This window comes from Actinoplanes sp. HUAS TT8 (genome assembly GCF_051380535.1).
Classification (GTDB): Bacteria; Actinomycetota; Actinomycetes; order Mycobacteriales; family Micromonosporaceae; genus Actinoplanes.
Window position 1 is genome coordinate 5,492,876 of sequence record NZ_CP195646.1, and the last position, 912,833, is coordinate 6,405,708.

834 protein-coding genes, 10 pseudogenes and 2 riboswitches (2 of these 846 running past the window's edge) are annotated in these 912,833 nt (G+C 70.6%); of the genes and pseudogenes, 392 read left to right on the forward strand and 452 right to left on the reverse strand.

Annotated elements, in window-relative coordinates; all coding sequences use genetic code 11:
• Nucleotides 1-156, reverse strand: the beginning of a protein-coding gene (locus ACSHV8_RS24440; RefSeq protein ID WP_436536089.1) for a carbamoyltransferase C-terminal domain-containing protein. It extends 1,857 nt beyond the left edge of the window; only the first 156 of its 2,013 coding nucleotides appear in the window; it begins with the start codon at nt 154-156; the stop codon falls past the left edge of the window.
• Between the two features lie 560 nt (nt 157-716).
• On the opposite strand from ACSHV8_RS24440, the gene ACSHV8_RS24445 reads away from it, so the two are divergent.
• Nucleotides 717-1,130 carry a hypothetical protein gene (locus ACSHV8_RS24445; RefSeq protein WP_436536090.1) on the forward strand — a complete coding sequence of 138 codons (414 nt, stop codon included), beginning with the start codon at nt 717-719 and terminating at the stop codon, nt 1,128-1,130.
• Nucleotides 1,131-1,557: 427 nt separating this feature from the next.
• Here ACSHV8_RS24445 and ACSHV8_RS24450 read toward each other — a convergent pair whose 3' ends face one another.
• From ACSHV8_RS24450 to ACSHV8_RS24465, 4 genes and pseudogenes are all read right to left on the reverse strand, one after another.
• Entirely contained in the window at nt 1,558-2,082 is a 525-nt protein-coding gene (locus ACSHV8_RS24450) for a hypothetical protein (RefSeq protein WP_436536091.1), read from the reverse strand.
• A gap of 175 nt (nt 2,083-2,257) precedes the next feature.
• A pseudogene (locus ACSHV8_RS24455) lies at nt 2,258-2,398 on the reverse strand (IS5 family transposase); the annotation flags it as partial.
• Nucleotides 2,399-2,625: 227 nt separating this feature from the next.
• The gene (locus ACSHV8_RS24460) at nt 2,626-2,820 is read right to left on the reverse strand and encodes a hypothetical protein (protein WP_436536092.1); all 195 of its coding nucleotides are present in this window, start codon (nt 2,818-2,820) and stop codon (nt 2,626-2,628) included.
• 56 nt (nt 2,821-2,876) lie between these two features.
• Nucleotides 2,877-3,242, reverse strand: a complete 366-nt coding sequence (locus tag ACSHV8_RS24465; RefSeq protein WP_436536093.1) for a VOC family protein — start codon at nt 3,240-3,242, stop codon at nt 2,877-2,879.
• A gap of 191 nt (nt 3,243-3,433) precedes the next feature.
• Between ACSHV8_RS24465 and ACSHV8_RS24470 the strand changes: the two genes are divergently transcribed.
• The gene (locus ACSHV8_RS24470) at nt 3,434-4,567 is read left to right on the forward strand and encodes a hypothetical protein (RefSeq protein WP_436536094.1); all 1,134 of its coding nucleotides are present in this window, start codon (nt 3,434-3,436) and stop codon (nt 4,565-4,567) included.
• A 31-nt stretch (nt 4,568-4,598) separates the two neighbouring features.
• Here the strand turns inward: ACSHV8_RS24470 and ACSHV8_RS24475 are convergent, their stop codons facing one another.
• Nucleotides 4,599-5,762 (reverse strand): epoxide hydrolase family protein, encoded by a 1,164-nt coding sequence (locus ACSHV8_RS24475; RefSeq protein ID WP_436536095.1) that lies wholly within the window; start codon nt 5,760-5,762, stop codon nt 4,599-4,601.
• 123 nt (nt 5,763-5,885) lie between these two features.
• On the opposite strand from ACSHV8_RS24475, the gene ACSHV8_RS24480 reads away from it, so the two are divergent.
• From ACSHV8_RS24480 to ACSHV8_RS24510, 7 genes are all read left to right on the forward strand, one after another.
• A complete protein-coding gene (locus ACSHV8_RS24480) occupies nt 5,886-6,455 on the forward strand; it encodes a TetR/AcrR family transcriptional regulator (RefSeq protein ID WP_436536096.1) in 570 nt (189 codons plus the stop codon).
• 201 nt (nt 6,456-6,656) lie between these two features.
• Nucleotides 6,657-8,789 (forward strand): putative bifunctional diguanylate cyclase/phosphodiesterase, encoded by a 2,133-nt coding sequence (locus ACSHV8_RS24485; RefSeq protein ID WP_436536097.1) that lies wholly within the window; start codon nt 6,657-6,659, stop codon nt 8,787-8,789.
• Between the two features lie 24 nt (nt 8,790-8,813).
• On the forward strand, nt 8,814-10,391 hold the full coding sequence (locus ACSHV8_RS24490; protein ID WP_436536098.1) for a diguanylate cyclase: 1,578 nt from the start codon (nt 8,814-8,816) through the stop codon (nt 10,389-10,391).
• A 41-nt stretch (nt 10,392-10,432) separates the two neighbouring features.
• Nucleotides 10,433-10,759 (forward strand): hypothetical protein, encoded by a 327-nt coding sequence (locus ACSHV8_RS24495; RefSeq protein WP_436536099.1) that lies wholly within the window; start codon nt 10,433-10,435, stop codon nt 10,757-10,759.
• Between the two features lie 53 nt (nt 10,760-10,812).
• On the forward strand, nt 10,813-11,958 hold the full coding sequence (locus ACSHV8_RS24500) for an epoxide hydrolase family protein (protein ID WP_436536100.1): 1,146 nt from the start codon (nt 10,813-10,815) through the stop codon (nt 11,956-11,958).
• A 327-nt stretch (nt 11,959-12,285) separates the two neighbouring features.
• The gene (locus ACSHV8_RS24505; protein ID WP_436536101.1) at nt 12,286-12,765 is read left to right on the forward strand and encodes a hypothetical protein; all 480 of its coding nucleotides are present in this window, start codon (nt 12,286-12,288) and stop codon (nt 12,763-12,765) included.
• A gap of 435 nt (nt 12,766-13,200) precedes the next feature.
• Complete coding sequence (locus ACSHV8_RS24510; RefSeq protein ID WP_436536102.1) at nt 13,201-14,769, forward strand: diguanylate cyclase domain-containing protein; 1,569 nt, start codon at nt 13,201-13,203, stop codon at nt 14,767-14,769.
• Nucleotides 14,770-14,803: 34 nt separating this feature from the next.
• On the opposite strand, the gene ACSHV8_RS24515 is transcribed toward ACSHV8_RS24510, so the two are convergent.
• Both ACSHV8_RS24515 and ACSHV8_RS24520 read right to left on the reverse strand, forming a co-directional pair.
• Nucleotides 14,804-16,729 (reverse strand): amino acid transporter, encoded by a 1,926-nt coding sequence (locus ACSHV8_RS24515; protein ID WP_436536103.1) that lies wholly within the window; start codon nt 16,727-16,729, stop codon nt 14,804-14,806.
• A 58-nt stretch (nt 16,730-16,787) separates the two neighbouring features.
• Nucleotides 16,788-17,198, reverse strand: a complete 411-nt coding sequence (locus tag ACSHV8_RS24520; protein WP_436536104.1) for a hypothetical protein — start codon at nt 17,196-17,198, stop codon at nt 16,788-16,790.
• Nucleotides 17,199-17,528: 330 nt separating this feature from the next.
• On the opposite strand from ACSHV8_RS24520, the gene kdpF reads away from it, so the two are divergent.
• From kdpF to ACSHV8_RS24555, 7 genes are all read left to right on the forward strand, one after another.
• Entirely contained in the window at nt 17,529-17,618 is a 90-nt protein-coding gene (kdpF, locus tag ACSHV8_RS24525) for a K(+)-transporting ATPase subunit F (protein ID WP_436536105.1), read from the forward strand.
• Nucleotides 17,618-19,264 (forward strand): potassium-transporting ATPase subunit KdpA, encoded by a 1,647-nt coding sequence (gene kdpA, locus ACSHV8_RS24530; protein WP_436536106.1) that lies wholly within the window; start codon nt 17,618-17,620, stop codon nt 19,262-19,264. Before kdpF ends, kdpA begins: the two co-directional genes overlap by 1 nt.
• A complete protein-coding gene (gene kdpB, locus ACSHV8_RS24535; protein ID WP_436536107.1) occupies nt 19,261-21,366 on the forward strand; it encodes a potassium-transporting ATPase subunit KdpB in 2,106 nt (701 codons plus the stop codon). Before kdpA ends, kdpB begins: the two co-directional genes overlap by 4 nt.
• 5 nt (nt 21,367-21,371) lie before the next feature.
• Entirely contained in the window at nt 21,372-22,220 is an 849-nt protein-coding gene (locus ACSHV8_RS24540; protein ID WP_436536108.1) for a potassium-transporting ATPase subunit C, read from the forward strand.
• A 72-nt stretch (nt 22,221-22,292) separates the two neighbouring features.
• Nucleotides 22,293-24,776 (forward strand): DUF4118 domain-containing protein, encoded by a 2,484-nt coding sequence (locus ACSHV8_RS24545; RefSeq protein WP_436536109.1) that lies wholly within the window; start codon nt 22,293-22,295, stop codon nt 24,774-24,776.
• Nucleotides 24,773-25,444, forward strand: a complete 672-nt coding sequence (locus ACSHV8_RS24550) for a response regulator (protein WP_436536110.1) — start codon at nt 24,773-24,775, stop codon at nt 25,442-25,444. The genes ACSHV8_RS24545 and ACSHV8_RS24550 overlap by 4 nt, the downstream gene beginning before the upstream one ends.
• Nucleotides 25,445-25,925: 481 nt before the next feature.
• Complete coding sequence (locus ACSHV8_RS24555; RefSeq protein ID WP_436536111.1) at nt 25,926-26,906, forward strand: DUF4238 domain-containing protein; 981 nt, start codon at nt 25,926-25,928, stop codon at nt 26,904-26,906.
• A 363-nt stretch (nt 26,907-27,269) separates the two neighbouring features.
• On the opposite strand, the gene ACSHV8_RS24560 is transcribed toward ACSHV8_RS24555, so the two are convergent.
• The 4 genes from ACSHV8_RS24560 to ACSHV8_RS24575 all read right to left on the reverse strand — a co-directional run bounded on the left by ACSHV8_RS24560 (nt 27,270) and on the right by ACSHV8_RS24575 (nt 32,532).
• Nucleotides 27,270-27,764 carry a universal stress protein gene (locus ACSHV8_RS24560; protein ID WP_436536112.1) on the reverse strand — a complete coding sequence of 165 codons (495 nt, stop codon included), beginning with the start codon at nt 27,762-27,764 and terminating at the stop codon, nt 27,270-27,272.
• A gap of 401 nt (nt 27,765-28,165) precedes the next feature.
• The gene (locus ACSHV8_RS24565; RefSeq protein WP_436536113.1) at nt 28,166-29,773 is read right to left on the reverse strand and encodes an AfsR/SARP family transcriptional regulator; all 1,608 of its coding nucleotides are present in this window, start codon (nt 29,771-29,773) and stop codon (nt 28,166-28,168) included.
• Nucleotides 29,770-31,596: an Hsp70 family protein gene (locus tag ACSHV8_RS24570; protein ID WP_436536114.1), complete on the reverse strand. Its 1,827-nt coding sequence runs from the start codon at nt 31,594-31,596 to the stop codon at nt 29,770-29,772. Before ACSHV8_RS24570 ends, ACSHV8_RS24565 begins: the two co-directional genes overlap by 4 nt.
• A 189-nt stretch (nt 31,597-31,785) precedes the next feature.
• On the reverse strand, nt 31,786-32,532 hold the full coding sequence (locus tag ACSHV8_RS24575) for an SDR family NAD(P)-dependent oxidoreductase (RefSeq protein WP_436536115.1): 747 nt from the start codon (nt 32,530-32,532) through the stop codon (nt 31,786-31,788).
• Nucleotides 32,533-32,647: 115 nt separating this feature from the next.
• On the opposite strand from ACSHV8_RS24575, the gene ACSHV8_RS24580 reads away from it, so the two are divergent.
• The 6 genes from ACSHV8_RS24580 to ACSHV8_RS24605 all read left to right on the forward strand — a co-directional run bounded on the left by ACSHV8_RS24580 (nt 32,648) and on the right by ACSHV8_RS24605 (nt 38,865).
• Nucleotides 32,648-33,148 (forward strand): MarR family winged helix-turn-helix transcriptional regulator, encoded by a 501-nt coding sequence (locus ACSHV8_RS24580; RefSeq protein WP_436536117.1) that lies wholly within the window; start codon nt 32,648-32,650, stop codon nt 33,146-33,148.
• A 218-nt stretch (nt 33,149-33,366) separates the two neighbouring features.
• Entirely contained in the window at nt 33,367-33,675 is a 309-nt protein-coding gene (locus ACSHV8_RS24585) for a hypothetical protein (protein ID WP_436536118.1), read from the forward strand.
• Nucleotides 33,672-34,676, forward strand: coding sequence for a hypothetical protein (locus ACSHV8_RS24590; protein WP_436536119.1), 1,005 nt, complete (start codon nt 33,672-33,674; stop codon nt 34,674-34,676). Before ACSHV8_RS24585 ends, ACSHV8_RS24590 begins: the two co-directional genes overlap by 4 nt.
• 3 nt (nt 34,677-34,679) lie before the next feature.
• A complete protein-coding gene (locus ACSHV8_RS24595) occupies nt 34,680-36,605 on the forward strand; it encodes a hypothetical protein (RefSeq protein WP_436536120.1) in 1,926 nt (641 codons plus the stop codon).
• Nucleotides 36,602-37,801 carry a CHAT domain-containing protein gene (locus ACSHV8_RS24600; RefSeq protein WP_436536121.1) on the forward strand — a complete coding sequence of 400 codons (1,200 nt, stop codon included), beginning with the start codon at nt 36,602-36,604 and terminating at the stop codon, nt 37,799-37,801. The genes ACSHV8_RS24595 and ACSHV8_RS24600 overlap by 4 nt, the downstream gene beginning before the upstream one ends.
• Before the next feature lie 2 nt (nt 37,802-37,803).
• A complete protein-coding gene (locus tag ACSHV8_RS24605; protein ID WP_436536122.1) occupies nt 37,804-38,865 on the forward strand; it encodes an NACHT N-terminal helical domain 7-containing protein in 1,062 nt (353 codons plus the stop codon).
• A 28-nt stretch (nt 38,866-38,893) separates the two neighbouring features.
• Here ACSHV8_RS24605 and ACSHV8_RS24610 read toward each other — a convergent pair whose 3' ends face one another.
• The 7 genes from ACSHV8_RS24610 to ACSHV8_RS24640 form a co-directional block, all read right to left on the reverse strand.
• Nucleotides 38,894-39,487 (reverse strand): GTP-binding protein, encoded by a 594-nt coding sequence (locus ACSHV8_RS24610; RefSeq protein ID WP_436536123.1) that lies wholly within the window; start codon nt 39,485-39,487, stop codon nt 38,894-38,896.
• Nucleotides 39,465-39,926 carry a DUF742 domain-containing protein gene (locus ACSHV8_RS24615; RefSeq protein WP_436536124.1) on the reverse strand — a complete coding sequence of 154 codons (462 nt, stop codon included), beginning with the start codon at nt 39,924-39,926 and terminating at the stop codon, nt 39,465-39,467. Before ACSHV8_RS24615 ends, ACSHV8_RS24610 begins: the two co-directional genes overlap by 23 nt.
• Nucleotides 39,923-40,369: a roadblock/LC7 domain-containing protein gene (locus tag ACSHV8_RS24620; protein WP_436536125.1), complete on the reverse strand. Its 447-nt coding sequence runs from the start codon at nt 40,367-40,369 to the stop codon at nt 39,923-39,925. The genes ACSHV8_RS24615 and ACSHV8_RS24620 overlap by 4 nt, the downstream gene beginning before the upstream one ends.
• A gap of 15 nt (nt 40,370-40,384) precedes the next feature.
• Nucleotides 40,385-42,850, reverse strand: a complete 2,466-nt coding sequence (locus ACSHV8_RS24625; RefSeq protein WP_436536126.1) for a nitrate- and nitrite sensing domain-containing protein — start codon at nt 42,848-42,850, stop codon at nt 40,385-40,387.
• On the reverse strand, nt 42,837-43,892 hold the full coding sequence (locus ACSHV8_RS24630) for a hypothetical protein (RefSeq protein WP_436536127.1): 1,056 nt from the start codon (nt 43,890-43,892) through the stop codon (nt 42,837-42,839). Before ACSHV8_RS24630 ends, ACSHV8_RS24625 begins: the two co-directional genes overlap by 14 nt.
• A 399-nt stretch (nt 43,893-44,291) precedes the next feature.
• Nucleotides 44,292-44,873 (reverse strand): dihydrofolate reductase family protein, encoded by a 582-nt coding sequence (locus tag ACSHV8_RS24635; RefSeq protein ID WP_436536128.1) that lies wholly within the window; start codon nt 44,871-44,873, stop codon nt 44,292-44,294.
• A 66-nt stretch (nt 44,874-44,939) separates the two neighbouring features.
• The gene (locus tag ACSHV8_RS24640; protein WP_436536129.1) at nt 44,940-45,770 is read right to left on the reverse strand and encodes a helix-turn-helix domain-containing protein; all 831 of its coding nucleotides are present in this window, start codon (nt 45,768-45,770) and stop codon (nt 44,940-44,942) included.
• A gap of 275 nt (nt 45,771-46,045) precedes the next feature.
• Between ACSHV8_RS24640 and ACSHV8_RS24645 the strand changes: the two genes are divergently transcribed.
• The 8 genes from ACSHV8_RS24645 (at nt 46,046) to ACSHV8_RS24680 (ending at nt 55,170) form a co-directional block, all read left to right on the forward strand.
• The gene (locus tag ACSHV8_RS24645; RefSeq protein WP_436536130.1) at nt 46,046-48,331 is read left to right on the forward strand and encodes a LysM peptidoglycan-binding domain-containing protein; all 2,286 of its coding nucleotides are present in this window, start codon (nt 46,046-46,048) and stop codon (nt 48,329-48,331) included.
• Nucleotides 48,332-48,342: 11 nt separating this feature from the next.
• Nucleotides 48,343-49,146 (forward strand): nuclease-related domain-containing protein, encoded by an 804-nt coding sequence (locus tag ACSHV8_RS24650; protein WP_436536132.1) that lies wholly within the window; start codon nt 48,343-48,345, stop codon nt 49,144-49,146.
• Between the two features lie 90 nt (nt 49,147-49,236).
• Nucleotides 49,237-49,653 carry a nitroreductase/quinone reductase family protein gene (locus ACSHV8_RS24655; protein WP_436536133.1) on the forward strand — a complete coding sequence of 139 codons (417 nt, stop codon included), beginning with the start codon at nt 49,237-49,239 and terminating at the stop codon, nt 49,651-49,653.
• Between the two features lie 58 nt (nt 49,654-49,711).
• A complete protein-coding gene (locus ACSHV8_RS24660; RefSeq protein ID WP_436536135.1) occupies nt 49,712-50,659 on the forward strand; it encodes a phosphotransferase family protein in 948 nt (315 codons plus the stop codon).
• A 131-nt stretch (nt 50,660-50,790) separates the two neighbouring features.
• Nucleotides 50,791-51,342, forward strand: coding sequence for a hypothetical protein (locus ACSHV8_RS24665; RefSeq protein WP_436536137.1), 552 nt, complete (start codon nt 50,791-50,793; stop codon nt 51,340-51,342).
• Nucleotides 51,339-53,516, forward strand: a complete 2,178-nt coding sequence (locus ACSHV8_RS24670; RefSeq protein WP_436536138.1) for a hypothetical protein — start codon at nt 51,339-51,341, stop codon at nt 53,514-53,516. The genes ACSHV8_RS24665 and ACSHV8_RS24670 overlap by 4 nt, the downstream gene beginning before the upstream one ends.
• A gap of 200 nt (nt 53,517-53,716) precedes the next feature.
• The gene (locus ACSHV8_RS24675; protein ID WP_436536140.1) at nt 53,717-54,682 is read left to right on the forward strand and encodes a helix-turn-helix domain-containing protein; all 966 of its coding nucleotides are present in this window, start codon (nt 53,717-53,719) and stop codon (nt 54,680-54,682) included.
• Nucleotides 54,683-54,684: 2 nt separating this feature from the next.
• Complete coding sequence (locus ACSHV8_RS24680; RefSeq protein ID WP_436536142.1) at nt 54,685-55,170, forward strand: cupin domain-containing protein; 486 nt, start codon at nt 54,685-54,687, stop codon at nt 55,168-55,170.
• Here ACSHV8_RS24680 and ACSHV8_RS24685 read toward each other — a convergent pair.
• The 4 genes from ACSHV8_RS24685 to ACSHV8_RS24700 form a co-directional block, all read right to left on the reverse strand.
• Nucleotides 55,110-55,976 carry a GNAT family N-acetyltransferase gene (locus ACSHV8_RS24685; protein WP_436536145.1) on the reverse strand — a complete coding sequence of 289 codons (867 nt, stop codon included), beginning with the start codon at nt 55,974-55,976 and terminating at the stop codon, nt 55,110-55,112. The two genes, ACSHV8_RS24680 and ACSHV8_RS24685, sit on opposite strands and share 61 nt — an antisense overlap.
• Nucleotides 55,977-55,998: 22 nt before the next feature.
• Entirely contained in the window at nt 55,999-56,556 is a 558-nt protein-coding gene (locus ACSHV8_RS24690) for a hypothetical protein (protein ID WP_436536147.1), read from the reverse strand.
• Between the two features lie 5 nt (nt 56,557-56,561).
• On the reverse strand, nt 56,562-57,062 hold the full coding sequence (locus ACSHV8_RS24695; protein ID WP_436536149.1) for a GyrI-like domain-containing protein: 501 nt from the start codon (nt 57,060-57,062) through the stop codon (nt 56,562-56,564).
• Nucleotides 57,063-57,244: 182 nt separating this feature from the next.
• Entirely contained in the window at nt 57,245-57,706 is a 462-nt protein-coding gene (locus ACSHV8_RS24700; protein WP_436536893.1) for a tyrosine-type recombinase/integrase, read from the reverse strand.
• Nucleotides 57,707-58,032: 326 nt separating this feature from the next.
• Here ACSHV8_RS24700 and ACSHV8_RS24705 point away from each other — a divergent pair, with 326 nt between their 5' ends.
• Entirely contained in the window at nt 58,033-58,713 is a 681-nt protein-coding gene (locus tag ACSHV8_RS24705) for a maleylpyruvate isomerase N-terminal domain-containing protein (RefSeq protein ID WP_436536151.1), read from the forward strand.
• Here the strand turns inward: ACSHV8_RS24705 and ACSHV8_RS24710 are convergent.
• The 3 genes from ACSHV8_RS24710 to ACSHV8_RS24720 are packed head-to-tail and all read right to left on the reverse strand — an operon-like array spanning nt 58,688 to nt 60,096.
• On the reverse strand, nt 58,688-59,629 hold the full coding sequence (locus tag ACSHV8_RS24710) for an RNA-guided endonuclease InsQ/TnpB family protein (RefSeq protein ID WP_436536153.1): 942 nt from the start codon (nt 59,627-59,629) through the stop codon (nt 58,688-58,690). The genes ACSHV8_RS24705 and ACSHV8_RS24710 overlap by 26 nt on opposite strands.
• A 57-nt stretch (nt 59,630-59,686) precedes the next feature.
• Nucleotides 59,687-59,854 carry a hypothetical protein gene (locus ACSHV8_RS24715; protein WP_436536155.1) on the reverse strand — a complete coding sequence of 56 codons (168 nt, stop codon included), beginning with the start codon at nt 59,852-59,854 and terminating at the stop codon, nt 59,687-59,689.
• On the reverse strand, nt 59,851-60,096 hold the full coding sequence (locus ACSHV8_RS24720; protein ID WP_436536157.1) for a hypothetical protein: 246 nt from the start codon (nt 60,094-60,096) through the stop codon (nt 59,851-59,853). Before ACSHV8_RS24720 ends, ACSHV8_RS24715 begins: the two co-directional genes overlap by 4 nt.
• A gap of 71 nt (nt 60,097-60,167) precedes the next feature.
• Here ACSHV8_RS24720 and ACSHV8_RS24725 point away from each other — a divergent pair, with 71 nt between their 5' ends.
• Nucleotides 60,168-60,704 (forward strand): TetR/AcrR family transcriptional regulator, encoded by a 537-nt coding sequence (locus tag ACSHV8_RS24725; protein WP_436536159.1) that lies wholly within the window; start codon nt 60,168-60,170, stop codon nt 60,702-60,704.
• A gap of 176 nt (nt 60,705-60,880) precedes the next feature.
• Here the strand turns inward: ACSHV8_RS24725 and ACSHV8_RS24730 are convergent.
• From ACSHV8_RS24730 to ACSHV8_RS24740, 3 genes and pseudogenes are all read right to left on the reverse strand, one after another.
• Nucleotides 60,881-62,012: pseudogene (locus ACSHV8_RS24730) on the reverse strand (IS30 family transposase).
• Nucleotides 62,013-62,233: 221 nt separating this feature from the next.
• The gene (locus ACSHV8_RS24735) at nt 62,234-63,079 is read right to left on the reverse strand and encodes an enoyl-CoA hydratase/isomerase family protein (protein WP_436536161.1); all 846 of its coding nucleotides are present in this window, start codon (nt 63,077-63,079) and stop codon (nt 62,234-62,236) included.
• Nucleotides 63,076-63,861 carry an alpha/beta hydrolase gene (locus tag ACSHV8_RS24740; protein WP_436536163.1) on the reverse strand — a complete coding sequence of 262 codons (786 nt, stop codon included), beginning with the start codon at nt 63,859-63,861 and terminating at the stop codon, nt 63,076-63,078. Before ACSHV8_RS24740 ends, ACSHV8_RS24735 begins: the two co-directional genes overlap by 4 nt.
• 117 nt (nt 63,862-63,978) lie before the next feature.
• On the opposite strand from ACSHV8_RS24740, the gene ACSHV8_RS24745 reads away from it, so the two are divergent.
• Entirely contained in the window at nt 63,979-64,437 is a 459-nt protein-coding gene (locus ACSHV8_RS24745) for a winged helix-turn-helix transcriptional regulator (RefSeq protein WP_436536165.1), read from the forward strand.
• 43 nt (nt 64,438-64,480) lie between these two features.
• Complete coding sequence (locus tag ACSHV8_RS24750; RefSeq protein ID WP_436536167.1) at nt 64,481-66,124, forward strand: FAD-dependent oxidoreductase; 1,644 nt, start codon at nt 64,481-64,483, stop codon at nt 66,122-66,124.
• A gap of 34 nt (nt 66,125-66,158) precedes the next feature.
• On the opposite strand, the gene ACSHV8_RS24755 is transcribed toward ACSHV8_RS24750, so the two are convergent.
• Nucleotides 66,159-66,623: a winged helix-turn-helix transcriptional regulator gene (locus ACSHV8_RS24755; RefSeq protein WP_436536169.1), complete on the reverse strand. Its 465-nt coding sequence runs from the start codon at nt 66,621-66,623 to the stop codon at nt 66,159-66,161.
• 152 nt (nt 66,624-66,775) lie between these two features.
• Here ACSHV8_RS24755 and ACSHV8_RS24760 point away from each other — a divergent pair, with 152 nt between their 5' ends.
• Both ACSHV8_RS24760 and ACSHV8_RS24765 read left to right on the forward strand, forming a co-directional pair.
• Complete coding sequence (locus tag ACSHV8_RS24760; RefSeq protein ID WP_436536171.1) at nt 66,776-67,483, forward strand: SDR family oxidoreductase; 708 nt, start codon at nt 66,776-66,778, stop codon at nt 67,481-67,483.
• Between the two features lie 506 nt (nt 67,484-67,989).
• Nucleotides 67,990-69,255 carry an ATP-grasp domain-containing protein gene (locus ACSHV8_RS24765; protein WP_436536173.1) on the forward strand — a complete coding sequence of 422 codons (1,266 nt, stop codon included), beginning with the start codon at nt 67,990-67,992 and terminating at the stop codon, nt 69,253-69,255.
• A 50-nt stretch (nt 69,256-69,305) separates the two neighbouring features.
• Here the strand turns inward: ACSHV8_RS24765 and ACSHV8_RS24770 are convergent, their stop codons facing one another.
• The 4 genes from ACSHV8_RS24770 to ACSHV8_RS24785 all read right to left on the reverse strand — a co-directional run bounded on the left by ACSHV8_RS24770 (nt 69,306) and on the right by ACSHV8_RS24785 (nt 73,258).
• Nucleotides 69,306-70,562, reverse strand: coding sequence for an aminotransferase class III-fold pyridoxal phosphate-dependent enzyme (locus tag ACSHV8_RS24770; protein ID WP_436536175.1), 1,257 nt, complete (start codon nt 70,560-70,562; stop codon nt 69,306-69,308).
• A gap of 26 nt (nt 70,563-70,588) precedes the next feature.
• Nucleotides 70,589-71,590 (reverse strand): hypothetical protein, encoded by a 1,002-nt coding sequence (locus ACSHV8_RS24775; protein WP_436536177.1) that lies wholly within the window; start codon nt 71,588-71,590, stop codon nt 70,589-70,591.
• Nucleotides 71,587-71,874: an acyl carrier protein gene (locus ACSHV8_RS24780; RefSeq protein ID WP_436536179.1), complete on the reverse strand. Its 288-nt coding sequence runs from the start codon at nt 71,872-71,874 to the stop codon at nt 71,587-71,589. The genes ACSHV8_RS24775 and ACSHV8_RS24780 overlap by 4 nt, the downstream gene beginning before the upstream one ends.
• A gap of 91 nt (nt 71,875-71,965) precedes the next feature.
• On the reverse strand, nt 71,966-73,258 hold the full coding sequence (locus ACSHV8_RS24785) for a glutamate-5-semialdehyde dehydrogenase (protein ID WP_436536181.1): 1,293 nt from the start codon (nt 73,256-73,258) through the stop codon (nt 71,966-71,968).
• A 213-nt stretch (nt 73,259-73,471) separates the two neighbouring features.
• Between ACSHV8_RS24785 and ACSHV8_RS24790 the strand changes: the two genes are divergently transcribed.
• The 10 genes from ACSHV8_RS24790 to ACSHV8_RS24835 are packed head-to-tail and all read left to right on the forward strand — an operon-like array spanning nt 73,472 to nt 83,124.
• Nucleotides 73,472-74,452, forward strand: a complete 981-nt coding sequence (locus ACSHV8_RS24790) for a hypothetical protein (protein WP_436536183.1) — start codon at nt 73,472-73,474, stop codon at nt 74,450-74,452.
• The gene (locus tag ACSHV8_RS24795) at nt 74,452-75,993 is read left to right on the forward strand and encodes an amino acid adenylation domain-containing protein (RefSeq protein WP_436536185.1); all 1,542 of its coding nucleotides are present in this window, start codon (nt 74,452-74,454) and stop codon (nt 75,991-75,993) included. Before ACSHV8_RS24790 ends, ACSHV8_RS24795 begins: the two co-directional genes overlap by 1 nt.
• Nucleotides 75,990-76,286: a phosphopantetheine-binding protein gene (locus ACSHV8_RS24800; protein ID WP_436536187.1), complete on the forward strand. Its 297-nt coding sequence runs from the start codon at nt 75,990-75,992 to the stop codon at nt 76,284-76,286. Before ACSHV8_RS24795 ends, ACSHV8_RS24800 begins: the two co-directional genes overlap by 4 nt.
• Nucleotides 76,283-77,815: a class I adenylate-forming enzyme family protein gene (locus ACSHV8_RS24805; RefSeq protein WP_436536189.1), complete on the forward strand. Its 1,533-nt coding sequence runs from the start codon at nt 76,283-76,285 to the stop codon at nt 77,813-77,815. Before ACSHV8_RS24800 ends, ACSHV8_RS24805 begins: the two co-directional genes overlap by 4 nt.
• Entirely contained in the window at nt 77,812-79,077 is a 1,266-nt protein-coding gene (locus ACSHV8_RS24810) for a type III PLP-dependent enzyme (protein ID WP_436536191.1), read from the forward strand. The genes ACSHV8_RS24805 and ACSHV8_RS24810 overlap by 4 nt, the downstream gene beginning before the upstream one ends.
• A gap of 42 nt (nt 79,078-79,119) precedes the next feature.
• On the forward strand, nt 79,120-79,368 hold the full coding sequence (locus tag ACSHV8_RS24815) for an acyl carrier protein (protein ID WP_436536193.1): 249 nt from the start codon (nt 79,120-79,122) through the stop codon (nt 79,366-79,368).
• A gap of 2 nt (nt 79,369-79,370) precedes the next feature.
• Nucleotides 79,371-80,558 carry an acyl-CoA dehydrogenase family protein gene (locus tag ACSHV8_RS24820; protein WP_436536195.1) on the forward strand — a complete coding sequence of 396 codons (1,188 nt, stop codon included), beginning with the start codon at nt 79,371-79,373 and terminating at the stop codon, nt 80,556-80,558.
• Complete coding sequence (locus ACSHV8_RS24825) at nt 80,548-81,222, forward strand: 4'-phosphopantetheinyl transferase family protein (protein ID WP_436536198.1); 675 nt, start codon at nt 80,548-80,550, stop codon at nt 81,220-81,222. Before ACSHV8_RS24820 ends, ACSHV8_RS24825 begins: the two co-directional genes overlap by 11 nt.
• Before the next feature lie 12 nt (nt 81,223-81,234).
• Nucleotides 81,235-82,581 carry a TrpB-like pyridoxal phosphate-dependent enzyme gene (locus ACSHV8_RS24830; protein WP_436536200.1) on the forward strand — a complete coding sequence of 449 codons (1,347 nt, stop codon included), beginning with the start codon at nt 81,235-81,237 and terminating at the stop codon, nt 82,579-82,581.
• A 24-nt stretch (nt 82,582-82,605) separates the two neighbouring features.
• The gene (locus ACSHV8_RS24835; protein ID WP_436536202.1) at nt 82,606-83,124 is read left to right on the forward strand and encodes a flavin reductase family protein; all 519 of its coding nucleotides are present in this window, start codon (nt 82,606-82,608) and stop codon (nt 83,122-83,124) included.
• A 32-nt stretch (nt 83,125-83,156) separates the two neighbouring features.
• Here ACSHV8_RS24835 and ACSHV8_RS24840 read toward each other — a convergent pair whose 3' ends face one another.
• From ACSHV8_RS24840 to ACSHV8_RS24865, 6 genes are all read right to left on the reverse strand, one after another.
• A complete protein-coding gene (locus tag ACSHV8_RS24840; protein ID WP_436536204.1) occupies nt 83,157-84,059 on the reverse strand; it encodes a LysR family transcriptional regulator in 903 nt (300 codons plus the stop codon).
• 6 nt (nt 84,060-84,065) lie between these two features.
• Nucleotides 84,066-84,314 (reverse strand): WhiB family transcriptional regulator, encoded by a 249-nt coding sequence (locus ACSHV8_RS24845; RefSeq protein WP_436536206.1) that lies wholly within the window; start codon nt 84,312-84,314, stop codon nt 84,066-84,068.
• A 178-nt stretch (nt 84,315-84,492) separates the two neighbouring features.
• Nucleotides 84,493-85,632 (reverse strand): saccharopine dehydrogenase C-terminal domain-containing protein, encoded by a 1,140-nt coding sequence (locus ACSHV8_RS24850; RefSeq protein ID WP_436536208.1) that lies wholly within the window; start codon nt 85,630-85,632, stop codon nt 84,493-84,495.
• On the reverse strand, nt 85,625-86,686 hold the full coding sequence (locus ACSHV8_RS24855) for a saccharopine dehydrogenase (RefSeq protein ID WP_436536210.1): 1,062 nt from the start codon (nt 86,684-86,686) through the stop codon (nt 85,625-85,627). Before ACSHV8_RS24855 ends, ACSHV8_RS24850 begins: the two co-directional genes overlap by 8 nt.
• 31 nt (nt 86,687-86,717) lie before the next feature.
• Complete coding sequence (locus ACSHV8_RS24860) at nt 86,718-87,698, reverse strand: LuxR C-terminal-related transcriptional regulator (protein WP_436536212.1); 981 nt, start codon at nt 87,696-87,698, stop codon at nt 86,718-86,720.
• A 6-nt stretch (nt 87,699-87,704) separates the two neighbouring features.
• Nucleotides 87,705-88,820, reverse strand: coding sequence for an acyl-CoA dehydrogenase family protein (locus ACSHV8_RS24865; protein ID WP_436536214.1), 1,116 nt, complete (start codon nt 88,818-88,820; stop codon nt 87,705-87,707).
• A 285-nt stretch (nt 88,821-89,105) separates the two neighbouring features.
• On the opposite strand from ACSHV8_RS24865, the gene ACSHV8_RS24870 reads away from it, so the two are divergent.
• Nucleotides 89,106-90,353, forward strand: a complete 1,248-nt coding sequence (locus ACSHV8_RS24870) for an ATP-grasp domain-containing protein (protein WP_436536216.1) — start codon at nt 89,106-89,108, stop codon at nt 90,351-90,353.
• Nucleotides 90,353-91,639, forward strand: coding sequence for an MFS transporter (locus ACSHV8_RS24875; RefSeq protein WP_436536218.1), 1,287 nt, complete (start codon nt 90,353-90,355; stop codon nt 91,637-91,639). The genes ACSHV8_RS24870 and ACSHV8_RS24875 overlap by 1 nt, the downstream gene beginning before the upstream one ends.
• Before the next feature lie 140 nt (nt 91,640-91,779).
• Here ACSHV8_RS24875 and ACSHV8_RS24880 read toward each other — a convergent pair whose 3' ends face one another.
• Nucleotides 91,780-91,986, reverse strand: coding sequence for a hypothetical protein (locus tag ACSHV8_RS24880; protein ID WP_436536220.1), 207 nt, complete (start codon nt 91,984-91,986; stop codon nt 91,780-91,782).
• Between the two features lie 97 nt (nt 91,987-92,083).
• Here ACSHV8_RS24880 and ACSHV8_RS24885 point away from each other — a divergent pair, with 97 nt between their 5' ends.
• The 3 genes from ACSHV8_RS24885 to ACSHV8_RS24895 all read left to right on the forward strand — a co-directional run bounded on the left by ACSHV8_RS24885 (nt 92,084) and on the right by ACSHV8_RS24895 (nt 94,667).
• Nucleotides 92,084-92,500 carry a hypothetical protein gene (locus ACSHV8_RS24885; protein ID WP_436536222.1) on the forward strand — a complete coding sequence of 139 codons (417 nt, stop codon included), beginning with the start codon at nt 92,084-92,086 and terminating at the stop codon, nt 92,498-92,500.
• Between the two features lie 562 nt (nt 92,501-93,062).
• Entirely contained in the window at nt 93,063-93,728 is a 666-nt protein-coding gene (locus ACSHV8_RS24890) for a nitroreductase (protein WP_436536224.1), read from the forward strand.
• 354 nt (nt 93,729-94,082) lie between these two features.
• Nucleotides 94,083-94,667: a hypothetical protein gene (locus ACSHV8_RS24895; protein WP_436536226.1), complete on the forward strand. Its 585-nt coding sequence runs from the start codon at nt 94,083-94,085 to the stop codon at nt 94,665-94,667.
• Here the strand turns inward: ACSHV8_RS24895 and ACSHV8_RS24900 are convergent.
• Nucleotides 94,653-95,453 carry an MBL fold metallo-hydrolase gene (locus ACSHV8_RS24900; protein WP_436536228.1) on the reverse strand — a complete coding sequence of 267 codons (801 nt, stop codon included), beginning with the start codon at nt 95,451-95,453 and terminating at the stop codon, nt 94,653-94,655. The genes ACSHV8_RS24895 and ACSHV8_RS24900 overlap by 15 nt on opposite strands.
• A gap of 72 nt (nt 95,454-95,525) precedes the next feature.
• On the opposite strand from ACSHV8_RS24900, the gene ACSHV8_RS24905 reads away from it, so the two are divergent.
• Nucleotides 95,526-95,945 (forward strand): winged helix-turn-helix transcriptional regulator, encoded by a 420-nt coding sequence (locus ACSHV8_RS24905; protein ID WP_436536230.1) that lies wholly within the window; start codon nt 95,526-95,528, stop codon nt 95,943-95,945.
• 6 nt (nt 95,946-95,951) lie between these two features.
• Here the strand turns inward: ACSHV8_RS24905 and ACSHV8_RS24910 are convergent, their stop codons facing one another.
• The 7 genes from ACSHV8_RS24910 to ACSHV8_RS24940 all read right to left on the reverse strand — a co-directional run bounded on the left by ACSHV8_RS24910 (nt 95,952) and on the right by ACSHV8_RS24940 (nt 104,237).
• Complete coding sequence (locus ACSHV8_RS24910) at nt 95,952-96,692, reverse strand: SDR family oxidoreductase (RefSeq protein ID WP_436536232.1); 741 nt, start codon at nt 96,690-96,692, stop codon at nt 95,952-95,954.
• Nucleotides 96,693-96,713: 21 nt separating this feature from the next.
• The gene (locus ACSHV8_RS24915) at nt 96,714-97,712 is read right to left on the reverse strand and encodes an RNA polymerase subunit sigma-70 (protein ID WP_436536234.1); all 999 of its coding nucleotides are present in this window, start codon (nt 97,710-97,712) and stop codon (nt 96,714-96,716) included.
• Between the two features lie 116 nt (nt 97,713-97,828).
• On the reverse strand, nt 97,829-98,383 hold the full coding sequence (locus ACSHV8_RS24920; RefSeq protein ID WP_436536236.1) for a helix-turn-helix domain-containing protein: 555 nt from the start codon (nt 98,381-98,383) through the stop codon (nt 97,829-97,831).
• Nucleotides 98,384-98,409: 26 nt separating this feature from the next.
• A complete protein-coding gene (locus ACSHV8_RS24925; RefSeq protein ID WP_436536238.1) occupies nt 98,410-99,333 on the reverse strand; it encodes a replication-relaxation family protein in 924 nt (307 codons plus the stop codon).
• 79 nt (nt 99,334-99,412) lie between these two features.
• The gene (locus ACSHV8_RS24930; RefSeq protein WP_436536240.1) at nt 99,413-101,659 is read right to left on the reverse strand and encodes a type IV secretory system conjugative DNA transfer family protein; all 2,247 of its coding nucleotides are present in this window, start codon (nt 101,657-101,659) and stop codon (nt 99,413-99,415) included.
• Nucleotides 101,656-103,416 carry a VirB4 family type IV secretion system protein gene (locus tag ACSHV8_RS24935; RefSeq protein WP_436536242.1) on the reverse strand — a complete coding sequence of 587 codons (1,761 nt, stop codon included), beginning with the start codon at nt 103,414-103,416 and terminating at the stop codon, nt 101,656-101,658. The genes ACSHV8_RS24930 and ACSHV8_RS24935 overlap by 4 nt, the downstream gene beginning before the upstream one ends.
• Nucleotides 103,413-104,237 carry a PrgI family protein gene (locus ACSHV8_RS24940; RefSeq protein ID WP_436536244.1) on the reverse strand — a complete coding sequence of 275 codons (825 nt, stop codon included), beginning with the start codon at nt 104,235-104,237 and terminating at the stop codon, nt 103,413-103,415. Before ACSHV8_RS24940 ends, ACSHV8_RS24935 begins: the two co-directional genes overlap by 4 nt.
• A gap of 74 nt (nt 104,238-104,311) precedes the next feature.
• Here ACSHV8_RS24940 and ACSHV8_RS24945 point away from each other — a divergent pair, with 74 nt between their 5' ends.
• Nucleotides 104,312-105,379: a MerR family transcriptional regulator gene (locus tag ACSHV8_RS24945; protein WP_436536246.1), complete on the forward strand. Its 1,068-nt coding sequence runs from the start codon at nt 104,312-104,314 to the stop codon at nt 105,377-105,379.
• Between the two features lie 8 nt (nt 105,380-105,387).
• Here ACSHV8_RS24945 and ACSHV8_RS24950 read toward each other — a convergent pair whose 3' ends face one another.
• Nucleotides 105,388-106,323, reverse strand: coding sequence for a hypothetical protein (locus tag ACSHV8_RS24950; protein WP_436536248.1), 936 nt, complete (start codon nt 106,321-106,323; stop codon nt 105,388-105,390).
• A gap of 3 nt (nt 106,324-106,326) precedes the next feature.
• Nucleotides 106,327-106,590, reverse strand: a complete 264-nt coding sequence (locus ACSHV8_RS24955; RefSeq protein ID WP_436536250.1) for a pilin — start codon at nt 106,588-106,590, stop codon at nt 106,327-106,329.
• A gap of 434 nt (nt 106,591-107,024) precedes the next feature.
• Here ACSHV8_RS24955 and ACSHV8_RS24960 point away from each other — a divergent pair, with 434 nt between their 5' ends.
• Nucleotides 107,025-107,801: a DUF2071 domain-containing protein gene (locus ACSHV8_RS24960; RefSeq protein WP_436536252.1), complete on the forward strand. Its 777-nt coding sequence runs from the start codon at nt 107,025-107,027 to the stop codon at nt 107,799-107,801.
• A 207-nt stretch (nt 107,802-108,008) separates the two neighbouring features.
• On the forward strand, nt 108,009-108,788 hold the full coding sequence (locus ACSHV8_RS24965; protein ID WP_436536254.1) for a phosphotransferase family protein: 780 nt from the start codon (nt 108,009-108,011) through the stop codon (nt 108,786-108,788).
• Here the strand turns inward: ACSHV8_RS24965 and ACSHV8_RS24970 are convergent.
• Nucleotides 108,785-109,111, reverse strand: coding sequence for a hypothetical protein (locus ACSHV8_RS24970; protein WP_436536256.1), 327 nt, complete (start codon nt 109,109-109,111; stop codon nt 108,785-108,787). The two genes, ACSHV8_RS24965 and ACSHV8_RS24970, sit on opposite strands and share 4 nt — an antisense overlap.
• A gap of 24 nt (nt 109,112-109,135) precedes the next feature.
• Nucleotides 109,136-110,353: an FAD-dependent oxidoreductase gene (locus tag ACSHV8_RS24975; protein ID WP_436536258.1), complete on the reverse strand. Its 1,218-nt coding sequence runs from the start codon at nt 110,351-110,353 to the stop codon at nt 109,136-109,138.
• A gap of 303 nt (nt 110,354-110,656) precedes the next feature.
• Here ACSHV8_RS24975 and ACSHV8_RS24980 point away from each other — a divergent pair, with 303 nt between their 5' ends.
• Nucleotides 110,657-111,154, forward strand: a complete 498-nt coding sequence (locus ACSHV8_RS24980) for a MarR family winged helix-turn-helix transcriptional regulator (RefSeq protein ID WP_436536260.1) — start codon at nt 110,657-110,659, stop codon at nt 111,152-111,154.
• A gap of 17 nt (nt 111,155-111,171) precedes the next feature.
• On the opposite strand, the gene ACSHV8_RS24985 is transcribed toward ACSHV8_RS24980, so the two are convergent.
• Nucleotides 111,172-112,797, reverse strand: coding sequence for a tetratricopeptide repeat-containing diguanylate cyclase (locus ACSHV8_RS24985; protein ID WP_436536262.1), 1,626 nt, complete (start codon nt 112,795-112,797; stop codon nt 111,172-111,174).
• Nucleotides 112,798-112,836: 39 nt separating this feature from the next.
• Nucleotides 112,837-113,418, reverse strand: a complete 582-nt coding sequence (locus ACSHV8_RS24990; protein ID WP_436536264.1) for a PilZ domain-containing protein — start codon at nt 113,416-113,418, stop codon at nt 112,837-112,839.
• 285 nt (nt 113,419-113,703) lie between these two features.
• Between ACSHV8_RS24990 and ACSHV8_RS24995 the strand changes: the two genes are divergently transcribed.
• Genes ACSHV8_RS24995 through ACSHV8_RS25010 form a run of 4 tightly spaced genes read left to right on the forward strand, consistent with a single transcriptional unit; the run spans nt 113,704 to nt 117,438 of the window.
• A complete protein-coding gene (locus ACSHV8_RS24995) occupies nt 113,704-114,336 on the forward strand; it encodes an ABC transporter ATP-binding protein (RefSeq protein WP_436536266.1) in 633 nt (210 codons plus the stop codon).
• The gene (locus ACSHV8_RS25000) at nt 114,333-115,652 is read left to right on the forward strand and encodes an FtsX-like permease family protein (RefSeq protein WP_436536268.1); all 1,320 of its coding nucleotides are present in this window, start codon (nt 114,333-114,335) and stop codon (nt 115,650-115,652) included. Before ACSHV8_RS24995 ends, ACSHV8_RS25000 begins: the two co-directional genes overlap by 4 nt.
• Nucleotides 115,653-115,669: 17 nt before the next feature.
• On the forward strand, nt 115,670-116,758 hold the full coding sequence (locus tag ACSHV8_RS25005) for a sensor histidine kinase (RefSeq protein ID WP_436536270.1): 1,089 nt from the start codon (nt 115,670-115,672) through the stop codon (nt 116,756-116,758).
• Nucleotides 116,755-117,438, forward strand: coding sequence for a response regulator (locus tag ACSHV8_RS25010; protein ID WP_436536272.1), 684 nt, complete (start codon nt 116,755-116,757; stop codon nt 117,436-117,438). The genes ACSHV8_RS25005 and ACSHV8_RS25010 overlap by 4 nt, the downstream gene beginning before the upstream one ends.
• Here ACSHV8_RS25010 and ACSHV8_RS25015 read toward each other — a convergent pair.
• On the reverse strand, nt 117,404-117,826 hold the full coding sequence (locus tag ACSHV8_RS25015; RefSeq protein WP_436536274.1) for a hypothetical protein: 423 nt from the start codon (nt 117,824-117,826) through the stop codon (nt 117,404-117,406). The genes ACSHV8_RS25010 and ACSHV8_RS25015 overlap by 35 nt on opposite strands.
• Before the next feature lie 63 nt (nt 117,827-117,889).
• Between ACSHV8_RS25015 and ACSHV8_RS25020 the strand changes: the two genes are divergently transcribed.
• Nucleotides 117,890-118,198 carry a hypothetical protein gene (locus ACSHV8_RS25020; protein ID WP_436536276.1) on the forward strand — a complete coding sequence of 103 codons (309 nt, stop codon included), beginning with the start codon at nt 117,890-117,892 and terminating at the stop codon, nt 118,196-118,198.
• An 87-nt stretch (nt 118,199-118,285) separates the two neighbouring features.
• Here the strand turns inward: ACSHV8_RS25020 and ACSHV8_RS25025 are convergent, their stop codons facing one another.
• Complete coding sequence (locus ACSHV8_RS25025) at nt 118,286-119,614, reverse strand: hypothetical protein (protein ID WP_436536278.1); 1,329 nt, start codon at nt 119,612-119,614, stop codon at nt 118,286-118,288.
• A gap of 98 nt (nt 119,615-119,712) precedes the next feature.
• Between ACSHV8_RS25025 and ACSHV8_RS25030 the strand changes: the two genes are divergently transcribed.
• The 4 genes from ACSHV8_RS25030 (at nt 119,713) to ACSHV8_RS25045 (ending at nt 122,995) form a co-directional block, all read left to right on the forward strand.
• Nucleotides 119,713-120,555: a DODA-type extradiol aromatic ring-opening family dioxygenase gene (locus ACSHV8_RS25030; RefSeq protein ID WP_436536280.1), complete on the forward strand. Its 843-nt coding sequence runs from the start codon at nt 119,713-119,715 to the stop codon at nt 120,553-120,555.
• A gap of 90 nt (nt 120,556-120,645) precedes the next feature.
• Nucleotides 120,646-121,260 (forward strand): helix-turn-helix domain-containing protein, encoded by a 615-nt coding sequence (locus ACSHV8_RS25035; RefSeq protein WP_436536282.1) that lies wholly within the window; start codon nt 120,646-120,648, stop codon nt 121,258-121,260.
• On the forward strand, nt 121,260-122,201 hold the full coding sequence (locus ACSHV8_RS25040) for an ATP-binding cassette domain-containing protein (RefSeq protein ID WP_436536284.1): 942 nt from the start codon (nt 121,260-121,262) through the stop codon (nt 122,199-122,201). The genes ACSHV8_RS25035 and ACSHV8_RS25040 overlap by 1 nt, the downstream gene beginning before the upstream one ends.
• Complete coding sequence (locus tag ACSHV8_RS25045) at nt 122,198-122,995, forward strand: ABC transporter permease (RefSeq protein ID WP_436536286.1); 798 nt, start codon at nt 122,198-122,200, stop codon at nt 122,993-122,995. Before ACSHV8_RS25040 ends, ACSHV8_RS25045 begins: the two co-directional genes overlap by 4 nt.
• 11 nt (nt 122,996-123,006) lie before the next feature.
• On the opposite strand, the gene ACSHV8_RS25050 is transcribed toward ACSHV8_RS25045, so the two are convergent.
• Entirely contained in the window at nt 123,007-123,693 is a 687-nt protein-coding gene (locus ACSHV8_RS25050; RefSeq protein ID WP_436536288.1) for a hypothetical protein, read from the reverse strand.
• A complete protein-coding gene (locus ACSHV8_RS25055) occupies nt 123,677-124,186 on the reverse strand; it encodes a sigma-70 family RNA polymerase sigma factor (protein WP_436536290.1) in 510 nt (169 codons plus the stop codon). Before ACSHV8_RS25055 ends, ACSHV8_RS25050 begins: the two co-directional genes overlap by 17 nt.
• Nucleotides 124,187-124,429: 243 nt before the next feature.
• On the opposite strand from ACSHV8_RS25055, the gene ACSHV8_RS25060 reads away from it, so the two are divergent.
• A complete protein-coding gene (locus tag ACSHV8_RS25060; protein WP_436536292.1) occupies nt 124,430-125,209 on the forward strand; it encodes a DUF3472 domain-containing protein in 780 nt (259 codons plus the stop codon).
• A gap of 872 nt (nt 125,210-126,081) precedes the next feature.
• On the opposite strand, the gene ACSHV8_RS25065 is transcribed toward ACSHV8_RS25060, so the two are convergent.
• From ACSHV8_RS25065 to ACSHV8_RS25075, 3 genes are read right to left on the reverse strand one after another with little or no spacing between them, the layout of a single operon-like run.
• Complete coding sequence (locus ACSHV8_RS25065; RefSeq protein WP_436536294.1) at nt 126,082-126,456, reverse strand: helix-turn-helix transcriptional regulator; 375 nt, start codon at nt 126,454-126,456, stop codon at nt 126,082-126,084.
• Nucleotides 126,457-126,464: 8 nt separating this feature from the next.
• Nucleotides 126,465-126,740 (reverse strand): hypothetical protein, encoded by a 276-nt coding sequence (locus ACSHV8_RS25070; RefSeq protein WP_436536296.1) that lies wholly within the window; start codon nt 126,738-126,740, stop codon nt 126,465-126,467.
• Nucleotides 126,741-126,751: 11 nt separating this feature from the next.
• Nucleotides 126,752-127,126 carry a hypothetical protein gene (locus tag ACSHV8_RS25075; RefSeq protein WP_436536298.1) on the reverse strand — a complete coding sequence of 125 codons (375 nt, stop codon included), beginning with the start codon at nt 127,124-127,126 and terminating at the stop codon, nt 126,752-126,754.
• A 231-nt stretch (nt 127,127-127,357) separates the two neighbouring features.
• Between ACSHV8_RS25075 and ACSHV8_RS25080 the strand changes: the two genes are divergently transcribed.
• On the forward strand, nt 127,358-128,236 hold the full coding sequence (locus ACSHV8_RS25080) for a helix-turn-helix domain-containing protein (RefSeq protein ID WP_436536300.1): 879 nt from the start codon (nt 127,358-127,360) through the stop codon (nt 128,234-128,236).
• 14 nt (nt 128,237-128,250) lie between these two features.
• The gene (locus ACSHV8_RS25085; protein WP_436536302.1) at nt 128,251-128,451 is read left to right on the forward strand and encodes a DUF397 domain-containing protein; all 201 of its coding nucleotides are present in this window, start codon (nt 128,251-128,253) and stop codon (nt 128,449-128,451) included.
• 64 nt (nt 128,452-128,515) lie between these two features.
• Here ACSHV8_RS25085 and ACSHV8_RS25090 read toward each other — a convergent pair whose 3' ends face one another.
• From ACSHV8_RS25090 to ACSHV8_RS25100, 3 genes are all read right to left on the reverse strand, one after another.
• Nucleotides 128,516-129,742, reverse strand: coding sequence for a phospholipase D-like domain-containing protein (locus ACSHV8_RS25090; protein ID WP_436536304.1), 1,227 nt, complete (start codon nt 129,740-129,742; stop codon nt 128,516-128,518).
• 612 nt (nt 129,743-130,354) lie between these two features.
• Nucleotides 130,355-131,167, reverse strand: a complete 813-nt coding sequence (locus ACSHV8_RS25095) for a hypothetical protein (protein WP_436536306.1) — start codon at nt 131,165-131,167, stop codon at nt 130,355-130,357.
• Between the two features lie 420 nt (nt 131,168-131,587).
• A complete protein-coding gene (locus tag ACSHV8_RS25100) occupies nt 131,588-132,964 on the reverse strand; it encodes a helix-turn-helix domain-containing protein (RefSeq protein WP_436536308.1) in 1,377 nt (458 codons plus the stop codon).
• Between the two features lie 171 nt (nt 132,965-133,135).
• Here ACSHV8_RS25100 and ACSHV8_RS25105 point away from each other — a divergent pair, with 171 nt between their 5' ends.
• Together ACSHV8_RS25105 and ACSHV8_RS25110 are read left to right on the forward strand one after the other, a co-directional pair.
• Nucleotides 133,136-133,921 (forward strand): DapH/DapD/GlmU-related protein, encoded by a 786-nt coding sequence (locus ACSHV8_RS25105; RefSeq protein ID WP_436536310.1) that lies wholly within the window; start codon nt 133,136-133,138, stop codon nt 133,919-133,921.
• On the forward strand, nt 133,918-135,093 hold the full coding sequence (locus tag ACSHV8_RS25110; RefSeq protein ID WP_436536312.1) for an acyl-CoA dehydrogenase family protein: 1,176 nt from the start codon (nt 133,918-133,920) through the stop codon (nt 135,091-135,093). Before ACSHV8_RS25105 ends, ACSHV8_RS25110 begins: the two co-directional genes overlap by 4 nt.
• Before the next feature lie 63 nt (nt 135,094-135,156).
• Here the strand turns inward: ACSHV8_RS25110 and ACSHV8_RS25115 are convergent, their stop codons facing one another.
• Nucleotides 135,157-135,630, reverse strand: coding sequence for an NUDIX domain-containing protein (locus ACSHV8_RS25115; protein ID WP_436536314.1), 474 nt, complete (start codon nt 135,628-135,630; stop codon nt 135,157-135,159).
• A 121-nt stretch (nt 135,631-135,751) separates the two neighbouring features.
• Complete coding sequence (locus tag ACSHV8_RS25120) at nt 135,752-136,627, reverse strand: LysR family transcriptional regulator (protein WP_436536316.1); 876 nt, start codon at nt 136,625-136,627, stop codon at nt 135,752-135,754.
• Between the two features lie 69 nt (nt 136,628-136,696).
• Here ACSHV8_RS25120 and ACSHV8_RS25125 point away from each other — a divergent pair, with 69 nt between their 5' ends.
• Complete coding sequence (locus tag ACSHV8_RS25125) at nt 136,697-137,569, forward strand: EamA family transporter (protein ID WP_436536318.1); 873 nt, start codon at nt 136,697-136,699, stop codon at nt 137,567-137,569.
• Between the two features lie 426 nt (nt 137,570-137,995).
• Here ACSHV8_RS25125 and ACSHV8_RS25130 read toward each other — a convergent pair.
• Nucleotides 137,996-138,391, reverse strand: a pseudogene (locus ACSHV8_RS25130) (TetR/AcrR family transcriptional regulator); the annotation flags it as partial.
• On the opposite strand from ACSHV8_RS25130, the gene ACSHV8_RS25135 reads away from it, so the two are divergent.
• Together ACSHV8_RS25135 and ACSHV8_RS25140 are read left to right on the forward strand one after the other, a co-directional pair.
• Nucleotides 138,288-139,022 (forward strand): SDR family NAD(P)-dependent oxidoreductase, encoded by a 735-nt coding sequence (locus ACSHV8_RS25135; RefSeq protein ID WP_436536320.1) that lies wholly within the window; start codon nt 138,288-138,290, stop codon nt 139,020-139,022. The pseudogene ACSHV8_RS25130 and the gene ACSHV8_RS25135 overlap by 104 nt on opposite strands.
• Nucleotides 139,023-139,052: 30 nt before the next feature.
• Entirely contained in the window at nt 139,053-139,691 is a 639-nt protein-coding gene (locus tag ACSHV8_RS25140; protein ID WP_436536322.1) for an NADPH-dependent F420 reductase, read from the forward strand.
• Here the strand turns inward: ACSHV8_RS25140 and ACSHV8_RS25145 are convergent.
• Nucleotides 139,666-140,010 (reverse strand): hypothetical protein, encoded by a 345-nt coding sequence (locus tag ACSHV8_RS25145; protein WP_436536324.1) that lies wholly within the window; start codon nt 140,008-140,010, stop codon nt 139,666-139,668. The genes ACSHV8_RS25140 and ACSHV8_RS25145 overlap by 26 nt on opposite strands.
• A gap of 458 nt (nt 140,011-140,468) precedes the next feature.
• Here ACSHV8_RS25145 and cspE point away from each other — a divergent pair, with 458 nt between their 5' ends.
• Complete coding sequence (cspE, locus tag ACSHV8_RS25150) at nt 140,469-140,672, forward strand: transcription antiterminator/RNA stability regulator CspE (protein WP_436536326.1); 204 nt, start codon at nt 140,469-140,471, stop codon at nt 140,670-140,672.
• An 84-nt stretch (nt 140,673-140,756) separates the two neighbouring features.
• Here cspE and ACSHV8_RS25155 read toward each other — a convergent pair whose 3' ends face one another.
• On the reverse strand, nt 140,757-141,470 hold the full coding sequence (locus ACSHV8_RS25155) for a sensor histidine kinase (protein ID WP_436536328.1): 714 nt from the start codon (nt 141,468-141,470) through the stop codon (nt 140,757-140,759).
• A 258-nt stretch (nt 141,471-141,728) separates the two neighbouring features.
• Between ACSHV8_RS25155 and ACSHV8_RS25160 the strand changes: the two genes are divergently transcribed.
• The 3 genes from ACSHV8_RS25160 to ACSHV8_RS25170 are packed head-to-tail and all read left to right on the forward strand — an operon-like array spanning nt 141,729 to nt 143,997.
• Nucleotides 141,729-142,118: a hypothetical protein gene (locus tag ACSHV8_RS25160; protein ID WP_436536330.1), complete on the forward strand. Its 390-nt coding sequence runs from the start codon at nt 141,729-141,731 to the stop codon at nt 142,116-142,118.
• Nucleotides 142,115-143,317: a sensor histidine kinase gene (locus ACSHV8_RS25165; protein WP_436536332.1), complete on the forward strand. Its 1,203-nt coding sequence runs from the start codon at nt 142,115-142,117 to the stop codon at nt 143,315-143,317. Before ACSHV8_RS25160 ends, ACSHV8_RS25165 begins: the two co-directional genes overlap by 4 nt.
• A complete protein-coding gene (locus ACSHV8_RS25170) occupies nt 143,317-143,997 on the forward strand; it encodes a response regulator (protein ID WP_436536334.1) in 681 nt (226 codons plus the stop codon). The genes ACSHV8_RS25165 and ACSHV8_RS25170 overlap by 1 nt, the downstream gene beginning before the upstream one ends.
• A gap of 31 nt (nt 143,998-144,028) precedes the next feature.
• Here ACSHV8_RS25170 and ACSHV8_RS25175 read toward each other — a convergent pair whose 3' ends face one another.
• The 3 genes from ACSHV8_RS25175 to ACSHV8_RS25185 are packed head-to-tail and all read right to left on the reverse strand — an operon-like array spanning nt 144,029 to nt 148,126.
• Nucleotides 144,029-144,892, reverse strand: a complete 864-nt coding sequence (locus ACSHV8_RS25175) for a hypothetical protein (RefSeq protein ID WP_436536336.1) — start codon at nt 144,890-144,892, stop codon at nt 144,029-144,031.
• On the reverse strand, nt 144,889-145,347 hold the full coding sequence (locus ACSHV8_RS25180) for a hypothetical protein (RefSeq protein WP_436536338.1): 459 nt from the start codon (nt 145,345-145,347) through the stop codon (nt 144,889-144,891). The genes ACSHV8_RS25175 and ACSHV8_RS25180 overlap by 4 nt, the downstream gene beginning before the upstream one ends.
• Before the next feature lie 34 nt (nt 145,348-145,381).
• Nucleotides 145,382-148,126: a M48 family metalloprotease gene (locus tag ACSHV8_RS25185; protein WP_436536340.1), complete on the reverse strand. Its 2,745-nt coding sequence runs from the start codon at nt 148,124-148,126 to the stop codon at nt 145,382-145,384.
• 292 nt (nt 148,127-148,418) lie between these two features.
• Between ACSHV8_RS25185 and ACSHV8_RS25190 the strand changes: the two genes are divergently transcribed.
• Both ACSHV8_RS25190 and ACSHV8_RS25195 read left to right on the forward strand, forming a co-directional pair.
• Nucleotides 148,419-148,856, forward strand: a complete 438-nt coding sequence (locus ACSHV8_RS25190) for an Rrf2 family transcriptional regulator (protein WP_436536342.1) — start codon at nt 148,419-148,421, stop codon at nt 148,854-148,856.
• Nucleotides 148,857-148,883: 27 nt separating this feature from the next.
• Nucleotides 148,884-149,732: an MBL fold metallo-hydrolase gene (locus tag ACSHV8_RS25195; RefSeq protein ID WP_436536344.1), complete on the forward strand. Its 849-nt coding sequence runs from the start codon at nt 148,884-148,886 to the stop codon at nt 149,730-149,732.
• Between the two features lie 478 nt (nt 149,733-150,210).
• Here the strand turns inward: ACSHV8_RS25195 and ACSHV8_RS25200 are convergent, their stop codons facing one another.
• Both ACSHV8_RS25200 and ACSHV8_RS25205 read right to left on the reverse strand, forming a co-directional pair.
• Nucleotides 150,211-150,708: a hypothetical protein gene (locus ACSHV8_RS25200; RefSeq protein WP_436536346.1), complete on the reverse strand. Its 498-nt coding sequence runs from the start codon at nt 150,706-150,708 to the stop codon at nt 150,211-150,213.
• Nucleotides 150,705-151,031, reverse strand: a complete 327-nt coding sequence (locus ACSHV8_RS25205) for a hypothetical protein (RefSeq protein ID WP_436536348.1) — start codon at nt 151,029-151,031, stop codon at nt 150,705-150,707. The genes ACSHV8_RS25200 and ACSHV8_RS25205 overlap by 4 nt, the downstream gene beginning before the upstream one ends.
• Nucleotides 151,032-151,110: 79 nt before the next feature.
• Between ACSHV8_RS25205 and ACSHV8_RS25210 the strand changes: the two genes are divergently transcribed.
• On the forward strand, nt 151,111-151,335 hold the full coding sequence (locus ACSHV8_RS25210) for a hypothetical protein (protein ID WP_436536350.1): 225 nt from the start codon (nt 151,111-151,113) through the stop codon (nt 151,333-151,335).
• On the opposite strand, the gene ACSHV8_RS25215 is transcribed toward ACSHV8_RS25210, so the two are convergent.
• Entirely contained in the window at nt 151,304-151,918 is a 615-nt protein-coding gene (locus ACSHV8_RS25215) for a hypothetical protein (protein WP_436536352.1), read from the reverse strand. The genes ACSHV8_RS25210 and ACSHV8_RS25215 overlap by 32 nt on opposite strands.
• 409 nt (nt 151,919-152,327) lie before the next feature.
• Here ACSHV8_RS25215 and ACSHV8_RS25220 point away from each other — a divergent pair, with 409 nt between their 5' ends.
• Together ACSHV8_RS25220 and ACSHV8_RS25225 are read left to right on the forward strand one after the other, a co-directional pair.
• Nucleotides 152,328-154,109, forward strand: a complete 1,782-nt coding sequence (locus tag ACSHV8_RS25220; protein ID WP_436536353.1) for a sensor histidine kinase — start codon at nt 152,328-152,330, stop codon at nt 154,107-154,109.
• A complete protein-coding gene (locus ACSHV8_RS25225) occupies nt 154,100-154,744 on the forward strand; it encodes a response regulator (RefSeq protein WP_436536354.1) in 645 nt (214 codons plus the stop codon). The genes ACSHV8_RS25220 and ACSHV8_RS25225 overlap by 10 nt, the downstream gene beginning before the upstream one ends.
• A gap of 45 nt (nt 154,745-154,789) precedes the next feature.
• Here the strand turns inward: ACSHV8_RS25225 and ACSHV8_RS25230 are convergent, their stop codons facing one another.
• Nucleotides 154,790-155,749: a matrixin family metalloprotease gene (locus ACSHV8_RS25230; RefSeq protein WP_436536355.1), complete on the reverse strand. Its 960-nt coding sequence runs from the start codon at nt 155,747-155,749 to the stop codon at nt 154,790-154,792.
• A 248-nt stretch (nt 155,750-155,997) separates the two neighbouring features.
• Between ACSHV8_RS25230 and ACSHV8_RS25235 the strand changes: the two genes are divergently transcribed.
• From ACSHV8_RS25235 to ACSHV8_RS25245, 3 genes are read left to right on the forward strand one after another with little or no spacing between them, the layout of a single operon-like run.
• Nucleotides 155,998-156,492 (forward strand): SigE family RNA polymerase sigma factor, encoded by a 495-nt coding sequence (locus ACSHV8_RS25235; protein WP_436536357.1) that lies wholly within the window; start codon nt 155,998-156,000, stop codon nt 156,490-156,492.
• Entirely contained in the window at nt 156,489-157,163 is a 675-nt protein-coding gene (locus tag ACSHV8_RS25240; RefSeq protein WP_436536359.1) for a hypothetical protein, read from the forward strand. Before ACSHV8_RS25235 ends, ACSHV8_RS25240 begins: the two co-directional genes overlap by 4 nt.
• Before the next feature lie 49 nt (nt 157,164-157,212).
• Nucleotides 157,213-160,017 (forward strand): endonuclease/exonuclease/phosphatase family protein, encoded by a 2,805-nt coding sequence (locus ACSHV8_RS25245; protein ID WP_436536361.1) that lies wholly within the window; start codon nt 157,213-157,215, stop codon nt 160,015-160,017.
• Nucleotides 160,018-160,047: 30 nt separating this feature from the next.
• Here the strand turns inward: ACSHV8_RS25245 and ACSHV8_RS25250 are convergent, their stop codons facing one another.
• Together ACSHV8_RS25250 and ACSHV8_RS25255 are read right to left on the reverse strand one after the other, a co-directional pair.
• A complete protein-coding gene (locus ACSHV8_RS25250; RefSeq protein WP_436536363.1) occupies nt 160,048-160,716 on the reverse strand; it encodes a cation transporter in 669 nt (222 codons plus the stop codon).
• Nucleotides 160,716-161,045: an ArsR/SmtB family transcription factor gene (locus ACSHV8_RS25255; protein ID WP_436536365.1), complete on the reverse strand. Its 330-nt coding sequence runs from the start codon at nt 161,043-161,045 to the stop codon at nt 160,716-160,718. Before ACSHV8_RS25255 ends, ACSHV8_RS25250 begins: the two co-directional genes overlap by 1 nt.
• A gap of 133 nt (nt 161,046-161,178) precedes the next feature.
• Here ACSHV8_RS25255 and ACSHV8_RS25260 point away from each other — a divergent pair, with 133 nt between their 5' ends.
• On the forward strand, nt 161,179-161,865 hold the full coding sequence (locus ACSHV8_RS25260; protein ID WP_436536367.1) for an NAD-dependent epimerase/dehydratase family protein: 687 nt from the start codon (nt 161,179-161,181) through the stop codon (nt 161,863-161,865).
• Here ACSHV8_RS25260 and ACSHV8_RS25265 read toward each other — a convergent pair.
• Together ACSHV8_RS25265 and ACSHV8_RS25270 are read right to left on the reverse strand one after the other, a co-directional pair.
• Nucleotides 161,841-162,305, reverse strand: coding sequence for a DUF3237 domain-containing protein (locus ACSHV8_RS25265; protein WP_436536369.1), 465 nt, complete (start codon nt 162,303-162,305; stop codon nt 161,841-161,843). The genes ACSHV8_RS25260 and ACSHV8_RS25265 overlap by 25 nt on opposite strands.
• The gene (locus ACSHV8_RS25270) at nt 162,302-163,840 is read right to left on the reverse strand and encodes a CocE/NonD family hydrolase (RefSeq protein ID WP_436536895.1); all 1,539 of its coding nucleotides are present in this window, start codon (nt 163,838-163,840) and stop codon (nt 162,302-162,304) included. Before ACSHV8_RS25270 ends, ACSHV8_RS25265 begins: the two co-directional genes overlap by 4 nt.
• Before the next feature lie 328 nt (nt 163,841-164,168).
• On the opposite strand from ACSHV8_RS25270, the gene ACSHV8_RS25275 reads away from it, so the two are divergent.
• A complete protein-coding gene (locus tag ACSHV8_RS25275; RefSeq protein WP_436536371.1) occupies nt 164,169-164,519 on the forward strand; it encodes a hypothetical protein in 351 nt (116 codons plus the stop codon).
• Between the two features lie 55 nt (nt 164,520-164,574).
• On the opposite strand, the gene ACSHV8_RS25280 is transcribed toward ACSHV8_RS25275, so the two are convergent.
• From ACSHV8_RS25280 to ACSHV8_RS25290, 3 genes are read right to left on the reverse strand one after another with little or no spacing between them, the layout of a single operon-like run.
• Nucleotides 164,575-164,895 (reverse strand): YciI family protein, encoded by a 321-nt coding sequence (locus tag ACSHV8_RS25280; protein WP_436536373.1) that lies wholly within the window; start codon nt 164,893-164,895, stop codon nt 164,575-164,577.
• A gap of 22 nt (nt 164,896-164,917) precedes the next feature.
• Nucleotides 164,918-165,667, reverse strand: a complete 750-nt coding sequence (locus ACSHV8_RS25285) for an SDR family NAD(P)-dependent oxidoreductase (RefSeq protein ID WP_436536375.1) — start codon at nt 165,665-165,667, stop codon at nt 164,918-164,920.
• 27 nt (nt 165,668-165,694) lie between these two features.
• The gene (locus ACSHV8_RS25290) at nt 165,695-166,447 is read right to left on the reverse strand and encodes an SDR family NAD(P)-dependent oxidoreductase (RefSeq protein ID WP_436536377.1); all 753 of its coding nucleotides are present in this window, start codon (nt 166,445-166,447) and stop codon (nt 165,695-165,697) included.
• Nucleotides 166,448-166,575: 128 nt separating this feature from the next.
• Here ACSHV8_RS25290 and ACSHV8_RS25295 point away from each other — a divergent pair, with 128 nt between their 5' ends.
• Entirely contained in the window at nt 166,576-167,199 is a 624-nt protein-coding gene (locus tag ACSHV8_RS25295) for a TetR/AcrR family transcriptional regulator (protein WP_436536379.1), read from the forward strand.
• Nucleotides 167,200-167,241: 42 nt separating this feature from the next.
• Nucleotides 167,242-167,859, forward strand: a complete 618-nt coding sequence (locus ACSHV8_RS25300) for a YdeI/OmpD-associated family protein (protein ID WP_436536381.1) — start codon at nt 167,242-167,244, stop codon at nt 167,857-167,859.
• On the opposite strand, the gene ACSHV8_RS25305 is transcribed toward ACSHV8_RS25300, so the two are convergent.
• From ACSHV8_RS25305 to ACSHV8_RS25325, 5 genes are all read right to left on the reverse strand, one after another.
• Nucleotides 167,848-168,732, reverse strand: coding sequence for a GNAT family N-acetyltransferase (locus ACSHV8_RS25305; RefSeq protein WP_436536383.1), 885 nt, complete (start codon nt 168,730-168,732; stop codon nt 167,848-167,850). The genes ACSHV8_RS25300 and ACSHV8_RS25305 overlap by 12 nt on opposite strands.
• A gap of 101 nt (nt 168,733-168,833) precedes the next feature.
• The gene (locus ACSHV8_RS25310) at nt 168,834-170,042 is read right to left on the reverse strand and encodes a Wadjet anti-phage system protein JetD domain-containing protein (RefSeq protein WP_436536385.1); all 1,209 of its coding nucleotides are present in this window, start codon (nt 170,040-170,042) and stop codon (nt 168,834-168,836) included.
• Complete coding sequence (locus ACSHV8_RS25315; protein ID WP_436536897.1) at nt 170,039-173,377, reverse strand: ATP-binding protein; 3,339 nt, start codon at nt 173,375-173,377, stop codon at nt 170,039-170,041. The genes ACSHV8_RS25310 and ACSHV8_RS25315 overlap by 4 nt, the downstream gene beginning before the upstream one ends.
• A 2-nt stretch (nt 173,378-173,379) precedes the next feature.
• The gene (locus ACSHV8_RS25320) at nt 173,380-174,039 is read right to left on the reverse strand and encodes a DUF4194 domain-containing protein (protein ID WP_436536387.1); all 660 of its coding nucleotides are present in this window, start codon (nt 174,037-174,039) and stop codon (nt 173,380-173,382) included.
• Nucleotides 174,032-175,534, reverse strand: coding sequence for a DUF3375 domain-containing protein (locus ACSHV8_RS25325; protein WP_436536389.1), 1,503 nt, complete (start codon nt 175,532-175,534; stop codon nt 174,032-174,034). The genes ACSHV8_RS25320 and ACSHV8_RS25325 overlap by 8 nt, the downstream gene beginning before the upstream one ends.
• Before the next feature lie 345 nt (nt 175,535-175,879).
• Here ACSHV8_RS25325 and soxR point away from each other — a divergent pair, with 345 nt between their 5' ends.
• Entirely contained in the window at nt 175,880-176,335 is a 456-nt protein-coding gene (soxR, locus tag ACSHV8_RS25330) for a redox-sensitive transcriptional activator SoxR (RefSeq protein WP_436536391.1), read from the forward strand.
• Here soxR and ACSHV8_RS25335 read toward each other — a convergent pair.
• Nucleotides 176,301-177,335: an adenosine deaminase gene (locus ACSHV8_RS25335; protein WP_436536393.1), complete on the reverse strand. Its 1,035-nt coding sequence runs from the start codon at nt 177,333-177,335 to the stop codon at nt 176,301-176,303. The genes soxR and ACSHV8_RS25335 overlap by 35 nt on opposite strands.
• Before the next feature lie 225 nt (nt 177,336-177,560).
• Between ACSHV8_RS25335 and ACSHV8_RS25340 the strand changes: the two genes are divergently transcribed.
• The 4 genes from ACSHV8_RS25340 to ACSHV8_RS25355 are packed head-to-tail and all read left to right on the forward strand — an operon-like array spanning nt 177,561 to nt 179,643.
• A complete protein-coding gene (locus tag ACSHV8_RS25340; protein ID WP_436536395.1) occupies nt 177,561-177,701 on the forward strand; it encodes a hypothetical protein in 141 nt (46 codons plus the stop codon).
• Entirely contained in the window at nt 177,701-178,384 is a 684-nt protein-coding gene (locus ACSHV8_RS25345) for a DsbA family oxidoreductase (RefSeq protein WP_436536397.1), read from the forward strand. Before ACSHV8_RS25340 ends, ACSHV8_RS25345 begins: the two co-directional genes overlap by 1 nt.
• Nucleotides 178,381-178,956 carry a TetR/AcrR family transcriptional regulator gene (locus ACSHV8_RS25350; protein WP_436536399.1) on the forward strand — a complete coding sequence of 192 codons (576 nt, stop codon included), beginning with the start codon at nt 178,381-178,383 and terminating at the stop codon, nt 178,954-178,956. Before ACSHV8_RS25345 ends, ACSHV8_RS25350 begins: the two co-directional genes overlap by 4 nt.
• Before the next feature lie 48 nt (nt 178,957-179,004).
• Nucleotides 179,005-179,643 carry a hypothetical protein gene (locus ACSHV8_RS25355; protein ID WP_436536401.1) on the forward strand — a complete coding sequence of 213 codons (639 nt, stop codon included), beginning with the start codon at nt 179,005-179,007 and terminating at the stop codon, nt 179,641-179,643.
• Nucleotide 179,644: 1 nt separating this feature from the next.
• On the opposite strand, the gene ACSHV8_RS25360 is transcribed toward ACSHV8_RS25355, so the two are convergent.
• The 7 genes from ACSHV8_RS25360 to ACSHV8_RS25390 form a co-directional block, all read right to left on the reverse strand.
• Nucleotides 179,645-181,051: an FAD-dependent oxidoreductase gene (locus ACSHV8_RS25360; RefSeq protein ID WP_436536403.1), complete on the reverse strand. Its 1,407-nt coding sequence runs from the start codon at nt 181,049-181,051 to the stop codon at nt 179,645-179,647.
• Nucleotides 181,052-181,091: 40 nt separating this feature from the next.
• Nucleotides 181,092-181,553: a TspO/MBR family protein gene (locus ACSHV8_RS25365; protein WP_436536405.1), complete on the reverse strand. Its 462-nt coding sequence runs from the start codon at nt 181,551-181,553 to the stop codon at nt 181,092-181,094.
• 121 nt (nt 181,554-181,674) lie between these two features.
• Entirely contained in the window at nt 181,675-182,748 is a 1,074-nt protein-coding gene (locus ACSHV8_RS25370) for a hypothetical protein (protein ID WP_436536407.1), read from the reverse strand.
• Between the two features lie 23 nt (nt 182,749-182,771).
• Nucleotides 182,772-183,182, reverse strand: a complete 411-nt coding sequence (locus ACSHV8_RS25375; protein ID WP_436536409.1) for a hypothetical protein — start codon at nt 183,180-183,182, stop codon at nt 182,772-182,774.
• A gap of 18 nt (nt 183,183-183,200) precedes the next feature.
• Entirely contained in the window at nt 183,201-183,983 is a 783-nt protein-coding gene (locus ACSHV8_RS25380; RefSeq protein WP_436536411.1) for a hypothetical protein, read from the reverse strand.
• Between the two features lie 44 nt (nt 183,984-184,027).
• Nucleotides 184,028-184,579 carry a hypothetical protein gene (locus tag ACSHV8_RS25385; RefSeq protein WP_436536413.1) on the reverse strand — a complete coding sequence of 184 codons (552 nt, stop codon included), beginning with the start codon at nt 184,577-184,579 and terminating at the stop codon, nt 184,028-184,030.
• Between the two features lie 495 nt (nt 184,580-185,074).
• The gene (locus ACSHV8_RS25390) at nt 185,075-185,956 is read right to left on the reverse strand and encodes an NAD-dependent epimerase/dehydratase family protein (protein WP_436536414.1); all 882 of its coding nucleotides are present in this window, start codon (nt 185,954-185,956) and stop codon (nt 185,075-185,077) included.
• 117 nt (nt 185,957-186,073) lie between these two features.
• Between ACSHV8_RS25390 and ACSHV8_RS25395 the strand changes: the two genes are divergently transcribed.
• Together ACSHV8_RS25395 and ACSHV8_RS25400 are read left to right on the forward strand one after the other, a co-directional pair.
• Complete coding sequence (locus ACSHV8_RS25395; protein ID WP_436536416.1) at nt 186,074-186,973, forward strand: LysR family transcriptional regulator; 900 nt, start codon at nt 186,074-186,076, stop codon at nt 186,971-186,973.
• A gap of 45 nt (nt 186,974-187,018) precedes the next feature.
• Nucleotides 187,019-187,786 (forward strand): DUF2127 domain-containing protein, encoded by a 768-nt coding sequence (locus ACSHV8_RS25400; protein ID WP_436536418.1) that lies wholly within the window; start codon nt 187,019-187,021, stop codon nt 187,784-187,786.
• A 27-nt stretch (nt 187,787-187,813) separates the two neighbouring features.
• Here the strand turns inward: ACSHV8_RS25400 and ACSHV8_RS25405 are convergent, their stop codons facing one another.
• Together ACSHV8_RS25405 and ACSHV8_RS25410 are read right to left on the reverse strand one after the other, a co-directional pair.
• Nucleotides 187,814-188,371 carry an ATP/GTP-binding protein gene (locus ACSHV8_RS25405; RefSeq protein ID WP_436536420.1) on the reverse strand — a complete coding sequence of 186 codons (558 nt, stop codon included), beginning with the start codon at nt 188,369-188,371 and terminating at the stop codon, nt 187,814-187,816.
• A gap of 26 nt (nt 188,372-188,397) precedes the next feature.
• Entirely contained in the window at nt 188,398-188,943 is a 546-nt protein-coding gene (locus ACSHV8_RS25410; protein ID WP_436536422.1) for a hypothetical protein, read from the reverse strand.
• A gap of 161 nt (nt 188,944-189,104) precedes the next feature.
• Between ACSHV8_RS25410 and ACSHV8_RS25415 the strand changes: the two genes are divergently transcribed.
• Entirely contained in the window at nt 189,105-189,326 is a 222-nt protein-coding gene (locus ACSHV8_RS25415) for a DUF6896 domain-containing protein (RefSeq protein WP_436536424.1), read from the forward strand.
• Here the strand turns inward: ACSHV8_RS25415 and ACSHV8_RS25420 are convergent, their stop codons facing one another.
• Both ACSHV8_RS25420 and ACSHV8_RS25425 read right to left on the reverse strand, forming a co-directional pair.
• Complete coding sequence (locus ACSHV8_RS25420) at nt 189,327-189,752, reverse strand: GntR family transcriptional regulator (protein ID WP_436536426.1); 426 nt, start codon at nt 189,750-189,752, stop codon at nt 189,327-189,329.
• Nucleotides 189,749-190,435, reverse strand: a complete 687-nt coding sequence (locus ACSHV8_RS25425; RefSeq protein WP_436536428.1) for a hypothetical protein — start codon at nt 190,433-190,435, stop codon at nt 189,749-189,751. Before ACSHV8_RS25425 ends, ACSHV8_RS25420 begins: the two co-directional genes overlap by 4 nt.
• Before the next feature lie 261 nt (nt 190,436-190,696).
• Here ACSHV8_RS25425 and ACSHV8_RS25430 point away from each other — a divergent pair, with 261 nt between their 5' ends.
• The 4 genes from ACSHV8_RS25430 (at nt 190,697) to ACSHV8_RS25445 (ending at nt 196,036) form a co-directional block, all read left to right on the forward strand.
• On the forward strand, nt 190,697-194,113 hold the full coding sequence (locus tag ACSHV8_RS25430) for a S8 family serine peptidase (RefSeq protein WP_436536430.1): 3,417 nt from the start codon (nt 190,697-190,699) through the stop codon (nt 194,111-194,113).
• A 139-nt stretch (nt 194,114-194,252) separates the two neighbouring features.
• Complete coding sequence (locus ACSHV8_RS25435; protein ID WP_436536432.1) at nt 194,253-194,714, forward strand: NUDIX domain-containing protein; 462 nt, start codon at nt 194,253-194,255, stop codon at nt 194,712-194,714.
• A gap of 5 nt (nt 194,715-194,719) precedes the next feature.
• Nucleotides 194,720-195,442 (forward strand): hypothetical protein, encoded by a 723-nt coding sequence (locus ACSHV8_RS25440; protein ID WP_436536434.1) that lies wholly within the window; start codon nt 194,720-194,722, stop codon nt 195,440-195,442.
• Between the two features lie 72 nt (nt 195,443-195,514).
• Nucleotides 195,515-196,036 (forward strand): DUF4262 domain-containing protein, encoded by a 522-nt coding sequence (locus ACSHV8_RS25445; protein WP_436536436.1) that lies wholly within the window; start codon nt 195,515-195,517, stop codon nt 196,034-196,036.
• A 38-nt stretch (nt 196,037-196,074) separates the two neighbouring features.
• On the opposite strand, the gene ACSHV8_RS25450 is transcribed toward ACSHV8_RS25445, so the two are convergent.
• The 4 genes from ACSHV8_RS25450 to ACSHV8_RS25465 form a co-directional block, all read right to left on the reverse strand.
• Nucleotides 196,075-196,680, reverse strand: coding sequence for a DUF998 domain-containing protein (locus ACSHV8_RS25450; protein ID WP_436536438.1), 606 nt, complete (start codon nt 196,678-196,680; stop codon nt 196,075-196,077).
• A 27-nt stretch (nt 196,681-196,707) separates the two neighbouring features.
• A complete protein-coding gene (locus tag ACSHV8_RS25455) occupies nt 196,708-197,445 on the reverse strand; it encodes a peptidylprolyl isomerase (protein WP_436536440.1) in 738 nt (245 codons plus the stop codon).
• Nucleotides 197,446-197,481: 36 nt separating this feature from the next.
• The gene (locus ACSHV8_RS25460; RefSeq protein ID WP_436536442.1) at nt 197,482-198,690 is read right to left on the reverse strand and encodes an MFS transporter; all 1,209 of its coding nucleotides are present in this window, start codon (nt 198,688-198,690) and stop codon (nt 197,482-197,484) included.
• A gap of 97 nt (nt 198,691-198,787) precedes the next feature.
• A complete protein-coding gene (locus tag ACSHV8_RS25465; RefSeq protein ID WP_436536444.1) occupies nt 198,788-199,147 on the reverse strand; it encodes a hypothetical protein in 360 nt (119 codons plus the stop codon).
• A gap of 162 nt (nt 199,148-199,309) precedes the next feature.
• Between ACSHV8_RS25465 and ACSHV8_RS25470 the strand changes: the two genes are divergently transcribed.
• Entirely contained in the window at nt 199,310-199,732 is a 423-nt protein-coding gene (locus ACSHV8_RS25470; protein WP_436536446.1) for a response regulator, read from the forward strand.
• Here ACSHV8_RS25470 and ACSHV8_RS25475 read toward each other — a convergent pair.
• Both ACSHV8_RS25475 and ACSHV8_RS25480 read right to left on the reverse strand, forming a co-directional pair.
• Nucleotides 199,713-200,990, reverse strand: a complete 1,278-nt coding sequence (locus tag ACSHV8_RS25475) for a PP2C family protein-serine/threonine phosphatase (protein ID WP_436536448.1) — start codon at nt 200,988-200,990, stop codon at nt 199,713-199,715. The genes ACSHV8_RS25470 and ACSHV8_RS25475 overlap by 20 nt on opposite strands.
• Before the next feature lie 163 nt (nt 200,991-201,153).
• Nucleotides 201,154-202,041 carry an alpha/beta fold hydrolase gene (locus tag ACSHV8_RS25480; protein ID WP_436536450.1) on the reverse strand — a complete coding sequence of 296 codons (888 nt, stop codon included), beginning with the start codon at nt 202,039-202,041 and terminating at the stop codon, nt 201,154-201,156.
• Between the two features lie 82 nt (nt 202,042-202,123).
• Here ACSHV8_RS25480 and ACSHV8_RS25485 point away from each other — a divergent pair, with 82 nt between their 5' ends.
• The 4 genes from ACSHV8_RS25485 to ACSHV8_RS25500 are packed head-to-tail and all read left to right on the forward strand — an operon-like array spanning nt 202,124 to nt 205,240.
• Nucleotides 202,124-202,705: a TetR/AcrR family transcriptional regulator gene (locus ACSHV8_RS25485; protein WP_436536452.1), complete on the forward strand. Its 582-nt coding sequence runs from the start codon at nt 202,124-202,126 to the stop codon at nt 202,703-202,705.
• 7 nt (nt 202,706-202,712) lie between these two features.
• A complete protein-coding gene (locus tag ACSHV8_RS25490) occupies nt 202,713-203,621 on the forward strand; it encodes an MBL fold metallo-hydrolase (RefSeq protein ID WP_436536454.1) in 909 nt (302 codons plus the stop codon).
• A gap of 51 nt (nt 203,622-203,672) precedes the next feature.
• The gene (locus ACSHV8_RS25495; RefSeq protein WP_436536456.1) at nt 203,673-204,455 is read left to right on the forward strand and encodes a (2Fe-2S)-binding protein; all 783 of its coding nucleotides are present in this window, start codon (nt 203,673-203,675) and stop codon (nt 204,453-204,455) included.
• Nucleotides 204,452-205,240 carry a sulfite exporter TauE/SafE family protein gene (locus ACSHV8_RS25500; protein WP_436536458.1) on the forward strand — a complete coding sequence of 263 codons (789 nt, stop codon included), beginning with the start codon at nt 204,452-204,454 and terminating at the stop codon, nt 205,238-205,240. The genes ACSHV8_RS25495 and ACSHV8_RS25500 overlap by 4 nt, the downstream gene beginning before the upstream one ends.
• 7 nt (nt 205,241-205,247) lie before the next feature.
• Here ACSHV8_RS25500 and ACSHV8_RS25505 read toward each other — a convergent pair whose 3' ends face one another.
• The 3 genes from ACSHV8_RS25505 to ACSHV8_RS25515 all read right to left on the reverse strand — a co-directional run bounded on the left by ACSHV8_RS25505 (nt 205,248) and on the right by ACSHV8_RS25515 (nt 208,853).
• A complete protein-coding gene (locus tag ACSHV8_RS25505) occupies nt 205,248-206,360 on the reverse strand; it encodes a HoxN/HupN/NixA family nickel/cobalt transporter (RefSeq protein WP_436536460.1) in 1,113 nt (370 codons plus the stop codon).
• A 90-nt stretch (nt 206,361-206,450) separates the two neighbouring features.
• A complete protein-coding gene (locus ACSHV8_RS25510; protein WP_436536462.1) occupies nt 206,451-207,224 on the reverse strand; it encodes an RNA polymerase sigma factor SigF in 774 nt (257 codons plus the stop codon).
• A 90-nt stretch (nt 207,225-207,314) separates the two neighbouring features.
• Entirely contained in the window at nt 207,315-208,853 is a 1,539-nt protein-coding gene (locus ACSHV8_RS25515; protein WP_436536464.1) for a sensor histidine kinase, read from the reverse strand.
• Between the two features lie 112 nt (nt 208,854-208,965).
• A riboswitch (cobalamin riboswitch) is annotated at nt 208,966-209,174 on the forward strand.
• A gap of 96 nt (nt 209,175-209,270) precedes the next feature.
• Between ACSHV8_RS25515 and metE the strand changes: the two genes are divergently transcribed.
• Complete coding sequence (gene metE / locus ACSHV8_RS25520; RefSeq protein WP_436536466.1) at nt 209,271-211,508, forward strand: 5-methyltetrahydropteroyltriglutamate--homocysteine S-methyltransferase; 2,238 nt, start codon at nt 209,271-209,273, stop codon at nt 211,506-211,508.
• A gap of 230 nt (nt 211,509-211,738) precedes the next feature.
• On the opposite strand, the gene ACSHV8_RS25525 is transcribed toward metE, so the two are convergent.
• The gene (locus ACSHV8_RS25525) at nt 211,739-212,341 is read right to left on the reverse strand and encodes an NUDIX domain-containing protein (protein ID WP_436536468.1); all 603 of its coding nucleotides are present in this window, start codon (nt 212,339-212,341) and stop codon (nt 211,739-211,741) included.
• 51 nt (nt 212,342-212,392) lie between these two features.
• A complete protein-coding gene (locus ACSHV8_RS25530) occupies nt 212,393-214,300 on the reverse strand; it encodes a BTAD domain-containing putative transcriptional regulator (protein WP_436536470.1) in 1,908 nt (635 codons plus the stop codon).
• Nucleotides 214,301-214,452: 152 nt separating this feature from the next.
• Between ACSHV8_RS25530 and ACSHV8_RS25535 the strand changes: the two genes are divergently transcribed.
• From ACSHV8_RS25535 to ACSHV8_RS25580, 10 genes are all read left to right on the forward strand, one after another.
• Nucleotides 214,453-216,078, forward strand: coding sequence for a methyl-accepting chemotaxis protein (locus tag ACSHV8_RS25535; RefSeq protein WP_436536472.1), 1,626 nt, complete (start codon nt 214,453-214,455; stop codon nt 216,076-216,078).
• A 426-nt stretch (nt 216,079-216,504) separates the two neighbouring features.
• Nucleotides 216,505-217,221: an Ltp family lipoprotein gene (locus ACSHV8_RS25540; protein WP_436536474.1), complete on the forward strand. Its 717-nt coding sequence runs from the start codon at nt 216,505-216,507 to the stop codon at nt 217,219-217,221.
• Nucleotides 217,222-217,297: 76 nt separating this feature from the next.
• Nucleotides 217,298-218,452, forward strand: a complete 1,155-nt coding sequence (locus tag ACSHV8_RS25545) for an oxygenase MpaB family protein (RefSeq protein WP_436536476.1) — start codon at nt 217,298-217,300, stop codon at nt 218,450-218,452.
• 15 nt (nt 218,453-218,467) lie between these two features.
• Nucleotides 218,468-219,280 carry a sensor histidine kinase gene (locus tag ACSHV8_RS25550; RefSeq protein ID WP_436536478.1) on the forward strand — a complete coding sequence of 271 codons (813 nt, stop codon included), beginning with the start codon at nt 218,468-218,470 and terminating at the stop codon, nt 219,278-219,280.
• Nucleotides 219,277-219,927 (forward strand): response regulator, encoded by a 651-nt coding sequence (locus ACSHV8_RS25555; protein ID WP_436536480.1) that lies wholly within the window; start codon nt 219,277-219,279, stop codon nt 219,925-219,927. Before ACSHV8_RS25550 ends, ACSHV8_RS25555 begins: the two co-directional genes overlap by 4 nt.
• Nucleotides 219,928-219,984: 57 nt before the next feature.
• On the forward strand, nt 219,985-220,692 hold the full coding sequence (locus ACSHV8_RS25560) for an ATP-binding cassette domain-containing protein (RefSeq protein WP_436536482.1): 708 nt from the start codon (nt 219,985-219,987) through the stop codon (nt 220,690-220,692).
• A complete protein-coding gene (locus tag ACSHV8_RS25565; protein ID WP_436536484.1) occupies nt 220,689-221,468 on the forward strand; it encodes a hypothetical protein in 780 nt (259 codons plus the stop codon). The genes ACSHV8_RS25560 and ACSHV8_RS25565 overlap by 4 nt, the downstream gene beginning before the upstream one ends.
• Entirely contained in the window at nt 221,465-222,052 is a 588-nt protein-coding gene (locus ACSHV8_RS25570) for a hypothetical protein (RefSeq protein WP_436536486.1), read from the forward strand. The genes ACSHV8_RS25565 and ACSHV8_RS25570 overlap by 4 nt, the downstream gene beginning before the upstream one ends.
• Before the next feature lie 82 nt (nt 222,053-222,134).
• Nucleotides 222,135-222,710, forward strand: coding sequence for a hypothetical protein (locus tag ACSHV8_RS25575; protein ID WP_436536488.1), 576 nt, complete (start codon nt 222,135-222,137; stop codon nt 222,708-222,710).
• A 95-nt stretch (nt 222,711-222,805) separates the two neighbouring features.
• Nucleotides 222,806-223,654, forward strand: a complete 849-nt coding sequence (locus tag ACSHV8_RS25580; protein ID WP_436536490.1) for a hypothetical protein — start codon at nt 222,806-222,808, stop codon at nt 223,652-223,654.
• 25 nt (nt 223,655-223,679) lie between these two features.
• Here the strand turns inward: ACSHV8_RS25580 and ACSHV8_RS25585 are convergent, their stop codons facing one another.
• A complete protein-coding gene (locus tag ACSHV8_RS25585; RefSeq protein ID WP_436536492.1) occupies nt 223,680-224,459 on the reverse strand; it encodes a LysR family transcriptional regulator in 780 nt (259 codons plus the stop codon).
• A gap of 89 nt (nt 224,460-224,548) precedes the next feature.
• Here ACSHV8_RS25585 and ACSHV8_RS25590 point away from each other — a divergent pair, with 89 nt between their 5' ends.
• Entirely contained in the window at nt 224,549-225,031 is a 483-nt protein-coding gene (locus tag ACSHV8_RS25590; RefSeq protein ID WP_436536494.1) for a nuclear transport factor 2 family protein, read from the forward strand.
• Between the two features lie 3 nt (nt 225,032-225,034).
• Here the strand turns inward: ACSHV8_RS25590 and ACSHV8_RS25595 are convergent, their stop codons facing one another.
• The 5 genes from ACSHV8_RS25595 to ACSHV8_RS25615 form a co-directional block, all read right to left on the reverse strand.
• The gene (locus ACSHV8_RS25595) at nt 225,035-227,047 is read right to left on the reverse strand and encodes an ATP-binding protein (protein ID WP_436536496.1); all 2,013 of its coding nucleotides are present in this window, start codon (nt 227,045-227,047) and stop codon (nt 225,035-225,037) included.
• Nucleotides 227,048-227,141: 94 nt separating this feature from the next.
• Entirely contained in the window at nt 227,142-227,738 is a 597-nt protein-coding gene (locus tag ACSHV8_RS25600; RefSeq protein ID WP_436536498.1) for a DivIVA domain-containing protein, read from the reverse strand.
• Between the two features lie 125 nt (nt 227,739-227,863).
• Complete coding sequence (locus tag ACSHV8_RS25605; RefSeq protein WP_436536500.1) at nt 227,864-229,690, reverse strand: ATP-binding response regulator; 1,827 nt, start codon at nt 229,688-229,690, stop codon at nt 227,864-227,866.
• A gap of 64 nt (nt 229,691-229,754) precedes the next feature.
• Complete coding sequence (locus tag ACSHV8_RS25610) at nt 229,755-230,957, reverse strand: DUF1501 domain-containing protein (RefSeq protein WP_436536502.1); 1,203 nt, start codon at nt 230,955-230,957, stop codon at nt 229,755-229,757.
• A 12-nt stretch (nt 230,958-230,969) separates the two neighbouring features.
• Nucleotides 230,970-232,178, reverse strand: coding sequence for a DUF1800 domain-containing protein (locus ACSHV8_RS25615; RefSeq protein WP_436536504.1), 1,209 nt, complete (start codon nt 232,176-232,178; stop codon nt 230,970-230,972).
• Nucleotides 232,179-232,293: 115 nt separating this feature from the next.
• Here ACSHV8_RS25615 and ACSHV8_RS25620 point away from each other — a divergent pair, with 115 nt between their 5' ends.
• Nucleotides 232,294-233,028 carry an SDR family oxidoreductase gene (locus tag ACSHV8_RS25620; RefSeq protein WP_436536506.1) on the forward strand — a complete coding sequence of 245 codons (735 nt, stop codon included), beginning with the start codon at nt 232,294-232,296 and terminating at the stop codon, nt 233,026-233,028.
• 440 nt (nt 233,029-233,468) lie between these two features.
• Here the strand turns inward: ACSHV8_RS25620 and ACSHV8_RS25625 are convergent, their stop codons facing one another.
• Nucleotides 233,469-234,848: an NAD(P)/FAD-dependent oxidoreductase gene (locus ACSHV8_RS25625; protein WP_436536508.1), complete on the reverse strand. Its 1,380-nt coding sequence runs from the start codon at nt 234,846-234,848 to the stop codon at nt 233,469-233,471.
• Nucleotides 234,849-234,956: 108 nt separating this feature from the next.
• On the opposite strand from ACSHV8_RS25625, the gene ACSHV8_RS25630 reads away from it, so the two are divergent.
• Nucleotides 234,957-235,553, forward strand: coding sequence for a TMEM175 family protein (locus ACSHV8_RS25630; RefSeq protein WP_436536510.1), 597 nt, complete (start codon nt 234,957-234,959; stop codon nt 235,551-235,553).
• A gap of 98 nt (nt 235,554-235,651) precedes the next feature.
• On the opposite strand, the gene ACSHV8_RS25635 is transcribed toward ACSHV8_RS25630, so the two are convergent.
• Nucleotides 235,652-235,993, reverse strand: a complete 342-nt coding sequence (locus ACSHV8_RS25635; protein WP_436536512.1) for a hypothetical protein — start codon at nt 235,991-235,993, stop codon at nt 235,652-235,654.
• A gap of 252 nt (nt 235,994-236,245) precedes the next feature.
• On the opposite strand from ACSHV8_RS25635, the gene ACSHV8_RS25640 reads away from it, so the two are divergent.
• Entirely contained in the window at nt 236,246-237,172 is a 927-nt protein-coding gene (locus ACSHV8_RS25640) for an SDR family oxidoreductase (protein WP_436536514.1), read from the forward strand.
• A 106-nt stretch (nt 237,173-237,278) separates the two neighbouring features.
• On the opposite strand, the gene ACSHV8_RS25645 is transcribed toward ACSHV8_RS25640, so the two are convergent.
• The 4 genes and pseudogenes from ACSHV8_RS25645 to ACSHV8_RS25660 all read right to left on the reverse strand — a co-directional run bounded on the left by ACSHV8_RS25645 (nt 237,279) and on the right by ACSHV8_RS25660 (nt 239,265).
• The gene (locus tag ACSHV8_RS25645) at nt 237,279-237,764 is read right to left on the reverse strand and encodes an N-acetyltransferase (RefSeq protein ID WP_436536899.1); all 486 of its coding nucleotides are present in this window, start codon (nt 237,762-237,764) and stop codon (nt 237,279-237,281) included.
• Between the two features lie 75 nt (nt 237,765-237,839).
• Nucleotides 237,840-238,064 (reverse strand): annotated as a pseudogene (locus ACSHV8_RS25650) (putative quinol monooxygenase); the annotation flags it as partial.
• A gap of 93 nt (nt 238,065-238,157) precedes the next feature.
• Complete coding sequence (locus ACSHV8_RS25655) at nt 238,158-238,373, reverse strand: DUF397 domain-containing protein (RefSeq protein WP_436536516.1); 216 nt, start codon at nt 238,371-238,373, stop codon at nt 238,158-238,160.
• Nucleotides 238,366-239,265 carry a helix-turn-helix domain-containing protein gene (locus ACSHV8_RS25660; RefSeq protein WP_436536518.1) on the reverse strand — a complete coding sequence of 300 codons (900 nt, stop codon included), beginning with the start codon at nt 239,263-239,265 and terminating at the stop codon, nt 238,366-238,368. The genes ACSHV8_RS25655 and ACSHV8_RS25660 overlap by 8 nt, the downstream gene beginning before the upstream one ends.
• 548 nt (nt 239,266-239,813) lie before the next feature.
• Between ACSHV8_RS25660 and ACSHV8_RS25665 the strand changes: the two genes are divergently transcribed.
• Both ACSHV8_RS25665 and ACSHV8_RS25670 read left to right on the forward strand, forming a co-directional pair.
• Nucleotides 239,814-240,098, forward strand: coding sequence for a hypothetical protein (locus ACSHV8_RS25665; RefSeq protein WP_436536520.1), 285 nt, complete (start codon nt 239,814-239,816; stop codon nt 240,096-240,098).
• Between the two features lie 5 nt (nt 240,099-240,103).
• Nucleotides 240,104-240,496 carry a helix-turn-helix transcriptional regulator gene (locus ACSHV8_RS25670; RefSeq protein ID WP_436536522.1) on the forward strand — a complete coding sequence of 131 codons (393 nt, stop codon included), beginning with the start codon at nt 240,104-240,106 and terminating at the stop codon, nt 240,494-240,496.
• Nucleotides 240,497-240,656: 160 nt separating this feature from the next.
• Here the strand turns inward: ACSHV8_RS25670 and ACSHV8_RS25675 are convergent, their stop codons facing one another.
• Together ACSHV8_RS25675 and ACSHV8_RS25680 are read right to left on the reverse strand one after the other, a co-directional pair.
• On the reverse strand, nt 240,657-240,869 hold the full coding sequence (locus ACSHV8_RS25675) for a hypothetical protein (protein ID WP_436536524.1): 213 nt from the start codon (nt 240,867-240,869) through the stop codon (nt 240,657-240,659).
• An 89-nt stretch (nt 240,870-240,958) separates the two neighbouring features.
• Nucleotides 240,959-241,621, reverse strand: a complete 663-nt coding sequence (locus ACSHV8_RS25680; RefSeq protein ID WP_436536526.1) for an AAA family ATPase — start codon at nt 241,619-241,621, stop codon at nt 240,959-240,961.
• Nucleotides 241,622-241,669: 48 nt separating this feature from the next.
• On the opposite strand from ACSHV8_RS25680, the gene ACSHV8_RS25685 reads away from it, so the two are divergent.
• Complete coding sequence (locus ACSHV8_RS25685) at nt 241,670-241,837, forward strand: hypothetical protein (protein ID WP_436536528.1); 168 nt, start codon at nt 241,670-241,672, stop codon at nt 241,835-241,837.
• On the opposite strand, the gene ACSHV8_RS25690 is transcribed toward ACSHV8_RS25685, so the two are convergent.
• Nucleotides 241,815-242,201 (reverse strand): DUF6010 family protein, encoded by a 387-nt coding sequence (locus tag ACSHV8_RS25690; protein WP_436536530.1) that lies wholly within the window; start codon nt 242,199-242,201, stop codon nt 241,815-241,817. The genes ACSHV8_RS25685 and ACSHV8_RS25690 overlap by 23 nt on opposite strands.
• Nucleotides 242,202-242,309: 108 nt before the next feature.
• On the opposite strand from ACSHV8_RS25690, the gene ACSHV8_RS25695 reads away from it, so the two are divergent.
• The 4 genes from ACSHV8_RS25695 to ACSHV8_RS25710 all read left to right on the forward strand — a co-directional run bounded on the left by ACSHV8_RS25695 (nt 242,310) and on the right by ACSHV8_RS25710 (nt 247,040).
• Complete coding sequence (locus ACSHV8_RS25695; protein WP_436536532.1) at nt 242,310-242,801, forward strand: (2Fe-2S)-binding protein; 492 nt, start codon at nt 242,310-242,312, stop codon at nt 242,799-242,801.
• Entirely contained in the window at nt 242,798-243,763 is a 966-nt protein-coding gene (locus ACSHV8_RS25700) for an FAD binding domain-containing protein (RefSeq protein WP_436536534.1), read from the forward strand. Before ACSHV8_RS25695 ends, ACSHV8_RS25700 begins: the two co-directional genes overlap by 4 nt.
• Nucleotides 243,760-245,802, forward strand: coding sequence for a xanthine dehydrogenase family protein molybdopterin-binding subunit (locus tag ACSHV8_RS25705; RefSeq protein WP_436536536.1), 2,043 nt, complete (start codon nt 243,760-243,762; stop codon nt 245,800-245,802). The genes ACSHV8_RS25700 and ACSHV8_RS25705 overlap by 4 nt, the downstream gene beginning before the upstream one ends.
• 560 nt (nt 245,803-246,362) lie before the next feature.
• On the forward strand, nt 246,363-247,040 hold the full coding sequence (locus ACSHV8_RS25710; protein WP_436536538.1) for a SprT-like domain-containing protein: 678 nt from the start codon (nt 246,363-246,365) through the stop codon (nt 247,038-247,040).
• A 59-nt stretch (nt 247,041-247,099) separates the two neighbouring features.
• On the opposite strand, the gene ACSHV8_RS25715 is transcribed toward ACSHV8_RS25710, so the two are convergent.
• Genes ACSHV8_RS25715 through mmsA form a run of 3 tightly spaced genes read right to left on the reverse strand, consistent with a single transcriptional unit; the run spans nt 247,100 to nt 251,071 of the window.
• Nucleotides 247,100-248,209, reverse strand: a complete 1,110-nt coding sequence (locus ACSHV8_RS25715; RefSeq protein ID WP_436536540.1) for a substrate-binding domain-containing protein — start codon at nt 248,207-248,209, stop codon at nt 247,100-247,102.
• A gap of 19 nt (nt 248,210-248,228) precedes the next feature.
• Complete coding sequence (gene mmsB, locus ACSHV8_RS25720) at nt 248,229-249,527, reverse strand: multiple monosaccharide ABC transporter permease (protein WP_436536542.1); 1,299 nt, start codon at nt 249,525-249,527, stop codon at nt 248,229-248,231.
• Complete coding sequence (gene mmsA / locus ACSHV8_RS25725) at nt 249,524-251,071, reverse strand: multiple monosaccharide ABC transporter ATP-binding protein (protein ID WP_436536544.1); 1,548 nt, start codon at nt 251,069-251,071, stop codon at nt 249,524-249,526. Before mmsA ends, mmsB begins: the two co-directional genes overlap by 4 nt.
• 145 nt (nt 251,072-251,216) lie before the next feature.
• Between mmsA and ACSHV8_RS25730 the strand changes: the two genes are divergently transcribed.
• A complete protein-coding gene (locus tag ACSHV8_RS25730; protein WP_436536546.1) occupies nt 251,217-252,392 on the forward strand; it encodes an ROK family transcriptional regulator in 1,176 nt (391 codons plus the stop codon).
• Here the strand turns inward: ACSHV8_RS25730 and ACSHV8_RS25735 are convergent.
• On the reverse strand, nt 252,384-253,592 hold the full coding sequence (locus tag ACSHV8_RS25735; RefSeq protein WP_436536548.1) for a vWA domain-containing protein: 1,209 nt from the start codon (nt 253,590-253,592) through the stop codon (nt 252,384-252,386). The two genes, ACSHV8_RS25730 and ACSHV8_RS25735, sit on opposite strands and share 9 nt — an antisense overlap.
• Nucleotides 253,589-254,740, reverse strand: coding sequence for an ATP-binding protein (locus tag ACSHV8_RS25740; protein ID WP_436536550.1), 1,152 nt, complete (start codon nt 254,738-254,740; stop codon nt 253,589-253,591). Before ACSHV8_RS25740 ends, ACSHV8_RS25735 begins: the two co-directional genes overlap by 4 nt.
• Before the next feature lie 79 nt (nt 254,741-254,819).
• Between ACSHV8_RS25740 and ACSHV8_RS25745 the strand changes: the two genes are divergently transcribed.
• From ACSHV8_RS25745 to ACSHV8_RS25755, 3 genes are all read left to right on the forward strand, one after another.
• On the forward strand, nt 254,820-257,606 hold the full coding sequence (locus ACSHV8_RS25745) for a hypothetical protein (protein WP_436536552.1): 2,787 nt from the start codon (nt 254,820-254,822) through the stop codon (nt 257,604-257,606).
• A 65-nt stretch (nt 257,607-257,671) separates the two neighbouring features.
• A complete protein-coding gene (locus ACSHV8_RS25750) occupies nt 257,672-258,430 on the forward strand; it encodes an SDR family NAD(P)-dependent oxidoreductase (RefSeq protein ID WP_436536554.1) in 759 nt (252 codons plus the stop codon).
• The gene (locus tag ACSHV8_RS25755; RefSeq protein ID WP_436536556.1) at nt 258,427-261,081 is read left to right on the forward strand and encodes a hypothetical protein; all 2,655 of its coding nucleotides are present in this window, start codon (nt 258,427-258,429) and stop codon (nt 261,079-261,081) included. Before ACSHV8_RS25750 ends, ACSHV8_RS25755 begins: the two co-directional genes overlap by 4 nt.
• 7 nt (nt 261,082-261,088) lie before the next feature.
• Here ACSHV8_RS25755 and ACSHV8_RS25760 read toward each other — a convergent pair whose 3' ends face one another.
• The gene (locus ACSHV8_RS25760) at nt 261,089-261,880 is read right to left on the reverse strand and encodes a hypothetical protein (RefSeq protein WP_436536558.1); all 792 of its coding nucleotides are present in this window, start codon (nt 261,878-261,880) and stop codon (nt 261,089-261,091) included.
• Between the two features lie 148 nt (nt 261,881-262,028).
• Between ACSHV8_RS25760 and ACSHV8_RS25765 the strand changes: the two genes are divergently transcribed.
• The 5 genes from ACSHV8_RS25765 (at nt 262,029) to ACSHV8_RS25785 (ending at nt 266,145) form a co-directional block, all read left to right on the forward strand.
• Nucleotides 262,029-263,642: a methyl-accepting chemotaxis protein gene (locus tag ACSHV8_RS25765; protein WP_436536560.1), complete on the forward strand. Its 1,614-nt coding sequence runs from the start codon at nt 262,029-262,031 to the stop codon at nt 263,640-263,642.
• Nucleotides 263,643-263,709: 67 nt separating this feature from the next.
• Nucleotides 263,710-264,510: an NADPH-dependent oxidoreductase gene (locus ACSHV8_RS25770; protein ID WP_436536562.1), complete on the forward strand. Its 801-nt coding sequence runs from the start codon at nt 263,710-263,712 to the stop codon at nt 264,508-264,510.
• A 38-nt stretch (nt 264,511-264,548) separates the two neighbouring features.
• Entirely contained in the window at nt 264,549-264,998 is a 450-nt protein-coding gene (locus ACSHV8_RS25775; RefSeq protein ID WP_436536564.1) for a cupin domain-containing protein, read from the forward strand.
• Nucleotides 264,999-265,637: a DUF2461 domain-containing protein gene (locus ACSHV8_RS25780; RefSeq protein ID WP_436536566.1), complete on the forward strand. Its 639-nt coding sequence runs from the start codon at nt 264,999-265,001 to the stop codon at nt 265,635-265,637. It abuts the gene before it with no gap.
• Nucleotides 265,638-265,698: 61 nt separating this feature from the next.
• Complete coding sequence (locus ACSHV8_RS25785; RefSeq protein ID WP_436536568.1) at nt 265,699-266,145, forward strand: VOC family protein; 447 nt, start codon at nt 265,699-265,701, stop codon at nt 266,143-266,145.
• A gap of 72 nt (nt 266,146-266,217) precedes the next feature.
• On the opposite strand, the gene ACSHV8_RS25790 is transcribed toward ACSHV8_RS25785, so the two are convergent.
• Nucleotides 266,218-266,559, reverse strand: a complete 342-nt coding sequence (locus ACSHV8_RS25790; protein ID WP_436536570.1) for an ArsR/SmtB family transcription factor — start codon at nt 266,557-266,559, stop codon at nt 266,218-266,220.
• A complete protein-coding gene (locus tag ACSHV8_RS25795) occupies nt 266,556-267,020 on the reverse strand; it encodes an SRPBCC family protein (RefSeq protein WP_436536572.1) in 465 nt (154 codons plus the stop codon). Before ACSHV8_RS25795 ends, ACSHV8_RS25790 begins: the two co-directional genes overlap by 4 nt.
• Before the next feature lie 98 nt (nt 267,021-267,118).
• Between ACSHV8_RS25795 and ACSHV8_RS25800 the strand changes: the two genes are divergently transcribed.
• On the forward strand, nt 267,119-267,796 hold the full coding sequence (locus tag ACSHV8_RS25800) for a hypothetical protein (RefSeq protein WP_436536574.1): 678 nt from the start codon (nt 267,119-267,121) through the stop codon (nt 267,794-267,796).
• Between the two features lie 49 nt (nt 267,797-267,845).
• Here ACSHV8_RS25800 and ACSHV8_RS25805 read toward each other — a convergent pair whose 3' ends face one another.
• Both ACSHV8_RS25805 and ACSHV8_RS25810 read right to left on the reverse strand, forming a co-directional pair.
• Complete coding sequence (locus tag ACSHV8_RS25805; RefSeq protein ID WP_436536576.1) at nt 267,846-268,235, reverse strand: hypothetical protein; 390 nt, start codon at nt 268,233-268,235, stop codon at nt 267,846-267,848.
• A 237-nt stretch (nt 268,236-268,472) separates the two neighbouring features.
• Nucleotides 268,473-269,444 (reverse strand): ArsR/SmtB family transcription factor, encoded by a 972-nt coding sequence (locus ACSHV8_RS25810; RefSeq protein ID WP_436536901.1) that lies wholly within the window; start codon nt 269,442-269,444, stop codon nt 268,473-268,475.
• A gap of 91 nt (nt 269,445-269,535) precedes the next feature.
• Between ACSHV8_RS25810 and ACSHV8_RS25815 the strand changes: the two genes are divergently transcribed.
• Nucleotides 269,536-270,732: an MFS transporter gene (locus ACSHV8_RS25815; protein WP_436536578.1), complete on the forward strand. Its 1,197-nt coding sequence runs from the start codon at nt 269,536-269,538 to the stop codon at nt 270,730-270,732.
• Nucleotides 270,733-270,772: 40 nt separating this feature from the next.
• Here ACSHV8_RS25815 and ACSHV8_RS25820 read toward each other — a convergent pair whose 3' ends face one another.
• Nucleotides 270,773-272,299: an HIRAN domain-containing protein gene (locus ACSHV8_RS25820; protein WP_436536580.1), complete on the reverse strand. Its 1,527-nt coding sequence runs from the start codon at nt 272,297-272,299 to the stop codon at nt 270,773-270,775.
• Nucleotides 272,300-272,508: 209 nt separating this feature from the next.
• Here ACSHV8_RS25820 and ACSHV8_RS25825 point away from each other — a divergent pair, with 209 nt between their 5' ends.
• The gene (locus ACSHV8_RS25825) at nt 272,509-273,066 is read left to right on the forward strand and encodes a PASTA domain-containing protein (protein WP_436536582.1); all 558 of its coding nucleotides are present in this window, start codon (nt 272,509-272,511) and stop codon (nt 273,064-273,066) included.
• A gap of 4 nt (nt 273,067-273,070) precedes the next feature.
• Here ACSHV8_RS25825 and ACSHV8_RS25830 read toward each other — a convergent pair whose 3' ends face one another.
• Genes ACSHV8_RS25830 through ACSHV8_RS25840 form a run of 3 tightly spaced genes read right to left on the reverse strand, consistent with a single transcriptional unit; the run spans nt 273,071 to nt 276,421 of the window.
• A complete protein-coding gene (locus ACSHV8_RS25830; RefSeq protein WP_436536584.1) occupies nt 273,071-273,757 on the reverse strand; it encodes a DUF4253 domain-containing protein in 687 nt (228 codons plus the stop codon).
• Between the two features lie 10 nt (nt 273,758-273,767).
• Complete coding sequence (locus tag ACSHV8_RS25835) at nt 273,768-275,411, reverse strand: insulinase family protein (protein WP_436536586.1); 1,644 nt, start codon at nt 275,409-275,411, stop codon at nt 273,768-273,770.
• Entirely contained in the window at nt 275,408-276,421 is a 1,014-nt protein-coding gene (locus tag ACSHV8_RS25840) for a hypothetical protein (protein WP_436536588.1), read from the reverse strand. Before ACSHV8_RS25840 ends, ACSHV8_RS25835 begins: the two co-directional genes overlap by 4 nt.
• Before the next feature lie 65 nt (nt 276,422-276,486).
• Here ACSHV8_RS25840 and ACSHV8_RS25845 point away from each other — a divergent pair, with 65 nt between their 5' ends.
• Nucleotides 276,487-277,329, forward strand: coding sequence for a phosphotransferase enzyme family protein (locus ACSHV8_RS25845; RefSeq protein ID WP_436536590.1), 843 nt, complete (start codon nt 276,487-276,489; stop codon nt 277,327-277,329).
• A 31-nt stretch (nt 277,330-277,360) separates the two neighbouring features.
• Here ACSHV8_RS25845 and ACSHV8_RS25850 read toward each other — a convergent pair whose 3' ends face one another.
• Complete coding sequence (locus ACSHV8_RS25850) at nt 277,361-278,905, reverse strand: alpha/beta hydrolase (protein WP_436536592.1); 1,545 nt, start codon at nt 278,903-278,905, stop codon at nt 277,361-277,363.
• Between the two features lie 314 nt (nt 278,906-279,219).
• Here ACSHV8_RS25850 and ACSHV8_RS25855 point away from each other — a divergent pair, with 314 nt between their 5' ends.
• The 7 genes from ACSHV8_RS25855 to ACSHV8_RS25885 all read left to right on the forward strand — a co-directional run bounded on the left by ACSHV8_RS25855 (nt 279,220) and on the right by ACSHV8_RS25885 (nt 287,352).
• On the forward strand, nt 279,220-280,830 hold the full coding sequence (locus ACSHV8_RS25855) for an ABC transporter substrate-binding protein (RefSeq protein ID WP_436536903.1): 1,611 nt from the start codon (nt 279,220-279,222) through the stop codon (nt 280,828-280,830).
• Between the two features lie 73 nt (nt 280,831-280,903).
• A complete protein-coding gene (locus ACSHV8_RS25860; protein WP_436536594.1) occupies nt 280,904-281,911 on the forward strand; it encodes an ABC transporter permease in 1,008 nt (335 codons plus the stop codon).
• Nucleotides 281,908-282,867 carry an ABC transporter permease gene (locus tag ACSHV8_RS25865; RefSeq protein ID WP_436536596.1) on the forward strand — a complete coding sequence of 320 codons (960 nt, stop codon included), beginning with the start codon at nt 281,908-281,910 and terminating at the stop codon, nt 282,865-282,867. Before ACSHV8_RS25860 ends, ACSHV8_RS25865 begins: the two co-directional genes overlap by 4 nt.
• Nucleotides 282,868-282,873: 6 nt before the next feature.
• On the forward strand, nt 282,874-283,860 hold the full coding sequence (locus tag ACSHV8_RS25870) for an ABC transporter ATP-binding protein (protein WP_436536598.1): 987 nt from the start codon (nt 282,874-282,876) through the stop codon (nt 283,858-283,860).
• A complete protein-coding gene (locus tag ACSHV8_RS25875; protein WP_436536600.1) occupies nt 283,857-284,957 on the forward strand; it encodes an ABC transporter ATP-binding protein in 1,101 nt (366 codons plus the stop codon). The genes ACSHV8_RS25870 and ACSHV8_RS25875 overlap by 4 nt, the downstream gene beginning before the upstream one ends.
• A 729-nt stretch (nt 284,958-285,686) precedes the next feature.
• A complete protein-coding gene (locus ACSHV8_RS25880) occupies nt 285,687-286,712 on the forward strand; it encodes a serine/threonine protein kinase (RefSeq protein WP_436536602.1) in 1,026 nt (341 codons plus the stop codon).
• Nucleotides 286,713-287,013: 301 nt separating this feature from the next.
• A complete protein-coding gene (locus tag ACSHV8_RS25885) occupies nt 287,014-287,352 on the forward strand; it encodes an RNA polymerase-binding protein RbpA (RefSeq protein ID WP_014689763.1) in 339 nt (112 codons plus the stop codon).
• 135 nt (nt 287,353-287,487) lie between these two features.
• Here ACSHV8_RS25885 and ACSHV8_RS25890 read toward each other — a convergent pair whose 3' ends face one another.
• The 4 genes from ACSHV8_RS25890 to ACSHV8_RS25905 all read right to left on the reverse strand — a co-directional run bounded on the left by ACSHV8_RS25890 (nt 287,488) and on the right by ACSHV8_RS25905 (nt 292,637).
• Nucleotides 287,488-288,009 carry an FxsA family protein gene (locus ACSHV8_RS25890; RefSeq protein ID WP_436536605.1) on the reverse strand — a complete coding sequence of 174 codons (522 nt, stop codon included), beginning with the start codon at nt 288,007-288,009 and terminating at the stop codon, nt 287,488-287,490.
• A 161-nt stretch (nt 288,010-288,170) separates the two neighbouring features.
• Entirely contained in the window at nt 288,171-288,959 is a 789-nt protein-coding gene (locus ACSHV8_RS25895; RefSeq protein ID WP_436536607.1) for a polyprenol monophosphomannose synthase, read from the reverse strand.
• On the reverse strand, nt 288,956-290,572 hold the full coding sequence (lnt, locus tag ACSHV8_RS25900) for an apolipoprotein N-acyltransferase (RefSeq protein WP_436536905.1): 1,617 nt from the start codon (nt 290,570-290,572) through the stop codon (nt 288,956-288,958). Before lnt ends, ACSHV8_RS25895 begins: the two co-directional genes overlap by 4 nt.
• 529 nt (nt 290,573-291,101) lie before the next feature.
• Nucleotides 291,102-292,637, reverse strand: coding sequence for an amidohydrolase (locus tag ACSHV8_RS25905; RefSeq protein WP_436536609.1), 1,536 nt, complete (start codon nt 292,635-292,637; stop codon nt 291,102-291,104).
• Between the two features lie 173 nt (nt 292,638-292,810).
• Between ACSHV8_RS25905 and ACSHV8_RS25910 the strand changes: the two genes are divergently transcribed.
• The gene (locus ACSHV8_RS25910) at nt 292,811-294,166 is read left to right on the forward strand and encodes a KamA family radical SAM protein (RefSeq protein ID WP_436536611.1); all 1,356 of its coding nucleotides are present in this window, start codon (nt 292,811-292,813) and stop codon (nt 294,164-294,166) included.
• 102 nt (nt 294,167-294,268) lie between these two features.
• On the opposite strand, the gene ACSHV8_RS25915 is transcribed toward ACSHV8_RS25910, so the two are convergent.
• Nucleotides 294,269-294,460 (reverse strand): CsbD family protein, encoded by a 192-nt coding sequence (locus ACSHV8_RS25915; RefSeq protein ID WP_436536613.1) that lies wholly within the window; start codon nt 294,458-294,460, stop codon nt 294,269-294,271.
• 136 nt (nt 294,461-294,596) lie between these two features.
• Between ACSHV8_RS25915 and ACSHV8_RS25920 the strand changes: the two genes are divergently transcribed.
• A complete protein-coding gene (locus ACSHV8_RS25920; RefSeq protein WP_436536615.1) occupies nt 294,597-295,325 on the forward strand; it encodes a class I SAM-dependent methyltransferase in 729 nt (242 codons plus the stop codon).
• 33 nt (nt 295,326-295,358) lie between these two features.
• Here the strand turns inward: ACSHV8_RS25920 and ACSHV8_RS25925 are convergent, their stop codons facing one another.
• Entirely contained in the window at nt 295,359-295,643 is a 285-nt protein-coding gene (locus tag ACSHV8_RS25925; RefSeq protein ID WP_436536617.1) for a putative quinol monooxygenase, read from the reverse strand.
• A gap of 27 nt (nt 295,644-295,670) precedes the next feature.
• Between ACSHV8_RS25925 and ACSHV8_RS25930 the strand changes: the two genes are divergently transcribed.
• Both ACSHV8_RS25930 and ACSHV8_RS25935 read left to right on the forward strand, forming a co-directional pair.
• Nucleotides 295,671-296,528 carry an arylamine N-acetyltransferase family protein gene (locus ACSHV8_RS25930; protein WP_436536619.1) on the forward strand — a complete coding sequence of 286 codons (858 nt, stop codon included), beginning with the start codon at nt 295,671-295,673 and terminating at the stop codon, nt 296,526-296,528.
• A gap of 276 nt (nt 296,529-296,804) precedes the next feature.
• On the forward strand, nt 296,805-297,290 hold the full coding sequence (locus tag ACSHV8_RS25935) for a hemerythrin domain-containing protein (protein WP_436536621.1): 486 nt from the start codon (nt 296,805-296,807) through the stop codon (nt 297,288-297,290).
• Here the strand turns inward: ACSHV8_RS25935 and ACSHV8_RS25940 are convergent.
• The 9 genes from ACSHV8_RS25940 to ACSHV8_RS25980 all read right to left on the reverse strand — a co-directional run bounded on the left by ACSHV8_RS25940 (nt 297,277) and on the right by ACSHV8_RS25980 (nt 306,605).
• Nucleotides 297,277-297,729 (reverse strand): hypothetical protein, encoded by a 453-nt coding sequence (locus tag ACSHV8_RS25940; protein ID WP_436536623.1) that lies wholly within the window; start codon nt 297,727-297,729, stop codon nt 297,277-297,279. The two genes, ACSHV8_RS25935 and ACSHV8_RS25940, sit on opposite strands and share 14 nt — an antisense overlap.
• Before the next feature lie 143 nt (nt 297,730-297,872).
• Nucleotides 297,873-298,766: an aminoglycoside phosphotransferase family protein gene (locus ACSHV8_RS25945; RefSeq protein WP_436536625.1), complete on the reverse strand. Its 894-nt coding sequence runs from the start codon at nt 298,764-298,766 to the stop codon at nt 297,873-297,875.
• A gap of 117 nt (nt 298,767-298,883) precedes the next feature.
• Nucleotides 298,884-299,681 (reverse strand): alpha/beta hydrolase, encoded by a 798-nt coding sequence (locus tag ACSHV8_RS25950; protein ID WP_436536627.1) that lies wholly within the window; start codon nt 299,679-299,681, stop codon nt 298,884-298,886.
• 67 nt (nt 299,682-299,748) lie between these two features.
• A complete protein-coding gene (locus tag ACSHV8_RS25955; protein ID WP_436536629.1) occupies nt 299,749-300,321 on the reverse strand; it encodes a maleylpyruvate isomerase N-terminal domain-containing protein in 573 nt (190 codons plus the stop codon).
• A 90-nt stretch (nt 300,322-300,411) separates the two neighbouring features.
• On the reverse strand, nt 300,412-300,873 hold the full coding sequence (locus tag ACSHV8_RS25960; RefSeq protein ID WP_436536631.1) for an Lrp/AsnC family transcriptional regulator: 462 nt from the start codon (nt 300,871-300,873) through the stop codon (nt 300,412-300,414).
• A 35-nt stretch (nt 300,874-300,908) separates the two neighbouring features.
• Nucleotides 300,909-302,048: an acyl-CoA dehydrogenase family protein gene (locus ACSHV8_RS25965; protein WP_436536633.1), complete on the reverse strand. Its 1,140-nt coding sequence runs from the start codon at nt 302,046-302,048 to the stop codon at nt 300,909-300,911.
• A 165-nt stretch (nt 302,049-302,213) separates the two neighbouring features.
• Nucleotides 302,214-305,114 (reverse strand): hypothetical protein, encoded by a 2,901-nt coding sequence (locus tag ACSHV8_RS25970; protein ID WP_436536635.1) that lies wholly within the window; start codon nt 305,112-305,114, stop codon nt 302,214-302,216.
• 34 nt (nt 305,115-305,148) lie between these two features.
• Nucleotides 305,149-305,799 carry a response regulator gene (locus tag ACSHV8_RS25975; RefSeq protein ID WP_436536637.1) on the reverse strand — a complete coding sequence of 217 codons (651 nt, stop codon included), beginning with the start codon at nt 305,797-305,799 and terminating at the stop codon, nt 305,149-305,151.
• Nucleotides 305,796-306,605, reverse strand: coding sequence for a sensor histidine kinase (locus tag ACSHV8_RS25980; RefSeq protein ID WP_436536907.1), 810 nt, complete (start codon nt 306,603-306,605; stop codon nt 305,796-305,798). The genes ACSHV8_RS25975 and ACSHV8_RS25980 overlap by 4 nt, the downstream gene beginning before the upstream one ends.
• 148 nt (nt 306,606-306,753) lie before the next feature.
• On the opposite strand from ACSHV8_RS25980, the gene ACSHV8_RS25985 reads away from it, so the two are divergent.
• The 5 genes from ACSHV8_RS25985 (at nt 306,754) to ACSHV8_RS26005 (ending at nt 313,037) form a co-directional block, all read left to right on the forward strand.
• A complete protein-coding gene (locus ACSHV8_RS25985) occupies nt 306,754-307,443 on the forward strand; it encodes an ABC transporter ATP-binding protein (RefSeq protein ID WP_436519528.1) in 690 nt (229 codons plus the stop codon).
• Complete coding sequence (locus ACSHV8_RS25990; RefSeq protein ID WP_436519530.1) at nt 307,440-309,776, forward strand: ABC transporter permease; 2,337 nt, start codon at nt 307,440-307,442, stop codon at nt 309,774-309,776. The genes ACSHV8_RS25985 and ACSHV8_RS25990 overlap by 4 nt, the downstream gene beginning before the upstream one ends.
• 103 nt (nt 309,777-309,879) lie before the next feature.
• Nucleotides 309,880-310,908 (forward strand): aldo/keto reductase family protein, encoded by a 1,029-nt coding sequence (locus ACSHV8_RS25995; RefSeq protein ID WP_436519532.1) that lies wholly within the window; start codon nt 309,880-309,882, stop codon nt 310,906-310,908.
• Between the two features lie 276 nt (nt 310,909-311,184).
• On the forward strand, nt 311,185-312,093 hold the full coding sequence (locus ACSHV8_RS26000) for a 5'-3' exonuclease (protein WP_436519534.1): 909 nt from the start codon (nt 311,185-311,187) through the stop codon (nt 312,091-312,093).
• Between the two features lie 170 nt (nt 312,094-312,263).
• Entirely contained in the window at nt 312,264-313,037 is a 774-nt protein-coding gene (locus tag ACSHV8_RS26005) for a PRC-barrel domain-containing protein (RefSeq protein ID WP_436519536.1), read from the forward strand.
• 95 nt (nt 313,038-313,132) lie between these two features.
• On the opposite strand, the gene ACSHV8_RS26010 is transcribed toward ACSHV8_RS26005, so the two are convergent.
• From ACSHV8_RS26010 to ACSHV8_RS26040, 7 genes are all read right to left on the reverse strand, one after another.
• Nucleotides 313,133-313,432: a DUF6401 family natural product biosynthesis protein gene (locus tag ACSHV8_RS26010; RefSeq protein WP_436519538.1), complete on the reverse strand. Its 300-nt coding sequence runs from the start codon at nt 313,430-313,432 to the stop codon at nt 313,133-313,135.
• 98 nt (nt 313,433-313,530) lie between these two features.
• Nucleotides 313,531-313,917, reverse strand: a complete 387-nt coding sequence (locus ACSHV8_RS26015; protein WP_436519540.1) for a PRC-barrel domain-containing protein — start codon at nt 313,915-313,917, stop codon at nt 313,531-313,533.
• An 89-nt stretch (nt 313,918-314,006) separates the two neighbouring features.
• Complete coding sequence (locus ACSHV8_RS26020; RefSeq protein ID WP_436519542.1) at nt 314,007-314,756, reverse strand: glycosyltransferase family 2 protein; 750 nt, start codon at nt 314,754-314,756, stop codon at nt 314,007-314,009.
• Between the two features lie 10 nt (nt 314,757-314,766).
• A complete protein-coding gene (locus tag ACSHV8_RS26025) occupies nt 314,767-318,711 on the reverse strand; it encodes an nSTAND1 domain-containing NTPase (protein WP_436519544.1) in 3,945 nt (1,314 codons plus the stop codon).
• 458 nt (nt 318,712-319,169) lie between these two features.
• Nucleotides 319,170-320,159: a hypothetical protein gene (locus tag ACSHV8_RS26030; protein WP_436519546.1), complete on the reverse strand. Its 990-nt coding sequence runs from the start codon at nt 320,157-320,159 to the stop codon at nt 319,170-319,172.
• Nucleotides 320,149-321,378, reverse strand: a complete 1,230-nt coding sequence (locus ACSHV8_RS26035) for an MFS transporter (RefSeq protein WP_436519548.1) — start codon at nt 321,376-321,378, stop codon at nt 320,149-320,151. Before ACSHV8_RS26035 ends, ACSHV8_RS26030 begins: the two co-directional genes overlap by 11 nt.
• Nucleotides 321,379-321,382: 4 nt before the next feature.
• The gene (locus ACSHV8_RS26040; protein WP_436519550.1) at nt 321,383-322,225 is read right to left on the reverse strand and encodes an alkaline phosphatase family protein; all 843 of its coding nucleotides are present in this window, start codon (nt 322,223-322,225) and stop codon (nt 321,383-321,385) included.
• Nucleotides 322,226-322,403: 178 nt separating this feature from the next.
• Between ACSHV8_RS26040 and ACSHV8_RS26045 the strand changes: the two genes are divergently transcribed.
• On the forward strand, nt 322,404-325,448 hold the full coding sequence (locus ACSHV8_RS26045) for a putative bifunctional diguanylate cyclase/phosphodiesterase (RefSeq protein ID WP_436519552.1): 3,045 nt from the start codon (nt 322,404-322,406) through the stop codon (nt 325,446-325,448).
• Between the two features lie 149 nt (nt 325,449-325,597).
• Complete coding sequence (locus ACSHV8_RS26050) at nt 325,598-326,260, forward strand: GNAT family N-acetyltransferase (protein WP_436519554.1); 663 nt, start codon at nt 325,598-325,600, stop codon at nt 326,258-326,260.
• Between the two features lie 103 nt (nt 326,261-326,363).
• Here the strand turns inward: ACSHV8_RS26050 and ACSHV8_RS26055 are convergent, their stop codons facing one another.
• Nucleotides 326,364-327,545 (reverse strand): acyl-CoA dehydrogenase family protein, encoded by a 1,182-nt coding sequence (locus tag ACSHV8_RS26055; RefSeq protein WP_436519556.1) that lies wholly within the window; start codon nt 327,543-327,545, stop codon nt 326,364-326,366.
• 84 nt (nt 327,546-327,629) lie between these two features.
• Here ACSHV8_RS26055 and ACSHV8_RS26060 point away from each other — a divergent pair, with 84 nt between their 5' ends.
• The gene (locus ACSHV8_RS26060) at nt 327,630-329,129 is read left to right on the forward strand and encodes a diguanylate cyclase domain-containing protein (RefSeq protein WP_436519557.1); all 1,500 of its coding nucleotides are present in this window, start codon (nt 327,630-327,632) and stop codon (nt 329,127-329,129) included.
• 25 nt (nt 329,130-329,154) lie between these two features.
• On the opposite strand, the gene ACSHV8_RS26065 is transcribed toward ACSHV8_RS26060, so the two are convergent.
• From ACSHV8_RS26065 to ACSHV8_RS26075, 3 genes are all read right to left on the reverse strand, one after another.
• Nucleotides 329,155-329,886 carry a copper homeostasis protein CutC gene (locus ACSHV8_RS26065; RefSeq protein WP_436519559.1) on the reverse strand — a complete coding sequence of 244 codons (732 nt, stop codon included), beginning with the start codon at nt 329,884-329,886 and terminating at the stop codon, nt 329,155-329,157.
• A gap of 190 nt (nt 329,887-330,076) precedes the next feature.
• The gene (locus ACSHV8_RS26070) at nt 330,077-330,628 is read right to left on the reverse strand and encodes a TetR/AcrR family transcriptional regulator (RefSeq protein WP_436519561.1); all 552 of its coding nucleotides are present in this window, start codon (nt 330,626-330,628) and stop codon (nt 330,077-330,079) included.
• Nucleotides 330,625-331,197 carry a sugar O-acetyltransferase gene (locus tag ACSHV8_RS26075; protein WP_436519563.1) on the reverse strand — a complete coding sequence of 191 codons (573 nt, stop codon included), beginning with the start codon at nt 331,195-331,197 and terminating at the stop codon, nt 330,625-330,627. Before ACSHV8_RS26075 ends, ACSHV8_RS26070 begins: the two co-directional genes overlap by 4 nt.
• A 232-nt stretch (nt 331,198-331,429) precedes the next feature.
• Between ACSHV8_RS26075 and ACSHV8_RS26080 the strand changes: the two genes are divergently transcribed.
• The gene (locus ACSHV8_RS26080; RefSeq protein WP_436519565.1) at nt 331,430-333,124 is read left to right on the forward strand and encodes a discoidin domain-containing protein; all 1,695 of its coding nucleotides are present in this window, start codon (nt 331,430-331,432) and stop codon (nt 333,122-333,124) included.
• Nucleotides 333,125-333,164: 40 nt separating this feature from the next.
• On the opposite strand, the gene ACSHV8_RS26085 is transcribed toward ACSHV8_RS26080, so the two are convergent.
• The 5 genes from ACSHV8_RS26085 to ACSHV8_RS26105 form a co-directional block, all read right to left on the reverse strand.
• Nucleotides 333,165-333,659: a pyridoxamine 5'-phosphate oxidase family protein gene (locus ACSHV8_RS26085; protein WP_436519567.1), complete on the reverse strand. Its 495-nt coding sequence runs from the start codon at nt 333,657-333,659 to the stop codon at nt 333,165-333,167.
• A 2-nt stretch (nt 333,660-333,661) separates the two neighbouring features.
• Nucleotides 333,662-333,961 (reverse strand): hypothetical protein, encoded by a 300-nt coding sequence (locus tag ACSHV8_RS26090; protein ID WP_436519569.1) that lies wholly within the window; start codon nt 333,959-333,961, stop codon nt 333,662-333,664.
• Between the two features lie 9 nt (nt 333,962-333,970).
• Entirely contained in the window at nt 333,971-334,384 is a 414-nt protein-coding gene (locus ACSHV8_RS26095; RefSeq protein WP_436519571.1) for a hypothetical protein, read from the reverse strand.
• A 180-nt stretch (nt 334,385-334,564) separates the two neighbouring features.
• Nucleotides 334,565-335,299 (reverse strand): CPBP family intramembrane glutamic endopeptidase, encoded by a 735-nt coding sequence (locus tag ACSHV8_RS26100; protein ID WP_436519573.1) that lies wholly within the window; start codon nt 335,297-335,299, stop codon nt 334,565-334,567.
• Nucleotides 335,300-335,451: 152 nt separating this feature from the next.
• On the reverse strand, nt 335,452-336,084 hold the full coding sequence (locus tag ACSHV8_RS26105) for an HNH endonuclease family protein (protein WP_436519575.1): 633 nt from the start codon (nt 336,082-336,084) through the stop codon (nt 335,452-335,454).
• Between the two features lie 208 nt (nt 336,085-336,292).
• On the opposite strand from ACSHV8_RS26105, the gene ACSHV8_RS26110 reads away from it, so the two are divergent.
• From ACSHV8_RS26110 to ACSHV8_RS26120, 3 genes are read left to right on the forward strand one after another with little or no spacing between them, the layout of a single operon-like run.
• A complete protein-coding gene (locus ACSHV8_RS26110) occupies nt 336,293-337,828 on the forward strand; it encodes an alkaline phosphatase D family protein (RefSeq protein ID WP_436519577.1) in 1,536 nt (511 codons plus the stop codon).
• Nucleotides 337,825-338,631, forward strand: coding sequence for a galactose-binding domain-containing protein (locus ACSHV8_RS26115; RefSeq protein ID WP_436519579.1), 807 nt, complete (start codon nt 337,825-337,827; stop codon nt 338,629-338,631). The genes ACSHV8_RS26110 and ACSHV8_RS26115 overlap by 4 nt, the downstream gene beginning before the upstream one ends.
• Before the next feature lie 10 nt (nt 338,632-338,641).
• On the forward strand, nt 338,642-339,004 hold the full coding sequence (locus tag ACSHV8_RS26120) for an MmcQ/YjbR family DNA-binding protein (protein WP_436519581.1): 363 nt from the start codon (nt 338,642-338,644) through the stop codon (nt 339,002-339,004).
• Between the two features lie 48 nt (nt 339,005-339,052).
• Here the strand turns inward: ACSHV8_RS26120 and ACSHV8_RS26125 are convergent, their stop codons facing one another.
• Nucleotides 339,053-339,262 (reverse strand): DUF397 domain-containing protein, encoded by a 210-nt coding sequence (locus ACSHV8_RS26125; RefSeq protein ID WP_436519583.1) that lies wholly within the window; start codon nt 339,260-339,262, stop codon nt 339,053-339,055.
• Complete coding sequence (locus tag ACSHV8_RS26130; protein WP_436519585.1) at nt 339,246-340,139, reverse strand: helix-turn-helix domain-containing protein; 894 nt, start codon at nt 340,137-340,139, stop codon at nt 339,246-339,248. The genes ACSHV8_RS26125 and ACSHV8_RS26130 overlap by 17 nt, the downstream gene beginning before the upstream one ends.
• 352 nt (nt 340,140-340,491) lie before the next feature.
• On the opposite strand from ACSHV8_RS26130, the gene ACSHV8_RS26135 reads away from it, so the two are divergent.
• From ACSHV8_RS26135 to pip, 3 genes are all read left to right on the forward strand, one after another.
• Complete coding sequence (locus ACSHV8_RS26135) at nt 340,492-340,791, forward strand: hypothetical protein (RefSeq protein WP_436519587.1); 300 nt, start codon at nt 340,492-340,494, stop codon at nt 340,789-340,791.
• 7 nt (nt 340,792-340,798) lie between these two features.
• Nucleotides 340,799-341,170, forward strand: a complete 372-nt coding sequence (locus tag ACSHV8_RS26140) for a helix-turn-helix transcriptional regulator (RefSeq protein ID WP_436519590.1) — start codon at nt 340,799-340,801, stop codon at nt 341,168-341,170.
• A gap of 91 nt (nt 341,171-341,261) precedes the next feature.
• On the forward strand, nt 341,262-342,254 hold the full coding sequence (pip, locus tag ACSHV8_RS26145) for a prolyl aminopeptidase (RefSeq protein ID WP_436519592.1): 993 nt from the start codon (nt 341,262-341,264) through the stop codon (nt 342,252-342,254).
• Here pip and ACSHV8_RS26150 read toward each other — a convergent pair.
• Nucleotides 342,241-343,113 (reverse strand): RNA polymerase sigma-70 factor, encoded by an 873-nt coding sequence (locus tag ACSHV8_RS26150; protein ID WP_436519594.1) that lies wholly within the window; start codon nt 343,111-343,113, stop codon nt 342,241-342,243. The two genes, pip and ACSHV8_RS26150, sit on opposite strands and share 14 nt — an antisense overlap.
• A gap of 17 nt (nt 343,114-343,130) precedes the next feature.
• Nucleotides 343,131-343,496: a DoxX family protein gene (locus ACSHV8_RS26155; RefSeq protein WP_436519596.1), complete on the reverse strand. Its 366-nt coding sequence runs from the start codon at nt 343,494-343,496 to the stop codon at nt 343,131-343,133.
• Nucleotides 343,497-343,669: 173 nt separating this feature from the next.
• Between ACSHV8_RS26155 and ACSHV8_RS26160 the strand changes: the two genes are divergently transcribed.
• Complete coding sequence (locus ACSHV8_RS26160; RefSeq protein WP_436519598.1) at nt 343,670-344,185, forward strand: hypothetical protein; 516 nt, start codon at nt 343,670-343,672, stop codon at nt 344,183-344,185.
• A 192-nt stretch (nt 344,186-344,377) separates the two neighbouring features.
• Here ACSHV8_RS26160 and ACSHV8_RS26165 read toward each other — a convergent pair whose 3' ends face one another.
• The 8 genes from ACSHV8_RS26165 to ACSHV8_RS26200 all read right to left on the reverse strand — a co-directional run bounded on the left by ACSHV8_RS26165 (nt 344,378) and on the right by ACSHV8_RS26200 (nt 352,245).
• Nucleotides 344,378-345,094, reverse strand: coding sequence for an HAD family hydrolase (locus tag ACSHV8_RS26165; RefSeq protein ID WP_436519600.1), 717 nt, complete (start codon nt 345,092-345,094; stop codon nt 344,378-344,380).
• A gap of 271 nt (nt 345,095-345,365) precedes the next feature.
• Nucleotides 345,366-347,804 carry an FtsX-like permease family protein gene (locus ACSHV8_RS26170; protein WP_436519602.1) on the reverse strand — a complete coding sequence of 813 codons (2,439 nt, stop codon included), beginning with the start codon at nt 347,802-347,804 and terminating at the stop codon, nt 345,366-345,368.
• On the reverse strand, nt 347,801-348,544 hold the full coding sequence (locus ACSHV8_RS26175) for an ABC transporter ATP-binding protein (RefSeq protein ID WP_436519604.1): 744 nt from the start codon (nt 348,542-348,544) through the stop codon (nt 347,801-347,803). Before ACSHV8_RS26175 ends, ACSHV8_RS26170 begins: the two co-directional genes overlap by 4 nt.
• Before the next feature lie 80 nt (nt 348,545-348,624).
• Nucleotides 348,625-349,572, reverse strand: a complete 948-nt coding sequence (locus tag ACSHV8_RS26180; RefSeq protein ID WP_436519606.1) for a hypothetical protein — start codon at nt 349,570-349,572, stop codon at nt 348,625-348,627.
• A gap of 26 nt (nt 349,573-349,598) precedes the next feature.
• Nucleotides 349,599-350,021 carry a DUF1810 domain-containing protein gene (locus ACSHV8_RS26185; RefSeq protein WP_436519608.1) on the reverse strand — a complete coding sequence of 141 codons (423 nt, stop codon included), beginning with the start codon at nt 350,019-350,021 and terminating at the stop codon, nt 349,599-349,601.
• Complete coding sequence (locus tag ACSHV8_RS26190; protein WP_436519610.1) at nt 350,018-351,061, reverse strand: hypothetical protein; 1,044 nt, start codon at nt 351,059-351,061, stop codon at nt 350,018-350,020. The genes ACSHV8_RS26185 and ACSHV8_RS26190 overlap by 4 nt, the downstream gene beginning before the upstream one ends.
• Before the next feature lie 51 nt (nt 351,062-351,112).
• Nucleotides 351,113-351,334, reverse strand: a complete 222-nt coding sequence (locus ACSHV8_RS26195) for a DUF397 domain-containing protein (protein ID WP_436519612.1) — start codon at nt 351,332-351,334, stop codon at nt 351,113-351,115.
• Nucleotides 351,335-351,441: 107 nt separating this feature from the next.
• Nucleotides 351,442-352,245 (reverse strand): DUF72 domain-containing protein, encoded by an 804-nt coding sequence (locus ACSHV8_RS26200; RefSeq protein WP_436536909.1) that lies wholly within the window; start codon nt 352,243-352,245, stop codon nt 351,442-351,444.
• Between the two features lie 92 nt (nt 352,246-352,337).
• On the opposite strand from ACSHV8_RS26200, the gene ACSHV8_RS26205 reads away from it, so the two are divergent.
• Complete coding sequence (locus ACSHV8_RS26205) at nt 352,338-352,712, forward strand: MerR family transcriptional regulator (RefSeq protein ID WP_436519614.1); 375 nt, start codon at nt 352,338-352,340, stop codon at nt 352,710-352,712.
• Between the two features lie 8 nt (nt 352,713-352,720).
• Complete coding sequence (locus tag ACSHV8_RS26210) at nt 352,721-353,383, forward strand: lytic transglycosylase domain-containing protein (protein WP_436519616.1); 663 nt, start codon at nt 352,721-352,723, stop codon at nt 353,381-353,383.
• 79 nt (nt 353,384-353,462) lie between these two features.
• Here the strand turns inward: ACSHV8_RS26210 and glgX are convergent, their stop codons facing one another.
• A complete protein-coding gene (gene glgX / locus ACSHV8_RS26215) occupies nt 353,463-355,571 on the reverse strand; it encodes a glycogen debranching protein GlgX (RefSeq protein WP_436519618.1) in 2,109 nt (702 codons plus the stop codon).
• Nucleotides 355,572-355,669: 98 nt separating this feature from the next.
• Between glgX and ACSHV8_RS26220 the strand changes: the two genes are divergently transcribed.
• Nucleotides 355,670-357,034 (forward strand): MFS transporter, encoded by a 1,365-nt coding sequence (locus ACSHV8_RS26220; RefSeq protein WP_436519620.1) that lies wholly within the window; start codon nt 355,670-355,672, stop codon nt 357,032-357,034.
• On the forward strand, nt 357,031-357,459 hold the full coding sequence (locus tag ACSHV8_RS26225) for a MarR family winged helix-turn-helix transcriptional regulator (protein WP_436519622.1): 429 nt from the start codon (nt 357,031-357,033) through the stop codon (nt 357,457-357,459). Before ACSHV8_RS26220 ends, ACSHV8_RS26225 begins: the two co-directional genes overlap by 4 nt.
• Here the strand turns inward: ACSHV8_RS26225 and ACSHV8_RS26230 are convergent.
• From ACSHV8_RS26230 to ACSHV8_RS26245, 4 genes are read right to left on the reverse strand one after another with little or no spacing between them, the layout of a single operon-like run.
• Complete coding sequence (locus tag ACSHV8_RS26230) at nt 357,434-358,228, reverse strand: hypothetical protein (protein WP_436519624.1); 795 nt, start codon at nt 358,226-358,228, stop codon at nt 357,434-357,436. The two genes, ACSHV8_RS26225 and ACSHV8_RS26230, sit on opposite strands and share 26 nt — an antisense overlap.
• Nucleotides 358,228-358,764: a hypothetical protein gene (locus ACSHV8_RS26235; RefSeq protein WP_436519626.1), complete on the reverse strand. Its 537-nt coding sequence runs from the start codon at nt 358,762-358,764 to the stop codon at nt 358,228-358,230. The genes ACSHV8_RS26230 and ACSHV8_RS26235 overlap by 1 nt, the downstream gene beginning before the upstream one ends.
• Nucleotides 358,765-358,783: 19 nt before the next feature.
• Nucleotides 358,784-359,833: a hypothetical protein gene (locus ACSHV8_RS26240; RefSeq protein WP_436519628.1), complete on the reverse strand. Its 1,050-nt coding sequence runs from the start codon at nt 359,831-359,833 to the stop codon at nt 358,784-358,786.
• A 24-nt stretch (nt 359,834-359,857) separates the two neighbouring features.
• Nucleotides 359,858-360,271 (reverse strand): hypothetical protein, encoded by a 414-nt coding sequence (locus ACSHV8_RS26245; RefSeq protein ID WP_436519630.1) that lies wholly within the window; start codon nt 360,269-360,271, stop codon nt 359,858-359,860.
• A 178-nt stretch (nt 360,272-360,449) separates the two neighbouring features.
• Here ACSHV8_RS26245 and ACSHV8_RS26250 point away from each other — a divergent pair, with 178 nt between their 5' ends.
• Nucleotides 360,450-361,211 (forward strand): class I SAM-dependent methyltransferase, encoded by a 762-nt coding sequence (locus ACSHV8_RS26250; protein WP_436519632.1) that lies wholly within the window; start codon nt 360,450-360,452, stop codon nt 361,209-361,211.
• A 240-nt stretch (nt 361,212-361,451) separates the two neighbouring features.
• Here ACSHV8_RS26250 and ACSHV8_RS26255 read toward each other — a convergent pair whose 3' ends face one another.
• The gene (locus ACSHV8_RS26255; protein WP_436519634.1) at nt 361,452-361,994 is read right to left on the reverse strand and encodes a GNAT family N-acetyltransferase; all 543 of its coding nucleotides are present in this window, start codon (nt 361,992-361,994) and stop codon (nt 361,452-361,454) included.
• Between the two features lie 181 nt (nt 361,995-362,175).
• Here ACSHV8_RS26255 and ACSHV8_RS26260 point away from each other — a divergent pair, with 181 nt between their 5' ends.
• Nucleotides 362,176-362,571, forward strand: coding sequence for a hypothetical protein (locus tag ACSHV8_RS26260; RefSeq protein ID WP_436519636.1), 396 nt, complete (start codon nt 362,176-362,178; stop codon nt 362,569-362,571).
• 283 nt (nt 362,572-362,854) lie between these two features.
• On the opposite strand, the gene ACSHV8_RS26265 is transcribed toward ACSHV8_RS26260, so the two are convergent.
• Nucleotides 362,855-363,958, reverse strand: coding sequence for an alpha/beta fold hydrolase (locus tag ACSHV8_RS26265; protein ID WP_436519638.1), 1,104 nt, complete (start codon nt 363,956-363,958; stop codon nt 362,855-362,857).
• A 189-nt stretch (nt 363,959-364,147) separates the two neighbouring features.
• Nucleotides 364,148-365,413 carry an erythromycin esterase family protein gene (locus ACSHV8_RS26270; RefSeq protein WP_436519640.1) on the reverse strand — a complete coding sequence of 422 codons (1,266 nt, stop codon included), beginning with the start codon at nt 365,411-365,413 and terminating at the stop codon, nt 364,148-364,150.
• A gap of 105 nt (nt 365,414-365,518) precedes the next feature.
• Here ACSHV8_RS26270 and ACSHV8_RS26275 point away from each other — a divergent pair, with 105 nt between their 5' ends.
• A complete protein-coding gene (locus ACSHV8_RS26275) occupies nt 365,519-365,968 on the forward strand; it encodes a group II truncated hemoglobin (protein WP_436519642.1) in 450 nt (149 codons plus the stop codon).
• Between the two features lie 133 nt (nt 365,969-366,101).
• On the opposite strand, the gene ACSHV8_RS26280 is transcribed toward ACSHV8_RS26275, so the two are convergent.
• A complete protein-coding gene (locus tag ACSHV8_RS26280; protein ID WP_436519644.1) occupies nt 366,102-366,848 on the reverse strand; it encodes a hypothetical protein in 747 nt (248 codons plus the stop codon).
• Nucleotides 366,849-367,053: 205 nt separating this feature from the next.
• Here ACSHV8_RS26280 and ACSHV8_RS26285 point away from each other — a divergent pair, with 205 nt between their 5' ends.
• Together ACSHV8_RS26285 and ACSHV8_RS26290 are read left to right on the forward strand one after the other, a co-directional pair.
• On the forward strand, nt 367,054-367,974 hold the full coding sequence (locus ACSHV8_RS26285; RefSeq protein WP_436519646.1) for an ATP-binding cassette domain-containing protein: 921 nt from the start codon (nt 367,054-367,056) through the stop codon (nt 367,972-367,974).
• A complete protein-coding gene (locus ACSHV8_RS26290; RefSeq protein ID WP_436519647.1) occupies nt 367,971-368,723 on the forward strand; it encodes an ABC transporter permease in 753 nt (250 codons plus the stop codon). Before ACSHV8_RS26285 ends, ACSHV8_RS26290 begins: the two co-directional genes overlap by 4 nt.
• An 11-nt stretch (nt 368,724-368,734) precedes the next feature.
• On the opposite strand, the gene ACSHV8_RS26295 is transcribed toward ACSHV8_RS26290, so the two are convergent.
• Together ACSHV8_RS26295 and ACSHV8_RS26300 are read right to left on the reverse strand one after the other, a co-directional pair.
• Nucleotides 368,735-371,686 (reverse strand): ATP-binding protein, encoded by a 2,952-nt coding sequence (locus ACSHV8_RS26295; protein WP_436519649.1) that lies wholly within the window; start codon nt 371,684-371,686, stop codon nt 368,735-368,737.
• An 11-nt stretch (nt 371,687-371,697) separates the two neighbouring features.
• The gene (locus ACSHV8_RS26300; RefSeq protein WP_436519651.1) at nt 371,698-372,102 is read right to left on the reverse strand and encodes an NUDIX domain-containing protein; all 405 of its coding nucleotides are present in this window, start codon (nt 372,100-372,102) and stop codon (nt 371,698-371,700) included.
• Nucleotides 372,103-372,148: 46 nt separating this feature from the next.
• Here ACSHV8_RS26300 and ACSHV8_RS26305 point away from each other — a divergent pair, with 46 nt between their 5' ends.
• The gene (locus ACSHV8_RS26305) at nt 372,149-372,613 is read left to right on the forward strand and encodes a GNAT family N-acetyltransferase (protein WP_436519653.1); all 465 of its coding nucleotides are present in this window, start codon (nt 372,149-372,151) and stop codon (nt 372,611-372,613) included.
• Nucleotides 372,614-373,007: 394 nt separating this feature from the next.
• Here ACSHV8_RS26305 and ACSHV8_RS26310 read toward each other — a convergent pair whose 3' ends face one another.
• On the reverse strand, nt 373,008-373,634 hold the full coding sequence (locus tag ACSHV8_RS26310) for a TetR/AcrR family transcriptional regulator (RefSeq protein ID WP_436519654.1): 627 nt from the start codon (nt 373,632-373,634) through the stop codon (nt 373,008-373,010).
• Nucleotides 373,635-373,721: 87 nt separating this feature from the next.
• On the opposite strand from ACSHV8_RS26310, the gene ACSHV8_RS26315 reads away from it, so the two are divergent.
• Entirely contained in the window at nt 373,722-375,272 is a 1,551-nt protein-coding gene (locus ACSHV8_RS26315; RefSeq protein WP_436519656.1) for an MFS transporter, read from the forward strand.
• A gap of 145 nt (nt 375,273-375,417) precedes the next feature.
• On the opposite strand, the gene ACSHV8_RS26320 is transcribed toward ACSHV8_RS26315, so the two are convergent.
• The 5 genes from ACSHV8_RS26320 to ACSHV8_RS26340 form a co-directional block, all read right to left on the reverse strand.
• Nucleotides 375,418-376,065 (reverse strand): RDD family protein, encoded by a 648-nt coding sequence (locus ACSHV8_RS26320; protein WP_436519658.1) that lies wholly within the window; start codon nt 376,063-376,065, stop codon nt 375,418-375,420.
• 174 nt (nt 376,066-376,239) lie between these two features.
• Entirely contained in the window at nt 376,240-377,211 is a 972-nt protein-coding gene (locus tag ACSHV8_RS26325) for a glutamate ABC transporter substrate-binding protein (RefSeq protein WP_436519660.1), read from the reverse strand.
• Entirely contained in the window at nt 377,208-378,449 is a 1,242-nt protein-coding gene (locus ACSHV8_RS26330; RefSeq protein WP_436519662.1) for a hypothetical protein, read from the reverse strand. Before ACSHV8_RS26330 ends, ACSHV8_RS26325 begins: the two co-directional genes overlap by 4 nt.
• A gap of 68 nt (nt 378,450-378,517) precedes the next feature.
• Complete coding sequence (locus tag ACSHV8_RS26335) at nt 378,518-379,861, reverse strand: PP2C family protein-serine/threonine phosphatase (RefSeq protein WP_436519664.1); 1,344 nt, start codon at nt 379,859-379,861, stop codon at nt 378,518-378,520.
• A gap of 190 nt (nt 379,862-380,051) precedes the next feature.
• Nucleotides 380,052-380,366: a type II toxin-antitoxin system PemK/MazF family toxin gene (locus ACSHV8_RS26340; RefSeq protein ID WP_436519666.1), complete on the reverse strand. Its 315-nt coding sequence runs from the start codon at nt 380,364-380,366 to the stop codon at nt 380,052-380,054.
• A gap of 189 nt (nt 380,367-380,555) precedes the next feature.
• On the opposite strand from ACSHV8_RS26340, the pseudogene ACSHV8_RS26345 reads away from it, so the two are divergent.
• A pseudogene (locus tag ACSHV8_RS26345) lies at nt 380,556-382,080 on the forward strand (NADP(+)-dependent, decarboxylating phosphogluconate dehydrogenase).
• A 168-nt stretch (nt 382,081-382,248) separates the two neighbouring features.
• Nucleotides 382,249-383,541 carry a hypothetical protein gene (locus ACSHV8_RS26350; protein ID WP_436519668.1) on the forward strand — a complete coding sequence of 431 codons (1,293 nt, stop codon included), beginning with the start codon at nt 382,249-382,251 and terminating at the stop codon, nt 383,539-383,541.
• Nucleotides 383,542-383,692: 151 nt separating this feature from the next.
• On the opposite strand, the gene ACSHV8_RS26355 is transcribed toward ACSHV8_RS26350, so the two are convergent.
• Both ACSHV8_RS26355 and pgm read right to left on the reverse strand, forming a co-directional pair.
• Nucleotides 383,693-385,990 carry a putative bifunctional diguanylate cyclase/phosphodiesterase gene (locus tag ACSHV8_RS26355; protein WP_436519670.1) on the reverse strand — a complete coding sequence of 766 codons (2,298 nt, stop codon included), beginning with the start codon at nt 385,988-385,990 and terminating at the stop codon, nt 383,693-383,695.
• A gap of 45 nt (nt 385,991-386,035) precedes the next feature.
• Nucleotides 386,036-387,655: a phosphoglucomutase (alpha-D-glucose-1,6-bisphosphate-dependent) gene (gene pgm, locus ACSHV8_RS26360; RefSeq protein WP_436519672.1), complete on the reverse strand. Its 1,620-nt coding sequence runs from the start codon at nt 387,653-387,655 to the stop codon at nt 386,036-386,038.
• Nucleotides 387,656-387,766: 111 nt separating this feature from the next.
• Here pgm and ACSHV8_RS26365 point away from each other — a divergent pair, with 111 nt between their 5' ends.
• Nucleotides 387,767-389,413 carry a copper resistance CopC/CopD family protein gene (locus tag ACSHV8_RS26365; protein ID WP_436536911.1) on the forward strand — a complete coding sequence of 549 codons (1,647 nt, stop codon included), beginning with the start codon at nt 387,767-387,769 and terminating at the stop codon, nt 389,411-389,413.
• 41 nt (nt 389,414-389,454) lie between these two features.
• On the opposite strand, the gene ACSHV8_RS26370 is transcribed toward ACSHV8_RS26365, so the two are convergent.
• Entirely contained in the window at nt 389,455-391,950 is a 2,496-nt protein-coding gene (locus ACSHV8_RS26370; protein ID WP_436519674.1) for a hypothetical protein, read from the reverse strand.
• Nucleotides 391,951-392,216: 266 nt separating this feature from the next.
• On the opposite strand from ACSHV8_RS26370, the gene ACSHV8_RS26375 reads away from it, so the two are divergent.
• Nucleotides 392,217-392,909, forward strand: coding sequence for a response regulator transcription factor (locus tag ACSHV8_RS26375; protein ID WP_436519676.1), 693 nt, complete (start codon nt 392,217-392,219; stop codon nt 392,907-392,909).
• A complete protein-coding gene (locus tag ACSHV8_RS26380; RefSeq protein WP_436519678.1) occupies nt 392,906-394,282 on the forward strand; it encodes a HAMP domain-containing sensor histidine kinase in 1,377 nt (458 codons plus the stop codon). Before ACSHV8_RS26375 ends, ACSHV8_RS26380 begins: the two co-directional genes overlap by 4 nt.
• A 94-nt stretch (nt 394,283-394,376) precedes the next feature.
• Here the strand turns inward: ACSHV8_RS26380 and ACSHV8_RS26385 are convergent, their stop codons facing one another.
• Nucleotides 394,377-396,449 (reverse strand): MMPL family transporter, encoded by a 2,073-nt coding sequence (locus tag ACSHV8_RS26385; protein ID WP_436519680.1) that lies wholly within the window; start codon nt 396,447-396,449, stop codon nt 394,377-394,379.
• 281 nt (nt 396,450-396,730) lie between these two features.
• Between ACSHV8_RS26385 and ACSHV8_RS26390 the strand changes: the two genes are divergently transcribed.
• On the forward strand, nt 396,731-397,948 hold the full coding sequence (locus ACSHV8_RS26390; protein ID WP_436519682.1) for a monooxygenase: 1,218 nt from the start codon (nt 396,731-396,733) through the stop codon (nt 397,946-397,948).
• 28 nt (nt 397,949-397,976) lie between these two features.
• On the opposite strand, the gene ACSHV8_RS26395 is transcribed toward ACSHV8_RS26390, so the two are convergent.
• A complete protein-coding gene (locus tag ACSHV8_RS26395; protein WP_436519684.1) occupies nt 397,977-398,642 on the reverse strand; it encodes a response regulator in 666 nt (221 codons plus the stop codon).
• 13 nt (nt 398,643-398,655) lie between these two features.
• Complete coding sequence (locus ACSHV8_RS26400) at nt 398,656-399,108, reverse strand: hypothetical protein (RefSeq protein ID WP_436519686.1); 453 nt, start codon at nt 399,106-399,108, stop codon at nt 398,656-398,658.
• Between the two features lie 309 nt (nt 399,109-399,417).
• On the opposite strand from ACSHV8_RS26400, the gene ACSHV8_RS26405 reads away from it, so the two are divergent.
• From ACSHV8_RS26405 to ACSHV8_RS26415, 3 genes are read left to right on the forward strand one after another with little or no spacing between them, the layout of a single operon-like run.
• Nucleotides 399,418-399,888: a hypothetical protein gene (locus ACSHV8_RS26405; protein ID WP_436519688.1), complete on the forward strand. Its 471-nt coding sequence runs from the start codon at nt 399,418-399,420 to the stop codon at nt 399,886-399,888.
• 6 nt (nt 399,889-399,894) lie between these two features.
• Nucleotides 399,895-400,110 carry a helix-turn-helix transcriptional regulator gene (locus tag ACSHV8_RS26410; protein WP_436519690.1) on the forward strand — a complete coding sequence of 72 codons (216 nt, stop codon included), beginning with the start codon at nt 399,895-399,897 and terminating at the stop codon, nt 400,108-400,110.
• Entirely contained in the window at nt 400,100-400,744 is a 645-nt protein-coding gene (locus tag ACSHV8_RS26415; RefSeq protein WP_436519692.1) for a DUF4386 domain-containing protein, read from the forward strand. Before ACSHV8_RS26410 ends, ACSHV8_RS26415 begins: the two co-directional genes overlap by 11 nt.
• On the opposite strand, the gene ACSHV8_RS26420 is transcribed toward ACSHV8_RS26415, so the two are convergent.
• A complete protein-coding gene (locus ACSHV8_RS26420) occupies nt 400,713-401,300 on the reverse strand; it encodes a TetR/AcrR family transcriptional regulator (protein ID WP_436519694.1) in 588 nt (195 codons plus the stop codon). The two genes, ACSHV8_RS26415 and ACSHV8_RS26420, sit on opposite strands and share 32 nt — an antisense overlap.
• Nucleotides 401,301-401,378: 78 nt before the next feature.
• Here ACSHV8_RS26420 and ACSHV8_RS26425 point away from each other — a divergent pair, with 78 nt between their 5' ends.
• Both ACSHV8_RS26425 and ACSHV8_RS26430 read left to right on the forward strand, forming a co-directional pair.
• Nucleotides 401,379-402,164, forward strand: coding sequence for a class I SAM-dependent methyltransferase (locus tag ACSHV8_RS26425; RefSeq protein ID WP_436519696.1), 786 nt, complete (start codon nt 401,379-401,381; stop codon nt 402,162-402,164).
• Between the two features lie 18 nt (nt 402,165-402,182).
• The gene (locus ACSHV8_RS26430; protein WP_436519698.1) at nt 402,183-403,109 is read left to right on the forward strand and encodes an LLM class F420-dependent oxidoreductase; all 927 of its coding nucleotides are present in this window, start codon (nt 402,183-402,185) and stop codon (nt 403,107-403,109) included.
• Between the two features lie 131 nt (nt 403,110-403,240).
• Here the strand turns inward: ACSHV8_RS26430 and ACSHV8_RS26435 are convergent, their stop codons facing one another.
• On the reverse strand, nt 403,241-404,455 hold the full coding sequence (locus tag ACSHV8_RS26435) for a pectate lyase (protein WP_436519700.1): 1,215 nt from the start codon (nt 404,453-404,455) through the stop codon (nt 403,241-403,243).
• Nucleotides 404,456-404,662: 207 nt separating this feature from the next.
• Between ACSHV8_RS26435 and ACSHV8_RS26440 the strand changes: the two genes are divergently transcribed.
• Complete coding sequence (locus ACSHV8_RS26440; protein ID WP_436519702.1) at nt 404,663-405,160, forward strand: pyridoxamine 5'-phosphate oxidase family protein; 498 nt, start codon at nt 404,663-404,665, stop codon at nt 405,158-405,160.
• Nucleotides 405,161-405,243: 83 nt separating this feature from the next.
• Here ACSHV8_RS26440 and ACSHV8_RS26445 read toward each other — a convergent pair whose 3' ends face one another.
• Nucleotides 405,244-405,738 carry a hypothetical protein gene (locus ACSHV8_RS26445; protein WP_436519704.1) on the reverse strand — a complete coding sequence of 165 codons (495 nt, stop codon included), beginning with the start codon at nt 405,736-405,738 and terminating at the stop codon, nt 405,244-405,246.
• Between the two features lie 88 nt (nt 405,739-405,826).
• Between ACSHV8_RS26445 and ACSHV8_RS26450 the strand changes: the two genes are divergently transcribed.
• The 5 genes from ACSHV8_RS26450 to ACSHV8_RS26470 all read left to right on the forward strand — a co-directional run bounded on the left by ACSHV8_RS26450 (nt 405,827) and on the right by ACSHV8_RS26470 (nt 408,885).
• Nucleotides 405,827-406,939 carry a hypothetical protein gene (locus tag ACSHV8_RS26450; RefSeq protein ID WP_436519706.1) on the forward strand — a complete coding sequence of 371 codons (1,113 nt, stop codon included), beginning with the start codon at nt 405,827-405,829 and terminating at the stop codon, nt 406,937-406,939.
• A gap of 33 nt (nt 406,940-406,972) precedes the next feature.
• Complete coding sequence (locus ACSHV8_RS26455) at nt 406,973-407,407, forward strand: hypothetical protein (protein WP_436519708.1); 435 nt, start codon at nt 406,973-406,975, stop codon at nt 407,405-407,407.
• A 30-nt stretch (nt 407,408-407,437) separates the two neighbouring features.
• A complete protein-coding gene (locus ACSHV8_RS26460; protein ID WP_436519710.1) occupies nt 407,438-408,280 on the forward strand; it encodes a hypothetical protein in 843 nt (280 codons plus the stop codon).
• Entirely contained in the window at nt 408,277-408,486 is a 210-nt protein-coding gene (locus tag ACSHV8_RS26465) for a hypothetical protein (RefSeq protein WP_436519712.1), read from the forward strand. Before ACSHV8_RS26460 ends, ACSHV8_RS26465 begins: the two co-directional genes overlap by 4 nt.
• Nucleotides 408,487-408,579: 93 nt before the next feature.
• Nucleotides 408,580-408,885 carry a hypothetical protein gene (locus ACSHV8_RS26470; RefSeq protein ID WP_436519714.1) on the forward strand — a complete coding sequence of 102 codons (306 nt, stop codon included), beginning with the start codon at nt 408,580-408,582 and terminating at the stop codon, nt 408,883-408,885.
• On the opposite strand, the gene ACSHV8_RS26475 is transcribed toward ACSHV8_RS26470, so the two are convergent.
• A complete protein-coding gene (locus tag ACSHV8_RS26475) occupies nt 408,863-409,357 on the reverse strand; it encodes a MarR family winged helix-turn-helix transcriptional regulator (RefSeq protein ID WP_436519716.1) in 495 nt (164 codons plus the stop codon). The genes ACSHV8_RS26470 and ACSHV8_RS26475 overlap by 23 nt on opposite strands.
• An 89-nt stretch (nt 409,358-409,446) precedes the next feature.
• Between ACSHV8_RS26475 and ACSHV8_RS26480 the strand changes: the two genes are divergently transcribed.
• The gene (locus tag ACSHV8_RS26480; protein WP_436519718.1) at nt 409,447-410,208 is read left to right on the forward strand and encodes an SDR family oxidoreductase; all 762 of its coding nucleotides are present in this window, start codon (nt 409,447-409,449) and stop codon (nt 410,206-410,208) included.
• Here ACSHV8_RS26480 and ACSHV8_RS26485 read toward each other — a convergent pair.
• On the reverse strand, nt 410,167-410,436 hold the full coding sequence (locus ACSHV8_RS26485) for a hypothetical protein (RefSeq protein ID WP_436519720.1): 270 nt from the start codon (nt 410,434-410,436) through the stop codon (nt 410,167-410,169). The genes ACSHV8_RS26480 and ACSHV8_RS26485 overlap by 42 nt on opposite strands.
• 27 nt (nt 410,437-410,463) lie before the next feature.
• Complete coding sequence (locus ACSHV8_RS26490; RefSeq protein WP_436519722.1) at nt 410,464-410,874, reverse strand: MmcQ/YjbR family DNA-binding protein; 411 nt, start codon at nt 410,872-410,874, stop codon at nt 410,464-410,466.
• A gap of 78 nt (nt 410,875-410,952) precedes the next feature.
• Here ACSHV8_RS26490 and yaaA point away from each other — a divergent pair, with 78 nt between their 5' ends.
• Nucleotides 410,953-411,750, forward strand: a complete 798-nt coding sequence (yaaA, locus tag ACSHV8_RS26495) for a peroxide stress protein YaaA (protein ID WP_436519724.1) — start codon at nt 410,953-410,955, stop codon at nt 411,748-411,750.
• Nucleotides 411,751-411,754: 4 nt separating this feature from the next.
• Here the strand turns inward: yaaA and ACSHV8_RS26500 are convergent, their stop codons facing one another.
• Nucleotides 411,755-412,279 carry an FKBP-type peptidyl-prolyl cis-trans isomerase gene (locus ACSHV8_RS26500; RefSeq protein WP_436519726.1) on the reverse strand — a complete coding sequence of 175 codons (525 nt, stop codon included), beginning with the start codon at nt 412,277-412,279 and terminating at the stop codon, nt 411,755-411,757.
• A 221-nt stretch (nt 412,280-412,500) separates the two neighbouring features.
• On the opposite strand from ACSHV8_RS26500, the gene ACSHV8_RS26505 reads away from it, so the two are divergent.
• The 3 genes from ACSHV8_RS26505 (at nt 412,501) to ACSHV8_RS26515 (ending at nt 420,094) form a co-directional block, all read left to right on the forward strand.
• On the forward strand, nt 412,501-413,322 hold the full coding sequence (locus ACSHV8_RS26505; protein WP_436519728.1) for a hypothetical protein: 822 nt from the start codon (nt 412,501-412,503) through the stop codon (nt 413,320-413,322).
• A gap of 75 nt (nt 413,323-413,397) precedes the next feature.
• Nucleotides 413,398-418,482, forward strand: a complete 5,085-nt coding sequence (locus ACSHV8_RS26510; protein WP_436519730.1) for an MMPL family transporter — start codon at nt 413,398-413,400, stop codon at nt 418,480-418,482.
• Nucleotides 418,483-418,684: 202 nt separating this feature from the next.
• On the forward strand, nt 418,685-420,094 hold the full coding sequence (locus tag ACSHV8_RS26515) for an SDR family NAD(P)-dependent oxidoreductase (protein WP_436519732.1): 1,410 nt from the start codon (nt 418,685-418,687) through the stop codon (nt 420,092-420,094).
• A gap of 46 nt (nt 420,095-420,140) precedes the next feature.
• On the opposite strand, the gene ACSHV8_RS26520 is transcribed toward ACSHV8_RS26515, so the two are convergent.
• The 3 genes from ACSHV8_RS26520 to ACSHV8_RS26530 form a co-directional block, all read right to left on the reverse strand.
• The gene (locus tag ACSHV8_RS26520) at nt 420,141-420,890 is read right to left on the reverse strand and encodes a hypothetical protein (protein ID WP_436519734.1); all 750 of its coding nucleotides are present in this window, start codon (nt 420,888-420,890) and stop codon (nt 420,141-420,143) included.
• 79 nt (nt 420,891-420,969) lie between these two features.
• Nucleotides 420,970-421,830, reverse strand: a complete 861-nt coding sequence (locus ACSHV8_RS26525; protein ID WP_436519736.1) for a hypothetical protein — start codon at nt 421,828-421,830, stop codon at nt 420,970-420,972.
• Between the two features lie 44 nt (nt 421,831-421,874).
• On the reverse strand, nt 421,875-424,883 hold the full coding sequence (locus ACSHV8_RS26530; RefSeq protein WP_436519738.1) for a DEAD/DEAH box helicase: 3,009 nt from the start codon (nt 424,881-424,883) through the stop codon (nt 421,875-421,877).
• A 280-nt stretch (nt 424,884-425,163) separates the two neighbouring features.
• Here ACSHV8_RS26530 and ACSHV8_RS26535 point away from each other — a divergent pair, with 280 nt between their 5' ends.
• From ACSHV8_RS26535 to ACSHV8_RS26545, 3 genes are read left to right on the forward strand one after another with little or no spacing between them, the layout of a single operon-like run.
• The gene (locus ACSHV8_RS26535; RefSeq protein ID WP_436519740.1) at nt 425,164-426,582 is read left to right on the forward strand and encodes an EAL domain-containing protein; all 1,419 of its coding nucleotides are present in this window, start codon (nt 425,164-425,166) and stop codon (nt 426,580-426,582) included.
• Nucleotides 426,510-426,803, forward strand: a complete 294-nt coding sequence (locus ACSHV8_RS26540) for an EAL domain-containing protein (protein WP_436519742.1) — start codon at nt 426,510-426,512, stop codon at nt 426,801-426,803. The genes ACSHV8_RS26535 and ACSHV8_RS26540 overlap by 73 nt, the downstream gene beginning before the upstream one ends.
• A gap of 28 nt (nt 426,804-426,831) precedes the next feature.
• On the forward strand, nt 426,832-427,812 hold the full coding sequence (locus ACSHV8_RS26545) for an alcohol dehydrogenase catalytic domain-containing protein (RefSeq protein ID WP_436519744.1): 981 nt from the start codon (nt 426,832-426,834) through the stop codon (nt 427,810-427,812).
• On the opposite strand, the gene ACSHV8_RS26550 is transcribed toward ACSHV8_RS26545, so the two are convergent.
• Nucleotides 427,793-428,218, reverse strand: coding sequence for a DUF5990 family protein (locus tag ACSHV8_RS26550; protein WP_436519746.1), 426 nt, complete (start codon nt 428,216-428,218; stop codon nt 427,793-427,795). The genes ACSHV8_RS26545 and ACSHV8_RS26550 overlap by 20 nt on opposite strands.
• A 34-nt stretch (nt 428,219-428,252) precedes the next feature.
• Here ACSHV8_RS26550 and ACSHV8_RS26555 point away from each other — a divergent pair, with 34 nt between their 5' ends.
• Nucleotides 428,253-429,851: a PP2C family protein-serine/threonine phosphatase gene (locus ACSHV8_RS26555; RefSeq protein WP_436519747.1), complete on the forward strand. Its 1,599-nt coding sequence runs from the start codon at nt 428,253-428,255 to the stop codon at nt 429,849-429,851.
• Nucleotides 429,848-430,285 carry a response regulator gene (locus ACSHV8_RS26560; protein ID WP_436519749.1) on the forward strand — a complete coding sequence of 146 codons (438 nt, stop codon included), beginning with the start codon at nt 429,848-429,850 and terminating at the stop codon, nt 430,283-430,285. Before ACSHV8_RS26555 ends, ACSHV8_RS26560 begins: the two co-directional genes overlap by 4 nt.
• Here the strand turns inward: ACSHV8_RS26560 and ACSHV8_RS26565 are convergent.
• Nucleotides 430,222-432,504, reverse strand: coding sequence for an ATP-binding protein (locus ACSHV8_RS26565; protein ID WP_436519751.1), 2,283 nt, complete (start codon nt 432,502-432,504; stop codon nt 430,222-430,224). The genes ACSHV8_RS26560 and ACSHV8_RS26565 overlap by 64 nt on opposite strands.
• Nucleotides 432,505-433,162: 658 nt before the next feature.
• Here ACSHV8_RS26565 and ACSHV8_RS26570 point away from each other — a divergent pair.
• From ACSHV8_RS26570 to ACSHV8_RS26595, 6 genes are read left to right on the forward strand one after another with little or no spacing between them, the layout of a single operon-like run.
• Nucleotides 433,163-434,182: a tetratricopeptide repeat protein gene (locus ACSHV8_RS26570; RefSeq protein WP_436519753.1), complete on the forward strand. Its 1,020-nt coding sequence runs from the start codon at nt 433,163-433,165 to the stop codon at nt 434,180-434,182.
• Nucleotides 434,183-434,191: 9 nt separating this feature from the next.
• Entirely contained in the window at nt 434,192-434,872 is a 681-nt protein-coding gene (locus ACSHV8_RS26575; RefSeq protein WP_436519755.1) for an alpha/beta hydrolase, read from the forward strand.
• Between the two features lie 25 nt (nt 434,873-434,897).
• Nucleotides 434,898-436,136, forward strand: a complete 1,239-nt coding sequence (locus ACSHV8_RS26580) for an ATP-grasp domain-containing protein (RefSeq protein WP_436519757.1) — start codon at nt 434,898-434,900, stop codon at nt 436,134-436,136.
• A gap of 32 nt (nt 436,137-436,168) precedes the next feature.
• A complete protein-coding gene (locus ACSHV8_RS26585; RefSeq protein ID WP_436519759.1) occupies nt 436,169-437,698 on the forward strand; it encodes a glycoside hydrolase family 9 protein in 1,530 nt (509 codons plus the stop codon).
• Nucleotides 437,590-438,582: a glycoside hydrolase family 9 protein gene (locus tag ACSHV8_RS26590; protein WP_436519761.1), complete on the forward strand. Its 993-nt coding sequence runs from the start codon at nt 437,590-437,592 to the stop codon at nt 438,580-438,582. Before ACSHV8_RS26585 ends, ACSHV8_RS26590 begins: the two co-directional genes overlap by 109 nt.
• A 45-nt stretch (nt 438,583-438,627) precedes the next feature.
• Entirely contained in the window at nt 438,628-439,890 is a 1,263-nt protein-coding gene (locus ACSHV8_RS26595; RefSeq protein ID WP_436519763.1) for a cytochrome P450, read from the forward strand.
• Nucleotides 439,891-439,998: 108 nt separating this feature from the next.
• Here the strand turns inward: ACSHV8_RS26595 and ACSHV8_RS26600 are convergent, their stop codons facing one another.
• Together ACSHV8_RS26600 and ACSHV8_RS26605 are read right to left on the reverse strand one after the other, a co-directional pair.
• Nucleotides 439,999-441,453, reverse strand: coding sequence for a N,N-dimethylformamidase beta subunit family domain-containing protein (locus ACSHV8_RS26600; protein WP_436519765.1), 1,455 nt, complete (start codon nt 441,451-441,453; stop codon nt 439,999-440,001).
• Between the two features lie 94 nt (nt 441,454-441,547).
• The gene (locus ACSHV8_RS26605; protein ID WP_436519767.1) at nt 441,548-441,901 is read right to left on the reverse strand and encodes an STAS domain-containing protein; all 354 of its coding nucleotides are present in this window, start codon (nt 441,899-441,901) and stop codon (nt 441,548-441,550) included.
• 233 nt (nt 441,902-442,134) lie between these two features.
• Between ACSHV8_RS26605 and ACSHV8_RS26610 the strand changes: the two genes are divergently transcribed.
• Together ACSHV8_RS26610 and ACSHV8_RS26615 are read left to right on the forward strand one after the other, a co-directional pair.
• Entirely contained in the window at nt 442,135-443,565 is a 1,431-nt protein-coding gene (locus ACSHV8_RS26610; RefSeq protein ID WP_436519769.1) for an amino acid permease, read from the forward strand.
• Entirely contained in the window at nt 443,562-444,422 is an 861-nt protein-coding gene (locus ACSHV8_RS26615) for a universal stress protein (RefSeq protein ID WP_436519771.1), read from the forward strand. The genes ACSHV8_RS26610 and ACSHV8_RS26615 overlap by 4 nt, the downstream gene beginning before the upstream one ends.
• Here the strand turns inward: ACSHV8_RS26615 and ACSHV8_RS26620 are convergent.
• From ACSHV8_RS26620 to ACSHV8_RS26630, 3 genes are all read right to left on the reverse strand, one after another.
• Nucleotides 444,351-445,328 carry a serine/threonine-protein kinase gene (locus ACSHV8_RS26620; protein ID WP_436519773.1) on the reverse strand — a complete coding sequence of 326 codons (978 nt, stop codon included), beginning with the start codon at nt 445,326-445,328 and terminating at the stop codon, nt 444,351-444,353. The two genes, ACSHV8_RS26615 and ACSHV8_RS26620, sit on opposite strands and share 72 nt — an antisense overlap.
• Nucleotides 445,329-445,583: 255 nt before the next feature.
• The gene (locus ACSHV8_RS26625) at nt 445,584-446,495 is read right to left on the reverse strand and encodes a hypothetical protein (protein ID WP_436519775.1); all 912 of its coding nucleotides are present in this window, start codon (nt 446,493-446,495) and stop codon (nt 445,584-445,586) included.
• The gene (locus ACSHV8_RS26630) at nt 446,492-447,448 is read right to left on the reverse strand and encodes a sulfotransferase family protein (protein WP_436519777.1); all 957 of its coding nucleotides are present in this window, start codon (nt 447,446-447,448) and stop codon (nt 446,492-446,494) included. Before ACSHV8_RS26630 ends, ACSHV8_RS26625 begins: the two co-directional genes overlap by 4 nt.
• Nucleotides 447,449-447,837: 389 nt before the next feature.
• Here ACSHV8_RS26630 and ACSHV8_RS26635 point away from each other — a divergent pair, with 389 nt between their 5' ends.
• Nucleotides 447,838-448,491 carry a hypothetical protein gene (locus ACSHV8_RS26635; protein WP_436519779.1) on the forward strand — a complete coding sequence of 218 codons (654 nt, stop codon included), beginning with the start codon at nt 447,838-447,840 and terminating at the stop codon, nt 448,489-448,491.
• 195 nt (nt 448,492-448,686) lie between these two features.
• On the opposite strand, the gene ACSHV8_RS26640 is transcribed toward ACSHV8_RS26635, so the two are convergent.
• Nucleotides 448,687-449,535 (reverse strand): ScyD/ScyE family protein, encoded by an 849-nt coding sequence (locus tag ACSHV8_RS26640; RefSeq protein WP_436519781.1) that lies wholly within the window; start codon nt 449,533-449,535, stop codon nt 448,687-448,689.
• A gap of 102 nt (nt 449,536-449,637) precedes the next feature.
• Between ACSHV8_RS26640 and ACSHV8_RS26645 the strand changes: the two genes are divergently transcribed.
• The 5 genes from ACSHV8_RS26645 (at nt 449,638) to ACSHV8_RS26665 (ending at nt 457,975) form a co-directional block, all read left to right on the forward strand.
• Nucleotides 449,638-450,333, forward strand: a complete 696-nt coding sequence (locus ACSHV8_RS26645; protein WP_436519783.1) for a nucleoside/nucleotide kinase family protein — start codon at nt 449,638-449,640, stop codon at nt 450,331-450,333.
• A 21-nt stretch (nt 450,334-450,354) separates the two neighbouring features.
• Nucleotides 450,355-451,533: a metallophosphoesterase gene (locus ACSHV8_RS26650; protein WP_436519785.1), complete on the forward strand. Its 1,179-nt coding sequence runs from the start codon at nt 450,355-450,357 to the stop codon at nt 451,531-451,533.
• 236 nt (nt 451,534-451,769) lie between these two features.
• Complete coding sequence (locus ACSHV8_RS26655; protein ID WP_436519787.1) at nt 451,770-455,258, forward strand: ATP-binding cassette domain-containing protein; 3,489 nt, start codon at nt 451,770-451,772, stop codon at nt 455,256-455,258.
• Between the two features lie 140 nt (nt 455,259-455,398).
• Nucleotides 455,399-456,016 (forward strand): TetR family transcriptional regulator, encoded by a 618-nt coding sequence (locus tag ACSHV8_RS26660; protein ID WP_436519789.1) that lies wholly within the window; start codon nt 455,399-455,401, stop codon nt 456,014-456,016.
• 462 nt (nt 456,017-456,478) lie between these two features.
• Nucleotides 456,479-457,975 (forward strand): FAD-dependent monooxygenase, encoded by a 1,497-nt coding sequence (locus tag ACSHV8_RS26665; RefSeq protein WP_436519791.1) that lies wholly within the window; start codon nt 456,479-456,481, stop codon nt 457,973-457,975.
• A gap of 32 nt (nt 457,976-458,007) precedes the next feature.
• Here the strand turns inward: ACSHV8_RS26665 and ACSHV8_RS26670 are convergent, their stop codons facing one another.
• Complete coding sequence (locus tag ACSHV8_RS26670; protein WP_436519793.1) at nt 458,008-458,901, reverse strand: S1C family serine protease; 894 nt, start codon at nt 458,899-458,901, stop codon at nt 458,008-458,010.
• A gap of 162 nt (nt 458,902-459,063) precedes the next feature.
• Here ACSHV8_RS26670 and ACSHV8_RS26675 point away from each other — a divergent pair, with 162 nt between their 5' ends.
• The 4 genes from ACSHV8_RS26675 to ACSHV8_RS26690 all read left to right on the forward strand — a co-directional run bounded on the left by ACSHV8_RS26675 (nt 459,064) and on the right by ACSHV8_RS26690 (nt 461,316).
• Nucleotides 459,064-459,384, forward strand: coding sequence for a hypothetical protein (locus ACSHV8_RS26675; RefSeq protein ID WP_436519795.1), 321 nt, complete (start codon nt 459,064-459,066; stop codon nt 459,382-459,384).
• Between the two features lie 163 nt (nt 459,385-459,547).
• Nucleotides 459,548-459,832 carry a peptidoglycan-binding protein gene (locus ACSHV8_RS26680; protein WP_436519797.1) on the forward strand — a complete coding sequence of 95 codons (285 nt, stop codon included), beginning with the start codon at nt 459,548-459,550 and terminating at the stop codon, nt 459,830-459,832.
• Nucleotides 459,833-459,941: 109 nt separating this feature from the next.
• A complete protein-coding gene (locus tag ACSHV8_RS26685; protein ID WP_436519799.1) occupies nt 459,942-460,667 on the forward strand; it encodes a TIGR03089 family protein in 726 nt (241 codons plus the stop codon).
• Between the two features lie 46 nt (nt 460,668-460,713).
• A complete protein-coding gene (locus ACSHV8_RS26690) occupies nt 460,714-461,316 on the forward strand; it encodes a class I SAM-dependent methyltransferase (RefSeq protein ID WP_436519801.1) in 603 nt (200 codons plus the stop codon).
• 40 nt (nt 461,317-461,356) lie between these two features.
• On the opposite strand, the gene paaE is transcribed toward ACSHV8_RS26690, so the two are convergent.
• The 6 genes from paaE to paaN form a co-directional block, all read right to left on the reverse strand.
• On the reverse strand, nt 461,357-462,403 hold the full coding sequence (gene paaE / locus ACSHV8_RS26695) for a 1,2-phenylacetyl-CoA epoxidase subunit PaaE (protein WP_436519803.1): 1,047 nt from the start codon (nt 462,401-462,403) through the stop codon (nt 461,357-461,359).
• Nucleotides 462,404-462,406: 3 nt separating this feature from the next.
• On the reverse strand, nt 462,407-462,898 hold the full coding sequence (gene paaD / locus ACSHV8_RS26700; protein ID WP_436536914.1) for a 1,2-phenylacetyl-CoA epoxidase subunit PaaD: 492 nt from the start codon (nt 462,896-462,898) through the stop codon (nt 462,407-462,409).
• Entirely contained in the window at nt 462,892-463,761 is an 870-nt protein-coding gene (gene paaC, locus ACSHV8_RS26705) for a 1,2-phenylacetyl-CoA epoxidase subunit PaaC (RefSeq protein ID WP_436519805.1), read from the reverse strand. The genes paaD and paaC overlap by 7 nt, the downstream gene beginning before the upstream one ends.
• The gene (gene paaB / locus ACSHV8_RS26710; RefSeq protein ID WP_436519807.1) at nt 463,761-464,057 is read right to left on the reverse strand and encodes a 1,2-phenylacetyl-CoA epoxidase subunit PaaB; all 297 of its coding nucleotides are present in this window, start codon (nt 464,055-464,057) and stop codon (nt 463,761-463,763) included. The genes paaC and paaB overlap by 1 nt, the downstream gene beginning before the upstream one ends.
• The gene (paaA, locus tag ACSHV8_RS26715; RefSeq protein WP_436519809.1) at nt 464,054-464,977 is read right to left on the reverse strand and encodes a 1,2-phenylacetyl-CoA epoxidase subunit PaaA; all 924 of its coding nucleotides are present in this window, start codon (nt 464,975-464,977) and stop codon (nt 464,054-464,056) included. Before paaA ends, paaB begins: the two co-directional genes overlap by 4 nt.
• An 82-nt stretch (nt 464,978-465,059) precedes the next feature.
• Nucleotides 465,060-466,745, reverse strand: coding sequence for a phenylacetic acid degradation protein PaaN (paaN, locus tag ACSHV8_RS26720; protein WP_436519811.1), 1,686 nt, complete (start codon nt 466,743-466,745; stop codon nt 465,060-465,062).
• A gap of 55 nt (nt 466,746-466,800) precedes the next feature.
• Here paaN and ACSHV8_RS26725 point away from each other — a divergent pair, with 55 nt between their 5' ends.
• On the forward strand, nt 466,801-467,427 hold the full coding sequence (locus tag ACSHV8_RS26725) for a TetR/AcrR family transcriptional regulator (RefSeq protein ID WP_436519813.1): 627 nt from the start codon (nt 466,801-466,803) through the stop codon (nt 467,425-467,427).
• 121 nt (nt 467,428-467,548) lie between these two features.
• On the opposite strand, the gene ACSHV8_RS26730 is transcribed toward ACSHV8_RS26725, so the two are convergent.
• The 11 genes from ACSHV8_RS26730 to ACSHV8_RS26780 all read right to left on the reverse strand — a co-directional run bounded on the left by ACSHV8_RS26730 (nt 467,549) and on the right by ACSHV8_RS26780 (nt 479,057).
• Nucleotides 467,549-468,547, reverse strand: a complete 999-nt coding sequence (locus tag ACSHV8_RS26730; protein ID WP_436519815.1) for a Gfo/Idh/MocA family protein — start codon at nt 468,545-468,547, stop codon at nt 467,549-467,551.
• Nucleotides 468,544-469,365 carry an ATP-binding cassette domain-containing protein gene (locus ACSHV8_RS26735; RefSeq protein WP_436519817.1) on the reverse strand — a complete coding sequence of 274 codons (822 nt, stop codon included), beginning with the start codon at nt 469,363-469,365 and terminating at the stop codon, nt 468,544-468,546. Before ACSHV8_RS26735 ends, ACSHV8_RS26730 begins: the two co-directional genes overlap by 4 nt.
• The gene (locus ACSHV8_RS26740) at nt 469,362-470,396 is read right to left on the reverse strand and encodes an ABC transporter permease (protein ID WP_436519819.1); all 1,035 of its coding nucleotides are present in this window, start codon (nt 470,394-470,396) and stop codon (nt 469,362-469,364) included. Before ACSHV8_RS26740 ends, ACSHV8_RS26735 begins: the two co-directional genes overlap by 4 nt.
• The gene (locus ACSHV8_RS26745; protein WP_436519821.1) at nt 470,393-471,352 is read right to left on the reverse strand and encodes a substrate-binding domain-containing protein; all 960 of its coding nucleotides are present in this window, start codon (nt 471,350-471,352) and stop codon (nt 470,393-470,395) included. Before ACSHV8_RS26745 ends, ACSHV8_RS26740 begins: the two co-directional genes overlap by 4 nt.
• Complete coding sequence (locus tag ACSHV8_RS26750; RefSeq protein WP_436519823.1) at nt 471,349-472,248, reverse strand: TIM barrel protein; 900 nt, start codon at nt 472,246-472,248, stop codon at nt 471,349-471,351. Before ACSHV8_RS26750 ends, ACSHV8_RS26745 begins: the two co-directional genes overlap by 4 nt.
• A complete protein-coding gene (iolD, locus tag ACSHV8_RS26755) occupies nt 472,245-474,122 on the reverse strand; it encodes a 3D-(3,5/4)-trihydroxycyclohexane-1,2-dione acylhydrolase (decyclizing) (RefSeq protein ID WP_436519825.1) in 1,878 nt (625 codons plus the stop codon). The genes ACSHV8_RS26750 and iolD overlap by 4 nt, the downstream gene beginning before the upstream one ends.
• A complete protein-coding gene (gene iolB / locus ACSHV8_RS26760; protein ID WP_436519827.1) occupies nt 474,119-475,012 on the reverse strand; it encodes a 5-deoxy-glucuronate isomerase in 894 nt (297 codons plus the stop codon). The genes iolD and iolB overlap by 4 nt, the downstream gene beginning before the upstream one ends.
• On the reverse strand, nt 475,005-476,042 hold the full coding sequence (iolC, locus tag ACSHV8_RS26765; protein ID WP_436519829.1) for a 5-dehydro-2-deoxygluconokinase: 1,038 nt from the start codon (nt 476,040-476,042) through the stop codon (nt 475,005-475,007). The genes iolB and iolC overlap by 8 nt, the downstream gene beginning before the upstream one ends.
• A 186-nt stretch (nt 476,043-476,228) precedes the next feature.
• Nucleotides 476,229-476,831: a GNAT family N-acetyltransferase gene (locus ACSHV8_RS26770; RefSeq protein ID WP_436519831.1), complete on the reverse strand. Its 603-nt coding sequence runs from the start codon at nt 476,829-476,831 to the stop codon at nt 476,229-476,231.
• A complete protein-coding gene (locus ACSHV8_RS26775) occupies nt 476,831-478,360 on the reverse strand; it encodes an APC family permease (protein WP_436519833.1) in 1,530 nt (509 codons plus the stop codon). Before ACSHV8_RS26775 ends, ACSHV8_RS26770 begins: the two co-directional genes overlap by 1 nt.
• Nucleotides 478,361-478,406: 46 nt before the next feature.
• Nucleotides 478,407-479,057 (reverse strand): GOLPH3/VPS74 family protein, encoded by a 651-nt coding sequence (locus tag ACSHV8_RS26780; protein ID WP_436519835.1) that lies wholly within the window; start codon nt 479,055-479,057, stop codon nt 478,407-478,409.
• A 432-nt stretch (nt 479,058-479,489) separates the two neighbouring features.
• Here ACSHV8_RS26780 and ACSHV8_RS26785 point away from each other — a divergent pair, with 432 nt between their 5' ends.
• Together ACSHV8_RS26785 and ACSHV8_RS26790 are read left to right on the forward strand one after the other, a co-directional pair.
• Complete coding sequence (locus tag ACSHV8_RS26785) at nt 479,490-480,251, forward strand: dioxygenase family protein (protein WP_436536916.1); 762 nt, start codon at nt 479,490-479,492, stop codon at nt 480,249-480,251.
• Nucleotides 480,252-480,423: 172 nt separating this feature from the next.
• Nucleotides 480,424-481,425 (forward strand): TerC family protein, encoded by a 1,002-nt coding sequence (locus ACSHV8_RS26790; protein WP_436519837.1) that lies wholly within the window; start codon nt 480,424-480,426, stop codon nt 481,423-481,425.
• A 369-nt stretch (nt 481,426-481,794) separates the two neighbouring features.
• Here ACSHV8_RS26790 and ACSHV8_RS26795 read toward each other — a convergent pair whose 3' ends face one another.
• The 9 genes from ACSHV8_RS26795 to ACSHV8_RS26835 all read right to left on the reverse strand — a co-directional run bounded on the left by ACSHV8_RS26795 (nt 481,795) and on the right by ACSHV8_RS26835 (nt 492,783).
• On the reverse strand, nt 481,795-482,040 hold the full coding sequence (locus ACSHV8_RS26795) for a hypothetical protein (protein WP_436519839.1): 246 nt from the start codon (nt 482,038-482,040) through the stop codon (nt 481,795-481,797).
• A 210-nt stretch (nt 482,041-482,250) separates the two neighbouring features.
• Nucleotides 482,251-485,019: an AAA family ATPase gene (locus tag ACSHV8_RS26800; protein WP_436519841.1), complete on the reverse strand. Its 2,769-nt coding sequence runs from the start codon at nt 485,017-485,019 to the stop codon at nt 482,251-482,253.
• A 144-nt stretch (nt 485,020-485,163) separates the two neighbouring features.
• Complete coding sequence (locus ACSHV8_RS26805; RefSeq protein ID WP_436519843.1) at nt 485,164-485,772, reverse strand: hypothetical protein; 609 nt, start codon at nt 485,770-485,772, stop codon at nt 485,164-485,166.
• Nucleotides 485,773-485,791: 19 nt separating this feature from the next.
• Nucleotides 485,792-487,033, reverse strand: a complete 1,242-nt coding sequence (locus ACSHV8_RS26810; protein ID WP_436519845.1) for an ABC transporter permease — start codon at nt 487,031-487,033, stop codon at nt 485,792-485,794.
• Nucleotides 487,030-487,887 carry an ABC transporter ATP-binding protein gene (locus tag ACSHV8_RS26815; RefSeq protein ID WP_436519847.1) on the reverse strand — a complete coding sequence of 286 codons (858 nt, stop codon included), beginning with the start codon at nt 487,885-487,887 and terminating at the stop codon, nt 487,030-487,032. Before ACSHV8_RS26815 ends, ACSHV8_RS26810 begins: the two co-directional genes overlap by 4 nt.
• Complete coding sequence (locus ACSHV8_RS26820; RefSeq protein ID WP_436519849.1) at nt 487,884-489,083, reverse strand: efflux RND transporter periplasmic adaptor subunit; 1,200 nt, start codon at nt 489,081-489,083, stop codon at nt 487,884-487,886. Before ACSHV8_RS26820 ends, ACSHV8_RS26815 begins: the two co-directional genes overlap by 4 nt.
• A 66-nt stretch (nt 489,084-489,149) precedes the next feature.
• On the reverse strand, nt 489,150-490,649 hold the full coding sequence (locus tag ACSHV8_RS26825) for a sensor histidine kinase (protein WP_436519851.1): 1,500 nt from the start codon (nt 490,647-490,649) through the stop codon (nt 489,150-489,152).
• Nucleotides 490,646-491,371, reverse strand: coding sequence for a response regulator transcription factor (locus ACSHV8_RS26830; protein WP_436519853.1), 726 nt, complete (start codon nt 491,369-491,371; stop codon nt 490,646-490,648). Before ACSHV8_RS26830 ends, ACSHV8_RS26825 begins: the two co-directional genes overlap by 4 nt.
• A gap of 89 nt (nt 491,372-491,460) precedes the next feature.
• Complete coding sequence (locus ACSHV8_RS26835; RefSeq protein ID WP_436519855.1) at nt 491,461-492,783, reverse strand: efflux RND transporter periplasmic adaptor subunit; 1,323 nt, start codon at nt 492,781-492,783, stop codon at nt 491,461-491,463.
• Between the two features lie 189 nt (nt 492,784-492,972).
• Between ACSHV8_RS26835 and ACSHV8_RS26840 the strand changes: the two genes are divergently transcribed.
• Nucleotides 492,973-493,560, forward strand: coding sequence for a hypothetical protein (locus ACSHV8_RS26840; RefSeq protein ID WP_436519857.1), 588 nt, complete (start codon nt 492,973-492,975; stop codon nt 493,558-493,560).
• A gap of 227 nt (nt 493,561-493,787) precedes the next feature.
• Here ACSHV8_RS26840 and ACSHV8_RS26845 read toward each other — a convergent pair whose 3' ends face one another.
• A complete protein-coding gene (locus ACSHV8_RS26845) occupies nt 493,788-494,657 on the reverse strand; it encodes an alpha/beta hydrolase family protein (RefSeq protein WP_436519859.1) in 870 nt (289 codons plus the stop codon).
• 204 nt (nt 494,658-494,861) lie between these two features.
• Here ACSHV8_RS26845 and ACSHV8_RS26850 point away from each other — a divergent pair, with 204 nt between their 5' ends.
• A complete protein-coding gene (locus ACSHV8_RS26850) occupies nt 494,862-497,435 on the forward strand; it encodes a LuxR C-terminal-related transcriptional regulator (protein ID WP_436519861.1) in 2,574 nt (857 codons plus the stop codon).
• Nucleotides 497,436-497,441: 6 nt separating this feature from the next.
• Here ACSHV8_RS26850 and ACSHV8_RS26855 read toward each other — a convergent pair whose 3' ends face one another.
• Together ACSHV8_RS26855 and ACSHV8_RS26860 are read right to left on the reverse strand one after the other, a co-directional pair.
• The gene (locus tag ACSHV8_RS26855) at nt 497,442-497,897 is read right to left on the reverse strand and encodes a hypothetical protein (protein ID WP_436519863.1); all 456 of its coding nucleotides are present in this window, start codon (nt 497,895-497,897) and stop codon (nt 497,442-497,444) included.
• A 124-nt stretch (nt 497,898-498,021) separates the two neighbouring features.
• A complete protein-coding gene (locus ACSHV8_RS26860) occupies nt 498,022-498,999 on the reverse strand; it encodes a LacI family DNA-binding transcriptional regulator (RefSeq protein WP_436519865.1) in 978 nt (325 codons plus the stop codon).
• Nucleotides 499,000-499,038: 39 nt separating this feature from the next.
• On the opposite strand from ACSHV8_RS26860, the gene ACSHV8_RS26865 reads away from it, so the two are divergent.
• A complete protein-coding gene (locus tag ACSHV8_RS26865; protein WP_436519867.1) occupies nt 499,039-501,471 on the forward strand; it encodes a beta-glucosidase family protein in 2,433 nt (810 codons plus the stop codon).
• A gap of 161 nt (nt 501,472-501,632) precedes the next feature.
• On the opposite strand, the gene ACSHV8_RS26870 is transcribed toward ACSHV8_RS26865, so the two are convergent.
• The 6 genes from ACSHV8_RS26870 to ACSHV8_RS26895 all read right to left on the reverse strand — a co-directional run bounded on the left by ACSHV8_RS26870 (nt 501,633) and on the right by ACSHV8_RS26895 (nt 507,131).
• Nucleotides 501,633-502,199, reverse strand: coding sequence for a histidine phosphatase family protein (locus tag ACSHV8_RS26870; protein WP_436519869.1), 567 nt, complete (start codon nt 502,197-502,199; stop codon nt 501,633-501,635).
• Between the two features lie 126 nt (nt 502,200-502,325).
• Complete coding sequence (locus ACSHV8_RS26875; RefSeq protein WP_436519871.1) at nt 502,326-502,730, reverse strand: hypothetical protein; 405 nt, start codon at nt 502,728-502,730, stop codon at nt 502,326-502,328.
• Nucleotides 502,731-502,827: 97 nt separating this feature from the next.
• Nucleotides 502,828-503,412: a hypothetical protein gene (locus ACSHV8_RS26880; protein ID WP_436519873.1), complete on the reverse strand. Its 585-nt coding sequence runs from the start codon at nt 503,410-503,412 to the stop codon at nt 502,828-502,830.
• 15 nt (nt 503,413-503,427) lie between these two features.
• Nucleotides 503,428-503,697, reverse strand: coding sequence for a hypothetical protein (locus ACSHV8_RS26885; protein ID WP_436519875.1), 270 nt, complete (start codon nt 503,695-503,697; stop codon nt 503,428-503,430).
• A gap of 150 nt (nt 503,698-503,847) precedes the next feature.
• Nucleotides 503,848-504,681: a LacI family DNA-binding transcriptional regulator gene (locus ACSHV8_RS26890; RefSeq protein WP_436519877.1), complete on the reverse strand. Its 834-nt coding sequence runs from the start codon at nt 504,679-504,681 to the stop codon at nt 503,848-503,850.
• Nucleotides 504,682-504,686: 5 nt separating this feature from the next.
• On the reverse strand, nt 504,687-507,131 hold the full coding sequence (locus tag ACSHV8_RS26895; RefSeq protein ID WP_436519879.1) for a glycoside hydrolase family 2 protein: 2,445 nt from the start codon (nt 507,129-507,131) through the stop codon (nt 504,687-504,689).
• A gap of 95 nt (nt 507,132-507,226) precedes the next feature.
• Here ACSHV8_RS26895 and ACSHV8_RS26900 point away from each other — a divergent pair, with 95 nt between their 5' ends.
• The 3 genes from ACSHV8_RS26900 (at nt 507,227) to ACSHV8_RS26910 (ending at nt 511,324) form a co-directional block, all read left to right on the forward strand.
• Nucleotides 507,227-509,362: an alpha-galactosidase gene (locus ACSHV8_RS26900; RefSeq protein WP_436519881.1), complete on the forward strand. Its 2,136-nt coding sequence runs from the start codon at nt 507,227-507,229 to the stop codon at nt 509,360-509,362.
• A complete protein-coding gene (locus ACSHV8_RS26905; protein ID WP_436519883.1) occupies nt 509,359-510,588 on the forward strand; it encodes an ROK family protein in 1,230 nt (409 codons plus the stop codon). Before ACSHV8_RS26900 ends, ACSHV8_RS26905 begins: the two co-directional genes overlap by 4 nt.
• Before the next feature lie 190 nt (nt 510,589-510,778).
• A complete protein-coding gene (locus ACSHV8_RS26910) occupies nt 510,779-511,324 on the forward strand; it encodes a hypothetical protein (RefSeq protein WP_436519885.1) in 546 nt (181 codons plus the stop codon).
• Here the strand turns inward: ACSHV8_RS26910 and ACSHV8_RS26915 are convergent.
• The gene (locus ACSHV8_RS26915; protein WP_436519887.1) at nt 511,321-511,536 is read right to left on the reverse strand and encodes a DUF3072 domain-containing protein; all 216 of its coding nucleotides are present in this window, start codon (nt 511,534-511,536) and stop codon (nt 511,321-511,323) included. The two genes, ACSHV8_RS26910 and ACSHV8_RS26915, sit on opposite strands and share 4 nt — an antisense overlap.
• 498 nt (nt 511,537-512,034) lie before the next feature.
• On the opposite strand from ACSHV8_RS26915, the gene ACSHV8_RS26920 reads away from it, so the two are divergent.
• The 3 genes from ACSHV8_RS26920 to ACSHV8_RS26930 are packed head-to-tail and all read left to right on the forward strand — an operon-like array spanning nt 512,035 to nt 515,401.
• Entirely contained in the window at nt 512,035-513,081 is a 1,047-nt protein-coding gene (locus tag ACSHV8_RS26920; protein WP_436519889.1) for a DUF3500 domain-containing protein, read from the forward strand.
• 35 nt (nt 513,082-513,116) lie between these two features.
• The gene (locus ACSHV8_RS26925; protein ID WP_436519891.1) at nt 513,117-514,451 is read left to right on the forward strand and encodes a nickel/cobalt transporter; all 1,335 of its coding nucleotides are present in this window, start codon (nt 513,117-513,119) and stop codon (nt 514,449-514,451) included.
• Between the two features lie 26 nt (nt 514,452-514,477).
• Nucleotides 514,478-515,401, forward strand: coding sequence for an alpha/beta hydrolase (locus ACSHV8_RS26930; protein WP_436519893.1), 924 nt, complete (start codon nt 514,478-514,480; stop codon nt 515,399-515,401).
• On the opposite strand, the gene ACSHV8_RS26935 is transcribed toward ACSHV8_RS26930, so the two are convergent.
• Nucleotides 515,363-515,917 carry a TetR/AcrR family transcriptional regulator gene (locus ACSHV8_RS26935; RefSeq protein WP_436519895.1) on the reverse strand — a complete coding sequence of 185 codons (555 nt, stop codon included), beginning with the start codon at nt 515,915-515,917 and terminating at the stop codon, nt 515,363-515,365. The two genes, ACSHV8_RS26930 and ACSHV8_RS26935, sit on opposite strands and share 39 nt — an antisense overlap.
• 48 nt (nt 515,918-515,965) lie before the next feature.
• Here ACSHV8_RS26935 and ACSHV8_RS26940 point away from each other — a divergent pair, with 48 nt between their 5' ends.
• The 3 genes from ACSHV8_RS26940 to ACSHV8_RS26950 all read left to right on the forward strand — a co-directional run bounded on the left by ACSHV8_RS26940 (nt 515,966) and on the right by ACSHV8_RS26950 (nt 518,103).
• Entirely contained in the window at nt 515,966-516,403 is a 438-nt protein-coding gene (locus ACSHV8_RS26940; protein WP_436519897.1) for a nuclear transport factor 2 family protein, read from the forward strand.
• A 132-nt stretch (nt 516,404-516,535) separates the two neighbouring features.
• The gene (locus ACSHV8_RS26945; RefSeq protein WP_436519899.1) at nt 516,536-517,651 is read left to right on the forward strand and encodes a glycoside hydrolase family 19 protein; all 1,116 of its coding nucleotides are present in this window, start codon (nt 516,536-516,538) and stop codon (nt 517,649-517,651) included.
• Entirely contained in the window at nt 517,651-518,103 is a 453-nt protein-coding gene (locus ACSHV8_RS26950) for a cysteine/serine endopeptidase inhibitor (RefSeq protein ID WP_436519901.1), read from the forward strand. The genes ACSHV8_RS26945 and ACSHV8_RS26950 overlap by 1 nt, the downstream gene beginning before the upstream one ends.
• Nucleotides 518,104-518,312: 209 nt before the next feature.
• Here the strand turns inward: ACSHV8_RS26950 and ACSHV8_RS26955 are convergent, their stop codons facing one another.
• Nucleotides 518,313-519,260 carry an NmrA/HSCARG family protein gene (locus ACSHV8_RS26955; RefSeq protein ID WP_436519903.1) on the reverse strand — a complete coding sequence of 316 codons (948 nt, stop codon included), beginning with the start codon at nt 519,258-519,260 and terminating at the stop codon, nt 518,313-518,315.
• A 103-nt stretch (nt 519,261-519,363) separates the two neighbouring features.
• Nucleotides 519,364-520,305 carry a ketopantoate reductase family protein gene (locus ACSHV8_RS26960; RefSeq protein ID WP_436519905.1) on the reverse strand — a complete coding sequence of 314 codons (942 nt, stop codon included), beginning with the start codon at nt 520,303-520,305 and terminating at the stop codon, nt 519,364-519,366.
• An 83-nt stretch (nt 520,306-520,388) separates the two neighbouring features.
• On the opposite strand from ACSHV8_RS26960, the gene ACSHV8_RS26965 reads away from it, so the two are divergent.
• The gene (locus tag ACSHV8_RS26965; RefSeq protein ID WP_436519907.1) at nt 520,389-520,955 is read left to right on the forward strand and encodes a TetR/AcrR family transcriptional regulator; all 567 of its coding nucleotides are present in this window, start codon (nt 520,389-520,391) and stop codon (nt 520,953-520,955) included.
• Nucleotides 520,956-521,023: 68 nt separating this feature from the next.
• A complete protein-coding gene (locus ACSHV8_RS26970) occupies nt 521,024-521,311 on the forward strand; it encodes a hypothetical protein (RefSeq protein ID WP_436519909.1) in 288 nt (95 codons plus the stop codon).
• Here ACSHV8_RS26970 and ACSHV8_RS26975 read toward each other — a convergent pair whose 3' ends face one another.
• From ACSHV8_RS26975 to ACSHV8_RS27005, 7 genes are all read right to left on the reverse strand, one after another.
• Entirely contained in the window at nt 521,312-522,559 is a 1,248-nt protein-coding gene (locus ACSHV8_RS26975; RefSeq protein ID WP_436519911.1) for an alpha/beta fold hydrolase, read from the reverse strand.
• Nucleotides 522,560-522,817, reverse strand: a complete 258-nt coding sequence (locus tag ACSHV8_RS26980) for a hypothetical protein (RefSeq protein WP_436519913.1) — start codon at nt 522,815-522,817, stop codon at nt 522,560-522,562.
• An 88-nt stretch (nt 522,818-522,905) separates the two neighbouring features.
• Complete coding sequence (locus ACSHV8_RS26985; protein ID WP_436519914.1) at nt 522,906-523,712, reverse strand: ABC transporter ATP-binding protein; 807 nt, start codon at nt 523,710-523,712, stop codon at nt 522,906-522,908.
• Nucleotides 523,709-524,581: an ABC transporter ATP-binding protein gene (locus ACSHV8_RS26990; protein WP_436519916.1), complete on the reverse strand. Its 873-nt coding sequence runs from the start codon at nt 524,579-524,581 to the stop codon at nt 523,709-523,711. Before ACSHV8_RS26990 ends, ACSHV8_RS26985 begins: the two co-directional genes overlap by 4 nt.
• Nucleotides 524,578-525,534 carry an ABC transporter permease gene (locus ACSHV8_RS26995; RefSeq protein WP_436519918.1) on the reverse strand — a complete coding sequence of 319 codons (957 nt, stop codon included), beginning with the start codon at nt 525,532-525,534 and terminating at the stop codon, nt 524,578-524,580. The genes ACSHV8_RS26990 and ACSHV8_RS26995 overlap by 4 nt, the downstream gene beginning before the upstream one ends.
• A 12-nt stretch (nt 525,535-525,546) precedes the next feature.
• The gene (locus tag ACSHV8_RS27000; protein ID WP_436519920.1) at nt 525,547-526,536 is read right to left on the reverse strand and encodes an ABC transporter permease; all 990 of its coding nucleotides are present in this window, start codon (nt 526,534-526,536) and stop codon (nt 525,547-525,549) included.
• Between the two features lie 16 nt (nt 526,537-526,552).
• The gene (locus tag ACSHV8_RS27005) at nt 526,553-528,235 is read right to left on the reverse strand and encodes an ABC transporter substrate-binding protein (RefSeq protein WP_436519922.1); all 1,683 of its coding nucleotides are present in this window, start codon (nt 528,233-528,235) and stop codon (nt 526,553-526,555) included.
• Nucleotides 528,236-528,439: 204 nt separating this feature from the next.
• On the opposite strand from ACSHV8_RS27005, the gene ACSHV8_RS27010 reads away from it, so the two are divergent.
• Together ACSHV8_RS27010 and ACSHV8_RS27015 are read left to right on the forward strand one after the other, a co-directional pair.
• Complete coding sequence (locus ACSHV8_RS27010; protein ID WP_436519924.1) at nt 528,440-529,045, forward strand: SGNH/GDSL hydrolase family protein; 606 nt, start codon at nt 528,440-528,442, stop codon at nt 529,043-529,045.
• A 418-nt stretch (nt 529,046-529,463) separates the two neighbouring features.
• Nucleotides 529,464-530,252 carry a hypothetical protein gene (locus tag ACSHV8_RS27015; protein ID WP_436519926.1) on the forward strand — a complete coding sequence of 263 codons (789 nt, stop codon included), beginning with the start codon at nt 529,464-529,466 and terminating at the stop codon, nt 530,250-530,252.
• Nucleotides 530,253-530,485: 233 nt separating this feature from the next.
• On the opposite strand, the gene ACSHV8_RS27020 is transcribed toward ACSHV8_RS27015, so the two are convergent.
• From ACSHV8_RS27020 to ACSHV8_RS27030, 3 genes and pseudogenes are all read right to left on the reverse strand, one after another.
• Entirely contained in the window at nt 530,486-531,079 is a 594-nt protein-coding gene (locus ACSHV8_RS27020; protein WP_436519928.1) for a class I SAM-dependent methyltransferase, read from the reverse strand.
• A 139-nt stretch (nt 531,080-531,218) separates the two neighbouring features.
• On the reverse strand, nt 531,219-531,380 hold the full coding sequence (locus tag ACSHV8_RS27025) for a hypothetical protein (protein ID WP_436537366.1): 162 nt from the start codon (nt 531,378-531,380) through the stop codon (nt 531,219-531,221).
• A 58-nt stretch (nt 531,381-531,438) separates the two neighbouring features.
• Nucleotides 531,439-531,861 (reverse strand): annotated as a pseudogene (locus ACSHV8_RS27030) (isochorismatase family protein); the annotation flags it as partial.
• On the opposite strand from ACSHV8_RS27030, the gene ACSHV8_RS27035 reads away from it, so the two are divergent.
• Nucleotides 531,860-532,942 (forward strand): LacI family DNA-binding transcriptional regulator, encoded by a 1,083-nt coding sequence (locus ACSHV8_RS27035; protein WP_436519930.1) that lies wholly within the window; start codon nt 531,860-531,862, stop codon nt 532,940-532,942. The pseudogene ACSHV8_RS27030 and the gene ACSHV8_RS27035 sit on opposite strands and share 2 nt — an antisense overlap.
• A gap of 10 nt (nt 532,943-532,952) precedes the next feature.
• Nucleotides 532,953-533,546 carry a GNAT family N-acetyltransferase gene (locus ACSHV8_RS27040; RefSeq protein ID WP_436519932.1) on the forward strand — a complete coding sequence of 198 codons (594 nt, stop codon included), beginning with the start codon at nt 532,953-532,955 and terminating at the stop codon, nt 533,544-533,546.
• Here the strand turns inward: ACSHV8_RS27040 and ACSHV8_RS27045 are convergent.
• Both ACSHV8_RS27045 and ACSHV8_RS27050 read right to left on the reverse strand, forming a co-directional pair.
• Nucleotides 533,543-533,923 carry an HPF/RaiA family ribosome-associated protein gene (locus tag ACSHV8_RS27045; RefSeq protein WP_436519934.1) on the reverse strand — a complete coding sequence of 127 codons (381 nt, stop codon included), beginning with the start codon at nt 533,921-533,923 and terminating at the stop codon, nt 533,543-533,545. The genes ACSHV8_RS27040 and ACSHV8_RS27045 overlap by 4 nt on opposite strands.
• Nucleotides 533,924-533,975: 52 nt before the next feature.
• Entirely contained in the window at nt 533,976-535,073 is a 1,098-nt protein-coding gene (locus tag ACSHV8_RS27050; RefSeq protein WP_436519936.1) for a threonine aldolase family protein, read from the reverse strand.
• A gap of 92 nt (nt 535,074-535,165) precedes the next feature.
• Here ACSHV8_RS27050 and ACSHV8_RS27055 point away from each other — a divergent pair, with 92 nt between their 5' ends.
• Nucleotides 535,166-535,495 (forward strand): DMT family transporter, encoded by a 330-nt coding sequence (locus tag ACSHV8_RS27055; protein ID WP_436519938.1) that lies wholly within the window; start codon nt 535,166-535,168, stop codon nt 535,493-535,495.
• Nucleotides 535,492-536,043 carry a TetR/AcrR family transcriptional regulator gene (locus ACSHV8_RS27060; protein WP_436519940.1) on the forward strand — a complete coding sequence of 184 codons (552 nt, stop codon included), beginning with the start codon at nt 535,492-535,494 and terminating at the stop codon, nt 536,041-536,043. Before ACSHV8_RS27055 ends, ACSHV8_RS27060 begins: the two co-directional genes overlap by 4 nt.
• A 70-nt stretch (nt 536,044-536,113) precedes the next feature.
• On the opposite strand, the gene ACSHV8_RS27065 is transcribed toward ACSHV8_RS27060, so the two are convergent.
• Nucleotides 536,114-536,710, reverse strand: a complete 597-nt coding sequence (locus tag ACSHV8_RS27065; protein ID WP_436519942.1) for a TetR/AcrR family transcriptional regulator — start codon at nt 536,708-536,710, stop codon at nt 536,114-536,116.
• A 53-nt stretch (nt 536,711-536,763) separates the two neighbouring features.
• Between ACSHV8_RS27065 and ACSHV8_RS27070 the strand changes: the two genes are divergently transcribed.
• Entirely contained in the window at nt 536,764-537,195 is a 432-nt protein-coding gene (locus ACSHV8_RS27070) for a cupin domain-containing protein (RefSeq protein ID WP_436519944.1), read from the forward strand.
• Here ACSHV8_RS27070 and ACSHV8_RS27075 read toward each other — a convergent pair.
• From ACSHV8_RS27075 to ACSHV8_RS27095, 5 genes are all read right to left on the reverse strand, one after another.
• The gene (locus tag ACSHV8_RS27075; RefSeq protein ID WP_436519946.1) at nt 537,192-537,821 is read right to left on the reverse strand and encodes a putative glycolipid-binding domain-containing protein; all 630 of its coding nucleotides are present in this window, start codon (nt 537,819-537,821) and stop codon (nt 537,192-537,194) included. The genes ACSHV8_RS27070 and ACSHV8_RS27075 overlap by 4 nt on opposite strands.
• Before the next feature lie 271 nt (nt 537,822-538,092).
• Nucleotides 538,093-538,707 (reverse strand): FMN reductase, encoded by a 615-nt coding sequence (locus ACSHV8_RS27080; RefSeq protein WP_436519948.1) that lies wholly within the window; start codon nt 538,705-538,707, stop codon nt 538,093-538,095.
• Entirely contained in the window at nt 538,704-539,816 is a 1,113-nt protein-coding gene (locus ACSHV8_RS27085; protein WP_436519950.1) for an LLM class flavin-dependent oxidoreductase, read from the reverse strand. Before ACSHV8_RS27085 ends, ACSHV8_RS27080 begins: the two co-directional genes overlap by 4 nt.
• A 145-nt stretch (nt 539,817-539,961) precedes the next feature.
• Complete coding sequence (locus ACSHV8_RS27090; protein ID WP_436519952.1) at nt 539,962-540,480, reverse strand: DUF6529 family protein; 519 nt, start codon at nt 540,478-540,480, stop codon at nt 539,962-539,964.
• Nucleotide 540,481: 1 nt separating this feature from the next.
• Nucleotides 540,482-542,536, reverse strand: a complete 2,055-nt coding sequence (locus ACSHV8_RS27095) for a protein kinase domain-containing protein (RefSeq protein ID WP_436519954.1) — start codon at nt 542,534-542,536, stop codon at nt 540,482-540,484.
• Nucleotides 542,537-542,925: 389 nt separating this feature from the next.
• Between ACSHV8_RS27095 and ACSHV8_RS27100 the strand changes: the two genes are divergently transcribed.
• Together ACSHV8_RS27100 and ACSHV8_RS27105 are read left to right on the forward strand one after the other, a co-directional pair.
• Complete coding sequence (locus ACSHV8_RS27100) at nt 542,926-544,125, forward strand: acyltransferase family protein (protein WP_436519956.1); 1,200 nt, start codon at nt 542,926-542,928, stop codon at nt 544,123-544,125.
• Nucleotides 544,113-544,670 carry a dihydrofolate reductase family protein gene (locus ACSHV8_RS27105; RefSeq protein ID WP_436519958.1) on the forward strand — a complete coding sequence of 186 codons (558 nt, stop codon included), beginning with the start codon at nt 544,113-544,115 and terminating at the stop codon, nt 544,668-544,670. The genes ACSHV8_RS27100 and ACSHV8_RS27105 overlap by 13 nt, the downstream gene beginning before the upstream one ends.
• A 295-nt stretch (nt 544,671-544,965) precedes the next feature.
• Here the strand turns inward: ACSHV8_RS27105 and ACSHV8_RS27110 are convergent, their stop codons facing one another.
• From ACSHV8_RS27110 to pgi, 5 genes are all read right to left on the reverse strand, one after another.
• A complete protein-coding gene (locus ACSHV8_RS27110) occupies nt 544,966-546,138 on the reverse strand; it encodes a dienelactone hydrolase family protein (protein ID WP_436519960.1) in 1,173 nt (390 codons plus the stop codon).
• A gap of 122 nt (nt 546,139-546,260) precedes the next feature.
• The gene (locus ACSHV8_RS27115) at nt 546,261-547,268 is read right to left on the reverse strand and encodes a hypothetical protein (RefSeq protein WP_436519962.1); all 1,008 of its coding nucleotides are present in this window, start codon (nt 547,266-547,268) and stop codon (nt 546,261-546,263) included.
• Between the two features lie 114 nt (nt 547,269-547,382).
• Nucleotides 547,383-548,702, reverse strand: coding sequence for a carbohydrate-binding protein (locus ACSHV8_RS27120; RefSeq protein WP_436519964.1), 1,320 nt, complete (start codon nt 548,700-548,702; stop codon nt 547,383-547,385).
• A gap of 85 nt (nt 548,703-548,787) precedes the next feature.
• Entirely contained in the window at nt 548,788-549,834 is a 1,047-nt protein-coding gene (locus ACSHV8_RS27125; RefSeq protein ID WP_436536918.1) for a winged helix DNA-binding domain-containing protein, read from the reverse strand.
• A gap of 62 nt (nt 549,835-549,896) precedes the next feature.
• Nucleotides 549,897-551,528 (reverse strand): glucose-6-phosphate isomerase, encoded by a 1,632-nt coding sequence (pgi, locus tag ACSHV8_RS27130; RefSeq protein WP_436519966.1) that lies wholly within the window; start codon nt 551,526-551,528, stop codon nt 549,897-549,899.
• Nucleotides 551,529-551,669: 141 nt separating this feature from the next.
• On the opposite strand from pgi, the gene ACSHV8_RS27135 reads away from it, so the two are divergent.
• The 3 genes from ACSHV8_RS27135 (at nt 551,670) to ACSHV8_RS27145 (ending at nt 557,926) form a co-directional block, all read left to right on the forward strand.
• On the forward strand, nt 551,670-553,661 hold the full coding sequence (locus ACSHV8_RS27135) for an ArnT family glycosyltransferase (RefSeq protein ID WP_436519968.1): 1,992 nt from the start codon (nt 551,670-551,672) through the stop codon (nt 553,659-553,661).
• A gap of 210 nt (nt 553,662-553,871) precedes the next feature.
• Nucleotides 553,872-555,212 (forward strand): SWIM zinc finger family protein, encoded by a 1,341-nt coding sequence (locus tag ACSHV8_RS27140; RefSeq protein WP_436519970.1) that lies wholly within the window; start codon nt 553,872-553,874, stop codon nt 555,210-555,212.
• Complete coding sequence (locus tag ACSHV8_RS27145) at nt 555,209-557,926, forward strand: DUF7824 domain-containing protein (RefSeq protein ID WP_436519972.1); 2,718 nt, start codon at nt 555,209-555,211, stop codon at nt 557,924-557,926. Before ACSHV8_RS27140 ends, ACSHV8_RS27145 begins: the two co-directional genes overlap by 4 nt.
• Nucleotides 557,927-558,359: 433 nt before the next feature.
• Here ACSHV8_RS27145 and ACSHV8_RS27150 read toward each other — a convergent pair whose 3' ends face one another.
• Nucleotides 558,360-559,304 carry an SDR family NAD(P)-dependent oxidoreductase gene (locus tag ACSHV8_RS27150; RefSeq protein WP_436519974.1) on the reverse strand — a complete coding sequence of 315 codons (945 nt, stop codon included), beginning with the start codon at nt 559,302-559,304 and terminating at the stop codon, nt 558,360-558,362.
• A 232-nt stretch (nt 559,305-559,536) separates the two neighbouring features.
• Between ACSHV8_RS27150 and ACSHV8_RS27155 the strand changes: the two genes are divergently transcribed.
• The gene (locus ACSHV8_RS27155) at nt 559,537-560,106 is read left to right on the forward strand and encodes a TetR/AcrR family transcriptional regulator (RefSeq protein ID WP_436519976.1); all 570 of its coding nucleotides are present in this window, start codon (nt 559,537-559,539) and stop codon (nt 560,104-560,106) included.
• Nucleotides 560,107-560,247: 141 nt separating this feature from the next.
• Here the strand turns inward: ACSHV8_RS27155 and ACSHV8_RS27160 are convergent, their stop codons facing one another.
• Complete coding sequence (locus ACSHV8_RS27160; RefSeq protein ID WP_436519978.1) at nt 560,248-561,291, reverse strand: glycoside hydrolase family 26 protein; 1,044 nt, start codon at nt 561,289-561,291, stop codon at nt 560,248-560,250.
• Between the two features lie 204 nt (nt 561,292-561,495).
• On the opposite strand from ACSHV8_RS27160, the gene ACSHV8_RS27165 reads away from it, so the two are divergent.
• Entirely contained in the window at nt 561,496-562,731 is a 1,236-nt protein-coding gene (locus tag ACSHV8_RS27165) for a dipeptidase (RefSeq protein ID WP_436519980.1), read from the forward strand.
• 33 nt (nt 562,732-562,764) lie between these two features.
• On the opposite strand, the gene ACSHV8_RS27170 is transcribed toward ACSHV8_RS27165, so the two are convergent.
• Together ACSHV8_RS27170 and ACSHV8_RS27175 are read right to left on the reverse strand one after the other, a co-directional pair.
• Nucleotides 562,765-563,124, reverse strand: a complete 360-nt coding sequence (locus ACSHV8_RS27170) for a hypothetical protein (protein ID WP_436519982.1) — start codon at nt 563,122-563,124, stop codon at nt 562,765-562,767.
• Nucleotides 563,125-563,271: 147 nt separating this feature from the next.
• Entirely contained in the window at nt 563,272-565,074 is a 1,803-nt protein-coding gene (locus tag ACSHV8_RS27175) for an APC family permease (RefSeq protein WP_436519984.1), read from the reverse strand.
• A gap of 108 nt (nt 565,075-565,182) precedes the next feature.
• Here ACSHV8_RS27175 and ACSHV8_RS27180 point away from each other — a divergent pair, with 108 nt between their 5' ends.
• Nucleotides 565,183-565,446 (forward strand): hypothetical protein, encoded by a 264-nt coding sequence (locus tag ACSHV8_RS27180; RefSeq protein ID WP_436519985.1) that lies wholly within the window; start codon nt 565,183-565,185, stop codon nt 565,444-565,446.
• A 1,027-nt stretch (nt 565,447-566,473) separates the two neighbouring features.
• Here the strand turns inward: ACSHV8_RS27180 and ACSHV8_RS27185 are convergent.
• On the reverse strand, nt 566,474-567,127 hold the full coding sequence (locus tag ACSHV8_RS27185; protein ID WP_436519987.1) for a response regulator: 654 nt from the start codon (nt 567,125-567,127) through the stop codon (nt 566,474-566,476).
• Complete coding sequence (locus ACSHV8_RS27190) at nt 567,124-568,359, reverse strand: sensor histidine kinase (RefSeq protein WP_436519989.1); 1,236 nt, start codon at nt 568,357-568,359, stop codon at nt 567,124-567,126. The genes ACSHV8_RS27185 and ACSHV8_RS27190 overlap by 4 nt, the downstream gene beginning before the upstream one ends.
• A 132-nt stretch (nt 568,360-568,491) precedes the next feature.
• Here ACSHV8_RS27190 and ACSHV8_RS27195 point away from each other — a divergent pair, with 132 nt between their 5' ends.
• From ACSHV8_RS27195 to ACSHV8_RS27220, 6 genes are all read left to right on the forward strand, one after another.
• Entirely contained in the window at nt 568,492-569,379 is an 888-nt protein-coding gene (locus tag ACSHV8_RS27195; protein ID WP_436519991.1) for an ABC transporter ATP-binding protein, read from the forward strand.
• The gene (locus ACSHV8_RS27200; RefSeq protein ID WP_436519993.1) at nt 569,376-570,134 is read left to right on the forward strand and encodes an ABC transporter permease; all 759 of its coding nucleotides are present in this window, start codon (nt 569,376-569,378) and stop codon (nt 570,132-570,134) included. Before ACSHV8_RS27195 ends, ACSHV8_RS27200 begins: the two co-directional genes overlap by 4 nt.
• A 234-nt stretch (nt 570,135-570,368) precedes the next feature.
• Complete coding sequence (locus ACSHV8_RS27205) at nt 570,369-572,453, forward strand: peptidase M6 immune inhibitor A (protein ID WP_436519995.1); 2,085 nt, start codon at nt 570,369-570,371, stop codon at nt 572,451-572,453.
• A 194-nt stretch (nt 572,454-572,647) separates the two neighbouring features.
• The gene (locus ACSHV8_RS27210; protein ID WP_436519997.1) at nt 572,648-573,304 is read left to right on the forward strand and encodes a MerR family transcriptional regulator; all 657 of its coding nucleotides are present in this window, start codon (nt 572,648-572,650) and stop codon (nt 573,302-573,304) included.
• A 9-nt stretch (nt 573,305-573,313) separates the two neighbouring features.
• Nucleotides 573,314-575,794: a VIT domain-containing protein gene (locus tag ACSHV8_RS27215; protein WP_436519999.1), complete on the forward strand. Its 2,481-nt coding sequence runs from the start codon at nt 573,314-573,316 to the stop codon at nt 575,792-575,794.
• Nucleotides 575,795-576,290: 496 nt separating this feature from the next.
• Nucleotides 576,291-577,229, forward strand: coding sequence for a ricin-type beta-trefoil lectin domain protein (locus tag ACSHV8_RS27220; protein WP_436520001.1), 939 nt, complete (start codon nt 576,291-576,293; stop codon nt 577,227-577,229).
• A gap of 14 nt (nt 577,230-577,243) precedes the next feature.
• On the opposite strand, the gene ACSHV8_RS27225 is transcribed toward ACSHV8_RS27220, so the two are convergent.
• Nucleotides 577,244-577,657 carry a DUF2000 family protein gene (locus ACSHV8_RS27225; RefSeq protein WP_436520003.1) on the reverse strand — a complete coding sequence of 138 codons (414 nt, stop codon included), beginning with the start codon at nt 577,655-577,657 and terminating at the stop codon, nt 577,244-577,246.
• Here ACSHV8_RS27225 and ACSHV8_RS27230 point away from each other — a divergent pair.
• Nucleotides 577,656-578,507 carry an AraC family transcriptional regulator gene (locus ACSHV8_RS27230; RefSeq protein WP_436520005.1) on the forward strand — a complete coding sequence of 284 codons (852 nt, stop codon included), beginning with the start codon at nt 577,656-577,658 and terminating at the stop codon, nt 578,505-578,507. The genes ACSHV8_RS27225 and ACSHV8_RS27230 overlap by 2 nt on opposite strands.
• Nucleotides 578,508-578,551: 44 nt before the next feature.
• On the opposite strand, the gene ACSHV8_RS27235 is transcribed toward ACSHV8_RS27230, so the two are convergent.
• The 6 genes from ACSHV8_RS27235 to ACSHV8_RS27260 all read right to left on the reverse strand — a co-directional run bounded on the left by ACSHV8_RS27235 (nt 578,552) and on the right by ACSHV8_RS27260 (nt 587,847).
• The gene (locus ACSHV8_RS27235; protein ID WP_436520007.1) at nt 578,552-580,135 is read right to left on the reverse strand and encodes an amidohydrolase; all 1,584 of its coding nucleotides are present in this window, start codon (nt 580,133-580,135) and stop codon (nt 578,552-578,554) included.
• A gap of 132 nt (nt 580,136-580,267) precedes the next feature.
• Nucleotides 580,268-582,079: an L-lactate permease gene (locus tag ACSHV8_RS27240; protein WP_436536920.1), complete on the reverse strand. Its 1,812-nt coding sequence runs from the start codon at nt 582,077-582,079 to the stop codon at nt 580,268-580,270.
• Nucleotides 582,080-582,290: 211 nt separating this feature from the next.
• A complete protein-coding gene (gene hemC, locus ACSHV8_RS27245) occupies nt 582,291-583,238 on the reverse strand; it encodes a hydroxymethylbilane synthase (RefSeq protein ID WP_436520009.1) in 948 nt (315 codons plus the stop codon).
• An 18-nt stretch (nt 583,239-583,256) separates the two neighbouring features.
• Nucleotides 583,257-584,486: an APC family permease gene (locus ACSHV8_RS27250; RefSeq protein ID WP_436520011.1), complete on the reverse strand. Its 1,230-nt coding sequence runs from the start codon at nt 584,484-584,486 to the stop codon at nt 583,257-583,259.
• Between the two features lie 32 nt (nt 584,487-584,518).
• The gene (locus ACSHV8_RS27255; RefSeq protein WP_436520013.1) at nt 584,519-587,065 is read right to left on the reverse strand and encodes a molybdopterin-dependent oxidoreductase; all 2,547 of its coding nucleotides are present in this window, start codon (nt 587,063-587,065) and stop codon (nt 584,519-584,521) included.
• A complete protein-coding gene (locus tag ACSHV8_RS27260; protein WP_436520015.1) occupies nt 587,062-587,847 on the reverse strand; it encodes an FAD binding domain-containing protein in 786 nt (261 codons plus the stop codon). Before ACSHV8_RS27260 ends, ACSHV8_RS27255 begins: the two co-directional genes overlap by 4 nt.
• A 154-nt stretch (nt 587,848-588,001) precedes the next feature.
• Here ACSHV8_RS27260 and ACSHV8_RS27265 point away from each other — a divergent pair, with 154 nt between their 5' ends.
• Genes ACSHV8_RS27265 through ACSHV8_RS27280 form a run of 4 tightly spaced genes read left to right on the forward strand, consistent with a single transcriptional unit; the run spans nt 588,002 to nt 593,808 of the window.
• A complete protein-coding gene (locus ACSHV8_RS27265) occupies nt 588,002-589,384 on the forward strand; it encodes a cytochrome ubiquinol oxidase subunit I (RefSeq protein WP_436520017.1) in 1,383 nt (460 codons plus the stop codon).
• Between the two features lie 7 nt (nt 589,385-589,391).
• Complete coding sequence (gene cydB / locus ACSHV8_RS27270; protein ID WP_436520019.1) at nt 589,392-590,387, forward strand: cytochrome d ubiquinol oxidase subunit II; 996 nt, start codon at nt 589,392-589,394, stop codon at nt 590,385-590,387.
• Nucleotides 590,384-591,982: a thiol reductant ABC exporter subunit CydD gene (gene cydD / locus ACSHV8_RS27275; protein ID WP_436520021.1), complete on the forward strand. Its 1,599-nt coding sequence runs from the start codon at nt 590,384-590,386 to the stop codon at nt 591,980-591,982. The genes cydB (ACSHV8_RS27270) and cydD overlap by 4 nt, the downstream gene beginning before the upstream one ends.
• Nucleotides 591,983-592,035: 53 nt before the next feature.
• The gene (locus ACSHV8_RS27280) at nt 592,036-593,808 is read left to right on the forward strand and encodes an amino acid ABC transporter ATP-binding/permease protein (RefSeq protein WP_436520023.1); all 1,773 of its coding nucleotides are present in this window, start codon (nt 592,036-592,038) and stop codon (nt 593,806-593,808) included.
• On the opposite strand, the gene ACSHV8_RS27285 is transcribed toward ACSHV8_RS27280, so the two are convergent.
• Complete coding sequence (locus ACSHV8_RS27285; protein WP_436520025.1) at nt 593,762-595,681, reverse strand: ATP-binding protein; 1,920 nt, start codon at nt 595,679-595,681, stop codon at nt 593,762-593,764. The two genes, ACSHV8_RS27280 and ACSHV8_RS27285, sit on opposite strands and share 47 nt — an antisense overlap.
• A gap of 486 nt (nt 595,682-596,167) precedes the next feature.
• On the opposite strand from ACSHV8_RS27285, the gene ACSHV8_RS27290 reads away from it, so the two are divergent.
• Nucleotides 596,168-596,812, forward strand: a complete 645-nt coding sequence (locus tag ACSHV8_RS27290) for a DUF6230 family protein (RefSeq protein ID WP_436520027.1) — start codon at nt 596,168-596,170, stop codon at nt 596,810-596,812.
• Between the two features lie 83 nt (nt 596,813-596,895).
• Nucleotides 596,896-598,524 carry a DUF6114 domain-containing protein gene (locus ACSHV8_RS27295; protein ID WP_436520029.1) on the forward strand — a complete coding sequence of 543 codons (1,629 nt, stop codon included), beginning with the start codon at nt 596,896-596,898 and terminating at the stop codon, nt 598,522-598,524.
• 69 nt (nt 598,525-598,593) lie between these two features.
• Here the strand turns inward: ACSHV8_RS27295 and ACSHV8_RS27300 are convergent, their stop codons facing one another.
• Both ACSHV8_RS27300 and ACSHV8_RS27305 read right to left on the reverse strand, forming a co-directional pair.
• Nucleotides 598,594-599,151 carry a DUF1992 domain-containing protein gene (locus ACSHV8_RS27300; RefSeq protein WP_436520031.1) on the reverse strand — a complete coding sequence of 186 codons (558 nt, stop codon included), beginning with the start codon at nt 599,149-599,151 and terminating at the stop codon, nt 598,594-598,596.
• An 18-nt stretch (nt 599,152-599,169) separates the two neighbouring features.
• Nucleotides 599,170-600,645 carry a diguanylate cyclase domain-containing protein gene (locus tag ACSHV8_RS27305; RefSeq protein WP_436520033.1) on the reverse strand — a complete coding sequence of 492 codons (1,476 nt, stop codon included), beginning with the start codon at nt 600,643-600,645 and terminating at the stop codon, nt 599,170-599,172.
• Between the two features lie 114 nt (nt 600,646-600,759).
• Here ACSHV8_RS27305 and ACSHV8_RS27310 point away from each other — a divergent pair, with 114 nt between their 5' ends.
• Nucleotides 600,760-601,029 (forward strand): DUF2277 domain-containing protein, encoded by a 270-nt coding sequence (locus ACSHV8_RS27310; protein ID WP_436520035.1) that lies wholly within the window; start codon nt 600,760-600,762, stop codon nt 601,027-601,029.
• A gap of 107 nt (nt 601,030-601,136) precedes the next feature.
• On the opposite strand, the gene ACSHV8_RS27315 is transcribed toward ACSHV8_RS27310, so the two are convergent.
• From ACSHV8_RS27315 to ACSHV8_RS27330, 4 genes and pseudogenes are all read right to left on the reverse strand, one after another.
• Nucleotides 601,137-601,853 carry a Pr6Pr family membrane protein gene (locus tag ACSHV8_RS27315; protein ID WP_436520037.1) on the reverse strand — a complete coding sequence of 239 codons (717 nt, stop codon included), beginning with the start codon at nt 601,851-601,853 and terminating at the stop codon, nt 601,137-601,139.
• Nucleotides 601,854-602,073: 220 nt separating this feature from the next.
• The gene (locus tag ACSHV8_RS27320; protein ID WP_436520039.1) at nt 602,074-602,832 is read right to left on the reverse strand and encodes a YcnI family protein; all 759 of its coding nucleotides are present in this window, start codon (nt 602,830-602,832) and stop codon (nt 602,074-602,076) included.
• Between the two features lie 406 nt (nt 602,833-603,238).
• Nucleotides 603,239-604,543, reverse strand: a pseudogene (locus ACSHV8_RS27325) (ATP-binding protein); the annotation flags it as partial.
• A 280-nt stretch (nt 604,544-604,823) separates the two neighbouring features.
• Nucleotides 604,824-605,525, reverse strand: a complete 702-nt coding sequence (locus ACSHV8_RS27330; protein WP_436520041.1) for a response regulator transcription factor — start codon at nt 605,523-605,525, stop codon at nt 604,824-604,826.
• A gap of 472 nt (nt 605,526-605,997) precedes the next feature.
• Between ACSHV8_RS27330 and ACSHV8_RS27335 the strand changes: the two genes are divergently transcribed.
• The 4 genes from ACSHV8_RS27335 to ACSHV8_RS27350 all read left to right on the forward strand — a co-directional run bounded on the left by ACSHV8_RS27335 (nt 605,998) and on the right by ACSHV8_RS27350 (nt 609,899).
• Nucleotides 605,998-607,164: a LolA family protein gene (locus tag ACSHV8_RS27335; RefSeq protein WP_436536922.1), complete on the forward strand. Its 1,167-nt coding sequence runs from the start codon at nt 605,998-606,000 to the stop codon at nt 607,162-607,164.
• An 83-nt stretch (nt 607,165-607,247) separates the two neighbouring features.
• Nucleotides 607,248-608,417, forward strand: coding sequence for a tryptophan synthase subunit beta (gene trpB / locus ACSHV8_RS27340; protein WP_436520043.1), 1,170 nt, complete (start codon nt 607,248-607,250; stop codon nt 608,415-608,417).
• On the forward strand, nt 608,414-609,211 hold the full coding sequence (gene trpA / locus ACSHV8_RS27345; protein WP_436520045.1) for a tryptophan synthase subunit alpha: 798 nt from the start codon (nt 608,414-608,416) through the stop codon (nt 609,209-609,211). Before trpB ends, trpA begins: the two co-directional genes overlap by 4 nt.
• Nucleotides 609,171-609,899 carry a GntR family transcriptional regulator gene (locus ACSHV8_RS27350; protein ID WP_436520047.1) on the forward strand — a complete coding sequence of 243 codons (729 nt, stop codon included), beginning with the start codon at nt 609,171-609,173 and terminating at the stop codon, nt 609,897-609,899. The genes trpA and ACSHV8_RS27350 overlap by 41 nt, the downstream gene beginning before the upstream one ends.
• 445 nt (nt 609,900-610,344) lie before the next feature.
• Here ACSHV8_RS27350 and ACSHV8_RS27355 read toward each other — a convergent pair whose 3' ends face one another.
• Entirely contained in the window at nt 610,345-610,953 is a 609-nt protein-coding gene (locus ACSHV8_RS27355; RefSeq protein WP_436536924.1) for a tyrosine-protein phosphatase, read from the reverse strand.
• A gap of 264 nt (nt 610,954-611,217) precedes the next feature.
• Here ACSHV8_RS27355 and ACSHV8_RS27360 point away from each other — a divergent pair, with 264 nt between their 5' ends.
• On the forward strand, nt 611,218-611,700 hold the full coding sequence (locus ACSHV8_RS27360; RefSeq protein ID WP_436520049.1) for a DUF4265 domain-containing protein: 483 nt from the start codon (nt 611,218-611,220) through the stop codon (nt 611,698-611,700).
• 277 nt (nt 611,701-611,977) lie between these two features.
• On the opposite strand, the gene ACSHV8_RS27365 is transcribed toward ACSHV8_RS27360, so the two are convergent.
• The 4 genes from ACSHV8_RS27365 to ACSHV8_RS27380 all read right to left on the reverse strand — a co-directional run bounded on the left by ACSHV8_RS27365 (nt 611,978) and on the right by ACSHV8_RS27380 (nt 616,525).
• Nucleotides 611,978-612,895, reverse strand: a complete 918-nt coding sequence (locus ACSHV8_RS27365) for a phosphatase PAP2 family protein (RefSeq protein ID WP_436520051.1) — start codon at nt 612,893-612,895, stop codon at nt 611,978-611,980.
• A gap of 230 nt (nt 612,896-613,125) precedes the next feature.
• Nucleotides 613,126-614,142: a tetratricopeptide repeat protein gene (locus ACSHV8_RS27370; protein WP_436520053.1), complete on the reverse strand. Its 1,017-nt coding sequence runs from the start codon at nt 614,140-614,142 to the stop codon at nt 613,126-613,128.
• A gap of 7 nt (nt 614,143-614,149) precedes the next feature.
• Nucleotides 614,150-615,391, reverse strand: a complete 1,242-nt coding sequence (locus ACSHV8_RS27375; RefSeq protein WP_436520055.1) for a tetratricopeptide repeat protein — start codon at nt 615,389-615,391, stop codon at nt 614,150-614,152.
• A 60-nt stretch (nt 615,392-615,451) separates the two neighbouring features.
• Nucleotides 615,452-616,525, reverse strand: coding sequence for an epoxide hydrolase family protein (locus tag ACSHV8_RS27380; RefSeq protein WP_436520057.1), 1,074 nt, complete (start codon nt 616,523-616,525; stop codon nt 615,452-615,454).
• 53 nt (nt 616,526-616,578) lie between these two features.
• Here ACSHV8_RS27380 and ACSHV8_RS27385 point away from each other — a divergent pair, with 53 nt between their 5' ends.
• The gene (locus tag ACSHV8_RS27385; RefSeq protein ID WP_436520059.1) at nt 616,579-617,040 is read left to right on the forward strand and encodes a MarR family winged helix-turn-helix transcriptional regulator; all 462 of its coding nucleotides are present in this window, start codon (nt 616,579-616,581) and stop codon (nt 617,038-617,040) included.
• A 146-nt stretch (nt 617,041-617,186) separates the two neighbouring features.
• On the opposite strand, the gene ACSHV8_RS27390 is transcribed toward ACSHV8_RS27385, so the two are convergent.
• From ACSHV8_RS27390 to ACSHV8_RS27400, 3 genes are all read right to left on the reverse strand, one after another.
• Entirely contained in the window at nt 617,187-618,158 is a 972-nt protein-coding gene (locus ACSHV8_RS27390) for an NlpC/P60 family protein (protein ID WP_436520061.1), read from the reverse strand.
• Between the two features lie 15 nt (nt 618,159-618,173).
• Nucleotides 618,174-618,308: riboswitch (cyclic di-AMP (ydaO/yuaA leader) on the reverse strand.
• A 113-nt stretch (nt 618,309-618,421) separates the two neighbouring features.
• Entirely contained in the window at nt 618,422-619,339 is a 918-nt protein-coding gene (locus ACSHV8_RS27395) for a M56 family metallopeptidase (protein ID WP_436520063.1), read from the reverse strand.
• Nucleotides 619,336-619,686 carry a BlaI/MecI/CopY family transcriptional regulator gene (locus ACSHV8_RS27400; protein WP_436520065.1) on the reverse strand — a complete coding sequence of 117 codons (351 nt, stop codon included), beginning with the start codon at nt 619,684-619,686 and terminating at the stop codon, nt 619,336-619,338. The genes ACSHV8_RS27395 and ACSHV8_RS27400 overlap by 4 nt, the downstream gene beginning before the upstream one ends.
• A 76-nt stretch (nt 619,687-619,762) precedes the next feature.
• Between ACSHV8_RS27400 and ACSHV8_RS27405 the strand changes: the two genes are divergently transcribed.
• Genes ACSHV8_RS27405 through ACSHV8_RS27420 form a run of 4 tightly spaced genes read left to right on the forward strand, consistent with a single transcriptional unit; the run spans nt 619,763 to nt 626,428 of the window.
• A complete protein-coding gene (locus tag ACSHV8_RS27405; RefSeq protein ID WP_436520067.1) occupies nt 619,763-621,181 on the forward strand; it encodes a cytochrome ubiquinol oxidase subunit I in 1,419 nt (472 codons plus the stop codon).
• Between the two features lie 12 nt (nt 621,182-621,193).
• A complete protein-coding gene (gene cydB, locus ACSHV8_RS27410) occupies nt 621,194-622,174 on the forward strand; it encodes a cytochrome d ubiquinol oxidase subunit II (RefSeq protein ID WP_436520069.1) in 981 nt (326 codons plus the stop codon).
• Nucleotides 622,171-625,875, forward strand: a complete 3,705-nt coding sequence (gene cydC, locus ACSHV8_RS27415; RefSeq protein WP_436520071.1) for a thiol reductant ABC exporter subunit CydC — start codon at nt 622,171-622,173, stop codon at nt 625,873-625,875. Before cydB (ACSHV8_RS27410) ends, cydC begins: the two co-directional genes overlap by 4 nt.
• Before the next feature lie 10 nt (nt 625,876-625,885).
• The gene (locus ACSHV8_RS27420; protein WP_436520073.1) at nt 625,886-626,428 is read left to right on the forward strand and encodes a TetR/AcrR family transcriptional regulator; all 543 of its coding nucleotides are present in this window, start codon (nt 625,886-625,888) and stop codon (nt 626,426-626,428) included.
• On the opposite strand, the gene ACSHV8_RS27425 is transcribed toward ACSHV8_RS27420, so the two are convergent.
• On the reverse strand, nt 626,418-626,945 hold the full coding sequence (locus ACSHV8_RS27425) for an N-acetyltransferase family protein (RefSeq protein WP_436520075.1): 528 nt from the start codon (nt 626,943-626,945) through the stop codon (nt 626,418-626,420). The genes ACSHV8_RS27420 and ACSHV8_RS27425 overlap by 11 nt on opposite strands.
• Nucleotides 626,946-626,972: 27 nt before the next feature.
• Entirely contained in the window at nt 626,973-628,556 is a 1,584-nt protein-coding gene (locus ACSHV8_RS27430) for a methyl-accepting chemotaxis protein (RefSeq protein ID WP_436520077.1), read from the reverse strand.
• A gap of 198 nt (nt 628,557-628,754) precedes the next feature.
• On the opposite strand from ACSHV8_RS27430, the gene folP reads away from it, so the two are divergent.
• Both folP and ACSHV8_RS27440 read left to right on the forward strand, forming a co-directional pair.
• On the forward strand, nt 628,755-629,552 hold the full coding sequence (folP, locus tag ACSHV8_RS27435) for a dihydropteroate synthase (RefSeq protein WP_436536926.1): 798 nt from the start codon (nt 628,755-628,757) through the stop codon (nt 629,550-629,552).
• 316 nt (nt 629,553-629,868) lie between these two features.
• Nucleotides 629,869-630,756: pseudogene (locus tag ACSHV8_RS27440) on the forward strand (aminoglycoside phosphotransferase family protein); the annotation flags it as partial.
• A 283-nt stretch (nt 630,757-631,039) separates the two neighbouring features.
• On the opposite strand, the gene ACSHV8_RS27445 reads toward ACSHV8_RS27440, so the two are convergent.
• Nucleotides 631,040-631,612 carry a TetR/AcrR family transcriptional regulator gene (locus tag ACSHV8_RS27445; RefSeq protein ID WP_436520079.1) on the reverse strand — a complete coding sequence of 191 codons (573 nt, stop codon included), beginning with the start codon at nt 631,610-631,612 and terminating at the stop codon, nt 631,040-631,042.
• 67 nt (nt 631,613-631,679) lie between these two features.
• Here ACSHV8_RS27445 and ACSHV8_RS27450 point away from each other — a divergent pair, with 67 nt between their 5' ends.
• Nucleotides 631,680-633,071, forward strand: coding sequence for an MFS transporter (locus tag ACSHV8_RS27450; RefSeq protein WP_436520081.1), 1,392 nt, complete (start codon nt 631,680-631,682; stop codon nt 633,069-633,071).
• 410 nt (nt 633,072-633,481) lie between these two features.
• Here the strand turns inward: ACSHV8_RS27450 and ACSHV8_RS27455 are convergent, their stop codons facing one another.
• The 3 genes from ACSHV8_RS27455 to ACSHV8_RS27465 all read right to left on the reverse strand — a co-directional run bounded on the left by ACSHV8_RS27455 (nt 633,482) and on the right by ACSHV8_RS27465 (nt 636,362).
• A complete protein-coding gene (locus ACSHV8_RS27455) occupies nt 633,482-633,847 on the reverse strand; it encodes a hypothetical protein (RefSeq protein WP_436520083.1) in 366 nt (121 codons plus the stop codon).
• A gap of 101 nt (nt 633,848-633,948) precedes the next feature.
• Complete coding sequence (locus ACSHV8_RS27460; protein ID WP_436520085.1) at nt 633,949-634,578, reverse strand: DUF4241 domain-containing protein; 630 nt, start codon at nt 634,576-634,578, stop codon at nt 633,949-633,951.
• Between the two features lie 32 nt (nt 634,579-634,610).
• Nucleotides 634,611-636,362 (reverse strand): LamG domain-containing protein, encoded by a 1,752-nt coding sequence (locus ACSHV8_RS27465; RefSeq protein WP_436520087.1) that lies wholly within the window; start codon nt 636,360-636,362, stop codon nt 634,611-634,613.
• A gap of 124 nt (nt 636,363-636,486) precedes the next feature.
• Here ACSHV8_RS27465 and ACSHV8_RS27470 point away from each other — a divergent pair, with 124 nt between their 5' ends.
• The 3 genes from ACSHV8_RS27470 (at nt 636,487) to ACSHV8_RS27480 (ending at nt 639,397) form a co-directional block, all read left to right on the forward strand.
• Nucleotides 636,487-636,918, forward strand: a complete 432-nt coding sequence (locus ACSHV8_RS27470; RefSeq protein WP_436536928.1) for a hypothetical protein — start codon at nt 636,487-636,489, stop codon at nt 636,916-636,918.
• A gap of 10 nt (nt 636,919-636,928) precedes the next feature.
• The gene (locus ACSHV8_RS27475; protein ID WP_436520089.1) at nt 636,929-637,699 is read left to right on the forward strand and encodes an LLM class F420-dependent oxidoreductase; all 771 of its coding nucleotides are present in this window, start codon (nt 636,929-636,931) and stop codon (nt 637,697-637,699) included.
• 84 nt (nt 637,700-637,783) lie between these two features.
• The gene (locus tag ACSHV8_RS27480) at nt 637,784-639,397 is read left to right on the forward strand and encodes a phospholipase D-like domain-containing protein (RefSeq protein WP_436520090.1); all 1,614 of its coding nucleotides are present in this window, start codon (nt 637,784-637,786) and stop codon (nt 639,395-639,397) included.
• Nucleotides 639,398-639,570: 173 nt separating this feature from the next.
• On the opposite strand, the gene ACSHV8_RS27485 is transcribed toward ACSHV8_RS27480, so the two are convergent.
• Entirely contained in the window at nt 639,571-640,989 is a 1,419-nt protein-coding gene (locus tag ACSHV8_RS27485; RefSeq protein WP_436520092.1) for a gluconate:H+ symporter, read from the reverse strand.
• Nucleotides 640,990-641,018: 29 nt separating this feature from the next.
• Nucleotides 641,019-641,531: a MarR family winged helix-turn-helix transcriptional regulator gene (locus ACSHV8_RS27490; RefSeq protein WP_436520094.1), complete on the reverse strand. Its 513-nt coding sequence runs from the start codon at nt 641,529-641,531 to the stop codon at nt 641,019-641,021.
• 49 nt (nt 641,532-641,580) lie between these two features.
• On the opposite strand from ACSHV8_RS27490, the pseudogene ACSHV8_RS27495 reads away from it, so the two are divergent.
• A pseudogene (locus tag ACSHV8_RS27495) lies at nt 641,581-641,967 on the forward strand (NAD(P)H-dependent oxidoreductase); the annotation flags it as partial.
• A 73-nt stretch (nt 641,968-642,040) separates the two neighbouring features.
• A complete protein-coding gene (locus ACSHV8_RS27500; RefSeq protein WP_436537368.1) occupies nt 642,041-642,259 on the forward strand; it encodes a hypothetical protein in 219 nt (72 codons plus the stop codon).
• Nucleotides 642,260-642,626: 367 nt separating this feature from the next.
• Here the strand turns inward: ACSHV8_RS27500 and ACSHV8_RS27505 are convergent, their stop codons facing one another.
• Nucleotides 642,627-643,298: an SDR family oxidoreductase gene (locus tag ACSHV8_RS27505; protein ID WP_436520096.1), complete on the reverse strand. Its 672-nt coding sequence runs from the start codon at nt 643,296-643,298 to the stop codon at nt 642,627-642,629.
• A 72-nt stretch (nt 643,299-643,370) separates the two neighbouring features.
• Here ACSHV8_RS27505 and ACSHV8_RS27510 point away from each other — a divergent pair, with 72 nt between their 5' ends.
• The gene (locus tag ACSHV8_RS27510) at nt 643,371-643,910 is read left to right on the forward strand and encodes a TetR/AcrR family transcriptional regulator (RefSeq protein ID WP_436520098.1); all 540 of its coding nucleotides are present in this window, start codon (nt 643,371-643,373) and stop codon (nt 643,908-643,910) included.
• Here ACSHV8_RS27510 and ACSHV8_RS27515 read toward each other — a convergent pair.
• Together ACSHV8_RS27515 and ACSHV8_RS27520 are read right to left on the reverse strand one after the other, a co-directional pair.
• The gene (locus ACSHV8_RS27515) at nt 643,893-644,501 is read right to left on the reverse strand and encodes a TetR family transcriptional regulator (RefSeq protein WP_436520100.1); all 609 of its coding nucleotides are present in this window, start codon (nt 644,499-644,501) and stop codon (nt 643,893-643,895) included. The genes ACSHV8_RS27510 and ACSHV8_RS27515 overlap by 18 nt on opposite strands.
• Nucleotides 644,498-646,009 (reverse strand): MFS transporter, encoded by a 1,512-nt coding sequence (locus ACSHV8_RS27520; protein ID WP_436520102.1) that lies wholly within the window; start codon nt 646,007-646,009, stop codon nt 644,498-644,500. The genes ACSHV8_RS27515 and ACSHV8_RS27520 overlap by 4 nt, the downstream gene beginning before the upstream one ends.
• A 132-nt stretch (nt 646,010-646,141) precedes the next feature.
• Between ACSHV8_RS27520 and ACSHV8_RS27525 the strand changes: the two genes are divergently transcribed.
• The 3 genes from ACSHV8_RS27525 (at nt 646,142) to ACSHV8_RS27535 (ending at nt 648,533) form a co-directional block, all read left to right on the forward strand.
• Nucleotides 646,142-646,300 (forward strand): hypothetical protein, encoded by a 159-nt coding sequence (locus ACSHV8_RS27525; RefSeq protein WP_436520104.1) that lies wholly within the window; start codon nt 646,142-646,144, stop codon nt 646,298-646,300.
• 192 nt (nt 646,301-646,492) lie between these two features.
• On the forward strand, nt 646,493-648,202 hold the full coding sequence (locus tag ACSHV8_RS27530; protein WP_436520106.1) for a hypothetical protein: 1,710 nt from the start codon (nt 646,493-646,495) through the stop codon (nt 648,200-648,202).
• Nucleotides 648,195-648,533: a hypothetical protein gene (locus ACSHV8_RS27535; protein WP_436520108.1), complete on the forward strand. Its 339-nt coding sequence runs from the start codon at nt 648,195-648,197 to the stop codon at nt 648,531-648,533. Before ACSHV8_RS27530 ends, ACSHV8_RS27535 begins: the two co-directional genes overlap by 8 nt.
• Nucleotides 648,534-648,563: 30 nt before the next feature.
• Here the strand turns inward: ACSHV8_RS27535 and ACSHV8_RS27540 are convergent, their stop codons facing one another.
• The 4 genes from ACSHV8_RS27540 to ACSHV8_RS27555 all read right to left on the reverse strand — a co-directional run bounded on the left by ACSHV8_RS27540 (nt 648,564) and on the right by ACSHV8_RS27555 (nt 653,735).
• Nucleotides 648,564-649,409, reverse strand: a complete 846-nt coding sequence (locus tag ACSHV8_RS27540) for a hypothetical protein (RefSeq protein ID WP_436520110.1) — start codon at nt 649,407-649,409, stop codon at nt 648,564-648,566.
• A gap of 348 nt (nt 649,410-649,757) precedes the next feature.
• Complete coding sequence (gene htpG / locus ACSHV8_RS27545; protein WP_436520112.1) at nt 649,758-651,602, reverse strand: molecular chaperone HtpG; 1,845 nt, start codon at nt 651,600-651,602, stop codon at nt 649,758-649,760.
• 372 nt (nt 651,603-651,974) lie between these two features.
• Nucleotides 651,975-653,360: a nucleobase:cation symporter-2 family protein gene (locus tag ACSHV8_RS27550; protein WP_436520114.1), complete on the reverse strand. Its 1,386-nt coding sequence runs from the start codon at nt 653,358-653,360 to the stop codon at nt 651,975-651,977.
• A 105-nt stretch (nt 653,361-653,465) separates the two neighbouring features.
• Nucleotides 653,466-653,735: a hypothetical protein gene (locus ACSHV8_RS27555; protein ID WP_436520116.1), complete on the reverse strand. Its 270-nt coding sequence runs from the start codon at nt 653,733-653,735 to the stop codon at nt 653,466-653,468.
• A 178-nt stretch (nt 653,736-653,913) separates the two neighbouring features.
• Here ACSHV8_RS27555 and ACSHV8_RS27560 point away from each other — a divergent pair, with 178 nt between their 5' ends.
• Nucleotides 653,914-654,282: a hypothetical protein gene (locus tag ACSHV8_RS27560; protein ID WP_436520118.1), complete on the forward strand. Its 369-nt coding sequence runs from the start codon at nt 653,914-653,916 to the stop codon at nt 654,280-654,282.
• On the opposite strand, the gene ACSHV8_RS27565 is transcribed toward ACSHV8_RS27560, so the two are convergent.
• A complete protein-coding gene (locus ACSHV8_RS27565; protein ID WP_436520120.1) occupies nt 654,244-654,633 on the reverse strand; it encodes a hypothetical protein in 390 nt (129 codons plus the stop codon). The genes ACSHV8_RS27560 and ACSHV8_RS27565 overlap by 39 nt on opposite strands.
• Before the next feature lie 155 nt (nt 654,634-654,788).
• Between ACSHV8_RS27565 and ACSHV8_RS27570 the strand changes: the two genes are divergently transcribed.
• A complete protein-coding gene (locus ACSHV8_RS27570; RefSeq protein ID WP_436520121.1) occupies nt 654,789-655,688 on the forward strand; it encodes an alpha/beta hydrolase in 900 nt (299 codons plus the stop codon).
• A 177-nt stretch (nt 655,689-655,865) separates the two neighbouring features.
• On the opposite strand, the gene ACSHV8_RS27575 is transcribed toward ACSHV8_RS27570, so the two are convergent.
• The gene (locus ACSHV8_RS27575; RefSeq protein ID WP_436520123.1) at nt 655,866-656,531 is read right to left on the reverse strand and encodes an HAAS signaling domain-containing protein; all 666 of its coding nucleotides are present in this window, start codon (nt 656,529-656,531) and stop codon (nt 655,866-655,868) included.
• A 179-nt stretch (nt 656,532-656,710) separates the two neighbouring features.
• On the opposite strand from ACSHV8_RS27575, the gene ACSHV8_RS27580 reads away from it, so the two are divergent.
• On the forward strand, nt 656,711-657,595 hold the full coding sequence (locus tag ACSHV8_RS27580) for an ABC transporter substrate-binding protein (RefSeq protein WP_436520125.1): 885 nt from the start codon (nt 656,711-656,713) through the stop codon (nt 657,593-657,595).
• Here ACSHV8_RS27580 and ACSHV8_RS27585 read toward each other — a convergent pair.
• Nucleotides 657,579-658,352 carry a CDP-alcohol phosphatidyltransferase family protein gene (locus ACSHV8_RS27585; protein ID WP_436520127.1) on the reverse strand — a complete coding sequence of 258 codons (774 nt, stop codon included), beginning with the start codon at nt 658,350-658,352 and terminating at the stop codon, nt 657,579-657,581. The genes ACSHV8_RS27580 and ACSHV8_RS27585 overlap by 17 nt on opposite strands.
• An 83-nt stretch (nt 658,353-658,435) precedes the next feature.
• Here ACSHV8_RS27585 and ACSHV8_RS27590 point away from each other — a divergent pair, with 83 nt between their 5' ends.
• Genes ACSHV8_RS27590 through ACSHV8_RS27610 form a run of 5 tightly spaced genes read left to right on the forward strand, consistent with a single transcriptional unit; the run spans nt 658,436 to nt 662,815 of the window.
• Nucleotides 658,436-659,410 carry a dehydrogenase gene (locus ACSHV8_RS27590; protein ID WP_436520129.1) on the forward strand — a complete coding sequence of 325 codons (975 nt, stop codon included), beginning with the start codon at nt 658,436-658,438 and terminating at the stop codon, nt 659,408-659,410.
• Nucleotides 659,411-659,469: 59 nt separating this feature from the next.
• A complete protein-coding gene (locus ACSHV8_RS27595) occupies nt 659,470-659,871 on the forward strand; it encodes a 6-pyruvoyl trahydropterin synthase family protein (protein ID WP_436520130.1) in 402 nt (133 codons plus the stop codon).
• The gene (locus ACSHV8_RS27600; protein WP_436520132.1) at nt 659,868-660,926 is read left to right on the forward strand and encodes a glycosyltransferase family 4 protein; all 1,059 of its coding nucleotides are present in this window, start codon (nt 659,868-659,870) and stop codon (nt 660,924-660,926) included. Before ACSHV8_RS27595 ends, ACSHV8_RS27600 begins: the two co-directional genes overlap by 4 nt.
• Complete coding sequence (locus tag ACSHV8_RS27605) at nt 660,923-661,675, forward strand: class I SAM-dependent methyltransferase (RefSeq protein ID WP_436520134.1); 753 nt, start codon at nt 660,923-660,925, stop codon at nt 661,673-661,675. Before ACSHV8_RS27600 ends, ACSHV8_RS27605 begins: the two co-directional genes overlap by 4 nt.
• 60 nt (nt 661,676-661,735) lie before the next feature.
• On the forward strand, nt 661,736-662,815 hold the full coding sequence (locus ACSHV8_RS27610; RefSeq protein WP_436520136.1) for a lysylphosphatidylglycerol synthase transmembrane domain-containing protein: 1,080 nt from the start codon (nt 661,736-661,738) through the stop codon (nt 662,813-662,815).
• Here the strand turns inward: ACSHV8_RS27610 and ACSHV8_RS27615 are convergent.
• Nucleotides 662,788-663,513: a RibD family protein gene (locus ACSHV8_RS27615; protein WP_436520138.1), complete on the reverse strand. Its 726-nt coding sequence runs from the start codon at nt 663,511-663,513 to the stop codon at nt 662,788-662,790. The two genes, ACSHV8_RS27610 and ACSHV8_RS27615, sit on opposite strands and share 28 nt — an antisense overlap.
• Before the next feature lie 83 nt (nt 663,514-663,596).
• Here ACSHV8_RS27615 and ACSHV8_RS27620 point away from each other — a divergent pair, with 83 nt between their 5' ends.
• From ACSHV8_RS27620 to recQ, 3 genes are read left to right on the forward strand one after another with little or no spacing between them, the layout of a single operon-like run.
• On the forward strand, nt 663,597-664,238 hold the full coding sequence (locus ACSHV8_RS27620) for a GTP cyclohydrolase II (protein ID WP_436520140.1): 642 nt from the start codon (nt 663,597-663,599) through the stop codon (nt 664,236-664,238).
• A gap of 33 nt (nt 664,239-664,271) precedes the next feature.
• Nucleotides 664,272-666,194 (forward strand): SpoIIE family protein phosphatase, encoded by a 1,923-nt coding sequence (locus ACSHV8_RS27625; protein ID WP_436520142.1) that lies wholly within the window; start codon nt 664,272-664,274, stop codon nt 666,192-666,194.
• 52 nt (nt 666,195-666,246) lie between these two features.
• Nucleotides 666,247-668,310, forward strand: a complete 2,064-nt coding sequence (recQ, locus tag ACSHV8_RS27630; protein WP_436520144.1) for a DNA helicase RecQ — start codon at nt 666,247-666,249, stop codon at nt 668,308-668,310.
• A gap of 537 nt (nt 668,311-668,847) precedes the next feature.
• Here recQ and ACSHV8_RS27635 read toward each other — a convergent pair.
• From ACSHV8_RS27635 to ACSHV8_RS27645, 3 genes are all read right to left on the reverse strand, one after another.
• The gene (locus tag ACSHV8_RS27635) at nt 668,848-669,255 is read right to left on the reverse strand and encodes a VOC family protein (protein WP_436520146.1); all 408 of its coding nucleotides are present in this window, start codon (nt 669,253-669,255) and stop codon (nt 668,848-668,850) included.
• A gap of 331 nt (nt 669,256-669,586) precedes the next feature.
• A complete protein-coding gene (gene ppdK, locus ACSHV8_RS27640) occupies nt 669,587-672,265 on the reverse strand; it encodes a pyruvate, phosphate dikinase (protein WP_436520148.1) in 2,679 nt (892 codons plus the stop codon).
• Nucleotides 672,266-672,593: 328 nt separating this feature from the next.
• A complete protein-coding gene (locus ACSHV8_RS27645; RefSeq protein WP_436520150.1) occupies nt 672,594-673,280 on the reverse strand; it encodes a hypothetical protein in 687 nt (228 codons plus the stop codon).
• A gap of 174 nt (nt 673,281-673,454) precedes the next feature.
• On the opposite strand from ACSHV8_RS27645, the gene ACSHV8_RS27650 reads away from it, so the two are divergent.
• Genes ACSHV8_RS27650 through ACSHV8_RS27660 form a run of 3 tightly spaced genes read left to right on the forward strand, consistent with a single transcriptional unit; the run spans nt 673,455 to nt 677,460 of the window.
• Complete coding sequence (locus ACSHV8_RS27650) at nt 673,455-674,915, forward strand: FAD-linked oxidase C-terminal domain-containing protein (RefSeq protein ID WP_436520152.1); 1,461 nt, start codon at nt 673,455-673,457, stop codon at nt 674,913-674,915.
• Nucleotides 674,915-676,078 (forward strand): FAD-binding oxidoreductase, encoded by a 1,164-nt coding sequence (locus tag ACSHV8_RS27655; protein WP_436520154.1) that lies wholly within the window; start codon nt 674,915-674,917, stop codon nt 676,076-676,078. Before ACSHV8_RS27650 ends, ACSHV8_RS27655 begins: the two co-directional genes overlap by 1 nt.
• On the forward strand, nt 676,078-677,460 hold the full coding sequence (locus ACSHV8_RS27660) for a (Fe-S)-binding protein (protein WP_436520156.1): 1,383 nt from the start codon (nt 676,078-676,080) through the stop codon (nt 677,458-677,460). Before ACSHV8_RS27655 ends, ACSHV8_RS27660 begins: the two co-directional genes overlap by 1 nt.
• A 229-nt stretch (nt 677,461-677,689) precedes the next feature.
• Here the strand turns inward: ACSHV8_RS27660 and ACSHV8_RS27665 are convergent, their stop codons facing one another.
• Nucleotides 677,690-678,538 carry a DUF1932 domain-containing protein gene (locus ACSHV8_RS27665; RefSeq protein WP_436520158.1) on the reverse strand — a complete coding sequence of 283 codons (849 nt, stop codon included), beginning with the start codon at nt 678,536-678,538 and terminating at the stop codon, nt 677,690-677,692.
• 313 nt (nt 678,539-678,851) lie between these two features.
• Here ACSHV8_RS27665 and ACSHV8_RS27670 point away from each other — a divergent pair, with 313 nt between their 5' ends.
• The gene (locus tag ACSHV8_RS27670) at nt 678,852-679,904 is read left to right on the forward strand and encodes a cellulose binding domain-containing protein (protein WP_436520160.1); all 1,053 of its coding nucleotides are present in this window, start codon (nt 678,852-678,854) and stop codon (nt 679,902-679,904) included.
• 83 nt (nt 679,905-679,987) lie between these two features.
• On the opposite strand, the gene ACSHV8_RS27675 is transcribed toward ACSHV8_RS27670, so the two are convergent.
• Nucleotides 679,988-680,314, reverse strand: coding sequence for a putative quinol monooxygenase (locus ACSHV8_RS27675; RefSeq protein ID WP_436520162.1), 327 nt, complete (start codon nt 680,312-680,314; stop codon nt 679,988-679,990).
• Between the two features lie 70 nt (nt 680,315-680,384).
• Between ACSHV8_RS27675 and ACSHV8_RS27680 the strand changes: the two genes are divergently transcribed.
• Nucleotides 680,385-681,170 (forward strand): IclR family transcriptional regulator, encoded by a 786-nt coding sequence (locus ACSHV8_RS27680; RefSeq protein ID WP_436520164.1) that lies wholly within the window; start codon nt 680,385-680,387, stop codon nt 681,168-681,170.
• Between the two features lie 124 nt (nt 681,171-681,294).
• Here ACSHV8_RS27680 and ACSHV8_RS27685 read toward each other — a convergent pair whose 3' ends face one another.
• The 4 genes from ACSHV8_RS27685 to ACSHV8_RS27700 are packed head-to-tail and all read right to left on the reverse strand — an operon-like array spanning nt 681,295 to nt 686,169.
• Nucleotides 681,295-681,966, reverse strand: coding sequence for an iron-sulfur cluster assembly protein (locus tag ACSHV8_RS27685; RefSeq protein WP_436520166.1), 672 nt, complete (start codon nt 681,964-681,966; stop codon nt 681,295-681,297).
• The gene (locus ACSHV8_RS27690) at nt 681,963-682,994 is read right to left on the reverse strand and encodes an amidohydrolase family protein (protein WP_436520168.1); all 1,032 of its coding nucleotides are present in this window, start codon (nt 682,992-682,994) and stop codon (nt 681,963-681,965) included. The genes ACSHV8_RS27685 and ACSHV8_RS27690 overlap by 4 nt, the downstream gene beginning before the upstream one ends.
• Nucleotides 682,995-683,006: 12 nt before the next feature.
• On the reverse strand, nt 683,007-684,005 hold the full coding sequence (locus tag ACSHV8_RS27695; protein ID WP_436520170.1) for an NAD(P)-dependent alcohol dehydrogenase: 999 nt from the start codon (nt 684,003-684,005) through the stop codon (nt 683,007-683,009).
• A gap of 49 nt (nt 684,006-684,054) precedes the next feature.
• Nucleotides 684,055-686,169 (reverse strand): MMPL family transporter, encoded by a 2,115-nt coding sequence (locus ACSHV8_RS27700; protein WP_436520172.1) that lies wholly within the window; start codon nt 686,167-686,169, stop codon nt 684,055-684,057.
• A 175-nt stretch (nt 686,170-686,344) separates the two neighbouring features.
• Here ACSHV8_RS27700 and ACSHV8_RS27705 point away from each other — a divergent pair, with 175 nt between their 5' ends.
• Genes ACSHV8_RS27705 through ACSHV8_RS27715 form a run of 3 tightly spaced genes read left to right on the forward strand, consistent with a single transcriptional unit; the run spans nt 686,345 to nt 688,132 of the window.
• On the forward strand, nt 686,345-686,620 hold the full coding sequence (locus ACSHV8_RS27705) for a hypothetical protein (RefSeq protein WP_436520174.1): 276 nt from the start codon (nt 686,345-686,347) through the stop codon (nt 686,618-686,620).
• 13 nt (nt 686,621-686,633) lie between these two features.
• On the forward strand, nt 686,634-687,113 hold the full coding sequence (smpB, locus tag ACSHV8_RS27710; protein ID WP_436520176.1) for an SsrA-binding protein SmpB: 480 nt from the start codon (nt 686,634-686,636) through the stop codon (nt 687,111-687,113).
• Nucleotides 687,114-687,124: 11 nt separating this feature from the next.
• The gene (locus tag ACSHV8_RS27715; protein WP_436520178.1) at nt 687,125-688,132 is read left to right on the forward strand and encodes an LLM class flavin-dependent oxidoreductase; all 1,008 of its coding nucleotides are present in this window, start codon (nt 687,125-687,127) and stop codon (nt 688,130-688,132) included.
• A 61-nt stretch (nt 688,133-688,193) separates the two neighbouring features.
• On the opposite strand, the gene ACSHV8_RS27720 is transcribed toward ACSHV8_RS27715, so the two are convergent.
• From ACSHV8_RS27720 to ACSHV8_RS27735, 4 genes are all read right to left on the reverse strand, one after another.
• Nucleotides 688,194-689,333, reverse strand: coding sequence for a sugar ABC transporter substrate-binding protein (locus ACSHV8_RS27720; RefSeq protein WP_436520180.1), 1,140 nt, complete (start codon nt 689,331-689,333; stop codon nt 688,194-688,196).
• A gap of 239 nt (nt 689,334-689,572) precedes the next feature.
• Nucleotides 689,573-690,583, reverse strand: coding sequence for an ABC transporter permease subunit (locus ACSHV8_RS27725; protein ID WP_436520182.1), 1,011 nt, complete (start codon nt 690,581-690,583; stop codon nt 689,573-689,575).
• Complete coding sequence (locus ACSHV8_RS27730) at nt 690,580-691,452, reverse strand: ABC transporter ATP-binding protein (protein WP_436520184.1); 873 nt, start codon at nt 691,450-691,452, stop codon at nt 690,580-690,582. The genes ACSHV8_RS27725 and ACSHV8_RS27730 overlap by 4 nt, the downstream gene beginning before the upstream one ends.
• Complete coding sequence (locus ACSHV8_RS27735; RefSeq protein ID WP_436520186.1) at nt 691,449-691,832, reverse strand: GntR family transcriptional regulator; 384 nt, start codon at nt 691,830-691,832, stop codon at nt 691,449-691,451. Before ACSHV8_RS27735 ends, ACSHV8_RS27730 begins: the two co-directional genes overlap by 4 nt.
• Before the next feature lie 125 nt (nt 691,833-691,957).
• On the opposite strand from ACSHV8_RS27735, the gene ACSHV8_RS27740 reads away from it, so the two are divergent.
• Nucleotides 691,958-692,503, forward strand: a complete 546-nt coding sequence (locus ACSHV8_RS27740) for a Uma2 family endonuclease (protein ID WP_436520188.1) — start codon at nt 691,958-691,960, stop codon at nt 692,501-692,503.
• A 1-nt stretch (nt 692,504) separates the two neighbouring features.
• Here the strand turns inward: ACSHV8_RS27740 and ACSHV8_RS27745 are convergent, their stop codons facing one another.
• Nucleotides 692,505-693,899 (reverse strand): NAD-dependent succinate-semialdehyde dehydrogenase, encoded by a 1,395-nt coding sequence (locus tag ACSHV8_RS27745; protein ID WP_436536930.1) that lies wholly within the window; start codon nt 693,897-693,899, stop codon nt 692,505-692,507.
• On the opposite strand from ACSHV8_RS27745, the gene ACSHV8_RS27750 reads away from it, so the two are divergent.
• Nucleotides 693,792-694,910, forward strand: a complete 1,119-nt coding sequence (locus ACSHV8_RS27750; RefSeq protein WP_436536932.1) for an NAD(P)-dependent oxidoreductase — start codon at nt 693,792-693,794, stop codon at nt 694,908-694,910. The genes ACSHV8_RS27745 and ACSHV8_RS27750 overlap by 108 nt on opposite strands.
• A 10-nt stretch (nt 694,911-694,920) precedes the next feature.
• Here ACSHV8_RS27750 and ACSHV8_RS27755 read toward each other — a convergent pair whose 3' ends face one another.
• A complete protein-coding gene (locus tag ACSHV8_RS27755; RefSeq protein WP_436520190.1) occupies nt 694,921-695,379 on the reverse strand; it encodes an NUDIX hydrolase in 459 nt (152 codons plus the stop codon).
• Between the two features lie 36 nt (nt 695,380-695,415).
• On the opposite strand from ACSHV8_RS27755, the gene ACSHV8_RS27760 reads away from it, so the two are divergent.
• Entirely contained in the window at nt 695,416-696,036 is a 621-nt protein-coding gene (locus ACSHV8_RS27760; RefSeq protein WP_436520192.1) for an L-threonylcarbamoyladenylate synthase, read from the forward strand.
• A gap of 6 nt (nt 696,037-696,042) precedes the next feature.
• Here the strand turns inward: ACSHV8_RS27760 and ACSHV8_RS27765 are convergent, their stop codons facing one another.
• From ACSHV8_RS27765 to ACSHV8_RS27785, 5 genes are all read right to left on the reverse strand, one after another.
• Complete coding sequence (locus ACSHV8_RS27765; protein ID WP_436520195.1) at nt 696,043-697,821, reverse strand: BTAD domain-containing putative transcriptional regulator; 1,779 nt, start codon at nt 697,819-697,821, stop codon at nt 696,043-696,045.
• 155 nt (nt 697,822-697,976) lie between these two features.
• Complete coding sequence (locus ACSHV8_RS27770) at nt 697,977-699,284, reverse strand: SGNH/GDSL hydrolase family protein (RefSeq protein ID WP_436520197.1); 1,308 nt, start codon at nt 699,282-699,284, stop codon at nt 697,977-697,979.
• Nucleotides 699,285-699,387: 103 nt separating this feature from the next.
• Entirely contained in the window at nt 699,388-700,467 is a 1,080-nt protein-coding gene (locus tag ACSHV8_RS27775) for a lytic polysaccharide monooxygenase auxiliary activity family 9 protein (RefSeq protein WP_436520199.1), read from the reverse strand.
• A gap of 4 nt (nt 700,468-700,471) precedes the next feature.
• Nucleotides 700,472-703,396, reverse strand: a complete 2,925-nt coding sequence (locus ACSHV8_RS27780; protein ID WP_436520201.1) for a glycoside hydrolase family 48 protein — start codon at nt 703,394-703,396, stop codon at nt 700,472-700,474.
• Nucleotides 703,397-703,408: 12 nt separating this feature from the next.
• Nucleotides 703,409-706,054, reverse strand: coding sequence for a cellulose binding domain-containing protein (locus tag ACSHV8_RS27785; RefSeq protein ID WP_436520203.1), 2,646 nt, complete (start codon nt 706,052-706,054; stop codon nt 703,409-703,411).
• Between the two features lie 356 nt (nt 706,055-706,410).
• On the opposite strand from ACSHV8_RS27785, the gene ACSHV8_RS27790 reads away from it, so the two are divergent.
• The 4 genes from ACSHV8_RS27790 (at nt 706,411) to ACSHV8_RS27805 (ending at nt 711,577) form a co-directional block, all read left to right on the forward strand.
• Nucleotides 706,411-707,775, forward strand: coding sequence for a UDP-glucose dehydrogenase family protein (locus tag ACSHV8_RS27790; protein WP_436520205.1), 1,365 nt, complete (start codon nt 706,411-706,413; stop codon nt 707,773-707,775).
• Between the two features lie 443 nt (nt 707,776-708,218).
• Nucleotides 708,219-709,586: an ABC transporter substrate-binding protein gene (locus ACSHV8_RS27795; protein WP_436520207.1), complete on the forward strand. Its 1,368-nt coding sequence runs from the start codon at nt 708,219-708,221 to the stop codon at nt 709,584-709,586.
• Between the two features lie 138 nt (nt 709,587-709,724).
• Nucleotides 709,725-710,666 (forward strand): carbohydrate ABC transporter permease, encoded by a 942-nt coding sequence (locus tag ACSHV8_RS27800; RefSeq protein WP_436520209.1) that lies wholly within the window; start codon nt 709,725-709,727, stop codon nt 710,664-710,666.
• Complete coding sequence (locus ACSHV8_RS27805; RefSeq protein WP_436520211.1) at nt 710,663-711,577, forward strand: carbohydrate ABC transporter permease; 915 nt, start codon at nt 710,663-710,665, stop codon at nt 711,575-711,577. Before ACSHV8_RS27800 ends, ACSHV8_RS27805 begins: the two co-directional genes overlap by 4 nt.
• 629 nt (nt 711,578-712,206) lie before the next feature.
• Here the strand turns inward: ACSHV8_RS27805 and ACSHV8_RS27810 are convergent.
• Nucleotides 712,207-713,664, reverse strand: coding sequence for a DHA2 family efflux MFS transporter permease subunit (locus ACSHV8_RS27810; protein WP_436520213.1), 1,458 nt, complete (start codon nt 713,662-713,664; stop codon nt 712,207-712,209).
• Entirely contained in the window at nt 713,664-714,263 is a 600-nt protein-coding gene (locus ACSHV8_RS27815; RefSeq protein WP_436520215.1) for an NADPH-dependent FMN reductase, read from the reverse strand. The genes ACSHV8_RS27810 and ACSHV8_RS27815 overlap by 1 nt, the downstream gene beginning before the upstream one ends.
• A gap of 51 nt (nt 714,264-714,314) precedes the next feature.
• Between ACSHV8_RS27815 and ACSHV8_RS27820 the strand changes: the two genes are divergently transcribed.
• Nucleotides 714,315-714,686: a MerR family transcriptional regulator gene (locus ACSHV8_RS27820; RefSeq protein WP_436520217.1), complete on the forward strand. Its 372-nt coding sequence runs from the start codon at nt 714,315-714,317 to the stop codon at nt 714,684-714,686.
• 21 nt (nt 714,687-714,707) lie between these two features.
• Here the strand turns inward: ACSHV8_RS27820 and ACSHV8_RS27825 are convergent, their stop codons facing one another.
• The 13 genes from ACSHV8_RS27825 to ACSHV8_RS27885 all read right to left on the reverse strand — a co-directional run bounded on the left by ACSHV8_RS27825 (nt 714,708) and on the right by ACSHV8_RS27885 (nt 733,459).
• Entirely contained in the window at nt 714,708-715,385 is a 678-nt protein-coding gene (locus ACSHV8_RS27825; RefSeq protein WP_436520219.1) for an ABC transporter ATP-binding protein, read from the reverse strand.
• Nucleotides 715,382-716,317, reverse strand: a complete 936-nt coding sequence (locus tag ACSHV8_RS27830; RefSeq protein ID WP_436520221.1) for an ABC transporter ATP-binding protein — start codon at nt 716,315-716,317, stop codon at nt 715,382-715,384. The genes ACSHV8_RS27825 and ACSHV8_RS27830 overlap by 4 nt, the downstream gene beginning before the upstream one ends.
• Before the next feature lie 43 nt (nt 716,318-716,360).
• On the reverse strand, nt 716,361-719,003 hold the full coding sequence (locus tag ACSHV8_RS27835) for an FtsX-like permease family protein (RefSeq protein ID WP_436520223.1): 2,643 nt from the start codon (nt 719,001-719,003) through the stop codon (nt 716,361-716,363).
• Complete coding sequence (locus ACSHV8_RS27840; protein WP_436520225.1) at nt 719,000-721,888, reverse strand: ABC transporter permease; 2,889 nt, start codon at nt 721,886-721,888, stop codon at nt 719,000-719,002. The genes ACSHV8_RS27835 and ACSHV8_RS27840 overlap by 4 nt, the downstream gene beginning before the upstream one ends.
• 259 nt (nt 721,889-722,147) lie before the next feature.
• On the reverse strand, nt 722,148-724,037 hold the full coding sequence (locus tag ACSHV8_RS27845) for a hypothetical protein (protein ID WP_436520227.1): 1,890 nt from the start codon (nt 724,035-724,037) through the stop codon (nt 722,148-722,150).
• 250 nt (nt 724,038-724,287) lie between these two features.
• The gene (locus ACSHV8_RS27850; protein WP_436520229.1) at nt 724,288-724,677 is read right to left on the reverse strand and encodes a hypothetical protein; all 390 of its coding nucleotides are present in this window, start codon (nt 724,675-724,677) and stop codon (nt 724,288-724,290) included.
• Between the two features lie 267 nt (nt 724,678-724,944).
• Entirely contained in the window at nt 724,945-726,282 is a 1,338-nt protein-coding gene (locus ACSHV8_RS27855; protein WP_436520230.1) for a nitrate/nitrite transporter, read from the reverse strand.
• A gap of 1 nt (nt 726,283) precedes the next feature.
• Nucleotides 726,284-726,580, reverse strand: coding sequence for a Rieske (2Fe-2S) protein (locus tag ACSHV8_RS27860; RefSeq protein WP_436520231.1), 297 nt, complete (start codon nt 726,578-726,580; stop codon nt 726,284-726,286).
• Nucleotides 726,577-729,033, reverse strand: a complete 2,457-nt coding sequence (gene nirB, locus ACSHV8_RS27865) for a nitrite reductase large subunit NirB (RefSeq protein ID WP_436520233.1) — start codon at nt 729,031-729,033, stop codon at nt 726,577-726,579. Before nirB ends, ACSHV8_RS27860 begins: the two co-directional genes overlap by 4 nt.
• A gap of 92 nt (nt 729,034-729,125) precedes the next feature.
• Nucleotides 729,126-729,785, reverse strand: a complete 660-nt coding sequence (locus tag ACSHV8_RS27870; RefSeq protein WP_436520235.1) for a sirohydrochlorin chelatase — start codon at nt 729,783-729,785, stop codon at nt 729,126-729,128.
• 373 nt (nt 729,786-730,158) lie between these two features.
• On the reverse strand, nt 730,159-731,259 hold the full coding sequence (locus ACSHV8_RS27875; RefSeq protein WP_436520237.1) for a uroporphyrinogen-III synthase: 1,101 nt from the start codon (nt 731,257-731,259) through the stop codon (nt 730,159-730,161).
• A gap of 490 nt (nt 731,260-731,749) precedes the next feature.
• Complete coding sequence (locus ACSHV8_RS27880) at nt 731,750-731,965, reverse strand: hypothetical protein (protein ID WP_436520239.1); 216 nt, start codon at nt 731,963-731,965, stop codon at nt 731,750-731,752.
• Nucleotides 731,966-732,565: 600 nt separating this feature from the next.
• Nucleotides 732,566-733,459, reverse strand: coding sequence for an AurF N-oxygenase family protein (locus ACSHV8_RS27885; RefSeq protein WP_436520241.1), 894 nt, complete (start codon nt 733,457-733,459; stop codon nt 732,566-732,568).
• Nucleotides 733,460-733,510: 51 nt separating this feature from the next.
• On the opposite strand from ACSHV8_RS27885, the gene ACSHV8_RS27890 reads away from it, so the two are divergent.
• The 7 genes from ACSHV8_RS27890 to ACSHV8_RS27920 all read left to right on the forward strand — a co-directional run bounded on the left by ACSHV8_RS27890 (nt 733,511) and on the right by ACSHV8_RS27920 (nt 739,086).
• Nucleotides 733,511-734,194, forward strand: a complete 684-nt coding sequence (locus tag ACSHV8_RS27890) for a TetR/AcrR family transcriptional regulator (protein WP_436520243.1) — start codon at nt 733,511-733,513, stop codon at nt 734,192-734,194.
• The gene (locus ACSHV8_RS27895) at nt 734,191-734,490 is read left to right on the forward strand and encodes a DUF4873 domain-containing protein (RefSeq protein WP_436520245.1); all 300 of its coding nucleotides are present in this window, start codon (nt 734,191-734,193) and stop codon (nt 734,488-734,490) included. The genes ACSHV8_RS27890 and ACSHV8_RS27895 overlap by 4 nt, the downstream gene beginning before the upstream one ends.
• Entirely contained in the window at nt 734,487-735,947 is a 1,461-nt protein-coding gene (locus ACSHV8_RS27900; protein ID WP_436520247.1) for a flavin-containing monooxygenase, read from the forward strand. Before ACSHV8_RS27895 ends, ACSHV8_RS27900 begins: the two co-directional genes overlap by 4 nt.
• Nucleotides 735,944-736,810: an SDR family NAD(P)-dependent oxidoreductase gene (locus tag ACSHV8_RS27905; protein WP_436520249.1), complete on the forward strand. Its 867-nt coding sequence runs from the start codon at nt 735,944-735,946 to the stop codon at nt 736,808-736,810. Before ACSHV8_RS27900 ends, ACSHV8_RS27905 begins: the two co-directional genes overlap by 4 nt.
• The gene (locus tag ACSHV8_RS27910; protein WP_436520251.1) at nt 736,807-737,646 is read left to right on the forward strand and encodes an alpha/beta fold hydrolase; all 840 of its coding nucleotides are present in this window, start codon (nt 736,807-736,809) and stop codon (nt 737,644-737,646) included. The genes ACSHV8_RS27905 and ACSHV8_RS27910 overlap by 4 nt, the downstream gene beginning before the upstream one ends.
• A 260-nt stretch (nt 737,647-737,906) precedes the next feature.
• Nucleotides 737,907-738,374, forward strand: a complete 468-nt coding sequence (locus ACSHV8_RS27915; protein WP_436520253.1) for a hypothetical protein — start codon at nt 737,907-737,909, stop codon at nt 738,372-738,374.
• 73 nt (nt 738,375-738,447) lie between these two features.
• Entirely contained in the window at nt 738,448-739,086 is a 639-nt protein-coding gene (locus ACSHV8_RS27920) for a nitroreductase family protein (protein WP_436520255.1), read from the forward strand.
• Nucleotides 739,087-739,153: 67 nt separating this feature from the next.
• On the opposite strand, the gene ACSHV8_RS27925 is transcribed toward ACSHV8_RS27920, so the two are convergent.
• Nucleotides 739,154-740,368 carry a citrate/2-methylcitrate synthase gene (locus ACSHV8_RS27925; RefSeq protein ID WP_436520257.1) on the reverse strand — a complete coding sequence of 405 codons (1,215 nt, stop codon included), beginning with the start codon at nt 740,366-740,368 and terminating at the stop codon, nt 739,154-739,156.
• Between the two features lie 67 nt (nt 740,369-740,435).
• Between ACSHV8_RS27925 and ACSHV8_RS27930 the strand changes: the two genes are divergently transcribed.
• Together ACSHV8_RS27930 and ACSHV8_RS27935 are read left to right on the forward strand one after the other, a co-directional pair.
• Nucleotides 740,436-741,545, forward strand: a complete 1,110-nt coding sequence (locus ACSHV8_RS27930; protein ID WP_436520259.1) for a citrate synthase 2 — start codon at nt 740,436-740,438, stop codon at nt 741,543-741,545.
• A gap of 4 nt (nt 741,546-741,549) precedes the next feature.
• Nucleotides 741,550-742,308 carry a class I SAM-dependent methyltransferase gene (locus ACSHV8_RS27935; RefSeq protein ID WP_436520261.1) on the forward strand — a complete coding sequence of 253 codons (759 nt, stop codon included), beginning with the start codon at nt 741,550-741,552 and terminating at the stop codon, nt 742,306-742,308.
• 85 nt (nt 742,309-742,393) lie between these two features.
• On the opposite strand, the gene ACSHV8_RS27940 is transcribed toward ACSHV8_RS27935, so the two are convergent.
• Nucleotides 742,394-744,166 carry an ABC transporter ATP-binding protein gene (locus ACSHV8_RS27940; protein ID WP_436520263.1) on the reverse strand — a complete coding sequence of 591 codons (1,773 nt, stop codon included), beginning with the start codon at nt 744,164-744,166 and terminating at the stop codon, nt 742,394-742,396.
• A 123-nt stretch (nt 744,167-744,289) separates the two neighbouring features.
• Here ACSHV8_RS27940 and ACSHV8_RS27945 point away from each other — a divergent pair, with 123 nt between their 5' ends.
• Nucleotides 744,290-744,700, forward strand: a complete 411-nt coding sequence (locus tag ACSHV8_RS27945) for a MarR family winged helix-turn-helix transcriptional regulator (RefSeq protein WP_436520265.1) — start codon at nt 744,290-744,292, stop codon at nt 744,698-744,700.
• Nucleotides 744,701-744,868: 168 nt separating this feature from the next.
• Here ACSHV8_RS27945 and ACSHV8_RS27950 read toward each other — a convergent pair whose 3' ends face one another.
• Together ACSHV8_RS27950 and ACSHV8_RS27955 are read right to left on the reverse strand one after the other, a co-directional pair.
• Nucleotides 744,869-745,723 (reverse strand): tetratricopeptide repeat protein, encoded by an 855-nt coding sequence (locus ACSHV8_RS27950; RefSeq protein WP_436520267.1) that lies wholly within the window; start codon nt 745,721-745,723, stop codon nt 744,869-744,871.
• A gap of 63 nt (nt 745,724-745,786) precedes the next feature.
• The gene (locus ACSHV8_RS27955) at nt 745,787-746,284 is read right to left on the reverse strand and encodes a MarR family winged helix-turn-helix transcriptional regulator (protein WP_436520269.1); all 498 of its coding nucleotides are present in this window, start codon (nt 746,282-746,284) and stop codon (nt 745,787-745,789) included.
• A gap of 74 nt (nt 746,285-746,358) precedes the next feature.
• Between ACSHV8_RS27955 and ACSHV8_RS27960 the strand changes: the two genes are divergently transcribed.
• Nucleotides 746,359-748,395: an MMPL family transporter gene (locus ACSHV8_RS27960; RefSeq protein WP_436520271.1), complete on the forward strand. Its 2,037-nt coding sequence runs from the start codon at nt 746,359-746,361 to the stop codon at nt 748,393-748,395.
• Nucleotides 748,396-748,492: 97 nt separating this feature from the next.
• Here the strand turns inward: ACSHV8_RS27960 and ACSHV8_RS27965 are convergent, their stop codons facing one another.
• Nucleotides 748,493-749,641: an LLM class flavin-dependent oxidoreductase gene (locus ACSHV8_RS27965; RefSeq protein WP_436520273.1), complete on the reverse strand. Its 1,149-nt coding sequence runs from the start codon at nt 749,639-749,641 to the stop codon at nt 748,493-748,495.
• 49 nt (nt 749,642-749,690) lie between these two features.
• On the opposite strand from ACSHV8_RS27965, the gene ACSHV8_RS27970 reads away from it, so the two are divergent.
• Nucleotides 749,691-750,908 carry a sulfite oxidase gene (locus tag ACSHV8_RS27970; RefSeq protein ID WP_436520275.1) on the forward strand — a complete coding sequence of 406 codons (1,218 nt, stop codon included), beginning with the start codon at nt 749,691-749,693 and terminating at the stop codon, nt 750,906-750,908.
• A 127-nt stretch (nt 750,909-751,035) separates the two neighbouring features.
• Here the strand turns inward: ACSHV8_RS27970 and ACSHV8_RS27975 are convergent, their stop codons facing one another.
• Nucleotides 751,036-751,209, reverse strand: coding sequence for a CsbD family protein (locus tag ACSHV8_RS27975; protein ID WP_436520277.1), 174 nt, complete (start codon nt 751,207-751,209; stop codon nt 751,036-751,038).
• A 258-nt stretch (nt 751,210-751,467) separates the two neighbouring features.
• Between ACSHV8_RS27975 and ACSHV8_RS27980 the strand changes: the two genes are divergently transcribed.
• The 5 genes from ACSHV8_RS27980 (at nt 751,468) to ACSHV8_RS28000 (ending at nt 758,087) form a co-directional block, all read left to right on the forward strand.
• Complete coding sequence (locus tag ACSHV8_RS27980) at nt 751,468-752,460, forward strand: LacI family DNA-binding transcriptional regulator (RefSeq protein WP_436520279.1); 993 nt, start codon at nt 751,468-751,470, stop codon at nt 752,458-752,460.
• An 83-nt stretch (nt 752,461-752,543) separates the two neighbouring features.
• The gene (locus ACSHV8_RS27985) at nt 752,544-754,217 is read left to right on the forward strand and encodes a glycoside hydrolase family 13 protein (RefSeq protein ID WP_436520281.1); all 1,674 of its coding nucleotides are present in this window, start codon (nt 752,544-752,546) and stop codon (nt 754,215-754,217) included.
• 160 nt (nt 754,218-754,377) lie between these two features.
• The gene (locus tag ACSHV8_RS27990) at nt 754,378-756,660 is read left to right on the forward strand and encodes a putative bifunctional diguanylate cyclase/phosphodiesterase (RefSeq protein ID WP_436520283.1); all 2,283 of its coding nucleotides are present in this window, start codon (nt 754,378-754,380) and stop codon (nt 756,658-756,660) included.
• Between the two features lie 33 nt (nt 756,661-756,693).
• Nucleotides 756,694-757,557 carry a class I SAM-dependent methyltransferase gene (locus ACSHV8_RS27995; RefSeq protein WP_436520285.1) on the forward strand — a complete coding sequence of 288 codons (864 nt, stop codon included), beginning with the start codon at nt 756,694-756,696 and terminating at the stop codon, nt 757,555-757,557.
• Entirely contained in the window at nt 757,557-758,087 is a 531-nt protein-coding gene (locus ACSHV8_RS28000; protein WP_436520287.1) for a TetR/AcrR family transcriptional regulator, read from the forward strand. Before ACSHV8_RS27995 ends, ACSHV8_RS28000 begins: the two co-directional genes overlap by 1 nt.
• 575 nt (nt 758,088-758,662) lie before the next feature.
• Here ACSHV8_RS28000 and ACSHV8_RS28005 read toward each other — a convergent pair.
• The 3 genes from ACSHV8_RS28005 to ACSHV8_RS28015 are packed head-to-tail and all read right to left on the reverse strand — an operon-like array spanning nt 758,663 to nt 761,294.
• Complete coding sequence (locus tag ACSHV8_RS28005) at nt 758,663-759,421, reverse strand: ABC transporter ATP-binding protein (protein ID WP_436520289.1); 759 nt, start codon at nt 759,419-759,421, stop codon at nt 758,663-758,665.
• Nucleotides 759,408-760,427 carry a taurine ABC transporter substrate-binding protein gene (locus ACSHV8_RS28010; protein WP_436520291.1) on the reverse strand — a complete coding sequence of 340 codons (1,020 nt, stop codon included), beginning with the start codon at nt 760,425-760,427 and terminating at the stop codon, nt 759,408-759,410. Before ACSHV8_RS28010 ends, ACSHV8_RS28005 begins: the two co-directional genes overlap by 14 nt.
• A 12-nt stretch (nt 760,428-760,439) precedes the next feature.
• Nucleotides 760,440-761,294, reverse strand: a complete 855-nt coding sequence (locus ACSHV8_RS28015) for an ABC transporter permease (protein ID WP_436520293.1) — start codon at nt 761,292-761,294, stop codon at nt 760,440-760,442.
• Between the two features lie 165 nt (nt 761,295-761,459).
• On the opposite strand from ACSHV8_RS28015, the gene ACSHV8_RS28020 reads away from it, so the two are divergent.
• The 4 genes from ACSHV8_RS28020 to ACSHV8_RS28035 are packed head-to-tail and all read left to right on the forward strand — an operon-like array spanning nt 761,460 to nt 764,814.
• Nucleotides 761,460-762,374: an amino acid ABC transporter permease gene (locus ACSHV8_RS28020; protein WP_436520295.1), complete on the forward strand. Its 915-nt coding sequence runs from the start codon at nt 761,460-761,462 to the stop codon at nt 762,372-762,374.
• Nucleotides 762,371-763,126, forward strand: coding sequence for an amino acid ABC transporter ATP-binding protein (locus ACSHV8_RS28025; RefSeq protein ID WP_436520297.1), 756 nt, complete (start codon nt 762,371-762,373; stop codon nt 763,124-763,126). Before ACSHV8_RS28020 ends, ACSHV8_RS28025 begins: the two co-directional genes overlap by 4 nt.
• A gap of 21 nt (nt 763,127-763,147) precedes the next feature.
• Nucleotides 763,148-764,125 (forward strand): ABC transporter substrate-binding protein, encoded by a 978-nt coding sequence (locus ACSHV8_RS28030; protein ID WP_436520299.1) that lies wholly within the window; start codon nt 763,148-763,150, stop codon nt 764,123-764,125.
• A complete protein-coding gene (locus ACSHV8_RS28035) occupies nt 764,122-764,814 on the forward strand; it encodes a GNAT family N-acetyltransferase (RefSeq protein ID WP_436520301.1) in 693 nt (230 codons plus the stop codon). Before ACSHV8_RS28030 ends, ACSHV8_RS28035 begins: the two co-directional genes overlap by 4 nt.
• Here ACSHV8_RS28035 and ACSHV8_RS28040 read toward each other — a convergent pair.
• The gene (locus ACSHV8_RS28040) at nt 764,792-765,703 is read right to left on the reverse strand and encodes a LysR family transcriptional regulator (RefSeq protein ID WP_436520303.1); all 912 of its coding nucleotides are present in this window, start codon (nt 765,701-765,703) and stop codon (nt 764,792-764,794) included. The two genes, ACSHV8_RS28035 and ACSHV8_RS28040, sit on opposite strands and share 23 nt — an antisense overlap.
• Nucleotides 765,704-765,781: 78 nt before the next feature.
• On the opposite strand from ACSHV8_RS28040, the gene ACSHV8_RS28045 reads away from it, so the two are divergent.
• Entirely contained in the window at nt 765,782-766,738 is a 957-nt protein-coding gene (locus ACSHV8_RS28045) for an aldo/keto reductase (RefSeq protein ID WP_436520305.1), read from the forward strand.
• Here ACSHV8_RS28045 and ACSHV8_RS28050 read toward each other — a convergent pair.
• The 10 genes from ACSHV8_RS28050 to ACSHV8_RS28095 all read right to left on the reverse strand — a co-directional run bounded on the left by ACSHV8_RS28050 (nt 766,735) and on the right by ACSHV8_RS28095 (nt 778,428).
• Nucleotides 766,735-768,024 (reverse strand): epoxide hydrolase family protein, encoded by a 1,290-nt coding sequence (locus tag ACSHV8_RS28050; RefSeq protein ID WP_436520307.1) that lies wholly within the window; start codon nt 768,022-768,024, stop codon nt 766,735-766,737. The genes ACSHV8_RS28045 and ACSHV8_RS28050 overlap by 4 nt on opposite strands.
• Before the next feature lie 132 nt (nt 768,025-768,156).
• Nucleotides 768,157-769,272 (reverse strand): LLM class flavin-dependent oxidoreductase, encoded by a 1,116-nt coding sequence (locus ACSHV8_RS28055; protein WP_436520309.1) that lies wholly within the window; start codon nt 769,270-769,272, stop codon nt 768,157-768,159.
• A gap of 4 nt (nt 769,273-769,276) precedes the next feature.
• Nucleotides 769,277-770,290, reverse strand: coding sequence for an LLM class flavin-dependent oxidoreductase (locus ACSHV8_RS28060; RefSeq protein ID WP_436520311.1), 1,014 nt, complete (start codon nt 770,288-770,290; stop codon nt 769,277-769,279).
• A complete protein-coding gene (locus ACSHV8_RS28065; RefSeq protein ID WP_436520313.1) occupies nt 770,287-771,555 on the reverse strand; it encodes an LLM class flavin-dependent oxidoreductase in 1,269 nt (422 codons plus the stop codon). Before ACSHV8_RS28065 ends, ACSHV8_RS28060 begins: the two co-directional genes overlap by 4 nt.
• Nucleotides 771,548-772,546 carry an LLM class flavin-dependent oxidoreductase gene (locus ACSHV8_RS28070; protein WP_436520315.1) on the reverse strand — a complete coding sequence of 333 codons (999 nt, stop codon included), beginning with the start codon at nt 772,544-772,546 and terminating at the stop codon, nt 771,548-771,550. Before ACSHV8_RS28070 ends, ACSHV8_RS28065 begins: the two co-directional genes overlap by 8 nt.
• Entirely contained in the window at nt 772,543-774,060 is a 1,518-nt protein-coding gene (gene nikE, locus ACSHV8_RS28075) for a nickel ABC transporter ATP-binding protein NikE (protein ID WP_436520317.1), read from the reverse strand. Before nikE ends, ACSHV8_RS28070 begins: the two co-directional genes overlap by 4 nt.
• Nucleotides 774,057-774,911, reverse strand: a complete 855-nt coding sequence (locus tag ACSHV8_RS28080) for an ABC transporter permease (RefSeq protein WP_436520319.1) — start codon at nt 774,909-774,911, stop codon at nt 774,057-774,059. The genes nikE and ACSHV8_RS28080 overlap by 4 nt, the downstream gene beginning before the upstream one ends.
• Before the next feature lie 3 nt (nt 774,912-774,914).
• On the reverse strand, nt 774,915-775,814 hold the full coding sequence (locus ACSHV8_RS28085; protein WP_436520321.1) for an ABC transporter permease: 900 nt from the start codon (nt 775,812-775,814) through the stop codon (nt 774,915-774,917).
• Complete coding sequence (locus ACSHV8_RS28090; protein ID WP_436520323.1) at nt 775,811-777,436, reverse strand: ABC transporter substrate-binding protein; 1,626 nt, start codon at nt 777,434-777,436, stop codon at nt 775,811-775,813. Before ACSHV8_RS28090 ends, ACSHV8_RS28085 begins: the two co-directional genes overlap by 4 nt.
• Before the next feature lie 53 nt (nt 777,437-777,489).
• Nucleotides 777,490-778,428, reverse strand: coding sequence for a hypothetical protein (locus ACSHV8_RS28095; RefSeq protein ID WP_436520325.1), 939 nt, complete (start codon nt 778,426-778,428; stop codon nt 777,490-777,492).
• Between the two features lie 83 nt (nt 778,429-778,511).
• Here ACSHV8_RS28095 and ACSHV8_RS28100 point away from each other — a divergent pair, with 83 nt between their 5' ends.
• Nucleotides 778,512-780,224 (forward strand): sulfatase-like hydrolase/transferase, encoded by a 1,713-nt coding sequence (locus ACSHV8_RS28100; RefSeq protein ID WP_436520327.1) that lies wholly within the window; start codon nt 778,512-778,514, stop codon nt 780,222-780,224.
• Between the two features lie 905 nt (nt 780,225-781,129).
• Here ACSHV8_RS28100 and ACSHV8_RS28105 read toward each other — a convergent pair.
• Nucleotides 781,130-781,537, reverse strand: a complete 408-nt coding sequence (locus ACSHV8_RS28105) for a hypothetical protein (RefSeq protein ID WP_436520329.1) — start codon at nt 781,535-781,537, stop codon at nt 781,130-781,132.
• 174 nt (nt 781,538-781,711) lie between these two features.
• Between ACSHV8_RS28105 and ACSHV8_RS28110 the strand changes: the two genes are divergently transcribed.
• From ACSHV8_RS28110 to ACSHV8_RS28120, 3 genes are all read left to right on the forward strand, one after another.
• Nucleotides 781,712-782,794, forward strand: coding sequence for a sensor histidine kinase (locus ACSHV8_RS28110; protein ID WP_436520331.1), 1,083 nt, complete (start codon nt 781,712-781,714; stop codon nt 782,792-782,794).
• Entirely contained in the window at nt 782,791-783,453 is a 663-nt protein-coding gene (locus ACSHV8_RS28115) for a response regulator (RefSeq protein ID WP_436520333.1), read from the forward strand. The genes ACSHV8_RS28110 and ACSHV8_RS28115 overlap by 4 nt, the downstream gene beginning before the upstream one ends.
• 66 nt (nt 783,454-783,519) lie before the next feature.
• Nucleotides 783,520-784,932: a hypothetical protein gene (locus ACSHV8_RS28120; protein WP_436520335.1), complete on the forward strand. Its 1,413-nt coding sequence runs from the start codon at nt 783,520-783,522 to the stop codon at nt 784,930-784,932.
• A 4-nt stretch (nt 784,933-784,936) separates the two neighbouring features.
• Here the strand turns inward: ACSHV8_RS28120 and ACSHV8_RS28125 are convergent, their stop codons facing one another.
• On the reverse strand, nt 784,937-785,584 hold the full coding sequence (locus tag ACSHV8_RS28125; protein WP_436520337.1) for a TetR/AcrR family transcriptional regulator: 648 nt from the start codon (nt 785,582-785,584) through the stop codon (nt 784,937-784,939).
• Nucleotides 785,585-785,724: 140 nt separating this feature from the next.
• Here ACSHV8_RS28125 and ACSHV8_RS28130 point away from each other — a divergent pair, with 140 nt between their 5' ends.
• The 4 genes from ACSHV8_RS28130 to ACSHV8_RS28145 are packed head-to-tail and all read left to right on the forward strand — an operon-like array spanning nt 785,725 to nt 791,219.
• A complete protein-coding gene (locus tag ACSHV8_RS28130; RefSeq protein ID WP_436520339.1) occupies nt 785,725-786,897 on the forward strand; it encodes an acyl-CoA dehydrogenase family protein in 1,173 nt (390 codons plus the stop codon).
• Nucleotides 786,887-788,113 (forward strand): acetyl-CoA C-acetyltransferase, encoded by a 1,227-nt coding sequence (locus ACSHV8_RS28135; protein WP_436520341.1) that lies wholly within the window; start codon nt 786,887-786,889, stop codon nt 788,111-788,113. Before ACSHV8_RS28130 ends, ACSHV8_RS28135 begins: the two co-directional genes overlap by 11 nt.
• A gap of 41 nt (nt 788,114-788,154) precedes the next feature.
• Nucleotides 788,155-790,140, forward strand: a complete 1,986-nt coding sequence (locus ACSHV8_RS28140) for a 3-hydroxyacyl-CoA dehydrogenase NAD-binding domain-containing protein (protein ID WP_436536934.1) — start codon at nt 788,155-788,157, stop codon at nt 790,138-790,140.
• Nucleotides 790,137-791,219, forward strand: coding sequence for a CaiB/BaiF CoA transferase family protein (locus tag ACSHV8_RS28145; RefSeq protein ID WP_436520343.1), 1,083 nt, complete (start codon nt 790,137-790,139; stop codon nt 791,217-791,219). The genes ACSHV8_RS28140 and ACSHV8_RS28145 overlap by 4 nt, the downstream gene beginning before the upstream one ends.
• Before the next feature lie 206 nt (nt 791,220-791,425).
• Here the strand turns inward: ACSHV8_RS28145 and ACSHV8_RS28150 are convergent, their stop codons facing one another.
• The 4 genes from ACSHV8_RS28150 to ACSHV8_RS28165 form a co-directional block, all read right to left on the reverse strand.
• Complete coding sequence (locus ACSHV8_RS28150; protein ID WP_436520345.1) at nt 791,426-792,478, reverse strand: diguanylate cyclase domain-containing protein; 1,053 nt, start codon at nt 792,476-792,478, stop codon at nt 791,426-791,428.
• 83 nt (nt 792,479-792,561) lie between these two features.
• Nucleotides 792,562-794,121 carry a methyl-accepting chemotaxis protein gene (locus tag ACSHV8_RS28155; RefSeq protein WP_436520347.1) on the reverse strand — a complete coding sequence of 520 codons (1,560 nt, stop codon included), beginning with the start codon at nt 794,119-794,121 and terminating at the stop codon, nt 792,562-792,564.
• 149 nt (nt 794,122-794,270) lie between these two features.
• The gene (locus tag ACSHV8_RS28160; RefSeq protein ID WP_436520349.1) at nt 794,271-794,615 is read right to left on the reverse strand and encodes a UBP-type zinc finger domain-containing protein; all 345 of its coding nucleotides are present in this window, start codon (nt 794,613-794,615) and stop codon (nt 794,271-794,273) included.
• 10 nt (nt 794,616-794,625) lie between these two features.
• Nucleotides 794,626-795,006 carry a winged helix-turn-helix transcriptional regulator gene (locus ACSHV8_RS28165; protein WP_436520351.1) on the reverse strand — a complete coding sequence of 127 codons (381 nt, stop codon included), beginning with the start codon at nt 795,004-795,006 and terminating at the stop codon, nt 794,626-794,628.
• A 124-nt stretch (nt 795,007-795,130) separates the two neighbouring features.
• Between ACSHV8_RS28165 and ACSHV8_RS28170 the strand changes: the two genes are divergently transcribed.
• Entirely contained in the window at nt 795,131-795,994 is an 864-nt protein-coding gene (locus ACSHV8_RS28170; protein ID WP_436520353.1) for an SDR family oxidoreductase, read from the forward strand.
• Nucleotides 795,995-796,019: 25 nt separating this feature from the next.
• Here the strand turns inward: ACSHV8_RS28170 and ACSHV8_RS28175 are convergent, their stop codons facing one another.
• Nucleotides 796,020-796,481: an aminoacyl-tRNA deacylase gene (locus tag ACSHV8_RS28175; RefSeq protein ID WP_436520355.1), complete on the reverse strand. Its 462-nt coding sequence runs from the start codon at nt 796,479-796,481 to the stop codon at nt 796,020-796,022.
• A 48-nt stretch (nt 796,482-796,529) separates the two neighbouring features.
• Here ACSHV8_RS28175 and ACSHV8_RS28180 point away from each other — a divergent pair, with 48 nt between their 5' ends.
• A complete protein-coding gene (locus ACSHV8_RS28180; RefSeq protein WP_436520357.1) occupies nt 796,530-796,904 on the forward strand; it encodes a DUF427 domain-containing protein in 375 nt (124 codons plus the stop codon).
• Here the strand turns inward: ACSHV8_RS28180 and ACSHV8_RS28185 are convergent.
• The 11 genes from ACSHV8_RS28185 to ACSHV8_RS28235 form a co-directional block, all read right to left on the reverse strand.
• Complete coding sequence (locus tag ACSHV8_RS28185; protein WP_436520359.1) at nt 796,891-797,898, reverse strand: TIGR03617 family F420-dependent LLM class oxidoreductase; 1,008 nt, start codon at nt 797,896-797,898, stop codon at nt 796,891-796,893. The two genes, ACSHV8_RS28180 and ACSHV8_RS28185, sit on opposite strands and share 14 nt — an antisense overlap.
• Before the next feature lie 200 nt (nt 797,899-798,098).
• Nucleotides 798,099-799,139: a P1 family peptidase gene (locus tag ACSHV8_RS28190; RefSeq protein WP_436520361.1), complete on the reverse strand. Its 1,041-nt coding sequence runs from the start codon at nt 799,137-799,139 to the stop codon at nt 798,099-798,101.
• Nucleotides 799,140-799,425: 286 nt separating this feature from the next.
• Nucleotides 799,426-801,048 carry a methyl-accepting chemotaxis protein gene (locus ACSHV8_RS28195; RefSeq protein ID WP_436520363.1) on the reverse strand — a complete coding sequence of 541 codons (1,623 nt, stop codon included), beginning with the start codon at nt 801,046-801,048 and terminating at the stop codon, nt 799,426-799,428.
• Between the two features lie 225 nt (nt 801,049-801,273).
• Nucleotides 801,274-804,294: an ABC transporter permease gene (locus ACSHV8_RS28200; RefSeq protein ID WP_436520365.1), complete on the reverse strand. Its 3,021-nt coding sequence runs from the start codon at nt 804,292-804,294 to the stop codon at nt 801,274-801,276.
• Entirely contained in the window at nt 804,291-807,290 is a 3,000-nt protein-coding gene (locus ACSHV8_RS28205; RefSeq protein ID WP_436520367.1) for an FtsX-like permease family protein, read from the reverse strand. Before ACSHV8_RS28205 ends, ACSHV8_RS28200 begins: the two co-directional genes overlap by 4 nt.
• Before the next feature lie 72 nt (nt 807,291-807,362).
• Complete coding sequence (locus ACSHV8_RS28210; protein WP_436520369.1) at nt 807,363-808,292, reverse strand: formylglycine-generating enzyme family protein; 930 nt, start codon at nt 808,290-808,292, stop codon at nt 807,363-807,365.
• Entirely contained in the window at nt 808,289-809,758 is a 1,470-nt protein-coding gene (locus ACSHV8_RS28215; protein WP_436520371.1) for a sulfatase-like hydrolase/transferase, read from the reverse strand. The genes ACSHV8_RS28210 and ACSHV8_RS28215 overlap by 4 nt, the downstream gene beginning before the upstream one ends.
• On the reverse strand, nt 809,755-810,711 hold the full coding sequence (locus tag ACSHV8_RS28220) for an aliphatic sulfonate ABC transporter substrate-binding protein (RefSeq protein ID WP_436520373.1): 957 nt from the start codon (nt 810,709-810,711) through the stop codon (nt 809,755-809,757). Before ACSHV8_RS28220 ends, ACSHV8_RS28215 begins: the two co-directional genes overlap by 4 nt.
• Nucleotides 810,708-811,469 (reverse strand): ABC transporter ATP-binding protein, encoded by a 762-nt coding sequence (locus ACSHV8_RS28225; RefSeq protein WP_436520375.1) that lies wholly within the window; start codon nt 811,467-811,469, stop codon nt 810,708-810,710. Before ACSHV8_RS28225 ends, ACSHV8_RS28220 begins: the two co-directional genes overlap by 4 nt.
• Nucleotides 811,466-812,257 (reverse strand): ABC transporter permease, encoded by a 792-nt coding sequence (locus ACSHV8_RS28230; protein ID WP_436520377.1) that lies wholly within the window; start codon nt 812,255-812,257, stop codon nt 811,466-811,468. The genes ACSHV8_RS28225 and ACSHV8_RS28230 overlap by 4 nt, the downstream gene beginning before the upstream one ends.
• Entirely contained in the window at nt 812,254-813,420 is a 1,167-nt protein-coding gene (locus tag ACSHV8_RS28235; protein WP_436520379.1) for an ROK family transcriptional regulator, read from the reverse strand. Before ACSHV8_RS28235 ends, ACSHV8_RS28230 begins: the two co-directional genes overlap by 4 nt.
• A gap of 197 nt (nt 813,421-813,617) precedes the next feature.
• Between ACSHV8_RS28235 and ACSHV8_RS28240 the strand changes: the two genes are divergently transcribed.
• Entirely contained in the window at nt 813,618-814,634 is a 1,017-nt protein-coding gene (locus tag ACSHV8_RS28240; protein ID WP_436520381.1) for a hypothetical protein, read from the forward strand.
• Nucleotides 814,635-814,642: 8 nt separating this feature from the next.
• Here ACSHV8_RS28240 and ACSHV8_RS28245 read toward each other — a convergent pair whose 3' ends face one another.
• Complete coding sequence (locus ACSHV8_RS28245; RefSeq protein ID WP_436520383.1) at nt 814,643-815,524, reverse strand: LLM class F420-dependent oxidoreductase; 882 nt, start codon at nt 815,522-815,524, stop codon at nt 814,643-814,645.
• 770 nt (nt 815,525-816,294) lie between these two features.
• On the opposite strand from ACSHV8_RS28245, the gene ACSHV8_RS28250 reads away from it, so the two are divergent.
• Nucleotides 816,295-817,332, forward strand: coding sequence for a LacI family DNA-binding transcriptional regulator (locus tag ACSHV8_RS28250; RefSeq protein WP_436520385.1), 1,038 nt, complete (start codon nt 816,295-816,297; stop codon nt 817,330-817,332).
• Between the two features lie 443 nt (nt 817,333-817,775).
• On the opposite strand, the gene ACSHV8_RS28255 is transcribed toward ACSHV8_RS28250, so the two are convergent.
• From ACSHV8_RS28255 to ACSHV8_RS28265, 3 genes are all read right to left on the reverse strand, one after another.
• The gene (locus ACSHV8_RS28255; RefSeq protein ID WP_436520387.1) at nt 817,776-818,675 is read right to left on the reverse strand and encodes a carbohydrate ABC transporter permease; all 900 of its coding nucleotides are present in this window, start codon (nt 818,673-818,675) and stop codon (nt 817,776-817,778) included.
• Between the two features lies 1 nt (nt 818,676).
• Nucleotides 818,677-819,525 carry a carbohydrate ABC transporter permease gene (locus tag ACSHV8_RS28260; protein WP_436520389.1) on the reverse strand — a complete coding sequence of 283 codons (849 nt, stop codon included), beginning with the start codon at nt 819,523-819,525 and terminating at the stop codon, nt 818,677-818,679.
• Between the two features lie 74 nt (nt 819,526-819,599).
• Nucleotides 819,600-820,928: an extracellular solute-binding protein gene (locus tag ACSHV8_RS28265; protein ID WP_436520391.1), complete on the reverse strand. Its 1,329-nt coding sequence runs from the start codon at nt 820,926-820,928 to the stop codon at nt 819,600-819,602.
• A gap of 271 nt (nt 820,929-821,199) precedes the next feature.
• Here ACSHV8_RS28265 and ACSHV8_RS28270 point away from each other — a divergent pair, with 271 nt between their 5' ends.
• The 6 genes from ACSHV8_RS28270 to ACSHV8_RS28295 all read left to right on the forward strand — a co-directional run bounded on the left by ACSHV8_RS28270 (nt 821,200) and on the right by ACSHV8_RS28295 (nt 828,385).
• Nucleotides 821,200-823,566, forward strand: coding sequence for a glycoside hydrolase family 3 N-terminal domain-containing protein (locus ACSHV8_RS28270; RefSeq protein WP_436520393.1), 2,367 nt, complete (start codon nt 821,200-821,202; stop codon nt 823,564-823,566).
• An 82-nt stretch (nt 823,567-823,648) separates the two neighbouring features.
• On the forward strand, nt 823,649-823,849 hold the full coding sequence (locus ACSHV8_RS28275) for a hypothetical protein (RefSeq protein WP_436520395.1): 201 nt from the start codon (nt 823,649-823,651) through the stop codon (nt 823,847-823,849).
• Nucleotides 823,850-823,961: 112 nt separating this feature from the next.
• Nucleotides 823,962-825,398 carry a gamma-aminobutyraldehyde dehydrogenase gene (locus tag ACSHV8_RS28280; RefSeq protein ID WP_436520397.1) on the forward strand — a complete coding sequence of 479 codons (1,437 nt, stop codon included), beginning with the start codon at nt 823,962-823,964 and terminating at the stop codon, nt 825,396-825,398.
• 2 nt (nt 825,399-825,400) lie between these two features.
• Complete coding sequence (gene gabT / locus ACSHV8_RS28285) at nt 825,401-826,663, forward strand: 4-aminobutyrate--2-oxoglutarate transaminase (RefSeq protein WP_436520399.1); 1,263 nt, start codon at nt 825,401-825,403, stop codon at nt 826,661-826,663.
• 33 nt (nt 826,664-826,696) lie between these two features.
• Nucleotides 826,697-827,152 (forward strand): Lrp/AsnC family transcriptional regulator, encoded by a 456-nt coding sequence (locus tag ACSHV8_RS28290; RefSeq protein WP_436520401.1) that lies wholly within the window; start codon nt 826,697-826,699, stop codon nt 827,150-827,152.
• Nucleotides 827,153-828,385: an NAD(P)/FAD-dependent oxidoreductase gene (locus ACSHV8_RS28295; protein ID WP_436520403.1), complete on the forward strand. Its 1,233-nt coding sequence runs from the start codon at nt 827,153-827,155 to the stop codon at nt 828,383-828,385.
• A gap of 57 nt (nt 828,386-828,442) precedes the next feature.
• On the opposite strand, the gene ACSHV8_RS28300 is transcribed toward ACSHV8_RS28295, so the two are convergent.
• From ACSHV8_RS28300 to ACSHV8_RS28310, 3 genes are all read right to left on the reverse strand, one after another.
• The gene (locus tag ACSHV8_RS28300) at nt 828,443-829,633 is read right to left on the reverse strand and encodes a phospholipase D-like domain-containing protein (protein ID WP_436520405.1); all 1,191 of its coding nucleotides are present in this window, start codon (nt 829,631-829,633) and stop codon (nt 828,443-828,445) included.
• A gap of 113 nt (nt 829,634-829,746) precedes the next feature.
• Nucleotides 829,747-831,372 (reverse strand): ATP-binding protein, encoded by a 1,626-nt coding sequence (locus tag ACSHV8_RS28305; protein ID WP_436520407.1) that lies wholly within the window; start codon nt 831,370-831,372, stop codon nt 829,747-829,749.
• A 49-nt stretch (nt 831,373-831,421) separates the two neighbouring features.
• Nucleotides 831,422-831,817 (reverse strand): response regulator, encoded by a 396-nt coding sequence (locus ACSHV8_RS28310; protein WP_436520409.1) that lies wholly within the window; start codon nt 831,815-831,817, stop codon nt 831,422-831,424.
• Nucleotides 831,818-831,999: 182 nt separating this feature from the next.
• Here ACSHV8_RS28310 and ACSHV8_RS28315 point away from each other — a divergent pair, with 182 nt between their 5' ends.
• The gene (locus tag ACSHV8_RS28315; protein WP_436520411.1) at nt 832,000-832,728 is read left to right on the forward strand and encodes an alpha/beta fold hydrolase; all 729 of its coding nucleotides are present in this window, start codon (nt 832,000-832,002) and stop codon (nt 832,726-832,728) included.
• 151 nt (nt 832,729-832,879) lie between these two features.
• Nucleotides 832,880-833,317 carry a MerR family transcriptional regulator gene (locus ACSHV8_RS28320; RefSeq protein WP_436520413.1) on the forward strand — a complete coding sequence of 146 codons (438 nt, stop codon included), beginning with the start codon at nt 832,880-832,882 and terminating at the stop codon, nt 833,315-833,317.
• Between the two features lie 460 nt (nt 833,318-833,777).
• Here the strand turns inward: ACSHV8_RS28320 and ACSHV8_RS28325 are convergent, their stop codons facing one another.
• From ACSHV8_RS28325 to ACSHV8_RS28360, 8 genes are all read right to left on the reverse strand, one after another.
• A complete protein-coding gene (locus tag ACSHV8_RS28325; protein ID WP_436520415.1) occupies nt 833,778-835,160 on the reverse strand; it encodes an aspartate aminotransferase family protein in 1,383 nt (460 codons plus the stop codon).
• A 175-nt stretch (nt 835,161-835,335) separates the two neighbouring features.
• Nucleotides 835,336-836,184 (reverse strand): ABC transporter permease, encoded by an 849-nt coding sequence (locus tag ACSHV8_RS28330; protein WP_436520417.1) that lies wholly within the window; start codon nt 836,182-836,184, stop codon nt 835,336-835,338.
• The gene (locus ACSHV8_RS28335; RefSeq protein ID WP_436520419.1) at nt 836,181-837,044 is read right to left on the reverse strand and encodes an ABC transporter permease; all 864 of its coding nucleotides are present in this window, start codon (nt 837,042-837,044) and stop codon (nt 836,181-836,183) included. The genes ACSHV8_RS28330 and ACSHV8_RS28335 overlap by 4 nt, the downstream gene beginning before the upstream one ends.
• Before the next feature lie 4 nt (nt 837,045-837,048).
• Nucleotides 837,049-838,257, reverse strand: coding sequence for a polyamine ABC transporter substrate-binding protein (locus ACSHV8_RS28340; RefSeq protein ID WP_436520421.1), 1,209 nt, complete (start codon nt 838,255-838,257; stop codon nt 837,049-837,051).
• Between the two features lie 41 nt (nt 838,258-838,298).
• Nucleotides 838,299-839,453 carry an ABC transporter ATP-binding protein gene (locus ACSHV8_RS28345; protein WP_436520423.1) on the reverse strand — a complete coding sequence of 385 codons (1,155 nt, stop codon included), beginning with the start codon at nt 839,451-839,453 and terminating at the stop codon, nt 838,299-838,301.
• Nucleotides 839,454-839,502: 49 nt separating this feature from the next.
• Nucleotides 839,503-840,939, reverse strand: a complete 1,437-nt coding sequence (locus ACSHV8_RS28350) for an aminobutyraldehyde dehydrogenase (protein ID WP_436520425.1) — start codon at nt 840,937-840,939, stop codon at nt 839,503-839,505.
• Nucleotides 840,940-841,092: 153 nt separating this feature from the next.
• Nucleotides 841,093-842,430 (reverse strand): aspartate aminotransferase family protein, encoded by a 1,338-nt coding sequence (locus tag ACSHV8_RS28355; protein ID WP_436520427.1) that lies wholly within the window; start codon nt 842,428-842,430, stop codon nt 841,093-841,095.
• Between the two features lie 11 nt (nt 842,431-842,441).
• Nucleotides 842,442-843,926, reverse strand: a complete 1,485-nt coding sequence (locus tag ACSHV8_RS28360; protein ID WP_436520429.1) for a CoA-acylating methylmalonate-semialdehyde dehydrogenase — start codon at nt 843,924-843,926, stop codon at nt 842,442-842,444.
• A gap of 60 nt (nt 843,927-843,986) precedes the next feature.
• Between ACSHV8_RS28360 and ACSHV8_RS28365 the strand changes: the two genes are divergently transcribed.
• Both ACSHV8_RS28365 and ACSHV8_RS28370 read left to right on the forward strand, forming a co-directional pair.
• Nucleotides 843,987-845,315 (forward strand): aminotransferase class I/II-fold pyridoxal phosphate-dependent enzyme, encoded by a 1,329-nt coding sequence (locus tag ACSHV8_RS28365; protein WP_436520431.1) that lies wholly within the window; start codon nt 843,987-843,989, stop codon nt 845,313-845,315.
• An 81-nt stretch (nt 845,316-845,396) separates the two neighbouring features.
• Nucleotides 845,397-845,963, forward strand: a complete 567-nt coding sequence (locus ACSHV8_RS28370; protein ID WP_436520433.1) for a Uma2 family endonuclease — start codon at nt 845,397-845,399, stop codon at nt 845,961-845,963.
• Here ACSHV8_RS28370 and ACSHV8_RS28375 read toward each other — a convergent pair whose 3' ends face one another.
• Complete coding sequence (locus tag ACSHV8_RS28375) at nt 845,964-847,544, reverse strand: serine/threonine-protein kinase (RefSeq protein ID WP_436520435.1); 1,581 nt, start codon at nt 847,542-847,544, stop codon at nt 845,964-845,966. It lies immediately after the preceding gene.
• Between the two features lie 166 nt (nt 847,545-847,710).
• On the opposite strand from ACSHV8_RS28375, the gene ACSHV8_RS28380 reads away from it, so the two are divergent.
• Nucleotides 847,711-848,484 carry an inositol monophosphatase family protein gene (locus ACSHV8_RS28380; protein WP_436520437.1) on the forward strand — a complete coding sequence of 258 codons (774 nt, stop codon included), beginning with the start codon at nt 847,711-847,713 and terminating at the stop codon, nt 848,482-848,484.
• 83 nt (nt 848,485-848,567) lie between these two features.
• Here the strand turns inward: ACSHV8_RS28380 and ACSHV8_RS28385 are convergent, their stop codons facing one another.
• The 3 genes from ACSHV8_RS28385 to ACSHV8_RS28395 form a co-directional block, all read right to left on the reverse strand.
• Nucleotides 848,568-848,990 (reverse strand): DUF3618 domain-containing protein, encoded by a 423-nt coding sequence (locus ACSHV8_RS28385; RefSeq protein WP_436520439.1) that lies wholly within the window; start codon nt 848,988-848,990, stop codon nt 848,568-848,570.
• A gap of 446 nt (nt 848,991-849,436) precedes the next feature.
• Nucleotides 849,437-849,856: a phage holin family protein gene (locus ACSHV8_RS28390; protein ID WP_436520441.1), complete on the reverse strand. Its 420-nt coding sequence runs from the start codon at nt 849,854-849,856 to the stop codon at nt 849,437-849,439.
• Nucleotides 849,843-851,126 (reverse strand): magnesium transporter MgtE N-terminal domain-containing protein, encoded by a 1,284-nt coding sequence (locus ACSHV8_RS28395; protein ID WP_436520443.1) that lies wholly within the window; start codon nt 851,124-851,126, stop codon nt 849,843-849,845. The genes ACSHV8_RS28390 and ACSHV8_RS28395 overlap by 14 nt, the downstream gene beginning before the upstream one ends.
• Nucleotides 851,127-851,880: 754 nt before the next feature.
• Between ACSHV8_RS28395 and ACSHV8_RS28400 the strand changes: the two genes are divergently transcribed.
• Genes ACSHV8_RS28400 through ACSHV8_RS28425 form a run of 6 tightly spaced genes read left to right on the forward strand, consistent with a single transcriptional unit; the run spans nt 851,881 to nt 858,107 of the window.
• The gene (locus ACSHV8_RS28400; protein WP_436520445.1) at nt 851,881-852,909 is read left to right on the forward strand and encodes an autoinducer 2 ABC transporter substrate-binding protein; all 1,029 of its coding nucleotides are present in this window, start codon (nt 851,881-851,883) and stop codon (nt 852,907-852,909) included.
• On the forward strand, nt 852,909-854,408 hold the full coding sequence (locus ACSHV8_RS28405) for a sugar ABC transporter ATP-binding protein (protein ID WP_436520447.1): 1,500 nt from the start codon (nt 852,909-852,911) through the stop codon (nt 854,406-854,408). Before ACSHV8_RS28400 ends, ACSHV8_RS28405 begins: the two co-directional genes overlap by 1 nt.
• The gene (locus ACSHV8_RS28410) at nt 854,405-855,376 is read left to right on the forward strand and encodes an ABC transporter permease (RefSeq protein WP_436520449.1); all 972 of its coding nucleotides are present in this window, start codon (nt 854,405-854,407) and stop codon (nt 855,374-855,376) included. Before ACSHV8_RS28405 ends, ACSHV8_RS28410 begins: the two co-directional genes overlap by 4 nt.
• Nucleotides 855,373-856,446 carry an ABC transporter permease gene (locus ACSHV8_RS28415; protein WP_436520451.1) on the forward strand — a complete coding sequence of 358 codons (1,074 nt, stop codon included), beginning with the start codon at nt 855,373-855,375 and terminating at the stop codon, nt 856,444-856,446. Before ACSHV8_RS28410 ends, ACSHV8_RS28415 begins: the two co-directional genes overlap by 4 nt.
• Nucleotides 856,443-857,678 carry an L-rhamnose isomerase gene (gene rhaI, locus ACSHV8_RS28420; protein ID WP_436520453.1) on the forward strand — a complete coding sequence of 412 codons (1,236 nt, stop codon included), beginning with the start codon at nt 856,443-856,445 and terminating at the stop codon, nt 857,676-857,678. Before ACSHV8_RS28415 ends, rhaI begins: the two co-directional genes overlap by 4 nt.
• 54 nt (nt 857,679-857,732) lie before the next feature.
• Nucleotides 857,733-858,107 carry an Hpt domain-containing protein gene (locus ACSHV8_RS28425; protein ID WP_436520455.1) on the forward strand — a complete coding sequence of 125 codons (375 nt, stop codon included), beginning with the start codon at nt 857,733-857,735 and terminating at the stop codon, nt 858,105-858,107.
• Here the strand turns inward: ACSHV8_RS28425 and ACSHV8_RS28430 are convergent.
• Entirely contained in the window at nt 858,098-859,300 is a 1,203-nt protein-coding gene (locus tag ACSHV8_RS28430) for a response regulator (RefSeq protein ID WP_436520457.1), read from the reverse strand. The genes ACSHV8_RS28425 and ACSHV8_RS28430 overlap by 10 nt on opposite strands.
• Before the next feature lie 125 nt (nt 859,301-859,425).
• Here ACSHV8_RS28430 and ACSHV8_RS28435 point away from each other — a divergent pair, with 125 nt between their 5' ends.
• Together ACSHV8_RS28435 and ACSHV8_RS28440 are read left to right on the forward strand one after the other, a co-directional pair.
• Complete coding sequence (locus tag ACSHV8_RS28435) at nt 859,426-860,646, forward strand: sensor histidine kinase (protein WP_436520459.1); 1,221 nt, start codon at nt 859,426-859,428, stop codon at nt 860,644-860,646.
• A gap of 4 nt (nt 860,647-860,650) precedes the next feature.
• Complete coding sequence (locus ACSHV8_RS28440; RefSeq protein ID WP_436520461.1) at nt 860,651-862,255, forward strand: methyl-accepting chemotaxis protein; 1,605 nt, start codon at nt 860,651-860,653, stop codon at nt 862,253-862,255.
• 208 nt (nt 862,256-862,463) lie between these two features.
• Here the strand turns inward: ACSHV8_RS28440 and ACSHV8_RS28445 are convergent, their stop codons facing one another.
• Complete coding sequence (locus ACSHV8_RS28445; RefSeq protein ID WP_436520463.1) at nt 862,464-862,766, reverse strand: STAS domain-containing protein; 303 nt, start codon at nt 862,764-862,766, stop codon at nt 862,464-862,466.
• A complete protein-coding gene (locus ACSHV8_RS28450; protein WP_436520465.1) occupies nt 862,763-863,164 on the reverse strand; it encodes an ATP-binding protein in 402 nt (133 codons plus the stop codon). Before ACSHV8_RS28450 ends, ACSHV8_RS28445 begins: the two co-directional genes overlap by 4 nt.
• 127 nt (nt 863,165-863,291) lie before the next feature.
• Here ACSHV8_RS28450 and ACSHV8_RS28455 point away from each other — a divergent pair, with 127 nt between their 5' ends.
• A complete protein-coding gene (locus tag ACSHV8_RS28455) occupies nt 863,292-865,247 on the forward strand; it encodes an ATP-binding protein (protein ID WP_436520467.1) in 1,956 nt (651 codons plus the stop codon).
• Nucleotides 865,248-865,363: 116 nt separating this feature from the next.
• Here ACSHV8_RS28455 and ACSHV8_RS28460 read toward each other — a convergent pair whose 3' ends face one another.
• Nucleotides 865,364-865,999: a response regulator gene (locus tag ACSHV8_RS28460; RefSeq protein WP_436520469.1), complete on the reverse strand. Its 636-nt coding sequence runs from the start codon at nt 865,997-865,999 to the stop codon at nt 865,364-865,366.
• A gap of 162 nt (nt 866,000-866,161) precedes the next feature.
• On the opposite strand from ACSHV8_RS28460, the gene ACSHV8_RS28465 reads away from it, so the two are divergent.
• The 6 genes from ACSHV8_RS28465 (at nt 866,162) to ACSHV8_RS28490 (ending at nt 872,153) form a co-directional block, all read left to right on the forward strand.
• Nucleotides 866,162-867,775, forward strand: coding sequence for a GAF domain-containing protein (locus ACSHV8_RS28465; protein ID WP_436536936.1), 1,614 nt, complete (start codon nt 866,162-866,164; stop codon nt 867,773-867,775).
• 52 nt (nt 867,776-867,827) lie between these two features.
• Entirely contained in the window at nt 867,828-868,784 is a 957-nt protein-coding gene (locus ACSHV8_RS28470; RefSeq protein WP_436520471.1) for an Acg family FMN-binding oxidoreductase, read from the forward strand.
• Between the two features lie 781 nt (nt 868,785-869,565).
• Complete coding sequence (locus tag ACSHV8_RS28475; protein ID WP_436520473.1) at nt 869,566-870,270, forward strand: energy-coupling factor ABC transporter permease; 705 nt, start codon at nt 869,566-869,568, stop codon at nt 870,268-870,270.
• Nucleotides 870,267-870,614 carry a PDGLE domain-containing protein gene (locus ACSHV8_RS28480; RefSeq protein WP_436520475.1) on the forward strand — a complete coding sequence of 116 codons (348 nt, stop codon included), beginning with the start codon at nt 870,267-870,269 and terminating at the stop codon, nt 870,612-870,614. The genes ACSHV8_RS28475 and ACSHV8_RS28480 overlap by 4 nt, the downstream gene beginning before the upstream one ends.
• 1 nt (nt 870,615) lies before the next feature.
• On the forward strand, nt 870,616-871,380 hold the full coding sequence (gene cbiQ, locus ACSHV8_RS28485) for a cobalt ECF transporter T component CbiQ (protein ID WP_436520477.1): 765 nt from the start codon (nt 870,616-870,618) through the stop codon (nt 871,378-871,380).
• 5 nt (nt 871,381-871,385) lie between these two features.
• Nucleotides 871,386-872,153, forward strand: a complete 768-nt coding sequence (locus ACSHV8_RS28490; protein WP_436520479.1) for an energy-coupling factor ABC transporter ATP-binding protein — start codon at nt 871,386-871,388, stop codon at nt 872,151-872,153.
• A gap of 174 nt (nt 872,154-872,327) precedes the next feature.
• On the opposite strand, the gene ACSHV8_RS28495 is transcribed toward ACSHV8_RS28490, so the two are convergent.
• The 3 genes from ACSHV8_RS28495 to ACSHV8_RS28505 all read right to left on the reverse strand — a co-directional run bounded on the left by ACSHV8_RS28495 (nt 872,328) and on the right by ACSHV8_RS28505 (nt 876,171).
• Nucleotides 872,328-872,717 (reverse strand): peptidoglycan-binding domain-containing protein, encoded by a 390-nt coding sequence (locus tag ACSHV8_RS28495; RefSeq protein ID WP_436520481.1) that lies wholly within the window; start codon nt 872,715-872,717, stop codon nt 872,328-872,330.
• Nucleotides 872,718-872,906: 189 nt separating this feature from the next.
• Nucleotides 872,907-875,300, reverse strand: coding sequence for a phosphoketolase family protein (locus ACSHV8_RS28500; protein ID WP_436520483.1), 2,394 nt, complete (start codon nt 875,298-875,300; stop codon nt 872,907-872,909).
• Between the two features lie 199 nt (nt 875,301-875,499).
• Complete coding sequence (locus tag ACSHV8_RS28505; protein ID WP_436520485.1) at nt 875,500-876,171, reverse strand: enoyl-CoA hydratase-related protein; 672 nt, start codon at nt 876,169-876,171, stop codon at nt 875,500-875,502.
• 135 nt (nt 876,172-876,306) lie between these two features.
• Here ACSHV8_RS28505 and ACSHV8_RS28510 point away from each other — a divergent pair, with 135 nt between their 5' ends.
• Together ACSHV8_RS28510 and ACSHV8_RS28515 are read left to right on the forward strand one after the other, a co-directional pair.
• On the forward strand, nt 876,307-877,938 hold the full coding sequence (locus ACSHV8_RS28510) for an NACHT domain-containing protein (RefSeq protein ID WP_436520487.1): 1,632 nt from the start codon (nt 876,307-876,309) through the stop codon (nt 877,936-877,938).
• Between the two features lie 60 nt (nt 877,939-877,998).
• Nucleotides 877,999-878,232: a hypothetical protein gene (locus tag ACSHV8_RS28515; RefSeq protein ID WP_436520489.1), complete on the forward strand. Its 234-nt coding sequence runs from the start codon at nt 877,999-878,001 to the stop codon at nt 878,230-878,232.
• A 40-nt stretch (nt 878,233-878,272) separates the two neighbouring features.
• Here the strand turns inward: ACSHV8_RS28515 and yicI are convergent, their stop codons facing one another.
• The 6 genes from yicI to ACSHV8_RS28545 form a co-directional block, all read right to left on the reverse strand.
• On the reverse strand, nt 878,273-880,522 hold the full coding sequence (gene yicI / locus ACSHV8_RS28520; protein WP_436520491.1) for an alpha-xylosidase: 2,250 nt from the start codon (nt 880,520-880,522) through the stop codon (nt 878,273-878,275).
• A gap of 30 nt (nt 880,523-880,552) precedes the next feature.
• Nucleotides 880,553-881,434, reverse strand: a complete 882-nt coding sequence (locus ACSHV8_RS28525; protein WP_436520493.1) for a carbohydrate ABC transporter permease — start codon at nt 881,432-881,434, stop codon at nt 880,553-880,555.
• 3 nt (nt 881,435-881,437) lie between these two features.
• Entirely contained in the window at nt 881,438-882,337 is a 900-nt protein-coding gene (locus ACSHV8_RS28530) for a carbohydrate ABC transporter permease (protein ID WP_436520495.1), read from the reverse strand.
• A 58-nt stretch (nt 882,338-882,395) separates the two neighbouring features.
• Entirely contained in the window at nt 882,396-883,712 is a 1,317-nt protein-coding gene (locus ACSHV8_RS28535) for an ABC transporter substrate-binding protein (RefSeq protein ID WP_436520497.1), read from the reverse strand.
• 144 nt (nt 883,713-883,856) lie between these two features.
• On the reverse strand, nt 883,857-884,873 hold the full coding sequence (locus ACSHV8_RS28540; RefSeq protein WP_436520499.1) for a LacI family DNA-binding transcriptional regulator: 1,017 nt from the start codon (nt 884,871-884,873) through the stop codon (nt 883,857-883,859).
• Between the two features lie 133 nt (nt 884,874-885,006).
• Nucleotides 885,007-887,901, reverse strand: coding sequence for a glycoside hydrolase family 3 C-terminal domain-containing protein (locus ACSHV8_RS28545; RefSeq protein ID WP_436520501.1), 2,895 nt, complete (start codon nt 887,899-887,901; stop codon nt 885,007-885,009).
• A gap of 213 nt (nt 887,902-888,114) precedes the next feature.
• Here ACSHV8_RS28545 and ACSHV8_RS28550 point away from each other — a divergent pair, with 213 nt between their 5' ends.
• Nucleotides 888,115-889,482 (forward strand): FAD-dependent oxidoreductase, encoded by a 1,368-nt coding sequence (locus ACSHV8_RS28550; RefSeq protein ID WP_436520503.1) that lies wholly within the window; start codon nt 888,115-888,117, stop codon nt 889,480-889,482.
• 33 nt (nt 889,483-889,515) lie between these two features.
• Here ACSHV8_RS28550 and ACSHV8_RS28555 read toward each other — a convergent pair whose 3' ends face one another.
• Nucleotides 889,516-892,806, reverse strand: a complete 3,291-nt coding sequence (locus tag ACSHV8_RS28555) for a S8 family serine peptidase (protein WP_436520505.1) — start codon at nt 892,804-892,806, stop codon at nt 889,516-889,518.
• Between the two features lie 282 nt (nt 892,807-893,088).
• On the opposite strand from ACSHV8_RS28555, the gene ACSHV8_RS28560 reads away from it, so the two are divergent.
• Nucleotides 893,089-894,189: a hypothetical protein gene (locus tag ACSHV8_RS28560; protein WP_436520507.1), complete on the forward strand. Its 1,101-nt coding sequence runs from the start codon at nt 893,089-893,091 to the stop codon at nt 894,187-894,189.
• 576 nt (nt 894,190-894,765) lie between these two features.
• Here the strand turns inward: ACSHV8_RS28560 and ACSHV8_RS28565 are convergent.
• From ACSHV8_RS28565 to ACSHV8_RS28575, 3 genes are read right to left on the reverse strand one after another with little or no spacing between them, the layout of a single operon-like run.
• Nucleotides 894,766-896,766, reverse strand: a complete 2,001-nt coding sequence (locus tag ACSHV8_RS28565) for a DUF2201 family putative metallopeptidase (RefSeq protein ID WP_436520509.1) — start codon at nt 896,764-896,766, stop codon at nt 894,766-894,768.
• Nucleotides 896,759-897,883: an ATP-binding protein gene (locus ACSHV8_RS28570; RefSeq protein WP_436520511.1), complete on the reverse strand. Its 1,125-nt coding sequence runs from the start codon at nt 897,881-897,883 to the stop codon at nt 896,759-896,761. Before ACSHV8_RS28570 ends, ACSHV8_RS28565 begins: the two co-directional genes overlap by 8 nt.
• Nucleotides 897,880-898,710, reverse strand: a complete 831-nt coding sequence (locus ACSHV8_RS28575) for an alpha/beta hydrolase (protein ID WP_436520513.1) — start codon at nt 898,708-898,710, stop codon at nt 897,880-897,882. Before ACSHV8_RS28575 ends, ACSHV8_RS28570 begins: the two co-directional genes overlap by 4 nt.
• Nucleotides 898,711-898,766: 56 nt before the next feature.
• Here ACSHV8_RS28575 and ACSHV8_RS28580 point away from each other — a divergent pair, with 56 nt between their 5' ends.
• Nucleotides 898,767-899,243 (forward strand): MarR family transcriptional regulator, encoded by a 477-nt coding sequence (locus ACSHV8_RS28580; RefSeq protein ID WP_436520515.1) that lies wholly within the window; start codon nt 898,767-898,769, stop codon nt 899,241-899,243.
• Here the strand turns inward: ACSHV8_RS28580 and ACSHV8_RS28585 are convergent.
• Nucleotides 899,240-899,869, reverse strand: a complete 630-nt coding sequence (locus ACSHV8_RS28585; protein WP_436520517.1) for a CG0192-related protein — start codon at nt 899,867-899,869, stop codon at nt 899,240-899,242. The genes ACSHV8_RS28580 and ACSHV8_RS28585 overlap by 4 nt on opposite strands.
• 120 nt (nt 899,870-899,989) lie before the next feature.
• Here ACSHV8_RS28585 and ACSHV8_RS28590 point away from each other — a divergent pair, with 120 nt between their 5' ends.
• Nucleotides 899,990-900,874: a polysaccharide deacetylase family protein gene (locus ACSHV8_RS28590; protein WP_436520519.1), complete on the forward strand. Its 885-nt coding sequence runs from the start codon at nt 899,990-899,992 to the stop codon at nt 900,872-900,874.
• Between the two features lie 80 nt (nt 900,875-900,954).
• Here the strand turns inward: ACSHV8_RS28590 and ACSHV8_RS28595 are convergent, their stop codons facing one another.
• From ACSHV8_RS28595 to ACSHV8_RS28605, 3 genes are read right to left on the reverse strand one after another with little or no spacing between them, the layout of a single operon-like run.
• Complete coding sequence (locus ACSHV8_RS28595; protein WP_436520521.1) at nt 900,955-902,112, reverse strand: acyl-CoA dehydrogenase family protein; 1,158 nt, start codon at nt 902,110-902,112, stop codon at nt 900,955-900,957.
• 17 nt (nt 902,113-902,129) lie between these two features.
• On the reverse strand, nt 902,130-902,879 hold the full coding sequence (gene fabG / locus ACSHV8_RS28600; RefSeq protein ID WP_436520523.1) for a 3-oxoacyl-ACP reductase FabG: 750 nt from the start codon (nt 902,877-902,879) through the stop codon (nt 902,130-902,132).
• 9 nt (nt 902,880-902,888) lie between these two features.
• Complete coding sequence (locus ACSHV8_RS28605; RefSeq protein WP_436520525.1) at nt 902,889-904,037, reverse strand: acyl-CoA dehydrogenase family protein; 1,149 nt, start codon at nt 904,035-904,037, stop codon at nt 902,889-902,891.
• Nucleotides 904,038-904,125: 88 nt separating this feature from the next.
• On the opposite strand from ACSHV8_RS28605, the gene ACSHV8_RS28610 reads away from it, so the two are divergent.
• Together ACSHV8_RS28610 and ACSHV8_RS28615 are read left to right on the forward strand one after the other, a co-directional pair.
• Nucleotides 904,126-904,743 (forward strand): TetR/AcrR family transcriptional regulator, encoded by a 618-nt coding sequence (locus ACSHV8_RS28610; RefSeq protein ID WP_436520527.1) that lies wholly within the window; start codon nt 904,126-904,128, stop codon nt 904,741-904,743.
• Nucleotides 904,744-904,777: 34 nt separating this feature from the next.
• Nucleotides 904,778-905,626 carry a PfkB family carbohydrate kinase gene (locus ACSHV8_RS28615; protein WP_436520529.1) on the forward strand — a complete coding sequence of 283 codons (849 nt, stop codon included), beginning with the start codon at nt 904,778-904,780 and terminating at the stop codon, nt 905,624-905,626.
• A 245-nt stretch (nt 905,627-905,871) separates the two neighbouring features.
• Here ACSHV8_RS28615 and ACSHV8_RS28620 read toward each other — a convergent pair whose 3' ends face one another.
• Nucleotides 905,872-907,428, reverse strand: a complete 1,557-nt coding sequence (locus tag ACSHV8_RS28620; protein WP_436520531.1) for an MFS transporter — start codon at nt 907,426-907,428, stop codon at nt 905,872-905,874.
• 62 nt (nt 907,429-907,490) lie between these two features.
• On the opposite strand from ACSHV8_RS28620, the gene ACSHV8_RS28625 reads away from it, so the two are divergent.
• Nucleotides 907,491-907,940 carry a MarR family winged helix-turn-helix transcriptional regulator gene (locus tag ACSHV8_RS28625; RefSeq protein ID WP_436520533.1) on the forward strand — a complete coding sequence of 150 codons (450 nt, stop codon included), beginning with the start codon at nt 907,491-907,493 and terminating at the stop codon, nt 907,938-907,940.
• 7 nt (nt 907,941-907,947) lie between these two features.
• Here ACSHV8_RS28625 and ACSHV8_RS28630 read toward each other — a convergent pair whose 3' ends face one another.
• On the reverse strand, nt 907,948-908,949 hold the full coding sequence (locus ACSHV8_RS28630; protein ID WP_436520535.1) for an LLM class flavin-dependent oxidoreductase: 1,002 nt from the start codon (nt 908,947-908,949) through the stop codon (nt 907,948-907,950).
• Nucleotides 908,950-909,032: 83 nt separating this feature from the next.
• Here ACSHV8_RS28630 and ACSHV8_RS28635 point away from each other — a divergent pair, with 83 nt between their 5' ends.
• A complete protein-coding gene (locus tag ACSHV8_RS28635) occupies nt 909,033-909,893 on the forward strand; it encodes a L,D-transpeptidase family protein (protein ID WP_436520537.1) in 861 nt (286 codons plus the stop codon).
• 206 nt (nt 909,894-910,099) lie between these two features.
• Here the strand turns inward: ACSHV8_RS28635 and ACSHV8_RS28640 are convergent.
• Nucleotides 910,100-910,313 (reverse strand): annotated as a pseudogene (locus tag ACSHV8_RS28640) (helix-turn-helix domain-containing protein); the annotation flags it as partial.
• A 224-nt stretch (nt 910,314-910,537) separates the two neighbouring features.
• Here ACSHV8_RS28640 and rho point away from each other — a divergent pair.
• The 3 genes from rho to ACSHV8_RS28655 form a co-directional block, all read left to right on the forward strand.
• The gene (rho, locus tag ACSHV8_RS28645; RefSeq protein ID WP_436520538.1) at nt 910,538-911,692 is read left to right on the forward strand and encodes a transcription termination factor Rho; all 1,155 of its coding nucleotides are present in this window, start codon (nt 910,538-910,540) and stop codon (nt 911,690-911,692) included.
• Between the two features lie 87 nt (nt 911,693-911,779).
• A complete protein-coding gene (locus ACSHV8_RS28650) occupies nt 911,780-912,574 on the forward strand; it encodes an SAM-dependent methyltransferase (protein ID WP_436520540.1) in 795 nt (264 codons plus the stop codon).
• Between the two features lie 47 nt (nt 912,575-912,621).
• Nucleotides 912,622-912,833, forward strand: partial view of a helix-turn-helix domain-containing protein gene (locus ACSHV8_RS28655; RefSeq protein ID WP_436520542.1) — the 5' portion only. It continues 670 nt past the right edge of the window; only the first 212 of its 882 coding nucleotides appear in the window; the start codon lies at nt 912,622-912,624; its stop codon lies off the right edge, out of view.

Here is a 912,833-nt window from a genome sequence, read left to right on the forward strand (position 1 = left end):
GGTGATCCGCTCCAACTCCCAGTGCCGTTGCACCGTGACCCGCCCATCAGCGAGCCGGAACAAGGTCATGTTGTTGTCGTGGCGCAGCCACATACCGAGCGCGCCCGCCACCCCGGGCGGGCTGAAGTACGTCGACAGATAGTGACCGTCACGCATCACGCACGTCCTCTGCAGTCGTTGGGACAGGAAGACCCCAGCCGGCCGGCACGGGAATACAGTCAGTCAACTCTTGATCACTTCTGGCGCGTACTGGCTCCGGACGCCGATGCGTTTAACCCGTTGCAACCAGCCATAGTTCGTCCGGCGAAACGGGTCGCGTTGCCCATTCGGATCTGACGGTGCTCGCGCACCGCTGCGCGCCCCGACGGTGCGGGCGCATCGCACGACAGCGAAAACGCGCCGGGCATGGGCACGCCGTGCCCAGGACCTGAGCGACCAGGAGAACGTCCTATCGACGTATCCCACACCCCGACCCGGGCCAGCGCGCTGACGGTAATCGAGGCACGATGGGTCCTGCGCGAGGACCGCGTCAAAACCGGAGGCATCCCGAGCGGCACGAAGATGCCCACGGCGCGCAACCAGCGGCAGATCAGGTAGTTCCGATCGTTCATGGCGTCGAGCCGTCAGTGCCCATGCCGTGGGCACCGACGGTGGCTTCCTCCGCGGAACGGCGCGTCACCGGTTCGACATTGACCACGTGCGTACGCTCGACGATCGTGAACGAAGTCGTCTATCTGCGCTTCCAGAGCACCTCACCCAACCGTCGCGGAACGTTCCCCGGAGTTTTCGGCCTGGTGAACGGGCTGGCGCACGACGGGAGGTTGACGGCCGAACAGGAACATTTCAGAAAAATCAACAACGCCTGGTACGAGGCCAACTTCACCAACCCGAACACCGTCGATCCCACCGTCTACGACCGGGCTATCCACCCGAAGGCTGCCGCCTGGTTCAAGTCATCGGCATCGGAGATGATCGAACGAGTCAACGGCTATCTTAAAATCCTCGCCGACCACGGCATCGGATACGAACGCATCCAGTCGACCGACCCAGGCCGCATCATCTACGAAGACGAACACCAAATCGTGGTCGTACCCCACAACGAAGACCGCTCGCCCGACCCCACCGAGTAGCGCCAGTTCGCCAGATCTGCAGTGAGACGAGCGCTCATCGCAGATCAGTAGACAGGTCATGCCTTTCACGGATTTCTCGGCTGTGCCCGGTGACGCATGCACGGACGGACACCGGTACTACCGAGGCGGCGGCACTGAGGGGCAGCAGGCCAGCAGGCTGGACGTGCACTCGTACGGCTCGCCATCTTGGGATCCTTCCGCTCCCGTTGCGATCACCACGCCTCCACCAGGTGGGATTTCGGCGCCGGAAATGGGCAAGAAAAGGCCATGACCCTTGTTTCCACAGGTCACGGCCTTGATCGTTTGTGCACCCGAAGTGACTCGAACCCCCAACCCTCTAATCCGTAGCCACCGACATCGATTTAATGACTCAGGACACTAGCCTGGATTACTCGTTCAAGGCCGCATGACGAGGCACTAGCTCACGTTATAGCGACACCGCACGGTGCTCCCCACGGCCGAAAAGATCATCGAAAGGGTCGAGGAGAATACTTCCTTCAAGCACGCCATATATGCACTCGGTAGCAGAGATGTCGAACCGATACCAATTTTCGACATCATCATCGACGATGACGACTCCCCAGCTGTCGGGGTCGGCATCAAGAATCGCTTCCCAGTAAAAGTAAGTCGCCTCGACTGCGGCGAAGGCAATCAATCTTATTCCCGGTAAGAAGTACGAATCATCTAAATCTATGCCCGCTTGGCGCAAAGTGTCCCAAGCGCCGTCCCTCTCCCAGATGACGTCGACGATGCTGCCCGGCGAGCCAGCTTCCCCTGGGCCGTAAAGGCAGAGCCAATCGTCGACCAGAACAGGGCCGATACTGTCGATGAGCTGCTTGTAGTCGGAAGGGAAACTAATGCCGACCGCCGACTCTGCCGTTTCCCAGCCCCTTGCACCAAAGGAGGACCGGGTACCAATAATACCTAGCACCTGCTGACTGAAATTTGCCACGCCCTCACCTACGATTCAAGATGGTAACGTCAAGCATGAGTGGGTCTGGGTCGCTCCCTTGCGCACTAACCTCGGCCCTGCGTTAAGAGGGCGCCTGATCTTCTTAAAGGGCACCTTATCCTTACATGTCCGTTGAGTAGCGAAATACGAGTTAATCAGCGCCAGGAGCCCTATTCGCGTTGACGATCTCCCGCAGATCGTGCACCGGCGGCTTGATCCCTAGACCCTGCCGGGCCTCACGCCACTGCACCAGCACGGGCTCGATCAACGCCCACCGGGCATCCGACAGGTCCGTTCGATATGGAGGTCGCTCCATCCCCATGCCTGACCAACGAACGATCACGACCGATGACGTGCGCAAACGTGAACTATCCCCTTAGAGGATCAGACGCCCTCTCCGGTCTTCGATAGCTTTATGCGTTCCATCTGCCAGCAGGACGAGGGTGCCCGGCACGAAGGTGTTCGGGCATCCCTTGAGACCTTTCACTCCGGCCATGCGGGTCCGGCCGGTGCGTTCACGGCAGGACAGTTGGGCCGACGGCGTTACGGCCCGTCGTCACGGACCTGTGGGCTGTCCCGCAACCCGGAATCGATCATGTTGATGCCGGTGGCGTCGATGCTGAGCACGAGCAGATCCCGCGGCCCCGCCGGGTTGCCGGGCTGAACAGCCCGGGCGGGAACCGGGTGCCGGGCATAGAAGTCACGCACGTCTCGGCCGGCGTCGGTAGTGATCTGCATAAGCTGTGCCTATGACGGTTGCACCAGAACCAAATACAACCGTCATAGCCACTCAGTCAGGAATCTGGATCGACAGGCAGAAGGGGGTGCCCCGCCGGATCCAGGAAGATCCGATATCGATCCGCAGCGGGCTGGTCGGCGAGTAACCGTGCCCCGAGGCGAACCGCCTCAGCTTCGGCTTCGTCAAGGTCATCAACCGACAGGTCGATGTGCATCTGCTTGGGCACGGCAGCATCTCCCCAGGTAGGCAGTCGATGGTCCGCCACCCGCATGGCCGCGATCCAGCCTCGGTTCGTCCGTACCGCAACGAAATCGTCGCCGGTCACGGCCATCTCGCCGCCGACAAGCTCAGCCCAGAACTGCGCCAGCTCGGCCGGGTCCCGGCAGTCGAGGACTACGGAAGCCAAGCGAGCGACAGCCATCCGGTCACCATTTCTTGACCCCCGCAAACGGCCGTACGAGAGCTGCCTACCATCAACGGCAACGCGTTCGCGATCAAAGGAATCGGCGTGCACCGGGAACTGGGTAACCGCGCCGACCCGCGGGTGGTCACCCTCGGCGGGGACGGCAGGTGCGCGGTGATGCGCGTGCGGAACAGCGAGGTCGGATAATCATGCCTTTCGCCGACGATCTCATCGGCGCGGCCACCGCACGGATGCTCGCCACCGCCGTCGCGGACGCCGCCCCGGGCGATGACCTCGCGGCTCTGCCCGCCGCACCGGACCGGCTGGCCGGACTCAGCCTGCGCGAGCGCGCCGACCTGCTGCGCGATGCCCTGCTGGCCGATCTGCCGGGCGACTACAACCGGTTCGCCGGGATCGTGCGGACCGCGGCGGCGGGTTCCACGCCTTTCCGCGGCTGGCTGATCTGGCCGGTGACCGCGGCGGTCGCGCAGAAGGCCGTGGCCGAGGGCACCGGCGCGGCCTTCGACGACGCGATGGCTCTGCTGGCCGACTTGACTCCCCGGTTGACCGCCGAGTTCGCCGTCCGCACGTTGCTGCGCCACGACCTCGACCGCGCTCTGGGCATCATGCTGAGCTGGACCGCCTCGCCGGATGCCGATGTACGCCGGCTCGCCAGTGAGGGAACGCGACCGTACCTGCCCTGGTCGGTGCGCGTGCCGCAGATCCTGGCCCGGCCGGGGGCGACCGTGGACATCCTGGACGCCCTCTACCGCGACGACAGCGAGTACGTGCGCCGCTCGGTCGCCAACCATCTCAACGATCTGAGCCGCGACCATCCCGCCCTCGTCGTCGAGGTGGCCGGCCGCTGGCTGACCGCACCGGATGCCAACACCGGCCGGCTGGTCCGGCACGCGCTGCGGACCCTGGTGAAACGCGGCGACCCGGGCGCCCTCGGACTGCTCGGGTTCACGTCCGCGGCGGTGGAGACCGACGGTCCGGTCCTCGACCAGCGGATCGTGGCGTTCGGCGGCGAGCTGCGGTTCAGCGCCACCGTCGCCAACCCGGGCCCGGAACCGGTCCGGCTCGCGATCGACTATGTGGTGCACCACCGCCGCGCCAACGGCGGGCAAACCCCTAAAACCTTCAAACTTCTCGTACGTACGCTGGCCGCCGGCGAGACCGTGACGGTCGAACGCCGCCACTCGTTCCGGCCGATCAGTACCCGGCGCTACTACCCCGGGGAGCACGCAGTCGCACTACAGGTCAACGGGGTGGTGACCGGCCTGGTGAGCTTCGAGCTGGCCGGGCCCGATCAGAGTGGTGCGGCCGTCACTGACGGGTAGGCTGCTGCCGCCCGTGACGGCGTTGGTGGCGTCAGGGGCGCAGGGGGCGCAGGCCGGTGCGGATCTCGCTGACCAGGATTTCGGGTTGTTCGAGGGCCGCGAAGTGCCCGCCGTGGCCGGCCTCGCCGTAGTGGATCAGGTTGCTGTACGTGTCTTCGATCCAGCTTCGCGGCAGGCGCGGGATGTCCTTGGGGAAGACGGTCACCGCGACCGGCAGTGTCAGCTTGGGCCCGGCGAAGGTGCTCGACCTGTTCTCCCAGTAGATGCGGGCCGAGGATGCCGCGCTGTTGGTGAACCAGTACAGCGATATCGCGTCGAGCATGTCGTCGATGCTCAGGGCGTCCTCGGCCAGCCCCTGGTTGTCGGTCTTGGACTGGAATTTCTCGTAGATCCAGGCCGCCTGCCCGGCGGGTGAGTCGGCCAGGGCGAATCCGGCGGTCTGCGGCTTCGTGCCCTGCAGGTGGTTCGATCCGCCGAGGACGCCGGTGTAGTCGGCCAGGGTCTGCACGGCGTGCCGCTGCTCGGGCGACAGGGTCTCGGGTGTCTGAGCAGGAAAGGCGAACTGGGTGTTCAGGTGGATGCCGAGAAGGCCTTCCGGTTGCATGGCGCCGAGGGCGGTGGTGACGGCGGCACCCCAGTCGCCACCCTGCGCGGCCCATTTCGTGTAGCCGAGGCGTTTCATCAGCTCTGCCCACGCGTTCGCGATGCGCGTCACCGTCCACCCGGTCTGCGCCGGCTTCTGGGAGAACCCGAAGCCGGGCAGCGACGGGACGACCACGTCGAAGGAGTCGCCGGCGTCGCCGCCGTACGCGACCGGGTCGGTCAGCGGGCCGATCAGCTTCAAGAATTCGACGACGGAGCCCGGCCAGCCGTGGGTGAGGATCAGCGGCATCGCGCCGGGGTTCTTGGATCGGACGTGGATGAAGTGGATGTCCAGCCCGTCGATCTCGGTCAGGAATTGCGGGTACTGGTTGAGCCGGGATTCGAAGCGCCGCCAGTCGTAGCGGTGCTCCCAGTGCTCGACCAGGGATCGGGCGTTCTCCACGCGGACCCCTTGTGACCAGTCGCCGACCGTCTCCGGGTCCGGCCAGCGGGTGCGGGCCAGTCGCTGTTTCAGGTCGTCGATCTCGGCGTCGGGGATCGCGACGGTGAACGGTCGGACGGCGGCCGGGGCCGGCTGCGTCGGTGCGGACATTTACCCCTCCTGGGTTGATGGGCGGAGCACAACTTTCGTTGCACACCTGTGTGCAGCCTAGGTCACTGCACACGTATGTGCAACGATGGTGTCGTGCCTGCCGAGTCATCCCGTACGCGCTCGATGAACGAGACACGCGATCGCATCCTCGACGTTGCCCTCGACGTGCTGGGCGACGATCCCGACGCGGGAATGGGTGACATCGCCACCGCCGCCGGCGTCGTGCGCCGCACGGTCTACGGCCACTTCCCGTCCCGGCTCGACCTGCTTCGCACGCTCATGCAGCGGGCCGTCGCCGAGATGACCGCCGTCCTGACCGAGGCCGACGCCGGCAGCGCGGACGCCGACGCGGCCTGGGTGCAATTCGTCGCCCGCCTCTGGCCGGTGGCCCACCGCTACCGGGTGCTGCTGGCGCTACGTCGCGGCGAGTACGGCGAGACCATCCACGGCCTGCTCGGGCCGGTCGATGAACTCCTCGCCGACCTGGTGAAACGGGGCCAGGACAGCGGCGTGTTCGCCCGGCACCTGCCGGCAACGGTCTTGAGCCAGGTCGTCTACGGCGCCCTGTTCGCCATCGCCGACAACGACCGGCCGGACGGGGCTCTCGGCGCCCGGGCGGCGACGATCACGAGTCTGCTGATGCTGGGAGTTCCCGAGACCCGGGCCGTCGCCCTCGTCGACAACCGGCCCTGACCGCGTCCACAGCAGCCAGTCCCGGCAGCCGTCCCCCTGCAGGCGCGTGGAGGTGACGGTCACCAGTTCGCCACCACTCGGCAGTGGGCCAGGCAGCTGCTTCGACGGTGATCACGGCGAATCCTGGCGGGTAGGTCTCAGCTCGGTTCCCGCCGGACCGACTGTTCGGGCATGAGGTGGGGCAGTGGCAGGCCGACGCGTGTGGTCGCCGCTGTCCTCGTCGTGGTTCTGCTCGCGCAGGTGTCCGGTCCGGTGTATCCGGACCGGTATCCGGTTGTTCTCGGCCTGTCTCTGGCGGTTGCCGACCTGGTGGGCGTTTACTACCTGATCCGGGTGGCCCGGCTCGGGTTGAACCGGCTGTCCTGCCTGCTGGCGGTGGTCGCTCGCAGTTTCGGCGTGGTCAACGCGGTGACGTTCACGGTGGCCACGCTCGGGGGCCCGGCCTGGCTGTGGTGGATCGCCGTGTCCGCCCATGTGGCCGGGATGTCGCTGCTGGGCCTGGCCACCGTTCTCGGCGCGCTGGTGCGTCTGAGCGGTCCGCACCGGCGGGCGTTCGTCGCCGAGATGGTGGCGGTCGCCGCGCCCATCGCCATGATCGTCTGGTGGATCGGGTTGGATCCCTCGATCTGGCAGGGCGGCCCGGATCGGGTCTGGATCATTCTGGCCGGCCTGCCGTTCGCCGGGCTGATGCTGGCCACCGGGGTTTCGGCGATGCTGCTGCGCGGGGTCGTCAACCGCTGGCGGGACCCGATCACCGTCCTGGTCATCGGTATGGTGCTGGCGATCCTGGTGGACACCGGCTGGGCGACCGGCCTGGGTGACGGGATCTTCCACATCCTCGGGCCGATCGCGGGCGCGGTCGGGGTTCTCGCCCATCTGCTGCTCACGCTGTCACCGATGATGTCGGCGTCGGGCGTCTTCAGCGCCACCGATCGAGCCCCTCGGACCGTACCCAAATCGGTGGCTCTTCTGCCTTTGGTCTCTCTGGTCGTCGGCGTGACCTTGCTGCTGGTGGTGATCGTGGAGTCGGCCGGCTGGGTGCGCTGGATCGGGCTGGTCGTGGCCACCGGCATGATGATCGTGGCGGTGGCCTACCGGCAGTGGCTGGAGTTGCGGGCGAGTCAGGCGCGGGCCGACCGTGACATGGAGAGTGGGCTGGCCAGCCGGGCCGCTCTCAAGGATGCCCTGGCCGGGCAGGTCCGCGGGCGGGAGCCGTTCGCGGTTCTGGCCATCTCGGTGGGTCACACACCGGCCGCGGTCGCCGAGATCTTCCGATCATGTGTACGGGCCGAGGACCTGGTCGCCCGGCTCGGCGAGAACACCTACGGGGTGCTGCTCACCGACACCGCCGAGAACGGCAAGGCGACCGTCGTCGCCCAGCGGGTGCTGGCCGCGATGCAGGAGACACCGGTGTACATCGGTGTGGCGGTCGCCCGCACCGCCGAGCCGGCCAGGACGGTGCTGCGCAACGCCGAGATCGCGCTGCACCACGCGCTGCGCACCGGCACGCCCACGTTCGTGGTCCACGAGGCCACGATGAACGACCGCCGGGCCGCCGACGCCGCCCTGGCCGAGGCTCTTGAGGGTGCGCTGCAGCGTGGCGAGTTCACCGTGCACTACCAGCCGATCGTCGAGCTGGCGACCCGCCGGGCGGTGGCCGTCGAGGCGCTGCTGCGCTGGCGGCACCCGCTGCACGGGGACGTCTCCCCGGCCGCGTTCATCCCGGTCGCGGAACGAACCGGCGAGATCGTCGCGATCGGGCAGTGGGTGCTCGACCAGGCCTGCGAGCAGACCGCGCGGTGGCGCGCGGACGGTATCGACCTGTCCGTGACCGTCAACGTGTCGCCCCGCCAGCTTCAGGAATCGCACCTGGCCGAGGACGTGCTGGCGACCCTGGAGCGCAGCGGCCTGCCCGCGCGGAACCTGGTGATCGAGGTGACCGAGTCGGCCATGGTCAACGAGGCCCTCGAGATCGCGGCGCTGCGCCGGATCCGCGCCGAGGGCGTACGTATCGCCATCGACGACTTCGGCACCGGCTACTCGTCGCTGCAGTACCTGACCCGCCTGCCGGTCGACGTGCTGAAGATCGACCGCAGCTTCGTCGCCCAGCTCGACGGCACCGCGCAGGGTTCGGCGATCGCCGAGGCGGTCATCCGGCTCGCCCAGGTCCTGCGCCTGACCACCGTCGCCGAGGGCATCGAGGACGAGTCGCAGGCCGGTGAGCTGGTCCAGCTCGGTTCGCAGCGCGGCCAGGGCTACCTGTTCTCCCGCCCGGTTCCGGCCGACCAGATCCCTGGCCTGGCCCTGGTCAGCCGCAGCGGCGTCAATGTCTGACGAGGGAAGGGCACAGGACGAGTGATGGCGTTGACGGTGATCGCGGCGATCTTCGCCGCCGCCATCGTGATCTCCTCGGCGGTCGCCGTGTCGGCCTGGCGTCGGCGCTCCGAGGCCGCCGGCTACGCCCCGATCGCCTTCATGGCGTCCGGGGCGGCCTGGTGGTCGGCGATGTCGATGGCCGGGCTGTTCATGCACGACACCACGGCCGCGTTGTGGACCATCTCGCTGGCCTACGCGGGCGTGTTCGCGCTGGTCGCCGGCTGGTGGGCGGCGGCCCGGGCGCTGGCCGACCGGTTCTGGAGGCTACGGCCGCAGGCGGCCGTGCTGCTCGCGGCCGAGCCGCTGCTGTGCACCGTCGCGCTGGCCACCAACCCGTGGCACCACCTGTTCATGAGCCGGCTGACCCCGACCAGCGTCGGCGGGGCCTACGCCGCGGTGTTCGGACCGCTGTTCTGGGTGCACGCGGCCTACTGCTATCTGATGCTGGCCGGGTGCACCATCGCGGTGCTGCGGATCTTCTTCCGGGCGACCAGCCGGCACACCGGATATCTGATGGCGGTCCTCACCTCGGCACCGACCGGGGCGGTCAACCTGGTCGGGGTGCTCTCCGGAGGGCGACTGGTCGATCTGACGGCGATCGGTTTCGCGTTCAGCGCGCCGTTCATGTACTGGATGGTCCGTACCGAATCCGGGCCGGCGTCGGCGCCGGTCACCCACCGGGACCTGTTCACGATCATGTCCGACCTGGTCATCGTGATCGACGAGCAGCGGCGCATCCTCGACCACAACCCGGCCGCCGGCCCGTTGCTGGCCCAGCTCGGCATAGCGTCGGGCAAGGGGCGGCTGCCGGACGCGTTCGGTGAACTCCCGGCCGGTGACCGGCCGGAGTTCATCATCACCGACATCGGTGGCACCGGCACCGACCTGAGTGTGCAGGTCAGCGGGCTCGCCGGGGTGCGGCGGCGCAGCACCGCGCGGGTCGTGGTGGCCCGGGACGTCACCGAAAGCAACCGGCAGCGCCGGGCGTTGGAGCAGGCCAACGACCAGCTGCGCACCCAGCTGGCCACCATCGAGCAGCTACGCAACGACCTGGCTGAGCAGGCGTCGCGTGATCACCTCACCGAGCTGCACAACCGGCGTCATCTGATGGCCGAGCTGTCCGACATGATCACGTCCGGCCGTACCTTCAGCATTGCTCTTGTCGATATCGACCATTTCAAGAAAATCAACGACGGGTACGGCCACAACGCCGGCGACGACGTCCTCAAGCAGGTCGCCCGGCACCTGGCCGCGGCCGCCGGCCCGGATGATCTGGTGGCCCGCTACGGCGGTGAGGAGTTCGCGATCGTGCTGGCCGGCACCGCACTGCACGAGGCGGCCGGCCGCATCGACGACCTGCGCCGCACGATCGCGGGCGGCGGCACCACGATCGCGGTGACGATCAGCGCCGGACTCGCCGAAGCGCGCCCCGGCGTGGACATCACCGAACTCATCCACACCGCCGACGTGGCCCTGTACGCCGCCAAGGCCGCGGGCCGCGACCGGGTCGAGATCGCCGGGCCGCCGGACGCCCGGATCACTGCGGTTGTGCGAGGCTGAGGTGCGGCCCGGCCGCCGGTCTTGCGCTGAGGAGGTTCGACGTGGACGAGCGGGACTTCTGGGCGCGGCTCGAACACCGGATCACCGCCGAGTTCCGAGGATTCGCCGACGAGGAACTTCGGCGCACCTGGTGCGACGGGCTCATCGCCGAGGAGTATGCGGCCGGTGAGGTGCGGGGGCTCGCGTGGTGCGGTCCCGGCGGACAGGATCGCTGGCGATTCACCCTGCTCCTCCCGCCCGGGATGGATTCACCCGAGCAGATCGACTGGTCGGCGCTGCTGCCCGACGATCGGGTGACCGGATGGCTCTCGCCGGATCCGAAGGCCGGGACCATGACCATCGACCCGCTCAGCGGCGTCCCGGACTGATTGATCAACATTTAGGACGGGAACTGTCCTGACCGATCTTTAGCGTCGACCGCATGACGAACAACCGACCGGATCTGCGGTCGTTCCGTATCGATATCCCGCAGTCGCAGCTCGACGATCTGAAGGCCCGGCTGGCCGGCACCCGGTGGCCGGACGAACTGCCCGGGGTCGGCTGGAGCCGCGGAGTTCCCGTCGCATACCTGCGGGAGGTCGCCGACCATTGGCGCACCGGCTACAACTGGCGCGCCCAGGAGGCGACTCTCAACCGGTATCAACAGCACCTGACCACCATCGACGGGCAGAACCTGCACCTGCTGCACGTGCCCTCCCCCGAGCCGGACGCCACACCGCTGGTGCTGTTGCACGGCTGGCCCGGCGGGGTGGTCGACTTCCTCGACGTCATCGGCCCCCTGTCCGATCCCCGCAGTCACGGCGGCGACCCGGCCGACGCCTTCCACCTGGTGATCCCGTCGCTGCCCGGGTTCGGGTTCTCGACCCCGCTGGCCGGGCCCGGGATGAACGCGCCGCGGATCGCCGGGATCCTCGCGCAGCTGATGGACCGGCTCGGATACGACCGGTACGGCGTGCACGGCTACGACATGGGCGCCTGGATCGCCCCGCACGTGGGCCGGCTCGACCCGGACCGGGTCATCGGCGTGCACCTGACCGCGATGGTCACTCTCCCGGTCGGAGCCCCCGGGGAGATGGACCACCTCAGCGAGGTCGAACAGCAGCGCTGGCAGCGCATGCAGAACCCGAACGACGGGTATTTCCACTGCAACGCCAAACGGCCGCAGACCGTCGGGTACGCCCTGACCGACTCCCCGGCCGGCCAGCTCGCCTGGATCGTGGAGAAGTTCAAGGAGCTCACCGATCCGGAGGAGGGGCTGCCGGAGGAGAGCATCGACCGTGATCGCATCCTCACCGAGGTGTCGATCTACTGGCTGACCGGTACTGCCGCTTCGGCCGCCCAGATCTACTACGAGGAGATCTCCGCGGGTTCACCGCAGCAGTGGAGCCGGACGGTGCCGACCGGTGTGCTGGTGTCCGGTCACGACAACGCGATCCGGCCGTGGGCCGAGCGTGACCACCAGGTCGTGCACTGGACCGAGCTCGGCCGGGGCGGACACTTCCTGGCCATGGAGGCGCCCGAGCTGCTGATCGACGACGTCCGGACGTTCTTCGGCAAGCTGCGGTGACGACGCCGTCCACCAGATAGGCCGGTCGGCGGTCACAGTACCCGGTCCAGGAACTTGATCTGCTCGGACAGTTCCAGCGGGAACCGTTCCTGGAAGTCGTCGCTGTCCTGTCCAGGACAACCTTGCGGTGGCCAGACTTACCTTGCGGTACTCGTTGCGAGTGTCCAGATCCACCTCGCGGACATCGAACGTCTTGACCTTCAGGCAGCGCCGATCGCCCACTGTCGTACTGTCGGCCCGCAGCATGAGCTGAAATCGCCACATAACATAGAATTACGCATATAAAGTCCAGGTGTCGTTCTCCGCTTCCAGCCCAGGAGGGTCTTCATGCGCCCGTCACGCCGCGTGCTCGCCTTCGCGCTCGCCGCACTGACCGCATCCGTTGCCGCACCGGCTGCCGATGCTTCCGCGAAGCCAGCCCCTCCGGCCGCGAACACGGTGGGCGCCTGTCAGCCGTGGGCTGGACGGCTGATCACTGTTCCCGGCGAACCCACATACCTGATCGATCCGTGGGGCTACCGGCGAGGCATCCCGCACTGGAGCACTTTCCAGGCGATCTTCAAGGACGGTTCTTGGGTCGACAAGACATTTCCGGTGGCTCTCTGTCCGGACGGCGAGGCGCTCAGCCTGGACGCCAAGTTGATCTCGGCGGCGGGCGGCCTGCCGACGTACTTCTTCACCAAGAACAAGAAGTACGGCATCACCAGCGGCGCCGTTATGGACAAATACAACTTCGACAGCAGGAAGGTCCAGCTGTTGCCACGCGGCGTTCTCGACGTCATCCCCGACGGCGGCTATTGGGAGTAGACGCCCGGGCCTCTGTTGACCGGGAACTCCTTGACGTAGACGAGAACCCGAAATCCGCAAGGTAGATCTGGACGATCGATGCCACTTGTGTCCAGACCTACCTTGCAAGCTGCTGGTCAGCACCTCGACCGTCCGCAGCTTTCGGCTGGACGGGACAATGGTGTTGTCCCATTCGGTGCCGGCCGCCTCCGCGGCCGGCCCGACCATGCCGCGCAGCTGGAAGGCGATCTCGGCGCCGATCAGCGGCTGTTCGCGTAGTTCAAAACAATTATTTGGTACGAGATGAAAGACACGAAGTAGCCAGAAGTGTTTTAACTGCTGTAGCCCTCGGGAGATGGTCCTTTACCTCCAGTTATCGGAGGTGCCGGGCGGCCCGGCTCAGTGATCGCCGCCCACTGCCGATCATTGAAAGAGGCGACAGCGAGGGAGGTCTGCGTGGCGACCCCGTCCGAGCGGGCACGCCAGGGCTGCCCGGTCAGCGCCGTGCTGCGTGATCCCGTCACGATCGCGGCCGTACTGTGGGCCCTGGTGGGCGTGGTGCTGCTGGTGCTCCTGGACAGGCACCCGGACGCCGAGGTCCGCGTGTTCTGGTCGTTCCAGCCACCGCTGGACGCCCTGGTCGCCTACTCGGCCTGGCAGGTCGCCAAGGTCGCGACGGGCGCGATCCGCCGGTATTGGCGGGTGGTCACCTTCGCCGGATTACTGCTCACCATCGGCGACACCACGCAGACCGTCATCGCGCTCACCCACCACGGGCAGGCCGGCAGCGCCGGCGGCACCGTGCAGGGCCTGTGCTTCGGCATCGGCCTCGGCGCCCTGATCATCAACATGCTGCTGCATCCGCACCCGCGACGAACCCGGCGGCAGAAGTTCGCGTTCTGGCTCGACTCCGCGACCGTGCTCGTCGGCGGCACCGTGGTGGCCTGGTGTTTCGCCGCCGACCCCCGCGACGGCACCGGAGTGGTGGCCTCCCTGGTCACCGCCGCCGCCATCCTCACCTCGGGCTTCGCGGCGGTGAAGATGGCGCTCAGCGGCAACGCCCCGATCCACAAGGCGGCGGTCACCCCGATGCTGGTCGCCGCGGCGATCAGCATCGTCGGCATCTTCGCCGTCACCGACTCCTCGGCCGGGACACCGCCGTATGTCTACGCGATCCGATTCCTGCCGTCGCTGTTCCTCGCGCTCGGCCCACGGATGCAGGAGATCATCGCCCGCTTCGACGAGGACGCCTTCGGGTCGCGACGGAAAAAGCATTACAGCTTCCTGCCGTACGGGTCGATCGCCGTCGCCTTCACCGCCCTGGTCGTGGTGCTCCCCGACGGGCTCGACGCCCGGCTCTGGGGTGTCGTCACCGGCGTGGGCATCATCTTCGCCCTGGTCGTCGGCCGGCAGCTGGCCTCGTTCTACGACAACACCGAGCTGATCCGCCGGCTCGACGTCGCGCTGGCCGAACTGCGGACCCAGGAGACCCGGCTGCGCCGCCAGGCCCTGTTCGACGGGATGACCGGGCTGGCCAATCGCACCCACTTCCACGAGCAGCTCGCCGCCGCGCTGGCCGGATCCGGGGCCGGCTCGGTGTCGCTGCTGCTGATCGACCTCGACGGGTTCAAGGCGGTCAACGACTCGATGGGCCACGCGGCCGGCGACGCCCTGCTCGTCGGTGTCGCCGACCGCCTCACCCGGTCGGTGCGCCCGGGTGATCTGGTCGCCCGGCTCGGCGGCGACGAGTTCGCGGTGCTGCTGCGCGACTGCGGCGGTCCGGACGCCGAGGAGACCTCGCACCGGATCCTGCAGGCGCTCACCGAACCGGTCACGTTCCGCGACACGCCGGTGCGCGCCAACGCCAGCATCGGCGTCACCTGCGCGATGCCCGGCAAGGACGAGGAAGCCCTGCTGCGCGAGGCCGATCTGGCCATGTACGCCGCCAAACACGAGGGCAAGGGCACCTGGATGCGCTACACGGCCGGCATGGAGGCGGCACCCGCACCGGCGAGCACCCGCTGAGCCCGGGTGACCACCGCGCACCGCCGGGCGGTGTTCAGCCGACGTGGATGTGGGGGCGCCGGCGGCGGTCGGGTTCGGCTCGGCGGATCATCTCGCGGGTGACCGGGGCGACCTCGCCCTGGCCGAAGATCAGGTAGCGGGCGAAGTTGGCGACCGGATTGCCCTCGGTCCACTCGAAGTAGATATGCGGGCGGCGGTGCGTGGTGTCGCGGATCCACAGCAGCAGCGCCGCGAGCGCGCTCGGCACCGAGGAACTCTCCAGGGTCAGGACGCGGTAGCGGTGGTGCAGGACCTGCCCCCGTACGTGCAAATCGGTTTCGAAGTCAGAAGCGTCACGGACGGTGACCTCGACGAAAAGCACGTCGCGCTGGTCGGTCATGTCGTTGTCGGCGATGATCTGGGCGAGCTTCTCGGAGTACTCGCGCGGATCACGGGCCTCGGGCTCGTTGGCGATCAGCCGGATCTGGCGGTGGCTCAGCTCGGTCAGGAAGGTCTCGGCCACCGGGTCGGCGTCGATCCGGCTGACCCGCAGCTCGAAGGCGCGGAACACGCGGGAGAGCAGCGAGACGGCCAGGATGCCGGCGATGAAGCAGGCGGCGATCTTCACGCCGTCGGGACGTTCCGCGACGTTGACGATCGTGGTGTAGACGAAGACCAGCGTGATCGCGGCGAACGCCCAGGTCCGGGCCCGTTGCCGGGCGCGGCGGGCGGACAGCGTCACGGCGGTCGCGGCCGAGGTGATCAGGACCAGGACGCCGGTGGCGTAGGCGCCGCCCTGCGCGTCGACGTCGGCGTCGAAGATCACGGTGATCAGGAACGCGGTGGCGGTGAACACCAGCACCATCGGCCGCACGGCGCGGGCCCAGGACGGGGCCATGCCGAACTTGGGCAGGTAGCGGGGCACCAGGTTGAGCAGACCGGCCATGGCCGAGGCGCCGGCGAACCAGAGGATGGCGATGGTGGAGATGTCGTAGATGCTGCCGAAGACGCTGCCGAGGTTCTCGTGGGCGAGGTAGGCCAGGGCGCGACCGTTGGCCTCGCCGCCGGGCTTGAACTGCTCGGCCGGGATGAGCACGGTGGTGACCAGGCTGCTGGTGATCAGAAAGACGCTCATGATCCCGGCCGCCACGGTCAGCAACTGCTTGCCGCCGCGGATGCGTTGCGGCAGGTCACCCTTGATGTGCGGCATCACGGCCACGCCGGTCTCGAACCCGGACAGGCCCAGCGCCAGTTTCGGGAAGACCAGCAGAGCGATGCCGACCATGGCCAGTGGGCTGCTGTGGGCGGTGGTGAGCGCGCCGGTCCAGTCGGTCACCCGATGCGGGTGGCTGAGCACCTCCCACAGCGCGTCGCCGACCACGACGACGTTGAGCGCGAGGTAGACGCCGACCAGGGTGACCGCGATCCCGACGGCCTCGGTGAAACCCTTCAGGAAGACCGCGCCCAGGGCGGCGATCAGCAGCAGGGTGACCAGCACCTGCCGGCCGTGCCAGGACTGCGGCCAGAACGGGTTCTCGTTGAGGTGCGCGGTGGCGTCGGCCGCCGACAGGGTGATGGTGATGATGAAATCGGTGGCCGCGAACCCGAGCAGCACCAGGACGAACAGCTTGCCCTTCCAGAACGAGAGCAGCCGCACCAGCATGGCGATGGAGCCCTCGCCGTTCGGGCTCTCGGCCGCGACCCGCCGGTACACCGGCAGCGCGCCCAGCAGCGTCACCAGGACCAGCACCAGGGTGGCCAGCGGCGACAGCACACCGGCGGCGAGCGCGGCGATGCCCGGCTGGTAACCGAGCGTCGAGAAGTAGTCGACGCCGGTCAGGCACATGACCTTCCACCAGCTGTGCGGCTTCTCCTGCGGATCGGCGTGCGGGCCGTCGTGCTGGGCCGCGCGGTCGCTGAGGCCTTTCAACATCCAGCCTCGGACCGCTGTGCGGTCCCTGGTCCGACCGATTGCGGACATGACGAACTCCTCCGGCGTACGGGATTCGGCCGGTTGAGCCGTGCCTGCCAGAAGTCTGTCACCGGATCCGCTGCGGGCGCCCGCCGTGCGGCGTTAACAAAGCGTCAAAGAAACGCGCGGCCGGTATCCGCACGTGCGTCCAGCGCCGGCTGCGGCCGAGCAGGGCGGCCCCGCCGAGCAGGATCGTGTCGGGCCAGCCGGTGGCGCCGGTCAGGTCTCCGTGCCGGTGCGCGAGGAATCCGACGTAGACCAGGGCGGCGAAACCGGTCACCACGAGACACGCCCGCCCGTCGGTCGTCACCGCGGCCAGGACGGCGACCGTCACCGCCATCGCGATCAGCTCGCCGGCCCGGGCCGGCGCGAACAACCCGGCCGCGAGCATGGCCGCGGCGATCACGACGGCGCAGCCGCCGGCCACTCCGAACACTGCGGCCGGGAACGTGTCGTCGTCGCGTCGAACATCGGTCATGTGTCGAGCACAGCGCGGGCCGGGCGGCGGCGGAAGTGTCGTTGACGGGACCGCTACGGCCGGCGCCGCACCTTTCACGACCCGTTCACGGCGGCGGCCCGCCGCAGCGCCGGACGGCCCGGCGTTAACAACGCGTCAAGAACCACCGGGTGCCTGTAGCAGTGGTGTCAACAGATGCCGCAACTGCCTGCGGAGCGGGTTTCACTTCCGGTCGTAAGCAAAACCACCCCACTCGTACTTGGAGTTTCCCGTGGCTGATCTCGGCTTCGTCGTGCTCACGGTGGTGCTGTTCGCAGCGCTGGCCGTGCTGGTCCGGGCGGTCGAACGCTGATGAGCGCCGTCAACCTGATCGGTCTGATCCTCGCTGTCGTCCTCGGCGTCTTCCTGGTCGCCGCCCTGCTGTTCCCGGAGAAGTTCTGATGGCCGGCTGGCTGTTCGTCATCTCGCTGGTGGTCGCGCTGGTCGCGGTCTACAAGCCGTTCGGCGACTACATGTACCGCGTGGTGACCGGAACCCGGCACAACGTGGTGGAGCGCGGCGTCTACCGCGCCGTCGGCGTCGACCCGGCCGCCGAGCAGACCTGGGGCGTCTACGCCCGCTCGGTGCTCGCCTTCTCCGCCGTCTCGGTCCTGTTCCTCTACCTGCTGCTGCGTTTCCAGGACAAACTGTGGCTGTCGCTGGGCTTCGACCCGGTGGCCACGCACATCGCCTGGAACACCGCGGTCAGCTTCGTGACCAACACGAACTGGCAGGCCTATTCCGGTGAGTCCACGATGGGCCACCTGGCGCAGATGGCCGGTCTGGCCGTGCAGAACTTCGTCTCGGCCGCCGTCGGCATCGCGGTCGTGGTCGCCCTGATCCGCGGGTTCGCCGCCAGCAAGGGTTCCACGCTGGGCAACTTCTGGGTCGATCTGACCCGGATCACCCTGCGGATCCTGCTGCCGATCTGCGTGCTGGCCACGCTGATCTTCATGATCGGCGGAATGGTGCAGAACCTGTCCGGCGGCACCGACGTGACCACGCTGACCGGGGCCACCCAGCACATCACCGGCGGGCCGGTCGCCTCCCAGGAGGCGATCAAGGAGCTCGGCACCAACGGCGGCGGCTTCTACAACGCCAACTCGGCCCACCCGTTCGAGAACCCGACCGCCTGGACCAACTGGCTCGAAATCTTCCTGATCTTCCTGATCCCGTTCAGCCTGCCCCGCGTCTTCGGGCGCATGGTCGGGCAGAACCGCCAGGGGTACGCGATCGCGGCGGTCATGGCCATCCTGGCGATCGGCTCGATCGCGCTGACGGTCGGCCTGGAACTGCACGGTTCCGGCACCGTCCCGCAGGCGGTCGGCGCGGCCATGGAGGGCAAGGAGACCCGGTTCGGCATCCCGAACTCGGCGACGTTCGCCGCGGCCACCACGCTCACCTCGACCGGGGCGGTGGACAGCTTCCACGACTCGTACACCTCGCTGGGCGGCATGATGCCGATCGTCAACATGATGCTCGGCGAGGTCGCCCCCGGTGGTACCGGATCCGGCCTCTACGGCCTGCTCATCCTCGCGGTGATCACGGTCTTCGTGGCCGGACTGATGGTCGGGCGTACGCCGGAATATCTGGGCAAGAAGATCAGCGCGCGGGAGATCAAACTCGCCTCGCTCTACTTCCTGGTCACCCCGGCCCTGGTGCTGATCGGTACCGCGGCGGCGTTCGCCACCGGGAACAACGCGACGGCACTGAACACCGGCCCGCACGGCCTGTCCGAGGTTCTGTACGCGTTCACCAGTGCCGCCAACAACAACGGCTCGGCGTTCGGCGGCATCACCGTCAATACGCCGTGGTGGGACATCGCCACCGGCCTGGCCATGCTGCTCGGCCGATTCCTGCCCCTGGTCCTGGTTCTCGCCCTGGCCGGTTCGCTGGCCAAGCAGCGCCCGGTGCCCGAGTCCGAGGGCACGCTGCCCACGCACCAGCCGCTGTTCGTCGGCATGGTCGTCGGCGTGACCGTCGTCCTGGTCGCCCTCACCTTCCTCCCCGCCCTCGCGCTCGGCCCGCTCGCAGAAGGTCTGTCATGATCAACCTGGAAGAACAAGCCCCCGCTCCCGCCGTCGATCCGGTTCCCCCGGCCACGCCGGTCAAGGCCGGCCTGCTCGACCCGCAGCAGCTCTGGAAGTCGCTGCCGCAGGCCCTGGGCAAGCTGGACCCGCGCACCCTGTGGCGCAACCCGGTGATGTTCATCGTCGAGGTCGGCGCCGTGTTCACCACCGTCCTGTCGATCACCGACCCGAGCCTGTTCGCGTGGCTGATCACCGTCTGGCTGTGGCTGACCGTGGTCTTCGCCAACCTGGCCGAGGCGGTCGCCGAGGGCCGGGGCAAAGCTCAGGCGGCGGCGCTGCGCGCGGCCAAACAGGACACCGTGGCCCACCTGCGGGACGGCCGGATCGTGCCGGCACCCGAGCTCAAGCAGGGCGACGTCGTGGTGGTCGAGGCCGGCCAGATCATCCCCGGCGACGGTGATGTCATCGAGGGCATCGCCAGTGTCGACGAGTCGGCCATCACCGGTGAGTCGGCGCCGGTGATCCGCGAGTCGGGCGGGGACCGGTCTGCGGTCACCGGCGGCACCAAGGTGCTGTCCGACCGGATCGTCGTCAAGATCACCCAGAAGCCCGGCGAGAGCTTCGTGGACCGGATGATCGCCCTGGTCGAGGGCGCGAACCGGCAGAAGACGCCGAACGAGATCGCGCTGAACATCCTGCTGGCCGCGCTCACCATCATCTTCCTGCTGGCCGTCGTGACCCTGCAGCCCCTGGCGATCTTCTCCAAGGCCTACAACGCGGCCGCGCCGGACACCTCGGCCATCGACGCCAACGGCGTGACCGGGATCGTCCTGGTGTCGCTGCTGGTCTGCCTGATCCCGACCACCATCGGGGCACTGCTGTCGGCGATCGGCATCGCCGGCATGGACCGGCTCGTGCAGCGCAACGTGCTGGCCATGAGCGGCCGGGCCGTGGAGGCGGCCGGTGACGTGAACACGCTGCTGCTCGACAAGACCGGCACGATCACGCTGGGCAACCGGCAGGCCGCCGAGTTCGTACCCGTCAATGGTGTTGATCCGCAAGGTCTCGCCGACGCGGCGCAACTGAGCAGCCTGGCCGACGAGACGCCCGAAGGGCGCTCGGTGGTGATTCTCGCCAAGAACGAGTACGGCCTGCGAGAGCGCGAGCCGGGCCTGATGACCGACGCGGTCTTCGTCCCGTTCACCGCGCAGACCCGGATGAGCGGCGTGGACCTCGGCGATCGGCAGATCCGCAAGGGCGCCGCCTCGGCGGTGATCAAGTGGGTCCGGGCCAACGGCGGGCAGCCCGGCGACGAGGTCGGCGAGATCGTCGACGGGATCAGCGCCTCCGGCGGCACCCCGCTGGTGGTGGCCGAGAACGATCGGGTGCTCGGCGTCATCCACCTCAAGGACGTGGTCAAGGCCGGGATGAAGGCCCGGTTCGACGAGATGCGCAAGATGGGCATCCGGACCGTGATGATCACCGGCGACAACCCGCGGACCGCGAAGGCGATCGCCGACGAGGCCGGGGTCGACGACTTCCTGGCCGAGGCCACCCCCGAGGACAAACTCGCCTACATCCGCAAGGAGCAGCAGGGCGGCCGGCTGGTCGCGATGACCGGTGACGGCACCAACGACGCCCCCGCGCTGGCCCAGGCCGACGTCGGTGTCGCCATGAACACCGGCACGTCGGCCGCGAAGGAGGCCGGCAACATGGTCGACCTCGACTCCGACCCGACCAAGCTGATCGAGATCGTCGAGATCGGCAAGCAGCTGCTGATCACCCGCGGGGCGCTGACCACGTTCTCCATCGCCAACGACATCGCCAAGTACTTCGCGATCATCCCGGCCATGTTCGCCGCGGTCTACCCGGGCCTGGACACGCTCAACATCATGCGGCTGCACTCGCCGGGCTCGGCGATCCTGTCCGCGGTCATCTTCAACGCGATCATCATCGTCATCCTGATCCCGCTCGCCCTGCGCGGCGTCCGGTACCGGCCGTCCTCGGCCAGCTCCCTGCTCGGGCGCAACCTGCTGGTCTACGGCCTCGGCGGCATCATCGCCCCGTTCGTCGGGATCAAGCTCATCGACCTGCTCATCCAGCTCATCCCCGGGATCTGATCCAGATGCGACTTCCCACGTGGCTCTCCCAGCACCTGGCGGCGCTGCGCGCGCTGCTCGTCTTCACCGTCCTGCTCGGCCTGGCCTACCCGCTGCTGTTCGTCGGCCTCGGCAAGCTGCCCGGCCTGTCCGGCAAGGCGGCCGGCTCGATGACCCCGGTCGGCAGCACCCTGATCGGTCAGTCGTTCACCGACGCCGACGGCAACCCGGTCCCGAAGTACTTCCAGAGCCGGCCGTCCGCGGCCGGTGACGGGTACGACCCGACCTCCACCTCGGCCAGCAACCTCGGCCCGGAAAGCGTGGTCGACACCCTCTCCGACAACCCCGACGTGGCCTCGCAGAGCCTGCTCACCCAGGTCTGCTCGCGCAGCCTGGCCGTCGGCAAGCTCGAAGGCGTCGACGGCAGCCGGCCCTACTGCACCACCGACGGTGTCGGCGCGGTCCTCGCGGTCTTTTACCGCGACGGCCTGACCGGCCCGGTCACCCGGGTCGTCTCGGTCAACCAGACCGGCACCCCGTTCGTCTCCACCTACCGGGGCGTCACCGTCGAGCCGGCCAAGAACGAGACCGACTACGTCGCCGAGGGCGGCGTGATCACCCCGATCCGCGGCGACGCCCCGGCCGAGCCGGCCGTGCCCGCCGACGCCGTCACCGCCAGCGGCAGCGGCCTCGACCCGCAGATCAGCGTCGCCTACGCGAACCTGCAGGCGCCCCGGATCGCCCGCGAACGCGGCATCACCCTCGACCGGGTCCACCAGCTGATCAAGGACAACACGACCGGCCGCGCCCTCGGCTTCATGGGCGAGCCCGCCGTCAACGTGCTCGAACTCAACCTCGCGCTCGACGGCCGGTAACCAACAGACACGGCCGCCCCGGGCGCCCCCTCACGCCCGGGCCGGCCGGCCCATTCGTTCGCGGAGGACGGCATGGCACGCGGGGAACTGCGGATCTATCTGGGCGCGGCACCCGGCGTCGGCAAGACGTACGCGATGCTCGAAGAAGCCCACCGGCGCGCGGAACGCGGCACCGACGTGGTCATCGCCTACGTCGAGACGCACGGCCGCAAACACACCACCGCGATGATCGGCGACCTCGAGGTCGTGCCGCGCCGCGACCTCGTCTACCGCAACGCCTCGTTCACCGAGATGGACCTGGACGCCGTCCTGGCCCGCGAACCCGAACTGGCGGTCGTCGACGAACTGGCCCACACCAACGTCCCGGGAACCGCCAAAACCAAACGCTGGCAGGACGTACACGCCCTGCTCGACGCCGGCATCGACGTGCTGACCACGGTGAACGTGCAGCACCTGGAGTCGCTCAACGACGTGGTGGCCCGGATCACCGGCGTCGAGCAGCGCGAGACCGTGCCCGACGCCGTGGTCCGCGCGGCCGAGCAGGTCGAACTGGTCGACATGACACCCGAGGCGCTGCGGCGGCGGATGGCGCACGGCAACATCTACCAGCCGGAGAAGATCGACGCGGCGCTGGGCAACTACTTCCGTACCGGAAACCTCACCGCCCTGCGGGAACTGGCCCTGCTCTGGCTGGCCGACAAGGTCGAGGACCAGCTGGACCGCTACCGGGCCGACCACGACATCGACGCCACCTGGGAGACCCGGGAACGGGTCGTGGTCGCGCTGACCGGCGGCATCGAGGGCGAGACGCTGATCCGGCGGGCCGCGCGGATCGCCGACCGCACCAAGGGCGCCGACCTGATGGCCGTGCACGTGACCCGCAACGACGGGCTGGCCGGGGCCGACCCGGCCGCCCTGTCCCGCCAGCGGATGCTCGTCGAGAGCCTCGGCGGCACGTACCACCAGGTCGTCGGCGCGGACGTGCCGCGCGCCCTGCTCGACTTCGCCCGTGGCGTCAACGCCACCCAGATCGTGCTCGGCGCCTCCAGCCGCAGCCGATTCGCCCAGCTCTTCGCGGCCGGCGTCGGCACCACGACCACCGCACTGTCCGGATCGATCGACGTGCACCTGGTCACCCACGAACGGGCCGGGCAGGGGCGGCGCCGGGAACGGATGCCGGCCGCGCTGTCGCGCGGGCGCCGGATCGCCGGGTTCGCCACCGTGCTGCTCGGCCTGCCCGCGCTGACCGGGCTGCTGCACCTGATCCCGTCACTGTCCCTGATCAACGACATCCTGCTGTTCCTGGCCGCCGTGGTCGGCGTCTCCCTGGTCGGCGGCCTGTGGCCGGCCCTGCTGGCCGCCATCGCCGGCTCGCTGATCCTCAACTACTTCTTCATCCCGCCGATCGGCCGATTCACCATCGCCGAGGGCGACAACCTGCTGGCCCTGGCCATCTTCGTGGTTGTCGCGCTCGCCGTCAGCTGGGTCGTGGACACCGCGGCCCGCAAGACCCGGCAGGCCGCGCAGGCCGCCGCCGAGGCACAGACCCTGGCTACCGTGGCCGGCAGCGTGCTGCGCGGCGAACGCCGGCTCGCCGCACTGCTGGAACGGCTGCGCGAGACGTTCGCCCTGCGCTCGGTGACCCTGCTCGACGGCGACGACGTCGCCGCGCACGTCGGCGACAGCCCGTGCACCGTCTCCGGTGAGGCCGACGTCGTGGTGAAGGTCGACGACCGGCTGAGGATGCTGCTGTGCGGGCGGCCGGTCGAGGCCGCCGACCGGCGCATCATCGAGGCGTTCGCCGCCCAGGCGGCCACCGCCCTGCAGCAGGACCGGCTGCGCGCCGAGGCGGCCGCGGCCAAACCCCTGGCCGAGGCCGACAAGATGCGCACGGCCCTGCTGGCCGCGGTCAGCCACGATCTGCGTACGCCGCTGGCCAGCGCCAAGGCGTCGATCGCGGGACTGCGCAGCACCGAGGTGCAGTTCGACGAACAGGACCGCGCCGAACTGCTCGCGACCGCCGAGGAATCACTCGACAAGCTCGACCGACTCGTCGCCAACCTGCTCGACATGAGCCGCCTGCAGGCCGGCGCGCTCGGCGTCAGCCCGATCGACGTCGGCACCGAGGAGATCATCCCGCGGGCCCTGGACGACCTCGGGCCCGACGGGCGCCGGGTCACCGTACTGCCCTCCGACGACGTGCCGCTGATCCGCACCGACCCCGGCCTGCTCGAACGGGTCCTGGCCAACCTGGTCGCCAACGCCCTGCGCTACAGCCCGCCCGACCGGCCGCCGATGATCACCGCGAGCGCGCACGCCGACACCGTCCAGATCCGGGTCATCGACCACGGGCCGGGCATCCCCGAAGACCGCTGGGACGACGTGTTCCGGCCCTTCCAGCGGCTCGGCGACCGCGACAACCACACCGGCGTCGGCCTCGGCCTGGCCCTGTCCCGCGGGCTCACCGAGGCGATGGGCGGCACCCTCATCCCCGAAGACACCCCTGGAGGCGGCCTCACCATGATCCTGTCCCTGCCGACCGCGGCCACGGCATGACCCGCATCCTCGTCGTCGACGACGAACCCCAGATCGTGCGGGCCATCCGGATCAACCTGACCGGCCGCGGCTACCGGGTCGACACCGCCGACGACGGGACCACCGCCCTGCGCAGCGCCGCCCACCAGCGCCCCGACCTGGTCATTCTCGACCTGGGGCTGCCCGACATGGACGGCACCGAGGTCATCCGCGGGCTGCGCGGCTGGACCGGCATCCCGATCATCGTGCTGTCCGGGCGCACCGGCAGCCACGACAAGGTCGACGCTCTGGAAGCCGGCGCCGACGACTACATCACCAAACCGTTCGGCATCGACGAGCTCATCGCCCGGGTCCGCGCGGTCACCCGCCGGGTCCAGACCGATGTGGAGACCGTCGCCGAGGCCCGCATCGGGCAGCACGTCGTCAACCTCGCCGATCACTCCGTCCGCGGCGGTGACGTCCGGCTGACCCCCACCGAGTGGCAGCTGCTCGAACAACTGCTGCGCCACCCCGGGAAACTGATCATCCAGCGGGAGCTGCTGCAGAACGTGTGGGGGCCGGAGGCGGTCAACGAGTCGGCCTACCTGCGCCAGTACATGGCCCGGCTGCGCCGCAAACTCGAGACCGACCCGGCCCACCCGCGGCATCTGCTGACCGAGCCCGGCATGGGCTACCGCTTCCGCCCGTGACCACACCGGAACTGCTGAAACAAGCGACGATCGGCGTCGACACGACGGGGTACCCCCGCGAGGGTGAGTTGAGGCAGCCTTGGCCAATGGCCACACATCGACCAGACGGCAATGTCTCCGCTGTTACAGCTGTCCTCTTGTAGAGGGACGTTGTCGCCAGCGCCAGCGCCGTCGACTGAGGCAACGGTCCTGGCGCCGCTCACGCACAGTGTCATCGACCCGGCCTGGCCGTGGCCCCATGACCAGCATGACTGAGACCGAGCGGTCCGGAGGCCGCTTTCCGCGGCGGATCAGAGGTAACCCTGCCGACCGGCGGCGGTCGGGTCGGACCGTTACGGACTGTCTACGACCCAGGCAGGATGAAAAGCTTTTGCGCTTCCCACACAGGGACCGCGCGGCTCACCAGCACCAAATGAGATCGCCCGGTTCGCCTGGCGGTGAAAGACTACGACGCGTGCCTCCTCCGCGTCGCAATCACACTGTGCCGCAACTGCTGCTCAACGCCTTCGCCAACAACGGGCAGCTGATCGCCCGCAACCGAGCCGGCCGAGAACACAAGACGGGTGTCAAAGGCGCTGCGGTGATCTCACATTTCTACCGTGACGAGTCACCGGCCACCTCTGACCCTCAGGCCGTCGAAACCTACCTGGCCAATCACATCGAAAGCCCGGCGCGGCAGTTGGTTCAAGACCTCCTCAGCGGGCGTCTACCCAATGAACAGTCGGATCTGCACGTGCTCATCAGGCTAATCGCCTTCCAGATCGCCCGGAGCCCCACGTTCCGCAGCATCGACCAGCAAATCGAGAGGCATCTGTGGCCGCTCATGTATGCGACCCAGGTCGTCGACACCATCGACAAGGAGCGACCCGTTCCACTCGCAGGCGCCGAACGTGACGCTGTGTTCGAGGAGGCACGTCGGACAGCACCACCGAAACCGGCAGACCCGGACGTGACCCGTACCCGGCTGCGTCTCATGCTTCGCACCGCTGATCGGCTGGTGAGTGGCCTCAAGGGTCGCCGCCTCGTTGTGGCCTCCGGTCTTCGGCGCGTGCTGTTGATCGGCGATTCCCCGGCCGTCCTGTGGCACCCAGGCGGGCCGGGCTTGGGCTGGACGGGTGTATTGCCCGACGATGCTGATCTTCTGTTGCCGGTCGCCCCGAACCGGCTTCTCATTGCGACCAACCGCGGCCGGGACACGGCGGTCTCGCTGACTCCTGAATTGGTAAGGATTGCTAATGAAGGTCAGGTGACCTGGTGTTCGGCGGCGGTGTACCGGCATCCGGACATGAGATGGCCCGCATACCTATACCTCGGCAGGAACGCGCCAGCTCTGCCAAAGCCGCGGGTTACGCTGTCGGCCGGATCTGGCGATTCCACTTTCCCTGCGCGCTTCGAACCAGTCGCAGATCCGGACCTTGATCAGCTAATCCGGACCCTCGGGGGCACCGACGTCGTCACCTGATGCCCTGCGGATCGCCCCCCGAAGGTAGCGGGCGCGGTCGCTGGCAACTCAGCGGCTCCACCACGGCGCATGTTTAGCAGCGATCACGAGACAAAGCCGACCGCCAACGTCCCATGGCTGAGTAGCAGGTCGACGCATGGCAAGAATGTGTCACATCTCGGGTGTGGATGGGCCTGTCGACCTGGACAGCCGCGCAGCCAAGCACCGGCACAGCCCGGAGAGCCCATACTGAGCAACCCGCGGCACAGATCTCGCGAAACCGAATCGAGGAGGCGCCGTGCGGGCGGTGGCCTGACTCTAACGCCATTCAGCGTCTTGAGAGCCTGGAACTCGTGGACGACGCCACACTGCGACCCCCACCGGTCATCGATTCTCGGTCAGCCGGCGCAGTTCCCGGTCAAAACCGCGGCCCCAACCGCGTTCGGCCTCCACCAGCGCGGAAGGCGGCACCACGATCACCGGGCAGCCGACCCGGCGCGCGCAATACCCGGCCGGGCCGAACCCGATGCGGCGCCGGGCGCCGAGCACCAGCAGCTCGGCGTGCTCACCGACGAGTTCGGCCAGTACCGGTCCGGTCCGCCCCTGCGGCGTGCACGCCAGGATCGCCAGGTCGCCGGGCACCGACCCGAGCGCCTCGGCGATCGCCGTGTCGATGGTCGCCCGGGCGGCCCGGCGCAGTCCGTCGGACCACAGCGAGGTGGATCGCCGACCGTAGTCGGGGTCGATCCACGCCCGCACCGCGACAACCTCCGGCACGGCCCGGCGCCGGGCCTCGGCGACCGCGTAGCGCAGGGCGGCCAGACCGGACGGGGACGGGGAGACGCCGACGACGATGCGACCGGCAGCTACGGATTTCATCAGGGGCCATCACTTTCACCGAACGGGCACTCCGGCCAGTCCATTGCCGAGAACGTCATCGGACAAGGCGTTTTGATGCTTTCGGTACGGCCGTGACGCCGATGTTGACGCCCCCGTCATGGGCCCGCGTCAGCGAGAGGGCGGAAGCACGACACCGTCCGGGTTCGTGGCCAGTTCGAGCAGGAAACGCGAGGTCGACATCGGGTACGCGACGAAGTGGCGCAGTGTCGCGTCGATCGCCACTACCGGCCAGTCGTTGCTGCGCGGGGACGCTGCCCGGGCTGAACACCTGGGCCGGGCCGACGCGGACGGCACCGAGGTTCTCGACCTCCTGGAACAGATCCGCGGGACTGCGCGACGGGAGGGAATGCGCGTACTTGTGCTGGTCGAGCACCGCGGACTCACGCGTAGGGCCGTGGCCTGCGCGGGCCCTGAACCGCGGCCACCCGGGACAGCACGTCCTCGTTGTGCGGGTCGACCGTCATCGCGGCCCGCAGCAACTGCACCGCCTCGTCCGGCTCGGCCGAATCAGCCAGGCTCACATACGCCGTCAGCGCCTGGCGCCGGAACGTTTCGCGCAGCGGGATCAGCCACGGCCAATCACAGTCAAAGGCCAATTCCCCGGCGTACGCGTCAACGACCGCCCGCTGTGCCAGGCCCCGCTCCCCCGGCGTGATCGCCCGCTCCAACCCGGCGATCGCGTCGCTGAGCCGATGCACGTCGACCTCCACCGCCCCGGTAAGGATGTAACGGCCGTTTTCGTGGCGGAGCAGCTCTATCGCCGTACGCGAAACAAGGTCTTTGCGAAGTTCGCTGGTGGTGACGTGCAGCCGGTTGGCGATGCTGGCGGGTCGAAGGCCCGGCCAGATCGCGGCGATCAGCTCATGCCCGGTCGCGCCGGCCGGGTGCAGACCGAGGTAGGCCAGAACCTGCAGGCCGGCGCGGCGGCGCACAACCACCGGCGAGCCCTCGACGCTCAGTTCGCAGCCGCCCAGCAGCCGCAGCCGGGCGACCGCCGGGCTCACAGCGATCGGCACCGGTTCCACCGGCCGCGCGAGGGTGAGCAGCTGGAGCAGATCGGCGGCGGCGCGCGGGTTGAGCACGCACAGCCGCCGCGCCCCGGCGACCGTCCCGTCCGCGCCGACCTCCCAGGTGGTTGCCGGATGACCCAGGCCGGTCCCGGCGTGCGGTCGCAGCCTCAGCGCGGTCTCGTCCGCGCCGGCCGATTCGAGCTCGTCGACGGCTCGCAGCCCGGCCGGCAGAGGTCCGCTGCGATACGGATCCCCGAGCAGCTCACCGAGATCGGCCCAGGTCATCACCACGGACCGGCCGCCGAGCAGCAGGGTGATCAGCAGCCCGCGCAGGGCGTCACCGGCGCCGGGCCCGGTCAGCGCGAGGCCACCGGGCGGTAGCTGCTCGACCAGCGGAACCGGCGGCGCGGAAGCATCGATGACGCTGGTCAGAGCGTTGACGGTGACCGGCAACGGCCGCAGATCCTCGTTGCCGGACTCCCCCGGCCGATACGCTCGGCGGCGCCGCAACCAGAGCGCGGCGGCCGTGGTCGCGACCGCCTGACCGACCGCGGCCGGCACCCATCCGGCGCCGTCGGGCAGGGTCACGCCCCGCGCGCCGAGCACGTCCTGGGCCGGTGTCGTCGCGGCAGCCGCGGGAGTGGCCGGCGCGGTCACCGCGACCACGGCCGGGCCGCCCAGCACGATCGCGCCGGCCATCGACCCGGCGGTCACCTGCGACGGTGTCGGCATCCGCAGATGGGCCCGCACCTGGCGGATCCCGCGGCGCAGCAGCGCCACGCTGAGCACAAGCCACACCACCACGACCGGGATCGTCCCCAGCGCCACGATCGTGCCCGCGCTCATCGGCCCGCCGGTGGACAGGTCGTCCAGGCTCGGCGGGTGATCGATCAGCCACAGGGCGACCAGCACGGGTGGCCCGACGATGACGGCGATCGCGATCAGCAGGACGCCGATCCCGCGTACCGCCCGGATCACCGCAGTTGCGCCCAGAGGCGCTGCGCCCACCAGCCGGCGAAGGCCAGCGCGACCGCGACGCCGACCACGTTGGCGATGCGCCAGTCGGCCAGGAAGAAGCCGAGCGCGCCCAGCGTCACCGCCGCGACCACACGCAGCAGGGTGATCCGGAACAGCAGGATCGCGATCCCGACCCCGACCATGACGACCCCGGCGCGCGTGCCGATCGCGTGCAGCGCGCTCAACCACAGCAGATACCCGGAGCTGATGGTGTACGCGAACAGCAGGTCCCCGCCGCCGATCAGCAGCACCGGCAGCAGCGGCATGCCCTCGTTCAGCACGGCCGGGCGTTTGCGCAGCAGCACGGTGACGGTGATCGCGATCAGCGCGGACGGCAGGATCGGCAGCAACGCCCAGCGCAGCGGCAGCCCGAACGGGTAGAGGAAGTACAGGCTGGCGATCAGCGCGTACAGCGCGCAGACGGTGCCGGCCACGGCAACGGCGGTGAACATCCCGGCCGAGACCTGCCCGACGGCATCCCAGCGGCCCTGCAACCGCTGGTCACGGGCCAGCATCACGCCCGTCCACGGGCCGAACGCCAGGCACACCGCCAGCGCGAACAGACAGGCGACGGCCAGCTCGCCGTAGTTCGCCCACACCCACCAGGGCGCCTGGTGCAGCACCCGGGAACCGCTGAACTGGGCCGAGAACACGAAGTGCGCGAACAGCACCAGCGACAGCACGCCCGGGACGAGCAGGCCGAGCAGTTCCCGCGCGGACGGCGGTGACATCTGCTGCGCGACGGGCGCCGAACCCGGCTGGGCTCCGGTCGCATCGGCGGCGCCGAGCACCGCGGCGGCGCCCGGCATCGGAACCACCTGCACCGGCACGGCCAGGCGTTCCTGCAGGACCGCGTGCGCGGCCGGCATGGTGGCGGCGGCGCCGACCACGTACACCGCCGTCAGGTCGGCGGTGGTGAGCTCGGCGGCCTGCACGGCGGCCGCGCACAGGTCCGCGGCACGTCCCAGCACCGGCCGGGCGGTCGTCTCCACCTGCCCGGAGCTGATCACGACCGGCGGATCCGGTGGCGGAAGCGGCACCGTGACGGCCGGTTCGAAAGAAACAGCTTCCTTTCCCGTACGGACATTGGCCAGCACCGGCCACGGGGGCGGCTCGTTGCGCGAGCCGGTAGCGGGCACCAGCAGCGTGCCGGCCAGCAGCTGGTCGATCGCCTGCCCGCCCGCATCCGCGTCGAACAGCGTGGACAGCACCTCGAAGCCGCCCGGCCCGCGCCGCAACACCGACGCCTCGGTGGTGGCGCCCAGGTCACAGACCAGTACGAACGCGCCGACCGCCAGCTGCCCGCCGGTCAACAGCTGACGGTTGGCGGCCGCGACCGGCGCCTCGACCAGCGTCGGCAGACCCAGGCCGGCCCGGTGCGCGGCGTTGCGCAGCCACATGCGCCGCCGTGGCCCCCAGCCGGCCGGCACGGTCAGCCGCACATCGGCCGGCAGCTCGCCCAGCACCGCGCTCGCCTCGTCCGCAACCAGCCGCAGCATGGCCGCGACCAGGTCGGACACCTCGATCTCGCGGCCGTGCCGGGTGATCGTGGCGGTCCCCTCGCCCAGTGGCGCGAAGACGAACCCGTCCGGGTCGACGCTCGCCTGCCGCCAGGCCGCGTTGCCGACGGTGATCCGCCCGTTCACATCGACGTGGGCGACGTTGTGTGGTTCGAGGGTGCCGTCGATCGTCAGCGCCTGCCAGGACCCACCGGATCCGGCGATCACCGCGCGTGTACAGGCTGTCCCGTAGTCGACCGCGAGCCGCGGCGCCCCGAACTGCATAGATCCCAGTCAAACAGACGGAAGCCACGACGTCAGCCCCACAATGGACTCACCGCCCCCGGCAACACCCCGTTCGTGCACGTCAAGTGCCCTGAGAAGATCGGAGCAGCCGGCTCCGACCCGGCCGCCCTTCCCGGCACCGTTCCGCGTGTCGCCCGGATCGCGTAGATCCCGGGCGACCCGGTCCTCTCAGCCGGGCAGGTTGCTCAGTTCGCCGCCGTCGGCGTACAGGACGGCACCGTTGACGTAGCTGCTGGCGTCGCTGACCAGGAACGCGACCACGTCGGCGATCTCCTCGGGGCGGCCGGCGCGGCCACGCGCGTTGGTCTTGTCCAGGGCTGCGATGTGCTCGCCGAGCATCGCGGCCGTGCCCTCGGTGTGCACCGGGCCCGGCGAGACCGCGTTGACCCGTACGCCGGAAGGTCCGAATTCGGTGGCCCAGTAACGGGTCAGGATCTCCGCGCCGGCTTTGGACGCGCCGTAGGCGGCGCCGATCGGAGCGGGCTGGCGGGCCGCGCTCGATCCGACCAGCACGATCGCCCCTCGCCCGCGCTCGGCCATGCCGGGTGCCAGCGCTCCGACGAGCAGGAACGGCGCCCGGGTGTTGACCGCGACGTGCCGATCGAAGCTCGCGGCATCGGTCGCCGCGGTCGGGGCGAACTCGTACAGGCCGGCGCTGCTGACCAGGATGTCCACGTCGCCCGCGGCGGCGGCCAGGCGCAGTGTGTCGTCGGCGTCGGCGAGGTCGGCCGCAACGAACCGGGCCGTGCCGCCGTCGGCCACGATCTGCTTGACCAGGGCCTCACCGCGGGCGTGATCGCGCCCGTGCAGCACGATCTCGGCTCCCTGGCGGGCCAGGTTCTGCGCGATGGCCTTGCCGATCCCGGATGTCGCCCCGGTCACCAGTGCCGTCTTTCCGTGCAAAGCGGTGCTCATTGCGGTCTCCCCTGCTGTCGTCATCACGCGATGCGGCTTCCCCAGAAACTATGCACCACAGATGTTCTGCCGACAAGAACATCTGTCGGCAAGCGCATAGTGCTACGATGATCGGGTGAGTGCATCCGCTTCCGGGGGCAAATCCCGCGGCGTGGCCGACGACCTGGCCCTGGAGACCGACCTGGGTTGGGCGATCCGCCTGGTCTCGGCCGCGTTCAGTCGCGTCGCCACCGAATCCGTCGCCGGCCTGCCCGGCGGGCCGCGCGGTTACCTGGTCCTGATGGCCCTCGCCGGCGGGGAGCCGCCCACACAACTGGTTCTGGCCAAAGAGGTCAGCCTCGACCGCACCGTGATGACCTACCTGCTCGACGACCTCGAAGCGCACCAGTTGGTGACCCGGCGGCCCGACCCCCGGGACCGGCGCGCCCGCCAGGTCCTCATCACCGACACCGGGCGTGCCCGTCTGCAGCAGGTGCGACTCGGTCTCGCCGCCGCCGAGGCCCGTCTGCTCGCCGACCTCGACGAGCAGGATGCGGAGCAGTTGCGCACCCTGCTCTCGCGCGTCGCGCAGACCGCTCAGCGGGAGTCACTCGCTCCCGACGAAGCCGACTGCTGACCCGCACCCGCACCCTCGGACAACGAGCTTGCCGCTGTCGATGAGTTGGCCGGTGGCCGGGTCGTCCGGCGTTCAGAGCCGCTCCCGAAGGATCACAACCCACATCTGGTCGAGGCCGCGTTGCGCGCCGACCCCGACCACCGATACGGGTGATGACGGGTAGGGCCCGTGCTGGATACGATCCTCGACCGAGAGGGATCCATGAAGGACGGGTGGCTGTGGCCCAAACTCTGGAACTGATCGTCGTCTGGCCGGACAGCCGCACGGTGCGGGTGCACTGCCGGAGTTGGTCGATCCTCAACAATCGTGGCGACGAACCCGACCCGAAAACGGTGATCCTGGACGCGGCGGACGTCCTCTCGCTAGACGCCCTGCACACGTTTCTACGCCGCGCCACCCGGTTCGCCCCGGCCGGCGCCGTGGTCGAGATCGCCGGGTACGACTCGGTCGTCATCACCATGCTCGAAGTGCTCGACATTGTCGGCCCACCGCCACCGCTGATCCGCGTCCGGCTGGATTCGGCGTGACCACACCGGCCCCGCCCACGCCACCGGCGGGCGTTGGTGATCTGGCGGTCTCTGCGGCCGAAGGGACCCGCAGCACCGCCCGGTGGCTCGCCTCCGCTCTTGGCGCGATACCCAGCCTCGCCCTGCTGACCGCACTGGTCCGGGCGCCCGGCGAGGCGGGGTACGACACGCTGCCACTGATCCTCGGCGTCGCGGCGGCGGCCACCGGCGCTCTGGTTGGCGTGCTCGGTTTCGCCCGCGTGCTGGTCCCGCTCTCCCTGGAGAACAAGGACCTGGCCGGCATGGATATCTCGCGGGTGCCCGGCCAGCCGTACCAGAGTGCCGACGACCTGCTCGCCGATCTGGGCCGAAGACAGGCCGCCATGACCACGAAGGAGGGGGAGATCCTCCTCATCGAGGCGAAGGCGCAACTGGCCGAGGGGCTGCGAGTCGCGGCCGAATCGGAACTCACCGTCGCCGAGCAGCGCAGCGAGGCCAAGCCACGCGACAAGTTGCTGACCGAGGCTGTTCGCACCGCCCGGATCACCGCGGCCGAACGGCGCACCGCCGCGGCAACCGCCGCTGCCGACCTCGCGTCGAAGCAGTACAGCCTGGCATTCTCGACCGAACAGGTACGGCGGGCCGAGGCGATCCGGCGGGACATCTTCCTGTTGAGGGCGGCCGACGAGGTCCGCGAACGCTTCCTGCTGGCACGGGTGCTGGCCGCCGGGTCCGTGGTGCTGGTCGCCGGCGGCGTGCTGCTGCTGGCCGTCGCACCGCAGCCGAAGCCCAAGGACACCCCGCCGGTGCTGCTCACCCTGACCTTGAACGCCGCTGGACAGCAGGCGCTCGGATGTGGTCTGGCGGCGGTCAACGCGATCCGGATCGGCGGCACGGACAGCGCCCCGATGGTCCAGACGGTGCCGGTGCCGGGCTGCCCGTCGAAGACGCTGATCTTCCCGGTGGGGACACCGGCCCCGCTGGGCAGCGCATCACCGATACCGACCCCTAAGGCGTCGTAGGCGATGAACCTGTTGGATCCCCGCGTCTATCAGCGGGTACTCCGCTTTCCGGCATCGGTGATCGGGATGCTCCCGGTATTGCTTGCGATCGTCGCCACCGCTGCCCTGCTGTGGGGCGCCGATGTCGCAGTGTGGGGAACGAAACCGACATCGGGTGCTCGGGAGGCCGTTGCTTGGGCCGGAGCCGGGGTCCTGGCGATGATCATCATGATTCCGTTGTCTGATGCATTGACTCGCCTCCTGCGCGCCGGCGACACCAAGGACCTTCCCAACCTGCTGAAGCCCACAGTGACCGCTGCAAGGGCCAGGCAGAAGCGGGCTCGGGACGCGGCGGTCGATCGGGCCGGGAGGGACAAGAATTGGGACCGCGCGAATCTCTTCGAACCCCTGGCAGCGGGAATCACCAGCGTCATCGCCCGCCGATCAGGAATGTCGCCCGAGGCTGCGAGTTTCACACCCGATTTCGTGCGGGGCCGAGTGGCAACGCTGCTCAAGGACGGGCACAAGAAGGACCATACACTCAGGGACGTCGTCGCCGGCACCGCTGACGAGCTATGGAAGGAATGGAACAACCAAGCCGGCTCGGCTGCACAGATTGACGACCTCGAGGCAGAGCATTCGAGATTGCTCATGTCGTTGTGCGCGCCGTCGTTAGCGCTGCGCTATCCGTGGTCTCGTAGCATCCAGGCCACCAGGTTGGGGAATGCGGAATCGGCGGTCTCCGACAGGCTGAGCACCCGGTACGGTCTCGATGTCGGCACCACTGTTCCCAGGCTCGTCATGCTTCTGCCCGAGGACGAGCGGCGGCTTCTTTCAACGGCCGCGCAACGCGTCCAGGTTTCCGTTCGGCTTGCGGTGGGATGGGTTCTCGGAGCGGCCTGGATTCTGACAGCTTTCGCCCTCGTCGTGGAATCGATGGACACTCCAAATCCCTCGACAGCAACGAATATTGCACGTGTAATAGCGGCGCTTACGGCATTTGTGCCAGCAATTCTATTATTTATGCTTCCCGAAAGGTCCCAGTTCAACATATTTCGAGTAGTGATTATGATTTACGCGCCAATTCTTTTGGTCGTGCTCACCATCAACGCGTGGCCGGCCGTGGTCCTGGCGCCCCCTGCGGCTTTCGCTTGCTTGTTCTTGGCCGCGGGCGCCTACCGGGCTTCGATCGAGCACACGATTCGCTGGGGGCAGACCATCGAGTCCGCGATCGACCTGCACCGGCTGGAACTGATCGACGCCCTCGGCTGGCGGCGCCCTCGGGACGCCGATGAGGAACGAGCCATCTTCGCGGCCATGTCCACCAGCTACACCATCGGTGCCCCCGCGGCCGGTTATCGGGTCTGGGACGATGCCATCCCGGCACCGTCCGCTTCCGGCAGCGCGCTGATCGACTCGATCGCCCGGCTTCCCGACCAGCTCACCGATTCGGTCCGGGCCGGTGTCCGCCTCGGTCTGCGCGAAGATCTCGCTCCGGTCGTCGAACGAACGCTGCACAACTCCCTGCGCGGCCCGATCCTCGACAACTACGACGGCCACCTCTCGATCGCCCTGCTCACCAACGGCCAGACCGTGCCCATCAACGACGACGGCGTGACCCGGGTCCGCTGGGGCGACCGGTACGACCTCTCAGTCGTCATCGGCCCGAACCCCTTGAACGACGGCCTCAACGCGCCGCTGCAACTACGCGGCGGCAAGGACGCCCCGCTGGTCACCTTCGAGGTGACGATCGAGAGCAACATCCCCACGCTGCGCCAGACCGCCCGCACGATCGACGTCCGTCCGGGTCAGCCCGCCGATCTTTCGTACACCGTGAGCCCCGCCGACCCCGGCTCGGAGACGCCCTGGATGTGGATCCAGGTGGCGCAGGCCGGCCACACCATGCAGTCCCTGGAGTTGACCTTGAAAGGCCCGGGATCCGGCCGGTGACATCGCACAGCCCACTGGCCGTTTTCGATCTCGACGATCCGTCCGGCCACGTCGTGCTGCGGATGGAGGGCTTTCCCGATCTCCGGTTGGGACGCCGGGCCGCACTGTTTTCCGCCCGGGTCAACGTCGACACCATCCTCGAACACTTCCGCGGACTGGTCGAACGGGAGCGCCCCGGCCTCGAGACGCTGAAGCGAGCGCTGCACTATCTCGACGGCGAGCTCGCCCAGTTCGCCTTCGACCTGGTGGGCCGCAATGCCGACCGGCTCGACGAGGTCCGGATGCGACTGATTCGGCGCTGGCCGGACTGGCGGCACTCGGACGCCGTCCCGATCGTCGAGGTCCGCGGCCACGACGACTACTTCCCGTTCGAAGTGTTGCCCCTGCTGGACAGCAAGCCGTTCGCCGAATTCGTCAATCTGGACGAGGTGGCCACCGGGTTGCGCCGCTTCCTCGGGTTCAGCATGGCCGTACGCCGTGTGGGGCCGTTCCCGGTCCGCAACGATCCGCTGGTCGCCGCACCGCGCCTCCCGGTCCAGTTGATCACCTACGACATGGCCGGGGCGAAAACCGAAGCGGCGACCTTCGGGCTGCGACCGGACCTGATGTCGGTGGACGGGCCCTGGCCGGCCGCCGGCCTCGACCAGGATGAGGTGGAGCAGCGGCTTCTCGACGTGCTCTTCGATCCGGCTGTCGCCCTCGACGGCGGGCGCAACACCGACGGTGCGGCACAGATTCAGCACTTCGCCTGCCACTGCCTGACCGAGAACCGCACCGACATCGGGTACACCTTGCTGGTCGGCGGTCCCGGGGAACAGAAGCGCACACTGACCATGCTCGCCATCCTCAATGGTTACCGGCAGCGTACCCAGGACCGTGGCGTCTCCGCCGCATCACGTTCGCTGGTCGTCGTGAACGCCTGCGGGTCGGCCAAGGTGGACCAGCACACCCGCCGTTCGTTCCCGGAGTGGTTCCTCAACAACCGGCACCGCGGTTTTGTCGGCACCGAGGTCGATGTCCCGGACAGTGTGGCTGCCGTGTTCGCCGAGGAGTTCTACGCCGCCCTGCTGCAGAGGATTCCGCTCGGCGAGGCCGTGGTGCAAGCCCGCCGGCGGCTGTTCCTCCGATGGCAAAACCCGCTGGGCCTGCTGTACGCCTGCTACGGCGACCCGAACCTGATCGTCGAGAGCAACTGATCATGATGGCGCCGCTCTCGTACGGTCGGGCCCGCAAGGTTCTCTCGTCTCGGCCGGCCGACCGGTTTCGTTCGTCGATTCGCAGTGCCCGTTCCAAACTCAGGCGTAGCCCGGCCGGGTGGGAGTGGGGCCAGGTACCGGACAACCCTGATGACCGGATCACCCTGGCCCACGCCATTCTGGTGGGTACCGCCGGCTTCGCCGCATTCCGGGACACCGTCGGCCGGCCGGTTTACGACGCGGCTGGTATCAGCCTGTGGGAGCAGGTCATGCTCATGGGCGAGTGGAGCCCTGATCTGGCACTGGATTGCACGGACCGCCTACTGCAGATGGACATACCGTGCCCCGGGCAACAACTTTCCTTCCGAGGCAACCTCGATGTTCTGCGCGGCTATTTCGGCGACCTGGCGCATCGCTGCCTCGGTTTCGTCGCGGGGACCTCGATCTCCGGTCGGGCTCGGGACAGCCTTCCCACCACGCTTCCGCAGATGCCTGACCTGGCCCTGACGCAGTACCAGACACTCGTCCGTCGGTTGACCGCGGACATTCCGGAGTTCAACAGCTGGCTCATTCTGAACGACATGCTGACCCGTGACCTGTTTCCGCCGGCAGCCGCGATCGGCCGGACGCCCCCGCCGCCTGCGGTCATACCGCCGCCACGGCCGGCCGACATCCACCTGGTCTTCGCCGAGGACGAGCGAGCCTACGCCGAGGCCGTCGCCACCGCTCTTGACGACGCCGGGCTCCGGACCCGACTCTTTCTCCCACCCGGGCCGTTCCTGCAGGGAAAACGGCTCCTCGACCGGCTCCGCACCATTTACGGCGGTTCCGGACGAGTCAGCATTCTCTTCCTCTCCCCCGAATATGGTCGGGAAATCTGGCAGGGCCACGCCTACAAACAGGCCCACGGGCAGTCCCTGACCGAATATGACGACCACGTGCTGCTCATACGGTTCGACTCGACGACGAGGGTTCCGGTGGAAGGCGCCCCCAACTGGTTCGCCGACGCTCGTCTGATCGATCCTGTTCGGCTGGTCGCTCGTATCCGATCCGAGGTGATCTGACCGGAATCCGTTTCCGGCGGATGCCGGCTCACCGGGCAGCCTCGGCGGCCTGGACCTGGTGCAGGGCCTGTTCGAGCAGTGCCAGCAGCGCGTCGCGGACCGAGGTGCGCACCCGGGCGTCGAAGACCACCACCGGCACCCGGTCGTTGACGGCGAGGGCCCAGCGGACCTCGGCGAGGTCGTGGACGGTGTATCCGTCGAATGCGTTGACCGCGACGACGAAGGGCAGGCCGGCCTGTTCGAAGTAGTCGATCGGCTGGAAGCAGTCGTCGAGCCGGGAGCTGTCGACGACGACGAGGGCGCCGAGCGCGCCGTGCACCATCATGTCCCACATGAAGCCGAACCGGTCCTGGCCGGGGGTGCCGAACAGGTAGAGCTTGAGGCTGTGGTCGATGGTCACGCAGCCGAAGTCCATCGCCACCGTCGTGGTGCTCTTGCTGCCGCCGGCCCGGGGGTGGTCGACGCCGACGGAGACCGAGGTCATCTCGGCCTCGGTGGTCAGCGGGGCGATCTCGGAGATCGACCGTACGGTGGTGGTCTTGCCGACGCCGAAGCCCCCGGCAACGATGATCTTGACGGGAATCGGGGGCCGGGTCGGGTCAGGAGATGGCGCGAAGTCCATGCATCACTCGCAGGATGGTGTCGGAGGTCAGCGGGTTGAGGGTGTCGGCGATGTGCACGTCGAGGTAGCCGACCGCGCGCAGGTCGGCCACCAGGATCTTGGTGACGCCCAGGTGCAGGCCGAGCCGGGCGGAGATCTCGGCGACCGACATCGGCATGCGTGACAGCGCGACGATGGCCTGCATCTCGGGGCCGAGCGCGGTCAGCGGCGGCCGGCCGGTCCACGGTTCCTGGATCCGGAAGGTCACCTGTGTCTCGACGTCGATCTCCGGGTCGGCCGCGTTGACCCGTCCGGCGGTCAGCACGAACGGGCGCAGCGAGGCGGACCGGCCGGGGTCCGGGGGCCGCGGCGGCTGGGGTGCCGGCGGCGGGCCGCCGGACGGATTCCTCAGATAGGGAGGGATCCGCCCGATCGGCTCGGGGGGCTTCTGGTCGCTCAACTCTGGACGGCGATCTTGAGTTCGGCGATCAGGCCCGGGGTCAGGGCCTCCTGCGCGCGGGTGCCGAACAGCGTCATCTCGTAGGCCACGGTGGCGAGGTTGGCCGACCGGCTGGCGACCACGCCCAGCGACGAGCCGCGGCTGATCGAGGTGACCACCAGATAGCCGTCGGACACGTCGACCACGACCCGGTTCAGGGCGCCGAGCCGGTACCACTCGCTGGCGCCGGCGGACAGGCTGGTCATGCCCGACACCACCGCGGCCAGCCGCTCCGGGTCGGCCTCCTCCAGCTTGGACGAGCGGGCCATCAGCAGGCCGTCCGAGGAGACCACGACGGCTTCCTGCACGCCGGCGGTCCGGGTCACGAACGAGCCGAGAAGCCAGTTGAACGTCTTCACCTCGGCGCTGAGATCACTGCCGTGGTGAGTAGTGATGCTGTCCATCGTGCAGCTCCCTGTTCACTGTCTCTTCTGGGTGGACTCGTGCAGCGCCTGCGTCACGCCGAACTCGAACTGCTCGACGAGGGTCCGGGCCGCGTCCGGGTCGTGGACCAGCGGCGGAGGGGCCGGGCGCCGGGTGTCGCCCGGCCGCAGGGTCGCCCCGGGCACCCGCCGGTTCAGGCCGGCCGCCGCGGGGACCGGTTCGGTGCCGTTCTGGGCCGATCGCACGCCGAGTTCGAACGCCTCGGCGAATTCGCGGGCGGCCACCGCGTCGGCGACCCCCGGCACGTGGGTCGACACGGCCGGTGCCGTCCTCGGTGGCAGTTGGGCGCCGGGCACCCGTTGACGTAGGTTCGCCCCGAGCGTCGGGCCGGCGACCGGCCGGGCCAGGCCCACGGGTTGCGCGGGCACGGGCTGCGCGGGCAAGGGCTGCGCGGCGGCCACGGGCAGCTGGTGGGCCACCTCGAAGCCGTTCCAGGTGGCCGGCTCGCCCAGGGCGTGGCTGGCCCTCGACACGGCCGCGCGCACGGCCGGCTGCTGCGGCGTCTGCCACTCCGGGGTGATCAGCATCGGCGCCGGTGCGGTCGCAACCGGCGGCGCGAAAGGCATCGTGGGCTCGGCCGGGATCGCCGCGCCGGCCAGCAGTGTCGCGCCGATCAGGACCTCGACGGTCACGCCGCCGCCGGGCGTGTGCGACAGGGTGACCGTCAGCTGGTGGCGCCGGGCGAGGCGGCCGACCACGAACAGACCGAGAACCTGGGTCGGTACGAGGTCGAGCCGCTCCCGGCGGGCGATCCGGGCGTTCTCCTCGGTGAGCCGGTCGCCCGGCATGCCGATGCCGTGGTCGGTGACGACCAGCCGGGCGCCGCCGCCGGGGACACCACGGGCGCTGACGCTGACCCGGGTGTGCGGCGGGGAGAACGTGGTGGCGTTCTCCAGCAGTTCGCCGCAGATCAGCACCATGTCGCCGACCAGCGGCGGCGCGAGCAGCAGGTCGAGGGGGACGTCGACGTCGACCCGGGTGTACTCCTCGATCTCGGCGAGCGCGAGGCGGGCCACATCGTTGAGCCGGACCGGGGACAGGTGGGTCTGTTCCCGTTCGGCGCCGGAGATCACCACGAGGGAGTCGGCGCTGCGGCGCAGCCGGTTGGCGATGTGGTCGAGCTGGTAGAGCCGGGTCAGCCGCTCGGGGTTGGTCTCCTCGTTCTCCAGTTCGTCGATCAGGCCGACCTGCCCGCCGACCAGGTTCTGGGTGCGGCGGCCGATGTGGCCGAACATCTCGGCCACGTTGCGCCGGCTCAGCACCTGCCGTTCGACCAGCTGCGACGCGGTGTTCTGGACCCGTTCGAAGACCCGGGCCAGGTCACCGATCTCGTCCTGGGAGTCCAGGTCGAGGACTTCGAAACTGACCGGTTCGATCGTTTCACTCTCGTCGTCGGCGATCCGGCGCAGCTCGGTCTCGCCGGCCTCGGCGACCCGCTCGGCGGCCCGGCTCAGTTGCGTCAGCGGCACCGCGACCGCGCGGGCGACCGCCGCGACCAGCAGCAGAACCAGGAGCAGAACGACAAGAACAAGGGCTCCGACGACGTACGCGATGGTCAGTTGCCTTTGACGTTGATCGGCGACGAGGGAGGCGACCTCGTCGGCGACGCGCTTCTTGACGAAACCGCCGAGGACGCTGAACGAGCGCAGGGCCGGGAACAGTCGTGCGACCGGCAGCGCCGCCATCGTCGCGGCCGGGTCGGCGTCGAAGTTCTCCTCGAAGTTCTTGCCGAGCCGGTCCTGGAAGGCGGCCTCGACCAGGTCGTACAGGTCGCGTTCGCCCGGCGTGGCGAAGGATTCGAACCGGTCGAGATAGGTGTCGTACTCGGCGCGTTCCTCGTGGTAGCGCACGGAGAACCCGGCCACGTCGCCGCCGGCCATCGCGCCCAGCAGCGCGGTGCTCTCGGTGTTGGACTCGTCCAGGCGCAGCAGCGCGTCGAACGCGATCAGCTGGCGACCGGCCTCGGTGTCCGCGTCGGCGCTGCGCACCAGCTGGAACGAACTGATCATCTCGTCGAGCAGCGGCGCGAACGTGGCGATGACCTGTTCCGGGGTTGCCTTGCGGGCCCGGACCCGGTCGCGCAGCTCCTTGAGCGAGCTCACCGCCGCGATCCGGTCCCGCACCGCGGCCGGAAGCGTGTCGCCGAGTTCGCGCTGCACGTCCCGGGCCCGGTCGGTGACCGCGGCGATCTGCAACTCCAGGTCGTCGCCGTTGACCACCCCGAGCAGGTAGCCGACTTCGAGCAGCCGCTCGCGCTGCAGGTCGGCGAGCAGGTTGCCGCCCTTCTCGGCGACGGTGACGACGCGGTCGACGTCGCCGGCCCGGCCGGCGTCGCCGATCAGGCCGCGGACCACGGGGACGACCAGACCGGCGACCGCCAGCAGGGGAATGATGACCAGCAGCGTGAGCTTGCCGCGGATCCGGAGCCTACCGAGGAACACGCTGCAGCTCCCGCCGTGTGTACTCCGGCTCGGCGGCGATCGCTTCGACGGTGGCCGGCCGGCGCCGGCGGCCCGCCAGCGTCACGCCGATCGGTGTGAACGCCAGCAGCACCGCCAGCACGAACGCGGCCGCGGCCAGCAGCCGCCGCTCGTTCAGCGACGAGATCCGGTCCTTCAGCCCGAGGTCGATCTGGTCGAGCAGCGCCGCGGACAGGTCGGCGGCCGCCGCCTGCGCCTCGTCGCGGGCCTTGGCGACCTGTTCGGCGTCGACACGGCCCTTACCGGAGACGACCGGCGCGGCCAGTGGCTGCAGGGTGTCGGTGGCGCGGTTGAACCGGTCCAGTTTGCTCAGCAGCGTGCCGCCGAGACCGCCGCTCGCGCCGCCGGCCTCGACCGCGAGGCGGATGTCGTCGGACAGGTCCTGCGCGTTGCTGGCCAGGTCGGATCCGGCCGAGGTGATGTCGACCAGCCCACCGCCGCCGAGCAGCAGGTTCGTGTAGCGGGCGGTGGCCGCGAGGCCCTCCGGAAGCTCCTGGGCGGCGCCGTCCTCCAGGTAGTAGAGGTCGGCGTCCGGGTCCCGGATCAGCTTGGAGTTGTTGCGCACCTTGTCCATCAGCGCCAGCAGCAGGTCGTGCACGGTGCCGTAGGCGGCGATCACGGCCGGGGCGGTCCCGCTCGCCGGCAACCCCTGGATCTTGGTGCGCAGGCCGTCCCACCGGTCCTGTGTGCCCAGCGTGTCGTTGAGGTCCTTGTCCACCGCGGCGACCGCTTCGACCGCCCGGGTGACCTGGTCGGTCTTCGCCTCGCCGCCGGCCACCACGGCCGACTCGGCGCTGCTCAGTGCGATCTCCAGCGGGCTCAGGGCCTGGATGTACTTGACGCCGTCGCGCTCCAGCGAGGCGAAGTCGGACTGCTCGCCGGTGGACTGCCAGACCATGGTGAACAGCACGGTCACGGACATGACCAGCACGATCGGCAGCAGCACCCGGGCCACGGCCGGCAGCGGCCGCCCGCGCTGACGTTGACGCGCACCAGCAGTCATCATCGCTCGCTCTCCGGTGCGGGCGTGAGACCGCGCGCCGCCCCGCCCTCGAATTGTCGGCCCGGGAAACACAAAGGATGGCCGGGACGAAACATACGACTGCGGAAGAGCATTGAGTGACGTCGACTCGACCGATTGTCACAGCCGAACAGTCAGTGATGAGAAGCATTCAGACGGTGGCGCACCCGACCTCTTGTCAGGTGATCAACAGAGTCGTAATCTCGCGCGCGAGCTGGGCGAACAGCCTCGCCGTCCGAGGGCCATCATAGCGTACCGAAATCGCAAGTGGATCTTGAATTCTGTTACTTCTGCCCCATTCTTTGTGAATCGTCTATCGGATATCGGGGCAGGCTTCGCGCAAATAGGGCAACGTTACGGTTCGCCGCCCGCCCCGGCCGGTCAACGGCGCACCGGATAGCGCAGGTGCAGCACCCGACTGCCCGCAATCACCACGTCCGGATCCTCAAGGAGGTGCTGCGCGTCGACCGAGCCGAAGTAGCGTTTGCCGGACCCGAACACCACGGGCACGAGGTCCATGCGCACCTCGTCGACTAGGCCCGCGGCCAGCACCTGGCCACCGACGTCACCGGCGGCGACCTCGACCAGGCGGTCCCCGGCAAGCTCCTGGGCCCTGGCCACGGCCGCCTCGATGCCGTCGACGAAGTGGAACGGCGCCGCGGGATCCCAGCCGTCGGGCGCCGGGCGGTGCGTCACGACGACCATGTGGTCCATCCCGCCCGGAGGTTTGCCGTCCCAGCCGTCGGTCATGTCGAAGACGTGCCGGCCGACGATCGTCACCCCGATCTGATCCCAGTACGGCCGGATGTAGTCGTAGGACGTCTGCGACACCTTCAGCACACCGCTGTCGTCCAACGCCACGTCCCCGCCGGTCAACCAGTCGAACAGCGGCCCGGGTTGGTCGTTCTCGTCGGCGACAAAACCGTCCACGGACACCGAGCTGTACATGACCACCTTGCCCACGGGTCACCCCTCTGCGTCGGAATGCCCTCAAATTAGCGTGCCGCCGGCGGTGACTCTTGTAAGAAATCAATCGGCCGGCAGGGACCACCCGTCCAGGACATGGCCGGGATGCTCGCGCAGGAACCGCCGCCGGATCTCGAGGTACCGGGTCGGGGTGTACCCGGTGAACGTCCGGAACTCGTGGCCGAAGTGGGCCTGGTCGAAGTAGCCGGCGCCACCGGCGAGTTCGCTCCAGTCGATCGGTGCGGCCGGGTCGATCGACAACACGGTGGCCGTGAAGCGGTAGGTGCGGGCCAGCCGTTTCGGTGTCACGCCGATGAGCTGCTTGAACCGCTGGGCCAGGTGAGTGCTGCTGACACCGGCGGCCACTCCCAGGTCGCCGATCGCCGCCGCCCCGCCGGTGGCCGCGATGACGCCGCTCGTGTGGCGGACCAGCCCGAGGCCGGCGGTCTCGTGCAACCGTCGCATCAACTCCTGCTCCAGCACCGTCAGCATCTCGTGCGGCCCGCCGGCGGTGGCCAGCCGGTCCCGCAGCTCGGCGGTGGCGAGCCGGCCCCACACCTGCTCGATCGTCACCGGCCGGTCGCACAGCTCGGAGGCGGGCATCGGCAGCAGCGGCGCCAGCCCCCACGGCTTGAGGTGCGCGCCGACCGACCGGGTCCGCGGCGGGTAGCCGAACTCGAACGCGCGCGTGGGCATGCTGATCACGCAGCCGTCGGCGTACTCGGCCGACTCGGCTTCGGTGCCGGCGCGGATGCGGAACGGCTCGCCGAGGTTGACGATGAGCAGCGCGCCCGGCATCGGTGGCAGCATCAGCCGGGCGTACGGCGCCGTGCCGTCCAGGTAGTAGAGGTCGTCGATCAGCCCGTTCAGCGGCGGTCGCGGCACTCTGGACACGTACTCCACCCCGGCAGCATCGCCGATGCACGGCCCGTAGGTCTGCCTCAGGACACCGGCGTGCCGGCCGCAACACGACCGTCTGCTCCCGCATCCGCCTCAGCTCGCCGGCGGGCAGAACGCCGGCGCCGTCACCGAGCCGGAATCGTGCCCAGCGCCAGTTTTGTAAGGGTGCTGTCAGGTCCCCGGACCAGCCGAAACCCGTGATCCGGACCTAACGTCCCCGGCTAGGAGGAGCCGATCCGGCTCCGGTCACCGCCGCTGGGGGCCATCTCGTGCGTACCGGTCTGACCCTGTTCGTCATCCTCGCCGGCTTCCCGGCCGCGCTCGTCGCGCTGGCCGGCTCACCGCTGCCCAGCCGCGCACCCACCTCGGCCGACCTGGTGTGCTGGCTCGACAACCCGACCGCGCCGCAGTTCCTGCCCGGCCTGCTCGCCGCGATCGCCTGGCTGTCCTGGGCCCTGGCCACCACGGTCGCCCTGCGCCTGGCCGCCGCGCGCTCGGCCGCCCGGGTCAGCCGCCTGGTCCAGCATCTGCCCGGCCCGCTGCAGGGTCTGGCCGCCACCGTGCTCGGTGCCGCCGCGGTCGCCGCGAGCTACTCCCCCGCCGCGGCCGCCGCACCGGCTCCGGCCGTGGCCACCGCCGCCCAGGCCCTGCCCGAACGCCCGGCCGTGCTCCCGGCGCACCATGCCGGCCCGACCTACACGGTCCACCAGGGCGACACCCTTTCCAAGATCGCGAAGAAGAAGCTCGGCGACCCGGACCGGTGGCCCACCATCTTCAAACTCAACCGCGGCAAGCAGTTCCCGGCCGTCGGCGGACGCCTCACCGACCCGGACGTCATCTACCCCGGCTGGAAACTGCGCCTGCCCGACAAGGTGATCCCCCGACCCGCGCGGCCCACCCGCCCCGCGGATCCCGGCCACAGCACGGCGCCCGCACCCCACATCACCGCCACCCCGGTCACGGCCTCGCCGCAAGCGGCATCGCCGACCGGCGGCGGCCACTCCAGCTCCGCCGCCACGATCAGCTTCGCGGCACTCACGGCAACAACCGGTTTCGCGTACGCGATGGGCCTGCTCTGGCGCCGCAGGCGTCACCATCGACCGGCCGCCGCCACCGCAGCGCTGCCCGCCACCGAACCCCCACCGCGCCGCCGCCCCGAGCCCGCCCCGACCACCACCGGGCCGGTCGAAGCCTCGCCGCCGGACAACCCGGCCACCGCCCTGACCGGCCCCGGAGCCCTGGACGCGGCCCGCGCCGCCCTCGTCGCCGTGCTCACCGGCAGCCTGCCCGACACCGTCGCCGTCACCACCTCGGCAACCTTGAACCGCCTGCTGCCCGGCGCGCCGGCCGGCGAACGGCTCACGGTCACCGACGACCTCGGCGGCGCCCTGGCCCTGCTCGATGAACAGAGCATCCGCCGCAGCCGGCTGGCCGACGACGACAGCACCGGCAGGCCCACGCCCACCATGCTGCTGCTCGCCGAGGTCCCCGACCAGGAGTGGCACGCCCGGCTGGCCACCGCGGCCCGCCTGGGTGAACCGCTCGGTATCGACATCACCCTGCTCGGCCCCTGGCCCACCGGCCTGACCCTGACCGTTGCCGCCGACGGCACCACCGAGGCCGGCGACCTGGCGGTGCTCGACGCCGAAACCGCCACTGCGGTCCTGGCCGCGCAGCCGCAACCCAGCCCGGCCGCGGCCACACCGCCACCGGAGCCGGCCGCGGCCACACCGCCACCGGAGCCGGCCGCGGCCGCATCGGCACCGGAGAGCAGCCGGCCGGCCCGGGTGGGCATCCGCGTGCTCGGCCGTCCCGCCATCCTCGGCCCGGACGGGCACCCGGTCCGCGGCCTGCGCGTCAAAAGCCTGGAACTGTGCGTGCTGCTGGTCGTCAACCGCGACGGCGCCGCCCTCGGCGACATCATGGAATCCCTCTGGCCCGAGGTCAACCTCGCCCGCGCCACCGACCGGCTCTCCACCTGCGTCGCCAACCTGCGCAACATCATCCGAGCCGGGGTCCGCGCGGGCAGCACCGGCGACAACGGCCGCATCGAGCCGGTCATCAACACCGGCGGCCGCTACCACCTCAACCCCGCCCTGGTCGACGTCGACTGGTGGCAGATCCTGGACGCCCAGAGCGCCGCCGCCACCGCCCTCGACGACCGGACCTGCCTGCGGCACCTGCGCACCGCGATCGCCGCGGCGGCCGGGCGGACGCTGGCCGCCGACACCGCGTACGAGTGGATCGGCACCGACCGCGAACGGGCCCGCCACCACCTCGTACGCCTGCATCTGATGGCCGCCGACCTGCTCACCGACACCGATCCCCGGGCGGCCCGGGCGCTGCGCGACACCGCCTGCGACTACGACCCGATGTCGGAGGAACTGGCCCGCGACGCGATGCAGGCCGCCGCCGATCTCGGCGACGCCGACGGCATCCGCCACCGCCGCGAGCACCTGCACCGCGCGCTCGCCGAGGCCGGCATCGACGCCGACACCGGCACCGACCGCTTCGCCGCCGACCTGCTGCAGAACCTGACGATCAACCACCGGTGAGGAGCGTTGCGATGCGTGTTCACGTCCTGTCCGACGACGGCGGCCGGCACCTGCACCACACGATCCACCGGCTGCGCGAGGCCGAGACGGTCGTCGCCGGCCTGCACGAGGAGTACTTCGACGCCTGCAAGGACCTTGAACAATTTCGCCGTACGAGGCCTTGGTGGCGCCGTGCGTTCGGGGTCGCCACGGCCGCCGAGCGGGAGGCGTCGTCCCGTACCCAAATCGTCTTGGATCTTGTCACCGACGCCGATCTGGACCGCCGGCAGATCAACGACCGCGCCCGCCGGCAGGCCGCCGGGATCCTCGGCGAACAGGCCCTGATCGACGGCCTGGCCGAACTCGACGACGCGTGGACCATGCTGCGCGGCTACCGCGATCACCACGTCCTGATCGGCCCCACCGGCCTCTGGGCGATCGAGGTGAGACACCGCCGCATCCGGCTGCACGTCGCCGGCGACCAGTGGTGGTACGAGCAGCTCGACGCCCGCGGCCGGGCCGGGCACAGCGGCTGGGCCGCCGACGCCACCGGCCGCACCTGGGGCGGCCAGGTCACCGACGTCGCCGCCGAGATCACCGGCCGGCTCTCGCGCCACGGACATGCCGTCGCCGTCCGCACCGCCGTCATGCTCCTGCACGAGCGGGCCGAGGTCGGCCGCTGCGACAACCCGCCGGTCAACCTGATCGGCACCCGGCCGGCCCACCTGCTGTGGGCGATCCAGCGCTCGGCCACCGTGCTCAGCACCACCCGATGCCACGAACTGGTCGACCTGCTCCACGCCACCCACCCCGGCGGACAGCTGCGCCGGCCCTGACGAGTTGACCGGCCGTACCGGATGAGCCCGGGAAGGCGGCAATGATCCGGCTATCGAGGGAAAGATCCGCCGTCGATTATGGTGACCGATATGGCTTCGTTCAACGACACCGTGATCGAGAACTTCCGCGCCGGCAACGGCGTACTGGGCGGTCATTGGGAGGGCAAGAAGACGCTGCTGTTGCACACCGTCGGCCGCAAGTCCGGTAAAAGCTTCGTCAACCCGCTGGTCGCGGCCCCCGACGGTGACTCGTACATCGTCTGCGGCAGTGCCGGCGGCGCCCCCGGCGACCCGCAGTGGGTCGCCAACCTGGAGGCCGCCGACGGCCCGGTGACGGTCGAACTGGGCGCCGGCGAGGTGCAGGCCGATGTCCGGGTGGTCCGTCCCGGCCGCGACGCCGACTGGGACCGGCTCTACGGCGTGTGGCGGGCCTACTGGCCGGACGCCGCCGGCTACGAGACCAAGACCGACCGCAAGTTCCCGGTCGCGGTCGTCACCGTTCGCTGACCGGTTTGCGGCGCCGAGCCGTTGACGGGCCACCGGACGGATCGCTCATCCTGAACCGATGGCCCTGACATGGCTCGGCGAACCGACAGTGGATGTGTTACGGGCCGCGCTGCGTGCGGTGGCGCCCGAGCTGGCCGACGGCACGATCGTGCCGCGGGGGCTGCAGGCGAGCGACGATCCGCAGTGGTGCGCGGCCAGTGCCGAGATCGACGGCCGGTTCGTGGTGAAGTTCGCCTGGGCCCGGCCACCCGCACTGCGCATCCGCCATCAGATAAGACTGCTGGATACGCTGCGGCCGGCCGCACCCCGGTTGCCGCTGCCCACGGTGGTGGCCGCGTCCCTCGACCCGGCCATGCTGATCACCCGCCGGGCCGCCGCAACACCCTTCTTCGGCGTACGACATCTGATCGCGCCCGCCGACCGGCCGACGGTGGCGGATGATCTCGCCGCGGTCCTGGCCGGCCTGCACCATCGCGATGTGCTCAAGGCGGTGTCGGCATCGATGGGCCCCCTCCCCGAGCCGATAATGCCCGCCCCGACCGGCGAAATCCGGGCCCGGCTCCCGCCGCTGATCCGCTCCGACCAGCGCGACCGGGTGCTGACCTGGTGCGACCGGGCCGACCGGGTACTCGCGACATCCGGCCGCACCGTCCTGGTCCACGGCGACTTCCACGGCGACAACCATCTCTGGGATCGCGGGTCGTTGCGGCTGCGCCTGGTCGTCGACTGGGAGACCGCGGGCCCGGGCGAACCCGAATTCGACCTGCGATGCCTGCCCGGGGACTGCGGTATTGAACTGTTCACGGCGACCGTCGCCCGGTACGAGCGGATATCCGGTACGACGCTGGACATGAACCGGATCATGGCGTGGCACCTGCGCACCGTTCTGGGTGACGCGTTGTGGCGGGCCGAGGCCGGTGTGCCGTTGCCGGACGCTCGAACGCCGGCGCAGTGGTTCGACGATCTGGACACCCGCCTCACCGCCGGGCAACTCTGGCGATCTTGAGGGTGCCCGGCCGTAATGCCGTCGTCGAGGCCGCGACCGAGCCGGCCAGAGCGTCACCCGGTTGAGTACAAGGTCGACCCCCGATGGTGTTTCGGCTGGTCACGGCCGACATCACGGTCTTGACTGAGGGCATGGTCAGAACCGGCTCAGCAGGTCTCACCATCGCCGTCGTCCTCGTCGCAGCGGCGGGCTGCAGCCACCAGGCGGCAACCCCCGTCACTGCCCCGGCCACCGACGCCACCTCCACCTCCGTCGCGACCGGCACCGTCCTGTTCACCGAAGCCCCGCCCTCGCCGAGTCCGTCGCCCCACGAATCCAGCCCGGCTCCGAGCGGCACCCAGTACGGATACATCACCGCCGTCGACACCGCTCGGCGCACCGTCACCTACGACAAGATCGACTGGTTCACCGGGGCGGCCGCGGCGAAGGCCTGCGCGGCGGACGGCGTGGCGCCCGGCGACGGCGCCCGGTGCCACGACTACTACATCCGCAACCACAACAGGCTGCTGCGGACCGTGTCGCTGAGCCCGACCGCGAAGCTGACGCTGCAATCACCGAACGACATCCTGGTCCAGCTGGAGATCAGCCTGGCCGAGCTCGCCGCCGAGCATGACAACCGGTTGTTCATCCTGACCTTCACCTCCGGTGCCGTGTCCCGAGTGGCCGAACAGTTCCTGCCGTGACTTCCGGCCGTCCGATCGCCGCGGTGGCCGTGACCGCGCTGATGGCGTTCACCCCGGCCACCTGCGGCGACCCGGACCACCCGGCCTCGCCACCCCCGGTGGCGGATCCGGGCACCGCGGTGTGCCCGGTGACCGACGGCGCTGCCGACGGGTGGGCGTACACCGCGAAACTGACCGACGGCAGCGGCCTGGTCCTGGAGAACCTGCGGTTCGGTCCGCGGCTGCTCGCCCGCCGGGTGAACGTCGCCTACCTGCGGATCAAGGTGGGTGACGGGGCACAGCAGAACACCACATTGACCCGTACGGCGGTGGCCGGAGCACCGGTGGCCGTATCGCTGAGCGGTGACGTGTCATGCCGGTCCGGCGACGGCACACCGGGCGTCTCGGCGATCTACCGGGCCCAGGTCGCCGCCGCCGGTACGCAGCCCGCGGTCACGGTGCTCATTCAGCAGTCGTATCGATTCGACACCGCACTTGATCGCGCCTGCGAGCCGACCGGGACCGCCGCGTGCCGCCGGTTCTGGCCGACCACGACGTGGGCCATCCCGGGAGCGTCGCCGCCGGCAGCTGACGTGAGCGTCAGCCTGGTGCAGCGGTTCGCCTTCGATCCGGACGGGGCCTCCGACGCCGGGATCGCCGGCGCCGCCGACCTGATCGGTGACGTTCCCGGCCCGAACGCCCACTTCGCGACCGACCCGCTCAAGGTCCTGCCGCTCGCCGTTCAGGACCTCGGCAACGGCGACCGGCTCCGAAAATCCGGATCGGTGAAAGTGCTGGACCAAGGGAAACTCGCCACCACCTGGGAGAACTGGCATCAGACCGGCCGGGCCGCGATCGGGATGCCCGGCATGGTGCACAGCATCGCCGGCTGCACCGAATGCGTGCACGCCCACTGGTCGTGGTTCGCCCGGCTCCGGCAGGTTCAGGAGGCGTACACCCCGAAGGCCGGTATCTCGCCCCGGCTCGTTCCGGACCCGCCGCTGGTCGCCGCGGCCAACTACAAGTCGTGCGGGGCGACCGACTGCTGGTCGGACGGCCGGCCCGAGATCCCCGACGGGTCGAAACAGACCGCGTGCATCGGTTGGACCACCGACCAGATCATCGAACCGGTCGACTGGTGCGCCGACCATACCGCCCATACCCTCGACGGCGACCACCCGCCGGTCATGTACTGGCAGGCCACGTCCCGATCGTCGGACCAACTGGACGCCGGCGTGAGCATCGGCAACGCCGACTACGCGTACGGTGACTCCTCCTGGGCACCGCTGCCCGACCCGAAACGACCGCACGGCGGCAACGGGTCGATGTTCTTCGTCCCGGCCCGGACCTTGCCGACGGTGAACGCACTGCCCGCGACGGCCGATCCGGCCGTCGCCACCCTGGAACAGGCCGCGCCGGTGGCCCAGGGCAGCGACTGGGCAGTGCCGGTGTACATCCACCTCGGCAACCCGCACGACCAGGGCCCCTACTATCTGCGGATCAAGACGGCCGGTGGTGTGACCCTTCGCAACCCGGACCCGCTGTGGTCGGCGTCGGCCGGCGGGGCCGCGTGGATCCGGGTGAGCGCACCCGACGGCCGGCCGATCCTGGCGGCCCACGACGCCACGACCCTGCAAGCCGTTCCGGTCTTCGACCGTAAGCCCGCAGCGGGGCAGGTGAGCCTGCAACTGGACGCGGCCCCGGACGGTATCGGCGGCTACACACCGTCGACAGGCGACTGGACGATCGGCAACCGCCTGCGTGACGTCAACTGGTTAAAGGTCGCCGGGCCGCAACTGAACTGCGACGAGACCCGGCCTGAGCTGCACAGCAAGCCGGTCGAACACGACATCACCAGGGACGGCGTGCCCGACACGTTCCTCGATATGGACTGCTATACGGGCGACGGCTCCGATACAAGCCAGGTGCTGGTGTACGACGGCGCCTCGGATCCTGCGGCGCCTGCACTACTCGGCAATCCGGCGGCCGGACAAGGGCTGGATGTGGGGTGCTTCACCTTCGCCGGTGACGCCGTCACCGTGCACGGCCACCTGCATGCCGCCGGCGACTCACAAGGAGATCCGAGTCTGATCGCGACGGTGACCAGCCGCTGGAACGGCACCACGATGACCGACGGTCCGGCGCAGGTGACCCGGGCGGCGCGACCCGGCTACGACAGGCTGCCCGGCTGCTGAACCTAGTGGCCGTCAGGCCCGGCTGAGCGGTTTGCGGAATCGGTGATATTCGCTGACCACCCGGAAGCCGAGCCGTTCGTACAGTGCTCGCGCGCCGGCCGGATCATGGCCCGCGGTGTGCAGGCGGATCGGTCCGGCGCCCTGCTTGATCAGCGGGCCGAGCGCCCGGGTCCTCGCCGCGGCGTCGTTATCGTTGACCGGTGATCGGCAACCTTGAGACGTTCCAGGACGAGCTGGCCGCCAGCGGGTTCCCGCCGCTGGTCAACAAGCTGGCCGGGGCCGATTTCCGGGGCCGGATCGCCACCCGTGACCTGGGGCCGCTGCGGCTGGTCTCGCTCGACACCCCCGAGAGCGCCTGCATCGGTCGCGAGCGCAACGCCTCCGGCGGCGAGAACCTGGCGGTCAAGGTGATGACCCGGGGCCGGACGCGGATCGAGCAGGGGCGCGGCGACGCCGAGCTCGGGCCGGCCGATCTAGTGCTGCTCGATCCGACGCGGACGCTGCGGTTCGAGAGCACTGCCGCGGCGCACGTCACCATCCTGGTTCCGCGCCGGGAGCTGCGGATCCGGCCCACGCAGATCGACCGGCTCGTCGGCCGGCGCATCGACGGCCGCCACGGTCCGGGTGCTCTGGTCTCCGTGCTGGCGCGCCAATCAGCGCTGTCGGCGACCGACTTCCGCGAGGCGGAGGCGCTGCGGTCGGCGGCAGCCGTCATCGAGCTGATCGCGGTCGCGCTGGAGGCCCGGCTCGGCGACGAGCAACCGGCCCCGGACGAGTGGCTACGCAACCGGATCGCCGGTTACATCGAGGCCCGGCTGGCCGATCCTGATCTGTCCCCGCTGGGCATTGCCACTGCCCACCACATTTCCGTACGCCGGTTGCACAAGCTGTTCGAGGATCAGCCGCTCACCGTCGCGGCCCTGATCCGGCGGCGCCGCCTCGAACGCTGCCGGGCCGAGCTGACCGCCGGTGGACGTACGGTCACCGCCGTGGCCGCCCGGTGGGGGTTCTCCGATGCCACCCATTTCAGCAAGCTCTTCAAGTCGACGTTCGGCTACACCGCCCGCGCGCTGGTGACCAGCAACCGTGCGCGGACGACCAAGACGCGCACGGCCGGCCCGGAACAGGATGGTGGTCACCAAGGCAGGCAACGGCAAGAGGAGTAGTCATGGCGAAGGTGAACATCGTCCGCCCTGGTGAGGGCGAGATCCTCGGCAGTGGGGCGCAGCAGATCCGGATCCTGGAGAACGGCGAGCACACCGACCACCGGCTGGGGTTCGCCGAGGTCACCATTCCGCCGGGCACCCCGAGCCCGTTGCAGCACCGCCACGCCCAGCACGACGAGGGCTTCTACGTGCTGGCCGGAACGTTCCGGTTCACCGTCGGCGAGGAGCACTACGACGCCGGGCCGGGCACCTGGGTGATCGTGCCGACCGGGGCGCCGCACACGTTCGCCAACGTCGGCGACGTGAACGCGGTCATGCTGAACACGTTCACGCCGGACCTGTACGTGCAGTATTTCCGCGACTTCAAGGCCATGATCGATTCCGGGCAGCCGGTCAACGCCGAGACCATGAAACCGCTGTGGAAGAACTACGCCACCGAGATCTCGGACGAATACGCCGCAGCGCCCGGACCGAGCGGCTTGCGGTAGCGGTGGTATTCGCGGACCACCCGGAAGCCGAGCCGTTCGTACAGCGCCCGCGCTCCGGCCGGATCGTGGCCCTCGGTGTGCAGGCGGATCGGTCCGGCGCCCTGCTCGATCAGCGGGCCCAGCGCCCGGGTCATCATCGCGGTCGCCAGGCCGCGGCGCTGGAAATCGGGATCGACCTGGACGTCCTCGATCTCGGTGCGGGCGGGCGCCCGGTTCACGGCGACCAGTCCCACCACACGGTCGCCGGCGGTCGCGACCTGGACCAGGTCGAGTTGTGACCGGCTGAGCCACGTGCGCAGCCGTTCCTCGGTGGGCTGGCTGTAGAACGCGCGGCCGGCCCACGCGCGGGCCGAGAGGGCGACGAGGGGGCCGGCGTCGTCGATCGTGGCGGCTCGGACCGTGACGCCGGTGGGCAGTTCACGAGGCCGTACGGATGAATCGTCCTGTTCCATCTCGATCATGGTGAGCACTCGCCGGTATCCGTTGCGCTGCAACAGCGACGTCCGGTCCGGCTGCACCGACGAGGCGTTGCCACCGAGCATGACCGGGCCGCTGCCGATGTGGCCGGCGCGTAGCCGGGTCGCGGCCCTCTCGCCCTCGTGCAGCAGCCGCCGGCCCAAGCCGAGCCGCCGGGCCGGCGGCGCCACATAGCCGTCAGTGAGGTGCACGCGGGTCCCGTCGGCTTCGGACCAGGACCGCAGCAGGCCCCACCCGATCACCGTCCCGGACTCGTCGACCGCGACGGTCGCCCAGTCCGCCGCCTGCATCCTTCGCCGCACCGCGTCGGCGTCCAGGAGCAACTCCATGGTGGAGTGGACATCGACGAGGTCAGCCGCAGCGTGCCGAATGTGCAACTCGTGAATTACCGCGGCGTCGCCAGGCCGGAAATCGCGAAGGAGAGGGTCGGGCACGTCCCGAGTACACCACGGCCGCAACCGATCTCAGACGCCGCCAGGATTCTGCGGCAGTCGCGAGGAACCGCTCGGACTCACCGCGCTGGTAGGTGCCGCCGGCCTCGGCGACCGTGGTGAAGATACGGGCCGAGGTCTGTTCGTCGGCGCCGCTCGGCCATTTGGTGCCGAAGGTGGCCGTGCCGAACGCGATCTCGGAGACCCGTAGTCCGATTCGCCGGCCGAAGGTCGTATGACGCTCCCCTGGGGGCCTGTCAGGGTGGACGATGGCGGCGATGTCGTCGCCGAGGTGGTACTCGATCGGGCGGCGCTCCTGCAGTCCCTTCGCGAACAGCAGCGCCGCGGTCCTCTGGAATTCAGGCCGGCCGGTGGCGTCGGCATCAGATGCAACGCCCCAGACTGACGCGCGGACTGCGGCAGATGAGGTCACTTGATTTGAGTTCTCGGGTCCGCGCCGGCAGGAGCGGAATGACACGACTCTCAAGGAAGCTTGTCGGCTAGGCGAATGGCCAATTCGATTTGCCAACGGGTCTTCATGCGCTCCGACCGCGGGTCGGTCAGATAGGCCTCATACCGGCAACCGAATCGCTCGCCTTCGGGACTTGCCGTGCAGTCCAGCGCGAGGCCCTCCTCCTGGCTCCAATCTCGCAACATGCCGTTGGCACGCCGACCATGGTTGATGTAGGCCAAGGTTGCATACCGGCCGGCCGGCAGCACTCCGGCGCGTACCCGGCCGCTGTCCCCGATCGCCTCGTCGGTAATGACCCCAACCTCGACGTCCATGGGGCCACCCATGTCCACCACATGGAGACGGAAGAACGTGTGACCGTACGCGATCGCTCGGTCGTCCGCCCAGGAGTACAACTCGTCCATGAGCCGGTCCCGCACGGCGAACATTCCGCGGAACGGCGTAACAAGACGGATACCGATATAGTGCCGAGCGGGCTTGGCAACGATCGACGGACCATCGACGAGTTCCACCGGGAACCTCCATGCGATTCGGCAATGTCGACGTTGTCTCGGGAATCGCGATACTACGCGACATCAACCAAGGTCAAGGTCAACTGCCGAAGCCGTGTCAGAGTCGCGCCGTTTCCTCCTAGGCCCAAACCAGCACGGCCAGACTGCGCACTGAACTCGGCATGGTCGCGCTTCGGCTGCGGCTATGTTCCGGAAGCCATGAAGGCGGCGAGGATGTAGTTGGGGTGGCGGTCAAGGTTCTTGCGGGCACGGTCGTAGCGGATGGTGGTGCGCGGGTCGGCGTGCCGGGCGGCGATCTGGACGTCGCGGAGGCTGACGCGGGCGTCGAGCATGGTGGTGACGAACGTAGGCCGCAGCATGTGCGGGTGCATCTTTGGCTTCCGCAACTCGGCAGTCTCAGCCAGGAGCTTGAGCCGCCGAGTTGCCGCGTGCTGGTCCATCCGGGCGCCACGGGCGTTACGCAGGATCGGGCCGTCGTCGCGTTCGTCGACAGCGCGGTCTATCGCCCGGGCCACCGCCGGCGGCAGTGGAACCAGGACGACCTTGCCGCCTTTGCCGCGGACCCTGAGGACGCGGTGGCCGTGTTCCTCGCCGAGGTCGGCGACGTTGGCGCCGCAGGCTTCGAAGATCCGTAGCCCGAGCAGCCCGGCATGGCGACCAGGGCGAAGTCATTGATGTTGGCCGACAGCCGGGCAGCAGGAATCATCGCCTCGAACTGCAGATGGTTGAGGCCGAGCGGGGGCGACTCGGGAGGGACCAGCGGCCGACGGACGTAGTCGGCCGGTGAATGCGGGAGGATCTGGTCGATGACCGCTTGCTTCGAACGCCCGGCGCTGGCACTGACAGTTCGGAGCGTGCGGTGCTCTCCCCGCGATGACCGACGCTCGGCACTTGATCTTTCTCCCACAGCCATCACGCTCGTGGCGGCATGAGAGTATGCCTCCCACCGGTCATGCGGAGGCGGAAGCTCATGAATGTCGATCATGAAGATGGGCGGACCGCGTTTCTTGCGGCGCTCGATGGCTTCACGCAGTGCGCCGACAGCCTTAGCGACCTCCAGCTCATGGCGGCCAGCCGGTGCACGGGCTGGACCGTGGGGGATGTAGTCGTGCACGTCCACCTCGGCCTTCAAGATATGCTTCTTGGCTTGGTGAGTGTCACCTCGGAAGTGCCCGAGACAGACGCCGGCAGCTATTGGCGGATCACACTTCCCGCTAACGATGACAACGGCGACCAGATTGCCGGCATGCGGTTCATCCGGCTCCTGAGTGGGTCATACCGACGGCCGTCCAACGCCGTGCGGCATATGCTGCCGACAGTGGAGGGCGTCCGCGCCGCCATCTCTCGGCTCGAGCCGGCCGCGGTGCGATTTCAGGGGCATGTCCTCTCGACCGGCGACTTTCTTGCCACCTGGGCCGTCGAGCTGACTATTCATCAGCTGGATATGGGACGAGAGCTGGTGCTACCACAGCCCGCTCCAGCGGCCCTGCGGCTTGCCTGCTTGACCGTCGAGGACTTGGCCGGGGCGAATGCACCGGGGACATGGTCGGACGAGCGGATCATTCTTCTCGGTGCGGGCCGGATCAAGCCTGATCCTGAAGAGCGAACAGAAGCGCCGGAGCTAGTCAGGCAGCTACCTGTTCTGGGTTAACGACGCGCACTGTGATCGGCACGAGCACACGCTGACAGGCCAGGTGGCCGGTTGCGCTGCGGCCGAAGGTGCGCCCGTAACGCTGAGCCTTGTACTCCAGCATGGTGGTGAAGCTGGCCCACCCGGCGTCGTGCACGGATGCGGCGAGCCGGGTCCGGCCGAGACCGGTCACGCACAGGTCCTCGACGTACACCGCTTGGTTGTCGCGGATGATCGCCGTGGACAGCTTGTGCTGCCAGTCCCGCCGGGTGTCGGCCACCCGCGCATGAGCGCGGGCGACCTGCATGACGGCTTTCTTGCGGCGGTTGCTGCCCTTGGTCTTGCGCGAAAGGGCCTGCTGCAACCGTTTGAGTTTGCGGGCCGCGCGGCGCAGGAACTTCGGCGCGGTCACCTTGCTGCCGTCGGACATGACGGCGAAGTAGGTCAGGCCGAGGTCGATACCGGTCTCCGGTTCGACCGGCGGCAGCGTCTCGTTCTCGCCGATGGTCACGACGAACGAGGCGAAGTACCGGCCTGCCGCGTCCTTGATGATGGTGACGCTGGACGGGTCCGAGGGCAGGGTGCGTGACCAGCGGACCGGCAGGTCGCCGATCTTCGGCAGCCGCAGTCGGCCGTTGTCGCAGATCTTGAACCTGCTGTTCTTGGTGAACCGGATCGCCTGCCGGTTGTCCTTACGGGACCGGAACCGGGGCGGGGCCACTTTGCGGCCCGCGCGTTTGCCGGACAGCGAGTTGAAGAAGTTGCGGTAGGCGGTGTTCAGGTCGGCCAGGGCTTGCTGCAACACCACGGCTGAGACCTCGCCCAGCCACGCCCGGTCCGGGGTGTCCTTGGCCTGGGTGATGACCAACTTCGACAGGTCGCCGTCGGAGATGTACTTCTCGCCCGCTTCGCGGGACTGCTGACGCGGCAGGGGCACACGATCGGCGGCATGAGCGTGCGTTACTCGTCGCCGTCGTCGTGGCTGTCGCAGCTGTCAGGGTCCTACTTGGCCGACGGCCTGGGCAATGGCGAGGGTGTGCTGGTATTCGCGCCAGTGGGCCAGCCTGCCGTCCCGGGTCCGCAGCACTCCGATGAACGGTGCCGAAGCGGTTGCGCCAGTTGTTGTATGCGTGCCGACCAGTTCGTACTCGACCACGATCACCTCGGGTCCGCTGTTTTGTGTACCACCACGTTGCGACAGTCGTCGAATCGGAAGGGAAACTGCGCGCGGCCTGCTTGCGTGTACTCAAGGACTCGTTGTTTGCCCTCGATGCTGGTGGGTCGCCCAGGGGCGGCGAACGGCGTCTCGATCACCACTTCGTCGGCGAGCAAGTCGGCGTCATAGGTGGCCACGTTGGCGAGCCAGCGGGCGCGCATGTTGTCGAAGATCTCGGTCGGTGTCATCGCCGTCCTCCGGAAAGATAAGATGAGTTGGAACTCGGCTTCCCAGCGAGGATAGTGAGTGGAGACTCATTTTGGTAGAGGGGTCGCCGCTGCGCGCGGATGCGTTGCGCAACCGGGCTCGCATACTGGACGCCGCCGAGACGGTCTTCGCCGAATCCGGCCCTCGCGCCTCCACCGAGGAAGTCGCTCGGCGGGCCGGCGTCGCCATCGGCACGGTCTTTCGGCATTTCCCGACCAAGAGCGATCTACTCACGGCGATCATGAAGCGACTGCTGGTTCAACTCGTCGAAGATGCCGGCACGCAGGACCTATACACGTTCTTCGCCCACATGGTGGCGGAGGCCGCGGCGAAAAAGACCGTTGTCGACCTGCTTGCCGGGGCCGGGGTGGACATCCGTCTTCCCGACGCGGTCGCTGCGCTCGAGCAGGCGGTGGGCAAGCTGCTGCGGCAAGCACAGGACGCAGGGACCGTCTCTACCGAGGTGCAGGTGCGGGAGGTGATGGCACTGCTCGCCAGTGTGTGCCAAGGCGCCATGCAGGGTGGATGGGACCAGCACCTGCAAGCTCGTATTCTCGAAGTCGTCTTTGCCGGCCTACGCCGCCTTTGACCACAGGCCGGCAAGACCACGTGCGCTTGAGGCGCCGCCACCGACGCTGCCATGCCGGCAGTCGAGGACGCCCGGCCGTCGTCGTCGACGCCGTCCCGAATACGGCCCCCGCATTGCCGAACTCGCCCTCCAGTGCTTGACCAGGTATCCGCTCATCGGCAGATCAGTAAACGTGATCATGCAGCTTCGGCGAGCAATCGGGTGAACCGCTGAGCAGGGGTGTCCCAGCCGAGAATCTTGCGCGACCGGTTGTTGAGTTCGGCGGCCACGGCGGTCAGGTCTTCGACGGTGTGCACGCTGAGGTCGCTGCTCTTGGGGAAGTACTGGCGGAGCACGCCGTCGGTGTTTTCGTTGGAGCCACGTTGCCACGGGCTGGCCGGGTCACAGAAGTAGACCGGTGCGCTGGTGGCTGCGGTGAACTCTGCATGCCGCCCCATCTCGACGCCTTGATCCCAGGCCAGCGACTGCCGCAGCGAGGCCGGAAGGGTGGAGAACACGGTGAAGCCGGTCGCGGAAGTGTGCGGCGTTGCGGCCTTGCGGGAGGTGGACGAGGACGACGTAGCGGGTGCTGCGCTCGACCAAGGTCCCGATCGCTGTCCGGTTCTGGGCGCCCATGATCAGGTCGCCTTCCCGGTGTCCGGGCATACCGCGGTCGTTGGCGGTGGCGGGCCGGTCGTGAATGCTCTTCGAGCGATCGGTGAACCGCGGGATCCGTTGCTCGCAGCTGCGACGGCGCTTGCGATACGTGCGTCCGGTTCGCCGCAATGGCGACCGGCTGCGCGTCAGGCCGCCGCGATCGGGCCGGTACACCGCCTGATAGATCGTTTCGTGTGTCAGCCGCAGTTCTGGCCGGTCGGGATGCTGCAACGGCAGGACGCGGCAGATCTGCTCCGGACTCCACCGCTGATCCAGCCATCCTTGTACCAGGTCACGCAGCTCGGTGTTGGTGTGCAGCTTCGCCGGCTTGGCTCGTGGGCGGCGTGCCGCTGCACGTTGGTGGGCGGCGAAGGGGTGGTACTCGCCGGTTACCGGGTCGCTGTTGCGGCTGATCTCCCGGCTGATCGTTGACGGCGCCCGGTCCAGAAGCTGGGCAATGGCTCGGATCGATCTGCCAGCCCGGTGCTCAACGGCGATGGGGATGCGTTCGTCCTCGGACAGGTAGCGAACTGAGAGAGCCCGCTTTGGCGCAGCGATCGGCGGGTAGATCCGCGACTCGCCGTCCGCGTTGGTGACGGTTCGGCCGTATCGCCAGCGGATGCCGGTGCGACGGTTGATCCCGACTTCCCGGCAGGCTGCCGAGCTGTTAATGCCCTGCGCCATGAGGCGAAGGTCGTGATCACGTTTTCGCTTGCTCCGGACCGGCACCCGGTGGCTTCCGCGGACGACGGGGTTTCGACACGGCAACTCCTGAGCGAGTCAGGTGTTGCGACGACCGTTAGAACCTAAGCCGCCCTGGTGGGGCCGAATACAGCCGTCATAGCCACCGGTTCGCCGGGCCGAAGGTCGTATGACGCTCCCCTGGGGGCCTGTCAGGGTTGGACGATGGCGGCGATGTCGTCGCCGAGGTGGTACTCGATCGGGCTGCGCTCCTGTAGTCCCTTCGCGAACAGCAGCGCCGCGGTCCTCTGGAATTCAGGCCGGCCGGCGGCGCCCCAGAAGGCGTCGGAGTGCAGCGGGAACTCCGCGTCCGGCAGCCGGGTGTACTTGTTGACGAAGGATTTGATCTCGGCCAGCGCCTGGTGGTTCCAGCCCGCGACACGGGTGGCGTAGTCGTTGACGAAGGTCTCGAAACCGGCGTCCGGGATCGCGCGGTTGACGTAGCCGTACTTCTCGGCGGTGGCGCCGTCGTAGTCGTTGCCGCCGAGCAGGATCTCGAACGCGCGGCCCCGGCCGACCAGAGCGGGAAGGCGTCCGCCGGCGCCGCCGCCGGCGACCGCGGCGAAGCCGACCTCCATCTGGCCGAGTACGGCTTTTTCGAGGCTGGCGAAGCGCATGTCGGTGGCGAGTGCGAACTCGCTGCCGGCGCCGCGGGCGATGCCCCGGATGGCGCTGATGGTGACCGCGGCCAGCTTGCTGATCCGGACGGTGATGTCGACCCAGGCCGGGTAGCCGGTCGGGCTGGGCAGTGCTTCGGCGTCGGCCGGGTCGGCGGCCAGGTCGTAGTGGGCCAGGAAGAAGTCCGGGTCGGCACTGTCGAAGACCACGACGTTGACGGTGTCGTTGCTCTCCAGTTCGGTGAGCAGGGTCTTGAGGTCGGACATCATCGCCGGGCCGATGACGTTGACGGGTGGGTTGTCGAAGGTGACGCGCCAGAAGGCCGGCGACTCGACGGTCAGCTTCAGGTGCTGGGGCTGGAACTGCTCCGGAAAGGTCATGCCCGGCCGACCCAGGTCAGGACGTGCTGGGCGACCTCGCGCCAGCCGCTGTCGAAGACCAGCGAGTGACCGCGGTCCGGGAAGACGTGGTAGTCGGTCACCGACGGCGACTGCGAGTAGAGGCCGTACGCCTGGCGGCTGACCACTTCGGGCACGGTGTGGTCGGCCCCGGCGCCGGTGATCAGCAGAGGACCCCGTACGGCCGAGAAATTGACCTTGGTCGGTGATTGTGGGTCTTTCTTGGCCGCGGTGAGCTCGAAGATCGGGCGGCCGGGGCCCGGGATGGCATAGGCGTCGTGCAGCTTGCGTGACTCGTCCCGGCTGACGGCGTTGCCGAAGCCGTAGCGGAACTGGCGCTCGGTCAGCACCACGGCCCGGTCCTTGTTCTTCGGGCTGCGCAGCACGGGAAGCGCGGAGCGGATCTGGGCGAGCGGCAGTTTGGTGGCGCCTTTGACCGGCGCCGGGCTCAGGGCCACAGCCGCGTCGGCCAGGCCGTCGGCCAGCAGCTTCTGCGCGATCAGGCCGCCGAAGGAGTGGCCGATGACGATGGGCCGGGCCGGCAGGCCCTCAAGGAAGCGGGCGTATCCGGCGGTGAGTTCGGCGACCCCGATCCCGGCCAGGGCTTCGGGACGGGCCCGGGTGGCCGCGGGTGTGGCGGCGTCTCCGGTCCAGCCGGGCGCGTGGGTGGTGTAGCCGGCCGCGGCGAACAGTTCCTGCCACGGCTGCCAGGCGGCGCTGTGGATCCAGAGACCGTGGATGAAGACGACGGGTGGTGTGGTCATGGGTCCACCGTGACCACCTGAGTTGGAAAAAACAAGTCAGAGTGACGTTCGCGACGGCTGAGTTGGAAAAGTTGTTAAACTCGGCGGGCTTCACCAGCTCCCCCGGAGGCGAGATCCATGCCCATCGCAAAGCTGCGGGACAGCAGCTGTTCCGTGTCGCGCAGCCTGTCCGTGCTCGGCGAGCGCTGGACTCTGCTCATCCTGCGGCTCGCCTTCGAGGGCGAGACCCGCTTCGACTCGTTCCGCAGCAACCTCGGGGTCGCCGCCGACGTGCTCGCCGACCGGCTGAACACACTGATCGAGAACGGCATCATGACCAAGGACCCGTATCAGGACGCGGGGAGCCGAGCCCGGCACGAGTACCACCTGACCCCGGTCGGCCGGGAGCTGCACGTGATCATCGCCGGGCTCCAGCAGTGGGGCGACGACCACCTGCCCCGGCCGGAGAGCCCCACCGTGGTGCGCCGCCGGCACGCGACCGACGCGCCGGTCCGGGTCGCCTTCGTCGACGAGAGCGGCCACGAGGTGCCGCTGGATCAGGTCGACGCGGTTCGCACCGCGACCTACCCGCGGTAGGCCTGCTAGGTTGTTTTTTACAACCTAGCGAGGAGCCGCGGCGGTGGAACCCAGATCCACCGAGGAGCGACCCGTTCTCACCGACGAGCAGTGGCAGCGGTTGCTCACCTACGGCACCCCCGATCGCCGGCCCGCCGGCACCTGGATCTTCCAGGCCGGCGACGACGTCTGCGACATGGTCGTCGTCCAGGCCGGCCGGGTGGAGATCGTGCGACCGGCGACCGCCGACGAGCACGAGGTGACAGTGGCCGCCTACGGGCCGCGCGAGTTCACCGGCGAACTGAACCTGCTCACGCTGCAGTCGGCCTACCTGAGCGCGCGCACCACCGAGGACTCGCAGCTGCGCCGCATCGGTCCGGCCGCCTTCCGTACGCTGATGGATCACGACCCGGAGTTGTCCGACCTCGTGCTGCGGGCGTTGATCGCCCGTCGGCGCGCGCTGCGCGACGGCCAGGCAGCCCGCAGCCTGGAGGTCGTCGGCCGGGCCGCATCAGCGCCGACGCTCGCGCTGCGCACCTACGCCGCCCGCCTGCAACTGCCCCACACCTGGAACGACGTCGAGACCCCGGCCGGCGCAGCGCTGGCCCGGGCGGTGTCGGCCGCCGACGACGACCTGCCCGTCGTGATCACCCCCGGCGCCGTCCTGCGCCGCGCGACGCCGAGTGTCCTCGCCGAACACCTCGGCCTGTCCTACCGGCCCACCAGCGGCGAGCAGGTCGACCTCGTCGTCATCGGCGCCGGTCCGGCCGGCCTGGCCGCCGGCGTCTACGGAGCCTCCGAGGGCCTGCGCACGCTCGTGCTGGACTCGGTCGCGGCCGGCGGGCAGGCGGCGGCCAGCTCCCGGATCGAGAACTACCTCGGTTTCACCTCCGGTATCAGCGGCAACGAGCTGACCGCGGCCGCCGCCGTGCAGGCACAGAAGTTCGGCGCCCGCATCGCCAGCCCCTGCCCGGTCGCCGAGCTGCACTCCGAACCGGACCGGGTCCGCGTGGTCCTCACCGACAGCACCACCATCTCGGCGCGGGCCGCGGTGATCGCCACCGGCGCGAAATACCGTTCCCTGCCGCTGCCGCACTGGGCCCGATTCGAGGGCGCGGGCATCTACTACGCCGCGACCGAGATCGAGGCCCGCGCCTGCGGAACCCGGCCGGTGGCCGTCGTCGGTGGTGCGAACTCAGCCGGGCAGGCCGCGCTGTATCTGGCCGGCCGCGGCAGTCAGGTCACCCTGGTCGTCCGCGCGCCGGATCTGTACGCCGGGATGTCGTCCTACCTGGCCGATCGCATCCTCGCCGACCCCGCCATCACGGTCCGGACCAAGTCCGAGGTCACGGCCCTGCACGGGGACGATCATCTGGAGCAGATCAGTGTCTCCGGAGCAGCCGGGCCTCAGGAGTGTCGCGGCCTGTTCTGTTTCATCGGCGCGACCCCGGCGACCGCCTGGCTCGACGGTCTCGCCGCCGACGAGCACGGCTTCCTACGCACCGACGCCCAACTGGACGATCGGGACCTCGGCGGCAGCTGGGCGGCGCTGGGTCGCCGGCCGCTGCCTTTCGAGACCAGCCGGCCCCGCATCTTCGCCGCCGGTGACGTCCGTTCCGGCTCGATGAAGCGGGTCGCGGCCGCGGTCGGTGAGGGCGCCAGCGCGGTCAGCTCGGTCCACGCCGCCCTGCGCACCACCGAGAAGTGACCGGGAATGCGCCGCCGGTCCGGCGGCGCATTCGCTAGTTGCGATGCGGATATCCGTTGTGGTGCACGACGTCTATCTGTTCGTCGGAAAGCCGCTGTCCGTCGTCATCGACAAAAGCCACACCCACCGGCTTTCCCGTACGGCGATCGAGCCGTTCCGTGGAAGGCCCGGACGGCCACGGCAGGTTGGCGTCACCCCACAGCTGCAAGCCGCCGATGACGACGTGCAGTTGCCGCCCGGCCTCGGTCAGGTGGTACTCGTGCCGGGCCCGGGCGCCCGCCTCCTGGTAGCTGCGCTTGTCCATCACGCCGTACTCGACCAGGGTGTTGAGCCGGTCGGTGAGCACGTCGGCGCCGAGGCCCAGCGACTCCCGGAACGCCTCGAACCTGGTCAGCCCGCTGAGCGCATCGCGGACGATCAGCAGTGTCCAGCGCTCGCCGAGCACGGCCAGACTCCGCGCCACCGAGCAGCTGACCCCGGCGAACTTGGCGATGGTCATATTTCCCCCTGGTGCTCCCTGGGCGATCGATCGGCCCACGATAACCACTGGATTGTTTTTTACAACTCAGATGAGCCGTCCGCCACAACACCGCCGATCAGGACCGCCGCGATGCTAGGTTGTGTTTTCCAATCCAGCATAGGAGGGTCATCATGACCAGCATCAAAGACGCCGTAGTGGTCGTGACCGGTGCCAACGGCGGCCTCGGTCAGGAGTTCGTCAAGCAGGCACTCGACCGAGGCGCCGCCAAGGTCTACGCCACCGCCCGCACCCCACGGGACTGGAACGACGACCGGGTGGTCGCCCTCCCCCTCGACGTCACCGACGCCGGCTCGATCGCGGCCGCGGTCGAGGCCGCCCAGGACGCCACCATCGTCATCAACAACGCCGGCATCTACACCCACGGCGACACCATCACCGGCACCCCGATCGAGCGGATCCGGGAGATCTTCGAAACCAACTTCTTCGGCGCCGTCCTGGTCAACCGCGGCTTCGCCCCGGTGCTCGGCGCCAACGGCGGCGGCGCCTTCCTCGACGTGCACTCGGTCCTGAGCTGGCTCGGCGTCGCCGGCGGCTACAGCGCCGCCAAGGCCGCCTTCTGGTCGGCCACCAACTCGTTCCGTGTCGAACTCGCCGCCCAGAACACCCAGGTCGTCGGCCTGCACCTGGGCTACACCGACACCCCGATGATCTCCATGGTCACCGACGACAAAAACGACCCGGCCGACATCGTGCGCGCCGGCCTGGACGGCCTCGAGAACGGCGAGCACGAGGTCCTGGCCGACGACCGGGCGATCGCCGTCAAGGCCGCCCTCTCCGGCAGCATCGCCGACCTGTACGGCCTGCCCGGCGGCGAATGAGCCCACCTGCCCGGCCGCCTCGGCCGGGTCGTCGTCGAGCGCCGGCCCGCGCCGCGGGCTCGCCCGGCGTCACCGGAGCGGCGGCCACCTCGTCCGATAAGATCCGCATCGCGGCCCAGCCGTAACCGTATTCGGCCGCACGCCACCATGCCCGGGTCCCGTTGCCGGCGATCATCACCGGCGGCATCGGATCACCCGGCGCCAGGGCGACCTCCAGGCAGTCACCCGGTCGGTCGGCTCACCACACAACAGGCCGGGCAGCGAGCAATCAGGCCGACCGCGAAACCAACTGGGCTGCATGGTCGATGGTGGGCCTGGTATCACCGGCGAAACACCTGTTCTCCCTGGATGACCACATCCGGATCCGCCAGCACCTGGCCACCGGCAGTGCTGGCGGCGAACTCGACCAAGCCGTCATCGGTAAGCCCTGCGCCCCGGCCACGGCTATCTCGGTTCGCTTCGTTTCGCCGAGATTCAGCGGCGTGCGACGGGGCACCTGTAGCGTCATGACATCGACGAGCACCTCTGTCACGAAACCGCATCTGCTCATCGTCACACCGGGAAAGCGGAATTTCCGCGAATACCTGCTCCGGTCGGTAGCCACGCAGTACCGAGTACACCTGCTGCACCACGCCGAACCCAGCTGGGAGCGGCAGTACCTGGACGACTGGACGGTCGTCGACGACCTGACCGACGAGCCCGCCGTCGAGGCGCTCATGGCCAAGGTGGCCGAGGCTGACCCCTTCGACGGCGTGCTCTGCTGGGACGAGTCGTGGATCATGCTGGCGGCCCGCCTCGCCCGCACCTTCGGCCTGCCCGGCGGTGACGTCGAGGCGATCAACCGGTGCCGTGACAAACATCTGACCCGGGAGGCGCTGAGCGCCGAGGGCGTGCCGCAGCCGCGCTCGGCGGCGGTCACCAGGGTGGACGAAGCCGTCCGGGTGGCCGCGGAGTTCGGTTATCCGGTGGTCGTCAAACCGCGAGCGCTCGCCGGCAGCCTGGGCGTGGTCAAGGTCGCCTCGGAAGCCGAGACCCGGGCCTCGTTCGCGTTCGCCCGGGCCAGCCAGAGTCTGATTCCCGAGATGCCGCAGCAGGACGCGAGCACCCTGATCGAGGAATACATCGACGGCCCCGAGATCAGTATCGACGCGGCAGTCGTGAACGGCGAGGTCCACGTGCTCTGCATCGCCCGCAAACAGGTCGGTTTCGAGCCGCATTTCGAGGAGACCGGCCACGTAGTCGACGGCCACGATCCGCTGCTTACCGACCCGGTGGTGATCGGCGTGCTGCGCGACACCCATGCGGCGCTCGGTTTCCGGCACGGTATCACCCACACCGAGCTGCGACTGGATCGCCGCGGCCCGCAGGTGATCGAGGTCAACGCGCGGATCGGCGGTGACCTCATCCCCTATCTCGGCCTGCGCAGCGGCGGTCCCGACGTCGGCTTGGTCGCGGCGGCGGTGGCGTGCGGGCGGGCGCCGCTGCCCGGACCGTCGGGCGAGCGGCGGGTCGCCGCCATCCGCTACTTCTATCCTCCGCACGACGCGACCGTCATCGACGAGGTGACGTTCGACGGTGCCCGGCTGCCCGCGGCGATCGACCGGGCCGAGGCGCTCGCCGCGCACGGTGACGTCAAGTCGCCACCACCGAACGGCCTCATGGTCGGCCGGGTCGCCCTCGCCGTTGCCGTCGCCGGCAGCCACCAGGAGTGCGCGGCGGCCCTGGACCGCGCCGGGGCGGCGCTGACCGTCACCGAGATCGAACACCGCTGAGCAGACACGAAGGCGCCCGTGGCCGTGGCCACGGGCGCCTTCTTCGGCGTTCAGAGGGCGGCGCGGATGCCCGCGGCCAGCCGGTCGGTGAGCGTGTCGACCTCGGCCGCGGTGATGATCAGTGGCGGCGTCAGCAGCACCAGATCGCCGCAGAGGGCCACCAGCAGACCGCTGTCGCGGCACGCATCCTTGATCGTGGTCATCGTCGCGCCGTCGGTTCCGGCCAGCTCGACCGCGATCATCAGGCCGCGCCCGTGCACGCCGGTGATGATCGGTAGCTCGGTGGCCAGCTTCTGCACGGCCGTCATCAGCTGCGCCCCGCGCTCGACCACGTTGTCGAAGATCTTTCCGTCGGCGAACGCGGTCAGCACGGCGTCGGCCGCGGCCAGCGCCAGCGGGTGCCCGTCGCAGGTCGACCCGTGCGGGAAGACGACGTCGCTGTCGAGTGCGCGAGTGGCGATCTCCTGATTGACGGCGATCGCCGACAGCGGCATGTAGCCGGCGGTGATGCCCTTGCTCAGCAGGATCATGTCGGGCTCCAGGCCGAGGCGACCCGACACGGTCAACGTTCCGGTGCGCCCGAACCCGGTGGTGACCTCGTCCACGATCAGGTGGATCCCCCGCTCGCGGCACACCTTCTGCACCTGCTGCAGGTAGCTCGCGGACAGTTCGACGAAGCCGGTGCCCAGGATCGGCTCCAGCAGCACGGCGGTGATGCGGTCGGACCCGACCCGCTCGATGGTCGACAGCAGCTGCTCGATGTCGCCGGCCGCGACGTGGTGCACGTCGCGGACCGTGCGGCCCTCGATCGCATGCAGCGGCTTCTCTCCGGTCAGGCCGCTGGCCAGCCCGCCGATGCCGTGGTAGCCGTCCCACAGGGCGATCACGTCACGCCGCTGGGGTTCGTCGTGGCGGCGCACGAAGCGCGACAGCATGACGGCACCCTCGACGGCCTGCGCCCCGGTCGTGCAGAACCGGACCTGGGTGATGGTGTCCGGCAGCGCGGCGACCAGCCGTTCGGCGTAGTCGAGCGCGATCTGTGGGGGCTGCTCGAAGCGAATCATCTGTCCGACGCCGAGCTGCTGGAGCTGCCCGGTGATCGCGTCCGCGACCGGCCGGTAGCCGTAGCCGAGGGCGGCGTTCCAGAGCATCGAGCGGGCGTCCAGGTACTCGCGGCCGGACACGTCGCGCAGGAAGACGCCGTGTCCGGACACCAGCGCCCGCTGCTGATACGCCGGGTCGATGCGCGAGGTCAGGGTGCTGAACCACAGGGCGGGCGCCTGGGTACGTACTGCTTCGGCGGTCATGGTGCTCCTTAGCTCGGGGTGTGGGATCAGACGTGGGCGAGCTGGTCGCCGGGCCGGTAGCCGTAGCGGGCCAGCAGGGGCGCGCACTGCCGCTCGGCGTCGGCGATGGCGGTGAAAGCGGTGCGCACAAGGGCGGGGCGCGGGCGGCCACGCTTGGCCGAGTCGGCGGCGAAGTGCAGTGACATGGGCAGGTTCGACCACGTGATCAGCGCCTGCTCGACGCTCTCGCGGTCGTCGTCGCCGAGGTCATGGCCGTCGAGCAGGTGGGTGTAACGGAAGATGTGGTGCTGGGCGGCGGCCCACAGATCGTCGATGTGCCGTTCCCGCTGGGGGTTTTCCGCCAGAGCGCAGAAGAAGTCGGTCAGGTAGGCGAGGACCTCGGTCAGGCCGGTGTTCCAGCTCGGCGGCGCGGGCATCTGCGGCTGCCGGTCCGCTTCCTCGGGGGCGACCCAGAGGAAACGGTGGTCGTCCGGGACGACGGTGGTGTCACCGAAGGCGTGCGTCAGGCGCAACAGCTGCTCCGGCTCGAGGTCGTTCGGCGCGGTCATCGCCCGGCTGAGCTCGGTGGTCGTGATCCGGCCACGGAACGGGTGCTGCTGCCCGCCCGGCAGCAGAGCGGTGAAGGCGTCGTCGACCTCCCAGTGGTCGCCGTCGCACGCGACGACCCGGACCAGGTGCGGGGCGCTGTCCGCGGCGTCGGCCAGTGACCAGGGCATCGAGCCGGCATAGGTGACGACCAGGACGGAGCCGTCGCGGCCCGACTGCTCACGCAACCGGCGGGCCAGGGTCGCGGTGTCGGAGGCGGTGCGGTAGAACAGGCGGCGCCCGTCGCTGAGATGGCCGAGCGAGTGGCGGTGATGGGAGAAGGCGAGCAGCCCGTGGGGCTCGTCGGTGCGTACCGCGAGGCGCACCGAACGCGCGACCCGGCCCCGCGGGTCGGCCTCGGTCGCGCCGAGGTAGGTCACGAGGTTGACCGTCAGACAGGTCCCCTGGGATTCGTGGGTGCGCACGGTCGCCTCGACGCTCATCGGGTCACCTCGGCACCCTCGCTGACCACGTCGACGAGGTCGGACACCTTGTACATCACCTTGCCGACGAAGATGTCGTCCGGCAGGGTGACGTCGAGTTCGTCCTCGAGCTTGATGAGCATGCCGAGCAGGCCCATCGAGGTGATGCGTAGCAGCGAACCGTTGAGCGGCTCGTCGTCGGCGATCTGCTGCGCTCCGATCGACAGGCGCGATTCGCGCACGACCAGCCGCTTGACGGCGTCGGTGACGGCTTGCCGGTCGGGAACGCGGGTCGTTTCTGACACGGGGACTCCTCCATCGCGGTGGTTCTCGGGGACGGTGCTTGTCGGCTCACGACTTGTTCGCCCGGACGGTGTCCGGCCGGGCAGCGGTGTCTCAGGTCTGGCGGAAACGCAGGGTGCCGGCGCCGTCGACACGCCAGCTGTAGCTCATGAGGTCGGCGAGAGTGACCGGGCCGCGCACGTGCAACCGGCTGGTGCTGATGGCGATCTCGCTGCCCAGTCCGAGCGTCGGTGCGTCGTGCAGCCGCACGGAGCCGTTGACGATCACCATGGCCGCGTCGATCTGGGCGCAGTAGTGGTCGGCCACGTCGTCGTCGCCGGTGACGATGGCCTCGGTATGGGCGCTGCCGTAGCGCCGGACGTGTTTGACGGCGTCGTCGGTGTCGCCCACGGTGGATACGCACAACGTCCGGTCGAGGAACTCGCGGCCGAAGTCGCTGTCGTCGCGCGGTTCGACGGCGACGACCCGGGTCAGCTCGGCCGGCAGTGCGGCGGCCATGTCGGCGTCGACCCGAAGTTTCAAGCCGGACCCGGCAAGCTCGCCGGCGTACTTCTTGAAGGTTTGCCAGAACCGCGGCGCCACGGCGGCGTCCAGCAGGACCGTTTCCAGGGCGGTGCAGCCCTCTGGTTCGTGCAGCTTGCCGTCGAGGACGATCCGCACGGCCAGGTCCGGGTCCGCGGTGGTGTGTACGTACAGGTGGTTGACGCCGCCACCACCGACGATCATCGGGATCTTGGACAGCGAGCGGCACGCGTCGGTGAGGCTGGGGCTGCCCCGCGGGATCAGCACATCGATGGCGTCGTCCCGGGCGAGCAGCTTGCGCAGTCCGGCCCGGTCGAGGTCGTTCAGGACACGGACCATGCCGGTGGGCAGTCCCGCCTCCTGCAGCGCCTGCTCGAAGACCTCGGCCAGGGCGGCGTTGGTGGCGCCGATCTCGGACCCGCCGCGCAGCAGCACGACGTTGCCCGCGCAGACCGGCAGCAAAGCGCCGTCGATCGTGACCGACGGCCGCGACTCGTAGATCATCAGCAGCACGCCCAGCGGCCGGGCGATGCGGCGTGACCGGGTGCCGTGCGGACCGGTCACATCGCGCGACGGTGCCGCGGCCTGCTCGATCTGGGCAGGCAACTGGCCGGTCAGCGCGAACGCGGCATCGCGATGTGCATCGGTGAGCGTCATCCGGTGCAGCATCCCGTCGGGCAGCCCGCGCTCGCGGCCACGGACCACGTCCGTTCGATTGGCCGCGACGACGAACTCCCACCGCTCGCCGAGGATGCGCCGGACGGCCGCGACGAAGCGCGGGTAGGCCGGGTCACCGACCGGCGGGGCGTCGCCCAGCGTGCGTCGGCAATCGGCCAGACATTCGTCGATCGCAGTCGCGTCCATCGTGTCTCCCCAGTGTTCGCAACCCGCCTCAGCGGCCTGACGGCGGAGACATTCGCCGAGGACGACGCCGGCAAACCACGCTGTCTCTTTCCTGCACCAAACCCGGGTGGCAACTAGATACCACCGGCTTGAGTGCCTCACCGGCGGCGAACAGGATCGGTGAAGCAGTCAGGCATGTCGATGCCAACGGGCCATTGCGAAGGAGCGAACTTCGTGCAAGACGTCATCTCGAGATCTGTTCTCGTCCGCTGCGGCGACCGCTTGCCGGCCGTCGACAGCGCCTACCTCGACTGCGTGTCCGACACGCTCGCGCTGCTGCTCGCCGAGCGAGGGGTGGCCGACGTCCGCACGCCCTTCGCCGCCGACTGGCGCTTCGACCTGACCTCGGGGCCGGACGGGCGCCTCGGACCGGCCCTGCCGCCGGCCGACCAGGACCAGCTGCTGGGCCGGCGTACCGGCTGGCGGCCGCGGTGGCAGCCGACGACCGACCCGGGCGCCGACGCGCGGGCCTGGCACGCGAGGCTGACCGCCGGTACGCCGCTGGTCGTGGTCGCGGACGCCTACCACCTGCCGTGGCTGCCGTACCACGGCCACCAGCACATGGAGCACGGCTTCGTCGTCGAAGCCATCGACGCCGGTCACGACCCGATGGTGGCGGTCGTCGACCCGTACGACAACGTCACGCAGTGGGGTGCGGCGGTCCCGACCCGGACCAGCATCGCGCTCAGCGACCTGGCTGCGGCGTTGCCCGGCGGCCGTTGGGGTTTCCTCGAGCCGACGGATCCGGCTGCTGACACCGCGCAGCCGGCCGACCTGATCCTCGGCAACGCCCGGGCCATCGCCGAGGCCGGCCGCGACGGTAGCTACGACCGCTTCGTCGACCAGTACCGGGCACTGACCGAGGCCGACCTCACCCATCTCGCCCTGCAGACCTGGCTGCTGCGGCGCAGCCGGGGTCTGCACCGGCTCTGGCTCGCCGGGCTGCGGCCGGGCACGGTTGCGGCACCGGCCGCCGACCTGCTCGCCGGCGTCGAGATCGCCTGGCAGCGGGCCGGCGAGAGCGCATACGTGGCGCTGCGCCGGGTCAGCCGGGGCCGGGCGGCGCCGCCGGCCGCCCTGGACACCCTGCGGGCGGCGGCCGACGCCGAGCTCGCCGCGGCGGCGGCCCTCCTCGAGACCGAAGGCGAACTGTGATGCTGACCTACGACCGGACCCTGCTCGTGCACGACTCGGTACTCGAGGCCGCGCGCCGCAACCCCGACGGTGTCGCGCTCGTCGACGAGCACAGCGAGCCGCTCACCTACCGGGAGACCGTGGCCCGGATCGACGCGATCGCCCAGGCGATCGACGCCGCCGCCCCCGGCCGGGCACCGGTGGCCCTGCACAGCCGCAAGACGGCCGGCGCGATCCTGGCGATGCTCGGTGTGCTGCGCTCGGGCCGCGCCTACGTGCCGATCGACCCGGCCGCTCCGCTGGAGCGGCGAGCCTTCATCGTCGAGCAGGCCGGCTGCACGCTGATGGTCGCCGACACCGCGGATGCGCTCGCCGGTCTCGACCTGCCGCTGCTCGACGTCTCGCACACCCGGCCCGAGGCCGATCCGGCGTGGCGGGCGCCCGAGGTCGACCGCGACGACATCGCGTACATCCTGTTCACCTCCGGGTCGACCGGGCTGCCCAAAGGTGTGGTCATCACCCACCGCAACGCCGCCGCCTTCGTCGCCTGGGCGGCTAACGACCTACCGGTGCAGCCCGGCGATCACGTCGCGGTACACGCACCATTGCACTTCGACATCTCCGTGTACGACATCTACGTCGGCCTGGCCTGCGGCGCGACCGTGCATCCCATCCCCGAGCGGGTGGCCCTGTTCCCCGAGAGCCTGCGCCGCTTCCTCGTCGAACACCGGATAAGCCACCTGTACGCCGTCCCGTCGGCGCTGACCGCCCTGGTCCAGCGATCGGCGGTGACCGCCGGTTCACTGCCCGGGCTGACCCAGATCCTCTACGCCGGCGAGGAATTCCAGCCGAGCCCGCTGGCCGAGCTGATGGCGGCCGCGCCGAACGCGACGGTGACCAACCTCTACGGCCCGATCGAGACCAACGTCGTCACCGCCTGGACCCTGGACGGACCGCCCACCGGACGCGTCCCGCTGGGCCGGCCGATCTCCAACGTCGTACTGGCCCTGCTCGCCGACGACGGTTCGGCCGGCCTCGACGGCACCGCGACCGGGGAGATCGTCGTCGCCGGCGACTGCGTCACGCCCGGCTACCTCAATCGGCCCGAGCTCAACGAGAAGGCGTTCGTCGAGCTGAACGTCGACGCGCAGGTACGGCGCTTCTACCGCACCGGCGACCTGGCCCGCCTCGACGACGACGGGCTGCTGCAGATCCTCGGCCGGCGCGACTTCATGGTGAAGACCCGCGGTTACCGGGTGGAGCTGGGCGACGTCGAGGCGGCCGTCGACAGCTGCCCCGACGTGGCCGAGGTGGCGGTGGTCGCCGTACCCGACGACAAGATCACCCACAGCATCCACGCCGTCGTGATCGGCGCCGGAACGCCCGACCCGCAGCAGCTCGGCGCCACCGTCCTCGCGCACTGCCGCAGGAACCTGCCCGCCTACATGGTCCCCGGCGCCGTGCACGTCGTGGCCGACCTGCCCCGCACGGCCTCCGGCAAGATCGCCCGCAAACAGCTGACCGACATGGTCGCCGCCTCGGTGACCGGAGCCTCCCGATGACCGCCGTCACGCCGCGGCCGTTGCGCTCTCGCGTGCTCGACGCGGTCGCCGCGACCGTGCAGGCGAGCCCGCAACAAGTCCTGGCCGCGCCGACGCTGTTCGACCTGCCCGGCTTCGACTCGCTGGCCATCGTCACGGTGCTGGAGACGCTGGAGGACGAACTGGCCGTCGAGGTGGCGCCGGACCGGATCCTGCCCGACGCCTTCATCTCGATCGACGCGCTGACCCGGCTGCTCGACGACGCGCTGTCCGACACGCACCGCACCGCCGACCCGTCAGGAGACGACCGATGACCGCCCCCGTGCTGCTGCACGACCTGATCGACCTGCGTGCGGCCGCCACGCCGACGGCGACCGCGCTGACCCGCCACGACCGTTCCTGGACCTTCGAACAGCTCGCCGGCTGGTCGCACGATGCCGCCCACCGGCTGAGCACGGCCGGTGTCGGCCGCGGTGACCGCGTCCTGATCGTCGGTGCGAACGAGGCGAGCGTGGTCGCCCTCGCCTATGGCGCCGCCCGCATCGGCGCCGTCTTCGTGATCGTCAGCGACCAGGTCTCGCCGTTCCACCTGCGGCACATCCGCGACGACAGCGAGGCACCGATCGTGATCGCCAACGACACCGCCTGGCCGTCGGCCTCGACCCTGCCGGACACCCGCGCGTACCGGCTCGACGAGATCGCCGGCCCGGACGGCGAGACTTCGCCGGCCCGGCCGGAGCACACCCCGGCGGCCGGCATCTCCAGCGACCCGGTCTGCTTCATCTACACCTCCGGCAGCACCGGGCTGCCCAAAGCCGTCGTCTCCACCCACCGGCAGGTGCTGTTCGCCGCCACGGCGATCCAGTCCCGGCTGGGCTACCGGGCCGACGACACCGTCCTGTGCTGCCTGCCGCTCTCCTTCGACTACGGCCTCTACCAGGTGTTTCTCACCACGATCGCCGGGTCGCGCCTGGTGCTGGGCAACGACACGGACGCCGGCCCGGCACTGCTCAACCGGCTCGTCGACCAGCAGGTCACCGTGCTGCCGCTGGTGCCGAGCCTGGCCGTCACGCTGTGCCGCCTGGTCGCCCGCGGCCGACGGCAACCGTCGCAGTTGCGGATGGTTACCAACACCGGCGCCGACCTGTCCGCCGGCCAGTGCGCCCGCCTGCGCGAGGCCATCCCGGGCCTGCAGGTGTTCGCCATGTTCGGGCTGACCGAGTGCAAACGGGTCTCCATCGCCGAACCCGACCTCGACCTGACCCGGCCGGGCTCGGTCGGGCGGCCGCTGCCGGACACCGAGGTACTCATCGTCGACGAGGACGGCCGTGTGGTGCCCGCCGGGCAGCCGGGCGAGCTGGTCGTGCGCGGCCCCAATGTGATGGCCGGGTACTGGAAGTCGCCCGAGCTCAACGCCCGCCGCTACCGGCGCGACGAGTTCGGCTCGCCGATGCTGTTCACCGGTGACCGGGCCAAGGTGGACGCCGACGGCTACCTCTACTTCCTGGGCCGTGACGACGACGTCTTCAAACAGCGCGGCATACGCCTGAGCACCACCGAGATCGAGGCGGCGGCGCTGGACGTCCCCGGGGTGGAGATGGCCGCGGCGCTGCCCGGGCGCGACGGCCGGGACGCGCGGCTGGCCGTCTGCACCAAGCTGGAACTGCCGGAACTGACCGAGGCGCTCCGAGCGCGGCTCGGCGACCAGAAGATGCCGCCCGTGGTCCGCATCGTCGACCGCCTGCCCCTGGGCGTGAACGGCAAGGTGGACAAGAAGGTCCTCGCCGCCGGCTGGGACACGGCCGACGCTGACGCGCGGGTCTCGGCGGGGGCGCCGGCATGAACCTCACCGCGATCGCCGAGCAGTACGGCACCCCCGCCTACGTCTACGACCTGGCCGCCATCCGGGCCGCGCACGCCGACCTGACCGCCATGCTGCCCGCGTCGGCGAAGCTGTACTACTCGCTCAAGGCCAACCCGCACCCGCTCGTGGTCGAGCAGCTGTACCGGCTCGGCTGTCACGCCGAGGTCAGCTCGGCCGGTGAGATCGACGCCGCGCTGGCCGCCGGCGTGCACGCCGAGCACATCCTGCTCACCGCCCCGGGCAAGAGCACCGCCACCGTCCGGCACGCGTTGCGACACGGCATCCGCCGTTTCTCGCTGGACTCCCCGGTGGACCTGCGGCGGGTCGCAGCGCTGGCCGAGCAGGCCGGCACCGACGTGCGCTGCCTGCTGCGGGTCAACGCCGACCAGCCGGTCGCCGGTCTGGGCCTGACCATGACCGGGGCGCCGTCCGCGTTCGGCGCCGACGCCTCCTGGATCGAGGCCGACCCGGCGCAGTTCCGCGGCGGCGGCCGGGTCCGGATCGAAGGCCTGCACCTGTACATGGGTACGAACATCACCGACGAGGACGCGCTGGTCGCCCAGTTCGACACCGCCGCGGCCACCGCCGAGCGGCTGCGCCCGGTGCTGGGTGAGCTGATCGAGGTCGATCTGGGCGGCGGGTTCGGCGCGCCGTACGCGCACGAGGGTTCGCGGGCGCTCTGGCCGTCGCTGCGCCCGCGGATCGAGCAGGTGCTCGACCGCCGGCTGGCCGGCTGGCGCGACGCGCACCCGGCGGTGGCCTTCGAGTCGGGCCGATACCTGGCCGGCTCGAGTGGCTCGCTGCTGTGCGGCGTGGTCGACGTGAAGAGCTCCAAGGGCAAGACCTTCGTGGTCCTGGACACCGGCATCAACCACCTCGGCGGCATGGCCGGGCTGCGGCGGCTGCCTCCGCTGCGCCCCGCGCTGGTCGCGGCCGACCGGCCCAGCGGGCGGCCCCAGGTACGCACGACCGTCGTGGGTCCGCTCTGCACGCCGCTGGACACCTTCCTGCGCGAAGCCGACTTCCCCGAGGTCCGCCCCGGCGAACTGCTCGTGGTCCCCAACGTCGGGGCCTACGGCCTGACCGCGAGCCTGCTCGGCTTTCTCGGTCATCCCACACCGGTCGAGATCGTCTGTGACGGCGACACCGTCCGCGACGTCTCCCACCTGGTCCTGGGCCGCGTGCCCGGCCCTCACGACACCGCCGTGCGCACTGATCCCGCCCTCGGTTCACTCGTCTGATCCCTCTCGACCCCGTCCGACCCCCTCTCGAAAGGTCTCACCATGAACCCGATCGTCGAAGACGTCCTGCGCCGCCACCTCAGCTACCTGCCCGCCGACGCGCCGCTGGAGCCCGACGCCGACCTCAAGGACCTCGGCCTGGACTCGATGAAGGCGGTGGAGCTGGTCTTCGATCTGGAGGACGAGCTCGGCGTCGCTCTGCCGGACGAGATGATGAACGCCAAGACGTTCAGCACCCCCGCCGATCTCGAGGCCGCGCTCGGCGTCGGCGAGAAGCTCCCGGTGCAGTGACCATGGGCGTCGACACCACGGCCGCACCTGCGGCCACGACGACATTGCGCGAGCGCGCCGAGGCGGTCCTGCCGACCCTGCGCGAGTGCGCCGCGGCCGTCGACACCGAGGCCAGGTTTCCCACCAAGGGGCTGGCGGCGCTGCGCGGCAGCGGGCTGCTCGGCCTGCTGGTGCCGGTCGAGTACGGCGGTCTCGGCGGCGATCTGCACGACCTCGCCGAGCTCGCCGACCTGATGGGCGGCTACTGCCTGTCCACGGCGATGATCTGGGCGATGCACTGCCAGCAGGTGGCGGCGATCGTCGAGTGCGCCGGACCGCACCTGCGGGCGAGCCTTCTCCCCCAGATCGCCCGGGGCGAGGTCTACATCGCCTCGGTCACCAGTGAGAAGGGCAAGGGCGGGCACCTGCTCAGCGCACAGGACGCCCTGCAGCGCAGCGACGGGCACCTGCACCTGCACCGGGACGCACCGATCGTCACCGGTGGCCTGCACGCCGACGGGTTCCTGATCACCATGCGCGACCTGCCCGACGCCCCGCCCGGCAAGGTCTCGCTGGTGTACGCACCACGGACCGCGCTGACGGTCACGACCAGCGGCTCGTGGAACCCGATGGGCATGCGCGGCACGCACAGCATCGCCATGGTGCTGGACGGAACCGTCGAGCCCACGAACATCGTCGGGGAGCCGGGCGGCTTTCAGCGGGTCGCGGTGAGCACGTTCGCGCCCGTCGGGCACGTCGCCTGGGCCTCCTGCTGGCTCGGTGCGGCCCGCGGCGCGCTGCGCGACGTGTTGCACCTGATGCGCAGCCCGGCCGGCCGCAAGCAGTTCGCGCTCGACTCGGAGCTGCTGCGGGCTCGCATCGCCCGGGCGCGCATCGACCTGGACACCATGGCGGCGCTGCTGGCGCAGTGCATCCGCGACGCCCAGGACACCGCCGCCATCGAAGAGATCCCGGTTCAGCTACGGCTCAACGCGCTCAAGGTGTACACGGCCGAACGCAGCTTCGCGGTGGTGAACAACTTGACCGAGATCGTCGGCCTGCGGCACGGCTACATGCGCGACGCACCGCTCGGCTTGGAGCGGGTGCTGCGCGACCTGCGCTCGGCGAGCCTCAACTACGCCAACGACCGGCTGATCGCCGCCAACGGGGCGATGGCGCTGCTCGACAACGGGGTGCACCTTGCGTACTGAATCGGCGGTCTGCTCTTTCGTCGACGTGGTCGACGGTTTCGCACCGGTGGCGATCGCGGTCCGGGAGGGCGCTTGGTCCCCCGACCCGGACCTGGTGGCACCGGGTGAGCACGCCGAGGCGGCGGTCATGGGTCACAGCCGGGGCGAGGAGTTCCGGCGGGGCCGGGCCCTGCTGCGCGAACTCGCCCGCGAGGTGCTGGGCCTGGCGCCGCAGCAGATCCGGGTGCTGGTCGCCGGCACCGGGGCTATCTCGCTCGCCGGTCACGACGCCGGGGTGTCGATCTCGCACACGCAGGTGCACACCGCGGCGGCCGTATGGCCGGCCGGCCGGGTCGGCATCGACGTCGAGCCGGCACCGGCCGAGGTCAGCGCGCAGCTGCTCCGCCGCTGCTGCGGTCCCTGGGCCGACCGGCTGGCCGCGCTGGCGCCCGCGGAACGCAGCGCCGCCTTCGCCCGGGTGTGGACGGTCCAGGAAGCCTGCGTCAAGGTGACCGGTCTCGGCCTGGCCGGTGCCCCCTGGCGCATCCCCGTCGACCCCTGGTCCACCCGCGGCCGCTGGGGGGCGGTGCGGTGGAGCGTCCACCCGGAGTGGGCGCCCGCGGCGCTCGCCGTCGCCGCGCAACCGCACGATCACCGCAGCCGTCGCCCTTCGCGCAGCAAGTGAACAGGAGACCCCGTGAGCATCCCGACGCATTGGTACAACATCCTCGCCGACCTCGACTTCGAGCTGCCGCCGGACGTCGCAGCGCCGGGCGTGACCGGCAGCCAGGGCATCGATCCGCAACTGCCGCTCGGCCTGATCCGCCAGGAGCTGTCGCGCCAGCCGCTGATCGCCATCCCGGAGCAGGTGCGCACCGGCTACGAACAATGGCGGCCCACGATGCTGCGCCGGGCGACGAGCCTGGAGAAGGCGCTGGGCACCGGTGCGCAGATCTTTTTCAAGTACGAGGGCGGTAACCTCACCGGCAGTCACAAGCTCAACACCGCACTCGCGCAGGCGTACTACTACAAGGCGGCCGGCGCGAAGAAACTGATCGTGGCCACCGGCGCCGGGCAGTGGGGCACCGCGGTCGCCGCCGCGTGCCAGGCGTTCGGGCTGCAGTGCCAGGTGTTCATGGTGCGCAGCAGCCTGGAAGGCAAACCGTATCGGCGCACCCTGATGGAGCTGCTGGGCGCGACCGTGACCGCCAGCCCGAGCACCGGGACGGCGATCGGCCGCCGCTTCCTGGCCGAGGGCGACAAGGGCGGCACGCTCTCGATCGCGCTCGGTGAGGCGCTGGAGGCCGCCGGCGAGCCCGGGGTCCGCTTCTGCGCGGGCAGTGGTGAGACCTACTCGTTGCTGCACCAGACCGTCATCGGCTTGGAGAGCGCCGAGGAGATGAAGGCGCAGGGCGCCTGGCCGGACGTGGTGATCGCGGGTCTCGGCGCGGGCAGCAACTTCGGCGGGATGGCCTTCCCGTTCCTGCGCGAGAACCTGACCGCGGGCGGCCGGATCCGCGCGGTGTCGGTCGAACCGGCGGCCTGCCCCAAGCTGACCCGTGGGCGCTACGCCTACGACTTCACCGACAGCTCCGAGCAGACTCCGATGCAGAAGATGTACACGCTCGGCTACAAGTTCACCCCGCCCGCGATGCATGCCGGCGGTCTGCGCTACCACGGCACGGCGAAAATCATCAGCGCGCTCTACGACCGGGGCCTGATCGAGGCCGCCGCCTACCAGCAGCGTGACATCTTCGCCTCGGCGAAGCTGTTCACCGCCCAGGAGGGCATCGTCCCGGCGCCCGAGAGCGCGCACGCGGTGCACGGCGCGATCGTCGAGGCCCGGCGCGCCGACGAGCGCGGTGAGCACCCGACGATCCTGTTCGCCCTCAGCGGGCACGGCCTGTTCGACATGGGCGCCTACCGGGCGTTCATGGACGGGCAGATGCCCGAGGAGATCATCCCGTCCGAGGCCATCGAGCTGTCGCTGGCCCAGCTTCCGCCGCAGCCGGACGCGGCCACTCTGCAGAGCGTGGCCTCGTAGGTCACGACGGTGAAGGAGAAGACGATGAGCCTGATGACCGCCCACACCCCGGCCGACGTGACCGATCCCTGTTCCGGCCCGGCGTTCCGGGCCTTCATGAGCCACTGGCCGACCGGCGTCAGCGTCGTGACGACCACCGACGGCGAGCGCCCGGTCGGCTGCACCGCCAACGCGGTGATGTCGGTGTCGCTCGATCCCGCGCTGCTGGTGGTGGCGCTGGGCGCGGCGAGCCGGACCCTCGCGGCGATCCGGGGTTCGGGCCGTTTCGCGCTCAACTTCCTCACCGGCGACCAGCAGCACCTGTGCCGGCGGTTCGCGAGCGCGGGCACGGCCGACCGGTTCCAGCAGACGCCGTATCACTGGCGGCACGGCGTGCCGGTGCTCGACGAGGTCGGTGCGGCAACCGTCTGCCGGGTGCACGACCTGACCGAGTGCGGCGACCACGTGCTCGTCATCGGCGCGCCGCTCTGGCAGGGCGGCGGCGAGCAGGGCAATCCATTGGTCTTCTACCAGAAGGCGTACCACGACCTGACCCGCCGGTGAGCCGGCCACCGTGGACTGGCGCCGCGCCGGTGTCAGTCCACGGTCAGCTGTTCCTGGATGACTTTGCCGGCGGCGGTCACCACGGCGACGATCGCCGGATGATGGGTCCGGTTGCGTCGCCAGGTGACCTGCGTGTACGTGTCGAACGGTGGATTCCAGGCCACCCGGTGCAAGGTGCCCGCGCTCAGCTCCGGCTCGATGGCCACGGCCGGCAGCAACGCCATCCCGATGCCGTTGGCGACGCTGCGTTTGGTCGCGTCGATCGAACCCAGATGAAGCACCCGCCGGCCCTGCCGGTGCGGCGGGCGCCCCAGCGCGCTGACGAACAGCGAGTGATACGTCTGGTGATTCTCACTGCGGACCAGGGTGGTCTCCTGCAGATCGCTGACCGTGACCGGGTCGCGCTCCAGCAACGGGTGGCCCGCTCCGACGACCAGCGCCAGCGGTTCCACACACAGGGTCTCGGTGACCAGGTCGTCCTCCGTGCGCGGGCAGTCGATGAAGAACGCGCAGTCCAGTCGCCCGTCGCGGACCCGGCTGATCGCATCGCTGCTGTCGACCGACTGTACGGACACCTCGATCAGCGGGTAGCGCATGTAGATGTGCTCGATCAGCGGCAGCAGGCGGTGGCTGGTCAGGCTCTCGACCGAACCGACGTTGAGCATGCCGTGCGGCTCGCCGTGGGCCCGGACCGCCTCGCGGGCCCGCGCCGTCAGGCCGACGATCTCGCGGGCATAGGGCACCAGCGCCCAGCCGGCCTCGGTGGGCCGCACGCCGTGCGGCAGGCGTTCGAGCAGTGACATGCCCAGGGCGCGTTCGAGGGCCTTGATGCGGTTGGTGATGCTGGGCTGCGCGACGCCCAGGTGAGCTGCGGCCCGGGTGAAGCTGCCGACTTCGACGATTTCCAGGAACGCTTCCAGCTGTGGGGTGTCCACGGTTGGTCAGCTGCGCGGCCCGGCGGGTGGAGCGGACCTGCGGCGTAGCCGGCGCCGCTCGTTCTGGTCCAGTCCACCCCAGACACCGGACTCGTCGGTGGCCGTCGCCCAGGCCAGACAGGTGGTGCGGGCGCGGCAGCCGCCGCAGACGGCCTTGGCCGCCTGGACGCTGTGCCGGTCGGGTACGGCCGCCGCGGCGGCGGCGAACAGGTCGGCGTTGACGGCGACGCACGCGGCGTTGTTCCACAGACTCATGGTGGATCCCAGTCTTTGCTGATGCCGCGCGCGGCGGCCCACGCTCGGCATGTGATCACATCACTACGCTACGTCCAATTCCTACCCAGCCCACCACGCCCATAACCTGTGACATTTGATTTTTTGAATGTCATGAACCGCATGAAACAAATCCGAGAGACAATTAACAATTGCCCGCCTAATCGCGGATAACGGGCAATCCGACCGCCGCCAGTGTGCCGAGTTGCGCCTGCGCGTCGCGTCCGTTATCCGCCGCACGGGTGAGGCCCGCCGGCAACTGTCCATCCAGGATCCGCCGTATACCGACCGCCAGCGGCAGCGACACGCATCGGGCCATCGCGCTCTCATGTTCGTCCCCGGCGACGTCGAGCACGAACCGTCCCGAGAAACTGCCGCCGTCGTCCGCGGTCACCGCCAGGGCGACGATCAGCACCACCCGGTCGAGATCCCGGGGGCCGGCCGGATACTCGGCTGCCAGCTTGTCGGCCATCGCGTCGATAGCCTCGTCGTCGCCGGTACGCAACTGCTCGAAGACCGGCTGCCAGGCCGCGCGCCACCCGTCGAGGCGCAACGTGCCGCGGACGAACTCGTCGGTGCGCCAGCGCTCCGGCAAACCGTACTGGGCGATGAACGGCAAGCTGTCGCGGTTGGGGTAGACCTCGAAGGTCTCGCCGCGCTCGCCCAGCGAGCGGGTGTGCTCCCACGGCCGGGGCGCCTCACGAATCTCACCCGCGCTGACATAGCGGGCCGGCTCCCGCAACGCGTGCAGCACGCCGCGCGGCGCCCAGCTGAACCGATAACGGAAGGCGTTGGCGGTGACCGGAATGCCACCGCAGTAGGACGTGAACCGCACCGAGGCCGGGCCGTCACCCACCGCCGCCGTGGCCTCGTCGACCAGCACATGAGCCAGCAGGTGATCGATGCCCGGGTCCAGCCCGTCCTCGGCCAGGACGGCCAGGCCGCGCTCGCCCGCGCGGCCGGCGATCCGGTGCAGCTGCGGCGAGAGGTAGCTGGTGCAGGCGAAGTGTGCGCCGGCCCGCAGGCTGTGCTCGGCGAGGGCGGGATGCTCGGTGGCCGGCAGCATCGACACGACCACGTCGCCGGGGCGCAGGGCCTGCTCGAATGCGGCGTCGGACAGTTCCCGGGCGGCGACCCGCCCGGCCAGTCCCAGCCGATCGGCGCAGGCCGCCGCCTTGGCCGCCGTGCGTCCCCAGATGATCGTCTCGCGCGCCGCATCGGCGACCAGACCGAGGCCGCGGCCCGTCGACAGGCCGGTGCCGACCCAGTGGACGGTGCCGCTGCGAACCAGTTCAGACATGGGAGACCTCCGCGGTGACGGCGTCGAGGGTGGATGTGAAACGAGCCCGGCAGCGCGACCAGATCTCGTCCGCGGTGTTCAGTCGCAGCAGCAGCGGGGTCAGATCGGCCGAGAACGCGGTGCTCGCCTCGCGGGGCAGCAGCGAGGGCAGGTTGTCGATGCCGATGACGTCCAGCGGGGCCTGCGGGGTGCCGGCGGCGACCACCGGCGCGGCCCAGCTGGTCGTCTCGGCGTAGAGCGGGATCAGGTGGTGCGGTGAACCGACGTCGCAGGTGACGTCCGTGATGACGGCCAGCCGGCGAGCGGGGTGCGTGACGTCGGCGGCGGTGACGAACGGCTCGGCCGGGGCGCTGACCAGTACGGCGTTGACGAGCAGGTCGTGCGCTCGGACCGCGGCGCGGTCGAGGTTGCGGGTCTCGGCCAGGTCCCAGCCGGTGACCTCGGCGCCGGCCACCCGCAGCGCGTCGCGCGCGCCGGTCCCGCACCGGCCGAGCGCGCCGATGACCAGTCCGTGCAGGGGCGCGTCGCCGGGCTGCCCGGCCAGTGCCGCGTCGAGCGCTTCGCGGGTCGTCGGGGCCAGGGGCACCGGCAGCCGGCCCCGGCGGTGCAGCACGGCCAGGCCCGCGCCCACGTACCCGGCCCAGTAGCCGAATGCGGCCAGGCGGCGGCCGGCGTCGTCGGTCAGGTACTCCAGGTCGAGAATCGTGCCGTGGCCCGCGGCGAAGCGCCCCAGCAGCTCGGCGGCGCCCGGCTGACCCTTGAACGAGTGGCTGAAGAAGATGTGCCGGTGTCTCAGCTTCGGCGGGTCCGGCGGTAATTCCTTCAGGCCCAGGACGTACGTGTCCTCGGACGCCGTGCGCCACGACCCCACCGGCACGATCGTGCAACCGGCGGCCGCGTACTCGCCGGCCGGGAACAGCCGATGCGGCGAGTCCTCGACGACAACCTCGGCACCGTGCGCGAGCAGGGTCGCCGCGTCGGCCGGGACGATCGGGGCCCGGTGCTCCGTGACCCGTTCCTCGCCGCGCATCCAGATACGGGTGATCGATGGCATGGCACTCCTCAGCAGGGGGGGTGAAGTGGGCTCAGGTCCAGGCGCGGCGGGCGGCCATGACACCGGCCTGGAATCGGCTCGACGCCCCGAGCCGCACCACGATCTCGGAGATCTTGCGGCGGACGGTGCGGACCGACACACCGAGACGTTTGGCGACCGCCTCGTCCTTCCAGCCGATGCTCAGCAACTGCAGCAGCAGGCGCTCCTCGGCCGTGATCTCGGCGTCCGGCTCGTCGTCGCTCTTGAGCAGGGTCACGGCGTCGCGTGCGTGCGCCCAGCCGAGCTCGAACAGGTCGCTGAGCGTACGGGCCAGGCCGATCTCCCGGACCAGGAAGTGCTGCTGCCCACCGGGGCGCCGCTGATCGCTGACCACCGCGCAGCAGCGGTCCACGATGGTCACGTTCATGCCGGTCCCGCCGGCGACGCGGACCTCCATGCCGGCGTCGATCTCGTGCCCCACGGCCCGGCGCACGTCCGGGTCGGTCAGCTGAGCGGGCGGGTAGAGCAGCCGGACATTCACCCCGCGTTGCACCGCTCGCGACTCACCGGCGACCGGCTTGCGGCGCTTCTCGGCGAACGGCACCGGCTCGCACCGCACGACCGTGGCCCGGGCGCCGGCCAGCAGTTCCTCGGTGAGGATGATCGCTGCTTCCGGGTTGCGCAGCCGCTCGACCTGACAGCGCGCGTTGCCCCGGCCCAGCAGCTGGGCGTTGAGCCACTGGGTCATCTCGGCCTGGAAGAGGCTCACCTGCCGCTTGTTGCGAGAGTGCGTGACATCCAGCTCGGCGCGCAGCCGCTCGGCCACCGCCGAGGGGCCGCCGGGGGCGGGCCGGATCTCGCCGTGCACACGGCGCAGCAGCTCACAGGCGATCAACCGCTCGCGGCTGCACTCGACCTTCGCCTCGGGCAGCCCGGTGCCCTTGGCCACCTGAGCGGTGGTCGAGCCCGGGTTGCTCAGCTCGTAGCGGTAGACGACCTCGTCCGACTTGTCCAGTCCCAGCAGATCCCACATCGGTGACTACCTCACCCGCGCCGGGGCGGGCGGTGGGCCCCCGGCCAGCGCCGCGAGGACCGTGTCGGCCGAGTCCGCGACCGTCTCCAGGACGAGCTCGGTCACGCCGCCGCCGATGCCCCACAGCCCGGCCTGAGCGCGTAGCCGCTGCGCCCCGGCCGGGGAGAAACCGTCGGCGCCCTGCAGGTGGGCGCACTCGTCGAGGACCCGCTCGACGGTCTCCGCCGCGCCGACTTTGAGCACGGCCGCGGCGGTGGTGTCCCGGCGGGCGGTCACCGCCTCGCCCAGCTGTACGGTCAGCGCGTCCAGCTGTTTCACCAGCACGAGACATCGTCCGAAACGCTGCCGCACGCTGCTCGAATGCCACAGCGTTTCGTCGTGGTACACCCTGGCCTGCAGTCTGCGCTTGGTGTCGGCCAGGACACGACGGCACAGCGCCACCCCCCAGAGAGCGCCGGCCAGCCGCTCCACGGCGATGTGCGCCGCGAACGTGCCCAGCCCCCGGCCCACGCGCCCCACCAGGTAGGCGCGCGACAGCCGTACCTGATCGAATCGCACGTGCCCGGTGCCGGAACCGTCGAACAGGTCGGTGTCGGCCGGGATGACCTGCACCCCCGGCTCTCCCGCCGGCACCAGAACCCAGGTGAAGCTGGTGAAGTGACGGCCCGGTCCGGTCCGGGCCAGCACCAGGAAAGCAGCCGCGTGAGTGGCGTTGGTGATCCAGCGCTTGGTGCCGGTCACCCGCAGACTTTCGCCGTCGATCATCAACTCGGTGTTCAGGGCGGTCAGGTCGCTGCCGGCGGTGTCGTCGGTGGCGGCCAGCGCGACGACGGCACCGTTCCCGGTCACCTCGCTCAGCAGTTCCCGCGCCGGTTCACCACCGGTGGCCAGCAACGGAAGACAGGAGGCGAGTTGCACGCAGACCGAGAGGGTGGCACCGATCGGCGCGTGCTCGTCCACGCGGGCCAGCACAGCGCCCAGGGCGTGCGGATCGACGCCGTTGCCCGGATCGCCGCCGCGGTAGACCGTCGTGATGAGCTGCGCCTCGGCCAGCGAGCGCCACACCTGAGCGCCGTCGGAGCCGGCGCCGATGCCGCCGAGCGTCACGGCCGGCGCGCTCATACGGCTTTTCCGAGTACGCGCATAAATGTCCTCCTTGCCGCGCCGATGATGTCGAGCGGCACTCCAGGAAAAGCACGGGCTTTGACGGCGATCACTGTGTCAGCCTACGAACGGCCGCCCTCGCCCTGTCAACGGAAACAGCAGTCGGAGCTATAGCCGATGTCGATTCGCCCATAGCCCCTTTTTGATCATTTCCGCGAACCCGGAAGGGGATGCGTTAAAAAGGAAAAGCTGGGTAATGGCTCCGCGGAATGCCCGGTAAAGATGCCTGGACGGGAGACTGCAGTGACGGCAGCCGGCGTGGTGACCATTGTCGACTTCAACGGATCGGCGGCCCGGCTCGCCGCCGCCTTCAACGCGCAGGGGCTGACCTGTATCAGGGTGCAGAGCAACCCCGAGGCCAAGCCGCCCTCGCCCCAGGCCGAGCAACTGGTCACCGACCGCATCGTCCATCACGGCGACTTCGACGCCACACTCAAGGCGGTCGCCGCGCATGAGCCGATCGTCGTGATCGCCGGCGGCGAATCCGGCGTCGAGCTCGCCGACCAGCTCAGCGAGGCGCTCGGGCTGCGCACCAACGGCACGGCGCTGAGCTACGCGCGGCGCACCAAGGACGCGCAGATCGCGACCGTGCAGGCCGCCGGGCTGGCGACCGCACGGCAGCTGTCGGTGAGCTCGGCCGGCGAACTCGCCGACTGGCATCGCCGGCTCGGCGGGCGGATCGTGGTCAAGCCGACCCGCAGCGCCCGCAACGACGGGGTGAGCTTCTGCGACACGCCCGAGGCCTCCGTCGCGGCGTACGAGAAGATCAGGCAGAGCGTCAACGTGTACGGGCTTCGCAACGAGGGCGTGGTCGCGCAGGAATACCTGTCCGGGACGGAGTACATCGTCAACACGGTCAGCTGCGACGGCACGCACCGGCTCACCGACATGTGGGAGTACAGCAAGATCACGGTCAACGGCATTCCGGACCGGATCAACGGCATGACCTCCGTCCCGGCCGACGACCAGGTCTTCGACGAGCTACGCGACTACGCCTTCGCCGTGCTCGACGCTCTCGGCATCGGCAACGGGCCCGTCCACCTGGAGCTGATGCTGACCGCGGCCGGGCCGCGGATCGTCGAGGCGGGCGCCCGGATGTGCGGCGAGGACGTCGCGCAGTTCGCGGCGCTGGCCACCGGCGAGTCCCAGGTCGACCGGACCGTGCAGGCCTACCTGCAGCCCGAACAGTTCCTGGCCCAGAGCCGTCAGCCGTACCGGCTCGACCACCACGCCGCCATGGTGTTCATGGCCTCGCCGGTCGACGGGACGCTGCGCTCGTACCCGCTGCTGCCGCTCGTACACGAGCTGCGCAGTTATCGAGACAGCGCGTTCAAGGTCAAGCCCGGCGACCTGCTGCACCGTACCGTCGACGACAGCTCCGAACCGCTCTGGGTCGGCCTGGCTCACGCCGACCGGGCCACCCTTCGGCAAGACTTCATGACCATGATCTACCTGGACGGATTCGGCTTCTACGACCTCGAGCCCGCGTGATGCCGAGCACCACGGCCACCGAGCGGTGGCGCACCGATTTCCGCTACATCTGGTCGGGTGAGACGGCGTCGCTGTTCGGCACGCAGATCCTGCAACTGGCGCTACCGCTGACCGCGATCACCTACCTGCACGCCACCCCCGGCCAGCTGGGCATTCTCGGGGCCGTCACGTATCTGCCGTTCCTGGTCCTCGGGCTGCCCGCCGGCATCTTCGTCGACCGATGGCGGCGTCGGCCCATCCTGATCACCTCGAACCTCGGCCAGATGGCCGGCATCAGCGCGGTACCGATCCTTGCCGCGCTCGGGTTGCTGACGTTCCCGCTGCTGCTGGCCGCCGCGCTGGTGGCCGGCTTCTTCCGGGTGTTCTTCACCATCGCCTACCGCTCCTACCTGCCCGTGGTGGTGCCGACCGAACAGCTGACCTACGCCAACTCGCGCCTGACCGCCAGCGAATCCGCCGCACAGATCGCCGGGCCCGGACTTGGTGGCCTGCTCATCCAGGCCATCGGCGCCCAGTACGCCCTCATCGCCGACGGCGTCTCCTATCTGGCCTCCGCGCTCAGCAACGCGGCCGTGCGCCAGCGCGAGCCGATCCGGCCGCGCGATCAGACACCGGCCCGCAGGCTCGTCGCCGAGGGCTTCCGGTCCACCCTCAAGAACCCCTACCTGCGCGCCTTCGCCGGGGAGGCCGCCAGCTACAACCTGTTCTGGCAGGCGGTACTCACGCTGCTGGCGTTGTTCGCGATCCGCGACCTGGGCATGACCCCCGGAACGCTGGGCATCGCGATCTCGGTCGGCGCGGTCGGCGCCCTGCTCGGCGCGGTCGCCACCGAGCGGATCGCGAAGTCGGTCGGGCTCGGTCGTACGCTCGTCGCCGCCGCCATCATCGGGGACATCGCACCGATCGCGGTGCCGTTCACGCCCGGCGGCTTCTGGGCGCCGATCGTGCTGGCGACCGCCTTTTTCGTCCAAGGAATCGGGGTGACCGGCTGCAACGTACACACGATGGTCATCCGGCAGACCGTCACCCCGGATCACCTGCGTGGACGCACCAACGCCACGTACCTATTCCTCGCCTACGGCATCATTCCGGTCGGCGCCGTACTGGGTGGCTGGCTCGGTGACACCATCGGCCTGCGTGCCGCCCTCGCGGTAAGCACCATCGGCCTGTTCTGCACCTGCCTTTTCATCATCTTCTCGCCTGCACGCCGCCTGCGATCGCTGGAGCAGCTTGTCGAATCAACGGTGCCCGCCGAGCGCAAGCAGGCGCCCGCGACGCCGGGCTGACAGTAAGGACGCCCCCGTCAGTCCGGTGAATGCCAGTGCCACTGCGGGGCATGCGATTATCACCGGTTCTGCCCGGCTGACGCCTCACTCAACGTGACCACCGGACCGGAGACAGCGCCGGCTCTTGACATTCCCGCAGCTCAGTGACGTGGCGCCCGCCAGAGGGTTCCGCCGTTGTAGTCGATCCGGAGGCTGCCGTCGGCGCCCAGAACAAGGACAGCTCCGTCGTGTCCATCGGTACGGGTGCTGGTTACGGTGACGCCCGCAGCGTCGTAAAGGACCAGATTGCCGTCGGCCTGCATGACCAGGCTGTTGCCGCCGCGGCCGGATGTGCCCGTCTGCCACACCACGTGTCCCTGGTCGGCAAGAGTCAGGTTGCCGTCGGCGCCGAGAGTGAGCCGGAGCCGATTGGTTGACCAGGACTCGCCTGGCCGTAGGACCCGAGTGCCTGCGATGGTGGCGGATTGCCAGACCGGCGTAGGGCGCTTGGTCGCCGAGGTTTTGGGCGCGGCCGTAGTGCTGGATGACTTGGTCCTGGCCAGCTTTGTTGCGGGCTTCGCCGATGCGGTGCTACCGGTGGCGGGTGCAGTGACCGGGTGTGGCCCTGACTTGGTCGGCGGAGACTGCCACGTCCGCGTTGTCGCTGCCGGCGACGTTGTCGCTGCCGGCGGCGTCCTGCTCGAAGCCGTCGCCATGACGTCGGTTGGCGGGAGCATCGGTTCCGAGCCGGTCGCGGACAAGGCCGGTGCCCTCGGGTTCGAGTTCGCGCCGGCGTACGCGATGGTGCCGATTGCCGCCAGGATCCCGGTCAACACGACTGTCGTCGCAGCCCGGACTGCAGGGCCGCTCTGCTGGCGCTGAACGGAATCAAGCAGCGCAGCCCTTGCGTGGGCAAGGAGTTCGTCGTCCTGCTCGGGCATCGGCCTGACCTCCTTCAGCTTCGGCCCGGATCGGGGTACCCCAGACACGACGGATCGAGGAGGAGGAAGTTCACCGGCCTGGAGCCCGGAAATCCCCTTTGGCCGGCCAGCGGTTCCGGTGGTCGCCAGCGTTGATCTGGACCGGGCAGGGCATGGCACCCGTGCGTTTGCATAGACGGCGGCACCACCCGGGTGGGTCCGAGCCGGTCGACGAGGTAGTCACGGATGTCGGCGCGGCGCGGCAGCCGCTGCGATCCGTCCGGGCGGCGCCGAGTTGCGGGCGCCCTTCGCCGTGGCCGGCACATCGACCCTGCTGCAGCCCACGCACTGGTGGAATACTGCAGCGAAAACGCAGCGGAGTGCACGCCATCACTGGCTGAGCACAAACCCTCACGAGGACAAAGTTCGCTGGTACGAGGGACACACCTCAATGGCAAGGGACAGCTGGACGATCCGGGGCACCATGGCCGCAACGGTTCCGCACGATCCCTCCGGAGGCAGACATGGACGTGTACGAAGCAGTGAAAACCCGCTGCTCGGTGCGCGCTTTCACTGATCAGCCCGTCGCGAGGAAGGTGCTCGAACGCGTGCTGACCGCCGCCTCGTGGGCTCCGTCGAGCGGAAACCTCCAGCCGTGGCACGTGTATGTGGTGACCGGCAGCCGCTTGGCCTCCCTGAAGCAGCGCGCCACGGCACGGGCATTGGCCCGGGATCCAGGCGACGACCGCGAGTACCCCATGTACCCGGCCGACCTGCTTCCGCCGTACCTCGAACGTTTCTCCTCCGCCGCCACCGAGCGCTACAAAGCTTTGAAGATCGAGCGAGACGACCCCGACCGGCCGATGAAGATCGCCGCCTTGAATTCCCAGGCGTTCGGCGCCCCTGCGGTCCTGTTCTGTTATCTGGACCGCAGCATGGGCCCCGGCCAGTGGGCCGACGCCGGCATGTACCTGCAGACGGTGATGCTGCTGCTCAGAGCGGAGGGCTTGCACAGCTGCCCGCAGGTCATGTGGACGATGTACCGCAAGACGGTGAGCGAAACAGTCGGGGCCCCCGACACTCACCAGCTGCTGTGCGGCCTCTCCATAGGCTACGAGCGGGAAAACGCCCTACGGGCCCGCACCGATCGAGCACCCCTGACCGAGACGGTCACCTTCATCGGCTCATGACGCCGGCCTCTTGCAACGCCCGGAACCGGCGCACATCCAGCCACTGCCACTCCTCCGACGCCCCATCGCCGGCCGCCCAGCCTCGGCCCGACAACGACCCAGCCAGCGTCACGCCAAGGCAACTGTGCTGAGCCGCATCATCCGCGCGAGGCCGACAGGGCAGCGGCGAACTCATAGTCCCGCTACCAGTCCGGGCCGGTCGGGGCGAGCACCAACCGCTTGGCCCCGGCCGCGGCGTAGGCGGCCGCGCCGACCTGACGGCCGCCGAACTACGTGTGCGTCATACGGCGTGGACCCGCACATGCCTCAGGCGCTATCCGTCGTGACCATTACCGCGAGTGACAGAATCAAGCGATGCTATGGCCGGTCCTGCTCGACACTTCTCCCCGCGACACCGTCTGGTCGGTGGGCGAACGGATCTCGACCCGTCTCAGGTGGCTCGACGACCCGGATCTCCCCGACGACCTGATGCTGCGGCACGTCGCTCTGCGGGCCGGCGCGCTGCTCGATGTCGACGGGGAGCCGTGGGCGCAGCTTCTTGAGGCCGGCGATCTGCGGGCGATTCGGGCCGGCGTTTATGAGACCGGTGAGGTCACGCTCGACGGCTGCCTGGGCTTCGACGCCTTCCTGGGCATGATCAACGAGCTGCCCGCCACGGTGGGCGTCGTCCGGCGGGTCCGGGTCGTGCGTGACCTGCATGATCGCGGCGCCGACGAGTGGATCCGCCGGCCCGGGGCCGTGCGACTGACCGACGTCCCGGATGCTTCCCCCACGCGCCTGAGCGACGAACCGATGCCTGACGACCAGGACCCCGATCCCGGGACCGTGCAGATAATGAGCCCCGAGGAGTATTTCCAGCTGGCCTATGACCAGCTGCCGGAAGAGCAGTGGCAGGCCCGCGGCTTCCTGGTCGACCTGGAGCTCTCACCGAGCGCCTGAGCGGCCGAAGACGCTGCCGGAGAAGTGACCACCAGCGATTGCCGGATGACCATGCAGGTCGGCGCGTTGCCTCGACGCGAGGCCGGTGTCGTGGTCGGAGCGAAACGTCCAGTCGAGGTTCTCCAGCTGCGCACGGGTGTGCATCGCGTCGCCCAGGATGAGGACGTTCTCGTCGGTCTCCGGGTCGGTGACGAGAAAACTGGTGTGCCCGGGAGTGTGGCCAGGCGTCGGCAGCGCGCGGATCCCGGGCACGGGCACCCGGGCGTCGAAGAACTCGATCACCGGGGTCAACGGCGCGAGGACCGTCTCCGGATCCGGGCCGGTCGGGTCGCCGGACGTCCGCCAGTGGTTCCATTCCTGCTCGTCGACGATGTGACGGGCGTTGCCGAAGGTCAATGCGCCGGTGCCGTCGCCGGCCCAGCCGACGTGGTCACGATGCAGGTGGGTGAACAGGACGAAGTCGATATCGGCCGGGGACAGGTTTTCCGCGCTCAAGCTGGTCAGCAACCGGCCGCCGTCGTAGGTGGCCACGGCCGGGACCTCGAAGTGGGTATCCCCCAGCCCCAGATCGATCAGGGTCAGGCCGGCCTCGTTGCGGATCAGGAACGAGCCGACGCTGACCACCAGCCGGCCATCGCCGTCGAGCAGATCCGGATAGCAGTCCCAGTCGGCCTGTGCCGTGTCCGGAAACGCCACGAGCGGATCGGTACGCACCACACCATCGGGAAGGTAGGTAACCGTGGTGCCGCCGAACCGGACGTGACTGATAGGTGCGGGTTCCGCCATGACTCCACGATCGGCGAGCCCCGGCCGTTCGATCAAGTACGCACTTGCAAGTGCGCGGGTTAGTCTCACGCCATGTCGTCACCGCCGCGGATCCGGCCGCGACCGGGCAGCCGCCGGTCGGCCCGTGACCGATCCGAGGCTGCGCCGCCCACCCTGACCTGCCCGACCCGCCAAACCCTCGACCGGCTCGCCGACCGGTGGACGGTGGTGCTGTTGGACCAGCTGGAAAACGGACCGCGGCGGTTCGGGCAGCTGCGCGATGCCGCCGACGGCATCAGCGAGAAGATGCTCACGCAGACGTTGCGCAGCCTGGAACGAGACGGCTTCGTCACCCGCCGATCGGACACGGCGAAAGTGCCCCAGGTCTGGTACCTGCTCACGCCGCTGGGCCGTTCCGTGCTGGAACCTCTGGCCGCGGTCCGTTCCTGGGCTCACCAGAACATTGACGGCATCGAAAGGTCGCGCCTGAGCTTCGACGCCGAGCCGCGGTAGCAATCATCAAGCCGGCGCATGGGCGATCGGCCGCAGGCCCCCGGCGTCCAGCATGTACGCATTCTCCCAGGTCGAACCGGGCGTGGTGGCCAGTGCGACGATGGCGGCGCCGGCCGACTCCGGGGTCGGGGCCGCCGTCAACCCGATCCGGAACTGCTCCGATGTCTGGCCGGCCTTCATCGCGTACGCATCAATCGCCGTTTTTCCGATGGTGGTCCCGGGCGTGATCACGGGCAGCACGGTTGTCATGGTGATGCCGAGGCCGTTCGCTTCCGCCGCCGCGTAGCCCGTCATCAATCGGACCATGGCCTTCGCCCCGGCGTAACCACCGCTGAGCGGCGACCCGCGCAGCTCGGCGGCGCTGCCGAACACGACGACCCGGGACCCGGGCCGGAGCGGTGTGCTCAGCGCGGCGCGCAACCAGGTGAAGGCGATGCGGACGTCGGCATGCCAGTTCACCGAGAACGTCTCCCACGTGTGACCGGTCAGCGGTCGCATCGGCGGCACGGCGCCCGCGGTGATCACGAGCAGGTCGGGGCGGACGTCGGCCAGCACCTTCGCGGCGAAGCTCTCGTCGGTGGCCTCGCCCGGCATGCTGTTGAGCCCGTCGATCCCGGCGAGCGGGGCGGCGTCCCGGGCCACCGCGGTCACGGTCGCACCCGCGTCGCGGGCGGCGAGCGCCGTGGCGAGACCGAGACCGCGGCTGCCGCCGACCACCACGACGGAGCTTCCGGCAAGTTCTGACATTGTTTCCTCCCTGAGGGTTCGTCAGAGAGGTAGATCCCGGCTGTCGGCGAGACTCACCGGCTGCCCGAACATGTCGAACAGATCCGGCTGCAGGAAGATGTGAATGTGCCGGATGCCGTCGCGAGCCGAGTCGATGAGGTGCAGCGCGTGCGCCCGATACTCGCCGTCCGGCTCGCGGGCGTACATCGCCAACGCCGGTAACCCGTTCGCGGCGGACGGCACCCACCGGATGCGGAACCGGCCCGGTTCCAGCAGCACATGCCGGCCCAGAAAATTGAGAGCCGGTTCCCGGCCCGCGAACCAGGTCGCATGCGGCGGCATCTCCAGAACGACATCGGCGCGCAGGATCGCGGCCAGCGCACCGAGGTCGGCCCGTTCGAACGCTTCGACGTACCGATCCACGACGGCACGCGTCGCGGCGTCGCCGGGCTCGCTCATCTCGTCCGGGTCGGGCGCGTCCCGCGAGATCCGGTCACGGGCGCGCAGCAGCGCACTGTTCACCGCGACCCGCGTCATCCCCAGCATCTCGGCGACCTCGCCGGCCGGGAACTCGGCGACGTCGCGCAGCAGCAGAACACCCCGCTGCCGGGCCGGTAGATGTTGCAGCGCCGCGATGAACGCCAGCCGAATCCGCTGCCGGCCGCCGGCCTGGTCCGCGGGATCGACCGCAAGCGGCCCCACCCACCGCGTGTCCCCCGGCGCCGCCCGGGCCGGCCGATGACCGTCGCCCTCCGGATCGCCGAGATCGGCCGGCAGCACCCGACGGGCCCGCTGCTCGGCCATGCGCAGGCAGACGTTGGTGGCGATCTGATGCAGCCAGGTCCGCGCCGACGAGCGCCCCTCGAACCCCGCGAACCCGCGCCAGGCCCGCAGAAACGTCTCCTGAACAGCGTCATCGGCATCGGCCGCGGACCCGAGCATCCGATAACAGTGCGCCCGAATCTCCCGCCGCCACGGCTCCGCCACCTTCGCGAACTCCGCCGCGCCGGCCCTGAGCTCAACCTTTTTCAAACCAACCACCTCCTTCCCGTACGGATCCCGGCGCGCACCGAAAATCACCGAAGAGTCCACCTCATTCTGTCCCGTGCCACCATTAACGCAACCAAAGGTTGCACGCGTCCTGGGGGTAGGACGGCTCAGGGCGCGCCGGCCAGCAGCTCGGAGGCGCATGGGGAGCATGCGCCGACGTAGTTGCCGAAGTGCCGGGGACAGCGCTCGCGACCGTGCGGCGAGACCGGCAACGCGGCGCCCCGGCACTGCCATCGAGGGGCCCGGCCGCCGCGTGCTTCTTCCGAAGCTTCGTAACCAACTTCGTCCCGCAGAACCCCGCTGGAGTTGCCGGTACTTGTCGTGTGTTCTGCGGGTGGTCCGGTGCGGTTCTGCCGGGGGTCGGCGGCCCGGACGACGCGGGCGATCGCTTCGGCCGGGAGCCGGTAGATCGAGCGGGCACCTCGGCGGCGCTGCACGATCAGCCGGCCCAGATCGACCAGCTTGGCGATGATGCGTGAGATCGTGTCGGCCGACTTGCCGACGTATTCGGCGATGCCGGGCACCGACGGTTCGGCGATCCCCTTGCCGTTGGCGTGCGCCATGATCGCGATGAGGGTGTCGCGTTCGGTCTTCTTCAGGTCTTTGGAGGCGAGCATCGCGGCCTTGATGACTTGGCCGACCGAGAGGTGGGCAGCGTTCACGTCGGGCTCCGTCCGGGAGTGGGCGTTCAGGGCAGCAGGGGGACGCCGGTGAGCAGCGCCAGCGGGTGATGTGCGGGGGTGGCCGGGCCCGGGGTCAGCGGGCCGGCCGGCCCGTGGTCGCCCGGGATCTCGGCCAGGCTGATCCGCCGCGGCGGATGCCCGGCCACCTGCCACACCGGCCCGGCCGGGCTGACACCCGGCCGGCTCACGCAGGTCGCCACCGTGACGGCGCCGAGCGGATGGTTGTCGAGCTTGGCCTGCAGGTGTTGTTCGCGGGCGCGGCTGGGCAGGGCGAACAGGACCGGATAGGCGGGTCCGCCGTCGGCGCGCAGCCGCCGGTAGGCGCCGAGTTTGTCGACCAGCCGGGTCAGCGATTCGGTGCCGCGGTCGTATTCGAGGAAGAAACCGGTCTCGCCGCCGGCGTCGCGCCACACGCCGTGGCCGTCCGGGTGCACGCGCCGGCCGAACGCGGCCACCGTCGTGCGCTCCGACCACCAGCGGACCAGCCCGGCGTCGCTGCGGTGCCGGGCGTCGACCAGCAGGTCGACGAAGAACTGGTTGGCCTCCAGCAGATGGTCCAGGTACGGGCTGGCGTAGGCCCGGTCCTGCCGGTCGCGCAGCGCCCGCGGGCTGGGTGGGTTCTCGTCGCGGGCCAGGGCGACGTATCGCGCGGACAGGGTGCCGGGCACCCAGCAGGCCGGGTTGGGTTCGCCGGGCCGGTTGCGGATGAACCGGTCGATGAAGCCGAGCCGGCGCAGGGCGTGCAGCCGGTGCCGGCAGGTGGTGCGGTGCTCGAACAGGATCGCGGTGAGCTGGTCGGTGGTCAGCGTGCTGTGTTCGTCGAGCAGGTTCGCGATGGTGTAGTCGCGGACCCGCAGCCGGTGCGAGATGGAAAGAAGTCCGTTCCCCCGTCCGGGGGTTTCCCCTTCAGGAAACTGTCGGGGTGGCATGGCAGCGCTCAACATGGCCTCCGAGCTGCGGTGTTGGGTGGGCGAGACCCGGCCGTACGGGGCCGGGGGCGGGCCGGGCTCAGGTCCGGGGCCGGGCCAGGGCTTCGCGTAGCTGCCCGGCGGTGCCCAGGGCGGGCCGCGGCGGCGGGGTGCGCAGGGTGAACGCGGCGGTCTCGCGGCCGGCCACGATCAGCCGGCAGGCGGCGGTGTAGGCGTCCAGGTGCGACAGGTCGTGGTCGTCGAGTTCGGGTGCGGTGTGTCTGGCCAGCTGGGTGGCGTCTTCGGGCGCGCAGGAGAAGAACACTTTGTTGCGGGCGTTGGCGGAGACGGCCAGCTGGGTTTCGCGGGGCATCTGGGCCAGGTTCTGGTGGGCCAGGCCCAGGCTCAGCCCGTAGCCGCGGGCTTCGGCGAGCATGTCGGCGACCGAGCCGGGCAGGTTGAGAAAGTTGTGGGCCTCGTCGATGTAGACGGCCGCGTCGCGACGTTTGTCGGCGGGCAGCCGGGCCCGGGCGGTGGCCGCTTGCCAGGCGCTGGCCAGCACGAACGAGCCCATCACCCGGGCGGTCTCCTCGCCGATCTGGCCTTTGGGCAGCCGGGCGAGCAGGATGCCGCCGTCGAGCACGCGCCCCATGTGGAAGCTGGAGCGGGCGGATCCGAACGTGTGCCGGACGAAGTCGCGCAGCAGCAGCGAACGCAGCCGGGCCAGGACCGGTGCGATCACGGTGGAGCGCAGTTGCAGCGGGCTGGTCTCGTACCAGCTCCAGTAGCCGCCGAGCCCGGCCGGGTCGTCGAGGTCCTGGGTGTATTTGCGGCGGAAGTCGCGTTCGTTGAGCAGTTCCGGGACCTGGGTGAGGGTGGCGCCGGGTTTGCGCAGCAGGGTCAGGCAGGCCACCCGCAGGGTGTCGTCGATGCGCGGCCCCCAGTGTTTGGCGAAGATGCGCCCGAAGATGCTGACCACGTTGTCGACCAGCAGGTCGTGGTCGGCGCCTTCGAGGGGGTTGAGGGTGGGGCCGTCGGGCTGGTCGGGGTCGAGCAGCACCAGCCGGCGTGCGTGTTCGAGCGGGATCCGGTCGAGCAGGTCGGTGACCAGGTCACCTTTGGGGTCGATGACCACGGTGCCGCGTCCGGCGTGGATGTCGTCGAGGATCAGGTTCAGCAGCAGGGTGCTCTTGCCCGAGCCGGTGGAGCCGAGCAGGTGCAGGTGCTGGCGGGCGTCGGCGGCGCGCAGGGCGACCGAGTGTCCGCCGACCTCGGCACGGCCGAGGACTTTCGCGTCGCGACCTCCGGTCGCGATTTCCGTCGGCGCCGGCATCGCTTTGGCCCGGGCACGATCCATTCCGGGTACGGCGATGTCGCGCGGCAGTGCGCCGAGCATCGCCAGTTCGACCGGGGTGAGCAGGAAGCCGTGCCGCAGCCGCCGCCCGTTGACCAGGTGCGCCGGGTGCCGCAGCCGCCGGGCCCGCAGCCGGTTGCGGGCGGTGAACGGCCCGAATGCGGCGGCGATCGCGCGGGCCGGCCCGGCGGCGTCGCGCGGGGAGCTCACCGCGCAGCGCACGGCGACCTCCCAGTGCGGCCCGGCCAGCTGGTCGAGCGCGGCCCGGGCATCGCGTTCCCGCTGCGGATCCGCGGGCGTCGTGCTCCGGCCGGTGGGCCGGGGCGGCGCCCCGGTGACGAAGTCCAGGACGGCCAGCAGCCAGCCGGCCGGGTCGAGCAGCCCCGGCCCGGCCGGGCCACCGCGCAGCGCCCGCACACCACGGATCAGCCGGCGCCGGGCCCGGCCGGTGGCGGGCCGGGCCAGGATCTGCACGCACGCCTGCTCGCCGGTCCTGAGCTGCCCGGCCGCGCTGATCAGGGTGCGCAGCGGATCGTTGTGGTGCTCGGTGCGCAGTGGATACCAGCCGGGTAGCACCGGGGCCAGGGAGGCGCCCGCGGCCCCGGCCGATGGTGACGGCAGCGGAACCGTGGCCGCCGCGACCTTGCAGGCCGCGCCGGGCCAGGCGCCGCGGATCGCGGCCAGGACCGGGTCGACGGCGACGGTGCGCGGCAGCCACACCACGATCCGCAGTTGCCGCCCGTCCCACCGGTATTCGTAGCCGGCGTAGGCGCGCCCGTGCCGCAGTCGGCCGCGCCATCCGGTGCGTAGCGCTTCGGCCAGGGTGGCCCAGAAGACGGTCGCTCCGGCCGGGTCCACGAGGGGTGGCGCGCTGATCTGGATCTGCCGGCCGTGGTCGGCCATCCGCCGGCCGCGCCGTTCACCCGACACCAGCAGCCCGGCGGCCAACACGGCCGTGAGCAGCACCGACAACCCGACAGTAATGGTGATCATGGTTGGCCTTCCGGGGACAGGTCGAGGTCGCCGGCGCAGAGCCGGTGTTCGGCCGGGGCGGCCACGATCCGGAAACCGGCCCGGTGGGTGCCCGACAGCAGCAGCGCCTCACCGCGCCGGGAGGTGAGCAGCGTCCGGGCTTCGCCGGCGCTGAGCCCGAACGACTGCGCGACCAGGTCGATCGACTGGGGTGCCTGGCGCAGCAGCACCTGGGTGGCCGCGTTGGCCACCACGATCTGCCCGAGGTCGCTGCCCAGCAGGTCGAGCACGTCCTGGGAGGCGACCAGCAGCCCGGCCCGGCGTTTGCGGGCCTGTTTGGCCAGCCGGGCCAGGAATCGGGCGCCTTCGCCGTCGCGCATCAGCGTCCACGCCTCGTCGACCACGACCAGCCGGCGCGGCGGGTCGGCTTCGACGGTGTCGACGTCGCGCCAGATCGCGTCGAGGGCGAGCAGCATCCCGGCCGGGCGCAGTTCGTCGGCCAGCGCCCGGGTCGACCAGCAGACGAACTGGCCGGCCGGGACCGTGGTGGTGGGCCCGTCGAACAGTTGCTTGAACGATCCGTGCGTCCACGGGCTCAGCCGCGCGGCCAGGGTTTTACCGGCGGCCCCGCCGTGGCGGGTCAGGGCGGCGGCGACGTCGCGCAGCAGCGGGGCCGGCCGGTGCCAGGTGGCCGGGTCGGTGGTGATCCCGGCCTGCTCGTACGCGTCGACCACGGCCCGGTCCAGCGCGGAGCGTTCCGCCGGTGGCGGCTGTTCACCCAGCAGCACCGCGACCAGGGTGTGCAGGAACAGCGCCCGCCGGGTGCGGGCCTGATCGCGCCGGTCGCCGGGTGCGATGTCGAGCGGGTTGAGCCGCACCCCGCCGGCGCCGAGCACCAGGCTCACCCCGCCGGTGGCCTCGGCCAGCCGTACGTACTCGTTCTCCGGGTCGATGACGGCGACGTGCACGCCGCCGGCGAGCGAGCGCAGGATCTCCAGTTTGACGAAGTACGACTTGCCGCTGCCGCTGCGCGCCAGCACGACCCCGTTGGCGTTGTCCTGCGACCAGCGGTCCCACCAGACGACGCCGTGCGAGGCCCGGTTGAGGCCGTAGAGCACTCCCCCGCCCGGCCCGGGTCGTCCCGGCAGCGGCGCCGGCAGGTCGGCTCCGGCCAGCGGGAACGCCGCGGCCAGGGCTTCGGTGTCCATCACCCGCTTCGCGCCGAGCCGGTCGTCGGCCAGCGGCAGCGCGCTGTGCCAGCCCTGCAGCTGCCGCCAGGTCGCCGGTTGGGTGTCCAGCAGCACCGACGCCGCGGTCGCGCGCACCCCGGCCACCGCTTCGCGCAGTTCGTCCGGGCCGGCCGCGGTGACGCTCAGGTACAGCCCGACCCGGAACAGTTTCGACTCGCCGCGGGCGACCCGTTCGGCCAGTTCGGCGGCGTCACCGGCGGCCGCCTCGGTGAGCGGGTCGCTGACCCGGCCACGACCGGCGTCGGCGAGCCGGTTGGATTCGAGGCGGGCGCGTTGACGGCGCAGCCGGGTGGCGGCCGCCGGCCCCGGTATCGGGTCGATGTAGAGCACCACGTCCAGGCGTCCGGGCCAGGACAGCAGCGGTTCCAGCCAGGCCGGCCCGACCTCGGCCGGATAGCCGGTGACGATCAACGTGGCCGTGCAGCCGTCGGCGACCTGCACGTGGTCGGGGTGCTCGTGGGTGACGTTCGGGCTGGGCAGCGCACCCATGGCCGTACGGCGGAAATTGTCTTTGCCGTTGTCTTTCATGGGGTCACCGCCCGGGGCCATCCGGTGCCGGCCGGCGTGTAGGGGTCGACCGCGCAGGTCAGGACCGCGAGCGCGGCACCCCCGTCGAGAACGACGGTCTCGGCGCCGAGCGTGGCCAGCGCGCCGGCGGTGTGCTCGGCCCGGCGCAGCGCGTCGGCCGGTTGGGTGGCGGTGTGCGCGACGGTGATCGTGCGCCACAGCGGATCACGGTCCTCGGCCAGCTCGGCCAGGAACGCGGCATAGTCGCGGGCCAGCGCGGCCAGCCCCGGCGCGGTGATCGCCGCGGCGTTGTCGCCGACGCGTTGCGCCTGGCTCGACAGGTCGACCCGGCGGGTGGACACGACGATCTGCACCGGCGCGGACAGGCTGTTGAGCCACCGGCCGTAGCCGCCGATCAGCGCGGCCTGCTCGTCGGCGGTGCGCAGCCCGATGTTGACGGTGGTGCCGGCGACCAGCGCGATCGTGTGCGTGCCGGTGTCGATGACCCCGTCGTCGCTGATGCCGCCGGTGGCCGGTGGGGCCACCCGCAGTTTCGGGTGGCGCAGGTAGCGCAGCCCGGCCCACAGCCAGCTGTCCAGGCCCAGCCCGTCGCGGCGCCCGAGGGCCAGCGCGAGCGCGAGCCCGGCCGGCAGCAGCAGGATCCCGGCGGCCACCGGTGCCGGCAGCACCCGGATCAGCGCGGTGTACAGGCCGTAGCCCAGCACCGCGGCGACCGCCAGCACGGCCAGTTGACGGGCGGTCAACCCGTACGCGATCTTGTCGGGGGTGTCGATGTCGGCCGGGATCCGGGCCCGGTACGGCTCGTCGGTCGAGGCGTTCATCGCCGGCCCGCCCTTGACCTTGCCCCTGGGGCAAGCCCCACGGTGGTCCCGACCGGCCCGAGGAGGATGACCCCGTGCAGCTGCTGACGATCGGCGCGTTCGCCCGGGCGGCGCGGCTGACGAGCAAGGCGCTGCGCCTGTACGACGAGGTCGGGCTGCTGCCGCCCGCCGCGGTCGACCCCGAGTCCGGCTACCGGTTCTACGACCCGCGGCAGTTGGCCCGGGCCCGGCTGATCGCCCAGCTGCGCCGCATCGGCATGCCGCTGGCCGACATCCGCACCGTGTGCGACCTGGAGCCCGGCGCGGCCGCCGAGGCGCTCACCGCCTACTGGCAGCAGGTCACCGCCGACACCGCGGACCGCGCACAACACGTCGCCCGACTCGTCGAGCAACTGTCCCGGAAGGACGCCACCATGTCTGCCAGCACACCGACCCTGACCATGCGGTACGCCGTGCGCTGCGACCCCGGCCAGGCCCGCGCAAGCAACGAGGACGTCGCCTACGCCGGTGACCGGCTGCTGGCCGTCGCCGACGGCACCCGGGGAGCCGGCGCCGCCGCCAGTGCCGCGGCCGTCGACGCGCTCAAAGCCCTCGAACTGGCCGACCGACCGGCCGTCGACCTGCTCGCCATGCTGGCCGCGACCGTCGACGACGTCGACCGCGCGGTGCGTGCCACCGGCAGCGGCGACAACCCACCGGCCACCACGTTGACCGCGCTGCTGCGCCGCGGCTCGCAACTGGCCCTGGTGCACGTCGGCGACACCCGCGTCTACCTGCTGCGCGGCGGTGAACTCGCGCAGCTCACCCAGGACCACACCTGGGTGCAGAACCAGATCGAGTACGGCAAGCTCCGCCCCGACCAGGCCGCCGTTCACCCGCAGCGCGCCCTGCTCACCCGCGCGCTCGGCGGCAGCAGCCGTCCCGTCGAAGCCGACCTGGCGTTGCGCACCGCCCTGGCCGGTGACCGCTACCTGCTGTGCTCCGACGGCCTGTCCGCCGTCGTCAGCCGCGCCGACCTGCACGGCGCCCTGGCCGGGGACGGCGAGCCGGAAGCGGCCGTGCAGCGACTGATCGAGCTCGCCTACGCGGCGGGCGCCCCGGACAACATCGCCTGCGTCGTCGCGGACATCGTCGTGGAGTAGGTCGTTTCTCATCGTCCGCCCCGCCGCCTGCGGCCGGCCCCCGGGCGCACCCGCAACACGGTCATCGCCTGCTGCAGGACCAGCACCCGCAGCAGCCCGGGGATCCGGCTCGGTCGCGTCTGCAGCACGAACCGGCCCATCAGCGCCGGAATCCGGATCGTGCCACCCAACAGACACGCCACGACCAGCAGATTCATCATCGCGCCGGGCGTACCGGACAGGCCCAGCACCGGCCACGCGTGCCGCAGATCCAGCATCACCTGCAGCGCGACGTGCAGGCCGATCGCCTGCAGCACCACGGTCGCCGGGGTGCCGAGCATCGCCCGCCACCACAACTTGGCGACCGGCTCGGTCTGCGGCGTGGCATGCAACGCCAGGGCCAGCGGCGCGACCGCGGCCAGCAGAATCAGCAGACCGGCCCGGCTGATCCACTGCACCACCAGCGTCAACGCCAGCCCGGCGACGATCGCGCCGACGATCAGAATCAGGAAGTCCTGCGGGTTGCTGCCGGTGATCCCGTCGGTCGCCGAGGCCACCGCGGCCCGCATGCTCGGCACCGGCGACGCCCCGCGCGGCCCGGTCAGGGCGACGGTCAACGCGTTGGCCGCCTGCGCCACCCCGGAACAGATCGGCCGCGCATAGTTGGCCGCGACCAGCCCGACGACCAGGCGCGGGATCAGGTCACCGAGGCCGGCCCGGGCCTGCAGCCACTCCCGGTTCATGACCATCACCCCGGTCCACAGGAACGCCACCGAGTAGCAGGTGTCGGCCACCCCGAGAGCGGTGGTCATGATGGCGGCGACCTGCGGAAGTTCGGTGACGTCGGGAACCACCAGGGCGGTCATCGACAGCAGCCGCCAGGCCAGGTCCAGCCCGGCCAGCACCAGCGTGGACAGCAGGCCCAGCAGCGGGCCGAGCAGTCCGTTGAGCGTCCACTCGATCATCGCTCAGGCCCCGATCAGACCCTTGAGGATGGTCAGGAACACCGGCGACAACACGGCGATCGCATAGCCGATCAGCGCACACCGGAACGCGGTCTTGGCCCGCTCGACCTCGGCGGCATCCCCGTTGGCCAGCATGTACCGGATCCCGGCCACGGTCAGGAACAGAGTGGCGATCGCGGCGGCGATACCGATCACCCAGGTGCGCAGGTTGGCGATGATCTGCGGAAGCTCGTAGACGGCCAGGACGGTGTGCGGCGCGGACAGCATGAGTGCCTCCGGGATGGTGAGGGGGCGACTTCGATCGAGGTCGCACTCACCAAGGCCGGCTGTAGGCCACCGGACACCACCCAACACCAACCGGACACCACCCAACGCCTGCGGCGGTTGGGCAACGATCAGCGGTCAACTCACGGTTGGCTTCGGCCGAGCTTGCTGCCTATTACGTACGCCGAGAGCCCGCCGCGTGCGCCGAATCGCGCGTGGGGCAGCACTCGCCGGGTGGACTCTTCCGTGTTGGCCAACACGGTGAAGGCCGTAACCGCGGACGCCGATCCGCAGCGACCCGGACGTGAGGATCACATGTGTGCCGCACCAAATCCTTCACGCGCGCGTCGAGGATGGGTCATTGATGGTATCGGCCCGACCAGGCTTAACAGCGGACATCGGCCACCGGCATCGTCGGGGGAATCCGGTGGGCGCTGGTGGCATCGCAGCACTGGCGTGCAGACTTGTGCCCTATGCCGGTACTTGATCCCCCCGAATTGACGGCGACGGGCAGTCATCTGCCCTCAGTTCGCGCTCTGGTCGAAGAACGCATCATCTTCAACTACCGTCTGCCCGCCGACCACCTGGAACGCCTGCTCCCGGTTGCCTGGCTGACCCCCCAGCTCGTAGACGGCGACGCGGTTGCCTCGGTGTGCGTGTTGCGGCTCAGCAAGGTCACGGCCGGTCCTGTTCCCTCCCTGCTCGGCGTCCGAAGCGTCAGTGCGGCGCGGCGCTACGGAGTTCTCGATCAGAGATCAGACGGCCGCCCAGCCGTCTTCGTCACCGAGCGCACGACCAACTCGGCTCTCGGCTCTCTCTTCACCGCGGCCGGGTTCTCGGCCCAGCACGAGCATCTATCCGCGAACATCAGCAGAGACGACGAGTCGTTTCGGGTCGCCCTGGGGAACGACCACTTCAACGGTCGAGCCGTCCCGACCCAACGATGGTCGTCGTCGCTGTTCCCCACGCTCGGGGACTTCTCGGCCTTCTTGGCCGAGGGGATCCGGAGCTACGGAGCGTCCCGGCACGAAGGGCAACTCACCGTCCTCGACCTGTTCAAAGAGGACAAGGGCTATGAACCGCTGGCCGCCCGTGAGGTCCGCGGGTCGCTGGTGCAACCCTGGCTGGACGCCGGAGCCGTTCTGGACAGTGTCGCCCGCACAACGAACGCGAAATATCGCTGGACCTACCACGGGCTCACCCACCGGCCCTGAACGATCCGCGCGCCAGCGCGCTCGACGACAGGTCCGCGTCAGCAAGGTGGAGAGCCGCGACCTGGCCGCAGACCGCTGTGGCGGCGCCTCGCTCCCACGCCGGGGTTTTGCAACACACCGAAACGTACGCCGACCCCGAGTTCTGGGACGGCGAGGCGAAGTCCTGCTGTCCGCCGAACCCGGGAATCTGAAAGGGCTGACTGACCGATGCGCATTGACTGGACCGCGTTGCCCGCGGCTGTCACGAGCGAGGTGGCCGACCGGATCGGCGAAGCTCGGGCCGTCCCGGCCACGGCCGGCGCCCATGCAGAGGTCGCCGCAACCGTCATCGGGACGGACCGGAAGGTGTTCGTGAAGGCGGCCCACACCGATTTCGGTATCCGGTCTTTGCGCTACGAACAGCGGGTGGGTGAGGCCATCAGCGTGCCTCACTCACCAGCGGTCGAGTGGCACTTCGAAGCGGCCGGCTGGCTGGTGGTGGCGTTCGAGCAGTGCGAGGGCCGCCACGCCGACCTGAGTCCGGCCAGCCCCGACCTCGAACTGCTCGACGAGTTCCTGCAGATCATCGGCAAAACCCCTGCGCCCGACGTTCCGCTGTTCAGCCCCAAAGCGCGAATCGGATTCGAGCATCCCGCCATGGACGGCGACACGCTCGTCCACACCGACCTCGCCGCAGCCAATCTGATCGTCACCCCGGACGGTCTACGGGTCGTCGACTGGGCCTTCGCCACCAAGGCGGCCCCGTGGTTCGAGCTGGCCTCGCTCACCCACTGGCTGATCGGCGCCGGCCATACCCCGCACCAGGCCGAACAGTGGTTGGCACGGCACCCCGCGTGGCGGGAGACCGATCCAGAGGTCTTGGACTACTTCGCGGCGAAGAACGCGGAGAAGTGGGCCGCGAAGTCGGCGGGGACGAGCACAGCGTGGATGCATGATCTTGCGGCTTGGACGTCTCAGTGGTCGGCGTATCGAAACCAGGCCTGCTAGCGGCCGCCCGGCCAGCCTCTCAGATATTCCTCGAAGGTGGGGCCGGTGTGTGACGTGTCGCCGATCTCCGAGTACTCGCCCTCGGGGGGATCGTCGGCGACCATCTGGTCGTACCGCCGGCTGAACTCCCGGACCGACTCCAGCGGGTGACCGACGTGTTCGGCCAGGAACTTCCAGACCGACTTGGTCAGCTCCGGCTGACGCCAGTTGGGCTCGCTGCTGCCCACCGCGAAGTAGACGATCCGGGTGTCGTCCTGGATCGCCTTGCCGAGCCAGATGTAGACGCGGCAGTCAACGCAGAGCAGATAGCCGTACTCGCTCATGCCCGCCCCTTTCCCATGATCATGTTATTCCTGAAGGGGCTTGCCGGCCCACGGCGGTAACGGCTGCTGCGCCGAAGGTCCCACCGTCAGCCGCGAACTGAAATTCTGTACGAGCGGTGCGGCCGCAACCTTGGTGCCCCAGCGCAGCAGCCGCACGCCCGCCCGGGACCGGGGTGCGGCGATGCGGGGCACTCCCGGCGGCAGTTTCTGGGCTTTGTCGACCAGTGGCCGCATCCATGTCTCATAGCCGGTCAACGCCTGTTCGTACCCGCCGTCGCCGCTGCGGGACAGATAGGCCGCCAGTACGTAGGCGCCGATCAGCGCGAGCGAGGTACCCCCGCCGGCGATCGGGGTGACGCACCAGGCGGCGTCCCCGAGCAGGCAGATGCGACCCCGGTGCCAGCTCGGGCTGTGCACCTGACGCAGCCAGTCGACGTGCAGGTCGTCGGTGGCCTCGAACCCGTCGAGGATGCGTGGCACCTCCCAGCCCAGGTCGGCGAAGCGCCGGCACAGCTGACGGCGGGTCGCGTAGGGGTCCAGTTCGGCGAGCACCGGCTCGTCCACCCGGAAGCTCAGGGTGGCCCGCATGCTGCCGACGTCGTCGGGACGCAGGGTGATCTGCCGCGCCCCGGCGGTGACCAGAAACCGCCACCAGTCGTCGTCGTTCGGTTCGCGCTCGATGGTGCCGTAGGCGACGTACATGCCCAGCGTGTGCTCGCGCGTTTCGTCGCCGAACACGAGGCGGCGGGTGGCCGAGCCGACGCCTTCGGCGACCACGACCAGGTCGAAGCGTTCGCGCGGGCCGCCGGCGAATTCCACGTACGCGGCCTGGTCGTCCTGAGTCACGGCGGTGATCCGGTCGCCGTATCGCCAGTTGACCGACCCCGGGCAGGCGTCGGCGAGGATCCGGGCCAGCGTGCCGCGCAGGATCTCCAGTTCGGCGGTCGGCCCGTCGGTCGTACTGCCGGCCCGGACCGGGAACTCGGACACCGTCGCGCCGGACTCGTCGACGAAACGGGTACCGACCTCGCCGGTGTTGTGCTCGCGCACCGCCTGCTCCAGGCCCATGCGACGGATCACCTCGCGGGCGGTCGAGCGGACGTCGACGCTCTGCCCGCCCTCGCGCAGGTGCGGCGCCCGCTCGACGACGGTGACCTCGAAGCCGGCTCGGGCCAGCCAGTACGCCGCGGCCGGCCCGGCCACACCGGCCCCGGTGATCAGTACTCGTCGCCCCGACGTCATCGGTGTGCCTCCACAATCGGCGGTTCGGCCGCGGCGGCCGTGTGCCGGCCGCGGAGGAGCAGGGTCGCCAACACGGCGGCCAGGTAGGAGCCCAGCGCGACAGCGCCGGCCATGGCGTCCCGGGCGGCCGCGGTTGTCAGGACCGCGAGGACGGGCTGTGGTCGGCATGGCCGGCCGCTCTCATTAGTCACACGATCAAATTATTTAGCCATGAAACATAGTCACGGTCAAACCTTTCCATGGGGTTAGTTTCGAGTGGTAGCCTCCACCGGCCAGTGCCGTGCTGCCGCGGAAAGGACCCGAGTGACCGACGACTCCCGCGCCCAGCGCGACCGGATCCTTGAGGCCCTGCGCAATCACGGGATGGCCTTCGGTGACCTGGGCCGGCAGTTCGGCACCACCGTCGGCCTGCACGTCACCGACGCCACGGCACTGGTCGAGATACTCAACGCGCAGGACCGTGGTGCTCCCCTGACTCCCGGCGAGTTGAGCCAGCGCATCGGTCTGACCGCCGGGGCGACGTCCTCGCTGCTCAACCGGTTGGAGTCGGTAGGGCACGTCATACGCGTACGCGAGAACGCGGACCGCCGCGTCGTCACGCTGCACGCCGACAAGGACGTCGACAAGATGCTCGACGACTTCTTCGCCCCGCTGGTGCAGCGGATGGGCGCGATGATGGCGGCCTATCCGCCCGAGATCCTGCGCGAGTTCGAGCGCCTTCTCGTCGAGGTCAGCGCCACGATGAACACCTACCTCAGCGAGGTGGCCGACCACCGGCGGCTGTCCGCCCCGAGTGACTGACCACGCCACACCCGGTATTACCCGTTAGGTCCGACGACGCGGTTGCGGCCGCCGTTCTTGGCCTCGTAAAGGCGCCGGTCCGCGATCTCCAGCAGCCCGGCCGCCGAGTCCGCCTCGTGGTGCACGGCCACGCCGATGCTCACGGTGACGCGCAGCCCCGGCGCGATCGCATCCCAGTCGAAGTCCTCGATCGTCGCCCGCAGCCGCTCGGCCACGCAGCCCCCGGTCTCGTCGTTCACCTCGCTCATGAGCAGGGCGAACTCTTCCCCGCCGTAGCGGGCCGCATGGTCGGCGGGCGCGTCGGGTTGCAGGAGCAGCGCGCCCAGCCGGCGCAGCACCTCGTCGCCGATCTGGTGCGAGTGGTTGTCGTTGACCTGTTTGAAGTGGTCCACGTCGAGCAGCGCGATCGAGTAGCGCGCCCCTTCGGTCTCCAGCAGCCGGTCCAGCAGCCGCCGGTTGGCCAGCCCGGTCAGCGGGTCTTCCAGGCTCTGCTGCAGCAGGCTTTCGGCGTGCCGGGTCAGTTCCAGGTTGGAGTGGTAGAGGTCCTCGGCGCGGGCCCGTTCCCGCATCGCGTATTCCTGGGCGCGGGCGGTCTCCAACCGGATCGCGGCGATGCCGGCGCTGCGCTGCGCGGCCTCGGAGGCCACCAGCGTGAACAGGGTGTGGAAGCGCTTGTGGTATTCCAGGGCGGCCCGGAAGTTCTCGTTCTTCTCGTGCGCCTCGGAGAGGTGTTCGCAGTAGTACATGGCGGCGTTGTTGCCCAACGACCGGTCCAGGGCCTCGGCGAACAGTTCGGCGGCCCGGTCGTAGTCCTTGAGCGCCATGTAGATGCAGCCGCGGGTGTCCAGGTGGTGGCACACGGTGGAGACCGAGTCGATCTCCGGGTCGAGCTGGAAGCTCTCCATCATCTCCAGCGCCTGCTCCGGACGCCCGACGAAGGCCAGCATCTCGGACAGGTTGCCCAGCGCGTTGGCCTGGAAGTAGCGGTGCCCGGCCTGACGGCCGGTCTCCATCGCCTCGCGGGCCCGTTCGATGGCCAGTTCGCCGTGGGCGAGCGCGGTCTGCTCGTCGCCCTCTTCGCGGGCGGCGTAGGCCTGCCCCATCAGCACGCAGGCGATGGTGTCGATCAGGCTGCCGTGCACCGCGACGTCGCCGAGCAGACGGGCGGTCTCGGCGGCCCGTTCGCAGTACTCCATCGACATCTCATACTGGCGCAGGCACAGGTGCACGATGCCGATCGCGGTCAACGCCAGCTGCCGGGGCCGCAGTTCGCCGCTGAGGTCGGCCAGTTCCAGCGCGATGACACCCTCGTCGAGGGCTTCGGTCAGGTCGCCGGTGAGGATCAGGACCCGGGCGATGGTGGAGCGCACCGACGATTCCCCGGCCAGGTCGCCGAGTTCGTGCCACAGCCGGACGGCCTGCAGCCCCACCTCGATGCTCTGCGCGTACCGGTCCATCCGGTGGTGGCAGGCGGCGATGACGGACAGCGCGTGGGCGCGAACGGCGGGGGTGCCGGCCAGCGTCTCGGCGCGCACGGCCAGTTCCATCGCCGGGGTGTACCGGGCCATGTCCAAGTGTTCCTGCGCTTGCTCGACCAGCGACGATGCATCGTCACGGGTCTGGACCTCAGGCTGCGCGCTCACGACCGCTCGTATCGGCCGGGCCCGCCCGAACCTGAGCACTCAGACCTTCGCCTGGGCGTCCGTCAGCAGGTTGGCGACCCGGGCCCGCAGTTCGGCGGTGATGTTCACGAACTGCAGCCGCACGTCGCCGGGTTCCTCGCCGCCGGCGCGGACCTGGCAGGTGAACCCGGCCGGCCCGTCCGGCAGCAGGATCTGCACGTCCACCAGCGCGTCGCGCCCCAGGTCCTCGATCAGCCGGATCAGCGAGTCGTCGCTCATCTCGTCCAGGTCGATGGTCACGTGCGCCCCGCTGGCCGACAGGTCGACGGTGCGGCCCGGGAACAGTTCGCCCGAGGGGAGCCGCACGGCCACCGGCAGTTGCGCCTGGACCCGTTCGGACCGGCGCCGCTGGATCCCGCCGGTCACACCGTCGACGCGCAGGTACACGCCGGGCATGCCGTCGGACGGGACGGGCACGACCGTGCCGGTCAGGCTGCATCCGCGGCCGTTCTGCGTCCACAGCACGGTGACGTCGACGCCGATCATCGCGAACACGGTCAGGTTGAGCCGCAAGCTGCCGTCGGTGTGCCGGGTGACCTGGCACGTGCGTTCCGTGCCGCCACCGATCGACACGGTGACCATCGGAACAGCCCACGGCTGTGGCCGCTCTACCGTCGTCGCATCCATACCCGGCCTGCCCCTTCCTGGTGTGCGGGCCGGCGTGGCCTGCCCGGTTCACTATCGGCACCGGCCGGGCCGGGGCGAGGGCTCTGCGAAATATCCCGTCCGCATCCTCCTCAGGGAGGACTTCCCGTCGGTCGGCGGCCGGACGTTGCCGGGGCCGTGCGCGGCAACGATCGACGCATGACCTCAGCGGTGCTAACGGCAGACCACATCGGCAAAACCTTTCCGGGTACGGCGGTGCCGGTGCTTCAGGATGTCTCGCTCTCCGTCGCCGCCGGCGAGTTCGTGGCCGTCGTCGGCCCGAGCGGTTCCGGCAAGTCGACGCTGCTCTACTGCCTGTCCGGGCTGGAGACGGTGACTTCCGGGCACGTCAGCATCCTGGGCGGCCCGCCGGCCGAGCAGCGGCGCCGGCACGTCGGGTTCGTCTTCCAGTCGTACAACCTGATCACCTCGCTGACCGTCCGGGAGAACGTGGCCCTGCCCGCCCGTCTGGCGAAGCGGCCGGTGGACGCCGCCGCGGTGGATGCGGCCCTGGCCGCGGTCGGTCTGGCCGATCGTGGCGGTTACCGCCCGGCGCAGCTGTCCGGGGGGCAGCAGCAGCGGGTCGCCATCGCCCGGGTCCTCGCCTTGCGGCCCGACGTGGTGTTCGCCGACGAGCCGACCGGCGCGCTCGACACCGAGTCCGGGGCGCGGGTGCTCGACCTGCTGGGCGCGGCCGTGCGGGACGGACGTTCGGTGATCATGGTGACGCACGACCTGGAGGCCGCCGCCCGCGCCGACCGGGTTCTCGTGCTGCGCGACGGCCGGCTGCACCGTGAGCTGGTCCGCCCGTCGGTCGAGGACGTCTTCCAGGCGGTTGCCGGGGTCCCGGCATGATCCGCCTGGTTCTCGCCGACTTCGTCGCGAATCTGCGCCTCTGGTTCGGTGCCATGGTGGTGGCGGCCGGGACCGCCGCGGTGGGCCTGGTGGTCGCCGCTCAAATTCAGACCGCATTGACGGTACGGGGGTTGCCGGGTGCCGCGATCGCTTCGATGGCCGGCACGGTCCTGGTCCTCGGCACGGTCGCGGGCCTGGTCGTGCTCTCCTCGGTCACCAACCTGACCGTAGCGCTGCAGCAGCGTGACTACGCGCTGTGGCAGCTGGTCGGCATCCGCCCGGCGTACGTCGGCTGGGTCGTCCTGAGTCAGCTCGCGCTGGTCGCCGTGATCGGCGCGGTCGCCGGAACCGCCCTGATGTTCCCGGCGCTGGGCCCGCTGTTCGCCTACCTGTACGCCCACAGCAGCGGCCTCGACGGCATCCACGCCGTCTACGGCCCGGCCGCGGCCCTGGGCGCGCTGCTGTTCGTCGTGACCGTGATCATTCTCGGTGGTCTGCGCGGTGCCCGGCGCGTGTCCCGGACCGCCCCGATCGCCCTGCTGCGGGCGGCGAGTCTGCCCGATCGCGGGATGACCGTGCTGCGGTGGGTCACCGGCGGCGCCGGGATCGCCGTCGCCGTGCCGATGAGCGTCTCGCTGGCCGGCGCCGCCGATCCCGGTGCGGCCGTGCTGCCACTGGTCACGCTGGCCGGGCTGATATCCGGGATCCTGGCCGCGTTCGGGCCGCTCTACCTGCCCCGGCTCGTCCGGGCGTGGACCACCCTCGTACCGGAAAGGGCGTCTGGTTCTTGGTTTCTGGCTCGGCACACCGTGGCCGACAACGTCGGCCGCAGCGCGGCGGCGATCACCCCGCTGATGGTCGCGATCGCGTTGTGCGGGGGTGTGTACGCGGTCAGCGAGACGCTCGGCGGTGCCGTGCCGCTGGCGTTCGTGCTGCTCGTGCTCGGTGGCCCGCTGGTACTCAGCGTGCTCGGCGCGACCGTGACGGTGCTGATGGCCGGACGCAGCCGGGAACGGGAGGTCGCCCTGATCCGGGCCGCCGGCGGCACCCCGGGAACGGTGCTGGTCGCGGCCGTGTCCGAGGCGGTCATCTACGTCGGCACCGCGGCGCTGCTGGGGTTCGCCGCGGTCGCCGTCGCGGTGGGTGTGGCGCTCGTCGCCGCGCACGGCCGGGGCCTGCCGGTGGCGCCGTCACTCGGGTTCACGCAGGCGGGTACGGTCGCGCTGGTGGGCTTGATCTTGACCGCGGCGGCGACCGTCATCCCCACCGCGGCGGCCACACGCCGCTCCGTGTCCCGGGAACTGGCCGCCGAATGACCAGGAGGCTGCCGCCGATGCCGCGTCGCCTGACCGATGTCGTGGTGGTGGGCGCGGCGCTGCTGGCCGGCGCGGCCACTATCCCGCATCCCAGCGGCAGCCGGCTCGCCACCGCGCTGCTGTCGGTGGCCGCGGCCGGGCTGTGGTGGCGGCGGCGCCATGCCGTGCCGGTCTTCGTCGTGGCCGTCGCCGGCAACGTGGTGCACCTGCTGGCGACCACGCCCGGCACGATCCCGGTGGACGTGGTGACCGTGCTGAGCGCGTACGCGGTGGCCGCCCACGCCCGCGCGCCGCACCGGGTGCTGTGGCCCGCCCTGGCGCTCCCCGCCCTGGTCCTGGGCCTGGTCAAGGCTCTGGACGGCGTCGATCACGCGGTCCTGCTGGGCCTGGCCGCGGCGTTCGCCACGATCGGCGCGCCGTGGCTGGCCGGTGATCACGTCCGTACCCGCAAGCGTCTGGCCGTTGATGCCGCGGCGTCCGAGCGGGCCGCGGCGGTGGCCGAGGAACGCAGCCGGATCGCCCGTGAGCTGCACGACTCGGTCGCGCACCACGTCAGCGTGATGGGCATGCAGGCCGGCGCCGCCCGGCTCACCCTCGACGCCGACCCCGGCCGGGCCCGGGAGGCGCTGCTGGCGATCGAGGCGGCCGGCCGGGAAGCCGTGGACGAGATGCGCCAGATGTTGAACGTCCTGCGGGCCGGCCCCGCCCCGGCCGCTCCGCAACCCGATCTGGCCGCGCTGCCGGCCCTGGCCGACAGTTTCCGGGCCGCCGGGCTGCCCCTGCGGCTCGACGTGCACGGCGATCCGGCCGCTGTGCCCGCGGCGGTGCAACTGTCCGCGTACCGGATTGTTGAACAATCCCTGACCAACGTGCTGGAACACGCGGGCCCCGCGGCCACCACCGCCCGGGTGACCGTGGACGATGCCGCTGTGGAGATCGTGGTCGACAACAACCCGCCGGTGACGGCCTCGCGCGGCGGTGGCGGATACGGGACGATCGGCATGCGCGAGCGGGCCGCCCTGTTCCACGGCACCCTGGAGAGCGGCCCGCGACCCGACGGCGGCTACCGGGTCACCGCCCGCCTGCTCACGACGGCCGGCGCATGATCCGCGTCCTGGTCGCCGACGACCAGCCGCTGATGCGTGGCGCCCTGGCCACGATCATCGGTGTCCAGCCCGACATGGAACTCGTGGGCGAGGCGGCCGACGGGCGCACGGCGGTCGAGACGGCCGTACGTCTGCGTCCTGATGTGGCTGTGCTGGACATCCGGATGCCGGGACTCGACGGGCTGGCCGCCACCCGGGAACTGGCCCGCCTGGTCCCCGGCAACGCCGTCCGGGTCCTCATCCTGACCACGTTCGACCTGGACGAATACGTCACCGCGGCCCTCGCCGCCGGAGCCAGCGGCTTCCTGCTCAAGAACGCCCCGCCCGAGGACATCCTGGCCGGCATCCGTGTGGTGGCCTCCGGCGAGTCGCTGCTCGCCCCGACCGTGACCACCCGCCTGCTGAGCCGATTCCGCGCCGAGGCGGCCGCCGTCGACCCGGCCCGCGCCGCACTGCTCGACCAGCTCACCCCGCGCGAGACCGAGGTCCTGCGCGACCTGGCCCGCGGCGCGTCCAACGCCGAGATCGGCGACCGGCTGTACATCGGCGAGACCACGGTGAAGACCCACGTCTCCCGCATCCTGGCCAAGGTCGGCGCCCGCGACCGCGTCCAGGCCGTCATCTTCGCCTACGAGGCCGGCCTGATCACCCCCGGCGGCGCAGCAGCCACCCGGCCGTGAGCGTGCCGGCCACGCCCGCCACCAGGAAGAAGTACCAGCCTGGGAGTTCGACAGGCCCCTTCCAGAAACCGCAGTACTCCGGCGCCCACTCGGCGGTGAACTGCGCACCGGACTCGGGCAGGACACCCTTCGGGAACGTGACCTTGCTCAGGCTGCAGATCGTCGCCCCGTGCGAGGTGACCGCGCTGACCTGCACGTAGCGCGGATGGCCCTGCGAGTCCGGCACCACACTCTGGACCGTTGCGGTGACCAGCTCACCGTGCGGCAGGACGATCTTGGGATCGTCGAACAACCCGACCAGCAGAAAACCGAAAGTCAGGGCAAACCCGAGAACAGCAAGCCCGATTCGCGTACGGCGTTCGAAGCGCCCCGGTCCATACAACGACATGGGTGAATGTTACGAGACGAGCGCCCCGAACGGACCCGCAGATCGTCACCGCGGCGCCGGCCCGTGAAGATCGGCCACATCGGACAGCTGAGTTGCCCTCTCGACACTCCCGGGTCGATCGGCGGACAAGATCAACCATTGATTGGATTAGTTTTTCGCCGGCCTGGGTACGACATGGACCGGCGGGAGATGCCCGCCGGCGAAACGGAGCAGATCATGCTGGTCTTTGGACTTATTCTCTTGCTTTTGGGCATCTTCCTGCACGTGTCGATCCTGTACACGATCGGCATCATTCTCCTGATCGTGGGTGCCGTCCTCTGGATCCTCGGCGCGGTCGGCCGCCCGGTCGGTGGTCGAAAAGTCTGGTTCTAGCAGACCCGCTTTCCAGACACTGCTGAAAAGGGCGTCCCACTTCCGGGTGGGCGCCCTTTCGCATACCGATCCGCGGATCGGGCGAACTCAGCAAGCGAGCGCACCGAGCAGACCGGGGCGCGGGCTCGACTCGATGACGCTGAGCGTGGTCGGGTCGATGCTCCAGGCCGCGGCGACCCGCAGGACGTCGTCCTGATCGGGCCACATCTCGCCCGGCTGCGTAGCCGAGAAGCCCAGCTCGACCTCGATCGCGGTGGGGGCGCCCGTCTCCTCGCAGGCCTCGGTCCTCTCGCTGCAGTACACGTGGCGGAGGAGTTTCCCGTCCACGGCGAGAGCCCACTCGGCGTAGTCCGAGACTCGGTGATTGCCGAAGTACTGCACCTCGGCGCCGAGACGGGCGCTGAGCGAGGCCACCGACGTGCCGTCGAAGCCGCGCACCGCGTTGACCACGAAGATCCATCCGCCGGTCGGTGGCGAGACGAAGACCTGCCCGCCGAACGTCGCCCGGACGCCGTCGTCCCAGCCGGCCGGCTCGGCGCCGGTCAGGCCGATCACGGCGGCGATCTGCTCGACGGTGCTGCCCCGTACGGCAAGCCAGGTTTTCTTGATGCCGAAGGCCGTGCCGGCGGGAGTTCCGGGTGGCAGGTGCCGGACCGGCAGCTCCGCGATCATGCGCAGGGCTTCGGCGCACACCGCGGCCAGGTCGTCGGCCGGGCCCAGCCAGGTCAGCTCGGTGCCGGACGGGTTGGCGGCGCTGCCACGGCCGGTCAGCCGGGCCGCGCCCGTGGACAGTTCTTGCAGGTACACGCCGGCGCACCCGTCGAGCAGGCGCTGGTCGACGCCGGCCGCGGCGAGCGCGTCCAGGTACTCCGGGTTGTCGTTCTGCTCACGATCCGATTCGGGCAGGGCGGCCCGGACCGCCGCGAGAAGTGACGCGCTCTCCGCGTCGGCGACGCCGGCCGGGCCGACCAGAGCACCGCGGACGTACGGCATGACGAGCAGCCCGCCCGTGCCCAGCGTCAGGATCACCACCTGGCGAATCGCCGGCCAGCACGGCTCGGTCGCGTCGAGTACGCGGCGCACCATCGCGCCGAGTTCGGGCGCGACGTCGGCGCCCGGGCCCGCGGACATCGTCTCCTCGGGGCCGGACGGGTCGACGACGGCCTGCCACCGGCCGTCGTGGAAGAACACCCGTGCGGTCTTCTCGGGGTGGTATCGCCGGACCGGGACGCCGGCGACGTCCTCGCAGAAGGCCCGCCACGAGACACCGCCGTCGCGGTACGAGCCGGGGTCCAGCGCGTAGAGCCGAAGGATCGCCTCGCCCAGCCCCTCGTCGCCGACGGCGATCCCCGTGGTGAACCGGCCGCGCGTCACGAACGTGCGCCCCTGGAAGACATGGACCTCGCCCCACAACATGCGCGCACTCTATAGCCGACCCGTTTACTTGCAGCTTCAAGTGAGCGAGGAGTACGTTCGACTTAACTGTTGAAGTCATCGGTGTTCGGGAGACGCTCATGAAGCCCGCCGGCGCGTACGACGCACTCCTCGCCCGGGTGCTGCCCCAGGCTCGCGAACAACGCCTCTGGGAGCCGGCCGACGGCCCGCTGCCGGCCCTGTTCGTCAGCCACGGCGCCCCGCCCACCCTCGACGACGCGCAGTGGCTCGACGACCTGTTCACCTGGGGTCAGTCCATGCCGAAACCGCGGGCCATCGTGGTCGTCTCGGCGCACTGGGAGAACGCGCCGGCCGCGCTCTCCGGCACCGAGGCGGGCACCCCGCTCTACTACGACTTCGGCGGGTTCCACCCGCGGTACTACACGCTGCCGTACGCGACTCCGGACGCCACCGACCTGGCCCACCGGGTCGCCGGCACGCTCGGTTCGACGACTCCGGTGCACCAGTTCGTCGACCGGGGCCTCGACCACGGCGCCTTCATCCCGCTGATGGCCATGTACCCGGCCGCCGACGTGCCGGTCGTGCAGCTCTCCATGCCCAGCCTCGAACCGCAGGCGCTGCTCGCCCTCGGCCGGCGGCTGCGTGGCCTGCGCGACGAGGGCATCCTGGTCATCGGCTCCGGCTTCATGACGCACAGCTTCGCGGTGATGCGCAATCCCTCCCTGGCCGGCCACAACACCGCCTTCGACGAGTGGGCGGCGGACACGATCAGGCGCGGCGACGTCGACGCGCTGGCCGATTACCGCGCCAAGGCGCCGGGCGTGCGGATCGCCCACCCGACCGCCGACCACTACGTTCCGCTGCTGCTCACCATGGGTGCGGCCGGCGACCCGACCACGGCGACCTCCCACATCGAGCGCATGGTCTTCGGCAACTCGATCCGTTCCATCAAGGTCCAGTGACGCCTGGTTGAGGCCCGGCCGGGGCGCTGCCCACGGCCGGGCTTCAACGCGATCTACCGTTATCACTATCGATAGTGATAGTGTTCCGATGTGGATTTACCGAAGGACCGATGGGCCGACCTGGCCCTGCACCCGGTGCGGATCCGGATCCTCCGGGCCGTCGCGGGTTCCCGGCTGACCACGCAGGATCTCGTGGTGCTGCTGCCGGACATCCCGCACGCCACGCTCTACCGGCACCTGGCCACCCTGGTCAAAGCCGGTCTGATCGAGGTCGTGGAGCAACGGCGGGTCCGCGGTGCCGTCGAGCGGGTCTACGCGCTGCCCGCCCACGGCGCCACGCTTGACGCCGCCGCCCTGGCCACGGCCACACCCGAGGACCACGCGCGGTATTTCACCGCGTTCGTGTCGAGCCTGCTGTCGGAGTTCTCCCGCTACCTCGCCCGGGACCGGGTCGACTTCATCGCCGACGGGGCGGGCTATCAGCAGGTCGTGCTCCACCTCGACGACGCCGAGCTGGCGAAGTTCGCCGCCGACCTCGGTCAGATCCTCGGCCCGCTGCTCGGCAACGGGCCCGGTCCGGGCCGGGTGCCTCGCCTGCTCGCCACCGTCCTGCTGCCGGCCGATCAGCCGGCCGCCACCGAGGCCGCACCACCGGCGCCGGAGCCGGCCAAGCGCTCCGGCCAGGGGGAAAAGGGGAACACGTGATGCCGTCAGCCACGGTTACCGACGACGACGCCGGCCCGACGATCGAGGTCTCGCACCTGACCAAACGGTTCGGTGCGGTCACCGCCGTCCACGATCTGAGTTTCACCGTCGAGCCGGGAGTGGTGACCGGTTTCCTGGGTCCCAACGGCGCCGGCAAGACCACCACGATGCGCGTCCTGACCGGTCTGGTCTCCCCCACGTCCGGCTCCGCGACGATCAACGGCCGGCCGTACCGGCGCCTGGCCGATCCGTCGCGCACCGTCGGCGCGGTGCTGGACGGGGGCGCCTTCCATCCCGGCCACACCGCCCGCGATCACCTGCGGGTCTATGCCGCGATGGGCGGCTACCCGGATCGCCGGGTCACCGAACTGCTCGATCTGCTCGGCCTCGCCGACGCCGCGGGCCGCCGGACCCGCGAGTTCTCCACCGGCATGCGGCAGCGGCTCAACCTGGCCACCGCCCTGCTCGGCGACCCGCGGGTGCTGCTGCTGGACGAGCCGAGCAACGGCCTCGACCCCGAAGGCATGCTGTGGCTGCGGGGATTGCTGCGCGGGCTGGCCGACGACGGACGCACCGTCCTGATCTCCAGCCACGTGCTGAGCGAGGTTCAGCAGCTCGTCGACGACGTGGTGGTCATCCGCGGCGGCCAACTCGTCGCCGCCGGTCCCTGGTCACGGCTCGCCGGGCCACCGGCGGTGCTGGTGCGCTCCCCGGACAACGACCGGCTGATCGCGGTCCTGCGGGCGGCCCACCCCGGAGCGGACTCCCCGCGGGTCGAGGACGCCGGCGACGGCCGGCTGCGGGTCAGCGGTCTGTCCGCCCCCGGCATCGCCGACCTGGCCGCCGAGCACCGGATCCGGGTGCACGAACTGGTCGCCGAGAACAGCAGCCTCGAACAACTCTTCCTCCAGCTCACCACCGACAGGGCGGTTACCGCATGAAGAACCTGGTCACAGCCGAGTTCCGGCGGCTGCTCGCGACGCGCCTCCCGGGCGGCCTGCTGCTCGCCGCGGTGCTCATCGGCGGCGGGCTGATGGGCGCGATGGCCCTGGTCGGGCCGGAGAACTTCGACCCGCCGATGCCCGGGCTGGACACCGAGGCCGGCATCCGCGCGATCCTCGGCCTGCTCGGCTACACCGCGTTCGTGCCGGCCGCCGTCGGCGCGCTGGCCGTCACGTCCGAGTACCGGCATCGCACCGCCGCCGTCACGTTCCTGTTCGCACCCCGCCGGGGGCGGGTGCTGGCGGCCAAACTCGCCGTCTACGGCGCCGCCGGGCTGGCCTACGGCCTGGTCCTCGCCGGCACCGCCGCCGCGGCCCTGTTCTCCGTCGCCGCCGTCCGCGGCATCACGCTGGGGTTGCCCGCGGCGACCGTGATCACCCTGCTCGCCCGGATCGGCCTGGCCATGCTCGTCTACCTGCTGATCGGCGCCGGCGTGGGCGCCCTGCTGCGCAACCAGGTCACCGCCCTGCTCGTGGTGATCGGCTACCTGTACATGAGCGAACCGCTGCTGATGATGATCCCGGGCGTCAACGCGCTCTATCCGGTGCTGCCCGGCGGCGCCACCGCGTCCCTCACCGACTTCACGTACCTCGCCGACGCCATCTCGCAGCAGGTCGGCAGCAGCGCCGTGCACCTACTGCCGCCGGCCGCCGGCGCGCTGCTGCTGACCGGGTACGCGCTGGTCGCCGCCCTGCTCGCGGTCGTCCTGCCCCTGCGCCGTGACATCACCTGAGCTCCCCCGGCCTACTGCGCGGGCGCGATCTTCAGCTCCACCCGGCTGCCCGTGCCGCGGGTCGTCAACTGGTCGGCGGCGTTGATACGGATCGACGAACCGTTGAGGCTCAACACGTACACCTGCTGGTTGGAAATGGGGGTCAGCGTGAACCGCTGATCGCGTCCGGAATCACAGAGCCGGACCCGGATGCTGCCGTCGGCGGCACCGGCCATGCAGACCGGCCCGGCCGGGCGTGCATCCGCCTGGGCGATGCTGAACGTCGCGCCCTGCGGTTGCAGCAGCCAGCGGCCGCGGGCGGCGTTGTCCTCGCCCGGGTACTGCTTGGTCTGGCCGGTGTCGGCCAGCACGTGATCGTCGTCGTCGGCGCCGGCCACCACCTGACTGCCGGCGCCGGCGGCCAGCCGCAACGTGACCGGCGACTTACCGGTCAGATCCGGGGCGGGCGCGGTGCTCTCCTGCACCGGGCCGGCCGCCGGGATCGACACCCGCTCCGGCTGGCGCGGACCCCACTGCGTCACCGCCGACGTCGCGATCGCGGCCACGGCCAGACCGGCGGCACCGGCGGCCAGGCGGGCGCGACGCCGCCGCTGCCGGCCGCGGCCGATGACCGCCTCGACGGGACGGACCTGCAGCGTACGGCTGCCGTGGTTGGCTATCACGGTCAGCTGATCGTGCAGTTCAGGCTGCGGATTCACGGCTTACGCTCCTCGGGTTCTGGTCGGCGAGCAGGGTCGCCAGGGCACGGCGCCCGCGGGCGAGGCGGGCTTTCACGGTTCCGGTGGGTGAATTCGTCTCGGCGGCGATGTCCTGCACGGACAGGCCGACGAGGTGGTGCAGGACGATGTCGCGGCGCTGGGCGGCCGGAAGGTTGCGCAGCGCCTGCATCAGAACGACATGGTCGAGGCTGAGCCCGTCGATCTTCTCGTCGACGGCGTAGCGGTGGTGCGCCCGGATCCGGGTGATCGCTTTGCGCCAGCCGCTGATCGCGATGCGCGAGGCGACCCGCCGCACCCAGGCTTCCGGGCTGTCCGCCGCCGAGACGGTCGGCCAGCGCTGCCAGGCCCGCGCGAACGCTTCGGCGACGGCGTCCTCGGCCTCGGCCCGGTTGCCGGTCATCACGAACAGTTGCCCGAGCACCCGCGCGGACGACGCCGCGTAGAAGTCCTCGAAGTCCGACCTACCTGGCAATGTCTCGCTTCCTCACCTTCCACGGGCCCGTCCGGCCGATGTCGGAGGATGACGCCCGAGCCCACCGGCCGGTTGCTCGAAGTGACCGCAGTCACACCGCGCTCGTCGAGGGGCCACCTTCGGGTTAGCCCGCTCAGCCAGTATCAATGCTTTCGAACCTGAATGTCCGACTGTCCCGTTGTGCCGGTCGGCGAGCCTGACAACGCTGAGCACCAACAGGGGCGCTTCAGGCAGGAGAACACAGTGAAACGAACCGGAGCTCAACTTCTGGCGATCCTGCTGGCGGCGATCGCCGCGGTCGCCGGCGAGCAGTCGAGCGCCCACGCGGCCGGCCAGCACCAGAACGCCAACCTCTACGCCTACTGGAACTTCCACGGCCACAACGGATTCTGGAACGTCGACCAGCAAGTGCGGATCGCCCAGAAGGCGTCGGCCAGCTACTGGGCGATGAACTTCGGCTTCACCGCCACCCCGAACGAGGGCGGCTACCTGGGGCTGCAGACCAACGGGCAACGCTTCAACGGCAGCACCGGTGACACCGCGATCTTCTCGCTCTGGAATGCGAACGCCACCCGAGGGGCCAACTGCGGCAGCTTCGGCGGGGAGGGGACCGGCAAGAGCTGCCGGATCGCCTACCCGATCGGCACGGGCGTCTACTACCGGCTGCGGGTCTGGCGGCTCGAGACGGACTCGGCCGGCCAGTGGTGGGGTGCCTGGATCGCGAACCCGGCCACCGGCCAGGACAGCCTCATCGGGCAGATCCGTGTGCCGAGGTCGAAGGCCCTGCTGACGACGCCGATGAACTTCAGTGAGTACTTCGGCCCGGCCAAGACCTGCGACACGGTCCCGGTGTCGGTCGCCTACTTCACCCAGCCGGCCGCCAACTCGCGCGGCGGCGGCTCCTACGACTTCGGCTCGGTGTTCACGTCGTCCAGCCGGGGCGCCTGCACCGGCGGGAACGTCCGGGTCGCCACCGTGGGCTCGACCAAGGCAGCGGTGGTCACCATGGGCGGCCACCGCTGAGAGCGGGTCTCCCGCACACCGTTGGCGGCAGCCCGTCCGGTGCGCTTGCTCGGGACCTCGCCCCGAGCAAGCGCACCGGACGATCCCAGCGAGACAAAGGCCAGCTCACCGTCGCGGATCGCCTCACGCAGCCGGTGCTCCGCCCGCGAGCGCCACGCCCCCGCCAGCCGCGGCGACAACCCCAACCGCTCCCCCGCCTCACCGAGCGTCGCGTCCTCAAGTCGCGTCGCCGCGATCAGCTGCGCCTCGTCCGCGTCGACCACCCCGGCCGCGACCGCCCGCGCCAGCACCAGATCCGGATGATCCGCCGGCCGCGGCGGCACGATCGACCCCGGCATCCCCGTACCCCGCAAGGGTCGATCCGACGGCAGATCGCGCACCTTGCGGGCCGCCCGCACCCCGGAGTCGATCAGCCGGCCGCAGATCCGCGGCGCGTCGAGGTCGATCGTCCGCAGCGCCGCCACGAACCCGGCCAGCAGCTCGGCATCCACATCCTCGTGATCACCGGCCCACCCGGCCGTCAGCTGCCCAGCCGCGCGCCGCAGCCCCGGCATCGCCACCCCGACCGCGCCGATCACCCAGCCCGGCCCGTCCCGGCGAGCCCGGATCACCAGCTGCCGCCACACTGCGTCCCGGGTCGCCGCATCGGTCCGCGGACTCAGCAGCCGAGTCCGCAACCGATCCAGCGGCAGCGGCCCCTCGGCCCCGCCGACGTCCTCGACCAAAACCGTCGGCGGCCTCACCAGCAGCAAAAACGCACGCTGAGCGACGGTCAGCGGTGACGCCGTCCACGTTCGGGAAGACATGCCCACCCCACGAATCAAGATCAGGCACCAGCCGTACGCCGGTGCTCGATCCCCATCCGCGCACGCTCACCCAACAGTTGGCGAACCGTTGCCGGCCTTGGCCAGGAACAGTCCGAGCAACTCGCCGAGCGGTCCGATCGATTCGTCCTCGATGAATACCTGTCCGCCTTCGGCGAGATAATCCGCCACCCGCTCGGCCAGTAGCCGGAATGCCTCGCCCTCGTCGTCCCGCGGGCCACAGATCCGTTCACCGGCCCGCCACCGGCGGATCCAGTCGTCGACCTGGCTCTCCCACCACACGCGCCCCATCGACAGTTCCTGAAAGGGCTTCGGAAAGTCGTCGCGGTCGGCCAACTGTTGGACGCGTTGGCGGGAAACACCGAGCCGGATCGCTATCTCCCGCGCACCCAACAACGGCAGCGCCTTACCCAACACGGTCACCGGCCCGCCTACTCGCCGGCCTGCAACAGCTCGTAATGGCCGCGCGCGTTGTGCCGGACCGCATGCTCCTGCCGCCCACCCTCGGAAGCGGCGGTCACCGCGGCCACGAACCGCCGCAACGCCTCGGGAACCTGCTCCGGATGCGGCCGCAGAAATATCACCCCGCGCCGCCCATCGAGATTGATCCCGTTGATACTCAGCGGAACCCCGTCCAGGTTGATCTGAACTTCAGCGTCCATCCCGAGCGCGTCGAGCGCCGCGATCAGCTCGCTCTGCGTGATCACAGGCCGTCCTTTCAAAGACAATTCGATGGGGTACGAACATTCGCCCGCAAGTCGGTGGGGCCCGGCGCCGCCGACACGGATGCGATGGCTGCCCTCAGCCCGTCGACATCCGCGCTGCTGAGCAGCCGCCGCTGGTCCCCCTCACGGGTCGCGGCCCAGAACTCCGCCCGCTCCGCCTCGGCCGGGTAATACCAGGCCACCCATCCGGGGAAGTCCCGCTCGATCGCCACACAGCGTTCGAGCGCTTCCGGCGTCCACCCGAGCAGGTCCACCAGCAGCATCCGGGCTCGGCGCAGGCCGCCCGGCCCGTACCTGTTCAGCCGGGCAAACGCCCCGAGCACGGCATCACTGGCCGCAGGCCCGAGCCGCCGCATCTCCCCGCTCATGGGGGTATGGCCCTGTTTTCCTCTGTGCATCGTGACCTCCGTGGTCAGCAAGGCACGTTTCCCCACGTCCTGACCCCTGCCGTCATCGGCAAGATCACCAGGCGTGATGGCGGGATAACGTATGCGCGACAGTACAAGTACCTCATGTACTTTTGCAACCGGTCAAAGATGCTCCCCTCATCCCAACGCCGCGTGCACGCGCGGGAGACTCATGAACAGGAGCCCCCACGGATGGAGTCGCAACCGATGCCGGTTCGCAGGCAAGCACCGACCGTCGCCCGCCGACGCCTCGCTGCCGAGATGCTCGAACTGCGCACTGCTTCCGGCCGCAGTCGCGAGACGGTCGGCCTGGACACCGGCTTGTCGCAGGGCGCTCTACATCGGATCGAGACCGCGAAGACCACGCCGCAGGCCGGCACCCTCAACCACCTGATGGACTACTACGGCGTCACCGACCCGGAGAAGCGCGCCGCCATGCACGAGCTGCGGAAACGCTCCAAGCAGCTCAAGTGGCTGGAACTCTTCGAGAGTGGCTCGATTCCGGACATCTACCGGTCACTCGCCTCATTCGAGGCCGACGCGGCACGCATTTCGGTCTACGAGAGCCTTTTCGTCTTCGGACTGCTGCAGACCCGCGCCTACGCCGAGTCGGTCATCCGCGCGATCGCGCCGGAGCTCCCCGAGGAAGAGATAGAGACGCGGCTCGACATCCGAATGCGGCGCCAGGAGGCGCTGACCGGTCCGGCCGCGCCGCACCTCTGGGTCATCCTGGATGAGGCAGCAATCCGACGCCAGGTCGGTAACGTCGAGGTTCATCGCGAGCAGATGACCCACCTGGTCGCGATGTCGCAAAGGGCGAACATCACGCTCCAGGTGATCCCCTTCAGCGCGGGCGCTCACGGCGGGATGCCGGGGTCCTTCCACCTCCTCGAATTCCAGGAGCCCGACGTCCCGCTGGTTTACATGGAAAACGCTGGCGGCGGACTCTTCGTAGAAACAGACTCGGAGGTGGCCTGGTACCGAACCACCTTCCAGCGCCTCGCCGCCCAAGCTTTGAGCCCCCGAGACACAACGCAAATGATGGAAAGGGCGGCTTCGGCCGCCGACTAGAAGAGGAGCGACGCGTGGACCTCACCAACGCACGCTGGAAGAAGAGCACCCGCAGCGGTGCCAACGGAAGCTGCGTCGAGGTGGCGATCACCGACGAAGGCGTCGCAGTGCGGGACACCAAAGACCGCAGCAAGACACCACACACCTACACCCACGCCGAATGGCAAGCCTTCATCGGCGGCGTCAAGGACGGCGAATTCGACCTTCCCGCCTGACCGCTCGCATCGCAGTAGGGCCGCGCCCGTTGCCGGGCGCGGCCCTAATTTTGAACTTCGGCCCTTACTTGCAGGGGTAGTTCGAGGCGGTGCAGGCGACGCCGTTGTTGTAGGCGTCGTTGAAGTGGGTGAAGTACGCGTCGTAGAGCGGGTGGGTGGTGCCCGACTCCGGCGCCATCTTCACGAAGATCTCGTCGTTGTCGGTCAGCGCGTCCGCGCTCCAGTTCTGCGAACCGGTGTAGATCCGGTAGTTGTAGGTGTCGCCGAACTTCGCGTACAGCGCGAAGAACTTGTCGTGCACCATGTCCATCCGGTGGATCTTGATCCCGGCGCCGATCAGGTCGTCGTAGACGCTCTCGGTCATGTCGATACTGCCGTCGGCCTTGGTGCCGACGACAACCCAGATCTGGCAGCCCTCCGACTTGAACTTCTTGACCAGGCTGGTGATGCCGGGACGGCCGCCGGTGATGAAGGCCATGCCGATCCGCAGCCGGCAGTTCGCGTCCGGGGTGGCGTCGTTGAGCCGGGTGACGATGGTGTCGGTCTCACCCGCGGCCTCCGGGGAGGCGTATGCGTCCGCGGCGGTGGCCTGGTAGTACCCACGACCCGAGGCGGAGTCGTAGTAGTTGTTGCCGGCGACGTGCTTGCCGTTCCACATGTCGGTGAAGTTGGCGTTCAGGCCGTTCATCAACGCGGTGTCGCCGTAGACCGTGATGGCGTTGTTGAACGAGTTCGGGCCGGTCGTGTACGTCATGTTCGCCGAACCGAACCAGGAGACGTTGGACCGCGTGACACCGTTCGGGTCGGTCGTGGACGTGAAGGTGAACATCTTGGTGTGCATGTCACCGTCGCCGCTGGTGCTGATGCAGGCCCGGCCCCCGGTCGACGCGTACGAGCAGAATTTGTGGTTCTTCAGCGTCTTGAGCAGAGCGACGCCGGAGTCGGTGGACGCCTCGTTCTTGCCGTCGATCACGACCTTCACGATGACTTCGCGCTTCTCCGCGTTCACCAGGGCTTGCGCCACCGAGTCGATGCTCAGCGAGTGGAGGGTCCCCTGGATGGTGGATCCCTTGGGCGCGGCGTCGATCAGCCGCTGCAGCTCCAGGTGGATGGTGTTGTCCGCGCCGTTCGCGGCGGCGTGCGGGTTGTTGAAGTGCGCCCAGACCGGGTAGCCACCGATCGTCGCCTGCACCGAGCTCGCGGCCGCGGCCGGCGTCGCCGCCGGAATAACAAAGGCGAACCCGCTCAGCACCAGAGCGAGCCCCGCCCTCAACAAATTGCGTTTCCGCAAAGTTCCTCCCCGTTTCATGATCCGCTGAAGCAGGGAATACTACCTAGAATTGCACATGCGTCAATTCGACGTCCACCCATGCCTACGTGACGGTGGCGGTGAACGTGTTGCCGGCCGGCCCGTACGGGTCCGCCGAACCCGATGCGGTGTCAGCCGACCGGAACTCCCACCCGGTCGCCGGCGCCGGGCTGACTGGAGATCGAGGTCGCCAAAAGAGTCGACTGCGACGGTCTCGCTGCCCGACGACAGGTCGCCTGTTGCTGACGCGGAACTCGTGGTGCGCCGCGCGGTCCGCCTGGTCCTACGAGACCATGCACAGGCGACGGGTCAACCGACGCTCTCCTGACGAAGGGGCCAACGAGGCACCTGGCCACTTTCGCCACCACGGAGTGATCGGCCGGCACCCGAACTCTCGATAAACCCCTCGATAGAGCACTCCGGAGGCGAGGGAGAGGTAATGGGAGCAAGCGTAGTAAAGAGGTCGCGCTGTACGACCCTCCTGACCTGCGTAGAAATACTCTTCGACGCTGTTGGGCGCTCTTTATGGAGCGCTCCTGCGTGAAACGTTCTTGAACAGGCAGAACCTAAGGGCGGGTGAGGAGATCGCAGGGACTACTTATCGGGATAACCACGCGATGCACAAAGGTCGGCGATGCGGCGTTCAGAAACAATTTCTTCCTGAGGGTTTCCATTGACCTGGTCGTGCCCAAGAGATTCATATAACAAGCGTTCTTCTGCACGGATATCGCCGTCACCGGAAAACTCGGCGTGATAGGTAAATTTTTCGAGGGCGATGGCGGCTTGCTCGTGCTGCCGGTCGGTTGCCTGGCTGGCGTGCGGATTATTTCGCTGGAACTGGAAGAAGAACGCGCACGCCGACGAAGCCGTCGCGGGCGTTACGAAGGGCAACTTAGTGGAGACTTCATTTCCTGAGTCGCGGCACAGGTCGACCATCTTGCGGAGCGTTCTCCCCGCCTCTATATCGAGCCGCACCATCTCACCGTCGTTCTTGCCGGCATAACCGATACTGGCCGTCTTCTGGGCGCTGAACTGTCGGGCGATAGTCTTCGCCTGATCCGACTCGGATTCATTGGCTGCCGATGTCAGTGCTCCAATCGCCTCGAATCTCTCTTTATCGGCTTCCTCGGTGTTTCTCGCCTTCCCACCGGATACCGATCCTAGAGAAGCGACTCTGAATGCTGCGTCGATATAGTCACCCGTTGCGGTACACGTGCGAGCCAATTGCTCGCGCTTCTTTTCCGCCCCCTCGGAGATCAGCTGGATGATGCCCCACGTAGACACGGCAAAACTCACCGCAAGAATCGAAACGGCGTATTGCCGGCGTATCCCGGACCAGCCGAATTTGCGCCCGACCAGCATGACCGTTCCCACGATAATGCATGTTGCTGACAGCGCCAGAAGCATCCAACCAGGACTCTGGAGAACTCCGGACGAGTCAGCAAAAATTCCGAGAACCCCGGACGCTGGATATGCATAGAGAAGGATATTGGTAACCCACTGCGGTGCCGAACTGGCCGGCCCCGGCGGCGTGATGGGCTGCCCCTGCCGCCGCCGGCGCCGATTATTGCGACCTGGCAAGATCAACCTCCATCAGTATCGAATAAACGGACTCCATCCCTATCCCACGAGGCGGCGGGGCGCAATGGTCGCGAAGCTTCGGAACTATGCCCCATTTATCGCGTAAGGTGCTCATACCGATTCTGTTAACCAGCTGGCACAGACACGCTCACCGGGAGAACCGACGCTGCCCCCCACATATCAAACCTCGGCCCACGTTCCAGAGACCGGGCGGACAGCTTCGGGAGCATCGACGACCTGGTAGCGTCAGCTAATTCCGTTGTGAGTCCGCGAACTCGCAACGTCTGTCACAACGACTTCAGACGACACCGACACGGGTGGCGAACTGGCGTATGCCGGAAAGACTGCGGCTGGCCGGGGCCGAGAGCAGATCGTGAGTGAGGCGTTGCGCCCATGGACGGTAACGCACTTCTTCAGGGGCGTCGCGTTCAGCGGCCAGCAGCGTCTCGAACGCGGCGGCCGGCCTTCCGCGGCCGTGGAGCGCCAGGGCAGCGTCCTCCCAGTAGCGGACGCGGCGTTCAATATCGGTAATGGCGCGTGGGTCGACTTTGCGGGCGTAGTCGACAGCGGCACCGTAGTCGCCGAGTGTGCGCGCGATGCTGATGCGATAAACCGCGAGTTCGGTGGAATTGAAGCGAGCCGACGTTCCGGCGGCGTGCGCGGGTTGTGCGGCCTCGGCCAGCAGGGCCCATGCCGCGTCTCGGTCGTCGCGGGTCGCGGCGGTGTAGGCGGCCCGGCGAGCAGCTGGCCGTACATAGCGTGATAGGCCGCAGTGGTGTCGGAGGCCAAGCTGCGCAGCTGTGCTGCGGCTTCGAACACAAGTGCCTGGGCGCTGTCGCCGTGATCGGCGCGGCGCAGCACGGTCGCGGCCAGTCGTTGGCTTTCGGCCAGGATCAGTGGGTCGTTGCCGGTCCGTGCGGCTTGTACAGCACGGTCAGCGGTAACGCATGCCAAGCCGTTGTCGTACAGCTTGATCAACAGCTGAGTGGCGACACCGTACGCCTCGGCCAGTTGCTGGGCCGCCGCGGCCTGACCGTCTAGACCGGTCGTGCGGGAGCCTGCGGACGCCTGGGCAAGCAGCTTCGGCAGGCGACGGGCGAGTCGGGTATAGCGGGTGGCACGGTAGTCGGCGCGGGCAGCCGCGATCTGCGCGGCCAGTTGCTGATGGGACAACGGTTCGGCGGTGAGCCGGCCGAACAGCACGTCTTCGATGGTGTTACCACTCGGCGCGGCCTCAGCCAGGGTCGCCGGTAGCGCAGCGGTGGCGCCGAGCGCGGCTGCGCCTGCAAGGAAATTGCGTCGCTGCACGGTGTCACCCTCTCCGTCCACGGTTGTGGTCAGGTTAGACCCGCCGACCGGCCTGGGTGGGGTTGCCAGGCCGAGCATTTGTGCAGGTACGTCGTACAGGTCAGCCAAGGCACGCAGCTCGGTGACATCGCGGATAGCGCGGCGTCCACTCTCCAAGCGCGACAGTGTGGACGCCGAGTAGCCGCCGGCCGCGCCGAGCTGCTCAAGGGTCAAACCGGCCGCGATCCGGGAGAACCGCAGGATGGCGGCGTAGTCGTGTGCTTGGACAGCTTGCTGCACCGCGGTGTTCGCGGCCCACTGCGGTGGTGCGTTCACGGTTAGCTCCGTTCATCGCACGAACATTGAGCCTCACCGCCTGATTGCAGATCACGCAAGTCGTTTGCACGGAAAGTGACGTGCCTTCTTTTCGGATCCTGGCGCCGCTGCACTCGAAGCAGGGCTCGCCGCTCCTTCCAGCGGCTAGTAGATAGATCCGAAGGAGTTCCGATGTCACTCTCGAAAGAGATCACCGAGCTGCGGTCCGCCGCCGAGTTGATGCAGGCCGGGCTGCTGCAGGTCGGGCCGGGCTGCCAGTTGCATCCCACGACCGTGTTCGTGCCCGCCGATCTGAAGGGGAAGTCTCGCCCGATCGTGATCGGCGGGTACGTCACCGTCGGCGCGTACGCGGTGCTGCACGGCGGCCTGACCATCGGCGAACAGGCCTACATCGGTCATCACACGATCCTGGGCGAGCCGGAGTACGGTTACGCCGTCCGCGGGCTCTATGCCGGCGCCGGCGCGGATACCGTCCTGGGCGACCGGGTGATTGTCCGGGCCGGCGCAATCGTCTATGCCGGGGTGACGATCGGCAACGACACGACGATCGGGCACCACACGTTGCTGCGCACCGATGTCACGGTCGGCACGGCCAGCCAGCTGGCCGCGAATCTCACCATCGAGCGTGGTGCGCGCATCGGCTCGCACGTACGGTGCTCCCCCGGTTCGCACCTGACCGCAGACACGGTCGTCGGTGATCATGTGTTCCTCGGCGCGGGAGTACGAACGATCAACGACAAGCAGCTGATCTGGCGCGACCCTGAGCGCGAGATGCCACTGAACCCGCCCGTATTCGGCGAGGGCTGCAAGGTCGGCACAGGCGCCGTTGTGCTGGCCGGCGTGGCAGTAGGCCGCAACGTGTTGGTCGGCGCCGGGTCGGTGGTCACGCGCGACGTCACCGACGACACGATCGTGTACGGCGTACCCGCCGTATCGCACGGGTGGGTAGCTCGATGAACGCGGTGGCCTGGCTGGAGCCGCTACGCAGCAGTGTCCCGGAACTCCGTACCGCGGCCTGGCACCACTTGGAGCATTTTGACGCGGCGCTCGGTGAGTTGTTTCGAGCCGCACCATCGCCGGGTGATGTCGTGGCCTGGTCGGCATGGCTGCGCGAGGCGCGCCGTTCGCTCGCGGCCCGGGGGCACCTGGTGCCGGCTGGTCCGGCGGGCATCCTGTGGCAGTTCCTCGCTGGTGCCCGCGACCTCGACCTGCGCGACTGCGTCGGACCGGGGCACGGCGCAATGGTGCTCACACACGCGCCCGCGGCCACCGCCGAAGTCTGGGACCGACGTCTAAAAGCCGGAGAACTGATCGGGATCGCGGCCACGGAGCGGCACGGCGGCTCGCGAATCCGCGAGATCACCACCCGCGCCATCCGCGCCAACGACGGGCTCTGGCGGCTAAGCGGTGAGAAATGCTGGGTTTCGCGGCTTGCCGAGGCGGCAGCGTTCGTCGTGTTCGTTCGCGGGCCGAACGAGCACATCAGTGCCGTAGTCGTTGACGCCGACGATCCGAATCTGGAGCGCGAGATGATCGAGCCGGCCGGGCTGGGCGGCTGGACATGGGGCGTGCTACGCCTGCACGACGTATGCGTTGATCCCAGCCTCGCGCTGCTGGGCCGGCCCGGCTGCGGACTGGAAGTCTTCCACCAGCATTTCGCGCGATTCCGACCTCTGGTCACTGCCACCGCCCTGGGTGCCGCTGCCGGCGTTCACAGCTTGGTCACGGGCACATTGGCCGACCGACACCGGTCGGGTCGTCTGCAGCGGATCCGGGACAACGCGTCGATCACCATCGGCCGTACCCACACCGAAATCACGGCATCGCTGCTCGCTGTCCTGGCCGCCGCCCGGCTCGCCGAAGCCGGGCACCCTGATGCCGGAACGTTCGCGCGGCTGGGAAAGGCCGCAGGTGTAGACACGGCAGTCCGGGCCGTACACGATCTTGCGCCGCTCATCGGCGCCGCCGGCTTCCAGCGAGGTCATCGGATCGCGAAGGCCCAGACCGATCTGGCCGGTTTGCTCTACGCCGACGGGATCCACGACAGCCTTTACCGTGCGGGCGGCGTCAGTTTGCTGGCTAATGCTTCTGGCCCGCGGCGACGATCGCCGTCCGCAGCGGCCGCGTGACCGCAGGTCGCCCACGCTCAGGTTCCGCGCGGTCTTTGACTCGCGGAACCTGAGCGTGGGTCGTCAGATCGCGACGGAACCGTTCTCCAAGTACAACGCTGTGCCGTCAGCCCGGGCCCGCAGCGCCGCGGTGATCCGCCGAGCCAGCAACTCCGACAGCCGCTCGCCTGCCTCCCGCTCGGTGCTCCAAGCCCAGCTACGCAATTCCTCGATCGGCAAACGGATTTGGGACGTCTGCTCCGGTGCCAGAATTCCGCCGTCGAAGAGCATCATCAGACCTTCGGTGCGCCCCTCGCGCGGTGGCACCCAGTCGGTCACCAGCAGCCGACCCGGTCGGACCGGCAGGCCGAGCTCTTCCTTGAGTTCGCGTGCGACCGCGGTCAGCGGAGACTCGCCGGCCTCGACCGCACCGCCCGGGATCTCCCAGTAGTCCTTGTAGGTCGGCTCAACCAGCAGCACCCGGCCCTGACCATCGGTAAGTAGCGCGCCAGCCCCCATCCGCTTGCGCGGCAGCGTAACGGTGAAGTCTTGGGTCACCGAGCCAGGTTAACGGCACACCGGCTCAGTCCTGCGATTCGAACAAGATCTGGTCGGAGTGAGTCCACCCGGACCGGCCTGTCCCCCTCCTGAACGGCACCACGCCCAGCTGCGGATAAATTCAGGGCTTCTCACGGCGAGTGGTGGGAATCAGTCTCCGGGCGAGGGTCAGGAAGTCCGGTACGGCCGGGTGGCTCGGTGGCTGCTTCCAGGCCAGCTGGACCGGGACGGCCGGTGCGCCGACGAGCGGGATGTAGGCGACAGCCGGATTCGGATACGTGGCCGCGGTGGCCGTGGTGGTGACGCCGACCGCGTGGCCGGCGGCGATGGCGGCGATCCAGTCGTCGGTGTTGGCGACCTCGACGGTGTCGTCCGGGGTGTCATCAGCAGGCCAGAGGCCGAGGGTTCCGGTGCCGGTGATGGTGTTGACGGCGATCGACTGGCCGCGGAGATCGCCCAGGGTGAGCCGTGTTTTCCGGGCGAGAGGGCTGTCAGCGGCGACGGCGGCGACGCGCGGTTCGAGCAGTAGGACCACGGTGTTCACCTCGGCGGGCAGGTCGGCCTCGCCCCGGATGACGGCGATGTCGACGGCGCCCCGGTCGAGCCCGGCGCTGCGATCGTCGACGCGCAGCAGCTGCAGGGGCGTGTCCGGGTGTTCCCGCTTCCACCGGCGCAGCAGCGGCGTGGTGTGTTCGCCCAGGGCGGACCAGGCGTGGCCGAGGCGCAGCGGCCACGCCCCGGCGCGGGCGGGGTCGAGGGCCTCGGCGACGGCGGTGACCGCGGCGGCGGCTCGCGGCTGGAATGCGCGTCCGGCCGCGGTGAGCTGCAGGTGATGGGTGCTCCGGTCGATCAGGCGGACGCCGAGGTGGGCTTCCAGCTGGCGCAGGGTGCGGGAGAGCGCGGGCTGCGTCAGGTGCAGCCGGGCCGCGGCCCGGGTGATGGCGCCCTCGTCGGCGATGGCCAGGAAGGCCCGCAGATGCCGCAGCTCGACGGTCATAACTGCAGAGCATAACCGCAGCATATTCGGCATTTCCCGGGCCGCGCGGCGGCTCCTAGCGTCGATCTCATGGTCAACGCTGCTGACATATCGGTGCCCTCGACACGACAGGCCGGGGCGGTCGGGCTGGTGCTGGCGGCTTTGCTGTCGGGTCCGTTCGGCGGTGCGGTCGCGGCGCTGCTGTTCCCCCGCGTCGGGGTCGACGGCGTCGTGACCTTGCGGCTGACGATCGCGGCGCTGGTGCTGCTGGCGGTCTGCCGCCCGCGCGTGCGCGGATATCGGCGCGCGGACTGGTTGCTGATCGCCGGGTTCGGTGCGGCCCTCGCCGGCATGAACACCCTGGCCTACCACGCGATCGCGCTGATCCCGCTCGGACCGGTGGTGATGCTGGAGGTGCTGGGACCGCTCGCACTGTCGGTGGTGACCGCCCGCCGCGCGGCGAGTTGGCTGTGGGCCGGCCTGGCCGCCGCCGGGGTGGCATTACTGAGCAGCACCGGGTTCGATCGACTCACCCCGGCCGGGATCGGCTTCGCGGCCGCGGCCGGCGCGGTCTGGGCCGGGTACATCGTGGCCAGTGCCCGGGCCGGGCGACGCTTCCCCAAGGCTGACGGCCTGGCCCTGGCCATGACCGCCGCCGCCGTGATCACGCTCCCCTTCGGCGTCGGCACAGCACAAACCAGGCTATTGCCTCCGTACGTCTTGACGATGGGCGCTGCCGTGGCGCTGTTGTCGTCCGCGCTGCCCTACACCCTGGAGCTGCTGGCACTACGCCGCATGCCCACCACGACCTTCGCCGTGCTGATGAGTCTCGGGCCGGCCGTCGCGGCCGTCGCCGGCTATGTCGTTCTGCACCAGCAGCTCACCCCGGCCGAGGGGCTGGCCATCGCGCTGGTCGTCGCGGCCAACATCGGTGCCGTCCGGACGCGTGAGTCCGCCGGATGACCGCAGATCGTCGGACCTGGCTCCGTCGAGCGCCGTCCGGGACGGCTGACGCGGGAGAGCGTTGTCGACCAGGACGGCGGCGATGGCCGCGGCGGTGGTGAAGGCGTCGGCGTTGAGGACCCGGCTGCGGGCCGAAGCGCCGTCCAGCAGCAGGGCCAGCTGCTCGCCGAGCTGCTCGGGGTCGGCGGCACCGGCCTCACGGGCGGCGTCGGTGAGCCGTACGGCGAAAGCTTTTTTGTAATCGTGGGCATAGACGCGGGCCGGATGGCCGGCCTCGGGGATCTCGACGGCGGCCGCGATGAACGGGCACAGCGGTGAGTGGATGTCGAAGACGGCCAGGAGGCGCTCGCGCGGCGTGAGGTCGGAGCGGTCGAACACCTCGGGCAGCACGTCCGGGTCGAACCGGCGCAGGTATTCGGCGATCAGCTCGTCCTTGCCGGCGAAGTGCTGGTAGAGCGTGCGTTTGGACACCTCGGCGACCGTGCAGAGCTGGTCCAGGCCGGTGCTGTTGATGCCCTGCTCGCGGAACAGTTGCTGGGACGCGCCGAGGATGCGCTCGCGGGCGCCCCGGCCGCGGCGCAGGCCCCGAGGCCCCTTCTCCAGCTCTGCCACCCGCCCAGCATAGCCACGGGTACCGATCGGTGTACATAGCTTGCGCCCCACCTGAGGGCCCGCTACGTTAAGTACGCAGATCGGTGTACATAACGAAGGGGTCGTCATGGGCAAGCTCGATGGCAAGGTCGCGGTGATCACGGGTGGGACGAGCGGGATGGCGCTGGCCGGCGCCAAGTTGTTCGTCGAGGAGGGCGCGTACGTCTTCATCACGGGCCGCCGCAAGGACGCGCTGGACGAGGCCGTCCAGCTGATCGGCCGCAACGTCACCGGCGTCCAGGGCGACTCGGCCGACCTCGCCGACCTGGACCGCCTGTTCGAGACGGTCAAGCGGGAGAAGGGCGCGATCGACGTGCTGTGGACCAGCGCCGGGACCGGCGAGCAGGGCAAGCTCGGCGAGATCACCGAGGAGCAGTTCGACGCCGCGTTCTCGCTGAACGCGCGCGGCACGCTGTTCACCGTGCAGAAGGCGCTGCCGCTGTTCAACGACGGCGGTTCGATCTTCATGACCGGGTCGAACGCCTCACTGCGGGGATTCCCCAACTGGAGCGTGTACGCGGCCAGCAAGGCCGTGCTGCCCGCCTACGCACGGGTGTGGGTGTCCGAGCTGCGCGACCGCCGGATCCGGGTGAACGTGCTGACCCCTGGGCAGGTCGCCACGCCGATCCTGGCCGAGGTGATGGACGAGCAGACGAAGGCGCAGTTCGAGTCGGTGATCCCGCGGCGAGAGATGGGCCGGCCCGAGGAGATCGCGTCGGTCGCGCTGTTCCTCGCCTCGGACGACTCCAGCTACGTCAACGGCATGGAACTGGTGGCCGACGGCGGCGCCACGGCGATCTGAACACCCTCACTCGACAAGAAAGCACAGGTCATGACCACTATCAGCATCATCGGCTCGGGCAACATGGCCGCCGCCATCGGCACCCGGGCGGCCGGGCACGGCCACACCGTCGAATTCATGAGCCGCAACGCCGCCAAGGCTCAGGCACTCGCCGACGAGATCGGCGACAAAGCCACCTTCGGTACGTTCGGCGCGCGGCCGTCGGGCGACATCGTCATCCTGGCCGTCCTGCACGCGAGCACGGTCAACGTGGTCACGCACTACGGCGATGCGCTGGCCGGCAAGATCCTCGTCGACATCACCAACCCGTTCAACTCCGACGTCAACGGACTCGTGACCACGGCGGGCAACTCGGTGACCCAGCAGATCGCCGCCGTCGCCCCCGACGGTGCCCACGTTGTGAAGGCCTTCAACTCGATCTTCCGCGGTGTCCTGGCCGGGGATCGGCCGCTGGACGCGTTCTTCGCCGGCGACAGCGCCGAGGCGAAAAAGCAGGTCGCGGCGTTCCTGGAGAGCTTGGGCCTGCGGCCCCGAGACGCGGGCGGGCTCGAGATGACGAACGCCCTCGAATGGGCCGGGGTTCTCCTGGTCGGCTTGGCCCGCAGCGGCGCCGGCTTCGACATCTCCCTGGTCGCCGCGGCCTCTAATGACACAGCAGAAGGAGCTTGACCCCTACCCAGCAGGATGCGGTTACGACAAGCGCGACGGCGAGGAGGGCACGAAGGACGATCGGTCCTGCCCTCCGACCGTTCCAGGTAACCGGCAGCAGTTGCTCCACGGCGACCGCAACTATCCACAAAAGCAGCAGCAGGTGGTAGTTCAGGTCCCGGACCTCGTCGGAAAAGGCGCTGCCGTTTCCGTTGCCGCCGTAGTTCGAGCAGCCGCGCACATCGGTGGCCGGCTGGAGCGCCACCGTCAGCACGAGCAGCAGGACACCGCCGGTCAGCAACGCCCAGAAGCCGGCCAGCGGGGACCGCCGCTTCGCCAACCCGGCACGTTCACCTTCGAAAAAGAAGATCGTCGACTCCCTGGGGTGGCATAGAAGCTGCTGCCGATGATCGAAGCGGGCGGCGTTCAGCCTGGAGGATATCGGCGCTGTCGACCCGCCCCCGGTCCCGACCCGGGTGTCCCGTTCCCGGGTCCGCCTCCTGGACAGGTAGAGATGTTCAGCGACGCCGCAGCCCGCTCAGTCCGCGTGTCTTGTGCCGGCCCGGACGTCGGCGACGGAGCTCACTCCAACCCGGGTGGACCCCACTCGGGACAACATGTGCTAGTGTGACCACGTTGCAGTTTTGATTTCCGTAGACGTTTTTTAGCGCCTGATGGGTAATTTGAAACCCGTCCAGGCGCTTTTTCGTTGTTCGTGTCGTTTCGACGCGGGTGATCAACGCGGCGGCGTCAGGGGTCCGCACAGTGCGGCCTCCTACAGCCTGCGAAGGAGCAGACATGACTACAGGCACCGTGAAGTGGTTCAACGCTGACAAGGGCTTCGGCTTCATCACCCCGGACGACGGCGGCGCCGACGTCTTCGCCCACTTCTCCGCGATCGCGTCGAGCGGCTTCCGCAGCCTCGACGAGAACCAGAAGGTGGAGTTCGACGTCACCCAGGGCCAGAAGGGCCTGCAGGCGGAGAACATTCGCCCGCTCTGATCGACGATCCACGAACGGCGGTCCGCTCTCGGCGGGCCGCCGTTCGGCGTTTCCGGCACCCGATCAGTCCACCCGACGTACCGATCATGGTTTGTCGATGTCGGGAACGGTGAACCAGAAGCGACTGCCGCCGCCGGGGTTCTGGTCGACGCCGATACGTCCGCCGTGGCGTTCGACGATGCGCTTGCAGATGGCCAGGCCGAGTCCGGTGCCGGGATAACCGGCGCTGTTGGCGCACCGGTGGAACGGGTCGAAAATCTTGGAACGGTCGGCGGCCGGGATGCCGATGCCGCTGTCGGCGACCTCGACGAGCACCGAACCGTCGATCTGCGGGTGGGCGCTGATCTCGATACGGGACGTCGTTGCGCGCCGGGCGTATTTGACGGCGTTGCCGACCAGGTTGTCCAGCACGTGCCGCAGCAGACCGGCGTCGGCCGGCACGTCCGGCAGCGTCTCGCCCACGACGATCTCGGGCGGATCGGCACCGGTGAGGACGTGGTCGGCGATGACGTCGGCGACCATCCCGCTCAACGACACCGAGGTGATGTCGAGCGTGTGATCGGCCTTGGCGTAGTCGAGCAGGTCCTGCGTCAGCCGTGTCATCCGGCCCAGGCCACGCTCGATCGCGGCGAGATCGCGGGCGAAGCGTTCGTCCAGAACGTCGGCGTAGTCGGCCCGGATCATGTCGACGTGCGCGGTAACGCTGGCCAGCGGGTTTTTCAAGTCGTGCGAGGCCATGACCATCAGGGCGCGCAGCTCGGCCGACGCCGGCGTCTCTTCCGATTCTTCCCTGGCCATCCGCTGCACTCCCCTGTTTCTCATCGGTGATCGCTGAGGTAATCGTCGTTTCACCAGCTCCCGTACGCGTCGGGCCGGCGCTGTAACTTGCCTCTGAGCCCCGGGCGGGTCATGAGGGCGGGGAGATACCGCCACGGTCTGACCCCGGGCCCGGAGACGGATACCCCCCGGGGACTACCGCCACAGCGGTACGAGGACCCCTCGGATTTAACGCTGAAGCCGGTCGCGCCGGGCTTCGCCAAGCCCGACCATAGGTTCATGACCGACAAAGCAAACATCTGGCATATTTCGCTCGGCCTGCTCGGGACGGTGGGGGTCTGCGCCTTGACCCTCCTGGCTGGCGCGCAGGAGGCCCAGGCCGCACCGGCGGCCGACGACCCGAGCATCACCACCGCGCCGCTCCAGGACGGAACGCGGACAGATCTGACGCCGATCAGCCCGTCAAGGATCACCCTGTCCGGCGCCATGTCCGGGTTTGTCCCCGATGGTGACCAGGTCTCCACCGGTGTCCCCGACGTCGTCGTGCGGAAACCTCCGCCGGGGCCGAAGGGTCCCTGGTGGAACCCCAACAAGCCGCCGATGGAACTCGACACCGAGATCACCGTGCCGGGAGGCATTGGGATCGGATCACTGGCGCGTGCAAGATGAACGCGATATCCCGGTTACGCGAGCGGAAGCTGCTCTCCGGATTCCTGATCGTGGGTGCCGCCGCAGCGATCGACCTTCTGGTCTGGGGCGACGGCAACGGCCTGCGCGCCGGCGGAAACGCACCGCCGTGGGTGGTCCCGGTCGGCAGTCTCGCCACCCTCGCCACCCTGCTGCTCCGGCGGCGTCTCCCCCTGCTGGTGTTCGCCGTCCAACTGCTGTGGGCGAGCGCCTGCGGGTTCTGGTTCACCGACTACACACCCGTGATCGGGCTGTTCGTGGCGCTCAACGAGCTGGCCCACCACCGGTCCAAGCTCCAGTCGGTATCGGCCTGGGTGGCGTGCCTGATTCCCTACATGCTGTTCGTGCACGGCGAGGGTAACGGCCCGTGGCAGCTCACCTTCGTGTTCGTCTTCATGCTCATCACCGGAACGGCATGGCAGATGGGCGACCGCAGCCGGCTCGCCGATCAACTCGCCGCACAGCAGGCCGCCGAACGCGCCGCCGCCAGCGCCACCGCCGTGCGCGCCGAGCGGCTGCGGATCGCCCGCGAACTGCACGACATCGTCGCCCACGCCGTGAGTGTGATGGTTCTCCAGGTTGCCGGCGCGCGGGCCGTGCTCGCCAGCGACCCGCACCGCGCCGAGATCGCCCTGGAGACCGTGCAGGACGTCGGGCGACAGTCCATGAACGAACTACGCCGGCTGCTCGGCCTGCTGCGGTCGGCCTCCACCGATCCCGACGAGACGGACGACGACCAGCAGCCGGGTCTGGACAGCATCGACATGCTGCTGGCCAACGCCCGCGCCGCCGGGCTGACCGTGGACAAGCGGACAGACGGAACACCGGGACTGCTGGACCCGAGCGTGAGCCTGGCCGCGTACCGCCTCGTGCAGGAGGCGCTCACCAACGCCCTCAAACACGCCGGGCCGGGAACCGCGGCCCAGGTCGTCCTGAGCTGGGCGCCCGAGCAGCTCACGGTCACCGTGCAGAACGACGCGCCGCCGCCGGGCCGACGACATTCCGCCGCCGCGCCGATGTCCACCGGGCACGGGCTGCTCGGGCTCCGCGAACGCATCCAGACCACCGGCGGCACCCTGCACACCGGGCCGAGCCCGGACGGTTTCGTCGTCCAGGCCGTTCTGCCGACGGCCATCCCGCTGTCCGCCCTGTCGCTCGCGCCGGAGAGGATCACGAGCTGATGCCGATCACCCTGCTCCTCACCGACGATCAGACGCTGATCCGCAGCGGGCTGGCCATGATGCTCTCGGTCCACCCCGAACTCGAAGTGGTGGGCGAGGCCGGCAGCGGCGACGAGGCCATCGCGCTGACCCGCGAGCTGACACCGGACGTCGTCCTCATGGATCTGAACATGCCCGGCATGGACGGCATCGAGGCAACCCGGCAGCTCACCGCCGACGACTTCACCCCGGACCCGGACTACACCGCGAAGGTGCTGGTGCTGACCGGGCTCGGCGACGACGAGCACGTCTACGCGGCCCTCCGCGCCGGGGCATCCGGATTCGTGCTCAAGGCCGCCGCGCCGGCCGAACTGACCACCGCGATCGAGTGCGTGGCCAGGGGCAACGGCTACCTCGCCCCGAGCATCACCCGCGGGGTCATCGCCGGCATCGCCACCCGGCCCTCCCCGGCCCGTCCGACGGCCGGCATCCTGGATCGGCTGACGCCCCGCGAGCGGGAGATCCTGACATTGATCGCGTACGGCCTGACCAACGAGGAGATCGCCGCCCAGCTGCACCTCGCCATGGCGACCGTGAAGACCCATGTCTGCCGGATCCTGATGCGGATGGAGGTGCACGACCGGGCGCAGGCGGTCGTCGTCGCGTATCAGAACAGACTCGTGACACCGGCCACCAGGTAAGCGGCTACCGGCGGGGACGCCTCACGTTGGATCAGGGGCGTACCGAGCGCAGCGCGTCGTACAGGGTTCGGGCGATGGTCGCGGGCTTGTTCTGGGCGCGTCCGCTGTCGATGTAGATGCTGCGGTAGCCCTCTTCGGTGAACAACGTGCCGCCGCCCTCGACCAGGCGCTTCTGATCGGCTTCGGACATGCCCTGGCCCGGGTTCATGATCAGCCAGCGCAGCCCGGGGTCCTTGACGAACGCCGCGATGATGCCGGACGACAGCGTCACGTACACGTCGCCCTTCTTGTTCTTGGAGTCCTCGTACGGGTAGATGGAGATGATGTTCTTCCCGGCCGCGGCCGTGACCAGCGGTGACGTGGTGACCAGGCGGGCGTAGTCGGCTTTGGACAACACCGTCTTGAGCATGATCAGCGAGAACGCCGACTGCATTCCCTGCAGGTCACTGGAGATCGTCTCGTCGTCCGGGATGAGCCGGCCGATGGGTGCCTTCGCACCGAACAGCGGCTGGCTGTCGAGGGTGTCGGAGTTGCTGACCAGCGAATCGAGCAGGTATTCCTGGCCGGCAAGGTCGCTCGGCAGCGCCGGGACGATGTCCGGGTGGCCGTTCGTGCGCGCCCAGTTCAGCAGCGCGACGGCTTCGGTGCGCATGGCGACGTACGCGCGGGCGCGGGCCGGTTCGTCGTCGTAGGCGATGCTGCCGGCCGGGGTGAAACGGTAGGCGCTGGGATAGGTGTCGAGCCGGGCAACCAGGTCGTCGGCGGCCGGCGTTCCACCCGTGACCGGTGACGGGCCGGGGCCCAGCGGTGCGGCCGGGGTGTCGTCCCCGCACCCGGTGAGCAGGCCGACGGCGGCGGCTCCGGCGATGGCCAGGACACGGCGGCGGGCGATCATCGGTCACCGAGCCGGTGGCGCAGCAGCGCGGCGTACGCGGCCTCGGCGATCAAAGTGGCCTGCTCGGCCGGGATGCCGAGCCGGGCCGAGTCCTGCAGGATCCGGTCCCGGACCAGTTCGGCCTGGTCGATCACGTCGACCGGGATGATCACGTCGACCGGCCGGGGCCGGCGCCCGAGGCGGGCGGACATCCGCCGCCAGCCGTGCACGCCGACCGCGGTCAGCAGCGGCGTCACCGCACCGGCCAGGGCCGGGTAGATGATGGTGACCAGCAGATCGGTGCCGAGGCCGGCGCCGATCGCGCCACCGCGCCAGCGGATCCGGTCGCCGGCCGGTTCGAGGTCCCCGGCCAGCCAGGCGGCGGTCACCTGCGGCAACAGTTCCAGTTCGTCGGGCGCGGTGGCCTCGACCACCTCGCGGGCCAGGTGGCTGAGACGCAACGTGGACTCTTCCATCGCAATGTTCCCCTCGGCGTAGATGAGTGCGAACTCAGGGATCGAGCGCGTGAATGATCAACTTGGCTCCGGTGACCACCAACTGGTCGAGCAGGAGCTGCTGGGAGGTTTCCAGGCTGGCGTAGAACGGGCGACCGTACGCGATCTCGGCGATGACCACATTGTGGCCAACGGCGGCCACCAGCCGGGCACTGCCGGTCACGGCCGGAAGTCCCCCGACGGAGGCGCTGCTGGTCAGTCGGGAGCGCACATTCTCGTACGGGAAATCGGTTGGTCCTGGCATTTGAAGTGCCCACAGGTGACCGAGGCGTTCGTCGCTGAACGGTGCCGGCTCGGTCCACCGCGGGCAGCCGGCCAGCTCGGCCCGGGTCTGCTCCAGCACCTGCCGGGCCGCCTCGGGCGTCCGGTACGAGGTGAGCGACAACGCCATGGTCGCCCCGAGCGGCGGCATCGCGGTCGCCGGCAGCCCCAGCGCGAGCCCGCCGCTCGCGGTCACCGGCCGCGCCCGGTCGGCGGCGAGCCCGGCGGCGAACAGGTCCGCGCAGGACGGCGGCAGCACCCCGGTGCGGGCCCCGGCCGGCACTTTTTGATCAGTCCAGTCGACCGGCAGGAACCGCCGCGCCGCGGCCAGAGCGTCCTTCACCTCGCCGTCGGTCAGGGTCCGACCTGCCCCGGAGCCGGCCCGGCCGGCCGGTTCGACGTCGGCGCGGGCGAGCCGGGCGGCGTCGCCGGGCCCGCCGGTGACCGGTGCGGTCCAGCCCAGAGCGACCACCGTGGTGACCGCCAGCACGCCCGGCACCGCAACGAGGGCGACGCGCCGGCCGATCGTCCGGAACGGCGCGGCCACGTCGTGCACCAGGATCGCCAGCGGCACGGTCCCCACCAGCAGGGCGGTGAGCAGCCAGGCCGGACGCTGCTCGAAATCGGCCAGGAAGCGCGCCCAGTTCGGTCCCGGCCCGGAGCGGATGGCCCAGAGGACCTGCAGCAGGGCACTGGCCGCGGTGGTCAGCACGCCGGCCAGCACCGCGGCGGTGACACCGCGGCGGCCCCGGCCGGCCAGGAACAGCATGGTGACCAGCCAGCCGGTGACCGCGCACAGCAGCCAGCGACTGTGCAGAACGTAGTAGGCGTCGCCGCGCTCGATCACGTGGTCGGTGAGCCACACGATCGCCGGAGCGGCCGCGCCCACGGCGACGACGGCGACCAGCGCCGGCCCCCGCCAGCGCTTGCGCGGTCCGAGGGCCACCACCAGGGCGGTGGTCAGCGCGAGTCCGGGCGGTGCGGCGGCGGCGAACAAACCGATCGGCGTGCCGAACATGTAGCGGTCGATGGCCACGCTGCGCCAGAAGAAATGGGCGCTCACGACCAGGTCGGCGGCGTGCAGCAGAGCGGTGAACAGCAAGGACAGTTCAAGAACGACCAAAACCGCAGCGACGGTACGGCGAACCGGCCCGGCCGCCGCGGCCACCGCCTCGGCCAGCCCGGCCCCGAGCGCGCTGACCCCGACCAGCAGCACCACCCCGCCGGCCAGGGCGCCGGGCACGATGCCGTCCAGGAAGAATCCGTAGGCCGGGGCGATCGCACCGAACGGCGGCAACACATACCCGGCCAGCAGCCCGGCGGCCGAACCCAGTACCCGCGCCCACCACTGCCGACGGCCCGGGGCGGGTCGCCACGACCAGAGCGGCACCGTGATCCCGGCCCACACCGTCGCGGCGACCGCGTTCGCGACCAGGTCCACGCTGACCTGCCGCACCGTCTGGAACGTGAACATGGCCAGCAGCCCGACCGTGAACGCGACCGCGAACCCGCCCTCCCAGCGGCCCACCCGATCCAGCGCGGCGAACCGCTCGGCCTTCGGCGGGTGCGTCGCGAACAGCCGGCGCGGCGTCCAGCCCGGTGGCTCGCCGGCCGCGGTCGCGATCTCGGACAGGGCGGTCCGGGCGTCGGGACCGTAACCGGCGGCGAACCGGTCGGCGGTGTGCTCGCGGCGACGGAGCACCGCCGTACGCAGCAATAGTGTTGCCGAGGCAAGCGCGGCGGCGATCGGCAAAGACAGGGCGTAGCGGGTGGTGACCGCGAACGTCGAGACCAGGCCCGGGGCCATCGCGAGCAGCAGCACCGGCATCACGATCAGCCCGGCCCACCAGGTGGCCGACGCCCAGGTCAGGTCCCGGGCCCGGACGTGGCCGAGCTCGTGCAGCAGGACCAGGTCGAGCTTGCCGGTGATCTTGTCGTACGCCTGCTCGACCGGGACGACGACGGCCGGGCGCCGGAACGGGACCTTGGTGGTGTACGCGTCCCGGTCCGATCCGCCCGGCGGCAGCACCACCAGCCGGGGCCGGCGACGTCCGCGCAGGTCCAGCCGGTCGCAGCAGTCCTCGAAACGGGCGGTGATCACGCCGGCCTTGTCTTCGGGTGGCAGGCCGCGGCGAAACTGCCGTCGCACCTTGCGCTGCTGGAGCAGGCCGCCGACCAGGATCATCACGCCGGTCAGGACGATCACGCCGGCCGCCCCGCCGATCCGCGACGCCAGCCGGATCGTCTGGAAATCCTCGGAACAGCGGTCGTAGTCGGCCCGCCGGCCGATCAGCCCGGCGATCTCCCCACCGTCCGGGGGCAGGCCGTTCACGGCCGCGCAGGCCTGAACCTCACCCCAGTGGCCCAGGTTGTGCACGACGAAGACGATGTCGCCGGCGCCGGTGCCGACCCCGGCCAGGCCGAGGAGCACCAACAGGTACAGCCAGCGCATGCCGCGGGAGCCGACCGGTTCCGTCACGAGGCCGACTTTAGGAAGACTGTTCTCTGTGGACTATCGGGTCGCGGACCAGTTTCGGTTGGCCGGTCGGGCCCGGGGCGGGCGGAATCCGTACCGGGTGCGGGTCAGCCGATAAGGGCAGGCGGGACCGTGAGGTCCTGCGAGCCGTAGATCTCAGCCGCCGCGGCCGGGTCGTCCGGCAGGCACCGGTGGTGCCGGCCTTCCCTGAGGGAGCTCCCGTGCTCAAACAAGTTGCTGCCGTCACAACGGCGTTACCCTTGGAAAGTGTAACTGGTTTGGTTACGGTTCATCCGTGAGCGCCAACAGCAAGCTGACGATCGCCACCCACGCCCTCGCATGGGTAGCCCTCAACGAGCGACTGGGCGGCAAGTTCGCCACGTCCGAGCAGATCGCGAAGAGCGTGGCCACCAACCCGGTGGTGATCCGGCGACTGATGAGCGAGATGGTCAAGTCCGGGCTGATCGAGACGCAGCGCGGCCCGGGCGCCGGTTGGCGTCTGGCCAGGGCTCCGGAAGACATCAGCCTGTGGGACATCAACGAGGCACTCGGTGCGGAGGCCGCGTTCGTGCTGCACCGCAACGAACCCAGCGAGTCCTGCCCGGTCGCCCGCGGCATCCGCCCGGCACTCACACCCGTTTATGCCCGAGTCGACGACGCGATCCGTCGTGAGCTGGCCGGCACCCGCCTGGCCGACGTCCTGCAGGACACCCTCACCGTCAGTGGCGCCTGACCCGGCGACACATCTCAGGAGCTACCCATGACCAACAACACCAATCTCGCGTACGCCGTGCGCACCGCAACCCGGCAGGGCGTCACCCGCGACCTGCCGCACGGGCCGCAGGATCTGCAGTGGGTCGCCAACAGCGCCACCCTCATCTACGGCCAACACGACGCGGTTCTGGTCGACACGTACACGTCGATCGACCAGAACGACGAACTGGTGGACTGGGTGAAGTCGTTCGGCCGCAACCTGACCTACGTCTTCATCACCCACGGCCACGGTGACCACTTCTTCGGCATCGGTCAACTCCTGGCGGCGTTCCCGGACGCGAAAGCGATCGCCACGGCCGGATCCGTGGCGGGAGCGCACATTCAGGGTGGGCCCCAGTGGCGCGACGGATTCTGGGGAAAGCTGTTCCCCGGCCAGATCCCGGAAATCGCCTTCCCGGAGCCGGCCGACGGCCACCAGTTCGAACTCGAGGGCCACCAACTGCAGGTGATCGAGACCGGCTTCACCGACACCGCCGACTCCACCTCGCTGTGGGTCCCCGACCTGCGCCTGATCGTCGCCGGCGACGTCGCCTACAACGACACCCACCAGTACACGGCCGAGACGACACGGGAGACACGCGAACAGTGGGCGCAGGCCACCGAGCGACTCGCCGCGCTCGACCCGGTGGCGGTCGTCGCGGGCCACAAGAAGCCGGACGCGGCCGACGACCCGAAAATCCTCGCCGAGACCGCGGCCTACCTGCGTAGCTTCACCGCCGCCGCGGACGACTCCCGGACCGCGGAGGAGATGTACGACCGGATGCTCAAGCTCTACCCGCGCCGCGCCAACCCCGGCGCCCTCTGGGGTGGCGCCAAGGCCGCCAAGCCGGCGTAGCGACTGGCACCGTCGGCGCTACCGGCGTCTTACGTCCGTCAACCGCAACACCGGCTCCGACCTGGTAAATGGGCGGGTGCTGCGCGCAGCCGTCGGATGCGCCTCGGGCCTGTCACGGTGTTTTCGGGACGATGGCGAGCCGGGTCCGGTACTGCTTGGTGACTGCTCCGTTGCGGGCCATACCTTCCAGTCGCCCGGGCCGGACAGGAGCGAAGGGCTCAGGCGACTCCGCGGGACGCGCCGGATTCCGTCGAGAACCGCCGTGCAGGGACCTGCCGCAACGGCGGGGCCTCAGCGGGGCCGTCGTCGGCACGGCGGAGAATTTCCTTGTCGGAAATGGGGTCCGCGGGCACGCGCGGCACCTTCTCAGCGGGCACGCACTGCCGCCGTCGAATCACCGCATGCCGTTCGCTGACAAGGTATATCCTGCGCCTGCGGCAGCAGGCCATCCTCGTTTGCGCCACGTCGGAGCGAACCGCTACGCAGGATGAGACAGGCTCAAGGCAAAGATCTTGTGGATGCGCCATGTCTCGCCAGGTCGGCCTCCTGAGAAGAAAAGTTTGACGAGTACAAATCTCGTGCCGGAAGGGACCGCAACCAATAAGGAATCTTGAAAATCCTCCCCCGGCTCCAAGTACTTGAAGGACCCGAAGATACCGTACAGCCGGGCATCGTCAGTTTTTTTTGGTTGCACCGATGTGATCCGCTGAACCGGTTCGCCAGCCGTCGTGAGCGGCTGCAGCTCTATCCATGCCAATCTCCTGGCCACGCCTGTGGTGCTGGGGTTGGTCGCCGTGGCCCCCAGTAATACCCAGGTCGGGCCGCCTTGCGTTACAAAGACATCACCGACAAGTTCGAGTTTGACGAAAGAGTTGAGCGTCCGGTGAAGAGTGAATCGATAGATGGCCCAACCGCCGGCGACCAGCAGGGCAATCACCGTCGCCGCGTCCTTCATGGTGCTCAACGTGGCGCTCATCCTCGGATGAACCAGCGGGCGCGGTATCTCTGCGCGGGGCCGATCCCGACGTCGCGTCGTATGCGATCGACCCACTTGAAAGTTCTGTCAAGTTCGGTGTCGACCATGATTCCCTGTTCGATCTTCTCGGCAGCTTCGGTCAACTCTGCGAGTTGTCGTGCGATGTCCGCGCGCACGGTTGGTTCGATGTCCATGGAGGCATCGGCAACCTCGTCCAACGCGATGCGCAGGGAGGTTGCTTCGAGGAACGGCCTCGGATAACTGTTCGGTTCGCTACCCACGGCACTCTCCGATCGAACGTCGCCCGACTGGCTGAAGATCACCAGTACTCGAAATTGACGAATCGGCCTTGGCCCCACGTTAAGGCCGGGCGGCAACCTGGATTTTGCCGAGATCAATGGCGTGATCGACCGCATTCACGTCGGTACGTCCAGTCTTCGACGATGCGACCCGACCGCCTTGGATGCGATCCTGGCCGTGGCCGTCCTGATCGTCATGTACGTGCGGCGTCCCGGTGACCGCCCTCAGGTGCTCCTCGGCTGGCCGGCCGGCCTGATCCTGGCGCTGGGCGGTGTCGTGGCCGCCGCCGTCTACATCAGCACTCTCGGCTCGGGCTGCCCCGTCTGACCGTGTCGGCTGCCCGACCCGGTGGCCCGGTAGAGACCTGTCGTGGCCGCACGAGGGCCTGCCCCAGCGGCGCGGTCATCCCGGCGGGCAGACCGTCCCGCAGCAGAGGCATGTTGGCCGGGTAGTCCTCGAGCAGGCTGCCCGGCCGCCGCCCGGTCGGCCACCGGTCCGGGTCGGCGACCGCGATGCCCAGATAGGCCAGTCCGTGACCGGCCTCCCAGGTCGGGTCGATCGCGCGGCCGTCGCTGGTCACGCACCAGGCGTGCGGGAAGCTCCACACCGTGCCGGAGATCAGGGTCGCGGCCATGCCTTCGGCGTAGAGCAGACCGTGCCGGCGGGCGGTGGCCGCCGCGTTGCGGTAGGAGTTGCGGCTCGGCACCCGCCGCCCGGCCGGCCCCGGCGCGGGTGTGAACAGGCGCCCTTCGACCAGCAGCAGATGCGCCGAGCTGCGATGGGCCCAGCCGGTCGGCCCGCTCCCGGTCCGGTCGATGTGCCGGCTGAGGGTGCGCGCGTACTCGACCAGCGCCGACTCCGGCACCGTAAGCGCCGGCAACGGCCGGAACGCGTGATCCGTCGCCCGCATGCCCGGCTCCCCCTTGCGAGACCCGCGGGCCACCTCCGGCCCGCAACAAGATTCGTACACTAGTACTAATCTTGGTCGAGCGTCGGGTCCGGTCGGCGGAGCCGAAGAGCAGGGCGATCCACCGCCCGTCGAGCGGGACCACATCGGACCGGAAGGTGATGGACCGGCAATGCTTGGCGGCCGGTGCGGATTGCCGAACCGCACCGGCCGCGAGACCGCCGTCGCCGCCACGACGCGGTCTCCCCGTGACCGCTCGCCGCCGGAAAAGATCAACTGAGCTGCCGAGAAATTGACCTTGAATGGTTCCAGCCCGCTCACGATAAGCATTAGCGGCACCTGCTTAATAGGCGGGAAAACCCCCATACATTGCCGCTGGTGCGAGTAACGGCCGCGGACCAAAATGTTGTTCATGACCGTCACGACGCCCGGGACCGCGGCGTTTTCCCCGCGAATGCAGGGAAAGAGCCCGGTGCGCGCGGCCGCATTCGTCTCGTTGCTCGCCGCGACCACCGCGGCCCTGTCCTGGGTGCCCTGGTGGACCAGGGACTTCGCGCTGGGCAGCATCTACGTCCTGGTCGTGACCTCGTTCGCGGCCAGCGGCGTGTTCCTGCTGCACGACCGCAGCACCGGGCGCACCGGCTGGGCGATGATCGTGGCCGCGGCCTGCTACGAGGCGTCCTGGTGGTGGATCTGGCCGGACTCGTGGAACATCGGCCCGGCGCCGCTGTTGTCGTTCCTGTTCGGATATTGGTGGTTCGCGATCGGCGGGCTGGCCCTGTTGCGCTACCCGGAACCGGTGCTCGGGCGGCGCTACGAACGCTGGTACTTCATCGGCTTCGCCATCTGGATCGTCGGCGTGAAACTGTTCATCGTCGCGGTCTCCCGGCCCGGCTGGGCCGGCTGGGACGAGAACAGCTGGTGGCTGACCGTCGCACCGGACGATCACCTGTTCCGGCTCTGGTCGGTGATCTTCAAGATCGGCACGATCGTCCTCGCCCTCGTACTGGTGCTGCTGCTTGTTCTGAAAATCCGCCGCAGCCGAGGTCTGGAACGGGCGGACACGCTTCCCGCGTCCGCCGCCGGCATCGCCATCGGCATCCTGGGCAGCATCTACATCACGGCCCAGCTGATTCACCTGCCCGAGACGATCACCGGCGCGCTGCGGACGGTCACCGCCCTGGCCGCCCTGGTCGCCCCGGTCGCGTTCCTGGTCAGCCTCACCCAGCGCCGGCTGGCCCGGTCCTCGGTGGCCGACCTGGTGGTGCGCATGGCCGGCTGCGAATCGCTCAAGGACGTGCAGGTCGCGCTCCGCGAGGTGCTCGGCGATCCGGGGCTCGTCCTCGCGCTCCCGGCCGGCACGGCGACCCAGTTCGTCACGTACGAGGGGCATCCTCTGCGGCCCGAGGAACAGACCCGATGGCGGGTCGCGGTGCCCGGCGGCGACGGGCGCCCGCTGGCCGTCCTGCTGGTCGACCCGCTCATGCGCCGCCGCAGCGACCTGGTCCACAGCGCCGCCGTCGCCGGTGGCCTGGTCCTGGAGAACGGTCTGCTGCGCGACGACCTGGCCGCCCAGCTCGCCCAGGTGCAGGCCTCGCGGCGGCGCATCGCCGAGGCCGGCATGGCCGAACGCCGCCGCATCGAACGCAACCTGCACGACGGCGCCCAGCAGCTGCTGCTCAGCGTCCTGAGCAGCCTCAGCCTGGCCAAACACCGGGCCCAGCGCGGCGGCGACCCGATCGCCGCGATCGACACGGCCGGCAACGAACTCGACGCCGCCCTCGACGAGCTGCGCAGCCTGGCCCGCGGCATCCACCCGGCGGTGCTGAACGAATTCGGTCTCGAAGCCGCCATCTCCGGCATGGCCGACCGGCTGGGCATCGCCGCCGTCCTCGACATCACCCCGACCCGGCTGCCGGAAGCGGTCGAGGAAACCCTCTACTTCGTCATCTGCGAGGCCATGACCAATGTGGTCCGGCACGCCCAGGCAAAGACAACCCACGTTGAGGTACGTCTTGACGACGACCTGGTCGTCGCCCGGATCAGCGACGACGGCCGCGGCGGCGCGCGCCTGGATGCCGGCACCGGACTGGCCGGGCTGCGCGACCGGGTCGAGTCGCTGCGTGGCGATCTGAGCGTGACCAGCGAAACCGGTCACGGCACGACGCTGACGGTGCGTGTGCCGTGCGTGTAGCCCTGGCCGACGACGCCCCGCTGTTCCGCGCCGCCCTCGCCGCTCTGCTGCGGGAGATCGGCATCGAGGTCACCCTGGAGGCCGCCGACGAGAGCGAACTGCTGGCCGGCATCGCCACCGACCCGCCCGACGTGGTCATCCTCGACATCCGGCTGCGTTCCGAGCCGGGCACCGAGGGCCTGCACGCCGCGGCCAACGTCCGCGACCGGCATCCGGGCGTGGGCATCCTGCTGCTGAGCGCGTACTCGGCCGCCGAGTACGCGCTGCGCCTGCTCGAGATCGACCAGACCGGCGTCGGCTACCTGGTCAAGGACCGGGTCCGGGACGTGGACGTGCTGCTGGACGCGCTCGCCCGGGTGGCCGGCGGGCAGACCGCGATCGACCCGGAGATCGTGCGCGGCCTGATGGGCCGGCCCAGCCGGCAGCTCTCCCTGGACTCGCTGTCCTCGCAGGAACGCAACGTGCTGCGGCTGATGGCCGAGGGCTGCTCCAACAACGGGGTGGCCGAGGCGCTGTTCCTGAGCCCGCGCACGGTCGAGAAGCACATCCTGAGCATCTTCAAGAAGCTGAGCCTGGAGCAGCAGGAACAGAACAACCGCCGGGTGCTGGCGGTGCTGCGCTGGCTGCAGGGCTGAGCCGGCCCGCACCGTCGCGGGCCGGCTCAACCTCTCGGACCAAGGTCAGCGGCTGACCGAGTAGATGCCGGCCAGCAGCACCGGGTTCTGGCCGCCGATGTCCTCACGGGTGTTGGACACGTAGTACAGGACGTCGCCGCTGTAGCCGTTGTGGCCGAGCCCCAGCGCGTGGCCCACCTCGTGGGTGGCGACGTTGTTACGGGTGAAACCGTAGGTGGTCGGGTTGTAGTAGTCGTTGAGCTGGATCTTCGCGCCCGAGTCGGACAGCGCGCCGGGCGAGCCGGACGCGTAGTACAGCGTGGTCAGCCCGGTCCAGCCGGTGGCGCCGTAGTTGCCGGAGAAGACGTCCACGCAGCGGGAGCCGGACACCGACGAGCAGCTGTTGAAGTGGTACTCGCTGTCGATGTTCTGCACCGTGTTCCACTTGGGCACCGCCTTGGACACCGGCCACGAGGACCCGGAGTGGTCGTTGAACCGCACGTACGGGTCTTCCCACCCCTCGTTGCGCCAGTACGACACCGGGCAGCTGAACGTCGTGGCGTAACCGTACGAGCAGTCGCTCGCCGCCATCAGCGAGACGCCGTCGGCCGCCGCCGGCCGCACGACGCGGACCGATGCCTGCCCCCGGGACCGCAGGTTGCCGGCCAGCTGATCCGGGGTGACCCCCGGCGCCGGCAGGTAGGTGGTCACGCTGGTGCCCTCGGCCGTGACCTTCACGCTCTGCACGGTCGCCGGTGCCTCGGTGCCGGACGCCGCGACCTTGGGCGTCGCCGCTTTCATCGCGGCGAGCTGCCGGTCGGTGAGCTTGGGGAAGGCGGCCAGGTCGGTGGCCGGCGCCTTGGCCTTGTCGCCCGGGTCGGCCGAGCCCGCCCAGCTGCCGTCCGCCTTCTTCTCGGCCAGGAACGCGGCGTACTGCTGGTCCGGATCGATGACCGGTCCGGCGGACGCCGAGGCGGCGACCGGTAGGGTGACGACCGTCAGCACGACGGTCGTCGCGGTGGCCAACAGCCACCTTGAACGATGATTGAGCTGCATGTTTCCCCCGATTGTCGGTGCGGCGTCAGGGCCGCAGCGGCAGGCATCGATCGATGCCGATCGTTACGTTACGACCCGTGAGTGAATCGCCCATCGAATGAGTTCGATTGCCGACAGCGGGCTGACAAACCCGCGGCCCTCGGTTAGCAAGAGCGGGCATGCAGCGCCGGGCGGTGGCCGATGCGTCTTTCTGGTGAGAAGCACTGACGGGAGCGGGCGTGTCGTTCGAGGATTTCGTGGCGGGGTACGGCCGGTCGCTGGTGCGCCTGGCGTTCGTCCTGAGCGGCGACCGGCTGGTGGCCGAGGATCTGGCCCAGACCGTGCTGGCCGATGCCTACCGGCACTGGAAACGGGTGCGCGCGGCCACCAACCCGGAGGCCTATGTACGCCGCATGCTGGTCAACGCCCATCTGAGCTGGCGCCGCCGGCGCTGGACGACCGAACGGCCGGCCGACCTGCGCCCGGAGACCGGCGCCCCGGTGGCCGACCCGGCCGACGCGGTCGCCGCCCGCGATCAGATGCGGATGCTGCTGAGCAGGCTCGCCCCGCGCGCCCGGACCGTGCTGGTCCTGCGCTACTACGCCGACCTGGACGACGCGGCGATCGCCGCCGCCATGGGGGTCAGCGAGAGCTCGGTGCGGGCCACCGCCTCCCGGGCCCTGGCCAGCCTGCGGGAACCCGCGGCCATCGACGCACAGAGGGAGAACCGATGAACCAGTCGACCGAACGCGAGCTGCGCGCACTGTTCGCCGCCGACGCCGCCGGCGCCCCCGACGAGCTGGTCGTGGCCGCCGCGGCGGTGCGCCGGGTCCACCGCCGGCGCCGCACCCTGACCGCGGCGGCGGCGACCACGACCGCGGTGATCCTCGCCGCGGGCGGGTACATCGTCTCCCGGCCGGCCGCGACGCCGCAGGCCCAGCCGCCGATCGCCTCGTCGTCGGCCCCGGTCGCGTCGGTGCCGGCGGCCGATCTGCCGGCCGGGGTCAAGCCGGGCGATCCGGTCGGCTTCGGCGCGGAGTCCTGCGTCAAGGCCTATTCACCGAAGACGCTGGCCGAGAACGCCTTCGCCTTCGACGGCACCGTGACCGGCATCGGACCGGGACGAACCGATCGCAGCCCGAATCCCGCATCCCTGGATCTGCGATCGGTGACCTTCCAGGTGCACACCTGGTTCAAGGGTGGCTCCGGGGCCACCGCGACGGTGGACATGGCGTCGCTCACCGAGGATCCCGTTCCGGCCTATCGGATCGGTACCCGGTTGCTCGTGTCCGGCATGCCCCGCTGGGGTGGCGCACCGCTCGACGACGCGGTCGCGTGGGGCTGCGGTTTCACCCGGTACTACAGCCCTTCGACGGCGGCCGAGTGGGCCACCGCGATGAAGTAGACGGTTTCGAGGGGCAGAGGCGAGAGTCGATCTTGTGGCAAACTGCCGCATGATCTTTGCAAGACAACGGGGGAAAGCGGCGATCGTCGTCGCGCTGATGATCCTGGCCTTCGGATTGTGCAGTGCACGCGCCGAGGCCGCGGCCGCGCAGTCGGTCAAGATGCTGAGCTTCAACGTGTGCGGCTCCTACCAGGCCAACTGCCGGCCGCTGGAGGCGGCCGACGCCTGGGCCGACCGGGTCGCCCAGCAGGTCCGCGACTGGGACTCGGATGTCGCCGTGTTCCAGGAGATGTGCGCGGGCCAGCGGGAACTGCTCGCCCACCGGCTTCCGGCCAACTACCACATCGCTTGGTGGACCAACCGGTCCGGCGACAACGGCTGCGACAAGTGGCTGGTGCCCGGGGTGACCGCGAACGACGACTTCGGTGATGCCGTCTTCGTCCGCACCGACGCGGCCACCACCACCTACACCCGCGAGCTGACCGAACTGTGGGACCAGGGCCGGACCTCGTCCGCGGCGTCCGAGGAGAAGCGGGAACTGCTCTGCATGGGCGCCGTCGTCAAGGGGCGGGACAGTCTTGCCTGCACGGTGCACCTCGACACCGTGAGCGTCGACCAGGGCATGCCCGAGGCCGTGGCGCAGATGAACACCTGGGCAGCCGGCCGGCCGATCATCATCGCCGGGGATTTCAACGCCGACCCGTTCGACCCGAACCTGGGGGCGTTCTACGGCAGCGGCGGCGGGACCGGCGCCTTCCACGAGGTCGACGAGCAGGACCGGGCCTACTTCACCGACGGCTGCCGGCAACTGGCGTACTGCCGCTCCGGCGAGATGACGACCTTCGCCGGCACCGACGAGGCCGGCAATCCCAAGCCGGCTCGCAAGTTCGACTACATGTTCGGCTCGGCCGCCCAGGTGCGCTGGGTGCAGGGCGGCACCGTCGATCCCGGTTTCAGCCGCCGCGATCACAAGATCCTGCGCGGCGAGGCGGTCTGGGCCGACGACCGGCAGCCGCCGGCCACCCCGGTCGTCCAACCGGCCGCCGGCCAGCTGGTTCCGGATTCCCGCAGCGGCTGGTCCGGTGCCGCCGACATCGTGGCCGGCAAGTTCGACGGCGACGCGATCGACGACCTGGTGGTTCGCTGGTACAACGGCGCCGTGGACGTGTATCCCGGCCTTCCCGGCGGCAAGCTGGGCCAGCCCGTGGTGCTGCGCACGACCCAGGACGGCGGTTGGTCGGACGCGACCGACATCGCCGTCGGAGACTTCGACGGTGACCTGAAAACCGATCTCGCGGTCCGCTGGAGCAGGAACAGCCTGTACGTGTACTACGGCAAGGACGGGCTGAGGACCGGCACGTCGGTGATGACGACGTGGAGCCTGAACGGCGTCGCCGAGATCACCGCCGGCGACGTCGACGGCAACTCGGCCACACATCGGGACGCCCTGATCATCCGTCGCGACAACGGCTCGCTGGCCGCGATCACCATCACCGGAGCCGCGTACTCGTCCCCGCGAGAGTTGATGGCCGCCGGCCGGCTGTCGGACGCGCGGCACATCGCCTTCGGCGAGGCGTACAAGGTGGAGAAGGGCGGCACTGACCTCTACGACGACCTGTTCGTACGCTGGAACAGCGGCAGCCTGTACGTCTACCCCGCCCTGAAGAACGGTTTCCAGTCCACTTCGGCGCTGGTCCAGGCGGCCCCGGAGACCGGTCAGAACGAGGTCGCGGCCACGGCACTCGCTGACTTCGACGGCGACGGCCTGGACGAACTGGTCACCCGCGGCCGGCGCCAGGGCGGCACGTCGGCCGACGACGGGCGGCTGCACCTGTACAAGATCCGCCCGCAGACGGACCCGAACGTGGCCTCCGCGGCGGAACAGCCCGCGCTGGCCGACGCCGAGTTCGGCTTCACGGCCGCGACCCACCTCACGACCGGTTTCTTCACCGCCCCGGACGCGGCCGTCGTGGCGGCCCGCTGGGACACCGGCACCGTGACTCCGGCGATGGCACCCGACGGCAACGGCTACCTGCGGTGGGACGACGTGCGCGACATGGCGCCGCTGAACCTGGGCGGCCAGTTCGACAACGTGGTGATCCGGCAGGGCACGGACGCCGTCTCGGTCGTGCCCGTCCCGTTCCAGGCCGGACAGTCGCCGGCGCACCCCGGGCAGCCGGTGACCGCACCCTCCGGTGGCTGGTGCGGCGGCCTCGGCATCGCCGAACTGACCGCGGGCGACGTGCTCGGTGACGCCCGCGACGACCTGGTGCTGCGCTGCGCCGACGGTCAGGTGCTGGGCTACCCGGTGCTCGGCCGGCCGGATTCGGGCGGGTTGACGACCGGCGTCCCGGTCGTGATCCGACCGGCCGGGGACGTCAGCACGGTCGGCATGTACGTCGACACCATCGACGGGCATCAGGCGGTGGTGCTGCGCACCGCCGACGGTGCCGCCACGGCCCGCGTGGCCGACGACGCCGGTGGCTTCACCACCCGCAACGGGGTCTTCCCGGCCGGAGCCTGGACCGGCGCGGCCGACATGATCCGGGATCCGCGGGGAAACCTGCTGGTCCGCTGGGACAGCGGCGGGGTGCGGCAGTACCCGGCGACGACCACGGCCCCGACCACCGCGACCGGCCTCACGGTCGGCTCGTTCGACGAATCAGGGGTCGACCACTTCCGGTACGCCGTCGACGCCCCGGCCGACAGCGACAGCGCGGGATGGGTGGACGTCCGGTTCGGCCGCGCGGTGATTCCGCTCGCCGGCCTGTCCGCCGGGCCGCACACCGTCCACGTCATCGCGGTGGACCGGGCCGGCAACCGATCCGGCGAACTCGCGCAGCAGGTGGGGTAACCGGAGCACGCCTCGTGCCGACCGATCGAGTCAATCCGGCTCAGCACAGCATCGGTCGGCACAGGCGTCGGCGGCGCCCGGGCCGGGTGCGCAGCAGGCGTCACCGCGCCAGGCCTCACGGCCCTCCTTGATCGCGACGGCGGCGATGACCAGCGCGGCGATCGGGTCGGCCCAGCCCCAGCCGAGCAGGCTGTTGAGCAGGAGCCCGACGAGCAGGACGGCCGACAGGTACGTGCACAGCAGCGTCTGTTTCGAGTCGGCCACCGCCGTGCGCGAGCCGAGTTCGCGGCCGGCCCGGCGCTGGGCCCAGGACAGCCCGGGCATGACCGCCAGGGACACCGCGGCCAGCACGATGCCGACCGCGGAGTGGGCCGCCTCGGCGCCGCCGGCCAGGGCCCGTACGGATTCGACGCTGACGTAGGCGGCCAGCGCGAAGAACGAGATCGCGATGATCCGCAGCGCGGTCTTCTCCCGCTTCTCGGGGTCGGAGCCGGCGAACTGCCAGGCCACCGCGGCGGCCGAGGACACCTCGATGACGGAGTCGAGCCCGAACCCGATCAGCGCCGTCGACCCCGCGACGGTCCCGGCGCTGATCGCGATGACGGCCTCGACCACGTTGTAGGTGATGGTGGCGGCGACCAGCAGCCGGATCCGCCGGCCGAGCCGGCGCCGGCGTTGTGGGGCCAAGGTCAGGTCCATCAGCAGCAGTCCTTGTCGGCGGCGTCGGGGCAGGCGGCCGGGTCCACGGCCAGGACGAGACCGAGCAGGTTGTCGAGGGCGTTCCGGATGCGGGTGTCGGCCAGCTCGTAGCGGGTGCGCCGCCCTTGCGGGACCGCGACGACCAGGCCGCAGCCGCGCAGGCAGGCCAGGTGGTTGGACAGGTTCTGCCGGGTGACGCCGAGCAGGTCGGCCAGCTCGGCCGGGTAGCCGGGCGCGTCGCGCAGGGCGAGCAGCAGCCGGGCCCGGGTCGCGTCCGACAGGGCGTGACCGAAGCGCGCGAGGACCTGGCCATGGGTCATGGTCTCCATGCCCCGACAGTACAGCGAATCATGTATTCAGCGAAAGCTGTATCCCCGAGACCTCCCTGACGGAGAGGTCTCCACTTGACCAAGTGGAGACCTCTCCATTACCGTCGTTGCCAGGACACCGAAAGGAAAATCCATGCGCGTCGTACTGTTCGGGGCAACGGGAATGGTCGGACACGGGGTTCTCACCGCCCTGCTCGAAGACGCCACCGTCGAAGGCGTCACGGCGATCTCCCGCCGGCCGTCCGGGCGGCGCCACCCCAAGTTGCGCGAGGTCCTGCGGCAGGACTTCACCGACTACCGCGACCTCGACGACGTCTTCGCGACCGCCGACGCCACCCTCTTCTGCCTCGGCACCTCGTCGGTCGGGGTGAGCGAGCCGGACTACGTCCGCATCACTCAGGGCTACGCCGTCGCCGCGGCCGAAGCGGCCCGGCGCACCAATCCCGGCGGGCTGTTCGCCTACATCTCGGCCAACCGCGCCGACAGCACGAGCCGCACCATGTGGATCCGGGTGAAAGGCCAGGCCGAGGCCGCACTGCAGGCCGTTCACCCCCGGGTCTTCCTGTTCCGTCCGGGCTTCATCCAGCCCCGCCGGGGCGCGCGCCCGGCCACCCGGCTTCAACGGATCACGTACGCGATCCTCACCCCGTTCTTCCCGCTCATCAACCGGCTGTTCCCGGCCCAGGTCACCACCACCGACGCGATCGCCCGGGCGATGCTCGAAGTGCTGCACGCGCCCGCAACCGTGGCCCGGCAGCTGGACAATCCGCTGATCAACCAGACCGCCGCGCGGAGTCAGGTGACCCGGAACGCGGTGTAGCGCACCCAGTCGGCCCCGCGAACCGCCGAGGCCACAAAAATCGACTGCTCCAGTACGGCCAGTCCGGGCACCGAGGTCTCCAGCCGCACCGCGAGCCGGAAGTAGTACTCGGACGGATCGACCAGGTCCCCGCGCAGCAACGCTTCGAGCACCTCCGGACGCCCGCTGCGGACACCGGACGTACTCAGATAAACGTGGCCTCCCTCAGCGGTGCGCGCCGTGTACCGGGTGTCGACCTCGACCGCCCCGTCCGGGCGCACCAGTTGCCAGTCGGCCCCACCGGGCAGGATCTCGGCCTCCACCAGCCCGGTGATCCGGCCCCCGACGATCGGCACCACGCGGCGATGGCCGGCCCTGGTCACGCCGTGATCCTGCAGCTCACCGAGCCGGGCGTCCACCTCGAAGGCGGCCTCCAGCCCGGGCACCACCGGCTCGTTCACGCCGACCACACCGGCAGGTCGACGCGGGAGGCGTGCGAGATCTCCTGCTCGGCCCGGTGCAGCGTCGCCGCCTCGGCCGCCGGCTCCCCCGAGCCCGGGTTACGCGCGTATCGCGGGTGCGCCCCGGAACTGACCTGCACGCTGATCCGATGTCCGGCGGCGAACCGGTGGAAGGCCGGCCAGAGCGTGACCGCCACCTCCTGAAAACCGTCCGCGTCGGCGCCGCTGACCCGGCGGATGCCGTCGCAGACCGTCATCGACCGCCCGTCCGGGTGCACATCGCAGATCCGGACGAAGACATCGGCGCTCGGCCGCGACGACCGGAACAGGATCCGGGCCACCGGCTCACCGGCGATCGTCACCGGCTCACCCAGCACCTCACTGCGGAAGACCACCACGTCGGCCCGGCCCTCGTGGGCCGCGTTGTCCACCGGCCCGGAGTCCGGCAGCAGACTGGGGCCGCCGACGGCCGGCGTCGGATCGGCCGGGTCGTAGACGTAGGTGGTCACTCCCGCCTCCGACGGCTGCGTCGACAGGCGCCCCGACCCGTGCAGATTCCACGACTCGACGGCGGCATCGGCCGGCGGCCACGACGGCAGGTCGTGCCACTGCTCAGAACCGGTCAGATAGGCCCGGACCAGCGCGGCCCGCCCACTGGGCTCACCGGCGAAGTGCTCCTTGAGGAACGCGACCGCCTCCCCCACCGCCGGCCCGCCCATGCCCCGCGACGTGTGCCCCCACGCCCCGATGGTCAGCCGCGGCGCCCGCCCCACCGCCGCGAGCTGGGCATGGTTGCGCAACTGCCAGGGCAGGAAGATGTCGTACCAGCCGGTGATCATGTAGACCGGCGCGGTGACGTCGGTGACCGAAGCCGTGTGGGATTGCTCGGTCCAGTACTCGTCGGTCAGCCGCTCATGAGCGACCCAGTCCTGATACCAGTGCACGGCCCGCCCGGTCGCCGCGCTGTCCCCGGCACTGAGCGGCATTACCCCGAACGCCCGCCCCAGCTTCGGATCGGGCCGCACCATGGCCAGCCCGAGCGCCACCATCCTGCGCCGGATCATCCGATCCATCATCTGCGTCCAGCCGAGCGCGTTGCGCAGCGAGAACACCCCGTTGTCCCAGGTGATCTCCCCGAAGTCGGGCATGGTCACGAGCAGGCAGAGCGCGTCCGGCGCGAGCTCGGGCTCCTCCCGGGCCAGCCGCCCGGCCACCGCCCACTGCGTGAACCCCAGATAGCTCGGCCCGAACGTGGCCACCGCCCCGGTGAACCACGGCTGCTGCCGCACCCACCGATGGGTGGCGATCCCGTCGCGCTGCTCATCCACCTGCGGGGTGAAGACGCCGCCCGAACCCCAGGTCCCCCGGCAACTCTGATACAGCACCGGAAACCCGGCCCGGGCCAGGGCGCGAGCCTCGCCGGCCACCGGCCCGCGACGCCCGTACGGCCCCCGCATCACCACCGTCGGCAGCCGCGGATCCGTCTCCCCCACCGGCACGATCAGGTCGGCCAGCAGTTCCACACCGTCATCCATCGGCACCCGAAGATCCTTGCGGATCTCGATGTCATAGGGCCCGGGCTCAAGCCCGCGAAGTGTCCGCGACTGCACCCACCGCGAGAACCGTTGCCGCAACGAACCCATGGGCGTCCTTCCACGAGAGTCCGCCCAGTCTCACGACCCCCAACTTCCAGGTCAAGATCCAGCCCTTCCCGTACGGCATCCTCCCCCACTCCCCACCCCCGTGGCGGCAGCGGTGCTCACGACGTACGCAAATCTCCTGATCTTGATTTGATCGTGGCCCTGCCTCTTGGTCCGGCCGCGGCGAAACACGGAAATCCCTATCGATTGGTAGCGTTTCGCCGTGGCCAGGAAGAAGCGCAGAAGCCGGACCGCACAATCGGAACCTGTATCGACGGAGACCGACGGCAGGATCGAGCAATTCCAGCGTTCCGCCTTCTGGAATCTGCGCACCCGGATCGCGAACGTCACCATCGTGATCGGCGCGCTCGCGCTTCTGGTCGTCGCAACGGGCGGCGCCGAAAGATCGCGCCTGATCCCCACTTTGGCCTGCGCGATCGCGGGCGCCTGCGGGCTCGGGGTCCACGCCGGCCGGCCGTATCCGGTTCTTGCCCGATGGTTACTGATCTCCGCGGTCACGCTGACCGTCGCCGGCATCGTCGCGCTCCTGATCGTCGTCGGCGCCGGCGGTTGATACGAAAAATGCGCCGGGAGCTGGGAGCCGGACGGCGCTCAGCTCCCGGCGGGGATCAGTTGTGGAACGGGATCCACCAGGGTTTGACGTCGACGGTCAGCATTCCTGACCTGACTGTCGGGTCGTCGGTGGCGATGGTGGTGGCCTGGTCGAAGGTGACGTTCTTGAGGATCGTCATGCCGCCGGAATCCATGGCGCCGCCGGCCGTTTCCATGAACGGGCCGCTCAGCACCATGTGACCGGTGGCGAAGACCTGCTCCATGTAGTCGACGTGGATTCCGAATTCGGGCTGTTCGTTGTAGACGACTCCCGGCACCCATGTCGGGCCGGGGCGCTGGGTCACGATGAAATAGGTGGGTCCGTTCATGTCAGCCATGACCGCTGTCCTTTCCGGGGTTTCATCCGAGGGCGAAGGTGCGCTCGTCCGGCGCGGCCTTGCGCAGGGCGAGGATCTGCCGGGCGAATTCGCCGACCGGAATGCGCAGCGGCAGGTCGGCCCGGTCGACCGCGTCCGCGATGACCGACGCCGCCTCGGCGGTGGGGATCATGCCGGGGAAGCTGGTCTGTGCGTGCAGGGCGGCGTACGCGTCGTCGCCGCCGCGCAGCTCACGGGGTGAGTCGAGGGCGCCGCTGGCGACCGGGCCGGGCTGCAGCAGACCGACCGAGATGCCGTGCGCGGCGGTCTCCTGGGCCAGTGACTCGGCGAGTGCTTCGAGGGCGAACTTCGAGGCCGAGTACGCGCCGTCGAGCGGGAACGCGATGCGGCCGTTGATGCTGGAGACGTAGAGGATGCGGCCGCTGCCCCGGCGACGCATCTGGGGCAGCACGGCCCGGGTCGCCCGGATCGCGCCGACGGTGTTGACGTCGAGCAGGTGCAGCAGTTCGTCCGCGGGCGTCTCCTCGATCGCGGACCGGAAGTACTGCGCCGAGTTGGAGATCAGCACGTCGATGTCGCCGGCCGCGGCGACGGCGGCGTCCACCGAGGCCTGGTCGCTCACGTCGAGGGCCAGCCGGGCGGCGACGTCGAGGTCGTCGAGGGTTTTCGGGTTGCGGGCGGTGGCGATGACCCGGTGGCCGCGCCGGCCCAGTTCGATCGCGGTGGCCCGGCCGATGCCGCTGGACGCGCCGGTGATGAGTACGGATGCCATGTCTTCACTTCTCTCTGGTGGTCGGGATCAGATCTCGGTGACGCCGCCGTCGGCGACGAGTTCGAAGCCGGTGGTGTAGCTGCTCTGGTCGGAGGCCAGGTAGTAGACGGCGTCGGCCATCTCCTCAGGGCGGCCCAGCCGGCCCATCGGGATGATCGACTTGAACGCCGCCAGGGCGGTCTCGACCGCTTCGGGCGTGGTGAACTGGACGTCGATGATCGGGGTCTCGATGACGCCGGGGCTGAGCACGTTGACGCGAATGCCCTGGTCCTTGAGCTCGGCCGCCCAGGTGCGGGCGAACGAGCGGATCGCCGCCTTGGTTCCCGCATAGGCCCCGTACGCGGGGAAGCCCTTGACGTTCATGCCGGAGGAGACCAGCACGATCGCGCCGCCCTCGATGAACAGCGGCAGGGCTTTCTGCACGGTGAAGTACGTACCGCGGGCGTTGGTGTTGAAGGTCTTGTCGAAGTGCTCGGCGTCGGCCAGCGCGGTCGGGCGCAGCTCGACGGTGCCGGCGTTGGCGACCAGGATGTCGAGCCGGCCCTTCTCCTCGCCGATGGTGGCGTAGAGCCGGTCGAGGTCGTCGAGGTTCGCGATGTCGCCGGTGATCGCGCGGACGTTGCCGCCGATCTCGGCGACCGCCTTGTCCAGTTCGGTGGCTCGGCGGCCGGTGATGTAGACGAAGGCGCCCTCGCCCGCGAACCGTTTGGCGGTGGCCAGGCCGATGCCGGTGCTGCCGCCGGTGATGAGTGCGATCTTGCCGTGGAGCGTGCCGCTCATGTCGTACTCCCAGGTGAAGCGTGTTCTGTACTGGTGCGTCAAAAACATACCTCGGTTCTGTACTGAAGCGTCAAGAACGCCGGGTGTGTTCTGTACTACACCGTCAAAAACGCGCTACGCTGTACGCCATGGCCCGCCCCCGCGCTTTCGACGAGCAGACCGTCCTCGACGCCGCCGTCCGCCAGTTCCGCACCGGCGGCTACGCCGGGACCAGCCTCGACGACATCTCCGCGGCCACCGGAGTCGGCCGCGGCAGCCTCTACGCCTCGTTCGGCGACAAACACACGGTCTTCATCAAGGCCCTGCACGAGTACGTGCGGCAGGCCCTGATCCAGACGCACGACGAACTCGACGGCCCGGACGAGACCGCGGTCGACCGCCTGCGGGCGTGGATCCTCGCCGGCGCCGGTTTCGTCCTGCGCGACGACGAACACTTCGGCTGCATGGCCGGCAAGTTCGCCCTCGAGGTCGGCGACAACGACGCCCAGGCCCACGAGATCATCCTCGGCGTCTTCACCGAACAGCAGCGTGTGCTGGCCGACTGCGTCGCCGCGGCGCAACGCCACGGTGATCTCGACCCGGCCGCCGACGGCTGCGCGATCGCCTGCATGATCCTGGCCCTCAACCGGGGCATGGACGTGATGGCCAAGGGCGGCATCGGCCAGGACGTTCTCGACGACGCCGCCCACCTGGCGTTCCGCGGCCTCCCGCTGACCGACGCCTACCGTGACCGGACCCGGGTCGCCGGCTGACGGCGGACGCTGCGGCCACGTCGCGTCGGTTAGCCTGCGGTGATGGGGAGCGCTGAGCTGGATGAGTTGATCGTTGCCGATCCTGAGGCGCTGCGGGTGTGGTTGGCCGCCAACCACACCACGTCGCCCGGGGTGTGGCTGGCCCTGACCAAGAAGGGTGGGACGGTCACGACGCTGACCTGGCAGCAGGCGGTCGACGAGGGGCTGTGCTTCGGCTGGATCGACGGGCAGGCGCGGAAACGGGACGAGGAGAGCTCGTGGATCCGGTTCACCCCGCGCCGGCCCCGCAGCGTCTGGTCGCAACGCAACGTCGCCCACGTGGCCCGGCTGGAGGCGGCCGGGCGGATGCTGCCCGCGGGGCTCGCCGCGGTGGAGGCGGCCAAGGCCGACGGGCGGTGGGCGGCGGCCTATGCACCGTCGTCGGAGGCCGAGGTGCCGGCCGACCTGCTGGCCGCCATCGCCGTCGTCCCGGCCGCTCAGGCGATGTTCGACGTGCTGACCAAGACCAACAAGTTCGCCCTGACCTATCGGGTCAACGGCGCCAAGCGGGCCGAGACCCGGGAGCGGAAGATCGGCGAGATCGTCGCCATGCTGGCCCGGCACGAGGCGTTCCACCCGCAGAAGGCCAAGCCGGCCGACCCGCCGGCCTCAGACGGGTAGGTCGTGGGCCATGTGCTCGGCGGTCGGCCGGAATCCGAGCCGTTCGAGCCAGGGGAACGGGCCCGGCACGGTGGCCAGGACCTGCGGTTGGCCGGCCAGTTCGGTGAGCACCGCGCGAACCGCGGCCCTCCCGTGGCCGGATGAGCGGTGCGGCGGGTCGATGTCGACGCGGTAGAGGCCGCCGAGATCGGGCCGGAAGAAGTGCTTCCGGCTGTACGAGACCCAGCCGACCGTACGCCCGCCGGCCACGACCGCGGCGTTGACCGTCTCCGGGGTCTGCCGGGCTTCGACCCGTTCCCGGGCCCGCACCGGGTCGAGGCCCAGCTCCACCGCCACCGCGGAAACCGACGCCTCGATCCGGGCGGACGGGTCGGCCAGCGGAACCAGGACGACCGGGCCGGGCGGCGACACGTACGGGACGACCGTGAGCTGCTGCAGGACGACCCGGTAGCCGAGCCGTTCGTACAGCCGCCGGGCCACGTCGTTGCCGCCGAACACGTTCAGGCCGACCCGGGTGGCGCCGCGGGCTGCCAGTTCGGCCTCCATCGCGCGCACGATCGCCGCGCCGAACCCGCGCCGCCGGAAGCCGGCGTCGACCACCACCTCGTTGATCCACGCCAGGTCCGGCATGACCCGGCCGGGCAGCGAGGCCCAGATCCAGCCGACCTCGTCCGCGCCCGACCAGGCCGTCCGCAGCAGCTCATCCGGGGTGCGGGGGCCGTCCGGGAGCGAGGCGTCGGTGTCACGGGCCGCGGCGTCCTCCGCGGCGGCCCGCGTCGTGCCGGCCAGCTCGGCGGTGGCCAGGGCGAACTGCGTGATCATCTCGGCCCGGCGGCGCGCGAACGACGCGGGCGTCATCGGGCGCAACTGCACCGGGTCATCATCCCGGATCGCAAATCGAGATTCAAAAGCCGATTGAGACGTACCGCGATGATCAGCCCTGAGGCGAGGCGATTGTTGCCAGCAGGCCGTCGTCAGGGCTGAGCGTTCACGATCCGCAGCAGCCGGGTTGCGGCGTGGGCGAGCGGGATGGCCTCCTGCTCGATGCGGCGAAACGGGGTCGGGCCCGCGGTGGCGATCGTGTTGTAGGCGACGCTCTCGGCCTCGGTCAGGTGCGGCAGCAGCTGCGGTGACGGCTTGATCGGGCGGCCGGCCTTGTCGTGGTTGACGCCGTGCAGGGCGTAGGTATGCAGGTCGGCGGCATCCATCAGGATGGAGGCGACGTGTCTGGCCGGTGCCCCGGGCGCGGCGAGCGCGGCGCGGAAGTGGTCGAGGATCGCGTACCCGTCCGCGTCGATGTCACCCCAGTAGACGACGTGCTCGGCCGAGCGGATCCAGGGCACGCCGGCCAGCAGGGCGGCAGCGGCCTTGCCACCACCTTCGACCACGATCGTGTCGCCGGCCGGCGGGAACCAGAGCCGGGAGTCGCGGTTCTCCACGACGAGGACGACACGTGGCCGGTAGGCGATGTCGTGCACGTCACCGGTGGTCCACGCGTCGTGCCGGCGCCGGCCCGAAGCGGCGTGGCCCGGGTCGACGTAGGTCAGATGAACGACGGCCGGCCGGGGCCGGACTTCGTCGCGGACATCGCGCCCGGCGACGTCGCGCAGCAGTGCGCCGTGGGTGTCGAGCCATTTGGTGTGCATGCCGGGCACCGGAAGTTGCCGCAGCGTCCACCGGCCGGCGTCGGGGTTGGCGCGCAGCCAGGTCACCGCGTTGATCAGCACTTCCACGTCGTCGGCGCGCAGTGCGTCAACGGCTCGCAGCGTGGCCGGGGTGAGGGCCGCGCCGGCGGCTCGCAGGCTCGACGCCAGCGCTCGGGCCCGGCCGACGTCCACGGCGCTCGCGGTGTCGGCGACGAGCGCGACGGCGCCGTCCAGGTCGGCCTGCAGCGCGGCCGGATACTCGCCGGCAACGCCTCGGATGGTCATCGCGTTGCGGATGACCTGCACGCCGGCGGGGAGCCGCCCGGAGAAGTCGCGCCACTGCATGTGCCACCCGTGCCAGGTGGCATACCCGAGCTGTTCGACGGCCTTGCCCGTCCCCACCCCGGGACGCAGCCGAACGGTGAATACGACCGGTTCGCCGTCGCCGAACTCCGCGCACACGGCTTCCGCCCACTTCTGTTCAAGTCGGCTGCGGATGGCGGCGACGGCCTCCGGCGGGGTGACGAGTGGGCTCATGCGTCGGGCACACCCACGAGCGGCTTCGCCCAGGATCGGCCGTGCGGGTTCTTGAGAATCAGGTACTCCACGTCCACGTGCGGTTCGATCGCGCTGTGCTTGTCGTTCGGGGCGCCGATGATGAGCTGGAAGCCCAGTCCCCGCCACGCGCCGATGGCCCGGCCGGTGAAGTGCGCGTCGGCCTTGATCAGCGCCTCGTCGAGGAAGACCGGGGCGTAGCGGGGCCGGGTCGCGCCCGCGTCGCCCAGCTGGTACCGCAGGGCGGCGCCGACGATGAACGCGACCAGTTCCTGCGATTCGCCGCCGGACTTCTCGCCGATGTGGTCGTAGACGGCGACGTGCCGACCGTCGAGGTCGATCTTCTCCGCGCTGATCCGTACGTGGTTGCGCACGTCCACGAGGTCGGCGAAGTCGGGTGCGCCGCGGCGGATGCGGTCGATCACCTTGGCCATCCGGTGGTAGGCGCGTTCCCGCTCGTCGTCGGTGGCGGCCTGGTCGATGAACGCCCGTACGTCACGCAGCTCTTTGCGGAAACGCGCACGCGCCGTCGAGTGGCTCTCCTGCGGGTCGATGCGCAGCCGGTGGTCGTCGTCGGCGAACGGCAGCGCGGCCAGGATGCGGTTGACCGGGTCGATCCGGTCGCGGATCTCGCGGACCGCTGCCGCCAGTTCGCTGTCCAGGCCGGTCAGGTCGTTGCCGGACAGGTTGAGCAGGCTGTCGCGCCACTCGGTCTCCAGCTCGTGCAGACCGCTGATCTCCAGGTCGGTCAGCAGGCGCTCGAAGTCGCGGTAGGAGGCGTCCGGGTCGACACCGAGGTTCGGGTTCGGCCAGCGTTCGAGGAAGGTGGAGAACGTGTCCAGCAGCGCGTTCCGCGACCGGCCGATCGTGTCCGTCGCGGATTGCCGGTCGGTGCGGAGGCGCTCGGTGGCGCGTTTGACTCCGGCGTCGAACTGGGCGAGCACCTCGGCCGGCGTGCTGCGGTCCGGGTCGCTCTCGAAGAGCGTCTCCAGGTACTCCCGGTGTTGCGGGTCGAGGTCGACGCCGGACTCGGCCGCCGCGTCGAGCGCCCGCTGGGCGTCGTCCACCTCGTCGACGGTCGACGCCCAGGACACACCGACCGCCCGCACGAGGTCCTTCTGCCTGCCGACCCGTTCGGTCAGGTCCCGGACCTGCTGTTTGAGTTCGTCCCAGCGACCCTGCAGCTTGTCGATCTCCGGGTTCCCGGCGCGGATCTCCGCGATGACGCGGTTCCATCGCTCTCGTTCTTCCCGGACCGTGTCGACGTCGACCTGATCCCAGGACAGCTCGGTCACCGTCCGGTAGGCCGCGCGCCGGGCCTCGACCGAGTTGAGGTTCCCCTCCTCCCGGGAAACCCCCTCGGCGGCATCGTCGAGGCGCTTGCGCGCGAGTTTGGTCCGCTCCTCGATGTCGGCCAGCATCCGGCTGTTGGTGAAGCCGAGCACGTTGGCCCGGCCCTGACCGCCGTGCGCGCCTCGGCCGCCCTCCGACGTCTGGCCGGTGATGGTCAGGGCCTTGGAATATTGCGGCAGCAGCCTAGGGGTGTCGACGCAGACGAAGGCGAACCGGCGGGCGAGTTCGGTCTTGAGCCAGGCGGTGAACGGCGACGGCCGGTAGTCGAGCCGGCCGGGCAGCGTGTTGCCGTCGAGCCCGACCTCGTCGCGCAGCCCGGTGCGCACGCCCTCGAACTGGACCCGCCGCAGCGTCGGCACCGCGTTGATCGCCTCGCGGAACGCGTTCAACCGTCCGATGTCGATGAGCATCCGGGTGGCGAATCCGCCGAGCGCCAGGTTGAACGCCTCGCGCCACGGCTCGAACTCGGTCCGTACCTCGATCAGCTCACCGATGAACGGCAGGTCGTCCGGGGTGAGTCCGGCCGCCTCGGCCAGCTTCGCGCGGGCCACGTGCAGTTCGGTCGGGATGTTGCCGCGGCGGGTCTTGACCGCGTCGTGCTCGGTCCGCAACCGTGTGAGCTCACGTTCCGCTTCGTTCTTTTCCGAAACCGCTTCGGCGTACGTCGTCTGAGCGGTTCTGCGGGCATCGGCGTCGGCCAGAGAACGGTGCGCCGTCCCGACCAGTGCCGTGAACTCCGCGCCGGTCGCGACCGTGGCCCCGATCGCGCCGAGCGCCCGGTCCAGCCGCTCCCGGGCGCGTTCGACGTCGCCCAGCCGCAACTCCACGACCCGGATCTCCCGTTGGGCGGTGTCCATCCGGTCGCCACCGGACGCGCGGATGGCGTCGGCCACCCCGTCGCGCTGCGTCTCGGTGGCGACGACCAGCGCTTCTGTCTCGGCCAGCTCGGCCTGGGCCCGGCGGTGCTGCTGGTCCAGGTCTTCCTCGGCCGAGCGCGACAGGTCGAGCCGGCGTTGATGACGCCACAACGCGGCCGGGGAGGCCACGTCGGTGAAGGAGCCGATCTCCTCGATCGCGCGCAACCGGTCGGCCGCCTCGTCGATGGTCCGCCGGTGCTCCCGGATCGGGGCCAGCGCCTTCACCTGCTGGCGGGCCGTGATCATCCTGGTCCGGGTGCCGGACAGCTCGTCGAACTGCTGCACCACCGCGTCCGCGGTGGCCAGCGTGGACGGTTCCTCCAGGACCATCGTCTTGTACAGGGCGTCGACCGTGGTGATCTGCTGGCCGGCCTGGATGCGTCCCAGCAGCGCGACCGCCTTGTGCCCGTCGCCGGCCGCCCCGATGCCGAGCGTGGTGTGCAGACGCGCGGTGAAGTCCCGGTCGGTCTCGCTCCAGTTCAAGCCGGTGGCCACCACGTCGGCCCGGGCGAGCTTCTTGCTCGCCGGACCCTCCAGGGCCCGCAGCTGATATCCGTGGTCGCAGGTGGCGCGGACCGACACGACGTCGTCCAGGCCGCGCGCGGACGACGGAACGTACCAGGCCCGCAGCGCGGTGAACTCGGCCCCGGTGTGGTCCACCCACGTCATCGCGATGGCCGACCAGGTGTCGCGGCCGTCGCCGCGCAGCACCCGCAACTTCGTCTCGCCGTCGGTGCGCGACTCGTCGAGCTTGCCCCGCGCGTAGGAGAGGATGTTGCGCTGGTCCTTGCCCCGGGGCCGGCCGACCACGCCGCCGTTGGACGCCCCGTTGAAGGGGGTCGTGTGCGGCATGAGCAACGCGATGTACGAGTCCATCAGCGTCGACTTGCCCGATCCGGACCCGCCGCTGAGCAGGGTCGCGCCGGGTGCGAGACGCAGGTGGTGATACCCGTCGTAGCCGCCCCAGTTGACCAGTTGCAGGTCCCGCGCCACCCACTGCTGGCCTCGTGACGCCGCCGGGATCAACCCGAACAGCGTGTCGATCATGCTCACGCCGTAGCCTCGTTCTGTTCGCGCAACCACTGGTTCAGCTCGATCAGCTTCTCGCTGCTGAGCACGACCTCCACCATCGGGGTGATCCGGTACCGGCCGGCCGACTCCTCGGCGAGCAGACCCTCGGTGACCAGCCGCTGCACCGCGTTGCGCACCTCCTGCTGGCGGCGGGCGAGGTTGAGGTCGTACGGGTCGAAGTAGGTCAGCACGGTCTGTTCCAGCTCCTCGATGTCCACCCGCGCCGAGGCCTCGCCGGTGCCCCGCTCGCGCTGGAAGACGGTCCGGAGATGCACCAGGACCAGGGTTTCGGCCCGGTTGTAGGGGTCGTCCTTGAGCAGCACCGGCACGTCCAGCTCGGCCGAGCGCACCTGCTGCTTGTAGGCGACGCCTCGATCGTGGTCGACCACCAGGCGCACGAACAGGTCGTGCATGCGCGACTCGATGATCTGCTGGTTCTCCAGCAGCGTGCGCCACTGCGCCGGGTTCTTCTCGGCCAGCAGGAACTTGCGCCGCAGCAGCTGGACCAGCACGCGGCGCACGTCCGCGTCGAGCGTGCCGGCGTCGCCGGCGAACAGCTCGGCCGGATCCTCCTCCATCGAGACCGGGTCGATGAACCCGGCCGTCACACCGACGTCGGTGCCGGCAACCTCACTCATGCGCCTCGCCCTTTTCCGCACCCGTCGGATTGACCACCACCACACTGCCGAGAGCGAACCGCCGCCGGGTCCGGTCCGGTCGCACCGTGTCGACCACGGTGACCTCGGCCGTCTCGGTCATCCCGGCGCCGTTCGCGATCTCCAGCAGGCCGAGCAGGTCGACCGGCCGCTGGATCTCCTCGCCCGCCGCGCGGAACGCGGCCACGACGTCGACGCTCGCCGCCCCGCCCGCGAACGCGGCCAGGTGTGTGCGCAGCTCGGCGTAGCGGGGACCACCCCAGGCCCGCGTATCCGCGGCCGCCAGGTCGTCGCTCTCGTCCCAGTCGTGCAACGGCGCCGGAGGCTGCGGTAGCCGCAGGTCACTCATCCGCTGACGCAGGTGGCCGACATCGGCCACCGGCAGGCGGCGCAGCGGCTCGACGGCCTCGCCGCGGCGAGATTCGGGCACCCACCGGTGCAGGCCGGACATCACGTCCCTGAGCAGTTCGTCCACCTGGCGATCCCGCATCGGGTCGTGGTTGCGGACCTGGGTGGTGATGACGTGCGAGGCCTGCCGCTGGGCGGCCAGCACCTCCTTGACCCCCTGCTCGATCCGCCGCGAGATCTCGGTGAGCTCCCGCCGTTGCTGTTCCGGCAGCAGTTCGGTGAACCGGTGCCGCAGCACCGTCCGCAGCTGACCCCACAGGCCGTCGATCTGCGCCGGGTCCCCGATCAGGCGCAGCGCGCCCGCGAACGCCCGTCCCTCCGGTGTCGCGTCCAGGATGCGCTGGCCGCGCGCAAGGTATTCGCGCAGCACCTCACCGGTCGGCCGTACGTCATGCCGCAGTTCCGCGACGACGTCGCGCTGAATGGCTTTGATCGACTCGGCCACGCGGGCGAAGTCCGCGGGCAGCTCCCGGGCCAGGTGCAGCACGTTCTCGGCCGCTTCGAGCAGCTGCTCGTCGTCGACGGTCTCGACCGCGCCGCCCTTCTCCAGCCGGGTCAGCTCCTTCTGCCGCTGCTGGATCTCCTCGTGAAGGCGGACCATCCGCGACATCAGGTCCGGATCGGCGTCCTGGGCCAGGCGCTCGATCGCCTCCAGCAACGTCCTGACCCGCGACTCCGACACCCTCGTGCGTGCTCCGCCGACCCGGCCGGCGACCTCCAGCGCGCCGACCCCGTAGGCCGAGAGCCGATACACCTCGACGTCGTCGTCGGACACCTGCCGGACCAGCCATCCGGCCTGCACCCACTGCCGGCAGAGATCACGGGCGGTGCCCGCGGGCAGCGGCTGACTGTCCTCGTCGCCGTAGCCCGCGGCCCGCAACTGGTCCAGCGCGTCGTTGATCTCCGCATGCGCGTCGGCCACCGCGACCGTCGGCCGCTCCGCGGTGAAAACCATTGCCAGCACCGTCACCACGAACGGCGCGTGTGTCTGGTGAAGCAGGGCGAGCATCGGATTCTGAAACGCCCGGAGCGCCCCTTGATAAGCGCCTTCAACACCTCGTGTAGCCATCAACACATAGCGTACGGGCGGGTCTGACACAGCCGTGGCCGGCCATTCTCGCCGGTACTCCCTTCTGACGTTCGGTGGTGCACTTCTTCTGCTCGCGGGGAGGCCCATGCCGATCCCGGGTCACCATCATGCTCTGTTCCGGGGGCCCGCCCACGATCACGGCCCGTCCGGCGTGTCCGGTGACACCACGCCGGACGTGAGGGGCTTGACCTCAAGTCAGGTTGGGGTTGCACGGTGGGACGGCCACACCGTCACGTCACCAGGGAGCACCATGTCGCAAGCGGTCGTCTTCACCGGCTTCGGCGGTCCCGAGGTCCTGCACCTCACCGACGGATGAGTCCGGCCGTGGAACTCACCGTGGGTGAGGTGGCGGCGCGCAGCGGCGTGGCCGTCTCCGCCCTGCACTTCTACGAGGCCAAGGGGCTGATCAGCAGCCGCCGGACCAGCGGGAACCAGCGCCGCTACGCCCGGGACACGCTGCGCCGGGTCGCGTTCATCCGGGTCTCCCAGCGGGTCGGCATTCCGCTGGCCATGATCGGTCAGGCGCTGTCCCGGCTTCCGCAGGGCCGCACGCCGACCCGGGACGACTGGGCCCGGTTGTCGGCCGGCTGGCGAGCCGAGCTCGACGAACGCATCCGACGTCTGCAGCAGCTGCGCGACGACCTGACCGACTGCATCGGCTGCGGCTGTCTGTCGTTGCGCGGCTGCCGGCTGTCCAATCCGGGCGACATGCTGGCCGCCGAGGGCCCCGGCCCCCGGCGGCTGCTCATCGACGATCTTCCTCGGCCGGGCGGCCGGTGACGTACGCGTCGATCTCGGCCAGCACCGCGGCCTTGCCCGGGTCGTCGAGGAACGAGTACCGCACGGCCTGGCGGGCCAGGTCGGCGACGCCGGGCTCGTCCAGGCCGAGCAGGCCGGCCGCCACCTCGTACTCCCGATTGATGGTCGTGGAGAACATCGGCGGGTCGTCGGAGTTGATGGTGACCGGCACCCCGGCGGCCACCAGCTGCGCCAGCGGATGCTCGGCCAGCGACGGCACCGAGCGGGTGCAGACGTTGGAGGTCGGGCACACCTCCAGCGCGATGTCGTGCTCGCGCAGGTGCCGCATCAGTTCGGGGTCGCGGGCGGCGCCGATGCCGTGGCCGATGCGTTCCGCGCCGAGGTGGCGGACCGCCTCCCAGACGGTGTCCGGGCCGGTGGACTCGCCGGCGTGCGGGACGCTGCGCAGCCCGGCGGCCCGGGCCGCGGCGAAGTGATCGGCGTAGCGGGCGCGGGAGATCCCGGCCTCCGGGCCGCCCAGGCCGAAGCTGACCAGCCCGTCCGGGCGCTGCTTGAGGGCCACGTCGAGGGTGATGTCGGCGCCGGTCATGGTGGGCTCGCCCGGGATGTCGAAGCACCAGCGCAGCTGGATGCCGTGGTCGCGGGCGACCCGCCGCCGGGCGTCCTCGACCGCTTCGCAGTACGCCTCGGCCGGGATGCCCCGCACGATCGACGAGTACGGGGTCAGCGTCAGCTCGGCGTAGCGCACCGACTGCGCGGCCAGGCCGGCGCCGATGTCGTAGGTGAGCGTGGCCACGTCCTCGGCGTCGCGGATCAGGTCCACGACCGACAGGTACACGTCGATGAAGTGCGCGAAGTCGGTGAACGTGAAGTACTCGGCCAGCAGCGCCGGGTCGGCCGGCACGGTGGTGGTCGCGGCGTGCCGCTCGGCCAGGCGGGCGACGGTCTGCGGGGTCGCCGACCCGACGTGGTGCACGTGCAGCTCGACCTTGGGCAGGGCGGCGATGAATGCGGTGTGCACGGAACCTCCCGGTGGGAGGCGCCCTTCGACCGAGGGAGGGGCCGAGCGTGGCGGATGATCATCCGTCGCAGCGCCTCTCGACCCGTATCGGCACGCTAACAAGACCCGATCGGCGCCGACAACCCCGCCGGCCGCTACGGCTCCCTGCGCACCCCCTCATAGCGGGCCGACCTGCACCGACACCTATCTTGTCGGTGCCGTCAAGTTGCTGGTAGCTTCTTGACCATGGAGTCAACTTACGTGCCGAAGGCGGAGGAGCAGGAGCTCACCCCCGCCGAGGCGCCCGCCCCGCCCGTACCATCGCTGATCTTCTTGGAATCGGCCGAGGATGCCGGAGTCTGCGACGTCGACGGGGTGTGCAACTGATGACCAGTGTTTTCGGGCGTGGTGCCGAGCCGATCACGATCGACGTCTGGAGTGACGTCGTCTGCCCGTTCTGCTATCTCGGTGACAGCGTCCTGCAGCAGGCGATCGAGCAGTTCCCGCACGGCTCGTCGGTGCAGGTGCGCTACCACAGCTTCCAGCTGAACCCGGCCTTCCCGGTCGGCGACGCCATCAAGGCCGACGAATATCTGGCCAAGAACTACAAGATGCCCGTCGCCCAGGTCGAGGCGTCGCACGCGCACCTGACCCAGCGCGGTGCCGAGGCCGGCCTGGACTACAAGTTCGAAGACTCGTTCATGGTGAACACGCTCGACGCGCACCGGATCATCCACTTCGCGAAGGCCGCCGGCCGTGAGCACGACATGGTGATGCGCCTGTTCAAGGCCGAGTTCACCGACGGGCTCAACCTGGCCGACCACGAGGTGCTGGCCGACCTGGCCGCCGAGCTCGGCCTGGACCGCGAGGCCGCGGCCAAGGCGCTGGCCACCGGCGCGTTCGAGAAGGACATCCAGGCCGACCTGGCCCAGGCCCGGGCGTACGGGATCTCCGGCGTCCCGTTCTTCGTCTTCGACAACAAGTGGGCCGTCTCCGGCGCGCAGCCGGTCGAGGCGTTCCGTCAGGCGCTCGACAAGGCTTGGCAGGACCGCGCCGCCCAGCCGGCATGACCCGACCCGATCGGCCGCGGCGGGCCGACGCCCGGCGCAACGTCGAGGGCATCCGGCGGGCTGCCCTCGACGTGTTCCGTTCCGGTGGCCTGACCACCCCGCTGGACGAGGTCGCCCGCGCGGCCGGGGTCAGCAAGGGCACGATCTACCACCGGTTCGGCAGCCGCCGCGGTCTGATCGACGCGGTCGTCGACGAGCTGGTCGCCGAGCGCATCCAGGGCATCATCGCCGCCGTCGGGGAGTTCAGCGACCCGCTGGCCCGGTTCGAGACCTACCTGCTTCACATGTGGCTTCTGCAGTACGACGAACCGGCCGCCAACGACGTGCTGATCCGCGCCCTGCCGGAGTCCGAACCGCTGCTGAACCTGTGCGAGAAGGCCCAGGAGTTCGCGTCGGGCCTGCTCGGCGACGCCCAGCGAGCCGGCGTGATCCGCGCCGACCTGACCCCGGAGGACGTGAACTACCTGATCCTGGAGCGCGGCGCGATCGTGCAGGCCTGCCCGCAGCAGACCCGCGACGACTACCGGCGCCGGCTGCGCTTCCTGCTCGACGGCCTGCGCAGCCCACGATGACGGTCCACCCCGGCCGGCCGGGGTGACGGGATTTAGTAACGTCGATCCGTGGCTGATGCGCGGGGGAATTCGACGGTGTCCAGGGCGGCCGGCTGGGTCTTCCTGGCGGTGGCCGCGGCCGGGGTGTTCGCGGCGTTCCGGGCGCCCGACCACCTGCAGATCCACGGCCTGATCGCCGCGGCGGCCGGAGCCGGCGCAGCGGCGTTCCTGCTGCACAGCGGTGACTTCGTCGGCCGCCTTCTGAACGGACTGGCCGGGCTGCTGGCGGTCCTGGTCCTCACGGTCGCGGCCGGACCGGCCACGCAGCTGGTGCAGCCCGGCATCTACCGCCAGGTCCGAGGCGAGAAGGTGGACGCCTACCCGGTCGGCCTCTGCACCGGTGTCGTCCACTCCGCGCAGGAGAAACCCAAGAAATACACCTGCACCGCCAAGTGGGAGGTCCCCGGCGACCACGTGGTGGTCGGCCACCTCGACGTGCTCAGCAGCGACCTCGACATCGACGCCCAGTTCGGGCTCTGGGCGTACGCGTTCCGCGACGACGCCTCGGCCCTGTCCCGGATCCCCGAGCACTATCCGAGCTGGCTGCCCTGGATGATCCGGTTCCCGTGGATCCTGGCCGTGCCGTTCCTGGGGCTGGCGATCGGGTTCCGGCGCGCCGCCGTGCGCCGCGCCGACCCGTACCGCTAGCTCAGGCGCGGGCGCCGACCGCGAGCGCACGCAGCAGGAAACCCGGCGTGGTCAGGGCGCTCGGATGGGCCAGCATCGTGGTCACCTCGCCGAGGCGGCTGTTGACCTTCCGGTCGCGCATCGACGCCTTGAAGATCAGGCCGCTGGCCCACTGGATCGCCCTGTAGCCGCGCGGGTACGGCCCGTCCACGTGCGGCAACGCCAGGTCGGCCATGGTCGAGACCTGCCACGCGGCGTCGACCACGACCTTGACGTCGGCGAAGTACGACAGCGCCGGTTTCGCCAGGTCGGGCTCGGAGCGCAGGTACTCCGACAGGCAGGAGGCGTGCAGCATCGCGGAGGTCATGCCCTGCCCGTACACCGGATTGAAAGATGCCACGGCGTCACCGGCCGCGACCAGGCGGGCCGGGAACCGGCGCAGCGTGTGGTAGTCGCGGCGACGGCTGTCGGCCTGGTGGTAGGTGACCACGTCCCCGGCCGACTCGGCGGTGGTCGCGACGTCACCGAAGTCGGCCGGGAAATCGCGCACGCACCGCTCCCGGTACTCGTCGGCGTCGCGCCCGGGGCGGTCCTCGGCGTACCCGGAAACCAGCATCGTCCAGCGGTCGCCCTCGATCGGGGTGAACCCGCCGATCCGCGCGACCTTGCCCGGCCCCGGGTTGGCGATCGAGATGCACGTCCACACCGGCGCGTCGGCCGGGCGCCGGAACAGCTTGGTCGCGTAGTTCAACTTGATGTTCATGCGCCGCATCGGCGGCTTCGGGAAACCGGCCGCCTCCAGCCAGTCGCCGAGCCGGCTGGACCGCCCGGTCGCGTCGACCACGAAATCGGCCCACTCCTGGACGCCGTCGACGACGACCCCGGTCACGGTTCCGTTTTCGATCAGCAGGTTCTCGGCGCGCCCGGCGACGGTCCGCACGTTCGGCAGCGCCAGCACCCGGTTGCGGATCAGCGCCTCCAGGAACGGCCGGCTGGAGATCAGCGCCTGCGCGGCCGGGCCGGTCGGCGGGTCGTCGCGCAGCTCACCGTCCAGGTAGAACCGGTTCGTGCCCAGCGGCGGGTCGATCGCGCCGGCATCGAGCGCCTGCTGCCCGAACCCGGGGAACCAGCGTTCGAGCTGCCGCTGCCCGGACGGCAGCAGCGCGTGCACCTGACTGCCCTGCGGAACCCCCGGCCGCGGCCCGACCGCACCGACCGGATCGGCGGCGATCTGCTCGTCGGACACGTTGATCGCCGCCAGGTCGTCGCGCTCCACGATCAACACCCGCTCGGCGTGATCGCTGAGGACCCGGGCGGCCATCAGACCGGCCACGCTGCCGCCCAGCACGATCACCTGCCCGAACTGGACGCTGACGGCGCTGGGCTGCTCGGACGTCGTGATCGCGGCAAACCGGCTAGCGGCTGACATAGATGGCCCCCGTGGCATTTAGGAGCCCTAACCATACCGTTCAATTACGGCGGACGATGGCCGCGTTCAATGCCGTCGCGAAGATCGTCCATGCGACGTACGGCGCCAGCGCCGCCCCGGCGAGCCGATCGGTCCGCGCGGCCCGCCGGAGCAGCAGCAGATTGGAGACGTTGAGCACCGCGATCTCGGCCAGCGCGGCCCGCGGCCGCTTGGCGCGGAAGAACACGGCGGTCCAGGCCGCATTAAGACCGAGATTGATCGCGTACGAACGAGCAAACGCCCGCCGATCATCCGCGTCCCCCCGATTGAGGGCCCGGGTCCCCGCCACCGCGATCAGCGCGTACAACGGCGTCCACACCGCCGGGAACGCGGCCGGCGGCGGCTGCCACGGCGGCTTGCGCAGCGCCCGGTACCACCGCGACCCCGGCTCGGTGGCGATCGACCCCGCCCCCGCCGCCACAACCACCGCCGCCGACGTCTTCACCCAGGTCGGAACTGTCATACCTCCCGCATACCCGCCGCCGCCCGCTTTACCCGGGTGGCGGCCCGGTTACGCCGAGCAGATCACCGGTACAGCCGCGTCAGCCATGGTCCGGGCCGTTATCGACGTTGATGTAACGGCGCTAATCGGGATAGAAGCCGAAGTTGCTGCCGGGGTCTCGGATGGCGGCTACCGGCAGGCTTGCCGCGGTGGTGACCTCATTCGGGGCACGAAGCACGGCCAACTGCCGGTACCTCTCCAGAGCTGCGGTCACCGCGGTCATCGCCTGGGCTACAACGCGCTCCTGCTCGTCAACGGCGGCGCGGACCCGGTTCAGGGCGGTGGCCATGCCGTCGAGGATCGGAGGTACCGTGGCGCCTTCGATGTTCTGTTCGGCCGGCTGGTTGATGGTGGCCATCGAGCTCATGATCGTCGCCGCGCTCTGCACTGATTCCACGGCAATTGCGGCCATGCCGTCAGTGGCGACGTAGGCGACGGCGGCGAGTGCGCCGACGATGGTCAGCTTTGCTACCTCTTTGGCCGAGTGGCTGCACCAGCCGTCGAGCTGGTCGAGGGCTTTGTAGGTCACGGTGCCGACGTTCCACACGTCGGTCAGCATCGCCTTGCGGATGTCGGCCATGGCTTCCAGCCCGTTGGCCAGATTGACCGCGATCTGCTGTTGAAGCTCGGATGCGGTCTTGAACCCGCCGATGTACAACGCGAACGCGTTGGCCGCATGCCCCTCCCACCTCTTCAGGTGGGTGTGCATGATGTTGATGCTCTGCTCCACTGGCGCGACCGCGGGTGCTCCGCTGACGAGCATCGGGGTGGTGATTTTTGCGCCGTCGGCCTTGATTTCCAGCGTCGGGTGCAGGGTCACGACGGCCTGGTAGAACGTGTCGATAATCGGCTGCATCGTGGCGGGGTCCGGCACAGCGAACTGCGTGAACATCTGCGGGAGTTGCGCGTACAGGTCATGGACGTACGCACTCAGGTTTCCGTGGTCGTCGGCCTCTCCGTCGGCGGTTGGGTGGTAGTTCACCGATCGGGTCGGCTGCCCGGTCTCGTGGCGGGTCTGGTCGTTGTTGGCCTCCCGCTGTGCCTGCTCGTAGGACTCCTGCTGGTCGAGGGTCACCTTGACAGCCTTGTCCCGGATCTTCTCGCCGAGCACACGCAGGTCGTCCATGCTGCGGTACTGATAGTCCGCCGTGGTCATGGCGCCTCCCCGTGGTCGCGCCGTCAGGTCAGTGGCCGGTACCGGGATTCAGGGTGCGGGCCGGCAACGAGGTATTCCCCGTCCAGCAGCGGCGGCGTGGTGTTCGTCCAGGCCGACCGCAGCGCGGCAGCCGCCTCGTCGTCGGTGGCGGCGTAGTGGTCCACGATGCGCAGCACGGCGCCTCCGGCCACGTCCATATTCTCGGACATCTTGCCGAGGATCTCCTGATATGCGCTCCGGAGCTTGTTCCACGGCTCGTAGGCCTGGCTCGATCCGCCGGCCGACCAGGAGAACAAGACAGCGTCGTTGCTCGCGGTGTCGTCGACCATGTTGTTGAGGGCCGCGTAGGTGTAGGAGATCGCGGGTAGGTCGACCTGGCCGACCATGCGCAGTTCCGACAGTTCAGCGCCGAGCCGCCATCCGGTCTCAGACATGGTGTCCCCTTCGAATCGTCACTGGCAGGTCAGCCGCTGTGTGTTGACCTCGCCGAGCGTCTGCGTCCCCATCGCCACCGAGATTTCCGCCTTGGACCAGTCGATCCCGGACGGTAGGCGCTCGTCGAAGGTAGGCTCGCTCTGCGTTGCCGCAACCCCATAGATCAAGGCACCCGCGCTGTCGCGCAGCAGGAGGAAATACTGCGGATTGCACGGCTCGGCCGTACTTGGTTCGGTGACCAGGGTGCCGGTGACCTGGGTGTGGCCGGACGAGTCCGGGCCCTGGTGCTTGATGTCGACGACATGCACGGCCGGCCACGACGAGAACGCGGACGCCGGCACGTTCTGGGTGTCCGAGACGCTGACCCGGAGGTTCTTCACCGACGCGTTCACGTCGACGAGCAACTTGCCACCCACCCCGAGACGCTGACCGGGCAGCACCGCCGGAAGCAGGATGCCGGCCCTCGCCTGGTCGCCTTTCAGCTCTGTGCCGTCGGCGCCGATCGCGGCGACGTCCAGCCGGCTGGCGACCGCAGCCTGCGGGCAGTCACTGGTGACGACGATGCCGAAGCTGACCAGACCCTGTCGATTGCTCTGGCCGGTCTCGGCCACCTTGGGTGCGCAGATCGGACCCGCTGGATTGCTCGTCGTGGGAGCGGTGGTAGCGCCGCCGGCTTTGCCATCGGAGTCCCGGCCGCGACGCAGCACCGTGACCGTGGCGATGCCGACGACCAGCAGCGCGATGACGCCGATGAGCAGCCGGTGCCCTGGTTTCATCCGTCTCGGCTCGGGTTCGGTCACAGGTACTCCTCCGTCTTCCCGGCTGGTATCCGACTCGCGAGTCGTCATCGGCGGCCGAGCCGCGCATCGGTCAGCCACTTCGGCACGCCGATGTCGTAGATCTCGCTGGTCAGCAGGGCCGTCTGGTTTCGCCAGCCGCGCAGCACCTCGGCGACCACGCTCTCCGTCTCGGCCAGGAACTCCGATTCGGACAGTGTGGACACCGTACCGTCGGTGACGGTCACGTCCCAGCGCACCAGCCCTCGGGTGCTGACCTCCAACCGGCCCCGGGCCGATCGGCCGCGCACCATCAGTGCGGCCTGTCGATCGCGAAAGTCGGACTCCTGCGCGGTCTCGTACCGCGTGTTACCAGCCCCAGGCGGCAGGTCACGGTACGCAGCCAGGATCTCGTCGTACTCGCGCCGATATCGGGCAAACAGCACGGCGGCAAGTTGCCCGAGCTGATGCCCGAGCTCGCTGTCGGAATACTGGCGGTAGGAGCGATCGCGGAACTGAACGCGGGCCTGAGGTGGGCTACCAACCGAGCCGGCGATCTGCCCGTCCGGTGAGTCCGCGCGAACAGACAGCACCGACAGCCGGTCAGCAAACTCGCCCATCGCCCCTCCCTGTCGTGGTCACAGCAGCGAATATGAAGACATCTGTCGATCTGCGTCGGCCGGTAAACCGCGCCGGCGGGCATAGCGATCGGTCGGGTCACCAAGGCAGGACAACTGCCTACCTACTACCTCGTACGCTCCCGCTCGCCGATGGGTTCACGGCGTCGGCACCGACGGGCGGGCATCATGATCGTCTCGCTCGGGCAACAGCCGGTAGGCGATCAATGGTCAGCCAACGTGCATAGAGCGCCGGCTCCCCTGATCACCCTGAGCTTCACCATCGGCCACTCGATCAGCTGGCACTGGCCCTGCCGGGCTGGGGTGGCGCCGCCGTCGCGATGGGTCGAAACCGCGATCGCGGCCACCATCGTCATCAGAGTCGTGCGCGCGGCTCCGGTAGCACCGTAGGACCGGGGAGCGGAGCCCCCGGTCACACCGGCTGCTTCATGATCGTTCTCGGTTGCCGTAGCCGTGCATCGGTTCCGTGCCCGGCGGTCAGGACGGGTCGTAGCCGCCGGCGGCGAACTCGTCGATCAGGGAGCGGCGGGACGGCTTCCAGCCCAGTTCGCGGCGGGCCTTCTCGCCGGTGGCCTGCTGGTCGAGCAGCAGTGCCTCGCCGAACCCGCCGAGCCGTTCGACCAGTGCGGCGGCGTCCTCGGCGACCACGCGGCCGTCGAGGCCCAGCCGGCGGGAGGCGACCTCGCCCAGTTCACGGACCGTCGGGTTGTCGCCGCTGACGCCCAGGTACACCGAGCCGGTCTCGGCCTGCTCCAGGGCGGCCACGTACAGCTCGGCCAGGTCGTCGACGTGCACGCTGGTCCAGTGCTGGGTGCCGGGGCCGACCAGGCGCAGCGCGGCCGGGTCGCCGGCCTGCTCCCCCGCGAACACCAGGGTGGGGATGCCGACGCCGTTGCCGTAGACCAGGCCCGGCTCGATCAGGACCGAGCGGATCCCGGGTGCGGCCAGCACCCGCGAGTCCAGCTCCTCACGCCAGGCGACGAGCGCAGGCGCGTTGCGCGGGGTCTGCTCGGTGATGTCCGGGGCCGAACCGTGCACCCACACGCCGCCGGTGCGCAGGAACGCGGCCCCCGGGGTCAGGCCGTCGAGGACCGCCTCGGCGAACGCCGTCTCGACGGTACTGCTGGTCGCGTCGCCCGGGGACGCGGTGGCGATCACGGCTTCGGCGGCGGCGGCCAACCGCCGTACGAGAGCAAGGTCTTGAATGTCACCGATGACGGCGTCGGCGCCGGTCGAGCGCACGGTGGCCGCCTTCTCCTCCGAGCGCACCAGCGCGGTGACGGAGTGGCCGGCGGAGATCAGGGCGGGCAGGAGCGCCGAGCCGATGTGGCCGGTGGCGCCGGTCAGGAAAACGTTCATGGTGCCGAGCTCCTCGATCAGGATCGGATGTCTTCCTCCAGCCTGCCAAGGCGAGGTGTTCGCCACCAACGAATAGTAGCGATATGCCTTATCGTCCGGGGCGATTACGATCGGCGCGTGGAGCAGCGTCAACTGCAGTATTTCGTGGCCGTCGCCGAGGAGCTCAACTTCACCCGGGCCGCCCAGCGCAGCCACGCCGTGCAGTCGACCGTCTCGGCGAGCATCCGCGCGCTCGAACGACACCTCGGCGCACCCCTGTTCGAACGCAGCACCAGCAAGGTCTCCCTCACCGAGGCCGGCAAGGCGCTGCTGCCCGAGGCCCGCCGGGCCCTCGACGCCCTCGACCAGGCCCGCGCCGCCGTCGCCGGCCTGCGCGAAGGGCTGACCGGCAGCCTGCGCGTCGGCACCCTCTCCGGCCTGACCGCCGTCGACCTGCCCGGCCTGGTCAGCGACTTCCGCGGCCGCCACCCGGCCGTGCGGCTGAACCTGAGCATGGCCGCCGGCGGCACCGACGGGCTGCTGGCCGCGCTGCGCGCCCGCGAACTCGACGTCACGTTCGTCGGTGTGCAGGCCGCGAGCGTGCCCGACCTGCACCTGGAACCGATCGCCGACTTCCAGCCGCGGCTGCTCGTGCCGGCCGGCCACCCGCTGGCCGGGCAGTCCACGGTGAGCCCGGCGGCGCTGGCCGACGAGCCGTTCATCGACCTCCCACCCGGATTCTGCAACCGCATCCGCACCGACAACGACTTCCGTCGCGCCGGCATCACCCGCACCATCGCCGTCGAGGTCAGTGACATCACCACCATTCCCGGGTACGTGGCGTCCGGCATCGGCCTGGCCCTGGTGCCGCCCCTGGCCGCCGAGGACGATCACCGGGTCACCTCGGTCGACCTCGACCCGCCGGCCGCGTCGTGGACCCTGGCCGCGGCCACCCTGGGCGGGCGCACGCCCACACCGGTCGTGCGGGCGTTCCTCGACCTGGTCGACGCCCACGTCGTACGCCGGGACCGGTACTAACGCGCGACCGGATGACCCGATGTTGTATCAACTTGGGTTGTGGACATGAACCTGTTGGTCTGCGGGCGTCGCGGACACCTGACATATGCGCCGGTCGAGGACGACCTGCGCGACCGGCTGCACGCCCAGACCTCGCTCGGGTCGGCCTGGCGCTGCCTGCGCTGCGGCACTTTCGTGCTGGGTGAGCCCCGGATGAGCGGACCGGCCGCCGATGCTCCGCTCGTGCCGCGGGGCCGGGCCCTGCGTGACGCGGTGATCCTGCGGCTGCTGGCCGTCGAACGCTTCATCAAAGGTGTGTTCGTGCTCGCCGCCGGCTACGGCGTGATCCAGTTCCGGGACAGCCGCGACGCCATCCAGCGGGCCTTCCACGAGGACATTCCGCTGCTCAAGCCGTTCACCGACAAGATCGGCTGGAACCTGGAGAACTCGGCCGTCGTCGAGACGATCCGGCGGGTCGTCGAAGCCCAGTCGGACACGCTGCTGTGGGCCGGCATCGCCCTTATCGGGTACGGGGTACTGCAGCTCACCGAAGGGGCCGGCCTGTGGCTGCTCAAGCGCTGGGGCGAGTACTTCGCGCTGGTCGCCACGTCGTTCGGCCTGCCGATCGAGATCTACGAACTGACCGAACGCCTGACCTGGTTCCGGGTCGGCGCCCTGGTCATCAACGTGGCCGCGGTCATCTACCTGCTGGTGTCCAAGCGCCTGTTCGGGATTCGCGGCGGCCACAAGGCGTACGAGGCCGAACGCCACGAGATGAGCCTGATGGAGGTCGAGCACGCGGCCTCGCCCGAAACGGTCCCGGTGGCCGGATAGTCCACCGCCGTCCGGCCCCGGTCCCGATCACGACCGGGCCGGGGTTCTCCGGTGCGGGCCGAGGGCGGCCAGAACCGTGTCCAGCCGATCGTCGAGCGGTCCGCTCAACTCCAGCACCGGGATGTCCGTCCACGCGTCGAGCGGGTCGTCGTACACCAGCTCCAGCAGCGCATCGTTCATGCGCGAGCGAAGACCCGGCAGCTCGGCGGCGGGCAGACTCCGCTCGGTCTCCGGCGTGACCGCCACGACGACCAGCAGATCGAGAGTCGCGAAGGCCGGGCGCAGTGAACCGGCATCGACCTGCTCCGACCAGTCCACCCCGATCGCGGCCAGGTAGGCGAGATAGTCCAGCGGCGAACGGTCGAAGACGACCCCGGACGCCGACGGCGCCCGCAGACCCCGGATCGAGCAGGCCAGCATCGCCCGGTAATCCTCCGACGAGGGCGGGAACCCGAACTCGTAGCCCTGCTCCTCCAGAAGGTAGTACGGCTCTTCGGCCATGACATGCTCCGGCAGGTGCGCACAGAGCGCCTCGGCCAGCGTGGTTTTCCCGGTCCCGTGCGTACCGGAGATCGCAATCCGCATCCGTTCCCCCTCGAAGAACCGCCGGCTCAGCCGGCCCCGGCCAGCTCGCGAATCATCCTGATCAGCTCGGGCGCCCGGGGGCCGCGCTGCTGCAATACCGCTTTGAGATGGTCCTGGGCATTACTGCCGGCGAACTGCATGGTCGCCGCCCCGGCCGGCAGGGTGATGCCCACGTAGGCGAGCCTGGGATCGGCGGTCTCCACCAGCTCGACGCCGGAGGTCAGGCCCCACGAATGCTGACGCCAGAGCTGATCGTCGGAGAGCGCATAGCCCGTACCGATGGACGCGAACGCTCCGTCGATCCAGCCGGACGCGACATTGCGGTGGCACTCGCCCGGCTCCCCCGGCAACTGGCGAACCGGAAGGCTCACGAGGGAACCGCCGGCGAGGAGGGCGTCCAGGTCGGTCTCCGGGCCACGATGCGGGACGACAAGAGAACCGCCGAACGTCAGCAGGGTTCGGCACCAGGTGCGCCAGCGCTCTGCGTACCCCTCGTCGACGTCGGGGTAGGCGTCGACGCGAGCGCGGTAGAGCCTGAGCAGGCGCTCACGCTCATCGGGAGAAAACGACACGGGCGGAGGATAACTCCGGTTCGGCTCGCGTCACTGGTCTGGCTCCCGCTCCCGTCGTGGAGAAGAGCCGATCAGCGGCTAGCTTGCACGCGTGAGCTTCGACCTGTTCGCCCAGCGATTCGAGAGCGGCGATGCGGCGGCGATGGACGGCGGGGTGCCGGATGATCGCCCCGGACGGCCGGGAGGTCGACGTCGATCTGGTGGACGATCCCGAACTCGATCGGCGCGTAGAGGCCTTCGATTCCTGGCGGATCCGGTGGTTTCTCGGCGAAGCCGCCGAAGACAGGTACACCAGCGACGAGATCAACGCGGCTTGCACCGAACTCGCCAGGAGCGGCGTCTTACGCGAGGTCGTCAGCGGCCGGTGGTACGCGCTCGGCTGACTACCCAGAACCAGGCTCGGGAACGAGCGTGACGGCCGCTCCGGCCGGTCCGGCCAGGGCGGCGTCCAGCGCGGCGCGGAGTTCGGGGTCGTCGGCGCCGAGCTGGCGCGCGGCGAGGACGTACTCCTGGGCCCGCTCCAGAAGGGACGCGGCCCGGGCCTCCGGGGTCAACGTCGTGACGGCCGCGACCCGCGTTCCGGCCGCCCGCCGGGTCGTGACCAGGCCGGATGCCTCCAGCTCCTGATAGGCCCGCGCCACCGTGCCGTTGGCCACGCCCAGGTCGGCGGCGAGTTGCCGTACCGGAGGAAGCTTTTTGCCCGCGGGCAGCAGACCGTGCCTGATCAGGTCGGCGATCTGGTGCCGGACCTGCTCGTAGGGTGGCACCGCCGAGCCCGGTTCCAGCCGGATGGCCGGTTCGGCGGTCACGGGTGGGCGACGACGAGCGCGCGGTCGTTGCCGGTGCTGTGCTGGGGCCGGAGCAGTTGCCCCGCGTAGTACGCGAGGGTGGCCAACCCCAGTCCGGCGAGCGCGCCCAGTGCCACGCCCCAGGCCGGGACTCCTCCGCCACGCCAGTCCAGCTGCGAATCCGCGTACCAGAAAGTGGTTGAAGTAAAAATGGTGGCGGTCAGGGCCGCGTAGGCGTGGGCGAGACGGTTCACGATGGCGTGGCGCCCGGTCTCGTTCGCGACCGCGCCGCTTCTGACCACCAGCCACACCGTGACCAGGGTCAGTACGGCGGCCGCCGCGAGCGTCACCCAGCTGGTCACGAGGGTGACGGGTGCCGCCGTCCCGAAGTACTCGATCTCGTGGTCGGGACGAGCCGGTGTGCGGAACCACCACGTCACGGCGGCGAGCGTCAGCTCCAGTGCGAGGCTGACCACGACCGGGGCCACCGGCAGATAATCCCGGATTCGACGGGTACGCAAGGTGGCCGTCATGAATTCGCCCGGCGGCCGTCGGGACACCGCCTCACCGGCCAGGACGCCGATGGCCAGGCACAGTGCCAGTACGACCGGGGCGAGGTCGAACAGGTAGGTACGGGTCAGCACGAACCCGATGCCCGCACCGAGCCCGAACCCCAGTAGACGGCATCGCCCAGCGGTGTCCATAGCGCCTCCTTGTATCGAGTGAACGGTACAAGGAGAACAACCAGCCGGCCCTTGTGTCAACAGGGCGGTACAAGCGTCTTCGGGAAATTGCCCCTTTCATACCTGATTTTGCTCGGCCTTTAGCATTCACTCGCAACGATGACCATGACATTTGACTCTTGTGCGTCCAGATAGGGCGATCAATGCTCCGCATTGATCTACGTGGGGTTCCCCCCGGTCGTCGTATGCGAGGAGCACTGCATGCCATTTATGGCAAGAGGGGTGCTTGCAGCATCTCTCGCCTCTATCGGAGCACTGGCCGTTGCCTATCCGGCACCGGCGCTTGCCGCGCATCCCGTAGTCAAGCTGCCGGCCACCGCCGGCCAGCCGGCTCGGGGCGTCATCGTCATCCTGCGCGACCAGCACAAAGACCTGGCTTTCACGCGCAGTGCGAACTCGCCCCGCGCGCAGGCCGACAAGAAGGATCAGGCCCCGGTCATCTCCCGGGCCAAGTCCGCCGGCATGCGCGACGTCCGCGGCTTCACCAGCGTCAACGCGATCGCCGCGACCGCGACGACCGCGCAGGTCTCCGCGCTGACCGCCGATCCGACGGTCGCCGCGGTCTACCCGGACCTGCCGATCACCAAGGCACCGACCGGCCCCGACGCGGCCACGCCGGCCGCGGGCGCCGGAGCGGCGCCAGCGGCCTCGTCGATCTGCCCGGCCGACCCGTCCAAGCCGCTGCTGGAGCCGGAGGCTCTGCAGACGACGAACACCGCCTTCGCCAACCCGGCGACGCCGCAGGCGCAGTCGCTGGCCACCGGCGCGGGCGTGAAGGTCGCCTTCCTGGCCGACGGTCTCGACATCAACAACCCGGACTTCATCCGGGCCGACGGCAGCCACGTCTTCGTCGACTACAAGGACTTCTCGAGCGAGGGCCCGGACGCACCCAGCTCGGCCGCCGAGGCGTTCGGCGACGCGAGCTCGATCGCGGCCCAGGGCCTGCACACCTACGACCTGGCCGACTTCGTCAACCCGGCCCACCCGCTGCCCAAGGGCTGCACGATCACGGTCCGCGGTATCGCGCCCGGCGCGAGCCTGGTCGGCCTCAAGGTGTTCGGCAACGCCAACACCGCGCCGACCTCGCGCTTCATCCAGGCGCTGGACTACGCGGTGAACGACGCCGGCGTCGACGTGATCAACGAGTCGTTCGGCGGCAACCCGTTCCCCGACCTCGGCAACGACCCGATCTCGCTGGCCGACGACGCGGCCGTGGACGCGGGCGTGACCGTCGTGGCGAGCACCGGTGACGCCGGCACGACCGGCACCATCGGGTCCCCGGCCAGCGACGCCAAGGTGATCTCGGTCGCGGCGACGACCACGTTCCGGTCGTACGCCCAGACCGGTTCCTCCGGCTTCCCGTTCTCCAACGGCACCTGGGCCAACGGCAACATCTCGGGCCTGAGCTCGGGCGGTGTCACCTCGCACGGACGGGTGCCCGACCTGGCCGCCCCCGGTGACCTCGGCTGGGCGCTGTGCACGCCCGACACCGAGATCTACGAGGACTGCGTCAACTACAAGGGTGCGCCCGCGTCGATCCAGGACTTCGGTGGCACCAGCCAGTCGTCGCCGTTCACCGCCGGTGCGGCGGCCCTGGTCATCCAGGCCTACAAGAGCGCCCACCACGGTGTCCGTCCGGCCCCGGCGCTGGTCAAGCAGCTGCTCACCAGCACCGCGACCGACCTCGGTCACCCCGCCTACGAGCAGGGCGCCGGCCAGCTCAACACGCTGGCCGCGGTCCGGGCCGCGCTGAGCTACAAGGACCGCAACGGCTCGCCGAAGGCTCAGGGCACCGCGCTCGTCGTCGACAAGACCCAGCTGGTCACCGACGGGCAGCCGGGCGGCACCACGACCTCGAAGCTGGCGATCACCAACGTCAGCGGCAACACCCAGAAGGTCAACCTGTCGACCCGTACGCTCGGGCCGGCCACCAGCACCCAGTCGGGCACCGTCACCCTGAACACGGCGACCGCTCCGGCGTTCATCGACCAGATCGGCATCGCCCGCAGCTACGTGGCCCAGAAGTTCAAGGTGGGGATCGGCGCCGACCGGCTCGACTTCTCCATCGCCGGAGCCGCCGACCCGTTCGCGCTGCGCATCATCCTGATCGACCCGCAGGGCGTCTACCAGGCGTACTCGATTCCGCAGGGCGCGGGCAACTTCGGGCACATCGACGTGCGCTACCCGTCGTTCGGCACGTGGACGGCGTACCTCGGCCTCTCGCAGTCCTCGGGCTTCAACGGCCCGATCACGTGGCAGGCGACCACGTCGAAGTTCACCGGCTTCGGCTCGGTGTCACCGTCGACGCTCTCGCTCGCCCCGGGGGCCACCGGCACCGTGAAGGTCACCACCAAGCTGCCGAAGAACCCGGGTGACGTGAGCGCCTCGGTGCAGCTGTCGACCCCGCTCGGCCTGGTCACCTCGGTGCCGCTGACCGCTCGGACGCTGATCCCGACCAGCGCCGGCAGCAACACCTTCCGCGGCGTGCTGACCGGCGGCAACGGCCGTTCCGGGGCCGGCGGGTACGGGCAGAGCAACGCCTACTACCTCGACGTCCCGAAGGGCAAGAAGGACCTCGGCATCAGCGTCAGCGTGGCCGACCCGGCCGTCACCTACTACGGCGTGCTCACCTCACCGGACGGCCAGGTCTACTCGTACCAGAGCAACCTGTACGCCGACGCGGCCGGCCAGGGCGTGAACGACAAGGCGCTGCAGATCTACCGGCGTAACCCGCAGGCGGGCCGCTGGCTGCTGACGCTCGACTTCACCAACCCGCAGAGCGGCCTCGAGGTCGCCCAGCCGTTCACCGGCAAGGTCACCTTCAACACGGTCAAGGTCAGCGCCGCGCTGCCCAACGGCTCGTCGCTGAAGGCCGGCAAGGCGGTCACGGTCCCGGTCAAGGTGACCAACACCGGCGCCGCTCCGCTGACCTACTTCGCCGACGCCCGGCTCAACACCGTCGGCGACCTGCCGCTGGTCGAGCTGAGCGGCAACGCCACCACCGCGCTGCCGGTTCCGGCCGGCGTGTACCCGCAGTGGCTGGTGCCCTCGGAGAGCAAGCAGCTGACCGTCCAGGCCGCGGCGACCCAGCCGGTCAACCTGGACCTGTTCTACAGCTCCGGTGAGCCGGAGGTGTACTCCTCGGCCCAGGGCAACGGCGCGCTCGTCCGCGTCCAGGCCCCGCAGGTGTCGCCCGGCCTCTGGGCGGCCGACATCGGGCAGACCGGCCCGTTCGACGGCCCCGCCCCGGCCGGCTCGGTCTCCACCGCCGCGGTGGCCCAGGGTCAGCTCTTCGACCCGGCGGTGACCTCGTCGACCGGTGACTTCTGGCAGCTCGGCGTCGGCACCGGCGACGAGGCGGCGCTGGCCGCGCTCAAGGCCGGGGCCAAGGCCGGCAAGTTCGTGGCTCAGGCCACCGGCCAGCCGGCCGCGGCCACCGAGGCGAACGCCGCCGCGGCCGACGTCCCGGCTCCGGTGCTGCTCCAGCCGGGCCAGAGCACGACGATCCTGGTGACCATCACGCCGAGCGCCGCCAAGGGATCGACCGTGAAGGGCCACCTGTACGTCGACACGATCAGCCAGGTCACGCTCGGCGGTGACGAGCTGATCGACCTGCCGTACAGCTACAAGGTCAGCTGACACCCGGCAATTCGCAAACAGGTGGGGGACGGCGCATCGCCGTCCCCCACCTGCATTCATGCGATTCGCCCGGCCGCCGGCTTCGCCTGGCGATCACCAACAATTATCGGGTACGGCCGGAGCACCGTAACGTGTCCTGATGGCGATGTCCCCGCACCTGGCCCGGCTACGGGCGCTGATCGGCCACGAACAGATCCTGCTGCCGTCGGTGTCGGTCATCGTCACCGACGATCGCGGCCGGCTCCTGCTGGTGCGCCATTCCGGCGACCACGACGGGTGGGCGGTGCCCGGCGGCGCGGTCGACCTCGGCGAGTCCCCGGCCCGGGCGGCCGCACGGGAGATCCTGGAGGAGACCGGCATCCGCATCGGCGAGCCGCGGCTGCTGGACGTGCTCGGCGGCGCCGACTACGAGGTCACCTACCCCAACGGCGACCGGGTCGCCTACGTCACCGCCGTCTACCGGGCCGACGTCGCCGACGGGACGCCCGCCCCCGACCGGGAGGAGATCAGCGAGCTGGGCTGGTTCGCCCCGCAACAGCTCCCCGACCTCAACCGCTTCACCGCCGCGCTGCTGCGAGCCACCGGCCACCTCGCAGGATGAGCCACATGCCGTTCGCTGTCCCCGGGCCCGTCTTCTACCGTCGGCCCGAGGCCGTGGGCACCGCCCTCGACGTCGTGCCGGCCCTCGCCAGCTGGGACAAGGCCGGGTCGCCCGGTCAGCTCCGCTCGGCCGCATTCATCGAGGAAGTCCGTTCTGCCGTCACCGAGCCGGCGCAGGCCGCGCCCGGCACGCTCGCGCTACGCCTGGACATCGGGCTGCCGGACAGCGTGCCGCTGCTCGCGCTCAACGATCTCGACAACTACCTGTTCCCCCTCGTCCCGAGGCTGGCGAAGCACCTGGACCGGCAGTTCGTTTCCGTGTGGGCGACCAAACGCCACGCGGCCACGTCATCGGTTGCCGTCGGCGAAGCCCGCACGGTCGACGACCCGGGTGGGACGTGCTCGTTCGAGGTGCGGACAACCGCATCAGCGACCAGCATCATGTACAAGCAGCAGATCCGCGACCAGATCACCGTGGCCCGACCGCTGCCGGACGGCGGCGTCGACCTCCAGCTGGCGTTCGTCGTCGGACCTGGCCGAGCCTGGGCCAACCTGTGGAAAGCCACCATCGACGCGCTCGGCCCGATCCTGGGACGCGCCCCGGGCGCCACCGAGTGGAACGTACGCGACGGCCGGATCACCGACCTCGGACTGCACTGCACCGTCGACCCCACCGGCGGTGACGACGTCCTCATCGCCCTCCGGGCCCGAGGCACCGGCATCCGGTAGAGCAGGCTGCTGACGATGCTGCGGACGGACTCCGCCCGCCGGGACGTCACGGCGACCGCATACGCTCTGTGCGTGTTCGAATCTTCGCGGATCTGCCGCTGCGTGATCTGCCACGACTACGGCGATCGGGACGAGTACGACACCGCCGACCGTGGCGTGATCGACAACGTGGAGACGTTCGGGTGGAGCGTCACCGGTGTTCCCGCCGACGAGAACGGGCCGGGCTGGTCGTACACGATCGGTCGCTGGCACAGCCGGGGCGAACCGGAACTGGCCATGTTCGGCCTCGACCTGAACACCATGCAGTCCTGCCTGAACATCCTCGGCAAGCGCGACGCCCTGGCCGACGGTCAGGCCCATGAGGACGTCGTCAACGGATATCCGCTGCGCCTGAGGACCGTCGAGCCGGGCTGGTTCAAAGCGTTCTTCGGCCAGGGCATCTGGTTCTACCGGCAGCCGCCCATCCCGTTCCTCGAGGTCGTCTGGCCGGACCGGGACGGGGCGTTCCCGTGGGACACCGGCAGCCTCTCCCAGCCGCACCTCTGGCTTCCGCCCGACGAGCATCCCCAGGGCGTCTGGACCCAGGACATCTGACCGTCGCCGGGCGGCCGGCCAGCTGATGCGCTCGTAGGTCAGCGCGATGCTATCCAGGACCGAATGGACCCGGGCCGGCCCTGGACAAACAGCGACACCGTCACCACCAGGGGCCAGAACGCCTGCGCGCCGGCCGCGACACGCTCGGCCAGGCCGACCCGGACGCCGGTCCCGAGGGACGTGGCGAACCAGGCCACCAGGGCGAGCAGCACCACGGCGGCCAGGCACGACACCGTGGCCCGCAGCGTCGCCGGGACGGGGAGGTGCCGGCGCCAGGCGAGGGCCGGCCACACCGACAGGGCGGCAAACGCCAGGCCGGCCGACACCGCATGAGCCGGCGCCGGCCCGGCCACCGGCAGCGGGAACGCCGCCACCAGCAGGGTCGCCACTCCCCCGGCGCCGAGCGCGACCCGGCCGGGCCCGGCCGCCGGGGACAGGCCCAGCGCGGTCAGCACGTGACAGATCCCGACGCACACCAGGGCCGTGGTCATCAGCCACCGGTCGGCGGCGTGGTGCCCGGCCAGCGCGCTGATCGTCTCGACCGTGCTGTCGAAGCCGCCCGGTTGGCGCCGCGCGGCGAGCGTCCAGCCGCCGATCAGCGCCACCGGCGCGACCGCCGAGGACGCCAACGCCCAGGATCTCACCGTCCTATTGTCGCGACCGGGGACGGCTCAGTGACGGCGGACGTCGGCCTTGCGGATCTCGGTGCGCCGGGCCGGTGTCCCGTCGACCGGGGCCGGGTCGTCGGCGGTCGGCTCAATACCGCCGGCCGCGACACGGTCGAGGGTGGTCAGGCCGCGAGGAGTCACCTGCCCGAAGATCGAATAGTTGGGGCGCAGCGCCGAATCGCCGTACACCAGGAAGAATTGACTGCCGTTGGTGTCGGGGCCGGCGTTGGCCATCGCCAGCACACCCCGGGCGTAGAGACGACGGACACCGGTCGGGTCGGTGGGCGCGGGCGGCAGATTCGTGGGCAGCTCGTCACGGTAGCTGTAGCCGGGGCCACCCTCACCGGTTCCGGTCGGGTCCCCGCACTGCAGAACCTTCAAGGTCGGGTACGCGGTGAGCCGGTGGCAGATGGTCCGGTCGTAGAACCGGTGCTGAGCCAGGTGCAGGAAGCTCTGCACGGTGCAGGGCGCCTCGGCCCGGTCGAGCACCAGCGGGATCTGCCCCAGGTTGGTGCGCAGCACCACGGTGACCGTGCCACGGTCGGGGGTGTGCCGCGGGTCGCGGGGCAGCGGCACCGGGCGGGCGGCCGGCTCGTCCGGTGTCGGGGTGTACTGGCACGGGCCCGCCGTCGGGCCGGTCGGGCCGTGGGCCGCGGCGGGCGACGCCACGGCCACCAGCGCGACCAGGGCGGCGACGGCAACCGTCAGGGATCGACGAAACTGGACCACACTGTCCTCCATTGATCGACTCCCGCCAATCTATACGAGGACTGCGGCCTACCTCACCCCCGCCGGGGTTGAGGGGGCCAGCGCGCCGCGGCGGCCGAAGGTCCAGATGGTGAGGGCCAGGACGCTCAGCGCCATGCCGGCGATCGTGATGGCGGGCCAGCCGCCGGCGTTCCACAGCAGGGTGGCGCCGGCCGAGCCGGCCGCGCCGCCCAGGAAGTTCCCGGTGATGTAGACCGTGTTCAGGCGGCTGCGGGCCTCGTGCGAGAGGGCGAACAGCCGGGTCTGGTTCAGGATGTTCACGCCCTGGATCGCCGCGTCCAGCAGCAGGATCGCGACCACGATCAGCACTACCGAGTGCCGGCCCAGTCCGGCGATCACGAACGCGATGAGGATCAGCGCCCAGCCCAGCCCGGTGGCCGGCAGCGACAGCCCGCGGTCGTGCAGGCGCCCGGCGCGCTGGGCGACCGTGGCACCGGCCAGGCCGGCCAGACCGAACAGGCCGATCACCGGGGTCGGATAGTCGAACGGCGGCGCGCTGAGCAGGAACGTCAGGGCCGTCCAGAACATGGTGAAGGCGGCAAATCCGGTGGCGGCGAGCGCGAGGGTCCACCGTACGGAAGCAATTTTTGTCATTGCCGCGACCGAGGCGATGAGTGCCGGATAGGCGATGCCGGTCTTGGGCGCCAGCCGTGGGACGGCCCGGTGCAGCAGGGCCGCGACCAGCACCGTGACCACGGCCGCGGCCAGGTAGATGGCCCGCCAGCCGGCCACGCCGGCGACCAGACCGGCGATGGTCCGTGAGGTCAGGATGCCGACCAGGATGCCGGAGGCGACGGTTCCGACGGTCCGGCCGCGGTGGGCCGGCTCGGCGAGGTCCCCGGCCAGCGGGGTGAGGATCTGACCGGACACCGTGGTCACGCCGAGCAGGGTGATCGCAGCCAGCAGGAATCCGAAGTTCGGGGCCAGCGCGCACAGCACCAGCGCGGCCGCCGCGCACAGCAGCATGACCGGGATCAGGCGTCGCCGGTCGAGGCGGTCGCCGAGCGGCACGATCAGCAGGATGCCGGCGGCGTAGCCGAGCTGGGTCGCCGTGATCAGCCAGCCCATGCTGCCGTGCGGTGTGTGCAGGTCGTCGCCGATGATGTCGAGCAGCGGCTGCGCCCAGTACAGGTTGCCGACGGCGGCGCCCGCGGCGACCGCGAACAGGAAGGTCAGGCCGCGGGTCATGGGCCGGGGGCCGGCGCTGGGAGCAGTCACGGATACCCATTCAACCGAGTGCGGCGAGGTCGTGACGACTTCTGAGGTACTCGTCACCGCACCCGGCCGGTGCGGAACCGGCCGGGTCTCGGGACGCTCAGGAGCAGTACGCGTCGACTCCCCAGGTGTTGGGCTGCATCACGCAGGAGTGCGTGTACTGGTAGCTCCAATTGCTGTCGTAGACGTCGAACCAGACCTGCCCGCCGCTCCAGCGGTGGTTGCCGGTGACCGTCCAGCCGGAGCCGTCGTAGTTGGCCCAGCCGTAGTTGTACCAGTTGCCGCCGTCGTACCCGGAGACCCAGGCGTGCCCGCCGGCCGGGCCGTTGTACAGGTAGAGCAGCTGGGAGGTGCTGCTGGTGGCGGCCGCCGCCGGGGCGGACGACATCGTCAGGCCGCCGGCGACGGAGGCGATCGCCAGACACGCGGCGACGGCGGCGGTACGGAGTTTCCTGGCCACGAAAAGTCCCTCGGTAGTTCCGGAAAGCGTTACGGCCTCACCTTGAACGGGCGCCGTGGACGATTCATCGACAGAACATAGAGCGGGTGGTGAACGGGCATTCGGCTTCGGTGGCGGCCGGGCAGGCGCATGCTGTTATTCAGCCGAAGGGCGGGGATCGTCATGACCGTACTGCTGCTCGCCGAGGATGACGACGACATCGCCACGGTCCTTGTCCGGGTGTTTCAGCGCGCCGACCTGACGGTTCTGCGCGCGCCGGACGGCGCGACCGCGTTCGCGGCGCTGCTCGAGGACCGGCCCGATGTGGTGCTCACCGATCTGGGCATGCCCGGCATGGACGGGTGGGGACTGATCGAGGCGATCCGCCACCATCCGCATCTGGGTGACCTGCCGATCGCGATCTTCAGTGGGCAGGTGCAGCCCGGTGATCCGCGGGTCGCCGAGTCCGGTGCCTGCGCCCTGCTGTTCAAACCCTGCCCGAACGAGGTGCTGCTGGCCACGATCCAGCGGCTGGCCGTGCTCGGCCGGCACGGTCACACCGGCGGAACCGCCCTGTGCCTGGAGCTCAAGCTCGTTCCGCTGTGATCGGCACGTGCAGGACCAGGACCGCGGTGTCGTCGTGGACGTGGCCGCCGGTGAAGCTCATGGCCGCTTCCTCGATGGTCGCGACCAGCTGCTCGGCCGAGTCGGCGGTGGCGGCGGCGAGCAGCTCGTGCAGCCGTTCGATGCCGAACATGTCCCGGCGGTCGGCGGGCCGGGCCTCGGTGAGCCCGTCGGTGTAGAGCACCAGGCTGTCGCCCGGGCGCAGGACGGTGCGCTGCTCGCGCAGGGCCGGCCGGTCCCGCCAGCCCAGCAGCAGTCCGTGCCGGCCGAGCGTCTCGACCCGGCCGCCGGCGCGGCGGATCAGGGCCGGGTCGTGGCCGGCGCAGCTGACGCGCACGCTCACCCCGTCCGGGTGGGGGCGCACGGTGGCGTAGACGGCGGTCAGGAACTGGGTGTCGTCGGTGTACCAGGCGCGCAGCGCGGTGTTGAGGGTGACCAGGTTCTTGGCCGGGCCGGCGCACCGGACGGCGGCCGCCCGCAGGGTGAACCGGGCCAGCGCGGTGGTCTTGGCCGCCTGCGGGCCCTTGCCGGACACGTCACCGACCACGATCGCCCAGGCGTCGCGGACCGACGCGAACACGTCGTAGAAGTCGCCGAAGACCTCGGCCGGACCGCCGGCACCACGGCGGTAGCGCACGGCGACCTCCACTCCGGGAACCGGCGGGAGGTGCGGCGGCAGCAGGCTCATCTGCAGGGTCTCGGCCAGCTGCTCGGCCCGCGCGGCGGCTGCCTCGGCGTCCTGCAGGGCCTCCCGCAGGGCGATCTCGCCGGCCGCGGCCTGGGCCAGGGTCTGCAGGATCTCGATGTCGTGCGGGGTCCACTGCCGGACGACCGTGTCGACCGCGCAGAACGTGCCCAGCACGTAGCCGTCCGGGGAGCGCACCGGAAAACCGGCCCAGGCGGCGACGCCCATCGACGCGATCGACGGGTTGTCCGCGGTCATCGGGTCGGCGCGGGCGTCGGGCACGATCACCTCGGCATCGGCGCCGATGACGTACCGGCAGAACGACTCGTGCACCGTGTTCTGCCGATCGGCCGGGTCGTCGCTGTCGACACCGACACAGCTTTTCCAGTACGAACGGGTCTCGTCGACCACGGTCACGAACGCGTACGGCGCGCCCAGCAGGGTCGCCGCCAGCCTGGTCAACCGGTCGAACGCCTCCTCCGGGGCGGTGTCCAGCAACCCGGTCCGGCGCACGGCGGCCAGCCGGGCCACGTCGAGGACGCGCGCCGGCGTCATCGTCGGAACACTCATGACCCAGTCACAGACACATGGTGACCATAGGCGCCCGGCGACCCCGCCGTCGAACCGTTGCCGTACAGCAACGAAATACCCGGCTGACGCCGTACGGGAAACGCGTTCTTGATCTTGATTGCGACGCCCCCGGCCAGCCGGTCGCCGGTCAGTTGCGGGTGAGGATGAAGTCGGTCAGGGCGGTGGCGACGGCTTCGGGCTGCTCGTCGGGGATGAAGTGGCCGGCGCCGGGCACGACGACCCCGGTCACGTCGTCGGCCCACGGGCTGATCGAGGCCGCCATGTCCGGAATGGAACCGTGGCTGCTGGAGATGCCGAGGACCGGCAGGCTCAGGTGTCCCCGTTCGAGCGCCGCGTGGTTCTCGCGGGCCGACTCGGCGGCGTCCCGGTAGTAGGCCAGGGCGGCGCGCAGCCCGCCGTCGGCGGCCAGGGCGGCCGCGTAGTGGTCGATCTCGGCGTCGTCGAACGCGTCGGGCGAGAGGGACTTCGCTTTCAGGAACCAGGCGACGTAGTCCCGTTCCCGCCCGGTCAGCAGCGTCTCGGGCAGGTCGGGCACCAGGTGGAACGCGAAGTGCCAGGTCTTCCAGGCCCGGGCCGGGTCGGTGGGGATCGACTCCGGCAGGGTGATGCCGGGGATCCCGGCGTCGAGCAGCGCGACCCCGCGCAGTTCGCTCGCGAACTTCAGGGCCAGCGAGAACGCGACCCAGGCGCCGACGTCGTGACCGGCCGGCGAGTAGGTCGACACGCCGAGCGCCTTCACCGCGGCGTGGACCCGGGCCGCGACCGTGTGCGTGTCGTAACCGTGCTCCGGGCGCTCGGAGTGGCCCTGCCCCGGCAGGTCGATCGCGATCACCCGGAATCGATCGGCGAGTGCGGGCATCACCTGGCGCCACGCCCACCAGGTCTGCGGGAATCCGGCCAGCAGGACCACGGCCGGCCCGGCCGGCCGGCCGCCTTCGACGGCGTGCAGACGGACACCGTCGGCGTCGACCCAGCGGTGGGTGAAGCCCGCCAGGTCGTTCAGGGGAAGGTTCATGGGGTCGGACGCTAGCACATCTTGAACCGATCGTTTCAAGATAGGATGATGGTCAGCGCCCATCGACAGCGAGGAAGCACCCGTGGCCGGCAAGAAGCAGTTCGACATGGACACGGCCCTGGACGCCGCGATGATCCAGTTCTGGCGGGCCGGCTACGCCGCCACGTCGGTGGACGACCTGTCCCGGGCGACCGGGCTCAATCGCAGCTCCATCTACTCGTCGCTCGGCGACAAGGACACGCTCTTCCTGCGCTGCCTGGATCGCTACGCCGCGCGCTACGGGGAGAAGTACGACGCCGCCCTGTCGGGTGCGGCCGCCGATCCCCTGGCCGCCGTCCGCAAGTTCTTCGACGTCACCCTCGCCCGCATCGCCGATCCCGGAACGCCGGACGGATGCCTGGTCGCCCAATCGGTGATGGCCGTCCCGACGCTGAGCCCGGGCGTCGCGGCCCACACGAAAGACGCGCTGGACCGGCAACGCTCACGTCTGCGCGCCGTTCTCACGGCCGACCTGGCCGAACACGTGCTGGCCGTGAACCAGTCGCTCGCCGTCATGAGCCGGGCCGGGGCGAGCCCGGCCCAGCTCCGGGCGATCGTGCGCGTGACCCTCGACGCACTGTCACCGACATTGCGGGCGGACGTCGCACCTCCGGCCCTGACATGATCACCGGATGATCGATTTCCGGACCCCGGCCCCGGTCACCGGCTCGCTGGACGTCACCTGGAACCACGGCCGCCGCGGCGAGCCGGAGATCCAGACCCACGCCTACGACCAGCACACAGTCATCCTGCGGCAGAGCAAACGGCTCGACTACGAGGCGCCGTTCATGTTCCTGCTCTTCGGCAACGACCGCGCGCTGCTGCTCGACACCGGCGCCACCGACTCGTTCCCGTTGCGGACCACCGTCGATGCGTTGATCGAAGACTGGCTCAAGACCAACCCCCGCGAGGGGTACGGCCTGGTGGTCGCCCACACGCACGGCCACGGCGACCACGTGGCCGCCGACGCGCAGTTCGCCGACCGGCCCGCGACCACGATCGTGCCCCACGACGAGGCGGCCGTCCGCTCGTTCTTCGGCTTCGGCGACAAACTCACCGGCTCGGTCTCCTTCGACCTGGGCGGCCGGGTCCTCGACGTGCTGGGCACCCCGGGCCACCACAGGGCGGCCATCACGATCCACGACCCGTGGACCGGCATCCTGCTCACCGGCGACACCATCCTGCCCGGCCGCCTCTACATCGAGGACTACCAAGCTTTTCGTACGAGCATCGACACGCTCGTCGCGTTCGCCGAGACGCACCCGATCACCCACGTCCTCGGCTGCCACATCGAGATGACCCGCCGGCCGGGCCGCGACTACGCCCTGGGCGCGCAGTTCCAGCCCGACGAGCGCGCCCTGCAGATGACCGCCGCCAACCTCACCGACATCCGGGACGCCACGATCCGGGCCGCCGGCCGGCCCGGCATCTACCCCCACCCGGACTTCATCCTCTACGTCGAGCCGGGCCGACGCGAACAGCGCAGCCTGCTCGCCCGCGCCCGATTCCGGCAACGCCAAGAAAAAACCCTCAACCCCTGACGACGTACGGCATGACCGGCGGTGTTTCCGGCAGCGCTTAAGGTGGACGGCGTGGGATCGGTGGAGGCGGCGGAAGCCCTGCGCGTGGCGTCGCGCCTGGGGCCGTACTTCGCCTGGGAGCCGTGGGACGGCGCGCCCGGCTGGCGGCCGCTGAGCGACCTGCTCGACGAGCGCGTGGCGACCGAACGGGTCGAGGTCGCGCGGGCCACCCTCGTACGGATGTCCGGTCTTGATCGTGAAGCCATCGGTGAACGCGCGGTCGCGTCGATCACCTTCCTCGGGCTGGCCTCGCGGCTGCTCTCACCGTTGCTGGCCGCCGCGGCCGAGGGCGGCGCCCTGCCGGTGCCGTCGATCGACCGGCTGTGGTGGCGGCCGGTGCCGGGAGGTCCGATTCCGATCGCGTACGCCGATCTGGCCGCCCAGCCCGGCACCGACCGCCCCATCCACGCGATCGCGGAAACCCTGACCGCGAGCGCGACGATCGGCCTGGTCCAGCCGATCCTCGACGTCTTCCGCACCCGGTTCGCCCTGTCCCCGCAGGTGCTGTGGGGCAACGTCGCCTCGGCGCTGGGCGGCGCGGCCGGCATGATCGCCGACCAGCGGCCGGAACACGCGGCCCGCGCCGCCTGGATCGTCGAGGCGATGCTGCAGCGGCCCCCGCTGCGCGCCACCGCGGACCTGATCCGGCCCGACGAGAGCCGCGAACGCTGGTTCCTGGTCCGCCGCAACTGCTGCCTCTACTACCGCATCCCCGGCGGCGGCACCTGCGGCGACTGCGTCCTGACCCCGCCCGAGGACCGCCATCGGCACTGGCGGGCGGTCCTCAGCCGGTGACCCTGGTGACCGCGTTCGCCACCGGTCTGCTGATCTCGGTCGTCACGTCGCCCGTCGGGGTGTCCGGGGCCGTCTTCCTGCTCCCGGTGCAGCTCAGCGTGCTGCACGTGCCGAATCCGGCCGTGACCCCGACGAATCTGATGTTCAACGTGGTCGCCGGGCCGGGGGCCCTGTACCGCTTCCGCCGCAACGGCCAGCTCACCGGCCCGCTCGCGCGTCTGCTGATCGCCGGCACCGTGCCCGGCGTGATCCTGGGAGCGGTCATCCGCGTGTTCGCCATCCCCGGACCGCGGATGTTCCGGCTGGTCGCCGCGGCCATCCTGCTCCCGCTGGGCCTGTGGTTGTGCGCGCGGGCGCTGCGGCCGGCCCGCCCGGACCGGGCGCCGCTGCCCCGCCGGGCGATCCTGGGGCTGAGCCTGGCCGCCGGAACCGTCGGTGGCGTCTACGGCATCGGCGGCGGTTCCCTGCTCGGTCCGATCCTGGCCGGCCGCGGCACGCCGATGAGCCGGATCGCCCCGGCCGCGCTGGCCGCCACGTTCCTGACCTCGATCGCCGGCGCCGCGACCTACGGCCTGCTCGCCCTCACCACCAGCGGCGACATCGCCCCGCACTGGACGGTCGGCCTGAGCTGCGGCGCCGGCGGCCTGGTGGGCGGGTATCTCGGGGCGCGGCTGCAGCCCTACCTGCCGGAGACCACGCTGCGGCTGCTCCTGGGTGCCCTCGCCACCGTCCTGGCCATCGTCTACCTGATCACCGCGATCAGGCCCTCGTCCGGTACGGCATGACGAGCGCTCACTCCCGCGCCGGGGTCAGGTCGGCCGACCAGCGTTCCTCGACGCGGCCGAACCTCCAGATGGCGATGGCCACCACCCAGGCCAGCACGAACAGCGCGACGATCCCGTACCCGGCGTAGTCCAGCGGGATCGCCCCGATCGCGGCCAGGGGCCCGGTCGTGATGCCGGCCTGGTCGTCGAGGACACCGATCAGCTCGACCGTGCCGATGATCAGCGCGACCGCGACCGAGATCGACGTGATGGTGATGTTGTAGAAGACCTTGCGGACCGGCTTGGCGAACGCCCACCCGTAGGCCGCGTTCATGAACACCCCGTCGATGGTGTCCATCAGGCACATCGCGGCGGCGAACAGGATCGGCAGCACCAGGATGGAGTAGAACGGCAGGCTGAACGCGGCGGCACCACCGGCCAGCACCAGCAGGCCGACCTCGGTGGCGGTGTCGAAGCCGAGCCCGAAGAGCACCCCGATCGGGTAGATGTGCCACGGCTTGCGCACCGACCTGGTCAGGCCCCCGAGCAGCCGGTTCATGAACCCGCGCTTGTTCAGCTGCTCCTCCAGGGCCTGCTCGTCGTAGACGCCGCGGCGCAACTCCCGGAAGACCTTGATGATGCCGAGCAGGGCCACCAGGTTGAGGATGCCCAGGATCCAGAGGAAGACGCCGGAGACCGAGGCCCCGATCACGCCGGTGATCGAGTGCAGCGCGCTGCCGTCGTCCTCGACCTGCCCGGCCAGGGTTTTCACCCCGGCCGAGAGCAGGAAGGCCAGGGTGAACACGATCGTCGAGTGGCCGAGGGAGAACCAGAAGCCGACCGAGAGCGGCTTGCGGTCCCCGCCGTCCTGCATGAGTTTGCGGGTGGTGTTGTCGACGGCCGCGATGTGGTCGGCGTCGAACGCGTGCCGCAACCCGAACGTGTAGGCCAGCACGCCCACCCCGACGCTGAAGACCGGATGGTCGCCGCCGAGGTGGAAGTGCCGGGGCACGACCAGGCCGAACAGCACGCCGAACCCGACGAGGTGCAGCAGCACGATGAAAACGGTCATGCCGCCGAGTGCCCGCCGGTCCTGACGGGTCAGGCTCCGGCCGAAGTCGAGAAGGCCGTTCTTGGTCACGTGACCTGACGCTAGTCCCCGGCTTTCCGGTGTTGCAATGTCTTGGCGACAGCCGAACAGTGGCAACGCCCACTGTTCACGCCGTGAGCGTCAGACCGCCACGGGGCCGAGGTGATTGCGCAGCTTGTCCAGGGCCTTGGTGAGCAGCCGGGACACGTGCATCTGGGAGACGCCGACCTGCTCGGCGATCTGCGACTGGGTCTGGTTGCCGTAGAAGCGCAGGATGACGATCTTGCGCTCCCGCTCGTCCAGCTCGGCCAGCGCCGGGCCCAGGGTCACCCGCAGCTCGGCCAGCTCGTACTCGGCGTCGACCCCGCCCATCGTCTCGCCCAGTTCCGCGCCGCCCTCGGCGACCGGCGTGTTCAGGCTGGACGAGTTGTAGGCCCGGGCGCCTTCCAGGCCCTCGATCACCTCGTCCTCGCTGATCTGCAGGTGCGCGGCGATGTCGGCGACCGTCGGCGAGCGGCCCAGCGTGCCGCTGAGCGCGCTGTTGGCGGCGGTGATGGCCAGCCGCAGCTCCTGCAGGCGGCGCGGCACCCGTACGGACCAGGTCTTGTCCCGGAAGTGGCGCTTGAGCTCGCCGACGATGGTCGGGATGGCGAACCCGGTGAACTCGACGCCCCGCCCGGCCTCGAACCGGTCGACCGCCTTGATCAGCCCGATCACCGCGACCTGGTGCAGGTCGTCGCGGGGCTCGCCGCGGTTGGCGTACCGGTTGGCCAGGTGCCGGGCCAGCGGCAGCCACGCCTCGACGGCCCGGTCGCGCAGGGCCGGCCGCGCCGGGTGGTCCTCCGGAAGCGCCGCCAGTTCGGCGATCAGCTCACTGGCCACATCGGTGCTGGATGTGATGTCGATGACGGTCATGTGGGCCTCCCAGCCGCGGGCACTGCGTGCGCCGGGTGCCCGACGTGCCGCCCACAGTCCCCACTCACACCGAACGGCAAACCTCGGAGTTCACTCCGGAAGTACCGGCATCGTGAACCAGATCGAGGTGCCCTCCTCGACGTCGAGATCCAGCCAGATCCGTCCACCGTGGTATTCGACGATCTTCTTGACGATGGCCAGGCCGATGCCGGTGCCCTCGTACGCGTCACGCGGGTGCAGCCGCTGGAAGATGACGAAGACCTTGTCGGCGAACTCGCGTTCGATGCCGATCCCGTTGTCCCGCACGTTGATCTTCCAGCGGTCGTCCTCGCGTTCCGCGCTGACCCGGATCACCGGGGGCACGTCGGCGCGGCGGAACTTCAGCGAGTTGCCCACCAGGTTGACGAAGAGCGTGGTCAGCAGCGGCTCCTCGCCCTCGACGGCCGGCAGGCCGGACCAGCTGATCTCGGCCTCCTCCCCCGCCCGGGCCTCCAGCTGGGACGCCACCTCGGTCAGCACCCGGTCCAGCTCGACCGGTTTGAAGCCGGCGGTGATCCGGCCGATCCGGGAGAACGAGAGCAGGTCGTTGATCAGCCGCTGCATCCGCTGGGCGCCGTCGACCGCGAACCCGATGTACTGCTCGCCGCGCTCGTCGAGCTGACCGGAGTAGCGGCGCTGCAACAGCTGGCAGAAACTGGCCACCTTGCGCAGCGGTTCCTGCAGGTCGTGCGAGGCGACGTAGGCGAACTGCTCCAGGTCCCGGTTCGACCGGGTCAGCTCCTCGGCCTTCAGCTCCAGCTGCTCGTTGATCGCCAGCACCTCGGCCCGGGCGTCGCGGACCACGGTCAGCTCGGCCGCGATCTGGCGCCGCATGCCGTCCACGTCGGCGGCCAGCGCGCGCAGCTCGGGCGAGCCGGAACTGGTGATCGGCCGGTCGAAGTCGCCGCCGGCGACCTGGCGGACCTGCCCGGCCAGGTCGGTCACCGGCCGGTGGACCAGCCGGTCGAGCAGCAGCAGGAGCATCGCCCCGACCAGCAGGAGCACGGCGGCGGCGACGGCCATCAGGGTGACCAGGGTGGAGGCGGTCCGGCGGGCGTCGGCCACCGCTTCGTTACGCAGTTTCAGGATGTCGGCCTGCAGCCGGTCGACCGCGACCCGCAGCGCGTCGAACCGGCCGGTGCCGGTGGTCGCGGGATCCGGCAACCCGGCCTTGGCCGCGGCGACGGTCGGCTCGGCCACGGTGTGCCGCCAGTCGGCGGACCGCTCGCGCACCGCGGCGAGGTCGGCCCGGATGGCCCCGGTGCCGTGCTCGTCGTTGAGCGACTCGATCTGGGCGAGCAGTTTCTGCTCGGTGGCCACGCCCTGCTCGTACGGCCGCAGGTTGGTGTCCGAGCGGCTCAGCGCGTACCCGCGGACGCCGGTCTCCTGATCCAGGTAGGCCGAGTACAACTCCTGCCCGGCGATCCGCATCGGCCCGGTCTGGTCCAGGATCACGTCGAGGTTCTTGTTGCTGTTCACCGCGGTCATCGACGCCAGGCCGCCGATGCCGCCGAGCAGTATCCCGGCGATCGCGAACAGCACCGCGACCCGCCGTCGCAGCGTCCACGAGCTCAGATCGGCGCGGCTCATCAACATCCCCCCAGGCGAAGGCGCGGAACAGGCACCGCAGTATGCCGCACCGTCCGCCCACGACAGTTGCCCCGCGGCAAATATCATCCCCCGGCACCGCCGGGCAGTCGGTAGCATGGCGTCCGGTGCTGGTTCGCCCCGTCCGCCAGGCGGGGCGTCGTAAGAGGGAATCCGGTGCGATACCGGAACTGCCCCGCAGCGGTGAGTGGGAACGAAAGCCGTCAACAAGCACTGGACCGGCAACGGTCTGGGAAGCGACGGCCGGTAGGAACGAGTTCGGCGCCCACGAGTCCGAAGACCTGCCAGCGCTGCGCCTGCCGTCCGGCGGGCGCCGCCGGCGGTCCCTCGGGAGGACCCAGGGGTGAGAGCCCTTCCTTCCGTGTGCCCGCCGGGCGCTTCGAGGGAAGGAAAGACCCTGTGAGCACCACATTCGGCCAGAGCACCGTGCTCGGCTATCCGCGCATCGGCGCCGACCGCGAGCTGAAGCGGGCCGTCGAGGCGTACTGGGCCGGCACCATCGACGCCGAGGCCCTGGAGACGACCGCGGCCGGGCTGCGCGCCGAGGTCTGGCAGCAGCTGCGCAACGCCCGCCTGGACAGCATCCCGTCGAACACGTTCTCCTACTACGACCACGTGCTGGACACCGCGGTCGCGGTCGGCGCGATCCCGGAGCGTTTCCGGCGGCTCGGCCGGTCCGCCCTGGACACCTACTTCGCGATGGCCCGCGGCGCCGACACCGAACCCACCCTGGAACTGACCAAGTGGTTCGACACCAACTACCACTACCTGGTCCCCGAGATCGGGCCCGGCATCACCTTCACCCCCAACCCGGCAAAACCGATTTCCGAGTACGCCGAAGCCCGCGCCCTGGGCATCGAGACGCGCCCGGTGCTGGTCGGCCCGGCCACGTTCCTGCTGCTGTCCAAGCCGTCGTCGCTCGACCGCCTCGACGAGCTCGTGGAGACGTACGCGCAGATCCTCACCGCCCTGGCCGAGGCCGGCGTCACCTGGGTGCAGCTGGACGAGCCGGCCTACGTGACCGACCGCACCCTGGACGAGATCGACGCCCTGCAGCGCGTCTACACCCGGCTCGGCGAACTGAAGAACCGGCCGCGGATCTTCGTGGCCACCTACTTCGGGGAACTCGGGGACGCCCTGCCCGCCCTGCTCGGCACCCCGGTCGAGGCGATCGGCCTGGACCTGGTCGCCGGCCCCGGCAACCTGGCCCGCCTGGCCGCGGCCGCCCCGTTCGGCGGCAAGACGATCGTCGCCGGGCTGGTCGACGGGCACAACATCTGGCGCACCGACCTGCGGGCGGCCGTCACCAACGGCACCACGCTGACCGCGCTGGCCGATCACGTGGCCGTCTCCAGCTCGTGCTCGCTGCTGCACGTGCCGGTCGACCTGTCCGTGGAGACACGGCTCGACCCGGCGCTCACCGAACGGCTCGCCTTCGCCCGGCAGAAGGTCGACGAGGTGGTGCTGCTCGGGACGGCACTGCGCGACGGAACCGCGGACCTGCCCGCACCGCTGCCGCCGACACCGGCGGGCTGGCGGCTCACCGCCGTACGGGAAAAATTGGCAAGCCTGACCCCGGCGGACCGTGAGCGAGCCGGCTATGGGCAGCGTGCGGCTGCGCAGCAGGCGCGGCTGAATCTTCCGGAGTTGCCGACCACCACGATCGGTTCGTTCCCGCAGACCGCGGAGTTGCGCCGGGCGCGGGCGCAGCTGCGGGCCGGGACCCTCGACGCGGCCGGCTACCGGGAGCGGATGCGGGCCGAGGTCGAACACGTCATCCACCTGCAGGAACGCCTCGGCCTGGACGTGCTCGTGCACGGCGAGCCGGAACGCAACGACATGGTCCAGTACTTCGGCGAACAACTCGACGGATTCGCCGCGACCGACTCCGGCTGGGTGCAGTCGTACGGTTCGCGGTGCGTGCGCCCGCCGATCATCTACGGCGACGTGGCCCGCAAGGCGCCGATGACCGTCACCTGGTCCGCCTACGCCCAGTCGCTGACGACCAAGCCGGTCAAAGGCATGCTGACCGGGCCGGTCACCATTCTGGCCTGGTCGTTCGTGCGCACCGACCAACCCCGGTCGGACACCGCCGACCAGGTCGCGCTCGCCCTGCGTGACGAAACGGTCGACCTGGAGGCGGCCGGGATCACGGTCATCCAGGTCGACGAGCCGGCCCTGCGCGAAACGCTGCCGCTGCGCCGGGCCGACCAGAAGGCGTACCTGGACTGGGCGGTCGGCGCATTCCGCCTGGCCACCAGCGGGGTCGCCGACGACACGCAGGTCCACACCCACCTGTGCTACTCCGAGTTCGGCGAGGTCATCACCGCGATCGACGCCCTCGACGCGGACGTGACGAGCATCGAGGCGTCCCGCTCCAAGATGGAAGTCCTCGACGACCTGGCCGCCATCGGCTACAGCCGCGGCGTCGGCCCCGGCGTGTGGGACATCCACTCACCCCGCATCCCGTCCGAGTCCGAGATCGTCGACGCCCTGCGCCGCGCGGTCACGGCCGTACCGGCCCGGCGGCTGTGGGCGAACCCGGACTGCGGCCTCAAGACCCGCGGCTACCCCGAGGTCGAAGCGTCCCTGAAACACCTGGTGGCGGCCGCCGATCGGGTCCGCTCCCGCCCCTGACCGCGGCGTGTTCAATGGCCGTCGCCGCCCTGGTCGGCGACGGCCACCGCGTCCCTCCTCGAACGGTAGGCCGGCGCCCAGGTCCGGGCCGGCGATGCCGTGCTCGGCCAGAGCCGCGACCGCCTCTCGCACATTTCGCCCACGACCAGCAGAACCGCGGTCGAGGCGGTCGGTGTGCCAGTCCGCGGGGTCATGTCGCGCGGAAACTCTCGGACGAGCGCTTCCGGCGATCAGGGACGGTCAGGCCTCCCAGGAGGCAACGATCCCGGCCGCCCGGGCGATGTCCGGTCCAGGGCGGCCAGGAAGCGGAAGAAGTGCGGGTCGAAACGGCCCGGATCGGCGTCGGCCAGCTCAGCACGGCTCCACCAGCGGACGGCGTTGAACTCGCCGGCGTCCGGGCGCAGGTCCTCGTCGCCGGTGCAGGCCAGGACGTACCAGAGGCTGACGTCGGTGTGGCCGTGGTCCTGCCCGACCGTACGCGTGACGGTCAGGAAGATCGGCGACCGGGACAGACCGGCTTCGCCCAGGCCGAGCTCTTCCTCGATCTCCCGCCCGGCGGTCAGTGCGGGATCCTCGTCGACCTCGACGTGGCCGCCCGGCGGCAGCCACAGCCCGGCGTTGACGTGGTCGACGAGCAGGATCCGCCCGTCCGCGGCGACCGGCACCACGTACGACACCAGGTGTTGCGGCGGGGACGCCGGCTTGACCCGGCGGAACACGTCGTCGGTGCCGGCCAGCCAGGCCAGCGCCGACGCGCGATGCTCGGCGCCGAGTTCGTCGACCGGTGAGAGCCGGGACACCAGGTCGTGGATCACCGCTACGGACTCGCGCATCCGGGAATGCTGTCACGAACGTCGCGGCGTTGCCGCCCCGGCGCGCGTAGTTCACGGGACGGCGTTCAGCGCGGCCAGATGTTCCGCGACCGGGCCGAGGGTCAGGGCGCCGCTCGCCGCTCCGGCCCATTCGCCTTTGGCCGGGGTGAGGGCCCGGATCGCCCGTACCGTCGCAATGGGATCTTGGGCGGCGACCGCCGCTTGCCCTAACAGGCACCACAGCGCCTCGGCGAGCGGGTCGGCCGGTGGGTCGGGCAGGTCGGCGAGCGCGGTCCGGCCCGGTTCGAGCAGGGCCAGCACCCACGGCGCGTAGGGGCCGTATCCGGCGTCGTCGGCCACCGGCGGCAGGCCGCGGCGCAGGTGCAGGCCGAGCCGGGCCAGGGGCAGCAGCCCGTCGCGCATGCCGGGCATCCCGGCCTGGTCGAGGCGGGCGGCGGCGTCGCGGTACAGCGTCTCGGCCCGCGGCACCGGGCACTGCTCGGCCACGTCGGCGCGCAACGCCCGGTACCACTGGGTGAACACGGCGACCAGGGGCCGTTCGTGCCGCCCGGCCAGGTCGTCGGCGGCCCGCGCGTGGTCGTCGGCCCGGTCGAACGCGGCCACCGCGCACCCGGACTGCATCCGGATCAGGTGGCCGAGCACCTCCATGTTGGGCAGGTCGTGCCGGGCGCCCAGGTTCACCAGTTCGGCACCGATCCGGTCGCGGCGGGCCGAGCCGCCGGTGGCGGTGAAGCTCTGCATGAACACGCCGTTCAACGCGAACGCGAGCAGCCCCGGATCGTCGAGGTCGCGGGCGATGGTCTCGGCCTGTTCGGCGCAGGCGACCGGCCAGGCTTCGCGGGTGCCGCGCGACTCGATAGCGATGGTGGCCAGCAGCCGGGCCCGGGCCGGGTCGTGGCCGGCCGCCGGGAGGGCCCGGGCCGCGGCGGCGACGATGCCGGCGGCCTGGTCCGGGTCGTCGGCGCGGGGCCAGATGGCCGGCACGTCGTAGGCGCCGATCACCCGTGCGGTCAGGGCCGGGTCGCCGAGTTGTTCGGCGGCGGCGACCGCGGCGGCCCGCTGTTCCCGGGCCGCCTCCAACCCGCCGGGGCCGGTCACCGCGAGGTTGCGCAGCAGGCCGACCGCCGATTCCAGCCGCACCCGGGCGCCGCCGGGCAGCACCCGGTCGTAGGCGGAGGCGGCCCGCATCAGCACCTCTCCGGCCGCGTCCAGGCGCGGTTCCTGTCGCAGGATGTCGGTCTCCAGCGCGCGCAGGGCCGGGCCGGGTTCCACGCCGAGATGCTCGGCGAGCAGGTCACGGGCGCGCCGCAGCACGGCCAGGGCGTCACCCTGCCGGCCCGAGCGGTACAGGGCCAGCGCCAGCAGCCGCCACCCCGGTTCCCGCCACGGATGGGCGGTGACGTGCTCGTCCAGGTCGGGGACGGCCTCGGCGGCCCGGCCCAGGTCGAGCCGGGCCTCGGCCCGCCGCTCGACCGCCTGCAGGCGCAGCTCGGCCAGTCGGGAACGGTCGGCCCGCGGCCACGCGGCGTCCGGGAAGTCGGCGTAGGCGGGACCGCGCCACCACGCGAGCGCCTGGTCGAGCCGGGCCAGCGCCGCCGGCGGTTCCGCGGCGGCGGCATCGGTCACCGCCTGCTCGAACCGCCACGCGTCCACCTGATCGGGCTCGCACCGCAACGCGTACCCCGCACCCTGGGTGACCAGCAGCGACGCCGGGGCCCGGGCCGCCCGGCCGGGCTCGACCGCCTTGCGCAGCGCCGCCACGAACGTCCGCACCGCGGCCACCGCACCGTCCGGCGGCGACACCCAAAGATCATCAACAAGATCATTGAGGGGTACGACGCGACGCCGCGCCACCAGCAGCCGGGCCAGCACGGCCCGGTGCATCGGCCCCTTCAGCGCGACCGCCCCGCCCTGCTCGTCCTCGGCGACGACCGGCCCGAGCACGCCGAATCGGATCACCCCGTCACGCTACCCCGGCGTTCACCGGCCGCCGCCGGTCCACCGAGCGGCGCACGAGCCTCAGGAGCCCCACCGGTACGGGACGGTTGCCCCGCGTCACCGAAAGCACGATTCGCCCGGTCTGAATCGTCCGACTGACTATCGTCGGAAACGTGCTCACCGAACACCGGAATCCGCTGCTGGGATGGTTCGCCGACCGCCGGGTCCGCAGCAAGATCCTCAGCACCGTGGCGCTCGTCGCGCTGATGGGCGGCGTGATCACGGCGGTCGCGGTGAGCCGGATGAACTCGCTCAACGAGAGCCTGCGCGAGATCGAGAGCCGCAACGTGGAGAGCCTCGCGCGGCTCAGTGACGTTCGCGGTGAACTGGCCCTGGTCTACAGCGCGACGCTGACGTTCGCCAGCGTCACCGACAAGGCGTTGAAGGCGCAGACCGTCGAGCGGGTCAACACGCTGACCGCCGAGGTCGACAGCAAGTTCACCGAGTACCAGAAGACCATGGCGACCAGCACGGGCGCCCAGCAGCACGCCACCGACTTCCTGACCAGCTGGGGCCGCTACAAGCAGATGCGCGCCGTGGTCATCTTCGGCGAGGTCCCGACCGCGGACCTGAACCTGCCGTCGGGCACCGCCGCCGTGGTGGCCGAGTTCCGCACGACCGTGGAGACCTACAACACCGCGCTGGACGAGCTGGCCAACGACGAGCGCGCGGCGGCGAAATCGATCACGGGCGACAGCATCAAAGGCAACAGCTCCGCGCGTACGTTGTTGATCGTCCTGTTGTTGATCGCCTTCGTGATCGCCGCGGCGCTGGCCCTCGGCGTCGCCCGCGCCATCGTCGGCCCCCTGCAGGAGGTCTCCCGGGCGTTGCGCTCGGTCGCCGACGGTGATCTCACCCGGACCGTTCCGATCCGTTCCCGCGACGAGGTCGGCGAGATGGCGATCTCGGTCAACCAGGCCAGCACGTCGGTCCGGCAGGCGGTCAGCGAGCTCGCGACCAGCGCCGATGCTCTCGCCGCGAGTTCCGACGAACTGTCCAAGGTGAGCAATCAGATCGCCACCGGCGCCGGTGAGGCCAGCGCGCAGGCCAACAACGTGTCGGCCGCGGCCGGCGAGGTGTCCCGCAACGTGCAGACGGTGGCCGCCGGTTCGCAGGAGATGGGCGCGTCGATCTCGGAGATCGCGCAGAACGCGAGCGCGGGCGCCGCCGTCGCGGTCGAGGCGGTCACGGTCGCCGAGGCCACCAACGCGACGGTCGGCAAGCTGGGCGAGTCGTCGGCCGAGATCGGCGAGGTGATCAAGACGATCACGTCGATCGCCGAGCAGACTAACCTGCTCGCGCTCAACGCCACCATCGAGGCGGCGCGGGCCGGCGACATGGGCAAGGGGTTCGCGGTCGTCGCCGGCGAGGTCAAGGATCTCGCGCAGGAGACCGCGAAGGCCACCGAGGACATCTCGCGCCGGGTCGAGGCCATCCAGGCCGACACCGGCAGCGCTGTCGAGGCCATCGCGAAGATCAGCACGATCATCGGGCGGATCAACAACTACCAGCTCACGATCGCCTCCGCCGTCGAGGAACAGACCGCGACGACCACCGAGATGAACCGCAACGTCGCCGACGCGGCCGAGAGCAGCGCCCAGATCGCGGCCACCATCCAGGCCCTGGCGCACGCCTCCCACGCCACCGCCGAGGGCGTCGCCGACAGCCAGCGCGCCGCCGCCAACCTCGCCTCCCTATCGACCGACCTGCATACGCTGGTCTCCCGTTTCCGCTACTAGAACGCGTCCTGCCGACAAGCGGCGCCCATCGGCAACCGGCACGTCGAGCAGGACAGCGCCTCCGTGAAGGCCTGCGGCTCGCCATCGTTTCCCCTACCCGCGGACTGAATCGGTGCCCTGCCGCTGTAGCGCCTCGCCGCTGAGGGACCGACTCGCAAAACCAGGCGGATCGGCCCTTTCATGACGTCGAGATTCACGACGTGATCCGAAATATCTGGCATCGCCGGAATAGCGCGTGGCTGGCCGTTCGATTGCGGAGAGCGCAGAAAGTATTGACCGGCTACTGGCTGGTGGGCGCACCGAAGTGACCGAATAGACCACCCCCATCGAGCCGCCGACTCGTTTGAATGATCTTGATTTGAGTTTGATGACTTTGGACAGTTGTCCGGCATCACACGAGGCGCGTTTCCGTCGTTGAGGAGAATGATGTCCTACCCCGGTCCACCCTTTGGCGGCCAGCCGTTCGACCCGAATGCTTCCGCCCCGCAGCCACCGCCCGGCTGGTCGCCACCGCCCGGGGCGCCCGGCCAGCCCGCGCCGCCCGGTTACGTCGGCTACCCGCAACCGCCGGTCGCGCCGCCGAAGAAAAAGGCCGGGAAATTCGTGATCGCGGCCGTGGGCGGCCTGGTAGGACTCTGTTGCATCGGCGCGATCGCCGCCGCCGGTAACGACGACACCAAGAAGGACAACGCCGCCGCGACGGCGACAACAGCGACCACGACCGGGGTGGCCACGACCCAGCCGGCCACGACCGCGGCCACGACCCAGCCGGCCGCCACCACGACGACCGAGCCCGCAGCCCAAGCCACCACCGAGGCCGCCGCGGAGCCGATCGACGAGCCCACCAAGAAGCTGACCGTCGCCCAGGAGAACGCTGTCGAGAAAGCCGCCGACTACCTGGCGTACTCCGCGTTCTCCCGCTCCGGTCTGATCAAGCAGCTCAAGTTCGAGGGCTTCTCCACCAAGGACGCCACCTTCGGCGTGGACGCGCAGAAGGCCAACTGGAACGAGCAGGCCGCCAAGAAGGCCGAGGACTACCTGGAATACAGCTCGTTCTCGCGTTCCGGTCTGATCAAGCAGCTCAAGTTCGAAGGCTTCACCACGGCGCAGGCGACCTACGGCGTCAAGAAGGTCGGACTCTGACCTCGGCGCCGGGACCGGGCAGATCGAACCTCGTGCAGGTCTGTGATGCGACTGGCGATCAACTTATCGTCGGGGGATGGTGCCGACGAGATTTGGGGCGGACCGGGACTGGGGTGAGCGTGCGGCTCGCCCGTTACGACTGCTGGCCGGCCCCGGCGCCGAGCCGACCGAGTCCGAGATCGCCGCGCTGCGGGCGGGACTGAATCGGCGTGACGAGCCGGCCGCGGCCCTGGTCCGGGCCGTGCGGGAGACGCCCGGGCTGGGCGTGCGCGACCTGCACCGCCTGATCGCGGCGGGGCCGGACGAGCCCGTACCGGAAATCGTGCGAAGCTTTCTCGAAGCGGCCCGCAAGCGACCCGCCTGGCTCGATGACGGTCTTCTGGCCCGCGGAGCGGAGGCCTGCCGGGCCTTCGGCCTGGACGCCGGCCTGGTGCTGGCCTACGGTTCGCTGCTCGGCGGTTACCGCACCGGCGCCGCCCTGGAACCGCTGGTCCGCACCGGTCGCCTGTCCGGCGGCGAGACGCTGCGCCGGATCCGGGAGACCTCGCTGTGGTGGCGTGCGGTCACCGCCCCCGGCGGCTTGGCGCCCGACGGCGAGGGCTTCAAGACCACTTTGCGCGTACGGATGATGCACGCCCTGGTCAACGCCACGCTGGAGGCCGATCCGAGCTGGGATCACGCCGCCCGTGGCCTGCCGATCAACCAGTACGACCAGGCCAGCACCCTCGGTGTCTTCTCGACCAGTTTCCTGCTGCACCTGCGGCTGCTCGGTGTCCGGGTCACCGGTGACGACGCCCGGGCGGTGATGCACCTGTGGTGTTACGTGGGTTGGCTGCTCGGTGTCGACGAGCGGTGGCTGCCGCACACCGAACGACTGGGGCGCCGCCAGCTCTACCATTTCCTGTCCTTCGACCCGCCGCCGGACGCGAACAGTGTGGCCCTGGCCCGCGCCCTGATCGCGATGACCGACGAGTTCAGCACCGGCGGGCGCCGCGTGTACGAACGCGAACGCGCCCTGTCGGTGAGCGCCTGGCTGCTCGGCCCGTCGGCGATGCGCGACCTGGGCCTGCCGTGGCGCCCACCGTGGTACGGAGTGACCCGCGTCGCCGCGAACCTGCTGGTCAGCCACGGCCTGGGCCGTCTGCCGGGCGGCCGGGCCCGGCTGCTGGCCCGCGGCGAACGTCAGGCCGAGGCCCAGTTCGCGCGCTGGGGCGCCGCGCTGCCGGCGTGACGTACGGTGGCGGTCGTGCTCGTCGTCGTGGTGGTGGTCCTGATCGGACTGTTCGGCCTGTACCGGCTGGCGATCCACCGCGCCACCCGCACCGGCCGGATCGCCGTCGCCGCGGCCGTGCTGCTGGCCGGATCGACGCTGGTCACCGGGGTCTCCAGCGATCTGGGCCGGCAGGTGGTGGTGGCCACGGCCGCGCTCAGCCTCGCCTGGCTGCTCGGGATCGCCGTCGGCAAGCAGCTCGCGAGCGCACGCGAGGCCGAGCGCACCCGGGTCCGGCTCGCGATCTCCCGTGACGTGCACGACGTCGTCGGCCACGCCCTCGGTGTGATCGTCGCCGAGGCCGGGGTGGCCCGCAGCCTGCCCTCGGCCGACGCCGCCGAGCTGCGCGACACCCTCATCGAGGTGGAGGGTCACGCGCGGGCGGCCCTGACCGACGTGCAGGGGCTGGTCCGGTCGTGGCGTGATCCGTCCCCGCCCGATCTGTCCACACTGTTCGCGACGACCCGGGCTGCCGGGGTGCGCCTCGACATCGACGTCGACGACGCCGTACCGATCGGGATCGTGATTTTCCGGGTCGTCCAGGAGTCGTTGAGCAATGTGGTGCGGCACGCCCCCGGCGCCCGCTGCACGGTCACGATCCGCCGTGACGAGCGGGCCGCGCTCGTCACGGTCCGCGACGACGGTTCCGCGGCACCGCGGCCCGGTACCGGTGGGCTGGGCCTGGTCGGGCTGCGCGAACGGGTCCGGGCCGCCGGCGGGACGATCACCTGGGGTCACCACTCCGGCGGCGGGTTCGAGGTCGCGGCCCGGCTGCCGGTAATCCGATGATCTCGGTCCTGCTGGCCGACGACGACGCCCGTTTCCGCGCCGCCTATCGCAAGCTGTTCGAGCGCACCGACGGTTTCCGGTTCGCCGGTGAGGCCGCCGACGGCGACGAGGCGGCCCGCCTGGCCGAGTCCCGGAAACCGGACATCGCGCTGCTGGACGTGCAGATGCCGGGCACCGACGGACTGTCCGCGGCCCGCCGCGTCCTGGCCGGTGGCGTCACCCGGGTCATCATGCTGACAACCTTCGATCTCGACGATTATCTGTACGAGGCCCTGACCCTCGGCGTGTCCGGATTCCTACTCAAGAACGCCGCCCCGGAGGAGGTGCTGCACGCGGTCCGCACGGTCCACGCCGGTCACGCGATGCTCGCCCCGGAGGTCACCGCCCGGGTCCTGCAACGGTTCGGCCCGCCCCGCCCGGCCGACCGGCACGCCTTCGCCGCCCGGGTGCTCTCCGAGCGTGAGCTGCAGGTGATCCGCCTGGTCGCGCGCGGATACTCCAACCAGCGGATCGCCGACGAACTGTTCCTGAGCGTGGAGACCGTCCGGACGTACCTGCGCCGGATGTTCCTCAAACTCGACGTCAACGATCGGACCCACCTGGCCGTGCTCGCCCACCGGGCCGGTCTGCTGCACGAGCCCCGATAGCCGGTTGTCCACATCCGGGGGACGCGGCCGGCCCCGGCGGTCGGCCAGGCTCGGCCGGTGATCGAGATCAAAGAACTCACCAAGAGGTACGGCGCCCGGCCGGTGCTCACCGACGTCAGCTTCGTGGCACGGCCGGGCCGCGTCACCGGCTTCCTCGGCCGCAACGGTGCCGGCAAATCGACCACGCTGCGCCTGCTGCTCGGCCTCGACCACCCCACCGCCGGAGCGGCTCTGATCAGCGGAAAGCGCTACCGCGATCTTGAATTTCCCTTGCGTACGGTCGGAGCCCGGCTCGACGGCGCCGGCCCCGTCCCGGAACGACGGGCGGTCGACCATCTCACCTGGATCGCCCAGAGCAACCGGATCCCCCGGACCCGGGTGGCCGAGGTCCTGGACATCGTCGGGCTCACCGGCGTTCGCCGCCGGCGTGTGCGCACCTACTCGCTCGGCATGACCCAGCGGCTCGGCCTGGCGGTCGCGCTGCTGGGCGACCCGGAGTTCCTGATCCTGGACGAGCCGCTGAACGGCCTCGACCCGGACGGGATCCGCTGGATGCGGGGCCTGCTGCGCGACTACGCCGCCTCCGGGCGCACGGTCCTGCTCTCCAGCCACGCCATCGCGGAAACGGCCGAGGTCGCCGACGACATCGTGGTCATCGCCGATGGTCGCATCGCCGCCGACGGCCCGCTCCCGGAGATCACCGCCGGTCACGACTCCCTGGAAGCGGCCTTCTTCGCCCTGGCCGGGCCGGGTGTCCCGTGGTGAGCGTCGTGCGGGCGGAACTCACCAAGATCGTGACCCTGCGGTCGGTGTGGCTGGTGTCCGCTCTCATCGTCGCGCTGCACGTGCTCATCCAGGCGGCGAACCTGCGCCTGACCACCGACGCGGTCACCGCGATCACCCCGGACGGCACCATCGAGATCTTCGCCGGGCAGCCCCGGCCCGCGGCCCGGGCGCTGATCGACTTCCTGGTCGCCGGGTCGTTCCAGATGGCGCTGTTCCTGCCGATCCTGGCCGCCGTCATCGGTGGTCAGGAGTTCCGCGGTCATCAGCTCGGCCAGTCCGTGCTCGCCGTCCCCGGCCGGACCCGGCTGACCCTGGCCAAGATCGCCGCCACGTCCGTGGTCCTGCTGCTGCTCGGCGCGGTGATCGCCGGGGTGAGCACCGCGTTCATGTATCTCGCCGTCCGCCACTGGGACGCCGGCCTGCTGGTCAGCCCCGAGGCCGGGCACGGCCAGGCGAAACTCCTGCTCTTCATCACGCTGACCGGCCTGACCGGTCTGGGCCTCGCGCTGCTGACCCGCGGCACGCTGCTGGGCCTGACGATCACGCTCGCACTGACCGCCCTGACCATGTCCCAGCTGCTGCCCGGCGGCCTGGACGCGCTGCTGCCGTTGAGCGCCGGCCGCAACCTGCTGCTGGACCCGGCCGAGGGCGGCCTCACCGCCGGTCCCGGCCACGCGCTGCTGGTCCTGCTCGCCTGGCCGGCGGCGACGCTGACAGCGGCCGGCCTGGCCCTGACCCGCCGCGATGCCCGGTGAGCGCGGTCCTGGCCGAGCTGACCAAGATCCGTACGCATCCGGCCACCTGGATCGCCGTCGGCGTCGCCGTGCTGACCGCCCTCGCCCTGCGCCCGATCACCCGGACCGGCCCGGCCGACCTCGCCCCGGCGTATGTCCTGCTGGTGATCCCGGTCTTCGCCGCCGGCACCGAGTACCGTGCCGGCCAGCTACGGATCAGCCTCGTCGCCGTGCCGTCGCGCCACCGCCTGTTCGCGGCGAAACTGCTGGCCACCGCGGCCGTGACGAGCGCCGCCGCACTCCTGACCGGGCTCGGTGCATCCGCCCTGGCCGGCCTGCTGCTCGGCCTGACCGGTCTCGGCCTGGCCGTCCTGGCCCGCAGCGTGGTCACCCCGATCGTGCTGCTGGTCGCCCTTCCGGTGCTGGTCTCCCCCACCCTCGGCGGCCTGTTCCCCCACGTGATCAGGTTCCTGCCGCACGAGGCCGCGCTGAGCCTGATCGGCGCCGGCCCGCTCAGCCGCCCGGCCGGGCTGGCGGTGGCCACCACCTGGGCCGCCCTCGCGGTCGGCGCGGGGTGGGCCACGTTCCTCCGGCGCGACAGTTGACCGGGGCGAGGCGGCCCGCAGTGACGGTCGACAGTGGATCACGGGGCAGCGGGATCGGGCGCCGAGGCGGCAGGATGGCCGCATGACGGGGACAGACAACAACAGAAACGGATCAAGCGGCCTGGTCGTCGGCTCGCTGGTCGCACTCAGCTTCGGCACCGTGTTCGTGATGGTCAACAGCGGCGGCCTGCCCAGCCCCTGGCCGATCGTGATCCGCGTGGTCGCGGCCGTGGTCGCGGTCGGGCTGCTGCTCGGCGTGCTGCGGGTGCGGCGTCTCGCGCCGGCGCCCGGCCCGGATCAGGTGGTCGGGTTCGCCGACCGCCGCTACTGGTGGGCGGTCGCCGGTGAGGTCGTCGCCCTGTTCGGCGGCCTCTACGTGATCAACCAGGTCCTCGACGCGCCGGAGGTGGCGATCGCCTGGGTCGCCATCGTGGTCGGCGTGCATTTCTTCCCCCTGGCCTGGGCGTGGCGGATGCCGATGTATCACTGGCTGGGCGCCGCGATGACGCTGCTCGGGGTGGCCGGGTTCGTGGCGCACGCGCTCGGCGCCTCGGACGCGATCGTCGCCCTGATCGCCGGGGTCGGTTCGGGGGCCGCGCTCTACGCCGCGGTCGCCTCCGGCATCGGGTATGCCCGGTCGCACGCCGTCACCGTTTGAGGAATTCCATCCTGTGCGCCCGCTGTGCACCTTCTGCTTCCGTTACCGGATCGATAAGGTACGGTGCCTGATCAAAGCTCACGGGGAGGGCGCACATGGCCGACATCAGTTGGGCACGCAGGATGGACGCGACGACCGGCGGTGCCATGGTGCTGACCGTGGACGCGGTCGTCTTCCTGATGACGGCGCTGGTCGGGCTGCCGTTCGTGCTGTTCTTCGCGGCTGACGGGGACGACCCGGTCGGGCCGATCTGGCCGATGGCGACCGTGTGGGCGGTCTCCGCACTGCTCGGGTCGGCGTCGGCCGCGGCCGCGTTCCTGATCGGCGCCCGCGGCACCCAGCGTCTGCGGCAGGCCGGCGCGGCGACCGCGCTGGCCACCGCCGCGGTGACCGCGGTCCTGGTCGCCACGTCGATCAGCGGCTCGCCGATCCTGGCCGCGGTCAGCGCGGTCTTCGCCGCCGCGAACCTGGGCGCGGCCCGGCTGCTGTTCCGGCCCGAGTCGGCCGACGCCGAGACCCCGGCCCTGCCGGAGGCGTTCCTGCTGGCCGCGCCGCTCGCCGAGGCCGAGGTCCGCACCCGCCCGACGATCGAGATCGAGCTGGGCCGCCCCACCGAAGCCCCGAAATCCGACCCGGCCGACGCCCCGGAAGCCGAGCCGAGCGACGACCTGGACACCGCTGCGGCCGACGAGCTCGCCACCGAGCCGGGCGACGAGTCGATCATCGAGTCGGCCACCCAGCAGGCCGACAAGACGGGCGACGAGCCGCTTGACGCGCCCGCCGACCCGACGCACGACGCGACCGGGACCGAGGCCGGGACCAGCCTGGCCGAGTCGCCGGTGACGGCCCGCCCGCGGCGCCCGCGCGGCCCGGCGGCGATGCACACCCTCACCGGTGTCCGGCTCCCGCGACGGGCCTACCGCCCGCGCGCCGACCGGAACTGATCACCCGCCCGCACCGGGCGGCGGTTCAGCTGTCGATCACCTCGAACGCCGCCCGGTTGAAGCCCTCCACAGCGTCGCGCCCGTCCTCGCGCCGCCAGACCAGTCCCCATTCCACCGGTTCGGCACCCTCGACCGGCCGATAGGCGACGTCCGGCCGCGCGTAGTAGCGCCGCACGTGACTACCCACCACGAACACCCCTTGACCGGCCCCGACCCGGGTCAGCACTTCCGGCAACGTGGCCCCTTCGGCCGACAGTTCCGGCCGCCCGGCCGCATCCTCGCATTCCGCGGGCACGGCCAGGAACCGCGCTTCCCGCAGCAGGATCCCCCCGGCCACCAGATCCGCGTCCACCACCGGATCGGGCGTCAGAAGAACATCAACTTCCCTTTCCCGTACGGCCTGAGCCCCGCTCCCGAGCCGCACCTCCCGGATCACCACATCCCACCCGGGCCGCACCGTCCGGAAACGTTCAGCGGCCCGGGCGAGCAGCTGGCCCCCGGCCGCGCTGACGAACCCGGCGGTCAGCGTCCCGCTCCCGCCCCGCCCGGCCTCGATCGCCCGCCGCACCCCGGCGGTGACCGCCGTCCAGCCCGGACGCACCTCACCCTCCAGGGTCCGCCCCAGCGGGGTCAGCGCGACGCGCCGGCTCGTCCGGTCGAACAGCGGCGCCCCGACCAGGCGCTCCACCTTGCGGATCGTCTGGCTGACGCGGGTGGTGCTGACGTGCAGGCGTTCCGCCGTACGTCCGAAATGAAGCTCTTCGGCGAGCGTCAGGAAGGCTTCCAGTTCGTGCCGCTCCAGCATCGCGCCCACCCATCGTGAAGTCTCGCTTCACGGTAACTCGCCGAGATCGTCGTTGATCGCGGTGTGGTGCCGCCGCAAGACTCGATCGCATGTACGTCATTCGTGACCGCGCCCTCGGCACCGACGATCCCGGCGACCACCTGGAGATCGTCGACGCCCTCTACCGTTTCGGCCTGGGCCAGGACCTGGCCGACCGGACGTTGTTCGCCTCGTCGTTCACCGGCGACGCCGAGCTGGATTTCCGTCCGGCCGCGGCCCGCTGGGGTGGCGAGCCGCCCCTGATGACCGGCCGCGACGCCATCGTCGACACGATTCTGGCCGGGTTCGCGGGCCGGGTGGCGACCACGCATCAGGTCACCAATCCGCGCATCGCGGTCGACGGCGCGACGGCCACGATGACCGCGCTGGTCGAGGCCCAGCATGTGCTGATCGGCAATCCGGGGACGTACGCGCTGCTGAAGAACCGTTACGCGGTGAGCCTGGTCCGCGACGGTGGCCGGTGGCGGATGAGCCGTGTCCACATCGACAACGTGTGGTTCCTGGGCGATCCGCCGGCGATCTTCGGACGTTGACGCTCAGGCGCCCGGACGGTCGTACAGCGGAAAGCTCACGCAGACCACGGTGCCGCTCGGTGCATTGTCGGAGAGCGAGATCGTGCCGTGGTGCAGGTGCACGATGGCCCGGGCCAGGCTGAGCCCGAGCCCGTGCCCGGCGATGCCGTGGTGGCGCACGTTGCTGCCGCGGTAGAACCGGTCGAAGACGCGGCCGTGCTCGCCGGCCGGTACACCGATGCCGAGGTCGGTCACGCAGAGGTGGATCGTCGTCGGGTCGGCGGTCAGCGTGATCCGCACCGGTTCGCCCGGCCGGCTGTAGGTGATGGCGTTGGCCACCACGTCGTCGACGACCTGCCGGAGCCGGACCGCTTCACCGGCCATGGTCAGCCGCGCCGGGAGCTCGGCCACCAGGCGCACGCCGGCGTCGGCGGCGGTGTGCCGGGCCACGGTGATCGCGTCGGCGACGATGGCGACCAGGTCGACGATCCCCATCTGGATCTCGGTGTGCCCGGCTTCCAGGTGGGCCAGGTCGAGCAGCGCGTCGACGATGCTCTGCAGGATGGCGGCGTTGCGGTCGATCGCGGTCACCATCTGCTGGTGTTCCTCGTCGAGCAGGCCGGCGTCCTCGGCCAGCATCCGCGCGTTGGCGGTGATCGAGGTCAGCGGCGTCCGCAGTTCGTGCCCGACCAGGTTGATGAAGTCCTCCTGGACCTGGCTGAGCTGCCGGGCCAGTTGCTCGGAGCGGCGCAGCGCGACGTAGGCGCCGATCTGCGCGGCCACCCCGCTGAGCAGCACCACGAGTTGGTCCTCGTGCAGTTCGGGCGCGGCCGCGTAGCAGGTGAGCACCCCGAGCAGGGTGCCGCCGTCGCGGACCGGGACGGCCAGCGCGGTCCGCACCCCGTTGCGCAGGCACGCCTCCATCCGTTCGCGCTCGTAGCCGGTCGACCGGTCCCGGCGCAGGGTGATGTCCGGGACCAGGATCGGCTGACCGGTCGCCCAGACCCGGCCGGTCAGCGCCTGCCCGTAGATCGGCTGGTGCCCGAAGATCTCCTCGGCACTCCCCCAGTGCCCGACCGAGCGCAGCGCGCCGACGCCCTCGTCCAGCAGGAACAGCTCGGCGCCGGGCCAGCCCAGCGTCTCGGCCACCGCCCGCAGCACGACCGGGGTCACCTCGGTGATCGACGTGGAACCGGCCAGGATCTGGTCGATCGTGTCCTGGCAGGATCGGAACCGTTCCAGCCGGCGCACCGCGGTGACGTCCTGGGCGACCGAGACCGCACCGGCCCGGCTCTGGTCGGTGCCGGGGATCGGCCGCGCGGTCGTGGCGAACGTGCGGGCGCTACGTCCGGGCACCTCGACCACCACGTCGGTCTCGCCGACGTGCTCGCCCCGGCAGGCCCGGGCCAGTGGCGTCTCGTCCCAGGCCAGCGGTGTCAGGCTCCCGTCGCGCAGGACCGCGCCGGCGGTGATCGCGGCCGGCTGCGGGATCGGGCCGTCCGGCAGCAGTCCCAGGTCGGTGCGCGCGGCCCGGTTCAGCACCACCAGCCGACCCGCGTCGTCGCACGCGGTCACGCCGACCGACAGGCTCTCCAGCAGGGCCGACAGGAAGCTGTCGTTGCGTTCGGCGCGCTGCTCGGCGTCGGCCTGGCCGGACAGGTCGGTGAGGAACATGCAGGCGACCGGGCCGCCGGTCGAGGGGATCACCGACACCGTGGCCCGGACCGCCAGCAGGTGACCGTCGCGGTGCCGGACCCGGATCTCGCGCCCGACCGGCCGCTGCGGGGCCGACGCGAACAGCCGGGCCAGCGCCGGGGCGGTCGGGCCGTCGTGCTCCGGGCGCAACGTGTCGTCGAGGTGCCGGTCGCAGAGTTCCTCGGCGGAGAAGCCGAGCAGTTCCTGCGCCGATCGGTTGACGCCGCGGACCACGCCGGTCGCGTCCACCGCCAGGAACGCCTCCTGCACGCTGTCCAGCAGGGCCGCGCTGTTCAGGGACGCCGTCCATGCCGGGCCGGCGACCATTCCGTTCACCGTCACGAGAAAAGTGTGCGCCGAGTTGGGGGCGTTATTTGCCGGTCTGCAACATTTCGCCGCGTCTTTCTGGACGGGACAGCGCCGGGCGTCCCGCCGCTCAGGCGGTGAACTCGGACAGGCGGCCGGAGATGTCCCCGCCGATCGCCTCGCGCTGTTCCTCGATCCGAGCGGCCAGGTCGCCGATCTCGTCGAGCATCGCGGCCCGCTGCGTCTCGATCCCGGAGATCGCCTCGGCGTGCGCGTGCCGGGCGTCGGCCACGATCGTCGAGGCCCTCAGCTGGGCGTCGCTGACCAGCTGGGCCGCCTTGGTGGTGGCCTGCTCGACCAGGGTCTCGGCCTCGCGGCGGGCCTCGGCGAGGTGCTCGTCGGCGTTGCGCTGCGCCAGCTCCAGCATGCGCGGGTTGTCGAGCTTCACCGGCACGTCGCGCAGCCGGTCGAGTTCGTCGCGCAACGCTCGCGCGCGTTCCTCGGCCCGCAGGCAGTCCAGTTCGGCCCGGCGCACCCGTTCGGCCAGGTCGTCGGGGGCGAGCCGGTCGCTGAGCGCCCGGTTCTCGATCTCCAGCCGGCGCATCTCGCCGGCCACGTCCTCGAGGAACGCGTCGACCTGCTCCTCGTGGTAGCCGCTCGCACCGGGGCGTGGTCGATGGAACGCGACGCCGTCGATCTCGGCCGGTGTCAGGCCCACGGCGGTCACCTGCCTTCCTGAGTCTGTGCACGTTCCCACATCGGAAACGGGACGCCGGCCATCGGAATCAGCCAGATCAACGCAGGAAGGCAGTACAACCGGCCCCACGAGTCAATGTCAACACGTCGTGCCCGTCAAGCCCCGTTGGCGTGAGCCGCCGACATCGCCTCGCCCACCACGGCGAGCAGTTCGACCGCGGTGAACGGCTTCTGCACGATCGGGATCTCCGGCCCGATGCCGTGCTCGCGGCGCACCTCGGCGTCGCTGTAGCCGGACATGAACAGCACCCGCAGATCGGGGCGGCGGGCGCGCAGCCGGGCGGCCAGGGCCGGCCCGGAACGCCCCTGCATCACCACGTCGGTGATCACCAGCGAGACGTCGTGCAGATCCATACCGGCCAGGGACTGTTCACCCAGGGCCGTGGCCCGGTAACCGTTGTCGCGCAGGATGCGGATCACCAGGTCGCGGACGAAGTCGTCGTCCTCCACCACCATGACCAGCTCACCGTGGCCGTGGGCGAGCTCACCGCCGGACGGCCCGGCCGGCGCGTCCACCGGCATGGCGGCCGACGGCAGCAGGATGCGGAACGTGGTCCCGATACCGGGTGCGGACTCCACCCCGATCGTGCCCCCGGCGTCGCCGACGATGCCGTAGACCGTGGCCAGGCCCAACCCCGTACCCCGATCGGCGGGTTTGGTCGTGAAGAACGGCTCGAAGAGCCGGTCCCGGACCTCCGGCGTCATGCCGGACCCGGTGTCGCTGACGGTCAGGCGGGCGTATCGGCCGGGCGGCAACGGCTCGGCCGGCCCGTCGCCCAGCTCGACGCCGTCGGTCTCGACGACCACCACCCCACCCTCGGGCATCGCGTCCCGCGCGTTGATCACCAGGTTGAGCAGGATCTGGTCGAGGCGCCCGCGGTTCGCCCGGACCGGCATGGTCCCGGGCGCCGGGCGGCAGACCAGCCGCACGTTCTCTCCGATGGTCCGGCTCAGCAGCTCGTCGGCCTCGGTGACCACCCGGTTGAGGTCGATGATCTCCACCTGGGTCGGCTCCCGCTTCGCGAACAGCAGCAGCTGCCCGGTCAGCGACTTGGCCCGGTCGGCGGCACTGCGGATCCGCGACAGGTCGTCGGCGGCGTCCCCCTCGACCTCGTCGGCCAGGAAATCCGCGTAGTTCAGGATGATCGCCAGCAGGTTGTTGAAATCGTGCGCGACCCCGCCGGCGAGCTGCCCCAGACTCTCCAGACGGTCGGCCCGCGCCGAACGCTCCCGGGCCAGTTTCTCCTCGGTGATGTCACGCTCGGTGGCAGCGGCGGCGACCACGAGCCCGTTCTCGTCGCGGATCGGCCAGACGTCCACCGAGACCAGGAACGGCGTGCCGTCCTTACGGATCCGGCGCGTCTCGTCCAGCCGGATCCGGCGGCCCTCGGCCAGCTCGGCCAGGGTGTCCTCCAGCGCCGAACCGCGGTCGGTCGGCAGGATGTCGGCAAACGGTTTGCCGATCACCTCGGCCGCGCGCCACCCGTACAGCCGCTCGGCGCCACCGTTCCAGGCGATGATCTCGCCGTGCAGGCCGGTCGCGATGATCGCATCTCCGGACTGCTCGGCGATCGCGCCCAGCATCTCCCGCTCCCGCGCCGCGATCGCATTCGCCCGCTGCGTGCGCCGCTGATGGAAGGCCAGCGCCCAGCCGATCGCGGTGGCCGCGGTCACCAGCACCAGCCGTGAGATCTGGGCCGGCGACCCGAGCAGGCCCTGCATCGTCGAGACCCCGAAGGCCACGGCCAGCGCGTACAGGCCCACCAGCAGCACCGCACCCGGGACGGCGGCGATCGCGGCCATCGCAGGCCCGAGCGCCACCATGCCGAACGTCAGCGCCCCGGGCGACTGCAGCGCGGAGACCACTCCGAGGACGGTCACCGTCATCATCGACACCAGGACGACGGACGAGCGTTTCGCCATCGTCTGACCTTTCGTGCCGATTCGCCGGAACCATCCATCGACAGCCTAGACGCGGGCCGGACCCTCAGAGCACGTTCTCCAGACGCCCGGCCCAGCCGTCCAGGATCCGCGCCGGATCGCTGCCGAGCACGTCGTGCAGCAGCGCCGCGAACACGTCCCGGAAGTCGACGGTGTACTTCAGGTCCCCGTCGTCGAGGTCGGTCAGGCTGGGCGCCTCGCCGTACATGCCGCCCTTCACCCCGTCACCCAGCAGGAACATGTCCGAGGCGGTGCCGTGATCGGTACCGTCCGACGCGTTCGCCCGCACCCGCCGCCCGAACTCCGAGTAGACCGCGACCACCACGCCCTTGCCGGCCATCCGCTGCTGGAACGCGGCCAGCGGCTTGTCCAGCCGGGCCAGGATCGACTGCTGCGCGTCCCGGCCGTCGGCGTGCAGGTCGAAGCCGCCCAGCGACACCGAGTAGGCCCGGGTCGGCACACCCGCCTCGACACAGCGGGCCACCAGCGCCAGCTGCTGATCCAACGGCGGGGCGTTGCCGCCGGTCGCGGTCGCCGGGGCGTCGCCGTCCTCGGCCGGGTCCTCGGCCAGGGTGTCGGCCATCAGGTCCTGCACCCGCATGAGGTCGGCGAAACAGGCCGCGGCCCGCGCCCGCGCCGCTGACTCGCCGTCCACCCGCTGCCCCAGCGCCGTGGCCTGCGCCGGCGTGATCACGCCGGGCAGCGTCAGTTTCCCGCCGGGCACGGTCGCGCCGGCACTGGTCGCCCCGGCCAGCAGCGGCGGCAGGACCGGCTCGAACGAGACCGCCAGCCGTGGATCGCCGCCGGCCGTGTCCAGCCAGCGACCCAGCCAGCCGGTCGTGCCCGGGCGCTGCGGCTGGGCGGTCTGCCAGATGTCCATCGACCGGAAGTGACTGCGATCCGGCTTCGGGTAGCCGACGCCGCGCACGATCGCCAGGCCGTCCCGCTGGTAGAGCTGGTGCAGCCCGGTCAGTCCCGGGTTCAGCGCGAAGTGGTCGTCGAGGTGGAGCAGCTTCTCCGGCTCGTAGGCCATGTCGGCCCGCGCGGCGGTGTAGGCCGGATCCCCGTACGGGATGAGGGTGTTGAGTCCGTCGTTCCCGCCGTAGAGCGTGACCAGGACCAGCGTCTTCGCCGCCGGATCACGGTCACCCCTCGTCCGGAGAAGATCATTGATCGTGTACGCCGTGACGCCGGCCGCGGCGGTGACTCCGCTGGCGATCAGGAACCGGCGGCGGGTGAGCGTGTCCATGGCGATCCCCTCTCAGTGAACCGTGTACTCGGGGCTGGCCAGGCCCAGGGCGAGCAGCTTCGTCGGGTCCTTGACGCCCCGCAGGACCGCGAGCGTGCGGTTGCTCCAGCCGTCGACGACGAGCAGGTCGGCCAGCGCTTCCGGGTCCTTGACCTCGGTCTTGGCGGCCGCGGCCAGCCGTTGCGCGGCCCGCAGCCGGGCCACCGTCGCCGACGTGGTCAGCCAGGCGACGTCGACCGGCCAGCCGCCGACCGACGGAGGGCGTAACGGGATCTGGCCGAGGCTGCGCAGGTCGGCCATCGCCTGCGGTGGGACCGCAATGCCGAGCTGGCGGACCGCGCCGATCAGCCACTCGACCGGCTGCTTGACCAGTTTTCCGTTCGTGGCCGCGAACTCCGGGTCGCTGCACAGGGCGGTCAGTAGCGCGGTCGTGTTCCGGCCGGCGGCGGTGATCCGGGTCAGTGCCTCGGCTGACGGTGTGACGGCCGCGGCGTAGCGGATCCACAGGCGGTGGGCCAGGAACGGCAGGTGGACGGGATGATTGACCAGCAGGTCGGCGTAGTCGTCGACGTCGAACGCGCCAGTCTTCCCGAGCAGCGTCACACCCGATTTGTCATGTCTTTTCTCGACAAATGATGCTTCGGCGGTTGCTCGGTCGACCTGCCAGCCGGTGAGCACCCTCGCGCCCGCCTTCACATCGGCCTCGGTGTAGGCGCCGATCCCCAGCGTGAAAAGCTCCATCAGCTCACGGGCCAGGTTCTCGTTCGGCGCCTTACGGGTGTTCTTCTGCCCGTCCAGCCAGAGGATCAGCGCCGGGTCTCGCAGCATCGCCCGGACCAGCGGCCCGGTATCCCCGAACCCGTACTCCCGAAATCTCGCCAACTGCCCCAGCATGAGCGGCGCCGACCGCACCTTCTGCACGCTCGTCGCCCAATGCCCGTGCCAGAAGAACGTCAGCTTCTCCGCCGCTCCCCCGACCGCAAGCTGCCCGAGCCACCACTTGATCGCCGCGGTTGCCTGCTTCTGCTGCGCCTGCCGCTTGTCGCCCGGCTCACCCGCAGGCTCCGCCCCCAGGTCAGGCCCGCTCACCGGCCCCGGCGCCCGGATCAACGTCCGCAGCGTCGCATCGAACCCCACCTTCACCGCGGCATCCACCTCAGCCGCCGTCGGCCCGAAGGTCAGCCTCCTGAGCAGGTGCGCCACCCGGTTGCGTTCGGTCATGCCGGCGACCGTACGACCGCTTTGTTCGACGAACGTAAGAACAAAATCCGAACCCTGTCACAGATCGGAGGCCTGCCCGGTCTTAGCCGGTGAACCCAACCAGAGAGGCACCACCATGAAGATCGCCGTCATCGGGGGCACCGGCCTGATCGGCTCCCAGGTCGTCACCCTGCTCAACGCGGCCGGCCACGAAGCCGTCCCGCACTCCCCCACGACCGGCCTCGACCTGCTCACCGGCAAAGGCCTCCCCGAGGCTCTGACCGGCGCCGACGTCGTCGTGAACCTCACCAACTCGCCCACCTTCGACGAGGCCTCCCCCGAATTCTTCCGCACCACCATGGACAACCTGCTCACCGCGGCCAAGGAGGCCGGCGTAGGCCACGCCGTCATCCTCTCCATCGTCGGCGCCGACCTCGTGCCCGACCTCGTCTACTACCAGGCCAAAGTCCTGCAGGAGAACATCCTCAAGACCGGCCCCATCCCGTGGTCCATCGTCCGAGCCACCCAGTTCTTCGAATTCGTCGGCGCCGTCCTCTCCTGGACCACCGACGGCGACACCGTCCACCTCCCGGCCACCCCGATCCAGCCCATGGCCTCCTCGGACGTCGCCCAGGCGGTCGCTGAAGTTTCCGCAGGCGCCCCGCTCAACGCCACCCGCGACGTCGCCGGCCCGGAAGTCTTCACCCTCGACGAGCTGGCCCGCATCTTCCTGGAAGCCAAGTCCGACAAGAAGACCGTCGTCGTCGACCCCGCCGCCGGAATGTTCGCCGCCGTCCCCGGCAACGCCATCATCGCCGGCCCCGACGCCCACCTGGCCAAGACGACCTACCCCGAGTTCCTCGCTCGCTGACCTGCACAAACACGGAACGGCCCGCTCCTCCGCGGGCCGTTCCGCAAACCAAAATTCAATTTCTTCATTGCCTATCTCCGCCGTGGTCCGGACCGTCGCTCCCGCGGGGACCCTTCCGACCTTCGCAGGCCGCTGGCGCGGCCAAAACGCAAAGCCCGAAAGGGCGACGTCCGCCGTTGGTCACGCTCAAAGAAACCCCACACCGGGGCCGAACCCCATTCCCGAAGGCGCCCGAACGACTTCGCCGGTAGACCCCAGCTCCCCGACAGCCCACTTTGCCATCCGAGTTATCCGTCGGTGAACCACCCCAGCGCAAACTCCACCAGGCTGCGCCACCTGCGCCGGAAGCGAGACAGAAAGTCCGAGGCATCGCCCTCGCCGATCGACCGGCCGCCGCGCTCGAAGCGTAGAGCCTTGCGGCCGGTCGGGCGGCGTTCATGTCACTTCGCGGTTGCGGCCGGGATCGGTTCGGTGTCGGCGGCCACCGGCTCCGGGGCGATCGTCAGCACCGTCGGGTCGCCCCCGGTCACGAACGCGTGCCGCGGATGCTGCACCGAAGCCAGCGACACGATGTCGCGCCCGAACAGCGCCGCCGTCACCCAGATCGCCAGCACCCGGAACTTGCGCTCCCAGCTGGGCACCGCCAGCACGTGGTACCCGCGGTGCATCAGCCAGGCCGGGAAGCCTTTGACCACGATCCCTTTCCACTCGAAGATGCCGCGGCCCAGGCCGAGGGTCGCAACCGTGCCGAGGCTGTGGTGCACGTACTTCTTGGTCTTGCGTCCGCGCAGGTCGGCCAGGATATTGCGGGCCAGCAGCTTGCCCTGCCGCACGGCGTGCTGCGCGTTGGGCACAGTGACCGCGCCGTCGCCGACGGCCAGGTCGGGTACGGCGGCGTCGTCGCCGGCGCCCCACGCGTCCGGCACCGGTGCTTCTTCGGTCCCGACGCGCAGGTCGGGCCGGACGACGAGCAGCCCGCGGGCGTCGATCGGCAGGTCGGTGCGGTTGTGCACCATCGGGTTGGCGCCGTTGCCGGCGGTCCACACGATCAGGTCGGAGTCGAATTCGACTCCGGTCGAGAGCACCACGTGCCCGTCCTTGGCCGAGCGCATCTGTGCGCCGAGGTGCACGTGCGCGCCGCGCTTCTCCAGCGACCGGACCACCCAGCGGCCCTGCTTCTCGGTGACCTCGGGCAGGATCCGGTCGCGGGCTTCGACCAGGTGGAAGCCCACCTCGGCCGGGTCGAGCTCCGGGTACTTCTTGACCAGCGCGGTGGCCAGCGACAGCAGTTCGCCGAACCCTTCGACGCCGGAGAAACCGCCGCCGACGAAGGTCACCGTCAGCAGGCGGCGCCGGCGCGGGCCGGGCGGCAGGGTCGAGGCGCGGTCGAACGCGGTGAGCAGCTGGTCGCGGATGGCGACCGCTTCTTCCACGTGTTTGAGCCCGATCGCCTGTTCGACGACGCCCGGGATGGCCAGTTTCCGGGTGACCGCACCGGCCGTGACGACGAGCGTGTCGTAACCCAGCGTGTACTCCGGCCCCTCGGCCGGACGCACGGTCACGCTGCGCGACCCGTGGTCGATCTTCACCACCGTACCGGAAATGATCTTGGATTTTTTGAGATGACGTCGCTGCGAGACGGCGGCGTGCCGGGCCTCGACCGAGCCGGCCAGCACCTCGGGCAGGAACGGCTGATACGTCATGTACGGCCGCGGGTCGATGACGACGACCCGTGCCTCGTCGCGCCGGAGTTTCTTCTCCAGCTTCCACGCTGTGTAAAACCCGGCGTACCCGCCGCCGACCACCAGAATCGTTCGCACGTAAGTAGGACCGCACAGCCCCCGCGTTTGTGACAACAAGTTCCGCGTGTCACAGATTCACCGGCGGCCCGGTCTCAGCTGACAAACACCATCCTTGGAGGCGTCACGTTGAGAACCGGCCGGCTGGAAGCACTCAGCGATGGCGTGCTGGCCATCATCATCACGATCATGGTGCTGGAGCTGAAGGTCCCGGAGGGCCATCGCCTCACGGATCTGATCCACAGCACCGGGGTCGGGCTGCTCTCGTACCTGCTCAGCTTCGTCTACGTCGGCATCTACTGGAACAACCACCACCACATGTTCCACCTGATCGAGCAGGTCACCGGCGGCATCCTCTGGGCCAATCTCGGCCTGCTGTTCGCCCTGTCCCTGCTGCCGTTCACCACCGCCTGGGTCGATGAATCACGCTTCGCGCCAAACCCGATTTTCGCGTACGGCCTGAACCTGCTCGCCGCGGCCATCGCCTACTTCATCCTGCAGGCGGTCGCGATCCGCGCCCAGGGCCCCGACTCGCCCCTGCGTCGTGCTGTCGGCACCGACCGCAAGGGCAAACTCTCCGCGTTGTTACTGGTCGCCGGCCTGCTGAGCGCCCTCGCTCCGGCCCCGGTGTGGATCGCCCTGTCCTGCTTCGCCGCCGTAGCCGTCCTGTGGACAGTCCCCGACCCCCGGATAGCCCGAGCCGTCGCCGTCCACCCCGAGCCGTGAGAAACGTCCGGGCGCGGTGCTGGGGACACACGCACCCGGACATTCACTTCAACGGATCCCAGCTCAGAAAGTTCAACCATCGTGGAGCGGCCGAAGCCTCAGTCGCAATCTCCGTAGTAGTCGCACTCGGCTTGGTATTCGCTGTCGGCGTCACTGGTGCTGTCACCGCTGCTGGTGTTGTCGCCGCCGCTGCTGCTGGTGTCCCCTCCACCGACATGGACGTGGACGTCGGGCGCCGTGATTTGCGGGGTGTGGTGACTGATGTAATTCGAGGCATTGTCGTAAGCGTGGCTTGCAGTCTGGCCGGCTTGATCGGCGGCGTGCGTGACACAGTTCCAGCCCCCGCAGTTGGGAGCGGCCGCGGCCGGGCTCATCGCGAAGGTCGCGCCGGCCGCGAGGCCGATGACGGCGGCCGCAGCCGCTCGTGTCAGCGTGTTCATTCCCAGTGCCTTTTCTGTCGACGTTGAGGACCCCAGTTGACCAGGCGTTTTCGGTCGTTGCCGCAAGGTTGGACGGCCGGTCGGTCGTCCGGTTGATCATTACTGACCTAACGGACAATTCTCGCGAAAGTGAGCTACCCGTCCGATGTGCTCGGGCCGTCCGGGCGACGCCTGACGCCAAGCTGCACTAAGCTCCGCGCAGATTTAGTTACTCGGTTGCTTTTTTAACTCGGTAACGCTTAACTGATGTTTATGCAACAGACCGAAACCGGCTCGGCCGGCGCTGCCACATCAACCGCCGAGGACCGTCCGATCCTGGTCACCGGCGCGACCGGACGCATCGGACGGGCCGTGGTCGACCTGCTGAGCCAGGCGGGCGTGCCGGTCCGCGCACTCGTGCGCCACGCCGAGACCGCGACGGCCCTGCCCGCCGGTGTCGAGATCGTCACCGGTGACCTCACCGTGCCCGACTCGCTCGACGCCGCGCTGCACGGCGCCGGGCCGGTCCTGCTCGTCTGGACCGCCCCGCCGGAGACCGCGGCCGCCGTCGTCGACCGGCTGGCCGCCCGCGCCCAGCGAGTCGTCTACCTGTCCGCGCCACACCGCACGCCGCACCCGTTCTTCCAGCAGCCCAACCCGATGGCAGCACTGCACGCCGAGATCGAGCGGCTCATCGCGGCCGCCGGCCTGGACTCGACGATCGTACGACCGGGCATGTTCGCGTCGAACGCCCTGCTCTGGTGGGCCGACGCGATCCGCGGCGACGGCATGATCCGGTGGCCCTACGGCGAGGCCGCGAGCGCACCGGTCGACGACCGGGACGTCGCCGCGATCATCGCACAAACCCTGCGCGACGACCGGCACATCGGCGGCGACTACGTCCTGACCGGCCCCGAATCACTCACCCAGGCCGAGCAGGTAGGGATCATCGCCGACGCGCTGGGCCGCCGGCTCACGTTCGAGCAGCTGTCGCCCGAACAGTTCCGGCAGGCGACGCCGCCGGCCGCACGCCCGGCCGTCGACATGCTCCTGGCCGCCTGGAACGCCGCGGTGGGCAGCCCGGCCTACCTCACCCCCACCGTGTCCGAGCTGCTCCGGACACCGGCCCGGACGTTTCACCGATGGGTCACCGACCACGCCGCTTCGTTCACCGAGCCCCCGACCGGCCCTCGCGAGTGAACTTTCTCGATCATGAGGTTGCGGGGAGACGCCGTGCGGTGACGGGCTCCGGCTCCGGAACCCGTTCATCCTGCGCGCCGGGGCTGTTCAGTGTTGCCGTTGGGGCCTATTCGGGGTTTCTGCGGATCGTGATCGGGAGTTGGCCTGAGCGGTAGTGCACGACCTCGAACGGCCAGGACTCCCGCAACCACGCGCCGACGAGGTCGGTCAGGGGGCCGTCCAGTTCGGCTCGGGCGGCGGAGACCCAGGACGACGCTGTCACCTCGCCGTTTCCGGAGCGCGACGGGGTGAGATAGACGCAGCCGACGACATCCTCGGTGGTGGGGTCGAGGACCGAGTAGGCGAAGTCGACGCGGCGGGAGGAACGGTCGGCGTGGCTTTGCAGGTCGTTCCGGTTTTCGGCGAGGGTCATGCCGGCCTCCGGGGGCCAGCCGCGGTCGAAGCCGGGGGTTGAGCGGATGTGGTCGATGCTCGACGTCCAGGCCGCATGGTCGGCCTCGTTGTGCTGAGGGCCGAGCAGCTCCAGGCGGAGGCCGTTGGCTGCGTGCACTTCGGGGATCGGGAAAGAGTGGTCGACCAGCGGGACGCGCAGGCCTTTCGCCGGGCCGGGCGACAGGAATTCGACTCGGTGGTCGACGAGCAGGGGGTTCTTGCGGGTGTGGAAGTCGATGACGTAGGGCGCGGACTCGTGTTTCTGGAACGCGTCTTCCTTGTCGGCGTAGACCTCGTAGAACACCCGGGCCAGGGGTTCGCCCTCGACCGTCGCGGTGGCGTAGACCAGGGTGCCGGGCTCGTGCTTCTTGATCTGCTCGACGACCTCGGCGGTCAGCTCGTCGAACTTCTCGGCGGATTCCTCGTCACGGATGTTGAAGCGGACCACCAGCGCGAACATCGTGTTCCTCCGACGCCGGGCGGGCCTGGGACCCGCGCGAAAAGTGCCAACGCCCCCGGCGGTGGTCGCCGGGGGCTGTTCAACGGCAGGGGGTTACAGGTCGAACTCGCCGGCCTGCACCGCGCCGAGGAAGGTGCTCCACTCGGTGCGGTTGAAGAGGAGCGGGGCGAGGTCGGGGTTCTTGCTGTCGCGGACGGCGATGACGTCCTGGGCGGCGAACGTCGTGGAGACCTCGACGCAGTTGTTCTCCCCGCTGCGGGTGGACTTCCGGTAGACGGCCGCACTGAGGTCGATGCCGCTGCTAGTCATGTTGCAGTCCTTCCATTGTCGCTCGAACCATTTCCTGCGAGGCGGTCTCGTCGAGGGCCCGACTCTCCAGATCCTTCCAGACCATCTCGTAGACCGTGATCTGCTCGGGCTTCTGCAGATAGAGCGCTCCCGCGAGTGCGTCGACATAGGCGAGCGGCGACTCGAACGGCACTCCACTCGGTTCGTAGACCGGGAAGTCGAGCAGGGTGAACGGTGCGGACGCCGTGACACCGGCGTGCAGCCCGGCGCTGAACGGCAGGATGCGGACGCTGACGTTGCCCCACCGGGAAACCGTGAGCAGATGGTCGAGCTGCTCGATCATGACCGCCGGTGACCCGGCCACACGACGAAGAACCGCCTCGTTGAGGATCACTTCCAGGCGAGGCGCCCGGCCTTTGGTGAGCAGAGTCTGCCGCTGCGTGCGGATGTCGATGCGCTGGCGGATCTCCTCCGTGCTGAACCGACCGGCGTTCACGCTGAGGATCGCCTCGGTGTATGCCGGCATCTGCAGGAGGCCGTGGAAGAGTTCGAACTCGTAGGCCCGGATCCGCTCGGCGCTGCTCTCCAGCATCACGTACTCGCCGAAGAAGCCCGGGATGTCCTCGGTCCGGTCCTGATACCAGGGCCGGTCCTTGCCGTTGCGGCTCTCCGCGGCGAGGGCCAGGAGCAGGGCCGTGGTCTCCTCGTCGGACTCGTAGACCTGCAGAATCGCGGCCAGGTCGCGGGACTTGAGCCGGACGCGGTCGCCTCTCTCCACACGCTCCAGAGTCGACGTGCCCACATCGGCCAACTCCGAGGCGTGCTTGATCGACAGACCTTTCGCTCCTCGCAAGGCCTTCAGTGTCCGGCCGATATACCGCCTTACCAGCGCGGCATCAATCACGTCGCTCACAAAACCCCCGTCCTCACCTCAGTCGACTGCGTTCGCTCGTCAGGCAATTGACGTATACCCGTGCGGCAATGTTATGCCGTTCCGCCAATTGAATCCACTTCAGAATGATCAACATTATCTTGGCATGCCACTTATTGATGCATGAGCCTCTGATGTATTGATTTCTGACGTGCGTCAGTTTCTTATGGACGGAGCGGTTCATCCGGAGGAGGCGCGGGCACGATGATCATTTCGCTGATTGGTGCTGCTCACCTGGGGTGCCACCGCGGACGTCGGCGATGAGCGGGGCGACCGGGACGTTCGGGCGGGCACCGCTGCACCGGCCTGGCGGGTGGCGCCAGTTCGTCGAGGGCCGGGGCCGGACGCCGGACGAGCGCCGCGACGGGCCGTTGCGGTGATGACGCTGGTGTTTGCGCTCGGTGCGTTGATTTTCGGTGGCGCGGCCGGGGTGGTGATCGGCCGGATCATCGGGCTGCGCTGCCCCGGATGCGGGCGGAGCAAGGAGTGCCTGCTCTGTGAACGAGGAATTGTCCTGGAGAGGAGACGATATGATCCGGCAAAGCGAGCTGATCGCCGTGCTGAACGCGATCGCCGTGGACGCTGAAGTGCAGGTCCGGCTGGACGGAATCCCGTTGGAGATCATCGGGGTCCGGTTCGACGAGTTCCGCGGATTGATCACGCTGGCGCTCGACGACGATCAGTCCCGGGAAAGGATCCGCCGGTTCGTGGGTGCGCTGACCGACGACAAGACGGAGTCCGAGGACGGGCGGCCGGAACATGCGGTCCGGCGGAACTCGCGAGGACACTTCGAACTGCTGCGGTCGAGTGAGTAGGCGGGATGACGACTCCGGCCTTCGGCGGCCCGCCCCGGCTGGTGGGTGCGCGCGAGATCGGCGAGCGACTGGTGGTGTCCCGTCAGCGGATTCAGCAGTTGGCCGACCGAGCCGACTTTCCGGAACCCTTCCAGGAACTGCGGATGGGCCGGGTGTGGTGGGCGACCGATGTGGAGGCCTGGATCCGGTGGTGGCGATCCGGCACCCGGTCGGCGTATCAGCCGCCCACCGTGAACGACGAGGAGACCTTCCGGCGGCTGGCCGAACGGATCGCGGACACGCTCGGGGAACGGGGTGTCGCCTTCGTCGAGGATGAGCAGATCCCGATGTTGAGCGGGCTGGTCCGTCTGCTGATCAGCGCCTCGGGGATCAGCCGGTGCGACGGGCGGGCGTGGTGAACGGGTTTGTTGCTCTGACCGCAACCAACCGACCACGTCGCCCTTTCGGGCTGAGCGTTCTGGGCGCGCCAGCGCCCTGCTCAGCCCGGAAGGGTCCCCGCGGGAGCGACGATCCGGACCACGGCGGACCGAGGCAATGAAGATCTTGAAGGTTTTCGGGTCAGACCGTGACGTCGAGGCGGCCGGTGGTCTTGGCGGACTGCTGGGCGTCCGTGACGGCCTTCTGGCGGTCGGCGATCGTGGCCTGGTCGTCGGCGACGACCTTGGCCTGGGTGGCGGTGTCGGTGGCCAGCTTCTGCTGGGCGGCGGCGAGGGCCGTCCGGGCGTCGCTGTAGGCGCTGGTGGACGAGGAAACCGCGCTGATCGAGGCCATTGTCGTGCTCCTTCCGTGGGGCGACTGTCGCCCTGAACGTGGGAACACTTCGGCGGTGGGGGTGGTGACCTGCGCGTTCCACAGGAGGTTCATAGGAAGTCGAGGACCGGGCTGATGTCGGGTTTGCCGCCGGTGGAGGTGTCGATCCGGACGACGTGGTGGGCGGCGGCGGGTGGTTCGAAGATCGACGGCTGCATCTCGCCGCGTTCGAACTGGTCGAGCAGGGTGAGGTCGCCGGGGTGGATGCCACCGACCGGGCGGCCGTGGCCGGCGCGGTCGCGGAGGCGCTGGTGGATGACGGTGGGGTCGGCGATGACGTGTACGGCCAGGATGCGGGCTCGGGCGGCGAGCAGGCCGTCGATCAGCGGGCGGGAGAGTACGGAGTTCTCGACCACGAGGCTCATGCCGCGTCGGGCGAAACGGCAGGACGTCTCGACCAGCAGGGTCTCGGCCTGGCCGCGAACATCGTCCTGTCCGGGCCGGGATCGTCGACGGCTCGCTGCGCCCTCGGTCATGACGACCTCGGACGCCTGGAGGCCGGCCGTGGCCTCGGAGTGGGCGGCGCGAGACAGGCGGAGGCCGGCGGCGAGTTCGTCGCGGGTCAACAGCAGGAGGCCGAGTTCGGCGGCGATCGCGGCGGCGACGGTGGTCTTGCCGGCGGCGGGTGATCCGCAGACGGCCACGATCAGCGGTCTCGGCTCCGCAGAGGTCGGGAAGGAGAAGAGGCCGGGGAACCGTTCGGCGGTCGACACGCCGTCATCCTCTCAGCGCGCCGGGCGGTGATCTGCTTGGGTGGGCGGATGGCGACCTGCAATCTGTGCCACGAGGACTTCACCGACGAGCAGATCGAGGAGCATCGGCGGGACGTGCACCCGGACGTCGCGGCGGACGGGACCAACAAGTCGGACGGGAGCCGGATCGTGCCGGATGCGGCGAATCCGCAGGTCAGGCTGGACGACGACGCCTGAGCAGGGTGGGGCCGCCGGCCAGGCACCACACGGCGATCACCGGGTCGCAAATGGCGCAGCCGAACGACGAGTCGTGGGCGAACGGCAGGATCGGATTGCCCTTGAGGTGGTGCAGCACGTCCCAGGCGGTGTGCAGCAGCCAGCCGACACCGATCCACCGCCAGTTGCGCAGGCCGAGCCAGGCGACGACGGTCATGACCGTCGTGAACGCGAGTTCCCAGACGCCGAAGCCGCCGCCGCTGACGTAGACGGCGCCGGCGCCGGCGATGCCGAGCGCGTTGACCTTCTGGCGGTGCGGTTCCGGGATCAGGGACAGCAGCAGGACGGCGACAGCGCCGATGAGCAGCGGTGTTAGCACAGACATGGCTCGAATTTAGGTAAGAACGACGGGCGTCGACAGCGGCCGGAATGACCACCTCCGACGGGATCTGGCCAACCGGTTTAGGCGCCGGTAGACGGGTATCGGCGGGGGATGCGTCTCACCGTCAACGGTGCTCAGCACCACCTCGTCGGCCTGGACCCGCGGACCACCCTGCTCGATGTGCTGCGCGAGCGGCTGCATCTGACCGGCGCCAAGAAGGGCTGCGACCACGGGCAGTGCGGGGCGTGCACGGTGCTGCTCGGCGGGCGCCGGGTCAACAGCTGCCTGATCCTGGCCGTCACCCAGCCGGACGCCGAGATCGTCACCGTCGAAGGGCTGGGGCACAAAGGGGAGCCGCACCCGGTCCAGCGGGGGTTTCTCGATCATGACGGGTTCCAGTGCGGGTACTGCACGCCGGGCCAGATCTGCTCGGCGGTGGGCATGCTCGACGAGGTCGGCCAAGGGTGGCCGAGCGCGGTGACCGACGGGAACCCGGATCTGCTGACCGACGCCGAGATCCGGGAGCGGATGAGCGGCAACCTGTGCCGCTGCGGGGCGTACCCGAACATGGTTCCGGCGATCAAACAGGCGGCGGGTCGATGAAAACCTTCGATTACCGTACGGCGACGGGCCTGGCCGACGGGCTCGAACCCGGCGCCGTGTTCCTGGCCGGTGGGACGAACCTGGTCGACCTGATGAAACTGGGCGTGGCGACTCCGGACGTGCTCGTGGACGTGAACCGGTTGCCGCTGGGCGAGGTGTCCGACCTGCCCGGGGGCGGGGTGCGGGTCGGGGCCGCCGTACGCAACAGTGATCTTGCCGCTGATCGGCGGATCCGGACCGCCTATCCGATGCTCAGCCAGGCACTGCTGTCCGGGGCTTCGGGGCAGTTGCGGAACATGGCGACGACCGGCGGGAATCTGCTGCAGCGCACCCGGTGCCGATATTTCATGGACGCGACGATGCCCTGCAACAAGCACCTTCCCGGATCAGGCTGCCCGGCGCGCGACGGCGACCACCGTAATCTCGCGATCCTCGGCGCCTCGCAAGCGTGCGTGGCGACGCACCCGTCGGACATGGCGGTGGCGTTGGCCGCGCTCGGCGCGGTCGTGCGGGTAGAGGGGCCGACCGGTCGGCGGGAGATCCCGGTGACCGATCTGTATCGGCTGCCGGAGGACACCCCGGAGCGGGACACGGTCCTCGAACACGGTGAGTTGATCACGTCGGTGGACCTGCCGGCGCTGCCGGTGGCAGCGCGGTCGACGTATCGGAAGGCGCGGGACCGGGCGTCCTACGCGTTCGCCGTCGGATCGGTCGCGGCCGCCCTCCGGGTCGAGGGCGGCCTGGTCACCGACGTGCGGCTGGCGTTCGGGGCGGTGGCGCCGAAACCGTGGCGGGCCCTCGCGGCCGAGGAGGCGCTGCGCGGGCAGCCGGCGAGCCGGGAGAGCTTCCTGGCCGCGGCCGACGTGGAACTGCGCAGTGCGACGCCGTTGCGGGACAACGCGTACAAGATCGATCTGATCCGGAACATGACCGCTTCTGTTCTTGAGGGGCTGACCCCATGACATCGATGCTCACGCGTGCGGTCGGCGCCCCCGTGGCCCGGCTGGAGGGTCCGGCGAAAGTCTCCGGCTCGGCTCGCTACGCCGCCGAATACCCGCAGGACCATCTGGCGTACGGATGGATCGTGCCCTCGCCGGTCGCCCGTGGCCGCCTCGACGCGGTCCTGATCGACCCGGCCGAGGAGGAGGACGTGCTCGCCGTGCTCTGGTACGGCAACGCCCCTCACCTGGAGAAATCCGACGACCCGGAGCTGACCGTCCTGCAGTCGGACGAGATCCGCTACCGGGGTCAGCCGCTCGCACTCGTCATCGCCACCACCCTCGAAGCCGCCCGGCGCTCGGCCCAGGCCGTGCAGCTCGACATCGCCGGCGAGGAACACGACGTCGAGCTGCGGGCCGACCATCCCGGGCTCTACACGCCGTCCTCGGTCGTCCCCGGCCTGCCCGCCGAGTCGGCCGACGGTGACGTCGAGGCCGCGCTGGCCGTCGCGCCGGTCACGGTCGACGCTGTCTACGAGACGCCGGCGGTGCACAACAACCCGATGGAACCGCACGCCACGATCGCGCGCTGGGACGGTCAAGACCTTGTCCTGTACGACTCCAACCAGCACCCGCACGGGGTCGCCGCAACCCTGGGCACGATCTTCGGGCTGCCCGCCGAGCGGGTGCACGTCGTCGCCGAGCACATCGGCGGCGGGTTCGGATCGAAGGGCACCGCCCGGCCCAACGCCGTCCTGGCCGCCCTCGGCTCGTGGGTCACCGGCCGGCCCGTGCAGGTGGTGCTCCCCCGCCAGGCCATGTTCAGCCTCGTCGGGCATCGCGCACCGACGGTGCAGCGGATCCGGATCGGCGCGACCGAGGACGGGGTGCTGACCGCGATCGATCACCAGACGTGTACGCAGTCGAGCCGTCTGCTGGAGTTCGTCGAGTCGGCTTCGGTGGTCACCCGGGACATGTATCCCGTGCCGAATCTGCGTACCGGACATCAGGTCGTGCGCCTCGACGTGCCGACACCGCGCTGGATGCGCGCGCCCGGTGAAGCGCCCGGGATGGTCGGGCTGGAATGCGCGCTCGACGAACTCGCCGACCAGATCGGGCTGGACCCGGTCGAGCTGCGGATCCGTAACTCGTCGGCGAACCCGCGCTACGTCGAATGCCTGCGCTCCGGGGCGGAGCGTTTCGGCTGGTCCGGCCGGGATCGGCGGGCCGGGCAGCGCCGCGACGGTGAATGGCTGGTCGGGACCGGGATGGCCGGGGCGACCTACCCGGCGCTGGTGATGCCGTCGACCGCGCGGGTGCGGGCGCTCGGCGACGACGAGTACGAGGTGGCGATCGCCGCCGCCGACCTGGGGACCGGGGCGCGCACCGTCCTGGCGCAGATCGCCGCCGACGAGCTGGGCGTACCGGTCGAGCGGATCCACATGCTGATCGGCGACAGCACACTACCGCAGGCCTCGGTCGCCGGAGGTTCCTCCGGCACCGCCTCCTGGGGCTGGGCGGTCACCGGCGCATGCCGTGCGCTGCGCTCCGGTACCTCCCCCTCGCCGGTCGAGGCGACCTTCGACACGACCGAATCGGTTCAGCAGCAGCAAGGGAACAAGCACGCCTTCGGCGCACACTTCGCGGAGGTACGGGTGAGCACCGTGACCGGTGAGATCCGGGTGTCCCGCCTCCTCGGCATGTACGACGCCGGCCGCGTCCTCAACCCGCGCACCGCTCGCTCCCAGTTCATCGGCGGCATGATCATGGGGATGGGCATGGCCCTGCACGAAGAATCCGTCCTGGACCCGGCCCAGGGCACGTGGGTCAACCACGACCTGGCCGAATACCACATCCCCACCCACGCCGACGTCGAACAGATCGACGCGGCCTGGCTCGACACGCCGGATCCCGACCTCAACCCGATGGGCAGCAAGGGCATCGGCGAGATCGGCATCGTCGGCTCCCCCGCCGCCGTCCTCAACGCGATCTGGCACGCCACCACCACCCGGATCCGCCACCTCCCCGCCCGCCTCGACAAACTCCTCCCCACCCTCCCCTGACCCACCCCAGCCCCAGCCACCTCGCGGGGTTTGCGCTGGCCGGGGCAGCTGCGCGCGGCACGGCAGCCGGCTGGCGCTCAGGGCTGTTTTTCGGCTCGGGAACAACCGTGAGCACCAGCTGAGCAGCGCGCCGCGCGGCCAGGCCCCGCGCCGCAGCCACCTCGCGGGAGTTGCGCTGGCCAGGGCAGCTGCGCGCGGCGCGGTGGCCGGCTGGTGCTCAGGGCTGTTTTTGGGGTCGGAAACGACCGTGAGCGCCAGCTGGCTGGGGCGCGGCGCGGGCGGGGCTCGCGTGGCGGCCGGGTCGCGTGGGCAGGGACGGATCGGGGGCGGGGGGGTGGGGGTGTTGGGTTGGGCGGGAGCAGCGGATTACGTCGCCCTTTCGGGCTGAGTGGTTTGGGCGCGCAGCGCCCTGCTCAGGTCGGAAGGGTCCCCGCGGGAGCGGCGGTCCGGACCACGGCGGACGTAGGACATGAAGATCTTGAATTTGATCTTGGGTGGGGTTGTTCGGGTGGTGGCGTGGTCCGAGGCATCATGGTCGTGATGAGCGAGGAGCGGCACGGTTGAACCTGAACGAGGCCCGGGAGTTGGCGCTGGAGCTGATGGGGCGGCACGGGCTGGCGAGTTGGCGGCTGAGCTTCGACGATGCGAAGACCCGGGCCGGGGTGTGCCGGGCGGCTACGCGGGAGATCGGGCTTTCGCGGCCGCTGATCGGGTTGTACTCGCGGGAGCAGGTCGTCGAGACGGTGCTGCACGAGATCGCGCATGCGCTGGTGGGGCCGCGGCACGGGCATGATGCGGTGTGGCGGGCGGCGGCGGTGCGGATCGGGTGTTCCGGGCGGCGGTGTGTGCCGGAGGAGGCGCCTCGGGTGGACGGGGCGTGGCACGGGGTGTGCCGGGCCGGGCATCGGACGACCGCTCACCGGCAGCCGGTGCGGGTGAAGTCGTGCCGGGAGTGTTCGCCGCGGTTCGACCGGTTCGCGTTGTTCGCGTGGACGTATCGGGGGCATCCGGCGGCGCTGCATCCGACCTATGCCGCCGAGCTGACCCGGTTGGGGGCGCCGACCGTGCCGGTGGCGAGGAAAGCGCAGGTCAGGGTGGGTGATCGGGTGCGGCTGGTGGGGGCCGGGAAGTATGGCGGGCTGACCGGGACCGTGGTCAAGCAGGGGCGGACGCGGTATCAGGTGAAGACCACCAAGGGGCTGCTGAACGCGCCGTTCTCCCTGGTCGAGCCCGCGTGAAAAGGAGCGGGTGCCCCTGGAGGACCAGGGACACCCGCGGAAGTGCTTACTGACTCAGCTCACTTGGTGAGCGGGGACAGCTTCGGGTCGTTGGCGTACGCCTCGGCGGCGTTGGCCTTGGTGACGATGACCGGCGGCAGCAGGTAGGCCGGGACGACCTTGACGCCGTTGTTGTACGACTTGGTGTCGTTGGTCTGCGGCTCGGCACCGGTCTGGAGCGACTGCACCATCTTGATGGTCTCGGCGACCAGGTTGCGGGTGTCCTTGTTGATCGTGGAGTACTGCTCGCCCGCCATGATCGACTTGACCGACTCGACCTCGGAGTCCTGGCCGGTGACGACCGGGATCGGCTTGCCGGCACCCTTCACCGAGGTGATGATCGCGCGGGCCAGGGTGTCGTTCGGGGACAGCACGCCGTCCAGGGTCTTGCCGCTGGTGTAGGTCGAGTTGAGCAGCGAGTCCATGCGGCTCTGCGCGCCCTCGGCCTTCCAGCCCTGGATCGCGGTCTGCTTGACGTCCTTCTGGCCGGAGCCGACGACGACGTCACCCTTGTCGATCAGCGGCTTGAGCACGTCCATCGCGCCGTTGAAGAAGACACCGGCGTTGTTGTCGTCCGGCGAGCCGGAGAACAGCTCGATGGTCCACGGGCCGGTCGGCTTCTTGGCCTTCATGCCGTCCAGCAGGGCCTGGCCCTGCAGCTGGCCGACCTTGAAGTTGTCGAACGCGATGTAGTAGTCGACGTTCGCGGTGTTGGTGATCAGGCGGTCGTAGGCGATGACCTTCGCGCCGGCCGCGTGGGCGGCGTCGACCTGGGTGGTCAGCTGCGCGGCGTCGGTCGCGCCGATGACGATGACCTTGGCGCCCTTGGTCACCATGGCGGTGATCTGCGCCTGCTGGTCGGCCACCGTGGTGGAGGCACCGGCGTACTGCACGTCGGACTGGAAACCGGCGGTCTTGAGGCCGTTGGTGAACAGGTCACCCGCGAGCACCCAGTTCTCCGAGGTCTTCGACGGCAGGGCCACGCCGATCAGCGCGTCCTTGGCGAAGCCCTTGGCGTCGCCCTTGGCGGCGTCGCCGCTGCCACCCTCACGGTCGTTGGAGCAGCCGGTCAGGGCGAGCGCGACAGCCGCACCGACGGCCACGCTCTTGATCAGAAAGTTACGGCGCATTGTGGTTTTCAAACCCTTCTCAGGAGCGGGCCGCAGGCTGCTTCACGACATCGGATTCTGTGGTCACGCTGTCCGCCGCCTCATGCCTGGAGCGGTTGGAGCGCGTCAGAGTTCCGATGATCGAGAAACGACCCTGCTTCTTGTTGTAAACATCGAGGGCGACGGCGCCGAGCAGGAACAGACCCTTGATGATCTGGACCATGTCGGAACCGGTGCCCGTCAACTGCAGGCCGTTGTTGAGTACGGCCATCACGAGACCGCCGACGATGGAACCGCCGACCGTCCCCAGACCACCCGAGACCGCCGCGCCACCGATGAAGACCGCGGCGATCGCGTCGAGTTCCCAGCTGAGTCCGTCCTGCGGACCGGAGGCCGCGGACCGGGCCACGAAGATCATGCCGGCCAGGGCGGCCAGGACCGACATGTTCATCATGACGAAGAAGTTCACCCGGCGAAGCTTCACGCCGGACAGTTCGGCGGCCCGGGAGTTGCCGCCGACCGCGTAGATGTGCCGGCCGCCCGCGGTGTTCCGCGTGTAGAACGAGTACGCGATGACCAGGACGGCGAGGATGATGCCGGAGATCGGGAAGCTGGTACCGACCCGGCCGCCGGCGAAGCGCAGCGAGACGAAGACGATCACGGCGATCATCACGACCATGCGCAGGACCGAGATCCACATGGGCGCCGGCTCGGCGCCTTCCATCTGCGTACGGACCTGGCGGGAGCGCAGCTCACGCCAGACCACGGCGACACAGGCGAGCAGTCCGAGCAGCAGCGTCAGGTTGTTGTACCCGGTGTCCGGCCCGACCTCGGGCAGGTAACCGGCGCCGATCTCGCGGAAGCCCTTGGGCACCGGGACCGTGTCGGCGTTACCGATGTACTGGTTGCCGCCGCGGAACAGCAGCATGCCGGCCAGGGTGACGATGAAGGCCGGGATTCCGACGTACGCGACCCAGAAGCCCTGCCACGCGCCGATCAGCGCGCCGACGACCAGGCCGAGCAGGATGCCCACCGGCCACGGCACGTTGTGCTCGGTGATCGCCTTGGCCACCACGATGCCGGTGAACGCGGCGACCGAGCCGACCGACAGGTCGATGTGGCCGGCCACGATCACCATCAGCATGCCGATGGACAGCACCGAGATGTAGGCGTACTGCTGCGTCAGGGCGATCAGGTTGCCCGACTGGAGCGTGAGCCCACCGGTCTTGAACTGGAAGAACAGGACGATCGCAACCAGCGTGAAGATCATCCCGAATTGGCGGGCGTTGGACGCCGTACCGCCGAAAAGGTTTTTCTGTAGCTCTTTTATCCGACTCATGACGTGGCCAGCTTCTTCGTGGAGGTCATCTGCTTCATGAGGGTTTCCGGGTTGGCGTCCGCCCGCGAGATCTCGCCGGTGATCGTGCCCTCGAAGACCGTGTAGATGCGGTCGCAGAGCCCGATCAGCTCGGGCAACTCGGAGGAGATCACCACGACCCCGCGGCCCTCAGACGCGAGCTCCTGGATGATCCCGTAGATCTCGTACTTCGCACCGACGTCGATACCGCGCGTCGGCTCGTCCAGGATCAGCAGGTCCGGGTCGGTGAACATCCACTTCGCCAGGACGACCTTCTGCTGATTGCCGCCGGAGAGCTTGGTGACGCCCTCGTCGACGGTGGGCGTCTTGATCCGCAGGCTCTTGCGGTACGCCTCGGCCTCGCGGTACTCCGCGGCCTCGTCGAGCACGCCGTTGTGGGTGATCTTCGAGAGCTTCGCGGCGACGACCGAGGTCTTGATGTCGTCGAGCAGGTTCAGGCCGACGGCCTTGCGGTCCTCGCTCACGTACGCCAGACCGTTCGCGATCGCGTCGGCGACGGACTTGAGCTGGATCTCCTTGCCGTCCTTGAAGATCTGCCCGCTCTCGTAGACCCCGTACGAGCGGCCGAACAGGCTCATCGCCAACTCGGTGCGCCCGGCGCCCATCAGACCGGCGAACCCGACGATCTCCCCGCGCCGCACGGTGAAGCTCGAGTTCTTGCAGACCAGACGCTCGGCCGAGATCGGGTGCCGGACCGTCCAGCCGCGGACCTCGAAGAACACCTCACCGATGTTCGGCTCGTGGTCCGGGAACCGGCTGCTCAGGTCCCGGCCGACCATGCCGCGCACGATCCGGTCCTCGTTCGCGCCCTCGGCCTTGACGTCGATCGTCTCGATCGTCCTGCCGTCGCGCAGGATCGTGATCGAGTCGGCGATCGCCTCGATCTCGTTCAGCTTGTGCGAGATCATGATCGAGGTGATGCCGCGCTTCTTGAACCCGCGCAGCAGGTCGAGCAGGTGCTGCGAGTCGTTCTCGTTCAGCGCCGCGGTCGGCTCGTCCAGGATCAGCAGCTGCACGTCCTTGGCGAACGCCTTGGCGATCTCGACGAGCTGCTGCTTACCGACCCCGATGTCCTTGATCAGCGTGTCCGGGTCTTCCTTGAGCCCGACCATGGCCATCAGTTCGAGGGCCTTGTGGTTCGCGGCCTTCCAGTCGATGCGGCCGAACTTCCGCGGCTCGTTGCCGAGGAAGATGTTCTCCGTGATCGACATACCCGGCACGAGCGCGAGCTCCTGGTGGATGATCACGATGCCGGCGTTCTCGCTGGCCCGGATGTCGGAGAACTTGGCCTCGGTGCCCCGGTAGACGATCGAGCCGTCGTAGGACCCGAACCCGTAGACGCCGCTGAGCACCTTCATCAAGGTGGACTTGCCGGCGCCGTTCTCCCCGCAGATGGCGTGGATCTCGCCGTCACGGACAGTGAGGTTCACATCGGACAGTGCCTTGACGCCGGGGAAGGTCTTGGTGATGGACCGCATCTCCAGCAGTGGCGGAGCAGCGCTCATGCCGCCTCCCAACAGGTGTTTTGCAAATTTCTGCGTGCATGACGTCGGCGTTTCCAGACTGTAAATCTTATTTATTTACTAAGTCAACGGGTAGGTGGCATCATGGTCGGCATCGATCAGGTAACGACCGGGAGGCGCTTCCTCGGTGCGGCGAACAGGTACGAATCTGCCCAAAGTCGGCCAGTACAACCGGGCCGTAGTGCTCGATCAGATCCAGTTGGCCGACGGCATCAGCCGGGTGGAGATCGCTGAGCTGACCGGCCTCACCCCCCAGACGGTCTCCGGCATCGTCCGGCGGCTGATCACCGAAGGCATCGTCCGCGAGGACGGCGCCACGGTCTCCAGCGGCGGCAAACCGCGCACCCTGCTGCGCGTCAACGCCGGCGCCGGACTCGCCGTCGGCGTGCACTTCGACCCGTTCCAGCTGTCCTGCGTCGTCACCGACCTGCTCGGCCGGCCGCTGGTCAAACTGCAGCAACCGGTCCGGCCCGGGGCCTCCCCAGCCGAGATCACCAACGCGGTGGCCGGACTCGTCGCCGACGTGCTGGACACCGCCGGCGTGGATCGGGAGCGGGTGCTCGGCCTCGGCCTGGCCACCCCCGGACCCATAGACCACACCCTGGGCGCGCTGGTCGGGCCACCCCAGCTGATGGGCTGGACCCGGGTGCCGCTGCGCAAGATGTTGTTCGAGGCGACCGGGCTGCCGGTCACCCTGGACAACGACGCGACCGCGGCGGCGATCGGCGAATGCTGGGCCGGGGCCGGGCGCGGAATAGCCGATTTCGCGTACTTCTTCTTCGGGGCCGGGGTCGGCGGCGGGCTCATCCTGGACAACCAGGTCTATCGCGGCGGGTCGATGAACGCGGCCGAGTTCGGGCATCAGTCGGTGCAGCCCGACGGGCCCGAGTGCTACTGCGGCAACCACGGCTGCCTGGAGAGCCTGATCAGCCCGAAAGCGCTGGTGGCGGCGACCGGGATGGCCGACTACGACGCCGTGCGGCAAGCCGCGGCGGACGGCCATCCGATAGCCGTCGAAGCGGTTGAAGTGGCGGCCGAACACGTCGCCACGGCGGTCGTCAACGTGGCCAACATCCTCGACATCGACCTGGTCGTCCTCGGCGGGCACGGGCTTCGGCAACTGGAGACCCGGTTCCGGGACGCCACCGCCAAAGCACTGGCGGCCCGGCCCCTGGCCCGCAGTATCCGGACCGTCCGGGTGGAGGTCTCGCCGCTCGGGGCGGACGCGGCGGTGGTCGGGGCGGCGGCGTTGGTGCTGCACACGACGTACTCGCCGCAGGTGTCCGAGCTGCTGTCACTCTGACGACGGGACGACGATCGCGTGCATCCACGGCGGGATGTCCTCGCGGTCGCCGTCGAGCAGCAGCACCACGTAGCGCGCCCGGGGATTGTCCGGCGGCGGGCGGTCGTCCCACGGGGTGTCACCGTCGGTCGCCACGATGACGATGTCGGCCCGGGGACGCAGCGCGGCCGAGGCGGCCAGACCCACCCGTAGGTCGGTGCCGCCCCCGCCGCGCAGCTCGATGTCGTCGACGTCGCGCACGCGGCGGCTCTCCCGGGCGGCCGCGTCGCAGGCCAGCACCCGGACGTACTCGCCCCGGAGCCGGGTGATCACCACCCGCAGCTCGGCCTTGACCTGGGCCAGCATCGTCGCCGAGACCGAGGCCGAGGTGTCGATGACGACGTCCAGGCGAGGCGGCCGGGGCCGGCGCATCGCCGGCAGCACCACGCCCGGCGACGAGGCCGCCCGCCGCGACATCCGGGTGAACGTGTAGTCCCGCAGGCCGGCGACGGTGGCCCGGGCCCGGCTGACCACGCTGTTCAGCTCCCGCCTCCAGTCCACCAGCGGGACCAGGATCTGCTCGGCCAGCCGCAGCAGGCCGGCCGGCACGTCGCCGATCGAGCGCTGCCGGATCCTGATCTCGTGGGCCACCTGGCGGCGGATCATCTCGGCCCGGCCCTCGTCGACGGTCCCGTCCGGTTCACCGTCGTCGGCGTCGTCGCGATCCCAGGGGCGCGGGCCGCCGGAAACGCCGGAACCGCAGTCGCCGTTCGGCCCGTTCGGCGACTCGGGCAGCAACCGGTACAACTGCTCCGCCGTCAGGCCGGGCCGCGCTCCCGGGATGTCCGACCAGATCGTCGCCCGGCCGGGCGCCAGCGTGATCGACGACTCGGTCAGCACCTCGTTCACGGCGGCGTCGGCGGCGACCGCGAACCGGGCCTGCCGGGTCTCCGGCTCCAGCAGCAGTCGCCAGCGCTCGGCGTGACCGTGCAGGACATGGCCGAGTTCGTGCAGCCACAGCCCCGCGACCTCGTCGACGGTCAGCGCCAGCACGTGGTCCGGGTTGACGTACATCCGCCAGCGCCGGTCCACCGCGCACGCCGGCACCGCGGTGGTGACCACCGGAACCATCGCGAACAGCGCGGTCCTCAGATAGGGCAGGGCCTCCCCCGCCACGGCCCGCCCGGCGGCCAGCCGCAACCCGACGTCATCGGTGCTCACACCGGCCGCCCCGAACCCTGGGTGAGCAGGCCGATCTCCCGCAGGATCGGTGCCAGCGCGGTCATGTGGGCCGAGGTCGGCTGGACACCGGGCGGGCGGACGTCCTTCTGCGCCCACCGGCGGGCGTACAGGAACGCCATGTCGGCCAGGCCCGCCTCGGCGATCTTCGCCAGGATCGTGCCGCAGGCCAGCCACCGGTCCCCGGTGGTCTCCCGGGACATGGCGGCGAAGACCGCGGCGGCGGTGGCGAACACCTTGTCGCCGCGGGATGTCGGCACCACGTACGACTCCGGGTCGGCCAGCAGCGCCTCCGGGTCGGGCAGGTCGAGCCGGCGCAGGAACTCGGTGAACTCGCCGGCCGCGGCCGGCCCGACCGCGCCGCTGAGCAGCAACGCCGTCACGGTGGCGTTGCCGCCGGTGGCCTTCGCGGCGGCGTACAGCCGGGCCGCCATCTCCCAGGAACGCGGGGTCGGGAACGCCCGCCCGGCGTCCTCGGACGAGGCCGGCACCCGGGTGACCAGTTCCGGCCGGACGTTGAGGAACGCCGCGACCAGCGCCTTCGCCTCGACCACGTGATCCCGCAGAACCTGCTCGCTCGCCCGGGGAACGACGACCCGGGGCCAGCCCACCGTGAACCCGTCCCGGACCACGTCGGCCGGCAGCGACCAGTGCAGGTGCAGGAAGCGGTTGGCCAGCGGCGGCGCCAGGTCCCAGCCGTCGGCGGCCACGTCCGGCGGGTTCGCGGCGGCGACACTGCGGGTACCGGCGGGCAGGCTCAGATCGCCGACCCAGCCGGTCAGAATCGGACGCAACAGCGCGGCCTGGGTGGCCGGCGGGGTGGTGCTGATCTCGTCGTAGAACACGATGCTGGGCACACCGTCGGCGCCGAGGTCGACGACCCGGCGGGCCCAGTCCGGCGGGAGCCGGCGGGCCGTGCCGTTCACCGGGTCGATCGCCGGGATGCCGGCGAAATCGGTCGGCTCGTGCAGCGAGGCGATCACGGTCTCGACGTGGAAACCGGCGCCCTCGCCGAGCGCCTCGACCACGCTGCTCTTGCCCTGGCCGGGTGCACCCCAGAGCACCACCGGGATGTCGGCGAGCAGGGCCACACCGAGTGCGGCCACCGTGTCGGTGTAGTGCTGGTTCATCCGGGTCGCTCTCCTGACGTCGTCACCGGTCACGATCGTGCGTTACTGTCCCCCGCAAGATCAACACGGGGGTGACACGGTGATCGGCAACACCTGGACGAACACGCTGCCCACGGTGCTCGCCGAGGCGATCATCACGACGACCACGATCGCCTCGATCCGGCTGCCCCGATCCGATCAGGAATTCCTCGGCTGGGTGGAGGCCGGGCTGCCGGAGGGCTGGACCTGGTGCGACTACGACATCGCGCGGGGACACAGCACCGGGCAGATGCACCGGTTCCGGATCGTCGGGCCTGCCGTGCAGCTGGCCGACCACGACGTCACCCGCCGGTCGGCCGACCTGGCCGCGGCCGACGCCGCCGGACGACATCTGGCCTGCTACGCCACGGTCGACGCGCTGGACAGCGTCGGGCCGATGACCGGCGCCAACGCCCAGGCCCGGCGGATCGGCCGGGACCAGGCCAAGCGGCTGCGGACGCTGCGCATCATCTGGCTGGCCTACCGCTGGATGCGCGCGGGCCGTGACGTGCGGACCCTCGACGAGGTGACGCTCACCCGCGGCCCGGGGCCGTCGACCGGCCGGGCCTGGAACGTTCCCGGCGCCACGTCGCCGATGCCTCCGGTACTGGCCGAGGCCGTGGCCGCCTGGATGTCCGGATCGCGGGCGGCCACCGCCGAGCAGTTCGCCGACCTCGTCGAAGAGGGCGTTTTTCAATTCAGGATCAGATGCGGATATCCGTACGACGGTAAGGCCGCCGACGGCGTGATGCATCAGATCGGTGTCGTCGGCGACCGGCTGGTGCTGGCCCACCACGAAGAAGCCGATCGCGTACGAGACCTCGCCGAAGCCCAGGAGCAGCAGCGCCTGCCCGTGTGCCACCTGCTGGCCGAGATGATCGGCGGGACCGAGCCGCTCACCCGGTCCGGCCGGGTCGCCGCCGGCTACGCGAACGAGCAGGTTCCGGCGGCCATCCTGTCGAGCGCCCAGGCCCGCCGGGCCGAACAGCTGCGGACCGTCTGGCTGGCCTACCGCTGGCTCAGGCACGGCCACCGGCTGTCCGACGTGGAACCGTTCCTGGCGACCGGACCGGGACCGGCCGAGGCGACCGAATGGCTCGACGCGGGCGTGCCCGCGGAACGCGTCGTCGCCTGGTACGGCCGCGCCGGCCTGGACGCGTGCCTGCGCTGGCAGCAGTCGCCCCAGGTCGGCGCGGACGCCGCCACCGTGCTCGATACCGCCCGGGCAACCGGATTCTGGGATGCGGCGGCCCAGCTCGCGCTGCTCGGCAGCACGGACCTGGAACCGCCGAGCCGCTGGATGGACGAGGGTGAGGACGAGCTCGCCGTCTGGATGCTGCTCGACGACATCACCGGCCAGGTCGGCGTCGCCACCGAAGCGCTGCGTAACCTGCTGCGCCGCAACTGGGTCCGGGTGACGACGCAGGACGACTGCCGCACCTATCGGGCCGCGATGACCGCCTACGGGGCTCGCCGGATGGCCATCGCCTGGGGTTCCGCCTACGGACAACGGTTCACCGACCGGCCGGAACTGACACGGATCCGCGAGCCGTTCCGCGACTACTGGCGGATCGCCGAGATGGCCAAGATGCTGCGGCCGACCGGCGTCCAACGGATCACCGTGACCGCGAACGGCAGGGTGATGCTGACCAACGAGTTCGACGGGACGACCGACCTGGCCGACGTCGAACAGCTCGGCCTGCAACGGGAGAACGCCTGCCGGGAGCGGTTCGGCGACGACAAGCACGACACGATCGTCCGGAACACGAGCGCGCTCAGCGCCCGCCACGGGGTGCCGCTGACCATCGACCTGCGCCGGATGGTGCCCACCGGTCCGCACGCGCCGCTGACCACCGTCGCCACTCACTGGTTCGACACCCTGCCCGCGGTTCTGGCCGACGCGATCGCGGCGGTGCAACCGGGCATGCAGCCGGCGTCGGCGACCGAGTTCCACCACTGGGTCGACAACGGGCTGCGACCACTGATCGTCCACTGCGACGGACCGCATCGGCTGGTCATCGCCGGTGATCAGGTCACCGTCGCCGACCACGATCCGCAGACGCGCGAGCAGGACGAATTCATGGCCGCGCTGTCCGGCGAACCACTCGCCTGCTACGGAATCGCCGAGGCGCTGACCGGGTTCGGGCCGATCACCCGGCTCCCGGACGGATACGACAGTCGCAGCGTCGAGCGGGTCGAGGCGTACCGCACCGTGTGGCTGGCCCACCGGTGGATGCGGGCCGGCCGGCTGATCGACCAGGTCGTGGCGCTGCTCACCCAGGGGCCGAGCCCCGAGCAGGCCGGCGACTGGCTGGCCGCCGGTGTGCCCCCCGAGCGGGTCGCGGACTGGTACGACCGGCACGACCTCGCCGCCTGCCTGCGCTGGAACGCGTGGCCGCAGGTCAGCGCCGACGACGCCGTACAGCTGGATCGGTTCGGGGTCGGCCCGGACGAGGTGGCCCGTTGGGAGGAACACGGGATGCCGGCCGAGCAGCTGGCCGGCTGGCTGACGCAGATGCGCGACCGGAACATGTCGCGGGAGGACGTGCTCGGGTGGTCGGCGGCCGGGGTGACCGGTGAGCAGTACCTCCGGCACGGGCTGGCCGGCATGTCGTTGCCCCGGTTCCGCCGGTGGCAGGCGACCGGCCTGCCGGTACGGCACATCCGCGCCTACGAGGACGCGCACGTACAACCGTCGATGATCCACGGTCTCGGGACCGCGCTCGGGCTGGCGTCCGAACCGGTGCAGTGGGTGATCCGCAGGCTCGGCGGGCGGCCCGGCCCACACACCCGAACCCATGCCGAGTACTGCGCCCAGGACCTCCTGCACTACTCGAAGTCCTGGTGATTCCACCGCCGCCGGCCATGTTCTGACTCGACGGGCACCTGGCCGGTGCGTGACATCCTGTGGCCATGACTCGACGCGGCGTGATTCTGGTTACCGGGGCGGCCGGTGACATCGGACAGTCGGTCTGCCGGCAGGCCGCCGAACGCGGCCTGCTCGTGATGGGTCTCGACCTGCGGCCGTGCCCCGACGGGCTGCCGGTCACCGGCTGGCAGGTCGCCGACCTGAGCGACGGCGACGCACCGGACTCGCTCGGCGAGTGGGCGGCCGGGCCGGGCCCGCTGCGGTATGTCGTGCACGTGGTCGGCGGATCCGAGGTGGCCGAGTTGCGGGAACCGGACCTCGCCCGGATCCCGATGGACGTCATCCGGCGTACGGTCGGCCTCAACCTGTTCTCCGCGTACGCCGTGCTGCGCGCGACCATCCAGCAGGTCCGCCAGGCCGAAGGTGATCGCGGGTACACGGTCGTCTCCTCGGCCAACGCGCTCGGCGGCTACGGCGCTCCGGGTTACTCATCGGCCAAGGCCGGTCTGCACGGCCTGGTCGCGGCCATGACGGTTCCTCTGGGGCGGGACGGGATCCGGATCAACGCGGTGGCCCCGGGCACCACCCGGACCGCCAACTTCACCCGCATCGCCGACGAACTCGGCCGCGACCCGAACTACGACCGCATCGGCGAGCTCGGCCTGCCCCGCGGCCAGGTGCTGGAGGCTTCGGAGGTGGCCACCGCCATCCTGTCGCTCGCCCTCGACAATCCGGCCGTGTCCGGGACCGTGGTCAAGGCCGACGCGGGGCAGACGATCATGCGGCCGCAGACCCGGCCATGAACCGGCGCTGGAGGGCTCTGGCCGCCGGGCTCGCCTTCGCCCGGCGGCGGGTCGCCGCCCAGACCCGCGATCACTGGGTGCGCTGGGTCACCGCCGGTGTCCTGGGCGGACTGCTGGTCGCCGGTCTCGCCCTGGCGGTCGGCCTGGGCAGTTGGCGGACCACCGTCGCCGACGTGGCGGTGAACGTCGCCGCCTCGGCCATCGTGGCCCTCGCCGCGGTCGTGCTGTTCGTGATCGGCACCCGCCATCAGGCGCTGAAACGCCTCCTGCGCTACCAGCGGCAGACCCTGATGGCGCCCGGGCGTTCCCCCGAGAACCGGCCCAACCAGGCCCGGGCGGTGGTGGCGCAGCTACGCGACGGCCAGCGGCACGCCTCGGTCCTGGTCGAGGCCCCGGCCGGGTCGTCGCGCGCCTCGTTCATCCAGGACCTGGAGGTCGCTCTGGTCCGGGCCGGCATCGTCGCCGTGGTCGTCCCGGAACACCGCATCGATCAGGTCGGCGTCGTGCCGGCGGCGACCGAGCGGTTCCGGCAGACGATCGTCGGCGCCGGGGTCAACGAGGTGCCCCTGCTGACCGTCCTGGAAGCGCTGGCCCGCCGGCGACGGGTGGTCATGCTGATCGACGGCCTCGACGGGCTCCACCAGCCGATGGACCGGCGGTCGATCACCGAGCTGACCGCGTCCCGCATCGCCGACCTGATGGCGGCCGACCTGCCGTTCCTGGCCACGGTCGACCTCGGTTCGACCCCGGAGGAGTGGGAGGGGCTGCGGGTCGTCCTGGCCGCGGTCGACCAGTCGGCGACCGCCACCGTCTTCGCCGGCGGCCTGGCGGCCGATCCGAACCGGTCGGTGGCCGAACGGAAGCTGGCCATCGCCATGCAGCACAGCCTGCTGGAACTGCCGACCGTCCTCCCGCAGACCGAACCCGGGCTCGACACCCTGGAGAACGCGGCCGACCGCCTCGAACGCAACGGCGCCCTCTGGGTGCTCCTGGACACCATCGACCAGGCCGGCCGGCCCGGCCCGGCCACCGGCACCTCCTGGCTCCTGGAGCACCTGGCCCGCAAGCTCGTGCTGATGGAGTCGACCTACGTCCACCGCGCCGACCTGGTCGCGGACCTGCCCGAGTCGGCCCGCGACGAGATCCCCGACCTGATCGCCGAGCTGGAGGAATCCGGGGTCGTCACCCAGGAGCACCGCCCGGCCGGGCCGGTTCTGCGATTTGTCGACGCCGAGCTGCGGGAGGCGGTCGTCGGTCTCTGGTTCGCCCGACACGGCCGGCCCTACCGCCAGTCCAGCCGCCGCAGCCGCACCGCGCTCGCCGCCGAGATAGTGGCCCGGGTGCGGGCATCCCGCGACGCGGCCACGGTGTGGCCGGCCGCGCTCGACGACCTGGCCCGGCCGGGGGTGCTGACCGCCGCCGGGGACGCGTTCGGTGCCCTGTGCGCGGACGGGCTGACCGACGAGGCTCCCCCGATCGACTGGTGGCACGGACACTGGACGGCGTCGAACGACGTCGACCGCACCACGTTCGTGCGCCGGCTTCCCGCGGCCGCCTGCCGCCCCTGCGCCCCGTTTCTGTGGTCGCGGCTCACGCAGCCGGAGTTCGCCGTCAACGCCCGCCTGGTGCGCCGCAACATCTGCCGCTACCTGGGCAGCAACGGGCAGGACAGCTGGGCCGTGCTCGGCCCGCAGTGGACCGCGCTGGTCGGGCGGGCCGAGCACGGCCGGCTCGCCTGGTTCGAGCGTCACCTCGTCCAGCCGTGGCCGGGCTCGGCCGTCGGGTCCCTGTGCTGGATCCTGCCGCTGCTGGCGTTGACGACCGGAGAGTCGCGCGAGCCCCTCGACTGCCTCGAACGCCTCGCCGCGGCGACCGTGCCCGGGGGCGGCCCCGAACGGGACGCCCGCCCCGACGTCGGCCTGGAGATCTCACTGGCCGAGGGCTGCAAGGACGCCGCCCACGTCGCACAGCTGCGGGGCCTGGCCGCCCCCGAACAGTTGTGGGCGACCGTCGTCCTGCTGGCCGAGACCGCACGCTCGTGGGTGAGCCGGATGGTCGCCATGCAGGCGGCGTTCCTGCTCGCGGCCGCGGAACCGGATCGGGCCGAGCAGGTGTGGTCGCTGTGCTCGGCCGAACGCGACGCCCCGGGAACCCATCCGGTGGTGCGGCGCTACCTCGACATCCTGATGGGCGCCTCGACCATCCCGACCGTGGACCTGCCGTACGTGGTGAACCGCTACGTCTGGCCCGACGACACCGAGGCGCTGGAGGCCGCCGGCGGTGAGCTCGGTGACGAGGCGGCGCTGATCCTCGCCACGACGACGATCATCCTGAACCTGGGTGAGGCCCGCCGCCGCGTCTACGACGACCAGCTCGCGGCCCAGTACCCGCGGGTGCGCAGCCTGGTCGATCCGACGATGCCAGCCTGCCTGAGCGGGCCGATGACGGCGATGTCGTCGGCGAGCGTGCCGTGCGCCTGTCCGTTGAGCCTGTGCGGGCCGGACCTCGGCACCGTCTCCGATTTCCGCCCGATGTCGCGCGTCTTCGCCTACCGATGTCTCTCGGCGATGTCGCGGGTCTCGACCGGCCTGCGGTGGCTCCTGCCGTGGCGCACGGCGCTCATGCTGCACCTGCGCCGAGCCATCAGCTGACCTCCGGTCAACCGGCCAGGGCCACGGCCGGGCGCAGCTCGAAGGCCGTCCGCAGCGTCGGCGCCAGGGGCCTCGGGGTCAGGGCGCGCACCACCCGGACGACGTCCTCGGCCCCGCCCTCGGCCACCAGTTCCACCCCGTCCAGCAGGTGCTCGTCCACCCACGCGCGCAACCGGTTGGCGAAGCCGGGCACCACCTCGCCCTTGGCCACCTTGATCCGGCCGAGCAGCGCCACCTCGCCGCGTTCGCGGCCGGCCAGGCGTAACGACTGGGTCAGCACGGCGTCGGCGCCGGCGGCCTGGCCGAGGTCGACGACCACCACGTCGGCGACCGGGGCGAGCGCGCCGACCCCGAGCAGTCCGAGGTCGGCGACCAGGACCGGGCCGTCCGGGCGGTCGTCGCCCGGGAACGACTCCCACAGGCGGGTCAGCACGCGGGCGTACTCGGTCCAGCGCAGCACCGGGTCGGCCGCGATCTGGTCGCCCTGGCTGGGCCGCAGCACCACGCCGGAGCGGCCGCCGGTGGCCGTGTCCAGCGACAACAGGCGGCGGGCGGCCGTGTAGGGCGGGTTGCCGGTGGTCGGCAGCACGGGCAAATAGCCGACGCCGGGATGCCGGCCGGCCAGGTAGGCGGCGACGACGGCCGGGTCGAGGGCGGTGCCGGCGGGCGCGCGGTCGGCCAGCCGGATCGCGGCGACCCCGGCCTCCTCGGCGGCGGCGGCGACGATGCCGGCCTCGGCCAGCGAGAGCAGCCCGGGCCCGCCGACGGCGAGGGCGAGCTGGACGGGGACACTGCGCATCGGGACAACCACCTTCGGCCAACGGATCACCACGCGACCATTGAACCATAATTCCTATGGGTGCGATAGGATTAGGCAGCAACCGGCGGCGACCCGGGTCACACCCCAAAAACATCAAACGCCCATGACGTACGCCGATGAGACGGCCATGCGAATCAGTGACGTCAGTGTCGGCAAGCGCCTGGGTGCCTCCTTCCTCGTGCTCACCGGCCTGATCGCCACCTCGGCCGGAGTCGGCTGGTGGGGCATGCGCCAGCAGGTCACGGCCGAGAAGCAGCTGGCCGGCCTGGAGCAGATCCGCGACGACGTCCAGGCCGTCAAGTACAACGCCGCCGACGTGACCGGCTGGCAGGGCCTGGTCGTGGCCGACGCCGGCGCCTTCGGATACGCGTACGCCACCGGGCCGGACGGCTACAACCGCAAGGGCGAGCTGAAGTCCAAGGACACCATCTACGCCGGACTCGCGGCCACCCGCACCGACGGCATGACCGCGGCCGAACGGGCCGAGTTCGCCAAGCTGAAGCCGGCCTGGGACGACTTCTTCACCTGGGACACGACGGTCATGAAGTGGCTGTCGACGGACACCCGCGCGGGCCGCGCCGAGGCGATGACCAGCATCAACGGCGGGGACGCCGGGGCCTCGTACGGGAAGATCCTGGACATCACGGCAGCGCTCGACACCTCGATCAACACGCGGATCGAGGCCCTGCGGGCCGAGGTCGAGCGGGTCCGCACCCAGGCGCTACGGATGCTGGCGCTCGCCCTGGCCCTGGCCACCGCCCTCGCGGTCGTGATGGGCGTCTGGGTCACCCGCTCGGTGACCGGCCCGCTGGCCAGGGTGGTGGCCGCACTCAAGCGCCTGGCCGACCACGACCTGACCGTGCGCGTCGGCCTGAACCGCGGCGACGAACTGGGCGCCCTCGGCGACGCGGTAGACCGCACCGCCGAGTCGCTGCGCCATACGATGGCCGCGATCGCCGGGCACGCCGAGACCGTGTCGGCCGCCTCCGGCGAACTGTCCGAGGTGTCCACCCGGATCGCCGCGGCCAGCGCCGAGGTCGACGCCCAGGCCACCGCGGTCGCCGACTCGGCCGGTCACGTCTCCGGCAACGTACGCACCCTGCAGGCCGGCAGCACCGAGATGAGCCTGGCCATCGACGAGATCGCCCGCAACGCCGGCGAGGCCGCGCAGGTCGCAGGCGAAGCCGTGGGCGCGGTCGAGCAGACCAACCAGACCGTCGGCAAACTGGGCGAGTCGTCGGCCGAGATCGGCAAGGTCCTCGCCATGATCACGTCCATCGCCGAGCAGACCAACCTGCTCGCCCTGAACGCGACCATCGAGGCCGCCCGCGCCGGCGAACTGGGCAAGGGCTTCGCCGTGGTCGCCGGCGAGGTCAAGGAACTCTCGCAGGAGACGGCCAAGGCCACCGGGGAGATCGGCCGCCTGGTCCAGGCGATCCAGAACGACTCGTCGAACGCGGCCGACGCGATCGGCCGGATCGGCGGGGTGGTCGCGCGCATCAGCGACTTCCAGACGCTCATCGCGGCGGCCGTCGAGGAGCAGACGGCCACGACCAGCGAGATGGGCCGCAACGTGGCCGAGGTGGCCGAGAGCAGCACCACCATCGCCGGTAGCATCGCCGGGGTGGCCGGCGCGGTCGGCACCACCACGGCGGTGGCCGGGCAGGCTCAGCAGAACGCTGCCAACCTGGCCCGCACCAGCGGTGAGCTGCGCGAACTGGTCGCCGGTTTCACGCTGTGAGCACTCCCTTATATCCTAGTCACTCTATCGGTAATATGCGTGAAGCCCGGCTTCCCGAGGAGAGCGCATGACCGACCTGCACGCCGCCCGCTACGGCGACCCGGATGCCCGCGGCATCCTCACCGACGTGATCCAGCTCCAGCTGGCCCGCCGCTCGGTACGCCGGTTCACCGACCGCGACGTCACCGAGGACGAACTGACCGCCCTGGTCGCGGCCGCCCAGTCCGCCCCCACCTCGTCCAACCTGCAGGTGTGGAGCGTCATCGCGGTCCGCGACCCGGACCGCCGGGCCCGGCTGGCCGCTCTCGCCGGCAACCAGGCCTTCGTCGCCCAGGCGCCGCTCTTCCTGGTCTGGATCGCCGACCTGGACCGGGCCCACCGCCTGGCCGGCCGCGCCGGAACCGAGGTCGCGGCCACCGAATACCTGGAAAGCTCGGTCATCACCTTCGTGGACGCCGCGCTCGCCGCCCAGAACGCGGTGGTCGCCGCCGCCTCCCTGGGCCTGGGCACGGTCTTCGTCGGCGCCGTCCGCAACCACCCGGAAGAGATCGCGGCCGAACTGCGCCTGCCCCCGCACAGCGTCGCCGTGTTCGGCCTGGCCGTCGGCGAACCCGACCCGACCGAGGCGGCCGGCGTCAAACCGCGACTGCCCCAGGCCGCGGTGCTGCACCACGAGACCTACGACGCCGAGGCGGCGGACGCGCACATCCCGGCCTACGACCAACGCCTGGCGGCCTACAACCAGAGGTACGGCCTCAGCGGCGGCTGGAGCGACCGGGTGATCGCCCGGCTGCGCGGCCCGGAGTCACTCTCCGGCCGCCACCGCCTGCGCGAGATCCTCGACCGCCTCGGCCTCCCCTCCCGCTGAGCCCGGCCTCGGCCCACCCGCTGACATAGGGTCGGGACATGCCTGACGAGGACCCCTTCCACCGCCGGCTGCACCACGTCGCGGCCGGCGGCCTGACCGCGGACACCGCCCAGACCAGCGGCATGCGCCGGGTCGCAGCGATCAGCGGCGCCACGGTCGGCAGCCGCAACCTGTGGATGGGCCAGACCCACGTCGCCCCGGCCACCGCCTCCGGCAACCACCACCACGGCGAGTCGGAGACCGCGATCTACGTGGTCAGCGGCAACCCGTCCTTCGTCTTCCAGGACGACGAGCACGGCGAGATCCGCATCGACACCAAGCCGGGCGACTACATCTACGTGCCGCCATGGGTCCCGCACCGCGAGGAGAACCCGGACCCGGCGAACGAGGCGGTCGTGGTCATCTCCCGCACCACCCAGGAAGCCATCGTGGTCAACGTCGACGACCTCGGCTTCAGCGATCCCGGGCCGATCGCGCAGAATCAGTAGGTGACTTTCCGTGGCTGGCCGGTCGAGGCGCTGGAGTTCTACGAGGGACTGAGCGCCGACAACTCGAAGACGTACTGGACGAAGCATCTGGCTTTCTACGAGGAGCAGGTGCGGGGGCCGATGCTGGAGCTGCTCGCCGCGCTGGAGCCGGAGTTCGGGGCCGGGAAGATCTTCCGGCCCTATCGGGACGTGCGGTTCAGCAAGGACAAAACGCCGTACAAGACCCACCTCGGGGCGTGGCTGGAGGGTGGCGGGTACATCCAGTTGTCGGCGGACGGGCTTGCGGCCGGGTCCGGCTACTACCACCTGGATCCCGGTCAGCTGGATCGGTATCGGCAGGCGGTCGCCAACGACGTCAGCGGGACGGTGCTGGGCGGGGTCATCGCCGGGATCGAGAAGAGCGGGATCGGTGTGGTCGGGCGGGACACGCTGAAGACCGCGCCCCGGGGCTATCCGAAGGATCATCCGCGGATCGAACTGCTGCGCCACAAGGGGCTGATCGCCTGGATGGAGTGGCCGCCGGCGGCCTGGCTGGGGACTGCCTCGGCCAAGACCCGGGTGGTGGACTTCTTGCGTAAGAGTCTGCCGTTGCGGCACTGGCTCGACGATCAGGTCGGGCCGCCCCTGGCGGCGCAATAGCGGCCACACCGTTCGGGTTTGCGGACAGCGGGTGGCCGCAATCTCCGGCAGGGTGGACGGTATGACTCTTGAGATCGCACGCGAGGTGCAGTTCACCTTCGACGCCAACGATCCGGGCGCGCTGGCCACCTTCTGGGCGGAGGCGCTCGGCTATCAGATCCAGCCGCCGCCGGCCGGGTTCGAGTCGTGGGAGCAGGCGCTCACCGCCTGGGGTGTGCCGCCGGAGCGTTTCAACAGCGCTTCGGCCGTGGTCGACCCGAAGGGGGCCGGGCCGCGGCTGTTCTTCCAGCAGGTGCCCGAGGCCAAGGCCGGCAAGAACCGGGTGCACCTGGACGTGCGGGCCGCGCCCGGGCTGACCGGCGACGAGCGGATGGCCGCCCTGGAGGCCGAGGCGGCGCGGCTGGTGGGGCACGGCGCGACCCGGCTCGAACGCCACGAGCCGGTGCCGCCCAACGCCGGGCACATCATCATGGCCGACCCCGAGGGCAACGAGTTCTGCCTCGACTGACGAGACCCAAGACCATAAAGACCAGGCTTGCGGGGTACGGGGGCAGGCAGCGGCCCTGCCCCCGTACGCGAATCAGGTGTTGCTGGTTTTCTGGATCGCCTCGGCGATGCGCTTGATGCGCTGCAGTCGCGCGTCCCAGGCCGCCCCGACCGCGGAGAGTTGCGAGACCGCGCGGGAGAGTTGGGCCTCGTCGACGTGGTAGCGGCGTTCGCGCCCGGCCGGGGTGCCGCGGACCAGGCCGACCCGATCGAGAACGGTCAGGTGCTTGGCCACCGCCTGGCGGGTGACGGTCATCTGCTGACTGAGTGTGGTCGCGGTGCCGCCGCCCTCGGTGAGCAGCAGATCCAGCATCCGCCGCCGGGTCGGGTCGCCGATCGCCGACCAGAGATCATCATCGACAGCGGTGCTGGTCACGGCCGGACCTGGAGTGTGGCGACGTAGGGCGCGAGCCGCGGGATGAAGTGCTCCCAACCGGACACGTGATCGTTGTAGCGTTCCTCCAGCACGGCCTGCGACCAGCCCTGCTCCCGGAAGCCGGTCTCGGTCATCCGCAGCAGCGTCCCGGCGCCCGACGGGGCCAGCGCGAACGTCACGAGCAGTGAGTTCCCGCTGGTCGCGGCCTGTCCGGCCGGGTGCGTCCAGCGGAACGAGAACGTCGTGGGCGGCTGCGCCTCGACGACGGTGAATTGCTCGACGTTGCCGCCCTCGTGAGAATCCTTGCCGAACGTGATCGTGCCGCTGGCGCCGGGCGTGGCCTCGTAGTCGGCGTCGTCGGGCCACCAGCCCTTGAGATGTTCCGCGCTGCTGACCACCTCGAACACGACCTCGGGGGTGGCGTCGACGTAGATCTCGCGCTCGATGGTTCCGAGTTCCATGACTTCCTCCTGCAACCTTTGGTTGCACATGACGGTAGCCCGTCCCGGCGCCGACCGCAACCATCGGTTGCACATGCGCCCGGGGCTACGCTCGCCCGGTGTCGATGCATGAGATCGAGGACCTGGTGTTCGAGTCGGTCGTGCTGCTGGACCGGCATCACCCGGCCGGCGACGACCGGCTGCGGGACTGGTTCGTCGCGCTCTACGACTTCCAGTTCACCTTCGACTGCTCGATCACGCAGGGCCGGGTGCGCGACATCCTGCTGCGACGCGGGCACACCTACCGGTTCCCGATCTCGGAGCATCCCGACTACGCGCGGCGGCGCGCGTTCTTCGACGGGCTGAACGACTTCACCGACCTTCACCAGGACGACGAGCCGCCGGAACGGGAGCTGGAGACCGGGTACGTGGATCCGCCCTGGCTCTACTGCGAGGCCGGCAGCAAACTGTGGCAGCGCATGGCCGGGCCCGACGCGGTGCCGCCCCGGCGCGTGCGGCTGATCGAGGTCGCCCTGCACATCGCCGCCGCCGCCGAACAGGCCGGTGACGTCGAACTGATCGCCCACTGGTACGGGCTGGGCCACGAGATCCTGGTCGGCGGTGCCCCGTTCGACGTGGACGACCTGCTGGACTCCCCCGGTGTCGCCGAGCTGCGGGAGATCGTGCGGCGCACCGGCGCGCTCGAGATCGAGCTGCCCGACGGCTATCGCCCGACCGACGAGCAGATCGAGATCATGGACAGCGACCTCGACCGGTGGTGGTACTCGATCCCCTGACCGGGACGGCGGGTGGCCGCCCGCTCCGGGCGGCCACCCGCGTCACGCGTCAGCTCAGCAGGGTGACGCTGTAGTTCAGGGTGGTGCCGCTCGCCGTGTAGGTCGCGGTCTGCCCGTTGTTGCAGAACGACACGAACACATTGCCGGCGACGGTGTTGCCGGCCTGGGCGTGCACCAGCGGTCGCACGTCGGAACCCTCGGCGATCGGCGTCGAGTTCAGGTCGACCACCCGGTACTGGTTGATCGGGTAGTCGTCGGTGGGGGCGGACAGCTCACCCGTGCGAGTGGTGAGCTGGTAGTTGATCACGAACCCGCCGTTGTTGATGACCGAGACCTTCTGCACGCACGGGGTGGCGGCCTGGGCCGGCGAGGTGGCGAACAGGGTCAGTCCGGCCACTCCGGCGAGGGTCACGGCGGCGCTCAGGGTTCGGGATGTCATCAATCGTCCTCCTTTGTGGGGGATGGTTACCGTCGCGGAGTCAATGACCTCATAGGACCGCAATAAACAGATGATCATAGATTTTCCGCTCATCTCACATCTGCCGATCGCGCCGCCGGCACGAACCCGCAGGCCAGGGCAGCGCGGGGCAGGGCAGGGGGCGCAGGGCGGGGCAGGGCAGCGCGAGTGCGGGTGGCGCCGAGGCCGGAGCGCAGGGCGGTGCCGCGCAAGGTCTGTCTAACTCGATGCTCGGGTCAGGTCGTCGCCGAGAGGGGTTCGGGAGTAGAGGACGGAGCGGCCGGAGCGGGCCCGCGTGACCAGGCCCGCGCGGTGCAGCACGGCCAGGTGGTCACCGACCGCGCCCGTGGCCAGGGTGAGGACAGCGGCCAGGTGGGTGGTGCTGGCCGGCTCGGACAGGGCGGTCAGCAGCTGGGCGCGGCTGCGGCCGAGCAGGGCGGCCAGCGCGTGCGGTACCGCGTCCGGGGCCGGCTCGAACAGGGTGCCGACCCCGCGCGCCGGATAGATGACCGCTTTCGGCCAGGGGTCGTCGCCGAACACCGCGGTTCCGGGCCAGATCAGCACCGACGGGACGAGCAGCAGGCCCGCACCGCCCAGGGTGCCGGCCGGGCCGCCGTGACCGGCCAGGTCGATGCCGCCGTCACGCCAGCGGACCTTCGGGCCGAGGCCGGCCAGGGCGGCCGCCCAACCGGCCCGGCCCAGCTCGGCCGCGCGGTGCACGACGTCGCGTTCGCACACCGCCCGCATCTGCGGCCACTCCCCCGCCAGCAGCACCGACCAGGCCCGGTCCAGGAAGTCGGCGAGGCGGTCGAGGACGTCGTCGCCGTACAGCAGCGATCTGATCGACGCCGGGACGCGCCGGCGGGCCAGGTAGTAGTCGATCTCCTCGCGGGCGGCGGCGAGCGGCCACGACCGCAGGGCGGCCAGGTCCTGCTCGATGGTCTGGGACATGCCGCGCGGTGGCGGGGCGAAGAAGTTCGCCCCCTGCCGGGTGGTCTTGAGGACTCGGATCGCGGCCAGGCACGGATCGTTCCGCAGCTGATCGAAACCGGACCGGAAGCGGGCCAGCCACGACGCCGGCAGGGCCGGGGCAGGAGCGTCCAGCACGCGCAGCAGATTCTGCAGCTCGAAGATCGGCGACACCGCGAACCGGGTGCGCAGCAGGTCCTCCGCGCCGACCTCGAACCGCATCACCCGCCCGAGGTTACGCGCTCCCGGCTCGACGTTACGTCCTGCGGCGAATCAATCGCGGCGGGCGGGACGCCTCGGACATCGTGGGCGAGTGACTGTTGCCGATCGAGGGGCGACCTACCGCGAGGTCTTCGCCCAGCCCAAGTTCCGCGTGCTGTTCTTCGCGCGCACCGCCGCGATCGCGGCCGAATCGCTGCGGATCTTCGCGCTGTCGGTGCTGGTCTTCGAACGGACCGGGTCGGCGCTGCTGAGCGCACTGGCGTTCGCGGCCGGGTTCCTGCCCCAGCTCGCCGGGGGTCTGCTGCTGGGCGCGCTGACCGACCGGATCCGGCCGCGACCGCTGATCATCGCCGGGTACCTGTCCGGCGGGGTCGCCGCACTGCTCGTCGCCGCCGTCGACATGCCGGTGGCGCTGCAGCTGACGATCATCGCGGTGGTCGCCTGCGGTACGCCGATCTTCATGGGCGCGGCCGGTCGGCTGGTCGCCGAGGTGCTCACCGGCGACGCGTACGTCCTGGGCCGCTCCGTCCTCAACATCGCATCCTCCGGCGCCCAGCTGATCGGCCTGGCCGTCGGCGGCGTGACCGTCGCCGCGCTCGGCGCCCGGCAGGCGTTGCTCGTCGCGGCGGCCGGTCACGTACTGGCGGCGGTGATCGTACGTCTGGGCCTGCCTGATCTTGATGGTGTGCCCGGGGAGAAGGGCTCGGCGGTGCGCGCGAGCCTGACCGGCGCCGGTGAACTGCTCGGCGACCCGATCATCCGTCGTCTGCTGCTCGTCCACTGGCTGCCGGCGGCGTGCGTCGCGGGCGCCGAGGCGCTGCTCGTCGCCTACGCCACCGCGCGCGGCTACCCGCCCGGCTCGGCCGGGGCCCTGATGGCCGCGCTGCCGGTCGGCATGCTGCTCGGCGACCTGGTCGTCGGGCGCTGGGTCCGCCCGGCCACCCGCGAACGGCTGTCCCGCCCGCTGATCCTGCTCGCCGGCGGCCCGTTGATCCTGCTGGCGACCGGGATCCCGGTCGGGGTCGCGCTGGCCGTCCTTCTCCTTTCCGGTACGGGCGCGGCCTATCAACTCGGTCTGCAACGCCCCCTGCTGGACGCGACGCCGGAGCCCCGGCGCGGCCAGATGTTCGCCCTGCTGTCGACGGGCCTGATGACCCTGCAGGGCGTGTCCCCGGTCGTGCTGGGCGCGTTCGCCCAGGTCAGCTCGACGGGCACGGCCATCGCGGTGGCCGGTGCCGCCACCATGCTCTGCCTGTTCGTCGTCCCCCGACTCGGCCCGCCCTCCTGACGACCTGTCTCCCCGCCATCCGGCCCATGTCACCGGTCTATCACCGGGGTACGACAACAACCGCCACCTCGTCGTGGCTGACCCACGACTCCCACCGGCTCAACACCCGTCGCGCGGCCTCCTCGACGACCGCCACCGACGGGTCCTCCCCGGCGAAGGCGCGCACGTCGTCCATCCCGTCGAAGAACGTGATCGCCGTGAAGGCCACCTCGTCACCGTCGTCACGCCGCAGCAAACGGGCCCCACGGAACCCGGGGATGCGAGCGAGACTTTCCGCAACCTCGGACTCGTAGTGCCGCTGGTACTCGTCAGCGGTGGCGGCCGGCGCCCAACCCCGCCAGGTGCGCGCGATCATTCCCGGGGCGCGCGCACCGGCGTCCGGCCGTGGCTCCTCGATCCAGAGCTGCCAGCCGGCCGGGGGCGGACCCCACCCCGGATCCGGCGCCCAGCCGGGTTGCGGCGACCATCCGGGCGGAGGCGCGGGCCAGGTCGGCGGCGGATTGAACCGCAGCCCGACCGGACCAGGCGGGCTCGACGGATCGGCCGGGCCCGACGGACCGGGCGGACTCGGCGGGCCGGGCGGAATGATCGGCACGGTCTTCAGCCCCACCGGCGCGTGAAACACCGCCGTCTCAGCCGCGGACGGCCCGGCCGACGCCGGTTGACCAACAGGCGCCGGAGCCAGCACAACCGGCGGGGTCGGAGCCGGTGCGGGCTGAACGACCGGCGGCGTGACCACGGGCGGGGGCTGCACGGCCGGCGCGGCTGCGGAGCGCGGGAGTGCGGGCGCCGCTTCGGGCGGGTCGCTCAGCCAGCTTTCCGGGAGTTCGTGCGCGCGGGCCGCGTACACAATCACCTCGGTCTTGATTCTGTTGCCTTTGACGATGGCGCGGGCGCAGGCCACGAGACCGCGCTCGGCCAGGTGCCGCACGGCGGCCAGCACCTCGCCGCTCATGCGCGGGCTGAGCTGACCGATCCGGATGCCGTCGATGCGCACCTCGACCACGGTCCGGGCGCTGCGGGCGAGCTGTTCGGTGATCTCGTGCAGGGTCACATGGACCCAGCATTCGCCTTCGGGGCGCAGCCACGGGGCGAGCGCGTCGAGGTGCCGGTCCTCGCCGGTGACCTGGATCGCGCCGCCGGCCGGCAGGAGCCGATGGGTTTCCGGTGGTGGCTGGTTGGCCGGGATGATCATGTGGGGTTCGGCCAGGTCGAGGCGCACCGAGCCGCTGAACTCGCCGCGGTTCCACTCCGAGCCCCAGACCCGCGCGCCGACCTGTGGTGTCCAGCCGCGGGCGACGAGTCCGGCCAGCACCGGCGCGTACCGGATCGCGGCTTCCCGGGGCAGGTAGCCGACCTGCGCGGATCCCACGTGGACGGCGACCGCGTTCCGGTCGTGCCGGTTCGACGGTTCGGGCAGCAGTCGCGCGCTGACCGTGATCTCGCTGCCGTCGGCCGGTAGCCGTGGGCCGAACAGGGCCCGGATCGCGGCCCGGTAGTGCGACTCGCCGACGACTTCCGCGGACGCCCATCCGCGCTGGCCCCAGAGATCGAACGATGTGGACATGCCAGTCACCGTACGATCACTGATTGATCATCTATACCGACCGATCGGGCCGAGCCCGGTGAGCCGCTGTCCATTTTGTTACCGGGGTCGCCGACCGTTCATCGGCGACAATCCGAACGAACGACTGACCCGACGTTCATGATCAATTAGCGTTTCAGCAGCTGGTTTCATGATCAACTAAGTGTGCGCACGTCACCCAGGAGCAGATCTTGTCCTACCCACCGCCGCCTCAGCCGGGTCCGTACGCCTACGGCCCGCCGCCCCGCAAGCGCAACAAACTCCCCTTCGTCCTCGCCGGCATCGGCGTCGCGCTGGTGCTGTGCCTCGGCGGTGCGATGCTCATCGGCACCTCCGGCGACAAGGCCAAGGACGACTTCGCCGACGGCTACGCCCAGGGGCTGGCCGCGGCCCAGGCCTCCGCCTCGGCGCCGGCAGCTACCGAACCGGCCACCACGGCGCCGACCACGGTCGTCGCTCCGGCCACCACGGAGGCCACCACCAAGGCCACGGTCGCCCCGGCCCGGACCACCGTGGCCGCCACCACCGTGAAAGTGCCCAGCGGCGTCGGCCTGGACTATCAATCCGCCCAGGACCTGTGGCGCGGCGCCGGCCTGATCGTCGCGCCCGCGAAGGACGCCACCGGCGCCCACCGCCTCCCGGTGATCGACGCCAACTGGGTCGTGCTGGCCCAGGACCTCAAGGCCGGATCCCGGGTCCCCGAGGGCACGCTGATCACCGCCACGGTGAAGAAGTACACCGACGACTGACCGGTCAGGGGCGGTTGTAGAGACGCCAGTGGTCGATCTGCATGAGGACGCTGGCGTAGTTGCGCAGCCGGGCGCCCGCGGTCAGCCCGGCCAGCACCTCGTGCTCGATCGCCAGTTGCTCGGCCGATGCCCGGTCGGCCGGTCGCCGCGCCACCCGGAAACCGGTGGCCAGGTCGATGACGGTCGGCTCGGCGCCGAACCGGTCGTGCCAGCGCCGGGCGGCGGCGACCATCAGTTCGACGTACGGACTCTCGGCGAGCATGCAGGCCGGCAGGTAGGCCAGGGCGGCCCACGGCTCCGGGCGCGGCAGGATCGCCAGCAGATCCGGTTCGCCGAAGGACAGGATGTCGTACGCGTCCAGGTAGTACTCGCCGTTCTCCTCGCCCAGCATCTCCTCGACGTTCCCGTAGCGCCGGAAGTCCTGGTCGATGCGGGCGTCCACGTCGACCTCGGCCGCCCGGGCCAGCACGACGGCCGGGTCCTCGCGGACCCGCATGTCCGGGTCGTGCGGGTCGGCGTCGGAGCGCACCAGCACCGGATAGTGCCGCCCGCGCAGCCCGTCCCGGGCTCTCGCCCACGCCGGCAAGGGAGCGCCGGGTTCGAGGCGGACCAGGATGAGCTGCTCACCGTAGTGGTCGTAGCTCGTGGCCGGCCGGCCTTCGAGTCCCGCCGCGCGCAGTAGGTCGTCCATCCGCGGAATCCTAGAGACCGCGGCGGCGGTGCAGGCGGACCAGTCCGTGGATGGCCCAGATCCCGCGAGCGGCCGGAAAAGCCAGGATGAACAGCAGCGCCGCCAGGTTGTCGATCGGGTGGGAGCCGGAGAGGGTCTGCAGTTCGGCCGGGTCGACGGTGCCGGTGGACAGGGCGAGGATGACGGCGACGCAGAGGATCAGGTTGAGCAGATAGCCGCGCCGGGTGTGGCCGGACGGCGACCGGACGGGCCGGGCCGGTGCGGCCGGTCGGGCCGGCTGTCCGATGGTGGGCAGTTGCAGCACGGGCCGGGGGATGCTCTGCGGGTCGCGCGGGGCCATCTCGGCGCGCAGGCCGGCCGGCAGGTGCTGGTCGAGGACCGGGACAGCGGCGGCCAGGCCGTGGAACAGGGCCGGTTCGAGGTGGACCTGGGCACCGTCGGCGCCGATCAGGCGGCGGGCGCCGTCGGGCCAGGCCAGGGCGGCGACGCAGGCGTCGAAACGTACCGTCGCGGTGATGGTGCCCTCGACGACGGAGGCGCCCTCGCCGCTGAGCACGACGCGGCTGTGGACCGGGTCGGCCAGGGACGGGTACGCCTGGCCGGTGACCGGCTCGGCGGCGACGATCGGGGCGGCGGTGTAGCCGGCGTGCTCCGCGGTCGTGTCCCCGGGCGTCTGCAGCAGCCCGGCGGTGAACGCCGCCCGGGCCACGCGGGTCACGTCGGCCCGGGTCACCACCGCCTGCTCGTCGAGGTCGAGCAGTACATCGATCGCCCGCCCCAGCGGCCGGTCGTCGGGCTGCCCGACCGCCGCGGCGAGGTCGGCGTCGTCGAACCCGCCGTCGCGCATCCGGTCGAGCACGGCGATCACGGCGGCCAGGACGGTGTCGCGCCGGTCGAACGGGGCGTCGGCGATCACGGTGATCAGGGTGGTGCCGTCGGCCCGCGGCGTGTGTTCGACGCCGGTGTGACCGGTCCGACGCTGCAGTTCGCGAGTCAGCAGGTGGGTGAGGACGACGGCGGCGGGCTCGTACGGCACCACGGTGTCCCACACGACGACGCCGGTCGGGCCGTGGAAGTACGCGGGCGTGACCGGCAGCGCCGACGACACCGCCGGCCGGGCCGGGCGTCGCCCGTCCGGCAGGTCGAGTTCGAGGTCGTCCGGCAGGTACGGACCGGTGATCCAGAGGGCGGCGTTCGGCCGTACGAAATAATGGTCTTTCCAGGTTTTCAGGTCCTCGGCCGTGAGGCCGGTCAGGCCGAACTCGGGGTAGGCGGTGAGGCCGTAGCCGCGGGCACCGTGCCGCCGGATCGCCATCAGCTCGCTCGCGCCGGCGTGACGCGCCGCGGCCTCGGCACTCAGGGCCCGCTTGGCCTCGGGCAGCCGGTCGGTCGGCAGATCGCGCAGCGCGGCGCCGATGCCGGCCAGCCACGTCCGGACGTCGTCGGCCGAGCCCTCGGCCAGGAACATCGTGACATCCGCGGCGACGACACCGTGGGCGCCCGGATCGGCCAGGTGCCCGATCAGGTGGGTGATGCCGCGGCGGGCGAGCGGCTCGTCGGCCGCGCCGACCCGGAAGACCAGGCCGGCGCGCAGCGGACCGGTCGTCTCGGTGAACCGGCCGGGTACCCCGCCGATCTCGAATCGCGTGCTCATGCGCGTCCTCCCATCGGGTCGGTGACGAAACGGATCAGTGGGGAGGCAGCGACCAGCAGCGCATCGGTGGCGGCGGTGACCCCGCCGGACAGGCCGTAGGCGCGCAGGCGGGCCAGCCGGAACGCGGTCGCGGCGTCGGCCGATCGGTAGACCCAGGGCAATTCCGATGCGTACGGGCCGAGCAGGGCGAACATCCGTCGCGCGGCGGCCCGGTCGCCGGCCAGGCCGAACGCCATCGCGAAGGAGTTGACCACCGCGACCCAGCCGACCGTGCGCTGGAACGCCGGGTGCCGCACGGACCGGTCGGCAGCGGCGTCGAGGTCGGCGCGGACCTGAGCGCTGCGCAGCTCCCCGGCGCGCTGGTCGACCAGTTTCTCCAGGTGGAGGTCGGCGATCAGCACCGCGTTGTGGGCGCCGGCGGGCGCGGCGTCGGCGGCGGCGCGGGCGAACCTCTCCGCCTCGGGCCAGGAACCGCCCCACTTCGGGCAGAGCTGCTGCAGCAACTGGGACTGGGCGGGCAGGTGATGCGGGTCGAAGGCGGCCAGGCACTCGTAGCGATACCGGGCATGCTCAAGACCCATCTCCAGACCGCGGGCGGTGGTCAGGCTCACCGTCCACAGCGCGGTGTCATGGGCCGAGCGGGTCAGCGCGGCGTGCAGCACACGTTCGGCCTCGGCCAGGTACTCGTGGAACCCGGCGAAGCGTCGCGCCGACACGTTCCGGGCCCGGCCGTCGCCGCGGACCAGCCAGCCCTGGTGGATCAGCTGGAACGCCCGGGTCGCGGCCGCGGTGGAATCGTCCGGATCGGCCTCCACGGCCCGCGCCGCGAGATCACCGAACCGGTGATGCTCGGCCAGCATCCGCAGCAGGCGCGTACGGGCCTGCGGTTCGGCGGCGTCGGCGAGCCGGCGCAGACCGGGCCAGTCACCGGCCGCCGCGGCCTCGACCAGGGCGCGGACCTGCGGATAGGGGGCGGACGGGGAGAGCCGCACGGCGAAACGATCGAGCACGGCCGCAGAGCATAGGCCAGTGATCGACTTCCTGGGTGCCCGGTGCCACGCAATGATGGGCCCCTATGACGACCGATCCGGAGGTCCTGGCCCGGTGGCGGCTGACGCTCGGGCCGCAGCTGGGTGCGCGCTCGACGCACACCTGGGCGGCGACCCGGGACGGCCGCGACCTGATCCTCCAGCGTCGCAACCCGGTCGACTGCCCGGACTGGCCGTACACGCTGCGGGTCGCCGCGGCGCTGCGGGAGCAGGGCTGGCCGACGCCCGAGCTCGCCGAGGAACCGCTGGTCACCACCGACGGTGTGTGGCTGCTCAGCCATCGGCGGCCCGGCCGGCCGCCGACCGGCAACGGCCCGGACGAGCAGCGCCTGCGCGGCCGGCTGCTCGCCGAGCTGCACCAGTCGCTGGCCGGAATCGGGATCCGCGAGCAGCGGGGCGGGTACGGGTTTCCCGGCGAGATGGTGCGGGATCCGGCGTTGGAGCGCACCCTGGCCGCGTACGCGGACATCCATCCGGCTGACGGCGCCGAGCTGCTCGCCGGGCACGCCGCGGCCGTCGCGTTCTTCGCCGCCAACCCGGAACCGGACGTGCCGGCCGGGGTGATCCACGGCGATTTCACGCCGTGGAACCTGCTCTTCGAGGACGGGCGGCTGACCGGGGTGCTCGACTTCGAGATCACTCACGTCAGCTATCTGGTGGCTGATTTCGCGCTGTCCTGGCGCGGCTACCAGAGCGGCGTGATCAGCGGCTACGAGGAGGTGCGGCCGCTGTCCGAGGTGGAGCGCGCCCTGATCGTGCCGACCTTCCAGGCGTGGTGTTTCCTGGGGCTGGCCGGTGAGGACGCGGCCACCCTCGACCTGTCCTGGAACCTCGCCCACCTGCGGCGCGGCCGGCCCGCTCGACCGTGACGGTGAGCGGACCGGCGGCGTGGCGCCCGGCTCAGGCGGCGGGGAACGGAGGCAGGTCCTGGGCGCAGCGGGTGCCCTTGGGCGGCAGCTGGCCGGCCAGCAGGTAGCGCGTGTACCAGTCCTGCACGCACGCGCTGTAACTACTGGTGTGCCCGAATCCGTCCAGGGTCAGCAGCCGGGCGTTGCCCAGTTCCCGGCTCATCCGCACCCCGAAGTCGTAACGGGTGGCCGGGTCGTACGTGCCGTTGACGACCAGCACGGTGTTGGCGGTCCGCTTGTTCCACGGCCCGGCCCAGCGTTCCGTGACGACCGGCCAGTTGGCGCAGCCGACCTCGCCGAACGCCTCGGCCCGGCCGAAGGTGGGGCTGGCCTTCTCGAAGACGTTCGCGAACCCGGGATACAGCTTCGGGTTGCGCGGCAGCGGCGCGTCGGCGCAGTTGACCGCGTAGAACGCGTCGTTGGAGGTGTACCCGTAGGCGTCGGGCAGCCCACCCCGGGCCGACGGCGCCGGCGGCAGCGCCGGGGCCTTCGCCGTGCGCAGTGCCGACGGCCCGCCGAACAGCTCGCTGTAGAGGATCTGCAGGACCTGCGCGGTCTCCGGGAAGCTGGCGACGTCGTACATGCTTCCGGACACGAACCCGACCAGGTCGTCGATGGTCACCACCCCGTACGTCGGTGAGGTGACCGGCCCCTGCCGGAAACGTTCCCGCAGCCGGTCGAACTTGGCCTTCGAGCCACCGGCGAGCGCGCAGTTGGCCGCCCCGGCCTTGTCGCACTCGCGGAAGAAGCCGGCCAGGGCGATCTCGAAGCCGCCGGCGCGTTCGAACTTGTTGGCCAGCCGGTGGTTGGCGCGCTGGTCCGGGTCGACGTTGCCGTCGATGATGACCGCCCGCACCTTGCCCGGGAACAGGTTGACGTAGGTGGCGCCGATCATCGTCCCGTACGAGTAGCCGATGTAGGTCAGCGCCTTGTCGCCGACCGCCTGGCGCAGCCGGTCCAGGTCCTTGGCCACGTTCAGCGTGCTCATGTGGGTCAGCAGCGGGCCGGCGTTGCGCTTGCAACCCTCGGTGTACTCGTGATTGGCGGCCAGGGTCTCGGCGATCTCGGCCTTGGTGATGGGCACCGTGCGCATCCGTGACAGCAGCGCCTCGGCCTGTTCGTCGGTGGCGAAGCACTGCAGCGGGTCGCTGGCGCCGATGCCGCGCGGGTCGAAGCCGACGACGTCGAAGCGGGCCAGCACCTCGGGGCGCACGATCCCGGCGGCCGCGGTGACCAGGCCACGGCCGGCGCCACCGGGCCCGCCCGGGTTGACGAAGATGGTGCCGAGCTTGTGCGCCTGGTCGTCGGCGGGCCGGCGGGCCAGGGCGATCGTGGTGGTCGGGCCGGCGGGCTTGTCGTAGTCGAGCGGCACCCGGTAGGTGGCGCAGTCGAATCCGGCCAGGGTGGACTCGGTGCAGGCCGACCAGGCGACCGCGGGCACACGAGCGGCCTGGGCGGCGGCGGGGACGGCGGCCGAGGCGGCCACCAGTGCGAGGATCGCGCCGATGCGGGCGGCGATCGATTGACGTACGGCCATGTTCTCGCCTCTCGTTGGGAAGCAGGACCGCTGCCCACCCTGCCACGCATAGACAACTCTCGTTGTCCCCTCTCGACCGGCCACCGCCGTACGCGCAAAGGTCGTTGATCTTTCTTGTTTCAAAAAATGGGAATGACACGATCCGGTACCAACCCATGATGTTGATCATCGTGGATGTATAGGGTCGCACCAGCGGTGACCAGCCGTCATCGCGCTGCTCTGTACTCATAGGACGGTGAGAACACGTGTTGCGTGCCCCAGGAAGGCAGGCGTACAGGCTCCGGGCGGTCATCGCCGCCGGTGCCACCGTGGCGATGATGATCGGCGCGGCCGGCTGCGCGAAGAGCGACCGCGACAGCGGTGGCGACAAGAGCGCCACCGGCGGCACCTTCATCTTCGCGGGCGCCGGTGACCCGAAGAACTTCGACCCGATCTTCAACGACGACGGCGAGTCGTTCCGGCCGATCCGGCAGATCTACGACACGCTCGTCACGCACAAGCCCGGCACCGCCGATCTGACCGGCGGTCTGGCCGAGAGCTGGTCCAACGACCCGACCGGCAAGATCTGGACGTTCAAGCTGCGACAGGGTGTCAAGTTCCACGACGGTACCCCGCTGGACGCGGCGGCGGTCTGCGCGAACTTCGACCGTTGGTACAACATGAAGGGCGACGCCGCCCAGTCCCAGATGATCTACTACGCCGACGTGTTCGGCGGGTTCGCGGGCAGCCCGGACGCCGTCTACGACAACTGCAAGGCGCAGGACGCCGCGACCCCGGTCGTGACGATGAAGAAGTACAAGGGCGCGTTCCCGGGCGCGTTCGCGCTGACCGCGTTCTCCATCGCCAGCCCGACCGCGATGAAGCAGTACGGCGCCGACACGGTCACCCAGAGCGGCGACTCGTTCGCCTACAGCGCGTTCGCCAACGAGCACCCGACCGGCACCGGCGCGTTCACGTTCGGCGGCTGGAACAAGGCGACCGGCGAGATCACCCTGACCCGCAACCCCGACTACTGGGGCGACAAGGCCAAGGTCGACAAGGTGATCATCAAGGTCATCAAGGACGAGAACACCCGCAAGCAGGAGCTGCGCGCCGGAACCGTCCAGGCGATCGACTTCCCGGCCCCGGCCGACCGCAAGGCGCTGGCCGACGAGGGGTACAACGTTCTTCCGCGGCCCGCCTTCAACATCCTCTACCTGGGCATCAACCAGAAGAACAACCCCAAGCTAAAAGATCTGCGCGTACGGCAGGCGATCGCCTACGCCCTCAACCGCGCGCAACTGGTGCAGACCAAGGCTCCGGGCGGCTCCAAGGTCGCCGACGAGTTCCTGCCCGACACCGTTCTCGGCTACGCCACCGACGTGCAGAAGTACGAGTACAACATCGACAAGGCCAAGCAGCTGCTGGCCGACGCCGGCGCGACCGGGTTGACGCTGAACTTCTACTACCCGACCGAGGTGACCCGGCCGTACATGCCGAACCCGCAGGAGATCTTCACCGTGCTGGCCAACGATCTGCAGGCGGCCGGGATCAAGGTCAACGGGGTGCCGCGGCCGTGGAACGGCGGTTTCAAGGACGACGTGCAGCAGTTCGGCAAGCAGGACCTGCACATCCTCGGCTGGACCGGTGACTACAACGATCCGGGCAACTTCGTCGGCACGTTCTTCGGCCGGCCCAAGGTCGAGTTCGGCGACCAGGCGATGACCGAGATGTTCGACGCCATCGGCAAGGCCGACGCGACCGTCGACCAGAACGCCAAGAAGGCCGCGTTCGAGCAGGTCAACCGGGACCTGGCGACCAAGTGGCTGCCGGCCGTGCCGATCTGGCACGCCCCGCCGGCCCTGGTCACCACGAAGAACGTCCAGGGGCTGGTGCCGAGCCCGCTGACCGCCGAGACGTTCAACACCGTCTCGATCACCAAGTAGGCACTCACCGCCGCCGCGGTCCGGACTCCCGGGCCGCGGCGTCGGCGATCCCGCGAAGGAGCCGTCTTTCTCCATGGTGCGAGTCGTTCTACGCCGCCTGACCCAGTTGGGCGTCACCCTGATCGCCCTGATGACCCTGATCTTCTTCTGGCTGCGCAGCCTGCCCGGCGGGCCGGTCGACGCCCTGCTGGGCGAGCGCGCCACCCCGCAGACCCGCGAGACCCTGACCCGGGCGCTCGGCTACGACCAGCCGATCTGGGTGCAGTACGGCCGTTTCCTGCAGAACGTGGTGACCGGCGACTTCGGCAACTCGATCCGCACCGGCGAGCCGGTCACCGCCGTGATCAGCCGGGCTTTCCCGGCCACGGTCGAGCTGGCCGTCGCCGCGATCATCATCGCCGTCGGGCTGGGCATCCCGCTGGGCTACCTGGCCGCCCGCCACCGCGGCCGGCTGCTCGACAACGCGACGATCATCGTCACGCTGATCGGCATCTCCATCCCGATCTTCTTCCTCGGCTACTTGCTCAAGGACTGGCTGACCCAGGGCACCCACCTGTTCCCGCCGTCCGGGCGGATCAGCACCGGCACCGACAACACCGACGTGACCGGCTTCTTCGTGCTCGACGGGCTGCTGACCCGCGAGTGGGACGCCACCGCCGACGCGCTCTGGCACCTGATCCTGCCCGCGGTCACCCTGGCCACCATCCCGCTGGCCATCATCGTGCGGATCACCCGGGCCAGCGTGCTCGACGTGCTGGACGAGGACTACATCCGGACCGCCGACGCCAAGGGCCTGCGGGACGCCACCATCCGTAAACGGCACGTGCTGCGCAACGCGCTGCTGCCGGTGGTCACCACGATCGGCCTGCAGACCGGGGCGCTGCTGGCCGGGGCGGTGCTGACCGAGAAGGTCTACAACTGGGGCGGGCTGGGCACGCTGATCACCGACTCGATCAGCGGCGGCCGTGACTATCCGGTGCTGCAGGCGCTGATCCTGCTCGCCGCGGTCGTCTTCATCGTGGTCAACCTGCTGGTCGACCTCTCGTACGCGGTCATCGACCCGAGGGTGCGTGTCCGATGAGCCGACCACAGGGCCTGGCCACGCTGGCCGACCACAAGCGCCGCCGCATCGAGGAACTGACCACCCGCACCTCGGCCGCCGGCGGGGTCAGCCTGCTGCGCGACGCCGGCCGGCGGCTGCTGCGCAACCCGGCCGCGATCGTCGGCGCCGCCATCATCCTGCTCTTCCTGATCATCGCCATCTTCGCGCCGCTGGTCGCCCCGCACGACCCCGTGCAGCGCTTCCCGGAGCTGACCGACCGGCTGACCGTCGACTCGATCCCGGGCGCCACCGCCGGGCACCCGCTCGGCAGCGACCCGCTGGGCCGCGACTTCGCGTCCCGGATGATCTACGGTGCCCGGCAGACGCTGTTCGTCGGCGTCCTGGCCACCCTCATCGGCCTGCTGTTCGGGGTGCTGCTCGGTGCGATCGCCGGGGCCGCCGGCGGCTGGATCGACGTGCTGATCATGCGGGTCACCGACGTCATGCTGGCCCTGCCCAGCCTGCTGCTGGCCATCACCCTGGTCGCGCTGGCCAGCCAGTCCACCCAGTGGACGGTGATCATCGCGGTGGCGGTGGTGAACGTGCCCATCTTCGCCCGGCTGCTGCGCGGCTCGATGCTGGCCCAGCGCGAGAGCGATCACGTGCTGGCCGCCCGTGCGCTCGGCGTCAAGCAGCGGCACATCGTGACCCGGCACATGCTGCCGAACTCGCTGACCGCGGTCATCGTGCAGGCCACCCTGACGTTCGCGGTGGCGATCCTGGACGCGGCCGCGCTGTCGTTCCTGGGCCTGGGCGACCCGGACATCAACCGGGCCGAGTGGGGCCTGATGCTCGGCGTGGACGGGGTCCGCTACCTCGAGGTGCGCCCCGAACTGGCCTATTTCCCGGCCTTCGCGATCATCCTCGTCGCCCTCGGCTTCACGCTGCTGGGCGAGAGCATGCGCGAGGCGCTCGACCCGAAGAACCGGCGGTGATCGGACATGGCTCTGCTCGACGTACGTGACCTGTCGGTCGTCTTCCACCGCCGCGGCTCCGAACCGTTCACCGCGGTCGACGGCGTCGGCTTCACCGTGGAACCCGGCCAGACGGTCGGGCTGGTCGGCGAGTCCGGCTGCGGCAAGTCGGTGACCAGCCTGGCCATCATGGGCCTGCTGCCGCGCCGCGGCAACCGGGTCACCGGCGAGGTCCTGTTCGAGGACACCGACCTGCTCAAGCTGCGCCCGCAGGACCTGCGGGACCGCCGCGGACGCGACATCGGCATGATCTTCCAGGATCCGCTGTCCTCGCTGAACCCGGTCATCCCACTCGGCCTGCAGGTGGCCGAGGTCCTGGAACGCCACCAGGGCAAGACCCGGCAGGCGGCGCTGCGCCAGGCCCGGGAACTGCTCGACGCGGTCGGCATCCCGGACCCGAACCGGCGGCTCAAGGAGTTCCCGCACCAACTCTCCGGCGGCATGCGGCAGCGGGCGCTGATCGCCATCGCGCTGGCCTGCAAACCGCGCCTGCTGATCGCCGACGAGCCGACCACCGCGCTCGACGTGACCATCCAGGCGCAGATCCTGGCCCTGCTCAAGGACCTGGTCGACCGGTCCGGCACCGCCCTGGTGATGATCACCCATGACCTGGGGGTGGTGGCCGGGCTGTGCGACACGGTCAACGTGCTCTACGCCGGCAAGGTCGTCGAGCGGGCCGAGCGACACGACCTGTTCGCCGATCCCCGGCACCCGTACACCCATGGGCTGCTGCAGTCGGTGCCGCGGCTCGACGTCGATCGCGGCGGGCGCCTGCACCAGATCCGCGGCTCGGTCAGCGACAACATTCCGTGGCCGGAGGGCTGCGCGTTCGCGCCGCGCTGCGATCGGGTGGTCGACGACTGCATCGGCGCGACCGTGCCCCTGGAGCCGACCCGCCGCCGCGACGGCGCGCTGCGGTGCACGAACCCCGTACCGCTGGAGGTGCCCGCGTGAGCGACGCGTTGGTGGAGATCGACGACCTCAAGGTCCACTTCCCGATCAAGAGCGGACTTCTCTTCGACCGTACGGTCGGGCACGTCTACGCCGTCGACGGCGTGTCCCTGACCATCAAGCGGGGCGAGACCTACGGCCTGGTCGGCGAGTCCGGCTGCGGCAAGTCGACGCTCGGCCGCGGCCTGCTGCGCCTGGTCGAACCGACCGACGGCAAAATCGTCTTCGACGGTACGGACGTGCGCGCGCTCAAGGGCGAACAGATGCGGCTGTTCCGCCGGCGCATCCAGATGGTCTTCCAGGACCCGTTGTCCAGCCTCGATCCCCGGCAGTCGGTCGAGTCCCTGCTCGTCGAAGGTCTCAAGGCGCACGATCTGCACAAGGACAAGGCTTCGGTACGGGATCGGCTGCGTTCCGCCCTGGACGCGGTCGGGCTGCCCGCGTCGTCGCTGAACAAGTACCCGCACGAGTTCTCCGGCGGCCAGCGCCAGCGCATCGGCATCGCCCGCGCCCTCGTGCTCGGGCCCGAACTGATCGTGGCCGACGAACCGGTCTCCGCCCTCGACGTGTCCATCCAGGCGCAGGTGGTCAACCTGCTCGGCGACCTGCAGGACACACTCGGCCTGACCTACCTGGTGATCGCCCACGACCTGGCCGTCGTCCGGCACATCTCGGACACGATCGGCGTCATGTACCTGGGCGCGCTGGTCGAGGAGGCCGACGCCGGCCGGCTGTACGAGCGGCCGCTGCACCCGTACACCCGGGCGCTGCTGTCGGCCGTGCCGATCCCCGACCCGTACACCGAGGACCGGCGCGAACGGATCCTGCTCGCCGGCGACCTGCCCTCACCGGCCAACCCACCGAGCGGCTGCCGATTCCGCACCCGCTGCCCGTGGGCCCAGGACCGCTGCGCCGAGGACCGCCCGCAGCTGCGCGTCTTCGACGACACCGGCCAGAAGGTCGCCTGCCACTTCGCCGAACAGATCCTCTCCGGAGACCTCAAGATGCACGAGGTCCGCACCGAACTCGTCGACCCTTCCGCCGACACCCCGCCCGACATCGGCGCCGGCCTCATCCAAACCCGAACCGACCTCCCCTGACCCCCGGCACTCCCGCTCACCCCTCCAAACAGCCGCGAGCCCCAGCCGCCAGCCGCGCACAGCCCCCAGCTGGCACTCACGGTCGCCCCGGGCCCTCCGAACAGCCGTGAGCACCAGCCGGCCAGCCGGGCACCGGCCCAGCTGGCGCTGACGGTCGCCTCACGCCCTTCCAGACGACCATGAGCACCAGCCGACAGCCGCGCGCAGGCCCAGCTGGTGCTCACGGTCGCCCCACGCCCCTCCCGGCGACCGTGAGCACCAGCTGGCTGCCGGGACCGGCAGCGCTGGACCGGCCAGAACCATTGGTCGCCGGCGAGAACCTGCCCCCGAATGCTGAACCCGGCATGGGTTGAGCGGCATCACCACGCATTGCGCCCGCCGACGTCGAGAGGCCCGAAAACGGCTAGCGGAGCGAGGGCGTTTTCGGGCCTCTCGACGTCGGCCGCCCAGGGCGCAATGCCCGCGAGCCGGAGGCGACGCCGGTAAGCACAGCCCGCGAGCCGGAGGCGAAGCCGGTAAGCACAGCGTGGTGACGCGGGGAAGATCGTTGGGCGGCATAGGGTGGTGGGTGCTATGACGATGCAGGACCAGAACGCCGCTGAGGCGATCGAAACTCGACCCTGCGCCCATTGCGGGCGCCCCGTGCCGCAGCGTGTGTCCGCCGGCCGGCCGTTCCGGTATTGCCGGGACAACGACGGTGAGTGCCAGCGGGCCTCCCGTAACGTGCGGATGCGGCATCGGTCCTCGCCCGGCCTGGCCGGTTCGGTGGCCCGCACCTGGGAGGTGGTGGATCGCCTCGATCAGATGGTGGGCACGCTGACCGAGGCGTTGCATTCGGAGATGTCGCCGGCCGGGGTGGAGCGGCAGGTCGCCGAGGTTCGGGCGGAGACGTCGTCGGCGGTGGCGGCCGCGCACGCGGAGCGGGACGATGCGCGCCGGGATGCCGAGCAGGCGGCTACGGCGACGGCGGCGGCGCAGCAGATCGCCATGGCCGCGACCGCGGAGCGCGACGAGGCGCGGGTGCGGGCGACCGAGGCGACACGGGCGGCCGAGGAGGCCGGTAAGCGCGAGCAGGAGGCGATCAAGGCGCGCGACGAGGCGGTGAAGGCGGCGACCGCCGCGGCCGCGCTGCGCGAACGCGCCGAGACCGAACGGGACGCCTCGGCCGAGGATCTGACGGCGGCCCGGCGCGAGGTCCAGGAGACGAAGAGCCAGCGCGACGTCGCCGAACGCGATCTGGCGTCGGCTCTCAAGGACCACAACGATTTCCGGCGTACGGCGGAGCAGGCGGCCGTCCGCGCGGAGGAGTCCCTCACGGCCGCCCGGGCCGACGCGGACGCCACCCGGCTGGCCGCCGAGCAGGCCGATGCCCGGGCGAAGGCGGCCGAGCGGGCCACCGCCGAGGCGGTCACGCGCGCCGAGCAGGTCGCCGCGGACGCGGTCACGCGGGTGGACAAGGCTGTCGCGGAGACGGCCGGGGTGCGGCAGGAGCTGGCCGCGGCGGTGTCGGAGCTGGCGGGGTTGCGGGGCACGGCCGCGGATCTCGACCGTACGCGCAAAGATCTTGATCGTGCCGTTGACGACCGGGCCGATCTGGAGCGGCGTCTGGTGGCGGCGCGGGCCGATGCGGACGCCGCCCATCAGCGTGTGGCTCAGCTCACCGGCCAGGTCAGCGATCTGGCGTCGGCGCTGGCCGCGCTCGGTACGGCCCGGCCGCCGGTGGCTCCCGCGCAGGCGGCTCCGGCCGACAGTTGACCTCATGGCCGTCCGTCACCGAATGATCACCGTGGGATCCGGGTAAAGAGGCGGTGAACGTCCGAGTGACCGACATCGCACCACCCGTAGATGTGTCAAAGGGTCGTAAACTGGACCAAGGTCCACTTCACGACCGTTCAATTTGCAGGGTAAGGTCGCTGGCCGGTTACGCTCATAGCGTTACATCGCCTTTACCGGGCGGGTAAAAGACCGATAGAACACTCGGCGGGCGCAGGAATCCGGCGACCGTCCCTTTCGTTACACCAACGAGAGCAGCACCACGAGCGAGGGGAAGCCGATCATGGGCGAACGCATGCTGCGCGGCAGCCGTCTAGGCGCAGTCAGCTACGAGTCCGACCGTAACACCGAGCTGGCACCCCGACAGACCCGTGAGTACCTGTGCGTCAAGGGTCACCAGTTCGAGGTTCCGTTCGCCGTCGACGCCGAGGTGCCGACCACCTGGGAGTGCAAGTTCGACGGCAGCGTGGCCCGTCTGGTCGACGGCAGCGAGCCGGAGCAGAAGAAGGCGAAGCCGCCGCGCACCCACTGGGACATGCTCCTGGAGCGGCGTTCGATCGCCGAGCTCGAGGACATCCTCAACGAGCGCCTGCAGGAAGTCCGCACCCGCCGAGGCCGCTGACCACTCCACCCACACACGCGGAAGGGCCGTCCCCCAGGCTGGGGACGGCCCTTCCGCGTGCTGGCCGGGCGGTCATCTCCCGGTCGTGAAACCCAGCGAGCGCCGGATCACGGGATCCGGCGCTCGTCACATCTCTCAGCGGACGATTTCGCCCTCGATGGCGGCGGCCGGCTGGCGCTGGGCCGGGGTGTCTCCGTCGACGACCGAGGAGTCGACCACGGTCGGGTCGTCGACGCGGACGCGGACCTTGCGGGGGCCGAACAGGTCGCCGGTCACCCCGCCGCCGAGGCGGCGCGAAGCGAAGCGTTCGACGCCGCGGCGGGCCAGGCCACGGCCCGGGGGCAGCAGCAGGAGCAGGCCGACGACGCCGGTGACGAAGCCGGGCAGTGCCAGCAGCAGCGCGCCGCCGAGGCCGACGAGGGAGTTGGTCACCTCGGTGCCGGGCGGGCGGGCGGACGCGGCAGCCTGCTGGAAGGCCCGCCAGCCGCGGATGCCCTCGCGGCGCAGCAGCGAGAAACCGGTCAGGGTGATCGCGGCGAGCAGCAGAAACGCCCAGCCCGCCCCGATCAGGTGCGCCACCGTGAGGAACGCCGAGATCTCGGCGACCGCGAGCAGCGGGAAGACGAAGGGAAGGTAGGCCATCCGGCTACGGCGCATTATGAGCCTCCGAGTTCATGCGTACTTCCCCAGCATGACACCGGAACCTGCGACCTGCCTGTGTGCCCGCTGAGGCCGCCGTCACGCCGGCGACGGGCGGCGCCCGGACGACGGAACGCCGGCGCCGGAACCCCGCGGGGCCCGGCAGCCGGCGTCGCGCGTCACGGCCAGGTCTGCTCCTGCTTCGGCTTGCGGCCGATCAGGTTGAGCAGCGACTCCTTGCGGGCCTGAGCGCCCCACACGGTGACCCGCAGCAGCTGCTCCTTGAAGATGTTGCCGCTCATCTTGCTCACGCCGTGCTCGCGCTCGGTGAACGTGATCGGCACCTCGACCATCCGGAACCCGCCCCGGTAGGCCCGCCAGGCCAGCTCCACCTGGAACGAATATCCGGTCGAGGCGACCGACGAGACGTCGATGGCGTCGAGAACGGTCATCCGGTACGCCCGGTACCCACCGGTCGCGTCCCGGAACGGCATGCCCAGCGCCATCCGGATGTAGATGTTGCCGCCGCGCGAGAGCAGCAGCCGGCGCATCGGCCAGTTGTGCACGCTGCCGCCGGGGATGTACCGGGTGCCGAGGACCGCGTCGACGCCGCCGAGCGCGTCGAGCATCTTCGGCAGTTCCTCGGGGGCGTGCGAGCCGTCCGCGTCCATCTCGACGACCGCGTCGTAGCCCTTGTCCTTGGCCCAGGCGAAACCGGCCTTGTAGGCCGCGCCGAGCCCCTCCTTGCCCTGCCGGTGCAGGACGAAGATGTGGTCGTCGGCCAGAGCCAGCTCGTCGGCGATCGCGCCGGTGCCGTCAGGAGAGTTGTCGTCGGCCACCAGGATGTCGACGTCCGGAACCGCCGCGCGCACCCGCCCCGTGATGAGGCGCACGTTGTCGGCCTCGTTGTACGTGGGGATGATCACGAGGACCCGCCCCACTCCCGGGTAGCCTTCCGCCTCGCTCAACTTTCTGCCCCGCTCTCGTCGCCGTTGCTGTCAATTACCCGCCGACGACGTAGAGGAACGGCGCCGGCCAGGGCGATCACGGTCAAGCCGACCGCAGCCGCCTCGGGCCAGATGCCCGAACGAGTCGCTAGCGTACGCGTACCTCCGGTGGCCATTTTATGCACCACCACCCCCGCCGTGTTGAACGCCGTCGCGCCGTGCACGCCGCCGCTGGTATCCACGAACGCCGACACCCCGACCGTCGACACCATCAGCGAGTCCAGGCCGTGCTCGACGGCCCGCAGGCGCACCATGGCCAGCTGCTGGCGGGCCTCACCCTCGTCGAAGGTGGCGTTGTTGGTCTGCACGGTGAGGATCTGGGCGCCCTTCTCCACGGTGTCACGAACGATGCCGTCGTAGGCCACCTCGAAGCAGATCACGTCGCCGAGCGTCAGCGGGCCGGTGTCGATGACCCCGGCATGGTCGCCGGCCAGCATGTTGCGGACCAGGTCGGCCTTGTCGCTGACCATGCGCGCGATCGAGCGCAGCGGCATGTACTCGGCGAACGGGACCGGGTGCTGCTTGATGTAGGTCTGGGTCAGGTCGGGACCGGTGACCGGCATCCAGAGCAGGCCCGCGTTCTTGATGTCGTTCGGATTGTCGGTGCGCAGCACGGCACCGACCAGGATCGGCACGCCGATCTCGCGGGCGGCCTCGGAGATCTCGTCGGAGGCGTCCTGGTTGCGCAGCGGGTCGATGTCGCTGGAGTTCTCCGGCCAGATCACCAGGTCCGGTTTCGGCTGCTTCCCGGCGGCGACGTCGGTGGCCAGCTGTTTGGTGGCGTTGACGTGGTTGTCCAGCACGGCACGGCGCTGGGCGTTGAAGTCCAGCCCGAGGCGGGGCACGTTGCCCTGCACGATCGCGACCGTGTAACTCGGGCCGCTCGGGGCGGTCAGCGGCACCGCGGCCGGCGCGCCGATCAGCGCGGCGGCGGTGGCGGCGAACCCGGCGACCGGCAGCAGGCCCGGGCGGCGCCAGTCGCGCCAGGCCAGCGCGACCAGGGCGCCCCCGGCAGCGGCGACCGCGAACGTGACCAGGGGCGCGCCGCCCCAGGCGGCCAGGCGCAGCGCGGGTGCGTCGCCCTGGCTGAACGCGAGCCGCCCCCACGGGAACCCGCCGAACGGGGCCCGGTCGCGCAGCGCCTCGTCGGCCACCCAGAGCACACCGGCCAGCAGCGGCCACAGCGCCCGGCGCCGGTCGATCAGCGGGGACAGCCAGGCCGCGGCCAGCCCGGCCAGGCCGAGCACGGCCGCCTCGGCGGTCGACAGCAGCGCCCAGGGCAGCCAGCCGGCGGCGATCCGGGTCCACTCCAGCAGTGGGTAGAACAGGACGACACCGGCCAGGAAGCCGAGGCCGAAACCGGCCCGCAGGCGCCGCCGGTGCGTGGCCGCGGCCAGCAGCGCGACCCCGGCCGGGGCCAGCCACCACAGGTCGTACGGCGGCAGGGCCAGCAGCAGCGCCAGGCCCGCGGCCACCGCGAGGGCCACGGCCACCGGCAGCCGCAGCGGGGCGGGCCCGGCCGGGCGCGCGGCGGCGGGGCCGGGCTCGGCGAGCTCCGGCGGCGGCATCGTCATTTCCACGCCAGGCAGGCTACCTGCCCGCATGCGGCATTCCGGTCGAGCGGTCGGCCGCAATCTCGTACCGGCCGGATGGGAAACGGCTGAGGACTGGCGGAGGGGCGCGGCGTCCAGCGGCCGCGCCCCTCGGGGTGCTTCTCTCCCGTTCCCGGCCGGTTCGCCGGACGGCGTCGCGCTGACCTTCGGACCGACGCGTCACGGGCTGGCTGCCCGCGCCGTGCCGTTGTCTACTGGCCAGGCTCGGCTCGTCCCGGTTTCCGGTGGTGCGACCCGGTCCGCGCCGCCCGCGCACCCGAACCCCCTGGACCTGGCTGAACGCGCGACCCCTGCGGGAACGGCACTGCGGCCAGTGGGTAAGGGAACGAAGCGGATCACAGTCGCTTGCCGTGAAACAGGACCTGAAGACGGTACGTCCGGACGGGGGCGGTCTGTCAACCGGGTGGTACCCGTTCCGGCGTGTCGCGTCCTCCGGCGTGTCCGCCGACGGGGCCCTTCGATCCCGTACGCGAGCAATCGTCTCTTGATCTTAATTCTCGAAGATCGTGTCGCCGTGCAGGACCGTGCGCCGGCAGATCGGCCGCTCGGGAACAACGCCGTCGATGTCCGCGAGCAGCGCGGGCAGGCCATCGACCACGCCGCCGGGGGTGTCCCAGGTGGCGAACGTGGCCGACGCGCCCGGCGCGAGGACACCGACCCGGCTGACCCCGGCCGCCCGCCAACCACCCCGGCTGCCGGCCGCGAACGCCGCCCGCACCTTCATCCGGTAGACCGGGTTGCGCGGCGCGGCGGCGGCCACCACCATCGCCCACGGGTCGAGCGCGGTCACCGGCGCGTCCGAGCCGAAGGCCAGGGCCACCCCGGTCGCGTGCATCGCCCCGATCGGGTTGCTGGTCAGCGCCCGGTCGACGCCGAGGCGCTGCGCGTACATCCGGTCGTTGCCGCCCCACAGCGCGTCGAAGACCGGCTGCACCGAGGCGGTCACCCCGAACTCGACCATCCGCGCGATCATCGCCTTGTCGATCAGCTCGACGTGCTCGATGCGGTGGTTGCCCTCGCGCAGCTTGTCCACGCCGACCTGCTTGGCGGCGATCGCGAACCCGTCCAGGACGGTGTCGATGGCGGCGTCACCGATCGCGTGGAAACCGCCCTGGAAACCGATCCGGATGCAGTCGAGCAGGTGCTCGCCGACCTGCTCGGCGGTCAGGAACGCCTCACCGCAGCCGTGCTCGCCGTCGTGGTAGGCCGAGCGCAGCGACGCCGTGCGCGACCCCAGCGCACCGTCGGCGTACAGGTCGCCGGCCGCGCCGGTCGCCCCCAGCTCGCGGGCCTTCTCGGCGCCGCCCAGCTCACCCCAGTAGCCGAACACCTGCGGCAACCCCTGCGCGGACAGCGCCAGCACGGACTGGAAGTCGGCCTCGCTGGACGTGCCCGGCCCGCCGCACTCGTGGATCGCCGCGATGCCCATCGACGCCGCCCGGCTCAGCGCGGTGCGCTGCGCCGCCGTCCGCTGCTCGGGCGTCAGCGAGCCCAGCGCGACCGCCCGGACCGCGTGGTGCGCGTGCTCGCGCACCCAGCCCGACGGGTGATAGCCCTCGACGCCCTCGGCGGTCGGCAGCAGCGCCGAACTGACCAGGGCGGAGTGCACCGACGCCTGCGACAGGTACACCTTGCGGCCGGCGGCGGCCCGGTCCAGCTCGGCCGCGGTCGGCGGCGTCTGGTCGGTCCAGGTCGACTCGTCCCACCCGTGCCCGTGCACCACACCGTCGGCCGGGCGCGTCGCCGCGAACGCGGCCACCGCGTCCAGCAGCGCGCCGGCCGACCCCACACCCGACAGGTCCAGGCCGTCGAAGGCCAGGCCGGTGTCGGTGGCGTGCAGGTGCGCGTCGACGAAGGCCGGCGTGACCAGTGTGCCGTCCAGGTCGACGGTGCGGTCGGCGGCCGGGACGTCGGCGGTGTCGCCCAGCCACTCGATGGTGCCGCCCCGGACCAGCATCGCGGTGGCGCGAGGTTCGGCGGCGGAGTAGAAGCGACCGTTGGTGTAGCGGACCAGGGGAAGAGTCATGCGGCCAGTCTCCCGCAGTCCCAGCGCTACCGACATCAACAGCTCCCCCACGTTAAACACTTGCCTCCAGGAACCTCTTCACCGTAAATCTTTCGCATCCTGGGTTTCTAGACCGAAGATTATCCCGTACGTTGTGGGCCTGAACAGATCTTCAGTTCTCCAGGGAGGACGCAGTGTCCGAGCAGCCTTACGAGTACCAGCGGCGCGAGCTCGTCGAGCCGGACTGGACCCGATTCCCCGGCTGGCGTGACGTGACGCCCGCCCAGTGGCAGTCCGCCCAGTGGCAGCGCGTCAACTGCGTCAAGAACGTCAAGCAGCTGCGCGCCGTGCTCGGCGACCTGGTCGACGAGTCGTTCTACGCCGATCTGGAGGCCGACCAGCAGCGCCTGGCCACCATGTCGATGCTGCTCCCGCCGCAGATGCTCAACACGATGGTGCCGCACGAGGTGCCGGACACGGCCGCGTTCTACGCCGACCCGGTGCGCCGCTACATGCTGCCGGTCGCCACCGACCGTCACCTCGACTGGCCGTCGCACCCCAACGCCAGCCGCGACTCCCTGCACGAGCACGACATGTGGGTCGCCGAGGGCCTCACCCACCGCTACCCGACCAAGGTCCTGGCCGAGCTGCTGTCGACGTGTCCGCAGTACTGCGGCCACTGCACCCGGATGGACCTGGTCGGCAACAGCACACCCACGGTCCCGAAGCTCAAGCTCATCCAGAAGCCGGTGGATCGCTACGCCGCCCACCTCGACTATCTGAAAACCCATCCGGGTGTACGGGACGTGGTCGTCTCCGGCGGCGACGTCGCCAACGTGCCCTGGAAGCAGCTTGAGGCGTACCTGATGGGCCTGCTCGCGGTCCCCACGGTCCGTGACATCCGCCTGGCCACCAAGGCGCTGATGGGCCTGCCCCAGCACTGGCTGCAGGACGACGTCGTCGAGGGCATGCACCGGGTCGCCGTCACCGCGCAGCGCCGCGGCGTCAACCTGGCCGTGCACACCCACGTCAACCACGTGAACTCGCTGACCCCGGCCGTCGCCAGGGCGGCCCGGACGCTGCTCGAGGTCGGCGTGCGCGACGTGCGCAACCAGGGTGTGCTCATGCGCGGGGTCAACGACACCTCGGCCGACCTGCTCGACCTGTGCTTCGGGCTGCAGGGCGAGGCCGGGATCCTGCCGTACTACTTCTACATGTGCGACATGATCCCGAACGCCGAGCACTGGCGGGTGCCGGTCTGGCACGCCCAGCAGCTGCAGCACGACCTGATGGGCTACCTGCCGGGCTACGCGACGCCGCGGATCGTGTGCGACGTGCCGTTCGTCGGCAAGCGCTGGGTGCACATGGTCGCCGAGTACGACCGGGAGCACGGCATCTCGTACTGGACGAAGAACTACCGCACGTCGATCGAGAAGGACGACAGCGAGGCGTTGTCCAAGCTGTACGCGTACTACGACCCGATCGACACGCTGCCCAAGGCCGGCCAGGAATGGTGGCGCAAGCAGCAGCAGGAAGTCGTCGCGGTCTAGTCATCGCGATCCACAGAAAAGGGGCCCCTGGGTGAAGGGGCCCCTTTTTCGTCCTACTAACTCAGCTTTCGTCGTACCGGTTCAGCTTTCGTCATACCGGGTTCAGCTGAAGGCGTCGCGCACGTCGTTGCCGGCGTCCTTGACGTGCTCACCGGCCTGCTTGGCGTGCGCGGCAGCCTCCTGGGCCTGGCCCTCGGCCTGCAGACGCGGGTTGTCGGTCGCGTCGCCGACGGCCTGCTTGGCCTTGCCGGACAGCTCCTCGGCCTTGTTCTTGACCTTGTCGGTGAAGCTCATCAGTCAACCCTCCGTGCTCATCTGTCTCTTTGGGGTGCCTCGATCACAAAGGTTCCCGGACGACGACATTTCGAAACGCTCACTGATCGCACTCGATGTACGGTGCCGCCGGGCCGGGCGGAATATGATCGTCTCCGTGGATGCCTTCTCCGCTGCCGCGGCGTCCTTCGGGGCGGCCGCCGACACCTATGAGCGCGGTCGTCCGCCGTACCCGGAAAGCGCTCTTGATTTTCTTCTCCCCAAGGGTCAGCCGCGCGTGCTCGACCTGGGCGCCGGCACCGGCAAGCTGACCCGGCAGGTCCGGGCCCGCGGCCTGGAGGTCGTCGCGGTCGACCCGTCCGAAGGGATGCTCGGGGAACTGCGCCGGGCCGTGCCGGACGTTGCCGCACACCGGGGCAGCGCCGAGGACATTCCGCTGCCCGACGGGTCCGTGGACGTGGTGCTGGTCGCGCAGGCCTGGCACTGGGTGGACCCGGAACGAGCGGTGCCGGAGATCGCGCGGGTGCTCACCCCCGGCGGGCGCATCGGGCTGATCTGGAACCTGCGCGACGAACGCACCGACTGGGTGCAGCGGCTCGGGACCATCATCGGGCGCGAACAGCTGCGGGAGACGCGGCTGGGGGCGCCGTTCGGGGCGATCAACGCGGCGACGTTCGGGTGGGCGCACACCATGCGGCCCGGAGAACTGCTGGATCTTGTGGCGTCGCGCAGCCGCGTCATCCTGCTGCCGGCCGATGAGCGGGCGGCGGTTCTCGCGCAGGTTCGGCAGTTGACCGCCACCCATCCGGCGCTGCTGGGGCGGGACAGTTATGCGCTGCCCTATCTGACGCAGTGCGCTTACGCCGACCTTGGCGCTTCCGCCTAGCGCGCTTCCTTTCTCACCTCTCTGCGGCTCGCCTCAGGGCGCTTTGATGTCGGAAATAAGGTATTTGCGTACGTCGGCGGAGAGGATCGGGGGCAGGTCCAGCTCCGGGCCGCCGGAGTTACGGAACGCCAAAAGGTCGTCGTCGGACTCCCAACGCTCGTAGACCAGAATCCGGCCCGGCTCCACCGGATCAGGCGCCTGCGTGAAGTCGTGGCAACCCGCGGACGCCCGGGCCAGCCGCGCTACCCCGGCAACGCCGTCCAGGTAGCGGTCGCGATCCTCGGGGTCCACGCGAAGCTCGCCAGCGATGATGATCATGTGGCCTCCGGTGGATAGGGTGTCCGGGTGGACATCGACGGGTATCTGCAGCGGCTCGGGCTCGCGTCGCTGGCGGGGCAGGAACCCAGCGTGCCGGGATTGCACGCGCTGCACACGGCACACGCCGAGCGGATCCCCTACGAATGTCTGGAGATCTGGCTCGGACGACCGACAACGATCGACCCGGACGAGTCCACCCGGCGGATCCTGGCCGGTCGCGGCGGATACTGCTACCACTTGAACGGGGCGTTCTCCGCGCTGCTGGCCGCCCTCGGATACCGGGTCACCAGGCACGTCGGCGGTGTACAGGGAAACGAGTCCCAGCCGGCCGGAGCCAACGCCAACCACCTCGTGCTGACCGTTTCCGACCTCCCCGCCCCGGAGTCGCCGGACGGGTCGTGGCTGGTCGATCTCGGCATGGGCGACGGACTGCACGCGCCGCTGCCCCTGGTCGCCGGGGACTACGAGCAGGGCGGATTCCGGTACACGCTGCGGCCCTCGGCGGCCGAGCCCGGCGGCTGGCGCTTCGACCACGACCCGCGGGGCTCGTTCCTGGGCATGGACTTCCAGGCGTCGACGGCCCCGATGTCGGCCTTCCAGGCCCAGCACGAGCACCTGTCGACGTCCCCGGAATCCGGTTTCGTCCGCGTCGCCACCGCCGCCCGCCGCGACGCCACCGGCGTCGACCTCATCCGGACCCTGGTCCTCACCCGCATCGGCAGCGACCCCCGGCGCACCGAGCTGACCAGCCGCAACGACTACTTCGACGCCATGGCCGACGTCTTCGGCCTGCACTTCACCGACATCAACGCCACCGAGCGGGACGCCCTGTGGGCCCGCCTCTCCGCAGCCCACGAGCAGTGGCTGGCCCAGCAGGCGGCCTGACCTCCCGACCACGAGCAGTGGCTGGCCCCAGCAGGCCGCCCGACCTCCCGACCACGAGCACACGCGACACCGACAGCAGCGACAGCAGCCCACCACCCGGCACGGCGAACTCAGCGGCCAGCCCCGTCTACCGGCGTGCTCGCCGCGGCCGGGCGTTTGTCTCCGCGCCGGGTGATTTGTCTCCGCGCCGGGTGATGTGATCGGATGGCGGCAGCATCGCGTGTCGGCGGCGGACTGCGCCGGGCATGGAGGTGTGGAACCGAAGGGACCGCCCACGTGGCCTCCCCCGCCGGCGACCGAGTCGCCGCCCTCAGCAAGCAGCTCGCCGAAACCCACCAGGAACTGCGCCGCCGCCTCACCGGCCTGCGCACCGGCCGGACCGATCCGGCCGACCTGCGAACCCACTGCCTGGCCTTCTGCCAAGCGCTGACCACCCACCACCAGGGCGAGGACACCGGATTGTTCGCCGCTCTGCTGCGCGAACGCCCCGACCTCAAGCCGACGATCGACAAACTGATCGAGGACCACGGCATGATCACCGGAATCCTCACCCGCGTCACCGAACTCAGCGCGACCGGCAGCCCCCGGCTCGCCTCGGAGTTGGACGGCCTGGCCGCCATCATGGAGTCCCACTTCCGCTACGAGGAACGTTCCCTCGCCGAAGCCCTCGACGCCGGAGTCCCCGACGACGGCTGGTCCACCCCCGTCCTACACCTCACCTCCCCACCCTCCCCCGCCGATCCCCAGGTCACCCACGCGTGACCGCCAGATCCCCCACCGCGTCCGCGTAATAGGTGTCGGACAGGTGCTCCGCGATCGCCCGAATCGTCCACGCACCCGGCGTGACCGCGTCCAACTGCTCCTCGGTCAACGAGTCCAACCGCACCACCCAGATCTGCGCCAGCCTGGTCAACCGGCTGGTCGCCTCGGCCAGATCCTCCTCGGTGAACGCCGCCAGATCCCCCGGCGTGGTGATCGCCGACGCATGCCAGTGATCCGGAATCGTCGGCACCCCGGCCAGCCGCGCCTCCACCTCGGCCAGGTGATCGATCAGGTGATCCGTGATCCGCCGGATCGCCTTGTGCGGTGTATACACCCGGTCGTCCACCGGGATCGGCACCCCGTCCCACCCGGTCCAGCTCCGCGCAAGATCCAGCGCACGAGCAACGGACTCCTCGATCGACCGGCCAGGTTCCCCCATCACGAACACCCCTTTCCGAGTACGGCCTCAGCCCCGCCACGCTAGAGCCGCAACGCTTCGTCACCCGCCGAACCGTCGCGCCACCGGCCTGCCGAGCCGGCCCAGGAATGCCGCGCTCGCACGGGCGGGAACGCTCAGCGGCCTCAACCGGGCGCCAACGCGTCCAGGACCCGTTCGCAGCGGGCCGGATCGGTGGTCAAGCCCCGCTCGTGGCCCCACAACCAGTAGTCGACACACCGCGTGACCACCCAGCCGAGCGCGAGATCGGCGTTCAACCCGGCCACCTCGACCAGGCGGGCGAACAGTCCACGGACCTCCGCCGCCGAGCCCAGCTCGTCGGCGCGCGTCCACATCAGCTCGGGGATCGCGAACTCCGGTGGGCCGTGCAACGGGCGCGGATCCACCGCCAGCCACGGACGACGGGCGCCGGCGAGCACATTGCCGTAGTGCAGATCCGCGTGGACCAGGACGTTCTCACCGGCGCCGGGCAGCTCCACCGCGTACGCGCAAGCCTGGGAAAACCAGCGGCCCGGAACCGGATCGCCCAGCCCGCGCTGCCGCGGAGCCAGGGTTTTCGCGATCTCCGGAAGACCGGGCAGTCCCGGTGGCGGCGGGATCGCCAGGGTGCGGATGAGCCGGCCGGCGACCTCGGCGGCCTGCTCCACCGGCAGCGAATGCAGCGTTCGGGTCGGGTCGAGGCGCTCCAGCAGCAGCGCGCCCGGCTCGGACTCCAGCAGTTCGACCGTGCCGCGACCTCGCCAGGCACGCAGACCGGCCGCCTCCTGCGCGGTCGTCGTGTCCTGCGGCGCGCTCAGCTTCAGGACCAGCGGGCGATCGTCGCGGCTCACCATCAGCACCAGCGCCTGACCGCCGTGCCGGGGCGCGGCGTCGTCCAGGGTCAGGCGCCACCGGTCGAGAAGACGCTCGGCGCGCGACGGCAGGGAGGCGACCCACTCGCGGCCACCGTCCCCGTCCAGATGGGCCCGCCAGTGCGCGAATTGCTCCGGTACGACGATCCGGTTCACATCGGCTGACATGCATCGCACGCTATCCGGGCGAGACCGCCCTCCGCCCCGGTCTTTCGGCCCGGGCCGAAAGTATCGGGCGACCGCCGCACACGATCCCGCGACCGGCCGACAGCCGCCGGGGCCGGATCAGGCCGGGCTCGCCGACGGCCTGCTCAGCTGCGCCGCGACAAAGGCGAAAGCCGCCGGGATCACCGTGCTCCAGTATCCGAAGTTGTGCTCCCCCGGCCCGAAATTCCCGGCCACCGGCTCGCCCGGAAGCTCCCGCCGCAACGCCTGCACGTTCGCGAACAGCGGATCCCCGCGCCCACACCACAGCCCCACCGGCGTACCGGTCAGACGTTCCGCGTCGCGGAACACCGCGTCCCCGGGCACGACCGCCGGCGAGAACGCGGCCACCGCCCGCACGAACCGCGGAAACGCCTCGGCCAGCAGCAACGACCCGTACCCGCCCATCGACCAGCCCCACGCGGCCATCCGCCCGGTGTCATACCCGCGCGCCGCGCACCACGCCGGCAGCTCCTCGTGCACCATGCGCTGCGGATCGTCGCGCTCCCCGGGCTGCCAGGCGAGCCGATCCCCGGTCGCCCCGGCCAGCACGAACGGCGGCGCACCACGATTCACCGCGTCGGTCAGGAAACGGCCCAGCCCGAGCGCCTCGAAGTCGGCCGGACGCTTCGACCCGCCGTGCAGAATCAGACAGACCGGCAGCCCCGAACCGTCGCCGTGCCCGGCCGGAACCGCCGTGTAGAAGTCCACGGTCGTCCCCCGCGCCTTCGAATACCGCAGCTCACAGCGCTCCGGGCCGGGCGGGACGGACGGCACGGCCAGTGGTGTGACGGCGGGGCGGTCGGATCCGTACGCCCAGGCGCCGACCGCCGTCGAGGCCGCCACCACGGCCGCGGCCATCAAGGTACGTCGTCGCACTGTCGTCCGCCCTTCGCTCGTGTCGTGAGGACAACGCGCGCCCGGCGGACCCGTCACGGGTCCGGAATCACTCCAGGGCGGCCCGCAGGGTCCACGAGGTGCGACGGGGGTGTCCGGGCAGGGCGGCCCGGCCGGTGCACCAGAGCAGTGCCGGGACCGGCTCGGCGGCCGGATGGTCCGGGAACAGCCTGGCCAGGACGGCTGCGCAGGCCGCCGGGGACGGAAGCCATCCCGTACCCAATCCCTGATTTATGTCGTAGGTGTGCAGGAGAATCTCGTTGACGCCGAGCACCGCGAAACCGGACGGATCGGTCGGCCCCCAGTGCCAGGCCCGCGATTCCGGTTTCGACGCGCGTAACTGGGCCGCGAGCAGAGCCCCGGCGGCCTCGACGATCAGCAGGATCTCGGCCGGCGTCGCGTCGGGTCGCACCTGCAGGTCAAGAGGCAGATACGCGTCCGGCGCACCGGGGCCGGCGGCCAGCTGCGCCGCGTAGGCGAGCAGGTCGTGGGCGATGTGCGCGGCGGTGTCCCGGCAGCTCCAGGCGAGGTCACCGGCAGGCTGCGTCCAGTCCGCGTCCAGGTGCGGGGTCAGCGCCCGGCGCGCCTCGCCGATCGCCGCTTCCACATCGCCGGCATCCATGCTCGCCAGCTTGCCAGCCCTGGCCGGCCGGGGCACATCCCGTTCGTGCCGTCCTGAACGGCCGGGCCGAAAACGATGCCCTGGTCAGGCTTACTCTTCGCCGGCGGGCGGTGCGATGCGAGGAGGACGATTCTCGTACGGCGTGGAAAGCACCACCGTGGTCCGCGTCGTGACATTCGCCGCGGTACGGATGTCCTGCAGCAGCCGCTCCAGGTCGGCGGGGCTCTTCACCCGCACCAGGAGCATGTAGAAATCCTCGCCCGCCACCGAGTAGCAGGAGTCGATCTCGGTCAGATGCGCCAGCCGCTCGGGCGCGTCGTCCGGCTGGGACGGATCGAACGGGCGAATCGCCACGAACGCCGTCAACGGCAGATTCAAGGCCTCGTACGACACCTTGGCCGTGTAACCGGAGATCACCCCGCGCTGCTCCAGCCGCCGGACACGCTGGTGCACGGCGGACACACTCAGCCCCACCCGCTCGGCCAGGTCCGTGTAGGACAGGCGGCCGTCAACGGTGAGGGCCGACACGATCGCCCGGTCGATCTCTTCCACGCCGGTAAGAGTAACGACCGGGCGAACCGGACACGTCAGCCGGTCAGCGACCGGGCGATCACCATGCGCTGGATCTGGTTCGTGCCCTCGACGATCTGCAGCACCTTGGCCTCACGGAACCAGCGCTCGACCGGGTGATCGGCAACATACCCATACCCCCCGAGCACCTGCACGGCGTCGGTCGTCACGCGCATCGCGGCGTCGGTGGCGAACAGTTTCGCCTTCGCCGCCTCGATCGAGAACGGGCGGCCGGCATCCTTCAGGCGAGCCGCCGTGAGCAGCAGCGCACGGGCCGCCGACACCTGCGTGGCCATGTCGGCGAGCATGAAACCGACACCCTGGAATCGCCCGATCGGCTGACCGAACTGCTCCCGCTCACGGGCGTAGGACACCGCGTACTCCAGGGCCGCCTGGGCCAGGCCGACCGCGCACGCGGCGATCCCGAGACGGCCCGCGTCCAGGGCTTTCATCGCGATGGCGAAACCCTGACCCTCCTCGCCGACGATCCGGTCGTGCGGAATCCGCGCGTTGTCCAGGACGATCTGGGCCGGCGCCGACGAGCGCAGGCCCATCAGCCGCTCCCGCGCCTGCGGCAGCAGACCGGGCGTGTTCGCGTCCGCGATCAGGCAGGAGATCCCCTTCGCGCCGGGTGCGCCGGTGCGGACGAAGATGTTGTAGAAATCGGCGTGGCCGCCGTGCGTGATCCACGCCTTCGTGCCGTTGACCAGCCAATCCTCACCGTCCGGCACCGCGCGGGTGGTCAGGTTGGCCGCGTCGGAACCACCCTGCGGCTCGGAAAGACAGTAGGCGCCGAGCAGTTCGCCGCCGAGCATCTCCGGCAGCGCCTTGCGTTGCCGCTCACTGCCGAACGCGGAGATCGGGAAACACGACAGCGTGTGCACGCTGACCGCCTCGGCGATGCCCAACCAGGTTCCGGCCAGAATCTCCAAAACCTGAAGATAGATTTCGTACGGCTGTCCGGCGCCACCATCACTTTCCTCATACGGCAAACCGAGCAGCCCGGAGCGGCCTATCGTTCGCAGGACCTCCCGCGGGAACTCTCCGCGCGCCTCGAAGTCGTCGACCTTGCCGGCCAGCTCACGGGTGGCAAGCTCACGGGTCAGGTCGAGCAGGTCGTATGCCTCAGGGGTGGGAAGCAGTCGATCCACGGTCACCCCGCCAGCTTAACGCTCGTTCAACTTCCGCGACAGCCAGCCCGCCCCACACCATCCGGATGGCACGCCCCAGCTCGCACAACCCCGGCCGGCAGCACCCCGGCCCGCACGATCCCGGCCCGGATCCCGGGCCGCACGATCCTGCAAAGGGTGCCGGAAGCCGGATCAGCCGATCAGGACAGCATGCAGCCTCCTCGCCTCGGTGAGCAGCCGGCTCGATCCGCGGGCGGCGGCCAGGCCGGCCAGGCCGGGAATCTCGTCGCCGACGCCGATCCCGGCGGCAACCCGGGTGGCCAGTTCGATCAGATCCGGCAGTCCGCGCGGCCGGTGCGGGAAGAGCGCGGGCAGGGCGGCCACCAGCAACTCCCAGACGGCCCGCGACGCGCCCGCCTGGTGCGCGTCGCCGAGCGGTTCGGCCGCACGAGCGAGTTTCACCAGGCGGTCAACGGTCAGACCAGCGAGGTCCCGGCCGACCGCAGCGGCGAAACTCTCCCCCGCCACTCCGTCGGCCACGAGCCCGGCGGGACCCGGATCGACGTCAGCGGCGGGGGTGGAGCGAGCGGCCAGGACCGGGAAAGCGTCGGCGGCGGGGGTGGAGCGGGCGGCCAGGATCAGGAAGGCGTCGGTGGCGGACACCCGATCGGACCGGTCGCGGGCAGTCAGGGCGTAGGCCAGGGCCAGGGACATCGCCGGGCCGAACGGGCCGCCACTCTCGGCAAGCAGCGGAAGCACGCTCGTGTCGCCGCGCGAGTCGTCGATGGCCGAGCCGGCGATCAGCGACAGCGCCCAGGCCGCGTTGATCTCGCGGTGGTGCGGGAGGGCAGCGGTCAGTAGTTCCGGGCACGGAATCCAGCGGCCCTGGTCCCAGCGTGCATCCGGGAACCGCGTGAACGTCAGCCACTGCCCGGACACCCCCAGATGATCTGTCGCGAGGTCGGGCGGGGCCAGGTTGACCTTCACGCGGGCCGCCCGGCCCGGCTCGCCGTAGTACTGCTCCACGCGTGTGCTCACCGGATCGGGCAGGCCGCCCGCTATCAGCCACGCCGCCAACTGCCGCCCGGCCGCCGAGGTCAGGCCGGCCGCCACCGCCGGATCGGTGCCCCGGGGCAGTCGCAGGAATGCCTGTTCCAGGTCGATCGGCCACGGCTCCCACCCCTCGGCCGCGGCCTGGCGCAACCGGTCGGCCAGCACCTCGGCATCCAGGCTTCCGTCCACCCGGGTCGGCGTCGCCACCAGCATCGGCGGCCGGGGACCACCCGCGGTCAGACGCGTATAGATCTCGACTACGCGCAGGGCCAGCAGCCGATCCGGAGCACCGGAGGCAACCGGATCGGACGGGAGCGGGGGCAGCTCCGCGCCGGGGTCGGCAACCCGGCGCACCAGCGGGTCGAAGTGCAGGAAGTGCGGCGCGTGCGACCAGATCCGGTGCGCCGGATCCGCCCAGCGAGCCACCAGATGCCGCAGCGGGGACCGATCGGCGCCGGACCGCACCGCCACCAGCCCGGCCAGCACCCGCTCCCAGCGAACGGCCGTCTCCTCGTGCCCCAGCGCGCCGATCTCCTCGGCCAGCTCGGCGGTGCTCGCGACCGGCAACGGCATCGCGTCCGCCTGGCCCGGCACCACGAGCGACGGCACCGCCGCGGCCACGAGCGGCGACGATCCGGCCGACAGCGCCACGGCCCCGATCGACACCGGGCCCGACGACGGCTCCGCAGCCGTAGGCAACGGAAGAACGGCCGACGGCGCCGCTGCTCCGGAGGCCAGGGCGCCGCCGTCGCCCTCGGGCCCGGTCGTCGGATAAGCAGGGCCGCTGTGGGCTGTCGACGCTTCGGGCCGGGTTGCCGGGTCGGCAGGCTTGAACAGGGTGGCGGCGCGGGCGGCCAGGTCGTCGTCGAGGGCGGCGGCGACCGCGGCCAGGCGGGCACGGGCGGGCTCGTCGAGGGTCGGGACGTGCTGGGCGATCAGGGTAAGGGCGCGGTCCTGGATCTCGCCGGCCGGATGGCTGAAGGCCACGGCGACCGTCTCCATGATCTCGGCGGCCCGGGACGGCTCGCGCGCGGCTGCCCGGCCGAGCCAGGTCAACTGGGTCTTGACCAGGGACTTCACCGGCCTCAGCAGAACCTCACGGGCGGCCGGCAGGAGCACGTCGACGTCGAGGAGGCCCGCGTCGTCAACCGCTCGCAGAGCGCGCTGCGCCAGGCCGGCCACCGCCGCCGGAGCATCGGCCAGCATCCGCGCGTAGGGGTCGGCGTGCCCGGCCATCTCCCCCGCGGTCGGCGCCAGCGCGTCGTGGAGCAGGGCGAACGGTCTCAGCGCGGTCGGGCCGCCGCCGCGCGCAAGGCGGTCGACGGTCGCGGTCAGGAGCCGGGAGCGGTCGAGGCGGCCGGAGCGGGCCAGCTCGGCGACGGCTGCCGGGAAAGCCGGTGGGCCGACGTGGCTTCTGGTCCTGGGGTCCCACTCGGCCGCGGCCAGGTCGACGCCGAGGGTCTCGGCTTCGAAGACGACGGGTAACAGCAGGTCAAGGTACGGATCCGAGCGCAACCGATCCACGAACGGCACGGTCACGCGGGTGTTCAGGCCCGGCCACTGCAGGTGGGCGATCCAGCCGGAGATCACGCCGCGCGGGGCCGGTGGGGTGGTGCCGCCCTCGACGCACAGGGCGGCGACCAGCGGCCATCCCTGCTCCCACGGGTCGGTGCCGCGCACGTGGGCGCCCAGCCGCAGGCCGAGGTCGCCGAGCCACGGGAGTTTCCGGGATCGGATCACCTCCATCGCGTACGGAATCGGGATGCGACCCCATTTGTCGCGCATGTCGGGGCGGCGCAGCAGGCTCACCGCGGCCGCGGCGGACGGGGCCGAACCGAGCACGGCCAGGCCGAACGCGCCGGTCGGGTCGAACTCGCCGCGCCACCAGTCCTCCGGGCGCAACGCGGTCAGGCGGGCTTTGACCTGGCGGCCGAAGGCGAGACGCTCGGGCTCGCCGGCCGCGCACAGCATGTCCCGCACCGCGGCGATGTCACCGCCGCGGGCCCGCTCGTCGAGGACGTCCCAGTCCAGGTCTCCCATGGCGCAGAAACCTAGACGAGGGGTCCGACAGAAATCAGCCGCCCGGCGTGACCAGGCCGGTCTCGTAGGCCAGGACGACCGCCTGGGCGCGGTCGCGCAGCTGCAGTTTCGCAAAGATGCGGGCCACGTGGGTCTTCACGGTCGCCTCGCTGAGCGTCAGCGTCTCGGCCAGTTCGGTGTTGGACAGGCCGCGGCCGAGCAGCGCCAGCACCTCGGTCTCGCGGGGGGTGAGCGGGGACAGGTCGCGGTGGACGGCCGGCTGTGCGGTGGCGAACCGCTGCACCAGGCGCCGGGTGATCGACGGTGAGAGCAGCGCGTCCCCGGTGCCGACCAGGCGGACCGCCGCGGCGAGGTGGTCGGCCGTCACGTCCTTGAGCAGGAAGCCGCTGGCGCCCAGGGCGAGGGCCGTGTAGACATACCGGTCCAGGTCGAAGGTCGTGAGCATGAGAACGCGGCAGTGCGGGCTGCGCGCCAGGATCAACCGGGTCGCCTCAAGGCCGTCCAGGACCGGCATGCGGATGTCCATCAGTACGACGTCGGGGCGCAGCCGGCGCTCGGCCTCGACCGCTTCGGCGCCGTCGCCCGCCTCGCCGGCCACGTCGATGCCGCGAGCGGTCAGAATCAGTCGGAAGCCGGCGCGGATCAGCTCCTGGTCGTCGACGATCAGGACGCGCGGGGACGTCATGGCGCCTCCACCGGAATCCGCGCCCGGACGCGGAAACCGCCGCCGAGCCGGCGACGGGCGTCGAGATCACCGCCGTACATCGCAATCCTTTGCCGCAGGCCGAGCAGACCGCGACCGGCGCCGGGGCCTCGACCAGCGGCGGGCCTTGGCCCGGGGTCTCCGGTGAGGACGCTGGGGCCGCTGGTCAGGACCTCGACGCGCAGCGCGCGCTCGGCGTAGCGGATGGTCACCTCGGCCTTGCCGCCGGCGCCGTGCCGCAGGGCGTTGGTCAGCGCTTCCTGGACGATGCGGTAGGCAGTGACGTCGATGCCCGACGGCAGCGGGCGCGGCTCCCCGGAGATGCGCACCTCGACCGGCAGACCGGCGAACGCGATGCGGTCGACCAGCGCGCCGAGACTGCTCAGGGTCGGCTGCGGCGTGAGATCCGAATCGGACTCCTCGCCGTCCGCGCGGGGCGCCAGCAAACCCAGCAGATGCCGCAACTCGGTCATCGTGGTGCGCCCGGCCTTCTCCACCTCGGCCAGCGCCGCATCGGCCGTGCCGGGCAGCGTGGTCAGGATCTCGCGGGCGGCCGCGGTCTGCACGATCATCACACTCACGTTGTGGCTGACGATGTCGTGCAGCTCACGGGCGATGCGCGCGCGTTCCTCACCGACGGCGGCCCGGGCGGCGCTCTCCCGCTCCCGTTCCAGCAGCCAGCCGCGCTCGCCCAGGTCGCGGGCGCGATGCCGGCAGGTGCGGAGCAGCGCGATCCATAGACCAGTGGTGATCGCACAGGCGGCCGCCAGGGCTCCGGCCAGCACCACTGTTCCCACCCGTCACACCTTGGCAGACGGCGGGCGCGGGCACATCATCCCGGGCGCCTACGGCGCCTACATCCCCGGATGTACGGCGAAAGGATGTCAGACCACGGTCCGATGCCATCCGGGTACGGCGTCGTTAGCGTTCCGTCCCATGACGACTGAGACGGTGGTGCGCCTCGACGGCGTACGCAAGGAATACGGGGAGACCGTCGCGCTGGACGGGGTGTCCCTGGAGATCCGCCCCGGCGATGCGGTCGCCGTGATGGGCCCGTCCGGGTGCGGCAAGTCCACGTTGCTCAACATGATCGCCGGGCTGGACCGGCCGAGCGCCGGCGTCATCGAGGTGCACGGCGAGCGCATCGACGAGATGAACGAGACTCGCCTGGCGCTGTTCCGCCGTCACCACCTCGGCATGATCTTCCAGTTCTTCAACCTGCTCGACGACCTGCCCGCGCTCGACAACGTGGCCCTGGCCGCGCAGCTGACCGGCAGCAAGGCCGGCCCGGCCCGCCGCCGTGCCCTGGAGCTGCTCGACGAGCTGGGCATCGCCGACCGGCGCAACATCTATCCGGCCGCGCTCAGCGGCGGCGAGCGTCAGCGGGTCGCGGTGGCCCGCGCGCTGATGAACCGGCCGGCGCTGCTGCTGGCCGACGAGCCGACCGGCGCGCTCGATTCCAAGGCCGGCGAGCAGGTGATGGACCTGCTGCTGGACCTCAATCAGATCGGGCAGACACTGCTGATCGTCACGCACGACGAGCGGCTGGCGCACCGCTGCGCGAGCCGGCTGATCGAGATGAGTGACGGCCGGATCGCCCGCGAGGCCACCCTGGAGAGATTGTGAGCGCGGTGTGGCGGGCGGCCCGGGCGGCCGTTCGCCGGCGCAGGGTGCAGACGTTCGTGATCGCGCTGGTCGCGCTCTTCTGCACGGCCACCGGGGTGGTCTCGCTGGCGTTGCTGGACGCGGCGTCGGCACCGTTCGACCGAGCCTTCGAGCAGCAGCGGGGCGCGCACGCGGTGGCGACCTACGACCCGGCGAAGGTCACCGACGCGCAGCTGACCGGCGCGACCGCCGGGGTGGCCGCGCTGAACGGGCCGTTCCCGCAGGTCGTGGTCGAGGCCGAGAACCAGGAGGACCTGTTCCTGAGCGGTCGCCCGCTCACGATCGTGGGGCGCGCCGACCCCGGTGGCACCGTCGACCAGCTCGACCTGTGGCACGGGCGCTGGGCCACCGGGCCGGGCGAGATCGTGCTGGCCTCCCCGCCGCGCCCGGACGACTTCGACGAGGGCCCGTTCGGGGAGACCACCTCGGTCACCGTCAAGGGGACGACGCTCGCGGTGGTCGGGTGGGCGTTCAGCATCAGCGGCTCGGCCGACGCCTGGGTGGCTCCGGCGCAGATGGCCACGATGAGTCCGGCCTCGACCCAGATGCTGTACCGGTTCGCCGGCGACGTGGCGACCGAGGACGCGGTGCGGGCGCGGCTCGCCGGGGTGACCACGGGGCTCCCCGGCGGCGCGCTCGTCGCCGCCCAGCCCTACCTGGCGCTGAAGCAGCAGGCGGCCGAGCAGCCCGGGACGTACCTGCCGTTCCTGAGCACGTTCGGGGTGCTCGGGCTGCTCGTCGCGGTCATCATCGTGGGCAACGTGGTGAGCGGCGCGGTGGTCTCCGGGGTCCGGCACATCGGCGTGCTCAAGGCCATCGGTTTCACACCACGCCAGGTCGTCACCGTCTACCTGACCATGGTGACCGTCCCGGCGGTGGCCGGCGCGGTGCCGGGCACGGTGCTCGGGGCGCTGGCGGCCGAGCCGATGCTGACCGACACGTTCCAGGGGCTCGGATTCGGGCAGGATGCCGGGGCCCGGCCCTGGGTGTGGGCGACCGGCCTGGTCGGGGTGCCGGTGATCGTCATCCTGGCCGCGCTGCTGCCCGCCCGCCAGGCTCATCGCCTGTCCGCGGCCGAGGCGATCTCGGCCGGCAGCGCCCAGCGGCAGGGCCGTGGCCTGCGCGTCCAGCGGGCGCTGACCGGGTCCCGGCTGCCCCGGTCGGTGAGTCTCGGGCTGGGTCTGCCGTTCGCGCGGCCCGGCCGGACCGCGCTGACCCTGGCCACGCTGCTGCTCGGGGTCACCACGGTCACGTTCGCGACCGGGCTGTCCGACTCGGTGATCCGGGTCGCCGAGATCGGGGACCGGTCCGGCGGCCAGATCGGGGTGCGGGTCCAGTCCCCGCAGTTCGGGACGACCAGCACCCGCACCGAGGACGAGATCGAGGCGCTGCTGCGCGGCCGGCCCGGGACCGCGCGGGTCGGCGTCTTCTACAGCCGCGAGGTGTCGGTGGCCGGGATGGGCGAGCCGCTGCAGATCAATTTCGGTCGTGGTGACGTGGCGGCGCTGGGCTACGAGGAGCAGATGCTGGACGGGCACTGGATGACCGGGCCGGACGAGGTGGTCGCGCCCAGCCAGCTGATGAATCGCCGCGGCCTCCGGATCGGCGACCGGCTCACGGTCGAGCTGGGCGGCGGACGCAAGACGGTCACCCTGGTCGGCGAGACGGTGCGTGGTGCTCCCGGGCCGGAGGGCCTGTTCGCCGAGCGGGCGGCGCTGGCCCAGCTCGACCCGGGTCGCACCCTCGCCCCGGACGACTTCCTCTACCAGGTGCAGGTGACCGCCGGGACGGACCTTCAGGCGTACGCCGACGGGGTGCGGGCGGCCGACCCCGGGCTGTTCTCGTGGGTCAACGCCGGCGGCAACGAGTTCGCGACGATCGTCACCGGCTTCTCCACCGTACTGTCGATCCTGCTGGCCGCGGTCACCGCGCTCGGCGTGCTGAACACGGTCGCGCTCAACGTCCTGGACCGCCGCCGCGACCTGGGCATGCTCAAGTCCATCGGGATGACCCCGCGGCAGGTGGTGGCCATGACGGTCACCTCGGTGGCCGCGCTCGGGGTGATCGGCGGGCTGCTCGGGATCCCGCTCGGGATCGTGGCCCACCGGTTCATCATCCCGATGGCGGAGCGGGCGGCCGGGCTCCGGCTGCCGGAGTCGGTGCTGCAGGTCTGGGCGCCCGGGATGCTCGGGTTGCTGGTGCTCAGCGGGGTGGTGATCGCGGTGCTGGGGGCGCTCATCCCGGCCCGCTCGGCGGCCCGGCTGACGATCGCGCAGGTGTTGCACAACGAGTGACCCGACCGGCGCCGAGCCCCCGCAACATCGGATGCTGCGGGGGCTGCCGGCCGGCCGCGCACGGTCCGGGTGCGAACCGATCCCACCCCTAAGATCGGTTCCCATGGATCATCGACGCCTGGGACGCAGCGGCCTGCACATCAGTGAGATCACCTATGGGAACTGGCTGACGCACGGCGAGCAGGTCGGCCGCGACTCGGCGCTGGCCTGCATCCGGGCGGCGCTGGACGCGGGCATCTCGACCTTCGACACGGCCGACGTCTATGCGCTCGGCGCCGCCGAAGAGGTCCTCGGCGAGGCACTACGGCCGGTGCGCCGCTCCTCGGTGGAGATCGCGACGAAGGTGTGCCTGCCCACCGGCGACGGCCCGAACGACCGGGGCCTGTCCCGCAAACACATCATGGAGTCGTGTCACGCGTCGCTGCGCCGGCTCGGCACCGACTACGTCGACGTCTACCAGGCTCACCGGTTCGACGAGAAGACGCCGCTGGACGAGACGCTCGTCGCGCTGGACGATCTCGTACGTCAGGGAAAAGTCCTTTATCTCGGGGTGTCCGAATGGACCGCCGGGCAGATCCGGCAGGCGCTCGACCTCGCCGCGGAGCTGGGGCTGCGCAGCCGGATCGTCGCCAACCAGCCGCAGTACAACATGCTCTGGCGGGTCATCGAACCCGAGGTGCTGCCGCTGTGCCGGGACGAGGGCATCGGGCAGGTCGTGTTCCAGCCGCTGGCGCAGGGGGTGCTGACCGGCAAGTACCGGCCCGGTCAGCCCGCACCGGAAGGCTCGCGGGCGACCAGCGGCGGTCGTGCACCGAGGTTCATCCAGCGGGTGCTCGGGGCTGAACTGCTGGAACGGGTTCAACGGCTGCGGCCGCTGGCCGAGGAGGCCGGGCTGTCCATGGCCCAGCTGGCGATCGCGTGGGTCCTGCAGCAGGACGGGGTGAACTCGGCGATCATCGGCGCGACCCGGCCGGAGCAGGTCGCCGAGAACGCGGGGGCGGCCGGGGTCCGCCTGTCCGGCGAGCTGCTCGCCGCGATCGACGCGGTGCTGGGCGACCTGGTGGATCGGGATCCGGCGAAGACCGCCCGGATGATGGCGGTCAAGGACACCTGGAGCCAGGCTGAGGCCTGACGCGTTCCGGATCTCTGACAAAGCCCGACAGAATACGGAACTATTTGCCTGCAGGATACGGAAAACATTGGCTGCAGATGCGGAAGAAGAAAGCTCCTCGATGCCCGTCTTCCTCGGGATATGGGTGCCCGCCTGATCCCGCGTCACCCGCCGACCGAACGTCCACCTCATCCACTCGGACGTCACGGCGTGGCCCCTCGGACTCTCGCCGGAGAAGATCGCAAGGACGTGGGTCGAGAGGCCGAGGTTGTCGTACCCGTGTGGCAAGGTTGGCGCGTGACTCGACCACTGCTGGCCGTCGACGCCCCGAGCTTGTACTTCCGGGCGTTTCACGGCATCCCGGAGAAGGCGGCGCAGACCGAGGGCGGCGAGCCGGTCAACGCGATCCGCGGGTTCCTCGACATGATCGCGCAGCTGGTGCGGGCCAGGCGGCCCGACCGGCTGGTCTGTGCGCTGGATGCGGACTGGCGGCCGGCCTGGCGGGTCGAGCTGGTGCCGTCGTACAAGGCGCATCGGGTCGCGCACGACGCGGTCGAGGAGGTGCCGGCGTCGCTCGAACGGCAGGTTCCGGTGCTGCTCGAGGTGCTCGCGGCGGTGGGTATTCCGGCGTTCGGGGTGCCCGGCTACGAGGCCGATGACGTGCTCGGCACGCTCGCGGCGACCCAGCCCGCCCCGGTCGAGGTGGTTTCCGGCGACCGTGACCTGTTCCAGCTGGTCGACGACGAGCGCCGGACCCGGCTGCTCTACTGCGGGCGCGGCGTGGCCAAGCTGGAGGATGCCGACGAGGCTCTGGTCCAGGCGAAGTACGGGGTGCGAGCGCAGTTCTACGCGGATTTCGCGGCGATGCGCGGTGACGCCAGTGACGGCCTGCCCGGGGTCGCCGGGGTCGGTGAGAAGACGGCCGCCCGGCTGATCGAGCGCTATGGCGGGATCGCCGAGATCATGGCCGCGCTCGACGATCCGGAGGCCGGGTTCGCGCCGGGTGTGCGCACGAAGCTCGACGCCGGCCGGGGGTATCTGGCCCGGGCGTTGCCGGTGTGCCGGGTCGCCCTGGACGTGAAGCTTCCGGACTTCGATCCGGCCCTGCCCCGGGAGCCGCGGGACCCGGATGCGCTGCTGGCCCTGGCCGAGCGGTGGAATCTGGCCGGTTCGGCCCGCCGCCTGGTCGACGCCCTGGCCGGCTGACCGCCAGGAATCTCACGAAGGGACACGAAAGAGAACGAAGCGTGAATGAGTCCGCTCGGATTGTTAGAAGCGGACGGCACGGGGCATCAACCAGAGCGGGTACTCAAAAGCCCACGCATTACGCAAATGATGCGAAGACGTAGAGAACCCCCACTGATGGGAGATCCCCCGTGATCACGCAGGAGCACATCCACACTCTGCAGGGCCGGCACGTCCACGACCGGGACGGCGACAAGATCGGCACGGCCGGGCAGGTGTGGACGGACGCCGCCGGGCTGCCCACCTGGGTGAGCGTGCGCACCGGTCTGTTCGGGTTGAACGAGTCGCTGGTTCCGCTGCAGGACGCGGATCTGGCCGACGACCGCCTGGTGGTCCCGTTCGACAAGGCGACCGTGAAGGACGCCCCGAACGTGGACGCCGACCACGACGAGCCGCTGTCGCAGGAGGAGGTGGATCGCCTCTACTCCTACTACGGCCTGGCCCAGCACGACAGCTACCGGTCCTACCAGGCCGGCGCGGCCGCCGGTAACGAGTATTACGCGGGCGAGTCCGGCTACGGCCGCGCCGACGATCACACCCGCGGCGCCAACTTCGCCACGACCACCGACCACGAGCCGACCGGCGCCACCGGCCACGAACGGACCAGCGCCGCCGGCTACGAGCCGACCGGCACGGGCTACGAGACGGCCGGCACGGGCTACGAGACGGCCGGCACGAGCCATGAGCCGACGACCGGCGCCCGCGCCGAGACCACGGGTGCCGGCTACGAGACGACCGGCACCGACTTCGAGCACGGCGCCGGTCAGGGCAACGGCCGCTACGAGTCGACCGAGGCCACTCCCGGCCGGACCGACCGGCCCGGCCTGCGCAGGTACGTGGCCACCGAGCGCCCGATCACCCCGCAGGATCGGGATCTGCCGGGCGACGAGCACCGCCTCGGCTGACCCGAGCAGCCTGATCGAGAAGCCCTGGCCGCTGCGAACGGCCAGGGCTTTTTCACACCAAAAACCGATTATTGGGTACGGAATGAGCACCGCGCTCAGGAAGCGGCCCGACCCATCAGGCACACCGCCAGCAGATGCACCGAGATCCACGGCGCCCGCCGCCAGTCCCCCACGGCCGATGCCTCCCACCCTCGACGGGCCGCCACGTCGGCCACCCCGTCCGCGTAGGCCGCCAGGTTGACCACGTTCACCGCCCCGACGGCCGCCCTGATCCGCGCCCCGTGCTGATCCATAACGGCCACCAGCCCGGGCTCAGGTGCGGCCGGAGCCCCGAGACGCCGCTCCCACTGATCAAGGGCGAGGCGCGCACCGGCGCTGAGTAGGTCCCACTCCATGGCGCCCTACCGTACAAAGCCCCAGAACCGCCCACAACGGTGACGAACGGCGATCAACCGTTCGTCGGCCCGGTTCGAAGCGGTCGGCCGATCCGAGTTCAGCGGCGGGCGAGGCGCCGCTCTCCCCCGGTGCCCGCGATGTACGGAACGCCGAAGTGCGCGAACACCCGCGGCTCGTCCGCCGCTGCCAGTTCGCCGTCAAGGTCGATGGCCGGGGCGTCCCCGGCCAGCTTCTTGTCGTAGCGCACCCGCACGGCGTCCGGCCGCACGGTCGCACCGTCGAGCGGGACGAACACGAGCCGGTGCCGGCCGATGAAGCCGACCCGCACGGTGATGAACGACGGCTCGTCGGTGGCCGTGTCGACGTACACCGCCTCCAGGTCACCGATCTTGGCGCCGTCCGGGTCGATGACCTTCTGGCCACGCCAGTCACGCAGATTTTCCGCCGGGAACATGCCGTGGCAGTGCCCGGCGGCGAGCAGCACGAAACCGCCCAGCGGCGAGCAGCACGAAACCGCCCAGCGGGGATGAGCGCGAAACCGCCCGGTGAGGAAAAGCGCGAACCCCGACGGGCTCAGGCTCCGCTCGCGACGGAGAGGCCGAGCCGGCGCAACGCCCCGATCCGCTGCCGGATCAACGCCATCGACTCGTCCTGCAGCCGCGACCACCCGTCCTGCCCGGTGATCTGGCCCGGGTGCCGCCGGTACAGCCAGGTGATCTCCGGCGGCAGGTAGCCCGGCGTCGTCTCCCCCAACGCCACGACCAGCGCCAGATCCCCGCCACGGGCGGTCGCCACCCAGCCCCCGAACGCCCGGACGGTGTCGGTGCGCGCGGTCAGCCCGGCGCACGGCGCCGCCGGTTTCCCGCTGTCGAGAACGAGCTGGGTCAGCACGCCCGGTTCGATCACGCCGGGTTCCAGCGGCGCCGGGAACGACACCCGGGTCAGGTCGGGCATCAGGTCGTACGCCTGCGAGCTGACCCAGTGGATGCGCGGGTGCGCCTCGAACGCCTCGACGGCCGTGCGCAGCGCGCCCGGCAGCAGCAGGTCGTCGGAGTCGAGCACGTGCACCAGCGTCCCGGCGGCCCGGGCCAGCGCGACGTTGCGCGCGATGTTGACGCCGAGCGTCTCGCCGTTGGCCTGGTAGCGCGCGAACGGGAAGCGCCGGGCCACCTCGGCCAGGGCCGACGCCGGACCGTCCTCCTGGACCAGCCATTCAAGATCCCACCCGTCCGGCCGGTCCTGCGCGGCCAGGCTCTCGCCGGCCTCGGCGAGGAATTCCGCCCGGTCCGCGTGCACGGGGGTGAGGACGGAGATCAGCGGCATGGTGCACCTTTCATGACGGGTCCGGGCAGGGCTGGTGGTATTCGAGCCGGGGCAGCAGTTGATCCCATTGCTCGGCGGTCAGGGCGCCCCGGGTCGCCGAGCAGATCCGCTGCTCGGCCGCGTCCCGGTCGACCTGCCAGAGCCGTACGTCGGTGTCGGCGCCACCGATCGCCAGGGACCGCCCGTCGGGGCTGAAGGCGAGTGTGAGCAGGACGCCGCTGTGGCCGGTGAGCGGCTGGCCGTCGAGCGCGGCGGCCGGCTCGGCCGGGTCGGCGACGTTCCACAGCCGGATCGTCTTGTCGTAGCTGGTGCTGGCCAGGGTCCGCCCGTCGGCGCTGTAGGCGACCGCGCTCACGGCGTCGGTGTGTCCGGTCAGCGGCTCGCCCAGCGGTTCCGGTCGCCGCGGGTCGTGGACGTCCCACAGGCGGACGGTCTTGTCGCCGCCGGCCGTGGCCAGGGTCCGCCCGTCCGGGCTGAACGCCGCCGACCACACCGGCCCGCTGTGCCCGGTCAGGGCGGGTCCGAGCGCGACCGGCGCGGCCGGGTTCGTGATGTCCCAGAGCCGGATCGTGCTGTCGAAGCTCGCGGTGGCCAGAGTGTGCCGGTCGGGGCTGAACCGGATCGTCGTGATGTAGCCCGTGTGGCCGGTTTCGATCACGGCCAGCGGCTGGGGGTGGACCGGGTCGCGGAGGTCCCAGAGTTGGATGGTCTCCTCGTTCTGGGTGGCCAGGACCGTTCCGTCGGCGCTGAACGCGACCTGCCCGCCCGCGTTCACGGTCAGCGGGGTGCCGATCCGCTGGGGACGGCTCGGATCCCGTACGTCCCAAAGGGTGGCTTTTTGATCGGTGCTGCCCATGGCCAGCAGGTTGCCGTCGGGGCTGAAGGCGACGCCGGAGACGCTCCCACCGGCCGTGAGCGGCGGCCCGGCCTGGACCGGCCGGCCGGGGTCGCGGACGTCCCACAGGCGGGCCGTGTCGTCCGCCCCGGCCGTGGCCAGCAGGTTCCCGTCGGGGCGGTAGGTCGTGGACGTGACCCGGGCGCTGTGACCGATCAGGATCCGGGCCGGCACGGACCAGAGCCGGACGGTGCCGTCGTCGCTGCCGGTGGCCAGGCTGGTGCCGTCGGGGCTGAACGCGACGGCGTAGACGATGCCGGAGCGGGCGGCGAGCGGCTGGCCCATCGGTTGCGGCCGGCCCGGGTCGCTCACCGTCCACAGCCGGGCCGTGCCGTCGCTGCTCCCGGAGGCCAGGACCCGGCCGTCGGGGCTGAACGCCACCGACCACACCGACCCGTCGTGCCCGGTCAGGCTCTGCTGCAGGGCGACCGGGCGGGCCAGGTCGGCGACGTTCCACAGCCGGATCGTCCGGTCCTCGCTGCCGCTGGCCAGGGTGTGCCCGTCCGGGCTGAACGCCACCGAGTGGATCGTGTCGGCGTGCCCGGCCAGCGGGGAAGCAGCCGGGCGGGCGTGTGCGGGGTCGGCGACGTTCCACAGCCGGACCGTCTTGTCGTCGCTGCCGCTGGCCAGGGTCCGCCCGTCCGGGCTGAACCCGACCGCGCGCACGGCGGCGGCGTGCCCGGTCAGGGCGGGCCGCCGGACCGGCCGGTCGCGGTCGCTCAGGTCCCACAGCCCGACCGTGTGGTCCTGGTTCGCGGTGGCCAGGGTGTGCCCGTCGGGGCTGAACGCCACCAGGTAGATGGTGCCGCCGCCACCGTCGAGCGGTGCGCCGAGGGCCTTCGGGTGGTCCCGGTCGGTCATGTCCCAGAGCCGGACCGTCCGGTCGTCGCCGGCGGTGGCCAGGGTGCGGCCGTCCGGGCTGAACACCGCCGAGGTCACCCAGCTGGTGTGACCGTGCAGGGGTTCGCCGAGGGCGGCCGGGCGGCTGCGGTCGGCGACGTCCCACAGGCGGATCGTGCGGTCGAAGCCGGTGGTGGCCAATGTCCGGCCGTCGGGGCTGAACGAGGTCAGGTACACCGCGCCGCTGTGCCCGGACAGCGGCCGGGCCAGCGGGACGTCCTGCGTCGACAGCAGCCTCGCCTGGGCCCGGCCGTCGTCCGGGCGCAGCTGGTCGGCGGCCAGCGCCAGCTGCGCCGACAGGGACGGGTCGGGTTGCTGCATCCGGTCGGTCTGCGCGAGCAGCTGCTCGAACAGCGCGTCGTCGCGCTGGTCGATCGCCACGGTCGCGCCGGCCACCGCGAGCAGGGCGAAGGCCGAGATGGCGGCGATCGCCGCCCGCCGGATCCAGCCGGTGCGCCGCCACTGCCGCCCGGAGCGGGTGATGAACTCGCGGGCGACCACGGTCAGACCGGCGAGCCCGTCGCTGCGCACCCATTGCCGGGCCGCTTCCAGGCGCAGGCCCCGGTAGAGCATCGAGGGATCGCGGCCCTCGTCGTGCCAGACCGAGGCGTCCTCCTCCAGCCGCTGGCGCAGGAGGTTGCCGGCACGGTCCTGCTCGATCCAGTCGCGCAGCCGGGGCCAGGCGTAGAGCAGCGCCTCGTGGGTCAGTTCGACGGTGCCCGCGTCGAGCGTGACCAGGCGGGCCTTGGCCAGGATCTCGAGCGCGGCGGCGGCCTCGGCGCTGTCCCCGGCCGGTTCGACGAGAGCCGACTCGACGAGTTCGTCCCGGGTGGCCCGCCGGCGCGTGTCCCGGGTGTCCTTGCCGACCCGGACCAGCCGCAGCAGCATGCGGCGGGCGGCCGCCTGCCCGGTCGGGGACAGCTCGGACCAGGACCGTTCCGCGGTCGTGGCGACGGCGCCCTGGATCCCGCCGGCGTCCCGGTACCCGGCCACCGTCAGTTTGCCGCCCTGCCGCCGCTGCCAGGTCGCCAGCAGCGAGTGCGACAGCAGCGGGAGGGCGCCGGCGTCGTAGGTGGCCTCGGCGTCGTCCGGCTCCCGGTTGATCGACAGGTCCCGCAGGATCAGCTCGGGGAGCCCGGCCTCCATCTCCAGACCGGCCGCCTGCGCCGGGCCGAGAACGGCCTCGCGGAGCTCGGCCGGGGCCATCGGCCCCAGCACCATCTGACGATGCTGAAGAGCCTGCGACAGTACGGGATGTTCCAGGCACCGTGCGTAGAAGTCGGCGCGCACCCCGAGCACCACCAGCGCGTCCCCGGCCGCGGCGAGACCCAGCGCGTTGATGAACAGCCGGCGGCGCTGCTCGTCCTCGCAGAGGGTGAACGCCTCCTCGAACTGGTCGACCACCAGCACGGTGCGGGCCTGCGCGCCGCCGGCCCGGCGCCCGTGGTCGGCGATCGCCTGCGCGAGCCGATCGGCCGGGACCCCGTCGGCCAGGGCCGCGACCTCGGGCATGTGTCGTCCCAGTTCGGCCGGCGGGTCGGTGCCGGGGGTCATCACCACGACCGGCCATCGGCTGGACTCCGGCAACGGGAGGCGGCCGGCCAGGATCGAGGCGCTCAGGCCGGCCTGCAGCAGGGAGGACTTGCCGGCGCCGGACGGGCCGACCAGCATGACCAGCCCGCCCGAACCGGCCGCGTCGGTGATCCGGTCCAGCAGGGCGGTGGTGCTGCGCTGCCGGCCGAAGAACCAGGCGGCGTCCTCCTCGCGGAAGGAGGCGAGCCCACGGTACGGCGAGACGCCGGACTCGACGTCGGCCGGTTCGGGGGCGGCGGCCGGGCTGGCCAGCGCCTGCTCCCACCTCGACTGCCAGTCCTGGATGTCGTAGAGGTGCTCGGCCACCGGTTGCGGATGCTTCTTGCGGGCCTCGCCGATGAGCACCCGCAGGACGGCCGACAGCGGCCCGAAACGGGCGGGCACGTTGGTGCCGCGCCGCCAGTCGCTGACTCGCTGGATCGACACCCGGATCGGCTGCCCGTGGTCGTCCAGAAATCGTGCGCGGGTGACCGAGGCGACCACTTTCGTCAGTGTGGGATTTCCGGCCTGCGCGTACAGCAGCGCGAAGCGTTCGGCGAAGGCCGCCCGCGGCTCCGTATCGCCCATGCCCTCCGCCCTCACAAGCTGAAGGATCCGGACCGGAAAACCCGGGACCGTCGATCGAGCAGCCATGATACAGACCGGACTTCAGCGGACATGGCGGACGGGGGCGCGGCTGAGGCATCCTTCGTGATCGTCCGCCGGCACGGCACACCGCGACCGGATGGCCGCGATTACAACGGGGGCGGTCCATCCCGAACGGGCACCGGATCATCGGGCACGAACGCTCGACGGCGATTGCCCACAGCGTTCACCAAAATAAATTCAATAACCAGGAATCGGCGCGCCGGTTCCTGATTTTGTGAGTGATGTTCCTCCGTCATCCGGGCCCGCGGCGTGCGACGCCGGGGCCCGGTGGCGGGGAGGCTGGACAGCCATCGATAAATCCTGTGTACTCTTGGGCACCTGGACCGGCGTCTCCCCCCGTGGATGCCGGTCCAGAGCTATGTCCGGCCCCGGCGCCCTCAGTTCCCGAGCGCGGCCGGAGACTCGGCGTCGGGGATGAGCAGGCGGGCCGAGCCCGATCCGTCGGCCGGGACGGCCCACACGTCCGATTCCCGGGTGCCCCGGCGCAGGCCGTACATGATCGTGTCGTTGCCGTACCAGGCGGCCTGATCGTCCACGCTGCGCGTCTCGGCCAGCGGGGTCCGCCGCATGCTCGCCAGGTCGAGAACGGACAGGCGCCACCCTTTGGCCGGGTTCCCGCCGATCGCCTCCTTGAACGCGATCCGCGTACGGTCGGGCGACAGCGAGGGGCATTCCACGTTCTCGGCCAGGGTCCGTACGGTCTGCGCCGCGACGTCCCCGGCGACCAGGTACCGCTTGCCGGCCGTGGACATGGTCGCGTAGAAGTGCTGGTCGTCGAGGAACGTGACGCCCCAGAAGTTGATGTCCACGGCCTTCGCGGCGCCGATCACCGTGAACAGTTCGAGCGAGTCGACGGTCTCGCCGGTGGCGAAGTCGATCATGCCGGCGCGGGTCGAGAACTTCCCGCCGTTGTACGAGTCGCCGGTCACGAACACGGTCCAGGCGAGGACGTTCCCGCTGGGCGACACGCGCGCCCGGTTCGGCACGCCGACCACCGGATACGTCTCCTGGACGGCCAGCGACGCGTCCAGCACGGCCAGCTGGTAGGTGGCCAGCGGTCCGTCCGGGCGCAGGCAGATGCCCCGTCCGGCGGCCGCGTAGACGCGCACGCAGTCGAGCGCCGACAGTGTGCGCGGACCGGATTCGGCGCCCTCGGCGACGGTGGCGACCCGGCCGTACCCGGAGGCGGCGGTACTGCGGAACAGCACCCGCGGCCCGGGTGAGGCGTCCACCGCGGTCGCCGCCGCGGCCGGCGCGTCCCCGCGGTGACCGGCGACGATCACGTAGGCCACGGCGCCGCCGAGCAGCACCACGGTGACCGCGGCGGCCAGCAGCACCCGGCGGCGCAACGAGAGTTCAGTGGTCACGGGCATTCCTCAGCAGGAGCGCGGAGACCGGCAGGGCCAGGGCCGCGAACAGGGTGAACGCGTGAACGGCGCCGCTCGCGTCCCACCGTTGCCAGGCGAGACCGAACAGCACCGACGAAACGAGGTAGGCCAGGGCCTGGCCGGTCTGCACCAGGGCGAGACCGGTGGTGCGCAGCTCGGCCGGGAGCAGCGGGCCGGCGAGGGCCATCAGCACCCCGTCGGTGGCCGCGTAGTAGACGCCGTACAGGAAAAGAATGACGACGACCGCGAGCGGACCGCCCAGGCCGGACCCGAGCGTGAGATAGACCGCCAGCAGGGCGGCGTAGCCGCCGAGGACCACCGGGGCGCGGCCGATGCGATCGGCCAGGTTGCCCAGGGGCATGGCCAGCAGCAGGTACGCGAGGCTGGTGCCGACCGCGAGCAGCGGGAACCAGCCGGTGGCGATGGACTCGCGCCGCTGCAGGAGCAGGTAGACGAACCCGTCCCCGATCGTGCTCAGGCCGAGCAGCACCGCCCCGGTCAGCAGCATCCGGATCGGCCGGCGCCGCAGGAGCGCGAACGCCGCGCCGAGGCTGACCGTGGTCGACGCCGGGCGCGGCGCCCGATGGTCGCGGACGAACAGCACGAGGACGAGCACGCCGATCAGGGCGATGCAGCCGCTGACCACGAAGACCGAGTCGTAGGCCTGGCCGGACGCGGCGAGCACGGCCAGCGCGACCAGTGGCCCGGCGAACGCACCCGCGGTGTCCATCGCCCGGTGCACCCCGAAGGCCCGCCCGAGCTGCCCGTCCGGGGTGGCGAGGGTGATCAGGGCGTCGCGGGGTGCGGTGCGCAGTCCCTTGCCGGCCCGGTCGGCGACGATCGCGGCGCTGAGCCAGGGCACCGAGGTGCCGGCCGCGAGCAGGCCGAACTTCATCAGCGCGGAGAGTCCGTAGCCGAGGCCGGCGACGGTCTTGCGGCGCCGCGCCCGGTCGGCGACGTACCCGCCGACCAGGCGCAGCAGTGCGGTCGCCCCGGTGTAGAGGCCGTCGATCAGCCCGTAGACGGCGGGACTCAGTCCCAGTCCGGCGATCAGGTACAGCGGCAGGATCGCCGAGACCATCTCGCTGGACACGTCGGTGATCAGGCTGACCGTGCCGAGGGCCAGGACCGTGCCCGCGATGCGTTTCGTGCGGTCGGCCCGTCCTACGGCCGGCCGTTCCACCGAGGCCAGATACATGTGGCTACTGCCAGACGTCGGTGATCGGCGAGACGCTCGCGGCACCACCGAGGGCGGACAGCCCGTACGCGGACTCGATCGTGCGCAGCACGGTGTAGTGCGTGATCTTCTCGGTGTACGAGCCGGTCTTGACGTTCGCGCCCACGAACGTGGTGTAGATGTGGTTGAGCGAGAGCGAGTTGTCCTCGTCGAACGTGACGATCAGCAGGCTGTTGTGCGTCTTGGCCCACTGCGCGTACGCGTCGAGGTTGTTCTTGAGCCAGGTGTTGCCGGTGCTGATCGAGCAGTCGTGCATGTCGTTGCACATGTCCGGCGTCACGAACGAGACGGTCGGCAGCTTGGTGTAATCGGTGGGGAACGTCGAGTACCGGACGTTACTGGCGGCCGGCACCGTGCTGAAGTCGACCCAGCTGTTGTGCTTGCGCCGGTAGGTGCCGCTGGAGCAGCCGGTGTAGCCGTCCGACGGCATCGCCTCGGAGTAGCCCTTGAACGTCTTGCCGGCGGCGATCAGCTGGGCGCCGAGGTTGCCGGTGGTGAACGTCTTGGGGCAGTCGTCGTTGGTCACGCCCTGGGTCGAGCCGGAGAACAGGGCGATGTAGTTGGGCTGGCTGGGGTGGGTGATCGCGTACGACTGCGTGAACTTCGCGCCCTGTGCCGCCAGGGAGGTGAAGTACGACGCCGAGGACGCGGTGATCTGCGAGGACGCCTTGTTCTCGAACATCACCAGGACGATGTGATCGAAGGCCGGGACGGTGGTCGCGGCCTGGGCTCCCGGTGACGCGGCGGTGACGCCGGCCGCGAGGAGAGCGAGGGACACGAGGACGGTCCCGATACGCCGAATGGACATACCGAGCATCCTCGTCAAGATCATCGAAGGATTTCGACACGGTACGTGGCCGAAAGGTTAAGTACTGACATACGTCTATTGATTGCCAACCGGGTGCGAGTCTCCGAGACGGTCTCAGGTCCGGCCCGAACCCCCCGATAACGCGGTAGTCGGAACCACCATCGCGAACGGAGTAGGCATGGCGACGCGAACCGCTCGCGTGGTGTTCAGTGGCTGGTGGCTGGCACTGATCGTCCTGTACTACGCCTTCCCCGACGCCCACCTGTACACCTGGGCGCTGCTCGGCTACTCCTCGGCCGTCGCGGTCCTCGTCGGGGTGCGGCTCTACCGGCCGGCCCAGCGGCTGCCCTGGTATCTCACCAGCGCCGCCCTGGCGTTCTTCACCACCGGCGACAGCTGGTACAACCTGATCCTGGCGATCGGCCGCCAGCCCGGTTTCCCCGGCCTGGCCGACCTGTTCTACCTGCTGGTCTATCCGCTCATCACCGGCGCGTTCCTGCTGTTCATCCGGGCTCGGTCAGGCAGCGGGGACAACCGGGCGGCGCTGCTCGACGCGATGGTCCCGACCGTCGGCCTGGGCCTGCTGGCCTGGGTCTACTGGATCGCGCCGTTCACCCGGTCGCAGGACCTGTCCGTGCTGGAGAAGATCGTCTCGATCGGCTACCCGCTCGGCGACGTGCTCGTGCTGGCCATGATCCTGCGGATGCTGACCGCCACCGGCAAGCGCCCCAAGGCGCTGTCCAGCCTGGGCCTGGCCATGGTCGGCCTGCTGCTGTCGGACATCTTCTACGGCCAGTCCCAGCTGCGCAGCGACTGGCAGCTGGGCGGGCCGGTCGACCTCGGCTGGATAGTGTTCTACACGGCCATGGGCTACACCGCGCTGCGGCCGGGGATGCGCCAGCTCACCGAGCGGGCCGAGCGTTCCCGCGCCGTGATCGGCCAGCACCGGCTGGTCTGGCTGACCGGGGCCGCGCTGATCGCCCCGGCCGTGCTCTGCCTGGAGTACATCCAGGGCCGCCCGGCCGAGATCGCCCGCGGCGGCATCGTCGACGCGCCGGTCATCGCGGCCGCCGCCGCCGTCATGTTCGTGCTGGTCCTGGCCCGGGTCGCCGACCTCGCGGTGGCCCAGCGGCAGGCCGGGGCCCGGGAGCGGGCGCTGCGCGAGGCCGGCACCCTGCTCTTCGCGGCCAACACCGAGGACGAGGTCAAGGACGCCGTACAGGACGCGATCGTGCGCCTGATGCCGGCCGGGACGCCGTACCACCTGCGGCTGAGCCCACCCACGCCGGGCACCGTCGATCTGGCGGTCGACTGGCGCACCGCCGGCGAACTGCCCGAGGGTGCCGGCGGCTTCGCCCTGGCCCTGTTCGTCACCCAGCCGCTGTTCGGCGGCCGGCACGGCGAGACCGTCCTGGGCGCCGCCGAGGACGTGCTGCACGCGGTTCGGCCGTCCCTGCAGACCCTGGCCGCGCAGGTCGCGGTGGTGCTGGAGCGGATCGCCCTGACCGCCGAGATCAACCAGCGCGACAGCGAGGCGTACTTCCGCACGCTCATCCAGAGCACGGCCGACGTCATCCTGATCGTCGGCGACGACGACACCATCCTGTACGCGAGCCCGTCGGCGACCAAGCTGTTCGGCGCCCCGGTCGCCGTGGACACCCCGATCTCCCTGCTCATCGCCGCCGACGGGCAGGACGCGCTGAACGACACCCTCGCCCGGGTCCGGCACACGCACGGCGAGCTGGACGGCATCGAGCTGACCGCGCAGGGCGCCGGCCGCCGCACCATGCTCATCGAGTGCGACCTGCGGGACCTGCGCGACGAACCGTCGGTGGCCGGCCTGGTCGTCACCATGCGGGACGTCACCGAGCAGCGCCGCCTGGAGGACGACCTGACCCACCAGGCGTTCCACGACTCGCTGACCGGGCTGGCCAACCGCGTGCTGTTCCGTAACCGCCTGGAGCAGGCGTTCATGGTCGCCGAGCGCGACGGTGCGACGCTCGGCGTGCTCTTCGTCGACCTGGACGACTTCAAGGAGGTCAACGACACGCTCGGGCACGCCGTCGGCGACCAGCTGCTGCTCGCCGTCGCCCAGCGCATCTCGGCGATCATCGGGGCCGGCAGCACCGCGGCCCGGATGGGCGGCGACGAGTTCGCCATCCTGGTCGAGCAGAGCAACAGCGCCGACGCCACCGAGGAACTGGCGGCCCGGATCGTGGCCGAGCTGGACGCGCCCCTGGAGGTGCCGGACGGCGAGGGCGGCCTGCACATGGTCAGCGGCAAGGTCAGCGTCGGCATCGCCATCAACCGCGACGCCGACAACGCCACCGAGCTGCTGCGCCACGCCGACCTGGCCCTCTACCTGGCCAAGGGCATGGGCAAGGGTGGCTGGCAGCGCTACCAGAGCGACCTGGCCCACTCCATGGTCCAGCGCCTGGAGATGCGCACCCAGCTGCACGAGGCGATCGAGGACGAGCAGTTCATGCTGCAGTACCAGCCGATCGTCGAGCTCGCCGACCAGCAGGTCACCGGGGTCGAGGCCCTGGTCCGCTGGCAGCACCCGACCCGCGGGCTGCTCGGCCCGTTCCACTTCGTGGAGGCGGCCGAGGAGAACGGGGCCATCGTCGGCATCGGCAGCTGGGTGCTGCGCGAGGCGCTGCGGCAGATCGCCGAGTGGAAGGCCCAGGACCCGGAGACCACGCTGCGTTACGTCAGCGTGAACGTGTCACCGCTGCAGTTCCGCGCGGCCGACTTCGTGGCCCAGGTCCGCGAGGCCCTGGACGCGGCCGGCGCCCGCCCCGAGTGGCTGCTGCTGGAGATCACCGAGAGCCTGGTCCTCAAGGACGCCGACAAGGTGATCCAGGACCTGCGCGCCCTGCGGGCCATGGGGGTCCGGGTGGCGATCGACGACTTCGGTACGGGCTACAGCTCCCTGAGTTACTTGCGGCAGATGCCGGTGGACGTGCTGAAGCTGGACAAGTCGTTCATCGACGACATTCTGACCAGCCGGCAGCAGCACGCCCTGGTCGACGCGATCGTCACCCTGGCCGGGAACCTGGACCTCGCCGTGGTCGCCGAGGGCATCGAGGAGCCGGGGCAGCGGATCGCCCTGGACACCATGGGTTGCCACTACGGGCAGGGATACCACTTCGCCAAGCCGCTGTGGCCGGCCGACATCCCGGCCATGACCACGATCGCCCAGCCGGCCGCGCTGAGCGCGTGAAAGCTGAGCATGCCGATCCCGCAACGAGCCACCTTACGTACGGGAAATCCTGTTTGTTCTCGACTGTCGGTAACCGAACACTCACTCACACGGTGAGGTCGGCGGTTATCGACTGGCGCGACCGGCCGGTAGAGGGCAGGGTCACAGGGGTGCTGAACAACCCCGTGTGGGCCGCCCTCTCCGGGCCGCAGGCCGGCTATGCCGAGGCCGCCGGAGACGCCGCCCGATACCTGCCCGAGATCGCCCCGTTCTGCGCCGTCAGCGACCCGGCCGACCCGGCCGCCTGGCGCGACCTCGCCACGCTGACCGACCACGCGCTGCTCACCGGGCCCGCGCTCAGCCCGCCGGCCGGCTGGGTCGAGGAATCCCGGATGAAGGGCGTGCAGATGGTCGGCACCGCGATGTCCGCGGTCGGCGACCCGGAGGCCATCCCGCTCACCGAGCACGACGTGCCCGAGATGCTGGAACTGGTGGCGCGGGCGCAACCCGGCCCGTTCCGCAAGCGCACCCTCGACCTGGGGCGCTACCTGGGCATCCGCGCCAAGGACGGCCGCCTGATCTCGATGGCCGGCGAGCGGTTCCGGATGCCCGGCTGGACCGAGGTGTCCGCGGTCTGCACCGACCCCGAATTCCGCGGCCAGGGCCTGGGCGCCCGGCTCACGCTCGCCGTCGCGGCCGGCATCCTCACCCGCGGTGAGCTGCCGTTCCTGCACGCCGTGCACGACAACGAGAACGCGATCCGCCTCTACGGCCGGCTCGGCTTCTCCCACAACGCCGACGTCGTCTTCGCGTCCTTCCGCTACACCGGCTGACCGGACGCCGGCCGGCTCTCGGCAGCGCCGGCTACCGCCCGGCGCTCAGAGTTGTTTCCCGGGCGGCGAGACACCCCCTGAGAGCCGGCCGGACGCGCGCCGGTTACAGCTGGCCGTGGTTGGGCGGCAGCACGTCGCCCAACTCGTAGGCGGCGATGTGGTGGTACTTCCAGTCGTAGGGGTCGTGGACGCTGTGCGTGCGCGCGTTGCGCCAGTGCCGGTCCAGGTCGTACTTGGCCGCGGCCGCGCTCGTGCCGCACATCTGGAACAGCTCCGAGCCGGCCTCCACCGCCACCTCGCTGCCGAAAGCCTTCGCGGCCGCCACCGCGAGAGACCCCCGGGCCGCGGCATCGGCGTCCGCCGGGGTCAGGGTCACTTCTTCGAGGGTACGGGCGGAGGAGTCGAGCAGCGCCTCGGCCGCCCGCACCCGCGTGGCCAGCCGGCCGTAACGGTGCCGCACGTGCGGATCGTCCCCGGCCGCGGACGCACCCGCCCGCACCGCCTCGGTCGACGGACGCGCCTTGGTCCGCAGGTAGGTCCGCGCGTCGGCCAGCGCCGCACCGGCGATCCCCACCTCGATCGCGGCGTGGTAGAGCTGCGCCCGCGCGCCGAGCTGCTGCGGCTGCTCGTAGGCGTGCGCATAGTCCAGCCGCAGCCCCGGCTCCACCGGCACCCCGGTGAACGTGGCCGTGCCGCTGATCGTGGCCCGCTGACCGATCACGTCCCAGTCGGTGTCGACCGCCACGCCCTCGGCGTCGCGGGCGACGAACGCGAGCACCAGCCGGCCCTGCTCGTCGAACGCGCTGACCGCGATCCAGGCGCTGGTCAGCGCCCCGGTCGTGTAGTACTTGACGCCGTCGAGACGGCCGCCGGAGATCTTCGTACGCAAATCCTGGGCGTGTTTTCCGCCGCGTTCGGCCAGGGCGTTGCCGAACCGGCGGCCGGCCAGGACCTCGCCGAACAGGCGCTTGCGGGCCTCCGGGCCGCCGTGCACGACCAGGACGTCGACCAGCAGGAAGTGCGCCTGCGGGACCTGGGCGACGGACGGGTCGGCGGCGGCGACGATCCGGGCGACCTCGGCCAGGGTGCGCGGGCCGAGACCGGGACCACCGTCGGCCACCGGGATCGTGATCGCGAGCAGGCCGGAGGAGTCGAGGGCGGCGAGGGCCTCGGACGGGATCACCGTCGCGCCGTCACGATCGCGCTGGATCGCACCGGGGGCGAGCTCCGCGGCGAGCCGGTGGGCGGCCGCGACGGCCTCGTCATGCGTCTGTGGGACAACCATTCACGCATGGTAGGTGTCCGGCGTTCCTCAAGTGGCTCCCGGGCCGACCGATCAAACGCAGGTCAACACGGCGGAGGAGGGATCTTGCACAGCTGGACCAAGCGTGTGCCACCGGTGCATCTCGCCCTCGGTGTCCTCTACGTCGCGGTGCTGATCCTGTCGACCGCGGCCCTGCACGGCGAGTCCGCTCCCTACGAGCAGGTCGCCGAGGGCGCGCGGGTGGTGTTCGGGCTGATCGGCATGGTCTACGCGATCCGCGCGGCCCGCCAGCCCGCCCTGCTCCCCCGGCTGCGGCAGGCGTGGCGGGCGATCACCGTCAGCCTGGCCGTGCTCATCGCCTCCCCGCTGGTGGTCGGCGGCCTGAAGGCGGCCGGGATCACCGCCGCCGACGACGTCACGCACGTCGCGTTCGTGATCGCACTGCTCGTCGCGCTGCAGCGGTTCCCGCTGGCCCCGATGAACAGCCGGGATCGGCTCAAGGCGGCCCTGGACGCCGGAACGGTCCTGGCCGGGGGCGTGGTGCTGCTCTGGTACGTGTCGTTCGGCCCGTACGTCGACGCGCACGGCCTGTCCCCGACCGTCGTGGTCGCCGCCGGCGTCTACCCGCTCGTCGACCTGGCGCTGCTGTTCATCATCGCCCGCGCCCTGCTGCGCGGCTCCGACCCGTCCGCGACCCGCCCGCTGCGGCTGCTCGCGGCCGGCACCCTGGTGCTGTTCGCCGGTGACGGCGTGCACGGATACCTGCACGGGCACGGCCAGATCGAGATGCACTCGCCCTGGCAGTTCTTCTGCTGGATCACCACCGACGCGCTGCTCGCGGCGGCCGCCGCCGAACAGTGCCGGGCCATCTCGGCCGGCCCGCGCGAAGCCCGCGCCGAGGTCAGCGGCGGCCGTCACCTGCCGTTCGCCGCGGTCGCCATGGCTCACGCGCTCATGCTGATCGCCGCCGTCCACGAGGACACCCTCTACCCGTGGGGCGGCCTGGCCATCGGCGGGACCGTGCTCAGCGCGCTCGTCCTGTTCCGCCAGACCCTGGTCCAGCGGGAGAGCGACGAACGCGCGCTCACCGACAGCCTGACCGGTCTGGCCAACCGGGCCCGGTTCCGGGCGACGTCCTACCGCAACCTGGCCCGCAACGCCCGGAGCGGCCGCTGGTCGGCCGTCCTGGTCATCGACATGAACGGGTTCAAGGAGGTCAACGACACCCTCGGCCACAAGTCGGGCGACCTCGTGCTCGTCGAGTTCGCCGAGGTCCTCAAGCGCTGCGTCCCCGCCCCGGGCCTGCCGTGCCGGATGGGCGGCGACGAGTTCTCGGTCGCGCTGACCGATCTCGATCACCCGTCCCAGGCGTACGACATCGCCGGGCGTATCGCCGCCGAGATGGGTCCGGTCGCCATCGACAACCAGCTGATCCAGCTGGCCGCCAGCATCGGTGTGGCCGTGTCGGCCCCCGGCGAGCTGACCCACGACGAGATCGTGCACCGGGCCGACCTGGCCATGTACCGCGCCAAGGCGCTCGGCCCGCAGACCCGCTGGGCCGTCTGGCAGGAGTCCCTCGAACCCCAGCCGGCCGCAGCCGCCTGACCGGGCCGGCGCTCAGGGCGGTGAGTCAGGGGCGGGCGGCGGCGTGCAGGGCGGCGAGCATACGTTCGACCTCGTGCTCGTCGGTGGTTTCGCGGCCGGTGCGGGCCTGGGCGGCCGTGCCCAGGGTGAGTGCGGCGGCGTCGGGGACGGTGTGTTTGGCCGAGGCGTGGATGGCGGGCAGGCCGAGGCGCACCAGGGGTTCGATCAGGGCGGTGGTCACGCCGCCGCCGGCCATGATCTCGACGCGGCCGGCGGCGACGGCGGCCAGGTGGGACAGGGCCGGGAGGGTGTCGCCGACCGTGGTCGGGCCACCGGCGGTGAGGACGCGGCGGACGCCGAGGGCGTGCAGGGTGTCGATCGCCTTCTCCGGGTCGGGCAGCAGGTCGAACGCGCGGTGGAAGGTGACGTGGGCCCCGGCGGCGGCTTCGACGACGGCCTGGACCAGGGGTTCGTCGATGCGGCCGTCGCGGACTCCGCCGATGACCACCCCGGCGGCGCCGGAGGCCACGGCGTGGCGGACGTCGCGGACGATGACGGCGTGTTCGGCCGGCGTGTAGTCGAAGTCGCCGGATCGGGGGCGGACCAGTACGTGGGCCGGGGGTGCGCCCGGTATCGACACGGCCGCCTCGATCAGGCCGAACGACGGGGTGACGCCGCCGAGCGCCAGCGCGGAGCACAGTTCGACCCGGTCGACCCCGAGCCGGGTGGCGATGTCGATACCGTGCGCGTCTTGAACCGCGAGCTCGAAGGCGATCATTAAACAATCATTACAGAAAGGGATGGGGAGGCGGGAACCCGGATCACGCCCGCGACAGGAAGATCACAGGCGCCCGTCCGATCCCCGACGCCACCGATCATCGCCCCCGGGAGGCGGGCGCGGGCCCGGCCCGGCGGAACGGGGCAAATTCCGGCGTAACGGTGCTATGGCCGTACATAAGCGGGATTTTTTATCGGAGATAACGCTCGACCGCGTGCCGGATCTGGTCGGGGGTCATCGGATCGGTCGAGAGGACGCTGTGCAGGACCAGGCCCTCGATGAGCGCGTCGACCTCGCGTGCGGTAGTCGGGTCGAAGTGACGTTCGAGGGCGTCGCGGCTGCGTTGCATCCAGGCCTGGGTGACCGCGCGCAGCGCCGGGTTGCGGGCCGCCGCGACGTAGAGTTCGACGGCCATGACCAGGTCGTTCGGCGATCCGATGAGATCGTCGCGGATCAGGGTGATGACCGCCTCGATGGCACCGGCGCGGTCGGTCGCGGCACCCAGCCGCTCGTCGAAGACGTCGGCGGCGGCCGCCGCGTGCCGGGTGAACGCCTCGGCGAGCACCTCGTCGAGCGACGCGAAGTGGTAGGTCATCGACCCGAGCGGCACGTCGGCGACCCGGGCGATCTCGCGGTGGGTGGTCGCGGCGACGCCCTTCTCGGCGATGACCTGCCGGGCGGCGTCGATGAGCCGGTCCCGCCGGCCGGGATCGTGCCGTCGCGCGCGCCGGGGCTCGCTCACGCGATGCCGCGGATGACGCGGGCCGGGTTGCCGACCGCGACCACGTTCGCCGGCAGGTCCCTGGTGACCACGGAGCCGGCGCCGACCACGGTGTTCTCCCCGATGGTCACGCCGGGCAGCACGATCGCGCCGGAGCCGAGCCACACGTTGTCGCCGATCACGATCGGCTTGGCCGCCTCCCACTTGTCGCGCCGCGGACCGGCCTCGATCGGGTGCGTCGGGGTGAGCAGTTGCACGTTGGTGCCGATCTGCACGTCGGCACCGATGGTGATCGGCGCGACGTCGAGCGCGACGAGCCCGAAGTTCGCGAACGTGCGCGCGCCGATCCGGATGTGCCGCCCGTAGTCGATGCGCAGCGGCGGCCGGATCTCGACGCCCTCGCCGACCTCACCGAGCAGGTCGGTCAGCAGCCGCCGGCGCTCGTCGAAGTTGCGGATCGGGGTGGCGTTGAACTCGTCCATCAGATCGAACGCGCGCAGCGCGGCCTCGCCGAGCTCGGGGTCGTCGGCGAGGTAGAGGTCTCCGGCGAGCATCCGCTCACGCATCGACCGGGTGTCAGACGTGGTCATGCGTACGAGCGTACACATGCGCCCCGGCCACGGTGGACGGTTCCGGAACTGAACACCGCAGTCACCGCCCATCCCGGCGTTGACCTGGGTCGATGCCGGAACCGCTCTCGGAACCGGTTCCGGGCACCCATTGACACCAGTTCACGGCGGCGACACAGTGTCCGGCAAGAGAGCGTTTTCACAGCTTGTTCCCCAGGTGGAAACGACTTCGACACATCCTCCAGGAGTCCCCATGTCGATGACCCCTGTCCACAAACGTCCCCGAAGGTGGCTCGTCGCGGCGGCCGCGGCCGGCCTGCTGGGCGCCCTGTGTGTTGCTCCGACCAGTGCGAACGCCGCCGAGACGCTCGTCTCGCAGAACAAGCCGGCCACCGCGTCGTCCTCCGAGTGGGCGGGCACCCCGGCCGCCTCGGCGGTCGACGGCGACAACGGCACCCGCTGGTCGAGCGCGTTCACGGCCTCGCAATGGTTCCAGGTCGACCTCGGAACGGCGACGTCGATCAGCCGGATCGCGATCAACTGGGAGAACGCCTATGCGAAGGCGTTCGCGATCCAGTTCTCGACCGACGGCAACGCCTACACGCAGGCCTACGCGACGACGACCGGCACCGGCGGCCAGCAGAGCATCACGGTCTCCGGCACCGCCCGTTACGTCCGGATCAACCTGACCCAACGCGCCCTTGACCTCTACGGATACTCGTTCTGGGAGTTCCAGGTGTTCTCCGGGAGCGTCGTGACGAACCCGACGAACAAATTGCTTTCGTACGGCAAACCGGCGCGCGCCTCGTCCGAACAGAACGACGTGAACTGCAACCCGTGCACCGCCGACAAGGCGTTCGACAACGACCCGGCGAGCCGCTGGGCCACCAGCTCCACCACCGGCTGGGTCGACCCGGGCTGGATCTACGTCGACCTGGGCGCCACCGCACAGGTCACCCAGGTGGTGCTGCAGTGGGACCCGGCGTACGCCAAGAGCTACCAGATCCAGGTGTCGGGCGACGCCGTGAACTGGACGAACATCTACTCGACGACCACCGGTGACGGTCTCAAGGACGTCATCAACGCCACCGGGACCGGTCGCTACGTGCGGATGTACGGCACGGCCCGCAGCGGCCCGTACGGATACTCGCTCTGGGAGTTCAGCGTCTACGGCACCGGCGGCAACCCGGTCGACCCGCCGGCCAAGCCGGCCGACCCCACGTTCCCGGCCACCCGGCTGGTCTTCGCGGACGAGTTCAACGGGGCCAACGGCGCCAAGCCGGACACCGGGAAGTGGACCTACGACCCGGGCGTCCCGCAGAACGGCGAGATCCAGTACTACACGCCGAACAGCGAGAACGCGTCCATGAACGGCGCCGGGCAGCTGGTCCTCGAAGCTCGCAAGCAGGACTACGAGGGCCGCCAGTACACGTCGGCGCGGATGAACACCAGCAACAAGTTCAGCGCCCAGTACGGCCGGGTCGAGGCCCGCATCAAGGTGCCCAAGGGCAACGGGCTGTGGCCGGCGTTCTGGATGATGGGCTCCGACTTCCTGCAGGGACGGCCGTGGCCGTACAACGGGGAGATCGACATCATGGAGATCCTCGGCCGCAACACCAACGAGCTGTACACGACGCTGCACGCTCCGGCGTACAACGGGGCCGGCGGTTACGGCCAGAAGTACACCTCGGCGGTGGACCTGTCGCAGGACTTCCACGTCTACGCGGTCGAGTGGGACAGCAAGGGGATGCGGTTCTACCTCGACAACATCCTCGTGTTCAACGCGGCCAAGGACACCGTGGAGAACACCCGCGGCCCGTGGATCTACGACCACCAGTTCTACGTCATCCTCAACCTGGCGGTCGGCGGTGACTTCCCCGGCCCGATCGACGCCACCACGCCGTTCCCCAGCCGGATGCTGGTCGACTACGTTCACGTCTACCAGTGAGACGGCCCGCGGCAGGGCCTTCCCCCAGGCCCTGCCGCGGTCATCGCAGTTTGTCGAGATCCGGGGCGTAGACGGTCATGAAGTGCGGCTGCAGCCGGAAGTAGACGACCTCGTTCTCCCAGTCGAACGCGTCGTCGCCGTAGAACTCCCGGACATACTGCAAAAGGTCGGGTTCACGGCTCAGATCGATCGCCTCGACCCGGCCGTGCACGAAGACCCCCAGGTCCTCCCCACGCAGGTGCGACACACTGGCGGCCGGGCGCGCGGCGAGATGCCGGGCCTTCGCCGCCGTCGGCGCCGTCCCGAAGATCCACCGGCCGTGCAGGAAATGCCCGTCGACCGCGCTGATCCGCGGCTCACCCGTCGCGGTCACGGTCGCCAGCGAAAGCACACACATCCCGGTCAGCACCCCGGTCAGCTGCTCAGCGGTGATCGTCCGCTCGGCGACGATCGACCGCAGATGCCCGGTCGCCCCGCGGAGCGACGCGTCGAGCAGCCGCTGCAGCTCCGCCACCTCGTCCGGCGTCTCCCGCACGCTCAGGCTTTCCGGTCGGCCACGGCGTAGGAGACCGCGGCGGTCACGGCCGAGACAGCCAGCACCGCCGGCCACGAACCGATCTTCTTGGCCAGGGGATGAGAAAGACCGAAGGCTCCGACGTACGTCGCGGCCAGCGCCCCGGTGACGACCGGGCTCGTGCGCCGGGCCCATTCACGACCGGCCAGCACTCCCCCGGCGGCCAGGACGACCCCGCCGAGCGGCCGGACCCCGGTCCGCCGGGCCACCTGCCAGCCGCCGATGAGAGAACCCGCCGTGATCACTGCAGTGGGAACACGCATGCGCCGACCCTACCGCCCCGCCCCGGCCGGCATCACCGGCCGGACCGCCCGGGAGATCATCATGATCGAGATCATGGCGTGGATCAGGAGAGCACCGAGGACGACCGGCCGGCCACCGGCGAACACCAGGGCGAACGCCTCCAATCCCACGAGTCCGGCGAGGAAACCCAGCACCGTGGCCAGGCACGATCGGAAAAGGCGCCCGGGCGCGCGCCGGACGACGAACACACCGGTCGCGGCGATCACGGCGGCCACCACACCCGCGACGAGGGTTCCCCGCGCGCCGAAATGGGACGCGTCGGCGACCTCCCGGGAACCGAGCGCCGCCACACCCGCCACGAGCGGCTCGATCACCGCCGGCAGCCCGTACAGCAAAAGGGTGACATTGTCCGAGCAACGCATATGCACCGAATTGGTCGCCATTCCCCACCCCCATGGTTCCGGCCTCGACGTTCATGGTGCACGACGTGGGACGAGCCGCGCAGGCGGTCGGCGCCCGGCCCCGGTCGCATGAGGCCGGTGGCGCTCAGAGCGGCGGCGAGGAAGGTGGCCCGGGCGGTCAGGTGCGGCCGGCGGTAGCCGACCCGGCGGCGAGGAACGCGGTCAGGTGAGGCTGGTGGTGGCCAGGGCGGCGGCGATCAGGAGGCCGAGGCCGTTGGTGGCCCAGTGCAGGGCGGCCGCGGCCAGCAGGCTGCCGGAGCGGCGGCGCAGTTCGCAGAGCAGCAGGCCGGCCAGGGCGGTGAAGGCCACGGCGCCCAGGATGGCCAGGATGCGGCCGGTGGCGCCGACGCCCAGGACACCGCCGACAGCCTGGTTGACCTGGGCCAGACGCAGTGACGGGAGGATGTGCCAGAGGCCGAACAGGACCGAGGACGTGATGCTGGCCCAGGTGGCGCCGCGGTGGCGGTTGACCAGGCCGAGCAGGACGCCGCGGAAGGCGACCTCCTCCAGCAGGACCGTGCCCAGCGGGACGACCACGAACGCGGTGATCAGGGCGGCGCCGGGGTGCAGGTGGTACCGCACGTCGTGGAAGGCGACCCGGGTGGCCGGGATCGCGGCGCCGATCGTGTAGATCACGGCGACGACGGCGACGGCACCCAGGGCGTACTTCAGGCCGGGGACGAACGTCCGGCGCGACATGCCGAGGTCGTGCCAGGTCAGGCCGGCCCGGCGGGCGATCAGGACCAGGGCGAGGGCGACAAGCGGGCCGGCGACGAGCCCGGTGTGGTGCGGGCCGTACTTGTCGGCGACGTTGACCGCGGCGAGGATCGCGAGGACGAGCCCGAAGATCAGGAGAAGTCGCGGGCGGGACGGGTGACTTGCGGAGTGGTCTGGCATGGCGGGGCGAACGGTACCCGGCCGCCCCGCCCCGAACCAAAGACCGTCACTCGATCACACGACGGACATTCGGGGCTTTCACCCCGTACCGGAAAATGGTCTTGATTGGGAACGGCCGCCGCAGGGGATGCGACGGCCGTGACCAGTAACGGTCAGCTGCAGGTGTTGAGCATGGTCTGCAGGGCGGTCTTCTCGGAGGACTGCAGGGTCAGGCTCCAGTAGTACTTGACCGCGATCCACATGCGGGCGTAGGTGCAGCGGTACGACGTCACCGACGGCTGCCAGGTCGACGGGTCCTGGTCGCTCTTGGCCTGGTTGACGTTGTCGGTGACCGCGATCAGTTGCGGACGGGTCAGGTCGTTGGCGAAGCTCTGCCGCTTGGCCGTGGTCCAGGCCGAGGCGCCGGAGCGCCAGGCCTCGGCCAGCGGCACGACGTGGTCGATGTCCAGGTCACTGGCGGCCGTCCAGGTGGCGCCGTCGTACGGCGAGTACCAGGAACCGCTGGTCGCGGCGCAGGCCGAGCTGACCACGACGTTGGAGCCGTCGCGCTTGAGAACGGTCTCGCGGGTGTTGCAGGTGCCACTGATCGTGATCCAGTGCGGGAACAGGTCCCGGTCGTAGGTGCCGGCGTTGGCCTCGGCGGCGACGGCGAGCGAGTTCAGCTCGGTCTGCGCGGTGGCCTTGGTGGGGATGTTCGGCGGGGTGGCCTGGGCCGGGGAAGCCAGCAGGCCGGTCGCGATCGCGGCGGTCGCGACCGTGGCCAGGAGACGGGTGACGATACGCATTCGATGCTCCCATCGGGGATGTAACGGGACATCAAAGGTTTACGGGAATTCGACATCCATGGATGGGTTTTGTCGTGAACATCTTGTTGCCCCGGAACGAAGAGAAATTCGGCCGGGTTTCGGGCGTGTGTACAGCGAGCCAACAAGACGGCGCATTACCCCCAAGGCCGCTAGCATTGCCCCGAAATATGCGGACATCGGAGGCCACATGCTGCGACTTCCCCGGCGCCGCCTCCTCACGCTGGGTGGAGCCGCACTGATCGGGACGCTCCCGGCGCCGAGGATCGGCAACCCGTTCACCCTCGGTGTCGCGTCCGGCGACCCGCTGCCCGAGGGCGTGCTGCTCTGGACCCGGCTCGCGCCGAAACCCCTCGAACCGGCGGGCGGGCTGCCACCGGTCGGCTACCCGGTCGAGTGGCAGGTCGCGGCCGACGAGCGATTCACCGACGTCATCCGCCAGGGCACGACAAACGCCATTCCCGCGTACGGACATTCGGTGCACGTGGACGTGCAGGGACTGCGACCGGGCCGGGACTACTTCTACCGGTTCCGCAGTCGCGGACACGTCAGCCCGGTCGGGCGGACCCGGACCGCGCCCGCCAAGACGGCGTCCCCGAAGGCGTTCCGGTTCGCGATCACGTCCTGCCAGGCGTACGCCGACGGGTACTACGACGCGTGGCGGCACCTGGCCGCCGAGGAGTTCGACGTCGTCTTCTTCCTCGGCGACTACATCTACGAGGGCGCGATCACCAGCGCGGGCGGCAACCGGATGGACGACACGCTGCGGCTGCCCGACACGTTCCAGCTGGAGACCGACACGCTCGACCTGTACCGGATGCGTTACGCCCTCTACCGCACCGACCCCGACCTGCAGGCCGCGCACGCCGCCTTCCCGTGGGTGCTGACCTGGGACGACCACGAGGTGCAGGACAACTACGCCGACGACGTCTCGCGGTTCACCACCACCCCCAAAAACGATTTTCTGGTACGGCGGGCCAACGCCTACCGGGCCTACTGGGAGAACCAGCCACTGCGGTGGCCGCGGCAGCCCGCCGGACCCGACATGTCGCTGTACCGGCGCTTCCGGTTCGGGGACCTCGCCCACGCGTACGTGCTGGACACGCGCCAGTACCGGACCGATCAGGCCTGCGGGGACAACCTGCGGGCCGGCTGCGACGACCGCAACGACCCGGGACGCACCCTGCTCGGGGCCGGTCAGCGGGACTGGCTGCTCGACAAGCTCGGGCGCTCCGAGGCGCGATGGAACATCCTGGCGCAGCAGATCATGATGGCCGAGTGCCGGTACGGCGGGCCGGCCAACCGGCTCGACATGGACAAGTGGGACGGGTACACGGTCGACCGGCGGCGGATCCTGCAGACCGCGGCGCGGAAACCGGGAACCGTGGTGATCTCCGGGGACATCCACAACAACTACGCGGCCGACCTGCGGGTGGACTTCGCGCGGCCGGAGACGCCGGCCGTCGCGGTCGAGCTCGTGGGGACGTCGATCACCAGCGGCGGGGACGGGAAGGACACCACCCCGCAACTGGACATGCAGCGGAGATGGAACCCGCATCTGCGGCTGGCCAACGGGCAGCGCGGATATGTGCGGTGCGAGCTGGGGCGGGACACGATGCGGGCCGACTATCGGGTGATGTCACAGGTGCTGCGGCGGGGCGGGACGATCTCGACGCGGGCGTCGTTCGTGTCCGAGCGGGCGCGGCCGGGGCTGGTGACGCCATGATCGCCCTGGCGGCGCTGCTGCTCACGACCACCGGTTTCGTTCCCCTGCCGGCCGCCCCCGATTCCGTTCCACTGCCGGCCACCGCCGGTTTCGCTCCCCGGCCGGCCACCCCCGGTTCCGCTCCTCTGTCCGTCACGACCGGGCAGTGCAACGGGCGGGACCTCGTGGTGCGGCTCAGCAACCCCGGCAGGAAAGCGATCTACTCGGACACGACGCTGGCCGCGCCCGGGGAACTGCACCTGCCGCGGACGCTGATCTCCAGCTGGCTGCCGCCCGGCTACTCGACGACCGTGCCGGTCGTGGTCACCGCCGCCACCGGAACCCGGCCCGGGATCTACCACGTGCGCGTCACCAGCGCCGGGCGGACCGTGGACGTGCCGGTCCGGGTGAGCGCGCCGGCCGCGAACGCCGGACTGATGGCCCTCGCGTCCACGGTCACGGCGTCCTCGGCCCGGGCCGGGAGCACCGCCTGCGCGGCGATCGACGGGAAAGCCGACACGATGTGGAACGACACCACAGGCAAGCGGTGGCCGGACTGGTGGCGGATCGACTGGCCCAGCGCGCACCAGGTCAGCGCGGTGGAAGTGACCACGTCCAAGAACTGGGGGCTGCGGGACTGGGACGTTCAAGTTGCCGGTCCGGGTGGATGGGTGACGGTTGCGTCCGTACGCGCCAATGCTCTTGATCGGAAAATGACGACCTTCGCGCCTCGGCGGACGACCGCGCTGCGCATCGTCACCCTGGCCGGCAACGCCGTGAACGATCAGTCCCGGCTCGTCGAAGTTGTCATACGGGGTCGTTAGTCTCACGGGCATGGCTGACGCGGACGACATACGCCGGCTCGCCCTGGCGCTGCCCGAGGTCGTGGAGATCGAAAGTGACGGGTTCGACTTCCGGGTCGGCGGCAAGGGATTCGTCTGGTCGTATCCCGAGCGCGTCCCCGGCAAACCGCGCGTGATCCGGACCGACATCGCGGTGCTGTATGTGGGGGACGAGGCCGAGAAGCAGGCGCTCGTGCTCGGGGAGCCCGAGCTGTTCTTCACGACACCCGGCTATGAGGGCTTCCCCCTCGTCATGCTGCACCTGCCGAAGGTCACGGCCGCCCGCCTCACCGAGCTGATCACCGACGCCTGGCGGATGCGGGCCCCGGAGGAGATCGAGAGCCTGCTGAAATGAGGAAGCCCGGCTTCGGCTCGGCCAGGCTTCCTTCGGCGCACCCCGGCGTCAGACCGGCAGATCGAACTCGCCGCCCTTGACGCCGGCCAGGAACGCCGCCCACGCCTCGCTGGTGAAGACGAGCGTGCCGCCGTCACGGTCCTTGGTGTCCCGCACCGCCACAACCCGCGGAAGGTTCGTCGCCACCTCGACGCAAGCCCCATCCTGGTTGCTGCGAGTTGACTTCCGGAAGTGCGCACCCTCAGGGCTGAGGTTCATCTGACCACTCCTTCACCTTCTGCTCGATCAGGACTTTGGTCGCTCCTTGATCAAGACTGACGCTACAGAGGTCTTTCCAGATCGTCGAATACATCTCCACCTCGTCCGGTTTGTCAAGGTATAAGCCACCGGTGGGCATCTCCTGATAAATGGTGGTCGGTTCCGGATCACGAACCGGGGATTGGCGAGGAAAGTCCATTATCACAAACGATCCCTGATATGCGGTATGCTGCCCGGAACGTAAAGGTACTGCGCGAATGGAAACATTCGGCAACTCGGCGAAGGTCAGCAGGCGCCGAAGTTGGTCGATCATGACCTTGGCCCCGAAACCACGGATCATGGCGTACTCGGTCACGATGACCTCGAGCCGCGGAGCGGCCGGCTCCCGACGGGTAAGTATCCGCTGTCGTTGTATCCGCATCGAAACCCGCTCTTCAATTGCCTCCGGAGACATCTCTCGATTCGGGCCGAGTGACATGATCGCCTTCACATACATGGGAGACTGCAATATCCCGGGAATCAGCTCCACCTCGTATTTTCGCAGACGCGAAGTGGAGGACTCCATTCCGAGAAACAATTGAAACCATTCCGGGATCTCGGAGTAGGCGTGCCACCATCCCTTGGATTTTGTCTCTCGCGCGAGCGCCTTGAGCCCCTCCGTGAGATCGGCCGAAGCGCCATACAGCCGGCACATCGCCTCGACATCGTTCGGATGGATAGGCACCTGACCAGTCTCGTACCGCCACAGGCGCGGTTTGCTCCACTCAAGCGCCTTGATCGCTTCCGGCATGGTCAATGGGACCTGCTCCCTGAGTTCCCTCAGCTTCCGGCCCAGTTGCCGGCGCGGCACCGTTGATCCAGTTTCCGTCGACGTCATCGCGTAACCCTCCCCCTGACCGTCACGTAACCGCCATTCGCGCCCTCGCGTAACCCGATTGGGCCGAACGTATCCAGTTGCGCCAGTTTGCCGTGTAACCGTTGCGTCGGGAAGTCACCCACGGGCAGTATCCGACTCGCGTGGTTGTCCGGTTGTGGATAGTCGCCGGCCGCTGATTCCGTACGCCGAATGGGGTGAAGATCTTGATTGTGTTCTTTGCTGTGCTGGTGATCGGCACATTGATCTTCGGGTATCTGCTCGGCGTCCGACTCGGTGGGGTTACCGCTCGATGGTGCCCGGTGTGCGGCCGCGACCGGGAATGTCCGGCCTGTGATCACGGAATCGAGGCGCGATGATCACCAGCGACGAATTGGTGGCGGCCATCCGGGCGATCCGAATCGACGCCGAGATTCAGGTCCGGTTGTTCGGCGTTCCGATCGCCGTCGACGCCGTGCACTGGGACGAGCGGCGGGCGATCTTCTTCCTGGACCTGGGCAAGGACGAGAAGACCCGGGTCACTACCGCGAGCCTGCTCGCCCGCGTGCTGGCCCGCGACGGCTGGCCCGACAACCTGGGCTCCGGCCGGGACCACGCGGTGCGGCGCAATGCCCGCGGCCACTTCGAGCTGCTGCGCCCCGCCGCCGACGAGTAGGAGAGACATGAAACCGCGCCTGATGGGCGCTCGCGAGATCGGCGAGCGACTCGGGGTCTGCCGGCAACGCATCCAGCAGCTGAGCGAGCGCGACGACTTCCCCGAACCGTTCCAGGCGCTCAGCATGGGCCGCGTCTGGTGGGAGTGCGACGTCGAAGTCTGGGTCACGTGGTGGCGTTCGGGTGGCGACCCGGCAACCCGGCCGGACTTCGGCGAACCGGACGACGACATCTACCGGCGCCTGGCCGAGCGGGTCGCCGACTACCTCGGCGAGCAGGGCCGAGCCTTCATCGAGGACGACCAGGTCGGCACGGTCGGTGGTCTCATCCGGGTCGTCCTGCACTCGGCCGGCGTGGATATCCGCTCGGCCGGTCCCTAGCGCGGGCGGCGGCAAAACTCGTGGCAGGAGGAAGGCGTACTGCATATGATCGTCGCTTTGCTCTGATCTGTGCGCGAGGGACGAGGGCGTCGTGGGATTTCCGCCGATTGAGCCGTATGCGACCGGGATGTTGGAGACCGGGGACGGGAACGCCGTTTACTGGGAGACGTGCGGGAACCCGGACGGGGTGCCCGTGGTGGTCGTGCACGGCGGGCCGGGCGCGGGATGTTCGGTGGGCATGCGTAAGTCGTGGGACCCCGAGCGGCACCGGATCATCCTGTTCGACCAGCGTAACTGCGGGCGCAGCACGCCGCACGCGAGCGACCTGGCGGCCGACATGAGCCTCAACACCACCGAACATCTGATCGGTGACATGGAGCGGCTGCGCGAGCACCTCGGGGTGGAGTCGTGGCTGGTGTACGGCGGGTCCTGGGGTGTGACGCTGGGACTGGCCTACGCGCAACGCCACCCGGATCGGGTCACCGGCATGCTGCTGGTCAGCGTCACGTCCGGGCGCCGGGTGGAGCAGGACTGGCTGTATCGGGGGGCCGGGCGGGTGTTCCCCGAGGCGTGGGCGCGGTTCCGGGACTTCGCCGGGGCCACGGACTATCGGGTGCCGACCGACACCGAGCCGCCGATCGGCGACCTGCTGATGTCCTACTTCCGGATGATGGAGAGCACCGACCCGGACCTGCGGCAGCGGGCCGCCGCCGAGTGGCTGACCTGGGAGGACGCGGTCATCTCGCTGGAGAGTAACGGCAAACCGGGGCAGTACGGCAACCGGCCCGACGACGCGGCGCTGGCCTTCGTGCGGATCTGCTCCCACTACTTCGCGAACGACTGCTTCCTCGAGGACGGCGTGATCCTGCGCGAGGCCGGCAAACTGGCCGGCATCCCCGCCGTCCTGGTTCACGGGCGGGCCGACCTGGGCTCCCCGGTGGTCACCGCGTGGGAACTCGCGCAGGCCTGGCCCGATGCCGAACTCGTCGTCATCGGGGACTCCGGGCACACCGGCAGCACCGGCATGCAGCAGGCCCTGCAGGCCGCCGGGGACAAACTGTTCGCCGCGGTCACCGCCGGGTGATCGGGGTCTCGGCGCGCAGGTGGGTCAGCTTCTCCGGGTTGCGGACGTAATACATGCCGGCGATCCGGCCGGCCTCCACCCGGACCGCCAGCACGCCGTCGAGCTCGCCGTCCAGGCGCATGAGCAGCGCCGGGCTTCCGTTGACCACGGCGGGCTCGACGGTGATCGTCTCCGGGGTCTTGCCGATGCCGCCGAGCAGGAAGCGGGCGATCTTGCCGGCGCCGGTCACCGGGCGGATCGAGGCCTGCTTGATGCCGCCGCCGTCCGAGAGCAGAACCAGGTCCGGGGCCAGCACGTCCATCAACGTCTGCAGGTCGCCGGTCTCCAAGGCCCGCCGGAACGACTCCAGGGCGGCTCTGGTCTCGCTCGCGGTGACGGCCGCCCGGGGCCGGCGGGCGTCGACGTGGGCGCGGGCGCGGTGGGCGATCTGACGGACCGCGGCCGGTGTCTTGTCGACGGCCGAGGCGATTTCCTCGTACGGAACGTCGAACGCCTCGCGGAGGACGAACACCGCCCGCTCGGTCGGCGACAACGTCTCCAGCACCAGCATCAGCGCCATCGACACGCTCTCGGCCAGTTCGATGTCGTCGGCCACGTCCGGGGCGGTGAGCATCGGCTCGGGGAGCCAGGGACCGACATAGGACTCGCGCCGGCGGGTGAGGGCGCGCAGCCGGTTCAGGGACTGGCGGGTTGTCATCCGTACCAGATAAGCCCTGGGGTCGTGAATTTGATCTTGATCGACACCGGACCAGCGCAACCAGGTCTCCTGCAGGACGTCCTCGGCGTCGGCGGCGGAACCGAGCATCTCGTAGGCGACGGTGAAGAGCAGATTGCGATGGGTGACGAAAGCGTCGGTCATCTCCGGGACCTTTCCGGTCAGGCGGCTGCGAACGCGACGAAGACCGCGAGGGAAAGATAGGTGACGTTCAACAGCATCACCGGGCTGACGCCCTCGTTGCGGTAGTGGGTGATCAGGGCGCCGATCATCAGCAGGACCCAGCAGATGGCGGTGATCGGCGTCAGGACCGGGGCGATGCCGGTGACGGCCGGCAGGATCAGGCCGAAAGCGGCCAGGATCTCCAGCACGCCAAGGGTTTTCACGAAGCCGGTGGATGCGTTCGCGGTCCACTGGCCACCGGGGGCCGCGGCCAGTTTCTGCTTCGGGACGAAGGTCTTGGTGATGCCGCCGACCAGGGCGACGACGGCCAGCAGGCCGGCGGTGATCCAGAATGCGATGCTCATGTTCCGCTCCCGGTTGTCTCTCGGATTCGGCATCCAGACACCGGGCGGCGGCCGTTTGTGACATCGAATCTGACCGGGGCGATTTGTCAGCAAGTGACCGGCTGTCACGGGCGGGATAGGCTCGGGCCCGCGGGACAGAACTGTGGGAGGCAGCCTTGGCCGAATATTCGCCGGTGCCTGAGCTCAACCAGCTCAAGGCGTTTCAGGACGAGGTGGGCTACGAGGCGTACGCCGACGGCTTCGGCCTGGACGACTTCGGTGACAGATCGGGGCTGGAAGCCGGCTGGTCCAAAGACCCCGAATTCCTGGCCCGGGTGACACCGTTCGCGCGGGTCACCGGGGGTGGTTCGTTCTACGCGCTGTGGCACGTCGACAGCCGGGCCGACCTGGCCACCCTCCCGGTCGTCGTCTTCGGGGACGAAGGCGGGCAGCACGTGGTCGCGCGGAACCTGCGGGAACTGTTCCGGTTGCTGGCCTACGACACGGAGATCACGGTGGACTGGGATGAGGCCTACTACTACCGCTCCGAGGACCAAGGGCACAGCGACTCCCACGACACGTTCGTGGGCTGGCTGGCCGAGCGATTCGACCTTGAACCGGTGGAGGATCCGGATGAGGTGATGGCGGTGGCTCAGGCGGAGTTCGGGGACAGCTTCACGGTCTGGTCCAACGCCTACCTCAACGCCTGAGCCGCGGCCGCCACCAACTCCGGCCGCGACCCCGGGCCCTCCCCGACCGGCGCCTCCCCGGAGACCGCGACCTGGCCGCCCGGCCGTGCCCTGGCACGCCGACACACACCTGACGACCAGCCGACCGTGGCTGGCTGGCTGTCGGGGGGGGTGCCTCCGGCGCGTTGAGACACACAGCGGGGGCAGGGCTCGTCAGTGGGCTGGGGTGAGCGGCTGGGTGGGGCGACGGGTGAGCAGGGCGGGGAGGTCGGCCATGTCGGTGAAGATGTGGGCGGCGCCGGCGTCCAGGAGTACCTGCGGGGCGTGGTGGGCCGGGCTGTCCGGCGGGCAGTAGCCGAAGACGACCGCGCCGGCCGCTACGCCTGCGCGGACGCCGGTGGCGGTGTCCTCGACGACCGCGGTGCAGGCCGGGTCGACGGCGAGGGCGGCCGCGGCGGCCAGGTAGACGTCGGGGGCCGGTTTGCTGCGGGGCATCTCCATGCCGCTGAAGATCCGGCCGGCGAACGTCTCGTCCAGGCCGACCTTGCGGAGCTGGAGTTCGATCTTCGGGCGGTCGGCGCCGCTCGCGCACGCCACGTTGCCGTCGAAGAGCCGGGCGATCTCCCGGGCCGCGGCCACCGCGCCGGGAATGGGTTGCAGGTCGCGGATCAGGGCCTCGTTGCGCCGGCCACGGAACTCGGCGATCCACTCGTCGGTCACGGTGAACCCGGTGTTGGCGGTGATCACCCCGACCTCGTCGGCGAGCGCGCGTCCCACGAACAGCCGGAAGCAGTCCGCTTCGCTGACCGCCCAGCCGAGTTCGTGCAGCATCGCCCGCAGGACGGCGTTGGTGATCCGTTCCGAGTCGACGAGCACCCCGTCGCAGTCGAAGAGCACGGCGTCAAAGGGGCGTTCGGCGGCGTCTGGCATGGTGCCGACCCTATCCGCCAAAACCCGTGCCCCGCCGTGGCCGCCCCCACACTCCGGGGCGGGACCAGCGAAAAGCCCGCATTCGCGCAAGGCCACGCAGCCCGGCGAAGGAAGACCGCCCACGCCACGCGCGGAGTGCGGCGCGAGACCGGTCGAGGAGGCCGAAGCCGGTGGGCGGCGCGACCCGGCCGAGCGGTTGAAACCCCAGGGCGGCGCGACCCGGCCGAGCGGTTGAGGCCGGAGGACGGCGCAACGCCGGCGCAGGAGGCCGTCACTCACGGAGGGCGGCCAGGGCGGCGGGCGGCGTCCGCAGGAGAAGCGCGGCCGGGAAGAGACTCGCGGCGAAGGCGACCAGGACACAGATCGCGGTGATCCCGGCGATCAGCGGCCACGGCGCGGTGATCTCGACGCTGGGGACCAGGTCGGTCAGGCGCGACCGCAACCCCAGGAGCATCACGGTGGTCACCGTCGCGGCGAGCAGCACGGCCACCGCGACAACCGTGCCGGTCTCGGTGGCGATCAGGGCCAGCACCTGTCGCGGGGTGGCTCCGCCCAGGCGCAGCACGGCGATGTCCCGGGCCCGGTCGGCGGTGGACATGACCAGCGTGTTCGCGATGGCGATGGCCGTGTACAGCAGGGTCATGCCGAGCAGCGCCAGCATCACGAGGTTGTTCATGCGGTTGGCCTCGGCGGCCAGGGCGGCGAAGTACGAGTCGGGGGTAGCGACCGATCCCGCGTCACCGACGGCCGCGGCCAACGCCCCCGGGTCCCCGGAGCCGGCCAGGTAGACGGCGTCCGCCCCGGACGAAAAGCCCGACGGAAGGCCCGACGAGAACGGCAGCAGCACGGTAGTGCCCAGGTCGAGACTGGGCGGCAGCACGGCGACCACCCGAGCCTCGAACGGCGTCGTATCCCCCTGCCACAGCTGAATCCGATCACCGACCCGCCACTTCCGGGACCGTGCCAGATCGTCGCCGACCACCACCGTGCCCGGTTCCCGCAGGTCACGGACCTCAGTAGGCAACTTCCAGACCTGCTCGACGCCCGCCCCCACATATTCCGCGGTGATCAGCTCGACGGTGTCGCCGTCCAGCATGAACGCCGACCCGGATCGCACCGGCACCGCCGCGGTCACCCCGGGCACCCGCCCGAGCGCCTCCACCGCCGACGCCGGCACCCCCACCGGATCGGTCGAGGTGACCATCGCGGACCCGGTCACCCGATCCCGGGACGCGATCTGGGCGGCGTGCTGCGCGGTCGAGTTGGACGACAGGATGGTGGCGGCCAGTCCGACGGTGATCAGCACCGGCGCGGCGGTCGACGCGGTCCGGCGCACGGCGGCCAGCGCGTTGCTCCGGGCGATCTCCACCGTCACTCCGGGCAGGAGCCGGGTCAGTATCCGGATCAGCAGCGGCGCCAGCAGCGGAGCGAAGAGCACCACGGCGATCAGCGACAGATACGCCCCGAAGAACGTCAGGGCCAGCGCGTCCTCCCCGGAGACCGCGCCCGTCCCGCCGATCGCGACCATCGCGGTCGCGGCGCCGGTGAAGAACAGCCCGAAGATCCACCGCGGGACGGTCATCACCCGTCGATCCACGGAGGCCTCGCGCAGCGCCTCGATCGGACGCACCTTCCCGGCCCGGCGGGCCGCCGCCCACGTGCCGATCACGGCGACCAGCGGGCCCGCACCGGCCGCGGACAGCACGGCCCACGGGTTGAAGCCGATCGTGAAGTCGTCCGGTGCGAGCCCGTGCCCGGCCATCCACCGCCCGCACGCCGGCGCGATCAGCACCCCCAGCGCGCACCCGGCCGCCGACGCGAGCAGGGCGGCCAGCAGCGCCTCGCCCATGATCAGCCGCCGCACCTGGCGTGGGGTCGCCCCGGCGGCCCGCAGCAGCGCCATCTCCCGCCGCCGCTGGCTGACCGCGAACGCGAACGTCCCGGCGACCACGAAGATCGCCACGAACACGGCGATCCCGCTGAACGTCCCGAGCAGCGCGATCGTGTCGGTGATGGCGTCGCGGCCGGGATCCGGCTCGGCCAGGCCCCGGCGGTCCCCGGTCAGGGCTTCGAGACCGATTTCCCGTACGCCGGCCGCCGCCGCGGCGTCCGGGAAGGCCACCGCGTCGACCCGTCCACCGGCGAGCGTGGCCGCCGCTTCGTCACTCACGTAGACGGCGGGCGGCCCGGTCACCACCCCGGTGACGCGCCACGACAGATCGCCCTGAGAAGTCCGTACGCCCAAAAGGTCGCCGACCTGACGCCCGGAAGCGACCGTGACCACCGCCTCGCCCTGCGCCGCAGGCGCACGACCGGTGACCAGGGTGGCCGGGTGCAGCGTCGCGCTCCCCCACGGGTGCACGTCGGCCGGGGCGCCCTCGACGATCGCCGGGACGCGCCGGTCCACGACCGCGCCCGGCAGCGCGGTCAGCCGGGTGACGGCCTCGGCCGGGATCGCCGGGCGCTGCCCGACCGTGTTCGTGGCGTCGTAGGAACCGTCGCCCGACCCGATCCGCACGGTGACCGTGTCCGAGGGCACGGCGACGACCGCGGCCCCCGAATACCAGATCGGCGGACGGTCCCGGGTGATGGTCGCGGCGATACCGAGCGCGGTCACGGTGAGCAGGGCGGCGCCGAGCGCGAGGGCCACGAACACGCCGGTGAACCCGGCCCGGCGCGCCCGCAGGGTCTGCACGGCCAGGCCGATCATGAGCGCACCACCGGCCCGGCCTCCAGGCTGGTCATCAGGTCGGCGACGGCGGCCGCGGACAGGCCCGGGCGATCGTCGGCGACCCGCCCGTCGACCAGGAAGACGACGCGGTCGGCCCGGGAGGCGGCGACCGGGTCGTGGGTGACCATCACGATGGTCTGACCGTGCCGGTCGACCATGTCGCGCATCAGGTCGAGAACGTCACGCCCGGTCGACGAGTCGAGGGCGCCGGTCGGCTCGTCGGCGAAGAGCACGGCCGGGCGGGTGATCAGTGCCCGGGCGATGGCGACGCGCTGCTGCTGGCCGCCGGAGAGCTGCGCCGGGCGGTGGCCGCCGCGCTCGGCCAGGCCGACCGCGGCGAGCATGTCGCGCACCTGGCGACGACCCGGGCGGCGACCGCCGAGGCGCAGCGGCAGGGCGACGTTCTGTTCCGCGGTCAGCGAGGGCAGCAGGTTGAAGGACTGGAAGACGAACCCGATCCGGTCGCGCCGCAGCAGGGTCAGCTCGGTCTCGGACAGGGTGGTCAGCTCGACGCCGTCCAGCGTGACCGTGCCGGCGTCCGGTTTGTCGAGCCCGGCGGCGCACTGCAGCAGTGTGCTCTTGCCGGAGCCGGACGGGCCCATCACGGCGGTGAACGTGCCCGCCGCGAAGCCGAGGGTGAGCGAGTCGAGGGCGGTGACCGCCCCGGCCCCGCGCCCGTGCCGGCGGTGGACGTCGTGCAGATCCAGCAGAGCTCCCATGTCTGAAGAGCCTGGCCGAATCGGCGCGACGTCTCACTACCGCTCACGTGAGTCTTCTTGGTAGTGCCAGCACTACCGCATTACGACAATTCCTTCACACGTTGTTGCCACTTCTTGACGTCGGCCCGCGCGTTGGCCCGGTCCACGTCCGCGGCCGAGGTGTCGGCCTTGACCTGCTGCAGGTTCTCCTTCGCCTCGGCCAGGTAGGCCTTGGCCCCGCGCAGCTCCAGGGCCTGGTGGAAGGCCCCCGGCTGCCCGGCCTTCAGGTCGGCCAGCCGCTGCCGGGCGGCCGCCAGCTCATACGACGCGACCGCCCGGTCGGCGCTGCTGGCCCCGGCGTCGGCGTTCAGGTCGGCGAGATCGTCGCGGTGCTGGTTGACGTCGTCCTGGGCGGCCGCCAGCTCGTCCGGCGAGGCCGTGTAGGCGGGTGCCGGCAGCGGTGCCGGTGTCGGGGCCACGAACGGCCGGCCCGACCGTTCGTTCTTCGCCGCGATCATCAGGGCGGTTCCCATGTTGGTCGACAGCAGCCCGACATCCGGCATGCCGCACGCCGTCTGCGCCTGCTTGAAGTGCCCGTCGACGGCTTTGAACAGGGTCACCACCTGCGGCAGATAGGCCGGGTTGACCCCGGTGTCGTCGACCGCCTGCAGCTGTTTGGTGTCGGCCACCAGCAGGTTGACGGCCTGTTCCAGGTCCTGGTGCAGGATCAGCAGGCCGGCCTGCTCCTGAAGCCGCTGCCCGATCGAGTCCAGCGCGCTGTCCGGGATCGCGACCGAGTCGGAGCCGGTCATGCCGGCCGCGCTCGCGCCGATCGACTGGATGGTGGCGCACACGTTGCTCCGCGTGTAGGCGGCCGCGCCGTAGACCGCGCCACCCCCGATGAGCAGGACCACGGCGGTGCCGGCAGCCGCCCAGACGACGCGGCCGACCCAGCGGGGCCGCTCGTCCGGGGTCCGGGGAGCCGGCAGCGGTTGACCGCCGGTCCGTTCCGCGAAGGCGAAGACGTTCCCGGGCTCGTTCTGATTCACGCCGCCCTTGGTCGGCAGCGTCCCCCTCAGACTTGAGAAACACCGACAATTTCGAGGGTACGGGCGTCCGGCCCTTCGTAGTAACGATCGAGCACCCGCCCGAACACGCCGGGGTCGTCCGCCGCCACGGCGAACAGCGTCATCGACGAGCGCAGCTTGAGTTCGTCCGGAAAACCGAAGATCTGTGACGCCGTGCGGCCCTCGACCCCGAGCAGCGTTTCCGCGCACTCCACGATCCGCGGCCCGAGCACCGGATGCGCCAGGTAGGCGCGCGCCTCGTCCAGGTCCCGGATCGCGTAGGCCTGCGCCGTCGGGCTCGACCCCAACCCGGCGACCTGCGGGAACACGAACCACATCCAGTGCGAGCGCTTGCTGCCCGCGGCCAGTTCGGCGCGGGCCCGGTCGTACACGCCGTCCTGAGCGCGGACGAACCGTTCCAGGTCGTTCATTCCGCGAGCCTAGCGATGTGCGCGCCCGGGTCGCCGGGGAACATCCGCCGGGCCGCGCCGAGCCCGCTCACCCCCTCGACGGTGACCTCGATGATGTCGGCGTCGGCCAGGACCATGGTCTCCCCGCCGGAGGGCATCCGCAGGATCACGTCACCGTGGTCGCGGACCTCGCCGCCGGACGCGGTCAGCCCGGACACGCCGTTGACCAGGTAGCGGTCCAGGTGCGGGTGCGGGGTGGCGAACAGGCGCTCGTCGCGCAGCGACAGGATCCAGGGCACGCTGCACGACGACTCGCCGACGCGGGCCACGATGCAGCGCCGGCCGGCCGCGTCGAGGAAGGGCGCGGCCGGGCCGAGACTGCCCCATTCGAAGACCCCCCAGGCCCGGGCGGTGAAGCCGCGTCCGTCATAGGACCCGATCGCGTACGCCGGGTCGGCGCCGGCCACGAACAGCACCCACTCGCCGTCCAGGTCGAACAGCCGCGGGCAGCGCCACCCGACGGTCTCCCGCGCGGTCAGCACGCCGTCGTACTCCCAGGTCAGCAGGTCGGCCGAGTGGTATTGCAGGACGGCCGACCCGCCGCCGGCCGGGGTCGCCGCGACGAGCATCCGCCAGCCGTCGCCGGCCGCCCAGACGAACGGATCGCGCGGGTCGCCGAAGCCGTCCGGGGGCGTTCCGAGGACCGGCCGGGCCGGTTCGGCGTGCCAGCCGTCAAAATCCGGCGCGGCGACGGCCCGCCAGACCCCTTCGCCCGTACGGGAATGGAACAGCACCGGCCCGCCGGGGCCGTCCACGACCGATCCGCAGCGCGGGTCGCCCGACGCGTCAGGCGTCGGGGCGACCGCGCGCTCCCGCCAGATGACCAGGTCGTCGGAGACCGCGCAGCCCCAGCGGGTGGCCCGCTCGTCGGTGGTCTCGTGCTCGTAGAACAGGTGATAGCGCCCGTCCACCCGGAGCACCCCGAACAGATCGCCGACCCGGCCGTCGCGCGGGGTGAAGTGCATCCGAGGCCGCAGGGCCACACCCGGTCCAACATCCATGCCTCAGCGTCACATTGCCGGGGCCCGGGCGCCAGACCGTACGGATGCCGTTCAGCTGTCGAATTCACCGTCCTTGGCGCCGCCGACGAACGCCGTCCACTCGGACGGGGTGAAGAACAGGATCGGGCCATCCGGGTTCTTCGAGTCGCGGACCGCCCGGCCGCCGTCGGGCAGGTCGGCCACCTCGACACAGTTGTCGGAGTAGCTCCGGGTGCTTCTGCGCCAGGCCGCCGTCCTCCGGTCGAAACTGGCGGCGTACGTCTTCTCTGCCATCTCGCACCTCCGGGCCACATTCTGAGTGGCCGATACGTGGGGAAACTGTCCGAGATCTGTCTTCCCGGGAGAAAGGCACGTTGCTGCACGTGCTGGCGAACGTGCGCTCAGAAAAGAGTCGTCGGCTCCGGCGGCACGGGCTGCGGCAGCGCGGGCAGGCCGGGGACCCTCGCGCGGACCTCGTCGTGGAAGCGGCGGGCCAGCTCAGGCGCGTCGGCGTTGTCCGGAGTGTGCACGAACACCGTCGGTGAACGGCCCTCCCGCAGCCACCCGGCGACCGTCTCGACCCACGGCCGCCAGCCCGCGACCGTCCGGTCGGTGGCGTCGCGGCCCAGGTAGCGCACGATCGGGCGGTCGGTCAGCGCGGTGTCACGTCGTGGCATGCGCGGCTTCTTCATCCACGCGTCGCGCTCGGCGTCACTGGTCGGCGGGCTGTCGAAGAACACGGTGGTGTCGAACGGGATCCACTCCGCGTGGTGCCGCGACAGCAGTTCCTCCAGCCGCCCCGGATCGGTGAAGAAGTCGGGATGGCGCACTTCCACCGCGTACGAGAAATCGGTGGGAAGGACCCGCAGGAAGCGTGCGAGAACCGCGAGATCGCCGGGTCCGAAGGACCCGGGAAGCTGGATCCACAGCGCCGAGGCGCGCGGACCGAGCGGCTCGATCGCGTCGAGGAAGACGCGCAACTCCTCGTCGGCGCCGGTCAGGCGCAGATCGTGCGTGATGCGTTTCGGAACCTTCGGGATCAGCCGGAAATCCGAGCCGGTCTGCTCGGCCCAGGTGGTCACGGTGGCCCGCGACGGAATGGCGTAGAAGGTGGTGTTGCCCTCGACCGCGTTGCACCATTCCGCGTACGCCCGCAGTTTGTCCCCGGGGGCGAAACGAGCCTGCCACGCCTTCAGGGACCACATCGCACAGCCCACGTGCAGGGGCCCGACACCGGATCGCACGAAAGCACGGTAGCCGGGTACGGTCTCCCTTTCCGACGGGGGAGGGATGATCGATGCCTTATTCACCGGGCGAGGTCGCCGGGAAGCTCGGGGTGAGCATCGACACCCTGCGCTACTACGAGCGGATCGGGCTGCTGCACGGCATCGAACGCACCACCGGCGGCCAGCGCGTGTTCTCCGACGACGACCTGGGTCGCATCGGTCTGCTGCGCTGCCTGCGCGACTCGGGCATGCCGATCGCCCGGCTGCGGCGCTTCGCCGAACTGCTGCACGACGGTGACGACGCCGCTGAGCAGCGCGTTCAGCTGCTCGCCGAGCACGACCGGGAGATCGACGAGAAGGTCGCCCGGCTCCGGCGGGAACAGGAGCGCGTGCGCGAGAAGATCGCCTGGTACCGTGCCCAGACCGTTCGCCCGGCCGGCTCCTAGGAGGCCCCGTGATCCGGCACGCAGTCCGTGTCGCGTCCGTCGTCGTGCTGCTCGCCGGCCTCGCCGGCGGCGCCTACCTGGGCGAACAACGGCCGCCCCAGACCTCCGGGAAGATCGATACGGTCGCCGCCGAGGCCGCCGACATGCAGCTGATGAAGGTCCGGGAGAATCAGCACGCGGCGGCTCGCGCCCGCTGGACGTCGGCCGAGAACACGGCCGCCCAGAAAGCCGCGACCGACGTCAAAGCCGCCTCCGGATACGCCAAGGATCTGGACAAGAGCGTGGCCGCCGCGAAGAAAGCGGCCGAGCAGAAGAAGAACAGCGGCCCGGTCGCCTTCGCCGGCACGATCCCCACCTCGTGCAACGAATTCAGCGGCAGCCGCGCGGTCGGTTGCGCGCTCACCCTCTCCGCCGGTTTCGGCCTCGACCAGTTCGCCTGCCTGAACAAGCTGTGGAACAAGGAGAGCGGCTGGAACTACCGGGCCGAGAACCGCAGCTCCGGTGCCTACGGCATTCCGCAGTCGCTGCCCGGCTCGAAGATGGCGTCGTTCGGCTCGGACTGGAAGACCAATCCGGCCACCCAGATCAAATGGGGCCTGGACTACATCAAGAAGCGCTACGACACCCCGTGCGGCGCCTGGAACCATTCGGTCCAGTACAACAACTACTGAAAACCATTTCGCCGTACGGCGTGAGCAACGCGCTCACCGCCGTACGGCGAAATGGTGTTGATCTGGCTCTTGCTGGTTGTCAGGCTCGGCTGCGCAGGACGACCAGGGCGTGGCGGATGACCTCGACGTTACTGCCGGCGCGGGTGGTCTTGCGGCGGCGGGCCAGTAGCGGGTCGGCCGTGTGGGCGACCAGTTCCCAGGTCTTGCCGTATTCGCGGGCCGGCAGGGTGAACGAGACGTCCTCGTCGAGGGGGTTGAACAGCAGCAGGAACGAGTCGTCGGTGATCTCCTCGCCGAGGGCGTCGCGTTCCGGGATGCCGTGGCCGTTGAGGAAGACCGTCATGGTCATGCCGCTGCGGGTGTTCCAGTCGTCCTCGTTCATGATCTCGCCGTCGCGGCGCAGCCAGGCGATGTCGGGCAGCTTGTTGTCGTCGGCGGCGTCGCCGGTGAAGAAGCGGCGGCGGCGGAAGATCGGGTGTTCGGCCCGGAGCTTGGTGAGGGCGCGGACGAAGTGCGTGAGCACGTCCTCCTCGCGGGCGTTCTCCCAGTCGACCCAGCTCAGCTCGTTGTCCTGGCAGTAGACGTTGTTGTTGCCCTGCTGGGTGCGGCCGAGCTCGTCGCCGTGCAGGATCATCGGGACGCCCTGGCTGAGCAGCATGGTGGCCAGGAAGTTCCGTTTCTGGCGTTCGCGCAGGACGATGATGTCGGTGTCCTCGGTCTCGCCCTCGGCGCCGCAGTTCCACGAGCGGTTGTGGCTCTCGCCGTCGCGGTTGCCCTCGCCGTTGGCGTCGTTGTGCTTCTCGTTGTACGACACCAGGTCGTGCATGGTGAATCCGTCGTGCGCGGTGACGAAGTTGATCGAGGCGATGGGGCGGCGGCCGTCGATCTCGTACAGGTCGGAGCTGCCGGTGAAGCGGGAGGCGAACTCGCCGAGGCTGGCCGGTTCGCCGCGCCAGAAGTCGCGGACCGAGTCACGGTACTTCCCGTTCCACTCGGTCCAGTTGGGCGGGAAGCCGCCGACCTGGTAGCCGCCGTCGCCGACGTCCCACGGCTCGGCGATCAGCTTGACCTGCGAGACCACCGGGTCCTGGTTGACCAGGTCGAAGAACGCGGCCAGCCGGTCCACCTCGTGGAACTCGCGGGCCAGGGACGCGGCCAGGTCGAAGCGGAAACCGTCGACATGCATCTCGGTCACCCAGTACCGCAGCGAGTCCATGAGCAGGCGCAACGACTCGTGGTGGCGGACGTTGAGGCTGTTACCGGTGCCCGTGGTGTCGTAATAATACTGTTTGTCGGTGTCGACCAGCCGGTAGTACGCCGGGTTGTCGATGCCGCGGAAACTCAGCGTGGGTCCGAGGTGGTTGCCCTCGGCCGTGTGGTTGTAGACCACGTCCAGGATGACCTCGATGCCGGCCTGGTGCAGGGCCTTGACCATCGACTTGAACTCCTGCACCTGGCCGCCACCGCCACCGAACGACGCGTAGCCGTTGTGCGGGGCGAAGAAGCCGATGGTGTTGTAACCCCAGTAGTTGCGCAGGCCCCGCTCGCTCAGGCCGCTGTCGTGCACGAACTGGTGCACCGGCATCAGCTCGACGGCGGTGATCCCGAGCTTCTTGAAATACTCGATCATCACCGGATGGGCGAGACCCGAATACTTACCCCGTACGTCGTCGGGGATCTTGGGGTGGCTGTTCGTCATGCCCTTGACGTGCGCCTCGTAGATCACCGTCTGATGGAACGGGACCTTGAGCGGGCGGTCGTTACCCCAGTCGAAGAACGGGTTGATCACCACCGACCGCGGGGCGAACGGCGCCGAGTCGGCATCGTTGTAGGACATCGGGTCGCCGAAGTTGTACGAGAACAGCGCCTGGTCCCACCGATAATCACCATCAATGGCTTTCGCGTACGGATCGAGCAGCAACTTGCTCGGATTGCAGCGCAGCCCCTGGGACGGGTCATACGGGCCGTGCACGCGGAAACCGTACCGCTGACCGGGCATGACCCGGGGCAGGTAGCCGTGCCAGACGAGCGCCTCCCGCTCGGGGAGGTCGACGCGGGTCTCGTTGCCCTCGTCGTCGAAAAGACACAACTCGACCCGCTCGGCGACCTCGCTGAAGATGGCGAAGTTCGTGCCGCCCCCGTCATAGGTCGCACCCAGCGGGTACGGATTGCCCGGCCAGATTTTCATGCCGCCCACCTTGCCCACATCCTGCCCATCCGAAAACCCCGTATCGCTGTGACCAGGATCCCCGGCTGCCCGGTTAGTTGTAGAGGTACAACTAAACCGTGCCACGCCGCTACCTCGTCCTGGCGATCTGCTGCATGAGTCTGCTGATCATCAGCCTGGACGTCACCATCATGAACATCGCCCTGCCGGCCATCCGGCAGGATCTCGGCTCCTCGGTCGCCGGCCTGCAGTGGACCGTCGACGCGTACACCCTCGTGCTGGCCAGCCTGCTGGTGCTCTCCGGCTCGATCGCCGACCGGGTCGGCCGCCGGCGGGTCTTCCAGACCGGGTTGGTCATCTTCACCGCCGCTTCCCTGCTGTGCAGCATCGCGCCCAGCCTCGGCTGGCTCATCGCGTTCCGGCTGCTCCAGGCGATCGGCGCGTCGATGCTCAACCCGGTCGCCATGTCGATCATCACCAACACGTTCACCGAGCCGCGCGAACGCGCCCGGGCCATCGGCGTGTGGGGCGCGGTGAACGGATTCGGTCTGGCCCTCGGCCCGGTCGCGGGCGGGCTGCTGGTGCACAGCCTCGGCTGGCGGTCGATCTTCTGGGTCAACGTGCCGGTCGGCCTCGCCGCGCTGATCCTCACCGCGATCTTCGTCCCCGAGTCGCGGGCACCCAAGGCCCGCCGGCTCGACCCGGCCGGCCAGGTCCTGGTCTTCCTGCTGCTGGCCGGGGTCACCTTCGGCATCATCGAGGGACCCGAGATCGGCTGGTCCTCGCCGGCCATCATCGGCTGCTTCGCGCTGTCCCTGCTGGCGCTCGGCGGGCTCCTGTGGTGGGAGCCGCGCCGTGCCGAACCCCTGATCGATCTCGGACTGTTCCGCAGCCCACCGTTCTCCGGCGCGGTGCTGATCGCGATCTGCGCGTTCTCCGCCCTCGGCGGCTTCCTGTTCCTCAACACCCTCTACCTGCAGGAGACGCGCGGGCTGTCGGCGCTCGACGCCGGCCTCTACACACTGCCCCTGGCCGCCGCGAACGTGCTGCTCTCCCCCCTGTCCGGCCGTCTCGTGGCCACCCGCGGCACCCGCCTGCCGCTGCAGATCGCCGGAGCCGGGATGGCGCTCGGCATGCTGCCGCTCGCCCTGGCCGGGCCCGACACCCCGGTCTGGCAGCTGCTGGCGGCCTACCTGGTGTTCGGCATCGGCTTCGGGATGGTGAACACACCGATCACCAACACCGCGGTCTCCGGCATGCCCCGCGAACGCGCGGGCACCGCGGCGGCCATCGCCTCGACCAGCCGACAGGTGGGCAGCGCGCTCGGAGTCGCCGTGATCGGGGCCGTGCTGGCCTCCGGCAGCATGCACGCGGGATGGTGGATCCTGGCCGCCCTCGGGGTCGCCGTCCTGATCCTGGGGCGGATGAGCACCGGAGCCTGGGCGCGCAGCCGGACCCGCACGGCCGAGGCCATCCCGGCATGACCGCCTCCGCCGCCGAACAGGCCTGGCGGGCCATGCGGGCGCTCGTCACCGAACAACACGACGCGAAAACCCGGGCCGCCGAGGCGCTCGGCATGGGCTTTCTCCGCGTCAAAACCCTGATCATGCTGGCCCACGGGCCGAGAACCCTCCGCGAGATGGCCGCCGAACTGGTCTGCGACCCGCCCTACGCCACCGTGATCGCCGGCGACCTGGAAGCCCGCGGCCTGGTCCGGCGCGAACCCAACCCGGCCGACGGCCGCTCCCGGCTGGTCACCCTCACCGCCGCCGGGCACGAGGCGGCCCGCCGGGCCGACCAGATCCTCGGCACTCCCCCGCCGGAACTGCTCGCCCTGCCCGAGGAGGACCTGGCCACGCTCGCCCGGATCCTCACCTCCCGGGTCAGGACGGCCAGAGATACATGGTGACGGCTCCGGGCTGGATGCCCGGAGGAAGCACGACCGGCAGAGTGTGTCTGCTCGTGCCCTGCCGGTACTCGTCGGTCTCGCCCTTCGGCAGCTCGTCCTTGAGATGGATGAAGTTGGCCCGGTAGACGAACCATCCGCCGATCAGACGGCCCTCGGGTGATCGGTACACCAGGCCGAAGTTGGGCTCCTCCAGCTTGATCAACGGGCAGTCCACCTCGAACGATACGTAATCCCACTCGTCCTTCGGGGTGGGGCGGGGCTTCAGCCCAACGATCTTGGCGGGCAGGAGGATCGACGGTGCGGCCGGCAGTGCGATCACGTACATCACGATCCCGGCCACCCGGTCCGCGTCGGCCGCGTCGACCTGGTCGACGTCACCGAACTCGACGGCCTGCCCCGGCGGCAGATACCCCCAACCGGCGTTGAGAACCGCCGCCCAGTCATTGGATTCCTGGGAATGCCATCCGCGCCCCGCGTCGTCCACGAACCGGAAACGGACATGGATCTTCATCGGCTGACTCGTGGTGTTCCGGAAGACTCCGGCCGCCCCGACGATGCGCCGCGTGGCCGGGAGACCGGGCACCTGAAAGGTCGAAAATCCCCGGTCCTCGACGGTGATGCCGTCGGCGATGTCATCGCGCAACAGGGACGGGTCCGGGCTTGCCGACGGCGCGGGTGGCTCGACGTTGCCGGGCGGTCCGCTGCACCCCGCCGCGCCGGCCGCCGCGCCGAGCGCCACCAGCATCAGCCGCCGTCGTGACAGGCGCATCATCGCTCCCTGCCCTGGTATTTCAGGTACAGCTCGTGCCGAAGCGCCGTGTGCACCCGCTGATAACCCGCTTGGAGGTCGTCCATCGCCCGGTCCACGAGGTGCAGGAAACCCTGCTCGTTGTGGCGTTCCAGCGCGTCCGGCTTGATGTCGACGTGGAATTCGATGAGCCCGGTCGTCATCAGCTGGATCTCCCGGTCCGGCGAACTGCCCTGCGCGGTCAGTGTCATGCCTCGGTCGAGGTACTCCCGATGCCGGGACGAGAACGGCGGCCGTATCGCGCTCGACCGTTCGAAGCCGTGCGCGAGCATGACCTGCCGGCGCGTCTTCTGGTAAGCCGCGGCCATCAAGGTCGCCGCGCGCCCCAGCTGATGTGCCAGCACCTCGGGGTCACGGTGGCGATAGTAGCCCTCGTAGCTGTCGTGCAGGAACCGCAGAGTGCGATACCGCAGCGACTCGGCCCGCCCCTCGATCCGCCCGTCCGGAGAGGTCACGGTCACCGCAATCTCGTTGAGGTCGTTCGAAATGGTGTTCATCCGTCCCCTCCTCTGTGGTTCAGCGATACGGAGAATGAGCTGGATCGGGGTTGTCCGAACCGGTCAGCGGCCGCATCACATCGGTGGTGCCTGCGCCCAGCGGCTTCGACCGGAAGACCTCCAGTGTCGGCACTCGCTGCTTGTAACCCTCTCCGGACTTCCCGAGGACGACGCGCCCGTCGACGACTCCGTCGTAGAACTTGTCGACGATGTCGTGCAGCTCCTTGTCCGATGCGCTGAACTGCAGGCGAAGCTTCTCGGTCGCGTCGAGGATGCTCTGCCACAACTCGGCGATACTGTCGCCCTGGATGTCGTGGTCCCTGGGCGCGTCCGGTTCGTATTTGTCCTTGGCCACGCTGACGCCGCCCCCGGCAAGCGCAGCGGCAAGGGTGGTGACGGCCATGCCGGTCCCCGTCGCCAGCCCGGCGCCCGCGGACAGGACGCTGAGCACTCCGATGATGATGTTGAAGGTGACGTTCTTCTTGTCGCTCGACCCGCACAGCGAATCCGGGCTGTAGGCGGCGATCGCCTCCTCGGCCCGGTTGACGAGATTGACCACGTCGTTCTGCGCCTGCTTGAGCTGCTCCTGGTATCCCCTCAGCACCAACCAGAGCAGCGCGAGGGTGTTGGCCTGGAGAAACACCATGCCGCCCCACCGGTCGAGGTAACCACTGCGGACCGCATCGATGGTCGCTCCCCGCCAGCCGGCCTGGTTGGTCCGGAAACCATTCATAAAGGTCGGCACCAGCGCGTTCGGGCTGAATCGTTCGGCGTCCTCGATGGTGGTCACCCCCGTGTTGGTGAGCCGGTTGTGCGCGCCGGCCAAAGCCTCGATCGCCCCGTCGAGCGAGGACGGCGGAGGCAGCTCCAGGTAGGGGCCCCAGATCTCCTGAGCCGTCTTCCTGGCGTAGTTCTGGACCGTGACGTCGCTCAGATAGGGAATGCCGGTGGCCTGTATGAACTCCTCTTGGGCATCGGCATCGGTCTCCCCGGTCATGACCTTGTAGACCAGCGTGTTGATCAGGTTGGTGATCGCGAGTTCGAGACTCTGCGGGAATTCCGACGGCATGGACCCTCCTCTCGCGCCGCTCGGTCACTGATGCGGGTAGGAGCCGCCGTCGTACCCGGCCGTCCACTCGTCGTTGATGCTGGTGCTGTCGTGCTGCAGATCCCACCGGGTCGCTCTGAGCGCGGCGGCCGCCTCGGTGTCCTGCGCGACGAACCGGTCGAGCGCGGTGTTCAGGCCCCGCGACAGGTCCCACAGGTTGTCGCTGGTCTCGCCGGCCGCGCTCCAGACGACGTCGCGCAGCCGTGTCCAGGCGTCCTTGAGGGCGGGCGAGCCGAAGTGAGCCGGACGATCGAGCTTGTCGTCGGAGCCGGAACTGGTCTCGCACTCGTTGCGGATGTTCGCGTACTCGTCGGCCAGCCGCGGAAGGTCGACGCGGGCGGCTTGGCGTAGCCGTTCGAGCGGGCCGCCGAACACGGCGCCGTGCATCTCGTCACTCATCGTCGCACCTGGATTCTGTGGTTTTCCCCGTGTACCGGGGAGTACGCCCGGGCCGCGGGCGCGGTTCGACGCCACGTTCTCGGAAACTGTCCGGCTGGGGACACAGTGGATCCGCGTTCCGACTCGGCCCGGGCGGGCCGACACCTCACTGACACCGGCGGTTTGGCAGGGTGGGCGCATGGATGTGTTCGAGGAAGTGGCAGCCGACTACGACAACGTCGGGGCGGAGTTCTTCACGCCGATGGGCGCGGCCCTGGCCCGGGCGGCCGGGGTCAAACCGGGCGAGGCCGTGCTCGATGTCGGCTGCGGGCGTGGGGCCGTGCTGTTCCCGGCCGCCGAGGCGACCGGACCGGCCGGGCATGTGACCGGGATCGATCAGGCGCCAAGCATGGTCGCGCTGACCCGGGCCGCCGCCGCGCACCTCCCGCACGTCACGGTCGAGGCCGGCGACGCGCAGGCCCCGGATTTTCCGCCGGGCACGTTCGACGTGATCACCGCCGGGCTGGTCGTCTTCTTCCTGCCCGACGCGCGGGCCGCGCTCGCGGCCTACCGGCGGTTGCTCCGGCCCGGCGGACGCCTCGCCTTCAGCACGTTCGCCGCGCACGATCCGCGGCACAGCGCGGCCATGGCGACGCTCGCCGCCCACGCCGTCAATCCACCGCCCCGCCCGGCGGAGACCGGCACCTTCCAAAATCCGGATTGGTTACGCGATGCGGTGGTTTCGGCAGGCTTTTCCCGTACGGAGATAGCCCCGTTCACCGTCCGCACCACGTTCCGCGACGTGCCCCATTTCGTGGAGTGGGTCGGCTCGCACGGCGGCCGTGTCGTCCTGCGCCGCATCCCGGCCGAGCGCCGGGCGGCTGCCGAGGCCGCGCTCGCGCCGTTGTTCCCGGAGCCGCCCGTCCTGACCACGACCATCCACCTGATCGTCGCCTCTTGACCGGCCGGCCGCCCTTAAGATCGGCCGCCCGCCTTTATGATCGGCCCGCCCAGCCGTGGGGCGAGCCACGGCCGGCAGTCGCTGCCCGATCCCGCGGGCCCGCAGCCGGTGACCCTCAGCGTGCGGTCGCGGTCCGAGGCTGCGCGGCGCGCGCCTGCGATCAGCCGTTCGGCCTCGCGACGACCGTGTGGCCCCCTGTGATCGGATAGGCGGTGCTGTGAACAGACGCGCAGGTTCGGATCAGCCGCGCGGCGTTCCCGGGGACCACACGCCGAACCACTGCTCGGCATCCCACATCACGTAGTACTGCACCTCGGTGAAGCCGAGCTTCACGGCCAGGCGCCTCGACCGGGCGTTGGCGGACTGGGTGGAGAGCACCACCGACTCCCCGGGGTACGCGCGGGCGAACCAGTCGAGGGCCGCCGAGCACGCCTCGGCGGCGTATCCGTAGCCCCAAGCCTCGGGCAGGAACAGGTAGCCGAGATCGACCTCCCCCGACTCCGGCCGGACCCGATCCGGAGGTCCGTCGTTGCGCCGTTCGAGCGTGACCATGCCGATCACCTCGCCGTCGAGTTCGACCACGAAGACCCCGGGTCGCCGCCAGGACGTCTCGGGTTTGCGTTCGAGCTCCTCACGCGGCTGAGCTCCACCGATGTAGGTGCCCACCTCCGGCGACGAGAACAGGTCGACGAACGCCACATGGTCCCTGGCCTCCGACTCGCGGAGCAGGAGCCGCTCGGTCATGATCGGCCTCGGCGGCCACACGGGTTCCAGTTCTGCCATGCGCGCAGGCTAACCGCCGGCCGCCACGGACGATCACCGCCGGTCCCGCACCGGGCCCGACGCGCATTCACGGCCGAGACAGCACTGCCCGGCCCGCTGGTTCCTGAGGTCGCCAACGGATGAAGCGGGCTGGCGGGAGACTCGGGCTCACGGCAGAGGGAAGCGTTCTACGCTGACGATCATGATCGAGAGACCTACGCTGGGCTGGCGACGTGAGGTGGCGACCCAGGAAGCGGCCGTTGCCGCCGGAGAACTGGATCCGACCGAGGCGTACGCCGCCGAGCTGTGGCCGGCGGACTTCACGGCGGCCGTCGATGCCGTCCTGGAAGCCTACGAGCGGGACGTCGCGGCCCTGGACCCGGCGGCGGACGCGGCGATCTGGGCAGCTGTCGAACGAGTCGTGCTGGGATTGAACGCCGCCGACGAGAGCCACGGCGCCATCGAGACCGGGGAGCGCGAGCAACTGGCCGAGTACATCGACGTCGTCCTGACCGGTGCCGGTGTGGACGTCACCGCCCTGACCGCCCGGCGCGGCGTCGACCGGGCGGAGCTGACCGATTCCTGGCGCGACTGGTGATCCTCAGCCGCGCTGCTGACTCATGCGGTGCCGCCGAGCAGACGCCGAGCGATCTCCAGAGCATCAGCCCCGGCACCACCGGCGCCCGGAGCCGCAGCGCCCGAGGGCAAGGCCGCAGCGGAGTCCGCCTGGAAAGCCGCGGTGTAATCCGACACGAGGGCCACGGTGGCGTCCGGCCGGAAGGACTCCGCGGGGCCACGCGCACGGGCAGGACGAGTGCGGACGGGACTGTGGCCCGGCGAGGGCGGCCGCCGGGCCACAGCACCCATTTACCCGAGGAAAGCTAGGCGAAGCGGGCCGCGATCCAGTCCGCGACCAGGCCGGCCGACTGGATCACCGCGGTGTCGTGGGTGGCGCCCTCGATGGGCACGAACTGGACCGGCTGGCTGTAGGCCTGCAGCTGCGGCAGCAGCAGGTCGGCCGTGATGCTGTAGGGCACCGCGTCGTCGTTGGTGCCCTGCACGATGAGGATGGGCGCGCTGGGTGCGGTCTGTGCCGGGTTGTCGTACTGGGCCAGTTTGGTCAGCACGTAGTTCGGCACCACCCCGTTGACCACCAACTGCGCCGGGGTGAAGTTCTGGTAGGCGGCCAGGATCTCGTTCAGGCAGCCGGTGGACAGCACTCCGATCTTGGTCTTGGCCGGTGTGGCCAGGATGGTCAGCGGCTGCACGCTCGGGTCGACCGCGTTGAGGCCGTAGAGCGCCATCACCAGGTATCCCTGCGCCGGCGTCCCGGGGATGTACGGCGCGATCGAGTCCGCGTTGGAGAGCGGGGCGATGCTGGACGTGCCCTTGAGTACCAGGTTCCCGTCGTAGGACGGCGCCATCTGGCTGGCGAACAGCGCCCCCTGGCCGCCCTGCGAGTGCCCGTCGATGACGTACGAGGTGCTCAGCGCCGAGTCCAGGTTCCGGGCGGCCTTGACGCTGTCGATGATCGCGCGTCCTTCGCTGGCGCCGATCAAGTACGGGTGCGGCCCGGCCGTCCCGAGCCCGGGGTAGTCGGTCGCGGCGACGGTCCATCCGCGGCTGAGCAGGGCGGCCACGGCGATCCGGGCTTCTTCCCAGAACACGCCCTGGTTGATCGAGGGCGCGCACTGGTAGGCGAGCCCGGTCGAGCCGTGCGCCCAGGCGACCACCTTGTTCTTCTTCCCGGTTTTCGGGGTGAGTACGAGCCCGGTGGCGGTGATGGTGCTACCGGTGATCGAGGTGGAGAGGTACTGGACGCGCTTTCCGGTCGCAAGTGCGGACAGTTCGGCCGGAAGGGTGGCGGCCGTACTGGTCAGCACGTAGCCCGGCGCCAGCGCCGCGGTCGCCGGTTGGGCGACCGCGACGGTCACCCCGCACGCGCTCAGCAACGCGGCGAGGAGCAGGCGGACGATCTTGTTCATGGACACCCCGTTCTCATGGGAAGGCTCCGATGTGGATGATCGGATGAACGCACAGCGTAATGCGGATCACATCCCTATGGAGCGCATTCCCGGCCAGAGAATCATGACCCTTCAGGTATCCGCGCACGTCACTAGGTTGATGGACGAGCGCCATTGGAAAGATCGATTTAATCGGCGCTTCAATTGCGATTACACACCGCTCGGGTACGTCTCCGGCTCGTGCGCGTTGACGCGCAGCGTGTGCAGCGGCCGTAACCCGTGGGATTCGTCGAACCAGAGGAACGCGTCGTAGCGATCTCCGAGCACGGTCGGTGCATAATTCGCCCAGCGTTCCCGCTCGGCGCGGTAGACCACTCCGATGGCCCGGTGCGGCAGCACGGTGGTGAGCAGTTCCGGTCGTTCGCCGGCCGGGAAGACGAAGAGCGCGTCCCGGGGCGCGGTCAGGTGCAGGATCTCCTCCAGGGATCCGGAACGGGCCGGCGGGACGGCCATCACCTCCATCGGGTCGCCCCACTGCGGCCCGGCGACCACGCTGCCGCGGTAGGAGGCCATGCCGACCAGCAGCACCTCGTCCCAGCCGTACCGGTCGCGGGCCAGCTGCCCGAGCGTCAGTTCGCCGCGATCGGCCTGGTCGGTGGCGCGGGCGTCGCCGATGTGCGTGTTGTGCGCCCAGACCACCGCCTTCGAGCCGGGGCCGTAGCGGGTGAGCAGCCGATCGAGTGTCTCGTCCATGTGCCGGTCCCGGCCGTTCCAGGCCTCCGGCCCGCCCCGCACCATCATCCGGTAGTAGTTCTCCGCACCGGCCACGACGGTCGCGTTCTGGAACACCCCGAAGTCGCGTCCGCGCAGCTCGGCCAGCATCGCCACGATCTTGTCCTCGCAGGTCGCGTTCACGAACTGGGTGGCCCAGCCGTACGCATCGGGGTCCTCGTCGAACGGTTCGAAGCATCGGTAGGCGTCCAGCGCGACGGGCACCAGATCGGGGTCGTGCTCGCGCAGCCAGGTGAGGATCTCGCGCATCGACTGCCACAGCGAGTACACGTCGAGACCGTGGAAACCGACGCGGTCGTCCGGCGGGCGTGACCGATTCAGACCGTGCAGCCAGCGGGTGAAGTCGACCAGTTCCTCGTTGGCCCACATCCAGGTCGGCCAGCGGTCGTAGCGGACCAGCGCCGAGCGCGGATCGTCCGGCGCGCCCGGCCCGCCGCGCACCGCCGCGTCGACCCGCTGGCAGTCCGGCCAGTCACCCTCGACGGCGACGAAGCTGAAGCCGCGCTCCTCGATCAGCCGCCGGGTCAGCGCCGACCGCCAGGCGTAGAACTCGTGTGTGCCGTGGGTGGCCTCGCCGATCATCACCACGCGTGCGGACTCCGCGCGGTCCAGCAGGATCTCCAGATCCCCAGGATCCCGCAGCTCCCGGGCGATCGACGCCACCTCGTCCCCGTACCGGATCATCCCGGTCGGTTACCCACAGCAACCAAACCCACACATCAAAACCCCATTTGCGCGTACGGCCGTGGAGGGCCTTGCCGCGGCCGCGCGCGCTGCCATGATGGGTGGATGGGACGTCCCACGCTGTTCGAGGCGGCCGGCGGATCGGCGGCGATGCTCGCGCTCGCGGCCGATTTCCACGCCCGCTGCCTGGCCGATCCGGTGCTCGAACACCCGTTCTCGCACGTCGGCAACCCGGATCACGTGCGCAACCTGGCCGGTTACTGGGGTGAGGTGCTCGGCGGCCCGCGGGTCTACTCCGAGCGGCACGGCGGTCACCCGGCCATGCTGCGCATCCACGCCAACCAGTGCGACGAGGACCCGTTCTCGGCCCGTTTCCGGGAGGTCTTCGACGAGGCGGTGGCGAGCACGCTGCCGGACGATCCGGAGTTGCGTTCGGCCCTGCACGACTACATGGCGGCGGCCACCGCCGAGGTGTCGGCGATCTTCCCGACCGCGGCGACCGTGGACGACGGGCTCGGTATGCCGCACTGGTCGTGGTCCGGCCGGATCAATTGATCAAAAGAAACGCCCGGTGATCCCTTTCCGATCGTGACGGAAATTGATCACCGGGCGCTTACCGATTACGCGCAGGCGTGGATCATGCCGAGGCAATCGTGGTGCTCACGCCGTACGGGAAAATCGGGTTTTGTCATTTGCCGATCTTGGACTGGTCGACGAACTCGGCGGCGGTCGGGGCCTTGAGGTCGGCGAACGTCTTGCCGAATTCGCTGAACGCCATGCCCTGGCTGTCCGGGCCCTCGGCCTTGACCGGGTAGGGCTCGCCGTCGGTGGCCACGTAGATCACGGTGTCCGGGTCGCTGCTGTCCTTGAGGCCGATCGCGGGCACGCCCTCGATCGTCTTGGCCTCGCCCTTGCTCAGCGTGCCGCCCGGCGTCAGCAGCTCGTCGATGTCGGCGGCGGCGAAGAACGTGCTGAAGCTGTCGTCCTTGGCCGCCAGGCGGATCCACTTGGTGCCGACCAGCTGCTTCATCGCCTTCGCGGTGGCACCGGTCGAGTCGACCGTGTTCCAGAACGCGGCGTCCGGGCGCATGTACTTGTGGCCGCCGATCGCGAGCAGCTCGATCGTCGCGCCGCCGAAGGTCATCGACCCGACGAAGTCCGAGCCGGCGTTCTTCAGGTCCAGCTCGATCTTGTCCGCGTCCTGCTTGATCGTGCCCTTGACGTGGAAGGACTTGGCGCCCTTGAGGGCGGTCTTGGCCTTCTCCAGGATCGCGGCGGCCTCGAGGTCGGCGATCCCGTTGCCGGCCGGGGCCGACGACGCGGCGGCGGCCGGCGCGGCGGCGGTGGCGTCACTGCCGGTGTTGCTGCCGCAGCCGGCGAGCAGCGCGGCGGAAATGGTGAGCGCGGCCAGGCCGGCGCGCGTAACAGACTTCATTGTTTCGTCCCCGTCTGAAGGCGGACGCGATCGACGTCGGCGATCACCCCCGCAGGTGTGCGGGCGTGACAATAACGGCGACGGCCCGCCCGGGCAGCCTCCAGTGATCTTGATCTCTGCACGCGTGAAGCCGGCGTGACACCGCCGTGAAGCCGGGACCGCGCACGCTCGGCCCGAAGCCACGACGGCGACGGAGGAGCGAGACATGAGCGGAACAGCGGTCGCGGTGCGCGGGCTGCGGAAATCGTTCGCGGAACGGGTAGTGCTGGACGGCATCGACTTCGAGATCCCCGAGGGTACGACGTTCGCCCTGCTCGGCCCGAACGGAGCGGGCAAGACGACGGCCGTGCGGATCCTGTCGACCCTGATCGGGTTCGACGGCGGCGAGATCCGGATCGGTGGCCAGGACCTGCGGCGCGAGCCGGCCCGGGTGCGCGACCTGATCGGGGTCACCGGGCAGTTCTCGGCGGTCGACGAACTGTTGACCGGCGCCGAGAACCTGGCCCTGATGGCCGACCTGCACCACCTGGACCGGGCGACCGGGCGGGCCCGCGCCGGTGAGCTGCTGGAACGGTTCGACCTTGTGGAGGCGGCCGGGAAGACCGCGGCCACCTACTCGGGCGGCATGCGGCGCCGGCTCGACCTGGCGATGACCCTGATCGGGCGGCCCCGGCTGATCTTCCTGGACGAGCCGACCACCGGGCTCGACCCGCGCGGGCGCCGGATGCTCTGGCAGATCGTCCGTGACCTGGTGAGCAGCGGGGTCACGATCTTCCTGACCACGCAGTACCTCGAAGAGGCGGACCAGCTGGCCGACCGGGTCGGCGTGCTCGACGGCGGGCGGCTGGTGGCGTCCGGCACGCCGGCCGAGCTGAAACGTGGGGTGGCCGGAGGACACGTACGGCTGCAATTTTTTGATCGTGAAGGTTTGACCGCCGCGGCGCGGCTCTTTCCCGGGTCGACGCGCGACGACGAGGCCGTCGCCCTGCGGGTGCCGCGCAAGGGCGGGGTGGAGGCGCTGCGCGAGCTGGACGCGGCCGGGATCGCGGTCTCCGAACTCTCCGTGCACGCCCCCGACCTGGACGACGTTTTCCTGGCCCTGACCAGTGGGGAGATGGCCCGATGAGCGACGCGACGACCATGCTGCGGCGCAACCTCACCCACACGTCCCGCAACCCCGGCGCGATCATCATGACCATCGGGCTGCCGGTGATCCTGCTGCTGCTCTTCGTCGGCGTCTTCGGCGGCTCGCTGAACGTCGGCCTGTCCGACAACGACTACATCGACTACGTGGTGGCCGGGGTGCTGCTGATGACCGTCGGTTACGGGTCGACGACGACGGCGCTCGCGGTGAACCGGGACATGACCGCCGGGATCATCAACCGGTTCCGCACCATGAACATCTCCCGGGCGTCGGTGCTGACCGGGCACGTGATCGGCTCGACGATCCGGACATTGGTCAGCGCGGTCCTGGTCGTCGGGGTGGCGCTCGCGCTCGGCTTCCGGCCGAGTGGTGATCCGGTGCGCTGGCTGGCCGCTCTCGGGTTGCTGGCGCTGTTCACGGTGGCGATGACGTGGCTCGCGGTCGGGGCCGGGCTGGCCGCCCGCACGGCCGAGGGGGTGGCGCCGTTCACCCTGGTCATTCAGTTGCTGCCGTTCCTGAGCAGCGCGTTCGTGCGGCCGGAGTCGATGTCCGGGGCGGTGCGCTGGTTCTCCCGGCACGAACCGTTCACACCGATCATCGACACGGTGCGGGGGTTGCTGCTGGGGCTCGGGGTCGGCGACAGCTGGCGGCCGGCGGTGATCTGGTGCGTGCTCCTGGCCGCGGCCGGTTACGCCTGGTCCCGCCTGCTGTTCCGTCGCGACCCGGCCTGACCTCCGGGCGGCTACGCGGGCCGGGGCACCGAGGCGAGTGCCACGGCCCGCAACCCCTCGTGGTCGAGCCCGGTGAACTCCCCCGGCCCCGAGGGGTTCCGCAGTGCCTCGACCGCCGCGTGGGTCGACGGGAACGTCCGGGAGTAGCCGAACTGCTCGGCCAGGCCGATCAGCCGCGACCCCGGCCCGCCGCGCGCCTCTTCGATCACCGCGAGCGCCACCAGCATCACCCCGCCGACCCGGAACGCCACCGGCGGCACCCCGGGCAGCATCGTCAGCAACCGCCCCGGCAGCTCGGCCGCGATGTCGGCGATCAGGTCGAGCCGGTCGTGCCGCCCGTGGGCGATCACGGCCACGGCCAGGATCTCGTTCTCCCACAGCCCGCCGGATTTCCGCAGTCCCCGGGCCGCTTCCCGCCACAACCGCAGCCCGTTGTCGACGTCGCCCCGGCCGACCAGGATCTCGGCCCGGCCGCACAGTTCGAACATCATCCGCCCGGCCTCCTCGTCGAGGACGCTGCCGCTGAGCTGTTCGAGCCCGTGTTCGGCCCGGTCGAACGCCCCACGTTGCAGGTCGGCCAGCACGATCGCCCATCGGGCGCGGGCCGCGCTGGCCCAGGCCCCGAGGCCCTCCATGATCGACAGCGCGGCGTCCAGGTGCCGGAACGCCTCCTCCCCGGGCGCCGACTGCAGGCACAGCTCCCCGATCCGGGCGTGCGCCAGCGCCTGCAGCCACGGGTCGGCGCCGGCGAGCCGGTCGAGCATCCGCCGGGCCGTGCGCAGGGCGGCTTCCGGGTCGTTGGCGGTCTCCGCCCGGTAGCTCAGCGCGTAGTCGGCCAGCCCCGCGAGCAGCGGATCCGCACCCTTCGACAGCCCGTCCAGATCGTGCGTGCACAGGACGATCTGGGCCGCGCCGACAAGCGTTCCGGGCTCGGGCGGCGGCAACCGGCGCAGCACGGCCAGGGCCCGCAGCGGTCGCGGCCCGCGCGCGACGAACGCGGTGAGCGCGCACCAGACCGCGGCCATCCGGGTCGCCTCGACGAGCTCCGGGCCGGGCCGGAAACGGGCCAGCACCGGCGGGACCTCGGCGGTCAGCCCGATCAGCCGGTTCATATTGGAATCGGTCAGCCACAGCGTGCCGAGCAGCGCCGCCGCCGCGGTGACGGTCGCCGGGTCGGCCCGGTCGAGCCCGTAGCGCAGCGCCCGGACCAGGTTGTCCTGGTCGGCGCGGATCATCTCGACGGTGGAGACCAGATCGTCGCCGAGGTCACGACCGGCCAGGCCGCGCGCCCACCGCAGGAACCGGTCGATCGCCGCCGGGGTCTCGCCCGCCTCCTCGCGGCGGGCCGCGCTGAACTCCCGCACCGTCTCCAGCATCCGGAACCGCGTACCGGCCGGGCCGTCGGCCGCCCGCAGCAGCGACTGCTCGACGAGCCGGGTGAGCACGGCCTCGTCACCGACGGCCTCGGCGGTGAACCCGCCCGGGAAGATCGACAGCAGCCGCATGGCCGCCTGCTCCTCGGCCGACAGCATCCGCCAGCTCCAGTCGATCACCGCGTGCAGCGTGCGATGCCGCCGCGGGGTGTCCCGGTTGCCGCCGCTGAGCAGCCCGAACCGGTCACCGAGACGACGGGCGATCTCGGCCGCGGACATCACCCGGATCCGCGCGGCGGCCAGTTCCACGGCGAGCGGCAGCCCGTCCAGGCCGCGGCAGATCTCGCCGACGGTCGCCGGCGGCAGCTCGGCGCCCGGCCGGGCCGCCCGCGCACGCTGCGTGAACAACTCCGCGCTGGTCGACGGATCCAGCTCCGGCAGCGGGTAGACCGATTCCGACGACAGCCCGAGCGGCGCCCGGCTGGTGGTCAGGATCGTCGCCGTGGTCCGCGCCACCAGCGCCTGGACCAGGGCCGCGACCCCGCCGAGAACCTGCTCGCAGTTGTCCAGCACGAGCAGCGCCGGGCCCGGCCCGAGCGCGCTCACCACGCCGTTGACCAGCCCGGACGTCTCGCCGACGCCGAGCGCCGAGGCCACCTCGCCGAGCACGTCGTCGTCGCGCGTCACGCCCGCCAGCTCGACGAGGAAGACCAGGCGGTGCGGCGCGCGACGGCCGACGGCCTGGGCCAGTCGTGTCTTTCCGAGGCCTCCGGCCCCGACGATCGAAATCACCCTTCGCGTACGGAGGAGCCCCCCGACCGCGGTCACGTCGTCGTCGCGCCCGAGCAGCTCGTTGGGTTCGTGGCGCAAGCCCTGCCGAACCACCGGCGCGTCGCTGAGCAGCAGCTCCCGGTGCGCCGCCCGCAGCTCCGCCCCCGGTTCGGTGCCGAGCTCCTCCCGCAGCGCGCGCCGGTACCCGTCGTACCGGCGCAGCGCCGCCGCCGGCCCCCGGTTCGCCGCCTCCCAGCGCAGCAGCTCGACGAGCACCTCCTCGTCGCGGGGCCGCTCGGCCGCGAGCTCTTCGAGCGCCCCGCAGGTGTCGCGCCCGAGCCGTCCGAGCGCGAGCGCCCGCATCCGACGCAGCTCGTCCCGGGTCGCCGCCCGCGCCGCCCGCAACTCCCCCAGCGGCCCGTCCCCGCCGTCGGCCCCGAACAGCGCGAGCCCGGCCTCGGCCTCGTCGAGCGCCTCGGCGTGGTCGCCGGACCGCGCGTGCCGCCGCCCGGCCGCGGCCCGCAGCAGCACCGCCGACGAGTCCACCTGCTCGGCCGTCAGGGCCAGCCGATACCCGGTGGGTGTGCTCGCGATCAGGTCGGCCCCGAGCCGGGACCGGGCCCGCGCCACCAGCGTCTGCAGCGCCTTGGCCGGGTGGTCGGGCTGCTCGTCCGGCCACAGCTCGGCGATCAGCCGCGCGCTGCCGCAACCGGTCGGTAGGTCCCCGGCGAGCAGCGCCAGCAGACCCACCAGCCGGGCCCCGCTGATCTCCACCTCGCCGTGCCGCACCCGCGACAGCAGCCGCAGCTCCACGCTCATCGATGACGAGGCTAGTCGACCGGCAGCAGGGCCAGGGTGGCGGCGAGCTGGGAGTGTTGCCGGGCGGGCAGGTCACCCGGGTCGCACCAGGTCAGCTCGTCGAACTTGTGGGGCTCGCCGATCCGTACCTCCGAGGCATCGACCCGGACCGAGAAGACCACCGCGACCCAGTGCGACGGCGGATCCGCGCGCAGCACGTTGCGCACGCCGAGCTGCCGGATCTCGCGGGGCACGGCCGTGTACTCCTCGATCACCTCGCGGGTGACCGCCTCCTCGAACGTCTCGCCGAACTCCAGCGCGCCCGCGCCGCAGTCCCAGGCGCCGGGCTCGTCCCGGGCCTGAGCGGAACGGCGGGCCAGCAGGATGCGACCGGCACCGTCGTGGCAGACGAAAACACACGAGACCGAGGGCTTCACCCCGACATCCTGCCAAACCGGGCCGGTCGGCCGGAATGATGGACGCATGGACGAGATCGAGATCGGCCCGGCGACGCCGGCCGACGCCGGGGAGATCTTCACCCTGCAGCTGGCCGCCTACGTCGCCGAGGCCCAGCTCTACGACGACCCGCACCTCCCGGCCCTGGTCCAGACGTTCGACGACCTGGCCGACGAGCTGAAGGAGAGCCTGGCCCTGAAGGCCACCCTCGGTCACCGCATCGTCGGCGCGGTCCGCGGCCGGCCCGACGGCACCGTCCTGCGCATCGGCCGCCTGGTCGTCGCCCCCGACCTGCAGGGCCGCGGCATCGGCACCCGGCTGCTGGCCGCCGTCGAGGCTGCCGGAGCCGCCCAGGCCGAGTGGTTCGCCCTGTTCACCGGCCACCTGAGCAGCGCCAACATCCGCCTCTACGAACGCCACGGCTACGAGGAGACACACCGCGAACACGTCCGCCCCGACCTCACCCTCGTCCACCTCACCAAAGAGCGCTGACCCACCCCACAGCAAGGAACGCTGACCCACCCGACCCCGCGCCATCTCGACGCCCGCCGAGCCCAGCTGGCGCTGAGGGCTGTTCCCGCCCCGTTTAACAGCCGTGAGCACCAGCCGGACACCACGCGCCGCCCCGCAAGCCCACCCCGGCCCAAGCCCGAGACGCGCAACCAGGCTCAGCTGGCGCTGAGGGTTCTTCCGAGGCCCTTTTACAGCCGTGAGCACCAGCCGAGCACCGCGCGGCGCGGCGCAAGCCCACCCCAGGCCGAGCCCGCGACGGGCGACCGGGCTCGGCTGGTGCTGAGGGCTGTTCCGGCGGCGTTTTACAGCCGTGAGCACCAGCTGGTGCGGGTGGGCACGGACGGGGGGCTCATGGGCGTACGGGAAAGGGGTTTTAAGGGGTTAAAGGGTTGGCCAGGCCCTGTTCCAGCAGGTCGAAGGCCTGGTTGGCGTGGGTTACGGCCAAGGGGTAGATCATGTCGGCGGGCTCGCCGGCCAGCATGCGGTCGCGGTTCTCGGTGACCAGCACCATGCGGGCCGCCGCGATCTGGGCGGCGGCCAGGCGGGCCACGCGCGGCTCGGTCATGGTGGCCAGTTCGGCCGCGAGGAGTTCCTGGGTGCGGGCCAGCGCGACGAACAACCGGGGGGTCAGCGACGGCGTCCGGGTGATCAGGCGTTGGACGCGGAGCACGTTCGGCTCGTCGCTCAGGCCGGTCGACGGGTCCCGTTCGGCCAGCGCGGTGAGGAAGTGCCGGCGCAGCGCGGCCAGCGGTGACTCGCCCGGTGCGCGGGTGCGGACGACCCGGGCGGGCTCGTCGACGTGCTCCTCGGCCGGCCCGAGGACCAGGTCTTCCTTGCTGCCGAAGTAGTTGAAGACGGTCGTCTTGGACACGTTCGCGGCGGCGGCGACCTCGGCCATCGCCACGTTGTCGAACCCGCGCTCGGCGAACAGCCGGATCGCCGTCTCCCACAGCAACCGGCGCGTCTCCTGCTTCTTGCGCTCCCGCAGTCCGCTCTCCACGCCCGAACTTTACCAGAGTCAATTTTGGTCTTGGACAAACTATTGACCCAGACCAAAATTTCTTCGTACGGTCGGAGCATGAAGCCCATGAGCACAACGGAGCGCCGGATCGGAGCGGCGATCTGCCTGTTCACGATCGTGCTGGCGATCCTCGACCAGAACATCGTCTCGGCGGCGATCGTCCCGATCGTCCGCGACCTCGACCCGATCCGCGGCGTCGACCACGTCGCCTGGCTCGTCGCCGCGTTCTCCCTGGCCGCGACCGTCGTGCTGCCGCTCTACGGGCGGTTGTGCGACGTCTGGGGCCCCAAGCAGGTCTTCCTGGGCACGGTGCTGACGTTCCTGCTCGGCTCGGTGCTGTGCGGGGCGGCGCAGTCGATGGCCCAGCTGATCGCGTTCCGGGCGGTCCAGGGCGTCGGCGCCGGCGGCCTGATGAGCGTGACCATGGTGGTGATGGCCCACCTGCGCGAACCCGGCGACAAGCGCGGCGGCGGACGCAGCGGCCTGGCCGGACTGGTCGGCGGGTTCGGCATGGCGATCGGCCCGCTGATCGGCGGCCTCTTCGCCGAGCACGGCAACTGGCGCTGGATCTTCTACGTGAACGTGCCGCTGGGCGTGCTGATCCTGGCCGGCGCGTTGCTGGTGCTGCGGATCCCCCGGCACGGCAGCGGCGGCCACGTCGACCTGCCCGGCGCCGCCCTGGTCGGTGGCGCGGCGGCGGCCCTTCTGCTGGTCTGCGACTGGGGCGGCGACCGCTACCCGTGGTCGTCGCCGGTGATCCTCGGGCTCGGCGCGACGTCGCTGGTGCTGCTGGGCGCGTTCCTGTGGTGGCAGCGCCGCAGCCCCGACCCGGTCCTGCCGCCCGGCCTGTTCCGGATCCCGGCCGTGCGCGACAGCTTCGCCATCCAGATCGTGGTCGGTATGGCGCTCGTCGGCGGCATCGTCTTCCTGATGGTGTACCTGCAGGTCGCGCGCGGGGTCAGCGCCGGGCGGGCGGGCACCTACCCGGCGTTCCTGGCCGCCGGTCTGGCGCTGTCCGGGCTCGCGTTCAACCGGTTGCGCCGGTCGCTGCGTACGTCGATGGTCTTCGGAACGCTCTGTTCCGCCCTGGCCCTCGGCGCGCTCGCGCTGACCCGCGACGACACGTCGTTCTGGCTGATCCGGGCCGAGCTGCTGGTGCTCGGCGTCGGCTTCGGGCAGCTGCTCGGCAAGCTGATCCTGGCCGTCCAGGAGGCGGCGCCGCGTCACCAGCTGGGCGCGGCGACCACCGGGGTGCGGTTCTTCCAGTCCCTGGGCGGGGCGATCGGGGCGGCGGCGTTCGGTTCGCTGATGAACCGGTTCGCGACGATCACGGGCGGGGTGGACGCCGTCTTCGCGGTGGCGGCGCTGCTCATGCTCCTGGCCGCCGCCCTGGCGACCCGCCTGCGCGAGCCGGCCCGCACGCTGGTTTCAGCCGGCGAGCCGGGCGCTGCCGACGAGTCGAGTGCTGCCGACGAGTCGAGTGCTGCCGACGAGTCGAGTGCTGCCGGCGAGCCGAGTGCCGCCGGCGAGCCGAGTGCCGCCGGCGAACCGGGTCGTGGGCCGGGCTCGGTCGAGCCGAGCAGGAGTGCCGACCGGCACGCCTCCGCGCCGGGGTGAGCCGCCGCCCGCCACGCGCCGCCTCGCGCCAGCGCCTCGCCCCGGGCCAGCGCCTCGTCTCAGGCCGGCGAACGCTCGCCGGTAGCGACCCGCCCGGTCCCGGACCCGCCCGCCGGCAGCGACCGGCGGGTCCGGGACCGGCCGGTCAGCGGTGGACGACGACGGTACCGGCCATCCGGTCGTGCAGGGTCTGGTACCGCTGGCCGAAGACCATGAGCGAGTCGATCAGGTAGTAGACGCCGAACGTCACCGCGCCCGCGACGTAGGCCAGCACGCCCTTGAGCAGCAGCTCCCGGACCGCCATCCGGCCCCAGCTCAGCGGCGTGCCGGTGGCCGCGTCGACCACCACGTGGCCGAGGATCTGCCGGGCCGGGGTCAGGCCGCCGTCGAAGACGATCAGCGCCCAGATGAGCCAGCCGATCCCCGCGGTGACGAAGATCAGCACCCCGTCGAGGATCTGCGCGCCGAGCCGCCCGCCGGGCGAGACCAGCCGCGGCTGGAAGCCGGCCTGCGGCGGCATGTAGCCGGGCGGCGGGGCGTAGGGGGCGGGCGCCCCCAGGGAGTCGTGGATCGGCGGGTAGGCGCCACCCGGCGGCAGCCAGGGCTGGGCCGGCGGCGTGTGCCCCTCGACCGGCGGCGTGTAGGCGCTGGGCAGCGGGGTGTTGCTCTCGGCCGGCGGCGTCCACGGCTGAGTCGGCGGCGCTGTGTTGCTCTCCGCCGGCGGCGACCACGGCTGAGTCGGCGGCGCCGTGTGACTCTCGGCCGGCGGCCTCCAGGCCTGGGTCGGTGGCACCTCCGAATGCGGCGTCGGCGGCACAGGTGCGGAATCCGGCGTCGGCGGCAGAACGTGTGTGGACGGTTCCGGGTTATGAGTGCCTTCCGGCGGGTTCTGGGTGCCGTCCGGCTGGGGGTATGTCATGTCGCTGAGCTCCGGTGTCGCTGAACTGATCCCGCAGACGTTACCGGCTCAGTCCCGGTAGACCGGCGCGGGCGGTGCCGGAACCGGCCCCAACGAGTCGGCCAGCCAGCGCTGGTAGCTGCTGGTCCACGTCCCGTCGGCCCGGATCCGCTCCAGCGCCCCGTTGACGAATCGCACCAGATCGGGCGTGTCCTTCGACATGCCGATCCCGGACGGCTCGTCGGAGACCGGGGTGCCGACCACCTCGGTGGTGGGGTCCTGCGCGGCCAGCCCGGCCAGCAGCACGTCGATCGTGGACACCGCGTCGACCTGGCCCTGCTGGAGCATCACCAGGCAGTCCAGGGTGCTGTCGGTGGCCACCGGGACCGGATGAGAGGGCTGCGCCGCGATGGTACGGATACTCGTGCTCCCCCGGGTCGCGCACACCTTGCGCCCGGCCAGGTCGGCGAACTCCTTGATGCCGGAGCCCCGGCGGACCAGCAGCCGCTGCCGCGAGGCCAGGTACTCGGTGGAGAACGAGATCTGCTGCCAGCGTTCGCAGTTCATCGTCATGGTCCGGATCACCATGTCGGCCCGGCCGTCCTGGATCACCGGGATCCGGTCGGCCGTGGTGATCGCCAGGAACTGGACCTTGCCCGGGTCGCCGAACAGGGCCTTGGCCACCGCGTGGGCCATGTCGATCTCGAAGCCGACCAGGTCGCCGCTGGTCGGGTCGCGGAAGCCGAAGAGGTACGCGTTCTGGTCGATCCCGACGATCAACCGGCCTCGCGCCGCGATCTTCGCCATGGTGCTGCCAGCCGGCATCTTCCCCGGCGCGGGCAGGGTGGCGGGCGGGCGCAGGCTGGCCCGGGGGACGCAGTCGGGCGCCGGGCCGGGGCTGGGCACCTCGGCCGGGTCCTGGACGTTCTCCGGCCGGGGCACCGAGGCCTTCACACCGTACGTCGAATTCTGGGGTTGATCGGTTGATCCGCACCCGGCCAGCAGCATGATCGGGATGAGCAGGGCGACGACGCGCTTCATCGATATTCTCCGATCCGGGGGCGGAACCCGAGGACAACCGCGGCCACCAGGCCGGCGGTGAGCAGCAGCAACGCGATCTCCAGGCCGGTCAGCGCGCTCACGCCGGTCCCGGCCTGCCGGTCGACCCGCTGGTTGGCGGTGTCCAGCGCGCTGGTCAGGGCCGCGTCCAGGTCGGCGAAGACGGCGGCCGAGTCGGCCGGGCCGGTCGCGGTCGCCCGGGCCACCGCGGCCGGGTAGTCACCCTTGTCGTCCAGCGCCCGCAGCTGCCCGTGCAGCTCGTGCCACCGCTGCGCGTGCTGGCCGGCGGCCACGATGACCGCGCGGTCGGTGGCCGGCGCCTCGCCGGCGGCCCGGTCGAGCAGCCCGGTCAGCTGCTGGACGACCACGCCGTAGTCCTTCTCGAAGGCCGCCCCGCCGCCGCGGGCGACCAGCGTGAGCGACTCGTCGGCGCGGGCCTGCAGGGCCGCCCGGCGCGCGCTCGCGAGCACGTCGACCAGGGCCGACCCCTGCGTCCGGCCGACGTCGACCCGGCCCGCGGTGACGCCCAGCGCGACCGACGACCAGGCCAGCACGATCAGCGCGACCAGGCTGCCGGCGACCAGGCCGACGTTGAACACCCGGTTGGTGCGGCGGGCGACGATGACCTGGGCGGCGAGCAGCCCGGCGAGCAGGAGCAGGCCGAACAGCACGACGGGCCAGGCGAACCCGGCCGCGTCGCGCTGCGCGCCGCCGAGGCGGGCCTGCGCGGAGACGAACAGCTCCTCGGCCCGCGGCAGCAGGTTCCCGCGCATCAGTGCCGACGCCTCGCGCAGGTACGCCCCGCCGAGCGGCACCCCGAGCCGGTTGTACGACCGGGCGGTCTCCACCAGTCCGGTGTAGACCGGCAGCTGGGCGGTGAGCACCGCGACCCGGGCGGCGTCGGTGTCGTCGGCGTCCCGGGACGCCACGGTCAGCGCCGCGCTGGCCCGCGCCAGGTCGTCCAGGTAGCGCTGACGCAGGTCGGCCGGCTCGGCGCCACTGGTCAGGAACGCGGTGGCCGCGGTGGCGTCCGCGTCCGACAACGATCGGTAGAGGTCCTGGGCGTGGACGCTGAGCGGACCGCTCACCCCGGTGATGTCCTGGGTCAGGGCCGACCGGTGGTGCACCGTGGCCAGCGCGGTCCCGCCCAGCGCGAGACCGAGGACGATCAGGGCCCCGGCGATGACGCGGTAGAGATCCGGTGTGGCGAGTCGTGACACTGTCCACTCCCGAGGTTCGGCGGACGACTGCCGCCGACGGTAGGGCGCGGGAGCAACACGTAACGTGATTATGCGTGCCCGAGCAGGTGCCTTCGCAGGTCGCGCGTGCCGCCGGTGGACGGGCGGGCGGCCAGGATGCACGTGTCGTCGTCCGGGTTGGCCCGCCGCAGCCGCCCGACCAGCTCCGCGAGCGGCTGGTGGGGGGCCGCCCGGACGGCGTCGTCGACCGCCGCCATCACCGCGTCCAGCCCGGTGTCCAGGCCGTGCGTCCGGTGCTCGACCAGCCCGTCGGTGTAGAGCAGAAGCACGTCCCCGGGCCGGAAGTCGGTGACCGCGTTCTGGTAGCGCGCGTCCTCCACCACGCCCAGCATCGGCCCGGACGGGCGGGCCAGCGGCGACGTGCGCCCGGCCCGGCACAGCAGGGGCGGCGGGTGCCCGGCCTGGGCCCAGATCAGTTCCTGCCGGCGCGGGTCGAAGCGGGCGATGACCGCGGTCGCGGCCAGCTCCGGCGTCTCCCGTTCCAGCTCGCAGGTGAGCCGGTTGAGGTGGCCGAGCAGGGTCGCCGGGTCGCTGTCGACCACGGTCAGCGCGCGCAGGGCGTGCCGCAGCTGGGCCATGTTGCTGGCCGCCTGGGTGCCGTGGCCAGCCACGTCGCCGACGGCCAGCAGCACCGTCCCGTCGCGCAGGGCGGCCGCGTGGAACCAGTCGCCGCCGACCATCGTCTCCTGCCCGGCCGGCAGGTAGCGGACGGCCGCCTTCAGCCCGGGCAGCTCGATCGGCTCGTCCGGGATCGGCAGGATGATCTCCTGCAGACGCAGGGTCAGGTTGTGCTCGGCGACCGCGGCCCGCCGCTGCTCGTCCAGTTTCTGCTCGACCTCGGCCAGTCGTTGGGCGCTGACCGGCTGCTCGGTGACGTCCTGGACGATGCCGAACATCCGGATCGGGCGGCCGTCGGCGTCCCGGACGGTGTCGGCGACCGTGCGCAGCCGCCGGATCCGCCCCCCGATCCGGACCGGCGCGACCAGCTCGACCCGGTCACGGCCCTGCGCCGCCTCAAGTGCGGCCTCGCGCAGTTCGCCACTGGCCAGCGGACCCAGGTCGGGGTCGCGCTCGTAGATCCGGTACAGCTGCGGCGACCAGTAGATCTCGCCGGTGACCAGGTCCCATTCGCCCCAGCCGAGGTTGGCGAGTTCCTCGACCGCGGCCAGCCGGTCGGCGATCAGCTCGTGCCCGGCGAACGGCGACGGCGGCGCGTCGGCGGCGTCCAGCAGCCGGATCACCCGGCCGGCGACCTCGGCCGGTTCGCGGCGCTGCTCGGCGGCGATCCGGAAAAGGTGCCGGTATGCGTCGGCGAGCCGGCACCGGGCCCGGCCGGCGAGCAGCCCGACCGCCCGCTCGATGACCGCGTCCATCCTGGCCCGTCGATCGCTGAGCGTCTCCGCAAACGCCTGACCACCCACAGAAAACGCCTCCCCGTCCGGCCTACGGGTACCGGTTTACGCCAACGCGCGGAGAGGTCACATCCCCCGACTGCACCGTTCATCGCACAGGTCACCCGGTCGGGCGTAAGGCGTTCGGTGACGGGAGGGGATAGATCGGAGTTCAGAGTTCGAATAGGTCCCGCATGGCCTCGGTCAACCGGGCCATGCTGGCGCCGGTCACCATCCCGATCCGCTCGGCGCCGGTGGTGGCCGGCAGCCGGCGCATCCGGTTGACCACCACGACCCCGGTGATCGGGTCCTGCTCGGTCAGCGCGACCGCGAACGGGGGAAGCTCGGTCACCCCGCGTTGGCGCACGATCGGCGCGCAGTAGGGTGAGGCGTTGTCACGTTCGTTGTACGTGTCGGCCGAGAGCACGAGAACTCGATAACGCAGGTCGGAACGATCCCCGATGGTCCAGATCTCGCCCCGGCGCATGTCAGCACCGACCGGAGGACGGCACGGCCCGGAACGACATGGCAGGAAGCGTACCGCCGCGCCGATCTCGGCCGCGTTCGCCCCGCCCGGGCGTGTTCATTCCGTGGACGTGATCGAACTTCGGTGCGTCCGATCGCGTAGAAATGACCGCGGGGCCCGTCACGGGCCGGTAACGAGGAAGGACGCAGGATGTCGCAGAAGGCGCAGATCGGGGTCACGGGCCTGGCGGTGATGGGCCGGAACCTGGCCCGTAACTTCGCTCGGCACGGGCACACCGTGGCGGTGCACAACCGTTCCTACGGCCGGACCAAGGAGCTGGTCGAGGAGTTCGGCAACGAGGGCACGTTCATCCCGGCCGAGTCGGCCGAGGACTTCGTGGCGAGCCTCGAGCGCCCGCGCCGCGTGGTGATCATGGTGAAGGCCGGTCCGGCCACCGACGCCGTGATCGACGAGTTCGCCCCCCTCCTGGAGGAGGGCGACATGCTCATCGACGCCGGCAACGCGCACTTCGCGGACACGCGTCGTCGCGAGGCCGCGCTCAAGGCCAAGGGCCTGCACTTCGTGGGCATGGGCGTGTCCGGCGGCGAGGAGGGCGCGCTGCACGGCCCGAGCATCATGCCGGGCGGCCCGAAGGAGTCGTACGACGCTCTCGGCCCGCTGCTGGAGGACATCTCGGCCAAGGTCGACGGCGAGCCGTGCTGCACGCACGTCGGCCCGGACGGTGCCGGCCACTTCGTCAAGATGGTGCACAACGGCATCGAGTACGCCGACATGCAGCTCATCGCCGAGGCGTACGACCTGCTGCGCCAGGTCGGCGGCCTGTCCCCGGCCGAGATCGCCACCACGTTCGGTGAGTGGAACGAGGAGCCGCGAGGTGCTCGGGCAGCCGTTCGTCGACCTGATCGAGATCACCGCCGAGATCGCCACCACGTTCGGTGAGTGGAACGAGGGCCGCCTCGGGTCGTACCTGATCGAGATCACCGCCGAGGTGCTCAAGCAGAACGACGCCGCGACCGGGCAGCCGTTCGTCGACGTCGTGGTGGACCAGGCCGAGCAGAAGGGCACCGGTCGCTGGACCGTGCAGGCCGCTCTGGACCTGGGGGTGCCGGTCAGCGGCATCGCCGAGTCCGTTTTTGCCCGTGCGCTCTCCGGGGGTGCGGACGTTCGCAAGGCGGCCGCCGACGCCGGTCTGCCGGGCCCGTCGGCCGGTACCGAGCACGTCGGCGGCGACCTGCGGGCGGACGTCGAGCAGGCGCTGTTCGCCTCCAAGATCGTCGCTTACGCGCAGGGCTTCCAGCAGATCCAGGCGGCCAGCGCGGAGTACGACTGGGAGATCGACCCGGGCGCGATGGCCAAGATCTGGCGGGCCGGCTGCATCATCCGGGCCAAGTTCCTGGACTTCATCAAGCAGGCCTACGACAAGAACCCGTCGCTGACCACGCTGCTGGTCGACGACTACTTCCTGGACGCGGTCAGCGGCGCCCAGGACGCGTGGCGCCGCGTCGTCTCCACCGCCGCCCAGCAGGGCATTCCGGCCCCGGGCTTCGCCTCCGCGCTGGCCTACTACGACGGCCTGCGGGCCAAGCGCCTGCCCGCCGCGCTGATCCAGGGCCAGCGCGACTTCTTCGGCGCCCACACGTACCGCCGCGTCGACCGCGACGGTTCGTTCCACACCCTGTGGGCCACCGACGACCGCTCCGAGGTCTCGGCCTGACCTGGTAGTTCCCGATGCGCCCCGGTCTTTCGAGACCGGGGCGTTTCCCATTCAAACCCACGATTTGGTACGTCGTGAGCCGCGCGCCCGCAAACGCCCTCCCGCCGGACCGATCCGCCGGGGCCCGCCGTCCGTAGTCATCGGCAGACAACGGGCCCGGGAGGCACGATGAACGACGTTCCGGACGGTCATTCCTCGACCGAAGATGATCAGCCCGAGGTGCGGTACTCCCCCGGCAGCCACCCGGTCCCCGAACCGGTTCTCCCGGCGCCGGCCCGTCCGACGCTCCCGATGCCCGACGAGTCGCTGTTCCCGCCCAAGTTCGTCCCGGCGAACGCGGCGCCCGCCCCGGAAAAGGCCGCGACCGGCCCCGCCGCACCCTCGCCTTCGACCTCGCCCGATCCTGCTCCGCTCGACCCGGCCTTGTTCGCCTCCGTGGACGACTACCGCATGCCCTCGGCGGCCGAGTCCCGGCCGGTCCTCGACCCGACCGGGGAGTGGCCGGCGCCGGACCCGGCCGAGTTCGCCGAGGAGGACACCGACCCGACCGGTTTCACCCCGGTCGCGGGCCGGTCGTATCCCCCGGCCACCGACCCGTTCGACGACCCGGCGTTCACGTCGGCCTACCCGCTGCCCGGCTGGAGCGCACCCCCCGAGTTCGAGACCGCCCCCACGGCCGCCCCGAACCGCCGCCCGGTGCTGCTGGCCGTCGCCGCGTTCGTCGGCCTGGCCGGCCTGATCGCCGCGTTCCTGCTGGTCCCCCGGGGCGACTCGACCCCGACGGCCGCCGCCGCCCGGCCCACCGAGGCCGCGCCCCGCGTCCCCGCCGACAACGGTCAGGCCGGGACGACCGACGGCAACCGCACGGTCACCGGCCCCCGCCACGGCCTGGACACGGCCGCCTTCGACATCGTCGACAGCGCCACCCTGGTCCAGCTCAGCGCCGCCGACCTGGGCGACGACCTATACCGGGTCAGCACCCCGGCCGGCAGCGGCCTCACCCCGTCGGCCGACCAGGCCGACGGCACGGTCAAGCTGCGCCTGCGCTCGGACGGCAGCGGCGGCTCGGCCGCGGTGACGATCCAGCTGAGCTCCGCGGTCCGCTGGACCCTGCGCCTGGACGGCGGCACCTCCCGGTCCCGCCTCGACCTGACCGGCGCCGACCTGGCCGCCCTGGACCTGAACGGCGGGGCCAGCCGCATCGACCTCTCCCTGCCCGAACCGCGCGGCCTGCTCCCGGTCCGGATGACCGGCGGCGTCGACCAGTTCCAGGTCAACCTGCTCGGCACCACCCCGGTCCGGGTCCGGGTCCAGTCCGGCGCGGGCCAGGTCACCCTCGACGGCACCACCCACAAGGGCATCGCCCCGGGCCGCTCGTTCACCGCCAACAACTGGGCCGGAACCGCCGGCATCGACCTGCTCGCGGTGGCCGGCCTCTCCGCCCTCACGGTCTCCGACTGACTCCCGCCTCCGGCTGGTGGTCAGAGGTGCCTCAAGGCCCCCGAGGCACCCCTGACCACCAGCCAGGATCCGCCGCCGGCCCGGCGACCGACTCGGCCGGCGCGGGTGGGCCGGGCGGGGCGGCTCATCGCCGTACGCGCGAATTTGGCTTTTAAGCGACCTGGACCGGAGCGGCCATGAGTTGGCCGCATTCCTCGGCCGGGAGAGGTTTGGCCATGAAATAGCCCTGGCCGTAGCGGTATCCCATCTCCCGCAGCCGCCGGTGCTGTTCCGCGTTCTCGATGCCCTCGGCGACGACCTTGAGCTGCAGATACTCCGCGAGCTGGGCCACGGCGGCGGCGACCGCGAGGCGGCCCCGGTCGGCGCCCTCGGCGATGCCGTCGACGAACGACTTGTCGAGCTTGAGGACGTCCACCGGGAACGCGCGCAGCAGGCTGAGCGACGACTGCCCGGTGCCGAAGTCGTCGAGGGCGAGCTTGACGCCCATCTCGTGCAGCGCCTGCAGCGTCTCGCGGACCTGCCAGCCGTCCACGACCGATGACTCGGTGACCTCAAGGATCAGGTTCTGGCTGGTCAGACCGGTGTCGCTGAGGACGGCGGCGACCTCGTCGACGAAACCGGCCTCGCGCAGCTGGCGGACCGCGACGTTGACGTTGATGGCCTCGACCGCGCCGGCGCCGTACTCGGCCCGCCAGCGGGACAGCTGAGTGCAGGCCTCACGCAGCACCCAGGCGCCGAGCGGGACGATCAGGCCGGAACGTTCGGCGACCGGGATGAAGTCGGCCGGGGAGACGAAGCCGCGTTCCGGGTGCTGCCAGCGCACCAGCGCCTCGGCCCCGGACAGCAGGCCGGTGTGCAGGTCGAAGACGGGCTGGTAGACCAGGCGCAGTTCGCCGCGCAGGATGGCGTCGTGCAGTTCGCCGGCCAGCCGCGCGTGGTGCACCATGTCCTGGCGCATCTGCGGTTCGAAACGGACCCAGGACGCCTTGCCGGCCTCCTTGGCCGCGTACATCGCGATGTCGGCGTTGCGCTGCACCTCGTCGGCGGTCTCGCCGGTGTCCGCGATGGCGATGCCGGCGCTCGCGTGCAGCAGCAGCTGCTGGTCGCCGACGTGGAACGGCTGACCGATTCCGGCCAGCAGCCGGGCCGCGGCCGCCTCGGCCTCGGCCGGGTCGTCGACCGGCAGCAGGACGGCGAACTCGTCGCCGCCGAGCCGGGCCGCCAGTTCGCCGGGCCGGCAGTGTTCGCGCAGCCGCCGCGACACCTGGTAGAGCAACTGGTCACCGGCGGCCGGGCCGAGCGTGTCGTTGATCATCTTGAAGTCGTCGACGTCGATCAGCAGTGCGGTGGCCGGCTGCTGGGCCACGATCCGCTCGCCCAGCGCGACCGCGAACCGGGTGCGGTTGGGCATGCCGGTCAGGGTGTCGCTGAGCGCGAGCCGTTCCAGTTCGGCCTGCTGCTTGCGGATGCCGCGCAGGGCCAGGGTGTTCTCGCGCAGGCTGAGCAGCTGGCGGGCGACCACGAAACCGGCGATCAGCACCGCGCCGATGATGACGGTGCGCTGCCGGGACGTCATGTCCTGGGCGCTGACGCTGATCACCAGGACGGCGGTGGCGGTGACGGCCACGAACGGGAGCAGGTTGAACAGGGACCGTCCGGCGGTGCCGGAGGGCCGGTCGGCGGGGGCGTCGAGCGCGCGGCACTGCAGGCAGGCGGCGCAGGCCAGGGAGACCCCGACCAGCGGGAGCGCGAGCACCGACAGCGCCAGACGGCCCCAGTCGGCGCCGGCGATCAGCAGGGTGCTGCCGGCCACGTCGACCAGCGGCGCGACGGTCAGCACGCGCAGCGCCGCCGGGCGCACGGCGCTGTCCGGGGCGGCGGCCGCCTTGCCGATCACGACGAGCAGCAGGACACCGCTGACCCCGATGACCGCCGCGGCGACCCGGGCGACCAGGGACGTTCCGCGCGGGGCGAGGTCGAGGACGACGTACCAGAAGATGAGGGTGCTGGCCACGGCAACCGTGGCGCCGTCGAGCAGGGCCCGGACCCAGCCCAGGGCGGTCCGCTCGCCGAACGGCAGGCGGATGAACGCGACGATCAGGATCGTGATGCCGACCAGCATCGGGAGACCGACGAACGGCGACAGCCCGGTGTTGTTGTTGGCCCGCAACAGCGAGACGACCGCGGCCACGAACAGCGCCACCGCGGCGTAGCGCAGCTGCCCCCAGAACGCGCGGATCGGTCCCGCCGTCACCGCGGAGACGATCCGGTGGCAGGCGACGACGGCCGCACCCATCGCGATCGGCCCGCCGGCGAACCCGACGTACAGGCCGCCGGGCGCGCCGATCAGCAGCCAGATCAACACCCCTGTGGTCGCGGCGAGCGCGATCACGGCGGGGGTCAGCCCGCCGTGTCGGTGCCGGATGCCGGCGTTCTCGCGTGCGCTCATGATGGCTTACCTGTCGGCCCGGCCCGCAGGTTCCTGAGCGATTTTTCAGGGCTGCAAAGCGGCCGACACCACGGCCCGGGCCTCCTCCTGGATGCGGGCCAGGTGGTCGGCGCCGTGGAACGATTCGGCGTAGATCTTGTAGACGTCCTCGGTGCCGGACGGCCGCGCGGCGAACCAGCCGGAGCCGGTCACCACCTTGAGGCCGCCGATCGCCGCGCCGTTGCCGGGCGCGCTGGTCAGCACGGCCGTGATCGGCTCGCCGGCCAGTTCCTTGGCGGTCACCTGCTCCGGCGACAGCTTCCCCAGGATCGCCTTCTCCTCGCGGGTGGCCGGCGCGTCGATCCGCGCGTAGGCCGGGGCGCCGAACTTGTCGGTCAGCGCCCGGTAGTGCTCGCTCGGCGTCTGCCCGGTGACCGCGATGATCTCGGAGGCGAGCAGGTCGAGGATGATCCCGTCCTTGTCGGTGCTCCAGACCGAGCCGTCGCGGCGCAGGAACGACGCGCCCGCGCTCTCCTCGCCGCCGAAACCGATCGAGCCGTCGATCAGGCCGGGCACGAACCACTTGAAGCCGACCGGCACCTCGACCAGCGTGCGGCCGAGCTCGGCGGCGACCCGGTCGATCATCGAGGAGGAGACCAGCGTCTTGCCGATCCCGGCGGCGCCCGGCCAGCCGGTGCGGTGGCGGTACAGGTAGTCGATGGCGACCGCGAGATAGTGGTTCGGGTTCATCAGCCCGCCGTCCGGCGTGACGATGCCGTGCCGGTCGGCGTCGGCGTCATTGCCGGTGGCGATCTGGAAGCGGTCCTTCTGGGAGATCAAGGACGCCATCGCGTACGGCGATGAGCAGTCCATCCGGATCTTCCCGTCCCAGTCCAGCGTCATGAAGCCGAAGCGCGGGTCGACCAGGGGGTTCACCACGGTCAGGTCGAGGCGGTGCCGTTCGGCGATCTCGCCCCAGTAGGCGACGCTCGCCCCGCCGAGCGGGTCCGCCCCGATCCGCACCCCGGCGGCGCGGATCGCGTCGATGTCGACGACGTTGGGCAGGTCATCGACGTACGTACCCAGGAAGTCGTATTTTTCTGCTTTTATGGTCTTGCGTCGGACGTCCTTGAGCCCGTCGGCGATCAGCGCGTTGGCTCGGTCCTGGATCCACTTGGTGGCATCGGTGTCGGCCGGGCCGCCGTTCGGCGGGTTGTACTTGAAGCCGCCGTCGTCGGGTGGGTTGTGCGACGGCGTGACCACGACCCCGTCGGCTTTGACAGCATTTTTAGTGTTATAGACGAGAATCGCGTGGGAAACCGCCGGCGTCGGCGTGTACCCGTCGCGGCTGTCGATCAGCACGGTCACGTCGTTGGCCGCGAACACCTCCAGGGCCGTCACCTGCGCCGGCTCGCTCAGCGCGTGCGTGTCCCGCCCCAGGAACAGCGGGCCGGTGGTGCCCTGCTCCCGCCGGTATTCGACGATCGCCTGACTGGTCGCGGCGATGTGATCCTCGTTGAACGCGGTCCGCAGGCTCGACCCGCGATGCCCGGACGTCCCGAACGCGACCCGCTGGGCCGGGTCGGACGGGTCCGGGTGCTCGGTGTAGTAACGCGAGACGACCTTCGGCACGTCGATCAGATCGGACGGCTCGGCCGGCTGGCCGGCACGGGAGTGGACGGACATCTGGGCCTCCTGAAGGATGTTCCCGGATCGTATCCAGGTAGGGACGCCTTGAACCTTTCCGCACCCCCATCCGAACTATCCTGCGTGACCGGGAAACTTCCGCGCTTGTTCGTGCTGTTCTTGCTCGCGCTGGGAGTTCTGCTGGCCGCGCCCGAACCGGCCTTCGCACACGCCGCCACCGTCGGCTCCACCCCCGCGCCGGGCAGTGTGGTGGGCACCTCACCGACCGAGGTGACCGTCACGTTCAGCGAGTCGATCACCCCGGTCAGCGGCCGCATCCAGGTCATCGCCCCCGACGGCGAACGCATCTCCGGCCTGGCCACCGCCCGCGGCGCGGTCCTGCACATCCCCGTGCGCACGGCGAAACGGCCGCTCGGGACGTACTTGATCAGCTACCGCGTCATCTCCGCGGACAGCCACCCGGTCGGCGGCGCCATCACGTTCTCGGTCGGCGCGCCCTCGGCGCGGCCCAAGGCCGCGGAAACCACCGGCACCCATCCCTCGGTCCAGGCCGCTGTCCCCACCCTGCGATTTCTTGGGTACGGAGGTCTGACCCTGATCGTCGGCCCGGCCATGTTCCTGGCGTTCCTGTGGCCGCGGCGCCGCTCCCGGGTCGGCGTGACCCGGTTGATCCGGGTCGGGTTCGGGCTGGTGGCCGTGGCGACGCTGGGCTCCCTGGGCACGCAGGCCCAGCAGGGCAGCGGGGCGGCGTTGTGGCAGGTCTCCCCCGGTGAGCTGGCCGATGTGGCGACCAGTCAGTTCGGGCTGACGCTGATCGCCCGTCTCGCCGTACTGTCAATCCTGTTCCTCCTTGTTCCTGTGCCGCTCTATCAGCGCTTCCTCCCCGCCGGTCGCCGCCCGTCGGTGGCCCCGGGCCGGGTGCAGGGGATTCTGGTCCTGGTCCTGGGGGCGGCCGGGCTGGCCACGTGGCCGCTGACCGGGCACTCCATCGCCACACCGCTGCCGGTCGTGACCGTCGCGGTCGACGTCGTGCACCTGGCGACCATGGCCCTGTGGCTGGGCGGCCTGATCACGCTGCTCGCCTTCGTGCTGCGCGGCACCGACCGCCGGGTGCTGGGCGTACTGCTGCCGGTCTGGTCCCGCTGGGCCGCCCTGTCCGTCCTGTGGCTGGCCATCGCCGGCTCGGTCCAGGCGGTCGTCGAGGTCGGCTCGGTCGACGCGCTGATCCGCACCGGGTACGGAAAGTTGCTGCTCACCAAGCTGGGCATCCTGATCGTGGTGCTCGGTGTGGCCGCCGTGGCCCGCCGTTTCGTCCAGCGCTCCAACCCGGGTCAGGGATTGCGCCGCACGGTCGGCATCGAGGTCCTGGCGACGGTCGTGATCCTGGCCCTGAGCGCGGTATTGGTCCAGGTCAACCCGGGTCGCACCGCGGGCGCGGCAGCGGGCGCGGTCACCGGCAACGGCGTGTCGGAGACACTGACCTGCCCGTTGTACACGCTGCAGTTCAACATCTATCCGGTCGAGCTGGGCGAATACAACACGGTCCACGCATTCCTGTACACGCCGGAGGGCAAGCCGCTGCCCCCGGCCGAGTGGGAGATCAGCACCAAGCTGCTGGACCAGGACCTCGAGGCGGTCAAGGAACCACTGCTCGGCCTGGATCCGCCGCACCACGCGCTGGGGTCGGTCTCGTTCCCGCTGCCGGGCACCTATGAGATCGCCTTCACCATTCGCGTGGACGACCTCAACCGCGCAACGGTCAAAACCACGATCAAGGTCCCCCCAGCCACCGACTGACCCCGATCGGTGCCCTTTGAACTGGTGTGAGCCGGCTGCGGCTAGTTCTCGGACAGGTCAGGGTCCGGCCGCGGCCAGATGAACAGGCCGGCGGGATGGTCGGTGGCGGCGATCTCGACCATTCCCGAGGTGATGTCCAGCCGGAGCAGGCACGAGGGAAAGTCGAAGCCGCTGACTTTCACGAGCAGGTGCTCGGCGTCCTCCCAACCGGTCAGATCCACGAAGTCGATGTGCTCGGGAAGGTCATATTTCCGGCCGCCGATCGACAATCGGGCGGGCCGGCCGACGCTGCTGACCCGCTTGTCAGCGCCGGGCGTGCGGTAGTACCGGTGCCAGGGAGCGCCTGGACCGGTCCAGCCCGCGGCCGGCGGCGGGTCCCTCGTCGGCCTGGGTGCGGTGTCACCGGCGGTCCAGCACAGGTCTGTTCGCCAGTGGAACCAGACGGCGTGGGAAGAGACTCCGGTGATCCGAAGATCGGGGCCGGAGTCCGGCATCGGCAGTGTCCGGCGGGATCCGTCGGACAGATCGATGAGGTGCAGGCCGACAAAACCCTGCCTGCCGTAGCCGATCTCGTGCGCCGCGGCCGTCGTGCCGTCGCGGCTGATCGTCATGTACCGCAGGCCGTCCCCGAGGTCGAGGACGGTGCCGTCGCCGCGCAAGAGGACGGTTCTGTCACGTGTGCTGCCGCTTGTCGTGAGCATCCGGCCCTCGATCAGCACTCCGCCGTCGACCTCGACGGCGTGATCGTGGAAGTCCAAGGGGCCGGTGCCGAGGACGACCGGCCGGCCGTCACGGATGACGGTGACCTCCTTGCCGATCAGCCATCCGATCCGGGGCGGCGGCCCGGCTGGAGGCAGGACCCGCTCGACGGGCTCCGGGGGCGTCCAGTCCAGGCCGTTCTTGCGGGCCATGGCCGCGAGCACGGCCAGGATTTCGGGCCGCGTCGTGCCGTCAACGGGTTTCATGGCGACGTCCTGCGGCCGGAAGGGCGGCTCCGGCGGATCAGCGGCGGGATCGTACCGAGGCCACGGCCAGGCGAGCGCGAAGATCCGGTTTCCGGCATCAGCCGTCCCCCAGTCGCCGGTGGTGACCGTCAGCCGCAGCAGCCGGGCGTCCCGATCCCGTTCGTGATCGATCGGCACGAGCAGGTGATCGGGGTCCTCCCATACCGCCCGGGCCGGGCCGAGCGCCCGCACTCCTTCCGGGAGCGGAAAGGTCCGGCGACCGGCCGAGTCCTCGACGGTCACGCCCCTGACCAGGTCGACGCTGACTGTGCGCCCGGGGCGAAGGGACGGATAGTGCCGATGGCCCGGCGCATCCGGCCCCTCCCAGCCGCTGACCGGCGGAGGAACGGTCGCCGGAACCGCCTGGGCGTCACCGGCGGTCCACTGCAGATCCTGGCCGGTGGTGTTGTCGTGCAGCCAGACCGTATGCCTCTCGACCCCGGTGACGAGCACGTCGAGGACCTGACCGGAGGGCCACGGCATGGTGTGCCGCGTCCCGTCGGCCAGGTCGATCAGGTGCAGGCTCTTCCACGGTTCGGGACCCGGGCGCCATTCCTGCGCGGCCATGATCGTGCCGTCCCGGCTCAGCTGCACCTCGGGCCGCAGATCCCGGCCCAGATAGGTCATTGTTCCGTCCCAGGTCAGTGCCGTCGCCCCGGCACCGATCAAGACCAGTCCGCCGGCGTACTCGACAACCGCCGACGGTGTACCGACCGGTGACTGGGTGAGATTCTTCAGACGCCCGCCCCGCTTCACCATGATCGCCCCGTACCCGTTCACGAACCCGGGGCGTGGTGCCGTCACCGCCGGAACATCACGTTCCTCGTCCTCGTTGTCCTCATCCTCGTTGTCCTCATCGAGAACGGCCGTCAGCGTCATCTTCCGGAATCGGGTCCTCACCGTCAGATTCCTCAGCTCCGCAAGAGCGGCCTCGACCATCGCCGGTCCGGCGAGCAACCGATCGGCCAGCTCGCCGAGCCTGGTCACCAACCGGCCCCCGGACGCCCATGACACCACCGCGTAGATGTCGTCGGCCAGCCCGTCCAGGCTCCGGCCCGGGTCGCGCACCAGCCACCGCGGCGGCTCGACCGGATCCGAGGGCCAGAACCGCACCACCCAGACATCGCCGTCATCCGGCGCGGGCCGGCGACAAACTCGGACCCGGTAGAAGCCCGGCTCGCCGATCACCATCCCGAACATCGCGGGCCCGCCGGTCGTGCTGGTCAAACCCACCCGGCCGCTGACGCTGCGGTACGGCGTCTCCACCACATCGAGCCAATCACCGCTCTCCTGCGGTGGGATGCCCGAATGCGCTTCGAGCCGCACCCGCTGGCACCGCTCCCCCGAGGCGAGTTGCAGCCAACCCTCACCCGCTCGGCCAACCGTGCCGAACAACAGCTCGACATCCTCGCTGAGCAGCGGAAACATCGGCTCCCCGACCGAGTCCGGGTCGTCCGGCCACGCGTCACGAATCACGACACTGCCGAACTCCGGCCAATACTCGTCGTCCTCGAGATCGGCGATGACCCCCACCCGTCCGACGATAGCCGCGAGGCGCGGGCCCTACCCGTCGAACAGACTTCCCGGCGCACGCACCGGCCGGCACTCGACGACTCGGCAACCACCGCAGCGGCTCATCATCGAACTGGACGGATGGTTCGCCACCGTCTCTGATCTGAGTTCAGGCATCCGTAAGAACGCGGGCCGGGGACACAAAAAAGAGGCAACGGTTCTAATGCTGGCTTCAGGTTGATCGGGGAGGATGCGCGGCAAAGCATCGATGGGAAGGGCGGGCCGGCGTGCGGATCCTGATCGCGGATGATGACGGGGCCATTCGTGAGTCGCTGGAGCGGGTGCTCCAGGTCGAGGGTTACGACACCAGCACCGTCGCCAACGGGCTCGCCGTGCTCGACGAGGTCGGCGGGGCGGGCGGTGACGCGCTGGATCTGCTGATTCTCGACGTGATGATGCCTCGCCTCGGCGGGCTGGAGACCTGCCGGCGGTTGCGGGCCGCGGGCCGGGATCTGCCGGTGCTGATGCTGACCGCCCGTGACCAGGTCTCCGACCGGGTCACGGGGCTCGACGCGGGCGCCGACGACTACCTGCCCAAGCCGTTCGCCACCGAGGAATTGCTGGCCCGGGTGCGAGCCCTGCTGCGCCGGCGCACGCCGGCCGACGGGGAGTCGCCGATCCTGTCGTTCGCCGACGTCCGGGTCGATCCCGACCGGTTCGAGGCGTGGCGCGGCGGGCGGCTGTTGCGCTTGACCCGGACCGAGTTCTCCCTGCTGGAGGTTCTCGTGCGCAACGCGACCCGGGTCTTGACCCGCGACGCGCTGTTCGAGGCGATCTGGGGCTTCGACATGAGCGCCACCGCCAACAACCTTCAGGTGTACGTGAGCTACTTGCGCCGCAAGATGGAGGCCGAGGGTGAGCCGCGATTGATCTACACGCTGCGCGGCCTGGGATACGTACTGCGGGAGACTCCTCCGTGAGCAGGCTGACCCGGTGGTGGCGCCGGCAGTCCCTGCGGACCAGGCTGACGGTTATTGCGGCGACGGCCATCGCGGTCAGCGTTTTCGTGGCCTTCCAGGTGGCCAGCGAGCTCATGGACCGGAAGCTGCGGGACACCGCCGAGGAACAGCTACGCGCCGACTCCCACGTCCTGGCGACGAACGCGGAGCGCGCCGGTCTGGCGCGGGTCGAGCTCCCGCCGTATCCAGGATCCGGTCGGCTGGTGCGGGTCATCCTGCCCGATGGCTCGACCCGGACGCCGGCCGGCCAACCCACGCTGCCTCCGGTCAGCGAGCACGCCGGGCGCGTGGTGCGGGGCGCGTCGACCGACCTGCTGGAGTCGACCGACTGGGACGAGGGCTACCGCGTCTACACACTGCGGGCCGGAGACGGCGCGGTCCAGGTGGCCGACCTCGCCGACGACTCCCCGATCAACCAGTTCGGGTTCGGGATGTTGCTGATCGGGCTGCTCTGCGTGGTTGGCGGCGCCCTTGTCGGGCGGACCGTGGCGCGGGCCGGGCTGGCACCGATCGACCGGCTGGCCGCCGCAGCAGCACGTGTCGCGCACACCCGGGTTCTCGACGCCGACATCCCGGATGAGGGCGGTGGGGAGATCCGGAGGCTGATCCAGTCGATCAACGAGATGCTCGCCGCGCTCCGGGACTCCCGGCAGGCCCAGCGGCTGCTCGCCGAGGACGCCGCCCACGAGCTCAAGACCCCGCTCACCAGCCTGCGCCTCAACATCGAGCTGCTGGTCCGGCTCGATCGGCGTGGCACCCTGGACAGTGCCCTGCCGGCGGAGAGCCGGACCCGGTTGCTCAACGATCTCGGTGCCCAGGTGGCCGAGTTGAGCACCCTGGCCGCCGAGCTGACCGAGGTGGCGCGCGGTGACGTCAGCGACGAGAGCACCGAGTTGCTCGACCTCGCCGACGTGGTGGTGGCCGCCACGACCAGGGCGCGTTCCCGCATGCCGGACATAGCGGTCACGCTCGACGTGACCTCGGTATGGGTGAGCGGGCGTCCCGCCGCGCTGCAGCGGGCGGTGCTCAACCTCATCGACAACGCCGGCAAGTGGTCCCCCGCGGACCAGCCGGTCCAGGTCCGGCTGCGTGCCGAGGGCGCGTCGGCGGTGATCGAGGTCGACGACGCCGGGCCGGGCATCACCGAGGTCGACGTACCGCGGGTGTTCGACCGGTTCTACCGGGCCGACAGCGCCCGGGGGCTGCCGGGATCCGGTCTGGGGCTGTCGATCGTGCAGCGGGTCGTCGACGCCCACGGCGGCCGGGCCGCTGTCGGCCGTTCCGCACGCGGTGGCGCGCTGCTTCGGGTCGACCTTCCGGCCGCGGCGCGCTGACCCCGTTCCCGCGGTGCGACGGCGGCCGCCGGGCTCAGGAAAGGCCCCGGGACGGGCTGGATGCCCGTCCCGGATCCCGTCCGTGCCGCCGCGCTCACCGTTGCAGCGCGGGCTCCTCCTCGTCGGCGAGCATGTGTCGACCGATCGGCGGCCCGGCCGCTGGACGCGACAGGCGGCTCGGCCACCAGACCCGCCGGCCGATCAGGAGGGTCAGGGCGGGCACCAGGACCGACCGCACCAGCAGGGCGTCCAGCAGCACGCCGAAGGCGACCAGGAACCCGACCTCGACCAGCATCACCAGCGGAAGGGTGGCGAGGACCGCGAACGTGGCCGCCAGAACCAGCCCGGCCGAGGTGATGACGCCACCGGTGGCCGACAGGGCCTTCAGCATGCCCTCCCGGGTGCCGAGCCGCACGGTCTCCTCCCGGGCCCGGCTGGCCAGGAAGATGTTGTAATCGACGCCGAGCGCCACCAGGAACAGGAAGGCCAGCAGCGGCGCCGAGTAGTCGATACCTTTGAACCCGAGGAGCGTGTCGAAGACGAACACACTGCCGCCGAAGGCCGCCGCGAACGAGACGATCACGGTCGCCATCAGGACCAGCGGAGCCACGATCGCCCGCAGCAGCAACCCGAGGATGATCAGGACGACGGCGAGCACCAGCGGGATCACCAACCTCTCGTCGCGGCTGGTGGTCACCTCGGTGTCGAGGTTCTCCGCACTCGGCCCGCCGACGATCGCCTCCGCCCCCAACACCCCGTGCACGGCGGTGCGCACCCGCCTGATCGTGTCGTACTCCGCGGCGCTGTCCGGCGCGTCGGTCGGGAACACGGAGATGTCGGCCCAGCCTCCGACGGTCCGGCCCGGGACGGCCTCGGCCACGCCGGGGGTGCGCTTGACGATGTCGACCACCCGTTCCTGGTACGCCGGCCGCGTATAGATCGTCATCGGCTGGCCGCCGAGCTCCGGGAAGTGCTGGCGGAGAACGGTGAAGCCGGTGACCGACTCCGGCGCGGACAGGAACTGGTCCTGTTCCCGCAGCGCTCCGGTGTTACCGGTCAGACCGATGGCGAGCACGCCGAGGATTCCGAGCGAGCCGAGCGTGGCGACCCACCGCCGGCGGCTGATGGCGGTGCCGAGCCGTCCCCACAGCCCCGGCTTGTCCTGCACGGCCGTGCTGAACCGCGGGATGGCCGGCCAGAAGATTCGACGGCCGAGCACCACGAGCACCGCCGGGAACAGCGTCAGCATGGCCACCAGCGCGCACAGGATGCCGGCGGCACCGATCGGGCCCAACCCGCTGGTGCTGTTCAGGTCCGCGACGAGCAGGCAGAGCAGGCCGGCGACCACGGTGGCCGCGGACGCGACGATGGCCGGCGCGGCGCCGCGGAGCGCGTGGACCATCGCGACCCGGACGTTCTCGTGGTGGTGCAGCATCTCCCGATATCGAGCGATGAGCAACAGCGCGTAGTCCGTGCCGACGCCGAACACCAGGATCGTCAGCAGCGCCGAGTTCTGGTCGTTGACCACGATGCCGAAGCCCTTGACGAGCAGGTAGACGGTCGCCATCGCGGTCAGTGCGGCCGCGCCCACGGCCACCAGCGGGATGAACCACAACACCGGGCTGCGGTAGGTGAGGATGAGCAGGACCGTGACGACCACGACCGTGGTGAGGAAGACCTGCAGGTCGATGCCGTCGAAGACGGCGTCCATGTCGCCGTCGACCGCGGCCGGGCCGGTCACCTCGAGTTCCAGGCCGGCGGGGCGGTCCCTCGCGGCGTCACGCAACGGGCCGACGATGGCCTCCGGTGCGCCGTAGGCCGTGCTCACGTCCAGGGTGAACATCATCGCCCGGCCGTCGGTGGAGAGTCTCGTCGCCGGGCCCTCATCGTCCTCGCCGGCCGCCGCCTTCGGCGGGTACCGCTCGGCAAGGGTGTTGTAGTGGCGCTCGACCGTCGCGCGGTCGGCGCCGGTCAGGCCGCCGGCACGGTGGTACACGAAGACGAACGTGTTGTCCTCGCCGCCGGGGAGACTGTCCTCCAGCACCGCCACCTTGGTGGACTCGGCGCCGGCGGGCAGCGTGTCCACAGCTTTGTCGGTGGTGACCGAGCTCAACTTTCCGCTCAACGGCACCATGACCGCCGCCAGCGCCAGCCACAAGCCGATCACCAGCCATGGCACCCACCGGCCGGCCAACCGACCGGGCGGCGTTTCCCTGGGCGGCACTGCGTTGACTGACATCAATAGCCTCCTGACGGATTGCATCGCTTGTCCGAGGCCAACTTCGTACCGAGCGAATCTGAGACGACCATTAATCCGGTGATCAGACCGGACCAGCAACGCGGCACGGCCCTCACGCTCCGGGAGTGGTACCGCGGTACCACCTCCCTCCCGCCGATGACGACCGCGGTACGACGAAACAGGACGGAATCGGTCCTAGCGTCCGGGCTATGAGAAAATCTGACAGTCCACGGTGGAAGTTGGCGGCGGGCGCCATGACGCTGGTGACAGCATTCGCCGCGGTCGCCGCTTGCGGATCGGACTCCGACAACAGTGCGGCGCCCCCCGCGGCCGACCCGCACGGCATGCACGCGGGCGCGTCGTCGGCTCCGCCGCAGTCGCTGCGCGCCGGCGAGCGGTTCATGGACCTGACGATGGCCGAGGCCTACACGCCTACGGCGCCGGAGGGCGGCGGCACGGACGAGTACCGGTGCCAGGTGATCGACCCGGGCCTGACCAGGACGGCGTTCGTGACCGGGACCCAATTCGCGCCGGAGAACGTCGCCATCGCGCACCACGCCATCGTGTACGCGGTGCCGCCGGACCGCGCTGCCCTGGTGCGCGAGCAGGACGCGAAGACGCCCGGCCTCGGCTGGCGGTGTTTCGGCGGGACCGGCGTGCCCGGCGCCGACGTGGAGGGCGACGACCGGGGCGCGACGTGGGTGGCCACCTGGGCGCCGGGCGCCACGGAGACGCTGCTCGACCAGGACATCGGCTTCAAGCTGGGGCCGGGAAGCCTGATCATCGTCCAGATCCACTACAACCTGCTCGCGACCGACGGCAAACCGGCCGGGTCGGACCGCTCGGCGGTAAGGCTGCGGCTGACCGACGGCACGCCCCGAACCCGGGAACTCATCACATTGCCGCTCGACGCGCCGACCGACCTGCCCTGCGCCGCCGACGAGTCGGGTCCGCTCTGTGACCGGGCGGTCTCGATCGCGGACGTGACGAAGCGGTTCGGACCGGATGTCGGCGGGTCGGCGGATCGTCAGGTGAAGGAATGCAACCCGGGCGGCGTGCCGAAGCCCGGTGACACCCAGACCTGCGACCAGAAGGTGCCGGCGCCGATGACGCTGTATGCCGGCTTCGGTCACATGCACCTGCTCGGGCGGGCCATCAAGGTCGAACTCAACCCGGGCACGCCGAACGCCCAGGTCGTGCTCGACGTGCCGCAGTTCGACTTCGACAACCAGCGGCTGATGAAGTTGCCGTCACCGGTGGAGATCGGTCCGGGGGACACGCTGCGGGTGACGTGTACGCACGACGCGCGGCTGCGCCAACAGCTGCCGCAGCTGAAGAAGCTGCCGCCCCGCTACGTGGTGTGGGGCGACGGCACCAGCGACGAGATGTGCACGGGCATCATGACGGTCTCCCTCCGCAAGCCCTGAGGAGGCGCCGGACGCGCGAGAGGAAATGCTAGACCGGCCGGGCGAGTCTCAGGTTGTAGGCGAGGATGACCGCCTGGATCCGGTCCCGTGCGCCGATCTTGGTGAGGACCCGCCCGACGTGGGTCTTCACCGTCGACTCGGACAGCGTGAACCGCTGCGCGATCTCGCCGTTGGTGAGGCCCTGGCCGATGGCGACGAGAACCTCGCGCTCGCGGTGGGTCAGGAAACTCAGCCGGGGATCCTTCCGTACGGGTTCGCAAAGGTCATCGTCGAGCCGGTCGGCGAACGCATCGAGCAGCCGGCGGGTCAGCGCCGGCGCGATCACCGCATCCCCCGCGGCGACGGCCCGGATGCCGGCGAGCAGCTCCTCCGGGCCGATGTCCTTGAGCAGGAAACCACTCGCCCCGGCCCGCAGCGCGGCGAACGCGTACCGTTCCCCGTCGAACGTCGTCAGCACCAGGATCCGCGAACGCCCACCGGCCGCGACGATGCGCCGGGTCGCCTCGATCCCGTCGACGCCCGGCATACGGATGTCCATCAGCACCACGTCGGGGCGCAGCGCGGTGATCTGCCGAACAGCCTCGGCTCCGTTGCCGGCCTCGCCGACGATCTCGGTGTCGGGGGTGCACTCCAGGAGCACACGAAACCCGAGGCGCTGCAGCGGCTGGGCGTCCACCACGAGCACAGAAATCACGAATGGCTGCCCTTCAGGGGTCGAAACTCGCGTCGCCCGGCGATGCCCCGTTCCTACCGAACGAACCTGAAACGACTGTTAGAAACGGCGCCAACCCACTCACATCAAGCATGAGCGGATGCTCACTGAAGGGCGTGTGGTCGCCGGTCCGGAATCGGAACGTGACGAGATGCCCTTTCCCGAGAGCGTGCAGCAGGCCATCTTCTCCGGACAACAGCCGGTCGATCCGCCCCGGCACCCCGAGATCACGGTCGTGCCGCCACAACACCCGCACATCGCGGCCCGGGTGGAAAGCCATGACGGTGCGCCGGCCGCTGAGAAAAGTGACATCACCGTTGTCGCTGACCCGGTAGCCGCCGTCCCGGTCAGGAAAGACCATCGGCTCCGGAAGCGGCCATTCGGCCAGAACGACACCGGAGGCCGCCATCAACAGAAGGGCGGGCCGACCGGTGCCGGCAATGAGCACCGCGTGGGAGCCCGAGTCCGGGCTCGGTCCCAGCCGAAGAGGCAGAGGCGAGGCACGCGATCCGATCCCAAAGTCCGCGACCACAGCACCTCGACCGACTCGTTCGCCACGCCGGCATGGTCGCACGCATCTCGCCCCGAACAGAACGTATTGATCGCGGGCTTGTGGAGGTCTTTGTCGTGGTCGGCGAGGGGTGTCGAGGAGACGCTCCAGGGATCGCGCGCCGGGTTGCATGTCAAAGAAGTTTGACTTCGGTCGCACGGTGGGCCTACCTTCGGGATGTCAAAGATTTTTGACTTGGGAGGCGTGATGGAGATGGCCGACGACGAGCCGCTGTACACGACGCGGGAGGAACGTCAGGTCTGGACCGGGCTGGTCACGATGGTCGTGTCCTCTTTGCTGTACTACACGTACATCGTTCCGGATCTGTTCCGGACGCCGGTTGCGGACATCGACTGGGTGCCGCCGCTGTTCTGGTCGGTGCTGGCCGCCCTGGTCGCGACCATCGTCTTCGCCATCGTCGTGGAGATCGTGGTCGTCGTGCGGCGCGGCGAGGAGGCCAAGAGCGCGATCGACGTCGATGTCCGGGATCGTGAGATCGGGCAGCGCGGCGGCCGGTTGGCCACGCCGATCCTCGGCACCGGGCTGGGCGGGGTCACCATTCTGGCCTCGCTCGGCGCGGACTATTTCTGGATCGGCAACCTGGCTTTCCTGGCCGGGCTGGTGGCCGCGGTGGCGGAGGGGGTCATCAAGATCCGGCTCTACCGGCGGGGATTCTGAGTTCCGATGGCTCCCAAACCGACCAAGGTCACCAATCGCATCCGCGTGCTGCGCTCCGAGATCGGCCTGACCCAGGCCGATCTCGCGGCCAAGCTCGGCGTCACCCGGCAGACGGTGATCGCGATCGAGCAGGGTCGTTATTCGCCGTCGCTGGAACTGGCCTTCCAGATCGCCCGCATTTTCGGCAAGCCACTCGACGAGGTGTTCCAGTATGAGGACTGAACGTGCCACCGGACTGACCTATCTCGGTCTCGCCGTCTTCGGCCTGATCGGCCACCTGATCATCCAGGGCCGCCTCCTGGTCGACGGGGACGAGGCCGCGACCGTCGCCAACCTCGCCGCCCATCCGACCCTGGCCGGTCTCGGCATCGCCGCTGACCTGGGTGTCGTCGTCACTCAGGCGCTGGCCGCGCTGCTCTTCTTCCGCCTGTTCCGCCCGGCCGGGGATCTCCGGGCCGCCGCCGTGGCCGCGTTCGGCCTGATCAACTCGGTGATCGTTCTCGTCGGCACGATGTTCACCGCCGTCGCCCTCACCTCGGTCCGGGCCGGCCGCCCGGTTCCGGTGCTTTTCCTGTACGACGTCAACCACGCCGCCTGGACCCTCGGGGGGATCTTCTTCGGCCTGTGGCTGATCCCGATGGGCCGGCTCGCCCTGGAGTCGGGTGTGCTGCCGCGCTTGCTGGGCTGGACTCTGATCGTGGGCGGGGTCGGCTACGTGGCCGGCGCTTTTGTCGCCTATCTGGCCGCCGACACCACGGTCGTCACCAGCGTGCTGGCCGTGCCGGCGTCGATCGGCGAGTTCGGGATGATCGGATACCTGCTGTTCAAGCGGGACTGGACGGCACGACCGAGCTGACCATCCGGTGCACGGTCTCCTCGCTCGGCGACGCTCCGGTGCGGTCGGCGAAGAGCAGGTGACCGGTCCCGATCAGCATCGCGGCGAGACTGTCCACCTCGGCGCCGGCCGGGATGCGGCCCAGGTCGCGCTCGGCGGCCAGGTATCCGCCGATCATCTCGGCCGCCTCGGTGAGCACCGGCACCCCGGCCGGCCAGGTGTGCCGCAGCCGGGCCCGCAGCCCGTCCCGGAACGTGATCAGTGCGACGATCGCCACCGCCACCGACCCGAACACCGCGATCAGGGCCGTCGTCAGGTTCCCGGCGATGGTCCCGGTGCCCGCGCGGGACTTCAGCGCGACGGCTTCCGGGGCGAGCTGCTCGACCCGATCCAGCACGAAGTCGGCCAGGAACGCGTCGAAGTCCTCGAAGTGCCGGTGCAGGACGCCCTTGGCACAGCCGGCCTCGGTGGTCACGGCCCGGCTGGTCAGGCCGCTCGGCCCGTCCCGCAGCAGGATCCGGTCGGCCGCCTCGAACAACTGACGGCGTACGTCCCGGAGGGCGACCCCTGTCGGCACCGGCGTCCCCTTCCGCGTTGACCAGCCGTACCAAACTACCGCCTTCCCGAGTGGGCGCTCGCCCACTAGAGTGGGCGCATGCCCACTTACCAGTTCCGCCAAGCCGCCGAATCGTTCGGCGTGGACGCCGCACGCTACGACCGGACCCGCCCGCCGTACCCGGTCGCGCTGCTGGAACGGATCCTCGACGCCACCCCCGGCCGCCGCGTGCTGAACGCCGGCTGCGGCACCGGCATCGAGGCCCGCCAGCTGCGCGACCTCGGATGCGACCTCCTCGTGGTCGAGCCGGACCCACGGATGGCCGATTTCGCCCGCGCGACCGGCATCGAGGTCGAAGTCGCCAAGATCGAGGACTGGGAGCCCGCCGGCCGCACGTTCGACCTGGTCACGGCCGGGACGGCCTGGCACTGGATCGACCCCCTAGCAGGCGCCGCCAAGGCCGCCGAAGTGCTGCCCCCGGGCGGGCGTCTCGCACCGTTCTGGCACACGTTCAAGCTGCCCGACGAAGTGGTGGCCACGTTCGCGGAGGTGTTCGAGCGGCTGGTGCCGAACTCGCCGTTCGCGATGGGGCGGCCGACGCCCGGGTCGCCGCTCGACGGCTACCGGGCGATCCTCACCGCGGCGGCCGACGGGATCCGCGCCGCCGGCGGCTTCGGCGAGCCGGAGCAGTGGCATGTGGACTGGGAACGGACGTACACCCGGGACGAATACCTGGACCAGCTGCCGACGTCCGGGGCGCTGACCCGGCTGCCGGCCGAGCAACTGGCCGAGATCAGCGCGGCGGTCGGCGCCGGGATCGACCGGCTGGGCGGGGCTTTCACCATGTCGTACGTCTCGGTCGCGGTCACCGCGGAACGACTCTGACCACAGTAGAATTACTGAGTGTTGCTGAGAATCTTCACCGAACCGCAAGAGGGCGCCTCCTACGACGACCAGTTGGCGGTGGCGCGGCGAGCCGAGGAGTGCGGGTTCGACGCGTTCTTCCGCAGCGACCACTACCTGGCCCAAACCGACTGGAGCGACGGCCTTCCGGGCCCGACCGACTCCTGGCTGACGTTGGCCGGGCTGGCCCGCGAGACCCGGCGGATCCGGCTCGGAACCCTCGTCAGTTCCGCTACTTTCCGTAACCCCGCGGTGCTGGCGCTCACCGTCGCCCAGGTTGACCTGATGAGCGGCGGACGGGTCGAACTCGGGCTCGGCGCGGGCTGGTTCGAGCCCGAGCACCGCGCGTTCGGGCTCGACTTCCCGGACCGGTCGACCCGCTTCGACCGCCTCCAGGAGCAACTGGAGATCGTCACCGGGCTCTGGGACACGCCAATTGGTCAGAGGTACGGATTTTCCGGGCGCCACCACCACATCGAGAACTCCCCCGGCTGGCCCAAGCCGGCGCAGCACCCGCACCCGCCCGTGATCATCGGCGGGAAAGGGAAAACGCGGACACCGGCGCTGGCCGCCCGGTTCGCCGACGAGTTCAACGCGCCGTTCACCTCGCCGGCCGAGACCGCGGAGCTGATCGACCGGGTCCGGGGCGCGTGCGAGGCGGCCGGGCGGGATCCGGGAACGCTGAAAGTGTCGGTGGCTCATGCCACGATCGTGGGGCGCGACGATGCCGAGGTTGGGCGGCGGCTCATCGCGTACGGGAAGGATGGTGGGTTTTTGAAGGAGAACGGGCTGGTGGGGACGCCGGCGCAGGTGGTCGACCGGCTGGGGCGCCATGGGGTGGACCGTGCGTATCTGCAGATCATCGACCACAAGGACCTGGACCACCTCGACCTGATCGCGTCCGAGGTGCTGCCCCAGCTCAGCTGACGACAGCGCGGCCGGCCGGGGTTGCCGCGCGGAGCTTTGCGCGGTCGGGGCTTTCGGGCGGCTCCCGGAGAGCTGCGGTGAGCTCGTGAAGGGCGCCCACCTCGCGGTGAACGCCCCTTCGCGGGATGCGCCTACTTGTACGTGATGTCGCTCTGGGTGACCTTGCAGTTGGTGTTGTTCCAGCCCTCGCCGAGGTAGGTCGGCTCGCTGCCCTTGGCGACGCCCTTGTACTGGCCGCAGACCACCGGGCTGGAGCTGTTGGTGATGGTCACCCGGGTGATGGTGGCCGTGTCACCCCAGTTGGTGTTGATGCCGGCGACCATGTCGATGTCGCTCAGCAGCACGTTGTCGATCTTGACGTTGCGCTGGTAGGAGCTGGAGCAGTTGCCGCACGCGCGGTACAGCTTGCCGGCGCCGCTCAGGTAGAAGCCGGAGATGCTGACCGTGCCGTTGCCGTTGTGCTGGAACGTCTTGTCGCTGCCGGCCCGCGCGCCGCCGCCGATGACGTAGCTGGTGCCGCCACCGGTGCCCTTGAACGTCGCGGCGTCCTCACCGATGTCGTTCCACCACACGTTCTTGATCGTGCAGGTGCCCTCGCAGTGGACGCCGTCACCGGCCGGGGAGCCGATGATGACGTTCTGCAGGGTGCCGCCGTTGGCGATGGAGAACATCGGGTCCTGGGACTCGCTCTGCGAGCCGTCGCCGATGCAGCAGAACGTCTTCATGCCGCCGTCGTACGTTCCGGAGACGTTGATCGTCCCGGAGACCGAGACGTTCCCGGCCGAGGACGGCCACGCCCCGGTCGGCGTGCCGCCGGTGCCCCCGGTCGAGCTGGGCGTCGGGCTCGCGGTCGGGCTGGTGGTCGGGTTGGAGCCGCCGCTGGAGTAGGTCTCGAACTCGGCGATCCGCGGCGCGGCGGACGCACCGGTGATCTCGAAGGTGAGCTTCTTCAGCGAGGTCGAGGTGAAGTTGATCGTGCTCGGGCTGCCGCTGCCACTGGTCAGGACCGATCCCGAGTCGCCGTTGAGCACCCGCCAGGCGCTGATCGTGCCGCCGCCGGAGGCCTGCTTGATCACGGCCGAGGAGACCGTGGTGGCGCTGCTCCACTTGACCGAGACGTAACCGGTGGTGGCGTTCGGCGCCCAGTAGGTGCTGGTGCTGGCGTCGCGGACGTTGCCGTAGCTGGTACCGCTGGCCTTGCTGGAGCCGTCGGCCCCGGCGTTCGAGGCCAGGCTCAGGTTGTCGGCGGCCATGGCCTGCGCCGTTGGCAGCATCAGCATGATCGCGGCGCTGGTGATCGCGGTGGCGGCCCCGGCCGTCCATCGCAGGGCGACTGATCGTCTCATTCCGTGCCTCACTTCCATCTCCACGGATGCGCCGCGGGGGTGACGACGCAGGGGTTCGGGTCACAGGAAAGCGCTTTCCTGGCTGACGATAGAGACAGGTCGATGTGATAACAAGGAGTTGCAATGTTTGCAGTCAGATGAATTTCGCGTCCTCGTGTCGAGAAGCCACGGACAGCTCCGTCCCGGCTGCGACAAAGGAGGAACCACATGCAGCCGTACGAGATCACCGCCGTCCTCGACCGCCCGCACAGCCAGCAACTCCTGGCCCGCGACCTGCTCCGGATGGCCTACGTCGCCACCGACGGCACCCCGCGCAACATCCCGATCGCGTTCACCTGGACCGGCTCCCAGATCATCGTCTGCACCACCAAGAACGCACCCAAGCTGCCGTCGCTGCGCCGCCACCCCGACGTCGCCCTCACCATCGACACCGAGGTCCACCCGCCGAAGATCCTGCTCCTGCGCGGCCGGGCCGAACTCGACGTGGTCGACGGAATCCCCGAGGAATACCTGAAGATGAACGGCACCTACGAGATGAGCGCCGAACAGCGGGTGGCCTGGGAGGCCGAGGTCCGATCCCTGTACGACGGCATGGTCCGGATCGTCATCACCCCGACGTGGGCGAAGCTCATCGACTTCGAGACGACCCTGCCGACCGCGATCGAGGAACTGGTCAAACGCCGGGCCGAACGCCAGAGCGCCTGACCCCGCTCGGGGGCCGGGTTACTTCGCTCGGTCGACCCAGCTGCGCGGCACGCCGATGTCGAAGTGTTCGGCGCGCAGGAGCATCATCTTCCTCGACCGCTCTGGATCACCGCGTCGAACGCCGAAACCACCTGCCCCACGAACGTCCGCTCGGGCGTGTTCCGGACGGTGCCGTCGGCGATCTCCACCTGCCAGCGGGTGGCGCCGGTGAGCCGTAGGCGTACCGAGCAGTCCCGGGATGCCCCTTCGCATTCGATGGCACGTACGGCATCGAGGAATCGATGGTGACGAGGATCGTCACGGCGTCGCCCCTGCTCCGCTTCATCGCGGCTCTGCCCGAGCGCGAGCCGGGTGATCTCCTCGCGCTGCCGGGTCCAGGCCACCCATGTCGTGGTGCCGAGCATGGTGAGTTCGCGGGCGAGATGGTGGTCGTCATACCCCCGATAGGTCCACGGTTGGAAGTGCAACTCCAGCCGGTTGTCGCCGGTGACCGTGGCCCGGATGGCGCCGTCCGGCGACGTGCCGGTCACCGTCATCGTCCGCAGATGTTCGCCGAGATCAACGTCGCCGTACCACACGGCCGTCTCCGTTTCCGCAGCTTGATCACGATACTCGGATCGACGTAGGTGAACCTACCGGACGCCGTTGTGGTACACACCGGACGTGATGAGGAATCATGTTGCCGCCCTGGCGCTTCTCGCGGTGTCAGCGGTTGCTGCGCCGGCGCCGGCCTTCGGACAACCCGGGGGAAGTACTCCAACCCTGGTCGCCGGCGCCGGGGCAGCCGCGTTCAGCGGTGACGGCGGCCCGGCGGCTCAGGCGAGACTGAACAGGCCGTTGAATGCCGCTGCCGCGGTCGACGGCAACGTGTACGTGGCAGACACGCTCAATCACCGAATCCGGGTCGTCGGCAAGGACGGTGTCATCCGGACGGTGGCCGGTAACGGTGAGCAGACCGTACCGACGGGACCGGTGCCGAACGGCACGAAGGGCACTGACCTCGCCCTCGGCTCCCCCAACGCCGTCGCGGTCGGCTCCGACGGCACCGTTTTCATCGCCGACAGTGCGGCCTCCCGGGTGTACGCGCTCGCTGCGGACGGCACCATCACGGTCCGGGCGGACGCAGACGTGATCGGCGGCCCGATCGCTACGATCAACGCCATCGCGGTCTCGTCCAGCGGCACGCTCTACCTCGCGGACCGGGAAAACAACCGCATCGTCGAAATCGCGGCCGGCGCCGGCAGCCGTCCCGTGTCAACGCCGGTCAACCTGCCGACCGGCCTTGCCGCTGACACGATCGGGGACGTCTGGATCACCAGCGCGGCGTCCGTGCTGAGCCGGCTGCACGACGGGAAGCTGGCGACGATCGTCGACACCTCCTCCGGCGGCTGGCAGGCCGTCGAGAACCGCCCCGAGTCGTCGCCGTTCAATGTGACCGCGGTGAGCACCGGCACCGATGGCGTCTACATCGTCGACAACCAGCAGCGCGCCGTGCGCCGGCTCGGCACCGACGCGCATGTGGCCACGGTGGCCGGGCTGCCTTCGGACACCTTCGGTGCACGCGACCCGGTCGGGCTGGCAGCAGGGGCGGCCTCGGCCGGGCCGTTGTACGTGGTCGACACCGTGGGCAGCCGGGTGTTCTCCATACCGGTGACCGTTGCGGCTGGTGACGGCGCCGGGGATGACCCGGCGCCAACCTGGCTCTGGGTGTTCGGCGGAGCCGCCGCGGTCGTACTCCTAGCAGTGTTCTTCCTGGTCTTCCGCCGTCGGCGGGTCTGAGGCCATGATCGATCGAACGGGAAGGGTTGTGACATGGCCGGCGAAGTGACAGGCGGCGACCTTTTCCACCTCTGGCGGGTTTCCGAGGTGCACCTGCCCCGGGTCGCAGACGTGTTCTACGACGCGAGCCGGTTGCTCGGCGGGTCGAGAGGCGGCGGTGACTCGTTCCGGGTCAACGGGTCGGCCTACCCCGGCTCCAGCGTCATGACCAGCGGGATCGGTGCGGCCTGGGAGGATCTGCGATCTGAGATGCAGGCGATGATGGAGCAGGTCGGCACCACCGTGCTCGACGCTGCACGGGGCGTCCGCAACGCGACGCAGGCGTACCTCGACGTGGACGCCGAAAATGCGAGCCTGTTGCGTGACTACCTGGACGACCCCACGAACCTCGATCCGATGGACGCGGCCTCCAACCCGCCCGCGGCCGGCTCTGACGAGGACCCCGGAACGCCGTACCCGGCCGTCTGATCCGGACTGGATCGGCACCAAGGAGACATCGTGGCGGAGACCGAACTGACGACACCGGTCGACCTCGCCGGGCAGGCATTCGAGACGGCGGTACGCGAGAAAGCGCTCAAGCTCAAGCAGGAACTTATCCGACAGACTCTCGAGGACTCCACGTCCTGGGCGAAAGCAGTCAACGACAAATGGGCCAACGACCACCCCGGGGAGTGGGACGCCACCCCGATCTCGCACGGGGAGGCCGACCGGTACCGGGACCGCGTACGCACCCGGGACTACGAGTGGGTGGTGCCGTCGTTCGAACGATTCCTCCAACCCGACCCGGACGCGCTCAACCCGATCATCGAGTCGCTGGCCAGGGTCGAAGGGATGCTGGAGGGCCGGGCGAACACCGACGGCACCTGGACCGGGGCGTCTGCCGCCTTCGGGCGGATCAATGACGTACGCGTCGAGATGGGCTGGTGGCAAGGCGCCTTCCAGAACAACTTCATCGACCGGTTCGTCACGCCGCTGGAGTCCGTAGTACCCAACCAGCGCGAGCTGATGAAGTATTCGCGTAGCGCGATCGAGGGCGCGAAAATCGTCCACATCCGCTTCCGGAGGTCGGTGCTCACCATGCTCGACAACGGCATCAAGGCGACCCAGCAGCTCAGCAACAGGGCTTGCACCGGCGCCGACGCGATGAAGTGGGGAACCATCGCGATGTGCGCGCTCGGCACGATCGGCGGCGCGCTGACCGCAGGCGCCGGCGTGTTCGTGACAGCGGTGGTCATCGACGTCGCCGGAACCATCGGCGGCGGCCTGGTGCCGAGTGGCAACGAAGCGACCAAGCTCGACCTCGCCGCAGACACTGCACCGAGGTCGCGGCCAAGATCATGAGTGCCCAGAGTGCCCTCGACAATGACACCTACCTGGCCGAGGAGGACGTCGTGAAGTCTCTCCGGGATCTTCATCGCGGACTCGCCGCCGAACGTCTGAAGACGGTTTCCTCGAACGTGTCGGGGCCGTTCGGTGTCGCCGTACCCGCCCTGGCCGACGCTACGCCGAGTCAGATCACCGGAGGCTCTTTCCGTCCTCGTCCCTGACAGCTTCGCGGCTGCGCCGTGTCCGGGTCATTTGCCGGGTGTGGTGACGGTCGAGCAGGTGTAAGGCCGGGGCAGTGATCGGAGGATGGTTCCTTGCCGGATGACGTCTTGCGGGTCGTGGGCGCGCTCCACGACGAGTTCCGGCAGGCCGCGTTCCCGCGCCGGCTGGTCGTCGACGACGTCGCCGGGGTCGAGATGGTGACCCTGGCCTCCGGCGTCGACGGTTGCGTGAGCGCCTGGCTGGAGCACGAGGGCCACATCGACGACCGGCGGTGGAACCATCTGGCCGAGTGCGAGCAGCGGCTCATCCGGGTGATGCCGGCGCTGAAGGGCGCGGAGGCCACCTACTACCAGCGACTGCTGGACATGACGGCCCTCATCCTGGAAATCGACGCGTAGCGCCGAGAGCCTCCTGACCGTTCGGCTCCTCGCGATGCGCCGGCATGGATGCGATCGCCTCGACGGTGTCCCAGAACTGCTGTTGGTTCCCTTCGGGAACAAGAGCGAAAAGCGCGCGGCGTACGGCCGCGGCGTGCGCCGGCCGAGCGGCGGCGAGCTGCTTGCGGCCCGCTTCCGTCGCCGTGACCATGCGAGCCGGACCCTGCGACCGCCGCAGGACGATGCCGCGTTCCTCCATTCGCGAGATCTGCCGGGACAGGCGGCTGCGTTCCCAGCCGAGCAGGCTCGCGAGTTCCTGCTGGCGCAGGCTGCCGTCACCGAGCTCGACGACCCTGCTCAACACCGCGAAGTCGGCGCCCGACATCCCGGTAACCGTGCCGATCTCCTGCTCGACCTCGTGCATGACCACGTCGCAGGCCCGCTTCCACGCCGTCCACCGGGCCAGTTCGGCGCTGTCCAGAGGTTGTGCCACCGGCTCAGCCTAGCGCCCTGTTTACATGTCAACATCGTGAGCTAGTGTTGACATGTAAACAAGCAATCGCGACGACGAAAGGGACCGCGATGGACGTCCTCATCACCGGCGCCGGCCAGGGAATCGGCCTCGGCCTCGCCACGCGCTTCCTCGCCTCCGGCCACCGCGTCCTCATCACCGGGCGATCCGCCGAGAAACTCGAACGCGCCACCGCCGCACACCCCGGCCTGCTGACCTTTCGCAACGACATCGGTCGCCCCGAGGAACGCGAGCGCCTGGCCGAGCACGTGCGGGCGACCATGCCGGACCTGCAGGTTCTCGTGAACAACGCCGGCATCCAGCGCCGGATCGGACTGGCCACCGACGACGCCGCCTGGGCCGAACGGCAGGCCGAGATCGACATCCTGCTGGCCGGCCCGGTCCACCTGAACCATCTGCTCATCCCGACGATGCTCGGACACGGCCGCCCCTGCTCGATCGTCAACGTCACCTCTGGTGGCGCGTTCGTCCCGCAACCGTTCGCGCCCCTCTACAGCGCCTGCAAGGCCGCCCTGCACAGCTACACGATCAACCTGCGGCACTCTCTTTCACACACACCGTGCCGCGTCGTCGAACTCATCCCGCCGGCCGTGGCGACCGGCCTCGCCGGCCCGGACAACACTCACGGGACGCCACTCGACACCTTCTGCGACGCCGTATATCCGGCGCTGCTGGAGAACCGGGCCGACGAGATCGGCTACGGCATGACGGACAGCCCCGCGTTCAAAGCCCAGAACCAGGCTGCCGCCGCGACGTACGACCGGTTCGCCTCACGCTTCCCCGTCGACCTCTACGAGACGACCTCCCGATGAGGCATCACTGCGCGGACTACGAGTCCTCGTCGAAGGGTTCGTCTCCATGTCCTCGTCGATGCGGTCCACCAGGCGAAGCTCCTCGGCGAACAGCGGGACAACCGCCTCGAATCCGTCGCCGGGTTCGACCCGGGCGGTCAGCCAGGGGAAGTCGGCGCCGGTGACGACCAGGTCGGCCAGGGTCCGGCCGTCGGCTCGACGGTGCAGCGTCCAGACGTCGTCGTTCACGGCGGCCAGGCTGGCAACGGCGGTGGTTCAGTCGTTCGGGCCGGCCGAGGTGACCCGGGCGGCGAGGAACTTCGGGGCCATCTCGCAGTAGCTGTCGGTGACCAGTTCGGCGATCTCGGCCCAGTCGGTGTGCTCACCCAGGACGACCCCGGCGACGTTGGTGCCCCACGGCGCCCGGAAATACGGGAAACCGCCGGCGGTCAGCCCGAGCAGGTCCTCGACCGGCACCCGGAACGTCATCACGGTCGGCTCGTCCCGGAACTGGGCGTAGACCGGGAAGCGCTCGACATCCGGCATGTAGACGTGGGCGACGGTCCGGGCCCGGATCCGCCAGCGGACGCCGATCCAGGCCGGTTCCTCGTACGTCTCAGGCAGGTTTTGAAAGATCCTCTGCAACCGCTCCAAGATCTCCGGCGGCACGTCTCCAGGCCCAGACATGGCCCGACCCTAGCGCTGAGCTGGGTGTCGCGCGCGCCCACCACGACCGCGGCCGGGGGCGGCGGTTAGTCTCGCGGCGTGCTTATTCTGCTGCCGCCCTCCGAGGGGAAGACGCCCGCTGCCACCGGTGAGCCGGTCGACCTGGACGATCTGTGGCTGCCCGAGCTCGGGGCGGCCCGCAAGCGGGTCCTGACCAAGCTGGTGGCGATGTGCAGGCGCGGCAGCGCGCGGTCGGTGGCGGATTCGCTGAGCGTGCTCGGGCTCAGTGAGGGGCAGCGCGGGGAGATCGCGCGGAACGCGGGGCTGTTCGAGGCGCCGGCCGCTCCGGCGGTCGAGGTGTACACCGGGGTGTTGTACGAGGCGCTGGGCGCCGGGACGCTCGACGACGCGGCGCGGAAACGGCTGTTCGACAGCGCGGTCGTCTTCTCCGGGCTGTGGGGGGTGGTGCGGCTCGGGGATCGGATTCCGGCGTACCGGTGCTCGGTCGGCGTGACGTTGCCGTCGCCGGTGGGCGGTGTGACCGCGTACTGGAAGAAGGGTTTGCGGAAGGCTCTGGATCTGGCCACCGACGGCGGGCCGGTGCTGGATCTCCGGTCGGGTGCCTATGCCGCGATGTGGGCGGCGCCGGTGCAGAGCGCGGCCCTGCGGGTGCTGCACGAACGCGTGGTCGGCGGGGTCGCGAAACGGTCGGTGGTGAGCCACTTCAACAAGGCGACCAAGGGCCGGCTGGTGCGCGCCCTCGCGGTGGAGGGCGCGGCCCCGGCGAGCGTGGACGAGCTGGTGACGGTGATGCGGGACCTGAAGTTCACGGTCGAGGAGCGGCCGGCTCCGGAGGGCCGGCCCCGCCAGCTCGACATCGTCGTGGCCGAGCTCTGAGAGGCTACTGCGCGGACAGGATGTCGATGACGAAGCGCAGGTCCTGGTCCTTGTAGGCGAGTTCGGCGGGCACGTCCAGCTGGATCCGGCTGCCCACCTTCTGACCGGGGATGCCCTGGTCCCAGCCCGGGATGAGGCGGCCCGCGCCGACCTGCGAGGTGAACGGCCGGCCGCGGCTCCAGGAGGAGTCGATCACGGCGCCGCCCTTGTACGGGATCAGCTTGTAGTTGAACGTCACGGTCTGCCCGGATCGGACGACCGGCCCGGTGCCCTCGATCAGGTCGGTGATCACCAGTTGGGTGAGCGGCCCGCCGGTCCCGGCCGGCACGTCGGGTTCCTTCGACAGGTCGGGTGAGGGCGTGGCCGAGGCCGTGACGGCGGCGTTGGTCGTCGGCGCCGGTTTGTCGTCGCCGCCGGAACGGACCACGACGAACACGGTCACCAGCGCGGCGAAGGCGAGCACGCCGGCCGCCCCGCCCAGGATCGCCTGGCCGCGGCGTCGGACCGCTTCCCTGGTCCGGTCAGTCATCTGCGGTTCCTTCCGGCGCGTCGAGCAGCATGGATCACAACGGAAACTTCGGACATATTACTGAGAATCGTCCGAAATGCCTCGTGAAACCTCCACTGAATCGCCGAGGCGGATGATCAACCGTATGGGCCGTACCCGATCCCGCCCTTCACCCTCTTCACCGAAGATGAGATCGTTTCACCCGCTGCCGTCCGATAGTCCTCCGGCATTTGGGAGAACCGTTGCTGCGCCGTCGTCGCGTCGAGGTGCCGGATGTGCTGCTCAAGCCCGGCCGGCCGCCGTGGCGGGAACACCTCGGCCCGGCCGTGGTGATCCTCGTCGGCGTGCTCGTCGTGGTCCTGGTCGGCGTCGCGGCCATGGTCAGCCGCTCCAGCGGCCACTCGGAGGCCGACCCGGTGATCGGGGCGGTCACCGACCCGACGCTGGACCAGGTGCCGATCCCGCTGCCCAGCCCGTCCGTCTCGACAAGTCCCGCGGCGATCAACTCGATCACCATCGAGCAGGGCGCCGTGCCCGACACGGTCGACCTGAGTGACGAGGGCCGGCTCGACTGGGTGCACTGGGGCGAGGACGGGACGTACTCCCTCGAACGGGACGCCAAGGGCGGTTTCGCCATCCTGGAGGGCACCCCGAGCGCCCCCCGGCAGCGGCACACGCTCAGCCCGGAACGGTTCACCTGGACCGGCGGCACGCCTGCGACCGGCAACGACGGCACCGACAGCGGCATCCGCACCTGCGGCGCCGGCAACGGCTTCACCCTCTCCGCACCGGCCACCACCGAACCGCGCAAGCTGCGGCTCTACGTCGGGGTGTCGGGCGCTCAGGGCCTGCTCAAACTCAAGCTCACCACCGGCGACCTGGTCACCGGCGAGGAGACGGTGACCGACCGGATCGTCCAGCGCGGCACCGCGATGACGACCGCGCGGTACTCGATCAGCTACCGGGCCACCCGCCCTGGCAAGATCTCCATCGAGTGGATCACCGAGAAGTCCTTCGACGCCGACTGCGGTGGCGTCGCGCTTCAGGCAGCAACTCTTTCTTAAAAGACATCAAACACGATTTTTCCGTACGGACCGGTGGTGCGCGTTTCTCGTCCCCCGCCGGGAAAGGGGAACAGGGTGTTCGCGGGCTGGGGATCGCGGGTCGCCCGCCTCCGATGGCCGGTACTGATCGTCACGCTCGTGGCGGTGGTCAGTGCCGGGGTCTGGGGCATGGGCGTTTTCGGGCAGCTCACCGAGGGTGGATACGCCGATCCCCATAGCGAGTCGGCGCGGGCCGCGGACGTGGTCGCCGCCGCCGTGGGCGGTTCGGGCGGCGACGTCATCGCGATCTACACCCCGGACCGGGGCACGGAGATCGACGACGCCGGGCTGGCCAAGCGGATCAAGGACCGGCTCGCGGCGCTGCCGGCGTCGGCGGTGACGGCGACCACCTCGTACTGGGACAAGAAGGACGCGAACTACGCGGCCAAGGACCGGTCCAGCGCGGTCGCGATCATCTCCCTGGCCGGCGAGGACGACGGGGCCAAGACCGACGCGTACGGCGTCGTCGAGAACCGTTTCTCGGTCGACGGCGCCACCGTGCAGCTGGCCGGCGGCATCCCGCTCGCGCACACCTCCAACCAGCGGTCGACCGACGACCTCGGCTCGGCCGAGCTGATCTCGATGCCGATCGTGCTGATCCTGCTGCTGTTCATCTTCGGCTCACTGATCGCCGCGTCCCTGCCGGTGATCGTCGGCGGCTGCGCGGTGCTCGGCTCGCTGGGCGTGCTCAACGCGATCGCTCTCGGACACGACGTCAACTCGTTCGCGGTGAACGTGGCCAGCCTGCTCGGGCTCGGCATGGCCATCGACTACGGACTGTTCATGGTCGGCCGCTTCCGCGAGGAGCAGGCGGCCGGCCACGACCCGGCCGAGGCGGTCCGCCGCACCGTCGGCACCGCCGGCCGCACGGTCCTGTTCTCGGCGACGCTGCTGATGACCGCGCTCGCCGGTCTGCTGCTCTTCCCGCAGGGATTTCTCAAATCCTTGGCGTACGGCGGTCTGGCCGCGGTCTTCCTGGCCATGGTGCTCTCGCTGACCCTGCTCCCGGCCATCCTCGCGATCCTCGGCCCCCGCGTCGACAAACTGCCCGTCCGGCTCCCGGGCCGGCGCGGCGCCGACAGCGCCACCGGCTGGCAGCGGCTCGCCGGATTCGTCCTGCGCCGCCCGGTCGTCGTCGCGATCCCGATCCTGATCGGCCTGATCGTGCTCGCACTGCCGATCAAGGACGTCCGGTTCGGCGAGAACGACGAGCGGGTGCTGCCCGCGGGCGACCCGTCGCGCGTGGCCATCGAAACCCTCAAGGCGTCGTACCCGCAGTTCAGCAGCGACGGCGTGCAGGTCGTCATCCAGGGCCCACCGGCCGGCACCTCGAAGTTCGCCGCCTCCGCCAAGTTCGCCGCCCAGATCGCCAAGATCCCCGGCGTGGCCTCGGTCAACCCGGCCGGCACGGGCAAGGACGTCCTGGTCTACAACGCCGCGCTGGCCACCACCGACTCGTTCAGCACCTCGGCCCGGCAGGTCGTCGACGACATCCGCGCCCTGCCCGCCCCGGCCGGCACCACCGTCCTGGTCGGCGGCGTCACCGCCCGCAACGTCGACAGCCTGGACGCCATCGGCGACCAACTGCCCCTGATGGTCGGGCTGCTGGCCGGCGCGACCCTGCTCCTGATGTTCCTCGCCTTCGGCTCCATCCTGCTGCCGATCAAAGCGGTCGTGATGAGCGGGCTCAGCCTCAGTGCCACCTTCGGGCTGCTCGTCTGGCTGTTCCAGCAGGGCCACGGCTCGGGGTTGCTCAACGTCACCCCGGCCCCGCTGGAAGCCGGCATCGTCGTCCTGATGGCGGCGGTCGTTTTCGGTCTCTCGACCGACTACGAGGTGTTCCTGCTGTCCCGCATGGTCGAGGCCCGCAGCCGCGGCGCGAGCACGGCCGAAGCCGTCACCACCGGCCTCGCCCGCACCGGCCGCGTCATCAGCGCCGCCGCCCTGCTGCTCATCGTGGTCACCGGCGCGTTCGCCCTCTCCACGATCACCACGATGCGCTTCGTCGGCGTCGGCATGATCATCGCCCTGGTCCTGGACGCCACGGTCGTCCGGATGCTGCTGGTCCCGGCGGTCCTCGCCCTGCTCGGGGACGCGGCCTGGTGGGCGCCGGGGCCGCTGCGGCGGCTTCAGGAACGGGCCGGGCTGGCCGAGCACGCGGGCGAAGAGCCGGCGCCGACGGCTTCGGCGGCGCTCACGGCCGGCTCACTTACGGCCGCGGCCGGATCGCTCTCGACCGGCTCGCTCTCAGCGGGCTCCCCCTCGGCCGGCTCTCTCACGGACTCGCCCTCCTCGCTCTCGGCGGCGTCCGGCTCGCTGTCGGAGGGTTCGCCGTCTGTTGCCGACGCCGAGACCGAGATCCTTCGGTACGACGAGATCGCCGCCCTCCGGTCCGGGGCCGGCGGCGGGCTGGACGAGCCCACCACGATCCTGCCGGTGATCTCCGAGGACGAGGAACTGCTGGTCACCGCCCCCGACGAAACCTCGATCATCGTCTGGGACCCGGACGAGGCAGCAGCCTCCACGACCGAACCGACGGACACGGACGAGGCCATGGCCTCCACGGCCGAAACCGCGAGCAAGGGCGAGTCTTCCGAGGCTGAGGCGACGACTTCGCTCGACGAGGAGCGTTCGGGCGAGGAGGCGCTCTCCACCGACGAGGCGCTCTTTACCGACGACGCGCTCTCCACCGAAGAGGCGGCGGAAACCGACGACGCGGCTGAGTCCGATGAGGCGATCGTTTCCGGTCAAGCATCGTCTCGCGACACCGACCGGACCCAGATCCTCCCGATCATCTCCCCCACGGCCGACGACGACCCCTCGGACTCGGACCCCGAACTCGTCCCGGCTGACATCGTTCCCGCTGATGATCTCCCGGCTCCGGCCGGTGATGTCGACGAGGAGGAACTGGTCCCGGCGCAGGTCGCCGGCGCGGCGAGCGAGGAACTTCCCAGCGCCGAGGACACGTTCAACCCGTGGGCCAAGTCCACTACCGTCAGCGACACGGCGTCGCCGGACCTGGCCGGTAGCGGAGCCTTCGACGTCACCCAGGTGATGCCGATCTACCAGGCCGCCCGCCGCTTCACCGAAAACAGCCCCACCAGCACCAACGGCACCCCGTCACCGGAGGCGGCCAAGGCGGCACCGGAGGCCGAACCCGAGCCCGCGCTCGAAACCGCCGCACCGGCCGAAGCACCCGCCGAGCCCGAGCCCGATCCCGCCGCCATCGAGCCGGCGGAGCACCCCGAGCCCGAGACAACGGAGCACTCCGAGCCCGAGACAACGGTGGTCGAGCCCGTCGCGCCTGAGGCGTCCACGGGCGGGCCGGTAAAAGAGGCCGCGCCCGAAGCGTCCGTGGCCGAGCCGGTGGACGATGTTGCTTCCGATGAGGTTTCGGCGGACGAGACGAAGGCCGCTGAGCCGTTCGACAGTGACGCGCTCTGGGCTCAGGTGGAGGCGACCCTGGCTGCCGGCGCGGAGGCTGTAGCCGCCGAAGCGCCCGATCATCAGCCGGCCGCCATCGACAATTCCGAAATATCGGATGCTTCCCTTCCGCTGGACGAGGCTCCCGCAGAAGAGACTCCCGCGGAAGAGGCTCCGGAGCCGGAAATCCAGGACCCGGCCGACCAAGCCCCAGCCCAGACTCAGGCCGACCAAGCCCAGGCCGACCCAACCCAGGAGCCGGAAACGGCGGAGCCGGGCGCTTCCGACGAGATCGAGGAAGCCGAGGCTGTCGGCCTGGGTGACTCGGGGGCGGACGAGGTGGCGGAGATCGCGCCGGGTAGCGCGATTCCCGCCGAGGTCGCGGATGCCTTCACCTGGATGTCCGACCCCAGGATCGCCGGGATCGTCAGCGGTGGCGAGGACGCCGGTAGTGATCCGGATCCGGACTTCACCTGGCTGGCGGCTACGGCTGCGCTTCCGACCATCTCGGCGACCTCCGATGAAGAGGCCGATGAGCGTGGTGCCGGGGAATCGCTGGAGGTTCTCGGCTCGCGTTCGAACCGGCCGGCGACGCTGGATGATTTCCCGGCCCGGCCGCGCCGGGTCAAGCAGGCTGCGGACGAGGAAACGCCGGTAGTCGCCGAGGCCCCCGAGCCGAGGATCGAGGCAGAGACCCCCGACACGATCGCAGCGGTCGAGACGACGACCGACGCGAGGACTCCTCAGACGACGGCTGAGGCCGAGACCGAGACCGAGACCGACCTGAGCGCTACCGCCGAGGATGAGGCTGAGGAAGCGAAGGACGAGCCGGCCGGGTCTGAGATCGCGGATGAGACGGAAACGGCGGAGGCACCTGCTGAGGCCGCCGTCGAGTCCAGCACCGCGTCCGAAGAGCCTGGTGAGGCGGCCCTCGACGAGGTGGCCGCTGAGGCCGGGGCGGCCGAGGCACAGGCCGAAGACGCACAGGCCGAAGACGCACAGGCCGACGAGGTGGCGGCTGGTGGGCGGGACGGCGAGGAGGCCGCGGCCGGAGCAGGTCGGCCGCAGACTCTGGGTGAGTGGCTGCACGGCGACCCGGGCCAGCGGCCCCGGACGCTGGGGGACGTGACCCCGGTCAGTGCAATTCCGGTGAGTTCGGGGCCGGTTCGACGGCCGCAGACGCTGGATGAATGGCTGCACGGAAGCCCGGCTCAGGCCCGGCCGCAGAGTTTGGACGACTGGCTGGCGGCGGACAATCGGCCGGTCAGTTCGGCCGGGCCCCGCCCGGAAAGCCTCGGCGATCTGGCCGGTGGGCGGAACACCGGTTCGGCCCGATCGTCCCTCGCGGGCCCGGGGAACGGTGACAACCGGCCGGTCAGCTCGGCCGGACCCGCGTCGATCGAGCCGGCTGACGTTCGGCCGGTCAGTTCGGCCGGGCCGAGGCCGCAGAGTCTCGGAGACCTGCCGGCCGGGGGTAAGCCGCCGGCTTCCGGGCGACGGCCGGCCACCCTGGCCGACCACTCCCCCGAGGCGAACCGAACCCGCCGGCCCAACGGCGGCCACAGCCCCAACGAACGCCCCACCACCAGCGACCGCCCGACCAACAGCGACCACACCGCCAACGGGGATCGGGCGGCCAACGGAGGGCCTGAGCGTCAGCCCGGCCGCGAGGTCGACCCGGACACCACCGGGTCGTAACCGCACCGCGAACAGGACGCCCGCACGGCCGAGGCCGGCGGGCGTCTCGTTTTCGGCGGGCAGCGCGGGCTGAACGCCGTACCCGCAAATGGGTGTGATCTGAGCGGGAGAAAAGCCGCGTGAGTGAGCAAAAGGCGGCCGCTTTGTGGCCGATAGGCCACCGGGTAATAAGGTAGTGCGGCTGATGAGGGGGAAGTTACGCATGACCGGCAGTGACCCGACCGTGGGCGTGGATCCGGATCGCCTGGCGATCTGCCTCGCCGTCCTGGCCGAGGCGGAGTCCCTGCCTGTGGAGCATCCGGATGCGGTGCAGCTCAGGCGGGCGACGGCCGGGCTGTTCAAGACGGCGAAGATTCAGCGGCGCAAGGACCGGCGGCAGGCCGTGCTCGAGAATGATCGGGCCGTGACCGAGGCGACCGCGACGGGCGCGCCGGGGCGGATCGACGACGAGACGGCCGGGATTCCGCTGAAGAGCGCGACCGTCGGGGCGACCGCCGGTGTGCTGAAGCAGGCCCGCGGGTGTTATGTCTGCAAGAAGCGGTACACGGTGGTGGACGCGTTCTATCACCAGCTCTGCCCGGAATGCGCGACGTTGAACCACGAGCGGCGGGACGCGCGGACCGATCTGACCGGGCGGCGGGCGCTGCTCACCGGCGGGCGCGCCAAGATCGGCATGTACATCGCGTTGCGGCTGCTGCGCGACGGTGCCGACCTGACGATCACGACGCGGTTCCCGCACGACGCGGTGCGGCGGTTCACCGCGATGCCGGACAGTGCCGACTGGATCGACCGGCTGCACGTCGTCGGCATCGACCTGCGGGATCCGGCGCAGGTGGTGGGTCTGGCCGATTCGGTGGCGGCCCGCGGCGCGCTGGACATCCTGGTCAACAATGCGGCGCAGACCGTGCGGCGCACCCCGGGGTCGTATTCGGCGATCGCGGCGGCCGAGTCCGAGCCGCTGCCGTCCGGCAAACTTCCCGAGTTGGAGTATTTCGGGAGTGCCGGTGTCTCCCCGGCCGCCGTGCTGACCTCGGGCAGTTCGACGCTGACCGCGCAGCAGATCACCGAGCTGGCGCTGACCGCGCGGTCGGTGGCGATCGACGCGGGCGGTCTGGTGCCGGACACGACGGCGACCAACAGCTGGAGCGACCGGGTGCACGAGGTCGACCCGCTGGAATTGCTCGAGGTTCAGCTGTGCAACGTGACCGCGCCGTTCATCCTGGTCAGCCGACTGCGGCCGGCGATGACACAATCAAAATTTCCGCGACGGTACGTCGTGAACGTCTCGGCCATGGAGGGCATCTTCGCCCGTGGCTACAAGGGTGCCGGTCACCCGCACACCAACATGGCCAAGGCGGCGCTGAACATGCTGACCCGCACCAGCGCCGAGGACATGTTCGCCGAGGGCATCCTGATGACCAGCGTGGACACCGGCTGGATCACCGACGAGCGCCCGCATCCGACGAAGATGCGGCTGCACGAGGAGGGGTTCCACGCGCCGCTGGACCTGGTGGACGGGGCGGCCCGGGTGTACGACCCGATCGTGCGCGGGGAGCAGGGCGAGGACGTGTACGGGTGCTTCCTCAAGGATTACGCGCCGGTCGCCTGGTGATGAGACGGGCCACATCCTGACCAGGGATGTGGCCCGTGATTCGGAGTTACGGCCGCGGCCAGCCGGCGGGGTGCTGCTGACCCCCGGGCATGCCGTTCGGCGGCTGCCCCTGCGGCCCACGGTCACCGCCAGGCCCACGGTCCCCACCGGGACCACGGTCACCGCCAGGCCCACGATCGCCGCCAGGCCCACGGTCACCACCGGGACCACGATCGCCGCCAGGACCACGATCGCCACCAGGCCCACGATCGCCGCCAGGCCCACGGTCACCGCCAGGCCCACGATCGCCGCCAGGCCCACGGTCACCACCGGGACCACGGTCACCACCGGGACCACGATCGCCGCCGGGGCCGCGGTCGCCGGGCCAGCCCTGCGGGCCGCGCGGCGGTCCGCCGTGCCCGTCCCGGATGTGGAACGGCCGCCCCGCGAAGTCCGGCCGGTACGGCCAGCCGCCGGGCCAGGACCCCCGCCAGTCGTCCCACTGCCAGTCGTTGTCGTCCACGACCAGCTGGAACACCCAGCCGCGCCATCCGTAGCGGATCGGATCGCAGTCGTAGTCGTACCAGGCGTGGAACCGTTTGCCGGTGTAGCCGGCCCGTTCGCAGGCCCATTCGGTCCGGTAATACCCGACCACGTTGTCCCCGAAGTCGGAGACCCGGGCGGCGGCGGCTTGCGCCGGGGCCGTTCCGGTCGTCGTGCCGGTGCTCGGCGCGGCCTGCGCCGGGCACATTCCGATCGTCGCGCCGGCGGCCACGCTGAGGCCGGTGAGCGCGAGAAAACGCTGCGCCTTGTTCATGTCACACCTTTTCCGGACATTTGCGGTTACGGAGCTAGCGCACCACGCACCCCTGACCGGGTCCGGCGTTTCCCGGGAACTAGTCCGTTCGACCGACCCCCGACGTGTCCGAAAGATGCTGATATGCCGGGCGAAGAACCTCGTTCAACGGCCGCCCGTGATGACCCAGCCGCGGCGGGTCGAGCTGATCCAGCAGCGCGTCCGACCGCCCTCCGGACCGACCCTGATCAGGCGATTCCCCAAGATCGAGCGACCGTCCCCAGAAGGCCTCGGGATCGTCGGGATCGATGAGCGGCGGCTCGGCGTTTTCCTCCCGGCCGGCCGTTTTCGCATCATCGGCAAGCCGAGCGGTGTTTGACGAGGCCCCCGAAAGGCCACCTGATCCGCTCGACGAGGCCTCCGCCGGGCCGCCTGACGCGTTCACCGCGGCCTCCTCGCGGAGCCGCCGCAACCGCATCAACAGCTCGTCGCGATGCCGGCCCCGCCAGGTGAACACCTCGAACGGATCCGACTCGAACGCCCGGGCCAGGGCGTAGATCGTCGCCGCGAGGTGGATGCACGGCACCGGCCACCGCTCGCAGGTGCAGTCCATCGCCACCTCGTCCAGCGACAGCGGCAGCAGGGTCAGCCCGGACTCGCCGAAGACCGCCTCGATCCCGGCCGGCATCCGCCCGTCGAGCAGCCCGGCCACGAATCGCGCCTCGGCGACCAGCGCCGACTCGACCCGGGCCCACTCGGCCGCCCCGAACGCCCGGACCGCGATGCGCGACCGGAACGCGACCGGGTCGTCCGGCCCGCGGACCATGGCCACGGCCAGGCTGCTGGAGACGGTCAGGCTGCGGACGTGCCCGGCCCGCTCGTCCCGCCGCCCGCGCGCGAACGTCGGCCCCATCCGCAGCGACTCGAACATGCCCAGGAATGCGGGCGCGAAATCAGTCACGGCTCGCCCCCGGCCCTTCCCGGCGAAGGCTCGTCCAACGAAGCTCAGTCAACGATCGCCTCCGGTGCCAGCGCGAACAGCTCGCGCAGTTCGGTGGTGGACAGCGCGGTCAGCCAGCCCTCGCCCGAGCCGACCACCCGCTCGGCCAGCACACCCTTGTCCACGAGCAGCTGGTCGATGCGTTCCTCCAGGGTGCCGAGGCAGACGAGGGTGTGGACGTGCACGTCCTTGCGCTGCCCGAGCCGGAACGCCCGGTCGGACGCCTGGGTCTCGGTGGCCGGGTTCCACCAGCGGTCGACGTGCACGACGTGGTTGGCCGCGGTCAGGTTGAGCCCGGTGCCGCCGGCCTTGAGCGACAGCACGAACACGCCCGGCGCCTCGGCCTGCTGGAACTCGGCGACCATCGCGTCCCGGGCGCCGCGCGTCGTCCCGCCGTGCAGGAACGGCGTCGTCACCCCGAAGCGGGCGGCCAGGTGCGGCGCCAGCATCGCGCCGAACTTGGCGAACTGGGTGAAGACGAGCACGCTCTCCCCGGCCCCGAGCGCCCGGTCCACGATCTCTTCGAGGCGGTCCACCTTGCCGGACCGGCCGGGCAGCGGCGACGCGTCCTTGAGCAGCAGCGCCGGGTGCACGCAGACCTGTTTCAGCTTGGTCATGGCGGCCAGCACGACGCCCTTGTGCCGTTCCTGGTTCCAGTCGTCGAGGCGTTCCTGCATCTCGTCGAGGACGGCTTTGTAGAGGCTGACCTGCTCGGTCGTCATCCCGCACAGGTGCCGGACGTTGCGTTTGACCGGCAGGTCGCCGGCGATGCCGGGGTCGGCCTTGGTGCGCCGCAGCAGGAACGGCCGGGTCGCCTGCCGCAGCCGGGCCGCGGCCTCCTCGTCCTGATAGCGCTCGACGGGCACGGCGAACCGGGCGCGGAACGTGTGCGCCGAGGCGAGCAGGCCGGGATTGACGAAGTCGAGGATGGACCAGAGCTCGGCCAGCCGGTTCTCCACCGGGGTGCCGGTCAGCGCGATCCGGTTGCGGGCCGGGAAGCGCCGGACCGCCCGCGCGGCGGCGCTCGCACTGTTCTTGATGTGCTGCGCCTCGTCCAGCACGACACGGTCCCACTCGATGGCGGCCAGTGCGTCCGCGTCCAGCACCGCGGTCGCGTAGGTGGTCAGGACGAGATCGGCGCCGTCGGCGGAGACCGACCGGTCGGATCCGTGCAGCACCTTGACCCGCAGCGAGGGGGCGAACCGCGCGGCCTCGCGCTGCCAGTTCCCGAGCACCGACAGCGGGCAGATCAGCAGCGCCGGCCCGTCGCGGCGGTGCAGCAGCAGCGTCAGGAGCTGCACGGTCTTGCCGAGCCCCATGTCATCGGCCAGGCACGCGCCGAGTCCCAGGGAGTCCATGAAGACCAACCACGAGAAACCCCGGATTTGGTACGGCTTGAGCACACCGTTCAGCGAGCCGGGCGGGTCGACCAGCTCCAGCCGCTGCTCCAGCTCCCCGCTGAGCAGGTCGGCCAGCCACCCCTCGCCGCGGGCGTCGGTCACCGGCAGCGGCAGCCCCTCGGGCGGCAGCAGCCGGGTCACGCGCAGCGCGTCCCCGGCCGTCATGGTCCCGCCGCCGCGGCTCAGGAAGGCCAGCCCGGCGGCCAGCCGGTCGGCGTCCAGGAACACCCAGCGCCCGCGCAGCCGGACCAGCGGCACCTTGGCCTTGGCCAGGTCGGCCAGGTCGTCCTCGGTCAGGGTGCGGCCGCCCAGGGCCAGCCCCCACTCGTAGTCGACCAGGTCGCGCAGCCCGGTCGTGCGGTCCCGCATGACGTGCGGGATCGCCTCGGGCGTGCGCACGTTGAGCGACAGGCCGAGCCCGGAGCGGCGGCGCCACCAGGCCGGCAGCAGCACGCCGTGCCCGGCCTCCTCCAGCAGGGCGGCGTGGCTGAGGAAGCCGTGCGCGCCCTCGGTGTCCAGGATCATCTCGGCCGGGCGGGCCCCGCGCAGCGCGTCGCCGAGCGCCGGCCACAGCCGCGCGGCCCGGGCCAGCCCGGCCAGGAGGCGTTCCTGCGGGTGGGAGGTCCAGCGGCGCAGCGGGGCGAACTCGTCGCGCCAGACGTCGGCCGCCGGGACCAGCACGCTCGGCTCGTCGGCGGCCTGGAGCAGGAACTCCAGGCGCCAGGCGTCGTTGGGCAGCTGGACCTCGCCGGGCATGACCGGCTCGTGCTCGCGCGGGTCGCTGAGCCGGAAGCAGACCCGGACCTCGGCACCCCGGGCGGCCTGCGCGAACCAGGCGTCCAGGGTGCGGATCAGCTCGTCCAGCTCGTCGTGGGGCGCGTCGAACTCGGGCTCGCCGGTCAGCGCGGCCAGCCAGCCGCCGTCGGCCAGGGTCACCGCGTGCTCGGCCAGGCGGGTGCGGACCAGGCCGTCGACCAGCCGATCGAGCGCGGCGGTGAGCAGCTCGGCGGCGCCCGCCACGTCGGGGGTGACGTCGCCGCGGCGGGCCGGGCGGGGCTCGGCGCCCACGGCGGTCTCGGCCCGGCAGGCCGGGGGCATCCGGTCCAGCAGGGTGGCGTGGCGGGCGGCGTCGGCGCCGGTCAGAACCGGTCGCCAGCAGGCCGCCGGGCGGGGGCCGTCGAGCCGGACGCCGGGCAGCACCCGGCCGCGCCGGACCAGGCTCGCGGCGAACCCGCACAGCTCGATCATCCAGCGCACGCTCGCCGCGACCCGGCCGTCGAACTCGGCGGCCAGGTCGGCGTCGAGGAACGGGACGCCGACGGACGGGACGCGCCAGACCCGGGGGCGGCGCACCCCGCGGCGCGGCGGCAGGCCGACCTGCGGTGACGGGAGCGGGCCGGCCCCGGTGGACGGGAGCGTGAGCAGGGCGGGCTCACGTTTCTCGCCGATCGGCAGCTCGGGTGCGGCGACCGCGAACGGATGCCACGGCACGCCGCGCCCGGCCGGCGGGACGGGACCGGCCACGGCGTCCTCGGCCCACAGGCTCAGGCCGCCGTCACGGCCCACGAAGCCGTGCAGGACGCGGGACTCGATCGCGGACAGGGCGGTGCTCACACGTACGTCGCAATCGTCGTGGAAGTGAAAATGTGGCCGATCGCGCGAAGCTTCAACACGCGCACGACTCTAGGCCGGACCCCCGACACTTTCGGCGAAGGCCGGAGTGCGAGGCGGACTATCCGGAAAGCGAACGAAGGTCCGGGCGGGGCACGGACTACGCAACTGTTCCGAAAACGATTCATTACAAGTCTGCCCGCATCCCGGACCGGAGGGCATAATCGTGATCCGCCGGTCCGGGGCCGTATCGGCGTTGACGGTGTCGGGGGGAGGCGGTCACGTGCACACTCCCCTGCTGGCCGACCTGGCCGTCCCGATCCCGGTGACCCCGCCGGACACGCCGATGGGCGAGATCGAGGCCCGGCTGCGCACCGATCCGGAACTGCTCGGGGTCGTCACCGAGGTCGGCGGCGAGCTGTACCTGATCGATCGCGGCTTCCTCGACCTGATCCTGGCCGGCCGGCTCGGCTACGGGCGGGCCCTGCTGCACCGGCGGCCCCTGCGCAGCCTGCTGCGCCGCCCGGCCCTGGTGCTGCCGGCCGGCACCGGGTGGGGCGAGGCGGCGCGGGCGGCCATGCAGCGGCCGGACACGTTCAAGGCGATCCCGCTGGTCGTGCGCTTCGACGACGGCGGTGTGGGGGTCGCCCCGGTCGGCCCGCTGGTCGAGCACCTGAGCCGGCGCTATCAGACGATGGCGCTGACCGACGACCTGACCGGGCTGGGCAACCGGCGCAGCCTGCTGGAGCAGCCGGTCCACGGCGGCCGGGCCGGGGTCTGGATGATCGACCTCAACCGGTTCAAGGAGATCAACGACACGCTCGGGCACGCCCGGGGCGACGAGTTGCTGCGGCACGTCGCGTCCGCGCTGACCGGCGCGTGTGCCCCGGCCCGGGCGTTCCGGGTCGGCGGCGACGAGTTCGTGGTGCTCACGCCCGACGTGGACACCTGGCCCGGCACCGACCCCGTGACGGCCGGGTTCCGGCTGCTCCGGGCCATCCAGGGTCCGTTCGCGGTCGCCGGCATCCCGATCACGGTCGAGGCGTCGATCGGCATCGCGACCGGCGGCGACGTCGGCGACATGGTGGCCCGGGCCGACGCGGCGATGTATGCGGCCAAGCGCGACCGCACCCAGGTCGAGCTCTGGCGGGCCGCGCTCGCCGCCGGCAACACCGACCTCGGCCTGGACACGGCGCTGCGGGCCGCGATCGGCAACGGCGAGCTGGTGCTGCACTATCAGCCGCTGGTCGACGCGCAGACCCGGGCCACCGCGTCGGTCGAGGCGCTGGTCCGCTGGTCGCACCCGGAGCGCGGGCTGCTGCCGCCGGGCGCGTTCCTCCCGCAGGCCGAGCGTTCCGACGTGATCCACCTGCTGACTGCGGCGGTGCTCGACGACGCCGTCCGGCAGGCCGCGACCTGGCACCGGGCCGGCCGCAACGTGCCGGTGGCGGTGAATCTGGCCGCCCCGGTGCTGGCCTCGGACCGGTTCGTCACCACGATCGACGACCTGCTGACCGAGACCGGGCTGCCGCCGGCGGCGCTGATCGTCGAGGTGACCGAGAGCGCGGCGTTTCCCGGCCGGCCGAGAGCGCTGATCGGTTGCGGTCACTGCGGGAGCGCGGTGTGCGGGTGGCGATCGACGACTTCGGCACCGGGAACACGTCGCTGGGGCTGCTCACGCAACTGCCGCTGGACGAGCTGAAGCTGGACCGCTCGTTCGTGACCCGCGTCCACCAGCCGCAGGACCGGGTGATCGTCGAGTCGGTGGCCCGGATGGCCAACGGGCTGGGCCTGACCCTGGTCGCCGAGGGCGTGGAGGACGAGCGGACCGCGACGACCCTGACCGCGCTCGGCTTCGACCTGTTGCAGGGCTACCACTTCGGCCGTCCCGAACCGGTCGGCGCTTTTGCTGTCACGGAATAATCTTCCACGGCATGTAGTTTCCACGGTCATGACGACGATGCGTGCGATCGTGCTGACCGAACCCGGACCGGCCGAGAACCTTCAACTCCGCGACGTACCAAGGCCAGATCCACAACCCGATTGGGTACGGGTCCACGTGCGCGCCTTCGGCCTCAACCGCTCCGAGCTGCACCTGCGGCTCGGGTACGCCGAGAACGCCCGGTTCCCGATCGTCCCCGGCATCGAGGCGGCCGGCGTCGTCGACCACGACCCGGACGGCATCCTCGCGCCCGGGCAGCAGGTGGCGGCCATGATGGGCGGCATGGGACGCGCCTTCGACGGCGGCTACGCCGAGTACGTCGTGGTGCCGCGCGCCCAGCTCATCCCCTTCACCTCCGACCTGCCGTGGGACGTGATCGGGTCGGTGCCGGAGACGCTGCAGACCGCGTACGGATCGCTGACCCTGGGTCTTGATCTTCAGCCCGGGCAGACACTGCTGGTCCGCGGCGGCAGCTCGGCGCTCGGGCACGCGGTCACCGCCCTGGCCCGCGACCTCGGCGCCACGGTCCTGGCCACCACCCGTCAACCCGGGCGCCTGGCCGGGCTCGGCGCCGACCACCCGATCCTGGACGACGGGAACGTGGCCGCCCGGGTGCGCGAGATCGTCCCCGGCGGCGTGCACGCGGCCCTCGAACTGGTCGGGACGACAACCCTGCCGGACACCCTGGCGGCGACGCGGGTGCACGGCACCGTCTGCTTCGCCGGGATGCTGGCCAACGAGTGGATCGTGAAGGACTTCTACCCGATCTCCTACCTGCCGACGGGGGTGCGGCTGACCTCGTACAGCGGAAATGCCTCTGATCTGCCGGCCGCGGTGCTGCAGAGGACGCTGGACCGGCTCGGCGACGGGTCGCTGACGTTGGGGCCGATCACCACGTACCCCTTGGAGAAGATCCCCGAAGCGCACCGCGACATCGAAGCGAACCTGGTCAGCGGCAAGGTCGTCGGGCTCATTCCAGAGCCCAGGTGATCAGCGGCGGGCGGACGCGCGCACACAGCGGGCCGCCCGCCTCGTCGGTCAGGCCCAGGCGGCCGACCAGGACGCCCCGATCCTCGAAGGCGGCGCGCAGCAGCGGCCCCGGGATGTCGCCGAACAGCAGCTTGGCCCGGCGGAACATGGCGAACGCGTCGTCGCTGACCGCGCCCCAGCTCAGGTACAGGAAGCGGGCGCCGGGCGAGCCGTGCACCCATGGGCCGCCGACGTCGAGCAGCTCGTCGACCTCACGGGCGGTCACCTCCAGCTCCCACACCGCCGACGCGTCGGTCACCGGGACCCGGCCGACGACCTCGGATCGGCGCTGCATGCCGACGTGAACGTTGTTCAACCGCAGCTCGGGCGACTGCGGCAGGTCACGGCCCTCGATCCGGATACGCATGGGGAAACGATAGGGCCTGTTAAAGTCGCCTCCCGTGAGCGACTGGGCGGTGACGATCCATCGGCTCTGGGCGTCCGTGTCCTCCATCGCCTCCCGCGAGGAGCTCGCCGGCCTGGTGCTGCCGCCGCTGCTGGAACTGCCCGGAGCGGTCGGGGCCTGGGGTTTGCGGCATACCACGGGCGAGCGGATCACCGAGTTCCGCTGGGCCGGCCTGCCCGTCGACGACCGGGCCGCGCTGGCGCTGGCCGCGGGCGAACCGGCCGGCGCATGGCTCGCCGAACACGGCATCGCCCACGCGGCCGTCACCCGGTTCGAGGGCAACGGCGACGTCGGCGGGACCATGATGGTGCTGCTCGACGCGACCGGCGACCCGGAACAGGCCGGCCTCGCCCTGAAGCAGGTCGCCGACGTCACCCGCGAGGCGATCCGCCGGCTCGCCGCGCACCGGGCCGAACAGGCCCAGCAGACCCGGGACGCGCTGCTGGCCGAGGCGTCCCTGCAGATGGACGCGGTGCTGGACCGGGCCCAGACGATGCGCCGGGTCGCCCGGATGGCGGTGCCCGCGATCGCCGAGGGCTGCCTGGTCTACCTGGTCGACGACGACAAGGCCGAACTGCGCAGCGCCGTGCACATCGACATGCGGCGGCTGTCCGCGCTGCTGGCCGACGAGGAGGTGGCCGGGCGCCTGGCCGAACTCGCGGCGGCCGCGGTCAGTGTGCGGACGGAGGCGCTGCTGCCCGGGAACCGGATCGTGGACGTGCAGGTGTTGCGCGCTCGTGGCCGTACGTCGGGCGTCCTGATCTTCATGTTCGACCGCCCGGCCGCCGATGTGCCGCCCGCGCACTTCCTCCGCGACCTGACCCATCGCGCCGCGCTCGCGCTGGACAACGGCGAACTCTACGAGCAGCGGCGGCGCGAGGTCGTAGCCATGCAGCAGCACCTGCTCCCGCGCCGGCTGCCGCGGGCCGACGGGCTGGAGTTCGCCGCGTCGTACACCGTCGGTGACCGGGTGATGGAGGTCGGCGGCGACTTCTACGACGTGGTGCTGCGCGCCGACGGCGTGGCCGGCGCGCTGATCGGCGACGTCTGCGGGCGCGGGGTCGACGCGGCCGCGCTGACCGGCATGGCCCGGCACACCCTGGGCGCACTGCTGCAGGAGGGCCTGTCCCCGGCCCGCGCGTTGAGCCGGCTCAACGAGTCGCTGCGCCGGGAGGGCTCGTGGCGGTTCCTGACCGCCGGGATCGCGCTGTTCCGCCCGGACGGCGACGGGTTCGCCGTGCAGTGGAGTTCCTGCGGGCATCCGCCGCCGCTGATCCTGCGCCGCGGCGCAGCGGCCGAGCACGGGCGCGGTGGCGGCATACCGATCGGTGTGCTGCCCCGGCTGCGGGTCGGGCGGTCCCGCTTCCGGCTCGGGCCGGGCGACACGCTGGTCATGTACACCGACGGGCTGACCGAGAGCCGGGACCCGGAGGGCCGCATGTTCGAGGACGCGGCACTGCCGCAGGTCCTGGAACGACTCCGGGACGCGCCGCCGGAGACACTGGTCCGGGAGTTGAGCGCCGCCGCGGCCGGGTTCGGGTCGAGCGGCGCCGACGACGACATAGCAGTACTGGCGATCGGGGTAACACCGTGACTTCTGTTCTGGTCGTCGAGGACTCCCCCGAGGACGTGGAGGCGATCGAACGCGCGATCAGCCGCTCCCACCCCCGGGCCCACCTGGAGTTCCTGCGCTCCGGGGACGAGGTGCTGCCCCGGCTGACCGTGGCCGGGGCCGTGCTGCCCGGGATCATGCTGCTCGACCTGAACATGCCCGGCGAGGGCGGGCTGGCGGTGATCCGGCAGGTCCGCGCGGACGCCACCCTCGACGGGATCCGGATCGTGGTCTTCACCTCGTCGGAGGATCAGGCCGAGGCCGACGCCTGCTACGCGGCCGGGGCGGACAGCTACATCTACAAGCCGGTGAACTTCGCGCTGTTCCAGACCGTGCTGCGGCAGACCCTGGACTACTGGGGGAACGTCGCCCACATCGTGGTGCCGCCGCCCGGGGACTCCTCGGCCCAGACCTGACCGCCGTGCCGCTCGACGATGCGGCGGACGATGGCCAGGCCGGCGCCGGAGCCCTCGGCGCTCGGGTGCAGGCGGCGGAACAGCTCGAACGCTTCCTCGCGGAGGTGGCCGGGCATGCCGATGCCGTTGTCCCGGACGAACAGGGCATTCGTTTGTGCGCTGCCCGATATTTCGGCATTTATACTTTTTGTGCCGACAACAACCCGGCGCGGGCCGTCCTCCCGCGCATACTTGGCCGCGTTCACCAGCAGGTTGACCAGGACCTCGTCGAGCAGGACCGGATCGGCGAGCAGCGGCACCGGATCCTCGGCCAGCTCCACCGCGACCCCGGCCGCCTCCAACCGCGGGCCGGCCACGTCCAGGGCCCGGTCCACCGCGTCGCTCAGCTCGATCCGCTCCCGGTGCAGCTCGGTCCGGCCCAGCCGCGAGTAGTAGAGCAGCGAGTTCAACAGCTCGTCCATCCGCCCGGCCAGCCGCTGGATCGCCTGCAGCCGCCGCTCGGTCACCTCGTCCAGCTGGCCCGCACTGTCCTCGGCGATGAACGTCGCATAGTTGGCGATCCCGCGCAGCGGCTCCTTCAGGTCGTGGGCGGCCGCGTGCGCGAACGAGTTCAGATCCACGTTGCTGCGGGTCAGCTCCACGTTGAGCGCGGCCAGCCGGCGAGCCTGGGCCAGGGCGATCCCGGTCAGGGAACGGCCCAGCTCGGTGGCCATGGCCAGGTCGGTGACGGTCCACGGGGTGCTGCGGCCGCGCACCGTGGCCAGGAACACCGCGGTCGAACCCCGCGGGGTGAGCCGGCGACCATTAGGGCCCAGAACCACGGGGGTACGGGGATCGGCCGCCCAGCGCCGGGCCACCGTACGCTCGCGGCGAATCCAGACGACACCGTCACCGGTCGCGCCGATCGGCAGGACCAGAGCGCCGGCCAGGCTCTCGCCGTACTCCGCACCGAGGCCGTCGCTGTGCCACAGCTCGCCCGGCGGCACCGTGGCCAGCAGCTTCTCCACCACGTCGGCTTTTATGATGCTGTTCGCCGGCGACACCGTGATCACGCCGTCGAATCGCACGGCCACCGCGTCGCAGTCCACCACCTGCTCCAGCCCGTCCGGCGACAGCCCGGTGGACAGATCGACCGAGACCCGCTCCAGCCGCCGGGCGATGGCGATCCGTGATCGTTCCCGGACAGCCGCCTCGTCCCGTTCCCGCAGCCCGGCCAGATGCAGCGACAGCGCCACCCCGAAGAACTCACAGGCCGCCCGGACGGTCGGACTGAGCGCCTTCGGCTCCCGCCCGTGACACGCGATGAGCCCCCACAGCCGCCCGTCGGACAGCAGCGACACCGACATCGACGACGTGACCTCGATGTTCCGCAGATACTCCAGGTGGAACGGCGATACCGTCCGCAACACCGACAACGACAGGTCCAGCGGCTCCCCGGTCTCCGGCAGCACCTCCGGGACCAGCCGCGCGGTCACGTCCCGAACATCCGCGATCACCCGGATCCAGTTACGTTCATACAGCTCACGGGCCTGCGGCGGGATATCGGTGGCCGGGAACCACAACCCCAGCCACGGCTCCCAGTCCGCCACCACATCCTCGGCGATCACCTCGCCCGGCCCGTCGGCCGACTCGAACCGGTAGGCCACCACCCGGTCGTACCCGGTCACGTTCCTGATCTCCCGCACGGCCGCCTGCGCCGCCTCGGCCACCGTGCCGGCCCGCTGCAGCCGCATCAGCGCCTGGCGCACCAGCAGCGCCCCGATGCCCTCGGTCTCGGCCGGCTCGAACTCCAGGACGAGCCGCCCCTCAGCCCGATGCACGGTCACATCAAACCGCCGCCCCTCCCCCGGCGCCCCGGGCACACCTGGCGCTCCCGGCATTCCCGGCGCTCCGGGCGCCGCCGTTCCGCCGACCAGCGTCACCGGCATCATCGCCGTCTGCCCGGTATCCGCATCCGCCAGCGCCAGCAGCCGCTCGACCTGCTCAACCCCGAGCAGCTCCTCGATCGTGCCCAGCCGCTCCACCCCGAGCAGCCCCGCCGCATTGGCGCTGGCCACCTCGATCCGCCCGTCCCGCGCCGCCACGAGCGCCCCGTGCGACTGCACCCCACCCAGCCGATGAATCGGCTCCCGAACACACGCGGCCAGGTCGAACGGCGTCCCGACCTCCCGCTCGGCGGCCTCAGCCCGCTCCGAAAGCCACCCTCGCGAGTCAGTCACACCACAACCCCGATCAAAATCTTTATGGCCTATCTCCGCTGTGGTCCAGACCGCCGCTCCCGCGGGGGCCGGGCACGGCGATCTGGCCGCTACGCGTCCAAAACAATCGCCGCACCCTTCATTCTGCGTGGGTGGTCCCTCTTACCCCACAACCCCTCCCTTCCACCTCTCCCCACCCCACACCCTTCCCCCTACACCCCACCCCAGCCCCGCCACCAGCCAAAACCCGCCAGCCCACACCCAGCAAGACACCTCTCAGCGCGACTTGAAGGTCGGCGGCCGGCGCCCACGGCTGGTCCGGCGCCCTCGAGACGACCCTCAGCACCAACTGAAGGACGGCAGCTGGCGCTCACGGCTGGATCGACGGCCCCGAGACAACCCTCAGCACCAGCTGAAGGACCGCAGCTGGCACTCATGGTCGGGCCGACGGCCTTGAGGAACCCTCAGCGCCAGCTGGAGGTCGGCGGCTGGCGCTCACGGCTGGATCGACGGCCTTGAGGGGACCCTCAGCGCCAGCTGGAGGTCGGCGGCTGGGGCTCAGGGTGGGTTGGGAGGGCTTGGGGGTGGGATGGAGGAAAGGGGGACCGGGTGGCGGGGGGATTTTTCCGGTTTGGGGCTTTTATACTTGATCTAGGTGGGGGCTAGCGGTGGAGGTCGGGTGGCGGAGGTCTACCGGAGCGTCAACGCCGCTGGGAGCGTGGCGGCGGCGGAGAACGAGCGTGGGGAGATGCTGCGCCGGGCGGGACGGCCGGGGGAAGCCGCGGGGCATTTCGAGCGGGCGCTGGCGGCGCTCGGGCTGGTCGGCGAACCGGATCCGGGGACGTATTCCGCGATTCTCAACAATCTTGCGTTGACCGCGTATCAGCAGGGGGATCTTCTTCGGGCTCGGCGCTGTCTGGTTCGGTCACTGGAGGTCGGGCCACTGGTCGGTGACCCGGTCGGGCGGGCGATCACCTACGACAATCTCGGGGTTGTCGAGGTCGAACTGGCCCGTGCGGCATCCGGGCACGGTGAGCCCCCAGCCGACGGCGCGCGGGCGCGAGGAGCTGAGAGTGCGCGGGCGCGAGGTACGGGGAGGACTCGGGCGGAGGTGCATCTCGGGGAGGCGGAAGGGTGCTTCGCGGCGGCTGAGCGGCTGTTCCGGAGTGTGCTGCCCGAGGCGGTGGACGACTATCTGCGGTCGGTGCTGAATCGGGTGGATGCGGCGGAGATCCGGGGCGATGCCGAGCGGATGGACCGGCTGACGCGGCACGCGGCGGAGGTGGCGGCTCATCAGGCGGTGGCGCCGGAGAACGCGTTGGAGGCGGTGACGATGCGCGGGAGTTTTCTGCACCGGCATCGGGATCGTCCGCGGCGGGCGGTGGAGTTGATGACCGCCCGGCTGCCCGGGTTGCTGGTGGACTGTCCGCCCGAGCAGAGTGCCGCGGCGCTGGTCGTGCTGCTCGCGGCCGCGGGTGCGACCGGTGATCCAGCGCTGGTCCAGGACGTGACGGCGCGGATCGCGGAGCTCAGCGGCGATCCCGCGACAGCGCCGAACAAGACGGCCACGAACAAGACGGCCACAAGCAGGGCCGCCGCGAACAGAGCGGCGGGATCGAGGGCGGCACGGGCGATGAGCGTGACCGAGCAGCGCGGCAACGGAACGAAGAGCGCGGCGAAATCCGGCCGACCGGGTTAACGTACGTTCATGGGAGCGGGCCGCTGGCGACGGGTTCGTCTTCCGCTGCCCGCACTGCGGGACACGATCACCGCGCGTGTCTGGTCCCCCGAGCAGGAGTCGGATCGGCTGCTGGTCGCCCACGACGGCCCCGACTACCGGGGGCTGGCCGAGCACGCCGAGCGGGCGAATCGCTACCACCTGGCCCTGCTCCCGGTGAAGACCCGCGACGACTGGTATTCGGCCAGTCCGCCGTACGCGCAAAGCCTTGGTCTTGAGATTTTGCCGCGGCTGCGATCGCGCCTGGGCGCGTCGAGGGCGGTGGGTGCCGGGGTGAGTCTGGGCGCGCTGGCGATGTTGCACGCGCAGCGCTGTCATCCGGCCGGTTTTGCCGGGTTGTTCCTGCAGTCGGGGAGTTTTTTCCAGCCGCGCCACGATCGGCAGGAGTCCGGTTTCGCACATTGGTCGCGGATCATCCGGTACGTGCGCCGGGTCCTCACGGCGCCTCGCGGCCCGGCCGTGCCGACGACGTTGACCTGCGGTGACGCCGAGGAGAACCTGGCCAACAACCGGGACATGGCGGAGGCGCTGCGTAAGCAGGGTTATCCGGTGACGTTCGCGGCCGTCCCGGGCGGGCATGACTGGGAGAACTGGCGCCACGCCCTGGATCCGCACCTGACCACGCTGCTGAAACAGGTCTGGACGGACTGACCGACCGACAACGAGGAGGCGGCCCGTGGCCGACGTCGAGCACACCATCGGGCTGCTGCTGGGCACCGAGGACGACTGGCCGCGGGCCTTCGAGTCCCTGCTGCGCCGGCTGGGTACGGTCACCGGGCCGGACGGGCGGTCGCACCGGACGCGGTCGGTGCGGGTCACGATCGAGCCGTTCAACCTGCGGTATCAGCCGCAGCACGACCTGGTCATCGACCGGCTGGCGTACTGGTACTACCACCCCCGTGAGTGGCTGAAGAAGATCGCGCTGATGGACGGCGTGTACCTGTTGAACAGCCCGTTCACGTTCCAGTCGATGGAGAAGCACGCGGCCTACTGCGCGATGATGCGGCTCGGGCTGAAGGTGCCGGAGACGGTGCTCGTCCCGTTCAAGAACCCGCTGGACAACTCCCGGTGGGCGTACACGGCGGCCCGTTACAACCGTCCGTTCGATCTGGAGGCGACCGCCGCCTCGGTCGGCTATCCGCTGTACATGAAGCCGTACGACGGGGGCGCCTGGGTCGGCGTGTCCAAGATCCGCAATCCCGAGGAACTGCATGCGGCGTACGACGCGTCGGGCGAGCGCCTGATGCATCTGCAGGCGTCCGTCGAGGGCTACGACGTGTTCGCGCGGTCGCTGACGATCGGGCCGGAGACGATGGTGATGCGGTTCCGCCCGGATCAGCCGATGCACGCGCGCTACGAGGTCGACCACAACTTTCTGTCGGACCCGGCCGGCGACGAGGTGGTGACGATCTCGCGCCTGGTCAACGCGTTCTTCCGGTGGGAGTTCAACTCGTGCGAGTCGCTGGTGCGCGGCGACGACGTGTTCCCGATCGACTACGCCAACGCCTGTCCGGACGTGGCGTTGACCTCGCTGCACTACTACTTCCCGTGGGCGATGTCGGCGCTGCTGCGGTGGACGGTGTTCTGTGTGGTGACCGGGCGACAAATGCGCCTGGACACCGACATGGGCGACTACTTCCTTGTGGCTGATGACCCGGATCGGTCGTACCGGGAAAAACTTTCCGGCTATCGGGAGATCGCCGACCAATACTTCGACATCGACCGATACCGCGAGTTCTGCGACAAGCATCTGAGCAACGTGGACGAGGTGGTCTACGACTGGGTGACCTCGGAGGAGTTCCGCTCGCTGATGCGCGAAACGGTCCGCGCGATGTACCCGGTGCACGAGCACGAGAAGTTCCTGGCCCACTTCGGCGGCCTGATCGATGCCTGGATTCGGGACCAGGGGCGTTGACGCGGTAACACACAGGTAATCAATATGTCTCCATGCATCTATGGGAGCGCTCCCGCGCCATCGCCGCTCTTGCGGCACTCCTCCTTGTCGGAGCCGCCGCTCCGGCGCATGCCGATGAACCGGGCCAGAATGAGGCGGAACAGGTCGTCAACGGCGGATTTGACGGCACCACCGATCCTTTCTGGTCGACCTCAGGGATGCCGATCGCCCTGACCGACGGCCGGGCCTGCGTGGACGTGCCCGGCGGGACCACCAACCGCTGGGACGCCGCGGTCGGGCAGAACGACATCGACCTGGTCGCCGGCGAGACGTACCGGTTCAGCTTCGACGCCAGCGGGGACGCCGGGCACGTGGTCCGGGCGATCACCGGGCTCGCGGTCAGCCCCTACGACACGTACTTCGAGCAGTCGCCCGTCCTCGGGGACCTGCAGCACTACTCGTACACGTTCACCGCGTCGACCAGCACCGCGCAGGGGCAGGTCGCGTTCCAGATCGGCGGCAGCGAGACGCCCTGGCACTTCTGCGTGGACAACGTCTCCCTGGTCGGGGGCGTGCCGCCGGAGGTCTACGTGCCCGACACCGGGCCGCGGGTGCGGGTCAACCAGGTCGCCTACCTGCCGGACGGCCCGAAGGCGGCGACGCTGGTCACCGACGCGACCACCGCCCTGCCGTGGACCCTCAACGACAAGAACGGGAAAATCCTTTTAAAGGCCAGGACTTCGCCGTACGGCGTTGACCCGTCCTCCGGGCAGAACGTCCAGACGATCGACTTCAGCCGGTACAAGAAGTCCGGAACGGGCTTCACGATCACGGCCGACGGTGAGACGTCGCGCCCGTTCGACATCTCGGCCGACGCCTACAAGTCGTTGCGCACCGACGCGCTGAAGTTCTACTACACCCAGCGCTCCGGCATCGCGATCAGCGACACCCTGCGCCCCGGGTACGGCCGCGCGGCCGGTCACGTCGATGTCGCCCCGAACCAGGGTGACGGCAACGTGCCCTGCCAGCCCGGCGTCTGCGACTACACCCTGGACGTCCGCGGCGGCTGGTACGACGCCGGCGACCACGGCAAGTACGTCGTCAACGGCGGCATCTCCGTGTGGGAGCTGCTCAGTGAGTACGAGCAGTCCCACGCCGTACGCAAAGTGAATCTTGAAATTCCGGAGAGCGGCAACCGGACACCGGACATCCTCGACGAGGTCCGCTGGGAACTGAACTTCCTGCTCAGCATGCAGGCGCCGAACGGGATGGTGCACCACAAGATCCACGACCAGGCCTGGACCGGGCTCCCGCTGCTGCCCTCGCAGGATCCGCTGCACCCGGTGTCGACCGCCGGAACTGAACGCCCTGGCCGCGGCCCGCAAGGCGTACACCGCCGCGAAGACCAACCCGATCGCGCTGGCGCCCGAGTCCCTGCCTACAACTCCTGCTCAGCATGCAGGCGCCGAACGGGATGGTGCACCACAAGATCCACGACCAGGCCTGGACCGGGCTCCCGCTGCTGCCCTCGCAGGATCCGCAGCCGCGCGAACTGCACCCGGTGTCGACCGCCGCCACCCTGAACCTGGCGGCCACCGCGGCCCAGGCGGCCCGGATCTACGCCAAGTACGACCCGGCGTTCGCCAAACGCGCCCTGGCCGCGGCCCGCAAGGCGTACACCGCCGCGAAGACCAACCCGATCGCGCTGGCGCCCGAGTCCGACGGGGTCGGCGGCGGCGCCTACAACGACACGAAGGTGTCCGACGAGTTCTACTGGGCGGCCGCCGAGCTGTTCATCACGACCGGCGAGAAGACGTACGCGAAGGATGTGATCGCCTCCCCGGAACACACCGCCGACGCGTTCGGGCCGGTCGCCTTCGACTGGGCCTCCACCGCGGCCGCCGCGAAGATCGACCTGGCGCTGATCCCGAACAAACTGCCGGGCCTGGGCTCGGTCAAGGCGCAGGTCGTCGCCGGCGCCGACAAGTACCTGGCGATCCAGAAGGCGCACGCGTACGGCGTCGCCTACTCCCCCGCCAACAACATGTGGGACTGGGGTTCGTCCAGCATCGTCGCCAACAACCTGGTGGTGCTCGCCGCCGCGCAGAAGCTGACCGGCCGCGACCGCTACCGCGACGGTGTCCTGACCGGCCTGGACTGGCTGTTCGGCCGCAACGCGCTGAACCGCTCCTACGTCACCGGGTACGGCGAGGTCAGCGCTCAGAACGAGCACAGCCGCTGGTACGCCGCCGAGCTGGACCCGTCGCTGCCGCACCCGCCGGTCGGCAGCCTGGCCGGTGGCCCGAACTCCTCGATCCAGGACCCCCTGGCGCAGGAGAAGCTGAAGGGCTGCGTGGGCCAGTTCTGCTACATCGACGACATCCAGTCGTGGTCCACGAACGAGTTGACGATCAACTGGAACGCGGCGCTGGCCTGGGTCAGCGGCTATGTGGCGGAAATCCGCTAGTTGACGTGGAGTGACGGCGGCGATTCGTGCAGTAACGTGCGAATCATGCAGGCATTGCGCTTCGCCGCCGCCCTCTACCGGCGCCAGCTGGCCATCCACTACTGGGGCCGGGTGCGGCGGGACCCTCTGTCCCGTCTGCACCTGGCCGAGGGCCGGGAGAATCCGTACGCCGTCTACGACGAGGTCCGCGCGTTCGGGCCGCTGGCGCCGACCCGGCTCGGCAACTACACGACCGCGACCCACGCGGTCTGCAACAGCGTGCTGCGGGACCGGCGGTTCGGCCCGCGGGCGGTCGAGATGAACGGGCCGGGCGCGCCGGGCGACCAGATCGACATGTCGTTCCTGGACAAGGATCCGCCCGAGCACACCCGGCTGCGGCGCCTGGCCCAGCCGGCGTTCAGCCCCAAACAGATCGCCGGATACCGCCCGCGGGTCGAACGGGTGGTCGGCGACCTGCTAGACGCGGCGGCCGCCCGGGGCACGTTCGACATCGTCCACGACTTCGCCGCGCCACTGCCCATCGCCGTCATCTCCGACCTGCTCGGCATCCCGGACGCCGACGCCGACGCGTTCGCCGAGCACGGCGCGGTCGTCGGCAGCGCCCTCGACGGGGTCCGGTCGCTGCGGCACGCGGCCGCGCTGCAGGCGGCCAGCAACGCCATGGACGAGGTGTTCGTCCGGCTGTTCGCGCTGCGCCGCCAGGAACCGGCCGACGACGCGGTGAGCCGCATCCTGGCCGCCGAGGGTGATCAGATCCAGTCACGCGAGCTGCTGCCGATGTGCCGGTTGCTGCTCGTGGCCGGCTTCGAGACGACGGTCAACCTGATCGGCAACGCGGTGAACGCGCTGCTCGACCACCCCGAGCAGTGGGACGCGCTCTGCGCCGACCCGGCCGGGCGGGCCGACGCGGCGGTCGAGGAGACGCTGCGGTGGGACTCGCCGGTGCAGCGGACCGCGCGGTGCGCCCGCGAGGACGTCGAGGTGGCCGGGCGTACGGTGCGGCGCGGCCAGTTCATCGTCTGCCTGCTCGGCGGCGCGAACCGCGACCCGGACGTCTACGCCCGGGCCGACCGGTTCGATCTCGGGCGCGTCCCGGAGGCCGACCACCTGTCGTTCTCCAGCGGCATCCACTACTGCGTGGGGGCGCCGCTGGCGCGGATGGAGGCCGGGATCGCGCTGCGGCTGCTGGCCGAGCGGATGCCCGGGCTGCGGCGGGCCGGGACGCTGCGGCGGCGCAACGCCAGCATCATCCGGGGGCCGCTGACCCTGCCGGTGGCCACCGGGCGGCCGGCCGCCCTGGCTCGCTGAGCCCTTAACTTCAACGCCGGCCTCCGGGTCCTACCCGGCGGCCGGTGGCCGGGGTCTCACTTCGCGGCCGGCGGCCGGGGTCTCACTTCGCGGCCAGCATCCGGGGTCTCACTTCGCGGCCAGCATCCGGTTGAACAGGTTGCGGGTGGCCCGCTGGATGCGCGCGTCGGTGTACCGCCCGTGGACCAGCGCCAGCGGCCAGTGGAACGTGCCCGCGTCGAACACGATCGTGCCCTCCGGCGTGACGCTCAGGCTCGTGTTCTGGACCACCCGGCCACGCTTGGCGTCGGTGTACGGACTCTCCGACAGCACGGTCCGCTGCGCGCCGTACCCCACCGGGACGTCCGGGAACACGCCGTCGGCCTCCCCGCCGACCAGCTTCGGGATGGTGTCGCCGTCGCGCAGGCCGGTCCCGGCCCAGAGCCAGTGCCCGGCCTCGCGGACCACGAGCGGGGCGGGCCGGTCCGGGATGCCGTTGTACTGCACGCCGAGCGTCCGGCCCTCGGCGTGCGAGTGGCCCGGGCCGAGGTCGCGCCAGAGTTTCGTCGGGCCGAACCGGCCCGGCGCCGGGTCCACGGCGTCCTTGTAGCAGGTCACCACCCGGCCGGCCGCCTCCATCCGGATGTTCCAGTACACGTTGTTGGCGGCCAGGAACGCGCAGTGGGTGCCGCCGCGGATCGCCTTGTCCAGCACCTGGCGCATCGCGCCCGACCAGTACTCGTCGTGGCCGGAGAAGACCAGCCCCCGGTGCCGGGCCGGGTCGACGCGGCCCTCGTGCAGGTCGATGCTGGTGGCGTAGGTGACGTCGTAGCCGTTCGACTCCAGCCACTTGGCGGCGGCGATGTCCAGGTCGAACAGCTTGGGCCGGCCACCGTTGGCGAACGGGCGGTTGAACGACACCCGGTACGCCCGCTGGTCGATCCCGCCCGACTTCCCGCCCGGGAGGTAGCCGCGGTAGAGGTTGCGCCCGGTGTGCCCGTCCATCGGCCACATGTTGTACGCCGCGTACGTGGTGAACGGCACCACCATCAGGAAGTCGGAGCGCCGCTGGTCCTCGCGGACCACGAACAGGGTGAGGGCCCGGTCCCCGTCGCGGGTCTCGAAGACCGCCAGGTACATCCCCGACGTCCAGTACGCCGGCGTGTGCAGCGTCCACGAGACCGGCCAGTCGCAGTCGATCAGCCCGGTCACCGGGTCGGGCACCGGCACCGCGCGGGGCTGCCCGGACAGTTCGCCGCTGGCGCCCACCTGCTGGGTCCCGCGCCCGTCGATCCGGTGGACGGTGACGGTGAACGGCTGCGGGCGGGCCACGGCGACGTGGAAGTCGATCGGGTCGCCGGCGTTCACCGAGGTCGCGGACGCGTAGCCCTGGATCTGCCGGAGCCGGTCGGTGACGTTGACCGGCAGGCGCAGCGCGTCCGCCGACGCCCGCTGGGCCGGCACGACCGGCGCGGCCGGCCGCGGACGGTCCCGCAGCGCCTGGCGGGGCACGCTCGTCGCCTCGGCGGGCACGGCCAGGCCGGTGGCGGCCGCTCCGGCGCCGAGAGCGAGAAACTTGAGCACGGTGCGACGACCCGAGCGCGACAAGACGAAATACCTTCCCCGTGGTAACCGCCTGCGGCGGCGTGCCGAAAGCTAGCACAGGGCGGCAAAGGGGTCAGATCCCGAAGTGGCGGGTCCCGGTCAGGCCGAGCAGCTCGGTGAGCCCGGTCACCCGCAGTTGCCGATGCACGAACTCGCTGGGGTTGCGCAGCTGGAAGCCGACACCGATGTCCCGGGCGGCCCGCTGGCCCGCGACCAGTGCGCTGATGCCGACCGAGTCCATGAAGGTGACGTACGTCAGATCGACCACCATCATGGTCGGACGGTCCCGCTGCATCGTCTCCAGCAGAGCCTCGCGCAATGGCTCGACAGTGGCCGAGTCGAGGCTGCCGCGCACGTCGACGACCATCGAGCCGTCGGCCTGCCGCCGTGTCGTGATCACGGCCTCGCCCATTGCGACCTCGCCCACCGAACATTCCCAGTCGGGCGATTTGCCCGATCTGACCACCGTACCCGCCCCGACGTGACCCTCGCAGGCTGCCGCGCGGTTTACCGGAGGCGCCGCACAACCCGTACGCCGAGCCGGTTTTCGCAAGTCGAACGGGAGAAGTTCACACATCGCGCCGATCAACTCGGTGTGCGGCTTGCGCACTCAGTGATCGCGGGATGACGGTGTGCTGACGCTCCGGAAGGGGGAACGGCATGGCCAGGTCAGGATTGTTCGCGATCCGCGACGTCGGTTCGCTGATCCACGAGACGGCCGAAGAGGGCACCGAACTCAAGAAAGCGGTCGGCGTCACCCAGCTGACCGCGATGGGGGTCGGCGCGATCATCGGCACCGGCATCTTCGTGGTGATCGGCAAGGGCTCCGGCATCGCCGGCCCGGCCGTGATCCTCTCGTTCATACTCGCGGCGGTGGCCTGCGTGTTCTCCGCGCTGTCGTACGCCGAACTGGCGTCCTCGATCCCGGTCTCGGGCAGCGCGTACACGTACACCTACGCGACCCTGGGTGAGATCGTCGCCTGGATCATCGGCTGGGACCTCATTCTCGAGTACGGGGTGTCGGTGGCCGGCATCGCGATCGGCTGGGGCGGCAACCTCAACGCGTTCCTGGACTCGGCGTTCGGGGTGGCCCTGCCCGACGCGATCGCCAAGTCCCCCGAGGACGGCGGGGTCATCAACCTGCCGGCCGTCTTCATCGTCCTGGCCATCACCCTGCTGCTGATCCGCGGCGTGACCGAGAGCGCCCGGGTCAACCTGGTGATGGTCGTGGTCAAGCTCGTCGTGCTGATCTTCTTCCTGGTGGTGGCGTTCGCGAACTTCGGCACCGGCAACTTCCACCCGTTCGCCCCGGACGGCGCGGACGGGGTGACGGCCGCCGCGGCGATCATCTTCTTCGCGTACATCGGGTTCGACGCGGTCTCCACCGGCAGCGAGGAGGCCCGCAACCCGGCCCGCGACCTGCCCTGGGCGATCATCGGCTCGCTCGCCATCTGCACGCTGTTCTACGTGCTGACCGCGGTCGGGGCGCTCGGTATCGCCAGCCCGGACCAGATGAAGGACAGCGACGCGCCCCTGGCGGCGGCGCTGGACCAGGGCGCGGGGATGAGCTGGGCGGCCGGGATCCTGGCCCTGGGCGCGGTGGTGGCGATCACCAGCGTGGTGCTGGTCATCTTCTACGGCCAGACGCGGATCTTCTTCGCGATGTGCCGGGACGGGCTGCTGCCCCGCCGGATGGCCAAGGTCAACCCGCGGTACGGCACGCCGGCCCGGCTGACGATCACCCTCGGGGTGCTGATCGCGATCCTGGCCGCGCTGGTGCCGCTGGGCACCATCGTGGAGCTGGTCAACATCGGCACGCTGTTCGCGTTCGTGCTGGTCAACATCGGGGTGATCATCCTGCGGCGGACCAAGCCGGACATGCCGCGGCCGTACCGGGTGCCGTGGTCGCCGGTGCTGCCGCTGCTCGGTGTGGCCTTCGCGATCTACCTGATGTCCGACCTGCCGTTCGACACCTGGATCCGGTTCGTGGTGTGGCTGGCCGTCGGTCTGATCATCTACGCCGCCTACGGCTACCGGCACTCCCGGGTGCGCCTGGCCGCCACATCGTCCGAAGAGGGACAGGACTCATGACCGGCCCGGTCATAGTCGGCGCCGACCACAGCCCGGGGACGGCCGACGCCCTCGCCCTGGGCCGGTGGCTGGCCGAGACCCTGGAGGTGCCGCTGATCGTCGCGGTCGTCCACCCGGCCCCGTCGGCGATCGGCTCCGGCCGGGTCGACGCCGAGTGGATCGCCGACCGCCACCGGGCCGCCGAGCGCATCCTGACCGAGGCCCGCTCCACCCTGGACGACCGCACCGGCGTCGAGTACCGGGTCGTCGCCTCCACCTCGGCCGCGCACGGCCTGCACGACCTGGCCGAGCAGACCGGCGCCGCGATGCTCGTGGTCGGTTCGGGCGCCGCCGCCCCGGCCGCCCGGATCTTCGCCGGCAGCACCGCCGAGCGGCTGCTGGCCGGCACGATCTGCCCGGTCGCGGTCGCCCCGGCCGGTGGCGTGGCGCCCGGCTCGCTCGGCCGGATCGGCGTCGCCTACGTGGACACCCCGGACGGGCGAGCCGCGCTGAGCGCCGCGGCCGCGCTGGCCCGGCGCACCGGGAGCCCGCTGCTGCTGGTCACCGTGGTGGCCGGCGGGGACGCGGCGCTGCCGTTCATGATCGGTGACGACGCCGAGCGGGCCTTTCTCGACACGGCCCGGGAGACGTACGAGGACGCCCTGCGCAACGCCGCCGCGAGCGTCCCCGACGTGTCGGCCGAGTGGGAGCTGCGCTCCGGTGACGTGGTCGAGGAGCTGGCCGCGCTCGACGACGTGGACGTGCTGTTCTGCGGCTCCCGCGGCTACGGCCCGACGCGCCGGGTGTTACTCGGCGGCGTGTCGGGCCGGCTTCTGCGACGGGCGCGCCGTCCCCTCGTGGTGGTGCCGCGCGCCTGAGTTGCCGGCATACGTCGGCTCCTCCGCCGCCCGCTGATCCCAGGCGGGCGGCGGCGGGTTCAGCTCCATCATCGGCACGTACACCCGGGCGTCCACCGCCTCGGCCAGCAGCAGCGCCGCGACCAGCGCGGTCGGCCGGTCGGCGGGGTCGCGGCGCAGGCAGCGGTAGCACAGGTCGAGGACCTCGGGCGGCAGCCCGTCCATCTGCGGCAGCGGCTCCGGATCCCAGTAGCGCTGGGCGTGGATCAGCTCGGTGTTCGACCGCGTGGTCCACGGCTTGCGCCCGGCCAGGCAGTGGTAGAGCAGCGAGCCGAGCCCGAACATGTCCGACGCCGGGGACGCCGGGAGCCCCTCGAAGCGTTCCGGGGCGACGTAGGCCGGCGTGCCCATGACCGGCCCGTCCGGGTCGGCCTCGGGCGTACCGACGGCCGCCGCGATGCCGAAGTCGAGGACCTTGGCGCCGCTCGGGGTGAGCATCACGTTGGCCGGCTTGATGTCGCGGTGCACCACGTTCTCGGCGTGGGCGGCGGCCAGCGCGGCCGCCACCTCGGCGCAGATGCGCACCCCGATCCGCCAGTCGAGGCGGCCCCCGGCCAGATGTTCGCTGAGCGTCTGCCCCTCGACCAGTTCCATCACGATGTACGGCACGTCGAGGCGCCCCGGTGTCGGCGACGTCCCGAAGTCGTGCACCCCGGCCACGTTCGGGTGCGCGAGCCGCGCCGCCGAGCGGGCCTCGGCCCGGATCAGCTCCACCCCGGCCTCGCCGAGCGTGCCCTCCACCGCCGGCGCCATGATCTTGACGGCCACCGGCCGGTCCAGGACCTGGTCGTGACCCCGCCACACCTCGGACATGCCACCCAGTCCGATCCGGTGCACCAGCTGATAGCGCCCACCCAGCGTCCGCACGGAACTCCCTTCGCCGTCCGTCCGGTGATACCCCGGCCGTTCCGGCGCAAACGCGCAAAAATGGCGGAACCAAACCTTGTGGGTCCGGTTCCGCCATGTAAACGTCCGCTGCTGTACGCAGGCTCCCGACGCGGCTCCCACGCTAGGGCACCGGCATTCAGGTCACGCACAGGACCCCACCGAGAGTGACGGTCCTCTCAGCTTGAACCCGGCCTGAGCAGGGGTTCAGGCCGGCGAGCCGATCACTTTCCGCTATCAGACCCTTTCCGTACGCAGGTCGTGCGCCCCGTCGGCCCGGGTGGCCTCGTAGTAGATGCGCCGTCCACCGCCGGGCAGGTCGACCAGGCTCAGGTAGCGCAGCCCGTACGGCGGGTGCGGGCTGCCCACCGGCTCGTGCTCCTCGGCCGTGAGCTCGCCGAACGTCCCGTCCGGGAGCCGGACGCCGCGGGCCACACCAGTGCGCTCCTCCCAGTTCTCCCCGGCCGTCGCCCGCCCGTCGTAGGCGACGGTGATCTCGTCCCCGTTCACCTGGACGGAGGACACCCGCACACCCCGCGCGTCCCACCGCCCGGGACGACCGGCGAGGGCCGTCCGCCGCCGGGTCCAGTGCACGCCGTCCGGGCTGGTCGCGTACTCGGTGGTCATCCGGTCGGCGTCGTCCCACGATTCGAGGGGGTGCACCGACGCCCACAGGTGCCAGCCGTGCTCGTCGTGGTGCAGCACCGGGTCCTTCCAGGCGGCCGTGTCGTCGCCGGCCAGCACGGTCACCGGTTCGGCGGCGGCCAGGCCCTCCGGGGTGGCCGCCTCCAGCAGGTCGACCCGCCAGTGCTTGGTGCCCGGGGTGGCGGCGCTGACGTAGAGCCGCCACCGTCCCTCGGGGGTGCGCACCAGTGCCGGCCGTTCCAGCGACTCGGCCTCGAACGCATCCTTGCCGACCTCGGCCACCACGGTGAAGGTCAGCCCGTCGGAGGACCGGGCGATCACGTTGGAGATCCCCCGGCCGGCCCCGATCGGCAGCCGCACCCGATAGGCCAGGTAGACGTGGCCGTCGGCCACGATCGAGCTGGGCGCCCCGGACCACGCCCCCGGCTCGGTGCCCGGCGGCTCCACCACCACCGTGGAGTCTTCCCAGCTCGGCAGCGGCAGGGTGGTGGTTCCGACGGTCACTTGACCTCCTGTGAACGGTTGGTGGAGCGGGCGTGCCGGTCGACGCTCAGCCAGTCGTCGAACCGCTCGCCGGTGATCTCCTGGAGCAGCGCGATGTCGTCGGTGAAGTGTGGCAGCAGTTCGGCCCGCTCGGCCGGTGTCGTGACCGGGCGTGTCCCCTTCTTGCGGTGCAGCAGCGTCAGCAGCGGCCCGCGGGCGGCCAGCCGCAACGGCACCGGGAAGTGGTGGCCGATCTCGCCGCCGGTGCGCAGCAGGGCGCGCAGCACGGCGTTGACCGTGTTGTCCTCGACGACGTGCCGGTTCACGTTCTCCTTGGGGATGGCGGTGAGCAGCCCGGTCCCCACCCCGAGGAAGGCGCAGACCCGGTCGAGCGTGGCGGCCGGCGCGTCCTTGAGCTCCTTGTAGCGCAGCAGCAGCACCTGCTCGCGCGGGAACCGCTCGTAGAGGTGCTGCAGCTGGCGGCCGTAGAGCCCGAGGCCGAGGTAGTGCCAGAACTGGGCCCAGCCGGCCTCGATCCGGGCCGGCTCGGCCCGGCACGCGGCCAGGAAGTCGGCCTCGGCCTCCAGGCCGGCGTTCCACAGGTGGGTCCAGTTCGAGTGCGCCCGGTCGACCGGGTCACGCAGCAGCAGGATGATCCGCACGTCCGGGGTGAGCTTGCGGATCCGGTCGTGCGCGTCCAGGTCGTGCAGGTAGAACGGCGTCGCCTCGCCGAGCCGGGCCCCGGCCGGTGCCGTGGCGAACAGCGCCTCGTAGTCGTTGCGGCGCCAGATGTGCTCCTGGTAGGTCTGCACATCGCCGGGACCGCCGTGGTCCGGTGGCGGGCCGTCGGAGAGGAAGAACTTCGGCTCCTTGACCGGGGAGAGGTACAGCTCCGGATGGCCGGTCAGGGCCGCGTGCAGGGCCGTCGTGCCGGCTTTGGGAACGCCGGCTATCAGGAAGTCGGGAAGTGCCATGGGTCCCCCTCGAACGCCGCGAGCTCGCGCGCAAAGTGAGGTAAGCCTACAGAACTACTAGGCTTTCGCATCCCCGGTCCCGAACAGGCGCCGCCACCACCGGCGCGGCCGATACCGCGGGCACGCGCACGTCGCACACTCCGTGCCCGCACGGAAGTGCTGATGAGCCCCGCCCGAGTGGCCGCACACACAGTTGTTCATCACCCGTAAGACTACCCCGCTCCCTAGCCAATTCTCATTACACCGCGTAATCTCTGCATGCTCCCGGAACGCCTGCCAGCGCATATGTCGTCACGGATCAGTCACTGTGTGTAATGACTGAACTATTCCGCGTCGGCGCGCGTACCGGGAAACGACACCGAATTCGCTTCACCCCGGGAGCGTGCACCATGTTCCGGCTCATCCAGCTGCACACCGAAGCCGGTGTGCCACGCATCGGCGTCGACCCCGACGGATACGTCAGTGCCCGCGCCGCCCTGGCCCGCTACCGCACCCAGCCCGCCACCTACTTCGCGGTCGGCCGCTTCGACCACGAGGGCACCCTCACCGAGGTGATCCTCGATCCGTCCTGCGGCCTGGACGGGGCCTGCCAGCGGCCCGCCTCGGTGATCCACGCCAAGACGTTCCAGCGGCTCTGCGAGGGCTGCGCCACCGGCATGGACGTGCTCACCGTCCCCCAGCTGGCCCGCCGCCTCGGCATCGCCTGCCGCCTCGCCCCGCCGATCGCCCGCCACCGGCAGAACACCCTCGGCGGCCTGCGCTCCCCGGCCGGCAACCGCATCGCCCGCGAATTCGCCGACCACATCCACGACCCGGCCTGGCGCCGCGAACTCTGCGGCGAACTCGGCCAGACCCCGACCGCCCTCAACGGCCTGCTGATCGGCGCCGGCGCGCTCAGCCACCGCCAGGTCCTCGACCTGTACCCGGCGCTGTGCGCCCTCGGCGAGGAACTTCCGGACGGCATCCGGGCCGACCTCTCCCGCGCCACCGCCCGGCCGCTCTCGCCGGCCGGCGTCGCCGGCCTGCGCCTCGGCCTCGGCTGACCCCGGGCCGCTCCCCACTCACCCTTCGCCGATCGCTCACCCGCCGCTCGGCGAGATCCAGACCGATGTGCGCGTACGGCGACCAGCCCCGCCCCGTGGCGGCCGGCCGCGAGGCCCCGGCCCGCTCACGGTCGCGGCGCGACTCGCGCGGGGCCGGGTGGTCACCCATGGCGGGGCGGGGCTGACGCCGTACCCTCAGGGGATTTTGATCTTGAGGATCTGGCCGGTGCCGGGGCTGTTCCCGCGGTTGGTGACGTAGGCGTCGTGGCCGTGAACGGTCAGGCCGCCCGGAGCCGTGAGGCCGCCGGTCGGGACGGCCTGGCGGGCGCCTCGGGGGCCGATTCTGATCAGGGCGTTGCGCTCCAGGGTGTAGAGGTGGCCGCCGGAGCCCCAGGCCAGGTCGATCACCGGCGGGCCGGACGCGAAGACCTGCGGGCGGCCTCGGAGCGGGACCCGCCAGACCCCGGTGGGGCCGCCCGCGTAGAGGGCGCCGTCCGGGCCGGCCGCCAGCGAGGTCATGACCCGCCCCGGGAAGCCGGCGATCGTGCTGGTGCGGCCGCGGGTGCCGATCCGCCGCAGCTCGCTGCCGCCCGCGCCGTCGGGGGTGATGACGTAGCGGACGCGGTCGACGGCCAGAACCGCGCCCGGACCGGTGGTGTAACGCGGGGTGCCGCCCGGGTCGATGCTCACGTCCGAGGGCCCGGCCGCCTCCGCGCCGGCCGGTGATGCCTGGGACGGGAGATTCGTGACGACGCGGCGCACTTGACCGTTTCTGATCGCAGCGATGGCACCGGACGGGCCGGAGCAGATCCGGCCGCCGCGCGATCCGGCCGGCCGGCACGGGCCGCCGCGGCCGGCCTCGGCCACGTACAGCGTGCCGTCCGGGCCGAAGGCCAGGCCGCGGGGGTTGTCCAGCCCGCTCGCGACGACCGGCGACGGTGGTCGCGCCGGCTCGACGGCCGGTCCGGCGACCGGTGGTGGGGCGGGGTTGATCAGGAGACCGGCGAGCAGCGCGCCGCCGATCGTCGAACCCAGGGTGATCATGTAATTCCTCTCGGTAGCCTTTGTGGACTCCGAAAGGTTCCATCGCGGCCCGGGCGTGGCGAGTCCGCGAGTCCTCGATCTGACCACGCTACGGTCATCCGTATGGGGAGCACGATGGCCGGACTCGTGGACCGGGCCAGAGGGTTGACCGCGGGCGGGCGGCGCGCGGTGCTGGGCATCGCCGGTCCGCCCGGCGCCGGCAAGACCACCCTGGCCGAGGCGCTTCGGGCCGAGCTGGCCGACGCCCCGCCGCCCGGTCTCCCGGCCGGGAGCTGGGTGGCCCACGTGCCGATGGACGGGTTCCACCTGGCCGACGTCGAGCTGGACCGGCTCGGGCTGCGGTCGCGCAAGGGCGCACCGGAGACGTTCGACGCCTGGGGTTACACGGCCCTGCTGCGCCGATTCCTGGCCGGCGAGGACGAGACGGTCTACGCGCCGGGCTTCGAGCGCGAGCTGGAGCAGCCGATCGCCGGGGCGATCCCGGTGCCACTGGCGGTCCGGCTGGTGATCACCGAGGGGAACTATCTGCTGCTCGGCCAGGAGCGCTGGGCCGGGCTGCGGGAGGTGTTCGCCGAGGTCTGGTACGCCGACCTCGACCCCGGCGAGCGGCTGCGCCGGCTGGTCGCGCGGCACGTCCGGTTCGGCAAGGAGCCGGCCGCGGCGCTGGCCTGGGCCACCGGGACGGACGAGCGCAACGCCGAACTGATCGCCACCACCCGCCCCCGGGCCGACCTGCTCGTGCCCTCGGCCCTGCTCGGTTCGCTCGGAGCTGATCCCGGAACCGGGCTTTTGTCGTAGGCCGGTGGCATGCTTGCTCGCATGTCGGTGGAAGAGGCGGTCGAGGCGAAGCCACGACGGCGCCGGGCAGGCGCCCGGTTCGGTGTCATTCTGGTCGCGGTGATCGCGCTGCTGTTCGGCGTGCCGTGGGCCACCCTGGTCTGGTCGGGCAATGCCTGGCCGACGCCGGTGTTCGTCCTCGGGACGGTGCTGTTCGCCGTGGTCGCGGCCGGTTTCCCGGTCTTGATGTTCCGCGGGCACGGCCGGCGCGACGACCGCAGCTCCCGGATCGCCGACACCACGCTCGGTGTCGTCTGGGTGCTGTTCGTCTGGTCCGTGCTCGGTCAGGTCCTCGGCCTGGTCCTGGCGCTGGCCGGGGTCGACGACCCGGTCCGTTCCCGCATCGTGTCCGCCCTGGTCCTGGCCGTCTCACTGGTCCTGCTGATCTGGGGCTGGACCGAGGCCATGCGCGTCTCCCGGGTGCGGAAGGTCGACGTGACCATCCCCCGGCTCGGCCGCGGGCTGGACGGCCTGCGGGTGGTGCTGATCACCGACACGCACTACGGGCCGATCGACCGTTCGCGCTGGTCGCGCGGCGTCGTCGAGGTGATCAACTCGTTGGATCCGGACATCGTCGCCCACACCGGCGACATCGCCGACGGCGAGGTGCCGCAGCGCATCTCGCAGGCGTCCCCGCTCGGTGACGTCCGCGCCGGGATGGCCCGGGTCTACGTGACCGGCAACCACGAGTACATGAGCGGCGCCCAGGGCTGGGTGGAGTACATGTCGTCCCTGGGCTGGGAGGCCCTGCACAACCGGCACCTGGTCGTCTCCCGCGACGGCGACTCGCTGATCGTGGCCGGCGTCGACGACCGCACGGCCGCCGGCTCGGGCGTTCCCGGCCACCACATGGACCACGAGGCCGCGCTGGCCGGCACCGACCCGGCGCTGCCGGTCCTGCTCCTGGCCCACCAGCCGCAGCAGATCACCGGCGCGGTCGCGCACGGCATCGACCTGCAACTGTCCGGGCACACGCACGGCGGGCAGATGTGGCCGTTCCACTACCTGGTCCGCATCGACCAGCCGGTCCTGCAGGGCCTGTCCCGGCACTCGGAGCGCACCCAGCTCTACACCAGCCGCGGCACCGGCTTCTGGGGTCCGCCGTTCCGGATCTTCGCCCCGAGCGAGATCACCCTGCTGACCCTCCACGCCGAGAGCTGACACCGCCGCAGCCGCGCCGCACCGGCCGACCCCGCGCCGGGCGGCTGCGGCTGCGGCTGCGGCTGCGGCTGCGGCTGCGGCTGCGGCTGCGGCTGCGGCTGCGAGATCATGATCACGCGGGGAGCCGACTCCTCTCCGGGTGAGCGACTTGCCGGGAATAAACCGGTTGAGTGTGGTCCACGGGACTGCGCAGGATGGGGTACCGCCTTCTTCCCCATCGTCCAGAGGACTTCCTCATGCGCTTGCTTCGCGACCTGTGGGTCACCTCCCGAAGTCGGGCAGCGCTCGCCGCTTTCCTGATCGTGCTCGGCGCGGCCGGATCGTCGCTCGCGCTCGCGCTCGCCGGATCGGTGCTGGTCAACCGTTCCTTATCGGTGTTCTTCGTGCTGGCCGGGGCGCTCGGCGCGGCCGTGCTCAGCGACGTCTTCGTCGGCCTGGTCGCGGCCCGGCTGACCGCCGAGTGGGCGGCCCGGGTCCGGCGTGGACTCAACCGGGTCGCGTTCGGCCAGGACATCCCCACGCTGGAGAACACGCCGGTCGGCGAGCTGCTCGACCGGATCGACTCCGACGTCTACCAGGTCGCCTCCGAGCTGCGCGGCAGCGGCGTGCGCATCGCGCAGTCGCTGGCGGTGGCCACCCTCTCAATCGTCACCGCGTTCTTCGTCTGGTGGCCGGCCGCGCTCGGGATGATCGCGGTCACCGTCCTGATCTTCGTGACGATGAACAAGCCGATCCAGCGGATCTCCCCGGTGCGCATCTCCGAGGAGGAGGCCTGGTCCGACCTGGCCGCCGTCATGGAGGAGGCCATCCACGGGCAGGACGACGTGCGGACCAGCCTGGCCGCACCCTACGTCCAGCGGCTCTTCGCCGACCGGGCCCGCGAGGTGCTCGCGCGGGGGCGACGCGTCTGGCGCGCGTCCTCGAAGATCACGATGTGGGCGGGGGCGATCACCCGTACGCTGATCGCGTCTTTGGTTGTCGTCGGCGCGTGGGCCCTGGTCACCGGGCACATCGACGGCGCCCGGCTGACCGCCGTGTGGCTTCTCGCGTTGGGTTTCGGCGGCACGCTCGAACAGGTCACCCGGATGGTGCCCGAGCTGCAGAACGCGCTCGGCGCGTGGGGCCGGGTGCAGATGCTGGCCGCGATCCCGCAGGAGCCGACCGAGGGAGTGCCGCCGGTCGACGGCGACCTGGTCGTGCGGGACCTGACGTTCCGCTACGGCGAGGCCGACAGTGGACGGCCGCCGGCCCTGCGCGGGGTCAGCGTGACCTTCGCCCGCGGCCGGTCGTACGCGTTGATCGGCCGGACCGGATCGGGCAAGTCGACGCTGGCCAAGGTGCTGACCCGGGCGGTCGACGTGCCGGCCGGCACGGTGTTCCTGGGCGGCGTCGACATCAACGACATCGGCGTCGACGGGCTGCGGCGCTGGACCGCGATCGTGCCGCAGCGCACCGAGATCCTGGCCGGCACGCTGGCCGAGAACATCGCGCTCTTCGACGAGCAGCTGATGCCGCGCGCCGGTGAGGCCGTCGACGAGCTGGGCCTGTCGGCCTGGGTCGCCGGCCTGCCCGACGGCATCGACACCCGGCTCGGCGACGGAGGCTACAAACTCTCGGCCGGGCAGGAACAGCTGGTGGCGTTCGCCCGGATCCTGGTCCGCGACCCGCAGGTGGTGATCCTCGACGAGGCGACCGCCCGGATGGACCCGGTCACCGAGTCCTGGGTGCAGCGGGCCACCGACCGGCTGCTGCAGGGCCGGATCGGCGTGATCGTCGCGCACCGCCTGTCCTCGGTGCAGCGCTGCGACGAGGTCGTCGTGCTGGCCGACGGCGAACTGCTGGAGGCCGGCCCGCTGCGCGAGTCGCAACGCTTCGCCGAGCTGATGGCCAGCAGCAACCTGGCCGTCCCGGCCGCCGCCGGCCATCCCGGCGGCGGCGTGCTGCTCGACGACGAACGGGACTGGGACACCGCGGCCCGGGTCGAGCTCGGCCCGGACGCGCTCGGCAACCCGCTGCCCACCGTCGAACCGCCCCCGCTGCCCGAGGCCCCGCCGACCCGGACCATGCGGGAGATCGCACGGCTGGCCACCAACGACGCGCGGTACGGGCTCGGCGCGGTCGGCCTGTTCGTGTTCCTGGTGCTCTTCGGCCTGGACGGCGCGGTCCTGCCGCTGCTCTGGTCCGACGTGGTCGACGGCGTCGGCGACCCGCGGCTGCCCGCGATCGGGATCGCCGCGGCGCTGCTCGCGCTGATCCCCACGCTCTACTACACCGGGGCCTGGTTCCCGGAGTGGTGGGTGCGGCAGATGCTGCGGATCAGCCTGCGCCTGGTCAACGGGCAGATCGGCCCGCGCCGGGTCAGCAAGCACACCCCGGCCGAGGTCGTCGCCCAGGGCGGTGACACCGAGCGGGTCGTGATGCTGGCCGACAACCTGATCGACAACGGCGTCGCCCTGCTCACCGTGATCGCCATGACCGCGACCGCGCAGTCACCGGTGCCGGCCCTGTTCTTCCTCGGCACCATGCTGGTGTCCGGGCTGGCCGCGACCCTGTTCGGTCCGCGGCTGGAGCAGGCCGCCCGGCGGACCGTGGCGGCCCGCGCGGCGTTCGCGACCGCGCTGGTCTCCTCGCTGTCGGCGGCCCGCACGGTGAAACTGGCCGGCGCGACCGAACCGGTCCTGACCCACCTGGCCCGGCTCGACACCCGGCGCAGCGAGCTGCAGTGGCGGGAGATCGCGATCCAGGTGTGGGCGCGGTCGACACCGTCGATCGCCAGCGGGCTGCTGCCGATCGCGGTCTGGGCGATGTACCTCAACGGGCGGCTCAGCGCCGCGGCCACACTGATCGCGGTGGCGACCCTCGGGTCGGCCCGCTGGTTCGCGTGGACCACGGCGTCGCTGGTCTCGCACTTCCCGTCCGCCCGGGTGTGGACGGCCCGGACCGTGGCCATGTCGGGCTCCGGGGCGTACTCCTCGGACGTGCCCGGCGTGGACATCTCGGCCGGGACCGCGCCGGCTCCGCCGGCGGCGCCCCGCAATCCGCTGCGCACTCTCGAGCTGCGCGGCTTCAGCGCCGTCCACGAGAACGGCGCCCAGGGCGTACGGGACGTGGACCTGACCGTCGACCGCGGTGAGCTGGTGCTCGTCGTGGGACCGGTCGGGTCGGGCAAGTCGTCGCTGCTGCGCGCCCTGGCCGGGATCGTGCACCACACCGGCGACCTGTGCTGGAACGGCGAACCGGTGCGCGACCCGGAACTGTTCCTGCGGCCCAACCAGGTCGGGTACGTGGCCCAGCTGCCCCGGGTCCTCTCCGGGACGGTGGCCGACAACATCCAGCTCGGCCACGAGGTCGACGCGGCCGACGCGGTGTCGGTGGCCCAGCTGGATCACGACCTGACCGCGGCCGGAGGCGGACTGCAGCTGCTCATCGGGCACAAGGGAACCCGGCTCTCCGGCGGCCAGCTGCAACGGCTCGCCCTGGCCCGGGCCCTGGCCCCGCGCACCGAACTGCTGATCGCCGACGACGTGTCCTCGGCACTGGACGTCACCACCGAACTGGAGTTGTGGCGGGCGCTGCGCTCGCACGGGGTGACCGTGGTCGGGTCGACCTCGAAACGGGCGGCGCTGGCCCAGGCCGACCGGGTGGTCGTCCTGATCGGTGGCAAGGCCGAGGACCAGGGGACGTGGCCCGAGCTGGAGGACCGCTGGGGCCACCTGGCCGGGTGATCGGGCGGGGCTCGGACTTCTCCGGGCCCCGTCCGCCGCGGTCGGTACCTCCCCGCGGCCGTTCAAGCCTGAGACCACGCTGAGGAAACTGCGCGTCCCGCATATTTGCGGGGCGCGCAGTTTTTGTTAGCGTGGTTGGCATGGGACACCGGGAGACCAAGAAACAGGCCACCCGGACCGCGCTCAGCTGGGCCGCGATCCGGCTCATCGCCGAGCGTGGATACGACAAGGTGCTGGTGGAGGACATCGCGGCGGCCGCCGGAGTGTCACCCCGCACGTTCAACAACTACTTCTCCGGCAAGGCCGAAGCGGTCGCGGCCCGGCACCTCGACCGCTGCCTCGGCCTGGCCGAGACCCTGCGCGGGCGGCCCGCCGGCGAGCCGCTCTGGGACTCGATCACCGCGGCCGTGCTGGCCCAGTTCACGCCGGGGCCGGAAGTCACCGCCCACCCGGAGCCGGACCCGGACGACTGGGTGGCCGGCATCCGGCTGATGGTGGCCGTCCCCGCCGTCCGCGCGGAAATCCTGCGCGCCGGCGCCGATGCCGAACACGCGATCGGAGCCGCCGTCGCCGAACGGACCGGCCTCGACGTCGACAAGGACCTCTACCCGAAACTGGTCGCGGCAACGGTGCTGGCGGCCAACAACGTCGTCGTCCTGCAATTCCTTGACGGCGGTGGGGTCGTCAGCCGGGAGACGGTGCCGGCGCTGCTCGCCGAGGCGCTGGGGCAGATCCGGGCGGGCCTCCCCCAACCCTGACCCGGGCGCGCCTCCTACAACCCTGACCCCGGTCCTGACCCGAGCGGGCCCAGCCCTGACCCGGGCGTGTCGATCATGGTGACCGGGCTTCAGACAGGACCCACCCTCCCCAGAGGGGGGCCACCTCCACACCGTTCATTGTCGCGGAGATCGGGGCGGGCCGCGGGGCGGCCTGTGGACAGACCTCCAGTGTGGACAACCGCCAGCGAGAGCCAGAACGTGCTAACGCCACGACCCAGGAACGGCACCGTTCGAGCTCGGCCGCGTCAGCGACGCCGGCTCACCGCGAGCACCGGCACGAGGTCGGCCGCATCGCCGGGCGACTCGGGCCTCGGAGCACCACCAACGCCGGCCTGATCTTCAGAGCACCGCCGATGGCGGTGCGAGCTGGGGAGTCCGGCTCACGGAACTTGACTCTGACCACAGCGCGGCTCATCGCCGTACCCAATAAGGGGTTTTATCATGGTTTTTGATGTTGTGATCATCGGGGCCGGACCGAACGGCCTCATGCTCGCCTGCGAACTCGCCCTGGCCGGCGTCCGCCCCATCGTTCTGGAGCGCCGAACCGGGCCGTCGACCGAGCAACGCGCGAACGGCCTGGTCGGCCGCATCGTCCCGATGCTGCACCGGCGCGGACTCTACGAGCGGCTGACCGGCCGCCCCGGGGCTCCGGTACCCGCGCCCGGGCATGTCTTCGGCGCGTTCCACCTCAAGCTCGACGACATTCCGGACAACCCGATGGACCTCCTCCTGGCGCCCCAGCAGAAGATCGAGGCAATGCTGGCCGAACGGGCGGCCGAGCTCGGCGTGGAGATCCGTGGTGGACATTCGCTGACCGATCTGGATCAGAAGGATGATCGCGTGGTCGCGGTCGTCGACGGGCCTGACGGTCCCTATCGGATCGAGGCGCGATACCTGGTCGGCGCCGACGGGGGCCGCAGTGTCACCCGCAAGCTGAGCGGCTTCGCCTTTCCCGGGGTGACCGATGACCGGTCGGTTTCTCGGACCGCCGCGGTCGACGTGCCCGAGGGGCTCCGCGACCCGGTTACCGGTGGGCTGCTGATTCCCGGGTACGGCCTGGTCCCGCCGTTCCAGCATCATCGCACCGAGCGTGGTCTCGTCGCCTGGGCGCCCTTCCCCGACGGTCGGAATCTGATCACCGCTGCGACGACCGACCGCCCGGTTCCGATGCAGACCGCCGCCGAGGCGGGCGGGAAAGCCCCCGGGGAGGTCCCCGTGACACTCGACGAGGTTCTGGAGAGCCTCGCCTACGTGCTCGGTGTCGCGGTCCCCCTGCTGCCGCCGACCGGCCCGGAGCCGCACACCCTGCGCCGGCTGTCCGGCGGCAACACCCGGATCGCCGACCGCTACCGCCAGGGCCGGGTGCTGCTGCTCGGCGACGCCGCGCACGTGCATTCGGCGATCGGCGGGCCGGGCCTCAACCTGGGCCTGCAGGACGCGATCAACCTGGGCTGGAAGCTTGCGGCTCAGGTGCGGGGCTGGGCGCCGGAGGGGCTGCTCGACACGTACGAGTCGGAGCGCCGTCCGGTGGCCGAGCGGGTCGTCATGCACACCCAGGCGCAGTCGTTGCTGGCCGGGCCGGGACCGGCGGTGACCGCGCTGCGCACGCTCTTCGCGGAGCTCATGGAGGAGAAGGCGGTGGTCGGCCGGCTCGCGGCGCTCATCGCCGGAACCGATTTCCGGTACGAGCACTGCGGCGCCTTCGGACCCGATCTCGGCGCGCTGACCCACAGTGGACGTCCGCTGCTCGTCGACGACACGGGCGCTCTGGCGGCGATCGCCGCGCCCTGGCGGGACCGGGTGGACGTGGTCACCGTGCCGGGTGTGGACGCCATGCTGATCCGCCCGGACAACTACGTGGCCTGGACCGGCGCGTCGGGGGAAGGCTTGACCTCGGCCCTGGCCCGCTGGTTCGGCGCACCGGCGCGGCTGACCTGAGCCCGGAGCCGTCGGCCGTGGCCGTGCCGGGGTCAGCTGGCGATCTGGGCTTCGAGCTGGGTGACGGCGGCGGTCACGGTGTCGGCCGGGATGGCGAAGCCGAGGCCGACGCTGCCGGTGCTGTCGCCGGAGGTGGCGATGGCGACGTTGATCCCGACGACGCGGCCGGACGTGTCGACCAGCGCGCCGCCCGAGTTGCCCTGGTTGATCGGGGCGTCGGTCTGCAGCAGGCCGGTCAGTTTCTCCTCGCCGGTGTCCAGGCTGCGGTCCTTGGCCGAGACGATGCCCGAGGTCACGGTGCCTTCCAGGCCGAGCGGGGCGCCGAACGCGAGGACCGTGTCGCCGACCGCGATGCTGTCGTCGGTGGCGAACGTGACCGGGGTCAGCCCGGTGAGCCCGGTCGCCTGAACCAGTGCCAGGTCGTGCGTGGTGTCGGTGGCGACGACCTTGGCCGGCACGGTCCGGCCGTCGGAGAGCCGGACGCTGACCGTGCCGTTGGAGGAGATCACGTGGTTGTTGGTGAGGATCAGACCGTCGTCGCTGAGGACGACACCGGAGCCGAGCGACGACTCCCGCGTGCTGTCGACGAGCACGGTCACGATACTCGGCTGGACCTGGGCGACGATCGGGGCCAGCTCGTCGCCCTCGGTGATCGTGGTGGCGGCCACGGTCGTACCGGAGGTGCCGGTCGCAGCGGACGCCGAGCCGCCGCTCAGGTAGCGCTCAGTCAGGAACGCGCCGCCGCTGCCGCCGGCCCCGATCAGCACGAGCACCGCCGCGCCACCGGCGATCCGCCGCTTCCACCGCGGGTCACGCGGGGGCTGCACCATCACCGGGGGAATGGGGAACAGGTGAGCCGGCGCCCGGTGGGACAGGACGTGGGCGGCGTGGTGCTCGTCGGCGTTGCGGTTCAGCAGGTCGGTCATGCCCTAACGGTGACGCCGGAAAATGTCTTGATCCGATGAGCGCTCTGTGACTTCGCTGTGTCCCCCGGACGGGTCCGGTGCGCCGGATCGGCCGGCGGCTCCGGCTCCTCTACGGTCTTTCCGGTGAATTACGGTCGTATTACCCGTTCGGTAGGTTTTGCTGTGGTGCTGCTCGGCTCGATGGCGGGCTGCTCGGCGAGTTCCGACCCGGTGTGGGTGGCGGGCCGGGCGCTGCCGTCGGTCTCCCCGACGCCGTCGTCCTCGACGGCCGCCGCCGCGAACCCGGATCGTTTCGTGGCCGAGGTCCGGCAGAAGTTTCCGGAACTGGCCCTGGATCGTCGCGACGAGGAGATCGCCGACCTGGGCACCGCGGCCTGTGCGTCACCTAAAGATCAAGATCAGGACACCCTTTCCGCGTACGGCGTGTCCGCCGCGCAGGCCGAGCGGCTCCGCGGCGTCGCCAAGGTCGACCTCTGCCCGTAGGCCGCGCTCGATCGGTCGCCCCGCCCGGGGCGGCCACCGAGGCGGTCGCCGATCCGGTCGGCCGAAAGTAGGAGAACCGCACAGGCGATAGAGACCCTCGGCAGATGTCGAGCACAGCGGATTTCCCGATGCTGGAGTCAGACAGCGAATCGGGGAGGTAACGATGACCGCACGAGGTGTGCTCACCATGGTCGGCACCGCCGTCGGGGGCCTGATCGGCTGGGCCGAGACCGCGCCCACCGCGGACCCGGAGTCCCTGCGCGTGCTCTTCACCGACTTCGGCGTCGAGGTCGGCCCGGACGACACCGACCTGACCGAGGCGGTCCGCGCGTTCCAGGCCCGGGTCGGTCTGCCCGCCGACGGCGAGGCCGGCCCGGAGACGGCCCACCTGCTCGCGCGCTACGCGGCCGAGGCCCGCGAGCTCACCGAGTTCCGCCGGGCCGCCTGATCCGCCCGTACCGTCGCACGCCACCGGCGGCTCCGGGCGGCACGCGGGTCCGCACCATCGGGGGACACGACGCCGCGGGAGGGCGTGCGGTTGGTTAGGTTGGGCGGCGATGAACGGCATCGAGCAACGGCGTCCGGGTGAGCTGATCACGTACTACGACGACGCCACCGGGGAACGGGTCGGGCTGACCGCGGCCGAGCTGGGCGACTGGAGCGCGGCCACCGCGGCGCTGCTGACCGAGGAGTGCGGGCTGCGTCCGGGGAACCGGGTCGGCGTGCTGCTGCCGCCGCACTGGCAGACGGCGGCGGTGCTGCTCGGGGCCTGGTCGGGCGGGTTCGAGGTGTCGTTCCGGGGCTGGAGCACGGCCGGGCTGCTCGGCGGGGGCGGTCCGGCGCTGGACGTGACGTTCGTGGAGCGGCGGCGGGTCGGCAACTGGCTGGACGAGGTGCCGCCGGCCACGCATCGGTTCGTGCTGGGTCTGGCGCCGAACGGGGCGCCGGCTGACGACGTACCGGATGATTATCGTGATTTTCCGCAGGCTGTGCGCGCGCATCTGGGCTCGGCGCCGCCGCAGGGTCGCGCCGGGGTTTCCGCGGCGGCGATCCCGGACGGTACGACGTTCGGGGAGTACGGCGCGACCGCCGCGGGCATCGCGCAGGCCCGCGGCATCACGCGGGGTGATCGGGTACTGATCGAGACCGATGCGTCCGAGGAGCCGTTGATCTGGTTGCTGGCGCCACTGACGGCCGGGGCCTCGATCGTGCTGTGCGCGAACCTGGACCGGTCGCGGCTGGACGAACGGATGACCACCGAGGGCGTGACCCGGCTGTTTTGACGCCGGTCTTCTTCTACTGTGGAGCCTCGGGCGGTAGCGTTCGCCCATGGAGGTTTTCGATCAACTCGCTGAGAAATACCAGGGCGAGCACAGCCATAATCCGTTCCAGGCCGCGCTGATCGAGGAGATCAGCACCACGCTGCCGGCCGGTACCTCAGTGCTCGATCTGGGCTGCGGCACCGGCGTACCCACCGCCCAGGTTCTGACCGACTCCGATCACCGTGTGGTGGGCGTCGACATCGCCGAGGGGATGCTGCGTCGGGCCCGCGAGCAGGTGCCCGCGGCCGAGTTCGTCCACGCGAACTTCGCCGAGCTGCCCGACGACTTCGGTACGTTCGAGGCGGTCACCGCATTCTTCTCGCTGTTGATGCTGAGCAAGGCCGACATCGAGCGCACCCTCGACAAGATTCACGGCTGGCTCAAGCCGGGCGGCTACTTCGCGCTCGGCATGGTCAACTTCGACGCGGACAGCATCCCGATCGAGTTCATGGGTGTCCCGGTGACCGTTTCCGGTTACCTGGAACCGGATCTCAAGGCGGTGCTGGAGGCGCACGGTTTCACGGTCGTCAGCATCGAGACCGTGTTCTTCACCCCCACCGACGGCCCGCAGGAGAGTCAGATCTTCGCCCTGGCCCAGATCCCGGAGTGATCACCGGGCCGGGGCGTCAGCGCGCCCCGGCCCGGCCTCGCTACTCGTCGAAGTCGACGACCACCTTGGGTGACGCGGCCAGGCTCTGGCAGGTCAGCACGAACCCGGCGGCCAGCTCGGCGTCCTCCAGCGCGAAGTTGCGCCGCATCGTCACGTCACCCTCGACCACCCGCGCCCGGCAGGTGCCGCAGACGCCGCCCTTGCAGGCGAACGGCAGGTCGGGCCGGGCCCGCTGCACGCCGTCGAGCAGGGTGACGCCCTCCTCGACGGTGACCGTGGTCGACCGGCCGTCCAACTGGACGGTGATCTCGCTGCTCGGGCCGGTGGACTCCGGTTCCGGCCGGACCGGTTCGGGCGGCGCCTCGTCGACCCAGAACAGCTCGCGGTGAACCCGCTCCGGCGCGACGCCGGCCTCGGCCAGCACCGCGGTCGCGTCGGTCACCATCCCGAACGGCCCGCACAACCACCAATGGTCGACCGCCGCGACGTCGATGAGCAGCGGCAGCAGCTCGCGCAGCCGGGCCGCGTCGAGCCGCCCGGAGAACAGGTCGGCCTCGCGCGGTTCGCGGGACAACACGTGCACGAGCTCCAGGCGGGCCGGATGCCGATCCTTGAGGTCGGCCAACTCCTCGGCGAACATCACGGTTTCGGTACGGCGGTTGCCGTACAGCAGCACCACCTCGGTGCTGGCCCGGCGCAGCAGGGACGCCGCGATCGACAGCACCGGGGTGATCCCGGACCCGGCCGCGATCAGCACGTGCCGCCCGCCGGCGGTCAGGTCCGGGGTGAACGTCCCGGACGGCGGGGCGACCTCCAGTTCGTCGCCGGGCCGCAGGTCGTGCACGATCCAGCCGGAGACCCGGCCGCCGGGCACCTCGCGCACACCGATCCGGGGGGCGCCGCCGTCGGGGGCGCAGATCGAGTACGTCCGGCGCTCGTCGTCGCGGCGCACGGTCAGCGACTGCCCGGGCCGGAACGCGAACCGCTCGGCCAGCTCGGGCGGCACGGCCAGGGTGACCGCGACCGCGTCCGGGCAGAGCCGGTCGACCGCGGCGACCCGCAGCGCGTGGAAACCACCAGTGGCCACGGCCTAGATCTCCTTCATGTGCTCGAACGGTTCCTGGCAGGCCGGGCAGCGGCGCAGCTCACGACAGGCGGTGGCGCCGAAGGCAGCGACCGCCTCGGTGTCGGCCGAACCGCAGCGCGGGCACCGGATCCCGCCGCCGCGCGGGGTGAGGGTGAGCGGGATCGGACCGGACGCGCGGCGGGGCGCCGGGCCCGGGGGCGCGATGCCGGCCTCGGCCAGCTTGCGGCGGCCGCTGTCGGTGATCCAGTCGGTGGTCCAGGCCGGGGCCAGCACGGTCCGCACCTCGACCGGGCCGAACCCGGCCGTGCGCAGCGCCGACGCGATGTCGGCGCGGATGCTCTCCATCGCCGGGCATCCCGAGTACGTCGGGGTGATCGTCACCGTCACGCCGTCGCCGTCCTGCCGCACGTCCCGCACGATGCCCAGCTCGGCCAGGGTGACCATGGGCAGTTCGGGGTCGGTGACCGTGCCGACGACCTGTTCGGCGATCACCAGGAGCCTCCGGGGACCGCCCGCGCCAGCTCCTGCATCTCGGCGAGGATCTCGGTCAGCGCCTCGGTGTGGTCACCGTCGCGCCCAAGTCCCGAGATTTCCGATATTTCGCCCGACGCCTCCAGCGTGGCCGCCGTCAGCACCTCGGCCAGCACGGCGTCGAACTCACCCCGAACCCCGGACGGGTCGACGGCTACGCCGGCCAGGCGCAGCTCGATGTCGTGAGCGCGGAACAGCTCGCCGACAAAAGCCGAAATGTCGGATATCGCGGCCGCCATCCGGGAGTGCGACAACGGAGTGCCGTCACCGAGTCGAACCACCCAGCGGGCGGCGTAATCCCGGTGATACGTCAGCTCCTTCACGCCTTTCGCGGCGATCGCGGCCAGCATCAGATCCCGCGACCCACTCAGCCGGTCGAAGATCGCCAACCGCCACGTCGTGAACACCAGCAACTGCGCCATGAGCTGCGCGAAGTCCCCGGCCTCCCACTCCGCCAGCCGCACGTTACGGAACTCGCCCGGATCCCGCCGGTACGCGAGATCGTCCTCGTCCCGACCCGCCCCCTCGGCCATCGCGGCCCGGGTCAGCAGCAACCGCGCCTGCCCGAGCAGATCCAGCCCGATGTTGGCCAGGGCCAGTTCGTCCTCCAGCTCGGGTGCGCGGGTCACCCACTGCTGCAGCCGGTGCGACAGGATCAGCGCGTCGTCGCCGAGCATCAGGCAGTACGCCATCAGGTCGGCCCGGTCCACCCCCTCGGGCAGCTCGGCCGGCACCCCCTGGAGGGGGTCGGTGAAGCCGGTCCCGTAGGCCCAGCGGGCGTCGTCGTCGTGATCGGTCAGCGCGCCGTACGCGTCGTCGAAGGCCATCAGATGTGCGGAACCGAGTCGGGAATGGCGTAGTACGTCGGGTGCCGGTACACCTTGTCGGCGCTCGGCTCGAAGTACGCCGCCTTGTCGTCCGGGTCGCTCGCCACCACGTCGTCGGAGAGCACCACCCAGATGCTGACGCCCTCGTTGCGCCGGGTGTACAGATCCCGCGCGTGCTGCACGGCCATCTGATGATCGGCCGCCCGCAGCGAGCCCACGTGCACGTGGTTGAGGCCGCGCTTGGCCCGCACGAACACCTCGAACAGCGGCCACTCGTGCTTGATCTCTTCGGTCATCGTCCGCTCCCGTGCTTGGCCGCGTGCGCCGCGGCCGCCTCGCGCACCCACGCGCCGTCACTGTCGGCCTGCTTGCGCCGTTCGATCCGCTGCCGGTTCATCGGCCCGTCGCCGGAGATGACCTGCTTCAGCTCGGCCCAGTCGGGCTGCCCGAAGTCGTAGTGCTCCCGGTCGGCGTTCCAGCTCAACGCCGGGTCGGGCAGGGTCACGCCGAGCGCCTGGGCCTGCGGCACCGACATGTCGACGAAGCGCTGCCGCAGTTCGTCGTTGCTGTGCCGTTTGATCTTCCAGGCCATCGAGCGGGCCGAGTTGGGCGAGTCGCCGTCGGGCGGGCCGAACATCATCAGCGACGGCCACCACCAGCGGTTCACCGCGTCCTGCACCATGTCGCGCTGCTCGGCGGTGCCGTTCATCATGGTCATCAGCAGCTCGTAGCCCTGCCGCTGGTGGAACGACTCCTCCTTGCAGATCCGGATCATGGCTCGCGCGTACGGCCCGAAGGAGCTGCGGCACAGCGGAACCTGATTGCAGATCGCGGCGCCGTCGACCAGCCACCCGATCACGCCGACGTCGGCGAAGGTCAGGGTCGGGTAGTTGAAGATCGACGAATACTTCTGCCGGCCCTCAATCAGCCGCCGGGTCAGGTCCCCGCGGTCGGCGCCGAGCGTCTCGGCCGCCGAGTACAGGTAGAGCCCGTGCCCGGCCTCGTCCTGCACCTTGGCGAGGAGGATCGCCTTGCGCCGCAGGGTCGGGGCACGGGTGATCCAGTCCCCTTCCGGCTGCATGCCGATGATCTCGGAGTGGGCGTGCTGGGCGATCTGCCGGATCAGCGTCTGGCGGTAGCCGTCCGGCATCCAGTCCCGCGGCTCCACCCGCTGATCCTTCGCGATGGTGTCGTTGAACGTGTCCTCACCGCTCATCACGCCCTCCTCCCTGTCAGAATGGATCACTTGCGGCCACTCGCGCCGCCGGAGCGACGCACTCGTAATGCGTAGGTCGACGTCACTCGTGCGCGGCCGGGACGTGGTGACGCGACTGCAGCGTGAAGAAGCGCCCCGAGACGAAGTAGTCGTCGGTCAGCGACGCCGTCGCCGCCGGGTTCGCCCCGGTCCCGTGCAGGTCGCTGAACGCGGCCGTCTGGTTCACGAACACCCCACCGGTCAGGTTCTCCGACAGGTGCACGCCGGCGTCCAGCGCCGCCTCCCGAGCCGCGTCCAGCACCGCCGGCGAGGTCGAGTGCACCAGCGAGGTCAGAGCACCGTGGGCCCGGACCGTCTCGGTGAAGATCCGCAGGCTGTGCTCGGTCGAGTCGGTCGTGATCAGGAACGACACCGGGCCGAACCACTCCCGCGTATACGCCTTCTCATCCGCCGCGTCCAGCCGCACCACGACCGGCGTCCGGATGGTCGCGCCCGGGAACTGCTCGTCGGCCACCTCGGAGGACGCGTGTACGACGCCGGGCGAACCGGCCGCTTCGGTGAGCCGCGCCAGCACCCCGTCGTTGACGATCGCCCCGAGTGTCCCGGCCGCCCGCTTGGGGTCGCCGAGCAGCTTGCCGAGCGCGGTCGCCAGGTCGGCCCCGAACTCCTCGGGCGTGCGCCGCCCGGCCTCGGTGGTGATGCCGTCGCGCGGGATCAGCAGGTTCTGCGGGGTGGTGCACATCTGTCCGCTGTAGAGCGACAGCGAGAACGCCAGGTTCCGCAGCAGGCCGCGGTAGTCGTCGGTGGAGTCGAGCACGACCGTGTTGAGCCCGGCCTTCTCGGTGTAGACGACGGCCTGGCGTGCGTTCGCCTCCAGCCAGTCGCCGAACTCGCTGGACCCGGTGAAGTCCACGATCCGTACGTCGGGATGGGTGGCGATCGTCGCCGCGATGCCGTCGCCCGGCTGCTCGGCGGCCAGGGTCACGATGTCGGGGTTGAGGCCGGCCTCGATGAGCACCTCGCGGCAGATCTGCACGGTGATGGCCAGCGGCAGCACGGCGCCCGGGTGCGGTTTGACGATCACCGGGTTGCCGGTGACCAGGCTGGCGAACAGGCCGGGGTAGCTGTTCCAGGTCGGGAACGTGGTGCAGCCGATCACCAGGGCGACGCCGCGGCCGACGACCGTGCCGGTCTTGGTCATGCTCAGCGGGTCGCCGCCGCGCTGCGGCTTGGACCAGGAGGTCTGCGCCGGCATGCGGGTGGTGGCGGCCAGCGCGTAGGCGATCGCTTCCAGCGCCCGATCCTGCGCGTGGGCGCCGCCGGCCTGGAAGGCCATCACGAACGCCTGGCCGGAGGTGTGCTGCACGGCGTGGGCCATCTCGAAGATCCGCGCGTTGATGCGGCGCAGGATCTCGGTGGCGATGCCGGCGCGGCCCTCGGGACCGACCGCCCGCCAGGCCGGGATGGTGGCGCGGGCGGCCGCGACCAGGGCCAGGGGGTCGGCCTTGGGATAACTGACGGCCAATTCGATCCCGTACGGCGAGTGCTCGGTCGACACCGCGCCGGAGGCTCCGGGCACCTCGATCGGGAACGGCTTGCCGAGCAGGGCGGTGAAGGCGCGCTCGCCGGCCGGTGCGGCGTCCTCGCCGTAGACCGACTTGCTGGGCGATTCCGGGAACGCGGACCAGTAGTCGCGGGCTGCGGCTGCCGCGATCGCGCGCTCGAGTAGCTCACGGTGGGTTGCGTACAGGTCTGCGGGTGCGGTCACCTCTCAGTTTTACCAACCCTTCGGTCGGTTATTCAAGAGCCTAGAGTTTTCGGTCATGGAGACCCCCCGACGCCGCGGCCGGCCCGGCCATGATCTGGACGCCGTCCTGGCCGCCGCGGTCCGGCTGTTCAACACGCACGGCTACGACGCGACGAGCATGTTCGACGTCGCCGAGGCGCTCGGCATCACCAAGTCGACGCTGTATCACCACGTCAGCGCCAAGGAACAGCTCCTGGGCATGGCGGTCGACCGGGCCGTCGACGGGCTCTTCGAGGCGGCGGCGCGCGTGCGTGATCTTCAGACCACCGCGACGGTACGTCTTCAGGAACTGATCAGAAGCAGCGTCCTCGTCCTGGCCGAGCGGCTGGAGTTCGTCACCCTCCTGCTCCGCGTGCGCGGCAACACGCAGGTCGAGCAGCACGCCCTGGCCCGCCGCCGGGAGTTCGACGCGCTCGTCACCGAGCTGGTCAAGCAGGCCCAGGCCGAGGGCGGCATCCGCGCCGACGTCGACCCGGCGACCGCCGCCCGCCTGCTCTTCGGCATGGTCAACTCGCTGGTCGAGTGGTACCGGCCGGGCCGCGGCAGCCCCGAGGCCCTGGCCGACACCGTGGTCCACCTGGCTTTCGACGGACTTCGGACAATAGCCCCAGCCGATGATCAAGGTCGTCAAGGCGAACAATGAGTTAACCTTGCCCGAGTCGGGCAGGAACCTCCCGCGGGACGGCCGCCCGAAAGACCGGGTGTCATCGCCGCCAACGACGTCGGCGGTGACACTCCCGCCGGTCCGGACGAGCGAGGCCGCCTCACTCCGGCCGGTCGTAAAGTTCGGGCCGCTCGGCGAGGTCCACCTCGACCCGCTCCCCCGTGCGCAACGCGCGCACGGCCGCGTCCGACACGACCGACGCCGCGTATCCGTCCCACGACCCGGGCCCGTCGGCCACCCCGTCGACCCATTCGCGCAGCTCGACGTCGTAGGCGGCACCGAACCGCTCCCGCCAGTCCACGGGCACGGGGCTGGTCACGTGACCGGCACGGCGTACGGAAATCAGATTTTGATCTCCCAAGGCGGCCGTGCCGTCCTCACCGAGGATCTCCCCGCGGATGTCATATCCATATCGGACATTCACCGAGATCTCCACATCCACGATCACCTCGTCGGCCAGTTCGAGGACGAGCAGCAGCGGGTCCCGGATCCCGCCGGCGTTGCGGCTGACCCGCGGGCGCAGCACGCGCACGGCGACGATCTCGGTGCCGAACATCCACCGCACCATGTCGATCTCGTGCACCGCGGTGTCGGTGATCGTGTTCTCCGGCCGGTAGAAGGCCGGGACCCCGGCGTTGCGGTGCGCGCAGTGCATCATCAGCGGCGCGCCGATCGCCCCGCTGTCCAGGACCTGTTTCAAGGCGCGATAGGCCGCGTCGTAGCGGCGCATGTAGCCGACCCGGACCAGGCGGCGGCCGTGCGCCACCTCCGCCTCGACGATCCGCAGGCAGGCCTCGCGGGTCGTGGCCAGGGGTTTCTCGCAGAACACCGGTTTACCGGCGGCGATCGCGGCCAGCACGTACGCCTCGTGGGTGTCCCCCCACGAGCAGACCGCGACCGCGTCGACCTCGTCCGAGGCGACCAGGTCCAGGCCGTCGGCGTGCGCGACCGCGCCGAGCGGGCCGGCCACGCCCGCGGCGACGGCCGGGTCCACGTCGGCCACCGCGACCACCTCGACGCCGGACAGGACCGTGCTCATCCGCCGGATGTGGTCGCGCCCGATCATGCCGGTCCCGATGACGCCGACCCGCAGGCTCATGCCGGTCGTTCCAGTTCGCGCGACAGTTCGGCCAGTTCGTCGCCGCCGGCCATCTGCGTGGTCAGCTCGGCCAGGGTGACGCCGCCGCGCTCGGCGTCGAGAACCGCGGCCCCGCGTTTGAGGATGACGAAGTGGTCCCCGACCAGGTACGCGTGCTGCGGGTTGTGGGTGATGAAGACGACCCCGAGCCCGGCGTCCCGGGCGGCGGCGATGTACTTGAGCACCACCCCGGACTGTTTCACCCCGAGCGCCGCGGTCGGCTCGTCGAGGATCAGCACGCGCGCGCCGAAGTAGACGGCCCGCGCGATCGCCACGCACTGCCGCTGCCCGCCCGAGAGGGTGCCGATCGGCTGATCGATGTCGGCCACCACGATGCCCATCTTGCGCAGCTCCTGGTCGGCGATCCGTTTCATCTCGCGAATCCGCATGCCGGCCAGGGGGAAGCGCCGGCCGACGAGTTCGGAGCCGAGGAAGAAGTTGCGCCACACCTCCATCAGCGGCACCACTGCGAGGTCCTGGTAGACGGTGGCGATGCCCAGATCCAGGGCCTCGCGCGGCGATCCGAGCCGCCGTTCCACCCCGTCCACGGCCAGCCGGCCCGAGGTGTGCGGGTGCAGCCCGGAGATGATTTTGATCAGGGTCGACTTGCCGGCGCCGTTGTCGCCCAGCACGCAGGTCACCTCGCCCGCCCGGACCTGCAGGTCGACGCCGTCCAGGGCGCGGATCGGGCCGTAGGTCTTGCCGACGCCGGTCAGCTCGACCAACGGTTCGCCACGCTGCAGCCCACGGTCGGCGTGCTCGGCCAGGGTGTCGGTCACGACGGCGCTCCCTTCGTCGCGAGACGTCTCACGTACGTGTTGACCAGCACCGCCAGCAGCAGCATGACGCCCAGGAAGGCCTTGAACCAGTTCGGGTCCCACCCGGCGTAGACGATGCCCAGACTCGTCATCCCGAAGATGAACGCGCCGATCGCGGTGCCCACCGCGTTGCCGAAACCGCCGGTCAGCAGCGTCCCGCCGACCACCGCGGCGATGATGTAGAGGAACTCGTTGCCCACCCCGTTGCCGGCCTGCAACGTGTTGAAGCGATAGAGCGAGTGCATCCCGACGAACCAGCCGAGGAACGACACCGCCATGAAAAGGCCGATTTTGGTACGGGCGACCGGCACACCGACCGCCCGTGCGCTGCCGGCCGAGCCGCCCACCGCGTAGATCCAGTTCCCGATCCGGGCCCGCCGCAGGATCCACGCGGCCAGCGCCACGAACAGCGCCCACCACAGCACGGTGATCCACACCGTCGCCGCGCCCAGCCGGAAGTTCGACGCGAAAACCGTCCCGAGCGAGTCGAAGCCGTCGATCGCGCTCACGTCACTGCTCGACACCGAGCCGGTGACCAGTTTGGTCACACCCAGGTTGGCCCCCTGCAGCACGAAGAACGTGCCCAGCGTGATCAGGAAGCTGGGGATGCCGGTGCGCATCACCAGCCAGCCGTTGAGGAAGCCGACGAGCAGGCAGAACAGCAGGGACAGGACCGCGCCGGCCCACAGGTCGACGCCGAAGTACCAGCAGAACAGCGAGTTGACCAGGCCGGCGCTGACCGGGACGACGCCGGCCGACAGGTCGAACTCGCCGCCGATCATCAGCAGGCCCACCCCGACCGCGACGATCCCGATCGTCGACGACTGGTAGAGCACCGTGAAGAACGATCCCCACGACCGGAACGACGGCGCCACCGCCAGGAAGAACAGGAAGATCGCGACGGCGGCGACCAGCGCGCCGACCTCCGGGCGGGCCAGCAGGGCGCCGCGCCGCCGGACGGCCCGGCGCGGTGGTGCGGTGGCGACCGTCATCGCGTGTTCTTCTCGGTGAACGGCAGGATCTTGTCGATGTTGGAGCTGTCCACGAACGACGGACCGGTCAGCACCGGCTTGCCGCCGCCGAGGTCGTTGCCGTTCTTCAGGTAGAGGTAGAGCGAGCTGACCGCCATGTAGCCCTGCGCGTACGGCTGCTGGTCGATCGCGAACTCCACCGAACCGTCCTTGATCCGCTTGGCCATCTCCTGGTTGAGGTCGAAGGTGACCAGCTTGGCCGGCGACGACGCCTGCTGCTTGGCGGTGATCGCGTCCAGGGCGATCGGCGCACCGAGCGTCACCACGTAGTCGATCGACTTGTCCTGCGCCAGCTTGGCCTGCAAGGTCGTCGTCACGGCGCTGTCGTCGGCGCCGTTGACCTGCAGGTTCTCGGTTCCGGGGACGGCGCTCTTCACCCCGGCGCAGCGGGCTTCCAGGGACACCGAGCCGGTCTGGTGGATCACGCAGAGCGGGTGCTTGGCGCCCTCCCCGGCGATCCGCTTGCCGACGCTGGTGCCGGCCAGGGACTCGTCCGAGCCGAAGTACATCAGCGCGCCGAGCTTCTGGTACTGGTCGATGCCGGCGTTCAGCCCGACCACCGGGATCCCGGCCGTGGTGGCCGACTTGACCGCCCCGGCCAGGGCGTCCGGCGTGACCAGGGTGGTCGCGATCCCGTCGACCTTGGCGTCGACCGCGCTCTGGATCAGCCCGGCCTGCTTGCCGGCGTCCGGGTCGTTGGAGTACTTCAGGTCGACGCCCTCGTCCTTGGCCGCCTGCTGGGCCCCGGCCCGCACCTTGTCCCAGAACGTGTCGCCGGGCGTCTCGTGGGTCACGAACGCGATGGTGTACCCCGAGCCCCCGGACGTGCCGCCGCCGTCGGACTCCTCGCGGCCACCACTGCTGCACGCGGCGAGCGCCAGGACGGCGGCCGCGCCGGCGGCGAGAAAGAGCCTCATCGGAAATCTCCTGTCTCCTCGAGATACCTGCGGGTGCGGGTGGCGATCGGCAGCGGGACGTCGAAGTCCACCGGGTACATGTCCTGCTCGACCACGACGAACAGATCGGCGTCGAGCTCGCCGAGCGCGGCCAGCACGGCCGGGACGTCGGGGGCGCCGGCCGGCGGTGCGACGCTCACCCCGAGCGCCACGGCCTGGCCGAACGCGAGATCCTCGGCCTCGGCGCGGGCGGCCAGGGCCGGGTCCATCTGTTTCAGGTGGACGTAGCCGATCCGGTCGGGGTACTTGCCGATCAAGCCCAGGACGTCGGCCCGGCGGTACGCGAGGTGCCCGGTGTCCAGGCACAACGACACGAACCGGGGATCGGTGCCGTCGAGCAGCCGTTCCACCTGGCGCTGGTTCTCCACCTGGTAGTCGGCGTGCGGGTGGAAGCGCAGGCTCAGCCCGTACTCCTCGGCGACGATCCGGCCCAGCGTGTTCGTGTTGTCCAGCAGCGCCCGCCACTGCGCCGGCCCGAGCTCGGACGCCTCCAGGTAGCCGCCGGTCGCGTCGTCGCGGTAGCCGGGCACCGGCACGAACACCACGTTGCGCCCGCCGGCGGCCCGGGTCAGTGCGGCCACCCGCCGGGTCTCGGCGACCACCTCGGGGAAGTTGCGGTGTGGGCCGCCGACCCCGCCGACGGTTCCGGCCGCGCAGCTCAGCCCCCGGGCGGCCAGTTCGTCGGCGAGCCGGCCGGGGTCGGTCGGCAGGTAGCCGTAGGGCCCGAGTTCGAGCCACCGGTAGCCGGCCGCGGCGAGCTCGTCGAGGAACCGGGACCAGGGTGTCTGCCGTGGATCGTCGGCGTACCAGACGCCCCACGAGTCCGGACAGCTACCGAGCCGAAGTCGTCGCATCATTGGCCTCCCGGTCGCAGGTGGTGCCGCTGGTCACGCTTGCCCTCCAGGTATCCGGTGCGGGCGTGCCGGGTGCTGTGCAGGGTCGCCACCTCGGCCACCGGGACGTCCCACCACGACTCCGACGACGGGCCGGCGGCCAGCGGGTCGGTCTCGATGTGCACCACGGTCAGGTGGTCGGCCTCCCGGGCCCGTTTCAGGCCTTCGGCCAGGTCGGCCGCGGTCCGGCAGCGGATCACGGCGGCGCCCAGGCTCTCCGCGTTGGCGGCCAGGTCGACCGGGAGCAGCGCGCCGTCGTAGTCGCCGGTCTGCGCGCTCTTGAACCGGTAGCTGGTGCCGAACCGCTGGGAGCCGACCTCCTCGGAGAGCGCACCGATCGAGGCGAAGCCGTGGTTCTGCACGAGCACCACGATCAGTTTCAGTCCCTCGGCGATCGCGGTGACGATCTCCTGGGCCATCATCAGGTACGAGCCGTCGCCGACGAGCGCGTAGACCTCGCGGGACGGGTCGGCCAGTTTGATCCCGAGCGCGCCGGCGATCTCGAAGCCCATGCACGAGAAGCCGTACTCCACGTGGTACTGCTTCGGATCCCGCGCCCGCCACAGCCGTTGCAGGTCACCGGGCATGCTGCCGGCCGCCTGGACCACCACGTCGCGGGCCCCGCAGGCGTCGTTGACGACGCCGATCACCTCGGCCTGGGTGGGAAGATCACCACCCCTTTTCCGGTACGCCCGGTCGACCGTCGCGTTCCAGGCGGCGACGTCGTCGTGGAAGTCCCCGGTGAAGCGCCGCCCGTGCAGGGCCGGCCGCAGCGCCTGCAGACCGGCCCGCGCGTCGGCGACCAGCGGTGACGCCGAGAGTTTGCCGGCGTCGAACGAGGTGATGTTCAGGTTGACGAACCGGACCTGCGGATGCCGGAACGCGGTCCCCGACGCCGTGGTGAAGTCCGAGTACCGGGTGCCGATGCCCAGCACCACGTCGGCGTGCCCGGCCAGCCGGTTGGCGACCGGACTGCCGGTCGCCCCGAGCCCGCCGACCGCGTTCGGGTGGTCCCAGCTGAGCGCGCCCTTGCCCGCCTGCGTGTCCGCGACCGGGATGCCGGTCTCCCGCGCCAGCCGGTCCAGCTGCGCCGACGCCTCGGAGTAGATCACCCCGCCACCGGCCACGATCAGCGGGCGGCGGGCGCCGCGGATCACCGCCGCGGCGCGCTCGACGGCCAGGGGGTCGGGCGCCGGGCGGGTCACGTGCCAGACGCGTTCGGCGAACAGCTCGTCCGGGAACTCGTACGCCTCGGTTTGAAGGTCCTGCGGAAGGCAGAGGGTGACCGCGCCGGTCTCGGCCGGGTCGGTCAGCACGCGCATCGCACCGAGCAGGGCGGCCGGCAGCTGCTCGGGCCGCCACACCCGGTCGAAGAACCGCGACAGCGGCCGGAACGCGTCGTTGACCGACACGTCCCCGAAGCGTGGGTCCTCCAGCTCCTGCAGCACCGGCGGGGCGACCCGGGTGGCGAACACGTCGGCCGGCAGCAGCAGCACCGGCAGGCGGTTGACCGTGGCCAGGGCGGCGCCGGTCAGCATGTTGGTCGAGCCCGGGCCGATCGAGGTGGTGCAGGCCATGGTGGACAGCCGGTTGCGCATCCGCGCGTAGCCGGCCGCGGTGTGCACCATGGCCTGCTCGTTGCGGGCCAGCAGATACGGCATGTGGGGCGAGCCGGTCCGCTGGGCCTGCAGCAGCGCCTGACCGATTCCGGCCACGTTGCCGTGCCCGAAGATGCCCAGGAACCCGGCGACCGCCCGCTGCCGGATCCCGTCGCGCTCGGTGAACTGATTGGCCAGGAACCGCACGACCGCCTGCGCGACGGTCAGCCGGTGTTTCACGTGCGCCTCCGCTCCCGGGCCGTGGTGAGCGGCAGCCGTGGGTCGATCGACTGGACCGCCCAGGCCCCGCGGACCCAGCCGTGCGCCGGGTCGTCCTGGATCAGCCAGCGACGCTCGCCCGGGCCGGCCATGACGTTCAGGTAGTACAGGTCGTAGCCGGGCGCGGCCATCGACGGGCCGTGCCAGCCGTACGGGATCAGTACGACATCCCCGCTGCGCACCTCGGCGCAGACGTCGATCGGCCGGTCCGGGCGGCCGTAGACGCGCTGGTAGCCGCAGCCGGGCACGCCGGACGGCGACGGCGCCACCTCGAAGTAGTAGATCTCCTCCAGGCGGCTCTCCTCGTCGCTCTGCTCGTCGTGCTTGTGCGGCGGGTACGACGACCAGTTCCCGCCCGGCGTGAGCACCTCCACGGCGATCAGCGCGTCCGCCTCGAACGACTCCGGCGTGCAGAAGTTGTTGACCTGACGGCTGGCCGACCCGGCGCCGCGCAGCTCCACCGGCACGTCCTCGGCCGGCCCGTAGCGGAAGGGCAGCCGCCGCCCGGCCCGCGCCGCGGGCAGCGCGAACCGCCCGCCGTTGGGGGCCCGCAGGGTGATCTCGGCGCCGCGCGGCAGGTAGGCGAAATCGGTCACCCGGGAGAAGACCGAACGTCGCCCGGTCAGTGTCAGCCGCTCGTCGTCACAGGCCACGTCGCACCCGCCGGCCAGCGGCAGGACCAGCATCTCGTCGCCGCCGGTGGCGAACTTGACCCGCCCGCCGACCGGCAGCCGGACCACGCGCAGGCCGCTGTGGGCCCAGCCCGCGTTCTCCGGGTTGACCACGACGTCGAACGGGCGCTCGGCGGCCGACCCGCGCGGGACGACCGGGTTGACCCGGGCCTCAGCCATGATCCGCTCCGGCCCGCTCGCCCGGCCGCTCCCCGTCGCCCGGCCCCTGCTCCTCGCCCGGTTTCTCGCTCGCGCCGGGCTTCGTCTCCTCGGCGGCGGCCGCGTGCATCAGCTCGCGGACCTCAGGTTCGGTGGGCATCGCGTCGGCGCAGGCCAGCCGGGACGCGACCAGAGCGCCGGCCGCGTTGGCGAAGTCGATCGTCGCGCCGAGATCCCAGCCCTCCAGGAGGCCGTGGCAGAGGGCCCCGCCGAAGGCATCGCCCGCGCCGAGCCCGTTCACGACATCAACATCAACGGCTTTCGCGTACGCCGTCTCGCCGCCCCGGAAAGCGACGACCCCGGCCGGGCCCTGCTTGATCACGGCCAGCTCGACGCCGTGATCGAAAAGCGCCGCCGCGGCCTGGGCCGGGTCGCGCGTGCCGACCGCGGTCTCGACCTCGTCGAGGTTTCCCACGGCGACCGTGGCGTGCCGCAGCGCTTCGGTGTACCAGGGTCGGGGATCCTCGTCCCAGAACATCGGACGCCAGTCGAGATCAACCACCGTCACGCCCGATTTATCGCGATATTTCAGTGCGCACAGGGTTGCCTCGCGGGACGGCTCCGCGCTGAGCCCGGTACCGGTCACCCAGAAGATCCGCGCCGCCCGGATGGCTTCCAGGTCCAGTTCGGACGGAAATATCATCAGATCCGGGGCTTTGGGGTAACGGTAGAAGTAGAGCGGAAAATGATCAGGCGGAAAGATCTCACAGAAGGTCACCGGCGTCGGCAGCCCCGGCACCGCCCCGACGAAGCGATCGTCCACCCCGAAGGTTTTCAACGCCCCCCGCAGGTACTCCCCGAACGGATCCGCCCCGACCCGGGTGATCACCGCCGCGGCCCGCCCGTACCGCGCCGCGGCCACCGCCACGTTGGACGGACTGCCCCCGAGGAACTTGGCGAACGTCCGCACCTCCCCCAGCGGCACCCCGGCCTGCTCGGGATAGAGGTCGACGCCGATGCGCCCCATCGTCAGGACTTCATGGACAAGCATGGTCGTCCCTCCGGCCGTTCAGGTCACGGACGCGATGAACCTGCCCATCCAGCGGCGCGTGATCCCACGGCGACGCTGAGTGGACCTGGTTTACAGGTAATTACGTGAGTGCGTTCACGTCAATACCCGGAGGGAAACGACAAGGGGGCACGGCTCACGCCGTACCCCCACATCGGATTTTGATCTTTAAGCGGAAGGACGCCACATCCGGAAGAAGGGCGTGCCGTCCGGCAACAGGATCGCGAACGGGTCCATGTCGGTGTAGCCGTAGCGACGGTACAACCGCACGTTGTTCTCGTTCGTGGCCTCCAGGTACGCCGGGAGACCCTCCGCGTCCAGGATGTCGTGGACGTTCTTCATCAGCTTGCCGCCGAGGCCGTGGCCCTGCATCTCCGGCCGGACGGCGAGGAACTGCAGGTGCCAGTGCTGGTCGGTCGGGTGGTTCTTCTCGAACAGCTCGCCCAGGGCGCCGAAACGCTCCAGGTGCTCGCCGGCGAACGCGGTCAGCCGCTCCATGTAGCCCGGGAACTCGGGCAGCGGGTTGACCCGGTCGTACCACACGGCGGCGGCCGCGTAGCCACCGTCCTCGTGGTCGATGACCTCGACCTTGCCGTGGGCGAAGGCGTACTCGGTCTCCAGCGTGAAGAACTCGGCCATGATCCGCTCGCGGTCCTCGGGGACCGGGACCAGGTACGCGTCGGCGTCGAGCTGGTCGAACGAGTGGGAGATCAGCGCGCCGATCGCGGCGAGCTCGTCCTCCCGGGCGGGCCGGATGGTGAAGTCGGTCATCAGCGGTAACCCCCCTGGTTCGGGTCGTTGGCCTCGTTCAGCGCGGCCGCGAAGCCGCCGCCACCGCTGGTGGTGGCGCTGCTCGCGCCCAGGCCGATGCCGCCGTAGACCTGCGGCCGGGCCGAGCGCAGGTACAGGCCCCAGATGATGCCCAGGACCAGGACCACACCGAACGACGACGGGACCACGATGGCCGTGGTGCTGCCCGGCTCGACGCCGAGCAGGGTGGCGATGTTGTCCAGGGCCAGGTAGGAGACGACGACCAGCAGGACCGCGCCGATCACCGGGGCGACGATGCGGTGCAGCACGTCCTCACCCTCGGGGTTGCGGGCGAAGTAGCCGATGACCGCGAACGCGGTGAGCGTGATCAGCAGCAGGACGCCGAGGCCACCACCGGTGCCGCCCCAGAAGAAGAGCTGGACCAGCGGGTCCCAGCCGGCGACGGCGTAGGCCACGATGACGACCAGGCCGACCACGGACTGGGCGAGCGAGCCGTTCTTGGGCGCGCCGGTGCCCGGCACGGTCCGGCCGAACAGGCGCGGCAGCACGCCCTCACGGCCGAGCGAGAACATGTAGCGCGAGATGATGTTGTGGAACGAGATCATCGCGGCGATCAGCGAGGTCAGGAACAGGATGTGACCCAGGTGCAGCGCGATGCTGCCGAGCGGTCCGGACGCCAGGTTGAAGAAGAGCTCGGGGCCCTCCTCGCCGGCCCGGGCCACCACGTTGTCACCGGCCGCGGAGATCATCGCCCAGGAGGCGAACGCGTAGATGACGGCGATCAGCGCGATCGCGATGTAGGTGGCGCGGGGCACGGTGCGCTTCGGGTCGCGCGACTCCTCGGAGAACACCACCGACTGCTCGAAGCCGACGAAGCCGGTGATGGCCATGACCAGCAGCGCGCCGGCGCCGGCGCCGGTCAGCTGGGACACGTCGACCGGGGCCGAGGAGGCCTGGAACCCGTCGGACAGGATCTCGGCGATGCTGAAGACCACGGTCAGCGCGATCTCGGCGACCAGCAGGGTGGCCAGGACCTTGCCGTTGACCGCGACGTCACGCACGCCCAGGATGGCGACCATCGCCCAGGCGACCAGGCCGAAGCCCCACCACGGGATGTCGACGCCGAACCAGTCCTGGAACAGCGGCTGGGCGATCGCGCCGAAACCGCCGTACGAGGCGACCTGGAACATGTTGTAGGCCAGCAGCGCCACCCAGGACGCGCCGACACCGACCGGGCGGCCGAAGCCCCGGGACACGTACGCGTAGAAGGCGCCCGCGTTGGAGATGTGGCGGGCCATCGCGACGTAGCCGACCGAGAAGATCGCCAGGACCAGGGCGACCGCGATGAACGCGATCGAGATGCCGGTCAGGCCGGTCACCGCGAGACCGGTGGGCACCACGCCGGCGACCACGGTCAGCGGGGCGGCCGCGGACATCACGAAGAAGACCACGGCGGCGACGCCGAGCCGGTTCCGGGCCAGGGCGTTGGAGAGCTGACTCTCCGAGGGTTGGGTTGCGGTCGAAGACACGCGTATCTCCATATTTTTATGAGGGGTGAGGGGCAGGAGAAAGTTGTCAGGCGCGGCGGGCCATCACGGCGTCGCCGACGGCGGCCTCGGCGTGCGCGACGAGTTGCTGCAGCATCGCCGGGAACAGGCGGCGGAACTGGTCGAACAGGCGGGCCCGGTCACGCGCGTTGAGCGTGGCCAGCACGTGCTGGTCCAGGCCGGTGGCCAGGATGAGCCCGGCCAGCAGCAGGTCGGCGACGTCGAGCTGCTCGTCCCGGGAGACCTTGGTGCGGATGCGGGTGGCCGGCCAGCCGGCGGTCATCGAGTCGGCCGGCACCATCGCGATCTTGGTGCCGAACAGGCCTCGTTTCTCCTCACGCTTGACCAGGCCGCCCCGGGCGAGACGCCGCTCGACCAGGTCGGTGGCGATGCCGGTGGACAGGTACGAGATCCAGTTGCGGACGCCGTGCTGCCCGGCCTCGCGCCTGATCTGCTCCAGCAGCGCCGTGGTGGCGGCGTCGCCGGTCGGGCGCTCGTCGATGACGATCAGCTCGGTCTCGACCAGATCGATGCGTCGCCACAGCATGAGCTCGCCGAGGAGCGCGGCCCCCAGGCCGAGCCCGAGCGTCGCCGGTGACAGCAGCGATTTACCCCGGATCGTGTCGTGCGCGGTCAGGTAGAGATCATCCGCGGGCGGTAGCTGCGGCGGTGACGCCACGGCTTGTTCTCCTCTCGACGCCTTGGGAATGCCCGCGCAAATCACCGTGCGTAATCAAGGTGAGAAACCACGAAGCAATGACGTTGCGCTCCCCGTAGCGCGACCGCGTGTAGCCTGCCAAACCCGCCCCGTTCTCGCAACGTCCAGATGCGACAAATGTCGAATCCACAGTGGGGCGAGTTGATCAGATCACCTGCCAGCTACTTTGAGCATCGATCAATAACCCTGTGAGAGCTGGGATATCACCGGCGACTTAACGGTTCGGAAACGTCGATCGATGTCGAAACACGATTTGATCACGGTGGCTGAGCGTCACCAATCAAGATCAATTACTACTGTACGTAAGTTTCCGTGCGGATAGTTGAAGGATCAAGCATTTCCGCGTACGGTGGTGGTCAGATAGTTGAAGTTTCAACGGAGGTCACCGTGCGGATGCCCACCCTGTTCCTCAGCCACGGCGCGCCGCCCCTGGTGGATGACCCCACCTGGGTCGCGCAGCTGCGTGATCTGGCCGCTGCCCTGCCCCGCCCGAAAGCCATCCTGATGGCCTCGGCGCACTGGGAGTCGGCCCCGTTGATGCTCGGTTCGACCGAGACCGTGCCGCTTGTGTACGACTTCGGAGGGTTCGCCCAGCGTTACTATGAGGTGCAATACCGCGCCCCGGGTGCCCCGGTTCTGGCCGATCAGGTGGCCGCCCTGATGCCGGACGGCGAGACCGTCGCCCGGACCGATCGTGGTCTTGATCACGGCGCCTACGTTCCCCTGACCGTGATGTACCCCGAAGCGGACATTCCGGTCCTGCAGATGTCGCTGCCGACCCTGGAACCCGACCGGCTCCTGGAGCTCGGGGCCCGCCTCGCGCCGCTGCGTGACGAGGGCGTGCTGATCGTCGGGTCCGGCTTCACCACGCACGGTCTGCCGTTCCTGCGCGACTGGAGCCCCAACGCGGCCGCGCCCGGGTGGTCGCGCGAGTTCGACTCGTGGGCCTCGGAGACCCTGGCCCGCGGGGCCGTCGACGAGCTGGCCGACTTCCGGGCGGTGGCGCCCGGGATGCCGTACGCGCATCCGACCATCGAGCACTTCGCGCCGATGTTCCTGACGCTGGGCGCCTCGGAGGCCCCCGACCGGGCACCGGAGCAGCCGATCGACGGCTTCTGGATGGGCCTGGCCAAGCGCTCCTTCGTCACCGCCTGACGCCCGCGCCCACAAAACAACCACCGAACCCAGCGCACACTCCCCGAACCGAGCGCGCCGGACCTCTCAACTCTCCCCTTGGTCCGGCGCGCTCCGGGCATTTCCGTTGCCCACAGCGATCTTCCAGCAACTTCCGGGCATTCTTTGCAGGAACTTTGGGGATCCTTTGAGCATGCTTGAGGTCACCGCGCTCGGCTGGACCCTGACGATAGGTGTCATCGTCGCCCTGCTCGCCCTCGATTTGACCCTGGGGGTGGTGCGTCCGCACGTCGTCGGCTTCCGCGAAGCCGCGGCCTGGTCGATCTTCTACATCGCCGTCGCGATCGCGTTCGGCCTGGTCTTCGCGAACGTCGCCGGCTGGACCTACGGCACGGAGTATTTCGCCGGTTACATCGTCGAGAAGAGCCTGTCGGTCGACAACCTCTTCGTCTTCGTGATCATCATGGCCACGTTCGCGGTGCCCGAGCGCTACCAGCAGGAGGTGCTGACCTTCGGGATCATCATCGCCCTGGTGCTGCGCGTCGTGTTCATCGCGCTCGGCGCGACGCTGCTCAACCTGTTCTCGTTCATGTTCCTGATCTTCGGGCTGATCCTGATCTACACGGCCGTGCAGCTGTTCCGGCACCGCGACGAGGACCCCAGCATCGAGGACAACGCACTGGTCAAAGCCGGTCGCCGATTCCTGCCGGTGACCGAGGACTACGTCGACGGCAAGATGGTCACCCGCGTCGACGGCAAGCGGATGGTCACCCCGCTGTTCCTGGTGCTGCTGGCGATCGGCAGCACCGACATCCTCTTCGCGCTCGACTCGATCCCGGCCGTCTTCGGCGTGACCGAGCAGGCGTACATCGTCTTCGTCGCCAACGCGTTCGCCCTGCTCGGCCTGCGAGCCCTGTTCTTCCTGGTCAAGGGCCTGCTCGACCGTCTGGTCTACCTGTCCACGGGCCTGGCGGTGATCCTCGCGTTCATCGGCGTGAAGCTGGTGCTGCACTGGGCCCACAAGTCGCTGAGCGACGCGGTCCCCGAGGTCAGCACCCCGGTCTCGCTCGTCGTCATCCTCGGCATCCTGGTCCTGACCACGGTCGCCAGCCTGATCAAATCCAGTCGCGACCCGTCCCTCAAGGCCCACGCCGGCAGCCTCCGCGCCCACCCCGAGAACCAGCCCCGGCAGTAGATGCCGTCGCGCCACTTCTCGCGGCGGCATCCCGGGCGCCAGGCCCCGGAACCAGAACCGCCCCCGGCACGCGTCGGCGCCGGGGGCGGTTTCGGGTCGATCCGCGCGGTCCAGGGACGGTCCGGACCAGCCTCGGTGTAACCCGCCGGGTCGGCCCTGCGACCCGGGGTCCAGTGTGGTCGTTCCGGCGGCGGCTTCGCCGTCCGATTCAGACCACGATCACAATCTTCATGTCCTATCTCCGCCGTGGTCCGGGCCGCCGCTCCCGCGGGGACCCCTGCGGGCTTCGCAGGGCGCCGGGGCGCCCAGAACGCGAAACCCTCCGGGGCGACGTCCGTGGGTGGGCGCGGTTACCCCGGAAGACCGACCTCAGTGCTGACCGCTGAGGCTGATCGACTGCACGGTGCTCTGGTAGCGGCGCTCGGCGTCCTGCCGGCTGAGGATGGCCTCGATCTCCCGGGTCTCCTCGGCGGTGTGCCGCCCCAGGACCAGGTCCAGCTCGGTCCGCTCGGCGGCGGTGCGGAAGGCGGCCAGCTCCGCGGACAACTGCTGGTGGGCGCGGCGCTCGGCGAGTCGGTCGGAGATCGTCCTGCGGATTTCACGAATGAACGGCATCGGGCACTCCCTAACGGATAGTGACGGAGAAAGCCTCGTCGCTTCCGGGTACAACATTGCCCGGCCGTTGCGTCTTCCCCAAATCCACCAGGTAAAACCTGGAAGATGAAAGTGACCGCGACCACCGTATTGCCGTAACCCAGGTCACTCTCCGTCGCCAAACTCCTGGTCAGCGCCGCCCGGTGACGTCCACCACGACCGGCGCCGGCGTCAGGCCGGGGAGGTGGGTTCGGGGAACGGGCCGCCGTCGAGGGCCTGCAGGCGGGACGACAGCTGCGTGCGTGAGCGAACCCCGAGCTTCCGGTACACCCGGGTGAGTGTCGCCTCGACCGTCTTCACGCTCAGGTACAACCGGCTGGCGATCTCCCGGTTGCTGGCGCCGTCGCGGACCAGCTGGGCGATACGCAGCTCGGTCGAGGTCAGGCCCTGTTCCGGGGCGAGGCTTCCCTCGGTGCGGGCCAGCGCGCGTTCGGTCTCCTCGGCCCAGGGGCGGGCGTCGGCCGACATGAAAATCGCCAGGGCCGCGCCGATCAGCAGGCGGGCGGCGGCGTAGCGACGACGACGGCGTTCCGCTCCCCCGGCGACCAGCAGCGCGTACCCCTGTTCCACGGGCTGGCGCAACTGCTCGAACAGCTGGGCGGCCGACGTGGACAGTTCGACCGCGGAGTCCGCCTGGCCGCTCTCCGACTGCACTATCGCGGTGGCCCGGTCCAGGTATCCGGCCAGGGCCGGGCTGCTGCCGAGCTGCTCGGCGGCCTTGCGGGCGTGGGCCAGGGTCTCCGCGGCCTCGACGTGCTCGCCCAGCGCGGCCAGTCCGGTGGCCAGGTCGGCGTGCCAGCGCACGATCATCGGGTCGGAGTTCCCGGCCTCGGCCTCCAGGTCGCGCAGCCGCCGCAGCGCGGCCACCCCGGCGCGGGTGTCGCCCGAGCGCAGCCCGGCCTGCCCCAGGGCGTGCAGGTTCCGTCGCAGGTAGAGGTTGTCGCCCTCCTGTTCGGATGCGCGGATGCCGCGCCGGGCGAACCCGGCCGCCGCGATCCGGCTCCCGCCGGCCAGCTCGGCGACGGCCGCGGTGTACCAGGTGGGGCCCGGGCTCAAGCCGGCCTCCTGCGCGGCCTGGACGGCGCGATGCGCGTACCTCAAGGCCTCCCGGCAGCGACCGGCGCGCGTGGCCACCTCGGAGAGGCTGCGGAGCACCTCGACGCGGGCCTCGCCGATCCGGTCGTGTTCGGCGACCGCGAGCAGCCGCAGCAGTTCGGCCCGGGCCTCGTCGAGGCGGTCGTCGATGAGCGCGAAGCGGGCAGCCATGTAGTGCGGCCCGTAGTGCAGCCAGTCCGGCGCCGGGGAGGCCGGCAGGGCCAGGGCCCGGGCCAGCGAGTCGCGCCATTCCGGTTCGCCGCGCATGCGCTGGATCTGGGCCAGGCCGCTGAGGGCCATCGCCTCGCTCGTCGCGTCGCCGGCCCGGTGGGCGATCCGGGCGGTGGCCCGCGCCTCGGCGGCGGCCCGGTCCGGCTCGCCGGTGATCATGGCCTGCCAGGTGAGCCGGAGGCGGACCGGGGCGAGCAGCGCCGGGTCGTCGCCGGCCTCGGCCAGGGCCGCCGCGAACATCTCGCCCATCTCGCCCAGGGCCTGCCCGGCCAGGTCGATCAGGACGACGCGGGCGCGGACCCGGTGCCCGGCCGGGGCGTCGGCGGCGATGACCGCCTCGGCGGCCCGGCCGGCCAGGGCCGGGGCGCCGCCGGTGAGAGCGGTCCGGGCGGCGGCGACCAGCCAGTCCAGGCGTTCGGCGGCCAGCTGGTACGACGCCCGGTCGGCGGCGAGCAGGTAGAGCTCGGCCGCCGTACGGTCGGCACCGCGGGCCACGCACTGGTGGGCCGCGTCGGCCAGCCCCCGGGCGACCGCCGCGTCCGGGCGGCCGCTGCGCAGGGCCTTGTGCCGCAGCGCCTCCAGGGGGTCGAGCGCGGCCTCGGCCAGCGCGGCGTGGGTTCCGGCGCGTTCCCCGGCGGCGGTCTCCTCGACCAGCACCTGACCGATCAGCGGCGGCGTGAACCCGATGGCCTCCCCGGTCACCTCGACGACGCCGGCCGCCGCGGCCAGCCGGAGCTCCCGGTCCGCGTCGTCGCGGCCGGCCCGCAGCAGCAGGGTGACCGTCGGGTCGGTGGCCAGCGCGGCGACCAGCAGCGTGGCCCGCACCTCGGTGGTCAGGCCGCCGAGCAGGTCGCGGGCCAGGTCGCGGGCGGCCTCGGGCAGCGGGGCCGGACGCCAGGCCGGGCCGTCGGCGCCGGTGCTGCCCAGGGTCAGGGCCAGGAACGGGTTGCCGGCGCTGGCCCGGTGCAGGCGGCTGGCGGCCCGGCAGGGCAGGCCGCGGGCCTCGAGCATGGCGGTGAGGTCGTCCGGGGCGAGCGGCGGCACGACGATCTCGGTGACCGGGGCCGGGACGAGCCGGGCGGCCCGGCGGCGGCCGGTCCCGTCGGGGCGGCGCTCGGCGGCGACGGCGCGGATCCGGGGGCCGGGACGACGGCGTACGGCGAACGCGATGAGCGCGGCCGACTCCGGGTCGAGCCACTGCACGTCGTCGAGGACGAGCAGCACGCCGGCACCGCGGGCGCAGTGCGCGAGCAGGGCGGGCAGCAGCAGCCGACGGGCCAGGGCCGGCACCCCGGTGCGGGGCGGCCGGCCCTGGCCGAGCCCGGCGAGCGCGTTGCGGGCGGCGGGCGCGAGGGCCGCGACCGCGTCCGGCGGGACCTGCCGGACGAGGTCGGTGATCCCCGCGTACGCCAAAGTTCGCTCGGCCCGGGCGGGCCGCAGGCGCAGGATCAGCTCGCCCCGCGCCGCGGCCTGATCGGCGACCGCGTCGAGCAACGCGGTCTTGCCGATGCCGGGTGGCCCGACAAGGGACACCCCGCCGCCGGTGACGAGACGCGCGTCGATCTCCGCGAGCAACGCCGCCCGGCCGTGCAGTTCCGGCGAGTCGCGCGGCAAGCGCCACCCCCTAGGGTCTGAGCTGAGCCCAGCCTGGGTCGCGCGGCACGCGTCCCCGGGTCTGAGCTGGGCTCAGCCTAGGGAGCGACGGCCAGGCTCATCAATGCGTATTTCGTCACTTGTCGAAGAGACCCCCGGCTGAGGTCACTTGCTCTGCGCGGTGACCGCCGTGGCCGTGACGGCACCGTCGCTGCCGGTGGCGCCCTTGACGGTGATCGAGTCACCGGTCTTGACGTCGGTGATCTTGCCTTTCTTGGCGGTCGCCACGGTGGTCTTGCCGTCGGTGTTGACGGTGACGACCGTGCCGTCGGCGGTCTGCACGTAGATCGTGCTGCCGCTGACCAGCTTGACCGTGCCCGTGGTGTCGGCCGCCGCCGCGGTCGTCCCGGTGCCCGTGCCGGTACCGGTACCCGTCCCGGTGCCGCCGCCCTGGGTGCCGCCCCCGCCGAAGTTGCCGCCGCCGGGGAAGCCGCTGGCGCTGAGCCCGCTCGGGAAGCCGCCGGTCCGGTTGCCGCCGAAGCCGCCGCCGGCGGTGGTGGCCGTGGACGTGCCCCACTGCTTCTGCGAGTAGACGCCGCCGAGGAAGCCGCCCATCAGCAGCACGGCCACGCCCAGCCCGACCGTGCCCTTGTTGTACCACTTCTTGGGCGCGACCTTGGCCAGCTCCTTGGCGAGGTCGTCGTTGTCGTCGTCGGCGGGCTCGACCGGGTCGGGCGCCGCTACGGTCGGCAGGAGTGCGGTCTCGTCGTTCATCCGGTTCACTTCTCAGTCCTCACTCGTAGCGCAGCGCGTCGATGGGACGCAGGCGGGCGGCGCGGGCGGCGGGCAGGCCGCCGAAGAACAGCCCGATCGCGACGGACACACCGACGGCGAGCCCGATCGAACTGGGCACGATCACCGGTTTGACCCCGACGATCGTGAAGTGGCTGCCGATCAGGGCGGCGGCCACGCCGAGGGCGCCGCCGAGCACACTCAGCAAGGTCGCCTCGATCAGGAACTGGGTCAGGATCACCCGGCGGGGCGCGCCGAGGGCCTTGCGGATGCCGATCTCCCGGGTCCGCTCGGTCACCGTGACCAGCATGATGTTGGTGATGCCGATGCCGCCGACGAGCAGACTGATCGCGGCCACCGCGCCGAGCAGGGTGGTGAACGTGTCGGCGGTCTCGGTCTGGGTCTCCAGCAGCGAGGAGGCGTTCTGGATCCGGTACGGCGTGCTGCTGGTCCCGCTGCCACTACCGCTGCCGCTGCGGGCGGACGTGGTCGTCGACTTCACGTTCAGCTGCTGGTTGAGGATCGTGGAGACCTCGCTCTGCACCGCGTCGACCTTGTCCGGGTCCTTGGCCTCGACGATGATCGAGGTGAGCGAGCCGTAGCCGGCCAGGACCTGCTGGACGGCGCTGAGCGGGGCGACCGCGGTGTCGTTGGAGTCCTGGAAGCCGGTGGAGCTCTTCTCCTTCAGGACGCCGACCACGGTGAACAGCGCGCCGCTCACGGTGACCTGCTTGTCGATCGGGTCGACGCCGGGGAACAGTTCCTCGGCCACGGTCTGCCCGATGACCACGACCCGGCGGCCCTGGGTGACGTCGTCCTCGGTGAACGACGCGCCCTTCTCGACCGGGGTGCTGGACGCGTTGAACCAGGCCGGCGTGGTGCCGACGAAGGTGCTGACCGAGTGGTCGGTGCCCTCGTAGGTCATCGTCGCCGACGACGCGCTGACCACCGGCGACACCGACTTGACGTCGGGCGCGAGTTCCTCGTCGACCAGGGCGTCGGCCATCTTCTTGGTCAGGGCCGTGGAGCTGGACCCACCACGGCCGGTGCTCATCACGGTGATGGTGTTGGTGCCCAGCGCCTCGATCCGGTCGCTGATCGCCTTGGCCGAGCCGTTGCCGACCGCGACCAGCAGGATCACCGCGGCGACACCGATCAGGATGCCGAGCATCGTCAACGCCGAGCGCAGCTTGTTCGCGGAGAGCCCGCGCAAGGAGAACCTGACTACCTCGAAGAAGTTCATGCGGTGTGCCGGCCCCCGTTCCAGTCCGAGGCGGGCCGTCCGTAGGTGGTGCCGGTCGTGGCCTCGGCCCGGGCCGCGACACCGTGCCCGGCCGCGAGATGCCCGGCCGCCACCGACTGGACCTTGGCGTGCGCGGCGGCCGCGCCGACCGGCGCGAGCTCGATCGGGGACTGCCGCACGTCGGTGACGATCGAGCCGTCGACCAGGCGGATCAGCCGCTTGGCGCGGGCGCCGACCTCGTCCTCGTGGGTGATGATGACGATGGTCCGGCCGGCCGCGCTGAGGTCGTCGAAGACCTGCAGGACGTCGTCGGTCGACTTGCTGTCGAGGTTACCGGTGGGCTCGTCGGCGAGCAGCAGGGCCGGCTCGGTGACCAGGGCCCGGGCCACCGCGACACGCTGCTGCTGACCACCGGAGAGCTGGTTCGGTTCGTGTCCGGCGCGGTCGGCCAGGCCGACGATGTCGAGCGCGGCCATCGCCCGCCGGCGGCGCTCCTTGGGCTTCACCCCGGCGTACGCGAGCGGAAGCTCCACGTTGGCCACCGCGGTCGTACGCGGAATGAGGTTGAAGGCCTGAAAGATGAACCCGATGAGCCGGTTCCGAGCCAGGGCCAGCTGGGCGTCGGAGAGGGTGCCGACCTCGACCCCGTCCAGCTTGTAGGACCCGAACGTGGGGACGTCGAGCGCACCCAGGATGTTCATCAGGGTCGACTTGCCGGAGCCGGACGAACCCATGATCGCCACGTAGTCGCCGCGATGCACGGTCATCGTCGCGCCGCGCAGGGCGTGCACGGTCGCTTCGCCCGTACCGTAAATCTTCTTGAGGTCCGTGACCTCGAGGACCGGCCGGCTCATCGTCCGCCGCCCGGTGCTCCGCCGCCGCCACCGAAGTTGCCGCCGCCGCCGAAGTTCCCGCCGCCACCGAAGTTGCCGCCACCCTGCTGGGTGCCGCTGCCGGTGCTGGTCGAGGTGGTCTTGACGACGACGCTCTCCCCCGCGGTCAGGCCGGAGGTGATCTCGGTGGTCGAGTTGCCCTCCAGGCCGATCTCGACCGAGCGGGTCTCCTGCGTGCCGTTGGCGACCACGGTCACCGTGTGCCGCTGGCCGACCGTGGTGATCGCGGCCGAGTTGACCGCGATGACGTTCTCCTTGGAGCCGGTGGTGACCACGACCGAGACGGTCTGGCCGACCTTGACGCCGGTCGGCACCTTGTCCAGGGTCAGCGTGACGCCGTAGGTGACCACGCTGTTCGAGGTCGAGCCGGACGGGTCGATCGCGGTGACCTTGGCCGTCTCGCTGGTGCCGCTGAGCGCGTTCCAGGTGACCGTGGCCACCTGCTTCTCCTTGAGGGTGGTGGCGTCCGCCTCGGCGAAGCTCGCGGCGACCTGCATCTTGGTCAGGTCGGCGATCTCGACGAACCCGGTGGACGACGAGGACGAGGACGACGAGCTGGAGCCGCCACCCTGCGAGCCGCCGCTGGAGGAGCCGCTGGACGACGAGCCCGAGCCCGAGGCCGAGCTGCCGACCGTCCCGCCGACCGAGGTGACGGTGCCGGCCATCGGCGCCTTCAGCACCGCGCCGTCGACACCGGCCTGCGCGTCCTCGACGGCCAGTTCGGCCGAGTCGACCGAGTTCTGCGCGTCGGTGGTGTCCGATCCGGCGGTCTCGGCCCGGTCCAGCGAGTCGTTGGCGGCGTCGAGGTTGGCCTGCGCCTCGGCCAGCGTGCGCTTGGCCGCGGCCGGGTCGACCTTGGCCAGGACCTGGCCCTTCTTGACCTTGTCACCGACCTTGACGTCGATCTCGGTGACCGTGCCGCTGGTCTCGAAGCTGGCACTGGCGGTGCTGGCGCTCTCCACGGTGCCGTCCGCGGTCACGGACTTGGTGACCGTGCCCGTCTGGACGGAGACCGTGCGCTCGGAGGCTACGGCGGCCGTTCCCCCGTCATCGGAACCGGAAAATGTCTCGTACACCGTGATGGCCCCGGCGACGAGCACGACGCCGATCACGGCGTTTACCACCAAAGACGGGTGGCGGCTCAGGCGTACCTTCATGCCGCACACTCTCGGGGTGCGGCCTTGGAGGAAATTCGGCGCAACCTCGGAGCCAGCTTTGAATCTCTACTCCGCGTTACCGATCGCCGGGAGCAGCACCCGGAACGTCGCGCCGCCGCCCGGGGTCTCGTGCAGTTCGATCCAGCCGCCGTGCCCCTGCACGATGGCCGCGACGATGGCCAGGCCCAGCCCGGATCCCCCGCCCCGGCCCCGGTTGCGGCTCGGGTCGGCCCGGTACAACCGCTCGAAGATGCGCTGCGCGTGCTCGGGCGGGACGCCCGGCCCGTCGTCCTCGACCTCCAGCACCGCCACCGGCAATCCTTCACGGACGGTGACCGGCCCGGAGCAGGCCGCAGCGCCGTCGGGCGGCCCGGCCAGCTGGTGACCGACCCGGACCGTGACCTGGGTGCCGGCCGGCGTGTGGTTGAGCGCGTTGGCGACCAGGTTGGTGGCCACCTGACGCAGCCCGTGGTCGTCGCCGAGCACGGTGGCCGGCTCGAACGTCTCCTCGTCGTCGCTGAGCCCGGAGAGCAGCACCTGACGCCCGGGAACCCGCGCGTGCGCGTCCCGGATGGTGTCGGCGGCGATCTCCAGCAGGTCGATGCGGCGCAGCTCCCGGGTGCGCTGCTGGTCCAGGCGGGCCAGCATGAGCAGGTCCTCGACGAGCACACCCATCCGGGCCGCCTCGGCCTCGATCCGGCTCATCGTCTCGTCCAGCATCGGTCCGGGCGGGGCGCCGCCGCGGCGGTACAGCTCGGCGAAGCCGCGGATCGAGGTGAGCGGGGTGCGCAGCTCGTGCGAGGCGTCGGCGACGAACTGCCGCAGCCGTTTCTCGGACTCGGTCCGCGCGCTGGCCTCGGTCTCGATCCGGGCCAGCATCGAGTTGAGCGCCTGCCCGAGACGTCCGGGCTCGGTGTGCGGGTCGGCGCCGGGCACCCGCAGGGTCAGGTCACCGCCGGAGATGTCGGCCGCCGCGTGCTCCATCTCGGTGAGCGGGCGCATACCGATCCGGACGACCCAGGCCGCGCCCAGCCCGAGCAGGGCCAGGATCAGCAGCATCACGCCGGCGTCGATGAGCAGGAGCTGGTCGCTGGTCTGCTGCACCTCGACGAGCGAGGAGCCGAACAGGGCGTACCCGCCGGTCTCGCCGACCGGGATCGCGATCACGCGCCAGTCGGTGCCGTTCGGGCTGGAGATCGTGTACGGCTTCGGGCTCGCGGCCCGCGTCACCAGATCGGTGAACGCCGGGATGGCCGGGCGGGAGGCGTCGGCCGGGGTGGTGCGGTCCGAGTCGAGGGTGCCGTCGGCCTGGTACAGGTACGTGATCTGATCCGGACCCACCCGGAAGAACCGGTTCCGGGGTACGAAGTTGCCCTCCGGCTGCTGGGTCGCGAAACGCGTCATGCCGGTGAGCTGCTGGTCGATCCGATCCTGCAGGTAGTTGCGGATCAGCAGGACACCGGCCAGGTTCGCCGCGATCAGCGCGACCGCGGCCAGGATGCCGACCACCAGGACGAGACGCGACCGTAGCGTCCAGTGCCGCCACGGCAGCCGGCGAGGAATCACTCTTCGCCGCTGCGGGGCAGTCTCAACGCGTACCCCACTCCCCGGACGGTGTGGATCAGCGCCGGCTCGGTCTTGTCGATCTTCCGGCGCAGATAGTAGACGTACGACTCGACGATCCTTCCGTCCCCGCCGAAGTCGTACTTCCACACCCGGTCCAGGATCTGTGCCTTGGACACCACCCGACCGGCGTTGATCATCAGATAGCGGAGCAGGTTGAACTCCGTCGGCGACAGCTCGATCAGACGGCCCGCCCGGCGTACCTCGTGAGCGTCCTCGTCCAATTCCAGGTCGGCGTACCGGAGCACCCCGGTGTCCGGTTTCGGTTCCTCCGGCTGGCTGCGCCGCAGGATCGCGCGGATTCGTAGCACGACCTCCTCAAGGCTGAACGGCTTGGTGACGTAGTCGTCGGCACCGGCCGAGAGCCCCAGGATCCGATCCTCGACCGCGTCGCGCGCGGTCAGGAAGAGCACCGGGGTCCGGGACCCGGCGGCGCGCAGCCGCCGGGCGACCTCGAACCCGTCCACGTCCGGCAGCATCACGTCGAGCACGATCAGGTCGGGCTCGAACTCGGCCACCGCCACCAGGGCGGAGTGCCCGGTCTCGGCGACCCGGACGTCGAAGGCGACGAGCCGCAGCGTGGCGCTGAGCAGCGCGGAGATGTTCGGCTCGTCGTCCACGACGAGGACGCGGGTAGCCCGCGCCGGCGTGTCACCGACGGTCATGGAGTAACGGGTTTCGGAAAGCACCGCAAAGATTTATCAACGTTTTCTTTGAATCAGCTATGAGACCGCTGTCGGTTACCAGCTGTCATCTACCACGAGCGGGACACCGCGTCACCCTCCGTCAGCCCAGAGGCGATCTCAGTGTACTGGTCCCCGCGGAGACCGATCTGCACCTTCACCTCGGCACCGTCCTTCTGCACGGTCGCGTCCGTCCCCGAGACGTTGTGCACCGCGGTGCTGGGCACCCGCAGCACGTCGTCCTTGTTACCGGTGGTCACCTTCACCTGCGCGCTCTGCCCGACCAGCAGGTCCTTGGGCGCGTCGACGAAGGAGAGCACCACGCCGAACTTGGTCAGCGTGCCGTCGCTGGTCCCGACCGGGTCGACCACCACCAGGGTGGCGTCGAAGGTCTCGCCCGGCTTGTCGGCCAGAGTGATCACCGCCTTCTGCTTGACCGCCAGGTGATCCGCGTCGGCCTCCGGGAAGTCGGCGCTGATCTGCATGTCGTAGATGTCGGCCAGGCTGATGAACGTCGAGCCGGAGCTCACCTGGCTGCCGACCTTGCCGCTGACCGAGAGGATCCGGCCGGCGATCGGCGCGGTGATGGTGGCGCCTTCCAGGGCGTCCTCCTTCTCCTCGAGCGTGACCTCGGCCGAGTTGACCCGCTGCTGGGCGCTCAGGATGGCGTCGGTGCTGCTGCTCTGGCTGCCGCCCTGCTGGCCGCTCCCGCCGCTGCTGGTCCCGCTGCCCGAGCAGGTGCCGGTCCCCGTGCCGGTGCCGGTGCCCGTACCCGTACCCGTGCCCCCGCCGGTCTTGCCGCCGGTGCCGGTGCCGGTCCCGCTGGTCTTGGTGGGACTCGCCGTCGCGGTCTTGGTCGGGCTCGCCGTCGCCGTCTTGGTGGGGCTCGCCGTCGCACTGGGCGAGGCCGAGACCGAGACCGACGCGCTGGGCGAGGCCGAGGCCGACGTCTGCAGCCGGTACGCCGCGGCCGCGTTGCACCCGGTGGTCGTCGTCGAGGTCGAGGAGCTGGCGTCCTTGGCCTTGTCCAGCGCGTCCTCGGCGGTGTCGAGCGCGTCCTGCGCGTCGTCGACCGCCTGCTGCGCGTCGGTGTCGTCGACCGTGGCCAGCACCTGGCCGGCGGTCACCGTCGTACCCGCCCGGACCTTCACCGTCTCCACGGTTCCGGCCACCGCGAACGACAGACTGCGCGTCTGCGCCGCGGCCAGCGTTCCGGTGGTGGCCACCTCCGTCGTGACGGCGCCCTTGTCCACCTTGACGGTCTCGGCCGCCTTCGACTCCTCGGCGCCGTCCGCCGTCAGCGCGCGCACCACGCCATAAGCGAGCAACGCGAGCACGACGACCGAAACGCCGAGCCAGATCCAACGCCGGCGACCGGCCAGTGCAACACCCATGGTCAGGGAGTGTGGCCACCCGTCCTCGCCGCGGGCTCGGTTCCGCCTCGGAGTTACCTCGGAGCGCCGCGACCCGCTCAAAGGCAATTCCTAGCCGGATCCGACCTTGCGCATAGGAAGCCGGGGTTCGCTTTTGCCTCGTGCCCGCCCGGTGACATGAGCCGGGTCCATGTTCGTGAGGAGACGCTTGTGCCGGTAGTCAAGTCGAAGGTGGCCCGCCGGGCCGCGGCGTGCGCGGCGGTGGCGTTCGTGTCGGTGGCCTTCACCGCGGCCTGCGGTGGCAAGGACGACAGCAGCACGGCAAGTGGCACGACCGGACAGAACGGCGGCGGCAACAACACGGCGTTCGCGGCGTACACCGAATGCCTCTCGAAGAACGGCGTGACGATCACCATGCCGTCCGGTGGCCCCAACGGCGGTGGCATGCGCCCCTCCGGCGGCGCCCGCCCCTCCGGCCAGCCCCGGCCCTCCGGCAGCTTCGGCGGCGGACGCAACGGCGGCGGCTTCCCCGGTGGTGGCGGCGGCTTCCAGAAGCCCGACAACGTCGACGACGCGACCTGGCAGAAGGCTCAGGAGGCGTGCGCCTCGGTGCGCCCCAGCTTCGGCGGCGGCAACCGCGGCAACGGTGGCGGCAACGGCGCCAACGCGGCCTACAACGACTGCCTCAAGAAGAACGGCGTGACCGACACCAGCGCCCTCAACACGGCCGACGCGGCCACCCAGAAGGCCATCGAGACCTGCAAGGTCCTGCAGCCGACGGCCACCGCCACCTCCTGACCCATCCCCTGAACCACCGTGCCGGCATCGTTCGTCCCCCCGTCGTGACGATGCCGGCACGGTCCTTCCCCCATTCAAGAACCGATTTGCGCGTACGGGTGATCCGACCCGCCCGCCGCCACGATCCGCTCCACCACCTCGCGCGTCTGCCTTTCGGCCGGGCGACCACGGTGGAGGGCGACGGAAGGCCGGGGTCGGCAGCGAGCGCCGGCCCCGACTGTTTCCGGTCAGGACAGCGGGCAGGTGTTGCGGTAGTCGGAGACCAGCGAACCGCTCGGTCCCGGGCAGATGAACTGGTCGTACCGGGTGTCGTTGTCGACGAACCGCTTCATCCAGGCCACCGCCTCCACCGCCGTCGTGGTGTTCACCGTCTGCGGGAAGAAGTGGCTCTGCCCGGCCAGTTCCAGGTACGCCTTCTCGGCCGAGCTCGGGATGCTGTTGTAGAACGGGATGGAGTGGCTGGCCACCGGCGCCACCGAGTCGGACTGTCCGCCGACGATCAGGGTCGGCACCTTGAGTTCGGTCCACGACTTGTCCGAGTCCCACGGCGCCAGCGGCACCGCGGCCTGCAGGGACGGCCGGTCGCTGGCCGCTTCCAGGCTGCCGCCGCCGCCCATGGAGTGCCCGGAGACGGCGAGCCGGCTCGCGTCGACCCGGGTGCGCACCGAGCTGCGCTGGGTCAGGTAGTCGAGCGCGGCCAGCAGTTGCATGCCGCGGGACGCGGGCTGGTCCAGGGTGGAGTTCGTCTCGATGCCGATCACCACGAATCCGTGTGAGGCCAGGCGCGGGCCCAGCCAGGAGATGCTGGACCAGGACGCGGTGAAGCCGGGCGAGATCGCGATCCCGCCGAACGTCCCGTCGGCGGTGCTGGTCGGGTAGTAGATGACGCCGCCACCGAAGCCGCTGACGCTCGCCCGGGAGACGCTCAGTTGCGAGACGGCGTAGGGGCCGCTGCTCGCCTGCAGGGCGGCCAGTGTCGGGGCCGGGCCGCGCTGGTAGGGGTTGTCGGCCGCGTGCGCGGCGGTGGCGCCGAGCGGTGCGGTGAGCGCGAGGGTCGCGGCCGCCGTCACCAGAAGCCTCTTCCACGATCGGTGCACGTCGAACACTCCTTCACCTGGGGGAACGGATCGACTCGGGCCAGTCTGCGCAGCGCTCTCACCGGCACGCATCGGCGAAACCACCGGCCCCGTGTTCATCGCCCCGCAACATCCCGGAAATTTCACCCATCGCAAGACATCGACCGACTTCTTTCACTTCGGGTTCTCGCAGGCAACACTTCCGACATGTTTCATGCACCCTTAGTGCAGGAAGTTGAGCGGCTGTTGCGCTCCGCCGCCGCGGGCCGGGGCGGAGCGCTGATGCTCTGCGGGGCACCCGGCTCCGGACGCAGCACGATCCTGCGCACGGCCGCCGACCGGGTTCCGGACTGGACGATCCGCGCCGTCCCCGGTCATGCCGCCGAGCGCACGCTCCCCCTGGCCGGCCTCCACCGCCTGACCGATCCGGGCGCCCCCGCCGCCGACCTCGTCACCCTGGGCAATGCCGTGATCCACCATTTGCGTACGGCGTCCGCCCACCGCCCGTTGCTCTGCCTTCTCGACGACGCGCACCTGCTCGACGACCAGTCCCTGCAGGTCATCGCGTACGCCGCCCGCCGCCTGGGCGACGCCCGGATCGCCGTCCTGGCCGCCGGCCCGCCCGGTCTCGCCGTCCTGCCCACGCGTCACCTCGGCCCGCTCTCGCCGGAGGAGTCCCGCGCCCTGCTCGCCGTCCACGCCCCGGATCTGGCCGGCGACGTGGCGGCCACGGTGACCGACCTGGCCGGCGGCAACCCGGCCGCCCTGACCGATCTGGCCGGTGCGCTCTCCCCCGCTCAGCGCCGTGGCTACGCCCCACTGCCGACCAGCCTGCCGCCGGACAGTCCGCTCCGGCGCCGCCTGCGGGCCGAGCTCGCCGCCCTCCCCGACGCCACCCGCCACCTGCTGCTGCTGGCCGCCGCCGACCCCCCGACCCCGCTGCCCGACCTGCTGGCCGTCGCGGGCGACGGTTCCGGCGGGGACCTCCTTCCGGCCGAACGGGCCGGACTGATCACGGTCGAGGGAACCCAGGTCCGCTTCGGATCACCGGTCGCGCGCGGGATGACGTACCGGGAAATGTCGGTGACCGCGCGCCGGACCGCCCACCTGGCCCTGGCCGGGGTCGCGGCCGTCCGCGGCCGCGAGCTGGACGCCCTCCTGCACCGCGCCGCCGCCGCGACCACCACGGATCCCGCGCTCGCGACCGAACTCACCGAGGCCGCCGTGCGGGCCCGGCCGTCCTTCGCCGCCGAGGCTCTCCGGTACGCCGCGCAGCTCACCCCCGGCCCGGCCGCCCGCGACGCCGCCCTGCTCGGCGCCGCCCGCTCGGCCTGGCTGTCCGGCCGCCCCCACCAGGCCACCCGGCTCCTGCGCGACGCCGAGCACAGCCCCCGGCCGGCCGTCAGCGCGGCCCGGACCCGGCTGCGGGCGCGGGGTCTGGCCGCCGAGATGCGCCCGGACGACCCGGCCTCCCGGGAGATCCTGATGGACGTCGCCGCCGAGATCGGGGACGCCGACCCGATGGCCGCGCTCGACGCGCTGTCGCTGGCCGGGGAGGCCGCCTGCCTGGCCGGGGAGCAGGGCCGTTTCGTCACGCTGGCCCGCCGGGTCACCGCCGGGCAGCGCGGCGACGAGTCACCGGCCGTCGCGATGGCCTATCACCACGTCGCCGGCCTGGGCGAGCTGGCCCAGGGTTTCGAGGACGCGGCGTTCGGGCGGTTCCGGCGGGAACTCGCGCTGACCGGCGGCGTGGCCGAGCCGATCCCGCTGATCCGCGCGGCCACCGCCGGGATCATCGTCGGGGACGCGCGGGGCGCCACCTCGGCCGCCGCCCGGGCGGCCGAACTGGCCCGGGCCGGTGGCGCGCACAGTCTGGTGCCGCGGGCGCTGGAGCTGGCGTGCCTGGCCGGGCTGGCCTCCGGTGACTACGACGCGGCGACCACCGCGGCGCTGGACGGCGTGGCGGTGGCCCGCGGGACCGGCCAGAGCGCGCTCGCCGGCACCCACCTGGGGCTGCTGGCCGTGCTGGCGGCGCTCGTCGGCGACCGCGCCAGCGGACAGACCCGGATCCAGGCCGCGACCGGAACCGATCAGGCCCGCCCGCTGTGCGAATGGGCGCTCGCCCTGCTCGACCTGGTCGACGGCCGCCCCCGGGCCGCCGCCGAGCGGCTCCGGATGGTGGTGGCCGGGGCGCCCGGACGCGGTTCGGTCCTGCTGCGCATCGCCGTGGTCCCGCACCTGCTGGAGGCGGCCGGGCCGGAGCCGGCGCTGAACCCGGTGGCCGCCGCGTTCGACGAGTGGGCCGGGCGCACCGGGCAGGACGGCTGGCTCGCGCTGCGCGACCGCTGCCGGGCGCTGCGGACCCGGGACGGCGAGGCGGCCGAGGCCCACTTCCACGCGGCGCTGCGGCGGGTCGGGGAGGGCGGGTTCCCGCGGGCGCACACCGAGCTGCTCTACGGCCGGCTGCTGCGGCGCCGCCGCCGGCACGTGGCCGCCCGCGAGCACCTGCGCCGGGCCGCGGAGACGTTCCGGCTGCTGGGCGCCGAGCCCTGGGCCGATCAGAGCGTGCGAGAGCTGCGCGCGGCCGGCGAGATGGTCACCGCCGCTCACGCTCCGGTCGAGCTGACCGCCCAGCAGGAACGGATCGCCGCCCTGGTCGCCGAGGGCGCCACCAACCGGGAGGTGGCCCAGGAGCTGCACCTCAGCCCCCGCACTGTCGACCACCACCTGCGCAACGTCTTCGCCCGCCTGGGCGTGCGCTCCCGTACCGAGATGGCCCACCTGCTGGCCGCGCGCTGACCCCGGTCACGCGGTGTGGGCCAGGTCCAGGCCGGCCCAGCGCTCCGACAGCTGCCGCCGCCGGCAGGCCACCAGGTGACCGGCCAGGATCGCCGGGTGCCCGCCCCGCACGCACACGTCGGCGCCGGCGGTCAGGACCCCGGCCACCAGCTCGGCCTGCGCCCACTCGTCGATCAGCACCACGATCCGGCTGACCCGGGGCAGCGTCGACCGGGCGGCCTCCACGTCTTTCACCCGCGCCCCGCTGAGCAGCACGATCTCCCCGGGCCGGACGTCGTCGAGCTCGGCGATCGGCCGCACGGTCCAGCCCGACGGAAGGTACTGCGGGAGCGCCACGATCCGGCTCTGCTGGCCGAGGACGGCGACGACCGGATCGGCGGCCGGCGCGGGGGCGGCACGCCCGGCGGCCTCGACTGCGCCTGATGAGACCTCGCGGGTCAGCTGCTCGATCATGATGGTCATCTCCTCGGTGAGTCCCTCGTGATGCCTTCACGATTCGCCTCGGACCTTGAAGGGCCGTGTGCCGGACCTGTGGGTTCGTTGTCAGAGCATCACCGCAGGTAACGGCGAGATCACAACGGACGATTCAGGCCGACTCGCGGACAACCAACCGGATCAGGTCGGTCGTGGCCAGGGCGGGCGCGGGCCGCCCGCCGACCGCGGCCACGATCGTGGTCGCCAGGTGCGCGGCCAGCGTGCGCTGATCGGTGGTGACCGTGGTCAGCGGCGGCACCGCGAGGCGGGCCGCCGGGATGTCGTCCACCCCGATCACGGCCAGGTCGTTCGGTGCTCCGAGCCCCAGCTGCCGGGCCCCGGCGAGCACGGCCAGGGCGACCTCGTCGTTGTAGGCGCAGATGCCGGTGACCCCGTCGGCGCACCATCGGGCGACCGCCGCGGCGGCACCGGCCGCGTCCAGCGGAACGGTCCGCACCACCGGCTCCCCGAGCTCCCGGACACCGGCGAGCCGGGGCTCGGCGAAGATCTGCAGCCGGGCGTCGTCCGGGTACGCGTAGCCGAGGCGCTGATGTCCCGTACCCGATAAATGTTCTGCTTGTCGTCTTCCGATCATCGTCTGCGGAACCTCCAGCTCCCGCCCGTGCCGCCCGGCCCGGCCGAGCAACGCCACCACCAGCGCCACCCCGGCCGCCCGCATGGCTTCGGTCTCCCCGTCGGAGAAGTCCGTGAAGGACAGCACCGCGGCCGGCGTGATCGCCTTCCAGATCTCCGCGATCGGCCGGTCGTCGCGGCTGCCCGGATGCGCCACGAACGTCAGCCCCTCCCGGGCCAGCGCGGTGGACAGGTTCCCGAGCAGGTTGCCCACCTCGTTGCCGATCGGCCAGTCGGGCAGCAGGCAGAGCACCACGTCCGAGCGCCCGGTGCGCAGCGCGCGGGCGGCGGCCGACGGCGCATAACCCAGCCCCTCGGCCGCGGCCAGCACCCGGTCCCGAGTGGCCGGCGAGATGCTCTGGCCGGGCGTCGCGTTCAGCACGTAGCTGACGGTGGCGCGCGACACCCCGGCCCGGCGGGCGACGTCGGCGCTGGTGATCCGGCGGGGCTCAGACATGGGGTGACTTTACTACTTACACGTGTCAGCATGGAGGTCATGACACTCGACCTGGCCACCAAGGTCGCCCTCCTGACCGGAGCCTCCACCTTCACCCTGGCGCCGAACGACGAGCTCGGCCTGCACGAGATCCGCCTCTCGGACGGCCCGACCGGCGTCCGCGGCCTCAAGTTCAGCGGCGGCCGGGTGGTCGCCCTCTTCCCCAACGCGACGCTGCTGGCCTCCGCCTGGGACACCGGCGCGGCGTACGAGGTGGGCCGCCTCCTCGCCGAGGAGGCGATGGCCCAGGAGATCCACGTCGTCCTCGGCCCGACGATCAACCTGCACCGCAGCGCCCTCGGCGGCCGGCTGTTCGAGGCGTACTCGGAGGATCCGCTGCTCACCGGCAAGGTCGCCGCCGCCTACGTGCGCGGGATGCAGGATCAGGGGGTCGCCGCCTGCCTCAAGCACCTGGTGGCCAACGAGTCCGAAACCGATCGCAACACCATGAACAGCGTGGTCGACGAGGCCACCCTGCGCGAGGTGTACCTGCTGCCGTTCGAGATCGCCGTCGAGGAGGCCGACGCCTGGACGATGATGGCCGCCTACAACGACGTCAACGGCGTCGCCGCGACCGAACAGCACCACGTGATCAACGAGATCGTCAAGGGTGAGTGGGGCTACCGCGGGCTGATCATGTCCGACTGGTTCGCCACCCGGACCGCCACGGAATCCGCCAACGGCGGCCTCGACCTGGTCATGCCCGGCCCGGGCGGCCCGTGGGGCGACGCGCTGGTCGAGGCGGTCAAGCGCGGCGACGTCGACGAGTCGGTGATCGACGACCACCTGGACCGGTTGCTGCGCCTCGCGGAACGGGTCGGCGCCCTCGGCACGCCCAGGTCCTTCCCCGACGATCTTCCCGAACCCGATTCCGACGTACGGCGTGAGCAGCTCACCCGCCTCGCCGCGACCGGCATGACCGTCCTGCGCAACGACCACGACGTCCTGCCCCTGGCCCGCGCCACCAAGGTCGCCGTCATCGGCCGGCACGCCGTGCAGACGATCGACATGGGCGGTGGTTCCGCCCAGGTCAACCCGCCCTACCAGGCGAGCGTCGCCGAAGGCCTGACCGCGCTGCTCGGCCCCGAGCAGGTCACCGTGACCGACGGCGTCGAGGTCCGCACCCGCCCGGTCCCGGCCCGCGGCGGCTTCCTCACCGACCCGCAGACCGGTCACCCCGGCATCCGCGTCCACCTGCTCGACGCCGCCGGAAACGAACTGGAGAGCCGCTTCGCCGCCCGGTCCTCCACGATGATCGGCATGGACGACGACTTCCCCGACGCCGTCCACACCGCGATCCTGACCGGCCGGGTCACCGTCGACGGCCCGGTCGAGCTGGGCGTCCTCGGCGCCGGCACCTGGACCACCACCCTCGGCCCGGCGGAGATCGCGTTCGAGCTCGAACTGACCGGGAACGGGTTCGGCGAGGCCGTGCTCACCCCGCCGCTGCGCGTCGACCGTTTCACGGCCACCGCCGGCGACGTCTTCTCGGCCCGGGTCGAGCTGCTCTCCGCGGGCACGTTCGCCAACGCCGGCCTGTTCGGCCTGATCGGTCAGGTAGCCCCGCGCTCGACCGTCGACGCCCTCGACGACGCGGTCCGCGCCGCCGCCCAGGCCGACGTCGCCGTGGTCGTCGTAGGCCTGACCGAGGAGCAGGAAGCCGAATCGGTCGACAAGTCCACGCTGACCCTCCCCGGCGCCCAGGACGCCCTGGTCGAAGCCGTGGCCGGCGCCGCCCGCCGGACGGTCGTGGTCGTGAACGCGGCCACCCCGGTCCTGATGCCCTGGCTGTCCCGGGTCGACGCGATCGTCTGGGCCGGCCTGCCCGGCCAGGAAGGCGGCCACGCCGTCGCCGCGGCCCTGCTCGGCGACATCGAACCGGCCGGCCGCCTGGTCACCACGTTCCCGGTGGCCGACGGCGAGGCCCCGGCCTGGTCGGTGACCCCGGTGAACGGCGACCTGCCCTACGCGGAAGGCCCCTTCATCGGCTACCGCGGCCACTACGCCGGCCGAGCCGCCGAGCCCGCCTTCTGGTTCGGCCACGGCCTCGGTTACACCACGTGGGAGTACTCCGCCGCCCGCCGCCTGCCCCCGGGCGAACCGAACCCGCCCACAACCACCGAGGAAGCGCCGCCCGAGACCACGGACGTCCCGGACGCGCCCGGTGTGGCCGTCACGGTTACCAACACCGGCGCGCGGGCGAGCCGCGAGGTCGTGCAGGTCTACCTGCGTCCGGACAACCCGGCACAGCCCGTCCGGCTGGCCGGCTGGACCGCGGTCACGGTCGCGCCGGGCGAGTCGGCCCCGGTCACCGTGCGCCTCGATCCGCGGATGTGGCGTGTGTGGAACACCACGACCGGAGACTGGGAGCGTGCCTCCGGTGGAGAATTGCTGATCGCTCGCGGCCTGGGCGACATCCGCGCCACCTTGTGACCGAGCCGCGCGACACACGAGCCACCCTGTGACCGGGCGGGGCCGGCCTCATGAAGCAACCGTCCTGCCTCATGAGGCCGCCCGCCCGATGAAACAAGGCCACCGCCCGGCAAGAGCCTCGACAAGCTGGGCCCAGGCCGCCCGTGGAGTTCAGCCGGCGGTCAGCAGGGAGCGTTCCAGGCGCTGAGCACCGGGTCGGTCTCGTGTTCGAAGCCGAGCACCGAAACCGTCGCCGTGTCCAGTTTCAACAGCCCGCCCGCGTTCGGCGCCAGCCCGATCCAGCGCGCGCCGGCCACCCGCAGGCTGTGCCCGTGCCCGACCAGCGCCACGTCGCCGCCCAGCTCACGCGCTCGGGCCAGCACCCGGTCGAGCCGCGCCCCGACCTGCTCGGGCGATTCCCCGCCGGGGCAGCCGTGGGCCCACAGCGACCAGTCGGGCCGGCCCTCCCGGATCTGCTTGGTGGTGATCCCCTCGTACTCCCCGTAGTTCCACTCGGCCAGGTCCTCGGTCACCTCGCTGACCGACAGCCCGGCCAGCTCGGCCGTCCGCAGCGCCCGTTTCCGCGGGCTCGAGATCACGGCCACGAATTTCCGCCCGCCGAGACGTTCCCCCGCGCGGCGGGCCTGCGCCTCCCCCTCGTCGGTCAGTTCCAGATCGGTGTACGACGTGTGCCGCCCGTTGGCGCTCCACTCCGTCTGCCCGTGCCGGATGAGCACGATCTCCGTCATCACACGCCCTTTCGTCGCCGACCCCCACCCTTCCATCCCCGGTCCGGCGATCACAGCAGGCCTGCCCTACTTCACACACCGGGTCGTCCCCACCAGGCCGACCCGGGGGTACGGGATTCGCGCAGGTCAGTCCGCGGCCGGACCGATCTCTCCGGGCAGGCGCATCGGGTCGCGGGCCTCCTCGCGCGCGGCCAGCCCGGCCATCGCGCCGTGATACTGCTCGGGCGTCAGCTCACCACCGAGCAGCCGCGCGCTGAGCAGCCCCTCGGCGCTGCTCACCGGCGGGGACTGCATGGCGATCGGCGGCGGTTGCATGACCGGCGACGACGGCGCGACGGGCGGGTGCACGACGGGCGGCGGTGGGACCGGCGACGGCGCGGTCGGCAGTCGCACCGCCGACACCGGCCCGGGCCCGGTCGCCGGTGCCGACGGCCCACCTCGACCGGCCGGCCAGAACGTGAGCGCCAGGGCGGCCACCATTCCTGCGATCAGCACGGACAGCAGCATCGCGATCACATCCTCGGCCCTCATGGTCCGCCTCCGATACCCACGCAGGCACTGTGTCTATACCTCACCCCCGCAAACCGGATACCCGATTTCGACGGCCGAGTGGACAAGGACGGTGCCCTCAGCGGCTCCGCCGGCGTTCGATCTCGCGGTCGACGTCGGGGTCCCATTCGCTGCTCCAGTCCTCGGCGGTGGGCCGGCTCGACAGGAGGACCGCGGATTCGGCCGGGACGTGGGTTTCGGTCCGCCGGCCGATCCAGCGGCGGGTGTGGGTCACTCCGGCGATCAGCAGGGTCACCCCGAGGAGGCGTTCGCCGGACGAGATCAGCAGCGCGCCGGCTGTCCCGAGTGCCGGCGGCTGCAGGTAGGCGGCGACGAAGAGGAGGGTGAAGGCCACGATCCCCCAGTAGCCGAGGTGGCCGCCGGCCGGCGCCCCGTACTGCAGTTTCGCGGTCTGCACGAGCCACACCACCATGGAGACGAGCAGGCCGAGGATGCCGACGAGCAGCAGGGCCGTGATCACGATGTTGCCGAGAAGCAGGACCAGGGGCAGGGCGAGTCCGCCGCCCGGGTTCCGGGTGGCCCACGTGAAGAGCGGGACGACGGCCGCGGCGGCGACCGCGTAGGCGACCCCGAACCGGACCGTGCGCCGCCCGGCGAGTTCCCAGTCGGCGGACGGCGGCGGCGGATGGTTGTCAGCGCTCAAGGTTCCGCAGATTACTCAGGGTCGGTAGTCGCGGGGGACGGACATGGGGTGGCGTCGCTCGTCCCGGGCGGCGATCAGTTCCATCGCGCGCACGTACTGCGAGCCGGTGATCTCGGCGTCGAGCAGCTGCCGGCTGAGGACGCCTTCGAGGCTGTCGGGCAGCCGGGCCGGTTCGGGCGGCGGCATCGGGCCGGTGGCGTGGCGGCCCCGGCGGTCGGGCCACGGCCAGAACGCCAGGCCGAGCGCGACCGTCAGGCCGAGCAGAGCGACGAGAACAATCATCATCAGTGGCACCCCCGCACCCCAGGACAACGTATTGGCCATCATCACTGAAGAAGTTGAGCATCGCTCGACCAAAACTTGACACCATGGGCGTGACCTGCGGATATATCGGGTGCGGGGCTACGTCCGTACGTGCAAATGGTGTTGACCTGGTCAAAAAGGCGCGGGCCCGGTGCTCTCCCGGCGGCGGATGCTGATCATCGGCCCCGGATGCTCGCGACCGGGCTCACCCCGGACCACCCCGAGAACGGCCCGGCCCAGCGTCAGCCCGTGTTCGTGCACGTCGGTGCTCAGCGCCGACAGCGGCGGCACGGCCAGTTCGCACAGCGGCGAGTCGTCGCAGGCGAGCAGGCTGATCTGGCCCGGAACGGTCACGCCGGAACGGATCAGCTCCTGTTCGGCGGCGACCGCCATCACGTCGTTGTCGAAGACGACCGCGGTCGGCGCCGGCGAGGTGGCCAGCAGCTCCCGCAGCGCGCGGACGCCGCCCTCGGCGCTGTAGTCACCCTCGGCGATCCGCACCTCGACGCCGAGCCGGCCGGCCGTGGCCCGGATCGCCGCCGTGCGCTCGGCGGTGTGCACGAGGTCGGCCGGCCCGCTGACCCGGCCGACCACGCGGTGTCCGAGAGCGGTCAGGGTCTCGATCGCGGTCGTCATCGCCCCGGCGTCGTCGGTCACGACCTTGGCGAACGGCCCGGGATGTTTGCCGGCCAGGACCGCGGGCAGGCCCAGCCCGGCCACGTGGGCCGGGCGGACGTCGTCGTGCACCAGGTTGACGACCACGACCGCCTCCACGGTGTGGTCGCCGGCCCAGCGGCGGTAGGTGGCCAGTTCGGCGGCGAGGTCGGGCACGACCAGCAGCAGCACCGTCGTCCCGGACGGGGCGAGCGCCTCCTCCATGCCGGCGATCAGCTCCATGAAGAACGGCTCCACCCCGACCCGGGCGGCGCTGCCGGTCAGCACCAGCCCGATCAGCCCGCCGGCCACCGCGGTCAGGCCCCGGCCGCGATCGTGTTGGCCGAGCGCAGCACCGCCGGGCGGCCGAACGCATCGCCGTCGGCCCAGGTGGTGCGGATCAGGAAGGTGTGACTCTCGCCGGGGAGAAGATCGACGAGCATGTCATCGACGTACGCCGTGGGGTCGATCTTGTCGGTCAGGAGAGCGACATCGCGGGCGAAGGAGGTGGCGGTCACGGTGACCGAGTATCCGCCCTCGGTGGGGCTGATGTCGGTGCTGAGCGGCGCCGGATCGTAGGCGAGGTCGAAGTCCTCGGCGAACAGGCGGGTGGCCCGCAGTCCGTCGATGTCGGCGACCAGCACCTCCCGGGTCACGTCGCCGGGCGTGGTGAGCGCGGGGTCCAGAGCGACCTCAACCACGGATCGAGCCGCGACGTCCAAGGCCACCGTCGCTTCGGAGGCGATATTTCCGTCAAATCCGATACGTCGCAACTTCACAACACCCCGCCACACCGAAGGGCTGTCGTTGACCGCGATCAAGGCGTCGCCACGGAAGGTCAGGAGACGCGGCGCATAGGCCTTACGCAGCGCATACCAGGCCGGCTTGAGCCGTCCGGCCCCGTCCACCACCGCCCACGACGTCACCGGCCAGCAGTCGTTGAGCTGCCACAGGATGCTCCCCATCGTGCGCGGCGCATGGCCGCGGAGATGCCCGATGGCGTACGTCGTGGCCCGCGCCTGATTCAGTTGCGCCGCCCAGTGCCAGTCCTCGAACTCGCCGGGAACCCGCAGGTGGTGGGCCATCCCGGCGTTGAGTTTGTCGTTCCCGCCCTCGGCCTTCTGGTGCAGCAGGAAGGCCGGCGACTCCTGGTCGAAGTCCTCCGGCGCGAGCGATTCGCGCAGTGTCGACCAGGTCGGCGGCGCCTGCCAGCCGAACTCGGAGCAGAACCGGGGCAGGAAGTTGGCGTGGAACGTGTAGTCCTGCCGGTTCCACGCCTCCCACTCGTGCCGGGTGCCGTACCGGTCGTCGTTGGGGTGCACGTCGGCCGGGTCGTGGCCGGGGCTGGACGGGCTGCCCGGGTGGTAGGCCCGGGTCGGGTCGAGTTCGGCCAGCAGCGCCGGGAACAGCTCGTAGTAGTACCCGGCCCCCCAGGTCAGGCCGTTGAGCTGCTCTTTCCAGTGCCAGTCCTCGTGGCCCCAGATGTTCTCGTTGCCGCCGTTCCACAGCGCGAGCGACGCGTGCGGGGTGAGCCGGGCGATGTTCTCGCGGGCCTCGGCGAGGATCTCGGAGCGGATCGGCTCCTCCTCGGCGTAGGCCGCGCAGGCCAGGGGGAAGTCCTGCCAGACCAGGATGCCGCGCTCGTCGCACAGGTCGTAGAAATCGTCGCTCTCGTAGATGCCGCCGCCCCAGACGCGCAGCATGGTGGTGTTGGCGTCGATCGCGCGGTCGATCGCGGCGGCGTAGCGATCCCGGGTCAGCCGCGTGAGCAGATGATCCTCCGGGATCCAGTTCAGGCCGCGGATGAAGATCGGCTGCCCGTTGACGACGAAGGTGAACGCGCTGCCGACGTCGTCCGGGGTCTCGTCGACGGTGATCGTGCGGAAACCGACGCGGGCTTTCCAGGAATCAATGTCATCCGATTTATCGCGCAAAATCACACTGACGTCGACCAGCGGCTGATCTCCATAGCCGATCGGCCACCACACCGGAGCATCCGCGACCGAAATTTCGGTCATTCCCGACGTCTCGCCCGCATCCAGCACGATGTGCGAGACGTGCTCCCCCAGCCGCACCTCGGCGGTGAGCTCACTGTCGGCCGCCCGCTCCACCTCGACGTGCACGACGAGCCGGCCCGTGCGCCCGTCCGCGTCGAGGGTCGCCTGCGGCCGCACCGACGCCAGCCGCGCCACCCGCCACCGCTCCAGTCGCACCGGCTTCCAGATCCCGGCGGTCTGCAGGTCAGGACCCCAATCCCAACCAAAAGAACAAGCCATTTTGCGTACGGCGTTGAAGGGGTGCGGATAGGGCCGCGGGCGTTCCCCGATCGTCTTCTGCACGTCCTCGGCGTACTCCAGGGCCGAGTCGAACCGCACCGACAGCGGGATCTCCCCGTCCCGCAGCCGGTCCCGCACGTCGAACCGGTAGCCGCGGTGCATGTTCGCGGTCCGCCCCAGCTCGACCTCGTCCAGGGTGATCGTCGCGACCGTGTCCAGCCCGTCGAAGACCAGGTCGACCCGCTCGCCCTCGGCCGCCGGCGCCGCACTGAGCGTCGTCTCGTACAGCCAGGCCGCGCGATGGAACCACTCCAGGGCCGTCTCGTTCTCGCCCAGGTACGGGTCGGGGATCAGCTCGGCGTCGAGCAGGTCGGTGTGGACCGTGCCGGGAACGGTCGCCGGCACCGGCTCGCCGGCGATCTCCGCAGGCACCGGGCCACCGGCGGCGCGCACGGTCCAGCCGGCGTGAAGGTCGGTTCTGATCATCGAAGACGGCTCCTGTCGTAGTGCCGCCGCAAGCGGGGCAGCTAGCATTCTTAAGCAACTGAACGAAGTACGTCAACGCTGGTGGGGAGTCACCGATGGGGCCGGATCTGCTGCACCTGAGCGCCGCCGGGGTGAGCCTGGTGCTGGACTGCCGGGGCCCGGGGCTGCCGTCGGTGGCGCACTGGGGCGCGGCGCTCGACGACGTCACGCCGGATCTGCTGACGGCCGTCGCGCCGCAGCCGATCGGCTTCTCCGTGGACGGGACGGTGCGCCCGTCGCTGATCCCGGAGCAGTCGTCGGGGTGGCTCGGCTCGCCGGGGCTGGCCGGCCATCGGGACGGCCGAGGGTGGGCGACCGCGTTCGAGGTGACCGCGATCGATCACGCCGTTGACGCCGTACACGTCAAGGCGGTTGATCCTGAGGCGGGCCTGGAGCTGGCCGTCGACCTGGAGTTGCACCCGTCCGGGGTGCTTCGCGGTCGCGCCGCGGTGACCTCGACCGCGCCCGGCACCTACTGGCTCGAACACCTCACGCTCTTCCTGCCGGTCCCCGAGCAGGCCGCCGAGCTGCTCGACTTCACCGGTCACCACCTGCGCGAACGTCAGCCGCAGCGGACCGCGTTCACGCAGGGCCTGCGCGTCCGGGAGAACCGGACCGGCCGCACCGGATACGACTCGGCCTACCTGATCTGCGCCGGCACGACCGGTTTCGACAACCGCACCGGTGAGGTCTGGGCGCTGCACACCGCGTTCTCCGGCGGCGCCCGCTCGATCGCCGAGCGCACCTATCACGGCTGGTCGGCGCTGGCCGGGGGCGAGCTGCTGCTGCCCGGCGAGATCGGCCTGGCCCAGGGCCAGCCCTATCAAACCCCTTGGGTGTACGCGGTGCACAGCGCGACCGGGCTGGACGGCGTCTCGTCCCGTTTCCACCAGTACCTCCGGAGCCGCCCGCATCACCCGGTCAAGCCCCGCCCGGTCGTGGTCAACACCTGGGAGGCCGTGTACTTCGATCACGATCTTGCCCGGTTGAGCGAGCTGGCGCGGGCGGCCGCCGCGATCGGCGCGGAACGTTTCGTGCTGGACGACGGCTGGTTCGGGTCCCGGCGCGACGACACGACCGGGCTGGGTGACTGGTTCGTGTCGCCCGAGGTGTGGCCGGACGGGCTCGGGCCGCTGATCGGCGTGGTGCGCGGGCTGGGGATGGAGTTCGGGCTCTGGGTCGAGCCCGAGATGATCAACCCGGACTCGGAGCTGGCCCGCGCCCACCCGGACTGGATCATGTCCGCTTCTGATCGGCTACCCCGGCCGGCCCGGCATCAGCAGGTGCTGGATCTGGCCAACCCGGACGCCTTCGCTCACGTGCTGAGGTCCCTCGACGCGCTGCTGACCGAATATGACATCGCCTACCTCAAGTGGGACCACAACCGGGACCTCGTCGAGGCCGGGCATCCCGGGAACGGCCGGGCCGGGGTGCACGATCAGACCCGGGCGACGTATCGGCTGCTGGACGAGCTGCGGGCGCGGCATCCGGGCGTCGAGATCGAGTCGTGCTCGTCCGGGGGCGGCCGGGTCGACCTGGAGATCCTCGAACGGACCGACCGGGTGTGGGCGTCGGACTGCATCGACGCGCACGAGCGGGTCGCCATCCAGCGGTGGACCAGCCTGCTGATTCCGCTCGAACTGATCGGGTCGCACGTCGGGGCGCCGGTGTCACACACGACGCACCGGTCGTTGCCATTGTCGATGCGGGCCGGGTCGGCCCTGTTCGGGCACCTAGGGATCGAATGGGATCTGAGCGGACTGCCGGAGTCGGACATCTCTGAGATTTCGTCATGGGTCGCTCTCTACAAGGAGCTGCGCGGACTCCTGCACACCGGGGATCTTGTCCACGCCGACGTGACCGATTCGGCCTACTCGGTGACCGGCGTGGTCGCCGGGGACAAATCGGACGCGATCTACTCGCTGACCGCCACGGCGACCAGCCCCTCCTACCCGCCGGGCACGATCGGGCTGCCCGGACTCGCCGCGGATCGGACATATCACGTACGGCCGCAGCCGCCGGGTGACGTTGCTGACGGTAACGCCGCCGCGTGGGGTGCTGCGTTACCCTGGTGCACGCCCCAGGGGGTACGCCTGAACGGCCGCACGCTCGGCACCGTCGGACTCCGTCTCCCGGTGCTCTATCCGGATCGCGTCCTTCTCGTACGCGTCACGGCGGTGGAGGAAGCGTGAGAGAAGGAGTCGGCGCGACCGCGCCGGCAGGCCGCCCCGGCCGGGGTCGCCGCCCCGGGGCCCGGGAGAGCATCCTCGACGCCATCCGCGCCTCCGAGCCGCTCAGCCGGGTCGAACTCGCCAAGATCACCGGGCTCACCGAGGCCGCGGTGTCGATGACCGTGCGCCGCCTGCTCGAAGAGGGCCTGGTCGTCGAGACCGGCCGCACCCCGACCGGCGGCAAGCCCCGCACGCTGCTGCAACTCGACCCGACGGCCCGGCTGTCGGTCGGGGTGCACCTGGACGAGGACGCCACGACGTACGTGCTGACCGGCCAGACCGGGGGCGTCATCTCCCGCCTGGCCCGCCCGGCGCCGCTCGGCGACGACCCGGACGTGGTGCTGCGCGCGCTCGCCGCCGACATCGACACGCTGCTGGCCGGCTCGGGCGTCGACCCGGCCCGCTGCCTCGGTGTCGGCCTGGTCCGGCCCGGCCCGCACAGCGGTGGCCTGCCCGCCGACGAGGCCCTGCCGCACCTGCGCGGTCTCAGCGGCGACGAACTCGGCGACCGGCTCTCGGCCGCGACCGGCTGGCCGGTCCTGGTCGAGAACGACGCGACCGCCGCCGCCGTCGGGGAGTACTGGGTGGCCCGGGTCGGCCCCGAGCAGGCGTTCGCCGCGCTCTACATGGGTGGCGGGCTCGGCGCCGGCATCGTCGTCGAGGGCCGGGCGATGCGCGGCAGCCACGCCAGCGCCGGCGAGTTCGGCCACCTCTGCCTGGAGGTCTTCGGCCCGGAGTGCTGGTGCGGCAGCCGCGGCTGCCTGGAGGTCCTGGCCGGTCCGCGCACGGTGGTCACGGCCGCCCGCGAGGACCGGATCGCCGCCGCCGAGGCCGGCATCGACCCGGACCGGCCACACCGCAGCGTCACCTCGGACTTCGGGGCGATCGCCCGCGCCGCCCGCGGTGGCGCCCCGCACTGCCGCGCGCTGCTGGAGTCGTCGGCGCGGTATGTCGCCGCCGCCGCCGAGACCGTGGTCAACCTGCTCGACATCGACCTGGTCGTGCTGACCGGGCCGGGATTCGCCGCGGCGTCGGCCATCTACGGGCCGGCCATCATGCGCCGTCTCGCCCCGGCCGACTCCCGCACCTGGCATCGCAACGTGACGGTCACGGTCTCGCTGGCCGCCGCCACCGCCTCGGCCACCGGTGCCGCCGCCCTCGTCCTGCAGTCCCACCTGCGCGCCTGACCCCGCCGCGCGGACCGCTCCTCCGCCCGCGCCCATTCCCGCCGGCGAAATCCGGGGGCGGGCGAGGTGATCGGGCCGCGCCCGTTCCCGCCGGCGAAATCCGGGGGCGGGCGGGGTGATCGGGCCGCGCGGCGGGCTGGTGATCGGGGAAAACCGGGACAGCGGGCCGGCGAGCGGTCAGCCTGGGCACATGAGGATCTCCCGGCTGGGCTTCGCGGCGGCGACCGCCGTCACCTGCGTGCTGACCTGCGGCGTGAGCGGCCCGGCGCAGGCCGATCCACGGCCTCGGTCGATGAGTCTGAGCGCGCAGCAGCGGACCATGCTGCTCGACGCCACCCAGCGGTTCCGGGACGTGCGGAAGGCGGTCGCGGCCGGCTACGTGCCGACCCGGGACTGCGTGCCCGGCATGGGTTTCCACTACAGCGACCCGCAGCTCTCGGCCGACCCGCGGATCAACCCGCGGCGGCCGGAGATCCTGCTGTACGTGGCCGGCCCGCACGGCTCGGTCCGCCTCGCCGGGCTGGAGTACTTCCGGCCCGACGCCGACGGCGACCTGGGCACCGACGGGGATCGCCCGTACCTGCTCGGCCACCCGTTCAACGGGCCGATGGCCGGGCACCCGGTCCCGCCCGGGCACCCGCCCATGCCGGTCCACTACGACCTACACGTCTGGCTCTACGAGCACAACCCGGCGGGCGAGCTGGCCACCGAGAACCCCGAGGTCACCTGCGGTTAGCGGCCCCGGCCGGTCTTCTCCTGCAGGTCGTCGATGCGCTGGGACGCCTCGGCCTTGGTCAGCCCGTCGGGCACGTCCTCGTGCGCCTCGGTGGCCAGGGTGTGCAGGTAGGACTCCTGCGCCCCGGTCGCCGGCTCGTCCCCGGTCGTCCAGTCCTCCGGGTCCTTCACCCGGTTGCCGTCCTCCGGGGCGCTGCTCTTCCGGTCCGCCATGTCACGTCCTCCCGATCAACCTCTTCGAACGTCCGTTCCAGTACCCACCCCACCGTCCGCCATGCCACCGATCCCCCTTTCGGTTGCCACCAATGGTCGACGCTCCCGTAACCAAGATTGTCATCAATATTGGTCACGATCGACCTCACCCGAAAAGGCGCCGACCGGGCCGCAGGCCCTGAACCCGCAGGCAGCCGGCCGCGCGGCAATGCCACGACCATTCATCCAGCGGTCGTTCGCCCCATTCTCGGGTGCCATTTTCGATCAGCCGGAAGCGCATTTATGGGCGTACCAAATAATTGTCTTTAATCTCTTGAAAAGAACAGACGGCCGCGCCTCCACGACACTTGACCTGTGGGTTTCCTGTGCACAGGCCCGCGATGATATGTACTCGACGTTATGTGAGGAGACCTTCAAAAATCAGAACTTGCGTGGACGGCGGGAACGAATATGCTCTGCAGCTATTCACCTCCGTCAATTCGACGAAAGGCAGTCCACGTGAGAACGAGATCCGCTCTCATCGCCACCGGCGCCGCCCTCGCGCTGGTCACCGGCGGCGCGGTGAACGCGTACGCCGCCACCCCGGCCCCCGATCCGGTGCCGGCCGTGGCCGTGGCCGACACCACGCCGGCGATCGTCGCCGCGGCCAACGCGTTCCTGGCCACCCTGACCAGCGCCCAGAAGACCGCCGTGCAGTTCGCCTGGACCAACACGACCCAGAAGAAGAAGTGGTCCAACCTGCCGCAGGGCCTCTACACCCGTAGCGGCCTGATGTGGGGCAACCTGACCGCGACCCAGCAGACCGCGTGGCTGGCGGTGATGCAGGCGACGCTGAGCCCGGAGGGCTACACCCGGGTGCGCCAGGAGTGGCGGGCCGACGACTTCCTGACCAGCGGCGGCGGCCTGCAGTACGGGCAGCAGTACTACTGGATCGCGCTGATCGGCACCCCGTCCACGACCACCCCGTGGCAGTGGCAGTGGGGTGGCCACCACGTGACCGTCAACGCCACGGTCGCCGGCACCGAGGTCGCGCTCTACCCGAGCTTCATCGGCGCCCAGCCGGGCAGCTACACCGACGCCGGGGTGGCCGTCAAACCGATCGGTGACATCTGGACCTCGGCGTACTCGCTGGTCAGCTCCCTGACCACGGCGCAGAAGGCTCTCGCTGTGCGCGGCAGCACGTACATCGATCTGCTCTACGGGCCCGGGCAGGACTCCCGCGCGCCGGTCTACGAGGGCGTTCCCGGGTCGTCGCTGACCGCCGCGCAGAAGTCGCTGCTTCTGGCGCTGATCAGCAAGTACGGCAACCTGGTCAACGCCGAGGACGCGGCGAGCCGGCTGGCCCAGATCCAGGCGACCCTGGATCAGACCTACTTCGCCTGGTACGGCCCGACGACCAGCACCGGGGCGGCGTACTTCCGGGTCACCGGGCCGCGCGTGATCATCGAGTACTCGCCGCAGGCGATGGGCGGGACGGCCTCGAACCACATCCACGGGATCTACCGCGACCCGCAGAACGACTACGGGGCAGCGATCACCGGATGACGACCACGGCCTCGGGCCGTACGCGGAGGGCGCCGGTGGCTCGGCTGCTGGCGCCCCTCGCGGCGATGGCCCTCATCCTGCTCCCGGCGAGCGCGGCCTCGGCCCACCCGCTGGACGTGTCCCGGCAGACCTCGTACGTGACCGTCGGCCCGGACACGGTGACCGTCGAGGTCGAACTGGCGGCCGGTGTGCTGGTCGCGCCCGCCTTCATCGCCGACCTCGACCGTGACCACGACAAGACCTTCAGCGCGGCCGAGAGCCGCGGATACGCCGAGCGTGTGCTGGCCGGGCTCACCCTGCGGGTCGACGACGTGCCGGTCCCGCTGGCGCTGACCGGCGCCGAGGCACCGACCTACCTTCAGGCCCAGGCGGGGTACGGCGTTCTGCACGTCACCGCCACCGCTCCGCTCGCCGAGCCGGCCGGCGACCACACGCTGTTCTACCGCGACGACTTCGCCCCGGACAAGCCGCAGTACCAGGCGGCCGTTCTGACTCCCAAGAACTCCCCGATCCAGGTCGGCGAGCAGCGCCACGACGAGAAGCAGCAGCAGGTCGAGACCACGTTCACCGTCCTCGGCGACACCGTCGAGGCCGCCCCGCCCGGCACGGCGAGCCGCGGCTGGGGCATCGAGCGCCTGCTGTCGATGATCCAGGACCCGTCCCGTTCGCTCGGGGTGACCGTGGCGGCCGTCGCGCTGGCCATGATGCTCGGCGCCTTCCACGCGCTCACGCCGGGCCACGGCAAGACGATGATGGCCGCGTACCTGGTCGGCGGGCGCGCCCGCGTCCGGGACGCCCTCGCCCTGGGCGCGTCGGTGACCGTCACCCACACGTCGTCGGTCTTCGTGATCGGCCTGGCCGCCCTGCTGGCCGGTCGCTTCGCGGTGCCCGACGTATTGGTGCCGGCCCTGGAGTTGATCTCCGGCGCCCTCGTGCTGGGCCTGGGCCTGAGGATGCTCTGGCAGCGCCTTCCCTGGAGAAGAAAGCACAGCCACGACCATGACCATCCGCATGACCACAGCCATGCCCCGGCGAGCGGGCGGGTCGGGCTGGCGTCGGTGGTCGCGCTCGGCGTCTCCGGCGGCCTGGTGCCGTGCCCGGAAGCGCTGGGCGTGATGATCCTCGCGGTCGGCCTCGGTCACATCGCCGTCGGCCTGCTGCTGATCCTGTCCTTCAGCGCCGGTCTGGCCGCCGTCCTGATCGGCATCGGCATCCTGCTCGTCCGCGCCAGGACCCTGGCCTACCTCCCCGGCCGCCTCCGCACCGAGACGACGGCCCGATTGGGCCGCCTCCTGCCCCTGACCAGCGCCGCCGTCGTGGTCGTGCTCGGCGCCGGCCTACTCGTCCGGACCGTCGCCGCCACCATCTGACAAAATCCCGGGCCTACCATGGCGCGGTGATCGCCGACGAACAGCTCGCCGCGTTCCTCCGGGCGGCCACGGCTCAGCCCGCCACCGAGAGCGACATCCCGACGCTGCGCGCGGCGGGCCGGGCCCGCGCCGCGACCCGCCCGCCGGGTCCGGCCATGCCGGCGAAGGACACCACGGTCGCCGGTGTCGCGGTGCGGAGCTATCAACCGGGCGCCGCCACCGTGATCGTCCACCTGCACGGTGGCGGCTTCGTCCTGGGCGACCTCGACACCCACGACCCGCAGGCCCGGCGTCTCGCCGCCGCCACCGGGGCCACCGTCGTGGCGGTCGACTACCGTCGCGCCCCGGAACATCCCTGGCCGGCCGCGGTCGACGACGCCACCACCGTGATCACCGCACTCGCCGCGGAGCACGCGCGGATCGCGGTGGCCGGGGACTCCGCGGGTGGCCTGATCGCGATCCTGGCCGCGCTACGCCTGCGCGGCGAGGTCCCGCTGGTCGCCCAACTGCTGGTCTGCCCGAATGCCGACCCCACCCTCCGATCCCCCAGCGTGACCGAAAAGGGTCAGGGCTGGCTGCTCGACCCGGGCACGCTGCGGGAGTGGATCGCCCGGTGGCTGCCCGACGCCACCACGCACGACTCCCCCATGGTCAACCCGCTCGCCGCCGATCTGCGCGGCCTGCCTCCGGCCCTGGTCGTGACCTCGGAGCACGATCCCCTGCGCGACGAGGGCGATGCCTACGCCGCCCGCCTCCGGGATGCCGGTGTCCCGGTCACGCATCGCCGCGAACCCGGCCTGATCCACAACTTCCCGAGCCTGCGCCACGTCTCCCCGGCCTGCGCCGCCGCCGAGGACCGTTTCCTGGCCGACGCCGCAGCCCTGCTGACCAGGACGAACGACGCCGCGAGACTACTGGGACAGCAGGACCGCGGCGGCGCGACGGGCTGACCGGGCCGGCTCCGCACTCCCCCGGATCCCGGCCGTCACCATCGCCCCCTCCGCCAGCAGGAACAACTGCTCCGCCAACTCATCCGAGCCCTCCGCCGCCGCCACCCACCCGGCCAGGTCCCCGGCGAAGGCCCGCTTGTGCCGATCCACCTGCGCGGAAACCATCGGCGAAGTCGCACCTGCCTCCCCAAAGGCGTTGATCCACGCGCACCCCCGAAATCCGGGCTCGGCGAACCATTCCCCCAGCCAGTCGAAGACGGCCAGCACGCGCTCCCGCGGCTCCGGGACCTGATCGACGTACGCGCGAAGTTTTTCTCGCCACCAGCGGTCCCGGCGGTCGAGGACGGCCTCGACCAGCGCTTCTTTGCTCGGATAGAGCCCATAGAGCCTTTTCAGGGCGACCCCCGATCCGGTACGGACGTCGTCCATCCCGACCGCACGGATCCCGCGGGCGTAGAACAGCTGCTCGGCGGCGTCCAGCACCTTGTCCCGAGCCTCGTTGACGGGGAGAACCACGGTTCTCTAGCCTAGCGGAGAACCGCCGTTCTCCGAAGAGAGGTCACCATGCCACCGTTCACCGCCGAGACCGCCGCGGCCAAGGTCCGAGCCGCCGAGAACGCCTGGAACACGCGCGACCCGCAGCGGGTGTCGCTCGCCTACACCGAGGACTCGGTCTGGCGGAACCGGGACACGTTCGTCACCGGCCGCGCCGCGATCGTCGAGCTGCTCACCGCGAAGTGGGCCCGCGAGCTCGACTACGCCCTGCGCAAGTCCCTGTGGGCGTTCGGCGACGACCGGATCGCCGTCCGGTTCCAGTACGAGTGCCGTGACGCCACCGGCCAGTGGTGGCGCAGCTACGGCAACGAGCTGTGGGAGTTCGACGACAGCGGCCTGATGCGCCGCCGCGAGGCCAGCATCAACGACCTGCGGATCACCGAGTCCGACCGGCGCATCTTCGGTGCCCGCCCGGACGGCGACAACTCGGAGATCCCGCTGGAGTAGGGGGCGCCGGGGAGTCCGTACCGAAATTCTTAGGAAACCTTATTGCCCTTTAGGCTTCGATGAACTTCAGTATGGGAAAGCGTCGATGCCGGCCCCCCGCACGGCTTCCGAACGAGACGGATGGACTCCCCCATGAGATCTCGCACCCTGCTGTCCGCAATCCTCGCCCTGGCCGTGACCAGCGGTCTTCTGGCCTTCACGGGCCAGGCCGCGTCGGCCGCCTCGACCGGCCCGATCACCGGGTTGGCCGGTAAATGCATCGGCGCCGCCGCCGGAAAAACCGCCAACGGTACGGCCATCGACCTCTACTCCTGCGTCGGCGACGCCACCCAACAGTGGACACTCCCCGGTGACGGCACCATCCGTACGGCCGGAAAATGTCTTGATGTCTCGGCGGCCGGCACGGCCGACGGCACCAAAGTCCAGCTCTGGGACTGCAACGGCACCACCGCCCAACAGTGGGTCTACAGCAGCGCCCGCGACCTCGTGAACCCCAACGCCAACAAGTGCCTCGACCTGGCCGGCAACTCCTCGGCCGACTTCACCATCGCTCAACTCTGGACCTGCACCGGCGCCGCCAACCAGAAGTGGAACGTGCCCACCGGCAGCACGCCGCCGACCAACCCGGGCGGTTTCGTGGTCACCGAGGGTCAGTTCAACCAGATGTTCCCGAGCCGCAACGGCTTCTACACCTACAGCGGGCTGGTGGCCGCGCTCGGCGCATACTCGCAGTTCGCCACGACCGGCAGCGACACGGTCCGCAAGCAGGAGGCCGCGGCGTTCCTGGCCAACGTGAACCACGAGACCGGCGGCCTGCAGTACATCGTCGAGATCAACACGGCCAACTACCCGCACTACTGCGACTGGAGTCAGTCCTACGGCTGCCCGGCCGGTCAGGCCGCCTACTACGGGCGCGGCCCGATCCAGCTGTCCTGGAACTTCAACTACAAGGCGGCCGGTGACGCCCTCGGCATCGACCTGCTGGGCAACCCGTGGCTGGTGCAGAACGACGCCGCGGTCGCCTGGAAGACCGGCCTCTGGTTCTGGATGACGTCGACCGGCGCGGGCAGCATGACCAGCCACAACGCGATGGTCAACGGCGCCGGCTTCGGGCAGACCATCCGGACCATCAACGGCAGCCTCGAATGCAACGGCGCCAACCCGGCCCAGGTGCAGAGCCGGGTCGACGCCTACAACCGCTTCACCCAGATCCTCGGGGTCGCGGCCGGCAACAACCTCTACTGCTGATGCGGAGGATCCTCGCCGGTGCCGCGGCCCTGATCGCCCTGCTGCTGCCGGCCACCGCGGCCGGCGCCGCCGTGCCCGTCGGCCAGACGTTCACCGGGACCGCCACCTACTACAACGACGCCGGATTCGGGGCCTGCGGCACCCCGATCAACGCGGCCACCGAGATGCTGGTCGCCGTCTCCTGGACGTTCTGGACGACGGCCAACCCGAACGCCGACCCGCTCTGCCAGGGCGTGTCGGTGCAGGTCACCTACAACGGTCAGACGATCACGGTGCCGGTGAAGGACAAGTGCCCGTCCTGCGACGCCACGCACATCGACCTGAGTCAGGCCGCGTTCGGCCGGTTCGCCTCGACCGATCCGGCCAACACACCGGGCGTCCTGCCGGTGACCTGGAAGTTCGTCACCACCGGCAGCGGCGGCGCCAACCAGAAGTGGAACGTGCCGGCCTGATTCACCGCGGCGGCACCACAACCGTGGCGACGCCGGTCTTCAGGTAGCGCTCGGCCTCGTCCGGTGGCCGAAGATCTGCGCGGCGATCGACAGGTCGAAAGCGACCACGTCGGGCACGACGAGCCCGACGACCCGGTGCGGAGCTGAAACGGGGACAACAGCAAGCGAAGGACGTGACTTGAAGTCACGTCCCTCGCTCGGTTGTCAGGTCAGGCGGCGGTCGGGAGGTGGTAGCCGTTGGTGGTCAGCCACTCGCGCAGCGACTGGACCTCCGGGGTCAACTCCCGCACCCGGGCCGGGTCACGCGGCGCCGTGAACTCGTCGGCGAACTCCGTGTAGTACTGCAGCATGTTGCCGTACTCATCGGCACCCGGGAACCCGAACGCCCGGAACTGATCATGCGTGACCGGCCGATACTCCACCGGCTCCCCCAGAGCATCCCCCAGAGCCTCAGCAATCTCCTTACCGGTCAGCACATCACCGGCGATACTCACCGTCCGACCGACGAACTCCTCACCACCGCGGAAGATCGACACCGCGACCCGGCCGATATCACCCGACGCGATACCCGCCAGCGGCGCGTCACCCATCGGAATGTTCAACACCAGCCGGCCCTCGGCATCCCGCGCCGGCGCCAGAGCATCGGCCAGGTTCTCGTAGTAGAACGTGGTCCGCAGGAACGTGGTCGGCACCCCCGCCTCACGGAAGAACACATCCGCCTCCGCCTTCGCGTCGAAGTGCGGCACCTTGTACGTACCCAGCAGCGTCGGCATCCGCGGGTCGTCCACCGGAATCAACTCCCGGGTGTCCTCCAGAGTCGACCAGACCACATGCTTCACACCGGCCTTCTGCACCGCCTCGATCAGATTCCGCACATAGGCCTGCTCCTTGACCGGATCCATGTGCGTCCAGAAATCGGTGACCAGGAACGCGCCGTCCGCACCCTCGAACGCCGCCGCCAGACCCTCGGGACTGGAATAGTCACCCACCACCACGTCAGCACCCAGCTCAGCCAGCTCACGCGCCTTGACCGAGGTCACGTCCCGGGTCAGCGCCCGCACCTTCAGATCATCGCCACCACCGGCCAGGATCGCCCGGACCACACCACTGCCCTGAGCACCGGTAGCACCAACAACCGCGATCGTCTTGCCAGCCATGAGAACCCGCTCCTCGGATATCCCGGCCCCTTTGTGGACCGTTATCCCCCTCAACCGAGCCCCCACCCAAGTTATTTCAAATCTGAAGGACTTGTGCCTCCGGTCACTTCGCGAAGTACGGTTCGGCCGCCTCCAGCCGCGGAACCGCCACGCCCAGGCGGCGCGCCTCGGCCAGGGTGTCGCGGCAGACCGCCCGCAGCTCCTCCTGGTTGGCGTGCGCGGTCAGCACCGTACGCATCGGCTCGAAGCGGCCGAGCAGCCAGGCCAGCACCGGCCCGGTCAACCCCGCGGGCACCTTGAGCGGTAGCACGTCACCCCGGTGCCGGCGCAGGTCGACGCCGCGGGCCTCGACGAGCGGGAGCAGTTCCCGGACGGCCAGAACCGCCTCGCGGGCGTTGCCCGGCGCCCCGATCAGCGCGGCCAGCGAACCCAGCTTCAGGCTCTGGGTGTGCAGGCCGGCGTTCTGGATGAAGTGCATCAGCAGCCAGCCGCGGAAGTCGGGGTTCTCCCGGAACTTGAAGCCGGCCCGACCGAACACCTCGCGCACGGCCCGCTCGCGGGCGGTCGGCGGCTCGCCGAACGTCCCGAAGAAGAGCATCGGCAGCAGCGCGGCCCGCAGCACCCCGTCCTCGCCGAAGCCACCCCCGGCGCCGGGGAAACCCCAGGCCACCTGGTCGGGCGGGAGGATGCCGATCGCCTGGAGCGGCTCGACCCAGAGGTTGTTGAAGACGAGCAGCGTGGCCCGGCCCAGGCGCGGCTCCAGGAAGGCCACCGCCTCGGGGAAGCTGTAGTGCTGCACGCTCAGCACGATCAGGTCGAAGTCGTGGTCCGGCTCCAGCGTCTCGCGGTAGGTCACCGGCCACCGCTCGGTGACGTGCTCCCCGCGCAGCCGGCGCCGCGAGTCGAGCACGTCCAGGTCGATCGCGTCCCCGTACCGCTCGGCCCGGCCCGGCCGGACGTAGAACTCGACCTCGTGGCCGGCGCGCTCCAGGGCCCATCCGTACACCGCGGCGATCACGCCTCGACCGAACATCAAGATCTTCATGCCCACCCCATGGCCTATAATTGGAGATAATCTCCACTTTTAAAATATGGAGATAGTTTCCACTTGTCAACGGGAGGCTCCGCGTGACCGACGCCAAGCCACTGCGCGCCGACGCCCGGCGCAACCGCGACGCCCTGGTCGCCAAGGCCCGGGAGATCTTCGCCGCGGGCGACTTCGACCTGCGCTTCGACGACTTCGCGCGCCTCGCCGGCGTGGGCACGGGCACGCTCTACCGCCATTTCCCCACGCGGGAGGCCCTGGCCGAGGCGGTCTACCGCGAAGAGGTCGTCGCGCTCTGCGCCCGCGCCGACGAGTTGCGGGCCACCCGCCCGGCCGACGAGGCCCTGGGGGCGTTCCTGCGCGGGTTCATCACCTACCTGGAGGAGCATCAGGGGCTCGCCCGCACGCTGGCCACCCTGATGGCGACACACACGGGTGCGCTGGCCGACGGCGGGCAGGCGCTGGGCGAGGCCATCACCGCGCTGCTGGATGCCGCGGTCGCGGCCGGCACGATCCGCGACGACGTCCGGGTCGGCTCGGTGATGATGGCCCTGCACGGCATCTGCGCGGCCTACGACCAGCCGGGGTCCCGGGCCGACGCGGACGGCGTCATCACCCTCGTGCTCGACGGCCTGCGCCGCGGCGCGTAGCGGGCAGGACTCGCCGCCGGTGATCTCGCGGCGCACACGCGGGCATTCCGGGATAGGCTGGCGGGCATATGGCTACCTTTCGCAGCGCCGCAGTGCTCCTCGCCCCCGACGGCACCAGGACTCCTGGCACCGCCGCCCTCTTCGCCGAGCCCTCCCGCAAGGGTGGGATCCCGCCGTGGGCCGGTGACTTCCGGCCGGCCAACAGCGCCGGCAACGGCCCCAAGAACGCGCTGAAGAAGCCGTTCACCCTGGAGTTGCCCGACGGCAGCACCGGCAAGGTCGTCGTCCAGAGCGTCAAGCAGGGCAAGGGTGGCGTCGTGCTGGCGCTGATGGGCGAGGACGCACCGCCCTTCTGATCACCCGGTCAGGGTCATCAGGTTTTCCAGGATCGCCGCGCCGTCCACCCGCAGTCCGTCGTGCTGGTGGTCGGTGCTGACCCATTTCCGTAGGCGGCCGATCCGGTCGGCGGTGCGCAGGGACAGCTCGGCGGGCACGTACATGTCGTCGGCGTAGATCAGCGCGGCCACCGGGACGTCGTTGACCGCGAGCCGGTCCAGGTCGTAGAGCGCCGGCCAGTCCGGGGTCGCGGCCAGGATGTCGGCGGCCCCGGCGAACGGGCGCAGCGCGGCGATCTCCCGGAACATCCAGGGATACATCATCTCGCCGGTGAACAGCAGCGGGTCGGCGTCCTCGGCGAACTCGGGGTGCTCCTTCAGGGCCCGGTCGGCGGCCCACGCCGACGCGCGGCCCTGGCCGAAGGTGCACTCCTGCAGCGCGAAGAGCGGCATGTCGACAAACCCGGTGTACTTCAGCACCTCGGTCAGGAACGTGTCCGACAGGGACGACCCGGGCCAGGCCTCGTCGAGGATCCAGTGCAGCTGGGCGAGCCCGGTACTGGCCCCGAACAGGTTCCCGAGCAGGCGCAACCGCCGGGTGGTGAGCCGATCCCCGTCCGGCAGGCGGACGTCCTCGGCGTCCAGGTGCGCGGCGATCCGTCGTACCGTCGCCAGATCTTCCGGGAAAGCCCGGTAGAAGTCGGCGTTGCGGGCCGCGACCATCGGATAGGTCAGCGCGTAGACGTCGTCGGCGGTCGTGTCCAGCCCCGGCAGCCCGCCGGTGATCCAGCACCGGCGCAACGCCTGCGGCGCCACCGACAGGTAGGTCAGGGTGATGAACCCGCCGTAGCTCTGCCCCAGCGTGTCCCACCGCGCGCCGCCCGCGACCGTCGCCCGCAGGATCTCGGCGTCGGCCACGATGCTGTCGGCGCGGAACATCCGGATGTACGCGGCCAGCTCCGCATCCGTGCGACCGGCGGCCGACCGGGCGGTCAGCGGCGTGCTGCGCCCGGTGCCCCGCTGGTCGAGCAGCAGCACCCGGTGGGTCCTGAGCGCGTGCCCGAGCCAGCCGTCCGCGGCCAGCGGGCGGGGCGCCTTGCCGCCCGGGCCGCCCTGCAGGAACAGCAGCCAGGGCCGGTCGTCGCCGGCCCGGTCAGCCGCAACCACCTCCCGGGCGAACACCTCGATGGTCGCCCCGTCCGGCCGCCGGTGATCCAGCGGCACGGTCACGGTGTGGTCGATGATCCGGAACCCGGGAGTCGCGATCATTCAGTAACGGTAATGGCCGTGGTGCCGGTAGTGCCCGTGGTGCCGGTAATGACCATGGTGGACCGGGCCGTGGTGATAGGACGGGCCCGGGTGGTAGCCGGGATGGCCGTAGGCGCCGCGCGGGTAGCCACCCTGCCGGGCCAGCTTGTGGTTCACCTCGCGCAGCATGTGGTGCACGAGCGGGTTGCGGCTGTGATGGGCCCGGCGCTCCAGTTTCGACGCCACCATCGACAGCACCGCGCGTTTGATGAATCCCACCGCAACTCTCCCTACCTGGCGAAACGTTGCAGTCAAAGGTAACCGAGCCGGTCCAGCGCTCGCCCGTGCGAAGGACCGGCCCGGCGGCTCAGCTCTTCAACTGGCCGAGGCGGCGTTCGGGGTTGGGAGCGGCTTCGGCCAATGTCTTGGTGTATTCGTGCTGCGGATTCAGAATGACGTCGTCAGCCGGTCCGCGTTCGACGATCGAGCCTTTGTACATGACCAGGATGTCGTCGGAGAAATGGCGCGCGGTGGCCAGATCGTGGGTGATGTAGAGGACGCCCAGGTCCTCCTCCCGCTGCAGGGTGGCGAGCAGGTTGAGCACGCCGAGGCGGATCGAGACGTCGAGCATCGACACCGGCTCGTCGGCGATCAGCACGCCGGGCTCGGGGGCCAGCGCACGGGCGATCGCGACGCGCTGGCGCTGGCCGCCGGAGAGCTCGTGCGGGCGACGTCCGGCGACGTTCGCGGCCGGGGTCAGCCGCACCCTTTCCAGCAGTTCCAGAACCTTTTTCCCGACGTCGGCGTCGCTCATTCCCGGATGGTGCAGGCGGATCGGCCGGGCCAGATGATGACCGATCGTGTGATAGGGATTCAGGGACGCGAAAGGATCCTGAAAAACCATTTGGACGGTACGGCGATAGGCCGCCAGCCCGGCCCCGCGCCGCGCCACCGGCGCCCCGTCGAGCAGGATCTCACCCCGGGTCGGACGCTCCAGCTGGAGCAGCAGCTTGGCCACGGTCGACTTGCCGCTGCCGCTCTGGCCCACCAGCGCCGTCGTCCTCCCGTGGTCGAGGGTGAAGCTGACGTCGTCGACGGCCCGCATCGTGCGGCCGCGCCACCCGTCCCGCAGCCGGTAGTCCTTGCCCAGCCCGCGCACTTCCAGGGTCGTCATGACGCCTCCACCTCGACCGCGTCCAGGGCCAGCAGGCGGTCGTCCATGGCGCCGCGGACGAACGAGCCGCGGTCGCCGGTCAGGCTCGGGAACGACGCCAGCAGCTGCTTGGTGTACTCGTGTTTCGGGTTGGTGTAGAGCTCGGCGGCGTCGCCCAGCTCGACGATCTCGCCGCTGCGCATGACCGCGATCCGGTCGCTGATCTCCAGCAGCAGCGGCAGGTCGTGGGTGATGAAGATGACCGCGAAGCCCAGTTCGTCGCGCAGCCGGGTGATCTCCCGCAGGATCTCGCGCTGGACGACGACGTCGAGCGCGGTGGTCGGCTCATCCATGATCATGACCTGGGGTTCCAGGGCCATGGCCATCGCGATCATGACCCGCTGGCGCATGCCGCCGGAGAGTTCGTGCGGGTAGGAGCTGAGCCGCCGCGGGTCCACGCCGACGCGTTCCAGCAGCTCGGCGCAGCGGGCGCGGCGCGCCTTCTTCGACATCTCGGGCCGGTGGGTGGTGAAGACGTCCTCGAACTGGTCGCGGATCGAGATCACCGGGTTGAGCGAGTTCATCGCCCCCTGGAAGACCATCGAGATCTTCTCCCACCGATTGGCCCGCAGTTCCTCCGCGTCCAGCGCATTCCAGTCGATCTCAAAACCTTCTCGACTGTGGAACACCGCCCGTCCGGAAGTGATCATCGCCGGTGGTTTCAGAAGACGAATTATCCCGTACGCGAGGGTGCTCTTGCCGCATCCGCTCTCGCCCGCCAGGCCCAGCACCTCGCCACGCTTGAGTTCGAGCGAGACGTTCTTGACCGCGTGCACGACCGGCTCGACCAGATAGTCCACGCTGAAGTTCTCGATCGACAGGACGGTCACAGCGTGGCCTCCTTCGCCTTGGACAGCTGCTCGCGCGACATCCGCCAGCCCTTGCGGACGGCCCGGGTCTGATTACGCAGCTTCGGGTTGATGATCTCGTCGATCGAGAAGTTGATCAGCGAGAGGGCGGCGCCGAACAGGGCCAGCATCAGGCCCGGCGGGACGAACCACCACCACGCGCCGAGCCGCAGGGCCAGGCCGTTCTGCGCGTAGTAGAGCATGGTTCCCCAGGTGAACGAGCCGCTCGCGCCCAGGCCCAGGTAGGAGAGGCCGGCCTCGCCGAGGATCGCGAAGATGACCGCGAACACCACCTGGGCGGCGAGCAGCGGGATCAGGTTGGGCAGGATCTCCACGGCGAGGATTCGCCAGCTCTTCTCGCCGGCCACCCGGGAGGCCAGCACGTAGTCGCGGTTGCGCAGGCTGAGCGTGTAGCCGCGCAACGGCCGGGCGCACCCGGCCCAGCTGGTGATCGCCAGGACGACCGAGACCAGCATCAGACTCTTGTTCGGGACATAACTGGAGATCACAATTACCAGCGGCAGGCCCGGTATGACCAGGGAGACGTTGGTGAACAGCGAGAACGCCTCGTCGATCCAGCCACCGGCGTAGGTGCCGACCACGCCGAAGAACAGCGAGAGCACCAGGGTGATCACGCCGACCACCGCGCCGACCGTCAGCGAGCCGCGAGTGCCGTGGGCGAGCTGAGCGAGGACGTCCTGGCCGGTCTGCGTGGTGCCGAGCCAGTGCTCGGCGCTGGGACCGGTCAGGCCGATGTCGTTGACCAGGCGTGGATCCTGGGTCACCAGGGGGCCGAGCAGGCCGAAGAGCAGGATCGCCCCGCCGATGATCAGGCCGGCGATCAACTTCTTGTTGCGGGCCAATCGCCGTACGCCAATCGCCGTTCTTGAATTTTCTTTGATGGCCGTCTCGGACAGTTCCGTGGTCATGGTCATGATCGCGCTCCCTCAGTCCCGGGCGCGGGTGCGCGGGTCGATAACCGAGTACAGGAGGTCGACCAGCAGGTTCGCGCCGAGCACGGACAGCGTGATGACCAGGAAGATGCCCTGCATGAGGGCGTAGTCGTTGCTGCCGACGGCCTGCAGCAGCGCCGAGCCGATGCCGGGGTAGGAGAAGACCGCCTCGGTGACGATCGAACCGGCGACGACGAACCCGAGCGAGATCGCGAAGCCGGAGACCGACGGCAGGATCGCGTTGCGGGCCGCGTAACGGCGCATGATCCGGCCCGGGCGCAGGCCCTTGGCCTCGGCGGTGACCATGTAGTCCTCGGACAGCGTGGACACCATCATGTTGCGCATGCCCAGCATCCAGCCGCCGACGCTGGAGAGCACGATGGTGATCGCCGGCAGCGCGCCGTAGTAGAGGACCGAGCCGATGAATGCGCCGTTCCAGCCGGGGGTCACGTTGTAGACGTCGTAGCCGCCGTTGAGCGGAAACAGCGGCCACGTGCTGCCGAACGCGAAGAGCAGGATCAAGGCCAGCCAGAAGTACGGGACGGACTGGAACATCGTGGTGACCGGGATGAGGTTGTCCAGCCAGGAGCCCCGTTTCCAGCCGGCGACGGTACCGAGACCGACGCCGGCCAGGAACGAGATGATCGTGGCGAGACCGATGAGGCCGATCGTCCAGGGCAGGGTCTGCTCGATGATCGAGCCGACCCCGGCGGGGAAGAACGTCACCGACGTTCCGAGATCCCCGTGAGCCAGGTTCCGGAGGTAGTCCACGTACTGGTTCCACAACGGCTCGCCGGTGTTGGTGCCCAGCATGGCCTCGACCGAGGCCCGCATCTCCGGGGTGACCGGCCCGCGCTGACCCAGCCTCGAGATCAGGATCTCGACCGGGTCGCCGGGCATCAGGCGCGGGACGAAGAAGTTCACCGTCAGCGCCGCCCAGAGGGCGACCAGGTAGAACCCCAACTTGCGAAGCAGGTAGCGCATCTTCAGGTTCGCCCTTTTACTTCGCCGGCTGCAGGTTGGTCAGCACGATGCCGTTGTCCCACTGCTTCCAGGAGGCGGGTAGGGCGTACTTGTTGTCGTTGGACGGCCAGCCGGTGGCGTGGCTGGTGTTGAACTCGGTGAGCATCGAGTTCACGTAGATCGGGATGTACGGCAGGTCCCGGACGATCTCGGTCTGGACGATCGCGTACTGCGCCTTCTGGGTCGCCTCGTCGTTGGTGGCCGCGGCCGCGTCCACCGCGGCGTCCACCTTGGCGTTCTTGTACCGGGCGTAGTTACCGCTCGGCGGGGCCGCCTGGCCGACCTTCTCGGTGGTCTTGCTGGAGTACTTCAGGTAGGTCGCGTACGGGTTGGGCGACGCACCCAGGCCGATCGAGTCCAGCGACAGCTGGAACTTGCCCTGCACCTGGTTGTTGTTCCACTCGTTCCAGGACAGCTGGGTCGGCTTGAGCTCGATGCCGATCTCCTTGAGCTCCTGGGTCATCGCGTCGTTGAGCGAGATGTAGTCGCTCCAGCCGGTCACCGTCTGGATCGTCAGCGTCAGCTTCTCGCCGCCCTTGGCCCGGATGCCGTCGCCGCCCTTGACCCAGCCGGCCGCGTCCAGCAGCTGGTTGGCCTTGGCCACGTCCGGACCGCCCGGGGTGTTCAGGTTGTTCGGGTCGGCGATCCAGCCCTTGTCCCGCCCGGGCAGCAGCATGGTCGGCGACGCGGTCTCGGCGAAACCGCCACCGGCCAGCTTGTTCAGCTGGTCACGGTTGAGCGCCCAGTAGATCGCCTGCCGGACGGCCGGGTCGGTCTGCGGGCCCTTGCAGCCCAGGTCCGCCCCGGAACACGTGAAGATCGACGTGGTCAGGGCTGGGGTGTTGACGTACGTCAAATTCTTCTGGTTCTTGAGAAGTTGATCGAGACCGGGCAGGAACGCGCTCATCCAGTCGACCTGACCGGCGGTCAACGCGGCACTGGCGGCGTCGGCGGTGGCCAGCGCGATGTAACGGACGTTCTGGATCTGCGGCTTGCCGGGCTGCCAGTAGTTCGCGTTCTTCTCCATCACGTAGCTCTGCGGGGAGAAGGTCTTGAGCTTGTACGGACCGGTGCCGACCGGGTTCGGGTTGATCGTCTTGACCGGATCGTCGATCTTGCTCCAGACGTGCTCGGCGATGATCGGCGTATTGGCGATGACCGCGGCCTCGTCGGTGAACGACGGCTTGGTGAACGTCAGGACCGCGGTCTTGTCGTCCGGGGCGACCGACGACGCGAGGCTGACCCCGGTCGAGTTGAGCGCCTTGTTCTTGCTGATCAGGTCGAACGTGTAGGCCACATCCTTGGCCGAGAACGGCTGCCCGTCCGACCACTTCACGCCCTCACGGACGTTGATGGTCAGGACCTTGCCGGCCGTGTCCCACGAGTAGCCGGTGGCCAGCATCGGGGTCGGCTTCGACTCGGCGGCGAAGTTGTACCAGTACAGCGGTTCGTAGATGAGCCCGTTGGTGGGCTGCAGGAAGGTCGGCGTGAACGGATTCCAGTTCTCGACGATCGTGCCCGTCGAGCCATTGAAGATGGTGATGGCGCTGTTGGCCGCGCCACCCTTGGTATCCGTGCCTCCGCTGCTGCTCGAACACCCGGCTGCGGCCAGGGTCAGCGCTGCGGCAGCGGCCACCGCGGCTCTCGTCAGCTTACGCATATGTACGTACCTCGATCTTCGTAACCGCCGCGTGTCGGCGGCGGGTCACCGGCCCGGGTCGCCCGCGCAAGCCCAGCCCAAGCGCGAGGTTCACCATTGACGGGGCCATTATTAAGTGGCTTAAGTTTGCAATGTCAAGAGTGGATGTCGGGTCGTCGCTCGGTACGTCATTTCCCGACACACGCGGAAACCAGGAGGGGCCGGATGGGGCATTCATCGACAGTTGTCTTTACTGGGGACAGCGTCACGGACTGCGGGCGGCGGGAGGACCCGGACGGGCTCGGGGACGGGTACGTGCGGATCCTGGCGACGTCGCCGCCCCTCGCCGGGGTGCGCGTGGTGAACACCGGGGTCGGCGGGGACCTCTCGTCCGACCTGGTCGAACGCTGGGAATCCGATGTGCTGGCGCACGAGCCGGCCGTGGTGTCGGTGCTGATCGGCATCAATGACGTGTGGCGGCGCTACGACGGGGCCGGAGTGATCACCGGTGCGGACGTGTTCGAGGCCAACCTTCGCGGAGTGCTGGAACCGTTGAAGGCCCGGCTGGTGCTGATCGAGCCCTTCGTACTGCCGGTCTCGGCCGAGCAGGAGCGGTGGGAGGACGAGGACCTCGGAGCCAAACGGACAGTGATCAAGGGGTTGGCGGCCGCGCTGGGGGCGGTGTTCGTTCCGGCCCAGTCGATCCTGTCGGCGGCGGCACGGCGGGAAGGCGCTTCCACGCTGGCCACGGACGGGGTGCACCCGACCGCCCGGGGTCATGAACTGCTGGCCGAAGCCGTCCGGGAGCGCTTCCATGGGGTGGGGCTTTAGGAGTTATTGCGTGGATTCACGATTGACGCGTCGTTGACTACTCTCCGTTTGAACTCATCATCCTCGATACTCGTATCTCAGGGCACCAAACCCGGGGGACGGGAAGAGGAAGACCTGATGAGCGATCGTCCACGCATCGATCTCGACATTCTCCGAACGATCACGGAGCAACTACGCCGAGTGAACGAAGCAGCACGCCGCGTCGCCGGTTCGGAACGGGCCCGACCGCCACTGGCCACCGGCGAACCAGCCATCCCGCTCGCCCGCCGCACCCGGCGAGCCCGATGACCAGGCCACTCGATCTCGCGCGCCTCCGTCGGCTCGCGAGCATCCGCCGGCACCGCACCACCGGCCCACGACCGCCGGCGCGCAACCAGCCCCGCTACCAGCACCCCCGCCACCAGCCCCGGAAGACACGATGACTCTCTACTTCGACCTGCCGCGCACCACGCCGGTCTCCGCCGACCCGTCACCCTGGCGGGACTACGAACCGTCACCCCGGCTGGTGCACGCGGCCGTCGGCAGCGGCCTGCTGTCCATCCTGGTCCTGGCCGCCGGCGTGTGGTCGCTCATCCTGCGGGACGCCGGCGCCGCACTCGCCTGCGGCGTCGCCGTGCTCATCCTCGGCCACCTGTTCGGCCTGATGCTGAACCTGTGGGTCCACCCGCAGAACACCGGCGACCGCATGCGCATCGCCGGCATCGACGACGGGACACCGGGGTTGACGTTCAGCTACTCCGGGCGGCTCTACTACTGGTACGCGGGCTTCTTCCTCCTGCTGACCGTCGCCCTGGCCGTCAGCGGCCTGCCCCTCACCATCGGCGCCGTCCCCACCGCGGCGGCGCTGTTCATCCTGCTCCGGCACGCACCCGGGCGGCTCGCCCTGACACCGGACGGGGTCTACCACCACGGGGTGTGGACCCAGCAGTTCATCCCGTGGCAGGCCATCCGCGAAATCTCCGCCGGGGAACACGCCCACATCCCGATCATCGGGGTGCCGGCCGTGGCGTCACCCGACACCCGCACCCGGCGGACGCTTTTCCGGGCGCCGGAACAGATGATCGTCCAGGTACCTTGGCTGGCCGTGGACCCGGCCCTGGTCCTGCAGGCCATGCGGTGGTATCACGCCAACCCGAACCATCGGTTCGAGCTGTCTTATCAGATCGCGGTGGATCGGGCCCGGCAGCGGGCCTGGCATCTGCAGTAGTCGGCTTGGGGGTCCTCGATCCCGGCTCACCCTCGGCGCCCTTCCGGGGCGTTCTCGACGCCGACCGCGGTCACGCCGCTTACCAGCCGGCATCACCTCGGGTCACGGACGCAGCCGCCACTCACCGCCTTGGTGGTCGCGGTTGCTGCCGGGGTGGGCTGTTCGGGTGGGCGGCGCGGTCAGGGATGGCGGTGCGGTCAGGGATGGCGGCGCGGTCAGGGGTGGCGGCGCGGTCAGGGGTGGCGGAGGAGGGCCACCAGGAAGTCGGCGTCCGGGGTGAACGGGCGGAGGTCCCAGGTGCTCAGCAGCAGGTCAGGGGTCAGGCCGGCGGTGGTCACGTCGGCCAGGAACTCGTCGAACGGGTAGCCTCGGCCGGCGCCGAAACCGATCGCGGCGCGGCCCGTCGGGGACAGGTGGGCGGCGAAGTTCCGGAGGATGTCGACCCGGGTGTCCGGGGCGGCGAACGTCATGACGTTGCCGGCGCAGACGATCGCGTCGAACGGCGGGCCCGGCAGGGACAGGTCGGACAGGTCACCGACCAGCCACTCCGGGCCGGGGTGGTCGACGACGGCGGCGGCGATCAGTTCCGGATCCAGGTCGACGCCGGTGACGTCGTGGCCGAGGAGCGCCAAGTAGCCGCCGACGCGGCCGGGGCCGCAACCCGCGTCCAGGATTCGCGCGCCGCGCGGGGCCAGGGTATCGACCAGGCGGGCCTCACCGACCAGGTCGGCGCCCGAGGCGGCCAGGTCGCGGAAACGCTTGATGTACCACTGCGAGTGCCCCGGGTCCTCGGCGAGCTTGCGCAGCCACCCGTTCTCTACCGTCACGTGTTCCTCAATCTCGCCCACGACAAAACCCGGCCCGGCCCACCGCGTCGCGGTCATCCTGCACCGTCGCTCGCGACCAGTGCCCGGCGCATGGCGGCCCGGGTTCGGCTTCCGGGGCCGGAACCAACCCTACGGCGGGTCAGGCCGGGGCGAAGGTCACCCCCTCGGTCTTGGTGGTGGTGGCGGAGCGGCCCGGGGCGTCCTGCCAGGTCCAGTACAGGTTCAGGTGGGAGATCACCTTGTCCGGGGTGGGGGCGCCCCACTCGGTCAGGTCCTCGGTGGTGTGGGCGTCGGCGACCAAGGGTCACGTCATATCCCCGGGTGAAGGCGCCGTGGATCGTGGAGCGGATGCACGCGTCGGACTGGGCACCGGCGACGATCAGGTGGCCGACACCGTGCTCGGCCAGGTGGGTCTCCAGGTCGGTGGCCTCGAACGCGTCACCATATTTCTTGTGGACGACCGGCTCACCCCCGCCGGACGGGAGCTCGGAGACGAACTCTTACTGCGGGGAGTCGAGCGGCAGCTCCTCCGACGAGTGCTGCACCCAGATCACCGGCACGCTCTCGGCGCGGGCCCGCCGGACCAGGGTGGCGATGTTGGCGATCACGGCGTCCCGGTGGTGGGCGCCGGTCATCACACCGTTCTGCACATCGATGACCAGGAGCGCGGTGGCCGGCCGGTCGGACAGGGTCGTCACGGGAACCTCCCGGGGGACGAAGCGGCGAAGACGACCCCACCCTAGAACTCCCCACCGACATTTTCGGGGGAGACTGGTCGCCATGGGTGAAGTCCACGCGGGCCTGGCCGACGTGGCGCGACGGGCCGGGGTGTCTCCGGCTACCGCCTCGCGGGTCCTCTCCGGGACCGGGCCGGCCTCCACGGCCAGCCGCGCCGCCGTGCTGACCGCCGCCGAGGAACTCGGCTATCGTCCCCATCCGGTGGCCCGGCAACTGGCCCGCCGGTCGGGGACGCGGGTGGTGTTCGTGGTGCGGGACGAGCGCACCGACATCCTGCGCGACCCGTTCGTCACGCGGGCCACGGCGGCCATGGCTGCGGTGCTCAACCCGTACCAGATCGGGATGTCCCTGAGTCGTGTCGGCCTGGAGTGCGCGGCGGAGCTGGACCATCTGGCCGCTGATCGCGGTGTTGCCGCAGTGGTCCTGGCCGGGCACGATCGTGAGCTGCTCGCCCACCTGCCGCCGAGGCTGCGCGGCCGCACCGCCGTGATCGGCCTGGGCGGCACGGACATCAGCGCGGGCAGCGCAGACGTCAGTCACCGAAACGGCGCGGGCACGGACGTCAGCTGCGGAAACGGTGTGGGCGGCGCGGACGTGGACAGCGCGAGCGGCATCGGCGGGCTGATCACGCATTTGTATGCTCTCGGCCGGCGGCGGATCGCCCTGGTCGCAGGGCCGTCGTGGCTGGCCGCCTCGGCTCCTCCGGTTCGCGTCTATGCGGAGCTGACGCGGGCCGCCGGGCTGCCCGTGAGGATCGTGCGCGGTGACTTCACCAGTGTTCGCGGGCGGGCGGCGGCGCGGGTGATCCTGCGGCGCTGGCCGGACACGGACGCTGTCGCGACGGTGAGCGACGCTACCGCCATGGGCGTTGTTCAGGCGCTCGCGGCGACCGGAATAAAAGTGCCGGACGATGTCGCGGTGACCGGTTTTGACGATGTTCCGTTGGCCGGTGCGCTCTATCCGGCTCTGTCCACGGCCACGCATCCGGTCGAGGAGATCGCCGTCGCGGCGGTCAAATCGGCTCTCGGCGAGTCACCACAGGTCAGACTGTTCCCGAGCATCCCGATGATCCGCGAGACATGCGGCGGAGGCGGGGCTTGTGGTGGAAGCGCTTCCACCGCTTAACGTCCAGAACGTGCCCGAGATTCGCCCCTACCGGCCGGCCGATCGCGCCGCCCTCTACGACATCTGTGTCCGCACCGCCGACGCCGGTGAGGACGCCCGCGGTCAGTATTCGACCGACGACCTGATGGGCGACCTGTTCGCCGGCCCGTACGCATTTCTCGAACCGGACCTGGCTTTTGTCGTCGACGACAACGGCCGGGCGGTCGGCTACGTGGTCGGCACGGCCGACACCACGACGTTCGTCAAGCGTTACCGCGAGGAGTGGATCCCGCTGCTCGACGGCAAGTATCCGGTCCCGCCTCCCCCGCCGCGCACGCCCGAGCAGGACATGGTCGCGCTGCACTACTGGCCGGAGCGGATGATTCTCCCCGAGCTGGCGGGCTTTCCCGCCCATCTGCACATCGACCTGCTTCCGCCGTACCAAAGAATGGGTTTTGGCCGAAGGCTGATCGATGCCTTTATGGGGAAAGCCCGGGTCGGGGTGCATCTCGGCATGGTCACCGCGAATGTGCGCGCTCGCGCTTTCTACGATCGCGTGGGTTTCGAGGTGTTGCCGGTTCCCGACCCGGGTCCCCTGACGTATCTGGGTAGACGGCCGGTCTAGACGAGTTCGTCGTCGGCCGGCTGCGGAACGTCGCGCAGGTGGCGGTTGTGGCGCGGCTCCTGCTTGGTCTTGGCGTCGTTGAGGCGGCGCCGCAGGTCGTCGCGGACGTCCATGATCGCCGCGTGCAGGTCCTCCTCGGACGACGTGACGACGATCTTCTCGCGGCCGCCGATGGTGGTTTCCAGGGTGACCTTCTGTCCCGCGTGTTCACGGTCCTTCACCGAGATGTACAGCGCGGTGGTGTCGGCGTGGAACGCGGCGAGCCGGGCGTCGAGCGGGCTGAACTGCTCGGCGATCCAGTTGAGGTCGCCCTGGGAGAAGCCCGCACCCACTCGCAGACACTCGTCGACGGTGGCCGGGTTGGCGACTGCGCTCATCGGAACCTCCTGCATCCGGTGAAAGTTGGACAACCCTCCACTACCCAGTTGATCAACCTTGAACCCGGTCCAGGAGCCTAAGTCCGGTTTCGATCACGTCCTGGGCCGACCATTCGAGTGCCGGGGCGAGCACGGTGAGTTCGGCCATCGCGTGGCCGGGCATCTCGGTGTCCTGCCAGCCGCCGGTCAGCCAGACTTTTTCCTCGCGGGCCATGGCCACGACGGCCTCGTTGAGGCGGGCGGCCGGGTAGGGCAGCCAGACGCGGAACTGGTTGGTGTGCGGCGGGCGCGGGAAGACCAGCGCGCCGGGGAGTTCGGCCAGGGCGGCGGCGACCGTGCGGGCCTGGCGCACGTAGTCCGGGATGCGGGGCAGTTCGCGTTCCAGGCCGGTGAGCGCGGTCAGGGCGGCCGGCCACTGCTGGAACAGCAGGCCACCGTAGCGGTGACGCCAGTTCCGGGCATACGCGGCGAGGCTGGTGGTCCCGGTCAGGGCCGCGCCGCTGAGGCCGCCCAGAGACTTGTAGAACGAGACGTACGTCGAATCGGCCAGGCCGGCGATCTCGGCCAACCCGCGATTCAGGTACGGCGTCGACTCCCACAGCCGCGCCCCGTCGAAGTGCACCCGGGCGCCGATCTCGCGCGCCGCCGTGCACGCGTCGTGCAGTTCGGGCCAGGTCGGCAGGACGAACCCGGCGTCGCGCATCGGCAGTTCGAAGACGACGGTGCCGACCGGCTCGGCCAGGGTCATGAGTTCGGCCGCGGTCGGGTTGCGGGACGCGCCGGTCGGGTGGACGGCGCGCAGGCCGGTGAGGTCGGCGTACGCGCGGCGTTCGTGCACCTCCTGGTGCCCGAGCGGGTGCAGCGCGACGGTGTCCCGCCCGGTGATCTCCGCGCCGTAGCGCAGGGCGACCTGCTGGGCCATCGTCCCGGTCGGGAAGAACACCGCGGCCTCGGCGCCGAGCAGCTCGGCGACCCGTTCCTCAAGTCGCTGGACCGGCCCGCCGCCGTAGAAGTCGGGCATCAGGTCGGGGTCGGCCGCCTCGGTCAGCTCGGCCAGCTTCTCCCGCACGGTGGCCGGACGGACTCCGGAGAGAAGCCGGTCACATCCACGCATCGCGGCGACCCGTTGCGCCCACACATCGTCAGTCACGGGCGGATGATCCCAGATTTTCCCGCTCGCCGAGATGAGATTTTTTCTTGTACGATCGTACTTGTACGAACGTACAAGATGAGGTGTCAGCAGTGCCGTACGTCCTTCTCGCGCTCGCCATCGGGAGCGAGCTCCTGGCCACCAGTCTCATGAAAGCCACCGACGGATTCAGCCGCCTTTGGCCCACGCTCGCCGTCCTCGCCGGATATGCCATCTCCTTCGTGGCCCTGTCCCAGGCGATCAAGGGCGGCATCCAGGTCGGCATCGCCTACGCGATCTGGTCCGCGGTCGGCACCGCGGCCATCATCGTGATCGGGGCGCTCTTTCTCGACGAGCCGGTGACGCTCGCTAAGGTGGGCGGCATCGTCCTGATCATCGCGGGAGTCGTGATGCTGAATCTGACCGGCGCGGAAGCGCATTGACCGAACGCCGCACCCAGCGCGCCCGGGATCCCGAGGCGCGGCGGGCCGCACTGGCCGTGGCCACCATGGAGGTCATCGCCGAGGCCGGCGTCGGGCGGACCACCCACCGGGCGGTCGCCGCCCGGGCCGGCCTGCCCCTCGGCGCGACCACGTACTACTTCCCGACGCTGGACGACCTGATCGCGGCCGGCCTGCGACACGCGACCGACCAGCTGTGCTCCGACCTGGACGAGTGGGCCCGCCGGCTGGCCGCCGCACCGGACATGCCGGTCGAGCTCACCGCGCTGACCAGGGAGTACCTGGCCGATCGGCAGCAGGTCCGGATCGAGTACGAGTTGTGCGTGGCCGCCGCCCGGGACGCGGCGCTGCGGCCGATCGCCGAGACCTGGATGGACGGGCTGCCGGAGATCCTCGCGCCCACGGTCGGGGCCGACGCGGCGCGCGACATCTGCGCACTGCTCGACGGGATCATCCTGCGGGCGCTGGTCACCGAGTCCGAGCTCGACGAGCCCGGCCTGACCGCCGCGATCCGCCGCCTGATCCCCTGATCAGCGGCCCTGCTTGAAGCTGCCTGATCCCCTGATCAGCGGCCCTGCTTGAAGCAGCCTGATCTCTTGTTCAGGGGATCTCCTTGAAGAGGGCCCGGACACCGCTGACATACTTCTGGCGGTCGACCTCGCCGATCAGCAGGCGCTGCAGGATGTAGCCCTGGACCAGGCCGAACATCGCCGCGCCGACACCGTAGGTGTCCGCGTCGGCCGGCAGGTGCCCCTCGGCCATGGCCCGTTCCGCGACCCGGACCATCCGCTCCCGGATCCGGCCGTAGACGGCGCGGACCAGCCCGGCCACCTCCTCGTCGTGGGTGGCCTCGCCCCACACCTGCACGGCGATCCGCACCGTCTGGTCCTGGGTCAGCGACGCCTCGACCTGGGTGATCACCTCGTCCAGGAAGGCCGGGACCGGTGGCATCGGGTCCATCGCGAGCAGGCCGTCCAGCACTTCGGTGATCTCACTGATCTTGGTGCCGGCGATGGCCATGATCAGCTCGTTCTTGCTCTTGAAGTACCGGTAGAACGCGCCGACCGAGAGATCGGCCTCCTTGATCACGTCCTGCATCGACGTCTGGTGGAAGCCGTTGCGCACGAAGCAGCGGACGGCCGCGTCGAGGATCTGCTGGCGGCGGGCGGCGAGATGGGCTTCCGAGACACGCGGCACCGGGCCAGCCTACCGTGCAAAACGAACGGTCATTCCACACGTAGACTGCGAGAATGAGCGACCGACCGCCGTTGGCCGAGCGACTGGACATGGCTCCACACCCGGAAGGCGGCTGGTTCAAGGAGACCTGGCGGTCTCCCATAACGTTCCGACCCGAGGGGTACGCCGGTGAGCGCGCCTCGGCGACCGCTATCTACTTCCTGCTGCACCCGGGCGAGGAGTCGGCCTGGCACGTGGTGCGCTCGGACGAGCTGTGGTTCTGGCACTCCGGCGGCCCGATGACGCTCACCCTCGGCGGCCGCGGCGAGGGCCCGGGCGCCGAGGAGCCGCTGCTGCTCGGGCCCGATCTCGCCGCCGGCCAGCGCCCGCAGCTGCTCGTGCCGGCCGGGTGCTGGCAGGCCGCCGCTCCGGCCGGCGACGAGCCGGTTCTGGTCAGTTGTGTGGTCGCGCCCGGTTTCGAGTACGCCGACTGGCGTCTCGCCTAGCGCGCGAGGCGCAGGTGCCCGGCCTGGTAGACGACCATGCCGGCCTCGTCCAGCTCGAACGTCGCGGCCGGCCAGTCGCCGGTGATCCGCAGCCGCTGCGGGCTGACCAGGTGATATGTCACCGTGCCGGGCACGACGGCCAGGGACGGCACCTGCACCCGCACGACCGGGACGGAGACCGGGCCGGACTTCACGGTCAGCCCGAGATTGCGGACCGCCCAGGCGATGAAGATCGGGGAGTCGGCCAGGCGCAGCACCGCCGCCGGGTCGATCACGTCGAGCTGCTCGGTGCCGGCGAACGGCAGGTCCCCCGCATCACCGGCGTGCTCGGCCCGGCAGGTCCAGCCGGACTCGGCGCGCGCGATCCGCAGCTCCCGGCTCCAGCCGTCGCCCTGGCTCGTGACGTGCAGCGACTTCACTTCGGAGGCGGCGGTGACCTCGGCGTTCCAGGTCAGCGAATAGGCCCGCGAGCCGGCGACGATGGCCGAACCGCTGGGCCGGGCGCCCCGCGGGAACACCAGCTCGGTGCCGACCCGATCGGTTCGCTGCCAGACCATCGGGCTCACGGGCAGGTCGGCGCGAGGCCGTTCCGCCAACGCCGATCCGCGTGCGCTGGTCGTGGTCATAGCGCCTCCTTTGCCGCTATCCGGTTCCCCATATTGGCATTGTGCAAACGCTCACGTCGGCGAATCCACCCCTCTGGGGTGGTCCCGGTACAACCTTCGGTTAACGGACGGCCGCCATCCGGTGCGACCCCCGGAAACCGTTCCACGCGAGCGGCACCGACGGCCCCGGATCCGGGCTGGTGACCCGGCCCACCGTCGGTGTGTCGCACACCATAAGGCCGCCCACCCCCAAGATCAAAATCTCGCTTCCGCCGTACGTCGTGAGCCCCTTTTACAGGGACTTCATCATGTCCTCGAACGACTCGGTGAGGGCGAACGGGTCGACCACCGTGGCCGGCTCGCGGCGCTCCATCTCCCGGGCCAGCTCGGTCGCGGCGCGCTCGATGCGGCCCCGCAGCGGGCCCTCGACCGAGTTGGCGCCCCAGTCGTCGCTCGCGGCGAAGACCGAGGTCGGCACCGGAACCGCGTGCAGGTAGGCGAAGAGCGGCCGGAGCGCGTGCTCCAGCACCAGCGAGTGCCGGGCCGTGCCGGCCGTCGCGGCCAGCAGAATCGGCTTGTCGGCCAGGGTGTCCTGCTCCAGCACGTCGAAGAACGACTTGAACAGGCCCGAATAACTGGCGCTGAAGACCGGGGTGACCACGATCAGCCCGTCGGCCGCGGCGACCGCGTCCTGCGCGCTCTTCAGCCCGGCCGGCGGGAAGCCGGTGAGCATGTGGTCGGTGATCTCGTGGGCCAGGTCGCGGAGCTCGATGACCCGGACCTCGGCGGTGACACCGAGCTGGGCGGCGGCCCGCCCGGCCGCCGCGGACAGCTGGTCCGCGAGCAGGCGGGTGGACGACGGCTGACTCAGGCCGGCACTGATGACGACGAGCTTGCGCTGCTTCATGCCTGGACCTCTTCCTTCTGCGACTCGGACTCGGCGGCGATCTTGGCGGCGACCAGCGAGGCGTGGGTCGGCGCGTCCGGCACGTGGGCCGGCTTGAGGGCGGCGAACTCCTTGCGGAGCACCGGCACGACCTCGGAACCGAGCAGGTCGAGCTGCTCCAGCACGGTCTTGACCGGCAGGCCGGCGTGGTCCATCAGGAACAGCTGGCGCTGGTAGTCACCGACGTACTCCCGGAAGCCCAGGGTCCGGTCGATGACCTGCTGCGGGCTGCCGACGGTCAGCGGCGTCTCGCGGGTGAAGTCCTCGAGGGACGGGCCGTGGCCGTAGACCGGGGCGTTGTCGAAGTACGGCCGGAACTCCTTGATCGCGTCCTGGCTGTTCTTGCGCATGAACACCTGGCCGCCGAGGCCGACGTAGGCCTGGTCGGCCGAGCCGTGGCCGTAGTGCTCGAAGCGGTCGCGGTACAGCTTGACCATGCGCTGGGTGTGCGAGGCCGGCCAGAAGATGTGGTTCGCGAAGAACCCGTCACCGTAGAAGGCGGCCTGCTCGGCGATCTGCGGCGAGCGGATCGAACCGTGCCAGACGAACGGCGGGACGTCGTCCAGCGGGCGCGGGGTCGAGGTGAACGACTGCAGCGGCGTGCGGAACTTGCCCTCCCAGTCGATCGTGTGCTCGCGCCACAGCTTGTGCAGCAGCGCGTAGTTCTCGATCGCCAGCGGGATGCCGGCCCGGATGTCCTTGCCGAACCACGGGTAGACCGGGCCGGTGTTGCCGCGGCCCAGCGTCAGGTCGACGCGGCCGTCCGCGAGGTGCTGGAGCATCGCGAAGTCCTCGGCGATCTTCACCGGGTCGTTCGTGGTGATCAGCGTGGTCGCGGTGCTCAGCTGCAGGGTCGTGGTCTGCGCGGCGATGTACGCGAGCGTGGTGGTCGGCGAGGACGAGAAGAACGGCTCGTTGTGGTGCTCGCCGAGCGCGAAGACGTCCAGGCCCACCTCCTCCGCGTGCTTGGCGATGGTGACGATGTCCTTGATGCGCTGGGCCTCGGACGGGGTCTTCCCGGTGGTGGGGTCGGTGGTGATGTCGCTGACGCTGAAGATGCCGAATTGCATGACCCGCTCCTGGAACCCTCGGCCGGGGCTCGTACGTCCCGGACTGACTCGCACAACGTTGTTGACACCGAAACTATTTCAGATTCAAACAACTTCGGCTGCGGTGGGGGTCACACGATCGGCACCGGGTTTCGCTCAGGTCGGGTCAGCTCACGAAGAACCACAGGGCCGAGGTGAGCCAGAGGCCGGCCAGGGCGGTGAAGACCAGGCCGCCGGCCAGGGGCAGAACCCAGGCGCGGCCGTTGTCGGGCTGGCTGACGATCAGCATCTTCGCGGCGAACGCGCCGTAGAACAGGCAGCCGAGCACCGAATGAGCCAGAACCCGGGGGCTGTCGAAACCGAAGCCGAACGCGTAGAGACAGTGCACCGCGACCGGCAGCGAGAGCAGCACCGCGAGGCGCCCGCTCCAGCGGTGCAGCGCCGGGGTCCAGGAGCGGGACGGCAGGCGGCCGTACAGGGCGAACGCGGAGATCAGCTGAACCACCGCCAGGATCACGACGGCGGTGGTCAGACCCGCCTTGATGACGATCGGACGCCCCAGCTCACCGAAGATCGACAGACGGGACGGGTGGTGCAGACGCCCGTAGACCCCGAGGCCGGCCGCGACCCCGACACCGGCGACCGCGGGCAGCCAGAGCAGGCCCGCCCGCGTATCGCCGCGCACGTCAGAACCCGGTTCCGGTCTCGGCGTCGACGGCGGTCACCGGGACCGCGGTGCCGTCGACGGTGGTGGTGTCGGTGGCGACGTCCAACTGCGGGGCCGGACCGATCTGGTCGCCCAAGGTGAGGACACCGACCTGGCGGCCGTCCGGGAGGACGATCCACGCGCCCTGGACCTTGGCGTTACGGACCTTCAGCGACGTCCGGTAGAGGCCGGACGGCTTCTTCACCGTCCCCAGGACGAAGTCGTGGGTGGCGCCGACCACGGTGACCTGGCCGCGGGCACTGTCCTTGTCGAACGTCCCGACAACCTTGGCACCGTTCTTCCCGAACAGGTTCAGCCGGCCGTTCTCGGCCGTGCCCTTGAGCCAGGCCTCCAACCTGTTGCCGTCACAGATGTAGGCGATGGCCTGCTGATCCCGGATCGAGATGGCCAGCGTGCCCGCATCGTCCTCGACGTGGCCGGCCAGTGTGATCCGCACCGGGGCGGGCGCACTCGTACCGGCGCGGACCGGCTCGGTCGGCGGCAAGGACGCGGCCGGCGCGGCGGCGCCCTGACCGGCCGTGGCCTGCGGGGCACTGGTGACGACGGCGACCGGGGCCTGGCGGTCGTCCGCACGCCGGTCGGCCGCGGCGGCCATGTTCACACCGACCAGCGCCGCGGCCACGGCGACGGCCACCCCGAGCGTGACCAGGGGCCCACGGCGCCAGCGCCGCGATCGGCCGGCGGGCGCGGGCACCGCCTCCGGACCTTCAGCCGGCGGGTGCACCTCGGTGGGGCCGCCGCTCGTGGGCGTCGCTCCGGCCAGCCAGCCGGTCACGGGCGTCCCGGCGAGCTGCCCGCCACCGCCGTCCTCGTCCGGCCAACCTGCGGCCCGCGGCATCCCGGCGAGCCGCCCAGCGCCGTCCGGCCGGGGCATCGCGGCCGGCCGTCCGCTGTCGTCCGGCCGACCCGCGGCCTGCGCCGCACCGGCGAGGCGGCCGTCGGCGGGTGAGACGGGGCCGGGGTTGCCCGTGGCGGGTCGGGTGCCGGCGAGTTGGCCGGCCCAGTGGCCCAGGTGGTCGGGGCTGGACGGGACGGGTGTCAGCGGTTGAGCGGGGGCCGCGGTTTCGGCGGCCGGGGCGGGGGTTCCGGCGGCCGGGGCGGGAGCTTCGGCGGCCGGGGCGGGAGCTTCGGCGGCCGGGGCGGGGGTGAAGGCTCCGGCCCAGGGGCCTGTGGGGGTGCTGCGGACCGTGGTCAGTCGGGGGGACGGGGATTGCTCCGGGGTGGCCGGCTCGGGGAGCGGGGTGATCGTGCCGAGGACGCCCGAGGCGACCAGGCTGCGCAGGTAGGTGGCGACCCGGTGGGCGGTCGGGCGCCGGCCGGGATCGGTCGACAGGCAGGAGCGGGCCGGGCCGGCCAGTTCCTCCGGCAGGGACTCCGGGGCGCCCTGCGGGTCGCCGGTGACCAGCTCGACGAGCAGGATGCCGAGCGAGTACACGTCGGCGGCGGGCGTCGGCGGGGTGCCGTGCCAGATCTCCGGGGCGGTGTATCCGGGAGTGCCCCCGGCGACCCCGCGGTCGGCGTCCATCAGCAGGACCGCCACACCGAAGTCGGTCACCCGGATCTGAGGCGGGTTGGTACCCCGTACGAGAAGCAGGTTTTCGGGTTTGAGGTCCAGATGGACGACGCCGCGGGCGTGGGCGGCGTCGAGGGCGTCCGCGACCTGGGCGGCGATGGTGGCGGTCTCGGCCGGGGTCAGGCGGCCACCGCGGTCGGCGAGGTGGCGGCGCAGGTCGGGACCGTCGACGAAGTCCATGAGCAGGGCCAGCGTGCCGCCCTCGACCACGAGGTCGCGGAAACCGACGATGCCGGGATGGTCGACGGCGCGGAGGGCCGCCTCCTCACGGAGGAACAGCTGGCGGACACGCCGGTCACCGGCCAGCTCGGGGCGCATCAGCTTGGCCGCGAGCGGCGGACCGCCGGAGCGTCGCGTAGCCCGCCGGACCACCGCGAGCGCGCCGCGACCGATCTCCTCGTGCAGCAGGTATTCGCGGCCGAGCGCTTCCTGACCGGCCATCCGCGTGCCCTTTCTCGCGTCGATCCCCGTGCCCGGCGATCAATCATGATCAAATCCTGCCCGCGGTTCGGCCGGATTCGGCCTATCGCGTTCCTATGATCTGCATACCGCGGATCGGGCAGCTCGGTTCATCCCGGGCCGACCTCGAATTGCCATTGTCCTCGCGAGACGGACACCGCCGCAAACGGCTGATCACACTTTAGGGAAGTGTCGATCTTCAATGTCCGCGACGACGGACATTCCGGCTGCCGGCCCGCCGCCCGGGCGAAGAGGGAGGCCGCAGCGGCGCGGTGAGGAGGACGACCGGATCGACGCCGGGCCGGCCGTCACGCTGGAAGTGATCTTCAACGGTCTGGCGCGGGCGGGGTCCGGCTAACTATGGTGGCTCGATGTCCGGGCGGCGGTGGGGTTGGCTCGACGGACTCCGCGCCGTCGCGGTGCTGCTCGTCCTCTATGCGCACCTGACCCGTTATGTCTTCACCGGCCTGCGCTCGATCACCGGCGAATGGCTGCACGCGGGGCCGGCCGGGGTCATGCTGTTCTTCCTGGTCAGCGGGTACATCATCCCGGCCTCGCTGGAGCGACACGGCAGTCTGCGGGAGTTCTGGATCAGCCGGGCGCTGCGGCTCTACCCGATGTACCTGGTGGCGATCGCGGCCATGGTCCTGCTCGGCGGCTACACGACGTCACAGCCGGTGACCGCGGCGGTCGGGCACGCGACGATGATGCCGTTCCTGCTCGGAGTGCCGCTGGTCACGCCCGTGCTCTGGACGCTCTCCTACGAGATGGCGTTCTATCTGCTGGTAACGGCCCTGTTCACGATGCGGTGGCACCGGGCCAGCGCGACGATCGCCGGGGTGCTGGCCGTGCTGGCGGTGGTGACCGCGCCGCTCGCCGGGCCGCGGGCCAACCTGGTCGGGGTGGCCGCGCCCGTACTCATAATCGGTCTTGGTCTTCTGTTGTCGCGCTGGCGGGCGGCGATCGTCGCGGGTGGCCTGATCCTCGGTGGGCTCGTCGGGACGCTGCTCGCGATCGGTCAGGACCCGGCCCACGGGTGGGACGGGCTGCTGATCGTCGCGGTGATGTTCACCGGCACGGCGATCTACCGGGCCGACCGGGGGCAGACCGGCTGGTGGCCCGCGATTCTGGCGATCACGCTGGTCGGCGGGGCGTTGCTGGTGAACTGGATCGCCGAGCTGCACTCGCTCGACGCGCTGACACCGAAGTACGTGGCCCGGGTGGTGATCACCGTGCTGACGTTCGGCGGGGCGTTCGCGATCGGACGGCTCGGCCGCCATCGCCGTACGCCGTCGTGGTTGTCGTTGATCGGTGTTCTCAGTTATTCGATTTACCTGGTGCACTACGTGCTGATCCAGATCGGTCATCGATTCCTGGAATCGGGGCTTCCCGACCCGTTCATCGCGGTGATCTATCTGTCGGCGGTGTTCGGGATCTCGTGGCTCACGCACCGTTACGTGGAATTGCCGGCGCAACGACTCGGGCGCCGGTTCCGTGCCTCTCGGCCCCCGGCGGGACAGGATGGAACCGGCGAGTCCCCACGAGTTAAGGAGGCGTTGTGGCACGGCTGATCTGCACCGGGATCACGTCCCTGGACGGGTACATCAACGACGAGCAGGGCAATTTCGACTGGAGCGTGCCGGACGAGGAGGTGCACTCGTTCGTCAACGATCTCGAACGGCCGATCGGCACCTACCTGTACGGGCGCCGCCTCTACGAGGTGATGCGCTTCTGGGAGGACGCGCAGGTCCGGCCGGACTCCTCCCCCGCCGCCATCGACTACGCCCAGCTGTGGCGGGCCGCCGAGAAGATCGTCTACTCGACGACGCTGGAGGCGGCGACCACCGCGCGGACCAGGATCGAGCGCAGCTTCGACCCGAAGGCCGTGCAGGCGCTGAAGGACGCCGCCGACCGCGACCTGAGCGTCGGCGGGCCGCACCTCGCGGCCCACGCGTTCCGGGCCGGCCTGGTCGACGAGGTCCAGCTGTTCGTCTCGCCGGTCGTGGTCGGCGGCGGAACCCGGTTCCTCCCCTCGGGCGTGCGCCTCGACCTCAAGCTGGCCGAACAGCGCCGCTTCGCCAACGGCGTCGTCTACCTGCGCTACCAGGCCGGCTGACTCCGGCCCGCAGCCGCGCGGCCCGACGGGCCGAGCCAGGCAAAATCCACGCCGGGCCACACGCCACGGGCAGGCCAGACCAGACCAGGCCGCGCCACGGCAGACCACGCCCGGCAACGCCACGCCCCGCCAGGCCAGGCCCCGCAACACCAGGCCCCGCAACACCAGGCCGCGCCCCGCCAAGCCGCGCCAGGCCAAGCCGCGCCCCGCAACACCAGGCCACGCCAGGCCGCGCCAGGCCGCCGTGGCAGGCCGCGGGCACCGTCGGTGGCCGGTCCGCCCGGTCGAGGCCGCGTCAGGCGGTCGGGTGCAGCCAGCGGTCGAGCCAGGTGAAAGCCGCGTCCTGCATCCGGTCGACGAAGACGTGGCCGAGGCCGGGCCAGACCTGGGTCCGCAGACGCTCCCGGGCGTGCTGCGCCTTCCAGATCAACCCCATCTTCGTGTACGCCGCATCGCGCCCCGCCGCCGTGAAGAGCGGATCCAGCTCGCCGTCCAGCACGAACATCGCACGCGGGGCGGCGATCGACGCCACGTCGGGGATGTCGAGGTGCCGGAACAGGCCGGGATGCAGCATGTAGAACGCGGACTGCCCGCGCAGCGTGTTGTTCCCCGGAACCATCATCTCCTTCAGTCCGGTCATCCAGCAGGCCGAGACGGTCGCCGCGATGTGATCGGAGAGCGCGGCGACCTGCCACGCCCGGAACCCACCCATGGAGAAGCCGACCGCCGCGACCCGCCGCCCGTCCACCTCGGGCAGGCCGGCCAGCATCGCGGCCGCCCGCACGTCCTCCCGCGCCATGAGCCCGGCCACCGACGAGCCGAGGTTGAACAGGTTGGACGCGAGCGCCTGCTGACCCTCGTAGGCCAGGCCGCCCCGATCACCCCAGCCGAGCGCATCGACGGCGAGCACCGCGTAACCCCGCGCGGCCAACTGATCGCCGATGAAGCGCCCGCTGAAGTACTTGTCGGCCCAGCCCCGCGCCGAGGCGAGCCGAACGTCGTCATACCACGGCTCGATCACCTTCTCCTTGCCGATGTCGAACCTCGCGCCGTGGTCGTGCAGCAGCAGGGCGGCCGGGAACGGGCCGGGACCCTCCGGGACGAGCATGGTGGCGCGGACCCGGCTGTGCCGCGTGACGTCGAATGCCAGCTGCCGCCGGCGGAAACCGTTCCCTGGCTGCTCATCGATGACCTCCACGTGGAAGGGGCTACGGTCCTCGGGCTGCCAGAGCAGCTCCTCGACCTGGGCGCGAGCGCGACGCTTCCAGGTGCGGAAGTCCCGTTCCCGGCTGTTCGGCCAGGAGAGCGGGAAGTCGAGCTCATCCCTTAGACGCTCGTAGAAGACCGGCAGGTTGTCACCGATCACGGCCGGATTCTCGAACCCGGCGGCCGCCCGCGCCGCGGTCACGTCGGCCAGCCCGGAGGCCAGGGTCGCGGCGGGAATCGAGATCAGGGAACGCCTCTTCATCAATTCCTCCTCATCGATGTGAGGTCGACCCTAGAAAGCCCTTTCCCGCATGTCAACGGCGAGACGATCCTCGGCGCCCAGCGCAGCCCGATGCCCCTTGAGACACGAGGCCCCGCGCCGGGTCAGCGGCCGGCCTTGGAGCGTTCGCGCAGGTAGGAGAGGTGGATGAGGGACTCCGGCCAGATGTAGCCGGCGTCCGCCGCCCAGACCTTGGCGACGACCCGGTTGCCGGACGCGGCGAAGTGCGGCGCCGCTTCGGAACGCAGTTTCGCGTTCATGAAGGCCCGGGCGAACAGGTTGTGCACCACTGCGTCGCCGGGGAGCGGGCGGTAGGCCGGGCTGCCCGGGCCCCAGGCGGCGGCCTTGCGGAGCTCCTCGATCACGGCCGGCTGGCGAATGTACTTGAGCCCACCGCCGCCAACCCAGATCTCGATGTGCGCTTCGGGGACCAGGCAGGTCAGCGGGCTGCCCTCGGGCGCGCTGTACGCCGAGTCGACCGCGAACCGGTGCACCACCTGGTCGCTGCCGCCCCATTTGCCGCAGAGCTGCTGCAGCATGCTCCGGTGGGCGCCCAGGTGCCCGGCGTCGGCCGCACGGGCCCCGTTGAACCGGCGCCAGGCCTCGTCGTGGCCGCGCTGCAACCCCCGGTTGCAGGTGACCAGCCCGGTCCAGGCGTCCGCGTCGCCCGGGTTCCGGCGGACCACCTCGCCGAAGAACGCCTCGGCCCGGGCGAGGCGCTCGCCGAAGGTGCGGAACTGGCCGCGGGAGACGGAGGACGCCGCGCCGCTGCCGCGCGCCTCCCAGCCCCAGTCGATCAGCCGGTAGCCGTACGTGAGCATGGCCAGGGTGTCTCCGGAGTCCGCCAGGACCGCCTGTTCGAGCCAGGTCTGTGTACCCCTGGTGGCGGAGACGATCCGCAGGTAGAAGTTGCGGACGTTGCCGTCGGTGACGGCGGCCAGGATCGCCCGGACGGCCGGCCAGTCCCCGCGCCGGGTGGCCTCACGCAGGGCGAGCGCGCCCGGATCGCCCTGGCAAGGGTCGGTGGAGACGCTCAGAAAGCGGTTGGCGAGGGTGCGGGCACCGTCGCCGGCGAGGCGGGCAATGGCGCGGTCCAGGGCAGACGTTCTCACAGTGGTTCCACTTCACGACGGCATGACGGAAAGGCGCGGCGCCCGGGGGCGCCGCGCCTGTACATCCTTGATCCTGGACGGACAGGATCAAGATCTGGAGGGATGAACGGTCTGTTAACGACCCTGGAGGGACTTCACGTTGTCGCCGAAGGTCCAGTTCTTGGAGCCGTCCCAGTTGATCGACCAGGTCATCAGGCCCTTGATCGACGGGACCGAGTTGTACGCCTGGGAGACCAGTGACGGGGTCATGTAACCCCCGCCGGCGCCGGACTGGGCGGGCAGGCCGGGGACCTGCTTGTCGTACGGAATCCGGATGGTCGTGCCCTGGATGGTCAGGCCGTTGTTGAGGCACTGGGTCTGGACGGTGAAGCCCTGCACGGTGCCGGCCGAGTACGAGTCACCCGAGCATCCGTACATCGAGCCGTTGTAGTACTGCATGTTGAGCCACCACAACCGGCCGTTGTCCAGGTACTTCTTGATGATCGGCAGGTACGAGCCCCAGATCGAGCCGTAGGTCACGCTGCCGCCGGTCACGTACGCCGTCTCCGGTGCCATGGTCAGACCGAAGTTCGACGGCATCTGGGCCAGCACCCCGTCGATGATCCGGATCAGGTTGGCCTGCGAGGCCGACAGCGTGTTGATGTTGCCGCTGCCGGAGAGCCCGGTCTCGATGTCGATGTCGATGCCGTCGAAGTTGTTGGCCTTCAGGATCGGCACGATGGTCGACACGAACTTGTCGGCAACGGTGCTGGAGCTCAGGTCGATGCCGGCCGCCGCGCCGCCGATCGACATCAGGACGGTGGCGCCCTGCGACTTGGCCGCGCAGATCTCGGCGGCGGTGGGCACCTTCACGCCGGCGTCCATGCCGTTCTCCCACAGCACGGTGCCGTCGGAGCGGATCACCGGGAACGCCGCCATCAGCACGTTGTAGCCGTGCTGGGTGATCCGGCTGTCGTTGATCGGGATCCAGCCGAGGCCGGGGTGGACGCCGTTGGAGGCGCCGTCCCAGTTCTCCCAGTAGCCCTGCAGGACCTTGCCGGCCGGGCGGCCGCGGGTGGCGCAGCCGACCGGTGAGGTGGTCGGCGAGACGGTGGGCGACGCGGACGGGGAGGCCGACGGGGACGTGGGCGGCTTGGTCGTGCTGACCGACGGCGACGGCGTGGTGCCGCCGCTGCAGGCGCCGAGGTCCTTCCACAGGGTCGGGGTCGCGGCCGGGTTCCAGCCGGTGCCGACGTACGCCGTGTGGGTGACCAGTGCCTGGTACAGCTTGGACTGGTAGGTCACCTGCTGGCCGGCGGTGTAGGTGACCCCTTCGGCCCAGACCGTGGACGAGCAGGCGACGGCGGCCTCACCGGTCGCCGAGAACGCCACGATCGAACCGAGTGCCACCCCCACCCCGGCGACCAGCGCCAACAACTGGCGGCGAACTCCCATGGCGACTCCCTCGACGACGAACGTGACGTGTGCCACCACATCGTGGCTTTCACGTTCACAAATATCAAGGGTTCTTAACAGTCATTTATTCAAGTTTCTTAACAGTCACGGGGAGCCCGACAAAAGCCCCGTACGGCTGCAGCGCCTCCTCCGCGCTCGCCCAGTCCTTCGCGGTGAAGGACGTCAATGGCGAGACCACGATCGACACCGCCTTCTTGCCGAGCGTGCGCTTCCAGACCGCGCGCACCCTGCCGTCCTGCACGAGGGTCGACTGGAAGATCCCGTTGCCGCCGGGGATGATGCTCTTCAGCATCTCGGGCGTGGCCATCATCGACCGGTCCTTGTAACCCAGCATGTACTCGTCGAAGCCGGGCAGCGCGTGCCAGCCGCGGACCGGGCCGGCCTCGAGCACGGCCGGATCGGCCCACATCTCGACGCCGTCGACGTCGACCTCGGTGAGGCCGGCCGTCGCGATCCCGGCGCGGGCGTCCTTCATGCCGAGCATGGTCCAGCCGGCGAAATCCTTGGCCGTCGTGGGGCCGTGGCTGCGGAAATAGCGGTGGGCCAGGATGCCCAGCGCCTCCTCCCGGGACGGCCGGTTGCGGCTCGGCGCCCACTCGTCGAGCAGCACGAACGTCTGCTCGGAGCCCTCGTTCGGGGCGATCGCGGTGACTCCGCGCTGACTCGCGTACCAAAGCAGGTGGTAGCCCAGCTGACCGCTCACCGCGACGCCGCCCTCGTTGAGAGTGGCCACGCAGGATGATCGCGTCAGGCGGCCGCCGCCCGTCAGGGCGGCGCCGAGGATCTCGGCGGCCTTGTCCGCGTCGGACTCGGACAGGCCCAGGGTCTCGCGGCGTTTCGCCGCACCGGCGAGGGCCCGCACGCCGGTCAGCTCCAGCATCCAGTGCGCGTCGGCCGACGGGATCAGGTGGACCGTGCCGCGCATCGGCCAGGTGCGCACGACGTCGCGTCTCTCGGTGTCCGCGATGATCTCGGGCAGCGTGCGGCCGGGCAGACGCGTGCCCAGTGACCAGAGCACGCTGTTGAGATCCTGCGCCTGCAACGCGCCGAACCACTCGGCGATCCCCAGAACGGACTTCTTGCTGACGGAGCCCAGCAGGAGGCTCGTCATCCGCAGGCTCAGCGCCGTGTTCACGTCCACAGCGCTGAGCCTAGAGAACACCTACGACAAAATCAGCGACCGCGAGCGGCCCGGTACCTCTTGATCAGCGTGTTCGTCGACGAGTCGGCGTCCTCGGCCGGCGCCTCGGCGGCGGTCAGCTTCGGCGCGACCTGGTTGGCCATCGCCTTGCCGAGCTCGACACCCCACTGGTCGAACGAGTTGATCTCCCAGATCACGCCCTGGGTGAACGTGATGTGCTCGTAGAGCGCCACCAGCTGCCCGAACGTGTTCGGCGTCAGCTTGTCGGCCAGGATCGTGGTGGTCGGGTGGTTGCCCTGCATGACCCGGTGCGGCGCGACCGCGGGCTTGGTGCCCTCGGCCTGGACCTGCTCCAGGGTCTTACCGAACGCCAGGGCGCCGGTCTGGGCCAGGAAGTTGGACATGAACAGGTCGTGCATCTCGCCGATGTCGTGGTTCGGCTTGCTGAAGCCGATGAAGTCGGCCGGGATCAGCTTCGTGCCCTGGTGGATCAGCTGGTAGAAGGCGTGCTGGCCGTTGGTGCCGGGCTCGCCCCAGAAGATCTCGCCGGTCTGGAAGGTGGCGCGCTCGCCGGAGAGCCGGACCGACTTGCCGTTGCTCTCCATGGTCAGCTGCTGGAGGTAGGCGGCGAAACGGTGCAGGTACTGCGCGTACGGCAGCACGGCGTGCGACTGGGCACCGAGGAACGTGTCGTACCAGACGTTGAGCAGGCCGAGCAGCGCCGGGACGTTCCGCTCGACCGGCGTGCTCCGGAAGTGCTCGTCGATCTTGTGGTAGCCGTCGAGCATGTCGGCGAACTGCTCCTTGCCGATCGCGATCAGCACGGAGAGGCCGACCGCGGACGGGAGCGAATAACGGCCGCCCACCCAGTCCCAGAAGCCGAACATGTTGTCGGTGTCGATACCGAAGGCAGCGACCTTTTCGGCATTTGTCGAGACGGCGACGAAGTGCTTGGCGACCGCGGCGTTGTCACCGCCAAGACCCTTCAGAAGCCACGAACGAGCCTCGGACGCGTTCGTCAGCGTCTCCTGCGTCGTGAACGTCTTCGACACGATGATGAACAGCGTCGTCGCCGGGTCGAGGTCGCGCGTCTTCTCGTACAGATCGGTCGGGTCGATGTTGGAGACGAACCGGGCCTCGATGTCGCGCTGCGAATAGTCCTTCAGCGCCTCGTAAGCCATCACCGGACCGAGGTCGGAGCCGCCGATGCCGATGTTCACGATCGTCTTGATGCGCTGCCCGGTGTGCCCGACCCACTCGCCCGAGCGCACCTTGTCGGCGAACGCGCCCATCCGGTCGAGGACCTCGTGCACGTCGGCCACCACGTCCTGCCCGTCCACGACCAGCGACGCGTCGCGCGGCAGGCGCAGCGCGGTGTGCAGGACGGCACGATCCTCGGTGACGTTGATGTGCTCACCGGCGAACATCGCGGTGATCTTCTCGCTCAGCTTGGCCCGCCCGGCCAGCGCGAACAGCGCGGTCAGGACCTCGTCGGTGACCAGGTTCTTGCTGTAGTCGACGTACAGGTCGGCGACCTCGGCGGCATAGCGCTCGCCACGCTGCGGCTCGCTGTCGAACAGATCACGCAGGTGGACCGCCGAGAACTTCTCCGCGTGGCCCTGAAGTGCCTGCCACTCGGCACTGTCGGAAACGTGTTCGCTCATCTCTCCCACTCCGGACCGGGTCACTCGCACACTTCGCCCATCGTGGCACGAACCGCTGCCAGGCGCGGGCGATCTAGGTCTCATAGGCAGCCCACAGATTGATCACAGGGCTGCCGTAGCCCCGCCCACGAGGTTAGTCCCATGACGACGACCATCCGCCAGCGTGTCCCCTTGGTCATGCTCCTGCTGTCAACGGCGGTTCTGTACCTTTGGAATCTCAGCGAATCGGGATGGGGCAACAGTTTCTACGCCGCCGCCGCACAGGCCGGCGCGCAGAGCTGGAAGGCCTGGCTGTTCGGCTCGCTGGACGCGGGCAACGCGATCACCGTGGACAAGCCGCCCGCCGCGATGTGGGTCATGGGCCTGTCCGCGCGCATCTTCGGGGTGAACAGCTGGGCGATCCTGGCCCCGCAGGCGCTGATGGGCGTGGCCAGCGTGTGGCTGCTCTATCTGGCCGTGAAACGCTGGTTCGGGCAGGCCGCCGGTCTGATGGCCGGCGCGGCGCTGGCCCTGACCCCGGTCGCCGTGCTGATGTTCCGCTACGACAACCCGGACGCGCTGCTGGTGCTGCTGATGACCGCGGCCGCGTACACGACGGTCCGCGCCACCGAGAAGGCCAGCCCCAAATGGCTGGCGCTGACCGGGGTGCTGCTCGGCTTCGGCTTCCTGACCAAGATGATGCAGGCGTTCCTGGTGCTGCCCGCGATGGCGCTGGTCTACCTGGTCGCCGCGCCGACCACGATCGGCAAGCGGATCAAGCATCTGCTGCTGTCCGGCCTGGCCCTGGTCGTCTCGGCCGGCTGGTTCATCGCGCTCGTCTCACTCTGGCCGGCGTCGTCGCGGCCCTATATCGCCGGCTCGACCAACAACACGCTGTGGGAACTCGCGGTCGGCTACAACGGCCTGGGCCGGATCCTCGGCGGCTCCGGGAACGGCGGCGGCGGAGGTGGCGGGGGTAACGTCGGATTCGGCGGGGCGACCGGGATCGGCCGGCTCTTCGGCGAGTCGATGGGCACCGAGATCTCCTGGCTGCTGCCGGCCGCGCTGATCGCCCTGGTGGCGGTGCTCGCGGTGACCTGGACGGCGCCGCGGACCGACCGGGCCCGCGCCGGCATGCTGCTCTGGGGCGGCTGGCTGCTGGTCACCGGCGTGACGTTCTCGTACATGAGCGGCACGATCCACCCGTACTACACGATCGCCCTGGCTCCCTCGATCGCCGCACTCGTCGGCATCGGCGCCCGCGTCCTCTGGCTCTACAAGGCGCAGATCTGGGCCCGGATCGTGCTCGCCGGCATGATCCTGGCCACCGCCGGCTGGGGCTTCGTGCTGCTCGGACGCACCGACTGGGAGCCGGCCCTGCGCTGGGTGGCGCTGGCCGCCGGAATCGTCGCCGCTCTCGCGCTGATCGCCCCCGCGGCCCAGCTGCGCCGGCTGGCCGTGATCGGCATCGTCGCCGGCGTGCTCTCGACCGGGCTGGGCAGCGCGGCTTACGCGACCGCGACGGTCACGGTCGCCCATACGGGCTCCATTCCCAGCTCCGGGCCGTCCGCAAGCTCCGGCATGGGCGGTGGTCCAGGCGGCGGCGGATTTTCCCGTACGGACGGTGGAGGCGGTTCTCGTGGAAACGCACCGTCGGGGACCGCGCCGTCGTCGGATACCTCCTCGTCCGCCACGCCGTCCACGGACTCGTCGCAGTCCACCACCGGTGACTCGTCCACCGACAGCTCGTCGGCGGCCGGCGGCGCACCGGGCGGTGGCGGCGGGATGGGCGGCCGTGGCGGCGCGAGCAGCAGCAACAGCGAACTGACGGCGCTGCTCAAGGCCAGCACGACCAAGTGGGCGGCGGCGGTCAGCGGCGCCACCTCGGCGGCCGACCTGGAGCTCGCCTCCGGCACCTCGGTGATCGCCCTGGGCGGCTGGAACGGCAGCGACCCCTCCCCCACGCTGGCGCAGTTCCAGGCGTACGTGAAGTCCGGCCAGATCCACTACTACATCTCCGGCGGCGGGATGGGCGGCGGTGGCGGCCAGGGCGGCGGCACCACGGAGTCGTCGCAGATCGCGACCTGGGTCGCCGCGAACTACACGGCCACCACGGTCGGCGGGTCCACGATCTACGACCTGACGGCCGCCTAGTAACGACTTTCCTCCTCGCACCAGTGGGCCCCGCGACTCCCCCGGTCGCGGGGCCCACGCCTTGGGCGCCGTCACCGGTCGTCTCCGGCCGCCCTCGCGCTCACCGCGAGCCGGCTGCCGCCGAACCGTCGATGCCGATTTGATCTTGTTTGAACCGGCGGCGTCGGGGCGGGCGGGAAATTGTCGTACCCCTCTTCTAGGTTTTCGCGCATGGTTACCGCGGCTTACTCCTACCTCGGTTCGTCGACTCTGGACGACGGCCTGACCTTGCAGACCTCCGGCGGCCCGGCCGCTCATCCCCGTTTCTTCACCGGCTTCCTGACCTCGCCCGGCGCCGCGGCGACCGGCCTGCTGGCCGTGGCCGAGGTCGCCCGCACGCGCTATTTCCGTCCGCTGCCCCCGGCCAGCCTCGACCCGGTGGTCACGGCCGGCTCGGACCGGCTGCGCTTCGAGTCGTTCTCCGGCTGCTGCGGGGTCTACGCGCGGCTCGACGTGCTCCCCGGCGGGCTGGACGGCGAGATCATCGCCCACGGCACCACCAATGTCGACGTCAACCTGCCGCTGCAGCGGGCGCTGACCCGGGTCGGCCGCTCCGATCCGATGCACGTCGCGGTCGGCCCGGACGACCTGACGGTGACGACGTTCGACGGCCCGCTGGTGGAGAAGAAGGTGCCGCTGCCGTCCCGCTGGCTGCGCGGTTTCGCCGAGGCCCAGGTGCTCACCGCCCGCTTCGACCCGCGCGCCGAGATCGGCGTCGCCGAGGCCCGCGCCCTGTTCAACCGGCTGCCGGCCACCGACAAGTCGATCCTCTGGGCCGTCCCGGCCGGCCGAACGCTGCGTTTCACGTCCCGGCCGGCGCCGGGCGCGGTCTGCCTTCCCGGCGCCGGGCGGCTGGCGGCCTTGAAACCCTTCCTTCGGTACGCGACGGGCCTGCGCGTCTTCGGCCCGGCCGTGGCCGCCGGCAGCCAGCCGGTGGCCAGCACCTGGGAGCTGAGCATGCCGACCCTGCGGTTGTCGCTGACGCTGTCGCCGGAGGCCTATCGCGGGTTCTCCGGCGAGGGCGCGGTCCTGGAGTCCCTCGCCACCGACGAGGTGGCCGACGACGCCGACCTGGTCAGCGCCCTGCTCTCGTGGGATCCGACGATCGACGTGGACTCGCTGGCCACCGCCTCGGGGCTGGACGCGGCCCGGGTCCGCGACGCGCTCACCCAGCTCGGCACGGCCGGCCGGGTGGGCTACGACGTCGCCGAGGCCGGCTATTTCCACCGCACGCTGCCCTACGCGGCGGACGCCGTCGAGAAGATGAACCCCCGCCTGGCCGGCGCCCGCGCGCTGATCAGCGCCGGCGCGGTGACCCCGGGCGACGAGGTGTCGGTGGTGGTCAGCGGCGACGAGACCTATCACGTCCGTCACGAGTCGCAGTCCTGCACCTGCCCGTGGTGGGCCAAACACCGCGGCGGGCGCGGCCCGTGCAAACACGTCCTCGCAGTCCGGATGGCCCGCGCCGGCGAGACCGCCGAGACGATCGCGAAGGCCGAGGCGTCGGCATGATCCTGACCTGGGACGACCTGCACGCCCGGGCCCGGAACGAGGGCCTGCCGGGCATCGTCAAGCGGCTGGCCGCCGCCACCGAGGAACAACGCCTGGCGCTCGCGCCGGAGGTCGAGACCACGATCAAGGGCCTGGACCGCAACGAGTGGTGGCGCGCGTCGAAGAATCCGAACCCCGGCTACGCGCTGGTCGTCATCGGCTGCATGCCGACCGCCGCCCGGGCCGCCGCGCTGCTGCAGCGCACCAGCATGCAGACCTGGGCCCAGGTCGGTCCGGCCCGGTTCCTGGAGGTCGCCCGCCTGCGCGAGCTGCCCTGGCTGGGCGACCTGGGCGTGCGGCTCGCCCAGAAGCTGCCGATCCGGGATGCCGACGACGAGCTCTGGCCGATCGTGTCCGCCCTGCTGAACGAGGGTGACGCCGAGCCCCCGGTCACCGAGGGCGTGGTCCGCGCCTGGCTGGATCATCTGCTCCGGCCGCCGTTCCGGCACCGGGGCGCGGTCGCGCCGCTCAGCATCCGGCTCCGGGAGGACCCGCACCGGGACACGCTGCTGCCGGGACTGTTCGAGTTCAACGGGCTCGGCACCGACCTGGCCGCCCTGTCGTGGGACGCGTCCAACAAGGAGTGGGACTCCACCCCGGCCATGCCCAAGGTCATCGCGCACCTGGTCGGCGAGGGCACCCTCGAACGCAAGGCGATCCTGGACCTGACCGTCGACCGGCTGCTGCGCGGCGGCAAGCCCAACGAGCTGCGCCCGTTCACGCTCCTGCACGACGCGCTGGCACCCGACGAGGACGAGCTGACCGCGCACGCGCTGGATTACGCGCGCCTGCTCCCCGACGCGCCGGGCGCGGTCGCCACGGTCGCGCAGAAGGCGCTGCGCGCGGTCGACGACGCCGGCCGCCTGGAGCTGGAGACCCTGCTCGACACCAGCGGGCCCACCCTCGTCCGCAAGGAGAAGACACTGGTCAAGGCCCAGCTGGCCTGGCTCGAAAAAGTAGCCCGCCGGGAGCCCGCGCGTGCCGGCGAGGTGCTGGAGACGGTCGCCGCCGCGTTCGGCCACCCCGCGCTCGACGTCCAGGAACGCGCGCTGACCCTGATCGGCAAGCAGGTCGCCCGGCTCGACCCGGACACCCTGACCCGGATCGCCGACGCATCCACCGGTCTCGCCGGTGACCTGCCGGCCCGGGCCGCCGAACTGTTCGGGACCTCCACCCCGGAGGCCGAGGAACAGATTCCGGAACTGCTGCCGGCCGCCCCGACGGCCGAGATGCCGCCGCCGATCGCGACCGCGCCCGAGCTCGCCGAGGAACTGGTCGCGCTCTGCCACGAGGAGACCGCGATCCGGTGGGAGCGGGTGCTGGCCGGGCTGGTCTCGGTCTACGCCACCGAGGGCGCGGAGGTCCTCGGGGCGGCCCTGCGCCCGGTGCTCGACCGGTACACCGGCGACTTCGGCGAGAACTCGTGGAACCGGACCGAGCCGCTGCTGCACCTGGGCGTCGCGATCCGGTCGGCCATCGGCCCGGACCTGCCCGCCAACGCGCCGCGCACCGGCACCGGCAGCTCGGCCAACCTGTGGGAGTGGCTGATCACCTCGGTGCGCACCGCTTGGCAGGGCGGACGCCGCGGCGGCAACGACTCGGCGCTCGCGGCCACCCCCGACGGTGTTCTCGGGCTCCGGGTCGCCGAGACCGCGACCCAGCTGACCCGGACGATGGTTCCGCTGATCATGGCGACGCCGACCCACGTGACCGGCAGCATCGACCCGGCGGTCCTGCTGGAACGGCTGCGCCGGGCCGAGGCCGAGGGCTGGCAGCCGTGGCCGGTCGACTTCGAGCAGGCCCTGCTGCGGCTGCCGCGGGAAGCCGACCCCGCGGTCACCGCCGGGGCCGCCGGGCTGACCTCACCGGCCGGTCGCCAGTTCGCCGCATGGCTGAGCGGGGGCGGCCTGCCCGACCCGGTCAGCCGACGTTTCGAACAGGCGCCGGACACCAAAGGCCGGGACTACTGGGCGCCCAGCCTGCGCCGGGTCGTGGCCATCCTGGAACCGGCCCGCGACGGAGGTCTGCGCCTCGAACGCCAACTGCTCACGGTCGTACCGAGCGTGCACCCGGAGGGCTATCCGAGCGACTTCCACGACACCGGCGACGTGGTCGCGATGGTCCTGCCACACCACCGGGAGGCGGTCGCGGCCTGGGTCCTGCCCGAACTGGCCGCGCTGGCCGACCAGGAACAGCGCGAAGGCTCGGCGGTGCTGCCGCTGCTCGCCGAGAGCTCCGGCCCGGTCGGGCCGGCCCTGTCCTACGGCGTCGCCTACGGGCTCGGCGCCCGCCACCAGGAGAACCGGGTCGCCGCCGTCGACGCGTTCCTCACCCTGGCCGCCCGGCCGGAACCGTTCGCGGCGGCCGTCGGGGCCGCCCTGGGCGACCTCGGCGCCGACGGCGTCCTCAAGCTGTCCCGCGTCGGCCCGGCCCTGGCCGAGATCCACCGCGCGGGCGGGTCGGTCGCGTTGTGGGAAGTGCTGGTCACGGCCCTGCCCAGCCTGCTGGCGGCGGCGCCGCACGGGCTGCCCGACGTGCTGGAGCTGGCCACGCAGGTAGCCCGGGCGGTCCACGCCCGGAGCGAGATCGCGGGGTTGGGCGAGGTCGCGGGCCGGGCCGGCTCGACCCGGCTGGTGAAGGAGGCGAAGCGTCTGCAGACGGTGCTGACTCACTGATCCCGAGCGTCCGGGCCGGGCGGCAGACCAGGCCGGGCCTGGCTTACGCGGCGCGCTGAGCGGGGGCCGGGCTTGCGCGGCACGCTGAGCCGGGCCACGCCGGGCCGGGCTTGCGCGGCACGCTGAGCCGGGCCACGCCGGGCCGGGCTTGCGCGGCACGCTGAGCGGGGCCCGGGCCGGGCGGCAGACCAGGCCGGGCCTGGCTTATGCGGCGCGCTATGCGGGAGCCCGGGCCGAGACGAGCCGAACCGGGCCTGGCCTGCGGTGATGGCCTCCGGCCAGGTGGTCGTGGTTGTCCACACTGGCGGGTTGTCCACAGGGTCGCTGGCGGGAGCAGCGCTCGCCGACGACAATTCGAGCCGTGGAGGTGGCCCCCCTTGGGAGCGGCGGGTCCCCTCCACGAGTCGATCTTGGGGGTGGCTCGATCTTGGGGTCAGCCGGCGATCAAGGACTCGGAGACCGTCCAGAGGTGGGCGGCGGCTTCCGGGTCGAGGGCGTGGGCGGCCACGCCGGTCCGGGTGCCGGGCACGTTCGGGGCGGCCTCGTTGCAGTCCTCGAAGTAGCGGCCGCCGACGCCGTCCAGCAGTGGGGACGCCGCGAGCAGGACCGACGTGGCGGCGCCCTGCTCGGTGGTCTTCCACTGCGGGGCGGCACCGCCGGAGGCCTTGCGGATGCGGTCCAGCTCCTCGTCGGAGACGTACCGCTGCAGGTTGGTGCGGATGCCGCCGGGCATCAGCGCGTTCGTGTGGATGCCGGCGTCGGCCCAGCGGCGGGTGGCTTCGACGGCGAACAGGACGTTCGCGGTTTTGGCCTGGCCGTAGGCGAGCCACGGGTCGTACGCCCGGTTGTCGAACATCAGGTCGTCGAAGATCACCGCGGAGCGCAGGTGGGCGCTGGAGCTGACCGAGACGATCCGGGCGCCGCCGGCCGCTTCGAGCGCGCCCAGCAGGCCGGTGGCCAGGGCGAAGTGCCCGAGGTGGTTGGTGGCGAACTGCAGCTCCCAGCCCTTGTCGGTGCGGGTCAGCGGGGAGGCCATCACACCGGCGTTGTTGATCAGGACGTGCAGCGGCCCGTCCCACCCGGCGGCGAACGCGCGGACCGAGCCGAGGTCGGCCAGGTCGAGCCGGGCCACGAAGATCTGCTTGTTGCCGGTGGTCGCGGTGAGGTCGGCGGCGGTGCGCTCGCCGGCCTCGGAGTCGCGGACGGCCAGGGTGATCTCGGCTCCGGCGCCGGCCAGGGCGCGGGCGGTTTCGACGCCGATGCCGGAGGCGCCGCCGGTGACGACGATGCGCTTGCCGGTCAGGTCGATGCCGGCGACGACTTCGGCCGCGGTCGACGTCGCGCCGAACGGCGTGGTGATGCGTGTGGTGTCCGTCATGATCGTTGCTCCCGATCCGAACTAAGCTCAAACGGAGGTTCCTCCGCTACCGCCGACAGTAATCGGAGGTTCCTCCGTTTACCAATGTCCGCCTCGCCACACCGGCCGCCGGGAACAAACACGGCGCGGGAAGAACGGGAACCAACGCAGGCGGAAGAACGAGGCGCACGCGGGCGGGAGAAACAGGAACGCACGCGAGCGGGAAGAATCGAAGCCGAGGAAAGGGGCCCGGATGGCCGAGCGGGTACTGCGGGCCGACGCCCGGCGCAATCGGGAACGGCTGCTCGAAGTCGCGGTGAAGGCGTTCTCCGAGGACGGTCCGGACGCGCCGCTGGAGTCGATCGCGAAGACGGCCGGGGTCGGGATCGGCACGCTCTACCGGCACTTCCCGACGCGGGACGCGCTGGTCGAGGCCGCCTACCGCAACGAGCTGGACCGGCTCTGCGCGGCCGTGCCCGGATTGATCGACGACCTCGCGCCGGAGCGGGCGTTGCGCCGTTGGATGGACCTGTTCGTCGACTACATGGTGACCAAGCGCGGCATGGCCGACGCGTTGCGGGCGGTGATCGCGTCCGGCGGCAATCCGTACGCGCACAGCCGGGACATGCTGCTCACCGCGGTCGGGCGGCTGCTCGATGCGGGGGTGCGGGCGGGCACGATCCGCGATGACGTGCCGGCCGAGGACGTGCTCGCCGGGTTGAGCGGGATCACCCTGACGATCAGCGACCCGGCCCGCCGCGAACAGGCGCTGCGCCTGCTCGACCTGTTGCTGGACGGCCTCCGCCCGCGCCCGGCGAGCTGAGCCAACACGCGGGCGAGCCACGACTCCCGTGCCGGGGACCGGGCACCGCCCGTACGCGCAAATAAGAATTTTGATGGGAAAACGGAAACGCCGCCCGGGTGGGGGACCCGGACGGCGCTTCCTCAGGGGGAGGGTTGAAGATCAGCCGAGCTTCACGTTGAAGATCGGGTTGGCGGCCAGCCTGCGGAAAGCGGCGAGCGAGGCCGAGGAGCTGTTGATGCTGATGTCGCGGTCGCCCTGGTCGTCGTGCTTGGTGTCGAAGTGCACGATCGCCTTGATCGCCGGGCGCCGCTTGAGCTGGTCGACGACGCTGTTGTAGACGAACGACTTGTCGGCGACGCGGCCCACCCGGTGGTAGGCGCCCCACTCGGCGATCATGACGGGCTTGCCGGCGTGCTTGGTGGTCGCCCAGTCGTACCAGCCCTGCGCGCCGCCCTTGGCCTTGCGGTCCAGCAGCGAGGCGAAGGTGCCGTAGTGGTAGCCCTTCTCCACCGAGACGTACGAGTCCAGACCCATCCAGTCGACGACGTCGTCACCGGGGTAGAGGTCCTTCCACCAGGACTGCGCCATCCACTTCTCGTTGCCCATGTAGGCGACGACGTTGATCACGTTCGACACGCCCTGGGCGCGCAGGCGCAGGATCGTGTGGCGGTACATCGCCGCGAAGTCCTTGGCCTGCATGCCCGAGCCGGCGCGCGGGATCACGTCGTTCTCCGGCTCGTGGTTCAGGACCAGGAAGAACTTCTTCCCGTACGCCTTGGCCCGCGCCGCGAACGCATCGATCCGCCGGTCCTGCTGACCCGCGGCGACGGCCGCCCACGTCGTGCCGTACGCGATCTTCCAGTTCTCCAGCAGCACACGCGGGTGCGCGGTGTCCTGGGTCATCGCGATCTCGGCCCTGGTCGGGAACGGCTCGTTGCCCTTGTGGTACTGGTGAAAGATCGTCGCGGTCCGGCCGCTGGCGCTCTCCCAGGTCTTCAGCGCCTGGTCACGCGGCGCGCTGGTGAATCCACCAGCAGCCCCACCCCAGAGAACGCCACAGGTCGGGACCAGCTTGGCGCCGGTCCGGCAACCCGCGTCGGCAGCCTGCGTAGCGGCCTGTGCCGGCGTCCCCGTCACTACACCGGCGAAGCCGGCGGCGAGAGCGGTGATCGTCAGTACGGTCTTGCGCAGCGTCGACTTCAAAATCAAATACCCCCCGGTTTGTCCAGCGGTGTTGCCCGCCGGGCATGGGAAAGAGATTCCAGGGCGACGGGTGCACGCCAAGTGCCCGTGCCGGTGCGGAAAGGTTGCGGACGTCCGGGCTCGCGGACGCCGGCTTTCCGGGCCGGGAGCAGCGGGACGGCGCGGGCGCTTGCTTCCGGGGCGCGCCGGGAGTAGCCAGGACAAATGTGGATCTTCGACGGGCACAATGACCTGGCCATGCGGCTGCGCGAGTCGTTCGGATCGCGCGTGACCGGACTCGACCGGGACCAGCCGGGCCTGCAGACCGACCTGCCCCGGCTGCGCGCGGGCGGGGTCGGCGCCCAGTTCTGGTCCGTCTACGTGCCGTCGGCGCTGCCCGAACCGGAGGCGGTCACGCACACCATGGAGCAGATCGACGTGGTCCACCGACTGATCGCCGAGTACCCGGACGCGCTCGAAGCCGCCTGCACGGCCGACGACGTCGAGCGGATCGTCGCCGCCGGCCGCGTCGCGTCACTGATCGGCATCGAGGGCGGCCACTGCCTGGCCCGCTCCCCCGGCGTACTGCGGGCGTTCGCGCGGCTCGGCGTCCGCTACGTCACGCTCACCCACAACCATCACACGGCCTGGGCCGATTCGGCCGCCGCGCCGCCGTCCGTTCACGGCCTGACGGCCGAAGGGCTTGCTTTGGTACGGGAGATGCAGCGCATCGGCGTGCTCGTCGACCTGTCCCACGTCGCCACCGAGACGATGCACGCCGCGCTCGACGAGGCCGCCGCACCGGTGATCTTCAGCCACTCGGGCGCGCGGGCGGTCACCGATCACCCGCGCAACGTGCCCGACGACGTGCTCGAACGGGTCCCGGCCAACGGCGGGGTGGTGCAGATCCCGTTCGTCGCGTACTTCGTCTCGACCGCCGCGCTGGAGTGGTACCACGCCATGGAAGCCGAGTGGGAACGCCTCGGCCTGCCCCCGATCGAGCACGACTGGCCGCGCGGCCCGCGCGCCGGAGAGGACTCGCCGCCGGAATCGCGGACGGCCGACCACGCGTCCGAACCGGCATTCCAGCCGTGGCTCGAAGCGAACCCCCGCCCGGACGCCACCATCGCCGACGTCGCCGACCACGTCGAACACGCCCGAGCCGTGGCCGGGGTCGACCATGTCGGTCTTGGCGGCGACTTCGACGGAACCTCGGACCTGCCGGTGGGGCTGACCGACGTGGCCGGCTACCCGAACCTGTTCGCGGAACTGCAGGCCCGGGGCTGGTCGGACAGCGACCTGCGCAAACTGGCGCATCGCAACGTGCTGCGGGTGATGCGCGAGACCGAGCAGCACGCGACCTCGCCGCTGTGGCCGGCGACCGGTTCCGCTCCCACGGCGGCGACGTCACCGTCGTCCTCGCCGTCGCCGGACGCGGCTCTCACCCGCGGCGACGCCTAATCGCCCTCGTCCCCATCGTCTCGCACGGCGACGTCAGCCACGCTCATCGCCGTCGCCGGACCCGGCCTCGCCTGCGGCGACGGCCAGTCGCACTTTGTCGCCTTCGTCAGGCGCGGCCTTTCCGCGGCGACGGTCGGGGTCGCGTTCGGGGGTTCCCGCCCGCAAGGCATGAACGTTACTTTGGGTGACAAGCCTGGGCGACGTGCGTTCGCCGCCGCCCAGGGCGCCGGCCCGGGACGAGGGCCGGAAAAGCGCGGATCCGCCGGAGCCCGGCAGCTGGGTTCGGATGCCGGGGTGCCGACGGATCGGGCGGCCGGTTGCCGTAAAACTTCTTGGGTTGAACGACAACTGCCGGATGTTCCACGGCGTGAACCGCATGAACATGGAGATCATACGGTTTGTTTCCGGATAACGCAGCAGCCAGGTGATCCAAATCGCCGGGGCTTGCGCCGGACCCGGGTCAGAGATTAGCGCCGCGCCGCTCGTGGGGTGAACGCGGGTGCGTCACCCCACTCAGGCCACACAGAAAGTCACTCTGAGTTAACCTTTCGGCGGCTTCTCCGTCTCCTCCGGCTTGGTCGCCTTCGGGGTCACGGACGCACCGTTGGATCGCTCCGGTCCGGGCTGCACCGGGATCTCCGACGCCGTCGGAGCGGCCGGCGTGACCGGGCCGTCGTCATCCGCGGCCTCCGGCGCCGGCTTGGCACTCGCCCGCTCCGCAACCGCGGGCGACGGGTCGACACCGGCCGCGGAGTCGGTGCCGGCCGGAGGTTCGGGCGCCGCCGGTGACGGTTCGGCGCTGGCGGCGGGCGCGGAGTCGGCGCTGGTGGGGGGTTCCGCGGCGGGCGGGATGGTCGTTTCGGGGCGGGACTCCGGCCGTACAAAATCGGCGTTTTTCAGGGTTTTTGTGGGGTTTTCCGGGGGGAGGCCGGTGCCGATCGCGGCATAGACCGCCGGCTGGCTGCGGCGCAGGCGGCGGCCCCACCAGACGCCGAGGAGGTAGACCGCGAGGAAGGCGAGCGGCGGCAGCCAGACCTTGATCGGATTGTCCGAGTCGAGGAGGTCGCCGAAGAAAGCGACCGAGAGCAGCAGCATCAGGACCAGGAAGACCGCGGAGATCCACGGGGCGACCGCGCGGCGCCACGTCGTCTCGCCGTGGGTGTCGCGGCGGAAGAAGCGGACGACCGCGATCGAGGCGATCGTCATCAGGGCCAGAACGCCGAGGCCGCCGGAGACCGTGCCGAAGAAGAACAGGTCGGTGGTCGGGTTGAGGACCAGCGCCGCAAAGATCAACAGCACGACGACGGTGAGGCCGGACTGGCTCATCGAGGCGGCGACCGGCACGTCGTCGCGGGTGCGGGCCAGCGCCGGCGGGAGGACGCCCTCGCGGGCGACGGTCAGCGCATACCGCGCGACGGTGTGGTGGAAGGCCAGCATCGCGGCGAACAGGCTGGTCGCGAAGAAGATGCGGCCGAGGTCGACGAGCGCGGTCGGCAGGTACGGATCCGGGAGGACGAAGAAGAGATCGTTGAGGTACTGCGCGGCGACGTCGATGATCCGATTCGGGCCGGCGACGACGGACATCGCCCAGGCCGAGCCGCCGTAGACGATCGCGGCGACGCCGAGCGTCATGAAGATCGCCCGAGCCACCGTGCGTCGCGGATCGCGCGCCTCGGCCGCGTAGACCAGCGGGGACTCGAAACCGACCATGCCGGCGACCGCGCCGACCAGCAGCGACACCCCGCCCGCACTGGCGATCAGCCCCGGGTTCAGCGTGGTGAACGTGATCGGGCCGTTGTCAGCCGGATGTCCGACCATGACCGCGTCGAAAATCAGCACGATCAGCACTTCAGCGCAGACCAGGACGGTCAGGATACGAGCGTTGAAATCGATCTGCCGCAGGCCCAGATAGCTGATCAGGGCCCAGCCGAGCAGCGCCCAGACGATCCACGACATCTTCAACCCGAAGATCGCCGCGGCGTTGTGGGCGGCCACACCGAAGGCACCGTAGAGGCCGATCTGCATCGCGTTGTAGGCCAGCAGCGCGATGAACGCCGTGCCGACACCGGCGGGTCTGGTCAGACCCTTGGCCGCGTACGCATAGAAGGCGCCACTGTTCGGCACGTGCCGGGCCATCGCCGTCAGGCCGACCGTGAAGATCGCCAGAACGACGGCGACCAGCACGTATGCGACCGGGATACCCTTCTCTTTCACCTCCCCGTAGCCGAGGGGAAGCGCCCCGGCGACCACGGTCAGTGGCGTCATCGCGGAAACCGCGATGACGAACACGGACCACGTGCCGAGTTTGCGCGAGTTCTGCTCGGTGAGCCCCGCTTGCGACACGGCGCCTCCTGTCCACAGCGGATCAGTGCCAGACGCCGAAGATATCGAAGTTAACTGATCTTGGGGCGGCTTGTTTCCCGGCGGCCCCGCGCGAGTAGATTCGTCGGTATGCCCATCGGCCCGCAGCCGCACGGCCGCCGCGGCACCGTGGAGGAGCCGTACACCCCGCTGAATCTCCGACTCGTTCTGGCCGCTTTCGGCCTGGTGGTCTGCGTCGGCCTGTCGATCCTGCTGTTCCGGATGGGGTGGACCGTGCCCGGCTGGCTGCTGGCCGGGTGGGCGGTGGTCGCGCTGGTGGACATCGTGGTGATCCAGTTCCGACGGCGGGCGCGAGCCCGGGCCGAGGGTGGGGATCACTCGCTCTTCGAGTGACGCCTGGGGTCTGGTCGGGGCGGGCATTCCTAGGGTTGATGTGGTCGTCGGCGAGCTGCCTTCCATTTCATTGCCCACCTGTCCGGCGATCCGGCGATCCGGCGATCCGGCGCGAGATTCATGCCGCGAAAACTGCCTCCGCCCCCTCGAAGAGTCAGACAGATCCATTTTGGCATGATCATCTACTGACATAGTTGCGCTGGGGCTTGCGATAATTTAGCCATGGGGCAGTTGTCATTGTTCGGTCGGGCGGAAACGGCCGCGATGCGTGATCGGACACGGGCGCGGAACTATTCTGCCGAGGCTGAAGAATTTCGCCGCGAGCACCAGATCCGCCGGAATTGGGGGCTGAAGCGCCGCCACGCCGAGAAGCTGCGCCGCCTGCGCGAGAGTGGTTGCGCCAGGCCGACCTACACCGAAAATGCCCGCGTGCACCCTGACACCGCCCTTACGCAGCCTGCTGCCCGGGCGTTGCGCGGCGAGTCCTTGGTCTCACAAACTGCAGGTCCGGCTCAACGGCCCGCGGTGTCACAACCCGACCCTTCGGCTGAGCCGCTTACCGCGTCGCCGCCTGCTTCTTCGAAGGCGCGGCCTGCTCTCGCCCAGCCAACCGAGCCAGCTCCGCGGTCTGGTGGTTTGGTTTCGCGGCCGGAGTCCTCAAGACTGGCGGTTGCCGGGCGGCGCGTTCCGTCTCCCGTGTCGCCGACCTTGCGACAACCAAGGGTTTCCGGGCAGCGCAGGGCGGCGTCTTACCCGTGTTGGCATCGATCGTTGCCGAACCGTGCTGTCGAAGCTAGGGCGCCGGCTCACTCGCCACGTCCAGGTGGGTTGTTATTGATTAAGTGTGGTTACCGTGTGGTGATGGTAACGGTGACACTTGAGGAAGTGTGTCGCTTTCGGGTGCGCTTGGGTCACCGTTCTGTGGTTGAGGTTACGGCAAATTATTTCGACATATGCTCTATGGCCTTTGATGTTGTTCTCTTTGTGTGCGGGGGGCGTGATCCGCCTTTTCTGCCGTGAGATGGAATCATGCCAGGCCGGCGTCGTGTACCAGTAGGGCGATTTGTACTCGGTTGTTGAGGCTGAGTTTGGTGAGCAGCCGTGAGACGTGTGCCTTGACGGTTGCGACTGACATGAACAGGTCGGCGGAGATTTCCGCGTTCGACTTGCCCTGGGCGACGGCCAGGGCAACGTCCAACTCGCGGGTGCTCAGACGGTCCAGCCGTTGGCCGGCTTGGCCGCGGTCGGGTTGTGGGGTGGCGGTGACGTGGGTGATGAGCTGCCGGGTGACGCTCGGGGACAGGGTGGCCTCGCCGGCCGCGACGCGTAGGACGGCGGCGCGGATCTGTGCGGGTGGGGTGTCCTTGAGCAGGAAACCGGCGGCGCCGGCTCGGAGGGCGCGCAGCACGAACTCGTCGGCGTCGAACGTGGTCAGGACCAGCACCTCGGGGGCGTCCGGCCGGCGGCGCAGGGTTTCGGTGGCGGTCAGGCCGTCGATGCCGGGCATTCGGATGTCCATCAGCACGACGTCGGGACGGTGTGCGGCGACCGCGGACGGGACCTCGCCGCCGTCGCTCGCCTCGCCCACGACGCGTACGTCGTCGGCGCCGCTGAGGATCATGGACAGGCCGGCCCGGACCAGCGGGTCGTCGTCGACGATCAGGACTCGGACCGCGCTCATGATTCCTCCCAGGGGAGCCACGCCTCAAGGCGGAAGTCGCCGGCGGCGGGACCGTGGCTGAGGCGGCCGCCGGCCAGCGTGGCGCGTTCAGTGAGGCCGACCAGGCCCACGCCCGTACCGGGAATGGGTCTTGATGGAACCGCGAGTGGCAGCGGGTTGGCCACCTCGATGGTGAGGCCGGCGCCGGAGGCGCCGCCGAGGCGGACCCGGACGATCGCGCCGGGTACGTGCTTGCGCGCGTTGGTCAGGCCTTCCTGGACGATCCGGTACGCCGTGCGGCCGATGCCGGCCGGCACCTCCCCCAGGTCGACGGCGACGTCGAGGGTCACCTTGTCGCCGGCCGCCCGGGCCTCCTCGACCAGGTCGGGCAGCGCGCTCAACGTCGGCTGCGGCCGCTCCGGGCCGGGGTCGGCGCCGGGCTGGCCGGTGCGCAGCACGCCGATCACCGCACGGAGGTCCTGCAGCGCCTGGTGGGCGGTCGACCGGACCACCGAGGCCGCCCCGGCGATCTCCTCCGGCGGGGCGTCCGGGCGGAACTCCAGCGCACCGGCGTGCAGGCTGAGCAGGGAGATCCGGTGGGCGAGGACGTCGTGCATCTCGCGGGCGATGCGGGTGCGTTCGAGCACGCGGGCCTGCTCGACGCGCAGGCGCTGCTCGGCCTCGGCCCGGGCGGCCCGGTCGCGCCAGGAGACGACCAGCTCGCGGCGGGCGCGGACGACCATGCCCCACAGCGCGATGATCACGACGATGGCGATGCCCCAGCCGAGCGTCTCCCACAGGCCGGTCTCCTGGTCGGGCCGGGCCAGCGCGAAGATCACATTGGTCAGGACGGTGCCGGTCGCATAGGCCGCCAGCACCACGAAGCGGCAGTGCACGGCGACCGTGAGCAGAACGATGAACATGGTGAAGGCACCGGCGACGCTGAACGCGGACAGCACCAGGCAGTAGATCGCCAGGGGGAGCAGGAAGCGGCGGCGCCACCACAGCCCGATCCCGGCGATGCCGCTGAGCACGCCGTCGGCCACGATCAGCCAGTGCGGGGTCGGGTGCCACTCCTGGACCAGGGTCGGATCGGGCCCGAGCAGATCCAGGGTGGCCAGCACGGTGAAGCCGAAGCCGATCACGAAGCAGAGGCTGTCGATCACCCAGTCGCGGGTGGACCGCCGGGCCGGCGCGTCCGGCTCGGCGGACAGCGCGGCCGGCAACAGCCAGCTGAATGCGACGTGACCCATGCGCCGAACTCTACGAGCGGCCGGGCCGCCCCCGATACCGACCAAAGTTGGTATCGAGGTTCATACCAAGGTTAGTGGTCAGCGACCGAAGACCGAAGCGACGATCGGGTCCCGACATCGAAGCTGGGAAACATGATTGCGGTCGAGAACCTCACCAAACGGTACGGCGACCAGCGCGCCGTCGACGACGTGTCGTTCACGTGCGAACCCGGCACGGTCACCGGCTTCCTCGGTCCGAACGGCGCCGGGAAGTCCACCACGCTGCGGATGATCTGCGGCCTGACCCCGCCCACGGCCGGCTCGGCCACCGTGGCCGGGCTGCCCTACCGGCGGCTCGGCAACCCGGGCCGCCACGTCGGCGTGCTGCTCGACGCGTCGGCCCAGCACGCCGGCCGCACCGGCCGGGAGACGCTGGCCCTGGCCGCCCTGACCATGGGTCTGGACACCGCCCGCGTGCCGGAGAGGCTGGCCAAGGTCGGTCTGGACGCCGCCGCCGCGAAACGCCGGGTGCGGGCCTACTCGCTGGGCATGCGGCAGCGGCTCGGTCTGGCCTACGCGATGCTCGGCGACCCGGCCGTGCTGATCCTGGACGAGCCGGCGAACGGGTTGGACCCGGAGGGCATCTTCTGGATGCGCGGGCTGCTGCGGGAGTTCGCCGATCGGGGCGGCACGGTGCTGCTCTCCTCGCACCTGCTGCGCGAGGTGGAGGCGGTCGCCGACCGGCTGGTCATGATCGGCGGCGGCCGGATTCTCACCCAGGGCGACAAGAACGAGCTGCTCAGCGTCGCCGGCACGGTGGTGCGCCCGGCCGATCCGGCCGAGTTCGACGCCGTGCTCAAGCGGCTGGATCTGGCCGGCACCCGCTCGGCCGACGGCACGATCCTGGTGCCGGCCGAGCCGGAGACGGTGGCCCGCGCGGCCGCCGCGGCCGGGGTGGTGCTGCTGGAGGTCCGGCCGGCCGGCGCCGGCGGCCTGGAGGAGATGTTCCTGCGTCTGACCAGCACCGGAGGCAACCGATGACGACCACCACGATGACGAGGACGTCGCTGCCCTTCTCCCGGCTGACCTGGGTGGAGCTGCGGAAACTGGCCGACACCCGGGCCGGGTTCTGGCTGCTGCTGGTGATCGGCCTGGCCACGGCCGGCACCTCGGCGATCATCCTGGGCTGGTCCGAGGACTCGGAGATGACGTTCCAGGGGTTCTTCTCGTTCGGGCTGCTGCCGTCCGCGGTGCTGCTGCCCGTGCTGGGCGTGCTCTCGGTGACCAGCGAGTGGTCGCAGCGCACCGCGCTCTCCACGTTCACGCTGGTCCCGGCGCGGGGCCGGGTGCTGGTCGCCAAGATCGGGGCCGGTGCGCTCATCGCGATTGCCGCGACCGTGGCGACCGCCCTGCTCAGTGCCGTCGCCAACGTGATCGGCCGGGGCATCGGGGGCGACGGTTCCTGGCACGTCGACGGCTCGCTGGTCTGGCAGGGCCTGCTGCTCGAGGTCATCTTCGTGCTGATGGGGGTCGGGTTCGGCGCGCTGCTGCAGAACACGCCGCTGGCGATCGTGCTCTACTTCGCGCTGCCGATGGTCTGGTCGCTGCTCGGCAGCATGATCAAGGGCTTGCACCAGGCCTCGGAGTGGCTGGACATCAACGTGACCACGACGCCGCTGTCCGAGATCGGCATGACCTCGGGCGAGTATGCCCGGCTGGGTGTCTCGGTCGCGGTGTGGGTGCTGCTGCCGCTGGCCGCGGGGGCGGTCCGGGTGTTGCGCCGCGAAGTGTCGTGATTCGCCGGGGCGCCGGGCTGTCCGGCGCCCCGGCAATCGTCCGTCCTTTCCGTACCTTCGGCGGGGCCACGACCAGGGATGTCATCCTGGGTGACGGTCCAAAAGACGGCTGCTGGCAGGCCGGGCGGATGGTTCATGATCGACTGCGCGTGTTGAGGTCATTCGCACCTTTAGGCAGGTAACGTCCGCTTCGTGAATCGCACCGGTCTTGCCAGCTTCGCTGCACTCGTGGTAATGATCCCACTCGTCACCAGCCCGGCCCAGGCGCGGCAGCAGCGGCCGCCCGCGCCCGGCGCCGAGGGACACGCCGGGGTTCTGCCGGTGGACGACAGCCGGGAGCTCACCCGTACCCACCTGGATCTTGATGGAAAAGCGCTGCCGCCGGCGCGTTATCGGCCGCAACCGACCGCCCGCCGCGCGCCGGCGGCGACGCCGCCGGTCGGCACCACGCGCAGCTGGGTCGGCCTGGACGACACCGACGACGACCTCTACCGCAAGGATTACACGCTGCGGGCGGTCGGCCGGCACATCGAGGTGTGGGTCGCGAAGGACATCGCCTTCCCGGCCGACGACTGCCGGAAGAACGCCACCGAGGTGACCGACGCGCAGGTGGCCGACCTGGTCAGCCAGTTCGACGACAACATCTATCCCAAGGAGACGGCGGCGTTCAGCACCCCGCCGGACCGCTCGGGGGCCAGCCCGGGGATGGACGGCGACTTCAGCGGCGACGGCGACAAGACCGTCACGCTCGTCGACAACGTCCGCGACGACAATTACTACCACTTCCCGGAGCGGCCGACCTACATCGCGGGGTTCTTCTCCGCGCAGCTCAACGAGCTGTTCGACCGCAACGTGATGACCATCGATGCCTATGACTGGCTGCACCGGACCGGCGCCAATCCGAAGAACGCGGCGACCGACGACCTGTGCACCAGTCGTCCGGCCCGCCCGCGGATGTACGAGGGCACGTTCGCCCACGAGTGGCAGCACCTGCTCGAGTACTACACCGATCCGAACGAGTCGGACTGGCTCAACGAGGGCATGTCCGATTACGCACAGTCCCTGGTCGGCTACGTCGATGCCCGGCTCGGCGTGCACCACATGGGCTTCGACAGCCACATCGCCTGCTACCAGGGCTTCGGCAACGTCAAGACGACCTGGAACGCCAACCCGCGCCAGTGCGGCGGCCCGCAGAACTCGCTGAACATGTGGGACGAGGGCGATCCGAACGAGGTGCTGGCCGATTACGGCATCACCTATCAGCTGATGATCTACCTGCGTGACCGCTTCGGCCCGAAGATCATCTCGGAGCTGCACCGGGACGGGAAACATCAGTCGCTCGACGCACTGCAGACCGCCCTCCCGGCCGGGACCAAGGTCACCGACGTGCTGCACGACTTCCAGGTGATGACGCTGGTCGACAAGGAGGTCGGCGAGCCCGGCGGCCGAATCCTCGGCGTGCCGCGTGACCGGGTCGTCGCCGACGGGCTGCGCTCCACGATCAACCTTTCGAACCCGGCGGCGTACGACCGGGCGGGCGCGGCACCCAACGGGGCCGACTTCGTCCGGTTGCCGCGGGGCGTACTGAAATCGGTCACGTTCAACGGCTCCCGGACGCTGACACCCAAGGCTCTGGCCTGGAAGCTGGACTCCGGAATGCTCTTCTCGGGCAACGCGTCGGACACCGACGAGACGGCGGCGCGGCAGGTCGAGGTGCCGGCGGACGATCCCGTGCTGCGGTTCACGACGAGCTACGGCATGGAGAAGGACTTCGATTTCGGGTACGTGACGATTTCGGACGACGGCGGGCGCACCTACGACGTCGTGGCCGGGGACAACACGGTCAAGGGTCCGGCCGGGCCCGGACTGACCGGGCAGGTCGCGGACGTCAAACAGAATTACGACCTGAAGGCGTACGCGGGCAAGAAGGTTCTGCTCGGGTTCCGCTATGTCACCGACGCGGCGGTCAATCTCGGCGGATGGCACGTGGAGAACGTCTCGATCGGCGCGAACAAGATTCCGGCGGACACTCTGGACGGCTGGAAATCGCCGACCGAATGGCATCCGGTGGCCGTTCGCGGATGGCACGTCTCGCTCGTGGGGCTGGGTCGGCTGCGGGCCGCCGTGGTGCCGATCGAGCAGGCCAGGGCCCTGAATGGGTATCCCAAGGTGGTCGCGATCGTGGCCCAGGACGACCCGACCGGGACGATCGAGCAATACGCGCCGTACACACTGACGGTGAACGGGGTGGTGCAGCCGGGCGGTGGCCAGGATTCGGCCCGGATCGCGCCTGCGGCGCAGAAGAAACAAAATCATTAAAGGCTTGTTTGCGTACGGATTGAGCACCGTCCCACATCCAAAAAAACTGCCCGCCGCGCATCTCGCGTGGCGGGCAGTTCCGTTTCCTGGCGCCCCGCGTGCCGCTTGAGCTCGCGCGAGCCCGCCGTCGCGGCTCGATTTCGGCCCACCACCGACATTGACACTGTCATCGTGACAGTGTCAGAATCGTGGGCATGTGGACGATGGAGGAGCTGATCGACCGGGTGCGCGCCGCGCTCACGGCGGAGTACTCCGGCGCGCCCAACGGCCGGGTCCGCGACCTGCCGGACCGGCGGTCCATCCGGTGGTATTCGACGATCGGCCTGGTCGACCGTCCGCTCGGCACGCGTGGCCGCAACGCTCTCTACGGCCCCCGGCATCTCCTGCAGCTCGTGGCGATCAAGCGGCTGCAGGCGGCCGGGCGGACCCTCGCGGAGATCCAGGCCGAGCTCGGCGGCGCGTCGGAGGAGGCGCTGACCGACCTCGCGCGCGTGCCGTCCGACCTGCTCCGGGTGGATCCGGAGTCCGCTCCCCCGGCTCCGGCGGCACGACCGCCGTTCTGGAAGGCTCCCCCGGCCCCGCCCACCGACTGGGTCTTTCCCGACCCCGCGCCCGACCTCTCGGCGAGCCTGGCACCACCCACGTTCCACCGCACGCCGGACGTGCCTGCGCCCCCGGCCGATCCCGGCGTCCTACCCGCGGACGGGCTGCTCACCGGGGTTCCGCTCGGCGCCGGCGTGGTCCTGCTGGTCCCCGGCTCACTGCACCTCGACGTCACCGACCGGGCCGAGCTCGCCGCCGCGGCCCGCCCCCTGCTCGACCTGCTCGCATCCCGTGGGCTGCACCGATAGGAGAGATCAGTGATCATCTACGTCAATCCGATGGGCCCGGGTGAGCTGGAGCGACTGCCGCGTCTGCCGGAGGCCGGGTTCGGCTCGATGCGCACCGGTTCGGGCAACCTGCCGCTCGACCGGCTGGACGTGTCGGCCGCGATCAACGGGCTGGTCGCCCGCACCGAGGTGACCGCCGAGTTCGTCAACACGCACGACACCGCGCTGGAGGCGACCTATGTCTTCCCCCTGCCCGACCGGGCCGCGGTCACCGGCCTGACCATGACCGCCGACGACCGCACGGTCACGGCCGAGCTGCAGGAGCGTGGAGCGGCCCGGGAGCAGTACGACACTGCCATCGCCGCCGGGCAGCGGGCGTCGATCGCCGAGGAGGAACGGCCCGACGTCTTCACCATGCGGGCCGGCAACATCCTGCCCGGCGAGCGGGTCGTGGTGCGGCTGTCGCTGGTCGGCCCGCTGCCCTATGAGGACGGCGCCGCCACCTTCCGGTTCCCGCTGGTGGTCGCCCCGCGGTACATCCCGGGTGCGCTGCTGCCCGGCCCGTCGGCCGGTGACGGACAGGCCCCCGACACGGACGCCGTGCCGGACGCGTCCCGGATCTCCCCGCCGGTGCTGCTGCCCGGCTTCCCCAACCCGCTGCGGCTCTCCGTCGGCGTGACGATCGACCCGGCCGGGCTGGAGCTCGGCGAGGTCCGGTCCAGCCTGCACACCGTCTCCGACCAGGACGGGACACTGCGCATCCAGCCGGGCGAGCGGGCCGATCGGGACTTCGTGCTCCGGCTGGCCTACGCGCCGGGCGGACAGACCGCGGTGGCGGTGCCCGACGACGAGGGCGGCGAGGGGACGTACCAGTTGGTGGTCCTTCCGCCGGAGACGGCCGCGCCGCCGCGCCCGAAGGATGTAGTCCTGCTGCTCGACCGTTCCGGCAGCATGGGCGGCTGGAAGATGGTGGCCGCCCGGCGCGCCGCCGCCCGGGTCATCGACACGCTGACCACGGCCGACCGGTTCGCCGTGCTGACCTTCGATCACCAGATCGAGCGGCCCGACGGGCTGGAGTCCGGGCTGAGCGAGGCCACCGACCGCAACCGGTATCGCGCAGTCGAGCACCTGGCCCGCGCCGACGCCCGCGGCGGGACGGAACTGCTGTCGCCGCTGACCGCCGGGCTCGGCCTGCTCGCCGACAGCACCGGACGTGACCGCGTGCTGGTGCTGGTCACCGACGGGCAGGTGGGCAACGAGGACCAGATCGTCCACGAGGTCACCCCGCTCATCGGCGCCACCCGGCTGCACACCATCGGCATCGACCGCGCGGTCAACGCCGGCTTCCTGGGGCGGCTGGCCGCGCTCGGCGCCGGGCGGGCCGAACTGGTGGAGAGCGAGGACCGGCTGGACGAGGCGATGGAGCACATCCACCGCCGGATCGGCGCCCCGCTCGTCACCGGCCTGACCATCACCGGGGAGGGATTCGCGCCGCTGGACGGGACGCGCAGCCCGCGACGGCTGCCGGGGCTCTACCCGGGCGTGCCGCTGGTGATCACCGGGCGGTATTCGGGCGCGGCCACCGGCAGCCTCACGGTCACCGGCCGAACCCGCGAGGGCGAGGAGTTCCGCACCTCGGTCGAGGTACGGGAACTGGCCGAGACGGCGATCGTCAAGCAGTGGGCGCGGGCGCGACTGCGGGACCTCGAGGATGCGTACGCGGCCGGCGACGTCGGACTCGAACCGCAGATCGTCGACACGTCACTGCGGTTCGGCGTGCTGTGCCGGTTCACGGCCTACGTGGCGGTCGACGAGCGCGTGGTGAACGAGGGCGGCCAGGTCAAGAAGGTCACCCAGCCGGTCGAGATGCCGTCCGGCTGGGAACCGCCGGCTGTGCCGATGGCGGCCGGGATCGTGCTGGCCTCGGCGGCGTCCCCGTTCCCGGGGGCCCCCGCGGCGGCCCGGCCGGCGATGTTCCCGCCGGTCCCGCCGGCACCGGGCAGCCCGCCGCCCGCGCCGAGCTTCGCCCCGGCCGGGGGTGCCGAGATGCGGAAGCGAAGTGCCACCTTCAGCGCCCAGGCCGACATGGACGGCAGCGCGCCGCCGCCCGCCCTTCCGCGCACGGCCGGACCGCAGTTCGTGGCCGGGGGCGGCGTTGGCGCCCGGGGCTTCGGCCGATCCGCTCGGACGTTGGGAGGCGACGGCGGGGTTGCGCTCGACGACGTGCGGGCGCTGGCCACGGTCGAGGCCGGACGGTTGCGTGACGCCGCCGACCGGCCCGACTACGAGCGCCGTGACCTGCTGGAGGATCTGGCCAGCCGGCTCACCGTTCTGCTGACACCGTTGACCGGCGACGAGTTCGCGGCGCTGCACGACCTGGTCACGCTCTTGGCGGGGGAGGCTGCGCTCGACGAGAAGTGGGCCGCCGCTCTCCAGGTCCTGACCGACTTCGGCGCGGCGACGACGACGACGCCGCCCAAGCCGGCTTCGCGGGCTTTCTGGAAGCGCTGACCTCAGGCCGGGCCGCTCGTCGCCACGGGCGGTCCGGATCAGCGTGACGCTCTGGCCGGGCCAGGCCGGGTTTCCGGGCCTGACCGCGCCGGGCTTCTGGGCCGAGCCGGCTTTCTCACCTCGCTGGGCCGGGCCGGGCTGGCTTCCTCGCCGGGCCGGGCCGGCCTGGCCCGAGCGGGGCCGGGCCGGGGCTGGGCCGGGGCTGGGCCGGGGCTGGGCTGGGGCTGGGCTGGGGCTGGGCTGGCTTTCGGGCCCGGGTTCGGAGTTGGGATGGGCGGGCGGCGGGCGGAATGCCACAAGAAAGTGAGAGGGATAACCGACAGGGCGGCGAGCGGGGTTGCGGGTGCGGAGTGCCTGGTCGGGGCCGGGGCTGCGCCGCCCGGACGGGGTAGGGGGCAGTCCGGCCGGGGGCCGGGTCGGCCGAACGGACCCCGCGCGGAAAGACAAGGGCCGGTAAGTTGGTGCATCGACTGCCGACCAGGGGGTGTCACTGTCCGTGGACGACGAGGATTTCGGTAACGACCGAGACCCGTTGCTGGTGCGTCCGTTCCTCGCGCAGGACGACGCTCCCGAGGGGCACAGCCACACCACCTCCGAGGCGACCTGGCCGTCCGGGGCCGCGTCGGATTCCGCTACTCAGGTGCTGCCGGTGTTCTCCGGCGCGGCCGAGGCAGAGTCGGCGCCGCGGCGGCGGAAACGGCGAATGCTGCTGGTGGCCGGGCTCGGGGCGGTCGTGGTCATCGTGCTGGCCGCCGCGGGCTACTCCGCGCTGCGGCCCGACTTCGCGCCGTCGCTCTCCGCGGATCTGCCCGGGCCGTCCTTCCCGGTCGTGACCGGGCCGGTGAGCGCATCACCGTCGGCCGCGCCCGGCGCCCCGGACACGACGAGCGGCGGCGACGACAACAGCGGCTCGGGCAACGCCGGTGGCACCTCGGGCCGGACCGAGGCCACGACCACGCCGAAGAACACCGCTTCCTTCAAGACGGTCACGCCCGCGTCGGTCGCGCCGAGCGCGGTCGCGTCCGAGCCGGCGAACGCGCCGGCCCTGGCCCCGTCCCCGCCCAAGGTCGGCACCGGCGCGCTGGTCAGCGGCAACGGTCTGTGCCTGGACCTGCCGAACGCGATTCCGTTCGACGACAACGTGATCCAGGTCTTCGACTGCAACCGGACCGTCGCGCAGGTGTGGACGCTCGCCGACGACGGCACGCTGCGGGTGATGGGCAAGTGCGCGCTGCTGGTCGGCGACAACACCGTCCACCTGACCGGCTGCGACCACCGGACCACGGCCCAGTGGCGGGTCGGCGACGGCCAGTCCCTGGTCAACGCGGCCAACAACCAGTGCCTGACCGACCCGTCCGACGGCGCCCGCCCCGGCACCCGGGTCATGGTCGTCAAGTGCACCGGCCGCTCCAACCAGAACTGGTCGATGAAGTAGCAGCAGCGCCGGCGTCAGCCGTGCATCGTTGCGCCCTTGAGGATCTTGTCGATGGCGTTCTTCGGTCCGTGCACGGCGAGGCCGACCAGGTCCAGTTCGGCGGTGGGCACGGCCCGGACGGCGGCCCGGTTCGCCGCGTCGTGGCCGGTCGAGAAGAGGTCCGAGGTGAAGATCGACATGTGTACGCCGCGGCTCAGCGCCCGCCCGTGCGCCGCGGTCAGCAGTTCTTTGCCGCCCTCGAACACCAGGACGGGCTGACGGAACATCGGCAGGTACTCGACGTCGCCGCCGTCGACGTAGGTCTCGCCGAGCGCCTCCGGTTCGGCGCTCGCCAGCCCGGAGACCAGGAAGGCGGTGACGTTCAGGCGCTGCCAGACGAGCAGGTCGTCCCGGAGCAGGACGGCGATCTTGGTGGTGAATGCGGTCATGGCACCATCGTCGACCGCCTATGACCTGCGGGTCTTGTACGATTTTGACGTGCCGCCGGGTCCGTCGATCCACGCGTGGCGACCCCCGCTGGACGGTGTCGTCGAGGTGTTGCACGCCCGGTTCGGGGCGCACGCCTACCCGATGCACGCGCATGACGCGTGGACATTGCTGCTTGTCGACGACGGCGCGGTCCGCTACGACCTGGATCGTCATGAGCGCGGCGCGTTCGGCGAGTTGGTGACGCTGTTGCCGCCCAAGGTGCCGCACAACGGGACCGCCGCGAACCGGCACGGTTTCCGCAAACGCGTCCTCTACCTGGAGCCGGCCCAGCTCCCGGACCGTCTGATCGGCGCCTCGGTGGACGCTCCCGCGCTGATCGATCCCGGCCTGCACCGCATGATCTCCACGGTGCACCGGCTGCTCCGCTCCCCCGGCGACGAGCCCGCCGCGGACGACCTGCTGGCGGTCTCCTTGGAGCGCCTCCGGGTCCGCCTGGCCGCGCATCCGGTCCCACCGCCGGACTCGTCCGCCGCCCGGACCCTCCGCGACCTGCTCGAATCCCATCTGGTTGCGGGCATTTCCCTGGCTGCGGCGTCGGCCGAACTTCATTTCGCCCCGGCCCATCTGGTCCGCAGTTTCCGTCGCGAATACGGCATGACCCCGCACCAGTACGTCATCTCCCGCCGCGTCGACCTCGCCCGCCGCCTGATCGTTTCCGGCCATTCACTGCCGTCGGTCGCCGTGCAAAGCGGCTTCTACGACCAGCCTCATCTGATCCGCCACTTCAAACGCATTCTCGGCACGACCCCCAAATACTTCCAAAACCCTCGATTCGTCGCGGAAGAGTAGAGAAACCCAAAGTTGCAAGAAACCTGGAGCCGGCTCGGCACGGCTCAGGCCCGGTGGGCCACCGTCCCGGCGACCACGGTCAGGGGCACCGGCGACTCCGCGAACTCGTCCGGATCTGCCGCCAACGGATCCAGCCCGAACACGGAGAGGTCGGCCCGGAACCCCACGGCGATCCGCCCGGAGTCGGCGAGGCCCGCGGCCGCCGCGGCCTGCGTCGTGTATCCCTCCAGCGCCATCCGCGCGGTCAGAGCCTGTCCGGGCAGGATCGGCGAGGTCCCCGGCGCCCCGGCCGGGCGCCGCAGCCGGGCGGCGGCCAGGATTCCGCGCGGGTCGAACGGCGCGATCGGCCAGTCCGATCCGAGGGCCAGCCGTGCACCTCGTTCCCGCAGGTCACGGGCCCGGAAGGCCCGATCCGCCCGGATCTTCCCCAGCCGGCGGGACCAGTTGTCGCTGTGGTCGGCCCGCGTGTAGTGGGTGCAGTGGGTCGGCTGCATGCTCGCGGTCACGTTCAGTTCGGCGAACCGTCCGATCAGGTCGCACGGCATCGTCTCCAGGTGTTCGATGCGGTGCGGCACCCGCATCCGGGGCAGCCGGGCGAAGGTGTCCAGCACGTACCGGATTCCCGCGTCCCCGATCGCGTGCGTCACGATCGGCACGCCACGCTCGGCCAGGTAGCCGGCCGCCTTGGCGTATTCCGCCGGGTCGGGCCAGAAGCAGGCCGTCGACTCGCCGTGGGTGTCGGGTTCGTCCAGCCAGGCCGTCCCGCCGTCCACGGTTCCGTCGATCATGAATTTGGCGCCTTCGACCCGCCACCGCCGTCCGCGCAGTCCCTGTTTCTCCGCGACGTGGTCGAGCGAGCCGCCCGGCATCACGAACGGCGCGCAGCGCCACCGCACCGGCAGTTCCCCGTCGGCTTCCAGGGCGCGGAACAGCTGGAGGGAGTCCTCCTCGAAGTCCATCGCGTTGGCGCCGGTCAGCCCGCTCGCCGCCATGCGCGCCAGCAGGTCCCGCAGCCGTTCGACCCGGTCGGCGAACGCGTCGCCGGGCAGGATCCCGCGCACCAGTTCGACCGCTTCGAGTTCGAGCAGATGCCCGGTCGGCTGCCCGTCGCGGTCGCAGACCACGCTCGCGCCGGAGCCGAACTCCCGCGGTCCGGTGATCCCGGCCAGTTCCAGCGCACGGGGACTGACCAGCGCGGAGTGCGCGTCGAACAGGCGCAGGAAGACCGGCACGCCCGCTCCGACGGCCTCGACCAGCGGCGCGAACGTGACCGGCGCCCCTTCGAACGCGTTCGGGTCGAGCCCCCACCCTTCGAGCCATCCGGTCCCCCGGGCCGCTTTCAGGACCGAGATCAATTCCTTGCGCGTACGAACGGTGGACAGATCCACCCCACGGGTCATCCCGATCCCCATCACGGGATGGGCGTGACCGTCCACGAGTCCGGGCGTGATCGTGGCCGCACCCAGGTCGAGCACTTCGGTCCCGGGCCCGCGCCACGTCCGGGCGTCGGCCCGGTCGCCGATCGCGGTGATCCGCCCACCGGCGACGGCCAGCGCGGTCGGCCGCGGACCGGGGGCCATGGTGTGGATCCGGTCCGCCATCAGGATCAGGTCGGCAGCGGCGGTCATGGACGAACACCCCTTACTGACAGTGGCCATGTAATTACTTCTCCCATGGCTACCGTCAGCGGCACAGTCGGGTTCAGTCCTGCGAGTGCCGACCTGGCACGGAACGCGAATAATGCCCGCGGCGGCGGGAAACTAGCTGGTGGGGATCATCCACGACAGGATCGGGGTTGCCTGCAAGGTCACCAGCACGCACATGAGGAGCAGCAGGATCGCGCTCCAGAGCACCACCTTGCGGAAGATGTCGCCCTCCCGGCCGGCCATGCCGACCGCCCCGGCCGCGATCGCCAGGTTCTGCGGGCTGATCATCTTGCCGAGCACGCCGCCGGACGAGTTCGCGGCTGCCAGCAGCACCGGGTCCAGGCCGGCCTTGGCCGCGGTCTGCACCTGCAGCGCCCCGAACAGCGCGTTGGCCGAGGTGTCGGAGCCGGTCACGGCGACGCCGATCCAGCCGAGGATCGAGGACAGGAAGACGAACACACTGCCGGCGGTGGCCAGGAACGCGCCGAGCGTGTTGGTCTGCCCGGACTGGTTGAGCACGTAGGCCAGCGCGAGCACGGCCATCACGGTCACGATGGGTTGCCGCAGCTCGGCGTAGGTCCGCCCGTAGGCCCGCACCGCCGCGCCGGGCCGCACCCGCAGCACGAACGCGGTGAGCACGCCCGCGATGACCATCAGCGTGCCGGCCGCCGGCAGCCACCCGAACGTGAAGTTCGTCGAGGACAGCGGCTTGCCGTTGGCCCCGAGCACGTCGAGGCCCGGCCACTTGAAGACGACCGTCCACGGTTCGTGCGCGAGCGCGTCCTTGATCGGGCCGAGGTTCGCGATCGCAAAGATGACAATAATTATCAGGTACGGAGCGTAGGCCCGAGCAACCTCAGCCGGCGCGTCCCGCCGCACGGCCGCCCGAACACTCCCGCCCGGGGTGGACAAATCGTCCGAAACAGGCGAAGCATCGGGCGAGGACGGAATGGCCGGCGAGGCCGGAGCAGCCGGCGAGGGCGAGGCAGCCGAAGAAGCCGGAGCAGCCAAAGGCCGATCGGCCTCACCGGCGGAAGACGAGCCGCTCGACGCGAGATCCGGACTCTCCACCGGCTGCCAGACCCGCAGCAGCAGAACCACGGCCGCGGCCGCCGCCAGCGAGGCGATGATGTCGGTCAACGGCACCGAGATGTAGTTGGAGGCCAGGAACTGTGCCACCCCGAACACGAATCCGGCCACCACCGCCGCCGGCCACGTCTGCCGCACCCCGCGACGCCCGTCCACCACCGCTACCAGCACGAGTGGCACGACCACGGCCAGGATCGGCGTCTGCCGCCCGACCATGGCACCGAGCGTGTCCGCGTTGAGCCGCGGGTCGCTGCCGGCCCCGGCCGCCACCGTCCCCAGTGTCGTGATCGGCGTGGCCAGGGCCCCGAACGCCACCGGCGCCGTGTTCGCGATCAACGCCACCGAGGCGGCCCGGATCGGCGGGAACCCGAGCGCCATCAGCATGACGACGGTGACGGCGACCGGCGTACCGAATCCGGCCAGGGCTTCGAGGAGTGCCCCGAAGCAGAACGCCACGATGATCGCCTGGATCCGCATGTCCGGGCTGACCCGTTCCATCGACCGGCGCAGAACGTCGAAATGGCCGCTGACCACGGTCAGGTTGTAGACCCAGATGGCGTTGATGACGATCCACAGGATCGGGAAGAAGCCGAACGCCGCGCCCTCGGAGGCGGACAGCAGCGCCTGCCCGACCGGCATCGAGTACACGGTGATCGCCACGATCAGGGCCACCAGCAGGGAGATCACGCCGGCCAGCCAGGCCCGGACGCGGAACACCCCGAGCAGCAGGAACAGGGTGAGCAGGGAGAGAACGGCGAAGATCGCCGAGACCGCCACGGAATCCGCGACGGGGTCGGTCACGATGTGAAACTGCTCCGCAAGAACCTGATCCGCCATGACAGCCATCCAGGATCGTCGATCAGCTTCCCCGCAATCTAATCGCAAACTCCCCGTAAAGAAACAGCCGGCGCGGCGTCGGACCCACGCGGGCGCGAAGTGGCGCGGAAGGCCCGGAAGGCGCGGAAGGCGCGGAAGGCGCGAAGTGGCACGGAAGGCGCGAAGTGGCGCGGAGGGCACGGCGCGCGGGGGCGCCGCGCGGCGAAGCCGGTTACGCCCCGACCGAAGCGGCCCGTTCGGCGTCGGCCAAAATTTCCCGGGCGCCCTGGCGCATCAGCGAGACCGCCACCGCGGTGCCGAGCAGAACCGGGTCCCGCTCCCACTCGTGCGCATCGGCCACCGTCTTGCCGTCCGGCGAGATCACGCGCGCCCGCAGCCCGATGCGCCCGTCCGGTTCGGTCCGGGCCAGCGCCGCGATCGGCGAGTGGCAGGAGCCCTGCAGGATGTGCAGCATGGTGCGTTCGGCGGTCGTCTCGGCCCAGGCCCGCGGGTCGCCGAGGCTCGCGGCCAGGTCCCGCACCGCGCTGTCGTCCTCCCGGCACTGCAGGACGAGGGTTCCGGCGCCGACCGCGGGCACCATGGTGTCGACGTCGAGCGGGTGGGTCATCCGGGCGGTCTCGCCGATCCGTTCCAAGCCGGAGACGGCCAGGAGCAGCGCGTCGTAACCGCCATCGTCGAGTTTCGCGAGCCGCCGGTTGGCGTTGCCGCGGATGGGCCGGATCGCCAGGTGCGGCCAGTGCAGGCCGATCTGGGCGATGCGGCGGACGGCCGACGTGCCGACGACGGTCCCGGCCGGCGCCTGGTCGATCGGGATGCCGGCCGGGTGGATCCACGCGTCCCGGACGTCGTCGCGGCCCAGGTAGGCGGCCATCACCGTGCCGGCCGGGGCGGGCCGGTCGCCGGGCACGTCCTTCACGCAGTGCACGACCAGGTCGACCTCGCCGGCGAGCAGGGCCGCGTCGACCTCTTTGGTGAAGGCGCCCTTGCCGCCGAGCTGGGACAGGTCGCCCTGCCAGCGGTCGCCGCTCGTCGTCATCGACCGCACCTCGACCCGGATCTCCGGGTGCCGTTCGGCCAGCATGGCCTGGACTCGGTCGACCTGGGCGAGCGCCATCGGGGAGTTGCGGGTGCCGATGCGCACCGCACGCGATTCGGGCATACGGGCAGGGTACGCCCGTCACGCCCGGGCTCTTCGCCTGCCCGTCCTGTTGATCACCGGGTAGATCGCCGCCCCGAGCAGGACCACGATCGCGCCGGACAGCACCGACGGCCCCGGCAGGGAGGCGGCCAGGACCAGGCAGCCGATCAGCCCGGCGATCGGGACGACCCGGGAGAACGTCAGGGCGGCGGCGTTGGCGATGGCGTAGTACAGCAGCACGCCGAACGACGAGAACCCGATGGCGCCACGCAGGTCGACGGCCGCGACCAGGCCGATCACGATCAGGCCGACGGTCAGCTCGGCGATGTGCGGAACGCGGTGCTCGGGGTGGATCGCCGAGAGCCGCCGGGGCAGGAAACCGTCGCGGGCCATGGCCAGCACGGTCCGCGAGACGCCGAGGATCAGGGCGAGCAGCGCGCCGAGGGCGGCCAGGGCGGCGGCGACGCGCACGACCGGGACGAGCCAGCCCGCGCCGGCCGCGTCCGCCGCGGCGGCGATCGGCGCCGGCGAGACGGCCAGACCGCCGGCTCCGAGGGACTTCAGCAAGGCAAAACACACGATGGTGTACGTGACCAGCACCGCACCGAGCGCAATCACGACCGCGCGCGGAATCGTCCGCGCCGGGTCGCGCACCTCCTCCCCCAGGGTGGCGATCCGCGCATACCCCGCGAAAGCGAAGAACAGCAGCCCGGCCCCCTGCAGCACGCCCCGCGCGGTCGCGTCGGCGGCCACCGGCCCGGCGACGGGTTGCCCGCCGTGCACGAGGACGGCCACGACCACGGCGAGCAGCACGGCCAGGACGACGGCCACGATCACCCGGGTCAGCCCGGCCGACCGCTGCACGCCGCGCCAGTTCAGCCCGGTCAGCGCGAGCACCGCCCCGATCCCGGCCACCCGCTCCTGACCGGGGGCGGCGTACGCCGCGAAGGTCATCGCCATCGCCGCGCAGGACGCGGTCTTGCCGACCACGAACGTCCAGCCGGCCAGGTAACCCCAGAACGGGCCGAGCCTCTCCCGCCCGTACACATACGTGCCGCCGCTCTCCGGGTGCCGGGCGGCCAGGCGGGCCGAGGAGGTGGCATTGCAGTACGCCACCAGGGCGGCGAGCCCCAGCGCGACCGGCAGCCACCGGCCCGCGGCCTGCGCGGCCGGCCCGAACGCGGCGAACACCCCGGCCCCGAGCATCGCCCCGAGCCCGACGGTCACCGCGTCGGTCGTTCCCAGTCGTCGCCGCAGCGTCGTCTCCACACCGGGAACCTAGCCAGCGGGTGTGACAGTTCCTAATGAACTTCGCGTAGCGCCGCCCAGATCCGGTCGGCCGTGAACGGGATCTCGGTGAGCCGCACCCCGATGGCGTCGCGCAGGGCGTTGGCCAGGGCCGGAGAGACCGGGTTGTACGGGCTCTCGCTCATCGACTTCGCGCCCAGCGGCCCGATCGCGTCGGTGGTGTCGGCGAAGTGGACCTCGGTGAACGGCGTGTCCGCGTACGTCGGAAGGTGGTATTGCCGGAACGTGGTCGTGGTCACCTTCCCGGTCGCGTCCAGGTCGACGTGCTCGGACAGGGTCGCGCCGAGCGCCTGCGCCACCCCGCCCTCGATCTGCCCGCGCAGTTGCAGCGGGTTCATCACGGTGCCCGCGTCGGCGCTGTGCACGCTGCGCAGGATCCGCAGCTCACCGGTGGCCGGGTCGACCGCGACGCGGAACCACTGGGCGTTGAAGGCGACGGACCGCGGCGTACCGTCGAAGTGTCCTTGTCCGATCTTGCCGCCGGAGGCGAGGAGCGCCCGGGCCGCCCGCAGAACGGCCTGACCGGCCACGACGACGCCGGTGGAGGCGAATGCCCCGGTGTCGTGCCGCACGACGTCGGTGTCCGACTGGCGGATAATGATCTTCCCCGGGGTGGTTCCGAGCTCGTCCGCCGCGATCTGCGCGTGCACGGTCGTGCTGCCGTTGCCGAACTCGGCCGTCCCCACCGAGAGCTCGTAGAACCCGTCGTCCAGGGCCCGGATCGTCGCGTCGGCGAAGTGCCCGCCGGGCGGCCCGGCCGCGATCATCGCGATCGCCATCCCCTCACCGACCAGCCACCCCGCGGGCGCCTCGTCGGTGGTGTCGCGGCAGGCCCGCATCCGCTCCAGGCACTGGTCCAGGCCGTACGAGGCAATGCCCAGATCTTCGACATGATCACCGGGGGCGGTCAGGTCGTCGCCGTCGCGCACGACGTTGAGCTCCCGGAACGTCACCGGGTCCATCCCGATCAGGCGGGCCAGTTCGTCCAGCGCGGACTCGACGGCGAAGGTGACCTGCCCGAGCCCGTAGCCCCGGAACGCCCCGGCCGGCACGGTGTTGGTGTAGACCGTGTGCGCGTCGGTGCGCATGTTGGCGCATTTGTACACGGCCACCGACTCGTGGCAGCCGTGGAACATCACCGAGGGCCCGTGGTTCCCGTACGCCCCGGTGTTGTTGAGAACCTGCAGCTGAAGCGCGGTGAGCGTGCCGTCGCGCCGGGCGCCGACCTTGACCGTGACGACGAACGGATGCCGGGTGGTGGCGCCGTAGAACTGCTCGGACCGGGTGAACTCCCACTTCACCGGCCGTCCGGTGCGCAGCACGGCGAGCGCGACGAGGTCCTCGGTGAGCATCTCCTGCTTGCCGCCGAACCCGCCACCGACGCGGCCGGCCAGCACGCGCACCCGGTCCAGGGGCAGGTCGTAGAGGGACGCGACGGCCCGGCGGGTCAGGAACGGCGTCTGCGTGCTGGACCGGATGACCAGGCGCCCGTCGTCGTCGAGCCAGCCCACCGACCCGTGCGTCTCCAGCGCGGCGTGCTGCACGCGGGCGGTCCGGAACGTCGCTTCGTACACCTCGTCGGCCTCGGCCAGGCCGGCCTCCAGGTCGCCGAGCGACGCGTGCAGTTCGCCGACCACGTTGCCGTCCAGCTTGTCGCCGTGCACCAGGGGCGCGTCCGGGGCGAGGGCGGCGACCGGGTCGATCACCGCGGGCAGCGGCTCGTACTCGACGTGCAGCAGGCGGCAGGCTTCTTCGGCGGCCGCCTCGGTGGAGGCGATGACCGCGGCGACACGCTGGCCGATGAACCGGACGACGTCGTCGAGCACCCGGGTGTCGGCCGGGTCCTCGGCCACGTTCTCGTGCTGGGCGGTCGAGAAGAGCCGGTCCGGCGAGTCCTTGTGGGTCAGGATCAGCTCGACGCCGGGCACCTTGGACGCCTCGGCGGTGTCGACCGAGACGATCCGCGCGTGGGCGTGCGGCGAGCGCAGCACCTTGAGGTGCAGCAGGCCGGGCACGTCGAGGTCGAACGTGTACCGCGCGGTCCCGGTCACGACCTGCGGACCGGCCGGGGCGCCGAGCGCCGAACCGACCGCGGGACCCGATGTGCGCACGTTGCACTTGCCGGCGACGGCGTCACCGACCGCGCGGTATCCGGTGCACCGGCACAGGTTGCCCTTCAACGATCGGGGCAGGTCGGAGCGCTGCTCGTCGGTGAGCGCGGCGGTCGTCATGATCAGACCGGCCGTACAGAATCCGCATTGGAATCCCTGGGCCTCCAGGAACGCCTTCTGCACCGGGTGCGGCGCGTCCGGGGTTCCGAGGCCCTCGATCGTGGTCACCGACCGCCCCTCGGCGCGGAACGCCGGATAGACGCAGGAGTGCACCGGTTCGCCGTCGACGTGCACCGTGCACGCCCCGCAGTCACCCGCGTCGCACCCTTTCTTGACGCCGAAGCAACCCTCTTCGCGCAGGTAGGTCCGCAGGCACTGACCGGGCCGGGGAGCGCGCTCATGGGCCGTTCCGTTGATCTCCACGCTCATGCGCTCAGCTCCGTCCTGATCTCCTCGGCGTAATGCCCGGTCACATGCTGTCGCCAGGCCGGCTGCCCGTGGACGTCATCGGTATAGGCGTCGAACGGGATGGCCGCCAGGGTCTCCTTCAGCTCCGACGCCGACGGCACCCCGTCGAAACGGAAAACCCAGGGTCGGCGGGTGGCCGCGGTCACGGTCAGCCGCAGGCCGCCGTCGCTTTCCAGAAGACCGATCAGCAGTACGGCGGAACGCCCGTACCGATGCAGGGATCCGCGCCGGAAGGCCGTCCGCGCCGTGAGCGCGCCGGCCGGCAGGAAGATCGACCGCAGCAGCTCACCCTTGCGCAGAACCGTCTGCCCGTCCCCGGTCACGAAGTCGGCCACCGGCACCTGCCGCTCGCCCGCCCCGGAGAGCAGCGTGCACACCCCGCCGAGCCCGGCCCCCAGCGAGATCATCGGCCCGGCCGGCAGCGCCGCGCACAGATTCCCGCCGACCGTCGCGACGTTCCAGATCTTGAACGACGCCAGGAACGAGTGGCAGCACTGCCCGACGATCTCGTGCTCCTTCAGGCGCGCGAAGAGCGTCGCGACCGTGCACGTCGCCGCGATCTCCACGCCGCCGTCACGCACGGTCAGCGCGGGCCACCCGGCCGAGGGCAGGTCGAGCAGCCGGGAGATCGACGGGCGGGGCTCTCCGAAGAGCGCCGTTCCACCGCCCAGCCAGGCATCCCCGGGCCGCCACATGCCGGGCGCGGCCGGGCTGATCACTTCGGCAACCGTGTGCAGATCCACGTTCGTACGCTACGCGCCGTGTGTTTCGGATCTCGGCCTTCTTCCCGTGCGGAAAGAGCCGGGACCTTCCGCGTGTCCCGGTCGGGACCTTTGGCCCTGATCGGCGCGTATCCGCTGGTCAAGGCTCAGGGGGACGTTGCGGAAAGGACCTCAGGTGGATTCGCTCGACCTCTCGCGGTGGCAATTCGGCATCACCACCGTGTACCACTTCATCTTCGTTCCGATAACGATCGGACTTTCGGCCCTCGTCGCCGGTCTGCAGACCGCCTGGGTCCGGACCGGCCGGGAGCACTACCTCCGGGCCACCAAGTTCTGGGGCAAGCTCTTCCTGATCAACTTCGCGATCGGGGTCGTCACCGGCATCGTGCAGGAGTTCCAGTTCGGGATGAACTGGTCGAACTACTCGCGGTTCGTCGGTGACATCTTCGGTGCCCCGCTCGCCATGGAGGGCCTGCTCGCGTTCTTCCTGGAGTCCACGTTCCTGGGCCTGTGGATCTTCGGCTGGGATCGGCTGCCGAAGAAGCTGCACCTGGCCACGATCTGGACCGCGTCGATCGGCACGATGCTGTCGGCCTACTTCATCCTGGCCGCCAACTCCTGGATGCAGCATCCGGTCGGCTGGCGGATGGGCGACGGCCGGGCCGAGCTGACCAGCATCGGCGCGGTGCTGACCCAGAAGACGACGCTGGTCACGGTCCCGCACACGCTGACCGCCTGTTTCCTGACCGCCGGCGCGCTGCTCCTGGCCGTCTCCGCCTGGCATCTGCGCAAGGGCCACCAGGAGGAGGTGTTCCGGCCGTCGCTGCGGCTGGGCGCCTGGGTGGTGCTGATCGCCGGGCTGGGCGTGCTGATCACCGGGGACGTGCAGGCCCGGGTGATGACCGAGCAGCAGCCGATGAAGATGGCCGCCGCCGAGGCGCTCTACACGACGACGGATGCGGCGTCGTTCTCGGTCTTCACCATCGGCTCGCTCGACGGCAAGCAGGAGGTCTGGAGCGTACGGATCCCGTCGCTGCTCTCCTTCATGGCCACCGGCGACCCGTCCGGCCGGGTCGAGGGCATCAACGACGTGCAGGCCGCGTCCGAGCAGAAGTACGGCGCGGGCGACTACACCCCGATCGTCCCGGTCACCTACTGGTCGTTCCGCCTGATGATCGGCTTCGGCGGGCTGGCGATGCTGGTCGCGCTGGCCGCCCTCTGGTTCAACCGTGGTGAACGCCGGGCCAAGGGCCGCTGGCTGTGGATCGCCGGCGTCTCCACCGTCGCGATGCCGCTGCTGGCCAACTCGTTCGGCTGGATCTTCACCGAGATGGGCCGCCAGCCGTGGACCGTGTTCGGCCTGTTCAAGACGGCCGAGTCCGGATCACCGTCGGTCTCCACGAGCGAGGCCGCGACCGGACTGATCGTGCTGACCGTGCTCTACGGCGTCCTCGCCGTCATCGAGGTCGGCCTGTTCCTGAAATACGCCCGCTCCGGCGCCCCGGAGATCCCGGCCGAGTCCGAGGCCGAGGACCGGCCGCTCGCGTTCGCCTACTGAGGAAGTCATGGAACTCACCACTGTCTGGTTTCTCCTGATCGCCGTCCTCTGGGCCGGTTACTTCCTGCTCGAAGGCTTCGACTTCGGCGTCGGCATCCTGCTCCCGTTCGTCGGGCGGGACGAGCGCTCCCGCCGGCTGGCGATCAACACGATCGGGCCGGTCTGGGACGGCAACGAGGTGTGGCTGCTGGTCGCCGGCGGGGCCACCTTCGCCGCTTTCCCCGAGTGGTACGCCACCCTGTTCAGCGGTTTCTTCCTGCCCCTGCTGATCATCCTGGTGGCGCTGATCGTGCGCGGGGTCGCGTTCGAGTACCGCGGCAAGCGCGACGGCGTGACCTGGAAGAAGCGCTGGGACACGGCGATCTTCGTGTGCAGCCTGCTCCCGGCGGTCCTGTGGGGTGTCGCGTTCGGCAACATCCTGCGCGGCGTGCCGATCGACGCCGACCACGAATACATCGGCGGGTTCTTCAACCTGCTCAACCCGTACGCGCTGCTGGGCGGCCTGACCACCCTGGCCCTGTTCACGCTGCACGGCGCGGTCTTCCTGGCCCTCAAGACGGACGGGCCGATGCGCGAGGACGCCGGGCGCATCGCCGAGACGACGGCGCTGGTCGCGGTGCCGATCGCAGCCGGCTTCCTGGTCTGGACCGGCATCGCGCACACCGACGGCTGGGGCATCGCACTCTCCGCGGCCGCCGCGATCGCGCTGGTCACGGCGATTCCGCTGACCCGGGCCCGCCGCGAGGGCTGGGCCTTCGTGACCACCGGCGCGACGCTGCTGCTGGCCGTCGCCGCGCTGTTCGTCACCCTCTTCCCGGACGTGATGCCGTCGACCGTCGACGCGGCGTTCAGCCTGACCGTGCACAACGCGTCGTCGACGCCGTACACCTTGAAGGTGATGACCTGGGTGGCGGTGTTCTTCACGCCGATCGTCGTGCTCTACCAGGGCTGGACCTACTGGATCTTCCGCAAGCGCCTCACGCTGAGCGACATCCCGGCATGAAACCCATAAACCCAAAATTGCTGGTGTACGGCCGGAGCACCCGGACGTACCTGGCCGCCACCATCGGGCTCGGGGCGGTCCACGCCGCCCTGCTCGTCGCCCAGGCCACCCTCCTGGCGACCGCGATCACCGCCGTCTTCCTGCACGGACGCCACCCCGCGTGGGTCCTCCTGGCGCTCGTCGTCGTGGCCCGCGCCGGGGTGGCCTGGCTGCAGGAGGTCGCGTCGGCCCGCTCGGCCGCCGCGGTCCGCAGCGAGCTGCGCGGCAAGCTCGTCGCCCACGTGGCCGCCCTCGGCCCGGCCCGGCGGCGTCCCGCCGGCGAGGTCGCGACCCTGGTCACGCACGGTCTGGAAGCGCTCGACGGCTACTTCGCGCGCTACCTCCCGCAGCTGGTCCTGGCCCTGCTCGTACCCGGCATCGTCCTGGCCCGGCTGCTGCCGGCCGACCTGACCGCGACCGTCACCATCGCCGTCACGCTGCCGCTGATCCCGCTGTTCATGGCCCTGGTCGGGATGCACACCGAGGCGCAGAACCGGCGGCAGTTCCGCCTGCTCGCCCGTCTCTCGCACCACTTCCTGGACGTGATCGCCGGACTGCCCACGCTGAAACTGCTCGGACGGGCCAAGGCGCAGGCCGGGATCATCCGGCGGATCAGCGACGAGCAGCGGGCCGAGACCATGCGCACGCTGCGCACCGCGTTCCTGTCCTCGCTGGTCCTGGAGTTGCTGGCCACGCTGTCGGTGGCGCTGGTCGCGGTCGGCATCGGGCTGCGGCTGGTCTCCGGGCACCTCGACCTGGCGACCGCGCTGCTCGTGCTGATCCTGGCCCCCGAGGCGTACCGGCCGCTGCGCGAGGTCGGCGCGAACTTCCACGCCAGCGCCGAAGGACTGGCCGCGGCCGAGGAGGCGTTCGCGATCCTGGAGACGCCGGCCCCGGCCCCCGGGACACGCACGCCGGTCTCCGGGCCGATCGTGTTCACCGAGGTCGAGGTCCGCTATCCGGATCGGGCCGAACCCGCGCTGCGCCTGTCCGCGACGATCGAGCCCGGGGAGGTCGTGGCGCTGACCGGGCCGTCCGGGTGCGGGAAGTCGACCGCGCTGTCGGTGCTGCTGGGCTTCGTGACGCCGTCCTCGGGGCAGGTCACGGTGGGTGGGATCCCGCTCGCCGAGCTCGATCCGGACGGGTGGCGGCGCTGGATCGCCTGGGTGCCCCAGCGCCCGCACCTGTTCGCGGCGTCGGTGCGCGACAACATCACCCTCGGCGCCGCCTTCTCCGACGCGGCCGTCCACGAGGCGATGCGGCAGGCCGGGGTCACCGACTTCGCCGATGTCACCCTGGGCGACGCCGGGACCGGCCTTTCCGCCGGTCAACGGCAGCGCGTGGCGCTCGCGCGGGCGTTCCTGCGGGACGCGCCGATCGCGCTGCTCGACGAGCCGACGGCCAACCTCGACGAGACGACCGCGGCCGAGGTGATGGCTGCCATCCGTGAGCTGGCGCGCGGCCGGACCGTCGTTCTGGCCGCCCACCGTCCGGAACTGATCAGCCTGGCCGACCGTGTCATCCCGGTCGGCCTCGTCCCCGCGGGGTGCTCGTGACGACGGAGGCGATGCCCGGGCGCGGGCTCACCACGTATAAAATAATTCGTCCTTTGTCGGGAAAAGTCATTCTGGCCGTGCTGGCCGGGGCGGGCGCGGCCGGATCGGCGATCGCGCTGACCGCGGTCTCGGCCTGGCTGATCTCGCGGGCCGCGCTGCACCCGCCGATCCTGCACCTGATGGTCGCGATCGTCGCAGTCCGCGCGTGCGGCCTGGGCCGGGGCGTGCTGCGCTACCTGGAACGGCTGCTCGGCCACGACGCCGCCTTCCGCGTCCTGGCCGACGTGCGGGTCCGGCTCTACCGGCGCCTGGAGGTGCTCGCGCCGGCCGGGCTGGCCGATTTCCGCCGCGCCGACCTGGCCCAGCGTCTCGCCTCGGACGTGGACGCCGTGCTCGACCTGGTCACCCGGGTGGTGCTTCCCTACGCGGTGGCCGCGGTCGTCGGCCTCGCGTCGGTGCTGGTGATCGGCGCGCTGGTCCCGCTGGCCGGCCTCACCCTGGCCGCCGCGCTCCTGGTCGTGGCCGTGGTGGTGCCCCGGCTGCAGCGCGCGACGGCCCGGCGCACCGACGGGCGGCTCGCTCCCCTGCGTGCCGACCTGGCCACCGGCGTCGTCGACCTGGTGCACGGGATGGCCGACCTGACCGCCTACGACGCGATGGCCCGCCACCGCGAACGCCTCACCCGGCTGGACGCCCGCCTGACCGCGGCCTCGAAAAGTTCCGCGGCCACCGCCGGTCTCGGCGCGGCCGTGACCGTTCTCGGCACGGGCGCCTGCGTGCTGGCCGGTCTCCTGGCCGGGGCCGCCGCCGTCCGCGCCGGCACCCTGCCCGGCGAACTCCTGGCCCTGGTCGTCCTCACTCCCCTGGCGGTCTTCGAGATCGCCGGCCCGCTGCCCGCCGCCGCCCAGCGCTACGCCACCGCCCGCACCTCCCTCCGCCGCCTCACCGAAATCTGGTCGCTCCCCCTCCCGGCTGGCACTGAGGGTCGGGTCGAGGGGCCGGAGACAGCCCTGAGCACCAGCCGGGGCCCGGCGGCCGGCACTCACGGGGACCCCGGAGAGCCGGATGAGTGCCCCGGGACCGGGCGGGGACAGGACGGGACGGTTACGACCGCTGAGAGCGTCGCTGCGGGCCCAGAATCGATGATCGAGGGTGCGGTTCCGGAAATCCGGTTCGAGGGCGTGACGGCCGCCTGGACGGCCGATCGGGTCGCCGTCGAGGGCGTCGATCTGACGCTGCCGCCCGGCGCCCGGGTCGCGCTGGTCGGGCCGAGCGGCTCCGGCAAGAGCACGATCGCCGCGCTGCTGGTCCGATTCCTGGACCCCGTCGCCGGCCGGATCACGCTGGACGGCCGGGATCTGCGGTCGATGACGGCTGATCGCGTACGCGAAATCGTGGGTTATCTGCCGGAGGACGCGTACCTGTTCGACACCACGGTCGGGGCGAACCTGCGCATCGCGAAACCCGGCGCCACCGATGAGGACCTGCTCCGGGCGCTGGACCGGGCCCGGCTGCGGGACTGGGTCGAGACCCTGCCGGACGGCCTGGAGACCCTGGTCGGTGAGCACGGCCTGGCGCTCTCCGGTGGGCAGCGGCGCCGGCTCGCCCTGGCCCGGCTGCTGCTCACCGACGCCCGGGTGCTGATCCTGGACGAGCCGGGCGAGCACCTGGACGACGCGACCGCCGGGGCGCTGGTCCGCGATCTGCTGGGGGCGGCCGACGGCCGTACCGTCCTGTTGATCACCCATCGGACCGCGGATCTCGACGGCCTGCGGGTGGTCAGGATGCCGGTACGGAAACCGGCGCCGGCGCGACCGGCAGCGTGATCGTGAACGTGCTGCCACGGCCGACCACCGACTGCACGGCGATGCCCCCGCCGTGGTCGCGGACGATGTCCCGGACGATCGCCAGGCCCAGCCCCGGGCCCTGAACCGCCTGGTCCATCGCGTTTCCGGCCCGGTGGAACGGGGTGAACAGCCCGGGCACGTCCTCGGCCGGGATGCCGATGCCGGTGTCCGTGACCGCGATGGTCACGTTCTGCTCGTCGCCGCCGCACCGCACGGTCACGCTGCCGCCGGGCGGGGTGAACTTGATCGCGTTCTCCATCAGTTTCCGCAGCGCCCGGTGCAGTTGGGTCCGGTCGCCGCGCACCCAGGCCGGCTCGGCGTCGAACGCCACGGTCAGCTCCTTGGCCTGGGCCGCCGCGTTCAGTTCGCCGTGCACGACGCCGGCCACGTCGGCCAGGTCGAGCGGCTCGGTCACCGCGTCGGCCGCGGTCACCGGACGGTCCAGGAGCAGCAGGTCGTTGATGGTGTCCTGCAGCCGGTGGGCGTTGCGCAGGATGGCGTTGAAGGACCGGCGCTGCATCGGCGTCAGGTCCTCCTCGTCGTCGCTGATCATCTCGGTGTAGCCGAGGATGCTGGTCAGCGGCGTGCGCAGCTCGTGCGTGACGGTCTGGATGAAGACGTCCTTGCGCTGATCCAGCATGCGCAGCTCGCTGATCAGCAGGTCCTGGCGCACCCGGATGCTCTGCTGGCGCAGCGCCCGCTCGATCTCCCGGGCCACCCCGGCCAGCAGCCGATGCTCCTGCTCGGTGTAGTCGGGCAGGAACTCGCGCACGACGAGCAGATATCCGCCGGGGCACTCGCTGTCGCCGCCCAGCACGACGGCCAGCCCGCCCGCGCACGGCACCGGCGAGCCCGGCGGGATCCCGGCCAGTTCGGCGGTGACCGACGGGTCGAGGCCGGGTGCGGTCTCCGGCCAGCGCATCACGACCTGCCCGGCGCCGGGCACGAACAGGTTGCCGTGGACGGCGTCGGCGGCCAGCGCCCCGCCGATCCGCGTCATCACCCGGTTCCCGATGGTGGCCGGGTCGGCGTCCTCGCGCTGCAGCTCGCCGAGGACCGCCTGGCACAACCAGGCCCGGGCGGTCCGGGCCTGCTCGGCGGCGAGATGCGCTTCGGTCTGCGCGGCAAGATCATTCAAAGCATCGATCACGGTACGGAGTTCGGCCGCGCCCGCGGCCTCGGCCCGCGCCGAGCGGTCCCCGTCGGTCAGCCGCCGGATCGTGTCCCCGACCCGGGCCAGCGGGACCAGCAGCTGGCGCCGGCTGACCCGGACGAGCAGGTAACCGGCGCCGAGCACGGCCAGCACGAGCGCGCCCGAGGCGATCCCGAGCAGCCGTTCCATCCGATCGCCGGCCGCCACCTCGGCCCGCAGGTCGGCGCCGAACGCGTCGTCGACGGCGGCGTTGAGCGTGCGCAGCCGGTCGAAGAGCTGCTTGCCCAGCGCGGCGTCGCCGTCCCCGGCGGGCGCGCGGTCGGCGGTGACCTGCCCGGCATACTGGCCGAGCCAGTCCCAGGCGGCCTGCTGCTCGGCCACGATCAGCTCGCGGGCCTGCGGGTCGTCGGTCTGCTGCCGGGCCCGTTCGAGCGCGGCCAGGGCGGCCCCGCGACCGCTCTGGTAGGGCTCCAGGAACAGCCGCTCGCCGGTGAGCTGGTAACCGCGGATCCCGGTCTCGGCGTCGGTCATCCGTTGCAGGGCGTGCCGGTTGGCCTCGCGGACCGTCCCGATCCGGGCGGCCACCCGCTCGTGGTCGTCACGCACCCGCGCGCCGACCACGAACTGCACCACGAGAAACGCCGCGAACAGCACCAACAGGGCGGCGAAGCCCAGGTTGAGCCGGCGCTGCAGCCTCATCGGCCGCGCTCGTCGGAGGCGATCATGTACCTCACATCGGCAGGGGCCGGGGCCCAGATGAGTCCGGCTGGCCATTCGGTGGAGACCGGCATCGTACGGATCTCCGAGTCAGCCTGTGAAAACGGCGGGTGAAAGCGGTTTCTGAGAGATCTCTGGACTTCGTTACTGATCCGTGACCAACGATGCCTCGTATACCTGTGGTTACCGCCACATCGGTGAACCCGGGCCGATTGTCGGGTTTATAGCCGGAATTTCGGACACCCCAGACAGCAACATCACACAGCGTAAGCAAGATCAAGTGACGTGGGTTACTGACTAGTAGCCATGGCACTTGTAGTCACCGTGCCGGAGCGGCAACATTTCCCGAACGTTACGACGACGGCATCGACTCGCCTCACTGTCGACGGTTGGCAGAAGTGTCGCCCGTCGATGCGAGCCATTGGCAGTGAGGCCGAACCGACTGTCATCTCTTCTATAGGAGGATCCGTGGAGGATTCGCAGAGCGTTCCGGCTGCCGGACGCACCAACTGGCGCCGGTTCGCCGTCGCGGTGGGCGTTCCCGCCGCCGTGGCGGGCGGCCTGGTTGTCGCGCTGAGCACCGGCGCGCTGGCCGCGAACTTCGCCATCTCCGGCCAGCAGTTCAAGCTGTCGGCCGACACGCTCGAGGGCGAAGGCTTCACCCAGTACAGCGGCCCCCTCGGTACCGCCAACGGGGGCGGCAAGATCGCCGCCATGTCCGGCATCGGCTCGGCCACCATCACCGACCTCTGCCAGTCGGTCTCGCAGGTCGTTCCGGTGTTCGGCCGGGTCACCCTGCAGATCCGGGCCGCGCAGGACGTTCCGGACAGCGCGGACGACGCGCAGAAGGTCCAGGCGACCAACCTGCTGATCGGCATGTCCGAGCTGTCGGGTGACGCGACCTTCACCAACATCGAGATCGGCCGCGACGCCACCACCCTGAACAAGGCCGGCAGCGCCAAGGGCGACACCGTCGGCGGGTTCGGCCAGCAGGCCGACCACGTCACCATCCACAACCTGAAGCAGACGGCGTACTCGACGTCGGCCTCGACGTTCAAGCTGACCGGTATGAGCCTCAAGCTGCTCACCGGCGACGGCAACGAGTGCTACTGATCTAGCTCCATCGGGGCTCGCGGGCGTCTCCGCGAGCCCCATCCCTTTGCGATCTCGAACGTAAGAGTGTTTCTGGAGGACGAGTGGCGACGGACGATTTCTGGAACAAGTTCCGCCGGTGGCGGCGGGCCCGACCCTTCTGGGGCGGCTTGTTCCTCGTGCTGTCGGGGGTGGAGCTCCTGTGGAGCTCGAACATGGATCTCGCCAACATCCAGATTCACATCGGTCAGCAGGGCTTCCTCTCGTACGTTCTGCCGGTCCTGATGCTGCTCTGCGGCACGCTCGTCTGGTTCACCCCGGCGCAGCGCATGTTCTATGGCATCATCGGCCTGCTCGCCGCCCTCTACTCGTTCATCGGGCTGAACCTCGGCGGCTGGTTCTTCGGCATGATCCTCGGCATCGTCGGCGGTGCGCTCACCGTCGCCTGGACCGAGCAGGCGCCCCGGCCGGGCAACAAGCTGCAGGGCACGCCCGAGCACTCCGGTCCGCCGCAGTTCGCCGGCCCGCACGACGGCCCTGGTGAGGCCACCCAGCGGATCGAGGTCGCCGGGCACGACGACCGGCCGCACGAGGCGCCGGTGGTCAGCGACCCGAGCATCCTCCCCGGTTTCGGCGGGCCGCGCGGCGCCGCCCCCGGTGACGGTGCGACGCCGGGCGAGACCGACGGGCCGCGCGACGACCTGCCCGGCCCGCGCCGCGGGCTCAACCGCAAGGCGCTCGCGATCATCCTGGTGCCGGCCCTGGCCGGCGCCACCATGCTCGTCGGCAGCCGGCTCCCGGCCAGCGCCGACGACTGCCCGGCGGGCCTGTCGGCGGTCACCACCCCGGCCAGTGCCAAGGCCACCAGCGCCGCCCCGGACGAGAGCGCGGCGGCCAAGGCGACGATCAGCGCCAAGCCCGACGGCAAGGCCACCACCACCACGCCGGCCGCCACGGACAAGGCCGGCGAGACCAGCGCCGGCCCGTCGGCCTCGGCGTCGGCGGCCGCGGCGGCCGATGACGGCGGCGGCATCCTCGGCGGCATCCAGGACGTGGTCGACGGTCTCGGCAACCTGCTCGGCATCGGCGACGACGACGAGTCGGCCACTCCGAGCGCGTCGCCGTCGGCGTCGGCGACCAGCGCGCCCGCCGCCGAACCGAGCACGACCACGACGACCACCGCCCCGGCCGGCGACGACGAGACGTCCAAGCCCGCGTCGGCCGCCCCGTCCAAGACGGCGGCCAGCGTGGCCCCCTCCTCGTCGGCCGACGTCATCCCGTGCCTCGGCGCCCGCCAGGAAGGCATGGTCGCCGACGAGGGCGGCATCCCGCGGTCGGCGCTCAAGCCGGGCACCATGAAGGTCGCCTCGCTGACGATGATCGACTCCAGCTACGGCGGTGTCGCCGAGGTGCCCACCGCCAACGGCACCATCAAGGCCCTCAAGTTCGACATGTACCAGGCCATCAACAAGCCGTTCAGCCTCACCATCGACGAGGCCGGCGGGGCCACCACCACGATCAAGAGCAACGAGCTGACGACGACGGGCAACGTGCACTTCTACACCCCGAAGTTCACCGGCAACCTGTTCGGCGTCTTCCCGGTGGTCTTCACCCCGGAGCAGCCCCCGCCGCTGGTCCCGGCGTTCCTCTGGTTCACCAACGTCACCATCGACCTGGCGTTCGTCAGCTGCGACAAGCTCACCGCCGACCCGCTGCAGATCACCGAGAGCTGATCCCGGGCGGCTTCCCGGAACCCCGAACGAACCGAACGGCCCGGCATCCGCCGGGCCGTTCGTCGTGCATCAGCTCGTCCGCTTCCGGTCCCTCCGGAGCCGCGCCCGCCACCCGCGTTCGCGTGCCACGGACTCGCCCGCGCTTCCGCTTCGGTCACGTGCCACGGACTCGCCCGCGCTTCGGCTTGGGTCGCGCGTTGCGGCCTCGCCCGCTCCCGTCGCCGGTCGCGCGTTCGTGTGCGCTTTGCGCTCGCGCCAGGCGGCGACCACCGCATCCTCGTCGAAGGGCGGCAGAATCACCGGCGGGCCGTCCAGGTGACCACGGCAGGCCTTGTCGATGCGGGCGTTGAGCTCGGTGACGTGCGCCCGGACGTCCGGCTCGGTGTGCAACCGGTCGACGACGACCGCCAGGTCCTCGGCGGCCCGGCGCAGAGCCAGCGTCGGCGGCACCACCCCGGCGGTGGCCCCTTCCCGGTGCAGCCAGTCCTTGACCCACCAGTCCTCGTCATACTCCCCGCCATACCCGGCGAGGGGTTTGCCGGCCCCACTCAGATTCTCGAACTCGCCCCGCTCGGTAGCCTCGCGGAGCTGGCGGTCGATCGACGACTCATACCAGTACGCTCCCATCCCGCAACATTACGGGCGTCAGGCCGATGCCGGCCAGGCGTCCGGCTCGTACCAGCGGACCGTGCCCTTCCCGGAGGCCTTGGCCGCGTACATCGCGGTGTCGGCCTGCCGCAGCAGCAACCCGACGCTCGTCACCTGCCCCGACCGGGGCACGGCCAACCCGATGCTGCCGCCCACGACGACCTCCACCCCGTGCACGGTCATCGGCTCGGACAACCGGTCCAGCAGGCGTTTCGCGACCGCCCCGGAATCCTGCGCGCCGAGCCCGGTGACCAGGATCGCGAACTCGTCCCCGCCGAAACGGCTGAGCAGATCGGACTCGCGCAACTCGGCGGCCAGACGGGCGGCGACGACGATCAGCACCTCGTCGCCGGCCGCGTGCCCGAGAGTGTCGTTGACCGGTTTGAAGCCGTCCAGGTCGAGCATCATCGCGCAGACATCGGCCCGCCGTTTGGACAGCAGCTCACCGGCCCGGCTGTGGAAAGCCACCCGGTTCGGCAGACCGGTCAGCCCGTCGTGGTGCGCCTGATGGGCTAGGGCCACCTTCTGCTCCTCCAACTGCACCGCCATCCGACCGACAGTGATCAGCGTGAGGAACTGCCGGACCAGAACCAGGGAGAAACTGGACAGCAGCAGCCAGACCAGGACCGGGCTGAGCCGGCCGTCGTTCGCCTCCCGCCACCCGGCAACCCCGACCGCGGTCACCACCGGAAGGTAGGGAAGCAGCGCCCACGGGCCGAAGACCAGGCGCTCCACCATGTCGGCCCCGGGACGGGCGATCCGCAGGCGACTGGAGACCGCGGTGGCCCACGCCCCGAGGACATAACCGGTGCCCGCCCCGTACTGAAACCAGGGTTTGCCCGTCAATCCATTGCGGAGCGAGATCATCACCGTGGCGGCCTGCAGCAACGCCGCCCCGGCAAGAACCTGGTGCGCGGTGAGGCCACGGTCCGGACGGGACTCGGACAGCGTCACCAGAGCCACCGACGAGCCGACCACGAGCACCCCGACGATGCCGATCTCATAGCCCTGGGACGCGCCGCCGCCCAGGCCGGACAGCACGAACTCCCAGGCCAGAGCGAAAACAGCGCCGGAGACGGCGGCCACGTCGATCACCCGGCGGGCCCGGGCGATCCCGCGCAGCCGGTGTCCGGCAAGCAATACCGCAATCGGGACCAGGACGGCGGCGGCCACGGAAAGAAGCGCGCCCGGGGTGTTCAGGCCGGGATTTATCAACACGCCGGCGAGCATGAGGACGTTCGAGAGGCTCCACGCCGTACAGGCGCAGGCGCCGAAGGCGTAGCCCGCGCGGACCCGGGGTGAATCCTGGGCCCGGCGGGCCCGGCGGAGATAGTGCCAGGCGGCGTAGCCGCTGGCCGAAGCGACGATCACGTCGGAGAGGGCAAAACCGGCGGGTCCGGGCAGGAACGGATAGATCAGCTGGACCGCCGCGCCGAGACCGACCCCCGCCGTCAGTGCCGTCCGCAGTCGCATGCCCACCTCGTGTTCCCCGGATTGAGAGGTGTTCCTAGCTGTGTGTACGTCGCCGGATGGCTGAGTATGGCATAGATTCCTGGCAACCCATGGTCACTGCTGAGGAGCCGAAACGTGTGCCGCAATATCCACCAGTTGCACAACTTCGAGCCGCCGGCGACGCCGGACGAAGTGCACGCCGCCGCATTGCAGTATGTCCGGAAAGTCGCCGGGGCGACGCGTCCTTCGCAGGCGAATCAGGCCGTTTTTGATCAGGCGGTGGCGGCGATTGCGGCGGCCACCCAGGCGTTGCTCGACGGTCTCGTGACGGCCGCGCCGCCGAAGGATCGGGAGGTTGAGGCGGCGAAGGCTCGGGCCCGGGCCGAGAAGCGTTACGCGTCCTGATCGGTGGCCTCCTCGATCGGCGGGCGCGCTGATCTTTGGCGGCCTCTTTCCTTGGCGGCCTCTTTCCTTGGCGGCCTCTTTCCTTGGCGGCGCGGGCGATCGGCTTGCTACGCGTCCTGGTCGGCGACGCGGTCGACGGCTTCGCGTTGGCGCGGGACCGCCACCGGGTCGCGGTCCGCGCCGGCGGGCCGGGCGCCCAGCCGCAGCCGGGGGTCGAGGACGCGCAGGACGGTCGCCAGCAGCGCCGCGAGCAGCACCACCGCACCCATGTTGATCAGCACGTGCGGGTAGCCGAGCGCGGTGACATCGGCGAACGGGTACGGATACCAGTCGGTCGCCGCGCCGTGCGCCAGCGTGTAGCCGATCCACAGTGCCGGCCAGAGCGCCGCCCAGGCCAGGGTCCGCGCGTCGATCCGCGGACGCGGCCCGAACAGCAGCCAGCCGAGCAGCGCGGCCCACGGTGCGATGTAGTGGAAGCCCAGGTCAGCGAGGTACGCCGCGCCGTGCAGCTCCACCTGCCCGGCCAGGATCGTGCTGTAGACGATGCCGGTGATCACGATGCCGAGCAGCGCGTCGAGACGGATCACCCGCCAGATCCGCCCGTCGCGCCCCGGGTCCCGAGCCAGCGCGAGCGTCGCGATCAGCACGAGCAGGTTGCTCTGGATCGTGAAGAAACTGAACAACCGGACGAACCGCGTCACCACCGTCTCGTGCACCGGCGGGCCGGCATGCGGCGCGGTGTCGGTCGCGGTCAGCACGATCTGGGTGATCAACGAAGCGAGGACGATCAGTGCGAGCGTGCCATGCCAGACGCGGGACTTCATGATCTCTCCAGCAGCCGTCGTTGATCTTCCTCATTGATCTTCGCGGCAGCGTAGCGCAGGTCACGGCCTTGCGGGCCCGGGCTGACGCCCGGACCCGCTTTCGATTTCCTCCCGCCCGCAGTCGACCCCTCGGACACCGTCGGCTTGCCGGTGGGCCTGCCCCGGACTCGCCGGTCTCGCCGGACTCACCGGGCCTGCCGGTCGCGGTCCGCCGGGGGAATCAGCTCGCGGTGGGCTTTTCGCTCACGGCCGCGGCCGGTTCCGGCTTGCGACTGGCCTTCGCGTACGCCAAGCCGGCCAGCACCAGCGCGATGAGCCCCGCGATGAGACCGGCCAGACCCAGCCCCGAACCGCTGCTCGAATCGTCGGAAGCCTCCGCCGCCGGGGCCGCCGGGGCCGCCGGGGCCGCCGCTCCCGCCGCGGGAGCAGCACTGGCGGCAGCCGCCGCCGGGACGATCTTCAGAACCGGGGCGGGGCTGTCCGGCTCGGAACCGTCCGTGGTCGGCTCGTCGATCCAGCGGACCACGTTGCCGTCCGAGTAGGTCTGCAGCGCCTTGAAGACCAGCTGCCCCGACTCCGGCAGCGCCCCCATCGACACGTCGAACTCCTGGAACTCGCCCGGCTTGATCTCCGAACCCTTGGTCGCGGTCCAGGTGATCTTCGAGACGGCCTCGGTGATCTCGGTGTCGTGCGACTTGATCGGGGTGGCCAGCTTGCTCTTCACGGCCACCGCGGTCCAGCCCGGGATCGGCTTCACGGAGACCGACGCGATCGGCTGGTCGGCCGGGAGGTTCACCTCGAGCGTGGTGGTGGAGGCACTGTCCGACTCGTTCGGCACGCGGAACGTCACCTTCGTGTAGCCGCCCGCGGTGGCCGTGCTCGGATTGACCGTCACGTGCGCGGAGGCCGGTCCGGCGATCGCCAGGGTCAGCAGTCCGGCCGCGGCGGCCACCACCGCGGAGCGCTTGAGCAGCGACATTGTTGGGGGAACCTTCCGTCGTATCGTCGCCCGCTGCCGGGCACACCCCGTTGGTCGGCCCGATGATCCGAAAAGTTCCCGCCGATCTCCGACTTTCCGGCCGCGCTCACTCGTTCGTGATCTTCTCCGGCCGCGCCCCGGCAACCCGCACCGCCACCGGCTCCCCACTTCCGGACCGCTTCCGTTCGCCGCTTCCGGACCGCGCCCGTTCGCCGTCCTTGGTCAACTCCTGCTCCCGCTCGCCGCTCACGGTCAACTCGCGCTCGCCGCCTCCGGACCACTCCCGTTCGGTGCCCCTGGCCCGCTCCCGCTCGCCGAGCTCGAATCGCTCCCGGAGCCGGGCCGCGACCGGAGCCGACTCGCTCGGCCGCGTCTCGTCGTTGCGCCCGGCCGATCCCGCGCGGCGAGGCAGCCGCACCTCGACCCGCAGCCCCGGCCCCGCGTCACCGAGCGTGACCGAACCCCCGTGCCGGCGTACCAGCTCCTGGACGATGGCCAGCCCCAGCCCGGAGCCGCCGGCATCCCGCGCCCGCCCGTCGTCCAGCCGCGTGAACCGGTCGAACACCCGCTCCCGGTCCGCCGCCGGAATCCCCGGCCCGTCGTCGGTGACGACCACCAGCAGATCCGGACCCTCTTCGGCAGTACGAACGGTGACCATCGACCGCTTGTGCCGGCACGCGTTGTCCAGCAGGTTCGCCACCACACGGGCCAGCGCGTCCGGCTCGGCCACCAGCGGCAGCGGCCCGGTCGCGTCCTCGTGCCGAACCTCCGGATAGCGCCCCGCCACCTCGCCCACCAGCTGCCCCAGGTCGATCTGCTCAAGCCGCCGCGACACCGCCCGGCCGCCCCCGTCGTCCGCCCGGGCGAGCAGCAGCAGGTCGTCGACCAGCCGGGACAGTCGTTGCACGTCGGCGAGCAGGTCGTCGGTGAGGGCCGGCCAGTCCGTGTCGTCCGGCAGGTGCTGGGCCACCTCCAGCTCGGTGCGCATGTTGGTGAGCGGGCTGCGCAGTTCGTGCGCGGCGTCAGCCACGAACGCCCGTTGCCGCGCCCGCGCGGTATCCAGCCGTTGCAGCATGTCGTTGAGGGTGATCGCCAGCCGCCCGACCTCGTCGTGCGAGTCCGGCACCGGCAGGCGCCCGGCCCGGGTACCCCCGGTGATCTCCTCGGCCCCGGCCCGCAGCGCGTCCACCGGCCGCAGCGCCGCGCCCAGCGCCCGCCACAACCCGGCCGCGAGCAGCGCCACCAGCAGCGGGAACGCGATGAGCAACGTGACCCGCAACAGATGCACACTCTGGGTCAGCTGACTCGTGGAGCGCGCCACCAGGATCCGCATCGGATGGGTCGCCGGACCGGCGGTGACCTTGACGACCCGGGCCGCCCCGTCGAAGCCGATCCGCTCCCCCGGGATCACGATGCCGGCACCGTCGGACAGGTCACGAAGCTCGTCGTCGTACAGGATCGGCACCAGCCGGTCGGCCGTGGCGGACACCCCCCGCACCCGGTTCTGCTCGTCGATGACCTGCACCTGAACACCCGGAGTCACCTGAATCGGGTCGGTCAGCTGTCCCTGGTCCACCAGCCGGGCCACGCCCCGCGCCGTCTCCAGCGCCTCGGCGTGCACCGCCCGCCCCTGCGCGAAGGTCAGCACGGTGACGAGCAGCACCCCGCCCGCCGCCAGCCCGAACGCCAGCGCGGCCGCCGATATCAGCAGCAGCCGTGCCCGCAGGCTGAGCTCTTGAAGTCGCCTACGCATCCGCTCGCCCCTCCCGGAGCCTCGCCCCCGTCGTGTCCCGCTCGCCCTTCCGAAACCCTGCCCGTCCCGTTCGTCCCTTTGACGAGATCGCGCCCCGTCGTGCCCTGCTCGTCCGTCCGATGCCCCGCCTGCTCGATTGTCGGGGCCTCGCCTGGCTCGCCCTTGTCGGAGACTTGCCTAGCCTGCCTGACTCGCACTTGTCGGAGTCTCGCCCCGTCGTGCCCCGCTCACTCCGCTGTCAGGCCTGCGTCCGCTCCGGTGCCTCCCGGCCAACCGTGACATCGGCAGCGACCAGCCGGTAGCCCGCGCCACGGACGGTCTCCAGGCGCTCCCGGCCGATCTTGCGGCGCAGATACCCGATGTACACCTCGACCGCGTTCGGCGCCGTGTCCAGCGCGGCGTCCCACACGTGATCGAGCAGCTCGGTCTTGGAGACCACCTCGCCGGGCCGCCGGATCAGATACTCCAGCAGCGCGAACTCGCGCGTGGTCAGAGTGACCTCGGCGCCGGCCACCAGCACCCGCTTCTCGGCCGGATCGAGCTCGACGTCCCCACAGGTGAGGACGACCGGCCGAGCCTGTGTACCGCGACGGAGCAGGGCCCGCAGACGGGCGAGGAGAACGACGTACGAAAATGGTTTGGTCAGATAGTCGTCGGCGCCACAGTCCAGACCGTCGGCCTGGTCATACTCCCCGTCCTTGGCCGAGAGCATGAGCACCGGCAGCCAGTGCCGTTCCGCGCGCAGCTGCCGCACGACCCGGTAACCGGAGAGCCGGGGCAGCATGACGTCGAGAATCATCGCGTCGTAGCCACCGTGCCGGGCCATCTCCAGCCCGTCCTGGCCGTCATGAGCCACGTCCACGGCGAACCCTTCGGCCTGGAGACCGCGTCTCAGCGCAGCGGCCAGCCGTTCCTCGTCCTCAACCACCAGCAACCGCACCCCCTCACCTTGGCACGTAGTGCTTGATCCTCGATACCGGCTCTCAGTCACCTCTCAGCCCGCGCCCGTCCTCCCGGCTCTCGTCCAGCTCTCCTCACAAGTCGAGCGGTTCCTCCCCTCGTTCCTGCTCCGGCCGAGCCCTCTCGGACCTCTGGTCTCCGGCCGCTCTCTGAGATCGCCGGCTGCTCGACCGCCTCGTCCCCTCAAATCTCTGGTTTTCCCCATCGTCCCTGCTCACCTGGGCTTTTTATGCGCACTGCGATCGACCGCAAGGCTCGTCGGGGCCGCTCGCGCCGGCGGCCCCCTAAGCGCTACCGTCAGCCTGGTCACCGCACGTTCCCTCCCCCGCCGAGACGTCCCGGTCCTGGTGACGAACCCGCAGGCCGCGCGGGTCTTCCCCTACGGGTCTCTCTCAGCCCTGTCACAGCGGTGCCGAAGCACGATTGATGCATACCAACGGGAGGTGGACATCGTGTCCGTGTGGAAGTCCAGGCCGGCAATGCGCTGGCTGGTACCGGGGGCCACCGCGGTAGTCGTCATCGGGGGCGGCGCGGCGGCCGGCACGATCGTGGCCAGTGCCGACCCGTCGCTGCCGGACCGCAGTGCGGCCCAGCTGCTGGTGGATCTGCAGAGCGCCAACCCCGCCGGTCTCTCCGGCACCGTGGTGCAGAGCGCCGACCTCGGCCTGCCCGGCCTCGCCGGGCTGGCGAGCAGCCTCGGTGGCTCGGCGGCGGTCCCGGGAGGCGGCCTGACCAGCCTGATCTCCGGAAGCAACACCGCCCGCGTCTGGTACGCGGGAGAGGACAAGGTGCGTTTCGCCCTGCAGGGTAAGCAGGGTGAGACCGATGTGATCCGTAACGGCGCGGACGTGTGGCAGTGGAGCAGCTCGGACAACACGGGCACGCACCTGAAGCTGCCGGCGAACACGGACGCGAAGTCCGGAAACTCGCTGCCCGACGTGGCGCCGTCGACGCCGCAGCAGGCGGCCGACGCGGCGATCGCCGCGATCGACCCGACCACGAAGGTGCAGACCACCGGTGCTGCCCAGGTGGCCGGGCGGGACGCATACGAGCTGATGCTCAGCCCGAAGGACACCGACTCCCTGGTCGGGCAGGTGCGCCTGGCTATCGACGCCGAGCAGCACATCCCGCTGCGGGTCGAGGTGTACGCCAAGGGCGCGTCGAAGCCGGCCGTCCGGGTCGCTTTCGACACGATCAGCTTCACCGTGCCGGACGCGGAGCAGTTCACGTTCAACCCGCCGCCGAACGCCAAGATCAACGAAGCGGGCACGCCGGGCGCAGGCTCGGACCGGAAGGACGCGGCGAAGCCCTCGCTGCCGGCCGCTCCGGCCAAGCCCTCCTCGAAGACCGAGGAGCCGAAGGTCATCGGCAAGGGCTGGACCTCGATCCTCTCCGCCAAGGTGCCGGCCGACGCGCTCAGCGGCCTGACCGACGCCAGCAAGGGCACCGATGACAATGCCAAGACGGCGCAGGCTCTCCTGGGCGTGCTGCCCGAGGTCAGCGGCTCGTGGGGCAAGGGACGACTGTTGAGCGGCTCGCTCTTCAGCGTGCTGATCACCGATGACGGCCGCGTGCTGGCCGGCCTGGTGACTCCGGAGGCGTTGTACAAGGTCGCCTGACCTCCATCCCAAATAGTTCTAGAACTCTGCCGCCCAGCATGGCATGCTTGGGCGGCAGAGTTCTATAACTTTTTGGAGCGACCATGACAGTGTCAGCAGTGTCGGCCATGAGCCCTCCGACCCCGGCCGGCCGGTTCGGCGAGTTCGGCGGCCGCTATGTGCCCGAGTCCCTGGTTCCCGCCTGCGCCGCCCTGGAGGCGGCGTTCCGGGAGGCCTGGGACGACCCGGACTTCCACTCACGGCTCTCCCGCCTCCGCACCGAGTACGCGGGGCGCCCGACCGCCCTCACCCCGGCCTTCAACCTCTCGGCCGAGCTCGGCGTCACGCTGCTGCTCAAGCGGGAGGATCTGGCCCACACCGGCTCTCACAAGATCAACAACGTGCTCGGCCAGGCCCTGCTGGCGCAGCGGATGGGCAAGACCCGCCTGATCGCCGAGACCGGCGCCGGCCAGCACGGCGTCGCCACGGCCACCGCGGCGGCCCTGTTCGGCATGCGGGCCACTGTCTATATGGGTGAGCGCGACATCGAGCGGCAGCAGCTCAACGTCTTCCGGATGAATCTGCTCGGCGCCGAGGTGATCCCGGTGACCAGCGGCAGCCGCACGCTGAAGGACGCGACCAACGAGGCGATGCGCGCCTGGGTCGCCGCGGTCGACGACGCGCACTTCTGCCTCGGCTCGGTCGGCGGGCCGCACCCCTACCCGTGGCTGGTCCGTGAGCTGCAGCGGGTGATCGGCGAGGAGGCTCGCGCGCAGACGCCGGTCGTGCCCGACGTGGTGGTGGCCTGCGTGGGCGGCGGGTCGAACGCGGCCGGCACCTTCGCCGGTTTTGTCGACACACCCGCCCGCCTGGTCGGCGTCGAGGCCTCCGGCGGCGCCGCGATGACCAACGGTTCGCCCGGCGTCGTGCACGGCTATCGGTCGATGGTCCTGCAGGACGCTGACGGCCAGGTTCTCGAGGCCGAGTCGATCGCGGCCGGTCTGGACTATCCGGGTGTCGGCCCCGAGCACGCGCACCTGGGCACGACCGGCCGGGCCGAATATCGCACGGTCGGCGACGAGGAGGTGCTCGCTGCCGTGGTCCGGCTCGCCCGCAGCGAGGGGATCATCTGCGCGCTGGAGTCGGCCCATGCGGTGGCCTGGGTTCTCCGCGCCGCCGGGACACCCGACCTGCCGACCGGCTCGACCGTGCTGCTGACCCTCTCCGGGCGCGGCGACAAGGACATGGCGACGCTGGCGGAGGCGATCCGATGACGCGGAAGCGGCTGAATCCGTACCTGACCGGCGGCATCACCGCCGACTGGATCGACTATCTGCTGGCTTTCCAGGAGGCCGGTGCCGACGCGGTGGAGATCGGGCTGCCGTTCTCCGACCCGATGATGGACGGCGCGACCATCCAGCAGGCGTCCGACCAGGCGTTAGGGCGTGGTGTCACGGTTGCCTCGATCCTGGCCGACCTCACCGCGGCCCATGATCGCATCCGGATCCCGCTCATCGCCATGACGTACGCCAACGTGGTCTTCCGCAACGGGCCGGAAGCCTTCTGTCGACAGCTCGCCCGGGCCGGGATCGGCGGGTTGATCGTGCCGGACATGCCTATCGACGAGGTCGATCGCCTCGAAGCGGCCGCTTCGGCGGCCGGCGTCGACCTGATCCTGCTGGCCGCGCCGGTCACCTCGACCGACCGGCTGGCCGAGATCGGCCGGAGAAGCAGGGGATTTGTGTACGCGGTGAGCGTCATGGACACCACCGGCGAGCGCGATGCGCTGGCCGCGACCGCCGCGCCCCTCGCCCACCGGATCAAGCAGGTCACCGAGCTGCCCGTGCTGATCGGGTTCGGCATCTCCACGCCCGCGCAGGCAGCCACCGCCGCCCGCGCCGGGGACGGGGTGGTGGTCGCCTCGGCCCTGATGCGTAGGGTTTTGAACGGTGCGTCACCCGGCGACCTGCGAGCCGAGGTCGCGGCGTACCGTGCCGCTCTCGACCAGGTCGACCAGGAGATGCCCGTTGCCCGCGCGCACGCCGAAGTATCAGGTGATCGCCGATGACCTGACCAGCAAGATCAAGGACGGCGAGCTGCCGCCCGGGTCCGCGCTGCCCCCGCAGAAAGAGCTCAGCACGCGGTACGGGGTGACGCTGGCGACGCTGCGACAAGCCCTCAAGCAGTTGCAGGACGAGGGTCTGCTGTCGCAGGAGCCCGGCCGGGGCACGTTCGTGTACCCGCGGGCGAAGTACCAGCTCACGTCGCTGCACGGCTTCGCCGAGGATCTGCGCGCCCAGGGCCAGACCGTGACCACGGAGATCCTCGACCAGACCGTCGGCACTCCCCCGGACTGGGCGGCCGCCCTGTTCGGTGACGCGCAAGCCCTGCGCCTGGAGCGGTTGCGGCTCGTCGCCGGGCGGCCCGCCGTGCACCAGACATCCTGGGTTCGGGCCACCGCTCTGGCCTCGGCCGACCTGAGCGACACGTCGCTCTATGCTGCGCTGGTCGCGCAGGGGCATCTGGTGCACCGGGCCTCCGAGGTGGTCCGGCCCGGCTTGCTCGAGGAACCGGCGGCCGGCCTGCTGCGGCGGCCTCCGGGTGAGCCGGTCCTGCTGTCGGAGCGGGTGACGTACGCGCTGGACCAGACGGTGCTGGTGGTCGACCGGGCGACGATGCTCGGCTCGGCGATGGAGATCCGAACCGAGCGGGCGGCCAGCGGCCTCTCCGTCCAGTGGAGCCGAGCCACCACCTGACCGTCACCGCCCTCCGCCGCCCCACCAACCGGCCCGGGCACGAGCGGCGCGGGCGGTCGGCCGGGGCTGCGGGCGGCGTGAGCAAGCAGCACAGACTGCGGGCGGCGCAGGCGGTCGGCCAGGACTTCGGGCGGCGTGAGCAAGCAGCACAGACTGCGGGCGGCACGGGCCGGTCGGCCAAGACTTCGGGCGCCGCGAGCAAACAGCACAGACTGCGGGCGGCACGGGCCGCGGGTGGCACGGACCGCGGGTGGCACGGACCGCGGGTGGCGCAGGCCATGCGGGCTGGGCGGGCTGGGCCGCTTGGTCTCGGTCACACGGCGTGGGTGCGCCACCTGGTCGCCTGCGCGGGTGACGCCCGGAACCGGTCGGTCAAGGTGTGGGCGGGACTCGGAACCAAGGGGTCCAGGCCCGCCCGGGAGTGGCGCCGCGGGATGCCGGAAAGCTATGCGACGAGCCGTTCGCGAATGGCGGCCGTGTCGTCGGCGGAAACGCCGCAACAGGCGAGATAGCCCGGAACGCCGCCATACCGCGTGACGGTGTGATCCAGGGTGTTGAGCATCGCCTCACGGACGGTTCCGGGGGTCCGGGCGAAGTCGGCGGCGATCTCCTCGGCGCCGACGCCGGCCACCGCGAGCAGGAGCGCGGCCAGCGCGCCGGTCCGATCGCGGCCACCCCGGCAGTGGATCACGACGGCGCCCGGCGGCGCCGCGGCGATCTCGCGGAATGCCTCCCCGAAACGGTCGGTGTGATGATCGAGCATCGGCGCGTACGTGTCCTCGGGCGGCTCATATCCCAGTGGATCCGCGAGCAACGGCACATGGCGGTAGAACGCGTCCCCGGCGAACGGGCTCGGGTCGGCAGCACACTCGCGTGACCAGCGCAGATCGAGGATCCGGCCGATCCCCCGGGCGCGAATGGCATCGACGGCTTCCGCGGTGAGGCGCCCGTGGCTGTCCGAGCGGATCAGCGCGCCGGCCCGAATCCGGCCGCCGCCGGTCGTCGGGATGCCGCCGAGGTCGCGGGCATTCTCACAGTCCGGCCAGTCCAGCATCACCGGCCCAGCCTAAGCGCCCGCAGCCCGTAGGGCCCGCCCCCAATGGGCATTCTTGCAGCACAATCCATGATCATGTGGCCCGCCTGTGGACAACCGGCCACTGTGGATAACCTCCACGGCGCCCTGGCCCGGCAATAAAGTGGCCGAGAGCCGAAAGGAGGGCGACGACAACGCCGGTGAAGATCGCGAGACGGCAACGATGTGCGAGACTGCGGCGCGTTGACCATGAACATGTGGGCGGAATGCCCCAGAATGCCCGGCGTGACCGTTGAGGATGTAACGGAGCAGGTCCGCCTGCTGGCCGGGCTGGGGGCGGGTGGCCAACTCGTCTACGAAACGGTGCTGGTCCGGACCGTCGAGCCGGGTCTGCACATGGTTATGGGCACGCCCGCGTTCGTGGAGGGGATCGCCGCCGGGGATCAGATCCGGCTCCATGCCGGTGGCGGGTTCGAGGTGGTACGGCGCGGCGGGAACATCTGCCTGCTGGTAGTGCCCGAGCGCGCGCCCGGATCGGAGGATCTCGCGCCACTGCGGGACGCGTTCGAGGAGCTGGGCGGGATCGTCGAGCTGCCGCCGGACCGCCGGTTCGTCGTGATCACCGTGCCGGCCGCGGCCGGCTTCGACGCGGTGGAGGAGGCGATCGACGGCTGGACAGGCCCACGCGGGCACCACTGGGAGTACGGCAACGTCTACGACCCGGACGGCAACCCGCTGAACTGGTGGCTATCCGAAAAAACCCACTAAAACCCTTCTTCGGTACGGCCATCGCGGTCGCCCAGGTCCGAGGCCGGGCGCCGGTGACACGGCGGCCGGGATCGCGAAGGCGCCGCGGCCAGAACCACGGCGCAGGGTAGCCGCGGCGAGGGGTGGCCAAAGCGCAGGGTGGCCAAAGCGCAGGGTGACCGCGACGCGAGGTGACTACGGCGGGGTGGTCAAAGCGCAGGGTAGCCACGGCGCGGGGTGATCACGGCGCGGGGTGATCACGGCGCAGGGTGACCACGGGGCAAGGGTGAGGTGAGGCCTAGCGACGCAGGGCCGGCGCCTCGACCGGCACCCGCGGCCGCGGCGCACCCCCGCCCGCAGCGGCCACCTCGTCGGCCGCCGACACAGAAACAGCCGCGGGGACAGAAGCTGCCGAGGCCGCCGAGGTGGTGGAGGAGACGGGCGCCACGGACGGGTCCAGGACCGGTGCCACCACCGAGGACGGCTCCACGGCAGCCTGCCCCGCCGGATAGAACGGCCGCATCAGCACATAGGCCACCACGAGCAGCGCCACGGCCGCGATCGCGTCCAGCCAGTAGTGGTTGCCGGTGGCGACCACCACCAGCAGCGTGATCACCGGGTGCAGCAGCCACAACCCGCGCCAGCGGGCCGACGTGGCGGTGATCAGCGCGACCGCGATCACCACGGCCCAGCCGACGTGCAGGGACGGCATGGCCGCGTACTGGTTGGAGAGCTGGTCGGTCTCGGGTGCGCCGTAGACGGCCGGGCCGAAGAGGCGGCCCAGGTCGAGCATGCCGGTGTCGGTGAGCATCCGCGGCGGGGCCAGCGGGAAGCCGAAGTGTACGAGCAGCGCGGCGCCGGTGAGCAGGGCGAGCACGTTGCGGGTCCAGCGGTAGTGCGCCGGCCGGTACACGTACAGCCAGATCAGGCAGGCCGCGGTGGCGGGAAAGTGAACGTACGCGTAGTAGCAGTTGGCGACCTCGACGAGCCAGTGCCAGGACATCAGCCGGTTCTGGAGGCTGAGTTCGCCCGGGAGGTGCAGCCAGCGTTCCAGGTCCCAGACCTTGCGCGCGTTGTCGAACGCCTCACCGACGTGCCCGGTCGCCGCTATCCGGCCGATCTTGTAGATCAGGAACAGGACCGCGACCAGGCCGAGTTCGCGGAGCGCGGAGAACCAGCGGGACCGCGTGGTGGCTGGTGGGACGTCGACGCTCACGGCACGCTCCTCGATGAGCCGGCCGGCGTGCGGGGGAAGGCGCGCCAGCGCGATAAAAAGCTAAAAATGGCCACATCACGTGACACCGGCGCCACTCTAGTGATTAATCGCAACACCGGCGCTGACCTGCGGAAACCCGAAGAGCATGTCTGCGGGATGACGACGGGTCAAGCGGAGCTTGAATGAACCATGACGCACAGCATCCGGCGATCTTGCCACATGGGCAAGTTTTAGCGCGGGTTTAGTGATGTAACCCGCACCCGTAACGTTCCCGAAATGATCAGGACGCCGACGGCGAGTGCGGCCAGGGCGAGCGGCGGCCACGCGGCGCTGAGGCCGTACCAGAGGAGAAGCGGGACCGACACGCCCGCCGCGACCAGCTCGGTGACCACCGCGCGCCGTGGCAGCAGCGCCAGGCACCGCCACGGCATGCGGCCCGCCGGCAGCAGCACGCGGGCCGTGAAGGACACCACGACCACGGCCACGACCAGGGCGATCCCCTGCGAGAACAGGCCCGCGAGGCTCCACCAGGGCGTCGCCAGGCGCACCGCGAGCGTCAGCGGCAGGCCGACCGCGAGTCCGCGCCGCAGCCCGGCCAGCACGCCCAGGATCGGCCAGGCGAGCGCCTCGGCGCGCAGCCGGTCCGGGTGGTCGGCGGCCAGTTCGCGAAGGCCGCGCATGGCCGCGCCGACGTGCAGGCGCTCGGCGTTGAGCAGGGCGATCAGCCAGCGTCCGCCGGGATGTTCCGGGTCTTCGGCCAGCGCCGCCCGGGTGGCTCGCGCGGCGGCCCGGCGGCGACCGGCGATGCGTTCGACCTCGGCCAGGGTGAGCAGGCTGGGCACCGAGCGCGGGTCGAACGCCAGGGCCTGCCGGGCCGCGGTGCGGGCGCGGCCGAACTCCCGGCCCGCGGCATGGGCCCGGGCCAGGACCCGGTGGACTTCCGGTTCGCCCGGACGCAGACGCGCCGCCTCGCTCGCGGCTTCGACCGCTTCCCGCGTACGGGATAGGGCAATGAGATTTTCGGCTCGTTCCGCGTGGGCCCCGGCGGATCCGGGTCCCGCCTGGATCGCGGCGTCCGCGGCGGCGAGGGCGTCGTCGGGACGCCCGGCCAGCCGGAGGACCGCGGAGAGCAGCGCCAGCAGGTCCGGATCGCCGGGGCGGGCCAGCAGGCCGAGGCGCAGTTCGGCCTCGGCCTGGTCGTAACGGCCCAGTTCGGCCAGGAGCCGCGCGCGTGACGCCGCGGTCACCGGGCCGTCACCGGGACTTGCGCTTCTTGAGGTACGCGGCCAGGTCGTCGTATTCGCCGCTCTGGTTGGCGAACATGGCGACGTTGCGGGCGGTGGTGAACCAGGCGTCGGTGGACGGGCGGACCTCGCGGGCCGCGCCGAGCATGTCGGCCTGGTTGATCATGCGGATCTCGCCGGTCGTGATGGAGTCGCGCATCGCGTACTCGGCGGCGGTCTCGCACAGGTGCGCGAGGTCGGCGCCGGAGAAGTTCTCGGTCGCGGCGGCGACCGCCTCCAGATCGATGCCGGCGACCGGGCGGTCCCGCAGGTGGTACTCGATGATGGAGGCGCGCGCCGGGCCGTCCGGGGGCAGCACGAGGACGGTACGGTCGAGCCGGCCCGGCCGCCGCAGCGCGCCGTCGACGTCCCACGGCGCGTTCGTCGCCGCCAGCACGAAGACGCCCTCGTTGCCGCCCTGCACCCCGTCCAGCTCGGTGAGCAGCTGGTTCACGACGGTACGCATCGCCGACGAGTTCAGCTGGCTGCGCTTGTGCCCGAGCGCGTCGATCTCGTCGAGGAACAGCACGCACGGGGCGTGGCCGCGCGCCGACTCGAACAGGTCGTGCAGGTTGCGCTCCGAGCTGCCGATCCACATGTTCAGGACGTCGGTGATCGACAGCGAGATGAACGCCGCCCCCATCTCCCCGGCGACGGCCCGCGCCAGGAACGTCTTCCCGCAGCCGGGCGGGCCGTAGAGCAGCAGGCCACCGCGCAGGCTCTTGCCGAACAGGCTGCGCAGTTTCGGGTTGCGCAGCGGGCCGAGGAAGGAGACCTCAAGTCGTTTCTTGACCTCGGTCATGCCCCCGACGTCGGCGAGGGTGACGGTGGAGCGTTCGACGTCGAACGACCGGTCCTCGTGACCGGTCACCGGCTCGTGCTCGTCGCCCGCCTTGGCGAAGCGCGGCGGCACGACGTCGCCGAACTCCTGCTCCATGGCCGCCCAGTCCACGTTCGCGGCCTGCGCCTTCGGCTTCTCCGCGGCCTCGGCCGGTTCCGCCTTCCGAGCGGCCGGCGGCGCCAGCGCGGAGACCATCAGGGCCCGGGCCGCGTCGTTGCCGGGCTCACGGCTCAACACCTGAGCGGCGTGCTCGATCGCCTCGGCGCCCCGGCCGGCGGCGACCAGCAACTCGGCCAGGTGCAGCCGCAACGGCAGGTCGTCAGGGCGGGCCTGCACCGCCGCGGTCAGGCTGTCGATCAAGGCGTCGCTCATGAAACGCGATTATGCCCGCGTTGCCCGTGACGCGACCGCTCGCCCGGCCCCCGGCGGCTCTCAACGCCCGGTCAGCGTGCGGAAGAACGTGATCACGTCGTCGGCGAACAGGTCCGGCACCTCCAGCGCGGCGAAGTGCCCGCCACGAGGGAATTCGGTCCAGTGCCGGACGTCGTACTGCCTCTCCACGAACGGCCGGATCGACTGGGTGATGTCACCCGGCAGGACCGCCACGCCGAGCGGTGCGGTGCAGGTCACCGGCACGTTCACCCCGCTCTCCCGGACCAGCCGGGCGGATGATCCGGCGGTCCGGTGGAACCAGTGATGGGCCACGTCGGCCAGAATCCGGTCGTCCGGCACCGGCGTGGCCGGATCGGACCAGCGGTCGAACTTGTCCGCCCAGAAGGCGAGCAGACCGGTGGGCGAGTCGGTGAACGCGTAGGCCGGCGTCTGCGGGCCGGTGGCGAACTGCATCTGATGCGGATGCCGATTCTTCGCCAGCTCCATGGTCCGGGCCAGCCGTGCCTGATCCGACTCGGACAGCCCCTCCGGAGAACCGGGCGTGGGCAGGTAGTTGACGTGCACGCCGACGACGCTCTCCGGGGCGACACCGGCCAGGTGGCGGGAGATGCCGGACCCCCAGTCGCCGCCCTGCGCCCCGTAGCGCCGATAGCCCAGCTCGCCCATCAGCCGCGCCCACGTCTCGGCGACCCGCCGCTGGCTCCAGCCGCGCCGGGTGGTCGGCCCGGACAGCCCGAAACCGGGAATCGCCGGGACGACGACGTGGAAGTGCTCGGCGAGCCGCCCCACCACGTCCAGGAACTCGACGGTCGAGCCGGGCCAGCCGTGGGTGAGCACGACGGGCAGCGCCTTCGGGTCCGGGTTGCGCAGATGCAGGAAGTGGACGCGGTCGCCATCAACGTCAAAGACGAATTGGGCGTACGAGTTGAGCTCCGCCTCGTGTCCACGCCAGTCGAACCGCTGCCACCGCTCGGCGAGCGCGCGCACCCGGGCCAGGGGAATGCCGTACTCGTCACCGGCGTCGGGCAGCTCGTCGGGCCAGCGGGTGCGCGCCAGCCGGTCGGCCAGGTCGTCGAGGTCGGACTGCGGAAGGTGAAGCCGGAATTCGTTCATAGGGATAACGTTAGTCCGACTAACGTTAATCCGTCCAATGTTATCGTCGACACATGGATCACCTACCCAGCTGGCTGCTCACCCAGACCGCCGCGCACGCCCACCGGCTGGTCGGCGACGGGTTCGCGGCGGCCGGGGCGCGGGGCTATCACCTGCGGCTGCTCGACTCGCTGGCCACCGAGGGGCCGGCCAGTCAGGCCGACCTGGGGCGGCGCACCCTCATCCACCTCAGCGACCTGGTCGGCGCGCTCAACGAACTGGAGACCGGCGGGTTCGTGGTCCGCTCCCCCGACCCGGCCGACCGGCGGCGCAACGTCATCACGATCACCGACGACGGCCGGGCGCGAGCGCGGGAGCTGACCGTCCGGGCCGCTCAGGTGCAGGAGGAGCTACTGGAGCCGCTGTCGCCGGCCGAGCGGGAGCAGCTGGTCACGCTGCTGCGCCGGCTCCTCGACCACCACCGGAGTGTGGGCTCGGTCACGCCGAGCACCGAGGCGGCCCCGAAAATGTCGTAGGCCCCTGGAAGCATCCCGGGTGTCCGATCGACCGGGAAGGGGGCCGCGACGATGGCAGGCGGGGCTTTCACCGCGTACGCGGGAATTCGGGGTGCAAAAAGGCCGCCCCCGGCGAACCGGAAGCGGCCTTTCTACCGTGAGTGGGCTCAGCCCGGCCGGCGATAGCCGGCGATGGGACCGCGGTCGATGGTGGCCATCCGCACGAAGTCGCCCGTGTGCGGTGCGTGCACCACCATGCCCTTACCGATGTAAATGGCGACATGGTGCACGTCGGAGTAGTAGAAGACCAGGTCACCTGGCTTCAACTCGCTCCGGCTGACCGATTTGCCCTCGGTCCACTGATCCTTCGTGTAGTGCTCGAGGTGCACACCGACGGCCGCCCAGGCCGCTTTCGTCAGGCCTGAGCAGTCGTAGCTGTTCGGGCCCTCGGAACCGAAGACGTAAGGCTTGCCGACGAGGTCGCACGCCCTCTGCGCCGCGCGGCCGCCCTTGTCGTTGGTGTACTCGGCCGGGCACAGCCCGGTCTTGTACGGCCCGTCGTCCGACCCGTCGTACGACGTCTGTCGCAGCTTCTGAAGGGAGGCGATCTGTTTCTCGATCGCCGTCTTCTTGGTCTTGAGGTCGGTGTCCCGGGTGGCGATCTCGGTGGCCAGGGCGTCCACCTTGGCCTTGTCAGCGGCGTACTTGTCGCGGAGCTTCACGACGTCGCTGACCGAGGCCTGCCGGTTGGCGGCCAGCTGCTCGAGAAGGGACAGCTTCTCGGTCAGGCTGGTCGGCGAACCGCTCAGGATCGCGCCGACGGCGGTCGGCGGACCCTGCATGTAGGCATCAGTCGCCATGTTGCGCACTTCGCCCAGAGCCGCGTCGACCTTCTTCTGCAGCGGCGCGAGCGTCGTGCTCAGCTGCTTCTGCTGTTTCTGCAGCTTGAGCAGCTTCCCGTGCACGTCGTTGAAGTCCTCGATGACGGGCTCGAGCTCGTTCCACTGCTTGTCGATCTGGGATTCGACGTCCGACGTCGGATCGGCATGGGCGACGGCAGGTCCGTTGACAACAAACCCGGCAGCGATGACGGCGCAGAGCAGACCGCGCAGCACACCCCGCGCGCCTATCCGTTTCACGTAGGTGCGTTGTCCTTTCTTCCACTCGGCCGCCGACCGGGTTAGCTGACGGGTTCGGGCGGGAAGCACGCCCGGCCGCGAGGTCACGGCTTCACCCCGGAGGAACCTGGGTCCCCGGCTCGCCTCGCGGCGATTAGGCGGTGGCTCGTCAGATCGGCCGGTTGGACGATGGGGGGCTGCCGAACCGGGGACCACCGTACTCGGATCATGCGGGCAAATGAAGCGCGCCTCGACGATGAAACTACCCGCACTTCCTCCGGCACTCACAGTGAGCGGAACGGCCACGCGTCCAGGGCTTGCGCCAGCCAGGGCACGATCAGGATCACCGTGGGTAACACCAGCAGGCCGGTCGCGGCGATTCCGGCGACCACCGACAGACCGGTCGAACGGGGTGCCGGTCCGGCAAGACGGTCAAGCCGGCGACGGCGGGATTCACCCGCCGGGTCGGCCGGCGCCTCCTCCGCGAGGGGGACGGCGTCCGACAACCGGGCCAGCGCGGCGCGCAGCGGGGCCGGGCCCGTGCGGCGGCGGGCGGCGTCGTCGGAGACCATCTCCAGCAGCAGATGCACCGCGTCGAGCGGCGCCCGGGACCGCAGCGGGCGCGGCACCGCCTGATAGAACGCGGTGAACGACTCCATCACCAGCTCGTGCCGGTGCCGCAGGTGCGCCTGCTCGTGGGCGAGCACCGCGTCCACCTGCTCCCGGTCCAGGATCCGCAGCACCGCGTCGCTGAGCACGACCCGCGGCTCGCGGCCGGGCACGCAGTAGGCCAGGGGCAGCGCGCCGTCGAGTACCCGGACCTCGCCACCGCCCAGCTCCTGGTGACGTTCCGCGCGGTCGAGCAGGTCGGCCAGCATCCGGTGCCGCTCGCGCCGGGCCCTCGCCCGTACCGAAACCTTGATCAGGGAGATCAGCAGACGGATCACGATCGTGGCCGCCACCGCCAGGGAGAAGACCAGGGACGCGACCACCCACGGATGGTCGGCGCCGGCCGCCCGGGTCAACTCCTCGGGCGCGGCCAGCACCACGCCGAGCGCGCACAGCACCCCGGCGAGGGTGAGCGCCTGCCAGAGCAGGACGGCGGCCACCGGCGCACGGTCGGGCCAGCGGGCGCCGGCCAGGATGCCCGGGACGACCAGCGAGAGGGTCAGCCCGAGGGCTCCTAGAAGAAGTGCGGTCACGTCTCTTTCGGTGTGGCGTCCAGGGCGGCTCGGATCGCGCCGGGGGGCAGCTGACCGAGGAAGTATGCCAGCGCGGCGTCCTGATCGGGAGTGCCGTTGAGCGCGTCGAACATCAGAGCGGCGGTCATCTCCTCGCGGGACTGCGCGGGGGCGTACTTGTAGGCGCGGTCCTCCATCGTCCGGACGACGAGTTTCTTCTTCGCCAGCCGGTCGAGCACGGTCATCACCGTCGTGTACGCCAGATCACGGTCGGCGAGTATGCCGAGATAGACCTGCCGGACCGTCAAAGGGACATGAGACGCCCACAACTGGTCCATGACCTCACGTTCGAGACCGCCAAGTGCCATGTGACCCATCCTACTAGGGCCGGTCGTACTACGTCTCGTAGTATCTACTACGAAGAGTCGTAGAGGGGGACACCCGATGGACGTGCTCGACCTGACCCGGCTGCAGTTCGCGGTCGTGACGATCTATCACTACCTGTTCGTGCCGCTGTCGATCAGCCTGTCCGCGGTCGCCGCCGGGCTGCACCTGACCTGGATGCGCACCGGCTCCGAGCGGTTCCTGAGCCTGACCAAGTTCGTCGGCAAGCTGCTGATCGTCACGTTCGCGGTCGGCGTGGTCACCGGCCTCGTGCAGGAATTCCAGTTCGGGCTCGGCTGGAGCGCGTTCGCCAAGTTCTACGGCGACGTGTTCGGCCCGACCCTGGCGATCGAGGGGATGCTCGCGTTCTTCCTGGAGGCGACGTTCCTCGCGCTGTGGTACTTCGGGTGGGGACGCCTGCCCCGGAAGCTGCACGCGGCCACGATCGTGGTCGTCGCGGTCGGGACACTGCTGTCGGCGTACATAATCCTGGCCGCTAATTCCTTCATGCAGAACCCGGTGGCCTATGCGCTGGACCCGGTGACCGGCCGGGCCCATCTGACCAGCTTCGGGGAATTGCTCACCAACGAGGTCGTGCTCGCGGCGTTCCCGCACACCATGGCCGGGGCCGCGATGGCCGGCGGCGGCCTGCTCCTGGCCATCGGGGTGTGGCGGGTCACGGCCGACGCCGCGTTCCGCACGCTCGCCCGCCTCGGCGCGTGGCTGATGCTGATCGGCGGGGCGATGACCGCGATCACCGGCGACCACCTGGGCAAGGTCATGACCGCGGTGCAGCCGATGAAGATGGCCGCCGCCGAGGCGCTCTACGAGACGACCACCGGCGCGCCGTTCTCGGTGTTCGCGATCGGCAAGCTCGGGCACGAGAAGCCGTTCCTCACCGTCGAGATCCCGCACCTGCTGTCGTTCCTGGGCACCGGCTCGTTCGGCGGGACCGTGCAGGGCATCGACGACCTCCAGGCGCAGTACGTGGCTCAGTACGGTCCCGGCAGCTACGTACCGATGATCCCGGTGGCCTTCTGGACGTTCCGGTTGATGATCGGCGCCGGGGTGGCCGGGATGGCCCTCGCGGCCTACTACCTCTGGGCCTCGTCCGCCTCGCGCCGCTTCCGGATCCCGCTGCTCCCCGCGTTCCTGCAGATGGGGGCCGGTGTTCCCGGCTGGATCAAGCGGATCCTGCTGCTCTCGCCGCTGCTGCCGGCCGCCGCCAACACGTTCGGCTGGGTCTTCACCGAGACGGCCCGGCAACCGTGGCTCGCGTTCGGGATCTCCAAGGTCGCCGACGGCATTTCACCGGGATTGACCAGCGCCGAAGTCATCGCGTCACTTGCCGGGTTCACGCTGATCTACGGACTCCTGGCCATCGCCTGGTACAAGCTCGTCGTCCACCTGTCACGGCAGCCACTCGTCTCGGAGACCGCCGAGAAGTCGCCCGCGGTTGAGCCGGCCCCGGCCTACTAGGAGCTTCCTCCCATGATCACCTTCTGGTTCGCGATCCTCGTCCTCGCCTGGGTGCTCTACTTCGTCCTCGAGGGCTTCGACTTCGGCGTCGGGCTGCTCGCCCCGTTCCTCGGGCGCGACGAGCACGAGCGCGGCGCGGCCATCCGCACGATCGGCCCGTTCTGGGACGGCAACGAGGTGTGGCTGGTCGCCGCGATCGGCGTCACGTTCGCCGCCTTCCCCGACTGGTACGCGGTGCTGCTCTCCGCGCTCTACCTGCCGATGGTCGGCATCCTCCTGCTGCTCGCGGTGCGCGGCGTCGCCCTGGAGTTCCGCGGCAAACACGACTCACCGGCCTGGCGCCGCCGCTGCGACTGGCTCCTCTCCGGATCGTCGGCCGGCGTGGTGCTGCTCTGGGGCGCCGAACTCGGCATCTTCGTCCACGGGCTGGCCCTCAACGCCGACGGCGACGTGATCGGTTCCGGTCTCGGCCGCAGCCTCTCCCCCCTGATCACCCCGGCCGCCGGGCTCGGCGCACTGGCCGCCCTGCTCGGCACGGTCCTGCTCGGCGCCACGTTCCTGGCCCTGCGGACCACCGGGCCGGTGCGCCGGCGGGCGGTGTCGCTGGCCCGCAACGGCGGCAACCTCGGCACCGTCGGCCTGCTGCTCGCCGGGGTCGGCACCGGCTCGCGGCTGACCCTCGTCGCCGCGGTGATCTGCTTCATCGCCGGGATGCTGGCCCGGCAGGGCCGCGAGGGCGGCGCGTTCGCGGCGGTCGCGGCCGGGGTCGCCGGCGCGGTCGTCACCGTCTTCACCGCGCACGGCTCGGTCGTGCTGCGCAGCACCCTCGACCCGCTGTGGTCGCTGACCCGTGCCGAGGCGGCGGCCAGCCCGTCCGCGCTCAAGCTGATCACCGTGGCCGGGGTGATCATCCTGCCCGGGGTGCTCGCCTATCAGGCCTGGTCGTACTGGGTCTTCCGGCGCCGGATCGCGAGCGAACGGATCGCGTCGTGAAAACCCTTTCGCGTACGGCGCCGGCCCCGTCCCCGGCGGCCGGCGAGCGGCGGGTGGCGAAAGGCCCGATCGACCCGCGCCTGCTGCGCCACGCCCGCAGCTCGCGCGGCGGGGTCGCCCTCCTCGCCCTGATCGGAACCGGACAAGCGGCGGCGACCCTGGCCATCGCGGTCGCGCTCACCCGGATCGTCGCCCCGTCGTCGTGGTCCCTCCTCGGATCACGCGGCGGGGCGGTCGCGCTCCTGGCCGGTGCCTTCGCCCTGCGCGGACTCCTCGCCTGGGCCGAGCAGGTCACCGCCCGGCGCACCGCCGCCCGGGTCACCGACGAACTGCGACGATCACTGCTGGCCACCGTCGTCCGGCGCGGCCCGGCCTGGGTCGCCTCGTACGGCGCCGGCCGCCTCACCACGGTCCTCGGCACCGGACTCGACTCGCTGCGCCCGTGGTTCTCCGGCTACCTCCCCGCGCTCGTCCTCGGCGTGCTGCTGCCGCCCGCGGTGATCGCCGTGATGTTCCTGACCGACCCCGCCTCGGCCGTGATCGCGCTGGTCACCCTCCCCCTGGTGCCGCTGCTGGGCGCCCTGATCGGCTGGGCCACGCAGGCCCGCGCCCAGCAGCGCTGGGCGGCCGACGCCCGGCTGGCCGGACACTTCCTCGACGTCGTGCGCGGCCTCGGAACCCTCAAGATGTACGGTCGCGCCGAACGCCAGACCGAGGTGATCGCCGACCTGACCGACCGCCATCGCCGGGCCACCCTCCGGGTCCTGCGCGTGGCGTTCCTCTCGTCGACCGCCCTCGACCTGGTGGGAACCCTGTCCGTGGGGCTGGTCGCGGTCCAGGCCGGGATCCGGGTGGCCGGGGGCTCGATGCCGCTCGGGCCGGCCCTGCTGGCCATCCTGCTGGCCCCGGAGGTCTACCGGCCGTTGCGCGAGATGGCGGCCCGGTACCACGCCGCGACCGACGCGACAGCGGTGATCGCCGACGTGGACGCGATCCTGACCGTGCCGGTCGCCGGTCACACGCGCTCGGCCTCGCCGGAGACCCTGCACCTCAGCGCCGAGTGGGCCGCCCTGGTCGGCGAGGCCCTGCCGGCGGGCCTCACAGCCGGTGCTCACGGCGGTCTTCCGGATCCCGGAAGCACTGTCGGCACCACCTTGGAGCCGGCCCGGTCGGGCGCGATCGGGGAGGCTGCCCGGTGGGGGGTGCTCGCGGCGGGACTGCGGGCGTCGTATCCCGGTTCGGGCGGCGATGCGCTGCGGCTGGACGAACTGGCGGTTCGAGGTGGGGAGATCGTGGCGCTGCGGGGAGCGTCCGGGGCGGGCAAGAGCACAGCCCTGCGGGTGTTCGCCGGGTTGCATCCGGCCGACTCGGGGGCGGTCGCGGTGGGACGGGCGTTCCATCTGTCGCAACGGCCGGCGTTGCCGCACGCGCGGACCGTGGGTGAGGCGTTCGCGGCCGACGCGGGCGACGACGAGATCCGGTCCGCGCTGCACATGGTGGGGTTGGACACCGAGGTCACCGCCGGTACCCGGCTGGGCGAACACGGCAACGGCATCTCCGCCGGTCAACGCCAGCGGCTGGCTCTGGCCGCGCTCCTGCACCGGGCCGGGCGGGCGGCGGCCCTGACCCGGCGGGCCACCGAACGCCCCCACCGCGACGAACCCGGGCCTCGGCGTCGGCCGCTGCCCGTGGTCACGCTGCTGCTGGACGAGCCGACCGCCCACCTCGACCCGGCGGCGGAACGGCTGGTCGTGGCGCGGTTGCGGGAATTCGCCCAGCGCGGGTGTGCCGTTCTGGTGGTGGCCCACCGGCCGGCGCTGCTGGCGGCGGCCGACCGCGTCGTCACCCTCCAGCCGCCGGTCGGCCGGATCCCGGGAACGCTCTCCCCGGACGGCGTTTCCCGGCACGGCACGGCCATCGAGGGGACGGCCGCCGCTGACAGGGCCGTTGACCAGATGGCCTGGTCAAGCGCGGCCACCGGCCGGGTGGTCCGGGCCGATGCTGACACTGACCTATCCGCGCGAAGTGAGGCCGAGGCGGACGCCGGCCAGGCAGCCCCGGGTGAGGTCGGCACGGACACCGGCCCGGCGGCTCGGGGTGGGTCGGAGGCCGGCGGCTGGTGGCGGCGGAGCTGGGTGGCGGTGGGGCTCGGGGCGGGGGCCGTGCTCGGAGGGATCGTGCTGACCGGGTCGGCGGCGTGGCTGCTGGTTCGGGCGGCCGGGCTGCCGCCGGTGCTGACGTTGTCGGCGGCGGTGGTTCTGGTGCGCGGGAGTGCGGTGGCCCGGCCGCTGCTCCGGTATCTGGAACGGCTGGTGGCGCATGACGTCGCGTTCGCGCGGCTCGGGGCCCGGCGGGCTCGGGTGTACGCGGAACTCGTCCCGCGAGTGCCGGGGCCACAACTGCGGCGGCGCGGGGATCTGCTCACCCGGCTGGTGGACGACGTGGACGCCCGGGTGGACGGGCTGCTCCGAGGATGGTTGCCGGCGGTCACCGCGGGAGTGGTGGTCGCGGTCACCGGGGTGGCGGTCGGGGCGATCGCGCCCGGGATCGTGGGGGCGCTCGGACTCGGCGTGCTGATCACCGGGGTGGTCGCGCCGATGGTGGCCGGGTGGCAGGTGGATCGGCAGGACGCCGCGACCGGGGTGGCCCGGGCGGCACTGCGGGACGCGATGGTCGAGACGGTGGACGGGGTGGAGGAGTTGGGGACCGGCGCCGGGCGGTCCGGCGTACCCGAGGAACGCAGCCGGGCCCTGGCCGGCCTGGAGGCGCGGGCCGCGCGGATGTCGGGATCGGCCGCGGCGATCGCCCACCTCGGATGGGCGGTGGCGGCCGCCGGGACCGCTTTGGCACTGGTGAACGCCGGGATCTCCGCAGAATGGAGTGCCGTCGTGCTGCTCGCCGTGATCGCCCTGGGCGAGCCGCTGGTGACCCTGCCGGACGCCGCGATCGCCCGGCGCCGGGCGGCCGGGGCCGAACGCCGGGTCGCGGTCCTGACCACGGAAACCCCGATCACACCCCGGCCCGCCGCCACCGCGGAGGCGGCGGCCGGGGCTGGTGGGGCGATTGCGGATGGGGCGGTGCGGGTTTTCGGGCTTGTGGCGGGGTGGGACCCCGGGGACGAGCCGACGCTGGACGGGGTGGAGCTGGAACTCGCCCCGGGGGCCAAGGTGGCGGTGACCGGGCGGTCCGGGTCGGGGAAGTCGACGTTCGGGGCGGTGCTCGGTGGGCTGCTCGCGGCGCGCGCCGGGGAGGTCCGGGTCGGCGGGAAGGTGGTGCTCGTCGGGGACGAGACAGGACACGTGTTCGCTTCCGACGTACGGGAAAATCTTCGTCTTGCTTGTCCGGGTGTGACCGATTCGCAGCTGGCCGCCGTGCTGGAGCGGGTGGGTCTCGGGTCGTGGCTGGCCGGGCTTCCGGACGGGCTGGACACCTGGCTCGGGACCGGGGGCAGCACGATGTCGGGTGGGCAGCGGCGGCGGTTCGCGACCGCGCGGGCGCTGCTGGCCGGGCCGGCGCTGCTCATCCTGGACGAGCCGACCGAAGGGATCGACGAGGCCGGGGCCCGGGACCTGATGGCCGACCTGCTGGACGCGGCGTCGGGGCGGACCGTGCTGGTCTTCGCGCACCGGGAGGAAGGCCTCGATCTCGTGGACGAAATCTACGAACTGTCCAGCGGACGCCTAAATGTCGGAGTCCACTAGTCTGGGGATCATGGCACGCACGCCGGTTCCGGGCACCCGCGACACGATCCTGACCGCGGCCGCCGGACTGTTCTACCGGTACGGCGTCCGCGCGGTCGGCATGGCGCAGGTCGTCGAGGTGGCCGGGTGCGGGAAGAACCTGCTCTACCGGCACTTCCCGAGCAAGGCCGAACTGGCCGCGGCCTACCTGCGACTGTCCCGCCGGGAACGCGAACAGGCCGCGGCCGAGGCGCTGCGCTGGGCGCACGGCCCGTCCGGGCAGCTGATCGCCCTGGTCACCGAGATCGCCGAGAACACCCGGCGGCCCGGGTGGCGGGGGTGCGCGTTCCGCAACTACCTGACCGAATTCCCGGGCGCGACCGACGAGCCCGCCCAGGTGGCGCGGGGCTACCTGGCCGACAGTCGCGCCCTCGTGGACCGCCTGGTCACCGAACTCGGCGGCGACGAACTCCTGGCCGACCGCATCTGGCTGATCGTGGACGGCCTGCACAGCGGCCCGGCCGACCAGGCCCAGGTCGCCGTGGACTGGGTGACCGAACTGGTCAAACGGTGACGCCGCGGAGGTCGAGGGCGTAGAGGAGTTTGTCGTAGCGGGCCGGGCCGAAGGCGACGAAGCGCTCCAGGGTGCCGTAGCGGCGGAAACCCAGGGACTCGTAGAGGGTGGCGGCGGGGAGGTTGTCGCCGCGGACGTCCAGGGTCAGGGTTTCGATCGACTGGGTGACGGCGGCGGCGATCAGGGCGGTCACGATCGCACGGCCGAGGCCTTTGCCCTGGAATGTGGGGTTTATGGCGACTTTTTCGATGTCGGCGTTCACGCGGTGGGTGGGGCGTTCGTAGCGCCGCCAGTAGCCGAAGCCGACCGCGGGGCCCGACGGGGCGAAAGCCACGGCCAGGGCCGCGTCGCCCCGGCCGACGGCGGCGATCACGTCGGTGAGCAGGGTGGACACCTCGTCGGGGGAGGGCGGTGAGACCCAGCCCAGCGCAGCGCCTCCGGCCACCAGCCCTCGTACCAAATCGGAAATTTCTTGGATGTCGGTTTTGGAAAGGCCGTCGACGCCGATCAGCCGCACCTCGGAAGAGCCCACCCGGGAATTCAATCAGGTCCGGTATGCCGCCACGGTGGCCTGCAGTTCAGAAGCCGTCCGGGAAAGTTCGGCGGCCGTGTGCTGCGTCTCGGTCGCCCCGGCGGTCACCTGCTGGGCGGCCTGCGCCACCCCGGCGATCGTGCCCGCGATCGCCGACGAACCCTCCGCGGCCTGCCCGACGCTCCGGGCGATCTCGGCGGTGGTGGCCGTCTGCTCCTCGACCGCCGCCGCGATCGTCGTCGCGTAGTCGTTGATCGTCGCGATCACCGCGGCGATCTTGTGGATCGCGTCGACCGCGCCCTCGGACTCCTCCTGGATGGCCGCCACCTGCGCAGTGATCTCCTGGGTGGCCCGGGCCGTCTCCTGCGCGAGGTCCTTGACCTCGGCCGCGACCACGGCGAACCCCTTGCCCATCTCTCCCGCCCGGGCCGCCTCGATCGTCGCGTTGAGGGCGAGCAGGTTGGTCTGCTCGGCGATCGAGGTGATCAGCGCGACCACGGTGCTGATCTGCGCGGACGCCTCCCCGAGCCGGGACACGCTGGAGTTGGTGGTCTCCGCGGTCCGGGCCGCCTCGGCCGCCACCCCGGCCGCCTCGTTGGCGCTGTTGGCGATCTCACGGATCGAGACACCCATCTCGTCGGCCCCGGCGGACACCGCCTGCACGCCGTCGCTCACCCGGCCGGCCGACTCGGACACGGTGCTGACCTGCGCCGACGTCTCCTCGGCGGAGACCGACAGCTGCCCGGAGACCGCGGACAGCTCCTCCGAGGCCGACGCGAGCACGTCCGCGCTGGTCCGCACCCGCCCGACCATGGTGTCCATGGCCTCGGCGGTGTGGTTGAGCGCGTCGGCCATCCGCCCGACCTCGTCGCGGCCGGTCACGTCGGCGCGGGCGGTCAGGTCGCCGTCGCGGATGCGGTCGAGCACGGCGACACAGCGCGACAACGGCCGGACGATCATGCGGCTGACGACCACGGCCAGGACGACGCCGAGCAGCGCGCTGAGCGTCAACATCAGGATGACCCGCCACTTGGTGGACTGGTAGCGGCCCTCGGCGGTGTCCTCCTGGTTCGCGGTCTCCTTCACGGTCAGGTCGGAGAGGGCGGTGAGTTGGGTGCGCACCTCGGTCATCAGCGGGGTGACCTGCTGCGACCGGATCGCGTTGATCGCCGATCGGGAGGAGCCGACCAGCGGCAGCAGCGTGTTCTTCAGGACGTCCGAGTACTGCGACCAGGCCGTCCGGAACGACGACAGCGCCGTGGAGGCGGCCGTGTCCAGGGTGTATCCCTGGTACTGCGACACGTATCCGGTGATCTGGTCCTCGGCCGTGGTCAGCGCGGTCGCCGCGGTCTGCCGGGCGGTGGCGTCGGTCGCGAGCAGTTCGTCGTCGGCGGCCAGCCAGGCCCGGTTCACCGCGCTGCGCAGATTCCCGATCGTCTCCAGTTCAAGACTGTGCTGGTAGCCGGACTTGACCATGCCGTTGGTCGCGCCCAGGCTGCCCATCGCGAACAGGCCGTCGGTCACGCTGAGCACGGCCACGACGAGCACTGCGAACATGATCTTCGTGCCGACGCGGCGATCGGTCAGCAGACTCACCGGACCACCGTCTCACGAGCGGTAACGGTCCCGGGCCCGCTCCAGATGTTCTTGGGCGAACTCGCCGCGGTCGCCGCGGTGGGATGGGCCTGACCGCGGGCTGACCAGGCGCTGTTAGGGTCGCCCGTTGTGAGCGACACCAGCGATGCCCGGGTCATCGGCGGCCGGACCTTCGATTTCTCCCGCCGGGCGGTCGTGATGGCGATCGTGAACCGGACGCCCGACTCGTTCCACGACAAAGGCCGCACGTTCGCGCTGGAGAAGGCCACCGAGGCGGTCCGGCACGCGGCCGCCGAGGGCGCCGACTGGATCGACATCGGCGGTGTGCCGTTCGCCCCCGGCCCCGAGGTCTCCGCGGCCGAGGAACTGGACCGGGTCCTCCCGGTCGTCGAGGCCGCACGTGACCTGGCGGTCGTCTCGGTCGACACGTTCCGCCCGGAAGTCGCGGCCGAGGTGATCCGGCACGGCGCCGGCGTCGTCAACGACACCTCCGGCCTTCGCGACCCGGCGATGGCCGACGTGGTCGCCGGCACCGACGCCCAACTGGTCATCTGCCACAGCCTGGCCGCGCCGCGCACCGACTACCCGAGCCCGCGCTACGAGGACGTGACCGTCGAGGTCGCCGCCTTCCTCCGGGAGAAGGTCGACCTCGCGCTCTCCCGCGGCGTGCGACCGGATCAGATCATCATCGATCCCGGTCACGACCTGAACAAGAACACGCTGCACTCCCTCGAACTGACCCGCCGGCTCGACGAGATCGCGGCCATCGGATACCCGATGCTGGCGGCGCTCAGCAACAAGGACTTCATCGGCGAAACCCTGGACCGGCCCCAGCAGGAACGCCTCGCCGGCACCCTGGCGACCGTCGTGTTCAGCCTGCTCCGCGGGGCGCGGATCATGCGGGTCCACGACGTCCGGGCCGCCCACGACGCCATCCGCATGACCGAGGCCATGCTCGGCTGGCGCGAGCCCGCCTATCTCAAACACAACATCTGAAAACCGCTTTCCCGTACGGCGGGTAGCCGCACCGACGCGTGGCGGCCCGCCCGAAGTCCGCCACGTCCGGGCCGGCGCCACCGGTCCGGGCGACGACGACGCCGGGGCGGATCAGCAGCGCGCCGAAGCCGAGATCGTCGTCGACACACCTCCCTCGGCTCAGCTCCCGGGATCGGCGGCGCGGCGGCGCGTGGGGCCGGCGTCGGACGACACCGCCCCCGGGGTCGCTGACTCGGCGGCGCGTGGGGCCGGCGTCGGACGACACCGCGCCCGGGGTCGCTGACTCGGTGGCGGGTGGGGACTAGCGTCGTTCGACGTGTCCGACACTGCGCCCGAGATCACCGCGGAACTCGTCCAGGCCCTGATCCGTGACCAGCGGCCGGACCTGGCCGATCGACCGGTCCGGCTGGGGGCGCGGGGGTGGGACAACCAGCTCTGGCGGCTCGGCGACGACCTGGCCGTCCGCCTGCCGTGGGCGACCGCGGACGCGGACGAGTTGCTGCGCAAGGAACACCGCTGGCTGCCCGCCCTGACCCGGGATCTGCCGCTGCCGGTGACGGTCCCCCGGTACCTGGGGCGGCCGTCCGCGCTGTTCCCCCGGCCGTGGCTGATCACCACCTGGGTGCACGGCACCCCGGCCGACCGGGCGCCGGTCACGCGGGGTGCGGAATCGGCCGACTCGCTGGGTGCCTTCCTGACCGCGCTGCACCGCCCCGCCCCGGACGCCGCGCCGGACGGCCGGGATCGTGGCGGCCCGCTGGCCGAACGGGCGACCGGCTTCGCCTGGATGCTGGCCTCGGCCACCGAGCAGGGGCTCGTGGATGATCCGGACGCGGTGAACGCCGCCTGGCGGGATGCGGTCGAGGCTCCGCCGTGGGCCGGCCCCCGGATGTGGATCCACGCCGACCTGCACCCCGCCAACGTCCTGACCGCCGACGGCGACCTCTGCGGTGTGATCGACTTCGGTGATCTGTGTGCCGGGGATCCGGCCTGCGACCTCGCCTCGGTGTGGATCCTGCTGCCGGAGGACGCGGCCGATCGGTTCCACGCCGCCTACGCGCCGGGGCCGGATGCCGCGACGCTCCGGCGGGCCCGGGGCTGGGCTCTCGGGAAAGCGCTGGCCGGGCTCATGATCGCGGCCTCGGACGGGCCCGGGGGCAAACCCAGTTGGGGGCCGCCCGCTCGTGCTTCGCTGCATCGCCTCGTTCCGCTGACCGCCCCTTTCTATCCCGAACCGGGAAGATCCCGCGGACGGCCTGTGGACAACCGGACGGGAGGTCGCGCGGCCGGCCTGTGGACGACCGGGCGGGGAAATCTCGCGGGCGGCCTGTGGACAGCCGGCGGTGTGGACAGCGACGCGCGGCCGGGCCTTGCGCCGGGGTCGGGTCGCGTGGCCACAGGGTCCGCCCGGCGGTCGCTCGGGCGGCCTTGACCAGGGATTACCTCGCGGCCTTGGACCAGGGCGGGGTGCTTGCGGTCGGGGGGTGCTAGGACGTACGAGAAGAGGGGTTTGCTTTGTCTTCGGGGAAAGTGCTCAGCAGGGACGTCATCCACGGCTGGGGTGGGACCGCGTCCGGGCCGAGGACGCGCATCGCTCCGAGGACGGTGATCAGCATGCCCATGGCGAAGAAGTCGCGGGCCTCCTCCGGGGTGGCGCCGGTGAGGGTGCGGACCGTTTCGTAGAGGCTGCCGTAACAGGTGCGGATGGCGTCGCCGACGGCTGGGTCCTCGGCGGCGGCGAAGCCGTGCAGGAGGACGACCAGGAGTTCGCGCTCGGCCAGCAGATCGGTGTAGGCGCTGCCCAGGCCGGCCAGGGTGGGGTCCACCGCGGCGGCGGCGCGCCACTTGGCCTCGACCCGCTGACCCGCGTGGCGCATCGTGGCCAGGAAGAGCTCCTGCTTCGAGCCGAAGATGCGAATCACGTACGGCTGTGAGATGCCGGACAGGCGCGCGACCTGATCAGTGCTGGTGCCGGCATATCCGCCCTGCGCGAACGCGGTCAGCGCGGCCTGGATGATCTGCTCCTGGCGTTCCGAGGCGGTGAGACGGCTCCGAGTCATGTTGACATGTTATCAGTTGATGCTTACCGTCCTTAGTTATCAGCCGATAACAACTAGCGGGGTAGACGTGACGACTCTCGTATCCGACAAACCCACCACACGGACCCGGCCGATCGCGGCGATCCTCGCGGCGGTCGGCATCCCGACCTTCATGGTTTCGCTGGACAACCTGGTGGTCAGCACGGCTTTGCCGGTGATCCGCACCGAACTGCACGCCTCGATCACCGATCTGCAGTGGTTCGTGAACGCGTACACGCTGCCGTTCGCCGCATTCCTGCTCACCGCGGCCGCACTCGGCGACCGGCTCGGCCGGCGCCGGATGTTCATCGGCGGCATCATCATCTTCACCCTGGCCTCCGCCGCGGCCGCCCTCGCCACCGAGTCCTGGCAGCTCACGGCCGCCCGCGCGGTGCAAGGGCTGGGCGGCGCGGCGATCACCCCGCTCGCCCTGACCCTGCTGGCCCGAGCCGTACCGCCAGGCTTCCGGAACGCGGCGGTCGGCATCTGGGGCGGCATCACCGGGCTCGGCGTCGCGGTCGGACCGGTCATCGGCGGCGCGGTCGTCGACGGACTGCACTGGTCGTGGATCTTCTGGCTGAACGTGCCGGTCGGCGTCGTCGCGGTGGTGCTCGCGGCCACCGTCCTGGACGAGAGCAAGGGCGACGGGCGCCGGCTGGACCCGATCGGGCTGATCCTGTCGGCCGGCGGCATGCTGCTGCTGATCTGGGGCGTCGTCGACGGGCCGGACCGCGGCTGGACCTCCGGGCGGGTGCCGGTCATGCTCGGCACGGCTGTGGTGCTGCTCGCCGGGTTCGTGGTCTGGCAGGCGCGCAACCGGGAACCGATGCTGCCGCTGCGACTGTTCCGCAACCGCGGGTTCAGCCTGGTGAACGTGGTGACACTGACGTTCTCGGCCGGGGCGTTCGGGTCGGTGTTCCTGCTCGCACAGTTCTTCCAGGTCGTGCAGGGGCTGAGCCCGCTGCAGTCCGGACTGCGGACCCTGCCGTGGACCGCGGCCCCGATGATCGTCGCGCCGCTGGCCGGGCTCGCCGCCGGACGGATCGGGCAGCGCACACTGATCTTCGCCGGTCAGGTGTTCCTCGCCGCCGGTCTGCTGTGGATGGCGCTGGGGCTGTCGGTGACCGCTTCGTACACGTCGCTGATCGGGGCGTTCGTGCTCGCCGGGATCGGGATGGGGCTGACCTTCGCTCCGGTGTCGACGATGGTGCTGGCCAGCGTGGACGTGGACTCGCAAGGGGTGGCGTCGGGGACCAACAACACGATCCGGGAGTTCGGGGTGGCGGCCGGGGTGGCGGCGCTGTCGTCGATCTTCAGCTCGTTGGGTGGGTTCAGCAGCTTCGACTCGTTCATCGACGGTACGCGGCCGGCGGTGCTGACCGGAGCGGCGGTGATCGCGGTGGGGGCGGTGGTGGCGCTGGGGTTGCCGCGTCGCGCCTGATCGGGGGGGGTAGCGGGCGCCGCGGGCGTTCGCGGGCCGGCGGCGGCAGCACCCGGCGAGCCTGCGGCGGCGGAAGATCGAAATGCGACGGCTGGAAACAATCGCGGATGAACTGTTGCACTCACGCAACATGACTGCAACGATGACCTTCAATTCCGGGACGCATGGTCACCGCGGGGCTACCGGCTACGTCCGGTCGGTAGGACCCCACCTCGCGGGAGCCACAGCCCGGAGAGCACCGCCGCCCGTCCCCCCGACGGAGCGAAGACAGCGTGTGCCGGACCTCCGACCGGCACACGCTGTGCGTTTCCGGCCAGAACCGGCGGCCGGGGCACGGCCCAGGAGCCGGAAGGCTCGGGAGTCCGCCGCATCCGAGGAGGCCGGCATGGGCCCGCCGCGGACACCGACGATCAGGGCGAGCCGGCGAGATTCCACATCGGGGGCAGGTCCGCGTCGCACACGTCGCAGACGTAGACGTCCTCCTTGACCACGTTCACGGTCGCGCACCCGGGACAGCGGCGGAATGTGAACTCCGCCGTGAAACCGCCGTCGTGCGCGACCCCGGCCGCGTCGAGGGCCGCGGCCACCGCGGGCCAGCACGACGGCTCCGGGCAGTAGCCGGTGGACTGATTGGTGACCTGATCCACCCGCCCGTCCCGGTCGAGGCTGATCTCGCCCGCCGCGAGGACGGGCGCTCCGTCGGCGCAGGCCACGTGTTCGGTGTTGCGCGGCGCGACGAGCATTTCTCCGGCCGCATTCACCACGTACGTCCACATCGTCCTGGCCGGCGCCGAGCGAAGGGTGAGTGAGGCAGCGAGACCCGGCCCGGTCCCGGCGGACGCCTTGACGTCCGCCGGGCCGATGTAGTGGTAGGTCCTCAGGGGGCGACCAGGAAGTCCGTGACGAAGCAGGCCACCTCGCCGGAGGCCGTCCGCCCGACGTAGGTCGGGTAGTAACCGTCGCCCCAGCCCGACTCCACCATGATGACGTTGGCGCCGGAGTCCTCGTCGACGACCTGGTCGAAGTGGCCCGGGACCGGCTCCTCGGGGAACTCGTCGGGGTCGAACGCCTCCTCGAAGTCCTCCGAGTCCCACTCGGCCAGGATGCGCGACACGCTCAGATCGGCGAACGCGCCGGCGCCGGTGTCGACGCCGTAGCCGAAGAACTCGCCGGGCTCCAGCTGGTCGGGCTCGTCGCTGTCGACGAGGGCCAGCTCCCACGACTCGACCGGCTCGTCCCGGACCACGACCTGCAGGGCGGCGACCCGCCGCTGCCACTCCCGCTCCTCCTTCTCGAGCACCGTGACCCAGGCGGTGACCTTGTAGTCGCCGGGGGTGACGGCGATCGAGAACGGTTCGTCCTCGTCGTCGGTGACGCCGGGGTCGAAGGCGGCGAGCTGACCGGTGGGCAGCTTCAGGACGCCGAGCGGGTGCGGCTCGACGACGTAGGTCACGTCGTCCTGGACGTAACGGGAACCGGCCTGGAGCAGGCGGTCGAGATCAGGCATGCGGGCAAGGTACCGGACCGGTGTGACAGGACCTACCCGATGTGCACCCACACGTCGTCCAGGCTGCCGTGGAACTGGTCGTTGTTCGCTCCGGCGCCCTTGCCGCCCACGGTCAGCGGGGACGCGGTGTCGACGGCGAGCGCCGCCGGCACCGGGACACTGGTCTGCAGGACGTCGTCGACCAGGATCGACAGGGTCGGGCCGGTGCGACGGCACTCCAGGCGGTGCCAGTTGCCGTCGGCCACCGAGACGCGGCTGCGGGCCAGGTAGACGGTGTCGTCCCCGATGCCGCAACTGGGCTTGCCGGAGACGCCGTCGACCTGCAGCTTGTACTGGCCGCCGCCGGTCGAGTAGCCCTTCTGCAGGATGTTCTCGCCACTGGACGTCTCGGCCGGGGACAGGAGCACTCCCGCGCCGTACCGGATGGGCTGGTTTCCGGGGTTGAGGTCGGCGGTGGGCTCGCTCTGCAGGACCATGCGCGGGCAGGCGGCGCCGGTGCATTTGGCCGGGAACTGCAGCGCCTGGCCGTTGTCGTGGGTGATCAGTTTCGGTAGGGCGCCGTTGCGCGTGACCGTCCGCAGCAGGTGGCCGCGCCCGGAACCGTCGTCGAAGGTGCCGTCGGCGATGGTGGTGTCGAAGTTGTAGGCGGCCACGAAGTCCGAGGTGCTCTCGGTCCGCGGGACGGCCGCGCCGAACTCGGCGTAACGCTTGCGCGGCTGCCCGCCGACCGTGGTGAAGTCGCCGACCGCGCTGATCGTCCCGAGTTCGGGGCTGGCCGCCAGCGACCGGGTCCCGGCCACGCCGTTGGCCTGCGGCGCCCATTCAAGCAGGTTGCCCTGCGGGTCGACGGCGGCCAGTTTGCCCCGCGGGACCGAGCCGTCGGTGCAGATGCCCTTGGCCCCGTTGTTGGTGGTGGTGCACGCCTTGTCGAAGTGCCCGCCGACGTAGACGGTCCCGCCCAGCACGGTGATCGCCTGCGCGTCCCCGTCGAAGACGCGGGTCCAGCGGGTCGCGCCCTCCCGGGTGTACGACACGGCCCGCCCGCCCTGCCCGCCGAGCGCCGCGTACACCCCGTCCGCGGCCGCGGCCAGGGCCAGCACCTGCGAGACCGGTTTCGGCAGGAACTTGGGGTCGAGCGCGCCGGTGACCGGGTCGACCGCGGTCAGCCGCAGGGTGGAGCGCGCGCCGTTGGTCTTGTGGAAGCTCCCGCCCAGGTAGACCCGATCGGCTCCGGCGGCGAGCGCGTTGACGGTGTCGTCGGTGGTCGGCGCCCACGCGTCGAGGGCCCCGGTGGTCGTGTCGAAAGCGGCCAGGTTGGCCCGGGGTGTCCCGTCCACGGCGGTGATCCGCCCGCCGAGGTAGACCCGGCCGTGCCCGGCGGCGAGCGCGTTCGGCTGCCCGAGCACGGTGTGCCGCAGCGGGGTGATCACGCCGTCGGTGGCACCGATCCCGGCGATCGAGTCCCGCGTCTCGCCGTTGACGTGGTCGAAGTCACCGGCCGCGTAGACGGTGTCGCCGTCGACGGCCAGGGCTCGCACGTTCGCGTCGGCGATCGGCTTCCAGTCGAGCAGGGCGCCGGTGCGCGAGTCGAACGCGGCCAGCCGGGTACGGTCCACGGTGCGGGCGCCGACGATGGCCTTGGTGAAGTTCCCGCCGACGTAGACGGTGCTACCCCGGTAGGCGACCGCGTAGACCGAGCCGTTGAAGGACGGCGAGGTCACCGGGCTGGGCGAGACGATCTCGGCGAAGGCCGTCCCGCCGGCCGCGGCCAGGATAGTCGCCAAACCGGCAATAAGGGCTTTTTTCTGGAGATTAGCCACGTTGGTAGCTAACTTCCCAGCTCCACAAAGGTGGCGGGGCCAACTATGCTGCCGCGTACTGGAATCGAGAGAGGGGAATGCCGTGCCGATGCGCCGCCGCACCGCCATGACCGTCACCCTGTTCGCGGTCGCGGCCCTCGCCGCGGGCTGCGAGATCAAGGTGAACCCCGAGTCGATCCCGGCGCCGTTCAGCGTCGCGCCGATCCCGTCGGCCTCGGTCGGCCAGCCGATGTACGTGTGCACCGAGATCTACAAGATCCTCACCGACGGCGCGGTCAAGGCCGCCCCCTACGCGGCCGGCACCGACGACGCCGCCAAGGAGAACCTGCGCAAGGTCTTCGGCGACATGGCCGGCCAGGTCACCGCGGCCGGCGCCAAGAGCAACGTCGCCGCGCAGAAATCCGCCGCCGACCTGATCGCGTCCTCGCTGACCGCGGCCAGCACGGCCACCGATCCGCAGGCTTTCCTCAACGGGGATTTCACCACGATCGGGCAGAAAATCGACGACACCTGCCCCTAGGCTTGGGTCCATGATCGATAGGCCGGTTCGGATCGGGCTGCAGTTGCAGCCGCAGCACATGGACTACGCGACCATCCGCCGTACGGCGTCCGAGGCCGAGGAGGCCGGCCTCGACGTGCTGTTCAACTGGGACCACTTCTACCCGCTGTACGGCGAGCCGGACGGCCTGCACTTCGAGTGCTGGACCATGCTGGCCGCCTGGGCCGAGTCCACCTCCCGGGTCGAGATCGGCGCGCTGGTCTCCTGCAACAGCTACCGCAACCCCGAGCTTCTGGCCGACATGGCCCGCACGGTCGACCACATCTCCGACGGCCGGCTCATCCTGGGTATCGGCTCCGGGTGGTTCGAACGCGACTACACCGAGTACGGCTACGAGTTCGGCACCGCCGGTGGCCGCCTCGACGACCTGGCCGGTGCCCTGCCGCGGATCGAGTCCCGGCTCGGCAAGCTGAACCCGCCGCCGACCCGCAAGATCCCGGTCCTGATCGGCGGGGGCGGCGAGAAGAAGACGCTGCGCCTGGTGGCCAAGCACGCCGACATCTGGCACTCGTTCGCCGACGCCGAGACCCTGGAACGCAAACTCGGCATCCTCGACGAGCACTGCACCGCGGTCGGCCGCGACAGGTCCGAGATCGAGGTGTCGGTGGTGGGCAAGCCGGAGAGCCGTGACCGCATGCGTGAGCTGGGCGCCAGCCTGTTCACGGTCAGCACCGGCGGCCCGAAGCCCGACCTGACCGAGCTTCGCGAGTTCCTGGCCTGGCGCGACAAGCTGAACGCCTAGGCGCGCAGGTCGGCGCCGGGCGCTGACGCCGCGCCCGGCGCCACCCACTTGGGATCTGACCCCTCGGCCAGGTCTAATCTCCGCATGCCCCCTGCATCGCCGCTGACCGATCTGATCGAGCGGTACCTTCCGCCGGCCACCGAGGCGTGCCCGACCTTCACCGAGAACTCCCGGTTCGAGCCGATCATCGACGGTGTCACCTACTTCACCGAGCTGGCCGAGCGCATGGACGCCCTCGGGCCCGGCGACGCCGTGTACATCGCCAGTTATCAGGCCGACCCGCACCTCGACCTGACCGGGCGCGGCGTCGGTGAGGACGGCTATCGACCGTTCACCGACGTGCTGGCCGAGAAGGCGGCCGACGGTGTCGACGTGCGGATCGTGTTGAGCGCGGCCGAGTACTCCGGGGGCACGCCGTGGCTGCCGGTCGGGCCGTTCCTGGCCAACACCCTGGCCGCGCGGGTGATCCGGGCGTGGAAGCCGTCGACCCGGGACACCGGGCCGACGCTGGAGGACCGGGTGCTGCTGGACTGGTCCGGTCCGCTGCTGGGCTCCAACCACCAGAAGCTGGTGGTGTTCAGTCACGACGGGGTGCTCACCGCGTACGTCGGCGGTCTGGATCTTGCCCCTAGCCGTTTCGACCACTCGCCGCATCGGCGTCTCCGGCTCGGCGTGCACCGCTGGGGCTGGCACGACGCGGCCGCGCGCCTGCACGGGCCGGCGGCCGCCCGGGTCCGGGAGACGTTCACGTTCCGCTGGCAGAACACCGCCGCCCTGCCGCCGCGGTTCATCGCCAAGACGCTGTCGCCGGAGTATTTCCACCTGTCCGGCGGCGAACGCATCGTGATCAACCCGCCGGACGCGCCGCTCGACGTGCCGCCGGTGCCGGACCAGCCGGAACATCCGGCCGAGGGCACCGCGATCCAGGTCGTGCGCTCCTACCGCCCCTGGCGCCTCTACCGCGAACGCAGGTGGCTCCACCGGATGCGGCGGGCCAACGTGGTCCGGGCCGGCATCCAGGAGGTCTACCACGCGATGGCCACCGCGATCGGCGCCGCCGAACGCTACATCTACCTCGAGGACCAGTATTTCCACGAGGCCCCCGGCGGCGACCCCCGCTTCCAGCTCTACGGCGGCCTGCGGGCGGCGGCCCGCCGCGGCGTCAAGGTCATCCTCGTCGGTTCCGGCCGCAAGGATCCGGCCGACGGCGGCAGCAGCACCGTGCGCCCGGTGATCACCCACGATCTGCGCCGGCGCGTGCTCGACCTCCTGCCGGCCGCCGATCGCCGCAATGTGGTGATGTACCGCATCGACAACCTGACCGTGCACACCAAACTCATGCTGGTCGATGACGTCTTCGCCAGCATCGGCTCGGCCAACTTCTTCAGCCGTTCGATGGTCGGCACCGACAGCGAGATCACGTCCACGTTCGTCACGACCGGCGATCTCGTCCGCGACCTGCGGGTCAAGCTGTGGGCCGAGCACCTGCGCACCGACCTGAACGACCAGCTCAGCCCGTCCCTGGCCGACCTCGACACGGCCCTGGGCATCTGGCGCCGCGAATGGCTGCCGCCCGGCCGTCCGCCGGAGACCTGGCGCCGCCCGGGCCTGCCGGCCGGTTTCGCCCCGACCGAATTCGCCCTCACGCCGGCCCGCTACTCCCCCGCGGTCCTGCGCCGCGAAAGGCGAAAACACTAAATCAAGATCACATTCTTCATTGCCTGTCTCCGCGGTGGTCCAGACCGTCGCTCCCGCGGGGACCCTTCCGGTCCTCGCAGGGCGCTGGCGCGCCCAGGACGCGAGGCCCGCAAGGGCGGCGTGGCCGGGTGGTTGCGGTCAAGGCAACACACCCGGCCACGGCTGCACCTTGTTCAGACCACGAGACTGAGCAGCATCACGCAGGCGAAGCCCACCACCGAGATGATCGTCTCCATCACCGACCAGGTCTTGATGGTCTGGCCCACGGTCATCCCGAAGTACTCCTTGACCAGCCAGAACCCCGCGTCGTTGACGTGCGAGAAGAACAGCGACCCGGAGCCGATCGCCAGCACCAGCAGCGACACCGTCGGCTTGTCCAGGGTGGTGGCCAGCGGCGTGACGATGCCGGCCGCGGTGATCGTCGCGACCGTGGCCGAGCCGGTGGCGACCCGGATCCCGACGGCGACCAGGAAGCCGAGGAGCAGGGCGTTGACGTTGGCGTCCTTGGCCGCGTCGGCGATCACGTTGCCGACCCCGGTGTCGACCAGGACCTGCTTGAAGCCACCACCGGCGGCCACGATGAGCAGGATGGCGGCGATCGGCGGGAGCGAACCACCCACGACCGAGGACGTCTCACGACGGTCGAAGCCGGCTCGGTGACCGAGCGACCACATCGCCAGGAGCACCCCGAAGAGCAGCGCGACCACCGGCGTACCCAGCACTTCGAGGACCGAGCGCACGCTGTTGCCGTCGGCCAGGGTCAACTCGGCGACGGCCCGGGCCAGCATCAGCACGATCGGCAGCAGCACGGTGAGCACGGCCGGCCAGAAACCCGGGTTGCGGCGGCGCCCCTCGGCACTGTCCGGCACACCGTCGTCGTCGCGGTCGGTGACGCCCGCGGTCTCGGCCGTCCCGCCCGTACCGATGGCGACCGGGTCCCGTGACGGCACCGAGAGCGGCACCCGGGCGGCGATGAAGTTCCCGAAGACCGGGCCGGCCACGATCACCGTCGGGATCGCGCAGATCAGCCCGAACATCAGGGTCAGCCCGAGGTCGGCGTGCAGGCTGTCGATGGCCACCAGCGGCCCGGGGTGCGGCGGCACCAGGCCGTGCAGCACGGACAGGCCGGCCAGCGCCGGGATCCCGATCCGCAGCAGCCCGACGTCGGTCCGGCGGGCGACCAGCAGCACGATCGGCACCAGCAGCACGACGCCGATCTCGAAGAACAGCGGCAGCCCGACCAGGGCGGCCACCCCGGCCATGGCCCACGGCAGCGCGGACCCGGAGACGCTGGTGACGATCCGCTGGACGATCCCGTCGGCGCCGCCGGACTCGGTGAGCAGCGCGCCGATCATCGAGCCGAGCGCGATGAGCACGCCGACGCTGCCGACCGTGCTGCCCAGCCCACTGGTGAACGACGTGACGATCTTGGCCGGGTCGGCCCCGGCGACCAGCCCGAGGGTGGCGGTCCCGAGGATCAGCGCGAGGAACGGATGGAACTTGGCCCAGGCGATGAGCAGCACCACGACCGCGATGCCGAGCACCGCGGCAAGGATCAGTTGGGCGGTACCCGCATCGGTGATGGTCGACATGCCGCGCGCTTACCCATCCGCCCGATGTTTCAAGCCTGTTTCCCGATCCGGGCCACCTCCGACTCGCCCTTGCGCCGCAACGCCTTCTCCAGCGGCCCGGCGTCGGGCCGGCTCTCGCCGCGCAGCACCTTCTCCAGCGCGCGGGCCACGACCGTCGCCTCCTCGGGCGACATCAGCCCGGTGAAGTGCTGTTTGATCCCGTTCAGGTAGACCGGGGCCGCCTCGCGCAGCCGCTGCCGCCCGGCGTCGGTGATTGCCGCGTGGGCCGACCGGCGGTCCGCCGGGTTGGTCTCCCGGACGACCAGCCCGGCGGCGACGAGCTGGTCGACGACGCGGCTCACCCGGGTCCGGCTGACCACGGCCCGCTCCCCCAGCTCGCCCATGCCGAGCCGCCCGTCCGGCGCGTGGCGCAGTTCGAGCAGCACGTCATACCAGGTCAGGGGCAGGGCGCAGGCGGACTGCAGGGTGCGGTCGAGGACGGGCACGACGGCGGCGTGGACCCGGAGCAGGGCGGCCCAGGCCGCGGTCTCGGTGTCGCTCATCACTGGATCGTACCCAAGTCTTGTGCGTGCGCACACACCAGGGATAAGAATGTGCGTGCGCACGCACCGCACAATTGACGAGGAGAACACCGTGAAACTGCTGCACATCGCCGCCTCCCCGCGGGGCGAGCAGTCCGAGTCCCTGGCCCTGGCCGACACGTTCCTCACCGCGGCCCACCTGTCCGACCCGGACATCCAGATCGTCGAGTGGAACCTCTGGGACGGCACGCTGCCGCCCTTCGGCCCGGACGCGGCCGCCGCCAAGATGGCCGTCTTCGCCGGCGAGCAGCCCACCGGCCCGGCCGCCGACGCGTGGGACGCGGCCATCGCCACGTTCCGCCGCTTCGACGACGCCGACCACTATCTGTTCAGCGTGCCCATGTGGAACGCCGGGGTGCCGTACATCCTGAAGCAGTTGATCGATGTGATCAGCCAGCCCGGTCGGTCTGGTCTTCGGCTTCGACGCCGAACGGGGCTATTCCGGGCTGCTGCGGAACAAGAAGGCCTCGGTGATCTACACCAGCGCGGTCTACGGGCCGGACCGCCCGCCCGCCTTCGGCAGCGACTTCCAGTCCACCTACCTGGCCGACTGGCTGCGCTGGGCCGGCGTCCACGACCAGACCGAGATCCACTTCCGCCCGAACCTGGCCACCGCGGACGCCGCCACCGCCCGCAAGCTCGCCCACGAACGCGCCGACGAGCAGGGCCGCCTCTTCCTCCACCCCTGAGCGCCGGCCGACATCCCGCAGCCGGCGCCCCTGGGTCCCACACCCCTGACGACCAGCCCCCACCGCGCAGCTGGCGCTCACGGGTCCCATACCCGACGCGACACACCCACGGCGACCAGCTGACCTCGCGCAGCCGGCGCGCCCAGAGGTGCCACGCCCGGCCGAGACACGGCCGGTCGGCCCGCGCGGCCCGACCCAGGGGGCCGACGGGCCGGGCCGCGCGGGCAGGGCCGCGGTGAATGGCGGTGCGGGGTGGCGGCAGAGCCCGGGGTGACCGCGGCGCGGGGCCGGCCGGAGCCGCGGTGGCGGAGCCGGGTAGCGGCGGCCGGGCCGGCGGCCGGCCGGGGCGGGGTCAGGCGAGGCGGGGTCAGGCGGAGAGCCCGGCTTTGACCTGGCGGGAGACGTCGTCGGCCAGGACCTCGGCGGCGCCGGCGGCGATCCCGTCCAGGGCAAGCTTGGCGACCGTGGCCGGGTCGACCTTCTGGTCGGCCGGGACGAACGCGGCCATGTCGGTGTCCATGTAGCCGACGTGCAGCGCGGTCACCGTGATCCCCTTGGGCGCGAGCTGCTCGCGGGTCGCGTTGGTGAGCGCCCAGGCCGCCGCCTTGGTCGCCGAGTACGCCCCGAACCCGCCCGGGTGCAGCCAGGACAGCACGGAGAGCACGTTGAGCACCGCTCCCCCACCGTTGGACTCGATGACCGGGGTGAAGGCGCGGGTGACGGCGAGCGGACCGAAGTAGTTGGTCTCCAGCTCGGCGCGGATCAGGTCGAGGTCGCCGCCGAGCAGGTCCTGCCCGGTGGCGGCGCCGGCGTTGTTGATCACGAGGGTGGCGTCGGCGGCGGTCGCGGCGGCTTCGGCGACCGACGCCGGGTCGGTGACGTCGAGGCGCAGCGGGATCGCGCCGGGCAGGTCGATGCTCTGCGGGTTGCGGGCTGCGGCGTAGACCTTGGCGCCGCGTTCGATGAGCTGGGCGGCGAGGTGACGGCCGAGCCCGCGGTTGGCTCCGGTGACGACGGCGACGGCGTTGGTAAGTTCCATGCCGATTAGATTACGAGCGTCATCTAAAGCGCGCAAGGTAATAGATGACACACGTCATCTATAGTTGAGCGCATGGGACGGGTATCGCAGGCACAGGCCAGGGAAAACCGGGAGCGGATAGTCACGACGGCGGCCCGGCTCTTCCGGGAGCGGGGCATCGCCGGGGTCAGCGTCGCCGACGTGAGCGCGGCCGCCGGGCTGACCCACGGCGGCTTCTACAAGCAGTTCGAGTCCAAGGACGCGCTGGTCACCGAGGCCATCGCGCACGCTTTCGCCGAGCAGGCGAGTCGTGTCACGGGCGACGGCGAGACGGCCCGGCGGGCGTTCGTCCGTACGTACCTCTCGAAGGAACATCGGGATGAGCCCGGAGCGGGTTGCCCGACGGCCGGTTTTGCCGGCGATGTCGCACGCGAAGCGGGCGGCGAGGCGGCGCGGGAGACCTATGCCCAGGGGGTGGACGCCTATGCCCGCATGCTGGGCACCGAGGACGAGCCGAATCTGGCCGCGGTCAGCATGATGGTCGGCGCGCTGATCCTGTCCCGCGCCACCGCCGGCACCGAGATCTCCGAGAAGATCCTCGCCGCGGCACTGGCGTCACTGGGCGAGGGGTAGGCCCTTCTGAAGCAGGTCGAGCCCCTCGATCAGCTGCTCGAAGTCGGCCGGGCCGAGCGAGCTCCGACCGGTGATCCGGCCGGGCGGCAGCAGCGCCAGCACCACGCCGCCGATCGCGCCGGACATCGCCCGCACCCGGATGTCGCCGACCGGCAACCCGGAACGCTCGGCGATCATCTCGGCGATCAGGTCCAGCGCCTGGGCCATCTGGTTCATGGCCCGCATCCGCAGCTCCGGGACCTCACTGAACAGCCTCTGCCGGCGGCGCTCGCTCTCCCACACCTCGGGCGCGAGGTTGTAGAAGACGTCACGCAACGCCCGCCGGACGGCCTCGATCGGCGGCACCTCCGGCGGCATCGCCCGGATCGCCTCGACCAGCATCGGGTCGTAGTCGTCGATCAGGATCACGTCTTCCTTGGCCGGGAAGTAGCGGAAGAACGTGCTCGGCGAGACCTCGGCGGCCTCCGCGATCTGGTCCACGGTGGTCGACGCGTACCCCTGCTCCTCGAACAACCGCATCGCGTGCTCGCGGATGGCCGCCCGGGTCTTCGCCTTCTTGCGTTCGCGCAGGCTGGTCGGGGTCGCTGTCATACCCCCGATTCTGCCAGCACGGTCTCCGGCGCGGCCGGGGCCGGGCGCCGCGTGTGCCGGGGCAGGATCAGCGCGAGCAGCACCCCGGCCGCCGCGACCGACCCGGTGGTGACCAGCGCGACGTCCATGCCGTGGGTGAACGCGTGCCGGACCGTGTCCAGCATCCCCGGGTCACCGGCCCGCTGAGCGAGCGCGACCCCGGAGGCGGCGCTGTCCCGGACGGCCGAGGGCAGCCCGGCGGCGTCGATCTCGTCGCGGTACCCGGCGTTGAGCACGGTGCCGAGTACGGCCACCCCGATCGCGCTGCCGACCTGCCGCATCGCCTGGATCAGCCCGGATCCGACGCCGCTGCTCTCGGGGGTCAGTGCGGCCAGCGCCGCGTTCATCGACGGCGGCAGGGTGAGACCGAGGCCGAACCCGGTGACCGAGACCCAGGCCGCGACGTAGCCGTAACCGGAGTCCACGGCCGTGTTCGCGCCGGCGAACAGCGCTCCGGCGATCAGCGCCAGCCCGGTGCCGACGACGACCCGGGCGCCGAAGCGTCCGACCAGGCGGTCGGCCAGCCGGGCGCCGACCAGCAGGCCGCCGATCACCGGGAGCAGGCGCAGGCCCGTACCGAAAGCGTCGTGTCCGCCGACCGCCTGGAAGAACTGCGGCAGCGCGAAGAGCAGGCCGAAGAACGCGAAACTGGCGACCGTGGCCAGCACCGAACCGCCGGTGAAGCCGCGCGAGCGGAACAGGCCGAGGTCGATCAGCGGCGCCTGGGCACGGCGCTGCCAGAGGGCCAGGCCGATCAGGGCGACGACGCCTCCGGCGATCGTCAGGACCGCCTTCGGGTCACCCAGGCCTTTTTCACCCGCTTCAATGATTCCGTACGTCGTGAGCACCAGCCCCGCCGCGGAGAGCACCACCCCGCCCAGGTCCACCCGCCGTTCCCGGTCCCCGTGCGACTCGGGCACCCACGCGAACACCGCGAGCAGGCCGAACGCGACGATCGGCAGGTTGATCAGGAACACCGAGCCCCACCAGAAGTGGTCGAGCAGCCACCCGCCGAGCAGCGGCCCGAGCGGGATGCCGAGCGCGTTGGCGGTCACCCAGATGCCGAGCGCGCGCGGGCGTTCCCGCTCGTCGAAGACGACGGTGAGGACGGCCCCGATCAGCGGCATGATCACCGCCGAGGCCAGGCCGAGCACGGCCCGGGCGGCGATCAGCTGGCCGGTGCTGCCGGCCCAGGCGCACCAGGCCGAGGCCGCACCGAACAGCACGAGGGCGCCGAGCAGGAACCGCTTGCGGCCGTACCGGTCGCCGAGCATGCCGGCCGGCAGCAGCGCCGCGGCCAGGACCAGCAGGTACGAGTTGGTGAACCACTGCAGGTCACCGGTGGTGGCGTCGAGATCGTGAGCCAGCGTGGGCAGCGCCACGCTGAGGACCGTGCCGTCGAGTCCGACGGCGAGCGTGCAGAACGCCAGAGCGGCGAGCGCGAACCAGCGCGCCTTGGAAGTAGCCATGAAATGAGAGTAACTGTCAAAACATAGTGACTTCCAGTTTCCTCAGAGTCCTCTCAGGTTTGGGCGTGCCTTTCCCACAGATCTCTCATGTTGTGTGAGGATCATGAATGGGGATGTGGGGGTGGGGTTGACGTGAAGAAGATCCTGGGCTGGGTGCTGCTGTTCCTGCTGGTCTTCTGGATCGGCACGAACCCGGGCCCGGCCGCCGACGTGGCGCGCAGCATCGGCGACGGCGTCGCCACGATCTTCACCAACATCGGCACGTTCTTCGTCAACCTGGCCAACGGCTGAGACCAGGCCGGTGGCTGAGAGCAGGCCGGCGGCTGAGCCGGCCCGGCGGCTCCGATCTGGCGAACGGCTGAGGTGGCATCACCCCGGCAGCCCTCGGCGTCACCCGGTAGTCCGATGACGACTCCGAGTGACCAGCCCTAACGTCGGTCCAATCAGGATCTCCGCGCTCCGCCGACTTCCGGACTGACGCCGATGACAACCCTGCACGAACGCCCGGGGGCCACCCGCGCCCCGCTCTCGATGCCCGCCTACACGCGGTCCAGCGACCGCCTCAGCCATACGACCCGGTACCTGTGCAGTGCCGCCTTCGCGGTGCCCGGTTTCGCCGACCGGGTGGTCGGCGAGTTGATCGGCGAGATGCGGCGCTCGGTCCCGCCGTCGCACGGTTTCGACCTCGATCCGATCGTGCGCCAGTGTTTCCGGGTCCGTCGCCGCGACGCCCTGCAGCAGTTCTGCGCCTCGGTCCTGCTGCTGATCGCGTTCGTCCTGAACCCGCTGGTCGTACTCGTCGCGGCGTTCTTCGGCGTGCTGATCCGGATCTCCCGCTCGGCCACCCTCCAGCAACTGCTGAAACGCCTGCACCTCGGGTTCCTGCGATGGTGGATCTACTGGCTCCTGACCGGATCGGCGGTCGGCCTGGGCTACCTGGTGTGGACGTTCGTGCCGCACGGCCTGCTCGACGCGGCGGCCGGGGCCATCGGCGCCGACCACCCGTGGCCGTCCCTGATCGTCCTGCTCGGCGTCGTCGGGGTCTCCTACGGGTTCCGCCGCGACGACTACCGGATCATCACCACCGAGTTCGCGCCGGGCGCCGCCCACCAGCGCCGCAAGATGCGCGACACCCTGATCGAGGACCGCCTGGCCCAGATCGCCGCCGCTCAGCGCGGCAACGTGGTGGTGCACCACGAGGACCCGTTCATCGGCTGCGGCACGATCGAGCAGGCCTGGTCGTTCGCGATCACGCTGCGCCAGCGCGACGCGTCCGGCATCCGGCCCGAGCAGCCGGTGGCGATCGACCCGGTCGAGCTGAACAACCGGCTCAAGACCGCGATCGAGAACATGCGGGCCGACTGGCTGGACGAGGGTCAGCAGGTCACCGGCCTGTCGGTCCGGCCCTACGTGGTGGCCGACGGCGTCCGCGACGAGAAGGACCCGGTGATCGACCCGGTGTCGCGGATGCCGTACACGCTGGCCGACCCGAGCACCGTGGACACCATCGTCGCGTGCCCGCAGGGCGGCCTACGGCAGTACCTGCGCGTGGTCATCCCGGTCCGCGGCAAGGCCATCCACGACGAGAACGGCGACGTGATCCTCGACGCGCAGGCGCTGGGCATCTCGGTCAGCGCGTTCGTGCACGTCGCGGTCGAGGGCGGCATGCTCTACGCCGAGTTCCTGGGCACGGTCCAGGCGCCGCTGCGCCCCGAGTGCCGGCTGCCGGACACCCTGCGGCCGGAGAAGGCCGGGGCGTACGCGCTGGGCGGGGTCCTGCGCAACGCGATCGTGGACATGGTCGCCGGGCCGTACCGGCTGGCCCGGTCGTTGCGCCGGGCGATCCGGCTGCGACTGAACATGAACGGATCGGTCCGACGGGCGGCCGAGTTCCGCACCCACGACTACGGCGCCACGTTCAGCATCCGCGACCTCGCGTCGGCGCCCGACCTGGACAGCTTCCTGCAGCGCCTCGACGGCATCAAGTACGTGAAACTCGTCGACCGGATCGCCGGCGAGGCGATCATCGACTACCTGGTCGCGCGGGGCGTCGACCCGCTCGAATTCCGCCAGGCGATCAACCACATCACCGAGCAGAACACCAACATCCAGATCGGCACCGTCTCGGGCGGGCAGAACAACTTCGGCGGCAGCGGGAACACGTTCAACAACGGAGGCACCCGGAATGGCTGAACGACCCTCGATCAAGATCGGCAACGTCAACGGCGGCCAGAACAACTTCGGCGGCGACCATAACACCTTCAACCAGCAGGTCAACGGCCTCACCGCGACCCAGGTGGCCGACCTGCTGGGCCGGGTCCGCAACGACCTCGGCGCGTTTCCCGACCCGGTGGCCGCCGCCAGGACCCTGGACGAACTGCAGGCGGCGCCGGCGGCCGAGCTCACCCGCACCAGCCGTTTCCGCACCCTGCTGGAGGACCTCAAGGAGGTGGCCGGGCCGAGCACGGACGCACTCGCCGCGCTGACCGCCCTGATCGCCGCCATCCACGGCGTCGTCGGCTGACGACGCCGGCCCCGGTCGCCGGTGGCCTCCTCAGATGCCCTGCCGGTCCCGCACCGGCAGGCCGAGCTCACCAGCGACCGGATTCCACAACGACAGGAATTGCACTTTGGCGGTGCCGGCGACCTGTGACTCATCGTCGCCGGCGATCCGCTGGAACTCCGACGAGGAGGTATCCCGGCAGCCGTTCGCCTGCTTCTGCTGAGCCCATTTGACGTAATACTTGTCGGCGTTCAGAGAATGCGCGAGCGCCGAGTCCAGCGCGCCCCGGACAGCCTCACCGTTCGGAATCCCGGACAGATCCAGAACCTTCAGATCCGCCCGTTCCTGATTCCGTTCGGTACCGACCTCACGCAGTCGTGCGATCGCCCCGGCCAGGCCGGAACAACGGAACACCGCACCGTTCGCCTGGGTGAGCTTGTCACGGCTCTGCTTGCTGCGCACGAGCAGCCGATCCAGCGCCGCCCCCTGAGCCCCACGATCGACGACAGGCGCGGCACTCGTCGCCGCAGTCGTCGCAAAGTCGCTCGTCGGAGCAGTATATGCGCTGGTCAAAGGCGGATTTGTCGGCGCCGGAGCGGCGTTGCCACCGTCCCGGGAGGCCAGCACCACACCACCGATCGCACCGGCCAGCGCCAGCACCGCCACCCCGACGAGCACCGGCTTGCCGAGCGGACGAGGCTCGGCCATCCGATCCTGAAAACCCGGCTGCACCGGCGTCTCGTCATCGTCGTAATCACCGGCCGTGACCGCCGCCGGCCGCGGCGCGGGCTGCCGCGGAGAAATCACCGCGGTCGGCGATTCCCGCAGCTCGTTCTCACAATTGTCGCAGTAGTCGAGCGACGGGTCATTGTCGAGACCACAGACCTCGCACCTCATTCCCGGAGCATAACGACATCGACGACAGTCACATAAGGAATGATGCGGTCCACATTCCCTGGACGATCAGTCGGCCCGCGTCACCCGGTCGGCCCCTTCAAAATCACATTCAAGATCTTCATGTCCCAGGTCCGCCGTGGTCCGGATCGTCGCTCCCGTGGGGACCCTTCCGACCCTCGCAGGCCGCTGGCGCGGCCAGAACGCGAGGCCCGAAAGGGCGACGTCCGCTGCTGGTCGCGGTCAAACCACAAAACCCCGGACGCGGGCCGCCCTGATCCTGCGCCTGACCCGCTGCCGGGACGAACGAGACGCGGCCCCGGGTGGGGCCGCGTCTCGCGGAACAACAGGTCAGACCGTGCGGGCCAGGCGGTCGGCGAGGAGCTTGGCGAAGCGGGCCGGGTCCTCCAGGTCACCGCCCTCGGCCAGGAGCGCGGTGCCGTAGAGGAGCTCGGCGGTCTCCGGCAGCGCCGGGTCCTCCGCGCCCTTCTCGTGGGCCGAGCGCAGCCCGGCGACCAGCGGGTGGTTCGGGTTGAGTTCGAGGATCCGCTTGACCCGCGGCCCCTCCTGGCCCATCGCCCGGTACATCTTCTCCAGCGCCGGGGTGATGTCGTCCTGGTCGCTGACCAGGCACGCCGCCGACGTGGTCAGGCGGTGCGAGAGGCGCACCTCCTTGACCTGCTCGTCGAGTTTCTCCTTGAGGAAGCCGAGCAGGGGGGCGAAGTCACCCTCGGGTTCCTTCTCCTCCTCGTCCTTCTTCAGGTCGACCGATCCGCGGGCGATGGAGCGCAGCTTCTTGCCGTCGAAGTCGGGGACCGCGTCGACCCAGATCTCGTCGACCGGGTCGGTGAGGATCAGCACCTCGTAGCCCTCGGCGGCGAACGCCTCCATGTGCGGCGAGTTGACGACCTGGGCGCGGGACTCACCGGTCAGGAAGTAGATCTCCTCCTGGCCCTCCTTCATCCGCTCCACGTAGGCGGCCAGGGTGGTCGGCTCGTCCTGCGCGGTGGTCGCGAACGACGCGATCTCCAGGATCGGCTTGTGGTTGTCGGGCTCGCTGAGCAGACCCTCCTTGACCGCCCGGCCGAACTCGCGCCAGAACGTCGCGTACTTCTCCGGGTTGCTGCTCATCAGGTCCTTGATCGTGGACAGGACCTTCTTGACCAGGCGACGGCGGATCATCTGGATGTGCCGGTCCTGCTGCAGGATCTCGCGGGAGATGTTCAGCGACAGGTCGGCCGCGTCGACGACCCCCTTGACGAAGCGCAGGTAGTCCGGGATCAGTTCCTTGCTGTCGTCCATGATGAAGACGCGCTTGACGTAGAGCTGCAGGCCGCGGCGGGCGTCGCGCTGGAACAGGTCGTGCGGAGCGCGCGACGGGATGAAGAGCAGCGCCTCGTACTCGAAGGTGCCCTCCGCCTTCATGTTGATGATTTCGAGCGGGTCGCTCCAGTCGTGGCTGATGTGCTTGTAGAACTCGTGGTACTCCTCGTCGGTGACCTCGCTGCGCGGGCGGGCCCAGAGCGCCTTCTGCGAGTTCAGCGTCTCGTCGCCGAGCCGGATCGGGAACGAGATGAAGTCCGAGTACCGCTTGACGATCTCCTTGATCCGCCACTCGTCGGCGTAGTCGTAGAGCGCGTCCTCCTCGTCCTTGGGTCGCAGCTGCAGTGTGACCGTCGTCCCGATCGGCGCGTCCGGCTCGTCGTCGATCGTGTACGTGCCCTCGCCCGCGGATTCCCAGCGCGTGCCGTGCCCCTCGGTCCCGGCCTTCCGGGTCACCAGCGTGACCTTGTCGGCGACCATGAACGTCGAGTAGAACCCGACGCCGAACTGGCCGATCAGCTCGGCGTCGCCCTTCTTCTCGGACGCCTCCTTGATCTTGGCCAGCAGCTCGGCCGTCCCGGACTTGGCGATCGTGCCGATCAGCGCCACGACCTCCTCGCGGGTCATGCCGATGCCGTTGTCCCGCACGATCAGCGTGCGCGCCTCGGTGTCCGCCTCGATCTCGATGTGCAGGTCGGAGGTGTCCGCCTCCAGCCCGTCCTGCAGCTTGGCCAGGCGCAGCTTGTCCAGCGCGTCGGACGCGTTCGAGATCAGCTCACGCAGGAAGATGTCCTTGTTCGAATAGATCGAGTGGACCATCAGCTGCAACAGCTGGCGCGCCTCGGCCTGGAACTCCAACGTCTCCATCGTCACCCGTTTCCGTCCTTGTCCGGTGTCTCAGGGCGATCGTATGACGACGCCGTCACGCTCCGGTCAGCACCACAGGTAGACGCCGCCTCCGGGGCGAAACCCGGCCGGCCGCAACCCTGATCCGTTCCGGTCAGCGCTGCCATCCGCCGACCTCGCGGGCCACCGCCCGGGGCTCGTCAGCGGGTTTGTTGCTCTGACCGCAACCAAAAGACCACGTCGCCCTTGCGGGCCTCGCGTTCTGGCCGCGCCAGCGGCCTGCGAGGGTCGGAAGGGTCCCCGCGGGAGCGACGATCCGGACCACGGCGGAGATAGGCAATGAAAAATTTGATCTTGGGGTTGACGCGGCGCGGAAGGGGTCCGCGCCGCGTGCTGGGCTCAGGCGGACCTGGCCGGCGGGATCGCCTCCGGGATTTCCGCGACTCCGGTGGGGTCGGCGGTCTCCGGGGACGGGGTCCGGCCGGGGGCTCCGTTGAACAGGAGGTTCAGGAGGAAGACGACGATGACCGTGGTGGTGATGCTGCTGCCGAAGATGATCTGGAGCTCGTCGGGCAACTTGGCGTAGAAGTTCGGGGCGACCACCGGGACCATGCCGGCGCCCAGCGAGACCGCGATGATCAGCAGGTTCTGCGTGCCGTCGAACTCGACGCGGCGCAGGCTGCGGATGCCGACGGCGGTGACCGTGGCGAACATGACCAGGGCGGCGGCGCCGATGACCGGGCCCGGGATCGCGGCGATGATCTCGCCGAGCTTGGGGATCAGGCCGAGCAGGACCAGGATGATGCCGGCCGCGGTGACCACGTAGCGGCTGCGGACGCGGGTGACCTGGACCAGGCCGACGTTCTGGGCGAACGCGGTGTCCAGGAACGAGTTGAAGACGCCGGCCAGGATGCCGGAGAGGCCGTCGGCGGCCAGGCCGCGGGCGACGTCATTTTCGGTCGGGCGCTTGCCGACCGCCTCGCCGACGGCGATCATGTCGGCGGTCGACTCGACGTAGATGACGAGCATCACGATGCACATCGAGACGATCGCGGCCGCCTTGAACTCGGGCGGGCCGAAGTAGAACGGTTTGGCCAGGCCGAACCAGTTGGCGTCGCCGACGCCGGAGAAGTCGCTCAGGCCCATGATCGACGCGACGATCAGGCCGAAGACCAGGCCGATCAGCACCGACAGGGAAGCCAGGAAGCCGCTCGTGAAGCGGTTGATCAGGACGATCAGCAGGATGATCGCGCCGGACAGGGCGAGGTGGCTGAGCTGCCCGTATCCGGGGGCGCTGTCGTCGTTGCCGGCGATCAGGCCGGCCCCGGCGTCGATCAGCGAGAGCCCGATGATCGTGATCACCGTGCCGGTGACCAGCGGCGGGAACAGGTGGATGATCTTCGCGAACGGCTTGGCGATCAGCAGGCCGAAGACGCCGGAGGCGAGGATCGCGCCGTAGACGGCCGGCATGCCGTACTTGGCGCCGATCAGGATCATCGGGTTGAGCGCGGCGAACGTGGCCCCGGCGACGACCGGGAGGCGCACGCCGAGGATCTTGCCGATCCCCAGGCTCTGGATGACGGTGACGATGCCGGCCACGAACAGGTCGGCGTTGACCAGGACGGCGATGGTCGAGCCGTCGAGTTTGAGCGCGCCGCCGACGATGAGCGGCACGGCGACGCAGCCGGCATACATGACGAGGACGTGCTGCAGGCCGAGCACGGCGAGCCGGCCGAACGGCAACCTCTGGTCGACCGGGTGCTTGGTCGTGACCGCTGTGGACATGCGAAACCCTTCCGGGTGGAAGCAACGTTTCGCGGATTCTGGATATCGAATGTTTTCTACAGAGGTCGGCGCGTAACGACCTCGTGAATTTGGTATACCAATAACTCAGCAGCCGGGGCCGGCCGCCCGCCCCTTGACGATCCGGTAGCGGGTGATGTCCCCGTCGACATAGGGCTTGAGCTGCGCGATCGACGTCGGGTCGGTGCCGTTCACAGCGATGAACCCGACGATCGCGGTCTCCACGGTCCGGCACGTCGCCTTGTCGGCCACCACCTGCGCGTTCGCCTGAAGTTTGTCCGGGTTTAACGCTGCGTAAGACACACCGGAAACACTCACCGTAACTGCTGCTGCCATAGCCAACTCGATCAACCGCACGTGAGCAGGCTAGTGATCATCACTGGGCGTCACAGTGGCCCGTTCAGGCAAGATCATGGGTACGGAAAGCGACTGTGCCATTCCAGGCGAATGAATCCGCATGAGGCTTTACCGGGCACCCGTCGCGTTTATACCGTGATTACTCGCAGCAACGGTTTGATAGCGCTGGAGGAACCCCATGCGTCGTGCCGCTGTCGTTCTCGCCGTCCTCGTCGCCGGTCTCTGGATCGCCGCGCCGGCCCAGGCGTTCGCCCACAACAACGTTCACAACACCTACTTCCACGCCGTCCTCGACGCACTGACCCTGCTGGTCGTGTCCGCGCCGGTGTGGACGGCGATGCTGTGGACCGGCCGCCGCCGGTGGCTGATGGCCGCACTGATCGCGGTCGTCCAGATCCCGGTCGCGGTGATCGGATTCGTACCGATCGTCAACCCGTACCTGCACCTGGCCCTGTTCCTGGTGGCCATCGGGCTGACCGCGGTCTCCCTGCGCGTCGTCCGCAACCAGTCACGCGCCGCCGTGCCCGCCACGGACACCGGCCGCTGACCCCGAGCCGCATCCCGCGCGCACCCATTCGCCCGTGGGCGCGCGAACGGCCAGGCCGATCACGGCCTGGCCGTGCTTGATCATCCGCACCTGGGGACACCCGGCTTGCGCCGGAAACCAACCCCCCGATTCATTACGTACGGCGTTGTGCCGGCAATGCTCCTCGTCCACGTAACCCCAGGCGAGCAGCAACTCCTCGCCGTCGAACGAGTAGCGGCCCACGCTCGCGATCCGGTCGCCCTCGGGGCGCCGGAAGAACTCGGCCCTCAGCCCCGGCACCTTCGTGCCCTCGAACGACGCGTCCGGTTCGGTCCGATGTGCCTCGAACTCCGACATTTCCGGTAAATCCACGTGACGGAGTCAATCACAGGCACGGCCGCGACCTCGGGAACTCGGCGGTTCCGACCCTCGATCGCTCAGCGGGCGCAGTTTGTTCACATTGATCTCGTCATCCGTTGTGATCCCGTTTTAACCTGACTGTCGGTGAGCACCGCCACAATGGCCTGGTGGTGACCGAGACGATGATGCCGGTCAACGGCATCCAGGTGTGCCTGGAAACCTTCGGCGAGCGCACCGACCCGCCTCTCCTGCTCCTGGCCGGAGAGGCCAACTCGATGGACTGGTGGGACGACGAGTTCTGCCGCCGGCTGGCCGCCGGCGGGCGATTCGTCATCCGCTACGACCATCGGGACACCGGCCGATCCAGCGTGTTCCCAGCCGGGGCGTCGTACTCGGGCGTGGACCTGATGAACGACGCGCTCGGTGTCCTCGACGCGCTCGGCGTACCGGCCGCGCACCTGGTCGGGCTGTCCCTGGGCGGGGCGCTGGCCCAGCGCATCGCCGTCGAGCAGCCACATCGTGTCCTGTCGCTCACCCTCATCGCGACCAGCGCCGGGCTCGGGCCGGACGCCACCCCGGTCCTGGCCGGCGTCACCGCCGTGGCCGCGGTCCGGACACCGCCGGCGACGTCGGTGCGGGTCCGCACCACCACCGACGAGGTGGACTGGTCCAACCGGCGGGCCGCCGTGACCGGGCTGATCGCCGAGATCCGGGCCCGGGGCGGGCCGTTCACGCCCGACGAACCACAGCTGCGCCGCCTCGCCGAGCGGGTGTTCGACCGGTCCGGGAATCTGGGGACAGCGCGGGTGAATCATCGGCGGGCCGGATACGGGCCGCCGGTGCGGGACCGGCTGGCCGCCATCGAGGTGCCCACGCTGATCCTGCACGGGACGCTGGACCAGCGGTTCCCGGCCGAACATCCGCGCGAGCTGGCCCGGGTCATTCCCGGGTCGCGGCTGGTGTGGCTGGAGGGCGTGGGCCACGAGATGCCGCCGCGCGCCGTCTGGAGCCAGGTCCTCACCGAAATCCTCGGCGAGCCCGCCGACCCCCTGCCCCCGACGGCCTGACCCACCGACGACACCCACCTGCAGCACTCGCCCGTGCTGCCCACTACCGCCGCCCAGGGGCGCCTCAGCACCGTCGAGACACCCCTGACAGCCGGCCCACCCGCTCCCGCCGCCGGCCCACCCACCGCAGCCGGCTCCCCGGGATGCCTCGGCGGCGCTGGGGGAACGGGGTGGGAATCAGGGGTGCGAGCGCATGCCGGCCAGGAGGGACAGGCCGGCGATGACGGAGCCCGCGCAGGCGGCCAGGTAGCCGAAGACCAGGACCGGGCCGGCCGCCACGTCGAGGCCGGCCAGGACCAGCACGGCCAGGAAAGCGGCAGCGGCCGAACCGGCGGTCATGACCCAGCCGGCCGCCTTCTGAGCCGGGGTCCAGCGGGACGAACCGGTGGCGATCAGCATGCCGGCGGCCGGGCTGACCACCGGCATCAGGAAGGTGCCGCCGATCAGCAGGGCCAGTGCGGCGGACTCGGCGCCGCCGACCACCGCGACCCGGGGCTGCTGGGGTGGCGCCGGGGACGGGGCCGGGAGGCGGAGGTGGACCGGGAGGAACCCTCTTCGGGTGGCGGCGGCCAGGTGCTCCGGGGGCCCTAACCGGCTCAGCACCGGGCCCGGGTCGGCGCCGGGTTCGCGGCGGGCGGCCACGTAGTCGGTGACCGTGCGCATCAGCTCGTCCCGCAGGTCGGGCGGGAGGTCGCCGCTCGCCGCCCAGAGTTCGGCCAGGTAGTCGAGCACCACCGCGTCGCCGTGGGACAGCCCGGCGGTCGCCCCGGCCGGCGGCAGGTAGGGCGTGGCCGGGCCGGCCAGGGTGGCGGCCGGTGAGTCGGTGGAAGACGCGGGTGTCATGTCGGTTCCCCTTCGCGAGGCGAGGCGGCGATGCGGTCCAGCATCGACCCGCGTGTGTGCCTCGCACATCGGACCAGGGGTGTATTCCGGAGCGCCGGTATCAGACTTTCGGCCTAGGTCCGACGGGCGGGAGCGTGAGGAGGCGGCCGCCGGGCGGGTGCGCGGCCTAGGGTCGGGGTATGCGTGTGGTCTCCCTGCTGCCGTCCGCGACCGAGATCGTCTACGCCCTGGGGTTGGGGGACGACCTGGTCGGGGTGACGTTCGAGTGTGATGAGCCGGCCGCGGCGCGGTCGGAGAAGACCGTGGTGGTCGGCGGGCGGGACACCCGGGGGATGACGCCGGGCGAGATCGACGACTACGTGCGGACGCGGATGGCCGCCGGCGGGGATCTTTACACGCTGCACGCGGACGCGCTGGCCGGGCTGGCGCCGGATCTGATTCTCACGCAGGACCTGTGCCGGGTGTGCGCGCTGCCGTCCGGGCACGTGGAGGACGCGCTCACGCATCTGGGCTGTTCGGCCGGGGTGCTCAGTCTCGATCCGCACACTCTCGGCGAGGTGCTGGCGACGTTCGTGGAGGTGGGCGCGGCCACCGGCGTACGGGAAGCGGCTTTGGATCTTGTCGGTCGTCTTGAGGCACGGCTGACCGCGGTGGAACGGGCGGTGGCCGACCGGCCGCGACCGAAAGTGGCCATCGTGGAGTGGGTGGATCCGCCGTTCACCGGTGGGCACTGGGTTCCGGATCTGGTAGCCGCGGCCGGTGGTGAGGCGGTCGCGGCGCGGCCCGGGCGGCGGTCGGTCCAGGTGTCCTGGGCCGAGTTGGCCGCACCCGGGCCGGAGGTCGTGCTGGTCACGCCGTGCGGGTTTCACCTGGACGGCGCGGTGCGGCAGGCCGAGCGGGTGCTGCCACACTTCCCGGACGCCCAGGTCTGGGCGATCGACGGGGACGGTCTGGTGGTGCGTCCGGGTCCGCGGCTGGTCGACGGGGTCGAGGCGATCGCGGCGATCCTGCACCCGGACGCGGTGCCCGAACCCAGACCGGGAACGATCAGGCGCGTCCGGTGATCAGCGTCATCGAGTGGGTGGACCAGCGGGTGCGGGCCGCCTCCCGGACGCGTGACGCCCGGTGGAGCCAGGCGATGTCCCGACCGAACGACCAGCTCAGCGACCCGAGCGCGATCGCCAGGGTGCCGATCGCGGCCCACGTCGGCAGCAGCCCGGTGGCCACGACGGCGAGGAGCACGCCCTGCTGGGCGGCGACGACCTTGCGGGAGAACCGGGGCGGCAGCGCCGCGTTCAGCCAGGGCAGGGCCCAGGAGGCGGCGACGAACGCGTACCGGAACGCGCCGATGGCCAGCGCCCACCAGCCGTACGTGACGGCGGCGTAGACGCTGAGGACCAGGATCAGGAACGCGTCGACCTCCATGTCGAACCGCGCCCCGAGGGCCGACGTGGTGCCGGTACGGCGGGCCACCTGGCCGTCGACACCGTCCATGGCCAGTGCCACTGTGGCGATCGTCACCAGCAGCCAGACCGGGATCTCGTTGCCGAGGATCGAGCTGGTGACCAGGGCGGTCACTCCGCCGGTGAGGATGGCCCGGCCGAACGTGACCAGGTTCGCCCAGCCGAGGAACGTCATCCCGGCCCGGTCCAGGGCGGTGCCGAGCAGGGCGCAGAGGACCGCGCCGTACGCGATCCCGGCGATCCCACCGGCCAACGTGAGTCCCGCAGTCCCGGCCAGCAGCGCAAGCAGCGCAAGCTGGGCCGCGAACCCGGCGAAAGGCGCCCGGGACGGGGTCGTCGTGGCGGTAGTGATGGTCACCATGCCTCCTGGACTTAGGGTCTAACCGCGCTGTCCTCCACACACACGCTTGTCGAGGACTTTCGGTTCAGAGGAGTTGTCAGGTGTTCGACGCGAGGGCCTTTTGGGTCACTTCCCCCGGATCGGGCGAGTTACGCACGGAATCGGTGCCGGAGCCCGGTCCGGGCGAGGTGCTGGTGCGGACGCTGCACTCCGGGGTCAGCCGGGGCACCGAGACACTCGTCTTCCAGGGGCGGGTGCCGGAGAACCAGTGGGCCTCGATGCGCGCGCCGTTCCAGGACGGGGATTTCCCGGGGCCGGTGAAGTACGGCTACCTGAACGTCGGCGTGGTGGAGCAAGGGGCTCCCGAGTTGATCGGGAAGACCGTCTTCTCCCTTTTCCCGCACCAAACCCGATATGTCGTCGGAGGCGAGAAAGTCACCGTCGTCCCCGACGACGTCCCCGCCCGCCGCGCGGTCCTCACCGGAACCGTCGAGACCGCGGTCAACGCCGTCTGGGACGCCCACCCCCAGGTCGGCGACCGCATCACGGTCGTCGGCGCCGGCATGGTCGGCGCCTCGGTCGCCGCGATCCTGGCCGGCTTCCCGGGTGCGGACGTCCAGCTGGTCGACGCCGATCCGGCCCGGAAGACCGTCGCCGCAGCACTGGGAACCGACTTCGCCCGGCCCGAGGACGCGGCCACCGAGCGCGACCTCGTCATCCACGCCAGCGCCAACCCGGCCGGCCTGGCCCGCTCGCTCGAACTGCTGCGGACCGAGGGCACGGTCGTCGAGCTGAGCTGGTACGGCGACCGCGACGTCCCCCTGCGGCTGGGCGAGAACTTCCACTCCCGGCGCCTGACGATCCGCAGCAGCCAGGTCGGTGGCATTCGTCCGGAGCGCGGACGCACGTACGCGGAACGCCTGGTTCTGGCCTTGAAGCTGCTCCGCGACGACCGTTTCGAGGCCCTGCTCACCGGTCGATCGGGTTTCGACGAGCTGCCCGCGGTCATGCCCCGGTTGGCCGATGGCGGCCTGCCCGCCCTGTGTCACGTGATCGACTACCCGGACGGGAATTGATCTTTCCGGCTCGGGTAACCGTTGTGCAGATGAAGATCCGCGACTAGAGGAGTGAGCCCTTGTTCAGCGTCACCGTCCGCGACCACATCATGATCGCGCACAGCTTCTCCGGCGAGGTCTTCGGACCCGCGCAGCGGCTGCACGGCGCCACCTTCGTGGTCGACGCCACCTTCCGCCGCCCGGAGCTGGACCAGGACAACATCGTCGTGGACATCGGCCTGGCGTCCGAGCAGCTCAAGACCATCTGCGGCAGCCTGAGCTACCGCAACCTCGACGACGACCCGGAGTTCTCCGGCGTCAACACGTCGACCGAGTTCCTGGCCAAGCTGATCGCCGACCGGCTGGCCGTCCGCATCGGCGCCGGCGAACTCGGCCCGGGCGCGTCCGGCCTGACCGGCGTCGAGGTCACCCTGCACGAGTCGCACATCGCCTGGGCGAGCTACGAGCGAACCCTGAAGTGAGCTTTCCGCTCCACGCGGTGCTGCCGGCCGGCGTCGACGATCCGGCAGCACCCAGCGGCGGCAACCGCTACGACCGGGCCGTTCTGGATCAACTTCACGACCGGTTTCCCGTACGGGAGATAGCCGCCCCCGGCACCTGGCCCCGTCCCGCCGAAACCGATCGGGATCACCTGTCCCGCGTGCTCGCCGAGTTCCCGGACGGCGCCACGGTGCTGCTCGACGGCCTGGTCGCGTGCGGGGTGCCGGAGGTGCTGGAACCGCACGCCGCCCGTCTGCGCCTGGTCATCCTGGTCCACCTGCCGCTGAGCGACGAGACCGGACTGTCCCCGGCCGACGCGGCCGAGCTGCGCACTCTCGAAGGCCGGGCGCTGCACCTGGCGGCCGGGGTGATCGCGACGAGCACCCAGGCGGCGGCTCATGTCGCGGCGATGCACGGGCTGGCGAAGGTGCACGTCGCGGCGCCCGGGGTCGATCGGGCGACGCCGTCGATCCCCTCCCCGACCGGGCACAGGCTGCTCTGCGTGGCGTCGCTGACGCTGCGCAAGGGGCAGGACGTGCTGCTCAGCGCGCTGGAGCAGCTCACCGATCTGGACTGGGTGGTCACATTCGTGGGCGCGGGCCGCCCGTTGACCGCGGATACCCGGCACATCCGCTTTGCCGGACCGTTGGCCGGGGCGGAACTCGAAGCGGCGTACGCGGACGCGGATCTTTTCGTGCTCCCGTCGCGCGCCGAGACCTACGGCATGGTCATCACCGAGGCGCTCGCGCACGCGCTGCCGGTCGTGGCCACCGAGGTGGGCGGCGTCCCCGAGGCGTTGGGCGTCGTGGCCTCCCCCGGCGGCGGGGGCGGGGCTGATGCCGTACCCGGGAAGCTTTTGGCTCCTGAAGATCCTGATGCCCTGGCCGAGACCTTGCGGGCCTGGCTGACCGACGCTGATCTGCGGCGACTCTGGCGCTCGCGAGCCGAGGCCCGCCGCGAGACCTTGACCGGCTGGGACGAGACCGCCCGCCGCATCACTGAGATCCTGAGAGAAATCGAGGAAGGAACCGCATGACCGGAGAATTCAGCGCCGACTGGCTGGGCCTGCGCGAGCCCGCCGACGCCGACGCCCGCTCCCTGGATCTCGTCGGGCGGCTGCCCACGCCCACGAAGGTGATCCGGGATCTGGGCTGCGGCACCGGCTCGCTCGGGCGGTGGCTGGCGCCGCGGCTGCCGGTCCCGCAGCTCTGGATCCTCACCGACCGCGACCACGACCTGCTGGAGATCGCCGCCGACCGGATGCCGGACGGGGTCAACGTGGCGATCGACGAGCGGGACGTGACCGCGCTGACCCGCGACGACCTGACCGGCGCCGACCTGGTCACCTGCTCGGCGCTGCTGGACCTGCTGACCGCGCCGCAGATCGACCGGCTGGTCGAGGTGTGCGCCCAGTCCCGGACGAACGCGCTGTTCACGCTCTCGGTGACCGGCGTGGTCACCCTGGAGCCGGCCGATCCGCGCGACGCCGAGGTGCGGGACGCGTTCAACGCCCATCAGCGTCGGGACGCCAAGCTCGGGCCGGACGCGCCGGACTACGCGGCGGCCGCGTTCGAGAAGGCCGGTGCACGCGTCATCATCCGGGAGAGTCCCTGGCAGCTCGGCCCGCAGCGACCGGAATTGACCGCCGAATGGCTGCGCGGCTGGGTCGGCGCGGCCGTCGAGCAACGCCCTGACCTGCAGTTCGACGACTATCTGGCGACTCGGACGGCCGATCTTCCGACGATCGCCGTCGGGCACAAGGATGTTTTGGCGATCTTCGACTGAACCGAGGCCCGGCGGTCGGGCGTACTAGTCCTTGAGGGATCGACGAGGGGACGAGTAAAAGTGAGCCGATCGTTCTGGGCTTGGGCCCGCCTGCTGGGCGGCGCCGCGATCATCGCGCTGGTGCTGTGGCGACTCGGCACCGGCGCGTTCGTGGACGGGCTGCGGGTGCTCGACGGCGGCACCCTGGCGCTGGCCTTCGGGATCGGCGTGGTCACCACCGTGCTCAGCGCCTGGCGCTGGTGCCTGGTCGCCCGCGGCCTGGGGATGCGGCTGTCGCTGAAGGACGCGACGGCCGACTACTACCAGGCGCTCTTCCTCAACGCGGCGCTGCCCGGCGGGGTGCTCGGCGACGTCGGGCGGGCCGTGTCGCACGGGCGCGAGGAGGGTGACGTCGGTCGCGGTGTCCGGGCCGTGGTGCTGGAGCGGACGGCCGGGCAGATCGTGCTTCTCGTCGTGGGCGGGGCGGTGCTGGTGACCGTACCCTCGCCGGTCCTGACCCTGCTCGGTGCGCACGGGCACATCATCGCCATCGTCGCCGCCGTCCTCGCGATCGCCGCGCTGCTGGTCCTGGGGATCGCCCGGCGGGTCCGGCGCAGCGGCTCGAAGCTGGCCGGCGCCGCCCGCACCGGCGCCTCGGAGATCCGCGCCGGACTGCTGGCCCGGCGCAACTGGCCGGGCGTGCTGTTCGCGTCGGCCATGGTTCTTCTCGGTCACCTGGCGACGTTCGTGGTCGCGGCCCGGGTCGCCGGCAACGGGACGTCGATGCTGACCCTGGCCCCGATGCTGCTGCTGGCCCTGCTGGCGATGGGCATCCCGCTCAACGTGGGCGGCTGGGGCCCCCGCGAGGGCGTGATGGCCTGGGCGTTCGGTGCGGCCGGGCTCAGCGCCGAGCAGGGCGTGACGATCGCGGTGGCCTACGGGATCTGCGCGTTCGTCGCCGCCGCCCCCGGCGCGATCGTCGTCGCCGTCCGCGCCGTCCAGAAGATGCGGACGCGCCCGGCCCAGCCGGCCTTCCGGGTGCAGGTCATCGCACCCGTCTCCCCCGCCGTCGTGGCCACCTCACCGGCGCCGATCCCGGTGCGCATCCGCCGCACCACGGTCCGGCAGCCGGCCTACAGTTCGAGCGGGGCCCCGGTTTGATCCACCCGTTGTCCCGCGAACCTCTCGGACAGGGCGTAGCGCAGCAGGACCACGTCGCCCAGCCGGCGGACCTCGGCCAGCCGGGCGCGGTTCTTCGGGCCGGCCGGGAAGACCCCGTCGCGCACGAACCGCGGTGCCCGCGAGTCACCGACGAAGAACGGCGCGACCACCAGCTGCAGCTCGTCGGCGAGATCACGGGTCAGGAACTGGGTGTGCATGGTGCCGCCGCCCTCGACCATCAGGCGCCGCACGCCCCGCGCGGCCAGGTCGGCCGAGACCAGGTGCACGTCGACCGGGTCACCGCCGTCGACCACCGTGGCGACGCCGCCGAGCAGTTCACGGGCCTGGCCGGCGGTCGGCGTGGCGCAGTAGACCAGTTTCTCGGACTCGCCGGTGGTGAAGAACGCGGCCGCCGGGTCGAGGTCGCAGCGGCTGGTGATGGTCACCTTCACCGGGTTCTCCGGCTCGCCGCGGGCGACCCGGGCCGCGCGGCGCTGCGCCGAGCGGACCATCAGGCGCGGATTGTCCTGGCGGATCGTCGCCGCGCCGACCAGGATCGCGTCACAGCCGGCGCGCACATCGTCGACGCGGTCGAAATCCGCGTCGTTGGACAGGAGCAGACGCTCCTCGGTGGTGTCGTCGAGATAACCGTCGATCGACATCCCACAACTCAACAAGGTGTACGGACGCTCAGCCATCGTGCGTCCACGATAATCCGCGGTGTGCGGCGGCCGATCTCCGGGCACAGCTTCAGCCACCGGCGTAAAAATGGGGAGGACCGATGTTGAAGGCCACCGTCCGACGGCAGGTGACCGTGCCGCTGCGGTTTTCCGACGGCTATGTGACCACCGCTCAGGTGATGACGTTCGACGGCCTGACCGACGACCGCGAGCACCTGCTGCTCGGTCTGGGTGACTGGCGCCGGGCGTTGACCAAGTCGGCCGCCGGTGGGCGGGCGCCGCTGGTCCGCCCGCACAGCGAGTGCCTGACCGGTGACGTGTTCGGCAGCCAGCGCTGCGACTGCGGTCCGCAGCTGCGCGAGGCCGCCGAGCGGATCACCGAGCAGGGCGGCTTCCTGCTCTACCTGCGACAGGAGGGCCGGGGCATCGGCCTGTACGCCAAGCTGGACGCGTACGCGCTGCAGGACGACGGCCTGGACACGTACGAGGCGAATGTCGCCCTGGGTCGCGGCGAGGACGAGCGGGACTACAGCGCGGCCGCGCAGATGCTGCTGGCGGTCGGCGCCGACCGGATCCGGCTGCTCAGCAACAACCCGGACAAGGCGTCCCAGCTGGACACTCTCGGCATCGAGGTGACCCAGCAGATCCCGACCGGTGTGCACATGTCTGCGGCAAATGTCCGCTACCTGCGGGCCAAAGCGTCACACACCTCCCACACGATTGAACTGCCCCTGGCCGAGTGACCCCCGGTTCCACCCGGCCCGGTTTCCGGCACGATGTCTTTCGTGACGGGAGCGAACATTCCGGGAGCGGGCGACCTGGACGCGATGGTGTCCGCGGTCGACCAGCTGCCGTTCATCGTCATCCTCTTCGAGGGACCCGAGCTGCTGGCGGTCGGCGCGAACGCGGCGACCCGAGCGGTGCTGCCCGGCCGGGAGGTGATCGGCCGCCCCTGCCGGGACGTGCTCAGCGACCTCGCCGGCCAGCAGTTCCTCGACGTGTTCAGCGAGGTCTACCGGACCGGGGAGACCGTCGCCGGCCGGCAGTGGCGGGTGCACCTGGACCATCCGGACCAGCCGGTGAACGAGATCTTCGTGACGTTCACGATCATGCCGTGGCGCTCGCCCGACGGGTCGGTGCGCGGCGTGATCGGCGCCGCGTTCGACGTCACCGAGATGACCCGGCATCGCCAGGAGGCCGAGGCCGAGACCGCCCAGCTGCGCCGGCGCTACGAGCAGACCCGGGACGTGATCACCGAACTGCAGCGTGAACTGCTGCCGCCCGGCCTGCCGGTGCTGCCGCGCCTGCAGGTGGCGGCCAGCTACTTGCTGGCCGACGCCGACACCGCGGCCGGCGGCGACTGGTTCGACGCGGTCACCCGGCCCGACGGCCGGGTCGCCCTGGTCGTCGGCGACGTCGTCGGGCACGGCATCACCGCGTCCGGCGCGATGGGCCAGCTCCGCGCCGTGCTGCAGGAACGCCTCGACTCCGGGGCCACCGCGGCCGAAGCCCTCTCGGCCGCCGACCGGTTCGCCGCGCGGGTGCGCACCGCCCACGCGACGACCGTGTGCCTGGCCGAGCTCGACCCGGCCAGCGGCGAACTCACCTACTGCACGGCCGGGCACCCGGCGCCGCTCGTGATCGGCGCCGACGGCTCGACCCGGTTCCTGCCGGTGACCGGGGGCGCGCCGCTGGGCACCGGCGGGGCCTTCCCCGTCCGGCAGGATCACCTCGACCCCGGTGACCTGCTGCTCCTCTACAGCGACGGGATCCTGGAACGGCCGCTCGGCGGATCCGCGCCGGCCACCGAACTGGCCCGGGTGGCCGGGGACGCGGCGGCCGGGCGGGCACTGCGCGAAGCCGGGACGACCGCGGTGGAACGGGTGTGCGGGCAGACGATCGAGCTGCTGGTGCGGGCCGGCGGGCACGCCGACGACATCACCTTGCTGGCGGCTCAGCGGGTGGATGCCGTACCGGAACTGGTCATTGATCTGCCGGCCGATCCGGCGACCCTGCGTGGCGCCCGGGCCCGGCTCGGAGCCTGGCTGGCCGAGCTCGGCGCGGCCGACAACGACGTGTTCGTGCTGCAGCACGCGCTCGGCGAGCTCGCCACCAACGCGATCGAGCACGCTCAAGGTCAACATCCGATTGAGGTACGGGCCATGCTCACGCCCGCCGGCCGGGTCGAGGCGACCGTCACCGATCACGGCGGGTGGCGCACGCCGGAGCGGCAGCCGATCCGCGGCCGTGGCCTGGCCCTGACCGCCCAGCTGGTCGAGAGCCTGCGCGTCGAACCCGGCGCCAACGGGACGGTGGCCACCGTCCGGCATCCGCTGAGCCGCCCGGCCCGGCTGCTGACCAGCTTCGACGACGCGCCCGTGGTCACCACCCCACCGCCCGACATGGCGATCTCGGAACTGCCCGGCGACAACGAGGCCCAGGTCCGGGTCGACGGTCCGGTCGACATGACCTCGGCCGAACGGATGCAGGTCGAACTGCTGCGCCGCAGCCGGGGCGGGACCGTACCGATGACCCTCGACCTGACCGGGGTGACCCACCTGGCCAGCGCCGGGGTGTCGGCGCTCTACCAGATCGCCGAGCACCACCACGACCAGAAGGCGACCCTGACCCTCATCGCGTCCCCGGGCAGCCCCGCGCGGCAGATCCTCGACCTGGTCGGGCTGCCAGTCACCCCATAGGGTCGTCCACAGGGCTGGGCAGAACGCCGGTCGGGCTCACTACTATCGCGGAGTGACTTCCGCTCCCCCGATCCCTGTGTCCGACGCCGTCGATGCGCTCAACCGCGTCTTCGGCTATCCGGAGTTCCGCGGTCAGCAGCGCGAGATCGTCGAGCACGTGATCGGCGGCGGCGACGCGCTCGTGCTGATGCCGACCGGCGGCGGCAAGTCGCTGTGCTACCAGATCCCGGCCCTGGTCCGCCCCGGCACCGGCGTGGTCATCTCCCCGCTCATCGCCCTCATGCAGGACCAGGTGGATGCGCTGCGCACGCTCGGCGTCCGGGCCGGGTTCCTCAACTCGACGCAGGACTACGAGGAGCGGCGCCTGGTCGAGACCGAGTTCGTCGGCGGCGAGCTCGACCTGCTCTACGTCGCCCCCGAGGGCCTGGGCACCCCCGGCGTGCAGCGGCTGCTCGACCGGGGCACGATCTCGCTGTTCGCGATCGACGAGGCGCACTGCGTCTCCCAGTGGGGGCACGACTTCCGGCCCGACTACCTCGCGCTGTCGATGCTGCACGAGCGCTGGCCGGACGTGCCGCGCATCGCGCTGACCGCCACCGCGACCACCGCCACCCGCGACGAGATCGCCGGCCGGCTCCAGCTGAACGAGGCCCGGCACTTCACCGCGAGCTTCGACCGGCCCAACATCCAATACCGGATCGTCCCCAAGAACGATCCGAAGAAACAACTGCTGGAGCTGCTGCGCTCGGAACACGCGGGCGACGCCGGCATCGTCTACTGCCTGTCCCGGGCGTCGGTCGAGAAACACGCGGAATACCTGTCGGCGAACGGGATCCCCGCGTTGCCGTACCACGCCGGCCTCGACTCCCGGGTCCGCGCGCGGAACCAGGCCCGCTTCCTCCGCGAGGAAGGGCTGGTCATGGTGGCCACGATCGCGTTCGGCATGGGGATCGACAAACCTGACGTACGGTTCGTCGCCCACCTCGACCTGCCCAAATCGGTGGAGGGGTACTACCAGGAGACCGGCCGCGCCGGGCGCGACGGGCTGCCGTCCACGGCCTGGTTGTCGTACGGGCTGCAGGACGTCGTCCAACTCCGCAAGATGATCGACAGCTCCGAGGGCGACCTCAACTTCCGGCGCAACGCGAACCGGCACCTCGACTCGATGCTCGCCCTGTGCGAGACCGTCTCCTGCCGTCGCGGCCAGATCCTGGCCTACTTCGATCAGGAAGCGCCGTCGGAGTCGTGCGGCAACTGCGACACGTGCCTGACCCCGCCCGAGTCGTGGGACGGCACCGTCCCGGCGCAAAAACTGCTGTCCACGGTGTTCCGCCTGCAGAAAGAGCGAAACCAGAAGTTCGGCGCCGGCCAGTCCATCGACATCCTGCTCGGCAAACGCACCGACAAGGTGTCCCAGTTCCGCCACGACGAACTGTCCGTCTTCGGCATCGGCGCCGACCTGCGCGAGGCCGAGTGGCGGGGCGTCGTCCGGCAACTCCTGGCCGGGGGCTACCTGGCGGTCGAGGGTGAATACGGGACACTGGCCCTGACCGAACGCAGCGGGGCCGTGCTGCGGCGCGAGGTGACGCTGATGATGCGCCGCGAGCTGCCGGTCCAGCGCCGCTCCTCGTCCTCCCGCTCGTCCGGCTCGGGCTCGGGCTCCTCCGGCTCCGGGCGCGCTCCGGCGGCGGACGTGGCCGACTTCCCCGCCTCGGCCGAGCCGCTGTTCGAACGCCTGCGGGCGTGGCGGGCGTCGATCGCCAAGGCCCAGAGCATCCCGCCCTACGTCATCTTCCACGACAAGACCCTGCGCGCGATCGCCGTGCTGGAACCGGCCACCCTGGACCAGCTGGGCACCGTCAGCGGCGTCGGCCAGAGCAAACTCACCAAGTTCGGCGACGACGTCCTCTCCGTCGTCCGCGGCGAGGAACCCGCTGCTCCCGCTCCTGCGGGCTATGCCGCCACTGCCGCGGCTCCCGCGACCTCTGCCACGGCTCCTGCCACTCCCTCGGCCTCTGCGGCCACTCCCGCGGCTCGTGCGGCCTCTGCCGCGACTGAGGACGCCGACGACTACTTCCCGCTCCTGCGCGACGAGGACGAGCCCTACTTCGACTGACCGCCGCCCACTCCACCGCCGAGGCTGCCGCGAGGCGGCCCGGCTCATTCCCGCGGCGCCAGCGGGACCGTGCCCGCGGGCTGCACTCGGCCGGCTTCCGACGGGCAGGCCGGACCGATGCGCCTAGCCGGAGACCGGAACCAGGCAGGATCGGCCGCTGGCTCGACGCGGGCCGAGCAACAACGCGGCGCCAAGCAGGCCAGGCGACCACGCGGCGCCAGGCGGGCCGGGCCCAGGCGCCTGGCCGGAGGCCAAAGCCAGGCAGGGGCGGGCGACGGCTCGGGACCTCAGGCGGGCGACGGGCGACGGGCGGCGGGCGCGGCGGGCGGGCGGCAGGCGCGGCGGGCGGCAGGCGCGGCGGGCGGCAGGCGCGGCGGGCGGCAGGCGCGGCGGGCGGCAGGCGCGGCGGGCGGCAGGCGGGCGACGGCGCCGCGCGGCGGGCGACGGGCACGCGGCGGGCGGGCCGAGAAGTCAGGAGGGGGCTGGGGCTGCCGGCCTGCCCCAGGGTGGGGCGGGCCGGCAGAGTCGGTGCGGTGGTTACTGGTTGACCACGTTGACCATCCACGGGACGCCGAACTTGTCGACCAGCTGGCCGAACTCGTCGCCCCACATTTGCTTCTCGAAGGGGACGTGGACGGTGCCGCCGTCGGCGAGTTTGTCCCAGAAGGCGCGGAGGTTGTCGGTGCTGTCGCCGCTGATGCTGACCGTGTTGGTGTTGCCGGGGGTGAACGGCATGCCCGGCGGGGTGTCGGACGCCATCAGCGTGTAGCCCTGCGGGGTTTCCAGCATCGCGTGCATGATCTTGTCCTTGATCGACTCGTCCGGGGCGCCGAACTCGCCGAACGTGTTGATGCGGAGGTCGCCGCCGAAGATCGACCGGTAGAACTCCACGGCCTCGCGGGCGTTGCCGTTGAAACTCAGGTACGGGTTGAGTCGGGACGTCATCTCAGGCTCCCTTGCCGTCGAACGCTGTCCCCCGGGACGCTAAACCCACCCACCGACATTTTTCGACGGATCGACGAAGCCTTTACCCGGACGAGGGGCGGAACTCCTGGACGGGTTTGTTGCCTTGACCGCGACCAGCAGCGGACGTCGCCCTTTCGGGCCTCGCGTTCTGGGCGCGCCAGCGCCCTGCGAGGGTCGGAAGGGTCCCCGCGGGAGCGACGGTCTGTACCCCGGCGGAGATAGGCAATGAAGAATTTGATCTTGATCGAAATCGGACGGGATCTCGTCCGCATGGTGGGTGCCATGGGTGCGGACGAGATCCCGGCCGAGGTCAGCGGTGGTCGGAGCCCTCGGATTCGACCGCGGCGCGGCCCGCTTCGAGGCGGGCGATCGGGACGCGGAACGGTGAGCAGGAGACGTAGTCCAGCCCGACCTCGTGGAAGAAGTGGACCGAGTCGGGGTCGCCGCCGTGTTCGCCGCAGACGCCGAGTTTGAGGTCGGGGCGGGTGGCGCGGCCCTCCTCGGCGGCGATGCGGACGAGCCGGCCGACGCCTTCGGTGTCGATCGACTCGAACGGGCTGATGCCGAAGATTCCGAGCTCCAGGTAGCGCCAGAAGAACGCGCCTTCGACGTCGTCGCGGGAGAAACCCCAGCCCATCTGGGTCAGGTCGTTGGTGCCAAAGGAGAAGAACTCGGCGGCCTCGGCGATCTGGCCGGCGGTCAGCGCGGCCCGCGGCACCTCGATCATCGTGCCGATCACCACCTTGACGCCGGAGTCGCCGGCCACCTCGGCGATGATCTTCTCGGCCTCGGTGCGGACCGTCTCCAGCTCCTGGACGGCGCCGACCAGCGGGACCATGATTTCCGGGCGCGGGTTGCCGCCCTCGGCCGCGAGGGCGACGGCGGCCTCGGCGATGGCGCGCACCTGCATCGCGAAGAGTCCGGGAATGACCAGGCCGAGGCGGACGCCGCGCAGGCCCAGCATCGGGTTCTGCTCGTGCATGCGGCGGACCGCGGCCAGCATCTGCACGTCCTGCTCGACGCGTTGTCCCTGCTCCTGGGCGACCGCGACCTTGACCGCGAGTTCCTCCAGGGACGGCAGGAACTCGTGCAGCGGCGGGTCGATGAGCCGGATGGTGACCGGCAGGCCGTTCATCTCGCGCAGAATGTCCAGGAAGTCGGCCCGCTGCAGCGGCTGCAGGGCGGCCAGGGCGTCGTTGCGATCGGTCTCGGTGCGGGCCAGGATCAGGCGTTCGACCAGCTCACGGCGGTCGCCGAGGAACATGTGCTCGGTGCGGCACAGGCCGATGCCCTGAGCGCCGAAGCGTCGCGCGCGGGCCGCGTCGGTGCCGGTGTCCGCGTTTGTTCGGACTTTCAGGCGCCGCTTGCCGTCGGCGTGCGTGATGATCCGGTGCACGGCGGCGACCAGCGGATCGTTGGCGCGCTCCGGGTCGAGGTCGCCCTCGAAGTACTGCACGACCTCGCTGGGCCGCACCGGGACCTCGCCCAGGTAGACGCGGCCGGTGGTGCCGTCGATCGAGATGATGTCGCCCTCGCGGACCTCCTGCGAGCCGATCGTGAACGAGTCGCGACCGACCTCCATCTGGTCGGCACCGCAGACACAGGTCTTGCCCATGCCCCGGGCGACCACCGCGGCGTGCGAGGTCTTGCCGCCACGGCTGGTCAGGATGCCGTTGGCGGCGATCATGCCGGGCAGGTCGTCCGGGTTGGTCTCGCGGCGGACGAGAATGACGGCTTTCCCCTGCGCCGCCGCCTCGACCGCGTGCTTCGAGGTGAACACCACCTCGCCGGCCGCCGCGCCGGGCGACGCGCCGATGCCGCGGGTGACCGCGGCCGGGTCGCCGGACAGGTCGAAGCGGGGGAACATCAGCTGGCCGAGCTGCGCGCCGGTGACCCGGGTGAGCGCCTCGTCCAGGTCGATCACGCCCTCGTCGACGAGCTGGGCGGCGATGGTGAACGCGGCCGCGGCGGTGCGCTTGCCGACCCGGGTCTGCAACATCCACAGCTTGCCGCGCTCGATCGTGAACTCGATGTCGCACAGGTCGCGGTAGTGGCCTTCGAGGGTCGCCATGATCCGCAGCAGCTCGTCGTAGCTGCGTTTGTCCAGCTTCGCCAGCTCGGAAAGCGCCAAGGTGTTGCGGATGCCGGCGACGACGTCCTCGCCCTGCGCGTTGGCCAGGTAGTCGCCGTAGATGCCCTGCTCCCCGCTGGCCGGGTCGCGGGTGAAGGCGACGCCGGTGCCGGAGTCGTTGCCCAGGTTGCCGAAGACCATCGCGACCACGTTGACCGCGGTGCCGAGATCGGCCGGGATGCGCTCCTGGCGGCGGTAGAGGACGGCGCGGTCGGCGTTCCAGGATCGGAAGACGGCTTCGATCGCCAGGTCGAGCTGCTCGCGCGGATCCTGCGGGAAGTCGTGCCCGGTGTGTTTCACGAACACTTTTTTGTACGCCGTGACCAGCGCTTTCAGGTCGTCGGCGTCCAGCTGGACGTCGTCCTTGACGCCCTTGGCCGTCTTCGCCTCGTGCAGCGCGTCCTCGAACTCGCCGCCCGGCACGTCGCACACGGTCTTGCCGAACATCTGGATCAGCCGGCGGTACGAGTCCCAGGCGAACCGGTCGTTGCCGCCGGCCTGCCGGGACAGCCCGGCCACCGACTCGTCGTTGAGCCCGACGTTGAGGACGGTTTCCATCATGCCCGGCATCGAGAACTTGGCGCCCGAGCGCACCGAGACCAGCAGCGGGTCGTGCGAGTCACCGAGTCGCCGGCCGATCGCCTGCTCCAGCGTGGCCAGGTGCGCGTCGATCTCGCCGGGCAGGCCGTCGACGTGCGTGCCGTGCCGCAGGTACTCCTGGCAGGCCTCGGTGGTGATGGTGAATCCGGGAGGAACGGGGAGGCCGAGGTTCGTCATCTCCGCGAGATTGGCGCCCTTGCCACCCAGCAGATCCTTGAGGTCCTTGTTTCCTTCGTGGAAGTCGTAGACGAACTTCATGCCGCAGCCCACCTCCGCCTAATGATCCGAGGCTGAATACACCTTCGTGCCCCGGGATTCGTAAGGCTAAGCACGGGTACGGCGAATAGTTAACAGTCCGGTGGCTTTTTCCACACCGGTTCGTGGACGCGTGTTCGGATCGCGCTCTCTCCGCGCACTAATGAGCATGGAAGCTGTGCGTGACAGGTTGACCACGGAAGGTTTAATGTGGAGCGAGGCTCAGCATCCGGGAGTGGTCACCGGACAAAATAAGACGCCGCTGCGAATTCCACGGGGGAAGAACTCGCAACGGCGCACCGCGAACATTAGACCAACCGCGTCCGGCTGTCTATCCCACCCGCTGGACGACCGAGCCGACCAGCTTCTTCCAGTCGGTCTCGAAACCCGCCGCGGGTTCGGACTTGTTCAGCTGATAGATCGCATAGGTGTCCACCAGAACCACGTTTCGCGAGGTCACCACCGCGACAGCGGTGTCCGCCGTGCCCGGGTGGGTCTTCTCGTAGCTCTTGTGGCGGACCAGCACGAACCCCGACCAGCCGCCCTCGTCGAGCTCGCGCACCTCGACCGTCTCGGTGTAGGCCGGCTCGGACTTGTCCGAGGTCACCTGCGCCGGCACGGTCAACGTCGGCGCGCAGCCGTCGGCCACCGCGCGCAGCAGCGACTGCCCGGCCCCGGCCGCCTTGTCGTCCGGATAGACCAGGGCGAGCTGCTCCAGCGTCTGCGCGCCGGTCTCCCCCTCGTCGGCGAACGACGACGTCACCGTGTCGGCACCCGGCGGCAGGGCCGGCGCGGCCGTGGTGCCGCCGCAGAAACTGGCCATCTGCTGCGGGTCCGCGCTGGTGTCGGGCGCGGTCCAGGTCGGACCGATCTCGGAGGCCTGCAGGAAGGCGCCACGCATGGTGGTCACGTCGATCCGGCCGGCGTCCGGCTTGTCGTCGTCCGAGCAGCCGGCCACCGCGAGCACGGCAAGAGCAGCGACGACGGCGAGCCGGAGCGGTCTGGCGGTCACGAACATCGGGCCATCTTGGCAGACTCCGGCCGCCGGACGAAAAGGTTGTCCACAGGTTCGACGGGGCGTGATGCACCGCCCACCGAGGGCTGCCGAGTTTTCCACAGGCCGGCGGCCGTCCGTCGCGTTCGGCGTCGATCACCGCTAGCGTGATGGCAGGCGTCAGCGAGGAGGCCGGCGATGACCGACATCGATGCATTGGCGGCTCGGCTGCGCGCCGAGCTCGGTCCACGGCAGGTCCTGACCGACCGGTCGGAGCTGCGGACGTATGAGTGCGACGGCCTCGCCCACTACAAGGTCATCCCCGCCCTGGTCGCCCTGCCGGCCACCGCCGAGCAGGTCGCCGCCGTCGTCCGGGCATGCGCCGGGACCGGCACCCCGTTCGTCGCCCGCGGCTCCGGCACGGGCCTGTCCGGCGGCGCGCTCCCCCACGCCGACGGCGTGCTGATCGTGACGTCCCAGCTGCGCGAGATCGTCGAGGTCCGGCCGGAGGACGAGCGCGCCGTCGTCCAGCCCGGCGTGATCAACCTGCAGGTCACCAAGGCCGCCACCCCGCACGGCTACTACTATGCGCCCGACCCGTCCAGCCAGCAGATCTGCTCGATCGGCGGCAACGTCGCGGAGAACTCCGGCGGCGCCCACTGCTTGAAGTACGGATTCACCACCAACCACGTGACCGGTCTGGAGGTCGTCACCCCGGACGGCGAGCGGGTCCGGCTGGGCGGGCCGGCCCCCGACGCGCCCGGTTACGACCTGCTCGGCGCGTTCGTCGGCTCGGAGGGCACGCTCGGCGTCGCCACCGAGGTCACGGTCAAACTGACCCGTCTGCCCGAGACCGTGCGCACCCTGCTCGCCGGGTTCCTCTCGACCGACCAGGCCGGCGCCGCCACCTCGGCGATCATCGCGGCTGGCGTGGTCCCGGCCGCGATCGAGATGATGGACGCCCTGGCCGTCGAGGCGGCCGAGGCGGCCGTGAGGTGCGGCTATCCGGAGGGCGCGGGCGCGGTGCTGATCGTCGAGCTGGACGGCCCGGCGGCCGAGGTCGAGGCCCAGTTCGACCAGGTCAGCGCGCTCTGTGCGGAACACGGCGCGTTCGGGACCCGGGTCGCCGCCGACGACACCGAGCGGGCGCTGATCTGGCGCGGGCGCAAGTCGGCGTTCGCCGCCGTCGGCCGGATCAGCCCGGACTACATCGTGCAGGACGGGGTGATCCCCCGCACCGCGCTGCCCACCGTGCTGCGGCGCATCGGCGAGGTCGCGGCCGAGCACGGCGTCCGGGTGGCCAACGTGTTCCACGCCGGCGACGGCAACCTGCACCCGCTGGTCCTCTTCGACGACGCGGTGCCCGGCCAGGCCGGTCGGGCCGAGACGGTGTCGGCGGCGATCCTCGACCTGTGCATCGAGCACGGCGGGTCGATCACCGGCGAGCACGGGGTCGGCATCGACAAGGCCAAACACATGCCCCGCATGTTCACCGACGACGACCTGGACACGATGCAGCTGCTCCGATGCGCCTTCGACCCGGACGGGATAGCCAACCCGGGCAAGGTGTTCCCGACCCCCCGCCTGTGCGGCGAGCGCCCCGGCCGCCACCAGGGCACGCATCCGTTGCACGCCACCGACGTGGCGGAGATCTTCTGATGGGCGCGCTCGACGAGCTGACCACACCCGCCGGCGACGACGACACCGTCGGCGGGGTCCCGGCCCGGCTGGTGGCCGCGCCGCGAGACACGGCCGAGGCGGCCGCGCTGATCAAGGCCGCACAGGGGCTGGCCGTGGTGATCCGGGGCGGCGGGACCAAGCTCGACTGGGGTCCGCCCCCGCGCGAGCTGGATCTGATCATCGACACGCGGCGGCTGGCCGGGGTCGTCGAGCACGCCGCCGGGGACCTGATCACCGTGGTCCGCGCCGGGACACCGATGGCCGAGCTGCACGAGCTGCCCGGCCAGCAGCTCGCGCTGGACGCGCCGCCGTCGGCGACGGCCGGGGGCACGGTCGCGGCCAACGCCTCCGGTCCGCGCCGGTTGCGCTACGGGACGGCCCGTGACCTGCTGATCGGCATCACCGTGATCCGCCCCGACGGCACGATCACCAAGGCCGGCGGCAAGGTGGTCAAGAACGTCGCCGGCTACGACCTGGGCAAGCTCTACACCGGCGCCTTCGGCACCCTCGGGCTGATCACCGAGTGCGTCTTCCGCTTGCATCCGGTCCCGGCCGCCTCCGTTTTCGTACGGGCGGTGGCCCCGCCCCTGCACGCGGCGAAAATCCTGGCCGGACAGTTCGCGGCCAGCGCCCTGGAGGTCAACGGCGCCCCGGGCGCCGAGCCGGAGCTGGCGGTCCTGCTGGAGGGCACCCCGGCCGGGGTGCACGACCGTGCCGCCGTCATCGCCGGGCTGCTGGACGGCGAGATCTCGGACGACCCACCGCCGTGGTGGGGTGTCCCGCCCTGGTCGGCGGGCGAGGTCGGCGTCAAGCTGACCGGGTCGTTGTCGCAGGTCCCGGCACTGATGGCGACCGCCGTGGGCACGGGCGCCACGGTGCGCGGGTCGGCCGGGGCCGGGGTTCTGTATGCGGGACTCCCCGCCACCGAGGGCACCGTCGAGGCCGGGCGCGCGGTGGAACTGCTGCGGGCCGCGGCCGTCCGGGCCGGTGGGCACGCGGTGGTGCTGACCGCGCCCGCCGGGGTGCGGGAGACGCTGGACATGTGGGGTCCGGTGCGGGGGCTGGCGTTGATGCGGCGGGTCAAGGAACAGTTCGATCCGGGCCATCGGTTCGCCCCGGGCCGTTTCGTGGGAGGCATCTGATGGCCGATCTGGACTCGCCCCGGGGGGCCACGCCCACGCCGCCCGACGCGCTGCGGGCCGCCGAGAACGGGAGCTCGGCCGGCGCCTTCGACGATCAACACCCGCCCCGGGCCGATCTCGTCTCGGATTGCGTGCACTGCGGTTTCTGCCTGACAACCTGCCCGACGTACGTGTTGTGGGGCGAGGAGATGGACTCGCCCCGCGGCCGGATCCACCTGATCGCGCAGGGGCTGGAGGGCGAACCGCTCAGCGACTCCATGGTCAGCCACTTCGACGCGTGCCTGGGCTGCATGGCGTGCGTGACCGCCTGCCCGTCCGGGGTGAAGTACGACCGGCTGATCGAGGACACGCGCGCGCAGGTGGAACGGCGACACCCGCGCACCGCCCGGGAACGGATGCTGCGGGCGGCGATCTTCGCGGTGTTCCCGTACCCGCGTCGGCTCCGACTGCTGCGGGGGCCGTTGTGGGCGTACCAGAAATCGGGTCTGCAAAAACTGGTCACCCGCAGCGGCCTGCTGCAACGGCTGGCGCCGACCCTGGCCACACTGGACTCGCTGGCGCCGCCGCTGCGCGGGGTGCCACGACCGCCCCGGCGCGTCGAGGCGCGCGGCCCGCGACGGGCGGTGGTGGGGATGCTCACCGGGTGCGTGCAGTCCGCGTTCTTCCCCGACGTCAATTCCGCGACGGTACGGATCCTGGCCGCCGAAGGGTGCGACGTACTGATCCCTTCCGGTCAAGGATGCTGCGGGGCGCTGAGCGTGCACAACGGCCGGCGGGGCGAGGCGGAAGGGTTCGCGCGGCGGCTCATCGACACGTTCGAACAGAGCGGCATGGACTACTTCGTGGTCAACGCGGCCGGATGCGGGTCCTCGCTGAAGGAGTACGGGGAACTGCTCGCGGACGATCCGGCGTATGCGGGGCGGGCCGCGGCGTTCGCGGCGAAAGTTCGTGACCTGGCCGAACTGCTGGTCGAGCTGGGGCCGGTGGCGCGACGGCATCCGCTGCCGGTGATCGTGGCCTATCACGACGCGTGTCACCTCGGGCATGCCCAGGGCATCCGGGAACAACCGCGGGCACTGCTGCGAGGGATTCCGGGGCTGGAACTGCGGGAGATCGCCGAGGCGGAGATCTGCTGCGGGTCGGCCGGGGTGTGGAACGTGCTGAACCCGGAGCCCGCGGCTGAGCTGGGTGATCGGAAGGCCGGGGCGGTCCTGGACACCGGGGCGGCGCTGCTGGTCACGGCCAATCCGGGGTGTCTGATGCAGGTGGCGGCCGCTGTCCGGCGGCGGGGTGGGTCGGTGGCGCTGGCTCATACCGCTCAGGTTTTGGACGCTTCACTTCGTGGGCTGGGAGTTGCAGCGCTCACAGATCGGCGGGCTTGACTCTGCCCCTGGGGCAGAGCTGACGCTTGTTCCAACGGAGGCGCCGCCTTCGGCTCGGCGATCAGTGAGCGGCCGGGCAGGCGCTCGGCTTCCACGGTGGGCCAGTGGCTGCTCGGTTTCCGCCGTGGGCGGACGGGCGGGGGCTCGGCTTCCCCGGCGGGGGCTCGGCTTCCCCGGCGGGGGCTCGGCTTCCCCGGCGGGGGCTCGGCTTCCGCGGCGGGGGCTCGGATCAGTTGGGGGTGAGGCGGGTGATGATCTCGACGGGTGGGAGGTCTGCGGTGGATTCGGGGGTGCCCTGGGCGAGAGGGGTGGTGGCGATCTCGGCGTAGACGGCGGCGAACGCCTGGAACAGGGCCGGGGTGAGGCCGGCGCTGGACTGGGTGGCGGCGATCTCGCGCATCTCGTCGACGTAGCGGGCGGCCTTCGTGGACGAGCGGGCGATGCCGGACGTTCCGGGGAAGCCGGTGCGGGCCAGGTCGGCCAGGACCGGGTCCAGGACGCCGTGGTGTCCGGCGGTGCGCAATGCTTGGGTGAGCAGGGCGTTCAGGCCCTTGTAGACGCTGGCGGTGCACATCTTCAGGGCGCTGGCGGTGCCGATCTCCGGGCCGAGCACCACCGGGACGACCTGGTCGGCCCAGGGCAGGGCGGCTACGGCGGCGGCCTGCGGTCCGGAGAGGTAGATGTGGGCGCCGGGCTCGGCGGTCGGAGGCGGGCCGGAGATCGAGCCGTCGACGACCGGGAGGCTGCCCAGGGCTTTCGCGACGGCGGCCATGGTCTCCGGGGAGACGGCGTTGAGGTCGGCGACGATCGGTGATCCACCGGTCTCGCGGGCGGCGGTGGCGATGGCGTGCGCGGCGGCCAGGGCCTGGCCGGGTGGCGTGACGGAGAGGATCACGTCGGCGGCGGCTACCACGTCGGCGAGGCTCGGCAGTAGTTCCAGGCCGGCTTGCGTGGCCAGGCGGTGGGTGCGGGCCGACCGGGCGGTCACCGAGGTCACCACGCGGGCGCCGCCTGTTCGGAGGGCCTGGCCGAGGCCGGCGCCCATGAATCCGGGACTCACGATTCCGACGATCGTCATGCGCTGATTCTGTCCCACCCCACCGGCCTGCCGCCGCGCCCCACGCGGTCACGGCCATGGCTGTCGCCCACGCCGCCCGGGCTGCTGCTGCCACCGAGCAGTGGCGGCGCCCACCCTCGCGCCCGCCCCGCGGCTGCAGGCGCGGCGCAGGCGCGGGCGTGGGTGCGGGGCGGGCGCGGGCGTGGGTGCGGGGCGGGCGCGGGCGTGGGTGCGGGTGCGGGTGCGGGGCGGGGCGGGTGATTCTCATTCGGGCGGCATTGACGTACGTTGATGGGAGCGCTCCCAGAACACTCGATTGAGGGAGGTAGAACTCATGCATCGACGTACGCCGGCTGTCCTCGCCAGCGTTCTTGCGGTTCTCGCCGGGTTTCTGGTGGTGACCGCGACCAGGGCGAACGCCGCGGCGGGCTGCAGCGTCAAGTACACCGTGGCCAGCCAGTGGCCGGGGGGCTTCGGGGCGACCGTGGACATCACCAACCTCGGCGACCCGGTCGGCTCCTGGTCGCTGGCGTTCACGTTTGCCGGTGGGCAGACGATCACGCAGCTCTGGAACGGGTCGGTCACCCAGTCCGGGGCTTCGGTCATCGTGCGCAACGCCGCCTGGAACGGGGCCCTCGCCACCGGGGGAACCGCGCAGTTCGGCTTCAACGGGGCGTGGACCGGGGCCAACCCGGCGCCGGCCGCGTTCGCGCTCAACGGGGTGACCTGCACCGGCGGGGTGACCAACCCGAGTACGAGCCCCAGCGCGCCGCCGGCCGCGGCCAAGACCAAGATCATGGCGCTCGGGGACTCGATCACCGGGTCGCCCGGCTGCTGGCGGGCGCTGCTCTGGCAGAAGCTGCCGGCCGACGAGGTGGACTTCGTCGGGACGCTTCCCGGGCAGGGCTGCGGCTTCGACTACGACGGCGAGAACGAGGGGCACGGCGGGTATCTGGCCACCAACGTGGCCGGTCAGAACCTGCTGGTCGGCTGGCTCGCGGCGACCGACCCGGACGTCGTGCTCATGCACTTCGGCACCAACGACGTCTGGAGCAACCTGTCGACGTCGACGATTCTGGCCGCCTACACGACGCTTGTCGGCCAGATGCGGGCCAGTAATCCGGGCATGAAGATCCTGGTCGCGCAGATCATTCCGATGAATCCGTCGACCTGCGCCGAGTGCGCGCAGCGCGTCGTCAACCTCAACGCCGCCATCCCGGCCTGGGCGGCGGGACTGACCACCGCCGCGTCGCCGATCACCGTGGTCGACCAGTGGACCGGTTTCGACACCGCGACCGACACCTACGACGGCGTCCACCCCAACGACGCCGGGAACGTCAAGATCGCCAACCGCTGGTATCCGCCGCTCGCCGCTGTTCTGCCCTGATCGGCGGCTCATTGCCGTACGTCGAAATCGTCCTTTGAATTCGGGGTGTCCGGCCTGGTCGCAGGACCGGGCCGGACATCCGGTCAGTGACCGACGCGCATCTCGCCCAGTTCGGCCCAGCCGTCCTGGTCGACCGACTGACTGACGATCTTGGGGGTGGCCATGAGATAGCGCGGGAGGTCCTGCTGGGCCTGCTTGAAGTGCGCCGACCCGACGTGCTCGGCGCCCGCGTCGCCGTCCCGGAACGCCTCGACCAGCACGTATTCGTCCGGATTGTCGAGGCCGCGGGACCATTCGAACCACAGGCAGCCGAGCTCGGCCCGGGTCGCCTCGGTGAACGGCCGCGCGATCGCCGGCCACTCGTCGGCATGCTCGGGTTTGATCAGGAACTTGGCGGTAATGAAGATCATCGCTGGTTTTCCTTTCGCACCATCGGTCGACCGGGTTCCCTCATCATCGCCCCGGACGCAGGCTGGGAACATGCGAGGCAAAGGAGCCGGGCTGCTGCAATCCGTCGAGCGGGCGATGCGGGTCCTCGATCACATCGCCGCGGCGACCGGCCCGGTGCCGGCGCGGGACGTCGCGGCCTCGCTCGGACTGACCCTGCCGACCACGTATCACCTGCTCACGACCCTGGTCGAGGCCGGTTATCTGGTTCATCTGGGCGACCAGAAGGCGTACGCGCTGGGGCATCGCGTCGATGATCTGGCGCGTTCGCTGCACCGGCAGATCGCCGCGCCACCCGAGGTCCGGCGGGTCGCCGCCGTCGTGCATCGGCAGGCGCACGCCGCCACGTACTACGCGGCCCTGCGCAACGCCGAGATGATCGTCGCCCACGTCGACGAATGCCCGGTCCATCCGCGGATCCGCGTCCTGGACGTCGGGTTCCACGAGGCGCCGCACGCGACGGCGTTCGGCAAGCTGATGCTCGCGACGCTGGCCCCGGCCGACCGTGAGGAACTTCTCGACCGCACCGGCACGCCCGCGGTCACCCCGTCGACGGTCACCGACCGTTCCGTGCTGCTGCGCCAGCTCCGTCAGGTCCGGGGCACCGGTCTGGCCGTGGAGGTCAACGAGTTCCAGCCCGATCTCAGTTGTCTCGCGGCGCCGGTCAACGACGCGGCCGGGCGATTCGTCGGTGCGGTCGCGGTGTCGCTGCCCACGGCTCGGATGCGCGCGGACCGGTGGACCGTCGAGCGGGTGGTTCGCCTGGGCGCGGTCCGCGCCAGCCGGGCGGTGGCCCTCCAGTCCGCTCATCGCGCCTGACCAGGGGAGCCTCAAGTGAGGACCGGCCGCGAGCATCCAACTGGCTCTGAAGGGTGTCTCCAAGGGTGGTCGGGGCTGTGGCGCGGCGCCTCGGCAACGGCGCCGCGCCAGCCGGGGGGCCCGTTCAGGTCGCGGCCAGGCCGTAGCGCGTCTCCAGCAGGCCTCGGCACAGCATGGCGTTGCCCTCGACGCCGGCGCGGACCGTGCGGGCCGAACGCAACCAGCCGGGCAGCCGGTCGCCGGGGATCGGGGCGCCTCGGTCGTCGCAGATCGCGTAGTCGCCGGCCAGGCCCAGCCGGGCCCGGCGCCGGACGACCGCGGCCGTGGCGGCGGGCGCGATCCGGGCCGCCTCGGCCAGGGTGAGCAGCGGGGTCAGGTGTGGGCCGAGGGCACGGGCGAGGCGTTCCTGGGCGGCCACGTGGGCCTTGCGGTCGAAGATCGCGCGAAGTTCGGCCAGCTCCGGGTCCGCACCGTCGGTGGCGAACCCGGTCCCGAAGCCGCCGGCGGCGGCGACCCCGGCGTTGATCTCGTCGGCGGCGAAGTGGTCGAGCAGGATCACCTCGGCCCGGCCGACACCGGGCAGGGCGGCGAGCGCGTCGCGGGCGTCGGCGGCCATCAGCCAGGCGAAGTTCGGGGCGCAGAAGTACGTGGGCAGGCGCAGCTCGACCCGTACCGAATGATCGTCGGTGAACCGCAGGTCGGCGACGAAGCCCAGGTCGGTGATGGGTTGATCGAGTTCCGGGTCGACGACCCGGGCGAGCGCCGCCCAGGCCGCCGTGCGATCCGGCGCCGTCATGCCGCGCCGGAGCCGACGGCCGGGCCGGAGTCGACCGGTTCGTCAGCGATCTCGAACTCGCCGGGAACCTTCAGGTCGTAAAGCCGCGCCGCGTTCAACCCCAGCACCTTCTTCTTGATCCGGGTGGTCAGCACCCCGTACTCCCCCTGCATGTCCTCCGGTATCTGGAAGTCGACGAACTTCTCCACGAGCCATTTCGGCTGCCAGATCGCATAGTCGCTGCCGAATACGATCCGGTTCTCGTCGAGCCAGTACAGCAGTTCGCCGATGATCTGCGCGAAGTATCGGGGCCGGCTGTGGATGAACGGCATCGCCACGGCCAGTCCGGCGTACACGTTGGGTTCCTGGGTGGCGATCCAGCAGAAGTCGTCGAGCCGGGGCAGTCCCACGTGTTCGACGATGAAGTTCAGCGCGGGGAACGCGGTGGCCGCGTCGTCCACGTCGGCGACGTCGAACGCGTCGCGGTTCATCGGGTAGACGGTCGGGCCTTTGTGCACGTGGATGTTGCGTATCCCCAGTTCCTGGCATTTCTGCAGGTAGCGGTAGGCCCACGGGTCGGACAGCTTCCAGCCTTTGGAGTCGCCTTTCCATTCGGCCGTGTAGAGCTTGACCCCGCGCAGCTGCCACCGTTCGTGGAGTCGTTCCAGCGTGGCGAGGCCGGCTTCGCCGTCGCGCGGGTCGAAACGGCCGTTGACGATGAATCGCCCGGGGTGGCGTTCGGCCATCTCGCCGTTCTGTTCGGTGGTGTTGAAGCCGTTGACGTACCAGTCGGTCAGGTAGGTCGACTGCAGGATCGCCACGTCGTCGTGTCCGATGTCGAACAGGTCGTGGATCATGCGCTCCTCGGGGTAGCGCTCGAATTCTTCGAGGGTCCACTTGTACTCGTCGGGCGACAGGTTCGAGTGGTAGTCGTAGAAGCACTTGATGAAACCCTCGCCGTAGCGATTGATCTGATTGGCCGGGCTGCCGTCCCAGAAGTGGGTGTGCCCGTCGACGATGTAGTAGTTCTGCCCGTCCTTGCTGTACATGACCGCCTCCGATCAGGGGACGAGGATGCCGCGCCCGGCGAGCCGCCCGGCTTCCAGGTCGTCCATGGCCTCGTTGATCGCGCCGAGCGGGTATTCGCGGGTGTGCAGGGTGACGCTGCCCTGCGCCGCGAGGGTCATCAGTTCTTCCAGGTCTAGGTAGGAGCCGACCAGGTTGCCGACGATGTTGCGTTCGGTGGAGATCAGGTCGATGGTCGGGATGTTCACCGAGCCGCCGTATCCGATGACGAAGTAGCTGCCGGCCCGCCGGGTCATCGCGAGGCCGGCCGCTTCGGCGCCCTGTTCGCCGACGAAGTCGAGCACGACGTGGGCGGTGTCGGTGAGGTCGTCGGTGGGGGCGGTGACCTCGTGGGCGCCGAGTTCGCGGGCGAGTTCCCGGGCCCGGGCGCTGGGGTCGACGACGACGACACGGGTGGCGGTCATCGCGAGCAGGCATTGGATGCCGATGTGGCCGAGCCCGCCGGCGCCGATGACGACGCAGGTCGTGCCCGGGTGCAGCAGCGGGACCGCTTTGCGGACGGCGTGGTAGGCGGTGAGCCCGGCGTCGGCCAGGGCGGCGACGGCGCGCGGTTCGAGTCCGGGGGCGAGTTTGACGACGGCGCGGGCGTTGGTGAGCAGCAGTTCGGCCAGGCCACCGTCGCCGTCGATGCCCGGGAACCGGGAGTTGTCGCAGTGCACGTCATCGCCGCCGCGGCAGGCGCGGCACAGGCCGCAGGTCGCCAGCGGGTGCAGGATCACCGCGTCGCCTGCGGCGACATTGGTGACGGCGCTGCCTACCTCACGCACCCAGCCCGCATTCTCATGTCCGATTGTGTACGGCAATGAGACGCCCGATTTCTCGGCCCACTGTCCTTCGACGATGTGCAGGTCGGTGCGGCACAGGCCCGCGGCGCCGATCTCGACGAGCACGTCGAACGGACCGGTCACCGCGGGTTCGGGCACCTCGTCGATGGTGGGGCGTTTGCCGTAGGCGTGTACGCGGACCGCCTTCATGAGTGTCTCCCTCGCATCGTCCTGCGCCGGACTCTGCAAGGGAGTTGACTCATTGTGGAAGCACGCGTTCAGACTGTGACAACGGCGCCGGTGAGACCGGGGCGTCGACCGCCGGGTCCTGGTGGGTGAGTTTGCTGGGCCACCACATCCACCGGCCGATGTCCAGGTTCAGGGCGGTGACCAGCACCGATCGGACGACCAGGGTGTCCAGCAGGACCCCGAACGCGACCGCGAAGCCGATCTCGGCGAACGCGACCAGGGGCAGGCTGCCGAGGGCGGCGAACGTGCCGGCCAGCACGATGCCGGCCGAGGTGATCACGCCGCCGGTGGCGGCCAGCCCGATCAGGGCGCCCCGGCGGGTGCCGTGTTCACGGGTTTCCTCGCGGACCCGGGTCATCAGGAAGATGTTGTAGTCGATGCCGAGCGCGACCAGGAACACGAAGACGAACAGCGGGAACGCGGTGTCCTCCCCGCCGAAGCCGAAGACGTGCCGGAACACCAGGGCGCTGACGCCGAGGGCGGCCGCGAAGGACAGCACCACGGTGGCCATCAGGAGGATCGGGGCGACCAGGGAGCGCAGCAGCACGGCCAGGATGATCAGGACGACGAGCAGCACGAGCGGGATGATCAGCCGGTTGTCGTGCTTGTTGGCCTCGTTGATGTCCAGGGTCATGGCGGTGGTGCCGCCGACCTTGGCCCCGGTTCCGCGCAGGGCGTCACGGGCGGCGATCACGGTGTCCTCGGCCGCCTGGCTGTCCGGGGCCGACGTCAGCGTGCCCTCGAACTGGACCAGCCCGTTCTTGACCACCGGGTCCCCGACCGCGCTGATCCCGGGGACCCCGGTGAACGCGGTCCGGACGGCGTCCGCCCGATCGGCGCCGGCGATCACGACGACCGGGTCGCCCTGGCCGGCCGGGAAGTGCCGGCCGAGGACTTCGAGTCCGGCGACCGACGGCTGTTCGCTGGTGAACGAGTCCTGCTGGCTGAGCCCGTTGGCGTCGAGCTGGACCAGGCCGAGCGCCATCGCGCCGAGCACGACGGCGGTGCTGATCCAGACCGCGCGCGGGCGGCGGGCGATCCGGTTGCCCATCCGCGCCCAGAGGCCGGTGGCGGTCGGCTCGGGGGTGCCGTAGCGGGGCCGGACCGGCCAGAACAGCCAGCGCCCGAAGATCACCAGCAGGGCCGGGAGCAGGGTCATCATGGCGAGCAGGCCGACCAGGACGCCGAGCGCGGCGACCGGGCCGAGGCCGCTGGTCGAGTTCACCTCGGCCAGCATCAGGCAGCCCATGCCGATCGCGACGGTGGCCGCGCTGGCGATGATCGCCGGGCCGGCCCGGTGCAGGGCGAACATCATCGCCTCGTGCCGGTCGGCGTGCCGCCGCAGCTCTTCGCGGTAGCGGGCGACCAGCAGCAGCGCGTAGTCGGTGCCGGCGCCGAAGACGAGCACGGTCAGGATGCCCGCGCTCTGCGCGTTCACCACCAGTCCGCCGTGCTCGGCGAGCAGGTAGATCACGGCTTGGGCGCTGGTCAGCGCCACACCGGCGGTGACGATCGGGAGCAGCCAGAGGATCGGGCTGCGATAGGTGACGAGCAGGATGATCGCGACCACGATCAGCGTGGTGTAGAGCAGCGTGCCGTCGATGCCGTCGAACGCACCGGCCGAGTCGGCGGCGACCCCGGCCGGGCCGGTCATGGAGATGCCGAGGCCGTTCTCGCCCGCACCGGAAATGGTCTTGATCTGGCCGACGACGTCGGCGATCTTGTCCCAGCCGTCCGCGTCGATCTTGATCGGCGCGATGATCTGCAGGGCGGCCTTGTCGGCGGACGGGACCGGGCCGATGATCTGGCCGGTGATGCCGGGCACGGCGGCGATCGCCTTCGCGTCGGCAGCGGCTTTCTCCTGGTCGGCCGGGGTGATGCCGCCGGTCCGTTCGTAGACCAGGATGGCCGGCACGATGTCGTCCGGCTGGAATTGTTTCTGCAGCTCGGAAACCTGGGTCGCCTCGGCGTCGCCGGGCAGCCAGGAGGCGTTGTCGTTCTTCTCGACACCGCCGAGCTTGCCGGCCAGTGAGCCGGCGAACACGAGCACCACGATCCACAGTGCGAGCACGATCCATTTCGTGCGGCGCCCGCAGACCAGCCGGGCGAAGGAACCCGTCGTCATCGCTTTCCCCCCAAACGCATGGACGGGCGGAGCGTAGGCCGGACGGGAGATCGATCTGAACCCCTTCCCGGGTCAGATCAGGGATTGTTCAGGGGTGGTGTACGCCCGGCGGCTTACGCACGCGAGTGTCCAGTACGGACGGCGACGTACTCGGGGTGAGGGCATAATCATCGGGGTGACCAATTGGGAGTATGCGCGGTTGGAGTACCGTGCCGCGGGCACGCTGGGCACCGACCGGTTCATGGACTGGACCGCCACGTTCCATCACCCGGGCGGCGTGCTGCGGTGGGGCACCGACGAGCGCTTCGATGATTTGCGCCATATGAATCGGGCCGGGGCGGCGGGCTGGCAGGCCTACGACCGCGCGGTGATCCACGTGAAGGACGAGCCGCACCGGCTGAGCAGCGTCACGTATTCCATGCGCCGCCCCATCCCGACCGACGGGCCCTAGATAACCTCTACGGGTGGCCAAGGAGACCGGGACCAAGCTGATCGCCTCGAACAAGAAGGCGCGTCACGACTACGCGATTCTGAGGACGTACGAGGCGGGCCTGGTGCTGGCCGGCACCGAGGTGAAGACGTTGCGCCTGGGCCGCGCGTCGCTGGTCGACGCGTTCGCCCAGGAGCACGAGGGCGAGTTGATGCTCTACAACCTGCACATCGCCGAGTACGGGTTCGGCAGTTGGACCAATCACGCTCCGCGCCGGACCCGGAAACTGCTGCTGCACAAGGTCGAGATCATCAAGATCCTGAACGCCCTGAACGACGGCAGCGGGCTGACCCTGGTGCCGCTGTCGCTGTATTTCAAGGACGGCTGGGTCAAGGTCGAGCTGGCGATCGCGCGCGGCCTCAAGTCGTACGACAAGCGGCAGGTGCTGGCCAAGCGGGACGCCCAGAAGGAGATCGCCAAGGAGCTGGGACGCCACCTCAAGGGCCGCCGATAGACTCCTTGATCATGAAGTTCGGTCTCGACACGTTCGGCGACGTCACCGCTGACACCTCGTACGCTCAAGTCATCCGCAACGTGGTGGAGCAGGCCGTGCTGGCCGACCGCCTGGGGGTCGACGCCTTCGGCGTCGGCGAGCATCACCGTGACGACTTCGCGATCTCCGCGCCGGAGATCGTCCTGGCGGCGATCGCCGCCCGGACCGAGCGGATCACGGTGGGCACGGCGGTCACGGTTCTCAGTTCCGACGATCCGGTACGGGTGTTCGAGCGTTTCGCCACCCTCGACGCCGTCGCCGGCGGCCGCGCCGAGATCATCCTGGGGCGGGGCTCGTTCACCGAGTCGTTCCCGCTGTTCGGCTTCGACCTGGGCGACTACGAGCAGTTGTTCGAGGAGAAGACCGAGCTGATGACCGAGCTGCTCAAGGAGCAACCGGTCACCTGGTCGGGCACGGTGCGGCCGGCGCTGAAGGACCAGAGCGTGTTCCCGAAGACGGAGTCCGGCACGATCCGGACCTGGATCGGGGTCGGCGGCAGCCCCGAGTCAGTGGTCCGCGCGGCCGGGTACGGTCTGCCGCTCTGCCTGGCGATCATCGGCGGCGAACCGGCCCGTTTCGCGCCGTATGTCGATCTCTACCACCGCGCGCTCAAGGAGTTCGGCCACGCCGAGCTGCCGATCGCGGTGCACTGCCCCGGTTTCGTGGCGGCCACCGACCAGGAGGCGGTCGACCTGCTGTGGCCGCACGCGCGGCGGATGCTGGACCGGCTCGGCCGCGAGCGCGGCTGGCCCCGGATGACCCGGGACCGTTTCGAGGCCGACGTGGCCACCGGCGCCTGGCACGTCGGATCGCCCGAGACCGTCGCTCAGAAAATCGCTGCTACGGTACGGGCCCTCGGCGTCCAGCGGTTCGATCTGAAGTACGCGCACGGCACGCTCCCGCACGAGCACCTGCTCACCGCGGTCGAGTTGTACGGCAGCCAGGTCATCCCGCGGGTCCGCGAGCTGCTGGCCGAGTGAGCCGGTGAACGGGAAGGGCCGGCGATCGCGGTGATCGCCGGCCCTTCCCGTGTACGCCGTGTTACTGCGCGAGCCCGTGAGCCTGGCAGGCGGCCAGGAACTTCGCGGTGCAGATCTCGGACGTCTTGACGGCGCCCGCCTTCACCACGGTTTCGAGCATGTTCGTGGCCGTGACCGCCGCCGGCGCCAGCAGCGACGACTGGATGTAGGCGCCCGACTCCGGGTCCTTGATCTTTTCACTGGCGGCTGGCTTCTGCCCCTTGACCAGGGCGATCGCCAGCTTGGCGGCCTCGTTCGCCTCAAGCCGGATGTCCTTGAAGACGGTCATGCACTGATCGCCGACGAGGATGTTCTGCAGGCCGTCGATGGTGGCATCCTGGCCGGTGACCGGGATCTGACCGTTCTTGTTCTTGGCCCGGAGCACCGTGATGGCCGCGTTGCCGAGACCGTCGTTGGCGGAGAGCACACCCGTGATGTCCGGCCACTGGTTCAGCATCTGGGTGAAGATCTTCGCGCCCTCCTTGTTGTCCCACTGCGGGACGAACTGGTCCGGGCCCTTGATGTACTCGCCGCTGTCGAACTTGGCCTGCAGGACCTTGTCGTAACCGTTCTTGAACAGGGTGGCGTTGTTGTCGGTGGGCGAGCCGTTCAGCTCGGCGATCACCGGCTTGGTCTTCAGCTTCTTCGCCGTCAGGCAGTTGATCAGGCCCTCGGCCTGCAGCTTGCCGACCGCCTCGTTGTCGAAGCTGACGTAGTAGTCGGCGCCGCCGTTCAGCGTGAGCCGGTCGTAGTCGATCACCGGGACCTTGCGGGCCTTGGCCTGGTCGATCGCCCACTTGCCGCTGTCCGAGTCCAGGTTCGCCATGACCAGGACCTTGACGCCGCTGTCGAGCATGGCCTTGGCGATGCCCTTGAACTGCGCGGCGTCACCGTTGGCGTTCTGGATCTCGAACGGGACGTTGGCCGCCTTGAACGCGGCCTTCAGGTAGTTCGGGTCGTCCTTGCTCCAGCGGGTGGAGCTTTCGGTGTCCGGCATCACCACACCGACGCCGCCCTTGCCCTCGCCCGAGGACGTGGCCGTCGAGCTGATCTCGGTGCCGCTGTCGTTGGTGTCACCGCCGTCCGAGCCGCCGTCACACGCCGTGAGCGTGACCGACGTCATCAGCCCGGCAGCGACCAGTCCGATCAGTGCCTTGCGCATGGCAGTTGAAGTCCTCTCAGGGGTGGATCCCGACCTGCATGGGGGGTGCCGGGAAGCCCGCCAAGTATCGGCCACAGCGCCTCGGCCGCAACATCGGGTGTTGGCCTGAGTGCAAGATTATTCACTTCGCCCCCTGTCACGGGCAAGCCATCACGGAACGTATCGACGACTTACTGTTTCCGGAACCGTTTTCACGCGGTCACGACGGCCCGTCTCCACGAGCCGTCGTGACCGTGATCTCACACGAGTCGTCGCCGGATCCACCACAGGGAGAACAGGGACAGCGCGCCGGCCAGCACGAGCGTGGCGCCGAACTCACGCCACTGCAGGGTCCAGAACTTCGAGCCGGGCACGTACGACATCCGTACGCGAAGATTCTGGGTCTTGATCCATGCCTGGCACTCGTCGAAGCCGGCCTTCTGACCGCACTTGGTGAGATCGGCCGGACCGATGAACGGATTCCCGTCGGCACCGAGCACGATGTTCTTCAGAACCCAGGCGCCCGGCACCACCGGGTGGACCTGCAGATGCATCTTGCCGGTCTCCGGGTTCATGCCGATCCCGTCCAGGTCCTCGACGTCGAGCGCGGTGACCGTGTCGGTCGGCTGGGCCAGCCACGGCCGATACACCAGGGGCGCGGCGACCTGCAGGCCGACGACCACCAGCAGGGTGACCGCCATGGCGACCAGGGTCCGGCGCAGGACCAGGCCCAGGGTCACGCCGATCACGAACCCGGCCACCGCGTACCCGATCGGCACGACACCGCGGCCCGGGAAGACCAGCGGGGTGATCCGGTCGCCGCCGGCCGTGTCGATCGGCCCGGCCCACCGGGTCAGGATCAGGCTGAGCACGCCCACGCCGACGACCACGGCGGCGGCGCCGAGCGCCAGCTTCACCAGCAGCCAGCGGCCGCGGCTCACGGACTGACTGAAGATCATCCGGTACGTGCCGGACTCCAGCTCCCGGGCCACCATCGGCGCGCCCCAGAACGCGCCGACGATCGCCGGCAGCAGGAACAGCCCGGCCAGGCCGAAGGTGTACGCGCCCTGCGGCAGGCCGTCGCGCACCTGGGACAGGAACGTCTTCGCGGCGGCGGCGCACGCGTCACCCGAACAGCCGGTATACCCGCTGCTCGACGCGAGATCGGTGACCTGCCGCCAGGAGATCAGGATCAGGGCCAGGAGCAGGACGATCAGGGCGGCACCGGCGATCGCCTGGACCCGCAGTTGCCGCCAGGTCAGCCAGATCATCGTTGCACCTCCAGCACTCGCGCCGGAGCCGTCGCCCCGCTCATGTAGGCCAGCACGATGTCCTCCAGATCCAGCCCGTTGACCTGCCACGACGCGTCGTCGATGGGGGCCGTGCTGCGCACCACCAGCGTCGACTGCACGTCGGTGTGGCTCTGCTCGATCACGTCCCAGCCGGTGGTGTCCTCGACCGGGCGCCGCGGGCCCACGAGACGGTGATGACCGGCCAGCAGGTCCTCGACGTCGCCGGCCACCCGCACCCGGGAGCCGACCAGCACGATCATGTGGTCACAGACCCGTTCCAGGTCGGCGACCAGGTGCGAGGACATGATCACGCTCATCCCGTTCTCGGCGGTCAGCTCCATCAGGCCCTGCAGGAACGCACGCCTCGCGAGAGGGTCGAGCGCGGCCACCGGCTCGTCCAGCAGCAGCAGCTCGGGCCGTTTGGCCGCGGCCACGGTCAGGGCCAGCTGGGCGCGCTGGCCGCCGGAGAGCTTCCCGGCCTTCTGCGCCGGGTCCAGGCCGACGGCGGTGATCCGCCGACGGGCCAGGGCGTCGTCCCAGGACGGGTTCAGGTGGGCGCCGAGCCGGAGATGCTCGGCGACGGTCAGGCCGGCGTAGACCGGCGTGTCCTGGGCGACGAACCCGACCCGCGGCGAGCCGCTGGCCGGCCGCTCGCCGAGCACCTCGATCCGCCCCGCGGTCGGATCGAGAAGCCCGCAGGCGAGCTGCAGCAGGGTGGACTTGCCGGCGCCGTTCGGGCCGACCAGGCCGACGACGTGGCCGGCCGGGATGTCGAGGGTGCAGCCGGACAGCGCGGTACGACGTCCGTACCGCTTGGTCAGCCCCTCGGTGCGTAGTGCGCTAGTCATGACCGCGCCTCCGAAAAATTCCGAAAAGTACTGAGAAAGAGGGCTTCGATGCTCTCGTTGTCGAGGCCGGCCTCCCGGGCCCCGGCCAGCCACTCCTCCAGGCTGCGGCGCAGCGGCTCGTGCCCGGTCGACGTGCCCAGCGTCTTGGTGACGAACGTGCCGACGCCCGGGCGGGCCGTGACCAGGCCCTCGTACTCCAACTCGCGGTACGCCTTGGACACCGTGTTCGGGTTGATCGCGATCCGGGCCACGACCTCCTTGACGGTGGGCAGCTTGTCGCCCTCCTTGAGCAGTCCGAGCCGCAGAGCGTGCCGCACCTGCTGGATCAGCTGCATGTACGGCGCCACCCCGGACCTCGCGTCCAGGTGAAACTCGATCACCTCACCACCCCGTTTCACTAGTTACCTAGCACAATAGCGATGTGAGTCCATCCTGGAAAGAGGGTTGTCCACAGGCCGATGAAGGACGTGGCCCGGGCGGCGGCTCGCATGGCAGGCTGGACGGCATGAGCATCGCCGTGACCGAGCATCTCGGGCCGTGGACCGAGGAGGACTATCTGGCGCTCGGCGAGACCATCGACCGCATCGAGCTGTTCGATGGAAGCGTGCTGGTCAGCCCGGCTCCAGGCGCCCGCCATCAGCACATCGCACGCCGCTTGGCGTCCCTGCTGGATCCGGGCGCCGAGGCGGCGGGGCTCTGGGTCTTCCGGGCGATCAACACCCGGCTGCAGGCCGGCCGGATCGTCATTCCGGACCTCGTGGCCACCCCCGAGGCCGGCGACACGATGGCCGACGCCGGCCAGGTGGTGCTGGTCGGCGAGGTGGCGTCACCGGAAAGCGCCGGTAACGACCGAATTCTGAAGATGATGCTCTACGCGGCCGCGGGAATCGAGTGGTACCTGTTGGTCGAGCCGGAAGGAGACACCGTCACCTCGCGCCTGTTCCGGCTGACCGGGGATCACTACACCGAGCATGCGGGAGGGGAACGGCTGGTCGCGACCGAACCGTTCCCCTTCGAGCTGGACGCCGAGGCGCTGCTGCGCCGGCGCTGAACTACCAGTTCACGGCGATGTACTTGGACTCCAGGTACTCCAGGAGACCCTCGTGGCCGCCCTCACGGCCGATGCCGCTCTGCTTCACGCCGCCGAACGGGGCCGCCGGGTCGCTGACCAGACCACGGTTCAGGCCGACCATGCCGGCCTCGATCTTCTCGCTGACCCGCAGGCCGCGGGCCAGATCACCGGTGTACAGGTAGGCCACCAGGCCGTACTCGGTGTCGTTGGCCAGCCGGACCGCCTCCTCCTCCCCGGTGAACGTGACGATCGGCGCGACCGGGCCGAAAATCTCCTCCCGCAGGATCGCCGCATCGGCGCCGACCCCGGTGAGCACGGTCGGCGGGTAGTAGAAGCCCGGCCCGTCCGGACGGGTGCCGCCGGTGACCGCCGACGCGCCGGCCTCCAGAGCACCCTTGACCAGCGCGTCGACCTTGGCCACGGTGTCCTCGTTGACCAGCGGGCCGACCTGCGTCTTCTCGTCCGTGCCGGGGCCCACCACCAGCGCCGACATGCGCTGGGCGAGCCGGCGGGAGAACTCGTCGGCGACGGCCGCCTCGACGAAGAACCGGTTCGCGGCCGTGCACGCCTCGCCGCCGTTGCGCATCTTGGCCAGCATCGCGCCCTCGATCGCGGCATCCAGGTCGGCGTCCGCGAAGACCAGGAACGGGGCGTTGCCGCCGAGCTCCATCGACGTGTTAACCACGTTCTCGGCGGCCTGGGCGAGCAGGATCCGGCCGACCTCGGTGGAACCGGTGAACGACAGCTTGCGAACCCGGGCGTCGCGCAGCATGGCCGAGACGACCTTGCCCGAGCTGCGCGACGGCAGCACGTTGACCACGCCCTCGGGCACGCCCGCCTCGGCCAGGATCGCGGCCATGGCCAGGGCGGTCAGCGGGGTGTCGCTGGCCGGCTTCAGGACCACGGTGCACCCGGCGGCCAGCGCGGGACCGATCTTGCGGGTGGCCATGGCGGCCGGGAAGTTCCACGGCGTGACCAGCACACACACGCCGACCGGCTGGCGCGTGACCAGGATCCGGTTGGTGCCGCCCGGGGCCGAGGTCAGGTTGCCGTCGATCCGCACGGCCTCCTCGGCGAACCAGCGGAAGAACTCGGCCGCGTACGTGACCTCGCCCTTCGCGTCGGTCAGCGCCTTCCCGTTCTCCCGGCTGATCAGCTCGGCCAGCGCGGCGGCCCGCTCGGTCATCAGCTCGAACGCCTTGCGGAGCACCTCGCCGCGCACCCGCGGGGGTGTCGCGGCCCAGGCCGGGCCCGCCGCCGCGGCCGCATCCACCGCGGCGATCGCGTCGGCCTCACCGCCGTCGGCCACCGACGCGACCGCCTCCCCCGTCGCCGGGTCGAGCACGTCGAACCGGTTCCCCGAGGACGCGGCCAGCCACTTGCCGCCGATGAACAGTTCGGTTTCCACTGCTGCCTCCATCAAGGTCCGAATACGCCCCAGCATTCTCCGGATCGCGGCGCGCCGCCACGCTTCCCGGATTGGCCCCCGCGCCCGGACCGCCCGGCGTCTACCGTGAGCTGCGTGATCGTGGGATTTCTGGGGCTGGGTGTGATGGGCCGGCCGATGGCGCTCAACCTGGCCCGCGCCGGGGTGGAGCTCGTCGTGTGGAATCGGTCGCCGGGGGCGGCGGCCGAGGTGGCGGCGGCCGGGGCGAGGGTGGCCGAGGACGTGGCCGGGGTGTTCCGGGTGGCCGATGTCGTGCTGATGATGCTGGCCACCGATCGGGTCGCCGACCAGGTGCTGGGGCGCGACACCGAGCGGTTCGCCGGGATGGTGCGGGGGCGGACGCTGGTGCACATGGGTACGACCGCGCCGGCCTGGTCGCGGGGGCTGGCCGAGCAGGTGCGCGACGCCGGCGGGCGGTATGTCGAGGCGCCGGTGTCCGGGTCGCGGGTGCCGGCCGAGAACGGTGAGCTGGTGGCCATGCTGGCCGGGGACGACACCGACCTGGACCGGGTGGCGCCGCTGCTGCGGCCGATGTGCCGGGAGGTCGTGCGGTGCGGGGCGGCGCCGAACGGGCTGCTGATGAAGCTGTCGGTGAACACGTTCCTGATCAGCATGGTGACCGGGCTGGCCGAGGCGTTCCACTTCGCCGACCGGCACGGGCTGGACCGGGCGACGCTGCTGGCCGCGCTCGACGCCGGGCCGATGGCCAGCCCGGTGTCCCGGATCAAGGGGCGCAAGCTGCTCGACCGGGACTTCGGGGTGCAGGCGTCGATCCGGGACGTGCTCTACAACAACCAGCTGATCGTGGAGGCCGCCGAGGCCGCCGGGATCCCGTCGCCGCTGCTGGACACGTGCCTGGAGTTGTATGCCGAGACGTCGTCGGCCGGGCATGCGGGTGAGGACATGGCGGCGGTGATCCGGGCGCTCGAATCACGCTGAGAACGGGTGCTCACGCCGTACCGAATAAGGAATTTGATCGGAGAATGTCGCCGAGCGACGGGGGTTCGAGGGGATCCGGGAGGGACGAGAAATCCGAGGGGTGGACCCAGGCGTGGCCCAGCAGCTCGGCTTTCTCGTAGGGCAGAAGGCCTTCGCGGGCCAGGTCCGGGCCGGCGATCGGGTAACGCGCGGCGAAGAACTGTTCCGGGCCGGTCATGCGGCGGCCCTTCCAGATCGTGTCGCGATCGACCATGACGAATGTCGCACTGACGGCTTCCGGGTCGAGACCGGTCTCCTCGGTCAGCTCGCGACGGGCCGCCTCCAGGGGTGTCTCGCCCGGGTCGATGCCACCGCCGGGCGGCTCCCAGAGTTGATGTCCGTCGATCGGATCACGCCAGTTCATCAGCAGGACGCGGCCGTCGGCGTCGAAACAGATCACGCGGACGGCCGGGCGGTGGACCATCTCCATGACAGGAGAGTCTAGGGACGGCCTAAGCTGGGCGGAGTGGCGAAGTACTTCGACGTGCATCCGGATAATCCGCAACCGCGGACCATTCATCAGATCGTCCAACTGATCCGGGAGGACGGGCTGATCGCCTATCCGACGGACTCGTGCTTCGCGCTCGGCTCCCGGATGGGGAACAAGGACGGGCTCGATCGGATCCGGAGCATCCGGCATCTCGACGACAAACACCATTTCACGCTGATGTGCCACGACTTTGCCCAGCTCGGGCAGTTCGTGCAGATCAACAACGCGTCGTTCCGGGCGGTGAAGGCGAGCACACCCGGGCCCTACACATTCATCCTGCCCGCCACCAGAGAAGTCCCCCGGCGACTTCTTCACCCCAAGAAAAAGACGGTTGGCGTACGGATCACCGCGCACACGACCGCACAGGCCATCCTCGCCGAGCTCGGGGAACCGCTGGTCTCCAGCACGCTGCTGCTGCCCGGCGAGGCCGAGCCGATGACCCAGGCCTGGGAGATCAAGGAGGCGCTCGATCACGCGGTGGACGCGGTGATCGAGGGCGAGTGCGGCATCGAACCGACGACCGTCATCGACCTGTCCGACGGGGTGCCGGAGATTCTGCGGGTGGGGGCCGGGGATCCGTCGCGCTTCGACGAGTGATCGGTTTCAGTCCGGGAGGCCGGCCGCGAAGATCCGCAGCAGGTCGGGCACGGCCCAGCGGCCGGTGGGGCGTTCGGTGAGCAGGCCGGCGGCGGCGAGCTCGGCCAGCGCCGGCGCCTCAGGCTGCGACGCCTCAGGCCGCGGCGGGTCGAGCGGCGGCGTCTCGGACAGGGCGGCGGCTTCGGCCGTGGTCACGTCCGGGGCGGGGTGGGTGCCGAGCAGGCGGAACAGGCGGGCCGCGGCCGGGCTCAGGGCGCGGTAGGACCGGGAGAAGACCGTCCGGGGATCGGTGGCCGCGTCGGGGCTGCGCATGCCGTCCAGGCGGGACGCGGCCAGTTCGGCGGCCAGGCCGGTGAGCGGACGGCCGGGGCGCAGCGCCGCCCGGGCCGCGATCGCGACCAGGGCCAGGGGCAGGCCGGCGGCGGCGTCGACCAGGGCCGAGGCCGCGTCGGGTTCGGCGGCCAGGCGGTTCCCGAGGCGGCCGGCCAGCAGCTGCCGGGCGTACCGGTGGGTCAGCGGGTCCAGGACGACCGGGATCGCGCCGTGCGAGGCGACAAGTCCGTCGAGGCGGTCCCGGCTGGTGACCACGACGGCGACCCCGGGGGTGCCGGGCAGCAGTGGGCGGACGTGGGCGGCGTCGCGGGCGTTGTCCAGGACCAGCAGCATCCGGCGGCCGGTGAGCAGGCTGCGGAGCATTCCGGTGCGGGCGTCCGGGCCGTCCGGGATCGGGCGGCCCGGGTCCAGGGCGACGATCAGGTTGCGGGCGGCTTCCGCGGTGGTCATCGCGGTCCCGCTGCGGTCGGAGTCTCCGTCGAAGCCGCGCAGGTCCAGGTAGAGCTGGCCGTCCGGGAAGTCCGGGGCGGCGTGGTGACCCCAGTGGGTGGCGAGGGCCGACTTGCCGATGCCGGGCGGCCCGGTGATCACCGCCAGCCGGCTCGTGCCCGCCGCCGGTCCCGCATCGCGGATCGTGTCGAGGAGGGCCGTTTCCGGGGTGCGGCCGGTGAAGCCCGGCGGCGCCGGCGGCAACTGGGCCGGAACCGGCGTCTCGTGGGTCGCCCGCAGGATCCGGGTGTGCAGTTCGGTCAGTCCCGGCCCCGGCGTGGTCCCGAGCTGGTCGGCGATCGCCGCCTGGGCCCGCGCGTACTCCTCCAGCGCCTGCGTGGGCCGGCCCGCCTCGGCCAGGGCCCGCATCAGCACTTCGACCAGGCCTTCGGCGGTCGGCTCCTCGGCCGCGAACGGGATCAGCCGTTCGGCCACCTCGGCCGCCCGGCCCAGTCGTAGTCCGGCCCGGCCGAGCTGGGCGATGGCGTCCAGGCGTTCCCGGTCGAGGCCGGCCCGGACCCGTTCGGCCCAGGCGCCGGGCACGCCGGCCAGGGTGACGTCCTGCCAGTCGGCCAGGGCGGCGTTGAGCAGGTCACCGGCGCGCTGGTGGTCGCCGTCGGCGGCGGCCGTGCGGGCGTCGTGGATCAGCAGGCGGGCGTGGTACAGGTCGACCCGGTCGGGCGGGATGTCGAGGACGTAGCCGCCGTCGGTCCAGCGCAGCGTGTCCGGGCCGGCGAGCGGGTCGAGGATGCGGCGCAGGCGGGTGGCGTACGGTGCGAGCGGCGTCGCGGAGCGTGGCGGTGTGTCGCCCCAGACCCGGTCGATCAGGGTGTCGGCCGGCACCACCCGGCCCGGGGTCATCAGCAGGGCCGCGAGCAGGCAGCGCTGCTTGCCGGTGCCGATGTCGATCTCGCGGCCGTCGTCGCCGACCAGGCAGACCGGGCCCAGCAGACGCCACCGCATGCCGCTCGTCCCCCGAAATGATCACGCACCGTTGCCGGGAGAACGATCTCTCAGGATGCAATCGATTTGCAAACGATCTTTCCGAGGATGGCCGGACGTCCGCGGGGCCGACGGGGGGCCGTGGACGCTAACTTCCGAATTGCACGGAATTCGGGTCAGCTGAGCAGGGACAGGGGGACGGCCGAGGCCAGCGCGAGCATGCCGGCGTCGTTCGGGTGCAGGTGATCACCGCAGTCGTAGCCCGCCCACATCCGTTCCGGCGCGGCGCCGTCGCGGATCGCGGCGTCGAAGTCGACGACCGCGTCGAACTCGCCGCTCTCCCGGATCCAGCGGTTGAGCGTGGTCCGCACGGCCCGGTGGCCGTCCCGGTCGTACCAGCTGCCGCCGAACGGCAGGATCGTCCCGCCGATCACGGTGAGCCCGGCCGCCCGGCTGCGCCCGATCATCTCGCGGTAGCCGCCGATCAGGGCGTCGGCGCCGGTCCCGGAACCGATGTCGTTCACGCCGATCAGGGTGATCACGTGGGAGACGCCGGGCTGGGACAGCGCGTCGTGGTCGAGCCGGCGCAGACCGGCCGCGCCCATGTCCGGGCTCAGGTCGGCCTCGACCCGCGTCCGGCCGACAGCGCCGCCGGCCCCGGGGACCTTGATGTCCGGCCCGGTGAGCAGCCGGTTGCCGCCGATCCCGGCGTTGAGCACGCCGAGCGGCCGCCCGGCGGCGCGGACCCGGGCGGCCAGCAGGTCGGGCCAGCGCCGGTTGTTCCCGACCGAACTGTTGGCGCCGCAGGTGATCGAGTCGCCGAACGCGACGACGGCCGAGCTCGGCCCGACGGTCCGGACGCTGACGCCGTCGATGAGCACCCAGCGGGTCACGGCGACGCCGCCGCCCGGTGCCGGGGCGCCCGCGACGTTGCCGGTCAGCACATGGTTGACCTGGTAGGCGTGCGAGGTGAGGGTCCCGGTCAGGGTGCGTTGCGGCAGGTGCAGGCTGATCACCAGGTCCTCCCCGGTGGCCAGGACCAGATTCGGCACCGGGTCGCTGACCCGGCTGACGCCGGCTTCAACAACGATGTGGGTACGGCCGTCGAAGGTCACCGGGCGCACGGTGGACGGCCACATGGCGGTGCTGTCCGGGCCGCCGGAGCGGATGCCGGTCCAGACCTCGCCGATGATCACCGGGTCGGCGCTGTAGTCGTTGGTGATCCGGATCCGCGGTTCGTCCCCGCCGAGGCTCAGGTGCACGACCTGGCGGACGGTGCAGTCGGCCGGCAGCGGGGTGAGCTCGGGTGTGGCCGGGGTCGGCGCGGTGGCCCAGGTGCCGGTCCACGGGGTCTCGGCCCGGGCGGTGCGCGGCCGGCCGGCGTTGCCGGGGGCGGCCAGGAGCGCGGCGGCACCGACCCCACCGAGGATCACCGCACGCCGGGTGGTGGCGCGCCCGAGAGCGGGGAGGAAATCCGTTCGCAAGATGATCGCAACGTAGGAAACCGGTGGTGGCGCCGTCAAGCATCCGCCGGAAAGCCGACCCGGGGGTGTGACAGGTGCACACCCCCGGGCCGGTTCGGACCGGCTATCCGGTCGAGCAGCTCAGGTTCTGCACGGTGGCCGGCGCGGTGCCGGAACCGAGGAACCCGAACGTGGTGTAGCTACCGGCCGCGATCGAGCCGTTCCACGTCTCGTTGGTGGCCGTGACCAACGATCCGCTGCTGCGTCCCTTGGCGCTCCAGATGGTGGCCAGGGTCTGCGTCCCCGGCCAGGTCCAGCCGACGCGCCAGCCGTTCACCGCGGTGGTGCCGGCATGCACCATGACCTCGCCCTGGAATCCGCCGCTCCACGCGGAGGTGACGTTGTACATGGCCGTGCAGCCGGTGCTCGTGCCGCCACCCGGGGTGGAGGTGGACGGCGACGGGCTGGCCGGCACCGACGGGCTCGGTGAGGTCGGCGTGGTGCCGACCCCGGTGACCTCGCCGTTGCCGCCGTCGAAGACGACGTCCGAGCAGCCGTAGAACGTCTCCTGGCTGTCCGAGCGGGCCCAGACCGAGTAGATCAGGTGCTTACCGGTCTTGTTCGACGGCAGCTTCCCGGTCCAGTAGTAGTGACCGTCGTCGGTGCCCGGGCCGCCGATCACGGCCGGGTCGGTCGCCTGCGTGAACGGCGTCGGTTCCAGGTCGCTCCAGGCCAGCGGCTTGGTCGGGTCGTAGCCGTCCTTGGTGATGTACAGGTAGAACGTGCCGGGATGCTTGGCCCAGTCGTTGTAGCGGAACTCGACCGAGGCCCCGGCGGTCAGGTGGGTCTGCGGCCAGTCGGTGCGGGCCAGGTTGAAGCCGGTGAAGTTGTACGGCCCACCGGTCCCGCCGCTGCACAGCTGACCGTCCGGGAGGAATCCGTTGACCCGGCCGGCGCCGTCCGAGCGGAGCACGGCGAACCAGTTGTAGAGGGAATTGACGCCGCTCTGGGCGACCGCGGCGGCGCAGGCCGCGTTCTTGGGTTCGATCGCGCCGGTGGTGGGGTTGCGGCCGTCCTGGTAGCAGAGCCAGGTCCGGCTGCCGGGGACCTGCAGGGCGCCGTGCGCCTGCGCGGCACCGGGCAGGACGAGGATTCCGGCGGTCACGGCGAGTGCCATCGCCGCGATGATGCGGAAGATTCTCATGACATCACCCGTTCGGGAACAACCGGGCGAAGTCGGCGTAGCCGGTTGCCACGTCGACCTGGGCCCAGAACCGGTGGTAGTTGAAGGTCGGTGCGGCCCCTCCGTTGAGATACGCCTGGACCTTCGGGAAGTCCGGGTCGTTCTTGTAGAAGGAGCGGATGTCGAGGAACGACACCCCGGGCTTGATGACGTCGCCGTTCGGCATCTTCCCGGTCCAGCCGGACGGGATGTAGAGGCCCTGACCCGTGGAGGCGTCGTAGACGTCGTCGAACCGCTTGTAGTCCTCGCGCGTCTCGGTGACCGACACGCCCTTGCTGTCCTTGTGCGTCCAGATCGCGTCGAGCAGGTTCTTCGCCGCGGTCTTGGCCGCCGCGTTGCCGGACTTGGCCGCGTAGTAGGTCAGCAGCTTGGCGTACGAGCCGGCCACACCCAGGTCGGTGCCCTTGCTCTTGACCGTGACGTGCAGGTTGGTGTTGGCCGCCGGGCTGGACGCGTTCCAGGTGGCCGGCGTGCCGGACCAGGTCAGGTCGGACGGGATCTCGAAGCTGCTGGCGGTGATGGTGGAGTTGGCCAGGGCCCAGGTCACCCACTTGTCCAGCACCGTCTTGGCCTTGGTGTCACCGGTGGTGTAGTAGTACTCGGCCAGGCGCTCCAGCGACCAGGTCTGCATGCCGAACCACTGGTTGGACGGCGGGTCGGCGTAGACCGGGGCCTCGACGTACGAGAGGCCGTAGAAGGTCGGCGTGCCGGCCGGCGGCGCCGAGTAGTCGCCGTTCCAGCTGTTCGTCGCGCCACCGGCGATGGCGCCCTCGCTGGACTGCAGCCACTGGTAGAACTCGAGCTGCCGGCTCAGGCTGGACTGCCAGTCGGCCTTACCGGTGGCCGACTTGGGCGTGAGCGCGGTCGTGCTGGACAGCGCGTACGCGGCCATCGGGTTCTGGTAGCCGAAGTGGCTGGTGCTGGAGCCGATCCGCCACGCCCAGCCGGCGCTGGTGTCGTAGGCGCCGCCCCAGGCGTAGTACCAGGACATCAGGTTGCTGGAGCTGTTCTTGCCGGTGCCCGCCGCGCAGGACGTGGAGGTGCACCCGGGCTGCTTGAAGTACTTGTCGTAGAACGAGTACCGCAGGTAGTCGCCCATCTTGGCGGCGTTGGCCACGGTGCCGGAGATCTGCGACTGCTTGCCCTGGGCGGTGGCCCACTGGTTGGCCCAGTACGCGACCTGGATCGAGCGCGCGTCGGCGTCCGGGGCGTTGGTGTACTTCCACTGCTTGGCGTAGGACGTGTCCTTGGTGAACAGGTCCAGGTAACCGTTGGGGCCGCCGTACTTGAACGTGTCGCAGGACGGCTGCGGGACGGTCTCCCACGTCGACTCCTGCGGCCCGCGCTGGAACGTGTTGATGTAGGTGACCCGCGAGGTCCCGTCACCGCAGTGGCCGAAGCCGTACACGTTGTCGACGTCCATCAGCCAGTGCGTGCCGTAGATGTCGTCGGTGTTGTACGTGCTCTTCAGCTCCGCCGCCAGCGGATCCGTGCCGACCGACACCGACGTGTCGAGCTGCGACGGGTACTGCGACGGCAGCGGGTGCTCGGCCGCGTACGTGGCCGGCTTGGACGCGTTGTAGTTCGCGTTCGTCGGCTGGTCCGCGTGCGACGGGATGATGTACTTCTCCATCGTCGTCCAGGCGCTGTTGAACGGCGCCCAGTCCCCGGTGACCTGACCGTGCTCGGCCTCCAGCCACAGCCAGTAGCTGAACGCCTCGCTCGTCGTCTCGTGCCCCTGGTCGGGCGCCTCGTCGATGAGCGTCTCGATCGAGTGGTAGGGCACGCCCTCCGGGCTGAAGTAGCCGTTGGCCGAGTTCTTGATGTCGTTGTACATCTGGGTGAACCGGGCGTCGACCGCACCGGCCTTGATCACACTCACCCCGACCGCGGCGGCGGTGTATCCGCTGGCCGTGGCCGTGATGGTGGCGGTGTCACCGGCGGCCGCCGAGCTCGCCGCGGCGATCGTCACGGCCTGCCCGGTGCTCCAGTTCGACGGGGTGAACGTGAGCGTGGCCGGGGTGGCGGTGACGTTGGTGCTGCCGGCGCTGCGGGCCACCGCGACGGTGACGTTCGCGCTCGGCGCCGCGCTCAGCGCCAGCTTGAACGAGCCGCTCGCGCCCGGTTCGAGCGTGGCCGACGTGGCGTCGGCGACGATCGCCGGGGAGGTCGAGGCGTCCACGAAGACCGGGACGTCGGCCGTGCTGCTCTTGGTGCCGGCGCCGTCGTACGCGATGGCCTGCAGGTGGTAGGCCGCGGTCTGGGCCGGGACACCGGTCCAGGTGTACGCGTACGGCGAGGTCGTGTCGGTCCCGAGCAGCAGCCCGTCGTGGTAGAACTCGACCTTGGCGATGCTCTGCCCACTGGCCGCCGTGGCCGTGGCCGCGATCGGGATGGACGCCGGCCCGGTGTAGCGGGTGTTCGACGCCGGGCTGCTGATCGCCACGGTCGGCGCGGCGGCCGAGCCGTTGCAGGCCACCCCGTTGAGCGTGAACGCGGTCGGCACCGGGTTGCTGGAGCCGAACGTCCCGTTGAAGCCGGTGCTGGTGGAGGCGCCGGTGCCGAGCGTGCCGTTCCACGACGCGTTGGTCACGGTGACGTGCTGGCCGCTCTGCGCGTAGGTGCCGTTCCAGCCCTGGCTGACCTTCTGGGACGTGTCCGGGAAGTTGTACTCCAGCTTCCAGGACGTCAGCGGGTCACCGGAGTTGGTGATGGCGATGTCGCCGGTGAAGCCGCCGCTCCACTGGCTCTGCACCTTGTAGACCACGGCGCAGCCGGCGGCGGCATAGGCGGGCGGGCCGCCGGCCGCGAAGGCCGCTCCGGCGCCGAGGACGGCGACGCCGAACACGGCCAGCCTGCGGCGCAGACTTTGACCTCTGCTTTGTCTCACGGGGGTGTCCTCCTAGGGGACGCGGGAGCAGGAGACGGGAGACGGGACGGGATTGGTGGTGCCGGTGGTGCTGCCGAGGAACCCGAAGGTCGTGGATGCCCCGGACGCGAGGGCGCCGTTGTAGGACGCGTTGGTGACGGTGACCGCCGAGCCGGACTGGGTCGCCGTGCCACCCCAGCTCTGCGTGACGGTCTGACCGGCGGTGTAGGCCCACTTGACGGTCCAGCCGGTGGTGGCCGTGCCGCCGTTGTTGGTGACGGTGACCTCGCCCTGGAAGCCGCCGGTCCACGAACCGGTCACCTTGTAGGCGGCGGTGCAGCCGGAACCGGTCGAGGGCGACGTCGACGGGCTGGGGGAACTTGACGGGCTGGTCGAGGTCGACGGACTGACCGAGGTCGACGGGCTGACCGAGGGTGACGCCGACGTCGAGGGCACCGGGCCGGTCCGGTCCGCGTAGAAGATGCCCCGGCCGTTGGTGCCCAGGTAGACGCGGCCCCAGATGCGCGGGTCGCCGGCCAGGGCGTCACCGGCGTTGCCGTACTGGTGCTTGTCGTCGTTGATCCGCAGCCAGGAGCTGCCGGTGTCGTCGGAGCGGAACACCCCGTCGACGCCGTCGACCGTGCCGACCAGGAAGACCGCCGGGTGGGTGGCGCCCGGGGCCGCCTTGCCGAAGGCCACGTTGACGCCCTCGGCCACGGTGCTGACCTTGGTGAACGTGGCGCCGGAGTCGGTCGAGCGGAACAACCCGGTGCTCCCGGCGACCCAGACCTCACCGGCGATGCCCGGCACCGCCTTCAGGTGCAGGCGCCCGGTCGTCGGCAGGGCCACGGACCGGGCGGTGAACGTCGCGCCGCCGTCCGTGCTGGTGTAGAACGTGCCACCGGCGTACGCGAAGAAGGTCTTGGGGTTGACCCGGTCGGATTCGACGATCGCGCCGGTCGGGATGCCGGTGGAGGCCGTCCAGGTGCTGCCCCGGGTGGTGGAGTAGTAGACGCCGGTGCCGGCCGGCGACCAGACGACGTTGTTGGCGTCGGCGCCGACCGCGACGGTGCCGCCGCCGGTCACGCCGGACGGCTCCTGACCCTGGTACCAGGTCTTGCCGCCGTCGTTGGAGATGCCGATGTGCGGCGCGGCGTCGGCGTTGCCGACCCGGACGAAGAAACTGGGACTGAGCTCGGCGAAGTCGAGGCTGGTGTTGCTGCCCAGGCTCGGGGTGTCGTGGAAGTTGGCCGGCACGGTGTCGAGATCGGCGTGGTAGAAGCCGCCGATGTCACCGAGCGCGCTGACCAGCGGTGCGCCGCTGGGCGGGCTGGCCAGGTCGAGGACCGCGGTCTCCTCGATGCCCTTGGCCGTCGGCTTGATCGTGATCGTGCCGCCGGAGTCCCACTTGGTCAGGTCGGTGGTGCCGTAGAGGGTGGCGCCGGTGCCGTAGAGCATCCGGTTGGAGTCGAACGGGTCGATCGCGAGGGACTCGTTCATCCAGCCGAGCTTCGGGCTCTCCTCGGGCGCCTGGGCGGTGCTGTTGAAGTCCAGCCACGGGTTGGCCGAGATGTCCAGGGTGTAGCGCTTGGAGCGGCTCGGATAGCTCGTCCAGTCCCAGGCCCGGGTCCAGGTGGCGCCGTAGTCGGTGCTGCGGAAGAAGATCGCATCCGGCCACCAGGAGATCTGGGTGGCGACCATGAGCGTTCCGGGGTGTTGTCTGTCAACGGTCAGGCCGGAGTAGCCGTAGTAGCGGTCGGCTACCGCTGTGGGCGAGATATCCGTCCACACGCCGGTCGTGATGTCCAGGCGGTAGACCTGACCTGCGCCGCCGTCGTAGGGGCCGCCGGTGTCGCTGGTGGCGATGAAGAGATAATTTCCGGAAATTACGCCTTTGTGGGCGATATAGCCGGTTGGCTGGCCCGCAACCCGGCTCCACGTGGCGCCACTGTCCGTGCTCGTGTAGACCGGGTTGTCCTTATCGGCCACCCCGACGAAGATCCTGCCGGCCGAACCGAAGGTGACCCAGGTCAGGCCCTGGTTCTGGTTCAGGTAGTTGTTGGTGTCGGTCGGATCCTGGACGTAATTTCCGACATTCGGGAAGTTTCCTACTTTGGCCCACGTGACGCCGTAGTCCGTGCTGCGCCAGAGACCGTTGCCGCCCTCGGCCGCGAAGTAGACGTTCTTGTTGTTGCTCGGGTCGACGGCGAGGCGCTCCCCCATCCCCCGGCCGGGCATGTTGCCGCCGACCTTGAACGGCAGGTTGGTCTGCTGCCAGGTCGCGCCCTTGTCGGTCGAGCGCAGGATCGCGCCGTTGTTCGGGTCCCAGCTGTTGGTGTACATGCCGACCGCGGCGTAGACCCGCCCGGTGTCGACCGGGTCGGGCGCGATGCTGAGCACGCCGTTGTGACCCCAGTCGTCCTGGCCGACCCAGTCCAGCAGCGGTGTCCAGCTCTGGCTCGACTGATTCCAGCGGTAGGCGCCGCCGATGTCGGTGCGGGCGTAGATCAGGTTCTGCTCGCCCGGGTTGAAGACGATGCCGGGGATGAATCCACCGCCGTCAATCCGGACGTTCTTCCAGGCGTACGGGTCACTGGCCGCGGCCGTGGCCGAAAGGGGAGACCAGACGACGGCCACCGCGGCGGCCACGACCACCAGGGCGGCGAGAAGTCTTTTCATCGGGGGGAGACCTCCATTGACGTCCATCGAGGTGGGAGCGCTCCCAAAGCGTGTGTCCCCGTCATCTCCCTGTCAAGAGCCCGAAACATTCAACAACCGTCGCCGTTCAACTACGGAGAGCAACAATTGGGTGAACGACGAGGTTCGATCTTCAGCTGCCGGGGTAAAACCCCTAGTCAGCGCGTTTATCGGCGCACGTAACGCTGTGAGCTGCGACAAGTTACTGGAGAGGCGCCTGTGTATCATTCGGCGGAATGCGCGGGCCAGCACCTACCGGTCGGGCCCGTAGCCGATCGGCGGCGAAGTGACCGGTACACGGCGTGACGACAGCCGGGTGTAGCGGTGGAGGAGATTGCATGAAGGTTTGCGTTGTGGGTACCGGCTATGTCGGTCTGACCACCGGCGTCAGCCTCGCCTTCCTGGGGCATGAGGTGACGTGCGTGGATCTCGACCAGAACAAGGTCGACATGCTGCGTGCCGGCAAGTGCCCCATCTACGAGCCGGGGATGGAAGAGCTCCTGGCCGAGGCGGCGCCGAACCTCAGCTTCACGACCAGCTACGACGAGGGTGTTCCGGGCGCCGACGTGGTGTTCGTGGCGGTGCAGACCCCGTCCGCGGCCGACGGCAGCCCGGACCTCCGCTTCCTGCGCTCGGCCGCGGAGAGCGTGGCGCGGTCGCTCGATCACGACTTCACCGTCGTGGTGAACAAATCGACGGTGCCGATCGGCAGCGGCAACTGGGTGGACGCGATCCTGCGCGAGTCGTTCGCTCAGCGTGACGACCGCCCGGCCGGCGTCGAGTTCGCCGTCGCGTCGAACCCGGAGTTCCTCCGCGAGGGCAACGCGATCGCCGACACCCTCTATCCGGACCGGATCGTCATCGGCTCGGACAACCCGCGCAGCCTGGAAGTACTGAACCGGCTGTACCGGCCGATCATCAACCAGACCTTCACCCCGCCGGCCTTCCTGGCCCGGCCGGAGGACGCCACCGCGGTCCCGCTGGTCTCCACCGACCTGGCGTCGGCCGAGCTGATCAAGTACGCGGCCAACGCGTTCCTGGCCCTCAAGATCAGTTACGTGAACGAGATCGGCCAGCTCGCCGCCAAGGTCGGTGCCGACATCACCGAGGTCGCCCGCGGCATGGGCCTGGACCAGCGGATCGGCTCCCGGTTCCTGCAGCCCGGCGTCGGCTGGGGCGGCTCCTGCTTCGGCAAGGACACCAAGGCCCTGGTCGCCACCGCGAGCGAGTACAACCTCGAGATGCCGATCGTGAAGGCGGCCCGCGAGGTCAACCAGCGGCAGCGCGCGATCGCCGTCGAGCGCCTGCAGGACGAGCTGCGCATCCTCAAGGGCCGCAAGATCGGCCTGCTCGGGCTGGCGTTCAAGCCGAACACCGACGACCTGCGCGACTCCCCCGCGCTGGACATCGCCAACCTGCTGCTGGCCCGCGGCGCCCGGGTGCGCCTGCACGACCCGATCGCGGCCGAGCGCTTCCGCCGGGAGCAGCCGGAGCTCGCGCCGTACCTGAGCGACACCCTGGACGGCGTCTTCGACGACTGCGACGCGGTCGTGCTGGTCACCGAGTGGGCGCAGTACCTGGAACTGGACTGGAGCAAGTTCGTCGGGCTGATGCGCAACCCGCTGGTGCTCGACGGGCGCCACGCGCTGGACGCCGAGCGGATGCGGCGCCTGGGCTTCAAGTACGTGGCGATCGCCGGCTGACCGTTCCGTACCGCTCTTCCGAACCGCCGTGGCGCCTCGCCACGGCGGTTCTTTTTTGTCGGACTAGAACCGAATCGTGCCGTTCAAGACGCGATCACTCGATGCAAGTTCTTACGCGGACGCGGCGGCCCGCATCGGTCGCGTGCGTTGTTACGTACGCGCTGGAAGCGGGTTCACGCGAAGCCCAACAAAACCGACTCACCGTCCGTATCATGAGCGCTAAGTACGTAAAAATCACCCTAAACAACCCCGGAAGAACTAGACTCTTCCGTCAATCTTCTTAACCGGTTAAGGTGCCCGGGCCCCGCAGCTATATCGTTACCGACTCGATCACGCGGAAATCATTGCGCAACGTGGCGGTTACCTCTTGACTGTTGGTCAAGAAGCGCTTCGGACGGCGGCGTCACCTGACGCCGGAGGCGCGTCAAGACATAGGGAGCGGTATGTTCGGTCACAGTGGGAGTTCGCGATCTCGAGTCGCGCTCGCCGGTGCCCTCGGCGTCGGGCTGGTGTTCAGCCTGGCCGCCTGCGGCGACAGCAAGGACGACTCGAGCGGTTCCACCGATACAGCGTCTGCGGGCATCGATTGTTCGGTGTTCACTCAGTTCGGCGACATCAAGGGCAAGACGATCTCGGTCTACACCGGCATCGTCACCCCGGAGGACACTCCGCAGAAGAAGTCGTACGAGCCCTTCGAGAAGTGCACCGGCGCCACGGTGAAGTACGAGGGCGACAAGTCCTTCGAGACCCAGATCCTGGTCCGCGCGAAGGCCGGCAACCCGCCGGACATCGCGTACGTGCCGCAGCCGGGTCTGCTCCAGCAGCTGGTCGCCACCGGTAAGGCGGTCGAGGCCCCCAAGGAGGTCTCCGACAACACCGACAAGTGGTTCGGCAAGGACTGGAAGGCGTACGGGACGGTCGACGGCAAGTTCTACGCCGCGCCGCTCGGTGCCAACGTGAAGTCCCTGGTGTGGTACTCGCCCAAGCAGTTCACCGAAAAGGGCTACACCGTCCCCACCACGCTGGACGAGCTGAAGACCCTCAGCGACAAGATCGCCGCGACCGGCTCGAAGCCGTGGTGCGCGGGTATCGGCTCCGGTGACGCCACCGGCTGGCCGGTCACCGACTGGATCGAGGACTTCTACCTGCGTCTCTACGGCGCGGACGCCTACGACAAGTGGGTCAAGCACGAGACGCCGTTCAACAACGCGGACGACACCGCGGTGTGGAACGCGGTCGGCGACTACCTGAAGAACGACAAGTACGTCAACGGTGGTCTCGGTGACGTCAAGAGCGTCGCGTCCACCACGTTCCAGGACGCCGGCCTGCAGATCCTCGAGGGCAACTGCTCGCTGCACCGCCAGGCCTCGTTCTACGCGGCCAACTTCCCCAAGGGCACCGAGATCTCGGAGACGGGCGACATCTACGCCTTCTACCTGCCCGGCAAGGACGCGACCACCAAGCCGGTCCTGGGTGGTGGCGAGTTCGTTCTCGCCTTCGCCGACCGTCCCGAGGTCAAGGCGTTCCAGTACTTCCTGTCCACCGACACCTGGGCCAACCTCAAGGCCAAGGCGTCGAGCGGCTGGGTGAGCGCCAACAAGGGCCTGAAGATCGAGAACCTGACGAACCCGATCGACCAGCTGTCCGCCAAGATCCTGCAGGACCCGAACGCGCAGTTCCGCTTCGACGGCTCGGACCAGATGCCCGCCGCGGTCGGCTCGAACGCCTTCTGGAAGCAGGCCACGGCCTGGATCACCGGACAGGACACGACCACCACGGTGAACAACATCGAAGCCGCGTGGCCCAAGTGATCTGAGTAGTACTCCGAGGCCGGCCGGGATGCGCCCAGCATCCCGGCCGGCCATCGCCCTCTTTCCCCTCGGAAACACGAAGGAGGTCCGGGTCGCGTGTTTTCCACTGCGAGCACCACCCCTGAAAAGCTTCTGCAGATGCTGGCGGCACTCCTGCTGTTCGCCGCCGTGCTCGGCGTCATCCTCTTCCTCGCGAGCCGGGTCCGGGGCAAACGCTCCGACACCTGGGTCGGCTACCTCTACCTGCTGCCGGCGATCCTGCTTCTCGCCGTCGGCCTGGTCTACCCCGGCCTGCGCACGATCTACGAGTCGTTCTTCGACGCGCACGGCAGTTCGTTCATCGGCGTCGACAACTACAAGACGATCCTGACCGATCACGACCAGCTCGTCGTGCTCGCCAACACGATCATCTGGGTGCTCATCGTCCCGGTCGCGGCGACCGGCATCGGCCTGATCTACGCGATCCTGGTCGACAAGTCCCGCTTCGAGTCGTTCGCCAAAGCCCTGATCTTCCTGCCCACGGCGATCTCCCTGGTCGCCGCGTCGGTGATCTGGAAGTTCGTCTACGAGTACCGGGTGAACCAGCCCAACGTCCACCAGATCGGCCTGATCAACCAGATCATCGTCTGGCTCGGCGGCGAGCCGGTCCAGCTGTTGATCACGGACACCTTCAAGCTGAACACGCTGCTGCTGATCGTGGTGTTCATCTGGATCCAGGCCGGATTCGCGATGACCATCCTCTCGGCCGCGATCAAGGCGATCCCGGACGAGATCGTGGAGGCGGCCCGCCTCGACGGCGTCACCCCGTGGACGATGTTCTTCAAGATCACGCTGCCGACCGTTCGCCCGACCGTCGTCGTGGTCCTGACCACGATCGCCATCGGCACGCTCAAGGTGTTCGACGTCGTCCGCACGATGACCGGCGGTAACTTCAACACCAGCGTCATCGCGAACGAGTTCTACAGCCAGCTGATCCGGGCCGACAACCAGGGCCTGGCCGCCGCGCTCGCGGTGGTGCTGTTCATCCTGGTGCTGCCGATCGTGTTCTACAACATCCGCCAAGTCCGTCGGGAGGCATGATGACGGCCACACCCGTCGCGACCACGCCGGATCTGAAGGCTGCCGCCGAAAAGCCCTCGGCGATCGCGAAGAAGCGGCTCAGCTCGCCGTGGGCCTCGCTGGCCGCGATCGTTCTCGCCGTGCTGTGGACGCTCCCGACCTTCGGCCTGCTGCTCTCCTCGTTCCGGCCCGAACTGGACATCAAGCGGACCGGCTGGTGGACGTTCTTCACCGACCCGCAGGTCACGCTCGACAACTACCGGGCCGTGTTCGACAGCGACAGCGGTGTCAACCTCGGCACCTTCTTCATCAACTCGCTGGTGATCTGCATCCCCGCGGTGCTCATCCCGCTCGCACTGGCCGCCCTCGGGGCGTACGCGTTCGCGTGGGTCAACTTCCGCGGCAAGAACGTCCTGTTCCTGGCGATCTTCGCGCTGCAGATCGTGCCGCTGCAGGTCACCCTCATCCCGCTGCTGACGATCTTCGTGAAGGTCGGCATCAGCGGCACGTTCTGGCCGCTGTGGCTGGCGCACTCCACGTTCGCCCTCCCCTTGGCCATCTACCTGCTGCACAACTTCATGAAGGAGATCCCGGCCGGCCTGATCGAAGCCGCCCGGGTCGACGGCGCCGGTCACGTGGCGATCTTCTTCAAGGTGATGTTGCCGCTGCTCACGCCCGCCCTCGCGGCGTTCGGCATCTTCCAGTTCCTCTGGGTCTGGAACGACCTGCTCGTCGCCCTGGTCTTCGCCGGCGGCGGCGACGAGGTCGCGCCGATCACCCTCCAGCTGGCCAACCTCACCGGCACCCGGGGCACCGCCTGGCACCTGCTGTCCTCCGGCGCCTTCGTCTCGATCATCGTGCCGGTCACGGTGTTCCTGCTGCTCCAGCGCTACTTCGTCCGCGGCCTGCTCGCGGGCAGCGTCAAGGGGTAGCTCGTTCGGTACCGCTCTGCCGGGGTCGCGCCTTTTCGGTGCGGCCCCGGATTGCATTTCACGACCCCTTTCCCGTACGTCGTCAAACCCGCCCGCCAACGCCACGCGACGCTCACCGCCCGCCCCGCGCCCCCGGCGCCGCCACGCGACACCACGGTCACTCACGCCCGCGGCGCGGCCCCGGACCCAGCTGGCGCTGAGGGCTGTGTCCCGGACCCCGAAGCGACCCTCACCACCAGCCAACCGCTCTCGGCTGGCGCTCAGGGTCCGTCCAGGATCCCGAAACAACCCTCACCACCAGCCGACCGCACTCGGCTGGCGCTCAGGGTCCGTCCAGGACCCCGAAACAACCCTCACCACCAGCCAACCGCACTCGGCTGGGACTCAAGGTTGTATCGCCGGGTTGGCGAGCGGGGGCGTCGGCCGGCTGGCCGGGCAGGTGGGCAGGCCGGGCTGGCGGGCAGACCGGGCTGGCGGGCAGGCGGGCCGGGCCGGGCCGGCTGCTCGTAGCACGGTGTGGCGGGCGGCTCGGGATTGTCCACACTGGCCGGTTGTCCACAGGGCAGGCACGTGATCTTGGGGTTTTCGGTCAGACTGGCATTGGGACCGGCCCCCAGGGTGGGTGGGGACTAAGTACTGCGGGGTTCGGCCTGCGGGAGGTTGGGTTGGATCTTGGTGGGGGTGGATGGGCGCAGGGAACGGAGGGCGACGACCAGGCTGGTCGCGATCAGCGCGGCCGCGATCAAGTAGCTGGATCCGACCGCGCCGGCCAGCGCTGACCGGTCGGCGGCGCGGGCGTCCGGGGTCAGGGCGAGCATCGCGGCCACCCCGCCGGGCAGGTGGCCGGCGACCAGGACGTTCAGGACGACCGCGACCACGGCGGTGCCGAGGGCGGCGGAGAGTCGCTGGAGCAGGTTGAGCAGCGTGGTGCCGCGCGGGGTCTCGGTCTGGTCCAGGTCGCGGACGACCAGGGTCATGGTGGGCATCAGGGTGGCGCCGGAGCCGGCGCCGACGAGGACTGTCGCGGCCAGGATCAGGGGGTATCCGGCATCCGCCGACAACGCCGCGAACAGGCCGAGGGCGCCGAGCAGGCCCAGCGCGGTTCCGGTGATCACGATGCGGTGGGGTGGGATGCGGTCGGTGAGGCGGGTGGCGATCTGGGCGGTCAGGCCTACGGCGATCGCTTGGGGCAGGATGAGGGTTCCGACGACGGCGGCCGAGTCGCCGTGGACGCCTTGGACGTAGAGGGGCAGCACCGACATCGAGCCGAAGTAGGCCGCACCGAAGCACACCATCACCGTGGTTCCGGCCCGGAATTGGCGTCGTTGCAGGAGTCGCAGGTCGACCAGTGGGGACGGGCGCAGGGCCCGCCGGGTGAACAGTCCCAGCAGGGCGAGCCCGGTGACCAGCACGGCGAGGCCGAGGCCGAGTGGGCTGCCGGTGCGGTCGAGCAGGGTGCCGCCGAGGACGACGAGCACCGCCCCGCCGGAGAGTTGCACGAGTCCGGCCCAGTCGATCCGCTGGACCGCCGGTGGGGCCGGGGAGTGGGCGGGGAGGAATCGGTACGAGGCGAGCAGGGCCACCGCGCCCAGGGGAATGTTGATCAGGAAGATCCAGCGCCAGGACGCGGACGAGATCAGCCAGCCGGCCAGGGGTGGGCCGCAGACCGGGCCGATCACCAGGGGTAACGCCAGCAGGCTCATCAGGCGTCCGCGCCGGTCGTGGGGTACCGCGCTCAGCCCGATCGCCTGGCCGACCGGGTTGAGCAGACCGCCGCCGAGTCCTTGGAGGGCGCGGAACACGGCCAGGGCGGTGACGTTCGGGGCCAGGCCGGCCAGGGCGGAGAACAGGGTGAAGGCGAGCAGCGCCGCCAGGTAGACGCGGCGGGCGCCGAAGCGGGCCGCGGACCAGCCGGCCAGCGGGATGACGGCGACGATGCCCAGCAGGTACGCGGTGGTCACCCACTGGACCGCGGTCAGCGTGGTGTGCAGGCCGGTGACCAGGGCCGGGATCGCGACCACGGTCACTGTCGTGTCGACGACCACGAGCAGGCCGCCGAGGGCCAGCGTGAGTCCGAGGCGACGCATCAGCCGGCGTACGGCCGGTCGCGCCGAGCGGTCCGCAGGGTGGTGGCCCACCAGGTGAGTTCGCGCAGGGCGGCGTCGAAGGCCTCCTCGACCGGGGCCGGTGGGGTGAAGCCGACCGGGCCGAGGTGCTCCCACGGGCGGGTCAGGCCGACGATCCGGCGGGTGGTGACGACGTGCAGTTCGGCGAAGACGCCGCGGAGGTGTTCGGCGGCCAGCAGTCCGGCCTGCACCCCGTACGGGAGAATGGTTGCCGGTTTGAACATCCACTCGCGGTAGTGCCAGTCGATGAGGCGTTTGAGGCCGGCCGGGTAGCTGTGGTTGTACTCGGGCGTCACGATGACGAACGCGTCGGCGGTTTCGAGGCGGGCGGCGATCGGGGAGGCGGCACTGCCGCCGGGGCGCAGGCCGCCGTCGTCGGGCAGGTCGGCCTCGGCGCAGTCGATCAGGTCGACCTCGACCTTGGGCGCACCGTCGGACGAGCCGTCCGGAGAGCCGGCGCCGGCCGCGCGGAACGACGCCCATTCGGCGACGGAACGGCTCATCCGCTGGTCCCGGACGCTGCCGGCGATCACTGCGATGTGGAGCGGGGATTCGGTCATGACGCCAGGTTCGGGCTTCAACATATGTTGAAGTCAAGGCAGGATGGGGCGATGAGCATCACCCGAACACCTTCGACGTACGTACATACGGTCGGTGAAGTGGCCGCCGAGGCCGGGGTCGCCCCGTCCGCGGTCCGGTTCTACGAGCAGCACGGCGTCATCCGGGCCGAACGGACCGCGGGTGATCAGCGGCGGTTCGACGAGAACGCGGCCTGCCGCATCCGGGTGGCCAAGGTCGCGCAGCGGGTCGGCCTGACCGTCCGGGAGATCGCCGACGTCTTCGCCGATCTCCCGGACAGGCCGGCCTGCGAGGACTGGGGCCGGATCGCGGACACGCTGATCGCCGAGGCGGAGGCCCGCACGGCCGCCCTGCGCGAGCATCTGTCCGCCATGAGTTCCGGCGCCCGCCTGTGCGAGCTGTAAAGAGCGTGCGAGCGGTCGAGGCTAGAGCCCTTCGACCAGCCGGCCGTCGCGCAGGCTGAGGACCCGGTCGGCCCGGTCGATCAGGTTCGGGTCGTGGGTCGCGACCAGCGCGGTCATCCCGCGGGCGTCGACCACGGCCCGGAGCAGGTCCATGATCGCCCGCCCGGTATCGGAGTCCAGCTGACCGGTCGGCTCGTCGGCGATCAGCAGGTCCGGGTCGTTGGCCAGCGCGCGGGCCAGGGCGACCCGCTGCTGCTGGCCGCCGGAGAGTTCGCCCGGCCGCTGGTTGGCCTGCCCGCCCAGCCCGACCAGTTCGAGCAGCACCGCGACCCGTTCGTCGCGTTCCCGCGGGTCGCGTTTGGCCAGCCGCATCGGGATGCTCACGTTCTCGGCGGCGGACAGGATCGGGATCAGGCCGAACGACTGGAACACGAACCCGATGGTGTCGCGGCGCAGTTCGAGCAGGTCGGCCTCGGCCGCCCCGGTGACCGGCCGGCCGGCGACCGTGATCTGCCCGCCGGTCGGCCGGTCGAGGCCGCCGATCAGGTTCAGCAGCGTGGTCTTGCCCGCCCCGGAACGGCCCCGGACGGCGACCAGCTCGCCCTTCTCGGCCGTGAAGGTGACACCGGCCAGCGCGTGCACGACCTGCTCACCACTGCCGTAGTCCCGGGTCAGCCCGGAAACCTCGACGACACTCACTTGGACTCCCCCGGACGGACCTCGACGTGGTCGGGTTCAAGATTCAGGCGGACCCGGTCGCGCAGCTCCAGGGCCTCGACGAACGCGGCCGGCAACTGCAGGCGCCCGGCCCGGTCGAGGACGGCGTACTCCTCGGAGACCTGCTGTTCGGTGCCGTCCTCGGCGAGACGGGCGGAACGCCGTACCTCCGAAGCGGTTTTCCCGTCGCGGATAGCGACCGCTCGGCGGACCTGGCTGGCCACCGCCTTGTCGTGGGTCACCACGACGACCGTGACCCCGAGCTCGGCGTTGACCGTGCGCAGCGCGCCGAACACCTCGTCGGCGGTCGCCTCGTCGAGCTCACCGGTCGGCTCGTCGGCGAAGAGCACCTCGGGATCGTTGGCCAGGGCGACCGCGACCGCGGCCCGCTGCTGCTCGCCACCGGACATCTCGGCCGGGCGGCGGGCGGCCCGATGGGCGACGCCGACCATCTCCAGCAGCTCGTCGGCCCTCCGGCGGGACCGTCGGCCGGACAGGCGCATCGGCAGTTCGACGTTCTCCCGGGCGGTCAGGTACGGCAGCAGGTTCCGCGCGGTCTGCTGCCAGACGAACCCGACGATCCGGCGCCGGTATTCGAGGCGCTTCTTGGCGGTCATGCCGAGCAGATCAAAACCGGCCACCTTGGCGATGCCGGCGGTCGGCTCGTCGAGGCCGGACAGGATGTTCAGCATCGTCGACTTGCCGGAGCCGGACGCGCCGACGACGGCCAGCAGCTCACCGCGGTCGACGACCAGGTCCAGGCCCTGCAGGGCCATCACCTCGACGCCCTCGGTGCGGAAGATCCGGACCAGGCCGTCGCAGACGATGTGCCCGCTGAGCCGGTCCTGTCCCCCGGCGCGGGCCGCGGCCTGCTCGGCCGCCTTCCGTTCCAGGCCGGCGAGATCCGTAGTCACGACTGCTCCTCCATGTTCCGGGACCGCGGCGAGGATGAAGACATCACGACTGCTCCTCTCCCACGCGCAGCACTGTGCCGAGGCGCAGGCGGCGGTTGGCGACATTCTCCACGGCGAGGGCGGCGATCACGGCCAGCACCGCGAGCGCCAGGACCCCACCGGCGAACCACGGATCCAGGGTGATCCCGGCCGCCACCCCGGCGGTGAACCCGCCGAGGTCCAGCGCCGGCCCGATCAGTGCCGGCAACGCGAACCCGGCCAGCCCACCGGCGACCACCGCCACCGCGATCAGCGGGACCAGTTCGAACACCAGCAGGCGTCGGCCCTGCCCGGGCGACAGGCCCATGGTGCGCAGGCGCGACAGCGTCCGCCCGCGGGCCGGCGCCCCGGTCAGCACGGCCAGGGCCACCGCGGTCAGCGACAGCGCCGCCGCCGCGATCATGCCGGCGACGAACGTGAAGGTCAGCGCGCCGTCGACGCCCCGGTTCTCCAGGCCCGCCCGGTACGACTCGCGGGTCGTCACGGTCGACGGCACCGGCAGCTGCCAGTCCTCGACGACCCGGCCGGTCGAGCGTTTGACCTGCTCACGCTGCCCGGCGTCGGCCGTTTTACGGACCTGCTCGAAATCGACCCCGTCCCCGTCGATCAGGATCCGGTTCGGCTGGACGAGCTGGTAGGACGGGATCGGCATGGCCTGCTGGGGCAGCACCAGGAAGTCCTTGGTCCCGGCGGCCAGCCCCGGCACCTGGTCGGTGACCACGGCGACGGTGAACTTGTAGGCCCGCCCGAGCACCTCGGCCGTCCCGCCGGTGCCGATCAGCGCGGCCAGGTGCGACGAGGCGATCGCCGGCACCGGCCCGTCGGTCCTGGTCGCGCCGGTCAGCGCGGCCGGCAGGTCGAGCCCGGAGGCCGCCGCGTCGACCACCATGGCCTGGCCCTGCAGGATGTTGACGCTGGCGTTGCCCCGGATGGAGGTGCCCGAGGCCAGCAGCACCGGCGTCGCCTTGTCGACGTGCGGCAGCGCACCGATCTGCTGCGCGGTCTCCGGCGTGAAGAAGAACCCGCTGACCACCGCGTCGGCCGGCACGGCCAGGTCGGCGGCGTGGTCCCGGGCGCTGCCGACGGTGCTGGTCACGGTGCCGGTGAACAGGCCGGTGGCGATCGCCACGACGAGCACGGCGAGCGGACCGGAGTGCAGCGGGGCGCGCCCGGCGCCGCTGAGGCCGAGGAAGGCGATCGCGCCGCGGGCGCGGGCGGCCAGGTTACCGGCCCAGCGCAGCGGGAACGGCACCCCCCGGAGCGCGATGACCGAGGCGGCCAGGGCCAGAAGAACAGGAGCACCGATGAGGTACGGATCCACGCCCGCCCCCGAGTCGAGCCCGCGCAGCCGCACCAGGTAGATCCCGCCGCCCGCGAGCAGCACCAGGAACCCCTCGGCGGTGAGCCGTCGCGGCGACGGCCGCAGCGCGACCACGTCCGAGCGGTCCCCGGAGAACGACGGGCGCCGGGCCACCAGGGCGGCCGACACCGGCGCAGCCAGGATCGCCAGCAGGGCCACGGCCGCGACCAGCACCGGTTCGAGAGCGTCGGCGCGTCCGGGCAGCAGCGTGCCGCCCAGCCATCCGATCACGATCGCGACCGGAACCACGATCAAGACCTCCAGGAGGGTACGTCCGGCCACCGCACCGACCGCACCGCCGCGCGCCCGGATCAGCGCGAACTCGGGCCGCCGCCGCTCGGTCATCAGCCGGGCGGCGAGCAGGATCAGCCCGGCCGCGGTGGCCAGGATCCCGGCCTGCACCACGGCCAGCAGCGACCGGACCGCCCTGACCTGCCGATCGAAATCGGCCAGGGTGCTGTCGACGCTGCTCTGGATGGAGGTCTTCTCGGGCGGGGTACGCCGGGCCTCGGCGACCGACCGGGTGAGCGCGTCCACCTGGTCGGCGGTGATCCTGTTCTCGTCCAGCCGGTACCGCCACCGGTCGGTCAGGTCGTTGAGCGAGGCCGAGGCCATCTGCGCGCCGGTCTGGTCGGTGAGCAGCACCGCCTCGTCGCGCAGGCCGTCCAGCGGGTTCGGGCAGGCGCCCTTGTGCAGCTGCTGGTCGGTCCAGATCGGGTCGGCCGGGTTCACCGGGGCGAACACGCCGACCACGCGCAGGCGGGTGGTCCCCCAGCGGGCGCTCATGTCGAGGCGGTCACCGACCTTGATCCCGAGTTGCTTGGCCGCGTCCTGGCCGACCAGCACCTCGGGGGACATGCTGGAGGCGGCCGCCCGCCCGGCGACGATCCTGATCGCCGCTTCGGTGGCCGGCTCGTAGCGCAGCACGGCCACGTTCGGGCAGGACTGCACGCCGGTGCCGGCCGGGACGATCGCGCTGAGGTCGGTCTCGGCGATGTACCAGGATCCGCTGACCAGTCCGCGCAGCGGAGCGGGCAGATGCTGCTCGATCTCCGGGAGACGATCGGCCTGGTCGGCCGAGCTCAGCAGGCCGGCCGCGTGGATGCCGGAGAAGGTCAGGTCGCGGTTGGCCGGGGCCAGCGCGCGGATGTCGCCGCGCAGGCCGTCGTCGGTGCGGCCGTTGGCCAGCCGGATCGGCCCGGAGACCAGGAACGCGGTCAGGCCGCCGAGCACCGCCAGGAGAAGCAGCTGGGCCAGGAAGGAACGGACACGACGCAGGACGCTCATCGGTCCTCCCCCAGACGCAGACGGGATGCCGGCAGCCGGCGGGTCGCGGCCACCGCGGTGACCGCGCTGACCGCGAGGGCGATCGCGATCAGCAGCGCCGCGCTGCCGACCGTGCGACCCCAGAGGACCTCCAGGATCGCGTCCGGCACCGGGCGGCGGGCCGACGGGGTCAGCACCAGCAGCGGGGCCATCGCGGCGGCGACCAGCAACCCGACCCCGAGGCCGGCCAGCGCGCCGAGGCCGGCCAGCAGCGCCTGTTCGACGATCATGGCGCGGGCCAGCAGGCGCGGGCCGGCGCCGAGCGTGTTCAGCACGGCCAGCTCGACCGACCGGTGCCGGGCGGTGGCCCGGGCGTCGGCGGCGATACCGGCCGCGGCCAGCAGCATCGCCCCGAGCGCGGCCCCGAAGAGCGCGACCTGCGCGGCACTGCCGAACGGGTCACCGCCCGAGGCGAGTTCGTGCTGGTCGAAGACCTGCAGGCCGCTCAGCCCGGAGGTGTCCGGGGTGCCGCTGATCCACCACTCGCCGACGCCGTGCAGCAGGCCGTAGCCCTGGAACAGCCGGGCGTCGAGCGCGGCCCGGTCGGCCAGGATCGCCGCGTCGGCGGTCGTGCCGGGCACCCGGTCGATCGTGGCGATCACCTTCACCGGGACCGACACACCACCGACCGAGAGCTGGGTGAAGTCGCCCAGTGCCTTGCGGGTGGCCGGGGTGATGGCGATCGGGACCGGGGCCCAGTCCTGCTTCTGCACGATCGCGACGCTGCCGTTGACCGGGTAGGGCGAGATGTCCGAGCCGGTCGACTGCCAGAAACCCTCCTGGCCGGTGATCTGCCAGGTCACGGGCGGTTCATCGAACCCCGCGGCGGTTGCCTCGCCGATCGACTCGGCCCGGAAACCGAGCAGCCCGGGGCCGGTCCGGCTGAACGTCAAGGGCTTGCCCCGGTCGCTGGTGCCGAGCTCGACGCGGCGGCCGTCGGCGAAGATCGCGGTGGTCCGGACCGGACCGGTGCTGGTGATCCGGCCGGGCTGCAGCGTCGCGGTCGGGCCGGGACCACCGGCCGCGGCCAGCTTGGCCAGCAGCGCCGAGACCGGTCCGCCGGTGGTGTCCGCACGGGCCTGGATCACGCCGCCGGCCGCGGCCGCGTCGAAGGCCACCACCTCGGCCGGGTCCTTGCCCGCGGTCAGCGGCACCGAGTCGCGCCAGCCCGAGACCACGGCCGTCACGCCGGGCAGCTTGGCCAGTTCCTCGGCGCGGCCGGCCGGGGCGGTGCCGCCGGACTCGACCAGCCGCAGGTCGGCGCCGGTGGTCTGCAGGGCCTGGTCGGCGCGGGACTGCTCGGCGGTCGCGGCCAGACACCAGGAGACGGTGGCCGCGGCGACGGCCAGGGCCAGCATGACCATCGGGCCGGCGTGCGAGCGCCGGCCGGCCTGCCAGGTGCCCAGCAGCGCGGCCTGGGCGCGGCCCCGGTTCAGGCGGGCGGCGGCGAGCCGGGCGACCGGCGGCAGCAGTCGGATCGCCAGGACCGCGCCGGTCAGCACACCCAGCGTCGGCGCGGCGGCCAGCAGCGGGTCGACGCCGAGGCCGCCGGCGCCGGTCGGCGCCGAGTACTGCCGCAGCTGCAACCAGGCGAGCACGGCCAGCGCGACCAGAACCAGGTCCAGGCCGGCCCGGCGCAGCATCCCGAGCCGTTTACGGCCGGAGGTCTCCGCGATGTACGTGCCGCCGCGACGGGTAGCCGGGGCGGCCAGCGCGAGCAGGCCACCGACCGCGACCAGGGCGGCGACCAGCCACACCCCGGCGTCCAGGCGCACCTCGTCGTACTTGAGCCGCAGCAGGGTGACGGCCAGCGGCGCACCGATCAGCGCGGCCGGGATCACCAGCGCAAGCGCTTCGACGGCGGCCAGACCGGTGAGCTGGCGGCGGGACGCGCCGCGGGCCCGCAGCAGCGCCGTCTCACTCTTGCGGGACTCCGCCAGCAGCACCGCGACCAGGGACAACGCGTAGCCGCCGAGGACCACGACCAGCAGCATCGGCGTCACCAGCGTCGACCGGCGGACCAGGTCGGCCCGATCCAGGCGGTCGGCCAGGTCGGGCAGGCCGGTGTTGATCGTCGCGGAAGACCCCAGGCCGCTGGTACGCGGCAGGTCCGCTCCGGTCGAGGTGACGATTTCCGAGGTACGGCGGATGGACTCCAGCGTCGGATCGGAGAGGTTCGGCTCGATCAGCCAGCCGCCGGACGCGCCCGTGAAGAACCGCGCCTCCGAGCTGACGATCGGGCCGTAGGTCGAGGTCTGCGGCACGTGCCCGCCGGTCACATCGGGGGTGAGCAGCCAGTACGGGTCGGCGACGTCCCGGGGGCGCCAGACCGCGCCGACCTTGCGGGACACCGTCTTCCCGGTCCGCCGATCCTCCAGGCGCAGCGTCTTCCCGCTGGTCAGGCCGAGCGCAGCGGCGGCCGGCTGGGCCAGCGCGACCTCGTTGCCGGTCGGCCAGGCCCCGGAGACCAGGTCGGCGTGCTGGGCCAGGTCGTCCAGGCGGATCAGCGAGGCGTAGACGACACCGGACGAGTCCGGGACCGCGGTGCCGGTGGCGCCCTTGACCGCCCAGCCGGAGCCGTAGCGGGCGGCGCTCACCTTGGCCGGGGCGTAGGCGGCGCGGACGGCCTGGTCACGGCCCTGCGGATCGGTGTCGAGCGAGCCGCGCACGAGAACCGAGGTCTCGTCCGGGTCGGCGATGGCGACGGCCGCGCGCACACCGGCGCCGGCCGAGACGGTGGCATACGCGGTCAGCCCCGTGAGCAGGAGCACCGCGGCGATCAGAACCGCCGCCGCCGCGGCCAGCAGCCCCCGCGCCGCTGCCGCACGCCTGAGGATCAGCGCCATCGGCGCGCCTGGTCGAGCATGCGCGGGATCTTGCCAGATGGGATCGCGACGCGGGGACCGGCCCGGCCCTGTGACGGCTCCGGAGGTGCATGAAAGCCGTCACAGGGTTTGTTGCTCGGACCGCAACCACCCGACCACGTCGCCCTTGCGGGCCTCGCGTTCAGGGCGCGCCAGCGCCCTGCGAGGACCGGGAGGGTCCCCGCGGGAGCGACGGTCTGTACCCCGGCGGACCGAGGCAATGAAGAATTTGATCTTGGTTTTAGGGTTGGCTGCGGGGGCTGTCCGGGGTCAGGGTGTCGATGAACTCGTGCGGGTCGTGGATGGCGGTGTTGGCGCGGGCCGCCTTGGCCTCGGCCTTGAGCTGCGTGGTCACCTTGGCCGTGCCGGCGCCCGGGATCGCGGCGACGCTGTAGTAGGCCTTCTCGGCCAGGGTGTAGGCGGCCCGGTAGTCGTGGGCGGCGAACGCCTTGGACGAGAGGGCGAGCAGCGCGTCGGCGACCTTGAGCGAGGTGTAACCCTTGCCCTTCGGGACGGTCGCGGCCACGCGGTTCGCCGCCTCCCAGTAGGCGGCGGTCAGGAAACGGTCGCTGTTGTCACGGTCGAACTGGCTGAAGTCCCAGTTCAGGTCGATGTAGCTCATCATCGAGTTGTTCTCGTCGCCGGCGTTGGCGAACAGGAAGTCGCCCGACGGGCCGTAGTCGACGCCGGTGGCGCTGTCGTAGCCGTCGTGCGGGTGCGACATGCCCAGGTGGTGGCCGACCTCGTGGATCTGCGTCGTGGTCAGGCCGTAACCGCTGGCCACGACCTCGGGGGAGATGAACGAGAAGACGTAGGACTGGTCGCCGGTGGCCCAGTCGTCGTCGGCGTAGCCGAGCGCGGGCACGCCGATGCCCTCGCCGACCGCGTAGTTGAAGACCGGGACCTCGTAGTCGGCCTTGCCGTCGAGCACGCCGGCCAGGTGGTCGCGGGTGTAGAGGTAGAGGTTGGCGAACGACGGGTAGCCGGAGTCCGGGTAGCAGGACTCGTCGGCGAGTTCGCCCAGGTAACAGGCCTGATTCTCGGCGGTGTAGGGCAGGTCCTGCTGGTCCTCGCTGAGGCGGTTGCGCCAGCGCAGCTCGGACAGTTCCTCGGTGACCAGGGCCGGTTTGATGTACTGCTGGGAGGCGTCGACGCCGGGCCAGCCCTCGTACGTGTTGCTGTCGACGTTGATGCTCTTCGGCAGCGCGTTGCCGGGCAGCTCGACCGGGTAGAGCGGGGACGTGGTCATCAGCAGGTTCAGGGCCACGTACCGGGTGATCTTGGAGAGGTCGCCGGCCAGCTGCGACGGGTCGCGGTAGCCGTTCTTCGTGTACTCCCAGCTCGGCGGCATGCGGTAGTCGGGGACGCCGTCGCCGTCGACGTCCGCGTTGTCGACGTCGTAGTTCGACGTCCAGGACTCCGGGCCGGCCGACAGGTCGTGGAACCAGACCCGCCGGGTCGCGCCCAGCCCGGTCTCCTCGTCGTCGGCGGTCGTCCCGCCCCAGGCGATGAGCTTGCGGCTGTCCCGGTTCTTGCCGAAGTCGTAGCCGGTGTCCGGGTCCGGCTCACCGGTCTTGGTGTAGACGTGGAACTTGAAGTCCGAACGCCCGAACCAGTTGATGAAGTAGATCGTGTTCCGCCGCGTGTCCACGCCCGACGGCGGGTGGAAGGCCAGCCACTTCTCGACGGTCGGGGCGTCGATGTAGTTGTTGGACGTGACGTCCAGGACGTTGTTCGCCTGGTCGTTGTAGGCCTGCTGGTACGCCGTGAGCGGGGCCGGCGTGGACAGCTTGCCGAGCTGCTTGAAGAACGCGTCCTGATACGACTTGTCGGTATATTTGAGTTTGTAGTCGTAGGTGTAGGTGATGCCGAGCTTCTCGGTCACCCCGTAGGTGAGCCGGGAGCGGACCACGGGCTCGTACTTCTTGGCCAGCCCGGCCAGGAAATCGGTCCGCTTCGGCGAGTAGCCGACGAAGACCACGTTGACCGGCACCTTCTCGGTCAGCCGGGGTTGCCCGCCGGGGTTCAGGTAGCTCAGCCGCGGGGAGGCCGAAGCCGCCGCGGCGGGTCCCGCCGACGCCGCCACCAGAGCCACGACCAGCGTCGCCAGGAAAGGGGTTCGCCATCTCATGTGGACACATTTCCATCTACCCCTACCGATGGAAAGGCATTGACTAGGGTAAACCTGTGAACGACACCCCACTCGAGATCCGCGGGGGCGCCGTCCGATCGGGGTCGGCGAAAAGGACTAAACGCCGATCGACCGTTCGGACAAATTGTACGTAAATGGGTTTAAGTTACGATTTGATCATCTAGACACGGAAACGGCCGAGGGTCGCATCCTCAATGGATGCGACCCTCGGCCGAACTGCTTCTACCTGCTAGCTCTTCTTCCACGGGCCGTGCGGCCCACCATGCGGGCCACCGTGGGGACCGCCGTGCGGACCCCCGTGGAAGTCGGGGCCGCCCCAGCCGTAGTAGACCTTCAACGCGTACCCGCGCCGGAACCCCTCCCGCACCGGAATGCAGTCGTGGTCGGTCCACTGGCGGCGGAACTCACCGCGCCGCCCGTCCTGGTGGCAGGCGCCCGCGCTGCGGTAGAAGCCGAGGACCCGGGACCGCGACGTGGCCTTCGCGGCGGCCGGGGCCTTCGGCTTGACCTGCGGCGTCGTGGGCGCGGCGGAGGACGCAGCGGCCGGTCCGGCGCCGACGAGGAGGCCGGCGGCGATCGCCACGGCGGACATGGCGAAACCGCGCATCACCTTGTTCATAGGGATCACCTTTTCGTTGATAAAGGTAATTTCGGACAAACTGATCATATGAGTCACGGGCCTTTCGGCTTGGCGACACACGTCCACGATCAGGTGACCCCGTACGTCTATTCGATCTTCCCAGAACCTTGATCATCGAATGGTTTCCGCAGCTCATTACGCATTTATCGAGCGTCAAGCGCGGCAACGCACACTGAGTGCGAATGTGGGGCCGGAGACGACGGTGGCCCGGTGCCGACAGCGCACCGGGCCACACCACGCGAGGTCTCAGACCGCGATCGTCCGGCGAGCGGCCGGCCGCAGGTAGACCGCCCAGGTCACCACCACGCACAGCGCGTAGAACCCGATGAAGGCCAGGTACGCCGCGTCCGCGTCCTTGTAGGTCAGGAACGACTGCCGGAAGGCCAGGTTCACCAGCACCCCGCCGACCGCGCCGATCGCCCCGGCCAGGCCGATCACCGCGCCGGAGATCCGCCGCGCCTGGTGCTCGTCGGTCCCGTACTTGGCCTTGAAGATCGCCGGAATCATCTTGTACGTCGATCCGTTGCCCAGCCCGCTCAGCATGAACAGGCTGATGAACCCGGCGATGTAGAGCGGCAGCGACCGCTGCTGGGCGGCGATCAGCACGACCGTGGCGCCGATCCCCATGGCGATGAAGTTCACGAACGTCACCCGCGCCCCGCCCAGCCGGTCGGCCAGCGCCCCGCCGACCGGCCGGATCAGCGAACCCAGCAGCGGACCGAGGAACGTCAGGTAGGCCGCCTTGATCGGGGTGTTGAACTGGGACGCGAACTGAACCTGCAGCACCTGCCCGAACGCGAACCCGAACCCGATGAACGAGCCGAACGTCCCGATGTAGAGCAGCGACATCACCCAGGCGTGCCCCTCCTTCACCGCGTCCCGCATGCCGCGCTTCTCGTTGCGGGCCTGGGAGAGGTTGTCCATCCAGATGGCCGAACCGAGCGTGGCCAGCACGATCAGCGGGATGTAGATGCCGGCCACCACACCCGGATGCCCGGCGCCGAAGGTGGCCAGCACGAACAGGCCGACCAGCTGGACCGCGGCGACACCGATGTTGCCGCCGCCGGCGTTGATGCCGAGCGCCCAGCCCTTGTAGCGGTTCGGGAAGAACGCGTTGATGTTGGCCATCGAGGAGGCGAAGTTGCCGCCGCCGACGCCGGCCGTCGCGGCCAGGATCAGCAGGGTGGAGAACTCGACCCCCGGCTTGATCAGGAAGGCGGCCAGGATCGACGGGATCAGCAGCAGCGACGCGCTGATGATGGTCCAGTTACGGCCGCCGAAACGGGCCACGGCGAACGTGTACGGGATCCGCAGACCGGCGCCGACCAGCGTCGGAACGGCGGTGAGGAGGAACTTCTGGGCCGGGTCGAAGCCGTACTTCGGGCCCAGGAAGAGCACCATCACCGACCACAGCGACCACACCGAGAAACCGATGTGCTCGGAGAAGATCGAGAAGATCAGGTTGCGCTTCGCGATCTTCGACCCACCGTTGGCCCAGAACGTCGGGTCCTCGGGGTTCCAGTCGTCGATCCAGTGGCCTCCCAGCGAGGCGGATGAAGGACGCTCGACGGCGATAGCGGTCATGTCACTCTCCCAAGACGATCTGACCGTCGTCGACCCGGACCGGGTAGACGTTGATCGGGGGCTGGCCGGACTGGGAGCACCCGGTGGAGAGGTCCCAGGCATACAGGTGCAGGGGGCAGACGACGACCGCGTTGTCGATCTGCCCGTCCGCCAGCGGGCCACCCTTGTGCGGGCAGACCGCCGAGACCGCGCGCAGGGAGCCGTCGCGCAGGCGGAAGACGGCGACCATGTCCCCGTCGGTGGTGTAGGTGCGACCCTCGCCGAGAGGGATGTCGTCGAGGCGGCCCAGCGTGCTCATCCGCGCACCGGGACCTGGGGCAGCACGGTCAGGGGCAGGGAGGTGCGGAACTGTCCCGGCGTCACCGGCTCACTCCGTTCTTTCCAGGGGTCCTTGTACGCCTGCACGGCCTCCTCGACGGCGGCGTCCAGGGCGAGCGCGATCCCGTCGGCGTCGTCGACGACGATCTCCCGGATCCGGTCGATGCCGATCCGCGGGACGAACGAGTAGGTCCGCTCCAGCCAGTTGGCGTTCTCGCGGTAGTACTGCAGGAATCGCCCGGTCAGCCGGATGACCTCTTCGGCCGAGTCCACGGTGGTGAGCAGGTCACCCTTGCGGATGTGGGCGCCGGCGGCACCGCCGACGTAGATCTCCCATTTGCCGCCGTCAATGGCGACGACACCGAGATCCTTGACGTACGCCTCGGCGCAGTTCCGCGGGCAGCCGGTCACCGCGAGCTTCATCTTCCCGGGCCCTTCCAGGCCCTGGAACCGTTCCTCGATCGCGATGCCCAGCGCCGTCGAGTCCCCGACGCCGAACCGGCAGAAGTCCGAGCCGACACAGGTCTTCACCGTGCGGAAACTCTTGGCGTAGGCATACCCGGACGGCATGTCCAGGTCGGCCCACATCGCCGGGAGCTGCTCCTTGGGCACGCCGAGCAGGTCGATGCGCTGCCCGCCGGTCAGCTTGACCATCGGGACGTCGTACTTCTCGGCGACCTCGGCGATCTTCCGCAGCTGGGCCGGGGTGGTGACGCCGCCCTTCATCTGCGGGACCACCGAGAAGGTGCCGTCGCGCTGGATGTTGGCGTGGACGCGGTCGTTGATGAACCGGGCGTCGCGCTCGTCGACGTAGTCGGCGCCCCACATCATCTTCAAGAGACTTGCCAGGCCCATCTTGCTCTTGGCGTCGTGGGTCCCGTCCGGGACGAGCTTCTCGAAAACCGACGAAACACTGAGCAAGCGATATTTCCGGATTGCCGCCATCAGCTCGGACTTCGGCATCGGCACGCCCGGGACATACCAGGACGCGGCCGGGTCCTCCTCGGCCGCGCCGCCGTTGGCCCAGTCGACGATCCGCTGCACGAGCGGCTTACAGGTCCCGCAGCCCTTGCCCGCGCGCGTCCTGTCCATGACCCCGCTGACCGTTTTGCAGCCACCGGCGACGACCCCGCAGATCGCGCCCTTGCTCACCCCGTTGCAGTTGCAGATCTGGGTGTCGTCGGCCATGTCCTCAGGGGACTCCTCGACCACTCCCCCGATGTCGAAGATCAGTGACGACCGTTCGTCCGGAAGCGGCGTACCCCGGTCGAAATGCTGGATCAGCGACGCCGCCTTGCTGTTGTCCCCGACCAGGGTCGCGCCGACCAGCACGTCCTCGCGGATGATCAGCTGCTTGTAGATCCCCTTCTTCGGCTCGTTGTAGACGATCACCTCGTCCTCGTCGTGCTCCGGGGCGATCAGCCCCATCGAGGCGACGTCGATGCCGGCCACCTTGAGCTTGGTGTGCAGCTTCGAGCCGGTGTAGGCGACCGCGCCCGTACCGGTGATGTGGTCGGCCAGCACCTTGGCCTGATCCCACAGCGGCGCGACCAGGCCGTACAGGTTGCCGCGGTGCTGCGCGCACTCCCCCACCGAGTAGATGTCGTCGTGACCCTGCACCCGCATCTGGTCGTCGACCACGATGCCGCGCTCGACCGGCAGGCCGCTGGCCGCCACCATCTCGGTGTTCGGCCGGATGCCGGCGGCGATCACCACCACGTCGCACTCGATGACCGTGCCGTCGGCCAGCTTCACCCCGGTGACCCGGTCCTTGCCGAGGATCTCGCTGGTCATCGCGTTGGTGATCACGTTGATCCCGAGCTTGCCCTCGACGCTGGCCTGCAGCATCTGGCCGGCCTTGGGGTCGAGCTGGCGGTCCATCAGGTGACCCATGGCGTGCAGCAGGGTCACGTGGCTGACGTGGTTCTGCAGGCCGCGGGCCGCCTCCAGGCCGAGCAGGCCGCCCCCGATCACGACCGCCCGCTCGTGGTCCCGGGCGTAGCGGATCATCCCGCGGGTGTCGTCGAGCGTGCGGAACGCGAAGACGCCCTGGTGGTAGCCGCGCTTGGGGTTGTGCACGTTCTTCATCGGCGGCGTCCACGAGTAGCTGCCGGTCGCGATGATCAGCTTGTCGTACGGGGTGGCCCCGCCGTTGCTGTCGTGGACGGTCCGGTTCGCCGCGTCGATCCGCTCGACCTTGACCCCGGCGTTCAGCGTGATCCCGTTGTCCCGGTACCACCCGAGGTCGTTGAGGAAGATGCCCTCCTCGGTCTCCACCCCGGCGAGCAGGTTGGACAACATGATCCGGTTGTAGTTGCCGTAAGGCTCGTCACCGAACATCGTCACGGAGAAATCCCCGCCCCGGGCGAGGATCTCCTCGACCGTCCGGGCTCCCGCCATGCCGTTGCCGATGACGACAAGCTTCTGAGTCACTGCGTCGGTCCCTTCTGGCCGTGTGCAGTCACTCTGTCGGCGCGGCGTTAACCCGGAAGACCACTTACCGTGACACTGCTGTTCGCAAATCCCTACATCCGGCTACCCGCCGTTGTGAGGGCACGCGCCCGGTCGAACCGGCTCAACACCAGGTCCGCGACCCCGGCATCCCGGCCCAGCGGCGGCGTCACCGAGTCCGCGCCGGCGTCACCCAGCGACCGATAGAACAGCCCGTCGGCCAGCAGATACGCCGCGATCGCGACCCGTTTCGCGCCCTCCGCGCGCAGCTGCGCGACCACCTCCGGCACCCGCGGCCCGGTCCCCGACACATAACCCACGCGCGCCCCGCCGGGCAGCTGCGCGGCCACACCCTCCACATCGGCCCGCCATCCCGGATCGGACGACCCGGCCGCCGCCAGCACGACCGCGTCCGCCTCCGGAAGGTTGCGCACCAGGCTCGCCAGCAGCAGCGGATCCGGCCCGAGCGGCGCCGTCACCGGAATCCCGGTCCCGGCCACGGCCTCCGCGATGTCCACCCGCACGTGATATCCGCACGACAGCAGCAGCGGCACGACCACGGCATCGGTCACGGTCGGCACGACCGCGGAAACCTTCGGTTCCTGCACGTCCACGTAGCAGAGCCGCACGTCGAGCCCGCGCCGCCGCCGCGCCACCGAGGCGGCGAGTTCCTGCAGCTGCCGGCGCCCGGTGGCCGAGCGGGTCCCATGAGCGACAGCGATCAGAGTGGTCACGGTTACCTCCAAGATCAAATTCTTCATTGCCTCGGTCCGCCGGGGTACAGACCGTCGCTCCCGCGGGGACCCTTCCGGTCCTCGCAGGGCGCTGGCGCGCCCAGAACGCGAGGCCCGCAAGGGCGACGTGGTCGGGTGGTTGCGGTCAGAGCAACAAACCCGCCCACGGCGCACCCCGGATGCCCTCGATCCCCGCGGTGAGCCCGGCGTCATCACCGGCCGGCGTCAATGCCGGCCGGCACTGCCGGCCAGCGCCGATGCCACCCGGCGTCATTACCGACCGGCGTCGATGCCGGATGTGGATACAACGGCGGCCCGGCAACACATCGGGCTCGGCCGTGAGGTGCGAGAAGGCGTCCCGCGGCGCGACCGGTCAGGCGGCCTCGTCCACCCGCAGGCGGTAGCCGCGTTTGATGACCGTCTCGATGTGCTTGCCGGAGCCGAGCGCGGCCCGCAGCCGGGCCACCGCCACGTCCACGGCATGCCCGTCGTTGCCCCGCGGCAGCGCCGCCGCGAGCTGATCCTTGGAGACCACCGCCCCCGGGCGTACCGCCAGCGACGTCAGGATCGCCATCGCGGCCGGCGCCAGGGTGTAGGTCACGCCGTCGATCAGGGCGGCGTGACCCCGTACCTCCAGGGTCGAACCGGCCACCCGCAGCTTCACCGCGCGCCGCGGGAGCTCGTCGGTGACCGTCTTGATCAGCGCGCCGAGCCGGTAGCGTTCCGGCATCACCACCGGGACGTCGAGCTCCACCAACGGCGCCGCGGTCACCGGACCCACACACGCGGCCAGGGTCCCGGACCGGAACGCCGCGGCCACATCCATGTGCGCGTCCCCGGCGATCTGCAGGAACGCCTTGACGGCGGGCGCGCTGGTGAACGTCACCGCGTCGATCTGCCCGGCCGCGACCTGCTCGGCCAGCCGGCGCACGGGCGCCACGTCCGGCGGCAGCGCCCATCGGTACACCGGCACCTCGACCACCGCCGCCCCGGCCAGGCGCAGCGAGTTCACGAACTCGGTCTGCGGCTCGCCGTGCTCCTGCACCACGATCCGTTGCCCGGCCACCCCGTCGTGCAGCAACCGTTCGAGCACCTCCTCGGAGGCCTCGGTCTTGGCCGCCCAGTCCTCGGACAGCCCGGCCGCCCGGATCGCCCCGCACGGCTTCGGCCCCCGCGCGATGATCTTCGCCTCGCGCAGCGACGCCCGCAGCGTCTCCCCCAGACCCCAGCCCTCGGCCGCTTCCAGCCAGCCCCGGAACCCGAACCCGGTCGTCGCCACCACGAGATGCGGCTCCAACCCGATGCACGCCTCGGTCGCCGCCCGCAGCGCGTCGTCGTCGACCAGCGGCACGATGGTGATCGCCGGCGCGCTGACCACCCGCGCGCCGCGCCGCTCCAGCAGCGCGGTCATCTCCCCGCGCCGCCGCTCCGCGGTGACCGCCACGGTGAAGCCGGCCAGTGCGCCCTCGGTCATCCGGTCCCCATCCTGTGCCGCCGTATCCGCTGCAAGAGTCCTAAGACCTGATTTCGGGAACGGTAGGTGAATGTTTCCACGGTGATAACGCCGACTCACTTCCGCCCCGAACCCACTTGTGACCAGCCCCGATCCCCCAGTCTCCCTCGCCGCCCCCACACGCCACCCCAGCTCAGGCCACCCCATAAGCCCGACTTATCCAAAGCCCCCAGCCCCCCTCACGGGTGGACCTTGAGACAACCCTCAGCACCAGCCGAACGCCAGCAGCTGGCGCCCCCGGCTGGATCGACGGCCTTGAGACGACCCTCAGCGCCAGCCGAACGCCGGCAGCTGGCGCCCACGGTCGGGCCGACGGCCTTGAGACGACCCTCAGCACCAGCCGGACGCCGGCAGCTGGCGCTCACGGCTGGATCGACGGCCTTGAGACGACCCTCAGCGCCAGCTGGCTCGGGTTGGCTGGGGGGGGTGGGCCGGGCGGAGGAGGGGGTGGTCAGGGGCGGGGGTCGTCGGGGGTTTCGAAGAGGGGGTCGGTGGTGCCGAAGACGTCGCGGAGTTCCTTGAGCATGTGGAAGGCGGCGATCCGGCCGTCGAGCAGGCCGATCCGGTAGTCGGGGCCGACCTCGGGGTCCTCGGCGATCTGCGGGTCGCGGAATCCGGCGGCACCGTCCACTCGTCCGGCGTTGTAGGCCACCAGCGCGTCGTCCATCGATCTCTCTCCCTGCCCGGCATACGTCGGGCGTCAATCTCGCACGCCCGCCACCAGCGGAGAACCGTCCGTAGGGCTCGATCCCGCCACCCCTCAGCCGGTCCCGCCCGGCCGCCCGTCACCCGAACACCGGCAACCGAGCTGAAACCGTCCTGCACCCGGGCGACCTCCGTCACCCCACCCACGGCCGGGTTCGGATGGGGGTCGGGCTTCGGTGGGTTTGTTGCTCTGACCGCAACCAGCCGCGGAGGAAACGAGCTCCACAACCTGTCCACGGGGTTTTGTGGTTTGACCGCAACCAGCCGACCACGTCGCCCTTGCGGGCCTCGCGTTCTGGGCGCGCCAGCGCCCTGCGAGGGTCGGAAGGGTCCCCGCGGGAGCGACGATCGGGACCACGGCGGACCTAGGCCATGAAGAATTTGATCTTGGATTTGGGCTGGGGAAACAGCGCGGCCCGCGCCTTCGGAGGACGCGGGCCGACGCCGCCCGGGCGGACCCGGGCGCGGGGGGAATAGCGGAGAGCAGGGCAGCGAGCGGGGTAAGGGTCAGTGAGACGGCGGGCGGCCGGGAGCGGGATGAGGGAGGGTGACGGGGGACGGGTCAGCGGGGTAGGAGGCCGGAGGCGTTCCAGAGGGATTTGGCCGGGCCGGTGCCGATCAGGTCGAGGTCGGTGAGGTAGGTGACGATGCGTTCGCCGGCCCAGCGCATGGTTTCGCGGTGGTGGGGGTTGGCGCGGGCGGCCCGGCGGCCCTCCTCCGGGTCGATGCCGACGGCGCGGTAGACGCGGGGGTCGATGAGGCGGGTGCCGGTGAGGTAGGCGGCGCGGCCGATGACCAGGCGGTCGAAGGCGAGGCGGGACTTGCCGGCCTGGCGGATCTGGCGGGCGAGTTCCTCGCGGGCGAAGCGGACGTGCCGGGCCTCCTCGACGACGTGGATGCGGGAGACCATGCGGACCAGGGGCTGGACGGTTTCGTCGGCCATCGCCTCGCGCTGCAGGGTGTCCAGGATCTCCTCGGCGATGAGGATGGCGGCGAACATGCGCGGGCCGGTCGCGGTGTGGGCGATCCAGCGGCCGAGGAGTTCGTCGATGCCGTGCGGGCGGTAGACCGGGGTGCCGAGGCGGGCGATCATCTTGCCGAACATGACCGAGTGGCGGCATTCGTCGCCGATCTCGGTGAGCGCGTACTGGGCGTGGGCGGCGGTCGGGTCCTGCTTGAAGTAGCCGCGGATGAGCAGCTGCATCAGGATCGTCTCGAACCAGACGCCGAGGCCGGCGATGCTCGCGACCTCGTGCTTGGTGAGCTCGACGCGCTGCTCCTCGGACATGCGGTCCCAGAGCGCGGTGCCGTAGAGGCTGGACCGGTGGACCGGGACGAAGTACTTGCCCTCGACGAACGGGGCCTCCCAGTCGATCTCGATCTCCGGGTCGTACGAGTGCTCGGCGGACGATCGCAGAAGCCTGGTGGCCGTGCGGTCCCGATCGGTCACTGACATCGGCCCTCCAAAAGCTTGACGTTACCGGCGGTAACAGTTACTTCTAGTACTATGAACTCGGTCACTCCCCCCGTCAACACCGACGGCCGCCGCGGTCGATGGGACGGTCATCGCGAGCAGCGCCGCGCGGAGCTCACCGCCGCGGCGATCGAGGCGATCCGGCAGCACGGGCCGGAGATCGGCATGGAGGCGATCGCTGCGCACGCCGGCGTGAGCAAGCCGGTGCTGTACCGGTACTTCGCCGACAAGTCGGAGCTGTGGCTGGCGGTCGGGCAGCAGGCCGGCGCGATGGTGCTGGAGGCGATGGTCCCGGCCGTCGCCGCGGTCCGCGAGGAACGGGCGGCGATCGCCGCGGCCATCGACGTCTACCTGGCGCACATCGAGGGCGACCTGAACCTGTACCGGTTCGTGGTGCACCAGCCGGACATCACCCGCGGCCGGGACGTGGTCGCCGACGTGATGGAGACCGTGGCCAGCGGCCTGGCCCGGATCTTCGGGGACCGGCTGCGGGCGCACGGGCTGGACTCCGGCGCCGCACTGCCCTGGGCGTACGGCGTCGTCGGCTACGTCCAGTCGGTCGGCGACTGGTGGCTCCGGCAGCAGCAGCCGATCAGCCGCGAGGCGCTCGGCGAATACCTGACGACGTTCCTCTGGGGTGGTGTCGCCGGCATCAGCCGCGCGGCCGACACGCCCGGTGGGCTGGCGGCTCAACAGGAAGGGTGGGCGACCACGTGACGGACGAGGAGGAGTACCGCGGACCGGCCACGCTGCAACTGGAGGACGGGCCGATCGCGGTGCAGGTGCGGATGTCGGCGCACTTCGAGCCGATCGAGGGGCGGTTCCGCTGGGCCGGGCGCACGAATCCCGTGGATAACCTGCGGGAACGGGTCAGCGCGGGGCTGCGGAAGGCGGTCATCGCGATCCCGGGGGCGGTGGAGACGCCGGTGAGGCTGAGCGAGCCCGACCCGTGGGGCGGGGTCCGGATCAGTGGGACGGGGACGCCGCCGTGGTTTCCGGTGGTGGCGGCATGACCGATGTCGACGTTCTGATCATCGGGGCCGGGCTGAGCGGGATCGGGGCCGCCTGGCGACTGCAGAAGCAGCGGCCTGGGGATAAGTATCTGATCCTGGAGGCGCGCGAGGCAATCGGGGGGACGTGGGATCTCTTCCGGTATCCGGGGGTGCGATCGGATTCGGACATGTTCACGTTGAGCTATCCGTGGCGGCCGTGGCGGGAGCCGGAGTCATTGGCTTCCGGGGAGAAGATCCGGCAGTACATCGAGGACACGGCGAATGAAGCGGACATAGTACGAAATATCCGGTTCGGCGTGCGCGTGGTCAGCGCGGACTGGTCGTCGATGGCCCGGCGATGGTCCCTGACGGCGGCCGACGGGACGGTCTACACCGCGCGATTCCTGTACGCGTGCGCAGGCTACTACAGCTACGACGAGGGCTACCGGCCGGATTTTTCCGGCATATCCGAATTTGGTGGCACAGTGGTCCACCCGCAGTTCTGGCCGAAAGACCTCAACTACCAGGATAAACGCGTCGTGATCATCGGCAGTGGCGCCACCGCCGTCACCCTGGTCCCGACCATGGCCGCGGACGCCGCGCACGTCACGATGCTCCAGCGCTCCCCTACGTACGTGATCCCCCTCCCCAACCACGACGCGATCGCCGACATCGCCCGCCGCCTCCTCCCGCCGAAGGCCGCCAACCGCATCGCCCGGAGCAAGAACGTCCTGCTCAGCCAGCTGTTCTACCAGCTCGCGAGGAAGCGCCCGAAGCAGGTCCGCCGCGTCCTGCAGGGTCTCGCCGGTCGTTTCCTGAAGAACCCGGGGTACGTCGACGAGCACTTCAAGCCCCGCTACGACCCGTGGGACCAGCGCCTCTGCGTGATCCCGGACGGCGACCTGTTCCGCAGCATCACCTCCGGTCGCGCGTCCGTGGTCACCGACCACATCGACACGTTCGTCCCGGAGGGCATCCGCCTGAAGTCGGGCACGGTCCTCGAAGCGGACGTCGTCGTCTCGGCCACCGGCCTGTCCCTGCAGGCGGTCGGCGGCATCCGGCTCAGCCTGGACGGCACGCCGATCGAGATCGGACAGCACGCCGCCTACCGCGGCATGATGCTTTCCGGCGTGCCGAACTTCGCGTACTGCATCGGCTACGTCAACGCGTCCTGGACGCTGCGCGCCGACCTGGCCCACCGGTACGTGCTCAAGCTGCTCGACCACATGGACCGCCACGGTTACGCCGTCGCCACCCCGGCCCGGCTGTCCAGTTCCGGTCGCCCGCTGCTCGACCTGTCGTCCGGGTACGTGCAGCGCGCACTCGACCGCTTCCCGCGGCAGGGCGACCGCGATCCGTGGCTGGTCCGGCAGAACTACCTGCGGGACGTCGTCACCACGCCGCGCGCCGACGTCACCCGGGACATGACCTTCACCCCGCGCTCCGCTCCCGTCCCCAACACTGAGGTGGTCCGATGACCCGTCTCGATCCCTACCGGTTCGCCGGGCGCACGGCCGTGCTCACCGGCGCCGCCAGCGGCATCGGTGAACAGCTGGCCTACGGCCTGGCCCATCGCGGCAGCGACCTCGCCCTGGTCGACGTCGACGCGTCCCGCCTCGAACCGGTCGCCGCGCGCATCCGCCAGGCCCACCCCGGCCTTTCGGTACGGACGATCGTCGCCGACCTGTCCGACCGGGCAGCGGTCGACCTGATCACGAACGATCTCCCGCCCGCCCTCGGCCTGCTGATCAACAACGCCGGCGTGGCCCTCGGGGGACGGTTCGACCAGGTCAGCGTCGACCAGTTCGAGCACGTCATGAACGTCAACTTCCGCGCCCCGATGCTGCTCACCCACGCGCTGCTGCCCGCGCTGACCGCCACCCCGGGAAGCCACATCGTCAATGTCTCCAGCCTGTTCGGCCTGATCGCGCCGCCCGGGCAGAGCGCCTACTGTGCCAGCAAGTTCGCGCTGCGCGGCCTCAGCGAGTCGCTGCGCGGCGAGCTGTTCGAGAACGGGATCGGCGTCACGACGGTCCACCCGGGTGGCATCCGCACCCGGATCGCGGAGAGCGCACTGATCGGCGAGGGCGTGCCGGAATCGGACATCGCGCCGACCCGCAAACTGTTCGGCGCGCTGCTCAGCTTCCCAGCCGACAAGGCCGCCGAGCAGATCCTGCGAGCCATCGAGAAGCGCCGGGCCCGGCTGCTCATCGCCGCCAACGCCAAGGGCCCCGACCTGCTGCAACGCCTGCTCCCGGTCGGCTCCGCCGACATCATCAGAAGGCTGACCTCCGCCTCGGTCAAGGCCGCCTCCCGGTCCAAGGTGGGTGCCGGTCGATGAACTACGTGGACGTACGGGGATCCCGCATCCGTTTCCACGAATCCGGCGACCCGGCCGCCCCGCCCGTGGTCCTGCTGCACGGCATCGGCCGCAGCCTGGAGGACTGGGAACTGCAGCACGCCCGCCTGGACGACACGTACCGGGTGATCAGCATCGACATGCCCGGCTTCGGCCTGTCCCAGCGCCTGCCCGTGGTCACGACCCTGCCCGTCCTGGCCGACGGCGTCTGGGCCACGCTCGACGCGCTCGGCGAGACCCGTCCGGTGCACCTGATGGGCAACTCGCTCGGCGGCGCCGTGTCGATGACCATGCTCGCCTCGGCGCCCGACCGGGTCACCACGCTGACCCTGGTCAACAGTGCCGGGTTCGGCAAGGAGGTGACCTGGGCGCTGCGTGTGCTGGCGGTGCCCGGGCTCGGCCGGCAGATGTTGCGGCACATCGACCGGCGGACCGCGCCGCGCGTCGAACGCACGCTCTTCCGGGACCGGGCCCTGGTCACGCCCGAGCGGGTGGAAATGGCGATCCGGATCGCCCGGCAGCCGGACTTCGCACCGGTCTACCTGGAGATCGCCCAGGCGCTCGGGGGGTTCCGCGGGGTGGCGCCGGCCTGGCGGTCGTCGCTGCTGGCGTCGCTGGCCGGCGTGCAACGGCCCACGATGATCCTCTGGGGTGACCGGGACATGATCCTTCCCAGTCATCACCTGGCCGCCGCCCGGACGGCGTTTCCGCATGCCAAATCACACATGTTCCCGGAGACCGGGCACATGCCGCAGATCGAACGGCCGGACGAGTTCGCCGGGTTGGTGCGGGCGATGCTGGCCTCGGTGCCGGCGTGAGAGCTGGGGTCCGGGCGGTTTAGAGGGGGCCGCCCGGACCCCGTTTTCCCGATCCCGCACCTTTTGTCACCCCTCGGCCGGCCCCGCTGTCCCGTCGCCGACGCTCCCGCCGGTGCCTGATTTTTCGGATATGCGGCCTCTTCGCATAGTCGGCATGTCGACATCGGACAGGTGGTATTTCCTGCTCACAGGCGTGCTGCCCAGCAATGTCCCCCGATCGTGGAGTTGCGGAACCGGGACACCAAGGTTTGATGGGATACATGCGTAGCGCGACATTCATGATCGCCACGCTGATCGGGGGATCCCTGGCCGGCTGCGGCCCGGAACCGGCGGCAGCGCCGGTTCCCACCGCCTCACCGCCCGCCTTCACGGCACCGATCAGCGCGGCCCGGCCCCTCGGCGACGGGCAGGACATCCGCACGCCCGACCTGGCCGCCCGGGTCACGGTCGAGAACACGCTCGCGTCGGCCGACCGCTACGCCGTCAAGGTCACCGTCGAGGTGCTGCGCGGCACCTACGAGTTCGGCCCCGGCATGGTCCGCCTCCACCAGCGCACCGGCCCGGCCACCACCCCGATGACCGGGGCCTCGGTCCCGCGGGTCGCGTTCACCCTGCACGTCGGCGTGGTCCAGAACTGGGAGATCCCGTTCGGCCGGGCCGCCGGCGCCGGCAGCCAGATCCAGATCGCCACCCCGTCCGGCGTCATCCTGGCCTGGACCGCCCGCTGACCGCTCTCCCCCGGACCGGCCGTGCCCCGGGACCGCCCGGTGCGCCGCCCGGCCCTGGCCTAGGCTCCGGATCATGACCACTCCCGCACCGCAGGAACTGAACCTGCTGGAGGCGCTGCACTCCACCCCGGCCCGCCGCTACCTCTCCACCGAGCCGATCCCCGACGAGATCGTCCGCGCGATCCTGGACGCCGCCATCCGCGGCCCGTCCGGCGGCAACAGCCAGCCGTGGGCCTGGATCGTCGTCCGCGACCCGGAGATCAAGAAGCAGATCGCCGACTGGTACCGCGAGGGCTGGCACCGGCACTACGGCTCCCGGCGCGACGAGATCCTCAACGCGCCCGAGGACGGCCCGATGAGCAAGCGCAGCTTCCTGGCCGCCGACCACCTGGCCGCCCACATCGAGGAAGCCCCGGTCTGGATCGTCCCGGTGATCATCGGCGCGGCCAAGTCCAGCAACCCCCGCCTGGGCTCCTCGATCTACGGCGCCGTCCAGCAGCTGATCCTGGCCGCCCGGGCCTACGGGCTGGGCTCCACCCTCACCACCCTGCACATCGGCCATGAGGACGACGTACGCAATCTCCTCGGTCTTCCGGAAAATGCTCTGACCATGGCCATCGTCCCGTTGGGCTACCCGAGCAAGGGCCGCTGGGCCGAGCCGAAGCGCCGCCCCCTGGACGAGGTCGTCCACTACGACCGCTACCAGGCCTAGCCGCCACGTCACGGCCGGCCCAGCGTCTCCACCCCGCGGGCCGCGCCGTGAAGGATCCCGGCCACGCTCATTCGGGTGGGCGGCCGGAGTACTGGCCGGTGGGGCGGAAGCGGGCCGGGCGGTTCGCGTACTCCTCCAGGGCGTGCGCCAGCCAGCCCGCGGTCCGGGCCACGGCGAAGATCGCCTCCCCGGCGTCGGGCGGCATGTCGTGGCGCAGCGCGAAAGCGGCCAGCGCGAAGTCGATGTTCGGCAAGATCCCCGACCTTTGGCGTACGGCGTCAGCCAGCCCGGCCGCCGCCTCGCGCACCGGATGCCCACCGTCGCCGCGCAGGCCGACCGGGTCATCGCCGCCGGCGAGCAGGTCGAACAGGGCGGTCGCGCGCGGATCCCCGGACGGGTACAGCGGATGCCCGAACCCGGGAATCCCGCCGCTGACCCGCAGGTGCTCGGAGATGATCGCGACCGGGTCCTCCCCCGCCACGGCCCGCGCGAGCAACGGGTAGACGTATTCGCTGGCCGCCCCGTGCAACGGCCCGTCCAGGGCCGCGAGCCCCGCGCTGACCACGGCGTAGGGATGCGCCCGGGTCGACGCGGCAACCCGGGCGGCCAGCGTCGACGCGGCGATGTCGTGATCGGCGAGGAGGATGAGCGCGGCCTCCATCTGCCGTTCGGCTTCCGCGGTCAGCCGGTGCTCGGTCAACCGATACCACAGCGACTCGGCCAGCCGAGCCGGCTGACGCGGCACCAGCTTGTGCCGGGGCCGCAGCGCGCTGACCATGGTGGCGATCAGGGAACGACCCGTGGTGAGGACAGCGGTCGGACTGGTGTCGAACCGCAGCGGATCGGCAGCCGCGATGGCCGCGACCGTGACCCTCAGGTGGTCGGTCAGGCGGGCGGTCGGTGGGAGCAACTTGCTCATCTGACGGCCCAGTTGCGCCAATTCATGGTTGATCGGGAACAGGTCATGACGCAATTCGCCGTTCCACAGTAGATTGGCCACCGCTTCGAACGTCTGCGTCCGGGCCAGCTCGGTCACGTCGTGACCGCGATAGAACAGCTCGTCATTGCGGATCAGGGTGATACCGGTTTGTATGTTCGGTGTTGCCCGTTTTCTGCTAGCTATCAAGTCGTCCACGTCCGACTTGGCGTAAAGACTCCCCTTTCCGGCCGCGTTGCGACGGCTGGTCAGGAGACCGCGACTCACATACGCATAGATGGTGGAGGGCTTGACGCCGAGACGGTAGGCGACCTGTTCGGTCGTGAGCAGCTGTTCTTTGGACATGTGCGGATGCTCTCATGTTGACTGGATCAACATTGACGAGTTGTACGTCAAGTCACATGTTGATGTCATGTTGACTGTCAACCCAGGACTTGCCGGTGTCGTCGCGTTCGACACCGAGATCGCCGAACCCGACCGGGACGGCGGGTCGCTCCGCTACCGCGGGGTGGACATCCGCTCGCTGGCCGGGCACGTCTCCTTCGCCGACGTCTGGGGTCTGCTCGCCGACGGTGATTTCGACCGGCCGCTGCCGCCGGCCGAGGACGTGCCACTGCCGGTGCACTCCGGTGACGTCCGCGTGGACGCGCAGGCCGCCGTGTCGATGCTGGCCCCGCACTGGGGTCTGCGGCAGCTCATCGACATCGACGACGCGCAGGCCCGGGCGGATCTCGCCCGTACGTCGGTGTCGGTCCTCTCGTATGTGGCCCAGGCCGCCCGGGGCGCGCAGGCCGCGCCGGTCCCGCAGCGGCTGGTCGACGCGGGCCGCAACGCCACCGAGCAGTTCATGATCCGTTGGCGGGGTGAGCCGGATCCGCGGCACGTGGCGGCGCTCGACCGGTACTGGGTGTGCGCGGCCGAGCACGGCATGAACGCGTCCACGTTCACCGCCCGGGTCGTCGCCAGCACCGGCGCCGACGTGCCGGCCTGTGTCTCGGCGGCGATCGCGGCGCTGTCCGGCCCGTTGCACGGCGGTGCGCCGGCCCGGGTGCTCGGCATGATCGAGGCGGTCGAGCGGTCCGGTGATGCCCGGGCGTACGTGCGCGGGGTCCTCGACGGCGGCCGGCGGCTGATGGGTTTCGGTCACGCCGTCTATCGGGCGGAGGACCCGCGGGCCCGGATCCTGCGGGACGCCGCGTTCGAGCTGGGTGCGCCGCGCTTCGAGGTGGCCCGTGAGCTGGAACTGGCGGCGCTGGCCGAGCTGCGCGAGCGCAAGCCGGACCGGGTGCTGGAGACCAACGTCGAGTTCTGGGCGGCGGTGGTGCTGGACTTCGCGGGCGTGCCCGCCGAGCTCTTCGCCTCGCTGTTCACCTGTGCGCGGACGGCCGGCTGGAGTGCGCACATCCTGGAGCAGAAGCGCCTCGGCAAGATCATCCGCCCGTCGGCCGACTATGTCGGACCGGGCACGCGCGACGCCGCCGCCCTCTCCGGCTGGACGAGCGCGCTGAGCCGGAACGCCTGAGAACATGACAAAGATCGATTTCGGACGTACGGCATCTGACTACGCCCGCCACCGGGCCGGTTTCCCGCCGTTGCTGTCGGAGCGGCTCATCGCGTACCAAATCGGCGAAGTTGATCAGAAAGTGCTCGATCTGGGCACCGGCACCGGCAGTCTGGCCCGGCTGTTCGCGGCTCGCGGTGCGATAGTCACCGGTCTCGACCCGGCCGAGAGCCTGCTCGATCAGGCTCGCCGCCTGGATCGGGAGGCGGGGCTCGCCATCACCTACGTGGTCGGTAGCGCCGAGCGGACCGGTCTGCCGGAGGCCGCGTTCGACGTGGTCACGGCCGGTCAGTGCTGGCACTGGTTCCGGGGCGGGGAGGCGGCGGCCGAGGCCCGTCGCCTGCTGCGGCCGGGCGGGCGGATCGTGATCGCCCACTTCGACTGGCTGCCGCTGCCGGGCAGCGTGGTCGAGGCCACCGAGCGGCTGATCCTCGCCCACAATCCGGGGTGGACGCTGTCCGGCGGCACCGGGATGTATCCGCGCTGGCTCACCGACCTGCGGGTGGCCGGTTTCGGCGGGGTGGAGACGTTCTCGTTCGACGTGGACGTCCCCTACTCGCGGGAGGACTGGGTGGGCCGGATCCGGGCCAGCGCGGGCGTCGCGGCGAGCCTGCCGGCGCCGGCGGTCGAACGTTTCTCGGCCGAGCTGACCGCCCTGATCCCGGACGAGCGGCTGGCCGTCCCGCACCGCGTCTGGGCCGTGGTCGCGCAGAAGCCCGAGTAGAGCCGCCCTCGCTACAAGGCGGCCGGATGAAAAGCCGGATGAACAGGCGGCCGGGCGGAAGGGCCCGGCCGGCCGGAACAGCCGGTCACGAGGCGTCGACCGTGGACGGCCGGCCGGCGAGGGCCAGCGTCGCATACCGCCCGCCGGACGAGATCAGCGTCTCGTGGTCGCCGGACTCCAGGATCCGGCCGTGGTCGATGACCACGATCTGGTCGGCGTCGCGGACCGTGGACAGCCGGTGCGCGATGGTCACCGTGGTGCGCCCGCGGGACAGTTCGTCGAACGCGCGCTGCACGGCCCGCTCGGTCTCGTTGTCCAGCGCGCTCGTCGCCTCGTCGAGGACGAGGATGCGCGGGTCGCGCAGCAGGGTCCGGGCGATGGCGATCCGCTGCTTCTCGCCGCCGGAGAAGCGGTGGCCGCGGGAGCCGACCATCGTGTCGTACCCCTCGGGCAGGGCCGCGATCAGCGTGTGGATCTGCGCGGCCCGGCAGGCGGCCTCGATCTCGGCGTCGGTCGCGGACGGTTTCGCATACCGCAGGTTCTCCCGGATGGTCGTGTGCAGCAGATATGTCTCCTGGCTGACCACGCCCACCAGGTCCGACAGGTCGGTCAGGGACATGTCCCGCAGGTCGACCCCGTCGATCGTCACCCGGCCCGCGGTCGGGTCGTAGAGACGGGCGATAAGTCCCGCGGTCGTGCTCTTGCCCGACCCGGTCTCGCCGACCAGCGCCAGCGAGGTGCCGGCGGGAACGTCGAGGTTGATGCCGGAAAGGACGGGTGCCCCCGAGTCGTAGGAGAAGGACACGTCCTCGAACCGCAGGTGGCCACCGACCTCACCCAGACGCACCGGGTGCGCCGGGGAGGAGATCTCGACCGGCAGGTCGAGGTACTCGAAGATGCGCGCGAACAGCGCCAGCGAACTGGTCAGCGTCACGCTCACGTCGAGCAGGCTCATCAGCGGGCGGAACAGGTTCCCCTGCAGCGCCGTGAACGCGACCAGCGTCCCGATGCTCATCGCCCCGGCCGCGAACGGCAGCCCGGCCGCGAGATAGATGGTCGCCGGGATGACCGCGAAGATGATGTTCATGGCGGCCATCCGCCAGCGCCCGGCCAGCTCGGACCGCAGCTCCAGGTCGATCAGCCGCCCGGACGAGCCGGTGAACCGGTCGATCTGCGCGGCGCCGGCGCCCATCGTCTTGGACAGCTGGATGCCGCTGATCGACAGGCCCTCCTCGATGATCACGTTGAGCTCGGCCAGCTCGCGCTGGCGGGCGGCGGTGATCTTCTGCCGCATCCGGGCCACGCGGCGGGTCAGCAGGATCGCCGGGGGGAGCACGAGCAGCGAGATCAGGGTGAGCTGCCAGGTCAGCGCGACCATGGCGACGATCGTGGCGACCACGGTGGTCAGGTTGGCCGCGATGCTGGTCGCGGTCGAGGTGACCACCGACTGCATGCCGCCGATGTCGTTGGTGATCCGGGACTGCACCTCGCCGGTGCGGGTCTTGGTGAAGAAGCCGACCGACTGCCGCTGCAGGTGGGTGAAGACGTCGACGCGCAGCCGGTGCATGACCCGCTGGCCGACCGTGGTGGAGATCCAGGTCTGCAGCACGCCGAGCACGGAGGTGATCGCGGCGACCACGATCATGCCGGCGACCAGCCAGGACAGCAGGCGCAGGTCGCTCTGCGGCAGGGCGACGTCGATGATCTCGCGGAGCAGGAACGGCGACGCCATGCCGAGCACGGACGCCACCACGATGATCGCCACCACCAGCGTGAGCTGCTTGCGGTGACCGATGAACAACGCGCCGATGCGGCGCAGTGAGACGGATCGGGCTTGCGCCTTCTCCGCGGGGGTCACGGTGCGTCCCGCGCCCCGGCCTGGTTTGTCAGCCAAGTGCAAAAGCCTTCCTCGGTACGGTGTGAACAAGCTGAGGTTACCTCAACATGAGGCTACAACGGTAATCGCTGGTAGCTTGTTCCCGTGGAAGAGGAGTCGTTGCACGAGGTGTTCTGGGCGGTCAGCCGGCGGATGCGGGAGCAGACCAAGCGCGAGATGGAGCCCTGGGGCATCGCCCCGTCCCAGGGCCGCGCCCTCGCCGTCCTGCTCTCCGGCGGCTCGATGCGCCCCGGCGCGCTGGCCGAGCGGCTGCGGATCGCCCCGCGCTCGGCCACCGAGGTCGTCGACGACCTGCAGGACCGTGGACTGGTCGCCCGCCACCCGGACCCGGACGACCGCCGGGCCACCCTGGTCGCCCTCACCGATCAGGGCCGCGACACCGCCACCGCGATCAAGACGGCTCGCGCCGCCGCCAGCGAGAGCGTCTTCGCCTCCCTCGACCCCGCCGACCGCACCGCCCTGGCCCGCATCCTCCGCAAACTCACCACCCCGTAGCAGCCAGGCAGCGCGGCGCAGGGCTTCGGCTGGTGCTGGTGGCTGTTTTCAGCCCGCAGAACAGCCATCAGCGCCAGCCGGGCGGCGCGAGCCGCGTCGCGGCCGGGAGTGGGGGTGGGCCGGCGGCGGGTGGACCGGGGCGGGTCTGACGGCGTACGAGCAAAGGGTCTAAAGCTTGTGCCGGAGGGTGGCTCGGAAGAGGAAGGCGCCGCAGGCGGCCGTGGCGCCGAGGCAGAGCAGGGCCAGGTAGAGGCCGGCCGGCACCGTGACCAGGGATGTCGCGCTGAGCACGCCGAGGGCGAGCAGGGCGATCAGGCACCAGGTGAGGGTGACCCGGGCCGCGTAGCCCATGGCGTCGCGGGCCAGGAGGGCGCGTTCGTCGACGCGCCCGTGGGGGCCGACGCGCAGGGACTCGGCGAACTCGTCGGCGGCCTGGGCCAGTGACGACGCGTCGACGACCGACTCCATCGCGATCTCGAACAATGCGAGCGTACGGTGGGCGCCGGCGTGACCGGGTTCGAGGGCGAGGGCGCGCCCGATCGACTCGCGGGCGCTGAGCGGGCGACCGGCCGCGAAGAGCGCGCGGCCGTGGGTGACGTGCAGATCGGCGTCGTATCCGGCCAGTTCGACGGCCATCTTCAGCCCGTCCAGCGCGTCGCCGACGCGACCGGCGGCCAGTTGGGCGTCGGCCAGCCGGTTGTGCAGGCGCGGGTTGCCCGGGTCCTCGCGGCAGGCGTCGAGCGCGGCGTCGATCGCCTCGCGGTGCCGGCCCAGTTCGGTCGCGGCCCGGCTGACCCAGTAGAGGGTTTCCGGACCGTGCGGGTCGAAGTGCCACGCGGCTCGGGCGGCGCGCAGGGCGGCGTCGAAGTCGCCCATGGCCAGGTGCGCCCGGGCCATGCGGTGCCAGGCGTCGACGTTCTCGGGTTGTCGGCCGACGATCGGGGCCAGCAGGTTCGCGGCGTTCGCGGCACGACCACGGGCGAGCAGGTCGTCGGCCTGGGACAGCAGGGGCTCGGTTCGCACGAGTCCGTAGATCGGCGGCGCCGGGGCCGAGCTGGGAAAACCCTACGTTGCGGCCGAGTTGCGTTATCCGCGGAGCTCGTCGCGGTAGCCGAGCAGGGCCTCGACCATGCCCTGGACGAACCGCTCGACCACCTGCAGCTCGGCCGTGTCGAACCTGGCCATCACCTCATCCGTGCGCGGTGCCAGCGGGGTGAAGAAGGCCTGGGCGAGCGCCATCCCGGAGTCGGCGTAGCGCAGGTGCACGACCCGCCGGTCGGTGCTCTCCCGCGTCCGGCGCAGGTGCCCGTCGCGCTCCAGCCGGTCGATCATCGCGGTGGTCGCGCCGGAGGAGAGGCCCATCGTCTCGCCGAGCCGGCCCGGGGTGAGCGGCGCGCCGGCCCGCTCGGCGTGCATGACCGCGAGCAGCGCGTGCAGGTCGGGGCCGTGCAGATGGTTGCGTCCGGCGAAGGCGTGCCCGATGTGGTTGGCCTCGCTGGAATATGAGTTGAGCAGGTCGACCAGCCGGATGCGCAGGCGCCGGCGTTCCTCCGCATCCCCGGCCGGGGCTTTCTGTTCCTCCACGGGGGTAAGTGTTGCAGATCCTTCCCCGGTAGGTAAGAATCTCGATTGTCGAGATTCTTTGTTTTGGAGGATTCATGAGACGGGCATGGGCTTCCCTGCTCCTGGCCCTGGTGCTCGGCGGTCTGGTGATCGGCCTGTCCGGGTCGACCAAGGTCACCAACGACCCGAACGCCTCGCTGCCGTCGTCCGCCGAGTCCACCCGCGTGGCTCAACTGCAGAAAGAGCTGCCTTCCGGCCGTACGAACGCGGCCCTGGTCGTCGTCGCGAAGGGCGGGGCGGCGCTCACCGACGCCGACCTGGCCACCGTGACCGGCCTGGGCCAGCCGATCCTCAGTGCGGACCGCAAGGCCGCGATCGTGTCGGTGCCACTGCCGGCCGGTGTCTCCTCCGAGGAGACGATCAAGCAGGTCACCGACCTGCGGGCCAAGGTGCGCGACGGGCTGCCGGCCGGGGTGACCGCGCAGGTCACCGGCGGGGCCGGGTTCAGCGCCGACCTGGCCGACAGCTTCACCGGGGCGAACACGCGCCTGCTGCTGGTCACCGTGGTCGTGGTCGCGCTGCTGCTCCTGGTCACGTACCGCAGCCCGCTGCTCTGGCTGGTCCCGCTCTTCGTGGTCGGTCTGGCCGACCGGGTCACCACCGGCCTGGTCGCGCTGATCTCGCAGCACACCAGCCTGCCGGTCAGCGGCTCGACCACGGGCATCGTGACGGTGCTGGTGTTCGGCGCGGGCACCGACTACGCGCTGCTGCTGATCTCCCGGTACCGGGAGGAGCTGCACAACCACGAGAACCGGTTCGAGGCGATGGGCAAGGCGCTGCGCGGGGCCGGTCCGGCCATCGCGGCCAGCGCCGGCACGGTCATCCTGAGCCTGCTCACGCTGCTGCTGGCCAGCTTGGAGAGCAACGTGTCGCTGGGCGTCACGGCGGCCGCCGGCATCGCCGTCGCCGCGCTCTTCGCGCTGCTGGTCCTGCCGGCCGCGCTGGTCATCTGCGGGCGCGGCCTGTTCTGGCCGTTCGTGCCGCGGGTCGGCCAGGCCGGGGTCGAGGCCGAGAAGGGCGTGTGGGCGCGGGTCGGCCGGGGCGTCGCCCGCCGGCCGATCGTGGTCACCGTGGCCTCGGTGATCATCCTCGGCGTGCTGTCGGCCGGTGGGCTGGGAACGCGGCTCGGGCTGTCGCAGACCGAGCAGTTCCGGGTCGAGTCCGAGTCGGTGGCCGGCCTGGACACGCTGTCCAAGTACTTCCCGGCCGGGGCAGCCAGCCCGACAATCGTGCTGACCGGTCCCGATCAGGCGCAGTCGGTGCTGTCGACGATCACCGCGACGCCCGGGGTGGCCCAGGCGAGACTGGCCGAGCAGAACGCTTCGCAGGCCAGCATCCAGGTGATCCTGGACGCGGCGCCGGACACCACGCAGGCGTTCGACGCGATCCGCGCCCTGCGGTCGGAGCTGGACGGCCGGGCGCTGGTCGGCGGCAGCGTGGCGACGAGCCTGGACACCCGGACCGCGACCCGGCACGACCTGGAAGTGATCGCCCCGGTGATCCTGCTCGTCGTGCTGCTGGTCCTGATCCTGCTGCTGCGGGCGCTGGTCGCGCCGCTGCTGCTGATCGTGACCGTGATCGTCAGCTACGGGGCCGCGCTCGGGGCCGGGTCGTTCCTGTTCGGCCACGCGCTCGACAACCAGGTGCCGCTCTTCTCGTTCCTGTTCCTGGTCGCGCTCGGCGTGGACTACAACATCTTCCTGGTCACCCGGGCCCGGGAGGAGGCCGTCAAGCGCGGCACCCGGGACGGCATGGTCCACGCGGTCGCGGTCACCGGCGCGGTCATCACCAGCGCGGGCATCCTGCTGGCGGCCGTGTTCGCGGTGCTCGGGGTGCTGCCGGTGATCACGCTGACCCAGATCGGGGTGATCGTGATGATCGGGGTGCTGCTGGACACGCTGCTCGTCCGCACGGTCCTGGTGCCGGCGCTGGCCACGATCCTCGGGGAGCGGTTCTGGTGGCCGGGCCGGCCGCACGCGCCGGCCACGACGGGCGGCGGACCGGCAGCCGGGGGTAAGGACTGGGACGCGGTCGACCGGGCCAAGCTGACGGAGTCGGCCGACAAGAGCTGACCCGCGGCCACCGGCCTCGGCGCGGCAATCACGCACGCGCCGGGGCCGGTGGGCTCACGACGTACCCAATCGGGAATTTGATCTTGATTTTGGCAGGTCAGGACGGGCTGGCCGGGGCCGGGACGCCGGCGAACGGGATGGCCGCCGGGGCGGTGTTCCGCTCCCCCGCCGGGTGCTGCCAGAGGCCGCGGCGGCGCAGCTCGGGCAGCACGCCCTCGCCGAACCAGTACGCCTCCTCCAGGTGCGGATACCCGGACAGGATGAACTCGTCGATGCCGAGCGCCGCGTACTCCTGGATGCGGTCGGCGACCTCGGTGTGGCTGCCGACCAGGGCGGTTCCGGCGCCGCCGCGGACCAGGCCGACACCGGCCCACAGGTTGGGCGAGACGACCAGGCCGTCCCGGTTGCCGCCGTGCAGCTCGATCATCCGGCGCTGACCCTCGGACTCGCTCGTGCGCAGCCCGGCCTGAACACCGGCGATGTCGGCCTCGGAGACGTTCTGCAGCAGGCGGGCGGCCTCGGCCCAGGCCGCGTCGGCGGTGTCCCGGGTAATCACGTGCAGGCGGATGCCGAACTTCATGTCCGGCTTGAGCGTGCGGATCCAGGCCAGCTTCTCGGCGACCTGGGCGGGCGGCTCACCCCAGGTCAGGTACACGTCGGCGTGATCGGCGGCGACCGGGCCGGCCGCCTTGGACGAGCCGCCGAAGTACACGGTGGGCTGCAGGTCGGGCACGCGGCTGAGCTTGGCGTTCTCGACCTTCACGTACGTGCCGTCGTACGTGATCGTCTCGCCCCGCAGCAACCCACGGACCACCGTGAGGAATTCGGCGGTCCGCGCGTAGCGCGAGTCCTTGTCCAGGAAGTCGCCGAACTGCCGCTGCTCGCTGGACTCCCCGCCGGTCACGACGTTGAGCAGCAGGCGCCCACCGGACAGCCGCTGGAACGTCGACGACATCTGCGCCGCCAGGGTCGGCGAGATCAGCCCGGGCCGGAACGCGACCAGGAACTTCAGCCGCTCGGTGACCTCGGTCAGCATCGCCGTGGTCAGCCACGCGTCCTCGCACCAGGCCCCGGTCGGGGTGAGCGCGCCGACGAACCCGAGTTGCTCGGCGCTGCGGGCGATCTGCCCGAGGTAGCCGATGGTGAGCGGCCGCACCCCGCCGGCCGACCCGACGGGTGTGCCGTGACCGCCGCCCACGATGTCCCGGCTGTCGCCGTTGGTGGGGAGAAACCAGTGGAAGTCCATACCCCGGAGCCTACCCATATGTCCCATCGACTCGATAGGATCCCGGGGCATGATCGATGAAGTTGCATACGACGAGGAACGCCTGCGGGACTGGACGGCCGGACGAGCCCGCGGCTTCTCCCGGCGGAGCCTTCTCGCCCTGGTCGCGGCCGCCGGCGCCGCCGGTCTGGCGCCGAGCCCAGCCCACGCGGCCGACTCCCCGATCGTCAAACCGCTGCCGCCCGAGCTGTTCAAGGTGTTCGGCACCAACGCCGAGACCAGGTGGTCGGCCCTCAAGGACCAGGGCTACTTCGTGCCGATCGACCGGTTCTTCGTCCGCAACCACACCAGCACGCCGCGGCTCGACGCGTCGGCCTGGAACCTGGAGATCTCCGGCGCGGGCCTGCGCGGCGACACCGTCCACCTCACCCTGGCCGACCTTCGCCGCCTACCGGCGGAAACCCACGCGGTCACCGTCGAATGCGCCGGTAACGGCCGCAGCTACTACAGCTCCCAACAGGGCCAAACCGTTTCCGGTACGGCGTGGGGCCTGGGCGCGGTCGGCGTCGCGCGCTGGCGCGGCGTGCGCCTGTCGACGGTCCTGCGCCGTGTCGGCGTACGCCGGGACGCCGTCGACGTGCAGGCGTCCGGCCTCGACCCGAACTACGTGACCGGCGGGGTCGACCTCGGGCCCGTACGCCGCCCGATGCCGCTGGCCAAGGCGCTCGACGACGTGCTGCTGGCCTACGAGATGAACGGCGAACCACTGCCGCCGGACCACGGACATCCGGTACGCCTGATCGTCCCCCACTGGATCGGCATCGCCTCGATCAAATGGGTGGGCCGGATCGAGGTGTCCACCGAGCCGCTCTTCTCGCCGTGGAACACGCAGTTCTACCGCCTGTTCGGTCCCGAGTTCCCGGCCGACGGGCTGCCCTTCGACAAGCAGGTGATCAAGAGCGCTTTCGAACTCGACCCGGGAACGACGTTCACGGCCGGCAAACGGGTCCGCCTGACCGGCCGGTCCTGGTCGGCCGGCGGCCCGATCCGCAAGGTCGAGGTCAGCACCGACGGCGGGGCCACCTGGCGGCACGCCCGCTTCACCGGGCCGTCCTGGGCCGGTACCTGGCAGCGCTGGGAACTGGACTGGCGGCCGGGCTCGGGCGCCTATGAACTGCTGGCGCGGGCCACCGACGTGCACGGGCGCACCCAGCCGGAGGTGGCGCGCTACAACACGCTCGGGTATCTGTTCGACGCGGTGGTGCGGGTGCCGGTCACCGCGGCGTGACGACATGAAGGCGGGCCGGGGCTTGTGGCCCCGGCCCGCCTTCGCACCCCATCAGGACCTTCACTCAGGACCGTCGCCGGCTCTGCGTTCAGGACTTTCGCTCTGAGCTTTCGCTCAGGACATCCGGTCAGGACTTGAAGATGTCCTTGATCTTCTCGCCGGCCTGCTTGACGTGCGAGCTGGCCTGGTCGGCCTGGCCTTCGGCCTCGAGCTGCTCGTCGTCCGTGGCCTTGCCGACACCTTCCTTGACCTTGCCGCCGACTTCCTCGGCCTTGTTGTCAACCTTGTCGTCGAAAGCCATCGCACACCTCCGGGAGGAGTTGAAGTCTGTCTCGACCCTTCTCATACCCGGCCCCACCCACCTCATGCGTCTTCTTCGGTGCCGCTCTGACTGGGTTATGGTGATCGCCGACCGCAGGGAGTGCTGATGTCGCCGAAGAAGGCTGTGACCACGCCTTCGAAGGCGCCTGCAAGATCCGGCAGATCTTCCAAGAACACGGCAAAGCCCAAGGCGCCGAAGACCAACAAAAGCCGCAAACCGACCTCGACGGACGTGGCCGTGGCCGCCGGGGTCTCGCGCTCGGCGGTGTCGTTCGCGTTCAACAATCCGCAGCGGATCTCCAGCGCGACCCGGGAGCGGATCCTGGCCGTCGCCGAGGAGCTCGGGTACACGCCGAGCACGCTGGGGCGGATGCTGCAGGCCGGGACGACCAACTCGATCGGGGTGCTGCTGCCGCAGCGGCTGGCGCAGATCCTGGAGAACCCGTACTACGCCCGCTTCCTGATGGGCGCCGGCCAGGTCTGCGACCAGGAGGGGTACACCCTGCTGCTGACGCCGCCGCTGCGGGACTCGGTGCTCAAGGCCATTCCGTACGCCGCGGTGGACGGGTTCATCGTCTGCGGGCTGGAGATCGACCGGGGCGAGGTGGCCGAGCTCGACCGGCGCGGCATCCCGTTCGTGCTCATCGACTCGGACCGGCACGAGGGTGCGCCGCACGTCGAGGTGGATGACCGCGGGGGCGCCCGGGAGGTGGCCCGCTACCTGCTGGAACTCGGGCATCGGCGGCTCGCCGTGCTCTCCATCGACCCGGGGCCGGAGGTGGCCGAGCGGGGCTATCGCGGGCCGCTCGGGCGGCGGCTGGCCGGGATCGCCGACGCACTGGCCGAGGTCGGGATGACCATGGACGACGTGCGGCTGGCGGAGGTGCCGGCGACCCGTGCCGATGGATATAAAGCGACAAAAGACTTGATGTCAGAAAAGTCGCCAACGGCGATCCTGGCGCTCTCCGACGTGCATGCCTACGGCGCGGTGGACGCCCTGCAAGAACTCGGTGTCCGCGTGCCGGAGGACGTCTCGGTGACCGGCTTCGACGACCTGGCCGAGTCGGCCTGGTTCCGGCCGCGGCTGACCACGGTCCGGCAGCCGATCGTGACCAAGGGCCGGATGGCCGCCGACTTCCTGATCTCGGCGATCCGGGGTGAGGATCAGCATCCGCACCAGACACTTGGCACGTCGCTGATAGTGCGCGATTCCGCCGCAAAACCGGCATAGCGAATCGGTTGCAAGAACTTGCAGCAAGAAAGCAACCGTTCAGCTATGTAACACGTGTTAGTCGCCTGCTAGCGTTCCTCGCCATGACTGATCAATTGGTCGCACCGCCCACCGTCGAGGCGCCACCGGCTTCCTGGTGGCGCAACGCGGTCATCTACCAGATCTATCCGCGCAGCTTCGCCGACTCGAACGGCGACGGCATCGGGGATCTGCCCGGCATCACGGGCCGGCTGCCGTACCTCAAGGATCTTGGTGTTGACGCGGTCTGGCTCTCCCCGTTCTACTCGTCGCCGCAGGCGGACGCGGGCTACGACGTCTCGGACTACCGGACCGTCGACCCGATCTTCGGCACCGTCGCCGACGCCTCCGAGCTGATCGCCGGCGCGCACGCGCTCGGCCTGCGGGTCATCGTCGACCTGGTGCCCAACCACTCGTCCGACCAGCACGAATGGTTCCAGAAGGCCCTGGCCGAGGGCCCCGGATCGCTGTTCCGCGAGCGCTACCACTTCCGCCCCGGCCAGGGCGAGAACGGCGAACTGCCGCCGAACGACTGGCCGTCGATCTTCGGCGGGCCGGCCTGGACCCGGGTCGCCGACGGCGAGTGGTACCTGCACCTGTTCGCCTCCGAGCAGCCGGACTTCAACTGGGAGCACCCGGCGGTCCGGGACGAGTTCAAGACGATCCTCCGGTTCTGGCTCGACCTGGGCGTCGACGGTTTCCGTATCGACGTGGCCCACGGCCTGGTGAAGGAAGAAGGCCTGCCCGACGTCGGCTCGGACGCCGAATGGCACCTGCTGGGCGTCGGCGAGAGCCCGTGCTTCGACCGCGACGGCGTGCACGAGATCTACCGCGCGTGGCGGCAGATCCTCGACGAATACCCGGGCGAGCGGATCGCCGTCGCCGAGGCCTGGGCCCCCAACCTGTCGCGGGTGTCGCACTACGTCCGCGAGGACGAACTGCACCAGGCCTTCAACTTCAGCTACCTGGGTACGGCGTGGAACACGCACGAGCAGCGTCAGATGATCGACGACTCCCTGGCCGCGATGAGCGCGGTCGGAGCGCCGACCACCTGGACGCTGTCGAACCACGACGTCGTACGCCACACCACCCGGCTCATGCAGACCGGGGACGGCGAGGTGGCCGGCCGCAAGGCGGTCGCCGTCGACGAGGAGGCCGGCCTGCGCCGCGCCCGGGCGGCCAGCGCGCTGATGCTGGCCCTGCCCGGCTCGGCCTACCTGTACCAGGGTGAGGAGCTCGGCCTGCCCGAGGTGCTCGACCTGCCGCCGGAGACACGCCAGGACCCGGCGTTCCACCGGGCCGAGGGCCAGGACGGGTACCGGGACGGCTGCCGCGTGCCGATCCCGTGGAGCGGGGACGTCGCGCCGTACGGGTTCGGCCCGGAGGGCGGCGGGAGCTGGCTGCCGCAGCCGGCATCCTGGGCCCGGCTGAGCGTCGCGGCGCAGGCCGAGGTGCCGGGCTCGACGCTGGAGCTGTACCGGACGGCGCTGACCGTCCGGCGCACCGACCCGGCGCTGCAGCCGATCGACAACCTGCGCTGGGTGACCGCGCCGGCCGGGGTCCTCGCGTTCGAGCGTGAGGTGCCGGGCGCGCCGGTCTTCCGCTGTGTCGTCAACATGAGCGACCAGCCGGTCACCCTTCCCCGGGCCGGTGAGTTGTTGCTGGCCAGCGGTCCCGTCGAGGGTGGTCCGGACGAGGTCGTCCTGCCGCCCGACACGACCGTCTGGTGGTCCCTCTGATCTGAAATCCGACCCGGCCACCCTCGGACGGTGCGGGTGGGCGGGGTGCGGGCGTGACGCGATCTGGGGGGACGCGTCGCGCCCGCACTTTTTTGTTTCCTCAGTTCGCGGTGGTATCCGCCGATCAGGCAGAACACCTGATCGAAGACGGCGGTGAACCATGCGACTGACACCACGACCAGCCCTGGTGGCCGGCCGTCTCGTGCTGCTCGCGTCCCTCTGGGCCGTCCTGTCCCTGGTGCTCGGCGTGGCCGGGCTCTTCGGGGAGGCGCCGGCCTGGCTGCTGTGGCCGTCGGCGATCGGGGCGACGACGACCGCGACGTACGCGAGTCTGATCGCCGCCGGGGCGAGCCCGGGAGTCGCCCGGCTGTTCTGGCGGCGGCTCGCGGCCGCGGCCGGCCTCCTCACCGTGGCGACGGTCAGCCACGCCACCCAGACCGTGATCGCCGGGCATCTGACCACGATGAACCTGTTCACCGCGGGCGGTTACCTGGCCGCGGTGGCGGCCGGCGCGTACGCGATGGCCCGGCTCCCCCACCCGCCCCGCACCTGGCGGGCCAACCTGGCGATCTGCCTGGACATCGCGGTCGTCGGGGTGGCCGCGGCACTGCTCGTCTCGCACTTCGTGTGGAGCTTCCCGATCGGCGGGGGCCCGCCGCCACGGTCCGGTCCGGTGATGCCCGGACTGCACGCCAGCATGATGATGATCATGCTGGTCACCGCGGTCGGCGCGGTGCTGGCGGTGATCCGGGTCGGCATCACCGGCGCCGCTCCGGTGCACGGACCGGCCATCTGGTACCTGGCCCCGGCCGGTCTGCTCCCACCCCTCTCGTGGCTGCTCTACCCGGCCCTGGACGGCTGGTCGCACCTGAGCGTGTCGGCGATCGTGCTGGTGCCCCTCGGGCTGATGTTCGCGCTGGCCGCCCGCTCGCAGATCCGGTCGGCCGAACACCCGGCCCGGACGGTCAGCGCCCGGTGGGCGCACCGGTGGCGGCGGATCAACGTGGTGCCGTACGCCGCGGTCGCGATCACCATCGGCATGCTCGTCTTCGTCACCGTGCACCTCGGGTACCTGCCGCCGGGGCTGGCCGGCGGCTCGGTCGTGCTGATCACGCTCGTGGTGATCCGGCAGATCGCCGCCCTCTCGGACAACACCGTGCTGATGGACCGCCTGGAGGAGCAGGCCAACCACGACGACCTGACCGGCCTGCCGAACCGGCGCCGGTTCGCCGCCATGCTGCAGGAACGCACCGAGCCGGGCGCGGTCGCGGTCGGCGACCTGGACGGCTTCGGCACCCTCAACGACCGGCTCGGCGACGAGCGGGGCGACGCGCTGCTGCGGGCCGCCGCGCAGCGGATCACCGACACGTTCGGGCCGGACGCGTTCGTCGCCCGGCTGCTCGGCGACGAGTTCGGGGTCCTCGTCCCGGGCGACGCCGAGCACCTGGGCGAGCGGCTGGTCCGCGCGTTCCGGCAGCCGCTGCGGGTGGACGGGCACGACCTGATGGTCACCGTGACCGCCGGGGTGGCCGCCGGTCACGGCGAGGTCGTCCCGGACCTGCTGCGCCGGGCCGAGCTGGCCCTCAAGGCGGCCAAGCGGGCCGGCGCCAACCACTTCCAGGAGCACACCGCGCAGCTGGACAGCACCGCCCAGCACGACGCCGACATGGCCGCGGCGCTGCGCCGGGGCCTCGACATGGGCGAGTTCCAGCTGGCCTACCAGCCGATCGTGGAGCTGCCCGGCGGCCGGATCACCGGGGTCGAGGCGCTGATCCGCTGGTACCCGGCGGACGGCACGCAGGTGTCACCGGCCGAGTTCATCCCGGTCGCCGAGCAGACCGGGCTGATCCTGGACATGGGCCTGTGGGTGATCGAGACGGCGTGCGCGGACGCGGCCCGGTGGCAGCGGCAGCACGGCGCCGACGCGCTCCGGGTCAACATCAACGTGTCGGCCCGGCAGCTGCTCGACCCGGACCTGCCGGACCAGGTCGCCTCGACCATGGCCCGGTACCGGCTGGACCCCGACAAGATCACGCTGGAGATCACCGAGACCGCGGTCTTCGGCGGCGGGGCGGCGCTGAGCACGGTCAAGGAGCTGCGCGAACTCGGGGTCGGGGTGGCCCTGGACGACTTCGGCACCGGCCAGTCGTCGCTGACGCTGCTGCGCACCTGCCCGGTGACCACGCTGAAGGTCGACAAATCGTTCATCGACGAACTCAACGGCACGGCCGAGCAGGAGGCGATCGCCACCTCGCTGAGCACGATCGCGGCGACGCTCGGGCTGCGGGCGGTGGCCGAGGGGGTCGAGACGTACGAGCAGGCGGTGCGGCTGGAAGCCCTCGGTTATCGGTACGCGCAGGGTTACTACTTCGCCAAGCCGGGGCCGGCCGCGCTCATCGACGCGGCCCTCGACGAGCGGGTCGAGGTTCAGCCGCTCCCCTAGAAAAGTGGACGTTCATTCATTATTGTCGGCGGCATGCGGAACTCCAGTCGCTCGGCGGAACACGTCGCGCTCTTCCGGGCGATCGAGACGGCGCGGGGGCACGACCGGGTGGTCGACGACCCGTACGCGCAAAGGTTCTTGACCGGAAGTCATCGCCTGATCGCCGGGCTGGCCCGGGTGCCCGCGATCGGCCGGCGCGTCGAGCGCTACATCGACCGTCGCTGGCCGGCCGGGCCCCGCGCGTCCGCGGTCGCTCGCACCCGCCTGATCGACGACCTCACCGTGGAGGCGCTGCACCGCGACGTCCGGCAGGTGGTGCTGCTCGGCGCCGGGTTCGACAGTCGCGCCTACCGGCTGCCCGGGATCGACGCCGCGCGGGTCTTCGAAGTGGATCATCCGGCGACCCAGGCGACCAAGGAACGCCTGGTCCACGGCGTGGTGGGCCTGCCTCAGCGCGGTCACGTACGATTCGTGCCGGTCGATCTGATCACCGGCGATCTCGACGCGGAACTGCGGAGCGCCGGATTCACGGCCGGCGAACCGGCCGTGATCATCTGGGAGGGCGTGACGAACTACCTGACCGCTGCGGCCGTCGATGCGACCCTGCGGCAGATCGCGCACTTCAAAGGCACAATCATTTTTACGTACGTCGATCGGGTGGCCCTGGACGGCGATCGTCCCGGGATCGCGGAGTGGCACGCGGCCGTGCGGGACGGTGGCGAGCCCTGGACGTTCGGGTTCGTGCCGGCCGAGCTGCCGGAGTACCTCGCCGCGCGCGGCCTGCGGCTGACCCTCGACGAGTCGGCCCGGACGGCCGCTGACCGTTATCTAACACCCCTCGGCCGCGACGAGCCGGCCGCCGAGTTCTACCGCATCGCGCGGGCGGAGATCCTCTGATGCCCAAGGTCAGCTCCGAACACCTCGCGGCGCGGCGCCGGCAGATCCTGGAGGCGGCCGGGCGCTGCTTCGCCCGGGACGGCTTTCACCGTACGTCCATGTCCGACATAGTCCGTGAATCCGGAATCAGTGCCGGGCTCGTCTACCGGTACTTCACCGGCAAGGACGACATGATCGCGGCGATCGTCACCGACTGGCACGAGCAGCGCGCGGCCCGCCTGAGCGGCGACCCGGCCGGGGCCTACCTCGACCTGCTCCGCTCGGTCGGCGACCCGGGCGCGCGCGACGACGCCCGCCTGGGGGTGCAGGTGTGGGCCGAGGCGCTGCGCTCGCCGGCGATCCTCGCCCTGGTCAAGGCCGGTGTAGACGGTCCCCTTCAGGCCGCCGCGGCCGCCCTGGACGGGGACGACGCCCTGGCCCGGGTGCTGATCGCCATCTACCAGGGCCTGGTCCTGCAGACCGCCTGGGACGAGCCGGTCGACCACGCCGCCTTCACCGCCGCCGTCCAGTCACTGCTCACCCCACCGTAGTCGCGGTCGTCAGCTGGCACCCACGGCTCCAAAACAGCAGCCGGACAGCCACCAGCACCAGCTGACCGCTTGCAGCTGGCACCCACGGCTCCACAACAACAGCCGGACAACCACCAGCACCAGCTGACCGCTTGCAGCTGGCACCCACGGCTCCACAACAACAGCCGGACAACCACCAGCACCAGCTGACCGCTTGCAGCTGGCACCCACGGCTCCACAACAACAGCCGGACAGCCACCAGCACCAGCTGACCGCTTGCAGCTGGCACCCACGGCTCCACAACAACAGCCGGACAACCACCAGCACCAGCTGACCGCTTGCAGCTGGCACCCACGGCTCCACAACAACAGCCGGACAACCACCAGCACCAGCTGACCGCTTGCAGCTGGCACCCACGGCTCCACAACAACAGCCGGACAACCACCAGCACCAGCTGACCGCTTGCAGCTGGCACTCACGGCTCCACAACAGCAGCCGGACAGCCACCAGCACCAGCTGACTTTCGGCGGCTGGGGCTGGTGGCTGATGAGCAGCTCGGACTGCGATCGTGAGGGCCGGGCGGGAACCGGGTGGGGTCAGACGGTGGCGCGGTCGCGGATGGCGTGGCCGACCTCGGCGCGCAGCGCCGCGAACTCCGGGGAGCCACGCAGTTCGTCCGACGTGACGCCGGTACGGGGCAGGGCGATCGGCAGGTCCAGGGCGATCTGACCCGGGCGTGGGGTCAGGACCACGACGCGGCTGCCGAGGAAGACGGCCTCGTCGACGCTGTGCGTGACGAAGACGCACGTGCGGCCGGAAGCGGTGCTGACCTCGCGCAGGTCGGCCTGCAGGCGTTCCCGGGTCAGCGCGTCCAGCGCGGCGAACGGCTCGTCCAGCAGCAACAGTGGATTCTCGACGGCCAGGGCGCGGGCGATGGCGACGCGCTGTTGCTGGCCGCCGGAGATCTGCCAGGTGCGACGGTTGGCGACGTCGTGCAGGCCGACCCGGGCCAGCAGATCGTCGACCCGGGCCGGCGTGGATTCCAGACCGGCGTAGCGAAGGGCCAGGGAGACATTCCCGCCGACCGTCTTCCACGGGAAGAGCCGCGGCTGCTGGAAGACCAGCCCGGCCCCGCGACCGGGCACCGGCGCCGTGCCCGCGGTCCGGACCGTGCCGGAGGTGGGCTGTTCGAAGCCGGCGATCAGCCGCAGCAGCGTGCTCTTGCCGCAGCCGGACGCTCCGACCAGGACCAGGAACTCGCCCGCGGGCACGGTCAGGTCGACCGGCCCGACCGCCGTGACGTCCCCGTAGGAGTGCGTCACGGCGTCCAGGACGACCGCGTCAGCCGAGGACACTGGGCAAACCCTTCACGTAGACCGACTTCTTGACGGCGTCGAGCGTCGGCACGGCGTCGATCTTCTGCTGGGACTTGAGGAATTCGGCCGCGCTGACCAGGTTGTCGGCCAGTTTGCCGACGTTGTTCTCGGTGCCCAGCCACTCGGCCGAGGAGATGTCGGCCGGCTTGAGGAAGACGCCCTGCTTGAGCTGGTTGAGCGCGTCGTCGGCGGAGAGGTTGAGTTCGGCGCCGACCGCCTTGGACGCGGCCGCCGGGTCGTTGGCGATGACGTCCAGGGCCTGCGCCTCGGCCTTGCGCCAGGCGTCGACGGCTTCCGGGTGCGCGTCGGCGAACGCGGTGGAGACGACGCCCAGGTCGAGGGTGGGCTTGCCGGCGGTGGCCAGCTGGCGGCTGCTGATCAGGACCTTGCCGGTCTTCTTGAGTTCGTCCAGCGAGGGCAGCCAGGTGTACGCGGCGTCCAGGTCACCCCGGGTCCACGCGGCCTGGATGTCCTGCGGTTCCAGGTCGACGATGGTCAGGTCGGACTCTTTCAGGCCGGCCTGATTGAGCGCGGCGAGCAGGCTGTAGTGCGCGGTCGAGGCGAACGGGGTGCCGACCTTCTTGCCCTTGAGGGAGGCGATGTCGGTGACGCCGCTGCCGTTGCGGGCGACCAGCGCTTCGTTGTCACCGGCCACATCAAGGACAAAAGCTACCTGGTACGGGATGTTGAGCGGCGCCGAGAGTCCCCGCGCGACCGGCGACGACCCGATGGCCGCGATGTCCAGACTTTTCGCGACGAATGCCGTGTTGATGGACGCGCCGGAGTCGAACTTGGTCCACGTGATCTTGTAGTCGGGCAGCGCCTTCTCCAGCAGCCCCTGATTCTTGACGATCAGGTCGCCACTGGGAAACGCCTGGTAGGCGATCCGGATCGACTTCTTGGAAGCGTCGCCTCCCCCGCTGGCAGCACCGTTGCCGCAAGCCGCGAGGAACAAAACCGACAAAAGCGCTACAACCTTTTTCATGAGGAAGAATCCTTAACTAATGCCCCGCCACGGGATCAGCCGTTCCTCGGCGATCCGCAACAGGGCGTCGATGAGCAGGCCGGACAGGCCGATGGCGAAGAGTCCGAGCACGACCACGTCGGTCTGCGAGTAGCGCTGGGCGTCGCGGACCATCCCGCCGATCCCGGGCACGCCGTTGATCGTCTCGGCGGCGACCACCGACGAGTACGCGACGCCGACCGCGAGCCGGATGCCGGTGAAGATCTCCGGCAGCGCGCTGGGCAGCACCACGTCCCGGATCGACTGCCACCGGCTCGCGCCGAGGGCGCGGGCGGCCTCGACCAGGCCGGACGGCGCGTTGTGGACCGCGGCGGCGGTGGCGACGGCGACCGGCGGCAGCGCCGCGATCGAGAGCAGCCACAGCTTGGGGGTCTCGTCGATGCCGAACCAGATGATGAACAGGCTGAAGTAGGCCAGCGGGGGCAGCGCCCGGACGAACGTGACCACCGGCTCGGCGACGACCCGCAGCCAGCTGACCGTGCCGAGCAGCACGCCGATGACCAGTCCGCCGGCGACACCGATGGCCGAGCCGATCAGGATCCGGCGCAGGCTGACGCCCAGGTGCTCGATGAGCAGGTGGCCGCTGTAACCGCGGACACCGTCGTGCACGGTCGAGGTGACGATCAGCTGGTGCCAGACGGCGCCGGGCCCGGGGATGAACGTCGGGTTGTTCAGCGTCCGGGCGGTGATCTCCCAGAGAACGTAAAGCACGAGTAAAGCGAGAAGCCGGAGGGCGACGCGGCGGCGCAGGCCGCCGCCGGGTGCGAGTGCGGCCGCCGGCTTGGCGTCGCGCTCGGGTGCCGCGGCAGGTGCGAGCAAGGTGGTCACGGAAACTCCTGGCAGGGGTACGTGGCAATGCCTGCTATTCCTATCGTGCCGATGGACTTAATGGCAATAGGCGTCTCGCTTGATGGATGGCCGTAACTTTCTTGTAAAACATATGCCGCCGATAGGACTTGTGGGCGATAAGAAGGACTCCCTACCGTCAGCGAGGTGAGCGTCCTATCTCCACCACGAGAGGCCGGCCCGGCCACGGCCGGCGACGAGGTCGTGGTCCCCGCCCGCCATCCCTGGCGCTGGGCCGGCACCGCCCTGGTGCTGATCCTGCTCGCCCAATTCGCGCACGGACTGGCCACCAACCCCGGTTGGGACTGGTCCACCTTCGGCGGCTACTTCCTGGAGAAGTCGGTGATGCAGGCCCTCCTGCTGACCATCGAACTGACCCTGGCCGGCGCCGTGCTCGGCTTCCTCGGCGGCATCCCGCTCGCCGCGATGCGCCTGTCCCGCAACCCGGTCCTGTCGGCGGTGAGCTGGACCTACATCTGGGTGTTCCGGTCCGTGCCGCTGATCGTGCAGCTGCTGTTCTGGGCCAACCTCGGTTACCTCTACGACAAGCTGCAGATCGGCCTCCCGTTCGGGCCGGGCTGGTCGTTCAGCACCTCCAGCCTGGTCAGCTCGTTCGGCGCGGCGCTGCTCGGGCTGGCGCTGCACGAGGCCGCGTTCGCCGGCGAGATCATCCGGTCCGGGCTGCTCAGCGTCGACCAGGGCCAGCACGAGGCGGCCGCCGCGCTGGGTCTGCCCCGGGGCCGGCAGTTCTTCCGGATCGTGCTGCCCCAGGCGATGCGGGCGATCCTCCCGAACGCCGCGAACCTGCTGGTCAACCTGCTCAAGAGCACGTCCATCGTGTACGTGCTGGCCATCGGCGAGCTGTTCTACCAGGTCCAGGTGATCTACGGCCGCAACGGGCGGGTCGTCCCGCTGCTGCTGGTCGCCACGGTCTGGTACGTCATCCTCACCGCCCTGCTCTCGATCCTGCAGTACTACGTGGAGCGCTACTTCGCCCGCGGCGCCCTGCGCACCCTGCCGCCCACCCCGTTCCAGCGACTGAAGGCGGCGATCCGGCGATGATCGAGTTGTCCGGTGTGCACAAGTCCTTCGGCACCCTGGAGGTGCTGCGCGGCATCGACCTGACCGTCGCGCCGGGCACGGTCACCGTGATCCTCGGCCCGTCCGGGTCGGGCAAGTCCACGCTGCTGCGCAGCATCAACCACCTGGAGAAGATCGACCGCGGCCGGGTCCGGGTCGACGGCGAGCTGATCGGCTACCGGCAGTCCGGCAACAAGCTGCACGAGCTCAGCGAGCGCCAGATCCTCAAGCAGCGGGCCCGCATCGGTTTCGTCTTCCAGAACTTCAACCTCTTCCCGCACCTCACGGCCCTGGAGAACGTCGCCGAAGCGCCGATCTCGGCCTTGAAGAAGAACAGAATTGAGACGTACGAGCGCAGTCGCGCGCTGCTCGATCGGGTCGGCCTGGCCGACAAGGTCGACGCGTACCCGCGCCAGCTCTCCGGCGGTCAGCAGCAGCGGGTGGCGATCGCCCGCGCGCTGGCCCTGGAACCGCGCCTGATCCTGTTCGACGAGCCCACCTCCGCCCTCGACCCGGAGCTGGTCGGTGAGGTGCTCGACGTGCTGCGGGACCTGGCCGCGGCCGGCACCACGATGATCGTGGTGACGCACGAGATCGGCTTCGCCCGGGAGGCGGCCGACACGGTGATCTTCATGGACGAGGGTCGCATCGTCGAGCAGGGCCCCCCGGCCCAGGTTCTCGACAACCCCCAGCACGAGCGGACGCGGACGTTCCTGTCCAAAGTCCTGAGCTAATCGCAAAAATAGGAGATCTCCGTGCGTACCAAATTGGCATTTGTCCTTGTCGCCGCGGCGGCCCTGAGCCTGACCGCCTGCGCCGCCCCGGAGGAGAAACCGGCGGCCGCGGCCGCGGGCCCATCCGCCTCGGCCGGTCCCGCCCTCAACCTCACTCCGGAGCAGAACCGGATCGTCCCGGCCAAGGACGACGCCCTCGCCGCGCTCGTGCCGGCCGACATCCGGGCGACCGGCAAGCTGACCATCGGCGTCGGCGCGGCCGGCTCCGGCTTCCCGCCCCTGGCCTTCACCGCGACCGACAACAAGACGCTGATCGGCAACGAGCCGGACATCGGGTACGCGGTCGCCGGGCTGCTCGGCCTGGAGCCGGTCGTCGACAACACGTCGTGGGAGAACCTGTTCATCGGCCTGGACAGCGCCAAGTACAACGTCGGCATCTCCAACATCACGGTCACCGAGGAGCGCAAGGAGCGATACGACTTCGCCACCTACCGCCTGGACAACCTGGCCTTCGTCACCAAGAAGGGCAGCGGCTGGAAGGTGACCGGCCCGGCCGACGTGGCCGGCAAGACGGTGGCGGTCAGCTCCGGCACCAACCAGGAGAAGATCCTGGTCGAGTGGAGCAAGGAGGCCGAGAAGCAGGGCCTCAAGCCGGTGAACATCAAGTACTACCAGACCAACCAGGCCACCTACCTGGCCCTGGGTGCCGGCCAGATCGACGCCTACCTCGGCCCGAACCCGAGCGTCGCCTACCAGGTCGCGGTCGACCCGAAGTTCGAGATCGTGGGCACCTACTCGGGCGCCGGCGGCACCCTCCAGGGCAAGATCGCGCTGACCACCAAGAAGGACAACGGCCTGGTCAAGGCGCTCGGCGGGGCGGTCGACAAGCTGATCGCGACCGGCGACTACCAGAAGATCCTGCAGCGCTGGAACCTGACCAACGAGGCGGTGACCTCGTCCGAGATCAACCCGCAGGGCCTGCCCAAGGAAGGCAAGTGACCACCTCGATCGAGGCCGATCGGGTGCTGGACAACCCGGCGTGGCTCGCGCTGCACGGCGAGCACGCCCGGTTCGCCCAGGTCAACGGGCTCGCGGCGCGGTATCACAGCGATGTGGCGCCGTTCCACGCGCTCGGCGACCCGCAGGACCCGCAGGCCTGGCGTGATCTCGACGCGTTCGTCCCGGCCGGCGAGTCCGTGATGCTCGCCGGTCTGGGCGGGCGCCCCGGCCCCGGCTGGGCGGTCGAGCGCAGCATCGACGGCGTGCAGCTGGTCGACGTGTCGCTGCGGGCCGAACCGGACCCGTCACTGGTCACGCTGACCGCGGCCGACGTGCCGGAGATCCTCGACCTGATCGCCCGGACCCAGCCCGGGCCGTACCTGCGGCGGACCGTCGAACTCGGCACCTACCTGGGCATCCGGGACGACGGGAAGCTGATCGCGATGGCCGGCGAACGGCTGCACCCGCCCGGGTGGACCGAGATCAGCGCGGTCTGCACCGACGCGGACCATCGCGGACGCGGACTGGCGACGCGGCTGGTCCGGGCCGTGGCGGCCGGGATCCGGGCCCGCGGGGAGACGCCGTTCCTGCACACCGGGGCGGCCAACACGACGGCGATCCGGCTCTACGAGAACCTCGGGTTCGCGGTGCGGCGGACGGTCGACTTCACGGCGTACCGACGGGCGTAGCCGGGGCCGCGGCCCGCTCGACCAGCGTGTGGCGGCACGCCTGGACGGCCGGGGCCAGGGGCCGGTCACGATGGTGGATCACGCCGATCGGCGGATGCGGCGGCGGGGCGTGCAGATTCCGTACCGTAATCGATGGCCCTTGATCTTCCTCGGCCACCGACCGGGCCAGCAGGGCCACGCCCAGACCGGCCGCGACCAGCTCGCGAATGCTCTGCGGGCTGTGCGTCTCGAACGGCACGCGCGGCGCGAACCCGGCCGTTCGCGCCGCGTCCTCCAGGATCCACCGCAGGCCGCTGCCCTCGGCCAGGCACACGAACGGCTCGTCGCGGAACTCCCCGAGGCTCAACCGGCCCGAACCGCTCAGCGGATGACCGACCGGCAGGGCCAGGACCAGCTGCTCGTCGGCAAGCGGCAGCGCCTCGAACCGGGCCGGCAGATCCGCGTGGACCGGCCCGACGACCAGATCCACCTCGCCGTTGTCGAGCGCGCCGAGCAGGCCGGTGACCAGGCCCGACCGCAGCCGCAGGGCGATGCCGGGGAACCGGTCGTGGAAACGCGCGAGGGCGCCGGGCAGGTCGTAGGAACCCAGCACGGCCGTCGCGCCGACCGTCACCCGCCCGGTCACCACCGCGGTGATCTCGCCCATCTCCAGCCGGGCGCCGTCCAGCTCGGCCAGCACCCGCCGGGCCCGGGCCACGAACATCTCCCCGGCCGGGGTCAGCGCCACCCGCCGCGTCGTCCGCGCGAACAGGGCCACCCCGAGCTCGGCCTCCAGGGCCCGGATCTGCGCCGAGACCGCGGACTGGGCGACGTGCAGCCGCTCGGCGGCGCGGGTGAAACCGCCGTAGCGGGCCACCGCCTCCACGTAGCTGAGTTGTCGAAGCTCCACCCGTTCATCGTGCCGCACGATGAATGCCATCGGGAACGTGTCTTGGACATATCAATCCGGCCGGGGCAGGCTGGACGCATGATCTCCGCGACCATGGGACGGGTCGGGCTGGGCTGCATGGGGTTCTCCCAGGCCTACGGACCGGCCGACGACGACCGCTCGATCCTCACGATACGGACGGCGCTCGACCACGGGGTGACTCTGCTGGACACCGCCATGAGCTACGGCGGCGGGCACAACGAGCAGCTCATCGGCCGGGCGATCGAGGGGCGCCGGGCGTCCGCGGTCATCGCCACCAAGTTCGGCATCGTCCGCGGCGCGGACGGGGTGCGGCTCGACGCCCACCCCGACCGCGTCGCCGCGTACTGCGACGCGTCCCTGAAACGGCTCGGCGTCGACGTGATCGACCTGTACTACCTGCACCGGGTCGACCCGCAGGTGCCGATCGCGGACACCGTCGGCGCGATGGCCTCCCTGGTCACCGCCGGGAAGGTGCGCGCGCTCGGGCTCTCCGAGGTCAGCCCGGACGAATTCGCGGCGGCCCGGGCGGTGCACCCGATCGAGGCCGTACAGATGGAATGGTCCCTGGCCTGGCGGGAACCGGAGGACGACATCATCCCGGCCGCGCGGGCCGGCGAGGCCGGGATCGTCGCCTACAGCCCGCTCGGGCGCGGGCTGCTCACCGGCGCGTTGCCGACCGAGCCCTTCGGGCCCGGCGACTTCCGCGCCGGCGACCCCAGGTTCGCCGGGGAGACCCTCGCGGCCAACCTTCAGGTGGTCGAGGCGTTGCGGTCCAAGGCTTCGGCGTACGGGGTGAGCACCGGCCAACTCGCCCTCGCCTGGCTGCTGGCCCAGGGCGGGGACGTGGTGCCGGTGCCCGGCAGCCGCAACCCGGAACGCGTGCTGTCGAACGTGGCCGCCGCCGAGATCGAGCTCACCGGCGACGACCTGGACGAACTGGACGCCGTCGCCCCGCGGTCGGCCTGGCGGGGCGATCGGCGTTCCTTCGCGGCCTACAACACTTCCCGTAGTTAACGCACAGCCCGGAAAGCGGCGCGCAGCTCGGCGGCGAACAGCTCCGGCTCCTCCCAGGCGGCGAAGTGCCCGCCCCGGACCGGCTTGTTGTAGTAGCTCAAGGTCGGGTAGTACGCGGAGACCCAGCTCTTCGGCGCCTGGAACAACTCGCCCGGGAACGCGCTGAACCCGACCGGCACGGTGATCGGCGGCAGGCTGCCGTCGCCACCGGCCGCCGGGTGGTTGCTCTCCCAGTAGATCCGGCTGCCGGACACCCCGGTGTTGGTCAGCCAGTAGAGCGAGATGTTGTCCAGCACGTGGTCACGGGTCAGATTGCCGGTCGCCGAGCCACCCGTGAACGCCTTCGCGATCTTGGTGTAGCTGTCGGTGTCGTGGTCGAGCATCCACGCCGCCAGCGCCGCCGGCGAATCGGACAGTGCATAACCGATCGTCTCCGGACGCCAGCCCTGCTCCTGCGTATAGGCGCTGCCGGTCTTCTGGAAGTCCTGCAGGGCGGCGAACGCGGCCTTCTCGTCGGCCGTGTCCTGCGGCACCGGCACACCGGCCAGCGCGAACACGAACAGGTTCAGGTGGATGCCGGCCAGACCCGGGGTGGCCAGCCGGCCCAGTGTGTCGGTGACCGCCGCACCGACATCACCGCCCTGCGCCACCCACTTGGTGTAGCCCAGACGCGCCATCAGCGTGCCCCAGGCGGTGGCGACCCGGGCCGCGCTCCAGCCCAGCTCGGTCGGCTGGTCGGAGAAGCCATAGCCCGGGATCGACGGGATGACCAGGTGGAACGCGTCCGACGCCTTCCCACCGAAGCGGGTCGGGTCGGTCAGCGGGCCGACCGCGTCGATCAGCTCGACGATCGAACCCGGCCAGCCGTGCGTGACCAGCAGCGGCAGCGCGTCCTTGTGCGGCGACTTCACGTGGATGAAGTGGATGCCGAGACCGTCGATCTCGGTCCTGAAGTTCGGCAGGGCGTTGATCTTGGCCTCGAAGCGGCGCCAGTCGTACTTGTGCGCCCAATACTTGGCGACAGCCTGATTGGCGGCCAGCTGCACACCCTGCGAACGGTCGGCGACCAGCTCACGGCTGGGCCAGCGGGTCGAACCGAGACGGTGGCGCAGCTCGGTCAGCCGCGAACTCGCGATCGACACCCGGAACGGGGTGATCTTCGGCGTGGCGGCGGCCGCGGCCGGCGTCGTCGCAGCCGAGGCCGGCGCCGCGGCCAGGACGCCGCCCGCGGTGGTGGTGGCGGCGACGGCGATCCCGGTCTTCATGATCGTGCGGCGGGTGGTCATGGGTCTTCCCTTCGTGGTCCGTCTCTCTCCCCACGAAGACTCGTCCTCTCCCCTGCCCGGGCGAGCCAGTGACGACCACTGGTCGCACCCTGGTGACCCCCGGGACCGCCTCCCGGGGACACCGGTGCCGGTTCAGCCGGCCCACTCCTTGGCCAGCAGTTCGAACGAGCGGACCCGATCCGCGTGGCGGTGGGTGATGGTGGTGACCAGGAGTTCGTCGGCGCCGGTGACCCGGCGCAGGGTCTCCAGTTTGGCCGCGACCGTCGACGGCGACCCCACGAACTGGGTGTCGACCCGGTCGGCGACCAGCGCCCGGTCCTCGTCGGTCCACACCGCGGCGGCCGCTTCTTCCTCGCTGGGGAACGGGACCGCGCCGAGGCCGGTGCGGATGCTGCGGACCCAGTGGGCGTAGGGCGCGGCCAGCCGGCGGGCGGTTTCGTCGTCCTCGGCGACGACCACGTCGGCCGAGACCATCAGGTGCGGCTTTTTCAGACTCGCCGACGGGACGAAGGATTCCTGGTAGGCCGCGGCCGCTTCGAGGACCTTGGCCGGGGCCACGTGGTAGTTCGCGGCGAACGGCAGGCCGCGGGCGCCGGCGGTGCGGGCGCTCTCGCCGCCGCTGCTGCCGAGCAGCCAGATCTCGAGGTCCGCGCCGGCGCCCGGCACCGCGGTGACCGAGTTGCCTTTGCCGTCGGAGTACGGCCCGGCGAGCAGCCCGTCGATCTGGTCGAGGATCTCGGTCAGTCCGAGCGGTTCGGCGCCGGGCTGGGCGAGCAGGCTGCCGGCCAGCGCGGTCCGGTCGGAGGCGAAGATCGGCGCCCAGGAGAACGGTTTCGGGATCAGCAGGCCGTCGACGACGCGCTCGTCCGAGACGACCGGTTCGCTGTTCAGACGCAGCGCCTCTTTTTTGGCCTGGCCGGAACGGCCGAGCCCGAGGTCGAATCGCCCCGGGTACAGCGCGTCGAGCAGCCCGAACTGTTCCACGATGGACAGCGCGGTCTGGTGTCCGGTCTGCACGGCCCCCGATCCGAGCCGGATCCGGGAGGTGACCGCCGCGATCTGGCCGAGCAGCAGCGCAGGCTGGGCCGAGGCGACGCCGGGGGTGAAGTGGTGTTCGGCCACCCAGTAGCGGTGGTAGCCGAAGTGTTCGGCGCTGCGCGCGAGGTCCAGGGTGCGGCGCAGAGCGTCCCCGACGTCGCCGCCGGAGACGAGCGGGGCGAGGTCGAGGATCGAGAGGGGTACGGACATCGGCTTACCGCCCTTTCAACTGGCGTAGCACGGGGGCGACCTCGCTCGCGAACAGTTCCAGCGAAGCACGCTGCTGCTTCTCGGTGAGGCCCTCGGTGTCGGCGGACAGATGGGTGACCTCGTGACCGAACCGTTCGTGGTACCGGTGCACCTTGTCGATGATCTGCTGGGGGCTGCCGATCAGCGCGGAGCTGCGCTCGACGGCGTCCTCGATGGTCGGGAAGACCGGCTCGACCCCCACCTTACGGAACTGGTCGATCCGGGCCTGCCAGATCGGCCGGTACACGTCGAGCGCCTCCTGCGACGTGCGCGCTACGTAGAAACCGGCGCTGCCCGCGCCGATGCGGATCGCCGACGGGTCATGACCGTGAAATTCCCATCGCTCCCGATAGAAATCGATAAGGGCAGCGTAGGGCTCGATCGGGTTGGTGACGTTCGCCGAGAAGAGCGGGTCGCCGTATTGCGCGGCCAGTTCGACCGAGGCTTTGCTGGTCGCGCTGCCGTGCCACACGGTGATCGGCTGCTGCAGCGGCCGCGGCCACGTCTCGGCGTCGGTCAGCGACGGCCGGAACTTCCCCTCCCAGGTGACCGACGGTTCGCGCCAGAGCCGCCGGAACAGTTCGTAGCTCTCCCGCTGCCGCTCCCACTGGTCCTCCACGGTGACGTGGAACAGCTGGGCCTGCGCGGTCCCGTTGCCTTTGCCGACGATCAGTTCGAGGCGCCCGCCGGACAGGTTGTCCAGGGTGCTGTAGTCCTCGAACGCGCGGACCGGGTCGAGCAGGCTGAGCGTGGTGACTCCGGTCCAGAGCCGGATCGTCGAGGTCCGGGCGGCGATGTGGCTGAGGATGACCGGCGGCGCCGAGGAGAGGAACGGGCGTTCGTGCCGCTCCCCCACCGCGAACCCGTCGAAGCCGAGTTCCTCGCCGAGCACCGCGCTGTCGACGACCTCGCGCAGCCGCTGGGCCGGGCTCTTCTCCTTGTCGAAGTACGTGATCAGGGTCAGCAGCAGGAACTTCATGCCAGCCCCAGATTTCCGCGCAGCGTCGTCGATTCGTACTCGGTGCGGAACACCCCGCGTTCCTGCAGCAGCGGGACGACCTGGTCGACGAAGTCGTCGAGCCCGGCCGGGGTCAGGTGCGAGACCAGGATGAATCCGTCGCAGGCGTCGGTCTGCACGTACTCGTTGAGCTGGTCGGCGACGCGGGTGGCCGTGCCGATGAAGTTCTGCCGCCCGGTCACCTCGATGACCAGGTCCCGGATCGACAGCTTCTTGGCCTCGGCCAGGGCCCGCCACTCGCCGGCGGTCTTGAGCCGGTCGGGGAACATCCCGGCCCGGCCCTTGATGATCGTGTCGTCCTCGTCGAGCACCGGGTCGGTGGCCGGCAGCGGCCCTTCCGGGTCGTACTCGGACAGGTCCCGGTTCCAGAGCTGTTCCAGCAGCAGGATCGCGGTCTGCGGGGTGACCTGCTGCCGCCGGATGTAGTGCGCTTTCTCCTGGGCGTCGGCGTCGGTGTCCCCCAGCACATAGGACACCCCCGGGATGATTTTCAAAGAATCCCGATCCCTCCCGTACGAGGGAAGCCGGTCCTTGACGTCGCGGTAGAACTCCTGAGCGTCCTCGAGCTTGTGATGCCGCGAGAAGATCGCGTCGGCGTGACGGGCGGCCAGGTCGCGCCCCTGCGCCGAGTCCCCGGCCTGCAGCACGACCGGTCGGCCCTGCGGGCTGCGCGGCACCCCGAAGCGGCCCTTGATGCCGAACTGGGTGCTGTCGATCGCGAAGTCGCCGCCGTCGCTGTCCCACAGCGTGCGCGCGGCCTCGATGAACTCGCCGGCCCGTACGTACCGGTCGGCGTGGTCGAGGAATCCGCCGCGCCGGAAGTTCTCGCCGAAGAACGCGCCGTGCGAGGTGACCACGTTCCACGCGGCCCGCCCGCCGGACAGGTGATCGAGCGTCGCCAGCTGCCGGGCCAGTTCGTACGGCTCGTGGAAGGTGGCGTTGAGGGTGCCGGCCAGCCCGAGGTGGGTGGTGACGGCGGCCAGGGCGGTGAGCACGGTCAGGGTGTCCGGGCGGCCGACCACGTCCAGGTCGTGGATCAGTCCCCGCTGCTCGCGCAGGCGCAGGCCCTCGGCCAGGAAGAAGAAGTCGAACTTGCCCCGCTCGGCCGTACGCGCAAGGTGTTCGAAGGAGGAGAACTCGATCTGGCTTCCCGACCGTGGGTCACTCCAGACGGTCGTGTTGTTCACGCCGGGGAAGTGGGCGGCCAGGATGATCTGCTTAGGCATTGGCGGCCTCCGGGGAGTAACGGTTGACGGCCACGGGCAGGCCGAGGCGCTCACGCAGGGTGGTGGCGGTCGAGGGCGTGAACAGGCCGCGTTCCCGCAGCACGGGCACCAGGTCACGGGTGATCGCGGTCAGGTCGGTGGCATCCCCGGGACGCAGCCGGACCCCGGCGATCCCGGACGGCTCCCAGCGGGCGAGCAGGTCGGCCAGCTGGGCGGGGGTTCCGGCGAAGACGGCCGCATCGGAGGTGGTGGCGCCGCGCCGCCGGATCGCGGTCTCCTGGTCGTCGTCGAGGAACGCGACGACGTCGGCGAAGACCTTCTTGGCGGCCGGGATCTGCCGCACGATCGTGGCCGCACTGTCCACGTCGGCCGGGGTCACGAAGTAGACGTCGACGTCGAGGCGCTCCCAGACCTGGGCCTGGTGGGTCAGCGCGGCGATGACCGGCTGCCCCTGCGGCGGCCGGGGCACGATCGACGGGCCCTTGACCGTGAAGTGCTCGCCCACGAAGTCGATGTAGTGCAGCTTGTCCCGGTCGATGAACCGGCCGGTGGCGACGTCCTTGATGATCGCGTCGTCCTCCCAGCTGTCCCAGAGCCGGCGCACCACCTCGACCGCGTCGGCCGCCTCGGTGAACAGGTCGTCGAAGCCGAGCGGCGCCCGCCGCCCGAGCAGGTCGGCCTCGGCCGGGTCGGCCGAGACGCGCACCTGCCAGCCGGCTCGGCCCTGGCTGATCCAGTCGAGCGTGGCCAGCGCGGTGGACAGGTGGAACGGCTCGGTGTGGGTGGTGGTGGCCACCGGCACCAGGCCGACATGTCGCGTTACCGGAGCGACCCGCGAGGCGACCAGCACCGCATCCGGCCCTACCTGCCCGAATTTGTCGTCGAATGTCACGAAGTCCAGCCGCGCCTCATCGGCCTGCCCCACCGCGCTGACCCAGTCGGAGGCGGCAAACGACCGGCCCGACAAAGCGACCGCAACCTGCAATGTCACGTCAAAACCTCCAAAGTGGGCACGGCCGCCAGCAATCGGCGCGTGTACTCGTGCTGGGGATCGTCGAAGACGGTCGCCCCCTCCTCGACGACCTGCCCGTCGTGCATGACCAGGACCCGGTCGGCCAGATCGCGGACCACGCCCAGGTCGTGCGAGATGAACAGCAGCGCCGTCCCATCACGTTCGCGGATCCCGGCCAGCAGGTCGAGCACCTGCTCCTGCACCGAGACGTCGAGCGCCGAGACCGGCTCGTCGCAGATGATCAGACTCGGTCGCGGGGCGATGGCCCGGGCGATCGCGACGCGCTGCCGCTGCCCGCCCGAGAGCTGCCGCGGGTAGCGGTCGAGCACGTCCTCGCCCAGCCCGACCCGGTCCAGGACGGGCCCGGCCGCCTCGCCGCGGGGCAACGCCTCGGCGACGATGCGCCGCACGGTCCAGCGCGGGTCGAACGCCGACAGCGGATCCTGGGCGATGAACTGCAGCCGGCGCCGCAGCGGCCGGCGGGCCCGTTCGGGGATCCCGCTGAACCGCTGCCCCTCGAATCGGACCTGGCCGGAGGTCGGTTCGACCAGCCCGAAGAGCAGTTGCGCGACGGTCGTCTTGCCCGAACCGGACTCGCCGACCAGGCCGACGATCTCGCCGCGGTGGATGGTCACGCCGACGTCGCGGACCACGGTGCGGTCGCCGTAGACCTTGCGCAGCGCGGTCGCCTCGGCGACGACCGGTCCCGGCTCACTCTTCGCGGGCCGCTTGCGGCCGCTCGCGGCCGAGATCAATTGCTTGGTGTACGGATGATCAGCCCCGGACAACAGCCGTCGGGTGGACCCGCTCTCCACGATCCGGCCGTCCTTCATCACCAGGATCCTGTCGGCGAGTCGAGCCACCACGGCGAGGTCGTGGCTGATCAGAAGCATGGTCTCCCGGCGCTCGGCCAGCAGCCGCAGGATCTGCGCCTGGACCGTGGCGTCGAGCGCGGTCGTCGGTTCGTCGGCGATCAGCAGCTTCGGTCCGCCGGCCAGCGCCGACGCGATCAGGGCGCGCTGGCGCAGGCCGCCCGAGAGCTGGTGCGGATACTGTTTCGCCCGGCGCTCGGGCTCGGGGACGTGCACTTCTTCGAGGAGTCGGCGCGCTTCGGCCGTACGCTCACATCGGTTTTTATCGGAATGAAGCCGCAGCACCTCGGCGATCTCGGCGCCCACCGTGCGCAGCGGATCCAGAGAGACCAGCGCATCCTGCAGGACGAGACCGGCGAAGCCACCACGCAACCGCCGCCAGTCCCGGGGCGCGAAGCGGCGCGCGTCCTGACCGTCGATCTCCAGGCGGTCCGCATCGACCCGTGCGCCCGGACCGGCCAGTCCGACCAGGCTGCGGGCGGTGACGCTCTTGCCCGAGCCGGACTCGCCGACGATGGCGACGCACTCGCCCGGTTCGATGTCGAAGCTGACGCCGCGGACCGCCTCGACGGTCCGGCGGGGCAGGTGGAACGTGACCCGCAGGTCCTCGACGTGGATCATGGGAGCTCCCGCCCCTCGAAGCGGCGCTGGAAGAAGCGCCCCACGACGGTCAGCGCGATGATCGTGGCGGTGACCACGGCGCCCGGCAGGACCGAGGCCCACCAGGCGATGTGCAGGTATCCGCGACCTTCGGAGATCATCGCGCCCCATTCCGGCGAGGGTGGTTGCGGGCCCATGCCCAGGAAGCTGAGCCCGGCGGCGAGCAGGATCGCCTCGCCCAGGCCGAGCACGGCCAGCACCGGGACCGGGCCGAGGACGTTGGGCAGCACGTGCCGCAGCACCAGGCGCGACCTGGACGTGCCGAAGGCGACGGCGTGCGTCACGTACGCGGCCCGCCGCACCACGAACGTCTGCGCCCGCACCACCCGGGCGAAGTGCGGCACCAGCGACAGCCCGATCGCCACGATCAGGCTCGTCGTGCCGGTCCCGGCGATCGCGATGAACAGCAGCGCGAGCAGGACCAGCGGGAACGCCGAGAGCGCGTCGAACGACCGGCTCAACGCCTCGTCGGCGATCTTGTGGCTGAGCCCGGCGATCAGGCCGAGCAGGATGCCGGAGCCGACCGCGATCAGGGTCGCGGCGACACCGATGGACAGCGAGTGCCGGGCGCCGTGCACGACCCGGGCGAACACGTCCCGCCCGAGCTGGTCGGTGCCGAACCAGTGCCCGGCCGACGGTCCCTCCAGCACGTGCAACGGGTCGGCGGCCAGCGGGTCGCCCGCGAACAGGGACGGCCAGGCGGCCGCGGTCAGGGCCAGGACCAGGAACAGCCCGGCCAGGGCGACCCCGGGCCGGGTCAGGCGCAGGCCGCGCGGCCGGGCGGCGCGGGGCCGGGTCAGCGCGATCGTCATCGCTCAGCTCCTTCGCAACCGGGGGTCGATGAGCAGGTAGGCCAGGTCGGTGGCGGTGTTGATCACGACGAAGACGAAGGCCGCGAGGATGACCACGGCCAGCACCACCGGCAGGTCGCTGGAGTTGACCGCCTGCACGGTGACCTGACCCAGGCCGGGCCGGCCGAAGACCTGCTCGATGATCACCGTGCCGCCGATGAGCACGCCGAACGACCAGCCGAGCATGGTGACGGCCGGCAGCAGTGCGTGCTTGAGCGCGTGCCGGATCAGCACCCCGCTCTCGCGCAGGCCGCGGGCCCGGGCGGTGACCGCGAACGGCTCGTCCAGGGCCCGGTCCAGACCCTCGCGCAGGACCTGGGCCAGGGTGCCGGCGATCGGCAGGCCCATCGTGATCGCGGGCAGGACCAGGGCCGCGAAGCTGCGGTCGCCGGAGACCGGGAACCAGCCGAGGGTGAACGAGAAGACGCTGAGCAGCACGATCCCGATCAGGAAGGGTGGGGTGGAGACCAGGACCAGCCCGATCGTCGAGGTGAGCCGGCGGGCCACGATCGCGAAGACCAGGGCCAGCACGACCCCGAAGACGGCCGCGGCCGAGGCCAGTTTCACCGTCGGCCAGATCTGGCTGCCGATCACGTCCGCGACCGGTCGCTGCAGCAGGTAGGAGCGGCCCAGGTCGCCGTGCAGAGCGCGCCACAGGAAGTCCAGGTACTGCACGACGGCCGGACGGTCGAGGTGCCACTCGGCGATGATCTGCGCCCGGATGCCCGGGGTGTCGGCGCCGTCGCCGATGATCGTGTCGACCGTGGATCCCGGGGCGGCGAGCAGCGCCAGGTAGGCGGCGGTCGCGGCGGCCCAGAGGACCAGCACGCCCGCCCCGACCCGGCGCAGGATCGCCGTGATCACTTGCTCAGCCAGAGGTTGTAGGCATCGACAGGGACCCCGGCCGTGGGCTCGAACCCGGTGCCGCCGACCGACTTCGACGCCGCGATCTGGTCCTGCGGGGCGTAGAGCGGCTGGACCAGGGCCTGGTCGGTGACGACCAGCTTCTGCAGCTGCCGGTACAGCTCGGTCCGCTTGGCCGGGTCGGTCGTGGCCACCGCGTCGTCGAGCAGTTTGTCCAGCTCCGGGCTCTTGTACCCGGTCCGGTTGATCGACCCGGTGGAGTAGAGCAGCAGGTTCAGCGCGGCACCGGCGTCGGTGTCGGCCCGCGAGTTGTCGAACAGCTCGTAGGCGCCGTCGGCCAGAGCCTTGGTGGCGGTGCCCTGGTCGACCAGCTGGATCTGCAGGTCGATCCCGGCGCTCTGCTTGACCGCGGCCTGAACGGCCTGGGCCAGCACGTCACGGCGGTCGCGGATGAACGGCGCGGACTGCACCAGCCGTACCGTCAATCGTTTTCCGTCCTTGGTTCTGAATCCTTCGGCGTCCTTGGTGGCCCAGCCGGCCTGGTCGAGCAGCTGGTTCGCCTTGGTCGCGTCACCGCCGTAGGAGCCTTCCAGGGACTTGTCGTAGAACGGACTGGTCGGTCCGATCACGCTCCAGGCCCGGGTCGCGGTGTTCCGGTAGACCCCGTTGAGCACCGCGGGCACGTCCAGTGCCTCGCGGAACGCCTGCCGGACCAACAGATCGTCGAACGGCGCGTGCGCGGTGTTGAAGTAGTAGGAGTAGGCCGACCCGGAGTTCAGCCCGCGCTGCAGCGACAGGTCCGGGTTCGCGCTGATCAGCGACTCGTCGGTGGCCGGGACACCCTCGATGATCTGGACCTGGCCACTGGTCAGCGCGCCGACGCGCACCGACGATTCCTTCAGGAACCGGTAGGTGATCCCGTCGAGGTAGGCCGGACCGGCGTGTCCGGCATTGGCCGGCGCCCAGTTGTAGGCCGGGTTCTTCGTGAAGTGCACCTCCTGGCCGGGGGTGTAACGGTCCAGGACGAACGGGCCGGTGCCGGCCAGTTCGGGGCCGCCGGCCTTGAGGTTCTTCGCCTCCGTGAGCGACTTGGGCGAGATCTGCGCGCCCTGCGGGGAGGAGAGGAAGTCGAGGATCAGCACGTCCGGCTGCTTGAGCTGGAAGACGACCGTGGAGTCGTCCTTGACCGTGACCGTGTCCAGGTTCTTGAGCTGGACGGCGGCGACACCGGGCGCGTAGTTGGGCACGAGCAGCTGGTCGATGTTGGCCTTGACCGCGGCGGCGTCGAACTTCGTGCCGTCCGAGAAGGTGACGTCGGTGCGCAGCTTGAAGGTGTACGTCTTCCCGTCCGGCGACACCTCGTAGCCGGTGGCCAACCAGGGGACGTAGCCGCCCTTGTCGTCGTGGGTGAGCAGGGCCTCGAAGGAGTTCCAGACCAGCAGGCGGGCCTTGGCCTGGGCGTATTGGTGCGGGTTGAAGGTGATCGGCTCGGTCTCGACGGCCCAGGTCAGCGAGCCGCCGCTGACCGGTTTGCCGGCATCGGCACTGCTGGCCGACGTGCCGGCGGAGCAGCCGGCGACCAGCAGCAGGGTGGTGACGACGATGGCGGGAAAGTGGCGCATGGACGACCTCCTCTCCCTATTTCCTATAGGTCACATAGGAAAAAGGCAAGGAGCTATGACGTCGCTCTCTCGCGACGCTTCACGATCCGCAGCGTGCCGAACCGGGCCGGGCCGCGCAGGTCACGGAACCGGTGATAGTCCAGCTTCTGCGGGCGCAACTCCAGCCAGCTGTCCTTGCTCAGCACCCGATGCCACTTGGCGTGCGGCAGGAACAGGTAGAACTCCGGATGAGCGGACTTGTCCTGACTGGTGATCTTCAGGATCTCGGCCTCCCGGCCGGCCTGCCGCAACACCAGGACCGGCCGGTCCTTCGACTCACCGGCCGACTCCTCGAACGGCACGTCGGCGAACCAGATCTGACCCGGCTTGGGCGGCCAGTGGCCGCGGCGGCGGTCGGTCGCGAAACCCAGCGTGCCGGTGCGCCACTGGTCGATCAGCCGCCAGACCGCCACCAGCAGCACCCCGATCGCGGTGAACTCGACGATCGCCAGGGCCAGACCGACCCGGCCGGTCGACCCGGTCACCACGGTGGCCAGGCTCTCCGCCCGCAGCGACGCCCCCAGCACGATCCCGCCGGCCAGGGCGCCGGCCCCCAGCCCGACCAGGTAGGCCGGTGGCAACCGGTCCAGCGCGGCCCAGGCCCCGACACACGCGAGCACCGCGACCAGCACGTTTCCACCGGCCAGCCCGGGCAGACTCCACCACGGCAGGCCGGCCGCGTGCCAGGCGACCACGGTCAGCGCGGTCGCCGCCAGCAGCGCGGCGGCCCGGCCGAAAAGCGGCACCGGACGCAGACCGATCCGAGTCGGCCTGTACCACCACGCGACGGCCACCGCGAGAACCGGGGTGAACAACAGCCAGAAATAGCCCCAATTCGCCTCGGCCGGATCACCGCCGCCCTCCATCAGGACCGCAAAAGGCCAGGCCAGCACCGTGGCTACGAACCACAGCGCGCAGATCTTGAGCACGAAAGAAATCAGGCGACCACGCACGGTGATCATCTTAGTCCCTTGTGGACTCACGTGATTCCGGCCCGGACTTGAACCATCTGCGGAAACGGTCCGTTCCCCCTGTCGTGCAACCTGACCTTGTCGATCAGCAGAACCCCGACGACGAACCGGCGCCGGCCGCCCCGACGCCGGGCCGCCTGCGGACCTGGCTGCGCCACCCCTGGATCGGCCGCGGCCTGACGGTCCTCGCCTGCCTGATCATCCTCGGTGAGCTGCTGTTCCCGAACATCCTGGCCCGCCTCAACGTGGGCAACTTCGTCCGCCTCCCGATCGAGGCGGCCGTCATCATCGGCGTCCTCGTCGTGCTGCCCGGCCGCCCCCGGAAGGTGGCCGCGGCCCTCGGCGGATTCGGTCTCAGCCTGGTCGTCCTGGAGAAGTGCCTGGACATCGGCTTCTACTTCTTCCTGGCCCGCCCGTTCGACCCGGTCCTGGACTGGGTGCTGTTCGACGACGGCTACGGCTTCGTCCGCGACTCCTACGGCACCACCGGCGTGATCGGCGCCCTCACCGGCATCTTCCTGCTCGTCGCGGGCGTGCTCGGCCTGACCGTCTGGGCCATGATGCGCGTCGCCGGCCTGCTCGTGCAGAACCGCCGCCGCTCCGCCTTCACCGGTGGCGGCATCGCCATCGCCTGGGCCCTCACCCTGGTCCTGGGCGTCCCGTCGCTCGTACCCCGCGTGCCGCTGGCCGCCCGCGCCACCATCACCTACACCTCCGACCGCGCCAAACAGGCCCGCGACGGTGTGCAGCGCGAAGCCGCGTTCAACCGCGAAGTCCAGGTCGACGCGTACAAGAACGTGCCCTCGGACCAGCTCCTCACCGGCCTGACCGGCAAAGACGTCATGCTCACGTTCGTCGAGAGCTACGGCCGCAACGCCGTCGAAGCCCCCAACCTGGCCCCCGGCATCGACCCCGTCCTCGACGCCGGCACCGCCAAACTCAAAGCGGCCGGATTCACCAGCCGCAGCGGCTGGCTCACCTCACCCACCTTCGGCGGCGGCAGCTGGCTCGCCCACTCCACCACCATGTCCGGCCTGTGGATCGACAACCAGGGCCGGTACCGCAACCTCACCTCCAGCAACCGGCTCACCCTGCCCAGCCTGTTCCGCTCGGCCGGCTGGGACACCGTCAGCGTCATGCCGGGCGCCTCCCGCGCCTGGCCGGAAGGCAACTTCTACGGCTTCGACCGGGTCTGGGACAGCCGCAACCTCGGCTACACCGGCCCCCGCTTCAGCTGGGCGCCCATGCCCGACCAGTACACGCTGAAAAAGTTCAACGAGGTCGAATACGACAAGCCCGGCCGCAAGCCGCTCTTCGTCGAGATGCCGCTGGTCTCCAGCCACACCCCGTGGGCCCCGCTCCCCGAATTCATCGACTGGGACCAGGTCGGCGACGGCTCGATCTACAAAGGCATGGCGGCCGGCCAGCCCACCAAGACCCAGATCTGGAAAGCCTCCGACACCGTCCGCAGCCAATACGGCAAATCGGTCCAGTACACCGTCACCACGCTGACCGACTGGATCGCCAAATACGGCAAGGACAACCTGGTCATGGTCTTCCTCGGCGACCACCAGCCCTCCCCGGTCGTCACCGGCGACAACGCCAGCCACGACGTCCCCATCACCATCGTCGCCAAAGACCCGGCCGTCATCGAACGCATCGCCGGCTGGGGCTGGACCGACGGCATCAAACCGGCCGCCAACGCCCCCGTCTGGCCGATGAACGCCTTCCGCGACAAGTTCCTCACCGCGATGGGACCCGGAGGCACCAACCATTAAATTCCCTATTTCCTAGGTCCGCCGGGGTACAGACCGTCGCTCCCGCGGGGACCCTTCCGGGGCCCGCAGGGCGCTGGCGCGCCCAGAACGCGAACCCCTCCAGGGCGATGTCCGTGGGTGGTCACCCTTACCCCCTTCACCCCCAGACAGCGTGCGGCACCGACCTCCACCGGTGCCGCACGCCCACACCCCGCCCACCCCCCCGCTCCCACGCACCCCGCCCCCGCTCAGCCCGCCCCCGCTCAGCCCGCCCCCGCTCAGCCCACCCCCGCTCACCCCACCCCCGCTCACCCCGCCCCAACACGCCGCCCGCCGTGACTTCGGCCGGCGCCGAGGGTCGCCACCAGCCCCGGTCACGCAACCCTCACCACCAGCCAAGCCCACGCAGCTGGCGCTGAGTGTCGTCCTCAGCCCCGGAAACCAGCCGCCAGCACCAGCCGAGCCCACACAGCTGGCACTCACGGTCGCCTCAGCCCCGAAAACCAGCCGCCAGCACCAGCCGAGCCCACACAGCTGGCACTCACGGTCGCCTCAGCCCCGAAAACCAGCCGCCAGCACCAGCCGAGCCCACACAGCTGGCACTCACGGTCGCTTCAGCCCCGAAAACCAACCCTCAGCACCAGCTGAGCCCATGCGGCTGGTGCTCACGGTCGCCTCCGGACCGGAACCAGCCCGCAGCGCCAGCTGAGCACAGCGGGGTACCGCAGCCAGGTCAGCCCGCGAAAGGCCTGCTGGTCCGGGCCCATGACCGAGTCCCCACCCCAACCGAGGGGGCAGACCGCCCACTGACAATCCTTGCGCAAAATTGTTGGGGCGGCGGGGAGCCTGTGGACAGACCAACAATGTGGACAACCGCTAGGTGATCTTCGGGGCGTGATTCAATCGGGGGGCCGAGCAAGCCACCGTCACGATCGAGCCTTCCGCGCCGGGCGGCAGATCATTTCTTGACTCGTCTCATTTCTTGACTCGTCGACGATGCGGAGGCGGTAGCCGGGCATCGGCAGGGACGGCGAGCCCGGTTTGGTGGGTAGCGGTTCGACGCCGCGGGGGCTGGCGGCGATGGGCCGGCCGGTCGTCCCGGAGGTGTAGAGGATGTGGAGCGGGTCGGTCGCGCGGACCGGCACGCACCCGGCCGGTTCCGCCTGGGCGATCGCTTCGGCCCAGGTCAGGTCCCGGTCCTTGAGCAGCGCGGCGGGGTGTTCGGGGCGTTGCCGGATAACCCGGCGGTCGGGGACGTGGGTGGCCAGGTCGGGGGCGCCGAAGCCGCCGAAGACGACCGGGTGCACGGCGCCGGGGCGGGCGTAGGCGAGCATCGCGATCGCCGTCGGCGGCGTCCCGCCAGAACCCTTCGGGGTCGGCGATGCTGCGCTGACAGGTCTGCCGCTAGTCAGCCGTGATCTGACGCTGCGCCCGAACCGCCCCGCTGTCCACCCGTCTTCACCCTCTGAACGTTCCGGAGCGAAAAACGGGCAGTAGGGTTCGGGGGCATGGGGGACGGCTACGAGGCGAAGCTGTCGCCGCGCTGGCGGCGGGCGTTGCTGCTGCTCGCCGTCGTCCTCGTCGCCCCCGCGTTCTGGCTGGACACCGCCGGCCTGCCGCCGGTCCCGGGCCGGGTGGTCGCGATCGTCCTGGCCGCCGGGCAGGTCGCCGCGCTGTGGTGGCTGGCCGGGGCGCCGCGCCGGGTGACGGCCGGGATCCTGCTGGCCGGGGCCGTCCTGCAGTTGCTGGTCCCGGGTCTGGGCCCGGGTCTGGCCTTCGTCGTCCTGTGCACCTACGCGTGGGCGCGGCCGAACACCGAGAGTGTCTGGGCTCTGGCCGGCACCGTCGTGGCGGTCTGCGGCCCGGCCGTCCTGCAGCGCCACTGGCTGTTGACTGCCGGCTGGCTGGCCGCGTCCCTGCTGGCCTGGAGCTGGGGTGCGCTGGGCCGGGCCCGCAGCGCCCGGCGCGAGGCCGAGCAGCGCCAGGCCGTTCTGGAGGAGCGCGGCCGGATCGCCCGCGAGCTGCACGACGTCCTGTCGCACACGGTGTCGGTGATGGTCGTGCAGGCGGCGGCCGCCGATGACGTGTTCGAGCTCAATCCGGTCCAGGCCCGGGCGGCGATCCGCCGCACCGAGGCGGCGGGCCGCGAGGCGCTGGCCGAGTTGCGGACATTTTTGCGTACGGTGCGGGAGGACACGCACGACGCCCCGCCGCAGCCCGGTCTGGGCGGTCTCGATCAGCTGGTCGCCACCATGAGCGGGGCCGGGCCGGTGGTCACCCTGCGCCGGGAGGGTGACGGCGAGCCGCCCGGCGGGGTGCAGCTCGCGGCGTACCGGATCGTCCAGGAGGCGCTGACCAACACGCTGCGGCATTCCGGGGCGAAACGCGCGGACGTGCTGGTCCGGGTCACCGCCACGACGGTCGAGGTGGAGGTGCGCGACGACGGGAACGGCGGGTCCGGCCGCCCGCCGGGCAACGGGATCCGCGGCATGCGGGAGCGGGCCGCCCTGCTCGACGGCACCCTCACCGCCGAGCCGGGCGAGGACGGATTCGTGGTGCGAGCGCAACTGCCCTGGGGAGCGGCCGGATGACCATCCGAGTGTTGATCGTGGACGATCAGGCGCTGGTCCGCGTCGGTTTCCGCATGATCATCGAGGCGCGTGACGACCTTGAGGTGGTCGGCGAGGCGGGCGACGGCGACCAGGCGATCCGGCTCGCCGGGCAGACGCGGCCGGATGTCGTACTGATGGATGTGCGGATGCCCGGAACCGACGGCCTGACCGCGACGGCCAGGCTGACCGCGACCCCGGACCCACCTCGCGTGATCATGCTGACCACCTATGACCTGGACGAGTCGCTCTACGCCGCGCTGCGGGCGGGCGCGAGCGGTTTCCTGCTCAAGGATGTCCGCCCGGGCGACCTGGTCGAGGCGATCCGGGTGGTCGCGCGGGGTGAGGCCCTGCTCGCCCCGACCGCCACGCGCCGCCTGCTGGACCACTTCGTCGCGGCCGACATGACTCCGCCCGGCGCCGACGTCCGGCTCGACCGGCTGACCGGCCGCGAGCGTGAGGTGCTGGAGCTGCTGGCCCGGGGCGCGTCGAACGCGGAGATCGCCACGCACATGACCGTGACCGAGGCGACGGTGAAGACGCACGTCTCGTCCGTGCTGCGGAAACTCGACGTCCGGGACCGGGTGCAGGCGGTCGTGCTGGCCTACGATCTCGGCGTGGTGCGGCCGAGGTCATCCTGAAGTCGTAGATCGATGACCCGTCTCAGGCCGGAGGATCGGCGACCGCCGAATTCCTAGCGTCGAGGCATGACCAAGAAGACCGTTGTCGTCCTGCTCGTCACCAACCTCGCGGTGAGCGTCGTCTTCGCCCTGATCACCCTGATCCTGCACGGGCCGATCCTCGCCTACCAGCACGGACATCACCCGGGGGCGGATCCGGCGGCGCTGTCCCGGACACTGTGGACGCGCCCGCTGCCGATCCTCGCCGTCGCGGTGCTCTACGCCCGGTTCGTCGGTCAGCTGCTGCGCGGCGACCCGCGGGCACTGCGCCGCGTGCGCATCGTCTCCGCCCTGGGACTGATCGGTGTCGGCTGGCTGCTGCTCAGCGCCGAGTACCCGGCCTGGCTCCGGATCGTGCAGGCCGTCCAGCTGCTGCTCCTGGCCACGCTGGTGATCACGGTGAACCTGCGGACGGTCCGGTCCGCGTTCGACGCGCCGGTCCCGGTCGACACCCGGCCGCGCCACCGGAAGGCGGCCTGGACGCTGATCCTGCTCGCGCCGGTGATCGCCGAGCTGATGCTCGGCAACATCCCGCTGCGGCAGCTGTGGGCGTTCCCGGTCTTCATCCCGATCTACGGCGCCGGGGCGCTGCTCATCCGCGAGGTGACCCGCCGCGCCGGCCGCGGCCTCCCGACCATGCTGCTGCTGGGCCTGGCCTACGGACTGGTCGAGGAGGGCCTGGTCCTGCAGAGCCTGACCAGCCCGAACATCTACCACGCGGCGCAGTGGGCGCCCCGGGTGCTCGGCCTGAACAGCGCCTACACCGAGCTCAACCTGGTCTATCACCCGGTCTTCAGCATCACGATCCCGATCGTCCTGACCGAGCTGTTGTTCGCCGGGCACGGCCACCGGCCGTACCTCCGCCGGGGTGGCCTGATCGTCACCGGTGCCGTCGCGACCCTCGGCGCGCTCCTGGTCCGGGTCGCGGTTCTGCCGTCGGAGGATCCCGGCTACACGATGTCGCCGGTCGCGGCCGCGGCCATTCTCACCCTCGCGCTGCTGGTCACTCTGGCTGCTTTGCGCGTACGGCGGTTGCCCGCCGACCGACCGGCCACCCCGAGCAAGGTCCCCTCCCCGGCCGTGACCGCCGTGGTGACCGGCGCTGCCGGGTTCGCGTTCGTCGCCCTGCTGTTCCCGTTCGCCGGCGCGACCGGGTCGTTCTTCACCCACGGCGCCTGGGGGTTCGCCCCGATGGCGGCCGCCGCGGCGATCGCCGTGGGCGCGGGTCTGCTGATGCGCCGCTGGACCGCCGCCCGGGCCTGGACCCCGGCCCACCTGGTCGCCGCCGCCCTCGGCGCCACCGTCGGGCACGCCGTCTTCGGCCTGATCGCCAACGCCGGGACCGGTCCCGACCGCGTGTTCCTGGCCGCGCTGATCCTGCTCACGGCCGGGTCGGGGGCGTCGGTTCTGCACCGGCCGAAGGAGGAGGCCGGCGCGTGAGGCGTCAGGCGGCTTGCGGGAAGACCTTCTCGACCATGACCAGCAGGGTGGTGGTCAGCAGGGTGTGCACCTGTTCACGGGTGAGCGAACCCCGCTGCAGCCACTCCCGCGCGGTGTAGGTGGCCATCCCGACGTAGGCCCGCGCCATCGCGCGCAACGCGTCGTCGGGCGCGGCTCCGAGGCCGGTGGCGGTGAGGATGCTCTCGGCGGCCACGTCGATGGCCTCGGCGATGACCTGGTCGACGTCGGAGTCGCCGGCCATGCCGCCGGCGGTGATCGCGGCCAGCCAGGACGTGCTGTGCCGGGAGACGACGTCGAGGAACCAGGTGACGATCGCGTCGACCCGTTCGGCCGGGCCGCCGGCGGGCAGGCCCTCCAGGGCGACCTCGGGGACGGTCAGCATGACCCGCACGACCTCGAGGTAGAGCTCCTTCTTGGTCCCGAAGTAGTGGTTGACCAGCCCACGGGCCACGCCGGCGCCGCGGGCGACGTCGGTGGTGGAGACCTCCGCGTACGGCCGCTCGCCGAACAGGCGGATCGCGACGGACATGATCTGCTCGCGCCGGGCGTCCGGTTCCAGGCGGCGCCGCCGGATCACCGGGGGGCGTACCGCACCGGCGACCGGACTGGGTGGCGTTCCTGCTGAGGACACGATCGTGACCATACGGCACGTCGATTCATCGTGATCCGAGATGCACGTTGCGTCGATGTTTCGATCGGCTTCTCCGATGGATGACGCCAATTCATCACCAGCTTGTTGACACAGCGCCAATAGTGATCAAGGGTGTGTCAATGTCGACGCCTGGACTGGACGGCTACGCCGAGCCGTGGCGCAAGCCGGAACATGACGACCTGGCCGAGATGGCCCGGACCTTCTTCCTCAAGGAGGTGGTCCCGCACGCGGCCCGCCTCGAAGCGCAGGGCCATCCCGATCGCGAGCACTACCTGAAGGCCGGCGAGCTCGGCCTGCTCGGGCTCTCGATCCCGGAGGAGTACGGCGGTGGCGGCGGCGACTTCACCCACGAGGCCGTCCTGCTGCACGAGCAGCAGCTCACCGGCGAGGGCAGCCTCGGTCTGGCCGTGCACAGCGGCATCGTGACCGGCTACATCAACGCGTACGGCACCGAGGAGCAGAAGCGGCGCTGGCTCCCCCGGCTCTGCTCGGGCGAGCTGATCGGCGCGATCGCGATGACCGAGCCGGACGGCGGCTCGGACGTGCAGGCGATCCGGACCCGTGCGGTCCGGACCGGCGAGGACTTCCTGGTGACCGGGTCCAAGACCTTCATCACGAACGGGTATCTGGCGGACTTATTGGTCCTGGCCGTCAAGACCGATCAGTCCGCCAAGGCGCACGGCATCTCGCTGCTGGTCTGCGAACTGGACGACGACGCGCCCGGCTTCCGGCGGGGACGCAACCTGGAGAAGATCGGGCTGCACGCGAACGACACCGCCGAGCTGTTCTTCGACGAGTTCCGGGTGCCGGCCGCCAACATCCTGGGCGGGGCGGACGCCGAGAACACCGGGTTCTACCAGCTCATGCAGCAGCTTCCGCAGGAACGCCTCGTGATCGGGGTCGGCGCGGTGGCCGCGATGCAACGCGCGGTCGAGCTGGCCACCGCGTACGCGAAAGATCGCAAGGCTTTTGGAAAACCCCTCGTGGGGCACCAGAACACCCGCATGGTGCTGGCCGAATGTGCCACCCGCACGCGCGTCTCGCGAGTTTTCCTGGACGACTGCATCGTCCGGCACAACCGGGGTGAACTGGATGTGGCGACCGCGGCGATGGCCAAGCTCTACCTGACCGAGGGGCAGTGCGAGGTCGTCGACCGCTGCTTGCAGATCTTCGGCGGGTACGGGTACACCACCGAGTACCCGATCGCCCGGATGTACGCCGACGCCCGGGTCCAGAAGATCTACGGCGGCACCAACGAGATCATGAAGGAGTTGATCGCCCGTGTCCTCTGACGCTTACATCTACGACGCGGTCCGGACCCCGCGAGGGCGTGGCAAGGACAACGGCGCACTGCACGGGACCAAGCCGATCACGCTGGTCACCGGGCTGATCGACGCCGTCCGGGAGCGCAATCCCGGCCTCGACGAGAAGCGCATCGAGGACGTGGTGCTCGGCATCGTCACGCCGATCGGCGAGCAGGGCGGCGACCTGGCCCGCTCGGCGGCACTGGTCGCCGGACTCCCGGACACGGTCGGTGGCGTACAGCTCAATCGTTTTTGTGCTTCTGGTCTTGAGGCGGTGAATCAGGCGGCGTCGCGGATCCGGTCCGGGTGGGAGCACCTGATCCTGGCCGGCGGGGTCGAGTCGATGTCGCGCAACCCGATGGGGTCGGACGGCGGCGCCTGGTTCCTCGACCCGGAGACCGCTCTGAGCACGAGTTTCGTGCCGCAGGGAGTCAGCGCCGACCTGATCGCGACGATCGAGGGGTTCAGCCGCGACGACGTCGACGGGTACGCGATCCAGTCGCAGGAGCGGGCGGCCAAGGCGATCGCCGGGGGCGCGTTCCAGCGGTCGATCGTGCCGGTGCGCGACCCGAACGGCCTGGACATCCTGGCCGTCGACGAGCACCCGCGACCGGACACCACCCGCGCCGGGCTGGGCAAACTCAAGGCGTCGTTCGCGACGATCGGGGCGCAGGCCGGGTTCGACGCGGTGGCGTTGCAGAAGTACCACTGGCTGGAGGAGATCAACCACGTCCACCACGCCGGGAACTCGTCCGGGATCGTGGACGGGGCGGCGCTGGTGATGGTCGGCTCTTCACAGACCGGGCAGGAGCTGGGGCTGCGGCCGCGCGCGAAGATCGTCGGAGCAGCGGTCAGCGGCGCCGACCCGACGCTGATGCTGACCGGGCCGACCCCGGCGACCATCAAGGCACTTGAGGTAGCAAATCTCGAAATATCGGACATCGACATCTTCGAGATCAACGAGGCGTTCGCCGCCGTGGTCCTCAAGTACATCCGCGATCTCCGGCTCGACCCGGAGAAGGTGAACGTCAACGGCGGCGCGATCGCCCTCGGCCACCCCCTCGGCGCGACCGGCGCCATGCTGGTCGGCACCGTCGTGGACGAGTTGGAGCGGCGCGACCTGCACCGTGCCGTGGTCACCCTCTGCATCGGCGGCGGCATGGGCGTCGCGACGGTCATCGAGCGGGTTGGAGACTTCGCGTGATCGACTATTCGAAAGACGAAGCCGGCATCGTCACGCTGACGATGAATGACCCGGACCAATCGGCGAACACGATGAATGCCACCTACGTGACCGCCATGACCGCCGCCGTGGACCGCCTGGAGGCCGAGAAGGAGCAGGTCACCGGCGTGATCGTGGCCAGCGCGAAGAGCACGTTCTTCGCCGGCGGCGACCTGCCGATGATGAGCCGGGCCCGCCCGGAGGACGCGCCGGCGCTGTTCGAACTGCTCGGCACGATCAAGCGGGACCTGCGGCGTCTGGAGACGTACGGCCGCCCGGTCGTCGCCGCGATCAACGGCGCCGCCCTGGGTGGTGGCTTCGAGATCGCCCTGGCCTGCCACCACCGCATCGCCCTGGACGCACCGGGCACGCGCGTCGGCTTCCCCGAGGTCACGCTCGGTCTGCTGCCCGGCGCGGGCGGGGTGACGCGGACCGTGCGGATGCTCGGCCTGGCCCCGGCGCTCACCGTCTGGCTGCTCACCGGCAAGCGCCTCAAGCCGGCCGCGGCCCGCGACGCCGGGATGATCGACGACGTCGTGGCCACCCCGGAGGAGCTGATCACCAAGGCCCGGGAGTGGATCGCCGCCAACCCGGACGCGGCCCAGCCCTGGGACCGGCCCGGCTACCGGATGCCCGGCGGGACCCCGGCCACCCCGAAGCTCGCCGTGCAGCTGCCGGCCTTCCCGGCGACCCTGCGCAAGCAGCTCAAGGGCAACCGGATGCCGGCGCCCGAGGCGATCCTGGAGACCGCGGTCGAGGGCTCCCAGGTCGACATCGAGACCGCGTTCACCATCGAGACGCGGCGGCTGATCACGCTGCTGACCGGGCGGATCGCCAAGAACATGATCGGTGCGTTCTTCTTCGACATGCGCGCGGTAAACGGCGGCGCGGCCCGCCCCCAGGTTTCGGTGGAACCCGCGAAGAAGGTGGCAGTTCTCGGCGCCGGGATGATGGGGGCCGGGATCGCGTACGCCTGCGCCCGCGCCGGCCTGGAGGTCGTGGTCAAGGACGTGACCCTGGAAGCGGCCGAACGTGCGGTCGCCGAGGGTGAGGCCGCGGTGCTGGCCCGGATCACACCGACCGCCGACGTCGAGGACCTGCGCGGCTGCGACGTGGTGATCGAGGCCGTCTTCGAGGACCCGAAACTCAAGCACCGGGTGTTCGCCGAGATCGAGCCGGTCCTCGCGCCGGACGCGCTGCTCGCCTCGAACACGTCGACCCTGCCGATCACCGGGCTGGCCGCGGGTGTGTCCCGGCCGGCCGACTTCATCGGCATGCACTTCTTCTCCCCGGTCGGCAAGATGCCGCTGCTGGAGATCGTGGTCGGCGAACAGACGTCGGACGCGGCCATCGCCCGCGCGTTCGACCTGGGCCGCAGGATCGGCAAGACACCGATCGTGGTCAACGACGGGCGCGGCTTCTTCACCAGCCGGGTCATCGGCCAGTTCATCAACGAGGCGGTCACCATGGTGGCCGAGGGTGTGCCGGCCGCGTCGGTCGAGCAGGCCGCGCTGCAGGCCGGATATCCGACCGGGCCGCTCGCGCTGGCCGACGAGGTGACGCTCACGCTGATGGGCAAGATCCACAAGGCGTACGTGGCGGCCGGGGTGAACGCCGGCTACGAGAAGGCCCACGCGCTGGTCCAGGACCTGCTGGAGAATCACGAGCGGGCCGGGCGGTCGTCCGGGAAGGGCTTCTACGCGTACGAGAACGGCCGGCGCGGCAAGCTCTGGACCGGACTCGCCGACCTGGCCACCGACGAGGGTCGCGCCGTGCCGTTCGAGGACCTGCAGGAACGGCTGCTGTTCAGCGAGGCCCTGGACGCGCTGCGCTGCCGGACCGAGGGTGTGCTGCGCACCGACGCCGACGGCAACATCGGCTCGATCCTCGGCATCGGCTTCCCGGCCTGGACCGGCGGCGTCATCCGGTACGTCGAGCAGCACCCCGACTTCAAGGGCCGGGCCTCCGAGCTCGCGGCGCGTTACGGCGAACGGTTCGCCCCGGCATGAGCGCGCTCACCGGCGTCAAAGTCGTCGAACTGGCCGGGCTCGCCCCCGGCCCGTTCGGCTGCATGGTCCTGGCCGACCTCGGCGCCGACGTCGTACTGGTCGAACGACCGGGCGGCACGGGACCATTCGTTCCGCCGAACGGTCCGCTGCAACGCGGTCGCCGCACGGTCACCCTCGACCTCAAGTCCCCCGACGGACTGGCCGGTCTGCTCGCCCTCGTCGAGAAGGCCGACGTGCTGGTCGAGGGCTACCGGCCGGGCGTCGCCGAACGCCTCGGCTTCGGCCCGGAGACCTGCGAGAAGATCAACCCCAGGATTGTGTACGGACGGATGACCGGCTGGGGACAGGACGGTCCGCTCGCGCGAGCGGCCGGGCACGACATCGACTACCTGGCCGTCGCCGGAGCCCTGGACCCGATCGGCCGGGCCGGCGAACGTCCGCACGCCCCGATCAACCTGCTCGCCGACTTCGCCGGGGGCGGCATGCTGCTGGCCGTCGGGGTCCTGGCCGCGCTGCTGGAACGGGAAAGGTCCGGGCTCGGGCAGGTCGTCGACGCCGCCATGGTCGACGGGTCGGCGCTGCTCACCACGTTCCTGCACGGGATGCTGGCGACCGGGACGTGGCGTGGCGGACGCGGGGAGAACCTGCTCGACGGCGGGGCGCCGTTCTACGACACGTACCGGGCGGCCGACGGCGGGCATCTCGCCGTCGGTGCCCTGGAACCGCAGTTCTACGCGGCGCTGCTCAAGGGCCTGGGCCTCGACGACGACCCGGATCTTCCGGGCCAGTTCGAGCGGCGGCGGTGGCCGGAACTGCGCGACGCCTTCACCGAACGGTTCGCGGCGCGGACCCGGGACGAGTGGGCCGAGACCTTCGCCGGACTGGACGCCTGCGTGAGCCCGGTGCTGACCCCGGCCGAGGCGCCGGGGCATCCGCACAACCGGGCGCGGTCGGCCTTCGTCGAGGTGGGGGGCGTGGTCCAACCGGCGCCGGCGCCGCGCTTCGGCCGTACGCCGGCAAGCGTCCCGGAACCGAGCCGGGCCGCGACCGTACCGGAGGTCCTGGAATCGTGGTCTTGATCTTGTAGGTGGTCGGAAGGGGCCGCCCAGCCGGACCGTTTGCCGGACCGGCCCGGCTGGGCGGCGTCTGATCGCGACCGGAGCCGCGTGTGCGCTTTCGGTCAAAATCATGCCGAAGCGCTCAAGAATCTCCAACCGGGGTACCGAGTCTCAACGCCTTCAGGGGTGGAACGGCACGCTCGGGTTGCGGAACGTCAGATGGTGCATCATGCCGCTCTTCCGGCGTGTTTCTCGCGGTACATGGCCGCGTCGGCCTCGGCCGTGAGCATGTCCAGGTCGGCCGAGCCGCCGGCCGGGCGCACCGCGACGCCGATGCTGACGCCGACGGTCACCTCGTGGCCGCCGCCGATCGAGACCGGACGCGCGATCGTCTCCCGGATCCGCTCGCCGGCCCGGGCGGCCGCCTCCGCGTCGGCTTCCGGCAGCAGCACCACGAACTCGTCGCCGCCGAGCCGCCCGGCCAGGTCGCCCGGCCCGATCGTGGCGTCCAGGCGCTGGGCCACCTGATGCAGCAGCGCGTCGCCCGCGGCGTGCCCGTACGTGTCGTTGACCTGCTTGAACCCGTTCAGGTCGAGCAGCAGCACGGCCAGCCGCCGGCCCGACCACTGCTCGGCCCGGTCGGCCAGCTGAGCCCGGTTCGGCAGGCCGGTCAGGTTGTCGTGCGAGGCCTGGTGCTGCAGCTCGCGCCGCACCTGCTGCAGCGTGGTGAGCTGGCGCTGGAACGCGCTCGACTGCGAGCCGGTGATCACCGCGATCATGATGTTCAGGGCGATCGCCCCGGGACCCTCGGCCGCCCGCATGGGCATGACCAGCAGCGCCGCCGACGTGATGGCCCAGACCGCGAGCGCGCCGAGGAGCTGGTGCCGGATCGCCGCGATGGCGATCGGCAGGCTCAGCAGCGGCCAGGTGGTCTGCGGGGTGTACTCCTGCGTGAACATCACGAAGATGATGACGATGAGCGTGTCCAGCAGCACCTGCAGCGCGCTCAGGCGGGAGTACCACCGCGCGCCCGGGCGCCGGATGCCCATCACGGACAGGACGTTCGACCCGGCCATCACCGCGGCGCTGACCAGGCACGCCGCGGCCAGCGCGGGATCCAGGTGGGTGGGGCCGAACCCGCCGACCTCCAGGCCGTAGAGCAGCGACATGATCATGCCGATGGACCGCGACACCAGGGCGGCGGTCTCGACCATCCGCCGCCGGGAGAGCGACGTGTCGTCGAGCGCCGCCGCCCCGAGCTGGACGGTCCGCCTGTGCATGAACTCTCCATCGGCAGCGGTCGCCGGAACATGAGAGAAGGGCCGGTCGCTCACGACGACCGGCCCTTCTCCCCTGCCCGCGATCAGAACTTGAAGGCACCGACCAGCGCGCGCAGCTCCTCGGCGGTCCGGGAGACCTCCTCGCTGGCCTCGCGGGTCTGGTTGACGCCGCTGACCGTGGCGCCGCTGGCGTTCGACACGTCGTTGATGTTCGAGGCGATCCGGTTGGAGCCGGCCGCCACCTCACCGATGCTGCGGCTCATCTCGCCGGTCGTGGCCGTCTGCTCCTCGACCGCCGAGGCGATCGTGGTCTGGAAGTCGTTGATCTGGGCGATGACCTCGGAGATGCGGTTGATGACCTCGACCGCGCCGCCGGTGTCCTGCTGGATGGCGTTGACCCGGGCGCCGATGTCCTCGGTGGCGCGGGCGGTCTCCTGGGCCAGGTCCTTGACCTCGCTGGCGACCACGGCGAAGCCCTTGCCGGCGTCGCCGGCCCGAGCCGCCTCGATGGTGGCGTTCAGGGCGAGCAGGTTGGTCTGCTCGGCGATGCTGGTGATCAGCTTGATCACGTTGCCGATCTCGGCCGACGACTCGCCGAGCTTGCGGATCGTCTCGGTGGCCATGGCCGCCTCGGAGACGGCGATCGAGGCGACCTGGGCGGCGTCGGCCGCGTTGCGGGAGATCTCCCGGATCGACAGGCCCATCTCCTCCGAGCCGGCCGCGACACTCTGCACGTTGCGGGAGATCTCGTCGGCCTCGGCCGCGGCCGAGGAGCTCTGCCGGTCGGTGTTGTCGACCGCGGAGGCGATCTCGGCCGAGACGGCGGCGAGTTCGGTGGAGGCAGCGGCCAGGGCGTCCGAGTCCTTGGCGATGATCGTCATCGACTCGCGCAGCTTGTCCAGGGTGCCGTCCAGGCTCTGGGCCATGGCCCCGAGCTCGTCGCGGGTGGTGATCCCGCTGCGCTCGGTCAGGTCACCCTTGTCGAGCGCCTCGATCACGCTGCCGATCTTGCGGATCGGGCCGAGGATCGAGCGGACCATCGGGATCGCCATGCCGATGAGCAGGGCCAGGCCGATCAGGGCGACCGCGATCGCGGTGTACCGGGTCCGCGAGACCGTCTTGGCCATCAGGTCCTTCTGGGCCGCGACCTGGGTCTCGACGACCTCGGTGAGCGCGTCCAGCTCGTCGTCGGTCTTGTTGTTCATCTCCTTGATCTTGTCGATCTCGGCGAGGGCGGTCTTCGGGTCCTTCTTGGCCGCCGCCACGAAGTCGATGATGAACGTGTTGAAGTCGTCGAAATCGGCCTTGTAGGACTTGAACTGGTCGGTGATCGCGGTCGGCAACCCGCACTCGTAGACCGCCGCGGACGCGTCGACCGACGACTGCGTGTCGTCGGCGGCGTCGCCGGTCATGTCCTGGCCGAGGGCCGACCGGTAGGCGTCGACCTTCAACTCGCTCTGGCGGTTGTTCAGGTGGTTGAGGGCGGCCGAGCCGCACTGCAACTGGCTGACCCGCAAAGCCTGGTCCGCTACGTTGTCCTGGCCGATCAGGGCGACCGCGCCCATGCCGCCGAGCGCTATCGCTCCGGTGACAACGATGATGCCCAGCCGTTTGGCTGTGCCGATGTTCTCGAGGCCGAGCATCTTCCCCCCACGTTTGTCCGACTGCACACACTTTCGACCGTGTGCCGGATCACCTGAGGAAGACGCTGAGCGTTCGTACCATTTATTCGGTTTCTATCCGGTTGCAGCCTGAAAGCTTTCGGCTGCAACCGGCTTGCGGTTTTTTCCTTCTACCGGTGGATCTTGAAGCGCCAGTCGTCCGGGACGGCGCCGGCCGGGCCCGGGGTCGGCTGATCCTCCGGGCGGCTGCGGGCCGGGGCCAGTTCCGGACCGTCGAAACCCTCCTCGGTCTCGAAGTTCCAGAACCAGTCCTCACCGGGCTCGAAGGACTGGATCACCGGGTGGCCGGTCTCGCGGAAGTGGGCCGTGGCGTGCTGCGCGGGAGAGGTGTCGCAGCAGCCGATGTGCCCGCACTGCGCACACCGGCGCAGGTGGACCCACCACCCGCTGGACTCGAGGCACTCCACGCAACCGGTGCCGGACGGCGGGACATCGGGCAGAATCGACGCGCTCACGGGGCAAAACCTACCGCACGTTGCGGTCGTACTCCTCCTGCGCGGCCTGCATCGGACCGATCTCACTCTCCAGCAGCTCGATCAGCTCCTTCAGCTTGGCCGCGACGCGCTCGCCGAGCGGGGTCAAGCTGTACTCCACCCGCGGCGGGATGGTGGCCTGCACCTCGCGCCGGACCAGGCCGTCCCGCTCCAGCGCCTGCAGGGTCTGGGCCAGCATCTTCTCGCTCACGCCGTCGACCCGGCGGCGGAGGGCGTTGAATCGGTAGGCACCGTCGAGGAGCGCGGCCAGGGCGAGACCGCCCCATTTGCCGGTGACGTCGGCCATCACACCACGGGAGGCGCAGTCCCGGGCGAAGACGCTGGGGATCAGGTCGTCGGCGGGATCAGTCATGCATCGAGAATACCCAGTTCCGCCGCACTTTCCGGAGTGATGGCGCACACTAGCGGTTGGCACTTTCGAAAAGTTAGTGCATTCTCGGATGCAGCACTCGCCGTTGAAACTTCAAGGAGCTCCCATGACCACCATCGCAGTCACCGGCGCCACCGGACACCTCGGCCGTCTCGTCGTGGACGCCCTGATCAGCCGCGGTGTCGAGCCCGGCTCGATCGTCGCCGCGGTGCGCAGCCCGGAGAAGGCGGCCGGCCTGCTCGCCCGCGGTGTGCAGGTCCGCGAGGCCGACTTCGACCGGCCGGAGACCCTGGCCGGCGCGTTCGCCGGCGTCGACAAGCTGCTCCTGATCTCCACCAGCTCGCCCGGCAGCCGCCTGGCCCAGCACACCGCCGCGATCGAGGCGGCCAAGACGGCCGGGGTCGGCTTCGTCGCCTACACCAGCATCCTGCGCGCCGACACCACGCCCGTCCTGCTGGCCGCCGACCACAAGGCGACCGAGGAGGCCCTGGCCGCGTCCGGGCTGGCCCACTCGTTCCTGCGCAACGGGTGGTACTACGAGAACTACACCGCCCAGCTGCCGACCGTGAAGTCCACCGGATCGTTCCTGGGCAGCGCCGGCGAGGGCCGGATCGCGGCGGCCACCCGGGCCGACTACGCCGAGGCGGCGGCCGTGGCGCTGCTGCTGGAGAACCCGCGGACCGCGTACGAGCTGGGCGGCGACACGCCGTTCACCATGGCCGAGCTGGCCGCCGAGGTCAGCGCGCAGCTGGGCACGACGATCGCCTACACCGACGTGCCGGCCGAGAAGCTCGTGGAGATCCTGTCCGGGGCCGGCGTGCCGGAAGGGTTCGCGGCGATCCTGGCCGACACCGACGTGCACATCCGGGAGAACGGCGCCCTGGACAACGCGGGCAGCGACCTGAGCGACCTGATCGGGCGCCCGACCACGCCGCTGGCCGACGCGGTCGCCGAGGCCGTCAAGGCCTGACCGATTTTCGAACGGGCTCGGGTTTTCAGGCGGGCTCGGTGACGTCGGCGAAGGTGCCCTTCAGGGCAGCCACCGCGTCGTCGGCACCGACCCGCAGGCCGACCCCGCGCTCGCCGGCCCCGAGACTGATCGTGCGGCCCTTCGTGCGGTCGTCGGCCACCACCGGCCACGCCGTCGACGAGCCGAACGGGGTGATCGTGCCGCGCTCATACCCGGTGGCCGCCTTCGCGGTGCCGGCGTCCGGCATCGACAACCGGTTCACCCCGAGCAGCGCCCGCAGTTTGGGCCAGGAGATCGAACGGTCGCCCGGAACCAGGACGAACAAGTAGTCGTCCGGCCCACGCCGTACGACCAAGGTCTTGACCAGATCTTGAATGTCGACGCCCTGCACCTCGGCCGCCTCGGTGACGCTGCTCACCGGCCCGTGCCGGACCACCTCGTGGGCCAGCCCGAACTCGGTCACGGCGTCGATCGCGGCGTTCGTCATCAGATCACCGTAGTAGCTTGGGAGCGTCCGACCCAGGAGGGAACCTCGATGAGTGACAGGCCTCGCAAGCAGCCTGGACCCGACCACCCCATCACCGTCACCCCGACCGGCGAGCGGGTCGTCGTGACCGTCGCCGGCAAGGTGGTGGCGGACACGCAGAAAGCGCTCAGCCTCCACGAGTCGACCTATCCGGCGGTGGTCTACGTGCCGCTCGCCGACGTCGACCGGTCCGTGCTGCAACGCACCGACACCAAGACCTACTGCCCCTACAAGGGCGACGCCGGCTACTACTCGATCGCGATCGACGGCGACACCGTCGTCGACGCGATCTGGGAGTACCAGGAGCCCTACGACGCGGTCGCGCAGATCAAGGACCACGTCGCCTTCTACCCCGACCGGGTGGAGAGCATCACGATCGGCTGATCCCGGCGCGGACCGCCGCCAGCTGGTAGCGGTCCGCGTCGTACGGCGTGTACAGCGAGATCCGGTCGATCGTCGCCCCGAACCGGGCGTTCAACTGCTCGGCCACCGACGCCGGATCGCCGGCCACCGCGAACGCGTCCAGCACCTCGTCGGTGATCTCCGCGGTCATCGCCGTCCAATCCTGCCGGCGCGACAACCGGCTGAGCCGCTCACCGAGATCACCCCAGCCGTGCAGATCCAGCACCGCCCGGTAGGACGGCGTCGACGCGTAGAACGCGATCTGCCGCCGCACCGCCGCCTCGGCCATGGCCCGCTGCGCCTCGTCCGTGCCGAGCACCACCATCACCGACATGCCCAGGTTGAAGCCGTCCAGCGACCCGCCGCGGGCCTCCCGCAGCGCCGGGATCAGCTTGTCGTTCAGATAACCCACCGTGGTCAGCGGATGCACCAGCAGCCCGTCGGCCACCCGCCCGGCCGCCGCGGTCATCAACTCCCCCACCGCGGCCAGCTCGATCGGCGGATTCCCGTGCGGATTCGGACCCGGATCGAAAAACTCGGTCATCAGCGTGTGCTTGTAGAACTCGCCGCGGAACATCAGCCGCTCCCCGGTCGCCCAGGTGTCCCAGATCGCCCGCACCGCCGCGACGAACTCCTCCATCCGCGCCGCCGGCCGACTCCACGGCATCGAGAACCGGCGCTCGATATGCGGCTTGACCTGCGAACCCAGCCCCAGCCGGAACCGACCCTCGGAGATCAACTGCAGGTCGTTGGCGAGCATCGCCACATTCATCGGATTCCGCGCGAACGCCACAGCGATCGACGACTGCAGCTGAATCCGCTCGGTCGCCCGCGCCACCAGCGTCAACGTGGTGAAGACGTCGTGCCTGGTCTCCGCCGCCCCGAAACCGTCATAACCGACCTGCTCGGCGGCGACGGCGGCCGACTCGGCCTCGGCGGGGGAGGCGCTGATCTGCGCGTTGAAGTCAACCAGCATCACTCAGTGATAACACCCCAAGATTTTCGCGTACGGGGTGGGGCCGTCGCGCCGGTGAGCGCCCCGATGCCTGCTCTCGTGTGATACGGCTGCTTACCGCTCCCGTGCGATGCTGCCACTCACCCACTGCCGTGCGTTGCCGCCGCTCACCCATTCCTGTGCGATGCCGCCGCTCACCCACTCCCCCGCGATGCCGCCGCTCACCCACTGCCGGCGCTTACCTGCCCGCCCTCATGTGAGACGGCCGCGCGGATCGCCGCGGCCATGACCTCGGCGGTCACCGCTCGGAGCAGGTCCAGGTCGACGCCCTCGGTCACCTCGCCGGTGGCCAGAGCGACCACGGCATCGCCGTCGTAGCGGGAGTGCGCCGGATGCAAGGAGCGCGCGAAGCCGGTGTGGCCGCTCTGCGCAAGCAGATGGCAGTCGGTCTTGGACAGCTTGGCGTCGGTGATCACCACGGCGATCGTGGTGTTCTCCCGCGCCGATCCTGCTGCCGGCTGACCGCCACCTCCCGCGTTCGAGCCCGCGCCGCCGCTGCCGTCATTCAAGCTGGCGCCGCCAGGCGGCACGCCTCCGGGGCCGCTCAGGATCGCGCCGCCAGGCAGCTCGCCACCGGAGCCGCTCAGGATCGCGCCGCCAGGCGGCACGCCACCGGAGCCGCTCGGGCTCGCGCCGAAGAGTGGCTCGCCTCCGGGGCCGAGGACGTCGCCCCAGGCGTTGACCACGACGAGTGCGGTGACTCGGGCTACGCCGGCCACCCCGTCCGCCCGGCCCAGCCCACCGGGATCGTCACGCCCGCGCCACTTCCCGGTCCCCGCGCCCGCCCCGGCCCCGAACCGCCCGGTCCGGAAGTCGTCCCCGCGCAGCGCCGCGATCGCGGCCTCCCGGCCGGCGGCCGAATCCGGGGGTGTTCCCGCAACCGACCCGTCGAAGATCGACATCCCGACGACGATCGGCACCGGGCCGAACACCGTCGGAAACCCGAGGTCGCGCTCCCGCAGCAGCCGCATCACCCCGTCGCCGGCGGCCAGCCCGAACGCGGACCCGCCGGAGAGCACCACGGCATCCACCCGGTCCACCATCCGCACCGGATGCAGCAGGTCGAACTCCCGGGTGGCGGGCGCCCCGCCGCGCACCTCACCGGAGCCGACGGTGCCCGGCGGCGGCAGGATCACCGTGACGCCGGTGCCCTCGCCGGTCCAGTTGCCGGCGTAGGCCGAGAGCAGCTGTGGTTCGCTCACCCGGCCATTTTAGATCCGCTCGGAGGGGGTCGCGGAGTTGTCCACATCGGCGGGTTGTCCACAGGCGCCCGGCATGATCTTGGCGAATCGGACTACCCTGGCCGGGAGGCGGTAAGCCCCCTGAGGTGCGGCGGGGACTCTGAGTCGGCGGAACCCGGGCGCGGCAACCAGCCCGAGCCGCCGCGACCCCGGCCCGAGCAACCACCCCGAGCCGCTGGAACCCCGACGCGAGCAGCCACCCCGAGCCGGCCCTGCCCGGCCCCGCGGCGACCACCCGCTAACCAGGTCAGTACCGGAATCCGCTCACCAACGACGTCAACTCGCTCGACATCCGCGTCAGTTCAGCCGTCGTCTGCTGCGACCGTTCCACTCCCGCACTGGTCGACCGCGCCGCATCGGCCACTCCGGTGATGTTCTGCGCGATGGCCCCGGTTCCGGATGCCGCTTCGGTCACGCTGCGGTTCATTTCTGCTGTCGTCGCGGTTTGTTCTTCGACGGCGGACGCGATGGTTGTCTGGAAGTCGCTGATGCGGGCGATGACCCGGGTGATTTCTTCGATGGCGCTGACGGCTCCGGCGGTGTCGGATTGGATGGCTTCGACGCGTTGGGAGATGTCTTCGGTGGCGCGGGCGGTTTCTTGGGCGAGGTCTTTGACTTCGCTGGCGACGACCGCGAATCCTTTGCCGGCTTCGCCGGCGCGGGCGGCTTCGATGGTGGCGTTGAGGGCGAGCAGGTTGGTTTGTTCGGCGATGGACGTGATGGTTTTGATGACGTTGCCGATTTCTGTGGACGATTCGCCTAGTTGGTTCATGGTGGCCGAGGTGCGGGAGGCCAGGTCGACTGCTGCTCCGGCGACTTGGGCGGCTTCGGTGGCGTTCTGGGAGATTTCCCGGATCGAGGCGCCCATTTCTTCGCTGCCGGCCGACACCGTGTCGACGCTGCGGGAGATTTCTTCGGCGGCGGCGGAGACGGTCTGGGCCTGGCTGGTGGTGCGTTCGGCCGAGCCGGCGATTTCGGTGGCTACTTCGTTGACCCGGTCGGCGGCTCCGGCCAGTGAGGTGGCCGACTGGTCGATGGTTTCGACGGTCCGGCGCAGGTTGATCAGGGCGGTGTCCAGTGCGCGGCCCATCTGCCCGGTCTCGTCGTTGCTGGTCAGGCCGGTGCGGCCGGTCAGGTCGCCGGCGGCGAGTCCGGTGCATACTTCTTTGACGCGGGTGAGGGCGCCGACGACCCGGCGGATGACGAGGCCGCCGATGAGGATGGCGAGCAGGCTGCCGACCAGCTGAACTATGATGATCACGTTGCGGTTGGTGCTGTAGGTGGAGTGGGCTCCGGCGGCGGCTTCCTGCGCGTCTTTGGTTTCGGCGGCTTCGAGGGTGGCGAAGTCGGCGTTCACTTTTTCGATCAGTGGCGTGGTCTGTTCGTCGCGGACTTCGGCGTACGCGGTGATGTCTTTGGCCAGCGCGTTCGGGATCTGGGTGTTCTCGACGAGGTCGGCGTAGGACTGCCATTTGGTTTCGAGTGCGCTGATGGTGTCCGGGTCACCGGCCGGGTCGGCTGCTCGGTAGGTCGCGAGGGCGGTGGCGAAGTCGCTGAACCCGGCCCGTACCTTGGCCTCGATCTTGGTGTTGTCGGCCGCGGTCCGGGAGATCAGCAGGTTGGCCAGCTCGTTGCGGGTGGTGACGGCGAGCGTTTCCAGGTTGCCGAGCGCGGCCTCGCTGGCCAGGTTCGAGCTGTAGAGCTGCTGGGCCGCGTCGGCGGATCGGCTCAGGGCCCGGGTGGCGAGGACGCCGGCGATCGCCGACACCAGGACGCCGAGCGCGATGATCGCGCCGATCTTGTGGCGTACGCCGATGTCGGCGAACAGGTCGCGCCGTGCGGGCGGGTCGGTCAGGGTCGTCGCGGTCATCAGGTTCCCCCGGGCAGCCTGGCCGGCAAATGATCAATGGCAGCCTTACCGTACGAACCCGGGTGCCCTGGTCAGGTGCTTTCACACCGTCGTTCCCAACAACATTTGTCCGATTATTTCGCACATTTCCCCCTGGCCCCGGCGGCCTCAACGGACCGCCCGGTCCACGCGAAAGCCACGAAACCAGGGCCGCGAAACCGGGGCCGGGAAACCAAGGGCGAGGGCTCAGGGCACCTTGCGCAACGTCCGCCGCCCGGCCAGCAGCGCAGTCCCCCCGAGCACCACCACGAGCACCACCCCGGCCCCGGCCAGCCCGGCCACCCCCGGCCAGGACGGCAACGGCAGCGGCGGCGGATGCAGCCCGGCCAGCGGCAGCGCCCATCCGGTCGCCGCCCACCCGGCCAGCGCGATCGCCAGCCCCACCGGTACCGCCCCGACCGCCAGGACGGGGTACGACCAGACCGCCGCCCGCCGAGCCGCCGCCCGGGACAGCCCTTGCCCGCGCAGCGCGGTCAGGTCTTCGGCCTGCCGTTCCCGCCCGGCCGCCGCGGTCAGCACGAGCACCCCGGCGGCGAGCAGTGTCACCAGGATTCCGGCCAGGGCCGCGTAGCCGAGGGCCACGGCCGGTCCCTGCTGGGTGAGCTGGGCGGCCAGCTGCTGCGACCGTACGTCGCCGGTGATGGTGAGACCGGCGGCGGCGAGCCGGTCGAGCACGTCGGCGGGGGCGCGGGCGGACAACCAGACCTGCCCGTTCGTGGTCGGTCCGCCGTCGGTGGCGACGCGGTCGGCGTATTCCAGGTCGACCATCACCGCCGGGCCGCCGAGGCGCGGGATCGCCGGCAGCCGCCCGGCGACGGTGACGCGCATCGGGCGGAAGTCGAGTCCGGTCACCGCCCCGGGCACGAACGTCCCGGTCGCCACGACCGGCACCGGCCACGGGGTGTCCACCGGCTGGGCCAGTACGCCTTCCGGGAAGCTGTCGAGGTCGGTCACCTCGATGCGCAGCCCGTCCGGGCCGGTGGCGGCCTTGCCGCCGGGGCTGACCCGCCATCCGGCCGGGTCGGTGCCGCCGAGGCCGTGCAGGGTGAGTGTGCCCTGCACGCCGAGCGCGTTCGACCCGGAGATGTGCAGCGCGTTCAACCGGCAGCCGGCGGCCTGGCACTGCGGTGCCGGATAGGTGTAGGTGTGGCGCCCCGGCCGGGCCACCCCCATCAGTGCCACCACGTCCGGCCCGCCACCGTCCATCGGCGACAGCACCGCCTCCACACTGACCTCGCGGCCCGGCGCGAACCCGGCCGCGCTCATGTCCAGGGTGAAAGTCTTGTCCCGCGGTGTGACGACGAGCCCGGGGGCCGCCGGACGAAGAAGATCAACCATTTTCCCGTACGGCGTTCCGCCCGGCCAGTTCGCCACCGCCGCCAGCCGTTCGGTGTCCACGGCCAGCACCGGCCGTTCGCCGGGGCGCTGGGGGATCTCGGCCACGGCCATCGCGAACTGTGCGTGCGGGTCGGCCTGGCGCACGGCGGCGAGCAGTCGTGCGCGACCGACCGGTCCGACGGTGAGCACCCGGTCGGCGCCGGTGCCCAGGTCGGCCTCGACCCGGCGGGCGTGGGCGGCCACGTCGGCCGCCGCGACCATGTACGAGCTGACCGCCACCGCGGCCACGAGCAGCGCGAACACCCGCCCGGTGGCGGCCCGCCGGGACAGCAGCAGCCAGGTCAGTCCGGGGCCGAGCCGGGCCCGGTCCAGCGCCCGGTGCCCGAACCGGGCGGCGAGGGGCCGCAGCGCCCGCGCCACCAGCAGCGCGAGCGCGAGCATGACCAGGGCCGGTGCCGCCGAGCCGACGCCGACCAGGTCACCGCCGCCGGCCACCAGTTGCACCACCGCCCCGGCGGCCAGGGCCACGACCAGGATGTCGAGGGTGATGCCGGCCCAGCGGCCGGGCATCGGGGCGCGGCGCAGCAGTTCGCTGACCGGGCGCAGCATCGGCGCGCCCTGGGCCAGGATCACGGCCAGGACGGCGGCGGCCGCGGCCAGGGGCGCCCAGCGCAGCGAGTCGGGGTGCGGGTCGGCGCCGACGCCGGGCCAGCGGATCGCCACCACCGCGTCGACCAGGAGTTGGCCGGCCAGGGCGCCGGCGATCGTGCCGGCCAGGACGGCCACCAGGCTTTCGCCGATCGCCAGCCACCAGCGGTGCGGCAGGCGGGCGCCGCGCAGGGCGATCACCGCGGTCTCCGGGCGGCGGGTCTCGGCGCCGGCCGCGACCGCGAGCAGGATGGCCAGGCAGGCCAGGACGATCAGGGCGACCGCGGGCACGGGCACGATCCGGCGGGCGGTGGTGTGCCCCTCGTCGATGCGGCTCAGCAGTCGCGGGATCCCGGTCTCCAGCCGCAGGCCCCCGGCGCCGGTGCCGCCGTCCAGACCGGCACCGACCTCGGCGACGCCGGCCTGCAGCCGGGTGAGAGCGTCGCGCAGGGCGGGCAGCCGGTCGGCGTCGAGCGCGCCCGGCCCGGCGTAGGCGTCGACGCTGAGGTCGACGTTGCCCCGGTCCATCAGGTCGAAGGTGGTCAGCCCGGTGAACGCGGGCTCGCCCGGGTGGGTCTCGCCGGCCGTCTCCTCGGGCGTGAAGTAGCCGTGCTCGCCCCAGTAGATCTCGCCCGGGTCGGCCACCCGGTAGATGCCGGCCAGGAAGAACCGTTTCGGGTCGCCGTCGGAAACGTAGGAGTTCACCTGGGGGTCGTTGTTGAAGTAGGCGTACGTCAGGGGCACCGACCGGCCCACGGTCAGGCCGAACCGGGCGGCGGTCCTCTCCCCGAGCACCACGTCACCCTCACCGAGCAGGCAGCGACCGGCGACGATGACCAGGTGCGCGCAGACGTCCTGCCGTTGCACCAGGCGGGTCCGGGAGCGCACGTCCGGTTCGAGGCCGATGGCCGGGATCTCGGCCGCGTACACGTACCGGAATCCGGGCAGTTCGGTGCTCCCGGCCGCGGTGGTGGCCAGGTCGACGCCGCCGGTCGCGCTGGTGCCGCCGACGTTGCGGCGGTCCGGGTCGGTGGCCCGGATGCTGACCTCCATCTCGGACCGTTCGGCGTGTGCGACCTGCCCGGCGGCCACCACCCGGTCGGACGCGCGCAGGTAGGCGGGCGCGGCCACGGCCGGCGCGACCGCGAACGCGGCGAGCACGGCGAGCACGAGGGCCGGCCCGCGCCGCGCCCACACCATGGTGAAGATCAGGGCGATCATCGGTCCCCCGCCCGATCGGCTCGACCGGCTCGACCGGCTCGACCGGTCCGCGAGGTGCCACCGTCCCGGGAGGTCCGGTCGGACACGGCGATCAGCCCGGCCAGGGCGGACAGACAAAGCATGGCGGCCAGACCGGAGATGAGCAGTGGACCCCACCCGAGCACCTCGGGCGGGGGCAGCAGCCGCCACCCGTCGGCGAAGAACGAGTCCGGTTCGCCGGCCACCCGCCGGGCCACCGACGCGGCCAGCACACCGCCGAGGACGGCGGCCCCGACCAGCGCGAACGGGCCGAGGTAGCGGGTGCCGGCGAGGGTCCGGGCGGGCAGGCCCTGCACGCGCAGCGCGGTGGCCGCGGCCCGTTGCGGCGCGCGGTCGACCGAGGCGGCCACCGCGGTCGCGGCGGCGGCGGTGAGCAGCGCGATCACCGCGCAGAACACGGTGAACGTCCCGGCCGGGGCGGTGCCGCGGCCCGGGGTCCGGGCGGCCCGGTCGGCCGCCGTCTCGTCGGCCAGCACGGTCAGCCCGGCCGCTCTCAGCCGGTCGACGACCGGGCCGGGCGCGTCGGCGGTGAGCCACACCTGGGTGACGCCGGTCGGGTCGGCCTCCCCGGCCAGCCGGCGCAGCGCGTCGAAGTCGGTGAGCAGCCCGGCCGCGCCGAGCACCGGCAGCGCCGGGACGGTGGCGGTGACCCGGGACGGCACCGGGCCGGCCCCGGTCACGGTGAGTCCGGGCTCGCCGAAGCGCCACGGGATCGGTGCCGGGCCGGCCAGCAGCAGCGGCAACGGCAGGGCGGTGTCCACGGCGTACAGCCGGTCGCTCTCCGAGCGGGACGCGCCGCGCGGCGGTCCGACGGCCAAACCGCGGGGGCCGGCGGAGAGTTCCAGGCCGCCGTCGCCGGCGACGGTGCGCCAGCGGGTCGTGTCGGTCAGCCGGTCGGTGCCGAGCAGGGCGGCGTCCGGTCCGCGCTGGGTCAGCGACCGCAGCACGATCGGCTTCGGGATCGGTTTGCCGTCCGGCCCGAGCTGCGCCGGGATCTGCCAGCGGACCAGGCGGCAGCCGCCGTCGCAGCCGGCCACCGGCACGGTGACGGTCTGTTCGCCGGACGGTCCCAGGTCGAAGGCGACCTGGACCCGCCCGCCGGTGTTCTCGTTCAGCAGGACCAGGTCGATGTCGGCCCGGACCCCGCGGTCGTTGCGGGCGGTCAGCACCAGTTGCCGGCCGGTGACCGGCGGGACCGGGTCGCTGCGGGCCGGCGGGCGCGGGCGCGGCCCGTACTCCGGGCGCCAGGCGCCGACCGCGGCCAGCCGCGCGGTGTCCACGGCCAGCACCGGCGGGTTCGCCTGGCGGTCGACGGCGGCGGCCATCGCGTACCGGCCCTGCGGGTCGGCGGTCGCGACCGCGTGTTGCAGCACCGTCCAGTTCTCGGCGCTCACCGTCAGCACCCGGGCCGCGCCCAGTTCGGACTCGGCCCGCACGGTGTGCGCCGACCGGTCCGCCGCGGTCGCGCCGGACGTCGTGACCAGCAGCGCGACCGCGATCGCGAGCAGCGCGAACACCCGGTCCAGGCCGGCCAGCCGGGACATCCGGACCGCGGTCAGGCCGACGCGCAGGTGGCCGGTGCGCAGCGCGGCGCCGCCGCCCCGGTCGGCCGCGCGGATCAGCAGGCGGGCCACCAGGACGGCGACCGCGACGGCGACGGCGATCGCGGCGAGCGCCCCGACACCGGCGTCGGGGCTGCCGGACCGGGCCTGGTAGGCCGCGGCCCCGGCGATCGCGACGAGCACGACGTCGGCCAGCAGCGCGGCCCGGCCGCTGCGGGTGGCCGGGACCTCCCGTTGCAGGACCACCACCGGCGTACGGATGAGCAACAGATCCCCGACGACCAGGGTGAACAGGGCGACGACAGCCACTCCGGCGGCCGCCGCGACCGACAGGGCCGCCGCGGTCAGGGTGCCCGGCCCGGACAGCACGCGGGCCGCGGCGAGTCCGGCGGCGGCCCCGAGCAGCCCACCGGCCAGCAGCGGCGCCAGGTGCTGCCCGGAGAGCAGGGTGATCAGGCGGGACCGTTCGCCGCCGCGCAGTTTGAGCAGCGCGGCGTCGCGGCGCCGGTCCCGGGCGGTGTACCGGCCGGCCAGGGCGATCGCGTACCACCCGAGCAGCAGCGCCGGGATGGAGCCGAGCAGCACGGCCCGCAGCAGCCGGTCGCCGGCGCCGCTGAGATCGGCGCGCAGCGACCGGGTCGGGTCGACGATGTCGCCGAGTTCGCCGGCCGCGGCGATGGCCGCGCCCAGGTCGTATCCGCCGTCGCCGCGCAGCAGCGGCACCGGGACCTCGGCCGACCAGGCGAAGACCGGCTGGTCGAGCGGGGCGCCGGTGAACGTCGCGGCGACCGTGTAGATCGGGTCGAGCCCGCTGCCCACCCGGAACAGCTCGTCGGCCCAGTACCCGGCGGCCGGGTCGGTGATCGCGTAGATGCCGGTGACCCGCATCGGGATCTTCGGGGCGGCCGTGGTGGCCTGCACGTCGAGCGTGTCGCCGGTCCGCACGCCGAGCCGGTCGGCGACCGTCTCGGTGATCGCCGCGTCGCCGGGCGCGGCCGGGCAGGCGCCGGACGAGAACGACACGTGCCGGCAGAACCGGTCGCGGTAGTCGACGTTGATGTGGTCGGGCACGCCGGTCCGGTCGGTGACGCTCATCGGCCGGGACAGGCCGGTAACGCCGTCGGCGCCGGGCATCGGCAGTGTGCGCCGCACCGCCTCGCCGAACGCGGCCAGCGCCTCGGCCGGGGCGTCCCCGGTCTCGCTGTCCCAGTGGATGACGACCGTGCGCTGGGCCTGCGGGGTCGAGCCGGCGGTGACCGCGGCGGTCCGCGCGGTCTCGGTCAGCACGAACCACGGCGCGGCGGCGGCCACCGCGGCCGGGAGGGCGGTGAGCACGAGCAGGGTGCCGGCCTGAACGGCCCGGGAGCGCACGGCACCCCAGAGGATCGTGAACATGCCCCCGTCTCACCCCCCGGGACACAGCTTCATGCCTGCGGGGCCCGCGGGCATGCCCCGAAGGTCAGACCGTTATCCCTCTGATATGGAGGGCGTCACCGTACGGAATCCCATGTTGCCGGTCGACGAGTCGGGCGTGTTGGACGAGCGGGCCGCGTTGCGGTATCGGTTGCAGTAGGAGTCGTGGCACAGGTAGGACCCGCCGCGGATCACCCGGGCCGTGCCCAGGGACGGCCCGCGCGGGTCGTCCACCGGCGACTGGGCGTAGTACCGGGGCGAGAACCAGTCCGCGCACCACTCCCACACGTTGCCGACCGGCTGGTAGAGGCCGTAGTCGTTGGGCGCGAAGGACCGGGCCGGCGCGGTGGTGACCCAGCCGTCCTCGGCCGTGTTGGTGTCCGGGAACTCGCCCTGCCAGATGTTGCAGGCCCATTCCCCCGCGGGCAGCGTGTCGCCCCACGGGTAGCGCAGCCCGGCCCGGCCGCCGCGGGCCGCGCACTCCCACTGCGCCTCGCTGGGCAGGCTCCGGCCCGCCCAGGCGCAGTAGGCCTGCGCGTCGTCCCAGCTCACGTGCACGACCGGGTGGTCGTCGGCCGCCGTCGAGGAAGGACCGCCGGGGTGCGCCCAGTCGGCGCCCTCGACGCCGAGCCACCACGGGGTGCCGGCCATCCGCCCGGCCACCCGATCCGGGTCGGTCACGGCCAGGTGGAACACGGCCGACCAGCCGTACCGTTCGGCGTCGGTGCGGAAGCCGGTCGCCTCCATGAACGCCCGGAAATCCGCGACGGTCACCGACGTGGCATCAATCTCGAAGCCGTTCACCCGTACGGGATGAACCGGCCCTTCCCCGTCGGCCGGATGACCGTCCCCGTGTGCGTCGCCCATCGCGAACTCCTGCCCGGGCACGCTGACCTGCGGCACGTGATGGGCGCCGGTCCCGTGTTCCGGCGGGGCGGCCGGAGTCGAGGCGGTGCGATCCGACGACGGGGTGCAGCAATTCATGATCGATACGATAGGTCGTCGAGGCCGCTCAGCGTCGGATCGTGGTCCACCGCGCCGACCGCGTACATCGAGGTCATCCAGTGGTAGAAGCGGTCGTCCCGCTCGACCAGCAGGGTGTAGAGCCGCTGCAGCATCCGTTCGCGGACCGGCCGCATCTCCGGGTGACGGTAGATGTTGATCAGCTCGTCCGGGTCGCGTTCCAGGTCGTAGAGCTCGTTGACCGACTCCGGGTTGACGACCAGCTTGTAGCGGTCCTCGCGGAGCATCCGCTGCGGGTACGGGAAGTGGTGCCCGTGGAACTCGCAGACGATGTCCGGCTGCCACTCCGGCGTTTCGCCCCTGACCAGGGGTGCGAGGCTGCGGGAGTCGACGGCCGGGGCGGTGTCGGCGCCGGCCAGGTCGAGAATGGTGGCCGTGCAGTCCAGGAGGCTGACGAACTCGTCGCGGACCTGCGGCGTGGCGCCGGGGATGCGGATGATTCCGGGAGTGCGGTAAATATCCTCATACATCGCCGGGCCCTTGTCGTGCAGGCGATGTGCTCCCGTGAACTCCCCGTGGTCACAGGTGAAGAAGACGGTCGTGTCCATCTCCAGCCCAAGATCGTCCATGGCGGAGAGGATCCGCCCGATCTCGTGGTCGATCATCGAGACGTAACCCCAGTAGACCGCGATCAACTTCCGGGTGACCTCGATCGGCATCGAGTCGAACGTCCAGTGCGCACTGTAGTTGCGCTGCACCGGCGGCTTCCCCTCGAACGTCTCCGCGATCGACTTGGGCAGTTCCACCACGGCCGGGTCGATCAGGTCGAAGTACTCGTCCGGCACGATGTACGGCAGGTGCGGCCCGAAGAAGTGCGTGGCCAGGTAGAACGGCTTCCCGTCGGCCGCGTACCGCCGGAGCAGTTCGATCGTCCGATCGGCCAGGTAGTGCTCGAACGTCGCTTCGAGGGGCTGATTCAGTCGCGCGGCCAGCAGATTCCCCGGTCCCCCGTTCGGCAGGGTCCCGCGGATCCGGTCCGTGATCTCGTACGGCGGAAGGTCGTGCTCCTTCAAATAGTCGAGATAGTCCTGATGGTCGACCGGGTTGTGCCATCCCGGCAGATGAGGACCGTCGAAGCCGTAGTCGGCCGGGGACTTGGCCGTGCTCGCGTGCCACTTGCCGAGCAGCCCGCAGTTGTAGCCCCGCTCCCGCAACGCGACCCCGAAGGTGAACGCGTCGTCCGGCAGGTCTTCCTGATAACCGACGTTGCGCTCCTGGTTGGCCAGCACCTTGTGGCGGAACGGCGCCTGCCCGGTGAGCAGGCTGGCCCGCGCCGGCGTACAGATGGCGGTCGGGGTGTACCACCGGTCGAACCGGGTGCCGGTCGCGGCCAGCCGGTCCAGGTGGGGTGTGCTGACGTGCGGATTCCCGTACGCGCCGAGCGTGTCCACCCGGTGCTGGTCGGTCATCAGGAAGAGGAAGTTCACTTCTTGAAGCCCTCGCCGGTGTAGTAGGTCGACGGGTCCGGGTTGGCGGTCAGCTTGCCCGCGCCCACGAAGTACTCGCCCATCGCGGTGAGCCACTTGGTGATCGTCCCGTCGGCGGTGTAGCCGTCCAGGGTCTTGGAGTCGAGCATCTGGCTGTTGGCCGCGTCGGCCCTGACCGCGTCCTCGCTCTGCTTGTTCAGCGCGGCGACCAGTTTGACGGTCTCGTCCGGGTGCGCGGCCCGGTAGTCCATGGCCTCGCGCAGCACCTGGACGACCTTGGTGGTCCTGTCCGCGGCGACCTCGTTGCGGCTGATGAACGCGGTCGGGAACGCCATGGTGTCGGCGAAGTCGGAGTCCTTGGCCAGTTCGACCAGGTCCGGCTTCTTGGTCTTGATGGTGGCGATCGCCGGGTACCAGAAGCCGGCCGCGTCGATCTGCCCGGCGCCGAACGCGGTGACGATGGTGGCCGCGTCCATCGGGGTGCGCTTGATGTCGGCGTTGGTCAGGCCGGCCTTCTTCAGCGCCAGGGTGAGGATCATGTCGCCCGAGGTGCCCTCGGGGACGCCGACCTTCTTGCCCTTGAGCTGGCTCAGGTCGGTGATCCCGGCCTGCCCGATGACCCGGTCGGCGTTGCCCAGCGAGTTCAGCGAGATGATCTTGGCCTTGCCGGAGGCGGGCAGCCAGGCCGCGCCCGGCCCGATGTAGCCGTAGTCCAGATCACCGGCCTGCATGGCGGTGACCTGCAGCGGACCGTTGGTGAACACCTTGGCCGAGACTTCCAGGCCCTGCTTGGCCCAGAGCTTCTGGTCATTGGCGACGGCCAGCAGGCTCGCCCCGTTGAAGTCGGCGATATACCCGAAGGTCACTTTTTCTGATGATTTTTCGCCCGCGTCCTTCCCGCAGGCGGCCAGGCCGGCGAGCAGGGCGGCGGAGAACAAGGCGCGGCGTCTCATGCGAACGACTCCTGATGATGAACAGCGCTCCACACACGATTGCGCAGAGCGGAGAAGGCGGGGCTCAAACGAATTTCTTCGGTACGGGGATGGGGCAGTTCCACGTCCACGATCTCGGCGATCCGCCCCGGCCGGGCCGCCATCACGACCACCCGGTTGGCCAGGAAGACCGCCTCGTCGACGTCGTGGGTGATGAACAGGACGGTGCGTTTCTCCTGCTCCCAGGTGTGCAGCAGCTGCTCCTGGAGACGGACCCGGGTCATCGCGTCGACCGCCCCGAACGGCTCGTCCATGAGCAGGATCGACGGGTTCACGGCGTACGCGCGGGCGATCGCCACCCGCTGTTTCATGCCGCCGGACAGCGTCTTGGGCAGCGCGTCGGCGAACCGTTCCAGGCCGACGAGCTCGATGAAGTGGTCGGCGATCCGCCGGCGCTCGGCCCGCGTCACGCCCTTCTCGCGCAGGCCGAACTCGACGTTCTTGCGCACGGTCAGCCACGGGAACAGCGCGTACTGCTGGAAGATCACGCCCCGGTCCGGACCCGGGCCGGTGACCGGCTTCCCGTCGACCAGGGCCTGACCGCCGGTCGGGGTCTCCAGGCCGGCCAGGATGTTCATCAGCGTCGTCTTGCCGCACCCGGACGGGCCGACGACGGTGACGAACTCGTTGTCCCGGATCTCCAGATCGACCCCGCCGAGCGCGACGAACTCCTCGCCCTTGAGCGGGAACACCTTGCGTACGTCAGCAATTTTGATCATCGGGTCTCCTGCCACGAGGTGAGCCGCCGCTCGGCGAGCAGCAGGAGCCGGTCCATGATCAGGCCGAGCACGCCGATGCTGATCAGCCCGACGAAGATGGTCGGCAGGTCGTAGTAGAGCTGCGCGGCCTGCATCCGGTAGCCGAGGCCCTGCTGGGCGGCGATCAGCTCGGCGGCGACCAGGGTGGCCCACGACGAGCCCAGCCCGATCCGCATCCCGACCAGGATGAACGGCGACGACGCGGGGATCACCACGCGGGCGAAGATGGTGTGGTCCCGTGCGCTCAGCACCCGGGCCGCGTTGATCAGCGTCCGGTCCACGTTGACCACGCCCTGCAGGGTGGCGATCACGCAGGACAGGAACGACGCCAGGAAGATCACGAAGATCTTCGGGGTCTCCTCGATGCCCATCAGCACGATGGCCAGGGGGATCAGCGCGAGCGGCGGGATCGTCCGGAAGAACTGGATCCACGGTTCGATCAACGCCCGGACCGGCGGGTACCACCCCATCAGGAACCCGATCGGCACGGCCGCGACCACCCCGAGCAGGAAGCCGGCGAGCACCCGCCTCAGGCTGGCGAGCACGTCCCCGCCCAGCGTGCCGTCCTCGATCAGGTCGATCGCCCGGCTCAGCACCACCGGCGGCGCCGGAATGTCCAGGCCGGAGAGCGACAACCCCCACCAGACACCGAGGCCGATCACCACCGAGATCACATTCAAAGCCCATTTGGGTACGGCCATCCGCCGCCGCTCCCGAGCGGGAGCCGGAGCGGCCTCCACCAGCGTCATTCCGTACTCCCGTCGAGGTTCGAATAGCCGGCCAGCAGCGGCGACTGCCGATACAGAGCGGCGACCGCCCCGCGCGCGCCGTCGTCGTCGCCCAGCCGCGCGGCCCGTACCACCGGCCCGCTGTCATTCCCGGTCCCGTTGCCGGCCACGTCGTGCCCGGGCGGCACCCGCTCGGCCGCCACCACCCCGGCCGCCCGGTCCACGATCGCCGGGACCGCCCGGGGCAGGTCACCCCCGATCACGATCAGCTCCGGGTCCAGGACCAGGGCGGCCGCGGCCAGGACCCGCCCGACCGCCACCCCGATCCGGTCGATCGCGGCCGCCACCGCGGGCTCGTCACGCCGCGCGGCCAGCTCGTCCAGGCTCTTCACCCCGGCCGCGGCCAGGGCCGGGCCGATCGAGGCGACCGTCTCCAGGCAGCCGCGCTTGCTGCAGCGGCACTGTTCGGCGCCTCCGGCCGGCACGTGACCGAACTCGCCGGCCGCTCCCCCGGCGCCCTCGACCAGCCGGCCGCCGACGATCAGGCCGCCGCCGATGCCGGCCGCCAGCCGGATGTAGAGCACGTCGCGCGCGTCGGTGGTGCCGGCCTCGGCGAGCGCCGCGAACCGGGTGTTGTTGTCCACGATCACCGGTGCCCGGAACGCGTCGGTGAACGCGGCCGACACGTCGGCGCGGGCCGTCCCGGCCGGGTACGGCCCGGTCACGCCGACCCCGACGCCCTGCAGCGCGGAGAGGTTTATCCCCTGCTCCCGGCCGAGACGGTCGATCAGGGCGAGGCCGGCGCGGATGCGGGCGGGCAGGGAGGTGCGGGACGCGTACGGCGTGACGCCGCTCGCGATGATCTCGTGCGCGGCGTCGGTGACCACCGCCCGTACCCGTGAATGCCCCAGATCGACACCGAGGAACTGTCCCGACCGGGGATCGAGGGCCAGCAACTCGGCCGGGCGGCCGCTGCCCGCACGCCGGTCGGCGTCGGTGGTCACCTTCACGATCGCGCCCCGGCCCAGCAGATCGCCGGTGATCTCGGAGAGCGTGGTGCGCGACAGGCCCGAGCGGGCCGAGATCTGGGCCCGGCTCAGGGTTCCGTGCTCCCGCAGGATGGCCAGGACACGCTCCTCGTGAGCGCGTCTGACCAGCGCGTGGACGCCTACCGTGACTGACACGCGGCAACCGTAGTCAGCCCGCAATTTTTCCGTCAACGATCCGGCAGAATTATCTCTTCAAAACTGGTAGGAAAACTTCCATGTGGCGCGGGCACCCGAACCCCGAAACCACCAGGAAAGTTTCCAAAACGGACTGTGCGAATTCGGGCCTGCCAACGGGACCCCGCCGACCGTGATCAACATGTCACCCTGTGCCGATGTCCGCAGCGCGTCATCGAGCCGAGATCCCGCTGGCCCCCGACCCCGCCCCGGAACCTCCGCAGTGGAAGGACCCGGCCGCCAACCGGACCGGCCAGCTCGTCTGGCAGTTCATCGGGGTCGGCCTGCTCGGCGGCTGCGCGCCGTTCGTGCTCGACGGCGTCGCCCACGGCTACGAGCTCGGCGGGACGACATACACCGTCGCCACCACCGGCATGCTCCTGGTCGTCGGCGCCGGCCTGATCACCCTGCTCTACCTGCTGGTCCGGGCCACCCCACTGGTCACCCCGCTCGGCGCCACCCGCCGCGGCCGGCTGCTCTGGGCCGCCCTGATCGCCGGCGGCGGCACCATCGCCGTGCTGCTCGGCCGGACCTTCGCCGCCGCCCACGACGACGGCCTGCTGCACAACGGCCGGCTGGCCGTCCTGCTCGGCGGCAGCCTGACCGTCCTGGTCGCGGCCGCACTGACCGGCGGCTGGTGGCTGCGCGCCCCGGCCGCCGTCGCGCTGATCGTGCTGACCTGGACCGGCCTGATCGCGTTCCGCGACACCGGCCCGACCGAGCTCGAGATGCGCCTGACCCAGGCCGGCGCCGACCGCACCGAGATGTGGACCGTCACCGTCCCCGGCTACCGGGTGGTCCACCAGACGTTCGGCCTCGCCGAGACCGGGGACGAATACCTGCCCGCCCCCGGCTCCGCGGCCGGCCGGCTGGTCCTGACCACCGTCGACCTGTCGCAGGGCTGCCGGCCGCCCCGATGCGCCGACCCCGATTACCTGCTGCTGACGCCCGGCCAGGCGGTCGTCCTGCCCGGCTCACCGACCCGGGTGGTGATGCTCCGCGGACATCAGGTCCTGGAACTCACCGCCCCGATCGACGCCGACACCGACCGGCTGCGCGACGCGCTCCAGGCCTCCCGCCCGGCGACCGACCCGGAACTGCTCGGGGCACTGCCCGCGGCCCCGGCCGGCAACCCGATCGACGCGTTCCGCATCTGGCTGCGCCACCACACCTGACCCGCGGCTCAGGCGAACTGCGGGATGACCTCCTGAGCGATCGCCAGCAGCGGCTCGTGGTCGTAGGCGACCCGCGGGATGTACGTGATCACGTAGTCCGCCCCGGCCGCCACGATCTTCTCCACCTGCTCGCGCACCTTGGCCACACTGTCGCCCTCCTCCAGGTAGAGGCTCGTCGACTTGGTGATCCGGTCGTAATCGGTGCCCTGCTCGTCACAGTGGCGCCGCAGCACCGCCAGCTTCTGCGCGATCAGCTCCGGGTCGCCGCCGCCCACGTTGCACGCGTCCGCATACTTCGCCACCAGCTTCAACGTCACCTTCTCGCCACCGCCGCCGAGCCACAGGTCCGGCTTGCGCCCGCCGGCCCCCTTCGGCTCGTTGATCGGCCCGTCGATCCGGTAGTGCCTGCCCTGGAAGACCGGCCGCTCCTCGGTCCACATCCGGTGCACGATCTCCACGGCCTCACGGAACGCCCGCATCCGCTCCGGCACGTCGGCCCACTCGTAGCCGTAGGCCTTCCACTCGTGCTCATACCACCCCGCGCCCAGCCCGGCGTAGAGCCGCCCGTGACTGGCCACGTCCACCGTCGACGCGATCTTCGCGAACAGCGACGGCTGCCGGTACCCGTTACAGCCCACCATCTGCCCGATCTTCACCCGGCTCGTGTCCCGGGCCAGCGTCGAACTCACCGTCCACGCCTCGAACGTCGAGTTGATCGTCGGCTCCGGCACGGTGTGGAAGTGGTCATACACCCACACCGAGTCCCACGGCCCCGCGTCGGCCAGCTTGGCGACCGCGGTCATCGCCTCGTACTGCTCCACCGGATCGTCGATCTCGACCAGATCCATCCGCCAGCCCTGCGGCACGAAAACCCCGAACTTGATGCTCATGCACCCAACTTATCGACCTGATCAACCATGCGCGGGTCAGGGCAGTCCCTTCCCTCACCCCTTACTTCATTTGCGCGTACGGCCGTAGCAGCCCACCAACCGCACCCCACCAGCCCGCCCGCTCCGCCGCCCGGCCCAGCCCCCACGCGCCCGCCTCGCCTGAGGAGCCCGTCGCCCGGCCTCCGGTCACGTCGCGTTTGGCATCCTAGGAGGCTAGTCTGGTGCCTATTCCCGGACCGGTCACCCGGACGCAGACGGAAGGTCGCAGGCGCGGGCGGTAAGGCAGGCGGACACGACGCGGGCGCCGGGCCGGGCAAGTGCGGGGCGGCACGAGCGGCGGGCGGCCGGCCGCGGCGCGGGCGACGGCGGGCGGCGCGGGCAGGCGGCGCGGGCGGGGCGCGCAACCGGTGACGCAGGCGCGGGCAGCGCATCGGACGGGCGACCTGATCTTTACCGATCATGAGGTGCGTCACCTGCGGTTCAGTGAACCGACATGGCCACTTCGGCCGTGCTTCTCTGCAGCGCTGCAACCACCAACCCCACGCTGACCTGCATCGTCACGGAACCGAGACGATCTTGGGAGCGCTCTCCGTAACTTTCGGGGGAACTACCGGAAGCGCTCCCAGGACAAAACCGCAGGCTGAGCTTAACCGGTTAACACAAAACGGTCGGTTTCCAGCGTATTGAACTCACGGGTAGCCATGGCATGATTTCGGTGCCGGGCCCGGAAGTTGCAGACATTGCACCCCGACGGTAAGGAGCGCGCCCTCATGGTTGCCGCCAAGCAACGGGTCACCATCGCGGCCATCGCCGACGCCGCCGGCGTCTCGGTGCCGACCGTCTCCCGCGTGCTCAACGGACGCTCCGACGTCTCCCCGGGCACCCGTGAGCTGATCGAGCGACTCCTGCGCGAGCACGACTACCGTCCTCGCAACTCTCGGCATTCCGGGCGAGCCCGGCTGATCGACCTGGTCTTCAACGATCTGGACAGCCCGTGGGCGCTGGAGCTGGTCCGCGGCGTGGAGGACGTGACCCACGCCGCCGGCGTCGGCACCGTGGTCTCCCAGGTGCACCGGCGCACCACCGCCACCCGCCAGTGGCTGCAGAATCTGCGGGCCCGCGCGTCGGACGGCGTGGTCTTCGTGACCTCCGACGTGGCCGAGCCGGTGCACAGCGAGCTGCACCGTCTGCGCGTCCCCGTGGTGATCATCGACCCGGCCGGTGGCGCGGCCACCGACGTGCCGACGATCGGGGCGACCAACTGGTCGGGCGGCCGCACGGCCACCGACCACCTGATCGGTCTCGGTCACCGGCGCATCGGGTTCATCGCCGGGCCGAAGGATCTGCTGTGCAGTCGCGCCCGGCTCGACGGTTTCCGGGCGGCCATGGAGGCGGCCGGCGTGCCGGTCGATCCGAGCCTCATGGAGCAGGGCGACTTCCGTAACGAGTCCGGCTTCCTGGCCGGCGGCCGCCTGCTCGACCTTCCGGACCGGCCGACCGCGATCTTCGCCTCCAGCGACCAGATGGCGCTCGGGGTCTACGAGGCGGCCCGCCGTCGCGGCCTGCGCGTGCCGGATGATCTGAGCGTCATCGGCTTCGACGACCTGCCCGACGCGTGCTGGTCCTCTCCCCCGCTGACCACGATCCGCCAGCCGCTGGCCGAGATGGGTTCCCTGGCCGCCCGCACGATCCTGCGCCTGTCCCGCGGCGAGACGATCGAGACCCCGCGCGTCGAGCTGGTCACCAAGCTGATCGTCCGTGAGAGCACGAAGTCCCTCGCCGAGACCCGGGTCTCCGCCAACGCCTGACCACCGGCCACCGCCCGCCACAGGCCAACGCCTACCCCCGACCACACCGTGATCCGGACCGGTCGGCCGCCTGGTCACCCCATCGCCCGGCGGTGATCCGGCCGGCCCGGCCAGCGGCCGACGACCCGCCCGGATCACCGCCCAGCCGGACGCACGACAAGCGCAAGACGGCCATCTCGCGATCGCCTGAGCAACCGGCCGCAGCCTGAGCACCGGCCGCACGGCGGGCGGCGGCGTTTCCGCGGGCGGCGACCGTCTCCCCCGGTGAACGGTTGCGGACATTCGGGCCCGCGGGCAGCCGGACCCGCCCGTACGGGAAAAGCAAAAGAGGAACGACGGAACCGCCCGGCCCGATGAGAGTCGTGCCCGGCTGCGGAAACCGAACAGCCGGTGTGATCGCGGGAGGAGGAACTCCCGTGATCACACCGGCCGGGCGGAGATCTCTACTTGCCGAAGCCGGCGGTCAGACCGCTGAGCAGCTGGCGGCGACCCACGACGTACAGGATCAGGATCGGCAGGGTCGTCAGCACCACCGAGGCCAGCACGGCCGGGATGTTGATGTTGTACTGCCCCTGGAACGCGGTCAGCGCCAGCGGCAGGACCCGTCGTTCCGGGCTCTGGGTCAGGATCAGCGGCAGCAGGAAGCCGTTCCACACCTGCAGGCCCTGGTAGATCGTCACGGTCACGATCGCCGGGCGGGTCAGCGGCAGGGCCAGACGCCACAGCGTGCCCCACTCGGTGGCGCCGTCCATCCGCATCGACTCGAAGAGTTCCTTCGGGATGTCGCGGATGAAGTTGGAGAGCACCAGCACCGACAGCGGGATCGCGAACGCGATCGACGGCAGGATGATCGCGCCCAGCGTGTCGTACATCTGCAGTTTGATGATGAGCAGGTAGACCGGGATGATCACCGCCTGCAGCGGGATCGCCAACCCCATCAGGAAGACCGCATTGACGGTACGGAGGAACCGGCTCACCGCGCTGCCCCGCACGATCGCGTAGGCGGCCATGAACGACACGACGACGGCCGGCGCCACCGCGCCGACCGTGACGATGACGCTGTTGAAGAAGTACCGGACGAAGTGGTTCTCCAGCACGAACCGGTAGTTCTCCAGCGTCGGCGACGACGGCGGGGCGAGCGGGTTGGTGGAGAAGTAGTCGGCCTGCAGCTTGAAGCTGGTGATCACGATCCAGTAGATCGGGACCAGCACGATCACGAGCCAGAGCCAGCCGGCGAGCCCGCCGAACCAGTTGAACTGCAGCCACCGGGGACGCCGGCCGGGCGAGGGCGGCGCCGCGTGGGCCGCCTTCCCGGCCTTCCGGCTGTCGAGAACGGTCGTCATCTCAGATTCCTTCCAACTGGCTCTCGGTCGCGTCCCGGCCGCCGAGCCGGCGCAGCAGCAGGGCCAGGCCCAGACCGAGCAGGACCAGGATCACCGCGATGGCGCTGGCCGGGCCCATCAGGCCGGTCCGGAAGCCACGCACGTACATGTCGACCGCGAGAGCCCGGGTGGAGTCGCCGGGGCCGCCGGCGGTGAGCACCCAGATCAGGTCGAAGAAGGTCAGCGAGCCGACCACCATCAGCGTCGACGACGTGATGATCGTGTACTTGAGCTGCGGCAGCGTGATGCTGAAGAACTTGCGCACCCGGCCCGCGCCGTCGATCTCGGCCGCCTCGTACATCGCCACCGGGATCTGCCGGACGCCGCCTTGGTAGATCAGCGAGTGGAACGGGATCCACTGCCAGGACACCACGAAGATGACCACGCCGATCGCCAGCTTGCTCTCGCCGAGCCAGTCCTGCTGCAGGAAACCCCAGCCGAGGCTGGCGCCGAGACCGAAGTTCGGGTCCAGCAGCATCTTGTAGGTGATCGCGATGGCCGCCTGGCTGAGCAGCAGCGGGATGAAGAAGAGCACCGCGAGCACGGCACGGTACCGCTTGTGCGAGGCGATGAAGACGCCGATCAGGATCGACAGCGGGGTCTGCGCCAGCCAGGAGAGCGCCATGATCATGAAGGTGATCCACAGCGCGTGCGGCAGACCGGGGTCGCTCAGCACTGACTTCCAGCTGGTCAGCCCGCTGAACGGGACGTTCTGGGTGAGGCCTGTCCACGAGGAGAAGCTGAGCACCAGGACGCCGACGAGCGGGATGAGCCCGAAGATCGTGAACGCGACCAGTGCCGGCCACGCCATCCAGGAGACGGACAAGCCCCGCCCGCCGCTGGACGCGGCGGGCGGAGCTGACCGCACTACAGGCGGTGCAATCGTCATTTGCCGATGGTCGCATTCATGTTGGTGGCGAACTGCTGGGGGCTGATCTGGAGCTGGAACAGCTTCGAGATGTTGTCCAGCAGCGTCTCGGCCGAGGACGGGCTGAGCGCCTGGTCCCAGGACTGGCCGAAGTTCTTGGCCTTGCTGGAGACGTCGTAGATGAAGTTGAGGAAGTCCTTGTCCGGGGAGGACGCCAGCTTGGCGTTCGAGCCCTGGACGATCGGGACGCCGCCCGAGTCGATCCAGCCCTGCTGCTCGGTGTCGTCGAGCATGCTGGCGAAGAACTTCTTCGCGGTCTCCTTCTGCTTGTCGGTCGCCTTGGAGGAGATCGACAGGAACTGACCGGCGTTACCGTACGTGTTGGTCGGGTCGCCCTTGCCGCCGTCATACGCCGGGAAGCTGGCGAAGCCGAGCTTGCCGTCCTTGATGAAGCTGCCGCCGTCGGACTTGATGATGCCGTACGACCAGGAGCCGTGCAGCTCCATGGCAGCCTTGCCGCGGTAGAGCAGCGCCTGGTCGGCGTTCGAGTCGGCGGTGACCGACGAGAAGCCCTTGACGAAGCCCTTGGCGTTGATGAGCTCCTGGATCTTGGTGAGCGCGGTGATCGCGTCCGGGTTGCTCCAGGCGTCCTTCTGGCCGTCGTAGGCGTTGTTGAAGACCTCCGGGCCGCCGATGCGGTCGAAGAGCAGCTCCAGCCACATCATGTTGGTCCAGCGCGACTGGCCGGCCAGCGAGAACGGCGCGATGCCCTTGTCGTTGAACTTGGGCAGGATGCTCATCAGCTCGGCCCAGGTGGCCGGCGGGTTCTGCACACCGGCCTTCTCGAAGGCCTCCTTGTTGTACAGCATGATGATCGGCTGCACGGTCTCGGCCGGCATCGCGTAGATCTTGCCGTCCACGGTGGCCGGGCCGAAGGAGGCCGGGAACAGCTTGTTCTTGACCGCGGCGTTCTGGGCGAACCAGTCGGTCAGGTCGTCGACCTGGCCGGCGTCGACGTAGCTCTTCAGGCCGCCGCCGCCCCAGCCCCAGATGATGCTCGGGGCCTGGCCCGCACCGATGGCGGTCTTCAGCTTGTCCTTGTACGTGTCGTTCTGGAACGTGGTGACCTTGATCTGGTTACCGGAGTTCGCCTTGTTGAACCGGTCGACCGCGCCCTGACGGATCGGCTCACCGGGAGGGCCGCTGAGGAACCAGTAGGTGGCGGCGTCCCCGCCACCGGAGGCGCCGCCCCCGGTGGTGTCCGCCGGGCCGGAGCTACCGCACGCGGCGAGACCGGTGGCCGCGGCAGCACCCGCGGTGAGACTCAGAAAATTCCTGCGCTTCACGCTTTTCTCCGTACTCGAAGCAAGCCGCGGCGAGCCGCGGGGGGTGATATAGCGATGGCGACGGCGGTCACCGAGTTCCGGAACTTTCGAGTGACAGCCGCAAATTAACGCGAGGTTTCGTTAACGTAGGGTTTCGCTGTGACGGGTGTCAAGACCCTTGCCGTAACCGTGCCCGGAGCGCGAGAGTAGGCGAGGTCGGCGGGCCTTTTCCGCCCGCCGCCGCACAGCACAACGCACCCGAAAGTTTCGGGCCCTTCCGGAGGAAACAACGTTGACCACAGAACAGGTGACCCAGCCGTGGCGCGACCCGGCGCTGCCCGTCGCCGATCGCGTCGAGGCGCTGCTGGCCGAGATGACCCTCGAGGAGAAGGTCGCGCAGCTGGGCAGCCGCTGGGTCGGCAACGACATGGGTGACGCCCACGACGAGGGCTACAACGCCGAGGAACAGCACAACGTCGCCCCGATGCAGGACGTCTTCGCCGCCGGCGGCACCGTACCTCTGGAGGAGGCGGCCCGCCACGGCCTCGGCCACCTCACCCGGGTGTACGGCAGTGTCCCGCTCACCCCGGCCGAGGGCGCGGCCGAGCTGATCCGCCAGCAGCGCGTCGTGATGGCCTCGCGCCTGGGCATCCCGGCGCTGGTGCACGAGGAGTGCCTGACCGGTTTCACCGCGCTGGGCGCCACCGTCTACCCGGCCGCGATCGCCTGGGGCGCCACCTTCGACCCGGAGCTGATCGAGCGGATGGCCACCGCGATCGGGCGCGACATGGCCGCGCTCGGCGTGCACCAGGGCCTCTCCCCCGTCCTCGACGTGGTGCGGGACTACCGGTGGGGGCGCGTCGAGGAGACCATCGGCGAGGACCCGTACCTGGTCTCGACGGTCGGTTCGGCGTACGTCCGCGGGCTGCAGACCGGTGGCGTCATCGCCACCCTGAAACATTTCGCCGGCTACTCGGCCTCCCGCGGCGCCCGCAACCACGGCCCGGTCGCGATGGGCCGCCGGGAGCTGATCGACGTGGTCCTGCCGCCGTTCGAGACGGCGATCACGCTCGGTGGCGCCCGCTCGGTGATGAACTCCTACTCGGATGTCGACGGCGTCCCCGCCGGCGCCGACCCGTGGCTGCTGACCGAGGTGCTGCGCGACCAGTGGGGCTTCACCGGCACCGTCGTCTCGGACTACTGGGCCGTCCCGTTCCTGGCCCTGATGCACGGGGTCGCCGGGGACAACACCGGCGCCGGCGCGCTCGCCCTGGCCGCCGGCATCGACGTCGAACTTCCGGACACCATCGGGTACGGGCGTGGCCTGGTCGAGCTGGTCCGCCGCGGCGAGGTGCCGGAGGACCTGGTCGACCGGGCCGCCCGGCGCCTGCTGACCCAGAAGGCCGAGCTGGGCCTGCTCGACCCGGGCTGGACCCCGGAGTCGTCGGTCACCGCGGCCGAGTTCACCGACCTGAACGCCCCGGAGAACCAGCAGATCGCGATCGACCTGGCCGAGCGCTCGATCGTGCTGCTCGAGACCGGCACCGCGCTGCCGGTCACCGAGCCGTTCCGGATCGCCGCGATCGGCCCGTGCGCCGACGACGCCCGTACGTTCCTGGGTTGTTACGCCTTCCCCAACCACGTGCTCCCCCGCTATCCGCAGCTCGGCCTCGGCCTGGACATCCCGACCGCCCTGGACGGGCTGCGGGCCGAGTTCCCGGCCAACGACATCACCTACGCCCGAGGGTGCGAGGTGACCGGCGGTGACCGCAGCGGTTTCGCCGAGGCGGTCGAGACCGCCCGCGGCGCCGACCTGGCCGTGGCGTTCGTCGGCGACCTGGCCGGGCTGTTCGGCAAGGGCACCTCGGGTGAGGGCTGCGACGCCGAGGACCTGCGGCTGCCCGGCGTGCAGGCCGAGCTGCTGGAGGAACTGCTGGCCACCGGCACGCCGGTGGTCGTGGTCGTGGTCTCCGGCCGGCCGTACGCGCTGGGTGACCTCGACGGCCGGGTCGCCGGGCTGGTCCAGGCGTTCATGCCGGGGCAGGCCGGCGGCGCCGCGATCGCCGGGGTGCTCAGCGGGCGGGTCCAGCCCGGCGGCAAGCTGCCGGTGCAGATCCCGCGCCACCCGGGCGGGCAGCCGGGCACGTACCTGCAGCCGATCCTGGGGGCCACGCACAGCGGGGTCAGCAACCTGGACCCGGTGCCGCTCTACCCGTTCGGCCACGGCCGGTCGTACACCACGTTCGAGGTGGACGAGCTGCGGGTCAGCGCCGAGAGCGTGCCGACCGACGGCGAGTTCGAGGTGACCGTGCGGGTGCGCAACACCGGCGAGCGCGACGGTTCCGAGGTGGTGCAGCTCTACCTGTCCGACCCGGTTGCCACGGTCACCCGTCCGGTCCGCCAACTGTCCGGTTTCCACCGCGTCGACCTGGCCGCCGGTGCCGGCGCGGAGGTGACGTTCCAGGTCCACACCGACCGGTCGGCGTTCACCGGCCGTGACCTGCAGCGCGTCGTGGAGCCCGGTGACCTGCGGATTCTCGTCGGGACGTCGGCCGGGGACCTGCCCTGCCAGGCGACCGTGCGACTGACCGGCCCGGTCCGTCCGGCCGGGGCCGGCCGCCGCCTGACCACCCCGGGGACGGTACGACCGATCCGGTGACCCCGCCGCCGGCTCGGCTCCCGGAGATTCCCGGGGCCGAGCCGGCGCCCGTTACATTCCCGGTCACGCTCCGGCATCGGCGGTGAGCCGAAGCGCTCACCCTCTGCTGCCCGACGGTCTGGTCGAATGCCGCGACGAGGTGATCGATACCGGATTGGCCCGTCTCATCGGGTCGGTCCGGGCGGAGAATGCGGAGAAGGCGCGCGCCACGGTGATGGCCGGGACGGGCACCGAGTCGCCCGGCGACGACATCACGGTCCTGGCCGTGCGCCGGAATTCCTGACACACATCTGAACAGCGCCGGAAACACGGAAAAATGTCTGCGCCCCCTTGTTCGCCACGGAATCAGCGGAAAAGATGGGGCGGCATGCACTGAACCCGAACCTGGAGGCCGGATGACCGCCAAGAAGGTACTTCACAATTTCGTCGCCGGCGCTGCGGTCGCGCCCGCCGACGGCCGGTACTCGGACCTCGTCGACCCGGCCACCGGCGAGATCTTCGCGTCCGCCCCGATCTCCGGCGCCGAGGACGTGGACCGCGTGATGAGCGCGGCCTCCTCCGCGTTCGACCAGTGGCGTAACACCACTCCCAGCGACCGGCAGAAGGCGCTGCTGAAGTTCGCCGACGCGGTCGAGGCCCGGGCCGACGAGCTGGTCGCGGCCGAGTCGCAGAACACCGGCAAGCCGCTCGGCCTGACCGCCAGCGAGGAGCTGCCGCCCGCGGTCGACCAGATCCGGTTCTTCGCCGGCGCCGCCCGCCTGCTCGAGGGCCGCTCGGCCGGGCAGTACATGAACGGCTTCGAGAGCTACGTGCGGCGCGAGCCGGTCGGTGTCTGCGCCCAGGTCACGCCCTGGAACTACCCGCTGATGATGGCGGTCTGGAAGATCGCTCCGGCGCTCGCCGCGGGCAACACCGTGGTGCTCAAGCCGTCCGACACCACCCCGGTCACCAGCGTGATGCTGGCCGAGATCGCCGCCGAGTTCTTCCCGGCCGGCGTCTTCAACGTGCTCCTGGGCGACCGGGACACCGGGCGCGCGCTGGTCGAGCACCGTACGCCGCAGATGGTCTCGATCACCGGATCGGTGCGGGCCGGCATGGAGGTGGCCGGCTCGGCCGCCGCCGACCTCAAGCGCACCCACCTCGAACTGGGCGGCAAGGCCCCGGTCGTGGTCTTCGAGGACGCCGACATCGCGGCCGCCGCGGCCGACATCGCGGTCGGCGGCTACTTCAACGCCGGTCAGGACTGCACGGCCGCCACCCGCGTGCTGGTCGCCCCGGCGGTCTACCAGGACTTCGTGGCCGCGCTGGCCGAGCAGGCCAAGGCGACCAAGACCGGTGCTCCGGACGACGAGGACGTGCTCTACGGCCCGGTCAACAACGCGAACCAGCTGGCCCGGGTGAACGGGTTCATCGACCGGCTGCCCGACCACGCCTCGATCGAGGCCGGCGGCACCCGCGTCGGCGACCGCGGCTTCTTCTGGTCACCGACCGTCGTGGCCGGCCTGCGCCAGGACGACGAGATCATCCAGAACGAGGTGTTCGGCCCGGTCATCACCGTGCAGCAGTTCACCGACGAGGACGAGGCGGTCCGCTGGGCCAACGGCGTCGACTACGCGCTCGCCTCCAGCGTCTGGACCAAGGACCACGGCCGCGCGATGCGGATGACCCAGCGACTCGACTTCGGCTGTGTCTGGGTCAACTGCCACATCCCGCTGGTCGCCGAGATGCCGCACGGCGGTTTCAAGCACTCCGGGCACGGCAAGGACCTTTCCGTGTACGGCCTGGAGGACTACACCCGCATCAAGCACGTCATGCACAACGTGGGGGCCTGACCGTGTCCGTCTCCGAGGATCTGCACAAGCGTCGGGTCGCGGCGGTCGCCCGTGGCGTCGGCTCGACGATCAACTCCTACATCGAGAGCGCCGGTGGCGGCACGCTCACCGACGTGGACGGCCGGGAGTGGATCGACTTCGCGTCCGGTATCGCGGTCACCAACGTCGGCAACGCCGCGCCCCGCGTCGTCGAGGCGGTCCGGGCACAGGTGGAACGCTTCACGCACACCTGTTTCATGGTCGCGCCCTACGAGTCGTACGTCGCCGTCTGTGAGCAGTTGATCGAGCTCACCCCGGGTAGTTTCGAGAAGCGGGCGGCGCTGTTCAACTCCGGCGCCGAGGCGGTGGAGAACGCCGTCAAGATCGCTCGGCACGCCACCGGGCGGCAGGCGGTCGTGGTGTTCGACCACGCCTACCACGGCCGGACCAACCTGACGATGGCCCTGACCGCGAAGAACATGCCGTACAAGCACCGGTTCGGGCCGTTCGCGCCCGAGGTGTACCGGGCGCCGATGTCGTACCCGCTGCGCGACGGCGGCCTCGACGGGCCCGAAGCGGCGCGCCGGGCCATCGACGTCATCGAGAAGCAGGTCGGCGCCGGGAACGTGGCGGCCGTGCTGATCGAGCCGATCCAGGGTGAGGGCGGCTTCGTCGTGCCCGCGCCCGGCTTCCTGCCGGCCATCGCGGCCTGGGCGGCCGAGGCCGGGGCGGTGTTCATCGCCGACGAGATCCAGACCGGTTTCTGCCGGACCGGTCAGTGGTTCGCCTCCGAGCACGAGAACCTGGAACCGGACCTGATCACCACGGCCAAGGGCATGGGCGGCGGGCTGCCGATCGCCGGTGTCGTGGGCCGCGCCTCGCTGATGGACGCGGTGCACGCCGGTGGGCTCGGCGGGACCTACGGCGGGAACCCGGTGGCCTGCGCGGCGGCGCTCGCGGCCATCGAGACGATGCGCGAACTCGACCTGGCGGCCGCCGCTCAGCGTATTGAGACCGTACTGAAGACTGCTTTGTCGGAATTTTCGGATCTGGGCGAAGTGCGCGGTCGAGGCGCGATGATCGCCATCGAGTTGGTGAAGCCGGGGACCTCGGAACCCGATGCGGCGCGGACCGCGGCCGTCTCCAAGGCGTGCCACGAGGCCGGGCTGCTCACGCTCACCTGCGGCACGTACGGGAACGTGCTCCGTTTCCTGCCGCCGCTGGTGATCTCCGACGAGGATCTTCACCGCGGGCTGGACATTCTGCGCGAAGCTCTCCGGAACTAGCTCACGAGTGTGCTCACAGGGAAGAATCGCGCCGTGAGCGAGACGGGCCTGGACGAGATCAACAAGCAGATCATCGATCATCTTCAGCGGGACGGGCGGATGTCCTACGCCACCCTGGCCAAGACGATCGGGTTGTCGGAGGCCGCTGTGCGCCAGCGCGTGCAGCGGCTCCTGGACAACGGGCTGATGCAGATCGTCGCGGTGACCGACCCGCTCACCCTCGGTTTCGCCCGGCAGGCCATGGTCGGCCTGCGGGTGAACGGGGACCTTCGGGAGATCGCCGACAAACTCGCGGCGATTCCCGAGGTCGACTATGTGGTGATCTGCGCCGGGCGCTACGACCTGCTGGTGGAATTGGTGTGCACCGACGACGCACACCTGCTCGACCTGCTCAACGAGAAGGTACGCACGATCGGCGGCGTCGCCGCCGTCGACACGTTCATGTACCTGAAGCTCGCCAAACAGACCTACGCCTGGGGAACCAGATAGATGAGTTTCTGGCTTGAGTCGCTCGGCCCGATCGAGCGACGCTCCGCCCTGCCCGGTGATCGGGACGCCGACGTCGCGATCGCGGGCGGGGGTTACACCGGCCTGTGGACCGCGTACTACCTGGCCAAGGCGCAACCCGACCTGCGGATCGTGGTGCTGGAGGCCGAGTTCTGCGGCTTCGGGGCGTCCGGCCGCAACGGCGGCTGGGCCTCCGGACTGTTCCCGGTCTCCGAGCAGAAGCTTTCCTCGAGGTACGGCGCGGAGCCCGCCCGGGCCATGCACGCCGCCCTGGAGGACGCCGTCGACGAGGTCGGGCGCACCGGCATCGACTGCGACTACGCCAAGGGCGGGGTGATCTCGCTGATCCGCACGCCCGGCCAGTTGCGCCGGGCGCCGTCCACCCGGCTCGACGCCGGTGAGACGCGCGCCATCTGCAACGCGAACGGGGTGCTCGGCGGGGTCTACAGCGAGCACTGCGCGGCGCTGCACCCGGGCAAACTGGTCCGCGGGCTGGCGGCCGAGGTGGAGAAACTGGGCGTAACCATCCACGAGGGCACCCGGGTGCTGTCGCTGGAGGCCGGCCGGGTGGTCACCGACCGCGGGACGGTCCGGGCCGACACGGTGGTGCGGGCGCTGGAGGGGTACACCCCCGAGCTGCCCGGATACCGTCGGGAGCTCGCGCCGGTCTACTCCCTGATGATCGCGACCGAGCCGCTGCCGGCCGAGGTGTGGGACCGGATCGGGCTCAAACGGCGGGAGACGTTCACCGACGAGCGCCGGTTGGTCATCTACGGGCAGCGGACCGCGGACGACCGGCTGGCGTTCGGCGGGCGTGGGGCGCCGTACCACTTCGGGTCCCGGGTGCGCTCCGAGTTCGACCGGGTGCCGGCCGTGTTCGGCAAACTCCGGCACACGTTGAGCGAGCTGTTCGGCATCGAGGTTCCGGTGGCGTACCGCTGGGGTGGTCCGCTCGGGATCCCCCGGGACTGGATGCCGAGTGTGGGACTGCACGACGGGGTCGCCTGGGCCGGCGGTTACGTGGGCGACGGCGTCGCGGCCACGAACCTGGCCGGGCGCACCCTGACCGATCTGATCCTGAGCCGCTCCACCGACCTGACCCGGCTGCCCTGGGTGAACCATCGGTCCCGGCGGTGGGAGCCCGAACCGGCGCGCTGGCTGGGCATCAACGCCGGACTGCACGGGACGGCGCTGCTCGACGCCTGGGACCGCTAGGACGAGCCGTCCCGGCCCGGGGCGTACAGCCCGGGCCGGGACGGTGTTCACGAGCGGTCAGCTACCGGCCTTGTAGTCCAGGGCCGGCTGCGACTGCGGGTCCGCGTTGGCGTGGTCCCGCAGCACGCGGAAGTTGGCGCGGTACTGGTCGAAGATGGCGTCCGAGCGGATGCGCAGCATCGTCTCGTCGTTCTCCCGCAGCGCCGCGTTCGTGTAGTTGTGGCTACCGGTCATGACCCACTTGCTGTCCTTGATGTCGGTGTAGATCCCCTCGATCGCCATGTACTTCGAGTGGACGAAATCACCGGTGTCCGGCGTCTGGTACAGCTCGATGCGCGCGTGGTTGCGCAGCGCCGCCAGCACGTCGGCGTCCGCGTCGGTGTAGACCACGGCGATCCAGCACTTCTTGTCGGCCAGGGCCCGCAGCTGCTGGGCGATCGCACCACGGGTGAACGTCCACATCGCGACCCGGATGATCGTGCGGTGGGAGTCCGAGGTGCCGACGGTGTCGTTGCCCTCGCAGGTGATGTTCTCGTTCAGCATGTTGTAGATCGTGTCGGTGGTCTTGTCCGTGCCGGCGCGCGGGAAGAAGTACGTCTTGGCGTTCCCGCTCAGCGTCGAGTTGTAGTAGTCGTTGGTCTTGACCGACGCGGTCAGGTCCTTGTGGTACTTGACGAACGCGTTGTACAGCCCGGCGTTGCCGACCAGGGTCACCGCGTTGTTCCAGAACACCGTCGCGTTGCTGGTGGTCAGGTTGGCCGAGGACTGGACGACGACGTTGGTCGACCCGCTCGTGTTCGAGAACAGGAAGAACTTGTTGTGGTTGATCGGCGTGCCCTGCGACCCGATACAGGCGGCGCCGGTGGTGCAGATCTTGATGTAGGACGCCGCGGTGGTCGTGGTGCCCAGGGCGGTCTTCAGGGACGCGACCGGCGCGGTGGCGGCCGAGACCGAGTCGACGACGACCTTGACGTTGACGCCGCGGCCCTTGGCCGCGACCAGGTTGTCGGCGACCGCCTGCTCGCTGAAGTTGTACATCGAGATGCGGATCTCGGAGCCGACGGCGGCACCGTCGATCAGGCTGCGGATGTGATCCCGGATCGCGTAGTACTTGGCCGGGTCACCGGGATCGTTGAAGACGGCGCCGTCGGTGACCGCGGCGAACGCGGGGGCCGGGCTCACGACCGCGGCGGAGACCGCCGCGGTCAGCGTCACGAGTGTGGCGGCGAAGAGCCGTTTGAGGCGCATGAAACTCCGATCCGGAGGTGAACGCTGGATGTCCGGCGAATTGCCGAGCGGCCAGCATTGCACAAGGGATCGAAGAATTCCGCCCCGTCGATGATGAAGATCGACTCAGGTCGTCAGCACCGGGGCAGGGTCACGCAGACCACGGTGCCCGTGGGATGGTTGTCGGCCAGGCGGATCGTGCCGCCGTGCAGGTGGACGATCGCGCGGGCCAGGCTCAGCCCCAGACCGCTGCCGTGGGTTCCCTGATGGCGGACGTTGCTGCCGCGGAAGAAGCGGTCGAAGACCCGGCCGCGTTCGGCCTCGGGCGTGCCGATGCCGGTGTCGGCGATACGGAGCTCGGCGGTCGAGTCGTCCGCGTGCAGGGTGATGCGGATCGGTGCGCCTGGCGGGCTGTACTTGATCGCGTTGGCCAGCAGGTCGTCCAGGACCTGGTGAAGGCGGTCCGGGTCGCCCGGCAGGTACAGCTCCGGAGGCAGATCGGTGCTGATCGTGTCGCCGCGGCCGGTGTGGGCGGCCGCCGCGATCGCGTCGGTGACCAGGGCGGTCAGGTCGACCCGGCGCCGCTCCAGGGTGAGATGGCCGCCGTCCAGGCCGGCCAGGTCGAGCAGCGCATCGGCGATGCGTTGGAGGGTGGCCGCGTTACGGGCGATCGTCCGGGCCATCTGCCGCCCGTCATGATCCATCCCGGCCGCCTCCTCGGCCAGGATCGTGGCGTTGGCCGTGATCGAGGTGAGCGGCGTGCGCATCTCGTGGCCGACCAGGTCCACGAAGTCGCTCTGGGCCCGGGCCAGCTGGCGGGCCAGCTCCTCGGCGCGACGCAGCGCCACGAACACGCCGATCTGGGCGGCGACACCGTCCATCAGGACCGTGAGCAGGTCCTCGTGGCGTTCCTGGGCGCCGGCGTAACACGTGAGCACGCCGAGCAGGGTGGTGCCGTCGTGGACCGGGACGGCCAGGACCGTGCGGATGCCGCGGCGGATGCAGATGTCGACCCGCTCCTGCTCGTACGGCGTCCGCAGGCTGAGGTCGGATCCGATGTCCGGCACCCAGATCGCCCGGCCGTTCTCCCAGACCCGCCCGGTGATGCCCTCGCCGCGGCGCGGGACGTGACCGAAGAAGCCGTCCGACGGGGTCCCGGCGGCATCCCAGTGCCCGACCGAGTGCAGTCCCGCGCCGGCCGTCTCGTCGATCAGGAACAGCTCGGCGCAGGGCCAGCCCAGCGTCACCGAGACCGCGCGCAGCACGTCGGGGGCGGCCCCCTGGACCGTGGTGGCCCGCTTCAGCACGTGCTCGACGGCCAGGTGGCAGGCGCGGAAACGTTCCGCGCGGCGCAGGGCGGTCACCTCGTGGGCGATCGACACCGCGCCGAGGACCCGGTGGGCGGCGTCGTAGATGGGCTGGGAGGTGCAGGCGAACACGCGTACGGGCTCGCCCGGGCACCGGATCAGGACGTCCTCGGCGATGATGTGCTCGCCGCGCAGCGCCCGCATCAGCGGGGTCTGCGCCCACGGCATCGGGCGCAGGTCCGGCCCGGCCAGGACCTTCTCCGAACTCTCGACGTAGTCCTCGGGCACCGGGCCGTCCGGGGGGAAACCGCGGACCTCGCGCATCGCCCGGTTCACGAAGACGACACGTCCGCCGGCGTCGCACGCGACCACCCCGGCCGAGAGGCTCTCCAGCAGGGCGCCGAGGAATGCATCGCTGTCCGGCGTGACGACCGGAGTCCCCAGCACGACCATGTTCCGCCCATTTTCTTGAGCCCCGCCGACATGAGACCATATGTACTTTTTATGCCCCGCAGCGTTGATCGTGCTCGTGCGGCCCGTGCTCCAGCAACTCCTGGATCGTCGCCACCAGTTGATCGTTCGGGCAGGGCTTGAGCAGCACGGCGCAGGCCTCGGCCTCCGCCGCCCGGGGATCACCGGGCGCGAGCTGCCCGGTCAGGATCGCCACCGGAATGTCACCGACCTCCGGGTGCTCGCGGACCTTACGAATCAGCTCCCAGCCGTCCATCCGCGGCATGCCCAGATCGGTGAGCAGCGCATCCGGATGCTTCTCGACGATCATCTCGAGCGCGGCCTGTCCGTCCGGCGCACGCAGCACGTCCAGGCCGGCCCGCTTGCAGACCCGGGCCAGGACGATGGCGATGTCCTCGTCGTCCTCGGCGATCAGCAAAGTGGCCATTCCGTAAGCATGCGCTCGTCACGAGCGGTCCGGGAGATTTTCGGACAATTACCGTCACCGATCTTCCGGCGGCGGGCCACCTGCCCACTCTAGCCCGTTTTATACATGCGGATACGACCTACGCACCGTGCGCCGAACATCGAGACGCGCGGATCACGTCAACCATCGATACCCTCGATCAGGTGACGCCACAGCTACCGATCGTGTTCATCAGCGCCATGGGCGAGCCGGGGCGATACTGGCAGCCCGTCCTCGACCTGCTCCCCGGCCTGACCACCGTCACCTACGACCGGCCCGGCATCGGCGACACGCCGCACCGGCCACCACCCAATCCGCCACTGCCGTACAGCGCGTTCGCCGACGAACTGGCCACCCTCCTCGACGACCTCGGCCTCGACGAACCGGCCGTCATCGTCGGCCACTCCGTCGGAAGCCTGATCGCCCGCGTCTACGCCCACCGGCACCCCCACCGGGTCGCCGGCCTCGTCCACGTCGACGGGTCACTCCCCCAGTTCCACGTCGTCCCCGGATCGGAAACACCCGAGGACGGCCCCGACGGCGACACCGACGCCACCGAGATCGACATCGTGAACGGGCAGGTCGAAGTCCTCTACGCCGAACCCCGGCCGGTGCCGACCCTGATCCTGGTCCGCAGCCCCGGCCGATGGGCCGGCGGACCACCACCACCCGGAGCGGACGCACTCTGGCTGGCTGCGCAACGCGCCCTGGCCCGGGAAACCGGGGCACCGCTCATCGTGGCGGAACGGTCGGGGCACCCGATCCCGCTGGACCAGCCGGACCTGGTGGCGCACGCGGTGCTCCTGGTACACGGGGCAGTGGTGGCGGGGCAGCCGGTGCGGGTGGACGCGGAGGTGCTGGCGGCGGTCGGGGGTCATCTCGACAAGCCCTGACCGCCAAACGGGTAGACCCCACCCTCCCGAGGGGGGAGCACCTTCCCACCTGCATCATCCCGCGAAACGCCAAGATCATGCCGCCGCCCTGTGGACAACCGGCCACTGTGGACAACCTCGGACGCCCGCCGGCAGGGATTAAACTCGGCCGATGAACGACGTCGGGCTGAGCATCGGGGAGATCGCCCGCAGGACCGGGCTGAGCGTGGACACCCTGCGCTTCTACGAGCGCGCGGGCCTGCTGACCCGCCCGGTCGAGCGGGATTCCGCGGGCCGCCGCGTCTACCACGAGGAGGACGAGGGCTGGCTCGAGATCTGCACCAACCTGCGTTCCACCGGCATGCCGCTGAGCGAGATCAAACGCTTCGCCGACCTGGTCCGCGCCGGCGCCGGCAACGAGGCGGACCGCCTGGACCTGCTGCGCGACCACCGCGAACGCGTCGACGAACAGATCCGCCGCCTCCAGAAGTTCCGCGAGGTCATCGACTACAAGGTCGCCGTCTACAGCGCCCACGTGGCCGAGGGCACCGCGACCGATCTCTGGACCGGCGCCGCCCCCACCCAGGAGACCCCTTCAAAAGCCAATTAAAACCCCGATTCGGTACGGCCACAGCCCCGCCCGCCACCACCCACCCGACCCGATCGACAGCAGCCGCGACGATGGCCGGCGACAGTCGACGAACCCGCGGGCGGCGGTGTCCGGCGTCAGGTGGGCCGGCTTGAGGCGGCCGGCTTGAGGCGGGCCAGCGCGAGGCAGCTCAGCGCGAGGCAAGTCAGCGCGAGGCAGGTCAGCGCGAGGCGGCGTCAACGCGGGGCGAGGTCACATAGGGCATGCCGCCGCGAGGCAAAGCCAGCTCGCCGTGAGAACTACACCGCAGGGCGGCACGGACCCGGGGTGCGGACACGGCGCGGGGGTGCGGACACGCGGACCTGCGCGTTCGCACCGGAAAGCAGCCACCGCTGGAAAGCGATCGCCACCGGAAAGCGTCCCGCCGGAAAACAGAACGGCCCGCACCCCCAAAAGGGAGCACGGGCCGCCCGGCCGAATCTCAGAGCCGGTTCCACGCCTCGGTCAGCACCGACCGCAGGATCTGCTCGATCTCCGCGAACTGGGTCTCCGTCGCGGTCAGCGGCGGCGCCAGCTGGATGACCGGGTCGCCGCGGTCGTCGGCGCGGCAGTACAGGCCGGCTTCGAACAGGGCGCTGGAGAGGTAGCCGCGCAGCAGGCGCTCGGACTCGTCGGCGTCGAAGGTCTCCTTGGTCGCCTTGTCCTTGACCATTTCGATGCCGAAGAAGTAGCCGTCGCCGCGGACGTCGCCGACGATCGGGAGGTCGAGGAGCTTCTCCAGGTACGAGCGGAACAGCGGGCTGTTGTCCCGGACGTGCTGGTTGAGGTTCTCCCGCTCCATGATGTCGATGTTGGCCAGGGCGACCGCGGAGCCGACCGGGTGGCCGCCGTAGGTGATGCCGTGGGCGAACCAGTTGGTGCCGGTGAGGAACGGCTCGGCCAGACGCTCGGAGGCGATCATGGCGCCGAGCGGCACGTACCCGGAGGTGAGGCCCTTGGCGACGGTGATGATGTCGGGCTGGTAGCCGTACTTGTCGGCGCCGAAGAACTCGCCGAGCCGGCCGAACGCGCAGATGACCTCGTCGGAGACGAGCAGCACGTCGTAGCGATCGCAGATCTCGCGGACCCGCTGGAAGTATCCGGGCGGCGGCGGGAAGCAGCCGCCGGCGTTCTGCACCGGCTCCAGGTAGACGGCGGCGACGGTGTCCGGGCCCTCGAACTCGATCATCTCGGCGATGCGGTCGGCGGCCCAGATCCCGAACTGCTCGGGCGTCATGTTCTCGTCCGGGCGACGGTAGTAGTTCGTGTTCGGCACCCGCATGGTGCTCGGGATCAGCGGCTCGAAGTCCTGCTTGAACGGCGGGATGCCGGTGATCGACAGGGCGCCCATCGAGCTGCCGTGGTAGGCGACCGCGCGGGAGATGACCTTGGTCTTGAGCGGCTTGCCGACGCGCTTGTAGTACGACCGGGCGAGCTTCCACGCGGATTCGACGGCCTCGGAGCCGCCGGTGGTGAAGAAGACCCGGTTCAGGTCGCCGGGGGCCATGTGGGCCAGCCGGCCGGCCAGCTCGATCGCCTTGGGGTGCGCGTAGGACCAGATCGGGAAGTACGCCAGCTCGGCGGCCTGCTTGGCGGCGGCGTCGGCGAGTTCCTGCCGGCCGTGGCCGGTCTGCACCACGAACAGGGCGGAGAGCCCGTCCAGGTAGCGGCGGCCGGCGGAGTCCCACACGTAGCAGCCGTCACCGCGGGTGATCACCGGTACCGGAGCGTCCTGGTACGAGGAGAGGCGGGTGAAGTGCATCCACAGGTGGTCACGGGCGGTCGCGGAGAGTGCGTCCACATCATCGGGCTGTCGGTCGGTCACGGGGGGTCTCCACTGGCCACTAGTTCCTGTTGTTACTACTGATCCTGCCGACGGAATCCGTCGTGCACAAGTCTTTAGACAACTATTTCCGCGTTATTTCCGGAAAAACCTAAAGACAAAACGCCCCGGCCGGCCACGAGAATGCGTGGCCGGCCGGGGCGTCGCGATACCGCGGTCAGTCCCGCTTGCTCTTGGCCCGGGACCGGAGGTTGGAGATGATCGCGATCAGCACGCCGGCCGCGAAGATCAGCGTGCCCATCACGTTGACCTGCGGCGGCAGGCCGATGCGGGTGGTCCCCCAGATGTACAGCGGGAACGTGGTCGCATTGCCGGAGATGAAGTTGGTGACGACGAAGTCGTCGATCGACAGGGCGAAGGCGAGCATCACGCCGGAGAAGACGGCCGGCAGGATGATCGGGAAGGTGACCTTCCAGAACGTCGTCCAGCCGTTGGCGCCGAGGTCGGCCGCGGCCTCCTCGATCGACCGGTCCAGGGTGATCACCCGGGCCCGGACCACGGTGGTGACGAACGAGATGGAGAACAGCACGTGGCCGATGACGATCGTCGGCGCGCCCAGGCCGGAGTTGAGCGAGACGAACAGGCTCAGCAGCGAGGCGCCCATGACCAGCTCGGGCGAGGCCATGGTGGCGAACAGGAGCAGGTTCAGCACGCCGGACCCGCGGAACTGGTAACGGCCCAGGGCGTACCCGATGCCGGTGCCGATCGCGCCGGCGATGAGCGAGCTCAGCACCGCGATGATCAGCGAGAGCCACAGCGCCGAGGTCAGCTCGTGGATCGCGAAGACGTCCTTGTACCACTTGAACGTGAAGCCCTGCCAGGTCTGGTTGAACCGGCCGTGCGGGTTGTTGAACCCGAACAGGATCATCACGAAGATCGGCAGGACCAGCCAGAGGATGATCAGCCAGGTGTAGGTGAACATCACCCCGGCGCCGGTGATCCGTCGGCGGCGCGGACGGGCCGGGGCGGAGACCGGGGCGGGCGGGGTCAGCGTCGAGGTCGTCATCGTGCCGCCGCATTCATGACGTCCTCGGTGCCGAGCGCCCGGGCGTAGGTGAAGACGCCGACCAGCAGCACCGCCATCAGCACGAACGACAGGGCCGAGGCAGTCGGATAGTTGGAGTTGGACAGGTACTGCGCCTGGATGACCTGACCGATCATGGTGGTGCCCGAACTGCCCAGCACCTGCGAGTTCACGTAGTCGGCGCTGGCCGGCACGAACGTCATGAGCACACCGGCGAAGACTCCGGGCAGCGCGAGCGGCAGGACCACCTTGCTGAACACCGTCGGCGGCTTCGCGTAGAGGTCCCGGGCCGCTTCGAGCACCCGCGGGTCGATGCGCTCCAGGGCCACGTAGATCGGGAGCACCATGAACGGCAGCGAGTTGTAGACCAGGCCGAAGATCACCGCGGACGAGGTGCCGAGGATGTGGAAGCCGGGCGAGAGCAGCCCGGCCTCCTTCAGCGGATGCAGCAGCACCCCGTCGTCGGTGAGCAGCAGCCGCCACGAGATCGTCCGCAGCACGAACGACACGAAGAACGGCAGCAGGATCAGGAACAGGTAGGTCGACTTCCGTTTGCCACCGTGGAAGGCGATCCAGTAAGCCATCGGGAAGGACATCACGATCAGGATCACCGTCGCGATGAGCCCGTACACCAGCGAGCGGATCAACTGGACGCGGTAGTCGGAGATGGCATCCACGTACGTCTGCCAGTGACCGGTGAACCGGTACCCGTTGATGACGTCGCCCTGCTGCAGCGACAGCGACACCATGGCCGCCATCGGAACGATGAAGAACAGCAACAGCCACAACCCGCCGGGCAGCACGAGCAGGTAGGGCGCGAGTGTACGTTTTACCCGGTTCATCGGCTCAGCTCAGTGTGATCGGTTCGAAGATGCTCTGGAATTTCTGCTGCTCCTCCGCGGTGTTGAAGTCCACGTAGTAGTGCAGCTTGGCGTAGTCGGCGTCGCCCGGGAACACCAGCGGGCTGGACGCCACGTCGGTCAGGGTCTGCTTGTCCTCGCCGGTCGCGGCGGCCGCGTCCTTCTTGATCTGCTCCTGGGCGGCCGGCACCGGGCAGACGTAGTTGATGTACTCGGCCAGCGTCGCCGCGTTCTCGACCTCGTAGAAGAAGTCCATCAGCATGATCGCGTCGACCGGGTTGGTCGCGGTGATCGGGATCGTCATGTTGTCGGTCCAGATCGTGCCGCCCTCGGAGGGGATGACGAACCGGAAGTCGGTGCCGTCGGACACGTTCTTCTGGAAGACGTCACCGGACCAGGCCTGGGTCAGCCAGACCTCGCCCTTGCCGAGCGCGTCGATGTAGCTCTGGTCGTAGTAGTTGCGGACCTGGCCGGCCGACTTCTGCTCCTTGAGCTTGGCCGCCGCCTTCTTCCAGGCCGCCTCGTCCGAGTCGCCCGGCTTGAGACCGGCCGCGAGCAGGCCGAAGTTCGCCAGCTCCTGGGTGTCGGAGAACATGCCGACCTTGCCCTTGAACTTCGGGTCCCACAGGTCGGCCAGCGAGGTGATCTCCCGGCCGGTCTTCTTGATGTCGTACGCGATGCCGGTGATGCCGGACGCCCACGGGATGCTGAAGACGTTGCCCGGGTCGAACGCCTCGTTCGCGTACGACTTGGCCGCGTTGGCCGTGTAGTTGGGCAGCTTGGAGTGGTCGAGCGGGGCGAGGAAGCCGCCGGAGCGGAACTGCCCGAACTGCACCGAGTTGGTGATCACCATGAGGTCGAAACCGATCGACTGACCGGCCGAGAGCTGGGGCTGGACCTTGGCGAACCAGGGACCCATCTCCTGGATGACTTCCTGGTAGTTGACGGTGATACCGGTCTTAGCGGTGAACTTCGCGAGCTCCGGCTTCTTCGGGTCCATGTAGAGCGGCCAGTTGGCGAAGTCGAGCTTGCCGTTCTTGACCTTGCCGCTCCAGAACTTCTCCACCGCGTCCGGGGCGACACTGGCCTGGGGCGTGCCCTTGCCCTGCACGCCGCATGCGGCCAGGAAAGCACCAAGAGCCGACGCACCGCCGAGGCGCATCGCGTCACGACGGCCGAACCGTCGTTGCGTCATGCCGCGGAGGAGGGAGGGGTCCGGCTTATTGGTCGGGAACATCAGACTCCGATCGGATACGAGTGCTGCGGGGCCCAGGTGAGGAAGACGCGCTCGCCACGAGACGCGACGTCCTCGGCATCGTGAGCATTCTGATCGAACACCACGAAGTCTGATCCAGCGGAGGTCACCACTGTGTAGTTGGTCGATGTCCCGTGGTAAACGACCTCGGTCACCGTCCCGCTGAGCACACTGCCGGTGACCTGCGGCGGGGTCCGGTGCAGGTCGATCTTCTCGGGGCGGACCGACACCTCGATGGTCTGCCCGGCGTGCACCGATGCCGGCACCGGGGCCACGATCCGCTCCCCGTCGCCCCGGTCGAGCACGGCGAGGCCGTTCTCCACCCGGCTGACCTGGCCCTCGACGATGTTCGAGGTGCCGATGAAGCCGGCCACGAACCGGGTCGCCGGCTTCTCGTAGATCTCGCGCGGCGTGCCGAGCTGCTCGATCAGGCCGGCGTTCATCACCGCGATCCGGTCCGACATCGTCAGCGCCTCACCCTGGTCGTGGGTGACGTAGACGAAGGTGATGCCGACCTCGCGCTGGATGCGCTTGAGCTCGATCTGCATCTGCTGCCGCAGCTTCAGGTCGAGCGCGCCCAGCGGCTCGTCCAGCAGCAGGGCCCGCGGGTGGTTGACCAGGGCCCGGGCCAGCGCCACGCGCTGCTGCTGGCCGCCCGACATCTCCTTGGGCTGGCGCTTCTCGTAGCCGGTGAGCGAGACGATCTCGAGGATCTCCCCCACCCGGCGCTTGATCTCGGCCGAGGCGACCTTCTTGCGCTGCAGGCCGAACGAGACGTTCTGCAGCACGTTGAGGTGCGGGAACAGCGCGTACGACTGGAAGACCATGTTGACGTCGCGCTTGTTGGCGGCGACGTTGGTGACGTCGCTGCCGTCGAGGAGAACCTTGCCGGTGGTCGGCGCCTCGAAGCCGGCGATCATCCGCATCGTGGTGGTCTTGCCGCAGCCCGACGGCCCGAGCAGCGAGAAGAACTCCCCCTGAGCGATCGCCAGGTCGAGGCTCTTGACGGCCGGGACCGACTCGCCGTGCGACAGGTATTCCTTGCGCACACCGACGAACTCGATCGCCGGGTGGCCGGTCCGCTCACCGATGGCGGACGGGGCCGCGACGGCGTGGTGCGGGGGAGACGTGGTCATTTGTGTTCACCTCAGAGGCGGGGGTGGTGAATTCAGATGGGGCAGCGGATCAGCCGTGAAAGCTCATCACGTGTTTGATCCGGGTGTACTCCTCGAAGCCGTACATGGAAAGGTCCTTGCCGTATCCCGAGTGTCCGTAGCCACCGTGCGGCATCTCGGAGACGAACGGCAGGTGGGTGTTGATCCAGACCGCACCGAAGTTCAGACGGCGGGAGACCCGCATCGCGCGACCGTGGTTCTGCGTCCAGATGCTGGCGCTGAGCCCGTACCGCACGTCGTTGGCGAAGCGGACCGCCTCGGCCTCGTCGGCGAACGGCTGGACGGTGATGACCGGCCCGAACACCTCGTCCTGGACCATCTCGTCGCGCTGCTTCAGGCCGGCCACCACGGTCGGCTCGAAGAAGAAGCCGCGCTCGCCGATCCGGTTGCCCCCGGCCACCACCTCGGCGTGGTCGGGCGTGCGCTGCAGGAAGCCGGTGACCCGTTCGAGCTGGTGGATGTTGTTGACCGGGCCGAAGAACGCCTCGGTGTCCGACGGCGCGCCGACCCGGGTGTTCTTGGCCGCGGCGGCCAGGGCCGCGGTGAACTCGGCGGCGATCCGCTCGTGGACCAGCACACGGGTGGCGGCGGTGCAGTCCTGACCGGCGTTGAAGAACCCGGCACCGGCGATCTTCTCGGCCGTCTCGGCGATGTCGACGTCGTCGAAGACCACGACCGGCGCCTTGCCGCCCAGCTCCAGGTGCACCTTCTTCAGGTCGGGGGCGGCCGCCGCGGCGACCTCCATCCCGGCCCGGGTGGAACCGGTGATCGACACCAGCTGCGGCGTCGGGTGCACGACCAGCGAGCGGCCGGTGTCGCGGTCACCGCAGACGACGTTGAGCACGCCCGCCGGGAGGAACTCGGCGGCGATCTCGGCCAGCAGCAGCGTGCTGACCGGCGTGGTGTCGGACGGCTTCAGGACGACCGAGTTGCCCGCGGCGATCGCCGGCGCGAGCTTCCAGATGGCCATGACCAGCGGGTAGTTCCACGGCGTGATCTGGGCGCAGACACCGATGGGCTCACGACGTACGTAAGAGGTGTGGTCCTTGAGGTATTCGGCGGCCGCCTTGCCCTCGAGCATCCGGGCCGCGCCCGCGAAAAACCTCAGCTCGTCCAGGACCGGGCCGATCTCCTCGGCACGCGTCGCCTCGACGGGCTTGCCGGTGTTGCGGCACTCGGCCTCGATCAGCTCGTCGGCGCGGGCCTCGACGGCGTCGGCGATCCGCAGCAGCGCCCGCTGCCGCTCGGCCGGGGTGGTGTCCCCCCAGACCTCGAAACCGGCCTCGGCGGCCTCGATGGCCGCCGCGACGTCACGCTCGGACGAGATCGGCGCGAGAGCGTACGTCTCCCCGGTGCTGGGGTCGACGACCGGGGACGTCCGCCCCTCCTCGGTGTCCGTGAAGGACCCGTTGACGAAGTTGCGAAGCACGGGAAATGCGGTGCTCACGGGGGACAACCTTCCGATCGGTGTGGGCGTGCTCACCCGAAGTGGGGGAACCTTGTCACACCCGAGACAGGTGTGACAAGGGAATCCGAAGTAATTTCCAAGCTTGAAACGGAATCCAAAGATTCAGTGCCCTGGAGACGACGCAATCCGGTGTCAGGAGGCGTAAAAACCGTCGGCGACAGTGAGCGCCTCGTCCAGGATCGCCAGGCCCTCGCGGACCTCGTCCACGCTCGTCGTGCAGGGCGGGACCACGTGCACCCGGTTGAAGTGGGTGAACGGCCAGAGACCGCGTTCCTTGCAGGCCGCGGCCACGTCGTTCATCGGCCCGGCGGCCGCGCCGGCCGCGTTGAACGGCACCAGCGGGGTCCTGTCGGCGTCCCGGATCAGCTCGATCGCCCAGAACACGCCCAGACCGCGCACGTCGCCGACGCTGGGGTGCTTCTCCTTGAACTCGGCCAGCGCGGGGGCGATCACGTCGTCGCCCAGCATGCGGGCGTGCTCGATGATCCCCTCCTCCTTGAAGATCTGCATGGAGGCGACCGCCGAGGCGCAGGCCAGCGGGTGACCCGAGTAGGTCAGGCCGCCCGGGAACGGCCGCTCGCCGAACGTCGCGGCGATCTCGTCGGAGATCACCACCCCGCCCAGCGGCAGGTAACCCGAGTTCACGCCCTTGGCGAAGGTGATCAGGTCGGGCGTGACGCCCCACTTGTCGACCGCGAACCACTCGCCGCACCGACCGAAACCGGCCATCACCTCGTCGGCGATGAACACGATGCCGAACTCGTCGCAGAGCGCGCGCACGCCGGCCAGGTAGCCGGGCGGCGGCACCAGGATGCCGTTGGTCCCGACGACGGTCTCGATCAGGACCGCGGCGATCGTGCCGGGCCCCTCGAAGACGATCGTGTCGCGCAGGTGCTTGAGGGCCCGCTCCGACTCCTGCTCCTCATTTTCCGAGAAGAAGGGCGAGCGGTACGGGTACGGACCCCAGAAGTGCACGACGCCGACCGCGACCGGCTCGTTCGGCCAGCGCCGCGGGTCGCCGGTCGCCGTGATCGCGGTGGCGGTCGAGCCGTGGTAGCTGCGGTACGTCGACAGCACCTTGTGCCGGCCGGTGTGCAGCCGGGCCATCCGGATCGCGTTCTCGTTCGCCTCGGCGCCGCCGTTGGTGAAGAACACCTTGTTCAGCGAGCCGGGGGCGACCTCGGCGATCATCCGGGCGGCCTCGCCGCGCTTGTCGTTGGCGAAGGCCGGCTGGATGGTGCAGAGCTTGGCCGCCTGCTCCTGGATCGCCGCGACCAGCCGCGGGTGCTGGTGCCCGATGTTGATGTTGACCAGCTGGGACGAGAAGTCCAGGTACTTCTTGCCCGTGTAGTCCCAGAAGTGGCTGCCCTGCGCCTTTTCGATCGGCAACGGGTTGATCAGGCCCTGAGCGGACCAGGAGTGGAAAACGTGGGCGCGGTCGTCCGCGCGCACCTGCTCTTCAGAGGTCACGACGCCTATCCTTATCGGGTCTGCGGGAAGCCGAGGTCGATCGCCGAGGTTCCCGGGTCGGGCCAGCGGGACGTGACGACCTTGCCGCGGGTGAAGAACTGGATGCCGTCCGGGCCGTACATGTGCGAGTCGCCGAAGAGCGACGCCTTCCAGCCACCGAACGAGTAGTAGGCGACCGGCACCGGGATCGGCACGTTCACACCGACCATGCCGGCGTTGACGTCGAACTGGAACTGCCGGGCGGCGCCGCCGTCACGGGTGAAGATGGCGGTGCCGTTGCCGTACTCGTTGTTGTTGACCAGCTCGACGGCCTCGGCGTAGGTGCCGACGCGGACGACCGAGAGGACCGGGCCGAAGATCTCGTCGGTGTAGACGGTCATCTCCGGGGTGACGTTGTCCAGCAGCGTCGCGCCGAGGAAGAAGCCGGACTTCTCCGGAAGGTCCCGGCCGTCGGCCACCACGGTCGCGCCCTCGGAGGCGCCGGCCGCGATATAGCCGGCCACCTTGTCCCGGTGCTGGGCGCTGATCAGCGGGCCCATGTCGACGTCCTGGTCGGCGCCGTTGCCGATCTTGATCTTCGGCAGCCGGGCCGCGATCGCCTCGACCAGCGGGTCCGCGATCTCACCGACGGCCACGACGACCGAGATCGCCATGCAGCGCTCGCCGGCCGCACCGTACCCCGCGCTGATCGCCGCGTCGGCCGCCGCGTCCAGCTCGGCGTCGGGCAGCACGATCATGTGGTTCTTGGCGCCGCCGAGCGCCTGCACCCGCTTGCCGTGCGCGGTGCCGGTCTCGTAGATGTACTTGGCGATCGGGGTCGAGCCGACGAAGCTGACCGCCGCGATGTCCGGGTGGACCAGGAGCGCGTCGACCGCCTCCTTGTCCCCGTTGACCACCGTGAACACGCCCGCGGGCAGACCGGCCTCGGCCCAGAGGCGGGCCAGCCAGAGCGACGCCGACGGGTCCTTCTCACTGGGCTTGAGGACGAACGAGTTACCGGCGGCGATCGCGGTGGCGCACATCCAGAGCGGCACCATGGCCGGGAAGTTGAACGGCGTGATGCCGGCGACGACGCCGAGCGGCTGACGGATCGAATACACGTCCACGCCGGTGGCCGCCTGCTCGGAGAACGAGCCCTTCATCAGGTGCGGGATGCCGGTGGCGAACTCCACGTTCTCCAGGCCGCGGGCAACCTCGCCGGCCGCGTCGGCCAGCACCTTGCCGTGCTCGGCGGTGATGATCGCGGCGAGCTCGCCGGTGCGCTCGGCCAGCAGCTCCCGGAACTTGAAGAGAACGGCCGACCGCTTGGACAGCGACGCCGACCGCCAGGCCTTGGCGGCCTCCTTGGCGACCGCGACGGCCTCGGCCACCTCGGCCGTGCTCGCCAGGGCGACCTCGGCGGTCTGCTCGCCGGTGGCGGGGTTGAAGACGGGGCCGACCCGGCCGGAGGTGCCGGCCCGCTCCGCGCCGCCGATCCAGTGCGCAATGTGTGTCATGCAGCCGAGATTATGTGACGACCCTGGACCGAACAATGCTTGAAATGTACTGTAACAAAAATGTTCGAAGCCGTACTCGCCCGCATCAGCGATCCCAGCGCTCGCGGGCTGGCCGAAGCGGTCAGCCGGGCGGTCGGTGACGGCGCGATCGAGGGCGGGACGAAACTGCCGCCGGTCCGCACGGTCGCGGCCGAGCTGCGCCTCTCGCCGAGCACGGTCAACGCAGCGTGGCAGCTCCTGCGCCGGGCCGGCACCATCCGGACGGACGGGCGACGCGGCACGGTCGTCGCCACCCCCGGCGCCGGCGGCCCCGGTCGTTACCGAGCAGCGCTGCGCCGGACCAGCGGATTCGGCCTCGACCTGTCCACCGGCGTACCCGACCCGCTGCTGCTGCCGCCCATCCCGGCCCTGCACGGCCTCTCCCCCACACCGACCAGCTACCTCGACGAGCCGGTGCTGCCCGAACTGGCCGCGCTGCTGCGGGACCGCTGGCCCTACCCGGTCGAGCGCCTGGCGATTTTCGACGGGGCGATGGACGCGATCGACCAGGTCGCGTCCGCGCTGCTGCGGCTCGGCGACCTCGCGATCGTCGAGAACCCGTGCTTCCCGCCGCTGCTGGACCTGCTCGAAGCGCTCGGCGTGCCGGTCGTCGGCGTCGGCACCGACGACCACGGCATGATCCCGTCGCAGCTGGCCGCCGCCCTGACCCGCCGCCCGGCCATGGTCTTCCTCCAGCCGCGCGCCCTCAACCCCACAGGTGCGTCGTGGTCACCCTCGCGGGCCGCCGCACTCGCCGCCGTCCTTTCCACATTCCCTGAGGTGTACGTCGTGGAGGACGACTCCGCGGGTGACCTGGCCGCCGGGCCGGCCGGTTCCCTCGGCGTCCACCTGCCGCGGCAGACCATCCACGTGCGCAGCTTCTCCAAGTCCCACGGGCCGGACCTGCGACTGGCCGCGGTCAGCGGCCCGGCCACCGTCCTCGACCCGATCCTGGAGCGGCGCCTGCTCGGGCAGGGCTGGACCAGCCGGCTCCTCCAGCGCCTGCTGTTCTCCCTGCTCACCGACCCGGCGTCGGTCGCCGCGGTCACCTCGGCCCGGGACGAGTACGCGCGGCGCCGCCGCCTGATCACCGACGGGCTGCGCGCGGCCGGCATCTCCCTGCCGGACGGCGAGGGCATCAACATCTGGCTGCCGGTGGCCGACGAGCAGGCGGCGCTGCTGAGCCTGGCCAGCGCCGGGATCGGGGCGGCGGCGGGCACGGCGTTCACGGTCGGCCCCGGCACCCCGCACCTGCGGATCACCGTCGGCCTGATCACCGCCGACCATGCCGAGGTCGCCGCCCACCTGGCCCGAGCCGCCCAGACGTCAGCGCCGGCAATTCCCCGCTGAGACAGCCTGTCGTGTGACAGCTTGCCCCGCGACAACTAGGCGTGAGATGCTTTCGGCATGACCACGTGCGAGACTTTCCCTATGAGCATGGGGATGCTTGACGACCACGAGGGGCCCTGGACCGAGGCGGATTGGCTCGAACTCGGCGAAACGCACAGTCGCATCGAGCTGATCGACGGGAGCCTCTGGGTGAGCCCGGCACCAAACTTCCCCCACCAGGCGATTTCAACTCAACTCCTCTTCAATCTCCGCAATCCTGCTCGAAACGCCGGATTGCGCGCGTTACCGACAACCAACCTACGATTGAAAACGGGGCGCATTGTCATTCCCGACATCGTCATCGGTCGAGGCCCGCGTCTGGGAACGATCGACGAGGCCGCGGACGTCGTGCTCGTTTGCGAAATAACCTCGCCCAGCAACGCGACTACCGACCGTCAACAGAAGAAGCTGTTCTACTCGGCCGCCAAAATCCCTTGGTACCTACTGGTCGAGCCGGATTTCGGTGACTACGAGTCGGTCACGCTTCAACTGTTCCGGCTGGAGGGCCAGACCTACGTGGAGCATGCCACCGCGAAACGCGGCGAAACGCTGTGCTCCGACCTTCCGTTCCCCATGTCGATCGACACCGAAGCACTGCTCGACTACTGATCAGGGCTTGGGGACGAAGCTGTCGAAGACGACCTGGAGGACGTCCTTGCGGTAGGAGGCCCAGTCCGCGTCCGGGGTCTGGAACCAGAAGCCGTAGGCCTGATGCGCCGACGTCACCACACCACGGTTGTTGATGTGCTGCGTGCCGTTCTTCCGGTACGTGAACTCCCAGTCCGCGGCCTTCACGAAGTAGTCGACGGACGCCAGCTTGACCTCGTGATAGCTCGGGAAGTCGCCGCCCTTGAGTCGCGCGTCCCGCTGCGACTGCCAGTCCGCGACCGGATTCGATCGGGGCTGATCCGTCTGGTCGATGCCCAGGACGTGACCCTTCCCGTCCCGCCAGTAGCGGATGGTCCCCTCTTTCGACGTAGTCCAGCCCGTGGGGACGTACACGGAAAATCCGGTTTTGTCTTTGTAGTCGACGAACCCGGCGGGCAGCGCGAGACGCCCGGACGCGCTGCTGGTGCTCGGCGCCGCGGCCGGCGAGGACGAGACCGCAGCCGACGGCTTCTCGCTGGTCGCAGCGGTCGTCGTGGGAGCCGCCGCGGTCGTCCGGGTCGCCGCCGGTGGGTTCCCCGCGCTCGGCTCGGACGCCGACGGCCGAGCCGCCAGATAGATCCCCAGGCCGGCGATCAGCACCACCGCCACGGCCAGGGCGATCAGCTTGCGGTAGTCCCGCTTCTCCTTGGGCACGGCCGGAGCCACCGACCGAATGTCATCATCGACCGGCGCCCGCGGCTTCGGCACGGCCACCGGCGGGTTCTCCAGCACGGCGACGGCCTCGCGCAGCAGCCGCTCCGCCTCCTCGGCGTCGATCCGCTCGGCCGGGTCCTTGCGCAGCAGCCCGTCCAGCGCCGGCGTCAGCGCACCGGCCTGCTGCGGCGGGTCCGGCTCCTCGGTCGCCAGGGCGGCCAGCGTCGCCATGGTCGACGTGCGCTGGAACGGCGAATGGCCCTCGACCGCGGCGTACAACGTCGCGCCCAGCCCCCACAGGTCGGCCGGCGGACCGCTCGTGCCGAACCGGGCCCGCTCCGGCGCCATGTACAGCGGCGACCCCAGCAGCACGTCGGACCGGCTGGTCAGGCTGTCGTCGTCGAGCGCGGCGATGCCGAAGTCGGTCAGCAGCACCCGCCCGTCGTCGGCCAGCAGCACGTTCGCCGGTTTGACGTCGCGGTGCTGGACCCCGGCGCGGTGCGCGGCCTGCAGGGCGGCGAGAAGATCAAGACCGATCCGGGCCACCCGGTACGCGTCCAGAGGCCCGTCCTCGGCGATGACCTGCCGCAGCGAGCGGGACGGCACGTACTCCATGACGATCAGCGTGCGCTCGTCGATGGAGAGGACGTCGTACACCTGAACGACGTTGGGATGGCTCAACCGGGCCGCGGCCCGGGCCTCCCGCAGCGTCCGACGGACCGCGGCGTCGCCCTCCTCGGCCAACTCCTCGGGCAGGTCGATCTGCTTGACCGCGACCTCGCGCTCAAGGGTCTCGTCGTGGGCCAGCCACACCTGGCCCATGCCGCCCCGGCCGAGTTCGACTCCCAGACGGTATCGGCCGGCCAGCAGGGTGGGCGCGTCAGGCATGTCGCTCGATATACCCGCCCCGGCCGTCCCCGCAACGTCGGCTTCGTCGGCGGCCGCCGGGCGCGGCGCATCTGCCGGGGAACTCATGGGTGTACGTGCCTGCCGTCCTGCGCCGGAGGGAAGCGGCGCCGGACCATCCTCGCATGCCCTCCGTAACGTTCCCTGCATGGATCATGAGACGGCGATCGCGGCGGCCGAGTCCGCCGCCGAGGTCATCCGGGAGCGGTACGGACACACCCTCGACCGGGTGGACAAGGGCGGCGGCGATTTCGCAACCGAGGCTGATCTCGCCGCTGAGCAGGCCATTCACGAAGTGCTGGGCGCAGCCGGCCCGTCGGATGCGATCACCGGCGAGGAGACCGGGGAGTCCGGGCCGGCCGACTCGCGGCGCCGCTGGCTGGTCGACCCGCTGTGCGGGACCCTCAACTACGCTGTGCGAACGCCCTTGGTGGCGGTGAACGTCGCTTTGCGTGACGGCGACCGCGTCACCGCGGCGGCCGCGGCCGACCCGTTCGCCGGGGAGACGTACTGGACGGACGGGGTCGTGGCCCGGGTCCGGACCGCGGACGGTGGCGACACGACGCTCGTACCGTCGCCGGTTTCCGGTCTCGTCGACATCAACCTCGACCCGCCGTTCACGACCGAGCCGGCCCTGGTCATCGCCGCACCCGGATTCCGGAACCGTTTCCGGCCGCGCGTGATGTCGACGACCCTCGCCCTGCTCTGGGTGGCCGACGGGCGGCGGGCGGCCTACCTCACGTACGGCGATGTGCGGGGAAGTGTGCACTTCGCGGCCGGGATCGCGGTGTGCACGGCGGCGGGCTGCGTGGTGACCGGCACCGACGGCAGCCCGTGGGAATCGGGGTCGGGCCTGCTCGTCTCGGCCGACCAGCCGACCCACACCGCGATGCTGGAGTTGATCCGGGCCGCCCGTCCATGACTTGCCCCGGCGGCCGGGATCTCCGGCCGCCGCGATCGCCCTCACCACTCAACTCCGGCCCAGTTCCTGGCCCAGCTCCTGGCTCAGCGCGACCGGCGGATCAGTGCGACGCCGGCCGCGGCCGTGGCCAGGGCCGCACCGATCAGGGCGAACTGCTTCGGATTGGCGGCGACCCGCCGCCGCGCCGAGCCGATCGCCGCCGTCGCGCGCTCCGCCGCATCCGCCGCCTGACAGGCCATCCGCGTGCCGGTCTGCGCCGTCGCCTCGGCGATGTGCCCGGTGGCGTGCACGCCGACCGCCGCCTTGGCCTTCTCCCCCGCCGCCTTGACCTGGTCCACCTTGTCGGCGACCCGCGCCGGGACGTCGGCCTTGGCCACCAGCGCCTCGACGGTCGCCCCCATCTCGGCCCGGGTCTCCTCGATCTCCGCCCGCAGTGCGCCGGTCCCCTGCCCCGACTCCGCGCTCTTCCCGGATTCCGAAATTTCAGGCTTCGACGGTACGGCCATGGATGGGTCGACCTTCCCCGTGTGCTCGTCGCCCCCGCTCTTCGTCGCTCCCGCAGGTGGACCGGGCTTCGGCGGCACCGGTTTAGGGGCGGCGCTCTGCTGAGAGTTGGGCGGCGCGGGCTTCGGAGTGGGTGGCGCACCCGCCGCCGGCTTCGGGGCCGGCTGACTGCTTACCGGCGGCTGCGTGGCCGCCGGTTTCGGGGCGGGTTGACTGTCGGCCGCCGGTTTCGGGGCGGGTTGGTTGGTGGCGGGTGGTTTCGGGGTGGGGGCCGGGGCGTTCCTCGGGGCCGTACCCGCTGACGGTTTCCCGCCGCGCCCGCTGCCCGGTGAGGTGTTGCCGCGACCGGCGCCCCCGGGCGCTCGGCCCGCCGGCCCGCCGCCGCCCTTGCCAGGCGACGACCCGTTCGTGCGAGTACCCCCACCCGTACCGGAAGCGTCCTCGTCGCTCACAGGTTCCTCCCCGACCGCGCGGCGGTCATGAACGCCTCCACATCCCGGCGGCCGCCGGCCACCGCCTCCTCGGGCGCGGGTGGCACGGTCTGCCCGATCTGGCTCTTGCCGATGACCGCGGCCACTCCCGCCCCGGCGAACAGCGCCACGGTCACGATCAGGGCGGCCGCCCACACCGGCACGACCAGGGCCAGCGCCGCGCCGCCGGTGACGAGAAGCGCACCGAGCCCGTACCCGGCCAGGGCGCCGGAGGCCCCCAGCAGCCCGGCACCCTTCCCGGCCTTCCGGCCTTTCTCCGTCAGCTCCATCCGGGCGAGCGTCAGTTCGTCCCGCACCAGCGTCGTGACCTGCTCACTGAGGCGCCCGACCAGTTCCGCGGTCGACGCCGGCTCACTGCGCATCTCAGTGTGCGCCATCGTCCCCTCCGTCCTGCACAACTCTCAGAGAGTTCACGTACCCGCCCCAATCCTCCCTAATCCCCCACCCCCAGGACGCGAGAAGCGCCTTCTTGATGGGCTCCACCGCTTCCCCGGGCACGGCATCGACGATCTCCACCGCCGCGGCCGCGGGCAGTCGGGCCAGCACGCCGCCGGCCGCTTGAGGCGGCATCTCCATCAGCAGGCTCACGACGTCCTCGGTCGAGAGCGACGACAGCAGGGTGGCTGCTTTCGTGTCGGGCAGGTGGGCAAGCACCCTGGACGCTTTCACCACGGGCATCACGCGCATCGTCGCCGCCGTACGGTTCAGCGGCAGCTGATTCATCAGACCGGCGGCCCCGTCGGCGTTCATGGCGGCCAGCAGAGCGGCGGCACGGAAGACCGGCATGGTGCCGAGGAGTTCGACGCTTCGGTCGAGTCCGAGCTGGAAGATCAGGTCGGCGGCCAGAAGGATCGGAACCGCACCGTCGGCGACCAGCGCGCTGGTCCACGGAACCGGCATCTTCGACACCAGGATCTCCGCGTCGTGGCGGGCCATACGGGCCAGTCGCTGCACTATCACCGAGATCGGCATGAGCGGGAGGATCTGCTGCAACAGGGTGGGACCGAGCAGCAACAGATGCTCGGCCGCCATCGCCGGTTCCTCGCCCTCCAACAGCGCCGCGGCGGTCTGCGGCGTGAGGTACCGGAAGCATTCGCCGGCACGCCGCACCGACATGACGTGAAGGCATTCGACAGCGGCCTCGGTGGTCATCTGGGTCAGATAGGCCGCGCACCTCTCGGCGGGAAGCGCGTCCAGAACCCGATCGAGATCCGTTTTCGTGGCCGGGAGCTCATGAATGCGGAGTTGGTCGAGGGCCGCCTGCAAGGGATCACGATCGACACGCCGGGCCAGTCGTTCGACGACTGCGCCGACGGTGGCGTGTCTCGCCTCGCGGCGCCGGTGACGTTCGTCGTGCGCCAGGCGGTTACGGGTCTGCGTCCACAGCGGAAGTTTGTCCGCCGGCACGCCACATCCCTGTGCGAACCGGTAGACGACGTTGGCGCGAGGCAGGACCCGCCCTGACTCGGCGTTGCCCAGCGTGCTGCGCGGCACCCCGGTGATCTCCGACAACTCACGGAGCGTGAGCGGCTCATCGGCGGGGCTGCGCCGGGCGGCGGTCAACCGCAGCAACGCCAATTGCCGGCCTAGATCAACAATGTTTTTGACGGACCTCGGGTCCGGCCGTTCGACATCGCTCGACAACATGGTCCCATGCTGGCCGGGCCGGTCCGATGTTGTCCCATTCTTCGCCCGAAAAGGTGAATGCCAATTGATCTCCGAAGAGGTCGTCACGCGCCTAAATATTGCCTACTCCCCTCCGCTGAATCGGCCTTCAACTGCGGTTTTACGGGGACGCCCCGGCCCGGAAACTGATCGGACAGGCGGTCCGTCCGACGCGGGCGCCGATTCTGGGATATTCAACCTCGCGTCCACACTGGGCATTTGACAAGCAGATGTGGAAGCACGCGGAAAGGGCGGTGGTCGCCACCAGCGACCACCGCCCGGGATAACCCCCGAGTACTGCGCTACAGATCAGGAGTTGCCATGAACCTTAACCGCAATCGCGATTTATCGGCACCACTGTCGCCCCCTCGAAGTGAGAACAACAGCGGCGATGCCTGAATCCGAGGACCCGCACGACGATGGTGATTCCGACACAAGGGCAGGTTGGCGGCGCTGGTTGCCCCGACGCTCCACCGTGATCACGACCGTTGAGGTCGCGGCCGCACTCGCGACATTGATCGCGGCGCTCAAGGGATGGCAGTGATCGCCGGCGGACGACGGCCGGGCGCCTCGGCGCCGTGAAGGATCGCGGGCGGGCGGCAGCCCACGGACTGCCGCCCGTCCGCTCGCAATGAAACGTCTCATCACGCGAAGGCCCGAGTATTGACCGGGTCATAACCCGACCGTAACGTGGGTCACACCTTAGATAGAACGTTTCAAGTCGCTGGAGGCATAGATGCGTTCTCGGCTGGCCCTTGTTGTTGCGATCACCACCACCGCCGCTCTGGCGGTCTCCGGTTGTACGAAGAAGAACGACAACGACACCTCGTCCGGCAGCACGGGCGGCGCGAAGACGTACAAGATCGCGTTTGTTCCGAAGTTGCAGGGTGTTCCGTATTTCGAGGCGATGAACGCGGGCGGTAAGGCCGCGGCGGCCGCGCTGGGCAACGTCGAGTGGCTGTACCAGGGCCCGACGCAGGCCGACGCGGCGGCGCAGGCCGACATCGTGCGCTCGTACATTCAGCAGAAGGTCGACACGCTGATCGTCGCGCCCAACGACCCGGATTCGATGGCTCCGCTGCTGCAGCAGGCCAAGGACGCCGGTATCCACGTCGCCACCGCCGACACGGACGCGCCGAGCAGCGTGCGGGAGGTGTTCGTCAATCAGGCCACGGCTGAGGGCATCGGCCAGGGTTTGACGGATTCCCTGCTCAAGGCCATGGGTGGCAAGGGTAAGTACGCGATCGTCTCGTGCGGCCAGACCGCGGAGAACCTGAACTCCTGGATCAAGGTCCAGCAGGCGTACACCAAGGAGAAGTACCCGGACGCGCAGATCGTCGATGTCGTCTACGCCGGTGAGGATCAGGCGAAGGCCACGCAGATGGCGACCGACCTGATGAACGCGCACCCGGATCTGACCGGTCTGGTCGGTGAGTGCACGTCGTCGGCGCCGGGTGTCGCGCAGGCGGTGAAGGATGCCGGCAAGATCGGCAAGGTCTTCACGGTCGGTCTGGGTACGCCGCAGTCGATGAAGCCGTACCTGACCGACAAGTCGTCGACCGCCGCGATCCTGTGGGACGTGCAGAACCTGGGTTATCTGACCGCGTGGGCCGGTGCTCAGATCGCCGAGGGCAAGCAGTTCCAGGCGACCAACAACGTCAGTGACAAGCTGAGCGCGGTCACCTACGACGCGACGAGCAAGATGCTGCTGCTCGGCCCGGCGCTGGCGATCACCGACCAGAACGTCGACCAGTTCAACTACTGATGACCGAGGAGACTCCCCGGCTCCGCCTGGCCGGTATAGCGAAACGGTTCGGCGCGGTGCGGGCGATTCACCGAGCCGACCTGACCGTCAGAGCAGGACAGGTCCACGCGCTGGTCGGCGAGAACGGCGCCGGGAAGTCGACAATGATCAAGATTGTGGCCGGGGCGGAGACCGCCGACACGGGCACGATCGAGTTCGACGGCGAACCGGTGCGGATCGCCGGCACGACCGACGCGATCGCCCTCGGGATCGCCACGGTCTACCAGGAGCCGCAGCTGTTCGGCGAGCTCACGGTCGCGGAGAACATCTTCCTCGGCCGTGAGCTCAAGAGGGCCGGTCGGGTCGACTGGGCCGGGCAGAACGCCAGGGTGGTCGAGCTGCTGGAGCGGCTCGGTCTCCCGGCCCGCTACGCCACGGCCACGGTCGGCACGCTGTCGGTGGCCGAGCAGCAGCAGGTCTCGATCGCCAAGGCCCTGGCCGCCGAGGCGCGTGTGCTGATCCTGGACGAGCCGTCGGCGATCCTGACCGACGCCGAGATCGAGGTGCTCTTCGACGTCGTCCGCCGGTTGACCGCGGAAGGCGTCGCGGTCATCTACATCTCGCACCGGCTCGACGAGCTCTTCCGGATCGCCGACGAGGTCACGGTGATGAGAGACGGAAAGACAATTGGCACGTACGGCATCAGCGACCTCACCGTCCGCAGGATCGCCGAGCTCATGGTCGGCGGCATCCTCTCCGACGAACGTCCGCACCGGACGGTCCCCGACGGCCCGCCGATCCTGGAGTTGAGCGGTTTCGGCCGGGCCGGCCGGTTCCACGACGTGGACGTGACCGTCCGCAAGGGTGAGATCGTCGCCCTCTACGGACTGGTCGGCTCGGGTGTCTCGGAGATCGCCGCCTGCGTCTACGGCATCGATCGGGCCACCGCCGGTGACCTGCGGGTTCACGGCCGGGCGGCGAGTCCGCGCTCGCCCCGGGACGCCCAGAAGCTGGGGATCGCCCTGCTGCCGGCCAACCGTAAGGCCGAGGGGATGTTCGGCTTCCAGTCGATCGCGTTCAACATCTCGGCCGGGCACCTGCCGCTGCTGTCCCGGTTCGGGACGTTCCTCGATCGTGGCCGGGAGAGGAGCGTCGCGCTCGACCTGATCCGGCGGCTGTCGGTGAAGACGCCGAGCGAGCGGCAGCCGATCAGCGCGATGTCCGGCGGCAACGCGCAGAAGGTGGTCCTGGCCCGGCAGCTGGTCGAGCGGCCGGAGGTGCTGATCCTGGCCGAGCCGACCCAGGGGGTCGATGTCGGCGCCAAGGAGGAGATCCACCGGATCATCACCGAGCTGGCCGAGAGCGGGACGGCGGTCCTGGTCGTGACCTCGGATCTGCCGGAGGCGTTGCGGATCGCCGACCGGATCCAGGTGGTCCGGGGCGGCACGACGACGGCGTCGTTCGGCCCGGACGCGAGTCAGGTGGACCTGCTGGCCGCGGCCGCGGGAGGGGACGAATGAAGCAGCGTGTCCTGCCGCCGCCGGTGACCGGTCAGGAGGGCGTCCTCGTCGGGGTGATCGCGGCGCTCTGGGTGGCGCTGGCGATCAGCACCCCGGCGTTCATGACCGCCGGCTCGATCCAGCCGCTGCTGGTCGCGACCGCGCCGATCGCGCTGGTCGGCGTCGGCATGACCATCGTGATCATCACGGGCGGGATCGACGTCTCGGTCGGCGGCGCGATCATGGTGTGTTCGGTGCTGACCGCGAAGGCGCTGGTCGGCGACGGGGTGAGCCTGGGCCTGGCGGTGCTGCTGGCGGTCGCCGCGGGTGGGCTGCTCGGCCTGGTCAACGGCGTGCTCATCGCGTACGGGCGCGTGCACGCCATCATCATCACGTTCGGCACGGCCAACCTGTTCATGTTCGCCGGCCTGCGGATCTTCGGGTCGGGGACGGTCAACGGGATCCCCGGCACCCTGGCGTTCTTCGGGCGCGGGACGGCCGGGCGCACGCTCGGCGTTCCGCACGCGTTCCTGATCACGCTGCTGATCACCGGGCTGGCCTGGTGGTACCTGCGGCACACGGCCGGCGGGCGGCATTTCTTCGCCATCGGCGGGGACGCGGTGGCGGCCCGGCTCGCGGGCGTCCGCGTGCAGAGACGAGTGCTCATCGCGTACGTGATCACGGGTTTGCTCGTCGGTCTTGCCTCCTGTTTCGTGATCGCCCAGGGCACGTCCACGCTGGATCAGTCGGTCGGCTCGGGCAAGGAGCTCGCGGTGATCGCGGCCGTCGTCATCGGCGGCACGTCGATCATGGGCGGGCGCGGTTCGGTGCTCGGGACGCTGCTCGGCGCGCTGCTCGTGCAGTCGGTGGCGTCCGGCGTGACCCAGCTGGGCTGGCGGTCGCAGCTGTCCGACCTGTTCGTGGGCGTGTTCATCATCGTGGCGGTCGGCGCCGACCTGCTGCGGACCCGCGCGAGGAGGAATCGATGACCGCCGCCGTCGCTCCGGCGCGGACCACGGAAAGTTTCGGTGCCCGGGCGGTCCGGGTTCTGCTCACGCAGCGGATCGCGCTGCTCGCGGTGCTGATCGTCGCGGTCGTGGTCACGTTCTTCATCCAGGACGCCGGCGGGTATCTCACCGCCTCCTACGACTTCGACTACATGTCGGCGTCGCTGATCAACGCCGTGCCCCTGGCCATGCTCGGGCTGGCCGAGTTGCTGGTGATCCTTTCCGGTCGGGGCGGCATCGATCTCTCCGTGGGTGCGATCGTCTCCCTGGCCGGGATGATCTTCGGCTTCGCGTACGGCGAGTGGGGCTGGCCCCTCTGGGCGGCCATCATCCTGACCGCGGTGTTCGGTGCCCTGCTCGGCGCCGTGAACGGGTTCCTCGTCTCCTACGTCGGATTCCCCGCACTGATCGCGACCCTGGCCACCTTCTACGCCTACAAGTCGATCGCCATCGTCATCAACAACCAGTCCCCGATCAGCACCAAACCGGTCCAGGATTTGTACTCGATCACCAAATCCGTCGAACTACCACTGTTCGGGCAGTACATCCCGAACGTGCCCCTCGGAATCTTCACGTTTCTGCTGCCCACGGTCGTTGCGGTGTGGCTTTTGCTGACTCGCACGGCTTACGGGCGGCGGCTGTATGCGATCGGCACCAACGATGTCGCCGGACGCTGGGCCGGCCTCCCGGTCCGCGACACGCGCTTGAAGGCGTACGTCTACGCGGGTTTGATCTCCGGTCTTGTCGCTGTGGTGACGGTCGGCCAATTCGCCTCGGCCCGCCCGGACGCAGGGGTCTCCGGCAACGGCATGGCACTGCCCGCGATCACCATCGCCGTGCTCGGCGGCGTCGCCATCACTGGCGGCATCGGACGCGTCGCCGGCGTCGTGCTCGCCACCCTGCTCATCGTCTGGCTCAACGCCGGGATCCTGCTCGCCTTCATCGGCAACGAGGGCTCCCAATACCAGCTGCTCGCGCTCGGCACCGTGCTTGTTTTCGCCGCGTTGCTGAACGGACTCACGAACCGACGCTACGGAGGTACACCGTCATGACCGACCGCACCGAGCGGCAGCCACCCGCACCCGGCAGCGACGTCGCAGGCGAGGGCCAGGAGGGCATGACAACGCGGGCTCAGCACCTGGACGGGTTGGACGGCTTCACCGTCGAGGTCCCGAGCTGGGCGTACGGGAACTCGGGCACCAGGTTCAAGGTGTTCTCCCAGCCCGGCGTGCCGCGGGACCCGTACGAGAAGATCTCCGACGCCGCGCAGGTGCACCGGCTCACCGGGCTCGCCCCGCGGGTCTCCCTGCACGTCCCGTGGGACGTCGTCGACGACTGGTCCGGACTGCGCGAGCACGCCGAGAAGCTGGGCGTGAAGCTCGGCGCGATCAACTCGAACCTGTTCCAGGAGGACGACTACAAGCTGGGCTCGCTCTGCCACCCGGACGCGGCGGTCCGCGACAAGGCGGTCGGGCACCACCTGCGGTGCATCGAGATCATGCACGAGACCGGATCGACCGACCTGAAGATCTGGCTGCCCGACGGGCTGAACTATCCCGGTCAGGACTCGCTGCGCGGGCGGCAGGACCGGCTGGCCGAGTCGCTGCGCCGGATCTACGACGGGCTCGGCGACGACCATCGGATCCTGCTCGAGTACAAGTTCTTCGAGCCGTACTTCTACAGCATGGACATCCCCGACTGGGGTACGTCGCTGCTGCACTGCCTGGCCCTGGGCGAGAAGGCGACGGTCGTGCTGGACACCGGGCACCACGCGCCGGGGACCAACATCGAGTTCATCGTCATGCAGCTGCTGCGGCAGGGGCGGCTCGGGGCGTTCGACTTCAACTCGCGCTTCTACGCCGACGACGATCTGATCGTCGGGGCGGCCGACCCGTTCCAGCTGTTCCGGATCATGTCGGAGATCGTCGCGGTGGATGCGCACCTTCCGTCGTCCGAGGTCAACTTCATGCTCGACCAGTGCCACAACATCGAGGAGAAGATCCCCGGGCAGATCCGGTCGGTCCTCAACGTCGAGCAGGCCCTGGCCAAAGCGCTGCTCATCGACCAGGACGCGCTCCTGGCGGCGCAGCGCGAGGGGGACGTGCTCGGGGCCAACGAGATCCTGATGGCGGCGTACGAGACCGACGTGCGAGGGGCCCTGGCCGACCGGCGGGAGTCGAGGGGGCTCCCGCGGGACCCGGTCAGGGCGTTCAAGGCGTCCGGATACGCCGCGACGGTCACCGCCGAACGTGTCGGCGGAACACAGGCCGGTTGGGGCGCCTGACCCGACGTACGGGAAAGGCGTCTTTGATCGGAATTCTTGCCGCAAGATGGACGCATGCCGGAGGAGGACCAGCGGCTGGCCGGGGTGCGGGCCCGGATCGCGATCATCACCGACCCGGATCCCACGCCGGCCGAGCTGGCCCTGGTCGGGCGGTTGCTGCGGTCGTTCGTGGCCAAGACGCCGGAAGCCGTCGAACGGCTGCTCGACGGCTTCCCGGACAAGGATCCCGGCATCGTCCGGGATCAGGCGCACGCGCTCAAGGGGTCGGCCGCCAACATCGGCGCGACGGCGCTCGCCGCCCTGTGCGCGGCCCTGGAGGACCAAGCGCGCGCCGGGAAGGTCCCCGACGTGGCCGAGGAGATCCGCGCCGAGGCCGCGGCCGCGCTGACCGCCGTGTCGACGCTGGCCGAGCAGTACGATCAGCGGTGATTGGCGAACGCGGTCGGCTTGTAACTGGCCTTGTAGGGGACCGCGGCCAGCACCTCCTCCACCAGTTCGACCGCGCGGGCGAAGTTGGTCAGCCGGTCCAGCATCAGCTCGGTGATCACCGTCTCCTTGCCGATCAGGACCAGGCCGTTGGTCGCCACCACGTCCTCGACCAGGCGCATGCCGACCTCGAGCTCGGTCACCCGGACGCTCTTGACGGTGTCCTTGAGCGCCCGCACACCCTTGAGCCGGCGCAGCGCGGCGATCACGTGCGGGTAGTGGTCCTCGCGCTCCTCGATGGCGGTGATCGCGTTGACCGCGTTGATGCCGCGGGACTCCATGGCCTCGTAGGCGATGGCCGTGCGCAGCACCGCGATGGCGTCCTCGGCCAGCGCCGAGCGTCCCTCGACCGGGCCGGGCCGCCCGGTCAGGCCGCTGACGATGGCCAGGACCTCCTCCATCATCGGGATGTCGCCGAGCAGCCGGGTCGCGACCCGGGGCATGTTGTCGACGGCGGCCTGCTCGTCCTCGCCCAGCGGCATGCCGCGTTCCAGCTTCTGCCAGGTGGTGGCCGAGACGGTGACCGCGCCGAGCTGGGAGGCCATGGCCGCGACCTCGATCTCCCACAGGCCGTCGAGCTGCAGGATGTGGCAGAGTTCGCCGACCAGGGTGCTGATCCGGCCGGCCCGCTGGTAGGCGGGCGGGTTGGACAGTTCGAGGACCCCGAACAGCGCTTTCACGCTGGTCCGCAGCGTGCGGTCGAGCAGTTCGCGGTCGGCCATGGCCTCGTCGTGCTTGGCCACCGACTCGCGGATGGCGTTGCGCAGCGCCTCGGTGTCGGCCGGCTTGGGCAGGTAGCGGTAGACGCCGCCGGAGTTGATGGCCGCGACCGCGGTGGCCATGTCGCCGTAGCCGGTGTGCAGCACGCGGGTGATGGCCGGGTACTCCATCTGGACGCGGCGCAGCAGTTCGATGCCGTTCATGCCGGGCATCCGCATGTCACTGATCACCGCGGCGGCGGTGCCCAGTTCGGCCAGCACCTCCAGGGCCTTGGCCCCGTCGACGGCCGTGAGCACTCGGTATTCCCGGCCGAGCTGCAGCGAGAGCGTGTCGAGCACGGTCTCCTCGTCGTCGACGACGAGCACGACGGGTTTCTTGTCGTCGGCGTTGGCCGACTTGTACAGCTCGGTCCGCATGGGTCCCCCTTCACCTGGTGCCGCCAACATCGACGCCACGTGGCGAGTCATAAGCGTTCAGTAACGGGGTAATTACGCGACCGGAACTCCTCAACCGGACCGTGCAGGCGTCGAAGTTTCCTCACGTGTCCACCGCCAGGAAGAAACGGATGCAGATGAGCGCAGTCGGTGATGAGGCCCGCGTGGCCGCGGTGCAGAGCTATCAGCTGCTCGACGCGCCGCGTCCTATCGTCCTCGACGAGCTGACGCGGCTGGCCAGTTCGGTGTTCGAGACTTCCATGTCCACGGTCACGCTCGTCGGCCCGGACCGTCAGTGGTTCGCCGGCAGCACCGGCATGCCCTCGGGCGGCGGCCCGCTGAACACCTCGTTCTGCGGGGTCGTGGTCGACCGGCGGGTGCCGCTGATCGTCAAGGACGCGCTCACCCACCCGGTCTACCGGACCTGGGAGAACGTGATGGGCGTGCCGAACATCCGGTTCTACGCCGGCGTGCCCCTGGTCGACGAGGACGGCTTCCTGCTCGGCACCATGTGTGTGCTCGACGACCGGCCCCGCGAGGCCGGCGACCGGCAGCTGGACCTACTGCACACGATGGCCGGGCAGGCCACCGGGCACCTCTCGGCGATCCGCAACCGGATGCTGCTGGCCGAGGTCGGCGACGAACTGTCCCGGGCGATCAGCCGCGAGGAGGACTTCGTCGCCACCGTCTCGCACGAGCTGCGGACGCCGGTCACCACCATCCAGGGCTATCTGGAACTGCTCGTGGACAACGAGGAGCTGGCCCCGTACCGGAAGATGATCGAGCCGATCCAGCGCAACGGCGAACGTCTCGTGCGCATGGTCGACCACCTGCTCGCCGGGACACGGCCGGCCGGCACTCCCCTGCCGCTGCTGCGCGCCCAGACCGACCTGGTCACGGTCGCCGAGGCGGCGATGGCGGCGTGCCGGGCGCAGGCGACCCAGCGCGAGGTGGCACTACGGCTGGAGATCGCCGGCGACGGCGGGCCGTTCCCGGTGCCGGGCGACTTCACCCGGCTCAGCCAGGCCGCCGAGCACCTGGTCCGCAACGCGGTCCTGTTCAGCCCGTCCGGGTCGGCCGTCCGGATCCGGGTGTCGGAGAACGGCCTGGACGTGGTCGACCACGGTGCCGGCATCCCGGCCGACGAGCTGCCGCACGTGATCGAGCGCTTCTACCGCGGCCGGTTCGCCCGCGAGCAGGCAGTTCCCGGCGTCGGCCTGGGGCTGAGCATCGCCCAGCGAATCCTGCGGGCGCACGACGGCGAGCTGACCGTAATGTCCGACGGATCCGGAAAGGGCACCACCGCGAGGATGACCGTGATCTCCTGACCCTATGGGCATATTGCGGCGTCTGCGGCTCGGGGGCCGCCTGTCGGTGGCCTACGCCGTGGTGCTGGTGATGCTCGGGGTGGCCGTCGCGATCGGTGTGATCGGGCTCAACCGGCAGTCCGACTCCGCGGCCGAGGTCCAGTCGCTGCAGCGGCTGCTGCACCAGGTGGACGAGCAGAAGTACTACGACGGGGACATCTCCGGGTGGCAGATCGCCTACGCCTGGGACACGTACCGCCTGGACCCGGTGACCGCGGTGAACCCGAAGACCGACAACCGGGCCGGTTTCCTCGGCGACAAGGCGAAGCTGCTCGCCCTGCTCGCGGCCACCGACACCGGGTCGATGACGGCCGACGAGAAGAAGATCTTCGACACGCTGGTGACGACCTGGGACCAGTATTTCGCGGCCGACCTGCAGATCGTGGCCGCCTACGGCAAGAAGGACATCGCCGGCGGCAACAAGATCCTCCTCGGCCCCGGTTACGACCTGTACTACGTGATCGTCGAGGGCACCGAAAAGCTGGTCTCGTCGGTCACCGCCCGCGCCGAGCAGGCCTCCACCACCGCCCAGAAACAGGCCGGCACCGCCCGGAACTGGCTGATCATCGCGTTCGCGCTCGCCGTGGTCGCCGCCGTGCTGCTCACCGTCGTCGTCACCCGCAGCATGACCCGCCCGGTCGGACGCCTGGTCCGGACCCTGCAGGCGATGGCCGGCGGCGACCTCACGGTCCGGGCCGACACCTCCGGCAGCGACGAGATCGCCACCATGGGCCGGGCCGTCGACGACGCCATCACCGGGGTCCGGGCCACCGTCGTCGAGATCGTCCGCAGCGGCGACCAGCTGCAGGACGCGTCCGAGACCATGCGCCGGGTCAGCCACGAGATCGACAGCGCCGTCGCCGAGGCCGACCAGCAGGCCGGACTGGCCGCCGAGAGCGCATCCGGGGTCTCCGGCAGCGTGCACGTGGTCGCCGCCGGCACCGAGGAGATGGGCTCGGCGATCAGCGAGATCTCCAAGAACGCGGGCGACGCCGCCCAGGTCGCCACCGACGCGGTCGCCGCCGCCCGCGCCACCAGCGCCACCATCAACCGGCTGGGCGACTCGTCGGCACAGATCGGCGACGTCATCGACGTGATCACCACGATCGCCGCCCAGACCAACCTGCTCGCCCTGAACGCGACCATCGAGGCCGCCCGGGCCGGCGAATCCGGCAAGGGCTTCGCCGTCGTCGCCAGCGAGGTCAAGGACCTGGCCCAGGAGACCGCGCGGGCCACCGAGCAGATCTCCCAGCAGATCGCCGCCATCCAGAGCGACACCGGCCAGGCGGTCACCGCCATCGACGAGATCAGCCGGATCATCGAGCAGATCAGCGACTACCAGACCACCATCGCGTCCGCGGTCGAGGAGCAGAGCGCGACCACGGCCGAGATGAACCGCGGCGTGACCGAGGCGGCGACCGGGGCGTCCGACATCGCCGGGAACATCGCCAGCGTGGCCACCAGCACGGCCGCGAGCCGGGCGGCGGCCGGGCAGGCGGCGCGGACCGCGCAGGACGTGGAGACCCTGGCCGAACAGTTGCGCTCCGCCGTCCGAAGATTCCAGATCTGATTTTGTACGGACGGAGCGGAACGGTCCCCGGAGGTCGGTCCGCGACGCCCGGCCCGCTCCGGGCCGCTCCCGCGCCGCCGTCATCGCCGCGGCCCGCGGCGCCCGGCCCACTCCAGGCCGCGGCCGCGCTGCCGTCATCGTCGCGACCCACTCCAGGCCGCTCCCGCGCCGCCGTCATCGTCGCGGCCCACTCCAGGCCGCGGCCGCGTCAGCCGGCGAGCAGCGGGAGGACGCCGGTCGCGGCCATCGAGCGCCGGACGATCCCGCGCGCCCCGACCACCTGGAAGATCGCGCCGAGGGCCAGCGCCCGGGCCCGGGCCCCGATGAGCGCGTCGATCCCGGCCGAGTCGCAGAACGTCAGCCCGGCCACGTCCAGGATCAGCCGCCCCGGCACCCGCCCGCTCAACGCCCCGCCCACGTGCTCGTCGAGCAGCCCGGCCGTGGCCAGGTCGAGCTCGCCGTGCAGGGCCAGCCGGACCACCCCGGGCCCGTCGTAACGAACGACCCTCACTCCGCACCGCTCTCGATGCCGGGGCAGGGCAGCAGCGCCACCCGTACCTGTTTGCCGCCCTCGTGGTTGTGCACGGTCCAGGTCTCGGCCAGCGCCTCGATCAGCGCGATCCCCCGCCCGCCGACGTCATCCGGGTCGCGGCGGCGGGGCACCACCGTCGAGCCGTCGGCGACCGCGACCACCACCCGGTGATCGTGGGCCTCCAGGTGCAGGGCGACGCAGCCGCCGCCGTGCCGGACCGCGTTGGTGACCAGTTCGCTGACCACCACGGCGGCCGCGTCGAGCCAGTCGGGGTCGCGGAATCCCCAGCCTCCGAGGACGGCCACCACCGCACGGCGGGCCGCGCCGGGCGCGCCGTGGTGCAGGGGAACGTCCAGGTGAGCGGTCAGAGCACTCATGCAACAAAACCTCAGGAGTCGCCGATATGCGGGCGGACAGTACCCCCGCGGGCCCGGTCGCGAAACCTGAGGGCGCTTATTGTCGCTTTCTACCTTTTCGGGCTTTTTGTGCCTCTAAAGTACGGCCATGGCAGCGGTGCTGGTCGTCGAGGACAACCCGGAACATCAGGCGGTTCTCGCCGAGATCGTCCGCCGGCTGGGTCACGTGGCCACGGTCGCCGACGACGGCCGGGCCGGGCTCGCCGCCGCCCTGGCCGACCGGTACGACCTGATCATCGCCGACGTCGACATGCCGCACCTGGACGGCGTCCGGATGTGCCGCGCGCTGCGCGCCGAACCGGCCACCGCCGACGTACCGGTCGTCCTGATCACCGGCTACCTGCCGCCCGGCGACACGTTGCTGACCGAGGCGGGCGCCACCGCCGTCGTGTCGAAACCGTTCAGCGTCCGCGGCCTCACCGAAACCCTGCGCCAATGCCTGCCGTTGCCGCCGGACGCCCCGTTCCTGGCCGAACTGATGCAGAGCCTGGACACCGGCGCCATCGCCTGCGACCGGCAGGGCCGCCCGGTCTTCGTCAACACCGCGATCCGGGACTTCTTCGGCGACGAGAGCGCGACCGTGCCGATCCGCGACTGGCCGGAACGCTTCCAGCTGCGCCACCACGACGGCACGCTGCTCGCCCCCGACGAACTGCCGCTCGACCAGGCGCTGCGCGGTCATGAGGTGCATCATGCCGACGTACGGGCGTCCGACCGCGAACACCGGCCGCGCTGGCTCGCGATCAACGCCCGCCCGGTCCGGGACGCCACCGGAACCCTGCTCGGCGCCGTCGCCGCCGTCCACGACGTGACCGCGGACCACCACCAGATCCAGTACGAGAAGTGCAAGGCCGAAGTCCTCCAGACGCTCGTGCACGCACGGGACGTCCAGGAGGCCGGCAAGTCCGTGCTGCGCATCGTGTCGGCGTGCCTGGACTGGCCGTACCTCCGCCTCTGGCTCGTCGATGAAGTGACCGAACGCCTGCGGCCCGAGGTCACGCACACCACCCCCGACGCCGAGGACATCCCGTTCCCGCCCAGCCTGAACCGCGGCCAGGGGCTGGCCGGCCGCTGCTGGGCCACCGGCGAACTGCTCTGGGTGCCCGACGTCCACGCCCCCGGCTCGCCGGTACTGCCACTGGTCCGCGCGACCGGATACCGGGCGGCCGGCGCGGTCCCGGTCCTCAGCGCCGAACAGGTCGTCGGTGTGCTCACCTTCTTCACCCCGGAACGGCAGGACCCCGAACCGGCCCTCGCCGTGCTGCTCACCGGCATCGCCGGACTGTTCGGGGCCTACCTGGAGCGGCGACGGTCGGACGAGTTGCAGAACCAGCTGGCCGCCAGCATCGGCGAGTACATCGCGCTGGTCGGGCACGAGCTGCGCACCCCGCTGACGTCGATCGCCACGTACACCGACCTGATCGCCGAGTCCGGCGACGAGACCACCATCGGCGAGGTCCGCGACCTGCTCGCGGTCATCGAACGCAACAACGCCCGGCTGCGCACCCTGGTCGAACGGCTGCTCGACCTGTCCGCCCTGGAATCCGGGCACGCCGGCCTGACCCCGGGCACGGTCGACCTGTCGGCGCTGCTGCAGTCCGCCGTCGCCACCGTCATCGCCGACTCCGGCGAACCGAGCGGCCGCATCCGCACCGGCCTGCCCGACCGGCTGGAGATCGCCGGCGACCAGACCCGGCTGCGCCAGGTCGCCGAGAACCTGATCGGCAACGCGGTCAAATACAGCCCGGCCGGCACCACGGTCACCGTCACCCTGACCTCGGACGAGGACGCCGCCGTACTCACCGTGACCGACGCCGGCATGGGCATTCCCGAAGGGGAACGCAACCGCCTGTTCGCCCGCCTCTACCGCGCCACCAACGCCCGCCACAGCGGCATCCCCGGCGCCGGCCTGGGCCTGGCCCTGTCCCGCGCCATCGTCGAACTGCACCGCGGCACGATCACCCTCACCGCCGGCGACACCGGCGGCACCACCGCCACCGTCCGCCTCCCCCTGTCCGCCACGGTCGCCGCCCCGATGGGATGATCACCCCCATGACGTACGGGAAAGGCGCCCCGCGCCCCACACGGTGACCGGCTACGTGCCGTCGCCCACACCGGCCGACCGGAACGGCATCCCCGCCGTCGTCGCCCGTGGGCGGATCAGCCGTGGCCCAGCAATTTGGTGGCCAGGACGGCGGCCTGGGTGCGGCGTTCCAGGCCCAGCTTGGCCAGCAGGGACGACACGTAGTTCTTGACCGTCTTCTCGGCCAGGAACATGCGGCCGGCGATCTCCCGGTTGGTCAGACCCTCGGCGACGAACTCCAGGATGCGCCGCTCCTGGTCGGTGAGCCCGGCCAGTTCGCGCGGCTGTTCCACGCCGTTGCGGATGCGTTCCAGGACGCGCTGGGTGACCGCCGGGTCGAGGAGGGACTGGCCGGCGGCGACCCGGCGGACCGCGTCGACCAGGTCGGTGCCGCGGATCTGCTTGAGCACGTAGCCCGACGCGCCGGCCATGATCGCCGCGAACAGGGCCTCGTCGTCCTCGTACGACGTCAGGATCAGCCCTTTGATCGTCGAGTCGACGGCGCGCACGTCCCGGCACACGTCGATGCCGTTGCCGTCGGGCAGCCGCGCGTCGAGGACGGCCACGTCCGGTTTGAGCGCCGGGATGCGGGCCGCCGCCTCGCGGGCGGAGCCGGACTCGCCGACCACCTCGATGTCGCCGCCCGCCTGCAGCAGGTCGATCAGGCCACGCCGTACGACCTCGTGGTCGTCGAGGAGAAAGACTCGGATCATGTCTCCTTTCTAACCTCCGCCCGGCCCGGTCACACAGGGCCATAGGTCCCGGGTGGGACGGGACGCGCACCGGTTAGCCTCGGGGCCGTGGCCGAAGGATCAACGCCGTCGCTGGGTCTGAGTCCGCTGTCCCGGGTCCGGCTCGACGAGCTGCTGCAGGAGATGCTGGACCGGGTCGGCGACGTGGTGAACAGCCGGGAGCGTCTGCGCGCCCTGCTCGACGCGGTCGTCGGCATCGGCACCGACCTGGACCTGCGCAGCACCCTGCAGCGGATCGTCGAGGCGGCGTGCGCCCTGGGCGGCGCACGGTACGGTGCGCTCGGCGTCCTCGGGCCGGACCTGTCGAGCCTGTCCGATTTCATCACGCACGGCATCGACCCGGTCGCGCACGCCGCCATCGGGGATCTGCCGCACGGCCGCGGCGTGCTCGGCCTGCTGATCACCGATCCGCAGCCGGTCCGGCTTCCGGACATTCGCCGACACCCGCATTCGTACGGTTTCCCGCCGAACCATCCGCCGATGCACAGCTTCCTCGGTGTCCCGGTCCGCACCCGCGATCACGTCTTCGGCAACCTCTACCTGGCCGAGAAGCAGGGCGCGGCCGAGTTCAGCGACGACGACGAGGAGATCGTGGTCGCGCTGGCCGCCGCGGCCGGGGTGGCGATCGACAACGCCCGGCTGTACGAGCTGGCCCAGCGGCGGGAGCGCTGGCTGGCCGCGGCCGCCGAGATCACCGGCGTGCTGCTCGGCACCGTGCACCGCACCGAGGCGTTGCGGCTGATCGCCCGCCGGGCCCGCGAGGTCGCCGGCGCCGAGCAGGTCCTGGTGCTGCTGCACGAGGAGGAGAACGCGCGCTACCGCATCGAGGTGGCCGACCCGGAGGACGCCGGCCTGGCCGGTCAGATCATCGCGGCCGACAGCCCGGTGGTCCGTGACTTCGGCGCCGAACGTCACCGCCTGGTCGACGACCTGCGCGCCGCGGCCGAGTGGCCGGGCCCGGTTCCGGCCGGTCCGGCCCTGGCGGCGCCGCTGACCGGGGTCGAGCGCGGTGTCCTGATCGTCTCGCAGTCCCCGGCACAGGCCGCGCTCGGCGCCGACGACGCGGTGCTGCTCTCCACGTTCGCCGGGCAGGCCGCGCTGGCGCTGGAACGCGCCCGCGCCCAGGAGGAACGCGAGCTGCTGGCCGTCCTCGAGGACCGCGAGCGGATCGCCCGGGACCTGCACGACGTGGTCATCCAGCGGCTCTTCGCGACCGGCATGCACCTGCAGGGCGCGGTCGGCCCGGGCATGCGGCCGGAGGCGGCGAAACGCATCAACGACGCGGTCGACGACCTGGACGCGACGATCCGCGACATCCGCCGGTCGATCTTCGAGCTGCGCGCCCCGGTCGGCCCGTCGCTGCGCGGTGAGCTGCGGGAGGCGGTCGCCGCGGCCGAGGCCGCGCTCGGTTTCCGGCCCGAGCTGGAGACGTCCGGCCCGGTCGACAGCGCGGTCCCGGACGACGTGGTCCCCGAGCTGATGGCCGTCCTCCGCGAGGCCCTGGCCAACGTGGCCCGCCACGCGCGGGCGACCGCGGCCCGGGTCTCGGTCCGGGTCACCGACGGTCAACTACATCTTCAGGTACGCGACGACGGCATCGGCATCGACCCGGCGCTCGCCCGCGGCGGCGTCGTCAACATGAGCGAGCGCGCCTCGGACCTGGGCGGCGCCTTCGAGATCGGCCCGGCCCCGGACGGCGGCACCGTCCTCACCTGGCGAGTCCCGCTGACTTCCTGAGCGGGACTTTCGGCCCTGCCCGGGGCCGTTCGCGCGAGGCACCGTGGAGGGTGTGAACGGCTACGACGAGTCAGACCTGCGGCGCGCGGCGGCGGCCGGCATCCGGGCGCCCTCGATGCACAACACCCAGCCGTGGATGTTCCGGCTGCGGGCCGGCGCGGTCGAGGTGCTGGCCGATCCGCGCCGCCGGCTGACCGTCGCCGACCGCGGCGGCTGGGCACTGCGACTCGCCCTCGGCGCGGCCACTTTCAACGCCCGTCTGGCCCTGGCCTGGGCGGGCACCCCGGCCGAGGTGGCCCTGCTCCCGGATCCGGACGAGCCCGACCTGATCGCCCGGCTGACGCCGGGAAGAAAACGGCCGCCGACGTACGCCGAGCGCGACCTGCACGCCGCCGTCGCCCGCCGGCACAGCAACCGGCAGCCGTTCTGGCCCGACCCGGTGCCCGCCGACGCCCGGGTCCGGCTGATCGAGGCGGCCCGCGCCGAGAACGCGTGGCTGGACCTGCTCGTCGGCATGACCGCGCTGACCGGCTTCTCGGAGATCGCCCACAGCGCCGACCGGGTCCTCCGCCGCGACGGCCGCTACCAGGCCGAACTCGTCACCTGGACGGACACCGAGGACGCCCCGGACGGCATGCCGGCCTACGCCGGGGCCGCGATCGGCGAACCACAGGACCTGATCCCGCAGCGCTCGTTCACCGACCGCCGCCGCCCGCCCGGCCGCGACTACGAGCCGGAGCCCCTGGTCGGCATCCTCGGCACGACCGGCGACCGCCGGCTCGACCAGGTGCAGGCCGGCCAGGCCCTGCAGCGTGTCCTGCTGACGATCACCGACGCCGGCCTGGCCTGCTCGATGATCTCCCAGCCGATCGAGGTCCCACCCGCCCGCGACCAGCTGCGCCGCTCCCTGGGCCGGACCGGCTTCCCCCAGCTGGCCCTCCGCATCGGCTACGGCCACCCCGGCCGCCACTCCCCCCGCCGCCCCCTCCCCGAAGCCCTGACCCCCTAACCCCCAACCCCCACCAGCCCACCACCGCCGGCCCCACCCAGCCCTCAGCACCAGCCGACACAACCAAGCCGCGCCCGCACCCCTCGCGACCACGCGAAAGCCCAGCCCGCCGCGCGGGTCACGCTCGCCAGCTGGCACTGAGGGCTGTTCCCGGCCGGTTTTACAGCCGTGAGCACCAGCCGACACGAGCAAGCCGCGCCCAGGCCCCTCGGGGCCGCGACCTCGCGAAAGCCCGGCCCGCAGCGCGCGTCGCGGTCGTCGGCTGGTGCTGAGGGCTGCTTCCGGCCGGTTTTACAGCCGTGAGCACCAGCCGACGCGAGCGAGCCGCGGCCGGGCCGTTTGGGGCAGCGGCCTCGCGAAGGGCCGCGGCCTCGCGAAGGGCCGCGGCCTCGGGAAGGGCTGCGACCACGCGAAGGGTTGCGGGGTCGGGGAAGGGTTGCGGGGTCGGGAAGGGTTGGGTGGTGGGTTGCGGTGTTGGGGGGTGGGGGTTGGGTGATCGGTTTCGGGCTTGGACGGGGGTGTTGCTCTGACCGTGACCACCCGGCCACGTCGCCCTGGAGGGTCTCGCGTTCTGGGCGCGCCAGCGCCCTGCGAGGCCCGGAAGGGTCCCCGCGGGAGCGACGGTCCGGACCACAGCGAAGAGGGGACATCAAGATCTTGACGTTGATTTTGATCGTGATCACGTTCATCACTCGTTCCAGTTGCCAAGGATGTGCAACAGCTACCTTTGGCTTATAGGCTGACCCGGCGGGGAAGTCCGGCCCCGCGAAGGGGAGGCGCCATGGATGCGCAAGCGATGCACATCGCCAACGGGATTGTGAACGGGCCGGTCTCCGCGATCTTCGTGGTGTTCGCGGTGGCGGTGCTGGCGGTCTGCGTCTGGAAGGCGCGGGCCGACCTGGACGATCGACTGGCGCCGATGGCCGGTCTGGTCGCCGCGTTCATCTTCGCGGTGCAGATGTTGAACTTCCAGGTGCTGCCGGGCGTCTCCGGGCACCTGCTGGGCGGCACTCTGGCCGTCATCCTGGTCGGGCCGTGGGTCGGCGCGCTGTGTGTCTCGACCGTCCTGATCGTGCAGTGCCTGCTCTTCGCCGACGGCGGTCTGACCGCGATCGGGCTGAACATCACCAACATGGCGATCATCGGCACGGCCGCCGGATATCTGCTGGTCGCGGGCCTGTTGCGGCTGCTGCCGAAGACGCCCGGCGGGCTCGGCGCGACCGCGCTCGTCGCCTCGATCGTGTCGGTCGTGGTCGCCTCGCAGGGCTTCGTGCTGGAGTACGCGCTGGGCGGCACCACCGACCTGTCCCTCCCGTGGATCTCCGGCACGATGGCCGGCACCCACGTCCTGATCGGTGTCGGCGAGGGTCTGATCGCCGCGACCACCGTCGCGACGGTGGCCCGGGTGCGGCCGGATCTGGTCTACGCGCTGCGCCGGTTCCGCAAGCCGGTCGTGGCCCCGACGACGCTGGAGACCGCGGCATGACCAAGAAGCTCGGATGGTTCCTCGCCGGCGGCCTGCTCGTGGCGCTGCTGCTCGCCGGGGTGGTCAGCAACTTCGCGTCGTCCAGTCCGGACGGTCTGGACGCCACGGCCCGCGAGGGTTGCACGTTCGACGCGGCCGGGGAGATCACCGGCGGCACCTGCATGGCCCGGCAGGAGCAGGGGCATCAGATGAAGGACAGCCCGCTGGCCGACTACGGCATTCGCGGCATCGACGATCCGGCTCTGTCGACCGGCCTGGCCGGGGCCGCCGGGGTGCTGATCACTTTCGGTATCGGCGCGGGCGGTTTCTGGCTGGTCCGCCGCCGCGACCAGAAGGCCGCCTGAGGTGGGGGCGGGGCACGCCCACCCGCTCTACCTCGATCGGGCCGGCCGGGTGCACCGGCTGGCGCCCGAGGTGAAGATCGTGGCGGTGCTGCTGTTCACGATCGTGGTGGTGCTGACCCCGCCCACGTCCTTCTGGGCGTTCGCCGGGTATGCCGCGTCGCTGGCGGTGGTCGCCCTGATCGCCCGCGTCCCGGCCTGGTGGCTGCTCAAGCGGGCCACCATCGAGCTGCCGTTCGTACTGCTGGCGGTCGCGCTGCCGTTCTTCGGGCACGGTGAGCGGGTCGACTGGCTGGGGATGTCGCTGTCGGTCGACGGGCTGCACGGGGCGTGGAACATCTTCGCCAAGGGGACGCTCGGCGTGCTGGCGTCGCTGATGCTGGCCGCGACGACGACGATGCGGGACCTGATCCTCGGGCTGGACCGGCTGCGGGTGCCGTCGGTGTTCACCCAGATCGCGACGTTCATGCTGCGCTACATCGACGTGCTCGCCGACGATGCCCGGCGGATGCGGATCGCCCGGTTGTCCCGCGGGTACGACCCGCGGTTCCTGTGGCAGGTGAAGGCGTTCGCGGTCGGGGTCGGTTCGCTGTTCCTGCGCTCCTACGAGCGGGGCGAGCGGGTCTATCTCGCGATGGTGTCCCGCGGCTATACCGGGCGGCTTCCGCAGGTCGCGCGGGATCGGGCGCCGGCCGGGCAGTGGGCGGTCTCGGCGGTCCTGCCGGTCGTGTCGGCCGGGATCGCGGTCGCGGCAGCGGTCCTAACATGATCGACATGGCAATTCCCGCGCTCCAGGTCGCCCGGCTGCACTACTCCTACCCCGACGGGCGGGAGGCGCTGCGCGGCGTCGACCTGACCATCGCCGCCGGTGAACGGGTCGCGCTGCTCGGCCCCAACGGTGCCGGCAAGACCACCCTGGTCCTGCACCTCAACGGCATCCTGCACGGCGGCGGGGGCACCGTCGCGGTCTCCGGCCTGCCGGTCACCCCGGGCGACCGCTCCGCGATCGCCGAGATCCGCCGCCGCGTCGGCATCGTCTTCCAGGACCCCGACGACCAGCTTTTCATGCCTACGGTCGCGGAGGATGTCGCTTTCGGCCCGGCCAATGCGGGGGTACGAGGTGAGGAGCTCGACACCCGTGTCGACGAAGCGCTGGCCGCGGTCGGCATGAGCGGGCACCGCGACCACGTCCCGCATCACCTGTCGTTCGGGCAGCGGCGGCGCGTCGCGGTGGCGACCGTCCTGGCCATGCGGCCGGAGATCCTGGTCCTCGACGAGCCGTCGTCCAACCTGGACCCGGCGAGCCGGCGCGAGCTGGCCGAGATCCTCGCATCGTTGCCGGTGACGCTGCTGATGGTGACCCACGATCTGCCGTACGCGCTGGAGTTGTGCCCGCGCTCGGTCATCCTGGACGACGGGCGGATCGCCGCCGACGGGGAGACGGCCGCGCTGCTGTCCGACCGTGAGCTGATGCGCGGGCACCGGCTGGAGTTGCCGTTCGGCTTCGACCCGGCCGCCGCCGTGGCGTCCCGCCGGCCCTGACCCGGCCGGCGTGAGCGGGTCGCGGCCGGGAGCCGGAGTGGGCCGGGCCGGGCGGCGGGGGCACGAGCGGGCGGCTCACCGCCGTACGCGCACATGGTCGAAGCCGGACCACAGCGGACCTTGAGCAGGCGAAAGGCGCCGGACCGAAGCGGACCCGGCGCCTTTCGGACGATCTCAGGCGGCCTGCCGGAGCTCCTCGGAGGCGCCGCCGACGAGCGCCTGCCAGGTCTCCCGGCCGACGACCCCGTCCGCGGCCAGGCCGGCCTCGGCCTGGAACGCGCGGACCGCGGACTCGGTGCCCGGCCCGAACACCCCGTCGGGCGCGGACGCGATGCCCTTGCGATGCTGGAACTCGTGCTGGAGGCCGCTGACCGCGCTGCCCGAGGCGCCCGGGCCGACCTCGATGATCAGGGCCTGCCAGGTCTCCGGGCCGACGATGCCGTTGTCGGGGAGTCCGCGGGTGTGCTGATAGGCACGTACCGCGTCACCGGTCTGGGCGCCGAAGACGCCGTCCACCGTGACCGTGTGGCCGTGCGCCCGCAGCAGGTATTGCAGCGTGGGCACGGGATGCTGCGTCGAACCCTGTCGGGTCGTCGGCCAAAGGCTGAACGTACCGGCCATCCGGGGGTCCCCTTCCTCAACGTCGAGTAGGCGTGTGTCATTCACCTTCGCGTCATCTGGCGTCGAAAGAAAGGGTGAAGTATCTCTCCGCCCGTACTTTCCAAGGCGGAGAGACCGTCAAACCCTCCTAGATCAACTCTGCGCCCAGTCGCCGAGTGACCAATCCCGCACCTCAGGCATGTCCTCGAGGTGCTCGACGACGTAGGCCGCGTGCCGTTCGAGCTGGGCCTCGCACCAGGCCTTGACCTCGGACGCACCGCTCGGCAGCCGCCCGGCGTTGTTGATCGCGTCGATCACCAGGTGGTACCGCGACGCCTTGTTCCGCACCGTCATGTCGAACGGCGTGGTGGTCGTGCCCTGCTCGATGAAGCCGCGCACCCGGAACCGGTCGGCGTCCGGCCGGCCGTGCACGAGCTGGTGGATCGCGCCCGGGTAGCCGTGGAACGCGAACACCACGTCCACGTGGTCGGTGAACAGCTCGCGGAACAGGGTCTCGCTCATGCCGTGCGGGTGGTCCTTGGTCCGGGGCAGCGTCATCAGGTCGACGACGTTGACGACGCGGACCTTCAGGTTGGGCAGCTTCTCCATCAGGATCCGCGCGGCCGCGACCGTCTCCATCGTCACCACATCGCCGGCGCAGGCCAGCACGATGTCCGGGTCACTGGTGCCGTCGTCGGTGCCGGCCCACTCCCACACGCCGGCGCCCCGCGCGCAGTGCTCGATCGCCTGATCCATGTCCAGCCACTGCAGCTGCGGCTGCTTGTCGATCACGATCAGATTGATGTACGACCGTGAGCGGAAGCAGTGGTCGGCCACCGAGAGCAGCGTGTTCGCGTCCGGCGGCAGGTACACCCGGGCGACGTCGCCGCGCTGGGTGAGCACGTTCTGGATCAGGCCCGGGCCCTGGTGCGAGAAGCCGTTGTGATCGTTGCGCCAGGCCGTGGACGTGAGCAGGATGTTCAGGCTCGGGACCTTGGCCCGCCAGTCCAGGTGCCGGGCCTCCTCCAGCCACTTGCCGTGCTGGATCGTCTGCGACGCGCTGACCATGGCGAACGCCTCGTAGGTGGCGAACATGCCGTGCCGCCCGGTCAGCGTGTAGCCCTCCAGCCAGCCGTGGCAGTTGTGCTCGGAGAGCACCTCCATGACCCGCCCGCTGCGGCTGATCTTCACGTCGTCCGGCGTGACGTGTTCCATGAAGCCGCGGTCGGAGACGTCGAAGACGGCGCCGAGCCGGTTCGAGTTCGTCTCGTCCGGGCAGAACAGGCGGAACCGGTCGTCGTTGCGGGTGTAGATGTCGCGCATCAGCTCACCCAGCTTGCGGGTGGACTCGGCCCGGCCGGATGCCGGCTGTTTCACCTCGACCGCGTAGTCCCGGAAGTCGGGCAGGTCCAGGTCCCGGGTGAGCCGGCCGCCGTTGGCGTGCGGGCTGGCGCTCATCCGCAGGTCGCCGTCGGGCGCCAGGTCGCGGACGAGCGCGGTCGGGGCGCCGGCCGCGTCGAAAAGCTCCTCCGGCCGGTACGACTTCAGCCACTCCTCCAGCATCCGCAGGTGGTCGGGGTTGTCCTTGACCCCGGAGAGCGGCACCTGATGGGCCCGCCAGGTGCCGCCGACGGTCACGCCGTCGACCACCTGAGGGCCGGTCCAGCCCTTGGGCGTACGGAGGATGATCAGTGGCCAGTGCGGCCGCTGCCCGTCCCAGTCGCCGCCGCGGGCCGCCGCCTGAATGCTCTTGATCCTGCCCCACGCCTCGGCCAGCGCCGCCGCGAACCGGTGATGCATGCCGGGCAGGTCGTCCCCGCCGACCTCGATGATCTCGTAACCGTGGCCTTCGAGCAGCTTGCGGACCTCGGCCGGATCCTTGCGGGCGAGCACCGTCGGCCCGGCGATCTTGGCGCCGTTGAGGTGCAGGATCGGCAGGACCGCGCCGTCGTGCTCGGGGTTGATGAACGAGATGCCCTTCCACGAGCCCTCCAGGGGCCCGGTCTCGGCCTCGCCGTCCCCGACCACCGCGATCGTCAGCAGGTCCGGGTTGTCCATCACCGAGCCGAACGCGTGGACCAGCACATACCCCAGCTCGCCGCCCTCGTGGATCGAGCCGGGCGTGGTCACGCTCACGTGGCTCGGGATGCCGCCCGGGCTGGAGAACTGGCGGAACAACCGCAGCAGCCCCTCCTCGTCCTGCCCGACCTTCGGGTAGACCTCCGAGTACGTCCCCTCCAGGTAACCGGCGGCGACCAGGGCCGGCCCGCCGTGCCCCGGACCGGCCAGGTAGATCGACTCCTGCCCGGTCGTCCTGATCAGCCGGGACACGTGCGCGTAGATGAACGACAGCCCCGGACTGGTCCCCCAGTGACCGAGCAGGCGCGGCTTGATGTGATCGGGTTTCAAGGGCTCGCGCAGCAGCGGATTGGCCTGCAGGTAGATCTGGCCGACGGTGAGATAGTTGTTGGCCCGCCACCAGGCGTCGAGGCTCGCCACCTCGGCATCGTCGGGTTCGGCGAGCTTGCGCACCAGGTCCTCGGTCACGATCTTTCCTTCCGTGAAGGCTTCGTCGTTACTTACGGTCCTCCGCCGGGACCCGGCCCGGCAGGGCCCTTCGGCCCTTCCGATCGGGACGTTACCCGCGCGGACGTGCGCTATGCCCAGCCATCGACGTGAACGCCTCGTTAAGTGCACCGCCCTCCGCGCGATCAAATTTTCAAGGACGATTTCGCCGTACGGCGGGTCAGGCGCGCGGCTTCACCCGGGTCCGGAGCCGGGTCAGCGCGTCCGCGTACATCCGGGTCTTGATCGTGCCCAGGGTGTCCCCCGCGTTCGGCGCCAGCATGAACGCGATCTTCACCGCGGTCGCCCGGACCGCGTCCGCCGGCACCGCGTGGTCGACGATCCGCGCGGCCAGGGCCTCGTCCCCGCCGTACCGCCGCCCGGTGGTCATCGCCTCGTGCGCGACCTGCGGGGCCAGCCGGCTCTGGATCAGCGCCGACATGCCCGGCGTGAACGGGATGTTGATGTTGACCTCGGGCAGGCAGAAATAGCCCCGATCGGCCCGCATCACCCGGAAGTCGTGCACGAGCGCGAGCATCGCCCCGGCCGCGAAGGTGTGCCCCTGCAGCGCCGCCACGGTCGGGACCGGCAGCGCGAGGAACCGGGCGAACAGTTCCTCGACGTCGTCCGCGTACGCCTGGAAGTCGGCTCCGCTGCTCCCCAGCCAGTCGAGATCCAGCCCGTTCGAGAAGAACTTCCCGGTCGCGGTGGTCACCAGAGCCTTGTTCCCGTCGGCCTTCTCGACCTCGTCGAGCGCGCCGTTGACGGCGGCCAGCCAGTCCGGGTGGAACCGGTTCTCGCCGTCCCCGAGGTCGAGAACGAAGACGTCTTCCTGGCGATCGAGCGTGGGCATCATGGCCTCCTGTCACGAAGTTACCGAACGGTAACTTGCGGCCGCACGACCGGTCAAGGTAACCCTGGCACTACCGACACCCTGGCTTCGACCGACCATGATGGACGCCTGCGCGACGTCCCGGCCGCCGGTGACGTGCAGGATCAGATCGAGCACGCGATCCGGCAGGCCATCGGCGACCGTGTCGAGTGGCCGGCGCTGGCCCGCTCGGCCGGCGACGCGATGCCCGTCATCATGCTCGACGGCTTCGACGAGCTGCTGCAGGCGGTCGGGGTCAGCCAGACCGACTACCTGCAGCGGGTGGCCCGATTCCAGGAGCGCGAGGCCGAGCAGGGTCGTCCGGTCGCCGTGATCGTGACCTCCCGCACGGCGGTCGCCGACCGGGCCCGTGCGCCGGAGAAGTCCGTCGCGATCCGGCTGGAGCCGTTCGACGACGAGCGGATCACCACCTGGGTCGGCATCTGGAACGACACGAACGCGCCGAACTTCGCCGCCCGCACCCTGCAGCCGCTGTCCACCCGGATGGTGCTCACCCACCGCGACCTGGCCGGGCAGCCGCTTCTGCTGCTCATGCTCGCGCTCTACGACGCCGACGGGAACGCGCTGCAACGCCTCGGTGCCGACATCCGCGCGAGCGATCTGTACGAGCGGCTGCTCCACACGTTCGCGCTCCGGGAGATCACCAAGCACCGGCCTGATCTGCCGGGCCGTGAGCTGCAGGTCGCGGTCGAGCACGAGTTGCGGCAGCTGTCCGTGGTGGCGTTCGCGATGTTCAACCGGGCCGCGCAGTGGGTCACCGAGGCCGACCTGGAACACGACATCGCGGCGCTGCAGGTCCGCGGCACGACGGCTCCACCCACGGTGGTGGGGATGCGGGTGCCGCTGCGGGAGTCGGAACTGACCCTCGGCCGGTTCTTCTTCATCCACCGGGCCCGGGCCTCGCAGGACGATGCGCACTTCCAGACGTATGAGTTCCTGCACGCCACCTTCGGCGAGTTCCTGGTGGCCCGGCTCACGTGGCGCGTGCTGCTGGATCTGGCCGCCCGGGACGCGGCCGGTTCGTCACCGCTGGGCAGCGAGCCGGCCGACGACGCCCTGCTCCGCGCGCTGCTGTCGGTGCAGCCGCTCAGCCTGCGGGCCCCGGTCCTCGCCTTCCTGGCCGAGCTGGCCGCCGTGGATCAGCCGCCGGGCCTGACCGGGCTGCTGGTCGGCCTGTTCCAGCGGCTGCCGCACTCGCCGCCGCTCCGGCGATACGCCGCATACTCGCCGGGATCGCCGAGCGAACCCGCCCGCTATGCGGTCTACAGCGCGAACCTGCTGCTTCTCGTCGTGTGCACGGCACCGGAGATCCGGGCGAGCGCACTTTTCGGCATCGAGGGAGACCCGGTCGCCGCCTGGTCCAGCCAGGCGCTGCTCTGGCGCTCACAACTGAGCCCGGCCGGGTGGGGCAGCCTGGTCGACGCCCTGATCCTCGAACGCCGCTGGACCGCCGACCTCCGGGACATCCGCCTGGCTCGCGCCGAGCAGTCTTTCGTCCCACCCGCGGTCGACCTCTACTGGACCATGGGAATCTCACCGAGCGACCAGGGCCACGGCGATTTCCTTTACATGTCGGGCGATCTCTTCGGCGATCGTCTCCACCGCAACACGTACTTCCAGTGCACCTCCAACGCAGACCTCATTTTGCACGCCGCCGAACCTCATCCCGTCGGCGTCAACACCTTCTGGGGAAATATGTCCGCGGCTCACGCACTCATGACCATCTGACTCTCGCCCACGGAGCAGGCATATCGGAAGGCCGCCTGGATCGCCGCTTCAGTCGGGGGGATGTGGCCGAAGGCGGATCACATCCAGTACGCAACCGCCCTTTTCACGCGGATGGCGGTGGACCGATCCGTCCGCTCCGAATTCGTCACCGACATCCTGGAAGAGATCTGCACGCCCGTTCCGGATGCAGCGCTGGTGCCCCTGATCCGGCAGGCCGCCACGGCTCACCTGGATCGTGATCGCCGATGTGACGACCGGCTGCGAGCGATCCTCGAGAGGACCGCCCTGAAGTGACCGGCGGGGCCTTGTAGGTCCCGCCGGTCAACGGGGGCTGCTAGCCCAGGGTGAGGGTGCAGCTGTCCTGGTCGGCCGGGACCTCGGTGATCGCGGCGCCGAGCTGGACTCGCCAGGGCAACGGGTCGCCGGAGCGGCCGACGCGGATCTCGTCGCCGTCGCGGAGGACGGTGAAGACCGTGTCGGCGCCGGACGGGCCGGGGACGATGACCGCGGTGCGGCCGTCGGCCGGTTCGAACAGGCGCAGCGTCACGCCGTCGCGGTAGTCGTAGTCGGGGCGGTCCTGGCGGGCGCCGACCGGGATCACCGCGCCCGGGCGGACCAGCAGCGGGGCGCTGAAGAAGTCGTGGCTCTCGCGGACCCAGCCGGGCCCGGTGACGACCTCGCCGGTCTGGTAGTGCGTCCACCGGCCGGCCGGCACGTAGTACGACACGTCGCCGCCGGCGGTGAAGACCGGGGCGACCAGCAGGTCGCCGCCGAGCAGGTACTGCCGGTCCAGGTAGGTGGCGGCCGGGTCGGACGGGAAGCCGAGGATCATGGGACGCATCACCGGGACGCCGGTGAGGTGGGTTTCCCGGGCGGCGCCGAACAGGTACGGCATCAGCCGGTACTTGAGGTGCGTGAAGTGCCGCAGCACGTCCACCGCTTCCTCGTCGAAGTTCCACGGCACCCGGTAGCTCTTCGACCCGTGCAGCCGGCTGTGCGAGGAGAGCAGCCCGAACGCCACCCACCGTTTGAACACGGCCGGGTCGGGCAGCCCTTCGAAGCCGCCGATGTCGTGGCTCCAGAAGCCGAAGCCGGACGACATCAGGGACAGCCCGCCGCGCAGGCTTTCCGCCATGGATTCGAACGTGCCGGTGTTGTCGCCGCCCCAGTGCACCGGGAACTGCTGCCCACCGACGGTGGCCGAGCGGGCGAACAGCACGGCCTCGCCTTCTCCGCGAGAGGAGCGAAGCACGTCGAAGACGACCTGGTTGTAGAGCTGCGTGTAGTAGTTGTGCATCCGTTCCGGGTCGGATCCGTCGTGCCAGGCGATGCCGTCGACCGGGATGCGTTCGCCGAAGTCGGACTTGAACGCGTCGACACCCATGTCGACCAGCGCGCGCAGTTTCGACGCGTACCACTCACGGGCGTCGGGGTTGGTGAAGTCGACCAGGCCCATGCCGGCCTGCCAGCGGTCCCACTGCCAGACGTCGCCGTTCTCCGTCCGTACCAGATAGCCGTTGGCTTTTCCTTCGGCGAAGAGCGGGGAGCGCTGGGCGATGTACGGGTTGATCCACAGGCAGACCTTGAGGCCTTTGCCGGCCAGGCGTTTCAGCATGCCGGCCGGGTCGGGGAAGATCCGGGTGTCCCATTCGAAGTCGCACCAGTTGAACTCGCGCATCCAGAACGTGTCGAAGTGGAAGACCGACAGCGGCAGGTCCCGGTCGGCCATCCCGTCGACGAATTTGTTCACCGTCTCCTCGTCGTAGGAGGTGGTGAACGACGTGGTCAGCCACAGTCCGAAGGACCAGGCCGGCGGCAGTGCCGGGCGGCCGGTCAGCGCGGTGTACTTGCGGATCACGTCGGCCGGGGTCGGCCCGTGGATGACCAGGTAGGACAGCGACTGCCCGGCGACGCTGAACTGGGTGCGGGTGACCATCTCGGAGGCCACCTCGAAGGAGACCTTGCCGGGGTGGTCGACCAGCACGCCGTAGCCGGCGCTGGTGAAGTAGAACGGGACGTTCTTGTAGGACTGCTCGCTGCTGGTGCCGCCGTCCTCGTTCCAGATGTCGATGCTCTGGCCGTTCTTGATCAGCGGCCCGAACCGCTCACCGAGGCCGTAGACAACCTCCCCAACCCCAAGATCCAATTGCTCGTGTACGAAGTTCCCGGCCGAACCGGAGACGACGCCCATCCCCTTCCACCCGCTGCCGGTGATCCGTTTCCCGTCGGCGAGGAAGTCCAGCCCCCAGTCGTCCCCGTTGCGCACCTGCGCCGTGAGCGCCCCGGAGGTGAACGACGTCGGGGTGACCGCGATGTCCGAGGGTTCCGAGGCGAGCGCGAAGTTCGGCCCTTTCGGGACACCGCCCTGGAAGTGCTCGATGGTGACCCGGATGACGTCGGGGGCGGGCGCGTTCAGCGTCACGGTGACCAGCGGCGAGTCCAGGGTGTCCCCCCGGTCGAGGATCCGCCGGGTCGCCGCGTAGACGGTCAGCGAATCGGGCCCCGGGGTGCTGTCCTGGAACTGGGCCGGGTGCACGACGGTCAGGCCGTCCCGCTTGCGCCAATAGCCGTCGGTGAACTTCATGTGGTTCCTATTCCTAAAACAGGGGGGAGGTCACTTGATGGCGCCGGCCGCGATGCCGCGCGTGAGCGTCCGCTGGAAGATCAGGAAGAAGACCATCGCCGGGATGATGCCGATCAGCGCGGAGGCGCTGGTGGTGGTGGCGTCCATCATCCGGTCGCCCTGGAGCACGCCGAGGGCGACGGGGACGGTCTGGTTGTCGTTGGAGATCAGGAAGATCAGCGGCAGGAAGAACTCGTTCCACGTCCAGATGAAGAAGAACGTGAACAGCACGGCCAGGGTCGGCCGGCTGACCGGGACCACGACCCGCCACAGCGACAGCCACTTGCCGGCGCCGTCGATCGAGGCGGCTTCCAGCAGCTCCTTCGGGAACTCGGTGTAGACCGAGGTCAGCAGGTAGGTGCCGAACGCGCTCTGGATGACGGTGAAGATGATGATGATCGACCACAGGCTGTCGTAGAGGCCGAGCTGCTTCGACAGGTAGTACAGCGGGTAGACCAGCACCTCCTGCGGGAGCAGGTTGGCGATCAGGAAGAAGACCAGGAACCAGATCCGGCCCTTGACCCGGCCGATACCCAGCGCATACGCGTTGAACACCGACAGGATCACGCCCAGCACGGCCACCACCAGGCTGGTGATGAAGCTGTTCCAGAGTTTGAGCCCGAAGTCGACCCGATTCCAGAAGTCGACGATCCCCTGCCAGTACAGGTGGTGGGGCAGGGCGAGCGGGCCGTTGGCGGCGTAGTCGGCCGGGCTCTTGACCGCGTTGATCGCCACCACGAGCAGCGGCGCGACGATGAGCAGGAGCAGGACGAGCAGGACGGTCAGGACGAGGAAGCGGCCCGGGTGACGCTGACGGAGCGGAACCCTTTCCGGCGTACGGGAGGTGGACGCGCGCGTCGCGGTGAGAGTCATCGGTTAGCTCCGCTCGGCACGGTTCTGCAGGCGCAGGAAGACGATCGCGAGGACGACGATCAGGACGGTGAGCACCGTGGAGATCGCCGACCCGTACCCCACCTGGGCCTTTTCGAAGAAGTTCTTGTACGCGAAGTACGAGGGCACGAGCGTCGCGTTGCTCGGCCCGCCCCGGGTGAGCACGAAGATCTGCCCGAAGATCTTGAGGGACGCGATGGTGGTGGTCACCAGCACCACGTACAGCTCGGGCCGGATCATCGCCACAGTGATCTTGCGGAACCGCTGCCACCAGCCGGCGCCGTCGAGGTCGGCCGCCTCGTAGAGCTCGGGATCGATGCGCTGCAGGCCGGACATGAACATGACGATCGGGTAGCCCAGCTGGAACCAGATCATCACGAACATGACGCTGTACAGCGCGTACTTCGGGTCGCCGAGCCAGTTGTGGGCCAGCGAGCCGAGCCCGATCGACTCCAGGATCTTGTTCAGCGCGCCGTAGCTGGGGTGCAGGATCCAGCCCCAGATGATGCCGGTGACCGCGACCGGGAGCACCTGCGGCAGGTAGTACCCGGAGCGCAGCACCGACGCCCAGCGGTCGCTGAACTTCTTGGCCACGTAGTCGAACAGGACCGCGGCCAGGACCAGCCCGAGGAAGGTCGGTATCACCGCCATCGCGATGATCAGCAGGATGATGTGCCCGAAGGAGGCCCAGAAGTTGGCGTCCTGGAAGAGCCGGGTGTAGTTGTCGAAGCCCACCCACTTGGGGCTGCCGATCCCGGTCCATTTGGTGAAGCTGATGTAGACCGTCATCACCAGCGGGACGATGATCACCGCGGTGGAGAGCAGGAGCCCGGGGATCAGATAGACCCCGTAACCGCGGGTCTTGATGGTGCTGTTGCCGGCCATGCGCCCGGTCCTTTCCGCCCTCACGGGCGGCGGGAGTCCCCGCCGCCCGTAAAGAAGATCACTTACCGAGGTCGGCCAGGTTCTCGTTGTACGGCTTGGCGATCTCGTCCTGGAACGCCTGCGGCGTCTTGGAGCCGTTGATCAGGCCCTGCACGCCGGCGACCATGACGTCGTAGTAGCCCGGGGCCGGCCAGTCCGGGTAGAAGGCGAGACCGTCCCCGCTGACCAGCTTGTTGAAGTTCTCGATCAGTTCCTTGTTCTTGGCGTCGGTGATCGCCGACGGGTCGGCCGCCACCGGGACGCCACCGCTGTTGCCGAGCAGGTTCTGCACCTCGGCCGACATGGTGATGTCGATGAAGTCGTACGCCAGGCTCTTGGCCTTGCTCTTCTCCGGGACGACCCAGAGGTTGCCGCTGGAGCCCGGGTGCAGGGTGTTGCCGGGGAACAGGAACGTGCCCCACTCGAAGTTCTTGACCTCGCTGACGAACCGGCCGTACCACCAGGAGCCGGAGATCAGGATCGGGAACTTGCCCTGCTCCCAGGAGACGCCCATGTCCTCGGCCTTGATGCCGGCCGAGTCCTTGCTGATGTAGCCCTTCGACACCCACTCGGCGAACGTGGTGGCGCCGTAGCTGATCACCGGGCCGTTGAAGTCGACCTTGTTCTTGTAGAGCTGGTAGTCGTCGACGAAGGCCCGGTCGGCCTTGGAGAGCGCCAGCTCGTAGAAGATCTGCTGGGCCGGGTACTCGGCGCCGCCGACCGCCAGCGGGGTGACCTTGTTCTGGACGAACGTGTCCATCGCGGCGGTGAACTCGGCGAGCGTGGTCGGCACGGCGATCTTGTACTTGTCGAACATCGCCTTGTTGTAATAAACCATGACGTATTCGCCGTAGTTGGGCACGCCGAAGAACTTGCCGCTGCCCATGATGCCGTCTTCGTTGTACTTGGCCGTGGTCTGCAGGCTGGAGCTCAGCTTCTTATCCCAGCCGCGCTTGGTCGCCTCGTCCGACAGGTCGGTGAGCAGGCCCTGCTTGGAGAGCAGGCCGGCGGTCGCGTTGCCCTTGTTGTACTCGAGGATGTCGGGCGCGCTGTCGGAGTTCAGGATCATCTGGGCGTTCTGCTGGATCTGCTCGAAGGACTTCTCCTCGAACTTCACCTCGACGCCCGGGTGCTTGGTCTTGAAGATCTCGATCGCCTTGGCCCAGGCGATACCCATCGCGCTGGTCGGGCCCTCGTAGTGCCACAGGGTCAGGGTCTTGGCGTCGGCGCCCTCGGCCGAGGAGGACGAGTCGTCGTCCTTGCCGCAGGCGGCGAGCGCGGCTGCGGCGGTCAGGCCGAGCGCGCCGGTCAGCAGGCCACGTCGTGAAAGGGTCATGTCGGGGTCCTCCCAGGGGGACTGTTCCAGGAGTGAAAATCGCAAAGTAGAAATCGTCGAAGCGCTTCGACGAATCGAAGCGTTTTGTCGAAGCGCTTCGACAACTGCCTTGCCGCAGACGCTAAGGAACGCGAGATGCAGATGTCAACGGTGTGACGGCGAGATTTCGCGGCAGCTGGCCCGTTCGACCAGGCTGGGCTCCAACAGCCGGGTGAAGTCGACGCGACGGTTGTCCAGCAGCCGCATCGCGGTCTCCACCGCGATCGTCCCGACGTCGTGCGCCGGGATGTCGATCGAGGTCAGGTTGACCGGCATCGCGGTCGCCACGTCCCGCGGGCAGACGGCGACGACGGAGACGTCTTCCGGCACGCGCCGGCCCGCGGCGTGCAGCAGGTCGAGCAGCGGCCGCAGCGCTTCCTCATTGTGCACCACCAGGGCGGTCAGCCCGGGCAGTTCGGTGTCGAGATCGGCCAGCGCGGCCCGCACACCGTCGGCGCCGGGCTCGCACGGGTGGGTCACGGTCCGCAGCCCGAGCTCGTTCGAGGTCTGCAGGAAACCGGCCAGGAACCGGTCCGCGTACGTCGTCTGCCGCCGGTAGACCGCGGGCGACGGCCCGACCAGCCCGATCCGCTGATGACCGTGCTCGGCCAGATGCTTGAGCGCGAGCGCGGCGGCCGCCTCGAAGTCCAGGTCGACGCAGGCGATCCCGGCATGATCGGCCGGAAGACCGATCAACACCGAAGGCTGCTTGAGCGTACGGATCGCCGGGAGCCGCACGTCGTCCCGCTCGATGTCCATCAGGATCAGCGCGTCGACCATGGTGCTGTGCGCCACTCGCTCCAGCCCGGCCGTGCCCTCGTCCTTGGTCAGCAGCAGCACGTCGTGGTTGTACGACCGCGCCGCCGTCACCACGGCCGTCGCGAACTGCATGATGACCGGCACGTTCACGTCCACGCGCAGCGGCGCCACCAGGGCCAGCACGTTCGTCTTGCTGCTGGCCAGGGCCCGCGCCCCGGCGTGCGGATGGAAGCCGAGCTCGGCGATCGCGGCCTGCACCCGGGCCCGGGTCTCGGCGGAGATCGGGCGGCGGCCGCTCAACACGTACGACACCGTGCTGGGCGACACACCGGCCGCCCGGGCGACGTCGTTGATCGTCGGCACTGCGCCTCCCCATGTGCCTCGGTCTCTGCCCAAGGCCTCTCCCCTCGTCGATCCTAACTACCCGCTGGTCACGACCCACGTGCGCAGGGTCGCGGCGGGGGGCCCGCTCCCAGGTGACCCCCCGCCGCGAGTCTCATCGGATGCTGAACGTCGCCAGCCGCAGGCCGGATCCGAGCACCAGGTAGACGTCCTGGCGCCCGGTCGCGGCCGACAGCGGCGCGCTCACCGTGGCGTACGAGTAGATCCCGCCGGTGTCACTCACCGTGGCCGTGCCGAGCAGCCGCCCGGTCGGCGACCCGAGCCGCACCTGCACCGATCCGGCGCCCGACGCCCGTACCGTCAACGTCTTCCCACCATGAAGAGCAGCGCTTTTGTACGCGACCCAGCCGCCCGAGACCACCGTGCCGCTCGCCTTGGTCTCGTCGAGCAGCGTCGCGCCGGCGTAGTCGTCGAACGTCTCGGCCCGCGTGGTCCGGGAAAGGTCACGCACCGGAATCGTCTCGCCGTGCACGCTCAGTGACGCCCGCTGCCGGATGTCGGCCGAGGACGAGCCGAGCAGGACGTCGTACACCGAGGTCTCGGTCACCCATTTCTGCCGGGTGACGTCCCAGTGCGCGAGGTCCCGCGGCGTCAGGCGGAACGTGACCGTCCTCGATTGCCCGGGCTTCAGCGCGATCTTCTGGAACCCGCGCAGCTGTTTGACGGCCGTCACATCCCGGGACGTGCGCTGGTGGGTGTAGAGCTGGACGACCTCGCGGCCGGCCCGCTTGCCGGTATTGGTGACGGTCACACTCACCTGGCCGCCACCGACCCGGACATCTCCGTACTTGAACGAGGTGTACGACAGCCCGTAGCCGAACGGGTAGAGCGGTGCCGTCACGTCGTACTGATAAGTCTGTCCGGTTTTGATGATGTCGTACTGGTTCAGGTCGGCCGGCAGATCCGAGACCGACCGCGGCCAGGTCTGTGTCAGCCTCGCCGCCGGGTTGACGTCGCCGAAGAGCACGTCGGCCAGGGCGTTCCCGGTCTCGGCGCCGGCGTGCGTGGTCCACACGATGCCCGGCACGTGCCGCTGCGCCCAGGTGATGTCCTCGGGATAGCTGCTCTGCAGCACGACGACGGTGTGCGGGTTGACCGCGCGGACCGCCTCGATCAGGGCTTCCTGCCGGGCGCCGAGGCTGATGCCGGTCCGGTCGTGGGCCTCGCGCCCGGCGACGAACGGGTTGGTGCCGACCACGACGACCGCGGTCTGCTTGCCCCGCGCCGCCTCGGCGGCCGCGGCGACCCCGTCGGTGATCACCTCACGACGGAACCGGGCCGCTCCGGCCGCGGTCGAGGCGCCCAGACCGAGCTTGCCGTCGGCACCGACGGTCACGTACGTGTTCGCGCCGAACCAGCTCTCCTGCGTCTCGTAGCCGGCGTAGTGCAGCACGACCGTGCCGTCACCCTGGTCCTCCACCTTGAACTGCTGCTGGACGTACCAGCCGGTGGGCGCGGATTCCGAGGTGACGAACGGGCCCCAGTTGTAGCCGAGGTACTTGCCGTTGGCGGCGTTGCGCAGCGTCGAGATGCCGTCGCCCCAGTCCACCGAGTCGAACTGGGCGGCGCTGTCCGCGCCGGCGGCGGTCGCGGCGACGGCCCCCGGGTCGGCCGCGGTCACGTAGCGGCCGGTGGTGACGTCCCGCAGCGCGATGCGGTCGGCGCCCTCGGACGTGACCGTCCGGCTCCGGGAGGAGATGCCGTCGAGCGCGGTGACCCGGTAGGACATCTGACCGCCGTACCAGTCGGTGTAAAGGTTGTCGGCGAGGGGCCCGACCACCGCGACCGAACCGCCGGGCTCGATGGGCAGCGCGCCGTCGTTCTTCAGCAGCACCATGGCGTCGGCCGCGGTCTCCCGCGCGAGCTGCCGGTGAGCCGGACTGTCCACGATCGAGGGCGAGATCTTCGCGTACGGGCCGCCGTCCGGATCGAACTCACCGAGGCGGAACCGGATGCTCAGCGCGTCGCCGACCGCGGTGTCCACCTGCTTCTCGGTGAGCAGCCCCTGGTCCAGCGCCTGCCGCAGCGCGGTCGTGGTCGGCTCGCCGTTGGTGTCGTTGACCGTGAAGCTGTCCAGACCGGCCCTGACCACGGCCGCGTCGGCCTCGGCCTGCGTCGCGAAGTAGGCCTGCGAACCGGTCAGGTTGGTCGGCGCCCAGGCGTCGGTGACGTTGAACAGCCGCTGGTCGCTCCAGCTCCGGACCGGCCCGGCGAGGTCCGGGTCCACGGTCGCCGGACGCCCGTTGATCAGGTTGTAGGACGCCATCACCCCCGTCGCCGCGCCCGCCTGCAGGGGGATCCGGAAGGTCTTGCGGTCGTACTCGTTGAGCACGCGCTGCGGAACGTTCGACGAGGTCTGATCCCGTTTGGTCTCGTTGTTGTAGGCCGCGTAGTGCTTCAGCGTCGGCGCGGTCCTCAGATGATCAAGATCAGGACCTTCGAGACCTTTCCCGTACGCGGTGGCGACCGCCCCGCTGAGCAGCGGGTCCTCGGAATAACCCTCCTCGTTGCGCCCCCACCGCGGGTCGCGCAGCAGGTTCACCACGGGCGCCCACAGGTTCAGCCCCCACACGATCGGGTCCTGCGCGTGCAGCCCGCGGGCCTCGTCGCCGACGGCCGCACCGACCCGGCTCAGCAGCTCCGGGTCCCAGGTGCTGGCCAGGCCCACGGCCTGCGGGAAGACGGTCGCGGTGGCGTCGATCTTGGCGCCGCCGCCGTTGTAGTCGTTGGACCAGGCCACCCCGTGCAGCGCCTCGGTGCCGGCCTTGAAGACGTTCAGGCCCAGGCGCGGGATCGCGGGCTGGTACTGGTGCAGCATCGACAGCTTCTCGGCCAGGGTGAGCCGCCCGACCAGGTCGTCGACGCGGGCCGACAGCGCCAGGTGCGGGTCGCGGAACGGCAAGGACTCGGCGGCGTGCGCCGGCGTGGAGGCGAGCGGAACGGCGAGCAGGGTGGCGGCCGCGAGGGCCAGGCCACGTCGGATGCGCATGGTGATCTCCCTCGGTGACAGGGCTGACGATCGGGAGCGCGGCGCTGTCGAAGCGCTTCGACGAGCGGACGGGGTGAAACAGGGTGCGGACGAGCACGGGAGTCGAAGCGCTTCGACGGCGTGCCGACACCATAGATTCCGGCCGATGCGGGAAGCAACAACCTTGCGGAAATCCGCCGGAAACACGAGCACGGAACCGGGCACAATGGGCGAGTGCGACTGATCGTGATCGGTGGAGACGCGGCGGGAATGTCGGCGGCGGCCCAGGCGCGGAAACGCCACGGGCCGAGCGGCCTGGAGATCGTGGCCTTCGAGCTGGGCCGCTTCGTGTCGTACTCGGCGTGCGGTATCCCGTACTGGATCGGCGGGGTGGTCGAAGGTGGCCCGGACGCGCTCATCGCCCGCACGCCGGCCGCGTTCGCCGAGGCCGGCATCGAGGTGCGGACCCGCCATGAGGTGACCGGAATTGATCTGGCCGCTCGCACGGTCACCGTGCGTGATCTCGACGGCGGGCGCGACCTCCGGGAGAGCTTCGACGAGCTGGTCTACGCGGCCGGCGCGAGCCCCGTGCGGCCGTCGTGGGCGCGGGTCCCGGAGAAGGGCGTGTTCGGCGTGCAGACCCTGGAGGACGGGTCGGCCCTGCGCGCCTGGCTGGACGACGAGAAACCGGAGTCGGCCGTGGTGATCGGCGGCGGCTACATCGGCGCCGAGATGGCCGAGGCACTGATCAACCGGGGGCTGCGGGTCACCCTGGTCGAGAAGTCGGCGCAGCCCATGGGCACGGTCGACGAGGACATGGGCGCCCTGGTGGCCGAGTCCGTCCGCGGGCTCGGCATCGACCTGCGCACCGGCGCCACGGTCGAGGGCCTGGAGACCGCGAACGGGAAGGTCACCGCCGTGGCCACCGACTCCGGCCCGATCCCGGCCGGTGTCGTGGTCCTCGGTCTCGGCGTCCGCCCGAACACCGCGCTGGCCGAGGCCGGAGGCATCCCGCTCGGCGAGACCGGCGGGCTCCGGACCGACCTGCGGCAGCGGGTGATCGGGCCGCACGGGCTGGTCGGCGGGGTCTGGGCGGCCGGCGACTGCACCGAGGTGCACCACCGGGTCAGCAAGCGTCAGGTGCACGTGCCGCTCGGGACGCACGCCAACAAGCAGGGCCGGGTCGCCGGGCTGAACATCGGCGGCGGCTACGCCACGTTCCCCGGGATCATCGGCACCGCCGTGACCAAACTGTGCGACCTGGAGGTGGCCCGGACCGGGCTCGGCTCCCGGGAGGCCGAGCAGGCCGGATATCGATTCGTCACCGCGAAGGTGGAGTCGACCAACCGGGCCGGCTACTTCCCCGGGGCGGTGCCGATGACCGTGAAGATGATCGCCGAGCGGGAGACCGGGGTGCTGCTCGGCGCGCAGATCGTCGGGCGGACCGAGGCGGCCAAACGGATCGACGCGCTCGCCGTGGCGGTGTGGAACAGGATGACCGTCAGTGAGATGACGGCTCTGGATCTGGGCTACGCACCGCCGTACGCGCCGGTCTGGGATCCGATTCTGATCGCGGCCAGAAAGGCCGAGGAGGCCCTCTAGGAGAGCCTCCCCGGTTGGTTCGTCCTTCCGGTGTTACTCGGTGACGGCGCCGATCTGGACGGAGCCGCGGCCGACGACCGCGCCCTCGTCGGTCACGAACTGGACCTCACCGGAGAGGTGCCGCCCGGCGGGCGGAACCGCGGCCACGGTCACCGAACCGGTGATCGTGGCGCTCGCCCCGGCCGCGAGCGCGACCGGGGTGGACGGCGCCGACAGGGTGCCCAGCGCCGGGCTGTAGTAGGCGTCCAGGTAGTCGTAGGCGGTGGTCCCGGCGGGCACCGAGTACCCCTGGACCTCCACCGTGTAGTCGCCGCCGGCCGGCGAGGCGATGGTGACCGCCTCCTCCGAGTCGCCGTCGGCCGACCGGCCGACCTCGGTGCCGTTCGCGTCGTAGACGAACAGGTCCAGGTCGGCGGCCGGGTCGGACGGCTTGCCGATCGAGACGCTCAGGCGGGTGGCGCCGGCCGGCACGGTGACCGTGTAGTCCTGCACGCCGCCCTGCTCGATGCTCGGCCGCTGGCTGAACGTGCTGCCCAGCGGGCCACCCTGCGGGGTGATCGAGATCGGGCCGAACCGGTTGGTGACCGTCCAGGTGGCCGGGGTGGCCACGCCGACCTGCGCGGTCGGCAGGGTGACCGTGGCCGGCTCGACCGTGATGCCCTGCACCTTGGCGGTCAGTGCGAACGGGTTGCTGAGCACCGGCGAGGTCCGCCGGGACTCGACCTCGAGCTCCCAGACGCCCGGGAGCGGGTTGTCGTACGACCGCTCCTCCGGCTTGCACGTCGCCGGGTCGGAGTAGTTGGTGTAGCAGTACGGGCTGGAGGTCGGCTCGACCGGCACACCGTACGGGTTGATCGCGATCCACCGGGTCTGCGAGCCGGCCGCGATCCCGCCGAGGTCCACCTGCAGCGAGGTGGCGTCCTTCGGGACGGTGACGAAGAACGAGGTGGTGGAGTTGCGGTCGACGGCGCCGGTGAACGTGTTGGCGTACGAGGTCGCCTTGGCCTCGACGCCGGTCACCACCGTGTTCAGCACCTCGAAGTCGATGCCCGGGGTGAACGGGTCGTCGACCTTGAGCAGCGCGCTGGAGACACCCTGACCGGCCCGGACCAGCACCGGAACGGTGACGGTCTTGTTCAGCGGCAGGCCCACCAGCGGCAGGGCCGAGAACGCGCCCCGGTCACCCTCGAACGTCAGGGTGTGCAGGACGGTCCGGTTCGGCCCGCTGGTACGGGTCAGCGACACGTTCACGACCTTGGTCTGGCCGGCCTTGAAGCCGCCCTCGGAAGCCGCGCACCGGTTGTAGATGCCGGTGCCGACGCCCGGGGTCGACAGGTACTGCGCCAGCGGGGTGCAGACCGGGGCCGACGCCGTGTAGGTACGCGTCTCGGAGATCCGGGTGAGCAGGTTCCACGAGGCGGGCACGTCGAAGTTGCCGTAGCCCTGCTCGTACACCTGCTCGCCGGCGATCGGGTTCGCGGTCGAGTAGATCGCCCGGCGCAGCTGGGCCGGGGTCACCTTGCGCTTGTTCTGCTTGGCCGCCGAGAGCAGCAGAGCGGCGCCACCGGTGGCCTGCGGGGAAGCCATCGACGTGCCGTTCTCCATGGCGTACCCGACCGGCAGGGTGTAGCCGACGGTGTCCAGACCGGCCACGGACTCCCAGGTCGGGGTGGCCGAGATGGCCGAGCCGGGGGCGGACAGGTTCGGCTTGAAGCCGCCGTCCTCACGCGGGCCGCGCGACGAGAACGGGAACAGCTGCTCGCTCCTGCGGGTCACCGAGCCGTAGTTGGCCAGCCAGGTCTCCTTGGAGACACTCGCCGCGACGCTCACCGCGTCGGTGGCCACGGACGGGTCGCCGATCGTGTTCACGCCGGAGCCGGAGTTGCCGGCCGAGATGAACAGCTGAACGCCGTACTTGGTGATCAGGTCCTGATAGAGCTGCGCCTGAGCGCTGCTGCCGTCGTTGAGCGCCGGGAGGCCGCCGATCGACAGGTTGACCACGTCGACGCCCCGGTTCACGACCAGGTCGATCATGCCGGTGGTCAGCGCGGCCGCGGTGCAGCCGCCGCCCCACGAGCAGGCCCGCGCGGAGACGATCTTCGCGCCCGGCGCCTGGCCGTCGAAGTTCTTGTTGCCGAACAGGTCGTTACCGGCGGCGATACCGGCCACGTGGGTGGCGTGCAGGCCCTCCGGGATACCGATGTTGACGAAGTCGGCGACCTGGCCGGGCAGACCGGCCGGCTTGAGGTCGACGTCCTCGCGGTACTCGACGACGAACGGCATGCGCTCGGCGATCGCGGTCGCCGGGTTGTCCGTGCCGAAGTAGCCGACGTCGTACTTCTCCTTGTACGGCCGCATCACGGCGTCGTCGGTGAAGTCGTTGTTCTGGTTCACGTCGACCCGGATGTCGTGGCTCACCGGGTCGTAGAGGATGCCCCAGACGTCGGTGGTGTCACCGTCCCGGTTCACGTCACCGGCCGGCTCGGAAGCGGCGGTGATGGACTCGCTGAAGCGGTTGATCCGCCAGGTGCCGGCCGGCGCCTTCCAGGTCGTGCCCGCGTAGGTGAAGCTCGGGCCGGTCACCGAGGTGAGCATGGCGCGCCAGGTGCCGTCGTTCTCGACCAGCGGGTCGGTCGCGGTCACCCAGTCGACGATCTTGCGCTCGCCGGTCGTCGTCTTCTGCAGGGCCGGGTGGGCCAGGTCGACGCCGCTGTCCATGATGCCGATGGTCACGCCGCGGCCGTCGTACGTCGGGTGCTTCTTCTTGAAGTCCACCGAGCCGGTCTCGCCGACCGGCAGGTACGGGTTGTCGGCGGGCGTGGTCGCGCCCGGGCCGGCCGGGGCCGGGGCCTGCTTGGCCGCCTTGGCGTCCGGGGTCAGATCCGGCTCCGGGACCTTGACGGTCTCGTCCAGGTCGATGGCGGCGACGCCGGGCAGCTTGGCGGCGCTGAGCACCTTGGCCGTCGGCACCGAGGCCAGCACGTAGCCGACCTGGTCGATCCGCCGGGCGACGGTGCCGCCGAGCGCCGTGACCTTGGCCGCGACATCGGCGGACCTGCCCTGGTCGGCGGCGATGATGACGGTGACGCTCGGCTTGTGCGCGGACTGGGCCTCGGCCAGCAGTCCGGCGTCATGGGCGCCGAGCGTGTCGGCCGGTGAATCCTTGGGCGCGACACCCTCGGTGGCGGGTGCGCCGTCCTGCGTGGCCGGTGCCGGGGCGGCCGTGGCCGGCAACGAACCGGTCACCGTCGTCACGCCGGCGGCGAGGCCGAACGCCAGGACTGAGGTGAAGGTTCGTCGGCCCCAGCGGGATGGTTGTCTCACGTGCGGGTCCTCCGGAGGTACGGCGCCCGGAGTGGTGTCCGGACGCTTCTCCCGGGAGTCTCCGATCGATCGCAGTGGAAGTCACTACGGTCGATAAGGTTCGTGACCTCACCGTGACCATTGTGGACCTATGCCAAGGTCAACAGGCTTCCGCACCGGCGATGAACAGCCGCAAATCAAGCTCGAACTGGTCATCGTCCCCCATTTCCCGCAAAGTCATCAGGCCCCCCGAATACCCGCGGCCCGCCCCGACATCTGGCCCGGGCGGGCCACTATGTAATCGTGACGCGATTCCAGGCATACCTCGACGGTCTGACCGGCGTGACCGCGTCGCACCTCGCGGGCCCCTCCCCCCATCCGTCGCCGCTCCTCTCGGCGCGCGTCCGGGTTCTGCTGGAACGCTGGGAACCGGAACGGCTGGAACGGTTCCTCGACGTGGGCGAACCCGAACAGGCCGCCGACACGCTCGTCGAACACTTCGACATGGCGCCGGCCGAGATCGAGGAATGGGTCCGGCGACCGTTCCGCGGCGACATCCACCGCCTGCACGGCAGCACGATGATGCACCTCTGGCGCGACATGATCCGCGACGGGACCGCCGCCGCCCAGGCCGCCGCGAGCCTGGGCCTGCTCGGGCGCTCGGCCGTCCTCACCTACCAGCCTTCGTCGTCGCCGCCCGACCTGCCGTTCCCGTCCGAGGCCCGCCGCGAGGCCCGCGACAACCTCGGCCTCCGCGGCCCCACCAGCTACTTCAACCCCGGCGACAACTTCGACCCCCACCCCGGCTTAAGCTCCCACGACGGCTTCGGTCCCGGCGGCGACTTCAGCTCCCACCGCGGCTTCGATCCCGGCGACGCCTTCGGCTCCCACGGCGGCCTCGGCCCCGGCGGCGACTTCGGCTCCCACCGCGGCTTGGGTCCCGGCGGCGACTTCGGGCCGGGCAGCGACTTCGGCCTCGGCGGCGACGAGATGAACCTGCTCGACCCGATGGGAGGCCTGCCCGCGCCGGCCTTCGCGGCCCTCGCCCGTTTCCGCCTGGCCGGCTGGCCGTCCGACGAAGCCGTTCTCACCGCCCTCCCCACCGAACCCGGCCGCCCCCTGAGCGCGACCCTGCCGGAATTCGCCCGCGTCGCCTGCCTGTCCGCCGCCGAGATCCACCACTGGCGGGCGATGCTCACCGAGGTCGGCCCCGGCCCGCTACCCCTGGCAGAGATCTGGCGACTCTGCGGACCGGCTTTGACCTGGCGCTCCATCGGCCTGCCACCGGACCTGGCACCGTGGTGCGCGGCCGCACACCTGCCACCGGCCGAGGCCCTCGCCATGCACCAGGCCGGAACCCTCGACGTCGCCGGCCTCCGCGCCTTGGCCCTGCTCACCTGGTAGCCCCGCCCGCCCGCACCCGACCGCCGCCACCAGCCGAACCCGCTCGGCCGAACCCGCTCGGCCGAACCCGCTCGGCCAACCCCGCTCGGCCGAACCCGAGAGCCCCGCCCGGGACCACCCAGCAGCCCTGAACCCCAGCCGAAGTTCGCCAGCTGGCGCTGAGGGTCGCACTCCGAGCCCGAAACAGCCGCCAGCACCAGCCGCGAACTCCCAGCTGGCACCCACGGCTCGAAAACGGGCTCGGAACGACCACCAGCACCAGCTGGAGAGGCTCGGCTGGCACTCACGGCTCGAAAACGGGCCGGGAACGACCGTCAGCGCCAGCTGGGGAGGTTCGGCTGGCGGTCACGGCTGGGGACTCGCCGGCAGGGCGCGGTTGGGCTCATGGTCGCGGCTTGGGCTGTGAGTGGATGGTGGTGGCGGGGCGGGTTATCCACACTGATGGGTTGTCCACAGGGGAGGCAGCCAGCTCGGCATGATCTTGGGGATTCGCGGGATAATGGCAGTTGGGGGCGCCCCCTTGTGGGGTGGGTGGGCTGTGTGGGCAGGAGGCGATGATCAACTTTGCGCCATCGATCATCTTCGATTGGACGTGGCGATGATCTTGCGGGTCCAGGGTGGGACGTCGGGGCGGTCGCCGTCGACCAGGACTACGACGTAGCGGGCTCGCGGGTTGGCCGCGGGTGGCTCCGGCGGCCACGGGGTGTCGCCGTCGGTGGCCAGGACGACCACGTCGGCGCGGGGGCGCAGGGCCGCGGCGGCGGCGAGGCCTACCCGCATGTCGGTGCCGCCGCCTCCGGTGAACTCGACGTCCTCGATGCGGGCGACCCGCTGGACGTCTCCGGTCCGGGCGTCGCAGCAGAGGACGCGTACGGTGTCGCCGCGTAGCGCTCGGATGATCGCGCGGAGTTCGGCGGTGACCTGGCCGAGCATGTCGGTGGACATGGAGCCGGAGGTGTCGATGACGACGTCGAGCCGGGGTGGGCGTGGGGCGCGCATCGCCGGGAGAGCTACGCCGGGGACGGCGGAGGCCCGGCGGGACGGGCGGGCGTACGTGTAGTCGCGCAGGCCGGCGACTGTCGCCCGGGTCCGGCTGACGACGCTGCGGAGTTCCCGCCGCCAGTCGACGTGGCTGGTCAGGGTTTCCTCGGCGAAGCGGCGCAGCCCGGCCGGCACGTCCCCGGCCGACCGCTGGTGCTCTTCGATCTCCCGGGCCACCTGGTGGCGCAGCATTTCGGCGCGGCCGTCGCTGACACTGCCGTCGGGTTCGTCGGTCTCCGGGCGTTCCCAGCTGCGACGCTCACCCCCGCTGCCGGAACCGCAGTCCGCGGCGCCACGCGCGGAAACCGCCGCCCCACCACCCGAAGAATCCGACAAATCCGATTTGCCGCCAGCGGGCGCCGAAGCCGACGCGCCGGCCGAGGTCGGGGCCGACGCCGAGGTCGGGGCCGAGGGCGAGGCCGAGTCAGAGGCCGATTCACCGGACGAGCCGGAAACCGACTCCCCTTCAGCCGGCTCAGCATCCGGCGAGTCACTACCAACACCCGGCCCCGGAGCCACCGCCACCTCAAGGACCGCCACAGCCGTCCCCCCACCCGACCCGATCACCACCACATAAACGCCCGCCTCCAACGACTCCACAAGATCGAAGTTCAGCACCCGCGAGGTGACGACCACCGGCTCCCCGGCGGCCTCCGGGCGTACGTCCAGCCCGTCCTCCCCGAAGCGGGCCACCAGCAACGTCGTGTCCGCCCCGAAGTCGAAGTCCGACGAACTGGCCGCCATCGGGTGCGGCACCCCGTACCCGACCGGCAGCGGCGACGGGTTCACCTCGGCGTACGGCAGCCCGACCGGCAGAGCCGCCCCCACCCCGTCCACCTCGACCCGGTACAGCCCGGCCGCCACCCACGCCAGTTCGAACGTCAGCGTCTGCCCGTTCACCAGTCGCACGTCGGAGACCGTGTGCGGCACCGGCCGCCCGCGGTCGCTGTGCACGCCGACCACGGTTCCGGGCACGAAGTCGACGCCTCTCCCCCGTACCGTGATGGTCGCCGGCGCCGCCCCGAGGTGGCCGGGGGTGAGGCTGATGGCCGGGGTCTCCGGCGTGTCGGGCGGAGCCGGCGCGGCCGGTGCCGAGCCTTCCGGGACGTCGCGGAGCAGGCGGTACATCGTCTCGGCGATCATGCCGCGGCGGGCGCCGGGGATGTTCTCCCAGAAGTATCCGTCGGCCGAGGGCAGGGTCACGCCGGCGTCGCGCAGTTCCTCGTTGATCGCCGCGTCGGCCGCCGCGTTGAACATCGGGTGCAGGCCGGGTGGTTCGCCCAGGGCGGTCCAGCGTTCGCGATGCCCGTGCAGCAGGTGACCGACTTCGTGCAGCCACGCCCCGGCCAGTTGGTCGGTGGTGAGGGTGAGGACGAAGTCCGGGTTGGCGTACATCCGCCAGTTCGTGTCGACCCCGAACGTCGGCAGTTCCCGGGTCAGCACTGGGATCATCGCGAACAGGGCCGTGCCCAGGTACGGCATGCGCCGGGCGGCCAGCACCCGGCCGGCCGAGAGCCGGATCGCCGCATCAGCCATGGAGTTCGGCCAGGATCGGCCCGAGCGACCGGAACTGATCACCGGTCGGCAGCATCCCGGGCGGGCGGGTGGCCGGGTCGGCCCAGCGTCGCGCGTGCAGGACGGCGATGTCGGCCATCCCGGCGTCGGCGATTTTCGCGAGGATCGTGCCGCAGGCCAGCCACCGTTCCGGGGTCGGGTCGCCGATCATGGCGGTGTAGACCGCGGCGGCCGTGGCGAACACCTGGTCGGCGCGGCGCACCGGGACGACGTACGCCGAAGGGTCTTTCAGCAGTTGTTCCGGATCGGGCAGGTCGAGGCGACGGGTGAACTCCAGGAATTCGGCGGCGGCGACCGAGCCGACCGACCCGTTGAGCAGCAGCACGATCACCGTCTCGGAGAACCCGGCGGCCTTGGCCGCGCCGAGCAGGCGGGCACCCATCTCCCACGTGCGCGGGGTGGGGAACGCCCGGCCGGCCGCGTCGGACGACTCCGGCATCCGGGTCACCAGTTCCGGCCGGGCCCGCAGGAAGGTGCCGACGAGCGTCTTGGCCGACACGGTCTCCTGGTCGACGAGGCCGGGGGCGACGGCCGGCACCGGCACGCGGGGCCAGCTCGCGGCGAATCCGTCGGCGACCACGTCGGCCGGCAGGGTCCAGTCCAGATGGACGAACCGGTTGGCCAGCGGCGGCGCCAGGTCCCACCCGTCGGCGGCGATCTCGGGCGGGTTGGCCGCGGCCACGCTGCACGTGCCCGGCGGCAGTTGCAGGTCGCCGACCCAGCCGGTCAGGATCGGCCGCAGCAGCGCGGCCTGGGTGGCCGGCGGTGTCGTGCTGATCTCGTCGTAGAAGACGATGCTGGGCCGCCCGGTCTCGCCGACCTCGACGACGCGCCGCGCCCAGCCCGGCGGCAGCATCCGGGTCGTGCCCTTGACCGGGTCGAGCATGGGCAGCCCGGCGAAGTCGGACGGCTCGTGCAGCGACGCGATCACCGTCTCCACGTGGAAGTGCAGGTCGGCCCCGAGCGATTCGATGACGCTGGTCTTGCCCTGACCCGGCGGGCCCCACAGCAGTACCGGAACCCGCGCGATCAGCGCGGTGCCGAGCGCCGTGATGGTGTCCGCATAACGCTGATTCATGCGCACACGGTAGTCGCCCCGAGCACCCCCACGAGCCGCTCCGCGAACGCCCGCGGGTGCGTCAGGTTGCCGTTGTGCCCGCCGGGGAAGTGTTCGGCCGGCACACCGATGTGCTCGGCCAGCCGCAGCGCGGCCCGGTAGTCGAAGCCGTCGCGCGGCGACCTCTCCCCCACCGCCGGGATGATCCGCGCGCCGGCCGGCAGGTCGGGGAGCCGCAGGTCGTCGCGCAGGACCGCGTCGAGGTCGCGACTCAGGAAGTACTCGAAGCCGGCGGTCCGGCGGTCGTCGAACGGGAACGCCGTGATCCCCGGCTCGGTCTCCTGGTCCCGCGGATCGATCCCGAGGACCGCGGCGACCCGCGCGGCCGCCGCGCGCCATCCGGCGACGCGATGCGTCGCCATCACCTCGCCGAGCTCGCGCCGGGCGCGAGCATCATCTCCCGGGTCGAGGAATCCCAGAGCAATCGGTTCGTGCGCCACCAGCTTCGAGACGATTGAGGGGTACGTCGTGAGCAGCCGCAACCCGATCGCGGCGCCCAGGCTGAGCCCGAGCATGGTCACCGGCCCGTCGGTGACCCGCCGGATCACCGCCGCCGCGTCGGCCGCGTGCTCGGGCAGGCCGACCGGGGCGTCCGGGTCGTCGGCGACGCTGCGGGACAGCCCCCGCCGGTCCCAGGTGATCACGGTGAACCGCCCGGTCAGGTGTTCGACCAGGTCGGTCGTGCGGTCGGCGTCCCCGTCGCCGCTCTGCCCGACGACCAGCACCGGCCCGTGCCCGGCGACCTGGTAGTGGATCCGGGCCCCGTCGACTTCCACGTGTTCGCTCATGCCGTCGACGGTAAAGCATCACTTCTGATGCATCAAGAGTGATGTATTCTGCCGGCATGACCCCGGTCGAGTTGATCCTGCTGTCCCGCGCGCTGCTCAAGATCGGCGAGCAGTCCCTCCCGGCCCCGGCGGGCGGCCGGACCGGCGGCGAGCGGGCCGTCGTGGTCGTGATGAGCGACGTCTACGCCCACGACGGCACGACGGTGACCGAGGTCGCGCGCCGCACCGGGCTGCCGCAGAGCGCGGTCTCGGGCGCCGTGGCCCGGCTGCGGGACGCCGGCTCGGTGCTGACCGAGCCGGATCCGGCCGATCGCCGCCGTCAGCTGCTGCGGCGCAACCCGGCGCTGTCCGAGCGCCGCCGCGCGGTGGCCGCGGCCGACATCCGGCCGGCGCTGGCCGCCGCGCTGGACGGCGCCGCCCCGCTCGACGAGATCCTGGCCGCGCTGGAGACCCTGAACCGGCACCTCACCCCGGCCGCGATCACCGGACTGACCGGCCCGGCCGCGGGCGAGCGGAAAGGGACGACCGGCTAGGCCGTGAGGCGGGCGAGGACGATCGGGGCGTCGAGGCCGGACCAGGAGGCGGTGAGGACGGCGTCGCCCGAAGCCTCCGAGGATTCCGGGGCCGCCGCGGATTCCGGGGTGCGGAAAAGCCACAAAGCGCCGTCCGCGACGTTGATCCGGGTAACGTCGTCGGTGCCGGGATCGGCGGCCGGTGACGCGGCCGAGCCGCTGCCGCGCAGCAGAAGGTGCGGTTCCCGCACGACCACCTCGCCGTCCCCGTGAACCTCCTCCACCGCCTGCTCGCCGCCGTCGCGGATCACGCCGGCCAGCACCTCCGTGAAGACCGGGTCGCCGGCCGCGTCGTAGACCCAGCGTGTACCGAGGACACCGTGTTCCATCGTGCCGACCAGGAATTCTTCGCCCCCGTCGAGGGGCGCGCCGCGGTAGGTCAGCGGGACGTGCAGCACCGGCCCGTCGCCGGCGCGGACCAGCATGATCTCCAGGCCGACCTCGCCCGCCGGGTCGTCGAAGCGGGCGGCCCCGACCCGGTCGAGGGACGGCTCGGGCGGTCCGTCGTACCAGGTCCGGGTGGGCAGCCAGGTGCTCAGAAGCTCCAGTTTGCCGGGGCGGATCTCGGTCTTGTGCAGCAGCGCCATGCCGCCCACCCTAGCCAGGACGCACATCGTGACGAACAGCACAGTTGACCGCGCGTGTCAGCATTCCACCGGTCCCCAGCGTCGAAAAGTCTGAGGATCACCGACGGTGAGGACGAACGCATGAACCGCAGCAAACTGTCACGCCTGGTAGCCGCAGGAGCGCTGCTGGCCCTCGTCGCCGGGTGCAACGACTCCGCCGGCCCGGCGGCGAGCGCGACGACCGCGCCCGCGGCCGGGTCCACCACCGTTGCCGCGACGCCGTCCGCGTCCGCGTCGGGCGGGACCGGTGTCGCCGGTGTCCCGGTCAACGGCACGCAGACCCCCGAGTCGGTCTCGGCCGCGCTGGCCGCCCTGCCGGCCGACATCCGCGCCCGGATCCCGCAGTTCCCGGCGGCGCCGGCCCCGTTCAAGGTCGAGCTGCCGGCGGGCGACAAGGCGGTGAACTTCCAGCGGATCCCCACCACGCATCGGGTCGCGTTCATCACGATCGACGACGGGTGGACCAAGGACCCGATGGCGATGAAGCTGTTCCAGGCCGCGAACGTGCCGATCACGCTGTTCCTGGAGGTGGACGCGGTCAAGGTGAACCCGGCCTACTTCACCGAGCTGCAGTCGACCGGCGCGGTGATCGAGAATCACACGCTGACCCACCCGAATCTGACGCACCTGTCCTACGAGGGTCAGAAGCACCAGATCTGCGGGGCGGCCGACGAGCTCGGGAAGCTCTACGGGCGGCGCCCGGTGCTGTTCCGGCCGCCGGGCGGCGCGTTCAACGGGAACACGCTGCGCGCGGTCAAGGAGTGCGGGATGAAGGCGTCGTTCACCTGGCGGGAGACCACCGACAAGGGGATCATCCGGTTCCAGGACGGCCGCCGGCACATCGCGTCGGGGGACATCATCCTGATGCACTTCCGCCCGGCCTTCGTGGAGGATTTCCTGGCCGTGCTGAACGTGATCAAGAAGGACAACATGACCCCGGCCCTGCTGGACGACTACATCCCGTGAGCCGGGTGCTCACGCCGTACCCCATCGAGGTCTTGATCGTGAAGGGGTGCCCCTCGATCGGAGGCACCCCTGCGTGAGCACTACAGGCCCATGTCCTTCGCGATGATCATCTTCATGACCTCGGACGTGCCGCCGTAGATGCGGTTGACGCGGTTGTCGGCGTAGAGGCGGGCGATCGGGTACTCGTTGATGAAGCCGTAACCGCCGTGCAGCTGCAGGCAGCGGTCGATCACCCGGTGCGCGACCTCGGTGCAGAACAGCTTGGCCGACGCCGCCTCGGCCGGGGTCAGCTCGCCCGCGTCGAGAGCTTCCAGGGCGCGGTCGGCGACGGCCTGGGCCGCGTCCACCTCGGCCTGGCACGCGGCCAGCTCGAACTTGGTGTTCTGGAACGACGCGACGCTCTGTCCGAAGACCTTGCGCTCCTGCGTGTACTTCTTGGCGAACTCGACCGCGGCCGCCGCCTGCGCGTAGGCGCCGTAGGCGATGCCCAGACGCTCCTGCGGGAGGTTCTGACCGAGGTAGGAGAAGCCCTGGTTCTCCTCGCCGAGCAGGTCCTCGACCGGGACGAGGACGTCGGAGAAGGCCAGCTCGGCGGTGTCGGACGTCTTCAGGCCGAGCTTGTCGAGCTTGCGGCCGACCGAGTAGCCGGGGAGCTTGGTGTCGACGACCAGCAGCGAGATGCCGAAACGGCGGTCGTCCGGCTTGGCCGGCGACGTGCGGGCGCAGACGATCACCCGGTCGGCCAGGACGCCACCGGTGATGAACGTCTTGGCGCCGTTGAGGACGTAGTGCTTGCCGTCCTCGGTCAGCTTGGCATTCGTGGTCATACCGGCCAGGTCGGAGCCGGTGCCGGGCTCGGTCATGGCGATCGCGAACATCATGTCGCCGCTGACGAACGACGGCAGCCAGCGCTCCTTCTGCTCCTGCGTGGCCAGCTTCAGCAGGTACGGCAGGCACAACGCCACGTGCACCCCGGAACCGCCGAACGAGACACCGGCGCGGGTCGTCTCCTCGTACTGGATCGCGGCGAACTTGAACGAGTCGATGCCGGCGCCGCCGAACTCCTCGGGCACCTCGATGCCGAACAGGCCGAGCTCGGCCAGCTTCTTGTAGAAGTCACGCGGGACCTCGCCGTCGTGCAGCCACCGGTCGTAGTGCGGCACGACCTCGGCCTGCAGGAACTCCCGCAGCGTCTGGCGGAACGCCTCGTGGTCCTCGTTGAAAATGGTGCGGCGCATCAAAATCCTCAGGGTGACTAGAGACGGCGTCCGCCGTCGACGTACAGGGTCTGGCCGGTGACGAAGGAGGCGGCGTCGCTGGCCAGGAACGCGACGACCTTGGCGATGTCCTCGGGGTGGCCGACCCGCCGCAACGGCGTGATCTCAGCTGCCTTGGCCTGCATATCGGCAGCGGAGACGCCGATCCGAGCGGCCGTCGCGTCGGTCATCTCGGTGACGATGAAGCCGGGCGCGACCGCATTGACGTTGATGCCGAACGGGCCGAGCTCCATCGCGAGCGTACGGGTAAGCCCCTGGATGCCCGCCTTGGCCGCCGCGTAGTTGGCCTGACCCCGGTTGCCCAGCGCGGACACGCTCGACGTGTTGACGATCTTGCCGGAGCGCTGGGGGACCATGTGCCGCTGGGCCGCCCGGCTGCACAGGAACGCGCCCCGCAGGTGCACGTTCATCACCAGGTCCCAGTCCGACGCGGGCATCTTGTGCAGCAGGTTGTCGCGGGTCACGCCGGCGTTGTTGACCAGCACGTCGACGCCGCCGAGCTCGGAGGCGACCTTGTCGAACACCGCGTCGACCTGCGCCTCGTCGGCGACGTCGCAGCCGAACGCGACAGCGGTGCCGCCGGCGGCCCGGATGCGGCCGACCACGTCGGCACAGTCGGCCTCGTTCAGGTCGAGCACGGCGACGGACGCGCCCTCGGACGCGAACTGCAGCGCGGTGGCCGCGCCGATGCCGCGCGCGGCGCCGGTGATGATGGCTACCCGACTCATAGAACTCCCTCAGAACGCGCTGATCCCGGTCAGCGCACGGCCGATGAGCAGTTTCTGGATCTGACTGGTGCCCTCGTACAGGGTCTGGACCCGGGCGTCGCGCATGAACTTGCCGACCGGGAACTCGTCGACGTACCCATACCCACCGAAGACCTGGATCGCCTGGTTGGCCGCCTTCACCGCGGCCTCGCTGGCGAACAGCTTGGCCATCGACGCGGCGGTGCCGAACGGCTGCCCCCGGTCGACCAGGTCGGCGGCCCGCCAGACGAGCAGGCGGGCGGCGTCGGTGTCGACCGCCATCTCGGCCAGCATCTCCTGCACGAGCTGGTAGGAGGCGATCGGCTTGGCGAACTGGGTGCGCTCCCCGGCGTAGGCGACCGCCGCCTCCAGGCACGCGCGGGCCAGCCCGACACAGCCGGAGGCGACCGCGATCCGGCCCTTGTCCAGCGCCTTCATCGCGATCTTGAAGCCGTCGCCCTCGGGGCCGAGCATCGCGTCCCCGCTGACGCGCACCCCGTCCAGGGTCAGCTCGGCGGTCGCCTGGCCGCGCAGGCCGAGCTTGCCCTTGATCTCCCGGCGGATGAAACCCGCGCTGTCGGTGGGCACGAGAAAAGCGGAAACACCTTTAGGACCAGGCTTTCCGGTACGGGCGAAGACCAGCGCGACCCCGGCCCACGTCCCGTTCGTGATGAAGATCTTCTCACCGCTGATCAGCCAGTCGTCCCCGTCCCGCTCGGCGCGGGTGGTCAGGTTGCCGGCGTCCGAACCGGTGCCCGGCTCGGTCAGCGCGAAACAGCCGAGCGTCTCGCCCGCGCACAGCGGGGGCAGCCAGCGGCGTTTCTGCTCGTCCGTCCCGTAGGCCTGGACGGTCTTGGCGACCAGCCCGAGCGTCACCGAGACGATGCCGCGCACCGAGGTGTCGCCGCGGCCCAGCTCCTCCATGACCAGCGCGTAGTCCAGGAAGTCGCCGCCCGAACCGCCGAACTCCTCACCGATTCCCAGACCGAGAAAGCCCAGCTCGGCCAGCTTCCCGACGATCTTCGTGTCGACCTGCTCGACCCGGTCCCACTCGCCCGCGTGCGGGACGACCTCGCGCTCCACCCAGTCGCGGGCCAGGTCACGAAGTTGTTCCTGCTCCTCCGAGAGGGTGAGGTCCACGGCCGGCTCCTAAATTGAACGCTGTCAGGTTTCCCAAGCCATGTTAACTTAACAGCGTTAGCCGCAACAACCGTCAGGAGCTGAACACATGCCGCGGCCGTCCACCCCGCTGCTCAGCCAGGCCGGCATCCGAGCCGCCGCGCTGGAGATCATCGACCGGGACGGGCTCGACGGCCTGAGCATGCGCAAACTCGCGACCGCGCTGTCGGTCAGCGCCCCCGCGCTCTACTTCCACTACCCCACCAAGGAACATCTGCTCGACGACGTGGCCGGCGAGATCATGGAGAAGGTGGAGGTCGACGCGTTCGCCCAGGGCTGGCGCGAGGGCCTGCTCGGCTGGGCCCGGTCCTACCGGGCGGCCCTGGCCGGGCATCCGAACATCGTCCCGTTCCTGGCCCGCGGCCCCGGCCAGCGCGACGCGTCGCTGCGCCGGGCCGACGCCGTCCACGGTGGCCTGGTCGCCGCCGGCTGGTCCCCGCGCGACGCCACGATGATCGGCGCCTCGACGAAATACCTGGTCGTCGGCGCCGCGATGGGATCGTTCTCGCGCGGCTTCGTCGACGACGTGCAGGTCTACCTGGACCGCTACCCGGCGCTCGGCGACGCGCACCGGCTCCGCGAGCACGCCGACCAGGTCGACCGGGACAGCTTCGAGTTCGCCCTGGTCACGTTCGTCGACGGCCTGGCCGCCCGGCTGACCGCGTGATCGTCTTCGCCGGCCGGCCGCTCGGAGGATCCGCGTGATCGTCTTCGCCGGTCTGTGCACGTTGGACATCCTTCAGCTGGTGTCGGCTTACCCGGCCGCCAACGAGAAGGTGACCGCTCTGGCCCAGACCGTCGCGGCCGGCGGCCCGGCCACCAACGCCGCCGCGACCGCCGCCCACCTGGGCGAGCAGGCCGTGCTGATGACCGCCGTCGGCCGCCACCCGCTCACCGCCGGCATCCGCGCCGACCTGGACGATCTCGGCGTCGACCTGATCGACCTGGCCGCCGACGACAACGCCCCGTCGGTCTCCGGCATCGTGGTCAGTGCCGGCAACCGCGCGGTCGTCTCGACCAACGGCGCCGGCCGCACCCTGACCGATCCCGATCTCGGCCTGCTGCTGAATGCGCGGGCCGTCCAGGTCGACGGCCACTACCCCGAGCTGGCCGTCGCCGTGCTCACCGAGGCCCGCCGGCGCGGCATCCCGACCCTGCTCGACGCCGGCAGCTGGAAAACCGCCACACCCGACCTGTTGCCGCTGCTCGACGTGGTCGTCTGCTCGGCCGACTTCCGGCCGCCGGGCGTGACCGACGTGCCCGCCTACCTCGCCGGTCACGGCGTCCGCTGGATCGCCGTCAGCCAGGGCGAAGGGCCGATCCTGCGCTGGTCCGGCGGTCGGCTCGTCCCCCAGCCGGTCCCGCCGGTCACCGTGGTCGACACGCTCGGGGCGGGCGACGTGCTGCACGGCGCACTGACCGTCGCGGTCGCTCGCCGCTGGCCCCTCACCGACGCGACGTTCGCCGAGGCCCTCGACGAGGCGGCCGCGGTCGCCACCCGTTCCTGCGCGTCCTTCGGCACCCGGGCCTGGATGTCCGCCACCCGCTGACCGACCACCTCACGTCGCCGAGCCCCGGCCAACATCAAAATCCAAGATCAAATTCTTCATTGCCCAGGTCCGCCGGGGTACAGACCGTCGCTCCCGCGGGGACCCTTCCGGGCTTCGCAGGGCGCTGGCGCGCCCAGAACGCGAAACCCTCCAGGGCGACGTGGTCGGTTGGTTGCGGTCAAACCACAAACCCCCGTGGACAGGTTCTGGAGGTCATCACCTCCGCGGGTGGGCGTGGTTCCCCCTCACACGGCGACCTCGGTCGAGGCGGCGCCCGACGGGACGGGCGTGGGACGGCGGCCCCGGAAGGCCACCAGCAGCAGGATTCCGCCGAGGAGGGTGGCCCCGGCCGCCGAGGCCGCGGTGATGTGCATGGCCGAGATGAAGGCGTGGTCGGCGGCCGACGCCAGGTCGGGGCGGTGCAGGACGTCGGCGACGGCCCGGGTGTGCTCGGCCGACGGTGACGCGGCGTCCCGGGCGGCGGCCGGCAGCGCGGCCAGCGCCGGGGCGATCCGGTCACGGTAGGCCGTGGTCAGGACCGTGCCCAGCACGGCGATGCCGAGCACGCTGCCGACCTGCCGCACGGTGTTGTTGACGGCCGAGCCGGCGCCCATCCGGTCGGCCGGCAGGACGGCGATGACCGCGGCCACCGTCGGGGCGATCGCGCAGCCCATGGCCACGCCGCTGACCAGGCCGACGGCGCAGAACAGGACGAGCGGGGTGTGCAGGCCGAAGCCGAGGTTGGCCAGGAACGCGGCGCCGACCACGAGCAGGCCGGTGCCGCTGACGACACCGACCCCGTGGCGCCGGGCCAGGCGGGCGCCGAGCCCGGAGCCGAGGGCCACGCCGAGCGCGCCGGGCAGGAAGGCCAGCCCGGTGCCGAGCGCGGTCATGCCGCGGGCGCCCTGCAGGTAGAAGTTGCCGTAGAACATCTGGCCGGTGATCCCGAAGAAGAGCGCGGCCAGGGCGACGTTGCCGGCGCTGAACCGGCCGTCCCGGAACAGCCGCGGGTCGAACGAGGGTTCGGCCGAGCGCCATTCGAGGACGGCGAACCCGGTCAGCAGGGCCAGACCGGCGAGCACGCTGATCCAGACGCGCGGGCTGCCCCAGCCGGTGTCCTGACCGGCTTCGATCAGTCCGTACGCGAGAAGGGCGAGCCCGCCCGTGGAGAGCACCAGCCCGGCCGGGTCGGGCCGGCGGCGGTGGGCCTGCCTCGGGTTGGGCACGTACAGCGCGATCCCGATCAGCGCGAGGACGACGACCGGCAGATTGACCAGGAACACCGAACCCCACCAGAAGTGGTCGACCAGCACGCCGCCGAGCAGCGGGCCGAGTGCGACGCCGACGCCGCTGGAGGCCGACCAGGCGGCGATGGCGCCGGCCCGGCGTTCGGGCGGGAACGTGACCCCGATGATCGCCATCGAGGTGGGCATCATCATCGCGCCGCCGAGGCCCATCAGCCCGCGGGCCAGGATGAGGCTCGTGGCGTCGCCCGCCCAGGCCGCCCAGACCGAGGCGGCCCCGAAGCCGAGCAGGCCGAGCACCAGGATCGTGCGGTGCCCGTAGCGGTCGCCGAGGGCGCCGGCGGCGAACAGCGCGGTGGCGAACAGCAGCGAGTAGGCCCCGACGGCCCACTGCAGCTGGCCGGGGGTGGCGTCGAGGCCGGCGGCCGGATCGGCCAGGTGTTCCAGGGCGATGCCCAGGATGCTCGTGTCGATCCAGATGAGCACGGCGGCGAAGACGAGCACGGACAGGACGGGTCGTGGCCGGGCCGGATAGATTGACAGGTCCCTGACAGTCATGTCGCCACTATCGTCGGAATGACAGGTACCTGTCAATAATGCGGGCAGCGCACAATGGTCCGGTGGAGTACCCGTTCGAGTGTTCGACCTTCCTCGTCCGGCACGCGTGGCTGTCCCTGCGCGGCGCCGTCGCCGAGGAACTGGTCCGCCATGACCTGTCCGTCGCCCAGTTCGCCTCGCTGCTGATGCTCGATCAGAAGCCCGGGCTCACCGTGGCCGACGTGGCGCGGGCCGTCTCCACCGCACGGCAGTCGGCCAACGAGATGCTGAGCGGGCTGGAGCGGGCCGGGCTCCTGGAGCGGCGCCCGCACCCGTCCGACCGCCGCTCGCAGCAGGTGTTCCTCACCGACGCCGGGCGGGCCCGGCTGGCCGAGGCGCAGCCCGCGGTCCGGGCCGTCGAGGAACGGCTGTCGGCCGGCTTCACCGCCGCGGATCTGGCCGTGGTGAACGCCTGGCTGACCCGGATGACCGAGGCCACCGGCACCGGCGTCGAGGAGATCGCGACCATCTAGGCGCGGCTCAGATCGCCGGCTTCCAGCCCAGGGCCGGGCCCAGGTGCTCGGCCATGTCGGTGAGGATCTGGACGTAGTCCTCGTGGTCGAAGGTGAACGGCAGGGCGAACGCGACCTCGTCGATCTCCCGGAAGGCGACATGCGCCTCCAGCCGCTCGGCGATCTCGGCCGAGGTGCCGACGATGTCGGGCGCGAACATCATCCGGGCCGGACCCTGCGGCGACGTCGTACGCGGGGTGCGCTGCTCGGCATACGCCCGGTACTTCGCGCGCTGGGCGGCCGAGGCCGAGTCGGTCGGGATGACGACCAGGCCCTGGGAGACGCGGGCGCGGTCGCCGTCCGGGTGGGCGGCGCGGAACGCCCGGACGTGCGAGAGCTGGATCTCGGCGAAGTCCTCCGACTCCTCGGCCTTGACGACACTGCTCGTGAGGAAGTTCATGCCGTGCTCACCGGCCCATCGGGCCGAACGCAGGGAACCGCCGCCGTACCACAGCCGGGAGGCGAGACCGGGGGCGTGCGGCTGGACGCGGTCGGAGAACTGCTCGAAACCGACGGCGCCCCGGAAGTCGGTGACGGGCTCACCCCGTACACAAGCAAGCAATCGCTCGACCCGGGCGTAGCTGAAGTCTTCCGCATCGGCCGTGCCGGGATAGATCGCGTCCTTGACGCGGTCGTAGTTCATCGGCGGGCCGACGCTGATGCCGGGATTGAGCCGGCCGCCGGTGAGCAGGTCGACGGTGGCCAGGTCCTCGGCCAGGCGCAGCGGGTTCTCCCAGCCGAGCGGGATGACCGCGGTGCCCAGCTCGATGCGGCTGGTGCGCTGGGAGGCGGCGGCGAGCACGGCGACCGGCGACGAGATGCCGAACTGCAGGTGCCGGTGCCGCAGCCAGGCGCTGTCGAAGCCCAGCCGCTCCCCCAGCTCGATGATCTCGAGGGTGGACTCGTGACCGCGGCGGGGATCCGCCTCGTCGAACAGACCGATGGTGAGAAAACCCAGCTTGCGCAGCATGCCCGCACCCTATCCCGGAGATGTGAACCACTTCGTGTTTACAAGATCCTTCATCTTTTCGCCGGGGTGGCTAGTCTGGGCCGATGTCCAGCCCCCGGACCCGTGCCTATCTGACCGCCGCGGCGGTCGCGGTGGTGCTCGCCGCCGGTGCCGCCGTGGCGTTCGCCCACGGGCGCGAGGCGGACGCGACCGCCGGCCGGTGGGTGACCCCGGTCGCCTCCTCGGCCGCGCCGTCCCCGAGCACCCCGGCGACCACCCCGCCCGCCGCGAAACCGCCGGCCGACCTGCCGGTGATCAAGTACACGGCCGGCCCGAGCGGCCTGCCCGCCGACCCGGAGCAGAACTCGACGGTCGCCGCGACCCAGGGCCTGCACCCGGAGAAGAAGGTGGCGCTCTACGACGCCCCGGGCGGCAAGCCGCGCGCCTTCCTGCCGTCCACGATCAGCGGGCTGCGCACGGTCGTGCCGATCGTCGAGCAGCGCGACGGCTGGGTCGCCGTCCTGGTCCCGTCGGTGAACCGGCGGATCGGCTGGGTCCCGCCCGGCGGCTGGACCACCGAGGCGCTGCGCGACCAGTTGATCGCCCAGCTCTCCAAGCACACGCTGATCTGGCTGCGGGACGGCCAGGAGCAGCAGCGGTGGACGGTGGCGATCGGTTCCAAGGCGACGCCCACCCCGGTCGGCCGGACGTATGTGATGGGCACGACCCGCATGCACGGCGAGATCTACCTCAACATGGACGCGCTGGTGCTCGGCTCGATCCCGGAGGAGCCGGAGAAGATGGCCGAGGTGTTCCAGCTGGCCCACACCGGCATCCACGCCTGGTACAAGAGCAGCGTCTTCGGGCACAACGTATCCAACGGGTGCCTCCGGATGCCCGGCCCGGCCCAGCAGAAGCTGGTCGGCGAGGTCGGCCCCGGGACACCTTTGACCGTCCTCGCCTGACCGCCGGCGTGGAGCCCCCGCTCAGCAGGTGACCGTCATGTGCGCGGGACGCCGCGCGCAGGTCAGCCGGGTGCGCGGGCGGCCACCGCTCAGACGTGACACCGAACAGGTCGCGCCCGGAGTGCGGGAGCGGACCGGGGCGCTGATCCGCGCCGCCGGGACCGGGCGGCGGGCCGCCACGATCGGGGCCGAGTGCAGCATCTCCTCGCGGACCAGGTCGAGCAGGTCGGGCATGGGCAGGCCGAGGGCCCGGCAGATCGCCGCCAGGATCTCCGACGACGCCTCCTTGGTGCCGCGTTCGACCTCCGACAGGTAGGGCAGCGACACGCCGGCCGCGGTGGCGACCTCTTTCAGCGTGCGGCCCTGGCGCTGGCGCACCCGGCGCAGCACCGATCCGATGACCCGGCGCAACAGTGGCATGTCGTCCCCTCCCCGCGGCCTGTGACGTCCATCCTGCCCTACTGGGCCGGATCCGCGAACAGTGCTACGGTGGGGGCAATCCGGAAGCCGGTGGCATTCCCCGCCCGGACATTTTTCACCACACCACGCGCCTCCTGAGCGCGTGACCACACCATACGACGCGCCACGAGAAGCGTCGCTTTCCATCCGGGCCGCTCCGCGCCCGTTCCAAGGAGCCACATCACATGACAGATCTCCGTACCCAGAAGAAACCGCAGCGTCAGCTGCCGACCGCACCGGAGGAGACCGTCGCCGTCGACGCTCTTCTCGACATCGTCGACGACCGCGCCTGGCTGCGCGCCGACGGCTACCTGCCCGGCCCGGACGACCTGCCGGTGGCCGTGGCCGACGTCCGCCGGCTGGGCCTGCGCCGGGGTGACCGGGTGACCGGTTTCGCCCGGGTCGGCCGCGCCGGCAAGCCGGTCCACCTGCAGGTCACCGCGGTCAACGGCCGCGAGCCGGCCGCGCGGCCGGACTTCTACCGGGCCACCGCCCTCTACCCGCAGGAGCGGCTGCGCCTGGAGACCGAGCGCGACGTGCTCACCACCCGCGTGCTCGACCTGGCCATGCCGATCGGCAAGGGCCAGCGTGCCCTGATCGTCGCCCCGCCCAAGGCCGGCAAGACGACGGTCCTGCACCAGGTCGCCAACGCGATCACCGCCAACCATCCGGAGATCCACCTGATGGCCGTGCTCGTCGACGAGCGGCCCGAGGAGGTCACCGACTGGCAGCGCACGACCAAGGCGGAGATCTGCGCGGCCACCTTCGACCGGCCGCCGCACGAGCACACCGCGGTCGCCGAGCTCGCCGTCGAGCGGGCCAAACGCCTGGCCGAGCTCGGCGAGGACGTGGTCGTGCTGCTCGACTCGCTCACCCGGCTGGGCCGGGCCTACAACCTGGTCGCCCCGGCCGGCCGCGGGCGCACACTCTCCGGCGGCCTGGACAGCACCGCCCTGCAGCCGCCGAAACGGCTGCTCGGCGCGGCCCGCAACCTGGAGAACGGCGGCTCGGTGACGATCATCGCGACCGCCCTGGTGGAGAACGGGTCGGCCCTGGACACCCTGATCTTCGAGGAGTTCAAGAGCACCGGCAACGCCGAGGTCAAACTGGACCGTTCGCTGGCCGAGGCCCGCGTCTTCCCGGCGATCGACCTGGCCGGCAGCGGCACCCGGCACGACGAGCTGCTGCTGTCGCCGTCCGAGCTGGCCGTGATCGGTCAGGTGCGCCGCGCGCTGGGCGGCCAGGAGCGCCGCGACGGCATGCGGCAACTGCTGACGCAGCTGCGCGGCACCGCGACCAACGCGGAATTTCTCCGCCGGGTGGCGCACTCTCTGGCGTGACCGCCCCGGATCGGTATGCTGGCGCCGAACCGATCGCCGCGGATCCACAGAGGACGCCGGGTCCGCCCAGCCCGAGGACGTGCGCGCGTGACCGATCCGACCGACGCCCCCAAGCTCGACACCACCGTCCCGCAGACCGCCCGGATCTGGAACTACCTGCTCGGCGGCAAGGACAACTTCGAAGTGGACCGTGCCGTCGGCGACCAGATCGTCGCCTCGCTGCCGCACTTCGCCACCCACGCCCGCCTGTCCCGGCAGTACCTGGTGCGTGCCGTGCGTTTCCTGGCCGGCGAGGCCGGGGTCACCCAGTTCCTGGACATCGGCACGGGACTGCCCACGGCCGACAACACGCACGAGGTCGCGCAGGACACGAACCCGTACGCGAAAATCGTCTATGTCGACAACGACCCGCTCGTCCTGGCTCACGCCCGTGCGCTGCTGACCAGCACCCCGCAGGGCCGGACGGCGTACATCGACGCGGATCTGCACGACCCGGAGCGGATCCTGGCCAAGGCCGCCGAGACGCTGGACCTCGACCAGCCGGTCGCGCTCATGCTGATGGGCATTCTCGGTCACGTGGAGTCCGACAAGGAGGCCAAGGAGATCGTCGACGCGATCCTGGCCCGCTTCCCCTCGGGCAGCTATTTCGCGATGTACGACGGCAGCGACACCGACCCGGACGTCCGCGAGGCCACCCGGATCTGGAACATCTCGGCCAACCCGAAGTACCACCTGCGTACGCCCGAGCGGATCGCCTCGCTCTTCGACGGCCTGGAGCTCGTCGAGCCCGGCGTGGTGTCGGTGACGCGCTGGCGTCCGGAGGCCGGCGCGGCCGACGCTCCCGAGATCAGCCAGTTCTGCGCGGTCGGCCGCAAGTCCTGATCGCTTCCTGCTGGTCGACTGTCTAGGCTGCCCCCGAGGAGGTTTCCTTGGCGGAGGAACACGACATAGGTGGCTCGACGGTGCGCCGGCTGCAGGTCGGCGCTCACCTTCGTGCCCTGCGCCGGGCGCGCGGGCTCTCCCGCGAGCAGGCCGGCTACGAGATCCGCGCGTCCGAGTCCAAGATCAGCCGGATGGAGCTGGGCCGGGTCGGCTTCAAGGAGCGCGACATCGTCGACCTGCTCCGGCTCTACGGCATCGA

Coding starts and splice junctions, on each gene's coding strand:
- ACSHV8_RS28240 (WP_436520381.1), top strand. CDS start 813,618: ATGTCCGCAGCGCGTCATCGAGCCGAGATCCCGCTGGCCCCCGACCCC.
- kdpA (WP_436536106.1), top strand. CDS start 17,618: ATGGCCGGCTGGCTGTTCGTCATCTCGCTGGTGGTCGCGCTGGTCGCG.
- ACSHV8_RS28130 (WP_436520339.1), top strand. CDS start 785,725: ATGTCGACGCCTGGACTGGACGGCTACGCCGAGCCGTGGCGCAAGCCG.
- ACSHV8_RS26415 (WP_436519692.1), top strand. CDS start 400,100: ATGAGGACTGAACGTGCCACCGGACTGACCTATCTCGGTCTCGCCGTC.
- ACSHV8_RS26810 (WP_436519845.1), bottom strand. CDS start 487,033: ATGAACTTCTTCGAGGTAGTCAGGTTCTCCTTGCGCGGGCTCTCCGCG.
- ACSHV8_RS26350 (WP_436519668.1), top strand. CDS start 382,249: ATGAACGACGTTCCGGACGGTCATTCCTCGACCGAAGATGATCAGCCC.
- ACSHV8_RS25250 (WP_436536363.1), bottom strand. CDS start 160,716: ATGGACCTGACCTTGGCCCCACAACGCCGGCGCCGGCTCGGCCGGCGG.
- ACSHV8_RS27795 (WP_436520207.1), top strand. CDS start 708,219: ATGTTCGGTCACAGTGGGAGTTCGCGATCTCGAGTCGCGCTCGCCGGT.
- ACSHV8_RS26230 (WP_436519624.1), bottom strand. CDS start 358,228: ATGCGCCTGTCACGACGGCGGCTGATGCTGGTGGCGCTCGGCGCGGCG.
- paaC (WP_436519805.1), bottom strand. CDS start 463,761: ATGGCCTTCGACGACGCGTACGGCGCGCTGACCGATCACGACGACGAC.
- ACSHV8_RS26170 (WP_436519602.1), bottom strand. CDS start 347,804: ATGATCGGCCTGGCCGTGCAGACCCTGCGGGCGCGCCGGGCCGGGTTC.
- ACSHV8_RS27155 (WP_436519976.1), top strand. CDS start 559,537: ATGGCCGAGCGGGTACTGCGGGCCGACGCCCGGCGCAATCGGGAACGG.
- ACSHV8_RS27080 (WP_436519948.1), bottom strand. CDS start 538,707: ATGAAGCAGCGCAAGCTCGTCGTCATCAGTGCCGGCCTGAGTCAGCCG.
- ACSHV8_RS28295 (WP_436520403.1), top strand. CDS start 827,153: ATGAGTTTCTGGCTTGAGTCGCTCGGCCCGATCGAGCGACGCTCCGCC.
- ACSHV8_RS25490 (WP_436536454.1), top strand. CDS start 202,713: ATGATCGATTTCCGGACCCCGGCCCCGGTCACCGGCTCGCTGGACGTC.
- ACSHV8_RS25475 (WP_436536448.1), bottom strand. CDS start 200,990: ATGACGCCGGCGCGCGTCCTCGACGTGGCCCGGCTGGCCGCCGTGCGC.
- ACSHV8_RS28250 (WP_436520385.1), top strand. CDS start 816,295: ATGGTTGCCGCCAAGCAACGGGTCACCATCGCGGCCATCGCCGACGCC.
- ACSHV8_RS28055 (WP_436520309.1), bottom strand. CDS start 769,272: ATGTCCGTACCCCTCTCGATCCTCGACCTCGCCCCGCTCGTCTCCGGC.
- ACSHV8_RS25995 (WP_436519532.1), top strand. CDS start 309,880: ATGGATCATCGACGCCTGGGACGCAGCGGCCTGCACATCAGTGAGATC.
- ACSHV8_RS27070 (WP_436519944.1), top strand. CDS start 536,764: ATGAGCGACCGACCGCCGTTGGCCGAGCGACTGGACATGGCTCCACAC.
- ACSHV8_RS27975 (WP_436520277.1), bottom strand. CDS start 751,209: ATGGCTTTCGACGACAAGGTTGACAACAAGGCCGAGGAAGTCGGCGGC.
- ACSHV8_RS24855 (WP_436536210.1), bottom strand. CDS start 86,686: ATGCCATCGATCACCCGTATCTGGATGCGCGGCGAGGAACGGGTCACG.
- ACSHV8_RS25945 (WP_436536625.1), bottom strand. CDS start 298,766: ATGTCAGCCGATGTGAACCGGATCGTCGTACCGGAGCAATTCGCGCAC.
- ACSHV8_RS25220 (WP_436536353.1), top strand. CDS start 152,328: ATGACCGTCACGACGCCCGGGACCGCGGCGTTTTCCCCGCGAATGCAG.
- ACSHV8_RS26945 (WP_436519899.1), top strand. CDS start 516,536: ATGAGATCTCGCACCCTGCTGTCCGCAATCCTCGCCCTGGCCGTGACC.
- ACSHV8_RS28365 (WP_436520431.1), top strand. CDS start 843,987: ATGTTCGAAGCCGTACTCGCCCGCATCAGCGATCCCAGCGCTCGCGGG.
- ACSHV8_RS26830 (WP_436519853.1), bottom strand. CDS start 491,371: ATGACCGTCGGTGACACGCCGGCGCGGGCTACCCGCGTCCTCGTCGTG.
- ACSHV8_RS25365 (WP_436536405.1), bottom strand. CDS start 181,553: ATGACAGTTCCGACCTGGGTGAAGACGTCGGCGGCGGTGGTTGTGGCG.
- ACSHV8_RS26640 (WP_436519781.1), bottom strand. CDS start 449,535: ATGATCACCCTGGGTTCGACGATCGGCGGCGCGCTGCTCGCCGGTCTC.
- ACSHV8_RS27190 (WP_436519989.1), bottom strand. CDS start 568,359: ATGGGTCACGTCGCATTCAGCTGGCTGTTGCCGGCCGCGCTGTCCGCC.
- ACSHV8_RS24760 (WP_436536171.1), top strand. CDS start 66,776: ATGACCAGCATCAAAGACGCCGTAGTGGTCGTGACCGGTGCCAACGGC.
- ACSHV8_RS26500 (WP_436519726.1), bottom strand. CDS start 412,279: ATGACTGACCGGACCAGGGAAGCGGTCCGACGCCGCGGCCAGGCGATC.
- ACSHV8_RS26425 (WP_436519696.1), top strand. CDS start 401,379: ATGCCCACTTACCAGTTCCGCCAAGCCGCCGAATCGTTCGGCGTGGAC.
- ACSHV8_RS25015 (WP_436536274.1), bottom strand. CDS start 117,826: ATGTCGTTGTATGGACCGGGGCGCTTCGAACGCCGTACGCGAATCGGG.
- ACSHV8_RS24930 (WP_436536240.1), bottom strand. CDS start 101,659: ATGATCACCATTACTGTCGGGTTGTCGGTGCTGCTCACGGCCGTGTTG.
- ACSHV8_RS25700 (WP_436536534.1), top strand. CDS start 242,798: ATGAAAACCTTCGATTACCGTACGGCGACGGGCCTGGCCGACGGGCTC.
- ACSHV8_RS26860 (WP_436519865.1), bottom strand. CDS start 498,999: ATGTCTGAGCCCCGCCGGATCACCAGCGCCGACGTCGCCCGCCGGGCC.
- ACSHV8_RS24845 (WP_436536206.1), bottom strand. CDS start 84,314: ATGAGTCTGTGGAACAACGCCGCGTGCGTCGCCGTCAACGCCGACCTG.
- nikE (WP_436520317.1), bottom strand. CDS start 774,060: ATGATCCACGTCGAGGACCTGCGGGTCACGTTCCACCTGCCCCGCCGG.
- ACSHV8_RS25025 (WP_436536278.1), bottom strand. CDS start 119,614: ATGTTGTGGGGCGAGGTCCATGTCTTCCAGGGGCGCACGTTCGTGACG.
- ACSHV8_RS24475 (WP_436536095.1), bottom strand. CDS start 5,762: ATGTCCGCACCGACGCAGCCGGCCCCGGCCGCCGTCCGACCGTTCACC.
- ACSHV8_RS26590 (WP_436519761.1), top strand. CDS start 437,590: ATGGTGCACCACAAGATCCACGACCAGGCCTGGACCGGGCTCCCGCTG.
- ACSHV8_RS25580 (WP_436536490.1), top strand. CDS start 222,806: ATGGCCGACATCAGTTGGGCACGCAGGATGGACGCGACGACCGGCGGT.
- ACSHV8_RS25280 (WP_436536373.1), bottom strand. CDS start 164,895: ATGGCTGACATGAACGGACCCACCTATTTCATCGTGACCCAGCGCCCC.
- ACSHV8_RS25160 (WP_436536330.1), top strand. CDS start 141,729: ATGACCGACAAAGCAAACATCTGGCATATTTCGCTCGGCCTGCTCGGG.
- ppdK (WP_436520148.1), bottom strand. CDS start 672,265: ATGAAGTTCGTCTACGACTTCCACGAAGGAAACAAGGACCTCAAGGAT.
- ACSHV8_RS26745 (WP_436519821.1), bottom strand. CDS start 471,352: ATGAGGCTCTTTCTCGCCGCCGGCGCGGCCGCCGTCCTGGCGCTCGCC.
- ACSHV8_RS28025 (WP_436520297.1), top strand. CDS start 762,371: ATGATCGAGTTGTCCGGTGTGCACAAGTCCTTCGGCACCCTGGAGGTG.
- ACSHV8_RS25955 (WP_436536629.1), bottom strand. CDS start 300,321: ATGGATGCCGGCGATGTGGAAGCGGCGATCGGCGAGGCGCGCCGGGCG.
- ACSHV8_RS25175 (WP_436536336.1), bottom strand. CDS start 144,892: ATGATCGCCCGCCGCCGTGTCCTGGCCATCGCCGGAGCCGCCGCCGTC.
- ACSHV8_RS27355 (WP_436536924.1), bottom strand. CDS start 610,953: ATGCTGGACTGGCCGGACTGTGAGAATGCCCGCGACCTCGGCGGCATC.
- ACSHV8_RS27000 (WP_436519920.1), bottom strand. CDS start 526,536: ATGCGCTACCTGCTTCGCAAGTTGGGGTTCTACCTGGTCGCCCTCTGG.
- ACSHV8_RS25170 (WP_436536334.1), top strand. CDS start 143,317: ATGCCGATCACCCTGCTCCTCACCGACGATCAGACGCTGATCCGCAGC.
- ACSHV8_RS27150 (WP_436519974.1), bottom strand. CDS start 559,304: ATGACGGACACCACACGCATCACCACGCCGTTCGGCGCGACGTCGACC.
- ACSHV8_RS28360 (WP_436520429.1), bottom strand. CDS start 843,926: ATGACACACATTGCGCACTGGATCGGCGGCGCGGAGCGGGCCGGCACC.
- ACSHV8_RS28415 (WP_436520451.1), top strand. CDS start 855,373: ATGACCGCCGCCGTCGCTCCGGCGCGGACCACGGAAAGTTTCGGTGCC.
- ACSHV8_RS26725 (WP_436519813.1), top strand. CDS start 466,801: ATGGAGACCCCCCGACGCCGCGGCCGGCCCGGCCATGATCTGGACGCC.
- ACSHV8_RS24575 (WP_436536115.1), bottom strand. CDS start 32,532: ATGAGCACCGCTTTGCACGGAAAGACGGCACTGGTGACCGGGGCGACA.
- ACSHV8_RS28010 (WP_436520291.1), bottom strand. CDS start 760,427: ATGAAAAAGGTTGTAGCGCTTTTGTCGGTTTTGTTCCTCGCGGCTTGC.
- ACSHV8_RS27515 (WP_436520100.1), bottom strand. CDS start 644,501: ATGACAGCGACCCCGACCAGCCTGCGCGAACGCAAGAAGGCGAAGACC.
- ACSHV8_RS25675 (WP_436536524.1), bottom strand. CDS start 240,869: ATGGCCTCGATCAGCGCGGTTTCCTCGTCCACCAGCGCCTACAGCGAC.
- ACSHV8_RS26550 (WP_436519746.1), bottom strand. CDS start 428,218: ATGCGTATCCGGATCGAGGGCCGTGACCTGCCGCAGTCGCCCGAGCTG.
- ACSHV8_RS24850 (WP_436536208.1), bottom strand. CDS start 85,632: ATGTCTGAACTGGTTCGCAGCGGCACCGTCCACTGGGTCGGCACCGGC.
- ACSHV8_RS27965 (WP_436520273.1), bottom strand. CDS start 749,641: ATGGACTTCCACTGGTTTCTCCCCACCAACGGCGACAGCCGGGACATC.
- ACSHV8_RS27910 (WP_436520251.1), top strand. CDS start 736,807: ATGAACTACGTGGACGTACGGGGATCCCGCATCCGTTTCCACGAATCC.
- ACSHV8_RS25830 (WP_436536584.1), bottom strand. CDS start 273,757: ATGGACGACCTACTGCGCGCGGCGGGACTCGAAGGCCGGCCGGCCACG.
- iolB (WP_436519827.1), bottom strand. CDS start 475,012: ATGGCTGAGGCCCGGGTCAACCCGGTCGTCCCGCGCGGGTCGGCCGCC.
- ACSHV8_RS25470 (WP_436536446.1), top strand. CDS start 199,310: ATGACCGTACTGCTGCTCGCCGAGGATGACGACGACATCGCCACGGTC.
- ACSHV8_RS28390 (WP_436520441.1), bottom strand. CDS start 849,856: ATGGCGCACACTGAGATGCGCAGTGAGCCGGCGTCGACCGCGGAACTG.
- ACSHV8_RS25135 (WP_436536320.1), top strand. CDS start 138,288: ATGGGCAAGCTCGATGGCAAGGTCGCGGTGATCACGGGTGGGACGAGC.
- pgm (WP_436519672.1), bottom strand. CDS start 387,655: ATGTCCGTCCACTCCCGTGCCGGCCAGCCGGCCGAGCCGTCCGATCTG.
- ACSHV8_RS26040 (WP_436519550.1), bottom strand. CDS start 322,225: ATGTCCATTCGGCGTATCGGGACCGTCCTCGTGTCCCTCGCTCTCCTC.
- ACSHV8_RS24835 (WP_436536202.1), top strand. CDS start 82,606: ATGAGCCTGATGACCGCCCACACCCCGGCCGACGTGACCGATCCCTGT.
- ACSHV8_RS26950 (WP_436519901.1), top strand. CDS start 517,651: ATGCGGAGGATCCTCGCCGGTGCCGCGGCCCTGATCGCCCTGCTGCTG.
- ACSHV8_RS26290 (WP_436519647.1), top strand. CDS start 367,971: ATGAGCGACGCGACGACCATGCTGCGGCGCAACCTCACCCACACGTCC.
- ACSHV8_RS24735 (WP_436536161.1), bottom strand. CDS start 63,079: ATGACCTTTCCGGAGCAGTTCCAGCCCCAGCACCTGAAGCTGACCGTC.
- ACSHV8_RS27580 (WP_436520125.1), top strand. CDS start 656,711: ATGCGTGTGGTCTCCCTGCTGCCGTCCGCGACCGAGATCGTCTACGCC.
- ACSHV8_RS26090 (WP_436519569.1), bottom strand. CDS start 333,961: ATGCGTGTTCCCACTGCAGTGATCACGGCGGGTTCTCTCATCGGCGGC.
- ACSHV8_RS27920 (WP_436520255.1), top strand. CDS start 738,448: ATGACCACTCCCGCACCGCAGGAACTGAACCTGCTGGAGGCGCTGCAC.
- ACSHV8_RS28140 (WP_436536934.1), top strand. CDS start 788,155: ATGAATGACCCGGACCAATCGGCGAACACGATGAATGCCACCTACGTG.
- ACSHV8_RS28090 (WP_436520323.1), bottom strand. CDS start 777,436: ATGCGCCACTTTCCCGCCATCGTCGTCACCACCCTGCTGCTGGTCGCC.
- ACSHV8_RS25240 (WP_436536359.1), top strand. CDS start 156,489: ATGAACCAGTCGACCGAACGCGAGCTGCGCGCACTGTTCGCCGCCGAC.
- ACSHV8_RS26250 (WP_436519632.1), top strand. CDS start 360,450: ATGGATGTGTTCGAGGAAGTGGCAGCCGACTACGACAACGTCGGGGCG.
- ACSHV8_RS28205 (WP_436520367.1), bottom strand. CDS start 807,290: ATGTTCACGATCCTCTGGGGTGCCGTGCGCTCCCGGGCCGTTCAGGCC.
- ACSHV8_RS28220 (WP_436520373.1), bottom strand. CDS start 810,711: ATGAGACGCCGCGCCTTGTTCTCCGCCGCCCTGCTCGCCGGCCTGGCC.
- ACSHV8_RS28410 (WP_436520449.1), top strand. CDS start 854,405: ATGAAGCAGCGTGTCCTGCCGCCGCCGGTGACCGGTCAGGAGGGCGTC.
- ACSHV8_RS26335 (WP_436519664.1), bottom strand. CDS start 379,861: ATGGACGCGGTCATCGAGCGGGCGGTCGGGCTGCTCGCCGGCCGGGCC.
- ACSHV8_RS27480 (WP_436520090.1), top strand. CDS start 637,784: ATGCCCCCTGCATCGCCGCTGACCGATCTGATCGAGCGGTACCTTCCG.
- ACSHV8_RS25415 (WP_436536424.1), top strand. CDS start 189,105: ATGATCGCCCCGGACGGCCGGGAGGTCGACGTCGATCTGGTGGACGAT.
- ACSHV8_RS25760 (WP_436536558.1), bottom strand. CDS start 261,880: ATGCGCAGTGTCCCCGTCCAGCTCGCCCTCGCCGTCGGCGGGCCCGGG.
- ACSHV8_RS27725 (WP_436520182.1), bottom strand. CDS start 690,583: ATGATCTGGCTGACCTGGCGGCAACTGCGGGTCCAGGCGATCGCCGGT.
- ACSHV8_RS25400 (WP_436536418.1), top strand. CDS start 187,019: ATGAACCTGTTGGTCTGCGGGCGTCGCGGACACCTGACATATGCGCCG.
- ACSHV8_RS27235 (WP_436520007.1), bottom strand. CDS start 580,135: ATGACCGCCGCTGCCGACCTGATCCTGATGGCGGACCGGATCCACACC.
- ACSHV8_RS24650 (WP_436536132.1), top strand. CDS start 48,343: ATGCGTGTTCACGTCCTGTCCGACGACGGCGGCCGGCACCTGCACCAC.
- ACSHV8_RS27930 (WP_436520259.1), top strand. CDS start 740,436: ATGTTGACTGTCAACCCAGGACTTGCCGGTGTCGTCGCGTTCGACACC.
- ACSHV8_RS27035 (WP_436519930.1), top strand. CDS start 531,860: ATGGGTGAAGTCCACGCGGGCCTGGCCGACGTGGCGCGACGGGCCGGG.
- ACSHV8_RS27200 (WP_436519993.1), top strand. CDS start 569,376: ATGACGACCACCACGATGACGAGGACGTCGCTGCCCTTCTCCCGGCTG.
- ACSHV8_RS24890 (WP_436536224.1), top strand. CDS start 93,063: ATGGACGTGTACGAAGCAGTGAAAACCCGCTGCTCGGTGCGCGCTTTC.
- ACSHV8_RS25215 (WP_436536352.1), bottom strand. CDS start 151,918: ATGCGGGCGACGGATCACGCGTTCCGGCCGTTGCCGGCGCTTACGGTG.
- ACSHV8_RS25655 (WP_436536516.1), bottom strand. CDS start 238,373: ATGACTAGCAGCGGCATCGACCTCAGTGCGGCCGTCTACCGGAAGTCC.
- ACSHV8_RS25310 (WP_436536385.1), bottom strand. CDS start 170,042: ATGAGCCCACTCGTCACCCCGCCGGAGGCCGTCGCCGCCATCCGCAGC.
- ACSHV8_RS26340 (WP_436519666.1), bottom strand. CDS start 380,366: ATGCGCCGGGGCGAGATCTGGACCATCGGGGATCGTTCCGACCTGCGT.
- ACSHV8_RS28610 (WP_436520527.1), top strand. CDS start 904,126: ATGCCGCGGCCGTCCACCCCGCTGCTCAGCCAGGCCGGCATCCGAGCC.
- ACSHV8_RS27100 (WP_436519956.1), top strand. CDS start 542,926: ATGTCCGGGCGGCGGTGGGGTTGGCTCGACGGACTCCGCGCCGTCGCG.
- ACSHV8_RS26960 (WP_436519905.1), bottom strand. CDS start 520,305: ATGAAGATCTTGATGTTCGGTCGAGGCGTGATCGCCGCGGTGTACGGA.
- ACSHV8_RS27715 (WP_436520178.1), top strand. CDS start 687,125: ATGAAGTTCGGTCTCGACACGTTCGGCGACGTCACCGCTGACACCTCG.
- ACSHV8_RS28255 (WP_436520387.1), bottom strand. CDS start 818,675: ATGACGACCGTTCTCGACAGCCGGAAGGCCGGGAAGGCGGCCCACGCG.
- ACSHV8_RS27140 (WP_436519970.1), top strand. CDS start 553,872: ATGGTTACCGCGGCTTACTCCTACCTCGGTTCGTCGACTCTGGACGAC.
- ACSHV8_RS25975 (WP_436536637.1), bottom strand. CDS start 305,799: ATGACGTCCCCGCGCGTCCTGATCGTCGACGACCAGGAGCTGATCCGC.
- ACSHV8_RS26610 (WP_436519769.1), top strand. CDS start 442,135: ATGGCCAGGTCAGGATTGTTCGCGATCCGCGACGTCGGTTCGCTGATC.
- ACSHV8_RS26355 (WP_436519670.1), bottom strand. CDS start 385,990: ATGAGCGCACGCGAGAACGCCGGCATCCGGCACCGACACGGCGGGCTG.
- ACSHV8_RS27125 (WP_436536918.1), bottom strand. CDS start 549,834: ATGACGAGCCTCCTGCTGGGCTCCGTCAGCAAGAAGTCCGTTCTGGGG.
- cydB (WP_436520069.1), top strand. CDS start 621,194: ATGATCACCTTCTGGTTCGCGATCCTCGTCCTCGCCTGGGTGCTCTAC.
- ACSHV8_RS27935 (WP_436520261.1), top strand. CDS start 741,550: ATGACAAAGATCGATTTCGGACGTACGGCATCTGACTACGCCCGCCAC.
- ACSHV8_RS27240 (WP_436536920.1), bottom strand. CDS start 582,079: ATGGCGGATCAGGTTCTTGCGGAGCAGTTTCACATCGTGACCGACCCC.
- ACSHV8_RS27560 (WP_436520118.1), top strand. CDS start 653,914: ATGCGTCGTGCCGCTGTCGTTCTCGCCGTCCTCGTCGCCGGTCTCTGG.
- ACSHV8_RS27170 (WP_436519982.1), bottom strand. CDS start 563,124: ATGATCTCCATGTTCATGCGGTTCACGCCGTGGAACATCCGGCAGTTG.
- ACSHV8_RS27305 (WP_436520033.1), bottom strand. CDS start 600,645: ATGCGACTGCGGACGGCACTGACGGCGGGGGTCGGTCTCGGCGCGGCG.
- ACSHV8_RS25045 (WP_436536286.1), top strand. CDS start 122,198: ATGAAGAACCTGGTCACAGCCGAGTTCCGGCGGCTGCTCGCGACGCGC.
- ACSHV8_RS25615 (WP_436536504.1), bottom strand. CDS start 232,178: ATGACCGAACGCAACCGGGTGGCGCACCTGCTCAGGAGGCTGACCTTC.
- ACSHV8_RS25245 (WP_436536361.1), top strand. CDS start 157,213: ATGATCTTTGCAAGACAACGGGGGAAAGCGGCGATCGTCGTCGCGCTG.
- ACSHV8_RS28245 (WP_436520383.1), bottom strand. CDS start 815,524: ATGAGCATCAAGTTCGGGGTTTTCGTGCCGCAGGGCTGGCGGATGGAT.
- ACSHV8_RS24955 (WP_436536250.1), bottom strand. CDS start 106,590: ATGCTGTCCGCGCCGCACACCGTCCTGGCCGTCTACGAGCTTCCGCAG.
- ACSHV8_RS25610 (WP_436536502.1), bottom strand. CDS start 230,957: ATGGACACGCTCACCCGCCGCCGGTTCCTGATCGCCAGCGGAGTCACC.
- ACSHV8_RS25295 (WP_436536379.1), top strand. CDS start 166,576: ATGGCCCGCCCCCGCGCTTTCGACGAGCAGACCGTCCTCGACGCCGCC.
- ACSHV8_RS26910 (WP_436519885.1), top strand. CDS start 510,779: ATGAGGATCTCCCGGCTGGGCTTCGCGGCGGCGACCGCCGTCACCTGC.
- ACSHV8_RS26740 (WP_436519819.1), bottom strand. CDS start 470,396: ATGACGGTCGCCACCGCACCACCGCGCCGGGCCGTCCGGCGGCGCGGC.
- ACSHV8_RS27775 (WP_436520199.1), bottom strand. CDS start 700,467: ATGAGAATCTTCCGCATCATCGCGGCGATGGCACTCGCCGTGACCGCC.
- ACSHV8_RS26900 (WP_436519881.1), top strand. CDS start 507,227: ATGGGGCCGGATCTGCTGCACCTGAGCGCCGCCGGGGTGAGCCTGGTG.
- ACSHV8_RS27535 (WP_436520108.1), top strand. CDS start 648,195: ATGGCTGAACGACCCTCGATCAAGATCGGCAACGTCAACGGCGGCCAG.
- ACSHV8_RS28105 (WP_436520329.1), bottom strand. CDS start 781,537: ATGCTCGCCTACGCCCGCCCCGGCGCCGTGCACCCGGTCGTCTTCGGC.
- ACSHV8_RS25805 (WP_436536576.1), bottom strand. CDS start 268,235: ATGACATCCCGAACCCTGAGCGCCGCCGTGACCCTCGCCGGAGTGGCC.
- ACSHV8_RS25795 (WP_436536572.1), bottom strand. CDS start 267,020: ATGGAACTCGGAACCATCGAGCGCGAGATCTACGTCGACGCCACCCCC.
- ACSHV8_RS25180 (WP_436536338.1), bottom strand. CDS start 145,347: ATGGAAGAGTCCACGTTGCGTCTCAGCCACCTGGCCCGCGAGGTGGTC.
- ACSHV8_RS26885 (WP_436519875.1), bottom strand. CDS start 503,697: ATGATGATTGTTCTCGTCGCTCTGCTCGGCCTGACGGTCGCGCTCGGC.
- ACSHV8_RS26585 (WP_436519759.1), top strand. CDS start 436,169: ATGCATCTATGGGAGCGCTCCCGCGCCATCGCCGCTCTTGCGGCACTC.
- kdpB (WP_436536107.1), top strand. CDS start 19,261: ATGATCAACCTGGAAGAACAAGCCCCCGCTCCCGCCGTCGATCCGGTT.
- ACSHV8_RS28280 (WP_436520397.1), top strand. CDS start 823,962: ATGACCGCCAAGAAGGTACTTCACAATTTCGTCGCCGGCGCTGCGGTC.
- ACSHV8_RS25290 (WP_436536377.1), bottom strand. CDS start 166,447: ATGAGCGGCACGCTCCACGGCAAGATCGCACTCATCACCGGCGGCAGC.
- ACSHV8_RS27660 (WP_436520156.1), top strand. CDS start 676,078: ATGGCCGATCTGGACTCGCCCCGGGGGGCCACGCCCACGCCGCCCGAC.
- ACSHV8_RS27445 (WP_436520079.1), bottom strand. CDS start 631,612: ATGACTCGGAGCCGTCTCACCGCCTCGGAACGCCAGGAGCAGATCATC.
- ACSHV8_RS27575 (WP_436520123.1), bottom strand. CDS start 656,531: ATGACACCCGCGTCTTCCACCGACTCACCGGCCGCCACCCTGGCCGGC.
- ACSHV8_RS28570 (WP_436520511.1), bottom strand. CDS start 897,883: ATGAATCAGCGTTATGCGGACACCATCACGGCGCTCGGCACCGCGCTG.
- ACSHV8_RS27255 (WP_436520013.1), bottom strand. CDS start 587,065: ATGAGCGTGGAGATCAACGGAACGGCCCATGAGCGCGCTCCCCGGCCC.
- ACSHV8_RS27645 (WP_436520150.1), bottom strand. CDS start 673,280: ATGTTCGTGACCGCCAGACCGCTCCGGCTCGCCGTCGTCGCTGCTCTT.
- glgX (WP_436519618.1), bottom strand. CDS start 355,571: ATGAAAATCTGGCCGGGCAATCCGTACCCGCTGGGTGCGACCTATGAC.
- ACSHV8_RS28395 (WP_436520443.1), bottom strand. CDS start 851,126: ATGTTGTCGAGCGATGTCGAACGGCCGGACCCGAGGTCCGTCAAAAAC.
- ACSHV8_RS26235 (WP_436519626.1), bottom strand. CDS start 358,764: ATGAACACCATTTCGAACGACCTCAACGAGATTGCGGTGACCGTGACC.
- ACSHV8_RS28310 (WP_436520409.1), bottom strand. CDS start 831,817: ATGGCCACTTTGCTGATCGCCGAGGACGACGAGGACATCGCCATCGTC.
- ACSHV8_RS27835 (WP_436520223.1), bottom strand. CDS start 719,003: ATGAGCGTCCTGCGTCGTGTCCGTTCCTTCCTGGCCCAGCTGCTTCTC.
- ACSHV8_RS24680 (WP_436536142.1), top strand. CDS start 54,685: ATGGCGAAGGTGAACATCGTCCGCCCTGGTGAGGGCGAGATCCTCGGC.
- ACSHV8_RS25325 (WP_436536389.1), bottom strand. CDS start 175,534: ATGGCTACACGAGGTGTTGAAGGCGCTTATCAAGGGGCGCTCCGGGCG.
- ACSHV8_RS25000 (WP_436536268.1), top strand. CDS start 114,333: ATGATCCGCCTGGTTCTCGCCGACTTCGTCGCGAATCTGCGCCTCTGG.
- yicI (WP_436520491.1), bottom strand. CDS start 880,522: ATGAAGTTCACCGACGGCTATTGGCGCAAGCGGGACGGCCTGACCGTC.
- ACSHV8_RS28505 (WP_436520485.1), bottom strand. CDS start 876,171: ATGCCCACGCTCGATCGCCAGGAAGACGTCTTCGTTCTCGACCTCGGG.
- ACSHV8_RS28340 (WP_436520421.1), bottom strand. CDS start 838,257: ATGACGCAACGACGGTTCGGCCGTCGTGACGCGATGCGCCTCGGCGGT.
- ACSHV8_RS25590 (WP_436536494.1), top strand. CDS start 224,549: ATGTACGTCATTCGTGACCGCGCCCTCGGCACCGACGATCCCGGCGAC.
- ACSHV8_RS26260 (WP_436519636.1), top strand. CDS start 362,176: ATGATCGAGAGACCTACGCTGGGCTGGCGACGTGAGGTGGCGACCCAG.
- ACSHV8_RS27990 (WP_436520283.1), top strand. CDS start 754,378: ATGCGACTGACACCACGACCAGCCCTGGTGGCCGGCCGTCTCGTGCTG.
- ACSHV8_RS27475 (WP_436520089.1), top strand. CDS start 636,929: ATGATCGATAGGCCGGTTCGGATCGGGCTGCAGTTGCAGCCGCAGCAC.
- ACSHV8_RS25525 (WP_436536468.1), bottom strand. CDS start 212,341: ATGCGCGAGTCCGTAGCGGTGATCCACGACCTGGTGTCCCGGCTCTCA.
- ACSHV8_RS28545 (WP_436520501.1), bottom strand. CDS start 887,901: ATGCGCATCCGACGTGGCCTGGCCCTCGCGGCCGCCACCCTGCTCGCC.
- ACSHV8_RS27995 (WP_436520285.1), top strand. CDS start 756,694: ATGCGGAACTCCAGTCGCTCGGCGGAACACGTCGCGCTCTTCCGGGCG.
- ACSHV8_RS26655 (WP_436519787.1), top strand. CDS start 451,770: ATGCGCTTGCTTCGCGACCTGTGGGTCACCTCCCGAAGTCGGGCAGCG.
- ACSHV8_RS26295 (WP_436519649.1), bottom strand. CDS start 371,686: ATGAGCGTGGAGCTGCGGCTGCTGTCGCGGGTGCGGCACGGCGAGGTG.
- ACSHV8_RS27380 (WP_436520057.1), bottom strand. CDS start 616,525: ATGAACGAATTCCGGCTTCACCTTCCGCAGTCCGACCTCGACGACCTG.
- ACSHV8_RS26275 (WP_436519642.1), top strand. CDS start 365,519: ATGGGACGTCCCACGCTGTTCGAGGCGGCCGGCGGATCGGCGGCGATG.
- ACSHV8_RS26110 (WP_436519577.1), top strand. CDS start 336,293: ATGCTGCGACTTCCCCGGCGCCGCCTCCTCACGCTGGGTGGAGCCGCA.
- ACSHV8_RS24720 (WP_436536157.1), bottom strand. CDS start 60,096: ATGACACCGACCGAGATCTTCGACAACATGCGCGCCCGCTGGCTCGCC.
- ACSHV8_RS25005 (WP_436536270.1), top strand. CDS start 115,670: ATGCCGCGTCGCCTGACCGATGTCGTGGTGGTGGGCGCGGCGCTGCTG.
- ACSHV8_RS24970 (WP_436536256.1), bottom strand. CDS start 109,111: ATGAGCGAGTACGGCTATCTGCTCTGCGTTGACTGCCGCGTCTACATC.
- ACSHV8_RS26665 (WP_436519791.1), top strand. CDS start 456,479: ATGGTTTTTGATGTTGTGATCATCGGGGCCGGACCGAACGGCCTCATG.
- ACSHV8_RS28185 (WP_436520359.1), bottom strand. CDS start 797,898: ATGCTGGTTGACTTCAACGCGCAGATCAGCGCCTCCCCCGCCGAGGCC.
- ACSHV8_RS27915 (WP_436520253.1), top strand. CDS start 737,907: ATGCGTAGCGCGACATTCATGATCGCCACGCTGATCGGGGGATCCCTG.
- ACSHV8_RS25940 (WP_436536623.1), bottom strand. CDS start 297,729: ATGGGGGAACCTGGCCGGTCGATCGAGGAGTCCGTTGCTCGTGCGCTG.
- ACSHV8_RS25345 (WP_436536397.1), top strand. CDS start 177,701: ATGACCAGTGTTTTCGGGCGTGGTGCCGAGCCGATCACGATCGACGTC.
- ACSHV8_RS27690 (WP_436520168.1), bottom strand. CDS start 682,994: ATGTACAGCAAGGACGGGCAGAACTACTACATCGTCGACGGGCACACC.
- ACSHV8_RS26490 (WP_436519722.1), bottom strand. CDS start 410,874: ATGTCTGGGCCTGGAGACGTGCCGCCGGAGATCTTGGAGCGGTTGCAG.
- ACSHV8_RS25555 (WP_436536480.1), top strand. CDS start 219,277: ATGATCTCGGTCCTGCTGGCCGACGACGACGCCCGTTTCCGCGCCGCC.
- ACSHV8_RS27810 (WP_436520213.1), bottom strand. CDS start 713,664: ATGCGTCGCCTCGGACTCACGCTGGCCCTCGGCGGCCTGCTCGTGGTC.
- ACSHV8_RS28490 (WP_436520479.1), top strand. CDS start 871,386: ATGGCAATTCCCGCGCTCCAGGTCGCCCGGCTGCACTACTCCTACCCC.
- ACSHV8_RS25670 (WP_436536522.1), top strand. CDS start 240,104: ATGACGACTCCGGCCTTCGGCGGCCCGCCCCGGCTGGTGGGTGCGCGC.
- ACSHV8_RS26855 (WP_436519863.1), bottom strand. CDS start 497,897: ATGACCATCATGATCGAGCAGCTGACCCGCGAGGTCTCATCAGGCGCA.
- ACSHV8_RS26785 (WP_436536916.1), top strand. CDS start 479,490: ATGCCCACCCTGTTCCTCAGCCACGGCGCGCCGCCCCTGGTGGATGAC.
- ACSHV8_RS27010 (WP_436519924.1), top strand. CDS start 528,440: ATGGGGCATTCATCGACAGTTGTCTTTACTGGGGACAGCGTCACGGAC.
- ACSHV8_RS27110 (WP_436519960.1), bottom strand. CDS start 546,138: ATGAAGAGGCGTTCCCTGATCTCGATTCCCGCCGCGACCCTGGCCTCC.
- ACSHV8_RS25350 (WP_436536399.1), top strand. CDS start 178,381: ATGACCCGACCCGATCGGCCGCGGCGGGCCGACGCCCGGCGCAACGTC.
- ACSHV8_RS27845 (WP_436520227.1), bottom strand. CDS start 724,037: ATGAGATGGCGAACCCCTTTCCTGGCGACGCTGGTCGTGGCTCTGGTG.
- ACSHV8_RS27880 (WP_436520239.1), bottom strand. CDS start 731,965: ATGGACGACGCGCTGGTGGCCTACAACGCCGGACGAGTGGACGGTGCC.
- ACSHV8_RS28155 (WP_436520347.1), bottom strand. CDS start 794,121: ATGCTCGGCCTCGAGAACATCGGCACAGCCAAACGGCTGGGCATCATC.
- ACSHV8_RS25095 (WP_436536306.1), bottom strand. CDS start 131,167: ATGCTTCTGGCGCTGTCAGCAACATGCATTATCGTGGGAACGGTCATG.
- ACSHV8_RS26465 (WP_436519712.1), top strand. CDS start 408,277: ATGAGTGCCCAGAGTGCCCTCGACAATGACACCTACCTGGCCGAGGAG.
- ACSHV8_RS26455 (WP_436519708.1), top strand. CDS start 406,973: ATGGCCGGCGAAGTGACAGGCGGCGACCTTTTCCACCTCTGGCGGGTT.
- ACSHV8_RS28575 (WP_436520513.1), bottom strand. CDS start 898,710: ATGAGCGAACACGTGGAAGTCGACGGGGCCCGGATCCACTACCAGGTC.
- ACSHV8_RS25665 (WP_436536520.1), top strand. CDS start 239,814: ATGATCCGGCAAAGCGAGCTGATCGCCGTGCTGAACGCGATCGCCGTG.
- trpA (WP_436520045.1), top strand. CDS start 608,414: ATGACGCGGAAGCGGCTGAATCCGTACCTGACCGGCGGCATCACCGCC.
- ACSHV8_RS25835 (WP_436536586.1), bottom strand. CDS start 275,411: ATGAGCACGCGATTCGAGATCGGCGGGGTACCCGGCCGGTTCACCGAG.
- ACSHV8_RS24770 (WP_436536175.1), bottom strand. CDS start 70,562: ATGACCGCCGAAGCAGTACGTACCCAGGCGCCCGCCCTGTGGTTCAGC.
- ACSHV8_RS27700 (WP_436520172.1), bottom strand. CDS start 686,169: ATGACGACGGGTTCCTTCGCCCGGCTGGTCTGCGGGCGCCGCACGAAA.
- ACSHV8_RS24895 (WP_436536226.1), top strand. CDS start 94,083: ATGCTATGGCCGGTCCTGCTCGACACTTCTCCCCGCGACACCGTCTGG.
- ACSHV8_RS25915 (WP_436536613.1), bottom strand. CDS start 294,460: ATGAGCTTCACCGACAAGGTCAAGAACAAGGCCGAGGAGCTGTCCGGC.
- ACSHV8_RS24875 (WP_436536218.1), top strand. CDS start 90,353: ATGCCGAGCACCACGGCCACCGAGCGGTGGCGCACCGATTTCCGCTAC.
- cspE (WP_436536326.1), top strand. CDS start 140,469: ATGACTACAGGCACCGTGAAGTGGTTCAACGCTGACAAGGGCTTCGGC.
- ACSHV8_RS26105 (WP_436519575.1), bottom strand. CDS start 336,084: ATGCGTATCGTCACCCGTCTCCTGGCCACGGTCGCGACCGCCGCGATC.
- ACSHV8_RS27840 (WP_436520225.1), bottom strand. CDS start 721,888: ATGGCGCTGATCCTCAGGCGTGCGGCAGCGGCGCGGGGGCTGCTGGCC.
- ACSHV8_RS24605 (WP_436536122.1), top strand. CDS start 37,804: ATGATGGCGCCGCTCTCGTACGGTCGGGCCCGCAAGGTTCTCTCGTCT.
- ACSHV8_RS24685 (WP_436536145.1), bottom strand. CDS start 55,976: ATGGAGTTGCTCCTGGACGCCGACGCGGTGCGGCGAAGGATGCAGGCG.
- ACSHV8_RS25370 (WP_436536407.1), bottom strand. CDS start 182,748: ATGACCACGGCGGACTATCAGTACCGCAGCATGGACGACCTGCGTGTG.
- ACSHV8_RS27230 (WP_436520005.1), top strand. CDS start 577,656: ATGGCACCATCGTCGACCGCCTATGACCTGCGGGTCTTGTACGATTTT.
- paaA (WP_436519809.1), bottom strand. CDS start 464,977: ATGAGCGGTGAGGACACGTTCAACGACACCATCGCGAAGGATCAGCGG.
- ACSHV8_RS26615 (WP_436519771.1), top strand. CDS start 443,562: ATGACCGGCCCGGTCATAGTCGGCGCCGACCACAGCCCGGGGACGGCC.
- kdpF (WP_436536105.1), top strand. CDS start 17,529: ATGAGCGCCGTCAACCTGATCGGTCTGATCCTCGCTGTCGTCCTCGGC.
- ACSHV8_RS27885 (WP_436520241.1), bottom strand. CDS start 733,459: ATGTCAGTGACCGATCGGGACCGCACGGCCACCAGGCTTCTGCGATCG.
- ACSHV8_RS24940 (WP_436536244.1), bottom strand. CDS start 104,237: ATGAACGCCTCGACCGACGAGCCGTACCGGGCCCGGATCCCGGCCGAC.
- ACSHV8_RS25860 (WP_436536594.1), top strand. CDS start 280,904: ATGGTGCGAGTCGTTCTACGCCGCCTGACCCAGTTGGGCGTCACCCTG.
- ACSHV8_RS28345 (WP_436520423.1), bottom strand. CDS start 839,453: ATGACCACGTCTCCCCCGCACCACGCCGTCGCGGCCCCGTCCGCCATC.
- ACSHV8_RS26165 (WP_436519600.1), bottom strand. CDS start 345,094: ATGCCAGACGCCGCCGAACGCCCCTTTGACGCCGTGCTCTTCGACTGC.
- ACSHV8_RS25455 (WP_436536440.1), bottom strand. CDS start 197,445: ATGGAGGACAGTGTGGTCCAGTTTCGTCGATCCCTGACGGTTGCCGTC.
- ACSHV8_RS27205 (WP_436519995.1), top strand. CDS start 570,369: ATGATCCCACTCGTCACCAGCCCGGCCCAGGCGCGGCAGCAGCGGCCG.
- ACSHV8_RS27665 (WP_436520158.1), bottom strand. CDS start 678,538: ATGACGATCGTCGGAATCGTGAGTCCCGGATTCATGGGCGCCGGCCTC.
- ACSHV8_RS27385 (WP_436520059.1), top strand. CDS start 616,579: ATGGATCACCTACCCAGCTGGCTGCTCACCCAGACCGCCGCGCACGCC.
- ACSHV8_RS26770 (WP_436519831.1), bottom strand. CDS start 476,831: ATGACCGACTTCACCATCCGGCCCGCCCGGGAGGACGAGCTCGCCGCG.
- ACSHV8_RS26915 (WP_436519887.1), bottom strand. CDS start 511,536: ATGGCGGACCGGAAGAGCAGCGCCCCGGAGGACGGCAACCGGGTGAAG.
- ACSHV8_RS27905 (WP_436520249.1), top strand. CDS start 735,944: ATGACCCGTCTCGATCCCTACCGGTTCGCCGGGCGCACGGCCGTGCTC.
- ACSHV8_RS28065 (WP_436520313.1), bottom strand. CDS start 771,555: ATGCCTAAGCAGATCATCCTGGCCGCCCACTTCCCCGGCGTGAACAAC.
- ACSHV8_RS24490 (WP_436536098.1), top strand. CDS start 8,814: ATGGCGTTGACGGTGATCGCGGCGATCTTCGCCGCCGCCATCGTGATC.
- ACSHV8_RS25880 (WP_436536602.1), top strand. CDS start 285,687: ATGCGGCATCGGTCCTCGCCCGGCCTGGCCGGTTCGGTGGCCCGCACC.
- ACSHV8_RS27815 (WP_436520215.1), bottom strand. CDS start 714,263: ATGACCGAATCCCCGCTCCACATCGCAGTGATCGCCGGCAGCGTCCGG.
- ACSHV8_RS25120 (WP_436536316.1), bottom strand. CDS start 136,627: ATGACCGTCGAGCTGCGGCATCTGCGGGCCTTCCTGGCCATCGCCGAC.
- ACSHV8_RS26125 (WP_436519583.1), bottom strand. CDS start 339,262: ATGAACCTCAGCCCTGAGGGTGCGCACTTCCGGAAGTCAACTCGCAGC.
- ACSHV8_RS24935 (WP_436536242.1), bottom strand. CDS start 103,416: ATGAAAGACAACGGCAAAGACAATTTCCGCCGTACGGCCATGGGTGCG.
- ACSHV8_RS28400 (WP_436520445.1), top strand. CDS start 851,881: ATGCGTTCTCGGCTGGCCCTTGTTGTTGCGATCACCACCACCGCCGCT.
- ACSHV8_RS25040 (WP_436536284.1), top strand. CDS start 121,260: ATGCCGTCAGCCACGGTTACCGACGACGACGCCGGCCCGACGATCGAG.
- ACSHV8_RS24800 (WP_436536187.1), top strand. CDS start 75,990: ATGACCGCCGTCACGCCGCGGCCGTTGCGCTCTCGCGTGCTCGACGCG.
- ACSHV8_RS25270 (WP_436536895.1), bottom strand. CDS start 163,840: ATGGATGACGGTGTGGAACTGCTGGCCGACCTGATCGTGCCGGTGGGG.
- ACSHV8_RS26875 (WP_436519871.1), bottom strand. CDS start 502,730: ATGAGGGCCGAGGATGTGATCGCGATGCTGCTGTCCGTGCTGATCGCA.
- ACSHV8_RS25690 (WP_436536530.1), bottom strand. CDS start 242,201: ATGTCTGTGCTAACACCGCTGCTCATCGGCGCTGTCGCCGTCCTGCTG.
- ACSHV8_RS26205 (WP_436519614.1), top strand. CDS start 352,338: ATGCCTTATTCACCGGGCGAGGTCGCCGGGAAGCTCGGGGTGAGCATC.
- ACSHV8_RS28165 (WP_436520351.1), bottom strand. CDS start 795,006: ATGACTGATCCCGCCGACGACCTGATCCCCAGCGTCTTCGCCCGGGAC.
- ACSHV8_RS27960 (WP_436520271.1), top strand. CDS start 746,359: ATGAGACGGGCATGGGCTTCCCTGCTCCTGGCCCTGGTGCTCGGCGGT.
- ACSHV8_RS24820 (WP_436536195.1), top strand. CDS start 79,371: ATGGGCGTCGACACCACGGCCGCACCTGCGGCCACGACGACATTGCGC.
- ACSHV8_RS26440 (WP_436519702.1), top strand. CDS start 404,663: ATGCAGCCGTACGAGATCACCGCCGTCCTCGACCGCCCGCACAGCCAG.
- ACSHV8_RS27180 (WP_436519985.1), top strand. CDS start 565,183: ATGCCCATCGGCCCGCAGCCGCACGGCCGCCGCGGCACCGTGGAGGAG.
- ACSHV8_RS24785 (WP_436536181.1), bottom strand. CDS start 73,258: ATGGACGCGACTGCGATCGACGAATGTCTGGCCGATTGCCGACGCACG.
- ACSHV8_RS26595 (WP_436519763.1), top strand. CDS start 438,628: ATGCAGGCATTGCGCTTCGCCGCCGCCCTCTACCGGCGCCAGCTGGCC.
- ACSHV8_RS27300 (WP_436520031.1), bottom strand. CDS start 599,151: ATGGGAGCGTACTGGTATGAGTCGTCGATCGACCGCCAGCTCCGCGAG.
- ACSHV8_RS24460 (WP_436536092.1), bottom strand. CDS start 2,820: ATGCAGATCACTACCGACGCCGGCCGAGACGTGCGTGACTTCTATGCC.
- ACSHV8_RS27620 (WP_436520140.1), top strand. CDS start 663,597: ATGTTGAAGGCCACCGTCCGACGGCAGGTGACCGTGCCGCTGCGGTTT.
- ACSHV8_RS25820 (WP_436536580.1), bottom strand. CDS start 272,299: ATGTCCACATCGTTCGATCTCTGGGGCCAGCGCGGATGGGCGTCCGCG.
- ACSHV8_RS28260 (WP_436520389.1), bottom strand. CDS start 819,525: ATGGCGTGGCCGGCACTGGTCGCGTTCACGATCTTCGGGCTCATCCCG.
- ACSHV8_RS25850 (WP_436536592.1), bottom strand. CDS start 278,905: ATGGCCGTACGTCAATCGATCGCCGCCCGCATCGGCGCGATCCTCGCA.
- ACSHV8_RS24595 (WP_436536120.1), top strand. CDS start 34,680: ATGAACCTGTTGGATCCCCGCGTCTATCAGCGGGTACTCCGCTTTCCG.
- ACSHV8_RS24765 (WP_436536173.1), top strand. CDS start 67,990: ATGACATCGACGAGCACCTCTGTCACGAAACCGCATCTGCTCATCGTC.
- ACSHV8_RS26955 (WP_436519903.1), bottom strand. CDS start 519,260: ATGGCTGGCAAGACGATCGCGGTTGTTGGTGCTACCGGTGCTCAGGGC.
- rhaI (WP_436520453.1), top strand. CDS start 856,443: ATGACCGACCGCACCGAGCGGCAGCCACCCGCACCCGGCAGCGACGTC.
- ACSHV8_RS28530 (WP_436520495.1), bottom strand. CDS start 882,337: ATGGCCGGCAACAGCACCATCAAGACCCGCGGTTACGGGGTCTATCTG.
- ACSHV8_RS27490 (WP_436520094.1), bottom strand. CDS start 641,531: ATGAGCGACACCGAGACCGCGGCCTGGGCCGCCCTGCTCCGGGTCCAC.
- ACSHV8_RS26025 (WP_436519544.1), bottom strand. CDS start 318,711: ATGGGCGATACGGAGCCGCGGGCGGCCTTCGCCGAACGCTTCGCGCTG.
- ACSHV8_RS25585 (WP_436536492.1), bottom strand. CDS start 224,459: ATGCTGGAGCGGCACGAACTGGAAGCCTTCCTGACGCTCGCCGAAGAG.
- ACSHV8_RS26730 (WP_436519815.1), bottom strand. CDS start 468,547: ATGAGCCTGCGGGTCGGCGTCATCGGGACCGGCATGATCGGGCGCGAC.
- ACSHV8_RS26305 (WP_436519653.1), top strand. CDS start 372,149: ATGGACGAGATCGAGATCGGCCCGGCGACGCCGGCCGACGCCGGGGAG.
- ACSHV8_RS27210 (WP_436519997.1), top strand. CDS start 572,648: ATGTGGACGATGGAGGAGCTGATCGACCGGGTGCGCGCCGCGCTCACG.
- ACSHV8_RS28460 (WP_436520469.1), bottom strand. CDS start 865,999: ATGATCCGAGTCTTTCTCCTCGACGACCACGAGGTCGTACGGCGTGGC.
- paaB (WP_436519807.1), bottom strand. CDS start 464,057: ATGACCGAAGAGATCAAGCACGAGTGGCCGCTGTTCGAGGTGTTCGTG.
- ACSHV8_RS27805 (WP_436520211.1), top strand. CDS start 710,663: ATGATGACGGCCACACCCGTCGCGACCACGCCGGATCTGAAGGCTGCC.
- ACSHV8_RS25255 (WP_436536365.1), bottom strand. CDS start 161,045: ATGGAGACCATGACCCATGGCCAGGTCCTCGCGCGCTTCGGTCACGCC.
- ACSHV8_RS24950 (WP_436536248.1), bottom strand. CDS start 106,323: ATGATCGAGTGGACGCTCAACGGACTGCTCGGCCCGCTGCTGGGCCTG.
- ACSHV8_RS25510 (WP_436536462.1), bottom strand. CDS start 207,224: ATGACCGTCATCGACATCACATCCAGCACCGATGTGGCCAGTGAGCTG.
- ACSHV8_RS25985 (WP_436519528.1), top strand. CDS start 306,754: ATGACGACTGAGACGGTGGTGCGCCTCGACGGCGTACGCAAGGAATAC.
- ACSHV8_RS28305 (WP_436520407.1), bottom strand. CDS start 831,372: ATGGTCGTGCTGGGGACTCCGGTCGTCACGCCGGACAGCGATGCATTC.
- ACSHV8_RS26010 (WP_436519538.1), bottom strand. CDS start 313,432: ATGGAGTGGGACCTACTCAGCGCCGGTGCGCGCCTCGCCCTTGATCAG.
- ACSHV8_RS28535 (WP_436520497.1), bottom strand. CDS start 883,712: ATGACCCTTTCACGACGTGGCCTGCTGACCGGCGCGCTCGGCCTGACC.
- ACSHV8_RS25855 (WP_436536903.1), top strand. CDS start 279,220: ATGATGATCGGCGCGGCCGGCTGCGCGAAGAGCGACCGCGACAGCGGT.
- ACSHV8_RS24540 (WP_436536108.1), top strand. CDS start 21,372: ATGCGACTTCCCACGTGGCTCTCCCAGCACCTGGCGGCGCTGCGCGCG.
- ACSHV8_RS26155 (WP_436519596.1), bottom strand. CDS start 343,496: ATGAGCATCGCATTCTGGATCACCGCCGGCCTGCTGGCCGTCGTCGCC.
- fabG (WP_436520523.1), bottom strand. CDS start 902,879: ATGAGTCGGGTAGCCATCATCACCGGCGCCGCGCGCGGCATCGGCGCG.
- ACSHV8_RS26835 (WP_436519855.1), bottom strand. CDS start 492,783: ATGGGTGTTGCACTGGCCGGTCGCCGGCGTTGGATCTGGCTCGGCGTT.
- ACSHV8_RS25810 (WP_436536901.1), bottom strand. CDS start 269,444: ATGCGGTTCGAGGTCGGCGCGGAGGACCTGCTGCGCACCCGGTTCGCG.
- ACSHV8_RS26670 (WP_436519793.1), bottom strand. CDS start 458,901: ATGACCGACCTGCTGAACCGCAACGCCGACGAGCACCACGCCGCCCAC.
- hemC (WP_436520009.1), bottom strand. CDS start 583,238: ATGCCCGAATCGCGTGCGGTGCGCATCGGCACCCGCAACTCCCCGATG.
- ACSHV8_RS28475 (WP_436520473.1), top strand. CDS start 869,566: ATGGATGCGCAAGCGATGCACATCGCCAACGGGATTGTGAACGGGCCG.
- ACSHV8_RS28175 (WP_436520355.1), bottom strand. CDS start 796,481: ATGACGAACGCCGCGATCGACGCCGTGACCGAGTTCGGGCTGGCCCAC.
- ACSHV8_RS27875 (WP_436520237.1), bottom strand. CDS start 731,259: ATGACCGAGGGCGCACTGGCCGGCTTCACCGTGGCGGTCACCGCGGAG.
- ACSHV8_RS25285 (WP_436536375.1), bottom strand. CDS start 165,667: ATGGCATCCGTACTCATCACCGGCGCGTCCAGCGGCATCGGCCGGGCC.
- ACSHV8_RS24620 (WP_436536125.1), bottom strand. CDS start 40,369: ATGGACAGCATCACTACTCACCACGGCAGTGATCTCAGCGCCGAGGTG.
- ACSHV8_RS26325 (WP_436519660.1), bottom strand. CDS start 377,211: ATGAAGCGCGTCGTCGCCCTGCTCATCCCGATCATGCTGCTGGCCGGG.
- ACSHV8_RS27420 (WP_436520073.1), top strand. CDS start 625,886: ATGGCACGCACGCCGGTTCCGGGCACCCGCGACACGATCCTGACCGCG.
- ACSHV8_RS28480 (WP_436520475.1), top strand. CDS start 870,267: ATGACCAAGAAGCTCGGATGGTTCCTCGCCGGCGGCCTGCTCGTGGCG.
- folP (WP_436536926.1), top strand. CDS start 628,755: ATGGCGATCGTGAACCGGACGCCCGACTCGTTCCACGACAAAGGCCGC.
- ACSHV8_RS27650 (WP_436520152.1), top strand. CDS start 673,455: ATGACCGACATCGATGCATTGGCGGCTCGGCTGCGCGCCGAGCTCGGT.
- ACSHV8_RS25775 (WP_436536564.1), top strand. CDS start 264,549: ATGCCTGACGAGGACCCCTTCCACCGCCGGCTGCACCACGTCGCGGCC.
- ACSHV8_RS26095 (WP_436519571.1), bottom strand. CDS start 334,384: ATGGCGACCAATTCGGTGCATATGCGTTGCTCGGACAATGTCACCCTT.
- ACSHV8_RS26575 (WP_436519755.1), top strand. CDS start 434,192: ATGGGAGCGGGCCGCTGGCGACGGGTTCGTCTTCCGCTGCCCGCACTG.
- ACSHV8_RS25785 (WP_436536568.1), top strand. CDS start 265,699: ATGACTCTTGAGATCGCACGCGAGGTGCAGTTCACCTTCGACGCCAAC.
- ACSHV8_RS26020 (WP_436519542.1), bottom strand. CDS start 314,756: ATGCCGCTGATCTCCGTCCTCACCCCCGTGCACGCGGACCGGGCGGAA.
- ACSHV8_RS24665 (WP_436536137.1), top strand. CDS start 50,791: ATGGTCAGAACCGGCTCAGCAGGTCTCACCATCGCCGTCGTCCTCGTC.
- ACSHV8_RS27730 (WP_436520184.1), bottom strand. CDS start 691,452: ATGACTAGCGCACTACGCACCGAGGGGCTGACCAAGCGGTACGGACGT.
- ACSHV8_RS24610 (WP_436536123.1), bottom strand. CDS start 39,487: ATGGACTTCGCGCCATCTCCTGACCCGACCCGGCCCCCGATTCCCGTC.
- ACSHV8_RS24470 (WP_436536094.1), top strand. CDS start 3,434: ATGCCTTTCGCCGACGATCTCATCGGCGCGGCCACCGCACGGATGCTC.
- ACSHV8_RS28115 (WP_436520333.1), top strand. CDS start 782,791: ATGACCATCCGAGTGTTGATCGTGGACGATCAGGCGCTGGTCCGCGTC.
- mmsA (WP_436536544.1), bottom strand. CDS start 251,071: ATGAGCGCTGCTCCGCCACTGCTGGAGATGCGGTCCATCACCAAGACC.
- ACSHV8_RS26815 (WP_436519847.1), bottom strand. CDS start 487,887: ATGAGCCGGCCGGTCCTCGAGGTCACGGACCTCAAGAAGATTTACGGT.
- ACSHV8_RS28110 (WP_436520331.1), top strand. CDS start 781,712: ATGGGGGACGGCTACGAGGCGAAGCTGTCGCCGCGCTGGCGGCGGGCG.
- ACSHV8_RS27685 (WP_436520166.1), bottom strand. CDS start 681,966: ATGACGGCGCCGGATCGCACGGCGGCCTGGGCGGCGCTCGCCCGGGTC.
- ACSHV8_RS26940 (WP_436519897.1), top strand. CDS start 515,966: ATGCCACCGTTCACCGCCGAGACCGCCGCGGCCAAGGTCCGAGCCGCC.
- ACSHV8_RS27860 (WP_436520231.1), bottom strand. CDS start 726,580: ATGAGCACGCTGGGCCGCCTCGACGACATCCCTCTCGGCGAGGGTCGC.
- ACSHV8_RS26865 (WP_436519867.1), top strand. CDS start 499,039: ATGACACTCGACCTGGCCACCAAGGTCGCCCTCCTGACCGGAGCCTCC.
- ACSHV8_RS26240 (WP_436519628.1), bottom strand. CDS start 359,833: ATGCCGTCGGAATTCCCGCAGAGTCTCGAACTCGCGATCACCAACCTG.
- ACSHV8_RS26195 (WP_436519612.1), bottom strand. CDS start 351,334: ATGGCAGAGAAGACGTACGCCGCCAGTTTCGACCGGAGGACGGCGGCC.
- ACSHV8_RS25540 (WP_436536474.1), top strand. CDS start 216,505: ATGTCCTACCCCGGTCCACCCTTTGGCGGCCAGCCGTTCGACCCGAAT.
- ACSHV8_RS26280 (WP_436519644.1), bottom strand. CDS start 366,848: ATGAAGTCTGTTACGCGCGCCGGCCTGGCCGCGCTCACCATTTCCGCC.
- ACSHV8_RS26690 (WP_436519801.1), top strand. CDS start 460,714: ATGGAGGTTTTCGATCAACTCGCTGAGAAATACCAGGGCGAGCACAGC.
- ACSHV8_RS24775 (WP_436536177.1), bottom strand. CDS start 71,590: ATGAGCGTCGAGGCGACCGTGCGCACCCACGAATCCCAGGGGACCTGT.
- ACSHV8_RS26285 (WP_436519646.1), top strand. CDS start 367,054: ATGAGCGGAACAGCGGTCGCGGTGCGCGGGCTGCGGAAATCGTTCGCG.
- ACSHV8_RS24465 (WP_436536093.1), bottom strand. CDS start 3,242: ATGGCTGTCGCTCGCTTGGCTTCCGTAGTCCTCGACTGCCGGGACCCG.
- ACSHV8_RS24910 (WP_436536232.1), bottom strand. CDS start 96,692: ATGTCAGAACTTGCCGGAAGCTCCGTCGTGGTGGTCGGCGGCAGCCGC.
- ACSHV8_RS24655 (WP_436536133.1), top strand. CDS start 49,237: ATGGCTTCGTTCAACGACACCGTGATCGAGAACTTCCGCGCCGGCAAC.
- ACSHV8_RS25405 (WP_436536420.1), bottom strand. CDS start 188,371: ATGCGGATTGCGATCTCCGGTACGCACGGGACCGGGAAAACCACGCTG.
- ACSHV8_RS26520 (WP_436519734.1), bottom strand. CDS start 420,890: ATGAACAAGGCGCAGCGTTTTCTCGCGCTCACCGGCCTCAGCGTGGCC.
- ACSHV8_RS24705 (WP_436536151.1), top strand. CDS start 58,033: ATGAATGTCGATCATGAAGATGGGCGGACCGCGTTTCTTGCGGCGCTC.
- ACSHV8_RS28195 (WP_436520363.1), bottom strand. CDS start 801,048: ATGACCGCGACGACCCTGACCGACCCGCCCGCACGGCGCGACCTGTTC.
- ACSHV8_RS24660 (WP_436536135.1), top strand. CDS start 49,712: ATGGCCCTGACATGGCTCGGCGAACCGACAGTGGATGTGTTACGGGCC.
- ACSHV8_RS24515 (WP_436536103.1), bottom strand. CDS start 16,729: ATGTCCGCAATCGGTCGGACCAGGGACCGCACAGCGGTCCGAGGCTGG.
- ACSHV8_RS27375 (WP_436520055.1), bottom strand. CDS start 615,391: ATGAGCGACGCCTTGATCGACAGCCTGACCGCGGCGGTGCAGGCCCGC.
- ACSHV8_RS27185 (WP_436519987.1), bottom strand. CDS start 567,127: ATGAGCGCGGTCCGAGTCCTGATCGTCGACGACGACCCGCTGGTCCGG.
- ACSHV8_RS27655 (WP_436520154.1), top strand. CDS start 674,915: ATGGGCGCGCTCGACGAGCTGACCACACCCGCCGGCGACGACGACACC.
- ACSHV8_RS28385 (WP_436520439.1), bottom strand. CDS start 848,990: ATGGCCGTACCGTCGAAGCCTGAAATTTCGGAATCCGGGAAGAGCGCG.
- ACSHV8_RS27085 (WP_436519950.1), bottom strand. CDS start 539,816: ATGCAATTCGGCATCTTCAGCGTCAGCGACATCACCACCGACCCCACC.
- ACSHV8_RS25390 (WP_436536414.1), bottom strand. CDS start 185,956: ATGAACGTTTTCCTGACCGGCGCCACCGGCCACATCGGCTCGGCGCTC.
- ACSHV8_RS26410 (WP_436519690.1), top strand. CDS start 399,895: ATGGCTCCCAAACCGACCAAGGTCACCAATCGCATCCGCGTGCTGCGC.
- ACSHV8_RS24755 (WP_436536169.1), bottom strand. CDS start 66,623: ATGACCATCGCCAAGTTCGCCGGGGTCAGCTGCTCGGTGGCGCGGAGT.
- ACSHV8_RS28595 (WP_436520521.1), bottom strand. CDS start 902,112: ATGCGCCGCACCATTTTCAACGAGGACCACGAGGCGTTCCGCCAGACG.
- ACSHV8_RS25125 (WP_436536318.1), top strand. CDS start 136,697: ATGGTCAACGCTGCTGACATATCGGTGCCCTCGACACGACAGGCCGGG.
- ACSHV8_RS25105 (WP_436536310.1), top strand. CDS start 133,136: ATGTCACTCTCGAAAGAGATCACCGAGCTGCGGTCCGCCGCCGAGTTG.
- ACSHV8_RS27455 (WP_436520083.1), bottom strand. CDS start 633,847: ATGTGGACGTACGTGGTGAATGCGGCCGGAGAAATGCTCGTCGCGCCG.
- ACSHV8_RS24500 (WP_436536100.1), top strand. CDS start 10,813: ATGACGAACAACCGACCGGATCTGCGGTCGTTCCGTATCGATATCCCG.
- ACSHV8_RS27635 (WP_436520146.1), bottom strand. CDS start 669,255: ATGACGTCCCGACTCAACCCGTACCTGAGTTTCAACGGCAACGCCCGC.
- ACSHV8_RS27605 (WP_436520134.1), top strand. CDS start 660,923: ATGACCGGAGAATTCAGCGCCGACTGGCTGGGCCTGCGCGAGCCCGCC.
- ACSHV8_RS27680 (WP_436520164.1), top strand. CDS start 680,385: ATGCGAGGCAAAGGAGCCGGGCTGCTGCAATCCGTCGAGCGGGCGATG.
- ACSHV8_RS26645 (WP_436519783.1), top strand. CDS start 449,638: ATGGGGAGCACGATGGCCGGACTCGTGGACCGGGCCAGAGGGTTGACC.
- ACSHV8_RS28150 (WP_436520345.1), bottom strand. CDS start 792,478: ATGCACAGGCGGACCGTCCAGCTCGGGGCGGCGGCGCTCGACGACACG.
- ACSHV8_RS26790 (WP_436519837.1), top strand. CDS start 480,424: ATGCTTGAGGTCACCGCGCTCGGCTGGACCCTGACGATAGGTGTCATC.
- ACSHV8_RS24805 (WP_436536189.1), top strand. CDS start 76,283: ATGACCGCCCCCGTGCTGCTGCACGACCTGATCGACCTGCGTGCGGCC.
- ACSHV8_RS27195 (WP_436519991.1), top strand. CDS start 568,492: ATGATTGCGGTCGAGAACCTCACCAAACGGTACGGCGACCAGCGCGCC.
- ACSHV8_RS28145 (WP_436520343.1), top strand. CDS start 790,137: ATGAGCGCGCTCACCGGCGTCAAAGTCGTCGAACTGGCCGGGCTCGCC.
- ACSHV8_RS25195 (WP_436536344.1), top strand. CDS start 148,884: ATGACCAACAACACCAATCTCGCGTACGCCGTGCGCACCGCAACCCGG.
- ACSHV8_RS26650 (WP_436519785.1), top strand. CDS start 450,355: ATGTCGGTGGAAGAGGCGGTCGAGGCGAAGCCACGACGGCGCCGGGCA.
- ACSHV8_RS26065 (WP_436519559.1), bottom strand. CDS start 329,886: ATGATCGCCTTCGAGCTCGCGGTTCAAGACGCGCACGGTATCGACATC.
- ACSHV8_RS27400 (WP_436520065.1), bottom strand. CDS start 619,686: ATGGCACTTGGCGGTCTCGAACGTGAGGTCATGGACCAGTTGTGGGCG.
- ACSHV8_RS27505 (WP_436520096.1), bottom strand. CDS start 643,298: ATGGAACTTACCAACGCCGTCGCCGTCGTCACCGGAGCCAACCGCGGG.
- ACSHV8_RS26200 (WP_436536909.1), bottom strand. CDS start 352,245: ATGTGGTCCCTGAAGGCGTGGCAGGCTCGTTTCGCCCCCGGGGACAAA.
- ACSHV8_RS28060 (WP_436520311.1), bottom strand. CDS start 770,290: ATGAAGTTCCTGCTGCTGACCCTGATCACGTACTTCGACAAGGAGAAG.
- ACSHV8_RS24810 (WP_436536191.1), top strand. CDS start 77,812: ATGAACCTCACCGCGATCGCCGAGCAGTACGGCACCCCCGCCTACGTC.
- ACSHV8_RS27850 (WP_436520229.1), bottom strand. CDS start 724,677: ATGAACAAGGTGATGCGCGGTTTCGCCATGTCCGCCGTGGCGATCGCC.
- ACSHV8_RS28320 (WP_436520413.1), top strand. CDS start 832,880: ATGAACGACGTCGGGCTGAGCATCGGGGAGATCGCCCGCAGGACCGGG.
- ACSHV8_RS26120 (WP_436519581.1), top strand. CDS start 338,642: ATGGCTGACGCGGACGACATACGCCGGCTCGCCCTGGCGCTGCCCGAG.
- ACSHV8_RS24545 (WP_436536109.1), top strand. CDS start 22,293: ATGGCACGCGGGGAACTGCGGATCTATCTGGGCGCGGCACCCGGCGTC.
- ACSHV8_RS26270 (WP_436519640.1), bottom strand. CDS start 365,413: ATGATCCGGTACGGGGACGAGGTGGCGTCGATCGCCCGGGAGCTGCGG.
- ACSHV8_RS28370 (WP_436520433.1), top strand. CDS start 845,397: ATGAGCATGGGGATGCTTGACGACCACGAGGGGCCCTGGACCGAGGCG.
- ACSHV8_RS26450 (WP_436519706.1), top strand. CDS start 405,827: ATGAGGAATCATGTTGCCGCCCTGGCGCTTCTCGCGGTGTCAGCGGTT.
- ACSHV8_RS28455 (WP_436520467.1), top strand. CDS start 863,292: ATGGCAGCGGTGCTGGTCGTCGAGGACAACCCGGAACATCAGGCGGTT.
- ACSHV8_RS27530 (WP_436520106.1), top strand. CDS start 646,493: ATGACAACCCTGCACGAACGCCCGGGGGCCACCCGCGCCCCGCTCTCG.
- ACSHV8_RS28630 (WP_436520535.1), bottom strand. CDS start 908,949: ATGCTGCGCAAGCTGGGTTTTCTCACCATCGGTCTGTTCGACGAGGCG.
- ACSHV8_RS27225 (WP_436520003.1), bottom strand. CDS start 577,657: ATGACCGCATTCACCACCAAGATCGCCGTCCTGCTCCGGGACGACCTG.
- ACSHV8_RS25605 (WP_436536500.1), bottom strand. CDS start 229,690: ATGGCGAAACGCTCGTCCGTCGTCCTGGTGTCGATGATGACGGTGACC.
- ACSHV8_RS26630 (WP_436519777.1), bottom strand. CDS start 447,448: ATGGCACTTCCCGACTTCCTGATAGCCGGCGTTCCCAAAGCCGGCACG.
- cydD (WP_436520021.1), top strand. CDS start 590,384: ATGAAACCCATAAACCCAAAATTGCTGGTGTACGGCCGGAGCACCCGG.
- ACSHV8_RS27135 (WP_436519968.1), top strand. CDS start 551,670: ATGACGACGACCATCCGCCAGCGTGTCCCCTTGGTCATGCTCCTGCTG.
- ACSHV8_RS28050 (WP_436520307.1), bottom strand. CDS start 768,024: ATGACCACCCGCCGCACGATCATGAAGACCGGGATCGCCGTCGCCGCC.
- ACSHV8_RS24505 (WP_436536101.1), top strand. CDS start 12,286: ATGCGCCCGTCACGCCGCGTGCTCGCCTTCGCGCTCGCCGCACTGACC.
- ACSHV8_RS27670 (WP_436520160.1), top strand. CDS start 678,852: ATGCATCGACGTACGCCGGCTGTCCTCGCCAGCGTTCTTGCGGTTCTC.
- ACSHV8_RS28590 (WP_436520519.1), top strand. CDS start 899,990: ATGAACCGCAGCAAACTGTCACGCCTGGTAGCCGCAGGAGCGCTGCTG.
- ACSHV8_RS28515 (WP_436520489.1), top strand. CDS start 877,999: ATGTGGCCGAAGGCGGATCACATCCAGTACGCAACCGCCCTTTTCACG.
- ACSHV8_RS28210 (WP_436520369.1), bottom strand. CDS start 808,292: ATGAATTGCTGCACCCCGTCGTCGGATCGCACCGCCTCGACTCCGGCC.
- ACSHV8_RS24975 (WP_436536258.1), bottom strand. CDS start 110,353: ATGACGTCGGGGCGACGAGTACTGATCACCGGGGCCGGTGTGGCCGGG.
- ACSHV8_RS25705 (WP_436536536.1), top strand. CDS start 243,760: ATGACATCGATGCTCACGCGTGCGGTCGGCGCCCCCGTGGCCCGGCTG.
- ACSHV8_RS28620 (WP_436520531.1), bottom strand. CDS start 907,428: ATGACTGTCAGGGACCTGTCAATCTATCCGGCCCGGCCACGACCCGTC.
- ACSHV8_RS25320 (WP_436536387.1), bottom strand. CDS start 174,039: ATGAGTGAGGTTGCCGGCACCGACGTCGGTGTGACGGCCGGGTTCATC.
- ACSHV8_RS27405 (WP_436520067.1), top strand. CDS start 619,763: ATGGACGTGCTCGACCTGACCCGGCTGCAGTTCGCGGTCGTGACGATC.
- ACSHV8_RS25425 (WP_436536428.1), bottom strand. CDS start 190,435: ATGGACACCGCTGGGCGATGCCGTCTACTGGGGTTCGGGCTCGGTGCG.
- ACSHV8_RS27315 (WP_436520037.1), bottom strand. CDS start 601,853: ATGAAGTCCCGCGTCTGGCATGGCACGCTCGCACTGATCGTCCTCGCT.
- ACSHV8_RS26175 (WP_436519604.1), bottom strand. CDS start 348,544: ATGGGAGCTCTGCTGGATCTGCACGACGTCCACCGCCGGCACGGGCGC.
- ACSHV8_RS24745 (WP_436536165.1), top strand. CDS start 63,979: ATGCCCATCGCAAAGCTGCGGGACAGCAGCTGTTCCGTGTCGCGCAGC.
- ACSHV8_RS27145 (WP_436519972.1), top strand. CDS start 555,209: ATGATCCTGACCTGGGACGACCTGCACGCCCGGGCCCGGAACGAGGGC.
- ACSHV8_RS26080 (WP_436519565.1), top strand. CDS start 331,430: ATGTCGATGACCCCTGTCCACAAACGTCCCCGAAGGTGGCTCGTCGCG.
- ACSHV8_RS26795 (WP_436519839.1), bottom strand. CDS start 482,040: ATGCCGTTCATTCGTGAAATCCGCAGGACGATCTCCGACCGACTCGCC.
- ACSHV8_RS28200 (WP_436520365.1), bottom strand. CDS start 804,294: ATGATCGCCCTGATCTTCACCATGGTGTGGGCGCGGCGCGGGCCGGCC.
- ACSHV8_RS28180 (WP_436520357.1), top strand. CDS start 796,530: ATGAGTGACAGGCCTCGCAAGCAGCCTGGACCCGACCACCCCATCACC.
- ACSHV8_RS28080 (WP_436520319.1), bottom strand. CDS start 774,911: ATGACGATCGCGCTGACCCGGCCCCGCGCCGCCCGGCCGCGCGGCCTG.
- ACSHV8_RS28045 (WP_436520305.1), top strand. CDS start 765,782: ATGATCTCCGCGACCATGGGACGGGTCGGGCTGGGCTGCATGGGGTTC.
- ACSHV8_RS26660 (WP_436519789.1), top strand. CDS start 455,399: ATGGGACACCGGGAGACCAAGAAACAGGCCACCCGGACCGCGCTCAGC.
- ACSHV8_RS27485 (WP_436520092.1), bottom strand. CDS start 640,989: ATGTCGACCATCACCGATGCGGGTACCGCCCAACTGATCCTTGCCGCG.
- ACSHV8_RS25030 (WP_436536280.1), top strand. CDS start 119,713: ATGAAGCCCGCCGGCGCGTACGACGCACTCCTCGCCCGGGTGCTGCCC.
- ACSHV8_RS27695 (WP_436520170.1), bottom strand. CDS start 684,005: ATGAAGGCGGTCCGCGTACACGCCTACGGCAAACGCCCCACCATCGAC.
- ACSHV8_RS27900 (WP_436520247.1), top strand. CDS start 734,487: ATGACCGATGTCGACGTTCTGATCATCGGGGCCGGGCTGAGCGGGATC.
- ACSHV8_RS27615 (WP_436520138.1), bottom strand. CDS start 663,513: ATGGCTGAGCGTCCGTACACCTTGTTGAGTTGTGGGATGTCGATCGAC.
- ACSHV8_RS27890 (WP_436520243.1), top strand. CDS start 733,511: ATGAACTCGGTCACTCCCCCCGTCAACACCGACGGCCGCCGCGGTCGA.
- ACSHV8_RS26870 (WP_436519869.1), bottom strand. CDS start 502,199: ATGACGGAGATCGTGCTCATCCGGCACGGGCAGACGGAGTGGAGCGCC.
- ACSHV8_RS25480 (WP_436536450.1), bottom strand. CDS start 202,041: ATGAACCTTCCCCTGAACGACCTGGCGGGCTTCACCCACCGCTGGGTC.
- ACSHV8_RS26035 (WP_436519548.1), bottom strand. CDS start 321,378: ATGTATCTGGCCTCGGTGGAACGGCCGGCCGTAGGACGGGCCGACCGC.
- ACSHV8_RS27785 (WP_436520203.1), bottom strand. CDS start 706,054: ATGAAAAGACTTCTCGCCGCCCTGGTGGTCGTGGCCGCCGCGGTGGCC.
- ACSHV8_RS25260 (WP_436536367.1), top strand. CDS start 161,179: ATGCGCGTCGTACTGTTCGGGGCAACGGGAATGGTCGGACACGGGGTT.
- ACSHV8_RS25360 (WP_436536403.1), bottom strand. CDS start 181,051: ATGTCAGCCGCTAGCCGGTTTGCCGCGATCACGACGTCCGAGCAGCCC.
- ACSHV8_RS26685 (WP_436519799.1), top strand. CDS start 459,942: ATGAACGGCATCGAGCAACGGCGTCCGGGTGAGCTGATCACGTACTAC.
- ACSHV8_RS27720 (WP_436520180.1), bottom strand. CDS start 689,333: ATGCGCAAGGCACTGATCGGACTGGTCGCTGCCGGGCTGATGACGTCG.
- ACSHV8_RS25155 (WP_436536328.1), bottom strand. CDS start 141,470: ATGGCCAGGGAAGAATCGGAAGAGACGCCGGCGTCGGCCGAGCTGCGC.
- iolC (WP_436519829.1), bottom strand. CDS start 476,042: ATGCTTGTCCATGAAGTCCTGACGATGGGGCGCATCGGCGTCGACCTC.
- ACSHV8_RS25970 (WP_436536635.1), bottom strand. CDS start 305,114: ATGGGAGACCTGGACTGGGACGTCCTCGACGAGCGGGCCCGCGGCGGT.
- ACSHV8_RS27970 (WP_436520275.1), top strand. CDS start 749,691: ATGATCGATGAAGTTGCATACGACGAGGAACGCCTGCGGGACTGGACG.
- ACSHV8_RS24630 (WP_436536127.1), bottom strand. CDS start 43,892: ATGACTGCTGGTGCGCGTCAACGTCAGCGCGGGCGGCCGCTGCCGGCC.
- ACSHV8_RS26970 (WP_436519909.1), top strand. CDS start 521,024: ATGGCTACCTTTCGCAGCGCCGCAGTGCTCCTCGCCCCCGACGGCACC.
- ACSHV8_RS24795 (WP_436536185.1), top strand. CDS start 74,452: ATGCTGACCTACGACCGGACCCTGCTCGTGCACGACTCGGTACTCGAG.
- ACSHV8_RS26995 (WP_436519918.1), bottom strand. CDS start 525,534: ATGACCATGACCACGGAACTGTCCGAGACGGCCATCAAAGAAAATTCA.
- ACSHV8_RS28300 (WP_436520405.1), bottom strand. CDS start 829,633: ATGCGCCTCAAACGGCTCTTCGCCGCCACACTCGTGACGCTGACCGCG.
- ACSHV8_RS28375 (WP_436520435.1), bottom strand. CDS start 847,544: ATGCCTGACGCGCCCACCCTGCTGGCCGGCCGATACCGTCTGGGAGTC.
- ACSHV8_RS25905 (WP_436536609.1), bottom strand. CDS start 292,637: ATGACTCTTCCCCTGGTCCGCTACACCAACGGTCGCTTCTACTCCGCC.
- ACSHV8_RS28580 (WP_436520515.1), top strand. CDS start 898,767: ATGACCCCGGTCGAGTTGATCCTGCTGTCCCGCGCGCTGCTCAAGATC.
- ACSHV8_RS28380 (WP_436520437.1), top strand. CDS start 847,711: ATGGATCATGAGACGGCGATCGCGGCGGCCGAGTCCGCCGCCGAGGTC.
- ACSHV8_RS26225 (WP_436519622.1), top strand. CDS start 357,031: ATGACCGCCTCCGCCGCCGAACAGGCCTGGCGGGCCATGCGGGCGCTC.
- ACSHV8_RS26190 (WP_436519610.1), bottom strand. CDS start 351,061: ATGGATGTTGGACCGGGTGTGGCCCTGCGGCCTCGGATGCACTTCACC.
- ACSHV8_RS27095 (WP_436519954.1), bottom strand. CDS start 542,536: ATGGCCGGTCAGGAAGCGCTCGGCCGCGAATACCTGCTGCACGAGGAG.
- ACSHV8_RS26140 (WP_436519590.1), top strand. CDS start 340,799: ATGAAACCGCGCCTGATGGGCGCTCGCGAGATCGGCGAGCGACTCGGG.
- pgi (WP_436519966.1), bottom strand. CDS start 551,528: ATGAGCGAACACGTTTCCGACAGTGCCGAGTGGCAGGCACTTCAGGGC.
- ACSHV8_RS27015 (WP_436519926.1), top strand. CDS start 529,464: ATGACTCTCTACTTCGACCTGCCGCGCACCACGCCGGTCTCCGCCGAC.
- ACSHV8_RS26405 (WP_436519688.1), top strand. CDS start 399,418: ATGGAGATGGCCGACGACGAGCCGCTGTACACGACGCGGGAGGAACGT.
- ACSHV8_RS26750 (WP_436519823.1), bottom strand. CDS start 472,248: ATGATGCGACGACTTCGGCTCGGTAGCTGTCCGGACTCGTGGGGCGTC.
- ACSHV8_RS25300 (WP_436536381.1), top strand. CDS start 167,242: ATGGGGAGCGCTGAGCTGGATGAGTTGATCGTTGCCGATCCTGAGGCG.
- ACSHV8_RS25865 (WP_436536596.1), top strand. CDS start 281,908: ATGAGCCGACCACAGGGCCTGGCCACGCTGGCCGACCACAAGCGCCGC.
- ACSHV8_RS24865 (WP_436536214.1), bottom strand. CDS start 88,820: ATGAGCGCGCCGGCCGTGACGCTCGGCGGCATCGGCGCCGGCTCCGAC.
- ACSHV8_RS25750 (WP_436536554.1), top strand. CDS start 257,672: ATGACTCGACGCGGCGTGATTCTGGTTACCGGGGCGGCCGGTGACATC.
- ACSHV8_RS27675 (WP_436520162.1), bottom strand. CDS start 680,314: ATGATCTTCATTACCGCCAAGTTCCTGATCAAACCCGAGCATGCCGAC.
- ACSHV8_RS28230 (WP_436520377.1), bottom strand. CDS start 812,257: ATGACGCTGGTGGAGGCCGCTCCGGCTCCCGCTCGGGAGCGGCGGCGG.
- ACSHV8_RS24815 (WP_436536193.1), top strand. CDS start 79,120: ATGAACCCGATCGTCGAAGACGTCCTGCGCCGCCACCTCAGCTACCTG.
- ACSHV8_RS26480 (WP_436519718.1), top strand. CDS start 409,447: ATGGACGTCCTCATCACCGGCGCCGGCCAGGGAATCGGCCTCGGCCTC.
- ACSHV8_RS27925 (WP_436520257.1), bottom strand. CDS start 740,368: ATGTCCAAAGAACAGCTGCTCACGACCGAACAGGTCGCCTACCGTCTC.
- ACSHV8_RS25575 (WP_436536488.1), top strand. CDS start 222,135: ATGACGGGGACAGACAACAACAGAAACGGATCAAGCGGCCTGGTCGTC.
- ACSHV8_RS25770 (WP_436536562.1), top strand. CDS start 263,710: ATGACCGACCTGCACGCCGCCCGCTACGGCGACCCGGATGCCCGCGGC.
- ACSHV8_RS26390 (WP_436519682.1), top strand. CDS start 396,731: ATGAGAAAATCTGACAGTCCACGGTGGAAGTTGGCGGCGGGCGCCATG.
- ACSHV8_RS28120 (WP_436520335.1), top strand. CDS start 783,520: ATGACCAAGAAGACCGTTGTCGTCCTGCTCGTCACCAACCTCGCGGTG.
- ACSHV8_RS27320 (WP_436520039.1), bottom strand. CDS start 602,832: ATGTCGCTGCTCAAGCGCTCCGCGGTGGTGGCCGCCGCGGCCGGACTG.
- ACSHV8_RS25715 (WP_436536540.1), bottom strand. CDS start 248,209: ATGCGCCGTAACTTTCTGATCAAGAGCGTGGCCGTCGGTGCGGCTGTC.
- ACSHV8_RS28225 (WP_436520375.1), bottom strand. CDS start 811,469: ATGATCAAAATTGCTGACGTACGCAAGGTGTTCCCGCTCAAGGGCGAG.
- ACSHV8_RS25140 (WP_436536322.1), top strand. CDS start 139,053: ATGACCACTATCAGCATCATCGGCTCGGGCAACATGGCCGCCGCCATC.
- ACSHV8_RS27855 (WP_436520230.1), bottom strand. CDS start 726,282: ATGACCGCTATCGCCGTCGAGCGTCCTTCATCCGCCTCGCTGGGAGGC.
- ACSHV8_RS25765 (WP_436536560.1), top strand. CDS start 262,029: ATGCGAATCAGTGACGTCAGTGTCGGCAAGCGCCTGGGTGCCTCCTTC.
- ACSHV8_RS25010 (WP_436536272.1), top strand. CDS start 116,755: ATGATCCGCGTCCTGGTCGCCGACGACCAGCCGCTGATGCGTGGCGCC.
- ACSHV8_RS26820 (WP_436519849.1), bottom strand. CDS start 489,083: ATGAAGGTACGCCTGAGCCGCCACCCGTCTTTGGTGGTAAACGCCGTG.
- ACSHV8_RS25635 (WP_436536512.1), bottom strand. CDS start 235,993: ATGAACACGCTGACACGAGCGGCTGCGGCCGCCGTCATCGGCCTCGCG.
- ACSHV8_RS24900 (WP_436536228.1), bottom strand. CDS start 95,453: ATGGCGGAACCCGCACCTATCAGTCACGTCCGGTTCGGCGGCACCACG.
- ACSHV8_RS27005 (WP_436519922.1), bottom strand. CDS start 528,235: ATGCGTAAGCTGACGAGAGCCGCGGTGGCCGCTGCCGCAGCGCTGACC.
- ACSHV8_RS24965 (WP_436536254.1), top strand. CDS start 108,009: ATGCGCATTGACTGGACCGCGTTGCCCGCGGCTGTCACGAGCGAGGTG.
- ACSHV8_RS24480 (WP_436536096.1), top strand. CDS start 5,886: ATGAACGAGACACGCGATCGCATCCTCGACGTTGCCCTCGACGTGCTG.
- ACSHV8_RS28635 (WP_436520537.1), top strand. CDS start 909,033: ATGTCCAGCCCCCGGACCCGTGCCTATCTGACCGCCGCGGCGGTCGCG.
- ACSHV8_RS25925 (WP_436536617.1), bottom strand. CDS start 295,643: ATGATCATCATCGCTGGCGAGCTTCGCGTGGACCCCGAGGATCGCGAC.
- ACSHV8_RS25200 (WP_436536346.1), bottom strand. CDS start 150,708: ATGAGCGCCACGTTGAGCACCATGAAGGACGCGGCGACGGTGATTGCC.
- ACSHV8_RS28405 (WP_436520447.1), top strand. CDS start 852,909: ATGACCGAGGAGACTCCCCGGCTCCGCCTGGCCGGTATAGCGAAACGG.
- ACSHV8_RS26895 (WP_436519879.1), bottom strand. CDS start 507,131: ATGATCAGAACCGACCTTCACGCCGGCTGGACCGTGCGCGCCGCCGGT.
- ACSHV8_RS26045 (WP_436519552.1), top strand. CDS start 322,404: ATGGCGACGCGAACCGCTCGCGTGGTGTTCAGTGGCTGGTGGCTGGCA.
- ACSHV8_RS27755 (WP_436520190.1), bottom strand. CDS start 695,379: ATGGAGATGGTCCACCGCCCGGCCGTCCGCGTGATCTGTTTCGACGCC.
- ACSHV8_RS26150 (WP_436519594.1), bottom strand. CDS start 343,113: ATGACCGACGCTTTCGTCACCCATCGCAATCTGCTCTTCACCGTCGCC.
- ACSHV8_RS27740 (WP_436520188.1), top strand. CDS start 691,958: ATGAGCATCGCCGTGACCGAGCATCTCGGGCCGTGGACCGAGGAGGAC.
- ACSHV8_RS25440 (WP_436536434.1), top strand. CDS start 194,720: ATGCCGTTCGCTGTCCCCGGGCCCGTCTTCTACCGTCGGCCCGAGGCC.
- ACSHV8_RS26115 (WP_436519579.1), top strand. CDS start 337,825: ATGATCGCCCTGGCGGCGCTGCTGCTCACGACCACCGGTTTCGTTCCC.
- trpB (WP_436520043.1), top strand. CDS start 607,248: ATGACAGTGTCAGCAGTGTCGGCCATGAGCCCTCCGACCCCGGCCGGC.
- ACSHV8_RS25515 (WP_436536464.1), bottom strand. CDS start 208,853: ATGAGCCGCGCCGATCTGAGCTCGTGGACGCTGCGACGGCGGGTCGCG.
- ACSHV8_RS28440 (WP_436520461.1), top strand. CDS start 860,651: ATGGGCATATTGCGGCGTCTGCGGCTCGGGGGCCGCCTGTCGGTGGCC.
- ACSHV8_RS25640 (WP_436536514.1), top strand. CDS start 236,246: ATGCAACAGACCGAAACCGGCTCGGCCGGCGCTGCCACATCAACCGCC.
- ACSHV8_RS25075 (WP_436536298.1), bottom strand. CDS start 127,126: ATGAGCGGGGAGATGCGGCGGCTCGGGCCTGCGGCCAGTGATGCCGTG.
- ACSHV8_RS27820 (WP_436520217.1), top strand. CDS start 714,315: ATGAGCATCACCCGAACACCTTCGACGTACGTACATACGGTCGGTGAA.
- ACSHV8_RS26515 (WP_436519732.1), top strand. CDS start 418,685: ATGACCGGCAGTGACCCGACCGTGGGCGTGGATCCGGATCGCCTGGCG.
- ACSHV8_RS25890 (WP_436536605.1), bottom strand. CDS start 288,009: ATGCGCCGTAGCCGGATGGCCTACCTTCCCTTCGTCTTCCCGCTGCTC.
- ACSHV8_RS27470 (WP_436536928.1), top strand. CDS start 636,487: ATGCGCCGCCGCACCGCCATGACCGTCACCCTGTTCGCGGTCGCGGCC.
- ACSHV8_RS25385 (WP_436536413.1), bottom strand. CDS start 184,579: ATGGGCGAGTTTGCTGACCGGCTGTCGGTGCTGTCTGTTCGCGCGGAC.
- ACSHV8_RS25165 (WP_436536332.1), top strand. CDS start 142,115: ATGAACGCGATATCCCGGTTACGCGAGCGGAAGCTGCTCTCCGGATTC.
- ACSHV8_RS28465 (WP_436536936.1), top strand. CDS start 866,162: ATGCTGGACCGGGTCGGCGACGTGGTGAACAGCCGGGAGCGTCTGCGC.
- ACSHV8_RS27460 (WP_436520085.1), bottom strand. CDS start 634,578: ATGCCTGATCTCGACCGCCTGCTCCAGGCCGGTTCCCGTTACGTCCAG.
- ACSHV8_RS28170 (WP_436520353.1), top strand. CDS start 795,131: ATGACCACCATCGCAGTCACCGGCGCCACCGGACACCTCGGCCGTCTC.
- mmsB (WP_436536542.1), bottom strand. CDS start 249,527: ATGAGTCGGATAAAAGAGCTACAGAAAAACCTTTTCGGCGGTACGGCG.
- ACSHV8_RS25695 (WP_436536532.1), top strand. CDS start 242,310: ATGCGTCTCACCGTCAACGGTGCTCAGCACCACCTCGTCGGCCTGGAC.
- ACSHV8_RS27790 (WP_436520205.1), top strand. CDS start 706,411: ATGAAGGTTTGCGTTGTGGGTACCGGCTATGTCGGTCTGACCACCGGC.
- ACSHV8_RS26985 (WP_436519914.1), bottom strand. CDS start 523,712: ATGACGACCCTGGAAGTGCGCGGGCTGGGCAAGGACTACCGGCTGCGG.
- ACSHV8_RS25375 (WP_436536409.1), bottom strand. CDS start 183,182: ATGTCTGAGACCGGATGGCGGCTCGGCGCTGAACTGTCGGAACTGCGC.
- ACSHV8_RS24925 (WP_436536238.1), bottom strand. CDS start 99,333: ATGCCACCCCGACAGTTTCCTGAAGGGGAAACCCCCGGACGGGGGAAC.
- ACSHV8_RS28450 (WP_436520465.1), bottom strand. CDS start 863,164: ATGAGTGCTCTGACCGCTCACCTGGACGTTCCCCTGCACCACGGCGCG.
- ACSHV8_RS25845 (WP_436536590.1), top strand. CDS start 276,487: ATGACGACCGATCCGGAGGTCCTGGCCCGGTGGCGGCTGACGCTCGGG.
- ACSHV8_RS26265 (WP_436519638.1), bottom strand. CDS start 363,958: ATGAACAAGATCGTCCGCCTGCTCCTCGCCGCGTTGCTGAGCGCGTGC.
- ACSHV8_RS26545 (WP_436519744.1), top strand. CDS start 426,832: ATGACGACGATGCGTGCGATCGTGCTGACCGAACCCGGACCGGCCGAG.
- ACSHV8_RS24860 (WP_436536212.1), bottom strand. CDS start 87,698: ATGTGGGATCTGCTGGGACTGGACAAGTCGGACGAGGTCGTCTACCGC.
- ACSHV8_RS24905 (WP_436536230.1), top strand. CDS start 95,526: ATGTCGTCACCGCCGCGGATCCGGCCGCGACCGGGCAGCCGCCGGTCG.
- ACSHV8_RS25740 (WP_436536550.1), bottom strand. CDS start 254,740: ATGAACCAGCACTACACCGACACGGTGGCCGCACTCGGTGTGGCCCTG.
- ACSHV8_RS26435 (WP_436519700.1), bottom strand. CDS start 404,455: ATGAGACGATCAGTCGCCCTGCGATGGACGGCCGGGGCCGCCACCGCG.
- ACSHV8_RS25080 (WP_436536300.1), top strand. CDS start 127,358: ATGGAGTCGCAACCGATGCCGGTTCGCAGGCAAGCACCGACCGTCGCC.
- lnt (WP_436536905.1), bottom strand. CDS start 290,572: ATGACGATGCCGCCGCCGGAGCTCGCCGAGCCCGGCCCCGCCGCCGCG.
- ACSHV8_RS25885 (WP_014689763.1), top strand. CDS start 287,014: ATGGGCGAACGCATGCTGCGCGGCAGCCGTCTAGGCGCAGTCAGCTAC.
- ACSHV8_RS26680 (WP_436519797.1), top strand. CDS start 459,548: ATGACCGCACGAGGTGTGCTCACCATGGTCGGCACCGCCGTCGGGGGC.
- ACSHV8_RS24740 (WP_436536163.1), bottom strand. CDS start 63,861: ATGACCACACCACCCGTCGTCTTCATCCACGGTCTCTGGATCCACAGC.
- ACSHV8_RS26975 (WP_436519911.1), bottom strand. CDS start 522,559: ATGATCGCGACTCCCGGGTTCCGGATCATCGACCACACCGTGACCGTG.
- ACSHV8_RS25755 (WP_436536556.1), top strand. CDS start 258,427: ATGAACCGGCGCTGGAGGGCTCTGGCCGCCGGGCTCGCCTTCGCCCGG.
- ACSHV8_RS28335 (WP_436520419.1), bottom strand. CDS start 837,044: ATGAACCGGGTAAAACGTACACTCGCGCCCTACCTGCTCGTGCTGCCC.
- ACSHV8_RS27510 (WP_436520098.1), top strand. CDS start 643,371: ATGGGACGGGTATCGCAGGCACAGGCCAGGGAAAACCGGGAGCGGATA.
- ACSHV8_RS28000 (WP_436520287.1), top strand. CDS start 757,557: ATGCCCAAGGTCAGCTCCGAACACCTCGCGGCGCGGCGCCGGCAGATC.
- ACSHV8_RS26055 (WP_436519556.1), bottom strand. CDS start 327,545: ATGGTTGTCCCACAGACGCATGACGAGGCCGTCGCGGCCGCCCACCGG.
- ACSHV8_RS25435 (WP_436536432.1), top strand. CDS start 194,253: ATGGCGATGTCCCCGCACCTGGCCCGGCTACGGGCGCTGATCGGCCAC.
- ACSHV8_RS26245 (WP_436519630.1), bottom strand. CDS start 360,271: ATGAGTGACGAGATGCACGGCGCCGTGTTCGGCGGCCCGCTCGAACGG.
- ACSHV8_RS28585 (WP_436520517.1), bottom strand. CDS start 899,869: ATGGCGCTGCTGCACAAGACCGAGATCCGCCCCGGCAAACTGGAGCTT.
- ACSHV8_RS28525 (WP_436520493.1), bottom strand. CDS start 881,434: ATGACTCTCACCGCGACGCGCGCGTCCACCTCCCGTACGCCGGAAAGG.
- ACSHV8_RS26315 (WP_436519656.1), top strand. CDS start 373,722: ATGAGCACAACGGAGCGCCGGATCGGAGCGGCGATCTGCCTGTTCACG.
- ACSHV8_RS26635 (WP_436519779.1), top strand. CDS start 447,838: ATGTTCCGGCTCATCCAGCTGCACACCGAAGCCGGTGTGCCACGCATC.
- ACSHV8_RS25620 (WP_436536506.1), top strand. CDS start 232,294: ATGAAGATCGCCGTCATCGGGGGCACCGGCCTGATCGGCTCCCAGGTC.
- ACSHV8_RS27765 (WP_436520195.1), bottom strand. CDS start 697,821: ATGCGGTGGCGTCTGCTGGGCCCGGTCTGCCTGGTCGGCGACGACGGC.
- ACSHV8_RS26185 (WP_436519608.1), bottom strand. CDS start 350,021: ATGAACGACCTGGAACGGTTCGTCCGCGCTCAGGACGGCGTGTACGAC.
- ACSHV8_RS27165 (WP_436519980.1), top strand. CDS start 561,496: ATGTGGATCTTCGACGGGCACAATGACCTGGCCATGCGGCTGCGCGAG.
- ACSHV8_RS25110 (WP_436536312.1), top strand. CDS start 133,918: ATGAACGCGGTGGCCTGGCTGGAGCCGCTACGCAGCAGTGTCCCGGAA.
- cydB (WP_436520019.1), top strand. CDS start 589,392: ATGGAACTCACCACTGTCTGGTTTCTCCTGATCGCCGTCCTCTGGGCC.
- ACSHV8_RS25340 (WP_436536395.1), top strand. CDS start 177,561: ATGGAGTCAACTTACGTGCCGAAGGCGGAGGAGCAGGAGCTCACCCCC.
- ACSHV8_RS25685 (WP_436536528.1), top strand. CDS start 241,670: ATGGCGACCTGCAATCTGTGCCACGAGGACTTCACCGACGAGCAGATC.
- ACSHV8_RS28565 (WP_436520509.1), bottom strand. CDS start 896,766: ATGGCTGATGCGGCGATCCGGCTCTCGGCCGGCCGGGTGCTGGCCGCC.
- ACSHV8_RS26805 (WP_436519843.1), bottom strand. CDS start 485,772: ATGAACGACGAGACCGCACTCCTGCCGACCGTAGCGGCGCCCGACCCG.
- ACSHV8_RS26255 (WP_436519634.1), bottom strand. CDS start 361,994: ATGGCAGAACTGGAACCCGTGTGGCCGCCGAGGCCGATCATGACCGAG.
- ACSHV8_RS26130 (WP_436519585.1), bottom strand. CDS start 340,139: ATGACGTCGACGGAAACTGGATCAACGGTGCCGCGCCGGCAACTGGGC.
- ACSHV8_RS27120 (WP_436519964.1), bottom strand. CDS start 548,702: ATGGGAGTTCGCCGCCAGTTGTTGGCGCTGGTCGCCGGGGTGGGGGTG.
- ACSHV8_RS24560 (WP_436536112.1), bottom strand. CDS start 27,764: ATGAAATCCGTAGCTGCCGGTCGCATCGTCGTCGGCGTCTCCCCGTCC.
- ACSHV8_RS26075 (WP_436519563.1), bottom strand. CDS start 331,197: ATGACCACGTCTGACACCCGGTCGATGCGTGAGCGGATGCTCGCCGGA.
- ACSHV8_RS25545 (WP_436536476.1), top strand. CDS start 217,298: ATGGTGCCGACGAGATTTGGGGCGGACCGGGACTGGGGTGAGCGTGCG.
- ACSHV8_RS27520 (WP_436520102.1), bottom strand. CDS start 646,009: ATGGCTACTTCCAAGGCGCGCTGGTTCGCGCTCGCCGCTCTGGCGTTC.
- ACSHV8_RS27285 (WP_436520025.1), bottom strand. CDS start 595,681: ATGAGGCTGCAGCGCCGGCTCAACCTGGGCTTCGCCGCCCTGTTGGTG.
- ACSHV8_RS27800 (WP_436520209.1), top strand. CDS start 709,725: ATGCTGGCGGCACTCCTGCTGTTCGCCGCCGTGCTCGGCGTCATCCTC.
- ACSHV8_RS27985 (WP_436520281.1), top strand. CDS start 752,544: ATGACTGATCAATTGGTCGCACCGCCCACCGTCGAGGCGCCACCGGCT.
- ACSHV8_RS25870 (WP_436536598.1), top strand. CDS start 282,874: ATGGCTCTGCTCGACGTACGTGACCTGTCGGTCGTCTTCCACCGCCGC.
- ACSHV8_RS27045 (WP_436519934.1), bottom strand. CDS start 533,923: ATGAGCGCAGTCGCCAACCCGGCCACCGTCGACGAGTGTCTGCGAGTG.
- ACSHV8_RS27075 (WP_436519946.1), bottom strand. CDS start 537,821: ATGACCACGACCAGCGCACGCGGATCGGCGTTGGCGGAACGGCCTCGC.
- ACSHV8_RS24520 (WP_436536104.1), bottom strand. CDS start 17,198: ATGACCGATGTTCGACGCGACGACGACACGTTCCCGGCCGCAGTGTTC.
- ACSHV8_RS26135 (WP_436519587.1), top strand. CDS start 340,492: ATGATCACCAGCGACGAATTGGTGGCGGCCATCCGGGCGATCCGAATC.
- ACSHV8_RS26100 (WP_436519573.1), bottom strand. CDS start 335,299: ATGCCAGACCACTCCGCAAGTCACCCGTCCCGCCCGCGACTTCTCCTG.
- ACSHV8_RS27625 (WP_436520142.1), top strand. CDS start 664,272: ATGTCTTTCGTGACGGGAGCGAACATTCCGGGAGCGGGCGACCTGGAC.
- ACSHV8_RS28425 (WP_436520455.1), top strand. CDS start 857,733: ATGCCGGAGGAGGACCAGCGGCTGGCCGGGGTGCGGGCCCGGATCGCG.
- ACSHV8_RS28330 (WP_436520417.1), bottom strand. CDS start 836,184: ATGACGACCTCGACGCTGACCCCGCCCGCCCCGGTCTCCGCCCCGGCC.
- ACSHV8_RS25315 (WP_436536897.1), bottom strand. CDS start 173,377: ATGATCGACACGCTGTTCGGGTTGATCCCGGCGGCGTCACGAGGCCAG.
- ACSHV8_RS28430 (WP_436520457.1), bottom strand. CDS start 859,300: ATGCGGACCGAGCTGTACAAGTCGGCCAACGCCGACGACAAGAAACCC.
- ACSHV8_RS27540 (WP_436520110.1), bottom strand. CDS start 649,409: ATGAGGTGCGAGGTCTGTGGTCTCGACAATGACCCGTCGCTCGACTAC.
- ACSHV8_RS24570 (WP_436536114.1), bottom strand. CDS start 31,596: ATGCAGTTCGGGGCGCCGCGGCTCGCGGTCGACTACGGGACAGCCTGT.
- rho (WP_436520538.1), top strand. CDS start 910,538: ATGACAGATCTCCGTACCCAGAAGAAACCGCAGCGTCAGCTGCCGACC.
- ACSHV8_RS24990 (WP_436536264.1), bottom strand. CDS start 113,418: ATGGTCACCGTGTCGATCGGTGGCGGCACGGAACGCACGTGCCAGGTC.
- ACSHV8_RS24550 (WP_436536110.1), top strand. CDS start 24,773: ATGACCCGCATCCTCGTCGTCGACGACGAACCCCAGATCGTGCGGGCC.
- ACSHV8_RS27550 (WP_436520114.1), bottom strand. CDS start 653,360: ATGTCCACAGCGGTCACGACCAAGCACCCGGTCGACCAGAGGTTGCCG.